824 protein-coding genes, 6 tRNA genes, 2 other RNA genes, 5 pseudogenes and 2 riboswitches (2 of these 839 running past the window's edge) are annotated in these 910096 nt (G+C 68.3%); of the genes and pseudogenes, 387 read left to right on the forward strand and 450 right to left on the reverse strand.

Annotated features, from left to right (window positions below; genetic code table 11):
- Positions 1-462, forward strand: the 3' portion of a protein-coding gene (locus tag ABL308_00620; GenBank protein XBQ16396.1) for a lysophospholipid acyltransferase family protein. 447 nt of this gene lie to the left of the window's left edge; the window shows 462 of its 909 coding nt (coding positions 448-909); its start codon lies beyond the left edge, outside the window; it ends in the stop codon at positions 460-462.
- Here ABL308_00620 and ABL308_00625 read toward each other — a convergent pair.
- Together ABL308_00625 and ABL308_00630 are read right to left on the reverse strand one after the other, a co-directional pair.
- Positions 441-1319, reverse strand: coding sequence for a M23 family metallopeptidase (locus ABL308_00625; GenBank protein XBQ16397.1), 879 nt, complete (start codon positions 1317-1319; stop codon positions 441-443). The two genes, ABL308_00620 and ABL308_00625, sit on opposite strands and share 22 nt — an antisense overlap.
- Positions 1319-1564, reverse strand: coding sequence for a DUF2093 domain-containing protein (locus ABL308_00630; protein XBQ16398.1), 246 nt, complete (start codon positions 1562-1564; stop codon positions 1319-1321). Before ABL308_00630 ends, ABL308_00625 begins: the two co-directional genes overlap by 1 nt.
- Positions 1565-1707: 143 nt before the next feature.
- Between ABL308_00630 and mutL the strand changes: the two genes are divergently transcribed.
- Both mutL and ABL308_00640 read left to right on the forward strand, forming a co-directional pair.
- Positions 1708-3588, forward strand: a complete 1881-nt coding sequence (mutL, locus tag ABL308_00635; protein ID XBQ16399.1) for a DNA mismatch repair endonuclease MutL — start codon at positions 1708-1710, stop codon at positions 3586-3588.
- 90 nt (positions 3589-3678) lie between these two features.
- A complete protein-coding gene (locus ABL308_00640) occupies positions 3679-4713 on the forward strand; it encodes a nitrate- and nitrite sensing domain-containing protein (GenBank protein XBQ16400.1) in 1035 nt (344 codons plus the stop codon).
- Here the strand turns inward: ABL308_00640 and rsmD are convergent, their stop codons facing one another.
- Both rsmD and ABL308_00650 read right to left on the reverse strand, forming a co-directional pair.
- Positions 4714-5277, reverse strand: coding sequence for a 16S rRNA (guanine(966)-N(2))-methyltransferase RsmD (rsmD, locus tag ABL308_00645; protein ID XBQ16401.1), 564 nt, complete (start codon positions 5275-5277; stop codon positions 4714-4716).
- Positions 5252-6271, reverse strand: a complete 1020-nt coding sequence (locus ABL308_00650; GenBank protein XBQ16402.1) for a pseudouridine synthase — start codon at positions 6269-6271, stop codon at positions 5252-5254. Before ABL308_00650 ends, rsmD begins: the two co-directional genes overlap by 26 nt.
- Positions 6272-6310: 39 nt before the next feature.
- On the opposite strand from ABL308_00650, the gene tadA reads away from it, so the two are divergent.
- Entirely contained in the window at positions 6311-6775 is a 465-nt protein-coding gene (gene tadA, locus ABL308_00655) for a tRNA adenosine(34) deaminase TadA (GenBank protein XBQ16403.1), read from the forward strand.
- Here tadA and ABL308_00660 read toward each other — a convergent pair.
- A complete protein-coding gene (locus tag ABL308_00660; GenBank protein ID XBQ16404.1) occupies positions 6772-6930 on the reverse strand; it encodes a hypothetical protein in 159 nt (52 codons plus the stop codon). The two genes, tadA and ABL308_00660, sit on opposite strands and share 4 nt — an antisense overlap.
- Positions 6931-7079: 149 nt before the next feature.
- Between ABL308_00660 and ABL308_00665 the strand changes: the two genes are divergently transcribed.
- The 4 genes from ABL308_00665 to ABL308_00680 all read left to right on the forward strand — a co-directional run bounded on the left by ABL308_00665 (position 7080) and on the right by ABL308_00680 (position 10521).
- Positions 7080-7520 carry a DUF2267 domain-containing protein gene (locus ABL308_00665; protein XBQ16405.1) on the forward strand — a complete coding sequence of 147 codons (441 nt, stop codon included), beginning with the start codon at positions 7080-7082 and terminating at the stop codon, positions 7518-7520.
- 66 nt (positions 7521-7586) lie between these two features.
- Positions 7587-9422 (forward strand): aminopeptidase P family protein, encoded by a 1836-nt coding sequence (locus tag ABL308_00670; protein ID XBQ16406.1) that lies wholly within the window; start codon positions 7587-7589, stop codon positions 9420-9422.
- The gene (locus tag ABL308_00675; protein XBQ16407.1) at positions 9419-10003 is read left to right on the forward strand and encodes a hypothetical protein; all 585 of its coding nucleotides are present in this window, start codon (positions 9419-9421) and stop codon (positions 10001-10003) included. Before ABL308_00670 ends, ABL308_00675 begins: the two co-directional genes overlap by 4 nt.
- A complete protein-coding gene (locus ABL308_00680; GenBank protein ID XBQ16408.1) occupies positions 10000-10521 on the forward strand; it encodes a hypothetical protein in 522 nt (173 codons plus the stop codon). The genes ABL308_00675 and ABL308_00680 overlap by 4 nt, the downstream gene beginning before the upstream one ends.
- Here the strand turns inward: ABL308_00680 and ABL308_00685 are convergent.
- Both ABL308_00685 and ABL308_00690 read right to left on the reverse strand, forming a co-directional pair.
- Positions 10518-12341 (reverse strand): ABC transporter ATP-binding protein/permease, encoded by a 1824-nt coding sequence (locus ABL308_00685; GenBank protein ID XBQ16409.1) that lies wholly within the window; start codon positions 12339-12341, stop codon positions 10518-10520. The genes ABL308_00680 and ABL308_00685 overlap by 4 nt on opposite strands.
- A 44-nt stretch (positions 12342-12385) precedes the next feature.
- Complete coding sequence (locus ABL308_00690; GenBank protein ID XBQ16410.1) at positions 12386-13366, reverse strand: LysM peptidoglycan-binding domain-containing protein; 981 nt, start codon at positions 13364-13366, stop codon at positions 12386-12388.
- 145 nt (positions 13367-13511) lie between these two features.
- Here ABL308_00690 and ABL308_00695 point away from each other — a divergent pair, with 145 nt between their 5' ends.
- Positions 13512-14045 (forward strand): TIGR00730 family Rossman fold protein, encoded by a 534-nt coding sequence (locus tag ABL308_00695; GenBank protein XBQ16411.1) that lies wholly within the window; start codon positions 13512-13514, stop codon positions 14043-14045.
- 1 nt (position 14046) lies between these two features.
- Here the strand turns inward: ABL308_00695 and ABL308_00700 are convergent, their stop codons facing one another.
- The 7 genes from ABL308_00700 to ABL308_00730 all read right to left on the reverse strand — a co-directional run bounded on the left by ABL308_00700 (position 14047) and on the right by ABL308_00730 (position 18380).
- On the reverse strand, positions 14047-14487 hold the full coding sequence (locus tag ABL308_00700) for a hypothetical protein (protein ID XBQ16412.1): 441 nt from the start codon (positions 14485-14487) through the stop codon (positions 14047-14049).
- Between the two features lie 65 nt (positions 14488-14552).
- On the reverse strand, positions 14553-15065 hold the full coding sequence (locus ABL308_00705; GenBank protein XBQ16413.1) for a curlin-associated protein: 513 nt from the start codon (positions 15063-15065) through the stop codon (positions 14553-14555).
- Between the two features lie 160 nt (positions 15066-15225).
- Positions 15226-15420 carry a helix-turn-helix transcriptional regulator gene (locus ABL308_00710; GenBank protein XBQ16414.1) on the reverse strand — a complete coding sequence of 65 codons (195 nt, stop codon included), beginning with the start codon at positions 15418-15420 and terminating at the stop codon, positions 15226-15228.
- A complete protein-coding gene (locus tag ABL308_00715; GenBank protein XBQ16415.1) occupies positions 15417-15803 on the reverse strand; it encodes a hypothetical protein in 387 nt (128 codons plus the stop codon). The genes ABL308_00710 and ABL308_00715 overlap by 4 nt, the downstream gene beginning before the upstream one ends.
- Positions 15800-16735 (reverse strand): alpha/beta hydrolase, encoded by a 936-nt coding sequence (locus tag ABL308_00720; GenBank protein ID XBQ16416.1) that lies wholly within the window; start codon positions 16733-16735, stop codon positions 15800-15802. The genes ABL308_00715 and ABL308_00720 overlap by 4 nt, the downstream gene beginning before the upstream one ends.
- Before the next feature lie 111 nt (positions 16736-16846).
- Positions 16847-17311, reverse strand: coding sequence for a preQ(1) synthase (gene queF, locus ABL308_00725; protein XBQ16417.1), 465 nt, complete (start codon positions 17309-17311; stop codon positions 16847-16849).
- A 58-nt stretch (positions 17312-17369) separates the two neighbouring features.
- Entirely contained in the window at positions 17370-18380 is a 1011-nt protein-coding gene (locus ABL308_00730; protein XBQ16418.1) for a PAS domain-containing protein, read from the reverse strand.
- A gap of 116 nt (positions 18381-18496) precedes the next feature.
- Here ABL308_00730 and ABL308_00735 point away from each other — a divergent pair, with 116 nt between their 5' ends.
- On the forward strand, positions 18497-20188 hold the full coding sequence (locus tag ABL308_00735) for a cation:proton antiporter (protein ID XBQ16419.1): 1692 nt from the start codon (positions 18497-18499) through the stop codon (positions 20186-20188).
- On the opposite strand, the gene ABL308_00740 is transcribed toward ABL308_00735, so the two are convergent.
- On the reverse strand, positions 20146-20643 hold the full coding sequence (locus ABL308_00740; protein ID XBQ16420.1) for an Lrp/AsnC family transcriptional regulator: 498 nt from the start codon (positions 20641-20643) through the stop codon (positions 20146-20148). The genes ABL308_00735 and ABL308_00740 overlap by 43 nt on opposite strands.
- 200 nt (positions 20644-20843) lie before the next feature.
- Here ABL308_00740 and ald point away from each other — a divergent pair, with 200 nt between their 5' ends.
- Positions 20844-21962, forward strand: coding sequence for an alanine dehydrogenase (gene ald, locus ABL308_00745; protein XBQ16421.1), 1119 nt, complete (start codon positions 20844-20846; stop codon positions 21960-21962).
- Between the two features lie 80 nt (positions 21963-22042).
- Here ald and ABL308_00750 read toward each other — a convergent pair whose 3' ends face one another.
- On the reverse strand, positions 22043-23005 hold the full coding sequence (locus ABL308_00750; GenBank protein XBQ16422.1) for a nitronate monooxygenase family protein: 963 nt from the start codon (positions 23003-23005) through the stop codon (positions 22043-22045).
- An 82-nt stretch (positions 23006-23087) separates the two neighbouring features.
- The gene (locus tag ABL308_00755; protein XBQ16423.1) at positions 23088-23927 is read right to left on the reverse strand and encodes a sulfurtransferase; all 840 of its coding nucleotides are present in this window, start codon (positions 23925-23927) and stop codon (positions 23088-23090) included.
- Positions 23928-24078: 151 nt separating this feature from the next.
- On the opposite strand from ABL308_00755, the gene ABL308_00760 reads away from it, so the two are divergent.
- The 4 genes and pseudogenes from ABL308_00760 to tyrS all read left to right on the forward strand — a co-directional run bounded on the left by ABL308_00760 (position 24079) and on the right by tyrS (position 27339).
- On the forward strand, positions 24079-25263 hold the full coding sequence (locus ABL308_00760; protein ID XBQ16424.1) for a mechanosensitive ion channel family protein: 1185 nt from the start codon (positions 24079-24081) through the stop codon (positions 25261-25263).
- A gap of 41 nt (positions 25264-25304) precedes the next feature.
- Positions 25305-25648, forward strand: a pseudogene (locus ABL308_00765) (type II toxin-antitoxin system RelE/ParE family toxin).
- Entirely contained in the window at positions 25645-25980 is a 336-nt protein-coding gene (locus ABL308_00770) for a helix-turn-helix transcriptional regulator (GenBank protein XBQ16425.1), read from the forward strand. Before ABL308_00765 ends, ABL308_00770 begins: the two are co-directional and overlap by 4 nt.
- Positions 25981-26052: 72 nt before the next feature.
- Positions 26053-27339, forward strand: a complete 1287-nt coding sequence (gene tyrS, locus ABL308_00775) for a tyrosine--tRNA ligase (GenBank protein XBQ16426.1) — start codon at positions 26053-26055, stop codon at positions 27337-27339.
- On the opposite strand, the gene ABL308_00780 is transcribed toward tyrS, so the two are convergent.
- Positions 27336-30086, reverse strand: coding sequence for a hypothetical protein (locus ABL308_00780; GenBank protein ID XBQ16427.1), 2751 nt, complete (start codon positions 30084-30086; stop codon positions 27336-27338). The two genes, tyrS and ABL308_00780, sit on opposite strands and share 4 nt — an antisense overlap.
- 103 nt (positions 30087-30189) lie before the next feature.
- Complete coding sequence (locus ABL308_00785; GenBank protein ID XBQ16428.1) at positions 30190-30975, reverse strand: glycosyltransferase family protein; 786 nt, start codon at positions 30973-30975, stop codon at positions 30190-30192.
- A 183-nt stretch (positions 30976-31158) separates the two neighbouring features.
- On the opposite strand from ABL308_00785, the gene pseB reads away from it, so the two are divergent.
- From pseB to pseI, 4 genes are read left to right on the forward strand one after another with little or no spacing between them, the layout of a single operon-like run.
- Positions 31159-32160 carry a UDP-N-acetylglucosamine 4,6-dehydratase (inverting) gene (gene pseB / locus ABL308_00790; protein XBQ17692.1) on the forward strand — a complete coding sequence of 334 codons (1002 nt, stop codon included), beginning with the start codon at positions 31159-31161 and terminating at the stop codon, positions 32158-32160.
- 3 nt (positions 32161-32163) lie between these two features.
- The gene (pseG, locus tag ABL308_00795; GenBank protein XBQ16429.1) at positions 32164-33201 is read left to right on the forward strand and encodes a UDP-2,4-diacetamido-2,4,6-trideoxy-beta-L-altropyranose hydrolase; all 1038 of its coding nucleotides are present in this window, start codon (positions 32164-32166) and stop codon (positions 33199-33201) included.
- Positions 33198-33785, forward strand: a complete 588-nt coding sequence (locus tag ABL308_00800; GenBank protein ID XBQ16430.1) for a formyltransferase family protein — start codon at positions 33198-33200, stop codon at positions 33783-33785. Before pseG ends, ABL308_00800 begins: the two co-directional genes overlap by 4 nt.
- Positions 33782-34852: a pseudaminic acid synthase gene (gene pseI / locus ABL308_00805; protein ID XBQ16431.1), complete on the forward strand. Its 1071-nt coding sequence runs from the start codon at positions 33782-33784 to the stop codon at positions 34850-34852. Before ABL308_00800 ends, pseI begins: the two co-directional genes overlap by 4 nt.
- Here pseI and pseC read toward each other — a convergent pair.
- The 9 genes from pseC to flbT all read right to left on the reverse strand — a co-directional run bounded on the left by pseC (position 34849) and on the right by flbT (position 42192).
- Positions 34849-36021 carry a UDP-4-amino-4,6-dideoxy-N-acetyl-beta-L-altrosamine transaminase gene (gene pseC, locus ABL308_00810; protein ID XBQ16432.1) on the reverse strand — a complete coding sequence of 391 codons (1173 nt, stop codon included), beginning with the start codon at positions 36019-36021 and terminating at the stop codon, positions 34849-34851. The genes pseI and pseC overlap by 4 nt on opposite strands.
- Before the next feature lie 51 nt (positions 36022-36072).
- Positions 36073-36705 carry a pseudaminic acid biosynthesis-associated methylase gene (locus ABL308_00815; protein ID XBQ16433.1) on the reverse strand — a complete coding sequence of 211 codons (633 nt, stop codon included), beginning with the start codon at positions 36703-36705 and terminating at the stop codon, positions 36073-36075.
- 23 nt (positions 36706-36728) lie between these two features.
- A complete protein-coding gene (locus ABL308_00820) occupies positions 36729-37562 on the reverse strand; it encodes a flagellin (GenBank protein ID XBQ16434.1) in 834 nt (277 codons plus the stop codon).
- Between the two features lie 200 nt (positions 37563-37762).
- A complete protein-coding gene (locus tag ABL308_00825) occupies positions 37763-38143 on the reverse strand; it encodes a flagellar protein FlaG (GenBank protein XBQ16435.1) in 381 nt (126 codons plus the stop codon).
- 121 nt (positions 38144-38264) lie between these two features.
- Complete coding sequence (locus tag ABL308_00830) at positions 38265-39092, reverse strand: flagellin (protein XBQ16436.1); 828 nt, start codon at positions 39090-39092, stop codon at positions 38265-38267.
- A gap of 110 nt (positions 39093-39202) precedes the next feature.
- A complete protein-coding gene (locus ABL308_00835; GenBank protein XBQ16437.1) occupies positions 39203-40027 on the reverse strand; it encodes a flagellin in 825 nt (274 codons plus the stop codon).
- 342 nt (positions 40028-40369) lie between these two features.
- Positions 40370-41194 carry a flagellin gene (locus ABL308_00840; protein XBQ17693.1) on the reverse strand — a complete coding sequence of 275 codons (825 nt, stop codon included), beginning with the start codon at positions 41192-41194 and terminating at the stop codon, positions 40370-40372.
- A 220-nt stretch (positions 41195-41414) separates the two neighbouring features.
- Complete coding sequence (flaF, locus tag ABL308_00845; protein ID XBQ16438.1) at positions 41415-41777, reverse strand: flagellar biosynthesis regulator FlaF; 363 nt, start codon at positions 41775-41777, stop codon at positions 41415-41417.
- Position 41778: 1 nt separating this feature from the next.
- Positions 41779-42192: a flagellar biosynthesis repressor FlbT gene (gene flbT / locus ABL308_00850; protein ID XBQ16439.1), complete on the reverse strand. Its 414-nt coding sequence runs from the start codon at positions 42190-42192 to the stop codon at positions 41779-41781.
- Positions 42193-42373: 181 nt separating this feature from the next.
- Between flbT and ABL308_00855 the strand changes: the two genes are divergently transcribed.
- The 3 genes from ABL308_00855 (at position 42374) to ABL308_00865 (ending at position 45626) form a co-directional block, all read left to right on the forward strand.
- Positions 42374-44170 (forward strand): tetratricopeptide repeat protein, encoded by a 1797-nt coding sequence (locus ABL308_00855; protein ID XBQ16440.1) that lies wholly within the window; start codon positions 42374-42376, stop codon positions 44168-44170.
- An 86-nt stretch (positions 44171-44256) separates the two neighbouring features.
- A complete protein-coding gene (locus ABL308_00860; GenBank protein ID XBQ16441.1) occupies positions 44257-45102 on the forward strand; it encodes a MoxR family ATPase in 846 nt (281 codons plus the stop codon).
- A gap of 62 nt (positions 45103-45164) precedes the next feature.
- The gene (locus ABL308_00865) at positions 45165-45626 is read left to right on the forward strand and encodes a hemerythrin domain-containing protein (GenBank protein ID XBQ16442.1); all 462 of its coding nucleotides are present in this window, start codon (positions 45165-45167) and stop codon (positions 45624-45626) included.
- An 85-nt stretch (positions 45627-45711) separates the two neighbouring features.
- Here the strand turns inward: ABL308_00865 and dksA are convergent, their stop codons facing one another.
- Positions 45712-46146 carry an RNA polymerase-binding protein DksA gene (dksA, locus tag ABL308_00870; GenBank protein XBQ16443.1) on the reverse strand — a complete coding sequence of 145 codons (435 nt, stop codon included), beginning with the start codon at positions 46144-46146 and terminating at the stop codon, positions 45712-45714.
- A gap of 149 nt (positions 46147-46295) precedes the next feature.
- The gene (locus ABL308_00875) at positions 46296-46715 is read right to left on the reverse strand and encodes a flagellar assembly protein FliX (GenBank protein XBQ16444.1); all 420 of its coding nucleotides are present in this window, start codon (positions 46713-46715) and stop codon (positions 46296-46298) included.
- A 234-nt stretch (positions 46716-46949) separates the two neighbouring features.
- Between ABL308_00875 and ABL308_00880 the strand changes: the two genes are divergently transcribed.
- The 4 genes from ABL308_00880 (at position 46950) to truA (ending at position 49636) form a co-directional block, all read left to right on the forward strand.
- Positions 46950-48047, forward strand: a complete 1098-nt coding sequence (locus ABL308_00880) for a flagellar basal body P-ring protein FlgI (protein XBQ16445.1) — start codon at positions 46950-46952, stop codon at positions 48045-48047.
- Position 48048: 1 nt separating this feature from the next.
- Positions 48049-48366 (forward strand): rod-binding protein, encoded by a 318-nt coding sequence (locus tag ABL308_00885; protein ID XBQ16446.1) that lies wholly within the window; start codon positions 48049-48051, stop codon positions 48364-48366.
- Positions 48363-48803: a flagellar basal-body protein FlbY gene (locus ABL308_00890; protein XBQ16447.1), complete on the forward strand. Its 441-nt coding sequence runs from the start codon at positions 48363-48365 to the stop codon at positions 48801-48803. Before ABL308_00885 ends, ABL308_00890 begins: the two co-directional genes overlap by 4 nt.
- An 83-nt stretch (positions 48804-48886) precedes the next feature.
- Positions 48887-49636 carry a tRNA pseudouridine(38-40) synthase TruA gene (gene truA / locus ABL308_00895; protein ID XBQ16448.1) on the forward strand — a complete coding sequence of 250 codons (750 nt, stop codon included), beginning with the start codon at positions 48887-48889 and terminating at the stop codon, positions 49634-49636.
- Between the two features lie 6 nt (positions 49637-49642).
- Here the strand turns inward: truA and ABL308_00900 are convergent, their stop codons facing one another.
- On the reverse strand, positions 49643-50233 hold the full coding sequence (locus ABL308_00900; protein XBQ16449.1) for a hypothetical protein: 591 nt from the start codon (positions 50231-50233) through the stop codon (positions 49643-49645).
- Entirely contained in the window at positions 50230-51405 is a 1176-nt protein-coding gene (gene dapE, locus ABL308_00905; protein ID XBQ16450.1) for a succinyl-diaminopimelate desuccinylase, read from the reverse strand. Before dapE ends, ABL308_00900 begins: the two co-directional genes overlap by 4 nt.
- Before the next feature lie 121 nt (positions 51406-51526).
- On the opposite strand from dapE, the gene ABL308_00910 reads away from it, so the two are divergent.
- On the forward strand, positions 51527-52060 hold the full coding sequence (locus ABL308_00910; protein XBQ16451.1) for a response regulator: 534 nt from the start codon (positions 51527-51529) through the stop codon (positions 52058-52060).
- On the opposite strand, the gene dapD is transcribed toward ABL308_00910, so the two are convergent.
- The 8 genes from dapD to ABL308_00950 all read right to left on the reverse strand — a co-directional run bounded on the left by dapD (position 52057) and on the right by ABL308_00950 (position 59412).
- Complete coding sequence (gene dapD, locus ABL308_00915) at positions 52057-52890, reverse strand: 2,3,4,5-tetrahydropyridine-2,6-dicarboxylate N-succinyltransferase (GenBank protein XBQ16452.1); 834 nt, start codon at positions 52888-52890, stop codon at positions 52057-52059. The genes ABL308_00910 and dapD overlap by 4 nt on opposite strands.
- A 4-nt stretch (positions 52891-52894) precedes the next feature.
- Positions 52895-53599, reverse strand: a complete 705-nt coding sequence (locus ABL308_00920) for a pyrimidine 5'-nucleotidase (protein XBQ16453.1) — start codon at positions 53597-53599, stop codon at positions 52895-52897.
- The gene (locus ABL308_00925) at positions 53596-54582 is read right to left on the reverse strand and encodes a DUF1036 domain-containing protein (GenBank protein ID XBQ16454.1); all 987 of its coding nucleotides are present in this window, start codon (positions 54580-54582) and stop codon (positions 53596-53598) included. The genes ABL308_00920 and ABL308_00925 overlap by 4 nt, the downstream gene beginning before the upstream one ends.
- A 3-nt stretch (positions 54583-54585) precedes the next feature.
- Positions 54586-55164: a ribosome biogenesis GTP-binding protein YihA/YsxC gene (yihA, locus tag ABL308_00930; protein XBQ17694.1), complete on the reverse strand. Its 579-nt coding sequence runs from the start codon at positions 55162-55164 to the stop codon at positions 54586-54588.
- An 87-nt stretch (positions 55165-55251) separates the two neighbouring features.
- Positions 55252-57360, reverse strand: a complete 2109-nt coding sequence (gene yidC, locus ABL308_00935; GenBank protein ID XBQ16455.1) for a membrane protein insertase YidC — start codon at positions 57358-57360, stop codon at positions 55252-55254.
- A complete protein-coding gene (rnpA, locus tag ABL308_00940) occupies positions 57353-57811 on the reverse strand; it encodes a ribonuclease P protein component (GenBank protein XBQ17695.1) in 459 nt (152 codons plus the stop codon). The genes yidC and rnpA overlap by 8 nt, the downstream gene beginning before the upstream one ends.
- A 4-nt stretch (positions 57812-57815) precedes the next feature.
- Entirely contained in the window at positions 57816-57950 is a 135-nt protein-coding gene (gene rpmH, locus ABL308_00945; protein XBQ16456.1) for a 50S ribosomal protein L34, read from the reverse strand.
- 121 nt (positions 57951-58071) lie between these two features.
- A complete protein-coding gene (locus ABL308_00950; protein ID XBQ16457.1) occupies positions 58072-59412 on the reverse strand; it encodes an alpha/beta hydrolase in 1341 nt (446 codons plus the stop codon).
- Positions 59413-59485: 73 nt separating this feature from the next.
- On the opposite strand from ABL308_00950, the gene ABL308_00955 reads away from it, so the two are divergent.
- The 5 genes from ABL308_00955 (at position 59486) to ABL308_00975 (ending at position 64264) form a co-directional block, all read left to right on the forward strand.
- Positions 59486-59776: an autorepressor SdpR family transcription factor gene (locus ABL308_00955; GenBank protein ID XBQ16458.1), complete on the forward strand. Its 291-nt coding sequence runs from the start codon at positions 59486-59488 to the stop codon at positions 59774-59776.
- On the forward strand, positions 59766-60452 hold the full coding sequence (locus tag ABL308_00960; protein XBQ16459.1) for an SdpI family protein: 687 nt from the start codon (positions 59766-59768) through the stop codon (positions 60450-60452). The genes ABL308_00955 and ABL308_00960 overlap by 11 nt, the downstream gene beginning before the upstream one ends.
- 100 nt (positions 60453-60552) lie before the next feature.
- Positions 60553-61320: a TVP38/TMEM64 family protein gene (locus ABL308_00965; protein XBQ16460.1), complete on the forward strand. Its 768-nt coding sequence runs from the start codon at positions 60553-60555 to the stop codon at positions 61318-61320.
- Positions 61320-62744: an FAD-dependent oxidoreductase gene (locus ABL308_00970; GenBank protein ID XBQ16461.1), complete on the forward strand. Its 1425-nt coding sequence runs from the start codon at positions 61320-61322 to the stop codon at positions 62742-62744. The genes ABL308_00965 and ABL308_00970 overlap by 1 nt, the downstream gene beginning before the upstream one ends.
- A gap of 23 nt (positions 62745-62767) precedes the next feature.
- On the forward strand, positions 62768-64264 hold the full coding sequence (locus ABL308_00975; protein XBQ16462.1) for a HAMP domain-containing sensor histidine kinase: 1497 nt from the start codon (positions 62768-62770) through the stop codon (positions 64262-64264).
- On the opposite strand, the pseudogene metH reads toward ABL308_00975, so the two are convergent.
- A pseudogene (gene metH / locus ABL308_00980) lies at positions 64213-67978 on the reverse strand (methionine synthase). The gene ABL308_00975 and the pseudogene metH overlap by 52 nt on opposite strands.
- 15 nt (positions 67979-67993) lie before the next feature.
- Positions 67994-68896 (reverse strand): methylenetetrahydrofolate reductase [NAD(P)H], encoded by a 903-nt coding sequence (gene metF / locus ABL308_00985; protein XBQ16463.1) that lies wholly within the window; start codon positions 68894-68896, stop codon positions 67994-67996.
- Between the two features lie 203 nt (positions 68897-69099).
- On the opposite strand from metF, the gene ABL308_00990 reads away from it, so the two are divergent.
- The 3 genes from ABL308_00990 to ABL308_01000 all read left to right on the forward strand — a co-directional run bounded on the left by ABL308_00990 (position 69100) and on the right by ABL308_01000 (position 71792).
- Complete coding sequence (locus ABL308_00990; protein ID XBQ16464.1) at positions 69100-69831, forward strand: VacJ family lipoprotein; 732 nt, start codon at positions 69100-69102, stop codon at positions 69829-69831.
- Positions 69832-69901: 70 nt separating this feature from the next.
- Positions 69902-70558, forward strand: a complete 657-nt coding sequence (locus tag ABL308_00995; GenBank protein ID XBQ16465.1) for an ABC transporter substrate-binding protein — start codon at positions 69902-69904, stop codon at positions 70556-70558.
- A gap of 70 nt (positions 70559-70628) precedes the next feature.
- A complete protein-coding gene (locus ABL308_01000; protein XBQ16466.1) occupies positions 70629-71792 on the forward strand; it encodes an acyltransferase in 1164 nt (387 codons plus the stop codon).
- A gap of 49 nt (positions 71793-71841) precedes the next feature.
- Here ABL308_01000 and ABL308_01005 read toward each other — a convergent pair whose 3' ends face one another.
- The 6 genes from ABL308_01005 to ABL308_01030 all read right to left on the reverse strand — a co-directional run bounded on the left by ABL308_01005 (position 71842) and on the right by ABL308_01030 (position 80367).
- Entirely contained in the window at positions 71842-72309 is a 468-nt protein-coding gene (locus ABL308_01005; GenBank protein ID XBQ16467.1) for a hypothetical protein, read from the reverse strand.
- 22 nt (positions 72310-72331) lie between these two features.
- Positions 72332-73570, reverse strand: a complete 1239-nt coding sequence (locus ABL308_01010; GenBank protein XBQ16468.1) for a hypothetical protein — start codon at positions 73568-73570, stop codon at positions 72332-72334.
- A gap of 150 nt (positions 73571-73720) precedes the next feature.
- A complete protein-coding gene (locus ABL308_01015; protein XBQ16469.1) occupies positions 73721-75217 on the reverse strand; it encodes a PepSY-associated TM helix domain-containing protein in 1497 nt (498 codons plus the stop codon).
- Between the two features lie 10 nt (positions 75218-75227).
- The gene (locus tag ABL308_01020; protein XBQ16470.1) at positions 75228-75824 is read right to left on the reverse strand and encodes a hypothetical protein; all 597 of its coding nucleotides are present in this window, start codon (positions 75822-75824) and stop codon (positions 75228-75230) included.
- A gap of 4 nt (positions 75825-75828) precedes the next feature.
- Entirely contained in the window at positions 75829-77895 is a 2067-nt protein-coding gene (locus ABL308_01025; GenBank protein ID XBQ16471.1) for a TonB-dependent siderophore receptor, read from the reverse strand.
- Between the two features lie 204 nt (positions 77896-78099).
- Positions 78100-80367, reverse strand: coding sequence for a S9 family peptidase (locus tag ABL308_01030; protein XBQ16472.1), 2268 nt, complete (start codon positions 80365-80367; stop codon positions 78100-78102).
- Positions 80368-80532: 165 nt separating this feature from the next.
- Here ABL308_01030 and ettA point away from each other — a divergent pair, with 165 nt between their 5' ends.
- Entirely contained in the window at positions 80533-82197 is a 1665-nt protein-coding gene (gene ettA, locus ABL308_01035; protein XBQ16473.1) for an energy-dependent translational throttle protein EttA, read from the forward strand.
- Positions 82198-82263: 66 nt separating this feature from the next.
- Here ettA and ABL308_01040 read toward each other — a convergent pair whose 3' ends face one another.
- Positions 82264-82764 carry a GAF domain-containing protein gene (locus ABL308_01040; protein XBQ16474.1) on the reverse strand — a complete coding sequence of 167 codons (501 nt, stop codon included), beginning with the start codon at positions 82762-82764 and terminating at the stop codon, positions 82264-82266.
- Positions 82765-82950: 186 nt separating this feature from the next.
- Here ABL308_01040 and ABL308_01045 point away from each other — a divergent pair, with 186 nt between their 5' ends.
- Positions 82951-85113 (forward strand): M3 family metallopeptidase, encoded by a 2163-nt coding sequence (locus ABL308_01045; protein XBQ16475.1) that lies wholly within the window; start codon positions 82951-82953, stop codon positions 85111-85113.
- Between the two features lie 123 nt (positions 85114-85236).
- Positions 85237-85701: a YHS domain-containing (seleno)protein gene (locus tag ABL308_01050; GenBank protein XBQ16476.1), complete on the forward strand. Its 465-nt coding sequence runs from the start codon at positions 85237-85239 to the stop codon at positions 85699-85701.
- Between the two features lie 16 nt (positions 85702-85717).
- Here ABL308_01050 and ABL308_01055 read toward each other — a convergent pair whose 3' ends face one another.
- Entirely contained in the window at positions 85718-86941 is a 1224-nt protein-coding gene (locus ABL308_01055; GenBank protein XBQ16477.1) for a hypothetical protein, read from the reverse strand.
- Positions 86942-87110: 169 nt separating this feature from the next.
- Here ABL308_01055 and ABL308_01060 point away from each other — a divergent pair, with 169 nt between their 5' ends.
- Positions 87111-87314, forward strand: coding sequence for a hypothetical protein (locus ABL308_01060; GenBank protein ID XBQ16478.1), 204 nt, complete (start codon positions 87111-87113; stop codon positions 87312-87314).
- Between the two features lie 7 nt (positions 87315-87321).
- Here the strand turns inward: ABL308_01060 and ABL308_01065 are convergent, their stop codons facing one another.
- From ABL308_01065 to rmuC, 4 genes are read right to left on the reverse strand one after another with little or no spacing between them, the layout of a single operon-like run.
- Positions 87322-88362, reverse strand: coding sequence for a DUF1611 domain-containing protein (locus tag ABL308_01065; GenBank protein XBQ16479.1), 1041 nt, complete (start codon positions 88360-88362; stop codon positions 87322-87324).
- Positions 88359-89354, reverse strand: coding sequence for a dipeptide epimerase (locus ABL308_01070; protein XBQ16480.1), 996 nt, complete (start codon positions 89352-89354; stop codon positions 88359-88361). Before ABL308_01070 ends, ABL308_01065 begins: the two co-directional genes overlap by 4 nt.
- A gap of 55 nt (positions 89355-89409) precedes the next feature.
- A complete protein-coding gene (gene def / locus ABL308_01075; GenBank protein ID XBQ16481.1) occupies positions 89410-89928 on the reverse strand; it encodes a peptide deformylase in 519 nt (172 codons plus the stop codon).
- A 31-nt stretch (positions 89929-89959) separates the two neighbouring features.
- Complete coding sequence (gene rmuC / locus ABL308_01080) at positions 89960-91402, reverse strand: DNA recombination protein RmuC (protein ID XBQ16482.1); 1443 nt, start codon at positions 91400-91402, stop codon at positions 89960-89962.
- 104 nt (positions 91403-91506) lie between these two features.
- Between rmuC and ABL308_01085 the strand changes: the two genes are divergently transcribed.
- Entirely contained in the window at positions 91507-92634 is a 1128-nt protein-coding gene (locus tag ABL308_01085; protein XBQ16483.1) for a GNAT family N-acetyltransferase, read from the forward strand.
- A 76-nt stretch (positions 92635-92710) separates the two neighbouring features.
- A complete protein-coding gene (locus ABL308_01090) occupies positions 92711-93871 on the forward strand; it encodes a PQQ-dependent sugar dehydrogenase (protein XBQ16484.1) in 1161 nt (386 codons plus the stop codon).
- 73 nt (positions 93872-93944) lie between these two features.
- Here ABL308_01090 and ABL308_01095 read toward each other — a convergent pair whose 3' ends face one another.
- Both ABL308_01095 and ABL308_01100 read right to left on the reverse strand, forming a co-directional pair.
- Complete coding sequence (locus tag ABL308_01095) at positions 93945-94646, reverse strand: response regulator transcription factor (GenBank protein XBQ16485.1); 702 nt, start codon at positions 94644-94646, stop codon at positions 93945-93947.
- A 323-nt stretch (positions 94647-94969) separates the two neighbouring features.
- A complete protein-coding gene (locus ABL308_01100) occupies positions 94970-96409 on the reverse strand; it encodes a hypothetical protein (protein ID XBQ16486.1) in 1440 nt (479 codons plus the stop codon).
- Positions 96410-96800: 391 nt separating this feature from the next.
- Here ABL308_01100 and ABL308_01105 point away from each other — a divergent pair, with 391 nt between their 5' ends.
- The 3 genes from ABL308_01105 to ABL308_01115 all read left to right on the forward strand — a co-directional run bounded on the left by ABL308_01105 (position 96801) and on the right by ABL308_01115 (position 99286).
- A complete protein-coding gene (locus ABL308_01105) occupies positions 96801-98120 on the forward strand; it encodes a FliI/YscN family ATPase (protein XBQ16487.1) in 1320 nt (439 codons plus the stop codon).
- Between the two features lie 2 nt (positions 98121-98122).
- Positions 98123-98542, forward strand: coding sequence for a flagellar export protein FliJ (gene fliJ, locus ABL308_01110; protein XBQ16488.1), 420 nt, complete (start codon positions 98123-98125; stop codon positions 98540-98542).
- Between the two features lie 111 nt (positions 98543-98653).
- Entirely contained in the window at positions 98654-99286 is a 633-nt protein-coding gene (locus tag ABL308_01115) for a hypothetical protein (GenBank protein ID XBQ16489.1), read from the forward strand.
- A 5-nt stretch (positions 99287-99291) separates the two neighbouring features.
- Here ABL308_01115 and ABL308_01120 read toward each other — a convergent pair whose 3' ends face one another.
- From ABL308_01120 to ABL308_01150, 7 genes are all read right to left on the reverse strand, one after another.
- The gene (locus ABL308_01120) at positions 99292-100113 is read right to left on the reverse strand and encodes a protein-glutamate O-methyltransferase CheR (GenBank protein ID XBQ16490.1); all 822 of its coding nucleotides are present in this window, start codon (positions 100111-100113) and stop codon (positions 99292-99294) included.
- On the reverse strand, positions 100113-101231 hold the full coding sequence (locus tag ABL308_01125; GenBank protein ID XBQ16491.1) for a chemotaxis response regulator protein-glutamate methylesterase: 1119 nt from the start codon (positions 101229-101231) through the stop codon (positions 100113-100115). Before ABL308_01125 ends, ABL308_01120 begins: the two co-directional genes overlap by 1 nt.
- 13 nt (positions 101232-101244) lie before the next feature.
- On the reverse strand, positions 101245-101610 hold the full coding sequence (locus ABL308_01130) for a response regulator (GenBank protein XBQ16492.1): 366 nt from the start codon (positions 101608-101610) through the stop codon (positions 101245-101247).
- 14 nt (positions 101611-101624) lie between these two features.
- Entirely contained in the window at positions 101625-102074 is a 450-nt protein-coding gene (locus ABL308_01135) for a chemotaxis protein CheW (protein ID XBQ16493.1), read from the reverse strand.
- A 13-nt stretch (positions 102075-102087) separates the two neighbouring features.
- Positions 102088-104811 carry a chemotaxis protein CheA gene (locus ABL308_01140; GenBank protein XBQ16494.1) on the reverse strand — a complete coding sequence of 908 codons (2724 nt, stop codon included), beginning with the start codon at positions 104809-104811 and terminating at the stop codon, positions 102088-102090.
- 113 nt (positions 104812-104924) lie between these two features.
- Positions 104925-105596 carry a histidine phosphotransferase family protein gene (locus ABL308_01145; protein XBQ16495.1) on the reverse strand — a complete coding sequence of 224 codons (672 nt, stop codon included), beginning with the start codon at positions 105594-105596 and terminating at the stop codon, positions 104925-104927.
- A gap of 52 nt (positions 105597-105648) precedes the next feature.
- Entirely contained in the window at positions 105649-105873 is a 225-nt protein-coding gene (locus ABL308_01150; protein XBQ16496.1) for a hypothetical protein, read from the reverse strand.
- 252 nt (positions 105874-106125) lie between these two features.
- On the opposite strand from ABL308_01150, the gene ABL308_01155 reads away from it, so the two are divergent.
- Entirely contained in the window at positions 106126-107622 is a 1497-nt protein-coding gene (locus ABL308_01155) for a peptidoglycan DD-metalloendopeptidase family protein (GenBank protein XBQ16497.1), read from the forward strand.
- 55 nt (positions 107623-107677) lie between these two features.
- Here the strand turns inward: ABL308_01155 and ABL308_01160 are convergent, their stop codons facing one another.
- The gene (locus ABL308_01160) at positions 107678-108511 is read right to left on the reverse strand and encodes a dienelactone hydrolase family protein (GenBank protein XBQ16498.1); all 834 of its coding nucleotides are present in this window, start codon (positions 108509-108511) and stop codon (positions 107678-107680) included.
- Positions 108512-108606: 95 nt separating this feature from the next.
- On the opposite strand from ABL308_01160, the gene ABL308_01165 reads away from it, so the two are divergent.
- Positions 108607-109356 carry an SDR family oxidoreductase gene (locus ABL308_01165; GenBank protein ID XBQ16499.1) on the forward strand — a complete coding sequence of 250 codons (750 nt, stop codon included), beginning with the start codon at positions 108607-108609 and terminating at the stop codon, positions 109354-109356.
- 71 nt (positions 109357-109427) lie between these two features.
- On the opposite strand, the gene clpB is transcribed toward ABL308_01165, so the two are convergent.
- The 3 genes from clpB to nudC form a co-directional block, all read right to left on the reverse strand.
- Positions 109428-112052 carry an ATP-dependent chaperone ClpB gene (clpB, locus tag ABL308_01170; GenBank protein ID XBQ16500.1) on the reverse strand — a complete coding sequence of 875 codons (2625 nt, stop codon included), beginning with the start codon at positions 112050-112052 and terminating at the stop codon, positions 109428-109430.
- 183 nt (positions 112053-112235) lie between these two features.
- Positions 112236-112970 carry a cytochrome c family protein gene (locus ABL308_01175; GenBank protein ID XBQ16501.1) on the reverse strand — a complete coding sequence of 245 codons (735 nt, stop codon included), beginning with the start codon at positions 112968-112970 and terminating at the stop codon, positions 112236-112238.
- A 138-nt stretch (positions 112971-113108) separates the two neighbouring features.
- The gene (gene nudC / locus ABL308_01180) at positions 113109-113978 is read right to left on the reverse strand and encodes an NAD(+) diphosphatase (protein XBQ16502.1); all 870 of its coding nucleotides are present in this window, start codon (positions 113976-113978) and stop codon (positions 113109-113111) included.
- A gap of 277 nt (positions 113979-114255) precedes the next feature.
- On the opposite strand from nudC, the gene ABL308_01185 reads away from it, so the two are divergent.
- The 6 genes from ABL308_01185 to ABL308_01210 all read left to right on the forward strand — a co-directional run bounded on the left by ABL308_01185 (position 114256) and on the right by ABL308_01210 (position 118224).
- On the forward strand, positions 114256-114762 hold the full coding sequence (locus ABL308_01185; protein XBQ16503.1) for a porin family protein: 507 nt from the start codon (positions 114256-114258) through the stop codon (positions 114760-114762).
- Between the two features lie 169 nt (positions 114763-114931).
- Positions 114932-115450 (forward strand): porin family protein, encoded by a 519-nt coding sequence (locus ABL308_01190; protein XBQ16504.1) that lies wholly within the window; start codon positions 114932-114934, stop codon positions 115448-115450.
- A 162-nt stretch (positions 115451-115612) separates the two neighbouring features.
- Positions 115613-115831 carry a hypothetical protein gene (locus ABL308_01195; GenBank protein ID XBQ16505.1) on the forward strand — a complete coding sequence of 73 codons (219 nt, stop codon included), beginning with the start codon at positions 115613-115615 and terminating at the stop codon, positions 115829-115831.
- A gap of 57 nt (positions 115832-115888) precedes the next feature.
- Positions 115889-115985: signal recognition particle sRNA small type (gene ffs / locus ABL308_01200), an RNA gene on the forward strand.
- 80 nt (positions 115986-116065) lie between these two features.
- Positions 116066-117883, forward strand: a complete 1818-nt coding sequence (locus ABL308_01205; GenBank protein XBQ16506.1) for a DNA polymerase III subunit gamma/tau — start codon at positions 116066-116068, stop codon at positions 117881-117883.
- Complete coding sequence (locus ABL308_01210; protein ID XBQ16507.1) at positions 117880-118224, forward strand: YbaB/EbfC family nucleoid-associated protein; 345 nt, start codon at positions 117880-117882, stop codon at positions 118222-118224. Before ABL308_01205 ends, ABL308_01210 begins: the two co-directional genes overlap by 4 nt.
- Positions 118225-118227: 3 nt before the next feature.
- Here ABL308_01210 and ABL308_01215 read toward each other — a convergent pair whose 3' ends face one another.
- The 3 genes from ABL308_01215 to ABL308_01225 all read right to left on the reverse strand — a co-directional run bounded on the left by ABL308_01215 (position 118228) and on the right by ABL308_01225 (position 121880).
- Positions 118228-119586, reverse strand: coding sequence for a TadE/TadG family type IV pilus assembly protein (locus ABL308_01215; GenBank protein XBQ16508.1), 1359 nt, complete (start codon positions 119584-119586; stop codon positions 118228-118230).
- A gap of 108 nt (positions 119587-119694) precedes the next feature.
- Complete coding sequence (locus tag ABL308_01220) at positions 119695-121017, reverse strand: TadE/TadG family type IV pilus assembly protein (protein XBQ16509.1); 1323 nt, start codon at positions 121015-121017, stop codon at positions 119695-119697.
- A gap of 98 nt (positions 121018-121115) precedes the next feature.
- On the reverse strand, positions 121116-121880 hold the full coding sequence (locus ABL308_01225) for an SDR family oxidoreductase (GenBank protein XBQ16510.1): 765 nt from the start codon (positions 121878-121880) through the stop codon (positions 121116-121118).
- Positions 121881-121990: 110 nt separating this feature from the next.
- Here ABL308_01225 and ABL308_01230 point away from each other — a divergent pair, with 110 nt between their 5' ends.
- The 5 genes from ABL308_01230 (at position 121991) to ABL308_01250 (ending at position 126918) form a co-directional block, all read left to right on the forward strand.
- Positions 121991-122458, forward strand: a complete 468-nt coding sequence (locus tag ABL308_01230) for a hypothetical protein (protein ID XBQ16511.1) — start codon at positions 121991-121993, stop codon at positions 122456-122458.
- Positions 122451-123401: a sterol desaturase family protein gene (locus ABL308_01235; GenBank protein XBQ16512.1), complete on the forward strand. Its 951-nt coding sequence runs from the start codon at positions 122451-122453 to the stop codon at positions 123399-123401. Before ABL308_01230 ends, ABL308_01235 begins: the two co-directional genes overlap by 8 nt.
- 146 nt (positions 123402-123547) lie before the next feature.
- Positions 123548-124018 (forward strand): hypothetical protein, encoded by a 471-nt coding sequence (locus ABL308_01240; protein XBQ16513.1) that lies wholly within the window; start codon positions 123548-123550, stop codon positions 124016-124018.
- Positions 124019-124243: 225 nt separating this feature from the next.
- Complete coding sequence (locus ABL308_01245) at positions 124244-125356, forward strand: ferritin-like domain-containing protein (protein ID XBQ16514.1); 1113 nt, start codon at positions 124244-124246, stop codon at positions 125354-125356.
- Positions 125357-125424: 68 nt separating this feature from the next.
- Complete coding sequence (locus tag ABL308_01250; protein XBQ16515.1) at positions 125425-126918, forward strand: L,D-transpeptidase family protein; 1494 nt, start codon at positions 125425-125427, stop codon at positions 126916-126918.
- 163 nt (positions 126919-127081) lie between these two features.
- On the opposite strand, the gene ABL308_01255 is transcribed toward ABL308_01250, so the two are convergent.
- Both ABL308_01255 and ABL308_01260 read right to left on the reverse strand, forming a co-directional pair.
- Entirely contained in the window at positions 127082-129769 is a 2688-nt protein-coding gene (locus ABL308_01255; GenBank protein XBQ16516.1) for a TonB-dependent receptor, read from the reverse strand.
- A gap of 159 nt (positions 129770-129928) precedes the next feature.
- Positions 129929-130375 carry a hypothetical protein gene (locus ABL308_01260; protein XBQ16517.1) on the reverse strand — a complete coding sequence of 149 codons (447 nt, stop codon included), beginning with the start codon at positions 130373-130375 and terminating at the stop codon, positions 129929-129931.
- A 116-nt stretch (positions 130376-130491) separates the two neighbouring features.
- Here ABL308_01260 and ABL308_01265 point away from each other — a divergent pair, with 116 nt between their 5' ends.
- Positions 130492-131631, forward strand: a complete 1140-nt coding sequence (locus ABL308_01265; GenBank protein XBQ16518.1) for a PQQ-dependent sugar dehydrogenase — start codon at positions 130492-130494, stop codon at positions 131629-131631.
- A 1-nt stretch (position 131632) separates the two neighbouring features.
- On the opposite strand, the gene ABL308_01270 is transcribed toward ABL308_01265, so the two are convergent.
- On the reverse strand, positions 131633-133963 hold the full coding sequence (locus tag ABL308_01270) for a penicillin acylase family protein (GenBank protein ID XBQ16519.1): 2331 nt from the start codon (positions 133961-133963) through the stop codon (positions 131633-131635).
- A 124-nt stretch (positions 133964-134087) separates the two neighbouring features.
- Here ABL308_01270 and recR point away from each other — a divergent pair, with 124 nt between their 5' ends.
- Positions 134088-134690 carry a recombination mediator RecR gene (gene recR, locus ABL308_01275; protein XBQ17696.1) on the forward strand — a complete coding sequence of 201 codons (603 nt, stop codon included), beginning with the start codon at positions 134088-134090 and terminating at the stop codon, positions 134688-134690.
- Between the two features lie 4 nt (positions 134691-134694).
- Here the strand turns inward: recR and putA are convergent, their stop codons facing one another.
- Positions 134695-137841 (reverse strand): bifunctional proline dehydrogenase/L-glutamate gamma-semialdehyde dehydrogenase PutA, encoded by a 3147-nt coding sequence (gene putA / locus ABL308_01280; protein ID XBQ16520.1) that lies wholly within the window; start codon positions 137839-137841, stop codon positions 134695-134697.
- A gap of 203 nt (positions 137842-138044) precedes the next feature.
- Complete coding sequence (locus ABL308_01285) at positions 138045-138716, reverse strand: DUF4328 domain-containing protein (protein XBQ16521.1); 672 nt, start codon at positions 138714-138716, stop codon at positions 138045-138047.
- A gap of 170 nt (positions 138717-138886) precedes the next feature.
- Between ABL308_01285 and ABL308_01290 the strand changes: the two genes are divergently transcribed.
- On the forward strand, positions 138887-139963 hold the full coding sequence (locus tag ABL308_01290) for a glycosyltransferase family 1 protein (GenBank protein XBQ17697.1): 1077 nt from the start codon (positions 138887-138889) through the stop codon (positions 139961-139963).
- Between the two features lie 56 nt (positions 139964-140019).
- Here ABL308_01290 and ABL308_01295 read toward each other — a convergent pair whose 3' ends face one another.
- The 3 genes from ABL308_01295 to prfA all read right to left on the reverse strand — a co-directional run bounded on the left by ABL308_01295 (position 140020) and on the right by prfA (position 142970).
- Complete coding sequence (locus ABL308_01295) at positions 140020-140763, reverse strand: DUF4167 domain-containing protein (GenBank protein ID XBQ16522.1); 744 nt, start codon at positions 140761-140763, stop codon at positions 140020-140022.
- Positions 140764-141057: 294 nt separating this feature from the next.
- Positions 141058-141900 carry a peptide chain release factor N(5)-glutamine methyltransferase gene (prmC, locus tag ABL308_01300; GenBank protein XBQ17698.1) on the reverse strand — a complete coding sequence of 281 codons (843 nt, stop codon included), beginning with the start codon at positions 141898-141900 and terminating at the stop codon, positions 141058-141060.
- Positions 141897-142970, reverse strand: coding sequence for a peptide chain release factor 1 (prfA, locus tag ABL308_01305; GenBank protein ID XBQ16523.1), 1074 nt, complete (start codon positions 142968-142970; stop codon positions 141897-141899). The genes prmC and prfA overlap by 4 nt, the downstream gene beginning before the upstream one ends.
- Before the next feature lie 100 nt (positions 142971-143070).
- On the opposite strand from prfA, the gene ABL308_01310 reads away from it, so the two are divergent.
- Both ABL308_01310 and ABL308_01315 read left to right on the forward strand, forming a co-directional pair.
- Positions 143071-143364 carry a nucleotidyltransferase family protein gene (locus ABL308_01310; GenBank protein ID XBQ16524.1) on the forward strand — a complete coding sequence of 98 codons (294 nt, stop codon included), beginning with the start codon at positions 143071-143073 and terminating at the stop codon, positions 143362-143364.
- The gene (locus ABL308_01315; protein ID XBQ16525.1) at positions 143354-143707 is read left to right on the forward strand and encodes a HepT-like ribonuclease domain-containing protein; all 354 of its coding nucleotides are present in this window, start codon (positions 143354-143356) and stop codon (positions 143705-143707) included. The genes ABL308_01310 and ABL308_01315 overlap by 11 nt, the downstream gene beginning before the upstream one ends.
- A 176-nt stretch (positions 143708-143883) precedes the next feature.
- On the opposite strand, the gene ABL308_01320 is transcribed toward ABL308_01315, so the two are convergent.
- From ABL308_01320 to cysS, 5 genes are all read right to left on the reverse strand, one after another.
- The gene (locus ABL308_01320) at positions 143884-144471 is read right to left on the reverse strand and encodes a TIGR00730 family Rossman fold protein (protein XBQ16526.1); all 588 of its coding nucleotides are present in this window, start codon (positions 144469-144471) and stop codon (positions 143884-143886) included.
- Between the two features lie 91 nt (positions 144472-144562).
- Positions 144563-145375 (reverse strand): glycosyltransferase family 2 protein, encoded by an 813-nt coding sequence (locus tag ABL308_01325; protein XBQ16527.1) that lies wholly within the window; start codon positions 145373-145375, stop codon positions 144563-144565.
- Entirely contained in the window at positions 145372-145704 is a 333-nt protein-coding gene (yidD, locus tag ABL308_01330) for a membrane protein insertion efficiency factor YidD (GenBank protein ID XBQ16528.1), read from the reverse strand. Before yidD ends, ABL308_01325 begins: the two co-directional genes overlap by 4 nt.
- A gap of 20 nt (positions 145705-145724) precedes the next feature.
- Positions 145725-146174 (reverse strand): iron-sulfur cluster assembly scaffold protein, encoded by a 450-nt coding sequence (locus ABL308_01335; protein ID XBQ16529.1) that lies wholly within the window; start codon positions 146172-146174, stop codon positions 145725-145727.
- Positions 146175-146205: 31 nt separating this feature from the next.
- Positions 146206-147597: a cysteine--tRNA ligase gene (gene cysS / locus ABL308_01340; GenBank protein XBQ16530.1), complete on the reverse strand. Its 1392-nt coding sequence runs from the start codon at positions 147595-147597 to the stop codon at positions 146206-146208.
- Positions 147598-147861: 264 nt separating this feature from the next.
- On the opposite strand from cysS, the gene folE reads away from it, so the two are divergent.
- Positions 147862-148491 carry a GTP cyclohydrolase I FolE gene (gene folE / locus ABL308_01345; protein ID XBQ16531.1) on the forward strand — a complete coding sequence of 210 codons (630 nt, stop codon included), beginning with the start codon at positions 147862-147864 and terminating at the stop codon, positions 148489-148491.
- 127 nt (positions 148492-148618) lie between these two features.
- On the opposite strand, the gene sppA is transcribed toward folE, so the two are convergent.
- From sppA to ABL308_01360, 3 genes are all read right to left on the reverse strand, one after another.
- Positions 148619-150487 carry a signal peptide peptidase SppA gene (gene sppA, locus ABL308_01350; protein ID XBQ16532.1) on the reverse strand — a complete coding sequence of 623 codons (1869 nt, stop codon included), beginning with the start codon at positions 150485-150487 and terminating at the stop codon, positions 148619-148621.
- Positions 150488-150592: 105 nt separating this feature from the next.
- On the reverse strand, positions 150593-152296 hold the full coding sequence (locus tag ABL308_01355) for an alkaline phosphatase D family protein (GenBank protein ID XBQ16533.1): 1704 nt from the start codon (positions 152294-152296) through the stop codon (positions 150593-150595).
- A gap of 170 nt (positions 152297-152466) precedes the next feature.
- A complete protein-coding gene (locus ABL308_01360; GenBank protein ID XBQ16534.1) occupies positions 152467-154878 on the reverse strand; it encodes a TonB-dependent receptor in 2412 nt (803 codons plus the stop codon).
- A gap of 200 nt (positions 154879-155078) precedes the next feature.
- On the opposite strand from ABL308_01360, the gene ABL308_01365 reads away from it, so the two are divergent.
- Positions 155079-156077, forward strand: coding sequence for an RluA family pseudouridine synthase (locus ABL308_01365; GenBank protein XBQ16535.1), 999 nt, complete (start codon positions 155079-155081; stop codon positions 156075-156077).
- Here ABL308_01365 and ABL308_01370 read toward each other — a convergent pair.
- Positions 156074-156586, reverse strand: a complete 513-nt coding sequence (locus ABL308_01370) for a GNAT family N-acetyltransferase (GenBank protein ID XBQ16536.1) — start codon at positions 156584-156586, stop codon at positions 156074-156076. The genes ABL308_01365 and ABL308_01370 overlap by 4 nt on opposite strands.
- A gap of 223 nt (positions 156587-156809) precedes the next feature.
- Here ABL308_01370 and rpoH point away from each other — a divergent pair, with 223 nt between their 5' ends.
- Entirely contained in the window at positions 156810-157703 is an 894-nt protein-coding gene (rpoH, locus tag ABL308_01375; GenBank protein XBQ16537.1) for an RNA polymerase sigma factor RpoH, read from the forward strand.
- Positions 157704-157706: 3 nt separating this feature from the next.
- Here the strand turns inward: rpoH and ABL308_01380 are convergent, their stop codons facing one another.
- Complete coding sequence (locus ABL308_01380) at positions 157707-158429, reverse strand: lysoplasmalogenase family protein (protein XBQ16538.1); 723 nt, start codon at positions 158427-158429, stop codon at positions 157707-157709.
- 93 nt (positions 158430-158522) lie between these two features.
- Here ABL308_01380 and ABL308_01385 point away from each other — a divergent pair, with 93 nt between their 5' ends.
- Together ABL308_01385 and ABL308_01390 are read left to right on the forward strand one after the other, a co-directional pair.
- Positions 158523-158894: a hypothetical protein gene (locus ABL308_01385; protein ID XBQ16539.1), complete on the forward strand. Its 372-nt coding sequence runs from the start codon at positions 158523-158525 to the stop codon at positions 158892-158894.
- Entirely contained in the window at positions 158891-159505 is a 615-nt protein-coding gene (locus ABL308_01390; protein ID XBQ16540.1) for a DUF481 domain-containing protein, read from the forward strand. Before ABL308_01385 ends, ABL308_01390 begins: the two co-directional genes overlap by 4 nt.
- Here ABL308_01390 and ABL308_01395 read toward each other — a convergent pair.
- A complete protein-coding gene (locus ABL308_01395; protein XBQ16541.1) occupies positions 159502-160764 on the reverse strand; it encodes a trypsin-like serine protease in 1263 nt (420 codons plus the stop codon). The two genes, ABL308_01390 and ABL308_01395, sit on opposite strands and share 4 nt — an antisense overlap.
- A gap of 133 nt (positions 160765-160897) precedes the next feature.
- On the opposite strand from ABL308_01395, the gene ABL308_01400 reads away from it, so the two are divergent.
- Together ABL308_01400 and ABL308_01405 are read left to right on the forward strand one after the other, a co-directional pair.
- Entirely contained in the window at positions 160898-161284 is a 387-nt protein-coding gene (locus tag ABL308_01400; GenBank protein XBQ16542.1) for a hypothetical protein, read from the forward strand.
- A gap of 321 nt (positions 161285-161605) precedes the next feature.
- The gene (locus ABL308_01405) at positions 161606-162139 is read left to right on the forward strand and encodes a hypothetical protein (protein ID XBQ16543.1); all 534 of its coding nucleotides are present in this window, start codon (positions 161606-161608) and stop codon (positions 162137-162139) included.
- A gap of 3 nt (positions 162140-162142) precedes the next feature.
- Here the strand turns inward: ABL308_01405 and ABL308_01410 are convergent, their stop codons facing one another.
- The 8 genes from ABL308_01410 to ABL308_01445 form a co-directional block, all read right to left on the reverse strand.
- Positions 162143-162958 (reverse strand): PhzF family phenazine biosynthesis protein, encoded by an 816-nt coding sequence (locus tag ABL308_01410; protein XBQ16544.1) that lies wholly within the window; start codon positions 162956-162958, stop codon positions 162143-162145.
- Positions 162958-163395 (reverse strand): thioredoxin family protein, encoded by a 438-nt coding sequence (locus tag ABL308_01415; GenBank protein XBQ16545.1) that lies wholly within the window; start codon positions 163393-163395, stop codon positions 162958-162960. Before ABL308_01415 ends, ABL308_01410 begins: the two co-directional genes overlap by 1 nt.
- A 38-nt stretch (positions 163396-163433) precedes the next feature.
- Positions 163434-164174 (reverse strand): alpha/beta fold hydrolase, encoded by a 741-nt coding sequence (locus ABL308_01420; GenBank protein ID XBQ16546.1) that lies wholly within the window; start codon positions 164172-164174, stop codon positions 163434-163436.
- A 12-nt stretch (positions 164175-164186) separates the two neighbouring features.
- A complete protein-coding gene (locus tag ABL308_01425) occupies positions 164187-166259 on the reverse strand; it encodes an amidohydrolase family protein (protein XBQ16547.1) in 2073 nt (690 codons plus the stop codon).
- An 89-nt stretch (positions 166260-166348) separates the two neighbouring features.
- Positions 166349-166807 (reverse strand): hypothetical protein, encoded by a 459-nt coding sequence (locus ABL308_01430; GenBank protein ID XBQ16548.1) that lies wholly within the window; start codon positions 166805-166807, stop codon positions 166349-166351.
- 63 nt (positions 166808-166870) lie between these two features.
- Positions 166871-167791 (reverse strand): isocitrate lyase/phosphoenolpyruvate mutase family protein, encoded by a 921-nt coding sequence (locus tag ABL308_01435; GenBank protein ID XBQ16549.1) that lies wholly within the window; start codon positions 167789-167791, stop codon positions 166871-166873.
- A complete protein-coding gene (locus ABL308_01440) occupies positions 167788-168294 on the reverse strand; it encodes a 3-isopropylmalate dehydratase (protein XBQ16550.1) in 507 nt (168 codons plus the stop codon). The genes ABL308_01435 and ABL308_01440 overlap by 4 nt, the downstream gene beginning before the upstream one ends.
- The gene (locus tag ABL308_01445; protein ID XBQ16551.1) at positions 168291-169577 is read right to left on the reverse strand and encodes a 3-isopropylmalate dehydratase large subunit; all 1287 of its coding nucleotides are present in this window, start codon (positions 169575-169577) and stop codon (positions 168291-168293) included. The genes ABL308_01440 and ABL308_01445 overlap by 4 nt, the downstream gene beginning before the upstream one ends.
- A gap of 166 nt (positions 169578-169743) precedes the next feature.
- Here ABL308_01445 and ABL308_01450 point away from each other — a divergent pair, with 166 nt between their 5' ends.
- Positions 169744-170943, forward strand: coding sequence for an acyl-CoA dehydrogenase (locus ABL308_01450; protein XBQ16552.1), 1200 nt, complete (start codon positions 169744-169746; stop codon positions 170941-170943).
- A 140-nt stretch (positions 170944-171083) separates the two neighbouring features.
- Positions 171084-171731 carry a MarC family protein gene (locus ABL308_01455; GenBank protein XBQ16553.1) on the forward strand — a complete coding sequence of 216 codons (648 nt, stop codon included), beginning with the start codon at positions 171084-171086 and terminating at the stop codon, positions 171729-171731.
- 197 nt (positions 171732-171928) lie between these two features.
- On the opposite strand, the gene ABL308_01460 is transcribed toward ABL308_01455, so the two are convergent.
- Positions 171929-174505, reverse strand: a complete 2577-nt coding sequence (locus ABL308_01460; GenBank protein XBQ16554.1) for a bifunctional aspartate kinase/diaminopimelate decarboxylase — start codon at positions 174503-174505, stop codon at positions 171929-171931.
- Positions 174506-174691: 186 nt separating this feature from the next.
- Here ABL308_01460 and ABL308_01465 point away from each other — a divergent pair, with 186 nt between their 5' ends.
- Both ABL308_01465 and ABL308_01470 read left to right on the forward strand, forming a co-directional pair.
- Positions 174692-174907, forward strand: a complete 216-nt coding sequence (locus ABL308_01465; protein ID XBQ16555.1) for an AMP nucleosidase — start codon at positions 174692-174694, stop codon at positions 174905-174907.
- The gene (locus ABL308_01470) at positions 174908-176407 is read left to right on the forward strand and encodes an AMP nucleosidase (protein ID XBQ16556.1); all 1500 of its coding nucleotides are present in this window, start codon (positions 174908-174910) and stop codon (positions 176405-176407) included.
- Here the strand turns inward: ABL308_01470 and ABL308_01475 are convergent.
- A complete protein-coding gene (locus ABL308_01475) occupies positions 176400-176975 on the reverse strand; it encodes a hypothetical protein (protein ID XBQ16557.1) in 576 nt (191 codons plus the stop codon). The two genes, ABL308_01470 and ABL308_01475, sit on opposite strands and share 8 nt — an antisense overlap.
- Positions 176976-177206: 231 nt before the next feature.
- On the opposite strand from ABL308_01475, the gene ABL308_01480 reads away from it, so the two are divergent.
- The 3 genes from ABL308_01480 to ABL308_01490 are packed head-to-tail and all read left to right on the forward strand — an operon-like array spanning position 177207 to position 179803.
- Positions 177207-178094 (forward strand): DUF459 domain-containing protein, encoded by an 888-nt coding sequence (locus tag ABL308_01480; GenBank protein ID XBQ16558.1) that lies wholly within the window; start codon positions 177207-177209, stop codon positions 178092-178094.
- A 4-nt stretch (positions 178095-178098) separates the two neighbouring features.
- Positions 178099-179490 (forward strand): MBOAT family protein, encoded by a 1392-nt coding sequence (locus tag ABL308_01485; GenBank protein XBQ16559.1) that lies wholly within the window; start codon positions 178099-178101, stop codon positions 179488-179490.
- 10 nt (positions 179491-179500) lie between these two features.
- Positions 179501-179803: a hypothetical protein gene (locus tag ABL308_01490; protein ID XBQ16560.1), complete on the forward strand. Its 303-nt coding sequence runs from the start codon at positions 179501-179503 to the stop codon at positions 179801-179803.
- Here ABL308_01490 and solA read toward each other — a convergent pair.
- The 5 genes from solA to ABL308_01515 all read right to left on the reverse strand — a co-directional run bounded on the left by solA (position 179800) and on the right by ABL308_01515 (position 185277).
- Complete coding sequence (gene solA / locus ABL308_01495) at positions 179800-180918, reverse strand: N-methyl-L-tryptophan oxidase (protein XBQ16561.1); 1119 nt, start codon at positions 180916-180918, stop codon at positions 179800-179802. The two genes, ABL308_01490 and solA, sit on opposite strands and share 4 nt — an antisense overlap.
- Positions 180915-182453, reverse strand: a complete 1539-nt coding sequence (locus ABL308_01500) for a hypothetical protein (protein XBQ16562.1) — start codon at positions 182451-182453, stop codon at positions 180915-180917. Before ABL308_01500 ends, solA begins: the two co-directional genes overlap by 4 nt.
- 61 nt (positions 182454-182514) lie before the next feature.
- Complete coding sequence (gene ispG, locus ABL308_01505; protein XBQ16563.1) at positions 182515-183666, reverse strand: flavodoxin-dependent (E)-4-hydroxy-3-methylbut-2-enyl-diphosphate synthase; 1152 nt, start codon at positions 183664-183666, stop codon at positions 182515-182517.
- Between the two features lie 109 nt (positions 183667-183775).
- A complete protein-coding gene (locus tag ABL308_01510) occupies positions 183776-183994 on the reverse strand; it encodes a CsbD family protein (protein ID XBQ16564.1) in 219 nt (72 codons plus the stop codon).
- A 68-nt stretch (positions 183995-184062) separates the two neighbouring features.
- The gene (locus ABL308_01515) at positions 184063-185277 is read right to left on the reverse strand and encodes a substrate-binding domain-containing protein (protein ID XBQ16565.1); all 1215 of its coding nucleotides are present in this window, start codon (positions 185275-185277) and stop codon (positions 184063-184065) included.
- A gap of 288 nt (positions 185278-185565) precedes the next feature.
- Here ABL308_01515 and ABL308_01520 point away from each other — a divergent pair, with 288 nt between their 5' ends.
- Both ABL308_01520 and ABL308_01525 read left to right on the forward strand, forming a co-directional pair.
- Complete coding sequence (locus tag ABL308_01520; GenBank protein ID XBQ16566.1) at positions 185566-186810, forward strand: type III PLP-dependent enzyme; 1245 nt, start codon at positions 185566-185568, stop codon at positions 186808-186810.
- A complete protein-coding gene (locus ABL308_01525; GenBank protein XBQ16567.1) occupies positions 186807-187856 on the forward strand; it encodes a deoxyhypusine synthase in 1050 nt (349 codons plus the stop codon). The genes ABL308_01520 and ABL308_01525 overlap by 4 nt, the downstream gene beginning before the upstream one ends.
- Positions 187857-187920: 64 nt before the next feature.
- On the opposite strand, the gene ABL308_01530 is transcribed toward ABL308_01525, so the two are convergent.
- A complete protein-coding gene (locus tag ABL308_01530) occupies positions 187921-188760 on the reverse strand; it encodes a DUF1206 domain-containing protein (GenBank protein XBQ16568.1) in 840 nt (279 codons plus the stop codon).
- A gap of 134 nt (positions 188761-188894) precedes the next feature.
- Here ABL308_01530 and ABL308_01535 point away from each other — a divergent pair, with 134 nt between their 5' ends.
- Positions 188895-189545, forward strand: a complete 651-nt coding sequence (locus ABL308_01535; GenBank protein ID XBQ16569.1) for a MarC family protein — start codon at positions 188895-188897, stop codon at positions 189543-189545.
- On the opposite strand, the gene ABL308_01540 is transcribed toward ABL308_01535, so the two are convergent.
- Genes ABL308_01540 through ABL308_01550 form a run of 3 tightly spaced genes read right to left on the reverse strand, consistent with a single transcriptional unit; the run spans position 189542 to position 192485 of the window.
- Positions 189542-190825, reverse strand: coding sequence for an HlyC/CorC family transporter (locus ABL308_01540; GenBank protein XBQ16570.1), 1284 nt, complete (start codon positions 190823-190825; stop codon positions 189542-189544). The two genes, ABL308_01535 and ABL308_01540, sit on opposite strands and share 4 nt — an antisense overlap.
- Entirely contained in the window at positions 190822-191931 is a 1110-nt protein-coding gene (gene aroB, locus ABL308_01545; GenBank protein ID XBQ16571.1) for a 3-dehydroquinate synthase, read from the reverse strand. Before aroB ends, ABL308_01540 begins: the two co-directional genes overlap by 4 nt.
- Positions 191928-192485 carry a shikimate kinase gene (locus ABL308_01550; GenBank protein ID XBQ16572.1) on the reverse strand — a complete coding sequence of 186 codons (558 nt, stop codon included), beginning with the start codon at positions 192483-192485 and terminating at the stop codon, positions 191928-191930. Before ABL308_01550 ends, aroB begins: the two co-directional genes overlap by 4 nt.
- 132 nt (positions 192486-192617) lie before the next feature.
- Between ABL308_01550 and ABL308_01555 the strand changes: the two genes are divergently transcribed.
- Genes ABL308_01555 through ABL308_01565 form a run of 3 tightly spaced genes read left to right on the forward strand, consistent with a single transcriptional unit; the run spans position 192618 to position 195296 of the window.
- Positions 192618-192764: a hypothetical protein gene (locus ABL308_01555; GenBank protein XBQ16573.1), complete on the forward strand. Its 147-nt coding sequence runs from the start codon at positions 192618-192620 to the stop codon at positions 192762-192764.
- The gene (locus ABL308_01560; protein ID XBQ16574.1) at positions 192742-194373 is read left to right on the forward strand and encodes a hypothetical protein; all 1632 of its coding nucleotides are present in this window, start codon (positions 192742-192744) and stop codon (positions 194371-194373) included. Before ABL308_01555 ends, ABL308_01560 begins: the two co-directional genes overlap by 23 nt.
- Positions 194370-195296, forward strand: a complete 927-nt coding sequence (locus ABL308_01565; protein ID XBQ16575.1) for a site-specific tyrosine recombinase XerD — start codon at positions 194370-194372, stop codon at positions 195294-195296. The genes ABL308_01560 and ABL308_01565 overlap by 4 nt, the downstream gene beginning before the upstream one ends.
- Here the strand turns inward: ABL308_01565 and ABL308_01570 are convergent.
- From ABL308_01570 to ABL308_01580, 3 genes are all read right to left on the reverse strand, one after another.
- Positions 195293-196186, reverse strand: a complete 894-nt coding sequence (locus ABL308_01570) for a RodZ domain-containing protein (protein ID XBQ16576.1) — start codon at positions 196184-196186, stop codon at positions 195293-195295. The two genes, ABL308_01565 and ABL308_01570, sit on opposite strands and share 4 nt — an antisense overlap.
- Positions 196187-196261: 75 nt before the next feature.
- Complete coding sequence (gene ptsP, locus ABL308_01575; GenBank protein XBQ16577.1) at positions 196262-198577, reverse strand: phosphoenolpyruvate--protein phosphotransferase; 2316 nt, start codon at positions 198575-198577, stop codon at positions 196262-196264.
- A gap of 94 nt (positions 198578-198671) precedes the next feature.
- The gene (locus ABL308_01580; GenBank protein XBQ16578.1) at positions 198672-199901 is read right to left on the reverse strand and encodes an aspartate kinase; all 1230 of its coding nucleotides are present in this window, start codon (positions 199899-199901) and stop codon (positions 198672-198674) included.
- A gap of 115 nt (positions 199902-200016) precedes the next feature.
- On the opposite strand from ABL308_01580, the gene ubiG reads away from it, so the two are divergent.
- On the forward strand, positions 200017-200781 hold the full coding sequence (gene ubiG / locus ABL308_01585; GenBank protein XBQ16579.1) for a bifunctional 2-polyprenyl-6-hydroxyphenol methylase/3-demethylubiquinol 3-O-methyltransferase UbiG: 765 nt from the start codon (positions 200017-200019) through the stop codon (positions 200779-200781).
- A 7-nt stretch (positions 200782-200788) separates the two neighbouring features.
- On the opposite strand, the gene ABL308_01590 is transcribed toward ubiG, so the two are convergent.
- From ABL308_01590 to ABL308_01625, 8 genes are all read right to left on the reverse strand, one after another.
- A complete protein-coding gene (locus ABL308_01590) occupies positions 200789-201877 on the reverse strand; it encodes a M23 family metallopeptidase (protein ID XBQ16580.1) in 1089 nt (362 codons plus the stop codon).
- 3 nt (positions 201878-201880) lie between these two features.
- On the reverse strand, positions 201881-202648 hold the full coding sequence (locus ABL308_01595; protein XBQ16581.1) for a hypothetical protein: 768 nt from the start codon (positions 202646-202648) through the stop codon (positions 201881-201883).
- Between the two features lie 86 nt (positions 202649-202734).
- A complete protein-coding gene (locus tag ABL308_01600) occupies positions 202735-203187 on the reverse strand; it encodes a hypothetical protein (GenBank protein XBQ16582.1) in 453 nt (150 codons plus the stop codon).
- Between the two features lie 89 nt (positions 203188-203276).
- Positions 203277-203996: a Crp/Fnr family transcriptional regulator gene (locus tag ABL308_01605; protein XBQ16583.1), complete on the reverse strand. Its 720-nt coding sequence runs from the start codon at positions 203994-203996 to the stop codon at positions 203277-203279.
- A gap of 199 nt (positions 203997-204195) precedes the next feature.
- Positions 204196-204272 (reverse strand) — tRNA-Met (locus ABL308_01610).
- 188 nt (positions 204273-204460) lie between these two features.
- On the reverse strand, positions 204461-206500 hold the full coding sequence (locus ABL308_01615) for a HAMP domain-containing methyl-accepting chemotaxis protein (GenBank protein ID XBQ16584.1): 2040 nt from the start codon (positions 206498-206500) through the stop codon (positions 204461-204463).
- 78 nt (positions 206501-206578) lie between these two features.
- Entirely contained in the window at positions 206579-206908 is a 330-nt protein-coding gene (locus tag ABL308_01620; protein ID XBQ16585.1) for an energy transducer TonB, read from the reverse strand.
- 201 nt (positions 206909-207109) lie between these two features.
- Complete coding sequence (locus ABL308_01625) at positions 207110-208102, reverse strand: cation diffusion facilitator family transporter (GenBank protein XBQ16586.1); 993 nt, start codon at positions 208100-208102, stop codon at positions 207110-207112.
- 123 nt (positions 208103-208225) lie between these two features.
- On the opposite strand from ABL308_01625, the gene ABL308_01630 reads away from it, so the two are divergent.
- Entirely contained in the window at positions 208226-208633 is a 408-nt protein-coding gene (locus ABL308_01630; GenBank protein ID XBQ16587.1) for a hypothetical protein, read from the forward strand.
- Between the two features lie 15 nt (positions 208634-208648).
- On the opposite strand, the gene ABL308_01635 is transcribed toward ABL308_01630, so the two are convergent.
- On the reverse strand, positions 208649-209179 hold the full coding sequence (locus ABL308_01635) for a CPBP family glutamic-type intramembrane protease (GenBank protein XBQ16588.1): 531 nt from the start codon (positions 209177-209179) through the stop codon (positions 208649-208651).
- Positions 209180-209285: 106 nt separating this feature from the next.
- On the opposite strand from ABL308_01635, the gene ABL308_01640 reads away from it, so the two are divergent.
- Positions 209286-210470: a thiolase family protein gene (locus ABL308_01640; protein ID XBQ16589.1), complete on the forward strand. Its 1185-nt coding sequence runs from the start codon at positions 209286-209288 to the stop codon at positions 210468-210470.
- Positions 210471-210589: 119 nt separating this feature from the next.
- On the opposite strand, the gene ABL308_01645 is transcribed toward ABL308_01640, so the two are convergent.
- From ABL308_01645 to ABL308_01655, 3 genes are all read right to left on the reverse strand, one after another.
- Positions 210590-212173, reverse strand: coding sequence for a hypothetical protein (locus ABL308_01645; protein ID XBQ16590.1), 1584 nt, complete (start codon positions 212171-212173; stop codon positions 210590-210592).
- Between the two features lie 249 nt (positions 212174-212422).
- Positions 212423-212830: a hypothetical protein gene (locus tag ABL308_01650; GenBank protein XBQ16591.1), complete on the reverse strand. Its 408-nt coding sequence runs from the start codon at positions 212828-212830 to the stop codon at positions 212423-212425.
- A gap of 80 nt (positions 212831-212910) precedes the next feature.
- Positions 212911-213663, reverse strand: coding sequence for a proteasome-type protease (locus tag ABL308_01655; GenBank protein XBQ16592.1), 753 nt, complete (start codon positions 213661-213663; stop codon positions 212911-212913).
- Positions 213664-213908: 245 nt separating this feature from the next.
- Between ABL308_01655 and ABL308_01660 the strand changes: the two genes are divergently transcribed.
- From ABL308_01660 to lpdA, 5 genes are all read left to right on the forward strand, one after another.
- The gene (locus tag ABL308_01660; protein XBQ16593.1) at positions 213909-215138 is read left to right on the forward strand and encodes a thiamine pyrophosphate-dependent enzyme; all 1230 of its coding nucleotides are present in this window, start codon (positions 213909-213911) and stop codon (positions 215136-215138) included.
- A gap of 189 nt (positions 215139-215327) precedes the next feature.
- A complete protein-coding gene (locus tag ABL308_01665) occupies positions 215328-216344 on the forward strand; it encodes an alpha-ketoacid dehydrogenase subunit beta (protein XBQ16594.1) in 1017 nt (338 codons plus the stop codon).
- Between the two features lie 3 nt (positions 216345-216347).
- Positions 216348-217730 (forward strand): dihydrolipoamide acetyltransferase family protein, encoded by a 1383-nt coding sequence (locus ABL308_01670; protein XBQ16595.1) that lies wholly within the window; start codon positions 216348-216350, stop codon positions 217728-217730.
- 183 nt (positions 217731-217913) lie between these two features.
- Complete coding sequence (locus tag ABL308_01675) at positions 217914-218141, forward strand: hypothetical protein (protein XBQ16596.1); 228 nt, start codon at positions 217914-217916, stop codon at positions 218139-218141.
- Positions 218142-218237: 96 nt separating this feature from the next.
- Complete coding sequence (gene lpdA, locus ABL308_01680) at positions 218238-219659, forward strand: dihydrolipoyl dehydrogenase (GenBank protein ID XBQ16597.1); 1422 nt, start codon at positions 218238-218240, stop codon at positions 219657-219659.
- A gap of 184 nt (positions 219660-219843) precedes the next feature.
- Here lpdA and mnmA read toward each other — a convergent pair whose 3' ends face one another.
- Positions 219844-220980, reverse strand: coding sequence for a tRNA 2-thiouridine(34) synthase MnmA (gene mnmA, locus ABL308_01685; GenBank protein ID XBQ17699.1), 1137 nt, complete (start codon positions 220978-220980; stop codon positions 219844-219846).
- Between the two features lie 249 nt (positions 220981-221229).
- Between mnmA and ABL308_01690 the strand changes: the two genes are divergently transcribed.
- Positions 221230-221640: a type II toxin-antitoxin system PemK/MazF family toxin gene (locus tag ABL308_01690; protein ID XBQ16598.1), complete on the forward strand. Its 411-nt coding sequence runs from the start codon at positions 221230-221232 to the stop codon at positions 221638-221640.
- A gap of 134 nt (positions 221641-221774) precedes the next feature.
- On the opposite strand, the gene ABL308_01695 is transcribed toward ABL308_01690, so the two are convergent.
- Both ABL308_01695 and flgK read right to left on the reverse strand, forming a co-directional pair.
- The gene (locus ABL308_01695) at positions 221775-222689 is read right to left on the reverse strand and encodes a flagellin (GenBank protein XBQ16599.1); all 915 of its coding nucleotides are present in this window, start codon (positions 222687-222689) and stop codon (positions 221775-221777) included.
- A 14-nt stretch (positions 222690-222703) separates the two neighbouring features.
- Positions 222704-224824 (reverse strand): flagellar hook-associated protein FlgK, encoded by a 2121-nt coding sequence (flgK, locus tag ABL308_01700; protein ID XBQ16600.1) that lies wholly within the window; start codon positions 224822-224824, stop codon positions 222704-222706.
- 459 nt (positions 224825-225283) lie between these two features.
- Between flgK and ABL308_01705 the strand changes: the two genes are divergently transcribed.
- The 14 genes from ABL308_01705 (at position 225284) to ABL308_01770 (ending at position 240718) form a co-directional block, all read left to right on the forward strand.
- Positions 225284-227065, forward strand: a complete 1782-nt coding sequence (locus ABL308_01705) for a flagellar hook-length control protein FliK (GenBank protein XBQ16601.1) — start codon at positions 225284-225286, stop codon at positions 227063-227065.
- 1 nt (position 227066) lies between these two features.
- The gene (locus ABL308_01710; GenBank protein ID XBQ16602.1) at positions 227067-227759 is read left to right on the forward strand and encodes a flagellar hook assembly protein FlgD; all 693 of its coding nucleotides are present in this window, start codon (positions 227067-227069) and stop codon (positions 227757-227759) included.
- A gap of 118 nt (positions 227760-227877) precedes the next feature.
- Positions 227878-229269 (forward strand): flagellar hook-basal body complex protein, encoded by a 1392-nt coding sequence (locus ABL308_01715; GenBank protein XBQ16603.1) that lies wholly within the window; start codon positions 227878-227880, stop codon positions 229267-229269.
- Positions 229270-229463: 194 nt separating this feature from the next.
- Complete coding sequence (locus tag ABL308_01720) at positions 229464-229736, forward strand: DUF1153 domain-containing protein (GenBank protein XBQ16604.1); 273 nt, start codon at positions 229464-229466, stop codon at positions 229734-229736.
- A 174-nt stretch (positions 229737-229910) separates the two neighbouring features.
- Positions 229911-231542, forward strand: a complete 1632-nt coding sequence (gene fliF / locus ABL308_01725; protein ID XBQ17700.1) for a flagellar basal-body MS-ring/collar protein FliF — start codon at positions 229911-229913, stop codon at positions 231540-231542.
- A 1-nt stretch (position 231543) separates the two neighbouring features.
- On the forward strand, positions 231544-232578 hold the full coding sequence (gene fliG, locus ABL308_01730; GenBank protein XBQ16605.1) for a flagellar motor switch protein FliG: 1035 nt from the start codon (positions 231544-231546) through the stop codon (positions 232576-232578).
- Positions 232579-232590: 12 nt separating this feature from the next.
- Positions 232591-233244, forward strand: a complete 654-nt coding sequence (locus ABL308_01735) for a FliH/SctL family protein (protein ID XBQ16606.1) — start codon at positions 232591-232593, stop codon at positions 233242-233244.
- 19 nt (positions 233245-233263) lie between these two features.
- On the forward strand, positions 233264-233629 hold the full coding sequence (fliN, locus tag ABL308_01740; protein XBQ16607.1) for a flagellar motor switch protein FliN: 366 nt from the start codon (positions 233264-233266) through the stop codon (positions 233627-233629).
- A gap of 29 nt (positions 233630-233658) precedes the next feature.
- Positions 233659-235014: a sigma-54 dependent transcriptional regulator gene (locus ABL308_01745; GenBank protein ID XBQ16608.1), complete on the forward strand. Its 1356-nt coding sequence runs from the start codon at positions 233659-233661 to the stop codon at positions 235012-235014.
- Between the two features lie 167 nt (positions 235015-235181).
- Positions 235182-237299, forward strand: coding sequence for a flagellar biosynthesis protein FlhA (flhA, locus tag ABL308_01750; GenBank protein ID XBQ16609.1), 2118 nt, complete (start codon positions 235182-235184; stop codon positions 237297-237299).
- Positions 237300-237309: 10 nt separating this feature from the next.
- Entirely contained in the window at positions 237310-238293 is a 984-nt protein-coding gene (locus ABL308_01755; protein XBQ16610.1) for a flagellar biosynthesis-like protein (FlhF), read from the forward strand.
- Positions 238290-239108 carry an AAA family ATPase gene (locus ABL308_01760; protein ID XBQ16611.1) on the forward strand — a complete coding sequence of 273 codons (819 nt, stop codon included), beginning with the start codon at positions 238290-238292 and terminating at the stop codon, positions 239106-239108. Before ABL308_01755 ends, ABL308_01760 begins: the two co-directional genes overlap by 4 nt.
- 30 nt (positions 239109-239138) lie before the next feature.
- Positions 239139-239468 (forward strand): hypothetical protein, encoded by a 330-nt coding sequence (locus tag ABL308_01765; protein ID XBQ16612.1) that lies wholly within the window; start codon positions 239139-239141, stop codon positions 239466-239468.
- Between the two features lie 68 nt (positions 239469-239536).
- Positions 239537-240718, forward strand: a complete 1182-nt coding sequence (locus ABL308_01770; GenBank protein ID XBQ16613.1) for an LL-diaminopimelate aminotransferase — start codon at positions 239537-239539, stop codon at positions 240716-240718.
- Positions 240719-240868: 150 nt separating this feature from the next.
- On the opposite strand, the gene ABL308_01775 is transcribed toward ABL308_01770, so the two are convergent.
- Positions 240869-242650: an amidohydrolase family protein gene (locus tag ABL308_01775; GenBank protein XBQ16614.1), complete on the reverse strand. Its 1782-nt coding sequence runs from the start codon at positions 242648-242650 to the stop codon at positions 240869-240871.
- Positions 242651-242846: 196 nt separating this feature from the next.
- The gene (locus ABL308_01780; GenBank protein XBQ16615.1) at positions 242847-243782 is read right to left on the reverse strand and encodes a bile acid:sodium symporter family protein; all 936 of its coding nucleotides are present in this window, start codon (positions 243780-243782) and stop codon (positions 242847-242849) included.
- 181 nt (positions 243783-243963) lie between these two features.
- Between ABL308_01780 and ABL308_01785 the strand changes: the two genes are divergently transcribed.
- The 3 genes from ABL308_01785 (at position 243964) to ABL308_01795 (ending at position 247554) form a co-directional block, all read left to right on the forward strand.
- Positions 243964-245784, forward strand: a complete 1821-nt coding sequence (locus ABL308_01785; protein ID XBQ16616.1) for a M28 family metallopeptidase — start codon at positions 243964-243966, stop codon at positions 245782-245784.
- Between the two features lie 108 nt (positions 245785-245892).
- Positions 245893-246369 carry a GNAT family N-acetyltransferase gene (locus ABL308_01790; protein XBQ16617.1) on the forward strand — a complete coding sequence of 159 codons (477 nt, stop codon included), beginning with the start codon at positions 245893-245895 and terminating at the stop codon, positions 246367-246369.
- Between the two features lie 96 nt (positions 246370-246465).
- Positions 246466-247554, forward strand: coding sequence for a DUF2235 domain-containing protein (locus tag ABL308_01795; protein ID XBQ16618.1), 1089 nt, complete (start codon positions 246466-246468; stop codon positions 247552-247554).
- Here ABL308_01795 and ABL308_01800 read toward each other — a convergent pair.
- Positions 247551-248531, reverse strand: a complete 981-nt coding sequence (locus tag ABL308_01800; GenBank protein ID XBQ16619.1) for an acetyl-CoA carboxylase carboxyltransferase subunit alpha — start codon at positions 248529-248531, stop codon at positions 247551-247553. The genes ABL308_01795 and ABL308_01800 overlap by 4 nt on opposite strands.
- Positions 248532-248661: 130 nt before the next feature.
- Entirely contained in the window at positions 248662-249231 is a 570-nt protein-coding gene (locus ABL308_01805; protein ID XBQ16620.1) for a type 1 glutamine amidotransferase domain-containing protein, read from the reverse strand.
- 157 nt (positions 249232-249388) lie between these two features.
- Between ABL308_01805 and ABL308_01810 the strand changes: the two genes are divergently transcribed.
- Positions 249389-249571, forward strand: coding sequence for a hypothetical protein (locus tag ABL308_01810; GenBank protein ID XBQ16621.1), 183 nt, complete (start codon positions 249389-249391; stop codon positions 249569-249571).
- Here the strand turns inward: ABL308_01810 and ABL308_01815 are convergent.
- Positions 249568-251112, reverse strand: a complete 1545-nt coding sequence (locus ABL308_01815) for a GNAT family N-acetyltransferase (GenBank protein ID XBQ16622.1) — start codon at positions 251110-251112, stop codon at positions 249568-249570. The two genes, ABL308_01810 and ABL308_01815, sit on opposite strands and share 4 nt — an antisense overlap.
- Before the next feature lie 184 nt (positions 251113-251296).
- Here ABL308_01815 and ABL308_01820 point away from each other — a divergent pair, with 184 nt between their 5' ends.
- A complete protein-coding gene (locus tag ABL308_01820; protein XBQ16623.1) occupies positions 251297-252073 on the forward strand; it encodes an EAL domain-containing protein in 777 nt (258 codons plus the stop codon).
- Positions 252074-252157: 84 nt separating this feature from the next.
- On the forward strand, positions 252158-252772 hold the full coding sequence (locus tag ABL308_01825) for a hypothetical protein (protein XBQ16624.1): 615 nt from the start codon (positions 252158-252160) through the stop codon (positions 252770-252772).
- Positions 252773-252819: 47 nt separating this feature from the next.
- Here the strand turns inward: ABL308_01825 and aguB are convergent, their stop codons facing one another.
- The 4 genes from aguB to ABL308_01845 form a co-directional block, all read right to left on the reverse strand.
- Positions 252820-253662 carry an N-carbamoylputrescine amidase gene (gene aguB / locus ABL308_01830; protein ID XBQ16625.1) on the reverse strand — a complete coding sequence of 281 codons (843 nt, stop codon included), beginning with the start codon at positions 253660-253662 and terminating at the stop codon, positions 252820-252822.
- Between the two features lie 16 nt (positions 253663-253678).
- A complete protein-coding gene (locus tag ABL308_01835; GenBank protein XBQ16626.1) occupies positions 253679-255004 on the reverse strand; it encodes a serine hydrolase domain-containing protein in 1326 nt (441 codons plus the stop codon).
- Positions 255005-255038: 34 nt separating this feature from the next.
- The gene (locus ABL308_01840) at positions 255039-256067 is read right to left on the reverse strand and encodes an agmatine deiminase family protein (protein XBQ16627.1); all 1029 of its coding nucleotides are present in this window, start codon (positions 256065-256067) and stop codon (positions 255039-255041) included.
- A gap of 234 nt (positions 256068-256301) precedes the next feature.
- Positions 256302-256535: a BolA family protein gene (locus tag ABL308_01845; GenBank protein XBQ17701.1), complete on the reverse strand. Its 234-nt coding sequence runs from the start codon at positions 256533-256535 to the stop codon at positions 256302-256304.
- Positions 256536-256625: 90 nt separating this feature from the next.
- On the opposite strand from ABL308_01845, the gene ABL308_01850 reads away from it, so the two are divergent.
- From ABL308_01850 to cobS, 3 genes are all read left to right on the forward strand, one after another.
- On the forward strand, positions 256626-257258 hold the full coding sequence (locus tag ABL308_01850; protein XBQ16628.1) for a J domain-containing protein: 633 nt from the start codon (positions 256626-256628) through the stop codon (positions 257256-257258).
- 85 nt (positions 257259-257343) lie between these two features.
- A complete protein-coding gene (locus tag ABL308_01855) occupies positions 257344-258342 on the forward strand; it encodes a hypothetical protein (protein ID XBQ16629.1) in 999 nt (332 codons plus the stop codon).
- A gap of 111 nt (positions 258343-258453) precedes the next feature.
- Entirely contained in the window at positions 258454-259443 is a 990-nt protein-coding gene (gene cobS / locus ABL308_01860; protein XBQ16630.1) for a cobaltochelatase subunit CobS, read from the forward strand.
- Between the two features lie 16 nt (positions 259444-259459).
- Here the strand turns inward: cobS and ABL308_01865 are convergent, their stop codons facing one another.
- Together ABL308_01865 and ABL308_01870 are read right to left on the reverse strand one after the other, a co-directional pair.
- Complete coding sequence (locus ABL308_01865) at positions 259460-259852, reverse strand: type II toxin-antitoxin system VapC family toxin (GenBank protein ID XBQ17702.1); 393 nt, start codon at positions 259850-259852, stop codon at positions 259460-259462.
- Positions 259853-260025: 173 nt separating this feature from the next.
- Positions 260026-260139 (reverse strand): annotated as a pseudogene (locus tag ABL308_01870) (type II toxin-antitoxin system prevent-host-death family antitoxin).
- Between the two features lie 107 nt (positions 260140-260246).
- Between ABL308_01870 and cobT the strand changes: the two are divergent.
- Positions 260247-262154 carry a cobaltochelatase subunit CobT gene (cobT, locus tag ABL308_01875; GenBank protein XBQ16631.1) on the forward strand — a complete coding sequence of 636 codons (1908 nt, stop codon included), beginning with the start codon at positions 260247-260249 and terminating at the stop codon, positions 262152-262154.
- A gap of 28 nt (positions 262155-262182) precedes the next feature.
- On the opposite strand, the gene ABL308_01880 is transcribed toward cobT, so the two are convergent.
- The gene (locus ABL308_01880; protein ID XBQ17703.1) at positions 262183-263094 is read right to left on the reverse strand and encodes a LysR family transcriptional regulator; all 912 of its coding nucleotides are present in this window, start codon (positions 263092-263094) and stop codon (positions 262183-262185) included.
- A gap of 109 nt (positions 263095-263203) precedes the next feature.
- Here ABL308_01880 and ABL308_01885 point away from each other — a divergent pair, with 109 nt between their 5' ends.
- From ABL308_01885 to ABL308_01895, 3 genes are read left to right on the forward strand one after another with little or no spacing between them, the layout of a single operon-like run.
- Positions 263204-264208, forward strand: coding sequence for a sodium-dependent bicarbonate transport family permease (locus ABL308_01885; GenBank protein ID XBQ16632.1), 1005 nt, complete (start codon positions 263204-263206; stop codon positions 264206-264208).
- Between the two features lie 12 nt (positions 264209-264220).
- The gene (locus tag ABL308_01890) at positions 264221-264541 is read left to right on the forward strand and encodes a hypothetical protein (protein ID XBQ16633.1); all 321 of its coding nucleotides are present in this window, start codon (positions 264221-264223) and stop codon (positions 264539-264541) included.
- Between the two features lie 16 nt (positions 264542-264557).
- Positions 264558-265553: an esterase-like activity of phytase family protein gene (locus ABL308_01895; protein ID XBQ16634.1), complete on the forward strand. Its 996-nt coding sequence runs from the start codon at positions 264558-264560 to the stop codon at positions 265551-265553.
- Here ABL308_01895 and ABL308_01900 read toward each other — a convergent pair whose 3' ends face one another.
- A complete protein-coding gene (locus ABL308_01900; GenBank protein XBQ16635.1) occupies positions 265554-265910 on the reverse strand; it encodes a hypothetical protein in 357 nt (118 codons plus the stop codon).
- Entirely contained in the window at positions 265910-267151 is a 1242-nt protein-coding gene (locus ABL308_01905; protein ID XBQ16636.1) for a class I SAM-dependent methyltransferase, read from the reverse strand. The genes ABL308_01900 and ABL308_01905 overlap by 1 nt, the downstream gene beginning before the upstream one ends.
- A 168-nt stretch (positions 267152-267319) precedes the next feature.
- Here ABL308_01905 and ABL308_01910 point away from each other — a divergent pair, with 168 nt between their 5' ends.
- From ABL308_01910 to ABL308_01970, 13 genes are all read left to right on the forward strand, one after another.
- A complete protein-coding gene (locus tag ABL308_01910) occupies positions 267320-267634 on the forward strand; it encodes an REDY-like protein HapK (protein XBQ16637.1) in 315 nt (104 codons plus the stop codon).
- 9 nt (positions 267635-267643) lie between these two features.
- Positions 267644-268480, forward strand: coding sequence for an SDR family NAD(P)-dependent oxidoreductase (locus ABL308_01915; GenBank protein ID XBQ16638.1), 837 nt, complete (start codon positions 267644-267646; stop codon positions 268478-268480).
- Positions 268480-269313 (forward strand): hypothetical protein, encoded by an 834-nt coding sequence (locus ABL308_01920; protein ID XBQ16639.1) that lies wholly within the window; start codon positions 268480-268482, stop codon positions 269311-269313. Before ABL308_01915 ends, ABL308_01920 begins: the two co-directional genes overlap by 1 nt.
- A 2-nt stretch (positions 269314-269315) precedes the next feature.
- Positions 269316-270215, forward strand: a complete 900-nt coding sequence (locus ABL308_01925) for a polysaccharide deacetylase family protein (GenBank protein XBQ16640.1) — start codon at positions 269316-269318, stop codon at positions 270213-270215.
- Positions 270216-270378: 163 nt separating this feature from the next.
- Positions 270379-271008 (forward strand): chromophore lyase CpcT/CpeT, encoded by a 630-nt coding sequence (locus ABL308_01930; protein ID XBQ16641.1) that lies wholly within the window; start codon positions 270379-270381, stop codon positions 271006-271008.
- Between the two features lie 185 nt (positions 271009-271193).
- Positions 271194-271775, forward strand: coding sequence for a VOC family protein (locus ABL308_01935; GenBank protein ID XBQ16642.1), 582 nt, complete (start codon positions 271194-271196; stop codon positions 271773-271775).
- A 51-nt stretch (positions 271776-271826) separates the two neighbouring features.
- A complete protein-coding gene (locus ABL308_01940; protein ID XBQ16643.1) occupies positions 271827-272639 on the forward strand; it encodes a CoA ester lyase in 813 nt (270 codons plus the stop codon).
- Positions 272640-272647: 8 nt separating this feature from the next.
- Positions 272648-273169, forward strand: coding sequence for a MaoC family dehydratase (locus ABL308_01945; protein ID XBQ16644.1), 522 nt, complete (start codon positions 272648-272650; stop codon positions 273167-273169).
- Between the two features lie 23 nt (positions 273170-273192).
- On the forward strand, positions 273193-274389 hold the full coding sequence (locus ABL308_01950; GenBank protein XBQ16645.1) for an acyl-CoA dehydrogenase family protein: 1197 nt from the start codon (positions 273193-273195) through the stop codon (positions 274387-274389).
- Positions 274390-274518: 129 nt separating this feature from the next.
- On the forward strand, positions 274519-275691 hold the full coding sequence (locus ABL308_01955; protein ID XBQ16646.1) for a CoA transferase: 1173 nt from the start codon (positions 274519-274521) through the stop codon (positions 275689-275691).
- A 26-nt stretch (positions 275692-275717) separates the two neighbouring features.
- Positions 275718-275954 (forward strand): DUF433 domain-containing protein, encoded by a 237-nt coding sequence (locus tag ABL308_01960; GenBank protein ID XBQ16647.1) that lies wholly within the window; start codon positions 275718-275720, stop codon positions 275952-275954.
- Positions 275954-276301: a DUF5615 family PIN-like protein gene (locus ABL308_01965; GenBank protein ID XBQ16648.1), complete on the forward strand. Its 348-nt coding sequence runs from the start codon at positions 275954-275956 to the stop codon at positions 276299-276301. Before ABL308_01960 ends, ABL308_01965 begins: the two co-directional genes overlap by 1 nt.
- A complete protein-coding gene (locus tag ABL308_01970) occupies positions 276298-277467 on the forward strand; it encodes a CoA transferase (protein XBQ16649.1) in 1170 nt (389 codons plus the stop codon). The genes ABL308_01965 and ABL308_01970 overlap by 4 nt, the downstream gene beginning before the upstream one ends.
- On the opposite strand, the gene ABL308_01975 is transcribed toward ABL308_01970, so the two are convergent.
- Positions 277460-277906, reverse strand: a complete 447-nt coding sequence (locus ABL308_01975) for a DUF3598 family protein (GenBank protein XBQ16650.1) — start codon at positions 277904-277906, stop codon at positions 277460-277462. The two genes, ABL308_01970 and ABL308_01975, sit on opposite strands and share 8 nt — an antisense overlap.
- 101 nt (positions 277907-278007) lie before the next feature.
- On the opposite strand from ABL308_01975, the gene ABL308_01980 reads away from it, so the two are divergent.
- The 3 genes from ABL308_01980 to ABL308_01990 are packed head-to-tail and all read left to right on the forward strand — an operon-like array spanning position 278008 to position 279943.
- The gene (locus ABL308_01980; GenBank protein XBQ16651.1) at positions 278008-278787 is read left to right on the forward strand and encodes an enoyl-CoA hydratase-related protein; all 780 of its coding nucleotides are present in this window, start codon (positions 278008-278010) and stop codon (positions 278785-278787) included.
- 5 nt (positions 278788-278792) lie between these two features.
- Entirely contained in the window at positions 278793-279443 is a 651-nt protein-coding gene (locus ABL308_01985) for a glutathione S-transferase family protein (protein ID XBQ16652.1), read from the forward strand.
- Between the two features lie 35 nt (positions 279444-279478).
- Positions 279479-279943 carry a hypothetical protein gene (locus ABL308_01990; GenBank protein ID XBQ16653.1) on the forward strand — a complete coding sequence of 155 codons (465 nt, stop codon included), beginning with the start codon at positions 279479-279481 and terminating at the stop codon, positions 279941-279943.
- Here the strand turns inward: ABL308_01990 and ABL308_01995 are convergent.
- The 4 genes from ABL308_01995 to ABL308_02010 are packed head-to-tail and all read right to left on the reverse strand — an operon-like array spanning position 279924 to position 285539.
- Complete coding sequence (locus ABL308_01995; GenBank protein XBQ16654.1) at positions 279924-281291, reverse strand: amidase; 1368 nt, start codon at positions 281289-281291, stop codon at positions 279924-279926. The two genes, ABL308_01990 and ABL308_01995, sit on opposite strands and share 20 nt — an antisense overlap.
- Positions 281288-282691 (reverse strand): AMP-binding protein, encoded by a 1404-nt coding sequence (locus ABL308_02000; GenBank protein ID XBQ16655.1) that lies wholly within the window; start codon positions 282689-282691, stop codon positions 281288-281290. The genes ABL308_01995 and ABL308_02000 overlap by 4 nt, the downstream gene beginning before the upstream one ends.
- Positions 282688-284157, reverse strand: coding sequence for an MmgE/PrpD family protein (locus ABL308_02005; GenBank protein ID XBQ16656.1), 1470 nt, complete (start codon positions 284155-284157; stop codon positions 282688-282690). The genes ABL308_02000 and ABL308_02005 overlap by 4 nt, the downstream gene beginning before the upstream one ends.
- Positions 284154-285539 carry an MmgE/PrpD family protein gene (locus ABL308_02010; protein ID XBQ16657.1) on the reverse strand — a complete coding sequence of 462 codons (1386 nt, stop codon included), beginning with the start codon at positions 285537-285539 and terminating at the stop codon, positions 284154-284156. The genes ABL308_02005 and ABL308_02010 overlap by 4 nt, the downstream gene beginning before the upstream one ends.
- Positions 285540-285606: 67 nt before the next feature.
- Here ABL308_02010 and ABL308_02015 point away from each other — a divergent pair, with 67 nt between their 5' ends.
- Both ABL308_02015 and ABL308_02020 read left to right on the forward strand, forming a co-directional pair.
- Positions 285607-286866, forward strand: coding sequence for an acetyl-CoA hydrolase/transferase C-terminal domain-containing protein (locus ABL308_02015; GenBank protein ID XBQ16658.1), 1260 nt, complete (start codon positions 285607-285609; stop codon positions 286864-286866).
- Positions 286863-287630 (forward strand): GntR family transcriptional regulator, encoded by a 768-nt coding sequence (locus tag ABL308_02020; protein XBQ16659.1) that lies wholly within the window; start codon positions 286863-286865, stop codon positions 287628-287630. The genes ABL308_02015 and ABL308_02020 overlap by 4 nt, the downstream gene beginning before the upstream one ends.
- A 391-nt stretch (positions 287631-288021) precedes the next feature.
- Here ABL308_02020 and ABL308_02025 read toward each other — a convergent pair whose 3' ends face one another.
- The 6 genes from ABL308_02025 to ABL308_02050 all read right to left on the reverse strand — a co-directional run bounded on the left by ABL308_02025 (position 288022) and on the right by ABL308_02050 (position 296169).
- Positions 288022-288954 (reverse strand): IS110 family transposase, encoded by a 933-nt coding sequence (locus ABL308_02025; protein ID XBQ16660.1) that lies wholly within the window; start codon positions 288952-288954, stop codon positions 288022-288024.
- Between the two features lie 420 nt (positions 288955-289374).
- Complete coding sequence (gene thiC, locus ABL308_02030) at positions 289375-291264, reverse strand: phosphomethylpyrimidine synthase ThiC (protein ID XBQ16661.1); 1890 nt, start codon at positions 291262-291264, stop codon at positions 289375-289377.
- On the reverse strand, positions 291261-291650 hold the full coding sequence (locus ABL308_02035) for a hypothetical protein (GenBank protein XBQ16662.1): 390 nt from the start codon (positions 291648-291650) through the stop codon (positions 291261-291263). Before ABL308_02035 ends, thiC begins: the two co-directional genes overlap by 4 nt.
- A 56-nt stretch (positions 291651-291706) precedes the next feature.
- A riboswitch (TPP riboswitch) is annotated at positions 291707-291837 on the reverse strand.
- A gap of 39 nt (positions 291838-291876) precedes the next feature.
- Positions 291877-293664, reverse strand: coding sequence for an ABC transporter ATP-binding protein (locus ABL308_02040; GenBank protein ID XBQ16663.1), 1788 nt, complete (start codon positions 293662-293664; stop codon positions 291877-291879).
- Positions 293665-293971: 307 nt separating this feature from the next.
- On the reverse strand, positions 293972-294754 hold the full coding sequence (locus ABL308_02045) for a CpcT/CpeT family chromophore lyase (GenBank protein XBQ16664.1): 783 nt from the start codon (positions 294752-294754) through the stop codon (positions 293972-293974).
- Positions 294751-296169, reverse strand: coding sequence for an NAD(P)/FAD-dependent oxidoreductase (locus ABL308_02050; protein ID XBQ16665.1), 1419 nt, complete (start codon positions 296167-296169; stop codon positions 294751-294753). Before ABL308_02050 ends, ABL308_02045 begins: the two co-directional genes overlap by 4 nt.
- Positions 296170-296309: 140 nt before the next feature.
- Between ABL308_02050 and dctP the strand changes: the two genes are divergently transcribed.
- The 5 genes from dctP (at position 296310) to ABL308_02075 (ending at position 302050) form a co-directional block, all read left to right on the forward strand.
- The gene (gene dctP / locus ABL308_02055; protein XBQ16666.1) at positions 296310-297407 is read left to right on the forward strand and encodes a TRAP transporter substrate-binding protein DctP; all 1098 of its coding nucleotides are present in this window, start codon (positions 296310-296312) and stop codon (positions 297405-297407) included.
- Positions 297404-297955: a TRAP transporter small permease gene (locus ABL308_02060; GenBank protein XBQ16667.1), complete on the forward strand. Its 552-nt coding sequence runs from the start codon at positions 297404-297406 to the stop codon at positions 297953-297955. Before dctP ends, ABL308_02060 begins: the two co-directional genes overlap by 4 nt.
- Positions 297955-299220, forward strand: a complete 1266-nt coding sequence (locus ABL308_02065) for a TRAP transporter large permease (GenBank protein ID XBQ16668.1) — start codon at positions 297955-297957, stop codon at positions 299218-299220. Before ABL308_02060 ends, ABL308_02065 begins: the two co-directional genes overlap by 1 nt.
- Before the next feature lie 33 nt (positions 299221-299253).
- Complete coding sequence (locus ABL308_02070; protein ID XBQ16669.1) at positions 299254-299940, forward strand: hypothetical protein; 687 nt, start codon at positions 299254-299256, stop codon at positions 299938-299940.
- 163 nt (positions 299941-300103) lie between these two features.
- A complete protein-coding gene (locus ABL308_02075; GenBank protein ID XBQ16670.1) occupies positions 300104-302050 on the forward strand; it encodes a DEAD/DEAH box helicase in 1947 nt (648 codons plus the stop codon).
- Here ABL308_02075 and ABL308_02080 read toward each other — a convergent pair.
- From ABL308_02080 to ABL308_02100, 5 genes are all read right to left on the reverse strand, one after another.
- Entirely contained in the window at positions 302047-302709 is a 663-nt protein-coding gene (locus ABL308_02080; protein XBQ16671.1) for a M23 family metallopeptidase, read from the reverse strand. The genes ABL308_02075 and ABL308_02080 overlap by 4 nt on opposite strands.
- 46 nt (positions 302710-302755) lie before the next feature.
- Positions 302756-303589 carry a dihydropteroate synthase gene (gene folP, locus ABL308_02085; GenBank protein ID XBQ16672.1) on the reverse strand — a complete coding sequence of 278 codons (834 nt, stop codon included), beginning with the start codon at positions 303587-303589 and terminating at the stop codon, positions 302756-302758.
- A 120-nt stretch (positions 303590-303709) separates the two neighbouring features.
- Complete coding sequence (locus ABL308_02090) at positions 303710-306967, reverse strand: error-prone DNA polymerase (GenBank protein XBQ16673.1); 3258 nt, start codon at positions 306965-306967, stop codon at positions 303710-303712.
- A gap of 197 nt (positions 306968-307164) precedes the next feature.
- A complete protein-coding gene (locus tag ABL308_02095) occupies positions 307165-308694 on the reverse strand; it encodes a DUF6504 family protein (protein ID XBQ16674.1) in 1530 nt (509 codons plus the stop codon).
- On the reverse strand, positions 308630-309466 hold the full coding sequence (locus ABL308_02100; GenBank protein XBQ16675.1) for a hypothetical protein: 837 nt from the start codon (positions 309464-309466) through the stop codon (positions 308630-308632). The genes ABL308_02095 and ABL308_02100 overlap by 65 nt, the downstream gene beginning before the upstream one ends.
- Before the next feature lie 182 nt (positions 309467-309648).
- Between ABL308_02100 and ABL308_02105 the strand changes: the two genes are divergently transcribed.
- A complete protein-coding gene (locus ABL308_02105; GenBank protein ID XBQ16676.1) occupies positions 309649-310134 on the forward strand; it encodes an A24 family peptidase in 486 nt (161 codons plus the stop codon).
- Position 310135: 1 nt separating this feature from the next.
- On the opposite strand, the gene ABL308_02110 is transcribed toward ABL308_02105, so the two are convergent.
- The 19 genes from ABL308_02110 to ABL308_02200 form a co-directional block, all read right to left on the reverse strand.
- Entirely contained in the window at positions 310136-310615 is a 480-nt protein-coding gene (locus ABL308_02110) for a hypothetical protein (protein ID XBQ16677.1), read from the reverse strand.
- A 3-nt stretch (positions 310616-310618) separates the two neighbouring features.
- Positions 310619-311359 carry a type II secretion system protein N gene (gene gspN / locus ABL308_02115; GenBank protein ID XBQ16678.1) on the reverse strand — a complete coding sequence of 247 codons (741 nt, stop codon included), beginning with the start codon at positions 311357-311359 and terminating at the stop codon, positions 310619-310621.
- Positions 311356-311862: a type II secretion system protein M gene (locus ABL308_02120; protein XBQ16679.1), complete on the reverse strand. Its 507-nt coding sequence runs from the start codon at positions 311860-311862 to the stop codon at positions 311356-311358. The genes gspN and ABL308_02120 overlap by 4 nt, the downstream gene beginning before the upstream one ends.
- The gene (gspL, locus tag ABL308_02125) at positions 311859-313133 is read right to left on the reverse strand and encodes a type II secretion system protein GspL (GenBank protein ID XBQ16680.1); all 1275 of its coding nucleotides are present in this window, start codon (positions 313131-313133) and stop codon (positions 311859-311861) included. Before gspL ends, ABL308_02120 begins: the two co-directional genes overlap by 4 nt.
- Positions 313133-314113, reverse strand: coding sequence for a type II secretion system minor pseudopilin GspK (gspK, locus tag ABL308_02130; GenBank protein XBQ16681.1), 981 nt, complete (start codon positions 314111-314113; stop codon positions 313133-313135). Before gspK ends, gspL begins: the two co-directional genes overlap by 1 nt.
- A complete protein-coding gene (gspJ, locus tag ABL308_02135) occupies positions 314110-314766 on the reverse strand; it encodes a type II secretion system minor pseudopilin GspJ (GenBank protein ID XBQ16682.1) in 657 nt (218 codons plus the stop codon). The genes gspK and gspJ overlap by 4 nt, the downstream gene beginning before the upstream one ends.
- Positions 314763-315140: a type II secretion system minor pseudopilin GspI gene (gene gspI, locus ABL308_02140; protein ID XBQ16683.1), complete on the reverse strand. Its 378-nt coding sequence runs from the start codon at positions 315138-315140 to the stop codon at positions 314763-314765. Before gspI ends, gspJ begins: the two co-directional genes overlap by 4 nt.
- The gene (locus tag ABL308_02145; GenBank protein ID XBQ16684.1) at positions 315137-315673 is read right to left on the reverse strand and encodes a GspH/FimT family pseudopilin; all 537 of its coding nucleotides are present in this window, start codon (positions 315671-315673) and stop codon (positions 315137-315139) included. Before ABL308_02145 ends, gspI begins: the two co-directional genes overlap by 4 nt.
- Positions 315674-315682: 9 nt before the next feature.
- Positions 315683-316156 (reverse strand): type II secretion system major pseudopilin GspG, encoded by a 474-nt coding sequence (gene gspG / locus ABL308_02150; protein ID XBQ16685.1) that lies wholly within the window; start codon positions 316154-316156, stop codon positions 315683-315685.
- A gap of 26 nt (positions 316157-316182) precedes the next feature.
- Positions 316183-317403, reverse strand: a complete 1221-nt coding sequence (gene gspF / locus ABL308_02155; protein ID XBQ16686.1) for a type II secretion system inner membrane protein GspF — start codon at positions 317401-317403, stop codon at positions 316183-316185.
- Positions 317390-318874, reverse strand: a complete 1485-nt coding sequence (gspE, locus tag ABL308_02160; protein ID XBQ16687.1) for a type II secretion system ATPase GspE — start codon at positions 318872-318874, stop codon at positions 317390-317392. The genes gspF and gspE overlap by 14 nt, the downstream gene beginning before the upstream one ends.
- Before the next feature lie 4 nt (positions 318875-318878).
- Complete coding sequence (gspD, locus tag ABL308_02165) at positions 318879-320861, reverse strand: type II secretion system secretin GspD (protein XBQ16688.1); 1983 nt, start codon at positions 320859-320861, stop codon at positions 318879-318881.
- A 37-nt stretch (positions 320862-320898) separates the two neighbouring features.
- A complete protein-coding gene (locus ABL308_02170; GenBank protein XBQ16689.1) occupies positions 320899-321744 on the reverse strand; it encodes a type II secretion system protein N in 846 nt (281 codons plus the stop codon).
- A gap of 132 nt (positions 321745-321876) precedes the next feature.
- Positions 321877-324522: a TonB-dependent receptor gene (locus tag ABL308_02175; GenBank protein XBQ16690.1), complete on the reverse strand. Its 2646-nt coding sequence runs from the start codon at positions 324520-324522 to the stop codon at positions 321877-321879.
- Positions 324523-324601: 79 nt separating this feature from the next.
- Positions 324602-327454, reverse strand: coding sequence for a hypothetical protein (locus ABL308_02180; GenBank protein XBQ16691.1), 2853 nt, complete (start codon positions 327452-327454; stop codon positions 324602-324604).
- 319 nt (positions 327455-327773) lie between these two features.
- Positions 327774-329531: a sulfate permease gene (gene sulP / locus ABL308_02185; GenBank protein ID XBQ16692.1), complete on the reverse strand. Its 1758-nt coding sequence runs from the start codon at positions 329529-329531 to the stop codon at positions 327774-327776.
- Positions 329532-329577: 46 nt separating this feature from the next.
- The gene (locus ABL308_02190; protein XBQ16693.1) at positions 329578-331332 is read right to left on the reverse strand and encodes a TIGR01244 family sulfur transferase; all 1755 of its coding nucleotides are present in this window, start codon (positions 331330-331332) and stop codon (positions 329578-329580) included.
- Positions 331333-331394: 62 nt separating this feature from the next.
- Positions 331395-332264, reverse strand: coding sequence for an MBL fold metallo-hydrolase (locus tag ABL308_02195; GenBank protein ID XBQ16694.1), 870 nt, complete (start codon positions 332262-332264; stop codon positions 331395-331397).
- Between the two features lie 15 nt (positions 332265-332279).
- A complete protein-coding gene (locus ABL308_02200) occupies positions 332280-332609 on the reverse strand; it encodes a metalloregulator ArsR/SmtB family transcription factor (GenBank protein XBQ16695.1) in 330 nt (109 codons plus the stop codon).
- Positions 332610-332787: 178 nt separating this feature from the next.
- Between ABL308_02200 and ABL308_02205 the strand changes: the two genes are divergently transcribed.
- Genes ABL308_02205 through ABL308_02215 form a run of 3 tightly spaced genes read left to right on the forward strand, consistent with a single transcriptional unit; the run spans position 332788 to position 334502 of the window.
- Entirely contained in the window at positions 332788-333213 is a 426-nt protein-coding gene (locus tag ABL308_02205) for a YeeE/YedE family protein (protein XBQ16696.1), read from the forward strand.
- An 11-nt stretch (positions 333214-333224) separates the two neighbouring features.
- Complete coding sequence (locus ABL308_02210; protein XBQ16697.1) at positions 333225-333635, forward strand: DUF6691 family protein; 411 nt, start codon at positions 333225-333227, stop codon at positions 333633-333635.
- A 57-nt stretch (positions 333636-333692) separates the two neighbouring features.
- Positions 333693-334502, forward strand: a complete 810-nt coding sequence (locus tag ABL308_02215; protein XBQ16698.1) for a DUF1295 domain-containing protein — start codon at positions 333693-333695, stop codon at positions 334500-334502.
- Here ABL308_02215 and ABL308_02220 read toward each other — a convergent pair.
- The 4 genes from ABL308_02220 to ABL308_02235 all read right to left on the reverse strand — a co-directional run bounded on the left by ABL308_02220 (position 334499) and on the right by ABL308_02235 (position 339262).
- A complete protein-coding gene (locus tag ABL308_02220; GenBank protein ID XBQ16699.1) occupies positions 334499-334687 on the reverse strand; it encodes a hypothetical protein in 189 nt (62 codons plus the stop codon). The two genes, ABL308_02215 and ABL308_02220, sit on opposite strands and share 4 nt — an antisense overlap.
- 82 nt (positions 334688-334769) lie before the next feature.
- A complete protein-coding gene (locus tag ABL308_02225; protein XBQ16700.1) occupies positions 334770-336125 on the reverse strand; it encodes a hypothetical protein in 1356 nt (451 codons plus the stop codon).
- Positions 336126-336224: 99 nt separating this feature from the next.
- A complete protein-coding gene (locus ABL308_02230; GenBank protein ID XBQ16701.1) occupies positions 336225-338162 on the reverse strand; it encodes a hypothetical protein in 1938 nt (645 codons plus the stop codon).
- A gap of 170 nt (positions 338163-338332) precedes the next feature.
- Complete coding sequence (locus tag ABL308_02235) at positions 338333-339262, reverse strand: hypothetical protein (protein XBQ16702.1); 930 nt, start codon at positions 339260-339262, stop codon at positions 338333-338335.
- 101 nt (positions 339263-339363) lie between these two features.
- On the opposite strand from ABL308_02235, the gene ABL308_02240 reads away from it, so the two are divergent.
- Positions 339364-341403, forward strand: a complete 2040-nt coding sequence (locus ABL308_02240) for a glycosyltransferase (protein XBQ16703.1) — start codon at positions 339364-339366, stop codon at positions 341401-341403.
- Here the strand turns inward: ABL308_02240 and ABL308_02245 are convergent.
- From ABL308_02245 to ABL308_02255, 3 genes are read right to left on the reverse strand one after another with little or no spacing between them, the layout of a single operon-like run.
- Positions 341372-344458: an efflux RND transporter permease subunit gene (locus tag ABL308_02245; GenBank protein XBQ16704.1), complete on the reverse strand. Its 3087-nt coding sequence runs from the start codon at positions 344456-344458 to the stop codon at positions 341372-341374. The genes ABL308_02240 and ABL308_02245 overlap by 32 nt on opposite strands.
- 11 nt (positions 344459-344469) lie before the next feature.
- Entirely contained in the window at positions 344470-345549 is a 1080-nt protein-coding gene (locus tag ABL308_02250; GenBank protein ID XBQ16705.1) for an efflux RND transporter periplasmic adaptor subunit, read from the reverse strand.
- Entirely contained in the window at positions 345546-346121 is a 576-nt protein-coding gene (locus tag ABL308_02255) for a TetR/AcrR family transcriptional regulator (protein XBQ16706.1), read from the reverse strand. The genes ABL308_02250 and ABL308_02255 overlap by 4 nt, the downstream gene beginning before the upstream one ends.
- 194 nt (positions 346122-346315) lie before the next feature.
- Here ABL308_02255 and ABL308_02260 point away from each other — a divergent pair, with 194 nt between their 5' ends.
- The 3 genes from ABL308_02260 (at position 346316) to ABL308_02270 (ending at position 348589) form a co-directional block, all read left to right on the forward strand.
- On the forward strand, positions 346316-346531 hold the full coding sequence (locus ABL308_02260; GenBank protein ID XBQ16707.1) for a YqaE/Pmp3 family membrane protein: 216 nt from the start codon (positions 346316-346318) through the stop codon (positions 346529-346531).
- A gap of 48 nt (positions 346532-346579) precedes the next feature.
- Positions 346580-347104, forward strand: coding sequence for a pyridoxamine 5'-phosphate oxidase family protein (locus tag ABL308_02265; protein ID XBQ16708.1), 525 nt, complete (start codon positions 346580-346582; stop codon positions 347102-347104).
- A 132-nt stretch (positions 347105-347236) separates the two neighbouring features.
- Entirely contained in the window at positions 347237-348589 is a 1353-nt protein-coding gene (locus tag ABL308_02270; GenBank protein ID XBQ16709.1) for a hypothetical protein, read from the forward strand.
- A gap of 80 nt (positions 348590-348669) precedes the next feature.
- Here ABL308_02270 and ABL308_02275 read toward each other — a convergent pair whose 3' ends face one another.
- Together ABL308_02275 and ABL308_02280 are read right to left on the reverse strand one after the other, a co-directional pair.
- Complete coding sequence (locus tag ABL308_02275) at positions 348670-352947, reverse strand: translocation/assembly module TamB domain-containing protein (GenBank protein ID XBQ16710.1); 4278 nt, start codon at positions 352945-352947, stop codon at positions 348670-348672.
- Positions 352944-354704: an autotransporter assembly complex family protein gene (locus ABL308_02280; GenBank protein ID XBQ16711.1), complete on the reverse strand. Its 1761-nt coding sequence runs from the start codon at positions 354702-354704 to the stop codon at positions 352944-352946. Before ABL308_02280 ends, ABL308_02275 begins: the two co-directional genes overlap by 4 nt.
- 226 nt (positions 354705-354930) lie before the next feature.
- Between ABL308_02280 and ABL308_02285 the strand changes: the two genes are divergently transcribed.
- Together ABL308_02285 and ABL308_02290 are read left to right on the forward strand one after the other, a co-directional pair.
- Entirely contained in the window at positions 354931-356277 is a 1347-nt protein-coding gene (locus ABL308_02285) for an efflux RND transporter periplasmic adaptor subunit (protein ID XBQ16712.1), read from the forward strand.
- Positions 356274-359660, forward strand: coding sequence for an efflux RND transporter permease subunit (locus ABL308_02290; protein XBQ16713.1), 3387 nt, complete (start codon positions 356274-356276; stop codon positions 359658-359660). The genes ABL308_02285 and ABL308_02290 overlap by 4 nt, the downstream gene beginning before the upstream one ends.
- Before the next feature lie 2 nt (positions 359661-359662).
- Here the strand turns inward: ABL308_02290 and thrS are convergent, their stop codons facing one another.
- Positions 359663-361513: a threonine--tRNA ligase gene (gene thrS, locus ABL308_02295; GenBank protein XBQ16714.1), complete on the reverse strand. Its 1851-nt coding sequence runs from the start codon at positions 361511-361513 to the stop codon at positions 359663-359665.
- Positions 361514-361727: 214 nt separating this feature from the next.
- On the opposite strand from thrS, the gene ABL308_02300 reads away from it, so the two are divergent.
- Genes ABL308_02300 through ligD (ABL308_02335) form a run of 8 tightly spaced genes read left to right on the forward strand, consistent with a single transcriptional unit; the run spans position 361728 to position 367791 of the window.
- Positions 361728-362210: a hypothetical protein gene (locus ABL308_02300; protein ID XBQ16715.1), complete on the forward strand. Its 483-nt coding sequence runs from the start codon at positions 361728-361730 to the stop codon at positions 362208-362210.
- A 3-nt stretch (positions 362211-362213) separates the two neighbouring features.
- Positions 362214-362684, forward strand: a complete 471-nt coding sequence (locus tag ABL308_02305) for a phage holin family protein (GenBank protein ID XBQ16716.1) — start codon at positions 362214-362216, stop codon at positions 362682-362684.
- A complete protein-coding gene (locus ABL308_02310; protein ID XBQ16717.1) occupies positions 362681-363697 on the forward strand; it encodes a hypothetical protein in 1017 nt (338 codons plus the stop codon). The genes ABL308_02305 and ABL308_02310 overlap by 4 nt, the downstream gene beginning before the upstream one ends.
- A gap of 21 nt (positions 363698-363718) precedes the next feature.
- The gene (locus tag ABL308_02315) at positions 363719-364633 is read left to right on the forward strand and encodes a Ku protein (GenBank protein ID XBQ16718.1); all 915 of its coding nucleotides are present in this window, start codon (positions 363719-363721) and stop codon (positions 364631-364633) included.
- 54 nt (positions 364634-364687) lie between these two features.
- The gene (locus tag ABL308_02320; protein XBQ16719.1) at positions 364688-364876 is read left to right on the forward strand and encodes a type II toxin-antitoxin system HicA family toxin; all 189 of its coding nucleotides are present in this window, start codon (positions 364688-364690) and stop codon (positions 364874-364876) included.
- An 11-nt stretch (positions 364877-364887) separates the two neighbouring features.
- Entirely contained in the window at positions 364888-365280 is a 393-nt protein-coding gene (locus ABL308_02325) for a type II toxin-antitoxin system HicB family antitoxin (protein ID XBQ16720.1), read from the forward strand.
- A gap of 46 nt (positions 365281-365326) precedes the next feature.
- Positions 365327-366907, forward strand: coding sequence for a non-homologous end-joining DNA ligase (ligD, locus tag ABL308_02330; protein XBQ16721.1), 1581 nt, complete (start codon positions 365327-365329; stop codon positions 366905-366907).
- Positions 366904-367791, forward strand: a complete 888-nt coding sequence (gene ligD, locus ABL308_02335) for a non-homologous end-joining DNA ligase (protein ID XBQ16722.1) — start codon at positions 366904-366906, stop codon at positions 367789-367791. Before ligD (ABL308_02330) ends, ligD (ABL308_02335) begins: the two co-directional genes overlap by 4 nt.
- Positions 367792-367797: 6 nt before the next feature.
- Here ligD (ABL308_02335) and ABL308_02340 read toward each other — a convergent pair whose 3' ends face one another.
- Positions 367798-368454, reverse strand: a complete 657-nt coding sequence (locus ABL308_02340) for a response regulator transcription factor (protein ID XBQ16723.1) — start codon at positions 368452-368454, stop codon at positions 367798-367800.
- Positions 368455-368668: 214 nt separating this feature from the next.
- On the opposite strand from ABL308_02340, the gene ABL308_02345 reads away from it, so the two are divergent.
- The 3 genes from ABL308_02345 to ABL308_02355 all read left to right on the forward strand — a co-directional run bounded on the left by ABL308_02345 (position 368669) and on the right by ABL308_02355 (position 374739).
- The gene (locus ABL308_02345) at positions 368669-370024 is read left to right on the forward strand and encodes a DcaP family trimeric outer membrane transporter (protein ID XBQ16724.1); all 1356 of its coding nucleotides are present in this window, start codon (positions 368669-368671) and stop codon (positions 370022-370024) included.
- A gap of 29 nt (positions 370025-370053) precedes the next feature.
- Positions 370054-372024 carry an acetate--CoA ligase gene (gene acs / locus ABL308_02350; protein ID XBQ16725.1) on the forward strand — a complete coding sequence of 657 codons (1971 nt, stop codon included), beginning with the start codon at positions 370054-370056 and terminating at the stop codon, positions 372022-372024.
- A gap of 549 nt (positions 372025-372573) precedes the next feature.
- A complete protein-coding gene (locus ABL308_02355; GenBank protein XBQ16726.1) occupies positions 372574-374739 on the forward strand; it encodes a penicillin acylase family protein in 2166 nt (721 codons plus the stop codon).
- Between the two features lie 63 nt (positions 374740-374802).
- Here the strand turns inward: ABL308_02355 and ABL308_02360 are convergent, their stop codons facing one another.
- Positions 374803-375459 (reverse strand): TetR/AcrR family transcriptional regulator, encoded by a 657-nt coding sequence (locus ABL308_02360; GenBank protein ID XBQ16727.1) that lies wholly within the window; start codon positions 375457-375459, stop codon positions 374803-374805.
- Between the two features lie 121 nt (positions 375460-375580).
- On the opposite strand from ABL308_02360, the gene ABL308_02365 reads away from it, so the two are divergent.
- Together ABL308_02365 and ABL308_02370 are read left to right on the forward strand one after the other, a co-directional pair.
- A complete protein-coding gene (locus ABL308_02365) occupies positions 375581-376657 on the forward strand; it encodes a lycopene cyclase family protein (protein ID XBQ16728.1) in 1077 nt (358 codons plus the stop codon).
- A complete protein-coding gene (locus ABL308_02370; GenBank protein XBQ16729.1) occupies positions 376654-378159 on the forward strand; it encodes an AAA family ATPase in 1506 nt (501 codons plus the stop codon). The genes ABL308_02365 and ABL308_02370 overlap by 4 nt, the downstream gene beginning before the upstream one ends.
- Here ABL308_02370 and ABL308_02375 read toward each other — a convergent pair.
- Positions 378156-378839, reverse strand: a complete 684-nt coding sequence (locus ABL308_02375) for a COQ9 family protein (protein XBQ16730.1) — start codon at positions 378837-378839, stop codon at positions 378156-378158. The genes ABL308_02370 and ABL308_02375 overlap by 4 nt on opposite strands.
- A 208-nt stretch (positions 378840-379047) precedes the next feature.
- Between ABL308_02375 and rpsU the strand changes: the two genes are divergently transcribed.
- A complete protein-coding gene (gene rpsU / locus ABL308_02380) occupies positions 379048-379287 on the forward strand; it encodes a 30S ribosomal protein S21 (protein XBQ17704.1) in 240 nt (79 codons plus the stop codon).
- Between the two features lie 271 nt (positions 379288-379558).
- Here the strand turns inward: rpsU and ABL308_02385 are convergent, their stop codons facing one another.
- Both ABL308_02385 and ABL308_02390 read right to left on the reverse strand, forming a co-directional pair.
- A complete protein-coding gene (locus tag ABL308_02385; protein XBQ16731.1) occupies positions 379559-381031 on the reverse strand; it encodes an ABC transporter permease in 1473 nt (490 codons plus the stop codon).
- A gap of 3 nt (positions 381032-381034) precedes the next feature.
- Complete coding sequence (locus ABL308_02390) at positions 381035-382000, reverse strand: ATP-binding cassette domain-containing protein (protein XBQ16732.1); 966 nt, start codon at positions 381998-382000, stop codon at positions 381035-381037.
- A 108-nt stretch (positions 382001-382108) separates the two neighbouring features.
- Between ABL308_02390 and ABL308_02395 the strand changes: the two genes are divergently transcribed.
- Positions 382109-382531: a DUF1499 domain-containing protein gene (locus tag ABL308_02395; GenBank protein XBQ16733.1), complete on the forward strand. Its 423-nt coding sequence runs from the start codon at positions 382109-382111 to the stop codon at positions 382529-382531.
- On the opposite strand, the gene ABL308_02400 is transcribed toward ABL308_02395, so the two are convergent.
- A complete protein-coding gene (locus ABL308_02400) occupies positions 382507-383004 on the reverse strand; it encodes a DinB family protein (protein ID XBQ16734.1) in 498 nt (165 codons plus the stop codon). The genes ABL308_02395 and ABL308_02400 overlap by 25 nt on opposite strands.
- 47 nt (positions 383005-383051) lie before the next feature.
- Here ABL308_02400 and ABL308_02405 point away from each other — a divergent pair, with 47 nt between their 5' ends.
- Positions 383052-383384 carry a TraR/DksA C4-type zinc finger protein gene (locus ABL308_02405; protein XBQ16735.1) on the forward strand — a complete coding sequence of 111 codons (333 nt, stop codon included), beginning with the start codon at positions 383052-383054 and terminating at the stop codon, positions 383382-383384.
- 71 nt (positions 383385-383455) lie between these two features.
- On the opposite strand, the gene rplT is transcribed toward ABL308_02405, so the two are convergent.
- The 8 genes from rplT to ABL308_02445 all read right to left on the reverse strand — a co-directional run bounded on the left by rplT (position 383456) and on the right by ABL308_02445 (position 391113).
- On the reverse strand, positions 383456-383815 hold the full coding sequence (gene rplT, locus ABL308_02410) for a 50S ribosomal protein L20 (GenBank protein XBQ16736.1): 360 nt from the start codon (positions 383813-383815) through the stop codon (positions 383456-383458).
- Between the two features lie 36 nt (positions 383816-383851).
- Positions 383852-384055, reverse strand: coding sequence for a 50S ribosomal protein L35 (rpmI, locus tag ABL308_02415; GenBank protein ID XBQ16737.1), 204 nt, complete (start codon positions 384053-384055; stop codon positions 383852-383854).
- A gap of 146 nt (positions 384056-384201) precedes the next feature.
- A complete protein-coding gene (locus tag ABL308_02420; GenBank protein XBQ16738.1) occupies positions 384202-385230 on the reverse strand; it encodes an alpha/beta fold hydrolase in 1029 nt (342 codons plus the stop codon).
- Between the two features lie 133 nt (positions 385231-385363).
- Positions 385364-387100, reverse strand: a complete 1737-nt coding sequence (locus tag ABL308_02425) for a hypothetical protein (GenBank protein XBQ16739.1) — start codon at positions 387098-387100, stop codon at positions 385364-385366.
- A 118-nt stretch (positions 387101-387218) separates the two neighbouring features.
- On the reverse strand, positions 387219-388169 hold the full coding sequence (locus ABL308_02430; protein XBQ16740.1) for a hypothetical protein: 951 nt from the start codon (positions 388167-388169) through the stop codon (positions 387219-387221).
- Between the two features lie 165 nt (positions 388170-388334).
- Positions 388335-388874, reverse strand: coding sequence for a translation initiation factor IF-3 (gene infC / locus ABL308_02435; protein XBQ17705.1), 540 nt, complete (start codon positions 388872-388874; stop codon positions 388335-388337).
- Positions 388875-389003: 129 nt separating this feature from the next.
- Complete coding sequence (locus ABL308_02440; GenBank protein ID XBQ16741.1) at positions 389004-389990, reverse strand: glycosyltransferase family 9 protein; 987 nt, start codon at positions 389988-389990, stop codon at positions 389004-389006.
- A gap of 4 nt (positions 389991-389994) precedes the next feature.
- Positions 389995-391113, reverse strand: a complete 1119-nt coding sequence (locus ABL308_02445; GenBank protein ID XBQ16742.1) for a glycosyltransferase family 4 protein — start codon at positions 391111-391113, stop codon at positions 389995-389997.
- Positions 391114-391194: 81 nt separating this feature from the next.
- Here ABL308_02445 and ABL308_02450 point away from each other — a divergent pair, with 81 nt between their 5' ends.
- Positions 391195-391932 (forward strand): alpha/beta hydrolase, encoded by a 738-nt coding sequence (locus ABL308_02450; protein XBQ16743.1) that lies wholly within the window; start codon positions 391195-391197, stop codon positions 391930-391932.
- Here the strand turns inward: ABL308_02450 and ABL308_02455 are convergent.
- Positions 391929-392786 (reverse strand): SDR family NAD(P)-dependent oxidoreductase, encoded by an 858-nt coding sequence (locus tag ABL308_02455; GenBank protein XBQ16744.1) that lies wholly within the window; start codon positions 392784-392786, stop codon positions 391929-391931. The two genes, ABL308_02450 and ABL308_02455, sit on opposite strands and share 4 nt — an antisense overlap.
- Before the next feature lie 62 nt (positions 392787-392848).
- Here ABL308_02455 and ABL308_02460 point away from each other — a divergent pair, with 62 nt between their 5' ends.
- From ABL308_02460 to ABL308_02470, 3 genes are all read left to right on the forward strand, one after another.
- The gene (locus tag ABL308_02460) at positions 392849-393514 is read left to right on the forward strand and encodes a hypothetical protein (protein XBQ16745.1); all 666 of its coding nucleotides are present in this window, start codon (positions 392849-392851) and stop codon (positions 393512-393514) included.
- Between the two features lie 127 nt (positions 393515-393641).
- On the forward strand, positions 393642-393914 hold the full coding sequence (locus ABL308_02465) for a hypothetical protein (GenBank protein XBQ16746.1): 273 nt from the start codon (positions 393642-393644) through the stop codon (positions 393912-393914).
- 109 nt (positions 393915-394023) lie between these two features.
- Positions 394024-394542, forward strand: a complete 519-nt coding sequence (locus ABL308_02470; protein ID XBQ16747.1) for a hypothetical protein — start codon at positions 394024-394026, stop codon at positions 394540-394542.
- A gap of 75 nt (positions 394543-394617) precedes the next feature.
- On the opposite strand, the gene ABL308_02475 is transcribed toward ABL308_02470, so the two are convergent.
- The 3 genes from ABL308_02475 to ABL308_02485 all read right to left on the reverse strand — a co-directional run bounded on the left by ABL308_02475 (position 394618) and on the right by ABL308_02485 (position 398378).
- On the reverse strand, positions 394618-396687 hold the full coding sequence (locus tag ABL308_02475) for a TonB-dependent siderophore receptor (GenBank protein ID XBQ16748.1): 2070 nt from the start codon (positions 396685-396687) through the stop codon (positions 394618-394620).
- A gap of 172 nt (positions 396688-396859) precedes the next feature.
- Complete coding sequence (locus ABL308_02480; protein XBQ16749.1) at positions 396860-397501, reverse strand: thymidine kinase; 642 nt, start codon at positions 397499-397501, stop codon at positions 396860-396862.
- 103 nt (positions 397502-397604) lie between these two features.
- On the reverse strand, positions 397605-398378 hold the full coding sequence (locus ABL308_02485; GenBank protein XBQ16750.1) for an SDR family NAD(P)-dependent oxidoreductase: 774 nt from the start codon (positions 398376-398378) through the stop codon (positions 397605-397607).
- Between the two features lie 158 nt (positions 398379-398536).
- Here ABL308_02485 and ABL308_02490 point away from each other — a divergent pair, with 158 nt between their 5' ends.
- Positions 398537-399403, forward strand: coding sequence for an isoaspartyl peptidase/L-asparaginase (locus tag ABL308_02490; GenBank protein XBQ16751.1), 867 nt, complete (start codon positions 398537-398539; stop codon positions 399401-399403).
- A gap of 3 nt (positions 399404-399406) precedes the next feature.
- Here ABL308_02490 and ABL308_02495 read toward each other — a convergent pair whose 3' ends face one another.
- The 8 genes from ABL308_02495 to ABL308_02530 all read right to left on the reverse strand — a co-directional run bounded on the left by ABL308_02495 (position 399407) and on the right by ABL308_02530 (position 406094).
- Entirely contained in the window at positions 399407-400414 is a 1008-nt protein-coding gene (locus tag ABL308_02495) for an HWE histidine kinase domain-containing protein (GenBank protein ID XBQ16752.1), read from the reverse strand.
- 67 nt (positions 400415-400481) lie between these two features.
- The gene (gene ptsN / locus ABL308_02500; protein XBQ16753.1) at positions 400482-400946 is read right to left on the reverse strand and encodes a PTS IIA-like nitrogen regulatory protein PtsN; all 465 of its coding nucleotides are present in this window, start codon (positions 400944-400946) and stop codon (positions 400482-400484) included.
- Positions 400947-401030: 84 nt separating this feature from the next.
- Positions 401031-401654: a ribosome-associated translation inhibitor RaiA gene (raiA, locus tag ABL308_02505; protein ID XBQ16754.1), complete on the reverse strand. Its 624-nt coding sequence runs from the start codon at positions 401652-401654 to the stop codon at positions 401031-401033.
- Between the two features lie 243 nt (positions 401655-401897).
- Positions 401898-403391, reverse strand: a complete 1494-nt coding sequence (rpoN, locus tag ABL308_02510) for an RNA polymerase factor sigma-54 (protein ID XBQ16755.1) — start codon at positions 403389-403391, stop codon at positions 401898-401900.
- Between the two features lie 8 nt (positions 403392-403399).
- A complete protein-coding gene (gene lptB / locus ABL308_02515) occupies positions 403400-404167 on the reverse strand; it encodes an LPS export ABC transporter ATP-binding protein (protein ID XBQ16756.1) in 768 nt (255 codons plus the stop codon).
- Positions 404168-404204: 37 nt separating this feature from the next.
- A complete protein-coding gene (locus tag ABL308_02520) occupies positions 404205-404798 on the reverse strand; it encodes an LptA/OstA family protein (protein ID XBQ16757.1) in 594 nt (197 codons plus the stop codon).
- Entirely contained in the window at positions 404795-405460 is a 666-nt protein-coding gene (gene lptC / locus ABL308_02525; protein ID XBQ16758.1) for an LPS export ABC transporter periplasmic protein LptC, read from the reverse strand. Before lptC ends, ABL308_02520 begins: the two co-directional genes overlap by 4 nt.
- Before the next feature lie 19 nt (positions 405461-405479).
- A complete protein-coding gene (locus tag ABL308_02530) occupies positions 405480-406094 on the reverse strand; it encodes a ribonuclease D (GenBank protein XBQ16759.1) in 615 nt (204 codons plus the stop codon).
- 185 nt (positions 406095-406279) lie between these two features.
- Here ABL308_02530 and ABL308_02535 point away from each other — a divergent pair, with 185 nt between their 5' ends.
- Complete coding sequence (locus ABL308_02535; GenBank protein ID XBQ16760.1) at positions 406280-406663, forward strand: STAS/SEC14 domain-containing protein; 384 nt, start codon at positions 406280-406282, stop codon at positions 406661-406663.
- Here ABL308_02535 and ABL308_02540 read toward each other — a convergent pair.
- On the reverse strand, positions 406660-407388 hold the full coding sequence (locus tag ABL308_02540; GenBank protein ID XBQ16761.1) for a metallophosphoesterase family protein: 729 nt from the start codon (positions 407386-407388) through the stop codon (positions 406660-406662). The genes ABL308_02535 and ABL308_02540 overlap by 4 nt on opposite strands.
- A gap of 202 nt (positions 407389-407590) precedes the next feature.
- Positions 407591-407677, reverse strand: a tRNA-Leu gene (locus tag ABL308_02545).
- A gap of 196 nt (positions 407678-407873) precedes the next feature.
- Between ABL308_02545 and ABL308_02550 the strand changes: the two genes are divergently transcribed.
- Positions 407874-408857, forward strand: a complete 984-nt coding sequence (locus tag ABL308_02550) for a complex I NDUFA9 subunit family protein (GenBank protein ID XBQ16762.1) — start codon at positions 407874-407876, stop codon at positions 408855-408857.
- Between the two features lie 40 nt (positions 408858-408897).
- On the forward strand, positions 408898-409443 hold the full coding sequence (gene hslV, locus ABL308_02555) for an ATP-dependent protease subunit HslV (GenBank protein XBQ16763.1): 546 nt from the start codon (positions 408898-408900) through the stop codon (positions 409441-409443).
- Between the two features lie 4 nt (positions 409444-409447).
- Here the strand turns inward: hslV and dapF are convergent, their stop codons facing one another.
- The gene (gene dapF / locus ABL308_02560) at positions 409448-410329 is read right to left on the reverse strand and encodes a diaminopimelate epimerase (GenBank protein XBQ16764.1); all 882 of its coding nucleotides are present in this window, start codon (positions 410327-410329) and stop codon (positions 409448-409450) included.
- Positions 410330-410500: 171 nt separating this feature from the next.
- On the opposite strand from dapF, the gene ABL308_02565 reads away from it, so the two are divergent.
- The 3 genes from ABL308_02565 to ABL308_02575 all read left to right on the forward strand — a co-directional run bounded on the left by ABL308_02565 (position 410501) and on the right by ABL308_02575 (position 413552).
- A complete protein-coding gene (locus tag ABL308_02565; protein ID XBQ16765.1) occupies positions 410501-412666 on the forward strand; it encodes a prolyl oligopeptidase family serine peptidase in 2166 nt (721 codons plus the stop codon).
- Between the two features lie 286 nt (positions 412667-412952).
- The gene (locus ABL308_02570; GenBank protein ID XBQ16766.1) at positions 412953-413228 is read left to right on the forward strand and encodes a KGG domain-containing protein; all 276 of its coding nucleotides are present in this window, start codon (positions 412953-412955) and stop codon (positions 413226-413228) included.
- A gap of 78 nt (positions 413229-413306) precedes the next feature.
- The gene (locus ABL308_02575; protein XBQ16767.1) at positions 413307-413552 is read left to right on the forward strand and encodes a stress-induced protein; all 246 of its coding nucleotides are present in this window, start codon (positions 413307-413309) and stop codon (positions 413550-413552) included.
- On the opposite strand, the gene ABL308_02580 is transcribed toward ABL308_02575, so the two are convergent.
- Complete coding sequence (locus tag ABL308_02580; protein ID XBQ16768.1) at positions 413549-414877, reverse strand: hypothetical protein; 1329 nt, start codon at positions 414875-414877, stop codon at positions 413549-413551. The genes ABL308_02575 and ABL308_02580 overlap by 4 nt on opposite strands.
- A gap of 98 nt (positions 414878-414975) precedes the next feature.
- Positions 414976-415578: a DUF1134 domain-containing protein gene (locus tag ABL308_02585; GenBank protein ID XBQ16769.1), complete on the reverse strand. Its 603-nt coding sequence runs from the start codon at positions 415576-415578 to the stop codon at positions 414976-414978.
- 163 nt (positions 415579-415741) lie between these two features.
- On the opposite strand from ABL308_02585, the gene lepA reads away from it, so the two are divergent.
- Positions 415742-417550: a translation elongation factor 4 gene (gene lepA / locus ABL308_02590; GenBank protein XBQ16770.1), complete on the forward strand. Its 1809-nt coding sequence runs from the start codon at positions 415742-415744 to the stop codon at positions 417548-417550.
- Here lepA and ABL308_02595 read toward each other — a convergent pair.
- The 9 genes from ABL308_02595 to mutS all read right to left on the reverse strand — a co-directional run bounded on the left by ABL308_02595 (position 417547) and on the right by mutS (position 429273).
- The gene (locus ABL308_02595) at positions 417547-417750 is read right to left on the reverse strand and encodes a hypothetical protein (GenBank protein XBQ16771.1); all 204 of its coding nucleotides are present in this window, start codon (positions 417748-417750) and stop codon (positions 417547-417549) included. The genes lepA and ABL308_02595 overlap by 4 nt on opposite strands.
- 3 nt (positions 417751-417753) lie before the next feature.
- The gene (locus ABL308_02600) at positions 417754-418638 is read right to left on the reverse strand and encodes an HNH endonuclease (protein ID XBQ16772.1); all 885 of its coding nucleotides are present in this window, start codon (positions 418636-418638) and stop codon (positions 417754-417756) included.
- A gap of 163 nt (positions 418639-418801) precedes the next feature.
- Positions 418802-419146, reverse strand: a complete 345-nt coding sequence (locus ABL308_02605) for a hypothetical protein (GenBank protein ID XBQ16773.1) — start codon at positions 419144-419146, stop codon at positions 418802-418804.
- 121 nt (positions 419147-419267) lie between these two features.
- Positions 419268-419834 carry a copper chaperone PCu(A)C gene (locus tag ABL308_02610; protein ID XBQ16774.1) on the reverse strand — a complete coding sequence of 189 codons (567 nt, stop codon included), beginning with the start codon at positions 419832-419834 and terminating at the stop codon, positions 419268-419270.
- Between the two features lie 107 nt (positions 419835-419941).
- Positions 419942-420976, reverse strand: a complete 1035-nt coding sequence (gene trpS, locus ABL308_02615; GenBank protein ID XBQ16775.1) for a tryptophan--tRNA ligase — start codon at positions 420974-420976, stop codon at positions 419942-419944.
- Between the two features lie 71 nt (positions 420977-421047).
- The gene (gene murJ, locus ABL308_02620) at positions 421048-422649 is read right to left on the reverse strand and encodes a murein biosynthesis integral membrane protein MurJ (protein XBQ16776.1); all 1602 of its coding nucleotides are present in this window, start codon (positions 422647-422649) and stop codon (positions 421048-421050) included.
- A gap of 3 nt (positions 422650-422652) precedes the next feature.
- Positions 422653-425481: a [protein-PII] uridylyltransferase gene (locus ABL308_02625; GenBank protein ID XBQ16777.1), complete on the reverse strand. Its 2829-nt coding sequence runs from the start codon at positions 425479-425481 to the stop codon at positions 422653-422655.
- Between the two features lie 50 nt (positions 425482-425531).
- On the reverse strand, positions 425532-426608 hold the full coding sequence (locus ABL308_02630) for a DUF2855 family protein (GenBank protein XBQ16778.1): 1077 nt from the start codon (positions 426606-426608) through the stop codon (positions 425532-425534).
- 10 nt (positions 426609-426618) lie between these two features.
- Complete coding sequence (gene mutS / locus ABL308_02635) at positions 426619-429273, reverse strand: DNA mismatch repair protein MutS (GenBank protein XBQ17706.1); 2655 nt, start codon at positions 429271-429273, stop codon at positions 426619-426621.
- 157 nt (positions 429274-429430) lie between these two features.
- Here mutS and ABL308_02640 point away from each other — a divergent pair, with 157 nt between their 5' ends.
- Positions 429431-431317, forward strand: coding sequence for a serine hydrolase domain-containing protein (locus tag ABL308_02640; GenBank protein XBQ16779.1), 1887 nt, complete (start codon positions 429431-429433; stop codon positions 431315-431317).
- A 92-nt stretch (positions 431318-431409) separates the two neighbouring features.
- Positions 431410-433695 carry an NADP-dependent malic enzyme gene (locus ABL308_02645; protein XBQ16780.1) on the forward strand — a complete coding sequence of 762 codons (2286 nt, stop codon included), beginning with the start codon at positions 431410-431412 and terminating at the stop codon, positions 433693-433695.
- 27 nt (positions 433696-433722) lie between these two features.
- On the opposite strand, the gene ABL308_02650 is transcribed toward ABL308_02645, so the two are convergent.
- From ABL308_02650 to ABL308_02670, 5 genes are all read right to left on the reverse strand, one after another.
- Complete coding sequence (locus ABL308_02650) at positions 433723-435084, reverse strand: MFS transporter (protein XBQ16781.1); 1362 nt, start codon at positions 435082-435084, stop codon at positions 433723-433725.
- A 30-nt stretch (positions 435085-435114) separates the two neighbouring features.
- Positions 435115-436995: an ATP-binding protein gene (locus ABL308_02655; GenBank protein ID XBQ16782.1), complete on the reverse strand. Its 1881-nt coding sequence runs from the start codon at positions 436993-436995 to the stop codon at positions 435115-435117.
- An 84-nt stretch (positions 436996-437079) separates the two neighbouring features.
- On the reverse strand, positions 437080-438615 hold the full coding sequence (locus ABL308_02660; GenBank protein XBQ16783.1) for a YifB family Mg chelatase-like AAA ATPase: 1536 nt from the start codon (positions 438613-438615) through the stop codon (positions 437080-437082).
- A 141-nt stretch (positions 438616-438756) separates the two neighbouring features.
- A complete protein-coding gene (locus ABL308_02665; protein ID XBQ16784.1) occupies positions 438757-439572 on the reverse strand; it encodes a BON domain-containing protein in 816 nt (271 codons plus the stop codon).
- A gap of 97 nt (positions 439573-439669) precedes the next feature.
- Complete coding sequence (locus tag ABL308_02670; GenBank protein ID XBQ16785.1) at positions 439670-440068, reverse strand: YraN family protein; 399 nt, start codon at positions 440066-440068, stop codon at positions 439670-439672.
- Positions 440069-440173: 105 nt separating this feature from the next.
- Here ABL308_02670 and ABL308_02675 point away from each other — a divergent pair, with 105 nt between their 5' ends.
- Positions 440174-441643, forward strand: coding sequence for a penicillin-binding protein activator (locus ABL308_02675; GenBank protein XBQ16786.1), 1470 nt, complete (start codon positions 440174-440176; stop codon positions 441641-441643).
- On the opposite strand, the gene hemW is transcribed toward ABL308_02675, so the two are convergent.
- Both hemW and rdgB read right to left on the reverse strand, forming a co-directional pair.
- Positions 441640-442782 carry a radical SAM family heme chaperone HemW gene (gene hemW / locus ABL308_02680; protein XBQ16787.1) on the reverse strand — a complete coding sequence of 381 codons (1143 nt, stop codon included), beginning with the start codon at positions 442780-442782 and terminating at the stop codon, positions 441640-441642. The two genes, ABL308_02675 and hemW, sit on opposite strands and share 4 nt — an antisense overlap.
- Entirely contained in the window at positions 442779-443384 is a 606-nt protein-coding gene (gene rdgB, locus ABL308_02685; protein ID XBQ16788.1) for an RdgB/HAM1 family non-canonical purine NTP pyrophosphatase, read from the reverse strand. Before rdgB ends, hemW begins: the two co-directional genes overlap by 4 nt.
- Before the next feature lie 443 nt (positions 443385-443827).
- Between rdgB and ABL308_02690 the strand changes: the two genes are divergently transcribed.
- Positions 443828-444379, forward strand: coding sequence for a DUF2975 domain-containing protein (locus ABL308_02690; GenBank protein ID XBQ16789.1), 552 nt, complete (start codon positions 443828-443830; stop codon positions 444377-444379).
- Between the two features lie 15 nt (positions 444380-444394).
- Positions 444395-444631, forward strand: coding sequence for a helix-turn-helix transcriptional regulator (locus ABL308_02695; protein ID XBQ16790.1), 237 nt, complete (start codon positions 444395-444397; stop codon positions 444629-444631).
- On the opposite strand, the gene rph is transcribed toward ABL308_02695, so the two are convergent.
- Positions 444628-445341 carry a ribonuclease PH gene (gene rph, locus ABL308_02700; GenBank protein XBQ16791.1) on the reverse strand — a complete coding sequence of 238 codons (714 nt, stop codon included), beginning with the start codon at positions 445339-445341 and terminating at the stop codon, positions 444628-444630. The two genes, ABL308_02695 and rph, sit on opposite strands and share 4 nt — an antisense overlap.
- Before the next feature lie 107 nt (positions 445342-445448).
- On the opposite strand from rph, the gene hrcA reads away from it, so the two are divergent.
- A complete protein-coding gene (hrcA, locus tag ABL308_02705; protein ID XBQ16792.1) occupies positions 445449-446513 on the forward strand; it encodes a heat-inducible transcriptional repressor HrcA in 1065 nt (354 codons plus the stop codon).
- A gap of 39 nt (positions 446514-446552) precedes the next feature.
- A complete protein-coding gene (gene grpE / locus ABL308_02710) occupies positions 446553-447275 on the forward strand; it encodes a nucleotide exchange factor GrpE (GenBank protein XBQ16793.1) in 723 nt (240 codons plus the stop codon).
- Between the two features lie 175 nt (positions 447276-447450).
- Here the strand turns inward: grpE and ABL308_02715 are convergent, their stop codons facing one another.
- Positions 447451-447813, reverse strand: a complete 363-nt coding sequence (locus ABL308_02715; protein ID XBQ16794.1) for a glycine zipper domain-containing protein — start codon at positions 447811-447813, stop codon at positions 447451-447453.
- Positions 447814-447881: 68 nt separating this feature from the next.
- Positions 447882-448535 (reverse strand): alpha-ketoglutarate-dependent dioxygenase AlkB, encoded by a 654-nt coding sequence (locus ABL308_02720; GenBank protein XBQ16795.1) that lies wholly within the window; start codon positions 448533-448535, stop codon positions 447882-447884.
- A 77-nt stretch (positions 448536-448612) separates the two neighbouring features.
- On the opposite strand from ABL308_02720, the gene ABL308_02725 reads away from it, so the two are divergent.
- The 3 genes from ABL308_02725 (at position 448613) to dnaJ (ending at position 452623) form a co-directional block, all read left to right on the forward strand.
- On the forward strand, positions 448613-448990 hold the full coding sequence (locus ABL308_02725) for a hypothetical protein (protein XBQ16796.1): 378 nt from the start codon (positions 448613-448615) through the stop codon (positions 448988-448990).
- 121 nt (positions 448991-449111) lie between these two features.
- On the forward strand, positions 449112-451133 hold the full coding sequence (gene dnaK / locus ABL308_02730; protein XBQ16797.1) for a molecular chaperone DnaK: 2022 nt from the start codon (positions 449112-449114) through the stop codon (positions 451131-451133).
- 305 nt (positions 451134-451438) lie between these two features.
- On the forward strand, positions 451439-452623 hold the full coding sequence (dnaJ, locus tag ABL308_02735) for a molecular chaperone DnaJ (GenBank protein XBQ16798.1): 1185 nt from the start codon (positions 451439-451441) through the stop codon (positions 452621-452623).
- A 35-nt stretch (positions 452624-452658) separates the two neighbouring features.
- Here dnaJ and ABL308_02740 read toward each other — a convergent pair whose 3' ends face one another.
- Positions 452659-453891 (reverse strand): hypothetical protein, encoded by a 1233-nt coding sequence (locus ABL308_02740; GenBank protein XBQ16799.1) that lies wholly within the window; start codon positions 453889-453891, stop codon positions 452659-452661.
- 141 nt (positions 453892-454032) lie between these two features.
- On the opposite strand from ABL308_02740, the gene dapB reads away from it, so the two are divergent.
- Complete coding sequence (gene dapB, locus ABL308_02745; protein ID XBQ16800.1) at positions 454033-454848, forward strand: 4-hydroxy-tetrahydrodipicolinate reductase; 816 nt, start codon at positions 454033-454035, stop codon at positions 454846-454848.
- 385 nt (positions 454849-455233) lie between these two features.
- Here the strand turns inward: dapB and ABL308_02750 are convergent, their stop codons facing one another.
- Entirely contained in the window at positions 455234-455539 is a 306-nt protein-coding gene (locus ABL308_02750) for a hypothetical protein (GenBank protein ID XBQ16801.1), read from the reverse strand.
- 110 nt (positions 455540-455649) lie between these two features.
- Here ABL308_02750 and ABL308_02755 point away from each other — a divergent pair, with 110 nt between their 5' ends.
- Positions 455650-456036 (forward strand): hypothetical protein, encoded by a 387-nt coding sequence (locus ABL308_02755; protein XBQ16802.1) that lies wholly within the window; start codon positions 455650-455652, stop codon positions 456034-456036.
- A gap of 320 nt (positions 456037-456356) precedes the next feature.
- Positions 456357-456677 carry a UrcA family protein gene (locus ABL308_02760; protein XBQ16803.1) on the forward strand — a complete coding sequence of 107 codons (321 nt, stop codon included), beginning with the start codon at positions 456357-456359 and terminating at the stop codon, positions 456675-456677.
- 66 nt (positions 456678-456743) lie between these two features.
- Here ABL308_02760 and ABL308_02765 read toward each other — a convergent pair whose 3' ends face one another.
- The 3 genes from ABL308_02765 to ABL308_02775 are packed head-to-tail and all read right to left on the reverse strand — an operon-like array spanning position 456744 to position 461142.
- On the reverse strand, positions 456744-458183 hold the full coding sequence (locus tag ABL308_02765) for a coniferyl aldehyde dehydrogenase (protein ID XBQ16804.1): 1440 nt from the start codon (positions 458181-458183) through the stop codon (positions 456744-456746).
- Positions 458184-458200: 17 nt separating this feature from the next.
- A complete protein-coding gene (locus ABL308_02770; protein ID XBQ16805.1) occupies positions 458201-459796 on the reverse strand; it encodes a GMC family oxidoreductase N-terminal domain-containing protein in 1596 nt (531 codons plus the stop codon).
- Positions 459793-461142 carry a serine hydrolase gene (locus ABL308_02775; protein ID XBQ16806.1) on the reverse strand — a complete coding sequence of 450 codons (1350 nt, stop codon included), beginning with the start codon at positions 461140-461142 and terminating at the stop codon, positions 459793-459795. Before ABL308_02775 ends, ABL308_02770 begins: the two co-directional genes overlap by 4 nt.
- A 260-nt stretch (positions 461143-461402) precedes the next feature.
- On the opposite strand from ABL308_02775, the gene ABL308_02780 reads away from it, so the two are divergent.
- On the forward strand, positions 461403-461756 hold the full coding sequence (locus ABL308_02780) for a hypothetical protein (GenBank protein XBQ16807.1): 354 nt from the start codon (positions 461403-461405) through the stop codon (positions 461754-461756).
- Between the two features lie 2 nt (positions 461757-461758).
- On the opposite strand, the gene ABL308_02785 is transcribed toward ABL308_02780, so the two are convergent.
- The gene (locus ABL308_02785) at positions 461759-463051 is read right to left on the reverse strand and encodes a dipeptidase (GenBank protein ID XBQ16808.1); all 1293 of its coding nucleotides are present in this window, start codon (positions 463049-463051) and stop codon (positions 461759-461761) included.
- Positions 463052-463118: 67 nt separating this feature from the next.
- Positions 463119-464408, reverse strand: coding sequence for an adenylosuccinate synthase (locus ABL308_02790; protein ID XBQ16809.1), 1290 nt, complete (start codon positions 464406-464408; stop codon positions 463119-463121).
- 128 nt (positions 464409-464536) lie between these two features.
- Here ABL308_02790 and ABL308_02795 point away from each other — a divergent pair, with 128 nt between their 5' ends.
- Entirely contained in the window at positions 464537-465985 is a 1449-nt protein-coding gene (locus ABL308_02795) for a hypothetical protein (protein XBQ16810.1), read from the forward strand.
- Between the two features lie 63 nt (positions 465986-466048).
- Here the strand turns inward: ABL308_02795 and ABL308_02800 are convergent, their stop codons facing one another.
- From ABL308_02800 to ABL308_02815, 4 genes are all read right to left on the reverse strand, one after another.
- Positions 466049-466612 (reverse strand): acyloxyacyl hydrolase, encoded by a 564-nt coding sequence (locus ABL308_02800; protein ID XBQ16811.1) that lies wholly within the window; start codon positions 466610-466612, stop codon positions 466049-466051.
- 63 nt (positions 466613-466675) lie between these two features.
- The gene (locus ABL308_02805; GenBank protein ID XBQ16812.1) at positions 466676-467443 is read right to left on the reverse strand and encodes a class I SAM-dependent methyltransferase; all 768 of its coding nucleotides are present in this window, start codon (positions 467441-467443) and stop codon (positions 466676-466678) included.
- A complete protein-coding gene (locus ABL308_02810) occupies positions 467436-468605 on the reverse strand; it encodes a phosphoserine transaminase (GenBank protein ID XBQ16813.1) in 1170 nt (389 codons plus the stop codon). The genes ABL308_02805 and ABL308_02810 overlap by 8 nt, the downstream gene beginning before the upstream one ends.
- Before the next feature lie 75 nt (positions 468606-468680).
- Positions 468681-470072, reverse strand: coding sequence for a PAS domain-containing protein (locus ABL308_02815; GenBank protein ID XBQ16814.1), 1392 nt, complete (start codon positions 470070-470072; stop codon positions 468681-468683).
- A 241-nt stretch (positions 470073-470313) separates the two neighbouring features.
- On the opposite strand from ABL308_02815, the gene ABL308_02820 reads away from it, so the two are divergent.
- On the forward strand, positions 470314-471375 hold the full coding sequence (locus ABL308_02820; protein XBQ16815.1) for an aminotransferase class V-fold PLP-dependent enzyme: 1062 nt from the start codon (positions 470314-470316) through the stop codon (positions 471373-471375).
- On the forward strand, positions 471372-472292 hold the full coding sequence (locus ABL308_02825) for a DMT family transporter (protein XBQ16816.1): 921 nt from the start codon (positions 471372-471374) through the stop codon (positions 472290-472292). The genes ABL308_02820 and ABL308_02825 overlap by 4 nt, the downstream gene beginning before the upstream one ends.
- On the opposite strand, the gene thiD is transcribed toward ABL308_02825, so the two are convergent.
- From thiD to ruvC, 19 genes are all read right to left on the reverse strand, one after another.
- Positions 472289-473170 (reverse strand): bifunctional hydroxymethylpyrimidine kinase/phosphomethylpyrimidine kinase, encoded by an 882-nt coding sequence (thiD, locus tag ABL308_02830; GenBank protein ID XBQ16817.1) that lies wholly within the window; start codon positions 473168-473170, stop codon positions 472289-472291. The genes ABL308_02825 and thiD overlap by 4 nt on opposite strands.
- A gap of 56 nt (positions 473171-473226) precedes the next feature.
- Positions 473227-474264, reverse strand: coding sequence for a chromophore lyase CpcT/CpeT (locus tag ABL308_02835; protein XBQ16818.1), 1038 nt, complete (start codon positions 474262-474264; stop codon positions 473227-473229).
- A 78-nt stretch (positions 474265-474342) separates the two neighbouring features.
- On the reverse strand, positions 474343-476814 hold the full coding sequence (locus ABL308_02840) for a TonB-dependent receptor plug domain-containing protein (GenBank protein XBQ16819.1): 2472 nt from the start codon (positions 476812-476814) through the stop codon (positions 474343-474345).
- Positions 476815-477033: 219 nt separating this feature from the next.
- Positions 477034-477918 (reverse strand): DUF1838 family protein, encoded by an 885-nt coding sequence (locus ABL308_02845; GenBank protein XBQ16820.1) that lies wholly within the window; start codon positions 477916-477918, stop codon positions 477034-477036.
- A 119-nt stretch (positions 477919-478037) separates the two neighbouring features.
- On the reverse strand, positions 478038-478907 hold the full coding sequence (locus tag ABL308_02850; GenBank protein ID XBQ16821.1) for an SDR family oxidoreductase: 870 nt from the start codon (positions 478905-478907) through the stop codon (positions 478038-478040).
- 599 nt (positions 478908-479506) lie between these two features.
- Complete coding sequence (locus tag ABL308_02855) at positions 479507-480439, reverse strand: IS110 family transposase (protein XBQ16822.1); 933 nt, start codon at positions 480437-480439, stop codon at positions 479507-479509.
- Between the two features lie 637 nt (positions 480440-481076).
- A complete protein-coding gene (gene ftsH / locus ABL308_02860) occupies positions 481077-482990 on the reverse strand; it encodes an ATP-dependent zinc metalloprotease FtsH (protein XBQ16823.1) in 1914 nt (637 codons plus the stop codon).
- A gap of 72 nt (positions 482991-483062) precedes the next feature.
- Complete coding sequence (gene tilS / locus ABL308_02865; GenBank protein ID XBQ16824.1) at positions 483063-484328, reverse strand: tRNA lysidine(34) synthetase TilS; 1266 nt, start codon at positions 484326-484328, stop codon at positions 483063-483065.
- Complete coding sequence (ybgF, locus tag ABL308_02870; GenBank protein XBQ16825.1) at positions 484319-485242, reverse strand: tol-pal system protein YbgF; 924 nt, start codon at positions 485240-485242, stop codon at positions 484319-484321. Before ybgF ends, tilS begins: the two co-directional genes overlap by 10 nt.
- A 67-nt stretch (positions 485243-485309) precedes the next feature.
- Complete coding sequence (locus tag ABL308_02875) at positions 485310-485846, reverse strand: hypothetical protein (GenBank protein ID XBQ16826.1); 537 nt, start codon at positions 485844-485846, stop codon at positions 485310-485312.
- Positions 485847-485939: 93 nt separating this feature from the next.
- Entirely contained in the window at positions 485940-486461 is a 522-nt protein-coding gene (pal, locus tag ABL308_02880) for a peptidoglycan-associated lipoprotein Pal (GenBank protein ID XBQ16827.1), read from the reverse strand.
- A gap of 154 nt (positions 486462-486615) precedes the next feature.
- Entirely contained in the window at positions 486616-487974 is a 1359-nt protein-coding gene (tolB, locus tag ABL308_02885) for a Tol-Pal system beta propeller repeat protein TolB (protein ID XBQ16828.1), read from the reverse strand.
- Positions 487975-488002: 28 nt separating this feature from the next.
- Complete coding sequence (locus ABL308_02890) at positions 488003-488824, reverse strand: hypothetical protein (GenBank protein ID XBQ16829.1); 822 nt, start codon at positions 488822-488824, stop codon at positions 488003-488005.
- A gap of 14 nt (positions 488825-488838) precedes the next feature.
- The gene (locus ABL308_02895) at positions 488839-489276 is read right to left on the reverse strand and encodes an ExbD/TolR family protein (GenBank protein XBQ16830.1); all 438 of its coding nucleotides are present in this window, start codon (positions 489274-489276) and stop codon (positions 488839-488841) included.
- Positions 489277-489930, reverse strand: a complete 654-nt coding sequence (locus tag ABL308_02900; protein ID XBQ16831.1) for a MotA/TolQ/ExbB proton channel family protein — start codon at positions 489928-489930, stop codon at positions 489277-489279.
- A 200-nt stretch (positions 489931-490130) separates the two neighbouring features.
- Positions 490131-490574, reverse strand: a complete 444-nt coding sequence (gene ybgC, locus ABL308_02905) for a tol-pal system-associated acyl-CoA thioesterase (GenBank protein XBQ16832.1) — start codon at positions 490572-490574, stop codon at positions 490131-490133.
- Positions 490571-491602, reverse strand: a complete 1032-nt coding sequence (gene ruvB, locus ABL308_02910) for a Holliday junction branch migration DNA helicase RuvB (GenBank protein XBQ16833.1) — start codon at positions 491600-491602, stop codon at positions 490571-490573. The genes ybgC and ruvB overlap by 4 nt, the downstream gene beginning before the upstream one ends.
- Before the next feature lie 240 nt (positions 491603-491842).
- Positions 491843-492493 carry a Holliday junction branch migration protein RuvA gene (gene ruvA / locus ABL308_02915; protein ID XBQ16834.1) on the reverse strand — a complete coding sequence of 217 codons (651 nt, stop codon included), beginning with the start codon at positions 492491-492493 and terminating at the stop codon, positions 491843-491845.
- Positions 492490-492984 carry a crossover junction endodeoxyribonuclease RuvC gene (gene ruvC / locus ABL308_02920; protein ID XBQ16835.1) on the reverse strand — a complete coding sequence of 165 codons (495 nt, stop codon included), beginning with the start codon at positions 492982-492984 and terminating at the stop codon, positions 492490-492492. The genes ruvA and ruvC overlap by 4 nt, the downstream gene beginning before the upstream one ends.
- Before the next feature lie 103 nt (positions 492985-493087).
- Here ruvC and ABL308_02925 point away from each other — a divergent pair, with 103 nt between their 5' ends.
- On the forward strand, positions 493088-493960 hold the full coding sequence (locus ABL308_02925; protein ID XBQ16836.1) for a hypothetical protein: 873 nt from the start codon (positions 493088-493090) through the stop codon (positions 493958-493960).
- Here the strand turns inward: ABL308_02925 and tkt are convergent.
- The 8 genes from tkt to ABL308_02965 all read right to left on the reverse strand — a co-directional run bounded on the left by tkt (position 493957) and on the right by ABL308_02965 (position 504423).
- The gene (gene tkt, locus ABL308_02930; protein XBQ16837.1) at positions 493957-495942 is read right to left on the reverse strand and encodes a transketolase; all 1986 of its coding nucleotides are present in this window, start codon (positions 495940-495942) and stop codon (positions 493957-493959) included. The genes ABL308_02925 and tkt overlap by 4 nt on opposite strands.
- Before the next feature lie 131 nt (positions 495943-496073).
- Positions 496074-497606 carry a glucose-6-phosphate isomerase gene (gene pgi / locus ABL308_02935; GenBank protein ID XBQ16838.1) on the reverse strand — a complete coding sequence of 511 codons (1533 nt, stop codon included), beginning with the start codon at positions 497604-497606 and terminating at the stop codon, positions 496074-496076.
- Complete coding sequence (locus ABL308_02940) at positions 497593-498558, reverse strand: metalloregulator ArsR/SmtB family transcription factor (GenBank protein XBQ16839.1); 966 nt, start codon at positions 498556-498558, stop codon at positions 497593-497595. Before ABL308_02940 ends, pgi begins: the two co-directional genes overlap by 14 nt.
- A 78-nt stretch (positions 498559-498636) precedes the next feature.
- The gene (locus ABL308_02945; GenBank protein XBQ16840.1) at positions 498637-499893 is read right to left on the reverse strand and encodes an FAD-binding domain-containing protein; all 1257 of its coding nucleotides are present in this window, start codon (positions 499891-499893) and stop codon (positions 498637-498639) included.
- A gap of 46 nt (positions 499894-499939) precedes the next feature.
- Positions 499940-502129 carry an LPS assembly protein LptD gene (gene lptD, locus ABL308_02950; protein ID XBQ16841.1) on the reverse strand — a complete coding sequence of 730 codons (2190 nt, stop codon included), beginning with the start codon at positions 502127-502129 and terminating at the stop codon, positions 499940-499942.
- Positions 502130-502161: 32 nt separating this feature from the next.
- The gene (locus ABL308_02955; protein XBQ16842.1) at positions 502162-503013 is read right to left on the reverse strand and encodes an aldo/keto reductase; all 852 of its coding nucleotides are present in this window, start codon (positions 503011-503013) and stop codon (positions 502162-502164) included.
- A 10-nt stretch (positions 503014-503023) separates the two neighbouring features.
- The gene (gene cmk / locus ABL308_02960; protein XBQ16843.1) at positions 503024-503644 is read right to left on the reverse strand and encodes a (d)CMP kinase; all 621 of its coding nucleotides are present in this window, start codon (positions 503642-503644) and stop codon (positions 503024-503026) included.
- A gap of 5 nt (positions 503645-503649) precedes the next feature.
- Positions 503650-504423: a YebC/PmpR family DNA-binding transcriptional regulator gene (locus ABL308_02965; protein XBQ16844.1), complete on the reverse strand. Its 774-nt coding sequence runs from the start codon at positions 504421-504423 to the stop codon at positions 503650-503652.
- Positions 504424-504590: 167 nt separating this feature from the next.
- Between ABL308_02965 and kdsB the strand changes: the two genes are divergently transcribed.
- Genes kdsB through ABL308_02985 form a run of 4 tightly spaced genes read left to right on the forward strand, consistent with a single transcriptional unit; the run spans position 504591 to position 508685 of the window.
- The gene (kdsB, locus tag ABL308_02970) at positions 504591-505367 is read left to right on the forward strand and encodes a 3-deoxy-manno-octulosonate cytidylyltransferase (protein XBQ16845.1); all 777 of its coding nucleotides are present in this window, start codon (positions 504591-504593) and stop codon (positions 505365-505367) included.
- The gene (locus ABL308_02975) at positions 505367-506008 is read left to right on the forward strand and encodes a histidine phosphatase family protein (protein XBQ16846.1); all 642 of its coding nucleotides are present in this window, start codon (positions 505367-505369) and stop codon (positions 506006-506008) included. The genes kdsB and ABL308_02975 overlap by 1 nt, the downstream gene beginning before the upstream one ends.
- The gene (locus ABL308_02980; GenBank protein ID XBQ16847.1) at positions 506005-507234 is read left to right on the forward strand and encodes an O-antigen ligase family protein; all 1230 of its coding nucleotides are present in this window, start codon (positions 506005-506007) and stop codon (positions 507232-507234) included. Before ABL308_02975 ends, ABL308_02980 begins: the two co-directional genes overlap by 4 nt.
- Positions 507235-507281: 47 nt before the next feature.
- Entirely contained in the window at positions 507282-508685 is a 1404-nt protein-coding gene (locus ABL308_02985; GenBank protein ID XBQ16848.1) for an exopolysaccharide biosynthesis polyprenyl glycosylphosphotransferase, read from the forward strand.
- Positions 508686-508688: 3 nt separating this feature from the next.
- Here ABL308_02985 and ABL308_02990 read toward each other — a convergent pair whose 3' ends face one another.
- Positions 508689-509528 carry a class I SAM-dependent methyltransferase gene (locus ABL308_02990; GenBank protein ID XBQ16849.1) on the reverse strand — a complete coding sequence of 280 codons (840 nt, stop codon included), beginning with the start codon at positions 509526-509528 and terminating at the stop codon, positions 508689-508691.
- 102 nt (positions 509529-509630) lie between these two features.
- Here ABL308_02990 and fsa point away from each other — a divergent pair, with 102 nt between their 5' ends.
- Entirely contained in the window at positions 509631-510290 is a 660-nt protein-coding gene (gene fsa / locus ABL308_02995; protein XBQ16850.1) for a fructose-6-phosphate aldolase, read from the forward strand.
- Here the strand turns inward: fsa and ABL308_03000 are convergent.
- Complete coding sequence (locus ABL308_03000; GenBank protein ID XBQ16851.1) at positions 510287-510985, reverse strand: exopolysaccharide biosynthesis protein; 699 nt, start codon at positions 510983-510985, stop codon at positions 510287-510289. The genes fsa and ABL308_03000 overlap by 4 nt on opposite strands.
- A gap of 142 nt (positions 510986-511127) precedes the next feature.
- Here ABL308_03000 and ABL308_03005 point away from each other — a divergent pair, with 142 nt between their 5' ends.
- Positions 511128-512219, forward strand: a complete 1092-nt coding sequence (locus tag ABL308_03005; GenBank protein ID XBQ16852.1) for a hypothetical protein — start codon at positions 511128-511130, stop codon at positions 512217-512219.
- On the opposite strand, the gene serA is transcribed toward ABL308_03005, so the two are convergent.
- Positions 512209-513429 (reverse strand): phosphoglycerate dehydrogenase, encoded by a 1221-nt coding sequence (gene serA / locus ABL308_03010; protein XBQ16853.1) that lies wholly within the window; start codon positions 513427-513429, stop codon positions 512209-512211. The two genes, ABL308_03005 and serA, sit on opposite strands and share 11 nt — an antisense overlap.
- Before the next feature lie 158 nt (positions 513430-513587).
- Between serA and ABL308_03015 the strand changes: the two genes are divergently transcribed.
- From ABL308_03015 to ABL308_03025, 3 genes are all read left to right on the forward strand, one after another.
- Positions 513588-514583: an NAD-dependent epimerase/dehydratase family protein gene (locus ABL308_03015; GenBank protein ID XBQ16854.1), complete on the forward strand. Its 996-nt coding sequence runs from the start codon at positions 513588-513590 to the stop codon at positions 514581-514583.
- Positions 514580-515029 carry a YaiI/YqxD family protein gene (locus tag ABL308_03020; GenBank protein XBQ16855.1) on the forward strand — a complete coding sequence of 150 codons (450 nt, stop codon included), beginning with the start codon at positions 514580-514582 and terminating at the stop codon, positions 515027-515029. Before ABL308_03015 ends, ABL308_03020 begins: the two co-directional genes overlap by 4 nt.
- A 94-nt stretch (positions 515030-515123) precedes the next feature.
- Complete coding sequence (locus tag ABL308_03025) at positions 515124-516212, forward strand: hypothetical protein (GenBank protein XBQ16856.1); 1089 nt, start codon at positions 515124-515126, stop codon at positions 516210-516212.
- Here the strand turns inward: ABL308_03025 and ABL308_03030 are convergent.
- The 7 genes from ABL308_03030 to ABL308_03060 all read right to left on the reverse strand — a co-directional run bounded on the left by ABL308_03030 (position 516209) and on the right by ABL308_03060 (position 520330).
- The gene (locus ABL308_03030) at positions 516209-517027 is read right to left on the reverse strand and encodes a TIGR00282 family metallophosphoesterase (protein XBQ16857.1); all 819 of its coding nucleotides are present in this window, start codon (positions 517025-517027) and stop codon (positions 516209-516211) included. The genes ABL308_03025 and ABL308_03030 overlap by 4 nt on opposite strands.
- A gap of 63 nt (positions 517028-517090) precedes the next feature.
- Positions 517091-517852, reverse strand: a complete 762-nt coding sequence (locus ABL308_03035) for a hypothetical protein (GenBank protein XBQ16858.1) — start codon at positions 517850-517852, stop codon at positions 517091-517093.
- A gap of 116 nt (positions 517853-517968) precedes the next feature.
- On the reverse strand, positions 517969-518739 hold the full coding sequence (locus tag ABL308_03040) for a ferredoxin--NADP reductase (GenBank protein ID XBQ16859.1): 771 nt from the start codon (positions 518737-518739) through the stop codon (positions 517969-517971).
- Between the two features lie 88 nt (positions 518740-518827).
- Positions 518828-519403, reverse strand: coding sequence for a 5-formyltetrahydrofolate cyclo-ligase (locus ABL308_03045; GenBank protein ID XBQ16860.1), 576 nt, complete (start codon positions 519401-519403; stop codon positions 518828-518830).
- 35 nt (positions 519404-519438) lie between these two features.
- A non-coding RNA gene (ssrS, locus tag ABL308_03050) (6S RNA) lies at positions 519439-519596 on the reverse strand.
- A gap of 36 nt (positions 519597-519632) precedes the next feature.
- On the reverse strand, positions 519633-520013 hold the full coding sequence (locus ABL308_03055) for a cell division protein ZapA (protein XBQ16861.1): 381 nt from the start codon (positions 520011-520013) through the stop codon (positions 519633-519635).
- Positions 520010-520330 (reverse strand): DUF4164 family protein, encoded by a 321-nt coding sequence (locus tag ABL308_03060; protein ID XBQ16862.1) that lies wholly within the window; start codon positions 520328-520330, stop codon positions 520010-520012. The genes ABL308_03055 and ABL308_03060 overlap by 4 nt, the downstream gene beginning before the upstream one ends.
- 142 nt (positions 520331-520472) lie before the next feature.
- Here ABL308_03060 and glmM (ABL308_03065) point away from each other — a divergent pair, with 142 nt between their 5' ends.
- The 3 genes from glmM (ABL308_03065) (at position 520473) to ABL308_03075 (ending at position 524404) form a co-directional block, all read left to right on the forward strand.
- Positions 520473-521825, forward strand: coding sequence for a phosphoglucosamine mutase (glmM, locus tag ABL308_03065; protein ID XBQ16863.1), 1353 nt, complete (start codon positions 520473-520475; stop codon positions 521823-521825).
- Positions 521826-521938: 113 nt separating this feature from the next.
- Complete coding sequence (locus tag ABL308_03070) at positions 521939-522460, forward strand: hypothetical protein (GenBank protein ID XBQ16864.1); 522 nt, start codon at positions 521939-521941, stop codon at positions 522458-522460.
- A 93-nt stretch (positions 522461-522553) separates the two neighbouring features.
- Positions 522554-524404 (forward strand): hypothetical protein, encoded by a 1851-nt coding sequence (locus ABL308_03075; GenBank protein ID XBQ16865.1) that lies wholly within the window; start codon positions 522554-522556, stop codon positions 524402-524404.
- On the opposite strand, the gene ABL308_03080 is transcribed toward ABL308_03075, so the two are convergent.
- The 5 genes from ABL308_03080 to ABL308_03100 all read right to left on the reverse strand — a co-directional run bounded on the left by ABL308_03080 (position 524401) and on the right by ABL308_03100 (position 530427).
- Positions 524401-525390, reverse strand: a complete 990-nt coding sequence (locus tag ABL308_03080; protein XBQ16866.1) for a glycosyltransferase family 2 protein — start codon at positions 525388-525390, stop codon at positions 524401-524403. The genes ABL308_03075 and ABL308_03080 overlap by 4 nt on opposite strands.
- 112 nt (positions 525391-525502) lie before the next feature.
- Positions 525503-526147, reverse strand: coding sequence for an acyltransferase (locus tag ABL308_03085; protein XBQ17707.1), 645 nt, complete (start codon positions 526145-526147; stop codon positions 525503-525505).
- A 151-nt stretch (positions 526148-526298) separates the two neighbouring features.
- Positions 526299-527294, reverse strand: a complete 996-nt coding sequence (locus ABL308_03090; protein ID XBQ16867.1) for a UDP-3-O-(3-hydroxymyristoyl)glucosamine N-acyltransferase — start codon at positions 527292-527294, stop codon at positions 526299-526301.
- A 56-nt stretch (positions 527295-527350) separates the two neighbouring features.
- A complete protein-coding gene (locus tag ABL308_03095; protein ID XBQ16868.1) occupies positions 527351-528370 on the reverse strand; it encodes a UDP-N-acetylglucosamine 2-epimerase in 1020 nt (339 codons plus the stop codon).
- Complete coding sequence (locus ABL308_03100; GenBank protein XBQ16869.1) at positions 528367-530427, reverse strand: glycosyltransferase; 2061 nt, start codon at positions 530425-530427, stop codon at positions 528367-528369. The genes ABL308_03095 and ABL308_03100 overlap by 4 nt, the downstream gene beginning before the upstream one ends.
- Before the next feature lie 293 nt (positions 530428-530720).
- On the opposite strand from ABL308_03100, the gene ABL308_03105 reads away from it, so the two are divergent.
- Positions 530721-531443 carry a hypothetical protein gene (locus tag ABL308_03105; protein XBQ16870.1) on the forward strand — a complete coding sequence of 241 codons (723 nt, stop codon included), beginning with the start codon at positions 530721-530723 and terminating at the stop codon, positions 531441-531443.
- Between the two features lie 4 nt (positions 531444-531447).
- Here the strand turns inward: ABL308_03105 and ABL308_03110 are convergent, their stop codons facing one another.
- From ABL308_03110 to ABL308_03135, 6 genes are all read right to left on the reverse strand, one after another.
- Complete coding sequence (locus ABL308_03110) at positions 531448-532572, reverse strand: glycosyltransferase (GenBank protein ID XBQ16871.1); 1125 nt, start codon at positions 532570-532572, stop codon at positions 531448-531450.
- Between the two features lie 89 nt (positions 532573-532661).
- Positions 532662-532940 (reverse strand): hypothetical protein, encoded by a 279-nt coding sequence (locus ABL308_03115; protein ID XBQ16872.1) that lies wholly within the window; start codon positions 532938-532940, stop codon positions 532662-532664.
- Positions 532941-533059: 119 nt separating this feature from the next.
- Positions 533060-534679: a UDP-N-acetyl glucosamine 2-epimerase gene (locus ABL308_03120; GenBank protein ID XBQ16873.1), complete on the reverse strand. Its 1620-nt coding sequence runs from the start codon at positions 534677-534679 to the stop codon at positions 533060-533062.
- Between the two features lie 25 nt (positions 534680-534704).
- A complete protein-coding gene (locus ABL308_03125; GenBank protein XBQ16874.1) occupies positions 534705-535571 on the reverse strand; it encodes a pentapeptide repeat-containing protein in 867 nt (288 codons plus the stop codon).
- Entirely contained in the window at positions 535568-537283 is a 1716-nt protein-coding gene (locus tag ABL308_03130; protein ID XBQ16875.1) for a glycosyltransferase family 4 protein, read from the reverse strand. The genes ABL308_03125 and ABL308_03130 overlap by 4 nt, the downstream gene beginning before the upstream one ends.
- A 28-nt stretch (positions 537284-537311) precedes the next feature.
- On the reverse strand, positions 537312-538298 hold the full coding sequence (locus tag ABL308_03135) for a DapH/DapD/GlmU-related protein (protein ID XBQ16876.1): 987 nt from the start codon (positions 538296-538298) through the stop codon (positions 537312-537314).
- A 201-nt stretch (positions 538299-538499) separates the two neighbouring features.
- Here ABL308_03135 and ABL308_03140 point away from each other — a divergent pair, with 201 nt between their 5' ends.
- The 5 genes from ABL308_03140 to ABL308_03160 all read left to right on the forward strand — a co-directional run bounded on the left by ABL308_03140 (position 538500) and on the right by ABL308_03160 (position 543615).
- The gene (locus ABL308_03140; GenBank protein XBQ16877.1) at positions 538500-539453 is read left to right on the forward strand and encodes a Gfo/Idh/MocA family oxidoreductase; all 954 of its coding nucleotides are present in this window, start codon (positions 538500-538502) and stop codon (positions 539451-539453) included.
- 84 nt (positions 539454-539537) lie between these two features.
- Positions 539538-540692, forward strand: coding sequence for a DegT/DnrJ/EryC1/StrS aminotransferase family protein (locus ABL308_03145; protein XBQ16878.1), 1155 nt, complete (start codon positions 539538-539540; stop codon positions 540690-540692).
- A gap of 21 nt (positions 540693-540713) precedes the next feature.
- A complete protein-coding gene (locus ABL308_03150) occupies positions 540714-542087 on the forward strand; it encodes a nucleotide sugar dehydrogenase (GenBank protein XBQ16879.1) in 1374 nt (457 codons plus the stop codon).
- Positions 542084-542872 carry an ABC transporter permease gene (locus ABL308_03155; protein XBQ16880.1) on the forward strand — a complete coding sequence of 263 codons (789 nt, stop codon included), beginning with the start codon at positions 542084-542086 and terminating at the stop codon, positions 542870-542872. Before ABL308_03150 ends, ABL308_03155 begins: the two co-directional genes overlap by 4 nt.
- Entirely contained in the window at positions 542872-543615 is a 744-nt protein-coding gene (locus ABL308_03160) for an ATP-binding cassette domain-containing protein (protein XBQ16881.1), read from the forward strand. The genes ABL308_03155 and ABL308_03160 overlap by 1 nt, the downstream gene beginning before the upstream one ends.
- A gap of 16 nt (positions 543616-543631) precedes the next feature.
- Here the strand turns inward: ABL308_03160 and galU are convergent, their stop codons facing one another.
- On the reverse strand, positions 543632-544501 hold the full coding sequence (gene galU / locus ABL308_03165) for a UTP--glucose-1-phosphate uridylyltransferase GalU (GenBank protein ID XBQ16882.1): 870 nt from the start codon (positions 544499-544501) through the stop codon (positions 543632-543634).
- Positions 544502-544527: 26 nt separating this feature from the next.
- On the reverse strand, positions 544528-546348 hold the full coding sequence (gene glmS, locus ABL308_03170) for a glutamine--fructose-6-phosphate transaminase (isomerizing) (GenBank protein XBQ16883.1): 1821 nt from the start codon (positions 546346-546348) through the stop codon (positions 544528-544530).
- 190 nt (positions 546349-546538) lie between these two features.
- Between glmS and glmM (ABL308_03175) the strand changes: the two genes are divergently transcribed.
- Entirely contained in the window at positions 546539-547891 is a 1353-nt protein-coding gene (glmM, locus tag ABL308_03175; GenBank protein ID XBQ16884.1) for a phosphoglucosamine mutase, read from the forward strand.
- A 21-nt stretch (positions 547892-547912) separates the two neighbouring features.
- Here glmM (ABL308_03175) and ABL308_03180 read toward each other — a convergent pair whose 3' ends face one another.
- A complete protein-coding gene (locus ABL308_03180) occupies positions 547913-549217 on the reverse strand; it encodes a UDP-glucose/GDP-mannose dehydrogenase family protein (GenBank protein XBQ16885.1) in 1305 nt (434 codons plus the stop codon).
- Between the two features lie 179 nt (positions 549218-549396).
- On the opposite strand from ABL308_03180, the gene ABL308_03185 reads away from it, so the two are divergent.
- From ABL308_03185 to rfbD, 4 genes are read left to right on the forward strand one after another with little or no spacing between them, the layout of a single operon-like run.
- Positions 549397-551577: an AGE family epimerase/isomerase gene (locus tag ABL308_03185; GenBank protein XBQ16886.1), complete on the forward strand. Its 2181-nt coding sequence runs from the start codon at positions 549397-549399 to the stop codon at positions 551575-551577.
- Positions 551578-551596: 19 nt separating this feature from the next.
- Positions 551597-552157 carry a dTDP-4-dehydrorhamnose 3,5-epimerase gene (rfbC, locus tag ABL308_03190; GenBank protein XBQ16887.1) on the forward strand — a complete coding sequence of 187 codons (561 nt, stop codon included), beginning with the start codon at positions 551597-551599 and terminating at the stop codon, positions 552155-552157.
- Positions 552154-553200 carry a dTDP-glucose 4,6-dehydratase gene (gene rfbB, locus ABL308_03195; protein ID XBQ16888.1) on the forward strand — a complete coding sequence of 349 codons (1047 nt, stop codon included), beginning with the start codon at positions 552154-552156 and terminating at the stop codon, positions 553198-553200. The genes rfbC and rfbB overlap by 4 nt, the downstream gene beginning before the upstream one ends.
- On the forward strand, positions 553197-554060 hold the full coding sequence (rfbD, locus tag ABL308_03200; protein ID XBQ16889.1) for a dTDP-4-dehydrorhamnose reductase: 864 nt from the start codon (positions 553197-553199) through the stop codon (positions 554058-554060). Before rfbB ends, rfbD begins: the two co-directional genes overlap by 4 nt.
- Before the next feature lie 9 nt (positions 554061-554069).
- On the opposite strand, the gene cysQ is transcribed toward rfbD, so the two are convergent.
- Positions 554070-554864 (reverse strand): 3'(2'),5'-bisphosphate nucleotidase CysQ, encoded by a 795-nt coding sequence (gene cysQ / locus ABL308_03205; protein ID XBQ16890.1) that lies wholly within the window; start codon positions 554862-554864, stop codon positions 554070-554072.
- A gap of 94 nt (positions 554865-554958) precedes the next feature.
- Between cysQ and rfbA the strand changes: the two genes are divergently transcribed.
- On the forward strand, positions 554959-555855 hold the full coding sequence (rfbA, locus tag ABL308_03210; GenBank protein XBQ16891.1) for a glucose-1-phosphate thymidylyltransferase RfbA: 897 nt from the start codon (positions 554959-554961) through the stop codon (positions 555853-555855).
- Here the strand turns inward: rfbA and ABL308_03215 are convergent.
- The 8 genes from ABL308_03215 to ABL308_03250 all read right to left on the reverse strand — a co-directional run bounded on the left by ABL308_03215 (position 555852) and on the right by ABL308_03250 (position 562854).
- Complete coding sequence (locus tag ABL308_03215; GenBank protein XBQ16892.1) at positions 555852-556814, reverse strand: alpha/beta hydrolase; 963 nt, start codon at positions 556812-556814, stop codon at positions 555852-555854. The two genes, rfbA and ABL308_03215, sit on opposite strands and share 4 nt — an antisense overlap.
- Positions 556811-557749 (reverse strand): EamA family transporter RarD, encoded by a 939-nt coding sequence (gene rarD / locus ABL308_03220; GenBank protein XBQ16893.1) that lies wholly within the window; start codon positions 557747-557749, stop codon positions 556811-556813. Before rarD ends, ABL308_03215 begins: the two co-directional genes overlap by 4 nt.
- A 41-nt stretch (positions 557750-557790) precedes the next feature.
- Positions 557791-558108, reverse strand: coding sequence for a hypothetical protein (locus tag ABL308_03225; GenBank protein XBQ16894.1), 318 nt, complete (start codon positions 558106-558108; stop codon positions 557791-557793).
- A gap of 65 nt (positions 558109-558173) precedes the next feature.
- The gene (locus tag ABL308_03230) at positions 558174-559499 is read right to left on the reverse strand and encodes a dicarboxylate/amino acid:cation symporter (protein ID XBQ16895.1); all 1326 of its coding nucleotides are present in this window, start codon (positions 559497-559499) and stop codon (positions 558174-558176) included.
- Positions 559500-559560: 61 nt separating this feature from the next.
- Positions 559561-559857, reverse strand: coding sequence for a hypothetical protein (locus ABL308_03235; protein XBQ16896.1), 297 nt, complete (start codon positions 559855-559857; stop codon positions 559561-559563).
- A 45-nt stretch (positions 559858-559902) separates the two neighbouring features.
- Positions 559903-561447 (reverse strand): HWE histidine kinase domain-containing protein, encoded by a 1545-nt coding sequence (locus ABL308_03240; protein XBQ16897.1) that lies wholly within the window; start codon positions 561445-561447, stop codon positions 559903-559905.
- Positions 561448-561577: 130 nt separating this feature from the next.
- Entirely contained in the window at positions 561578-562111 is a 534-nt protein-coding gene (locus ABL308_03245; protein XBQ16898.1) for a carboxymuconolactone decarboxylase family protein, read from the reverse strand.
- Positions 562112-562302: 191 nt separating this feature from the next.
- On the reverse strand, positions 562303-562854 hold the full coding sequence (locus tag ABL308_03250) for a peroxiredoxin (protein XBQ16899.1): 552 nt from the start codon (positions 562852-562854) through the stop codon (positions 562303-562305).
- 177 nt (positions 562855-563031) lie between these two features.
- Here ABL308_03250 and ABL308_03255 point away from each other — a divergent pair, with 177 nt between their 5' ends.
- Positions 563032-563973, forward strand: a complete 942-nt coding sequence (locus ABL308_03255) for a hydrogen peroxide-inducible genes activator (GenBank protein XBQ16900.1) — start codon at positions 563032-563034, stop codon at positions 563971-563973.
- Here the strand turns inward: ABL308_03255 and ABL308_03260 are convergent, their stop codons facing one another.
- Positions 563974-565248, reverse strand: a complete 1275-nt coding sequence (locus ABL308_03260) for a hemolysin family protein (protein ID XBQ16901.1) — start codon at positions 565246-565248, stop codon at positions 563974-563976.
- A 105-nt stretch (positions 565249-565353) separates the two neighbouring features.
- Here ABL308_03260 and ABL308_03265 point away from each other — a divergent pair, with 105 nt between their 5' ends.
- The 5 genes from ABL308_03265 to nth all read left to right on the forward strand — a co-directional run bounded on the left by ABL308_03265 (position 565354) and on the right by nth (position 569014).
- Positions 565354-566205, forward strand: a complete 852-nt coding sequence (locus tag ABL308_03265; GenBank protein XBQ16902.1) for a DMT family transporter — start codon at positions 565354-565356, stop codon at positions 566203-566205.
- A 74-nt stretch (positions 566206-566279) separates the two neighbouring features.
- Positions 566280-566954 carry a septation protein IspZ gene (locus ABL308_03270; protein ID XBQ16903.1) on the forward strand — a complete coding sequence of 225 codons (675 nt, stop codon included), beginning with the start codon at positions 566280-566282 and terminating at the stop codon, positions 566952-566954.
- 60 nt (positions 566955-567014) lie between these two features.
- Positions 567015-567725 (forward strand): DUF1223 domain-containing protein, encoded by a 711-nt coding sequence (locus ABL308_03275; GenBank protein ID XBQ16904.1) that lies wholly within the window; start codon positions 567015-567017, stop codon positions 567723-567725.
- Between the two features lie 38 nt (positions 567726-567763).
- Positions 567764-568315 carry a hypothetical protein gene (locus ABL308_03280; protein XBQ16905.1) on the forward strand — a complete coding sequence of 184 codons (552 nt, stop codon included), beginning with the start codon at positions 567764-567766 and terminating at the stop codon, positions 568313-568315.
- 9 nt (positions 568316-568324) lie between these two features.
- Positions 568325-569014 carry an endonuclease III gene (gene nth, locus ABL308_03285; protein XBQ16906.1) on the forward strand — a complete coding sequence of 230 codons (690 nt, stop codon included), beginning with the start codon at positions 568325-568327 and terminating at the stop codon, positions 569012-569014.
- A 9-nt stretch (positions 569015-569023) separates the two neighbouring features.
- Here nth and ABL308_03290 read toward each other — a convergent pair whose 3' ends face one another.
- A complete protein-coding gene (locus ABL308_03290; GenBank protein XBQ16907.1) occupies positions 569024-569971 on the reverse strand; it encodes a calcium/sodium antiporter in 948 nt (315 codons plus the stop codon).
- Between the two features lie 177 nt (positions 569972-570148).
- Here ABL308_03290 and msrA point away from each other — a divergent pair, with 177 nt between their 5' ends.
- On the forward strand, positions 570149-570814 hold the full coding sequence (msrA, locus tag ABL308_03295; GenBank protein ID XBQ16908.1) for a peptide-methionine (S)-S-oxide reductase MsrA: 666 nt from the start codon (positions 570149-570151) through the stop codon (positions 570812-570814).
- Between the two features lie 5 nt (positions 570815-570819).
- Here msrA and dut read toward each other — a convergent pair whose 3' ends face one another.
- The 9 genes and pseudogenes from dut to ABL308_03340 all read right to left on the reverse strand — a co-directional run bounded on the left by dut (position 570820) and on the right by ABL308_03340 (position 577476).
- Entirely contained in the window at positions 570820-571269 is a 450-nt protein-coding gene (gene dut, locus ABL308_03300) for a dUTP diphosphatase (GenBank protein XBQ16909.1), read from the reverse strand.
- Between the two features lie 97 nt (positions 571270-571366).
- The gene (locus ABL308_03305) at positions 571367-571858 is read right to left on the reverse strand and encodes a hypothetical protein (protein ID XBQ16910.1); all 492 of its coding nucleotides are present in this window, start codon (positions 571856-571858) and stop codon (positions 571367-571369) included.
- 101 nt (positions 571859-571959) lie between these two features.
- Positions 571960-573134 (reverse strand): annotated as a pseudogene (gene coaBC, locus ABL308_03310) (bifunctional phosphopantothenoylcysteine decarboxylase/phosphopantothenate--cysteine ligase CoaBC).
- 81 nt (positions 573135-573215) lie between these two features.
- Positions 573216-573623, reverse strand: a complete 408-nt coding sequence (locus ABL308_03315) for a type II toxin-antitoxin system death-on-curing family toxin (protein ID XBQ16911.1) — start codon at positions 573621-573623, stop codon at positions 573216-573218.
- Positions 573620-573895 (reverse strand): hypothetical protein, encoded by a 276-nt coding sequence (locus tag ABL308_03320; protein XBQ16912.1) that lies wholly within the window; start codon positions 573893-573895, stop codon positions 573620-573622. The genes ABL308_03315 and ABL308_03320 overlap by 4 nt, the downstream gene beginning before the upstream one ends.
- A 43-nt stretch (positions 573896-573938) precedes the next feature.
- A complete protein-coding gene (gene ubiB, locus ABL308_03325; protein XBQ16913.1) occupies positions 573939-575495 on the reverse strand; it encodes a 2-polyprenylphenol 6-hydroxylase in 1557 nt (518 codons plus the stop codon).
- Positions 575496-575544: 49 nt separating this feature from the next.
- Positions 575545-576783, reverse strand: coding sequence for a DUF6596 domain-containing protein (locus ABL308_03330; protein ID XBQ16914.1), 1239 nt, complete (start codon positions 576781-576783; stop codon positions 575545-575547).
- The gene (locus ABL308_03335; protein ID XBQ16915.1) at positions 576773-577114 is read right to left on the reverse strand and encodes a YciI family protein; all 342 of its coding nucleotides are present in this window, start codon (positions 577112-577114) and stop codon (positions 576773-576775) included. Before ABL308_03335 ends, ABL308_03330 begins: the two co-directional genes overlap by 11 nt.
- The gene (locus ABL308_03340) at positions 577111-577476 is read right to left on the reverse strand and encodes a YciI family protein (protein XBQ16916.1); all 366 of its coding nucleotides are present in this window, start codon (positions 577474-577476) and stop codon (positions 577111-577113) included. The genes ABL308_03335 and ABL308_03340 overlap by 4 nt, the downstream gene beginning before the upstream one ends.
- A gap of 141 nt (positions 577477-577617) precedes the next feature.
- Between ABL308_03340 and ABL308_03345 the strand changes: the two genes are divergently transcribed.
- The 4 genes from ABL308_03345 (at position 577618) to ABL308_03360 (ending at position 581003) form a co-directional block, all read left to right on the forward strand.
- A complete protein-coding gene (locus ABL308_03345) occupies positions 577618-578040 on the forward strand; it encodes a hypothetical protein (protein ID XBQ16917.1) in 423 nt (140 codons plus the stop codon).
- Positions 578041-578108: 68 nt separating this feature from the next.
- On the forward strand, positions 578109-578942 hold the full coding sequence (locus ABL308_03350) for an SDR family oxidoreductase (protein XBQ16918.1): 834 nt from the start codon (positions 578109-578111) through the stop codon (positions 578940-578942).
- A 1-nt stretch (position 578943) separates the two neighbouring features.
- On the forward strand, positions 578944-579636 hold the full coding sequence (gene pyrF / locus ABL308_03355) for an orotidine-5'-phosphate decarboxylase (GenBank protein ID XBQ16919.1): 693 nt from the start codon (positions 578944-578946) through the stop codon (positions 579634-579636).
- Between the two features lie 197 nt (positions 579637-579833).
- A complete protein-coding gene (locus tag ABL308_03360; protein XBQ16920.1) occupies positions 579834-581003 on the forward strand; it encodes an XRE family transcriptional regulator in 1170 nt (389 codons plus the stop codon).
- A gap of 1088 nt (positions 581004-582091) precedes the next feature.
- Here ABL308_03360 and ABL308_03365 read toward each other — a convergent pair.
- The 3 genes from ABL308_03365 to ABL308_03375 form a co-directional block, all read right to left on the reverse strand.
- The gene (locus ABL308_03365) at positions 582092-584494 is read right to left on the reverse strand and encodes a DNA translocase FtsK 4TM domain-containing protein (GenBank protein ID XBQ16921.1); all 2403 of its coding nucleotides are present in this window, start codon (positions 584492-584494) and stop codon (positions 582092-582094) included.
- A 67-nt stretch (positions 584495-584561) separates the two neighbouring features.
- Complete coding sequence (locus ABL308_03370) at positions 584562-585821, reverse strand: hypothetical protein (protein XBQ16922.1); 1260 nt, start codon at positions 585819-585821, stop codon at positions 584562-584564.
- Positions 585822-586638: 817 nt separating this feature from the next.
- Complete coding sequence (locus ABL308_03375) at positions 586639-587865, reverse strand: argininosuccinate synthase (protein ID XBQ16923.1); 1227 nt, start codon at positions 587863-587865, stop codon at positions 586639-586641.
- 141 nt (positions 587866-588006) lie between these two features.
- Between ABL308_03375 and glsA the strand changes: the two genes are divergently transcribed.
- Positions 588007-589317, forward strand: a complete 1311-nt coding sequence (gene glsA / locus ABL308_03380) for a glutaminase A (protein ID XBQ16924.1) — start codon at positions 588007-588009, stop codon at positions 589315-589317.
- A 7-nt stretch (positions 589318-589324) separates the two neighbouring features.
- Here the strand turns inward: glsA and ABL308_03385 are convergent, their stop codons facing one another.
- Genes ABL308_03385 through ABL308_03395 form a run of 3 tightly spaced genes read right to left on the reverse strand, consistent with a single transcriptional unit; the run spans position 589325 to position 591149 of the window.
- On the reverse strand, positions 589325-590086 hold the full coding sequence (locus tag ABL308_03385) for a class I SAM-dependent methyltransferase (protein XBQ16925.1): 762 nt from the start codon (positions 590084-590086) through the stop codon (positions 589325-589327).
- Positions 590087-590129: 43 nt separating this feature from the next.
- Positions 590130-590474, reverse strand: coding sequence for a hypothetical protein (locus ABL308_03390; GenBank protein XBQ16926.1), 345 nt, complete (start codon positions 590472-590474; stop codon positions 590130-590132).
- Positions 590475-590516: 42 nt separating this feature from the next.
- Complete coding sequence (locus tag ABL308_03395; GenBank protein ID XBQ16927.1) at positions 590517-591149, reverse strand: hypothetical protein; 633 nt, start codon at positions 591147-591149, stop codon at positions 590517-590519.
- A 42-nt stretch (positions 591150-591191) separates the two neighbouring features.
- On the opposite strand from ABL308_03395, the gene mutM reads away from it, so the two are divergent.
- The 4 genes from mutM (at position 591192) to rpsT (ending at position 594467) form a co-directional block, all read left to right on the forward strand.
- Positions 591192-592052: a bifunctional DNA-formamidopyrimidine glycosylase/DNA-(apurinic or apyrimidinic site) lyase gene (mutM, locus tag ABL308_03400; protein XBQ16928.1), complete on the forward strand. Its 861-nt coding sequence runs from the start codon at positions 591192-591194 to the stop codon at positions 592050-592052.
- Between the two features lie 170 nt (positions 592053-592222).
- Complete coding sequence (locus ABL308_03405; GenBank protein XBQ16929.1) at positions 592223-593149, forward strand: TraB/GumN family protein; 927 nt, start codon at positions 592223-592225, stop codon at positions 593147-593149.
- A gap of 150 nt (positions 593150-593299) precedes the next feature.
- Positions 593300-594076, forward strand: a complete 777-nt coding sequence (locus tag ABL308_03410) for an enoyl-CoA hydratase (GenBank protein ID XBQ16930.1) — start codon at positions 593300-593302, stop codon at positions 594074-594076.
- 121 nt (positions 594077-594197) lie between these two features.
- Positions 594198-594467 (forward strand): 30S ribosomal protein S20, encoded by a 270-nt coding sequence (gene rpsT / locus ABL308_03415; GenBank protein XBQ16931.1) that lies wholly within the window; start codon positions 594198-594200, stop codon positions 594465-594467.
- Here the strand turns inward: rpsT and ABL308_03420 are convergent.
- Positions 594461-594592 (reverse strand): hypothetical protein, encoded by a 132-nt coding sequence (locus tag ABL308_03420; protein XBQ16932.1) that lies wholly within the window; start codon positions 594590-594592, stop codon positions 594461-594463. The genes rpsT and ABL308_03420 overlap by 7 nt on opposite strands.
- A gap of 382 nt (positions 594593-594974) precedes the next feature.
- On the opposite strand from ABL308_03420, the gene dnaA reads away from it, so the two are divergent.
- From dnaA to recF, 3 genes are all read left to right on the forward strand, one after another.
- Entirely contained in the window at positions 594975-596393 is a 1419-nt protein-coding gene (gene dnaA, locus ABL308_03425) for a chromosomal replication initiator protein DnaA (protein ID XBQ16933.1), read from the forward strand.
- 139 nt (positions 596394-596532) lie between these two features.
- Positions 596533-597651 (forward strand): DNA polymerase III subunit beta, encoded by a 1119-nt coding sequence (gene dnaN, locus ABL308_03430; GenBank protein ID XBQ16934.1) that lies wholly within the window; start codon positions 596533-596535, stop codon positions 597649-597651.
- The gene (gene recF / locus ABL308_03435) at positions 597648-598826 is read left to right on the forward strand and encodes a DNA replication/repair protein RecF (protein XBQ16935.1); all 1179 of its coding nucleotides are present in this window, start codon (positions 597648-597650) and stop codon (positions 598824-598826) included. The genes dnaN and recF overlap by 4 nt, the downstream gene beginning before the upstream one ends.
- Here recF and thpR read toward each other — a convergent pair.
- Positions 598823-599389: an RNA 2',3'-cyclic phosphodiesterase gene (thpR, locus tag ABL308_03440; GenBank protein ID XBQ16936.1), complete on the reverse strand. Its 567-nt coding sequence runs from the start codon at positions 599387-599389 to the stop codon at positions 598823-598825. The genes recF and thpR overlap by 4 nt on opposite strands.
- Before the next feature lie 187 nt (positions 599390-599576).
- Between thpR and ABL308_03445 the strand changes: the two genes are divergently transcribed.
- Positions 599577-600338 carry a Bax inhibitor-1/YccA family protein gene (locus ABL308_03445; protein XBQ16937.1) on the forward strand — a complete coding sequence of 254 codons (762 nt, stop codon included), beginning with the start codon at positions 599577-599579 and terminating at the stop codon, positions 600336-600338.
- Positions 600339-600397: 59 nt separating this feature from the next.
- On the opposite strand, the gene ABL308_03450 is transcribed toward ABL308_03445, so the two are convergent.
- The gene (locus ABL308_03450) at positions 600398-600739 is read right to left on the reverse strand and encodes a DUF2794 domain-containing protein (GenBank protein ID XBQ16938.1); all 342 of its coding nucleotides are present in this window, start codon (positions 600737-600739) and stop codon (positions 600398-600400) included.
- A gap of 326 nt (positions 600740-601065) precedes the next feature.
- Here ABL308_03450 and ABL308_03455 point away from each other — a divergent pair, with 326 nt between their 5' ends.
- Genes ABL308_03455 through ABL308_03475 form a run of 5 tightly spaced genes read left to right on the forward strand, consistent with a single transcriptional unit; the run spans position 601066 to position 605918 of the window.
- Positions 601066-601821 carry an ABC transporter ATP-binding protein gene (locus ABL308_03455; protein ID XBQ16939.1) on the forward strand — a complete coding sequence of 252 codons (756 nt, stop codon included), beginning with the start codon at positions 601066-601068 and terminating at the stop codon, positions 601819-601821.
- On the forward strand, positions 601818-602552 hold the full coding sequence (locus ABL308_03460) for an ABC transporter permease (GenBank protein XBQ16940.1): 735 nt from the start codon (positions 601818-601820) through the stop codon (positions 602550-602552). Before ABL308_03455 ends, ABL308_03460 begins: the two co-directional genes overlap by 4 nt.
- A 3-nt stretch (positions 602553-602555) precedes the next feature.
- Complete coding sequence (locus ABL308_03465; protein ID XBQ16941.1) at positions 602556-604403, forward strand: Gldg family protein; 1848 nt, start codon at positions 602556-602558, stop codon at positions 604401-604403.
- Positions 604400-605440: a DUF4340 domain-containing protein gene (locus ABL308_03470; protein ID XBQ16942.1), complete on the forward strand. Its 1041-nt coding sequence runs from the start codon at positions 604400-604402 to the stop codon at positions 605438-605440. The genes ABL308_03465 and ABL308_03470 overlap by 4 nt, the downstream gene beginning before the upstream one ends.
- Before the next feature lie 43 nt (positions 605441-605483).
- On the forward strand, positions 605484-605918 hold the full coding sequence (locus ABL308_03475; protein ID XBQ16943.1) for a thioesterase family protein: 435 nt from the start codon (positions 605484-605486) through the stop codon (positions 605916-605918).
- 7 nt (positions 605919-605925) lie between these two features.
- Here ABL308_03475 and ABL308_03480 read toward each other — a convergent pair whose 3' ends face one another.
- Together ABL308_03480 and ABL308_03485 are read right to left on the reverse strand one after the other, a co-directional pair.
- Positions 605926-606762, reverse strand: coding sequence for a DUF6671 family protein (locus tag ABL308_03480; protein XBQ16944.1), 837 nt, complete (start codon positions 606760-606762; stop codon positions 605926-605928).
- Between the two features lie 168 nt (positions 606763-606930).
- Positions 606931-608415 (reverse strand): NADP-dependent isocitrate dehydrogenase, encoded by a 1485-nt coding sequence (locus tag ABL308_03485; GenBank protein ID XBQ16945.1) that lies wholly within the window; start codon positions 608413-608415, stop codon positions 606931-606933.
- A gap of 128 nt (positions 608416-608543) precedes the next feature.
- Between ABL308_03485 and ABL308_03490 the strand changes: the two genes are divergently transcribed.
- Positions 608544-609422, forward strand: coding sequence for a LysR family transcriptional regulator (locus tag ABL308_03490; GenBank protein ID XBQ16946.1), 879 nt, complete (start codon positions 608544-608546; stop codon positions 609420-609422).
- 189 nt (positions 609423-609611) lie between these two features.
- Here ABL308_03490 and ABL308_03495 read toward each other — a convergent pair whose 3' ends face one another.
- Positions 609612-610295 carry a tellurite resistance TerB family protein gene (locus ABL308_03495; protein ID XBQ16947.1) on the reverse strand — a complete coding sequence of 228 codons (684 nt, stop codon included), beginning with the start codon at positions 610293-610295 and terminating at the stop codon, positions 609612-609614.
- Between the two features lie 161 nt (positions 610296-610456).
- Between ABL308_03495 and ABL308_03500 the strand changes: the two genes are divergently transcribed.
- The 5 genes from ABL308_03500 (at position 610457) to ABL308_03520 (ending at position 620718) form a co-directional block, all read left to right on the forward strand.
- Positions 610457-610546: transfer RNA gene (locus ABL308_03500), tRNA-Ser, on the forward strand.
- 297 nt (positions 610547-610843) lie between these two features.
- The gene (locus tag ABL308_03505; GenBank protein XBQ16948.1) at positions 610844-618268 is read left to right on the forward strand and encodes a DUF5979 domain-containing protein; all 7425 of its coding nucleotides are present in this window, start codon (positions 610844-610846) and stop codon (positions 618266-618268) included.
- A 20-nt stretch (positions 618269-618288) separates the two neighbouring features.
- Positions 618289-618747, forward strand: a complete 459-nt coding sequence (locus ABL308_03510) for a hypothetical protein (protein XBQ16949.1) — start codon at positions 618289-618291, stop codon at positions 618745-618747.
- Between the two features lie 127 nt (positions 618748-618874).
- On the forward strand, positions 618875-620065 hold the full coding sequence (locus ABL308_03515) for a hypothetical protein (GenBank protein ID XBQ16950.1): 1191 nt from the start codon (positions 618875-618877) through the stop codon (positions 620063-620065).
- On the forward strand, positions 620062-620718 hold the full coding sequence (locus tag ABL308_03520) for a response regulator transcription factor (GenBank protein XBQ16951.1): 657 nt from the start codon (positions 620062-620064) through the stop codon (positions 620716-620718). The genes ABL308_03515 and ABL308_03520 overlap by 4 nt, the downstream gene beginning before the upstream one ends.
- Here the strand turns inward: ABL308_03520 and ABL308_03525 are convergent.
- Complete coding sequence (locus tag ABL308_03525) at positions 620699-622558, reverse strand: ATP-binding protein (GenBank protein XBQ16952.1); 1860 nt, start codon at positions 622556-622558, stop codon at positions 620699-620701. The two genes, ABL308_03520 and ABL308_03525, sit on opposite strands and share 20 nt — an antisense overlap.
- 404 nt (positions 622559-622962) lie before the next feature.
- Here ABL308_03525 and ABL308_03530 point away from each other — a divergent pair, with 404 nt between their 5' ends.
- A complete protein-coding gene (locus ABL308_03530) occupies positions 622963-624090 on the forward strand; it encodes an alpha-hydroxy acid oxidase (protein ID XBQ16953.1) in 1128 nt (375 codons plus the stop codon).
- A gap of 21 nt (positions 624091-624111) precedes the next feature.
- Here ABL308_03530 and ABL308_03535 read toward each other — a convergent pair whose 3' ends face one another.
- The 9 genes from ABL308_03535 to ABL308_03575 form a co-directional block, all read right to left on the reverse strand.
- A complete protein-coding gene (locus ABL308_03535; protein XBQ16954.1) occupies positions 624112-624990 on the reverse strand; it encodes an isoaspartyl peptidase/L-asparaginase in 879 nt (292 codons plus the stop codon).
- On the reverse strand, positions 624987-626255 hold the full coding sequence (locus ABL308_03540) for a cyanophycinase (protein ID XBQ16955.1): 1269 nt from the start codon (positions 626253-626255) through the stop codon (positions 624987-624989). The genes ABL308_03535 and ABL308_03540 overlap by 4 nt, the downstream gene beginning before the upstream one ends.
- Positions 626256-626266: 11 nt before the next feature.
- Positions 626267-627748 (reverse strand): putative basic amino acid antiporter YfcC, encoded by a 1482-nt coding sequence (gene yfcC, locus ABL308_03545; GenBank protein XBQ16956.1) that lies wholly within the window; start codon positions 627746-627748, stop codon positions 626267-626269.
- 92 nt (positions 627749-627840) lie between these two features.
- Complete coding sequence (locus ABL308_03550; GenBank protein XBQ16957.1) at positions 627841-630678, reverse strand: TonB-dependent receptor; 2838 nt, start codon at positions 630676-630678, stop codon at positions 627841-627843.
- A gap of 449 nt (positions 630679-631127) precedes the next feature.
- Positions 631128-632042, reverse strand: a complete 915-nt coding sequence (locus tag ABL308_03555; GenBank protein ID XBQ16958.1) for a 2-oxoglutarate and iron-dependent oxygenase domain-containing protein — start codon at positions 632040-632042, stop codon at positions 631128-631130.
- Positions 632039-632905 carry a ribokinase gene (locus ABL308_03560; protein ID XBQ16959.1) on the reverse strand — a complete coding sequence of 289 codons (867 nt, stop codon included), beginning with the start codon at positions 632903-632905 and terminating at the stop codon, positions 632039-632041. The genes ABL308_03555 and ABL308_03560 overlap by 4 nt, the downstream gene beginning before the upstream one ends.
- 7 nt (positions 632906-632912) lie before the next feature.
- A complete protein-coding gene (locus ABL308_03565) occupies positions 632913-633851 on the reverse strand; it encodes a nucleoside hydrolase (GenBank protein XBQ16960.1) in 939 nt (312 codons plus the stop codon).
- A 10-nt stretch (positions 633852-633861) separates the two neighbouring features.
- On the reverse strand, positions 633862-635085 hold the full coding sequence (locus ABL308_03570; protein XBQ16961.1) for a NupC/NupG family nucleoside CNT transporter: 1224 nt from the start codon (positions 635083-635085) through the stop codon (positions 633862-633864).
- 134 nt (positions 635086-635219) lie between these two features.
- Positions 635220-636554, reverse strand: a complete 1335-nt coding sequence (locus ABL308_03575; GenBank protein ID XBQ16962.1) for a M24 family metallopeptidase — start codon at positions 636552-636554, stop codon at positions 635220-635222.
- A 100-nt stretch (positions 636555-636654) separates the two neighbouring features.
- Here ABL308_03575 and ABL308_03580 point away from each other — a divergent pair, with 100 nt between their 5' ends.
- Positions 636655-638220 carry a DUF2252 family protein gene (locus tag ABL308_03580; protein ID XBQ16963.1) on the forward strand — a complete coding sequence of 522 codons (1566 nt, stop codon included), beginning with the start codon at positions 636655-636657 and terminating at the stop codon, positions 638218-638220.
- 19 nt (positions 638221-638239) lie between these two features.
- On the opposite strand, the gene bchJ is transcribed toward ABL308_03580, so the two are convergent.
- Together bchJ and bchE are read right to left on the reverse strand one after the other, a co-directional pair.
- Positions 638240-638863, reverse strand: coding sequence for a bacteriochlorophyll 4-vinyl reductase (gene bchJ, locus ABL308_03585; GenBank protein ID XBQ16964.1), 624 nt, complete (start codon positions 638861-638863; stop codon positions 638240-638242).
- Between the two features lie 4 nt (positions 638864-638867).
- Entirely contained in the window at positions 638868-640517 is a 1650-nt protein-coding gene (gene bchE, locus ABL308_03590; protein XBQ16965.1) for a magnesium-protoporphyrin IX monomethyl ester anaerobic oxidative cyclase, read from the reverse strand.
- A 219-nt stretch (positions 640518-640736) separates the two neighbouring features.
- Between bchE and bchI the strand changes: the two genes are divergently transcribed.
- The 7 genes from bchI (at position 640737) to ABL308_03625 (ending at position 647741) form a co-directional block, all read left to right on the forward strand.
- A complete protein-coding gene (gene bchI, locus ABL308_03595) occupies positions 640737-641744 on the forward strand; it encodes a magnesium chelatase ATPase subunit I (GenBank protein XBQ16966.1) in 1008 nt (335 codons plus the stop codon).
- A complete protein-coding gene (locus ABL308_03600) occupies positions 641741-643501 on the forward strand; it encodes a magnesium chelatase subunit D (GenBank protein XBQ16967.1) in 1761 nt (586 codons plus the stop codon). Before bchI ends, ABL308_03600 begins: the two co-directional genes overlap by 4 nt.
- Positions 643498-644400: an alpha/beta fold hydrolase BchO gene (gene bchO, locus ABL308_03605; protein ID XBQ16968.1), complete on the forward strand. Its 903-nt coding sequence runs from the start codon at positions 643498-643500 to the stop codon at positions 644398-644400. The genes ABL308_03600 and bchO overlap by 4 nt, the downstream gene beginning before the upstream one ends.
- A 20-nt stretch (positions 644401-644420) precedes the next feature.
- A complete protein-coding gene (locus ABL308_03610; GenBank protein ID XBQ16969.1) occupies positions 644421-645941 on the forward strand; it encodes a phytoene desaturase in 1521 nt (506 codons plus the stop codon).
- A complete protein-coding gene (locus ABL308_03615; protein ID XBQ16970.1) occupies positions 645934-646995 on the forward strand; it encodes a phytoene/squalene synthase family protein in 1062 nt (353 codons plus the stop codon). Before ABL308_03610 ends, ABL308_03615 begins: the two co-directional genes overlap by 8 nt.
- A complete protein-coding gene (locus ABL308_03620; GenBank protein XBQ16971.1) occupies positions 646995-647150 on the forward strand; it encodes a hypothetical protein in 156 nt (51 codons plus the stop codon). Before ABL308_03615 ends, ABL308_03620 begins: the two co-directional genes overlap by 1 nt.
- Positions 647151-647270: 120 nt before the next feature.
- Positions 647271-647741: a TspO/MBR family protein gene (locus ABL308_03625; protein ID XBQ16972.1), complete on the forward strand. Its 471-nt coding sequence runs from the start codon at positions 647271-647273 to the stop codon at positions 647739-647741.
- A 122-nt stretch (positions 647742-647863) separates the two neighbouring features.
- On the opposite strand, the gene ABL308_03630 is transcribed toward ABL308_03625, so the two are convergent.
- Both ABL308_03630 and crtD read right to left on the reverse strand, forming a co-directional pair.
- A complete protein-coding gene (locus ABL308_03630) occupies positions 647864-648676 on the reverse strand; it encodes a hypothetical protein (protein ID XBQ16973.1) in 813 nt (270 codons plus the stop codon).
- A gap of 17 nt (positions 648677-648693) precedes the next feature.
- Entirely contained in the window at positions 648694-650262 is a 1569-nt protein-coding gene (gene crtD, locus ABL308_03635; GenBank protein XBQ16974.1) for a 1-hydroxycarotenoid 3,4-desaturase CrtD, read from the reverse strand.
- Between the two features lie 86 nt (positions 650263-650348).
- On the opposite strand from crtD, the gene ABL308_03640 reads away from it, so the two are divergent.
- The 10 genes from ABL308_03640 (at position 650349) to pufM (ending at position 659828) form a co-directional block, all read left to right on the forward strand.
- On the forward strand, positions 650349-651215 hold the full coding sequence (locus tag ABL308_03640; protein XBQ16975.1) for a polyprenyl synthetase family protein: 867 nt from the start codon (positions 650349-650351) through the stop codon (positions 651213-651215).
- Positions 651216-651221: 6 nt separating this feature from the next.
- Positions 651222-652313 (forward strand): methyltransferase, encoded by a 1092-nt coding sequence (locus ABL308_03645; protein XBQ16976.1) that lies wholly within the window; start codon positions 651222-651224, stop codon positions 652311-652313.
- 83 nt (positions 652314-652396) lie between these two features.
- Positions 652397-653332, forward strand: coding sequence for a chlorophyll synthesis pathway protein BchC (bchC, locus tag ABL308_03650; GenBank protein ID XBQ16977.1), 936 nt, complete (start codon positions 652397-652399; stop codon positions 653330-653332).
- Positions 653332-654336 (forward strand): chlorophyllide a reductase iron protein subunit X, encoded by a 1005-nt coding sequence (locus ABL308_03655; protein XBQ17708.1) that lies wholly within the window; start codon positions 653332-653334, stop codon positions 654334-654336. The genes bchC and ABL308_03655 overlap by 1 nt, the downstream gene beginning before the upstream one ends.
- Before the next feature lie 13 nt (positions 654337-654349).
- Entirely contained in the window at positions 654350-656005 is a 1656-nt protein-coding gene (gene bchY / locus ABL308_03660; protein ID XBQ16978.1) for a chlorophyllide a reductase subunit Y, read from the forward strand.
- Positions 655999-657453: a chlorophyllide a reductase subunit Z gene (gene bchZ / locus ABL308_03665; protein XBQ16979.1), complete on the forward strand. Its 1455-nt coding sequence runs from the start codon at positions 655999-656001 to the stop codon at positions 657451-657453. The genes bchY and bchZ overlap by 7 nt, the downstream gene beginning before the upstream one ends.
- 126 nt (positions 657454-657579) lie before the next feature.
- A complete protein-coding gene (gene pufB / locus ABL308_03670) occupies positions 657580-657729 on the forward strand; it encodes a light-harvesting antenna LH1, beta subunit (GenBank protein XBQ16980.1) in 150 nt (49 codons plus the stop codon).
- A 12-nt stretch (positions 657730-657741) separates the two neighbouring features.
- A complete protein-coding gene (pufA, locus tag ABL308_03675; protein ID XBQ16981.1) occupies positions 657742-657921 on the forward strand; it encodes a light-harvesting antenna LH1, alpha subunit in 180 nt (59 codons plus the stop codon).
- Positions 657922-658065: 144 nt separating this feature from the next.
- On the forward strand, positions 658066-658887 hold the full coding sequence (gene pufL / locus ABL308_03680) for a photosynthetic reaction center subunit L (GenBank protein XBQ16982.1): 822 nt from the start codon (positions 658066-658068) through the stop codon (positions 658885-658887).
- A 14-nt stretch (positions 658888-658901) separates the two neighbouring features.
- Positions 658902-659828, forward strand: coding sequence for a photosynthetic reaction center subunit M (gene pufM, locus ABL308_03685; protein ID XBQ16983.1), 927 nt, complete (start codon positions 658902-658904; stop codon positions 659826-659828).
- Positions 659829-660028: 200 nt separating this feature from the next.
- On the opposite strand, the gene ABL308_03690 is transcribed toward pufM, so the two are convergent.
- The 15 genes from ABL308_03690 to bchF form a co-directional block, all read right to left on the reverse strand.
- Positions 660029-660487, reverse strand: a complete 459-nt coding sequence (locus tag ABL308_03690) for an NUDIX domain-containing protein (protein XBQ17709.1) — start codon at positions 660485-660487, stop codon at positions 660029-660031.
- Positions 660488-660576: 89 nt separating this feature from the next.
- Positions 660577-661797 (reverse strand): 5-aminolevulinate synthase, encoded by a 1221-nt coding sequence (gene hemA, locus ABL308_03695; protein XBQ16984.1) that lies wholly within the window; start codon positions 661795-661797, stop codon positions 660577-660579.
- Positions 661798-661811: 14 nt separating this feature from the next.
- Positions 661812-662588, reverse strand: coding sequence for a putative photosynthetic complex assembly protein PuhE (gene puhE, locus ABL308_03700; GenBank protein ID XBQ16985.1), 777 nt, complete (start codon positions 662586-662588; stop codon positions 661812-661814).
- A gap of 10 nt (positions 662589-662598) precedes the next feature.
- Positions 662599-663654, reverse strand: coding sequence for a magnesium-protoporphyrin IX monomethyl ester (oxidative) cyclase (gene acsF, locus ABL308_03705; GenBank protein ID XBQ17710.1), 1056 nt, complete (start codon positions 663652-663654; stop codon positions 662599-662601).
- A 26-nt stretch (positions 663655-663680) separates the two neighbouring features.
- Positions 663681-663974, reverse strand: a complete 294-nt coding sequence (locus tag ABL308_03710) for a hypothetical protein (protein ID XBQ16986.1) — start codon at positions 663972-663974, stop codon at positions 663681-663683.
- A complete protein-coding gene (gene puhC / locus ABL308_03715; GenBank protein XBQ16987.1) occupies positions 663971-664447 on the reverse strand; it encodes a photosynthetic complex assembly protein PuhC in 477 nt (158 codons plus the stop codon). The genes ABL308_03710 and puhC overlap by 4 nt, the downstream gene beginning before the upstream one ends.
- 25 nt (positions 664448-664472) lie before the next feature.
- On the reverse strand, positions 664473-665150 hold the full coding sequence (gene puhB, locus ABL308_03720) for a photosynthetic complex putative assembly protein PuhB (GenBank protein ID XBQ16988.1): 678 nt from the start codon (positions 665148-665150) through the stop codon (positions 664473-664475).
- Entirely contained in the window at positions 665150-665920 is a 771-nt protein-coding gene (gene puhA / locus ABL308_03725) for a photosynthetic reaction center subunit H (GenBank protein XBQ16989.1), read from the reverse strand. The genes puhB and puhA overlap by 1 nt, the downstream gene beginning before the upstream one ends.
- A gap of 22 nt (positions 665921-665942) precedes the next feature.
- Positions 665943-667376 (reverse strand): BCD family MFS transporter, encoded by a 1434-nt coding sequence (locus tag ABL308_03730; GenBank protein ID XBQ16990.1) that lies wholly within the window; start codon positions 667374-667376, stop codon positions 665943-665945.
- Positions 667373-668071: a magnesium protoporphyrin IX methyltransferase gene (gene bchM / locus ABL308_03735; GenBank protein XBQ16991.1), complete on the reverse strand. Its 699-nt coding sequence runs from the start codon at positions 668069-668071 to the stop codon at positions 667373-667375. The genes ABL308_03730 and bchM overlap by 4 nt, the downstream gene beginning before the upstream one ends.
- Positions 668071-668973: a ferredoxin:protochlorophyllide reductase (ATP-dependent) iron-sulfur ATP-binding protein gene (bchL, locus tag ABL308_03740; GenBank protein XBQ16992.1), complete on the reverse strand. Its 903-nt coding sequence runs from the start codon at positions 668971-668973 to the stop codon at positions 668071-668073. The genes bchM and bchL overlap by 1 nt, the downstream gene beginning before the upstream one ends.
- Positions 668974-668989: 16 nt before the next feature.
- Positions 668990-672760, reverse strand: a complete 3771-nt coding sequence (locus ABL308_03745; GenBank protein XBQ16993.1) for a magnesium chelatase subunit H — start codon at positions 672758-672760, stop codon at positions 668990-668992.
- Complete coding sequence (gene bchB, locus ABL308_03750) at positions 672732-674327, reverse strand: ferredoxin:protochlorophyllide reductase (ATP-dependent) subunit B (GenBank protein XBQ16994.1); 1596 nt, start codon at positions 674325-674327, stop codon at positions 672732-672734. The genes ABL308_03745 and bchB overlap by 29 nt, the downstream gene beginning before the upstream one ends.
- Positions 674324-675607, reverse strand: coding sequence for a ferredoxin:protochlorophyllide reductase (ATP-dependent) subunit N (locus ABL308_03755; GenBank protein ID XBQ16995.1), 1284 nt, complete (start codon positions 675605-675607; stop codon positions 674324-674326). The genes bchB and ABL308_03755 overlap by 4 nt, the downstream gene beginning before the upstream one ends.
- Positions 675604-676227, reverse strand: a complete 624-nt coding sequence (gene bchF, locus ABL308_03760) for a 2-vinyl bacteriochlorophyllide hydratase (GenBank protein XBQ16996.1) — start codon at positions 676225-676227, stop codon at positions 675604-675606. Before bchF ends, ABL308_03755 begins: the two co-directional genes overlap by 4 nt.
- Before the next feature lie 367 nt (positions 676228-676594).
- On the opposite strand from bchF, the gene ABL308_03765 reads away from it, so the two are divergent.
- The 6 genes from ABL308_03765 to ABL308_03790 all read left to right on the forward strand — a co-directional run bounded on the left by ABL308_03765 (position 676595) and on the right by ABL308_03790 (position 682775).
- Complete coding sequence (locus ABL308_03765) at positions 676595-677515, forward strand: cobalamin B12-binding domain-containing protein (GenBank protein ID XBQ16997.1); 921 nt, start codon at positions 676595-676597, stop codon at positions 677513-677515.
- 16 nt (positions 677516-677531) lie between these two features.
- Complete coding sequence (gene ppsR / locus ABL308_03770; GenBank protein ID XBQ16998.1) at positions 677532-678968, forward strand: transcriptional regulator PpsR; 1437 nt, start codon at positions 677532-677534, stop codon at positions 678966-678968.
- A gap of 63 nt (positions 678969-679031) precedes the next feature.
- A complete protein-coding gene (gene chlG / locus ABL308_03775; GenBank protein ID XBQ16999.1) occupies positions 679032-679931 on the forward strand; it encodes a chlorophyll synthase ChlG in 900 nt (299 codons plus the stop codon).
- 10 nt (positions 679932-679941) lie between these two features.
- Entirely contained in the window at positions 679942-681276 is a 1335-nt protein-coding gene (locus ABL308_03780; GenBank protein XBQ17000.1) for a BCD family MFS transporter, read from the forward strand.
- On the forward strand, positions 681273-682472 hold the full coding sequence (locus ABL308_03785) for a geranylgeranyl diphosphate reductase (protein XBQ17001.1): 1200 nt from the start codon (positions 681273-681275) through the stop codon (positions 682470-682472). Before ABL308_03780 ends, ABL308_03785 begins: the two co-directional genes overlap by 4 nt.
- 12 nt (positions 682473-682484) lie before the next feature.
- Positions 682485-682775: a hypothetical protein gene (locus ABL308_03790; GenBank protein XBQ17002.1), complete on the forward strand. Its 291-nt coding sequence runs from the start codon at positions 682485-682487 to the stop codon at positions 682773-682775.
- On the opposite strand, the gene ABL308_03795 is transcribed toward ABL308_03790, so the two are convergent.
- Entirely contained in the window at positions 682772-683431 is a 660-nt protein-coding gene (locus tag ABL308_03795; GenBank protein ID XBQ17003.1) for a cytochrome c family protein, read from the reverse strand. The two genes, ABL308_03790 and ABL308_03795, sit on opposite strands and share 4 nt — an antisense overlap.
- Before the next feature lie 190 nt (positions 683432-683621).
- On the opposite strand from ABL308_03795, the gene ABL308_03800 reads away from it, so the two are divergent.
- The 3 genes from ABL308_03800 (at position 683622) to mdh (ending at position 686756) form a co-directional block, all read left to right on the forward strand.
- Positions 683622-684737 carry a class I SAM-dependent RNA methyltransferase gene (locus tag ABL308_03800; GenBank protein ID XBQ17004.1) on the forward strand — a complete coding sequence of 372 codons (1116 nt, stop codon included), beginning with the start codon at positions 683622-683624 and terminating at the stop codon, positions 684735-684737.
- Positions 684734-685666 carry a homoserine kinase gene (locus tag ABL308_03805; GenBank protein ID XBQ17005.1) on the forward strand — a complete coding sequence of 311 codons (933 nt, stop codon included), beginning with the start codon at positions 684734-684736 and terminating at the stop codon, positions 685664-685666. The genes ABL308_03800 and ABL308_03805 overlap by 4 nt, the downstream gene beginning before the upstream one ends.
- A gap of 121 nt (positions 685667-685787) precedes the next feature.
- Positions 685788-686756, forward strand: coding sequence for a malate dehydrogenase (mdh, locus tag ABL308_03810; protein XBQ17006.1), 969 nt, complete (start codon positions 685788-685790; stop codon positions 686754-686756).
- A 74-nt stretch (positions 686757-686830) separates the two neighbouring features.
- On the opposite strand, the gene ABL308_03815 is transcribed toward mdh, so the two are convergent.
- Positions 686831-686965 (reverse strand): hypothetical protein, encoded by a 135-nt coding sequence (locus ABL308_03815; protein XBQ17007.1) that lies wholly within the window; start codon positions 686963-686965, stop codon positions 686831-686833.
- An 85-nt stretch (positions 686966-687050) separates the two neighbouring features.
- On the opposite strand from ABL308_03815, the gene ABL308_03820 reads away from it, so the two are divergent.
- The gene (locus ABL308_03820; GenBank protein XBQ17008.1) at positions 687051-688073 is read left to right on the forward strand and encodes an aspartate-semialdehyde dehydrogenase; all 1023 of its coding nucleotides are present in this window, start codon (positions 687051-687053) and stop codon (positions 688071-688073) included.
- Positions 688074-688777: 704 nt separating this feature from the next.
- Here ABL308_03820 and ABL308_03825 read toward each other — a convergent pair.
- The gene (locus tag ABL308_03825; protein XBQ17009.1) at positions 688778-689701 is read right to left on the reverse strand and encodes an acetamidase/formamidase family protein; all 924 of its coding nucleotides are present in this window, start codon (positions 689699-689701) and stop codon (positions 688778-688780) included.
- Between the two features lie 98 nt (positions 689702-689799).
- Between ABL308_03825 and ABL308_03830 the strand changes: the two genes are divergently transcribed.
- The 3 genes from ABL308_03830 (at position 689800) to ABL308_03840 (ending at position 692194) form a co-directional block, all read left to right on the forward strand.
- The gene (locus tag ABL308_03830; GenBank protein XBQ17010.1) at positions 689800-690468 is read left to right on the forward strand and encodes an HAD-IB family phosphatase; all 669 of its coding nucleotides are present in this window, start codon (positions 689800-689802) and stop codon (positions 690466-690468) included.
- Between the two features lie 85 nt (positions 690469-690553).
- Positions 690554-691303, forward strand: a complete 750-nt coding sequence (locus ABL308_03835) for a 2OG-Fe(II) oxygenase (GenBank protein ID XBQ17011.1) — start codon at positions 690554-690556, stop codon at positions 691301-691303.
- A 39-nt stretch (positions 691304-691342) separates the two neighbouring features.
- Positions 691343-692194, forward strand: coding sequence for a CHAD domain-containing protein (locus tag ABL308_03840; GenBank protein XBQ17012.1), 852 nt, complete (start codon positions 691343-691345; stop codon positions 692192-692194).
- 51 nt (positions 692195-692245) lie between these two features.
- Here the strand turns inward: ABL308_03840 and trxA are convergent, their stop codons facing one another.
- The 6 genes from trxA to tsaE all read right to left on the reverse strand — a co-directional run bounded on the left by trxA (position 692246) and on the right by tsaE (position 701624).
- Positions 692246-692566: a thioredoxin TrxA gene (trxA, locus tag ABL308_03845; protein ID XBQ17013.1), complete on the reverse strand. Its 321-nt coding sequence runs from the start codon at positions 692564-692566 to the stop codon at positions 692246-692248.
- Between the two features lie 96 nt (positions 692567-692662).
- On the reverse strand, positions 692663-696310 hold the full coding sequence (locus tag ABL308_03850; protein ID XBQ17014.1) for a UvrD-helicase domain-containing protein: 3648 nt from the start codon (positions 696308-696310) through the stop codon (positions 692663-692665).
- Positions 696307-699369 carry a double-strand break repair protein AddB gene (gene addB, locus ABL308_03855; protein XBQ17015.1) on the reverse strand — a complete coding sequence of 1021 codons (3063 nt, stop codon included), beginning with the start codon at positions 699367-699369 and terminating at the stop codon, positions 696307-696309. Before addB ends, ABL308_03850 begins: the two co-directional genes overlap by 4 nt.
- Positions 699366-700079, reverse strand: a complete 714-nt coding sequence (locus tag ABL308_03860; protein XBQ17016.1) for a nucleotidyltransferase family protein — start codon at positions 700077-700079, stop codon at positions 699366-699368. Before ABL308_03860 ends, addB begins: the two co-directional genes overlap by 4 nt.
- Positions 700076-701185 (reverse strand): phosphotransferase, encoded by a 1110-nt coding sequence (locus tag ABL308_03865; GenBank protein ID XBQ17017.1) that lies wholly within the window; start codon positions 701183-701185, stop codon positions 700076-700078. The genes ABL308_03860 and ABL308_03865 overlap by 4 nt, the downstream gene beginning before the upstream one ends.
- Positions 701166-701624 (reverse strand): tRNA (adenosine(37)-N6)-threonylcarbamoyltransferase complex ATPase subunit type 1 TsaE, encoded by a 459-nt coding sequence (gene tsaE / locus ABL308_03870; GenBank protein XBQ17018.1) that lies wholly within the window; start codon positions 701622-701624, stop codon positions 701166-701168. The genes ABL308_03865 and tsaE overlap by 20 nt, the downstream gene beginning before the upstream one ends.
- A gap of 152 nt (positions 701625-701776) precedes the next feature.
- Between tsaE and ABL308_03875 the strand changes: the two genes are divergently transcribed.
- Complete coding sequence (locus ABL308_03875; protein ID XBQ17019.1) at positions 701777-702991, forward strand: FAD-dependent oxidoreductase; 1215 nt, start codon at positions 701777-701779, stop codon at positions 702989-702991.
- A gap of 53 nt (positions 702992-703044) precedes the next feature.
- Positions 703045-703365 (forward strand): 2Fe-2S iron-sulfur cluster-binding protein, encoded by a 321-nt coding sequence (locus ABL308_03880; GenBank protein XBQ17020.1) that lies wholly within the window; start codon positions 703045-703047, stop codon positions 703363-703365.
- A 515-nt stretch (positions 703366-703880) separates the two neighbouring features.
- Here ABL308_03880 and rplS read toward each other — a convergent pair.
- Together rplS and trmD are read right to left on the reverse strand one after the other, a co-directional pair.
- Entirely contained in the window at positions 703881-704306 is a 426-nt protein-coding gene (gene rplS, locus ABL308_03885) for a 50S ribosomal protein L19 (GenBank protein XBQ17021.1), read from the reverse strand.
- The gene (gene trmD / locus ABL308_03890; protein XBQ17022.1) at positions 704303-705007 is read right to left on the reverse strand and encodes a tRNA (guanosine(37)-N1)-methyltransferase TrmD; all 705 of its coding nucleotides are present in this window, start codon (positions 705005-705007) and stop codon (positions 704303-704305) included. The genes rplS and trmD overlap by 4 nt, the downstream gene beginning before the upstream one ends.
- 76 nt (positions 705008-705083) lie before the next feature.
- On the opposite strand from trmD, the gene ABL308_03895 reads away from it, so the two are divergent.
- Positions 705084-706034, forward strand: a complete 951-nt coding sequence (locus ABL308_03895; GenBank protein XBQ17023.1) for a Gfo/Idh/MocA family oxidoreductase — start codon at positions 705084-705086, stop codon at positions 706032-706034.
- Here the strand turns inward: ABL308_03895 and ABL308_03900 are convergent.
- Positions 706019-706558 (reverse strand): YbaK/EbsC family protein, encoded by a 540-nt coding sequence (locus ABL308_03900; protein XBQ17024.1) that lies wholly within the window; start codon positions 706556-706558, stop codon positions 706019-706021. The two genes, ABL308_03895 and ABL308_03900, sit on opposite strands and share 16 nt — an antisense overlap.
- A gap of 134 nt (positions 706559-706692) precedes the next feature.
- Between ABL308_03900 and ABL308_03905 the strand changes: the two genes are divergently transcribed.
- The 3 genes from ABL308_03905 (at position 706693) to ABL308_03915 (ending at position 708731) form a co-directional block, all read left to right on the forward strand.
- A tRNA-Gly gene (locus ABL308_03905) sits at positions 706693-706767 on the forward strand.
- 109 nt (positions 706768-706876) lie between these two features.
- On the forward strand, positions 706877-708280 hold the full coding sequence (locus ABL308_03910) for an NAD(P)/FAD-dependent oxidoreductase (protein ID XBQ17025.1): 1404 nt from the start codon (positions 706877-706879) through the stop codon (positions 708278-708280).
- 79 nt (positions 708281-708359) lie between these two features.
- Complete coding sequence (locus ABL308_03915; GenBank protein XBQ17026.1) at positions 708360-708731, forward strand: DUF202 domain-containing protein; 372 nt, start codon at positions 708360-708362, stop codon at positions 708729-708731.
- A 517-nt stretch (positions 708732-709248) separates the two neighbouring features.
- Here ABL308_03915 and ABL308_03920 read toward each other — a convergent pair.
- Complete coding sequence (locus ABL308_03920) at positions 709249-709938, reverse strand: SDR family oxidoreductase (protein XBQ17027.1); 690 nt, start codon at positions 709936-709938, stop codon at positions 709249-709251.
- A gap of 185 nt (positions 709939-710123) precedes the next feature.
- On the opposite strand from ABL308_03920, the gene ABL308_03925 reads away from it, so the two are divergent.
- Positions 710124-715034, forward strand: a complete 4911-nt coding sequence (locus ABL308_03925; GenBank protein ID XBQ17028.1) for an NAD-glutamate dehydrogenase — start codon at positions 710124-710126, stop codon at positions 715032-715034.
- A gap of 67 nt (positions 715035-715101) precedes the next feature.
- Here the strand turns inward: ABL308_03925 and ABL308_03930 are convergent, their stop codons facing one another.
- Together ABL308_03930 and ABL308_03935 are read right to left on the reverse strand one after the other, a co-directional pair.
- Positions 715102-715800: a TetR family transcriptional regulator gene (locus tag ABL308_03930; GenBank protein XBQ17029.1), complete on the reverse strand. Its 699-nt coding sequence runs from the start codon at positions 715798-715800 to the stop codon at positions 715102-715104.
- A 91-nt stretch (positions 715801-715891) separates the two neighbouring features.
- Positions 715892-717250 (reverse strand): HAMP domain-containing sensor histidine kinase, encoded by a 1359-nt coding sequence (locus ABL308_03935; GenBank protein ID XBQ17030.1) that lies wholly within the window; start codon positions 717248-717250, stop codon positions 715892-715894.
- A 147-nt stretch (positions 717251-717397) separates the two neighbouring features.
- On the opposite strand from ABL308_03935, the gene ABL308_03940 reads away from it, so the two are divergent.
- Positions 717398-717994 (forward strand): response regulator transcription factor, encoded by a 597-nt coding sequence (locus ABL308_03940; GenBank protein XBQ17031.1) that lies wholly within the window; start codon positions 717398-717400, stop codon positions 717992-717994.
- Positions 717995-717997: 3 nt separating this feature from the next.
- On the opposite strand, the gene ABL308_03945 is transcribed toward ABL308_03940, so the two are convergent.
- The gene (locus tag ABL308_03945) at positions 717998-719194 is read right to left on the reverse strand and encodes a glutathione S-transferase C-terminal domain-containing protein (GenBank protein XBQ17032.1); all 1197 of its coding nucleotides are present in this window, start codon (positions 719192-719194) and stop codon (positions 717998-718000) included.
- Positions 719195-719354: 160 nt separating this feature from the next.
- On the opposite strand from ABL308_03945, the gene ABL308_03950 reads away from it, so the two are divergent.
- Positions 719355-719669, forward strand: coding sequence for a hypothetical protein (locus tag ABL308_03950; protein ID XBQ17033.1), 315 nt, complete (start codon positions 719355-719357; stop codon positions 719667-719669).
- A 9-nt stretch (positions 719670-719678) separates the two neighbouring features.
- Here the strand turns inward: ABL308_03950 and ABL308_03955 are convergent, their stop codons facing one another.
- The gene (locus ABL308_03955; GenBank protein XBQ17034.1) at positions 719679-719897 is read right to left on the reverse strand and encodes an HVA1 family protein; all 219 of its coding nucleotides are present in this window, start codon (positions 719895-719897) and stop codon (positions 719679-719681) included.
- 104 nt (positions 719898-720001) lie between these two features.
- Between ABL308_03955 and ABL308_03960 the strand changes: the two genes are divergently transcribed.
- Complete coding sequence (locus ABL308_03960; protein XBQ17035.1) at positions 720002-720304, forward strand: hypothetical protein; 303 nt, start codon at positions 720002-720004, stop codon at positions 720302-720304.
- Here ABL308_03960 and ABL308_03965 read toward each other — a convergent pair.
- A complete protein-coding gene (locus ABL308_03965) occupies positions 720258-720899 on the reverse strand; it encodes a hypothetical protein (GenBank protein ID XBQ17036.1) in 642 nt (213 codons plus the stop codon). The two genes, ABL308_03960 and ABL308_03965, sit on opposite strands and share 47 nt — an antisense overlap.
- A 146-nt stretch (positions 720900-721045) precedes the next feature.
- Between ABL308_03965 and ABL308_03970 the strand changes: the two genes are divergently transcribed.
- The 4 genes from ABL308_03970 to ABL308_03985 all read left to right on the forward strand — a co-directional run bounded on the left by ABL308_03970 (position 721046) and on the right by ABL308_03985 (position 725552).
- The gene (locus ABL308_03970; GenBank protein XBQ17037.1) at positions 721046-721210 is read left to right on the forward strand and encodes a hypothetical protein; all 165 of its coding nucleotides are present in this window, start codon (positions 721046-721048) and stop codon (positions 721208-721210) included.
- Positions 721211-721276: 66 nt separating this feature from the next.
- On the forward strand, positions 721277-722545 hold the full coding sequence (locus ABL308_03975) for an MFS transporter (GenBank protein XBQ17038.1): 1269 nt from the start codon (positions 721277-721279) through the stop codon (positions 722543-722545).
- 75 nt (positions 722546-722620) lie between these two features.
- Positions 722621-724222: a sodium/solute symporter gene (locus tag ABL308_03980; protein ID XBQ17039.1), complete on the forward strand. Its 1602-nt coding sequence runs from the start codon at positions 722621-722623 to the stop codon at positions 724220-724222.
- Positions 724223-724226: 4 nt separating this feature from the next.
- Positions 724227-725552: a mechanosensitive ion channel family protein gene (locus tag ABL308_03985; protein XBQ17040.1), complete on the forward strand. Its 1326-nt coding sequence runs from the start codon at positions 724227-724229 to the stop codon at positions 725550-725552.
- Positions 725553-725554: 2 nt separating this feature from the next.
- Here the strand turns inward: ABL308_03985 and ABL308_03990 are convergent, their stop codons facing one another.
- The 3 genes from ABL308_03990 to ABL308_04000 all read right to left on the reverse strand — a co-directional run bounded on the left by ABL308_03990 (position 725555) and on the right by ABL308_04000 (position 729779).
- Positions 725555-726871, reverse strand: a complete 1317-nt coding sequence (locus ABL308_03990; GenBank protein ID XBQ17041.1) for a carbohydrate porin — start codon at positions 726869-726871, stop codon at positions 725555-725557.
- Between the two features lie 71 nt (positions 726872-726942).
- Positions 726943-729417 carry a vitamin K epoxide reductase family protein gene (locus tag ABL308_03995; protein ID XBQ17042.1) on the reverse strand — a complete coding sequence of 825 codons (2475 nt, stop codon included), beginning with the start codon at positions 729415-729417 and terminating at the stop codon, positions 726943-726945.
- Between the two features lie 149 nt (positions 729418-729566).
- Positions 729567-729779, reverse strand: a complete 213-nt coding sequence (locus ABL308_04000; GenBank protein ID XBQ17043.1) for a cold-shock protein — start codon at positions 729777-729779, stop codon at positions 729567-729569.
- Between the two features lie 230 nt (positions 729780-730009).
- Here ABL308_04000 and ABL308_04005 point away from each other — a divergent pair, with 230 nt between their 5' ends.
- Positions 730010-730309, forward strand: coding sequence for a hypothetical protein (locus tag ABL308_04005; protein ID XBQ17044.1), 300 nt, complete (start codon positions 730010-730012; stop codon positions 730307-730309).
- Here ABL308_04005 and ABL308_04010 read toward each other — a convergent pair.
- Entirely contained in the window at positions 730299-730796 is a 498-nt protein-coding gene (locus ABL308_04010) for a TspO/MBR family protein (GenBank protein ID XBQ17045.1), read from the reverse strand. The two genes, ABL308_04005 and ABL308_04010, sit on opposite strands and share 11 nt — an antisense overlap.
- A gap of 197 nt (positions 730797-730993) precedes the next feature.
- On the opposite strand from ABL308_04010, the gene ABL308_04015 reads away from it, so the two are divergent.
- The 7 genes from ABL308_04015 to ABL308_04045 all read left to right on the forward strand — a co-directional run bounded on the left by ABL308_04015 (position 730994) and on the right by ABL308_04045 (position 737464).
- Positions 730994-731593 (forward strand): peroxiredoxin family protein, encoded by a 600-nt coding sequence (locus tag ABL308_04015; GenBank protein ID XBQ17046.1) that lies wholly within the window; start codon positions 730994-730996, stop codon positions 731591-731593.
- Positions 731590-732159 carry a GNAT family N-acetyltransferase gene (locus ABL308_04020; protein ID XBQ17047.1) on the forward strand — a complete coding sequence of 190 codons (570 nt, stop codon included), beginning with the start codon at positions 731590-731592 and terminating at the stop codon, positions 732157-732159. The genes ABL308_04015 and ABL308_04020 overlap by 4 nt, the downstream gene beginning before the upstream one ends.
- A 111-nt stretch (positions 732160-732270) precedes the next feature.
- Positions 732271-733170, forward strand: coding sequence for an ABC transporter ATP-binding protein (locus ABL308_04025; GenBank protein ID XBQ17048.1), 900 nt, complete (start codon positions 732271-732273; stop codon positions 733168-733170).
- A 3-nt stretch (positions 733171-733173) separates the two neighbouring features.
- Positions 733174-733911 (forward strand): ABC transporter permease, encoded by a 738-nt coding sequence (locus ABL308_04030; GenBank protein ID XBQ17049.1) that lies wholly within the window; start codon positions 733174-733176, stop codon positions 733909-733911.
- 18 nt (positions 733912-733929) lie between these two features.
- On the forward strand, positions 733930-735717 hold the full coding sequence (locus ABL308_04035) for an amidohydrolase family protein (protein ID XBQ17050.1): 1788 nt from the start codon (positions 733930-733932) through the stop codon (positions 735715-735717).
- Positions 735714-736865, forward strand: a complete 1152-nt coding sequence (locus ABL308_04040) for a sensor histidine kinase (GenBank protein ID XBQ17051.1) — start codon at positions 735714-735716, stop codon at positions 736863-736865. Before ABL308_04035 ends, ABL308_04040 begins: the two co-directional genes overlap by 4 nt.
- Complete coding sequence (locus tag ABL308_04045) at positions 736862-737464, forward strand: response regulator transcription factor (GenBank protein ID XBQ17052.1); 603 nt, start codon at positions 736862-736864, stop codon at positions 737462-737464. The genes ABL308_04040 and ABL308_04045 overlap by 4 nt, the downstream gene beginning before the upstream one ends.
- A gap of 68 nt (positions 737465-737532) precedes the next feature.
- On the opposite strand, the gene ABL308_04050 is transcribed toward ABL308_04045, so the two are convergent.
- Entirely contained in the window at positions 737533-737706 is a 174-nt protein-coding gene (locus tag ABL308_04050; protein XBQ17053.1) for a DUF1328 domain-containing protein, read from the reverse strand.
- Between the two features lie 6 nt (positions 737707-737712).
- Complete coding sequence (locus ABL308_04055) at positions 737713-738501, reverse strand: response regulator (protein ID XBQ17054.1); 789 nt, start codon at positions 738499-738501, stop codon at positions 737713-737715.
- 180 nt (positions 738502-738681) lie between these two features.
- Here ABL308_04055 and ABL308_04060 point away from each other — a divergent pair, with 180 nt between their 5' ends.
- The 5 genes from ABL308_04060 (at position 738682) to ABL308_04080 (ending at position 741715) form a co-directional block, all read left to right on the forward strand.
- Entirely contained in the window at positions 738682-738918 is a 237-nt protein-coding gene (locus ABL308_04060) for a NepR family anti-sigma factor (protein ID XBQ17055.1), read from the forward strand.
- A 3-nt stretch (positions 738919-738921) separates the two neighbouring features.
- Positions 738922-739542: a sigma-70 family RNA polymerase sigma factor gene (locus ABL308_04065; protein XBQ17056.1), complete on the forward strand. Its 621-nt coding sequence runs from the start codon at positions 738922-738924 to the stop codon at positions 739540-739542.
- 32 nt (positions 739543-739574) lie between these two features.
- Positions 739575-741257 (forward strand): sensor histidine kinase, encoded by a 1683-nt coding sequence (locus ABL308_04070; GenBank protein ID XBQ17057.1) that lies wholly within the window; start codon positions 739575-739577, stop codon positions 741255-741257.
- A gap of 95 nt (positions 741258-741352) precedes the next feature.
- Positions 741353-741478, forward strand: coding sequence for an entericidin A/B family lipoprotein (locus ABL308_04075; protein XBQ17058.1), 126 nt, complete (start codon positions 741353-741355; stop codon positions 741476-741478).
- Between the two features lie 54 nt (positions 741479-741532).
- Entirely contained in the window at positions 741533-741715 is a 183-nt protein-coding gene (locus ABL308_04080) for a hypothetical protein (GenBank protein XBQ17059.1), read from the forward strand.
- On the opposite strand, the gene ABL308_04085 is transcribed toward ABL308_04080, so the two are convergent.
- Complete coding sequence (locus ABL308_04085; protein ID XBQ17060.1) at positions 741712-742407, reverse strand: sulfite exporter TauE/SafE family protein; 696 nt, start codon at positions 742405-742407, stop codon at positions 741712-741714. The genes ABL308_04080 and ABL308_04085 overlap by 4 nt on opposite strands.
- Before the next feature lie 380 nt (positions 742408-742787).
- Between ABL308_04085 and ccoN the strand changes: the two genes are divergently transcribed.
- The 8 genes from ccoN to ccoS are packed head-to-tail and all read left to right on the forward strand — an operon-like array spanning position 742788 to position 750668.
- Positions 742788-744269 carry a cytochrome-c oxidase, cbb3-type subunit I gene (ccoN, locus tag ABL308_04090; protein XBQ17711.1) on the forward strand — a complete coding sequence of 494 codons (1482 nt, stop codon included), beginning with the start codon at positions 742788-742790 and terminating at the stop codon, positions 744267-744269.
- A gap of 13 nt (positions 744270-744282) precedes the next feature.
- Positions 744283-745044: a cytochrome-c oxidase, cbb3-type subunit II gene (gene ccoO / locus ABL308_04095; GenBank protein ID XBQ17061.1), complete on the forward strand. Its 762-nt coding sequence runs from the start codon at positions 744283-744285 to the stop codon at positions 745042-745044.
- A gap of 6 nt (positions 745045-745050) precedes the next feature.
- Positions 745051-745251, forward strand: a complete 201-nt coding sequence (locus ABL308_04100; GenBank protein XBQ17062.1) for a cbb3-type cytochrome c oxidase subunit 3 — start codon at positions 745051-745053, stop codon at positions 745249-745251.
- Positions 745244-746242, forward strand: coding sequence for a cytochrome-c oxidase, cbb3-type subunit III (gene ccoP / locus ABL308_04105; protein ID XBQ17063.1), 999 nt, complete (start codon positions 745244-745246; stop codon positions 746240-746242). The genes ABL308_04100 and ccoP overlap by 8 nt, the downstream gene beginning before the upstream one ends.
- 46 nt (positions 746243-746288) lie before the next feature.
- The gene (ccoG, locus tag ABL308_04110; GenBank protein XBQ17064.1) at positions 746289-747788 is read left to right on the forward strand and encodes a cytochrome c oxidase accessory protein CcoG; all 1500 of its coding nucleotides are present in this window, start codon (positions 746289-746291) and stop codon (positions 747786-747788) included.
- Positions 747785-748285: a FixH family protein gene (locus ABL308_04115; protein ID XBQ17065.1), complete on the forward strand. Its 501-nt coding sequence runs from the start codon at positions 747785-747787 to the stop codon at positions 748283-748285. Before ccoG ends, ABL308_04115 begins: the two co-directional genes overlap by 4 nt.
- Positions 748273-750480, forward strand: a complete 2208-nt coding sequence (locus tag ABL308_04120; protein XBQ17066.1) for a heavy metal translocating P-type ATPase — start codon at positions 748273-748275, stop codon at positions 750478-750480. Before ABL308_04115 ends, ABL308_04120 begins: the two co-directional genes overlap by 13 nt.
- Positions 750477-750668 carry a cbb3-type cytochrome oxidase assembly protein CcoS gene (ccoS, locus tag ABL308_04125; protein XBQ17067.1) on the forward strand — a complete coding sequence of 64 codons (192 nt, stop codon included), beginning with the start codon at positions 750477-750479 and terminating at the stop codon, positions 750666-750668. The genes ABL308_04120 and ccoS overlap by 4 nt, the downstream gene beginning before the upstream one ends.
- Here ccoS and ABL308_04130 read toward each other — a convergent pair.
- Positions 750665-751483 carry a DUF2189 domain-containing protein gene (locus tag ABL308_04130; GenBank protein XBQ17068.1) on the reverse strand — a complete coding sequence of 273 codons (819 nt, stop codon included), beginning with the start codon at positions 751481-751483 and terminating at the stop codon, positions 750665-750667. The genes ccoS and ABL308_04130 overlap by 4 nt on opposite strands.
- A gap of 135 nt (positions 751484-751618) precedes the next feature.
- Here ABL308_04130 and ABL308_04135 point away from each other — a divergent pair, with 135 nt between their 5' ends.
- Entirely contained in the window at positions 751619-752443 is an 825-nt protein-coding gene (locus ABL308_04135; protein XBQ17069.1) for an SDR family oxidoreductase, read from the forward strand.
- On the opposite strand, the gene ABL308_04140 is transcribed toward ABL308_04135, so the two are convergent.
- From ABL308_04140 to ABL308_04150, 3 genes are all read right to left on the reverse strand, one after another.
- Positions 752440-754191: a DUF885 domain-containing protein gene (locus tag ABL308_04140; protein XBQ17070.1), complete on the reverse strand. Its 1752-nt coding sequence runs from the start codon at positions 754189-754191 to the stop codon at positions 752440-752442. The two genes, ABL308_04135 and ABL308_04140, sit on opposite strands and share 4 nt — an antisense overlap.
- 71 nt (positions 754192-754262) lie before the next feature.
- Positions 754263-755927 carry a hypothetical protein gene (locus ABL308_04145; GenBank protein XBQ17071.1) on the reverse strand — a complete coding sequence of 555 codons (1665 nt, stop codon included), beginning with the start codon at positions 755925-755927 and terminating at the stop codon, positions 754263-754265.
- A gap of 74 nt (positions 755928-756001) precedes the next feature.
- Positions 756002-756883: an SDR family oxidoreductase gene (locus tag ABL308_04150; protein XBQ17072.1), complete on the reverse strand. Its 882-nt coding sequence runs from the start codon at positions 756881-756883 to the stop codon at positions 756002-756004.
- 177 nt (positions 756884-757060) lie between these two features.
- Between ABL308_04150 and sdhC the strand changes: the two genes are divergently transcribed.
- From sdhC to ABL308_04175, 5 genes are read left to right on the forward strand one after another with little or no spacing between them, the layout of a single operon-like run.
- Positions 757061-757531: a succinate dehydrogenase, cytochrome b556 subunit gene (gene sdhC / locus ABL308_04155; protein ID XBQ17073.1), complete on the forward strand. Its 471-nt coding sequence runs from the start codon at positions 757061-757063 to the stop codon at positions 757529-757531.
- Positions 757531-757908 carry a succinate dehydrogenase, hydrophobic membrane anchor protein gene (gene sdhD, locus ABL308_04160; protein ID XBQ17074.1) on the forward strand — a complete coding sequence of 126 codons (378 nt, stop codon included), beginning with the start codon at positions 757531-757533 and terminating at the stop codon, positions 757906-757908. The genes sdhC and sdhD overlap by 1 nt, the downstream gene beginning before the upstream one ends.
- Before the next feature lie 15 nt (positions 757909-757923).
- On the forward strand, positions 757924-759714 hold the full coding sequence (gene sdhA, locus ABL308_04165; protein ID XBQ17075.1) for a succinate dehydrogenase flavoprotein subunit: 1791 nt from the start codon (positions 757924-757926) through the stop codon (positions 759712-759714).
- Positions 759715-759774: 60 nt separating this feature from the next.
- Positions 759775-759999 carry a hypothetical protein gene (locus tag ABL308_04170; GenBank protein ID XBQ17076.1) on the forward strand — a complete coding sequence of 75 codons (225 nt, stop codon included), beginning with the start codon at positions 759775-759777 and terminating at the stop codon, positions 759997-759999.
- A gap of 16 nt (positions 760000-760015) precedes the next feature.
- Positions 760016-760801: a succinate dehydrogenase iron-sulfur subunit gene (locus tag ABL308_04175; GenBank protein XBQ17077.1), complete on the forward strand. Its 786-nt coding sequence runs from the start codon at positions 760016-760018 to the stop codon at positions 760799-760801.
- Between the two features lie 61 nt (positions 760802-760862).
- Here ABL308_04175 and ABL308_04180 read toward each other — a convergent pair whose 3' ends face one another.
- From ABL308_04180 to ABL308_04190, 3 genes are read right to left on the reverse strand one after another with little or no spacing between them, the layout of a single operon-like run.
- Complete coding sequence (locus tag ABL308_04180; GenBank protein XBQ17078.1) at positions 760863-761738, reverse strand: 1-acyl-sn-glycerol-3-phosphate acyltransferase; 876 nt, start codon at positions 761736-761738, stop codon at positions 760863-760865.
- The gene (locus ABL308_04185; protein ID XBQ17079.1) at positions 761735-762571 is read right to left on the reverse strand and encodes a 1-acyl-sn-glycerol-3-phosphate acyltransferase; all 837 of its coding nucleotides are present in this window, start codon (positions 762569-762571) and stop codon (positions 761735-761737) included. The genes ABL308_04180 and ABL308_04185 overlap by 4 nt, the downstream gene beginning before the upstream one ends.
- Positions 762572-762602: 31 nt before the next feature.
- Positions 762603-762935, reverse strand: a complete 333-nt coding sequence (locus ABL308_04190; GenBank protein ID XBQ17080.1) for a metalloregulator ArsR/SmtB family transcription factor — start codon at positions 762933-762935, stop codon at positions 762603-762605.
- Positions 762936-763023: 88 nt separating this feature from the next.
- Here ABL308_04190 and ABL308_04195 point away from each other — a divergent pair, with 88 nt between their 5' ends.
- Genes ABL308_04195 through arsH form a run of 3 tightly spaced genes read left to right on the forward strand, consistent with a single transcriptional unit; the run spans position 763024 to position 764896 of the window.
- Positions 763024-763509 (forward strand): arsenate reductase ArsC, encoded by a 486-nt coding sequence (locus ABL308_04195; GenBank protein ID XBQ17081.1) that lies wholly within the window; start codon positions 763024-763026, stop codon positions 763507-763509.
- Positions 763506-764171 carry an MIP/aquaporin family protein gene (locus ABL308_04200; protein ID XBQ17082.1) on the forward strand — a complete coding sequence of 222 codons (666 nt, stop codon included), beginning with the start codon at positions 763506-763508 and terminating at the stop codon, positions 764169-764171. Before ABL308_04195 ends, ABL308_04200 begins: the two co-directional genes overlap by 4 nt.
- Positions 764168-764896 carry an arsenical resistance protein ArsH gene (gene arsH, locus ABL308_04205; GenBank protein ID XBQ17083.1) on the forward strand — a complete coding sequence of 243 codons (729 nt, stop codon included), beginning with the start codon at positions 764168-764170 and terminating at the stop codon, positions 764894-764896. Before ABL308_04200 ends, arsH begins: the two co-directional genes overlap by 4 nt.
- A gap of 85 nt (positions 764897-764981) precedes the next feature.
- Here the strand turns inward: arsH and ABL308_04210 are convergent, their stop codons facing one another.
- Positions 764982-768539 carry an autotransporter domain-containing protein gene (locus tag ABL308_04210; protein ID XBQ17084.1) on the reverse strand — a complete coding sequence of 1186 codons (3558 nt, stop codon included), beginning with the start codon at positions 768537-768539 and terminating at the stop codon, positions 764982-764984.
- A 437-nt stretch (positions 768540-768976) separates the two neighbouring features.
- On the opposite strand from ABL308_04210, the gene ABL308_04215 reads away from it, so the two are divergent.
- From ABL308_04215 to ABL308_04225, 3 genes are all read left to right on the forward strand, one after another.
- Positions 768977-769117 carry a hypothetical protein gene (locus tag ABL308_04215; protein XBQ17085.1) on the forward strand — a complete coding sequence of 47 codons (141 nt, stop codon included), beginning with the start codon at positions 768977-768979 and terminating at the stop codon, positions 769115-769117.
- Positions 769118-769225: 108 nt separating this feature from the next.
- Complete coding sequence (locus tag ABL308_04220; GenBank protein ID XBQ17086.1) at positions 769226-770728, forward strand: CoA-acylating methylmalonate-semialdehyde dehydrogenase; 1503 nt, start codon at positions 769226-769228, stop codon at positions 770726-770728.
- Between the two features lie 131 nt (positions 770729-770859).
- Positions 770860-772941, forward strand: a complete 2082-nt coding sequence (locus ABL308_04225) for an alpha/beta fold hydrolase (GenBank protein ID XBQ17087.1) — start codon at positions 770860-770862, stop codon at positions 772939-772941.
- A 112-nt stretch (positions 772942-773053) separates the two neighbouring features.
- Here the strand turns inward: ABL308_04225 and ABL308_04230 are convergent, their stop codons facing one another.
- Positions 773054-774178: a phenylalanine 4-monooxygenase gene (locus ABL308_04230; protein ID XBQ17088.1), complete on the reverse strand. Its 1125-nt coding sequence runs from the start codon at positions 774176-774178 to the stop codon at positions 773054-773056.
- 157 nt (positions 774179-774335) lie between these two features.
- Between ABL308_04230 and ABL308_04235 the strand changes: the two genes are divergently transcribed.
- Genes ABL308_04235 through ABL308_04250 form a run of 4 tightly spaced genes read left to right on the forward strand, consistent with a single transcriptional unit; the run spans position 774336 to position 776593 of the window.
- Positions 774336-775478 carry an iron-containing alcohol dehydrogenase gene (locus ABL308_04235; GenBank protein XBQ17089.1) on the forward strand — a complete coding sequence of 381 codons (1143 nt, stop codon included), beginning with the start codon at positions 774336-774338 and terminating at the stop codon, positions 775476-775478.
- 28 nt (positions 775479-775506) lie between these two features.
- Positions 775507-775821: a nucleotidyltransferase domain-containing protein gene (locus ABL308_04240; protein XBQ17090.1), complete on the forward strand. Its 315-nt coding sequence runs from the start codon at positions 775507-775509 to the stop codon at positions 775819-775821.
- Positions 775818-776165, forward strand: a complete 348-nt coding sequence (locus ABL308_04245; protein ID XBQ17091.1) for a HepT-like ribonuclease domain-containing protein — start codon at positions 775818-775820, stop codon at positions 776163-776165. Before ABL308_04240 ends, ABL308_04245 begins: the two co-directional genes overlap by 4 nt.
- On the forward strand, positions 776162-776593 hold the full coding sequence (locus ABL308_04250; protein ID XBQ17092.1) for a thioesterase family protein: 432 nt from the start codon (positions 776162-776164) through the stop codon (positions 776591-776593). The genes ABL308_04245 and ABL308_04250 overlap by 4 nt, the downstream gene beginning before the upstream one ends.
- Here the strand turns inward: ABL308_04250 and ABL308_04255 are convergent.
- Entirely contained in the window at positions 776590-777345 is a 756-nt protein-coding gene (locus ABL308_04255; protein ID XBQ17093.1) for a hypothetical protein, read from the reverse strand. The two genes, ABL308_04250 and ABL308_04255, sit on opposite strands and share 4 nt — an antisense overlap.
- A gap of 171 nt (positions 777346-777516) precedes the next feature.
- Here ABL308_04255 and zapE point away from each other — a divergent pair, with 171 nt between their 5' ends.
- On the forward strand, positions 777517-778581 hold the full coding sequence (zapE, locus tag ABL308_04260; GenBank protein ID XBQ17094.1) for a cell division protein ZapE: 1065 nt from the start codon (positions 777517-777519) through the stop codon (positions 778579-778581).
- On the opposite strand, the gene ABL308_04265 is transcribed toward zapE, so the two are convergent.
- Positions 778578-779783: a glycosyltransferase gene (locus tag ABL308_04265; GenBank protein XBQ17095.1), complete on the reverse strand. Its 1206-nt coding sequence runs from the start codon at positions 779781-779783 to the stop codon at positions 778578-778580. The two genes, zapE and ABL308_04265, sit on opposite strands and share 4 nt — an antisense overlap.
- Positions 779784-779882: 99 nt before the next feature.
- Here ABL308_04265 and ABL308_04270 point away from each other — a divergent pair, with 99 nt between their 5' ends.
- Positions 779883-780287: a DUF2177 family protein gene (locus tag ABL308_04270; protein XBQ17096.1), complete on the forward strand. Its 405-nt coding sequence runs from the start codon at positions 779883-779885 to the stop codon at positions 780285-780287.
- Between the two features lie 157 nt (positions 780288-780444).
- Positions 780445-781362 (forward strand): delta-class carbonic anhydrase, encoded by a 918-nt coding sequence (locus ABL308_04275; GenBank protein ID XBQ17097.1) that lies wholly within the window; start codon positions 780445-780447, stop codon positions 781360-781362.
- A gap of 75 nt (positions 781363-781437) precedes the next feature.
- Here the strand turns inward: ABL308_04275 and ABL308_04280 are convergent, their stop codons facing one another.
- The 5 genes from ABL308_04280 to ABL308_04300 form a co-directional block, all read right to left on the reverse strand.
- Positions 781438-783027, reverse strand: coding sequence for an AbgT family transporter (locus ABL308_04280; GenBank protein ID XBQ17098.1), 1590 nt, complete (start codon positions 783025-783027; stop codon positions 781438-781440).
- 300 nt (positions 783028-783327) lie between these two features.
- A complete protein-coding gene (locus tag ABL308_04285) occupies positions 783328-783768 on the reverse strand; it encodes a hypothetical protein (GenBank protein XBQ17099.1) in 441 nt (146 codons plus the stop codon).
- 4 nt (positions 783769-783772) lie between these two features.
- Complete coding sequence (locus tag ABL308_04290; GenBank protein ID XBQ17100.1) at positions 783773-784057, reverse strand: hypothetical protein; 285 nt, start codon at positions 784055-784057, stop codon at positions 783773-783775.
- Between the two features lie 67 nt (positions 784058-784124).
- Positions 784125-784295, reverse strand: a complete 171-nt coding sequence (locus tag ABL308_04295; protein XBQ17101.1) for a hypothetical protein — start codon at positions 784293-784295, stop codon at positions 784125-784127.
- A gap of 33 nt (positions 784296-784328) precedes the next feature.
- Positions 784329-784505 carry a DUF1328 domain-containing protein gene (locus ABL308_04300; protein ID XBQ17102.1) on the reverse strand — a complete coding sequence of 59 codons (177 nt, stop codon included), beginning with the start codon at positions 784503-784505 and terminating at the stop codon, positions 784329-784331.
- Between the two features lie 193 nt (positions 784506-784698).
- Here ABL308_04300 and ABL308_04305 point away from each other — a divergent pair, with 193 nt between their 5' ends.
- From ABL308_04305 to ABL308_04325, 5 genes are all read left to right on the forward strand, one after another.
- The gene (locus ABL308_04305; GenBank protein ID XBQ17103.1) at positions 784699-785577 is read left to right on the forward strand and encodes a diacylglycerol kinase family protein; all 879 of its coding nucleotides are present in this window, start codon (positions 784699-784701) and stop codon (positions 785575-785577) included.
- A 46-nt stretch (positions 785578-785623) separates the two neighbouring features.
- Entirely contained in the window at positions 785624-785980 is a 357-nt protein-coding gene (locus ABL308_04310) for a glycine zipper domain-containing protein (GenBank protein XBQ17104.1), read from the forward strand.
- Between the two features lie 291 nt (positions 785981-786271).
- Entirely contained in the window at positions 786272-787261 is a 990-nt protein-coding gene (locus ABL308_04315; protein XBQ17105.1) for a hypothetical protein, read from the forward strand.
- Positions 787258-788178 carry an alpha/beta fold hydrolase gene (locus tag ABL308_04320; GenBank protein XBQ17106.1) on the forward strand — a complete coding sequence of 307 codons (921 nt, stop codon included), beginning with the start codon at positions 787258-787260 and terminating at the stop codon, positions 788176-788178. The genes ABL308_04315 and ABL308_04320 overlap by 4 nt, the downstream gene beginning before the upstream one ends.
- Positions 788175-789320 (forward strand): PLP-dependent transferase, encoded by a 1146-nt coding sequence (locus ABL308_04325; protein ID XBQ17107.1) that lies wholly within the window; start codon positions 788175-788177, stop codon positions 789318-789320. Before ABL308_04320 ends, ABL308_04325 begins: the two co-directional genes overlap by 4 nt.
- Before the next feature lie 4 nt (positions 789321-789324).
- Here ABL308_04325 and ABL308_04330 read toward each other — a convergent pair whose 3' ends face one another.
- From ABL308_04330 to ABL308_04345, 4 genes are read right to left on the reverse strand one after another with little or no spacing between them, the layout of a single operon-like run.
- On the reverse strand, positions 789325-789810 hold the full coding sequence (locus ABL308_04330; protein XBQ17108.1) for a MarR family transcriptional regulator: 486 nt from the start codon (positions 789808-789810) through the stop codon (positions 789325-789327).
- The gene (locus tag ABL308_04335; GenBank protein ID XBQ17109.1) at positions 789794-790414 is read right to left on the reverse strand and encodes a hypothetical protein; all 621 of its coding nucleotides are present in this window, start codon (positions 790412-790414) and stop codon (positions 789794-789796) included. The genes ABL308_04330 and ABL308_04335 overlap by 17 nt, the downstream gene beginning before the upstream one ends.
- Complete coding sequence (locus ABL308_04340) at positions 790411-791445, reverse strand: transporter substrate-binding domain-containing protein (GenBank protein XBQ17110.1); 1035 nt, start codon at positions 791443-791445, stop codon at positions 790411-790413. The genes ABL308_04335 and ABL308_04340 overlap by 4 nt, the downstream gene beginning before the upstream one ends.
- Positions 791423-792652 (reverse strand): hypothetical protein, encoded by a 1230-nt coding sequence (locus tag ABL308_04345; GenBank protein XBQ17111.1) that lies wholly within the window; start codon positions 792650-792652, stop codon positions 791423-791425. The genes ABL308_04340 and ABL308_04345 overlap by 23 nt, the downstream gene beginning before the upstream one ends.
- Before the next feature lie 243 nt (positions 792653-792895).
- Here ABL308_04345 and ileS point away from each other — a divergent pair, with 243 nt between their 5' ends.
- Together ileS and leuS are read left to right on the forward strand one after the other, a co-directional pair.
- Positions 792896-796036, forward strand: a complete 3141-nt coding sequence (ileS, locus tag ABL308_04350) for an isoleucine--tRNA ligase (GenBank protein ID XBQ17112.1) — start codon at positions 792896-792898, stop codon at positions 796034-796036.
- Between the two features lie 206 nt (positions 796037-796242).
- Positions 796243-798930, forward strand: a complete 2688-nt coding sequence (gene leuS, locus ABL308_04355; protein XBQ17113.1) for a leucine--tRNA ligase — start codon at positions 796243-796245, stop codon at positions 798928-798930.
- A 32-nt stretch (positions 798931-798962) separates the two neighbouring features.
- Here leuS and ABL308_04360 read toward each other — a convergent pair whose 3' ends face one another.
- Positions 798963-799235, reverse strand: a complete 273-nt coding sequence (locus tag ABL308_04360; protein ID XBQ17114.1) for a histidine kinase — start codon at positions 799233-799235, stop codon at positions 798963-798965.
- A 131-nt stretch (positions 799236-799366) separates the two neighbouring features.
- Here ABL308_04360 and ABL308_04365 point away from each other — a divergent pair, with 131 nt between their 5' ends.
- Positions 799367-799651 carry a 4a-hydroxytetrahydrobiopterin dehydratase gene (locus ABL308_04365; GenBank protein ID XBQ17115.1) on the forward strand — a complete coding sequence of 95 codons (285 nt, stop codon included), beginning with the start codon at positions 799367-799369 and terminating at the stop codon, positions 799649-799651.
- Here ABL308_04365 and ABL308_04370 read toward each other — a convergent pair whose 3' ends face one another.
- Entirely contained in the window at positions 799652-800116 is a 465-nt protein-coding gene (locus ABL308_04370) for a hypothetical protein (protein ID XBQ17116.1), read from the reverse strand.
- Between the two features lie 112 nt (positions 800117-800228).
- On the opposite strand from ABL308_04370, the gene ABL308_04375 reads away from it, so the two are divergent.
- Positions 800229-801035 carry a MipA/OmpV family protein gene (locus tag ABL308_04375; GenBank protein XBQ17117.1) on the forward strand — a complete coding sequence of 269 codons (807 nt, stop codon included), beginning with the start codon at positions 800229-800231 and terminating at the stop codon, positions 801033-801035.
- A gap of 107 nt (positions 801036-801142) precedes the next feature.
- Here the strand turns inward: ABL308_04375 and ABL308_04380 are convergent, their stop codons facing one another.
- Both ABL308_04380 and ABL308_04385 read right to left on the reverse strand, forming a co-directional pair.
- Positions 801143-801526, reverse strand: a complete 384-nt coding sequence (locus tag ABL308_04380) for a hypothetical protein (GenBank protein ID XBQ17118.1) — start codon at positions 801524-801526, stop codon at positions 801143-801145.
- Positions 801527-801786: 260 nt separating this feature from the next.
- Positions 801787-801862: transfer RNA gene (locus ABL308_04385), tRNA-Ala, on the reverse strand.
- Between the two features lie 112 nt (positions 801863-801974).
- Here ABL308_04385 and ABL308_04390 point away from each other — a divergent pair.
- The 7 genes from ABL308_04390 to ABL308_04420 all read left to right on the forward strand — a co-directional run bounded on the left by ABL308_04390 (position 801975) and on the right by ABL308_04420 (position 806815).
- Positions 801975-803150, forward strand: coding sequence for an ATP-binding protein (locus ABL308_04390; protein ID XBQ17119.1), 1176 nt, complete (start codon positions 801975-801977; stop codon positions 803148-803150).
- A 63-nt stretch (positions 803151-803213) separates the two neighbouring features.
- Positions 803214-803519 carry a YggT family protein gene (locus ABL308_04395; protein XBQ17120.1) on the forward strand — a complete coding sequence of 102 codons (306 nt, stop codon included), beginning with the start codon at positions 803214-803216 and terminating at the stop codon, positions 803517-803519.
- Positions 803520-803574: 55 nt separating this feature from the next.
- On the forward strand, positions 803575-804507 hold the full coding sequence (gene folD, locus ABL308_04400; GenBank protein XBQ17121.1) for a bifunctional methylenetetrahydrofolate dehydrogenase/methenyltetrahydrofolate cyclohydrolase FolD: 933 nt from the start codon (positions 803575-803577) through the stop codon (positions 804505-804507).
- Between the two features lie 55 nt (positions 804508-804562).
- Entirely contained in the window at positions 804563-804991 is a 429-nt protein-coding gene (locus ABL308_04405) for a response regulator (protein XBQ17122.1), read from the forward strand.
- Positions 804992-805031: 40 nt separating this feature from the next.
- Positions 805032-805784: an SDR family NAD(P)-dependent oxidoreductase gene (locus ABL308_04410; GenBank protein XBQ17123.1), complete on the forward strand. Its 753-nt coding sequence runs from the start codon at positions 805032-805034 to the stop codon at positions 805782-805784.
- A complete protein-coding gene (locus ABL308_04415) occupies positions 805781-806332 on the forward strand; it encodes a pyridoxamine 5'-phosphate oxidase family protein (protein XBQ17124.1) in 552 nt (183 codons plus the stop codon). The genes ABL308_04410 and ABL308_04415 overlap by 4 nt, the downstream gene beginning before the upstream one ends.
- Before the next feature lie 63 nt (positions 806333-806395).
- Positions 806396-806815, forward strand: a complete 420-nt coding sequence (locus tag ABL308_04420) for a DUF1330 domain-containing protein (protein ID XBQ17125.1) — start codon at positions 806396-806398, stop codon at positions 806813-806815.
- A gap of 4 nt (positions 806816-806819) precedes the next feature.
- On the opposite strand, the gene ABL308_04425 is transcribed toward ABL308_04420, so the two are convergent.
- The 5 genes from ABL308_04425 to ABL308_04445 form a co-directional block, all read right to left on the reverse strand.
- Positions 806820-808877: an ATP-binding protein gene (locus ABL308_04425; protein ID XBQ17126.1), complete on the reverse strand. Its 2058-nt coding sequence runs from the start codon at positions 808875-808877 to the stop codon at positions 806820-806822.
- A gap of 93 nt (positions 808878-808970) precedes the next feature.
- Positions 808971-810731, reverse strand: a complete 1761-nt coding sequence (locus ABL308_04430; protein ID XBQ17127.1) for an alpha/beta hydrolase — start codon at positions 810729-810731, stop codon at positions 808971-808973.
- Between the two features lie 110 nt (positions 810732-810841).
- Positions 810842-825568 carry a hypothetical protein gene (locus ABL308_04435; GenBank protein XBQ17128.1) on the reverse strand — a complete coding sequence of 4909 codons (14727 nt, stop codon included), beginning with the start codon at positions 825566-825568 and terminating at the stop codon, positions 810842-810844.
- 485 nt (positions 825569-826053) lie between these two features.
- Positions 826054-826129 (reverse strand) — tRNA-Thr (locus tag ABL308_04440).
- Positions 826130-826272: 143 nt separating this feature from the next.
- On the reverse strand, positions 826273-828744 hold the full coding sequence (locus ABL308_04445) for a prolyl oligopeptidase family serine peptidase (GenBank protein ID XBQ17129.1): 2472 nt from the start codon (positions 828742-828744) through the stop codon (positions 826273-826275).
- Positions 828745-828946: 202 nt separating this feature from the next.
- Between ABL308_04445 and ABL308_04450 the strand changes: the two genes are divergently transcribed.
- Positions 828947-829414: a hypothetical protein gene (locus ABL308_04450; GenBank protein ID XBQ17130.1), complete on the forward strand. Its 468-nt coding sequence runs from the start codon at positions 828947-828949 to the stop codon at positions 829412-829414.
- A 170-nt stretch (positions 829415-829584) separates the two neighbouring features.
- On the opposite strand, the gene pnp is transcribed toward ABL308_04450, so the two are convergent.
- From pnp to rbfA, 4 genes are all read right to left on the reverse strand, one after another.
- A complete protein-coding gene (gene pnp, locus ABL308_04455) occupies positions 829585-831711 on the reverse strand; it encodes a polyribonucleotide nucleotidyltransferase (protein XBQ17131.1) in 2127 nt (708 codons plus the stop codon).
- Between the two features lie 104 nt (positions 831712-831815).
- Positions 831816-832085, reverse strand: a complete 270-nt coding sequence (gene rpsO / locus ABL308_04460) for a 30S ribosomal protein S15 (GenBank protein XBQ17132.1) — start codon at positions 832083-832085, stop codon at positions 831816-831818.
- A gap of 3 nt (positions 832086-832088) precedes the next feature.
- Entirely contained in the window at positions 832089-833057 is a 969-nt protein-coding gene (truB, locus tag ABL308_04465; protein ID XBQ17133.1) for a tRNA pseudouridine(55) synthase TruB, read from the reverse strand.
- Positions 833057-833446 carry a 30S ribosome-binding factor RbfA gene (rbfA, locus tag ABL308_04470; protein ID XBQ17134.1) on the reverse strand — a complete coding sequence of 130 codons (390 nt, stop codon included), beginning with the start codon at positions 833444-833446 and terminating at the stop codon, positions 833057-833059. The genes truB and rbfA overlap by 1 nt, the downstream gene beginning before the upstream one ends.
- A 214-nt stretch (positions 833447-833660) precedes the next feature.
- On the opposite strand from rbfA, the gene ABL308_04475 reads away from it, so the two are divergent.
- The 6 genes from ABL308_04475 to pheT all read left to right on the forward strand — a co-directional run bounded on the left by ABL308_04475 (position 833661) and on the right by pheT (position 840946).
- Positions 833661-834641: an alpha/beta hydrolase gene (locus ABL308_04475; GenBank protein ID XBQ17135.1), complete on the forward strand. Its 981-nt coding sequence runs from the start codon at positions 833661-833663 to the stop codon at positions 834639-834641.
- Between the two features lie 901 nt (positions 834642-835542).
- Positions 835543-836163: a class I SAM-dependent methyltransferase gene (locus ABL308_04480; protein XBQ17136.1), complete on the forward strand. Its 621-nt coding sequence runs from the start codon at positions 835543-835545 to the stop codon at positions 836161-836163.
- A 72-nt stretch (positions 836164-836235) separates the two neighbouring features.
- Entirely contained in the window at positions 836236-837321 is a 1086-nt protein-coding gene (gene pheS, locus ABL308_04485; protein ID XBQ17137.1) for a phenylalanine--tRNA ligase subunit alpha, read from the forward strand.
- A gap of 144 nt (positions 837322-837465) precedes the next feature.
- Positions 837466-837948 carry a hypothetical protein gene (locus ABL308_04490; protein XBQ17138.1) on the forward strand — a complete coding sequence of 161 codons (483 nt, stop codon included), beginning with the start codon at positions 837466-837468 and terminating at the stop codon, positions 837946-837948.
- The gene (locus tag ABL308_04495; GenBank protein ID XBQ17139.1) at positions 837945-838538 is read left to right on the forward strand and encodes a hypothetical protein; all 594 of its coding nucleotides are present in this window, start codon (positions 837945-837947) and stop codon (positions 838536-838538) included. The genes ABL308_04490 and ABL308_04495 overlap by 4 nt, the downstream gene beginning before the upstream one ends.
- 17 nt (positions 838539-838555) lie before the next feature.
- Complete coding sequence (pheT, locus tag ABL308_04500; GenBank protein ID XBQ17140.1) at positions 838556-840946, forward strand: phenylalanine--tRNA ligase subunit beta; 2391 nt, start codon at positions 838556-838558, stop codon at positions 840944-840946.
- Between the two features lie 3 nt (positions 840947-840949).
- Here the strand turns inward: pheT and ABL308_04505 are convergent, their stop codons facing one another.
- Entirely contained in the window at positions 840950-842155 is a 1206-nt protein-coding gene (locus ABL308_04505) for a hydroxymethylglutaryl-CoA reductase (protein ID XBQ17141.1), read from the reverse strand.
- 136 nt (positions 842156-842291) lie between these two features.
- Here ABL308_04505 and hemN point away from each other — a divergent pair, with 136 nt between their 5' ends.
- Positions 842292-843653, forward strand: coding sequence for an oxygen-independent coproporphyrinogen III oxidase (hemN, locus tag ABL308_04510; protein ID XBQ17142.1), 1362 nt, complete (start codon positions 842292-842294; stop codon positions 843651-843653).
- On the opposite strand, the gene ABL308_04515 is transcribed toward hemN, so the two are convergent.
- The gene (locus ABL308_04515) at positions 843650-847069 is read right to left on the reverse strand and encodes an ATP-binding protein (GenBank protein XBQ17143.1); all 3420 of its coding nucleotides are present in this window, start codon (positions 847067-847069) and stop codon (positions 843650-843652) included. The genes hemN and ABL308_04515 overlap by 4 nt on opposite strands.
- A 96-nt stretch (positions 847070-847165) precedes the next feature.
- Positions 847166-848446 (reverse strand): NADH:flavin oxidoreductase/NADH oxidase family protein, encoded by a 1281-nt coding sequence (locus tag ABL308_04520; GenBank protein ID XBQ17144.1) that lies wholly within the window; start codon positions 848444-848446, stop codon positions 847166-847168.
- Positions 848447-848460: 14 nt separating this feature from the next.
- Between ABL308_04520 and ABL308_04525 the strand changes: the two genes are divergently transcribed.
- On the forward strand, positions 848461-849375 hold the full coding sequence (locus tag ABL308_04525) for an alpha/beta hydrolase (GenBank protein ID XBQ17145.1): 915 nt from the start codon (positions 848461-848463) through the stop codon (positions 849373-849375).
- Here the strand turns inward: ABL308_04525 and ABL308_04530 are convergent.
- The 8 genes from ABL308_04530 to ABL308_04565 all read right to left on the reverse strand — a co-directional run bounded on the left by ABL308_04530 (position 849366) and on the right by ABL308_04565 (position 860321).
- Positions 849366-850826, reverse strand: a complete 1461-nt coding sequence (locus ABL308_04530) for an NAD(P)/FAD-dependent oxidoreductase (GenBank protein XBQ17146.1) — start codon at positions 850824-850826, stop codon at positions 849366-849368. The two genes, ABL308_04525 and ABL308_04530, sit on opposite strands and share 10 nt — an antisense overlap.
- Before the next feature lies 1 nt (position 850827).
- Positions 850828-852654 (reverse strand): long-chain fatty acid--CoA ligase, encoded by a 1827-nt coding sequence (locus tag ABL308_04535; protein XBQ17147.1) that lies wholly within the window; start codon positions 852652-852654, stop codon positions 850828-850830.
- Positions 852626-853519 (reverse strand): 3-keto-5-aminohexanoate cleavage protein, encoded by an 894-nt coding sequence (locus ABL308_04540; GenBank protein XBQ17148.1) that lies wholly within the window; start codon positions 853517-853519, stop codon positions 852626-852628. The genes ABL308_04535 and ABL308_04540 overlap by 29 nt, the downstream gene beginning before the upstream one ends.
- A 4-nt stretch (positions 853520-853523) precedes the next feature.
- Positions 853524-855488 (reverse strand): biotin carboxylase N-terminal domain-containing protein, encoded by a 1965-nt coding sequence (locus tag ABL308_04545; protein XBQ17149.1) that lies wholly within the window; start codon positions 855486-855488, stop codon positions 853524-853526.
- 181 nt (positions 855489-855669) lie between these two features.
- Positions 855670-856464, reverse strand: a complete 795-nt coding sequence (locus ABL308_04550; GenBank protein XBQ17150.1) for an enoyl-CoA hydratase-related protein — start codon at positions 856462-856464, stop codon at positions 855670-855672.
- On the reverse strand, positions 856457-857629 hold the full coding sequence (locus tag ABL308_04555) for an acyl-CoA dehydrogenase family protein (protein XBQ17151.1): 1173 nt from the start codon (positions 857627-857629) through the stop codon (positions 856457-856459). The genes ABL308_04550 and ABL308_04555 overlap by 8 nt, the downstream gene beginning before the upstream one ends.
- A 188-nt stretch (positions 857630-857817) precedes the next feature.
- Positions 857818-859428 (reverse strand): carboxyl transferase domain-containing protein, encoded by a 1611-nt coding sequence (locus tag ABL308_04560; GenBank protein ID XBQ17152.1) that lies wholly within the window; start codon positions 859426-859428, stop codon positions 857818-857820.
- On the reverse strand, positions 859428-860321 hold the full coding sequence (locus ABL308_04565) for an SDR family oxidoreductase (GenBank protein XBQ17153.1): 894 nt from the start codon (positions 860319-860321) through the stop codon (positions 859428-859430). The genes ABL308_04560 and ABL308_04565 overlap by 1 nt, the downstream gene beginning before the upstream one ends.
- A gap of 122 nt (positions 860322-860443) precedes the next feature.
- Between ABL308_04565 and ABL308_04570 the strand changes: the two genes are divergently transcribed.
- Positions 860444-860848: a MerR family DNA-binding transcriptional regulator gene (locus tag ABL308_04570; protein ID XBQ17154.1), complete on the forward strand. Its 405-nt coding sequence runs from the start codon at positions 860444-860446 to the stop codon at positions 860846-860848.
- Positions 860849-860858: 10 nt separating this feature from the next.
- Here ABL308_04570 and ABL308_04575 read toward each other — a convergent pair whose 3' ends face one another.
- Complete coding sequence (locus ABL308_04575) at positions 860859-861473, reverse strand: hypothetical protein (protein XBQ17155.1); 615 nt, start codon at positions 861471-861473, stop codon at positions 860859-860861.
- Between ABL308_04575 and ABL308_04580 the strand changes: the two genes are divergently transcribed.
- Positions 861474-862013, forward strand: coding sequence for a hypothetical protein (locus ABL308_04580; protein XBQ17156.1), 540 nt, complete (start codon positions 861474-861476; stop codon positions 862011-862013).
- Positions 862014-862016: 3 nt separating this feature from the next.
- On the opposite strand, the gene glpK is transcribed toward ABL308_04580, so the two are convergent.
- Positions 862017-863495: a glycerol kinase GlpK gene (gene glpK, locus ABL308_04585; protein ID XBQ17157.1), complete on the reverse strand. Its 1479-nt coding sequence runs from the start codon at positions 863493-863495 to the stop codon at positions 862017-862019.
- Between the two features lie 68 nt (positions 863496-863563).
- On the opposite strand from glpK, the gene ABL308_04590 reads away from it, so the two are divergent.
- Positions 863564-864514, forward strand: a complete 951-nt coding sequence (locus ABL308_04590) for an alpha/beta hydrolase (protein XBQ17158.1) — start codon at positions 863564-863566, stop codon at positions 864512-864514.
- On the opposite strand, the gene ABL308_04595 is transcribed toward ABL308_04590, so the two are convergent.
- From ABL308_04595 to ABL308_04605, 3 genes are all read right to left on the reverse strand, one after another.
- Complete coding sequence (locus ABL308_04595) at positions 864511-865629, reverse strand: tetratricopeptide repeat protein (GenBank protein ID XBQ17159.1); 1119 nt, start codon at positions 865627-865629, stop codon at positions 864511-864513. The genes ABL308_04590 and ABL308_04595 overlap by 4 nt on opposite strands.
- Entirely contained in the window at positions 865599-866210 is a 612-nt protein-coding gene (gene thiE, locus ABL308_04600; GenBank protein XBQ17160.1) for a thiamine phosphate synthase, read from the reverse strand. The genes ABL308_04595 and thiE overlap by 31 nt, the downstream gene beginning before the upstream one ends.
- A gap of 65 nt (positions 866211-866275) precedes the next feature.
- Entirely contained in the window at positions 866276-868084 is a 1809-nt protein-coding gene (locus tag ABL308_04605; protein XBQ17161.1) for an ABC-F family ATP-binding cassette domain-containing protein, read from the reverse strand.
- Between the two features lie 120 nt (positions 868085-868204).
- On the opposite strand from ABL308_04605, the gene ABL308_04610 reads away from it, so the two are divergent.
- Positions 868205-868792 carry a nucleotidyltransferase family protein gene (locus ABL308_04610; GenBank protein ID XBQ17162.1) on the forward strand — a complete coding sequence of 196 codons (588 nt, stop codon included), beginning with the start codon at positions 868205-868207 and terminating at the stop codon, positions 868790-868792.
- A 3-nt stretch (positions 868793-868795) separates the two neighbouring features.
- On the opposite strand, the gene ABL308_04615 is transcribed toward ABL308_04610, so the two are convergent.
- A complete protein-coding gene (locus ABL308_04615) occupies positions 868796-869218 on the reverse strand; it encodes a VOC family protein (GenBank protein XBQ17163.1) in 423 nt (140 codons plus the stop codon).
- Between the two features lie 95 nt (positions 869219-869313).
- On the opposite strand from ABL308_04615, the gene hslU reads away from it, so the two are divergent.
- Complete coding sequence (gene hslU / locus ABL308_04620) at positions 869314-870618, forward strand: ATP-dependent protease ATPase subunit HslU (protein ID XBQ17164.1); 1305 nt, start codon at positions 869314-869316, stop codon at positions 870616-870618.
- A 4-nt stretch (positions 870619-870622) separates the two neighbouring features.
- Here hslU and ABL308_04625 read toward each other — a convergent pair whose 3' ends face one another.
- Entirely contained in the window at positions 870623-871255 is a 633-nt protein-coding gene (locus ABL308_04625; protein ID XBQ17165.1) for a glutathione S-transferase family protein, read from the reverse strand.
- A gap of 115 nt (positions 871256-871370) precedes the next feature.
- Between ABL308_04625 and ABL308_04630 the strand changes: the two genes are divergently transcribed.
- The gene (locus ABL308_04630) at positions 871371-871994 is read left to right on the forward strand and encodes a hypothetical protein (protein ID XBQ17166.1); all 624 of its coding nucleotides are present in this window, start codon (positions 871371-871373) and stop codon (positions 871992-871994) included.
- A 53-nt stretch (positions 871995-872047) separates the two neighbouring features.
- A complete protein-coding gene (locus ABL308_04635; protein XBQ17167.1) occupies positions 872048-872656 on the forward strand; it encodes a hypothetical protein in 609 nt (202 codons plus the stop codon).
- Here the strand turns inward: ABL308_04635 and ABL308_04640 are convergent, their stop codons facing one another.
- A complete protein-coding gene (locus ABL308_04640) occupies positions 872657-874570 on the reverse strand; it encodes an N-acyl-D-glutamate deacylase (GenBank protein XBQ17168.1) in 1914 nt (637 codons plus the stop codon). It lies immediately after the preceding gene.
- 54 nt (positions 874571-874624) lie between these two features.
- Positions 874625-875533, reverse strand: a complete 909-nt coding sequence (locus ABL308_04645; protein XBQ17169.1) for an alpha/beta hydrolase — start codon at positions 875531-875533, stop codon at positions 874625-874627.
- Positions 875534-875749: 216 nt separating this feature from the next.
- Between ABL308_04645 and ABL308_04650 the strand changes: the two genes are divergently transcribed.
- Together ABL308_04650 and ABL308_04655 are read left to right on the forward strand one after the other, a co-directional pair.
- The gene (locus tag ABL308_04650; GenBank protein ID XBQ17170.1) at positions 875750-877243 is read left to right on the forward strand and encodes a SulP family inorganic anion transporter; all 1494 of its coding nucleotides are present in this window, start codon (positions 875750-875752) and stop codon (positions 877241-877243) included.
- Positions 877244-877245: 2 nt separating this feature from the next.
- Positions 877246-878109 (forward strand): universal stress protein, encoded by an 864-nt coding sequence (locus tag ABL308_04655; GenBank protein XBQ17171.1) that lies wholly within the window; start codon positions 877246-877248, stop codon positions 878107-878109.
- Positions 878110-878116: 7 nt separating this feature from the next.
- Here the strand turns inward: ABL308_04655 and ABL308_04660 are convergent, their stop codons facing one another.
- The gene (locus ABL308_04660; protein ID XBQ17172.1) at positions 878117-878866 is read right to left on the reverse strand and encodes a hypothetical protein; all 750 of its coding nucleotides are present in this window, start codon (positions 878864-878866) and stop codon (positions 878117-878119) included.
- Between the two features lie 179 nt (positions 878867-879045).
- Positions 879046-879993: a glutathione synthase gene (gene gshB / locus ABL308_04665; protein XBQ17173.1), complete on the reverse strand. Its 948-nt coding sequence runs from the start codon at positions 879991-879993 to the stop codon at positions 879046-879048.
- A 151-nt stretch (positions 879994-880144) separates the two neighbouring features.
- On the opposite strand from gshB, the gene ABL308_04670 reads away from it, so the two are divergent.
- The 3 genes from ABL308_04670 to ABL308_04680 all read left to right on the forward strand — a co-directional run bounded on the left by ABL308_04670 (position 880145) and on the right by ABL308_04680 (position 884566).
- On the forward strand, positions 880145-881866 hold the full coding sequence (locus ABL308_04670) for a cation:proton antiporter family protein (GenBank protein ID XBQ17174.1): 1722 nt from the start codon (positions 880145-880147) through the stop codon (positions 881864-881866).
- Entirely contained in the window at positions 881856-882803 is a 948-nt protein-coding gene (locus ABL308_04675) for a universal stress protein (protein ID XBQ17175.1), read from the forward strand. The genes ABL308_04670 and ABL308_04675 overlap by 11 nt, the downstream gene beginning before the upstream one ends.
- A gap of 71 nt (positions 882804-882874) precedes the next feature.
- Positions 882875-884566 (forward strand): hypothetical protein, encoded by a 1692-nt coding sequence (locus ABL308_04680; GenBank protein XBQ17176.1) that lies wholly within the window; start codon positions 882875-882877, stop codon positions 884564-884566.
- Positions 884567-884577: 11 nt separating this feature from the next.
- Here the strand turns inward: ABL308_04680 and ABL308_04685 are convergent, their stop codons facing one another.
- Together ABL308_04685 and ABL308_04690 are read right to left on the reverse strand one after the other, a co-directional pair.
- Entirely contained in the window at positions 884578-885288 is a 711-nt protein-coding gene (locus ABL308_04685) for a phosphatase PAP2 family protein (protein ID XBQ17177.1), read from the reverse strand.
- 460 nt (positions 885289-885748) lie between these two features.
- Complete coding sequence (locus ABL308_04690; protein XBQ17178.1) at positions 885749-886681, reverse strand: IS110 family transposase; 933 nt, start codon at positions 886679-886681, stop codon at positions 885749-885751.
- 560 nt (positions 886682-887241) lie between these two features.
- Here ABL308_04690 and ffh point away from each other — a divergent pair.
- The 9 genes and pseudogenes from ffh to ABL308_04735 all read left to right on the forward strand — a co-directional run bounded on the left by ffh (position 887242) and on the right by ABL308_04735 (position 895865).
- Positions 887242-888727, forward strand: a pseudogene (gene ffh / locus ABL308_04695) (signal recognition particle protein).
- Positions 888728-888759: 32 nt separating this feature from the next.
- Positions 888760-889218, forward strand: a complete 459-nt coding sequence (gene rpsP, locus ABL308_04700) for a 30S ribosomal protein S16 (protein XBQ17179.1) — start codon at positions 888760-888762, stop codon at positions 889216-889218.
- 106 nt (positions 889219-889324) lie between these two features.
- Complete coding sequence (rimM, locus tag ABL308_04705; protein ID XBQ17180.1) at positions 889325-889867, forward strand: ribosome maturation factor RimM; 543 nt, start codon at positions 889325-889327, stop codon at positions 889865-889867.
- Between the two features lie 116 nt (positions 889868-889983).
- Positions 889984-890550, forward strand: a complete 567-nt coding sequence (gene efp, locus ABL308_04710; protein XBQ17181.1) for an elongation factor P — start codon at positions 889984-889986, stop codon at positions 890548-890550.
- A gap of 25 nt (positions 890551-890575) precedes the next feature.
- Complete coding sequence (locus ABL308_04715; GenBank protein XBQ17182.1) at positions 890576-891349, forward strand: inositol monophosphatase family protein; 774 nt, start codon at positions 890576-890578, stop codon at positions 891347-891349.
- Positions 891350-891501: 152 nt separating this feature from the next.
- A complete protein-coding gene (locus tag ABL308_04720; protein ID XBQ17183.1) occupies positions 891502-892926 on the forward strand; it encodes a trehalose-6-phosphate synthase in 1425 nt (474 codons plus the stop codon).
- A gap of 8 nt (positions 892927-892934) precedes the next feature.
- A complete protein-coding gene (gene otsB, locus ABL308_04725; protein ID XBQ17184.1) occupies positions 892935-893702 on the forward strand; it encodes a trehalose-phosphatase in 768 nt (255 codons plus the stop codon).
- A 76-nt stretch (positions 893703-893778) separates the two neighbouring features.
- On the forward strand, positions 893779-894846 hold the full coding sequence (locus ABL308_04730) for a hypothetical protein (protein ID XBQ17185.1): 1068 nt from the start codon (positions 893779-893781) through the stop codon (positions 894844-894846).
- Between the two features lie 2 nt (positions 894847-894848).
- Positions 894849-895865 carry a peptidoglycan -binding protein gene (locus tag ABL308_04735; protein XBQ17186.1) on the forward strand — a complete coding sequence of 339 codons (1017 nt, stop codon included), beginning with the start codon at positions 894849-894851 and terminating at the stop codon, positions 895863-895865.
- 75 nt (positions 895866-895940) lie between these two features.
- On the opposite strand, the gene ABL308_04740 is transcribed toward ABL308_04735, so the two are convergent.
- From ABL308_04740 to hemE, 10 genes are all read right to left on the reverse strand, one after another.
- A complete protein-coding gene (locus ABL308_04740) occupies positions 895941-897851 on the reverse strand; it encodes a sodium:solute symporter family protein (protein XBQ17712.1) in 1911 nt (636 codons plus the stop codon).
- A gap of 34 nt (positions 897852-897885) precedes the next feature.
- Entirely contained in the window at positions 897886-898203 is a 318-nt protein-coding gene (locus ABL308_04745) for a DUF4212 domain-containing protein (protein XBQ17187.1), read from the reverse strand.
- Positions 898204-898323: 120 nt separating this feature from the next.
- Positions 898324-899085 carry an ABC transporter ATP-binding protein gene (locus tag ABL308_04750; protein ID XBQ17188.1) on the reverse strand — a complete coding sequence of 254 codons (762 nt, stop codon included), beginning with the start codon at positions 899083-899085 and terminating at the stop codon, positions 898324-898326.
- A complete protein-coding gene (locus ABL308_04755; protein ID XBQ17189.1) occupies positions 899082-900068 on the reverse strand; it encodes an iron ABC transporter permease in 987 nt (328 codons plus the stop codon). The genes ABL308_04750 and ABL308_04755 overlap by 4 nt, the downstream gene beginning before the upstream one ends.
- On the reverse strand, positions 900065-900928 hold the full coding sequence (locus ABL308_04760; protein XBQ17190.1) for an ABC transporter substrate-binding protein: 864 nt from the start codon (positions 900926-900928) through the stop codon (positions 900065-900067). Before ABL308_04760 ends, ABL308_04755 begins: the two co-directional genes overlap by 4 nt.
- Complete coding sequence (locus ABL308_04765; protein ID XBQ17191.1) at positions 900925-902823, reverse strand: TonB-dependent receptor; 1899 nt, start codon at positions 902821-902823, stop codon at positions 900925-900927. The genes ABL308_04760 and ABL308_04765 overlap by 4 nt, the downstream gene beginning before the upstream one ends.
- 148 nt (positions 902824-902971) lie before the next feature.
- A riboswitch (cobalamin riboswitch) is annotated at positions 902972-903171 on the reverse strand.
- Between the two features lie 98 nt (positions 903172-903269).
- A complete protein-coding gene (rho, locus tag ABL308_04770; protein XBQ17713.1) occupies positions 903270-904598 on the reverse strand; it encodes a transcription termination factor Rho in 1329 nt (442 codons plus the stop codon).
- Between the two features lie 274 nt (positions 904599-904872).
- Entirely contained in the window at positions 904873-905328 is a 456-nt protein-coding gene (gene hemJ, locus ABL308_04775) for a protoporphyrinogen oxidase HemJ (protein XBQ17192.1), read from the reverse strand.
- The gene (hemH, locus tag ABL308_04780) at positions 905325-906395 is read right to left on the reverse strand and encodes a ferrochelatase (GenBank protein XBQ17193.1); all 1071 of its coding nucleotides are present in this window, start codon (positions 906393-906395) and stop codon (positions 905325-905327) included. Before hemH ends, hemJ begins: the two co-directional genes overlap by 4 nt.
- Before the next feature lie 9 nt (positions 906396-906404).
- Positions 906405-907439: a uroporphyrinogen decarboxylase gene (gene hemE, locus ABL308_04785; GenBank protein XBQ17194.1), complete on the reverse strand. Its 1035-nt coding sequence runs from the start codon at positions 907437-907439 to the stop codon at positions 906405-906407.
- Positions 907440-907932: 493 nt separating this feature from the next.
- On the opposite strand from hemE, the gene ABL308_04790 reads away from it, so the two are divergent.
- The 3 genes in view from ABL308_04790 to aroE are tightly spaced (each overlapping or abutting the next) and all read left to right on the forward strand, a layout consistent with a single transcriptional unit that may run on beyond the window.
- Entirely contained in the window at positions 907933-908769 is an 837-nt protein-coding gene (locus ABL308_04790; protein XBQ17195.1) for a pyruvate, water dikinase regulatory protein, read from the forward strand.
- Positions 908766-909353 (forward strand): Maf family protein, encoded by a 588-nt coding sequence (locus ABL308_04795; protein XBQ17196.1) that lies wholly within the window; start codon positions 908766-908768, stop codon positions 909351-909353. The genes ABL308_04790 and ABL308_04795 overlap by 4 nt, the downstream gene beginning before the upstream one ends.
- Positions 909350-910096: the 5' portion of a shikimate dehydrogenase gene (aroE, locus tag ABL308_04800; protein XBQ17197.1), read on the forward strand. The gene runs 78 nt beyond the window's last position; the window shows 747 of its 825 coding nt (coding positions 1-747); its start codon is at positions 909350-909352; its stop codon lies off the right edge, out of view. The genes ABL308_04795 and aroE overlap by 4 nt, the downstream gene beginning before the upstream one ends.

Here is a 910096-nt window from a genome sequence, read left to right on the forward strand (position 1 = left end):
CACGCCAACAACCCTCAGATCGACCGCGCCATCATCGCCCAGCGCCAGGCCTACGGGGTGAACGTCTTCGCGCCCAAGGGCGAGACCGGCGCCAAGGAGATCATGAAGGCGCTGAAACAGGGCGCCTCGGTCGCCCTGATGAACGATCAGAAGATGAATGACGGGATCGCCGCGCCCTTCTTCGGCCGCGAGGCGATGACCGCGTCTGGCCCGGCCCGCATGGCGCTGAGATACAACTGTCCGCTGGTGCCGATGAGCATCGTCCGGAAGGACGGCTGCCGGTTCAAGATCACCGTCTTCGAACCTTTCGAAAAGCCCGAGGGCAAGGACGCCGCGGCGATCCTTGAGCTGGTCACGAAGGTGAACCGCTTCATCGAGGACCAGATCCGCCGCGCGCCCTCGCAATGGTTCTGGGTGCACCGGCGGTTTGAGAAGAGCCTCTACCGCAAGGACGCGGGCTGAACCTCGACCACGGCGGCGGGGTCGATATACCGGCCGCGCCATTTGATCCGCCAGTCCAGATGCGCGCCGGTTGACCGGCCGCCCGCGCCGACCGCGCCGATGCGCTGGCCCTGCTCGACCACGTCGCCGACCTCGACGTCGACTTCGGACAGGTGCAGGAAGGCGCTGGTGAAGCCCTGGCCGTGATCGATGAAGATCAGCCCGCCCTCGAAATACATGTCCGGATCGGCCAGCGTGACCACGCCCGGCGCGGGCGCGGTGATCGCCGTGCCGCCGGGCGCGGCGATGTCGATGCCGTAATGGGGCCGGCGTGGCTCGCCGTTATAGTAGCGCTGCGAGCCGTACACCCCGGTCAGACGCCCGCCCTCGATGGGCATGACGAAGCCTTCAGCAAAACCCGGACGCTCCCACAGCGAGGTGTAGGCGGACGCCTTGATGCGGCCTTCCCGGCGGATGCGCTCGAGCGTTTCGGGCGGCGGGGAGACGTATTGCTGGGGCACGCCCTCGATGCGCTGGATGTCGTACTCGCGCTGCTCGACCTCGACCGTGCGCTCATAGACCGCGCCTTCGTGAGCGACGCGCAGCGTGGTCTCGGCCGGGGCGTCGCGGTCATGGCCGATCACCACCCAGCCGTCTTCGCTGGCCGTCGCGGTGACGTCGCCGATCGTGACCTCCGCGCCCGGCGCGGTCCGGCAGATCAACGCCGCGCCCTGTCGGTGTTCGCCGGCGCAGGCGATCGGCTCGACCTCGGCCACCGCCTCGATCAGCGCGCCAACCGGATCGGCCTCGCCGGGGGTTTCAGGCGCCGCGGCGTCCTGAAGGCCGGCGGCCAGCAAGGTTAGCAGCAGGGCGAACATCAGCGCGCTCCGGGCGCAGGCGCGCCGGCGGGACCGCCGTTCAATTCCAGCCAGCGCTTGGTCGCCGCATAGGCGTCGACATAGGCTTCCTGGTGCTCCGCGCTCCAGTATTTCAGCTGCGGAATGGAGATCTTCTCCCCGGTCACCGCACAGGTCACGTACGAGCCCGGTTTCAGGATCAGATAGTCCGCATCCCCGTATTCGAGATGGGCTTCCCCGGTGAAGTCGCGATCAAAGGCGTTCATGGCGTCTCCCGTCATGGGCCGAACCCTAGCATCCCGACGCTCAACGCTGAAGCGGGCGCGCGCGTTGCGGGTGCGATTGGATGGGCGGTGCACCACAGCCCCGCCCGCTTGACCGACTCAGCCCGCCTCGCGAGGCTGGCCCGATGCCCCGCATTCGCCGCCTTTCGCCGGAGACGATCAATCACATCGCCGCAGGCGAGGTGGTCGAGCGGCCTGCGAGCGCGGTCAAGGAGCTGGTCGAGAACGCCCTGGACGCCGGCGCGCACCGGATCGACGTCACCATCGAGGGCGGCGGGCTGGTGCGCATCGTGGTCGAGGACGACGGCTGCGGCATGGGCGCGGAGGATCTCGAGACCGCGGTCGAGCGGCACGCCACCTCCAAGCTTCCCGTCGGCGCGGACGGCCGGGACGATCTTCTGAACATCGGCTCGATGGGGTTTCGTGGCGAGGCCCTGCCCTCGATCGGCTCTGTCGCGCGATTGACGCTGACCAGCCAGACCGAGGAGCTGGGCGAGTGCTTCGAGCTTTCGGTCACCGGCGGCGCGAAGGACGGTCCCCGCCCCGCCCCGCCGCTGGGCCGGCGCGGCACGCGGGTGGAGGTGTGCGATCTTTTCTACGCCACGCCCGCCCGGCTGAAATTTCTCAAGTCCGAGCGCGCGGAGACGACGGCGGTGGCCGACGTCCTCAAGCGCCTCGCCCTGTCGCGCGCCGATGTCGGGTTCTTCCTTTCGAGCGAGGGCCGGTCGCGGCTGAGCTGCCCGGCGGAGACCGAGGACGATCCGGCCGAAGCCCGGCGCGCCCGGCTGTCGAGCGTGCTCGGCGCGGATTTCGGCGAGAACGCGCTTCTGATCGATCAGGAGCGCGAAGGGATCAGGCTCACCGGCTTCGCCTCGCTGCCGACCTATAACCGGGGTTCGAACCAGCATCAGTTCCTGTTCGTCAACGGCCGGCCGGTGAAGGACAAGCTGCTGGTGGGCGCGGTGCGCGGCGCCTATCAGGACTTCCTCGCCCGCGACCGTCACCCGGTCGTCGCGCTCTATGTCGATCTGCCGACAGACCAGGTCGATGTGAACGTCCATCCCGCCAAGGCCGAGGTGCGCTTCCGCGACGCCGGGCTGGTGCGCGGGCTGATCGTGGGCGCGCTGCGCCATGCGCTGGCCGGCGCCGGACACCGCGCCTCGACCACCGTGGCGGGCTATGCGCTGGGCCGGGTTCAGCCCGGCTCTAGCCCGTCCGCGCCGCCGCTGGCGCGCGCCGGCGGCTGGGCCTCGCGTCCTTCGCCGAGCTGGGAGCGCGCGCTGGCCGATCACGCCGCATCCGGCGGCGGAGCCTACGCCGCCGAGCCCGATTACGGCTTCGCACCGGAAATGAGCGCGCGGGTCGAGCCCGGCGCAGCGAACACCGAAACCGGCCTGGACACCGAATCCGGCGAACCCGCCCCGCGCTATCCGCTGGGTGTGGCGCGCGCGCAGGTGCACGCCACCTATGTGATCGCCCAAACCGAGGACGGGCTGGTGATCGTCGACCAGCACGCCGCCCATGAGCGGCTGGTCTACGAGCGGATGAAAAGCCAGCTCAAACAGACCGGCGTTGCGCGGCAGGCGCTTCTTGTTCCAGAAATCGTCGACCTTGACGAAGCCGAGGCCCGCCGCGTGCTCGACCGCGCCGAAGAACTCGCCGAGCTGGGGCTGGTCATCGAGCCTTTCGGCGGCGGGGCGGTCTGCGTGCGCGAGACCCCGGCGCTCCTCAAACGCCTCGATGTACAGGGCCTCATCCGCGACCTCGCCGACGAGCTGACCGAGTATGACGAGGCTCTGTCCCTGAAGGAAAAGCTCGAAGAGGTGGTCGGCACGATGGCCTGTCACGGCTCGGTACGCTCGGGCCGCAGGCTCACGGGCGACGAGATGAACGCGCTTCTGCGCGAGATGGAAGCCACGCCGCATTCAGGCCAGTGCAATCACGGCCGGCCCACGTATGTCGAGCTCAAGCTCGCCGATATCGAGCGGCTCTTCGGCCGGCGGTGAGCGGGAAACTGCTTACGGTTAACCACAAATCGATATTTACTGCCTCACAGTTCGGTTGGCTCTGTATAGACTTTCCCTTTGAGGCGAAACATGTCCGACGACAGGTTGCCCTGGCTGGGTCTCGTCCTGCTCGCGCCGATGGTGGCGCTCGTCATCGTCGGCGCCAGCGCGCTGACCACGCTGGCGCGCACGACCGAGCGGGTGAACACGGCGGCGGCGGTCTCCGCCTTCGCCGCCGACGCGGCCGTCGTGCTCGAAGATCTGCAGATCGAACGCACCAACGCGGCCACCTTCCGGATGAACCCCGAAATGGTGTCCCGTCAGGTTCTGCTCGAGCGGCGGCGCGACACCGACCGGACGATCGAGACCATGTTCGCCCGCTCCACCGAGACGTCCCCCGTCCTGGGCGATGCCGCGCTGGACCGGTTACGCGCCTCGCTCTCCGGCCTGGAACGGGCCAGAGCGCTGGGTGAGGACACCGGGGTCGCACTGGATCCCGCTGTCGACGCCTATACCGACGTGATCTCGAGCTTTCTCGACGGGCTCGCCGACGAGTTCGCACGCTCGGACATCGCCGACCCCGCCTTCTCCACCGCTTTCGTGATGATCGCCCGGCTGCAGGAACGGGTGGCGATCGAGACCTCGATCGGTCTGCTCGCCTTCGCAGACGGCGCGCTCATGGTGGAAAGCCATCCGGTGCTCATCGAAGCCATCGCCCCGCAGGCCGCCCTGACCGACGGCTTCAAGAAGCTGGCGGGCCCCGGCTGGGGTGAGGCGCTCTCGGCGACCCTGGCCGGCGCCGACCCCGATCGGCTGGCCGCGGCGCGGGCCGCGCTGATCGAGGCGGGCTATACGGACGCGCTCGACGTTTCCCACCGCACCTTCTGGCGGGAAGAGCGCCTGCCGGTCTATTTCGATCTCGGCGTGCTCCGGAGCCGGTTCGCCCAGGAGGGCGTAGCCGGGATCATCGAGGAGGCCCGGGCCGACCGCGCTGCCGCGGTCCGCATCGCAGGCCTTAAGATCCTGCTTCTGCTCCTGGCCTCCGGCGCTGCGGTTTTCGGCGTGCTGCGGCTCGCCGACGATCCGTTGCGCGCGAGACGCCCGAAAGCCACGCCGGCAGGCTGATCAGCCGAAACGAAAGAACCGCACCGCCGTCTCGCCCGCGTCCAGCGCGTCGAGTTCGGTGAAGGCTTCGGGCGGGGCGACCTCAGCGCGCGCGCTTTCTTCCAGCACGGCGATCGCGCCGGGCTTCAGCCAGCCGCCCGCGGCGAGCTTCTCCAGCGCCCGCTCGCCCAGCCCCTTGCCGTAGGGCGGGTCAGCGAAGGCGAGATCGAACGGCGCGCCGACCTTTTCCGGCTTCCTGCCCAGATCGGTCGCGTCGCGCCGGTGAAGCTTGGTGCAGCCGTAAAGCTGAAGCGTCTCGACATTGGTGCGGATCGCCCCGCGCGCGGCGGCCTCGGTCTCCACAAACAGGCAGAACGCCGCGCCCCGGCTGATCGCTTCGAGCCCGAGCGCGCCCGACCCGGCGAACAGATCGATCACCCGCGCGCCTTCCAGCTCCGGCGCCCAGGGCGCGTGCGCGAGCTTGTTGAACACGCTTTCGCGCACCCGGTCGGTCGTCGGCCGGGTGGAGAGCCCTTTGGGCGCGGCGATCGGCCGGCCCCTATGTGCGCCGGCGACGATGCGCATGGTCTTTCTTCGAAGTCAGCTCGCCGCGCTCGGCCTTGGACTTCTCCGCGCGCTTGCGCGCCTTGTGGCCGGGCTCGGCCTTCGGAGACGCTTTGGCCCAAGCGGACTTGTTCTGCGGTTTGGGCTTGAGGCCCGGCCGGGCGGGCTTGGGCCTGGCTTTCGCCGTGCCGGTCTTTTCAGGCTTCGGCGCGTCGCCGGCGCGGACCGGATAGCCGTCGGGATCGAGCGGGTAGAGCTTGCCCAGCTGATCGCGCAGAACCGAGCGCTTGACCTCCTCGGCCTCGCCGCGCTTGAGCGAGCCCAGCTGGAACGGCCCGTAGGCCACCCGCATCAGCCGGTTCACGGTCAGCCCGACGCTGGCGAGCACCTTTCTGACCTCGCGGTTCTTGCCTTCCTTGAGGCTGACGGTCAGCCAGACGTTCGAGCCGGTGCGCCGGTCCACCACCGCCTCTACGGGTCCGTAGGCGATCCCCTCGACCACTGCGCCGTCGGCGAGCCTGGCGAGCGCCGCGTCGTCCGCTTTACCAAACGCGCGTACCCGGTAGCGGCGCGTCCAGCCGGTGCGCGGCAGCTCCAGCACGCGGGCGAGCTCGCCGTCATTGGTCAGAAGGAGCAGGCCTTCGGAATTGAGATCGAGCCGGCCCACGCTGATCACCCGGCCCAGCTCGGCCGGCAGGCGGTCGAACACGGTCTCTCGGCCCTGAGGATCGTGATGGGTGGTCAGAAGCCCGTTGGGCTTGTGATAGCGCCAGACCTTCGTGGGCGGGCGCGGACCGACCGGCTGGCCGTCCACGGCGAGTTCGTCGCCGGGCCGCACCTTCACCGCCGGGCTTTTCAGGGTCACCCCGTTCACGCTCACCCGGCCCGCCTCGATCAGCCGTTCGGCCTCGCGGCGCGAGGCGACGCCGGCGTGCGCGAGCGCCTTGGCGATGCGCTCTCCGCCGCTTTCCTCGCCGGCGTCAGGGCCGTCGTCTTCGGGATCTGTGTCGGTCAAGGCTTTACCGGGCGCTCCGGGCGGGATTACCAAGCGGTCATGGACGACCGCGATCACCGCTTTATGGGGCTGGCCCTCGCCAAAGCGCAAGCCGCCGCGGCTGCGGGCGAAACGCCCGTGGGCGCGGTGATCGTCGATCCGGCCACCGATCAGGTGATCGCCGAGGGCGGCAACGCGCCCATCGCAGGCCATGATCCGACCGCCCACGCCGAGATCGCCGCCATCCGCGCCGCCGCCCGGGCGCTGGGCAATTACAGGCTCACCGGGCTCGAGCTTTTCGTCACGCTGGAGCCGTGTGCGATGTGCGCGGGCGCGATCAGCCATGCGCGGATCGGCCGGCTGGTCTACGGCGCGTCCGATCCCAAGGGCGGCGCGGTCGAGCACGGCCCGCGCTTTTTCACCCAGCCCACCTGCCACTGGCGGACCGAGACGCTGGGCGGGGTCAGGGCCGAGGAAAGCGCGGACCTGCTCCGCGGCTTCTTCCGGGCGCGGCGGAAGTCCTAGAGCTTGCGCGCGCGGCCGGCGAGACCGGCGCGATCCAGAAAGGCTGCGAGATCGGTGTTGCGCGGACGCGCGCGCACGCCGGCGGCTTCGCCGCGCTGCAGGGTTTTCAGGCCCGAGCAAGCAGTCAGGCGCAGATGGTCGTCGTGGTGGAACATGGCTTCAGGCTCGTCGTTTTGGTCGGGACAGGACCGCGATATGCGCCCGGCGGAGCGCAGCGCAAACACACGCTTTCGCAAGCCTGATCTGCGCAGCGCGCATGCAGCGGCGCACCGGTCCGCAAATCCGGCGACACACGGAGGTCCAGATGGCCGACACCAAAGTCAATTCGCTCGACGACGCCGTGCACAAGACGAACGTCATCCTCAAGGAGATCGAGGAGGAGGCCGGCCTGCCCGACCGCGAGGCGGCCTATCGCGCGCTCAAGGGCGTGCTGATCACGGTGCGCGACCGCATCCCGACCGAGCCGGCGACACAGCTCGGCGCCCAGCTGCCGATCCTGGTGCGCGGGTTCTATTACGAGCAGTTCGCGCCCGCCCGGCAGCCCGACACCGTGCGGTCGAAGACCGAGTTCCTGACCCGGCTCGCCGAGCGCTTCGATCCTGACGACGCACTGTTGAACGATCCCGAGGCGACGACGAGGGCCGTGCTCGCGGTCGTCGGCCGGCACATCGATCCCGGCGAGGCGGAGAAGGCCCGCCACATGCTCAACGACGATCTGAAGACGCTCTGGCCTCTGGCGGCGTGAGGCGGTCTGCGCGCCTGTCGCACAAGGGCGATTGAAACCGGGCGCGCAGGGGCGTAGCGTCCGGCCATGACCCAGCAAATCCAGACTTTCCACGTCAAGGGCGGCCCCGAGTTCGGCCGCGAGAACCTGCCCAAGCTGCGCCAGGCGCTGAAAAGCGCGGGCCTGGACGGCTTCGTGATCCCTCACGAGGACGAGTACAACAACGAATACCTGCCCGCGAACGCCGAGCGTCTGACCTGGGCGACCGGGTTCACCGGCTCGGCCGGCGCGGCGATCGTGATGGCCGACCGCGCCGCGGTGTTCGTCGACGGGCGCTACACCGAGCAGGTCAAAAACCAGGTCGACAACGATCTTTACGCCTACGCCGATCTGGGCGGGGACGGGATCGCGGGCTGGATCCGCCGCAACGCCAGGCGCGGCGAGACCATCGGCTATGACCCCAAACTGCACTCGCCCGACGCCCTGGCGCGGCTTTCCGAAGCGGCCGAGCGCGCCGGCGCGCAGCTGGTCGCGGTCGATGAAAACCCGATCGACGCGGCCTGGGAGGACCGTCCCGCCGCGCCGGCTGCGAAAGTGCATCCCCATCCGATCGCGTTCGCGGGCGAAGAGCACGCCGACAAGCGCCGCCGCGTCGCCGGCGACATCGCCGACTCCGGCGCGGACGCCGCGGTGATCACCGACCCGGCCTCGATCGCCTGGCTGTTCAATCTGCGGGGCGGCGACGTCGCCTGCACCCCGCTGCCGCTGAGCGCCGCGATCCTCGAAAAGGACGGCCGCGCCACCCTCTTCATCAACGAGCAAAAGCTCACCGACGCGGCCCGCGCCCATCTGGGCAACGAGGTCGGCGTGCGCGCGGAGACCGAGTTCGGCGACGGGCTGAAGGCGCTGTCGGGCAAGACCGTCCGGGTCGATCCAGCCGTCAGCTCGGTCTGGGTGTTTCAGCAGCTTGAAGACGGCGGCGCCAGCGTGAAGCGCGGGCCCGACCCGGTCGCCCTGCCCAAGGCCTGCAAGAATTCCGTCGAGATCAAAGGCGCGAAGGCGGCCCATGTCCGCGACGGCGCGGCCATCGTGAAGTTCCTGCACTGGATCGACACCATCGCCCAGTCCGGCGAGGTCGACGAGATCGAGGCGGCGATCAAGCTCGAGGAATGCCGCCGGTCTTCATCCGATCTCAAGGACATCAGCTTCGAGACGATCAGCGCGGCGGGCCCGAACGGCGCCTTCCCGCACTACCGGGTGAACACCGCTTCGACCCGCAAGCTCGAACAGGGCTCGCTGTACCTTGTGGACTCCGGCGGGCAGTATCCCGACGGCACCACCGACATCACCCGCACCGTGCCGATCGGCCAGCCCAGCGAGGCCCAGCGCCGCCATTTCACGCTGGTGCTGAAGGGCCATATCGCGCTCACCGTGATCCGCTTCCCCGAAGGCACGACCGGCGCGGCGCTCGACGCGCTGGCGCGCGCGCCGCTGTGGATGGCGGGCCATGACTATGATCACGGCACCGGGCACGGGGTGGGCAGCTATCTGGGCGTCCATGAAGGCCCGCAGCGCATCTCCAAGGCGCCGAACACGGTCGCGCTGAAGCCTGGCATGATCGTCTCCAACGAGCCGGGGTATTACCGGGTCGGCCATTACGGCATCCGGATCGAGAACTTGCAGTTCGTCACCCAGCCCGCCGAGATCCAGGGCGGCGACCGCAAGATGCTCGGCTTCGAGACGCTGACCATGGCGCCGATCCATCGTGGGCTAGTGGACCTGACGCTGCTCACCTCCGAGGAGATCGCCTGGCTGGACGCCTATCACGCCGAGGTGCGCGAAAAAGTCCTGCCGCTGGTCGACGGCGATACGGCGGACTGGCTGATCAAGGCCTGCGAACCGTTTTACGGGAACACGCCGTGAAGCCGCTGGCGGCGGCCTTCCGCGCGAGCCTGATCGTTCTGGCGGGTCTCGCCGCCGCGGCGTGTTTCGCCTCGGTCGAGCCGCTGGAGCCGGGCCGCGAGACGGCCTCGCCGATCCCGAGCGGGCTCTATGCGCGCTGGGACGAGGCTGAAGACTCCCAGGGGCCCGAGCCCGCAGAGCCCGACTGGACCGGCCGGATCGAGCGGGTCGACGGGCAGATCTTCGCCGAGACCGATCCGGACTTTCCCTATGCCGATGCGCGTTACTTCCGCCTCGCAAGGGACATCTGGGCGGTGCGCCACCCGCCCGGCGCGGAAGGCTTCGCCGACGACGCCTACATGTACACGCTGATAAGGCGGGACGGCCGGGCGCGCTTCCTCACTGAAATCCCGATCTGCGACATGATCGAACCGGAAGTGCGCGCCGAAATCGGCCTCGCGCTCGACGAAGAGGACGTCTGCCGCGCGGAAACCGACGAACAGCTGCGTGCAGGCCTGCTGGCCTATATCGAAGCGTCGGATGCACGCCGCGAAGAAGAAGGCCGCCTTGCAGGCTTCTCGCTCCTGCAGCGGACACGATGAGAACCGCGCTCGCCGTCGTTTGCGCGCTTTTCCTCGCCGGGTGCTTCACCAGCGAAGACGAGCTGATCGGCTTCTGGGGCGCGAACACTCCGCTTCAGGACGGGGTCTGGGCGCACTGGCCCACCCATCCGGACGGGACGGAGTGGGATATCGAGACCTGGCGCGGACCGATCGAGAACACCCGTCGCCGCTATGAAAGCGGAGAGGAAAACTTCCCCCACCAGAACGCCCGCTTCCGCGCGCTTCACGAGAACCTCTACCTCGTCCAGCTGCCGCGCGAGGACGGGGTCGGCTACGGCGTCGCCTGGACCTATGAGGGCGGCGCGGTGGTCAGCTACCACCAGCCCGCCTGCTCCGATCTCGGCGAGGCGAAACTCGCCGAGCACGGCGTCCGTCTCGATCCCGAGGGCTTCTGCCGCGTCACCGATCTCGACCAGCTCGAAGCGGTGATGCGCGCCTATCTCGACGCGCTCGGCGCGGACATCGTCGTGGACGGGGTCTATCGACGGGTGGGCTAGGCGGCTTCGGCCTGCTTTCGCCACATCGCGGCATAGCGGCCGTCTGCGGACAGAAGCTCCGAATGCGGGCCGATTTCGGTCAGCCTGCCGTCTTCCATCACCAGGATCAGATCGGCCCGCGCGATGGTCGACAGGCGGTGCGCGACCGCAATGGTCGTGCGCCCGCGCGCAGCTTCGGCGAGCGCGGCCTGCACCTCGGCTTCGGTCTGGCTGTCGAGCGCGCTGGTGGCTTCATCAAGGATCAGGATCGGCGGGTCCTTCAGGATCGCCCGGGCCACGCCCACGCGCTGCTTCTCGCCGCCGGAAAGTTTCAGCCCGCGCTCGCCGACCTTGGTGTCGAGCCCTTTGGGCAATTGCTCGACGAAGTCTTTCAGGCGCGCGCGCTCGACCGCGTCCCACAACGCGTCCTCGTCGGCGTCGGGACGGCCGTAGAGAATGTTCTCGCGCAGCGATGAATTGAACAGCACGACCTCCTGCGGGACGAGGCCGAGCTTCTCGCGCAGGCTTTCCTGGGTGATCTTCGAGACGTCCTGACCGTCGATCAGAACCCGGCCCTCGTCAGGATCGTAGAAGCGGAAAAGAAGCCGCAGCAGGGTGGATTTGCCCGCCCCCGACGGCCCGGCGAGGCCGACATAGGCGCCGGCGGGAATCTCGAAGCTCACATGATCGACGCTGCGCGAGCGCCCGTCATGGGCGTAGCTGACGTCCTCGAACCGCACCGAGCCGCCAGTGACGCGAAGCGGTTCGGCGTCCGGCGCGTCGGCGACCTCGGGCTTCAGCCGCAGCGTCTGGAACAGGCGTTCGAGATCGACGCTGGCCTGTTTGATCTCCCGATACGCCCATCCCAGAATGTTCAGCGGCTGGTAGACCTGCATGAGCATGAGCGTCAGCGCCGCGATGTCGCCGGCCTGAAGCTCGCCGGCGAACGCCTTCCAGGCGCCCAGAAGCGCGACGGCCAGAAGCCCGCCGTTCATCACCGCCGCCTGCGCGGCGTTGAGCGCAGCGAGGCTCTGCTGGGATTTCGACGCAGCCTCGGCGTAGCGCGACTTCGCCGAGTTGAACCGGCCCGTCTCGCGCTTTTCAGCGGCGAAGGCCTTCACGGTCTCGAAATTGGAAAGCGCGTCGACGGCGCGGGCGTTCACCTCGGTGTCCGCCTCGTTCATCTGACGGCGCAGCTTCACCCGCCACTCGGTCATCGACCAGGTCAGCGCCGCATAGCCCAGCACCGCAGCGACGATGATGACCGAGAACTCCCAGCCGTAGAGCACGGCCGCGACGACCGCGGCCAGAAGCAGCTCGGCCAGCGCGGGCAGGATGTTGAAGACCAGAAAGCGCAGCAGGAAATCGACCGCGTTCGCGCCGCGGTCGATGATGCGGTTCACCGCGCCGGTGCGCTTGGTCTGGTGATAGCCCAGGCTCAGCGACTGCACGTGGGCGAAGCCCTGCACGGCGGTCAGCCGCTGGGCGTCGTTGCTGACCGGCGCGAAGATCGCGTCCCTCAGCTGGGGCGCGCCGGTCGAGGCGAAGCGCAGGAGCCCGTAAGCCAGGAACAGCCCCGCCGCGGCGGCGAAAGCGCCGGTCATCGCGCCGTCGTCTCCGATCCCGCCCGTGATCGCGTTCACGCCCTCGCCGAACGCCACTGGAGCGGCGACGGAAAAGCCCTTGGCCACCAGCGTGATGACGAAGGCGATCGCCATGCGCGGCCGCCAGCGGCGCATGTCGTCGGAGGCGAGGATGTCGACGAGCCGGGAGACGGCTTCGGACAGCCGGCCTTCCGGTGCGGGTCCTTCCAGGACGTCCTTGTAGGCCGGGTCTTTCATGGGCGCTTACTTAGGCCGCAGCGCGACCGCGCGCCAGTCCGCGCTCAGCCCTCTTCGCCGGGCGCGTTGAAGACCTGACCGGGATAGATGAGGTTCGGATCGCGGATCTGATCGCGATTGGCCTGGTAGATCACCGTGTACTGGAAGCCGTCGCCGTAGAGCCGGCGCGCGATCCGCCACAGCGAATTGCCCGGCTGGACGACCACGCGGCCCGCCTGGCGGGCGGCGATCGCCTCCTCGGCGCTGGCGCGCTCGAACGGCAGCGCGATGACCGCGAGCACGCGGCCTTCCTCGTCGAGCATGTCGACCTGCAGATCGTAGACGCCCGGCTCGAACTGCGCGCCGGCCTCCAGCGACCAGCGGCCCTCGGCGTCCACGCGCGTCATGCCGACCATCTCGCCGTCGGCCAGCACCCGCACGCGCGTGCCCGGCGTGGCCCGGCCCGAGAAGATCACCGTGCCGCTTTCATCATAGTCCACGGTTTCCAGCGAGAGCGGCCCGGTGGACACCCCGTCGAACGGGCTTTGCAGCACGCGGCTCGCCTCGCCCGGACGGCCGAGCACGACCAGCGGTGTCGCATCGCGGCTTTCGGGCACGGCGACGACGACGATCTGTTCAGACCGGATCTCCTGACCGCCCGGCGTGGTCATCAGAAGCGACAGCTCGACCGACCCGGCAGGCAGCGGCTGGTCGATGATCATCACCCACTCGCCGCTGTCCTCGACCTCGACCGAGGCGATCTCGCGGTCCCCGGCCATCAGCGCGACCCGGGCGCCCGGCGCGCCGCGTCCGGCGACGACGGCGGTGCCGCGCGGATCGACGCGCACGATGTCGAAGCTGGGCGGCGACAGCGCGCTGCGCTCCTCGCTTTCAGGCGCCGTTGCCTGCACGGCGGCTCCGCCGGTTCCCGGCGCTGCGGGCTCGGCCGGCTCGGGGCCGGATCGGGTGACGATGAAGGCGGCCGCAGCGGCGACGGCGGCGACGAGAAGCACGGCGGCGATGAAGAAGGACCGCGTTGCGGCCATGAAACTCTCCCGGACGGCGACCCTTCGATGGGGCGGGGCGCGAAGCAAGTCTCACGCCAGTCTGTCAGCGCGGCCTATGCTGGCCGCTTCGGCGGCGCTATTCAACGCCGCGTAAACAGTATCTTCAGCACGCGATGGGGCGAAAATGCGGAGCATCTGCGTCTTCTGCGGGACCCGGACAGGCGGCGATCCCCGCTATGAAGCCCTGGCCGAGGCCGCAGGCCGGGCGATCGCCCGGCGCGGCGACCGGCTTGTGTATGGCGGCGCCGAGCGCGGTCTGATGGGCGTGTGCGCGAGAGCCGCGCTCGACGAAGGCGGCAAGGTGTTCGGCGTGATCCCCGAGTTCCTGATCCCCGTCGAGGGCCGCCAGGAAGGCGCGGAGATCCGCATCACCGCCACCATGGCCGCGCGCAAGGCGATGATGGTCGAGGAGGCGGACGGCTTTCTCATTCTGCCCGGCGGCGCAGGCACGCTCGAAGAGATCTTCGACATGGTCATGCTGGGCCAGCTGGGCCGGCACAGAAAGCCGGCCGCCTTTCTGGACGATGCGTTCTGGGCGCCGCTCGAGGCGCTGCTGCGCCACGTGGTCGAGACCGGGTTCGCCGATCCGAAGATCCTCAAAGGCCTCAGCTTCCACGCCGGCGTCGAGGACGCGCTTCACGCCCTCGACGCGGCGTAGATCAGCGCCGGCGCGCAGCGCCCTGATCGGGCGCGACGAACAGCGAATCGGTACACACGACCCGCCCGTCCAAATCGCGCAGTTCGAGCGCGGCGCGGATCGGGCCGTCGCCGCGCGCCCCGCCGGGGCCGCGAGCGCCGGGATGATCGCCGAGGGGCGCGTCATGGCGCACGACGATGCGGCTTAGCGGGTCGAGCTGTACGGTGTCGCCGTAAAGCGGCCCGCTCTGTTCGGCCCGCATGCCCGGCGCGCGCACCGACAGGAACCACTCCGCCGCGTTCACAGACGCCGCCGACGCCAGAACCGTGTCGCGGTGAAAGCTTAGCTGGCACAGGCCCGGGGCTTCCGGTTCGAACGTGGGCGGCGCCGAGGGCGGATCGGCGAGCGCGACCGCGCCCAGAGCGCCGGCCCCCGTCAGCAAGGCGAGAATGAAGGTTTTCATGACGGTCTCCTCTCGAAGGGACCTCGCCCGGCCCCCCGCGCGAAATGCGAGGGGCCGGAGGCGGATCAGTGCTGACCCTGGATGACCAGCGTCACGTTGCCCGAGCCGGTCTGGCGCACGTTCGCGCTCTGGCCCCGGCCCGCCTGGATGACGCCGACCATGTTGTTGCGGCCGACCTGATCGGTGGTGGCGCGGTGACCGGTCCCGAACTGGGCGATGCCGGCCTGGTTGCGCGTACCGTACTGGTAGCTGTAGGCCCCGTTATAGGCACCGTCCTGACCGATCACGACCGAGTTCGAGCGGCCGTACTGGTCCAGCGCGGCGGCGTTGCCGCGGCCGTACTGGGCGACGGTGGCGCCGTTCCTCAGACCGTCCTGATAGGTCGAGACGTACTGACGCGAGCCGCGCTGTTCGACGTAGAGCCGGTTGCGATGGCCGAGCTGACGCCCGCCGATCTCGTTGGAATAGCCCGACTGATTGATGTCGACGCGGTTGCGCGGCTGGGCCTCGGCGGCGGCGGCCGTGCCGACGACCGTTGCGAGGCTGAGGCCTGCGGCCAGAAGCGTGCGGAATTTCATCTTCGGTGTCTCCTCGGTTTCGATCAGGCGCATGCCGCCTGACGCAAGGAGGAGACTGGCGGGCCCGCGCTGAACGGAAGCGGAGCGCGGCGTTCAGCTTTCCGAGGGGTAGATGAGCGCGGCGTTCATGCACCCGGCGGATAGATGAACGCCGCGCCCGTCAGGCCTTGGGATCGAAGACGTCCTCTATCTTCAGCTCGAACGCCTCGGCGATCTTGAAGGCGAGCGAGAGGGAGGGGTCGTGCTTTTCGGTCTCGACCGCGTTGATCGCCTGGCGGGAGACGCCGACGCGTTCGCCGAGAGCCGCCTGGCTCCAGCGCCGCTCGGCGCGCAGGACGTGGATGCGGTTTTTCATCGATACCGCCTCGCCACGAAGGGCGTGGCGATCCCCCACACCGCCGCGAGCGCAGGCAGCACCCACAGGATCGGGATCCGCGGCGCATCCATCCAGAGCTCCACGAAGCCCCAGCCGAAGCTGGCGAACGCCACCACGCCGGCCGCGATCAGGATCGCCTCGGACTGAATGCGGGCCTGCACCTCGTCCATGCTGCGGTGATAGACGAGGAATTCCCGCATCCCGAAAAGCGCAGGCACGACCGGCGCGAGGGCGAGAACCAGGCGCGCCGGGTCCGGCAGGTCCATGGCGTCGTCCAGCAGCGGCGCACCGACCACCATGACGCCGTAGGCGATCATGGCGAGCGAGAAAGTCAGAGCGTATCGTTTGCCGGCAGGTGTCATTTCTGAACGCGCTCCACGACAGCTTGAAGGATACCGATCACGGCTTCGGGCTGGTCGAGCATCACGAAATGCCGCGAGTCGGGCACGGCGTGCATGTCGAACCGGTCCAGCCGCTCGTACTGGGCGGCGTAGCGCTCGGCGATCGGACCGCCGGGCTGGCCGGGATAGATGAGCGTCACCGGGGCGCGCACGCCGTCGAGCACAGGGCGCAGATCGCCGCCGAAAATCTCCGAGCTGGCCACTGCCAGCGCACGCTGGTCGGAGCCTTCGATCCAGCCCATCACCCGCTCCTGGTCTTCCGCGGAGGTGACCTGCATGGGCAGGCCCTGCTCCATCATCGCCATGAGCGCGTCGCGCTCCATCGCCATGAACTGCTCGACCATGGCCGGGCGGCGGGCCGTCACCTGCTCGGGATCGGCGCCGGGCTGCATCAGCGCGGCGGTGAAGGGCGCGGAGTCGATCAGCACGACATGGGCGACCCGGTCCGGGGCGGCGGCTGCGGTCTGCAGCGCGATCTGACCGCCCAGGCTGTGGCCGACCAGAACGACGCCGGTCATGTCGCGCGCGGCCAGCGCGTCTGCGAGATCCTGGGCGGCCGGACCAATGAAGGCGTCCAGGCCGGCCACCGGGGCCGTGCCGGCGAAGCCGGCGAGATCGACATAGCTCGACCGGCCGTCCAGCGAGGCGCCGATCTCTGCGAACGCCTCTCCGGGCGAAGCCAGGCCGGGCACGAAGACGATGTCGGGTCCCGAACCTTCGGTCGTCAGATGAACGCGCTCCTGCGCCTCGGCCCCGACAGTCGCGAGGACGATAAGGCAGACCGCGGCGAACGCGGCGGCGAAAAAGCCGGACAGGCTCACCGGCGCGAGCGGGGCGACCGGCGCGACCGAGGCCGCGGCGCCGGCGGACGAAGCTTCCTGTGATCGGGTCATGACGTCTCCTTTCAGGTATTACTGACCTTTAGTCAGGCATACCTGACATAGACACGCGTGTCAATAAGACCTGACTTTTCGTCAGGATCACCGGTCATCATGTCAGGAGAGTCAGCCCCGTCCGCGATAGGGCGCGACGCCCTGATCGGGGATCCAGAGGCCTTTCGGCACTTCGCCCCACTGGCCGAACACGTCGATCGGAATACCGCCGCGCGGATACCAGTATCCGCCGATCCGCAGCCATTTGGGCGACAGCTCGTCGACCAGGCGCTGGCCGATCTGCATTGTGCAGGCCTCGTGGAAGGCGCCGTGATTGCGGAAGCTCTGCAGGTAGAGCTTCAGCGACTTGCTCTCCACGATCCAGCGCGCCGGCGCGTAGTCGATCACGATGTGCGCGAAATCGGGCTGTCCGGTCACCGGGCACAGCGAGGTGAACTCCGGGCAGGTGAAGCGGATGAGATAGTCGCCGTCAGCGGACGGGTTCTCCACCCGCTCCAGCACGGCGGTGTCGGGATCGGCCGGCGCGTCGGTCTTCGCGCCGAGCTGTTCGAGCTTGGAATAGCGATCTTCGGTCATGGCCGCGATGTAGCGCGGGCCGCGTCCCGCGCCAAGCGCGGCGCGCCTAACCTCGCCCTCAGCCCGGCAGGCTGAGTTCGACCTTCACGCCGCTCTCGGCGCTCCGGACGTCGAGTTCGCCTTTCAGACGCCGGACGAGATCGAGCACGATCTGGCCGCCCAGGCTCTCGCTGTCCGGCCAGTCCGCGCCGTCAAGGCCGCCGCCATTGTCCTCGACGATCAGCTTCAGCGCGTCATCGCTGCGTTTCAGCGACACCTTCACCGCCGCGTCGCCTTCGGCGCGATCGTCGAAGGCGTGCTTGAGGGCATTCGTCAGGATCTCCGAGACCAGCAGCCCCACCCGCGCAGCGTCCTCGACCGCCATCGTGACGGTCTCGGCCTGGACGTCGACCTTCACCGCCACGGTTTGCGACAGCGCCTGCATCGCCTCGCTCACGCGCTCGACATAGGCGCCGAGATCGACCTCGCTCTCGCCGCCGTCGGAGTCCAGATCCATCTTCGAGTAAAGAAGGCTGATCGCCTCCACCCGCTTGGCCAGCATCTGGGAGGCCTCGCGCCGGTCCATGTCGCTGGCCTGGGCGCGGATCATCGCCACGATCAGGGCGAGATGGTTCTTCACCCGGTGCTGCAGCTCCTTGAGCCGTTCGTCGAGCTCGGCGGCGCGGCGGGCGTAGCTCTTCGCCGCGCCGATTTCGTGCTGAAGCCCCAGAAAGTAGAGCGCGTCGCCTGATTGCGCGCGCACCGGCGTGACCAGAAGCCGGTTATGAAACTCCTCGCCGTTCTTGCGGTAATTGAGGATGTCGATCGCGATCTCTTCGCGCTTGTCGATCGCCTCGCGCAATTGCTCGCGATCGAGCGGATCGGTGTTCGGCCCCTGAAGGAAACGGCAATTGCGGCCGAGCGCGTCTTCCGGCGCGTACCCGGTGGTCGTCTCGAACGCGTCGTTCACATAGACGATCGGGTTGTCGTCCAGCGCCGGGTCGGTGATCACCACCGCGACGGGAAGCTTGTGCAGGCTGTCCTGACTGAAGCCTTCCGGCAGACCGGAAATACGCGGGGCTTCGCTCATGAACACCTCGAAAAAATCGCCTGTTTCGATACCCGAATATGAAATAGTGGAAATATGCCCAGTCGCAAGCCGGGCGGACGGCTTGCGAAGTTCGAACCAAAGGAGGGACATCCCGAATGACCGAAGCCCTCGCCGTCCTGCCTGCGGTGACGCTCCTCGGCGTCGGACTTATCTGTATTCTTGCTGCGCGCTCAGTGAACACCTCGCCCATCGTGATGTTTATCGCAGCGGGCCTGGTCATCGGTCCGAACGCGCTGGGCCTGGCGCCTCTGAACGACACGACCGCCCTGCTCGCCCAGCTCGGCGTGGTGTTCCTGCTGTTCGAGATCGGGCTGGGCTTTTCCATGCGCACGATCCGGGACTCGGGCCGCGACCTCGTCGTGCTCGGCCCGCTGCAGATGACCGTTTGCGGCGCCGGTTTCGCCGCGGGCGCATACGCGCTGGGCCTCGACCTGCCGCTGGCGATCCTGGTCGGGCTGGGCGCGGGCATCTCCGCCACCGCGGTGGTCACCGCCACCCTCGCCGAGCGCGGGCTCGCCACGTGTCCGCTGGGCCGGTCGGGCACGGCGCTTCTGGTCTTTCAGGACGTGGCGGGCATTTTCCTGCTCGTCTACGCGGTTTCGCTGGGCGGCGAAGGCGGGCTGCTGGCAGGGCTCGGGCTCGCCGCCGCCAAGGCTGCGCTCGCCGCGGGCGCGGCGCTCCTGATCGGCCGCTACGCCGCCCGGCCCGCGCTTCAGACGCTCGCGCGCACCGGCAGCCCGGAGATCTTCACCGCAGCCGCGCTCTTCCTCGTGCTCGCCACCGCTGCAGCCACCGGCGCGCTCGGCCTGTCGCTGACGCTGGGCGCGTTCCTGGCCGGCGTGATCGTGGCGCAGACGCCCTTCCGCACGGTGGTGAAGTCCGAAGCCCGGCCCTTCGGGGCACTGCTTCTGGGGTTCTTCTTCATCACCGTGGGGATGAGCCTCGACCCGCAGCTTCTGATCGATCAGGCGCTCCTGATCGCCGCAGCGCTCGCCGCCCTGATGATCGGCAAGACCGTGCTGGGCTTCATCGCCGCGCTTCTGGCGGGGTGGAGCCGGCCCGGCGCGACCCAGCTCGCCTTCCTGACCGCGCAGGGCTCTGAGTTCGGGCTGGTGCTGCTGGCGCTTCCAAACGTTTCCGCCGCGCTGGGCGCTGAGACAGCAGGCGCGCTCGTCGCCGCCAGCGCCGCCAGCCTTGCGCTCACCCCGCTCTGGACGGGACTGGGGCTGAAACTCGCCCGCAGGCTCGCGGCGCGAAACCGCCCTGCGCCGTCCGCGCCTTCAGGCGACGACCGGCCGATCCTGGTGTTCGCGATGACGCCGTCAGGCCGGATGGCGGTGGACGGGCTGGCGAAGTTCGGCGTGCCCTACGTGGCGATCGACTCAGACGCGGACCGCTTCATGGCCGCGAGCAGCGACGGCTACGACGTCAGCTTCGGCGATCCCAGCGACGTGCGCCTGATGGACGCGGTCGGCGCCACCAGGGCCCGCGCGCTGGCGCTGGCGAAATCGCGCTACGAGATCAGCCGCGAGGTCACCGACTATGTGCGTGAGACCTATCCCGATCTCGCGCGCTTCGTGCTGGTCGACACCCAGGCGGAAGCCGACAGGCACCGCGCGCTCGGCATGACCGCCGTCCTCAACCGCTCCCGCCCCGAGGGGCTCGACTTCGCCGCCGCGCTTCTGCGCTATGCCGGCGTGGAGGAAGCGAAGATCGCCGACTGGATGCGCGACGTGCACGACGCCTATTCCGCAACGCCCCTGCCCCGCAGCCCGGAGCCGGCCTGAACCGGGATCGCCGTGCGGGTGAACACGGTCCGCATCGCGATGTTGGAGACGAGGCGCGCCACGCCGGGCAGCCCGCTCAGCCGTTCGCGGTGCACGCGCTCGTAATCGCGCGCGTCGCGCACCTGAAGGCGGAGAAGATAATCTTCCGCCCCGGTGGTCAGCCGGCACTCCATCACCTCCTCGATCTCGGCGACGGCGGTCTCGAACGCCTCCAGCGTCTCGCGGCGCTGGTTCTGCAAGGTGACGAGTACGAACACGGTCAGGCCCCGGCCCACCCGGTCGGCGTCCAGAAGCGCGACATAGCCCGCGATGACACCGGCCGCCTCCAGCGCCTTCACCCGCCTGTGGCAGGCCGAAGCCGACAGCCCCACCGCCTCGGCCAGCTCGGCGTTCGAGATTCGCGCGTCCGCCTGCAGGGTTTCGAGCAGGCGGGCGTCGATGGCGTCGAACGTCATGAGGGCGATCCTTCGAATACGGCGGCGTGACGAGGCGCGGCGCCTGGGTCATGGCGCACCATTCTTCGATTTATTCGCGGCTTTGCGCAACAGGATTGCGCGTCGCAAAAGTGCCTTGCCGCAGACCCGGCGCGCCAAGTAATTTCTGCGCAATTTCAGACCAGAGGCGGCCTCGCCGCCCGGCCATCGGGGAGAGCTCCATGCGCGTCGGCGTACCCACCGAGATCAAGAACCACGAATACCGTGTCGGCCTCACCCCGAACGGCGCGCGCGAGCTCGTCGCGCACGGCCATTCGGTCGTGGTGCAGCAGGGCGCCGGCCTGGGCGCAGGCTTCACCGACGAGGAATACGTCGCCGCCGGCGCAGAGATCCTGCCCGACGCGAAGGCCGTGTTCGAGGCCGGCGAGCTGATCGTGAAGGTCAAGGAGCCCCAGCCCAGCGAAACCGCCATGCTGCGCCCCGACCAGACGCTGTTCACCTTCCTGCACCTCGCGCCCGATCCCGAGCAGGCCGCGGGCCTGCGCAAGTCAGGCTGCATCGCGATCGCCTACGAGACCGTGACCGACCGCACCGGCCGCCTGCCCCTGCTGCGCCCGATGTCGGAAGTCGCCGGCCGTCTGAGCGTGCAGGTCGGCGCGACCGCGCTTCACAAGGCCGCCGGCGGCCGCGGCGTGCTGCTGGGCGGCGTGCCGGGCGTGACGCCGGGCAAGGTGGTGATCCTGGGCGCCGGGGTGTCGGGCAGCCACGCCGCTGAGATGGCGCTGGGCCTGCGCGCGGACGTGACGATCCTTGACCGCTCCCTGCCCAAGCTCGCCGAGATCGACCAGTTCTTCCGCGGCGCGGTGAAGACCCGCTACTCCACCGAAGGCGCGATCGCCGAGGAGATCGCCGAGGCCGATCTGGTGATCGGCGCGGTGCTGATCCCCGGCGCGGCCGCGCCCAAGCTCGTCACCCGCGAGATGCTGGGCACGATGAAGGAAGGCGCGGTGCTGGTGGACATCGCCATCGACCAGGGCGGCTGCTTCGAAACCTCCAAAGCCACCACCCACCAGGACCCGACCTTCGTGGTCGACGGCATCGTGCATTATTGCGTGGCGAACATGCCCGGCGCTGTGGCGCGCACCTCGACCCTGGCGCTGACCAACGCCACCCTGCCCTTCACCCTGGCCCTGGCCGACAAGGGCGTGCAGCGCGCGCTCAACGACGACGTCCATCTCGCCCGCGGCCTCAACGTCGCGAACGGCGAGATCACCTACCAGGAAGTCGCCGACGATCTGGGACTTCCTTACGTGAAGCCCGACTGGCTCACGGTGATGTAGGGGGCGGCGCAGCCTCGGCGTCGTGAAAAAGCCCCGGCTGATCGGTCGGGGCTTTTTTTCGTTCGCGCTATGGGCCAAGCTTAACCCATCACCCGCTTCTTCGCCGCCTCGTATTCTGCGGCGAGCTGGCTGACATACGCGCCTGCGCCCTGGACCTTGGTGATCGAGCCGATGCCCTGGCCGCAGCCCCAGATGTCTTTCCAGGCCTTGGCGTCGGAATTGCCGCCCGAGCCGAAATTCATCGCGCTGGGATCTGATTCAGGCAGGTTGTCGGGATCGAGCCCGGCGCTGGCGATGCTTTCGCGCAGATAGTTGCCGTGCACCCCGGTGAAGAGGTTGGTGTAGACGATGTCTTCGGCCCGGCCCTTCACCACGCCCTGCTTGTAGGCCTCGGTGGCGCGCGCCTCGTCGGTGGCGATGAAGGCCGAGCCGATATAGGCGTAGTCCGCGCCCATGGCCTGGGCCGCCAGCACGCCGCCGCCGGTCGAGATCGAGCCTGAAAGCGCGATCGGCCCGTCGAAGAACTCCCGGATCTCCGCGATCAGCGCGAAGGGCGACAGCTCCCCGGCGTGACCGCCCGCGCCCGCGCACACCGGGATCAGGCCGTCCGCGCCCTTTTCAAGCGCCTTGCGGGCGAACTTGATGTTGATGACGTCGTGCAGGGTCTTGCCGCCCCAGGCATGGACGGCCTGGTTGAGCTCCTCGCGCGCGCCCAGCGAGGTGATCACCAGCGGCACCTTGTATTTCTCGCAGGTGGCGAGGTCGGCCTCCAGCCGGTCGTTGGACCGGTGCACGATCTGGTTCACCGCGAACGGCGCGGCGGGTTTGTCGGGATTGGCCTTGTTGTAGCTGTCGAGCTCGGAGGTGATCTCGTCGAGCCATTCGTCGAGCTGGCTCTGCGGCCGGGCGTTCAGCGCCGGGAAGCTTCCCACCACGCCGGCCTTGCACTGGGCGATGACCAGCTTGGGGTTGGAGATGATGAAAAGCGGCGCGCCGATCACCGGCACGCTCAGCCGACCCTTGAGAATGTCCAGACCCGCCAAGAGCCCCTCCCCTGTTTCGTCGTTCGAGGTGAACACCGTTCGCCGCCAAGCTAGCGCGCTTTGCGCCGGGGGGAAGCCCCGATCACCGCACCGGCCCGGTCTCCACCGGCAGGTCCTCGCGCGCGCCCCAGTCCGCCCAGCTGCCGTCATAGAGCCGCACGTCACGGAACCCGCCGCGGATGAAGGCGGCGTAGAGGATCGCGGCGGTCACGCCCGACCCGCAGGTGGTGATGATCCGGCGCTCTCGATCGGTCCGGGGCAGAATTTTCGCCAGCCCGTCTTCGGCGAGCAGTCTGCCGTCGGCCCCGATCACCTGCTGAAAGGGCAGGTTGATCGAGCCGGGAATGCGCCCCGAGGCGAGGCCCGCGCGCGGCTCGGGCTCGGTTCCCTCGAACCGGCCCTTCGAGCGCGCATCGACGATCAGCGCGTCGCGCCGGTTCACATGCCAGAGCACGTCCTCGGACGTCACCGCGTCGTCGCGGACGAGCCGGATCGGGCGCTCGAAGGAGACCGGCCGCGCCTTCGCCTCGCCGCTCTCGATCGCCCCGCCCGCCTTGCGCCAGGCGTCCAGCCCGCCGTCGAGAATGCGCGCGTCGCAACCGAACCGGCGAAGCGTCCACCAGACCCGCGCCGAGGCGGCGTAGCCATTCTGGTCGTAGACGATGAAGCGCTCGTTCCCGGTGAGCCCGTTTTCCGACAGCCAGCGCGCAAACCGCGCCGAGCCCGGCGCCATGTGCGGCAGTCCCGACGTGGGATCACACACCTGGTCGATGTCGAAGAACACCGCGCCCGGCACGCGCCGCGCGGCGAACGCCTCCGCGCCGGTCCTGCCCGAGGCCGGCATGAACCAGCTCGCCTCGACGAAGGCGGGGTTCTCCGTGCCCATCGCCTGAACAGCCGTGATCGCCACCGGTTCGCGCATGAAGTCCCCCTCCTCGACGCCAGAACGAGCAGACTAGCAGGCTTCGTAGCCGGTTGAAGCGCGCGGCGGCCCGGCGCGCCATCACCGCTCGAAGAACTTTCGCCGCGCCGCTACGTTAGGCCAGCGCGAGCAGATGGAAGAGGGAGCGTTCATGGTCCAGGAGCAGCCCAACCAGCCCGGCGAACCGCCGGTCACCGACGAGGAGATCACCGAGACGGTGACGCGCGGCGTGTCGCGTCTGGGCGAAGGCTGGCGCGATCTGGTGGACTGGGTGCAGGCCAACGAAGAGATCGCCCTCACCGCCGCGGGCGTGGCCGTAGGCGCCTATCTGATCATGCTGGCCGTGCGGATGATCCTGCACGCGGTGCTCAAGCGGGTCGGCCACAAGGACGAGACCGCCTTTCCCGCGATCGTCGGCCGGGCGGTGGGCAAGATCAATTCGCTCTTCCTGCTGGTCGTCGCGGTCTATATCGCGATGCGGCTCTACGACGTGCCGGGCGTGTTCACCGAGGTGACGCGATGGCTGGTCGTCGTCGCCGCGGTCCTGCAGGTCAGCGCGCTGGCCCAGGAGATCGCGGTCAGCCTTCTGCAGCGCAAGGCCGCACGATCAGGCGCGGGGGGCTCTGATCTCTCAAACGCGGTGAGCGTGCTGAAATGGCTGATCATCGGCGCGATCTGGATCCTCACCATCATCGTGCTTCTGGACACCGCCGGGGTCCAGGTCACCGCCCTCATCGCCGGTCTCGGCGTGGGCGGCATCGCCATCGGTCTGGCCGCCCAGGGCATATTCTCCGACCTCTTCGCCTCGCTTTCGATCCTGTTCGACAAGCCCTTCAAGAAAGGCGACTTCGTCGTGTTCGGGACGATCTCGGGCACGGTGGAGGAGATCGGCCTGCGCACCACGCGCATACGCTCGCTGTCGGGCGAGCAGATCTCGGTGTCCAACACCGATCTGATCAGCGAGCGCGTGCACAACTTCCAGCGCCTGATGCGCCGGCGCTTCGTGATGAACATCGGGGTGCTCTACCAGACCCCGGCGGACGTGATCGAGGCGATCCCGCGCTGGATCCGGGAGGACTTCGAAAAGATCGAGACCCTCACCTTCGACCGGGCGCACTTCTCCGGCTTCGGCGACAGCTCGCTGAATTTCGAGATCGTGTTCTGGGTCGAGGCGCCCGACTACGTCACCTTCATGGACAAGCGCCAGGAAGCGGGCCTGGCGATCATGCGCCGCTTCGCCAAGGAGGGCGTGGACTTCGCCTATCCCACCCGCACCCTGTTCATCGCCGGGCCGGGCGGAGACGCGATCGACCCAAGAGAGCAGGCGGGGGCTTAGCGCGCCTCGACAGATTATAGTCGTTTTGCTATAACGCTGGCATGAAGCTCAAGCCTTGCTTCTTTGTCGGGTCGGCGCGGGACGACATCTCCGCCTTTCCTGAGGAGGTCAGGCAAGCGGCGGGGTTCGCCCTGTTCGAGGCGCAAGCAGGAAGGCGCTTAAAGGCTTCGGCGGCGCCGGCGTGCTCGAGATCGTGGAGTCCCATGACGGCGACGCGTATCGCGCCGTGTTCACCGTGCGCTTCGCAGACGCCGTCTACGTGCTCCACGCCTTCAAGAAGAAGTCGAAACGGGGCGCCGAAACGCCGAAGCGTGACATGGATGTGGTGCGGTCGCGTCTGAAACTGGCCGAAGCGCATCATCAGTCGGAGGTGGAAGGAAAATGACGGATCAATCCATCACGCGCGCCGACAACGTGTTTGCCGCTCTGGGCGTCGAGAACCCGGAGGAGCACGCGCTGAAAGCGGAGCTGGTCGTCAGGCTGAAGGCTGTCATGGACGAGCGTGCAATCACCCAGACGGCCGCAGCGCGGATGACCGGGGTTGCGCAACCCGACCTCTCCAACCTGCTGCGCGGGCGTTTCAAGGGTTTCTCGGTGGAGCGTCTCCTCAGCCTGCTCACCGCATTGGGTCAGGATGTGGAGATCAGGCTCAGCCCGCGTCCGGCGGACGCTGGTCCGGCCTCGGTGCGTGTGGTGGACGGTTCGGAGGCCGCCTGACGGCACGGCGTTGCAAAGCCTCTTCGGCGCCGGTAAGCCCACGCTTCGTTTTCCTTATGCGCCGAGCCCGCCATGAGCCTGATACTCGCCGACCCGACCGCGACGCCCTTTCTTGAAGATCTCGAAGCCCGCGGCCTTCTCAATCAGAAGACCCCCGAGCTGACCGACGATCTGATCGAAAAGGATCGCCCGCCGCTTTATGTCGGGTTCGATCCCAGCGCGGCGAGCCTTCATGCCGGAAATCTCATCCCGCTTCTGGGCATGGACCGATACCGACGGCGCGGCGGACAGGTGATCGTGCTGCTGGGCGGGGCGACCGGGCTGATCGGGGACCCGTCGGGCAAGGACACCGAGCGCTCGCTGCAGGCCGAGGCGACGGTGCAGGCCAATATCGACAGCCAGCGCAGGCAGTTCGAGGCGTTGTTCGCCGCCACCGACGGCCCGGCGCCGATCTTCGTGAACAACGCCGACTGGTATCGCGACATGGACGTGATCGGCTTCCTGCGCGAGGTCGGCAAGCACTTCTCGGTCAACGCGATGCTGCAGAAGGACTCGGTGAAGAACCGCATCGAGAACCGCGAACAGGGCATCAGCTTCACCGAGTTCTCCTACCAGCTCCTGCAGGGCTTCGACTTCGTGCACCTGCACCGCGACCATGGCTGCATGATCCAGATGGGCGGCTCGGACCAGTGGGGCAATATCGTCGGCGGGGTCGATCTCCTGCGGCGGATGGAAGGCGTGCAGGGTCACGCCCTGACCTACCCGCTGCTGACCAATTCCGAGGGCAAGAAGTACGGCAAGTCGGAAAAGGGCGCGGTCTGGCTCGATCCCGACCTGACCAGCCCCTACGAGTTCTACCAGTTCTGGCTCAACAGCGCGGACGCCGACGCGCCGCGCTTCCTGGCCTGGCTGACCGACATCGACCTTGAAGCACTCGAAGCGCTGAAAGCCGCGCCCGCCCATGAGCGCCGGCCCCAGAAAGCGCTGGCGGAATTGCTCACCGCGCGCGTGCACGGCGCCGATCAGGCCGCGCTGGCCGAGGAGGCGAGCGCGGTGATCTTCCGCGGTCGGGCCGAGACGATGACCGACGGCCTTGTCTCGATGATCGCGCGCGCAGTCCCGACGGTGAACGCGACGGAGGCCGAGCCCCTGCCGCTCATCGACGCGCTGGTCGCCGGGGATGCGCCCGCCTGCGCCTCCAAGGGCGAGGCGCGCCGGCTGCTCAAGCAGAACGCGGTCGCGGTCAACGGTCAGAAACTGCAGGACGAACAGGCCGATCTGCGCGAGCACAAGGCCGGCGCAGGCGCGGCCATCGTCTCGGTCGGCAAGGCCAAGCGGTTCCTGGTGCGTTTCGCCTAAAACAGGCCGAGCGTCGAGCTTCCGCCGCCGCCGCCCAGAAGTCTCTGAAGGCCGGCCTGATAGTTCGCGACTTGGGCGGAGAGATAGGCGGGAACCGTCCCGCCGCGCTTGCCCGCCTGGGGACCGTCCAGCAGCGCTTTCAGCGCCGGGTCGATCGTCAGCTCGCGATAGGCGCGCTGGATCTTCGACTGGGCCTCGGTCAGCGCCTCGGTCGCCGCCAGAGCGGCGTCGCGATCGAGAATGGACAGGCGCGCGGGCAGTTCCAGCGCGAAGACTTTCGGCGCATCGGCCGTCGTATCGCCGCCGTCCAGCAGCGAGGGCTTGCCGCGGACCGTGCCCTCGGGAAGTCCCAGCCCTTGCAGGGCGTCGCGGCCTTCCGAGCCGCGCGAAAGCGTGATGGTGACGCCTTCCTTGGGCGTGATCCGCAGCATGTCGCCGTCTTTCGAGCGGCGCACGTCGGCGGTGCCGTCCAGCACCAGCGCGGCGTTCAGCTTGAAGCTCAGAGAGCGCATGGTCTCGTTGGCGGCGATCTCGATCTTTTTCTTCCGCCCCCCGTCGACCGAGACATAGAAGAAATCGCCCTCGCGCACCGAGGAGCGCGCGGTGATCACACGGGTGTCGGAATAGACGACCGAGCGCGAGGGGAAACCCATTTTAGAAAGCGCGCCGTCGCCGGTGGGATCGACCACCACGCCTGCGGCTTCAGCCAGCCCGCCGCGGCCCGAGATCTGCCGGCTCCATTCGCGCGCCCCGGTCAGCGCGTCGAACCCGGCCGCAAACGCGTTGCGCGCGCCGTCGAGCGTGCCGCCGGGCAGTGCGCCGGTCGTCTTGCCGGCCAGATACACCTTGCCGTTCGAGACCGCGACCGAACTCGCCGCGTCTTCGTCGGCCGTGCCCAGAAAGCTCGTATATTCCGTCCCGTCTACAGCGCCGGTGTCGGCCAGGCGCACGAGGAAGGCATCGCGCCCGCCCTGATTGGCGGCGACGACCGCACCCGAGGCGAAAGCCGCGCCGGCGGACCCTGAAAGGTAGACGCCGCCGTCCGCATCCGCCGCGACCCCGCCGATTCGCCCGCCGTCGAGCGACCCGAGATCGCGGCGCCAGACCGGCGCGCCGGTCCCGTCGTCTCCGGCGGCGTATTTCGTGATCACCGCCCGGCCGTCCACTTCGCTGGCGACGATCAGACCGCCGTCGGCAGCCATCGTGGTCGCGCGCACGCGTTCGGTCCCTGCGCCCGCCTCGGCGGCGCGGGTGTAAAGCGTCGTGCCGTCGGCGGCGATGGCGCGGACATAGCCGTCCGTGCCGCCCTGGCTCTGAACCCCGCCGATCGCCGATTTCGCTTCGCCGGAGACGTAGACCGTGCCGTCCGCGCCCACCGAGACGGCGTTCGCGCGATCGTCCGCGGTCCCGCCGAAGCGCCGCGCCCACTGCTCGACGCCCTCGGCGGTGTATTTCACCACCAGAGAGTCAGACCCGCCCAGCGCAGTGGTCTCGCCCAGCGCGCCTGTGACCGAACCGGCGACGATGACGTTTCCGCTGGCGTCGACAGCGACCGACGCGCCCTCCGCCGAGCCCGCCGCGCCCAGCGTGCGGGTCCAGATCTTCTTGCCCGTGGAGTCCCAGCGCTGCAGGACCAGGTCCTGCTCGCCCTTGATCGCCTGACCGTCCACCGCCGAATTCGTACGTCCGACCACGTAGATCGCGCCGTCCGCGCCGCGCGCGGTGGCCACCACGGTGAGCGGGTTGGAGGTCGTGCTGGTCTTGGTCTCCCCGTCCTCTGTCGTGGTCTCGGTGACGGTGGGGTCGGCCTCGATGCGGCGGGCGAAATCAAAGCTTCCGCCCGAGGCCAGATCGGTCCAGCGCACCAGCTGGCCGCCTGCGGTCTCGTCCGCGCCGGAGACCCCGGCGGTCCAGACCGCCGGAGCGCCTGCGGTTTCGGTGAAGCTGACCTTCTCGGTCAGCACGCCCTTGATCTCGAAGCCCCAGCTGTTTCCGGCGATCACGCCGTTCTCGTCGGGCGTGCCGATCTTCACCCGCTCGATCCGGCTGATCATGCCGGCCGCTTCGAGCTGCGTGTTCACATGGGCGGCGACATTGTCGAGCGTTCGCGGCGTCGCGCCCATGTCGGCGAGATCGACGGCGATCGGCGTGTCGACGCCGTTCTTGCGCACCGAGATCGTGAAACGCACATCGCCGGTCAGCCCGGCGACCTCGGCGTCGAACGCGCCCTCGTGGATCGCGCCGCCGACATAGCGGGATTCCCCGCGCTTGATGGCGAGCGCGCTCTCGGCCTTGGCGAGGTCCTCGCCCTTGACCACGCTGACGCCTTCAAGGTCCAGACCTTCGAAGAAGCTGTCGAGCTGGGCCAGGCCTTCGGTGAAGCGGCGGCTCCAGAACGCCCGATCGGTGTCGCTGGCGGTCTTCTCGCCCGCCGCGCTCGACAGCGCCTGAAGCTTGCGGATCCCCTGATGCAGGGCGAACAGCTTCTTCTCGTCTTCGCTGACGTCGAGATCGGAAAAGGCGCTGAGCCGGGAGTCGAAGAATCGGCCGTCGGCCAGCACGTCGCGGCGCAGGGTTTCCAGCGCGACGATCTCGCCGCGCGGATCCCAGGGCGGCAGCACGTCCGAGGAGCGCTGTGCGCCGCTCGCGGTCTGGACGGGCGCAGCCGTGCGCGCGGAGTTCAGAGCCAGACTCTGCGCCGCGCGCGCGCCGTACCAGGCGCCCAGAAGATCGACCGAGAACACCATCGCTCCGCGTCCTTATCCCGGCGTGACGCACCACGCCGAGCCAAGCCGAATCGATACCCCGGCCGGAGAAAACAAATCGTTAGGAAACGCGGTGAACGAAGCGCTACGCGGCGAGGCCCAGCGGCACGGGCCGGGTCTGCCGGGTGGCGGGATAATCCGCCGAAAGCCGGGCGGCGTCGCACTGGCCTGCGTTGATCGCCACGATGTCCGGGCGCCTGAGGCACAGCCCTGCGAGCTCGGCAGCGCCGGCGGTTGCCGCGCGCTCGCCCATCGCCTCGAACACGGCGCGGAAGAAGGCGAGGTCTTCAGGCTTGTCGAGCGTCCATCTCAGCCGCTCCAGCCCGCCGCCCGGACCGCGCAGATTGACGTGGGACAGCCGGGGATGATTGCGGATCCAGGGCGTGACGTGCTCGCGCTCGAACGGATCGGCGGCCTTGCGGTCGGCCTCGAAAAGCAGCTCGGCGGAGAACGCCTCGCAGTCGAGCCCGTGAGGAAACAGCGCCGGTGCGTTGTTGCTGGCGTAGTCCGCGCGGCTGTCTTTCAGAAGCGACAGAACCCCGCCGGCGAGCACCGGATCGATGAAGGGGCAGTCGGAGGTGATGCGCATCACCGTGTCCGCGCCCGCCTCGCGGGCGGCCCTGGCGTAGCGCGAGAGCACGTCGTGCTCGTCGCCGCGCACGACCATGACGCCGTTATCGGCGGCTTCTTCGGCGACGGGATCGTTTTCAGCGGTGTCGGGGATCGCGCAGACCACCAGGTCGACGCCGGGAATCGTCTTGCAGCGATTGAGGCAGCGAGCCAGCGCGGTCTTCGCGCCGAGATCTTCGAGCACCTTGCCCGGAAGCCGGGTCGAGCCCATCCGGGCCTGCACGATCACGGCGCTGGTCATAGCCTCATCCCCCTCGAGACCGAACGCCCTGATCCTCGTTTACATCGCCTAACGCGGCGTTAACCGGCGGCGGCGGATCGTTAATCCAGTTCGAATCATCGCCCGCGAGGCTCCGCCATGGCCAAAGCCGCCACAGACGCCGTCGACCAGCTCTTCATCGGGCGCGATTTCGCCGACCGGCGCATGAATCTCGACGGCAAGACGATCCTGGTGACCGGCGGGACCGGCTCGTTCGGGACCTGCTTCACCGAGACCGTTCTGCGCGAGTTCAAGCCGAAAAAGCTGATCATCTTCTCGCGCGACGAGCTCAAGCAGTACGAGATGGCCCAGCGCTTCGACCCGGCCGTACACAAATGCCTGCGCTATTTCATCGGCGACGTACGCGACGAGGCGCGGCTGGACATGGCGATGCGCGAGGTCGACGTGGTGGTGCACGCCGCCGCGCTCAAGCACGTGCCGATCGCGGAATACAATCCGTTCGAGTGCATCAAGACCAACGTCATAGGCGCGCAGAACGTGGTCAGCGCGGCGATCAAGCGCGGGGTGAAACATGTCGTCGCCCTGTCCACCGACAAGGCGGCGAGCCCGATCAATCTGTACGGCGCCTCGAAGCTGGCGTCGGACAAGATCTTCACCGCCGCCCAGGCGATGGGCGGAGGGAACGGACCGGTCTTCTCGGTCGTGCGCTACGGCAACGTGGTCGGCTCGCGCGGTTCGGTCGTGCCGTTCTTCAAGAAGCTCGTCGCCGAAGGCGCCGATCACCTGCCCATCACCGACGAGCGCATGACCCGGTTCTGGATCACCCTGCCCCAGGGCGTGAATTTCGTGCTCTCCGCGCTGGGCATGGCAAAGGGCGGCGAAGTGTTCGTGCCGAGAATCCCCTCCATGGCCACGGTCGATCTCGCCCGCTCCATCGCGCCGGAACTACCCCACAAGGTGGTCGGCATCCGCCCCGGCGAGAAGCTGCACGAGGTGATGGTGCCCGAGGACGACGCGCGCACCACCGTGGAGATCGACGACCGCTACGTCATCCTGCCCGGCCATGACGCGCGGGTGCGCGAGGCCTGGCTCGCCGACGGCGCACTGCCCGTGGCCGAAGGCTTCGCCTACGCCTCGAACACCAATCCCGAACGCCTCGACGCGCGGGCACTGCAGAGCCTTTTGCAGGCCCGGCTCGCCGGCTAGGCGATGGGCGCGCCGCGCGTCCTCTTCCGCTGCGACGCCGGCCCCGAGATCGGCGGGGGCCATGTCATGCGCTGCCTGACATTGGCGAACGAACTTGCGAGCCGCGGCGCGGAGATCGCCTTTTGCGTCAATGACGGCGCAGAAAAGACCGCGCCGGCGCTGGCCGGGGCGGGCTACGCCGTGATCGGAACGAGCGACGAGCGGCCCCGCCTGCCTGAAAGCTGGACGAGCGCGGACCTTCTCGTGCTGGACCGCTATGACGCGGACCGCGCTGAAATGACGGCCGCGCGCCGCCTCGCGCCGCGCCTTGTCGTCATCGACGATCTCGCAAACCGGCCGCTCGACGCCGATCTGGTGATCAATCCCAATCCCGCCGACGGGCCGGACGCCCATGACGGCCTGCTCGCGCCCGGCACGCCCGTGCTCGCCGGCGCCGCGCAAGCGCTGATCCGTCCTGAGTTCGCCGCCGCACGCTTCGCCGCGCTCGAACGCCGGGCCGAAGGCGGCCACGTTCGCCGCGTGCTGGTCAGCCTGGGGCTCAGCGATGTCGGCGGCGTCACAGCGCGCGCGGTCGAGGGCGTGAGGCGGGCTCTGCCGGACACGCTGATCGACGTCGTAATCGGGGCGCATGCGCCCAGCCGCGACGCGCTGGAGGCGCGGGCCGCAGCCGATCCGAGCCTCACCGTCACGATTAACGCGACGGACATGGCCGCCCGCTGCGCTGCGGCAGATCTCGCCGTCGGTGCGGGCGGTCAGTCCGCGCTGGAGCGCTGCGTGACCGGCCTGCCCGGCGTGATCGTCGTTCTGGCCGAGAACCAGCGCCGCGCCGCAGCCGGCATCGCCGGTCAGGGCGCGGCGATCGCGCTCGAAGACGGACCGGATCTCGCCGCCAGACTGGCGCCCCTGCTCACGACGCTCGCCTCGGACGCAGAGGCGCGTCAGGCGATGAGCCGGGCGGCGTCGGCGGCCTGCGACGGTCACGGCGCGGCGCGGGCGGCTGATGCGATCGAGCAGCTGCTGAACGGAGCGCGGGCGGCGTGACGACGCTCATTCTCTCTCCCTATCCCGAAGCGCTCGGGATCGAGGATGCGGTGGTCGCCGATCCGGACGGCGACGTACTCGCTCAGGCCCAAACGGCCGGCGCGGAGCACCTGGTGGTCTACGGCTGGCGGAAGATCCTGCGCGGGGCGGTGCTGGAGCGGTATGCAGGCCGGATCGTCAATCTGCACATCTCACTGCTGCCGCATAATCGCGGCGCGGACCCCAATTTCTGGTCCTGGTTCGACGCGACGCCCAAGGGCGTCAGCGTGCATCTGATCGATGCGGGCGTGGACACAGGCCCCGTGCTGATCCAGGCCGAGGCGCAATTCTCGCCAGGCCCGATGACGCTCGCCAGCACCTATGCCGTCCTCCGGACGCAGGTCGAATCCCTGTTTAACGCCGCCTGGCCGGACATCCGCGCCGGACGGCTCGCACCGCGCGCCCAGCCCGCCCCCGGACCCCGCCCGCGCAAGGCGGCTGAAAAGACGGTCTGGATGAGCAGACTCAGCGCAGGCTGGGACACGCCGGTGAGCGAAGTCGAAGCCTTGGGCCGGCAGGCCCGGCGAGAGCGAGAGGAACGATGATGAGCGCGACAGTGACCCTCGACGGCCGCGAGATCGGCCCGGGCCGGCCGCCCTATATCGTCGCGGAGATGAGCGCCAATCATCTGGGCTCGCTCGACCGCGCGCTCGAGATGATCGCGGTCGCCGCGGACTGCGGCGCGGACGCGGTGAAGATCCAGACCTACACCCCCGACACGATCACGCTGAACTGCGACCGGCCCGAATTCATGCTCGAGGAGGGCCGCTGGGCGGGCCGGACGCTGCACGATCTCTACAGCGAGGCCCAGACCCCGTTCGAATGGCACGCAGCCATGTTCGAGCGCGCGCGCGAGGTGGGGATCACGCTGTTCTCCGCCCCGTTCGACCATAGCGCGGTCGACCTCCTGCAGTCGCTCGACGCGCCCGCCTACAAGATCGCGAGCTTCGAGGTGGTCGATCTGCCGCTGATCCGGCGCTGCGCGGGCACGGGCAAGCCGATGATCCTCTCCACCGGCACGGCCAATCTCGGCGAGATCGCCGAAGCGGTCCGCGCGGCGCGCGAGGCGGGCTGCAAGGAGCTGATCGTTCTGCACTGCGTGTCGGACTATCCGGCGAATTTCGCCGACGCCGACCTCAGAACCCTTGTTCATCTCGGAGAAGCGTTCGGGGTACCGGCCGGGCTGTCCGATCACACGCCCGGCACGGCGGCGGCGGTGGCGGCCACCGCGCTGGGCGCGGCGCTGATCGAAAAGCATTTCACGCTGAAGCGCGCCGACGGCGGGCCGGATTCGGCCTTCTCGCTGGAGCCCGACGAGCTCAAACGGCTGGTCAAAGACACGCGTAACGCCCGCGCCGCTCTGGGCCGCGTGCGCTATGACCTCGCAGGCTCTGAAGGCGCGTATCTCAAGCTCCGGCGCAGCCTCTACGTCACCGCGCCCATCAAAAAGGGCGAGACGCTGAGCGAGAAGAACGTGCGCTCGGTGCGTCCCGGCTACGGCCTTCATCCCCGCCATTATGAGACCGTGCTGGGCCGCAAGGCGGCGCGGGATCTGGCCTTCGGCGAACCGCTGGACTGGTCGGCGATCGAAGGCGACGCGCCGCGCGACTAGAGCCCCAGGGCCGACTTCAGCGCACCAGCGACGCGCGCCACGTCACCGTCTTCCATGTCCGGATAAAGCGGCAGGGACAGGGTCTTTTCGTAATACGCCCGCGCGCCGGGCAGATCGGTCTCGCCATACCGCGCGACGTAGAAGGGCTGGTCGGAGACCGGCACGTAGTGGACCTGGCTGCCGATCCCGCGCGCGCGCAGCCGCTCCATGACGACCGCACGGCTCACGCCGGCCTCTGCAAACTCGATCGCGACGTTCATCAGATGCCGGCAGGCGTCGACGCCGGGCTGAACGGCGGGCGCTTTCACCAGCGGCGCGAGCGGCGCCAGCGCCTCGCGATAGAGCGCGGTCAGCTTGCGGCGGCGCCCGGCGAACTGCGGCAGGCGGGCGAGCTGGGAGCGGGCCAGCGCGGCGTTTAGATCGGGGATGCGGTAGTTCCAGCCCAGATCCTGCATCTCATAGGCCCAGGGCTCGGCCCGGCCGTCGAAGCGGTAGAAATTCCCCGCCTCGCGCTCCACGCCGTGGCTGCGCATGCGCGCCATGCGGCCGGCCAGCGCCGGATCGCGGGTCGTCGCCATGCCTCCCTCTCCCGCCGCGATGGTCTTGACCGGGTGAAACGAGAAGGTCGCCGCATCCGACCTTGCGCAGGCGCCGGCCTGCCCGTCCGGCCCCACTGTGCCCAGCGCATGGCAGCTGTCCTCGACGATCTTCAGCCCCGCCGCCCGGGCGACCGGTTCGATCGCCGCCATGTCGCACAGCGCGCCGGCGAGATGGACTGGCAGCACGGCGCGGGCGCGAGATCCGGCGCGGTGAAGCGCGTCTTTCAGCGTGTCGGCGGTCAGAAGCCCGGTCTCGGGATCGGTGTCGGCGAAGACCACGTCTGCGCCGCAATAGACCGCCGCGTTCGCGGTCGCCAGAAACGTGACCGCCGGCACGATGCAGACATCGCCCGGCCCGACCCCCAGCCCGGCCAGCGCCAGATGAAGTGCGGCGGTCGCGGAGTTGCACGCCACAGCGTGCGGCGCCCCGACAGCGCTGGCGAACTCGCCTTCAAGGGCCGGGATTTCTGGGCCGGTGGTCAGAAACCCGCTATTGAGCGCGCGGGCGAGCGCGTCGAGATCGCTCTGGTCGACTGACTGGCGGCCATAAGGGAGGAAATCGTCGCTCATCGCTGGCCCGGCCTCTTCAAGGACGCGCGCATCCTCGCCTGAGTCGCCGCTTCAGCCCTGAGGCTTTTCGAAGACCTGCCAGGTGATGTCGTCGAAGCTCGTGTCCTTCGACCAGGCGAAGCCGTAGCCCCGGCAGACGAGCTCGGGATGGCGGTCGAGATAGAACTTCCCGAAATCGCGCTTGAAGAGATAGCCGGTCTCGCCGCGATACTCGAGCGCTTCGGGGCGCGGCGAGAAATACTCTCCGCACACCACCCAGCGCCGCGACACGCGGCAGATCTCGTCCACCGCCGCGCCCAGATCGTCGGGATGGATATGGATGAGCACGCCGGTGGTGAACACGAGATCGAACGCGCCGTCCTCGAACGGCAGGGCCTGCGCCGAGCCGTCCACGATGTCGCCAGCGGCAGCGACGCCGGAGGCCTTCACCCGCTCACGCGCCGCAGCGTTGGGTTCGACCGCGGCCAGGCGAGCGCCGGTCAGCGCGGACAGGGCGTGCAGATTGATCCCCTCGTTGCAGCCGACTTCGAGGACGGAGGCCGGCGGCGCGCCGGCCATGACCTTGAACATCTCCGCCCAGACGCCCAGCCGGCCGCGGACCGCGTCCGCGCTGACCGCGCAGCGATCCGTGTAGGCGTCGCCGAACGCGCCGCGCCAGAATTTCAGCTGGTCGGTCTCGGCCATGGCGGGCCTCCCTCAGAGAGGCTCTAGCGGCCGAAGAGCGACAGGATGATCTGCGGCTCGGAGTTCGCGATCGACAGCGCCTGCACGCCGAGCTGCTGCTTGACCTGAAGGGCCTGCAGCTTGGCGCTTTCCTTGGCGAGGTCGGCGTCGACGAGATTGCCCACCCCTTCGTTCAGGCTGTCGATCAGCTTGCCGACGAAGGTGCGGTGCGCCTCCATCTTCTTCAGATCCGAACCGAGATTGGCGAGCGCCTGGTTGACGTTGTCCAGACTCGTCTGGATCGCGCTGACCACGTCGCCCGCGAGCGTCGCGGTGCCCAGGCTCGCCGTGCTGGCGAGCGTGATGATCGCGCCGGAGATCGACATGTCCTGGCTGCCCAGCGTCACCGTCCGCGTCGCGTCCGCGTCGGCCAGGAAGGCGATGCCGCCGGTCAGGGACCCGTTCAGAAGGTTCGCGCCGTCGAACTCGGCGTTCTGCAGGACGACCTGGATCTGCTCGAGCAGGGATTTGAAATCGCCGTCGAAGGCCTGACGGGAGAAGGTGTCGATGGAGGGATCCATCGCCGCAGTGGCTTTCTCGCGCATCTGGATGAGCAGATCGGAGATCGCCTCGCCCGCCGCGATCGCGACGTCGCCGATGGAGACCGCCCGGTCGAGCGAGCCCTGCACCGATCCCAGCGCGCCGATGTCCGAGCGCATGCCCTGGGCCACCGCGAAGACCGAGGAGTTGTCCTTGGCTCCGGAGACCTTCAGCCCCGTGTTGATCCGGTTCTGAACCTCGGTCATGTCCATATTGGTCTTGTTGAGGTTCTGAAGGGCGATCATCGCCGAGGTGTTGGTGTGGACGCTCAGCGTCATGAGACTTCTCCCGCGTGGCTGGCCCTGCCGCGTTCGGCGGCCGTTCCCTTCACCAGGAGCAACCGGCGGGCCAGTTTGGCGCCCGCGCGGTAAATCGTTTTATTGCAATGGGTTGGATACAAAACGCCCCACCCGGCGCTGGCTGGGCGGGACCGGCTTACGGTTAATTTTTGCCTTCGGCCCGGTCGTTTCTGCCGGGCTCAGGCGCGCTCGTCGACCAGACCGCCACGCTGATCGCGCAGGAACTGGACGAGGTCGAGATACTTCTCAGGCGGCCACTGGCGCATGGTCTCGCCGGTCTCGGAATCGACGATCTTGTATATGAACCGGCCGGCCTCGCCCTCGCGGTCGATCCGAAGGCGCGAGCGGGAGGTGGCGTTGATTTCTTCACGCATCGACTCGATGCGGTCGGTCAGCGAGCGGTCGGCGGGCTTCGGGGCCCTGTCTTCCGGCGCGGAAGCGCGGGCAGGCTCGAGCGCGGCGTCCGCCGGTTGCGGCTCGGCCGCTCCGGACTGCGCGTCGCGCGGCGTGAGCGCGGGGGCGCCGGCCGTCATGAGCTTCGCGATCTCCATTTTGTTCATCAGGACGCCTTTTGGGGCGTCTTGCTCCTCCATCTGAGGCTTCGTGTCTCATGCGTCGTTCAGAAGGTCGGCGGCCGGAGAGGAACCCCACGTAACGCTCCGGCCGCCTCGCTCCTATTGGTTACCGGAAGTAACCCAGGACCGTGCTCGGCGCGGAGTTCGCGATCGAGAGGGCCTGAATGCCCAGCTGCTGCTTGACCTGCAGCGACTGCAGCTTGGCGGACTCCTTGGCGAGGTCCGCATCGACCAGGTTGCCGATACCGGCTTCCAGAGCGTCGGACAGCTTGCCCACGAAGGTCTTGTGCACTTCCAGCGCCTTCGACCCGGTGCCCAGACGCGCCAGCGACGCGTTCAGGTTGTCCAGGGACGTGCCGATCTGCGAGGCGATGTTGTCCGCCTGCGTCGCGGTGGCGAAGGAGGCCGTCGAGGTCACCGTCACGATGGAACCGGAGAGCGACATGTCTTCGTCGTCCACAGTCACCGTGTTGGTGCCGTCGGCGTTGGCTAGGGCTGAGATGCCCGGGGTCTGCGAACCGTCGATCAGGTTCGTGCCGTTGAACTCCGCGTTCGACACGATGGTGTCGATCTGATCACGCAGCGCCTTGAAGTCCTCGTTCAGCGCCGTCCGCGAGGACGCGTCGAGCGAGGTGTCCGCAGCGGCCAGGGCTTTCTCCTTCATCTCCACCAGGAGGTCGGAGACCGCCTCGCCCGCAGCCAGGGCCACGTCGACCGTCGAGACCGCCAGGTCCAGAGACTGGGTCACCGCCTTGTAGCCGCCCACGTCGGCGCGCATGGACTGGGCGATCGCGAAGACGCCGCCATTGTCCTTGGCCGAGGAGACCGCAAGACCGGTGTTGATGCGCTGCTGGACCGTCTGCAGCTCGGAGTTGGTCTTGTTGAGGTTCTGCAGGGCGATCATCGCCCCAGGGTTAGTGTTGATCGTCGCCATTTCTTGGCTCCTTCAAAGTTCCGTTTCTACGGGTTGAGACGCACGTTTTGCGCGCCATGATCCGCCGGCGGGCCCACGTTCTGCGGCCCGCCGGCGAATTCAGTTACGGATTACCGGAAGTAACCCAGGATCGTGCTCGGGGCGGAGTTCGCGATCGACAGCGCCTGGATGCCCAGCTGCTGCTTGACCTGAAGCGACTGAAGCCGCGCGGACTCCTTGGCCAGATCGGCGTCGACCAGATTGCCGATGCCCTTCTCCAGCGCGTCGGAGAGCTTGCCCACGAAGGTCTTGTGGATCTCCAGCGCCTTCGACCCCGTGCCCAGGCGGGCGAGCGAGGAGTTCAGGGCGTCCAGGCCGGTCTCGATCGACGTGGCCACCGTCGCAGCCGACGCGGCCGAACCGAATTCGGTCGCGGTGCCGATGCTCAGACCACCGCCGGTCAGGCTGAGGTCTTCAGCGGCGATCGTGATCGTGTTCGACCCGTCGGCGTTGGCGAGCGTCGTCAGGTCGGTGCCGCCGTTGCCGATGAGGTTCTTGCCGTTGAATTCGGCGTTCTGGACGATCGTGCCGATCTGGTCGCGGAGCGCCTTGAAGTCTTCGTTCAGGGCGGTGCGCGAGGCGGTGTCCAGAGAGGTGTCCGCGGCGGCCAGCGCCTTCTCCTTCATCTCCACCATGAGGTCGGAGATGGCTTCGCCCGCGGCCAGGGCCACGTCGACAGTGGAGACGCCGAGATCGAGGGACTGGGTGACGGCCTTGTAGCCGCCGACATCGGCGCGCATCGACTGAGCGATGGCGAAAACGCCGCCGTTGTCTTTCGCCGAGGAGACCGCCAGACCGGTGTTGATCCGGTTCTGAACCTCCTGCAGCTCCATATTGGTCTTGTTGAGGTTCTGAAGGGCGATCATCGCGCCCGGATTCGTATTGATCGTCGCCATTTCTTGGCTCCTCACGTTTCTACGTATGGGGACGCACGTTTTGCGCGCCGGGTCTTCTGACCTGACGTTCACCGAGCAAGGCCGGGGCCAGATTCGCGCAGAGCCTCGACAAACGCGATCAGGCCTATGATTTTGTTGGATTTTGCCGAAACGAGGCGCTGGGCCGCGCGAAGCGTGGTCGGCAGATTTTGCCGGTCCGAGCCCGATCCAGCCCGGCAGAAATTGCCCAGCGGGCAGGAATTGCCGACGCGGCGGGACCCGTCGTCTCTGATTTGGTGAATCACCGGTTAACCATGCGGCCGGCAAAAAGAAGGGGCCGCCCGAAGGCGGCCCCGCCGGTCTTTAGCCGAAGAAGGACAGAACCGTCTGCGGCGTGGAATTGGCGATGGAGAGCGCCTGCACGCCCAGCTGCTGCTTGACCTGCAGCGCCTGGAGGCGGGCGGACTCTTTCGCCAGATCCGCATCGACCAGATTGCCGATCCCCTTTTCGAGGGAGTCGGACAGTTTGGTGACGAAGGTGGAGTGGATCTCGAGCGACTTGGATTTCGTGCCGAGCCGCGCGAGCGCCTCGTTCACGTTGTCCAGAGACGTTCCGATCTGCGAGGCGATGTTGTCGGCCTGCGTGGCGGTGGCGAAGGACGCCGTCGAGGTCACCGTCACGATGGATCCGGAGAGCGACATGTTCTCCGAGGTCACCACGATGGTGTTCGAGCCGTCCTGGTTGGCCAGCGCCGTGAAGGCCGCCGTCGTCCCGTCGATGAGGTTGAGGCCGTTGAACTCCGCGTTCGCAACGATCGTCCCGATCTGATCGCGCAGCGCCTTGAAGTCTTCGTTCAGAGCGGTGCGCGACTGGGTGTCGAGCGAGGCGTCCGCAGCGCCCAGGGCCTTTTCCTTCATCTCGATCAGGAGATCCGAGATCGCTTCACCGGCGGCGAGCGCGACGTCGAGCGTCGCCTCGCCCCGGTCCAGAGACTGCTGAACCACGCCGTAACCGGCCACCTGTGAGCGCATGCGCTGGGCGATGGCGTAGATGCCGCCATTGTCCTTCGCGCCGGCCACTTCGAGCCCGGTGTTGATACGGTTCTGCACTTGCTGCAGCTCCATATTCGACTTGTTCAGGTTCTGGAGCGCGATCATCGCTCCGGGGTTCGTGTTCACCGAATTCATCATTGTGGGGTTCCTCCGTTCTGGAAGCGAACGGCCGTTCTCGGCCGGCGGACATTTTGTCCCGCCAGAGTCCCCGCAAGCGCCATGCCGCGACAAGCCAGGCCGCGGCGCTATTTAACTTTGCTATTTCAGAGGGTTAAGTTTATCGCCCACACACCGGACGGCGCGCCGGGTCGTTTTTACCCGGCAATTCCGTCCACAGGTTACGCGAGGGGAACGGTCAGGCCGCGTCCGAGCGCGGGGCGAGCCCCTGCATTACGGTGCGGTTGATGTCGATCAGCGTGTCGATGTCGCCGCCGCCGCGCATGGCCGCGCTGGTCTCCTTGGAGATGAAGATCGACAGCGAGATGATCGAGGCGCGCAGCCCGTCGGGAAGCTGGTTGTGCTCGCTCGCGCAATCGGCCGCGAAGGCCGACCAGACCCGCCGGTTCCAGTCCAGCGCCTCGGCGCGCTTTCTGATCTCGCTCGGCGCGATCTCCCGGATCTCCATCAGGGCCCGGGTGACCTGGCCCATGAGGCGGTACTCGGTCGAACGCGGGTCTTCGGTGCGCGCGGACGCGGTCTGGTAAGCCGAATAGGACATTTCAGCCCTCGCCGCCGGCTTGCGCCGCACCGCCGAGGCGCTCGGCCTCGTAGGCGATGAGTTTCCGGCACCGAAGCAGCGCCTTGTAGAACTCGTTCGCCATGACTTCGCGGCTCACCGCGACGCATTCCGACAGCACTTCGGGATTGCTGATCGCGCTCATGAAGTCGGTCATGCGCATGACGAACTCGTCGTAGAGCCCGTCTTGGCTGGTCGAGCTCAGATACATCATCATCACGGGGAAGTAGATGCGCTTGGCCGGTGTGTCGGCCTCGTGCTGCTGCATGATGTCCTTCTCGCGCAGCACGCTGGCCTTGTTCTGCAGCACCAGCGTGGCGCGCCGGTCGCCGTTTTCCACGACCGCGCCATTGAGTACGAATTTCTCGCCTGGCTTCAGGGACAGCTTGAGCGGCATGGGCGGGGCGAAGCTCCGTCTAGCGCGGCGCTGATACGCGCCGGATTTGCGCCCATGTTTCACCGCCACGGTGAACAAAGGGTTTCAGCGGCGGCCACGTCGCTGCGCGGGACGTTAGCGAAACCTTAATCGAAGCAAAGCGCGATGGACCCTGATCCCGGAACCAGCGAAACGAGCCGCCATGACCCGCACTTTCGATCTCGACGCGGAACTGGCCGCCGGGCGCGAGGCGCCCAAGCGCACCGTCGAACGCGAACGCACCCAGGCCGGCGCCGAACTCGCGCGCGCCCTCGATCAGAAGCCCGCCTCGGGTAAGACGCCCTCGCCCAAGGCCGTGGGCCTTCTGCGCCGGGCGATGAAGACGGTGGACACCGACGAGGCCGGCGCCGCGCAGGCCGCACGGCTCTGTCTCAAGGCGCTCGATATCGAGCCCGACTGGGCGCTCGCCAACCACGCCATGGCCGTCGCGCTCGACCGGCTGGGCCGTCTCGGCGCCGCGCTCAACTTCTATCAGCGCGCCTATGCGCTCGATCCGACCGACGCCGAGCTTTACATGAATCTCGGCCTCGCCGCCTGGAAGCTCGACATGCTGGAGGCGGCGGAGAAATTCCTGCGCCTGTTCCATAAGCTCGCGCCGACCCATCCCGGCGCGGTCATCAACCTCGCGGGCCTTCTGCGCGATCTCAACCGCTACGAGGACTCCATCGAGATCCTGCGCGCGGCGATCTACGCCGATCCCGACCGGGCCGAGCTGTGGAACGCGCTGGGCACGTCGGTTCTGGAAAGCGGCGATCCGGAAGGCTCGGAGGTCTTCTATCTCGAGGCCCTGCGCCTCAATCCGGGATTTGCGCGCTCGCACCACAATCTCGGCTTCGCCTACGACATGGCCGGCCGGCCCGATGAAGCCGCAGAACTGTTCGCCCGCGGCGCCGAGCTGACCGACCGCCATGTCGACCGCATCACTATGGTGCACGCCCGCTCGCTGGCGCTGCTCGCTGCAGGAAGGCTCGACGAAGGCTGGGAAGCCTACGAGTCCCGGCTCGACCGCTTCTACAAGCAGGCCACCGAATTCCTGATCGACGCGCCGCGCTGGGACGGCGTCGACCCGGCCGAACTCAGGGGCAAACGCGTGCTGGCGGTCGGCGAACAGGGCCTTGGCGACGAGGTCGCCTTCGCCTCGCTGGTTCCCGATCTCGTAAAGGCCGCCGGACCGGAAGGCTCGGTCACGCTCGCCACCGAAAAGCGTCTCGCGCCCCTGTTTCAGCGCAGCTTTCCCGGCGTGGAAGTCCTGCTGCACAAGACCGTCAAGCGCGAGGGCCGCGTGTTCCGGGTCACCGAAGATCTCGCCGGCGGTCCGCCCGAAATATGGCTGCCGATCGCGACCGCCCACCGCGCCTTCCGCCGGACGCCGGACGCCTTCCCGACGACCAGTCACATAAAGGCCGACCCCGCCCGCGTGGCGGCGCTGCACGAGCAGCTCGCCGCACTTGGTCCCGGCCCGAAAGTGGGGCTTTTGTGGAAGTCGCTGAAGATGAACGCGAACCGGTCTAAATACTTTGCCGCGTTCGAAGCCTGGCGGCCGGTCATCGAGACGCCGGGCGTGACCTTCGTGAACCTTCAGTACGGCGACGTGGACGCCGAGCTCGAACAGGTCCGCAAGGCGACCGGGGTGCAGATCGCCCAGATCGAAGGGCTCGACCTCAAGGCCGATCTCGACGGCGTCGCCGCGCTGGGCGTGGCGCTGGATCTGACCATCGGCCCGATGAACGCCTCGACCAACCTTTCGGCCGGCGCGGGCGGAAACACCTGGATCGTGCACGGCCAGCCCGCACCCTGGACGCTGTTTGGGACCGGCGAGGTGAAATGGTATCCGGCCTCGCGCTCCTTCAAAGCCGAGCGCTTCGGCGCCTGGGACGGACTGCTGAAAACCGTCGCGGCCGAACTCGCCGCATTTGCCAAGGCGCGCGCCGCAGCCTGAGGGCCGAGGCTAGGCGCACGGGCGCGAGCCCCCTAAGTTACCGGTCAACGATCACGCGAAGCCTTGAGGAAAGGGCGCGTACGAATATGCGTTTTGAAGGCACCAAAGACTATGTCGCCACCGAAGAGCTCGCCTCTGCGGTGAACGCGGCGATGATCCTGGAGCGGCCGCTTCTGGTGAAGGGCGAGCCGGGCACCGGCAAGACCGAGCTGGCGCGCCAGGTCGCCGCAGCCACCGGATCGCAGCTTCTCGAATGGCACGTCAAATCGACCACCAAGGCGCGTCAGGGGCTGTACGAATACGACGCGGTCGCCCGGCTGCGCGACAGCCAGCTCGGCGACGACCGGGTCCACGACGTGAAGAATTACATCCGCAAGGGCAAGCTATGGGAGGCGTTCTCCGCCCCCGAGCGCCCCGTCCTGCTGATCGACGAGATCGACAAGGCCGATATCGAGTTCCCGAACGACCTTCTTCAGGAACTCGACCGGATGGAGTTCCACGTTTACGAGACCGGCGAGACGATCAAAGCCGAGCAGCGCCCGATCGTCATCATCACCTCGAACAATGAAAAGGAACTGCCCGACGCCTTCCTGCGCCGGTGCTTCTTCCACTTCATCGCCTTTCCCGACGAGGACACGATGGAGCAGATCGTCCAGGTCCACTTCCCCGACCTGAAGGGCCGGCTGCTGAGCGAAGCGCTGAACATGTTCTTCGAGATCCGCTCGGTGCCGGGTCTGAAGAAGAAGCCCTCGACCTCGGAGCTGCTCGACTGGCTCAAGCTCCTGCTCGCCGAGGACGTCGACCCCGCCGTGCTGCGCGAGCGCGACCCCCGCAAGCTCATTCCGCCCATGCACGGCGCACTTCTAAAGAACGAACAGGACGTCCAGCTGTTCGAGCGTCTGGCGTTCATGAGCCGGAGAGACGGCGGGTAGGAACACCTCTCCCCCGCTTCCCGTTGCCCCCTCGAACCCGCATTTACGAGGAGGCGCCTTTCATGGCCGACATCTTCAAGGAAATCCGCAAGGACCACGACCAGGCCCGTGAGCTGATGGATCAGATCATGGAGACCTCGAACGACGCGGCCGAGACGCGCGCCGCGCTGTTCGACAAGTTCAAGCTCGACATGTGGTCGCACAACAAGATCGAGGAAGCGCTGTTCTACCAGCCGCTGCGCGAGGCCAAGGAGACGCGCGGCGAGGCGATGGAGGCGCTGAGCGAGCACCATGTCGCCGGCGGGCTGATCGAAGAGCTCGACGCCATGCCCAAGGGCTCCGACGCCTGGATCGGCAAATTCTCCGCGCTCAAGGACATGATCGAGCATCACATGCAGGAGGAGGAGAACGAGGTGTTCTCCGACGCCCGCAAGGTGATCAAGGAAGACAGGGCCGAAGAACTCGGCGATCAGTTCCAGAGCCGCAAGAACGTGGTCGTGCCGGCGATCTCGCCTGACAGCTGAGATGTGCGTCGCGGTTCAGAACAAAGGGCGGCCCCTGGGGGCCGCCCTTTTTCATGCGCAAGACGCCAGGCCGGTCTTCGCCCGCCTAATCGTCGCGGTGCACGCGCTCGGACCGTTCGTGGCGCTCCTGGGCTTCCAGGCTGAGCGTCGCGACCGGGCGGGCGTCGAGTCGCGCCAGGGCGATCGGCTCGCCGGTCTCCTCGCAATAGCCGTACTCGCCGTTTTCGATTCGGCGCAGCGCCGCGTCGATCTTGCTGATCAGCTTGCGCTGGCGATCGCGGGCGCGCAGTTCCAGCGCGCGATCGGTCTCGGTAGAGGCCCGGTCGGCGAGGTCGGGCAGCGTGCCGACATCTTCCTGCAGATTGGAGAGGGTGGAGCGGCTCTCGCGAAGGATCTCGTCCTTCCAGGCGAGCAGCTTTCGGCGGAAATACTCCCGCTGGCGCTCGTTCATGAACTCCTCTTTATCGCTGGGCCGATAGCCCGACGGGAGTTCGATTTGGGATTTCTGAGCCACGCTCATCTGACCGTCTCCTCCACCCCTTAAGAAGCGCGGCGTAAAATATCGACGGCGCGCGGATAGTCAATCGACGAGGGCTGTCGTCACGCAATTGTCGTGCCGGGCCGAAAGTCTCGAAAAATCTTGGCGTTGAAAAGACGAGACCAAGGCGGTCAGGCGTCGTGCTTGGCCAGTTCCACAGCCGCGCGGATTTCGACCTCGTCCAGCATCGCCTCGAGCCGGGGGTCGTCGGTCGCCTCGCGGCGGGCTTTGAGCGTGTCCATCAGGCGCACGAGCGTCGGGCGGGGAATCGCCCCGTCCAGCAGGGCGAGCTTGAGATCGTCGAGGATGTCCAGGAGCGAGAAGGCGCGTTCGGTCGCCTGCTTCTTCGCCTCGCGAAAATCGCCCGCGCCCTGAAGCGCCAGGAGCGCGTCCACGCCTCCGAGCGCACTCGCACCGGATAACGGCGCGGCCGCCGACGCGCCCGCGCTGCGGGACGGACCCTCGGGCGCGAAACCGCCCGCCGGCGCCGAAGCGCCGGTTTTCCGCGCGCCTGAAGCGCCGGAGAGATTGCGCGGACCGTTGACTTTCATCGGGGTGACTCGCTCAGCGGAAACTTCGGTTCGACCGTGGCTTAAGCTCTGTTAACAGCCTCTTAAGCACGGCCCGGCCTTAGGCAGATCTTGCCGGGCCCGCAGGCCGGGCGGCAAATCGCGCCGCCTGACGCTGCGCCCCAACCTGCTGATTTTACATAGAATCAACAGCGTTAACCCTGGCACGGTTTTCGCATCGCCGTGCGCGACAGCTGCAGAAAGCCTGACCGAAGCATGATCCGCGCGCTCGCCATCGCCCTCCTCGCCCTCGCCGCCGCCCCGGCTTTCGCCGATCCGCGCATCAAGGACATCGCCGATGTCGAGGGCGTGAGGGATAACCAGCTGGTCGGCTACGGCCTGGTGGTCGGTCTGGACGGCACCGGCGACACGCTGCGCAACGCCGCTTTCACCCGTCAGGCGCTCAACTCCATGCTCGAGCGGTTCGACATCAACGTGCGCGAAGCCGATCTGCGCACCGGCAACGTCGCCGCGGTGGTGATCACCGCCGAGCTGCCTCCCTTCTCGATGCAGGGTTCGCGGCTGGACGTTTCGGTCAGCGCGCTGGGCGACGCGCAGAGCCTTCAGGGCGGCATCCTGATCGCCACGCCTCTCATGAGCTCGAACGGCGACGTCTACGCCGTCGCGCAAGGCTCGGTCGCGGTGGGCGGGTTCTCCGCCGAGGGCGACGCGGCCAGCGTGACGCGCGGCGTACCGACCAACGGACGCATCGCAAACGGCGCGATCATCGAGCGCGAAATCGATTGGAACCTCGCTGATCAGCCGCGGATCCGGCTGGCGCTGCGCAATCCGGACTTCACGACCGCGCGGCGCATGGCCCAGGCGATCAACGCCTATCTCGGGGCGAACGCGGCCAGCGCGGAGAACCCCTCCATCGTAAGCCTCGCCCGTCCGACCGAGTTTCGCGGCGACATGGTCAGCCTTCTGGCCGAGGTCGAGCAGCTGCGGGTGGAGACCGACATGCGCGCCCGCGTCGTGATCGACGAAGCGACCGGCACCATCGTGATGGGCGAGAACGTGCGCGTCTCCACCGTCGCGATCGCCCAGGGCGGGCTGACCATCACCGTCAGCGAAAGCCCGATCGTGAGCCAGGCCCAGCCCTTCGCCGACGGCGGCGAGACGGTCGTTCTGCCGCGCACCGACGTCACCGTCGAGGAAGACCGCGCCGATCTCGGCGTTCTGGAGGGCAGCGTGTCCCTGCAGGAGCTGGTCGACGGGCTGAACGCCCTGGGGGTCAGCCCGCGCGACATGATCACCATCCTTCAGACCATCAAGGCGGCCGGCGCGCTGCAGGCCGAGATCGAGGTGCTCTAGGATGGACGGCCTGCTCGACGCCCAGCTCCAGAACGCGCTCGCCGCAGCCCGCTCGGGCGCGCCGGGCCGGCCCGGCGGCCAGACGCCCGACCAGATCCGGGCCACGGCGGAAGATTTCGAGGCGGTGTTCCTGGCCCAGATGATGGAACACATGATGGGCGACACCACCGAGTCGAGCTTCGGCGGCGGCCCGGGCGAAGCCGCCTTTACGTCAATGCTCAACGAGGAATTCGCCAAGGTCACCGCCAGGGCCGGCGGGATCGGCCTGGCCGACGCGCTGGTGCGCGAAATGCTCGCCCTTCAGAAGGCTTCGCAATGACCGAACTGGCCGCGAACACCCCGTCCGAACGCGCCCAGGCGCTGATCCGCCTGACCGCGCGCCTGACCGCCCTGCTCGAACAGGAGACCGCCCTGTTCGAGGCGCGCAAGCCCCATGAGGCCGTCCCGCTGCAGGCGGAAAAGACCAAGCTCGCTACGCTCTACCGCGCCGAAACCGCACGCGCGGCGAAGGACCCTTCGCGCCTGTCGGGCGTCGAGGCTGCGCTGAAAGCAAAGCTGCGCGAAACGACCACGGGCTTTGAAGCCGCCCTGCGCCGCAACGGCGCGGCGGTGGAGGCGCTCAAGACCCTAACAGAGGGCCTCGTCAAAGCGCTCGCCGACGAAGCCGCCCGCCAGAAAGCCGCCCAGGCCGGCTACGGCCCGAACGCCGCGCGCGGCGCAGGCATCGGCGCACTGGCGCTGAACCGGACGGCTTAGGCTTAGCGAGGCGCAGGTTCTGCGACGCGCAGAGATCCCACCCCCGCTTGCCCTTCCCTCCCTTTCGCCGCACATAGCGGCCCATGCCGCGCTACAAGCTGACCATCGAGTATGACGGCGGGCCTTTCGTGGGCTGGCAGCGTCAGGAGAACGGGCCGAGCGTGCAGGCTGCGATCGAGGCGGCTGCGCGCAGGCTCGATCCAGGCGCGAGCGACGTCTATGGCGCGGGGCGCACCGATTCCGGGGTTCATGCGCTGGGCCAGGTGGCCCATCTGGATCTTGAGAAGGCGCTGCCCGCAGACAAAGTGCGCGATGCGCTGAACCATCATCTCAAGCCCGACCCGGTCGCGATCCTAAAGGCCGAGGCGGTGGGCGACGAGTTCCACGCCCGGTTCGGGGCGACGCGGCGGGGCTATGTCTACCGCATCGTGTCGCGGCGCGCGCCGCTGGCGCTGGACCGGGGCAAGGCCTGGCGGATCGCCCGGCCGCTCGACGCCGAGGCGATGCACGCCGCGGCGCAGCATCTTCTGGGCACGCATGATTTCACCACCTTCCGCGACGCGCAGTGTCAGGCCGACAGCCCCGTGAAATCTATGGACAAGGCGGTGGTCACCGCCCTTCCCGGCGGGGAAATCCAGATCGTGGTCGAGGCGATCAGCTTTCTTCACCGCCAGGTCCGCTCGATCACCGGATCGCTGGTGGAGGTGGGCTTAGGCAAGTGGAGCCCGGCCGACTTCAAGGCGGCGCTGGACGCGGCCGACCGCACGCGCTGCGGGCCGGTGGCGCCGCCCGACGGGCTCTATCTCGACTTCGTCAGATACGGTGAGCGCTGAGCCCGGCTAGAGCGCGGCCATGATCAGGTAATCGGCGATCAGCGGCACGGCGGCTGCCAGCGTGGACAGCCCGATCGGCAGGCCCAGCGCGGCGTGGGCGACGCGCCAGTGCACGTAGAGCCGGACCATCTGATAGATCGCCACCAGAGAGCCCAGCGCCTGCGCGTCGGCGAGCCCGGCCGCATAAAGCGCCCAGTAGGCCGCCTGCAGATGGATGAGGACGAAGACCGCCCAGTTATGGGCGACGAGCCAGCTCGCGAACCGGCCACGCACGTTCAGCACCATCGCCATGATCGCGGCGAGCACCGGGAAGACGAGCCAGAAGCGGGCCCAGATCGCCAGCGCCTCGATCCCGGTGATGCGCGCCTCGGCCGAGGCGATGGCGGGGTTCTCCGCGGCGAAGTGATTGACCGAGGCGACGAGCAGCGCGAACGCCGGCAACGCCAGCACCACGCCCAGGAACGACCGCGCCACGCCGGTTTCGGTGACGTTGAAATAGCTCTTCCAGTCGCTGCGGAAGGTCAGCATGCGCCAGACCCCGCGCGCCGAGGCGAGGGTTTCGGCCAGAAGGCTCGGGCGCGGCGCGTCCGCGCTCATGCGGCGAAGGTCTCGAAATAGCGGTTCAGAACGCGCGCGTAGATCGCCGCGAGCGCGGTGACGTCGGCGGCCGGAACGCGCTCGTCGATCTGATGCATGGTCGCGCCGACCAGGCCGAACTCGGCGACGGGGCAGTAATCCTTGATGAAGCGGGCGTCGGACGTGCCCCCGCCGGTGGTCAGGGCGGGCTCCTGGCCAGTCACCTCGCTCACCGCAGCTTTCAGAAGGTCGGTGAACGGGCCGCTTCGGGTCAGGAAGGCCTCGCCGGTGACCTTGAGATCGAGCTCGATCTTGCCGGCGAAGTCCAGCCCCACCGCTTTCGCTTCGTCCTCGATCCAGCGCTTGAGATCATCGCCCTGGTGCGCGGTGTTGAAGCGGATGTTGAATTTCGCGCGCGCCTCGCCGGGGATGACGTTATGGGCCGCGTTGCCGACATCGATCGTGGTGACTTCCAGATTGGAGGGCTGGAAGTGCGGCGCGCCGTCGTCGAGCCTGCGCGCGGTCAGCCGGGCCAGAAAATCCATGAGCGGGGGTATCGGGTTCTCCGCCTTGTCGGGATAGGCGACATGGCCCTGCCGGCCCTTCACCGTGACCACCGCGTTCAGGGAGCCGCGGCGGCCCACCTTGATCGTCTCGCCCAGCGTGTGCGGATTGGTCGGCTCGCCGACCAGGCAGTGATCGAAGCGCTCGCCGCGTTCGTGCAAAGCGGCCATCAGCCGCTTGGTGCCGTTCACGCCGGGGCCTTCCTCGTCGCCGGTGATCAGGAAGGCGATCGAGCCGGCCGGCGCGCCGTGATCTTTCATATACTGCGCGACGCCCGCGACCATGGCGGCCACCGCACCCTTCATGTCGGACGCGCCGCGGCCCCACAGCACGCCGTCCTTCACCGATCCGGAAAACGGCGGCTCGGTCCATTCGGTCTCAGGCCCGGGCGGGACGACGTCTGTGTGGCCGGCGAAGGCGAAGACCGGCGCGGCGGTCCCCAGCCGGGCGTAAAGATTGTCGACCTCCTCGAACCTGAAGCGCTCACAGGAGAACCCCAGCTGCTCGAGCGCGCCCTGAAGCGTGTCGAGCGCGCCTTCATCAGCCGGCGTCACCGACGGCGCGGCGATCAGCCGGCGGGCGAGCGGAATGGGATCGGCGAGGTCGTCGAGAACAGGCGCATCGGTCATGGCCGCAGAGATAGGCCGATTAGGGCGCGGGCGCCATGGGCGGGGGGCAGGATAAACCGCCCGGCAACCGTATGCGCGGCGAACGCTGGCGCATGGCGTCGTCCTGAGCCATGAGCGGATGATGGAACGTACTTTCAGCGGGTGCGAACCCGGCCGGCTCAGAAGCGTGAGGATCTGCGTGGTCGACGACAACGGCCATATGGGCCGGATCGTGCAGGACATGTTCCGCGGCTTCGGCGTGGGCGTGGTCGAGGTGCACAGCGACGCCGCGGCTGGGTTACGCGCTTGCGACGACTGCGCGTTCGACCTGATCGTGATCGACTATCACATGCCTACGATCGACGGGCTCGACTTCACCCGGCTGGTCCGCAAGAGCGCGAGTTCGAAAAACGCCCTCACCCCGATCGTGATGGTCAGCGCCTATACCGAGCACTGGCGTGTGGCGGCCGCCCGCGACGCAGGCGTGACGGAAGTGTGCGCGAAACCGCTTTCGGCGAAAGAGCTATGGACCAAGTTCGCGTCGATCGTGAACAGCCCGCGCGCGTTCGTGCGCGCCGGGGAGTTCTTCGGCCCGGACAGACGCAGAAAAACCGAACCCCGCGAGGGCCCCGAGCGCCGCCGTGACGTCCAGTACGTGCAGGGCGAAAAGGCCTAATCGCGCAAAAGCGCGTTCACGCTGGTCTTCGACCGGGTCTGGGCGTCCACGCGCTTGACGATGACGGCGCAGTAAAGGTTCGGGCCGCCGTCCTTGCCGGGCAGGGTTCCGGGCACGACGACGGAGAAGCTGGGCACCTCGCCGCGGGTGATCTCGCCGGTCTCTCGATTGACGATCTTGGTCGAGGCGCCGAGATACACGCCCATCGACAGCACCGAGCCTTCGCGGACGATCACGCCTTCGGCCACTTCGGCGCGGGCGCCGATGAAGCAGCCGTCCTCGATGATCACAGGGCTCGCCTGCAGCGGTTCGAGCACGCCGCCGATGCCTGCGCCGCCGGAGATGTGAACGTTCTTGCCGATCTGCGCGCAGGAGCCGACCGTGGCCCAGGTGTCCACCATCGTGCCTTCGTCCACATAGGCGCCGATATTGACGTAGGAGGGCATCAGCACCGCGCCCTTGCCCACGAACGCGCCGCGGCGGACGGCCGCAGGCGGCACGGCGCGGAAGCCGGCGGCCTTGAACTCCGCCTCGCCCCAGCCGGCGAACTTGCTGGGCACCTTGTCGAACCAGGGCCCGCCGTCCACGCCGCCCTCGACCAGGCGGTTGGGGTTGAGGCGGAAGCTCAGCAGCACCGCCTTTTTCAGCCATTCGTGGACGACCCAGCGGCCGCCGTCTTCGCGGCTTGCGACCCGCGCCTCACCGGAATCAAGCGCCGCGATCGCGGCTTCCACCGCCTCGCGCACTTCGCCGCCGCTCTGCGGGGTCAGCGCCTCGCGCTCCTCCCAGGCGGTGTCGATGACGGTCTGAAGGGCGGGATCGAAGCTCATGGGGTCATCCGGTCTTTCTGGTGCGGACGTCGTGCCAGTCGCCCAGGAAGGTTCTCAGGCAGTCGGCGGTGTAGTGCACGTGGTCGAACTCCGCGCCAGGCCCTGCGGTCTCCCCGTCGGGGATCTCGATCGGCGCGCGCACGAGCACGCAGGTGTAGCCCAGCCCGGCGGCGGTTTCGAGATTGCGCGCGCTGTCCTCAAACATCACCGCGCCCTTGGGGTCGAAGCCGAATTTCGAGGTGAAGCGCTCGAAGCTCTCGCGCTGGGGCTTGGGCGTGAAATCGCCCGCCTCGATGTCGTAGAGATCGTCGAACAATCCGTTCAGCCCCAGCCGGTCGATCACCTTCTCGGCGTGCTTGAAGCTGCCGTTGGTGAAGACGAGCCTGCGGCCTTCGAGCTGGCGCACATGATCGGCGAGGACCGGATCGGGCGTGATCACGTCATGGTCGACGTCATGGACGAAGTCCAGGAACTCGCGAAGGTCGACCTTGTGGTTCGCCATCAGCCCGTTCAACGTCGTGCCGTAATCGTGCCAGTAGGTCTTCTGCACCTTGCGCGCGGCGTCGCGTTCGAGATCGAGCAGCTGCATGACGTATTCGGTCATACGCCGGTCGACCTGGGTCATGATCTCCGCGTCGGCGGGGTAGAGCGTGTTGTCCAGGTCGAACACCCAGGTGTCGACATGGTCGAGCTTCACGATGCGGCTCAAGGCAGAGCCTCCTCGAAATCGGTACCGCCGAGCCGAAGGACGGCCCCGCCGTTCTGAGGGTCGGGCGCCGGCGCGAACCTGGCCGCCTCGAACCCGCTGGCTGCGCAATCCGCGCGAAGGTCGGTGGAGAACCGGCCCGGCGCCACGCAGAAGGTTTCAGTTCCGCCCGCCATGGGCCGCATCGCCCCGCCCTGCCCCAGAAGCCGCGCGTGAACGAACACTTCGCCTGCGGTCAGCCGTTCGGCCAGAGCCTGCGCGCAGGCGCCGGGTTCCACCCGCCACCAGCCGCGCGTCTCGTACCCCTCGCCACTGGCGCGGGTGACCGCGGCGGCGACCGGCGCGCCCGCCTCGTTGCAAATGCGCAGGCCCGCGTTTGCGTTGCGCTCGAGCGCGCGGGCGTGCAGCGCCTCGATCAGCGCGGCGCGGTCCGCGCCGAAACTCCGTCCCGCGTCGGATTCAAACGCATCGACCTGCCGCCGCGTGCGTCGGCCGGCGTATCCGTCGATGACGCGGATGTCGTAGCCGGCGGCCTGCAAAAGCCGCTGCAGCCCCGCCTCCTCGGCCCGGTCGCGATAATCCTCGAGTTCGACGAGCACGGCGCGGGTGCGTTCAGGCTCGCTCAGCTGGCGGAATTGCCGGGTCTCCAGACCCAGCGCGGCGCAATCGGCCACGCCCTCGATGGAGAAGTCCGCCTCGTCCACGCAGACGTCCAGCGCGCCGCGCCATTCGCGCACCCCGCCCAGATAGGCCGGGGTGGAGCGGGCGTAGAGATACTGGTCGACATCCGCGCCGGGCCCGATCTCCGCACAACCGCCGGGCATGACCCGCGCCCAGCCTTCCGCGGCGATGCCTGACGGCGTGCGCCAGGCCTTGGCGACGTCGACGACGTAGCTGGTCTCGTTGCAGACCTGCCCGGCGCTGGCGGGGCTGGCGAAGGCGAGGCCGCCGAACGCGGCGGCGAGCGCGATCAGAACAAGGCGCATGGCTCAGCCCTCCGCCTGGACGGCGATCTCGGCGATTTCGGCGCGCAGCTCGGGTATGCCCTCGCCCTTGGAGCTGGAGGTCGCGACCACGACCGGATAGGCCGCCGGCCGGCGCTTGAGCTTGGCGTCGGTTTCCGCCAGCCGCGCCTCGGCTTCGGCGGGCTTGAGCTTGTCGATCTTGGTCAGGACCACCTGATAGACCACCGCAGACTCGTCCAGCGCTTTCATGATCGCCTCATCCACCGTCTTCACGCCGTGGCGCGCGTCGATCAGCAGGATGACCCGTTTGAGGTTAACCCGGCCTCTAAGATAGGCCTTGGTCAGCCGGGTCCAACGCTGCACGACGTCCTTGGGCGCCTTGGCGAAGCCGTAGCCGGGAAGGTCGACGATTCTGAGGCGGCCGCCGAGGTCGAAGAAATTCAGCTCGCGCGTGCGCCCCGGCTCGTTGGAGGCCCGCGCCAGACGGTTGCGGCCGGTCAGCGCGTTGATCAGCGAGGACTTGCCCACGTTCGACCGGCCCGCGAAGGCGACTTCGGGCGAGGTCGGGGGCGGCAAGGTGTCCAAACTCACCGCGCCGAGCATGAAATCGCACGGCCCAGCAAAGAGCTTGCGGCCCGCTTCCAGGCGAGCCGCTTGTTCCGCCGCGCGGTCGCCGTCTTCGCTCACGGCCTAGCTTCTCGGCTTTTTCTTGGGCGCGGGACGCTTTTTCTTCGCCGCCGGGTTGGACCGGGTGCGCGCGCCCGCAGGCTTGGACGGCTCGGGCCTGGCGTCGTCGGCTTTCGCCTCGCCCTGCACGGTGTCGTCCTCGGGCCGGGCCGCCGCTTCGCCCGCCGGGCTGTCGCCGGCGGTCTGCGCGGCCGCCCCATCGCCCTTGGCCGGGTCGGGCGTGGCGACCGCGTCGTCGCGCGCCCCGTCGGTCAGCGCCTTGCCTTCGATGACGGAGACTTTCTCCTTGAGGGTCGACCCCGCGCCCTCGTCGTCGAAGCTCGGCGCAGGCTTTCCTTGCAGCTTCGCGGCGATCCGGGCGACGTGCTTGTCGAGTTCGGTCTCCTGCCCCTGTCGGCGCATGATGATGTATTGCTGGCCGACGGTCAGAAGGTTGTTCCACGACCAGTAGATGATCAGCGCGGCGGGGAACGGCGCCATGACGATCGTGAACACGATCGGCAGGAAGGCGAAGATCTGGCGCTGGATCTTGTCGGGCGGCGGCGGATTCAGCGATTGCTGGGCCCACATGGTCACGCCCATGATCAGCGGCCACAGGCCGATGGCCAGCACCCCGCCGATGATCGGCACGCCGGACGGGTCGTAGGGCAGAAGGCCGAACAGGTTCCACATGTTCGTGGGGTCGGCCACGCTCATGTCCTCGATCCAGCCGAAGAAGGGCGCGTGGCGGGCGTCCAGCGAGATGAACACCGTCTTGTACAGTGCGAAGAAGATCGGGATCTGCGGCAGGATCGGCAGACAGCCGGCGACCGGATTGATCTTCTCCTTGCGGTACAGCTCCATCATGGCCTGCTGCTGGGCCTGCGGATTGTCCTTATGGCGCTCGCGGATCTCGGTCATTTTCGGCGCGACGGCGCGCATCTTGGCCATGGAGGCGAAGGCGCGGTTGTTAAGCGGGAACAGGACGATCTTGATCCCCAGCACCAGCGCCATGATCGCCAGGCCGTAATTGCCCATGATCCCGTAGAAGAAGTGCAGGATCGAGAAGAACGGCCGGGTGAAGAACCAGAACATCCCCCAGTCGATCGCCATGGTCAGCCGCTCGATGCCCATCTCGTCCTGATAGCGCGCCAGGATCGGCTGTGACTTCGCGCCCGCGAAAACATGGTTGGTGTTGGTGATCACCCCGCCCGCGGGGATGGTCACCGCCTCCGACAGGTAATTGGCCTCGAAGACCGGCTGGCCGGGCCGGTCGAGCACGCGGAACTGACCGCGAATGACGGACTCGTCGCCCGGCGCCACGGCCGCGAGCCAGTATTTCGACGTCAGCCCCATCCAGCCGCCCGCGCCGGTGCGTTCGGTCAGGTCGCCGCGGCCTTCGTCTTCCATTTTGTTGTATTTGCGATCGAAGCTCTCATCGCCGACGACACCGACCGCGCCTTCGTGCAGGATGAAGAAGTTCTGCAGGTCGGCCGGCACGCCTTCCTGGCGCACCAGCGCATAAGGCCTGAGCGCGATCGCGTCGCCCGATGTGTTGGCCACAGTATCGGTGACGGTGAACAGATAGTCCTCGTCGACCTCAATCGTGCGGCGGAACACCAGATAACCAGACCGGTATTCCAGCACGACGGGGCTGTCGGGGGTCAGGACGTCGCCCTCGGCCAGCGTCCATTCGCTCGAAAGCCCGGGCAGGTCGGGCAGCTGGCCCAGCCAGCCCGCCGCCGCGTAATGGCCGCCCGGCGCGCCTTCAGGCGTCAGCAGGGTGACGGGAATGTCGTTGTCCGGCTCGGTGTCGTAGCGCAACAGATCGAGATCGTCGAAGCGCGCGCCGGTGAGGTTGATCGAGCCTTGAAGGGCGGGCGTGCGGATCGGCACGCGCTGAGAGGTGGCGAGCGCCTCCTCGCGGGTGATCGGCACGACCGCCTCGCCGACGCCGAAGCTCGCGGGATCGGCGGTCGGCGCGTCGTCGCCGGCCGCAGTCTCTTCGCCGGCCAGCGCGGCCTGCTCGGCCTGGCGTTCGCGCGCCATGGGATCGAGCACGAAGGCCTGGTAGCCCAGCATGAACACCATCAGCACGACGACGGCGATGATGAGATTGCGATGTTCACCCATGAGGGGGCCGGTCCTTCGAAGACGGGGCGCTCTGCGCCGGTGTGTGCGTGTCAGCCGCTGAAGCCGCGCCCGGGGCGGGTCCGCCCGCGCGGCGCGCGAGGCTTACCAATGCGCTTTCCACATCGTCAAGCAAGGCGGGCCAGGTGCGGTCCGGGGTCGCGGCGCGCGCGATGAACACATAATCGCTTCCCGACCGCCCGTGCAGGGGCAGAAGCAGGCGCGCAGCCTCGCGCAGGCGCCGCTTGGCCCGGTTGCGGACCACAGCGTTGCCGATCTTTTTGGTGGCGGTGAAACCGGCGCGGGCGGGGCCGTCGGGATCCTCGGCGCGCGGACGCATCTGGACGACGACGCCGGGCCGGGCGACGCGCTCGCCATCGCGGGCGCGTAAAAAATCGCGCCGCTGCGTGATCCGCGCGGCGCGATTCGGGTAGGCTGGCTTTAAGCTGGGCAGGCCCTTAGGCCGAGAGCCGCTTGCGGCCCTTGGAACGCCGGCGCGCGATGACCTGACGACCGGCCTTGGTCGCCATGCGCGCGCGGAAGCCGTGGCGGCGGGCCCGGACGAGTTTGGACGGCTGGAACGTGCGCTTCATCTGGTCTCTCCCTCGAAGGGTCGGCGGCCGGTCACCCGGCGGCCCGAATACGAGCGGCGGGACATACGGGAGCAGGCGGTCTCAGTCAAGCGCGGCGGCGCCGCAAAGCGCACTGAAACCCTCACTGCGCACAGGCCCGCGCCGCCAGCGCCGCGGTGCGCGACGCGATCGCCTCGGCTGCAGCCGGTTCCAGCGCATGGCCCGCCGAGCCGTAAGCCGCCGGGGAGCCGGTCTCGGAGGCCTGGAAGAGGTGATCGACGCCGTCGAGCGTGACGATCTCGGTGTCGCCGGTGCGGCCGGCCGCCTGCAGCCGTGCGGCGTTCTCCGCCGCGAGCACCTGGGTGTCCTTCTCTGCGAAGATCGCCAGCAGCGGCCCGTCATAGGCCGCCGCCGCGGCGGCCGGGTCGATGTCGAACATGGCCACGGCGTAGGGCTGTCCCCAGGTCGCCGCCTCGCGCTCGGCCAGGGCTTCGGGCGCGCCGGCCTCGATCATGGCGGCGCGGATCGCAGCGCGGGTTTCGCCGGGCGCGCTGGTCTCGATCGCCTCGAAGATGGCGTGCTGCAAGGCCTGATTGGCGGCGATCTGCGCTTCGGTCATGCCTGCGGCTGTCATGATCGCGGCGGCCTGTTCGAGCAGCACTTCCTCCATGCCGCCATACATGCCCGCGAGCGAGACGATGAAGGCGGGGTCGGACGCCTCGGCCGCCAGAAGCGCGATGGTCGCGCCTTCGGAATGCCCGGCGAAGCCCGCGCAGCTGATCGCCTCGACCCCGCGTAGGGCGTCGAGGGCGGCCGCAGCGTCAGCCGCGAGATCGGCCGGCGCGGCGGGCGCGACCGCGTCCGATCCGCCGACGCCCCGGTCGTCGAGCCTCAGGCTCGCAATCCCGGTCGCTTCGAACGCGTCGGCGAGCGCCTTGTACACCTGCTGGCCGGCGATCGTGCCGTCCCGGTCCTGCGGGCCCGAGCCGGACAGGATCACAACGGCCGGGAACGGCCCCTCGCCGTCAGGCAGGCGAAGCGATCCGGCAAGTGCGACCTCGCCGGAGCGCACGGTCATATTCTGGTCGCGCGGCGAACCGGCCGGCGCGGCCGCCGCTTCGATCCCGGTCCGCACGAAGACCAGCGGCGCGACGAGGCCGCCCTGGCGGAACTCGCCAGAAATCGCGCCGTCCTGAAGGCGGCCCTCATAGCGCATCTGCAGCGCCGGAGCGGCGAGCGACACCGCGTCGCCGTCGATCTGCACCGTCTGAAGCGGGATGCGCGCGCCGCCCTGATCGACGGAGATCAGCACGCCCGTCCAGCCGGTCTCATCGCGGCTCAGTTCCAGATCGAGCGTGAGCACGGCTGCGCCCGCGTCGAGTTCTCCGGTCCAGCGGCCGGCGAAATCAGTTTCGTCGGCGTGAGCGGCTGCGACCGTCACTACGGCGGCGAGCACAGCGAGCGTGAAGCGGAGCAGTCTCATGGCGGTGTCCCTTCTCTCAGATCGACCCATGTTTAGCGTTGACGCTAATTAGCGTCGAGTCTAAATTTTTCTCATGACCGACGTTTTCCAGGCGCTCGCCCATCCGGTCCGGCGCAAGGTTCTGAAATTGCTGCGCAACGGCCCGATGAGCGCCGGCGACCTGGCCGACGCCTTCCCGGTGTCCAAGCCGACCATGTCGCGACACTTCGCGGCGCTGAAAGAGGCCGGGCTGATCCAGGCCGAGCGCGAGGGCACGACCATCCGCTACCGGCTGAACGTGTCGGTGGCCGACGAGGCGCTGGCGGTTCTGATGAGCGTTCTGGGACGCGGACGCGAGGAAAAGGAGACAGACGATGGTGCGTAAGGCGCTGACAGGCTCGATTCCGTTTCTGCTGGTCATGGCCGGCTTCGCCGCCTGGGGCTGGATCGCCACGCCCGAGGGCGCGCAGGTGCCGGTGCACTGGGACGCCTCGGGCGCAGTGAACCGCACCGGCGGCAAGGTGGAGGCGTTCGTGGTGATCCCCGCCGTCGCGCTCGGTTTCGCCGTGCTCTTCGGGCTGGCCCCGCTGATCGATCCGCGCGGGAAGAATCTCAGGCGCTCCGCATCGCTCTATTACACCGCCTTCTTCAGCACGATGATCGTGCTCACGCTCGTTCAGGGCGCCATGACGCTGAGCGCGCTCGGACTGATGGACGCCCAGCAGGCGGCCATGCCGAAAATCGTCGCGAGCGTCACCGCCGTGGTGCTGATCGCGGTCGGCAACGTGCTGGGCAAGGCGCGGCCGAACTGGTTCGCAGGCTTCCGCACGCCCTGGACGCTCACCTCGGACAAGTCCTGGGACGTCACCCATCGCTGGGCGGGCCGGCTGATGGTGCTGGCCGGCGCTGCAGGGCTCGCCGCGCTCTGGCTGCTGCCCGACACGATCGGCTGGACGGTGCTGCTGGGCGGCGCGATGGCCGCGACGATCGTGCCGATAGTCATCTCCTATCTGGTCTGGCGCAAGGACCCCGACCGGGAGACCTTCTCGGCGCGCGAGTGATCGCTCACGCCGAGTTGAAACGCAGCCGCCGGGACGTGACTGCGCGTGACGACAGGCCGGGCTATATGCCAGCCTGACGATCAGGCGAAAGGACCACCCCATGAGCGGCGACCGCGACACTGAAACCGAGACCGGCGGCGCGCCGCGCAAGGGCTGGCTCACGCGCCTCCTCCCCCTGGCGGTCCTAGCGCTGGGGCTCGCGGCGTTCTTCGCGCTCGGCGGCCATCAATACCTCAACGCCGACGCGGTGATGGGCGCGCTGCGCGACTTCACCGGGTTCGTGGAGGCCAATCTCTGGCTCGCGGCTCTGGTCTATCTGGTCTTCTACGCGCTGGCGGTGTCGATCTCGGTGCCCGGCGCGATCTGGTTCACACTGGGGGCGGGCTTCCTGTTCGGGCCCTGGCTAGGCGCAGGCATCGCGGTGGTCGGCGCGACGATCGGGGCGAGCATCCTGTTTCTGGCCGCCCGCTACGCCTTCGCCGACTGGGTGCGCGAAAAGTTTCCCGGCTACGTCAAACGCCTGCAGGACGGGTTCAGCCAGGACGCGTTCACCTATGTCATGATCCTGCGGCTGATCCCGGTCTTCCCCTTCTTCGTCATCAATCTCGCGACCGCGCTTCTGAACGTGCCGCTGCGCGCCTTCGTGCTCGCCTCGCTGATCGGCATGGCGCCGGGGGCGTATGTCTACGCCACGGTCGGGGGCAAGCTCTCGAGCGTGGTTGAAGAAGGCATCCCCTCGTTCACGGAGCTTTTGGACCTCGAGCTCATTCTGGCGCTGGTGCTGTTCGCCGCGCTCGCCGTGTTTCCGGCGATCTACAAGCGCGCGACCGGCAAGAAAGCGCCCGCCCCGACCCAAGGAGACGCGTGATGAGCCGGGAGACGATCAAGGCCGACCTCTGCGTGATCGGCGCCGGCTCGGCGGGGCTTGTAAGCTCGGCCGGCGCGGCGCTGCTGGGGCGCAAGGTGGTGCTGTTCGAAGCCAATAAAATGGGCGGGGACTGCCTGAATTTCGGCTGCGTGCCGTCCAAGGCTGTCCTCACCGCCGCGCACAAGGCCCATGAGGCGCGCCACGCCGCCCGCTGGGGCGTGAAGACCGGCGAGGTCAGCGTCGATTTCACCGCCGTGCGCGAAAACATCGCCCGCGCCATCGCCGCCATCCATCCCAACGACAGCCAGGAGCGTTTCGAGGGGATGGGCGTTCGGGTGATCCGCGAGCGCGCCCGCTTCATCGACGAGAAGACCGTCGCCTCGGCGAGCGTGGAGGTGAAGGCCAAGCGCTATGTCATCGCCTCTGGCACTCGCGCGCGGGTGCCGAACATCGCCGGGATCGGCGAGGTCGATTACCTCACCAACGAGACGATCTGGGACGTGGCGCGCCTGCCCGAGCACCTGATCGTTCTGGGCGGCGGGCCGATCGGGACCGAGCTCGGCCAGGCCTTCGCCCGGCTCGGCTCGCAGGTGACGATCCTCGAGGCCGGGCAGATCCTCTCCCGCTTCGAACCCGAACACGCGGCCCTGGTCGCAGACAGCCTGAAAGCCGACGGGATCGCGCTGAAGGTCGGCGTGCGCGCCCAGGCGGTCAGGAAGACCGAGACCGGCGGCGTCGAGGTCGCATCAAGCCTCGGCGAACGTATCTCGGGCTCGCACCTGCTGGTCGCGATCGGCCGCGAGCCGGTGTTCGAGGGGCTGGGGCTGGAAGAGGCCGGGATCGAGACGAGCCCGTCCGGCGTGGTCTGCGACGACAAGCTGCGCACCACCAACAAGCGCGTCTATGCGGCCGGCGACATCGCGGGCAAGGGCGCGCTGACCCATCTGGCCGGCTGGCATGGCTCGGTGATCGTCAGAAACCTCTATTTCGGCCTGCCCACGAAGCAATCGAGCCAGCCCATCCCGCAGGCGGTCTACACCGATCCGCCGGCCGCCGGGATCGGTCTGACCGAAGCCGAGGCGCGCGAACAGCACGGCGACAAGGTCTCGGTCGCCCGCTTCGGCTTCGACGACAACGACCGGGCGGTGGCCGAACTCGACACGCGCGGCGGCGCCAAGCTGGTTCTGGGCAAGGGCGGCAAAATCCTCGGCGCGCACGTCGCCGGCGCCCGGGCCGACGACATCGTGCAGATCGCCCAGGCCGTCATGGCGTCCGGGGGCAAGGTCCGCGACCTCACCAGCCCCGTCGCGCCCTACCCGACGCGCGGGGAAGTGTTCAAACGCGCCGCAGGCAAGTATTTTGAGCCGACCGTGTTCGGCCCGGCGGCGAAAGCCTGGTCGCGCCTGCTCACCCTGTTCCACTGACGCCTTCGGGCGGGGGGACGCGAATGGACCAGCCCAGCCCAGGCGCGCGCGGCCAGCGCCCGCCCGGCCTGCTCGCGAAAGCGCGCGCGGGGCTGGTCTCCATGCCCGGCAAGCTGCTCGGGCTGACCGTCATCTCGGTGCTGATCGCCGAAGTGCTGATCTTCTTTCCCAGCGCAGCAGACTTCCGCACCGAATGGCTGATGGACCGGGCCGAGGCGGCGCATCTCGCCGCCCTCGCCGCGGAAAGCGCCGGGGACATGGAGCTCGGCGAGGAAATGGTGCGCGAGCTGCTCGCCGGCGCGGACGCGGCGGCGGTCGCGCGCATCACCGACGGGGTGAACGAGCTGGTTCTGGGGGGCGATATCGGCAAGGCGAAGCTCGTCACAGCCGACCTCACCGAGGAAGGTTTCTTCGACTCAATCGCCGCGACCGTCGGCACGCTGACCGCGCCCGAAGGCCGTTACGTCAACGCCCTGGCCGCGCCGCGCACGCGGCCCGACGGCGGCGAGCTGATCAGCGTGATCGTGCCTGAAGCCGGCCTGAAGCGCGATCTGTGGGCCTATTCGCGCAATATCGCCCTGCTCTCGCTCTTCATCGCGGCGTTCGCGGCGGGGCTCTTATACGTCGCGCTTCTGATCCTGCTGGTGCGGCCCATGCGGCGGCTCGCCCGCGCGATGACCGCCTTCGCCGAAGATCCCTCCGCGCCGGGACGCGCGTCGCCCGCCGCCCGCCGCCGCGACGAGATCGGCGAGGCCGAAGCCGCCCTCGCCGCCATGCAGGACGAAGTGCGGGCGGCCTTCGCCCAGAGAGAAAGGCTCGCAGCGCTCGGCGGCGCGGTCGCCCGGATCAATCACGATCTCAGAAACGTGCTCGCGAGCGCCCAGCTCGTCTCCGACCGGCTGGCGACAAGCACAGATGAACGCATCGCGGCGATGGGCGCGCGCCTGGTCCGGGCGGTCGATCGCGGGATCAGGCTGTGCCGGGACACGCTGGAATACGGCCGCTCCGCCGAGCGCGCGCCGGACCTCGCGCCGGTTTCTCTGAGAAACGCCGTAGACGACGCGGCCGGGGACGCTTTCGCCGCGACCGGGGCGGCGGACTGGTCGAACGCGATTTCCGAGGACGCCCGGGCGCTCGCCGATCCCGATCACCTGCACCGGATCGTACTCAATCTCGTGCGCAATTCGGTGCAGGCGATGGACGGACGGGCCGACGCGGCGATCATGGCCGATTGCCGCGAAGCCGGTGGCGTGCTGATCCTCAGCCTGACCGACACCGGCCCCGGCGTGCCCGACCGGGTCGCCGAAACCCTGTTTCAGCCTTTCGGCCGCTCGGGCGCCTCAGGCGGCAGCGGGCTGGGCCTGTCGATCGCGCGCGAACTCGCCCGCGCCATGGGCGGAGAGGTCTCGCTCGCCCGGACCGGGCCCGACGGCAGCGTCTTCGAAGTCAGGCTTCAGGCGGCCGCGCCCTACTCCGCCGCCTCGGCTGCGGCGGTTTCTTCCTCGGCGGCCGGGTCGTAGCCCAGGATCGGGGCGAGTTCCTTCTCCGCGCGGCGCAAGGTCCAGCCCTTGCGTTCGGCGTAGTCCTCGACCTGGTCCTTCGTGATCCGGCCGACGGCGAAATACGCGCTCTCGGGATGGGCGAAATAGAGCCCTGAGACCGACGCCGGCGGGTTCATCGCCCAGCTTTCGGTGAGCGTGATCCCGGTGCGTTCGGTGGCTTCGAGTAGCTCGAACAGAAGGCCCTTCTCGGTGTGATCAGGCTGGGCGGGATAGCCCGGCGCAGGGCGGATGCCGGCGTATTCTTCCTTGATCAGCTGCTCGCAGCTGAGGTCTTCGTCCAGTGCATAGCCCCAGAGCTCCTTGCGCACGCGCTCGTGCAGGTATTCGGCGAACGCCTCGGCGAAGCGGTCGGCGAGCGCCTTGAACAGGATCTCCGAGTAGTCGTCGTTAGCGTCCTTGAATTTCTGGATGAAGGCTTCTTCGGCCGCCCCAGCCGTCACCGCGAAACCGCCGACATAATCGGGTTGGGTCGCGGAGACGAAATCGCAGATCGTGTAGTGCGGCTTGTCGCCGTCCTTCTTGGTCTGCTGGCGCAGGCCGTGGAAGCGGCCCAGCGCGGTCTCGCGGTTCTCGTCTGAATAGACTTCCAGATCGTCGCCCTTGCGGCTCGCAGGCCAGAGGCCGACCACGCCTTTGGGGCTGAGCCAGTCCTCCTCGACCATCTGTTTGAGCATGGCCTGTGCGTCGTCGAACAGAGCGCGCGCCGCCTCGCCGCGATTGGGATCGTCGAAGATTTTCGGATAGGTCCCCTTCATGTCCCAGGCGAAGAAGAAGGGCGTCCAGTCGATATAGTCGACCAGGTCTTTCAGGCGCACGTCGTCGATCGTGGTGAGGCCGAGCTTTTTCGGTTTGACCGGCTTATAGCCTTCGATGTCCGCGTCGAAGGCCCTGGTCCGCGCCTCTTCGAGCTTCAGCCGGTCGCGGCTGCCTTGCGTGCGCGCGCGGGTCTCGCGGATCTTGGCGTACTTGCCTTTCAGCTCGTCCCAGTAAGGCTGGCGCTGATCATCGGAGAGAAGTTTCGAGACCACGCCGACCGCCCGGCTGGCGTCGTGAACGTGCACGACCGGCGCTTTGGAATAGCTCGGCTCGATCTTCACCGCGGTGTGCGCGGGGCTGGTCGTCGCCCCGCCGATCAGCAGCGGAATGTCGAAGCTCTCGCGCTGCATCTCCAGCGCCACGGTCACCATCTCGTCGAGCGAGGGCGTGATGAGGCCCGACAGCCCGATGGCGTCGGCGTTCTCCTCGCGGGCGGTCTGAAGGATCTTCTCGGCGGGGACCATCACGCCCAGATCGACCACCTCGTAGCCGTTACACTGCAGCACGACCCCGACGATGTTCTTGCCGATGTCGTGCACGTCGCCCTTCACGGTCGCCATGACGATCTTGCCGGCGCTCTGCTGATCGAGGCCCAGCTCCTCGCGCTCCTTTTCCATGTACGGGAAGAGATGGGCGACGGCCTTCTTCATCACGCGGGCGGACTTGACGACTTGGGGCAGGAACATCTTGCCCGCGCCGAACAGGTCGCCGACCACGTTCATGCCGTCCATGAGCGGGCCTTCGATGACGTGGAGCGGACGTTCGGCCTGCTGGCGCGCCTCTTCGGTGTCGTCGACCACGTAGTCGTCGATGCCTTTGACCAGGGCGTGCTCCAGCCGCCTGTTCACCGGCCAGGAGCGCCACTCCGCATCCTCTTTCTTCTCCGCCTTGCCGTCGCCCTTGTAGCGTTCGGCCGCCTCGAGCAGGCGCTCGGTGGCGTCCTCGCGGCGGTTGAGGATCACGTCCTCGACCAGCTCGCGCAGCTCGGGCTCGATCTCGTCATAGATGTCGAGCTGGCCGGCGTTGACGATCCCCATGTCCATCCCGCGCTGGATGGCGTGGTAGAGGAACACCGAGTGCATCGCCCGGCGCACCGGCTCGTTGCCGCGGAAGGAGAACGAGATGTTCGACACGCCGCCCGAGACATGCACCCCGGGCAGGTTCTCGCGGATCCAGCCGGTCGCCTCGATGAAGTCGACCGCGTAATTATTGTGCTCCTCGATCCCAGTCGCGACCGCGAAGATGTTGGGGTCGAAGATGATGTCGCTGGGCTCGAAACCGACCTGATCGACCAGGATTTTGTAGGCGCGCTCGCAGATCTCGATCTTGCGCTTGGCGGTGTCGGCCTGGCCGTCCTCGTCGAAGGCCATGACGACGACCGCCGCGCCGTAATCGCGGCAGGCGTGAGCGTGGGCGAGAAACTCTTCCTCGCCTTCCTTCAGGCTGATCGAATTGACGATCGCCTTGCCCTGCACGCATTTCAGGCCCGCCTCGATCACCTCCCATTTCGAGGAGTCGATCATGATCGGCACCCGCGCGATGTCGGGCTCGGCGGCGATGAGGTTGAGGAAGGTGACCATGGCCTCTTTCGAGTCCAGAAGCCCCTCGTCCATGTTCACGTCGATGACCTGCGCGCCGTTCTCCACCTGCTGGCGGGCGACCTCCAGCGCGGTGGCGTAGTCGCCCTCCTTGATCAGCTTGCGGAAGCGCGCCGATCCGGTGACGTTCGTCCGCTCGCCGACATTGACGAAGACGGCGCGGCTCTGGGTCGTCGTCTCTTCGGTCATCAAGTCCTCAAGCCAGTTCGAACGGTTCGAGCCCGGAGAGCCGCATGGCTTTCGGGCGCTCTATCGGGGTACGCGGCGTGCCGGCCTTCGCAGCCTTTGCGATCTCGGCGATGTGGTCAGGCGTGGTGCCGCAGCACCCGCCCAGAATGTTCACGAAGCCCGCCTCGGCCCATTCCTTCACGAAGCCGGCGGTCTGTTCGGGCGTCTCGTCGTATTCGCCGAAGGCGTTGGGCAGGCCCGCATTGGGATAGGCGAGCACCTTGCACTCGGCGATCCGCGACAGCTCCTTGACGTAGGGGCGCAATTCTTTGGCGCCGAGCGCGCAGTTGAGCCCCACCGCCCAGGGTTTGGCGTGGCGGATCGAGTTGTAGAACGCTTCTGTCGTCTGGCCCGACAGGGTGCGGCCCGACGCGTCGGTGATGGTGCCAGACAGGATGATCGGGATCTCCGCGTCCACCGAGCCGTCGCGGCGGCAATCGAGAATGGCCTTGATCGCGGCCTTGGCGTTCAGCGTGTCGAAGATCGTCTCGATCAGGAAGAAATCGACGTGAGGGCCCATCGCGCGGACCTGCTCGGCGTAGGTGTCGCGCACCTCGTCGAAGGTGACGGCGCGAAAGCCGGGGTCTTCGACGTCTGGCGACAGCGACAGCGTCTTGTTGGTCGGCCCGATCGCGCCGAGCACCGCCTTGGGCTCGCCGGTCTCCGCCTCGCGCTTGTCGGCGGCGGCGCGGGCGAGCTTCGCGCCCGCTTCGGCGATCTCCGCAGCGATCTCCTCCATCTGGTAGTCGGCCTGGGCGATGCGGGTGGCCGAGAAGGTGTTGGTCTCGATCATGTCCGCGCCGGCGTCGAAGAAGGCGGTGTGGATCTCCTCGATCAACTGCGGGCGGGAGAGATTCAGCGTCTCGTTATTGCCCTGGACCGAGCACGGCCAGTCCGCGAAGCGCTCGCCGCGATAGTCCTCTTCAGACAGCTTGTAGGTCTGGATCTGGGTGCCCATGGCACCGTCCAGAACCAGAACGCGTTCGCGGGCGGCCGCCTCGAGCGCTTCGAGTCGTTCACGTCGGGTCATGGTGTCGCTTTCGGTTTAAGCGGCGATCTTTTCAGATTCAGGCTTCACGCCGAGGAGCGCGCAGGTCGACAGAGCCAGATCGGCGCGGTTCAGCGTGTAGAGGTGGAACTGGTCGGCCCCGCCCTCGGCCAGGTTCGAGACGAGCTCGGCGGCCACATGGGCGGTCACCAGCTCTCGGGTCTTGGGATCGTCCTCAAGGCCGTCATAAAGCTCGTCCATCCAGTCGGGCATGGACGAACCGCACATGCCGGCCATGCGCTTGAGCCCCTTGAAGTTGGGCTGCAGCATGATCCCGGGCACGATCGGGATGTCGATCCCGGCTTTGCGGACGCGTTCGACATAGCGGAAATAGGTGTCCGCCTCGAAGAAGAACTGGGTGATCGCGCGGGTCGCCCCGTTGTCGATCTTCTTTTTCAGAAGGTCGATATCATAGGCGTAATCCGGGCTCTCGGGGTGTTTCTCGGGATAGCAGCCCACCGAGATCTCAAAATCGCCGATCGCCTTGATGCCTGCGGCGAGATCGGACGCGTTCGCATAGCCGCCCTCGTGGGGGACGTATTTTTCGCCGATCCCCTCAGGCGGATCGCCGCGCAGCGCCACGATATGGCGCACGCCCGCGTCCCAATAGTCCCGGATCACCGAGTTGATCTCGTCCTTCGTGGCCGACACGCAGGTCAGGTGCGCGGCCGGCTTCATCCCGGTTTCCTTGACGATCCGGCGCACGGTCCGGTGCGTGCGGTCGCGCGTGGAGCCGCCTGCGCCATAGGTCACCGACACGAAATGCGGGTTCAACGGCTCGAGCCGCCCGATCGACTCCCACAGGCGCGCCTCCATGTCCTCGTTCTTCGGCGGGAAGAACTCGAAGCTCACCTTGATCGGCGATCGGTCGGCCGGTGCGAAGCGTGCGGCGATCGTCATGAAACACCTGTGTCGCGGGCGCAGCGGATAATCCGCCGCAAGATATAAAGATATCTTTATGCGATTATCCGCGCAGTTTCAATGCGTCTTTTAAACCACGGTGGCCGTTTCAGCGGACGGAACGGGTTTCACGGCGTTGACGTTGCCCGCGATCCAAACCAGTTAATGGAACCTTCACATTGTGGCCGCCCTCGAGGATCGCCTTGCGCTTCTTCAGCCTGACCATCGCCGCCCTTTCCGCGGTCGCGGCGTCCGCCTGCGCCAGCAGCGACGCGGCCCGCGAAGCCGGCGATCCGTTCGAGCCGGCCAACCGGGCGGTCTTCCAGTTCAACGAGACGGTGGACGATGCGCTGATCGAACCCGCGTCGAAGGCCTACACAGCGGTGACGCCGGAGCCTGCGCGCCAGGGCGTGCGCAACTTTTTCGGCAATCTCAATCGCCCCGTCTTCTTCGCCAACGAGGTGTTGCAAGGCGATCTGGTCGCCGCCGGCGACGTGCTCACCAGCTTCGCCTTCGACACGGTGTTCGGGATCGGCGGGATCTTCGCGCTCGCCGAGCGCGCCGGGGTCCCTCAGCACAGCGAGGATTTCGGCCAGACCCTGGCGGTCTGGGGCGTCGCGGAGGGCCCGTTCCTCATGCTGCCCGTTCTGGGCCCGTCGAACCTGAGGGACGGTACGGGACGCTTCGTGGACCGGTATCCGCACCCGCTGAACTGGGATGAGGAGTTCTCGAGCTCGGGCGAAGCCTGGGCGCTGCGCGGGCTGAACGGGATCGACCAGCGCGCCCGCGCGCAGAGCGTGATGGATCAGCTCGACCGCACTGCGATCGACCCGTACGTCCAGCTCCGCTCGGCCTACCGGCAGATGCGCGAACGCGAGATCCGCGACGGCGCGCCCTCGGAAGAGGATTTCGACGACCTGCCGGACTTCGATTGATTCACCTCTGTTCGGCCGCGCGCGGCGTTGTCCTTTGAACCGCCCGCGCAGCACGCAAGGACGAACCGCCATGCTCACCCGCCGCCCCGTCATCCTGACCGCGATCGCCGCCCTCTTCCTCTGGGCCGCGCCGGTCTTCGCACAGAACGCCACCGCCCAGGAGGCCGAGAGCTTCGTCGCCGAGAACGCACAGGAGGTGATCTCGACACTGGAGTCGCTGGAAGCGGGCGAGCTCGCGCTCGATCAGGTGCGGGCGGATTTCCGCGACAAGGTCCAGACGCTCGCCGATGTCGACCGGATCACCGATTTCGTGCTCGGCCGGTATCGCCGCGTCGCCGGAGAGGACGAACTCTCCGCGTTTCGCGACACGTTCCGGGAGTACGCCTTCTCGGTCTACGAGAACGAACTTCAGAACTACGCCGGACAGACGCTGGAGGTGACCGGATCGGTCACCCGCAAGCCCGGTGACTACGTGGTCCGCAGCAAGGTGACCGGCGGCCCCGAGGGTCGCGAGTACGAGGTGAACTGGCGCGTCATCGAGAACGACGCCGGCGAGCTTCAGGTCGTCGACGTGCAGGTGATGGGCATCTGGCTGGCGCAGACCCAGCGCGAGCAGATCACCTCGGTCATCGGCAACGCCGGCGGCGACGTGACCGCAGCCACAGAGCTTCTCCAGTCCAAGCTTGAAAGCGGCGACCTTCCGGGCGCGGAAGACCTGGGCGAGTAAGGTCCGGACGCTGGCCCTGGCCGAGCGGGCGGCCTAGAACCGGTCCCACGGCAAGCGGGCGGGACCGGACATGAAGCTCGACACCATCCAGCTCCTTCGCGGGCTCGCCGCCCTGGCGGTCACGCTCTATCACCTGCCCCTGGCTGAGCAGGCCGCAATCGATCTGGCCGGTTCTGAAGAGACAGCCGCACTCGGCTGGCTCACCCGCAACGGCTTTGCGGGCGTGGACGTGTTCTTCGTCATCTCCGGCTTCATCATGGTCTATGTCACCCGCGCTCGCCCGCGCGGGGCGCGCAGCGCGGCCGATTTCCTCGCCGCCCGCGTCATCCGGATCTATCCGCTCTGGTGGGTGTTCGCCGCAGCCGCCGTCGCGATCAGCCTCGCCGCCACCCGCTCGCCGGTCCAGCCTGCGTTCGGCGTCCCCGAAGAGGCGATCCCCGCCTATCTCGCCGCAAGTTTCGCGCTCGTCCCGCAGGACTTCCCGCCCGTGCTCAACGTAGGCTGGACGCTGATTCACGAGATGTATTTCTACCTCGTCTTCGCTGCGCTCCTGCTCGCGCCGCAACGCCTGCTGCCGATGGCGATCGCCGCCTGGGCGGCGGTGGTCGTGCTCGCCGCGACCGTCTTCGGCGAGCTGACGGCGTCGAGCGCGGTCACTGCGCTTGTCTTCCACCCGCTGACGCTGGAATTCACTGCAGGCGCGGCAGCGGCGCTGCTGATCGCATCGGGCGTGAAGCGTTTCGCCCTGCCCGCCGCACTCGCCGGCGGCGGCGCGCTCGCGCTGGCGATGATCGCCGCCGACGGGGTCGGTCATGGCGGGTGGAGCCGGGCCCTGCTGTTCGGGGCGCCCGCGACGCTCCTGATCTACGGGCTCGCCGCGATGGAGCTTGATAAACCGCGCGCGATCGCCCGCCCGCTGGTCTTTCTCGGCGACGCCTCCTATGCGCTCTACCTCGCCCACACCCTGGTTTTCATCATCGCACGGCGGGTGCAGATCGAGGCTGGCGAGGCGCTCGCCGGCGCGGGTGCGCCCGCAGCGCTCGTTCGGCCCTTCCAGCTCGGCGCGCCGGGGCCGTGGGACAATCTCGTGTACTGGACGCTGGGGCTTTCGGGCGCGCTCATCGCCGCTGCGATCGCCCATCTCTATGTCGAGCGCCCCGCCCTTCGCGGACTCACCGCCGTAAGGCTGAAGGCCTTCCCGAAAGCCCGGCGCGGCGCTCCGGGACAGTGGTGAGACTACAGAAGACGAGGTTTCAACAGCGGCGCCGTGCGCCGCGTCGCGCCTAGAAGATGCCGAGAAATTTCCGCCGCTTCTTCGCAGGCGCGGGCGGCTTCGGGGTCTCTCCGGCGACATATCCCTCAGGAAGAGGCGAATAGGCCGCGCCGTCCCTGGTCCGGGCGGTCTTGCGCGGCTTGCCGGCCGGCTTCGCGTCGCCGGCTTTCAGCGCTTCGGGCACGCGCGGGGCGCACATGTCCGCATCGCAGAGCGGCGCGCTCATCGCCGCGCCGACATAGGAACTCGCCGGCACGCCGGGCCCACGATATTCGCCCAGGCCCAGACGCTCGCGCACCGCGCCGCGGAAGCTTTCCGCGCGCGCATCGATCGAACGGCGGCGTTCCTGTTCTTCGGCCAGGCGCGACAGATCGGCCGGGCGCGGGGCGCGGACGGCCTGAGCCACATGATTGACGCGCGCACGGGCCAGCGCCGCGCGGGCGCGCTCGATGTTCAGCCGGGTCGTGTCTTCGCTCATGACAGCCTCCGAAGCGTCGCGTTCAGGATTTCTTAACATACCACTCGAGACCCGAGGTGCGCGAGACCATTGCGACATCGACTTCGCCGCCGACGCCGGTCTGGCTCATATGCAGGTCTGATTTCAGTATGTTGAGTTCGACCAGCGCTTTCGCAGTCTCGGCGAGCTGACGCTTGCCGGAGGCCTCGACCACCTTGATGAAGGGGTTGATGAACTCCTCCTGGCTGACCTGCTGGGTCGCCTGGACGAACTCTCCGGTCAAGCTCGGCAGCGCGTTGGCGCGCAGCTTCTCGAGCACCGCGTCCGCTGTCGCGGGATCGACTCCTGCCTCGACGAGGGCGGCTTCGGCGGCGGCCTCGTTGGTGATGAGATTGAGCGAGATCATCACGTCGAACATCAGCGGATGCACGCCGCGCAGGAAGGCGTGGGTCATCTCCGCCTGGGCGAAGGTGCGCAGATAGGCGTTCGGGCCTTCCTCCACACCCACCGCCGTGGTCTCGTCGATCGCCCGCTTCATCCGCCCGTCGACCAGGATCGAGGCGTAATAATGGGTGAAGACCGGGAACACGTCGTGCTCGCCGAAGCCCGCGAAAACCAGGCCTGCATAGGGCTCGAGGAAGGCCGGCTGGGTCGCGATCATGTAGGCGAAGTCGAACAGCTTCTGGCGCATCTGCTCGGCCATGCCGAAATCGCCCAGGCTGTCGGCGATCAGCTTGTCGATCATCTCGCCGTAGCGCTTGTAGAAATCGGACGGCCCGAACTCGGCGAAGACCGCGAGGCGCTCGCGCGGCGCGCCCGCCTCGTCATGGCGCAGATGGTCGAGATACATCTCGAGCGCCGCGTCGAAGGCGGCCTCGTCGCTGTCATAGGCGCCGCCCGGATAGCGCATCATCGCCTTGGCGTGCGCGAGCACGGTGAGGAAGGCCGCGCGCATCAGCGCCTCGAACTCCTCGTTCTCCTCATGCTCGGGGAAGAGACGGCGATTATTGTCCACGAAGGCGAAGAAGGCGTCCGCGCATTCGGTGACCGTCTCGTAGCTGCGCCCCTTGTGCTCGCGGGCGAAAGCGTGAACCACGTGCGACCAGGACCGGCCCAGCACGTCGCCGCGGGAGTAGACCATCAGCGCGATGTTCTCGCTCAGCGGCAGGATCTTCTCCGCCTCCAGCGTGACCACCGGCTCCGGACCGCCGCCGTACGTGACCGCGCTGTCGGCGGCCAGCACCGCGGCGTTGCGGTTCATGATCATGACTTCGGACGTCATCGCGATCCCCTCGACGGTCTGTCATCACGCGCCGCACCCCTCGCGCGCGCGCCGTTTAACGAAACGTTAGCGCGCGCGAGCGGCGAAGTTAAGTTAACAGAAGCGAGGTTTTTGCGGACGCGGCGGGAATGTCACGCTGCAGGTCGCCGCCTATTCCGCCGGCTCTCCGGCTCTACCGGCGCGGCGGCGTCCGAGTTGCGGGACGGCCGTGGCGGCGAGGGCCAGCGCGCTTGCGGTGGTGATCAGGCTGACGCCGAAGGCCGCAGGCGTGTCGTAAGCGCCGGCATGAGCGGCGTAGTGGATCGCGAACCCCGCCAGGGTGAGCGCGCCGGTGGCGAGTTTCAGCCCCGCGGCGAGCGCATCCCGCCCAATCGAAGGCGCGGCGGCGATCAGCGCGACCAGCCCCAGCCAGAAGATCACCGGCAGCGCGCCGCCCGGCGCGAGCCCGGCGACCGAGGCGACAAGGCAGACCGCCAACAGCGCGGGGCCGCCCCAGATCACCGCGGTCCAGGCCCGGTCGAGGCCGGGGCTGGGCTTGCCGCGGCTTTCGCGTTTAGCCAGCCACAGTGTGATCCCGCTCGAGATCACCACGCACAGCGCGAGACCCAGCGCCGCGTAAAGCAGCTTGACCGGCAGGCCGCCGAAGCTTCCGAAGTGGAGCTGATAGGCGGCCGCGATCATCTGCTGGCCCAGAGTGCCGTCCTCGAGCCCCTGCTGGCCGAGATAGCGTCCGTCCGGGGCGTAGAGAAAATACTCCCCGAAAATCAGCCGGTCCGGAACGATGGACAGGATCTCGACGCGCTGGCCCTCGCGCTGAACGTTCTCGACCGTCAGCAGCCAGTAATCGACGTCCGGGCGGCGCTGCATCTGGTTTGCGAGCGCCGCCTCCACGTCGGCGAGCGGCTCTTCGGTTTCTCCCGCCGGCAGAGCGGCGCCGAAGGTCGGCGCGAAAAAGCCGCCATGAACCGCTTCGTCATGCACGGTGGGCTGGAAGGCGGCGGCGGCCAGCACCGACAGGCCCAGCATCGCGCCGGTCAGCGGCACGATCACGTGGAAAGGCGCGCCCCAGACCGACAGCCGGTTGTGAAGATCGGTGAGGGCGAGCTTCGCATTGCCGCTGCGGCGGAATCTGAAGGCGTCGCGGAAGATGCGCGGATGGGCCAGAAAACCCGAAAGCACCAGGCCCAGCATGACCGCGCCGAACCCGCCCACCACGATCAGACCCAGCGTGGAGGGCAGATGCAGATAGTAGTGAAGATCGATCAGGAATTCGGAAAACGGATGGTCCACCGCCTCGCCGAGGCCTCCATCGGCGTCGACGAAGCGCGCCTCGCCGCCGATCAGCGTGGCCATTCGCGGGGCGTCCGGATTGGGCAGGATGAGCTGGGCCTGTGCCGGCGGGGCGCCGTGCTGGGCCTGATAGTCGGCGATGGCGGACTGAAGCGCGCGCGCCGCGGCGGCCGGATCGGGCCGGGCGGTCTCGTAGGCGCCGGGCTGCTCCCAGCGCGCGAAATCGTCATGGAAGGTGACCAGCACGCCAGACAGGCTGAGCACATACAGGATCGCGCCGGCCACGAGACCCAGCCCGGCGTGCGCGGACAGCATGCGGGCGACGAAGCGCTTGGAAAGGGTCGGCCAGGCGGTCATCGCGCCCTCCTCAGACCAGGCTCGCAAGAGCGAACATCGCCCCTGCGGCCGCGAGCGCGCCGGCCATGATGAGGCTGCGCGTGCGCAAGGGAAGATCGAGCGCCGGGATCACCATGAGCCCGCCCCAGCTCACCGGCAGGACGAGCACCGACCAGAACAGCGCGTCGGGCTGGGCCAGGCCGGCGCCCAGAATTCCTGCATAGACCGTGCCCGACAGGCACACCGAAGCGGCGAGCGCGGCCAGCGTGGCGAGGACCGCGACATAGACGGTGCGCAGAACGCGGCCGGCCCCGATCGGAACGGACACGGCCGCCGCGACGCGGTCGGGATTGCGCCGCGGCTTGCCGTCGGGCCGGGCGTACTGGACCGCCAGAACGATCGACACCGCCGCCATCGCGGCCAGGGCCGCCATCGCCGCGCCCCGATCCGGACCGCTCGCGGCGATCCAGAACGGGGCGGAGGCGATCAGCGCCAGCCAGCCGCCGGCCATCAGCCGCCGGTGGCTGTGCGCGCGCCGGCGCCAGCTTTCAAACAGGGCGAGCGCCCCGGCCGCAGACAGCGCCGCGGCCAGAAGAGCCCACACCGGTTCGATCGCTTGCGCCAGCACTGGACTAGAAGCTCCGCGACAGGCGCAGATTCACCGACCGCTCCTCGCCCGGGAAGCAGTCCCCGCGGGCCAGGCAGGTGGCGTAATAGTCCTCGTCGGCGAGATTGCGGACGTTCAGCTGAACCGAATAATCCGCCCAGTCATAGGCGATCAGAGCGTCAAGGAGCGTGGCCGAGCCTGTGACGACGCGCACCCCGCCGCCCGCGTTGCTCTCGTTCTCGCCGAGATAACGTGCGCCGAGACCCAGGCGCAGCCCGGCCAGCGCGTCGGGACGAATCGTGCCCCAGACCGAGGCGAGCGTTTCAGGCACGGAGGCCAGCGGCAGGCCGTTCGGATCCTCGCCGTCGAGCACGGAGAAATTCGCCTCGAACGTCGCCGCGCCGAGACCGGTGTCGAACGCGGTCAGCGCTTCGACCTCCAGCCCGGAAATGGTCGACACGCCTTCCTGCTGGCTCGGCGCGGTGGGAAGACCTGCCGGGTTGGGCAGGTTGGACTGTTCGATGTCGAACCAGGCCAGGGTCACCAGCGTGCTGGCGTTCGGCTGGAACTTCACGCCGATCTCGACCTGCTCGCCCTCGCGCGGCTTGAGCTGAGCGCTGGTGAAGGCGTCGGTGCCGACGACCGGCTCGAAGCTCTCCGCGTAGGAGATGTAGGGCGACAGCCCGTTGTCGAAGGCGTAGAGCGCGCCGGCCGCAAAGGTCAGCTTGTCGTCGTCTTGGCTGACGCCGCCGGTCTGGTTGCTGACCTCGTCATAGCGCAGGCCGGCGGTCAGGCGCAGCGCACCAACCTCGATCTGGTCGTTCACGTAGAGCCCGACATAGTCGGTGCTGGTCTGGCTCGCGCCGCGCACCGCATCGAGCTCTGCCGCGGTCGGCACGCCGTCGCCATAGACCGGATTGAAGGCGTTGAGCGTGCCCTGGCGCAGGAAGGCGCGCGACTGGGTCAGCTCGATGTCCTGGGCGTTCACGCCGATCAGAACCTCGTGATCGAGGCCGCCGGTAGCGAATTCGGCGCGCAGCCGCAGGTCGGCGGCGAGCTGCTCTGAGGTGGCCGGATTGTCGTACCAGCTGCGCAGCCCGTCACCGGCCGCGTCGATCCGCGGATTGCCCGCGCCGGCGAAGGCGATCCAGCTCTGCGAATAGTCGCTCGAACCGTCGCGCCAGCGCGCGGTGCCTTCAAGCGTGAAGACCTCGCTCAGCCGGTGAGAGCCCATCACGGTGACAGCGGTCGATTCCGTGTCGTAGCGGTTGAAGCCCGGCTCGCCGAGATAGGTCGAGCTCTCGATCCGCTCGGCGGCGGGCAGGAGCGTGCCGGTCAGCGGCAGGAACTGGTGGGCCACGTCGCCGGTGCGTTCGTCGTAATTGACCAGCAGCGTCACCGAGGTGTCCTCGCTCGGCGTCCAGGTCAGCGAGGGCGCGAGCACAAGGGCGTCGTCCTCGACGAAATCGACCTGGGTGTCGGCGTCGCGGTAAAGCGCGACGGCACGGGCGAAAACGGTGTCGGACAGGGCGAGGTTATAGTCCAGCGCGATCTGGGCCCGGTCGAACGAGCCGTAGGAAGCGACGATCTCGCTGTCGAGATCCGGTCCTGCGATCTTGGAGACGGTGTTGACCAGACCGCCCGGCGAGCCCTGGCCGAACAGCACCGAGGCCGGGCCCTTGAGGACCTCGACCTGCTCGAGGGTGTAAATCTCGGGCCGGGTGTTGTTGTAGTTTCCGAACAGCGACTGGATGTTGTCACGATATTCCGGCGCGTTCAGGCCGCGCACGAAGTAGAAGTCGCCGCGCGTGGCGAAGCCGTAGGCCTCGCCGGTCACGCCGGCGGTGTAGTTCAGCACGTCGTCGAGCGTCAGCGCGCCCTTGGCGATGAACATGTCCTCGGTCTCGATCGACACCGAACGGGCGGTCTCCACGATCGGCGTGTCGGACTTCATCGCGCCGAAGGTCGAGGGCGAGCCGGTCACCGTGATGACGTCCGCGACCGTGTCAGGCTCGGCGGGCTGAGCGACAACCGAGGCCGCGCCGAGAACCGCGAGCGATGCGGAGGCGAGGAGGATTTTTGTAATACGCATATTCAGTTAGCACCCCGATGCATGGAAAACGTGGCGGCGGTGCTACTGCGAACGATTTTCAAAAGCAATGCGACAAACGTAGATATCTGCAGCGCGCCCTGGCGCGGCCGCCGCAACCCCCCTGTCCTGCGGCGCGAAGCAGGGCGAGGTGCGGCGATGGCCCGCAGGCGCGAGTGTCGCGGTCAATACGCGGGCTGACGCGCGTCAGCCCCGGCCGCCCGCTTCCTCCCCCGCCAGCCTTTCGTCGAAGAAGCGGAAGATGTGCGTCCATAGATGGGTCTGCAGTTCCGGCGGGCGCACGCCGTGGCGCTGACCGGGATAGGTCATCATTTCGAAGTCGGCGTTCTGCGCCTGAAGCTCGGCGAACAGGCGCGTGGAGTGGTCGAAGGTGACGTTGTCGTCGGCCATGCCGTGGATGATGAGCGTCGGCGTGGCGTAGTTCTCGACATGGGCGAAGGCCGAGCCGTCCTCGTAGCCGGCTGCGTTCGCTTCGGGCGTGTCCATGTAGCGCTCGGTGTAATGGGTGTCGTAAAGCGACCAGTCGGTGACCGGGGCGCCGGCGACCGCCGCGTCGAACGCGTCCGGCGCCCGCAGGCTGGTCATCAGCGTCATGTAGCCGCCGTAAGACCAGCCCCAGAGGCCGACGCGGTCGGGATCGACAAAGTCCTGCGCCTCGAGGAAGGCGAGGCCGGCGAGCTGGTCTTCGACCTCCACCGAGCCCATCGCATCGTGCAGCTCGGCCTCGAAGGCGTGGCCGCGGTTCCAGCTGCCCCGATTGTCGATCCTGAACAGGACATAGCCCCGATCGGCGAAGAGCTGGTCGCGCGGGCCGGCGAAGCTCTTCCTCACCGTCTGCACCAGCGGCCCCCCATAGGTCTGCACGATCGCCGGACAGGGCGTCTCGGCGGTGCAGTGGTCGGGCTTCAGCATCGACCAGTAAAGCGTGGTCTCCCCGTCCGGCGCGGTGATCGTGCCGAACTCAGGCGTGAGATGGCTCTCAAGATTGGGCGTGTAGGGGTGATCGTCGTCGAGCGCGTTTTCCTCGATCCAGGCGATGCGCGTCCCGTCGATCGCATAAAGTCCGGTTCGGCTCGGCGTGGCCGGGTCCTGATAGCCGCCGAGGAAGGCGGTCCCGCCCTGCCCCAGGCTCGCGGACCACAGCCCTTCGCCTTCGGTGACCTTCACCGGATCTCCGCCCGTCATGGGCACGGCGTAGAGATGGCGTTCGAGCGGGGTCTCCACCCAGCCTTCGAAATAGATCGTCCCGCCGTCTTCGGAGACGCCGGCGATCTCGTCGACCACCCAGTCGCCCGAGGTCAGCTGACGGGTCTCGCCGTCAGCGCCCACGTGATAGACATGGCGGAAGCCGCTGCGCTCGGACGTCCAGAGAAAGCCCCCGCCCTCGAGCGGCGTGAAGTCGTTAGTGAGGTTGATCCAGGTCGGCGCGGTCTCGGTCAGCACGACCTCCGTCTCGCCGGTCGCGGGGTCGGCTCCCAGAAGATCGAGCACGGTCTGCTCGCGGTTCTGGCGCTGCACGTAAAGCCGGTCGCCGTCCGCGCTCCAGTTCACCCTGGCGAGATAGATGTCGGTCTCTTCGCCCAGATCGACCTGCGTACGCTCGCCGGTGGCGAGGTCGATCACATGGAGCTCGACCAGCGCGTTCGGCGTGCCTGCGCGCGGATAGCGCTGTTCGGTCACCGAGACGCCCTCCGCGCCGATGCCAAAGCGCGGGACGATCTGCACCGGGCTTTCGTCGATGCGCGCCACTGCGATCCGGTCGCCCCCGGGGCTCCACCAGTACCCGGTGTAGCGGCGCATCTCCTCCTGGGCGACGAACTCGGCGACGCCCCAGCTGACCGGGCCTTCGCCTTCGGTCGTCAGGGCGCGAGCCTGCCCGGTCTCAAGATCGTGCACCCAGAGATTCTGCTCGCGGATGAAGCTGACATGCCGGCCGTCCGGGCTCACCTTGAAGTCGGTCTCGAAGGCCTCGGTCTGCATCAACCGCTCGGCCTCGCCGGTCTCGACATCGACGTAGAACACGTCGCCGTCCAGCGGGACCAGCACCGCCTGCCCGCTCTCGTCCCAGTCATAGGCGACCACGCCGGTCTCGCTGATCCGCGCGCGTTCGCGGAACTGGATCTCGGCTTCCGACAGCTCGCGCTCCTCCGGCGCCAGCGCGCTCGCATCCACCAGGCGGTAGGTGCGCCCGTCCGCCACGTCCATGGCCCACAGGTCAAGCACCGTCCGGTCTTCGTCCTTGGGCCGCAGGAACGTCACCCGCGTACCGTCGGGGGAAAATTTCAGGCTGCGCGGCGTCGGCCCGGTCAGCGAGGGCGAAGCGAAGACCCGTTCGATGGTGAGCGCTGCCGGATCCTCCGGCGCGCCCTGCGCCGACGCCGCGCCGGGCGCCGCCTGCCCGCAAGCGGTGAGGACGAGGGCGGACGCGGCGAAAGCGAACAGCGAAAGGCGCATGGGCGAGGCTCCGGTCTACAGGGTCGCCGGACTGTAACCGCGAGGCACGCGACGGCAAGCTGTCCAGGCCCGTTGAAGCCGCCATCAGCCGATTGCGCGCCCCCGGCGCCGTCCGCTATATGCGGCGGTCACATCCCCTCTCAGCGCTTGAGGAGCCCCGCGCCGATGGCCGCGTATCAATACGTCTATCACATGGACAATCTGGCGAAGACCTACCCGGGCGGTAAGCAGGTCTTCTCCGGCATCTCGCTGCACTTCCTGCCCGACGCCAAGATCGGCGTGGTGGGCGTGAACGGCGCGGGTAAATCCTCGCTCCTTCGCATCATGGCCGGCCAGGACACCGACTTCACCGGCGAGGCCTGGGCGGAGAAGGGCGTGCGCGTGGGCTATCTGCCCCAGGAGCCCCAGCTCGATCCGGAGAAAAACGTCTGGGAAAACGTCATCGAAGGCAGCGAAGACAAGAAGATCTACGACGCCTACAACGCGATCGCGATGAAGCTCGCCGAGGACTATTCCGACGAGCTGATGGAGGAGATGACCGCCCTTCAGGAGCAGGTCGACGCGCGCGACGCATGGGACATCGACGCCAAGATCGAGATGGCGATGGACGCGCTGCGCTGCCCGCCGGCCGACGCGAACGTCACCAATCTCTCCGGCGGCGAAAAGCGCCGCGTGGCGATCTGCCGACTGCTGCTTTCCAAGCCGCACATGCTGCTGCTCGACGAGCCGACCAACCATCTGGACGCCGAGAGCGTGGCCTGGCTGCAGAACCACCTCGAGAATTATGACGGCGCGGTGCTGATCGTCACCCACGACCGTTATTTCCTGGACTCCATCACCACCTGGACGCTGGAGCTCGATCGCGGCAAGGGCGTGCCCTATCAGGGCGGCTATTCCAGCTGGCTCGAACAGAAGCAGAAGCGCCTGGCCCAGGAGTCCCGCGAGGAAAGCGCCAAGCAGCGCGCGCTCGCCAAGGAACTCGAATGGATCCGCTCCTCGCCCAAGGCCCGTCAGGCCAAGTCCAAGGCCCGCATCAAGGCCTATGAGGAGAAGCGTGACGCGGCCGATCGCGAGAAGATCAACACCGCAGTGATCAACATCCCGCCCGGCCCGCGCCTGGGCGGTAACGTGGTCGACTTCGACCATGTCTCAAAGGGCTTCGGCGACAAGCTCCTGATCCGCGATCTCGACTTCAAACTGCCGCCCGGCGGCGTGGTCGGCGTGATCGGTCCGAACGGCGCGGGCAAGACGACCCTGTTCAAGATGATCGTCGGCGAGGAGCAGCCCGACGAGGGCAAGGTCACGCTCGGGGAGACCGTCAAGCTCGGCTATGTCAATCAAAGCCGCGACGCGCTCGACCCGAAAAAGACTGTCTGGGAAGAGATCTCCGGCGGCAACGACATGATCGATCTGGGCGGCCGCGAAGTGCCGAGCCGGGCTTACGTGGGCGCGTTCAACTTTAAGGGCGGCGACCAGCAAAAGAAGGTCGGGCTTCTTTCCGGCGGTGAGCGCAACCGCGTGCACCTCGCCAAGATGCTGAAAGAGGGCGGCAACCTGCTGCTGCTCGACGAACCGACCAACGATCTCGACGTCGAAACGCTGTCCGCGCTTGAAAGCGCTCTGGAAGACTTCCCCGGCTGCGCCGTGGTGATCTCCCACGACCGCTTCTTCCTCGATCGCATCGCCACCCACATCCTCGCCTTCGAAGGCGACAGCCATGTGGAATGGTTCGAAGGCGGCTTCACCGACTATCTCGCCGACAAGAAGCGCCGCCTGGGCGACGACGCCCTCGTCCCGAAGCGCGTGAAGTTCCAGAAGTTCGAGCGGTAGGCTCGGCTGACATCGCGACCAAGAAAAACCCCGGCGGATCGCTCCGCCGGGGTTCATTGTTTCTGGTCAAGACGTGAGCAGAAGCTTGCAGATCGCCTCAAGACCCGCCTGGTCCTCCGCGTCGAAGGCGTCGGGCTCGGTGCTGTCGACGTCGAGCACGGCGGCGAGCCGGCCTTCGGCGTCGAACACCGGTACGACGATTTCCGACTGCGTGCGGCCGTCACACGCGATATGGCCGGGAAAGGCGTGCACGTCGGGAACGAGCTGGGTCAGTCCGCTCGCCGCAGCCGCGCCGCACACGCCCTTGCCGAACGGAATCCGGAGGCAGCCCAGCGTGCCCTGATAGGGACCCACGACGAGCTCTTGCGGCTTGTCGGGATCGACGACGTAAAAGCCTGTCCAGAAAAAGCGCGGGCCGAAATTATGCGCCAGGATGCAGGCCGCCGTAGCGTAGCGCGCGGTCGCGCTGCTCTCGCCGGCGACGACCGCCGCGATCTCCGCAGCCACGCGAGCGTAGGCCTCGTGCTTGGTTTCGCCCGGCGCGGCGGTGCTCATCGCTTCGGCCATATCGCTCTCCTGCTCGGCGTGAGCGCGAAACCTAGCGCGTTCGCGGCGGAACGGAAGCGGCCGCGCTGCTGGCGAATATCCCTAACTCAATTGGTGTTGCCCGAGACCCGCCCGCTGGCCAGAATGGGGAGGTTATCTTGTAACGGCGCGGGCGCACCCCGCGCGCCTTCCGGGAGGGGAATACTCATGATCGAACGCCTGATGCTGTCCACCGCCGCCGCAGCCCTGCTGCTCGCCGCCTGCGCGCCCGAGGCCGCAACGCCGAACACCGAAACCGGATCGGAAGCGGCGAAAAGCCAGACCGGCGAGGCGGCAAACCCGCTGCTGGCCGAATGGGAGACCCCGTTCGACGCCCCGCCCTTCGACGCGATCAGTGCGGACGACTTCCTGCCGGCGTTCGAGGCGGCCATCGCCGCCCATAGCGCCGAGATCGAGGCGATCGCGACCAATCCCGAGCCGCCGACCTTCGAAAACACGCTTCTGGCGATGGAGACCGCGGGCGGCGATCTGGGCAGGGTCAGCCGTGTCTTCTTCAACCTCACCAGCTCGGCGAGCAACGATCAGATCCGCGCAATCCAGCGCGAGATGAGCCCGCGCCTGGCCGCGCACTCGGCGTCGATCACGCTGAACGAGGATCTGTTCGCCCGTATCGACGCGCTTCACCAGCAGATCGATACGCTCGGCCTGACCGATCAGCAGCGCCGACTGCTGGTGGTCACGCACGAGGACTTCGTGCGCGCCGGCGCCCAGCTCGAAGGCGAGGACCGCGAGCGCTTCGCGGAGATCCGCGCCGACCTCGCCGGGCTCTACACCCAGTTCTCCCAGAACGAGCAGGCCGACCGGGAAAGCTACACGCTCGCGCTCGACGCCGAGGCGCTGGACGGGCTGCCCGGCTACGTGGTCTCCGCGGCCGCCGGCGCGGCGGCGGACCGGGACATGGACGGCCATGTGATCACCCTGGCGCGTTCGAGCGTCGAGCCCTTCCTTCAGACCGCGCCGGACCGGGACCTGCGCGAGCAGGCCTGGCGCGCCTGGACGAACCGGGGCGACAACGAAAACGAATTCAACAATCACGAGACCATCCGCCAGATCCTCGCCCTGCGCCTGGAGATGGCCAACCTCTTGGGCTACGAGACCTTCGCTCATTACCGCACCGGCGGCACGATGGCGGGCACGCCCGACGCGGCGATCGCGCTGATGGAGCAGGTCTGGTGGCCCGCCCGCGATCGCGCGCTCGAAGAGCAGGCCGATATCGAAGCGCGCATCGAGGCCGCCGGGCTCGACCACGAGGTCATGCCCTGGGACTGGCGCTATTACACCGAGCAGGTCCGCGCCGAGCGCTATGATCTCGATCCCAGCGAGGTGAAGGCCTATCTGCAGCTCGACAAGATGATCGAGGCGCAGTTCTACGTCGCCGAGCGGCTGTTCGGGGTCACCTTCACCGAGCGCTTCGACATCCCGGTCTACCACCCAGACGTCCGCGTCTGGGAGATGAAGAACGCCGCAGGCGAAACCGCGGGCCTGTTCTACGGCGACTACTTCGCCCGGCCCGGCAAGCGCGGCGGCGCCTGGATGTCCAGCTTCCGCCCGCAGAACGGGATCACCGGGGAAATCCCGATCATCGTGAACAACTGCAACTACAACAAACCGGCCGAAGGCGAGCCGGCGCTTCTGTCGTTCACCGATGCGACGACGCTGTTTCACGAGTTCGGCCATGCGCTGCACGGGCTTTTGTCGGACACCGAGTATCCGAGCCTGGCGGGCACCTCGGTGGATCGCGACTTCGTCGAGTTTCCCGCCCAGATCTACGAGCACTGGCTGTCCCAGCCCGAAGTCCTCGAGCGCTTCGCCCTGCATCATGAGACCGGCGAGCCGATGCCGCGCGAACTGCTCGAGCGGGTGCTTGAAGCGCAGACCTTCAACCAGGGCTTCGCCACGGTGGAGTTCCTGAATTCGGGCTTCGTGGACATGGCCTACCATCTCAGCACCGAGCCCGAGACCCTGGACATCGCCGCCTTCGAGCGCGAGGTTCTCGACAGCCGCGACAACGTGCAGGCCATCCCGATGCGGCACCGCTCGACCCATTTCCTGCACACCTTCGCAGGCGAGGGCTATTCGGCGGGGTATTACAGCTATCTGTGGGCCGGAGTTCTGGACAATGACGGCTTCGCCGCCTTCGAGGAGTCGGGCGACATCTTCGACCCCGAACTCGCCCGCAAGCTCTATGAGAGCGTGTTCTCCGCCGGCGACAGCGAGCCGGCCATGGACGCCTATATCGGCTTCCGCGGCCGCGAGCCGAACGTCGAACCGCTGCTGCGCAATCGCGGCTTCATCGAAGCCGAGGGCTGACCTCGCAGAAGCGTGACCACGCCTCACGCGCGCGTGCCCGGTCGTGTAATGCGGCCGGGCCGCAAGGCGCGTAACCGTTCCTCAGCCCGGCGCTCAGGCCGGGTCTCTGAAGGAACGCTTACGATGAAACACGCTTCGCTTCTCGCCGCCGCCGTTCTTGCGGTCTCCGGCGCCGCCGCCCTGCCCGCCCAGCCGGCCTTCGCCGACGATCTGATCTATACTGGGGTCTTCTCGAACACCGCCCTGAGCGGCTACGACCCGGTGGCCTATTTCACCGAAGGCGCGCCGGTGCGCGGCTCGCGCGCGTTCGAGACCGAGTGGAACGGCGCGGTCTGGCGGTTTGCCAGCCAGGCCAATCTAGACCTTTTCCTCGCCGACCCTGACGCCTACGCGCCGCAATACGGCGGATACTGCGCCTGGGCGATGGCCGAGGGCTACACCGCCAAGGGCGACCCGAACTTCTGGAGGATCGTCGACGGCAAGCTCTATCTGAACTTCAACCAGGACATCCAGGACCGCTGGGAAGCCGACATCCCAGGCTTCATCGCACGCGCGGACGCGAACTATCCGGCGATCCTTCAGGACTGAGGCGCGGGGCGCCGGATCACAGCTCGGTCGAGCGCGGATTGCCGTGCTGTTTCGCAGAGCGCTCCGCCCTGGCCAAAAAGGCGCGTACGTCGAAAGTCCGGTGAGCCCAGGCGGACAGAAACAGCGCTGCAGCGAACAAGGCGAGCGCGACGTCGAGACGCTGATCAGCGTAACCGGCGAGGCTCATCACGACAGCGCCGACACATCCCGCCAGTGCCGCGCGTCGCGCCCACAGACCGAGCCGCGCATCGGCTTTCACGGCGAGTTCCACGATCGCCACCATGCCCGGCGCCAGCAGAAAGACGTCGTAGGGCATGATCCTGGGCATGGCGAGGACGGCGGCCGCCAGGCCGATGAAGACCCGCTGGCGTACGTCGGCCTCGCCCTGTTCGCAGATCAACAGCGCGCTAAGCGCGACGAGCGCCGCAAACACCAGGGCGATCGCGACTGCGGCCGCGTCCGGCGCGCCCATCCGCACGGCCCATCCCATGGCTCCATTGCCGGGCACCCATTCAAAGGCGACATAGGCGAGGCTCTCCCGCCAGAGCAGCGCAGCCTCGCCGCCGGTCTGCATGAAGGCGGTCACCGCACCGATCCCGGCGATCGCAGTCAGAGTGCTCAGTGCGATCCGCTTCCAGACAGGCATCGGCAGGCAGGCGAATACGAGCACGCACGTGAGAAAGCTCAGCTTGACCATGGACGCCGCGACGAGCACCGCCATCAGGATCGCCGGACGCCTCATGGCCGCCTGCGCAGCGTAGACGATCACCGCGTGGACGATCAGTGCGACGTTCGCGAACCAGATCGGTGTGGCTGTTATCAGACCGATATATTTGAACCGGTCATGCCGCGCGCCGGGGGGGCCTGAGGCGAGGAACGCGGTCCAGAGCAGATATCCGATCGCAGCGAGATAGACGCTGAAATACAGCGCGCGCGCACCCTCCGGCCCGAAGCTCGCCTGAAGCCCCAGCACCACCCCGGCCAGAAAGGGCGGATACAGGTAGGCGGGGCTCTCATAGCCTTCGCAGTTCTGGCGCCGCCCGGTCTCGTAAAGCGGTTCACCGGCGGCGAGTTTTTCCGCTCCGCAGGCGATCGCGCCGTAATCGGGCATGGTGAAAGGGTCGCGGTCGACTGCGCGGTTGACCAGACCACTCAGCAGAGGTGCGGCGAAAAACAGTGCGATCAGCACCGTCCGCAAGGCCGGCCAGACGCCCGATCGTCGATCCGTCCCGTCTCTCATCGCGCCCCCCGCCCTGAGCTGACCGGGTATAGCCCGGCCTGCGGTCGCGAACAACGCGAGGCGGCTCGGGTTGAACCGCACGTCGCGGCGTGCTCGACTGTCGCGACTCGCCACGCGCGCCGGCCTGGCCGCGCCGTCTGCACACTCGTCAGAACGAGGACAGCCTCACATGCCGACCCATGCCGATCTCGCAGCCAAGCTGCTGCGCGAAGCCGCCGGATTTTTCACCACCGTGGGCGAACAGAACCCCACGCTGAAAGACCAGATGGACGAGAACGCAGCGGTGTTCCGTCAGGTCGCGGGCCTGGTCGAACAGGACCCGACCGGCGAACTGCAGCAGCCCTCAGAGGGCGGCGAAGGCGCGGGCGGCTAGCCCCGCCTCAAGCCGGCTCGGCGGGCAGCGCGATCAGCGCGTCCGCCAGAGGCCCGGCGCCGAAGCGGATCGGGTCGGTGGCCGGCAAGCCGGTCTCCGCCTCCGCAGCCGCGATCGCCGCGCGCGCTTCGGCGTCTGACAGCTTGCGGGTGTTCACGCTGACGCCCACCGCCCGGCAGGCCGGGTTGGTGACGCGCGCGGTGAACAGATGGGCTTCGATCGTCGCAGTGAGGCTCGGCAGCGCGCGTTCGGGCAGGCCGCGCACGGTGGTGCGTCCCGCCTCGTGACAGCAGATCATCGCGTCGGGCCGTGCGCCGTGCACGAGCCCCGTCGTCACCCCGGCGAAACTCGGATGCAGCACGCTCGCCTGGCCCTCGACGACGTCCCAGTGATCGGGGTCGTTAGGCGGAGTCAGCATCTCCACCGCCCCTGAAATGAAATCGGCCGGCACCGCATCGATGGCGATCCCCTCGCCCGCGATCAGCACCCCAGTCTGCCCCGTGGCGCGGAAGCTCGCCTTGATCCCGCGGCGCTTGAGTTCAGCCTCGACCGCGAGCGCGGTGAAGTTCTTCCCCACCGCACAATCGGTCCCGATCATCAGCACGCGCCTGCCCGGCCGGACCCGGCCCTCGCCCACGGGCAGCGGCGGGCCTGACCAGTGGCGCACGTCGTGCAGCTTCCGGCCGAGCCGGGCGGCGGTCTCGCGCACCTCGGCGATGCCGGAGAGCTTTATGTGCAGCCCGCTGGCGAGGTCCATCCCCGCTTCGAGCGCGGCGAGAAGATACGGGATCCAGGCCTCGGAAATCCGCCCGCCCCGGTTGGCGACGCCGACGACCAGCGTCTTCGCGCCGGCGGCCGCGCCTTCCTCAGCGGTCATGTCGGGCAGGCCGAGATCGAGGTTCGCGCCGGGCAGGCGCTGCTGACCGACACAGGATTCAGGCCGCCAGAAATAGACGCCCTCGGCGGTCTTCGCGCCGACGTCCTGCTCTGCGGATCCGGCCTCGCCCAGGAACAGAAGATACGGCCCTTCGATATCGTGCAGCTTCATGGTTCGCCCCAGAACCGGTGCGGCGGCGGGCTCAGCCGGCCGCGCGCATCCATGGTGAGTTCGGCCTCGTCCTCAGCCAGCCAGAGCGGGCCGTCGAGATCGACGTAGTCGGCGTCGCGCGCGAACAGAAAGGCCGGCGCGATCGCCCGCACCCCGCAGATCATGCAGCCCACGAACAGGCCCTTGTTCAGCGCTCTCAGGCGCTCGCGCATTTGCAGCGCGTGGGTGAGCCCGCCGCACTTGTCGAGCTTGATGTTGATGAAGTCGTAGCGCGCCGCGGCCGCGTCGAGCTCGGCGAGGCTTTGCACGCTTTCATCCCCGCACAGCGGCAGCGGGCTGTCGAACCGGTCGAGCGGCTCGTCCGACCCGGCGGGCAGCGGCTGTTCGAGCAGGGCGAAGCCGGCCTCGGCCAGCGCCTCCGCGTCTTCCCCGAGATTGTCGAGCGTCCAGCCGGCGTTGGCGTCAGCGATGAGGGTGGCTTCGGGCGCGCCGCGGCGCACGGCGCGCGCGCGCTCGCCGTCCCGCCCGTCCTTGCCGCCGAGCTTGACCTTCAGAAGGCCGAGACCGGACGCGTCGCGCGCAGCGGCCTCCATCGCCTCGGGCGCGTCCAGCGAGATGGTGAAAGCGGTGAGCTGGGGCGCACGGGCGTCGTCGACGCCGATCATCTCGGCGACAGAGCGCCCCGACGTCTTCGCCTCGAAATCCCACAGCGCGGAATCTACCGCGAAGCGCGCCCCGCCGGGCGGCAGCAGATCAAGCAGCGCCTGGCGGTCGACGCCGGCTTCGATCGCGCTGCGCACCGCCTCGATCTGGGCCGCGATCGTCTCTGCGGTCTCGCCGAGATAGCTCACGCCGGAGGCTTCGCCCGCGCCGGTGACGCCGCCTGAACTCAGGCGCACCTCGACCGCGGTCTGCACGGTGCGCCGGCCGGTGGAGATGACGAAGGGGCGTTTGAGACGCCGGGAGAGGACGCGGACGGAAAGCTCGAACATGGCGCGGAGACTGGCGGGGATCGGCCCGTGCGTCCAGCGCGCTTTCGGCGTGAGATTATTCCGCGGCGACCTGGCGGGTCTTGACCAGCTTCTGCACCTTCTTCACCGCCCGCTCGCGCTTCAGGCGCGACAGGTAATCGATGAAGACGATCCCTTCGAGATGGTCCATCTCGTGCTGGATGCACACTGCGAACAGGCCCTCGGCGATCTCCTCGCGCTTTTCGCCGTCATAGTCGAGATACTCGACCTTCACCCGGGCGGGGCGCTCGACCTCGTCATAGATGTCAGGCACCGACAGACAGCCCTCGGAATAGGGCTTGAGGTCCTCGGTCAGCGGCGTGATCACCGGATTGACGAAATAGCGCGGGTCGTTGCGGTCTTCGGACAGGTCCATGACGATGACGCGCTTGTCCACGCCGACCTGGATCGCCGCAAGGCCGATCCCGTCCGCCGCGTACATGGTCTCCACCATGTCGTCCATCAGATCGCGGAGCGCGTCGTCCACGCCCTCGACAGGCCTGGAGACCAGCTTCAGCCGCGGGTCGGGAACGGTGAGGATTTCGCGTACAGCCATGGCCGATAAGTTATCCCGTGGGGAACGGCGTTCAAGACGGGCGGGGCGCCCCTACTTCGTCTGGTTCCAGCCCGTGATCGCTGTCCTCGGCCTCCATAGGCCCGAGTAGGGCGACGGTGTCCTGATCGGGGAGCGCTTCGACGGTCTTAAGCTTGCGGTTCATAACGCGCGTCCTCGTGTCGACCTGATCGAGGTGATTGCCTGCTTCCTGAAGCTTCTTCTTCACCTTGCCGATCACCGACCCGAACCGGTCGAATTCCGTCTTCACAGCACCCAAAACCTGCCAGACCTCGCTGGAACGTTTCTCGATAGCGAGCGTCCGGAAACCCATCTGCAGCGTGGTCAGGAAAGCGGCGAAATTCGACGGTCCTGTAATGGCGACCCGGTGCTCGTTCTGTATGCGGGACGCCACCCCCGGACGGCGCACGATCTCGGCGTACAGCCCTTCGGTCGGAAGATACATGATGGCGAAGTCCGGCGTAGCCGGAGGCGAAATGTATTTCGAGGAAATGTCTTTTGCGAAAGCCACGATCCGCTTTTCAAGCGCGGAGGCGGCGGCTTCGACCTCTACAGGGTCGCCCCGCTCGGATGCCTGCATCAGGCGCTCGTAATCCTCGGTTGGAAACTTGGAGTCGACCGCCAGCAGCACGGGCGTTCCATCCTCATCGCGGCCGGGCAAGCGGATCGCGAACTCGACCCGCTCCTGCGAGCCTTTCTTGATCTGGGCGTTCTGTTCGAACTGATCAGGCGTGAGCATGTCCTCAATGATCGCGCCCAGCTGGACTTCCGCCCAGGTGCCGCGGGTCTTCACGTTCGTCAGAGTCCGCTTGAGGTCGCCGACGCTCCCTGCGAGCGCCTGCATCTCGCCGAGCCCTTTGTGCACGGTCTCAAGCCGCTCGCTAACCTGCTTGAACGATTCCCCTAGCCGTTTCTCAAGCGTGCTCTGGAGCTTCTCGTCCACAGTTTGCCGCATCTGCTCTAGCTTCTGGCCGTTTTCCTCGCGCAACTCCCGGAGCTTCTGATCGAGTTGCTGCTGGATCGACGCCTGCTTCTTGTCGAGGCGCTCGGAGAGCGCGACGCCCTGGTCGGCGAGCGTCTTCTTCAACTCGTCCTGCTGGCGGGCCATCGCATCAAGACGCTCGGCCATCAACTTGCCGAAAGCTTCCAGCTGCTGAGACTGAATTTCACGGAGATCCTTGAACTGGCGGGCGTTGCCGTCAGTAAGATTGTCCATCTTCCTTTCGAGAGACTCCCTTTGCGCCCCTGCGCTGTCTTGGAGCTCTTTTCGGAGCGCTCCAGAATCTTCACGAGCGCCGCGCTGGATCGGCTCAACTGCGCGCGTGACGGTTTCCTGAAACTCGCCCATCGGGAATTTCGGTTCCGGCGACCGCCGCACCAGAACGGCGATCAACATGGCGGCGATCAATACGTTCGCGCCGATCAAAATCCAGAACCCGATCGTTTCCCCGCCCATCGTCATCACCACCTGCAAACTGGAACGAAACGTGACCTTAGCGGATTCGCGTGCGGCGCGCGCCTTGCATTTCAGTCCTCGACCGAAGCGGCAGGGAGCGCGTCATGCGCCTTTTCGATACAGCTCTTTGCGAACTCGGCCGGCGAGACCGGGAGCGCTGGCGCGTCCTGGCCGGCGAAAGCGGCGTGCAGAGCCCTTACCTGCTGCCTGATTTCGCAGACATGGTGGACGCCGCGCGCGGCGATGTCCGGGTGATCGTCGCTGAAGAAAACGCCGCCCCTGTCGGATATTTCGCGTTTCACAAGCCGGTCGGCGGGATCGCGCGGCCTGTCGGCGCGCCGCTGTCGGACGTTCAGGGTTTCGCCAGCGCCAAGCCGCTGAAGGTCGATCCCGGCGCGCTTCTGGACGCCATGGGCGCGGAGGCGCTGGTCTACGACAACTGGCTCGGCCCTGCGCCCGGCCGGGTGCGTGAGCGCGCCGGCTCGGCTGTGATCGACCTGTCCCAGGGCGCGGACGCCTGGCGCGACCGCCGCCGGGGCCTGCACAAGAGCCACTTCAAGAAGATCGCCCAGCGCCGCCGCAAGGCCGAGCGCGAGTTCGGCGACGTCAGAATCGTCTTCGGTGACCCCCAGGGCGAGCGCTTCGCGGCGCTGAAGGCCTGGAAGAGCGCACAATACCGCGACAGCGGGCTGGCCGACCTGTTCGAAACGGGCTGGACGGCGAAAGTCTTCGAAGCTGCCGCCCTGCGCGGGTTCGGCCCGCTGCGGGGGCTGACCGCCTCGCTTTATCTGGGTGGAAAACTGGCTGCGGTGGAGACGGGCCTCGTCGCGGGCGGGACCTACCATTCCTGGACGCCGGCCTATGACCGGGCGTTCGCCGCGGTGTCGCCGGGCCTGTTGCTGCTCGAGGGGATCATCGACGCGGCGGGAGAGCTCGGCCTCAGCCGGATCGATCTGGGCAAGGGCGAGCAGGCCTACAAGGCCTACTACACCGATTTCGAAACCCCGCTGAGCGCGGGCCGCGCCCTGCAGCCGGGCTTCGCCGGCGCGCGTGTGGCCGCCTGGGAGCTGGCCGAAGCCGCCGGTGCGATCCTGCCCGGACCGCTTGGCGCGGCGCCGGTGAAGCTGCGCCGACGCTGGGCGCAGTCGGCGGCTCTGGCGCCGGCCTACGCCGAGCGGCTGAAGCTGATGGCGGGCGCCTTCGCCGCAGCGCCCAAGCGCATCGCGGCGTAGATCACGCATTCGTCAGCTTCTGTTTTCGTCGCGGGCCGCTATCTTCCCTTCCGCATCGCTTCGAAGGGAGACATCCATGCTTCGCCTCGCCGCCGCCACGACGCTTGCTTCCGGCCTTGCGCTGAGCTTCGCCGCGCCGGGCTTCGCCCAGGACGTGATCGACAGCCAGCAGGAAAGCTTCACGGTGACGACCGTCGCCCAAGGCTTGGGCTTTCCTTGGTCGCTCGCCTTCCTGCCGACCGGCGAGATGCTGGTGACCGAGCGCGACGGGGCGCTGCGGGTGATCGATCAGGAGGGCCTGCGCGCGGCGCCGGTGAGCGGGCTTCCCGAAGACCTCGTTGTCGAGCGCCAGGGCGGCATGATGGAGATCGCGGTCGCGCCGGACTTCGATCAGACCCGCGAGGTTTACTTCACCTATTCCGAAGGCACGGCGGATGCGAACCGCACCGTGCTCGCCCGCGCCCGGCTGAGCGAGGATCTTAGCGCGCTTGAAAATGTCGAGGACCTCTTCAAGGTCAATTTCGAAAAGCGCCGCGGCTTTCACTTCGGCGGCCGGATCCTGTTCAACCCCGACGATACGCTGTTCGTCACCCTGGGCGACGGCGGGATGCATCAGGACGAAGCGCAGAACCCGGCCAATCATCTGGGCACGGTCGTCCGCATCAATCGCGACGGCTCGATCCCGGCCGACAATCCCACGATCGAAGGCGCTGCGCCGGGCGTTTACAGCTACGGCCATCGCAACGTTCAGGGCATCGACCGCAACCCCGAGACCGGCTCGGTCTTCACCCATGAACACGGCGCGCGCGGCGGCGATGAGCTGAACGTGCTGCAACCCGGCGCGAACTATGGCTGGCCGGCGGTGACCTACGGGATCAATTACAACGGCTCGGTCGTCTCGCTGCAGCAGGAGAACCCTGCCTTCACCGAGCCGGTCTGGTACTGGAACCCCTCCATCGCGCCAGCCGGCATGGCCTTCCATGACGGAACCCAGTTTCCCAACTGGGAGGGCGATCTCTTCGTCTCCGCGCTCGCCGGCATGGCGCTTCAGCGTCTGGAGATGGACGGCGACCGGGTGATCGGGGTCGAGCCGCTCCTGACCGAGCGCGAGGAGCGCTATCGCGACGTGCGCGTGGGCCCTGACGGCGCGATCTACGTGCTGGTCGACGATATCGAGGGCGCGGTGCTGAAGCTCGAACACGCCCCGACCGCGCGCGAAGAAGCATTCGAAGGCTGAGCGGCGGTCTGAAACAAAAAACGCCCCGGCGGATGCGCGCCGGGGCGTTCTCTGTTCGGGTGAGGCGCGTCGCCTAGGCGCTCGCGGCCTTCTGCTCCTCGACCGGATCGCGCAGCACGTAGCCGCGGCCCCAGACGGTCTCGATATGGTTGTCTCCGCCGGTCGCCGCCGAGAGCTTCTTGCGAAGCTTGCAGATGAACACGTCGATGATCTTCAGCTCGGGCTCGTCCATGCCGCCATAGAGATGGTTGAGGAACATCTCCTTGGTGAGCGTGGTCCCTTTGCGCAGGGAGAGCAGCTCGAGCATCTGGTATTCCTTGCCGGTCAGGTGGACGCGCTGATTGGCGACCTCCACCGTCTTGGCGTCCAGGTTCACCGCGATGTCGCCGGTCTTGATGATCGACTGGCTGTGACCTTTCGAGCGGCGCACGACGGCGTGGATCCGCGCGATCAGCTCTTCCTTGTGGAAGGGCTTGGTCATGTAGTCGTCCGCGCCAGACCCCAGGCCGCGCACCTTGTTATCGATGTCGGCGTTGCCCGAGAGGATCAGGATCGGGGTGTCGACCTTGGCCACGCGCAGGGTCTTCAGAACGTCGAAGCCCGGCATGTCCGGAAGGTTCAGATCAAGCAGGATGATGTCGTAATCATACAGCTTGCCGAGATCGACGCCCTCCTCGCCGTAATCGGTCACGTACACGTTGAAGCCCTCGGACTTCAACATCAGCTCGATTCCCTGCGCCGTGGCGCGGTCGTCTTCGATCAGCAGGACCCGCATCGGTTCCCCCTCCCAAGGCCGCACGGACGAATCATTGGTCTCGCCCGACGCATCAACCGTTAACCTTATTCGCTATGAGAGGCGAGAATCCCTTAGGAGAAGTTAACGGCGGTTTGACTCGATGGGTGGAATCGAGTCCGCGAAGGCGATTCTCTCTAGCCAGGCCAGAAAAATCAGCTGGTTAATAAATCATACGACCGGCTGCGTCGCGTACGGAGGACTTGTTTTGTTCCGTGTGCGAACTTGTGGACAGTCGCTGTCAAGCAAAACCCCGCCCCGGCGGCGCCGGAGCGGGGTCGCCATGCGTTCGTTCTGTATAAGGACTATTCAGCAGCCATCATCGCCGGCGCGATCGCGGCCAGCAAAGGCCCCCATTTCTCGTCAGCGCCCTCGACCCGTCCGTCATAGAGGATACGGTCCTCATAGCCGGTGATCCACAGCGCCTCGGGATTGCGGCGTGCAATCACCAGATCGCTCTGCCGGTTCTCGAACGGGGTGCGGTGAAGGCGGAAGACCGCCAGCCCTTCGGCCAGCGCCTGGCCCAGCTCGCCGCCGACGCTGCGCAGCCGCTCGTCGCCTTCGGTCAGCGCGACGAGCTCCATCTTGCCCGCCTCGGTAGACAGGGCGAAGCGAGACCGCTCGATGCCGGACAGGCCGTGCTGGCTCTCGGCGTGAATCTTCCACGCTTTCTCCACGGGAACCGCGAAGGCGCGAAAACCCTCGATCTCGCGGCACTGGAAAAAGTAGTGGTTGTTCACCCCCATCCGCTTGAGCTCCTGCTGCATCAGGCGGAGCGTGTCGGCGTCGTCGTTGACGCTGTCGATGATCGGGGTCTGGTTTTCCAGCGTCACGAAGGGACGCGAGCGCAGGCGCTGCGCGGCGCGCTCGACCAGCGGATTGCGCAGCAGACGGCCGTCCTCGTCACGGACATGGTCGCCGGTCTCGCTGACCCGCAGGAATTCGTCGGGATGGGTGAAGTGGACCATGAAGGCGAGCAGCACCTGGGGGTGCAGCTCATGAAACAGGTCCAGCATCTCGAAGAAATTGTCGTCGAAGCGCTCGGGGAAGAAGGCCATCTCCTTGGTCCCGATGCGGATCACTTCGAGACCGGCTTCGGCCAGGCCGTTGAGATAGTCGAACAGGTTACGGTTGGAGAGCACCATCGGGTCGCCGCCCGACAGGAGCGCCTCGCGTATCTTCGGCTTGTCGGTGATCTCGCCGGAGGCGACCTTTTCGTTATGGCCGGTGATGTACTCCTTGATCTCGTGGATCGAGGCGGTGTCCTTGCCGGTCTTGCCGGTCAGGAAATCCGAGCGGTAGCAGTACCGGCACCAGCTCGAACAGGTGCGCACCACGTAAAGCAGCACCAGCTCGTATTTGTGCAGAAGGCCCGGAATGGGGCTGTATTTCAGCTGGTTGGACGGGTCGGCCTCGCCGGACAGATCGTCCATCTCCTCAGGCCGGGCCTTGATGAGGTTCTTCACCGCCGTCGAGCGCTTGGCCAGGTCGAGATAGTACCCGGTCGCGCGCGGCGGCAGGCGGTCGGACACGCCCGCCTTTTCGAGGGCGTCGAGTTCCTCGGCGGAATAGACCTCCGCACCGCCCTCCTCGACATATTTGCGATAGCGCGCGATGTCGTGGACGACGTACCGGTTGAACTTCGTCTCGTCGATCCGCGCGTAGAGATTGTCCTTGTGCTGGCGGGAGACCGCCTTTTTCTTGGGCCTCGACCCGGCGATGCGAATTTTTCCGTCAAGCGGCATGGGCTCTCCTCGTCGTCGATGTCTCGGCGGCGGCGGCGGCGCCAGCGATGTGGTCGTTCAATGGCGCGGACGCGCCCTACGGCCCGGCAGGGAGCCGTCGCGATGGTCGTGAACCGTCGATGCGGTCTGCCGCGTCCGGGTCCGTCATCGGCCCGCCCGGCGCAGCGAGCGGGAAAATAGCGATTTTCGGACAGAATGGAACAGCCGGGCGCTGATTTAATCCGAAACCGACGGTAATGACGGGCGTTATCCGCGGTTGCGCCAAGGCCGCCAGAGGCTGTGCGATCGGCGCGGCACGCTCCGCTCCGTTTACGCGACCGAAACCGCGTTTGGGTTAAACCTCTCTTCGAAGCGGCGCAAAACGCGCCCCGGCAGACGCGAGAGAACGAGCGTGGACAGCCTGATCGCAGAGATCGGCGCGCTGCAGACGCGGACCTTCAAGGGGCGCGTCAGCGCCGTCAACGGCCTGCTGGTCGAAGCCACCGGCCCGCGCGGCGCGCTGAGTCTCGGCGCGTCTGCGGAGATCATGGTGGGCGAGTCCGGCCCCGCGCGCTGCGAGGTGGTCGGCTTCCGCGGCGAGACCGCGCTGATGATGGCCTATGGCGATCTTTCCGGCGTCCGGCCGGGCGCGCAGGCCTCGATCAATCCCGAAGGCGGCGTTCTGAAACCCTGCCGGGCCTGGCTGGGCCGCGTCATCGACAGCGGCGGAACCCCGCGCGACGGGCTGGGCGCCCTGCACGAAGGCGAAGCCGGCTATCCTTTGAAAGGCCGCGCGCCCTGCGCGCATTCCCGTCAGAGGCTGGGCGATCGGATGAGCCTCGGGGTGCGCGCGCTCGACGTCTTCACACCGATGCGCAAGGGCCAGCGGCTGGGCGTTTTCGCCGGGTCCGGCGTGGGCAAGTCGGTGCTTCTGTCGATGCTGGCGCGAGGATCCGACGCCGACGTGATCGTCATCGGCCTGATCGGCGAACGCGGCCGGGAGGCGCGCGAATTCGTCGAGGACGTGCTGGGCCCTGACGGGCGCGCAAAATCGGTGGTGATCACCGAGACCGGCGACGCGCCCGCCCTCGCCCGGCGCCGCGCGGCCTACGCCACGATCACCACGGCGGAATATTTCCGCGACCAGGGCCTGAACGTGCTCTGCCTGATGGATTCGGTCACCCGTTTCGCCCTGGCCCAGCGCGAGATCGGGCTGGCCGCCGGCGAACCGCCGACCACGCGCGGCTATACGCCCTCGGTCTTCGCAGAGCTGCCCGCCCTTCTCGAGCGGGCCGGCCCGGGGCCCGAGGGGACGGGGTCGATCACCGGGCTGTTCACCGTGCTGGTGGACGGCGACGATCATAACGAGCCGATCGCCGACGCGGTCCGCGGCATTCTGGACGGCCATGTGGTCATGGACCGCCGGATCGCCGAGCGCGGCCGCTTCCCGGCGATCGACGTGCTCAAATCAATCTCGCGCACCGCCCCGGAGGTCTACGGCCCCGGCGAGGCGGACACGGCGAAAGCCGCACGCGCGCTCCTGTCGGCCTACGCCGACATGGAAGAACTCATTCGGCTCGGCGCGTATTCGCCGGGATCGAACCCGGCGGTGGACCGGGCGATTGCGGTCAACGAACCGCTGGAAGCGTTTCTGGCGCAGGGAAAAGACGAGGCCTCGCCCATCGGGGAGAGTTTCGCGGCCCTGGCCGGGATCCTGGGTGATGGAGGGTGATGATGGGAACGAGATCGCATGAGCCGCTGATCAGGCTCGCGCGCTTCAAGGTCGAGGAACTGCAAAAGCAGATGGCCGATATCGAGACCGTGCGCGGCTCGATCCTCGACCAGATCGAGCGCCTTGAAGAGAGCGTGCCGGAGGAACAGGCCGTGGCGGTGGAAAACCGTGACGGCTACATCGCGTACGGCAGCTACGCGCGCTCGGTGATCCAGCGCAAGGAAAAGCTGCGCACGAGCCTGGACGAGGTCGATGCGCAGGCCGGCGCGATTCGCGAACGACTGGAGACGGCGTTCGCCGAGCTGAAAAAGTTCGAACTGCTCGAAGAGCGGCGAATCGCGCGCATCCAGGACTCCGTGCGCGCGGCCGAGCAGGCCGAACTCGACGAGATCGCGGCGGGCATGCGGCGCTCGGCGCACTGAGAACCACGTTCTTAGCGATTTGAACGACTTGCGCGGACCGCGTGGCTTTCGCGCACTTGTCTGCGGCGGTTAACTCAGGCTTAATTCTCCTCTCAGGGAGGAGACGCGACGATGAACGCCGCGCGCCGCATCGAAGTCAGCCTCGCCGGGCTCATCGCCGGCGGGGCGCTGTTCGCCGCCATGGTCCCCGGCGCGTCGCCGGACGAGGGCCCGGAGATCTTCGCACCTCCGGCCCTGCCGAGCGTCGATATCTCACAGTTCCAGGACATCCGCGTCTCTGACGCCTCGCGCGCGGTCGCGGCTTCGGTGATCAGCAGAGACATCGGCGCGGCGCGCTTCGCCGCGCCGCCGCCTGCCTCCGTCTCCGGCCAGGAAGCCGCTCTCAGCGTCCGGCCTACAGGCTCGGTCGGCGAAGGCGCGGCCTGGACCGGTCAGGCCTTCGGGTTCGAAGTCACCGCCGCGCCGCAGGCCACGGGCTATGGCGGTCCGGACTGGTGGCTCGTCGGCGGCGCAGGACGGGAGAGCTACGCCCTCGCCCCCGGCGGCTTGCGTGAGTACACGATCGCGCCGGTGTCAGCCGAAGGCGTGGTCGGCGACGCCCATATCGGCGTGGCGATGAAGGTGACCGACAACGCCTTCGCCGGGATCGGCTATGTCCGCGAGGAGCGCCGCTTCACCCTGGGCACCGAGGACTGGGAAGAGAGCGAGCACTATCTCGGCGTCAGCTTCCAGGCGCGCTGGTAAACGCCTCAGGCCGCTTTCGCCGCCGTTTCAGGTTTCGCGTAGAGCCCGCGCTTGCCCGTGACCGGGCGCAGCGCTTCGGTCAGGCCGACCACGGTTTCCGCCGCCCCCAGCACCAGATAGCCGTCGTCGGCTAGTAGGCTCGCCAGCCGGTCGAGCACCTTCGCCTTGGTCTCGATATCGAAATAGATGAGCACGTTGCGGCAGAAGATGACGTCCTGCCGGCCGTAGCGGGTGAAGTCGTCGAGCAGATTGCCCTGCTCGAAGCGGATCTTCTGACGCAGATGCGGCTTGATCCGCCAGGTGTCGCCGGTCTGGTCGAAATGCTTCACCAGACGCTGGATCGGCAGGCCGCGCTGCACCTCGAACTGGGAATAGACGCCTGCGCGCGCCTTTTCGAGCACCGGCCCGCTCATGTCGGTCGCCAGGATGTCGACCGGCGGAATCACGCCCTCGTCGGCCAGCATGGCGAGCGAATAGGGCTCCTGGCCCGAACTCGCCGCCGCGCACCAGACCTTCAGCGCCCGTCCCGGACGCGCCGTGCGCAGGGCTGGCCCGATCGTCTCCTCGAACAGTTCGAACGGCGTCTTGTCGCGAAAGAAGAACGTCTCGTGGGTGGCCAGCGCCTCGCCCGCGGCGACGCAGAGCTTCTGATCGCCGCGCATCATCGCGTCCACCAGCGCCTCGACCGAGGCGAAGCCTTCGCGGCGGGCCAGCGGTCCGAGCCGGGAATCCATCAGATACGCTTTCTCAGGACCGAGCACGAGCCCGGTGCGCTTGCGCACGTCGGACGACAGGAACTCGAATTTCGACGGCGGAAGAGCGCTCATCACGGTCCTTTCAGGCGCCGGGCGATTTCCGGGCCGATATCTTTGAGCGGCAGGATCATGTCGGCGAGGCCGGCTTCGGCGACCGCGCCGGGCATGCCCCAGACCACGCTGGAGGCCTGATCCTGAACGATGACCTGACCGCCGGCGGCGCGGATCGCGCGCGCGCCTTCACGGCCGTCCGCGCCCATGCCGGTCAGCACGATCGCAAGAACGCCGCGGCCGGCGAGCCTGGCGCAGGTCTCAAACAGCGGGTCGACCGCCGGGCGGCAGAAATTCACCGGGGGGTTCTGGTCGAGCACGGCCTCGAAACCGCCCCCGCCCTGGCGCAGAGTGAAATGAAAATCGCCAGGCGCCAGATAGATCCGGCCCGCGCGCAGCATCTCGCCATGCTTGGCCTCGGCGGCCGGGATCCCGCTTTTCGCCAGATGCTCGGCGAGAATGGCGGTGAACAGCTTGGGCATGTGCTGGGCGATGACGATCGGCGCGGAGGGCTCTTTCGGCAGCGCTGCGACGACGTCGCGCAGCGCCTGAGGCCCGCCGGTCGACGAGCCGATCGCGATGAGGCTCGGGCGCGTGGCGACGGCCGTGCGCGGCGTGGAGGGATAGACCGGCGCGGGCCGCGGCGCCGCCGTTGCGGCGCTCTGCCGGCTCTGGAAGGTCGCCGGCCGGGCGCTGTAGCGCGGGCTCAGCGCGACGAGCTTGGCGATGAGGTCTTCACGGTAGGCTTCCGCGCCCGCCACGCGGCCGGCCTCGGGTTTGGGCGCATAGTCCGCCGCCCCGAGCGACAGGGCCCGCATCGTCACTTCCGCGCCCTTGCGGGTCAGGGTCGAGGCCATCACGACGCGCGCGCGCGGCGCGGCCTTGAGAATGAGCGGCAGCGCGGTCAGCCCGTCCATCTTCGGCATTTCGATATCGAGTACGACGAGATCGGGCTGCAGCTCGCCGGCCTTCTTGACGCCCTGCTCGCCGTCCGCGCAGGTCGCAGCCACCTCGAGCCGGTTGTCCGCCTCGATCCAGCGCGCGACCAGGCCACGCACGACCGCGCTGTCGTCGATGATGAGCACGCGCGGCGCGCCGGAGGCGGCCTGACCGGTGGAATAGGCGGGAACGGCGCTCACTCGGTTGCCTTCCTCAGACCAGGCCGGTTTCGGCGAACTTGCTTTCGATGATGTCCCCGTCGAAGGGCTTCATCACGTACTCGTCGGCCCCCGCGCGCAGCGCCTGGGTGATGTGGCCCATGTCGTTCTCGGTGGTGCAGAACACCACGACCGGCTTCTTCCCCTCGGGCTCCTCGCGGAGCTTGATGAGGAATTCGAGCCCGTTCATCACCGGCATGTTCCAGTCCAGAAGGACCGCGTCGGGCATCGCCTTCTTGCAGTGATCGAGCGCCTGCTTGCCGTCGGCGGCCTCTTCGCAGACGAAGCCGAGATCCTCGACGATCTTGCGGGCGACCTTGCGGATCACGCGGCTGTCGTCGACCACGAGACAGGTTTTCATCGCGCGTCCCTCCCCTAGGCGGCCATCGGCGTGCGCCAGGCGATCAGCGCCCGGATGTCGAGCACGGCGAGAAGCTGGTTCTCCAGCCGGTGCACGCCCTTGATCAGCGCCCGCCATTTCGGATCGAGATGGGCCGGCGCGGCTTCCAGCGTGTCAGGCTTGAGGCGCATCACCTCGCCGACCTCGTCGACCAGGACGCCGAAGAGTTCAGAGCCTTGTTCGAGTCCCAGCGCCATGCAGGACGCATCGGCGTCGCGCGGCGGCAGTCCGAGCCGGGTGCGCGCATCCACCGCCGTGACGATGCGGCCGCGCAGATTGAGCAGGCCGGCGATCTCGGCAGGCGCGCGCGGCACGCGGGTGACGTCCTGAGGCGAGAACACCTCCCGGATCTCGCACACCTCGACGCCGAACATCTGCCCGCCGATGCGGACGGTGACGTATTCGAAGCTGTCTTCAGAGGCCATGTCTCTTATCCCCTCAAGCCGCCTCGACCGCGCGTTCGGCGCGGGCGGCCCTGTCCAGCATGGCGATGAGCCCGCCGCGATCCTTGCGGTCCATGACCGCCAGGAACCCTTCCATCGGCGCGCCGTACGCGTTGTCGCCGACGCCCAGGCGCGGCACGTCCTTGAAATAGCCCTCGTCGCCGAGGCGCTTGAGCGCGGCCGGGTCGCCCACGACCACGTCATAGGCCGCACCCATCATCGCCGCATCGCGCGCTTCATGCAGGCCGCCCGCGACGGTGACGTCGTAGCCGGCCGCAGCCAGAAGCGGCGCCAGCATGCGCCGGGCGAAAGCGTCGGCCTCGACCAGCAGGACCGAGCTGCGCGCGCCGGTCTTGCTCGGCGCGGTGCGTTGCGGCGCGCCCGACCAGGCGCTCTCCATGTGCCAGGCGATGTCGAGCACTTCGGTCGCCTTGCCCTTGATGACCGCCGAGCCGATCACGCCGGGACGCTCGGAGCCCATTTCAAGGTCGAGCGCTTCTTCGACCACGTCGAGAATCTCGTCGACCGCAACGCCGGCGGACTTGCCGTCTTCGGAGAAGACCAGAACCGGCTGACGGCCTTCGGACACGAAGTCGTCCTGACCGCCCGCATGGGCGAGCGGCAGAAGCCGGCCGCGATACTGGACCACGTGACGGCCGTCCACGCGCTCGATCGAGCTCGCCTCGAAATCCTCGAGCCGGGTGATCAGGCTGACCGGCACCGCCTTGGGTTCGGCCCCGCCCGCGCGCACCAGAAGCAGGCGCTGCTTGCCGTGGGCTTTGGCGATGTCGGACGCCTCCTCGTCGGCGGCCTCGGCGCTTTCCTCCGCCTCCATCGCGGTTTCCTGCGCGAGCCCGTTGGGATCGAGGATCATGATCACCGAGCCGTCGCCCAGAATGGTCGCGCCGGAAAAGACCGAAATGCCGCGCAGCGGACCTGACAGCGGCTTGACCACGATCTCCTCGGTGTCGAGCACGTCGTCGACCACGAGCCCCATGCGCCGGCCTGCGGCCTCGAGCACGATGACATAGCCGCTCATCTCGCCAGCCTCGTCGAGAGACTGGCTGAGCACCCGGTCGAGCGCGATGACGGGCAGAAGCTTGTCGCGCAGGCGGATCATCTTCGCGCCATGCATGCTTTCGACCGCCACCGGCGAACCAGGGCCGACGCGCACGAGTTCACGCACCGAGAGCTGCGGCACCGCGAAGCGGGCGTCGCCGGCCGCGATGATGAGCGCGGAGACGATCGCCAGCGTCAGGGGGATCTTGATCGTGAAGGTCGTGCCCTTGCCGACCTCGGAGCTGAGATCGATCGAGCCGCCGATCTGCTCGATATTGGTGCGCACCACGTCCATGCCGACGCCGCGGCCGGAGAGGTTGGTCACCTGGGCGGCGGTGGAGAAGCCGGCCGCGAAGATGTAGCGCTGGATCTGCGCCTCGCTCATCGCGTCGAGGTCTTCGGCCGAAGCCAGACCCTTTTCGAGCACCTTGGCGCGGATCTTCTCGGGGTTCAGCCCGGCGCCGTCGTCGGCGATCTTGATGATGATCGCGCCGCCTTCGTGATAGGCGCTGAGCCGGATCGTGCCGTGCTCGGCCTTGCCGGCGGCTTTGCGCGCGTCGGGTCCCTCGATCCCGTGATCGCAGGAATTGCGGATCATGTGGGTGAGCGGATCCTTGATCAGCTCGAGGACCTGACGGTCGAGTTCGGTCTCTTCGCCTTCCTGGATCAGCTTGATCTTCTTGCCGAGATCCTGGCTGGCGTCGCGGACGATCCGGGGAAGCTTCTTCCACGCGTCGCCCACGGGCTGCATGCGGGTCTTCATCACCCCGTCCTGCAGCTCGGCGGTCACCGAGCTCAGGCGCTGCAGCGGCGTCTTCAGCGCGCTGTCTTCGACCCCGCGCACGATCTGGTGCATCTGGTTACGCGCCAGAACCAGCTCGGAGACCGTCGTCATCAGGTTCTCGAGCACGTCGACGCTGACCCGGATGGTCGCGGTCGAGCGCGGCGCGCCGCCCGAGGCCGGCTTGGCGGCGTCGGCGTTCGCCGCAGCGGGCTTCGCCGACGGCGCGGCGGCGATCGTATCGGGCTCGTCGTCCTCGGCGTCGGCCTCGTCAGCGTCGGCGATCTCGGACTCTTCAGGGCCGGGCGTGTTCATGAACGCCGCTTCGAGATCGGCGAGCGAGACTTCGCCGGGGCGCAGCGCCCGGCCGAGATCGGCGTCGAACGCACCCTCGGCGTCAGGATCGGCTTCAGATTCGGCGACCGCCTCGATTTCAGGCTCGGGCTCCGGCTCCGGCGCAGGAGCGGGTTCGGGCGCGGAAGCAGCCGGCGCGGCGATCGTTTCGCCCATCGACAGCGCTTCAAGCTGGCTGATCAGGTCGCTGTCGTCGCCTTCGAGCTCGGCGCCGGTCTGCTCCAGGCCGTCCAGTATCTCCTTGATCCGGTCGAGCGATTTGAGGACCACGGTCACCGCCGCGCTGTCGGCGATCAGATCGCCGTCGCGGAACTTGCCCAGAAGCGTCTCGCCGGCGTGGGCGACCGCTTCGAGCCGGACCAGGCCGAGAAAGCCGCACGTGCCCTTGATCGTGTGCAGAAGCCGGAAAATGTTGTCCAACGTCGCCCGATCGGTCGGGTCCGCCTCGAATTTCACCAGTTCGGAGTCGATGACGTCGAGGCTTTCCGCCGTCTCGCTCAGAAACTCGCCGATCAGCTCGTCCATTAAATGCACCCCGGTCCCGATTATCAGGAAGTCAGGGCGACACTCTCACGCGGGGAGTTAACGGAACCTTGGCCGCAAATCCCGCGGGGGGCGCAAAGCTATCGAAAAAATCTCTAGGCCGCTTCGACCTTGCGGCTGGGACCGGTGAGCGCGGCGAACTCCACCCGCTCCTCGGTCTGGGAAGCTTCGGCGCGCCCCCCGCTCTCGCGGGCGATGAGGCCGGTGTAGTAGGGCTGCACGCTGCGCCCGTCGAAACCGTTCTCGGGAATTTCGCCGCGGAAAGCCGCGACATATCCGGGGTCGAGCCTGAGCCGGGGGCCGGCGGCGACCAGACGCAGCCGCGCCCCGCCGTCGGACGACGGGGCGGCCTCGATCGTCACCGTTCCGCCGCGCGGAAGCGAGTCCACCGCGAGCCAGATCAGATTGAGGAGCACACGGGCCGCGGTCTTGTCGATCGCCCCGGCCTCGGATTTCCAGACGAGCTCGGCGCGGGCGTCGGCAAACATCGGCCCGGCCAGCGCCTTGATCTCGCTGAGCGCCATCTCGCCGCCGCGCGATCCCGCAGCGCCGAAGCAGACGCGGGCGTATTCGAGCTTGTTGCGGATCTGGACCGCGCCAGTGCGCAGAAGCCCGATGGCGTCGTTGCGCATGTCCGCCGCGCCCTCGTCGTCGAGCACGGAGAGCGCCGCGCCCATCGCCGAGGCCGGCCCGGCGATGTCGTGGCAGACGCGCGAGCACAGCAGCGCGGCGAGTTCGGTTGCGGAGAGCGCGTCGATCCGGGTCATGGGCTGAACACTGACGCGATTCTCGGTTTGCGACACCGCTGCGCGCAGCCGCTCAGAAATCCTGGTCGATATCGTCCCGGCCCGAGCGGCTGGAGTAAAACAGCAGCCACATCAGCCCGCCTCCCACGACGAAGCTCAACACCACGCCGAGCGCCAGCGCGAACCAGCCATGCCCGGTCAGCTCAGCGTCGACAGAGAACCAGGCGCGGCTTGCGAACCAGACCGAGACGGCGAGGAACACGCCGAGCACGGCGACGAGCAAGGCCTTCTGCATCATGGGAAAACTCTCCGAGGCGGCTGCTGTCCAGCCTTACATATTTGTTAATTCGAACACATTTCCATTGCAGAACGCTTGGCAAGCGCACTGCGCCCGGTCAACATGACACATGAGCCGGGCTGCGCCCGGATGCCGACGCGGCGCGTGCGGTCTGCTATTTGCTTGACCGAGGGCGCACGGACCGAGAAGCCGGCGTCACGGCGTCCGGTCCGTCAGAGGGCGGGCAGCAACGAGGGGAAATCGTAGACGCTCATGTCTGGATTCGACGTTCGACTCGCCGACGCCCGCCGATCGCGGACCTTGGTGTTCTTCCTAACGATGACCGGGGTGCTGCTGTTCACCGCCGGACTGCTGATCATGCGCACGCCCCAGCCTGGGCGCGCAGAGGCCGCCGGTCCCGATATCGACGCCGTGATCGCCAGCGCGCCCGCGACCGAGATCATGGAGATGGCCGGCCCCGCCGCGCCCGCGCTCGAACCGCTCGCGCCTGAAGAAGTGCGCGCGCCGCGGATCGAAGCCGGCCGGGCGCTGATCGAGGCCGAGCACGCTCTGTTCGCCGGCGCTGACTTCCGCCCGCAGGTCACCCATGTCGAGACGACCGTGCGGCGGGGCCAGACCTTCGCCAGCGTTCTGGACGCCGCAGGCGCGGACCGGGTCGAGGCCGCGCGCGCCATCGCCGCGCTCGAAAGCCTGTTTCCGGCGCGCAATCTGCGCGCGGGCCAGGACCTGACGGTGTTCTTCGAAACCCCGCCCTTCCAGCTCGCCTCGACCGACACGCCTGCCGAGCCGCGCCTGGCCGGGTTTTCCTTCCGTCCCGATTCCGAACGTACCCTGACGGTGGCCCGTACCGGCGACGGCTTCCGGGCCCGCGAGGCGGTGGCTGCGCTCGACCGCGAGATCGTCCGCGCCCGGGGCGAGGTGACGAGCTCGCTCTACATGTCCGCCGTAGACCAGGGCGCGACCGACCGCATCGTGGTCGAGCTGGCGAACATTCTCGGCTACGCGGTCGACTTCCGGACCATCCAGCCCGGCGACGGCTTCGACGTGGTGTTCGAGCGCTTCGTGAACCGGCGCGGGGAGACCGTGCGCACCGGCGAGATCCTGTATCTGGTGTTCGACGGACGTGGCGAGGCGCTGGAATATTTCCGCTTCGAGGCTCCGGATGGGGAGATCGGCTATTACACCGCCGACGGCGAAAGCGCCCGGCGGCTTCTGATGAAGATGCCGATCAACGGCGCGCGCATCAGCTCGAATTTCGGCATGCGCTTCCATCCGATCCTGGAGCGCAGCCGGCCCCATAACGGCACCGACTTCGCCGCCCCGCGCGGCACGCCGATCATGGCCGCCGGCGCCGGCGTGGTGCTGCGCGCCAACCGGTTCGGCAGCTTCGGCAACTACATCAAGATCCGGCACTCGAACGGCTATGAGACCGCCTACGCCCACCTCAACGGGTTTGCGCGCGGCATCCAGGCCGGCGCGCGGGTCCAGCAGGGCCAGATCATCGGTTATGTCGGCACCACCGGGCGCTCCACCGGCCCGCACCTTCATTACGAAGTGCATCTGAACGGCCGGCCGACCAACCCGATGGCGCTCGACCTGCCGACCGGCAAGACGCTGTCGGCTGAGGAGCTCGAGCTTTTCGCCGCCGAGCGCGAGCGCATCGTCGCGATCCGCGACGGCGCCGCTCCCGCAGCCGCCGATCCGTCAGAGTCCGTCATGGTGGCGAGCCGGAGCGACGACGCGACCTGATCGCCTGCATCCGGAACAGATCAAGGCCCGGGTGCGCGCCCGGGCCTTTTTCGTTTCAGGGTTTCAGCCGCCGGGTCAGAAAGCCCAGAACCTCGCGCGCCGCCTCGAAGGTCGGCTCGCCGTCCTGTGCGATGAGGTCCTTGGTCAGGACCGCGTGCGGAAACGGATTACCGCGCGGGTTCTTCGCCTCGTCGGGCAGGACGCGGGTCTGCAGCCTGTCGCCGAGCAGGGCTTCAAGCGCGGCGAAGCGCTCTGCCTTGCAGCTGGGATCGCCGTCGAAGCGCAACGCCATGACGTCGAGATTATCGCGCCGGCCCAGCGCCTCGGCTTCCGCGGGTTCAATGTGAATCGATCCGGCTGCGTTGAACGGCAGGGCCGGCTCGCCGGCGACCGCGGCGATCACCGCGGGCTCGACCGCGACCGACCAGGCGAAATTGCCGGTGAGGCACAGCCCCACCGCCGCCACGCCGGGACCGCCGCGCTCGGCATGGACATGGCGGGCGAGCGCGCGCAGCCAGTCCGAGACAGGACTTCCGCCGGATTTCGCGAACAGGCGGATCTCCCGGCTGACGCAGGCGCGCGCCATGCCCCCCACCCGTCCGTGGATCTGGTGCAGCTCTTCGAGCGGCGTGCCGGGATGGTCGTAGAGCGCAGGCGCATACACCCGGAAACCCGCCGCCTCGATCCAGCGTGCGAGCCGCCAGAATTCCGGCACGAAGCCGGGCAGTTCATGCATCAGAATGACGCCGGGCCCCTCGCCTGACACCAGCACCGGATGCGCCGCGCCGGCATGGTCGAAATCGAAAACCTCCGCGAACGGGGTCCGGTCGTCAGTGTGCAGAATATCGGAGAAATCGTGCGCCGGCGTTTCGGCGGTCTCGGCGGTCATGAAAGCGCTCCCCGGCGGCGTTTGCGGCGTCGACCCTAGACCGGAGCGCGGCGGCTTGTAAGGTCCGGCGAGGATGTTGATCGGAGCGCTCCCCCATGACCCGCCACGCCCTCGTCACCCATTGCACCGGCTACGCCGGCCCCGGCGCAGTACACGCCCTGCTGAAGGCGGGCTTCAAGGTCTTCGCTCAAGACCCGTCCTTCGCAGACGAGCAGGCCTGGCGCGGCTTCGCAGCCGGACGCTCCGGGATCACGCCGATCTCCGCGGACGGGCCCGAAGCGATCATCGCTGCCGTGTTCGGGGACGTCGATCGGCTCGACGCGATCGTCAGCAATGATCATCACCCTGCGCCCGCCAGGCCGGTCGAGACTGCCGACATCGATCAGCTCCGCGCCAATCACGAAGCGTTGAGCGTGTTTCCGTTCGCCCTGATCCAGGCCGCCCTGCCCCGGCTCAAGGTGCAGGGCGGAGCGAACATCGTGATGATTACGTCCAACCGCGACCGGCTTCCGCTGAACGGCGGCGCTTTTCCCGACGCCGCACGGGCTGCGGCGAACGCGCTCACGCGCTCGCTCGCCGTCGATCTCGCCCCGCACGCTGTCACCGTGAACGCTGTCGCACCCAACTTCCTGTACTCCGAGCAGTTCTACCCGGCGGCGTTCTACAAGCAGGCCGATGAAGGGCGCGCGTATATCGAGGCGAGCGTTCCCACGGGCCAGCTGGCGGAGCCCGAGGAAATCGGCGAGGTCGTCGTGTTTCTCGCAACAGCCAAGACCCGCCACCTCACCGGCGCTGTGATCGACTTCGCCGGCGGATGGCCGTTCGCTCCGAAGCGGCCAGTCTGAGACGAGCGCTGAACGTCAAGAGCCCGGGGTTTGACCCCGGGCTCTCCGGCTTGCGCGAATCTTGGGCCCGCTTACTGAATCACGGCTTCGCTCGGCGGCCTGGCGTTGCGGCTGACCGCGCGGCCGTCGACCGTCAGCGCGCCGGCTTCGGCGGAGACTTTCACGGTCTGGCCGTCCTCGATCACGCCCTCCAGAATCAGCCGGGCGAGCGGGTCCTGCAGCTCCTTTTGGATGACGCGCTTGAGTGGCCGCGCGCCGTAGGCCGGGTCGTAGCCCTTCTCGGCGAGCCAGGCCTTGGCCTGGTCGTCGAGCTCGATCGCCATGCGACGGTCCTTCAGAAGCGCTTCGAGGCGCTTGAGCTGGATGTCGACGATGGCGCCCATGTGCTGCTCTTCGAGGCGGCGGAACAGGATGATCTCGTCGATCCGGTTCAGGAATTCCGGCCTGAAGGCGGACCTGACCGCGCCCATCACGCTTTCACGCGCCGCTTCGACGTCGCCGGACAGCAGGAACTCCGAGCCGAGGTTCGAGGTCATGATCAGGATGGTGTTCCTGAAATCGACCGTGCGGCCCTGACCGTCGGTCAGCCGGCCGTCGTCGAGCACCTGCAGGAGCACGTTGAAGACGTCCGGGTGGGCTTTCTCCACCTCGTCGAACAGCACGACCTGATAGGGCCGGCGGCGCACGCTTTCAGTCAGCGCCCCGCCCTCGTCATAGCCGACATAGCCCGGAGGCGCGCCGATCATGCGGCTGACCGAGTGCTTCTCCATGTATTCCGACATGTCCAGACGCGTCACGGCCGTCTCGTCGTCGAACAGGAATTCGGCCAGTGCTTTGGTCAGCTCTGTCTTGCCCACGCCCGTGGGGCCGAGGAAGAGGAAGGAACCGATCGGCCGGCTGGGATCCTTGAGCCCCGCCCGCGACCGGCGCACGGCGTCGGACACCGCTTCGAGCGCGTCGTCCTGGCCGACCACACGATTTCTGAGCCCGTCCTCCATCTTAAGGAGCTTTTCGCGCTCGCCTTCAAGCATCTTGTCGACCGGCACGCCGGTCCAGCGGCTGACGACCGAAGCGATCTGCTCTTCGTCGACGACCTCCTTGACCATGGCGGCCTTGCCGTTGGTGGCCTGGCCGTCGGCGGCGGCCTCGGCGTCGGAGAGCCGCTTCTCAAGCTCGGGGATGCGGCCGTATTTCAGCTCGGACGCCCGGCCGAGATCGCCCCGCCGCTCGGCGTCGGCGAGTTCGGCGCGCAGCCGGTCGAGCTGCTCCTTGGTTTCGGTGGCCGAGGCGAGCTTGTCCTTCTCCGCGCGCCAGGCGGCGGTGAGTTCGGCAGAGCGCGCTTCCAGATCGGCCAGCTCCTTGTTCAGGCTCTGCAGCCGGGTCTTGGAGGCCTCGTCGCCCTCTTTCTTCAGCGCTTCGGCCTCGATCTTCAGCTGGATGATCCGCCGGTCGAGCTCGTCGAGCTCCTCGGGCTTGGAGTCCACCTGCATGCGCAGGCGCGCGGCCGCCTCGTCCATCAGGTCGATGGCCTTGTCGGGCAGGAAGCGGTCAGTGATGTAGCGGTTCGACAAGGTCGCGGCGGCCACGATCGCGCCGTCGGCGATGCGCACGCCGTGGTGGACCTCGTACTTCTCCTTCAGGCCGCGCAGGATGGAGACCGTGTCCTCCACCGTGGGCTCCTCGACGAAGACCGGCTGGAAGCGGCGGGCGAGCGCGGCGTCTTTCTCGACATGCTTTCTGTACTCGTCGAGCGTGGTCGCGCCCACGCAGTGAAGCTCCCCGCGCGCGAGCGCGGGCTTAAGGAGGTTCGACGCGTCCATTGCGCCGTCGGTCTTGCCCGCGCCGACGAGCGTATGCATCTCGTCGATGAACAGGATGATCTGCCCGCCCGCGGCCTCGACCTCGCTGAGAACCGCTTTCAGGCGCTCCTCAAACTCGCCGCGATACTTCGCGCCGGCGATGAGCGAGCCCATGTCGAGCGCGAGCAGCTTCTTGTTCTTCAGGCTCTCGGGCACGTCGCCGTCGACGATCCTCAGCGCCAGGCCCTCGGCGATCGCGGTCTTGCCCACGCCGGGCTCGCCGATCAGCACCGGATTGTTCTTGGTGCGGCGCGAGAGGACCTGGATGGCGCGGCGGATCTCCTCGTCCCGGCCGATTACGGGATCGAGCTTGCCCGAGCGCGCGGCCTCTGTGAGGTCGCGGGAGTATTTCTTCAGCGCTTCATAGCCCTCTTCGGCGGACTGGCTGTCGGCCGTGCGGCCCTGCCGCAGATCGTTGATCGCCTGATTCAGCGCCTGGGGCGCGACGCCCGCCTGCTTGAGCGCTTCCTCGGCCTTGGTGCCTTTGACGATGGAGAGCGCCTGAAGGATCCGTTCGGCGGCGACATACTGGTCGCCGGCCTTTTTCGCAGCCTCCTCGGCGGTTGAGAAAATCTCCGCGGTCTTCGGCGCGAGATAGAGCTGGCCGGTCCCTTCCACCTTGGGAAGGGCGTCCACGGCGCGGCGGGCCAGGTCGAGCGCGGCGTCGGGCCGGCCGCCCGCGGCCTTGATCAGATTGCCCGCGAGCCCGCTATCGTCCTCCAGAAGGGCGAGCAGCAGGTGTTCTGGGGTGAAATGCTGGTGTTTCTTCTTGAGGGCGGCGCCTTGCGCGGTCTGCAGGACCGTGCGGGCGCGATCGGTGAATTTATCGAGGTTCATCAGTCTCTTTCCGTCTCCTGAGGTCCAGCGAGACCGGCGGCGTGAAGGGCCTTCCTGGAAGCGCCCGGCCGCCGTCGTCCGGCTGATCAGGTAGGTGTTGCGAAAGAGGCACACAAGTGTCGCCCAAACGAAAAAGGGCGCGCCCGGCGGACGCGCCCTTGATCAGTGTGGGAGCGGTCAGGACTAGCCGTCTTGCGGCTCGCCTTCGATCGGCTCGAATTCGCCCTCTTCACCGCCTTCGGTACCGCCGACGTCCTCGAACGCCTCGTCCGAACCGGTCTCTTCAGCCGGGGCCTCGGCGCCGGCGTCTGCAGCGGCCTCAGCGGGCGCAGATTCGGCCTCGGCGGGCGCGTCTGCAGCGAGCGGCTCGGGGATCGCGATCGGATCACCCGAAAGCGTGCGCATATAGGCGATGATGTTGATGCGCTCTTCCTGGTCGCGCAGACCCGCGAAGCTCATCGCGGTGCCGGGCAGGTAGCGGCGCGGGTTCTCCAGATAGTCGTACATGTTCTGGAAACCCCACTCGGTGCCGCCCTCGGCGTATTCGGTCATGGCCTGGGAGTAGCCGAACCCCGACACGCTCGCGACGTCGCGGCCCATCACGCCCCACAGGTGCGGGCCGGTGCCGTCCGCGCCGCCTTCCTCGAAGGTGTGGCAGCTCGCACAGCGGCGCGCCACACGCTCGCCGGCGGACACGTCAGCGCCAGCCAGAAGCACGCCGAAATCGACCGGCGCCTCTTCTTCTTCCTCGGCGGAGGCGGCGCTGGCGCCTTCAAGCGCGGCCAGGTCGATCGGATAGGCCGGGGTTTCCGGCGATTCGACGTGATAGATGGTCTCGGCGAGCGTGATCAGGCCCATCACGATAAGGAAGATCGCGATAACCGCCCCAGCCACCTTGTTGAAGAACAGATCGCCCATCAGCGTCCTCTCCCGGTTCGTCAATAATCGCGCGGGTGTTTGGCACGCCCCGCCCGGCGTGGCAACTCATTCACGCCGCTGCGGGAGCTAATGCCCGGGCCACGCCACGCCCACGCGTCACGCGGTCGCGGGCGAGGCTCAGTCGCCCGCCTCCACCCAGCGGTCGATCAACAGCCGGGAGATCGAGAAGTTGCGCGGAATCCTGCGCGCGATTTCGCTGTCGTAAAGCGCGCGCACCTCGTCGCGCGTGAACCAGCGCGCGTCTTCTATGTCGTCGTCTGGGACGAGCTCGCCGGGTTCGATCTCCGCCATCAGCCCGATCATCAGCGAGGACGGGAAGGGCCAGGGCTGGCTCGCGACATATTCGGCGCGCAGGACGGTGCGGCCGATCTCCTCTTTCGTCTCGCGCGCGCAAGCCTCTTCTATGGTCTCGCCGGGCTCCATGAACCCCGCCAGCGTGGCGTACATGCCCGCCGGCCAGCTCGCCTGCCGGCCCAGCACGCAGCGATCACCGGCGTATGGCAGCATGATCACGCTGGGGTCGACGCGCGGGAAATGCTCCATCCCGCAAGAGGGGCATTTGAGCTTCAGCCCGCCCTCTTCGGCGGCGTTCTCGCTCGCGCAGTTCGAGCAATAGCGCCGGCGGCCATGCCAGCTCAGCACCGCCCGCGCACGCCCCATGATGCAGGCGAGATCGGCGGGCGCGGAGGCTGCGGCGATGCGGAAATCCGGACCGCGCTCGGCCACGCCTTCTTCCAGCGATCCCGCAAACCAGGCCTCGCCCTCGGCCAGCCCGAGAAACACCAGCCCCGGCCGCTTCAGCGGCAGAAAGGAGGTGCGGCGCGCGGGCAGGATCATCGGCCCGCCGTCCTCGCCCGCGGCCGGGTCCGGGCCGGCGAACAGGATCGCGCGGGCGGATTTGCTGGCGCGCTGATCGGCGATCCAGTCCGGGTCCGAGCGGGTGAGAGAAGCGTGGTCGAGCGGGGAGCCGGTGAAGAAAAGCGACATGGTTGAAGACCTAGCCGCTGCGGACACCCGAGGCCAGCACTCTCACCAACGCTCCGAAAAGAGTTTCCGATTACTTAACAGATTGAGAGGTCTGGCGTGATGCCGCCGCCGCTTCGCCGCAATCCGGCCTTGGTGCGGGTTTTGTTCGCCACAGCGAAAACAGATGTTCCAGACCGGCTGAGCGGGACCGCTTGCGCCTCGTTTGTGGCGGGCGCATCTCGGAAGCGGACCGGACGCAAGATCCGGCCCCTTCCTCTGTTAGACAGGACAAACGATTATGAAAACGATCCTCCTCTCCACCGCCGCCGCCCTGATCGCGGCTTCCGCCGCTTCCGCTCAGGACGCCGCGGAAAGCAAGTTCGAACTGGGCGCGGGCTACACCCTTCTGGACGGCGACGGCGTCGAATTCGACGCGCTGACCCTGCGCGGCGGCTACAATGTGAACGAGTTCTTCGCCGTCGAAGGCGAAGCGCTGTTCGGCCTGGGCGACGAGAACCTGGGCGGCGGCTTCTCGGCCGAGCTGAACTACGGCCTGGGCGTGTTCGCCAAAGCCGAATACCCGGTCGGCGAGCGTGTCTCGGTGTTCGGCCGCCTCGGCTACACCTGGGCCGAAGTCGAAGTCTCGGGCCTCGGCTCTGAAGACGCCGACGGTTTCGCCTACGGCGTCGGCGGCGAGTTCGCCGTTTCCGGCCCGAACGCGATTCGTGCGGACTACACCCGCTACGACTACGAAGACGGCGCGGAAGCCGACGGCTGGTCGATCGCCTACGTCCGCAGCTTCTAGTCTCTGACAAAAAGACGGCGTTCACGCCTCAAAGGAAAGCCTCGCGTCGTCTCGGCGCGAGGCTTTTTATTACCGGACCAAAAGCCGCATTGTATTTAATTCGTGACTAGGGCATTTTACGGTACAGGCGGTTGTGAGGCCGCTTAAACATTTTCAGGGGGAGAAACCCATGCGCACTCTGCTTCTTGCTTCCATCGCGGCCGTCGCCGCCGCTTCCGCCGCCTCTGCTCAGACCCCGGGTTCGGGCTATGCCGGCGTGGGCTACACCGCGCTCGACGGCGAAGGCGCCACGCTTGGCGCGATCACGCTTCGCGGCGGCTTCGACTTCACCGAATATTTCGGCGCTGAAGGCGACCTTCATATTGGCGTCGTGGACGACACGGTCACCGAAATGGGCACCTCCGTCGATCTGTCCGCCGACTTCGGCGCTGCCGTTTACGGCGTCGCGCGTCTGCCGCTCGGCGACGGCATGTCGAACATCTTCGCGCGCGCCGGCTATGCGACGCTCGAAGTCGAAGGCAGCGCCATGGGCGTTTCGGTTTCGGCTGAACTGGACGGCTTCGCTTACGGCGTCGGCGGCGAGTTCTACTTCGCCGGCCCGAACGGTGTTCGCCTTGATTACACCCGCTTCGACGGCGATGACGGCGAACTCGACGCCTTCGGCATCTCCTACATCCGCCGCTTCTAGAACGCCTCCGCGTTCATAGGACGACAGAAGGCCCCCGCGCTCAGCCGAGCGCGGGGGTTTTTCTTTGCGCCTGCGTCAGGAGGGCGCGGATCGAAAGGCTTGCATCGACGCGCGTTCTGTTTTGAGAATGATTTTCACAAGCAGATTTTACCGGAGCCGATCATGACCGCCCTCGCCCGCGCCGCGTCCGTTCTTCCCTTCCCTCGCCAGGCGCCTTCGCCGGGACCGGTCGCAGACTGGCTCACCGGGCAGGAGCGGGTGGTCACCGCCTGGATCGACCGGCTGGTGGCCGAAGACGGCGACGTGCGCCTCATCGCACTGCTCGATCAGCACGCGGCGTTTCTGCGCGAGGCGCGCGACACGGCGGCGGCGGCGCGCTGAGCGGCCCTGCCCGCAGCGCTTGATTCGTCGGGCGCGAGCGCTGATATTGCGCCTCAGGAAGGCTGGCGGCGGACGAGGCTCTCGCCAACCCGGTCAGGTCCGGAAGGAAGCAGCCGTAACGAGTTTCGCTTCGGGTCGCCGTTCGGTCTTCCGCCGCCTTCCCTCAGCCGCTAGCCTTCGGGGCGATCACCGGCCGGCCTCAGTCCGGTCCCCGGGCGGAGAGGACGCGTCAGCATGGACGAGCACACCGGTCAGCCCGGCGAAATCGACGCCGGCGAAGACCCCGGCCCGGCTCTGCCCGGCATGGAGGCGCCCGCGCCTTCCGATCCCGGCTATCAGGTGCTGGCGCGCAAATACCGCCCCCAGACCTTCGAGGATCTGATCGGCCAGGAGCCGATGGTCCGCACCCTCACCAACGCGTTCGCCGCAGGCCGCATCGCGCAGGCCTACATGCTCACCGGCGTGCGGGGGATCGGCAAGACCACGACGGCGCGCCTGATCGCGCGCGGGCTCAATTATGAGACCGATACGGTCGACGCTCCCTCGGTGAAACTCGACCCGCCGGGCCGGCACTGCGCGGCGATTGCAAAATCCTCCCATGTCGACGTGATGGAGATGGACGCCGCCAGCCGCACCGGCATCGGCGACATCCGCGAGATCCTGGAAGGCGTGCGCTACGCCCCGGTGAGCGCGCGCTACAAGGTCTACATCATCGACGAAGTGCACATGCTCTCCATGGCGGCCTTCAACGCGCTTCTGAAGACGCTGGAAGAGCCGCCGCCGCACGTGAAGTTCGTCTTCGCCACCACCGAAATCCGCAAGGTGCCGGTCACCGTGCTCAGCCGCTGCCAGCGCTTCGATCTCAAGCGCGTGGACCGCGAGGTGCTGACCGATCATCTGGCGCGCATCTGCGAGAAGGAGAACGCTGGCGTCGAGCGTGAAGGGCTCGCCGCGATCGCACGCGCCGCCGAGGGCTCTGTCCGCGACGCGCTCTCCTTGCTGGACCAGGCGATCGTTCAGGGCGAAGGCGAGGACGGGCCGGTCACCGCCGAGCAGGTCCGCGACATGCTGGGCCTGGCCGACCGCACCCGCGTTCTGGACCTTTTGGAGGCCGCGCTCGAGAACCGGGCGAAGGACGCGCTCGACGAGCTGCGCCACCAGTACGATTCCGGCGCCGATCCGCAGGTGCTGATGCGCGACCTGCTCGACCATATCCACGCCATGAGCCGGCTGAAGGCCGCCGGCGGCGACGCCGATCTGGCCGAAGCGAAGGAAACGATCGAGCGTCTGCGCACGCTTTCCGACGCCCAGTCGCTCGCCGGGCTCGGCCGCCTCTGGAAGACCGCGCTCACCGGGCTTGAAGACGTCAGAAGCGCGCCCGATCCGGTCAGCGCCGCAGAGATGGCGGTGATCCGGCTTATGGCGGCTGCCAGCCTGCCCGGGCCGGAGGAGGCTGCGCGCCTGATCGCCGAAGCGAAGTCGGGCGGCGCCGCGCCGCGCCCGGCAGGCCCTGCGCCCACCGGCACGCCCCAGCAACCCAGCGGTCACACAGCCCCCGCGCCTCAGGCCTCGGCACCGGCCGCACCGCCGAGCGCAGCGCCTGGGGCGCACGAGCCCGTGCAGGGCCCCGAGACGATCGAGGCCTTCCTGGCTCTGGTCGAAGAAAGCCGGGACATCAATCTGAAGCTCGACATCGAGCGTCATGTCCGTCCGGTCTCGATCCGGCCCGGCCGCTTCGCCTTCGAACCGGCTGGCGATCCGCCCGCGTCGCTAGGCGGCCGCATTGCGAGCTTTCTGAGCGAACAGACCGGTACGCGCTGGCTCGTCGACGCGACGGCGAAAAACGGCGGGGAGACCGTCGCCGAACGCCGCAGGCGCGAGCGCCAGGAGCGGCTGGACGCGGTGATGCGCGATCCGGTGATGGTCAAGGCGCTCACCGCCTTTCCCGGCGCGGAACTCGTCAATGTCGAGGACCCGCCCGCCATGGACACCCGCCTCGCTCAGAGCGAAGACGACGACCAGGACCCCGCCCGACAGGAGACGTCCCGATGAAGGATCTCGCCGGCCTGATGAAGCAGGCTCAGGACATGCAAAAGCGCATGAAGGAAGCCCAGGAGCGCCTCGAGGACGTCGAGGTGACCGGGGAATCCGGCGCCGGCATGGTCAAGGTCACCCTCACCGCCAAGGGCGAGATGCGCGGCCTTGCGATCGACCGCACCGTGGTCGATCCCGAAGAGACCGAAGTGCTCGAGGATCTGATCAAGGCCGCCTACGCCGACGCCAAGCGCAAGGCGGACGAAGCCCAGCAGAAAGTGCTGGCCGAAGCGACCAAGGGGATCGGCCTGCCGCCGGGCATCGACCTGCCCTTCGGCATCAAGCCCGGCCCGTTCTGAATTCTAGCGGCTCAGGCGCAGCTGGTTGAGTTCGGCGGCGATGGCTGAGAACGCCTCGGCGATCTCCAGGCTCTCGACGTCGTAATACTGCCGGGTCGAGCTCGCGCAGTCGCGCATGTCGTCCTTGTTGCGTCCGCCGTTCACCTGGAAAGCGATCGTGTAGACCATCGCGCCGCGATCCTTGGCGTAGCTGCACATGTCCGAGAAAATGTCGCGCGCGGTGTTCTTGTTGTAGAGATCCTGCGTGCCGCGCGTGCCGACATGCGGATCGTCGCTGTTCTCGTTGAAGTCCGCCTCAGGACGCCGCTGCTGGGTGATGCCGCCGTCGGTCATCACCACCATGACCTTCATGGTCTCGTCGTCGGACCAGGCCACGGGCCGGTCGGAGAAGTCCGCGTCTCCGCCGAGCCGGCCCCGCCAGGCCGGATCTAGCGCGCGCACGCCCCAGCCGGTCCCGATATCGGTGCCCGTGCCGTCCGACAGCACCGGATTGTCGAACATGCCGATCAGCGCGTGCAGCCGGTTGCGGTCGTTCGTGAGGAAAAGCGAGGGCGTGTTTTCAGGCGGGCACCAGTCGTTGCCGCGGTTCCAGACGGTGAATTCGGGCAGGACCATGTGCACGCCGGCGGTCAGGTCGATCGAACGCGCCTGCGCCTGGGTCATTTCAAGACAACCGTTCCAGTCGGCGACCGTGCGCGGACGGCGCACCCGATAGCCCAGCCCCTCGGGCTCGAGCCAGTTTCCGCTCTGGACCACGTAATCGTAGAACATGTCCGGAAGCCGCACCGTGCCGCCATAGGGCACGACCGAGATTGAGGTCATGTCCTGGCTGTCGGCGGCCAGAACCGTATCCACGAAGTCCAACGCCGCGGCGCGCAGATTGTCGATCTTCCGCCCGCCCATGGACGAGGAGATGTCGAGCACCAGCGAAATCTCGATATTGCGCGCGCGCTCCAGCGCGTTCGCTTCGCGGCGAACCGTGATCTCGTTGATCCCGGCGATGCCCAGAAGCGTGGTGGGGCTGCGCACCGAGGCGCGCGCACCGACTTCGCGGGAGTTCAGCGAAATCTCCATCGTCACATCGAGATCGAGCGTCTCCATCAATCCGGCATGGTCGCCCAGAGCCGCTTCGACATAGGCGCGCACCACCTGTTCAGGATCGCGGTCCTGGGTCAGCGAGGCGGCCGCCAGCACGCCAGAATCGAGCGCAGACTGAAGCTCGGTGCCGATCGCCACCGAACGTGAATAGTCGAGCCCGCCGCCTACGGCGGTCACCAGCGCGCTGAGGGAGATGCCGAACACCATCGCGATATTGCCGCGGGTGTCGCGGGCGTAGCGGCGGAGAAAGCGGGCCAGGGCCATGCGGGCGTCCTCGGGTTCGCGCCGCCCAAAACCGGGACGGCTCGTCCCCTACTCTGCACGCCTCGTGCCAATATCAAGTTAAAACAAAGGTTTACGACCCGTTAACCGTCACCGGGCCAGCCGCAGCCGGTTCATGTCCGCCGCGATGGCGTAAAACGCGCCTGCGATGTCGAGATCCTCGACCCGGTAATAGAGCTGGGGCCGGCTGGCGCAGTCCTGCAGCCTGTCCCGGTTCGAGCCGCCGGAGACCTGGAACGCGATCGAGTAGACCGTCACGCCGTTCTGCTTGGCGTAGTCGCACCACCACGTGAAATCATCAAAGGCCTCTGAGCGGGTGACGAACACCTCGCGATCTGACGGATGCAGATAGTAAGGCGGCCACCAGTCTTCGCGGTCATAGTCCTCAGGGAATCCCGACGGCGGGCGATACTGGTCGGTCACCGCGCCGTCAGTCATCACGATCAGCACCTTCATCGTGCCCGCCTCATCATAGGCGACCGGCCGGTCGGGAAACTCGTCCGACAGAACGCCCCGCCAGGCCGGGTCGAGCGCGCGCACCGCCCAGCCGATCGCGATGCCCGTGCCCGTGCCGTCGACAAGCGAGGGATTGTCGAAGGTGCGGATCTGGCCCTTCAGCGCGTCGACATCTTTTGAGATCCACTGGACTTCGGTGTCGTCCGCGCCAGGACACCAGAACTCGATCCGGTTGGTGTGGTAGGTGTGGAAATGCGGGACCGCTTGGTAGGCCGCCGTGTCCAGCGTCACCGAGGTGATGTCGTCTTCGGGCAGCTCCACGCAGCCGTTCCAGCCCGCTCCGCCCACGCCCGGCGCGAGGAGGTGTTCGAGCCGGGCGCCCACCCGGGTCTGACCGCCATAGGGCACGATGGTGAAGCTCGTCAGCCCTTCGGTGTCCTGGCTGAACACGGTCTGGACGAACTCGGCGGCCGCCTCACGCAGGGCGTCGATCTTCGAGCCGCGCATCGAGCCGGAAATGTCCAGCAGCAGGGAGACCTCGACGTTCTGGACCTGCTCCATCGCCTCGGCGTCGCGCGCCATCTTCATCCGCTCGATCCCCACCACGCCTAAAAGCACGGTGGGCACGGTCACTTCAGCGGTCGCGGTCACGACCCGGGCGTTCATCGCAACGTTCGGCGTGACGGTGACCACGAGGGATTCGATCACCCCGTCATGCTCGGCGATGGCGGCCTCGAGATAGGCGCGCACCACGTCCTCGGGATCGCGGTCCTGGGTCAGCGACGCGGCCGCCAGCACGCCGGTGTCCAGCGCGCCCTGGATCTCCGCCCCGATCGTATAGGTCCGGGTGAAGTCCAGGGCGCCGCCGACGCCGGCTGCGAGGGGGGCGAGCGCCAGCGCGAACATGACCGCGACATTGCCGGCGGACGATTTGAGAAAGGTCTTGAAGCGAGCCACGGGCGAACCTCCTGCCGCTTTGAATGCAGGGAAGGATCGCTCCCGGCCTGTTAACGGACGGGTAAGAAACGCGGTGAGCGCAGCGTTAACGCTTTTTCCTAGCGCACATAGCTCGCACCGTTCACGTCGATCGTCGCGCCCGTCGCGCTGGGACAGGCGCCCGACAGCAGGAAGGCCGTCAGCGCGCCGATCTCTGCCGGGTCGGCCATCGCGCCCAGCGGGACTTCAGCGAGCGCGCGGCGCCTCGCCTCGGGGTCCTGCGGCGCCATCTCGGTGTCGATCCAGCCCGGCGAAATCGCGTAGCAGAGGAGCCCGCGGCCCGAATAGGCGCGCGCAAAGGTCTTCATCATCGCGATGAGACCCGCCTTGGCCGCCGCGTAGGACGGATGATCGGCGTCGTCGCCGCGATGCGCCGCGCGCGAGCTGATCGCCACGATCGATTTCACCCCGCCGTTCACCGGCGAATCCACCCAGGCGCGCGCCGCATGCCGGGCGAGATCGGCGCAGGACTGAAGGTTTATCTGAAGCGTGCGTGCCCAGTTCTCAGACCAGGCCGCCGCGTCGTCATGCACGCTCGCAGCTTCGAAGACGCCGTGATTGAGCACCAGTCCGTCGAGCCGGTCGCGGGCGTGGCGCTGGGCGTGGCTCCAGGCGAGCTCCGCCGCGCCGGGCTCGGCGAAGTCCGCGCCGACGATCCCCGCGGCGCGATCGCCGAGTTCGGCGGCGAGGGCGCGCGCGGCGTCCTCGTTCTTCGCATAGCCGATGACGACCTTGCCTCCGGCCGCAGCGATCGACCGGGCGATGCCCGCCCCGGCGCCGCGCGAAGCGCCGGTCACGAAAATGGTGCGGCCGTCCAGCGTCATGGCGAATCCCCTGTTTTGAAAGCGCATCCAATCGCGACGGACCAGCGCGGTAAACCGTCACGGCGCCGCAGCCTTGCACGGACCGGGTGAACAGCGTTCATTATAACCCCATGAGCGATGTCGTCATTCTGATCACCGTGCTGGGCGCTTCGGCGATCTCGGTGGGGCTGATCATCGCCCTCAACGCCTGGCTGGGCGGCTGGACGCCCAGGCGCTTCGCCACGCTGAAAGACGCCGCGCGCGCGATCGAGGACCAGGTGTTCGGCTTCGATCCTTCGGAAGACGGCGTGCTGGCGCGGGGCGGACGCGCCGCTCTGATCGTCGAGCGCGGCGGCGGGCGGCTGGGTCTCGCCACCACCGCAGGTGATCGCGCCATCGTGCGCGCGCTGCGCCCCGGCGAGCTTCAGGGCGTCAGCCTTGAGGGCTCCACCTTGACGCTGACCCTGGGCGACTACACCTTTCCGAAAGCCTGGCTGACCTTTGAAGACGCGGCGACCGCGTCGATCTGGGCCGAGCGGGCCGAAGGCTTCGCCGTCCGTCCTGAGGGCGCCGGCGCGAAACGAGCGAGCCATGCCTGACCTTCCCGATCCGATACTCGTGGCCATCCCGGCCTTCGTCGCGCTGATCATCGCGGAGATGATCTATTCGCGGCTGACCGGGCGGACTCAGTACGAGCCGCGCGACACCGCAGCGAGCCTGATGATGGGCATGGGCAACGTGGTCTCCGGCGTCGTGCTGGGCGGGATCGCGCTGGCCTGGTTCACCTTCATCGAGCGCTTCGCCGTGTTCGACATCGGCTGGGCGCTGTGGGCCTTCGTGGTCTGCTTCGTACTGGACGACTTCGTGTATTACTGGGCGCATCGTTTCGCCCATACGGTGCGATGGTGGTGGGCCGACCACGTCGTTCATCACTCCAGCCAGCACTACAATCTTTCGACCGCGCTGCGGCAGCCCTGGCTGAGCCCGCTGACCCTGAAATTCATCTTCTTCGGCTCATGGCTGGTGCTGATCGGGTTTCCGCCGGCCATGGTGGCCTTCGTGGCGGCGCTGAACCTGGTCTACCAGTTCTGGATCCACACCGAGGCGGTGCCGAAGATGTGGGGGCCGATCGAGGCGGTGATGAACACCCCCAGCCACCACCGCGTCCATCACGCCACCAATCCGCGCTATCTCGACCGCAACTATGCGGGCGTGTTCATCGTCTGGGACCGGATGTTCGGCACGTTCGAGCCCGAGCGCGCCGACGAGCCCTGCCGCTACGGCATCGTCAGAAATCTCGGGACCTACAACCCGATCAAGATCTGCCTTCATGAGTGGCTGGGCATCTGGAAGGACGTCACGGGCGCAAAGTCCGTCAAGGAGGCGCTGGGCTACTGGCTCGGCCCGCCGGGCTGGTCGCCGGACGGCAGCCGGGACAGCTCGAAAATCCTCAAGCAGCGCTGGGCCGCAAAGCGCGCGGGCGAAACTGCGCCCGCCGCCCCGGATGCGCCCGCCCAGCCTGAGCGCGTTCCCGCCGAATAAGCCGCCCGCCCCGTGCAACGCCATGCAACCGGCGTGCAACGCCGCACGCGCGCCGGTGCATCGATTTCGCCGCCGCTGCACCTGCACGCACCGGCCCGCTGACGTCAAAAGGTCGCCATCCTCAGGACAGGACAGGAGACCTTGAGATGAAAAACCTGATTTCACTGGCCCTTGCGGCCATGATCTTCCTCGGCGTCGCGACCGTCGCGTCCGGCGCGGTCGCCCAGGAGCGGCCCGCTCGCGCAGCCGTGTCCCAGGAGGCCGAGCGTGCGCCGATCCGCGCCGTTCCGGTCCGCCGCGCCTCTGAAGACCGGCTCAGCCCGGCCATGCAGCGGGCGCTGGAAAGCGGCGACATGCGCCGGATTTCCATGGTGCTGCGTCTGCCGGAAACGGTTCCGGCCCGCGCCACCCCGGCCCGCACCACCACCGGCCAGTCTGGCGAGCTCGGCATCGGCGCCGATCCGCTCGCCCACCAGTGCAGCGGCGGCAACTGCGCCTGCGCCGGCGTCGAAGACTGCGTGAAGATGGTCGACGACGAGATCTGCAAGCCCAAGACCATCGGCTGCAACGCCAACGGCTGCGCCTGCGAGGAAGCCGACCCGCCGGCGGACGACTGACCCTCGGTCGTCTCGCCGTCATCGCCGCGCCCGGACGCACCTCCCCCCGCGTCCGGGCGCGCCTTGATTCAAAGCCCGCTGCGGGGCTGGACAAATCCCCGCGCCGCCCTCATCCTGCATTTTGTGAACGCCGTTCATTCTTTAATCCGGACGGCGTAAGCGGGCCGGCGCGCCCGCATCCGAGCAAGGCGCGCGCGGCCCTTCAGACTGCTGGAGGAGAGCCCCATGGCGGCGCTGCGCGACCTTTACCCCATGCCGGACATCGACGCGCACTGGCACGTGCCCAACGCGTTCGAAGCGGTGTTCGACTGGCGCTTCGACGAAGGCCGCACCACGCTCATGCACCTCTACCAGAAAGGTAAGGACATGCAGTGGGATGCGCTCGAGCGCATCGACTGGGAGCTCGATCTCGACCCTGAAAATCCGATGGAGATGCCTGACGAGGCGGTGCCGGTCTTCGGCTCCGACGTCTGGAACAAGATGACCGCCAAGGAGAAGGCCGAGCTGCGCCGGCACACCCAGGCTTGGAACATCTCCCAGTTCCTGCAGGGCGAGCAGGCCGCGCTTCTGGCCGCTTCGAAGATCGTCCAGTCCGTGCCCGATCTCGATTCCAAGTTCTACGCCGCCACCCAGGTCATGGACGAGGCCCGGCATGTGGAGGCCTACAAGAAGCTTCTGAACAAGTTCGGCGTCGCCTATCCGATGACCGATCCGCTGCAGGTGCTGGTCAACCAGGCGCTGTCCGACAGCCGCTGGGACGTCACCTATCTGGCCATGCAGGTGGTCATCGAAGGCCTGGCGCTCGCCGCCTTCGGCACGATCCGCGACATCGCCCAGAACCCGCTGGCGCGCATGGTCAACGCCTATGTGATGGAAGACGAGAGCCGGCACGTCGCCTTCGGCCGGGTCAGCTTGCGCGACTACTACCCGCAGCTCACCCAGAAAGAGCGCGACGAGCGCGAGGAGTTCCTGGTCGAGGCCTGCTATCTGATGCGCGACCGGATGACCCGCGGCAAGGTGGTCTACGAGGTGCTCGGCCTGCCGGCCGAAGAGTGCGACGAGTTCTCCCAGAACTCCGAGATCGTGCAGCTCTACCGCACCATGCTGTTCCAGCGCATCGTGCCGATCGTGAAGGATATCGGCCTTTGGGGGCCGAAGATCCGCAAATGCTACGAAGACATGGGCGTGATGCACTACGCCGATCTCGATCCCCAGGCCCTGCAGGACGACGACGAGCGCATCGCCCGCGAAATCGACGCCAACAAGGCCCGCAAGGATTATATCGAGGCCGTCGCCCGGCACGGCGCAGGCGGCCCCGTCGCCGGTCACGCGGAGTAAGGCGACAGCTTTGCGCGGCGCGCCGGCCCTGTTAACTTTTTCTCCGGCCTAGACCGGGGGGAAGGGTCATGCGTTTCACCGCACTGTTCATCGCTGCGCTCGCCGTTCTGGCGCTCGCCGCGCCGGGCCACGCCCAGCGCTGGACCGCACCGTGGACGGATGCGGAGATCGACGAGCTGGGCTATGCGCTGGCCGAAGCCTGGACGCACGGGCTCGATCCCGCCGATTACGCCGATCCTGCAGAGCTTCTCGCCATGCCGCCCGGCCGGGCGCGGGACCGCGCCGCGCGCGCGGCCTGGTTCGAATACGCCGAGGATCTCGCCTTCGGCCGGGTCGACCCCCGGTCGCTGGACGAAGACTGGACCGCGACGGTGCGCGATCAGGACCTGATGGTCTGGTATCAGCGCGCCCGCGAGCAGCTCGGCGTGTACGACGCGCTCGAAGCCCTCGCCCCCGGCCATAGCGATTACGCCGCCTTGCGGGCCGAGCTGATCCGGCGCACCGCCCTGCCCACGCGTCCTGGCGCGATATCGCCCGGCCCGCCGCTGAAGCCCGGCGACGCCGGCCCGCGCGTGGACGCGCTGCGCGCCCGGCTCTATGCGCTCGGACTTCTGACCGCGCCCGGCGCGCGGGGCGAGCCCTTCGACGCGCGGCTGCAAAGCGCGGTGATGCGGTTTCAGACCCGCCACCACCTCGCTGCGGACGGAGAGGCGGGCGCGGATACGCTGCGTCAGCTCAACGCCGGCGAGGACGCGCGGATCGACCAGCTGCGCGCCAATCTCGAACGCTGGCGCTGGCTCGCCGCCGATCTGGGCGAGCGCCATGTGCGGGTGAACATCGCCGATTATCGCCTCGAAGCCTGGTCGGCGGGCCGTGTCGAGCGCACCCATCAGATCCAGATCGGATCGGTCTGGGCCTCCACGCCGGTGTTCAGCGAAGACATGTCGATCGTGGAGATCAATCCCTGGTGGCTTACCCCTGGCGGGCTGGGTTCGCGCTGGGTGGAGACCTTCCGGCGCAATCCCGGCTACGCCTATTCAGAAGGGTATCACCTGGTCGATCTCGACACCGGAGAGCGGGTGGACGCCTACACCGTGAACTGGAGCGGGCGGCGCTTCCGGGTCATTCAGGAACCCGGGCCGAACAACGCCATGGGGCAGGTCAAATTCCTGTTTCCGAATAAGCACAACGTCTACATCCACGACACCCCGCACCGTGAGCTTTTCGCCCTGTCTCAGCGCGACGACAGCTCGGGCTGCGTGCGCGTGCGCGATCCAGAAGACTTCGCGGTCTGGGTGCTGGCGGGCGAAGGGTGGAGCCCCGAACGCGTACGCGCCGCCTTCGCCGGAGAGCGCACGGTGCGTGTCCGGCTTCGCAATGAGATCCCCGTGCACATGCTCTATTTCACCGCCGTCACCGACCGGTTCGGCGCGGTGCGCTTCGTACACGACGTCTACGACCGCGATCAGCGCCTGATCGACGCGCTGAACGGCGTGACGCCTGAGCCCGCCGGCGCGGACGAGCGTCCCGACCTTCCCGCCGACGAGAACGCGGCGCTCTAGGGCTCCATCCCGTCACACGGCGCGCAGGCCGCACCAAGTACAGCCCCGCAAACAGACGCGCGGAGCCGGCGCGCGACCGGTCACGCCCGGCCGCCTGAATCCAGACGACAAAAAACCCCGCCGGCGAACCGGCGGGGTTTGATGTCTGCGGTTAGCCGCTTGCCTAGAACTGCTTGCGCAGGGTCAGGCCGTAGGTGCGCGGCTGGTTCGGATAGGTCGAGAACGAGCCGGGCTGCAGCGTCGTCGGGAAGCCCGAGGTGTAGTACTCGTCCTCGTTCAGGTTCCGGGCCCAGACGAGGGCTTCGAGACCGTTGTTGAGGTTCACGCCGACAGAGGCGTTGAGCGTACCCACTTCACGGGTGATCGACTCCGGCAGGTTCTCCAGAAGACGGACTTCCGAAGCGTACTGGTAGTCCGCGCGGACGAACCATTCGCCGGCGTTGAAGTCACGCATGTACTGGAAGCCGAAGGAGCCGGAGAATTCCGGGATCCCCGCGACGCTCGCGCCGGAGAGATCGCCGCGGCCGTTCGGAATGCCGTCGGTCAGGTCCGCCGGGCTGCCGGTGACGACCGGCGCGCCGGGGAAGCTGTCGTACTCCGCTTCCATCCAGATGCCGGCCAGGTTCAGGGTCAGACCCGGAATGGCGGACGGGTTGATGGAGCTGTCGAACTCCAGGCCCTTGCTGGACTGCTCACCGGCGTTGATCACCGCGAAGCCGGCGCCCTGGAAGACCGAGGACTGGAAGTCCGTGACGGTCTGGTCGAAGTAAGCGACGTTCAGGAAGCCCCAGTCGAACTGGCTCTTGAAGCCGATCTCGAAGGTTTCCGTGATTTCCGGCCGGGCGAAACGCTGGCTGCCGTAGACGCCGAGCGCGATCGCGGTGTTCACCGCGAACGGCGCGCCGGGGATGGCGGTGTCGGCGGCCAGTTCGTTCGCGGCCGCGAGCGCGGCCACGTCGGCCACGTCAGGACGGGTGTCCGGCGTCAGGTTCCAGGACGACGCCTTGAAACCGCGCGCAAACGAGGCGTAGACGTTGAAGCTGTCGTTCACGTCGTAAGCCAGCCGGAGCGTGTACGGCCAGTCGGAGTCGTCGGTCTTGCCGTCTTCCACCGAGTTCGGGAACGGCGTGAGCGGGCCGAGCGGCTGCAGGCCCTGCTCGAACAGCGTCAGAAGCGGGTTCGCCAGAGGCGCGCCGCTGCTGGGGAACACCGTCGATGCGCCGGCCGCAGCAGATTGAAGCGCGGCGAAGACCGCCGGGTTGGCGCCCGCGAACGCGGCGATGTCGCCGGGTCCGGGGTTCGGCGGGCCTGCGTAAAGCGGGTTGGCGGCGACCAGCCCCTGCAGCAGCAGGCCTTCCCCGATGTCGACCAGATTGAGATCCGAGAACGGGTTGGTCCGGATCACGTTGGTGAAGTCGACTTCCTTCTCGCTCTTGAAGTAGGCGAGACCGGCGGTCAGGGTCAGACGGTCGGTGAGGTCGAAATCGACCTGACCGAAGATCTGCATCTGGTTGTCGGACTGTTCGGCGGTGAAGCGGGTGCCGCCGCCGGCCGCGAAGAAGGTGCCCGCCGTGAAGGGGCTGGACGCTTCGATGGCGGTGATGGCGCTGGTCGATGCATCGGGAATCACCACGCCCGGCGCAATCGTGATCGTGCCCGTCGCGGTCAGAAGATCGACATAGTCGCGCGTGTCGGCACCGTAGATCCGCGAGTCGTCGGCCGTCATGTCTTCATTGGAGAAGAACGCGCCGAGCAGGTAGAAGGCCCGGTTGTTCCAGTCGCCGGTCAGGCGGAATTCCTGGGTGAAGGTGTCCACGTCCAGGCCGCGCACGTTTTCGCCGAGCAGCGAAAGCGTGGTGAAGTCGCCTTCGTAGTCCACGAAGTCGTTGTAGACCCGGTACGAGGTGATGGAGCTCAGCGTCATCGTGTCGTTGAGGTTCCAGTCCGCCTGGAGCGACACGCCGCCGTTCTCGATCTTGTTCTCGTTCGCGAAATCGGTCGCGATCTGATAGTTGAAGCCCGCGCCCGCAGAGGTCTGCCCGCCGAGCACGTTGCGGATCAGCGGCGCGGTGTCGCCGTCGATCACGCGATCGGTGCCGCAGCACTTCTCGTCGATCTCGTCATAGTCGGCGATCAGGCGCAGCTCGAAATTGTCGGTCGGCACGAACAGCAGCTGACCGCGCACCGCCCAGCGGTCGCGATCGTTGAAATCGCCGCCGGTGCCGACGTTTTCGTAGTAGCCGTCACGGGTGTTGCGGCTGCCCGACAGCGAGAAGGCCAGGTTCTCGGTGAGCGGGCCGGTGACCGAGCCCTTCAGGATACGCTGGTTGTAGTTGCCGATGGTCGCTTCGGCGACGCCGCCGAATTCGAACTCCGGCTCCTGGGTCACGATGCTGACCACGCCGGCGGTCGCGTTCTTGCCGAACAGGGTCGACTGCGGGCCGCGCAGCACTTCGACGCGCTCGATGCCCATCAGGTCGGAGATCACCGTGCCGGCGCGCGCCCGGAAGACGCCGTCGATATAGACCGCGACCGACGGCTCGATGCCGGGGTTGTTCGCCCCGTTGCCCTGACCGCGGATGATGAAGGTGGCGTTCGAGCTGCGCTCGAGCTGGCTGACGCGGAGCGCCGGGATGACCGACTGAAGGTCGATGGCGTCGATGATCTGGGCGTTCTCGATCGTCTCGGCCTGAACGACCGTGACCGCGATCGGCACTTCCTGCAGCGTCTGTTCACGCTTCTGGGCGGTGACGGTGATGATGTCCGGCGACTGCGCGTACGCGCCGGTGGTGACGAGACCGGCGGCGAGCGCGGAGGCTCCAAGCGCGGCCGCTTTGAACGAACGTTTCATATCGGGCTTCCTCCCCCTGATGTTGAGCGGACGGCGGCTCTTAAGACCGACTCCCCCGCATTAAAGAGGAGCTTACGCCGCAATCGCGCCCTTTGTCATGCAGAGTTCGTGCCCGTTTCGTTAACCGTGGCGTTTTCGACACAGCGCTTATGGGGATATTCAACCCGCCCGGCGCGGCGGCGGGGTCAGGGCCGCGAAGAGCAGGCCCGCCGCGCCGCCGGCGATCACCTGGGCGAGGAAGCCGGTCACGGTGCGCGCGCCGGCGATCATCTGCACGCCGAAGAACACCTGCTCCATCAGAAAAAGCGCCACCGCGACGCAGACCGCGCCCGCACCGGCGAAGACGATCGTCCTGAGCCCGGTGAACCGGTTGAGCGCCGATCCGGCCAGAAAGGCCACCAGCAGGCCGATCCCCAGGATCGCGCCGTAGAGCGGACCCAGCCCGGCGAGGTCGTAGGCGATCATCGAGACCGCCGGCCCGGCTGAAATCTCCGCGCCGATCTCTTCGAGCATGCCGATGACGAAGGCCGACTGCAGGGCGGTGGCGAGCACGGCCAGCACGATCGTGGCGGCGAGCCACCCGCCGATCCATTTCAGAACGCCCATCGCCCCCTCCCCTTCAAGGCTTGGCCCGGCCCGCGCGCCGGGTCATCATGGCCGGAAGCATGACCCGGACGCGCCGCCGCGCCAAGACCCCGGGCCGTCTTAGGGGAGCGACGTCCATGATCCGTATCGCAGCGCCGGCCGCCGCCGGGCTTTGTCTCGCCGCCTGTATCGCCGAGCCTGAAGCGCCTGAGCTCGCCGAGATCGACCCCGCCACCTACGCGGTCGAGGTCGTCGCAGGCGGGCTCGCCCATCCCTGGGACATCGCCTTCCTGCCCGGCGGGGACATGCTGGTGACCGAGCGGCCGGGACGGCTGCGGGTGATATCGGGCGGGGTGCTGCAGGACGAGCCGGTCAGCGGGGTCCCCGAGGTCTACGCCGAAGGCCAGGGCGGGCTGCTCGAGATCATGCTCGCGCCGGACTTCGCCGACAGCCGCATCGTTTATATCAGCTACGCCTCCGGCGACGCGGAGGCGAACGCCACCTCGGTGATGAAGGCGCGCTACGAGGACGGGGCGCTCACAGGCGGCGAGGTCATTTTCACCTCCAGCCCGGCCAAGGACACGACCACCCATTTCGGCGGCCGCATGGCGGTCCTGCCCGACAGCTCGATCGTGCTGACTCTGGGCGACGGCTTCGCATATCGCGAACAGGCCCAGCTCGCCACCAACCATCTCGGAACGATCGTGCGGTTCACGCCCGGCGGCGCGCCTGCGCCGGGCAATCCCTTCATCGACCAGGACGGCCCTGCGGCGTTTGTCTGGTCCTACGGTCACCGCAACGTGCAGGGGATCGTCTTCGACGCGCAGAGCGGTCTGCTCTACGCCCACGAGCACGGTCCAGAAGGCGGCGACGAGCTCAATCTCATCGAGCGCGGGGGCAATTACGGCTGGCCGATCGTCACCGGCGGGGTGGACTATAACGGCGCGCGCATCAGCCCCTACACCGATCACGAAGCGCACGGCTTCATCGCGCCGATGATCGAATGGACGCCCTCGATCGCGCCGGGCGGCATGACGCTTTACGACGGCGCGCTCTTCGAAGACTGGCGGGGCGATCTGTTCGTCAGCGCGTTGTCAGAGCGCGCGATCCACCGCATCGATCTCGACGCCTCGGGCGCGGTGCAGAGCGAAGAAGTCATGCTGACCGAACGCGGCCAGCGCTTCCGCCAGATCGCCACCGGCCCTGACGGGGCGCTGTACGTGCTGACCGACGGCGGCGGCGACGGCGAGGTCCTGAGGATCACCCCCGCCGGATAGATCAACCCGGCGACAGCGTCAGCACCCGCGCGCCCTCGGGCGGCGCGTCCGGACCCCAATCGTCGCGGATCTCGAAATACTCCCCGCGCGCCCAGCGCTCTGCGAGATCGCCGTGATGGGGCGAGAGCGGATGGCCGCTCTGTCCCGGCGCATGCATGTAAAGCGACCGGTTGAGGTCGGCGAGGTCGTAGATCGCGCGCATGGAGGCGGCGTGGAAGGCGTCGTAGCTGCCTGAGCGATAGCTGAAATGCGCGACGTTGACCGTCGACCCGTCGCCGGGAACCGGCACGCGGTTTTCGAACATGCCGCCCAGCAGCGGCAGCCCGCCCAGCGGATGGTCGAAAACCGCCTGATGCGCCTCGCCCCAGCGCCAGGCGTCGATGTCGCGGCCGAACCGCCGCGCGGTCTCCGCCATCGCCGCGTCCAGCGCCAGCCCCGCGGTCACAGCGCAGGTCTCCACCGTCTCTTCGGTGCGCACGTCGTCGCACCAGCTCGAGGCCGAACCGGTCAGCGCCTCCTCCATGAAAGCGCGGCGCGGCTGGTTGAAGGCCGGCGCGGCGGGCCCGAGTTCGTCGGACCAGAGCGCCGGCGCCAGAACGCGCAGCCAGGCTGAGACGATCAGCGCTTCAGGCCCGTCCGCATCGAGCGCGCCGTCCCAGGTTTCCAGCCGCCCCAGCGCCTCAGCGCCGAGCTGGGTTTCCGGTTCAGCGCCCAGAAGCGCGGGCATGATCCGGCGGACCTGCTCGCTCACCACGTCCATCTGCATCGCCTTGAAGCTTTCAAGGTCGTGGCGCTCGACCGCTTCGATCATCTCTTCGATGCGCGGCGCGCGATAGACGCCGTAGCTGCCCGGCAGCGGATAGGGATAGGCCGCGCCTGCGACGAGATTATTGCCCGAGGCGATGAAGCCGCCGCGGGGGTTCTTCACCCGGGGCAGCTCCTCGAACGGCACGAAGCCGGTCCAGTCGCCGGTTTCAGGATCGCGGATCGGCAGAAGCCCCGCGGTGGTGTAGCCGATCGTGCCGTCCACCCCGGCGTAATGCATGTTCTGCATCGGCGCGGTGTAGCCCCAGCTCGCGGCGACGAACCCGTCCCAGCCCTCGGCGAGCATGATCTGATAGGCCGCGTCCGCGCCGCGATTGCCCGGATCGTCGAGCGTGGAGCGGCGCACCACCAGCGCGTCGGGATCGAAGGCGGACAGCTCGAACCATTCGCGATTCAGCACCGGACCTTCATCGGTCTCGCGCACGGTGATGGTCACCGGGCCGCGGCGGCCGCGCACCTCGATCTCTTCGGTGCGCTCGGTGGCGGTGACCGCTTCGGGGTCGCGCTCGACCAGATCGATCACGTCGAACCCGGTGTTGGTGAAGCCCCAGGCGCCGTGCGCGTTGCGGCCCAGCAGCACGAAGGGCGCGCCCGGCGCGGTCACCCCGATCACCGGCCCGCCGGAAAGCTGCAGGCGGACGTAATACCAGATCGACGGGCTGGAGAGCCCCAGATGCGGATCGTTGGCCAGGAGCGGCCGACCCGTCGCAGAGCGCCGGCCCGCGACGATCCAGGCGTTCGATCCGGGCATGTTGTCGGGCTGCGCGCCCGGTTCGGGCAGGCTCTGCGCCGGAGCGAGCTCCTGCACCCGCACCTCGTCCATGGCGGCGCGCACGTCGGCGTCCTTCAGCGTTGTCGGCGCCCAGTCGGGAAAGCCCGCCATGAATTCAGCGCGCTTGTCCGCGTCGAGAATGTCGCGTAGGCGGGCCCGCTCGACGTCTTCGCCGGCCCCGGCGGCGAGGTCGTCGGCGAAGCTCAGCATCACCGCCGCGCTGTCGGCGATCGTCCAGGGCTCGGGTCTGGCCCGCAGAAGCACGTATTCGGGCGCGACGGGGCCTTCGGCGAGCCGGGCGTTGATCCCGGCGACATAAGCCTCGACCGCGGCGCGGGTCTCCGGGCTCATCTCGTCTACGAGGGACTCGGTGATGGCGGCGTAGCCCATCGTCCGGGTGCGCGCGTCGGCGGCGATGTAATCGGGGCCGAACAGCGCGGCCAGCCGGCCCCGGACATAGCGCCGGATCAGGTCCATCTGGAAGAAGCGTTCCGAGGCGTGGGTGTGACCGAGCGCGAAGAACACCGCCGCGTCGGTCTCGCCGAAAATATGGGCGACGCCGTTCGCATCGCGGATCACCCGGGCCGGCGCGTCCAGACCGGCCGCGTCGATCCGGCCCGAAGTGACGGGCTTTGAGGCGTTGAACCGTTCGACGAGAAAAGCCGAGGCTGCGACCCCCAGCACCACGACCAGCACGCCGAGCGCGAACGCGCCCCTGGCGATCCATTTGAACATCAGGCCCCTCCCCCTCGAACGTGACGCGGCGCGAGCCCCGCCTTGGCGCGCCGCGAAGCCGCCGGGCGTTTCCCCGCCGCATGCGCCGCACTAGTGTCTGCGCACGCAGATAACGGCGATTCGGATCATGACCGCTTCAGGACCGGAAATCGAACGGCTCATCCAGCTGCTGGCCAAGCTGCCGGGTCTCGGCCCGCGCTCGGCGCGGCGCGCGGCGCTGCAGCTGTTTCAAAAGCGCGAGGCGGTGATGATCCCGCTGGCCGAAGCCCTGGGCGAGGCGGCGCGGAAGATCACCGCCTGCGCGTCCTGCGGCAATCTCGACGTCACCGATCCGTGCGCGATCTGCCGGGACCCCAGGCGTGACGAGTCGGTGATCTGCGTGGTCGAGACGGTCGGCGATCTCTGGGCGCTCGAGCGAGCCGGCGCGTTCCGCGGCCGCTATCACGTGCTCGGCGGCGTGCTGAGCGCGCTGGACGGGATCGGCCCGGAAGAGCTCAACGTCGCAGGGCTCATCGAGCGGGCGCGCGGCGAGGCGGTGAGCGAGGTGATCCTGGCGCTCAACGCCACCGTCGACGGGCAGACGACCGCGCACTTCCTCGCCGACAAGCTCGCCGGCGCGAACGTGTCGGTGACCTCGCTCGCGCGCGGCGTGCCGGTGGGCGGCGAGCTCGACTATCTCGACGACGGCACGCTGTCGGCCGCCTTCCGAAGCCGCCGCCCGGCCTGACCGGTCAATCCAGGCTCAGAAGCTCGGGATCGCCGCCCTGTGCGGCGATGTTGATCGTCACCGTGCGCTCCGCCGCGAACCGGGTCACATAGTTCGGACCGCCCGCCTTCGGACCGGTGCCGGACAGGCCTTCACCGCCGAAGGGCTGCACGCCCACGACCGCGCCGATCATGTTGCGGTTGACGTAGACATTGCCCGCCGGAACCGCCTCGCGAACCGTGTTGAAGAAGCGGTCGAGCCGGGAGTGCACGCCCAGCGTCAGCCCGTAGCCCTTGGCGTGCAGCGCCGCCGCGCACTCGCCGAGCCGGGACTTCTTGTAGCGCATGACGTGCAGGATCGGCCCGAACTTCTCTTCGGTCAGCTGGTCGAGGCTGGAGATCTCCACGAGCGCGGGGGCGAAATACCGGCCCTTTTCGTTCAGCCCCTCCGCCAGGCGCGCGCGATGTAGCACCTTGGCGTTCTGCTGCATGTCTTCGAGATGGGCGGTGAGCCTGGCGTGCGCGTCCGCGTCGATGACCGGGCCGATATCGGTGGCCGGATCGGACGGATCGCCCAGGGTCAGCGCGTCCATCGCGCCCTTGATCCCTTCGATCAGGCTGTCGGCGGTCTCTTCGGGCAGGAACAGCACGCGCAGCGCCGAGCAGCGCTGACCGGCCGAACCGAACGCGCTCATCACCGCGTCGTCGATCACCTGCTCCTTGAGCGCGCTGGTGTCCACGAACATGCCGTTCAGCCCGCCGGTTTCCGCGATCAGCGGCACGATCGGCCCGTCTTTGGCGGCCAGCGTGCGGTTGATGATCCGGGCCACGTCCGTGGAGCCGGTGAAGCACACCCCGTCCACGCGTTCGAGTTCGACGAGCTTGGCGCCGATCTCCCCGCCGCCGGGCAGAAGGTTCAGAAGACCGTCAGGCAGGCCGGCCTTCCTGAACAGCTTCACCGCCTCATAGGCGATGAGCGGGCTTTGCTCCGCGGGCTTGGCGAGCACGGCGTTGCCGGCGGCCAGCGCCGCGGCGACCTGTCCGGTGAAGATCGCCAGCGGGAAATTCCACGGGCTGATGCACACGAACACGCCCCGGCCGCGCAGTTCGAGATGGTTGGTCTCCCCCGCCGGCCCGGGCAGGCGCTGGGGACCGTTGAACTTCGTCTCGGCCTCGACCGCGTAATAGCGCAGGAAGTCGACCGCCTCGCGCACCTCGGCGACCCCGTCCGCCAGCGTTTTGCCGGTCTCGCGGGTCATCAGGGCGATGAGCCGGTCGGTGTCTTCCTCCATCAGCTCTGCGATGCGGCGCAGGATCTCGGCGCGCTCGGGCCCGCCGCGGCGGTCCCAGTCGGGCTGGGCGGCGCGGGCGCGTTCATGGGCGCGGTCGACATCGCCGGGCGTGGCGTCGCGCACGCTGGCCACGGTGAAGCCGTGATCGGCCGGGCTGGTGCGGCTCTCGCCGCCGTCTGCGAAGGCTTCGCCGTCGATGATCGGCCCGCACTCATAGGGCGCGCCTTTGTCGAACTCGGCCTGGGCTTTCGCCAGACGCTCGCGGACCGAGGCCTGGGCGAGGTCCACCCCGGCGGAGTTCCGGCGCGCCTCGCCGTAGAGCATGTTCGGCGCGGCGATGAAGGGGTGACGGTCGAGCGTGGGCGCCATGGAGAACGGCCCGCGCGCCACGTCCTCTGCAGGCACGTCGTCGTCGAGGAAGGCGTGCACGAAGCTGGTGTTCGCACCGTTCTCAAGAAGCCGGCGCACCAGATAGGGAAGCAAATCCTCATGGCTGCCGACCGGGGCGTAGACGCGCACCGGCCCGAGATCCTCGCCCCAGGATTCCGCAGCCGCGGCGTAAAGCGGCTCGCCCATGCCGTGAAGGCGCTGGAACTCGTAAGGCGGACCGCCGGCTTCCTTGGCCACCTCGCGCACCGAGCAGACGGTGTGGGCGTTATGGGTGGCGAACTGAGGATAGATCGCTTCAGGCGCTTCGAGCATGACCCGCGCGCAGGCCAGGTAATTCATGTCGGTCGCGGGTTTGGTCGACCAGACGGGGAAGTCCTCGTGGCCGGCGATCTGGGCGTGCTTGATCTCGGTGTCCCAGTACGCGCCCTTGACCAGGCGCACCAGGAAGCGCCGGCCGGTCTGACGGCCGAGCTCGGCGACCTTCTCGAGCACGGGCAGCGCGCGCTTCTGATAGGCCTGCACGGCGAGGCCCAGCCCGCCCCAGCCTTTCAGCGAGGGCTCGCGGGCGAGGCGCTCGAGGATTTTCAGCTGGATGACCAGCCGGTCGCTCTCCTCTGCGTCGATGCAGACCGCGATGTCGGCTTTCGCGGCTTTCTCGCACTGCTCGAGCACGCGGGGATAGAGCGTCTCCATCACCTCGGCTTCCTTGACCGCCTGATAGCGCGGGTGGAGCGCGGAGAGCTTGACCGAAACCCCGTCGACTTTCTCGATCGGGCCGTCCTGGCGCTTGGCCGCGACCGCGTCGAGCGCTTCGAGATAGCGTTTCTGGTAGCGCCTGGCGTCGGCGTCAGTGCGCGCGCCCTCGCCCAGCATGTCGAAGCTGAAGAGCGGTTTCTGCCCGCCATACTGTTTCCAGTTCCGGCCCCGGCGGATCGCGCCCTCGATCGAGCGGCCGAGCACGAACTGCTCGCCCAGAATGCGCATGGCGCGGCGGGTGGCGGTGCGGATCACCGGCTCGCCCATCCGGCCGGCCATGCGGCGGAAATATCCGCCCGGGTCACGGCGCGCGGCCGGATCGACATTGGTGATCGAGCCGGTGAGCATCAGCCCCAGCGTGGAGGCGTTGACCAGCCAGTTGTCGGATTTCCAGGCGTGCTCGGCCCACTGACCCGAGCCGATCTTCTCGCTGATCAGATCGTCGGCGGTGTCCTTGTCGGGCACGCGCAGCAGCGCCTCGGCCAGGCACATCAGCGCCAGGCCTTCCTTGTTGGACAGGCCGAACTCCTGAAGGAAGCTCTCCATCAGCCCGCCGCCGCGGCGGGTCTTGCGTGCGGTCTTGACCAGCTTGACCGCCTCGTCGCCGGCGCGTTTTCGCGCCTCGTCCGACAGGCCGACCCGGCCGTCCAGCCTGCGCGCGAGTTCACGCTCGTCGGCGAATTTGTAGGCGTCGATCTCGTCCCAGGCGGTCAGGGAATCGTCGAGGTCACGCATGAGCAGGCTCCGCTGGGGCGCGCGTCGAAGCGGCCCGGATCGCTATACTGGCGGGGACAATGGCCAAGAGTGCAGCGCGCGGCAAGTGAACCGCGCCGCGTGATCCGGCCCGCCCCGGATTTCGCTGAACGTCAGAAACGCGGCGCACCGACGCGGCGTTTCAGGACGTCAGCAGTTTCAGGGATTTGGCCGGGGCGGCGGTGTCAGTCCGGCTGAGCGTCCTGCGCGGTCGTCACCTCGGCCATGACCCGCTTGAGCAGCATGGCGCTCACTGCGAGGACCGTAAAAGTCACGGCGTCGATCCAGAACGAAGCGATGATCGCGCCGATCTCCGCGTCTCCGGTCCAGCCCACGAGCCGGGTGGCGATGTTGCCCAGGATCGAGCCGCCGACGAACGTCGCCCACCACCAGCCCAGATGCGCGCCGCGCCCCTGCACGCCCGCACGCTTGCGCGATCTGGTCCAGATCTCGGACATGCCCAAATAGGGCATGAACAGCGAGGCGATCGGGATGAAGTACCAGCCCACGGCCCAGCCCGGCGACATGTCGGTCTGCTCGCCAGCGAGGCGCAGGTTCTTCATGGCGCGGAACGTGAACCGGCACACCATGACGATCGACGCGATGAACAGCGCGAGATAGGTCACCGCCAGCAGCAGGCTTACGAAATCCACCCCGTCGAGCAGTCCGTCGGGGACGAACCCGCCGGCCATGATGTGATGAAGCGCGAGCGCGCCCGCGATCTTCACGACCGCGAGCGCAGCCGAGACGATCGCGAAGCAGATCAGAACGCGGCGGGCGACCACGAACAGGCCGGCAAGCGGCCGCGGCGCCTCAGACTGCGGCGCAGCCGTTCCCGCATCCATTCCGATCGCCATCGCGTCCCCCTCTTTAACCGTGACAGCTTAGGGCGGTTTTTCTTTCAGGGGCAAGGCGCGCCGCCCCCGCAGCGCGCAAGGCTTCGCCTTGCGGCGGAAACACGCTAAAGAGCCCGCCAACGCGTTATTTCCTATCAAGCCGGAGCCTTGTAATGGACGAGAGCGCCCCGCTGCGCATCATGCTGGTCACCGACGCCTGGGAGCCCCAGGTGAACGGCGTCGTGCGCACCCTGTCGCGCACCGTCGACGAGTGCCGGGAGATGGGGCACGAGGTGGAGGTCATCCATCCGGGCCTGGGCTTCCGCACCTTCCCGCTGCCGACCTATCCCGAGATCAAGATGGCGATCGGCGCGCGCGAGGAGATCGAGCGGCGCTTCAAGGAGTTCGAGCCCGAGGCGATCCACATCTCGACCGAAGGCACGCTGGGCCAGGCGGCCCGGGCGATCTGCCTGAAATGGAAGCTCCCCTTCACGACGAGCTACCACACCAAGTTTCCCGAATACGTGCACGCGCGCTTCCCCTTCATCCCGCTCGAGGCGGGCTACTGGTTCATGCGCCGCTTCCACAATTCGGGTAACCGGCTGATGGTCGCCACGCCCTCGATGCGCGACCACCTTCAGAAGAAGGGCTTCAACAACATCACCGCCTGGGCGCGCGGCGTGGACGTGGAGCTGTTCCACCCTGACAAGCGCCATATGGGCGGCCAGTCGGTCTATGAGGGGATGGAAGGCCCGATCTTCGTCTATGTCGGCCGCGTCGCGGTGGAAAAGAACATCGAGGCCTTCCTGAAGACCGACCTGCCGGGCACCAAGGTGGTGGTCGGTCCCGGCCCTCAACTCGAGGAACTGAAGAAGAAATATCCCGAGGTGAAGTTCCTGGGCTCCAAGTCCGGCGTCGAGCTGGCGCGCCATTTCGCGGACGCCGACTGCATGGTCTTCCCCAGCTTCACCGACACGTTCGGCCTGGTGATCCTTGAATCCATGGCGACCGGAACGCCGGTGGCGGCCTATGTCGCGGACGGACCGAAGGACATCATACCCGGCTCGAACGCCGGCGCGGTCAATGACGACCTCCGGACCGCCTGCCTTGAAGCGCTGGAGATGAAGCGCGAGGACTGCCGCACCTATGCCGAAGGCTATTCCTGGCGGTCCTGCGCGGAAGAGTTCGTGCGCAATCTCAAGCCCCAGCCCCGGCCAGAACGCCGGCGCTTCTGGCGCCGCCTGCGGCGGCTCGGCCGGCGCGGCTAGAAAAAAGCCCCGGAGCGCCGCTCCGGGGCTTCTTTTTTCCTGAGGCCTCAGGCCGATCAGGCCGCGGCGTCGCCTGAGCGGTCGTCGCCGGTGTCGGACTTGGGCTCGGCGGCCTTCAGCGCCTCTTCAGCCGCCGGGTCGGCGGCGCGGCGGCGGCGCGGCTTGGGCGCATCGCCGTCTTCACCGTCGGCCTTCTTGCGGCGGCCGCGGCGCGGCTTGTCTTCGGACGCGCCGGCCTCTCGGGCGGCGTCGGCCTCGGGATCGACCACTTTCAGCGGATCGTCCGAACCGCTGTCGTCGGACTGGCCCTGAGCCTGGTCGTCGTCGCGGCGGCGGCGGCCCCGGCGGTTGCGATTGCGGCTGTTGTCGTCGTCCTGACCGTCGCGCGCATCGGCGTGCTCGGGCTGACGGTCCTGGCCGGAGCGATCGTCGCTGCGGTCCTCGCCACGCCCGCCGCGATCACCCCGATCGCCGCGCCGGTCGTCACCGCGCTCGCCCCGGTCGTCACGCCGGTCATTACGATCCTGACGGTCGTCGCGGCCGCCTTGATCGGAATCCTGGGCGTTTTCGTCGCGCTTGGGCTGATTGGCCTGCACGATGCGCAAGTAATGCTCGGCGTGCTGATAGTAATTCTCGGCCATGACCCGGTCGCCGGACGAACTGGCGTCGCGGGCGAGCTGCATGTACTTGTCGTAAATGTGCGAGGCGTTGCCCCGGACTTTCACATCCGGCCCGTTGCTTTCGAACGTCCGGTTATTGTTGTTGCCGGGCTTGCGCCCGCGTCCGCGTTGCCGCTTCATGCCTGAAACCTGATCTCTTCGGGCGGTTTTCGTTCGTCCGGCGCTCTTCGCCGGCGCTAAGTGGGCTTTTGCGCGCCCGCCCGGCGGATAACCGCTCGGGTCCTGCAAGATCGTCGCGCCTGAAACTCCGGCGTTTGTCTTGCGTCGCGTGTGGGCCTTGTCGTCCCCGGCGAGGATCCGCCACTAATCGCGGTCACCCCGGTCTCGATCCAGAACGCTTCGAGGACGGGCGCACCCTAGACGCATCCGGCGAGCGATTCCAAGCCCTTTCTGCATGAAAACGCGCAAGGCGGCTTATCGGCGCGTTATAACCACCGCCCTGTCCCGACCGGCGAGGTCGCGCATCAGCTCCGCCCGCCAGCCTGCGTTCCGCGCCAGCGTCGTCGCCGCCTCGCCCTGGTCGTAGCCGATCTCGAACACGGCGGTTCCGCCCGGCGTCAGAAGCCGCCTGGCCTCTTCGAAAAGGTGCGGATAGGGCCCCAGCCCGTCCGCCCCGCCGTCGAGGGCCAGGTGCGGCTCATGATCCCTCACCTCGGGCTCGAGCGTGCCGATCACGCCTGTGGCGATATAGGGCGGGTTGCAGACCAGAAGATCGAACGGTCCGTCCACGCCGTCCGCCCAGCTTGTTTCAACGAAGCTGACGCGGCCCGAAAGCCCGTTCATCGCCGCGTTCTCCCGCGCCACGGCGAGCGCGGCGGCGGAGAGGTCGGTGGCCACCCCGCTCGCGTTCGGCAACTCGCTCAGCAGCGCCAGCACGATCGCGCCCGAGCCGGTGGCGACGTCCAGAACGCGCACCGGCGCGGACCGGTCGGGCACGGCGCCCAGCGCGGCTTCGACGATGGTTTCAGTGTCCGCCCGCGGGGTGAGCACGTCCGCGGTCACCTTCAGATCCAGCGTCCAGAACCCGACCGTACCGAGGATCTGAGACAGCGGCTCGCGCCGTTCACGGCGTGCGATGAGCGCCTCGAACGTCGCGGCTTCTTCGGCGGGGGCGGTTTCGTGCATCTGCGTGATCAGCGCCGTCTGGCCGAGCCCGCCGGCATGGGCGAGCAGGCGGCGGGCGTCATCGCGCGCGTCCTCGACCCCGGCGGCCGCGAGCCGCCGGGCCGCTTCGGCGATGAGGTCGGACCGCCTCAGGCCTCTTCCATCGCCGCGAGCCTGGCGGCCTGGTCTTCGGCGATGAGCGCGTCGATCACCTCGTCCAGCGCTTCGCCGGAGAGGATCTCGTCGAGCTTGTAGAGGGTGAGGTTGATGCGGTGATCGCTCACCCGGCCCTGCGGGAAGTTATAGGTGCGGATGCGTTCGGAGCGGTCGCCCGAGCCCACCTGGCCCTTGCGCTCGGCGGCGCGGGCGGCGTCCTTCTCGCTGCGCTCCTTTTCGTAGAGGCGCGCCTTGAGCACTTCCATCGCGATGGCGCGGTTCTGGTGCTGGGACTTCTCCGAGCTGACCACCACGATACCGGTGGGCAGGTGGGTCATGCGCACGGCGGATTCGGTCTTGTTGACGTGCTGACCGCCCGCGCCGGAGGCCCGCATGGTGTCGATGCGGATGTCCTCGTCGCGGATCTGGATGTCGACGTCCTCCGGCGCGGGCAGGATCGCCACGGTCGCCGCGGAGGTGTGAATCCGGCCGCCTGATTCGGTGACCGGCACGCGCTGGACCCGGTGCACGCCGGATTCCCATTTGAGCTTGCCGAACACCCCGCCGCCGTTCACTGCGGCGACGATCTCCTTGTAGCCGCCGACCTCGGCCTCGCTCGCCTCGACGATCTCGACCTTCCAGCCGCGATTGGACGCGTAGCGCTCGTACATGCGGAACAGGTCGCCGGCGAACAGGGCGGCTTCGTCCCCGCCCGTGCCGGCGCGAATCTCCAGCATGACCGAGGCGTCGTCGTCCTTGTCCTTGGGGATGAGCAGAAGCTGCAGCTCGCGTTCGAGCGCAGGCACGCGCTTTTTCAGGCTCGCGCGCTCTTCTTCGGCGAGGGCGACCATGTCGCGATCCTCGCCGTCCTCGATGATCTGGTCGGCCTCGGCGAGGTCGGCGCGCGCGGTCTTCAGCTCGCGCGCCTTATCGGCGACCTTCTTGAGGTCGGCGTGTTCCTTGGACAGTTTGACGATCTCGTCAGGGTCCGAAGCGGACCCCAGACGGGCCTCGACCTGGTCGAACCGGTCGATCACCTGATCGAGCTTTGCGTTCTGGATAGCCATGCCCGCTCAGTTACGCGCGGGCGCGACGTTTGGAAAGGGGGCGCGGCTGCGGGGGCGGCGGCCCGTTCAAGCTTCGCACCGCCTGTGGCATACTGAAGATATGACGCGACAGGAAACGATCGAGCGCTTGAAGCGCCTGAAACCTTTCTTTGAGGAGAAGGGCGTAAGGCGCGTGCGCTTTTTCGGCTCTCACGCCCGTGACGAGGCGGGTCCGGACAGCGATCTCGATCTGATCGTCGAATTCGAACCGGGCCGGACGCCGGATCTGTGGAGCTTTGTAGGGATCGGGCTCGAACTCGGCGACAAGCTCGGCGTCGAGGTCGACCTGTTCACGCCCGACAGCCTGCATCCGCTTCTTAAAGACAAGATCGAGGGCGCGGCGATTGAAGCCTGAGAAGGATTGGCGGGTCTATGTCTACGACATGGCGACCTATGCGCGGCACGCACGGAGCCATGTCGCAGGGTACGACCGCGCGCGCTTCGACGGCGATCTCAAAACCATACATGCGGTCACGCGCTGTATTGAAATCGTCGGCGAGGCGGCCAATCGGGTTCCTGAAGACGTGAAGGCGAGAGCGCCCGGCGTGCCCTGGCGCCGTATCATCGCGACCAGAAACGTGGTCGCACACGCCTACGGTGACGTCTCGCTGGACGTGATCTGGAGCCTTGTGAGCGACGGGCTGCTCGAAGACCTGGAACACGAGATGCGCGCCCTACTGGACGCACCCCCGCGCTGACCCGCCCTATTTCTTCGACAGTACGGCGAAGCCGATGACGGGGGCGATCAGGATCCAGATCCAGAGAAAGAAACCGGCGGTCATGGGGGACTCCTTTGCGGGGCTGCTGGTTCGAAGAACCGCCCCGCAAAGGCTTTGTTCCGGGCCTCTCGCAAGGCCCTGAAAGGGCTCGACCCTCAGGTCTGCGCGCGCGAGAGCGTGGCGATCGTTCCGGGAAATTCGTAGGCCTCGAGCGCGTCGATCACCGCTTCAGGGGTGGCGCCGACCTTCAGCATGTCGCGGTGCTTTTGCTCCACGAAGCCCTCCCCGCGCATGGTGTCGAGGAAGCTCAGGAGCCCGTCGTAATAGCCTTCGACGTTGAGCACGCCGACCGGCTTTTCGTGACGGCCCAGCTGGGACCAGGTCCAGACCTCGAACAGCTCCTCCATCGTGCCCAGCCCGCCGGGCATGGCGATGAAGGCCTCGCTCTCCTCGGCCATCATCAGCTTTCTTTCGTGCATGGAGCTGACAATGCGCATGTCGGGCACGCGCGGATGGGCGATCTCTTTCTGATGAAGGAAGTCGGGGATGACGCCGGTCACCTGACCGCCCGCATCCACGCAGGCGTCGGCGAGCACGCCCATCAGCCCGACCTGCCCGCCGCCATAGACCAGGCGGATATTCTGTTCAGCCAGCGTGCGGCCCATGGCCTGAGCCGCTTCGCGGTAGGAGGGAGCGGCGCCGGTGTTGGAGCCGCAATAGACGCAAATCGATGTGAGTTTCATAAGCTTCCGTATAAACCGCAGCGCGCCGGGCGCCGAGCCTCAATTCCGCAAGCCCGCTCCGCGTTCCGGCGATTGCGCAGCGCCGTGCAGATCAGCCGCCGGTCAGCACCCGCCTCAACCCGACCGCGCCGTGCACCAGCGGCGCAATCAGCGCCGCCTGCAGCGGCCCGCCATGCTTTCTGAAATAGGTGACGAAGCTTTCCGCCTTCCAGCGTTCGACCTGGGCGCTGGAGACCTCTGAGGTGGCCCCGGCATGGGTGACGCTGACGCGCGGCTCGAAAACGACAGCCCCGCCCGCCTTCCGAGCGCGGGCGCACAGATCGATGTCCTCGACATGCAGGAAATAGTCCTCGTCGAACCCGCCCAGCGCCTGAAATCCGGCACGCGTCATCAGCATCGCCGCGCCTGAGACCGTGGGGACCTCGACCGCGGTGCCGGGCAGCGGCTCGCGGGAGCGGTCGAAACCGCCAAGGCCTGCAAAGCTGCGCGAGGCGGAGAGGAATGTGAGCGCCCCGCGCCGGCCGCCGCGCTGCTCGACGCCCTCTTCATCGACCAGCCGCGCGCCGACGACCACAGGTTCGGGGAAGGCCGTCGCCGTTTCGGCCAGCCGCGCGATCGCGCCTTCGGGCAGGACGGCGTCAGGGTTGAGGAAGAGCAGGCAGGCGCCGGAGGCCGCGCGCGCGCCGATATTGCACCCTTTTGAAAAGCCGAGATTTTCGTTCGTGCGCACGATCTTCAGCCGCGGCTCGATGGCCGCGAGTTCGTCCATCCGGGTGCGGGTCTCGGGCGGGTTGTCGTGATCGACGAGGACCAGCTCGTCCGCCTCTGAAGCCAGCACCGAGGCGACCGCGTCGAACAGCACCGGCCCGGTCCGGTAGCTGACCATGACGACAGAGACGCTCACTGCTCGGGCTCGCGCGCATCTGTCAGCGCCGGGTCGATCGGCCGGGCGGGGCGTTCGCGGAAAGCCCAGATTTTCCAGAACGGCGCTGCGGTTCTGGGCCTTGCGGGATCATAGCCGTGGGTGCCGAACGGCCGGCAGCGCAGAATTCGTCCCGCCGCGAGCCAGCTTCCCCGCCACAGCCCCTGCGCACGCACGCAATCAGCCGCATAGGCCGAGCAGGTCGGCTCGTGCCGGCACCTCACGCCCAGCGCATAGAAGACCGGGGAGATCGCGTATTTGTACCCGGCGAGCAGAGCCAGGCCGAAGCGGGCGGGCAGGCGGTTGAGCATGGGCGACCCTTTCGGCCCGCTTATCGCCCGCCGCTCGAAGCGCTGTCCACCGCGGCGCGCGCGAAGGCTTCCGCGGCGGCTTCAAACGCCAGCAGAATCGAGCCGTGACGCTGGCGATAGCTCGCCGCCGGCTGCAGCGCGGAGAGTTCGGAGAACCGGCCCTCGGGCGGCGGCGCGCCGTCCTTCAGCATGGCCTTGAGCCCGTCGCGCCCGGCCTCGATCTCCGCCCGGCTCGCGCCGATCGCGTTCCTGGCCAGCACGCTCGCGCTCGCCTGACCCAGCGCGCAGGCCTGGAGATCAAGCCCGATCTCCGCGATGGTCCCGTCAGCGCCGAGCCTGATGTCGACAACCAGCTCCGACCCGCAAATGCGCGAGGTCTTCGCAGCGCTGCCATGGGCCGAGGCGAGCCGGCCCAGATGCGGGATGTCGGCTGCGAGCTTCAGCACGTCGGAGGAATAGGCGTCGGTCATGGATCTTAGGTCCGCTCGCAGGCGGGCGATTTCAAGACCGCTTCATCCGCCATATCGTGCCTTCCGGTCCGTCCTCGGCCTGAACGCCCTTTTCATCGAGCGCGAAGCGGATCTGATCGGCGGTGGCGAAGTCCTTGCGGTTTCGCGCCTCCACCCGCTCGGCGATCAGCCGGTCGATCTCCGCCCGCTCTTCCGGGTCCAGGGAATCGAGGCCGAACCAGGCGTCCGGATCGGTTTCGAACAGGCCCAGCAGGCGGCCCGCGGCGAGGAGCTCGCCCTTGGCCTCGGCCCGCTCGGCGTCGGTTTCAGCCTTGTTGGCGCGGCCGGCGATCTCGAACAGGGCGGCGAGCGCGCGGGGCGTGTTGAGATCGTCGCAGAGCGGGTTCAGCACCGAAGCCGGCGCCTCGGTCCCGGCCGGCGCGACGTCCTTCAGGCGGCGCAGCACGCCGTAGAGCCGGTCGAGCGATTTGCGCGCCTGCTCGATCAGCTTCGGCGTCCAGTCCAGCGGCTGGCGGTACTGGCCGGACAGAAGGCCGTAGCGGATCGTCTCGCCGCGGATCCCGTCTTCGAGCATGGCGTGCACGGTGACGACATTGCCCTCGGACTTGCTCATCTTCGAGGACTCCATCGACAGAAAGCCGTTATGGAGCCAGTAGTTGGCCAGCGGCGCGCCGCCATGGGCGCAGACCGACTGGGCGATCTCGTTCTCATGGTGGGGGAAGACCAGGTCGATCCCGCCGGCGTGAATGTCGATGGTCTCGCCCAGCGAGCTTTCGATCATCGCCGAGCATTCGATATGCCAGCCCGGCCGGCCCGGCCCGAACGGGCTCTCCCAGACCGGCTCGCCCTGCTTGGAGGGCTTCCACAGCACGAAATCGGCCGGATCCTTCTTGTAGGGGGCCACTTCCACCCGCGCGCCGGCGATCATGTCCTCGAGCGAGCGGCGCGACAGCGCGCCGTACTGCTCATACGCCTTCACGGAGAACAGGACATGGCCCTCGGCGGCGTAGGCGTAGCCGTCCTCGATCAGCCGGGCGATGAAGGCGATGATGTCTTCCATTGCGCCGGTGGCGGTCGGCTCGAAGGTCTTGGGCAGCACGTTCAGCGCGGCTGCGTCCTCGTGATAGATGCGGGTGAAGCGCTCGGTGATCACCGAGATGTCCACGCCTTCCTTGGCGGCGGCCTGATTGATCTTGTCGTCCACGTCGGTGAAGTTGCGCGAGCTCAGAACCGCGTCCGCGCCGTAGATCTCGCGCAGCAGGCGGAACAGCGTGTCGAACACGACTTCGGGCCGGAAATTGCCGACATGAGCGGGCGCATAGACCGTCGGGCCGCAGACATACATCGTCACCCGCGCCGGATCGATCGGGGTGAAGACGCGCTTCTTGCGCGCCGCCGTGTCGTAGAGCTTGAGCTCGGTCATGGCCGCTGAACGCCTCGTTTGATGGGCAAAACGGCGGTCTACACCGAAGCCTCTCAGCGAAAAAGAGGGCGCGGCCATTGGACGGGGCCGGATAAAGGCCTAATTAGAGGCCAGGCGCGGGCGATCCCCCGCGCTGAAAGACCGCTACGAAGACCCGGCGAAAGCCCTGGCGGACCTGTCCGCTGCGCGCCGAGCCGGATCCGGAAACCGGTACTTCGCACAGGCCCCGCGCCCGTGCGCCCGTCAACGAAAGGATCCGCTGACATGGACGCCATGACCGACAAGACCACCCTGGCCGCAGCGCCCGCCACCGAACCCGTCCGCCCATCCCGCGAAGACGCCGAAGAAGCCGTGCGCACCCTGCTGCGCTGGGCCGGCGACGACCCCAGGCGCGAGGGCCTGCTGGAAACGCCCAAGCGCGTGGTGAAGGCCTATGAGGAATGGTTCCGCGGCTACGCCGAGGACCCGAAAAAAATCCTCGGCAAGCGCTTCGAGGACGTGCAGGGCTATGACGAGATGGTGATGCTCACCCATATCGACGTCGAGAGCCATTGCGAGCACCACATGGCGCCAATCCTTGGCACGGCCTGCGTGGCCTATCTGCCCGACCGCGCCGTGGTGGGCATCTCCAAGATCGCCAAGGTCGTCGAGATGTACTCCAAGCGCCTGCAGACCCAGGAAACCATGACCGCCCAGATCGCCGACGCGATCGAGGACGCCATGCAGCCGCGCGGCGTGGCCGTGTTCGTCGACGCCAAGCACCAGTGCATGACCACGCGCGGCGTGCATCACCCCAACGTGTCGACCATCACCACCACCTTCACCGGCGAGTTCAAGGCCAACCCCGAACTGCGCGAGCGCTTCATGCGCCTGTGCGAAAAATCGCACCGGTAGAAGCGTCGAGCTTCGAAACGGGAAAGCCCGCGGCAGGCGCCGCGGGCTTTTTCGTGTCCGGATCCGGCGCAAAGAAAAAGCCCGGCGGGCGGACCCGCCGGGCTTTCGTTTGCGCCGTGAAGGCGGCTCAGCGCACCTCGCGGAACGCCTCGCAGCTCAGGCAGGTGGCGTAGATCCCGTTGGGATCGTTCATCATGTTGATCTGGCGCAGCTCGCCGGCGGTCGCTTGGGCGGCCTGGACGAAGAGCCCGGTGCCGAACAGTCCGTCAGGCCCGCCGATCATGGCGCCCGCTTCCATGCCGAGCGCTTCGAGGATTTCCTGCACCGGATCGGATTCTTCTTCAAAGACCGTGATCCGGTAATCCTCGAGTTCGGCCATCTCCGCCGCGATGCGGATCGCGTCGTCGAAATCGCCGAGCTCGTCGACCAGGCCGTTGTCCAGCGCCTGCGCGCCGGTCCAGATCCGGCCTTGGGCGACCGCGTCGACTTCCTCCAGCGTCATGTTCCGGGCCTCGGCGACGATGGAGATGAACTGCTGGTAGCCCTTCTCGATCCCGGCCTGGAAGATGGTGTTCCACTCCTCGGTGATCCCTCCGGTGACGGACGGGCCGCGGGCGGTGGCGGTCAGCGACACGCCGTCCTCGTACACGCCGATATTCTCAAGCGCGTTCTCGAAGGTCGGGATAAAGCCGAAAATCCCGATCGAGCCGGTGATGGTCGTGGGCTCGGCCAGGATGCGGTTCGCCGGGGTGGCGATCCAGTACCCGCCCGAGGCGGCCACGCCGCCCATCGAGGCGATGACCGGCTTGCCCTGAAGGCGCGCCATTTCCAGCTCTTCGCGGATCAGCTCGGAGGCGAAGGCCGAGCCGCCGCCCGAATCGATGCGCAGCACGATGGCGCGGACGTCGTCGTCCAGCCGCGCCTGACGGATCAGGCGGGCGTGGATGTCGCCCCCGATCGCGCCGCCGTCGGCCTCGCCGTCGATGATCGAGCCCACAGCGTAGATGACCGCGATCTTGTCGCCGCGCAGCTTGGGCGCGGGCTTGTTAGCCTCGGCGTACGCAAGGAAATCGGTGGCTTCCAGCCGGCCGGTGTCCTCGTCGATGCCGAACCGCTCGCCCATCGCCTCGATGAAGGCCGAACGGCCCGTCAGCGTGTCGATCAGACCGGACTGTTCAGCGACGACCGCGGTGTCGCCGTTGGCGGCGATGAGGCGGGCGGGGAACTCGTCGGCGTAGGACTGGAGCGCGTCCGGCGCAAACCCGCGGGCTTCGCCGACCGTGGTCTTGTAGGCGTCCCAGATGTCGCCGAACACGACGCGGTTCGCTTCAGCGGCCGCTTCGCTCATCTCGTTGCCCAGGAAAGGCTCGAGCGCGGACTTGAAGGTGCCGACCCGGTAGACGTTCACCGTCACGTTCAGGCGCTCGAGCAGCTCGGCGAAGTACTGGCGGTAGACCGCATAGCCGGTGACCTGGGCGGCGCCCATTTCATGCATGTAGATCTCGTTCGCCTGCGCAGACAGGAAGTACGAGCCGTTCATGAAATAGTCCGAATAGGCGATCACTTCCTTGCCGGCTTCGCGCACCTTGCCGATCTCCTCGGCGATGGTATGAAGCGCGGCCGGCGTGGCGCCGCCGAGCCCGTCGAAGCGCACGATGAGCGCGTTCACGTCCTCGTCCTCGGCCGCCGCGCGCAGCCCCTCGACCACGTCGCGCAGCAGGATCTGACTGGGCGCGCCGCCGCCGGTCAGGGCCGCGGTAAACGCGTCGCTCGGCGACACGATCGCTTTTTCCTCGACGATCACGCCTTCGGGCTCGAACCAGAGCACGCCGGTCTCGGCGATCTTGAATTCGTCGCTGTCGAACAGAGACGCGATGAAGGCGAAGACGAAAAATACGATGAGAATGATGCCGAACACGCGCAGAATGCCGTGCTGGACCAGACCGATCCACCGCCAGATCGCGGCGGGAACGGACTCTTTGTGCTGTTCGCTCATGGCGCCCCTCCAGGTACGCAGCTTTTCCCCAGGCTGGGAAGGTGGACGCGACCGCCGCTGAAGTCCAGCAATAGCGCCTTAATTCGCGGAAAGGCGGTCAGGCGTTCACCCGATGCGTTCGACCTGCGGCACCGCCGCGCCGCGCGCCGGACGCACGCGCCAGACGCTGTCGGGGTAGGCGTCGTATTCCCGCGCCTTGCAGGTGGAGACCACCATGAGCTGGGCGACCGCCTCGTCCCGGCCGAGCGTCAGATGCACATAGCCGCGGTCATAAGCGTTGTGGCGCAGCACTTCAGGGGCGGCCTGTTCGGTGTAGACGCCGAAATCGACGCCGGGCAGGTTCAGGCGCTCGAATCGCGAGGGCGAGCTGACGGACGTCACGCCGAACTCTGTCCCGACCCGCGATCCGTTCTGGTCGTGAAGGTCGAGCACCCAGGCGTTATGGGTGTCCCCGGTCAGGGTGATGAAGTCCGCGTTCGCCGCGCGCGCGGCCGCATACAGCCGCTCGCGCTCGGCCGGATAGCCGTCCCAGGCGTCGAGATTGAACGGCGTGCCGAAGGCGAAGCGCTGGATGAAGCTCCACGCCAGCGGGTCTGAGGACCGGATCGCCCAGCGCAGCCAGAACGGCATGACCTCGGGATAGTCCGGCGCCGGCACGCGGCCCATGATCACCTGGTTGGCGAAGACCCGCCACGGCTTTCCGGCCGCGACCGAGTCCGACAGGGCGCCGGAGACGAAGGCGAGCTGATCGGGACCCAGCAGCGTGCGGCTTTCATCCCCGGCGGTGCGTTCGAGCCATTCTGCGACGATGCGCCGGTTCTCCGCATCGTTCGGATCGGCGGTCTCGGGATCGACCGGGAAGGGATCGAGCAGGATCTCTTCGGACCGCGCGGTCAGCCGGGTCTCGAGGAAGATCAGCGTGGCCAGATCGCCGACCTCCAGCGCGCCCCAGCGCTCGTGCATCGGCGTGCGCGGGCGCGACGGCGTCCAGGCCTGCCAGGCCGCCAGCGCGGCGTCGCGGCGCTCGGTCCAGACGCCCTCGCTGTCGTCGTGGTTTTCCGCGCCGTCCTTCCAGGCGTTGTTCGCCGTCTCGTGATCGTCCCAGATCAGCACCATGGGCGCGGCGGCTTTAAGCGCCTGCAGATCGGGATCGGAGGAGTACTGGGCGTGCCGGCGGGCGTAGTCCGCGTAGCTGACGATCTCATGGCCCGGTTCGGGCACGCGCGACAGCCGCTCGGCGTCCTCGGTGGCGTACCCGTCCGCGGCGTATTCGTAGAGATAGTCGCCGAGATGGACGGAGAGATCGACGTCGCCGCGCTGGGCGGCGTGGGCGTAGGCGTTGAAGAAGCCCGCCGGATAGTTCGAGCACGCGAAAGCTGCGATCCGGAACTGCTCGACCGGGCCCTCGGGCAGCGGCTTGGCCCGGCCCACGGGCGAGACATGCTCGCGGAAGCGGAAGCGGTACCAGACCGGCCGGCCCGGAACGAGGCCGTCGGCGAGCGCCTTGAACGGCGTCGCTCCGTCGACCGGCTCGCCCACAGGCGACGCCGCGTCGGTGAAGACCAGCGCGGCGAAATCGGGCGTATCGGAGACCTCGACCGTCACCGGGCCGCCTTCGGCGCCGGTCACCGCCGTCCACAGCACCAGCGAAGTCTGATCGGGATCCCCGCTCGCAACGCCGTGCTTGAACGGGCCGTCGGGCCGGGGCAGCGGTTCGAAACGCTGCTCGGAACAGGCCGCCAGGCCCGCGCCCGCGCCGGCCGCAGCCAGAAGCGCCCCGCGGCGCGTGAGCTTGACTTCGTTCTTCATCGATTTCCCTCCCCGCGGCGCTGCACGCCGGGACGTATCCAAACCCGCTCCGGGACCTGCAGGCAAGCGCGGCGCGCCTCTCTCCGACACGGTGCGGCCGGCGCGAGGGCCCCTCTCCCTCGCGCCGGCCGCCAGCCCGTCCCCCCGGACGGACCTGTCAGGAACGGAGCCTAGAACTCCGCGCCGACCCTCAGGCCGGCCATGCGCGGGCTGCCCGCGATGAAGGTCGGCAGGCCGAAGCTGTCGCCGGTGTTGCCCGCGTCGATGATGTATTTCTCATCGAGCAGGTTCTCGACAAAGGCGACCGCGTAGAACCGGTCCTGCGGGGCGTCGTAGCGGATCTTGAAGTCGACGATGCCGTAATCGCCCTGGGTTTCGTCCTGCACCGCGTCGTTCAGGTCGTTGTCGTTGTCGAAGAACACGTCCGACTGCCAGGACCAGGTCGGGATCAGCGACAACCGGCCCACGGGCAGCTCGAACTCCGCCAGCAGACCGAGCGAGGCCGCATGATCGGGCGACAGGCGGAAGCTGTTCCCCGCCAGCTGCTGGACGTTCCCGGACTCGTCGGTGTCGTCGAACTCCGCCGAGTTGTAGGCGTAGGTCGCGAAAACCGAGACGATCTCGTTGAGCTGGGCGTCGAACTGGCCCTCGAACCCGTACTGCGTCGCCCGGCCCGCGTTGTCGGTGACGAAGGTGACGAGGTTGGGGTCGAAGCGGTTGGTCTGGAAGTTCTGGTATTCGGAATAGAAGACCGAGGCTTGCAGCGTCGCCGCGTCCCAGGTCCAGAACCCGCCGATCTCATAGTTGTCGACCAGTTCGGCGGGCGCGACCGTGAACAGATCGGGCGAAGCGCTGTCGAAGCTGATCACGTCCGGACGGCGGCCGCGGGCGTAGCTCGCCCAGACGTTCAGCACGTCGGAGACCTCATAGTGCGCCGCGAGACGCCAGGTGACGTCGTCGAAGCTGCGCTCGCCGGAATAGACGCGCTGACCGCCCGGGGTCGGGGGCAGAAACAGCATGCCGCCCGGGGTGAAGCCCGTCACAGGCGAGCCCGGCGCGGTCGAACCCGAATAGACGCTCGCCTCCTTTTCCTCGCGCGTCCAGCGCAGCCCGGCGGTGAGGTCGAGGCGATCGGTCGCCGCCCAGGTCACGTCGCCGAAGATGTCGAAGGCTGTGGTGTCGCCGAAGTTCGCGGTCTCTTCGAGATAGAACTCCGGAAGGGTGATGAACTGGGCCAGGGCAGGATTGATGAAGCCCGGCAGCACGCCCGGCACGAAGATCGGCGTGGGATCGAACGGATTGTCGAACCCGGCCGCATTCGGGACGCTGAACAGCCCGAGCCCCGCCTCGATGGCGCTGACCGGCTGGCTGACCGCAGCGGCGATTTGCGGCGCGAACACCGCCTGGACGACGCGCGGGTTTACCGCCAGCGGAATGCGTTGCTGGCCGCTTTCGTAAAGATAGGACGCGCCGAGGAAGCCGGTGACCGGCCCGCCCGCATCGTAGTCGAAACGGACTTCCTGGCTCCACTGGCGCCCCGTGGCGTCCTCGGCGACGACCAGGAGCTCGGCGCCCGAACCGTCCGGATCGAACACTTCGAGCGATTCGAACGCACGCCAGCCCGAGATCGAGCTCAGCGACCAGGCGTCGTTGATCACGTAGTCAGCCAGCGCGGTGACGCCGTAGACCTGACGGTCGATCCCCAGCGGCGCGCCGCCTTCGAACCCGCCGAACGTGCTGAGCGCCGCCGGATCCCACGGCTCGCCGACCGGAACGCCCGGCAGCGGCGGCAGGGTGTTTGAACGGAAGCTGGTGCCGCCTTCGGGCGTGTCGGTCTGATAGTTTGCGATGACGTCGAGCGTGAAGGTCGAGGTCGGCTCCCAGCGGGCCGAGGCGCGCACCGCGCTCAGCTCCACGCCGTTCATCGCTTCGCCGCCGAGCAGGTTCTCGACATAGCCGTCGCGCTGCTTGTGCGCGCCGGCCAGACGCAGGGCGAAAGTGTCCGTGACGGGCATGTTTACGTGACCGCGCGCCTCGAAGCGCTCGTAATCGCCGATCGTGACTTCGGCCGATGCGGTGTAAGCGTCGAGATCGGCCTTGTTCTGGATGACGTTGATCGCACCGATCAGGGCGCCGCGGCCGAACAGGGTGGCCTGCGGACCCTTGACGACTTCCACACGCTCGATGTCGAACAGCTCGACATAAGCGCCGCGGGCGCGCGAGATCGACACGCCGTCCTGGAAGACCGCCACGCGCGCCTCGCCGGTGGCCGCGCCGTCGTCGGAGGTGATGCCGCGGATCACGAAGCCGGGATTGTTCGGGCTCTGCTCCTGAACCTCCAGGCCCGGCACGAAGTCCGACAGCTCGTCGAACTGCTCGATCCCGAGCGTGTTCAGGCGGTCCTCGCCGTAGGCCGTGACCGCGATCGGCACTTCGGCCAGGGATTGCTCGCGCTTCTGGGCGGTGACGACGATGACGTCGGTGGTGAGCACCGGCGTGTCGGTCTCGGACTGGGCGACGGCGGGCGCGCCGACGAGCGCGCAAAGCGCGGCGCAGGCGGACAGGCGGGCCTTCATGGTCATGGCGGTGTACCCCTCGGTCTCGGTGGTGAGAATCCCCTCGCGCCGGACAGCGGCGCGCTCGCGAGCCGGATACAGGCCGCGGGTGACGCTTCCTTTTCATCGCCGTGACAGGTATTTAACGCTGCCGCAGCATCACATTTTCCGTGTCTGCGAAGACACACCAGGCCGCTGGGCGGCCGCCCCAGCGCGGAGCCGATCATATGGGCGAACTTCGCCAGCACACCGCCGGCCCCGACGACGCCGGAGAACGGCTCGACCGGTTTCTGGCCGCCGCGTTCGAGGATCTGTCGCGCTCGCGCTGCAAGGCGCTGGTGGAGGCCGGTGCGCTGAGCGTCGACGGCGAAGCGCTGACCGATCCGTCCGCGAAGGTGAAGGCCGGCGCGGTCTATACGCTCGACGAACCCGATCCCGAACCGGCCGAACCGCGCGCCGAGGACATCCCGCTGACCGTCCTGTTCGAGGACGAGGACCTGATCGTCATCGACAAGGCGGCGGGGATGACCGTGCATCCGGCCGCCGGCAACTGGACGGGCACGCTGGTGAACGCGCTTTTGCATCACTGCGCGGACAGCCTGTCGGGCATCGGCGGGGTGCAGCGGCCCGGCATCGTGCACCGGCTGGACAAGGACACCTCCGGGGTGATGGTCGTCGCCAAGTCCGACCGCGCCCATCAGGGCCTCGCCGCCCGCTTCGCCGATCATGACGTCGAGCGCGCCTATCTCGCGATCGTGCGCGGCGGACCGAAACCGAAGGCCGGGCGGATCGAGACGCGGCTGGTCCGCTCCTCCTACGACCGCAAGAAGTTCGCCGTCGCCGAGGATCCCGACAGCAAGGCCGGCAAGATCGCGATCACCAATTACGAGGTCCTCAAGAGCTACGGCCAGGAGCCCGGCGCCTCTGTCGGCACGCCGGTGGCGAGCCTTGTGGAGTGCCGGCTCGAAACCGGCCGCACCCATCAGATCCGGGTGCACATGGCGCATATGGGCGCGCCCCTGCTGGGCGACCCGGTCTATGGCCGCGGGCGATCCTCGCCGCTCATACGCATCGACAAGGACCGCACCTTCCGCGATTTCCGCCGCCAGGCCCTGCACGCGGCAATCCTGGGCTTCGAGCATCCGGTCACAGGCGAGCCCCTGCGCTTCGAGACCGAGCCGCCCAAGGACATGCAGCGCCTGATCGGGTTTCTGGAAACGATCTAGAGCGGCTTGCCGAGCACCCAGTCCTGATAGGTCGTCCCGCCGACGTCGAAATCGCGCTCGCCGACCGTCTCGAAACCCATGCGCTCATAGAAGGCCAGCGCCCGGGCGTTCTCCTTGTAGACGCCCAGTAGAAGCCGCTCGCCGCCCGCACGCCGCGCGCAGGCTTCGGCCTCGTAGAGCAGCCGGCGGCCGACGCCGCCGCGCTGAAACCGCGAAAGTACGTAGATGCGCTTGATCTCGAGATCGGTCTCCTCGACCGCGACCGGCAGATCGGGCGGAGAAAGATGCAGATACCCGACCGGCGCGCCGTCGAGCTCGGCCAGCCAGACCGCCTGGGCGGTGTCGCGGATGGCGCGCTCATAGACCGGCGCGGTCTGGCGCTCGGCGCAATGACGCACCAGCGCGCCGCCGTCGATCACGCCGGCATAGCTTTCCAGAAAACTCGCAGCCCCCACCAGAGCGACTGCGGAAGCGTCGGCCGGAGCGGCGCGTCGACATGTGATGTTCATGGTCGCCGAGCTAGCCTGATCGAAACCAAGGCGGCAAGACCGTGTTTCCGCGAGAGCGTCTTAATTTCCACGCGATCGGCGTGCAGAAATAATGGCGCGGCGGTCACGATCCGCCTCACTGCGATGTGAGAGGCTCGCATCGCGCAAATCGAGTACCTACATGGTGCCGGCTCCGTTGCGCTGAACGCGGTCCGGACGGCGCCAGACAGGGGAGACGGACGCCATGGCCAACACCTCGATGCCGATGATCACGCCCGAAGGCGGGCTGTCGCGCTATCTCGCCGAAATCCGCAAGTTCCCGATGCTCCACAAGGACGAGGAGTTCATGCTGGCCAAGCGCTGGCAGGAGCACGAGGACACCGAGGCGGCCCACAAGCTCGTCACCTCGCATCTGCGCCTGGTCGCCAAGATCGCCATGGGCTATCGCGGCTACGGCCTGCCCGTCGCCGAGGTCATCTCCGAGGGCAATGTCGGGTTGATGCAGGCGGTCAAGAAATTCGACCCCGACAAGGGCTTCCGTCTGGCGACCTACGCCATGTGGTGGATCCGCGCCTCGATCCAGGAATACATCCTGCGCTCCTGGTCGCTGGTGAAGATGGGCACGACGGCGGCCCAGAAGAAGCTGTTCTTCAACCTGCGCCGGATGAAGAGCCAGATGCGCGCCCTCGACGAGGGCGATCTCAGGCCCGAACAGGTCGAATACATCGCCACCAAGCTCGGCGTCACCGACGACGACGTGATCTCGATGAACCGCCGCCTGTCGGGCCCGGACGCCTCGCTGAACGCGCCCCTCAGGAGCGAGAGCGAAAGCGAGTGGCAGGACTGGCTGACCGACGACGCGGCGACCAGCGCCGAGGAAGAACTCGCCACGTCTGACGAGTTCGACACGCGCATGACGCTGCTGCAGGAAGCGATGGCGGGCCTCAATGAGCGCGAGCGCCACATCATTCAGGAGCGCCGCCTGACCGAAGAACCCAAGACGCTGGAAGACCTCGCCCAGGTCTACGGCGTCAGCCGCGAACGCATCCGCCAGATCGAGGTGCGCGCCTTCGACAAGCTGCAGAAGGCGATGAAGGATCTCGCCGCCGAGCGCGGCCTGCTGGAGAGCGAAGACTAGGGGCTACAGCCCCTGCTCTTCCTCCGGCGGCGCGCCGGTGTGCTGGCCCTTGAGCCGGACGATCCCGACCGCGAGGCAGGCCTGGGCGGCGTAGTAGGTCGTCCAGACGAGCCCGCCCTGAAGGTCGGCTGCACCCAGGCGCAGCTCGAACCCGCGGAACCAGCCTGCGGCGAGAATGGAATCCGACAGCACGAACAAGAGCGCCCCGATCGTGATCAGGCGCGGCCCGTTCACCAGCGCCGCGACCGCCGCCATGATCAGGATCAGTCCGAGATACGCGCTCGCCGTCGGCAGGAGATACCCCATGCCGGGGCTGAGCCAGAGCCACATCGCCGCGCCGTAGGCGGCGAGCGCCAGAGCGAGCACCAGGCCGTCCTTGCGCACGCCGTGCCTGGCCAGCGCGATCGCGAACATGGCGAGGTAGACCAGGTGCGCGCCGGCGAAAAAGGCGATGCCGGCCTCGGTCTGCTGGGGCGTGGTCCCGAGCGCGAAATCCCCGCAGGCCGACAGGCCCAGTGCGAGCGCCAGCGCCGGCGCCTTGCTGAACAGGGCGTAGGCCGCCAGCAGCACGATCCCCAGCGCCTTCAGGATCGCCAGGCCGGGCATTGAGACGATGAAGAGATCGAACACCAGAAACACGCTCGCCGCGATCAGCGAGGCGACCAGATAGACGGGCGCCGCCCAGGACGGGATCAGCGGTTCGGTGTCGGCGTAGCGATCGGTCAAGTGCGCCTCCGATTAGGTCTTCCCGGTGCGCCGGGCTATGTCAGCGCCGGTATAACGCATCGAAACACGGCCCGGACGCAAGCAGGGGGACCCATGCGCCGCACCGCACTCATCTGTCTCGCCCTTTTCACCGCACCCGCTCATGGCGACGAGCTGCCCGCAGACCTCGCCGCCCTGCTCGCCGCAGCGGCTGAAACCGGCGAGGCCGAGACCTTCGCCGACGCCGTGCGCCTGATCGCGCTGACCCGTCCTGCGGACGAGATCGCGGCCGCCGCCGACGCGCTGGGCCGAGGCGACACGGCGCGCGACCTGCTGGGGCTCGACTCTCTCGCCCTCGCCGAAGACGTAGCGATCGCCGAGGCCGAAACGGCCGAGCCTTTGGCCGCCGAGCCTGAAGGCGGCTTTCTGTCCCGCACGGCCGGGCGTTCGCGGGCGGCGAGCTCAAGACCTGGTCGGGCCGGGTGAAGCTCGGCCTGCGCAGCGATTCGGGCAATTCCGACCGGATGGACTATCACCTCGCCCTTGAAGCCGAACGCGCCCTGTCGGGCTGGGGTTTCGAAGGCTCGGCGGAGTACGCCTATTCCGAGGTGGACGGCGCAGTCGGCCGAGACGAGGTGCTGGTCAAAGCCCGGCTCGATCGCGAGGCGGGCGAGCAGTGGACCCTCTACGCCGATACAGCGTTCGAGCAGGACGATCTGTCTGGCTATGACTGGACGGCGTTTCTGGGCGCGGGCGTCGGCTACCGGGTGTATGATAGGCCGGGCCGGGCCTGGACGCTGCGCGCGGGCCCCGGCCTCAGGCTGATCGACGAGCCGGCCGCGCTGACCACCGAAGCCGCGCTCGACCTCGCCTCGGATTTCGAGCTTCAGCTTTCAGAGGCCGTGCGGTTCGGATCGGAGACACGATTTCTTCTCAGCGACAGCGCACGCGCCGATCAGGTGTTCGTACTCGACACCGCGCTCGGAGAGCTCTGGGCGCTGAGCCTGAAATACCGTTACCGCCACGAGTTCGAGCCCGAGCCGGGCTTCGAGGAGGGCGACAGCCGCACCGACATCTCGGTCGTCCGGGAATTCTAGTCCGCCAGCGCCTTGATCGGGGCCAACGGCCCGGGCTTGCCCGGTCCGCGCGGCCGCGTACCCCCTGCGCCGATCCGGCCGGCCGCGAAGTCGTCCACCAGCGCCGCCCAGCGGTTCGACCGCGCCGCGATGTAGAGGAACGGCCCGTCCTCGTCGGAACGGAATTTGGAGTCCGTCGCGACGACGAACCAGCGTCCGTCACGCTCGACCATGAACGGCGACCCGCTGTCGCCGCGCGTCGTGTCGCAATCATGCGAAAGCGTGTCGTCGCCGAAGACCTCGAGCGTCGAACAGCCGACATTACCTGACAGCCGGTCGCCGGTGTCCCAGGAATAGCCGGCCTGGCTGAGTTCCGCACGCGCGCCGGGCGCGAGCGTCTCCACGCCCAGCCAGCCGAGCTCGTCGCCCAGACGCCGGTCAATGCGCAGAAGCGCCCAGTCGGTCCCGTCCAGATCGTCGCTGTCGGAGAAAACCGCCTCGTCCCAGTCCTCGTCGACCAGGAAGTCGATCACCTTGGCGCGCAGCGGACCGTCCGGCATGTCGTCGCCGGTCTCGAACACGCCCGACGCGTCGATCCGGCCTTCGCTCGAGATGCAGTGCGCCGCGGTGATCAGGATGTCGGGACCGATCAGGCTCGCCGTGCAGGTTCCACCCTCGCCGAACTCCGCCCGGCCGATGACCCGCCAGGGCAGCACGGACGTGTCCATCAGCATCCGGTCGTCCCGGCCAAAATAATGGTCGTTGATCGTGATCGGCCGCTCACGCCCCACGCAGTCGGCACGATCGGAGCGCGCCGCGCAGTTTCCGGTGCCGATGTCCGGCTCGTCGCAGATCCCGTCGAACGCGGTCGCGCAGGTGTCGTCGCGAAATCTCAGATGGGAGACCTCGCCGCAATCGGTCCGGTCGGTGCCTTGGGTGCAGGCCGCCGTGCCGAAGCGGGGCTCGTCGCATTCCCCGTCCCCGGCCCATTCGCAGCTGTCGTCTTCCTGGCCGGTCATGATGCGCCAGCAATCGGAATAGTCCGTGCCCGCGTCGCAGGCGCCGGTGCCGAAGCCCGGCTCGTCGCACTCGCCGTCTTCGGCGTGCACGCAGCTGTCGTCGCCGCCTGCGCCGGGTTTCTTGATCGCCTGCAGAAGGCGCGTGTAGTCGCGCGCGCCCGGCGTTTCGGAAAATCCCTCCAGAACGCGCGGCGCATCGGCCGATGCGGCGGCGGTCCCGGCCAGGACGAGCCCGGCGGCGGCGAGCATGGTGCGAAGCAAAAGCGATCCCCCGTGTCTGCGAGCGTGAGGCTCGCCCCGCACGGCTCCGCGGTCAAGCCGACGGATCGGGGCGGCGGCGCACGTACAAGGGGTCGGGAGCTGCGACGGACCGTGCGCCGAAGGAGACGCCAAGATGATCTGCAACCTTATGAAAACAACCCTGCTCGCCTGCGCAGCCGGGGCCGCCGCGGCCTGCGCGGCGCCCGCCGCTCCACATGCTCACGCCAGCGCCTACGGCGAGTGGCGGCTGGCGGCGCCGCGCTGTCCCGACCTCGTCGAGGACCGGATCGACCGCCGGATCGTCTGGTCCCGCGCAGATCTGCGTGAAGACCGGCGCGATGCGCGAGTTGTCGAGTGTCCCGCGAACGCCCTGGTCTGGGTTCCGAGCCCGAACGCCCGCCGCGCCCTCGCTCCGATTCATCCCGGCGCCGTGTTGGTCCGGCACCTGCCCGACGGGCGCTACGCCGTGGCTGATCGCAGAGGCCGGCCGGTCGATGTGCGCATCGTCGTCGACCTGTGAGCAATCGTCCGGGTCCGGACGGGAGCGCGACCGGGCGCCGCACGCGCAGGGATTGCGCACCGCTTCGACTCGGTTAATATTTTCATGACTGCGTCACTGTCGGGCCGCTCCCCTCAAGCCGCCCGGACGCGGGGCCCGGAGACTTCGCCGCGCATGGCACGCCGCCGCGGAGCCGACCGGAACAGGAACGCCGCCGGCTCCCCTCGCCGGCGGCGTTCATCTTCCTGAACCCAAGCTGAAAGATCGTCCCAGCGCCCATTCAGGCGCGAAAGGTCAGTCTGGTCTCAAGGGCGCACTCACGCGCCGGAAAGGAGACCCGCCATGACCGTGCTCGCGAAGCTCGCCGCAGCCGCCGGGTTCGCCGCGCTCGCTATTGCGGCGACGCCGGACGCGGCCGAAGCCCAACGCCACCATCCCGGCGCCTATGGCGGCTGGGACCACCCCTATGACAGTCGGCGGTACGGCCGCTGGAACGGGCCGGAAGGATATTTCGTCGTCTTCGCCCGGGACTGCCCGGATCTGCGCGAAGACCGCCGCGATCGCCGCTACCATCACGGCAGGAGCGATCGGCGTGAAGATCGCCGCGACCGCCGCGTCCTGCACTGCCCCGACTACGCCTGGGACTACGCGCCCAGCCGCCGCGAGGTGCATCAGGGCCGCTATGGCGACCGGCTACGCCCCGACGTGGCGTACTGGGACCATCGCTCGCAGCGTTACTACGTCCAGACCCGCTGGGGTCCGGTTCCCGTTCATATCGAGTGGAGCGGCCGGAACCACTGGGACCGCTGGGATCACCGCGAACGGTGGAACCGCTACCGTCACGGAAGCGGCGTGCATTTCGAGTTCCGGTTCTAGAGCTCAGGGCCGGATCACGCCGTCCAGATAGCGCTTGGCGGCCCCGGTCAGCACCACGCGGTTCCCCGCCTCGGCGCGCATGACCAGCGCGCCGGGGCGCGGGCCGATCTGGCGGGCGGTGAGTTCGGTCCGCCCCAGACGGCCGGCCCAGAACGGGGCGAGCGTGCAGTGCGCCGAGCCGGTGACCGGATCCTCGTCGATCCCCGCGTCTGGGCAGAAGAAGCGCGAGACCACGTCCGCGCTCTCGCCCCGCGCGGTGGCGAGGACGTTCACGCCGGTCTTTTTCAGTGCCGAGAAATCCGGGTTCAGCCCTGCGATCTCGGCTTCCGAGGCGTAGACGAACATCTGGTAACGCGCGCCATGGATGCGCTCGACTTCGAAGACTTCGCCCTGCGCTGCGCCGAGAGCGGCGAGCGTGCCGGGCGCGGCCTCGGCGGCCTCGAACGGCACGGCGGGAAACTCCACCGCATAGGCGGCTTCGCCGGTCCGGCGCACGAACAGGCGGCCCGATTTCGTGTCGAAGGCCGCCCTGTCGCCGCCGACCAGGCCGCGCTCGAACACCACAGCGCCCGAAGCCAGGGTGGCGTGTCCGCACAGATCGACCTCGCAGCCCGGCGTGAACCAGCGCAGATCCCAGGCGTCGGCCTCGGCCTTCTTCACCAGATAGGCGGTCTCGGACAGGTTGTTGGACTGCGCGATTCCAAGAAGATCAGCGTCGGGCAGGAACGCCTCGAGCAGCGCCACCCCGGCCGGATTGCCCGAATGAGGCCGGTCGCCGTCGGGGAAGGCGTGGATTTCAGCGTAAGCGATCTCGGCCATCACACCCCCCGCGTCGAAACGCGGTCGCCTGTGTCCGGCGCGGCGGCGGCCGCTTCGATCATCGCGGCGAGGAACTCGCTGGGTTTGCGCGAGCGGGCCGTGCGCCAGTCATAGGCGCGGTCGCGCCGGACGGCTTCGCCCTTTGACGTGAAGACCAGCACGGCCGGCGCGCCCTTGAGCTCGGCGAAGCCGAGGCGATGCACCGCATCGAGATTTTTGTCGTAGCGGCCGACCGAAAACTTCACGATCTCGAAGAGCTCGTCGAGCTTCGGCGCGATCTCGTGCCGGCCCATCATCTGGTCGAGCACGACGCAGTCGGGGCACCAGGCGCCGCCCATCACCACCAGGATGCGCTTGTTCTCGCGCGCAGCGGCTTGAAACGCCGCGTCGAGCGCGGCCTGGACGTCGAGATCTTCGTCATAAGGGGCGTGGGTCATGCCCGCCTGCTAGCGCGGCGCAGCGCCCGCGTCGAGCCTTACGCCGCCGCCCAGTGCGCTTTCAGCATGGCGGCGGTTTGCTCAGCGCGCTCATAGGGCCACCAGTGTCCGCAATCATCGAACATGTGAAACCGCGCCCCGGTGCGTGCGGCGAGCCGCTCGCCGACCGCCACGCTCGCATAGGGATCGTGCTCGCCCCAGAGCACCAGACCCGGACCGGCCCCGGCCAGGCCCGGGATCGATCCGGCCCAGTCCGTCCCGATCGTCACCGCCGAGCGATAGAGCTTCAGGATCGCCGCCTTCATGGTCTCGTCGCCGTGGCTTGCCACCTCGCGCGCCGCCGCGGCGGGCACGCGCGCTTCTTCCAGCGCGGCGGCGAAGCTCGCCTCGTCCATCGCCGCCATCAGCTCCTCGCCCGCACCTTCGGTCTGCCAGATCTGCGCGAGGTCGTGCCAGACATAGGCCTCGTCGATCGCCACCCCGCCCGCAGCCCAGCTCTTCACCTTGCCGGGATGCAGCCCCGCGACGCGCTGGACCAGAAGCCCGCCCCAGTCATGGCCGACCAGATGCACCGGGCCGCCGCTGCGCGCGACAGCGTCGTCGAGTTCGCCTTCCAGCCAGCCGGCGTAGGCGTCCATCGAACAGTCGAACCCGGCCGGGACCGGCGCGCCGAAGCCGGGCATGTCGGGACAGGCGTAGTCGCCCCGCCCCAGCGCGGCGAGAACGCCGTCCCAGAGCCGGTGCGTGTCGGGCACGCCATGGATGAAAAGCACGGTCATGGATTTCGAGCTCTAGCCTTCGCTCATCTCCGGGGCGGGGGCGAAGGGGCGGATGCCGAAGAGCGGGTAGATCTCCTCGGGGAAGTAGACCACGCCGTCGGCGACCACCATGGAGATCGATTTGACCGCCTTGAAGTCTTCGGTCGGATCGCCGGGGACCAGGAAGAAGTCCGCGTACTTGCCCGGCGTGATCGAGCCCAGCTCGTCGCCCGCGCCGAGATAATCGGCCATGCCCTGGCTCGCCCAGGCGAGGATCTCCGCCGGGCTCATGCCGATGGTCTGGTAAAGCTCGAGCTCGCGGTGATGGGCCAGCCCGCCGCCCAGATCGGTGCCCGGCGCCATGAAGATCCCCCGCTCGCGCATATAGGCCAGCGTCTCGGTGATCTGCTCGAACGCGCCGCGATAGGCGATGTCGTCTTCTTCGCTTTCGATCGCCGCCCAGGCGCTGCGCATCTGGCGCTGCGAGCTTGCGGGCATGTGGTCGATATAATCGGCCGCGCCGGGGCTCACCTGCCCGTTCCGGCTCAGAAGCAGCGCCTCGTGAATGGCGAAGGTCGGATCGATGGCGATGCCGCGCTCGGCCATGGAGTCGATCGTGGCGATCACTTCGGGGCTCTGAAGATCGAGCTCGGGCAGGCGCTTGAGCGCGGTGAGCCTCAGAAGGGTCCGCGTGTCCTCGCCTTCGTTCAGCACCCAGCCCAGCATGAGCTGGTTGATATGGGTCAGCTCGTCATAGCCCGCGGCGATCATGGCGTCCGCGTCGGTGAAGGCGGGCACGTGGCCGGTGACGCGCAGGCCCCGCTCGCGCGCGGCCTCGATCACCGCCGGAATCCATTCCGGCCGCATCGAGTTGTAGACCTTGATCTGGATCATGTCGCCGCGATCGGCGTAGGTGTGCACGGCCGCGACGGCCTCTTCCTCGCTGCTGACCAAGATGCCGTTATTGGAATTGAACGGGCTCTTGCCCTCGATGAAGCCGGAGCGGAAGACGCGCGGGCCGATCACCTTTCCGGACTCGATATCGGCCACCAGCCCGTCCAGCACGGCGTTGTTGTTGCCCATGTCGCGCACGCTGGTCACGCCTGCGGCCACGTTCAGCGCCGCCGAGCCCTCGCCCAGATGGGCGTGCATCTCGAACAGGCCCGGCAGCAGCGATCCGCCCGCCCCGTCGATCAGCACCTCGTTCGCCCCGCGCGCGTCGGCCGCCTCGATCGCGGTGATCCGCTCGCCCTCGAAGACCACCGACACCGGTCCGCCCAGCGCTTCGGTCTCGGGGTCGAAGACGCGCACGTTCGCCACGCGCACCGGCCGGTCGTATTCGCGCCCGGTCTCCGCGCGGATCTGCGCGAACCGCGCCGCGCCGTATTCGGCCGCCTTGGCGCGCAGCGCTTCGTCATGCATGGCGATGTCTTCGGCCAGCACGGCGAAGCCCGGGCTCATCACCCCGGCGAAGGCCTCGCCGTCCATCACGAAATAGGTCGGGTTCTGGCTGGTCCCCGACAGGGCGTAGCTCTGAAGCGTCACCGCCGCATCGCCCTCGCCCAGGCTCAGCGTCTCCATCTCGGTCAGCCGCACCTCGCCGCCGGGAAGCGCAGGCACGACTCCGTCGTCGTCGGCGAGCAGCACGCGTGCGGCGATCGCCAGCTGATAGGGCGAGGCGTTCTGCGGGATGTAGAGCGCCGGTTCGTCCCAGGCCGTCTCGCCCGAGCCTGTGGAATCCGTCCAGGCCGCGCGCCCGCCCTCGACGGCGAAGCGTTCATCGACCGCGTTGCCGAAGGTCTCAGCCCCGGTGATCGCCCAGCTGGTGGGATAGCCGTCCTCGCCCAGCGCGATCTCTTCGTTCAGGGTCGGGCCGCGGCCGTTATTCCTGAACTCGTAGAAGATATCGACCCCGCCCATGCGCGGGGACAGCTCGATCGCGCCGATCTCCGTGCCGCCGACCAGAACCACGTACCGGTCCGCCTCATGCGCAGGCGCGGCGACCACGGCGCTTTCGCCCGCACCCCCGCGCTCGCCCGCCTCGCAGGCCCCGAGCCACACCAGACACGCCGCCGCCATGCCGGCGGAAACACCAAAACGATCCATGAAACACTCCCCTGAGGCGCTTTAATTGCGCCGTTTGGAGAGGAGGTTAGCAGGGCGGAGCGGTGATGGCGAGGATGGGGGGCGGAGCGCTACTCGCCGCCGCCGCTGCGCATCCGGCGCGCAGGCGCGAGAAGAAAGAAGCCGCCCATCGCGATCCAGGCCGCACCGAAGAGCAGCAGAAACCAGGGGCCCGTCGCCCCGCCGACCGGAGGCTCGCCGGTCGAGATCACGCAGGCGCCGGTGCGGGTCTCCTCGCGCACCTGCAGGATCGTGGTGTCGCCGACCTCGCCAACGGTCTCGGGGCTTGTCACGACGGGGCACTCGGCCAGCGCGCCGCCGGGCGCGGTGAAGGCGAAGGTTTGAACAAAGCGCTCGTCATAACGCGGGTGCGGCTCGACGCGGACGATTTCGGCGGTGATCGCGCTCCAGGCGCTCAGCTCGTCAAGCCGCTGGTCCCGCGCGTCGAGCCCGAGCGTCAGGACCCAGACGCCCACAGCCAGCACCGCCGCCCCGATTAGCCGGAACTGCCAGACCTTGGAAGATTTCATGCCGACCCCCTTTGTGGGGACCAGCCTAGCGGCGCAGAGCGGCCGGGGCAAAAAGCGCGCCCCCTACTCCGCCGCCTCTCGCCCCTCCGCGTCATACCGGTCCCCGTCCGCTTTCATCTCGTCGATGCCGAGCAGGGCGTTGAGCTGGGCGAAGTCGAGCATGCGCTCGCGGTAGCGGGCGGTGGCGCCGTCGGTTTTCAGGACGGTGAGGAATTCCTCGGCCATGAAGGCGAGCGCGCGGACCATGGCGCCGGGCGTGATGACCAGGCGGAAGCCCGCCTCGCCGAGCTCGGCGGCGGTTCTGAGCGGGGTGCGGCCGCCCTCGACCATGTTGGCGAGCAGCGGGACGCGGCCGGCGAAGCGCTCGGCGATCGTCTTCATCTGATCGAGATCGGCAGGCGCCTCGACGAACAGCACGTCCGCGCCGGCGTCGAGATAGGCCTCGGCCCGGTCGAGCGCAGGCGCGAACCCTTCCACGGCGATAGCGTCGGTGCGCGCGATGATCAGCGTGTCCGCGCTCGCCCGCGCATCGACCGCGGCGCGCACCTTGCCGGCCATCTCCGCCCGGCTGACCAGCGTCTTGCCGGCGAGGTGCCCGCAGCGCTTGGGCAGTTGCTGGTCTTCGAGCTGGATCGCCGCGGCGCCGGCCCGCTCGAACGTCTTCACCGTGCGGATGACGTTGAGCGCGTTGCCGAACCCGGTGTCGGCGTCGACGATCAGGGGCAGGCTCACCCGCTCCGTGATGCGCTCGATCGTGTCGGCGACCTCTTTGGCGCTCATCAGGCCCAGATCGGGCCGGCCGAGCTGGGTGTAGGCGATCGAGGCGCCGGACAGATACGCCGCCTCGAAGCCCGCGCGCTCGACCATGAGCGCTGAGAAGGCGTCGTACACGCCGGGCGCGAGAACCGGCGGGCCGGAGGCGAGCCGGGCTCGGAGGCGGGCGCCGGGCGCGGCGGGTCGGGGGTCGTTCGAGGCGTATGTCACGCGCCCTCCTGGCCCGCGGCGACGCGGGCGTGCAGCGCGGCCATGAGGCCGCCTTTTTCGATGATGTGGACGAGGTTTTCGGGGATGGGCCGTACGGAAAAAACCGTGTTCCGGTCGAGATTTTCCAGCTTTCCGGCCGCGAGATCGAGCCGCAGCCGCTCGCCGGGCGCGATTCTGTCCTCGGAATCGAACAGAACCGCCGGCAGGCCGATATTGATGCAGTTGCGGTAGAATATCCGCGCAAAACTCTTCGCGATCACCGCCGATATTCCGAGGGTTTTAAGGCTGATCGCGGCCTGCTCCCGGCTCGATCCGATGCCGGTGTCCGCCCCGCAGACCAGCATGTCGCCGGGCCGCACGGAAGGAGCGAAGTCCGGGTCGATCGCTTCAAGCGTATGTTTGGCAAGGGCTTCGGGGCCCTTTTTCATCGCCCAGCCCGGCGCCAGCAGATCGGTGTCGATCCGGTCGCCATAGACCCAGGCCCGGCCTTCGCGCGCGCTCATGCCGCCTCGCTTCGCTTTTGCAGATAGGGTCTGGGGTCGGCGATGCGGCCCTCGATGGCGCTGGCGGCCACGGTGTAGGGCGAGCCCAGCCAGACCTCGGCGTCCTTGTGGCCCATGCGGCCGCGGAAATTGCGGTTGGTCGAGGAGATGCAGACCTCGCCTTCGGCCAGAAGCCCTGCGCCCAGCCCTGCGCACGCCCCGCAGCCCGAGGGCAACATCACGGCGCCAGCCTCGGTCAGCGCGGCCAACGTGCCGTCCTTGCTGGCGGCCTGGGTGACCTTCGCGCTCGCCGGGGCGATCAGCAGGCGTTTTCCAGGGGCGACCTGCCTCCCCCTGAGAACCGCGGCGGCCATGTGAAGATCGCTGAGCTTCGCGCCGACGCAGGCGCCGATATAGGCCTGGTCGATCTCCACGCCGAGATGGTCTGAGATGTCAGCCGAATTCGCCGGGCTGTGAGGCGCGGCCACCTGCGGGGCGAGGCTGGAGGCGTCGAGCCTGAAAACCTGGGCGTATTCAGCGCCTTCGTCAGAGCGCCAATGGGCGATCTCCGCCTCGTCGATCTCGCCGCCATGGGCTCTGATATGGGCGAGCGTGGTGGCGTCGGGCTCGACCAGCCCCGTCTCCCCGCCCAGCTCTGCGGCCATGTTGGCCAGAACCGTGCGCTGCTCCATGTCCATGGCGCGCACCGCCTCGCCGGCATACTCGATCGCCTTGAAATGATTGCCCATTCCAAGCTCGCGGCAGAGCGCCAGCATGACGTCTTTCGCCGCAACGCCCTGCCCGAGCGCGCCTGTGATCTCCACCCGGACAGTCTCGGGCACCACCGTCCAGGTCTCCCCGGTGGCGACGATCGCGGTCATGTCGGTCGCCCCGAACCCCGCCGCATAACAGCCGAACGCGCCGGCGTTGGTGGTGTGGCTGTCTCCGCCCGCAATGAACAGTCCGGGCTTCAAAAGCCCGTGTTCAGGCAGGATCACATGGCAGATGCCCTTCATGTCGTAGAATTTAGACACGCCGTAATCGCGCGCGAACTCGCGGGTGAGCTTCAGGATCGCCGCGCTGTCGGCGTCCACGGCGGGCACGTAGTGATCAGACACGATCACCACCTTGTCGGGATCCCAAAGCCCCGCGCCCAGCGCCTCAAGCCGCGCCTTCCAGCGCCGCGGCCCGGAGCTGTCATGGGCCATGGCGAGGTCGACCGCGGCCGTGACGATCTCGCCGGGCGACACTGCGTCGCGGCCCGCAGCACGGGCGATGATCTTCTCAACGAGGGTTGCGGGCATATCTCCGCCTCCGCTAACACGGGCGCCGTCGAGCCTAGAGCGAAACCGCCCGATGCTTCGACACTTTCCGCGTAAAGGATATATCTTTATACCATTCGACGCGAAACCCCGCCCTGCGGCGCGAGCTCACACCGGCGCGCCCGGGCCGAAACTGAAGGACGCCGACATGGCCGCGCTCGACGCTTCGACCGAACCGACGATCAGCTTCAACTGGGAGGATCCGCTCCATCTCGACCGCCAGCTGAGCGAAGAGGAGCGGATGATCAGCCAGACCGCCCGGCAGTACTGCCGCGAGAAGCTGCTGCCGCGGGTGATCGACGCCTATCGCGAGGAAAGCTTCGACCGCGCGATCATGACCGAGATGGGCGAGCTGGGGCTTCTGGGCGCCACGGTCGCCGAGGAGTACGGCGGCGCGGGCCTCAGCCATGTCGCCTACGGGCTCATCGCGCGCGAGGTCGAGGCGGTGGATTCAGGCTATCGCTCGGCGATGAGCGTGCAGTCCTCGCTGGTCATGTATCCGATCGAGGCCTTCGGCACCGAAAGCCAGAAGAAGAAATACCTGCCGAAGCTCGCCACCGGCGAGTGGGTGGGCTGTTTCGGCCTGACCGAGCCCGACGGCGGCTCCGACCCCGGCGCGATGCGCACCAACGCCAAGAAGGTCGACGGCGGCTACGTGCTGAACGGTTCGAAGATGTGGATCACCAACTCGCCGATCTGCGATCTCGCCGTGGTCTGGGCCAAGCTCGACGGCAAGATCCGCGGCTTCGTCGTCGAACGCGGCGTGGACGGCTTCGACTGCCCCAAGATCGAAGGCAAGCTCTCTCTGCGCGCCTCGGTGACCGGCTCGATTTCGCTCAATGACGCTTTCGTGCCCGAAGACGCGCTGCTGCCGAACGTGTCCGGCCTGCGCGGGCCCTTCAGCTGCCTGAACAAGGCCCGCTACGGCATCAGCTGGGGCGCGATGGGCGCGGCGGAGTTCTGCTGGCGCGCGGCCCGCGACTACGCCATGGAGCGCGAAGTGTTCGGCAAGCCGATCGCCGGCACCCAGCTCGTGCAGAAGAAGCTCGCCGACATGCAGACCGAGATCGCTCTGGGCTATCAGGGCGCTCTGCAGCTGGGCCGGCTTCTGGACGAAGGCGCGTTCGTGCCCGAAGCCATCTCCCTGATGAAGCGCAACAATTGCGGCAAGGCGCTCGCCATCGCCCGCGAGGCGCGCGACATCCATGGCGGCAACGGCATCGCGGAGGAATATCACGTGCTCCGTCACGCGATTAACCTCGAGACCGTGAACACCTATGAAGGCACCCACGACGTGCACGCCCTGATCCTGGGCCGGGCGCAAACCGGGCTTCAGGCGTTCAGCTAGGCGCCTGCCCGATCCGTCCGCGCAAACGCGCGCTGCGGCCCTGCGAAAACAGTCGTATCACATGGCTTGAACCGGACCGTGCGAACCCGTAAGCGGGCGTCGCCGCGATCCTGCGGCGCCGCTTCGCTCATCGGCCGGACATGGACGTCGAATTCTTCACCCGCTTTCTCGCCGCACTGTTCGCGATGCTGAACCCGCTCGCGGCCATGCCGGTCTTCCTCAGCCTCACCGAAGGCGAGGACGAGGCGAGCCGCCGGCGCACGGCCATCACTGCGACCATCGCCACCCTGGTGGCGTGCTTCGCGGTGGCGCTTCTGGGCAAACAGATCCTCGGCCTGTTCGGCATCGCCATCGACAGCTTCAGGATCGCCGGCGGCATCCTTCTGTTCTCGATCGCGCTGACGATGATTTCCGGCGCGCGTCACGCCTCGAGCGCGGGCAGCGAGCGCGAGCGCGGCCAGATGCAGAAGGTCGACAATCCGGCCGTCTACCCCTTCACCATCCCTATGACGGTAGGCCCGGGCACGATCGCCACGCTGATCATCTTCTCAGAACAGGTCACAAACCCGATGAAGGCGGGCGTGTTCGCCGCCGTGGTGGTGATCGTGGTCGCGCTTCTGTGCGCGGCGCTGCTCATCGCCCCGCTGATCGACCGTGTGATCAGCCAGACCGCCCGCACCGTCTCGATCCGCATCATGGGCATCATCCTCGCCGCTCTGGCGGTCGAGTTCGTGATCGTGGGCCTCAGGGGCTCGGGCCTGATCGGGCCTGCGGCGGGCGCGCTTTAGATTCACTCCGGGCCAAACCGCGTCTCTTCCCTCCCCCTCCGCGGGGAGGGTGGGCCGGCGCGAAGCGCCGGGTCGGGTGGGGGGAGCGCCATGTTTTGCGAACGCGGCATGTGCGATCCCACCCCACCCGTCCGCTTCGCGGACACCCTCCCCGTCAAGGGGAGGGAAGGAAACGGCGGTTGCGGTTTCGCGAAGCTTCAGATCGCCGTCTCGCCTGCCGGCTCGCGGAGATTATACCGCGAGCTCATCACCGCGCCGTAGGCGCCGGCGTCGGCGATCAGCATGACGTCGCCTTCGAACGTCTCGGGCATCAGCCGCTCCGCGCCGAGAAGATCGGCGCTTTCACAGATCGGCCCGACGATCGAGGCGAGGCCCGCAGGCGCTTCGCCCAGCCGGGTGAGGTTCGCCATTTCGTGCCGCGCGCCGTAGAGCGCAGGCCGGATCAGCGAGTTCATGCCTGTCCCCAGGCCGATGAAGCGCGCGCCGAAGGCGTGCTTGACCTGGGTGACGCGAGCGAGCAGCACGCCGGCCTCGGCGACCGGGTAGCGGCCGGGCTCCATCCAGAGCCGGTATTGCGGATGCGCCTTCTTCAGCGCAGCGAGATCTTCGTCGACCTTTGACAGGTCCAGCGCCGGCGCGTCGGGACGCTCGGGCACGCCCAGGCCGCCGCCGACATTGAGCACCCGGACGTCCCCAAAGGCGTCGGCGGCGCCGGCGAGGATGAGGCCGATCTCGCGCCAGTGGCCCGGCTCGATCACGCCCGAGCCGGCGTGCGCGTGAAGGCCGACGACCCGCGCTCCGGCGCGCTCGGCCGCCTCGCGGGCTTCAGGCAGGGCGGCGAGCGGTACGCCGAACTTCGCCTTGGGCCCGGCGGTCTTCACATGCTGATGGTGGCCGCGCGGCCGGTCGGGATTGACCCGCAGGATCACGTCCGCGCCCTTGAACACGGCGGGCCATTCCTTCAGCGGATGCAGCCCGTCGATGGTCAGGTTCACGCCCAGCGCCCGCGCCGCCTCGTATTCCGAGCGGTGGGCGAAATTCGGCGTGAACAGGATCTCGTCGGCGAGAATGTCGGCGAACGTCTCGCGCAGGCGCATGATCTCGCCGGGGCTGACGCATTCAAAGCCCAGCCCGGCCTGCCGGATCGCTTCGAGCACGGAAGGCTCGTTGTTCGCCTTCATGGCGTAGAAGGCGCGGTCGAGGCTTTTCAGCCCCGCCACAGCCGACGCGCGCGCGCGGACCGTGTCGAGATCGTAGACGTAGAGACCGCCGGTCTGCGGGGCGAGGTCGAGCAGCGCCTGGCGCTTTTCCATCCACCATGGATCGGGGCGCGGGGCCCGGGCGCCGGCCTCAGACTGAAGCTCCGACCAGCTCGGCCCGAAGACGGGGCCTTCCGGCGCGGGGCTGATCAGCTCCTCATGCAGGCGCGCGGCGAGCGCGCGGCCTTCGCTTTCATTGACCACCACGGTGAAGTTGAGGTCGTTCGCCGCCTGGCTCACCAGAAGGATCGGCTTGTCCTGGAACATCTCCAGCGCCGGGGCGAGCTGATGCAGGATGCGCCGGATGCCGTAGCCCAGAAGGCTGACCGCGGCCGCGTTCTCGATGATCTTCACCCGGCAAAGCGGCTCGAGCTCGGCCTTGAGGCGCGTCAGCCGGGCTTCGTCGAGACCGGGATCGGGATCGAGGCTGACGGTGACGTTGGTTTCCGAGGTGGAGACCAGATCCACCGAAACGCCGACCCGCTTGAACACGGCGAACACGTCGGCGAGAAAGCCGGCCTGCCGCCACATGCCCGAGCCTTCCATCACGACAAGGCGCACGCCGGACTTCACCGAGACTGCTTTCAGGCGCGGCGCGTCGTCGCCGGGCTGGCTGGTGATTGCGGTGCCCGGAAGCTCGGGCCGCAGCGTGGAGCGCACCTCCATCGGCACCCCGGCGCGCCGGGCCGGGCCGATCGAGCGGGGGTGCAGCACCTTGCCGCCCATGGTGGCGATTTCCTGCGCCTCTTCGTAGCTCAGCGCGCGCAGATGGCGCGCGCCGGAGGTCAGCCGTGGATCGGCGCTGAACAGCCCCGGCACGTCGGTCCAGATTTCGAGCTTTTCGGCCTGCAGCTTTCCGGCGAAATAGGCCGCCGAGGTGTCCGACCCGCCCCGGCCGAGAAGCACCGTCTCGTCCCGCCCGTTGCGCGCGATGAAGCCCTGGGTCAGCACCAGCGCGTGGTCTTTGAGCCGCGCCTGCAGCGCAGGGTCGGCCGTATCGGAGGCGGCGTTGTCGAGATAGGCGCGGGCGTCCGATCCGTCATTGAGCGCAGCCAGCGCCTCGCGCGCGTCCAGCGGGCTTGGATCGAGCCCTTCGGCCCTGAGCTGTTCGAGTCCGAGCCGGCTCGCCATCAGCTCGCCCAGAGCCATCAGCTCGGCGCGCACGCGCGGGCTCGCCTCGCCCACAAGCGAAATCCCCGCGCAAAGCCGGTCCAGCGTCTCGAACTCGGCGGCGAGCAGCGTATCGGCGTCGAGCCCGGCTTTCGTGGCGAAATCACGATGGCGCGCCTTCACAGCCCCCGCCGCGGTCTCGCCGCCGCCTGACAGCGCCGCGCCGGGCAGGGCTTCGAGCAAGTTGGACACACCCGCGATCGCGGAATGGACGACCAGAACCTTGCCGCCGGCCTCAAGGCGTTTTCGCGCGAGCGCGGCGATCGTCGTCCAGCGCTCGGGTTCGGCGACGGACACGCCGCCGAATTTCATCACGGTCCAGGAAGCGGTGCGAGGTTCGGTCATCGAAGATCCGGTCGGGGCGGGAAAAAATCGGAGCCGGACATAGCGCGTCGGGCCGCTCGCGCCTAGCGTGGAAGGGCGCGCTGATGCGCACGCCGGTGAACGCGGCGGGACGGATGCGCTTTCATATCCGGCGCGAAACGGCTATCCAGCCGCTTTAAGACCATCGATTTTCAAGGAGGCCCGATCATGGCCGACGAACCCCATCGCATCACCTTCGTGGCGAAGACGTTTTCAGCCGCCGCGCTCGAATTTCACCGCGGGCGTATGGCCGATCGCGGCTACCGCATGGAAGGCCGCATCGAGCCGACCGTGTTCCAGATGATCGAAGAGGACGGCGAAACCAAGCCGGCCTTCGGCGGCGATCCGTATTTCACCGTCACTTTCGTCAAGCGCGAGGACTAGATGGGGTCGAGCGGGGCGGTGTCCGCCGAAGCGGTGGAGAAGACCTTTCGGCGCGCGAAAACCGCCGAAGAGGCCGTGGACCGGCTGAGCGCGCTTTACCAGGCCTCGGTCGACGCGCTGCGCGACGAGCTGAAAATCTATCTCGACGGCGGACCGCCGCCCAGCGAAGCCGAGCGCTTCGCCGGCGCTTTCGCCTATCCCGAGCTTCGGATCACCTATCTGCCCGAAGGCCCCGTGCCGCCGATCAGCCGGGCTTTCGGCAAGTTTTCCGAGGCGGGGGTCTATTCGCAGACCGTCACCCATCCCGAGCACTTCCGGCGCTATCTGACCCGGCAGATCACGCTTCTCGCCGAGGAATACCCGATCCGGATCGAGACCGGCCTGTCGACCCAGGAGATCCCCTTCTCCTACGTGCTCGACGGCGCGGAAGGTCTCGACATGGACGCGGCGAGCCCGGCCGAGCTGGTCCGTCATTTTCCCTACGCCGATCTGGCGCGCATCGACGACGCGCTGCCCAACGGCGACCGGGGATCGAGCGCGGCGTCGAGCCGTCCGCTCTCGCTTTTCGACGCCTCGCGCACCGATTATTCGCTGCAGCGAATCAAGCACTACACCGGCACCCCGATGGAGGACGTGCAGGACTTCATCCTGTTCACGAACTACCACCGGTATGTCGACGCGTTCGTCGAGTGGGCGGCCGAGCAGCTCAAGGGCGACAACGAGTACGAGGCGCTGAGCGCGGCCGGTTTCGTCCGGGTCGACGCGAACACCGAAGACCCGGTCGGGGAGGTCTCCGCCGCGCCCTGGCGGCGCTTCCAGATGCCGGCCTATCACCTGATCGCGCCCGAAGGCCGGGGCATCACCCTGGTCAATATCGGCGTCGGTCCATCGAACGCGAAGACGATCACCGACCACCTTGCGGTGCTGCGTCCCGAGTGCTGGCTGATGGTCGGCCATTGCGGCGGCCTCAGGCACTCCCAGCGGCTGGGCGACTACGTGCTCGCGCACGCCTATCTCCGCTATGACAGCGTTCTGGACCGCGACCTTCCGGTGGAGATCCCCATCCCGCCGATCGCGGAGATCCAGGTGGCGCTGCAACGCGCCGTGGAGACCGTGTCCGGCGACAAGGGCGATACGCTCAAGCGCCGGCTGCGCACCGGGACGGTCGTGACCTACGCGGACCGGAACTGGGAGCTGCGCTACAATCAGGAAGCCCGCCGCATCAACCAGTCCCGCTCGATCGCGGTGGACATGGAAAGCGCGACGATCGCAGCAAACGGCTTCCGGCTGCGCGTGCCCTACGGCACGCTTCTGTGCGTCTCCGACAAGCCGTTGCACGGTGAGCTGAAACTGCCCGGCGCGGCGAACCGCTTTTACCAGAAATCGGTCTCCGAGCACCTCGCCGCCGGGATCGAGGCGGTCGAGATCCTCAAGCGCGAAGGCAGCGCGGCGCTGCATTCGAGAAAGCTCAGAAGCTTCGACGAACCGCCCTTCAGGTGAGGCGGCCAGGTTTTGGCGTAGTGAGCGCGGACGGGCTCTGCCGCCGCCCGGCCCGGCTGCGTCTGCGCGCCGCCGCGCCTTCCAGCGCCAGTTCGCCGATCCGCCAGACAAAGCCCACGAGAGCGGGCGCGCCCACGAAAACACCCAGCGCGTCGGGGCTGGCGATGAACTCGGCCCTTTCGAACGCCGCCGGAAGCGCAGCGCGCGCGACCGAATAGGCGCAAAGGCCTGCAAGCCCGCCTGCGATCGCCGCGCCGATCGGGTTCTCGGGCGCCGGGCTCGCCACCGGGATCGACCGGAAGATCACGCCGCGGCCGAGCCAGGCGAAGACGATCGCGCCCACATTCGCCGCCAGCAGTGCGGAGACCGCCACCCTCACGAGCGCCGGTCCGCCGGTCGACGGGGTGACGCTGCCCGGCTCCGCGCCGGCGAGCCAGATGAGGGCCGCGGGCAGGACCGCGTCAATGAAGGGAAAGCTGAGCGCGAACGCGCCGAGCCCCGCGGCCAGCGCGATATTGCGCAAAAGCCGGGACTGCGCGCGGGGTTGTGGGGCGTCGGCGAGCGCCATGGCGAGCGATCGGTCTTCCTGTATCGGCGCGCCGGCGCATGTCGTCCGAGCGACAGGGAGCGGCGCGATCTCGCCTCGTCCAACGCCGCCGGCCCGCCCCGGTTCCGGCGGGCGGCTTGCCGCCGCGCGCGGCCTCGGGTTTAGTGAAGGCGCGCCGGCGGGGGCCGGCGCGGCGCTGCGACGGCTTCGAGGGAGCCGGCGAATTACGGCGCGGCAGGGGGGGAAGCGAGGATGGCGACTTCGTTCGCAGCACGTCTGCGCGCGCCGATACTGGCCGCTTTCGCAGCGCTGGCGACGATGACGTCAGCGTCGGCCGGCGAGCCGGACGGCGCCCCGCCCGAGCCTGTAGAGCCCCAGACCATAGGCGTATTCGGCGACAGCCTGGCCGACGGGCTGTGGGCCGGACTGAACGGCGCGTTTCGCCGCGACGACCGCGTCGCGTCGGTGGAGCGCCTGAGCGAGGTGTCCACCGGTCTCGCCAACTGGGTCTATCGCGACATCGCCGAGAAGACCGAGATTCAGCTCTCCGAGCGGGGCTACGACATCGCGGTGGTCATGTTCGGCTCCAACGACATGCAGGGCATTCGCGACGCGAACGGCGGCGTGCACCGGTTCAGATCGGAAAGCTGGGAAGCGGTCTACCGTGACCGCATCGACCAGATCCTGGCCCAGCTGATCGATCACGGCGCGACGGTCTACTGGGTCGGTCTGCCGGTGATGCGCTCGGACCGCTACGACGCGAATGTGCGCTATCTGAACAGCCTGTTCGAGGAGCACGCCGAGGCCGCAGGCGCGGTCTACGTCTCCACCCGTGCGGTGACTGAAGGTGCGGACGGCGGGTACGCCGCCTATCTGCCCGACGCGCGCGGCGTCGACCGGCTGATGCGCGCCGATGACGGCATCCATTTCACCTTGCCCGGCTATCGCCGCCTCGCGGGACCGGTGGTCGAGGCGATCGAGTACGGCTGGGCGAACCCGCCAGAGCCGGCCGCCGAAGCGCGAGACGGTGAATTCGAAATGCTGAACGTGCTCCAGATGGAGATCGGCGGCGAGCTCTGGATCTGCCGGCGGCCGGAGGACGATCCTTTCGCCGCGCTCGGCGAACCAGCCGGGCGCTAGACCGATGCTGTTTCCGACCCTGGTCTTCGGCGTCTTCTTCGCGGTGGTGCTGGCCGGGGCCTGGGCGCTGGAGTTCTCCAACGCACGGCGCAAGCTTTTCCTGCTCGCAGCGAGCTTCGTCTTCTACGGCTGGTGGGACTGGCGGTTCTGCGCGCTTCTGATCGCCAGCGCCTCGCTGAACTGGTTGGTCGGCAAGGCGATCGCAGCCAATCGGGGCAATGCGGCGGCGGGCCTGTTCACCGCGATCGGCGTCGCGATCAATCTCGCGATCTTGGGGTTTTTCAAGTATTTCGGCTTTTTCGTGGAAAGCGCAGGCGTGGCCCTGGCCGCGCTCGGGCTCGAGCGCGATCTGCCGCTGATCCAGGTCATCCTGCCGGTCGGGATCAGCTTTTACACCTTCCAGGGCATCTCATACGTCGTCGATCTCAAGCGCGGCCAGCTGGAAAAGCCCGCCGGCTATGTCGACACGCTGCTCTACATCTCCTTCTTCCCCCAGCTGGTCGCCGGCCCGATCGTCAGGGCGAAGGAGTTCCTGCCCCAGCTCGACCTCACGCCGAAAATCTCGCGCGGGATGATCGCGCTGGGCGGGCTCCTGATCGTCTGGGGGCTGTTCAAGAAAACCGTGATCGCCGCCGAGCTGGCGGACGGGCTGGTCGATCCGGTCTTCTTCGATCCGGCGAGCTACGGGCCGGTCGATCTGTTGTTCGCGGTCTACGCCTATGCGGTTCAGATCTATTGCGACTTTTCGGCCTATTCGGATATCGCCATCGGCTGCGCGGCGCTCCTCGGCTATCGCTTCCAGCGCAATTTCGACCAGCCCTACCGCGCCAGCAGCTTTCAGGATTTCTGGCGGCGCTGGCACATCTCGCTGTCGACCTGGCTGCGCGACTATCTCTACATCCCGCTAGGCGGAAGCAAGGGCGGGCGGGTCGCGACCGCGCGCAACCTGTTCCTGACCATGTTCCTGGGCGGGATCTGGCACGGCGCGGCCTGGACCTTCGTGGTCTGGGGCGCGTTTCACGGCGCGGCTCTGGTGATCGAGCGGGCGCTCGGGCTGGCCCGGTCCGGCCGGGGGCTGCTTGGTATCGTCCTGACCTTCCATGGCGTGTGCGCGGCCTGGATCCTGTTCCGGGCGCCCGATTTCTCGGTGGCGGCGGCCTATTTCGCGAGCTTCTTCACAGAAGGCGCGGGGCTGATCCTGACGCCGTTCCTCGCCGCCCTGACGCTGGCGGGTCTGGCCATGCACGCCTTGCCGCCCCGAGGCATAGAGCGCTTCGCCGGACTGCTCGCGCGGCTGCCGAGCCCGGTCGCGGCGCTGGTCTTCGCGGGGCTTTTCCTGATCGTCGAGGCCTTGCGCCGGCCCGGCGTCGCGCCCTTCATCTACTTCCAGTTCTAGGAGCGAACCGATGAGAGACGATCCCCTCCGCGACGCGCTCTACGCCCCGCCCGAGGACGGCGCGCAGCATCAGCTCAACCGCATCTGGCTTGCGAATTCGGCCCTGCTGGCGCTGGTGCTCCTGACCGCGACGAACGCGGAGTCCATCGAGCGCTGGGCCGCCTCCAAACCGCCGAACTGGGGTACGGAGACGGTGCGCCTGACCGCCGGCGTGCTGGCCGACCGGATGGCGATGATCGGACTGGACGAACCCCGCCGCGAGATGACCCGGACCTGGGAAAACTGGCGCGAGACAGACTGGGAGGAGCTTTAGGCGAAGCGCTCTGGCGAGAAGACCGACAGGTCGAGCTTCGGCGTGCGGCCGAGCAACCGGTCCGCGGCGTACTCGCCCAGCGCCGGCGCGAACTTGAAGCCGTGGCCGGACAGCCCCGCGATCGTCATCCGGCCCGTCATGGAAACCTGGTCCTCGATCACGAAATCGCCGTCCTTCGTCATCGTGTAGAAGCAGACCGCCGCATCGCTGGGACCGCCGAGCCCCGGAAACGCCCGGCGGGCGAAATCGCGGGGACGCGCCGTGTCGCTGTCCCTCACCGTGCGGTCTACCGTGTCCGGCCCCGCAGCCGGGTCCTCGCCCTGATGGCGGCTGAGCTTCACGCCGCGGCCGGAGACCGCAGGGCCGCCGTAATACCAGTCCCCGCTCTCGTCCTGCAGAGCGAAGGCGGGCATGCGGCCCAGCGCATGCGCGCCGGAGGGGTCCGCGAACCAGGTGTGCACCCGGCGCTCGATGGCGAATAGCCCCGCGAGATCGGGTCTGAGCGATCCGGTCCAGCCGCCCGCGGCGAGCAGCAGGCGCTCGGCGGTGAGCTCGACCGCGCCCGCCTTCACCCGCCATCCGCCGAAGACGCGTTCGAGCGTTTCGACCCGGGCGCCGGTGAAGATCTGCGCGCGGGCGGTGCGGGCTTCTTCGAGGCGGAAGGCGATGCTCGCCTCGGCCATGGCGAAACCGGCGCCGGACTCGAACACGGCCTCCCAGCCCGCGGGCAGCGCTGCGGGACGTGCGTCAGAGCGCTTTTCCAGCGGAATGTCCCAGCGCGCGGCGGACCGGCGCACGCCGGCGATCATGTCACCGCCCGGCGGGCCTGCATAGAGCACGCCTGTGCGATGAAACAGGGTTTCGGGGGCGCGGGCGTTCAGCGCGGTCCACAGCTCGACCGCGCGCCGGGCCAGCGGCACGTACGCCTCGCCCTCGGCGTAGGCGACGCGGAACAGCCGGGTCTCGCCGTGAGAGCTTCCAAGATCATGGGGCGGCTCGGCTGCGTCGAAGCCGGCCACGCAAACCCCCGCAAGCGCCAGCTCGGCCAGCGCCGCCGACCCGACCGCGCCGAGCCCGACGACCGCGACGTCTACGCGCAGGGGGCTACGGCTCAAGTCTCAGCCTCTCCCCCCGCCTTACGGCGTGTGTACTCGATCAACCAGTGATCGGGTTCGAAAAGAATACCGTCTCGCTCCATCGCGACCGCGCGCTCGTGGGCTTCGCGCCAGTAAGGCATGTCGGTAGGTGGATCGATGAGCGAGCCGATCTTGACCAGCGACACGATAACGTCCCGGCGGGCGCCCGCGCTGTCGGGATCGCCCGCCGCGAGATCGCGCGCCAGACCGAGATCTTCCTCATAGGCTTTCAGCGCCTCGCCCGTCCGCCCCTGGGCGGCAAGCATGTCGCCCACCTTGTTCAGGCTCACAGACACGTCCCGGCGCGCGCCTGCGCTGTCGGGATCGCCCGCCGCAAGATCGCGGCAAAGATTGAGACCTTCCTCATAGGCGTTCAGCGCCTCGCCCGTCCGCCCCTGGGCCGCAAGCATGTCGCCCACCTTGCTCAGGCTCACAGACACGTCCCGGCGGGCGCCCGCGCTGTCGGGATCGCTTGCCGCAAGATCGCGGCAAAGATTGAGACCTTCCTCATAGGCGTTCAGCGCCTCGCCCGTCCGCCCCTGCGCCGCAAGCATGTCGCCGACCTTTTCGAGGCTCACCGACACGTCCCGGCGCGCCTCCGCGCTGTCCGGATCGGCCGCGGCCAGATCGCGCGCAATGGCGAGACCTTCCTCATAGGCTGTCAGCGCCGCGCCCGTCCGCCCCTGAGCTCTAAGCATGTCGCCACGTGCGTCGAGCGCCACCGAGCGGTCCCGGTCGGAATCGGCGAGGCCAGATGCATGTTCGGCCTCGATCAGCGCGTCCGCCGTCCGTCCAGCGAGCGCGTAGAGCCGGCTCAGTTCGATTCTGGTCCAGAAGTGATCCGGGTCGTTGTCGCGCGCGTGTTCGAAATTCTTCAAAGCCCGGCCGGTGTTCCGGCCCAGCCAGAGCGCACCGGCCTCGCGAAAGTTTTCTGCAGCCTCGCGCGCGAAATCGTCCTTCGCCGCTTCGGACTGGCGGGCGAGGCCTTCAAGCTGCGCGGCCGCGTCGTCGATCCGGTTTTCCGACAGCGCGACCTGGATCGGGCGCTTGCGGGCGTCCTTCGAGGCGAAGATTCGCTCCACCGCTTCGGTAATCGAGCGGGTTTCGTCAGCGCCGAGCGGGCGGTCGCTCGCACGCTGAATGGAAGCGATGATCCGCTGCTCCATCGCCGCCACGGTCTCGCGCGTCGCGTCGCCGTCTTCGCGCACAGCCGCGCGGGTCTGAGTCGCTTCTTCGGTCACCGTCCAATCGATGGCGTCGAGGCGTTTTCTGACCTTGGCGTCGCGCTTGAGAAACTCGCCGAGCGTCACCCCGGGCGGAGCGAACAGGGTCGACCAGATGGACAGAACCAACCCGGCCGCGCTGGTCAGCGCCGACACGGCGAGCGCGTAGAGCTTCCATGAGGACGGGTCGAGCCGGTCTTCGCCGAGCCCGCTCGCAAAGGTCCCTACGAACGCGCATCCGCCGAGCAATATAAGTCCGAGGGACACGAAGATGAGCTTGATTTTCGCCATGGCGCCGCCTCCGCCCGCATTATCGGCGAGGCGAGCGGCCCGGTAAACCTTCGCGCGAGCCCTACTCCGCCGCGCTGGACGCAGCTTCAGCCGCTTCGCGTTCGGCTTTCATCTTCGCGGCCTTGTCTTCGACGGCCTCGACGATGCGCTCGATCATGGTTTCGTTGGAGACTTTTTCGGTCGCCTTGCCGGCGAAATACATCATGCCCGAGCCCGCGCCGCCGCCGGTGAAACCCAGATCGGTGTAGGTCGCCTCGCCGGGGCCGTTGACCACGCAGCCGATGATCGACAGCGAGATGGGCTCGTGGACATGCTCGAGCCGGCGCTCCAGCGTCTCGACGGTCTTGATGACGTCGAAGCCCTGACGCGCGCAGCTGGGACAGGCGATGATGTTCACGCCGCGGGTCCGAAGGCCGAGAGATTTCAGGATGTCGTAGCCGACCTTGATCTCCTCGACCGGATCGGCGCTCAAGGACACCCGGATCGTGTCGCCGATCCCCGCCCAGAGCAGAGAGCCCAGACCGATCGCGCTTTTCACTCCGCCGGTGCGCAGGCCGCCGGCTTCGGTCACGCCCAGATGGAGCGGCGCGTCGGTGGCCTCGGCGAGCTGCTGATAGGCGGCGACGGTGAGGAAGACGTCGGACGCCTTCACCGAGATCTTGTAGTTCTGAAAATCCAGCTCTTCGAGGATGCGCGCGTGTTCGAGCGCGCTCTCCACCATCGCTTCGGGGCAGGGCTCGCCGTATTTTTCAAGAAGATGGCGCTCCAGCGAGCCGGCGTTCACCCCGATGCGGATCGCGCAGCCATTGTTCTTGGCCGCCTGCACGACCTCGCGCACCCGGTCCATCGAACCGATGTTTCCCGGATTGATGCGAAGGCAGGCCGCGCCGGCCTCGGCGGCCTCGATGCCGCGCTTGTAGTGAAAATGGATGTCCGCGACGAGCGGGACCCTGGCTTCCTTCGCGATGGTCCGGAAGGCGGCGGTGGCATCCGTGTCCGGGCAGCTGACCCGCACGATGTCCGCGCCCACCTCTTCGAGCCGGCGGATCTGGTCGATCGTCGCTTTCGCGTCGGACGTCGGGGTGTTGGTCATCGACTGCACCGAGATCGGTGCGTCGCCGCCCACTTCGACCGAGCCGACGCGGATCTTGCGGCTCTCGCGCCGGTCGATCATGCGCCAGGGGCGGACCTGAGTGTGCGCTTCGACAGACATGGCGTTCTCCGTCCGGGTCGCGTCAGCGGAAGATATATGCCGCCCCGGGCCCGAACGCGAGCCCCCGCCGTCCGGACGAAGGGGGCCGAACGGCGGGGATCGCAGGGGTCTACTCGCGGCGGCGGTCGTCGTCCTGCTTGTCCATCCAGTCGTTTACTTCGCGGTCGGCTTCGTCCTTGGACTTGCCGTAGCGCTCCTGGATCTTGCCAGAGAGCTTCTGGGAGTCGCCTTCGACGGTCTTCAGATCGTCGTCTGTGAGCTTGCCCCACTGGCGCTTGGCGTCGCCCTGAAGCTGGTTCCATTTACCTTTGAGCTGGTCGGCGTGCATGGCGGATCTCCTTTCCTGATACCGGTGAAGGATCAACCGCCTGCACGGCCCGGCCGTTCCCGCGAACGCTAGTTCGACGGCGCCCGCATGGGCTGAAGCGCGCGGGCGTCTTCGGCGACCTGTTCGCGGCGCTGTTCGGGCAGCGCGATCAGCCCGCGTTCGGCGAGATAGCCGAACGGGCCCCAGGCTTCCTCGCTGGTCAGCTCCTCGACGAACGGGACCAGGCCCGGCGCGACGCCCTGATGCTGGGTCTTCACATAGACGTAGAGCGAGCGGGAGATCGGATAGACGCCCTCGGCGATGTTCTCATAGGTCGGCTCCACCCCGTCCACGAGCGCGGCCTGGATCCGGTCGCCGTTCTGCTCGAGGAAGGAATAGCCGAACAGGCCGAAGGCGTTGGGCGCGTTGGCCAGGGTCTGCACGATGGCGTTGTCGTTCTCGCCTGAATCCACCCAGGCACCGTCCTCGCGGATGCGCGCGGCGAGCTGTTCGAAGCGGGACTCGTTGGCCTCCTGGATTTCCGCCAGGCAGTCGATCCGCTCCGCGCCCAGGAACATGCCGAGTTCGACGAAGGCGTCGCGCGTGCCCGAGGTGGGCGGCGGGCCGAACACCTCGATCCGCGAGGTCGGCAGGTCCGGATCGACGTCCGACCAGCGCGTGAACGGGTTCGCCACGAAGCTCTCGCAGCTATAGCCGGCCACATCGGAGAAGCTCGCCCCGGCGCGCAGGGCGCCCGACCCGTCGAGCAGCGGTTCGCCGGCGGCGTTCACAGGCATCGGCACCTCGGCGCTGAGCGCCAGGAACAGGTCCTGCTTTTCGATGTTCATGGCTTCGGATTCGATGGCGTTGCCCAGAACGATGCCGTCAAACCCGATCGGAACCTCGGTGATCGCGGTGACGCCGTTGTCCTGGCACAGCTGGTATTCGCTGGCCTTGATCGGGCGCGAGGCGCCGGTGGCGTCGGGATAGGTCAGCCCCACCCCGGCGCAGAACAGGTTCATGCCCCCGCCTGTGCCGGTCGCCTCGACCACCGGAGTGGGAAAACCGGTCTTCGCGCCGAAATTCTCGGCCACCGCCGTGGTGAAGGGAAAGACGGTCGAGGAACCCACGATCCGCAGGCCCTGCCGGCCGCCTGCGGCCGAGCCCGCCGCGGCCGTGGTCTCTTCGGCGGCGCGTGGTGCGGGATCTTCGGAGACGTCGCTCAGCACGATTTCCTCGCGCTGTTCGCAGCCCGCGATCATGGCCGCCGCAGCGAGGCCGGCGGCGAGGGTGAAACGGTTCATTCAGGTCTCCAGAATCGGCTCGGTCGGGCGCGATGAAACCAGACCGGCGCGTCATGCGTATGACAGTGTGTTGCGGCGGGGTTTGGCCCTTCGGGACGCCTGTTTCAAGGCCTTGCGCTGAGGCGCGCTCCGCCGAGGGAAGACGACGATGGAGCGGACCCATTCCAAGCGAGCCCCCGGACCCCGGAAATTTCACTTTACACCACCCCGGCGATGACTTAGTGCCACCGATCCCGGCGGAGGTGACGATGCCGGATTGGGTTAACAGCAAGCAGGGGGTTCCGTGAGTTGTCACGTTACGATACGCCCCTGGACCTGGTCCGCTCTCGGCCTGTCGAAGGCCCGGTCGCCTGCGCGCGGCCCGATCGACTGACGATCGCAGCGAACTGGTTCCAGACAAATTTTCCGGGCGAGGTCCTTTACGCGGTCAAGGCCAACCCGTCCCCGTGGGTCGTCGATGCGCTTTACGGCGCCGGCATCCGCTGGTTCGACGTGGCCTCTCTGCCCGAGGTCGAGCTGATTTCATCGCGCTGTCCCGGCGCGACCATGGCCTTCATGCACCCGGTCAAAAGCCGGCACGCCATTCGGCGCGCCTATTTCGACCATGGCGTGAAGATCTTCGTGCTCGACTGCGAAGCCGAGCTGAACAAGATCCTTGAAGAGACCGGTCACGCCAGGGACCTCATTCTCGTCGTGCGCCTGGCCGTCTCCAATGACGGCGCGACCCTGCCGCTGGCGGGCAAGTTCGGCGCGGGCGAGGACGAGGCGCCCGATCTCATCCGCAAGGCGCGCGCGCACGCCTGGGAGCTGGGCGTCAGCTTCCATGTCGGCAGCCAGTGCATGGCGCCGAGCGCCTATCGCTCGGCCATGATGGAGGCCAGCCGCCTGATCGTGAAAGCGGGCGTCACCGTGGACATCGTCGATGTCGGCGGCGGCTTCCCGTCGATCTATCCCGGCATGACGCCGCCGCCCATGGGCGAGTACGTCGCGGCCATCCGGTCGGCCTTCGAGGAGATGATGGTCCTTGAAAACGCCGATCTGTGGTGCGAGCCGGGCCGCGCGCTGATCGCCGAGGCGGTGTCGGTGCTGACCCGTGTCGAGCTGGTGAAGGTGAACGCCGTCTACATGAACGACGGCTCCTACGGCTGCCTGTTCGACATCGTTCACGCCAAATGGCCGTTCCCGATGCGCGTGCACCGCGCGGACGGGTCGCCCAGCGAGCAGACCGCGGAGTTCAAGCTTTACGGGCCGACCTGCGATTCCATCGATTCCATGCCGGGCCCCTACGCCCTGCCGGCCGATCTGCGCGAAGGCGACGTGATCGAGTTCGGCATGCTGGGCGCGTACGGCACGGCGATGGCGACGCGCTTCAACGGTTTCGGGGACGTGGAGACCGTCAAGGTCGCCGACTTCCCCTGGGCCTCGATGTATTCCGACGCCGCCGTGCCGCTGCCTGAAACCGGCGGCCGTGTGGTGCCCTTCGCGCGCGGCCTGCGCCGGCGCAGAACCCGACTTATGAAGAGACGTGGATGACTGAGAAATCCAACCGCAAGGCCGAGCTTCTTTCCAGCCCGGTCGAGCATATCGACATCGCCAGCTTCGACGGCCGCGTGATCATCGATGCGTGGGAGAAGATGAGCTTCTCCTCGCGCGACGCCGCGCGCGCTGCGCGGATCCTGCAGCAGGCGGTCGCCGATCCGGACTGCTCAGTGATCCTCACCCTGGCCGGTTCGACCAGCGCCGGCGGCTGCATGCATGTCTGGCGCGACATGGTGCGCAACAACATGATCGACGCGATCGTGGCCACCGGCGCGTCCATCGTGGACATGGACTTCTTCGAGGCGCTCGGCTTCAAGCACTATCAGGCCAGCGAGATCCCCGACGATCGCGTGCTGCGCGATCTGTATATCGACCGGATCTACGACACCTATATCGACGAAGAAGAGCTTCAGACCACCGACCACACGATCGGCGAGATCGCCGACTCCCTGCCCGCCAAGCCGATGTCCTCGCGCGCCTTCATCAAGGCGATGGGCAAGTGGCTGGCCGACGGCAACGCGAAGAAGGAAGGCTCCCTCATCGAGGAGTGCTACCATCACGGCGTGCCGATCTTCGTGCCGGCGTTTTCCGACTGCTCGGCGGGCTTCGGCCTCGTCAAGCACCAGGTCGAGCGCATGAAGAAGGGCGAGGGCTATCTGTCCATCGACAGCGTCGCCGACTTCCGCGAGCTGACCGACATCAAGATCAAGGCGGGCAAGACCGGCCTGTTCATGGTCGGCGGCGGCGTGCCGAAGAACTTCGCTCAGGACACCGTCGTGTGCGCGGAGATCCTCGGCCATGAAGACGTCTCCATGCACGCCTACGCCGTGCAGATCACCGTGGCCGACGTGCGCGACGGCGCCTGCTCGTCCTCGACGCTGAAAGAGGCGTGCAGCTGGGGCAAGGTGGACGTGGCGCTCGAGCAGATGGTCTACGCCGAAGCCACGACCGTGGCCCCGGTCATCGTCTCCGACGTCTTCCACCGCGGCGCCTGGAAAAACCGTCCGCGTCACCGCTACGGCGACATGTTCGAGGACTAGGGTCTACGCCGGTCCTGAAACGAAGCGCCCCGCGGGAGACCGCGGGGCGTTTTTCGTTTCGGCCTCACGCGTGCGCGCTCGGGCCGAAGTCCATCCTTCGGCTCTGCACGAAGGAGTAGAGCCCGTAGCCGGCGAGCGCGAGCGCGCCAAGGACATAGAGGAAAACGCCGTAGGGCTGCTGCCTCAGCCAGGTGATCGCGCCCGACAGCCCCTTCGCGTCGGAAGGGTCGACCTGCCAGCCGGCCAGGATCACGAACACGCCGACCACCATGAACAGCGCGCCGCGCAGCCCGATGGCCGCCGCGATGACGCCGGTCGTCCGGCCCGCCCAGCCGCCGAGGTCGAGATCGTCCTTCCACTCGCCCTTCCAGGCGCGCCAGATCTGCGCCCCGCCGATGCCGAGCAGCACCAGGCCGAGCACGATCGCCAGCGCCGGGCCGAAGGGCTGTTCGAGCAGCCATTGCACGGTCTTCTGCGTCGCGCCGCCACCGCCGCCTTCGCCCTGGTTGCGCCCGAACAGCACCGCGATCGCGGCGAGGCCGACCAGCGCATAGCCTCCGCCCGAAGCGGCCATGCCGGCGCGGGCGAGCGCGCCCTCGGCGTCCCGGCCCTCGTCGGAGGTGTCCATGCCCGCCTCGATGAAGCGCCAGATCGCGTAGAGAAACAGCCCAAGACCGATCGCGGCGAGCAGGATCTGGCCGTAGATCTCGGTCTCCAGCCACTGGAAGGCCTCGCTGGGGCGCACGCCTTCCTGGCCGCCCTCCGCGCCGCCGCCTCCGCCGCCGGGCAGGAACACCGCGCGCAGCATCAGCCCGGCGATCAGGGCGTAGACGACCGCGCGGGCGAACAGCCCGGTCCGGCCGACGATCTCGTAGGTCTTGGAGGTCTCAGGTCGTTTTTGCATGGCCGGTGAACGTTGCCGGGCCCGCTTCGATCCCGCTTGTGCGCATACCCGCCCCGGCCCAGGCGGGGCTCGCCTTCCGTCGGGGCAGGTGTTAAGGCCGGGTCATCCCGCCATTCCAACCGCCGGAGCGCGCCATGGACGCGATCGATTATTCGTTGCTGACCGCTTCTCTGGTCACCTTCTTCGTGGTCATCGACCCGATCGGCGTCGCGCCGATCTTCGCGAGCCTCACGGAAGGCTCGACCGCCGCGCACAAGCGCAAGATGGCGATCAAGTCGGTGCTGATCGCCACGGTCGTGCTGTTCGGCTTCGCGATCGGCGGGGAATGGCTGCTGGGCGCGCTGCATGTGAGCCTGGACGCGTTCCGGGCCGCCGGCGGGGTGCTTCTGTTCATGCTGGCGCTCGACATGATCTTCGAGCACCGCTCCAAACGCCGCGAGGAGCGGGCCGGCGCGCTAAACGAGGCCGACGAGGCGATCCCCGGCACCAACGAGGACATCTCCGTCTTCCCCATGGCGATCCCGATGCTGGCCGGCCCCGGCGCGATCGCCTCGGTCATGCTGTTCATGAGCGAGGCCGAAGGCGACCGGATCGGTCAGGCGCTGGTCTTCGGCGGGATGGGCGCGATCCTTCTGGTCTGCCTGGTCCTGTTCCTGGCGGTGGGCTGGATCATGCGCGTGATCGGCGACACGCTGGCGGCGATGATCACCCGCATTCTCGGCGTGATCCTGGCCGCCCTCGCCGCCCAGTTCATCTTCGACGGGATCGCCGGAGCGCTGCTCTAGGCGGTCTCCACCGGCCTGGGTTCGGCCTTCAGGCGCATGCGCGTGATCTGGTTGCGCTTGCGCTCCAGGATCTCGAACTGCACGCCGTGAAAGCGGAAGACCTGCCCGGCTTCAGGGATGGTCTGCGCCTCGTGGATGACGAGGCCCGCGATCGTCACCGCCTCGTCGTCGGGCAGTTCCCAGTCCAGCGCCCGGTTCACGTCGCGGATGGGCGTCGCGCCCTCGACCATGACGAAGCCGTCGGGCAGCGGCGCGACGCCGGCCACCGCCACGTCGTGCTCGTCCTCGATGTCGCCCACGATCTCCTCGAGAATGTCCTCGAGCGTGATCACGCCCATCAGCCCGCCATACTCGTCGATGACCAGCGCGAAGTGCTCGCGCTTCACCCGGAAGGCGTTGAGCTGCTCCTGAAGCTCGGTCGTCTCGGGAATGAACCAGGGCTCGCGCTTGATCGCCTCGATGTCGATCTTCGCCGCGTCTCCGCCGGCCTGGTGCAGCGCCCGGGCGAGGTCGCGCACATGCAGCACGCCGACGATGTTTTCAGGATCGTCCTGGAACAGCGGCAGGCGCGTATGCGGGCTCGTCAGCGCGGTCTCGACGAGGTCGGCGCGCGACTGGTCGATGTCGAGCATGACCAGGTTCTTCCGGTGCACCATGACGTCGTCCACGGTCAGCTCGCGCAAATCGAGCACGCCGCCGAGCATGTCGCGGTCGGTCTTCACCACGCCGCCTTCCTGATGATGCAGGTCGATATGACCGCGGATCTCCTCGTGCGCGCTGAGGACCGGGCCTTCGACATTGGCGCCGAGCAGACGCAGCGCGAACCGCACGACGAGCTGAACCGCCGCCACGACCGGCGCGAAAATGGTCACGAAAAAGCGCAGCGGCAGCGAGACGACCAGCGCGAGGCGGTCGGGGTTGGACAGCGCATAGGTCTTGGGCATCACCTCGGCGAAGATGAGCACGAGGAAGGTCATCACCAGCGTGGCGATGGGCACGCCCGCCTCGCCGAACATCGCCAGGAACACCGCCGCAGCGATGGACGAGGCGAGGATGTTCACCAGGTTGTTGCCCAGAAGAATCGCGCCGATCAGCCGCTCGCGGTCGGCGATGAGCAGGTTCACCCGCTTGGCGCGGGCGTCCTTCTCCTTTTCCAGCGAGAGCATGCGCGCCTTCGAGGTCGCGGTCAGTGCGGTCTCCGAGCCGGAGAAAAAGCCCGAAAAGGCCAGAAGGCCCAGCACCGCCAGGGCGGCCCACCCCATCCAGGGTTCGATGGTCATCGCGTGTCGAGGTCCTCGCTCAGAAATTCAATCAGGTCGCGGTCGTCCGCGCCGGGTGACACATAAGCATCGCCGATCGCTCTGGCGAGGACCAGCGTGATCGCACCGCCTGCGTTTTTCTTGTCAGAGCGCATACGCTCCACCAGCTTTGCCGCAGTGTAAGGCCCGCCAGTAAGCGCGCGGGCAGAGGAAGGCAGGCCCACCGCCTGCAGATGCGCGCACACCCGCGCCGCAGCGCCGGGCGCGCAGACGCCGGTGCGTTCTGAATAGGCGAAGGCGAGCACCAGCCCCGCGGCGACCGCCTCGCCGTGCACGAGGGCCCCGGGCGCGGCCTCCGCCTCGAAAGCGTGCGCGAAAGTGTGCCCGAGATTGAGCAGGGCCCTCACGCCGGATTCCCGTTCGTCCTCAGCCACGATGCGCGCCTTGAAGGCGACTGCGTCGGCGATGGCATCGGTCAGCGCCTCGCCTTCCAGCGCGGCCGGTCCCAGCGCTTCGAGCCGATCGAACAGGGCGGCGTCGTTTATAAGGCCCGCCTTGACAATCTCGGCGTAGCCCGCACGCATTTCCCGGTCGGACAGGGTCGCCAGAAACGCAGTGTCCGCTATCACGAGGTCAGGCTGGTGGAAGGCGCCGACCAGGTTCTTGCCCGCCTTCGTATTGATCGCCGTCTTGCCGCCCACCGAGCTGTCGACCTGGGCCAGCAGCGTGGTGGGGATCTGGACAAAGCGCGTGCCGCGTTTGGTGATCGCGCTCGCAAAACCGGCCAGGTCGCCCACCGTGCCCCCGCCGAAGGCGATCAGCGCTTCCCCGCGCTCCATGTTGGCGTCGAGCAGGCCGTCGACGAGCGTCTGCAGGCCGGTCCAGCTCTTGGCCCCCTCACCGGCTTCGATCTCGAAGATCACAGGCGTGAGCCTGGCCGCGCCGAGCGCGGCGTTCAGCGCCTCGCCATGCAGCGAAAGCGCAGCCCGGTCTGCTGCGATCAACGCCCGGCCGCGCGGGCAGAGCGCAGCCAGACGGCCCGCCGAAGCGGTGAGCGCGTCCTCGCCGATCAGGACCTCATAGGAGCGCTCGCCGAGTTCGACGGGAACGGTTCTGATCGCGCTCACGGCGTGCGCTCCTGAAAGGCGGCGAGCGCGTCCAGAACGCGTTCGACCGTGGTGTCGTGGCTCGACGCATCGCTGTTGATCGCGATGTCGGCTTCGGCGTAGGCGGGTTCGCGAACCTTCGCCAAGCGTGTCAGCACGGCCCTGGGATCATCGTTCTCCAGAAGCGGCCGCGCGCCGGGCCGCCGCGCGGTGCGCTCGACCAGCGTATCGACATCCGCACGCAGCCAGATCGAGACGGCTTCGCGCTTGATCAGGGCGCGCGTATCGGGATCGACGAAGGCGCCGCCGCCCAGCGCGAGCACCATCGGTTCGTTCTCCTCAATCAGCCGGGCGATCACCTTGCGCTCTCCGTCGCGGAAGGCGGCCTCGCCGAAATCGGCGAAGATTTCGGGCACGGTCCGGCCTGCGGCTTCGGCCACCGCCTCGTCGGCGTCCGCGAAGCGGCGGCCCAGGCGGGCGGCCAGCCGGCGCCCGATCGTGGTCTTGCCGACGCCCATAAGCCCGACGAGGGCGATCGTCCGGCCGGGCGCGCTGTGGGAAGGCTTCGCGCTCATGGTCGTGCGAGCTATAAGCCATCGCGGCTCTGAGGGGCAATCTCGCGCGTTAAGGCCCTTCGGCGTCTGGAAAACGCCGCATTCGCCTGCTTTAGTCTGGCCGTCCGGCTGCGTTTCGAGGGATGGAGTGACATGAGAGGGTTCCTGATCGGGCTCGTGGTGCTGGTGCTGGTGTTCGGCGGCGGCTTCGCGGCGCTCGTCTTCATGGCGGATGCGGGCGCGCCCGAGCCGTCGGAAATCCGGATCGAGGTGAGCGATGCGCTTCGCGGCGACGGCTAGCGCGCTTGCAGGCCTGGCGCTGGCGATCGCCGCGCCAGCCGCAGCGCAAACTGATATCGAGGTCACCGAGCTGGGCGCAGTCGATCCGTTCGAGGTCGACGCGGGCGGCTCGCTGCCTGACACCGTCTGGTCGTCCGGCGCGGCCGAGTCGCTGCGCGCCGTTCTGGGGACCCTGCCCGACAGCCGGTCGGCGGGCTGGCGCGACGCAGCCGCGGCGCGGCTGGCGCTCGACGCGCTGCTGTCCGGCGGCGATCCGCCCGAAGGCGCGCGCGGGGCCCACGACCTCGCCGCCATGCGGGCGGGCCGCGCGCTCGCTGCAGGCCGGGCCGAAACCGTTCAGCGCCTCCTTATGCGGACGCCGAATCTGGAAAACAGCGCACTGCTTTCGCGCCTGTTCGCCGAGACGAGTTTCGCCACGGGCCGCACCGCAGAGGCCTGCCGCACCGCAGACGCGCTCATCGAGGGCCGCGACGCGCCCTACTGGCTGCGCGCGCGGGCGGCGTGCCTGGCCTTCAACGGCTCCATTCCGGCTGCCGAGCTCACCGCCGAGCTCGCCCGCGCCCAGGCGCCGAACCCTGAATTCGACGCGCTGTTCGACGCCCTGACGCTGGACACCGGCCTGCCCGAAGACGTCCGGCCGGTCTCCGGCCTGCAGCTCGCGCTCGCGGTGGCGATCGCGCCGGACACCCGCATCGAAGCGGGCGAGGCCGCGCCGGGCTGGCTCAAGCGTGCGACCGAGCGCACCGGCCCGCCCTTCACCTTGCCTGAAACCCTGCCCGAAGCGCTCGAAGCGGCGGTGCAGCTCGAGGGCGCGGAGCGTGAAGCTGCGCTGGGCGCGCTGATCCAGCAGGATCTCGACCGGGTCATCGCCGCCGAGGCGCTGGCGATCCGGCTTGAAGACGCGGCCGCCGCCGACGAGTTCGTCGAAGCCGCCCTCGCCTACGGGCCGGAGGTCGCCCGTCTGCCGATCACGGCGGACACGCTGGCGCACGGTCCGGCCTTCGTTCTCGCCGCTCTGGCCGCCGACGACGTCGTGGCCGCCGAAGCCTGGCGCGAAGCGCTGATGGACGGCCCGCCGCGCGAGGCCGAGCCTGCGCCCGCGCTGCAGCCGGCGACGGTGGACGGCCCGGCGGACATGACCGCGCCCCCGGCGAGCTCGGCCGATCTGGTCGAAGCGCCTGAATGGACCCCGCCGCCCGCGCGGACGATGGTGGCGATCGACTTCGCCTCGGCCGTCGCCAGCGGTCGGATAGAAACCGACGCCTTCGCCGCGCTGCTCGCCGCGCGCATCGAGGGCGCGACGCCGAAACGCCTGTGTCAGGCTGCGGGGCTGGTCGCGCTCGGCGCCGACGACGGCGGCGAATTGCGCGCCGCGATGGCCGGGCTGAAGCGCGACGCGGACGCCTCCGCGCCGCTGCTGGCGCCGGCGCTTCTGGCCGCAGCCGGCGGGGCGCTGGGCGAGACCCAGCTGCTCGCCGCCCGGCTCGTCGATCTCGCGCCGGACAACAGCGAAGCGTGCGCAGGCGCGGCCTTCGCGCTCGACCGGGCGGGGCTTCGCACCCAGGCGCTGCGGCTCATCCTGGAGCAGGTGATCGAGGAGGCGGCGTGAGCGCACGCGCGATCGCGCTGTTTCTCGACATGATGGCCGCCGAGCGTGGCGCGGCGCGCAACACGCTCGAGGCCTATCGCCGCGATCTCGACGATGTCAGCGACCGCCTCGCGCGCGACGGCGCCGCGCTCGACACCGCACAGACCCGCGATCTCGAAGCGGTGCTGGGCTCGATCGCCAAGGACGGGCTGAGCCCGGCGACGAGCGCGCGCCGTCTGTCGGCGATCAAGCGCTTCTACCGCTTCCTCCTGAAGGAAGGCCTGCGGCCCGACGATCCCGCCGCCGGGCTGACCGCGCCGAAAAAACCGCGTCCGCTTCCGAAAGTGCTGAGCGAGGCGGAGGTCGACTCGCTCTTCCTCGCCGCCGAGGCCCGGCAGGACGCCGCCGGATTGCGGGCGCGGGCGCTGCTGGAGACGCTCTATGCGGGCGGGCTGCGCGTCAGCGAGCTGGTCACCCTGCCCCTCTCAGCCGTGGCGCGCGCAGAGCGGGTACTGATGGTCACCGGCAAGGGCGGCAAGGAGCGGCTCGTCCCGCTGACTGAGCCGGCGGTGGAGGCGATCGCCGCCTATCGCGCCGTGCGCGGCGAGCATCTGCCCGGCGAGGCCGCGCCGTCCCGCAGAACGGCCGAGCGCTATCTTTTCCCGTCCCGGACGGCGAAAGAGGGCCACCTCACCCGCGAGCGTTTCGCGCAGATCCTGAAGGATCTCGCGCTGGCCGCCGGGCTCGACCCCGATCGGGTGAGCCCGCACGTGCTGCGCCACGCCTTCGCGACCCATCTTCTGGCCAACGGCGCCGATCTCAGAAGCGTGCAGACCCTGCTGGGCCACGCCGACGTTTCGACGACCCAGATCTACACCCGTGTGCTGGAGGAGCGGCTGACCGCGCTGATGCGCGACGCGCACCCGTTGTCGCGGAAGGACTAGCCTTCGGCCGCTTCGCTCTCGGCGCGCGCTTCGCGCAGAGCGGCGATGACGAATTCGGCGGCCGACACGCCGTCCACCGCCTCGCCGCTTTCACCCAGCGCGCCCAGAGGGCGGCCGCCGGCGCGAACGAGGACCGACCCGGCGTCCGATGTCGACAGGGTCAGGCCCGGCTCGTCAGGCGCGCGATAGACCTCGCCGGGTTCGAGATCGCGCGCCACCAGGATGCGGCCCGACGCGTCGCGGACTTCGAGATAGACCGGCCCGGCCGCTTCGAGCACCAGGGCGCGCGCATTGACCGGATCGGGCAGGCCGGTCCAGATCGCGTCAGGGCGCGGGGCGGGGCGTTCATTGACCGCCACGAGCGGGGTCCGGCTCGCCAGAAGCGTATCCATCGGGCTCGAGGCGGCTTCGAAAGCTTCGTTGCGCGAGACGTAATTGCCGTACCAGGCGGCCGCGGCGATAACGCCGCCCAGGATCAGCACCGCGCCGACGACGCCGCGCGGCAACTTGATCTCGCGGCGCTCCTGCGGGCTGGTCGGGGTGGCCCGGCCCGCGTCGACATCGAGCTCGGCCTTGAACTGGTCGATGCAGGCGCCCGCGTCGAGCCCCAGAAAGCTCGCATAGGTTCTGAGATAGCCCACAGCATAGGCGCGCGAAGGCAGCGCGCGGCGGTCCATGCTTTCAAGGCCTTCAAGATAATCGCGCTTGATGCGGGTGCGCGCCGACGCGGAATCCAGCGTGTAGCCGGCCCGGGTGCGCGCCTTCTTCAGCCGCTCGCCCAGCGACAGGTCCAGCTCCTCGGCTTCACCCGCGCCGTCTTCGTCGAACACCGCGTCGACGGGCACGTAGGCGTCGTCCGACGCCGAGAAGTCGGGATTGCTGCTGCTCATCCGGCTGATCCGGCGCCCCTGGGGGCGCTCCCTGATTGCGGTGTGGCCTCAACGCCGCACCGCAACATCATTCAATCAAATGGTTCTGATTTTATCAACACATTCGGGCGGCAAACCGACCTCTTCCCCGGCCTGTTGCAGCCTTTCGCGCAGCGGCGGCCCCTCCGGCGGGTCGCCGGCGGCCATTTCCCGCTCCAGCACGCGCGCGAGCTTGCTCACGTCGCAGCCCGACAGCGCGCGTTTGACCGGCCCGATCAGACCCGCCGCCATCGAGAGCGTCCGGAAACCCAGCGCGGCGAGCACGCAGGCTTCCAGCGGCCGGCCGGCCAGCTCGCCGCAGACATTGATGGGCTTGCCGTGCCGGTCGCAGGATTCACGGATCGATTTCAGCAGCTTCAGCGCCGGCACGCTGACCGGGTCGTAGCGCTCTGCGACCCGCGGGTTCATCCGGTCCGCGGCGAAGAAATACTGCATCAGATCGTTCGCCCCCAGCGAGACGAAGTCCGCCATTTCAAGGCACGCATCGGGGCTGAACGCGATCGCCGGGGTCTCCAGCATGAAGCCCAGCCGCACCTTGCGCGGCGAGCCGTGCCCGTGCCGGACGGCGTGCTCGACCTCGTGGGCGAGCATGGTCTTCACCTCGGCGAGTTCGGCGGGATCGGCAATCATCGGCACCAGGATGTCGAGATCGCGGTCCTTGCCCGCCCGGACGAGCGCGCGCAGCTGGTATCTCAGCAGCCCCGGCCGGTCGAGGCCCATGCGGACCGCCCGCCAGCCCAGCGCCGGGTTCGGCTCGCGCAGCGAGGGCGTGTAGGGCGTGACCTTGTCGCCGCCGAGATCGAGGGTCCTGAACACGACCGGCTTTTCGCCCGCCGCGTCGAACACCGCGCGGTAGAGCTCGCACTGGGCTTCGAGCCGCGGCAGGGTGTCGGACACCATGAACTGGAACTCGGTGCGGAACAGGCCCACGCCCTCCGCCCCGCTGTCTTCGAGACGCGACAGCTCGACCAAGAGGCCCGCATTCATGCACAGCGTCATCCGCTCGCCGTCCTTCGTGACGGCCGGCTGGTCGCGCAGATCGGCGTAGGCGCGGCGGCGCGCGGCCAGGCTTTCGATCCGCTCCTCATAGGCTTCCGCCACGTCCGCCGAGGGCCGGGCGTGCAGAAGCCCGAACTCGGCGTCCAGGATCAGCGGGTCGCCGTCCTCGATCCGGTCGAGCGCGCCTTCCACCCGGCCGACCATGGGCAGGCCCAGCGCCTTGGCGACGATCGCCGCATGGCTGGTCGAGCTGCCCTCTTCCAGCGCGATGCCGGCAAGGCGCGAGCGGTCGAAATCGAGAAGCTCGGCGGGTCCGACCGAACGGGCGACCAGGATCGCGTTCTCCGGCAATTGCTGATCGCCGGCGTCTTCGGACCGGGCGAGGTGGCGCAGGAGCCGGTTGGCGAGGTCTTCGAGGTCGTGCAGCCGCTCGCGGAAATGCAGATCGCGCGCTTTCATCAGCCGCGCGCGATGCTCGTTCCTCACCCGCTCGACGGCGGCTTCGGCGGTGAGACCGGCCTTGACCGCCTCACGCAGCTGGTCGAGCCAGCCGCGGTCATGAGCGAACATGCGATAGGCTTCGAGCACTTCGCGCGAGGGCGTGCCGATCGGCACCCGGCCTGAATCCAGAAGCGAGTCGATCGAACGGCGCAGGCGCGTCACCGCGTCTTCGAGCCGGCGCGCCTCGGTCTCGGCGTCCTCGGCGACCATGCGCGTGGCGCGGACATGAGGCTCGTGCTTGACCGCCACGCCGCGCGCGAGCCCCGGCGACAGCGCCAGGCCCTGAAAGCGCTCGGGCTTGGACAGGCGCAGCTCCAGCCCGGAGAACGCTTCGGCGCCCACCAGATCGCCCGAGACGACGATCTCGGCGAGCAGCATGGCGACGGTCTGAAGCGTCTCGATCTCTTCTTCGGTGGTCGGCCGCACGGCCTTGGTCTGGGCGGTCAGGACCCCGATCAGGCGGCCCCCGCGCAGGATCGGCACGCCGACAAAGCTCTTGAACGGTTCTTCGCCGGTTTCGGGCCGGAAGGAGAAGTCGGGATGGCTCGGCGCGTCTTCCGCCGAAAACGGCCGCGCGCGCCGCGCCACCAGGCCCACCAGGCCCTCGCCGGGGCGCAGCCGGGTCTGGTGCACGGCTTCGGCCTTAAGACCGTGGGTGGCGCTCAGCTCCAGCGCGCCGGAGGGCCGCACGAGATAGATCGAGCAGACGTCCGAGCCGGTCTCCTCGGCGATGATGTCGGTGAGGCGGTCCAGACGCTTCTGCGCGTCTTCCTGAAGCGCCATGAGATCGCGGATGCGCGCCAGGAGACGTCGCGGTCCGCGCACGGCGGGAGACAGGGCGTCCGGCGTCATCGTGTCGTCAGCTCTCGTCTGCTTGCTGCAGCCGCTGCGCAGGGGGGCGGTCACGCGGCGAAGGATTGAAAAGGCACGCGGAGGGGCTGGCGCGTCAAGCCCCGGAATTGACCGCGGAGAGCCGGTAGGTGCCGTGCAGCGCCTTGACCGCTTTTTCCAGAAGGTCGCTTTCGACGAGCGCGGAGATCTTGATCTCGCTGGTCGCCACCATGCGCACCGCCACGCCCTCCCGGCCGAGCACGGCGTACAGGGTGCGCGCGACGTCCGCCCGCCCCCTGAGGCCCGTGCCGACCACGGAAACCTTAGCGAGCCCCGTCTCGGCGCCGATCTCGACCCCGTTGGCGCAGCACGATTCCGCCACCGCCAGCGCGCGCGGCAGGTCCTTGCCGGCGACCGAACATTCCACGACCGACCCGCCGGGCCGGGTTTTGGCCTGAACGATCATGTCCACCGCCACGCCCGCCTCGGCGAGGCCTGCGAAGAGCTTTTCCGCCGGCGCGTCGTCAGCCCCGCCGTTCAGCGACAGCCGGGCCTGATCGCGCACATAGGCGACCCCGGAGACCACGCGCCGTTCGGCGAGTTCCGCGCCGTCGACCACCTCGGTGCCGGCAGACGCGCCGGGCTTTTCGAAGCTCGATTTCACCCGCAGCGTCACCGCCTTGGCCTTGGCGTATTCGACCGAGCGGGTCTGCAGCACCTTCGCGCCCATGGCGGCGAGTTCGAGCATGGCGTCATGGCTGACCCGTTCGATGCGGGCGGCGTCATCGACCATGCGCGGATCGGTCGTGTAGACGCCGTCCACGTCGGTGTAGATGTCGCATTCACCCTTGATGGCGGCGGCGACGGCCACCGCGGTAAGATCGGTCCCGCCCCGGCCGAGCGTGGCCAGCCGGCCCTGCCCGTCCAGCCCCTGATAGCCTGCGACGACAGGGATCACGCCTTTCTCGATCAGCTCTTCTAGCCCTTCGGCGCGCATACCGGTGATCTGCGACGCGCCCGGCGGGCCCTCAACGCAGATCGGCAGCGACCAGCCGGTCACCGCCTGGGCCTTAAGGCCTTCCTTCTTGAGCGCGAGCGCCATGAGCGCGGCGCTGAGCTGTTCGCCTGCGGCCAGCGCGGTGTCGGTCTCCACCTCGCCCAGCCCGCCGCCGAACGCTTCGGCGAGCCCGAGGATCCGGTCGGTCTCGCCAGCCATGGCGGAGACCACGACAGCGACGGCTTTGCCCTTGCGCGCCTCGGCCGCGGCGATGGCCGCGGAACGGGCGATCGCCTCGGGGCTTCCCATCGACGTGCCGCCGAATTTCAGGACCAGGCGTTCAGCCAAGCGTATCCTCCCGCTGCCGAGGCTCGCCAATAGCGAACCGAGCGACCATATTGCGCGCCGTCAGCTATACGAACGCAGCCCCGCACGCAAACGCGCCGAGACGAAGGAGCGATCCATGGCCCAGGCCGCAGCGCCCGAGCGCCTCTCCACCCCCTCGATCGATCCCGCAGAGATCGAGAAGTTCTCCCGCATGGCCGCCGACTGGTGGGACCCGGACTCCAAGTTCGCCCCGCTGCACAAGTTCAACCCCGCTCGCCTGACCTTTATTCGCGACACGCTGGCCGCGCATTTCAAGCGCGACGGGGCCGAGCCCCTCAAGGGGCTGAAACTGCTCGATATCGGCTGCGGCGGCGGGCTCGTCTCAGAGCCCATGGCGCGGCTGGGCGCGGAGGTCACCGGCGTCGACGCCGCGGAGGCGAACATCAAGACCGCGCTCGTGCACGCCGAGGAATGCGGGCTGAAGATCGACTATCGCCACGGCACGGCGGAACAGCTGCTCGATGCCGGCGGGCCGGGTCAGTTCGACGTGGTGCTCAATCTCGAAGTCGTCGAGCATGTCGCCGATCCAGAGGCTTTCCTGCGCGACTGCGCGCGCCTGGTGAAGCCCGGCGGGATGACGGTCGTAGGCACGATCAACCGCACCGCCCGCGCTTTCGCCACGGCGATCTTCGGCGCGGAATACGTGCTGGGCTGGCTGCCGCGCGGCACGCACCGCTTCGACAAGCTGGTGAGACCCGGCGAGGTGGAAGCGGCGCTGAAGGCCGAGGGCTTCCACACCCGCGAACCGGTGGGGGTGAGCTACAACCCGCTGAAGGACAGATTCTTCATCTCCGGCGATGCGGGTGTGAACTATCTGATGGCGGCGGAGAAACCGGCCTGAGGCGGGTCTAGAACTCCGCCTCGTCCCAGTCGGGAAGATCGTCTTCCTCCTCGCCGAGCTTTCGAAGATAGCTCACCACGAGCGAGGAATAGGGCGGCACGCGAGTGGCCCCGGCGCTCGTGCCGTCAGGGCTGACGGTGTCCCAGATCTCGAAATGCAGATGGTCGGTGGTGGCGCTGAAACGGCACTGGCCCTGCCACCAGGTCAGACCGAACCAGTCCGACACGTTCCCGATCGGATCGCCCTTGCTGACCGTGTCGCCGACCTCGACGTCCAGCGCGTCGCCCGAGCAGATCAGCGGGATGCCGCCTGAATTGCACTGGGCCTGCGTAAGCGTGGCCGGGCTGGCGCAGCTGTCCCAGTGCTGCAGGTGCATGTACCAGTAGGTGCGCCCGCTCTCCTCGTCGCGCAGCTTCACCGTCATCGACGCGATGCCCGAGATATAGCCGTCGGCGACCGCGACCGCCTTGTGGGTCTTGGGCTGTCCGGCGGTGCAGCTGGCCGGGCGGATGTCCTGGCCCTGATGGCCGTCGCCGCCTTCGCAGTACTGGTTCGTGCGCCCCCAGCGGGTTTCGCAGAAATTGTCCTGCCAGGGGTATTCGTAGTTCACCGCAGAGCATTCGCCGGGCGGGCCCTCTGCGCCGCCGGGGCGGAAATACTGCGAGTTGGGAAAGCCGCGTTCGGCCATCGGCCAGCCGATATCGGGCGCGAAGACATAGTTCTGCGACAGCGCGTCGGTGCCCTGCCAGCCGACGCCGGAAAAGCCGGGGACGATCTCGCCGATCCGGTGGTCGAGTTCGCTGAGTTCGCCGGGCGGATCGTAGCTGAATTCAGCGCCGGCTTCGTCAAGCAAAGGCGGGTCTTCAGGCGGATCGACAGGCGTTTCGCCGGCCCCGTCGGATTCATCTCCCGAGCCGGGCGCTCCATCATCAGGACCGGCCTCTCCATCATCGGGAAGCCCGCCGCCGTCGGGTGGGACGACCACCGGTCCGTCAGCGCCGGGATAGATCACCTCGCCGGCCGGCCAGAGCACCAGAACCGCCGCGCCGGCCACCGCCGCGACGCCCGCCAGAATCGAGTCGCGTGCGTTCGACATCGCCTAGCCCCCCGCCTCGGGATTGCCGCCGGCGACATAGAGCTCCGCGACGAGCTGGCGGAGCGCGGTCTCGGTCGCACAGCGCGGATCGGTCGCAGAGCCGCATTCGATCGAGACCGTGTAGGCCGCGCCGTAGCGGCTGAAGTCGGCCGTCAGCCCCGCCTCGTCGCGCGTGACGCGCAGGCCGTCTGGGCCGCGCCCGCGGTCGAAGCGGACGGCGCGCGCGCTCTCCTCGCCGTGATTGATGATGCGCGTGCCGGAGATGTGCACGGTCATGCCCGCGTCGTGATAGCTCGCGTCGTAGAAATGCGCCCGGGTGATCAGCATCACGCCGGGCTCCCCGCCGGGGCGGATAGAGAGGTTCGCGCCCCACAGCGGCAGCAGGACCGGCATGTGCACCGGCTCGATCTGCGCCTGCGCGCGGTCGGCGATCTGGGCGCGCTGGGGGACCCGCACCGCGTTCGTGGCGTTCGTCTGCCCAGCAAGCGCTTCGCGGATCCTGACCAGATCGCGCTGGCGATCGGCGAAGGCCTGGGTCCAGTCGATCCGGGCGAGCCGGCCGCGGCGCGGCGGCGGCGCGTCGGAGACGACCGGGCGCATCGCACCGAAATCCTGGATGGTGTACTGGCCTTGCTGGACGGGCTGAAGCTGCTGGACCGGCTGGGCCTGCAGAAGCGGGCGCTCCTGCGCCGCGGCGCCGGGCGCGCACGCGCAAGCCATCGTCAGAGCGATCCCCAGCCCCGTCAAAGCCTGAAACCGAGCGTGCGCCATGTCCCCTCCTGCCGGTCGACAGACGGCGAAAGGTTAACACAGATCACGCCGCAGCGCTCGGGTTTCGTTTCGGGCCGCCCAGAGGCTCAGGCCAGGCTCATCTCCCGCGGGGCGTCCACCTGCGGCGCCGGGGCGAGCCGGTCCAGCGCGGAGGCGAGACAGCGCGAGACGAGCTCGCCGGGCATTTTCAGGATCGCGGCGGCTTCGCCTTCGGAGAACTCCTCGACCGCGACCAGGCCCAGAACCGCCCGCTCGATGAAGGGCAGCGCGCAGGCTGCAGCCGCCAGCGCAGGACCGGTGCGCGCCTCGTCCATCGCGATGGAGGTCAGGCGCGGTCGCCCCGAAAGGCTGGCTTCGGCCAGAGCGCCGGTCACGGCGCGAAACAGCATGAGCCTGTACATGAGCCCGCCGGACATGGGCGGACGGGCCGCGGCGAGCGCGCCGAGCACGACCCGGTCGGCGATCACTTGCTCGCCGGTCATCAGTCTTGCGTAACGTCTGAGGTTCGGCACGAGCGTGCCCAGCCTGTAGCGCGTCATCGAAGCTCTCCCTGTGCTGGGGAAAGGATGCGCTCATGGCGATCCAGGCGCGTGTACATTTGTTACATCGGCGCGCCTGGCGTGCGTTATTACGCAGCGGTTTCACAACCCTCTGTTCTCACTGACAGATATGACGGGTCGAACTGACAGTATTCAGCGGCGCGGTCAGGATCGGGCAGCGAGACGCAGCCGCGGCGCGTGTCGATCAGCTCAAGCCGGGACAGGAGCGCCAGGCTGCGCGAGACATGCACGGGCGACAGGCCGAGAAAGTCGGCCAGCATCTCGCGGCCCAGCGGATGCTGCAGCCGCCAGGGCTCGTCCACGCCTGTCATCTTCTGGCGCTGGGCGAGTTCGACGACCAGATGCAGCACGCGCTGAGGGGCCTTGAGCTGGCCGAGCCGGACCACCTGCTCGCGCAGGATCGACTCCTCCTGCAGCTTGCTGCGCAGGAACACCTCGGCCAACGTCTCGTCGTCCTGCAGCAGCGCCTGGAATTCGCTCGCCGCGCATTCCTCGATGACGAGATCGGTCGCCGCGACGACGAAATGGTCGCTGTCCGCGCCGATCAGCGCCTGCATGTCGCACATGTCGCCGGGCATCATGAGAGAGAGGATCTGCCGCGCCCCGTCGTCGAGCAGCCGGTAGCGCAGCGCCCAGCCCTCGACCACGCAGAACACCCGCGTGTTCAACTCGTCCGCGCGCCGCAGAACCGCGCCGCGCGGATAACGCCGCTCGCGCCGGGGCAGAGACGCCAGCGCGGCCTGGTGATCATCGGTCAGCGCGCCGAGGGCGCGCAAGCGGCGCGTCATGGGATCATGAGCACGCTCGCCGTCTGGGCCACTATCCTTGGGCATGGGGGCACAACGCAGAAGTTGCGCATCAGTTCAAAGATTTCGAGCGGAGCGGAAGGGGCGCGGCTATTTACCCCAGGGCTCGGGGACACCCACAGCGGATCGGCGCAGCAGAAGCGGCGGCGAGGCGGGACCGGTTCGTTTGAGATGAGGGATTTGGTGGCTGGGGAGAGACTTGAACTCTCGACCTCACGATTATGAGTCGTGCGCTCTAACCAGCTGAGCTACCCAGCCACGTCTCGAACCGCCGGGGCCGGCCCGGCGCGTGAGGAGGGTGGCGTATACCGCCGCGCGCCGGGGCGCGCAAGCGGGCAGGCGGGGCGGGCCGCAGTGGCCTTCGCTTCGGACGAATTCTCCGGCGCTGAAACGAAAACGGGCGCGGATTTCACCGCGCCCGTCATCGGTGCGACCGCGCGTCGGCGCTAGGCGGCGCGCACGCCGTCGAGGAATTCCTTGACGGCCTTTTCGAGCCCGTCCGCCTCGGTGTTGAGCGCTTCGGAGGCGGCGTTGACCTGGGCGGCGCACTGGCCGGTCTCGCTGGCCGCGGCGTCGACCCGGGAGATCGAGCCGGCCACGTCGCGCGCGCCGGACGCCGCTTCGTGGGCGGCGCGGGTGATCTCGCTGGCGGCTGCGCGCTGTTCTTCCATGGCTGCGGCGATGGCTGCGGAGATGTTGTTCATCTCCCCGATCACCTCGCCGATCGAGGCGATGGCCGAGACCGCCTTGCCGGTCGCGCCCTGAATGCCGGAGATCTGCTCGGAGATCGAGCTGGTGGCGCGGCCTGTCTGCTCGGCGAGCGTTTTCACTTCACTGGCGACGACCGCGAAGCCCTTGCCCGCCTCGCCGGCGCGCGCCGCCTCGATCGTGGCGTTGAGCGCCAGAAGGTTCGTCTGCTCGGCGATGTCGTTGATGAGGTCGACGATGTCGCCGATCTTGGTGGCGGCCTCGTTGAGCGTCTCCACGTCGCCGCTGGTCTCGCGCACCCGGTCGGCGGCGTCCTGGGCGATCTCGGTGGAGCGGGCGATCTGCTGGGCGATCTCGGCGATCGAGCCGGTCATCTCCTCGGCGGCGGCGGCGACGGTGTCGACGTTCTCCGCAGCCCGGGCGCTGGAGGTGTTGACCACGGCGGTGGTCTCCGAGGCGCCGCGCGAAGCGGCGTCGAGCGCATGGGCGGCGGATTCCATCTCCTGGGCGGCTTCGCCCACCTTGCCGAGCGCGCGTTTGGAGACGTCCTCGAAGCGGGCGATCAGGCTTTCCATCTCGCGCACGCGCTTTTCACGGGCGGCCTGGTCCTCGCCGCGCTCGGCCTCGAGCCGGCGGCGTTCGATGGCGTTGTCGCGGAAGACGTTGACCGCGCGCATCATCGAGGCGAGCTCGTCGCGGCCGTCGGCGCTCATCTCTTCGCCGATCTCGCCTTCGGCGAGACGGGCCATCGCCCGCTTGATAGTGGTCAGGCGCTTGAGGAGATTGCCGCTGACATAGAGCCAGACGATGAGCGCGCTGGCAACGATGGAGCCCACGGCGAAGAGGATCATCAGGGTCTGGCCCGCCGTGATCGCGGTCTGGCCCGAGGCGCTGGCGTCGGCTTGCTCTGACAGCGCGGCGTCGCGCGTCTGCTCGACCAGGCCGGCGAGCGCGGCGTCCATGACGCGGGCGTCCTCGACGAGGGCTTCGGCCTCGGCGGTCATCGCCAGTTCCTGGCGGCGCAGGGCGAATAGGCCCGCCTCGCCGTCGGCGCGGGCGATCAGCCGCTCGACCGGGGCGGTGACCGCCTCGGTGACGGCGTTTCCGAGAATGGCGAAATTGATCGAGGCTTCGTCTGCGGCGAAGTCGAAGGCTTCGCGCACGGCGTCGACCTCGGCGGGGCTGGTCGCCATGGACAGCTCGGCGTAGCGCGCCACGGCCAGATTGACCGCCATGGCGGCGCGCAGAAGGCTTTCGATGTCGGCCGGATCGGTCGTTTCGTCCAGGGTCGCTTCGAGCGCTTCGGAGGCTGCGGCGCGGTCGCGCATCACCGCCTGCATGCCGGCCTCGCGGTTCGCGCGGGCGTCGAGCTTGGCTTGCACGGGGTCGGATGCGGCTTCCACAGCGGCCTTGGTGTCGTCGAGCGCAGCCTGAAGCGCGGCGACTTCGGCGGCGGGCATCCCGCTGTCGCGCAGGGCGTCCACGGCGGCGGCGGCGTGCTCCATCAGCGTATCGAGGCGCGAGGCGGAGACCTGAGCGTCGATGGTGTCGCCCGAGCGCGAAAAGGCGGCGAGTTCGCCGGCCAGCGCGCCGGAGGCGGCTTCAAGGCTCTGCGCGGCCGAGGCGCGCGGCGCTGTGCGCTCGACCACCTCGTCCAGCGCAGCTCCCGCGCTCCAGAACGCAAACACGCCCGCGGCGACGCCGGCGAGCGAAAGGGCCACCACCGCGGCGAAGGCGGCGATCAGTCGGGTCTGGACGGAGTGCAGCGAGAGGGTCATCGAAACACCTGGGTAAGGTTAATGAGGCGGGACCGAAAAACGGCGCGGGAGGAAACCCTCCCGCGCCGCGTCCGGCCGTTAGTCGGCGAAGGCGAAGTCGAACCGCTTCTCCACGTTCGTGGTCTCGGCGGCGGCGGCGTAGCGCCAGTTTTCAAGGGCGCGCATCACGGCGCGTTCGAACACGCCGGCGGGCGTGGCCTCGACGACTTCGACGTCGGAGACCGTGCCTTCAGGCGACACGTTGTAACGGACGACCACATGGCCCTCGATCTCGCGGCGCTGGGCGGCGCGCGGAAACTCGGGCGCTTCGGACTGCACCACTTCACGCTCTTCCTGAGCGAGCGACGGCGCGGCGGCGAAGCCGGTCAGCATGGCGGCGGCGGCGAAAACCCCGGCGAACTTCTTCATAGTCACACCCTACCTGTTCAAGACGGACCGGCCCTCTCCGCCGGCCCTGTTCACGACCCAAAACCCACGGCGTACGGAGCGTTGGCCGCCCTCGCCTCCGTGGTGATTTCGGTTATGACGCAGGAGTGCTTGCCGTTCGCTTAACGGCGGTGAACGAGATCAATGAGGGAACACAAATATCTAAAATAATTGATGAATTTTTTAATTCCTGGCAGGCTTCGCGTCGGCGCAAGGACCAGTCTCCGCCTCCACCGTGGCGTGTCCGATCGACCAGCGGTCTCTCAACCGGGCCTTGAGACCGGCCACCGCCTCGCCTGCGTCCGCGCCGGGATCGAGGCGGGCGTGCAGGGTCGCCATGGGCCGTTCGGGCGTGATGCACCAGACATGCAGGTGATGGATGTCGGCGACCGAGGCGACGTGCAGGACGAGATCCGCCCGCATGGCTTCGGGGTCGAGGCCTTCGGGAGCGGCTTCGAGCAGGACCCGGCCTGAATCGATCATCAGCCGCACCGCAGACACCGCGAGCAGCGCCGCGATGAGCAGCGAGAGCAGCGGGTCGATCGGGTACCAGCCGGTCAGAAGGATCACGCCGGCTGCGATCAGCGCTGCGACCGAGCCCAGAAGATCGCCCATCACATGGGCCAAGGCGCCGCGTATGTTGAGGTTTTCCCGGTCCGCCCCGTGCAGAACGGCGAACGCGGCGATGTTCACAAAAAGCCCCAGCGCGGCGACCACCGCCATGCCCAGTCCTGCGACCGGTTCGGGGTCGAGGAGCCGGCCGATCGCCTCGGCGACGATCCAGATCACCAGCACTGCAAGGGTGATCGCGTTGGCGAAGGCGGCGAGCACCTGAAGCCGGTCGAAGCCGAAGGAGCGCTTGGGATCGGCCGGCCGGCGCGACAGGCGGAAGGCGAGCCAGGCCAGCGTCAGCGCGCCGAAATCGGTGAGCATGTGGGCCGCATCGGCCAGAAGCGCGAGCGATCCGGTGAGGATCCCGCCCACCAGCTCGGCGAACATGAAGGCGCCGGTCAGCCCCGCCGCGATCAGCGCCCGGCGCTCGTTGGAGGCGTCCACTCCGTGGTGGTGATGATGGTGACCGCCCCCGCCCTGGCCGCGGCCATGATGGTGATGACCGGCGTGATCGTGGGGAGAGCCGGATTCGCCCGGGTGATCGTGGGGATGGTCTTGCGCCATGGCGGAGGATTAACGCGCCGCGCGCCCCGCTGTCACCCTGATCCGGCCGCCCCGGCCCGGTTTCGCGATCCCCGGCGACCGATGCTATCCTCCCCCTCACAATTGAATTGCAGGGGACACGCCATGAAAACGATCATCACCGTCGCGAGCGCCGCCGCTCTGGCCGCCGCCGCCTCTTCCGGCGCCACCGCCGGTCAGGCGCGCATCGAGACCGACGAGGATCTGGCGGTCTGCGCCGGCATCTATCTGGCTTTGCATTGGGTCGAACCGCTGGTGGACCGCACGGCTGAAGAGGTGGGCGACCCCGTCACCGTGTATGTGGACGACGAGTACACGATCCGCCGGGCGATGGAGCGCGACTTCCGGCGCGGAGAGGCGACCGGGATGATCGACGCCTGGAACGCGATACTGAATCGCTACAAGGATCGGGGTTGCAACCGCGACTATTACGTCAGCGACAAGCGCGCCATGTGCGAGGCGCTGCGGCTGTTCAACAGCTCGGACAAGCGCTTGATGAACTGCCCGGACTGAGCGCGGACCTCGCCCTCACCCCGATCCCGCCTTCCAGATCACCACCACCGCCCAGTGCAGGGCGACGGCCGTCCATAGACTGCCCGAGCGGTGCACGAGCACCGTGCAGACCAGCCCGAGAAGGCCGGCGAGCGCCAGGAAGCCGGGCTCGGCGAAGACCGGCTGGGCGGCGGGCAGGGACAGGGCGATCTGGATCGGGTGCCAGGCGACGAACAGCGCGAGGCTGGCTGCGCTGGCAGCCAGCGCCGCCGCCCCGTCCGGCCGATCCGGCTGAAGCACGCCCCGGAACACCAGCTCCTCGCCCAGCGCCGGGACGATCACGGCGATGAGCGCGAGCGCGGCGAACGCAGCCGGGTCGGCGGTCAGGCCGGGCAGCGCGGGGTCGAACGCCGCCGCGCCGCCGATCGCCGGGACGGCCCACGCGGCGACCGCCAGAACCGCCAGCCCGATTGCGGCTTCGGCCCAGTCCCGGAGGGAGGGCGCGGTCCGCACCCGGCGTGCTGCGGCTGCGAGCGCTCTTGACGCGGTGCGGCAGGAAGGTCTCATCTGGCGCCCGATCTGCCGGGACCCCATGTCCCGGCGCAAGACGATAACTCGCGCCGCCGCGCCGCGCAGCCGGCGACGGGGCCGAGGCTATAACAGGAGACGGCTAATGGCTTCCGAAGATCCGATCGTCATCGTCGGCATGGCGCGCACCCCGATGGGCGGCCTGCTGGGCGAGCTTTCCGCCCTGTCGGCGAACGAGCTGGGCGCCGAAGCGGTGAAGGCCGCGCTCGCCGAAGCCGGCGTCGCCGGCGAGGACGTGGACACGATCTACATGGGCAACGTGCTGGGCGCAGGGCAAGGCCAGGCCCCCGCGCGCCAGGCCGCGATCAAGGCGGGCATGCCCAAGTCGGTCGAGGCGACCACGCTGAACAAGATGTGCGGCTCGGGCATGCAGGCGGCGATCATGGGCCGCTCGGCGATCCTGTCGGGCGAATCCGGCATCGTGGTGGCCGGCGGCATGGAATCGATGACCAACGCCCCGCACCTTCTTCCCAACCACCGCACCGGCTTCAAGTACGGCCATGACGCGGTGAAGGACCACATGGCCCAGGACGGGCTCGAGGACGCCTACGAGAAAAAGGCGATGGGCGTGTACGCCGACATGATCGCGCGGGAGAACCAGTTCACCCGCGAGGACCAGGACGCCTACGCCATCGAGACGCTGAACCGCGCCACGAAAGCCACCGAATCCGGCGCCTTCAAGCGCGAGATCACCCCGATCACGATTAAGGGCCGCAAGGGCGAGACCACCGTCGACACCGACGAGCTGCCCCGCCGCGCCAAGCCCGAGAAGATCCCCTCCCTGCGTCCGGCCTTCAGCCCCGACGGCACGGTGACGGCGGCGAACGCGTCGGCGATCTCCGACGGTGCGGCGGCTCTGGTGCTGATGCGCCTTTCCGAAGCCGAGCGCCGGGGCCTCAAGCCGCTGGCGAAGATCACCGCCACCGCCGCGCACGCCCATGAGCCCGCCTACTTCACCACCGCGCCGGTCCCGGCCATGCGCAAGGTGATGGAGAAAGCCGGCTGGCAGACCAAGGACGTCGATCTGTTCGAGATCAACGAAGCCTTCGCCGTGGTCCCGATGATCGCGATGAAGGAGCTGGGCCTGAGCCACGACGTCATCAACATCCATGGCGGCGCCTGTGCGCTGGGCCACCCGATCGGCGCCTCGGGCGCGCGCATCATGGTGAGCCTCATCTCGGCGATGGAGCAGAACGACGTCAAAAAAGGCGTCGCCTCGCTCTGCATCGGCGGCGGCGAAGCCACGGCGGTCGCGATCGAGCGCTTCTAGGGCTCGCTCACACCGACGCGAAAAAGAACCCCGCCGGAGCGATCCGGCGGGGTTTTTTGGTTTGGGTGGGTCCGGAGCCTGCCGACTTTGGTGCTTGGTCGTACGCCGTCAAGCGATCCTCAGCCCGCCACGCCCAGCGAACCCGACAGGGCGGCGAGCCCGTCGTTCACATGTTCGGCCACAGTGATGAGGCCGAAGCCGAGAGCCTCAAAGATTCCAAACAACACGCCGATGGCGAGAAAGCCGAGTGCGAGCGCCAGCGCTGCGCCGATCATCCACTGAAAAGACAAGCCGAGCGCGGCGACGTTACGCCGCCATCCGGTGAACTTTGCGAAGTCGGCGGGCAGGTAATTCGTCACCAGAAAGGCATGCACGCCCGGCACGCCGCGAAGCACCGACAGCGCCCCGAGAGTCAGATTGACGAGGGACGGAATAAACGTCGTGAAAACCGTGACATAAATCCACCAAAGAGACGGGGCGCCCGGGTCCTCGCGCAAAAGCGCAACCACCTGCGGCACGTCGAGCACGGGCGTGAAACCGCCCGCCGCCGCGGCGATGTTTAGAACCTGGACGTAGGCTAGCGTGGCGATGACGAGCAAGAAAAGTACGACCACCGCCACGAGGACATCGATTACGCCCGTGAGCAAAGGCCACCAGCCGCCGCGCGCAAGACCGTTCTTCAGCAAAAGGCGCGTGAACCCGAGTGAGACCCAGTCGAATACTGCATTCACCAGGGGTAGCGCCCAGACCATGAGCATTAGACCCCATGCCGGCTCAATGTCGAACGTCACCATGCGAGGGGATAGTGCAATCAGGATCGGAGCGGAGGCGAGCAAGAGTGGAAAGTACAGCCACCAGTCCAAACCTGGTCGCAATTTATTCAAATATTTGGCAACAACTGATAATATTGCTCCAACGAATATTCCAAATAACATTATTATTATGTATACCGCTAGCCCCATCACGCTTGCCTCTACAATCACAAATGCATAAATTACTACAGCTATTAGAATAATAATACCTCCATTCCATAATAAAGCAACTATCGCAATGGATGCAAGTGCAAATACTGCTGTAAATGATCCGAACACCGTGAAAGCAAGGCTTATCATTCCTACGGTTGCGCCAAAAAACACAGTAAAACGGGCCACAATCCAGAAGACTGTCTGGTGACTGCGCTTCGGCTTGCAAAGCCAAACCGCAGCGGCCAAATATGCGCCAACGGATACTGCGTGCAGGGCGCGAAGTCCGCTGTCCGTGTCGTTAGGGAATCCAAGAGCTGCTGCGACTGGGTCCGGCTGGCCGGAAATCCACCAGCCGACCAGCATCGCCAGTAACGGGTATATCAGCGCCAGAAGGACGCACCGGTCCATCGCTCCCCAGGTCCAAGTCGGGCTCGGTTTGGCGTCTGGGTTGTCATGGAAAAACCGATCGACGCTGCGCAACGCGCTGCGCAGGCGCACCTCATAGGTTTGGCCCTGAATACCGCCCGCCCCGACCCGCTCGCGCAACGCCTGATACTGGCGCACCTCCTCGTCATAGCTTGCTGCGCCAGCCTGTAGCTGACCGGCATCCGGCAAGCGTGCACGATTTACGGCGAAGCTCGCGACCCAGAACACAAGAAGGGCGATCAGGAAGCCGGCCGGGTACTTGCCCAGAACGTCGGCGAACAGGTCGTACAACGATAGAATGTCGACCCACATCGCCCCCCCCGATACCAGCCGTTTACAACCTGCCGCATTGGCTACGCCCATACAAGCATACAACAGGGCGGACGAAGCACCGCCTCGCCGGGCACTCGCATTTTAGGGCGTCGCCTCGCTCTGCATCGGCGGCGGCGAAGCCACGGCGGTCGCGATCGAGCGGTTCTAGGGCTCGCTTACACTGACGCAAAAAAGAACCCCGCCGGAGCGATCCGGCGGGGTTTTTCGCGTTCGGCCCGAGCCGGGCGCCTACCAGTACCAGCGGCCGTCGTCCTCGAGACGCGCATTCAGCACGTCGGGGTCGGGATCGCAGACCCATTCCCAGCGGTCAGTCCAGTTATAGACATCCAGAGACCGGGTCATTTCCTGGCCGGGGCGCAGTTCAAACCGGGTCCGCGAACCGTCCTCCACGTACAGATGCACGGTGCAATACTCGGAGGTCTGATTCCTCATCTGATAGCTGGCCACGCCATTGCGGATCTGGGTGCACACGCGGATATCGTCACGTTCACCGGAGCAATCGCGCTGGTCGGGATACTCAATCTGGTAGCCGGCGCTCATCGCCATCGCGTCGTTCAAGGCTCTTAGCGACCCGTCGTTACACGCCGTCACGCCGAAACCGATCGCGGCTACACCCAAAACTTTGAGAATATTCATAATTCACCCCCCCCTTGCTTCGATCTCGGGGGTAACAAATTCCAGGCGATACCGTCAAAATTCTGGGGTTCGGCCGCTCCCTACTCCCCGCCCGCCTCAAAACTGAAATCGTCCAGCGAGGCGATGGCGGCGTTCAGGGCGTCGCCCCAGCCGCGGGAGAGATAGGTGAAATAGGGGTCGTCGGGCTCGAAGCGTTTTTCGTGACCGGCGTCGAAGCTGTCAGTCCGGTAGGTCTGAAGATCGAGCGGCATGCCGACCGACAGATTGGCCTTCAGCGTGGAGTCGAAGGACAAAAGCAGCAGTTTGACCGCCTCCTCGAAGGTCATGTCCCGGCGATAGCCCCTGAGGAGGATCGGGCGGCCGTACTTGGTCTCGCCGATCTGGAAGAACGGGTTCTCCTCGCTGGCTTCGATGAAATTACCTTCGGGATAGACCAGGAACAGGCGCGGCTCGGCGCCTTCGATCTGCCCGCCCACGATCACGGTCGCGCTGAAGACCGCGGCGGCGGCGCTTTCCGGGCCCTCGGCGGTCTGGTTTTTCACCACTTCGCGCAGGGTGGCGCCGACGATCTTGGCGACCTGGAACATGGTGGGCGCGTGGCGGATGGACTGGTCGCGCTTGCCGGCCTCGGCCATGCGCTCGCCCAGAAGGCTGACCACGGCCTGGGTGGTGGCCAGATTGCCCGCGGTCATGATCGTGATCACCCGCTCGCCCGGCTCGCGCCAGGTGAACATCTTGCGGAAGGTGAAGATGTTGTCGACGCCTGCATTGGTGCGGGTGTCGGACATGAAGACCAGGCCGGAATCAAGGCGCAGGCCGACGCAATAGGTCATGAGCGAATCCGTATAGCGCCGAAGACGGCCACCAAGCGTTACGCCCGAACCGCCGTTGCGGCAACGGGCGATATCGGGCGGCTCAGGAACGGCGCAAAGGCGGCCGGGTTTCAACAAAAGCTGAAAGATTTGACGCGCCGCAGCATGACGCGAACACCGTTCGCGCGCTTGCAAAACACCGCGCGCGGGTCTAGGTCGCGGCGCGCAAACGCCTCGCTGGGCCTCAGAAAACGTACGGACAAATCATGGCTGACGCTTCCCCGCGCTTCCACGTGCCCGCCCCGCCTTTCCGGCCCGGCGACGAGCCCGACTTCCAGTTCCTGAAGCTGCCCAAGGCCGGCGAGGCGAAACGCCCCGACCCCGGCGTGGCGGCCGCGGAGACCCGCGAGCTGGCGCTCGGCCTGGTCGGCGTGCTCGACCACAACCATCAGGCCGTGGGCGAGTGGGACCCGAAACTGAGCGCGGAAATTCTGCGCGAAGGCCTGGGGCACATGGTGCTGACCCGGATCTATGACGACCGGATGCTGAAGCTCCAGCGCCAGGGCAAGATGAGCTTCTACATGAAGTCCACCGGCGAGGAGGCCGTCGCGGTCGCCGCCGCCATGGCGCTGGACAAAAAGGACATGGTGTTCCCCAGCTATCGCCAGCAGGGCATCCTGTTCGCGCGCGGGCGCAACATCGTGGACATGATGTGCCACTGCATCTCCAACAGCCGGGACAATCTCAAGGGCCGCCAGCTGCCGGTGCACTACACCTGGAAGGACGGCGCGTTCTTCACGATCTCGGGCAATCTGGGCACCCAGTTCCCCCAGGCCGTCGGCTATGCGATGGCCTGCGCCTACAAGGGCGACGGGCAGGTCACCGCGAGCTGGATCGGCGACGGCACCACCGCGGAAGGCGATTTCCACGGCGCGCTCACCCTGGCCTCGACCTATCGCGCGCCGGTGATCCTGAACGTGGTCAACAATCAGTGGGCCATCTCGACCTATCAGGGCATCGCGCTGGGCGACGCGCCGACCTTCGCTTCCAAGGGGCTGGGCTACGGCGTGGCGAGCATCCGGGTGGACGGCAACGACTTCCTGGCGGTCTATGCGGCGACGAAATGGGCGCACGAGCGGGCGGCCGCGGGCGAGGGCGCGACCTTGCTGGAGCTGTTCACCTATCGCGGCGACGCGCATTCGACCTCCGACGATCCCAGCAAGTACCGGCCCAAGACCGAGTACGGCGTCTGGCCGCTGGGCGATCCGATCGAACGGCTGAAACAGCACCTGATCGGCCAGGGCGAATGGGACGAGAAGCGCCACGCCAAGCTCGAGGAGGAGATGACCAAGCTCGTCGTCAAATCCTACAAGGAAGCCGAGAGCTACGGCACGCTGCATGACGGCCCGCTGTCGCCGACCGAATCCATCTTCGAGGACGTGTACGCCGAGCAGGACTGGCGGCTGAAGCGCCAGCGCCGGGATCTGGGGGTCTGACGGTGAACGCTTCGCACCCTCTTTCCCAGCGCGCCGGCCGCCCCTCCCTCCCCCTCGGGGGAGGGTCGGGGTGGGGGGCTGCGCCAGCTTTCCGCACGAGCGCGCCCTTCGATCTCCACCCCACCCCGGCCCTCCCCTCGAGGGGAGGGAGGGCTGAGCTGCAATCCTGTGCAGGACGGAACTGACGCCATGGCCGTGAAGAACATGATCCAGGCGCTGAACGACGCCATGGACGTCCTTCTGACGAACGATCCCGACGTGGTGATCTTCGGCGAGGACGCGGGCTATTTCGGCGGGGTGTTCAAGACCACCGACACGCTGCAGGGCAAACACGGCGCGGACCGGGTCTTCGACACTCCGATCAACGAAGCCGCGATCGCCGCGATGGCGGTCGGCATGGCGGCGCGGGGCCTCAAGCCCATCGCGGAGATCCAGTTCGCCGACTACATCTTCCCCGCGATCGACCAGATCGTCTCGGAGATGAGCCGCATCCGCTATCGCTCGGCGGGCCAGTTCACCTCCGGCTGCGTGGTGCGCACCCCCTGGGGCGGCGGCATCCGGGGCGGGCAGACCCACTCGATGAGCCCCGAGGCCTTCTTCACCCACGTGCCCGGCGTGAAGGTGGTGGTCCCCTCCACCCCGTATGACGCCAAGGGCTTGCTGATCGCCTCGCTTGAAAGCGGCGATCCGGTGATCTTCTTCGAGCCCAAGCGGATCTATAACGGCCCGTATGACGGCGTGCCCGACAAGCCGCTCCTGAGCTGGGCCAAGCATCCCAAGGGCGAGGTGCCCGACGGGCACTACACCGTGAAGCTGGGCGAGGCGGACGTCGTGCGCGAGGGCGAGGCCTGCACGGTCGTCACCTACGGCACGCTGGTCCACGTCGCCGAAGCGGCCTGCGAAGCCAGCGGCATCGACGCTGAGATCATCGATCTCAGGACGCTCGTGCCCTACGACATCGAGACCATCGCCAGGTCGGTGAACAAGACCGGCCGGGTCGTCGTCGCCCATGAAGCGCCGCGCACGTCCGGTTTCGGCGCGGAGCTGGCCGCCCAGATCCAGGAAGAGTGCTTCTACGCGCTCGAAGCGCCGGTCTACCGCCTGACCGGCTGGGACACGCCCTACCCGCACGCCCATGAATGGGCCTACTTCCCCACCCGTGATCGCATGGTCCGCGCCATGAAGACCGTGACGGAGGCCGTCTGAGCCATGAGCGAATACAAGTACAAGCTCCCTGACGTGGGCGAAGGCGTGGTCGAGGCCGAGATCGTCGAATGGCACGTCAAGGAAGGCGACACGGTCAAAGAAGACCAGCACATCCTCGATGTGATGACCGACAAGGCGACGGTGGAGATCCCCTGCGCGGTCAACGGCGTGGTCAAGAAGATCGTCGGCGAGCCCGGCGAGGTGATCGCAGTGGGCACCGAGATCCTGTTCATCGAGGTCGAGGGATCGGTTCCCGACGACGTCGAGGAGACCAAGCCGGTCGAAACCGAAGACACCGCGGTCGCTGAAGAGCCGGCGAAGGACGAAGCGCCGGTGTCCTCCCCCGCGAGCGGGGGAGGTGCTTCCGAAGGAAGCGGAGGGGGCGGCGCGGCCGCTGAAAAGCCCTCCAAGGCCGAAGAGAAGAAACCGGCGGCGCCCGCCCCCTCCGCTGGCTCCGCGAGCACCTCCGCCGCGAGCGGGGGAGGACAAAGACCCGCCGGCGAGCGCCCGCTGGCGAGCCCGGCCGTGCGCAAGCGCGCGCTTGAGAAAGACATCGACCTTTCCGCCGTGCCGGGCACCGGCCCGGCCGGGCGGATCACGCACGAGGATCTCGACGACTTCATCGCCGCGGGCGGCCGGCTGGTCTCCAAAGCCGGCGGATCAGGCGGGGCCTCGCGTCAGGCGCGCACCGGCGTGTCAGAGCAGAAAGTGGTCGGGCTGCGCCGCAAGATCGCTGAGAACATGGCGCTGTCCAAGCGCACCATTCCGCACATCACCTATGTCGACGAGATCGACCTGACCGCGCTCGAAGACCTGCGCGCGCACATGAACGCCACGAAGGACGCCGATCAGCCCAAGCTGACCATCATCCCCTTCCTGGTGCTCGCGCTGACCAAGGCACTGCCGCACTTCCCGCAGGCCAACGCGCATTACGACACCGACGAGGGCGTGCTGACCCAGTATGAGGGCGTTCATTGCGGCATCGCCGCGGCGACGCCCAAGGGCCTGATGGTGCCGGTGATCCGTCACGCCGAAAGCCTCGACGTCTGGCAGATCGCCGCCGAAGTGAAGCGCCTCGCCGACGCCGCCCGAGACGGCAAGGCGAGCCGGGAGGAGCTGTCGGGCTCCACCATCACCATCACCTCGCTGGGCGCGATCGGCGGGATCGTCACCACCCCGGTGATCAACCATCCCGAGACCGCGATCATCGGCGTGAACAAGATGCAGACCCTGCCGCGCTACGACGAGGCCGGGCGCGTGGTGCCGCGCAAGATCATGAACCTGTCCTCCAGCTTCGATCACCGGATCGTGGACGGCTACGAAGCCGCCCAGCTGGTGCAGAAGATGAAGGCGCTGCTGGAAAACCCGGCGACGCTGTTCATGTAGGGCGGGCGCGGCTGAGGCCTTCCCGGGCTCGACTTCAGCGCCCCGCCCCCCTCTCAGAGGGGGGAAGCAAGACGAGAGGTGGCGGTCGATCCAGTCGCGGGCTGGGTCGCTGGCGCCCTGCCCCGGAACGCCCCTCCCCCGTGCTCCGTTTCGTATTCAGCGAAACAGAAACGGAGCCTTCCCATGCGTTCCTTCGTGATTTTCCTGATCGGTACGATCATCGCCGTGGCCGGCGTCAGCTTCGCCATGGTTCAGCTGGGCGTGCCGCAGATGTGGATCGGCGTGACCGTCGCGGTGATCATCGGCATCGCCATCGCCTCGGGCGCGGGCCTTGCGCGCAAGGACAAGAATTCCGACAGCGGCCAGGTGAACGTCAACGCCGGCGGCGGCGAGCAGCAGCGCTCCTCGTAAGGCGTACGGCCATCCCAGCGCGAGGCTTCCCCTCGCGCGCTCCAGCGTCTACACCGCGCGCCGTAACGGTGCGCCTTTCAGACGCTGGAGTTTTTCATGGCCAAGTCCCGCAAATGTCAGGTTCTCGTCGTCGGTGGCGGTCCGGGCGGCTACCCGGCCGCGATCCGCGCCGGACAGCTGGGCCTGGACACGGTGATCGTGGACAAGCACGGGCTGGGCGGCGCCTGCCTCAATCGCGGCTGCATCCCGTCGAAGGCCTTCATCCACGCCGCCTCGCGCTATGAGGAGATGGTCCACACCGCCGACACCGGCGAGATGGGCATTTCGCTGAACGCCGCGCCTAAGCTGGACATGGCGGGCCTCACCGCCTGGAAGGACGGCATCGTCGGCAAGCTCACCAAGGGCGTGGGTCAGCTTCTGAAAGCGGCCAAGGTCGAGGCGATCGCCGGCTGGGCGGAGTTCTCCAACGCCAAGACCTGCACGGTGACCACCGAGGACGGCGAGACGATCGAGATCACCGCCGAAAACGTGATCCTCGCCACCGGCGCGAAAGAAGTCGAGCTGCCCTTCATGCCGTTCAGTGAAACGGTGATCGGCTCGACTGGCGCCCTCGAACTCACCGAAAAGCCGGAAAACCTCGTCGTCGTCGGCGGGGGGTATATCGGCCTCGAACTCGGGATCGCCTTCCGCAAGATGGGCTCCAGTGTCGCCGTGGTCGAAGCCATGGACCGGATCCTGCCCAGCTACGACAAGGAGCTGATCCGCCCGGTCGAGATGTGGCTGAAGAAGAACAAGGTCGCCCTGCATCTCAAATCCAAAGCCAAGGGCGTGGTCGAAGAGGGCGGGCAGACCTTCCTCGAATACACCGACGAAAAAGGCGAGAACCAGCGGCTGAAGGCCGACAAAGTGCTGGTCGCGGTCGGCCGCAAGCCGGTCACCGAAGGCTGGGGCCTTGAAAAGATGGGCCTCGAGATGGACGGCGCGTTCGTGAAGGTCAACGAACGCTGCGAGACCGGCATGCGCGGGGTCTACGCCATCGGCGACCTCGTCGGCGAGCCGCTGCTGGCGCACAAGGCCACCCATCAGGGCGAGACCGTCGCCGAGCTGATCGCCGGAAAGCGCCGCGTCTTCGACCCCGTCGCCATCGCCGCGGTCTGCTTCACCGAGCCCGAACTCGTCGGCGTCGGCATGAACCCGGACGACGCGAAGAAGGCCGGGATCGAGACGATCGTGGGCAAGTTCCCGCTCGCCGCCTCGGGCCGGGCGCTGACCATGGACGGCGGCAAGGACGCAGGCTTCGTGCGCGTCACCGCGCGGAAGGACGATCACGTGATCCTCGGCATCCACGCGGTGGGCCTGCACGTCTCCGAGCTGTCAGGCGAATTCGCCCTGGCCGTGGAGATGGGCGCCCGGCTTGAAGACATCTCCGGCACCATCCACGTGCACCCCACCCTGACCGAAGCCTTCGCGGAAGGCGCCCTCGCCGCGCTCGGCCACCCGATCCATATCTCGGCGTAGGCTCTAAATCCCTGAATTCCCGGCCGAACCCCCGGACCTGATCCGGGGGAAGCGCCGGGACCTCAGGCAGGATCAAGCGCTCTCCCCCTCGTCATCCCCGCGAAAGCGGGGACCCAGAGCTCATCAGGTGCCGGCGCCCACGGCCCCCGGGTCCCCCTGGCGCGGGAATGACGAAGGCGGAAGTTCACCCCGTCGCGGCGATCCAGCCCCCGCCCAGCACGCGGTCGTGGTCCGGCGCGTCGTAGAACACGCAGGCCTGGCCCGGCGCGACGCCTTCTTCGCCCGCATCCAGCAGCACGAAGACGCCGTCCTCGCCGACGTCCAGCGCGGCGGGGCTCGGCGGGCGGGTGGAGCGGACCTTCACGCCGATCTTCGCGCCGTCGGCGTCAGTGAGATCGCCCTCCCCGATCCAGTTCACATCCGCCAGCCTGATGCGGCGCACGGCCAGCGCCTCGCGCGGGCCGACGACGACGCGCGCGTTTTCCGCATCGAGCCTGATCACGTAGAGCGGCTCTCCGGTGGCGACGCCCAGGCCCCGGCGCTGGCCGACCGTGTAGCGAATCACGCCGTCATGGGTCCCAAGCACCCGGCCGTCGAGATGGACGATCTCGCCGGGACGGCTGGCGCCGGGGCGCACTTTCTCGACCACGCTGGCGTAATCGCCGTCGGGCACGAAGCAGATGTCCTGGCTGTCGGGCTTGGCGGCCACCACGAGGCCCATCGCCGCGGCGAGCTCGCGGGTCTGGTCCTTCTCAAGATGGCCCAGCGGAAAGCGCAGATAATCCAGCTGCTCGGCTGTGGTGGCGAACAGGAAGTAGGACTGGTCTTTCCCGGCGTCCGCCGCCCGGCGAAGCTCGGCCCGGTTGCCGTTCACGGCGCGGCGGATGTAGTGGCCGGTCACCAGAGCGTCCGCGCCCAGCTGCCTGGACGTGGCCAGTAGGTCGGCGAACTTCACAGACTGGTTGCACCGCACGCAGGGGATGGGGGTGGAGCCCGCAAGGTACGTGTCGGCGAAATCCTCGATCACCGCTTCGCGAAACCGGGTCTCGTAATCGAGCACGTAATGGGGAAAGCCCATCGCCTCGGCCACGCGGCGGGCGTCATGGATGTCCTGGCCGGCGCAGCACGCGCCCTTGCGATGGATCGCCTCGCCGTGATCGTAGAGCTGCAGCGTCATGCCGACGACGGAATACCCCGCCCGGTGCAGCACTGCGGCCACGACCGAGCTGTCCACGCCGCCGGACATGGCCGCGACGACGCGATGGTCTTCGGGCCGGCCGCCGAGCTCGAGAAAATCACCCGTGAGGCCGTACTCGGCCATCAGCGCGTCCACGCGGGCCGCGTCGAACGCCTCCACCCCCGGCGGGGCGGGCGCCCGCGCCGGCGTGTTCGAGATCAAACTCGCCATCTTTTCCTCTCCCCCGCCGGTTCAAGGCCGGCGGCGAACGAAACCGAGCGCCGGCATATAAGCCAAAGCGGGCGGAAATGCGAGGGGCGGGAGCTATCGCACTCTGGAGCCAAGAAGCTGCTTTTTGCTTCAAAATTCTCCCTTGAGGCGTATTTTGCTTCCATGGCGATTAAATTTCCTCCGAAGCCGGGGTTGCTGCTCCTATGTGATTATTCGCTTGGTGGGTTCCGCCCTCCTGAAATGGTCAAGCGAAGGCCCGCAATTGTGCTGTCCCCTCGGCTGCGCCATCGAGAAAACCTTGTCGCAGTTGTGCCGCTGTCAGAGAGCCCGCCCGCACGTGACCTAAACTATGTGGTTGGCATCGAACTGCACTTCGACCTGCCAAGCTTCCCAGGCAAGCTGAAGTGGGCCAAATGCGACATGGTAGCGACGGTGGGGTTTTTCCGCCTCGACCTGTTCAGAACGGCGCGCATGCCCAGCGGAAAAAGGAAGTATCTGCAGCCGATCTTACCGGCGAAAGATCTGGAGAGAGTCAAAAGTGGCGTGCGCAGCGCTCTGGGGCTCAAGGATTAAGTTGTAACCGAAGCCGATTTTCGCTATATAACGAACCGCTAGCTCCCGGCTCCGGCCGGTGAGCCTCAAGACCTCGAAAGAGGCGGGCCCCGCCGTGGCGAAACCAAGCCAGGCGGGGCTTCTTCGTTAAGCCCCTACCTCAAAAACGGCAGCAGGCTGACCTGGCTGAGGCTGGCGAAGGTGCGCGCGGAGACTTCCACGGCGGTCTGGGCCTGGGTGAGGCGGCTGGCGGCTTCGGCCATGTCGGCGTCCTCGAGGCCGGCGATCATTTCCTGCAGATAGTCCGCGCGGTCCTTGTGGGACTGGATGGTCGCCTCGATCCGGGCCTGTTTGGAGCCGTTCTCGCCCATGGCGTCGTTGATCGTTTCGAAGGCGGCGATGACGTTGGTGATCTCGCTGCGCACATAGGTCTGCTGGGCGTCGGTCATCGGCCCGTCGAAGGGCCCGTCCGGGCCGTCGTGGAAATCGGCCAGCCGCTCGAACACCGCCATCAGCCCGCCGACCACCTCTTCGGCGGTGCGGTTCACGTCGATCGAGGTGTCCTCGTCGATGCGCGCGGTCTGCCGGCGGCCGGGATCCTCGAACACCGCGGAGACGTCGGGGACGGCGGCCTGAAGATCGGCGAGCGTGTTCGCGTTGAGCGGGGCGGCGTCCGTGCGCACGCCGGAGAACACGAAGGAGCCCGAGAACTTCGTGCTGAGCGCGCCGACCACGCGGTCGAAGCTCTCGCGCACCTTGCTCATCAGCTGGGTGCCGTCCGCGGTGGTGAGCGCGGTCCGAAGCTCGGTCGCCGCGTCGGAAAGCTCGCGATAGGCGAGATCCTGCACTTCCAGCCGGTTGGCGAGGCGCTCGTTGGCGGCGGTGAAGGTGTCGGTGCGGACCTTGGCAGCCCGCGCGGTCATGATCGTCTCCGCGGCGTTGGCGTAGCCCTTGAGGTCGGGCGCCTTCTTGCCGGTGGAGAGCTGTTCGCGCGCGTCATAGGCCTCGCGCTGGGCCTTCATCAGGTCAACGAGCGCGGACTGGGCGGCGGCCTGGGTGGAGATACGCATCGTGTCGCCTTCCCTTACATGTTCAGCAGGGTGTCGGTCATTTCCTTGGCGGCCTGGAGAAGGCGCGCCGAGGCGTTATAGGCCTGCTGGTAAAGCGTCATCCGGGCGAGCTCTTCATCAAGGCTCACCCCTTCCACGTCGCCGCGCTTCTGGTCGGCGGCGGCCTTCACCGAGGCTGCGGCCTGCTCGGCGCGCATGGCCCGGGCCGCGCGCGAGCCGACATCTCCGGCCAGCCGCGCGGCGAATTCGCCCAGCGTCGCCTGACCGCCCGCGAGCCCGCCTGCGGCCTGGAAGGCGCGCTTGGTGTCGAGCGCGCTGAACAAAGCCTGCCCGCCGCGATTATCGCCCTCGGCGAGGACGAGATCGCCGGGGACCGCGCCTGCGATCTCGAGCTGTGCGAAGGCGAGGCGGCCGGAATCGGCGCGGATTTCGGTGTTCACCTCGAAGCTCTCGGCCCGATTCATCCGCGCCGCGTCGCCGACGCCGAAGAGCTGGGTGAAGCTGAGCCCGGTCGTGCCGCGCTGGGTGGAGTCGGTGGTCACCGAAACGTCGAAGCGCTCGTAACCGGCGGCGGGGGTGAAATTGAGCTGGCCGTTCGCGCCCAGCGAAAACGCGCCGTAGCGGCCGAGCCCCGAGACCGGGTTGTTCAGCGCGGCGATCTGATCGGCGAGCGTGGCGCCGGTGACCGGCACGAGAATCTCGGCGGCGCGCTGCCCGTCGGGCGTCTCCACCTTGAAGCCCAGCTCACCGCCGGGATTGAGCCCGTGCGGGCTGGCCGCGGAAAGCCCGGTCTGGAAAAAGCCCGGCCGGGCGCTGTCGACGATGTCGTTGAGCCCGAAGAAATGCGAGAAGCCCCGCCCGCCGATCGAAGAGGGCGTGTTCGCGTCCTGCGCGCTCGCCACGCCCTGGGCCGGGTCGGCCGCGGTGATCGTAAGCCGGCCGTTCGTGAAGCTCGCCGCGGCCGTCCCGCCGAACGCGGCGTTCAGGCTGGTGACGAGATCGGCGATGGTCGGCGCGGCCGCCCCGTTCACGGTGAAGCCCGCCCCGGTCACGCCGACGTCGACGCTTTGAACGAGCGTGCCGTCCGCAGCGACGATCGCAAGCTGGGCGAGGCCCGAACCGGTGACGGTGTCCGCGCCCAGAAGACCGGTGTTCCGCCCTTCCAGAGTGTTCGGCGCGGGGTAGGACGCGCTGGCGTTATGCGCGGCGTTGAGCGCGTCCGCCGCGCCGGCGGCGAACTCGGCCAGCCCGTCGGCGACGGCGGCGAGTTCGGTATCGCGCAGATCGATGAAGCCGCGGATCTCGCCGGACCGGATGGCGGGGGTGAGATCGACCTCCGCGCCGGAGGCGGACACCGTCGCGGTGATCTGGCCGTAATCGACGCCGTACGCCCCGGTGCCGGCGGGGACGTAGGTCAGCTCCAGTCTTGAATTGTCGAGAAGCCCCACCCCGTTCTCGGTGCGGATGAACATCCGCCCGTCGGCCTGGATCTCGGCTTTCACGTCCATAAGCGTGGACAGCTCGTTTAAGAGCTCGGCCTGCCGGTTCGCCGCGCCCGAGGTGTCGGTGCCGCTGGCCGCGAGGCCCTGCACCTGCCCGTTCAGCGACTGAAGCTCGGCGAGGATTTCATTGGCGCGGGAGACCGCTTCGCCGACGCGCTTGTCGGCCTCGTCGCGCAGGGCGCGCACTTCGGCGGACAGGCGCGCAGCCTCGTCGAAGAAGCTCTGAAGATCGCTGGCGGCGCTGAGGCGCGACACCCGCTCGGCGCTGTCTGCGGCGGCTGCGCCCAGGCTTGCGAAAGCCTGGTTGAGGCGGCCGAACAGCGAGCCCTCGTCGTCGGGCGCGCCGAACTGGGCCTGAAGCCGGTCCAGCGCCGCAGACACCGCCGAGGCGGCCGAGGCGTCGGAAGCGGCGCGCATCGAGGCGGCCTGCAGATACCGGTCGGTGACGCGGGTGACGCCGGTGATCTCCACGCCCATGCCGATGCCCGCGGCGTTGCGGGCGGTCTGGTTAACCTCGGTGCGCGCATAGCCGGGCGTGTTGACGTTGGCGACGTTGTTGGACGCGGTGCGAAGGCCGATCTGGGCGGCCTGAAGTCCCGAGAGCGCGTTGCCGATGACGCCGTTCAGAGCCATGAGACCGCCTCCTTATATCCGCGCGCGAGGGCGATATTTGCCCGCCGAGCGGCAGATTCTGCCTTGACGAGCGGTGACGGCGCCAGCGCCCTGCACTCAGCGCAGAGCGTGTAAGCTACTGATCTTACTTCGCTTCTCATGGCGTTCCGCCTTTCCGGAGCTTCCGGCCGCTTTCGCGTTCGCAGAGATACGGCGCAAGGGACGGGCCAGATCGAAAGGAGAGAAAAAACCGGGCCTTGGCGGGGCAGACTCTGCCGCCAGGCCCGGCAGAGTCTGCCCGCCGAAAGGCTGGAAACACCTCTTAACGAGAGTTTACATGCTGTTTTTATTAGTGTTTCAGGTTTCGGCGCGCTGGCACGGGGCTTGAAAGACTGCTGTCGTACCGGCCCGCCAAAACGGCGCGCCATCACGAAGACGCGGCAAAAAGCGCGCACCCCATCGCCAGGTCACGCTCGCGCCATGCCGCAGGTCCAGCCTCTGTTTCCGGCTGCTCAGCCCACGCCCGACGCCCGTCCGGCCGTCCGCGACACTGGTGCGCCGGAAAGCGGGGGTGCGCCCGAGAGCGGGTTCGCCGCGTTCGTCGCCGGCGCGCAGGCTGACGCCGGCCGGGCCGCGCGCGGCGGCGATGCGCGCGCCGCAATCGTCAGCGACAAGGCCGCAGACGGCGCAGCCCCGGTCGCCCAGGCCGGCGAACGCGCCGCGCCGAGCCTTGAGGCGCGCAGCCGCGCTGTGCGCGAGGCGACGGGCGGCGGGTCTGCTGAAACAGCCGAAGCGCTGAAATCTGGTAGGACGCCCGGCGCGGCTGCGTCACCCGATCATGCCGGCCCGGCCGCCGCAGGCGCCGAGACCGCGCAGGGTCGGCCGAGCGCGGCCGCACCGACGGCGGCGCCAGCCCCTGACGTCGAGACGAACCCCCGCGGCGCCCGTTCCGGACCGCCCGCCACCGATGCGGCGCAGGTGGAGCGCAGCCGTAACGCGCCCGCAGCGCCGCAGAGCCCCCAGTCCCAAGCGCCCGCGATCCCCGCATCTCACGCTCCGGCGCCGGGCGCGGTGAAGGTGGAGACGGACACTGAGGCCGCCGCCGCGCCGAAACCGGCTGAGAGCGATAAGCCGGCCGACGAGGCGAAGGCCGCTCCGGCCGGCGTGCGTGCGGAAAAAGCCGCTGCGCCCGCTGACGCGCCGGACGCCGCCCCCGCCAGGCCCGCCGCTGCTTCCGGGTCCCAGGCCGCACAGCCCGCCTCAGAGCCCGCACCGCAAGCCGCCCCGCAGGCGGGTGACGCGCAGCCCGCAGACGCGCCTGACGCCGCGCCGCCCGCCCAGGGCCGCACCGATGCGCCGAAGGCCGACGCGGCGAAAGCTGATGCAGTCCCGGCCGCGAAAAACGGCGAGGCCGCGGGCCTGTCGGGCCTGAAGCCGGAGACCGGCGATCGGCGGGTGCGCGACGACGCGCCGCGCGCCGACCGGACCGGCGCGGAGATGCGCGAGGGCCGCCGCGCCGATGCCGCCGCGAAGTCTGACGCCGCGCCGCGCACAGACGCTGCGAACACTCCGCCGCACCCGCAATCTCAATCGCAGGCCCAGCCCGCGCCGCAAGGTACGCCGCAGGCAACCCCGCCCGCCTTCGCCGCCGCGCTCACGCGCGCACCGGTCTTCACTGGCACGGCGGCTGATCCGGCCCTGACCGAAGGCGCGACCGACACCGCCGGCGGCGAGCTCGATCCCGCGCTCGAACCCGGCGCAATGCGCGGCGAGGCCCGCAGCGAAGCCGCCCGCCTGCCCGGCCAGGCCGGACAGGCTGCGCGCTTCACGCTGCAGACGGTGCAGCACCTCGCCGCCAGGGTCGCCCAGACCGCGGCGAACGGCGGGCGCACGGTGGACATCCGGCTCGATCCGCCCGAGCTGGGCCGGGTCGAGGTGCGCCTTGAAATGGGCTCTGACAATTCGGTGCGCGCGCTCCTGAGCGCGGAACGCGCCGACACGCTGGCCGAACTTCAGCGCACGGCGCGCGACCTTGAAAAGGCGCTCGCCGACGCCGGGCTCGACCTTGCCGAAAACGGGCTGGAATTCACCCTGTCCCAGCAGAACGGCGATGAGAGCGAGCGCGGCTCCGGCCGCTTTATCCCGGTCTTCGCCGAGAGCGAGGTCATGGCGCCCGAACCTGCGTCCGGCGCGATCAGAACTCCGCCCAGTCTTTACGGCTTCGCGCTCAGCGCAGCCGCCCGCCTCGATCTGAGAGCCTGACATGAACGAACTCAATCCGCTCGGCCTTGCTCTGCCCCAGACCGGCGCGCTGGCCGCCCAGGCCGGCGAGACCGCGACTGCGGTGGGAAATCTCGCGGACAATTTCGACACCTTCCTGACCCTGCTGACCGAACAGCTGCAGAATCAGGATCCGCTCGATCCGATGGACTCCCAGCAGTTCGTCCAGCAGCTGGTGCAGTTCTCCTCGGTCGAGCAGCTGATCAGCTCGAACCAGTCGCTCGAGACGATCCTGGCGCTTCAGAGCGCGAACGCGCGCATGGGCGCGACCGATTTCCTGGGCCGTGACGTGACGGTGTCGTCAAACCTCGCCGAGCTGAACGGCGGGCAGGCGCGCTGGACCTACGGCCTGCCGCGTCAGGCTGACAGCGTCGAGGTGATGATCTCCGATGAGGCCGGCCGCGTGATCGGCGGCTTCCCGGTCCAGGCGACGAGCCAGGGCCCGCACGACTTCGTCTGGGACGGCAAGGACCCGGCGGGCAACACCCTGCCCGACGGGGTCTACCGGATCGACGTCATCGCCAAGGACGCCGAAGGCCAGCGCATGGACGTGCCCGTGCGCGTCACCGGCCGGGCGACGGGCGTGGACATGAGCGGCGACGAAGTCGTCGTGGAGATCGGCGGGCTGCGCGTGCCCGCCGGACGCGTGGTCGCGGTGCGCGATCTCGGCGTGTGAGTGACCTGAAGGGCCGCGAAGACGGCCCGGCGGGGGGCGAAAACCGGTCCCCGCGATCAAAATCGATCCGCCCCAGAACGGCCCCCGGATCACATCAAGGACATTGGGAGCGGTACCCATGAGCATCAACTCGGCCCTGGCCGCCGGCGCGTCCGGTCTTCTGGCCAATTCTTCCGCCCTGGCGGCGATTTCCGACAACATCGCGAACGTGAACACGGTCGGCTACAAGCGCGTCGATACGGTCTTCACGCCGAATTACAAGATCGGCGGCGGCGGGGAAGCGCGCTACGCGTCGTCCGGCGTCAGCTCGAACTCCCGGCTGGACGTGAACTCCGCAGGTCTTCTCAATCCGGGCTCGGGCCCGACGGATATGGCGATCGACGGCTCGGGCTTCTTCGTGGTCCGTCCCAGCCCGAACAACGCCAGCGGGGCAGACGCGGTGCTGTTCACCCGCTCGGGCGGGTTCCAGACCGACGATGCAGGCTTTCTGAGGAACGACGCGGGTCAGTACCTGTTCGCCTGGCCGGTGCAGGCCGACGGCACGGTGAACCAGAACCCGTCCAACCTCGATCAGCTCGAGGCGGTGAACCTGTCCAACATCGGCGGCACGGCCGACGCGACCAGCTCGGTGCGCATCAACGCGAACCTGCAGGCCAGCCAGGCCGTTTCTCCGGCCGCGGCGACGTACGACGCGACGGTGGCGGCGAACAACATGGCTTCGGGCGCGGTGACGCCGGACTTCCAGCGCACCATCCAGATCTACGACACCCAGGGCGGCGTGCGTTCGGTCACCCTGTCGCTGCTGAAGTCGACCACGGCGAACCAGTGGCACGCCGAGCTGCATGTCGAACCGGCCAGCGACGTGACCACCGGCGCGGGCCTCAACAACGGCCAGATCGCCACGGGCGTCATCGCCTTCGACACCAACGGCGAGATCAACCCCGCCGCGACGACCCTGCCCAGCTCGCTGACCTTCCTGGGGTCGGACAACGCTGCGGCCCTGGGCGCGAACGACGTGCAATGGGCGGCCGCCACCGGGGTTGGCGCGCAGACGATCAGCCTCGATCTCGGCGCGGCCGGCAGCCCGGGCGGCATCACCCAGTTCGACAGCCCCTCGGTTCTGAACTCCACCACCGTGGACGGCGCGATCTTCGGCGCCTTCGCCGGCGTGGAAGTCAGCCCTGACGGTTTCGTCTCGGCGCGGTTCACCAACGGCGTGGTCCGTCAGGTCTACCAGATCCCGATCGCCACGGTGTTCAATCCCAACGGCCTGGCTTCGGTCGGCGGGGCGAGCTTCCAGATCACCGACGATTCCGGCGCCTTCACCCTGAACGCGCCCGGCGTCGGGGCTTCGGGCACCATCGCGGCGTCGACCCTGGAGAACTCCAACGTCGACATCGCGACCGAATTCTCAGACCTCATCATCACCCAACGCGCCTATTCGGCGAGCTCGCGGATCATCACCACCGCGGACGAAATGCTCGCCGAGGCCATCCAGATGAAGCGCTAAGCCGCGCTTCGACACCCGCCGTCCCACCGGCAAACCTTCCCCCGGCGCAACCCGCGCCGGGGGTTTCTTTTTTCTAAAGGCTTGATTCAGGGAAGATTCACCCTGGGCTTTAGAGGTTCTGAAAGAGGCTGGGTGGTACAACCCGTCCTATCAAGGGCGCGCGTCAGACGCGCCGGTAAGGACGGATGGGTCGGATGGAACGTCGTATCAAGAAGGAAAACTATGTGATCGGACCGGACGGCAGCCCGCTGACCGTCGCCGATCTCCCCAGCCCCAGCACCCAGCGCTGGGTCATTCGCCGCAAGGCCGAAGTCGTCGCCGCGGTGCGCGGCGGACTGCTCAGCCTGGACGAGGCGTGTGATCGTTACCGGCTGACGGTGGAGGAATTCCTCTCCTGGCAGCGCGCGATCGACCGCCACGGCCTGGCCGGGCTCCGGACCACGCGGATCCAGCACTACCGCCAGTAAGGCGCACACGACTCCGTTTCAGCAAAGGCGCGCGTCCGGTTCCGGGCGCGCGCCTTCGTGCATTTTGAATCAAGCCGTTAAGGCCTCGTTTACGCGGGCGGTGGGAAAAACTTGCCTAGCCGCTCCACTCCCGGGGCGGCCGGTTCGTTTGACCCGGGGGCCGCCTTGAATCAGGTGCTCGAACAGCTCGCCCGCTTCGGTTGGGGCCGCCTGGCTGCGATCGTCGGCCTGACGCTCGGCGCGGGCGCGGCTCTGGCGATGTTCACCATGAGCATGAATTCCGGCGACGACGCGCTGCTGTTCTCCGGCCTTCAGCCCAACGACGCGGCCGCGGTCACCGAGCGTCTGGATCGCGCGGGCATCGCCTACGAGCTGCGCGAGGGCGGCTCGGCGGTCTATGTGGGCCGGGACTCCGTGGACGAGGCGCGCATGCGCGTGGCCTCGGGCGGCGCGCTGGGCTTCGGCTCGGTCGGCTACGAAATCTTCGACGAGACCGACGCGCTGGGGACCACCAGCTTCGTTCAGAACGTCAACGCCAAGCGCGCCCTGGAAGGCGAGCTGGCCCGTTCGATCAACACCATGGCCGCGGTTTCGAGCGCGCGCGTGCTTCTGGTCCTGCCCGAGCGCCGGCTGTTCTCCCGCGACCAGCAGGAGCCCTCGGCCTCGGTCGTGCTCACCGTGAACGGCGAATTGAACGGCGGTCAGGTCGAGACGATCCGCAATCTCGTGGCCACCGCGGTACCCGGCCTGACGCCGAACCGGATCACCATCGCGGATTCCACCGGCCGCATGCTGGCGAGCCCCACCGACGGCGACGCGCTGAGCGGCGTGGCGCTGGAGACCCGCCGCAGCGACGTGGAAGAAAGCCTGCGCCGCAAGATCCTCGACGTGGTCGAAGGCGTGGTCGGCCCCGGTGCGGCGCGCGTGGTCGTCACCGCCGAGCTCGACCGGGAAAGCTCGACGGAAACCTCGGTGGTGTTCGACCCCAATACCCAGGTCGAGGTCAGCCGCCGCTCCGAAGAGGAAAACAGCGAAGAACCGGTCAATGACGGCGCGGTGTCGGTGTCGGAGAACCAGCCCGACGCGGATGGAAACGCCGCCGGTGCGACCCGCCTGGCCCGCACCAGCCGGGAGATGACCGAGCGCAATTTCGAGAACTCCTCGACCCAGACCACCCGGGTGCGCGAGGCCGGCGCGGTGCGCCGCCTGGCGGTCTCGGTCGTGGTCGACGAACGCGCCGCGCCCGGCGCTGACGGCGCGATCGCGTTTGAAGCGCGCAGCGCCGCAGAGATGGACCAGATCCGCAATCTGGTCGCGGCTGCAGCGGGCTTCCCGCTCGATCCGGCGCTGCGCGACGAGACCCAGATACTTGAAGTGCAGCAGATGCGCTTCTCGCGGCCGGATCTGAACGCCGGCACGCCTGCGCCGGAAGGCTTCTCGCTGGCCTCGCTCGATTTCATGCGGATCGCCGAGATCGCGGTTCTGTTCATCACCGCGCTTCTGATCATCGTGCTGGTCGCCCGTCCGCTGGTGCGCGGCGCGATCGCCGGACCGCAGCCGGCGAACGAGGCCGCCCTCGCGGGGCCGTCCGACAAGCCGCGCATCGCCGCCAGGGCGCGCGAAGGGGACGGCGAGCAGATGATGCTGCCCGAGAGCGAGGACGATCTCGACGACGAACGCATCGACGTCGCCCAGATCGACGGTCAGGTGAAGAAGTCTTCAGTGCGCAAGGTCGCCGCCCTGGTCGACCAGCACCCCGACGAAACCATGAGCATCCTCAGAAGCTGGATGCACGAGAACGCATAAGATGGCCCAGGCTGGACGCAAATCCCGCAAGATCGACGATCCCAGCGATCTGGAAGGCGCCGAAAAGGCCGCCGTGATCCTGCTCGCGCTGGGCGACGAGCAGCGCCGTCTGTGGGAGCAGATGGACGACGAGGAGATCCGCATCATCTCCCAGGCCATGGTTCAGCTGGGCAACGTCACCGCCGCGGCGGTGGAGAAGCTGATCCTGGAGTTCGTCGGCTCGATGAGCTCGACCGGCTCGATCACAGGCTCGGTCGAACAGGCCCACCGCATCCTCGCCTCCTTCCTGCCCGAGGAGAAGGTCGAGCAGATCATGGAGGAGCTGCGCGGCCCCGCCGGCCGGACCATGTGGGACAAGCTGGCGAACGTGAACGAGGTGGTGCTGGCGAACTACCTCAAGAACGAATACCCGCAGACCGTCGCGGTCGTGCTGTCGAAGGTCCGCCCCGACCACGCCGCACGCGTGCTCGCCGCCCTGCCCGAGGATTTCGCCCTCGAGGTGGTGATGCGCATGCTGAAGATGGAGCCCGTCCAGCGCGAGATCATCGAGAAGATCGAGGAGACGCTGCGCACCGAGTTCATGAGCAATCTGGCCCGCACCTCCAAGCAGGACAGCCACGAGCTCATGGCCGACATCTTCAACAATTTCGACCGGCAGACCGAGAACCGGTTCCTGGCCACCCTCGAAGAGCGCAATCGCGACAGCGCGGAGAAGATCCGCTCGCTGATGTTCGTCTTCGAAGACCTCGGAAAGCTCGACCCGCAAGGCGTGCAGACCCTGCTGCGCCAGGTGCCCAAGGACCAGCTGGGCCTGGCGCTGAAGGGCGCGTCGGACACGCTGCGCGACCTGTTCTTCTCCAATATGAGCGAACGCGCCGCGAAGATCCTGCGCGAGGACATGGCCTCGATGGGGCCGGTGCGCCTGAAGGACGTCGATCAGGCCCAGCAGACCATGGTCAATCTCGCCAAGGACCTCGCCGCCAAGGGCGAGATCCTGATCGCCGAAGGCGGCGGCGAAGACGAGCTGATCTACTAGGGAGGGGCGAGAATGACCAAATCCTTCAAGCCCTTCGCCTTCGACCGCGAGTTCGCCGCGGACGGCACGGTTCTGCGCGACGGCGAGAAGATCAAGCGCGTGCTCACCGAAGCCGAAGCCGCCGCCATGGCCGAACAGGCCGCCACCGCCGCCCGCAAGGGCGAGGAGGCCGAAGCGGCGCGCGCGAGCGCGGATGCGCTCAAACAGATCGCCGCACGCCTGCAGGCGCTGGTGGGCCGGCTGAGCGCGGAATCCGACGCCATGCGCGAGGATGCGGTCCGCCTGGCGCTGGCCGCGGCGCGCGCGGTCGCGGGCGCGGCGCTCGACAATTACGCCGCCGACACCGTCGAGCAGTGCGTGCGCGAGGCGCTGTCCGATCTCAGGGCCGAGCCGCGCATCGCGGTGCGCGTGGCCCCGGCTCTGGCCGACGAGATCGCCGAGCGGCTCTACCAGTTCGCCGAGCGCGAGGGGCTTGAAGGCGCGGTCGTGGTGCGGGCGGACGACGAATGCGGCGCGGGCGACTGCGTCATCGAATGGCGGGCGGGCGCGATCGAACGCACCCAGGCCGATATTGAGGCGCGCATCCAGAGCGCAGTGGAAAACTGGCTGGCGAGACCGGCCGAAGAGCGCGACGCGGGCGATGACGCCGGCGGCGCGGCGGCCTGAGGGCTGAAGGAGCGAGACCATGAACGACGACGATCTCAATCTGCCCGACCTGGCCGGGAGCCAGCCGCAGGGCGGCGCTGAGGACGATCACGGCGCGGGCCCGCCCGCCTCGCTGATCGAGGAAGAAGTGCGCACCGCGGTCGATCTCGCGCCGGTCTTCGACGTGCCGGTGAACATCTCCGCCGTGCTGGGCAAGGCGCATATCGACGTCAATTCGCTTCTGCGCCTCACCTCGGGCTCGGTGCTCGAACTCGACCGCAAGGTCGGCGAGGCGATCGACATCTACGTGAACAACCGGCTGGTCGCCCGCGGCGAGGTCGTCGTGGTCGACGACCGGCTGGGCGTGACCATGACCGAAATCATCAAGGACGGGGACGCGGCGTGAGCCGCCGGGCCGAAGAAAGGAACTGAACCATGCGCGTTCTGATCGTCGGAAGCCTCGGCGGACAGCTTTCCACCGCCACCAAGATCGCCATGGATCGCGGCGCGAAGGTCGCCCATGTCGACACGATCCAACAGGCGACCGCTCATCTCCGGGCCGGGCGCGGGGCGGACATCCTGCTCGTCGATGTCGGCCTGGACGTCGCCGCCCTGATCGCCGCCAACGAGGCCGAGCGGATCACAGCCCCGGTCGTCGCGTGCGGGGTGAACGTGCGCCCCGAAGCGGCCGCAGGCGCGATCAAGGCGGGGGCGAAAGAATTCATCCACCTGCCGCCCGATCCCGACCTCATCGCCGCGGTGCTCGCCGCGGTGGCCGACGACGACCGTCCGCTGATCGCGCGCGACCGGGCCATGCTCGACGTGGTCGCGCTGGCCGAGCGGGTCGCCGCGTCCGACGCCAGCGTGCTGATCACCGGCGAGAGCGGGGTCGGCAAGGAGGTTATGGCCCGCTTCGTCCACAATAAGTCCAAGCGCGCCGACAAGCCCTTCGTCTCGGTCAACTGCGCCGCGATCCCGGAAAACCTTCTGGAATCCGAGCTGTTCGGTCACGAGAAGGGCGCGTTCACCGGCGCCGTGGCCAGGCGCGTGGGCAAGTTCGAGGAAGCCGACGGCGGCACGCTGCTGCTCGACGAGATCAGCGAAATGGACGTGCGCCTGCAGGCCAAGCTGCTGCGCGCGCTGCAGGAGCGCGAGATCGACCGGGTCGGCGGGACCAAGCCGGTGAAGGTCAATATCCGCGTGCTCGCCACCTCCAACCGCGATCTGCGCGAAGCGGTGAGGGACGGCAGCTTCCGTGAAGACCTGCTGTTCCGCCTGAACGTGGTGAACCTCGCCGTCCCGCCCCTGCGCGAACGGCCCGAGGACGCGCTGGCGCTGGCCGATCACTTCTTGAAGAAATACGCCAAGGCGAACGGGGTGGAGTATCGCCCGCTCTCCGAAGCGGCGAAGGCCCAGGTCTCCAGCCGCGACTGGCCCGGCAACGTTCGCGAGCTCGAAAACGCCATGCATCGCGCGGTGCTTCTGGGCATGGGCGCAGAGATCACGCCCGACGCCATCCGCATGCCCGACGGCCGCCCGCTGGGCGCTTCGCCCTCGGTCGCCCAGAAGGCGCGCGAAGCCGCCGACGAAGCGATCAATCTGGTGGGCAAGACCGTGGCCGAGGTCGAGCAGGACCTGATCCTGGACACGCTCGATCACTGCCTTGGAAACCGCACCCATGCGGCGAACATCCTGGGCATCTCGATCCGCACGCTTCGAAACAAGCTCAAGCTCTACTCCGACGCCGGGGTCGACATCCCCGCCCCGGGCGAGACCCGGGCGGCGGGGTGAGATTGCATCGAGCGCCTGATGTCTCCCCCCGCCTGCGGGGGGAGTGGCCCGAAGGGCCGAGGGGGGCTGCGCCTCCCCTGAATGACCACGCCGCCCCCTCCGTCCGCTTCGCGGACACCTCCCCCGCAAGCGGGGGAGGACATCCCAGCCCATCGGACGGTTGCTGAATGGCCGACACGCCCGCCTCTTCGACCGCTTCGGGTCCGAACTTCGCCGCCTGGGGCAAGCGCCTGCTGCGCGGCGACGTGGCCATGGGCGTGGGCGTGCTTTTGCTGCTGGTGATGCTGCTGCTGCCGATGCCCAAGGCGCTTCTGGACATCGCGCTGGCGGTCTCGATCTGTTTTTCGGTGCTGATCCTGATGACGGCGCTCTTCATCAAGAGCCCGCTGGAGTTCACCGCGTTTCCGGCCATCCTGCTGATCGCGACCATGCTCAGGCTGGGGCTGAACGTCGCCTCGACGCGGCTGATCCTCAGCGAAGGATCGAGCGGCACCGAAGCGGCCGGCGACATCATCGCGGCCTTCGGCTCTTTCGTGATGCAGGGCAATTTCGTCATCGGGATCATCGTGTTCATCATCCTGGTGATCGTGAACTTCGTCGTGATCACCAAGGGTTCGGGCCGCATCGCAGAGGTCGCCGCCCGCTTCACCCTGGACGCCATGCCCGGCAAGCAGATGGCGATCGACGCGGACCTGTCCGCGGGCCTGATCACCGAGGAAGAAGCCAAGACCCGCCGCAAGGAACTCGAGGACCAGTCGAACTTCTTCGGGGCCATGGACGGCGCCAGCAAGTTCGTGCGCGGCGATGCGATGGCGGGGATCCTGATCACCTCGATCAACCTGATCGGCGGCATGATCATCGGCGTGGCGCAATCCGGCATGGCCTTCGGGGATGCGGCGAACACCTATTCCACGCTCACGATCGGCGACGGCCTCGTCAGCCAGATCCCCGCCCTGATCGTGTCGCTGGCTGCGGGCCTTCTGGTCTCGAAGGCCGGTGTCGAGGGCGAAGCGGACAAGGCGGTGTTCGGCCAGCTCTCGGCCAATCCGGCGGCCATGGCGATGGTGTCGGGCACGGCGGTGGCGGTGGGCTTGCTGCCCGGCATGCCCTTCATCCCGTTCGCGCTCATGGCGGCGGGATCGGGCGCGATCGCGTTTCTGAGCGCACGCGGCAGGACGCGGGACGCCGAGCAGGTCGCGCGCGAAGCCGTCGAGGCGTCGGAGAGCGAAGCGGCGAAGGCCGCCGAGGCCGAGCCGCCGATCCAGGACACGCTGCATATCGACGATCTGAAGATCGAGCTGGGCTATGCGCTGCTGCCGCTGATCAACGATGTCGAAGGCCGCCGCCTGACCGACCAGATCAAGGCGCTCAGGCGCAATCTCGCCCAAGAGACCGGCTTCGTCCTGCCCAGCGTGCGCATCGTCGACAACATGCAGATGTCCGGCGAGGACTACGCCATCAAGGTCAAGGAGATGGAGGCCGGCCACGGCGTTCTGAAAATGCGCCACCTTCTGGCGATGGACCCCACAGGCGCGCAGGTCGAACTGCCCGGCCAGCACGTCAAGGAGCCCGCCTTCGGCCTGCCGGCGACCTGGATCGAGGAAAACCTGCGCGAGGAGGCGACCTTCCGCGGCTACACGCTGGTCGATCCGGCCGCGGTGCTGGTCACCCACCTGACCGAGATCCTGCGCGAGAACATGGCCGAGCTTCTGTCCTACGCGGAGACCGAGAAGCTGCTCGACGCGCTCAGCAAGGAGCACAAGAAGCTGCTCGACGAGGTGACGCCGGGCCAGATCACGCGGGCGGGCGTGCAGCGAGTGCTGCAGAACCTTCTGAAGGAGCGCGTCTCGATCCGCGATCTCGCCGCGATCGTGGAGGGTATCGCCGAAGCCTCCGGCGCGACGCAGAATCTCGACGCGATCACCGAGCATGTCCGCACCCGGCTGGCCCGGCAGATCTGCTTCGCCAATCGCGGACCCGACGGTCTGCTGCCGGTGCTGTCGCTGACCCCTGAATGGGAGCACGCCTTCGCCGAAGCCCTTGTCGGAGAGGGCGAACGCCGCCAGCTTGCCCTGGCCCCGTCCAAGCTTCGCGACTTCGTGGCGCGCGTGCGCGACGCGTTCGAGCGGGCCGGGGCGGCGGGCGACGTGCCGGTCCTGCTGACCAGTCCGCAGGTCCGGCCCTATGTGCGCTCACTCGCCGAGCGGTTCCGGCCGCAAACGGTGGTGATGAGCCAGAACGAGATCCATCCCGGCGCGCGGCTGAAGACCGTGGGCCAGGTCTAGGGGGCGAGGCATGCGGCTCAGGACCTTCACCGGTCAATCGCTCAGCGAGGTGATGAGCCGGGTGCGCCGCGAGCTCGGCCCCGACGCGGTCATCGTCACTACCGCCGACGCGCCCGGCGGCGGAGTGGAAGTGCGCGCGGCCGCCGAGCGCGGCGCAGTGCGCAGCGCGGGGGAAACCGCCGACGTGGCGCTGGCCCGCCGCGACGCGGACCGTCTGAAACAGCGCGGCGACGCCGCCGAAGGGCTCAACCGCATCGCCCGCGCCCTGCAATGGCATCAGGTGAGCGAGACCGCCGCCGAAGCCCTGATGGGCGCGGCGATGAAGCTCGAGGACGGCGAGGCGACCGCCACGCTCGCCCGCGCGCTCGACCATCGCTACGGCGTGCACCCCGCGGAGATCGACCATGACCGGCCGCTGCTGATCGCAGGGCCTCCGGGCGCAGGCAAATCCTCCGCGCTGGCCAAGCTCGCCGCGCGTGCGGTGGCTTCGGGCGGCGCGCCGGTGATCATCTCCGCAGATGCGCGCGCAGGCGCGAAGGAACAGATGTTCGCCTATGCGACCGCACTGGGCTGCCCGTTCGAGGCGGTGGACGGGCCGCGCGAGCTTGAAGCCGTGCTCAATCGCCTGCCCGACGGGCCGGTGCTGATCGACAGCCCCGGCGTCAATCCGTTCGAGCTCGACGATCTCGACGACCTGTCCGACCTCGCCGAGGCCGCAGACGCGGAGATCATCGCGGTGATGGAAGCCGGCATCGCGCCCGGCGACGCGGAAGACGCCGCCGCCCTGTTCGCCGCGATCGGCGCGGGCCGGGTGATCGCCACCAAGATCGACGCCGCGCGCCGTCTGGGCGCGCTGATCGGGTTCGGGGAAGCGGGCCTGGCTTACGCCCACGTCTCCGCCTCGCCCTATATCGGCGCAGGCCTGGCGCCGGCGACCGCGCTGCGGCTCGCCCGGGCGCTTCTTGAAGACACCGGCTGGGAGGACGAGGCGTGAGCGCGCTCGCACAGGAAGCCGAAGCGGCTCGCTACGCCCCGCGCCGCGCCGGACCGGTGATCGCCGTCGCCTCGGGCAAGGGCGGGGTGGGCAAGACCGCCGTCGCCGCAGCCCTGGCCCAGGCCTTCTCCCGGAGGAAGGCGCGCACGCTTCTGGTGGACGCCGATCTGGGCATGGCCAATGTCGACGTTCAGCTGGGGCTCGACACGCGCGGCGATATCGGCGGCGTGGTCGCGGGCCGCATCACGCTTGAAGAAGCGGTCAGCGCGGCCTGCGGCGGGGCGGGCAAGCGCGGCGGGTTCGACGTGATCGCCGGGCCCTCGGGCTCTGCGGCGCTGGCCGATCTCGACGTCTCGGCGGTGGGCCGGCTCGCCGCCGGCATGGCTGCGGCCAGCCTTGATTACGACCGCATGATCGTCGACCTCGCCGCCGGCGCGGAGCGCTCGACCGTCCGGCTGGCCGCGGCCGCCGACGACGTGGTGATCGTCATCAACGACGAACCCACCGCGCTGACCGACGCCTACGCCTTCGTGAAGACGCTTCGGATGCGCGACGAAGGCGCCTCGCCCTTCGTGGTGGTCAACAATGCGCCGGACAAGGACAGCGCCAAGCGCGCCTATGCGATCTTCGCGCGGACCTGTTCGAGCTTTCTGGGCTTCACCCCGCCGCTCGCCGGGTTCGTGCGCCGCGATCCGCATGTGGGCCTGGCCATCCGGGCGCAGGCGGCGCTAGCGGACCGGTATCCCGACTGCGAAGCGGCGAAGGATATCGCCCGGCTCGCGCGGGCTCTGGATGAGGGCGTCGAACCGGCGTAGGCTCGTCCGCTTACGGGTCGGGGGGCCTTCATGACGGACACCAACGCCTTCACCCTGGTCGCAGACGGGTTCACCGCCTTCGACGTGCTGTTCACCACCGCGGCGAGCCTGGTCGCGGCGCTATCCATGCGCCGGTGGAACCAGCTCATGGGCGCGGCGCTGATCGCCTACGGCGTGGACGTGGCCCTGCGCTTTGCGATGAACTTCATCAGCGCAGGCGACATGCCGGCGAACTTCGCGCTCGAACTGGCGCTGGCGCGCATGGACATGCACGGCCTGGCCGCCACGCTGCGGCCCTTCATCTATTTCGGCGCGATCGCGTTTCTCTTCGGGCTGAAAAAGCGCTACTCACCGGGCTGAAGCGGCGCCTCGACACCGCCGCGTTATGCGTTTGAATTATTCAGACGCAGCCCGAGCCCGGACGTCCGATGACCGCCAATCCCGAGAATTTCTTCTACCGCGAACGCCGCCTGCCCCCTTACGTCTTCGCCGAAGTGAACCGGCTCAAGCTCGCCTATCGCAAGCAGGGCCGGGACGTCATCGATTTCGGCATGGGCAATCCCGACCTGCCCCCGGCCAAACACATCATCGACAAGCTCGCCGAGGTCGCCGCAGATCCGCGCGCGCACCGCTATTCCGCGAGCCAGGGCGTGGCCGCGCTGAGAAAGGCGCTGACCCGGTATTACGCAAGGCGCTTCAATGTCGAACTGGATGCGGACCGGGAGGTCTGCGTCACGCTGGGCTCCAAGGAGGGGCTGGCGAATCTGGCTCAGGCGATCACCGCGCCCGGAGACGTGATCCTGGCGCCCGACCCCAGCTACCCGATCCACATGTTCGGCTTTCTGATCGCCGGCGCGGTGGTGCGTCCCGTGGGCTTCAAGGATCCCGAGGACTTCCTGCGCGAGGCGGCCTACGCCTGCCGGCGGTCCATCCCCAGCCCCGGCGCGCTGGTGCTGAACTTCCCATCCAACCCGACCGCCCAGGTCGTCGGGCTCGATTTCTACCGCGAGGCGGTCAAGCTCGCCAAAGCCCACGACCTCGTGCTGATCTCCGACCTCGCCTATTCGGAAATCTATTTCGACGGAAACCCGCCGCCCTCCATCCTCGAGGTCGAGGGCGCGAAGGACGTGGCGGTGGAGTTCACCTCCATGTCGAAGACCTATTCCATGCCCGGCTGGCGGATCGGGTTCGCGGCCGGATCGAGCCGTCTGGTCGACGCGCTCAAGCGCGTGAAGTCCTATCTCGATTACGGCGCCTTCACCCCGGTCCAGATCGCCGCGGTCGCCGCCCTGGACGGCCCGCAGGACCATGTCGAATATGCGCGCAAGACCTACAAGGCGCGCCGCGACGTGATGATCGAATGCTTCGGCCGGATCGGCTTCGAGGTCCCCTCCCCGCCTGCGACCATGTTCGCCTGGACCCCGATCCCCGAAGGCTATCGCGAGCTCGGCTCGGTGGAGTTCTCAAAGCTGCTGCTTGAAAAAACCGGCGTCGCGGTGGCGCCCGGCCTGGGCTTCGGCGAACGCGGCGACGGGCATGTGAGGCTCGCCATGGTCGAGAACGAACAGCGGATCAGACAGGCGGCGCGGCAGATGAAGGGGTTTTTCTGAGGGGGGCTTAAGCGCGTTGTCTCCCCCCGTTCACGGGGGGAGCGCCCCGGACTTGTTCCGGGGCGAAGGGGGCTGCGCCAACGTCAGGTCTGCGCCGCCCCCTCCGTCCGCGTCGCGGACACCTCCCCCCGCAAGCAGGGGAGGACAAGGCTACTCCGCCGCCATCGCCACGGCTTTCCCAGACCGCACCAGCCGCCCGGGCCTCGCGTCTGTCACCTGATCGTTCTCCACCACGACCTCGCCCGAAACAATCGTCGCGCGATAGCCTTCGGCGTCCTGCAGGAGGCGTTGGCCGCCGGCGGGGAGGTCCTGGACCAGGCGCGGGGCGTGAAGGCGCAGCTTCCGATAGTCGATGACGTTGAGATCGGCCTTGAGGCCCGGCCTGATCCGGCCGCGATCGGGCAGGCCGAGATAATCGGCGATGTCTGCGGTCAGCATCTGCACGGCGCGTTCGAGCGCGATCTTTTCGCCGCGGGTCCGGTCGCGGGTCCAGTAGCTCAGCAGGTAAGTCGGAAAGCTCGCATCGCAGACCGTGCCGACATGCGCGCCGCCGTCGGACAGCCCCATCATGGCGAGCGGATGGTCCATCATCGCCTTGACGTTCTCGTAGCTGAGCTCGGTGTAGTTATAGATCGGCAGGTAGATGAGCTCGCGGCCGTCCCGCGCGATCACCGTGTCGTAGAGCTGCTCCCAGACCGACACGCCGCGCGCCCGCGCCTTGGCCGCGATGGAGGCCTCGGGCGGCTGCTCGTACTCGGGGTTCTCCGACAGGGTGAAGAGCTTTTCGGCGACGAAATCCATGTTCTCGACCAGCAGATCCGCGATCGGCGGGATCGAGCTGCCGGGGCCTGCGAGCCTGTCTGATTTCTGGCCCAGCGCCTTGGCCTTGAAGGCCGGCTCGCTCATCACCTTCACCCGCTCGTCGAGCGGCAGATGGGCGATCTCCTTGTAGGCGGGATAGCCCATGAAGGGGTGGAAGGTGCATTGAAGGCCCAGGAACACGCCGATGGCGCGCGGCGCGACCTGGGCGCGCACGGTGAAGCCCTCGGCGTCGAGTTTTTCGAGGCCCTTGAGGATCTTCTTCCACTGGTCGGGCGCGAAATCGCGCTGCATCACCGAGATCGAGAAGGGCCGGCCGCCGGCCGCCTTCACATAGGTCTCGATGACCTCCCACTCCTTGGGGAATTTCTCCGCGTCGCGTTCCAGATCGAAATCTGAGACCGCCTGGATCACGCCGTGAGACCGTCCCTTGAAGGCTTCGGCGATGCCGGCGAGCTCTTTCGCGGTGGCTTCGCTGGCGGGCGTCCATTCGCCGTCCGCGGTGCGGTGAAGATCGCTGCGCCCGGTGGAGAAGCCGATCGCGCCCGCGTCGAGGGCTTCGGAGACCAGATCGCGCATCTTCGCGATCTCCTCGTCGGTGGCCTGTGCATCGAAGCTCGCGCGCTCGTCCATCACGTAGACCCTGAGCGGGTCGTGACCGACCATGGCGGCGACGTCCATGGTGCGCGGCGTGCGATCGAGTGCGTCGAGATAGTCGGGAAAGCTCTCCCAGTCCCAGCTGAGCCCCTCGGCCAGCGCGGTGCCGGGAATGTCCTCCACCCCTTCCATCAGCTTGATCAGCCGCTCATGGTCGGACTTGCGCACCGGCGCGAACCCGACCCCGCAATTGCCCATCACCGCGGTGGTCACCCCGTGCCGGATCGAAGGCTCCAGCCGATCGTCCCAGCTCGCCTGACCGTCATAATGGGTGTGCGCGTCCAGAAAGCCCGGCGTGACCAGAAGGCCGGACGCGTCGATCGTGCGGGCCGCCTCGCCGGGCGCATCGCCCACCGCGACGATGACGCCGTCGGTGATCGCGACATCGCCGGTGAACGGCGCGCCGCCCGAACCGTCGACGATGGTCCCGCCGGTGATCTTGAGGTCGTAGGTCATGAGCAACCTTCCTTTCGCACGCTCGGAAGTCTGTCTTCCCTCCCCTTGACGGGGAGGGTGTCCGCGAAGCGGACGGGTGGGGTGGGGACGCACGCGCCTCGGTCCGCCGGTGTCGGCGCAAACCCCCACCCGGCCCGGACCTGCGGTCCGGTCCACCCTCCCCGCAAGGGGGAGGGAAGGCGAAAGACCCCGCCGATCATTCCGCCAGCTCCGGCTTCGCGCCGGACAGGCGGGCGTCGTAAAACCGGAACGCGCCGGCCAGGCCCAGCCCGGCGACGAGGTGCCAGATCGACCACATGCCGACGATGGCCGCCGCCCCGCCCAGCCCGTCGAACTGGCTGAGAAGGATCACGAGGCCCAGGCCTGCGTTCTGTATGCCCACCTCGAAGGTGAGCGCGCGGCGGCGCGGCGCGGAAAAGCCGATGAGCCGGCCCGAGACCGCGCCGACGCCGAACGCCATCGCGTTGTGGATCACCGCGATGGTGAAGACCGTCCCGGCCGTTGCGGTCAGAAGCGCCCAGTTCGCCCCCAGCCCGCCCAGCACCATGCCGAGAATGCCCAGCAGCGCTGCGGCCATCAGGGCGGGCCGGATGCGCGCGGCGGTCTTGGGAAAGCGTGCGGCGACCGCCATGCCTGCGACCAGCGGGACCGCGAGCAGGATCATGGTCTGAGCGATGAAGGGAAGCGGGCTGACGTTTATCTGATCGACAAGCGCGTCGGCGGGCGCGTAGAGACTGGTCCACAGCACGATGGAGACCGGCGTCGCGAGCGCGGCGAGCAGGCTGGAGGTCGCGGTCAGCGAGACCGACAGCGCGGTGTCCCCGCGCGCGAGATGAGCGAAGAAGTTCGACACGTTCCCGCCCGGGCAGCACGCCACCACGATCATCCCCAGCGCGATCGAGGGGACCGGATCGATCACTTGAATGAGCGCGAGCGTGGCGGCGGGCAGCAACACCATCTGGGCTGCGGCGGCCCCGAGAAAGCGCACCGGTTCGGCCTTCAGGAATGCGAAATCGGACACCCGCAGCGACAGCGCCACGGAGAACATGACCATGGCCAGCACGGCCGGCAGGATCACCGATCCGCCCGGCGCGAGCTCGATCCGCGCCGCATCGAGCGCGGCTGCGTCCATGGTCTCCTCCCTTCGCCGCCGGCGGGCTCATGATCGGCCGCGCAGTTTTCGAACAGCGTTCACCGCCCAGCATGACCGAGGAGGCGCCGCGCTGTCGAGGGCGGAAGGCCAGCCGCCCCGGCCTTGCGCAGCGCGGCGTTCTCTGGTGCTCTCGGGCGTGATCCCTCGGGGAGGAGTTATAATGTTACGTTTTCTCGCTTTTTCGTCCGCCGCCGTCCTGACCGGCGCCCTTATCGCCGCCTGCGATCCGCCTGCGCCCGAGGCCGAAGGGCCCGAGGACGCGGTGTCCGAAACCGGCTCAGGGACCGCCGACGCGCCTGATCGCGGCGAGGCCGGCATGTCCGGCGTCAGCCGCAGCGCGGACGGGATCGAGATCGCCTACACGGTCCCGGCCGACGAATGGCCCCATCACGCCGAGACCGATCCGGAGATCACCGAGGAGGACTTCGCCTATCGCATCGCCACCCTGGCCGACGAGCGCTTCGGCGGGCGCGGTCCGGCGAGCGAGAAGGGCGAGCCGGCCGCAGACTGGATCGCCACCGAGATGGAGCGCGCCGGGCTCGAACCGGCGGGTCTCGACGGCACATGGTTCCAGCCTGTCCCGCTGATCGAGACGACGCTTCAGGAAGACCAGTCCGCCTTCGAGATCACCGTGAACGGCGAGCCGATGGGGCTGCGCGTCGGCGAAGACGTCACCTACTGGAGCCAGAACCCCGAACAGTCCGTCAGCCTTGAAGACAGCGAGCTGGTCTTCGTGGGCTACGGGATCGTCGCGCCCGAATACGGCTGGAACGACTATGAGGGCGTCGACGTCGAGGGCAAGACGGTGGTCATGCTGATCAACGATCCCGGCTTCGCCGATCCCGACGCGGGCCGGTTCAACGGCCGGGCGATGACCTATTACGGCCGCTGGACCTACAAGTTCGAGGAAGCTGCCCGCCAGGGCGCGGAAGGCGCGATCATCGTGCACCAGACCGCGCCGGCGAGCTATCCCTGGGGCACGGTCCGGGCGAGCTGGTCGGGGCCTCAGTTCATCCTCGCCTCGGGCGCGGACCAGGATTACGTCGACGTGCAGTCCTGGATCCAGGAAACGGTCGCCTACGACCTGTTCGAGGCGGCGGGGCTGAGCTTCGACGAGCTGGCCGAGCAGGCCGCAGCGCCGGGCTTCCGCGCGGTGGAGATGAACGGCGCCACGCTGTCGGCTTCGCTCTCCAACGAATTGCGCGAGCTGAGCTCGCGCAACGTGGCGGGCATGATCGAAGGGTCCGAGCGGCCCGACGAGTACGTCCTCTTCATGGCCCATTGGGACCATATCGGCGAGCGGCTGAACTTCGCCGGCGAGGACCAGATCTATAACGGCGCGGTGGACAACGCGACGGGCACGACCGCGATCATCGAGATCGCCGAGCGCTTCGCCAGCGCGGACACGCGGCCTGAACGCTCTGTGATCTTCGTGGCGGTGACCGCCGAGGAGCAGGGCCTTCTGGGCAGCGAATTCTACGCCCAGGAGCCGCTGGTTCCGCTGAACCAGACCGTGGCCGGGTTCAATTTCGACGGCATGCTGCCGATCGGGCCGACCGCCGACATCGTGGTGATCGGCCGCGGCTCGTCCGAGCTCGAAGACATCCTCGAGGCCGAAGCGAACGCGATCGGCATGGACGTCACGCCCGATCCCGAGCCCGAGGCGGGGTATTTCTACCGCTCCGACCATGTCACGCTCGCCCGGCGCGGCGTGCCGATGCTTTATGCGGACTCAGGCTCCATCCACGCCGAGCGCGGCGCGGAGTACGGCGCCCAGGTCGCCGCGGGCTATCGCGCGGACCGCTATCACAAGCCGTCTGACGAATTCGACGGGGCCTGGGACATGCGCGGCTTCGTGCAGTCGACGCGCCTGATGTACGACGTCGCCCGCGAAGTCACCGACAGCGAGGCCTGGCCGAACTGGTACGAGGACAACGAGTTCCGCTCGGTCCGCGACGCGATGATGAACGACAGCGAGTAGGCGGAGAGCCGCCGCTCGAACCGCCGCGAGCGCCGGCGCCGCCTGATCCGTGACGACGGGCCGGGCGACGCCGGGACGCGCGCACAGACGAGACTGAACCGCCCCGCCGTGACCTCCCCCGCCCTCGCCCCCGTCCGTCCCGAGCACGCGGACGCCGTCGACGCCCTGATCCTCCGGTCGAAAGCCTTCTGGGGCTATGACGCGGAGATCATGAACGTGATGGCGCGCGTGCTGCGGCTCGACCGCGAGGCGATGAAAGCCGGGCGCACGCTGGCGGGCTGGATCGGCGACAGGCCGATCGGGATCTGCCAGATTTCCGAGCCTTATGAGACCGCGCGCGGCCGGGCGATGGAGCTGCAGCTTCTCTTCATCGGTCCCGAAGCGATCGGCACGGGGCTGGGGCGCACGCTCTACGCATGGGCGATCGATCAGGCGCGGGCGGCGTCCTGCGTCCGGCTCGACATCCTGTCCGACCCCAATGCCACGGGATTTTACGCCGCCATGGGCGCGCGTTTCGTCGAGGACCGGGCCTCCAAAACGATCCCTGGCCGCACCCTGCCCTGGTACGAGCACGATCTTCGCTGATCTATCCCCGCCCCGGTCCGGGCGGCCGATGCTGAGGCTTGCGCAGAGGCGATTTTCGCCTCACTCTTGCAACCTCAACGTCAATGGAGACGCGCGATGAAACGCCTCATCGTATGCTGCGACGGGACCTGGCAATCGGCCAGGCAACAGAACCTCACCAACATCGCGAAGATCGCCATGCACGCCGCCCATGTCGACGAGGCCGGCGACGCGCCGGTGCGTCAGGTCGTCTATTACGACAGCGGGGTCGGCGCGACCTTCGAGGCCGACGACGACAATCTGTTCAACGAGCTGGGCGACTGGCTGGAGAAAAATCTCGGCGGCGCCATCGGCGACGGGCTTGAGGAGAAGATCTTCGACGCCTACCGCTTCCTGGCGTTCAACTACGAGCCCGGCGACGAGATTTTCGTGTTCGGGTTTTCACGCGGCGCGTACACCGCGCGCTCGCTGTGCGGGCTGATCTACGCCTCGGGTCTGGTGAAGCGCGAGCGCATCGGAATGCTCGGCGAGGCCTACAGCCTCTATCGCGATCCCGATATCGGGCCGGGCGACCCCGAGGCGATCGCCTTCCGCGACGCGAACGGGCCGCGTGCGCCGATCCGGTATCTGGGGTGCTTCGACACGGTGGGCATGAACGGGGTGCCCGACGTGGTCAGCTGGCTGCCCATCGACCGGCTGTTCAATCGCGGCCACGGCTTTCACGACACCTTCCTCAATCGCGACATCGTCTCCGCCCGGCACGCCTGCGCGCTCGACGAAACCCGAAAGGCGCTGCCCGTCACGGTGATGCAGTCCAGCGCGCACTGCCCGCCCGATCAGGTCGAGGAGCGCTGGTTTCCCGGCTGGCACGGCGGGGTGGGCGGCGGTGGCGAGGCCGAGCGGCCCTTCTCCGACGCCGCGCTGCTGTGGATGGTCGAGGGCGCGGAAAAGGCCGGGATGGTCTTCTCCCGGACCCTGCGCGCCGATCTCCGCCCCGATCCGCTCGCGCCGATGGACGAGCCCGACGGCCTCTGGCAGCTGGGGCGCGAGACGCGCAAGGTGGAGACCGGCTATCGCGGCATGGTCCCGCACGACAGCGCGATCACGCGTCATCGCGGCGTCGAGAGCTGGCGTCCGGAGCTCGTCAGGAAGATGGACCCGGCCTGGTTCAGCGTGACCGGCCGCGGCGATCCCGAACCGGCCTAGCCCTCCAGCAGGCTGCGCCCGATCGTCAGGAAGCGGTCGCGGCGGCGCTTCTTCAGCTCGGCCGCGTCGAGCCCGTCCATCGAAGACAGCGCCGCCTCGATCGCGTCGCCGACGCGGGCGATGGCCTTCGCCCGGTCCCTGTGCGCGCCGCCGAGCGGCTCCGGGATGATGGAGTCGATGATCTTCAGCTCGATCAGGTCCTGAGCGGTGATCTTCATCGCCATCGCCGCGTCCTTCGCCCGCGCGCCGTCGCGCCACAGGATCGAGGCGCAGCCCTCGGGGCTGATCACCGAGTAGATCGAGTGTTCGAGCATCATCACGGTGTTCGCGCTCGCCAGCGCCACCGCGCCGCCCGAGCCGCCCTCGCCGGTGATGACGCTGACCAGCGGCGTGCCCAGAGTGAGGCAGCGCTCGGTCGACCGGGCGATCGCCTCGGCCTGGCCGCGCTCTTCCGCGCCCAGGCCCGGATACGCGCCGGCCGTGTCCACCAGGGTCACCACGGGCAGGTCGAAGCGCTCGGCAAGATCCATCAGGCGGATCGCCTTGCGATAGCCTTCAGGCCGGGCCATGCCGAAATTGTGCTTCAGGCGCGTCTGGGTGTCGTGGCCCTTTTCATGGCCGATCAGCACGACCGGCCGGCCTTTCAGGCGGCCCGTGCCGCCCACGATCGCGTGGTCCTCGCCGAAGCGGCGGTCGCCTGCGAGCTCCTCGAAATCGGTGACGAGGTGTTCGATGTAATCCTTCAGGTGCGGCCGCTCGGGATGGCGGGCGACCATCGTCTTCCGCCAGGCGTCGAGCTTGGAATACATCGTCTTGAGCTGGTCGGCGGACTTCTGCTTCAGGCGCGCGATCTCGTCCTTGGCGTCGGGCGCATCCTCGCCGCTGCGCGCAAGCACGGTCTCGAGCTCGGCGATCTTGGCGTCGAGCTCGGCGATGGGGCGTTCGAAATCGAGATAGGTGCGCGTCGGGTCCGACATCATCCGTCCTGAAAAGCCCCGTAGTGAAACATCGGGTCCGGCGCGGCGAAAACCGCGCCGGACCCGGACGGCCCGCAAACTATAGGCCAGTTTTCATGGACGCAACGACCGGTGTCGGCGCCGGTCTGGTTCAGGCCGAGCGCGCCTGTGCGCGATGCTCGCCCTCGCAGGTCTCTTCGATCAGCTTGTCGCAGAACGCGTCGAGGTCCTTCGGCGAGCGGCTGGTCACAAGACCCTGATCGACCACGACCTCTTCGTCGACCACCTCGGCGCCGGCGTTTTTCATGTCCGTCCAGATCGCGGGAAAGCCCGTCATCTTGCGGCCCTTCACCGCGTCCGCGTCGATCAGCACCTGCGGGCCGTGGCAGATCGAGGCGACGGGGCGCTTGTTCTCGAAGAAGCGGTTGACGAATTTCAGCGCCTGTTCGTTGCGGCGCAGCGCGTCGGGCGAGAACAGGCCGCCGGGGATCATCAGCGTGTCGTAATCGTCCGCGTTCGCCTCATCGAGCGTGCGGTCGACCTTGATCCTGTCGCCTTTTTCCCGGTGCCGGTTCGCCTCGATCTCGCCGGACTTGTCGGAAACGATGTGAACCTCGCCGCCGGCGTTCTCGATCGCCTTCTTCGGTTCGAACAGCTCGGACTCCTCGAACCCGTCGGAGGCGAGAATGGCGACGCGGCGGCCTTCGGCGCGATTGCCCATGGCGATGTCCTTCCTTGTGTCATCAGGGGACAGGGCGAACGCTGCGAACCGCGCGCTGTTCCGGCCTCGACGCGGGACGGCCGGAGCGCAAACGGAATATTAGCCTTGGCGCGCTAGAGTGGCGGTCAGGGTGGAGACGGGACCGGGAAGAGACGCCATGACGAAAATGCGCCTTCTCATGCTCGCCGCGTCGGGGGTTTGCCTCGCCAGCGGCCTGACCGCGGGCGCGCTGATCGCGCTCTCGGGATCGATCGACCAGGCGGTGGCCTTCACATGGCCGGGCCTGGGCGCAGCCATCGCCTTCGGGCTGATCACGCCGGGCGAGACGGCGGGAGACTAACCCCGGTCGGTCCAGACGATGCGGTAGAGATCGAAGCGCCGGTCGCGCAGATTGCGCACCGTGCCCGAGCGCCGCGCCTCGTTCAGGCTGTCCATGTGAAGATCGGCCACCGCGATGGTCTCGACGTTCTCGCTGGCCTCGGCGGCCACGCCGTCGCGGGCGAAGGGATAGTCGCAGGGCGTGATGACCGCGGACTGGGCGTAGTTCACGTCCATGTTCTCAACCCCAGGCAGATTGCCGACATTGCCTGCGGTGACGAGATAGATCTGGTTCTCGATGGCCCGGGCGTGCGCGCAATACCGGACCCTGAGATGGCCGGGCCGGTCGTCGGTGGCGTAGGGCACGAAGATGATCTTCGCGCCTTCGTCGACCAGACGCCGGGCGAGCTCGGGGAACTCTGAGTCATAACAGATCAGCACGCCGACCGGCCCGCAATCGGTCGGGATGGCGGCGACGGTGTCCCCGCCCTTGATGTTCCACCAGTATTTCTCGTTCGGCGTGGGGTGGATCTTTTCCTGGCCATGCACCGAGCCGTCGCGCAGGAAGACATAGGCGACGTTCTGGATGTCGCCATCGTCTGTCTTGGTGGGGTGCGACCCGCCCACGATGTTGATGTTGTAGCGCACCGCCAGCGTGCTCATGAATTCGACGAACCGCTTGGTGTGCTTGGACAGCGCGGCGATGGACTCCTCGGGGTTCAGCCGCCGCTTTTCCAGCGCCAGCAGCGCCACGGTGAACATCTCGGGGAAGACGCAGAAATCGGCGCGGTAGTCCGAGCAGACGTCGACGAAATACTCCACGTTCTTCTCGAACTCGGCCAGGCTCTCCACCGCGCGCATGTGAAACTGCACCGCGGCCACCCGCACCGTGGACGACCAGGGCCGCGAGGGGCCGGCCGCGCCCTCCTCCCAGCTGGGATTGCGCCAGACCATGCGCGCGGCGTGACCTGCGCTCTCGATGTCGTCGGGATAGTATTTCCGAAGCACGCCTGCGGGCTCGAACCCCATGCGCATCTGGAAGTTCAGCACCGGGTCCTTGATCTCGCGCGCCTCGACCGCGGCCAGATAGGCCTCGGGCGTCTTGTAGGTGCGCCGCTTGCGCTTGAAGCCCGACAGCCGGCCGCCGAACACCACGCCCTTGAGATCGTATTCCTCACACAGCGAGGTGCGCGCATCGTAGAGCCGCTGGCCGATCCTGAGCCGCCTGCGGCCGGGATCGACCGCGACCTCCATGCCGTACAGCCAGTCGCCGTCCGGATCATGGCGCGCAGCGAAGCCGCCGCCTGTGATGCCCGCCCAGTCGTGCGGGGCGAAGGCGCTGGCCTCGTCGATGATGCAGCTTGCGCACCAGCCCACGACCTCGCCCTCGTATTCGACCACGATCTGGCCTTCTGGGAAGGCGCTGATCTGCCCCCGGATCATCGCGGGCAGATCGGGCGTCATGTCCGGATAGGCGCGGTTCTGAAGGTCCAGAATGGCCTGGACGTCCCTCAGTTCGGCGTTGCGGACGAGAAGCTTGGCGGTGCGGCGTTGTTCGGTCATGGGCTCCCTAACGCGGCGAAGCGGTGCAGGGTTTATCGCGCGCCGCAGGGGGCCGCGTCGAGGGCCGGGGGCGGTCGGCGCGCGGCGCCGCCCTCAATGAGTGCATGTATTTTCTTATACTTTACCGCACGTTAGGCCGTTATGCGTCACAGTCTTCGGCGACCAATCGATTTGGAGCGCCGTGATGACCGCCTGCCCCCTGCCGGCCGATACGCTGGACACTGCGGCCTGCGCCTGCGCGCGCGGGATCGATATCGACCTCGCCTTCGCCTTTCAGCCGATCGTGGATGTCCGCGACAACTCGATCTTCGCCCAGGAAGCGCTGCTGCGCGGCGCGGACGGCAGGGGCGCGGGCGCGATCCTGTCGCAGATCGCACCTTCCGACATTCACGCCTTCGACCGCAAATGCCGGATCGGCGCGGTGAAGGCCGCCGCGCGCCTGCTCGGCGACCGGCCTGAGCTTCTATCGCTCAACACGATGCCCAACGCGGTCTACGACCCCGAGACCTGCCTGAGGACCACGATCGCGGCGGCCGAAGCGAACGGATTTCCCGTGGACCGCATCATGTTCGAGATGACCGAGCACGAGGCGATCGAGGACATCGACCACTTCACCAAGATCGTGGAGTCCTACAAGCAGATGGGCTTCACCACCGCGATCGACGATTTCGGCGCGGGAAGTTCGGGTCTGACCCTGTTCGCCTCGGTCCTGCCCGACATCATAAAGCTCGACGCCAAGCTGATCTCGGGCGTTCACAAAAGCCGGGTGCAGAGCACGATCGTGGGCAATATCGTCGAGCTGTGCTCGAAGTTCGGCATCGGCGTCATCGCCGAGGGCATCGAGGAACGCGCCGAGGCAGACACCCTGCGCGAGCTCGGCATCTATCTGTTCCAGGGCTATTACTTCGCCCGTCCGGCGCTGGACGCCGCACCGGCGAGAGGCGAGATCTGCTGGGGGTAGTCGCCAGCGCGGGAACCCTTGCTCGAATTTCCGGGTTCACGTCGCAATCCGCCTCACCGGGCGGCTCCGCCGTGGAGACGTATGATGCCCCTGACCACCCGACGACTGCTTACCGCCGTTCTGGCCGCCGTCGGAACCTGGGCGGCGAACACCGGTTCGGCTTCGGCGCAGGATCGCGGCGCGTCCGCTGCGGCGGGACAGCAGGCCTCGACGCTGGTCGTGCTTGAATTCGAGACCGTGACCGCCTCGGCGAAAGATCAGAGCGGCGGTCAGGACCGCTCTGCGAATAGCGACAGCGCGCAAGCCCGGGAATCCGACCCTGTATCAGTCCCCGGGGTTCTCGCACGCGCCGAAACTCCGCAACTCGCCCGCCTGAAGCTGCGTGAGCGACCGGACGCGCCGACCGCCGTGGACGGCCTCTTGATATTCGAGGACGTTAGCGCGCTCACCGCCTGGCGCCAGACGCGCATGGACTCGTTTTTCGAGCCTATGGGCGGCGCGGGCGCGATCGAGATGAAAATCCGCCTCGTCGACAAAGCGCTGCTCGAACAATACGGGCTCGGCGGGCCGGATACCCCGATCGAGAACGTCTCGATCACTTATGAGAACACCGGCAACGAGGCTGACGGCGACGCCGATATCGACGCCGTCACCGTGATCTGCCCCGGCGATTTCGCCGAATGCGATCCCAGCAACTAGGCGCGCGGCCCATGATCACGGGCGCGTGCTGAAGGCAGGCTCTCAGCCTAGCTGAAATACGGCCCGTAAAGATCGGTCCGGCGATCGCGGAAAAAGCCCCAGGCGGCGCGGTGACGGTCCAGGAATTTGCGGTCGAACTCGGCGGTCAGGACGCCGGTCTCGGTGCGGCCGAGCTCGCTGACGACCTCGCCGGTGTGATCGCAGATGAAGCTGGTGCCGTAGAATTTCTGGTTGTCCTCGTCGCCGATCCGGTTGGCTGCGCCCACCGGCATGACGTTACTGACCGCATGGCCCTGCATGGCCCGCCGCCAGCGCGCGGAGGTGTCCAGGCTGTCGTCATGGGGCTCGGTCCCGATGGCGGTGGGGTAGAGCAGCACTTCAGCGCCCAGAAGCGCCAGTGCGCGGGCGGTTTCGGGGAACCACTGGTCCCAGCAGATGCCCACGCCGACCTTGCCGTGCCTGGTTTCCCAGACCCTGAAGCCGGTGTCGCCGGGGCGGAAATAGTACTTCTCCATATAGCCCGGCCCGTCGGGGATATGGCTCTTGCGGTAGACGCCGAGCGGCTTGCCGCCGTCCAGCATGACCAGCGAATTGTAATAGCGCGGCCCCTCGCGCTCGTAGATCGATACGGGGATGGCGACGTCGAGTTCCTCGCTCAGCGGCTGCAGCGCGGTGACGCACGGGTGCTCCATCGCCGGGAAGGCCTCGGCGAACCAGTCCTCGTCCTGGGTCTTGCAGAAATAATGGTTCTGGAAGAGCTCGGGCGGCAGGATGACCTTCGCGCCCTTGCCCGCCGCTTCGCGCACCATCTCGGCGATCGTCTGGATGTTCGCGTCGCGGTCGCGGCCGAACGCCGCCTGAAGCACGGCGATCGAAATCGTGTCGGTCATGTCTTGAAGGCTTTCGTCAGTCGATCTGGTCGAGCCAGTCGCCGGGTCCGTCCCCGGTGCGCAGATCCATCACCGTCGGCCAGAGCCGCCACGGCGCGCGGCCGTCGGCGTTCCACAGCGCGACGAAGGCGAAGCCGGTCTCCGGCTCCATCACCACCTGGGCGCCGTATCCCGACAGATAGCCGGCGTGGGCGATCAGGGTGCGGTCACCCCAGTCATAGACCCGCCAGCCGAGGCCGTAATAGGTCTCGTCGACCCGGGCGCGCAAGGGGCCCAACCCGCGCGTCTCGCGCCGGGACTCGGTATAGGGGGTGAAGACCCGCTCACGCACCTCTTCGGGCAGGCCGTCGAGATAGGCGAGATTGGCCTGCGCCCAGGCGATGAGGTCGTTCAGCGTCAGCGTCACCGCCGCCGCGCTCGGCACCCGGTCGTAATAGGTGTCCGGATCCCCCGGACGGTCGGACTTGCGCGTCCAGCCACGGTGCGGGCGCGCCCAGCTGGGCCCGGAGACGAGATCGTCCTCGCCCACCCCGGCGGTGCTGAGCCCGTACGGGCCGAAAATGTACTGGCGCACCGCCTCTTCATAGCTGAGCCCGGTCGCCTCTTCGATCAGAAGCTCGGCGGAGGAGAACGCCACGTTCTGATAGCTGTAGCACTCGCCCGGCTGGCAGATGAGATCGACGGTGGAGAGCCGGCGGCGCGCCTCCTCGGCGCTCACCCCGCCCTCGATGAGATTGTCGTAGGCGTTCGGCGGCAGGCCCGAACGCTGGCTCATCAGCTCGATCCAGGTGGGCTGGGTCTCGCCCTTGAGGTCGAGGATGGAGGTCGGGACCTTGGCGTCCAGATCGATCAGGCCCTCGCTTTCGAGGATCGCCAGCAGCACGCCGGTGAAGCTCTTGGTCAGCGAGGCGGCGCGGAAGCGCGTCTGCGCGGTGACCTCTTCACCCGATCCTGCGGCGGTCTCGCCTGAGGTGTAGATCAGCACCGGCTCGCCGTTCTCGATCACCGCGGCGGCCAGGCCGACCGTCTTGTCGAAGCCCGCCGCCTGGTCGAGGCGCTCGCGCAGCGTGTCGAGATAGGCGGGCGGTTCGAGCTGGACGAGCGGCGCGGTTCGGCTCGCGGCGGCTGCGGCGGCCGCGGCCGTGTTCGAAAACGGACCATAGGCGCCCGCGCCGGAATCGCCCTGGGCGTAAGGCCCTGTGCGGGCGATCTCGATGACCGACCCCATGCGCGACAGCGACTGGCCTTCAGGGGGGTAGAACTGCGCGTTCGCCGCAGCGCCGAGCCCGAGCGCGGCGAGCGCCCCGGCGGCCGTCCTCATCATCATGCTCCGCAAACCCATGCGCACGTCTCCAGGATCGTCGCGCCGGGCGTGATCACCCGGCGGGCTGATTGCAGGTCACGCAGTGGAACGCGCCGCCTCCCGTCAATATGGCGTTCGCCCCCGAGACGACCACTTTGCGTCCCGGAAAGGCGCGCTGCAAGCGGCGGGCCGCGAGCTGCGCGCGCTCGTTATAGGCCGGCATCACCACGTGGCGCGGCCCGACCACCCAGTTCATGTGGGAGGCCGCGGCCGGGCCGCCAGCCTCGGACTGCACAAGACCCGGGGAAGGAACGCGCAAGACGCTCAATCGGCGCCCGGCGGCGTCAGTGGCGCGAGCGAGGTCCTTCGCGATCGCCTCATAGATTTTCGCGTTCGGATCGTCAGGCCCGGCGGCTTCGGGGCACACGACGAGGCCCGGCGCTGCGAAGCGGACGATATTGTCGACATGGCCGTCGGTGTGATCGCCGATCATGCCTTCATCGAGCCAGATCACCTTGCTGACGCCCAGAAGCGCCTCGAGCCGGACCTCGACGTCCTTTTCGGTGAAGCGCGGATTGCGGTTGGGGTTCAGAAGGCACTGGCGGGTGGTGATCACCGTGCCTTCGCCGTCGAACTCCAGCGCTCCGCCCTCGCAGATGAAATCGGCCTTCACGAGCCGCGCGCCGGCCTCTTTCGCGATGCGCTCGCCGACGGTGAGATCGCCGGGCAGGTCGTACTTGCCGCCCCAGCCGTTGAACTGGAACCGGACCGCGTCGAGCCCCTGCGCGGTCCTGGCGAAAACCGGGCCCGTGTCGCGCGCCCAGACGTCGCCGTAAGGCTCGCGCACGACCTTCACCAGCCGGCCCATGCGGCGGCGCGCGTCGGCCTCGGCCTCGGCGGTGGCGGCGTAGACCACGATCTCGAGCCGCTTTCCGTCAGCGCCCGGCGCTGCGGCGAGGGCGAGAAAGCGCGCGAACTCCTCACGCGCCGGCTCGAGGTCTTCCTCCCAAAGCTCGGTGGCGGCCGGCCAGCAGGTGTGGATCGCCTCCTGCGCGGCGGTTTCATGAGGGACGAGGCGGGCGGTGTCGAAAGGTCGGGTCATGGCCGGGCTGATAGCATGAGGCGGAGGCGTGGAGTAGCGGGGGATGCGGGCTCTGCCCGCGCGTCTTCCCTCCCCCTTCGCGGGGAGGGTGGGCCGAAGCGAAGCTTCGGGTCGGGTGGGGGGAGCGGCGCTGAGGTCTGCAAAGACTGCGTCTGCGGCCCACCCCACCCGTCCGGCTTCGCAGGACACCCTCCCCGTCAAGGGGAGGGAAGGAAACGCTGCGCTGACGCTGGCCTACTCCCCCGGCGCCTTGGCCTTGACCACCAGCGCATGCACCGGCCCGGCCAGCTCTTCCTTGAGCGCGGCGTTGACCAGACGGTGGCGTTCGAGCCGGGACTTGCCGGCGAAATGGACCGACTGGATCGCCACGGTGAAATGGCTTTCGCCTTCGGCCCGCGCCCCGGCGTGGCCGGCGTGCGCGGCGCTGTCATCGGTGACGGTGAGCTCGACGGGTTCGAACGCGGCCATGAGTTTGGCTTCGATCTGCTGCTTAACGCCCGGCAATTGTCATGCTCCCTTCGTTGCCGCTTAAGGCGGCGCGCCCCATACTTCAGCGTCATGGACGGCGCTTTCAAATACCGCCCGCGGTTTGTCGACATCCGCGTGAAGAAGCCCAAGCACGAGGCGTCTGTGGACGAGCGCGTGTGCGAGCATCCCCAGTGCCGGTCCAAGGCCACCGCCCGCGCGCCCAAAAGCGCGGCGAAACGCGACGAGTTCTACTGGTTCTGCCAGAGCCACGCGGCCGAGTACAACAAACAGTGGAATTTCTTCGAGGGCATGAGCGAGGAGGCCGCCCGCGCCCATGTCGAGGCCGATTTCTACGGCCACCGCCCGACCTGGAGCTTTGCAGCCGGCTCCACCACCCGCAAGCGGGCCGAGCGCGCCAGCAAGGACTTCCAGGACGGCTTCTTCGACCCGTTCTCCCTGTTCGGCGACCGCCCGCCCCCCGGTCAGGAGCGCCGCCAGCGCGAAGCCGAAGATCCCCACGCCGGCATGGGACGGCTGCAGAAGCGGGCGCTCGAGACCCTCAGCCTCGATCCCGGCGCGAGCAAGGCGGAAGTCCGCAAACGCTATGCGGAGCTGGTGCGCGCCTACCATCCCGATTCCAACGGCGGCGACCGCTCCATGGAGGAGCAGCTCAACAAGGTCGTGCAGAGCTACCAGATCCTGAAAAGCGCCGGGATGGCGTAGCTTTCGAACAATTCACGGACCTGCAAGGTCGAGGATAGCCAGCCGGAGCGAGCGTGCGGCGCGTTCAATCCGACAGGGGCTCTCCATGATCTTCGCCGCACTCGCCGCCCGAACCCTTCTCGCCGCCTGCCCGGCCGAGGCCGTCTGCACGGAGCGCGACGGCGTGCTGTCTGTCGCCGCCACCCAGGCGCGCGCCGAGGCGGTGCTGGTGACCGCGCTGGACGCGCGGGAGCGCTTCACCGCCGTGTTCGAGCGTGCGCCGGGCCGCACGGCGATCATCGAGGACATGCCGCGCTTTCCCGGCTTCGGTGCAGAGCTGCGCGCGGACGGCTGGATCGTCAAACCCTGGATCTCGCCCGACGCGATGCGCGAAACGCTCGCCGCCCAGATGCGTCCCGCCCTGCGCCAGGCCATGCCCGACGCCAGCGAAGCCGAGATCGAGGCTCGCATAACGCCCGTGCTCGACCAGCGCGTGGGCCGCGACGAGAAGGTGCGCCACGCCGAGGCGATCATCGCCCATGAGCTTGGCCATCTGTGGTTCATCGACGTGTTCGACTGGCCGCAGAGCGAAACCGGCGAACGCGCCTACGGAGCGGCCGCCGCGCCCGACTGGCTGGACGAAACCGCAGCGGTGATCCTTGAATCAGACGCGCTGACCGAAGAGCGGCGCGCCGCCCTGTGCGCACGCCTGCCCGAAGATCCGGCGGCGGAATATCAGCGCTTCTTCACGATCGACCATCCGCTGATCTCGCTCGCCCGGCGCGCGGCAGAGTCGGCCGAGGCTGCTGGCGGCGTTTCTGGCGAGCCGCGGATCATGGTCATGGACTCCCAGGCGCTCGGCGCCGGGGACGCGCTGATGAGCGATGCGGGCTATTTCTACGCGCTTTCCCGCAACCTCGTGGACTGGACGCTCGATGAAGCCGAAGCGGCCCTGTTTCCCGCCATGGCCGCCCATGTCGCTAGGGGCGGCGACCCGGCCTCCTTCCTCGCCGGCGACGGCCCTGCGTATGGTGCGCCCGAAACCCTCGAGGCCTGGAGCGAGGCGCTGGGCGCGTATGCGGCGGCACGTTGCGAAACGCCCTGAGGGCTGTGACATCCCGCAAGGTGGCGCCCGCCCCCCTCGCGCGCTAAGTGTTCGGCGAACCCTGCGCGTGCGTTTCGCGCCGCGCGACCGACAGAGCATTTTCGAGGCGACATGACCGACGACGCGCTGATCTCCCTGACGCCCGACACCAAGGCCGACTGCAAAGCCCTGTTCGGCTTCGATCCCGGTTTCGAGGTTCCGGCCTTTTCGGGCCGCGACGAGCACGTGCCGGTGATCGACGAGACCTATGTGTTCGATCCGGCGACCACGCGGGCGATCCTGGCGGGCTTCGCCTTCAATCGTCGGGTGATGATCCAAGGCTATCACGGCACGGGCAAATCCACCCATGTCGAGCAGGTCGCAGCCCGGCTGAACTGGCCGATGATCCGGGTCAATCTCGACAGCCATGTGAGCCGGATCGACATGGTCGGCAAGGACCAGATCGTCCTGAAGGACGGCCAGCAGGTCACCGAGTTCCAGGAAGGCATCCTGCCCTGGGCGGTGCGCCGCCCGGTCGCGCTTCTGTTCGACGAATACGACGCGGGCCGGCCCGACGTGATGTTCGTGATCCAGCGGGTTCTTGAAGCCTCGGGCTCGCTGACGCTGCTCGACCAGAACCGCGTAATCCGCCCGAACCCGAATTTCCGCCTGTTCGCCACCACCAACACGGTTGGCCTGGGCGACACCACGGGCCTCTATCACGGCACCCAGCAGATCAACCAGGGCCAGATGGACCGCTGGTCGATCGTCTCCACGCTCAACTACCTGCCCGCCGAGACCGAGCGCGAGATCGTCGCCGCCAAGCTCGGCGAGTACGGCGCGAGCGAGACCGGGGCGAAAGCGATCGCGGACATGGTCAAGGTCGCCGACATGACCCGCGAGGCCTTCATCAACGGGGACCTCTCCACCGTGATGAGCCCGCGCACCGTGCTGACCTGGGCGGAGAACGCGCAGATCTTCGGCGACGCCGGAATCGCCTTCCGGCTCACCTTCCTCAATAAGTGCGACGAGCTCGAACGCCCGATCGTGGCGGAGATGTATCAGCGCGTGTTCGGCGAGGACCTGCCCGAAAGCCCGGTCAAGCCGGGTCAGGCGGCGTAGGCGCCCCGATCAGGGCTCACCACACCCGCTCGCAGCCATAGGCGTCGAACACCGGATCGGCGCTGATCACCGGGATGGTCCGCCGCCGCGCCTGGGCGGCGATCATCCGGTCGAACGGGTCGCCGTGCACCGCCGGAAGATCGCGAACGGCGTAGCAGTCCTCGAATTCGATCGGCAGGAGTTCGAACGGCTCGGGCAAGCCCGTCTCCCGCATGCGATCGAGCCACGGCCCGAGCGATCCGAGCCGCGCATCGCCGTGCTTTGCGCGCTTGATGTTCGCTTCCCAGACCGAGGCCAGCGACACGAACAGCCGCGTGGCGCCCGCCATGCGCACGCGCGCCCGCTTGGTGAGCCTCGGCCCCGGGATCAGGTACCAGGCGACCGCCTGCGTATCGACGAGAACGCTCAGGACCGGGCGTCCTCAGGCTCGAGATCGCGGTCGAGAAACGCGTCCCACTCTTCGTCGGTGTAGGCCGGCTCCATGAGGATGCGATCGGCCTCCTCGCTCCACGTCCCCAGATCGGCCCAGGCGCCGTAGGCGTCCGCTCCGGTCTTCGGGCGCCCCGCCCCCCCCACGGCCGTCAGGCGCGCCACCTCGGTCTTGCCGCGGCGGATGACGATGGTCTCGCCCGCCTCGACCTCGCGGAGCAGGCGGGAGAGATGGGTTTTCGCCTCATGGACGGTGACGGTTTTCATGGTCTGAACCTTAGTTGACTAAGTTGACTTAGTCAAGTTTTGGCGCGCCCTGCGCTCTGCACCGTTCCGGGTTCGCATCGGCCCTGCGCGGGGCTATCTAGTAGCCCATGACCGATCAGTCCCCGTCCGAACAGTTCCGCCGCGCCCTCACCGCCGCCACCCGCGCGCTCTCAAAGGAGCGCGATCTCGAGGTGAAGTATGGCGGCGATCGCGCCGGCGTGGCGCGCGGCGGGATCGTGCTGCCCAACCCGCCTGAAAAGCTGACCGTCGACGAGGCCGCCAAGGCGCGCGGCCGGGCCGACGCGCTGGCGCTGCGCTTTGCGCTGCACGACAGCGCCGCGCACCAGAAATCGATGCCGCCCGGCGATGTGGCGCGGAAGATTTTCGACGCCGCCGAACAGGCGCGCTGCGAGGGGCTGGGCGCACAGGCCATGCGCGGGGTGGCGGATAATCTCGACGCCGCTTTGATCGACAAATGCCGGCGCAACGGCTGGAACGTCGCCGAGGACCGCCAGTCCGCCCCGCTGCAGGACGCGATCTCCATGCTGGTGCGCGAGCGGATTTCCGGCCGGCCGACGCCTGAGGACGCCAAGGGCCTGATGAAGGTCTGGCGCGAGGATCTGGAAGCCGCGGCCGGGCCGGCGCTGGACGCCCTGGCCGACAGCGCGGGCGACCAGAAGAAGTTCGCCGACGCCCTGCGCCAGGTGATCCGCGATCTCGATCTGTCCGACGAGCTCGGCGAATACGACGAGCAGGAGGACGAGGACGACAGCCAGGACGATTCCGGCGTCGAACAGGAGCCCCAGTCCGGAGAGGACGAGGGCGAGAACGAGCCCGATCAGGGCGAGGAAGACCAGCCCGCCGACGCCAAGGGCACGGCCGCCGACACTGACGACATCCACTACGCCGAAGAGTCCAACACCCGCGTCGAAGCCGACGACGAACCGGGCGAGTCCATGGAGGCCGCGCGCCCCAACTGGATCCCGCCCGGCGGCGAGGACGCGGACGCCTACAAGGTCTTCACCACCAAGTTCGACGAGGTCATCCAGGCCGGCGATCTGTGCGACGGCGACGAGCTGGCCCGCCTCAGGCGCAATCTCGATCAGCATCTCAAAGGCCTCGAAGGCGCGGTGGGCCGGCTGGCCAACCGGCTGCAGCGCAAGCTGATGGCCAAGCAGCAACGCGCCTGGGCGTTCGATCTCGAAGAAGGCGTGCTCGATCCCGCCCGCCTGCCGCGGGTGATCCTCGATCCGATGATGCCGCTGAGCTTCAAGCAGGAGAAGGACACCGACTTCCGCGACACGGTCGTCACGCTGCTTCTGGACAATTCAGGCTCAATGCGCGGCCGGCCCATCCTGGTGGCCGCCGCCTGCGCGGACATTCTCGCGCGCACGCTGGAGCGCTGCGGCGTGAAGACCGAGATCCTGGGCTTCACCACCAAGGCGTGGAAGGGCGGGCGGTCGAAGGAAGAATGGCTCGCCCAGGGCAAGCCGCCCAATCCGGGCCGGCTCAATGATCTGCGCCATATCGTCTACAAGGGCGCGGACGCGCCCTGGCGGCGCGCGCGGCCCTCGCTCGGGCTGATGCTGCGAGACGGGCTCCTGAAGGAGAATATCGACGGCGAGGCGCTGCTCTGGGCGCACAAGCGGCTGATGGGCCGGCCCGAGCAGCGGCGCATCCTGATGGTGATTTCCGACGGCGCGCCGGTCGACGACGGCACCCAGTCGGCGAACTCCCCGGCCTATCTCGAAAAGCATCTGCGCGAGGTCATCTCGATGATCGAGGACCGCTCGGAGGTGGAGCTTCTGGCCATCGGCATCGGCCATGACGTGACCCGCTATTACAAGCGCGCAGTGACCATCGTGGACGTCGAACAGCTCGCCGGCGCGATGACCGACCAGCTCGCCGACCTGTTCGATGAAAAGCCCAAGGCCCGCCGCCGCGGCGAACGCAAGGGCCGCGGCGGGCCGGGCCTGTCCGCGCTCAAGCGCGCCACGACGAGCGCGAGACGCTAGGGTGGCGCGTCGGCCCGCCGGCGAAGTATCACTCGTTTTCCGGGCGAACACCGCTCGAAGACGCTGGCGGCGCCCCCGACAGGATCTCCGCCACCAGCGGGTTGGGAAAGCGGCGTTCCAGCGTGATGGCGTAGAAGGTTTCCGCGATGCCGGGCAGGTCGGCCGCTTCGACGAGCCGGCCGCTGGCGAGCTCGTCGCGCACGACGATGGGCGGGGCGACGGCGAGGCCCGCATCGTTGCGGGCGAACAGGCGCAGCATCGCCATGTCGTCGACCTCGGCGGCGATCTCTGGGCTCAGCCCCAGCCGCATGGCCAGCGCGTCGAAGCCCGAGCGCACGCCGCTGCGGCGCGAGGGCAGGATCAGCGGGTGGCTTTTCAGAAGCGTGGCCATGTCGCGCACCTCCCCGATCCGGGCCGGAGCGCCGATCAGGCTGACCTTCTGTTCGGCCAGGGTGTGCACCGTCCAGCCGCTGTCGGCCTCGCGCAACGGCGCCTGGTTGGTCAGCACCATGTCGAGATTGTGCGCGGCCAGCTCGGCCATCAGCTCGGACAGCGAGCCTGAACGCAGATGCACCTCCACCGCGCCCGAAGCCAGCAGCGGGGCCAGAAGATCGGTCTGGAAGTTGCGCGACAGGGTGGCCAGCGCGCCGACGTTCAGCGTGCGCCGGGCCGCGCCCGCCCCGCCCTTCATCACGCTTTCAAGCTCCTCGCCGGCGGTGAAGATCGCGTCGGCGTAGTCGAGCGCCACCCGCCCCGCCTCGGTCAGGGTCAGGGTGCGCCCGGTGCGCTCGAACAGGGCGTGGCCGAGCTGGTCCTCGAGCTGGCGGATCTGGGTGGAGAGCGCGGACTGGCTGAGATTGAGCCGCTCGGCGGCGCGGGTGAGCCGGCCCTCATGGGCGACGGCGCGGAAATATCGCAGATGCTTGTAGTTCACGCGCAGCGGCCCTTGGTTCCAGAAAACAGAACGATCATATCCAAACAATGTAATTTATCTATCAAATTCGATGCGTAGGGTCCGGCCGTCGAATTTCATAAGGGCCAGGACCGTCATGGACGTTCTTCTCGATTTTCTCTCCACCTTCGCCTCGCAGCTGCAGAAACCCACCCTCGCCTTCCTGATCGGCGGCGTTCTGATCGCGGCGCTGGGCAGCAATCTGACCATTCCTGATCCGATCTACCGCTTCATCGTCTTCATGCTGCTGATCACGATCGGCCTGCGCGCCGGCATGGAGCTTCGCGAAGCGGACCTTCTCTCCATGCTTCTTCCGGCCCTGTTCGCGCTCGCGCTGGGCGTGGGGATCGTGGTGATCGGCGCGCTCGTGCTCAACCGGCTGCCCCGGCTCAAGGCGGACGACAACTACGCCACGGCGGGCCTGTTCGGGGCGGTCTCGGCCTCCACGCTGGCCGCCGCGATGGTGGTGCTCGACGAGGAGAACATTCCTTTCGAGGCTTGGGCGCCGGCGCTCTATCCCTTCATGGACATCGCCGCGCTCCTGGCTGCGATCGTCCTGGCCCAGGTCGCCCGGCAGAAGCGCAACCGCGACGGGGAGAAAGCCGACATCAAGGCGATCGTGGTCGACTCGCTGCGCGGTTCGGCGATCTCGGCGCTGCTGCTGGGGATGGGGCTCGGCCTAGTCACGCGGCCCGACAGCGTGGTCGAAAGCTTCTACGACCCGCTCTTCCGCGGCCTTCTCTCAATCCTGATGCTGATCCTCGGCATGGAGGCCTGGGCGCGCATGTCAGAGCTCGCCAAGGTCGCCCACTGGTACGCGATCTACGGCGTGGCCGCCCCGCTCTTGAACGGCCTCGCCGCCTTCGGGCTGGGTTATGTCGCCCACGTTCTCACCGGCTTCTCGCCGGGCGGGGTGGTGCTTCTGGCGGTGATGGCGGGCTCGAGCTCGGACATCTCCGGCCCGCCCACCTTGCGCGCGGGCATCCCCGGGGCCAATCCTTCCACCTATATCGGCTCGTCCACCGCAGTGGGCACGCCGGTGGCGATCGCGATCGGCATCCCGCTCTACGTCGCCCTCGCCCAGCTCGTCTTCGACCTCTAGGAGGCGTCAGTCATGACCCTGTTTCACAAGGCCACCAAGATCATCCTCGTCGTCGAGCGCCTGCTGCGCGACAAGATCATCGCCATCGTCGAGAAGGAGGGCGCGAAGGGCTACACCGTCACCGAAGGCACCGGAAAGGGCCAGCACGGCCTTCACGGCACCGACCGGCCCTCGATCGCGCAAGGCTTCAACATCGTGCGCATCGAGGTGATCGTCGCCGACCGCGAGGCGGCCGAACGCATCGCCGAGACGGTGGCCAGCCGGTACTTCAAGGAGTATTCCGGGATCGTCTACATGGACGAAGTCCAGGTGCTGCGTCCCGAGAAGTTCTAGCCCAAGGAGACCGCCCATGCGCCTCAGCCTCGTCCTCGCCGCCCTGGCCGCGATCGGGGCTGCGGCCTGCGGGCCCTCCACTCCTGAGACCGCCGCGGTCACCGCACAGCCGGTTCCGCTCTTTCCCGACGATCCGGGACGGGTGCGCCTGGGCGCCCTGGCCTACGCCGGCGGGGTCGCGCTGAGCGCCGAAGCGGAGGCGTTCGGCGGCATCTCCGCGATGGAGATCGACCCGGAGACGAAACGGCTTCTGGCCGTGACCGACCAGGGGGTTTTCATGACCGCCCGGATCACGTTCGAGGACGGCGCGCCGTCGGGGCTGAGCGACATCGTCTTCGCGCCCATGCTCGACCCCGAGCGCCGGGCGCTGGAAGACCGGCAGGCCGACGCCGAAGGGCTCGCCCCGCTGGGCGAAGGCCGCTACGTGGTCAGCTTCGAACGCGAACACCGGCTCGCCGTCTACGATCTGGGGCCTGACTGGAGCGCGGTTCAGACCGCCCAGCCCTCCACCTTCCCCGCCCCGCCCGGCGCGGACCGGCTGCGCGACAACGCCGGCATGGAGGCGCTGGCGGCCACGGGCGGCGCGCTCTATGCGGGCATTGAAGATCCGATCATGGACGGCACGCCGCACACGATCTGGCGCTATGATCTTGAAAACGCGGCCGCTCCGCCCCGCGCGCTCAGCCTCGCCGCCGCGCCGGGCTTCGGCCTTACGGCGATGACCACGGACGGCGAAGGCGGGCTGTTCCTCGTCGAACGCTACTGGTCGCGGGAGATCGGCAACCGCATCCGGATCGGCCGGCTCACCGCGATGGACCTCGCCGAGGCCGGCCCCGCCCCGCTGCAGCCGGAGATCCTGGCCGAACTCGGCCCGGACATGACGGTGGACAATTTCGAAGCGATCGCGCTGGCCGAGATCGACGGGGAGGCCCGCCTGTTCATCCTCAGCGACGACAATTTCAACCCCGACCAGCGCACGCTGCTCTTGAGCTTCACTCTGGCCGGGGAGTGATCACGCGTCCTGGAAATCCCGGGCGGCCTGTTCGGAGCTGGGCTCCTCGCCGCGCTCGATCGCCTCGTTCTCCTGCTGAACGATCCTGAGGATCCGGGCGATGAATTCCTGGTTCCAGGCGCCGCGCTCGGCGGCCTGATCGCGGTCGGGCTCGAAGGCTTCGATGTCCGCCCGGCTGATCGCACCCTTCGCGTCCAGAAGCCGCTCGACGGTGTCCAGGCGCTGGCGCACGACGGAGACTTCCTGGGCGAGCGCCATGACGATGTTCAGCACCCGCTCGGCGTCGCGGTCTTCCATGAACCAGGGGCGCTTGCCGCGGGCCTTCTCGCCGGCCTGAGAGAGCGGATCGAACGCCATCACGCGGCCTCCTCTTGCTTTTTCGCGCCGATGACGTGCCAGGCGGCCTTGCGCCCGTAATCCTCGACCTTGTCCTCGCCGGCGCTGGGGAAGAGCTTGGTGTCGACCACGGCGGCCACCCCGCCATGAATGACGCCGTCTTTCTTGAAGCCCGCCTTGATCATCAGATCGTCGAGATCGATCTCGTGCATCGTCGTCCAGAACGGCTCGTTGTTGTAGAACGCGTCCCAGTCCCGGATGCATTGCTCGTAAAGCGGCATCTCGTCGGAATATTGCGGCTGTTCGACATGCAGCACGATCCCGCCGGGCTTCAGCACGCGGCGGGTCTCGGCGAAGATCCGCTCCATCGCCTTCTTGCTGGTCTCGTGCAGGAACATGGTGGTCTGCACCCAGTCGAAGCTTTCGTCGGCGAACCGGGACAGGTCCTCGGCGTCGGCCTGGATGAATTTTACGTTCTCAACGCCCATCGCCTTGGCGCGCGCTAGGCCGTAGCGCAGCATCGGCCCGCCCGCGTCCACGCCGATCACCTCGGCGTCGGGATAGGCCTGCGCGATCGGCAGCACGTTGTGCCCGAGCCCGCAGCCCAGATCGAGAATGCGCCTGGGCGCGAAATCGGGAAGGTTCGCCTTCACCCATTCGGCGACCGCCTGGCCGCCGCCGTCATTATACCGGCCCAGCGCCCCGCCGGTGGTGACGAACAGACCCGCGTCGTAGTTCGCAGGCCCGGTCACGTCGCCATGGGCGAGCTCGGTATGATAGCTGCCGGGCATGCAGTGATGGTCCACAGCGGTCAGATAGCGCGGCACGTCAAAGCCGGGGGTGAGTTCGAGCCGCGGATCGCCCTCGGTCAGCTCAAGCGCCTTTTTGTTGAGCGCTTCGGCCTGGCGCAGCGTCACCCAGCGTCCCGCCTGCTGGCGCTGCTCCATCGTGGCGCGGCGCAGGGCCGACCAGATCTGAAACGCCGGGTCGTCCAGAAGCGCCTTTCTCACCTCGTTGCGATGGCGGAACGGGCCGTTTTCTTTGGTGAAGGCCGGCTCCACGCGCTGTTCGAACGCGGTCTTCACGCCCGGCAGCACGCGGCTGGCGAGGTGCCGGTTCATATGGGCGAGGAAGTTGAAGCGCTCGGCTTCGTCATGGCTCGTATGCGGAAACATGCCGTGACGGCCGACCAGGCGGTAGTCCGGCGGGCCGTCATAGGCCGGCTTCGCCGTGTCGAGATCCTTGGCGCGATCGTCGGGCATGGGCGTCTCCTGAAGGTGCGTCTCGCCGCTTGGTCTGGTTTTATTTCCCGGCGGAAGGCTTGGCAAAGCCCGCCGTTTGAAATGATATACCATTTGAGAAGCGCGGCGGCCAACACGCAGGTCGCCCTGTGCGCCGCGATGTCGCGGCGGGGAAACGGGAGGAGCACCATGAGCACGCGCATCGTCGCCCTGTTCAATCTCAAACCGGGCGTCACCCCGGCCGACTATGAAAAGTGGGCGAAGTCCACCGACATCCCGACGGTGAACGGGCTCGGCTCTGTGGACCGGTTCGAGGTGTTCAAGTCCACCGGGCTTCTGGGCTCGGCGGACTCCCCGCCCTACGCCTATATCGAGATCATCGACGTCAACGACATGGACGCCTTCGGCGGCGATGTCGGGACCGACGCCATGCAGAAGGTCGCCGGGGAGTTTCAGGCCATGGCCGACGATCTGGTCTTCATCCTCACCGACAAGCTCGGCTAGGGGGCGAGGATGGCGCGTTTTTCCGGCAAGACGGCCGTGATCACCGGCTCGGGCCGCACCGGCGGGCTGGGCGAAGCGATCGCGAAAAAGCTCGCAAGCGAAGGCGCGGCGGTGGTCATCTCCGACATCGGCGCGCCGGCCGATCCGGCCACGCCGGCCGAGCATATCGGCGCCACCGAGGAGATGAACCAGATCGCCGAGGCGATCCGCAGCGCGGGCGGAACGGCCAGCACGAAAGCCTGCGACGTGCGCGATCTCGCCCAGATGCGCCAGCTCGCCGAGCACGCCGTGGCCGAGCACGGCTCGCTGGACATCTGGGTGAACAACGCCGGCATCGGCTACATCATGAGGCCGCTTCTGGACGTCACGGAAGACGACTGGCGCGCGGTGATCGACGTCAATCTGACCGGCTGCTTCTTCGGGCTGAAGGCCGCCGCAGAGGTGATGATCAAGGCAGGCAAAGGCGGCCGGATCGTCAATATCGCAAGCCAGGCGGCGAAATCCGGCTTTCCGCACGCGCAGGCCTACACCAGCTCCAAGCATGGCCTTGTCGGCCTGGTACGGTCAGCCGCCCACGAGCTGGGCCCCCATCAGATCACCGTCAACAATGTCTGCCCCAACCACGTCACCACGGGGCTGGGCGCCTGGCAGAACGAGTACTTCGCCAAGGTCACCGGGGCAGCCAGCGTCGAGGACTATCTCAAGGCGATGGCCGGCCGCATCCCGCTGGGCCGTCCCGGCACGGCGGAAGACACCGCCAACGCGGTCGCCTTCCTGTGCTCGGAGGAGGCGAAATACATCACCGCGGAGAGCATGAATGTCAGCGGCGGCGAGGAGCCGCATTGATGCCAATTACACTTGAGGACGCTCTTGAGTCCGAGAACACGTGGTCGGACGGTTACTACAACGCCGTCCGCTTCTTTTATTGGTGGCCCAAAGTATTAGCAAAGATCCCGATTAGCCAGTTAAAAAAACAACAGAGTAAGTTTGTCTACTCTTCTGATTTGGTCAATTTTTTCCGAGAAAAGATCGATGATTCTCCCGGCTTGGAGCGAAGGACGTTCGCTAAGCTCGACAGGCAGGAAGAGCCGTTCAATCATCAATTAGAGCTGTTTTTGCGGCTGGCGCCGGCGCAGGCGATCAACGCCCTCTTGGCGCATTGCGGAGTCAATGAGTTCGATGAGCGCCCGTCCGTTCTCACTCGTTCGGTCGAGCAGGTTTGGCCAGGCACCCAGCCTGACATCCTTTTGCTCTCGAAATCGGCGGCAGTCGCGATCGAAGTGAAACCCCCGCACGGTCGCTCTTTCGAGGGCCAACTCGCAAAGTATGCCCTCTTGTTCGAAAACCTTCGGAAGGCCCGGCCGACCGTCGAACGGACGGACCTGATCTTTCTCGCCAACGGTGGCTTTGAAGACAACCTGCCGAGAAAAACCCCAACGCTGGCTGCATTCCGGGATTCTGAAAAAGCGTGGGCCCGCACGAGGTCGCGTCACGCGTTCAAAGTGCTCGATGACGACGAGCTGTTGATGATCTGTTATCGCATTGACGCGACGGAACCGCGCTTTCTGTCTTTCTCAGACTTCCTGCGCACGCAAGATCAGGCGTTGGGGCCGAGCGAGACAGAGCGGCTCCTTTTCGACGGCATCCGCAAAGAAATTGAACGCCGAGGATACGTTTGAACATGCCCGCAACCCCGCCCCAAGGCTTCACCTGGCCGAACGGCGCGAAGCTCGCGTTTTCTCTCGTCGTCAATGTCGAGGAAGGCGCGGAGAAGAACATCCTGGACGGCGACAAGGGCCCTGAACCTGTCGACGAGCTGGGGGCGGTGCCCGCCAAGGCGCAGATCCGGGTGCACGGCAACGAGACCAATTATCAGTACGGGATCAATCGCGGCGCGCCGCGCGTGCTGAAGCTTCTGGACAAGCACCAGATGCCCGCGACCTGGACCGCCGCCTCTCTGGCGCTGGAGCGTGCGCCCTGGCTGGCCGAGGCGCTGATGAAGCGCGGCGACGAGCCCTGCTGTCACGGCTGGCGCTGGAAGTTCACCGCCTTCATGGACGAGGACCGCGAGCGCGAGTTCGTGCGGAAGGGCGCAGACAGCATCAAGGAGACCTGCGGCCGCCTGCCGGCGGGGTATCTGTCGCGCTATCTGCACTCGGACAATCTGCGGGGCATCCTCATCGAGGAGGGCTACCGCTACCACATGGACGACTACTCGGACGATTTTCCGTACTGGGACGTGGTGCAGACGCCCCGCGGCGGGAAAAAGCCGATCATCGTCCTGCCCTATGCGATCGATTCCAACGACATGAAGTTCTGGCTCGCGCCGAGCTTCACTGCGAAAGACTGGGTCGCCTACGCCAAAGACACGTTCGACTGGCTTCTGGCCGAAGCGAACGAGGAGGGCGCGCGGATGATGAGCCTGGGGCTGCACCTGAGGATCATCGGACGGCCCGGACGGATCGGCGCGCTCGACGAGTTTCTGGCCTATGTCCGCAGCCATGACGGCGTGTGGTGCGCCACCCGCGAACAGATCGCCGACGCCTTCGCCGCAGCGGTTCCGCCGCCGGAGGCCGAATAGAACGAAGCGGCTGACGCCGCTCGACCCCACCCCGGCCCTCCCCTGCAGGGGAGGGAGAGACGCTCAAGCGGCTCGTCTCTTCTTCGGGATGGACTTCCGACGCCGCGATCGAAACAGCCCTCCCTCCCCCTCGGGGGAGGGCCGGGGTGGGGGGAGACCCGACATGAACCGCTTACTCACCGCCGCGCTGGCGAGCTTCGCCCTCACCGGCGCAGCCGCAGCACAGGCGCCTGATCAGACCGCCGCAGAAGAACTCGCCGCCGTTCTCACAGGCTCGTTCAGCACGATCGAGCAGTGCGAGACCGAGGGCTGGGGATGCGTGGAGAGCGAGCTGGTCCGCATCTGGCCCGAGCGCACCGACGGCGTCTGGCTCTATCAGGAGAACGCCTGGCTGGGCGACGATCCCGAGAGCGCCGACCCGGCGGCCAAGCAGCGCCCCTACTTCCAGCGCATCATCCGGCTCGCGGCCCAGGACGACCGCACCGTGCTGCGCACGATCTACACCATGACCGATCCGGCCTCGGTGGTCGGCGCCTTCGCGGCGCCGGACACGATCGCCGCCGACCAGCTGGGCGAGGCGAGCTGTTCGGGCCCGGTCGAGCGCATCGCGCACGGCCACTGGTATGCGAACTTCCCCACCTGCCCCAGCGGCCTTCGCGGCGCGGTGCGCACCCATTCGCGCTCGATCCACTATCCGGACGGGTTCGCGAACTGGGATCGCGGCTTCGACGCGGAAGGAAACGTCAGATGGGGCCCGAGCGCGGGCGGGTATGTGTTCGTGAGGAAAGACTGAGTGCGTCATTCCCTCCCCTTGACGGGGAGGGTGTCCGGCGAAGCCGGACGGGTGGGGTGAAGCCGCAAGCGCAACGGTCTGCAACCTGAAGCGCCTCACCCCCACCCGACCCGAGGCTTCACCTCGGCCCACCCTCCCCGCAAGGGGGAGGGAATTAAGGCCAGTGCGATTGGAGAAACGCCGCCATGAAATCGCTTTTCACCGCCCTGCTCGCAGCCCCGCTTCTGGCGGGCTGCATCATCGTCAGCGAAACCACGACGCCTTCAGTCGCGCCGGCGTCAGTCCAAGCCGCAGACACGAACCGCGGTCCGATCGACCTGCGGCGCACCACGCTTCTGGTGCGCGACATGGACGCCTCGCTGGCCTTCTATGAAGGCGCGCTGGGGCTCGAGAAATACTACGACCAGATCATCACCAGCCGCGACGGGACCAGCCAGAGCCATCTGGTGCTGCTGCGCGCGAACGATCCCAATATCGGCGTGCTGGGCCTGTGGGAGCTCGAAGACGCAGACCAGGCGCCTGCGCCGACCACGTCCTCGGAGCTGACCGCCGGCGAGATCGTGCTGCTGTTCAACACCTCCGAACTCGACACGGTCTTCCCCGCCGCCGCGGCGAGCGCGGGCGTGACCGTGCTGAGCCCGCCCACCTATCGGGAGTATCCCGGCGACGGGGTGACCTATCAGGTCATGGTCTCGATGCTGCGCGATCCGGACGGCCATATCGTCGAGCTCAACAACCGGCTGAGCCCGCCGATCGAGTGGGATTAGGCGACGACCTCCGCGCTTGATTTGTCCGGACATTCATAGCATATCCGGACCATGCGCAGCCTGCTCTTCGTCCCCGGATCCCGGCCCGACCGGATCGCCAAGGCTCTCGAAGCCGGGGCGGACGCGGTGTGCGTCGATCTTGAAGACGCGGTCGCGCCCGCGGCCAAGGACGAGGCGCGCGAGGCGGTGCTGGGCGCGCTGTCCTCGCCGCGGCGGTTCGCGGTCCGGGTCAATCCGATGGAGACCGAATGGGGCCGCGAGGACGCCGACGCGCTCGCCCGGTTCGCCCATGCGCCCACTTTCGTGATGCTGCCCAAGGCGGAGAGCGCGGGCCAGGTCGAGATCCTGAACGCCGCGCTGGGCGAGGCCGGCGCGGGCGGGATCGTACCCATCATCGAAAGCGCGCTGGGGCTGAGGCACGCCTGGGAGATCGCCGAGGCCGAAAACGTGCGCGCCGTGCTGTTCGGCGGGGGCGACATGGCCGCCGATCTGGGCGTGGCGATGGATTTCGAGCCGCTTCTTTTCGCCCGCGCGCAAGTCGTCGCGGCGTGCGCTGCGGCGGACGTTCCGGCGATCGACGTGCCCTGGCTCGACGTCAAGGACGAGGCGGGGCTGCTGAAAGAGACCGAGCGGGTCAAGGCGCTGGGATATTCGGCCAAGGCCTGCATCCACCCCGCGCAGATCTCGGCGGTCAATCACGTCTTCACGCCCAGCGCCGAGGACGTCAGCCACGCCGAGCGCGTGATCGCCGCGCTGGATGCCGCCGGCGGAGGCGCGGCGCTTCTGGACGGAAAGCTCATCGAGGCGCCGATCATCCGGCGCGCCCGCCGCGTGCTGGAAACGGCGCGCGCGGCTCAGCAGTAAGGACGGACATGGTTCAGTACGCCAAGGAAGTGGGACCCCAGCGCTATCGCGAGACCTTCGGACGGTATTTCGAGGATTTCGTGGAGGGCGACGTCTACGAGCACCGTCCGGGCAAGACGGTGACCGAGTACGACAATCACATGTTCACGCTGCTGACGATGAACACCCATCCGATGCATTTCGACGCCGAGTTCGCCGCAGCCAGCGAGTTCAAGAAGAACCTGGTGGTCAGCCCCTACACCCTGGCGCTGGTGATCGGCATGAGCGTCACCGACGTCAGCCAGAAGGCGATCGCCAATCTGGGCATGGACGAGGTGAAGTTCACCGCGCCGGTCTTCGCCGGCGACACGCTCTACGCCGAAAGCGAGGTTCTGGGAAAACGCGAGAGCAAGTCCCGGCCGACGCAAGGCATCGTCACGGTCCTGACCCGCGCCCATAACCAGCGCGGCGAACAGGTCGTGACCTTCAAGCGCAACATGCTGATCCCGAAAAAGGGACACGCCGTCGAAGACACGGTGGGCAATTACTGAGGCCGAGCGTAAGGGAGCCAGCCATGGCCGTCGCCGAAACCTATCAGATGACCGAGGCCGACGAGCGCCAGATGCTCGACGCCATCGCCAAGTGGATCGAGAAAAAGGTCGCCCCCGTCGCGATGGATCTCGAACACGCCGACGAATGGCCGGCCGATCTCGTCGAGGACATGAAGGAGCTGGGGCTGTTCGGCGCGCTGATCGAGCCCGAATACGGCGGGCTGGGGCTGACCGCGACGACCTATTCCAAAATCGTCACCATGATCGCCGAGGAGTGGATGAGCCTCACCGGCATCTTCAACTCCCATCTGATGATGGCCCAGATCGTCCAGCGCTTCGGCACCGACCGGCAGAAGGAATACTGGCTGCCGAAATTCGCCACCGGCGAGATCCGCGGCGGGCTGGGGCTGACCGAGCCCGACGCCGGCACCGACCTTCAGGCGATCCGCACGACGGCGAAGAAAGTCGGCGACACCTACGTGGTCAACGGCGCGAAGACCTGGATCTCCAATGCGATCCAGGGTCAGGCCTGCGCGCTTCTGGTTAAGACCGACCCCGGCGCCGAGCCGCGCTACAAGGGCATGTCCATGCTCATCGTCTCCAAGATCGATCCGGAGACGGGCGAGGCGCGCCCCGGCATCCGCAACGGCAAGAAGCTGGAAAAGCTGGGCTATAAGGGCATCGATTCAGGCGAGTTCGTCTTCGAGGACTATGAGGCTGACGCCGAGCTGGCGCTCGTGGGCGGCGAGGAAGGCAAGGGCTTCTTCATGGCCACGGGCGGCCTCGAGATCGGCCGGATCAATATCGCCGCGCGCTCGGTGGGCATCGCCAAGCGGGCGCTGCGCGAATCCGTCGCCTACGCCCAGACCCGCAAGACCATGGGCAAGCCGATCTGCGAGCATCAGGCGATCCAGCTCAAACTTGGTGAGATGGCCGCCAAGACCCGCGCCGCAGAGCTTCTGGTCGAGGACGCCGCGCGCGCCTACGACACCGGCGCGCGCATCGACATGGAGGCCGGCATGGCGAAGTATTTCGCCTCCGAGACCGCCGTCGAGGTCGCGACCGAAGCCATGCGCATCCACGGCGGCTACGGCTATTCCAAGGAATACGTGATCGAGCGGCTCTACCGCGACGCCCCGCTGATGTGCATCGGCGAGGGCACCAACGAGATGCAGCGCATCATCATCGCCAAGCAGCTGGTCAAGCGAAACCCGGTCTGAGCCTGTCCGACAGGGCGCGGCGCAGCCCAGTTTTCGTGGAACCGGCCGGGACGGTTTGCTAAGACTGAAGCGTATTCACCGAGGCTGGCGCAGCGAGCCGGCCCGCCGATCGCTCCAGGGAGGACGATCATGCACAAGCCGCTGGCCGGGCTGCGTATCCTGACCATCGAACAGTACGGCGCGGGACCCTACGGCACCCAGCTGCTCGCCTCCCTGGGCGCAGAGGTGATCAAGATCGAGAACCCGGCGGTGGGCGGAGACAGCTCGCGCATGGCCGGGCCCTATTTCCTGGGCGATCATGACAGCCAGTTCTTCCAGACCTTCAATCGCGGCAAGAAATCGGTCGCGCTCGATCTCAAGGACAAGGGCGACCGGCGCATCTTCGACCGGCTGGTGAAATCCGCCGACGCGGTGGCGAACAATCTGCGCGGCGACCTGCCCGCCAGGCTGGGTGTGGATTACGCCGCCCTGTCGCAGATCAAGTCCGACATCGTGTGCGCGCACCTATCCGCCTACGGCCGGAACAATGAACGCGAGGCCTGGCCGGGCTACGACTATCTGATGCAGGCCGAGGCCGGCTTTCTGTCGCTGACCGGCGAGCCGGGCGGTCCGCCTGCGCGCTTCGGCCTGTCCATGGTCGACTTCATGACCGGCACGATGATGGCGCTGGGGCTGGTCTCCGCCGTGCTCGGCGCGCGCCAGACCGGCCAGGGCTGCGACGTGGACACCTCGCTTCTGGACACCGCGCTTCATCAGCTGAGCTATCCGGCGACGTGGTTCCTGAACGAGGGCAAGGAGACCAAGCGGTTGGAGCGCTCCTCCCACCCTTCGGTGACGCCGAGCCAGCTCTACAAGACCGCGGACGGCTGGATCTTCCTGATGTGCCAGCTGCCGAAATTCTGGGGCGCGTTCTGCGACGCGGTCGGCCGGCACGATCTGCTGACCGAACCGGACTATGCCGACATGGCCGCCCGCCGCGCCAACCGGCTGCAGCTGCAGGCCGAACTCGACGCGTTCTTCCAGAAGAAGACCACCGCCGAATGGATGGCGATCCTCGGCGGCAAGGTGCCGGTCGCTCCGGTGAACTCGATCGCGGACGCGCTGTCCGCCCCCGCTGCGCGGGCGCTTGTCGAAACCGTCGAGCATCCCGACAAGCCCGGCGGGCTCAAGCTGCTGCGCGAGCCCTTCACCGTGAACGGCGAGCGGCCGAGCGGCGCGCGCGCCCCCAAGCTCGGCGAGCACACCCGCGCCATCCTCGACGAACTGCTCGACGGCGGCCGCGAGGACAAGGCGGCGGAATAGGCGCGATCCGTGCTAGACTGGCGCTCATGAAGGACGAACTCGCTCATCCGCGGATCTCGATCGACCCCGAGATCATGCTCGGCAAGCCGTGCATCACCGGCACGCGCATCCCGATCTATCTGATCTTGCGCTATCTCGCTTCGGGCCAGTCCGAGAGCGACATCCGCGAAGCCTTTCCGAATCTTCGGGACGGTGACGTGCAGGCCGTTCTGCAGTACGCCGCCGACGCGTTCGACGTGCCGTTAGAATCCGCCGCCGAATAGTGCGCTTCTTTGCTGACGAATGCGCCGACCGCAGGGTGCTTCGTGCGCTCCGGGACGCCGGCCATGAGGTCGAACTCTCCGCGCCCGACGCTCAGGGCGCACCTGACGAATTCGTTCTTGCGCGCAGCAACGTCCTGGGCGGCGTTCTGGTCACGGCCGACAAGGATTTCGGCGCACTGATTTTCGGCCGCGGCCTGAAAGCCACCGGCGTGGTCCTGTTACGAAGCGCAGACCCGGACCGGTGCACGGCCGCGATACTCGATCATCTCGCTCAGCTCGAAGGGGCGATTCTGGTCGTCTCGGATCGTTCTGTCCGGCTACGCCCATTACCGGAGACCCGCCCATGAAACTCACCGGCCTCAAAGTCATCGACCTGTCCGCCTTCCTGCCCGGCCCGCACCTGACCATGACGATGGCCGATCACGGCGCGGAGGTGGTCATGATCGAGCCGGCGAACGGGCTGGGCGAGCCGACCCGGCAGATCGGCTGGAAGACCGCGGACGGCGTCTCGGTCTGGTTTCGCAACATCGCGCGCGGCAAGAAATCGCTGAAGCTCAATCTCAAGGACCCGGACGGGCAGGCCCTGCTGCATGCGCTGGTCAGGGAGGCCGACGTCGTCGTCGAGGCCTTCCGGCCCGGCGTGGCGAGCCGTCTGGCGGCCGATTACGAGACCCTGTCGGCGATCAATCCCCGGCTGGTCTACTGCTCGATCTCGGCCTTCGGCCAGCAGGGCGCCTATGCGCAGAAGCCCGCCCACGACCTCACCGTCCAGGCGCTGGCGGGGCTGGTCGATCTCAATCGCGGCCTGGAAGACGGAAAGCCTGCGAGCCCGAACATGCCGGTCGCCGATCTCGCCGCCTCCCTGACCGCGCTTAGTGCGATCCTGATGGCGCTTTACCGGCGCAGCGAGACCGGCGAAGGCGATTTCATCGACATGGCGATGTACGACGCCGCGCTCGCCTGGACGCCGAACGTCACCGGCCCCGTCTTCGCGGAGAACGCCCACCCGCCGGTCAAGGACATGCGCAGCTTCGGCGGGGCGGGCATGTACCATGTCTACGAGACCTCGGACGCGAAACACCTCGTGCTGGGCGGCTCGGAGGTGAAGTTCGCCACGAATCTTCTGACCGCGCTCGGCCGGCCGGACCTGCTCGATCTCGCCCGCGAGGAACCCGGCCCGAAACAGGCGCCCCTGCGCGCGTTCCTGACCGAGACCTTCGCCGGCAAGCCGCTCGCCGAGTGGGAGGCGTTTCTGGCGAAGATCGACGTGTGCTGGGCGCCGGTGAGGACGCTGAAGGACGCCTTCGACGATCCGCACACGGCAGAGCGCGGCATGGTGTTCACCGACGAGGCGGGAAACCGGCATATCGGCCCGGCGATCCGCTTCCTGAAAGAGCCCGGCGCGCCGCGCACGGCCACGCCTGAGTTCGGCGAGCATTCCGAAGCGCTGGCGCTCGAAGCCGGGCTCGATCCCGAGACGATCCGGGCGATGAAGGATCGCGGGGTTATCTGACCCGGCGTTCCTTGATCAGGGTGCGCATGTACATCTCGTCGTCCTTGAACCAGTGCCAGGTGCGCCCGCGCTTGTTTCCGTCCTGGCTGATCTGGATCATCTCGTAGAGATATTCGCCGGGCAGGTCCTTCCTGACCCAGGTCAGGCACACCGTGCGCGCGTCGATCTCCCAGGCGCAGCCCTCGATGCGCTCGGTGTCCCACCAGATCCGGCCTTCGGCGTATGTCGCCGGGAAGACATGTTCTTCCGATTTGCCGTCCGCCCAGCTGTAGCGGTTGGTCTGGTGGTAGTCCCACTCGCCGTCCTCGGGAAAGCGGCAGATCAGATGGCTGTCGTGGCGGTCGAGCTCTTTACCCTCAATGTCGACGTAGGTGTAAACGCCCTTCCATTCGCCCTCGTGCCGGGCCAGGACCGGCATGCGCCAGCGGATCAGCTTCATTTCCCGCGCTCCCCTCTTATGGTGTGTTCGAACCGGGCCGGTTGACCGGCCGCGGGAGCCAAAAGATATATCATTTGACCGGACAAACCAGCGGAGCGGACATGGCCGAAGACGCGGTCTATCTCGAGCGCGACGGCGCGGCGGCGCATCTCGTCCTCAACAAGCCTGGCAAGCGCAACGCGCTGAGCGAGGCGATGTGGCTGGCGATCCCGCGCCTGCTCGCCGAAGCCGAAGCCGACCCGGCCGTCCGCGTGCTGGTCGTACGCGGTGCTGGCGGCGCGTTCGCCGCCGGCGCGGACATTTCCGAGTTCGAGGAAGTCTACGCCACGCCGGAGCGCGCCGAGGCGTATTCCGCCGCCATCGCGGCCGCGCTCGACGGGCTCGCCGCCTTTCCCAAACCCACCCTGGCCGCCATCGACGGGCCGTGCGTGGGCGGCGGGTGCGGGCTCGCGCTGGCGTGCGATCTGCGCTTTGGGGCGGAAGGGTCGAAGTTCGGCATCACGCCGGGCAAGCTGGGGCTCGTTTATACGCTGAACGACACCCGCCGCCTGATCGACGCGGTGGGCGTGTCGGCGGCCAAGGACATCCTTTTCACCGGCCGGATCCTCGGCGCTGACGAAGCCCGCGCCCTGCGCCTGATCGACCGGCTGGTCGAGCCCGAAGCGCTGATGACCGCCGTGAACGGCTGGGTGGGCATGGCCGCCAAAGCCAGCGGAAGGTCCGCCGCGGTGACCAAGCAGATCATCGCGCGCATCGTGGCGGGTCAGTCGTCCGACGACGCGGAGACCAAAAAACTCTTTCTCGACGCCTTCCAAAGCGCGGACTTTCAGGAGGGCTATCGCGCCTTTCTCGAAAAACGCGCGCCGAACTTTCCGGAGTGACCCCGATGCCCACCCTCTACAATCTCGCTCTGTCGCCCTACGCCGCGCGGGTCCGGCTCGCCGCCTACTGGCGCGGGCTCGAGGACGCGGTCAGCTTCGCCGAGCCGCCCGGCGGGCTGAAGAGCGAGGCGTATCTGAAGAAAAATCCGCTGGGCAAGGTCCCCGCCCTCAAGCTCGAGAACGGGTTCTGCCTGCCCGAGAGCGAGCTGATCGTCGAGTATCTCGAAGACGCCTTTCCCGGCCGCCCGCTGCGCCCCTCCGATCCGGAAACCGCCGCCCGCGCCCGGCTCGCCGCGCGGCTGTGCGATCTTTACGTCGCGCCGGGGCTCGGGCCGATCTTCCGCAACGCCAACCCCAGGGAACGCGACGAGGCGGCGGTGAACACCGGCTTTGAAACGCTGGCGACCGCGCTCGCCCAGATCGACGCCTATCTCGATTCCGCAGGGCCCTGGGCGGTGGGTCCGGCGCCCAGCACGGCGGATTGCGCGCTGGTCCCGGTGCTGTGGTTTGTTGAATGGGCGGACGGCTGGTACGGCCGGACGACACTGGCCGGAACACCGCGCTGCCGGCGCGTCCTCGACGCCGCCAAAGCCGACGGCCAGGCGAGCCGCGTCATCGGGGAACTCGCAACTGCGTTGAGGTCGCGCTTCAGTTAATCGATCCTTAGGGTGCGAGCCACAAAATCCGGTTTATGCCGCGCGATCACGCACCCCAGGACCTGCTCCTCACCGAGGACGATCCCCTCGCCCCGCTCACCCTGTGGAGCGAGGACGAGCCGTGGCGCGCCGCGAGCCTGTCCGACCCGCGGATCTACCTCGCCCGGATGTTCCGCACCCAACCGGTGCACACGGCCGAGTTTCACACCCTGCGCCTGGGCCAGACACTGGCCGAGGGCGGCTATCGCGCGATCATGTTCGATTACCGCGAGGCGCAGATCGACCATGACGCCGCCGCGTTCGAACCTGTGGCCGACGCGATCGCTGCGGCTTTCCCGCGCTCGCTGATCATCGTCTTCCTGCACGACGCCGGCAGTCACGGCTTCGCCAAGCGCATGGTCGCCCTTCTGCAGGACCGCAGCGTGAAGACGGGGCGCGCGCGCAGCTTCGATCCGGCGTTTAACGCGATCCTGCGCGCGGTCAGTAGCCCGGCGGGATGAACGGTCCGCCGTTCATGATCTCGAACTGGGCCGCCGCCTTCAGCGCCTGATAGTCCCCGCCCACCGGCGCCATGAACTGGATCGAGACCGGCCGGCCGTTCGCGGCCCGGCCCATCGGCACGGCGGTCGCCGCGACGCCGGACAGATCGGCGAACGCGGTGAGGTCGGCCTGACCGGGCGGCGGGGTTTCGGAGAAATCGAAGGCGGGTTCGAGCGTGGTCGGCGAGACGACGAGATCGCAGTTCGCAAACCAGGTCTCCGCGTCGGCCTCGGTGCGCCGGACGGCCTCGTAGGCGGCCTTGGCCTTGTCGGCGGGCTGGCCCGCCCCCCATTCGAGAAGCCTGCGGAAATGATCGGAGAACCCGGCCGGGTTTTCAGCGAGCATCGCCTTGTGCGCGGCGTGGCCCTCGATCTCGCACACCAGAAGCCCGCGCCGGCGGGAGGTTCCGAACTGGTAGTGCTCGGAGGTTACCTCGACGATCTCCGCGCCGGCGTTGTCGAGCCGCGCGATCGCGGTCTCGAACGCGCTCATGACGTCGCGATGAGCCTCGAGCGCGTCGTCGAAACGCCAGCGTCCGATCCTGAGGCCGGTGAGGCTTTTCTGCGGCCGCACGGGCTGGCCGGACAGTGCGGCCAGGAAGGCCGGCAGGTCTTTCGCCGAGCGGCAGAGCGGGCCGACATGATCGAGCGTTTCAGACAGGGCGATCACCCCGCCTGTGGGCACGAGACCGCGCGCGGGCTTGTGCGCGGCGACCCCGCAATAGGCGGCCGGGATGCGCACGCTGCCCATCGTGTCGGTCCCGAGCGCCGCGACGCACAGGCCTGCGGCGACCGCTGCGCCCGACCCGCCCGAGGAGCCGCCGGCGGTGACCTCTTCGTCCTCGCCGCCCCAGGGGTTCAGCGTCCGGCCGAACCAGGGATTGTCGGTGACCGCGCCGAGCGCGCCCTCCTCCATGTTCAGCGTGCCTGCGATGATCGCCCCGGCGGCCTTGAGCCGGGCGACGCACTCGGCGTCCTCCCGCGCGATGCGGCGCTCATAGGCCTTGATCCCGGCGTGCCAGGGCAGGCCCTCGACCGCGATGTTCGCCTTGACCAGCATCACCGCGCCGTCGATCTCCGACAGCGGCGCGCCGCGCGCCCAGCGATCCGCACTGTCGGCGGCCTCGTTGCGAGCCGCCTCGAAACGGGTGTCGAGCACCGCGTTGAGCCTGGGGTTCAGACGGGCGATGCGCCTGGCGTAGGCGTCGAAGACCTGAAGCGGGCTCCAGCGTCCCAGCGCGAAGGCGGCCGATTGTGCGGCCCAGCCGCGCTGACCGGCAGGCAGCTTGAGCTCTGCGGCGTCGCTCATGAAAATCTTTCGTCGATGAGCCGGATCGGCTTCTGGCGGACTTCGGTCTGGGTCAGGGCGGCGAGCTCGCCGGGCGCGGCGAGGACCACGCCCACCTCGATCCCCAGCGCCTTTTTCAGCCCGCCCGCCAGCGCCTCCCGCACCGCCTCGCTCTGCTCCTTGACCTCGGCGTGGACGGTGAACTCGTCCCGCCCGGTCTCGTCGCGCACCGCCTTGCAGATGAAGTCGCCGGCGAAGGCGGGATGCTCTTCGAGAAGCGGCCCCATGGCCTGGGGGAAGATGTTGATCCCGCGGATCTTCACCATGTTGTCCGACCGCCCCAGGAACCCCTCGATACGCTTGAAGGCCAGGCCGAGCGGGCTCGCGTCGGTCTTCACCTTCGTCACGTCATGGGTGTTGAATCGGATGATCGGGTACACGTCGTCCTTATAAAGGCAGGTGCAGATCATGTCGCCCTGCTCGCCGTCGGCGACCGGCTTTCCGGTCTCGATGTCGGCGACCTCGAGATACTGGGCGTCCTCCATCACGTACAGGCCCGACCGGTCAGGCCCTTCCCCGGCGATGATCCCGGTGTCGCCCACCCCGTACCAGTCGAAGCACTCCGCCCCGCCCCAGGCCCTGGACAGCGCCTCGCGGTCCTCGCGCCCCAGATGGCCGGAGATCATGCGCACGTTCAGGTCCCTCACAGGATCGATGCCTTGCTCCTCGGCCACCCTTGCGAGCTTCTTGATGTAGTCCGCGAAGCCCACGATCACGGTGGCTCCGAAATCGCGGATCAGCTCGACCTGCCGCGCCGAGCGGGTCTCTACGCCGGTGCCTGCGCTCATGAAGATCGCGCTCGTCCAGTGGATCACCGCTTCGCGAACATAGTGCCCGCCATTGATCATGCCGTGGCCGTAGACCGAGTGCACCACGTCGTCCGGTTTCAGCCCCTGGAAGCGGTACATCCGGGCGAGCAGAAGGTTCTGCACCTCCCGGCTTTTCGCGCCGAACAGAAGGACCTGCGGCGTTCCGGTCGTGCCTGAGGTGGTGTGCATGACCACGTTGGGCTTGCCTTCAGGGTGGCTGCCGCGCCCGTCGAAATCACCGAAGGGCGGTGTGCGGGCGATCGAGTCCATGATGTCGGACTTGTCGAAGCTCGGAAGGTCAGCGAGCTGTTCGAGGCTTTTGATATCCCCCTCTTCGATCCCCGCCTCGCGCCAGAGCTTTTGGTAGAAGGGCGTCTTCCAGGCCCGGTCGACGCTTCTGAGGAACAGCGCGTTCTGCCGAGCGAACAGCTCGTCCCGGCTGATCGAGGTGGCGAAATCGACGAAGTCCGCGCCGATCGGATGGGTCTTCTGCATCTCCGCCCAGTCGGCGGCGTCGAAATAGCTGCGATGTCCGTCGCGCGGCGCGCTCATGGCTCCGCCCCTCCCCTGTCTTCGATGTCGTCTTCGCTCTCGACCGGCCCGGCGTCGCCGGCGCCGTCTCCGCCCGTCTCGAACCCGGCCAGCGCCTCGGCCTGACCGGCGGCGACGCGCGAGACGATCCCCGCATCCTGCGCATCGGGCAGCGTCCAGACCGCCTTGCACAGCGCCTTGTCGACGTCCTCGCGCGCCTGCCCGAAGCCGAAGGCGACGCACTCGGCGCGCTTGGCGGACACGTCCTCGGGCCGCATCGGATCCCGGGGCGAGCCGTACAGCGCGTCGATCTCGGCGGTCAGCGTCTTGCCGGTCGTCAGCCAGGCGACCGCGCGCTGCGGGGTGAAGGCGGCGGGTTCGTTCCCGCCGTCGTCCTCCACCGTGATGCGTTCGGCAAGGCGCAGCATCTCGGAGTCCTCGAGCGCCTCGGCGGTGAAATCGCTCAAGCGCACCGTCCCGCGCGACAGCGCCACCGCGCCGCAATAGGGAAAGCACAGCCGGGCGTAGTTGATCTGCATGCCCGGAGAGGCCGACCGGCCCACCAGCCGCTTGATGAGCGGTGGCGCTGTCAGCACCAGCCGTTCGAGATTGTCCGGCCTCAACCCCGCCTCGGCGAGCTTCTGCATCAGGCAGATTCCGCCCTGCGCGGCGCGCCCGGTGGGGAAGGGCTTGTAGCTGACCTCGGCGATGCGGAAGGTCTCGCCCAGCGATCCGAGCACCGGGGCGAGATCGTGCTTGTCCTCGAACAGGGCGAGATAGCCGTAAGGCCCTTCGAACACGTCGTGCGGTCCGGGAATGCCCGAGGCGGCCAGATCATTGGCCACGATCGCCGCGCGCGCCGCGCCTGCGATCTGGATGGGCAGGGCGGGCTTTCCCTCGACATGGGCCTGCATCGTGCCGGCGGCCTGGGCCAGCGCATAGCCCAGCGCGTCGAGCGTCTGGGTAAGGCTCGCCCCCCTCAGACGCGCCACGCCCAGCGTCGCGCCGAACAGCCCCGCCGTGGCCGGCCGGAAGAAGCGGATCGGGCTGAGCGCCGCCACCCCGAGGCCGGCCGCGACGTCCACCGCGCCGACCATGGCGGCGAGATAATCCTTGCCCGACGCGCCGGTGGCCTCGGCCTCTGCGGTGAGCGCCGCGCAGATCACCGCCATGGGATGAACGACCGCGGGTTCGTGCACGCAGTCATATTCCTGGCAGTGGATCTGGAACCCGTTCACATAGGCCGCCGCCGAAGCGGGCAGCCGTCCCCCGCCGCCGAACACCTCGCCGGCGCGGTCCTCTTCGCCCGCCTTGCCCCAGCCCGCGGCGACGTGGAAAACGTGATCGGCGAGCCAGGCCTTGCGCCCGGCGATCCCGACCGCGAGCGTGTCGAGCAGGAAGTGCTTCATCGCCGCCTGGGCGGGGGCGGGCACGTCTTCCCAGTCCAGCTCCAGGACATGGCTCGCGAAGGCTTCGGCCGCGCTCATGACCGCGCCTCCATCTCGCCCTCGGGGGTTTGCGACATCGCGGCCGCGAACCGGTCCAGCGGCCCGCCCTCGGCCAGCGCCAGCGCCGCTGCGCTCAGCGCTTCGGCCTGCGCGGCGGAGAAGCCGCCGGCGCCGGCGAGCATGGCCGCCTTCTTCACGATGTCGGCCTCCGCCAGCGGATTTTCAGGATCGCCCAGCGCGTCGGGCGCGTCGAACTCCCGCATCGATCCGTCTCTCAGCGTCAGCGACAGCCCCGCGCCGTAGCGCGCCGGATAGCGCCCTGCGTAGGGCTCGCCGGCGGCCACGTCGATGCGGGCGGCGAGATCGCGCATGTCGGTCCGGGTGGAGATCCCAGGTTCGAAATGGGAAAGCGCGGGCCGGCCGAAGATAAGCGCGGCGGCGACCGAGTGCTGGATCGAGAACTTCGCTTCAATCACGCTTTCCGGCGCGGCCCGGTCGCAGAAGGTCACCGCGTCGGGGTAGGTCGTCACCACCGCGCGCTCGACATCGCCGGCCGTCACGCCGGCCTGCCACGCGGCCAGCGCGGCGTCGATGGCGGCGTGGGCGTGCCGGCAGGCCGGCCAGGGCTTGAAGCTGACCTGGCTGATCAGCCAGTCCGCGCCGTGATCGTCGAGCACGGCTTCAGGATCCGCGCCCGGACAGGTCGCGGCGAAAAAGCCCTGCGCGCCTTCGAGGATTGCAAGCGGTCCGGTCAGCCCTGCGCTCGCGAGCATCGCAGCGGAGAGCCCGGCATGGGCGGCGCGCGCGGTGTGCAGCTGCTTGGCCATCGAGCCGGGCTCGTGCCGGGTCTGCCAGAAGCCCGAGGCCTGCGTGCCGGCGAGGCCCAGCGCATGCGCCGTCGCGCCGGGGTCGAGCCGGAAGGCGCTGGCGGCCGCCGCAGCAGCGCCGAAGGGCCCGCACGTCCCTGTGTTGTGCCAGAAGGCGTAATGGCCCGGCCCCACCGCCCGGCCCAGGCCGATCACGGCTTCATACCCTCGCACCACCGCGGCCAGAAACTCCGCCGCGTCGAGCCCTGCGGTTTCGGCCGCGGCGAGGGCTGCGGGGATGACGGTGGGCCCAGGATGCAGGATCGCCCGCTTGTCGACATCGTCCATCTCCAGCACGTTGCCGACCGCGCCGTTGATCATCGCGGCGGCCAGAGGCGTCGCCGTGCGCGGGTTCGCCGCGAGCGAGCAGCGCCCGCGCCCTTCCACCGCCAGCCCGGCGGACACCGCCCGGCCCGCAGCGCCGTGAGCCCCCGCGATCGCGCAGCCCGCCCAGTCCAGCACGTGCAGCGCGGCGCGCTGTTTCATCGCGGCGGGGACCGGCCTTGCGAGGCGGTCGGCGAGACGCGCGGTGATCGAGGGACTTTGTCCGGACATGGAAGTCTCGTAGCATGCCGGCGCGCTTTGCGAAAAGCCCGGCCTTGAAAGGACCTGCGCTGCGTTCATGACCGCTCCCGCTTCGCTGTCTCCCGGCGCCCTCGTCGAGCGGTTTCGCGGCCGGCTCGGCGAGACCGCTAGGGTCTACGTCCCAGGCGTCGCCGCCGAGCCCTACGTGCTGGCCGAAGCCTTCGCCGAACGGGCTGAACTCGCCGGGGGGCTGGAGTTTTTCGGGGTGTGGATCCCCGGCGTGAACCGCACCGACTGGAGCGGCCTTGGGCAAACCAGCCGGGCTGAGACGGTGTTCCTCGCGCCCGAGCTGCGCGCAGGGTTCGAGGCGGGGCGGGTGCGCTTCCTGCCGCTGAGCTACACCCAGGCCTGGCGGCGGCTCGAGACGTGCGAGGTGGACGCGGCGATCGTTCAGGTCTCCCCGCCCGACCGGTTCGGCCTGTGCTCGCTGTCTCTGGCGAGCGATTTCACCCCGGCGGTCTGGCCGCGCGCGAGGCTGAGGGTCGCGCAGATCAATCCCGCCCTGCCCCCCATGCCCGGCGCGCCCACCATCCCGCTGGACGCTTTCGACGCGGTCACCGAAATCGAGACCGAGCCGCGCGGCTATGACGCGGGATCGCTGCCGCCCGCCTTTGAAGCGATCGCGGGCCATGTCGCCGGGCTCATCCCCGACGGGGCGGCGGTGCAGTTCGGCCTCGGGAAGGTCCAGCTCGCCGTGCTGCCCGCGCTGAAGGACCACCGCCGGCTGACGGTCCATTCGGGCATGGTGTCCGAGCCGCTTCTGGACATTCTCGACGGCGATCAGGTCGCCGCCATCCGGACCGGCGCGGTGCTGGGCTCGCGCGCGCTCGCCGAGCGTCTGCGGCACGATCCGCGCCTGATCATGACCCCGGTCGACCGGACCCATTCGGCGGGCGTTCTGGCCGGGCTCGCGCATTTCTGCGCCGTGAACTCGGCGGTCGAGGTCGATCTCTTCGGCCAGGTCAACGCCGAGTTCGTCGGCGGCAGGCTCGTCTCCGGCGGGGGCGGGCTCATCGATTTCGCCCGCGGCGCGCAGGCCTCTCCCGGCGGGCTCTCCATCATCGCCCTGGCCGCGAGCGCGAAGGGCGGAACGCTCAGCCGGATCGTGCCGAAGCTCGAGGACGGCCCCGCCGCCCTGTCGCGCGCCGATGTCGACATGGTGGTGACCGAGCACGGCGCGGCCGACCTCAGGGGTCTCGATCTCGACGCGCGGGCGGAGGCCCTGATCGGCGTCGCCGCGCCGGAGTTTCGTGATACGCTCGCTCATTCGTGGACGGACCTTCGGAGACGCCTGTGACCGACGCCGCCTCCTCTTCGCCCGGCGCGAACGCCGGCAGCGCCGCGCCGCGCTATATGGCGCTGGCCGAGACGCTGCGTTCGCAGATCGCCACGGGCGATCCCGATATCGGCCAGCTTCTGCCCACCGAGCATGCGCTGTGCGAAGCCCATAACGTCTCGCGGCACACCGTGCGCGAGGCGCTACGCCTGCTCGCCGAGGCCGGGCTGATCGCCCGGCGGCGCGGGGCGGGTACGGTGGTGATCGCGCGCGAAACCACCCAGCGATTCGCCCAGCGCCTGGGCGGGGTGGACGACCTGATGCAGTACGCCCGCGAGGCGAAGCTCACCCCCACCAGGACCAGCGCAGGGCTGATCGATCCGGCCGTGGCGCGCGCGCTCGGGGTCAATCCCGGCGGCCGCTTCCTGCACGTGCACGGCCTGCGCGGCGCGCCGGGCGAACGGCCGATCGCGCTGACCGACGTCTATATCCGCGAAGACCTCGCCCCGCCGGTGGAGACCTATGTCGAGCTCGGCGGCGCGGTCACCGAATGGATCGCGCGCGAGCGCCGCGTGCCCACCGCCCGGATCGAGCAGTCGATCTCGGCGGGCGCGCTGACCGAGCGCGAGGCCGAGGCGCTGGACGCGACAGCCGGCGAAGCCGCGCTGAGGACCCGCCGGCGCTATTTCGACAAGGGCGGCCGCATCATCGCCCTGTCAGACAGCGTCCACCCCGCCGCCCGCTTCACCTATGAAATGGTGCTCAAAAGCGAGGCGGAGGGTTAGGGCGCGACAGGTCGCCCCCAGCGCGGAAACCCTCGCCGCAGGTCTTGCGCGAGGGGATAAGTGTGGCGAGGCGGCGCGGAAGGCTCCGGACCGGATCTCTAGTGTGTTTTGGAGGCCAGGAGCCCCCCGCGCCGTTGAGACGATTTTCGAAACCGCGAGGGATGTGCCGGGTCAGCCGGTTTCAACGCGTGTTTCGCCGCTTCGCTAGCCGGTGCGTTAGTCCGGCCCCGCTCGGGACGCCCCGTCTCTCCCGCCCGCCTGGTCGCTCCGGAACGGCCTCGCCTGCGAGAGGACGGGGGGTATTATGCGCGAGGCGAGACGGGGGCGGATAACTTCGCCCTGAATTCCCGGCCGAACCCCGGACCTGATCCGGGGGAAGAGCCGGCAACTGTTATGCGGTGCTGTAGGCGGTTTGATCTCTAAGCATGGCGTTCAGGCGGGTGAGGAGTTTTCTGGCGACGGCGATGAGGGCGAGTTTTCTGGGCTTTCCCTGCGCCTGGATGCGGTCAGCGAAGGCTTTCAGGTCCGGGCATAGCCTTGCGGCGATCATGGCGGCGATGAACAGGGCGGATCGCACGCGCCGCCGCCCGCCGGAGATGCAGCGCTTTCCCTTGAGCTGACCTGAGTCGTGGTTGAACGGGGCCAGCCCGGCGAGCGCGGCGAGACGCTTGGGGGTGCTGGCGCCCAGTTCGGGCATCAGCGCGAGCAACACCTGCGCAGTGACCGGCCCAACGCCCGGCGCGGTAGCGAGCAGGCGGGCCTGGTCGTTGAGTTCGGTGGCCGCGATCAGGACGGCGATCTCGCGCTCGATGGCCGAGATCGCGCCGTCCAGCCATGCGATGTGCGCCTTCAAGCTGTCGATCAGGATCGGCTCGCCGGTCGCCTTCAGCCGGATGATCTCGTCCTTGCGGGCGGCGACCAGCTGGTCGCGCCTGAGCCCGAGCCGGCCCAGCCGTTCACGGTGCGGGCACGGCGCGGGGTCAGGCGCAGGCCTGAGCCGGGCGCCCAGATCTGCGAGCACGACCGCGTCCAGCGCGTCGGTCTTCGCCTTGCGGCCGGTGGCTTGGGCGAAGCGCCGGGCGGTGGTGGGGTTGATGCGCGCGTTCTGAACACCGGCCGCATGCAGCGCGGCGCGCAGAGCCTGGTCATACACACCCGTCGCCTCGAAGACGACGAAGCCGCCGGTGGCGGCGATCGAGGCGGCCAGCCGGGCCGCGTCGGCGGAGGTGTTGGGGATGCGGCACGCCCGGCCCTGGGCGGGGTCGAAAACGTCCAGCCAGAGCTTGGACACGTCGCATCCGACGTAGCGATCAGGTAAAGTCATCGTGCCTGTCCCTGTGGTGCGAGGTCTGTTGCAACCAGCCTCGTGCAACTGTTCAGGTTGTTGATGTGCAAGCGGGACGGGGCCTGAGCCGGCTCTCGGGCTCGACCGCCCGGGGACCTATCGGCCTCCGTCCCGCAATCATCATGGCACACGACCGATACACAGGGACCTCGCGCAGGATAGGGCGGCCACGCTCACTCGCATCGACGCTTCGGGTTTTTGGAAATCAGGCCCACCTCGTCATTCCCGCGGCATGTCCTCGCGAAGGCGGGGAAAGCAGGAACACAGCGATCGTAGAGCAACGGCGAGGCCGGACTGGGTCCCCGCTTCCGCGGGGATGACGAGGTTGAGAGGCCTATTAGTGCTCGCCCTCACACCCGCCCCTGCCGGGGCCTTCGCTGCGTCGGATCGATCCCCGGATCAATCCGTCGGCTTCGCCGACCCGCGCTCAGCCTCCCGCAAATAAATCTCCCCACCCTTGCGCTTAAACTCCGCCGCCTTCTCCGCCATGCCCGCTTCGGCGTCCTCCGGCGCGACATTCGGCGACCTCGCCGTCCCGAACTCATCCCGGATCTCTTGCGTGATCTGCATGGAGCAGAATTTGGGGCCGCACATGGAGCAGAAATGGGCGGTCTTGTGGGCCTCTTTCGGCAGGGTCTGGTCGTGGAAGTCGCGCGCGGTGTCGGGGTCGAGGGAGAGGTTGAACTGGTCTTCCCAGCGGAACTCGAACCGGGCGCGGCTCAGCGCGTCATCCCGCAGCTTGGCGGCGGGGTGGCCCTTGGCGAGGTCGGCGGCGTGGGCGGCGATCTTGTAGGTGATCACGCCGGTCTTCACGTCGTCGCGGTCGGGAAGGCCCAGATGCTCCTTCGGGGTGACGTAGCAGAGCATGGCCGTGCCGAACCAGCCGATCATGGCCGCGCCGATGCCTGAGGTGATGTGGTCGTATCCCGGCGCGATGTCGGTGGTGAGCGGGCCGAGCGTGTAGAACGGCGCCTCGCCGCAGGTCTCGAGCTGCTTGTCCATATTGGCCTTGATCTTGTGCATGGGCACGTGGCCGGGGCCTTCGATCATCACCTGGCAGCCGCGATCCCAGGCGCGCCGGGTCAGCTCGCCCAGGGTTTCGAGCTCTGCGAACTGAGCGCGGTCGTTGGCGTCGGCGACCGAGCCGGGGCGCAGGCCGTCGCCCAGTGAGAACGACACGTCATAGGCGCGCATGATCTCGCAGATCTCGTCGAAGCGCTCATACAGGAAGCTCTCGGCGTGGTGGGCCAGGCACCACTTGGCCATGATCGAGCCGCCGCGGCTGACGATGCCGGTCACCCGGTCCGCGGTCAGCGGCACGTAAGGCAGGCGCACGCCGGCGTGGATGGTGAAATAGTCCACCCCCTGCTCGGCCTGCTCGATCAGCGTGTCGGCGAAGATCTCCCAGCTGAGGTCCTCGGCGACGCCTCCCACCTTCTCCAGCGCTTGGTAGATCGGCACGGTGCCGATGGGCACGGGCGAATTGCGGATGATCCATTCGCGGGTGTTGTGGATGTTCTTGCCGGTGGACAGGTCCATCACCGTGTCCGCGCCCCAGCGGATGGCCCAGACCATCTTGTCGACCTCTTCCTCCACCGAAGAGGCGACCGCGGAATTGCCGATATTGGCGTTGATCTTCACCAGGAAGTTCCGGCCGATCACCATCGGCTCGAGCTCGGCGTGGTTGATGTTCGCCGGGATGATCGCCCGGCCGCGCGCGATCTCCTCGCGGACGAACTCAGGGGTGACGAATTCGGGCAGCTCCGCGCCGAAGCGCTCTCCATCGGCGTGGCGGACATGCGCGTCGTGCAGCGCGCGGGCGCGGCCGAGATTTTCACGCTCGGCGGCGTAGATCATCTCGTCGGTGACGATCCCGGCGCGGGCGAACTCGATCTGGGTGACGGGCCCCGAGCCTGTGGCTTTCAAAGGCCGGTGACGCACGGGAAACTCGCGGGCGAGGTATTTGCCCGTGGCGTTTCCGTTATCGAGCGGGGTCGGCTCGCGGCCGTCATAGGCTTCCACCCCGCCGCGCTTCATCACCCAGTCCGCGCGCGTGCGCGGCAGGCCTTTCTCCACGTCGATGCGGGCGGCCGGGTCGGTGTAGGGGCCCGAGCAGTCATACACGCGCACCGCCGGCTCCATCGCGGTGGGATGAAGCTCGACCTCCCGGTGCGGCACGGCGAGATGGGGCGCAGCCTCGGGCCGGGTGTAGACCCGTTTGGAGCCCTGAAGCGGCCCGGTGGTCACCGTCGGGGTGGGAAATTCGGCCTGGTTCGTAGGCTTGTTCATGGCGCGGGGTCTTTCGAATTTGCGGGGATGAGCAGGCTGGCGACGAGCCCGATCACGGACGTGACGAAGGCCGCTCCGACCAGGGCGGTCAGCACGGTTTCGTCGATATTGGACGAATGGCCGGGCGGTCCGACCAGCTTGGTAAAGAAGCTCGAGTACAACAGGCCTGCGCAGCCGGCGAAGGCGGCGGCGAGCGCACGCAGGCGGACAGGCGCGCCGGTGCGAGCAAACCATGCCGCAATCACCAGCGCGCCGCCGAAAAGGAAGTCGTCGACGACGAAGACCAAAGGCCGGTCCTGCCCCCAACTGCGCAGCGCTTCACCCACGATGAGCGAGGCGCCGAGGCCGATTCCGATGATCCGCAGAAACACCATGGCTGGTTTCATACCTTCGCCCTCATCGTGACAGATCATGCACGCGGAGAAGACGAGGCAGGGCCGCACCCGGCCCTTTGCTCCATCCCGACGCCGGCATGACCCGGATCCGGTCCTGAGGGTCACTCTCAGCCCCTGTCCCCGGCCTGACCGGGGACCCCGATCAGGAACGAGCGCAAGGACACCCCTTGGAACGTTACGGCGCGATCCTGACGCGCGCCGGGCGCAGAGGCAAGACCTACCCCTCCGCCAGCGCGGCCAGGCGGGCGTAGACGCCTTCGCCCTGGCTTACGAGCTCTGTGTGGGTGCCCTGCTCGACGATGCGGCCCTGGCTGAAGACCAGGATCCGGTCCGCGTCGCGAATGGTCGACAGACGGTGGGCGATGACGATCGCGGTGCGGCCCGCGGTGACGTCGGCCATGGCCTCCTGCACCTCGCGCTCGGTCTCGTTGTCCAGCGAGCTCGTCGCCTCGTCGAAGACCAGGATCGGCGCATCGGCCAGGATCGCCCGCGCGATCGCCACGCGCTGACGCTCGCCGCCCGACAGCTTCACCCCGCGCTCGCCGACCAGCGTGTCGTAGCCCGCAGGCAGGGCGGTGATGAAGTCGTGCGCACGGGCGCGCTTGGCCGCCTCTACGATCTCGTCATGGCTCGCGCCGGGCCGGGCGTAGGCGATGTTCTCCGCGATGGTGCGGTGAAACAGGGCCGGGTCCTGGGGCACCAGCGCGATGGCCGCGCGCAGGCTCGCCTGGGTCACCTCGCGCACGTCCTGGCCGTCGATGCGCACCGCGCCCGCGTCCACGTCGTAGAGCCGCTGGACCAGCTTGACGAAGGTCGACTTGCCCGAGCCGGTGGGCCCGACCAGCGCGACCTTCTCGCCCGGCGCGATCTCGAGGCTGAAATCCTCATAGAGCGGCCGGTCCTGCCCGCCGTATGTGAACCGCACGCGCTCGAACGCGATCCGGCCCGCGCCGGGGCGGAAATCCGGCGCGCCGGGACGGTCTGCGATCTGGGCGCTGGTCTTGGCGTAGGCGGCGATGTCCTGGATCTCGTCGAGCGCGCGCTGGACGTTCTGCACCTCTTCGCCGAAGCGGCGCATATAGCCCGCCATCATCAGAAAGGCGGTGATCGCGAAGGTGACGTCGCCGGCCGTCGCCGTGCCTTGCGTCCATTGCTGGACCAGCATGCCCGCGAGCCCGGCCTGAAGCGCCAGAACGGCCACCATCTGGACCAGCCAGGTGTTCACGAACCGGGTCCAGGTCTTCTTCACCTCGGTGCGCCAGACCCAGGCCAGCTTGTGAAAGCGCGCGTCCTCGCGGGCTTCCGCGCCGAAGCTCTTCACCGTGGCCACGCCCGTCACCGCATCGGCGATCGCGCCGCCGAGCTCGGAATCCTTCGCGTTCGAGACGATGTTCTGCGGGCGGATGTAATAGGTCGCCATCAGCACGGTCGAAGCGATGAACAGCGTCATCACCACGAGCGCGTACGCCCCCACGATCGGCCAGTGGATCGCCATGTAGACCGACAGGCCCAGCATCACGAGCACGGACGGGATCAGCGCGAACCACAAGGTCGCGGTGACGGTGTCGTAGGCCCACATGCCGCGGGTGATCTTGCGCACGACCGAGCCTGCGAAGGTGTTCGCATGCCAGTCTGCGGAAAAGCTCTGCACGCGCGAAAAGGCCTCGGTGGTCATGTCGGCCATGTTCGCGCTCGACATCGGAATCTCGCAGCGCACCATCGCCTGGCGGGCCACGTTCACCAACAACGCCAGCCCCAGGAACGCGCCCAGCGCCGCCCAGTGCGCCGCGCCGTCCCGGTCGGCCTGAGGTCCGGAAATCGCGTCGATCAGCGCGCCTGCGGCCACCGGCACGAAGATGTCCGCCACGGTGGCGATCAGGGTGAAAGTCACCACGCAGCCGAACAGGACCGGCCGGCGCCGCCACTGGCGGAACAGGAACTGAAGGACTTCGAAGTTCGAAAGCACGCGCTCGCGCGGAGCGTCGTCGTCGTCGAGGACGGACATGATGCGATCCTTGCGGATGGGGCGCGCGAGGGAGTGACGCGCGCTCTGAGATAAAGCTGTTTGCGTGGCGAGGGTTCGGCCGGTCGTCCGCACACGCGGGCTCGCGTGGGCTGGATCGGTGGGCGCGGCGCTCGCCGCCTGAAACTCAGGCCGCCGCTCTAGCTCAGATCAGATCGCATGGGTCGCGTCAGGCTCCTCTGCGCGGCGAAGTCCGCCGGGGAGCGGGCTCATTAACCCTGAGCGCCGGTCGGGAAAACCCCGAACCGGACCGAAGCGTGGCCGAAGCGCCGCGCCTGTGGCGCGAAGGTCACTCCCGATCGTCGCCCGGATCGACGCGGCGGAAGTCGTAGGCCGGACCGCCGGGCACGAGGAAGGCGTAGCTTCCGTCTTCCAGCACGCCCGCTTCGCTGTAGCCGATCCGGCGCGGCGCGATTTCGACCAGCGCGTCGATGCCCATTCTCCGGCCCGACCGCGCGGTGATCGCGCAATCGCCCGCCCTCACATCGAAGACATAGCCCATCCAGGCCGGTGCGCGGGCGGTCAGGGTGCAGCCTTCGGGATAGGCGATGAGATCGTCCGGCCCGAGGCTCGTGAAGGCGCCCGGCTCCGCGCCGCGGCCGGCGAAGGGCGCGGGATCGCGGAAAGTGAAGAAGTCCATGCCGGTGAGTTCGCCGCTTTCATCCTCGCGGAACGCCCAGAGCCGCTGGCGGCTGATCGGGCCGTCAGCGGCGTCAGAGCGCCATTCGAGATAGACGACGTGATCGCCGATCTCCGGCGCGTCGACGGTGTGAAACTGCGCGAACTGAAGATCGAGCCAGTCATAGGGCGCGCCGGCGGCCGGCTCGCGCTTCATCTCTTCGGGCGTGAAGGCGTATTGCGCTTCGTTCGACCAGGCGCCGTCGAGCCAGCCGGTGACCAGCGCAGCCTGGGAATAGGCGTCCCGGCCGGGCTCGCCGATGCGTTCGAGCGGATTGTAGAGGACCTCGCCTCGGGCCGTTCCGGCGGCTTCGGCTTCAGGCGCGTCGACCGGCGCGGTCTGGCACGCGGCCAGCAGAATGATCGGAAGGCTCGTCGCGATCAGCGTTTTCATGCCTGCACCCGGTCCAGAATTTCAACGGCCGCACGTTCGCCGGATTCCATCGCCGCTTCCATGCCGGTGTGAAGCCGGCCGGTGTGTTCGCCCGCGAAGTGAAGCCGTCCCGCAGGCGCAGCCATCGTGTCGGCCCAGCGCGCCGCTTCGCCCGGCCGCCAGTGCATGTACGCGCCGCCCGCCAGCGGGTTGCGGTCGGTCCAGCGCTGGACATGACGCAGGCGCACCCGCCCTTCGCTGGCCGGGCGGATTCGGGCGAACTCGGCGCGCGCCATCTCTTCGAGCGCCTCATCGCCCAGCGTATCCGCGTCGAGCCCGCCCAGCCCGTCGAGCCAGGCGGTCAGCATGCCGGTGGGCGCACCGTCCGCATCGCGGCGGGCGAAGACGCGTTCGAGCGGGCTGTCGGTCCACATTTCCGGCGCCAGCCCGTCAGCCTCCCAGAACGGGGTTTCGGCCTGCAGATGCAGCTGCACGATCGGGGTGTAGCTCAGAAACTCGATCGCCTGACGCTGGGTCTCGCTGACAGGGGCTTCCAGTCCGACCTCCCTCAGCACCGCGAAGGGTAGCGACGAGATCGCGAAATCGGCGCGCAGCGCTTCGCCGCTTTCAAGCAGCACGCGCACACCCGCATCGTCCGCCTCGATCCCCATCACCGGCGCTCCGTAGCGCGGGGTTCGGGCGAGCCCCGCCGCCATCGCCTCGGGCAGGGCCTGGCTGCCCTGCGCGATCGCCTGCGAGCCGCCCATGTCGCGCTCCTGGGCGAAAATGGCGAGCGTGCGGAAGAGGTTGAGCATGGAATACGTCTCGAGATCGCGCCCGTTCAGCGAGACCTCGATCAGGCGCAGCGTCTCCGCGTCCGCCCCGCGGGCGCTGAGCCAGTCGCGGGCGGCGACGTCGTGAGCGGCGGCCTCGGCGTCTCGCCAGGCGTAGACGTCGTCAAACGGGTTCGACCGCGCCGCCATGCCGAAGAAAAGCCTGTGCGGCGGAATCGCCTTCAGCGGTTCAGGCAGCCGGTTCGCCGGATGAGCCGGCCAGTCGGCGGCCCGAAGCGTCTGCCCGCGCACATGCAGCACCTCGCCGAAGCGGTTGGGCGGGAAATCGGAAAAGCCGATACCGAATTGTTCGGCCCGCGCCCTCACCCGGGCGTAGGTGCGCCCGACCTGCTCGCCGCCCGCCTCCGGCGCGCCGGGCAGGTCGGTCAGCGTCAGCATGCGCCCGCCGGGCCGGTTCGCCGCTTCGAGCACCAGAACGTCCAGGCCGAATTCTTCCAGCGTCAGCGCGGCGTGAAGCCCTGAAAGCCCGGCGCCGACGACGATCACGTCGGCGTCCTTGCCGCCGCGCTCGCCCCGCGGGCCGCAACCGGTCAGCGCCGCAGCGCCCAGAAGGCCCATCGCCCCCCGCCGCGTGATCTTCATGCCGCGCCCCTTTTCCGTTTTCCCGGTCTCGACTCGAAAACCTGAGCGACCGCCTTGCCTTCGGGCCGAAACCCAAATGTTATACCAATTGAAAACCGGATAGACGGCGACGTCAAAAGGCGCGCCGGGGGGAGGCGTCGATGCGACGCAGACAGTTTCTGGGCCTGGCCGCCGGGACCGCGGGCGCTTCCGCGCTCGGCGCCTGCGAACGCCCGCCGCGCGACGAGGCCGAGCTTTACGGCCGGGCCGTCGCCCAGGCGCCGCCGCGCACGCCCTGGGACGCGCAATGGCGCAATTTCGAAGCCAATATCGCGAAAAACCCGACGCTGAATTTCGAGTACTTCACCAAGGCCGAGCTCGGCGACGAGGAGCGCATGCTCCACGATCTCAGGCGCGGCCGGGTGCATGTCGGCGGGATGAGCCTTCAGGGGCTTTCAAGCTCCATCCCCGAGCTGACGATCGCCATGGCGCCCTATCTGTTCGACAGCCGGGAAGAAGTCGACTTCGTCTACGACCAGCACCTGTTCGGCATCGTCGACGAGCTGGCCCGGCGGCAGAACCTGCGCCTGCTGCAATGGGTGGAGGTGGGCTGGACCCATGTCTTCGCCGACCGCCCGCTCACCCATCCCGACATGGCGGCGGGCCTTCGCATGCGCACCAGCCCGAACGCCGCGGCGCGGTATTTCTGTGAGGCCGCCGGCATGGACGCGATCCCGCTGGGGATCGCCGACGTGGTGCCGGCGCTGCAGACCGGCCTGGTGCAGGGCGGGCTGTCGAGCGCGGTGTTCCACTTCTTCTCAACGCTGGAGCTGGCGACCCATTTCACGCTGACCTACCACTCCTACGACACCGGCGCGATCGTGCTGAACAAGGACTGGTACGAGGCCGCGAGCGCATCGCAGAAAGCCACGATCGACACCGCCTGGGGCAGCCCGGCAGAAGCGCGCGCCGGGGTGCGCGTGCTCGACGACGTGGTGCTGGCCTGGATGCGCGAGGGCGTGCAGCGCGACAGGGAGGGAAACGTCGTCCGGCCTCTGGTCACCACCGCCGGCGAACCCGTCCAGGTCCACGATCTGAGCGAAGACGAACGCGCCGCCTGGAAAGCCGAGACCGTGAACGTGGTCGATCGGCTGGTCGAGACGATCGGCGGGCGCTCGCGCGAAGTTTACGAGGCGATCCTCGCAGGCAAGGCGGAATTCGCCCGGATGCAGGCGGGCGCGGGAGGGACCGGCTCGTGAGCGCGCTTTTGAGAACCATCGGCCTTGTCGAGCGCTGGATCACGCTCATCGCCTTCGCCCTGATGGCGCTGTCGCTGATGGCCGACGTGATCAGCCGGCGGCTGTTCATGACCGGGCTGATCGGGGCGACCGAAGTCGCCGTGGTCGGCATGGTCGCGGTGGCCATGTTCGGCATCGGGGTCGCCACCGACGAGGGCGCGCATCTGCGCCCGCGCCTGTTCGACGCCCTGATCCCCGCCGCGCTGAGCCCGATGATCGACCGGATCGCCAGCGCGGTGACGGGGCTGTTCTTCGCGGTCTTCGCAGGGCTTTCCGCCTGGATGGTGATCCAGAGCTTCGTGCTCGGCGACCGGACCGAGATCCTGCGTGCGCCGATCTGGACCCTGCAGGCGATGATCTTCCTCGCGTTTGCGACCAACGCGGTGCGCTTTTTCATCTACGCCGCACGGCCGGATCTCAAACCCAGCGAGGATTTCGAGGAATCGAGCGCGGGCGCGGCGGAAGGCGATCCGCATGATCCCAAGACCGGCGAGCAGGAGCGGCCCTGATGGAGATGTGGCTGCTCGTCGGACTGATCGTCCTTCTGATGGTGCTGCGCCAGCCTGTGCTGGTGCTTCTGGGGTGCGCGGCGCTGTTCGTCTACTCGGTCTGGAACGACGGCCGGCCCGAATACGCGGTCTACGACGTCTGGTTCGCGGTGAACCAGGAGGTGCTGCTCGCCATCCCGCTGTTCGTGCTGGCCGGCGCGATCATGAGCCGGGGCACGATCGCCGAACGCATCATCGATCTGATGCGCGAGATCACCCGGCCCATCCCCGGCGGGCTCGCGCTGGCCGCGGTGCTCAGCTGCGCAGGCTTTGCGGCGATCTCGGGCAGCGCGGCGGTGACGCTGCTGGCGGTCGGCGGGATCATGTACCGCGCGCTGATCGAGGGCGGATATTCGAAAAGCTTCGCCATCGGCGCGCTATGCTCGGGCGGCGTGCTCGGGATCATCATCCCGCCCTCCATCCCGCTCATTCTTTACGGCTACATCACCCAGGTCTCGATCGCCCAGCTCTTCATCGCAGGGATAGGCCCGGCTCTGGTGCTGGTCGCGATCTTCGCGGTCTACGCCTTCGTGCTGAATTTCAGGCGCCGCGAGGGCGGCTGGCGGGTCTCCGGCTTCATCCGCGCGATCCGGCGCTCGATCTTCGCCCTGCCCATCCCGATCATCATTCTGGGCGGCATTTACGGCGGGATCTTCACCGTCACCGAAGCCGCCGCGGTCGCGGTCGTCGTCGCGGTGCTGGTCGAGGTGCTGCTGCATCGCGACCTCTCAATGGCCGACCTCAAGGCCGTGACGGTGGAATCCGGCAAGCTGCTGGGTTCGCTCTACCCCGTGCTCGCCTTCGCGTTCTCGCTGAACGTCTTCCTCACCGCCGAGGGCGTGCCCCAGGCGCTGGTGGCCCAGCTCAACGACGTGATCGACAGCAAGGTCGAGTTCATGCTGCTGGCCAACGCGCTTCTGCTGGTCGTCGGCATGGTGATCGACGTGGGCTCGGCGACGCTGGTGCTCGCCCCGCTGCTGCAGCCGCTGGCCGAAGCGCAGGGCGTCGATCCGGTCCATTTCGGCATCATCATGATCGTCAATCTGGGGATCGGCTATCTCACCCCGCCGCTGGGCCTCAATCTCATCGTCGCCATGGCCGCCTTCAAGGAAAGCTTCTGGACGGTGACCAAGGCGGTCCTGCCCTTCATCGGGCTCATGCTCGGCGGGCTGATGATCATCGCCTTCGTGCCCGAGATCGCGCTGATGTTCGCGCCGGGCGGGTAGGCGAAGGGCGTGAAGTCGCGATAGACTTCTCGCATGCGTATGATCTTCATACTGGCTGCGATGAGCGCAGCGCCCGTTCTGGCGGGATGCATGACGTCGGCCGTCGTTCTCGCCTCCGCCCAGAGCGCAGTCGCGAACGCCGCGACCGGCCCGGACGATGAGCAGTTCCAGCAGATATGCGAGCGCTATGGCGGGCTGAAACGAGAGTTCGAGCCCGCCCTTTCCGCAGGCGCGCGCACCTACACCGCCTCTCGCTACCCGAACGTGGAGTCGGGGTGCTTTGACGCCTGCAAGGCCATGCTTGACGCCGGCTACGCCTTCGTCGACGTCATCAAGACCGACGAGCGCCGGCAGTTGCGGCGAGGCTATGTCGTCGACCGCTATGCCCCCGATCCTGACACCGGCGAGATCGTCCATCTGGGCCGGATCGAAGCGCCGACCGCGCCGGTGGAAGCGGTGGCCGTCGGATCGCCCATGTTCTTCGGTCGCTCCATCGAGGTGGAGCTGGAAGACGGCGACTTCAACACGGGCGGCTGGCGCACGCCGCGCATTCGCGGACGCGCCTTCGGCCGGATCGAGGGCGCTTTCCAGGGCGTGCGGCGTGTTTCGGACGGCGCGCTTCACGGCGAAGGGCGGTTCACCCTGCGCGGAGCCGCTCGGGACGTGTTGAACGGCGCCGATCCAGTCGTGGCGTCCTGCCCGCCGCGGTCCGGTCTTTAATGGTTATCGGAGCGCGCCGAGCGATCACCGCGTTTCCCAAGCGTTCGAAAAGCTGATATAGCCGCCGCTCTTTCGCGCGGGGTCTCCGCGCGCGGGCGGCGTTCCGCCCTCACGACGCATACGCCGCAACGCGCTGAACGACGCGCGGCGAGACTGGACCCACATGACCCTGCCTGAAGACCTGCCGTCCGCGCTCCGAGCCGCGCTGGAGACGAAAGGCTATGCCGCCCTCACCGAGGTGCAGGCCGCCGTGCTCGCCGAAGACGCCGCCGGGCGCGACCTTCTGGTCTCCGCCCAGACCGGTTCGGGCAAGACCGTGGCCTTCGGCCTGGCCATGGCCGCCGAGCTGCTCGCCGGCGAGGAGTCGCTGCCCGCCGCGGGCGCGCCGCTGGCGCTGGTCGTCGCACCCACGCGCGAGCTCGCCCTTCAGGTCCAGCGCGAGCTGGGCTGGCTTTATTCCGGCGCGGGCGCGCGCATCGCAAGCGCGGTGGGCGGCATGGATCCGCGCACCGAACGGCGCGCCTTCGAGCGCGGCGCGCACATCCTGGTGGGCACGCCCGGCCGCCTGAAAGACCATATCGAGCGCGGCGCGCTGGATCTGTCCCAGATCCGGGTCATCGTGCTGGACGAAGCCGACGAGATGCTCGATTTCGGCTTCAAGGAAGACCTCGAATTCATCCTCGACACCGCGCCGGACACCCGGCGCACGCTTCTGTTCTCCGCGACCGTGTCGCGGGAGATCGCGCGCATCGCGGAAACCTATCAGTCCGGCGCCCTGCGGATCTCCACCCTCAGCGCGACCGGCCAGCACGCCGACATCTCCTATGTCGCCCACGCCGTCGCCGGTCATGAGCGCGAGAACGCGGTCATCAACGTGCTGCGCTATCACGGCGCGCCGCGGGCGCTGGTGTTCTGCGCCACGCGCGAGGCGGTGAGCCGGCTCGCCGCGCGGCTGGGCAATCGCGGCTTTTCCGCCGTGGCGCTGTCGGGCGAGCTCAGCCAGGCCGAGCGCACCAAGGCGCTGCAGGCGCTGCGCGACGGCCGGGCGAGCGTGTGCGTGGCCACCGACGTGGCGGCGCGCGGCATCGACCTGCCGGGCCTCGATCTGGTGGTCCACGCCGAGCCGCCGAACAATTCAGAAGCCCTGCTGCACCGGTCTGGCCGCACCGGCCGGGCGGGCGCGAAGGGCGTCTCGGTCCTGGTCGTCGCGCATTCGCGCAAGGGCCGGGTCATCCGCCTTCTGCGCGAAGCCAAGGTCGAGGCCGACTGGACCCCTGCGCCGGACGCCGAGGCGGTGCGCGCCAAGGACCGCGAGCGCCTGGGCGATCATCCGGCTCTGGGCGAAGACCCCGCCGACGAGCGTCTGGCCGAAGCCCGGGAAATCCTCGAGCGCTTCGGGGCCGAACGTGTCGCGGCCGCCTTCCTGGCCGAGCTCGAACGCCGGCTGCCCGCGCCTGAAGAGGTGTCGGACGCGCCGGTGCGCGAGCGCGCCTTCCGCGAAGATCGCGGCGACCGGCCCGAGCGCGGCGAACGCCGCGAGCGCGCGCCGAAGGCCGACCGCGCAGGCTTCGAGCCGGGCGTCTGGTACGAGGTCAATCTGGGTCGCAAGCACCGCGCCGAGCCCCGCTGGCTCTTGCCGCTGATCTGCCGCGTGGGCGGGGTGACCGGCAACGATATCGGCGCGATCGATATCGGCGAGACCGCGACCCGGTTCGAGATCACCGGCCCCAAGGTGGCCGGGTTCGAAAAGAGCCTGAAAGAACCGCGCGAGCGTGACGAGAACGTCGTGGTCCGCCGCGCCGGCGACACCCCGCTCGAGCCCGCCGACCAGAGCGCGCCCGCACCCCGTGCCCGCCCGAAAAAGCCCGCCGCGCGGCCCCGCCCCGGCAAGGCCGAACGCGCCGCGATCAAGGCGAAGAAGTCCGAAGGCGCGCTCTACGAAGACCGCAAGCCGCGCCCAAAGGACAAAGCGCGTGGGGAGAAGGCGACCGGCGGCAAGGCGCGCGACAAGACGTCCCGCGACAAGACCGGCGCGCGCAAATCCTCCAAGCCGAACGACTGGGCGCCCTCGCCCGAACGCAAGCTGCGCCGGGTGAAGAAGCGGGACTAGCTTCCCAGCCCCGCCAGTTCGAGGCCGAACGGGTCGACGGGGTCGAGGCCGAAGCTCCTCGCCGGCGTGTCGTAGCGCCCGGTGAGGATGGCGTAGTGAAGATGCACCGGCACCCCGCCGGTGCCGCCCATCACGCCGAGTTCGACACCTTGTGTGACATAGGCGCCGGCGCGGACGCCCGGCGCGATCGAGGAGAGGTGCGCGTAGCGGGTGTAGACCCCGCGGCCGTGATCGATCAGCACCCAGAGGCCGAAATCGTGCCGGTCGCCGGTCTCGATCACCACCCCGTCGCCGGCGGCGAATATGGGTCCTATGCGATCGCGTGGGAACGGGGCGAGGTCGAGCCCTTCATGCGCGCCGCGTCCGAACCCCACGCCGCGATAAAGGCACACGTCCCGCGCCGGCGCTTTTAAAAGCGGCACGCCGTTGATCCGCACCACCGGCTGGTAGGCGAGGATGCGCCCGTCCGCGCCCGAGGCGGGCCGGGACGGCGGGGCGGGCTGGGGGCAGATTCTGAGGCTCGCCAGCGGTTCGAAGCCCGGTGGCGCGTCGTGAGAGATCACCGGTCCGCGCGGTGCGTCGAGCCTTGGCGCGGGCGGGCTGGCGCAGGCGGCGAGCGCCAGCGTCACCAGAACAATAAGGGCGAGCGGTGCGCGCATGGGCCTTCTCAGGCTTCGGACAGGCGCTGAGTGTCGCCGCGGCGGTTTAACGGCCGCTGAATCGGTCAATCGCGGCCTGCACCTTCAGCGCCTGCACGGTCTCGCGCACGTCGTGCACGCGAACCATGCCCGCCCCGGCCCGGGCGGCGTGCAGCGCCGCCGCGATCGAGCCGCCCAGCCGGCCTGCACCGGCGTCCGCACCTTCGTCCAGCGCGGCGATGAAGCGCTTGCGAGAGGCGCCGAACAGGATCGGAAAGCCCAGCCCGGCATAGTCCTCGATCGCGGCCATCAGCGCGAGATTATGCTCGACCGTCTTGCCGAACCCGATGCCCGGATCGAGCCAGATCGCCTCGCGCGCCACGCCGCGAGCCATCGCCGCACCGGCCCGGCGACCCAGGAAGGCGGCGACTTCGGTGACGACGTTTTCATAAGACGGCGCAGCCTGCATGGTGCGCGGCTCGCCCTGCATGTGCATCAGGCAGACCGCGCACTGAAGCTCGGCGGCGACCTCCAGCGCGCCCTCGGCCTGAAGCGCGTTGACGTCGTTCCACAGCGTAGCGCCGGCGTTCACGGCGGCGCGCGCGACGGCGGGCTTCATCGTGTCGATGGAGAGCTTCGCCTCCGGCCGGGCGGCGATCACCGCCTCGATCACCGGGACGACGCGGCGGATTTCCTCGGCCTCGCCGACGGGCTCGGCGCCCGGCCTCGTGCTTTCCCCGCCGATATCGAGCCAGTCCGCCCCGGCGTCCAGAAGCCTCAGCGCGTGATCGCGCGCGGCGTCCGCGGCGAGAAATTTCCCGCCGTCTGAAAAGCTGTCGGGCGTGACATTGACGATCCCCATCACCAGGGGAAGGCCGTCGGGGCGAGGCTGGATGCGCATGGCTGCGCGGGTAGCCCTGCGGGCCGGGCCGGTCAAGCGGGGCGGGGCTGGGCTGGACTGGGCATCCCTGCAGACGCGTAATTTATCGGAAAAACCGGCGCCCACTTTTCGGATCGCGCGTCAGTGAAAATCCCGGCTCGCGGGGATGATCTCCGCGCCGGGCGTGGCGAAGCCCTGACCGCGCTTGGCTTTCTCCCGCGCGTCCATGCCCGGCCTGGCGATCTCGTCGGCGTGGGAGAGGCCCGGATCGAACCCGCCTTCGGCGAGCCGGCCCAGAAGCCCCGTCCGGTCGATCAGCTGGTCGGCGACCAGATGGATCACCTCGCCCTCGCGCTGCAGCTTGCCGGTCACGGCCAGGAGCTTGGATCCGATCACCACCCGGCGGAATCGCGCGAACACGCTTTGCCAGACGATGACGTTGGCCACGCCGGTCTCGTCCTCCAGCGTGGCGAAGATCACCCCCTTGGCCGAGCCCGGCCGCTGGCGCACCAGCACCAGCCCGGCCACACCCACCCGCGTCCCGTCCCGCGCTTTGAGAAGATCGGCGCAGCGCGCATAGCCGGCCTCCTCGAAGACGGGCCTCAAAAAGCTCATCGGATGGGCCTTCAGCGATAAAGACAGCGTGGCGTAGTCGCGCTCCACCTCCTCGCTTTGCGCCATCACCGGCAGGCGCGCGCCGGAGACGTCCGGGCCGTGGCGCTCGCCGTCTGCTTCAAACAGGGGCAGGTCCGGGCCGGGCCGGGCGAGCGCGCGCCAGCCGGCCTGACGGCGGGTGAGATCCATCGAGGCGAAGGCGTCGGCGTTCGCCAGCCGGTCGGTCTCGCTGCGGATCAGCCGGGCGCGGCGGACCAGATCCTCGACCGTGTCGAACCGCCCGCCGGCCTCACGCGCCGCCATCACCCGCGCCGCCGTGATCTCGGCCAACCCCTTGATCTGCCGCAGGCCCAGCCGCACCGCGAAGCGGTTTCCCCCTTCCGGCGTCGGGGGCGGGCCGTCGAACGGGTCGAGCGGCTCCAGCGTGCAGTCCCAGTCCGACAGGTTCACATCGGCGGGCCGGACCACCACGCCGTGCTCGCGCGCGTCGCGCACCAGCTGGGCCGGGGCGTAGAAGCCCAGCGGCTGGGAGTTCAGCATCGCGGCGAGGAAGGCGTCGGGATAATGGCGCTTGATCCAGCACGAGACGTAGACGATCAGCGCAAAACTCGCCGCATGGCTTTCGGGAAAGCCGTACTCGCCGAAGCCTTCGAGCTGCTTGAAGCAGCGCTCGGCGAAATCGCGCTCATAGCCGTTCGCGATCATGCCGGCGACGAGCTTTTCGCCCATCTCCTGGATCGTGCCCGAACGCCGGAACGCGGCCATGGAGCGGCGGAGCCTGTCGGCTTCGGAGGGGCTGAACCCGGCCGCGACGATGGCGATCTTCATCGCCTGCTCCTGAAACAGCGGCACGCCGAGCGTCTTGCCCAGAACCTCCTCCAGCGCCTTTGAAGGAAACTCGACCTTCTCCTTGCCCTCGCGGCGCCTGAGATAGGGGTGGACCATGTCGCCCTGGATCGGGCCGGGCCGGACGATCGCCACCTCGATGACGAGATCGTAGAAGCAGCGCGGCTTGAGCCGCGGCAGCATGGTCATCTGCGCCCGGCTCTCGATCTGGAACACGCCCACCGTGTCGGCCTTGCAGATCATGTCGTAGACGACCGGATCCTCGGCCGGCACGCCGGCGACGCTCAGCGCCCGGCCGTACGCCTCCCCGACGAGATCGAGGGCTTTCTGCGTCGCGGTCAGCATCCCCAGGCCCAGAACGTCGACCTTCATCAGCCCCAGCGCGTCGATATCCTCCTTGTCCCATTCGATCGAGGTGCGCTCGGGCATGGCGGCCTTCCTGACCGGCACGATCTCGTCGAGCCGGCCGAGCGTGATCACGAACCCGCCGGGATGCTGAGACAGATGACGCGGGAAACCCTGAAGCGCGCGCGCCGCGCCGAGCGCCCGCCTGAGCGCCGGACTGTCGGGATCGAGGCCGAGCTCGTCGCGGATCACGTCGTCGGTGATCCCCTCGCGCCAGCCCCAGACGGCTTTCGAAAGCGCCGCGATGACGTCGCCGGACAGGCCGAACGCCTTGCCCGCCTCGCGGATCGCCCCGCGCGGGCGGTAGCAGGTCACCACCGCGGTCATCCCCGCGCGGCGGCGGCCGTACTTTTCATAGACGTACTGGATCACCTCCTCGCGGCGCTCATGTTCGAAGTCGACGTCGATATCGGGCGGCTCGCCGCGTTCGGCGGAGACGAAGCGTTCGAACAGCAGATCGATCCTGGAGGGATCGACCTCGGTGATCCCGATCGCGAAACACACCGCCGAGTTCGCCGCCGAGCCTCGACCCTGACACAGAATGCCCTGGCTGCGCGCGAAGCGGACGAGGTCGTAGACGGTGAGGAAATACGGCGCGTAATCGAGCTGCTCGATCAGGCCGAGCTCGTAATCGAGCGCGGCGCGCGTCTTGTCCGGCGTCCCCTCCGGCCAGCGGCGTTTCTCGCCTTCGGCGGTCAGCCGGCGCAGGGTCTGCATCGGGGTCTCGTTCTCCCCGATCACCTCGTCAGGGTATTCGTAGACGAGCTCGGTGAGCTGGAAGCTGATCCAGTCCGCCAGGCGCGCGGCCCGCGCGACCGCGTCTTCATAGCCTGCGAACAGGCGCACCATCTCGGCAGGCGGCTTGAGATGGCGTTCGGCGTTGACCTCCAGAAGCCGGCCGGCCGCCTCGATGCGCACATGCTCGCGAATACAGGTGACCACGTCCTGGAGGAGCCGGCGTTCGGGCCGGTGATAGAGCGCGTCGGTGCTGGCCACGGTCTCGATCCCCAGCCGGTGTGCGAGCCGGGCCTGGCGCATCAGCCGCGCCCCGTCCCTGCCGTCGAACCGGCGCACCAGCGCCAGGTGAACCGGGCTCTGAACCCGCCGGACGAAGGCCTCGGCGTGGTCGGTCCAGCCCTCGTCCTCCTCGGCGGGCGGGATCAGCACCAGCACCTGATCTTCGCCCAAGGCCCGCGCCGCCTCGCTCAGCCGCACCCGAGGCTCGCCCGGTTCGCCGGCGAACTGCGCGTCGGTCAGAAAGCGCGACAGCCGGCCGTAGGCGGGGCGGTTCTCAGGCAGGCAGACGAGCTCCACGCCTTCCTCGCAGACCAGCCGGCAGCCGATCAGCACCTTCACCCCGGCCTCCTTGCCCGCGAGATGGGCGCGCACCACGCCAGCGAGCGTGTTGCGGTCCGCGCACGCGACGGCGGTCAGCCCCAGAGCGGCGGCGGCCTCGACCATCTCATGGGGATGGCTGGCGCCGCGCAGGAAGGAAAAATTCGTCGCAGCGCAAAGCTCGGCGAAGCGGGTCATGGGCGGAGACCTGAGGGGGGGATGGGGGCGAATCTTCCCTCCCCCTTGCGGGGAGGGTGGGCCGGACCGCAGGTCCGGGCCGGGTGGGGGTGCGGCGCGAACATCTTCAGAAGACGGCGCTTGCGGCCCCACCCCACCCCCGGCCTTCGGCCGGACCCTCCCCGTCAAGGGGAGGGAAGAAGGACTTCCCACACCCATCACCCCGCCCCGTGCACGAACCAGCCGGGCTGGTCGGTCTCGCGGCCGTAAAGCCCTTCGCGGTAGAGCCAGAAGCGGCGGCCTTCGCCGGTCTCCACGCGGAAATAGTCGCGCACCTTGCCCGGACCCGAGCCGGGCGGATCGCGCCACCATTCCGGCGCGATGCGTTCAGGGCCTTCGGCGCGGGCGACCGTGTGGCGCACCCGCCGCCAGGTGAAGCGCCGCGGCGGGCCGTCTGGGATTTCCGCGACCGCCTCGGCCGGTTCGGCCCGGTCGAGAATGAGCAGCGGCCGGCGCTCGGTGCGCTCAGGCCAGCGGCCCGGCGGCGGGCCTTCCGCCCCCCACCCGGCGGACCGTTCGGGGATCCAGCTGTTCTCCGGCGAAGGACGCAGCGCCGCGCCCTCGCCCAGCCTTGCGTTCAGCCGGTCGGCGAGCCGGGCGGCCTCGGCCGCGCTCGCCCCGGCTTCGGCGGAGAGGTCGGTCTGGCCGGTCTCGATCCGGCGGGCGAGCGCAGCGCCGGCCTCGACCAGATCGATCCCGAAGCCGATATCGATCTCGGCCCGGTCGAGCCGTTCCTTCACCAGACGGGTCAGATGCGCAGCGTCCCGGCTGGGCGCGGCCGCCCCGACGATGAGATCCTTCGCCGCCCCGTCCACCCGGTAGAGCGTGAGCCGCAACCGGGTGAGGCCCAGCGCCTCGGCCTCCAGCGCATCGCAGAGCTTCCCGACCGCCCGGGCGCTCGCCTCCTTCAGCCCGTCCAGCGTCTGCAAAGGTTCGGCGAAGCGGACCCGCGCCCTCAGATCAGCCTGGGGGCTGAGCGGGCTCAGCGTTTCGCGTTCGGCGCCCGACGCCTGGTCGAGCCGGCGGACGAGATCGATCCCGAAGCGTCTGGCCAGCGCCGCCCGCGGCAGGGCGAGAAGATCGCCAGCCTTCAAAAGCCCGAACCGGCGCAGCTTTGCGGCCGTCTTCCCGATCCTGAGCGCCTCGACCGGCGCCTGATCGAGCGCGGGGCGGACCGCGTCCACGCTGGTCCAGCCCTCGCCCGCGCCCGGCGCGCCGAACCGGGCGAGCGCCCAGGCGAGCCCGATCGTGGGGGCGGCCGCCGCGCTCGCCTGCAGGCCCAGCGCGCGGGTCTCCTCCACGAGCCGGGTCAGAAGCGCGTCCTCGCCGCCGAAGACCTGTGCGCAGCCGGTGATGTCCAGAAGCACGCCGTCCAGCCCCGGCGCGCCGGGATCGGCGGCGGTCCAGGGCGAGAACCGTCCGCACCAGCGGGCGAGGCGGATGAGCGCGGCGCGGTCGGCGTCCGGATCGGCGGGTTTGGCTGAAAGTTTCGGCGCGAGCGCGCGCGCGTCGGCCACGCCCATGTTGCCCGCGAGCCCGGCGGCCTCGGCGTTTTCGGTGAGGGCGTAAAGCCGTTCGCCCCCCGCCCCGGTCAGGGTGAGGACGAAGGGCCGGTCCTCGCTGTCAGCCGGCCGCGGCTTCAGCCGGTCGGTCGGCCAGCGCGGCAGGCTCAAGGCGGCGTAGCGCATCGTCTTCCCATTCCAGTTCCAGCGCGCCGGGCGGTCCGCCCCGGCGGCGTTCGAGCACGGCTTTCAGGCGCAAACTCCCCAGCCCCGGCAGGCCGCCCGCCCCGCGCCAGGGGGCGGGTTTTCCCGGCGCGGCGGCGACCGCCCAGCGGGTGAGCGCGGCGCTGCTCCCCGCCCCGTCATGGCTGCGGATCACCAGGATCTGGCCGCGCGACGTCTTCGCCGCCGCGTGCAGCCGGCGCGAGGCGGACAGGTCGTAGGCGCTCGCCGCGCCCGCCTCGCCCAGCACCAGCGCGCCGGCGCGCAGCGCCTCCTCCATGGCCCAGAGCGCGTCAGCGCCGGGCCGGGCGCGCACCAGGGTCAGCCGTCCCGGATCGATCCCGGCCTGCGCCAGCCCGTCCGGGCACGGCGCGCCGAAATCGAGCCGCGGCTCGCCCGCCGCACGCACCCAGACCAGCGCCCGCCCGCCCGGAAGGCCGGCGAGCCAGCGCGCCGCGAACGCATAGGCGGCCGGCGCGTCGAGATAGCTCTGCGGCCGGAGATCGTGCAGACCCGCCTCGGCCCTGAATTCGGCCAGCGGATCGGGATCGTTCGCCGGCTGAACCGGTTCCGGCGGGGCGAGCCGGGGCCGGCCGGGATCGACGAAACCCCCGCCCTCCGCCTCGAGGCGGGCGATCTTCGCCTTCAGCGCGTCCAGCCGGGCCCGGCGCGGGCCGGACCGGCCGGGCTGAAGGCGCACTGATCGTGTCGCGCGGCTGTCGGCTGCGCGGTCCATGAGACGCTCCGTGACAAGGCTCGCCGCGGGGGCGCTCACGCCGCCCGTCGGTCTTTCATCGTTTGGTGTTCTATTTTTGTTCCGAGGCGCTACAGAGTCAAGCGCGGCGAGTCAGGGCGCGCGCGCCCCTCCGCCCCGCGCCGCAGTTGGCGCAACCGTCGTTACGGGCGATAACGCCCGCCATGGAGTGGACGCCCCTTATTCTCACCGCGATCCTGCTCGCCGCGCTGGCGGCGCTGGCGGTGATCGACGCGCGCACGCTGCGTCTGCCCGACAAGATCACCCTGCCGCTGATCGCGGGCGGGCTTCTGGCCGCCTATGTCCTCGATGAACCGCTCTGGCTGCACGCGCTGGGCGCGGTGCTGGGCTATCTGGTCATGGTCGGGATCGAGACCGGCTATCTGAAAGTGCGCGGCAAGGCGGGGCTGGGGCGCGGAGACGCCAAGCTGTTCGCCGCGGGCGGGGCGTGGTGCGGTGCGCTTGCCCTGCCGCTGATCCTGCTGGTCGCGAGCGCGAGCGCGCTGGCCTATGTGCTGGTGATGCGGCTGGCGACGGGGCGGCGCTTCCAGATCGACCTGATGATCGCCTTCGGCCCGTTCCTGGCTTTCGGCATCGGGCTGATCTGGGTGCTGGTGCAGTTCGGGCTCACCGGCGCGGCCGGGTTCTGAGCTACCGGCCGTCCTCGCAGCGCCGCACGCCGCCCAGCGGCCGGACGATCTCGGAGCCGTCCAGGAAACGCGTCTTTAAAAGCGCGTCCTCGACCCTCAGGCCCGAACCGGTCTCCTCGCCGACCCGCCCGGTCAGGGTGAAGGTAAGATTGTCGGCCTGGGCGAGATAAACCCGCCGGATCTGGTCTCCCGGCACGAACGCGCCCGATTGCGGCGTCACGCCGGTTTCGATGATCCGGCCGTCATGAACGATCTTCACCCGGCGCGCGGTCTCGTCCTCGAAGAAGACGAAGGCGTTGGGCTCTCGCAGCTCGAACAGGAAGACCCCGCACTGACCGGGCGCCAGGCGCTGCGGCGGCAGGGAATCCGTCCGCACCGGCGCTTCCGGCTGGGACGCGGCGGGCGGCGCGCCGGGTAGCGACGGCGCGTTCGCGCAGCCGGCGATCGCGGTCACAGCGGCGAGAAGGATCAGGGTGCGCATGGCTCAGCCCTCCTGTGCGGACAGGGTGTCGGCGACATATACCTCGCCTTGCTGCTCGAAGCCTAAAAGCCCGAGCGCGGCGATGACCTCGCGGTCGGTGGTGCGCGCTTCCAGCCGCCAGTCCGGCTTGCCGGAGACGAGGCGGGCGGTCCCGGTGAGGATCAGCGTCTCGTTTTCCGCCGACAGCGTCATGCCCAGCGCGCCGCCCAGACAGGTCAGATCGGCGTTCAATAGCGGCAGGCCGGCGCCGAATCGCTCGCCTGCGGAGACCAGAGCGGCGGTGGTGATCCGGCCCTGCGCGTCGATGCAGCCGCCCTGATCGTCGAGCGCCAGCCGGTCGATCACCATGCGCGCGGTCTCGCCCGCCGGCAGGCTGGCCGCGGCGAGCGCGGGGATCTGATCAAGGCGCAGTACGCCGTCGGCGTTCTCGATCACCACGCCGGACGGGGCGAGGATCAGCCGGCCCGCGCCGCGCAGATCGGGATCGCTGATCGTGACGTCCCAGACCGCCCGGCCGCCCAGAAGCGCGGCGGGCCGCATCTCGGCCCGGGCCGCCTCGATCCGGGCGCCGCCAGCGGAGATCCGGCGCAGGCTCGCATCCCAGATCGTGCCGGTGACCAGCCCCGCTTCGACCCCGGAGGGGCGCGCAGCCAGATCGAAGGCCAGTCGCGCGGGCGCGGTCGCGACGGCGGCGATCACGAAGGCGATGAGCCCGACGCCGAGAAGCCAGGGCCAGCGCGTCATGCCCCGCCTCCGGGCCGCCTGAGCAGCAGCTGGGCGCGGACGATCCCGTCGCCTTCCCGGTCGAGGCTCACCCGTTCGACCATGACGCCCTCCTCGCGCGACAGGGTGACGAGCCAGCTTAAAAGCGCGTCGGCCTGAGCGGCGTCGAGCCAGACCCCGAGCCCGCCGTCTTCGAGCGGCTGGACGCGCGAGATCGGCAGGCCGCGCGCGTTCGCGCTGGCGCCGACGATCGTCCTGAGCGGCGCAGAGCTTCCTGCGCGCTGCGCCTCGCTGGCCGCGCTGCGATACCGGTCGAGCCCGGACACCAGCGTCTCGTAATCGGCGGCGGCGCGGGCGTAGACCCGCTCGGACGACGCTCGCCAGCTCAGCGCAGGCCCCAGGATCGCAAACCAGATCACCGTGCCGGCCAGAAGCGCGGCGAGCCCGGCGAGCAGGATCTGCTCGCGTGCGGTGCGCTCGGCCCAGGCCGCGCGGGCGGGTTTGATAAGCTCGGCGGGGGTCATGGCGTCCTCACGGTGAAATCGCCGACCACGCCGGTCTCGGCCTGCCGTGCGCCGCCGTCCTCGAGCACCACGCCAGCCTGATCGGCCGCGGCGCGCAGGGCTTCGAAGTCGCCGAAATCGGAATAGCGCGCGGTGACCGACAGCCCGCCGCGCGCCGCGTCGTAGCGGATCGCGCTGATCTCCACGTCCTCGACCTCTGCGGCCACCGCGCTAAGCGCTGCAGCGAGTTCGAGGAAGGCGCCAGAGCCCTCCTCCGCACCGATGGCGGCCAGCGAACGGCGCAGCTGAGCCTGAGGGTCGACCACGCGGGTGTCGGGGAAGACCTGTTGGAAGGCTGCGATCTCGGCGTCGCGATAGGCTTCGGTGCGCGCCTCGTAATAAAGCGCCTGACCGATCGACAGGGCGGCCACGGCGAAGACGGCGGCCAGCGCCAGCACCGCCGCGGTCCTGAACGGGGCGAGCAGCTCGGCCCATTCGATGCCCGAACTCCAGCCCGCGCCGAGCAGGGGCGGGACCGCGTCGAACGCGGCCGGATCGATTGCGGCGGCGGCGAGGTCGAGATCAGGCGCGGGCATGCGCTTGAGCGCGACCGGCACGCCTTCAGGCGCCAGCAGGTCGGGATCGACGCCCTCGCCGGCGATGATGCGGCGCGGGCCGATCCGGTCGGCCAGCGCAGGCAGGACGAGGCTGGCGAGATCGGCCTCCACCGCTCCGGCGACCGGTTCGGCGGCGACGACGTCGGGATCGCGATCGTCACCGCCCTCGGGCGCGTTGGAGAGATCGCCGTTTCGCGTCTGGAAGACGACCCGGCCATGATCGAGCACGGCGGCGAGATCGGCGCCATGACCTTCGATCATCATCGCGTCCGGGGCGAGATGAACCGGTTTGACGCCGAGCCCGGCGACGCAGCGCCGCCAGCTCTCGACGATCGCGCGGCCTGCGGCGAGCACGTAGCGGCGGCCGTCCGCACCCTTCGGACCGGTCTCGATCACCGCGTCCTCGAGCGGCTGGGCGAGCTGTTCCTCGATCAGGAAGGGCGCGGCCCGGCGGGCGTCCCGCTCCGATGCGCCGGGTACGGACAGGCGCCGCACGAACACCGCCTCGGAGGGTAGAAGCGCGACCGCGCGCTCAACTGAAACGCCGTCAGGCAGCGCAGGCGCGTCGCCGAGCGCAGCCTCGCCTTTGCCCGCGCGTGCGCCGTCCTCGACCAGCGTCCAGCGATAGCGCGCCGCGCCGGGATCGGCGGGCAAGCGGATGACCAGCACCGCCATCACCAGGTCCCGAACCGTTCGCCGCGCCGCCGGATGCGGCCCGCCTCGTCCAGCTCGGCGAGCTGGCTCAGCGTGAAGCGGGCTTCGTCGAACGTCACGGCGACCTCCATGTCGAACCAGCGGCTGCGCAGCGCGAAGCCCTCGCGCTCGGCCGGTTCGAGATTGAGCCGGGCGATCAGAGGGTCGGCGAAAAACGCCTCGAGCGCGTCATACCCGTCCGGCGGCCTGCGGAAAAGCACGGCTTCGGCGTCGGATGCGGAAAGCCGGCCGTCGAACTGCGCGGCGAGCAGCGCGCCCTGATCGAGCCTGAGCGTGTTGGGATTGAGATCGGGCTGCTCGAACACCGGGCGCACGCATAGCCAGGGCTTCAGCACAGCGTAGAATTCCGGCGTCATCTCAGGCAAAGCGAGCAGCTCTTCGAGCTCGGTGAACGCCCGGTTCGCGGCGCGATAGGGCGGGCTGAAGCGGGCGTATTCGGCGTCTTCTGCGCCGCCCGGCTCGGGATCGTCGTCAGCGTCGATCCAGTCGATGATCTGCCCGGCCAGACGCTCGCCCGCCCCCGCCGGCGCGCCGATCTCGCGCAGCAGCGCCCGGAAGGTCGCGCGCGCCCGTTCGGGATCAGCGTTCGTGACCGTCTCTGCGCCGCCGTCAGCCAGGGCGTTGATGTTGAAACAGTTGTTTCCGTCCGAAATGCGTCCGGTGATCTGGCCGCCCTCGATCGGAAACAGCTGCGGACCCGACAGCCAGACCTCGTCAGGGCGCATCACCTCGCGCCTCGGATCGCCGGCGTTGATCAGCACCGACTCCGCGAAATCGCGCGCCCCGCGGGCGTACCAGTAGGCCTGCCCGCGCGCATCGGCGGCCGTGGTGCGCAAGACTGCGAACCGGCTGAGATCAACGAGCTGGACGGCGACGGCTGCCATCAGCGCCACCAGAAGCAGCGCGGCGATCATCACCGTTCCGTGTTCGGAGCGTTTCATGACGCTGCTCCCGCCGCCGGGGTCAGCACCACGTGCTCCATCCGCCCCAGCCCGTCGAGCGTGTAGACGATGCGAACGGCGGCGGGCGGGCTGGCCGCGCCCGCCTGACCGTCCTCGCCCGGCGTGATCCGCACTTCGTCCGCCCAGCCCGCGCCGGTGAAGAATCCCAGCTGCAGATCGCGCACGCCGGTGGCGATCAGGGTACGAACGGGATCGGGCCCGCGCGCGGCGTCCGGATAAGGTCCGGCCTCACGCCACAGCGCCGCGCCGTCATAAAGCCAGCTGACCCGTTGCAGGGTGGAGCGCGGCTGAAGGGTCTCCGGGTTGGTCCATCCGGTGCGGGTCAGCACGACGATCTCGCGCGCTTCGGACAGCCCGCGCACCTGTTCGACGCCGAGCACGGAGCCCGCGAAGACGCGCGGATCGGTGAAGCCCTCCGCATCGCGCACCGGGCGCATGACCAGCTGGCCGAAATCGGCTTCGGCGAGCGCGGCGACGCGCTGCGCCGCGCCGAGGCGTTCGAGCGCGGCTTCAGCCTGTTCCTGGCCGCGCAAAGCGGCGCTCAGCATGCCGACAGACAGTGTACTGACGAGCGCGAACACGGCGGTCGCGGCCAGCACTTCGACAAGAGAGAAGCCCGCCTCGCGCCTCATGGCCGGGCCTCGCGCAGGAAGGTGACGAGCCGGGCGCGTTCCTCGCCGTCTTCTTCGAGGACCAGCTCGACCCGGTCGAGCCCGGGCGCGCCGGACCGGCCGACATCGAGCCGCCAGTCATAGCTCACGCCCGCCATCTCGAACACGCCGGTGCGGTCAGACAGCGCGCCGCCGCCCGCCTCGGCGATCCGGCTTGCGAGCACGCTGCGCGCGGCCATGTCCGCCAGCGCCGCATCGCGCGCCAGCCCCGCCGTGCGCGCGGTGGTCCCCAGCGCGTTCATCAGCGCCACGCCCGCGACCGCCAGCACCGCCAGGGCGGCGAGCATCTCGATGAGGGAAAAGCCCGCCTCGGAGGTCTTTTGCGCCGCGCTCATCGCCGCCCCTCCGCCTCGGAAAAGGCGTGCAGCGCCACGCGGCCCTGCCCGTCGCGCACAAGGAACAGCGGATCACGATCCCCGCCGGTCAAAGCGTAACGGAAGGGCGTGTCGGCGCCGGCCGGATCGAACCAGACCTGCGGCGCTGTCGCGAGCCGGGCGTCGCCGCCCACTCCGGCGCGCGTACCGATCGCGCCCTCCTCGACGGTGAGCAGAATATCCTCGCCTCCGAAGCGCACAGGGGCGAAGGCGGGATGATCCATATCCGGAGTCCAGCGCCCCTCCACGTAGTCGAAAAAGCGCCAGCCGCGGCCGTCCGGATCGGCGGCGAAGCCGACGGGCCGCCCGGTGACGAGCGCGGTCTGTTTCGCTTCGGCGAGCGCGCGGGTCAGCTGTTCGGCGGTTTGCCGGCGCGGGTCCTCGCCCGGCCTGATCATCACCACCGCCGCAGTCGCCATGACCGCGACGATCGCGAGCGCGACCAGCACCTCGACCAGCGAGACGCCGGCATCGGAAGGGGGGCGGGCGGTCATGACCGGCGGTCAGCGCTCCGCGTCGGGGTCCCAGTTGCCGATATCGGCGTCTTCGCCCTCGCCGCCCGCACGGCCGTCCGCGCCGAAGGTCCAGATGTCGAACCGGCCGTGCTCGCCGGGATAGAGATACTGGAACTGGCCGCCCCAGGGGTCGTCCGGGATGGACTGCTGGGACAGGAACCCGCCTTCGGGCCAGCGCGCAGCGAGGCGGCTGTCCTGGGGCGGGACGACCAGCGCTTCGAGGCCTTCTTCCGTGGTCGGATAACGCCCCATGGTGAGCCGGTAGGTCTCCACGCCCTGGGCGAGCTGGCTGACCTGCGCCTGCGCCGCGGTGCGGTTGGCGTTGCCCAGCATGGGCAGGACGTTGATGGTGATGATGGTGGCCAGCACCCCGATGATCACGATCACGACCATCACCTCGACCAGGGACAGGCCGGCCTCCTCGTCCTCGAAAGGCTCGGCGTCGTAAGCGTGCAGATCCATCACGCCTCTCCTTGCTTGCGCGCCCGTCAGATCAGGGCGGCGGTGTTCAGTTGCAGTATCGGCAGCAGCACGGCGAGCACGATCGTGACCACGACCACGCCCATCACGATGATGATGCCCGGCTCCAGCAGCGACAGGCCCGCGGTCACCGCGGCGTCCACGTCGGCTTCCATGTGATCGGCGGCGCGCTCGAACATGTCGGCGAGCCGTCCCGAGCGCTCGCCCGCGGCGACCATGTATACCATCAGGGGCGGGAAAAAGCGTGACGCCCTCAGCGCGTCGGCCAGCCCCTTGCCGGTCTCGACCTGCTCGACGATCCCGCCAGCGACCTCGCGGAAAACCAGATTGTCGCTGGCGCGCCGCGCGGCGCGCAACGCGTCGGGCAGCACTGCGCCAGAGGCGATGAGGATGCCCATGGTGCGCGAAAACCGCGCCGCCTCGACCTTGCGGGTGAACCCGCCCAGCACCGGCAGCTTCAGCCTGAACCGGTCGAGCGCACGGCGCACCGCTTCGCGCCGGATCAGAACCAGATAGGCCGCGACGATCAGCCCCGCGCCGATCAGCAGCACCGGCCAGCTCGCGGCGAGAAACTCCGAGATCGCCATCATCACCCGGGTGATGAGCGGCAATTCCATGCCCATCGAGCCGAACTGGTCGGAGATGCGCGGCACGATGAAGGCCAGCAGCACGCCGACCACCAGCACCGCCATCAGCCCCAGCACGGCCGGATAGACCAGCGCCCCGCCGACCTTGCGCTTGAAGAGCTCGGCCTGTTCGAGATAGTCCGCCAGCCGATCGAGCACGAGCCCGAGCCCGCCTGCGCTCTCACCAGCCGCGATCATCGCGCGGTAGACCGGCGGGAAGCTGCGCGGATGGGCGGCCATCGCCTCTGACAGGCGTTCGCCCTCGGTCACCTTGGCGCGCACGCCCATCAGCACGCGATTGACCGGCTCGGCGTCGGACTGCGCGCCGACAAGGCCGACCGCCTCTTCCACCGGCATGCCCGCCCCGATCAGCGTGGCGAGCTGGCGGGTCACACCGGCGAGTTCGCGCGGCTTCATCGCGCGCGGTCCGGTCAGGCGCTTGAGCAGGTCCGCCCCGCCGCCCTCTCCGGCCTTGCTGACCGACAGCGGCGCCAGCCGGCGCCGTCTCAGCTCGCGCCGGGCGGCCGCTTCGCTGTCAGCGGACAGAAGGCCCCTGGTCTTGCGGCCCGACGCGTCGAGCGCTTCGTACTCAAACGCCGCCATCGCGCTCGCCGTCCTCGCGGGAGACCCGCATGACTTCTGCAAGGCTCGTCTCGCCCGCGCGCACAAGCGCGACGCCGGAAAGCCAGAGCGTGTCGCGCTCACGGAAGGCGTGATAGCTCATGTCGCTTTCGCGCGCGTCGTCATGGATCATCGAACGGATGCGGTCGTCCACGACCACCATTTCATAGATCCCGCGACGGCCCTGAAACCCGGTCCCGCCGCAGGCCGGGCAGCCGCGCGGTTCATAAAGCGTGCACGGGGCGTCCGGCGCGACGTCGATCATCCGGCGTACGGACGGATCGGGATCGTAGCCATGTTTGCATTCCGGGCAGAGCCGGCGGACCAGCCGCTGGGCGACCACAGCAGTGAGGGTCGAGGCGAGCAGATAGCTTTCAACGCCCATGTCCTTGAGGCGCGTGATCGCGGCGAGCGCGGAATTCGTGTGCACGGTCGAAAGCACCAGATGGCCTGTCAGCGAGGCCTGAACGGCGATCTCGGCGGTCTCCCGGTCGCGGATCTCGCCGACCATGACCACGTCGGGGTCCTGGCGCAGTATGGCGCGCAGGCCGGCGGCGAAGGTCATGCCGACCTTGGTGTTGACCTGCGTCTGTCCCACGCCTTCGACCGCGTATTCCACCGGATCCTCGACGGTGAGAATGTTGCGGGTCTGGTCGTTCAGAAGGTTGAGCCCGGCGTAAAGCGTGGTGGTCTTGCCCGCGCCCGTGGGGCCGGTGACCAGCACGATGCCGTTGGGCTGGGACAGCGCCTTCTTGAAGTCGGCCAGCTGCGGCGCGCTCATGCCCAGCATGTCCAGCGTGAAGCGCGCGCTCTCCTTGTCCAGAAGGCGCAGCACGACGCGTTCGCCGTACCGCGACGGCAGTGTGGAGACGCGCACGTCCACGCCCTTGCCGGCGAGCGACAGGGTCAGCCGGCCGTCCTGGGGCACGCGCTTTTCCGCGATGTCGAGCCGGGACATGACCTTGATGCGGCTGATCAGCGCCGGCGCCAGGCGCGGCGACAGGCTGACGGTCTCGCGCAGCACGCCGTCCACGCGGAAGCGGACCGAGACCTTTTCCTCGAACGGTTCGACATGCACGTCCGAAGCGCCCATGCGGACGGCTTCGGCGATGAGCCCGTTGATGAGCCGGATGATCGGGGCGTCGGACGCGCTGTCGAGCAGATCCTCGGTCTTGGGGATCTCGCTGATCAGCTCTGACAGGCTGACCTCGCCTTCGTCCGTGCTCTCCTCGCCCATCTGGGCGGCGAGCCCGTCGAAGGCGTAGATGTCCGACAGCGCCTTGTCGAAACCGCGCTGATCGACCGTCTGCACCGGAAACGCCGCGCCGGCGGCCCGGCGCGCCTCGACCAGCGCCAGCGGATCGGCGCCCGCGCGCATCAGAAACACCGGCGCCTCGCCGGGCTGAAGCGCGATCCCCGTCTGGCGGGCGAAGGCGTAGGCGAGCGGCTTCAAGCGCTTAGTCCTCCAAGGCCGGATCGGGCTCGGGCAGCGGACGGGCGAACGGATCGCCGCCCATCATCATGTCGACGATCTCGTCCAGGCTCGAGGTTCCCCCCGTCGCGCGGCGCTGCTCGGCGACGGTCTGGCCGTAGCTGGTCTGCGTCACCCGGCGCATGTCCGCGGCGTCGCGCACGATGGTGGGGCGGATGAAGACCATGAGATTGCGCCGGACCTCCGAGCGCGCCTCGTTCCTGAACAGCCGGCCGGCGACCGGAATCCGCGACAGTCCGGGTACGGAATCGTCGAGCAGCTGTTCGTCGCGCTCGATCAAACCACCCAGCACGATGATCTCCCCGTCGTCGGCGAGCACGGTGGTGGTGATCTCCCGGGTGTTGGTGATCAGCTCCTGAAAGTCCGCGCTGACCGGACCGGCGATCGAGCTGACTTCCTGACGGATGGCCAGCCGGATCACGTCGCCCTCGTTGATCTGCGGGCGGACCTCGAGTTCGACGCCGACGTCCTGACGCTCGATCTGGCGGAACGGGTTGGCGTTGTTCGAGCCCAGCACTTCGCCCGTTGTGATCGGGATCTGCTGGCCGACGATCAGGCCGGCCTCCTCGTTGTCGAGCACCATGACCTGGGGCTTGGAGAGCACGTTGCTTTCGGTGTCGGACTCCAGCGCGTTCAGGATCAGGCCGAACAGCGCGCCGTCGTCGCCGATCTGCCCGCCGACGCCGAACGCCCCGCCCCGCGCGCCCAGAAGCGAGCCGATGGCGAGATTGCGCAGCGAAAGATCGCCGCCTGTCGCCGGCGCGGCGCCGGTCAGGCTGTCGGTGACAAGCGCGCCGGTCAGCGCCAGAAGGTCGGGCGCCTGATCGGAGCCGTAGCGGGTGTAGGCGAAGGGCGTGGCGTCGGACCCGTCGCCGGCGAGCAGGAACTGCACGCCGAGCTCACGCGCGGCCTGGTCGGAGATCTCCACCACGATCGCCTCGACCTGGACCTGCGGGCGGCGCACGTCGAGCCGGCGGATCACCTGCTCGAGCTCGCGCAGCACGTCGGGGTCCGCGTTCATGATCATGGCGTTGGTCGGCTGGTGGAAGGCGATCGAGGTGCGCCGGGCCTCCGCGCCCGTCCCTGCAGTGAGGGACTCGGCGAACTGCTGCAGGATCGGCAGGATCTGCGCGCCCTCGGCATGGTTGAGATTGACCACGCGGAAGCTCTGCGTGGACCGGCTGACCGCGTCGATGCGGCGGGCCAGGGCGATCATCTCGGCGACCGCGCGCTCTTCGCCCCGCAGCAGCAGGGCGTTGGAGGCCGGAACGGCCGCGACCGACACCGAGAAGGCCCGGTCCTCGTCGCCCTGAGCGGTGCGCGTGCGCAGCCGCTCGACGATGCCCACCATGTCCTCGGCGGGAATGTTTTCCAGAACCACCATCTCGACGGTGGAGAGATCCCGGTCCATCGCACGGACGGCCTGCTCGACGGTCTGAACGTTGGAGGCGTAGTCCACGACCACCAGAAGGTTCGAGCCTTCCACCGCGTTCGCCGCGCCCGAGGCCGAGAGCATCGGGCCGATCGCGCGGATGGCGTCGCGCGCGCTGGCGTTGGTCATTCTGATCACCGAGGTGAGGAAGACCTCGTTGTCGCGGTCGGCTGTGACCTGCGCACCGGCGCGCGCGCCCTCCTGTTCGGGCAGGATCTGGAACACGCCCGGCCCGGCGCGCACGGCGGTGTAGCCGTTCACCCGCAGGGTCGAAAGAAAGACCTGGAAGACTTCTTCGGGGGTCAGCGCGGCCTGGGAGGTGATGGTCACCCGGCCGCGCACGTCGGGGTCGACGATGAAGGTGTAGCCGGTCAGAAGCGACACGTCGTCGATCACCGCCTGGATTTCCGCGTCGCGGAAATTCAGCGTCGAGCGCTCCTGCGCGGCGGCCGGAGCCGGGCTGGCCAGAAGCAGCGCCGCAAGGGCGATAAAGCCTGCGAACCGGGTGAACGCCATGATTTCCGCCCCTTCGTCCGGCCCGCGGGCCGTCCTTCTAGTCAGCGCCGAGCGACACGCTCAGCGTCAATGTTTCCTCGGCCCGGCGCACCGTGAAGCGCGCCGTGTCCGTGCTTTCAAAGGCGGTCAGCGCCGAGCGCACCGCCTCTGCATTCGTCAGCGCCACCCCGTTGAGCGAGGTGACCACGTCGCCGGGCTGCAGCCCCGACGCCTGAAGCAGGCGCGCGCTCGTGCCCTCGCCGATCCTGAAGCCGGACAGCCCGCCGGCCTCGAGCACCGGTTCGAGCCTGAGCCCGTCGATCCAGTCCTCCGCCGTCAGCCCCGAGCCGGGCGCAGCAGCCGGCGCAGCAGGCGCGACGGGCCGGGGCGCGCCGGCCGCACGGCGCGCGGCTTCCTCGCGCAGGAACAGGCTCTCGCGAGCCCCGCGCCGGTCGATGATGACGCGGTCTGGATAAATTTCCCTAAGCACCACGCCGGGCGCGATCTCCATGCCCACCGCGAGCGCACGCTGGCCCGCGCCGGGGGTCTCGATCACCGCCGAGCCCGATTGCGGATCGGCGCCGGTGCGCACCCCGCGCAGGGTGAGATTGAGCCGGGTCTCCGGCGCGTCGGGCACGACCGGCGCAGGGCCGGCCTCGCGCGCAGCGAAAAGCCCCGATTGCGACAGCACGGCGAGGTCGACGCGCGGGCCGGCGTCAGTGGACGCCCCGCCGGCCTGACCGGCGCCGACATCGATCGGCTGCGCGGCGCCGCCGTAAAGCGCGAACCACAGCGCCTGCGCGGCGATCACGCCGATCACCGCGGCGAGCACGAGCTCGGCCGCGCGCGCGGCGAGGCGCGTTGCGGACCGGTCGTTCCCGGCGGTGGCGGTCGCAAGGCTCATGAGGTTCAGTCTTATCTCTTTTCGCGGCCCGAATAAATTGCGCAGCAGCGCAATCGGGGCCTCAGGACGGCGAAGGGCGGACCTTCGGTGAGAAGGCCCGCCCGCCGCCGGCGTCGCAAAGCTGAGCGGGCCTTAGAAGGTCCGCGTCACGCTCAGCGAGAACGTGGTGCCACGCTCGTAGCTGTCGACGATCAGACGATCGCCGCCACGCTCCTGGTACGCGACATAGTCTTCACCCAGCAGGTTGCGGACCGCGAAGCGGACCGCGAACTCGCCGCCGTCGGCGGTGTCGAAATAGCGGCTGTGCACCAGGTCGAGCTGGGCGGGCGGCTCCTCGATCACCTCGGGCTGCTCCTCGCCGGGGGCGAGGTTCTGCAGGGCGCGGGTCCGCTCGCTGTTATAGGTGTACAGCAGCGCGGTCCGCTGATTGTCGGTCTCCCAGCCGATCTGGAAGTTCGCCAGATGCTCGGACTGGCCCTGAAGGCGCTGACCGTCGGCGATGAAGCCGGCCGCCGAACGCGCATCGGGGCTCGGAACGCCGCCCGCGCCCGCGGCCAGGATCACCTGGTCGCCTGCGTCGACGCTCATCTCGGAGTCCGTGTAGGTGTAGTTGGTCTTCAGGAACAGCTCGGCGCCGGACCAGAAGTCGCCCTCGAAGATTTCGCCGAGATCGAAGGTCTTCTCGTACTCCACCTCGAAGCCCAGGATCGTGGCCTCGGGCGCGTTCAGGAACGAGGTCGACAGGTTCTCGCCGGTCGGGAGCAGGTACTCCACGATCGGGTTCTCGAGTTCCTTGTAGAACACGCCCGCGGTCAAGAACTGGTCGCGGCCGAAATAGTATTCCAGGCGCGCGTCATAGTTCGTGAGCTCGGAGTTGATCAGGTACGGATTGCCCTGGAACAGCTCGTCGGTCTCGGTGTCGACGAACTGGGAGTAGCCCAGCTCGCGGAACTGCGGCCGCGTGATCGTTTCCGAATACCCCAGACGAAGCTGCAGGTTGTCCGCGAACGTCCAGGTCAGGGTCGCCGCAGGCAGCACGTAGTCTTCGGAGATCGGATCGATCTCGTTGATCCCGTCCGGGTTGGTCGGGGTCGGGTTGACCGGGAAGGCGAAGGTTTCGAGCGTCTGCTCGCCGTCCTCGAACCGCAGGCCGACCGCCGCACGCAGGAAGTCGGTGATCTGGGCGTCCGCGCCGACATAGGCGGCGTCGACGTTCAGCTCGCCGCGATAGGCTTCGGGGAAGGCCAGGCCGCCGACTTCGCGCAGGAAGAAGCGCGACTGAAGGATGTTCTGGTTGGCGAAGACATAGTCGATCCGCTCGTCTTCCAGACCGGCCGGGATCGACCCGTCGAAGAAGATCTGACGCGAATAGGCCGTGCGCTCGCGCGACAGGGTCGACCAGCCGGCCTTCCACTCCACGTCCGCGCCGAACATCGCCGCCGGCAGGGTCAGGTCGAAGCCCAGATCGTCGGTCGTTTCGTCCACGCGGGAGAAGGAGATGGTGTTGCCGGTCCGCTGACCGAGCAGCACGTACTCGTAATCCTCCACCGGAGCGGCGGGGTTGGTCACCCGGTAGCGGGCGCGGCGCTGGTTGGGCGCATTGCGCGAGGCGTCAGCGGTCGAGGCGCGCCATTCCACCTGCAGCGGCTCGGTCAGACCAATTTCGAAGAAGTGGTCGCCGGAAAGCTGGTAGGTGTAGACCTGACGTTCGAACCAGCCGGTCTGGTCTTCGCGGACCGTGTTGCCGGTCTCGTCGAAGCCCTGCTGGATCTCGGTGCCCTTCTCGGTGGAGCGGAGCACCAGGGCCAGCGCCTGGACCTCGTGATTGTCGGTCTCGAGACCGAGGCTGACCATCGCGTTGGTCTCGATGGTGTTCTCGGTGTCGTAGCGGTCGAATTGCTGGATCGGAGCCAGACCCGAACCCTGGAAGCGCGAGGTCGCCCGCGTGCCCTTGTAGGTCTGCCAGCTGTTGTCGTAGCCCGCCGAGGCGAGCACGCCGACCGAGAAACCGTCGAAATCATACCGGTCGCCGAGCGACAGGTCGAAGCCGACATCGCCGGGGATGTCGCCTTCCTGCACGACCCACAGCTCGGAGTTCGGCAGCGCGCGGCCGATCTGGGCGAGCGTGATCGGGTCCTGGGCGCCGATGTTCTCGGTGACGAAGACGTCCTCGAACTGGGACGGGAAGGCGCGCGTGCCGTCGTCGAAACCGGTCCAGTCGTCGTCGCCGCCGTCATGCAGCAGGCCGTCGTCGAACGAGGTCGCGGTGTCCGCCGCGACGCTGAAGCCGACCTCGACGAAGCCCTCGCTGGGAAGCGCGGAAGTTTCGATCTGCACCAGGCCGCCGCCGAACTCGCCCGGGAACTGCGGCGAGAAGGTCTTCTGGACCAGGATGTTGCTGATCAGGCTGGTCGGGAACAGATCGAGCGGGACCGCGCGGCGGAAGGGCTCGGGGCTGGCCAGAGGCGAGCCGTTGATCAGCGTGTTGGAGTACCGCTCGTTCAGGCCGCGGACGATCACGAACCGGCCGTCCTGAACCGCGAGGCCGGTCACCCGGCCAAGAGCGGCGGCGATGTCTGAGTCGCCGGTGACGGCGAAATCTTCGGCGTCCAGGAAGCTCGAGACCTCGGAGGTCACGCGCTTTTCTTCCGGGACGTACTGGTAGCGAACGACGATCACGTCGTCCGTCTGAACTTCTTGCGCAAGCGCGGAGCCGACCGAGACCAGTCCAGTGGTCGCCAGCAGGGCCGCCGAGAGCGCGATGCGATTGCCGTTCATGTTGATCACCTATGTGTTTTGCATCGCTGACGCGGAAGACGTGGAGCCCGCCCCGGGGCGGGCCGGGCTCCACCGGTCCTTACGGCTGCTGGACGTAGGTCCAGCCCAGGAACCAGTCGTCGTTCGCGTCCTCGACCGCGCCGATGTACGGAGCGGCGACGAAGAACGGATCGATGGTGGTCGGGTCGACCGCGGTGACGGCCTGCTCGTTCGCGCCCGGGATGACGCCGGTGGCGTTGTTGCTGGCGATCAGCGCGTTCGGGATGAACGAGAAGCCGCTCAGCGTGGACGTGGTGCTGACATTGTTCGGATCAGCGCCGAAGACGGCCGCTTCGAAGGTGTCCGCGTCGGTGTCCAGCGGGTTCGGGCAGTCGATGAGCACCGAGTCGATGGACAGGTCGGTCGGGAACAGCGCGAAGGTCTCAGCATCGTCGATATCAAGGCACGAGGCGTTGAAGTCGGCGATGATGCCGTTGACGAAGTTGCCCGCGGTGCCGCGGCGGATCAGCATCCCGTCGTCGGAGTTCGCCGAACCGCGAACGCCGATGGCGGTGAAGTTCGAGATGTTCGCCGTCGAGCGCGGGGTCCGGTTCGGATCACCCGAGCGGTTGTCGAGCTCGAAGCCGCGCGGATCGCCCGAGCCGGCGTCGCCGGACTGCTGGATGATCACGAACTGCGCAGCGCCCTGCCAGCCGTCGGTGAAGTCGAAGCTGTCGTCACGGTTGCCGGTCAGCACCAGGTAGCGAATGTTCGCCGTGCCGCCGAAGAACTCGATGCCGTCGTCGAAGTTGTTGTGGATCTGGATGTATTCCAGCTCCGTACCGTTACCGACGCCCTGCAGCGCGAGGCCGTTGAGCTCGTTGTCCGGGGTCACTTCGAAGCCGGCGAACTGGATCCGGGTGTAGCGGATCGCGCCGGAGTCGTCGGTGTTCGTGCCCCCGCCGTAACGGCCCGAGGAGCCTTCGCCCTCGGTTTCGCAGTCCACCGTGCCAGGGGTCGCAGTGCCGTCCAGGCAGACATTGGTCTGCGCCCGGCCGTTGACCACCACGCCGCCCCACTGGCCGCGCTCGGAACCGAGCGTGTTCTGGCCTTCGACATCGTCACGCGAGGTGAAGATCACCGGCGCGGCTTCGGTGCCGTTGGAGAAGATCTGCGAGCCGCGGGTGACCACGATGTAGTCGCCGCCGGTCGAACCGAACACGGTCACGCCCGGATCCACAGTGAGCGAGGCTTCGATGCCGGACGGCAGCGGGTTGGCGGGATCCGCGCCGCGGTCAACGCCCACGAAGACCGGACCCACCAGCTCGTAGAGATTGCCGCGGGTCAGACGCACGTCGGTGGTGATGTTGCCGGTCAGCTGGCACACGCGCTGGCCGCCGATGGTCTGGGGCTGTTCGGTGGTGCCGGTCGGGCAGCCCGGATCAGGCAGGAAGCCGAAGGTCCAGCCGGTCGCCCAGGAGCTCGCGGCGCTCTCGTTCGGGCCGAAGGCGCCGATATAGTTCGCCGAGGTGAAGAACGCGCCGAGCGCGGTCGGGTCGGCGGCCGGCACCGCCAGCTCGACCGGGCCGGGGAAGAAGCCGGCCAGCGTGTTGTCGGCGATGGTGTTGTTCGGGTCGGTGCCGAAGAGCGCCGCTTCGAAGGTGTCGCCGTCGCTGTCCAGCTCGTCGCCGTCGCAGTCGAGCAGCACCGAACGCATGGTCAGCTCGGTCCCGATCAGCGCGGCGGTTTCAGCGTCGTCGACGTCCAGGCAGGAAGAGCCGAAATTGACCACGATCCCGTTCCAGAAGTCGCCCGCCGAACCGCGGCGGATCAGCATGCCGTCGTCGGAGTTCACGCCGCCGCTAACGTCAGCTGCGCCGACCGCGGTGAAGTTGGAGATCGACGGGTTGGAGCGCGGGGTCCGGTCAGGGTCGCCCGAGCGGTTGTCCAGCTCGAAGCCGCGCGGGTCGCCCGAGCCGGCGTCACCGCGCTGGGAGACCACGATGAACTGCGCGTCGCCCTGCCAGCCGTCGGTGTAGTCGAAGCTGTCGTCACGGTTGCCGGTCAGAACCAGATTGCGGATGTCGACCGTGCCGCCGAAGAACTCGATGCCGTCGTCGAAATTATTGTGGATCTGGATGAATTCCAGCGTCGTGCCGTCGCCCACGCCCTGCAGCGCCAGGCCGTTCAGCTCGTTGTCCGGCGTCACTTCGAAGCCGGCGTACTGGATGCGCGCATAGCGGATCGTGCCGGAATCGTCGGCGGTGTTGTCGCCGCCGAAACGGCCCGAGGAACCTTCGCCCTCGGTTTCGCAGCTCACCGTGCCCGGCGTCGCGGTGCCGTCCAGGCACACGTTGATCGGGGCGCGGCCGTTCACGATCACGCCGCCCCACTCGCCGCGGGCGGTGTCGTCGCCGTCGCGCGGATTGCCCGACTCGGTGGCCGCGATGTCCTGAAGCGAGGTGAAGACGATCGGCGCGGCGTCGGTGCCGTCGGCCTCGATGCGCGAGCCGCGCGCGATGACCAGATAGTCGCCGCCGCCGGAACCGGCGATGGTCGCGCCCGCCGGGATGGTCAGGGTCGCGGTGGAGGCGTTCGGGTTCGGGTTGGCCACGTCGCTGCCGGCGTCTTCGCCGATGAACACGCCGCCGTTGAGGAAGTACACGCCGTCAGAGGTCAGGGTGACGTCCTGGGTGTAGTTGCCGGTCAGGGCGCACGCGGTGACCTGCGTGCTGGACCCGGGCACGGCGACCGTCGTCGCCGCGGTGCCGGTGGCGCACCCGCCCGCCGGGAGCAGGTTGAAGGTCTGCGCGCCGCCGCCGCCGCCGCCCGAGGTCGGAGGGGGCACCTGCTGGTTGCCGCCCGGCGAGGAGATGGACGTGTCGGAGCAGGCCGCGATAACGGCGCACGAGGCGCCCACCAGCAGCAGCTTGAGCGTGGAGACGGTCTTCATGAGGTACCCCCCGAGAGGTTTGTTGGCGCTGAACTCGGACGCGCCGTGGCCCCCTCGGCGAGGGCTACGGGCGATCGGGGCGGAAAAGACCGCATGTTTGTTACGCCCAATTCGCAAATCGATGACGGGGCGATGACACCTCAAGATGAACGGGTTCAGCATCAGGCGATGCAGCCGGACGCGTACTGTCAACCCGGCGGATTCATCTGCAGGACAAAGCGATCAGCGCGGTGTGGCGCCCGTGCAAGATCACCTTCGGGAATATGTGAAATTTGAATGACACGCGCTGTTTGCGCGCGTCCGGGCGGGGGTGAGCGCCCTATTCGGCGATCTGGGGCGCGCCGGCGGGTCGCGCCGCCCGGCCCGCCGAGTCGGGATCGAGCTCGGCCACTGCGGCGTACTGGCTGAGGAAGACCTTCCCCGTCAGCGCCTCGAGGAAATGGCTGCGCTTGAGCGCGTCCATGACCGGCCCCTTCACCTCCGACAGATGCAGCGTCACGCCCGAATCGGCGAGGCGCTGGTTGATCGCTTCGAGGCTTTCGAGCGCGGAGATGTCGATCGCGTTCACTGCCGGGCACATCAGGATGAAGTGCGCCACCGAAGGGTTTTCCGCCACCAGCGCATAGACCCGGTCTTCGAGATAGCGGGCGTTGGCGAAGTAAAGACTCTCGTCGACCCTGAGCGTCACGATTTTCGGCGAGGTGATCACCGAGTGGCGCTCAACATTCCTGAAATGCTCGGTGCCGGCGACCTGGCCCACGATCGCGGTGTGCGGCCGGCTGGTCCGGTAAAGATGCAGCGCCAGCGACAGGATCACGCCTGCGGTCACCCCGGTCTCCACCCCGAACCCCAGCGTCAGGGCGATCGTCGTGGCCATCGCTGCGAAGTCGGTCTTCGAATAGCGGAAGGCGCGCCGCAGCGCTCCGAAATCAACCAGGCTCAGCACCGCCACGATGATCGTCGCGGCCAGCACCGCCACCGGCAGGTCGTGCAGGAGCGGGGTGAGAAACAGCGTCGCCACCGCGATGCCCACCGCAGTGAACGCGCCCGCCGCCGGGGTCGCCGCGCCGGCGTCGAAATTGACCACCGAGCGGGCGAAGCCGCCGGTCACGGGATATCCCCCGGAGAAGGCGGCGGACAGATTCGCCGCGCCCAGGCCCACCAGCTCCTGATCGGGATCGATGCGCTGGCGTTTCTTCGCAGCGAGGGTCTGGGCGACCGAGACCGATTCCACGAACCCGATGATCGAGATCAGCACCGCCGGACCGATGAACGCGCCCAGAAGCGCGAGATCGACGCTCGGCGTGGTGAAGGGCGGCAGACCTTTCGGCACCGCGCCGACGAGCGCTACGCCCGCCGCGCCCAGATCGAAAAGCTTCACCGCGAGGATGGAGACCGCCACCGCGAAGACGGGGCCGGCCTTGGTGATGATGTCCGCAACGCGCGCAGGCGCGCCCAGACGCTTCAAGAGCGGCTTCAGCCCCGAGCGCACCCAGAACAGGAAGACCGCCGCGCTCGCGCCGATCACGAGCGTCGGCCAGTGGGTCTCGCCGACATGCGCGCCCAGGCTCAAAGCCAGGTGATAGAGATCATGGCCGTGCGCCTCGATCCCCAGAACATGCTTGAGCTGGCTGGCCGCGATGATCAGCCCGGACGCGGTGATGAAGCCCGAGATCACGGGGTGGCTGAGGAAGTTCGCGATGAAGCCCAGCCGGAACAGCCCCATCACCATCAGGAACACGCCCGACAGGAAGGCCAGCGTGATCGCGGCCGTGGCGTAGCCCATCGTGCCGGTCTCTGCGACCTGTCCCACCGCCGCCGCGGTCATCAGCGAGACCACCGCGACCGGGCCGACCGCCAGCGCCCGGCTGGTTCCGAAGACCGCATAGGCGATCAGCGGCAGGATCGAGGCGTAGAGCCCCGCCTCCGGCGGCAGGCCCGCGAGCAGCGCATAGGCCAGCGATTGCGGGATCAGCATGATGGTGACGATCACCGCCGCCATCATGTCCTCGCCGAAGGTCGCGCCGTCATAGCGGCGGCCCCAGTCCAGGATCGGTACGTATTTCGACAGCCGCACGGTGGGGAGACTTTCCAGCTACGGGTTCGCTGCGGGTGGGACGGCCTCAGGCCGCCTTGCCGGCCTTGGCCTGCTCGCCGCAGGCGTCGGGCGCGTCGCGGCTGGCCGGATCGTGGGGCAGCACGTCGAGCTTCATCATCCACTCCTTGCCGCGCAGCATGGCGTCGAAATAGATCGACGGCAGCATCTTCTCCTTGAGGAACCAGGCGAGCCGGGTCGGCTTCGTGCCGTCCACCACCCATTTGGGGAAGGTCGGCAGGAGCTTTCCGCCGTATCCGAACTCGGCGAGCACGATCTTGCCGCGCTCCACGGTCAGCGGGCACGAGCCGTAGCCGTTATAGACCGCGCGCGGGGACTTGCCCTCGAGCACGGCGGCGACGTTCTCGGCCACGACCGGCGCCTGGGCGCGCACCGCCGCGGCGGTCTTCGCGTTCGGCGCCGAGCAGGCGTCGCCCAGCGCGAAGACGTTTCCGTAGACCGTGTGCTGCAGGGTTTCGGGCGAGACGGAGATCCAGCCGCCTTCGCCCGCGAGCGGGCTCCGAGCCACGAAATCGGGCGCGGTCTGCGGCGGGCAGACATGCAGCATCTCGAAATCGCGCTCGACATGGACCGGGCCGTTATCGCCCGCGCGTTCAAAGGTGGCGATCTTCTTCTCGCCGTCGACCGCGACCAGCTTCGAGCCGAAATTGAGATCGATCCCGTAGCGCTCGACATACTCCATCAGCGCGGGGACGTAGTCGGGCACGCCGAACAGGACCGGGCCGGCGTTGTGGAACTCGACGTCGATGTCGGAGAGCACGCCCTTGCGGGTCCAGGCGTCGCAGCTGAGATACATCGCCTTCTGCGGCGCGCCGGCGCATTTGATCGGCATGGGCGGCTGGGTGAACAGCGCCCGGCCCTTCCGGGTCGCCTGCACCAGATCCCAGGTGTAGGGCGCGAGATCGAACAGATAGTTCGAGGTCACCCCGTTCCTGCCGAGCGCGGACTTCAGACCGTCGATCCGGTCCCAGTCGAGCTTGATGCCCGGCGCGGCGATCAGCGCCTTGTATTCAAGACGCGAGCCGTCCTCGAGCACGACCTGGCGGCGCTCGGGGTCGAAGCTCGAAACCGCGGTGCGGATCCAGCTCGCCGCCTCGGGCATGAGTTCGGCCATGGGCCGCTCGGTGTCGTGACGGTCGAACACGCCGCCGCCGACCAGCGTCCAGCCGGGCTGGTAGTAATGCACCTCGCGCGGCTCGACGATGGCGAGGCTGAGCTGCGGCCGGCGCTTCAGGAGGCTCGCCGCCGCGGCGATGCCGCCCGCCCCGCCGCCGACGACCACCACGTCGAAGGCGCGCGCCTCTTCAGGCGCGGCGCGGTGCGCGCCGGCCTTGGCGCGATTGCGCAGCCGGCTTTCCAGCCGGGGCTTGAGCGAGGCGAGATCATAACCCGCCGCGCCAGCCGCACCGATCAGCGCGTCCGCATCGACATGGCGGGCTTCAGACAGCGCCCACAGCGTCGCCGAGCGCGTGCCTGTGCGGCAATAGGCCAGGACCGGCCCGGTCACCTCTTCCATCGCGGTTTCGAACGCGGCGACGTCGTCGTCGGAAATCTTGCCGCCGACCACGGGGATGTGACGGTAATCGAGACCCGACGCCGCTGCGGCGGCCTCGATCTCGGCGGAGGTCGGCTGGCCGTCCTCCTCGCCGTCGGGGCGGTTGTTGATGATCGCCTTGAACCCCCGGCTCGCCGCAGCGCCGACATCGGCGGGGCTCAGCTGCGGGCTGACGGTGAAGAAGGGCGAGATCTGTTTGAGGTCCATGGCGTCCTCCCCGGACGGTCGGCCCGGCGGTCGCGCCGCCGGGCTCTTTTCATGCGCGCGCCTTAAAGCGCGTCGATCGGCATTTTCAGATAGGTGACGCCGTTATCGTCGGCGGGCGGCATGTGGCCGGCGCGCATGTTCACCTGCACGCTGGGCAGGATCAGGCGCGGCATGTCGAGCTTGGCGTCGCGCTCGGTGCGCATTTTCACGAACGCCTCCTCGGTCGCGCCGCCGCCGACATGGATGTTGTTCGCCTTCTCCTCGCCCACCGTGGTCTCCCAGGCGAACTCGTCGCGGCCCGGCGCCTTGTAGTCATGGCACATGAACAGGCGCGTCTCTTCGGGAAGGGCGAAGATCTTCTGGATCGAGCGGTAGAGCTCGCGCGCGTCGCCGCCGGGGAAGTCGCAGCGGGCGGTCCCGAAATCGGGCATGAACAGCGTGTCGCCGACGAACCCTGCGTCGCCGATCACGAAGGTCATGCAGGCCGGGGTGTGGCCCGGCGTATGGATCGCCTTGGCCTGGATCGAGCCCACGGCGAACTGCTCGCCGTCCTCGAACAGGTGATCGAACTGGGAGCCGTCGCGGGCGAATTCGGTGCCGGCGTTGAACACCTTCCCGAACACGTCCTGCACGGTCCTGATGTTCGACCCGATCGCCAGCGTCCCGCCGAGCTTCTCCTTCAGATAGGGCGCGGCGGAGAGATGGTCGGCGTGCACATGGGTCTCGAGGATCCACTCCACGTCCAGGCCCTGCTCGGTCACATAGGCGATGATCTCGTCCGCGCTCGTTTTCGAGGTGCGGCCCGAGGCCGGACAGTAATTGAGCACGGAATCGATGATCGCCGCCTTCTTCGTGGCCGGATCGGAGACGACGTAGCTGAAGGTGAAGGTGGGCTCGTCGAAGAACATCTTCACGTCAGGTCTGGCGGTCATGTGGACCTCCCTTGGTTATCGGTCGGAGCCGGGTTCGAGATCCGGTCCGAAGGCGGCGCACAGGGCGCCCATGAGTTTGCGGACCCGGCCGTCGGCCAGGGAATAGAAGACCTGCTTGGCTTCGCGGCGGGTGGTCACCAGACCTTCCGCGCGCAGCCGGGCGAGATCGCGCGACAGGTTGGGCTGGCGCACCCCGGTGCGCGCCTCGATATCGGAAACCGAGCGCTCGCCCTCCATCAATTCGCACGCGATCAGCAGCCGGCCGGGATGGGACAGCAGCTTTAAAAGGCCCGCCACCTCTTCGGCGCGCGGCCTCAGCTCTGCAATGTCGATCGTCGGGATCATCTCGCCTGACGCCTTTTCATCGGTCGCGGACTTGCGCGACGCCGCATCATATATCATTTTCGATAATTGATAAGTGAGGAGCCGGCGCGCAAGCCCCGGCGCTGAACAAAGCAGCGAAAATCCCCAATGACCATGGGGCGTTTTCGCCGGTGCGACGCACTGTCACAGAGGATGAGACATGGACTACGCCACCCCCTTCACCCCGGTCACCGCGCTGATCGGCGGCGGCCTGATCGGGCTTTCCGCGGTGATCCTGATGGCCGCGAACGGCCGCATCGCGGGCATTTCCGGCATCGCCGGCGGGCTGATCGGGCCCGGGACCGGAGACCGCGCCTGGCGCGCCGCCTTCATCGCCGGGCTGATCGCCGCGCCGCTTATTTACATGGCGTTCGGTCCCGCGATCGAGATCGCCGTCCCCGCCTCCACCCCGCTGCTGATCGCCGCAGGCCTGCTGGTCGGGATCGGCACGCAGATGGGATCGGGCTGCACCTCGGGGCACGGCGTGTGCGGGATCTCCCGGCTCTCGCCGCGCGGGATCGCAGCGACCGCCACTTTCATGGCGACCGGCGCGATCGCGGTCTTCCTCGTCCGTCACGTTTTCTAGGAGACCCGAACATGGCCAGACTTCTTTCAAGCCTCCTCGCCGGTCTCGTCTTCGGGCTGGGCCTGGTGATATCCGGCATGGTCAATCCAGCGAAGGTGCAGAACTTTCTCGACGTCTTCGGCGCCTGGGACCCCTCGCTCGCCCTCGTCATGGGTGCGGCGCTGGTCGTGGCGGGTGTCGGCTACCGGCTGGTGCTCACGCGCGAGCGCCCGCTCTTCGAAGCGAAATTCCAGGTCCCGGCCCTGACGACGCTCGACGCGAAGCTTCTGGGCGGTGCGGCGATCTTCGGTCTGGGCTGGGGGCTCGCAGGCTTCTGCCCGGGTCCGGCGATCACCGCAGGCGCCTTTGGACGGCCGGACGTCTATATCTTCCTCATCGCCATGCTGGCGGGGATCGGAGGCTGGCGCTGGCTCAGGCGCTAGGCGACAGACCGGCCCCGCTGCGCTAGATCGGCTGCAGACCCCGACCGGAGGACGGCCATGGACGCGCCCGCTTTGCTCGCCAGCAATTTCGCGATCATCGCCGCGGTGTTCGCGCTGCTCTGGGCCATCGCCCAGCTCAATCGCGATCCGAGCTTCGTGGACGCCTTCTGGGCGGGATCGATCACGCTGATGGCGCTGTCGAGCTTCGTGCTCGCCGACGGGCGGGTCGAGCGCATGGCCCTGATCACCGGGCTGACCGTGCTCTGGGGGGCGAGGCTGGGCGTGCATCTGTTCACGCGCTGGCGGCGCGAGGGGGCGGACAAGCGCTATGAGAAGCTTCTCAGCGACACGCGGGAAAAGCGCGGCTGGTCGTTTGCGCGCACCACGGCCCTGTTCGTCTTCGCGCCCCAGGCCGTGCTCGCCTGGGTGTCCAGCCTGCCGGTTCAGCTCGGTCAGCTCGCAGACCAGCCGCCCCTGGGCTGGCTGGCCGCGGCCGGCGCGGCGCTGGCGCTGTTCGGGATCGCCTACGAGACCGTGGCCGACGCTCAGCTCGCCCGGTTCAAGGCCGATCCGGACAACAAGGGTAAGGTGATGGATCGCGGGCTGTGGGCCTGGTCGCGCCATCCCAATTATTTCGGAGAGGCGCTGACCTGGTGGGGGATCTGGCTGGTCGCGGCGGAGACCACGCCGGGCCTGTTCGCCGTCATCGGTCCCGTCTTCGTGACGTTCACGCTGATGAAATGGTCCGGCGCGCCCATGCTCGAGCGCGAGCTGCGGCGCTCGAAGCCAGACTACGCCGCTTATATCGAAAGAACGCCGGGCTTTTTTCCAAGGCCTCCAAAGCGGCGGCCGGACCGGAACGTCTAGGCCGGTTCGATCTCGCCCGGACCGGCGAAGTGCTCGACCAGCGCGTCGATGCCCGCGCGGAGGTCCGCAGCGGTGTCTTCGCACACGACCATGAAACCGGCGGCCTGCGCCTTGATCTCACCGGGAACGGCGAACCATCCCGCACCGAGCAGCGCGACCGCCGCCACACCGTAAATGATCCTCAAAGCGGCCTCCCCAGCCTGCGGAACATGGAGAGACGGTAACATTACATTTCGGTCATGAACAAGCGCGGTGTTTCAAACCGGCTCACTCGGCCGCTTCGGAGGCCCCGTCCGCCGGCCCGGCCGCGTCAAAAGGGCGGCCGGATTTCACACTGTCCAGAAGGGCGGTGAGCGCGGCCACCGCCTCGCGCACGCTGCGCTCGACGAGCTCGGCGCTGCGCTCTGACCGGCCCGCAGCCTCGTCGATCCGGCCCGCCGCCTCGCTCGCGATTCGGTCCGCGGCGGCTTCAACGCGTTGCGCCGCGCCGTCCATGCGCTGACCCATCGCGCCGGCGATTTCGTCGATCTCGGTGCGGAATTGCGAGAGCACCGCCTCCGCGCCCGAACCGGGGATGGCGCCGGCGATCTCGCGAATTTCTTTTCTGAACGCGGCGAGTTCGGCGGCCAGATCATGCGCGCTCGGCCCGCGCGCCGGCGCTTCGGTGAGGCTTTCAAGCGGATCGTCGACCGGACCGGTTTCCTCTACGGCGGGCTCAGCACCGAACTCGCCTGCGAGATCAGCCGTGTCGTCATCTTCAGGATCGAGCGGCGGGCTGGCTTCCAGCGCGTCGAGATCGGCGGCGAAGGATCTGAGGTCGAACCCGTCAGGACCGGCGGCCGGCATTTGCGGAACAGGCGGATCGGCCTCTTCGGACGCGTCGCCCGGAGTCGGCTCGTCGATATCGGGGTCCGCCGGAGCCTGAGCGGTCTGCGTCTCGGCGGCGCGGAAGGCCGCCTCGATCTCGTCCAGCGCGTCCTGGATGGAGGGTTCGGCCGGCCCTGACGGGATCGGATCGACAGACCAGGTCTCGGAGTCCCAGTCGCCGTCGAAGGTCGCGCGGGCTTCGCGGACCGGTTCGGCTTCGGGTTCGTCCTCAGCCGTCTCCAGATCGCCGCGCGCCCAGACGTCGAGATCGACCACCTCGTCGTCGACGATGCCGAGGGACCCTGAATCGAGATCGAACGCATCGCCGTCCGCGAACGCCGCGCGCGAAGCCGCCGAGGGCTGGGCGCGGAGCCAGGGGTCTTCAGCGCCGATCGGCTCGATCGGTGCGTCGTCGGGTTCGGGCTCGGCTGCGGGCGCTTCGGGCGTGTCGCCGCGCATCAGCCTTACACGGGAGGGGTCGTCGGACCCGAACAGGGTCTCGGCCAGATCGATGCGCAGGGATTCAATCTCGGCGGCCGCTTCAGGCGGGCCTGCGATGGCGAAGGTCAGGGGCCCGATCGGCGCGAACCGGCAGAACGGGGCGGGCGCGGCCTTGAGGAACATGCGGGTGAACTGTTCCACCCTCAGGGCGAGTTCGTTCTCGTCGGCGCCCGGCGCTGCGGGCGGCCGCAGCTGCAGAAGGAAACCTTCCTCGCCATCGGCGGCTTCCACCGCGTCGATCTCGACCTGATCCATCGCGCCCGCGCGAGCGGCGAAGCGCCCGCGCCCTTGTTCCAGAGTTACACGCTCCAGAACTGAGGCGCTGCGCCTTGCGGAATGGTTAAGGACGCGCGATCAGCGCCGCAGGATGCTGTCCAGCCCCGCCATCGAGGCGCGGTCGGGCGACACCGCCTCGCCGTCGGAATGCACGATGGCCACGAAGTTCTGGCCGAAATTCGCGCCGAGAATCTGCGGGGCGTCGTCGATGGCGTTGACCACCAGGCCCGGCGCGAAGATGGGCGCACCGCGCTCCTCGCCGATCGTGGCGCGGGCCACCTGGATCAGCGCGAGGTTCTGAAGCTCGCGCACGTCCGCGTTCCGCCCCGGCCCGGCGCCGTCCATAACCAGACGGTCGGCATAGACCCTGAGCGGCGCTTCGGCGTTCACCGGGATGGCGTTGACCGCCAGGAAGGGCCGGTCGACCTCGGGGCCTTCGCCGTTTTCCGCTGCGACGAATTCAAAGCGCAGCGGCGCGCCCTCGGGCACGAAATAAGCCAGCGACTCCGCCGTCACGCGGGCGGCCACCAGCCGCTCCTCGCCCGCCAGGGTGTCGGGCAGGCGCACCACGAGGCCGTCGGAGAAGGCGGCCGGCACGGCGGTGAACCCGCCTGCGCCCGCGCCGCGCGCGAACGTCAGGCCGCTGTCGGCGCTGAGCTGCACCGGATAGCGCTGGCGGCTCACCGCACAGCCGCCGTCGTCGCGATGACGCTGCAGCACGACCGCGATCTCGTTGGACAGTCCCTGACGCTGCGGCGGCAGGGCGACCGCGAAGCGGTTGTCCTGGCCCGACTGCAGGCGGCGGGAGTCGATGAAATCGCCGTTGAGTTCGATATGCGCGATGTTGGTGAAGCCTTCCGGCCCCTCGGGCAGGCGCAGATCGAGCGCCAGCGCTTCAGGCAGGCGTCCGCCGGGCAGCTCGCTCAGAAGATAGTCGAAGCGCCATTCGCGATTGTCCGCGATGCGCTGGATCGAGGTGTCCAACCCGAACCGGGTCAGCGGGTACATCGTGGCGTCCGGATCGCGGCGCTCGAAGATCACCGGATTGACCGAGTCCGCCCGCGCGATCGTGGACAGCTCGCTGGTCAGGAAGCGCGCGGTCTCAAAGCGCAGCGGATCGGTCACCGCGACCATCGTCACGCCGGCCCGCCGCCACAGGCTCGCGCCCGCCTCGGCGCGTTCGCGCACCGGGTTGAAGCCCGCACGCCGCAGCGCTTCAGGCGAGGCGGCCAGGAACAGGCCTTTGAGGCCCGGCTCCGCGATGGCGCGGGCGCGGGTGAGATCGACCATCTCCACCCGGTAGCCCTGCCGGGCGAAATCCGCGCCCAGACGGCTGGCCATCTCGAACCATTCATCGCCCTCGTCCATCGCCACGATGATGTCGCGCGGGGTCAGGGCCAGCACGTCGCGCACCGAGTCGATCGGACCGGCCAGCTCGATCTCGATGCCGGAATCCGGCGCGAACTGGATAACCGCGCCCATGGAGCGGTCGTTATGGCAAAGCTCTTCAGGCAGATCGCCCAGCAGCTGGAAGGAGACCTGGGCGCCGGGCTGGTCGGCCAGCTCCTCGGTGAGGTCGAACACCCAGTTGAACTCGCGCCGGCCCGGGCTGAGCACGCGCTCCATCACCCGGTCGCCGTTCACGTTCACGCGCAGCGCGGTGACCGCCCGCGCGCTGACGTCCTGCTCGCCGCGCAGCACAAGGCGGATGACGTCGGCGCGCTGGTCGCGCACCAGCGGCAGCTGGGCCGAGGCGTAGGAGGGAAAGCCCGAAACGATGAGGCCGTCTTCCTGGCCCGCGTCGCCCAGGCGCACGGTGTGGCGGTTCACGCCGGTGGGATCGGCCTCGGCGCTGGTGATGCGCTCGGCGAGACGGGTGACGAACAGGCCGAACTCGCCCTGGCCGGCGTTGAGCTGACCGGAGACGAACAAGGTGGCGACGCTGGCGATTGCGACGATGCCGAGCGAAGCGGAGAACCACGGAAAGCGGCGCTTGTATTCCTTGTTGGTTTTCATCGTCGAACCCCCGTTCGCCTGAGGCGTCTGCCGCGCCCCTCCGATCCTTTACAGATCATTCACCCTTGCAGAACTGACCGGTCAATGGGGCCTGCGAAAGTCCGTATTCAGGCTTCTGGCGGGCCGGCTTGTGTCAGCAATGTGGCGAAACGGATGCGCCTCCTTGTTGCTCAGAGGGTTAGGCGGAAGCCCGCCTTGAAGGTCGCCCCGCCGTAATCCCGGGTCGAAATATTGGACTCGTTGTCGAGATAGCCAGCCGCGGCGAAAGCGGTGATGCGTTGCGACACCGCGCGCTCCACCCGCGCCTCGGCGATAAAGCGCTGATCGGCGCGCGGGGCGGGAAAGGCGGTCGAGAAGTCCGCCTCGTATTCCCGGTCGCGATAATCCGCCGAGAGCGACAGCACGGTGCGCTCCTCGGGCGTGAAGGTCAGCTCGGTGCGCGTGCGCACCTCGTCAAAGGAGAAGGCCGGGTCTTTCGCGTCGGCGGTTTCGTAAAACGCCGACAGCCGCAGCTGCGCGCGCTCGTCCTCGAAGCGGAAGAACTGCTCGGCGCCGTAGCGCACACGGTCTGAATCGAGCGGATCGAGCACGGCGTCGGCGAAATCATACTCGGTGTAGCGCACGCGCAGCACCGTCTCCGCCGAGCGGTCGCCGGAGGGACGCAGGCGCAGCTGGGCCTCGGCCTCGGGGCGGTCCCATTGATGATCGCCGTCGCGATTGAGGCGCGAATACTGCGCGCGAAGCCGGATCTGCACCCGATTGTCCGCGAACGTGTCCCAGTACTGCACCCGCGGGGTCAGCAGGACCGAGTTGAGCTCGTCGCGGTCGAAATAGGTGCGCGCGCGGACCTGGCCCTCGACGCGGACGACCTTGCGGCCTTCGAGCGGCTGCACCCAGCGCGCCCAGGTGTTGGAGTCAAATCCGGTCTCGAGCGCGAACGGCGCGCCCAGCGGGCTTAGGAGCTCGTCCTCGGGCGCGAAGGGGTCGTCGTGCGCGATCATGTTCTCGCTTGAAAGCTCGAACCGGCCGTCCTGGGCCGACGCGTCGAACGCGAAGCCGCCGGTCGCGGCGAGGCCCGCCGCACAGATCATCAGACGCATTGAAATCCCCCGTTGGCGTCCCTCGCGGCGAAACCTAGCACGAAATCTAAATCGCGCCGCATTTGACGGTAAAGAAAACCTTAAACAAGGTAATCGGGTTCATGTGGCGTGCAGACGCCGCAAGAGGGGCGGAAATCGGGCAGATGGCCGAGGACGACAAGCAAGGATCGCCGACCACCCAGGCGCCGCCGCCCCCGCCGCGGCCGGCCACCGTCAAGGCGCGCCTGCGCGAAACCCCGCCGCCGCGGCCCGACCGCATCGAGCCCGGCAAGGAAGAGGAAGGCCGGATCGACCGGGCCGCCTTCGACTCCATGGGCCGGGCGCAGGATTTCTTCCGATCGGTGGATTCAGCGCCCAAGGGCGTGTCGGTCGCCCGGCCGCGCATCGTACAGGACGCCGCCCTGGTCGTGTTCGGCGCGATCGCCGTCGCGCTTTTAGCGCTGCCCGAGCTGTTCACGCTCACCTTCTTCCTGATGCCGAGCGATTTCGTGCTGTTCTCGGTGGACCGTCTGAACGCCATCCTGCCGGTGCGCACCTTCTTGCTCGCCTTCTTTCTCACCTATGCGCTGTTCGCGTTCGGCGGGATCGGGAGCAAGCTCAAGCTCGCCTTCCTGTTCACCGCGAAGTTCGCGGTCGCCTGCGCGATCATCGACGGGGCGAGCTGGGCGAGCTGGCGCTTCGCGGACGCGGTCTGGCCCATCCACTTCCAGCAATTCCTGGCCGGCATGGCGGGGCTCGCCATCTTCCCGCACACGGTTCTGAACAACGCCCGCCTGCCGGTGGATTCAGGCGTGCCCAATCTGCGCGAGGGCAGGTTTCACGAATACGCGCTGGTGCTGGTCACCGCCTTCATCGCGGCGGTGATCGCGATCATCGTCGCGACGGTCTATGAGGACACCGCCGACGAGCTGCGCGCCATCGCGCTTCTGGGCGGGATGGGGCCCGGCGTGTTCCTGGCCCAGCAGGTGATGACCGGCCAGCTCGCCACGATCGGCTGGCTGAGGAACATCGTCTCGCGCCGCCGCAAATACGCCCCGCCGGTCGCGGTGCTGATCCCCGCCCATAACGAAGCTCACCAGATCCGCGACACCTTGAGGGCCGTCGATCGCGCGGCGGGCAAATACGCCGGGCCGGTCCGGGTGGTGGTGATGGAGAACAACTCCACCGACGAGACCGGCCGGCTCGCCGAGGCCGTGCTCGCCGAATGCGGGCATATCGCCGACTACGTGGTCGATCAGAGCAAGATCCCCGGCAAGGCGCGCGCGCTCAATCGCGGCCTCGATCTCATCCATGAAGGTTTCGTGGTCCGCATCGACGCGGACACCGAGATCGGCGACAACGCCATCGCCGTCGCCATGCGCCATTTCGCAAACGACAATGTCGGCGCGGTCGGCGGCCTGCCTCTGCCTCATGAGGACGAAGGCCTTCTTTCGAAGATCCGCGCGGTCGAGGTGCTGCTGCGCCACGGCTTCGTGCAGGTGAGCTTCGGCGCGTTCGGCGGGATTTTCGGCCTGCCGGGCATGTTCGTGATCTACCGCAAGACCGCGCTGGACGAGGCCGGCGGGTTCGTGGAGGGCATGAACGGGGAGGACACCGACATCACGCTGGCGATGACCTCGCTGGGCTACCGGATGGTCTCCGATCCCAAGGCGAAGTTCTACACCGAGACGCCCGACACCGTCGCCTTCCTGCGCGAGCAGCGCACGCGCTGGTTCCGCTCGCTCTATCACGTGACCGCGCACAATCGGTCCGTGCTGTTCACCAACGGATCGATCATCGGCTCGGTGGTGCTGCCCTTCACGCTTCTGAACGGGGCGCGGCGGGCGATGATGGCGCCGCTGCTGATCTACGGCTTCATCGTCTGGGCGCTGTTCGGCAACGTCTATTCCCACCCCGACTACGCCACGGTGGTGGCCGTCGTGCTGGGCATGCCCTTCATCCTGGCGATCACCGTGCTGATCGTCTGGCGGCGCTTTGATCTTCTCTGGGTGCTGCCGCTCTATATGGGCTTCAGATTCCTGCGCTCGTACTACACGCTGGGCTCGACGCTCTCGCTGATCTACCCCGCCAGGAAAGACGAGCGCGCCTTCAAGGCGGGCAAGCCCAGGTTCAATCCCGAACCGCCTCCGCCCGCACCCTGAAAAACAGAGCGTAGAGCACCGGGGTGGCCACCAGCGTCAACACGGTGGCGAAGGCGAGGCCGGAGATGATGGTCACGGCCATGCCTTGGAAGAAGGCGTCGAGCACCAGCGGGGTCATGCCCAAAATCGTCGTGCCGGCGGCCAGCATGACAGGCCGGAGTCTGGAGACCGAGCCTTCGCGGACGGCTTCGAACCGGTCCTCGCCGCGGGCGATGCGCTGATCGAGCTCGTCGACCAGCACGATGGCGTTCTTGATCAGCATGCCCGACAGCGACAGAAGGCCCAGAAGCGCGGTGAAGCTGAACGCCACGTTCGTGACGAGAAGCCCCACCGTCACCCCGATCACGCTCATCGGCACGATCAGCCAGATGATCAGCGGCTGGCGCACGGTCTGAAACAGCAGCACGGACGTGACGATCATCACCAGAAGCGAGAACGGCAGAACCGAGCCCAGGGACTGGTTGGCCTCGAGATTCGCCTCATGCTCGCCGCCCCATTCCAGCGTATAGCCGCGCGGCCGCTCCACGCTCGCCACGATCGCGGAGAAGCGTTCGAAGGCTTCGGCCGCCGTTTCGCCGGGCATGGGGTTGGCCTGCACGGTCAGGGTCCGAACCCGGTCGCGGCGCTGGATCAGGGTCTCCTTGGCGACCAGATCGAAGCCGTCGACGACCTGGCCCATCGGCACATAGGCGTTCTGCGCCGGGCTCCAGATCAGCCGGTCTGACAGGTTCTCGGGCTGGGCGCGTTCGTCGGCCGGGGCGCGCGCGAGGATCGGGATGAGATTGTCGCCTTCGCGATAGACCCCGACCTGCTCGCCTTCGGTGGCGAAGCGCAGCGCTTCTCCGACGTCTGCGCGGGTCACCCCGATCGTGCGGGCGCGGGCTTCGACGATGCGCGGCTCCAGCGTCAGCGCCTTGTTGCGCCAGTCGATCCTGAGATCCTGCACCTGGCCTTCGGCGCGCAGGCGGGCGGTCACCTCGTCGGCGATCCGCCGCAGCGTGGCCGCATCGGGGCCCTGAAAGCGCGCTTCGAGCTGGGCGCCGGCGGGCGGGCCGAAGACGATGCGCTCAGCGCGCGCTTCGATGTCGGGATGGGTTTGCCGGGCGTAATCGACGATGCGCTCGGCCAGAGCGGGAATGTCTTCAAGCCCTTCGGTGCGCACCACCAGCTGGCCGTAGGCCGGATTGGGCTGCTCGCTCATATAGGTGAGCATGAAGCGCGTCGCCCCGCGGCCCACGAAGGTGTCCACCGTCACCGCCTCGGGCTGGGCGGCGGCGAAGCGGGCGATGTCGCGCAAGGTGGCGTCGGTCTCGAGGATGTCCGCGCCCTGCGGCTCGGTCACGTTGATGTAGAAGATCGGCGTGTTGGAGTTCGGAAAGAAGCTGTTCTTTACAAAGCCGAAGCCCCAATAGCTCGCGATCGTCACTGCGATCAGCGCGGCCACCGTCAGCCAGCGCGCGCGCAGGGCGCCGGTCAGTATGGCGCGATAGGTCGCGTAGATCGGCCCGGCGTAAGGATCGCCCTCGACCGGCTTTTCGGACTTGAACAGGTGATAGGCGATCATCGGGGCGACCGTGATCGCAAGCACCCAGCTCAGGATCAGCGAAATGCCGATCACCGCGAAGAGCGAGAACAGGAACTCCCCGGTGGAATCGGGCGACAGCCCGATGCCGGAGAACGCCATGATGCCGATGATCGTCGCGCCCAGAAGCGGCCACTGGGTCGAGGCGACCGCTTCGGTGGCGGCCTGCATGCGCGGCTGGCCGCGGCGCACGGCGATCTGCACGCCCTCGGTGACCACGATGGCGTTGTCCACCAGCATGCCCATGGCGATGATCAGCGCGCCCAGGGAGATGCGCTGCATGGTGATGTCGAAGGCGGCCATGAAGCCCAGCGTGCCGAACACGGTCAGAAGCAGCACCGCGCCCACCGTCACCCCGGCGCGCCAGCCCATGAACACGCACAGCACGCCGATCACGATCGCCAGCGACAGGGCGAGATTGATCAGAAAGCCGTCGATGGACTGATCGACCACCACGTGCTGCTCGTAGATCGGTTTGAGCTCGACCCCGACGGGCAGTTCGGCCATGAGCAGGTCCAGCCGGGCTTCGACCGCGTCGCCCACGTCGACGATGTTTGCGTCGGCCAGGCCTGAGATCCCCACCGTGAAGGCGCGTTCGCCCTGGTGGTAGATGTACTGGTCGGCGCGCTCGACGGGCCCGCGGCGCACGGTGGCGATATCCGACAGGCGCAGCGTGCCGCCCGCATCGCCGGGATTGATCAGCAGCGCCTCCATGCTCGCCACCCCGCCGATGCGCGGGGGCATGTCGATGGACAGAAGCCGCCCGCCCGCGGGCGTCTCGCCGGCGCTGACCACGGCGTTCTCGGTGGAGAGCGTCTCCAGCACCGCGCCCACGGGCAGGCCCAGCCGGGCGAGATTTTCCTGCGGGATCTCGATGAAGATGCGCTCTTCGGGCACCCCGGCGAGCTCGACCTTGGAGACGCCGTCCACGACCAGAAGCTCGCGGCGCAGATAGTTCGCGATGTCGCGGATCTCCGCATCCGAATAGCCCGGCGCGACCACCGCGTAGAGAATGCCGTAGACGTCTCCGAAATCGTCATAGACTTGGGAGGGGCCCGCGCCGGGCGGCAGCCGGCCCTGCACGTCCTCGACGCGTTTTCTCAGCGCGTCCCAGATCTGGGGCAGCTCGGCGCCGTCGTATTCGTCGCGGATGCGCACGCGGATCTCGCTCACCCCGGGCGCGGATTCGCTGATCACGTCGCGCAGCTCGCCCATTTGCTGGATGGCGGTCTCCACCCGCTCGGTCACCTCGCGCTCGACCTCCTCGGCGGTGGCGCCGGGATAGGGGGTGAAGACGATGGCTTCCTTGATTGTGAAGGCGGGGTCTTCCAGCCGGCCGACCGTATCGAACCCCCACACCCCGCCGAACAGGCAGAACAGCACGATCAGCCAGGCGATCACCGGCTTTTCGATCGAAAGCCGGGCGATCGCGCCGCGCCGGCTGGCCGGGGCGGAAACGTGTGTTTCGCTCATCGCTGAGTTCCCTAGCGCGCGCCGCTGGCGGTCCGGCTGACCGGCTGGAGCGGACGCACCTTCATTCCGTCATGAAGCGCCGTGACCCCGGCGGTCACGATCTGCTCGCCGGGACGAAGCCCGGTTTCAACCAGGACCGTCTCGCCGGTCACGGGGCCCACCCCGACCCGCCGGGCGCTGACTTCGCCGCTCCCCGGATCGTAGACGAACACCACGAAGCCGCCGTCCGGCGCCGCGGCGAGCGCGCTCACCGGCGCGCGGACCGCGTCGGAGACGGTGTCCGCGTCCGGCTCGATCAGGATGCGCACGTTCGCGGTCATGCCGGGCAGGATGTTCGCCGGGATGTCGCCGGGCAGGGCGAAGAGCGCGGTGTAGGTCTGGCTCGCCCGGTCGGGCTCGGCGACCAGCTCACGGAATTCAAGCGCGAAGGTCTGATCGGGCAGGAAGGGAAAGCGCGCGGTCATCTCGCGCGGCTCGGTCTCGTCCACCAGGGCGAGCACGCTTTCAGGCACCTGGATCGCCACGCGCAGCTCGGAGACGTCCTGCAGACGCACGACAGGCTGGCCGGCCGCCACGGTGGTGAAATTGTCCACCAGCCGCCGGCTCACCAGCCCTTCGAACGGCGCGGAGACCGCAGCGTAGTCGAGATTCTGCCGCGCATTGTCCAGCGCGACGGCGCGCAGGTCGTAGGCCGTCTGCGCGTCCTCCAGCGCGGCGTCAGATGCGATGCCGCGCGCATGCAGGGTCTGCTGGCGCTCGAGATTTTGCCGGGCCTGCTGAAGCTGCACCTGCGCCTCGCGCAAAGCGCGCTCGAAATCCTGGGTCTCGAGCCGGGCGACCAGAGCGCCCTCCTCGATGATCTCGCCCTCGCTGACGGGGAAGTCGGCCAGCCGGCCGCCCACCTGGAAAGCGAGATCGACGGTCAGCCGGGCCTCGACACGGCCGACGAATTCGCGCACCGCCGCGCTTTCCGCCGGGCGCACGATCTCGATCCGCGCCGCGCGAACGGGCGCTTCGGCGTCGGGTTCGGGCGCGCCGCAGGCGGCGAGCGCCAGCATCAGGCCTGCGAGGGGAAAAAGACGGGCGGTCATCGCGAAGGCTCCGAAACCAGCGACAAAAGCCGGGCTTCGACCGCGGCGCGGTCGTCCTCGCCGATCACGTCGAGCCCCAGAATGTCTGAGAAGTGCAGCCCGTCCGCGGCCAGCAGCACGACGCTCGCAAGCACCGGGTCGGGGGCGTGGGCGATCAAGTCCTCACGGATTGCGGCGAGCGCGTCGCGGATCGGGTCGATCAGCTCGGGGTTCTCCGCGATCGCGGCGAGCAGGCCCATGGAGACCTGCCGCTCCATGTCATCTTCCTTCTTGCGGAGCAGCGCCTGGACCATGCCCTGAAGCGGCGAGGTCCCGTCCGCCTCGGCCTGTTTCATCGCCGCGGCGTGATCCTCGGTGAAGCTCGTCACCATGCGTGCGACCATGCCTTTGATCAGGTCGAGCTTGGAGGGGAAGTTGTAGAGCACCCCGCCCTTGGAAAATCCGCTCTCCTTGACCACCGCGTCGATGGTCAGCCGGCGCGCGCCCTCGCGAGCCACCACGCGCTCGGCGGCGTCCAGGATGAGGTCAGGCGTGCTGGGCCTCGCGTCGTCTTTTTCGGTTTCGGCGGCCATGGGGTGCGCTCGCGATCTGTTTGCTGCACTGCATCTATACCGTCTGGACGGTTTTGACAAGATAAACCGTCCAGACGGTACAAATTTTATGTCATGAGGGGCTACAGACGCGCGATCGGCGCGGAACGCAGGCGGCGGCCTACGCATTGTCCGCAAACCACAAACCTCCCCATGAGCCGCGAACGGAGATTTCGATGGCCGGACCTAATACGCACACTCACGACCATTCCGGCGGAGGACTGACCGGCGGAGACGTCTTCCGCCTGATCCTCGCGATCATCCTGCCCCCGCTTGGCGTGTTCACCCAGGTCGGCTTCGGCCTTCATTTCTGGCTGAACATCGTGCTGACGCTGCTGGGCTACATCCCGGGCATCATCCACGCGATCTGGATCATCGCGACGCGCCGCTAGACATCGCGCGTCGCCCCAGACCCTTTTCAAGCTGCAACGAGGCTTTCAATGACCGACGTCGCCGCATTCAAATCCGATCCCCAGGCGGCGATCTTCGACGCCATGGACGACGCGATCGCCGTCATGCTGGGCAATCCCAAGCAGGGCCGCACCTTCCAGCCGATGAGCCCGAAGGTGGACCGCGCCGCCAGGGTCGTCCGCTTCTTCGTCGCCTCCGACAGCGACCTCTATGAAGGCCTGAAGGGCGGCGAAGCGACCGCGGACGTGGTCTGCAACGTCGTCGCGCCGAAATTCGACCTGTTCGCCTCGATCGAGGGCGAGCTGGTCGACGCCACGCGCGTGGACCTGGTCGACAAGCATTTCGACAAGACCACCGAAGCCTGGTTCGAGCGCGGCAAGGACGATCCCAAGCTGCGCCTGGTCGAATTGAGGCCCAAACAGGCTGAAGCCTGGGCCTCCAGCGACGACACCGAGTGCTTCTCCTGGGAGATCGAAAAGGCCGCCGGCGAGGAGACCACGCCCGATGTCGGCGCCCGGCTGACGGCGGACTTCACCGCTCACAAGGCGGCCTGACCCCTCACGCTTCGTGACGAAGCTGTGAAATTACAGAGCGCGCTGACCGGTTTTGCTTCACCGGTCAGCGCGCTCTTGCTATCGGGCTAGCCGGTGCGCGCTCTGGCGCGCGAGGGGTACCGGAGTCCGACCATGACCGATATCGCGATCCTCGGCGTGCCGCTGCTTGCGCTCGTCGGATTCAGCTTCGCGGCCTACGCGATCGTCGCCAACGACGTCATCCAGACGCTGGGCACGTTCCTCGCCTCGAACTCGAAACGCTCCTGGGTCGTGCTCTGGGCGTTCGCCAGCTCGATCATCGTCGGCGTGATGCTCTACGGGTATTTCGGCTATCAGGGCGACATCGCGTTCGATCGCCTGAACTCCATCCCCTACCCCGACGCCGGCATCCAGTGGTACCACGTGCTGCCCCCGCTGGTGCTGCTGATCCTGACCCGGTTCGGCATACCGGTCTCCACAACCTTCCTGGTGCTCACCATCTTCACCCTCACCGGGGGCGCGGCGACTGCGGGCGTGCTGGGAAGCATGCTGGTCAAGTCGCTGCTGGGCTATCTCGTCGCCTTCGGCGCGGGCGCGGTGATCTTCCTTCTGATCTCGCGCATCTTCGAAAAATGGGTGTCCCGCTCCGACGTCGACGCCGAGCACTCCCCGCCCTGGGCGATCCCGGGCGTGGCGGGGCTGATCTGCGTGCTGGTCTATCTTCTGGTCGCCGGGCCGGCCCTGCCCGACCTTGCGAACGCGAACTGGGTCGCGGCGGGGATCACGGCCGTCGTCGCGGTCGCGATCGCGTTTCTGACCAACCGGTTCAACACCTGGTACGTGCTGCAATGGCTCTCGACCGGTTTTCTCTGGTCGCAATGGCTGATGCAGGACCTGGCGAACATCTTCGTCTACCTGCCGCGCGAGACCGTGGTCGGCCCTGACGGGGACGTCACCGTCACCTTCTCGATCGGGCTTCTGATCTTCGCGACCCTTCTGATGGTCGGCCTGCACGCGATCATTTTCGCGATCCGCGGCGGCGAGATCCAGAAGATCGTTCTGTCGAAGACCAACACTGTGGACGTGCGCTCGGCCACGGTCGTGGACTTCATGTTCGGCATCGTCCTGATGTACTTCAAGGAGATCAACGACATCCCGATGAGCACCACCTGGGTGTTCCTGGGCCTTCTGGCCGGCCGGGAGCTGGCGATCAGCTTCGTCACCGATCTGCGCGGCGCGTTCAGCGATCCCGCCGAGCGCGGCTCGGCCTTCTTCGACGTGATCACCGACGCGATCCGGGCGGGCATCGGCCTCGTCATTTCCGTGGCGATGGCGCTGACCCTGCCCTTCCTGGCGACCGGCGAATGGCCGGATATCGGCCGGGCCCTGTTCGGCGGCGGCAAGGAGATCGTGGAGACCAGCGAGGATCCGCTCGCCGATCCGGCCGAAGTCCCCGTCGGCGACAGCCTGCCCGAGGAAAGCCCGGACGGCGGGCCGGAGCGGTAGTCGCCCGCACCGGCCCGAAAGCGCGGCCTCGGCTCCATACCGGCGGAGCCCGGCGGCGCGGTTCATATCGGCTTGGACAGCTACCCGCCCAGGCGTTGCAGAACCTGCGCGGGCCGGTCCTCCTCGGCAGGCGGAGCCGCGTCGGCCTCTCCGTCTGCGGGCTCTTCGTCCCTCTCGCCGCCGCCGAAATTGAGGCCGAAAATGTCCAGCCGGTCGAAGTCGAACAGCCCGTCCTCGCCGAACGGATTGTCGTCGTATTCGGTGCGCCAGCTCACCGCCACGCTCGCCTCCCCGTCCGCGTCCACGCGCGAGAGCAGGGTGAAGCGGCGGGTCAGCTCCCACTCGATCGTGGTGGCCGGCGCGGCGCTGGAGGTGCCGGACTCAAGTTCGAGATAGACGTCTTCGCTGATATAGCGCCCACCCGCGACGACCGTGTCGCCCTCGGCGTCCTGGCGCACGCCCAGCTGATCCAGGCCCGAGGCCTGGCGCAGCGCGCCCAGCGGATCGAACCCGCCGCCCGAGCCCGACAGCGAGGCCAGCGAGGCGGCGAGCTGCGCCGCCTGAAGCCCGGAGAGATTGGCCGCGCCTTCGCCGAACAGGATCCGGCTCGCCACCTCGTCAGGCGGCAGGGACGGCGTCGAAGCCAGCGAGATCGAAGGATCGGTGACCGTGCCGTCCACCACGATGCGCGCGGTGATGTCGCGCTCCTCGCGCACGGCGGTGAGATCGAGGCTCGCCTCGCGCGGATCGCCCTGAAGGCGCACCACGCCGCTTTCGATGTCGAACACACGGCCCAGAAGATCGGCCCGGCCGCGCACCGCGCGCACCACGCCGTAGACTTCGGGATCGTCGATCGTGCCGCCGATGGCCAGCTCCGCGCCCCATTCGGTGTCGAAGTTCGCGCCGCGAACGAAGATGCGCCGCGGGGCGTCGACCTGATATTCCAGCGCGATCACCGCCGCGCCGGTGGGGTCGTCATCGGGCGGGCGCACGCCGGCGGGCACGTTGACCTCGGTCACCTCGATGCTCGGGATGGCGGGCCGGCCGGCGTCGGGCGGGCTCACCTCGGCGCGGTCGATCTCCGCCCGGCCGGAGACCAGACCCTCGCCGTCCGAGAATGTGAAATCGACATTGCCGGTCGCCACCGCCGAAACGTCGTCGCGGTCGACGACGCGGAAATCGGTGAAGTCCGCCTCGGCGTCGACCGACAGACCGCCCGCGAACTCAATCGTTCCGCCGCCCGTGAGCCGGCCGCCCTCGCCGTCCACGGCGCTCAGTTCGGTGATCTCCGCCCGGCTCTGGGTGAAGGTCGCCGCCATCGTCAGCTCGCGCAGATCGAGCCCGGTGGCGGAGTCCGAGAAGGACGCATCGCTCAGCCGCGCCCGCCCCGACAGATCCGGATCGCCCACCGTGCCGGAGACGTCCGCGAACACGTCCGCCCGTCCGGTCAGGGCCTGCCCTGCGCCCAGATGGAACGCCGCAAGGCTGCCGATCCGGCCGTCCACGCGCGCGCTGGCCTCGATCGGATTGGTCTCGTCGGTGAGATCGGCGGGTGAGGACACCGGGCCGGTGACGATGCGGCCCTGCGCGGTCGCGGTGAGCTCCGGCCCGTTCGCGCTGACGTCCAGGGTCAGCGCCTCGGTGGTCAGGTCCAGCGCCACACGGCCTTCGATCGGCCGGTCATAGTCCGCCAGGCCCGGCTGCAGGCCCTGTCCCGTGATCTCGCCCTGCCCGGTCCAGACCCCGCCCTCGCGCACCAGATCGAGCACGCCCGACAGCGTGCCTTCCACCGGCTCGCGCGCGCGGCGCAGCGACAGGACGGCGGCGGGCACGGTGTCCAGCTCGGCGTAGAGGCGGGTGGTTTCTCCGCCCTCGAACGACACCCGCGCCCGGCCTTCGCCGACGCTCAGCAGCGCGTTCGCAGAAAGCGGATCGCCGGTGATCGTGATCGGCTCGAGGCTGGCGAAGTCGACCGGGCCGTATTCGCCGGTCAGCATTGCGGTCGCCTCCAGCGGACCGCCCGCGAGCTGCACCCGGCCTTCTGCGTCGATCTCGAAGCGCGCGCCATAGGCGCCTGCGGCGTCCAGCGTGAAGCGCGCATCCTCCAGAGGCCCGGTCAGGGTGAGGTCGAACTGGTCGAAATAACTCAGATCGCCTGCGATCAGATCGGTCGCGCTCGCCTGAACGTCGACCTCGCCGTTCGCGACGGTGACGGAAACCTCCAGCGCGCCGAAGCCTTCGGACGGCGCGACATTGAGGTCGGCGGTGATCGTCTCGGGCCCCACTTCGGCGTCGCCCTCGACGGTCAGCCCGCCCGCCTGTCCTTCAAGGCCCGTCAGCGACAGGGTTTCGCCGCGGCGTGCGAAGTCGGCGCTGAGATCGACCGGGCCGCGCGGGCTTTCCCCGGTCAGCCGGGCTTCGCCGGAAAGATCGTCGAGCGGCCCTGAGGTGCGCACGCGCAAGCGCGCGCCGTCGACCTGCACCGGGCCTGCGCTGACGCGGCCGGCCTGCGCGTCGATGCGCGCGTCCAGCCCGCCGGGGGAATAGGTGGCTTCGAACGCCGCTTCCAGCGTGCCCGCCAGCGACACGCCGCCGACAGGGCTTTCGCCGGAATAGGCCGCCTCGCCTTGAAGCGTATAGGTCTCGCCCTCGATCGCGCCCGTCGCGTCCACGGCGAGGTCGGGGCTTTGCGCCTGCACGCGTTCGAAGAACAATGCGCCGTCCGCGGTGCGCGAACCGGTCACCCGCGCTTCGATCGGGCCGGACAGCCGCTCGGCCAGCGCGCCTGCCGGCTGGAAACCTGAAATCTCGGCTGTGAAGTCCACCGCGCCATCGAACGCGCCGGACGCCGTCACGTCGACCGCGCCGCGCCCGGCGAGCTGATCGGTCAGCGTGTCGGCCCGGAAGCTCGGCGAGGCCGCTTCGATGTCGAAGCGCTCGGCGCCGATATCGACGAGACCCGACAGCGAGATCGGCCCCGCCGCGCCGTTCAGCGCCGCCCGGTCGATCCGAAGCCGCTGAGCGTCCTGATCATAACGCACCGCCGCGTCGATGCCCGGCGCGGACCCGAGCAGGTTTGCGATCGTCTGGTTGTCGTGCCGGACGCCCTCGGTCTGAAGATCGCCCTCGATGGTGAGATTTTCGGTCGGCCCGGCAACGCTGAGCGGTCCGGAGACTCGTCCGAAACGGTATTCGCCGGGCAGATCGAGATCGCTCGCGGCGACGTCGCCTGAGAAGCGCCAGCTCTCGCCGGACAGATCCACGAGACCGTCCTCGACCTGAACCGAAGACGCGGCCACTTGCCCGTCCGTCGCGGTCGCCACGAGCCCAGCCCCGGCGCGGCCCGAAACCCGATAGCGCCGCTCGCCCGCCGGGCTGATCGTGAGGTCGGCCTCGGGCGCGCCGAGTTCGAGCGTGAAACTGTCGAGATCGGCGGTGTTGATCGCCCCGTCGAGCGGCAGGCTGAGCTGAAAATCCGCAGGACCGCCCAGAAGCGTCTGAAGCCGTTCGAACTCCGGCCAGATCGCCGGCCGCACGCGGCCCGAAGCGGTGAGCCGTTCGGCGCTCCAGTCCACGCGGGCGTTTACGGCCGCTTGCCCGCCGATGACGATCCCGGCCTCGCCCGATCCCGATTGCAGATCGCCCGAGGCGTCCACCCGCACCGTCGCGCCGCGGTCGGGCGCGCGCAGCAGTTCGGCGAGCGGACCGCCGGGCGCAGCCTCGAGCGTGCCGTCGATCTCGATCGTGTCGCGATAGACGAAGTCGAGATCGATCTCGTCGCCCGCCGCGTCGAGCCGGGTGGCCTGAAGCCGCCCGGACCAGCCGCCTCCGGCGTTGGAGACCGCGGCGTCCACCGCGTACTCGGCTTCCGGCCCGGCGACGCCCTCGGCGAGATAGACCGTGCCGATCGAAATATTGTCGAGCGCCAGCTCCCAGTCGAAGCTTCCGCCGCCGCTTTCCTGCGGTTCGCGCTCGGGCCGGCGCAGGATCTCGATCCGCTCCGCGCCGATCGCCTCGATCTGGATGCGCCGGTCGAGCAGCGCCAGCCAGTCCCATTCGACGGTCACGTCCTCGGCGATCAGCCAGGGACCCTCGCCGGTCTCGATCGCCAGCCGGTCGATCTGGAAATCGCTGAACAGCGCGCCGTCGATCCGCCCCAGATCAAGCGTGCCGTATCCGGCCACCTCCCGGCCGTCGACATAATCGCGCACGAGTTCCCGGCCGAGCGGGCCGGTGACGAGCAGGACCGCGCCGACCGCGAGCAGGATCACGAAGGTCGCGATCCCCGACAGCCAGGCCAGCGGGCGGGCGATCAGCCTGCGCTTCTTGCGCGCCGGAGTTTGCTCTTCAGCGCTCAAAACGATTGTCCGATCGAGATGTAGACCTGAACCACGTCGTCGCGCTCCCGGGGATCGAGCGGGGTGGCGATGTCCACGCGCAGGGGACCGAAGCCGGGATAGTAGCGCAGCCCCAAACCCGCGCCGTAACGCATCGCACCGAAATCGGGCTGGCTGTCCTCGGTGGCCGCGCCGCCGTCGACGAACACCACCGCGCCGAAGCGTTCGTTATACCGGTAGCGCACCTCGCCGCTCACCTCGGCCAGCGCCGCCCCGCCGAACGGTTCGAGCACGTTGGTGATCGGGCTGGGCCTGAACGGGGACAGGCTCTGATAGGCGTAGCCGCGCACCGACCCGCCGCCGCCGGCGTAGAAGCGCTCGTCCACGCCCACCCGGAAGGCCGACGCGCCCTGCAGCGTGCCCACCCGCACCCGGCCGGCGAGCACGATCTTGTCGCTAACGCCGCGATAGCCCCTCAGCCCGCCCACGAGCCGGACGAAGCGCACGTCGTTATCGCCGAACGACCAGCCCGGCTCGGCGGCGAGATCGACGAATACACCGTTTCTGGGATCGAGCGGATCGTCGCGCCCGTCATAGGCCGCCCCGATCGGCGCGGAGAGCGTGTTCAGCCGCCGCTCGCCGCGCGCGTCGCGGATCTCGGCGGTGGAGAACTCCACCCCGGCGCTCGCGCTGATGCGTTCGGTGACCTGGCGGGTGAGCGTAGCGCTGGTGCGCACCACGTCCTGGTCGAAGGCGTCAGTGCGCTCCTGGGCGGCTTCGGCGAACAGCGTCAGCTCCTGGCCGTACTGCCTCCAGTGGGGCGCGACGAACTCCGCAGACACCGAGCGTTCGAGTTCGGCGAGCTGGCCGGCGAGGGTCAGAAGCTCGGCCTGGCCGAACAGATTGCGGCGCGTCCAGGCGATTTCCGCGCCGATCCCTTCGTCAGTGGAATACGACGCGATGCCTTCCAGCCTGTGCCTGGGCGCAGGATCGGCGCGAACGTCCACCAGCCGGTAGCCGTTCTCATCCTCCACGCCGGCGGGTGCGAGCCGGGCGTCGGCCACCGCGATCGCTTCGAGCCCCTGAAGCCGGCTCGCGAACTCGGCCAGCGCCGGCCGGCTCGCCGGTTCGCCGATCTCATAGGGAGCGAGCCGATCGATGTATTCAGGATCGAGCTCGGCCAGGCCGCCGGCGAATTCGGGATCGCCGAAGCGGATGAAGTCGCCGGTCCTGAAAAGAAAATCGGCGAAGGCCTGATCGACCGCATGATCGACGATGATCTCATGATCGCCCTCGGCCGCGTCCGGATAGCCCGAGCTGCGCAGCTCGGCGAGCACGCGGGCGCGGGCGTCGATCACGCCGCGCGCGGTGATCGGATCACCGACCGCGAGCCCCAGCGCGCGGCGGGCTTCAGGCTCCGGCGGCGGCGCACCCGCGGGCTGGTCGAAAACCACCTCGACCGAGCCGAAGGTGAATTGCGGGCCGGGCCGCACGCGGATGACGGGCCGCTGCGCCTCGTCCAGGCGCGGATCGACCACGGCGGCGTAATAGCCCTGGCTTTCAAGCCAGAGCCGCGCACGTTCGGCGGCGTCCTGCGCCCGCTCGCGCGCGCGGAAACGATCTTCAGCCGGATCGGCCTCGCCCAGCGCTTCGGCCAGACCGGCGCGCAGGCTGCGGTCCTCGATCCCCTCGATGCGCGCCATGGGCGCGGCGGTCGAGGCTGCGCTCAGGCACACAGCTGCGATCAGGGCGAGCGCGGTCGCGACTGCGGGCGGCATGGCCGCGTTACAGGAACTTCGAAGCAATGCGTTCATTCGTCAGGCGGTCTCGCGCCCCCTCGGCCTCGCTGAACTAACACGCGCGAGCGAAATTCGTGACACGGAAGCGGCGCCGGGCGTGGTTTTTTCCCGATCGGCCGCTCTGTGACTGGCCGTCGCCGCGAGCGGGTGTAAGTTGCGCAACTTGAGCCGTCGGCGAACGGCGTTCGATTCGGAAGATGCGTTCATGAGCGAAGAATGCCAGCGATTGCGGCAGGACGATGCCCGTCGCGAGGCCGGCGGGGATGGCCGGAGCGAGGATGACGGCCGCGGCTGGATCGGCTGGCTGCAGATCGCCGCTGTCGTGCTCGTGGTGCTGATCGCCGTCGCGCTGACGGTCTGGCTGTCCAATCAGGGCGGCGAGGCGGGCGAACGTCCGCCCGAGCGCCCGCCCGTCCCGGTGCGCGTGACCGAGCCGGTCGTCGCCGATCATCAGGTCGATATCGAGGTGACCGGCACCGTCACGGTCACCGCCTTCGTCAATCTCGTCCCTGAAGTCGGCGGACGGGTGATCGAGGTGTCCGACGCGGTGCGCACGGGCGCGAGCTTCACCGCCGGGGAGATCCTGTTCCGCATCGATCCGCGCGATTACGAAGTCGCGCTGACCCGCGCCCGCTCCCAGCTCGCCACCGCGCGCAGCCAGTTCGCCCAGACCCGGGCCGAAGCCGAGGTCGCCCGCGAAGAATGGGACAATCTCTATCCCGGCCAGCCGATCACCGCGCTCGCCGCCCGCGAGCCCCAGCTCGAAGCTGCGCGCGGCCAGCTCCTGTCGGCTGAAGCGCAGGTGCGGCAGGCTGAGCTCGATCTCGAGCGCACGACGTTCTCCCTGCCTTTCTCCGGCCGGATCACCGAAAGCCGGCTCGAGGTCGGCCAGCAGCTCGCACCCGGCCAGTCCTACGGCACGGCGTATGATTTCGAGGCGGTGGAGCTGGTCGCGCCGGTTCCTCCCACCGATCTCGCGCGCATCGGCGCAGCGACCGGACGGCCCGCCCAGGTCCGGCTGGAAGCGGGCGGTCCGGTGTTCGAGGCGGTCGTGGCCCGTACAGGAGCCCGGCTCGACGCCCGCACGCGCTTCATCGATCTTTATATCGATCCCGGCGCGGAAGGACGCACCCTGCAGCCGGGCCTGTTCGCCGACGTGCGCATTCTCGGTCCCGAACTCGAAAACGTGATGATCCTGCCCGCCAACGCCGTGATCGGGCTCGATCAGGTGCGTCTGGTGGAAGACGGCGCGATCGTTTCAGAGCGCGTGCAGGTGCTCGACCGGCCGCGCGGCCGGGTCATCGTCCGGCCGTTCGATATTCATGACGGCTTGATCGTCTCCCCGCTGCCTGAAGGCGCGGAAGGGCGCGACACCGAAATCGTCGAGACTGTCGAACCGCCCGCCCCGGAGTTCGACCCCGGCTACGCGCCCGCCCCGCCTCTGCGCGATGCGAGCGGCGAGCGCCCCGACAGCCCGGCCGAAGCCGAGGCGATGGAGGAAGACCGCGAGACGCTCGCCCCGCCTGAAGACCGCGCCGGAGAGCGCGGATGAGCGAGACCGGCGGCGCAGATCGCGACGAGCAGATCCCGCCCTCGGCCGGATCGGGCTGGCCTGGAAAGGGGCTGGTGGGCTGGTTCGTGAAGAACCCGGTCGCCGCGAACCTGTTGATGATCCTGTTCCTCGCCGGCGGCGCCTTCACCGCGGCGACGATCCCGACCGAGGTCTTCCCCACCCTCTCGCCCGGTCAGGTGCAGGTCAGCGTGATCTATCCCGGCGCCACGCCCGGCGACGTGGAGGAAAGCGTCACCCGCCGCATCGAGGAAGCGGTGCTGGGCATCGACGGCGTGGAGCGCGTGCGCTCGGTGGCCTCTGAAGGCCGGGGTACGGTGACGGTCGAGCTGCGCCAGTTCGCCGACGCCCAGATCGTCAAGGACGATGTCGAAACGGCGGTGGACTCCATCGCCGACTTCCCGCCCGCCGAGGCCGAACAGGTGCAGATCCGCGTGCCCCAGCCGGTGACCACCGTGCTGACCTTCGCGCTGACCGGCCCGGTCAGCGAGCGCACCCTGCGCCAGGCCGGCGAAATGGCCGAGCGCGACCTGCTCACCCGGCCGGAGATCACCACCGTCTCGCTGCGCGGCGTGCGCCAGTACGAAATCTCGATCTCGGTCAGCGAGGACGCGCTCAGGCGCTACGGCTTGAGTTTTTCGGAAGTCTCTCAGGCCGTGCGCAACGCTTCGCTCGACCTGTCGGGCGGGGAGATCCGCACTGCGGCCGGCGACATCCTGCTGCGCACGAACGCCAGGCGCGAGACCGGCGAAGCGTTCGAGGACGTGATCGTGCGCTCCTCGACCAGCGGTGCGCGGGTGCGTCTGGGCGATGTCGCCGAGATCCGCGACGGGTTTCAGGACGAGCCGCTGATCAGCGAGTTCGACGGCGAGCCGGCCGTGTTCGTCGACGTGCAGATCCAGGGCAGCGAAGACTTGCTCGACGTGCGCAACGGCGCGGTGGCCTGGCTTCAATCCGATCCGGCCCTGCCTGAAGGCGTGACGGCCACCATCGCGTCAGACCAGTCCAAGGTCTTCCGCGAGCGCATCGCGCTTCTGGCGCGCAACGCCATCATCGGCTTCACGCTCGTCTTCCTTCTGCTGGTGCTGATGCTCGATCTGCGGCTCGCCTTCTGGGTGGCGATGGGCGTGCCGATCTCGTTCCTGGGCGGCTTCGCGCTGTTCGGCGCGGCGGGCGTGACGCTGAATTTCATCACCACGTTCGGCCTCATCGTCGTGCTCGGCATTGTGGTCGACGACGCCATCGTGGTGGGCGAGAACACAGACCGCGAGCGCACCAAGGGCCGAACGCCCGAGGAGGCCGCCATCGCGGGGGTGACCGGCGTGGCCGCGCCGGTCTTCGTGGGCGTTCTGACGACCATGGCCGCCTTCGGTCCGCTGATCTTCTCCGGCGGTGAGTTCGGCGAGATCACCCGGCCGATCCCGATCGTGGTGATCTGCATTCTCGCGGTCTCGCTGGTCGAGGCCTTCCTGATCCTTCCCAGCCACCTGGCCCATGGCCGGGACTGGTCGCGCGGTCCGCTGAAGAAGATCCAGGACAGCGTCGCGAACGCCCTGCGCCGCTTCGCCGAGGGGCCGGTGGCGAACTGGGCGCATTTCGCCGCGAAGACCCGCTATCTGGTGGCGCTGGGCGGGATCGCGATCCTGGCGCTGGTGATGTCGCTGGCGGTCACGGGGATCGTGCGCTTCGTGTTCTTTCCTTCGATCGATTCAGAGCAGGTGATCGCCAACCTCACCTTGCCCGAGGGCGCGCCGTTTGAAGAAACCCGCCGCGCCGCCGAGCGCATGGTCGAGGCCGCCGAGGCGCTGCAGGAGAAGTACGAGGAGGCCGGCGCGCCGGCGATCGACAACATCCTGGTGACCATCGGCGGGCGCACCAGCCTGTTCGGCGGGCCGGGGTCGACGCAATCGACGACGGTGGCGTCCAACATCGCGCAGATCGAACTGCAGCTCGCCGCCGCCTCACGCCGCGATATCGGGTCGAGCGAGCTCGAGGCCGAATGGCGCGACCGGATCGGCCAGCTTCCCGGCGTGGAGCGGCTGACCATCGTCTCCTCGGCCGGTCCGCAGCAATCGGACATCGCCTACGAACTCAGCCATCCCGACAACGCCACGCTGGAAGACGCGGTGCGCCGCTTCGCCGAGGAGCTGGGCCGGATCGAAGGCGTCACCGAAATCGACGACGGCTTCGATCTGGGCAAGCGGCAGCTCAATTTCACGCTGACCCCGGCGGGCGAAGCGGCGGGCCTGACCCCGTCGGACATCGCCCGGCAGGTGCGTCAGGCCTTCTTCGGCGAGGAAGTCCAGCGCATCCAGCGCGGCCGCGACGAGGTGCGCGTGTTCGTGCGCTATCCCGAACGGCTGAGGGACGATCTCGCCGCGCTGAGCGAGCTGCGCATCCGCCTGCCGCAGACCCTGCAGCCCGCCGCCGAGCCCGGCGCGCCGCCCGAGCCGTCCGAGACCGGCGCGCTGCCGCTTTCGGTGGCCGCGGCGATCACCGAGACCCGCTCCTACACCCAGATCGAGCGCATCGACGGACGCCGCGTGATCGAGGCGACCGCGGACGTGGACGAAGCGATCATTACCCCAGGCGAAGCGCGCGGGATCGTGGAGAGCGAGATCCTGAACCAGCTGGTGGAGGATTACCCGGGCCTGGAATACCGGCTGGCGGGCGCGGGCCGCGAGCAGCAACAGGATTTCGCCTCGCTGGGCCAGGGCCTGATGGTGGCGGTGCTGATCATGTACGCGCTCCTGGCCACCCAGCTGCGCAGCTATGTCCAGCCGCTGATCATCCTCATAGCCATTCCGTTCGGCGTCGGCGGCGCGATCCTTGGCCATTTCCTGTTGGGATACGACCTCTCCTTCCCCTCGATCTTCGGGATCGTCGCGCTGTCAGGGGTGGTGGTGAACGCCTCGATCGTGCTGATCGACCGGTACAACATCAATGTCGGCGAACGCGGGATAGATCCCATCGAGGGCGTCGCAGAGGCGGCCAGCCGGCGCTTCAGGCCGGTGCTGATCACCACGCTGACGACCGCGCTGGGCCTGCTCCCGATCATCACCGAGACGAGCCCTCAGGCGCAATTCCTGGTGCCGATGGCGGTCTCGCTGGGCGCGGGGCTCGTCTTCGCGGCGATCTCGATCCTGATGCTGCTGCCCGCCTTCGTCCTCATCGTGGAGGACATTCGCGCCCATCAGCTCGACGCCTTCCTGATCGCGCTGGCGGTGATCGTCACGTTGGCGGGCTTCGCCGTGCTGGGCGCGTTCGGCACCCTGCTCGTCCCGGTCGCGATCGCGGTGATCGTCTGGCGCGTGATCGCGGCCCGCAACAGCGGGCGCACGATCGCCGACGCGCAGACGGTCTAGGTCTACCCCGCCGCCTGCGGCTTGGGCAGGTCGGCGCGGGCGCGCTGTTCGGCGGCGATGCGGTCGATCAGCTGGTCGACCGGCATGGTCCCGAGGTCGCCGAGATCGCGATGGCGAACGGCGACATGGCCGGCCTCGGCCTCGGCGTCGCCGACGACCAGCATGTAGGGGATCTGCCGGTTCTGCGCGTTGCGGATCTTCTTCTGCATGCGCTCGGCGGCCAGGTCCGCCTCCACGCGGATCCCGCCATGCACGGTGTCCACCTCGGCGTTGAACAGGCGCTTTTTCACGTCTTCGGCGTAGTCCTCGTGACGGTCCGCGATCGGAATGACGATCGCCTGGACCGGCGCGATCCAGGTCGGAAACTTGCCTGCGTAGTGCTCGATCAGGAAGGCGGTGAAGCGCTCATGGCTGCCCAGCGGAGCGCGGTGGATGACATAGACCGGCTTCTTGCCGCCGTCTGAGTCCGTATAGGTCAGATCGAAGCGCTTGGTCGCCATGAAGTCGAGCTGATTGGTGGAGATCGCGTACTCGGTGCCGACCACGGATTTGACCATGAAGTCCACCTTCGGCCCGTAGAACGCCGCCTCGCCCTCGACCTCCTTGTAGGGATAGCCGGACTCGTCCATCGCCTCTTTCAGGATGCCGAGCGCCTTCTTCCAGCCCGCCGCGTCGTCAACATATTTTTCGAGGTTCTCGAAATCGGGCAGCGACAGCCGCATCCAGAAATCCTCGATGCCGAACAGGCGGTAATAGTCCGCGTGCATGTGCATCACGGCCAGGAACTCGTCCTTGGCCTGGTCCTCGCGGCAATAGATGTGCGCGTCGTTCTGGCAGAAGCCGCGAACGCGCATGAGGCCCGAAAGCCCGCCCGAGGCCTCGTGGCGATAGACCTGTCCGTATTCGGACAGGCGCACGGGAAGGTCGCGATAGCTCCACTGGTCGTGGGCGTAGAGCATGTGATGGTGCGGGCAGTTCATCGGGCGCAGATAGTATTCCTGCTCGTCGATGATGATCGGCGCGTACATGTCGTCGGCGTAGTAGGGCAGATGGCCCGACTTCACATAGAGATCGCCCTTGGTGATGTGGGGCGTGGAGACGCGCGAATACCCCGCCTTGTGCTCGGTGTTGCGCGCCAGGCGTTCGAGCTCGTCGCGGATGACGTTGCCGGCGGGCAGCCACATGGGCAGGCCCGCGCCGACTTCCTCGACCAGGGTGAACAGCCCCAGCTCCTTGCCGATCTTGCGGTGGTCGCGCTTGGCCTGCTCTTCGAGGCGGACCAGCTCGGCTTCCAGCTCTTCCTTGGTGGGAAACGCGATCGCATGGATGCGCTGCAGCTGGGCGTTCTTCTGGTCGCCGCGCCAGTAGGCGCCCGCGATCGACTTGAGCTTGAAATGGCCGACCTCGCCGGAATGGTCCACGTGCGGGCCCCGGCACAGATCGACGAAATCGCCGGTGCGGTAGAAGCTGATGGTATCCACGCCTTCGCCGACGACGGACTCGTCGCCGGTCTCCTTGGCGATGGCCGTCGAGCCCTTGTCGCGCAGGAGCTTCAAAAGCTCGACTTTGAAGGGCTGGTTCTCGCGCTCCATGTACGCGATCGCCTCGTCCACGCTGAGCTCCTCGCGCTCGAAGCGGTGCTTCTTCTTGCGCAGCTCCTTCATGCGCTTTTCGATCTTCTGAAGGTCTTCGACCGTCAGCGCCTCGTCGAGCTTGATGTCGTAGAAGAACCCGGTCTCGGTCGCCGGCCCCACGCCGAACTGGGCGTTCGGATAGAGGTCCTTGACGGCCGCAGCCATGAGGTGGGCCGCCGAGTGGCGGCGCGTATCGGCGTCGAATTCCTGCTGGGACATGGTTCTTCTTCGTGCGTTCGGTGTTCGGTCCGGGTGCGCTCTTCCATGCGCGAACGCCCGATTTAGGACCTTTGTCCGCCCCTGTCCACGAAGGCGGGCGGCGCGCTCCGCTACCGCGCTGCGCAGCGCGATCCAAGCGCAGGAACCCCAGCGCGGATCGAGGCTTTCTCCGGTCACCAGAGGGCGGCGGCGACCCGATGAGGAGTGACAGGGCATGGCTCACACAGACCAGACGAAATCCGGCGCGGACGGTGAAGCGGGCCGCGCCGCCGAACGCGCGGGCGAGGCGGCCCACGAGGCCAGGCGCGCGGGCGAAGATCTCGGCCGCGCCGCCGCCGATCTCGGCGAGGAACGCGCCGAGCAGGGCCGCGAGCGCGCCTACAAGTCCCTCGAAACCGCCTCCGACCGGCTGCGCGAAGCGGGCTCGGACCTGAAAGACCAGGACGAAAGGCTCGCCGGCGAGCTGATCGACCGCGCCGCGCAAGGGCTGGGGCAGGCCGCCGGTTTCCTGCGCGAACGGCGCACCGGCGACATGCTGCACGACGTTCAGGAGTTCGGGCGCAGAAACCCGGCCGCCTTCCTGGGCGCCAGCGCGGCCGTGGGCCTTCTGATTTCGCGCGTGGCCAAGACCGCCGCCGAGCGTCAGCAGACCGGTCCGACCGGGCGCACCTCAGACGACCTTTATCGGGAGGGCTGATCCATGGCCGACCAGAGACCGAACGAGAACACCGACAAGCGCGGCAATGGCAACGGAAACGGCGACGGCCGCTTCACCTCCGCCGCCGAAGAGAACAAGTCCCTGCCCAATCTCGTCGAGGACGCGATCGGGCACGCCAGCGGGCTGATGCGCGAGGAAGTGCGCCTGGCCCGCACCGAGGTGATGGACGGGGTCCGCTCCATGCAGGGCGGCGCGATCAGCGTCGGCATCGCCGTGGCGATCCTGCTGCCTGCGATCACGCTGCTGCTTTACGCGGCGGCCTTCGGCATGGCGGCGGCGGGATGGGTTCCGGCCTGGGCCGGCGCGGCCATCGTCGGCGTGATCGCTGCGGTGATCGGCGCGATCCTGCTGATGACCGGCAAGTCCAAGATGGACCCCAAGAAGCTTTCCGCCCCCAAAGCGACCGCTGAAGCCGGCCGCACCGCCCGTTTCGCCAAGGAGCAAGCCCGATGAGCGACGCTGATCAGATCGAAACCGAAGCGCGCCAGCATCGCCAGGCGCTGCGTGAAGACCTCGACGCCATCTTCGACCGGCTTTCGCCCGGGCAGATGATCGACGAGTTCCTGTCCAGCACCGGCGGGGTGAACCGCTTCGCCTCGAGCCTGGGCGCCCAGGTGCGCGACAATCCGATGCCGGTGATCCTCACCGCGGCCGGGCTCGCCTGGCTGGCGGCCGGGTCGCGCGGCTCGGGCTCGGGCGGGGGAACCTCGCTGGAGATGCACGCCGGCCCGGCCGCCGCAGGGGCGGGCTCGACCGGCCATGTCGAAGTCGACCCGGACGACTACGACGCGGACTTCCATCATCGCCGCGTGGAGATCGCCGAGGCCGGCTGCGTGCGCCTCGAGACCGACACCGACGAGACCTATGAAGATCGCCTCGCCCAGGCCCGCGCCGAGGCGCTGGGCATCGACCGCGACGAGGGCGAGGACGGCAAGGGGTTCCGCGACCGGGTGAACGAACAGGCCGCAATAACCCGCGACAAGGCGAAAGACGCCCGCCGGCGCATCGCCGACAACGCGTCGAAAGCCCGGCGCGGCGTGTCCGGCGCAGCCGGCTCGGCCAAGCACGCGGTCCAGGGCGCGGCGGGATCGGCCAAGCACGGCGCTCAGAAAGCCGGCGCCGCCACGAAGGACGCGGCCCGGTCGGGCGCGAACTCGGTCGCCTCGCTGCACGAGAGCAACCCCGTGGCCACGGGCGCTGTCGCCCTGGCCGCAGGCGCGCTCATCGGCGCGCTTCTGCCGCTCACCCGGCAAGAGCACGACACCCTGGCCGAGCCCGCCGACAAGGCGAGCGAACAGGCCGCCAGGGCCGCCCAGAAAGCGGCCCAGACCGCGCGGGACACCCGCGAAGAGGTCGAGGCGCGCCGCAGCGAGGGTAACGGCTCGGCCTCGAGCGGGAACGGCAGCGCAGGCGACAACCCGCCGCCGGCCGAACGCACCGCGCCGCCGCCCCCGGCGACGCACTAGAGGCTGTCGGAGGATCGACCCTTGGCCGCACCGCGCACCTTCTGGACCGGATATCTGCGCCTGTCGCTGGTCTCGATCGACGTGGCGCTCTACTCGGCGACCAACACCGCCGGGCGGATCAGCCTGCGTCAGATCCACAAGCCCAGCGGCAAGCGCATCCGGTACAAGAAGGTGCCCGAAGGCTCCGACGAAGAGGCCGATCCCGACGACATCGTCAAAGGCTACGAGGCGAGGAAGGGCAGCTTCGTCGTCCTCGAGCCCGACGAGCTCGACCAGATCAAGCTCGAAACGAAAGACGCGATCCGGATCGTCAGCTTCGTCGACCAGACCGAGATCGATCCGCGCTTTTTCGAAAAACCCTACTATGTCGCCCCGCGCGGCGGCTCGTCCGCGGAGGGCTTCGTGGTGATCCGCGAAGCCCTGCGGCGGCACAAGAAGACCGCGATCGGCCAGATGGTGATGCGCGGGCGCGAGAACCTCGTCGCCATCCGCCCCTGCGGCAAGGGGCTGCTTCTGGAGACCCTGCGCTACGCCGACGAGGTGCGGAAATCCGAAGCCGTCTTCGAGGACATCGCCGAGCCCGATCTAGACGAGGAGATGATGGAACTCGCCGAATCGCTCATCGAGAAGAAGTCCGAACCCTTCGAGCCGGAAAAGTTCGAGGACAAGTACGAGACCGCCCTGCGCGAACTGATCGAGGAAAAGGCCGAGGGCGAAGAGATCGTCTCGGCCGGCGAGGACAAGCCCAAGGGCGGCCAGGTCATCGACCTCATGGAAGCGCTGAAGAAGTCCGTCGCCGAGGAGAAGGCGGGCGGATCGTCAGCGAAGTCGGGCGGTTCGAAACGATCGGCCGCATCGAAATCGAAAAGCGCCTCGACAAAAAAGAGCAGCGGGTCGTCGTCCTCCAGCAGCTCCCGGAAGAAGAAGGCGGGGTAGGGCCGGCTTGCATCTCGCCCGAAAGGCGCATATAAATGCGCCCATAGGGGCGATATGGAATTCGAGCGCGACAGCCGGAAGATCGCACGGCTTCTGGAACGCGACGGTTTCGAACGGATCGGCGCGAAGGGCTCGCACGTGAAATTCCGCAAGGCCGAGCGCACGGTGATCCTGCCCCATCCGAAAAAGGACCTGCCGCTCGGAACCGTCCGGGCGATCTACCGGCAGGCCGGCTGGCTGTGAGGGAGCGCGGCATGCGTCACTATATCGGCGTGGTTCACAAGGACCCCGACAGCGCGTTCGGCATCCATTTCCCTGACGTGCCGGGCTGTTTTTCCGCCGCCGACACGCTGGACGCCTTGCCCGCCGCCGCGAGCGAGGCGCTGGCGCTTCACCTGGAAGATCAGACCCCGCCCGAACCGCGCCCGATCGAAGCGCTGCGCGCGGATCCCGGCGTTCAGGCCGACATCGCCGAAGGCGCGTTTCTGCTGGCGGTGCCGCTGGTCCGGCTCACGGGCCGCACGGTGAAGGCCAATCTGACCATGGACGCAGGCCTTCTTCAGGCCATCGACGCAGCGGCCAGGGCGCGCGGCATGACCCGCTCCGCCTTCATCGCGGACGCGGCGCGGCGCGAACTCGTCGAGTAAGCCCGCCCCCCGGGAACCTCCGCCCCGCCCCGCTCGTAAATGGGCCATGGCGAGCCCCGATCCTCTGAGAATCTATCGCGAAAAGCGCGATTTCGACGTCACGCCCGAACCGGCCGGCGACGAGACGCTGGTCGACGGCGGGCGGCGCTTCTGCGTACAGAAGCATGCGGCCACGCGCCTTCACTATGATTTCCGCATCGAGATGGACGGGGTGCTGAAAAGCTGGGCGGTCACCAAGGGGCCGAGCTTCGACCCCGGCGAGAAGCGGCTGGCCGTGCGCACTGAAGACCACCCCGTCAGCTACGGCGATTTCGAAGGCACGATCCCGAAGCACGAATACGGCGGCGGCACGGTCATGCTCTGGGACGAGGGCCGGTGGTCGCCCACCAAGGACGATCCCCAGACGGCGCTGGAGACCGGCGAGCTGACCTTCACCCTTCACGGCGATCGGCTGAAGGGCGAATGGGCGCTCGTCCGGCTGAAGAACAAGAAGAACGAAAAGCGCGAGAACTGGCTGCTCATCAAGAAGCGCGACGCGGCCGCCGAGGACGGCGAGGAGCCCACCGAAACCTACACACGAAGCGTCAAGACGGGCCGGACCATGAGCCAGATCGAAGAGGGCGAAAAGCCGAACACGAAGAAGGCCGCGTCGAAATCGAAGGGCGGACGGCCGCCGAAATTCGAATCGCCCGTCCTGTGCAAGCTCGTCGACGAGGTCCCTTCCGGGGAGGGCTGGATCCACGAGATGAAATATGACGGCTACCGCCTGATCGCGGCGGTGGGCGGGGGAAAGTCGCGGCTGTTCACCCGCAACGAGAAGGACTGGACGGAGAAGTTCTCCGGCCTCGCAGACGCGCTTGAACAGATCGATTGCTCGAGCGCGCTGATCGACGGGGAGGCCGCCGTGCTTGACGAGGACGGCCTCACCGATTTCTCCGCGCTTCAGAACGCCTTCAAGGGAGACGATCGCGCCGAGATCGCGCTGTTCTGCTTTGATCTTCTGAAGCTCGACGGCGAGGATTTGAGAAACACGCCCCTGGTCGAGCGCAAGAAAAAGCTCGCCCAGCTCCTGAACGGCGCTCCGGACGCGCTGCGCTACGCCGATCACGTCTCCGAGGACGGCGACAAGGTGTTCGAGCGCGCCTGCGAGGCGGGCGCTGAAGGCGTGATCAGCAAGAAGGCCGACAGCACCTACAAGGCCGGCCGTGACGGGCGCTGGCGCAAGATCAAATGCGATCTGCGCGACGACGCGGTGATCGTCGGCTGGAGCCCGTCGGACAAGAAAGACCGCCCCTTCGCCTCGCTGATCTTGGCCACCTGCGAAGACGGCGACTGGGTCTATCGCGGCCGGGTCGGCACCGGCTTCGACGCGGAGACCCGCGAGGCGCTGATAGACGCGATGAAGAAGATCGAGCGCAAGACCAGCCCGCTCGACGCGGTCCCGTCATCGGTGGAGAAAGACGCGCACTGGGTCACCCCGAAGCTCGTCGCGGTCATCCGCTACACTGAGCGCACCGGCGACGGCGCCTACCGCCATCCCGCCTTTCTGGGCCTCAGAGAGGACCTGCCCGCCGAGGAGATCAGCGCCGAGCCGATCGAGACGGCGAGGAAGACCAAAAAGTCATGACCGAACTCAGCCATCCCGACCGCGTCTATTTCCCCGGCGCCGAGATCACCAAGGCGGACTACGCCGACTATCTCGAAACCGTATGCGAGACGATGCTGCCCTATGTGGCCGAGCGCCCGCTCTCGCTGGTGCGGTGCCCCGGCGGGGTGGAGAAGGCCTGCTTTTTTCAGAAGCACCACATGAAGGGCATGCCCGAGGGCTTCAAACCGGTGAAGATCGAGGAGAAGTCCGGCGACAAGGAGCCCTACGTCTATATCGACGATCTGGAAGGCCTGCGCGGCTGCGCCCAGTTCGGCGCGCTGGAGCTGCACCCCTGGGGCGCGCGCATCGGCGATATCGAGCATCCCGAACGGATCATCTTCGACCTCGATCCTGACGAAGGGCTCGATTTTTCCGACGTGAAGGCCGCCGCGAACGACATAAAGGATCTGCTCGAAAGCGCCGGGCTCGCCGCCTTCCCGATGCTGACCGGCGGCAAGGGCGTTCATGTGATCGCGCCGCTGAAACCAAAGGCGGACTGGGACGGGGTGAAGACGTTCTGCCGCGGGCTCGCCCGCGCGCTCGCCGACAATCAGCCTGATCGCTATGTCGCGGAGATGAGCAAGGCCAAGCGCAAGGGCCGGGTGTTCATCGACTGGCTGAGGAACCAGCGCGGCCAGACCTCCGTGGCGCCCTTCTCTGTCCGCGCGCGCAAGGGCGCGCCGGTCGCGGCGCCGATCACCTGGGACGAGCTGTCGGATGCGAAGTCCGGCGCGGAATACGACATCAGGACCCTGCCCCGCCGGCTCGCCGCGCAGAAATCAGACCCCTGGGCGCGCTATGAGGCGGCTGCGGAAACCCTCAGCGACGGCGCGATCGACTGGGCGGCGAAGGCGGGCGGCTGAGGGAGGTTAGGCGTTCGCGGGCGGTTCGACGTTAAGCGCCTGGGCGACGAGTACGGCCTGGGTGCGGTTGATCACGTCGAGCTTTCTGAAGATCGCGGTGACATGGGCCTTCACCGTGGCTTCGGTGATCTGCATGTCCCAGGCGATCTGCTTGTTGAGCCGGCCCGCAGCCAGGCCCTGAAGCACGCGCATCTGGGCGGGGGTGAGATCGTTGAGCCGCGCGGCCTGATCGGCGGCTTCGGCGGCGGCCGGATCGCCGCTTTCGTCCGGCGCCCATTCCTCGCCCGCCAGCACCGCGCCCAGCGCTTCGCACAGCGTGTCCATGCCCGCGGTCTTCGGGATGAAGCCCGCCGCGCCGAACTCCAGCGCGCGGCTGGCCACGCCGGGCGCCTGGCTGGCGCTGATCACCACCACCGGCACAAGCGGAAAGGCCCGCCTGAGCTCGGCGAGCCCGACAAAGCCCGAGCTGTCGTCCATATGAAGGTCAAGGCAGACCAGCTCCGCACCGGCCTCCTCCAGCGCGGCGCGCGCACCGGCGAGCGAGCCGGTCTCCACGACCACCCGCCCCTTCGCGACCTTGGCGATCGCTGCGCCCAGCGCGGCCCTGAACAGCGGATGGTCGTCGGCGAGGACGATGCGTGAGGCGCCGGCGGTCTCGGTCAAGCGCAGCTCCGGTCAGCTTGAGGTCCAGACCCTAAGCGCCCCGCAACGCCCTGTCGTCTCACCAAAAAGTCGCATGCCGAAAGCCCTCTCTTTCGACCAAGGGCGAATATCGCCGCCCCCTCCCCCGCCCCGATACTGCACGCAATCGCCGAAAAACCGGCGCGCCGGAGACGGGCAGACCCGCCCGGCGACATGCATCCGGGAAGGAAACCGCATGACCGGACCGATGAAGACCCTGCTCGCCGCCGGCGCGTCCCTGCTGGCGCTCACCAGCGCGGCGGCCGCCGACAATGACGGCTCGGCCAGCGACGTCGACATGCTCGCCGCGCGCCTGGCCGAGCTCGAAGCCATGGTGGCGAGCCTGAGGACGGAGCTGGACGCCGCACGCAGCCAGGGCGAAGCCGCCGAAGACCGGATCGTCCGGCTCGAACAGGCCGATCCCGCGCCTGCCGTCACCGCCGCGGCGAGCCCGCAGGGCAACGGCTTCATGGCAGGAAACACGCGCGTCACCTATGGCGGCTTCATCGACGTGGACGCGCATGTCACCGACCTGTCCGATGGCGATTTCGCGCCGACTTCGATCGCGCGGGACTTCTACATTCCCGGCGCGACGCCGGTGGGCGGAACCGGCGATTCAGAGCCCGACACGGACTTCACCGCGCAGGCCAGCCGCTTCTTCTTCGCCACCGAGACCCCGACCGATTTCGGCCCGATCACCAGCCGGCTCGAATTCGACTTCCTGGGCTCGCCCGGCGGGGACGAGCGGGTGTCGAACTCGTATAACCCGCGCATGCGGGTGGCCTGGGCGCAGCTTGGAAACTGGCGCGCCGGCCAGGACTGGTCGACCTTCCAGAACACCGCCGCCATCCCCGAAAGCGCGAGCTTCCTGGCCGCGTCCGACGGCATGGTCTTCGTGCGCCAGGCGCAGATCCGCTACACGGCGGGCAATTTCCAGTTCGCGCTGGAAAACGGCGACACCACGGTCACGCCCTTCGGCGGCGGGGCGCGGATCGATGCGGGCGACGGCGCCCTGCCTGATCTCGTCGCGCGCTACAACGTCACCGGCGAGGGCCGCAATATCGCGCTGAGCGCCATCGCGCGCCGGCTGAGCGCGGAGACCGGAGGGATCGACGGCGACGCCTTCGGCTGGGGGCTGTCGGTGCAGGGCCGCCAGGCGCTGGGAGACAGCACGGAAGTCCGCTTCTCGCTGACCGGCGGGGAGGGCGTGGGCCGGTATATCGGCCTCAACGCGATCAACGGCGCGGTGGCCACTGCGACGGGCGAACTCGAACCCGTCCCGGTGATCGGCGGGCTTTTCGCCGTGCGTCAGGAGATCGGCGGCGGTCGCCGGATCAATCTGGGCCTCTCCGCCCTCTCTGCCGACAACGACGTCGCCCTGACGGGCCTTGGCGCGACCAAGCAGGTCCGCTCGGCCTTCGGCGCGCTGATGATCCCGGTCGGACCGGGCGTCACCCTGGGCGCGGAGCTGATGGTCGGCGAGCGCGAGCTTGAAAGCGGCGCGTCCGGCACGATCACCCGCGCCACCCTGTCGACCAAATACGCCTTCTGATCAAACGCCACCCGGCAAGGAGACTTCCCATGGACGGTTCGGCCCCCAAAGCGAGCACGGCTCCGGCTCTTGTTCCGGTCCCGCAGGACTACGCCGCGCGCGCCAGCGTGACCGCAGAGCGCTACGCCGCGCTTTACCGCCAGTCGATCGAGAGCCCGGACGCGTTCTGGCGCGATCAGATCGGCCGGCTGGACTGGTTCACCCGCCCCGAAAAGATCTCCGAGGTGAGCTGGGACCCCGACAACCTGTCGATCAAATGGTTCGAGGACGGGGTGCTGAACGTCTCCTACGAGTGCGTCGACCGTCACCTGGATGAACGGGGCAACGACCCGGCGATCATCTGGGAGGGCGACAATCCCGCCTATCACCACGCGATCACGTATGCGCAGCTGCATAATCACGTCTGCCGCTTCGCCAACGAGCTGAAGAAGATCGGCGTTCGCAAGGGCGACCGCGTCACCCTCTACATGCCGATGATCCCCGAGGCGATGTACGCCATGCTCGCCTGCGCCCGGATCGGCGCGATCCACACCGTCGTCTTCGGCGGCTTCTCTCCCGAGGCGCTGGCCGGCCGCATCGCCGATTGCGGCTCTGAGTTCGTAGTCACCGCCGACCAGGGCGTGCGCGGGGGGCGAGGCGTGGCGCTGAAATCGAACGTCGACAAGGCGCTGGACCTGGTCGAGGGCGTGCGTGCGGTGCTGTGCGTGCGCCATACCGGCGCCAGCGTGCCCTGGGTCGAGGGCCGCGATTTCTGGCACCACGAGCTCGCCCTGCAGGTCGACGCGAAATGCGATCCCGAGCCGATGAACGCGGAGGATCCGCTGTTCATCCTCTACACCTCGGGCTCCACCGGAAAGCCCAAGGGCGTCATGCACACCACGGGCGGGTATCTTCTGTGGAGCGCGCTGACCTTCGATGCGATCTTCGACATGAAGCGCGGCGAGGTGTTCTGGTGCACCGCAGACGTCGGCTGGATCACCGGGCACACCTATCTGACCTACGGACCGCTGGCGAACGGGGCGACGACGCTGATGTTCGAGGGCGTGCCCACCTGGCCCGCGCCCGACCGGTTCTGGCGGATCTGCGCCAAGCACAAGGTCAACGTCTTCTACACCGCCCCCACCGCGCTGAGATCGATCATGCGCGAAGGCGACGAGCCGGTCCTGAAACACGACCTTTCCAGCCTGCGCCTGCTCGGCACGGTGGGCGAGCCGATCAACCCCGAGGCCTGGGCCTGGTATCACCGTGTCGTGGGCAAGGGCCGGCTGCCGATCGTGGACACCTGGTGGCAGACCGAGACCGGCGCCTGCCTGATGACGCCCCTGCCCGGCGCGCACGACCTCAAGCCCGGCGCGGCCAGCTTCCCCATGTTCGGGATCGAGCCCGCTTTGGTGGACAACGAGGGACACCGCCTGCCCGACACCGGCGCGGCGGAGGGCAATCTCGTCATCCTGGGCAGCTGGCCGGGCCAGATGCGCACCGTCTGGGGCGATCACAAGCGCTTTGCGGAGACCTATTTCACCACCTATCGCGGGCTCTACTTCACCGGCGACGGCGCCCGCCGCGACGCGGACGGCTACTGGTGGATCACCGGACGGGTGGACGACGTGCTGAACGTGTCCGGCCACCGGCTCGGCACCGCGGAGATCGAAAGCGCGCTCGTCTCCCACCCGCTGGTGGCGGAGGCCGCCGTGGTCGGCTACCCCCACGACATCAAGGGCCAGGGCGTGTACTGCTACGTCACGCTGAACGCAGGCCTGGAACCCACCGAGGAGACCGCCCAGGCCCTCAGACAGCACGTCCGCGCCGAGATCGGCCCGGTCGCCAGCCCCGACCTCATCCAGTTCGCGCCCGCCCTGCCCAAGACCCGCTCGGGCAAGATCATGCGCCGCATCCTGAGGAAAATAGCCGAGAACCAGTTCGAATCCTTAGGCGACACCTCCACCCTCGCCGACCCCGCCGTCGTCGACGCGCTGATCGAGGGGCGAGTGAACCGGTAAAGTCCTCCTTTCGAACGCGCCGCCCTGAACTCCCTCCCCCTCTGTGGGGAGGGTGTCAGGCGAAGCCTGACGGGTGGGGGAGCGCCGCCGTCTGCAGAGTCCAGCGCTCTACGATCCTCACCCCACCCCCGGCCTGCGGCCGGACCCTCCCCATCAAGGGGAGGGAGTTGCGCAGTTCCGCACCACACCGCCCCGCACGCGATGTCCTCCCCCGCCTGCGGGGGAGGTGGCCGCGAAGCGGACGGAGGGGGCGGCTTCGTCCTTGAAGGCTGGCGCAGCCCCCCCTCGCCCCGGAACGCGTCCGGGGCACTCCCCCCGTAAACGGGGGGAGACATCTGATCCTGACGGCGCGACAGGTCCGGGTCGGGTGGGGGAGCGCCAGCGTCTGCAGGTCCAGGCGCTCGACGATCCTCCGGGGCCTGCCGGCCCGTTCGCCGCCTTCAATCGATCCCCCGGATCGATTGATGCGCTACGCGCACACGCGCTCACCCTTTGCCAACCTCCTCCCCCGCCCCTACCCTCGCGGCGGACACCGGGAGGGGAGCGGGCATGAAATTCGGACGCTTGGCTGTAATCGGCGCGGCGAGCCTGGCGCTGGCTTCGGCGGGGCTTTATGCGGCGGGGTTGCGGCTGGCGCCGCTGCACACGCGTGATTTCGATCCCGAGGCGGCGGTTCTGCGCGCGGCGGCCTATTCCGCCGAGATCACGCGCGACGCATGGGGCGTGCCGCGGGTGATCGGGGAGACCGACGCGGACGCGGCCTTCGCCATCGCCTGGGCGCACGCCGAGGACGACTTCGCCACCATCCAGGAGTCCCTGCGCGCAGCGCTCGGCCCGGAAATGCTGGCCAAGAACGAGAGCGAGGCGCGCACCAGCTATATCGTCCAGCTCCTGCGCATCCGCGAGGACGTCGCCGCGCGCTACGAGACCGATCTGTCCGATGAGACCCGCGCCTTCATGCAGGCCTATGCCGACGGGCTGAACTTCTACGCCGCGCGCCATCCCGAGCTGGCCGAGCCGGACCTGTTCCCGCTGACGGGCGAAGACGTGGCGGCGCTGTCGGCCTTCTTCTCTCCGCTGTTCTACGGGCTGGGCGACGTGCTGGGCCAGCTCGCCGCGCCAGACGCCGAGCAAGACCCCGCGCGCGGGCAGGAGCTGCAGGTCATGCTGCAGGAGGGACCTGCGACAGAGCTGGGCTCGAACGCGTTCGCCGTGGCGCCGGGCAAATCGGCGGACGGGTGGACGCGGGTGATCGTGAACTCCCACCAGCCGGTTGAGGGCGCGCTGGCCTGGTATGAGGGCCATCTTCTCTCCGGGCAGGGGCTGGACATCGCCGGCGGCATGTTCCCCGGCGCGCCGGCGATCCATCTGGGCGTCAATCCGGGGCTCGCGCAGGCCGCGACGGTGAACCGGCCCGATCTCATCGACGTCTACGCGCTGACCGGCGACGAGGACGGCTATGAGCTCGACGGCGAGCGGCGGGCCTATGACCGGCGCACCGCGGCGATGACGGTGAGGCTGTTCGGCCCCTTCGCCTGGCGCGTCACCCGGCCGGCGGACTGGTCGGCGCACGGCCCCGTGCTTCACACCGATCAGGGAAGCTTCGCGGTGCGCTACGCCACGATGGGCGACATCCGCTTCGCCGAGCAGGCCTATCTGATGATGAAGGCCGAAACCCTGCCCGCCTTCGAGGACGCGCTCAGGCTCGGCGCGATGGGCAACACCAACCGCATCGTCGGCACGCGGGACGGACAGATCGCGCGGTACTATCTGGCCCGCACCCCGGCCCGGCCCGACCTGCCCGGCGTGGACTGGTCGGGGACCCTGCCCGGCGACGACAGCGCGCTGATCTGGGAGGGGTTCGAACCCTTCGAGGCGCTGCCCCACATGATCGAGCCCGAGGCCGGCTATGTGCTGGAGGCCAACCACACCCCCTTCACCGTCACCGGCGGCCCGGACGATCCCGACCCGGCGGACTATCCCGCCCGGTTCGGCATCGAGACAGAGATGACCAATCGCGGCCTCAGGGCGGTGGCGCTGATGGGCGCGCTCGATCAGGTCAGCCGCGCCGACCTCCTGGCGGTGAAATACGACAAGGCCTACGCGCCGGACTCCTACGCCGGACAGATCCGCGACACGATCGCGGCGGGCCGGTTCGAGGGCGCGGCGGAAGGCGAGCTCGCCGAGGCCGCCGCGATCGTCGCGCGCTGGGATCTCGACACCGATCTTGCGAACACCGCCGCGCCGCTCGCGGTGATGACGGCGCTGCGCCTTTTCGAGATGGAGCGCGATGTTTCGAAGCTGAATCCGACGGCGATCGCGGACGCGCTGCGCCAGAGCGCTCAGACGCTGGAAGCCGCGCACGGCCGGCTCGATCCGCCCTGGCGGGAGGTCAATTTCCTGCACAGAGGCGACATGAAGATCGCTCTGGGCGGCGCGACAGACACGCTCAGGGCCGTCAACGCGGTGATCGACGAGGAAAGCGGGACCTTCCGCATGGTCTCCGGCGACGGGCTGCACATGCTGGCGGAATGGGCGCCGGGCGCGGATCTGCCCGAGGTCTGGGCGGTGCATCAGTTCGGCGCGAGCCCTGACCCGGACTCCCCGCACTACGCTGATCAGATGGAGCTTTTCGCCGCCGAGCGCCTGCGCCGCGTACCGATGGGCGAGGCGGCGGTCAGGGCTGCGGCGGTGAGGACCTACCGCCCTGGCTGAGAGGCTTTTCAGCGAAAGTGGGAACCGGTTTCGCGGTTCGAAAAGCCGAAAAAACAAAAGGCTCTAAACCTTCAGCGCCGCGCCCAGCACCAGGTCGAGCCGCACCCGCATCAGACTGCTGGCCGCGAAAAGATCCATCCGCTCGGCCACGCAGCGGCGCAGTACGCCGAGATAGGCGTCCTGCAGGAACTGGGTCAGCTCGCGCGCGTCCATGCCGTTCAGCCGGCCGTCACGCTCGGCGGTCTCAAGGATCCTGCGCACCGGCCGCCAGGCGATGTCGAGATTGGCGTAAAGCGCTGAAAAATGGTCGCCTTCAGCAGTCCAGCAATGCCCGATCGCCGCCCGCATCAGATCGAGATTCTCGGCGTGCCGGGCCAGATGCTGCTCGAGCAGCGCGGCCACCGCCTCCTTCGGCCCGGCCGCGGACAGGCTCGACGCCAGCCCCTCGCAGTCCGCGCCGAGCTGTTCGAAATCGGCCCGCATCACCTCGTTCAAGAGCGCGATCTTGGTCGACGCAGCGTTCAGCACCGTGCCGGGCGACACCTTCGCCGCCTTTGCGATGGCCGCGATCGTCGCCGCGTCATAGCCCTTGGTGGCGAAGACCCGCCGGGCCGCCTCGATCACCGCGATGCGCGTGGCGATCTTCTGCCGCGCGCGCTTTGTCAGGTTCATGTCCATGGCGCTCAGCCGCTCGCGGCGGCCCTGTCCTTTCGCCCTCATGGCCCGACTGAGAGTGCGGGTTAGTCGCGAAGCTAGCCGGACTTTCACAGCTGTCCAAGACACCCAAGATGCGGCGAGGAGTCGCTTGACGGACGCGGCGCGGTGCGGATTGCATGACGCCATGGCCCTTGAAGCGGACATCGTGATCGCAGGCGCCGGCGCGGCCGGCCTGACCCTGGCTGCGGCGCTGACCCGGCCGGGGCGGCAGGTCTCCGTGCTCGTGCTCGAACCGCGCGCGATCGCGCCCAATCCGCGCCGCTGGGTCTTCCCGGCCGAGCCCGGCCACGCCCTGTCCAGGCACGTCACCGCGAGCTTCGACCAGGTCAGCCTGGGCGGCGCGGACCGGCCGCTTTCGAAGGTCCGGCTGCATCATGTCGAGGCCGCCTCGATCCAGTCCGAAGCGCTCGACCAGATCGCCGCCTCGCCCCAGGCTCGGATCGAGGAAGGCGCGCGAATCGACGCGCTGGTGAACGAACCCAAGAGCGTGCGCCTCGAGACCAGCCTCGGCACCGCCCGCGCGCGCCTGTTCGTCGACACGAGGCCCGGCGCGGCCGGATCGGTGTCGGGCCGGGCCTGGACCCAGATCGCCTGGATCGCGCTTCTGCCCGCCGCAGACGGCCGAACGCCGGGCTTCACCCTGTCGCCCGCCTTCGCCGAGGCCGGCGGGGTCGGCTTCACACAGACGCTGATCCTGCCCGACGGCGAGGCGGTGGTCGAGGCGATGCGTCTCGCCCGCCCCGGCGATCAGGGCGACGGGCTCGAAGGCCGGTTGAACGCGGCCATTGTAAGGCTCGGCGGCGATCCGGCCTCGGTGATGCGCCGCCGCCTGGTCTGCCCGATCCGCCCCGGCGAGCGCGACAGTCTGCGCGGCGCGGTGATGCACGCCCGCGCCGGCGCTGGCGGCATCAGGTTCGCGCCGGGCATGGAGGCGCTGAGGCTCGCACGCTGGGCGGACGCGGCGGCGGCCCGCTTCGTCGAACGCGGCCGCATGACCCCGCCGCCCGGCCACGCCGCGCCCGCCCGCGCAGCCGCTGCGCGCATTCTCAGACGTCTGGAGACCGGGCCCCAGCCCGCCGCAGACTGGCTCAACGCCGTGCTGGCGCGCAGCTCGGGGGATGCGGCGCTGCGCTTCCTCGCCGGCGCGCCGGGCTGGCGCGACAGTCCCGGCTTCATCGCTCCGGCGCGGCTCAGCGCGTGAGCGCGGCCGACCTCGACCCGGCCCTGCTGGCCTTCCTGTCCGATCCCGCCAGCCATGACGGCCAGCCCGTCGAGACGATCGAAACCCATGGCGCGCGGGTCTTCCTGGCGGGCGAGCGGGCGCTGAAGCTGAAAAAGCCGGTTTCGCTGGGCTATCTGGATTTCTCGACGGTCGAAAAGCGGCGGGCCGCGCTCGAGGCCGAGCTCGAGATCAACCGTCCGAACGCGCCGCAGATCTACGACCGGCTCGGATGGATCACCAAAAGCGGCGGCGCGCTGGCGCTCGACGGGGCGGGAGCGCGCATCGAGCCTGTCCTGATCATGCGCCGCTTTGCGTCAGACGCGCTTTACAGCGCGATCGCGGACGCCGGGGCGCTGGATATCGGCGAGGCGCGCAATCTCGCCCGCGCCGTCCGCGAGAGCCATGCGCGCGCCCCGGCGCACGCGGCCCCGGACGGGTTTCGCCGAGCGTGCGACGTGCTCGGCTTGGCTTCGAAACGCCTCGCCGGGGCCGGAGCCGACAGCCGCCGCGTCGCCGCGGTCCACCAGACGATCGTCGCTCGCTTCACACGGCTGAAAACCCTGCTCGACGCCCGCGCCGCGTCCGGTTTCGTCAGGCGCTGTCATGGCGATCTGCATCTGTCGAACATCGTCAGGATCGACGGCTGCCCGGTCCTGTTCGACGCGCTCGAATTCGACGAAGACCTCGCCACGATCGACATGGTCTACGACCTCGCCTTCCTGCTCGCCGATCTTGCGCGGCGGGGGTTGCGGGCTGAGGCACAGACCGTGCTGAGCCAGTATCTGGCGGGCGAGGACACCGATGTCGGCGCAGCCGGAGCGGCGCTCGCCGATCCGTTCTCCGCGCTGCGCTGCCTGGTCCGCGCCCTCACCCTGCGCCATCGCGGCGGGGCGGACGACGAAAGCGCGTCTGACGCCTGGCTCGACACTGCTGAAGACTTCGCCGCGCCGCGCCCGGCCCGCCTCATCGCGGTGGGCGGGCTGTCGGGCACGGGCAAGTCGACCGTCGCGGACGGGCTGGGCCTGACGCTCGGCGGTCCGGCGGGCCTGTGGGTGATCAAGTCCGACGTCGAGCGCAAGGCTTCGCTGAGGCTTAACTGGTCGGACCGCATCCCGCCCGAAGCGTACACGCGCGAGGCCTCGGAGACCGTCTACACACGCCAGCGCGCCAAGGCGAAGGCGGCGCTGAAGGCCGGCGCGAGCGTGATCCTCGACGCGGTGCATTCGCGCCCCGAAGAGCGCGAAGCCGCGGAACGGATCGCTGCGGAGGCCGCCGTTCCGTTCGCGGGGATCTGGCTGGACGCCGACCGGGACACGCTTCTGGCGCGCGTTGCTGCCCGCACCGGCGATCCCAGCGACGCCGATGTCGCAGTGGTGGGGAAACAGGCCGCTTACGACCCCGGACCGGTCGGCTGGGCGAGGATCGACGCGAGCGGGCCGCGCGACGCGGTGCTTAAACGGGCGCTGGCCGCGATCGCCTAGCGCCGGCGCGAGAACCCGTAGCGCACCGAAGAGGCGAAGCCGGCGAGATCGGGCATGTTGGCGCTGAATTTCCGCCAGCTCGCCTTGGCCTTTTCGATCTGCATGACGTTCTCGATCCGGCGATCGAGGAAGGCGCGCGTCTTGGCCTTGCCGGCGTCTGCGTCGTCGAGCCAGATCGCCAGAGTGCTGGCGTAGACGCCCGACAGGATCGCGCGCTTGGAATAGAAGTTCGCGTCGGTGGACCGGTCCCCGATCGCCTTCCAGATCATGTCCGAGGTCGACCAGAGCAACCGGGCGCCGCGGTCGAGCGCGTCGGGCAGGAGCAGGCGCGCCCGGGCGCGCTCGGCGGCTTCTTCGTGGCCTTCAAGCGTCTGAAGCCGGTTGAGGACCGCCTGGGTGACCTTGTCGCGGATCCGGTTGGCGGGATTGGCCTCGATCTTCGCCCGCGCCTCGGCGTCGCAGCGCCGCGACCAGGTCTCGACGAGGTCGAGCACGCCGTCAGGGCAATAAAGCTGCACCTCGCCTTCGCTGAGCCCGGCGCTCTCTGCGGCGCGCTTCAGTGTGGCTTGCGTCCAGCCCTCGAAGGCGGCTTCAGGCAGGGCGGCGTCGAGAAGCGCCTCGCGCGCGATCTCGGCGCGGGTCTTTTTCGGCGGGTCGAAGGCGGTGTCGCGTTCGGTCATGGCGTGCAACATAGGGCCCGCACCGCCCGCCGTCACGCATGTGAAGCGGTTCGCGCCGCTTGCCAGCCCCTCTCCGCTCTGGTAGATCGCCCGCCTCTGTCGAAGCGACCCGGCGCGAACGACCGATGGGAACACCTCCCAGGGCTTCGCGTGTGTTATATACTCAGGCCGAGCCCTGAACCTTTGAGAAACCGAGGGAGAGAGGACCATCGTTCAGATCGTCGTGCGCGATAACAACGTCGAGCAAGCGCTCAAGGCGTTGAAGAAAAAGATGCAGCGGGAGGGCACCTTCCGCGAGATGAAGCGCCGCAACCATTACGAAAAGCCCTCCGAGAAGCGCGCGCGCCAGAAGGCCGAGGCGATCCGCCGGGCCCGCAAGCTGGCTCGCAAGCGCGCTCAGCGCGAAGGGCTTCTGCCCAAGAAAGCCGGAGGCCGCGGTCGCCGCTAGGCGCGCGCCGACGCTTCACCGACGAGACAAAGCGCCGCGCCGGTCATGACCGGCGCGGCGTTTCGCGTTGGCGGCCTGTTATCGCCTCGCTGAGCCTGCGGGATGCTAGGCCCGCCCCTTGGGGGGGGGCGCGCCAGCAGGCGTTCATCGCGTGAGCGGGTCATCTGCACCTCCCCCTGCGGCGGCCTGAGCCGTCCATGGCCTTGATGAAATGCGAAACGGGCGGCGCAGGGTCTGCGCCGCCCGTTTTTCTTCGTGCCGATGAACGCCGTCAGGCCGGCTTTTTCTTGCCGCCCAGCCTGAAGAACTTGCGCACGCTGTCCGCGTCGGCCTGCCTCAGCGCGCCCTGGCGGAACACCGCCGCGGCGCCCCAGAGCACCAGCAGAGTGGTCACGATCATGATCGCAGACGCTCCGGCCAGCTCCCAGAGCGGCGGCTCGGCGGGCAGGCGCGCCATCATGATGAAGGGCGTCCAGAGCGGGAACCAGCTGGCGAACCTGACGAACAGCGAATCGGACGCCTCGATCGAGAAGAACAAGAACAGGAGCGGCAGCATCAGCGCCCAGATCACCGGGCCCATCAGGGTCTGCGCGTCCTGCAGCGTGTCGCACAGCGAACCGATGGCCAGGAAGATCGCCCCGTACATCAGATAGCCCGCCGTGAAGAAGAACAGCGCGGCCAGCACCAGGCCCGGATCGAACACGGTGCGCAGAAGCTCCATGATCTGCGGGTCGATCTGCGCCAGCGCCGCGCCGCCGAACACGGTGAGCGCGCCGCCCACCCCGCCCCATATGGCGAACAGCGTGAGCGAGACCGCCGCCACGCCCGCGAGCTTGCCGATCAGGATTTCATGGAAGCGCGCGGTGGAGAGCAGGAGCTCGATGATCTTGCCGCCCTTTTCCTCGACCAGGCTCGTCAGCAGCATGTTCGCCACCGAGAACACCGCGAGCCAGAGCACGAAGGCGAACAGGACCGCGACCACGAACGGCGCGCGGTCGGCCGTCGTGACCTCCTCGCCGATCTCCGCGCCCGGCCGGGCGTCCAGCGTGGTGACGTCGGGTCTGAGCGCCATCACCTGATCGAGCTGCTCGGGCTGCAGCCCGCGTTCGATGAAGGCCTGCTCGCGGATATGGCTGGTCAGCGCGTCGGTCACGCGCTCGCGCACCGAGCGGCTGGTGAGGTTGGTGGAATAGTAGTCCACCGCGATCGGCGCGGCCCGGTCCTCGCGGATCACGAAGGCGGCGAACAGGGCGCGCTCACCGTCCGGGGTGTCGATCATGCGCTCGCCGGTCAGATACGGTCTGAGATCGTCGATGCTCGCGCCGGGGGCGTCGACCATGACCATGTCGCGGCGTTCGCCGCCGAGGACGGCCTCCGCGCCTTGCAGGCCGGCCGCCTCGATCGCCTCGTCCAGCATGGACAGGCCGTCAGGGTCGCGATCGAAGACCGCCAGCGCCTCTTCGGCGGCTGCCTCGCCGCCCATCATGCGCGCCGCGCCTTCCAGCAAGGCGCGGACCTCCTCGCGGCGCTCGGCGTCGAGCCGGGCGCGGACCACGTCCTCGAGCCCGCCGCCGGTCTCGTCGATCACGGCGAAATAGCGCACCGGCTGGGAGTTCTGGATCAGCGCGGGCAGCGTGCCCCCGATCACCGCGAAGATCGGCACCGCCAGCAAGGACAGCCAGAAGCCCCAGGTCGCCACGTAGGACAGGTATTCGCGACGGGCGATGAGATAGATCGCGCGCATGGCTCAGGCCTCGCTCGGTTGGGGTTCGGCGCGGTCGGTCACGTCGCCGGCGTTCTCCTCGCCGACGAGCGCCACGAAGGCGTCGTGCAGATGCGGACGGCGCGGCTCGAAGCGGGTGAGCCGGATCCCGGCGTCCACCAGCGCGCGCAGCACCGCCTGGGCGTCCGCGCCGGGCTTGAGCGCCAGCTTCCAGACGATCTCGGCCTCGCTGCGGCTGTCCTCGGTGAGCTCGCCGAACGGGGCGAGCGTCTCCTCCACAGGCTCGCCCGGCGGCGCGCCGAGCACGATCAGACGCTTGACCTGGGCCAGCGCCTCCTCGACCGAGCCGTCGAACACCTTGCGGCCGCGCGCCATCAGCACGATGCGGTCGCACAGGCGCTCGGCGTGCTCCATGACATGGGTCGAGAACAGCACGGTCCGGCCGGCCTCGGCCTGCTCGCGGATGATGTTTTCAAGGAGCTTCTGGTTGACCGGGTCGAGACCGGAGAAGGGTTCGTCGAGAATGATGAAATCGGGCTCGTGCACGATCGCAGCGATGATCTGGACTTTCTGAGCCATCCCCTTGGACAGCTCCTTGATCTTCTTGTTCGCCGCGTCAGCCAGCCCGAAACGCTCCAGCAGCGCCTTCGCGCGCTTGCGCGCCTCGCCGGCCGGAACGCCCTTCAGGCGTGCGAACAGCACGATCACCGCCTCGGCGGTCATCTTGCGGTACACCCCGCGCTCTTCAGGCAGGAAGCCGACCCGGTCCATGCCGGCCGCGTCCGGCTGCTGGCCGAACAGGCGCGCCTGGCCGGAATCAGGCTGGATCACGCCCAGCGACATCCTCAGGGTCGTGGTCTTGCCCGCCCCGTTCGGGCCGAGAAATCCTGTGATGTCGCCCTTGCGCGCCTTGAAGGAGACGTCGCTGACGGCGGGTTTGCCGCGAAAGCTCTTGGAGAGGTTTTCAACCTCGAGCGCGTATTCGGTCATGGTTCGCCCCGGACAGCCGTGATCCCCTGTTTAGGATGGCGCGGCCTATCGATAAAGTTATGTAATGGAAAGGTTCGCAGCTGGCAGGCGAACGACAGGGGAGCGATCATGGCGCGCACGGAATTTCCGATCGATTTCAGGACGCTCGTCCCCGATTCCCGGCCGCGCCGCTGGCTGGTCCTGCCTGAATCGTTCGAGGCGGCTGCGCCGCCTGATCAGACGAGCCCCGTCTTCGCTGCAGACCCCGCTGCACTTCTGGCCGCGTTCGAGGCCGTGGCGCTGGACGCCCCGCGCACCGAAGCGACCAACCGCAGCGGCGCCCAGCGCGAGTTCGTGCAGCGTTCGAAGGTCTTCCGCTTCCCCGACTACGTCACCGTCGAGGCGGTCGCGGTCGAGGGCGGCTCGGCGCTGTGCGCCTATTCCCGCGCCGTGGTCGGCCGGTACGACTTCAAGGTCAACGAAAAGCGGCTCACCGCCTGGATCGAGGCGACGGCCGCAAGGCTCGCTCAGGCCGAAGGCAGCGCAAAGTAGAGCAGGTCCAGCGAGGGCGGCTCGGCCACGCCGAGCTGGCGCAGCATGTGGGTCGCCTGGCCGCGGTGATGGGTCTGGTGATTGAACAGGTGCGCCAGGATCACCTTCAGCGCCAGGCTCTTGGGCTCGCCGCGCGTGTTGCGGTACTCGACCGTGCGCTCGTAATCCTCCGCGCTCAGGCTCGCGACATAGTCAGACAGCCGCCGGTCCTCGGCCTCGCGCGCATCGCGCAATTCGTTGAAGCCGGTGAACAGCGTCTCGTCGAGCCGGGCCGGCGCAGTCCCCTCCCCGGTCAGGCGGTGCAGCCAGATCCGGTCGGCGACCAGCAAATGGTTCAGCGTGCCGTGCAGGCTGCCGAAATAGCCCTTGATCTCGCGCTTGCGCTCGAAGTCGGTCAGCGCGGTCGCCGCGTCGTAGAGGCGGGCGTTGGCCCAGGCGTTATAGGCGGCGAAGCGTTTGAAGTGCTCTTGCACGTGATCGGCCTTCCTCGTCGAAGCGTCCTGATGATAGCTCTTAGCCCATGACCGTGTCCGAACAGAAGGCCCGCGCGCGATTGGTCGCGCTGAAAGAGGAATTGCTCGCGCTCTCCGGCGCGGCGTCGGAGGACCGCAAACCGGTCGCCCTCGACCAGCAATCGGTCGGCCGGCTCTCGCGCCAGGACAGCCTGCAGGTCCAGGCGATGGCGCGCGCCGCCGACGCGAGGCGGGCGGGCGAGCTCAGGCGGATCGAGGCGGCTTTGAAGCGTCTGGACGAGGGCGAGTACGGCTGGTGCGCGGAGTGTGGCGAGGCGATCGAGGCCAGACGCCTCGAGATCGACCCGGCCGCGCCGCTCTGCCGGTCCTGCGCCGCCTGACCGGCCGCGCAAAAGAAAACGCCCGCCTCTGCCGAGGCGGGCGCGTTCGGTCACCGGTCTGAAGCGCGAAACTACGCGTTCAGCGCCTTCTTCGCCTGGTCGGCGAGCGAGGCGAAGGCTTCGGGCTCGTGGATCGCGATGTCGCTGAGGACCTTGCGGTCGAGCTCGATGCCGGCCTTCTTCAGGCCGTTCATGAAGGTGGCGTAAGTCAGCTCGTTCAGGCGCGCAGCGGCGTTGATCCGCTGGATCCAGAGCGAGCGGAAGACGCGCTTCTTGGCGCGGCGGTCGCGATAGGCGTACTGGCCGGCCTTCTCGACCGCCTGATTGGCGACGCGGAAGGTGTTCTTGCGCCGGCCGTAATAGCCTTTGGCGGCCTTGATGATCTTGCGTTTGCGGGCGTGACGGGCCGGTCCGGAGGACACACGGGACATCGATCGCTCTCCTTATATTGTAGAGGCGACAACCGCTTAGCGGTTGTAGGGCAGGTAGTGTTGCTTGACGATCTTCGCGTCCGGCGCCGCAAGGGTGTCGGTGCCGCGCTTCTGGCGGATCTGCTTGGGCGTCCGCTTGATCATCCCGTGGCGCTTGCCGGACTGAGCGGCCAGCACCTTGCCCGTTCCCGTGACCTTGAAGCGCTTCTTGGCGCCCGACTTGGTCTTGAGTTTCGACATTTCGCTCTCCTTTCGGGAAGACCGCGAGGGTCTTCCGGCGTTCTCGGCCGCCCGGCATGTCGTGGGCCGGGTGGGCCGGTGAAGTGGAAGCGGGCGTTATACGCACGCGCGCCGAAAAGGCAAGCGCGCTCGCCCGTTCCGAGGTTCTAACGTCGCGTCTCCAGCCAGTCGAGGATCGCCGCCGGCAGCTCAGGCGCGAGCGCCATCTCGCCGAAGGCGTGCTCGCCGGGCGCGAGCCCTTCGCCGCGCAGGAAGAAATGATCCTGATCTTCAAGCACGACCAGCGTGGTCTGCCCTGGCGCAGACGCGTCCATCAGGAGCGGCGCGTTGAGATCCGGCGCGGTCTGGGTGTCCAGATCGCCGTAGACAGCGAGCCGCGGATCGGTGGAAGCGGCGTAGCCGGCCGCCGGGTCGAGACCGAGATAGACCTCCATTTCGGGGCTCGCCATGCGCTCGGCGAAGCCGGCCACCGTGCCGTCCTCCCATATGTCCTGAGGCGCGCCCCAGGCGCGAAACAGCGCGTCGGTGGCCTCTTCGACGCCCGCATCGTCGCCCTCGATCGAGGCGGCCACGAGTGCGGTGAGCGCGTCCTCGGCGGCCTGCAATTTCTCAGGCGTCGCCGCCTCGCCGAAATGGGCGCGGGTGTTGGCCATCTGCTGGTCGATCCAGACCTCAGAGCCCGGCGCGGCGGGAGCGCCCAGCAGGACCAGAAACTCGACCGCACGGCCGCGTTCGGCCTCGGCGAGCGGTGCGATCAGCGCGCCTTCGCTGTGGCCGAGCACGCCGACCGGGCCGAGCCCCTGGCTCGCGGCGAAGTCGATCGTGGCGACCACGTCCTGAACACGCGCCAGCGCGTGCGGCGTGATCTCTCCGGTCGATCCTTCGACGCCGCGTTCGTCCACCCGCAGGCTCGCCCAGCCGCCTTCGGCCAGGGCTTCGGCGAGTTCGGCGAACATCGGCGCGCCTGAAATCACCTGGTCGCGCGGGTGTGGCCCGGCGCCGGTGACGAAGACCAGGACGCCCTTCGGGTTGTCAGGGACGAGGAGCGTGCCGGCCAGCTCGGCGCCCGGCGCCGGTACGACGACCTCGTGAGCGACGGGCTCGGCGGCGGCGAGGCCGGACGTGGCGACAAACGCTGCGGCGGCGAGGCCGAGCGCGGCGGCGGATCTGATCATGGGGTGTCCTTGTGACAGCCGGCCCCGTTCGGGCCGTTCGGACATCTGATGCGCGATCAGCCCTGATCGGATGCGAAAACGGCGCGGCGCCCTGCAGCACCGCGCCGTTTTGCGATTTCAACGGGCCGAGCGTCTAGTTCTCAGCGACGTCCTCAGTAACGACGATCTCGCCCTCGGCCGTCCCGCCGAAGAAGGTGCCGGCGAAGACTGCGTAGACGCCTGCTTCGGCGCCGGGCAGGACGACGCGCGAGTTCAGATCGCCTGCGCCGTCGTCATCGCACGCCCAACCGCCGCCCGGCAGGGCGATGGCGAGCGTGGCGTCGCCTTCCGGCACGAGTACGGAGACGCTGAGATCGCCGCCCGCCCAGTCCAGCGCCAGGCTCGGCGCGGACGGGTAGACGCCCGGACAGTCATAGACAGACGGGTCGGTATACTGCACCTCGGCCACGCCGCCGGCCTCGACTGCGAAAACGCCGTCGGCGGGATCGAAGCCTGGCGCGAGGGCGGCCTCGAACGCAGCCGGTGCGGTCAGATCGATCTGGCGCGCTTCAGGTTCGGGTCCGGGGCCTTCGCCCGAGACGAAGACCTGCGCGGCGACAGGCTCCTCGCTGAACGCACCGGCGTAGAGGTCGTAAACGCCGGGCTGGGCGGCCTCGAACGTTACGAAGGCGTCGAGGGCGCCGAGCGAATCGTCGTCGCACATCCACGATCCGTCCGGCCCGTTCACGAGAAGGGTCACGTCCTCGTCGCCGGTCACCGAGAAGAACAGCGGCGCGCCTTCGCCGTCGTACTCAAACCTCAGGGTGGGCTCGCGCGTGACATTGCCCGGACACCAGGCGCCGCCGGTCATGTCCTCAGACAGCGCCATGTCGGCTTCGATCGGGCCGCCGGCCTGCACCTCGAAGGCGGCGGGGTCGGGCGAGAAGCCCGCAGAGAGGGCGTGCACGCCGAAGCGCGGCTCTCCGGCGACGTCGAGCCGCCGGTCGATCCCGCCATAACCGATCTCGGAGACCGAGATCGTCGCCGGCGCCTCGCCGCTGTCGTCATGCAGCAGGCCGGCGAACACCGCGTAGCGGCCGCGCTCGGGCGCCTCGATACGCACGCCGGCGTCCAGACCGATCATGTCGTCGTTGCAGAGCACGTCGCCGGACGGTGTGACGACCGCGATCGTGCTGTCCTCTTCGCTCTCCACGAGGAGATGCAGGGGCAGATCACCGCCGCGGTAGTCGATCGCGAGATCGGGCGCGGCGCCGGCATAGCCCGAACACCAGGCGCTATCGCCGCCCAGCGGTTCGAGCCGGGCCGGGCCGCCCGCCGTCGCCTCGAAACTGCGCGGGTCGTTCCCGAACCCGCCCGACAGCCGGACCGACTGATCGGCCGGCGCGTCGGGGTCGGCGCTGACGATGTAGGGGTTGTCGGTGACGAAGCCGCCCGGCGAGGCGTGCAGCACGCTCAGCGGATAGCCGACGCCGGCCTGGTAGGAGCCGACCCAGATCTCGTAGTCGCCCGGCTGGGCGTCGAGGACGACTCCCGGATTCATCCCGCCCGCGGAATCGTCGTCGCAGGTGACCGTTCCGTCAGGGGCGCGAACCGCCAGGGTCAGATCCTCGTCCGATCCTGCGGCGAGATAGACCTGGCCGGCCCGGCTGACCGAAAGCACCGCCGTGGGCTGGCCGGCGCCGTATCCGGCGCAGCCTGATGAAAGCCGGCTCAGCGGCAGCGCGCCGGCCGCGCGGATGTCGAGGCTGACCGCCTCGCCTGAATAGTCGAGCACGCCGTAGCTGGGCGCGCCTTCGAAATCCTGCGCCGATGCCGCGCCGGCGAAAGCGAGCACGGCGAGCGAGGCGCCGGCCTTGATGAGCGTTTTCATGGTTCTGTCCTGTCCCCTTGTCGCGCCGTGCCGCGCCGGACGATGTCCGGCGCGCTCGGCTTCTGACCGAGAAGGTCGCACGTTCAATAGGGCGAAAAAAGGCCGCCCGCGGGGCGATCTATCGATAGCCGATCTCGGAGACGTTCAGCGTGGTCGCCTCCGTTCCGCCGCCGAACACGCCGACATAGATATCGTATACACCGCTCGTCGAACCGGAGATGGAAACCCCGGCGTTCGTGCCCGAGGCGCCGTCGTCATTGCACCGCCATGTCCCGAACGAGTCGTTCACGGCGATCGTCGTGTCGGCGCTGCCTGACGTGTAGATGTAGAGGGTTCCGGACCCCTGGTATGTGAGCTGGACCGTCGGCGCGGCCGAGAAGTCGCCCCAGCAGTCAGAGTCGATGGAGTCCCCGTCGACCGGCCCGCCGGCGGTCACCTGCCGCGTCCAGGGATCGGGAAGGAACCCGCCGCTCAGCGTCACGTCGCCGAAGCGCGCCGGCAAGGAGATGTCCACGCCTTGCGATCCGCCGGTGTTGGCCGTGATCATGCCGTTCCCGCCGGTGTTCGCCGTTACGCGGCCGCCTGCCCCCGCGCTCGCCCGGGTATGCTCGCCGGTTTCGGAAATGAAGAGGGTGGCGGGTACGCCGCGCCTGTCGCCGAACGTGCCGACCCAGACGTCGTAGCGGCCCGAGGCCGGCTGATCGAAGCGGATCATCGGCTGCAGGAAGGCCTCCGCGCCGTCATCGTCGCACCACCAGCCGCCGTTGGGATCGTTGATCACCAGGGTGGTGTCATCATCGGAGTCGACCGAGAAGATCAACGGCCAGGATCCGGCCGAATAGCTGACCGAGTAGTCCGGCGCGTCGGCGATGTAGCCGGTGCAGTTGGTGAAGCGCGAGCTCGCTGCGATCGGCCCGCCTGCGGTCAGCTGTCTTACGTGCGGGTCCGGCGTAAACCCGGCCTGCAGGCTGGTTCCGCCGAACGAGGCCGGCCGGGTCCAGTCCTGGGCGTCCGCGGCGGCGCCCGCAGCCAGAGCCGCAAGGACGCCGAAAGAGACAAACTTCAACATAACAAATCCCCTGTCCCGAAGCGCGCCAAGTCACGCGCCCGGGCAGGGTCCGCCAATCGCACAGGCGAAGCAACGCGCGTAAGGTCGCGGCGCGAACGCGCGAAAAAAGAAAGCGCGGCCCAGCGGACCGCGCTTTCGTTTCGACGGGTCTCAACGCAGCGAGCCTTAGCGCGGCGCCATCACCATGATCATCTGACGGCCTTCGAGCTTGGGCTCCATCTCGACCTTGGCGACCTCGGAGAAGTCGGCCTTCACCCGGTTCATCACGTCCATGCCCCGGTCCTGGTGGGCCATCTCGCGGCCGCGGAAGCGCAGTGTGACCTTGACCTTGTCGCCGTCCTCGAAGAACCGGGTCATCGCCTTGGTTTTGACCTGGTAGTCGTGGACGTCGATATTCGGACGCATCTTGATCTCTTTGACGTCTTGGGTCTTCTGCTTCTTCTTCGCTTCGGCCTTTTTCTTCTGCTCTTGGTATTTGAGCTTGCCGTAGTCGACGATCTTGCAGACCGGCGGGTTCGCGTTCGGGCTCACCTCGACGAGATCGAGCCCGGCCTCCTCGGCGGCTTCCAGAGCGGCGTCGATGGGCATTTCGCCCTGTTTCTCGCCGTGTTCGTCGATGAGCAGGACCCGCGGAACGCGGATCTCCCGGTTGATGCGCGGGCCTTCCTTTTTCGGCGGCGGCGCGGCGTGCGGACGTCGTGCTATGCGTCTTCTCCCTGGCGACTGCAGCGTCTCAGCGTGCGGAAAATCTCGAACGCAAAGGATAACCGATCCGTTGCGGACGGCCTAGCGCATACCTTGAACAATGCTTGCAGATCAAGCCGGACGGGCGGCTCACGCCGCGCGCTGGTCGGTGTCGAACCCGCCCGCGCACCGCATCGCCTGCACCGCCTCGGGCGCGCTGATCTGCGCAAGCGTCGGCGCGTGCATCAGAATGGTGGCGCCGGGCCCGCGCGGCGCCCGGGTCACGGGCGCTTCCTCGCCGGGGTGGAAAAGCACAGCAGGCGAGCCCGCTGCGACGAGCAGGTGAAGGAGCGGCACGTCCTCGCCGAACGCGCATTGCGCCTGCCGGCCCAGCCCTGCGAGTTGGACGAGATTCGCGCGGCCCGTGAGATCACGCGCGCCGGGCGTGACATGGGCGACGTAACGGCCGAGCTCGCGAGTGGACGGCCCGCCCACCAGCACCGGCTCGACCCCCTTTTCGATGAGCTGATGAGCGAGCGAGGCCCAGCGCTCCTTCGGCCAGCGGGTCGGCGGCGGGCTGTCGTCACCGGCCGGCGCGAACAGGGCGTAGCGCCCCTGAAGACCGAAATAGGCCGGGTCGAGCGTGCGCGAGCGGCGTGCGACGAAATCCACCCAGTCGAGTTCGGGCGGCTCGGCCTCGCCCAGCCGGTAGACTTTCGGGCCGCCGAAACCGGCTTCCGCCATCCTCGCCGCGACCAGATCGAGCGGGTGGTCTTCCGACTTGGGATCGGCGGACAGGTCGACCCATTTCGCCTTGGAAAAGCGGGCCGCGCGCTTGATCTTACGGGTCGCGTCGGTGCCGGCGAGATCGTAGATCACGTCGACGCGCGAATTGCGCGCCGCCTTCATGCGCTCGAAAAACCCCTTGCCGGCGGTGTCGTGCAGCGACGGCTCGACCGCGGAGAAATACGGGCAGTGCTTGAGCAGGCTCTCGAATTCGTCGCTGGTGAGAAGCGTGATCCGCGCGCCCTTGTGGCGCTCGCGAATCCGCCGCGCCGGCGCGAGCATGCGCACCGTCGACGCGAGGTCGCCCTCGTGCAGGACCAGAACCTGTTCTTTCTCGTCGGAGCCGAACATCGCTTTACTCTATTAGCTCCCGATAGACCTGCAAGGTAGCCTGTTTCAAAGCCCGGTCCGAAAACAGCGTCACGACGCGCGCACGCGCCGCTTTCGACATCTCTTCGCGCGCCGCGGGCCCCGCGTCCAGCGCTGCGGCGATCGCCGCGCGCCAGGCCTGCGCATCGCTCGGCGCGGCGCGCCAGCCGGTGACTCCGTCCTCGACCACTTCGCGCATCCCGCCATGATCGGCGGCGATCACCGGCGCGCCCATGGCCTGGGCCTCGGCGACGGTGCGCCCGAACGTCTCGGGCTTCACCGACGGGCAGACGACCAGATCGGCTGCCTTGTACGCTGTCGGCATGTCCGTTTCATGGCCGGGCAGTGCAAGCTTCACGCCGGAGCGCTCGGCGGTCTCGGCGAGTTCGGTGCGGTAGCTCTCCCGCCCCTGCGCGTCTCCCGCGCAGACGAGCCGCACCGCATCGCGCCGGTCGAAGTCCGCGAGCGCGTCGATCAGGAAGGCCTGGCCCTTGATCTCGGTGAGCCGGCCGGGAAGCAGCACCGCGAGTTCACCGTCCGCAACGCCCCAGCGCGCCCGCATCGCGGCGACCGTCTCGGCCGGGACGCGTTCGGGATCGAAACGCTGAAGATCGACGCCGCGCGGTATCACCCTGAGACGGTCCTCGCCCACGCCGTGCTCGTCGCGGACATGGGCGGCGGTGAATTCGGAATTGGCGATCACCCGGTCGCCGCGCGCCATCACGGAGTTCACCCAGCGCTTGAGCCCCGAGCGGGCGCGGTAAATGCCGTGATAGGTCGTCACGAAAGGTCGTCCGGTCCGTTTCGCCGCCCAGTACGCGCTCCAGGCGGGCGCCCGCGAGCGGGCGTGGACGAGATCGACGCCGCGCGCCTCGATCAGATCGGCCAGCCGGGCCGCGTTGCGCCAGACCGCCAGCGGGTTCTTGGTCTTCATGTCGAGCCGGACGAGTTCGCCGCCGGCCGCCTCGAGTTCGGCTTCCAGCCGCCCCCCGCAGCTTGCGACGAGACAGGTTCCGCCCGCCTCGGCGACCGCCTGGGCGATCTCGATCGTCGTGCGCTCCGCGCCGCCGGCGTCCAGTTCGGGGATCACCTGAAGGATGTTCAAGGCCGGCCTCCTGGCGGCTTGCCCCGCCGCCCGCGCCCGTCACATAACCTCACGCCGAGCCCGCCGCAAACGGAGAGCGTCATGACAGAGCCCGCCTTCATCGACCGCGACGGCGAACGCCTCGCCTATGTCCGTCGCGAAGGCTCGGGTCCAGGCGTGGTGTTCATGGGCGGCTTCCGGTCGGACATGGACGGAACCAAAGCCATGGCGCTGGACGCCTGGGCGCAGCAGACAGGCCGGGCCTTCGTCAGGTTCGACTATTTCGCCCACGGCGCGTCGAGCGGAGACTGGGCCGAGGCGACCATCACCCGCTGGCGCGAGGACGCGCTCGCCGTGATCGACCAGCTCACCGAAGGCCCGCAGATCGTCGTGGGGTCGTCCATGGGCGGCTGGACGGCTCTGCTGGCCGCGATGGCGCGACCCGAACGGATCAAGGCGCTCGTGCTGATCGCGCCTGCGCCGGATTTCACCGAAAAGCTGATGTGGTCGGCCTTCCCCTTCCATGTCCGTGAAGCGATCGAGCGTGAAGGCCGCTGGATGCAGCCGTCAGACTACGGCGAGCCGTTTCTGATCACCCGAAAGCTCATCGAGGACGGCCGAAGCTGGTCGATCCTGGATGCGCCTGTTCCGATCACCGCGCCGGTGCGCATCCTTCAGGGCTGGCGGGACCAGGACGTGCCGTGGAGCCACGCCGTCCAGCTGGTCGAGGCGCTTCAGAGCACCGATGTCGAGCTGCACCTGAAGAAAGCCGGCGATCACCGCCTCAGCAGCCACGCCGATCTTCAGCTTCTGGCCGATACGATCGAGGCCCTGAGCTAGCCGCCCGCCCGCAGGATTGCGGCGAGCCCCTCGCGCCAGCCGGGATAGGCCGGCCGCCAGCCGAGCACGGCCTTGGCGCGCGCGTTCGAGACGCGGCGGCATTCGGCGTAGAAGCTCGCCAGCATCGGGCTCGCGCGTTCGGGATCGAAGGCGGTGACCTCGGGCTCCGGCGCTTCGAGCAGGCGCGCCGCGCCGATCAGCACTTCGGCCTGGCTGGAGGGATGGTCGTCGACAATGTTGAACGCACCCGAAGCGCCCGGCGTCTCGAGCATGCGTTCGATCGCAGAGGCGATGTCGGCGACGTGAATGCGCGAGAAGACCTGGCCGGGCTTGTCGGAAACCGATGTCTCGCCGCCCCTGATCCGGTCGAGCGCGCTGCGTCCCGGCCCGTAAATGCCGCCCAGACGCAGCAGTACGGCGCCCAGCGCCTCCCAGCCGGATTCCGCCTCGGCCCGGCGCACCGAGCGCGCCTGGCCCGGCGTCGGCGCGTCGCGCTCGAACGCCCAGCCGCCCTGCCGGTCGCCATAGACCCCGGTCGTGGACAGATAGACGGGACGCGTCGCGCCGAGTTTCGCGCCGGAAAGCGCGCCGAGCACCGGGTCGCCGCCCTCGCCGGGCGGAACCGAGCTGACGAGCGCCGACGCCCGGCCGACCGCGGCGCGCAGGGCTTTCGCGCCCGCCTCGCTGGCGGGATCGGCGAGAACCGGCGCATAGCCCATGTCCGCGATGCGCTCGGCGGTCCCGGCGCTGCGGGTGCTCGCCGCGACGGTCCAGCCGGCCGCGGCGAGCCTTGCAGCTGTGACTTCGGCGACATAGCCGAAGCCGGCGAAGAGCACGTGTCGGGTTTCGGTCATGGATAAGCCCCGTTTCCTCGCTTAGGCTTACCTGCAAACGCCGTTATGAGGGAACAGCGCTGATGATCGCTCTCGCCGCCGCCGTGTCCGGCGCGCTCGCCCTGTCCGCCGCTTCGGACATGGACGAGTTCAAACCCGCCGACGAACGCCACGCCGCCTGCCTGGCCGGGATCTCCGAGAACGCCGAGACCGGCTATGAAGATGCGCTGGCCTGGCGGCACATGGGCGGCGGCTGGCCCGCCGAGCACTGCGTGTCGCTGGCGCTGATGGCGCTGGGCGAGAACGAGGCGGGCGCGGCGCGCCTGCGCGCGGCCGCCGAGGGCGCGATCACCGCGACACCGGAAAGCCGGGCGCTGATGTTCGGCCAGGCTGGGGACGGCTACATGGCCGCGGGCCTGTTCGAAGAGGCCGCCTCCGCCTTCGAACGCGCCGCCGACTTCGCGCCGGAAGACTCCGGCATGGCGCTGGGACGGGCGAAAGCCGCGCTCGCGCTCGAGGACCACGCACAGGCCGAGGAGTGGGGCGTTCGTGCGGCGTCGCTGAATCCTGAGCGGGCCGAAGCCTATGTCGTGGTCGGCAACGCGCGTCTAGCGCAGCGCGATCTCGACGGCGCAGAGTCCGCGATGCGGGCCGGCCGGGAGGTGGCGCCGGAGAATATCGATCTGCTGCTTCTGCGCGGCGCGATCAACGAGGCGCGGCGCACCGGCCAGGTCGTCACGCTCGACTGATCTGGCAGCAGCCGAGTCTGCAGGCTGCTAACATACAGAATTCAATAAGGAATTAGCGCGCAGCCTCTTGCCGCATACGGAGCGCCGGGTCAAGCTCGGCGTATCGTCGAAGGCAAGGAGCAGGAGAATGCGCGCCGATCCCGATTTCGTCACCGCCCTTAGGGGCGCCCGTCTGACCACGGCGGAGGTCTGCTATCACATGCCCGACTTTCCGGGCCTTCTGCAGACCTTTCTCTGGCAGACCTACGACCAGGCGCCCGACTACCCCAGGCTCATGAAGTTTCTCGACTTCTGGCGGCGCGAGATCGACGCGGTCATTCACTCGGTCACTGTCGCGCATGCGGGCCTGGTCAAGCCGACCCAGTGGCGCGCGGCGGACGTGCAGTACCGGCTGCACTAACGTCTGAGATCCGCCTCGGCCGGTCCGCCCCGCTGCACGCGGCCTTTAAATCTTTCCGCGCATTAACCATAATGAAAACAACGGGGGCTCGTCACACCGGAGACGGATCATGATCCGACTTGCATTAACGCTCGGCGCTGCGGCCACGCTGGCCGCTTGCGCCGCACCCACGCCCTATCAGAGCGCCGAGACCGGCGCTTACGGCTTCAACGAAACGGCGATCGAGAACGATCGCTTCCTCGTCAGCTTCAATGGCAATTCCCTGACCGACCGCGAAACGGTCGAGACCTTCCTGCTCTACCGCGCCGCCGAGCTGACGCTCGAGCGTGGATACGACCACTTCTTCGTCGTCCGCCGCGACACCGAGACCGATCGCCGGCTGGTCGGCGATCGATTCGGCCACTCGCCCTACGGCGTGCGCTACCGGTACTTCCACCCGGCCTATGGCTGGTACGGATGGCGCGACCCGTTCTGGGACGACGTGAATGTCCGCGAGATCACGCGCTACGAAGCGCAGGCGGAGATCGTTCTCGGCCGCGGTCCGGCGCCGAACGATCCGGCCGCTTTCGACGCGCGCGAAGTCGTCGCCAATCTCGGCCCCCGCGTCGTGCGGCCCGAAATCGGCTGAACAGCCGCTTCGCTGAAAAAAGAAACCCGCCGGGCGCGCGCCCGGCGGGTTTTTTCATGCGCGCCAACGAACGCTCTAGAAACGCGCGCTCAGCGTCAGCCGCGCGTTCGCCGGGGCGCCGGGGCTGATATTGTTGTCGTTGTGCGCGCTGAACCAGTAGGTCTCGCCCGCCAGGTTCTCGACATTGAGCTGCAGATCGATCCGGTCGGTCAGCGCATAGAACGCCGCCGCATCGATCCGGGTGTAGGCCGGAAGCTCGACCGCGTTCGTGATCGAGGCGTACTGCTCGCTCTGATGAACCAGGCCCAGCGCGACGTCGAAGCGGTCGGTGAGCGCGACCCGGTTCCACAGCGAGGCGGAGAAGTCCGGCACCAGCGGCGCGGACCGGCCGGCCGGCGCAGCGTCTGTGGTGGAGGTGATCTCGCTGTCCTGCACGGCCAGGGCGCCGATCACGTTCCAGCCCTCGCGCACTTCGCCTTGCACTGAAAGCTCGAGCCCTTCGGAACGCTGCGAGCCGGTCAGCACGACCGTGCCGGGCGTCGCGCCGGGCGCGGTGGTGTTGGTGCGGTCGAGCCGATAGAGGGCGGCGCTGACCAGAAGCTCCGGCGCGGGCTGCCAGCGCAGACCGATCTCGGTGTTCTCGAATTCTTCGGGATCGAGCGCGGCGGTGGTCACGCTGAGCGAGCTGAACTGATCGCCGGACTGGGGCAGGTAGGATTGCGACCAGCCCGCATAGAGCGAAAGACCGTCAGACGGCTCCCACACCAGGCCCAGCTTGGGCGAGACGAATTCGTCGGTGCGCGAGAAGTTCTGCGCGCCCGGACGGCGGTCGATGAAGTCGAGATCGAACCGGTCCCAGCGCAGGCCGAGCACGGCCTTGAGATCGTCGGTGAGATCGACCTGATCCTGCACCAGCACCGCGAACAGGCCGAGTTCGTTGACGTTGTCGCGGGCGGCCGGAACGGTGAAGTCGGGCGTGAAATTGCGGCCGCGATCGGTGATGTCGAACAGGGCCGATTGCGCGTTCACGCGCACGTTCTCGCTCTCCTGACGGCCGGCCTCGACGCCGACGAGCAGGGTGTGGTCGAACCCGCCGAACGCGCCTTCCCAGATCAGATCCGCCTGGGCGAGCAGGTTCTCGCGATCGGTCGCGGAGTCGTAGGAAGAGATGCGCACCTGACCGGCGCTCACCGGGCCGCCCGGATAGACGTTCCGGTAGAATTTCGAGTAGTCGCCGTAGCTCAGCGCGCCCCGGACATTGAAGCCGTTTCCGAGATCATGGCTCAGCACGGCGCGCAGCGTGCCGACTTCGATCTCGCTGTAGGAGAGGTCGGGATTGCCGAAATAGACGTCTTCGGGACCGGACCAGGGCCGGCCGTTCTCCGACGGCACGCCGCGATCCACGGTGCGTTGGTCCTCGAACCATTCGCCGAACACATCAAGGCGGGTGTCCGGTCCGAGATCGAAGGCGGCGGCGGGCGCGAGGCCCCGGCGCTCGATCTCCACCAAATTGCGGAAGCTTTCGCTGTCCTCGATCACCGCGTTCACGCGCGCGGCCATCGCGGGCGTGATCTCCGCGCCGAGATCGAGCGCGGCGCGGGCCTGGCCGAACGTGCCGAGCGACAGATCGATCGCGCGCACGTCCGCGCCGGCGGCCTTGCTGACCCGGTTGATCGCGCCGCCGCCCGTGCCGCGGCCGAAGACCAGCGCGGACGGGCCCTTAATCACGTCCACGCGCTCCACGTTGTAGAGATCGCGCAGGTACTGCAGGTCGTCGCGCAGACCGTCGACGAAGAAGTCCGAGGTGGTGATGTTGCCGCGGAAGATCGGCGCGTCGCGATGGCCTTCGCCCTGCCCCATGGTCACGCCGGGCACGTAGCGGACGAGTTCGCCCAGGCCGGTCATGGCCTGATCGTCGATGACGTCGCGAGTGATCACGAACAGCGATTGCGGCAGATCTTCCAGCGGCGTCGGCGTGCGCGTGGCAGAACTCGACTCGTCCTCGGCGTAGGAGCTGCGCGTGCCGTAGACGTAGATCACGTCCTCGGGCGCGGCCTCCGCGCCGTCGGCGGCGTCGGAGGCGAAAACGGCCGGAGACAGCGCGGCGGCGGAGACGGCCGCGCAAAGAAGCGTGCGGAAACCCATGGGTGAACCCCTTGATCGAACGAAAGCGCCGCCGCATCCCCTCGGCGCGGCGGCGCTGTAAATGAGAATGCGTTGCAGCTATCGGAGGCTGGCGGGATGCGCAAGGCCGAATGCGAGCAATTCGCAGAAACGCGGGTGTGGCGCAGCGTCGCGCCTCGCTCTGGCCGCAGCGTCAGGAAGCGGCGGCGTGCCCGTCCGCGTCGTCTTCGAGCGCCAGCCGGCCGCTTTCGCCGGATGTTTCCAGCGCCTCGCGGAAATGCTTGCGGCAGAGCGGGGCGTAGCGGGCCTTGTCCACACCGACCTGCTCGCCCTCGGTGATCGCCTTGCCCGAGGCGTCCACGCGCAAATTCATCGTCGCCTTGCGGCCGCACCAGCAGATCGTGCGCGCCTCGCGCAGCGCGTCGGCGATGGCCAGCAATTCGGCCGCGCCCTCGAACAGCCGACCCTGGAAGTCGGTCCTGAGGCCGTAGCACAGCACCGGAATGTCGAGATCGTCGCAGACCCGGGCGAGCGCCCAGACCTGGTCGCGGGTGAGAAACTGCGCCTCGTCGAAGAACACCACGTCGAGCCCGTTCGCCGCTTCGGCAGCGATCGCAGCGTGAAGGTCGGTCCCGGGCCGGAAGACCCGCGCCGGCGCCCTCAGCCCGATGCGAGACTCGATCTCGCCGGTCGAAGCCCGCGCGTCGGGCGCATGATGGCTCGAGGTCCACAGCATCACGGCCATGCCCTGCTCGCGATAATTATGCGCCGCCTGCAGCAGCATCGCGGACTTGCCCGCGTTCATCGCGGAATAGGTGAAGTAGAGCTTGGCCATGAGGGAGAGTTAGCGCGATTCCTGAGCGAGAGACGGCGCGGGCGCACGAAAAACCCCGGAGCCGCCGGCTCCGGGGTCCTCGCAGGTGAAAGCGGCCGCCGCCCTATTTCGGGGGCATGCGCGCGCCGGCGTCCAGGCGCACGCATTCGGCGTTGATGTAGTCGTTGCTGACCATGAAGTTCACGAGATCGGCGTACTCGGCCGGCGTGCCGAAGCGCTGCGGGAATTGCAGATGGCTGGCGAGGTTGGTTTTCACTTCCGGCGGCATCTGCTCGTAAATCGGGGTTTCGAAAAAGCCCGGCAGGATGGTGTTCACGCGGACGCCCTCACGCGCCAGGTCGCGCGCCATCGGCAGGGTCATGCCGTAAATCCCGCCCTTGGAGGCGGAATAGGCGACCTGGCCGATCTGGCCGTCCTGGGCGGCGACCGAAGCGGTGTTGATGATTACGCCGCGCCCGCTTTCATCGGGATCGAGCGTCAGCATGCCCGCCGCCGCGATCGCGGCGCAGTTGAAGCTGCCGATCAGGTTGACGTTCACGACCAGGGTGAACTTGTCGAGCTGGTGCATGACGATGTCGCCGGAGGAGGACCGCCGCGCGGTCTTCTCCGCCCAGCCGATGCCGGCGCAATTGACGAGCACGCGCTCCTGGCCGTGCGCGCCGCGGGCGGTCTCGAAACCGGCCTTCACGCTCTCGGGATCGGCGACGTTGACCTTGGCAAAGGCGCCGCCGATTTCGGAGGCGACTTTCTGGCCGCGCTCTTCGTTGAGGTCGAAGATCGTGACCTTCGCGCCTTCTTCGGCGAGGCGGCGAGCCGTGCCCTCGCCCAGCCCTGACGCGCCGCCGGTGACGACCGCTGCGATGCCCTTGAGATTCATATGCGTCTCCTCCGATGTGCAGGTTCGGCGCGTCCCGCGCGCCGTTCGCCGCTCTGATTAGCGCCCTCTCGCGGCGGTGAAAACCCGCGCCGCGCCCCATGGCGTCGCGGCGCGCGATGAGGCACAAGGCGGCCGAACCGGTCTGAAGGAGATCCGCCATGCCCGACATCCGCCCCGTCTTCGTCCTCCACGGCGGCGCCGGCATGCTCGCCGCACGCTCCTACGACCGCGAGGAGGCGCATATGGCCGAGCTCGCGGAAATCGCCCGCGACGCGCTTCTGGCCGGCGAAGCCGCCCTCGACGTCGTCACCGATGCGGTGAAGGACATGGAGGCGAGCGGGCTTTATGTCGCGGGCAAGGGCGCCTCGCCCAACCGGGCGGGCCGCTACGAACTCGATGCGGCGATCATGGACGGGCCGACCCGCAACGCAGGCGCGGTCAGCGCGCTGGAAGGCTTCACCAGCCCCGTCCTCGCCGCACGCCGGGTGATGGAAGAAACCCCGCACGTGCTGCTCGCGGGCGCCGGCGCGGCCCATTTCGCCCATGAGCAGGGCCTTGAGAAGGTGCTGGACGCGCCGAGCTATTACGTCCCGGCCGCCGCACCGGACAATCGCGCCATTCCCACCGGCACGGTCGGCGCGGTGGCGCTGGACGCGGCGGGCCGGCTGGCCGCGGCGACTTCGACCGGCGGCACGCTGAACAAGGTCTGGGGCCGGGTCGGCGATACGCCGATCATCGGCTCGGGCACCTGGGCGGACGGCCGCGCGGCGGTCAGCTGCACCGGACAGGGCGAGTATTTCATGCGCGCCAACGCCGCCGCCGACGTGTCCGCGCGCATGCGCTACGCCGATCAGACGCTGGACGCCGCGGTCGAAGGCGCGCTGGACGATGTCGCAGCGCTGGGCGGGGAAGGCGGGATCATCGCCGTGGACGCGTCCGGCGCGGTGAGCGCGCGGTTCAACTCCCCCGGCATGAAGCGCGCCCTGGTCCACGCCGACGGCCGGATCGAAGTGGCGGTGCGCTGAGGCTCAGCGCGCAGCGATCACGTCGCCCAGCCGGGCCGTCATCCGCCAGACCAACCCCTCGGGCCTGAAGTCGGAGACGGCGTACGCATCGAGCGCCTGCTTGAGAAGCGGGCCGAGCACCAGCGTTCCGAAACCGCGCCGGGCGGGCGGGCGGCAGTCCGGCCCGCCGCGCTCGCACCATGTCAGCTCGAGCCGGTCCGACGGTGCATCCGCCGACCAGCTCAGCCGGACTTCGCCGGACCCGCTCGACAGCGCGCCATGCTTGACCGCGTTGGTGCCGAGTTCATGGACCGCCATGGCCAGATGCTGCGCCGCCTCCGCAGAAATCGCCAGCTGCGGGCCTGCGAGCGTGAGCCGGCTGTCGAGGGCCTCGCCGAGATGGGCGAGCTGGCTGCGCGCGAGCCGCTCGAAGTCCACGGAAGTCCAGCGATCCTCCATCAGGACGTCCTGCGCGCCTGCGAGCGCTTCCAGGCGCGCCTCGAAGCGCGGCAGGAAATCCTCCGCTCCGCCGGCATGGGTCTGCCGGGCGATGGACTGCACGAGGCTCAAAAGGTTCTTGATGCGATGATCGATCTCCCGGACCAGGACCTCGCTGCGCTGTTCGGCCTGTTTGCGGGCGGTGACTTCGCGCACCGTTCCCAGAAAGCGGTCGACCTGACCTTCGGGATTTCTTAGCGGCGTATAGGAAATCACCCACCAGCGCGGCTCGCCCGTGACCGGATCGGGAGTGTCGAACTCCACCTCCTCGACCGACCGGCCAGCCATCAGCGTGGGACGCATCGTCCGCAGCACGCCTGCCGTGTTGCCCGGCAGCACGTCCTCGATCCGGCGGCCGAGATGATCGGCCACGGGGGCGCCGTTGATTTCGGCCAGCCGGCGATTGATGCGCAGGAAGCAGAACTCGGTGTCGAACAGCACCAGCCCGATCGGCGCCGTCTCGAAGACGGTGTCGAGCAGCTCGGCGGCTTCCCCGGGACGTCCGGAGGCGGCGATGTCAGCTTCCGGTCGCATGGGAAAAGCCTAACAGGAGACGATTGCTCCTGCAGAACTTTCTCGTTCGGGCAAGGATGCCGGAGGCTTAGGCCGCGTCGCTGCGCACGCCGCTGGCCAGGATCGCCCAGATCGCGTCCGCGTCCGGCGCGGCGCGCAGCGCGCGGCGCACGTCGTCGCGGCGGAACAGGCGGGAGACCTGGGCCAGCGCCTTCAGGTGCTCGGCGCCCGCTTCTTCCGGAGCCAGCAGGAGGAAGACGAGATCGGCCGGGCGGCCGTCCACGGCGTCGAAATCGACCGGCTGCTTGAGACGGGCGAACACCCCGCACACCCGGTCGACATGTTCTGTGCGCGCATGCGGAATCGCCACGCCGTCGCCGACGCCGGTGGAGCCCAGCCGCTCGCGCTCGGTCACCGCGTCCAGAACCGGGCGGCACGGCACGGCGAGCGTACGCTGGGCGAGCTCGGTCAGGCCGTGCAGCGCCTGCTTGCGGCTGGTCGCAGCAAGGTCGGCGACCACGCCGCCGGCGGGAAGAAGATCGGTCAGAGCCATGAGGTCTCGGCTAACTCTATGTTCCAGGACGCATAACGCGCCGTCGCGCCGGTCGTGGCGCCAATCATAGGGCCGGAAGCAGGCTCACTCCGCCGCCGCGCCGGCGCTCCCTTTAGCGCCTCGGGCCGGATCGATCCAGCCCACATGACCATCCGGCCTGCGATAGACCACGTTCAGCTGACCCGATCCGGCGTTCCTGAAGATCATGAAGGGCGCGTCGGCGAGGTCCATTTCAAGCACGGCCATCGAGACCGTGAGGGTGCGCAGCTCGGCGACCTGCTCGGCGATGATCACCGGCTCCTCGCCGCCTTCCGCGCCGCCGTCGTCCTCGAGCTCGTCCAGATCGTCGCGGCGGTCTGACCGCAGCACCATGATCGAGCCGGTCTCGGCGGGCAGCGGGGCCTTGTTGTCCGCGTGGTGATCCTTCAGCCGGCGCTTGTAGCGGCGCAGGCGCTTTTCCATGTGCGTGGCGGCGTCCTCGGCCGCGCCGTAGGCTTCCCCGCCCTGCCCGGAGGCCTGAAGAAAGGCGCCGGACGGCAGGTGCACGGAGATGTCGACCTTGAAGCCGTGGCCTTCCTTGCTGGCGGTGACGAAAGCCTCGGCCGGGCGATTGAAATACTTCGCCGCGGCGTCGGAAATGCGCTGCTCCATGCGCTCGCGCAAAGCTTCCGAGACGTCGATGCCCTTGGAAACGAACTGGATCTGCATGGGGACTCCCTGTGCTGGGCGGCGCTCTGCCGGCGCCTGGCTAGTCCCGGACGGCTCCCCGCTCCCGCCGCGCATGGCGCGGCCCCATCCGTCCGGACGATCACGCTAAGCCGTGCATGGAAGCAGCGTCAATCTTGACAGGGTGTCGCAGCGGTGCGGAGCGGCGCATCCGGGGCCTGCCGGCCCGTTCGCCACCTTCAATCGGTCCCCCGGACCGATTGATCGCCTAACGGCGGCCGGCGCTCACCCGACGCCCTTCATCATGCGGCGGCGCTGCACCGAAGAGGGGATGTTCATCGCTTCGCGGTATTTTGCCACTGTGCGCCGGGCGATCTCGACCCCGTCGGCGTGCAGGCGCTCGACGATCCGGTCGTCGCTCATCACCTCGTCGGCGGTCTCTGAATCGATCATCGCCTTGATGCGGTAGCGCACCGCCTCGGCGGAATAGGCCTCGCCGCCGTCGGACGATGCGATGGCGGAGGTGAAGAAGTATTTCAGCTCGAACAGGCCGCGCGGGGTGGAGACGTACTTGTTCGAGGTCACCCGGCTGACCGTGCTCTCGTGCATGCCGACGGCGTCGGCGACGGTCTTGAGATTGAGCGGCCGCAGCCAGGCCACGCCCTTGGCCAGGAAGGCGTCCTGCTGACGCACGATCTCGCCTGAGACCTTGAGGATCGTCCTGGCGCGCTGATCGAGGCTTTTCACGAGCCATCCCGCGTTCTGCGCGCAGGTGGAGATGAAGACCTTCTCCTCCTCGCTGCGCGCGGCCGCGCCGATCTCCGCCGCGTAGCGGTTGTTCACCAGCACGCGCGGCAGGGTTTCGGTGTTCAGCTCCACCGCCCAGCCCCCGTCAGGGCGCTCGCGCACGAAGACGTCGGGCTCCACGGTGCGGGTGTTGTCCGCGCCGAAGCCCAGCCCCGGCTTTGGGGTCAGGCGGCGCAGCTCGGCGATCATGTCGGTCAGGTCGTCGCCGTCCACGCCGCAGGCGGCGCGCAGCCCCGCGTAATCGTGCTTGGCCAGAAGCGGCAGATTGTCCACCAGCGCAGCCATCGCCGGGTCGAGCCGGTCGCGGTCCCTGAGCTGGATCGCCAGGCACTCCTGAAGCGAACGGGCGAGCACGCCGGCGGGCTCGAACTGCTGCAGCCGGTCGAGGATGGCCTCGACCTCCGAGCGGGTCACGCCGAGCCGCTGGGCGGTCTCGTCCAGGTCGGCGCGGAAATAGCCGTCGTCTTCCGCCAGATCGATGAGATGAGCCGCGATCAGCCGGTCTGCGGCGCACAGAGCGAGATCGGCGAGCTGATCGTGCAGATGCTCGCGCAGGGTCTTCTCGGCGCTGGCGTTGGCTGCGAAATCAAAGGCTTCGGAATCGAGCGAGCCGCCCTTGCCGGCCTTGGACCAGTCCACCGACCCGCCCGCGTCCGCGGCGCCGGCCATGTCGGCCTTGGAATCCGAGTACATCGTCTCGGCGTCCGCATCGAGCGCTTCGTCGGCCTTGCCGGGCGCGTCGAAACTCAGCTCGTCGGAGACCTTTTCAGGGGCGGCGTCCTCGCGCTCAATCTCGCCGGGCTCGGGGCGTTCGTCGCGTTCGAGCAGGGGGTTGCGCTCAAGCTCTTCCTCCACGAAGGCGGCGAGCTCCATGTTGTTGAGCTGCAGCAGCTTGATCGCCTGCTGCAGCTGGGGCGTCATGACGAGCCCCTGGCCCTGGCGCGCCTCGAGTTTCTGTCCGAGCCCCGCCATGCCCCCTCCTAGTTGAACCGCTCGCCGAGATAGTGCCGGCGCACGCTTGGATCGTTACGGACTTCGTCGGGAGCACCCTCGAAAAGCACCTCTCCGTCATGAATGATCGTCGCCCGGTCGCAGATCTCCAGCGTCTCGCGGACATTGTGATCGGTGATCAGGATTCCGATCCCGCGCTCCTTGAGATACTCGACCAGATCGCGAATGTCGGCGATGGCCAGCGGGTCGATCCCGGCGAAGGGTTCGTCGAGCAGCATGAAGCTGGGCTGCGCGGCCAGGGCGCGCGCGATCTCCACCCGGCGGCGCTCGCCGCCCGACAGCGCCATGGCCGGGCTGTCGGCGAGGTGGGAGATGTGCAGCTCCTCGAGCAGCTCGGAGACCAGCTCCTTGCGGCGCTTGCGGTCGGGTTCGGCGATCTCTGCGACGGCGGCGACGTTGTCGTACACCGACAGCCCGCGGAAGATCGACGCTTCCTGCGGCAGATAGCCGATGCCCAGCCTGGCGCGCTGGTACATGGGCAGTTCGGTGATCGTCTCGCCGTCGAGCATTATCGTCCCGCTGTCGGCCTTGATCAGGCCGGTGATCATGTAGAAGCAGGTCGTCTTGCCGGCGCCGTTCGGGCCCAGAAGCCCCGCCACCTCGCCGCGATCGAGCGAGAGCGAGACATTCTTGACCACAGCACGCCGGCCGTAGGATTTCGCCAGGCCCTCGACCCGGATTCCCGTCCGCTCCGGCGCGGGCGCCGGCTCGGCCGGCCTGTCCGCAACATCGGTCATGCTGGCCCCTTTACGCCTAAGATTTGGTGAAAGCGCCTCAGCGCCCCTCGGCCGGCACGAACGGCTCGGGGCCGTCGCCGGGGATTTCGGGCTGCGGGCACTCGCCCGGCGCAGGAACCGACGCGGCCCCGGCCTGGGGATCTTCGAAGAACACCGAGCGCACCCGGCGGCTTTCGCCCTGCCCCCCGCCGACCAGGCGCGCCTGACCGCCGTCGATGTCGGCGAAAAGGCTCTCTCCGGTGGAGACGTTGCAGCCCTGGGTGAGCACCACCGAACCGGTCAGCTCGATCGTGCCGGCGTCGAAGTCGTAGACGCCCTCGTCGCCGCGCGCGATCTCGGCGGGCGTGACGTAGTACACGTCCCCGACCGCGACCATACGCCGGATCTGGCCGAAGCCGCCGCCTTCGCGCCGGTCGAAGAAGATCTCCACCGTGTCGGCGCGCAGCCGCGCGTCGCCGCGCAGGATGTTCACGTCGCCTTGATAGATCACCCGGCCTTCGCGGTCGAAGACCTCGCCGCGATCGGCGCTGACGTCGATCGGGCCGTCGCCGGGCGCGTTCGGCGCGGGCTGGGCCTGGGCGGCGGCGGCGAGCAAAGCTGCGGCGGCCGTGGCGGCGAGGGCGCGGATCATGGCTGGGTCTCCGGTTCTTCAGCGTCGTTCATATACAGCCGCGTCTGGACGCCGTCTTCAAGGATGATGCGGCGGCCGTCGTCCTCGACCTCGAACCGGCCGGCCCGGACCGCGCCCCAGGGCGCCTCGCCATAGACCGGCGCATCGCCGGACAGACGGCCTTCGCGCAGATGGATCAGAGCGGCTTCGGTACGAAACGTATATCCCGAGGCGGTGTTCAGGCGCACTTCGTCCTGAAGCAGGAGGGTCTGGGCGGTCTCGTCGAACACGCCGGCGCGGGCGAGCACCGAAGAGGCCTCCTCGGCGGCCGCGTCGACCAGCGCGTAGTCGAGCGTGGGCGATTCAAGGTCTGCGACAGCGCCCGCCCCGCCTGAGCGCCGCGCCGCGGTCAGGGCGGTGACCACGAAGGGCGCGCCGCCCTGGTCCCGGCCGGTGAAGCGCGGATTGACGATGCGTTCGCCGCCGGTGATCTCGGCGGCCGGCTCGTCGACGACCCCCATGGCGGAAATCACGATCTGGACCGCGACATTGATCAGCACGCCGGCGGCGAGCGCGATCAGGCAGAGCCTGGCCAGCCGCACCAGGCGCGACCGCCGCCGAGCCCCCGCGAGCGAGCGAGCGCGCCGCTGTCCGATCAGGGTTCCGGCCGTCGCAGCTGTCACGGTGGCGGCCTCCGTCCGGTCAGGAGTGAGCGAAGATGTCGATATCCTGCCAGCCGGCCAGATCGAGCCGGGCGCGGGCGGGCAGGAATTCGAAACAGGCGCGGGCGAGTTCGGTGCGGCCTTCGCGCTCGAGCATGGCGGCGAGTCCGTCGCGGATGGCGTGCAGATGCAGCACGTCCGAGGCGGCGTAGGCGAGCTGGGCCTCGCTGAGATTTTCCGCCGCCCAGTCCGAGCTCTGCTGCTGTTTGGACAGCTCCACCCCGGCGATCTCGCGGGCGACGTCCTTCAGCCCGTGCCTGTCGGTGTAGGTGCGCACGAGCTTGGACGCGATCTTGGTGCAGAAGACCGGCGCGATCTCGACGCCGAGATCGCGCAGCACCACGGCCACGTCGAAGCGGGCGAAATGCAGGATCTTCTCGACCGACCGGTCGGCGAGCAGCGCCTTGAGGTTCGGGCAGTTATAGGTCTTGCGATCGAGTTGGACGATGTGGGCCTCCCCGTCGCCGGCGGAGAGCTGGACCAGGCACACCTGGTCGCGCACCAGCGACAGGCCCTGGGTTTCGGTGTCCACGGCCACGCGCGCGCCGAGATCGAGACCGGCGGGCAGATCGCCCTTGTGCAAATGAACGCTCATGATGAATCGCAGTCCGCTCGAACCGGCGGTGTCGCCAGCCTAAACCTCAACCTCCTATCGGGGTTTCGGCGCGCGAGGTCAACGCGGCAGGGTTTACGCATACCCGATATACTGCGCTGAACGCTTTCACGAACACACGGCTTCGCGCATATGCGGCGGGTCATCCAGCCGCCCCCAAAATTTTTATGGACGCTTCGTCGAACACCGACCGGATTCAGCTGCGCGTCGACCCGGCCGCAGGTGTCCTGTCCCTGCACTTCAAAGGCCCGGTCAACGCCGACGATCTGGAGATCGCGCACGAGCGCCTCGTGGACGTCGCCACCAAGACCCAGGTCGGCGCGATCCTCATCGACGCGCGATTTTCCGAACCGGCCTACACGCCGGCCGAGCTGATCGACAATGTCGAACGCTCGCTGCAATTCGTCGCGCCGCGCCGCTGCGCCTTCGTGGCGAGCGAGGACCGCAAGCGCGAGGTCATGCTGATCGAGACGGTGAGCTTTCCCTTCTCGGTGCGGGTGCGCGCCTTCACCACGCTCGAAGACGCGCGCGCCTGGGCCTCCGAAGTCTAGGCGTCTCCGCCGACGCTGAGCACCTCTTCAAGCGCGCCGTCGACGAACACCCCTGCGCTCAGCCGGCCGCCATAGACCGCGCCTGTGTCGAGGCCCACGCGGTTCGCCCGGATCTCGGGCCCCTCGCCGGGGGTGTGCGCATGCACCACGCGCAAACCCTCCACCCAGGGTTCGGCGTCCACGCCCATGAACAGCGGATCGCGCGACCAGAGCAGTTCCTCGTCCGACTGCGCGTCGAGCGGCTTTCTGGGCCGGACGCCGGCGTGCACGAAGAACAGGCCGTCCTCGCGATCGAGGTGATAGACCGGCCGCTCTTCGAGAATGCGCTTGAGGAAATCCCGGTGCGCCGGAGGAACCAGATCGAAGCTGCGCCAGCAGCGCGAGGCCGAAAGGCGCGTCGCGCCGTAGCTTTTCAGCGTCGCCTTCGCCCCGTTCGTCCACCACAGGGCGGCCGCGCGCTCGGCGTCGCCGGGCTTCAGGCTCAGCGCCTCGTGCATCATCTGGTCGTGATTGCCCGGCAGGACGACATGGCCGTCCTCATCGAGCTTCATGATGATGTCGATCACGCGCGCGCTGTCCGGCCCCCGGTCGACATAATCGCCGAGCATGACGATCCGATGCTCGCGATCCTCATGAAGCGTGCGCGCATGCCGGCCGATCTTCGCCAGCAGCGTCTCCAGCGCGTCCGCGCACCCGTGAACGTCTCCGACCGCATAATACAGCATGACAGGGAGACTCCGCGCAGACGGCGGTCGTTGCAAGCGGGATGCAGATGGGGGTGCGGTGCGACGCGGATTATGACGCGGATTATAGAGAGCCGCTAATACCAATTCTGGAGAGCACCGGGACCCAGCCCCTGCCGGGGCATTCTTCGCCTGAAATCAGTCCCCCGGACTGATTTCTCATGCTTCACATGACCGGCTTGAATGGTGCCCAGGAGAAGACTCGAACTTCCACTCCCATACGGGAACTGGCACCTGAAGCCAGCGCGTCTACCAATTCCGCCACCTGGGCTCGGGGTCGGAGCGGGGGAGATAATGGAAGGGCGGCGGCGCTGTCAACGCCCTGTCGCCGCAGGTGCTGCGCAAGCCTTGCAGAACGGGCCGGGCGCGCATGGACACCGGGAGCGTTTTTTGGTCTATCGGCGCGCGAAGACTAGCTCTGGCGGGGAAGACGCCTGTTTTCTCCGCAACGCCCAGCGAGGCTGATTATGAAACTGCGCGACGAGATGATCACCGTGTTCGGCGCTTCCGGCTTCATCGGCCGGTACGTGGTGCGCCGCCTGGCCAAGGCCGGCTACCGGGTGCGTGCGGCGACGCGCCGTCCGCATCTGGCCAACGAACTCAAGCCCATGGGCGTGGTCGGCCAGATCCAGCTGGTGCAGGCCAACGTGAAGGACCGCGCCTCGGTCGAGCGCGCGGTCGAGGGCGCCTCGGGCGTCATCAATCTGGTCGGCATCCTGGCCGAGGCCGGCAAGCAGAGCTTCGACGCGCTCCAGCACAAGGGCGCAGGCCTGATCGCGGAAAGCGCGAAAAAGGCCGGAATCACCAGGATGGTCCACATCTCCGCCATCGGCGCGGACGAGGACAGCCGCAGCAAATATGCAAAGACCAAGGCGCTGGGCGAGAAGACCGTGCGCGCCGCGATCCCCGAGGCGGTGATCCTGCGCCCCTCCATCGTGTTCGGCCCGGAAGACGAGTTCTTCAACAAGTTCGCCGACATGGCCCGCTTCGCCCCCGCCTTGCCCCTGATCGGCGGCGGCAGGACGAAGTTCCAGCCGGTCTATTGCGACGACGTCGCCGAGTGCGCGGTGCGCGCGCTGGAGATGGACGCCGCGCGCGGGCGCACGTTCGAGCTCGGCGGGCCCGGGGTCTTCACCTTCAAGGAGATCCTGGAATTCATCATGGAGACGACCGGCCGCAAGCGCGTGCTCGTTCCCATCCCCTTCGCCGCGGCGACCGGCATGGGGCTGATCGGCGAGATCACCGGCAAGCTGCCTTTCGTGCAGCCCTTCCTGACCCGCGACCAGGTCCTGCTTTTAAAGCGCGACAATGTCGCCGGCGAGGGATCGGACGATGTCGGCCTAATCGCCGATCTGGGGGTCGAGACCGAAAGCGTCGAGGCGATCGTGCCGGGCTATCTGGCGCGCTACCGCAAGGCCGGGCAGTTCGCCGAGGAGACCGAACGGGCCTAGGCCGCGTTCCCCATCGCCCGCGACAGAAAGGCCCTGACCGATGAGCGATAACTTCCCCGGCTGGCACGCCACCACGATCCTGTGCGTGAGGCGTAACGGCAAGGTCGCGCTGGCCGGCGACGGCCAGGTCTCGATCGGCAACACCGTGATGAAGGCGACCGCCAGGAAGGTCCGGCCGCTGTCGGGCGGCAAGGTGATCGCGGGCTTCGCCGGCGCCACGGCCGACGCGTTCGCACTGTTCGAACGGCTCGAAGGCAAGCTTGAAAGCCATTCGGGACAGCTCGCGCGGGCCTGCGTGGAGCTGGCCAAGGACTGGCGCACGGACCGCTACATGCGCCGGCTCGAGGCCATGCTGATCGTGGCCGACAAGGACGAAAGCTTCGTGCTGACCGGCGCAGGCGACGTGCTCGAACCCGAAGACGGCATCGCGGCTATCGGGTCGGGCGGCAATTATGCGCTGGCCGCCGCCCGCGCGCTGATGGACTACGAGACCGACGCGGAGACGATCGCGCGCAAGGCGATGAAGGTGGCCGCGGACATCTGCGTGTTCTCCAACGGCAATCTCACCGTCGAGACGCTGGGCTAGACGCTCAGCCGGCGAAGGCGGCCAGAAGGTCTTCGGGCAGGTCGAGCCGGCCTTCGAGTTCGACCGGGCCGGCGAGATGGACGTGGCCGTCCTTGGTCCAGCGGACCGGTAGCCGGCCGCCGTCGGCTTCGATAACCGCTTCGCGCGCCGCCAGCCCCCTGCGGTTCGCCGCGACCAGCGCGGCCGCAGCCCCGGTGCCGCAGGCCAGCGTCAGGCCGGCGCCGCGCTCCCAGACCTTCAGACGGATGTCCTCGGGCGAGCGTATTTCAGCAAAGCCGACATTAGCCTTTTCAGGGAAGAGCGGATCGGTCTCAATCTTGGGCCCGATCGCTTCGATCGGCACTGCGTCGACCGATTTCACGAAGAAGACCACGTGCGGGTTGCCCATCGACACCGCGCCGGGGTCCTTCAGAACGCCGCCTTCGGGCAGCGCGACCTCGAAATCGAGCCGGTCGGTGGCGCTCTCGCGGGCCAGCGGGATCTCCCGCCAGTCGAGCCGGGCGGGGCCGAGATCGACCTCGGCCTGACCGCCGGGCTTGCGTCTGGCGCGCAAGGCCCCGCCGAGCGAGGACAGGGTCAAGCTCTCCCGCCCGTCCTCGTCGAAGATCAGCCAGGCCGCCGCGCGCGTGCCGTTGCCGCAGGCGCCGACTTCCGAGCCGTCCCGGTTCCAGACCCGCAGCCGGGCGTCGGCGCCGGGATCGTCCTCGAGCGCGAGCAGCTGATCGAAACGATGGCGGTCCGCGATCGCGCGCACGGCGGCCTCTTCAGGCGCGGCGGATCCGCCCTCGCCCCTGCGGTCGATCAGCACGAAGGCGTTGCCCGCCCCGTTCATGCGCCAGACGATCATCGCCTCGCTCTCCGAAACTCGCGCCGCCTCCTGCGCCACGTGTCGAAACCGTAATGGTGAAGGCTTTGACGGAACAGAGGCGGCGCTGTTGAATGCGCGGCGAGTTCGTCTGACAAGGGGAAAAACACCATGATGCGATCGGGGCTCGTCCTCAGCGCTGCAGCCGCCGTACTGGCGCTCGCGGCCTGTTCGCCGTCTGAAGAGACTTCCATGACCGAAAACGACACCGAGTCCGCCGCGCAGGACGCCGCAGCCGAGCCGGCGCGGCCCGCCGCGTCCGAAGAGGCGCTGGCGCTGAACACCGCGATCCAGAACGAAGAAGAGCCGCTGGTCTGGCTCGAAGAGGTCGAGGGCGAACGCGCGCTCGACTTCGCCCGGTCGATGAACGAACGCACGCTGGAGCGCTTGCAGTCCGATCCGCGCTATGACGTGCTTTACGATCGCGCACTCGAAGTGCTGCAGAGCGCGGACCGGATCCCCTACGTGGGCGTGCGCGGCGGCGAGCTGTGGAATTTCTGGCGTGACGCGCAGAACACCCACGGCCTTTGGCGCAAAACCACGCCGGAAAGCTACGCCACCCAGTCGCCGGAGTGGGAGGTCGTGCTCGATCTCGACGCCCTGGCCGACGAGGAAGGCAAGAACTGGGTCTGGCGCGGCGCGAACTGCCTGGCGCCCGATTACGATCGCTGCCTCATCACCCTGTCCGACGGCGGTTCGGACGCGGCCGTCACCCGCGAATGGGACATGGAGAGCCGCAGCTTCGTCGAAGACGGCTTCGTCATCCCCGAGACCAAGGGCTCTGCGGCCTGGATCGACGCCGACACGCTGCTGGTCGCCACCGCGCTCGATCCCGCCGAGGCGACGAGCTCGGGCTATCCCTTCGTGGTCAAGCGCTGGGAGCGCGGCACGCCGATCGAGGACGCGGTCGAGGTGATCCGCGGGGCTGAGAGCAATGTCGGCGTCTGGCCTGCGCGCTTCGAAGCCGCCGACGGCACCGCCTACATGGCCGCGGTGCAGGCCGAGAGCTTTTTTGAAAGCGTGTACTGGTTCCTGCCCGAGGGCGCGTCCGGCGAGCCGGTGCGCATGCCGCTGCCGCGCAAATCCAGCCCGCGCGGCCTGTTCGACACCCAGCTGGTCTTCACCATCGAGGAAGACTGGACCCCGGCCGAGGGCGGGGAAAGCTATCCCGCCGGCGCGGTTCTGAGCTTCGACATGGCCGAGTTCGCCGAGACCGGCGCGCTGCCCGCGGTCGAGGCGGTGTTCGTGCCCAATGAGCGCCAGTCGATCGGCTCGGTCGCCTCGACCGCCGAGAACCTGCTCATGGTGGTCAACGACAACGTGGTGGGCCAGCTTCTCGCCTTCACCCACGACGAGGGCGGCTGGTCGAGCTCGGCGGTGCCGACGCCGGACAACGCGACGCTGTCGGTCGTCACGGCGGACGATCAGAGCGATCTCGCCTACATCAATGTCGAAGGCTTCCTGACGCCGGAGACGCTCTACCGCCTGACCCCCGAGCTGGGGCTCGAGCGGGCCAAGTCCGCGCCGGCCTGGTTCGACACCGAAGGCCTCGTGGTCGAGCAGCGCCAGGCCGAGAGCACGGACGGCACGATGATCCCCTATTTCATCGTGCGCGCCGAGGACGCGGCCGAGGCCGGCCCCACGCTTCTTTACGCCTATGGCGGCTTCCAGGTCAGCCTGACGCCGAACTATTCGGGCACGATGGGCCGGTCCTGGCTGGAGAACGGCGGGACCTACGTGCTGGCGAACATCCGAGGCGGCGGCGAGTTCGGCCCCGCCTGGCACCAGGCGGGCCTGCGCACCAATCGCCAGCGCATCTATGACGACCTGATCGCGGTCGCCGAGCAGCTGGTCGCAGACGGCGTCACCACGCCGGACCAGCTGGCGGTCGAAGGCGGCTCCAACGGCGGTCTGCTGACCGGGGTGATGTACACCCAGCGGCCCGACCTTTGGGGCGCGGTGATCAGCCAGGTGCCGCTTCTGGACATGCTGCGCTTCCACATGCTTCTGGCCGGGGCGAGCTGGCAGGATGAGTACGGCTTCCCTGACGACAACGAAGCCGAACGCGCCTTCCTCAAGGGCATCTCCCCGCTTCACAATGTCGAGCCGGGGACCGACTATCCGCCGCTCTTCCTTCTGACCTCCACCAAGGACGACCGGGTGCATCCCGGCCATGCGCGGAAGATGGCCTATCTTCTGAACGAGCTCGGCGAGGACGTCCTCTACTACGAGAACATGGAGGGCGGTCACTCCGCCGCCGCCAATCTCGAAGAGACCGCCAAGCGGCTCGCGCTGGAGTTCACCTTCCTGATGCAGGAGCTGATGGGCCCGGCCGAGACCGAGGCCGCCGCCGACTGACCGCCCGGCGGATCTGACTGAAACGAGGCCCCGGAGCGCTGCGCTCCGGGGCCTTTTTCTTGCCGGGGCGGAGCGGCCGAGCTGCAGCAAAACCGCCCCTCACCAAAAGAATTTCAGCTCACAACACTGCGCCTGATTTCCTGCCCTCACGCGAAAATTTGCAGCCTTTGCTGGGCTTTAGCGCCCGCTTCGGCGCGCCGAAACCGGCGGCGGCGCACGGTGTTGAGGATCCAGACGCGCCGATGAGCGGCGTGTCGGACGAAAAGCAAGACAGGGAGAAACGCCCATGGCTCGCAATGACGGCCAGTTCAAGCCGAACGATCCGGAAACCCGGAAGACCGCAGCGAAGGGCGGCGAAGCGTCCAGCGGCTCCTTCGAACAGGGCAGCCAGCGCGCCCGCGAGGCCGGCCGTGAAGGCGGTCAGGCAAGCTCCGGCTCGTTCACCCAGGGCGATGCCCGCGCCCGCGAAGCCGGAAAGAAGGGCGGCGAGGCCAGCTCGGGCTCCTTCTCTGAAGGTTCCGAGCGCGCCCGCGAAGCCGGCCGCAAGGGCGGCAGCCGGTAAAGCTGCTGCAATCCCCCGCCCCGCCCCAGAACCGGGGCGGGGCGACGGGGGTTAAAGCCTCAGACCGAGGAGGCTTACATGGCAGATCAAGGCCGAACCGATAACGCCGGCCGATTCACCCCCGGCGCCGAACGCGCACGCGAAGCGGGCCGCAAGGGCGGCCTGAAATCGTCCGGACGCTTCAAGCCCGGCGCAGCCGCAGCCAGCGCGGCGGGCCGCAAGGGCGGACTGAAATCACCAGGCAAGTTCACAGCCGGATCGGACCGCGCCCGCGAAGCCGGCCGCAAGGGCGGCATGGCGCGGCGCAAGAAGTCCGACAGCTAGAGACCGCCGCCGACGCGGTTCTTCCAGTAGCCGACGTCTTCGGCGTACTTGCCGACGATCTCGCTCATCACCGCGTCCAGGCGCAGGGTGTGGAAGCTGATCCATTCGCCCTGGTCGATCTCTTCGAGCGCCTTCATGGCGTTGATGAGGAAGAAGGCGTATAGCGCCACCACCAGCACGAACAAGACCGCGAACACCCAGCCCAGCGCCAGGATCGTCTCGAACGGCGCGCGGGCGGTGAACACCCCGAGCGCCAGCAAGAGCACGGCGAGCGCGACCAGGAACCCGCTCGGCACGAAGACGAGGTAGTAGTGCGAGTTGCGCCGGATCTGGAAGGCGGTGTTGCGCACATAGGTCTCGATGAAAAAGACCCGCAGCGCGATCCAGCTGATGTTCAGCATCCACAGCTGGGCCTCTTCGGCGAGATGCTTGGAATCGCGCTCCTGACCCACCGTCAGGGACTTCGCCTTGCCCACCGCGGTGCGGTAATGATCGTTCACCCGGGCGAGATAGCGGGTGAGGAAGTTCGCCATCTCCCGCGCGGTGTTGCGCTGATAGGGCGAGTATTCCGCATAATAGAGCGCCCACATCGCCATCGCGGCGAGCAGGCAGCTGCCCGCCCCGACGACGAGCGAGGTGAGCTGGGCGGAGCTGACCAGCGCGTCGTCGCTGAGCCCCGCGAACAGGCCGAGGCTCTGAATCAGGCCGGTGTCGTTGGCCAGGATGTTCACCAAAAGCACCGCGCCGAGGATCAGCGAGAACCAGACCGCAAGCTTGCGGACGTTTGCGTTCATCAGCTTGCGGCTCTCATTCAGCAGATAGAGCACGCCTGAATCGCTCTCGTGAAACTGCCGGGCGATGACCGCGCCCTCGACATCCTCGAACAGGGCGCGCGGATCGGCCTCGATCGGCACCCGCCCGCCCAGGAAGCCCTGCGCCAGCTTGCTGTAGCGCTCGGCCGTCTCGCGGTTGAGCTCTTCGGGCATTCGCATGAAGCCCACGCGCACCATCAGCCATTTGAAGAACACGCCCTGGCGCTGAAGAAAGCTTTCCTCGTGCGCGAAGTCGTCGCCCAGCGCGGCGTCTGTGAGCGTCTTGTGCCCGGACACCGCCGCAGACGCAGCCGCGCCCGCCGCCGGCCCGCCGCGCTCTCCCCGGCCGACAAGGCGCAGCAGCGGCCGGAACGGCCAGGCGAAGGTCCTGAGCGCGCCGGCGAAAAGCTGCCACACCCAGCGCCGCAAGAGATACGCCGCGAGCGCCAGCGCCAGGCCGAGCACCAGCCCGGCTGCGAACAGCTCGATCTCGGTCGCGATCGTCATGTCCATGGCCCCGCCTCCGCTCGCCTCTCATGCGCCCCCTCAGGCATGAGACCAGCTTAATGGGCGGGGCGCACGAAAGCGAGGAAAAGCGGACCGGATCCGCCTCAGAACGGGATCCAGTTGCGCTGGCGCGAATAGCTGAGATAGCCCACGTTCGCCCCGGCGCGCAGGCCGACGCCCGAGCGGATCGGCGCGAGCGTGATCTCGTCGGCGCGCTGATAGTTCACGCCCAGCCCGGCGACGAAATAGGCCGTGCCTTCCACGCCCGGAAAGCGCTGATACAGCCGGTCGGTGTCGCGCAACTCGTAGACCAAGGTGAAGACCCGGCTGGCGTTGCCGCCCGCGTCGAAGCCCACCGAAGGCCCCTGCCAGTACACCTTCTGACGCTCGCCCGAGCCCTTGAGCGTGAGATAACCCTCGCCGTAACGCAGGCCGACGCCCGCCGCGGCGGACACTTCCTCGCCGGCGATATAGCCCACGGGCCGGCCGAGATCTGAGAACACCCGCTCCAGCGCGCTGGCCGCAGCCTCGGCGGTGACCCCGAAGAAGTCGGCGGCCGCCTCCACCATCTCGTCGCGCGAATAGGTGTCGATCGGCTCCTGATAGCTGCTGGGCTGGCCGTATTCGGGCGGCGGCGCGGAATTGGTCGTACACGCGGCGAGCGTCAGAAGGGCGGCGGGCGCTAGAAGACGGGCGAGAAAGCGCATGGGGGAACTCCGCTTCGAACAGGCGTTACGGGCAGGCTGACCCTGCTTTGCGGCAGATGTCGGGCGCTTTGATTAACGCGGCGTGTGCGCGGGCGCTCCGCCCCTGCGTCCGCCCCGCCGATCGCGCTTGGCGCAAGGGCGTCTCGATGCTACCTCCCGCGCCATGAGCACAGATCCGTCCCGCATCCGCAATTTCTCCATCGTCGCGCATATCGACCACGGCAAGTCCACGCTCGCCGACCGGCTGATCCAGGTCACCGGCGGGCTGACGGACCGTGAGATGAAGGAGCAGGTGCTCGACAACATGGAGCTCGAGCGCGAGCGGGGCATCACCATCAAGGCCCAGACCGTCCGGCTGAACTACACGGCCAAGGACGGTCAGGACTATGTGCTGAACCTGATCGACACGCCCGGCCACGTGGACTTCGCATACGAGGTCTCCCGCTCGCTCTACGCCTGCGAGGGCGCGCTTCTGGTGGTCGACGCCGCGCAAGGCGTGGAGGCCCAGACGCTGGCGAACGTCTATCAGGCGATCGACGTCGATCTCGAGATCGTGCCGGTCCTGAACAAGATCGACCTGCCCGCCGCCGAGCCCGACCGGGTGAAGACCCAGATCGAGGACGTGATCGGCATCGACGCGTCCGAGGCGGTGGAGATCTCCGCCAAGACCGGGCTGGGCGTGCCCGACGTGCTCGAAGCGATCGTCACCCGCCTGCCCGCGCCGAAATCCGGCGACCCGTCCGCGCCGCTGAAGGCGCTGCTCGTGGACAGCTGGTACGACACCTATCTGGGGGTGATCTGCCTGGTGCGCATCATCGAGGGCACCCTCAAAAAAGGCATGCGCGTGCGCATGATGGGCACCGGCGCGAGCTATAACGTGGACGGGGTGGGCGTGTTCACGCCCGCCAAGCGCGACACCGACACGCTCGGCCCCGGCGAGATCGGCTTTCTGAACGCCTCGATCAAGCAGGTGCGCGACACCCGCGTGGGCGACACCATCACCGAGGAAAAGCGCCCCACCAAGGACATGCTGCCGGGCTTCAAGCCCGCCGTGCCGGTGGTGTTCTGCGGCCTGTTCCCGGTGGACGCGGCCGACTTCGAGGACCTGCGCGACGCGGTCGAGCGGCTGGCGCTCAACGATGCGAGCTTCAGCTTCGAGATGGAGACCTCCGCCGCGCTGGGCTTCGGCTTCCGCTGCGGCTTTCTCGGGCTTCTGCACCTCGAAGTCATCCGCGAGCGGCTCGAGCGCGAGTACGATGTCGACCTCATCACCACCGCCCCGTCTGTGGTCTACGAGATGACGCTGACCGACGGCTCCAGGCTCGATCTGCACAACCCCGCCGACATGCCCGATCCGGTGAAGATCGAAGCCATTTCAGAGCCCTGGATCAAGGCGACCATCCTTGTGCCCGACGAGTTTCTGGGCGGGGTGCTGAAGCTGTGCGAGGACCGCCGCGGCATCCAGAAAGAGCTGACCTATGCGGGCAGCCGCGCCATGCTGGTCTACGAACTGCCGCTGAACGAGGTGGTGTTCGACTTCTACGACCGGCTGAAAAGCGTGACCAAGGGCTACGCCAGCTTCGACTACCAGTTCATCGAGCATCGCGAGGGCGATCTGGTGAAGATGTCCATCCTGGTCAACGAGGAGCCGGTGGACGCGCTGTCCATGATCGTGCACCGCAGCCGCGCGGAGATGCGCGGCCGTGGCATGTGCGAGCGGCTGAAGGACCTCATCCCGCGGCACATGTTCAAGATCCCGATCCAGGCCGCCATCGGCGGCCGCGTCATCGCCCGCGAAACCCTCGCCGCCCTGCGCAAGGACGTCACCGCCAAATGCTATGGCGGCGACGCCACCCGCAAACGCAAGCTTCTGGACAAGCAGAAGGCGGGCAAGAAGAAGATGCGCCAGTACGGCAACGTCGAAATCCCGCAGGAAGCCTTCATCGCGGCGTTGAAGATGGATCAGGATTAGGCGCGGGCTGCCCGGTAGAGCGATACAGGATCGAGATCGTACTTTAGCGCAAAGCGTTCGACATATTCGGTCGAGGACTCACCAGCGCGCCACGCCGCGACCAAGCTGTCCTCCTCGGTTCCGACGTCCTCCAAGTCGATCGCGTAGCGATCTTTCAGGATGGTATCGGTTTCGGCGCGCCAGCGCACATAGTCGCTCATCGGTCACCCTTTGAAGCAGTTCTCTCGGTGCCACCGGAGGAATGCGCGGCTCGGCTGGTCTCGCGCCGCCTCGGGCACGTGAACATATCCGCTCGGATCGAAAAGGCGTTCAACGCCTTCTGGCAAAAGCGGCTTCGCCGTTAAAAGCCGAAAGTCGTCGTCAATGCTGAGCAGGCCGCGATCGAACATCCAATGGACGGTGCGCGATAGAGCCACCCCGTTTCGAACCGAATCGGGACCTTTCTCCGCCACAGGCTTGATATGGGCCGCTTCCATTTCGGCGCGCCCGCCACCATTAATTATCTTCAATCCGGTGACTGCGCAGCGCGAGTCGTAAGCGCTGCGGACTTGGGTCGCGAAAACGCGGTCACGGAAGGGACGTTGGGAGATTTGCTCGAATATCGGGCGCTCGAAATCCAGCTGCCCTTCCTGAACGCCCCATGCAGACTGATCTGCTGCGGCGTCGTTCGCCAGACCGAGAGCCGGCGCGTACCCCGCCTTGAGGATGAGATCGAATTCTTGCTCTGGGATCCGGCGGATCGACCACCCCATCGCGCCACGGCTCGGTTGGCCATCCCCCCGGTCGAGCTTTGACTCCCAATAGCCGCCGTCAGCTCGCTCGAAGAAGACCGGCTCTGGGAACGGCAGGAACTGATCAATGCGAGCGTAGAAGTGGTCCGGCTTTGTCGGATCGGGGTAAACTGAGCTGATCCGACCGGAGGCCCAGTAAACCAAACGGCCGTTGTTACGCCGCGGTTCGTAGAAGAGGCACCCATCGCCGACCGCCTCCTCCGCAGCGCGAAGATATTGCTTCGGGAAGTGATAAAGCTCGCCCGGTACGTCGTCGTAACCGCTCTCGGCGCGTTGGGTTAGGACAACCTTTGACACGAGTAGCCTTCCGACAGGTCAAGTTGCTCCCTATCCAGGCAAATTTCCTCTGCGGGGTCTAGTCAAAACACGCGCCCCCGAACCCCAAAACGAAAAACGCCGCCGCGAGTTTTCGCGGCGGCGTTTTCTGGTTCAGCGCGCCGTTGAGGCGCGCTGGGTGCGGTTAGCCGTCCTGGCCGGGCTCCGCGGTCGGCTCTTCGGCGGGCTCTTCGCCATCGGGAGCGCCGGGCTCGAGCGGGTCGGCGACCGGGTCGGGCATGGTCTCTTCGGTTTCGGCGTCCAGGCCGGGTTCTTCGGCGATCTGGGCGTCCTGCGGGGCGGTGTCGCCTTCGCCGTCGACGACGGCTTCAGGGGTTTCGCCTTCGACCGGTGTGGTCGCGCCGTCGAGCGTGGTGTCTTCGGCGGGGACGGAGTCCGGGGCGGCGGGGGTCTCGCCGGCGCCGGTGTCGCAGGCGGCGAGGGTCAGGGCGGAGGCCGCAGCGAGCAGCGCGGCGAGGCGGGCGGTCATGATCTCAGGGCTCCATCGAGCAGACGGTCCACAAGCGGACCGGCCCGCCGATGTGCGCTCACGCAATCGTGAAATCAAGCGGGTCCGTTAAATTCTTTTAGGTGCGGGCCTCGCGCCGGGCTCAGCCGCCGTGATCCATGCCCTCATGGGCGTCGCCGGACATCGCCCCGGCCGCCGGCGCGGCGTCGGCGAAGGGCAGCGCGGCCTGGATCGAGCGGCCGTCGTCGAAGGTGAAGGTGAGCGCGAGCTCGCCGTCTGCGGCCGCTTCGGGCGTCAGGCCGAAGATCATCAGATGGTCTCCACCCGTGGCGAGTTCGAGCGCGCCGTTCGCGGGCACGTCCATGCCCTCGACCTGGCGCATGCGCATCACGTCGCCCTCCATCGCCATGGTGTGCATCTCTACGCGCTCGGCTTCAGCGCTCTCGACGTAGGACAGCCGCGCCGGCCCGCCGGTGATCGTGACGAAGCCTGCAGTGACCTGACGACCGCCCGGCGGGTTGCGCACCCAGCCGGAGGTGACTGCGAGCTCGGCCTGCACGGCCTCTGCCGGTTCGGAGATGTCGACCGCGTCGCCGGGGGTGGCGCCGTCTTCTTCCATCTCGCTGGTCAGCGAGCCGGGCTCCTCGCGCTCGGAACAGGCGGCCAGAGCGAGGATCGAGCAGGCGGCGAACAGGGCGGGACGGATCATGGCGGTCTCCAGGATGCGGACGGTGGCGAACGCGTATCTGACAGGGATGTTGCGCGACCGAGCCGGGCTTTCAAGCAAAACCCGCCCGGACGCGGGGCGGCGGCGGGTCAAGGCCGCCAGTAGCCCACGAGCTCGCGCGCCTGCCTGATCACAGGGGCGGCGGCTTCGTTCGCCCGGTCCGCGCCCTTTTCGAGCTTGCGGTCGATTTCGGCGGGATCGGCGATCAGGCGGGCGTACTCGCTGCTGATCGGGGCGATGAACTCCACCGCCGCGTCGGCCAGCTTCGGCTTGAACGCGCCGAAGCCATGGCCGGCGAACTCGGCCAGCACCGCTTCGCTGGTCGTTCCGGTCAGCGCGGCGTAAATGCCGACGAGGTTTCTCGCCTCGGGTCGGGCGTCGAGCTCGGCGAGGCTTTCGGGCAAGGGCTCGGGATCGGTCTTCGCCTTCTTGATCTTGCGCGCGATCGTGTCCGCGTCGTCGTCGAGATTGATGCGCGAATTGTCGCTGGGATCGGACTTGCTCATCTTCGCCGTGCCGTCCTTCAGGCTCATGATCCGCGCGCCGTGCTTCTGGATCACCGGCTCGGGCAGCGGAAAGACCGCCTCGCCGTCGCCGAAATCACGGTTGAAACGCGCGGCGATGTCGCGGCTGAGCTCCAGATGCTGCTTCTGGTCCTCGCCGACGGGCACGTGGGTCGCCTTGTAGACCAGGATGTCGGCGGCCTGCAGCACCGGATAGGTGAACAGGCCAACGGAGGCGCGTTCGGCGTCCTTGCCGGCCTTGTCCTTGAACTGGGTCATGCGCTCCAGCCAGCCCAGGCGCGCCACGCACTGGAAGATCCAGGCGAGTTCGGCATGGGCGGGCACGGCGGACTGGGCGAAGACGGCCGATTTGTCGGGATCCACCCCAGCGGCCATGTAGGCGGCGGCCGCCGCGCGCACGCGCTCGGGCAGCAGACGCGGATCATGCGCGACGGTCAGCGCGTGCATGTCCACCACGCAGTAGAAGCATTCCGCGCCGGAATTCTGCAGCTCCACCCACCATTTCAACGCGCCGAGATAATTGCCCAGATGCAGGCCGCCCGTGGGCTGCATGCCGGACAGGATACGCTCGGGGCCGGTGTAGGCGGGGGTCTCGCTCATCGCGTTCAGCTCGCATTCGTCATGAAAGGAGCCTGTCGTTTAGCGGCGCAGCGAAGTCGGCTCAAGCGATCTCAGGCGCCGGGATCGTCTTCGATCTTGCTCTGCGGCACGGCGCGGGGGCGCATCGCCTCGCCGATCTCGCGCGGCTTGACCGCGCCGGTGAGAACGCAGGCGCCGGCATAGACGATCGCGCCGGCGCCGGAGACGGCGAACAACCCGATCACCGCCGCCCAGCCGGCGCCGGTCACCCCGGCGACGGGCGCGATCCAGATTTCGCTATAGCGCACCATCAACCACACCACGGCGCCCATCAGCGCACAGGCCAGAACGATGCGCGGCAGCGACGTCGCGAGCCGGCGGTCTATAGGAAGAAGGCCTCGGCGGCGCAGGGTGAAGGCCAGAAGCCCGGCGTTGGTCCAGCCCGCCGCGCTGGTCGCGACTGCAAGGCCGACAAAGCCCAGCGGGCCGAAGAACAGGCCGACCGCCAGAACGAAGTTCACCGCCACCCCGATCAGGGAGAACATCATCGGCGTCCTCGTGTCTTCGCGCGCAAAGAAGCCCGGCTGCAGCACCTTGATGAGGACGAAGGCGGGCAGGCCCGCGGCGAACACGGCCAGGGCCAGCGCGGTCATCTCGGTGTCCGCGGCGGTGAAGTTCAGCCGCTCGTAAAGCCCGCGCACCAGAAACTCGGGGATGACCAGGAAGGCGGCGGCGGCTGGCAGGGTCAGCGCCATGGACAGCTCGATCGCCCGGTTCATCGTGAAATGGCCGCCCTGCTCGTCTCCGGCGCGCACCCGCCGGGCGAGATTGGGCAGAAGCGCGACGCCCATGGCGATGCCGATCACGCCCAGGGGCAGCTGGTAGAGCCGCTCCGAATAATTGATCCAGCTGCGCGCGCCTTCTTCCAGAGTGGCGATGGAGCTGGTCACCAGCACGTTGATCTGGGTCACCCCGGCTGCGATCGCGCCGGGCACGCCGAGCGCGATCAGGCGCTTCACCCGCGGGGTGAGCCTGGGGATGCGGAAGCCGATCTTCAGACCGCGCGCCCGGGCGGCGACATATAAAAGCGCCGCCTGCATCACGCCTGACACCGTCACCCCGATCGACAGCCACACCGCCAGCCGCTCGCCCTCGGCGAAGTCGAGCGCCAGGATGGCGATCAGCACCAGATTGAAGAGCACGGGCGCGAACGCGCTGGCGGCGAACCGGCCATGGGAGTTGAGCACGCCGGTGATCAGGGCGAGCACCGCCATGGTCAGAAGATACGGCATGGTGATCTGCATCAGCAGGGCCGCGAAGGCGATGCCGCCCGGATCGTCGGCCATGCCGGGGAAGAACACATAGGCCAGCCACGGCGCGGCGATCTGAAAACCGACCACGATCACCAGCGTGGCGGTGACCAGCATGGACAGCGCTTCTGTGGCGAAGCGGGCGGCCTCCTCGGCGTCCTTGCTTTCGAGTTCCTTGGCGTAGAGCGGCACGAAGGCGGCGTTGAACGCGCCCTCGGCCAGAACGCGGCGGAAGGTGTTGGGGATGGTCAGGGCCTGAAAGAAGGTGTCGGCCACCGGCCCTGCGCCGAGATAGGCGGCGGTCAGGATCTCCCGGGCGAAACCGGCGACGCGCGAGAGCAGCGTCATGCCGCTGACCACGCCGAGATTGCGAAGAAGCCTCACGCCCTACCGTCCTGCGCTGGCCGGCGCGCGGGCCAGACCCGCCGCGGCGCGATTGTCGGCCGCTTCCTCGGCTTCGGCGAGCACGGCCTCCAGCGCGGTGCGCACCGCTTCCAGCCTGTCCGGGTCGGACGGCTTTTGGCCTTTCTCGGTGACGTAGAAGGTGTCCACCGCCCGCTCGCCATAGCCGTCGATGCGTGCGCCTTCCACCGACAGGCCCAGATCAGACAGCGTGCGCGCGAGATCGTAGAGCAGGCCCGGCCGGTCCCGGCCCGAGGCTTCGATGACCAGCGCCTCGTCCGCGGCGGTCTCGTCGAGCTTGACGTACGGGGTGACCTTGAACGCCGCCTCGCGCCTGCGGATCGGCCGTTCGGCGATGGCGCAGCTCTCCGGCAGGCCGTCGAGGGCTGCGGCCTCCACGGCGGCCTTGAGCTGATCGCGCAGGGATTCGTGCGCCCAGCCATAAGGCTTGCCGCCGCTTTCCTGGACGAAGAACACGTCGAACGCCCTGCCGTCGGCGGTGGTGGTGACCTGCGCGCCGACCACGTTCGCACCCTGCAGCGCCAGCGCGCCGGCGATGTCGGCGAACAGCCCGTCCCGGTCAGGCGCCAGCACCATGACTTCGGTGGCCGAGCGGCGGCGGTCGACCCGGACGCCGGCGGCGGCTTTCACGCCGCGCGCTTCGGCGGCGCGGGCGAAGGCGGCGTGGCGCAATCGGTCGGTTTCGGAGAAGGCCAGCCAGTAGCTCGGCTCGAGCCCCTGCGACCAGCGCTCGGCGAAGCCTGCGTCGAGCCGGTTCACCGCGGCGCGGAATTTCGACCGGCTGGTCTCGGCGCGTTCGGCCAGGCGCGCCCGGGCGCCGGCCTCGCCCTCATTGGCGCCGCCGTCCTTCAGCACCGCCGCTGTCGCTTCGTAGAGATCGCGCAGGAGCTGGGCCTTCCAGCCGTTCCAGACGCCGGGGCCGACCGCGCGGATGTCCACTACGGTGAGGATCGTCAGAAGCCGCAACCGCTCGATCGAGCCGCACAGCTCGGCGAAGTCGAGCACGGTGCGGGGATCTGAAATGTCGCGGCGCTGGGCGGTCTCGCTCATCTCCAGATGATTGGCGATGAGCCAGGCGACGAGTTCGGTCTCGGCGTCTTCGAGGCCCAGCCTGTCACACGCGATCCGCGCGTTCTGGGCGCCTTCGACGCACTGATCGCCCTTGCCCTTGCCGGTGTCGTGAAGAAGCACGGCGAGGTGCAGAGCGCGCCGCCCCTTGATCTTGGAGATGAGTTTGCTGGACATCGGATGGTCGGCCAGGTGCCGGCCGTTCTCGATCTCGCGCAGCAGCCCCAGCGCGTTCAGCGTATGCTCGTCCACCGTGAAGCGGTGATACATGTTGAACTGGGTTCGCGCGACGATGTCGCCGAACTCGGGCATGTAGGCGCCTAGCAGCCCCGCCTCGGTCATCGCCCGCAGCGTCATGCGCGGATCGTCGGCGTCCAGAAGGATGGCGAAAAAGCTGCGCGCGGCGCGCGGATCTGTCCTGAAGCCCTCGTCGATCAGACGCAGCGACTGGCCCACCGCGGCGACCGCGTCGGGGTGAAGGTCGATGTGGCGCGCGGCGGCGACCTCGAACAGGCGCAACATCAGGACCGGATCGCGCTCGATCGCGCCGCGGTCCGCGAAATCCAGCCGTCCGGCGCGCACGGCGAAGCCCGCCTCGTCGAGCATGTCCGCGTCGCCGGACGCTCCGTCCGCGGGCATGAACCGGCCCGCGTTGCCGGGCAGGTCCTTGAGGTGATCGGCTTCGAGCTTGGCGCAGACCAGTCGTGTCAGCGCGCCCACGTCGATCGCCTTTCTAAAATAGGCCCGCATGAAGGCTTCCACGCCGAGCTGGTCTTCGGTGTCAGCGAACCCCATGCGCGCGGCGATCTCGGGCTGGATGTCGAAGGTCAGACGGTCGTCCTTGCGCCCGACCACGTCATGGACGTGAAAGCGCACCGTCCAGAAGAAATCCGCCGCACTGAGATAGCGCTCCACGTCGCCCACCGAGAACAGGCCGTCGCCGACCCAGCGCTCCATCGCGTCGTCGCCGTAAAGCACCTGGGCGAGCCAGCGCAGGGTCTGAAGATCGCGCAAGCCCCCCTTGCCGTCCTTGACGTTGGGTTCGACCTGATAGCGGCTGTCGCCCTGCCGCTCGACGCGCTGGTCGCGCTCTTCGAGCTTGGCGGCGGCGAACTCGGCGGCGCGGGGCGCCAGCAATTCGGTCTCGAACCGGCCCAGAAGCTCGCGCACGAGCGTGAGGTCGCCGGTGAGCGAGCGCACGTCGAGCAGCGCAGTGCGTTCGCTGACGTCCTCGGCGGCGAGCGCGATCGCCTCGTCGACCGAGCGCACTGCGCCGCCGCCTATATGAAGCCCGCAGTCCCAGAGCGCGTAGAGCGTTCTTTCGATCGCCGCCTCGGCGTGATCGGGCGCGGGGTCGGAGACCAGAAACAGAAGATCGACATCCGAACGCGGGGCGAGTTCGCCCGCGCCGTAACCGCCCAGCGCGCACAGCGCGAGGCCCGGCGCACGCGCGCCCTCGTGTACGAGATCGCCGGACACCGAATCAAACAGCGCCCGGATCGCGGCGTTCATCACGCCAGACAGCGTGCGCGCGGCTTCAAGCCCGCCGCCCGGGCCCTCCAGACGGCTCTCGGCCAGCGCGCGGCCCTTTTCGAGATAGGCCTTGAGCTTGGCGAGCGCGGCCTGGCGCGCGGCCGGCTTGTCCCAGCCCGACCGCGTCGAGGCGGCGAGTTCTGCGCGCAGGCGCAGACCGTCGAGCGATGCGGGAAGCGAGGAGGGTCTCATGGGCCTCAGGTGTAAGCCATTTCAGGCCGGCGCGGGAGGGGGCGCGCCCGCTAGACGGAGACCGTCAACGCCTCGCTGGCTGAAGCCGATCCCTCGATGAAGGCCCGGTAGATTTCAAGCGCAGCCTCCGCGCCGGTCAGCTCCCGGCTTTCAAACATTGTCGCGGCCGTGTCCGCATAATCGGTCCAGGCCGCGCCGTAACGCGCCGCGAAGGTCGCCCCGCCCCATTCCGCCGAGCGGCGTTTGACGTGATCGGGCGCGAAGAAGAAGACCGGCTTTGGCCCCGGCAGACCGCGCGCCGGCGCGCTCTGCTCCCAGTGCGCCCCGCCGACGCGGATATTCGCCTTCAGCGTCTCGGCGAGGGTCTCGTGAAGTGCGGTGTTCACGCCGGCGTCACCGGCGAAATCGACGATCAGGCGGGCGGGCTCGGCCGCGAAGCCCCTGATCTCGTCATAGGTCGCGATCTCGTCGTAGAAGCCCGTCCCCGCGACGAAATCGCGATTGCGCGGCGAGGTCAGCGCCTCGATCTGGGCCTTGTGGCCGCGATCGCGCGACAGAAGATAGGCGAGCGCCAGCGCGGTCTTGCTCGACGCGCTCGTCAGACTGATCCGGCCTGCGCCGAACGCCTCCTCCTCGCGCAGATGAAGATCGATCAGGAAGGCGGTGATGAAGAGCGGCTGGTGGACCATCTGCACCGGCTCGCGCTCGGCCGACCAGGCCGGATCGGCGGCGCAGCGCACATAGCGGTTATACGCCGACGGCAGGCCCGCCCGGTGCGGGGCGGCGTCGAAAAAGGCTTCGGCCGACACCCGGGCCGGCCTGACGATGAGTTCGGCGGCGGCCGGGAAATAGCCGTAGATGCGCTCGCCGGCCTCGAGCCCCGTGTCGCCCGGCTCTGCGACTTCGGCGAAGCCCCAGACGGGCAACCGGCCGCGCCCGTCCGCGCCGGGGAAGAAGTTCCAGTAGCCCATCGACTCGCCGAACACCGCGTAGGTGATGTTGTTGGCGGTCAGCGCGAAGCGTTTGACCGCAAGCCGCGCTTCGCCGGGTTCGAGCGGACGGCCCGGATCTTCGGCCAGTTTCACGTCCGCGACGTTCGCCCGATCGATGCTCAGCGCCCAGCCCATGAAGACCTCTTCAGATCATGCCCTTCAGGGCGTATAGCAGGTCGAGCGCCTCGCGCGGGGTGAGATTGTCCGCGTCGATCTGTTTCAGGCGCTCTTCGACCGCGCTGGGTTTGCGCGGCGCCTCGACCGGCTTGGCGCTGAAAAGCGGCAGATCGGCGAGCGCGGCGGCGGGCGCACCGTCCGCTTCGAGGCGTTCGAGGATCTCGCTCGCCCGCGCCACGGCGGCGGCGGGAAGCCCGGCGCGCTTGGCGACCTCGACGCCGTAGGAGCGGTCGGCGGGGCCTTTCTGCACCTCGTGCAGGAAGACCAGCTCGCCCTTCCATTCCTTGGCCTTGAGCGAGACGTTCCCCGCCGCGTCGAGCTCGTCCACCAGCCGGGTCAGCTCGTGATAGTGCGTTGCGAACAGCGCCCGGCAGCGATTGACCGCGTGAAGATGCTCGACCGCCGCCCAGGCGATCGACAGCCCGTCGAACGTCGCCGTGCCCCTGCCGATCTCATCGAGGATCACCAGTGCGCGCGGGCCGGCCTGGTTGAGGATGGCGGCGGTCTCGATCATCTCGGCCATGAAGGTCGACCGGCCGCGCGCCAGATCGTCCGCAGCGCCGACCCGGCTGAACAGCCGGTCGACCAGGCCGATCCGCGCGGATTTCGCCGGAACGTAGAGCCCGGCCTGAGCGAGGATCGCCATCAGCGCGTTCTGCCTCAGGAAGGTCGACTTGCCGGCCATGTTCGGCCCGGTCACCAGCACCAGACGGTCGCCCGCCTCGCCCGATCCGTCCAGCGCGCAGGAATTGGGCGTGAACCGCCCCTCGCCGCCTTTTCTGAGCGCCTGTTCGACGACCGGATGGCGGCCCTGCTCGATCTCGAAACAGGTGCTGTCGTCGACAGACGGCCGGCTCGCCCCGCTCTCCGCCGCCCAGTCTGCGGTCGCCGCGGCGACGTCGAGCCGTGCGAGCGCGTCCGCGGCGCTGCGGATCTGGTCCGAGCAGGCGTCCACACGGGCGCGGAAGTCCTCGAAGATCTCGAGCTCCAGCGCCAGCGCCCGCTCGCCGGCCTGGGCGATCCTGGCTTCCAGCTCGCCGAGTTCAGGGGTGGAGAAGCGCACCGCGTTGGCCATGGTCTGGCGGTGGATGAAGGGTTCGGCCCCCATCAGCGCGTCGGCGTTCTTCGCGCTCACCTCGATGAAATAGCCAAGCACGTTGTTGTGCTTGACCTTCAGCGCGCCGACGCCGCTCAGCTCGGCGTAGGTGTTCTGAAGCCCAGCGACCACGCGCCGGCTTTCATCCCTCAGGCGCTTGGCTTCGTCGAGCGCGGCCGACCAGCCGGGGCTCACGAACCCGCCGTCGCGCGCGAGAAGCGGCGGCTCGGCGCTCAGCGCCCGGCCCGCGTCCTCGACGAGCGCCGCGAGATCGGGACGGTCGGTCAGCGACAGCGCGGCGAGGCAGGTTTCGATCGCGGGCGGGGGCGGGTTCAGCCGCTCCTTCGCGAAGCCGGCGATCAGCCGCTCGCCTTCTTTCAGCGCGCCGCACAGCTGCACGAGATCGCGCGGACCGCCGCGGCCCAGCAAGAGGCGCGTGAGGCAGCGCGCAGGATCGCCGGCCGCCTTCAGCCGTTCGCGCACTCCGGTCCTGAGCGCGCGGTTGTCCAGGAAGAACTGAGCCGCGTCGAGCCGCGCCTCGATCTCCGCGATGTCCATGCTGGGCCGGGCGAGCCGCTCGGCCAGCAGGCGCGCGCCCGGCGCGGTCAGCGTGCGGTCTATCGCATCGATCAGGCTGCCCTTGCGCTGGCCCTGAAGCGTGCGCTCGATCTCCAGGCTCGCCCGCGCCGCCGGATCGATCGCCATCGCCGAACCCGGCGCGGCGCTTTTCGGCGGGGCCAGGCGGGCGGGCGCGCCGGCCTGGCTGAGTTCGAGATAGTCGAGCAGCCCGCCCAGCGCGGCGATCTCCGCGCGGGTGAAATCACCGAACGCGTCCAGGCTCTGCACGCCGAAGCGCGCTTTCAATCGGCGTTCGCCAGAGCCGGCGTCGAACTTCGCGCGCGCCCTGGGGGTCACCACCGCGTTCGGCGCGAGGGTCTTGGCGAGGGAGGCGTCATCATCCAGGCACAAAAGCTCCGCCGGGTTCAGCGCGGCGAGTTCGGCTTCGAGATCGTCTTGCCCGGCCGGGCTTGCGAAGAACCCGCCCTCGGACACGTCCGCCCAGGCGAGCGCGGTTTCGCCCGTGGCCAGACGGGCCAGCGCGGCGATCCGGTTCGCGCTGCGCGCGTCGAGCAGGTCGTCCTCGGTCAGCGTTCCGGGCGTGACGATGCGCGTGATCGCCCGGCGCACGACCGATTTCGCCCCGCGCTTCTTGGCCTCGGCGGGGGCTTCCATCTGCTCGCCGACGGCGACCTTGAAGCCCGCCTTGATCAGGCGGGAGAGATAAACCTGCGCGTTGTGCACCGGCACGCCGCACATCGCCACCGGCTCGCCCTGGTGCTCGCCGCGCCTGGTGAGCGCGATGTCCAGGGCCGCGGCGGCGCGCACCGCGTCGTCGAAGAACAGCTCGTAGAAATCGCCCATCCGGTAGAACAAGAGCGCGTCGAGCGGCGCTTCGGCCCTGAGTTTCAGGAACTGGGCCATCATGGGCGTGGCGCCTTCCGGGGTCGGGAAGGCGCGCTCCATCATCGCGTTCGGATCGGCGGGGCGAGTCATGAGCGCGAGCGTACGCGCACCGCCCGTCCGGGCAAGGGCGCGCATGGGAAATGACTCGCTCCCACCGCGCGCCACAGCTAGGTTTTCAACAGGCTGGCGCAGCACGCGCCCGAGGTGTCCGGGGGGAACCATGATCAAGACGCTCGTCGCCGCGCTCGCGCTCACCTTCGCACAGGCCGAAGAACCGGCCGCGCCGCCCCCGGCGCCGGACACCCGCGCCGCCGAACTCGAAGCCTATGTCGACGGGCTCGCCGCGGCCTGGATGAGCGACGATCCGATCCCGGGCCTGGTCGTCTCGGTCGTGGACGCCGACAGCGTGCTTTTGAGCAAGGGTTACGGCCTCGCAGACATCGAGACCGGCGCGCCCGTGAGCGCCAAAGATACGCGCTTCGAGATCGGGTCGATCTCCAAGACCTTCGTGTGGACCGCCGTCATGATGCTCGAGGAGCAGGGCGCGCTCGACCTGCACGCCGATGTGAACGGCTATCTTCAGGGCTATCAGGTCCCCGCGGCCGAGCGGCCCCTCACGCTCGCCGATCTGATGAGCCACCGTACGGGGCTCGAGGACACGCTCGCGCTCTTCCTGCCGGGCATCGACGCCCGGCCGATCGAGGACGCGCTCGCCGCCGCCGAGCCCGCCGCCGTGCACGAGCGCGGCGGCGCGACGGCGTACTCGAACTGGGGCTCGGCGCTGGCGGCGAAGATCGTGGCGGACGTGTCAGGACGGCCCTACGAAGACTTCCTTTACAGCGAGATTTTGGCCCCGCTCGGCATGACCGACACGACCTTCCGGGAGGGCGACCGGACCGACGCTCAGCCGGACCTGGCGGTCAGCTACGACGCGGACGAGGGCTTCCTGAAGCCCGCCTTCCGGCTTGACCAGGGCGCCTTCGCCCCGGCCGGATCGATCGCTTCGACGGCCGCGGACATGGCGCGATGGATGCGGTTTCACCTCAATGGCGGCGAACTCGACGGCGTGAGGCTTCTGAGCGCGGAAACCCACGCGCGCATGCAGGAGCGGCTCTATCCCGGCCGCGAGGGCGGGGCGGACATGGCGCACGGCTTCATGCAGCAGCCCTATCGCGACCAGACGCTCTGGGGCCATGGCGGCGCGATCAACTCGTTCCTCAGCTATATGGCGATTGCCCGGCCCGAAGGCGTGGGCGTGTTCGTTTCGCAAAGCGGAACGGCCGCCTCGCCCTACCGCCGGCTGCCTCATCTGGTGATCGACCGTCTGACCGGACGCGCGCCGGTGAATGCGCCGCCCGCAGGCCGGCTCTCGCTCGACGCTGAATCTCTCGCCGAGTACGAAGGCCGCTACACGCCCAACCGGCGCACGTTCGAGGGCTTCGAGAAAATCATCACAGGGGTGGGCGCGGCTGAGATCACTGCGGCCGAAGACGGGCTGATCATGTCCGGCGGCGGCGAGTCCGAACGATACTGGCCGCTGGCCGAAGACGTCTTCGAGAGCCGGCTGGGCGACCGGATCGTCTTCCAGCGCGACGAGAGCGGGGCCGTGATCCGGATCGCCGACGAAAGCGGCACCAACAGCTTCGATCCCGTCACTGCGACGACCGATCCGAACCTGCTGATGCTCGCTTTCGCGCCTGCGGTGTTCTTCTCGCTGACCGTATGGCTCGGCCTGTGGCGCCGGCTCGGCAAGGATCAGGCGGTCACCGCGCGCGGGCGGCTCGTGTCAACGCTCGACCTCGTCTCCGCGCTCGCCGTTTTCGGGCTCGTCGGGGCCTTCGTGGTCGTGGCCGCGAGCTTCGCCGATTTCGGACTGGAGTTCGTCGAAGGCTATCCGCACCCGCCGCTCATCGCGATCGCCGTGCTGGCCAAGATCGTCTTCGCCGCCGCCGCGCTGGTGATCGTTGCGACCTGGCCGGCCTTCTTCGGATCGGACTGGTCGATCTGGCGCAAGCTGCACCATCTGTTATTCGCGGCGGCGCTGGCTTTCCTGGGCTGGGCGCTTTGGAGCTGGGATCTGGTGACCGGATGGCCGATCACGCCCTGAGGCCGCCCGCCGCGCTTCGCGTTTGCCCCGGCTGGCGAAGCGGTTAGCATGCAGGCTCCCGTCGCCTCCAGCCCGATCAGGACACCGCCCGCATGACCGACCGCCGCCCTCGCGTGGACGACGAAGAAGCGCTCAATTTCCACCGCTACCCCACGCCGGGAAAGATCGCCCTAAGGGCCACCAAGCCGATGGCGACCCAGCGCGACCTGTCGCTGGCCTACAGCCCCGGCGTGGCCGCTCCGGTCAAGGCGATCGCGGCGGACGTCGATGCGGCCTACGACTACACCTCCAAGGGCAACATGGTCGCGGTGATCTCCAACGGCACGGCGATCCTGGGCCTGGGCGATCTCGGCGCGATGGCGTCCAAGCCGGTGATGGAAGGCAAGGCGGTGCTGTTCAAGCGCTTCGCCGACGTCGACGCGATCGACATCGAAGTCGACGAGAAGGACCCCGACGCGTTTTACGAGTGCGTGCGCCGGTTCGGCGCGAGCTTCGGGGGCATCAATCTCGAAGACATCAAGGGCCCGGACTGCTTCATCATCGAGGAGCGCCTGCGCGAGGCGCTGGACGTGCCGGTCTTCCACGACGACCAGCACGGCACGGCGATCATCTCTGCGGCCGGCATCCTCAACGCCTGCGAACTCACCGGAAAGAAGGTCGAGGACCTGAAGATCGTGGTGAACGGCGCGGGCGCGGCCGGCATCGCGGTGCTGGAGCTTCTCAAGGCCATGGGCGTGGCCCATGACAACGCGATCCTGTGCGACTCCAAGGGCGTCATCTACAAGGGCCGCCAGGAGGGGATGAACCAGTGGAAGTCCGCCCACGCCGCGGACACCGAAGCCCGCACGCTGGAAGAAGCGATGGACGGGGCGGACTGCTTCATCGGCCTGTCGGTGAAGGGCGCGGTGAACAAGGCGATGGTCAAATCCATGGCCGCCGACCCGATCATCTTCGCCATGGCCAATCCTGATCCCGAGATCACGCCCGAGGAGGTCCGCGAGGCGCGCTCCGACGCGATCATGGCCACCGGCCGGTCGGACTATCCCAACCAGGTCAACAATGTTCTGGGCTTTCCCTACATCTTCCGCGGCGCGCTGGACGTTCGGGCGCGCACGATCAACGAGGAGATGAAGATCGCCGCCGCCCGCGCGCTGGCCGAGCTCGCCCGCGAGGACGTGCCCGACGAGGTCGCCGCCGCCTATCACGGCGCCCGCCCCACCTTCGGACGCGACTACATCATCCCCGCCCCGTTCGATCCGCGCCTGATCAGCCATGTGCCGCCATACGTGGCCGAAGCGGCGATGAAATCAGGCGTGGCGCGCCGTCCGATCTCGGACATGGCCAGCTACAAGGCCGCGCTGGCGCGCCGGCTCGATCCCACCGCCGCGCTGCTCCAGGCGATCCAGGACGAGGTGCGCTCGGGCCCGAAGAAGACCATCGTCTTCGCCGAGGGCGAGGAGCCCAGCGTCATCCGCGCCGCCTACGCCTTCCAGAACCAGGAGCTGGGCGAGGCCGTCCTCATCGGCCGCGAGGAGACCGCCAAGGCGAACATGCGTCTGCTGGGCGTGCCCGAAGGCTCGATCCGCATCGTCAACGCCCGGCTGTCGGACAAGAACGCGGAGTATGCGGACTATCTCTACGCCCGGCTTCAGCGCCGGGGCTATCTGCGCCGCGACGTGCAGCGCCTGGTGAACAACGACCGCAACGTCTTCGCCGCCTGCATGGTGGCGCTGGCCGACGCGGACGGCATGGTCACCGGCACCACGCGCAATTACGCCCAGGCGCTGGACGACGTGCTGCTGGCGCTCGATCCGCGGCCCAACGAGCGCGTGATGGGGATGAGCCTGGTGCTGAGCCAGGGCCGCACCCTGTTCATCGCCGACACCAACGTCACCGAGTTCCCCTCTCCCGACGCGCTGGCGGACATGGCGTGCGAGACCGCCGCGGCCGCGCGCCGGTTCGGCGTGGAGCCCCGTGTGGCGTTCCTAAGCTATTCGACCTTCGGCAATCCGGCCGGTGACCGGGCCGAGGCGATCCAGGCCGCCGTCGCCGAGCTCGACCGCCGCGAACCCGATTTCGAGTACGAGGGCGAAATGAACGCCGACGTGGCGCTCGATCCCGACCATCGCCGGCTCTACCCGTTCTCGCGCCTGTCCGGCCCGGCGAACGTGCTGATCATGCCCGCGATCCATTCGGCTTCCATCGCCACCAAGCTGATGGGCGCGGCGGGCGGAGCGACCGTTCTGGGTCCGATGCTTCTGGGCATGGAAAAGCCGGTGCAGATCGCCCGCCTGGGCGCGGGCGTCGCCGACATTTTGACACTGGCCGCGATGGCCGCCCACGATCTGAGTGCGGACGGCCAGGCGGCGGAGGATTAGCTGACCGGGGTCTAGCTGATGTGAGGCCTAGCTGATCTGAGGTTCGTGCGCGGCCATTTTCCGCGCCGTACGCCAGCGCATCGCCACGATCACGAAGATGATCGCCGGCACGCCGATCAGCGCGGTCGTGACGTAAAAGCCCGCAAAGCCCATCGCTTCGACCATGGCGCCGGACGCCCCGCCGAAGAGCTTGCCCGGCAAAGCGTAAAAGCTCGAGAACAGCGCGTACTGGGTCGCCGAGAACGCCCGGTTGGTCAGGCTCGACATGTAGGCGATGAGCGCGGTGCCGGCCCAGCCGCCCGACGCGTTCTCCAGCGTGATCGCGCCGATGAGTTCAGGGATGCCCGGCCCGTCGAGCGTGGCCAGCCAGGCGAAGGCGAGGTTGGACACCGCGCCCAGGATCGCGCCCGAGAGCAGCACCGGATAGATGCCCCACCGGTTCGCCGCCACTCCGGCCACGAACGCGCCGATCAGCGTCACCCAGATGCCGTAGAATTTCGACACGTTGGCGATGTCGGTGAGCGAATAGCCCATCTCCAGATAGAAGGGGTTGGCCATGAACCCCATGACGAAGTCGGTCAGCCGGTAAAGCCCGATCAGCGCCAGGATGAAGACGGCCAGCCATTTGTACCGGCCGACGAAATCCATGAAGGGCGCGACGATCGCACCGTAGAGCCAGGCGATCGCCTCGCCCACCGGGCCCCTGCCCGCCCGCTCGCGGACCGCGCCGACGCCGCCGGCGTCGGTTTGCGGATCGGGCGGCCGGGGCGCGCCGAACACGCCGATCGGGCCTGCGATCATGGCGATCGCCATGACGAGATAGGCGGTGTTGAAGCTGGTCGCGTCGGCGATCCAGAGCGCGCCCGCGCCGGCCAGGATCAAGCCGAGCCGGTAGCCCCACTGATAGATCGCCGCCATCAGCGCCTGATCCTGATCGTCGGCGACGTCGATGCGCCAGGCGTCCAGCGCGATGTCCTGCGTTGCCGAGAAGAACGCGATCAGCACCGCGGCGAGCGCCATCGAGCCCAGCGCGTCCGCCGGGTCGAGCGAAGCGGCGAAAAGAAGCGATCCGATCAGGCAGATCTGCGCCAGCAGCAACCAGGAGCGCCGCCGGCCGAGCAGCTTCTCAAGCCCGGGCAGCGGCAGGCGGTCGACCAGCGGCGCCCAGAAGAATTTGAACGTGTAAGACAGGCTCGCATAGGCGAAGAGCCCGATCGCGGTCTTCGACACGCCTTCAACCGCGAGCCAGGCCGACAGCGTGGAGAACACCAGCAGAATCGGCAGGCCCGCCGCGAAACCCAGCACCAGCATGGCGATCGCGCGCCGTGCGCCGAGCGAGGCCAGTGACTGGCGGAAACTGCGGCGATCGTCCGCTGTCGCGTCGGTCATGAGCGCTCCGGTTCAACTCGCTTCGGCAGGCTAACCGACGTTGGCGCGGTTTCGCTCCCCGCACAAGCGGGCGAGCCGGTCGACCAGCGCCTCGGGATCGAGCGGCTTTGTCAGGAACGCGTCCATGCCTGCGGCCAGGCACTCGGCCCGATCGGCTTCCGTGGCGTTGGCGGTCAGGGCGATCAGCGGCAGGGCCGCGGCCGGGTAGGCCAGCGCGCGGATGGCGCGCGCGGCGGCCTTGCCGTCGAGCTCTGGCATTCTGAGATCGAGCAGCGCGGCGTCGAAGTCCCCGCCCGAGACCGCTTCCACCGCCGCCCGGCCGTTCTCGACATGGGTCGGGTCCGCGCCGAGCTTTGTCAGCACGGTGCGCGCGATCATCGAGTTCACCGGGTCGTCCTCTGCGAGCAGGATTTTGAGGCCCGCGAGCGGCCGGCCAGCGGCGGCGCGGGCCTGCGCGTCGCTCGCTTCAGCCTCGGCCGAGCCCGACGCGGCATACTGGGCCAGCGAGGCGAGGCGCACCGGCGCGACCAGCCAGCCGTCGACGCCCTCCGGCCGCTCGCCCTTGGCGAAGCGGTCCTTGGTGCGCGGATCGGCGAGCGCGACGATGCGCGCGTCCGGCGCGGAAGCCTTGATCTCGGGCGCCTGCGAACACAGCGCGGCGTCGAGTACGACCGTGACCGGCGCGGGCGCCTCCTCAGCGAGCCTCGCAGCTTGGGCCGCGTCGGGCGTGTCGAACGCCTTCGCGCCGAGCGCCGCCGCCTGACGGCGCACCGCCTCGCGCGCGATCATGTCCGCGCTCGCGACGATCACGGTGCGCGCCGCCAGAGGGCGCGCGGCGGGCGCGGGCGCGGCTTCGGCCAGAGGCGCGGAGAACCAGAACAGCGCGCCGCGTCCGGGCTCGGACTGCACGCCGACCGCGCCGCCCATCGCCTCGGCGAGCCGGCGCACCATGGCGAGGCCCAGCCCGGCTCCGGGCGCATTGGAGCGCTCGGCCGAGCCGCGCTCGAAATATTCAAACAGCTTGGACTGATCGGTCTTGGAGATGCCCGGCCCGGTGTCGCGCACCGAAAAACGCAGCGACTCCCCTTCCCGGTCGACCGCGATCAGCACTCCGCCCTCGGCGGTAAACTTTACTGCGTTGCCCGCGAGGTTGAACAATACCTGCCTCAGGCGCGCAGGATCGGCGATCACCGCGCCGGGGGTTTCCTCGCCGATGGCGTGCGCAAGGCTGAGGCCGGATTCGGCCGCCCGCGGAGCGAGAATCTCCGCGACGTCCTCGACGAGGGCGCGGGGATCGACCGCTTCCTCGCGCAATTCGAGCTTGCCGGCTTCGAGCCGGGTGAGGTCGAGAATGTCGTCGATCAGGGCCAGCGCATGCCCCGCGCTGGAAGTCACCGCGTCGAGATAGGCGGCCTGATCGGGCGCGAGCCCCGTCTCCTCGAGCAACCGCGCCGCGCCGAGCGCGCCGGACAGCGGCGTTCGTAGCTCGTGGGTGACCGCGGCGAAGAAGACCGACTTGCCGCGCGCCGCCTCGCTTTCTTCGGCGCGGGCGCGGCGCTCCTCGCTGACGTCCCGGCCCACGGCGACCGCCCCGCCGCCAGGCAGCGGCGTCTCTGACCATTCGATGAAGGCCGGACCGGAGCGCATGCGCATCGCCGCGTCATACCGGCGCGCGCCGCCGTCCTCGCCGAAGGCGGGCGCGACTGCGAACCAGCGCCCGACCCAGTCCGAGCGCGTTCCGCCGAACGCCTCCAGAAAGGACCGGTTCACATGGCTGACCCGGCCCTGCCCGTCGCGCACCAGGACGATCTCCGCCATCGCTTCGACCACCGCGCCGATATCGGGCGCAGGCGGCGCGGAGGGACCGGCCTCGCTGTCGTCTGTTTCGTCGATGTCGGCGCGCGGCGTCATGGCTCAGGGTTAACGCCGCCGGCGTTAAGAATTGCTGGACGCGGCGCGAGGGCACAAACGATGCGCACGCCCCCGGCTTCACCCTCAGTCCATGGCGGAGAACGCGCCGGGCCTCGACACCGCCTGACCGGCCGGCCGGGCGCGGCGGCTGGACAAAGCTTCGGCGACATGGATGCGCCGCACGCCGTCCGCGCCGTCGAGATCGGCTATGGTGCGCGCCACCCGAAGGATGCGGTGATAGCCCCGCGCGGTGAGCCCCATCGCCTCGCTCGCCTTGGCGAGCAGCGCGCGGCCCGCCTCGTCGGGCGCGGCGACCCGGTCGAGGATCTCGCCCGAAAGCCTCGCATTGAGCCCGCCGCGCTCGGTCTGCGCCTGGCGGGCGCGGGCGACGCGGGCGGCGGCCTCTTTCGTGCCTTCGGGCGCGGGCGGCAAAGCGAGATCGGCGGGGGTGACGGGCGGCACGTCGATCTGCAGATCGATCCGGTCCATGAGCGGGCCGGAGACGCGGGCCTGATAGCTCTGCGCGCATTTCGGCCCGCGCGCGCAGGCCTGGCCGTTCTCTCCGCCCCAGCCGCAGCGGCACGGGTTCATCGCGGCGATGAGCTGGAAACGGGCGGGGAAGGTGACCCGCTGATTGGCGCGCGCCACCGCGATCTCTCCGGTCTCGAGCGGCTGGCGCAGGCTGTCGAGCACCTGGGGGTGGAACTCCGGCAGTTCGTCGAGAAACAGCACGCCGTGATGGGACAGCGACGCCTCGCCGGGCTTGATCCGCGTGCCCCCGCCCACCATCGCCGCCATCGAGGCGGAATGGTGCGGCGCGCGGTAGGGCCGGGCGCGGGAGAGCCGGCCGCGTTCGAGCAGACCCGCCACGGACTGGATCATGGAGACTTCGAGCAATTCCTTGGCGTCGAGCGGCGGCAATAGGCCCGGCGCGCGTTCGGCGAGCATCGACTTGCCCGCGCCCGGCGGGCCGATCATCAGCATGTTGTGCCCGCCCGCCGCGGCGACCTCGAGCGCGCGCTTGGCGGTCTCCTGCCCGCGCACGTCTGCGAGGTCCTTCACCCCGGCCGGTTCGATCATGTCGCCGGGCGCAGGCCGCGACAGGGCCTGCCCGCCCTTGAAATGGTTGATGAGCTGGATGAGCGAAGCCGGCGCGAGGATCGGCAGATCCCCGCCCGCCCAGGCCGCTTCGGGCCCGCAGGCTTCAGGGCAGATGAACTGCTTGCCCTGTTCGGAGGCCAGCATCGCCGCAGGCAACGCGCCCGGCGCCGGCGCGATGGAGCCGTCCAGCCCCAGCTCGCCCATGGCGAGATATTCCCCGATCTGGTCGGGCGGCAGCACGCCCAGCGCCGCCAGCAGGCAAAGCGCGACCGGAAGATCGTAGTGCGAGCCTTCCTTGGGCCGGTCCGCCGGTGCGAGATTGACGATCACCCGCTTGCCCGGAAGCGACAGTCCGATCGCGGCGAAGGCGGCGCGCACGCGCTCCCGGCTTTCTGCGACCGCCTTATCGGCGAGCCCGACGACGATGAAGGCGTTCTGCCCGCCTGTCAGCTGGGCCTGAACGTCGACAGGCTTTGCGGCGGCGCCGTCGAACGCGGCGGAGGACGTGCGGAAAGACATATCTGTCTCCGTTCACTGACTTTGACTATCGAAACTGCTCCGATGAATGCGCTTATCCACACCCTGCGGAACACTTACGATCAAAACCGGAACGTGAGAAGAACAGATGACCGCCGCAGCGTCAACCCACAGGCGAAAATTCTAGAACGGCATCGCCTCAGGCGCGTCCGCATCCTCCTGCAGCGCCTCGGTTTCGGGCGCAGCGAGCGGCTCGGGCGGAAGCAGGGTCAGCGTTCCGGGCGCAGGCTCGTCCTGCGGCTGCGCGCCGGGTTCGGCGAGCGGCGGCAGCTCGGATGCGAAGGCGGGCGCGGCGTCGGGCCCGCCCTCCAGAACAGGATCGGCGGGCAGGACGGGCCGGCCGCCGGCCGCATCGCAGGCTTCGGCCGCAAGCGCGCCGCGCGCCGGCGGCGCGGAGGTGTCGCCCGGGGTCCGCAACAGATCGACCACGCGCTGCACGCCAGGAACCGTCGCGGCCTGCTGCGCGGCGATGGTGCGTTCGGTGTCGTCGCGCGCGTAGCCGAGCAGATAGACCACGCCTTCGCGGGTCTCGATATTGTAGTTCATGCTGCGCACCACGCGGTCGGAGACAAGCCGCGCGCGCACCTGCTGGGTGATCAGGGCGTCGCGCGCCGCCTGCATGCGGTCGCGGCGTCCGCCCACGGCGATGTCGTTGACGACCTGGCGCACGCTCGGCGCGCTCCAGGTCACGCACTCGGCGTAGATCCGGTCGGTCTGGCGCGGCGCCTGGCCCGACAGAAGCGCGACGCCTTCGGTGATCTCCACGTCGATACCGCCCAGCACATAGCCTTCAGAACGCAGCATGGCCGATTTCACCGCCAGCGAGGCGTTGAAGTCGTCGAGCTGGCGGCCCGCCGAACGCCCCGGCTCGACCGCCGCGCAGGCGCTCAGCGCAAACGCTGCGACGCCGCTGAGAAGGAAAACCGAAATTCGCCGCATGATCTCTCGCGCTCCGATAGCAAGGACGCCCCGCCGCGCACTCTGACGCGGGCGGGATGAAAAAGGGTAAACGCGCGGTTCACCCTTCGCCGCCGGCTCAGATCAGGTCTCGCTCGGCGGCGCTTTCGGCCTCGAACACGCCTGTTTCGTGAACCGGCCAGCGCCAGGGCGCCAGAAGAACGAGGTCGAAACGGGGCTGAAACCGGGCGAAGCGGGGATGGCGCGCCCGCCAGGCCGAGCCCGCCCGCATCAGCCGGGACCGCTGGTGATAGCTGACCGACCAGCGCGCCTCCTCGATGGTTGCGCGCGCCTTCACCTCGACAAAGGCGAGCACATCTCCGCGCAGGCAGACCAGATCGATCTCGCCTGCACCGGTGCGCGCGCGGCGCTCGATCACCCGCCAGCCCTTCAAGGTGAGGAAGAGCGCGGCGAGGGTTTCCGCCCGACGGCCGCTGCGTTCGGCGCGGCGGCGCTCCCGCGAAGGCCGGGCGCTCACCGCACCGCCTCGCGCGGTTGTCTGAAACCGCACGCCCGGTTAGCTTCCACAGCCAGAGGACAGGCGGCGGAACGCGCCGTTCGGAACGAGGGGATCGCGACGGACATGACCTTGAAAGCTTCGCCCATGCGCGCCCTTTCGCCAAGATCGATCGCAAGCTTCGCCGCCGGCGCGCTGGCGCTCGTCCTGGCCGCCTGCGAAACTGCGCCCGGCCCGACGGCGCCGGTGCAGCCCGTGCCCGAAAGCCCCGTGGTCGGCGCGCCGCCCGAGCCGGTCACCGTGCCGGTCGAGCTGGCCGAGCGCGCCTTCACCCCGCCCCATCTGCAAGGCCGGACGATCACGCGGATCGGTCTTCTTCTGCCCTTCACTGCGGACTCCCAGGCCGCCCGCACCGAGGCGGGCCGCATCCTGCGCGCCGCCGAGCTCGCCCTGTTCGAGCGCGCGGGCGAGACCGTCGTGCTGCTGCCCAAGGACACCGGCGGAACCGCGTCTGGCGCGCGCACGGCGGCCGAGTCTGCGCTGTCCGACGGCGCCGATCTCATTCTGGGTCCGCTGTTCGGAAGCTCGGTCACCGCCGCAGGCGCCGTTGCGCGCGAAGGCGGGGCGCCGATGATCGCCTTTTCCACAGACGCCAGCGTCGCGGGCGACGGGGTGTACCTTCTCAGCTTCCCGCCGGGCGAGGAAGTCCGCCGGGTGGTCGAATACGTCGCCGAACAAGGCGCGGACCGGTTCGCCTTCATCGGACCGAACAGCGCCTACGGCCAGGTCGCCTTCGACGCCTACACCAGCGCCATCCAGGATCTTCTGGGCGAAGACCCCGAGCCGGTGACCGTCGAGATCACCGAAACCATCCAGCCGCCTGCCGACGCGCCCGCCGGCGCCGAGCCGCGCGAGCGCACCGTGGAGCGCACCTTCGACCGCGGCCTCGTCGCCTCGGCCTTCTATGACGGCGGGATCAGCGCGATGACCGAGGCGGCCGCCCGGCTCGCCGCGATCGGGGTCGAGACGCTCGACCCGGCCGAGGCCGCCGTGATGAGCCCGCGCAACTGGACGCCCTCGCCGGGCTCGCCCTTCCAGGTCGTGCTGCTGCCCGAGGGCGGGGACGATCTCAGGATGCTCGCTCCGGTGCTGCTCTATGAGGATGTCGACCCGCTTCTGGTGAAGTTCCTGGGTACGGGCCTGTGGCGCGATCAGGCGATGACGCGCGAGCCGGCGCTTCAATACGGCTGGTTCGCCGGGCCCGACCCGACCGCGCGCGAGCGCTTCGAGTCCGTTTATGAAAACGTGTACGGCGACGCGCCCTCGCGGCTGGCCGGGCTTGGATACGACGCCGCGTCGCTGGCCGCCCTGTTCGCCGCGGAAGGCGATTTCAGCCGGGCGCGCCTGACCGACCCTGACGGCTTCGTCGGCGTGGACGGGCTGTTCCGCTTCCGCGAGGACGGCACGATCGAGCGCGGGCTGGCGGTCTACACCGTGCGCCCGAACGGGTTCGACGTGCTCGACCCCGCCCCGCAGCGCTTCGACCTCGACGCGGTGGGCGAACCCGACGACGTCGAGCCTGAAGAAGCGTTCTAGCCCCCTGCCAGCGCGTTTGCGATCCGGTCGGCGTAGAGCCGGCCCGCACCCGTGAGCCTGGCGATCCGGCCGTCCCACTCAAGAAGCCCCTGCGCGGCGAAGCGCGCGGCGGCCGCCTCGTCGACGCCTTGGCCTGTGATCTGACGCACGCGCGCGGCGTCCAGCCCGTCCTCGACCAGGCGCAGCCCCATGAGGATGCGTTCCGCGGCCTCGTCCTCAGCCGACAGGGGTTCGAGGTCCTGAGCGCCGTCTGACCCGGCACGCGCGATATAATCGGCCGGACGCGCCGCCGCGCTCGCGCCCTTTCGGCCGCCCTGATCGGCGCGCCCCCAGCGCGAATGCGCGCCCGGCCCGATCCCGATCCAGTCCTCGCCCTCCCAGTAGAGCCGGTTATGCACCGACTGATCAGCCCGGCTCGCGGCGTGGTTGGAGATCTCGTAGGCGGGACATCCGGCTGCAGCGGTGCGTTCGGCGGTGATCTCGTACATCTCGGCGGCCGCCTCGTCCTCGGGCGGGACGAGCGCGCCGCGGCGGAGTTTTTTATCGAATGCCGTGCCCGGTTCGATGGTGAGCTGGTAAAGCGAGAGGTGTTTCAGCCCCATGCCGAGCGCGCGGCCGAGCTCGTCGCCCCAAGCCTGCGGCGTCTGACCTTCGCGGGCGTAGATGAGGTCGATGGAGACCCGCTCGAACGCCGAGAGCGCCGCCTCGATCGCCGCGAGCCCCTCGCCCGCATCGTGATCGCGGCCGAGCGCCTTCAGGCTGGCGTCGTCGAACGCCTGGACCCCGAGCGACAGGCGCTCGACGCCCGCGCCTGCGAGCCCGGCGAAGCGCACGGCTTCCTTCGGGTTGGCTTCAAGCCCGATCTCCGCGCCCGGCTCGAAGCCGAAGAGCCTGTCGGCCATCTCGATCACGGCGGCGACCTGGGCTGGCGTCATCAGCGAGGGCGTGCCCCCGCCGAAATGAAGGCTCGCGAGCGGTCTCGGTTCGGCCCGGTCCGCCCAGGCCCTGAGATCGTCGAGCATGGCCGCGAACAGCGCCTCGCCGTCCGCGTTCGCCGCCTTGTAGACGTTGAAATCGCAATACGGGCAGATCCGGACGCAATACGGCCAGTGCAGATAAAGGCCGAGCCGCGGGCTCATGCCCCGAAGACGTCCGCGACCAGGAGCCTGAAGGCGTGGGCGCGATGGCTCATGGCGTGCTTCTCGTCCGGATCCATCTCGCCGAAGGTGATGTCGTGGCCGTCGGGCACGAAGATCGGATCATAGCCGAAGCCCTTCTCCCCGCGCGGCGGGAAGGTCAGCGTTCCGCGCACCTCGCCTTCATAGACGCGGGTCTCGCCGTTCGGGTGGACGAGCGCCAGCGCGCAGACGAAACGGGCGGAGAAATCGGTCGCGCCTTTCGATTCGAGTTCGCGGCGGACCTTGTCCATCGCGGCGTAGAAATCGCGCGGCTCGCCCGCCCAGCGCGCCGAATAGATGCCCGGCGCGCCGCCGAGCGCTTCCACTTCGAGACCTGAATCGTCGGCCAGCGCGACCATGCCGGCGTGCTCGGCGCCGGCCTTCGCCTTCAAGAGCGCGTTGCCGATGAAGCTGTCCTCGGTCTCCTCGGGCTCGGGCAGGCCGAGCGAATCGGCGCCTTTCGCGACCAGGCCGAAGGGTTCGATGAGAGCGGTTATCTCCCTGATCTTTCCCGCATTATGGCTTGCGACGGCCCAGCTCTCAGCGGCGGCGAACACGTTCATGCATGGCTCCCTTGCGAGATTGTCATATCGCCTTTCGAAAAATTCATATCGTTTTTCGATAGATTTTTGTTGCGTCCCGATACGAGGTCGTCTACATACAGTCTCGAGGCGGACGGGACACCCCCCGAAACCTCCGGCGACAGACCGGCGAGCAACGACCGGACGCGCCGAAAAGGTTGGTCGACAAGAACGCTAAGGAGAGTATGAGATGGTCAGGTCGAACAATAATGGTCAAGCCGCGATCGCGATGGTCGTGAACCTGGTTCTGGTCGCCGGCGTGATCGCCGGGATCGTCGCCTCGGTCGGCTCGATCACCGCGTAACCGCCGATGACGGTTCAAGGATCGGTCCGTCCCGCCCGCTTCCGGTTTCCCCCGACGGAAGCAAGACGGCAGGGACGGACGATCCGGAACCGGCCCGGCTGAACCCGAGGACGGGGGGAGTATGAGGACGCTCGGACCGGGGTCGCTGGCCTCGATACTCAAGCTCCTTCTGGACGTCGCCTTTTACGTGCTCTGGGCGGTGCTCGGGCTTGCGAGCCTGATCGTCGTCCTGATCGTGTTCGGCGGGCTCTACCGCCTCGCCGGCTTCGGCTCGGCCCTGCCCCGGGGCCTCGAGCAATTCCTTGAAATGGAGATGGTGCTCGCCTTCCCGATGGCGATCGTGGCGCTGGCCGCGCTCATCTTCATCATCGACCGGCTGCGCCGGATCTTCAAAACGCTGATCAACGGCGACCCGTTCGTCCCGGAAAACGCGATCCATCTCAGAGCGATCGCGATCGGGATCGGGGTCTATCAGATCCTCAACTACGCCTCGCACGGCGTGCTCTCACTGGTCTTCACCCTGTCGGGCCGGCCGGTTGAGAGCGGCGCACGCGTGGTCAGCGAGTTCAATCTCAATCTCGGCGCCTGGTTCGCCGTGCTGGCCTTCTTCGTCCTCGCCGAAGTGTTCCGCGAAGGCGCCCGCCTGCGCGACGAACAGAAGCTGACGATCTAGGAGCGGGCCGGAGCCATGCCGATTCGCGTCACCCTGGACCGTATGCTGCTCGAACGGCGCATGAGCCTGACCGAGCTGTGCGACCGGGTGGGCATCACCATGGCGAACCTGTCGATACTGAAGACCGGCAAGGCGAAGGCCGTACGCTTCTCGACGCTCGAAGCGCTGTGCCGCGAGCTCGACTGCCAGCCCGCCGATCTTCTGATCTTCGATCCCGACGGCGAAAGCGAGAACGACGACGGGACGGACTAGCCCAGCGCCTTGCCCCGCATCGCGCACAGATCGGCGACGCCCTTGCGCGCGAGCGCGAAGAGCTCGTCGAACTGGGTCTGCTCGATCGGTTTGTCCTCGGCGGTGGCCTGCACCTCGATCACCCGGCCGTCGGCGGTGAGCACGAAATTCGCGTCGGTCTCCGCCACCCGGTCCTCTTCGTATTCGAGGTCGAGCCGCGCCTCGCCCTTGATGATCCCGCAGCTGACCGCGGCGATCTCGGCGTGGACGGGGTCGGACTTGATGACCTCTTCTTCCACCAGGTACCGGCAGGCGAGCTTCAGCGCGAGCCAGGCGCCGGTGATCGAGGCGGTGCGCGTGCCGCCGTCGGCCTGAAGCACGTCGCAGTCGATGAGGATCTGCCGCTCACCCAGCGCCTTGAGGTCGATCGCTGCGCGCAGCGACCGGCCGATCAGGCGCTGGATCTCCTGGGTGCGGCCCGACACCTTGCCGGAGGTGACTTCCCGTCGTGTGCGGGTGTGGGTGGCGCGCGGCAGCATGGCGTATTCCGCCGTCACCCAGCCCTTTCCCTGACCGCGCAGCCAGGGCGGCGTGGTCTCGTCCACGCTGGCGGTGCACAACACGTGCGTGCCGCCCATCTTCACAAGGCACGAGCCTTCGGCGTAGGGGCTGAACCCGGTCTCGAAGCTCACGGGGCGCAGGGCGTCTGTCGCACGGCCGTCGGGGCGCATGGCGGTCTCCATCTGTTTTCTCGCCCCCCGCCTTAGCCCAGAGCCGGGCGGGCGTGAAGCGCGCTGGCGATTGCAAGCCGGCGCGGGCGCGACTAACTCTTGAGATCATGTATGAAACGCCCCGATCGCCCAGTCTCGCCGAGCTCGATCAGCGGTCCCGGCGCATTTTCCGGGAGCTCGTCGAGACGTATCTGTCGACCGGCGAGCCGGTCGGCTCGCGCACGCTGTCCAAGCTGCCGGGCCTGGGTCTGTCGCCGGCCTCGATCCGCAACACCATGGCCGATCTGGCGTCAGCCGGGCTTCTGACCGCGCCGCACTCCTCGGCCGGACGTTTGCCCACGCACGCCGGATTGCGCCTGTTCGTCGACGGGCTCTTGCAGATCGGCGATCTGGAAAGCGGCGAGCGAAAGGATATCGAGGACCGGGTCGCGGCCGCGGGCCGCCGCCCTGAAGAGGTGCTGTCGGAAGCCTCGACGCTTCTCTCCGGCCTCGCCGGCGGGGCGGGCCTGGTCGCCTCGCCGGAAACCGACGCGCCGCTGCGCCATGTCGAGTTCGTTAATCTCGGCCCCGGCGAAGTGCTGGCGGTGATGGTCACCGAGACCGGCCAGGTCGAAAACCGGCTGATGAAGGCGCCGTCCGGCCTGCCGCCGGCGGCGCTGATCGAGGCGGGCAATTTCCTTTCCGCGCGGCTGCGCGGCCGGACGCTGGCCGAAGCGCTGAAAGAAATCGGCGCAGAGATCGCGGAGAAGCGCGCCCAGCTCGACGGCGCGGCGGCGAGCCTGATCGAACAGGGGCTTGCGGACTGGGGCGGGCCGGACAATCGCAATCTGATCGTGCGCGGCCAGGCGCGCCTTCTTGAAAGCGTGCAGGCGGTCGAGGACCTCGAACGCGTCCGCCTGCTGTTCGACGACATCGAACGCAAGGAAGGCCTGCTCGCGCTTCTGGACGAGGCCCGGGCCGGTCAGGGCGTGCGCCTGTTCATCGGCTCGGAAAACCCGCTGTTTTCGCTGTCGGGATCGAGCGTCATCGTCGCGCCCTATCGCGACCGGGAGAACCGGATCATCGGCGCGATCGGCGTGATCGGCCCGACCCGATTGAACTATGCGCGCGTCATTCCGCTGGTCGATTACACCGCCCAGGTCGTCGGCCGGCTGATCGGCGCGCCGCGCTGACCCTTGACGTTTGAGCTTTGCGACTTGATCTAGCCAGCCATGACCCAGGACCGTTCGAATTCCGAAACCCGCGCGGACGCGCAAACCGAAGACCCCGCGGCCAGCGAGGCGGCGCGCACCGGCGCGGATGCGCCCCTGCCGCCTGAAGACACGCCCGAAGGCCCGGTCGGCGCGGACGCCGATCCCGAAGCCCCCGTCGAGGACGCGGCCGCCGCGGGCGCCGCGCCCGACCCGGCCGAGGAGGCCGGCAAGCTGAGAGACCAGCTGCTGCGTGCGCTGGCCGAAGTGGAGAACACCAAGAAGCGCGCCGCGCGTGACGTGAAGGACGCCCGCGAATACGCCGTGGCCGGTTTCGCGCGCGACATGCTGGACGTGGCCGACAATCTTTCCCGCGCGCTTCAGAGCGTGTCGGACGAAGCGAAGCAAAGCGCCGGCCCGGCGCTTCAGACGCTTCTTGAAGGCGTCGAGCTGACCGAACGGCGGCTGTCGAGCGCGCTTGAACGCCACGGGGTGAAGAAGGTCGAGCCCAGGCCCGGCGATCCCCTCGACCCCAACCGTCACCAGGCCGCCGCCCAGGTCCCTGCCGATCAGCCCAAGGGCGCGATCGCCCACGTGATGCAGCCCGGCTACGTCATCGGCGAGCGCACCTTGCGCGCGGCGATGGTCGTGGTCAGCGCCGGGCCGGCCGAGGGCGGCGAGAAAGCGCCTCAGGACAAGCCCGAGCCGCCGAAAACCGGCGGCGGGGTGGATGTCAGCGCCTAGACATTTTGCAAACGCCTGCAACAAGGGCGGCCCGGCGGGCCGCCCTTTTCGATTCTGCCGGGGTTCGGAACCTAGATCGATTTCGGTCGATTCTGATCGCCCGATATCGCCCCAGGTCTGTGTATTATCGCCTTTTCGAACCGCGAAACCGGTTCCCACTTTCGCTGAAAAGCCTCTAGCGGCGCGGCGCGGTGCGCGGCTCGCCGTTCTGCCAGTAGGTGGCGCCGTTGCGGTAGTCCTCGTACCAGTACCGGCCTGAATACTGGTCGTAGTACAGGTCCGAATGGTTCGGGTTGTTGCGGTCCCAGCCGCAGCCGCCGGGCTGGCGGCAGCCGATGACCGCGCCGGCCGCAGCGCCCAGGCCCGCGCCGATGAGCGCGCCGGTGCCCGCGTCGCCGTCGCCGACATTATTGCCGATGATCGCGCCGGCCACGGCGCCAGCGCCGGCGCCGACCGCCGCGCCGCGCACGCCCTGATTGGTCGCACAGGCGCTCAGCGCCAGCGGGACAGCGGCGAGAAGAACGAGTTTGCGGACCATCATGAGCCTCCTTTGACGTCTCGCGTGCACCCTGGCGCGCCGCTCGGCTGCGCCGGGATGGCTCTTATTCAGGCAGATGCTGGCTGAATTGAGGCTGAACGGTTCACCCGCCTCAAGGTCAGATTGATCCGGCCCGGCCGCCAGTCATCGGGCAATAGCGTGCTCGTGCCCGGATAGATCCGGTCAACGCCGTGATAGGCCCGGCGCGCCGCGCCTGCGAGCACGACCACGTCGCCGCTCGACACCATGAACGAGCCGGTCGACCCGCCCCGCGCCGTCCCGCCGAGCCGGAAGCGCGCCCGGTCGCCCAGGCTCACCGAAACCACCGGCGCGTTCGCCTCGCACTCGTCATTGTCGACATGGAGCCCCATGCGCGCGTCCGGCCCGTACCAGTTCACAAGGCAGGCCTCGGGCGGATCGGGCCAGCCGGCCACAGCGTCCCAGAGATCGAGCAGCGCCTGCGGCATGGCCGGCCAGGGCGCGCCTGTCACCGGATGGGCCGGCTCGTAGCGATAGCCCTTCTCCTTGTCGGTCACCCAGCCCAGCGGGCCGAAATTGGTCATCCGCACGCTGAGCGGCGCGCCCGTGCGCGGCATGGACGGGCGATAGAGCGGGCTTTGCGCAACGCCTGCGAGCACCTCGTCCACGAGCGCGGCCTGGGCGCTGCGGGAGAAGTATTGCGGCAGCAGGCGGAAGCCGGACGGCGGGGTGAAAGCGCTCATGGCGCAAAACTGACGTCCGGACCGGGCCGCGTCGACAGGCTTTTCACCGCGCCGCGTTTCGGCGCATGGTTTCGCCCATGCTGCTGTTCGTCCTGCAAGTCTTTCACACCCTGGTTTTCATCGCCGCGATTTCGTGCCTGGCCGTGCTGTGGGTCTACGCGCTCACCGGCCGGCTCGCGCGCCTGGCGCCCTGGGCGCTCGGCTTCCCGGTGGCGATCTTCGCCGGGGTGATGATCAACGGCGAGTGCGTGCTTCAGACCTGGGCGAAGCGGCTTTCAGGGATCGAGGAAGGCTGGGCCCGCGACATCCTGTTCCTGCCCGAGGCGGTGGCGCTTTCCACCATCCCGGTCTGCGTGCCGGTTTTCGCGGTCACCCTGCTGGTGGTGGCGGCGCGCTTTATCGGCCCGCGCGTCATCGCCCGGATGCGGCCGCCCGCAGGCCCGTCGCGCGGGTAATTCCCCCGCAGGCCTTGCGCCCTCATTCGCGCCTTCCTAAATCGCCCCGTGACGCACGCGGACATCAAACCTGCGTGAGATTCGAGCATTTTCGCCCGGTCCGCCGGGCGCGATTTGGAAGTTGAAACGCGAGCCAGACGGGGGGCGGTCCCCGAGAAAGCCGGACGCTTCGGGTCCGGACGCTCCGCCCGCCCCGCCGCACAAGGGAGACACGCACGCGATGAGCAAGGTTATCGGCATCGACCTGGGGACCACCAACTCCTGCGTCGCCGTCATGGACGGCGACCAGGCCAAGGTCATCGAGAACGCCGAAGGCATGCGGACCACCCCGTCCGTGGTCGCCTTCACCGAGGACGGCGAGCGCCTGATCGGCCAGCCCGCCAAACGCCAGGCGGTGACCAATCCCGACCACACCTTCTTCGCCATCAAGCGCCTGATCGGCCGGACCATGAACGATCCGACCGTGAAGAAAGACAAGGACATGGTGCCCTACGCCATCGTCGAGGGCGCCAACGGCGACGCCTGGGTGCAGGGCCGCGACAAGAAGTACGCGCCGTCGGAGATTTCCGCCTTCATCCTTCAGAAGATGAAGGAGACCGCGGAGTCCTATCTCGGCGAGAAGGTCGAGAAGGCCGTCATCACGGTTCCCGCCTACTTCAACGACGCCCAGCGCCAGGCCACCAAGGACGCCGGCAAGATCGCCGGGCTCGAAGTGCTGCGCATCATCAACGAGCCGACCGCCGCGGCGCTGGCGTACGGCCTGGACAAGGGCGACAGCCGCACCATCGCGGTCTACGACCTGGGCGGCGGCACGTTCGACGTCTCCATCCTGGAGATCGGCGACGGCGTGTTCGAGGTGAAGGCCACCAACGGCGACACCTTCCTGGGCGGCGAGGACTTCGACCTTCGCATCGTCGACTATCTCGCCGACGAGTTCAAAAAGGACCAGGGCATCGACCTGCGCAAGGACAAGCTCGCCCTGCAGCGCCTGAAGGAAGAGGCCGAGAAGGCCAAGAAGGAGCTGTCGAGCGCGTCCTCGTATGAAGTGAACCTCCCCTTCATCACCGCCGACGCGTCGGGCCCGAAACACCTGAACCTGAAGCTTTCCCGCGCCAAGCTCGAGAGCCTGGTCGAGGATCTGGTCAAGCGCACCATCGAGCCGTGCAAGAACGCGCTCAAGGACGCCGGCGTCTCCGCCTCGCAGATCGACGACGTGGTGCTGGTCGGCGGCATGACCCGCATGCCCAAGGTGCAGGAGGCGGTCAAAGCCTTCTTCGGCAAGGAGCCCCATCGCGGCGTGAACCCCGATGAAGTCGTGGCCATGGGCGCGGCGATCCAGGCCGGCGTGCTTCAGGGCGACGTCAAGGACGTGCTGCTTCTGGACGTGACCCCGCTCTCGCTCGGCATCGAGACGCTGGGCGGCGTGTTCACCCGCCTGATCGACCGCAACACGACCATCCCGACCAAGAAGAGCCAGACCTTCTCCACCGCCGACGACAACCAGACCGCCGTGACGATCCGGGTGTTCCAGGGCGAGCGCGAGATGGCTGCGGACAACAAGCTGCTGGGTCAGTTCGACCTGGTGGGCATTCCGCCCGCCCCTCGCGGCATGCCGCAGATCGAGGTCACCTTCGACATCGACGCGAACGGCATCGTGAACGTCTCGGCCAAGGACCAGGCGACCGGCAAGGAACAGGCGATCCGCATCCAGGCCTCGGGCGGCCTGTCTGACGAAGACATCGAGAAGATGGTCAAGGACGCCGAAGCCAACGCCGAGGCCGACAAGAAGCGCCGCGAACTCGCCGACGCGAAGAACACCGCCGAGGCGATGGTTCACCAGACCAACGCCCAGCTCAAGGAGTTCGGCGACAAGGTGAGCCCGGCCGACAAGGAGGCCATCGAGGCCGCGGTCAAGGACCTCGAAGGGGTCAAGGACGGCGAGGATCTCGAAGCCATCCAGCAGAAGACCCAGGCCCTTCAGCAGGTCGTCATGAAGCTGGGCGAGGCGATCTACGCCGCCCAGCAGGCCGGCGGCCAGGCGCCTGAAGGCGAAGAGGCCTCCAAGGAAGACGAAGGCGTCGTCGACGCGGAATTCACCGAGGTGAAGGACGACGAGGACGACGACAAGAAGAAGAGCGCCTAAGGCGGTCTTCCTCGCGATACCCGCGGCCCCGTCCCGACCACCGGGGCGGGGCCGCATCGCTTCAGCCGGTGACCGCCCTCCCCGCCTGCCGGTACTGAAGCATTGATATCCGGGTCCGCGCCGACCTCGCTCCCTCCCCCTCGGGGGAGGGTCCGGGGTGGGGGGCACGAGACCTTTCAGCCGAGGCGGCCACGCATGACCCGCCGCCACCCCACCCCGGCCCTCCCCTCGAGGGGAGGGAGAGCTCTAAAAGCCTTTCGATCCGATATGGGGGAGAGGCCGTAGGGAAGCTGGACGAAAAACGCATGAGCAAGCGCGATTATTACGAGGTTCTGGGCGTCGCGAAGGGCGCGGACGGGGGCGCGATCAAGAGCGCCTATCGCAAGCTCGCGATGAAATACCATCCCGACAAAAACCCCGGCGACGCCGAGGCCGAGGCCAAGTTCAAGGAAGTCGGCGAGGCCTATTCGGTGCTGTCGGACGCCGACAAGCGCGCCGCTTACGACCGCATGGGCCACGCCGCGTTCAGCCAGGGCGGCGGCGGTCAGGGCCCGTTCGGCGGCGGCGGATTCGGCGGCGGCTCGGCGGCCGATTTCGCCGACATTTTCGAACAGGTCTTCGGCGACGCCTTCGGCATGGGCCGCGGGCGCGGCGGCGGCCGGCGCTCCGGTCCTGCGCGCGGCGCGGACCTGCGCTACGACATGGAAATCAGCCTGGAAGAAGCCTTCCACGGCAAGGACGCGGAGATCCGGGTTCCGACCACCACCGACTGCGGCCGCTGCGGCGGCGACGGTGCGGAGCCGGGCACCGGCGTGACCAAATGCGACACCTGCGGCGGCGCAGGGCGAATTAGGCGCACCCAGGGCTTCTTCACCATGGAGCAGACCTGCCCGACCTGCGGCGGGCGCGGCCAGTATGTCGAGACCCCCTGCCAGGAGTGCGACGGGGTGGGCCGGGTGCGCAAGATGCGCGATCTCAGGGTCCAGATCCCCGCCGGCGTCGAGGACGGCATGCGGATCCGCCTCGCCGGCGAAGGCGAGGCGGGCGCGCGCGGCGGGCCGCGCGGCGACCTCTACATCTTCATCTCGGTCCGGCCTCACGAGATTTTCGAGCGCGACGGGCCCAATCTTTATTGCCGCGCCACCGTTCCGATGGTCACCGCCGCGCTCGGCGGCGAGATCGACGCGCCGACCATCGAGGGCGGCAAGGTGCAGATCCGCATCCCCGAAGGCGCGCAGACCGGCGAACGCATGCGCCTGCGCCAGAAGGGCATGGCCAAGCTCAACGGCGGCGGCGCGCGCGGGGAAATGTTCGTCGAGCTCTTCGTCGAGATCCCCCGCAAGATGACCGACCGGCAGAAAGAACTGCTGCGCGAGTTCTGCGAGATCTCCGGGGATGGCTGCCACCCCGAAAGCGACGGCTTCTTCAAGAAGGTCAGGCGCTTCTGGGACGACGTCCGCGGCGACGACGACGCGAAGACGGGGGCCTAGTCGAAGCGGCGGCCGCCGCGCGCCCGGCCTGCGCCCTACTCCTCGAATATACGCGAGCGCGCCCACTCCGCCTCGTCCGGGCTGGCGATATCGCTGACAGCGGTGAGGAACCTCTCCGTGCTCATCACTTGGCCGGACAGGGTGGCGCGCAGCACGGCGTCGAGCGCGTCGCGCCCGACACGGGCTTCGAGATCGGCGAGAAAGATCGGCCCCTTGTTGTAAAGCGCGGCGTGGCTCGCCCGCCCGGCGCCCGAGAGCGGTCCGGAGCCGGCCATGCGTGCCCGCGCGAGCGCCTCCATCTCTGCGCGGACGTCCGGGCCGAACGCGGTCTCCATGTAGCGCCAGGCCGCGTATTCGGCCGGCGATTCGATCAGCCAGTGATCGTCCGGCGAGCCTATGGGCGCGGAGAACCACGAATGGGCGAACTCGTGGGAGACATAGCCGGCGAGATGGCGCTCAGTGTCGCTGGTCTCCAGGTCCATGACCATATATCCGATCCGGGCGTATCCGCCGGAGAGGTCGCGATCAACGAGCGCGATGCGGGTTTCGGCGATCTCCGGAGGGCCGAACAGGCCTTCAAACAGCGCCAGCGACGCCGAGCCGTGACGGGAAAGAATCGCGAGCTGAGGCACGTCGAGATCGTGCGCGCAAAATGTGAGGGCCCCGGCCTCGCGGCAGGCGTAGTCCGGCGCAGCGAAGAGGGCGAGGTCGAGATCGGGCGTCCGGCGGTGTATCCGCCACGTCCCCTCGTCCACTTGTACGACGTCCCCGGGCGCGATCAGCGTCCAGTCGGCCGGCAGTCCGGTGATTTCGGCGGCGACCGAATAGCCCTCGCTGAAGGAAGCATGGACCGGCAGCCACATCGAGTTTGCGGACAGCTCGACCGCGTCCTGGGAGATGCGATCGAGCGGAAAGGCCATGACGTCGCGGCTCAAAACGCCCTGATAGGAAAACCGCGCCGTGAGCATCTCGTCTGGATCGCCGTCTGAGTCCCGCCGCAGAAGCTGAAGCCCGCCCTGCGGGCCGGGGACGGGCGCGAGACCATCCTGCGCCTGCGTAACGGCCAGCGCCGCGTTGATTACCCAGCCCTCCGCCCAGGCGCTTCTGGGGGCTGTGAGCACGGCGTCGGCTTGAACCAGCTCCCGTGCGACGTCGATCTCGACAACGAGTTCGAGATGCGGTGTTACAGCAGCCTGCCCGGCGTTCGGTGCGTGACCGCATCCCGCCGCGATGGCGAGCACGGCGGCGGCCGACGGCGTGATTTTCATGAGCCTGCCCCTTCACGATCAATCCGGTCATGAGATGCAGCCCGTAAGCCGGGCGGATGCATCGAGCCCTCTGGCGTGCGCGAAGCGTTACCGCTTTCTTCACCACGTCTGCGATGAGATGACCGGCTGGAGGAGCGCGTCATGGCCGAACTCTTGAAAGTGTGTGTCGCCGGGGTGTCCGGACGGCTGGGCCGGCGGATCGCCGCCGAGCTGGCCGCGCGCGAGGAGACCGCGCTGTCGGGCGGGATGGTGAGCGCGGACTCGCCGCATCTCGGCGCTGACCTGGGCGAGTTCACCGGCGCGGGCTGGGCGGGAATCCCCACCAAGGTCGCGCTCGAAGACGCGTCCGCCGGCGCGGGCGTCGTCATCGACGTCACCGCGCCCAAGGTCACGGTCGCCATCGCCGAGCGGCTGGCGAAGAGCCGCGGGCCGGCCTTCGTAACAGGCACGACCGGGCTCGACGCCGATCAGCAGGCCGCGCTCCACGAGGCTGCGAAATCCATTCCGGTGCTGCAGGCGAGCAATTTCTCTCTCGGCGTCGCCGTGCTCGAGCGCCTCGTTGCGGAGGCCGCGCGCGCGTTGAGCGCCGAGCAGTTCGATCTCGAGATCACCGAGACCCATCACCGCAAGAAAGCCGACAGCCCGTCGGGCACGGCGATCAGCCTGGGACAGGCCGCCGCGCGCGGCCGCGATCAGGTGTTCGAAAAAGTCGCGGCATTCGAGCGGCCCCGTCAGGGCGGATCGCGCCGGACCGGCGAGATCGGCTTCGCCGCCTCGCGCGGCGGCGGGGTGGTCGGCGAACACGCGGCGCGCTTCATCTCCGACTTCGAGGAAGTCACGATCGCCCATCGCGCCTTCGACCGGGGCATCTTCGCCCGCGGCGCGGTCGAGGCCGCGCTCTGGCTCGCAGGCAAGGAGCCGGGCTTTTACACCATGCAGGATCTGGTGAAGGGCTGAGGGGCGGGCGGCCCGTCCCCGAACGAAGCCATCACTCCCTCCCCTTGATGGGGAGGGTCCGGCCGAAGGCCGGGGGTGGGGTGAGGATCGTAGAGCGCTGAAACCTGCAGACGCCGACGCTCCCCACCCGACCCGAGGCTCCGCCTCGGGCCACCCTCCCCACAGAGGGGGAGGGAGTAAGGCGCTGCGATTGCTGGAACGTCGGAACGTAAAGCCGAACCGTCACTCCCTCCCCTGGATGGGGAGGGTCCCCCCGCAGGGCGGGGGTGGGGTGAAGATCGTAAGGCGCCGGAACCTGCAACCGCTGGCGCTCCCCCACCCGTCTCGGCGCTACGCGCCGATCCACCCTCCCCACAGAGGGGGAGGTATTTCCCGGCTGAGCCTTTCACGCCGTGCCGAACAGCTCCAGCTGGCGGGCGTCCAGGGCGGGGTCGGCGAGCGGGCCGCGCAAGCGGTTGCGCGAGAGCGTGCGCACCGGCGGGGGCGCGACGACCGGCTCGCCGGCGTTGACCGACAGGCCGAGATCGCCGGCCTTGGAGCGGATCGCCGCATCGGGGCGTCCGAGCTTGAGACTGATCAGCCGCAACGGCGCGCCGCGGCGAGCGAGATCGCGCAGCGCAGCCAGATCCTCGCGCCGCCAGCGCTTGCCGGCGTTTCGGGCGTATCCTTCAGATTTATGAGCGTGACCCATGGTTCCGCCTTTCGTTCCGAGAATTGGAACATAAGCGGAACAAGTGAGCCGGTCAAGCCGGTGTTCCGCGATCGTTCCATTGTTAACGAACGCAGACAGCACTCCGAGAGTTGCTTATTCGTGGACGGACAAGCGGCCGTCGTCGACGGCGGCAGCCCAGGCGCCTGAAGCGCATTCTTCTCGCCGCCGCCGCTGCGATCGGTGTCTCTGCGGCCGCCTTCGCCGAAGGCCCGGAGGGTCAGACCTTCGACCTTCTCGAAGGCGAAAAAGCCTCCACGATCGTGTTCGATTCCGAAGGCGGCTACACGCTGACCTCCGGCGAAGACACCGTGACCGGGACCTTCACCTACGCCGAGGGCGAGCTTTGCGTCACCCCGGCCGCTGAAGGCGCGGAAACCCTCTGCGGCGCCTGGACCGATCTTGAGATCGGCGAATCGGCCACCTCGACCGAATGGACCGAGGACGGCGCGGAACTGGTGATCACCCGCGTGTCGTAAGACCGCCGCTTCACCCTCGCTGAACAACCGCCCCGCGCCCCTCTCCGCGGGGCGGTTTTGTTTTCGGGCGTAGCGCAACGCGCGCCGCAGAGGCGGGTTCCACGTCACTTGGCGGAAATTATATCCTTCGTAAAAACAGGATCTTGGTGCCTTTCAGCGCGCCTCTGTGACAGAAATGTAAAATTCCGCTTTTCATCCGGGCCCGGACGTATTACGGTTATGTGACTGTTGGGTGACAGAATCATAACAAGAGTCAGAGCGGCGCGGCGGCGCTCACCCATCCGCCCTCCGCCGCTCCTCCCGCAATGAGGAGACCCGTGATGAAATTTGCAAAGCTGACCGCGCTGGCCGGCGTCGCCGCCGCGCTGTGCGCCGCTCCGGCGCTCGCCGACACCCCGACCTTCGAGTTCCGTGTCGAACGCGCGAGCCTGACGTCCGAAGCCGAGACCCGCGACGCCTATCGCCGACTCGGCGCCGAGGCGGCGCGCTATTGCCACGCGCTCGACCTTCAGGACACCAACGCCACCGCGCGCTGCCGGATCGACGTCGTCGAGAACGTGGTGCAGGCCGTCGGCCACGACGCGCTGAGCTTGGTGCACCGTGAAGCCATGCGCGAAACCATGATCGCCGACGCCCGCTGACATTCAGCGTCGTCGCCGATCGGCGCGAGACGGCCCGCCCCCGCCCCGGGGCGGGCCTTTTTCGTATCAGCCGGTCTGAAGCTTCTTGAAGAACTCGAACACCTTGCCGTAGGGCGGCGCGACCAGGCGCGAGGGATGCCAGACCGGCGCCTCGAACACGGCGCGCTCATGGGTGAAGGTCAGAAAGCCGTATTCGCCGTGATAGGCGCCCTGCCCTGATGCGCCGACCCCGCCGAAAGGCAGGTCCTCGACGCTGAGATGCAGCATGGGCACGTTCACCGCCGCCCCGCCCGACATCGTCCGCGACAGGAAGCGGCGGGCGATCTGCTTTGATCTGGAGTAGACGTAGAGCGCCAGCGGCCGGTCGCGCTCGTTGACGAAGCGGGCGGCGTCCTCGAGCCCGTCATGGCCGCGCACCGGCAGGACCGGACCGAAGATTTCCTCGGTCATCAGCTTCGTGTCGAGCGGGGGATCGATGACAACGGTGGGCGGGAAGATGCGGGTGTTGCCCGCCTTCGCCGGATCGAACTCGGCCTGCAGCACTTTCGCGCCCTTCGACCGGGCTTCCTCCACCATCTCGCCCAGGCGGGCGTGATGGCGCTCCGAGACGATCGCGGTGTAGTCCGCGTTGGCGGCCGGGTCGGGCCACATGGTTGTGGCCTCGGCGATCACCGCCTCGCCGAATTTCGCTTCGGACCCCTTGGGCACGAGCGCGTAGTCCGGCGCGACGCAGGTCTGCCCGGCGTTGAAGAACTTGCCCCAGGCGATGGTCTTCGCCGCCTCTCCGAGCTTGAAATCGCCCGCGATCACGGCCGGCGACTTGCCACCGAGTTCCAGCGTGACCGGCGTCAGGTTTTCAGCTGCGGCCTTGGCGACGAGCCGGCCGACATGGGTCGAACCGGTGTAGAACAGATGGTCGAAGGGCAGCGCGGTGAAGGCCTGGGCCACGTCAGGCCCGCCCTCGATCACGCTCACATGATCCTCGCTGAACAGCTCGCCGAGCGTCTCTTTGAGGAGCCGCGCGGTGGCGGGGGTGAATTCGCTGGGCTTGATCATCGCCCGGCAGCCGGCGGCCAGCGCGGCGACGAGGGGGGCGAGCGCCAGCTGCATGGCGTAGTTCCAGGGCGAAACGATGCCGACCACGCCCTTGGGCTCGCGGCGGACATAGGCGGTGCCCGGCGCCATCGTCATCGGCACGGGCTTTCTTTTCGGCGCGGTCCAGCGGGTCAGGTGCTGGCGAGCGTGCTTGGCGGTGGCGATGGTGAACCCGGCCTCGGCGATCGCGGTTTCGGCGTGGCTCCTGCGGCCGAAATCGGCGTCGATGGCGCGCGCGAAATCGTCCTGGCGCGCCTTCACCATCTCCTCGATCTTTTTCAGATCCGCCTTGCGCTGATCGATCGGGCGATGGCGCTCGGCCTCGAAGGCGCGCTTCTGGGCGGCGAAGAGGGTGTGCATGCGATCGAGCTCGGCGTGCGAACCGGGGCTTTCTGCGGTCTCGGCGGTCATATCGGAGGCTCCCTGGTTCAGGCGGAGAGGATCATGTCGGCCGCGCGCGTGGCGACCATGATGGTGGGCGCGTTGGTGTTGCCGCCGACGACGCGCGGCATGACCGAAGCGTCCACGACGCGCAGCGCCTCGATCCCGCGCACCCGGCACTGGGGATCGGTCACGGCGAGCTCTCCCGAGCCCATCGCGCAGGTCGAGGTGGGATGATAGAGCGTTTCAGCACGCGCACGCACCTCGGCTTCGAGATCGGCCCGGCTCCCGTCGGTCGAGACCGGGAGATCGAGGCTCTTGAACTCCCCGTCGAACGCGTCCGACAGAAGAATGTCGCGCGCGATCTCGAGGCAGTCGACCATCACCGCGACGTCTTCCTCGGCGTCGAGATAGTGGGGGTCGATGACGACCGGATCGCGCGGATCGGCGCTCGCCAGCGTCAGCCGGCCGCGGCTCTTCGGATACAGGTGACAGGCGTGAAGGCTCATGCCGTGGCCGGTCAGCGTCTCCATGCCGTGCGGGCTCGCGAGCGCGGGAATGAAGACGAGCTGGATGTCAGGCAGGTCGCCCGCCCGGCTCGATTTCACGAAGCCGCAGCCCTGCACCGGATTGACGGTGAAATTGCCCGTCCCCGTCGCCGCCCATTGCAGCACGTCCCGGGCCGTGGCGGGAAACTTGCGCAGCGAATAGCCCACCGACGTGGCCTTCTTCGTGCGCGCCCGGGCCATGATGTCGAGATGGTCCTGCAGGTTCTCGCCCACGCCGGGCAGGTCGTGCTCGACCGAAATCCCGTGCTCGCGCAGATGATCGGCCGGGCCGATCCCTGACAGCATCAAAAGGTGGGGCGAATTGAGCGCGCCGCCCGACAGGATCACCTCCTTGGTGGCGATCACGTCCTGGACCTCGCCGCCGGACTCGATCTGAACGCCGGTGGCGCGGCCGTTCTCGACGATGACCTTCAGGACCAGCGCGTCGGTGACGACGGTGAGGTTGGGCCGCTGCATGGCGGGTTTCAGAAACGCGTCGGCGGCCGAGCAGCGCTTGCCGCCCTTCTGGGTGACCTGATAGACGCCAAAACCCTCCTGGCTCGCGCCGTTATGGTCGGGGTTTTCGGGAATCTGACGGCGGCGGCAGGCCTCGAAATACATCTCGGTCAGCGGGTTGAGCGGGGCGATGTCCTTGACGTTCAGCGGCCCGTCCTTGCCGTGCCAAGGCTCGCCGTGGTTCTCGTTGTGCTCGACGCGCTTGAACGCCTCCAGCGCCGCCTCGCCCGACCAGCCTTGCGCGCCGTGGACCGACGCCCACTCGTCGTAATTCTCGAGCGCGCCGCGCATATAGTGCATGGCGTTGATCGAGCTCGAGCCGCCCAGGGTCTTGCCGCGCGGCCAGAACAGCTTGCGATCGTTGAGGTTTTTCTGCGGCTCGGTCCAGTAGTTCCAGTTGATCTTCTGATCGGTGATCGTGAACTGGAGCAGCATCGGGGTCTTGATGTTGGTCTTGTCGTCCCGGCCGCCGGCTTCGAGCACGCAGACCTGGTGCTCGCCGCTCGCGCTCAGCCGGTCGGCGAGCACGCAGCCCGCAGACCCCGCCCCGACGATCACGTAATCGAACACGTCGCTCATCGGCCCGGCGCCTCGCTGCCGGCTTCAGGGTCGGACTCCGACGGCGGTTCGGGCGCGCCGTCCTCCTCGGGCGCGGTGATCGGCCGCGCGCGCACCGCCTCGCGCAAGGCGTCGAGCTCGGCTTCGGGCCGGGCGTCGAGCGGGCTTATATGCTCGGCGATGGCGCGGAAGACGGCGGCGGCTTCGAGCGCGATCTCGCCCCAGTTTTCATCACCCGCGTTCTGGGCGATCACCACGCCGCGGCGGGTGTCCACCCAGACATACTGGCCGTAGACGCCGGCGGCGTAGAACTCCCCGTCATACCCTTCGGGCACCCAGAAATGCATGGCGTAGCCGCGCCCCGGATAGGGCGTCGCGCCGGGCTCCTGGAAGGGCCGGGAGGGCGCGGTCCAGGACGGGATGAAGCCTTCGGGCAGCATGCGCTCGCCCTCCCAGACGCCGCCCACGCGCCAGAATTCGCCCAAGCGCGCATAGTCCGCGCTGGTGGCCTGAAGGCAGCAATACCCGATCGCGATTCCGTCCTCGCCAGCCACGTTCTGAAGCCAGCTCGCCTCGCCGGTCATGCCCAGCGGGGTCCAGATCTTCGCCTCGACGATCTCGGCCAGCCGCTCGCCATAGATCCCGCGCACGACCGCGGCGAGGACGTGGGAGTTGGGGCTGGTGTAGTGCTGGTCCTCGCCCGGCGTACGATCACGCTCGATCTCGCCGACCATGGCGTCGACGTCCCGGCCCATGATGAAGGCGTTGAAGAAGAGCGGGCGGACGTCGGACGGCGCGTCGGGGCTGTACTCCTCATTGAAGTCCATGCCTGCGCTCATCATCAGAAGATGGCGCAGGCTGGTCGCGCCGTAGTCCGTGCCGGCGAACTGGGGCGCGTATTTTTCGGCCGGGTCCTCGAGGCTCTCGATCCGCCCCTCTTCGAGCGCCATGGCGACGAGACTTGCGACCACCGATTTGGCCACCGACCAGCTGGTGAAGCGGGTGTCCGGGCCGGCGCCATGGAAGAAGGCCTGCTCGACGATCACCCCGTCGCGCAGCACCGTAACACCGGTGACCTCGGCGCGCTCGAAATAGCTTTCGAGATCGCGGGTCTCGCCGTCGAAGACATAGGTCTGCGGCAGGCTCGCCTCGGCGCGCGGCAGGGGTTCGGGATCGCCGGGCTCGATCGGGGTCGAGGGCAGGATCTCGTCCATGCGCTGGAAGGTCACGGGATAGGCGTCAGGATCGTCGAGCGCGGTGATCTGCGCAGGCGAATAGGGCGACCAGGGCCTGAACCACCACAGTGCGAACGCCAGAACGGCGGCGATCACCACGGCCAGAACGCCGATACCGATGCGCTTGATCAAGACGCGCCCTCCCGATGTGACGCCCGGCCGTACGATGCGGCGCGAGTCGTTCGTTCGGAAAGTGAACACCTTTCAGGCCGGGCTGTCACCCGGCCACGCCCTCGGCCGCGAACTGCAGAACAGGGCGGGAACCGGGGGGCGCGGGCGGCGTTTCTGGTCTGAGAAGAGGGCCGGACCGGATCGTTTTCTTCCCTCCCCCTTCCCGACGACGCCTCGGGCCGGTCCTCTTCCACCCTGTTTCCCGCCGATCGAGCCCGACCATGTCCAAGCGAGACCAGGCCGCCGCGCTTGTCGTCGCCGGCGCCGCAGTGGCGATCCTCGCCCTGGCCGCCAGCGGCCAGGAGACCGCGCTGGGCCACGACCCCTACACCGCCGGCCCGGTCCGCGTGACAGGCGAAGTCGTGCGCGTGGAGACCGATCGCGTGGAGATCACCACCGCGCTCGGCCGCACCTGGCTCGTGGAGACCGAAGGCCTTGAAGACGCGCCGCGCGACGGCGACGGCGATCTCGCGCTGGAGCCTGGCGACCGGCTGGTCGTCGAGGGGCTCTCCGGCGCACCCCTTCTCAAAGTGAACATGATCGCGGCGACGGCCCTCACCGAGCCGCCGCGCTAGTTTCAATCCGCCGCAGCCGCCTCCACCGCGCGCATGACGCGCAGCACGTTGCCGCCCCAGATCTTGGCGATGTCGTCTTCTGAATAGCCGCGTTCGATCAGCTCGGCGGTGATCGCCGGGCTCTCGCTGACGTCGTCCCAGCCGCCGACCCCGCCGCCGCCGTCAAAGTCGCCGCTGAGGCCGACATGGTCGATACCGGCCACGCGCACGGCATGGTCGAGATGGTCGATCAGGTGCTCGATCGTCACGTCGTTCATCGACGCGCGCAGCATCTTCAGCCGGTCGCGAAACTCATCGAGCGTGCGCTGATCTGCGGCGGCGCGCTGCTCGCGGGTTGCGAGCCCCATCTCTTCAGCGAGCGCGGTTTCGGCGGCGGCGAGTTCGGGGTCGATGTCGGCGATATACCGGCGGAAGGCGACCATCTGGGCCACCCCGCCATTGTCGGCGATGGCGCGCAGCTGCTCGTCGTCGAGATTGCGGGGATGGTCGTAGACCGCCCGCGCGCCCGAATGGCTGGCGATGACCGGCGCGCGGGACAGCGCGATCGCTTCGAGCATGGTGCGCTTGCCGACGTGAGAGACGTCGACCATCACCCCGTGATCGTTGAGCTCGCGCACCAGGCCGCGTCCCAGATCGGTGAGGCCGGGATCCTCGGCCGGATCGCCCTGGGCGAGATTGGGGTTCGAGCTGCCGCCGAACTGATTGTTGCCGAAATGGGTGATCGAGACGTAGCGCACGCCCCGGTCGGCCCACATCTCCACTGTCGAAAGGTCCTCGCCCAGCGGCCAGGAGTTTTCCATGCCGATCAGCGCGACGAGCCTGCCCGAGGCGTGTATGGCCTCGACCTGATCGGCGGTGACGGCCAGCGCGATCTCGTCGGGATAGGCGCGGATCATCCTGAGGATCGCGGCGTATTTCTCCTCGGCGATCGCGGCGGCTTCCTCATAACCGATCGGGCTGATCAGGCCCTGGCCGACATAGACGATGAAGAAGCCCGCATCGAGCCCGCCCGCCCGCATCTTCGGAAGATCGGCCTGGGCGCGGGTGAACCCGCCCGGATCGAGCCGGTAGGTCGCATAACCCGGATCGATGTCGATATGGGTGTCCAGCGTGAGCACCCGGTCATGCAGCGCAGTGGGATCCACCGGCAGGGCGTCGTCGCCGCGAAGCACGATCTGTTCCGCCGCAGCCGGAGCGGCCGGCGCAGGCGCTTCGCCCGCCGCGCCGAATTGCGGCATGCTCTCGCAGCCCGCCAGAAGTCCGCCCGCCAGAACCGCGCCGATGATCGCCCGCATATCGTCTCTCCTCGCTCGATGTGCAGCGAAGGCTAGGCGGGCGGGCGGTTCAGCGCAAACCGGGCGGTCAGCTCCTGAACGGATCCTGCATCAGGATGACGTCGTCGCGCTCCGGGCTGGTGGAGACCAGCGCCACGGGGCACTCGATCAGCTCTTCGATGCGGCGGACGTATTTGACCGCCTGGGCGGGCAGATCGGCCCAGCTGCGCGCGCCGGCGGTGGAGCCCGACCAGCCCTCAAAGGTCTCGTAAACCGGCTGGACCTGGGCCTGCGCGGACACGCCCGCAGGCAGGCGGTCGTACATTTCGCCGTTGAGCTTGTAGCCCACGCAGACCTTCAATTCGTCGAACCCGTCCAGCACGTCGAGCTTCGTCAGCGCCACGCCGGTTATGCCGTTGATCTTAGCGCTCTGGCGCACCAGCACCGCGTCGAACCAGCCGCAACGGCGCTGGCGGGAGGTGACGGTGCCGAACTCATGACCGCGCTCACCGATTCTTTTGCCGATCTCGTCGGTCAGCTCGGTGGGGAACGGGCCCTCGCCGACGCGGGTGGTGTAGGCCTTCACGATCCCGAGCACATAGCCTACGCGTCCCGGCCCGACGCCGGAGCCCGCCGCAGCCTGGCCGGCCACGGTGTTCGAGCTGGTCACGAAGGGATAGGTACCGTGATCGACGTCCAGGAACGCGCCCTGCGCGCCTTCGAACAGGACTTTCTTGCCGTCCGCGATGGCCGCATCCAGCGTCTTCCAGACCGGATCGGCGTAGGGCAGGATTTTCGGCGCGATCTCGATGAGCTGGGCCATCAGATCGTCGACCGTCGTCTCCTCCACCCCGAAGCCGCGTCTCAGCGCGTTGTGGTGGTGCAGAAGCTCGGCGACGCGGGTCCGTAGCCGGTCTTCGTCGGCCAGATCGATGACGCGGATGGCGCGGCGGCCGACCTTGTCTTCATAGGCCGGGCCGATGCCGCGTCGGGTGGTGCCGATCTTCATGCCGTCGTCGCGGTTCTCGCGCAGACCGTCGAGTTCGCGATGCACGGGCAGGATCAGCGCGGCTGTCTCGGCCAGGCGCACCAGCTTGGGCGTGACGTCCACGCCCTGTTCGCGCACCTTCTCGATCTCCGAAATGAAGGCCCAGGGATCGACCACTACGCCGTTGCCGATCAGCGAGAGCTTCTTCTGCACGACGCCCGAGGGCATGAGGGAGAGCTTGTAGGTCACTCCGTCCACGACCAGCGTGTGTCCGGCGTTGTGGCCGCCCTGGAAGCGCACGACGAGGTCGGCGCGGTGGCTGAGCCAGTCCACGATCTTGCCCTTGCCCTCGTCGCCCCACTGGGCGCCGACGACCACCACGTTCGACATGTGCGGATGCTCCGTACGGCGGTGAAAACCGGGACCGAGGCTTAAGCGCCTTTCGCCCCGCCCGCAAGCGAGCCGCGTTGTCGGCGCGCGTCGGGACGGCTAGGCTCTCGCCGCACGGGAGAGCCGGTATGAACGACGCCGCCGTCACGGAAGTCCCCGCCGGTCTCAGCGGCGACCTGCTTTTGAACACGCGGGTGATTTCGCGCACCGGGGCGTTTTTCGACTCCGTGGTCGAGAGCCGGACGGCCGACGCCGTCTCCGCCTCCGATCTGGTCGGGCTGTTCGTGCTGCTCGAGGCGATCGCGACGTCGAACGCCCTCAATATCGACGGCACCGTGCCCGCGCACGAGACCGACGCGGTGGAGGCCGCCTTCGCCCGGTTCAGAAGCCGCGCCGGCGCGGCCGGAGATGTGCTGTCGGCCCGGCCGCTCACGCCGGCCGATCCCGAACGCGTGCTCGCCCTGTGCGGCGGCGGGATCGCGCAAAGCTCGGCCGTGCTCACCGACAGTCTCGACGCGTTCGCCCGCGACCGGGCGGACTTTCTGGCGCGCAATCCGGGCCTGCGGCCGCTGAAACCCGAAGCCGCGGCGAAATTCGCTGACGCGCTCGCTGACGTGTTCGAAGACCCCGAGGCGCGCGCGGTCGCCGCCCTGAAGCTCGTCAGGACGAACCCGTTCAACGGCGCGAAGTGTGCGGCGGGGCTTCTGGTGGCCGATATCGGCGTACAGGACCTCGAAACCGCCTCCGCGCTCGGCGCGCTGCGCCGGTCCGCGACAGCCGTGCTCAGGGACGCCGGCCCCGATCAGGGCCTGGTCGCGGCGATCCTGATCAACGGGTTTCGGTCGAACTATCTGAACACGCTGGCCGCCGAGGAGGGCCGGGCGGCGCTCTTCGCCGCGCCCGAGATCGAGACGGTGCGCGAACAGCAGACCCTGCTTTTGAGCCGGTATTGCGCCGACAGGCTGGTGGCCGGCCGCCTCGGCCCGGCGATCGACGAGACGGTGTTCTTCGAAGCCTTCCGCCGGCAGGGCGTGTTCCCGTTCTTCGGGCTGCTGACCTTCCTCGCGGCGGATGAGACCGATCCGTACGCCCTGTTCGCCGAAACGGTCGCCGAGCGCGAAACCCTGCTCGCCCAGTTCCTGGCGAAGAAGTCGCCGCAGGCGCGTTTCATCCACGATCTCGATCCCGACGCGTTCGAGGCCTTTCGCGAAGACCGGCTGGACCGCACGTTTCAGCGGCTCAATCGCCGCGTCGCCATCCATGACGCCGTCCAGCAGGTCAGCACCCGCTTCCAGCTGCCGGCGCTGGTGAGCCTGACCGCGACGCTGGCTCCGCTCATCAACATGGTGCTGGGCGGGGCGGACGCCGGGTTCGAGATCCCCGAGAGCGCGGATATCGGCGAAGAGGTCACCCCTTACGCCCTGCGCCGTGCGCTTCTGGGCGGCGGGCTGTGCCCTTACGCCACCTTCACCCACAGCATCGACCGCAAGCTCACCGCCGTGCTCGCCGACCGGGAGACCGGCGCGCTGATCGCTAATAAGGTCGAGCGCGTGTTCAAACGGCCCCTCGCCGCCTGAGACCTGCAGCCGCCGGAGGCATCAGCGCGATCGCGGCGTTTCAGCCCCCTCAAGCGTCGATGACTAATCCCCGAAGCGCCAGTTCAGGCGGACGCCGAGCTCGTCGAGGCCCTGATTGCGGCCGTCGCCGAGGATCTGGCCGTGCGAATAGTGCTCGTAGAACAGCCCCACGCCCCAGCGCTCGGTGACGTCGTAATTGAGCCCGAACGTCGTACGGAAGAGCACGTCCGAGCCGAGCAGCGCCCGGGTCTCCTTGATGCGCACCTGTTCGAGCGGCGGCAGGGTGGTGTCGAGATCGTTGATCCCGTCATGCACCGCCAGGCCGAACCCGCCCTCGATGCGCCAGTTCTCGCCCACGCGGCCGTCCCAGAGCAGGCCCGCGCCGGCGAGATTGGTGAAGCCCTGCGTGCTGATCGAGATGTTGAACACCGGCTTCGGCGCCCCGATGAAGCCCAGCTGCTCGATCGGCTGAAGCAGCAGCTCGCCGGTGATCTGCGGGCCGTCCTCGGAGTGGTCGGTGAGATCGTGGGCCGCGACGCCCAGGCGCACCTCGCTGATAAGCCCGTCCGCAAACCCCGGCGCAGACGTCACAAAAACCGCGGCGATCGCCGCACCAAGAATGCGCATCAGGATAATTCCCTCTCGCTCGTCCCGCCCTCGCCGGTGATTACACGAAAGCGGCCAGGATGGCTATTTCCGCAATTCAAAGAGCACCGCCCAGGCGTTCCAGCGCAGGCCGGGCACGGCGAAGAGCGCCCGGTCTATCCCGCGCAGCGCGCCTAGCAGCGGACGGCCCGCCCTCGTGCCCCAGAACGGCACCACGCCCAGCGTGGCGAGGCCGTGAAACTCGTAATCGACCGTGCCGAACAGGCCTTCGGCGGCGCGGAAATCACGACGCTTGAGCGGAGCCTCGTCCTCGGTGCGCGCCGACGCGGTGAGACTGCGGTAAAGCGCAATGGCCGGATTGTGCCCCAGCGCCTCGACGAAGACCGCCCGGCCGCCGGGCTTCAACAGCCGCCTGATCTCGGCGAAGGCCACGGGCGGGTCGAGATGGTGGATGATGCCGGTCGCCGCAATGAGGTCGAAGCTTTCATCTTCGAACCCGGTCTCGTGGGCGTCCATCACCTCGAACCGGGTGTTATCAAAGCCGTGCTTCGCCGCCCGGTCGCGCGCGGCCTGCACCCCGCGTTCTGAGATGTCGATGCCGACCGCCTCGTTCGCGACCGGGGCGACATGCATGGACACCTCGCCGTCGCCGCAGCCGTATTCGAGCACCCGCCCGCCGGCGCCGTATTCGCGTACGCGCCGCATGAACTCGACCCGGCAGGGCTCGAGCGCGGCGTAGTATTTCATCTGGTGGACGCGGTTCGAGCTTTCGTAATGGGCGTCGAAATACGCCTTCTCCCGCGCGAGCCGGGCGGCGCGGTCCTCGGATTTCGGCGCGCGGGCCTCAGACACTTTCGGCCTCCAGCGCCTCGGCGTACGCCCAGTCGAGCCAGGGGCCCAGAGCCGCGACGTCGTCGGCGTCCACGGTCGGCCCGCACCAGATCCGCAAGCCAGCCGGCGCCTTGGGATGGGGCGCGACGTCGAAGGCGGCTTCCTCGCGATCGAGCAGCGCGGCCATGCGCCGGCTGACCGCCCAGCGCTCGTCTTCGCTTTTGCCCTCGAGCTCGGACCCGGCGAATTTCAGCGTCACCGAGGTGGGCGAGCGGATCGCCGCGTCCTGGGCGAGAAAATCGATCCAGGAGGTCTGCTCCACCCAGTCGGCGAGCGCGGCGTAGTTCGCTTCCACCCGGGCGTAGAGCGCCTCGGCGCCGCCCACGCGGGCGGCCCATTTCAGCGCGTCGAGATAATCCTCGGTGGCCAGGAGCGAGGGCGTGTTGATCGTCGAGCCCTCATAGAGCTTGGCCGCCTCGTCGCCGGCTTCGAAGAGCTGCAGGATGCGCGGCACCGGCCAGGACGGCCGGAAGGTCCGCAGGCGCTCGCGGGCGCGGGGCGAGAAGATCGCCACGCCGTGCTGAGCCTCGCCGCCCATGCATTTCTGCCAGCTGAACGTGGTCACATCGAGCTTGTCCCAGGGCATCGGCATGCCGAACGCCGCGCTGGTCGCGTCGCAGATGGTCAGGCCCGCCCGGTCGTCCGGGATCCAGCCCCCGTCTGGGATGCGCACCCCGGCGGAGGTGGCGTTCCAGGTCATCACGACGTCGTTGTTTGCAAAGTCAGCCCTTGTGTAATCCGGCGCCTGGCCGAACGGGGCTTCGTAGGTGGACAGGCCCTCGGGCTTGAGTTCGTCGCGCAGATCGACCGTCCAGCGCCGGCCGAACTCGTCGCAGCTGAACACGTCCACGCCGCGCGCGCCGATCATCGACCACAGCGCGCCCTCCATCGCCCCGGTGTCGGAGGCGGGCAGGATGGCGACCTTGTAGTTGGCGGGGAGTTCCAGAACCGCAGCCGTGCGCTCGATCGCCTCGGCGAGCCGCGCCTTGGGCGTTCCGCCGCGATGGGTGCGCCCCAGCGGGGCGTGCGCCAGCGCGCCGATCTCCCAGCCGGGCCGCTTCTTGGTGGGGCCGGAGGAAAAGCGCGGATCGGCGGGACGGGCGGGCGGCTTGGGTCGGGGCATGGGCGTCTCCGGTCGGCGAGGCTCAAGCGGTACGCCGCGAGCGCGTCGGGTTCAACCGCCTTGAGGCTCCGCGCCTCAGGCCGACAGCCGCGCGACGGGGAATCGCATGTGATGGTGAAGCCCGCTTTCGCCGGTCTCGCTCCTGAGCTCGCCGCCGAGCTTCGCCGAGGCGACCGATTGCACCAGGCCGGCGCCGAACCCGCCGCGGCCCGTGGTTTCGCAGAGCCCGCCCGGCCGGTGCTCGCGCCAGCTGATCGTGCAGTGATCGCCTTCGCACGCCATCTCGATCTCGAGCCGGCCGCCGTCTTCGCTCAGCGCGCCGTACTTGGCCGCGTTCGTGGCGAGTTCGTGCAGCACCAGCGCCATGTCGGCGGCCGCCTTGGGCCCCAGCCGCACGCCTTCGCCGCTGATGTCGATCGTGACCGCGCCGCGGGTGTGGGGCTTGAGCACCGTATCCAGCAGCGTGCGCACGCAGGCTTCGGATCTGAGGGCGGTGCCGGTGACGGCGGGCTTGATGAGGTCGTGGGCTTCGGCGAGCGCGCGAAGCCGCCCGTCGAGCTCCTTGGCGAAGGCGGCGACGTCGTCGTGCTGGCGCGCGCCCATCCGGGTCATGCCGCTGACCAGCAGGAACAGATTGCGCACCCGGTGATCGAGCTCGCGGGTCAGCGCTTCGCGGGCGGCCTCATTGGCGCGATCTTCGGTGACGTCGGTGAAGAACACCGAAAGCCCGCCGTCGGGATTGGGCTGGGCCCACGCCTCGTAAGTGGCCCCGAAAGGCGCGTAGGTGTCCTCCACCCTGCGCGGCTGACCGTCTTCCATCGCGGCCCGGTAGGCCTTGAAGAAGGCGGTGTCCTCAGAGCCGGGAAACGACTCCCAGAGATTCTTGCCGACGAGGTCGCGCCCGCCGGCGAGCATCTCGCGCGCCTGGCCGTTCATGAAGGTCACGGTCCAGTCCGCGTCGACGACGAACACGCCGTCATTCGTCGCTTCGAGCACCTGCGCCAGGCGCGCCTCGGTCGCGTTACGCTGGCGTTCGATGTCGCGCACGGCGGTGACGTCCTCGAACACGGCCAGGCCGTAGACCGTCCTGCCGGTCTGGTCGCGAACGGGCGTGGCGGAAATTTTCAGTTCGATCAGCGCGCCGTCGGGCCGGGCCATCTTGACATACTCGGACCGCACGGTCTCCTCGCCGCGCGAGGCGCGCACGATCGGGAACCGGTCGGCGGCGATGCGGGCGCCGTCGATGTCGTAGGCTTCAATCCCGCCATAGCTGTCGTATCCGCTCACCACGGTGGGGGGACGGCCGAGAATGCGTTCGGCCTCGGCGTTATGGTAGATCCATGTGCCGTCGCTGGCGCGATTGATGGCGATCCCGACCGGAAGCTGGTCGAGTATGGCGCGCGGTAAGGCGTCTTCGCCCACCTTTACGGCCCCGCCCTCGATGAGGCGGTCGATGGTGGCGCGCATGAAAACTCCAGACCGGTCAGCGGCTTGACCTGCATCTTCAGACGCCGCATTGCCGAACCGTAACATGGGGTAGAGGCGAATACCCGATATTATCTCAGTAGCGGCGTGGGGATTATGCAGCTGTGCTTGACCCCTCGTCCGGCCCGGCCTACCGCTCGCCCGCATGAGCATTGAGGATTTCCGGTCCGCCTTCGATCTGCCTTCAAACGAGGCATATTTTAATGCCGCCCAGATCGGCCCGATGCCCCGCGTCGCGATCGAAGCGGGCCAGGCCGCGTTCGCCGAACGCGCCCGGCCCTGGCTGAAAACCACCGACCAGCAATTCTTCGACTCGCCCGAAGCCTTGCGCGCCCTGGGCGCGGCCCTGTTCGGCGCGAGCCCCGAGGCGGTCGCGCTCGTCCCGGCGGCCAGCTACGGCCTCGCCGTCGCGGCGAACAATCTCACACTCGAAGCCGGCCAGGAGATCGTTCTGCTGGACGGTCAGTTTCCCTCCAACGTCTATCCCTGGCGCCGGCTCGCCGCGGAGACCGGCGCGAGCATCCGGACCGTCGCCCGTCAGCCGGGGCGAAGCTGGACCGAGGCCCTCATCGCCGCGATCGGACCGGCGACGGGCCTGCTCGCCTGCGGCGCCATCCACTGGATCGACGGCGGGCGGATCGATCTTTCAGCCGTGTCGGCCGCTCTGAAAGCCCAGGGCGCAGCGCTGGTGCTCGACCTCACCCAGTCGCTCGGCGTGCAGCCGTTCGACGTGGCCGACTGCGATCCCGATTTCGCCGTCGCCGCAGCGTATAAATGGCTGCTTTGCCCCTACACGACCGGGTTTCTCTACCTCGCGCCTCGCCGGATCGAAGGCCGGCCGCTCGAAGAAAACTGGATCAATCGGGCCGGCAGCGAGAATTTCGCGGGGCTCATCGATTATAAGGACGGCTACGCGCCCGGCGCGCGGCGCTATGATTCCGGCGAGCGATCCAACCATCAGCTCGTCCCCGCCGCTCGCGCCTCGCTCGAGTTTCTCGGCCGCATCGGGGCTGAGGCGATCGCCGACCGTCTCGCCGGGCTCAATGCGAAGATCGCAGACGAACTGGCCGGGCTCGGCTTTTCCGACGACGTGCCGGACCGGGCGGGCCACTACCTCTCGCTCAGCCTGCCGGACGGCGCGCCGGGCGATCTCGCCGCGCGGCTGAGGGGGCGCGGCGTACACGTCTCCCAGCGCGGCCCGCGCCTGAGGATCAGCCCGCATGTCTATACGAACGAGGACGACATCGAGCGTCTGGTCGCCGCGGTCCGGGCCGAGCTTTCATGAGCCCTGACGCGCCCGGCGTGAAGGGCTGGGGCGGGCTCGCGGTGCTCGCTCTGGTCTGGGGGTCCGCCTTCGCCTTCATCGCGGTGGGGGTGCAGACCCTGCCGCCCAGCCTCGTCGCCTTCGGCCGGCTGGCGCTGGGCGCGGTGGTGCTGACCGCCTTCACGCTTCATCGCCGCCGGCCCCTGCCGCCGCTGAGCGACCGGCGCTGGCTGTGGTTCGCAGGTTTGGGGTTCTTCGGGAACACCCTGCCCTTCACCCTGATCGCGGCGGGTCAGCAGGTGGTGCCGTCCGGGGTGGCGGGCATCCTGATGGGCATGACCCCGCTCGCCATCATCGCGGCGGCGCATTTCGTCCTGCCCAATGAAAAGCTCACGCCGTGGAAGCTCGCGGGCTTTCTGACCGGGTTCGCCGGCGTGGTGCTGCTGATGGGGCCCAGCGCGGTGCAGGGGCTTCTGAGCGCGAGCTTTCTGGGCCAGGCGCTGATCTTCGCCGCCACGCTGAGCTACGCCACGAACGCGATCATGTACCAGGCCGCGCCCGAGACGAGCCCTTCGGTCGCCGCGGCGGGAAGCCTCGTCGCCGCCGCCGTGCTCGCTTTGCCGCTCGCGCTGTTCGATCTCCTCACCGCGCCCCTGCCCGCGCCGAGCCTCGCCTCGATCGCGGCGGTGGCGGCCCTGGGGCTTCTGCCCACAGCGCTCGCCTCGATCGTCTACATGGGCATCGCCCGGCAGGTCGGCGCGGCCTTCATCGCGCTGGTGAACTACGCCGTGCCGGTGGTCGCCGCCGTGATCGGCGTGCTGCTCGGCGAGGAGATGGGCCCGATCGCCTATCTCGCCCTCGCGATCATCCTCGCCGGCGTCTTCATCGCCCGGCGCGGGAACGCGAAGCCGAGATCAGGGCGCACGCCGAACCGCTAGCCCTCGCGCACCGGCGCGGCGCCGAAACCGCCTGAGACGGTCCAGCCGTGATGGACCGGTCCGGAGCCTTTTCCGAAGCCCGGCGCGCGGCGGATCGCTTCGTGGAGGTAATCTCCGCCCTGCTCCACCGCGCGGTCGAGCGACAGGCCCTGGGCCATCAGCGCGGAGATCGCGCTCGCCAGCGTGCAGCCGGTGCCGTGCGTGTGCCGAGTGCGGATGCGCGGGCGCGTGAACAGGCGCACGCCGTTTCTGGTGGCCAGCACGTCGATGACGTCGCCGCCTTCGAGATGGCCGCCCTTGACCAGCGCGGCTTTAGCGCCGGCTTCGATCAGCGCCTCGGCGGCGGCGCGCTGGCCGTCCATGTCCTCGACCTCGATCCCGGTCAGCGCGGCGGCTTCGGGCGCGTTGGGCGTGATCAGCCGGGCGCGCGGCACGAGCCGTTCGGCGATCGCCCTGACCGCGCCTTCGTCGATCAGGCGCGCGCCGGAGGCGGCGACCATTACCGGATCGACGATCAGCGGCACGCCGGGATCGCCGTGGGCGTCGAGCGCCTCGATCACCGCGTCGATCGTCTCTTCGGTCCCGAGCATGCCGGTCTTGACCGCGTCTGCGCCGATATCGGTCAGCACCGCCCCGATCTGACCTTTCAGGATGTCCAGCGGAACGGGATGGACGGCCGAGACCCCGGTCGTGGTCTGAACGGTGATCGCGGTGACGGCCGTCGCCGCATACCCGCCCAGAGCCGTGACGGTCTTGATGTCGGCCTGGATCCCCGCGCCGCCCGAGCTGTCCGAGCCCGCGACGATCAGCACCCGGCCCCTGGGGTCTTCAAGCGCGTCGGGTTCGGAGGTGTCGGGGATGAGATCGTCGTCTGTCATGGCGGGCTCCCTGAGTTGGGTCAGGAGCTAGCCCCGCAGCGGACCGGCTGCAAGACCTAGCCCGGCGCCGCCGTGTTGGCGCCTTCCCCCCACAGGTTCGGCGTGTGCGTGCAGCTCGCCTGCAACCAGCGCAGATTGATCCCGATCCGGTCCGCCCCGCCCTCGGTCCAGGCGTAGCTCGCCGCGCGGTTCGAGCCCGCCTCGTGCACGTAGAGCGTCAGCGAAGCCCGGCGCGAGGCGTCCGGCCAGTCCACGTCGCGCAGGCGCAATTCGACCAAGCGCGGCGGGTCCTCGTCGGTGGTGATCTGCGCGCGGCCGCCCTGATCGTGGATGAACACGTCGCGGCGGAAATCCCAGGCCGAAGGCGGCGCGCCCTCGCCGCTATCGCCGTGTTCGGCGCCGCGCAGCACGGCGACCCAGCACGAAAACGGCCGCGCCCGGCGCAGCTTGTGGGGGATGCCTGCGCGATTGCCGTAGACGTAATCGCCCTCGTCGGTCTCCGCCCGGTCGCGGATCCAGATCGCCCCGTCGGTGAGCACCAGATCGTCCTCGATCACGAGCGTGCGGCCCGAGCGCCGGCTCTCCACCCGGCATTCCCCGCGCCGCGTCTCGCCGACGAACTGGTTCTCCTGACGCCGCCAGTAGACCGCGCACTGCGGGTAGGCGGTCGCCGCCTCAGGCGTCAGCCCTTCGAGCTTCGAGGGATCGAGATGAGCGCCGGCGATTCTGTCGGGATCGGCGGGAGCGTGGATGTCCAGCCGGATCTCGCCGGTCTCATAGACCGGTTCGAAGACGTAGATGCGCTGGCGGTAGATGTTCGCTGGATCGGCGTTCGAATACTGCTCGACATAGAAGACGTGTGCGCCGAAGGCGGGCAGGTCGACCGGCCGGAAGATCGAGTGGATGCGCTCGTGCCTGACGTCTTCGGGCACGCCGAGCTCTTCAGCGAAGAACACCTGCCGGTCGTTGTCGAACCGGCCTTCGAACCAGTCGAGGAACATCGCAAAGTCGGCGTCCTGAACGGCTCTCGGCGGCGCAGGTGCGGACGGGTCGGCCGCCTGCAGCGCAGCGGCGGCGATGAGAGCTGACAGCATGGCGGGTCCCTTTCCCTTGAAATGAAACGGCCGGACCCGAAGGCCCGGCCGTTCCCCCTTCAGACCACCCCGGGCCGATTAGAAGCGCAGGCGCGCTTCCACGCCGTAGGCCGGCCCCCGGCGCAGGTTTGCGAAGAAGGCGCGGGTGGGCAGGAAGCCGCGCGCGGCGCCCGGAGGCGCGATATCCGGGCTCGTCGAGAGCGCGCCGAGATTGTGGTACGGCGTCTGGCCCCAGCGGGTCGCCATGATGATGGAGTCCTCGTCGCCGATATTGCGGCCCCAGAGCGAGAAGGTCATCGACTCGGTCTCCACGCCCAGGCGCGCGCCGATCAGCGTGGTGTCGCCGGTTTCGGCCAGGTTGTGAACCTGGACGTATTTCGAGGATTCGTAGGTCAGGTCGGACTGGGCGAACCACTCCCAGCCGCCGCCCAGCGGGGCCCGGAATTCGCCGAAGGCGGCGAACTGGTGCTCCGAGGTCAGCGGGAGCTGCTTGCCGGAAATGTCGCAATTGCCGGTCTGACCGAAGAACTCCGTCCCAGTGCCCGGCGCGGTAGAGCCGGGATCGAGCACGCCGCCGCCCGAGGTCAGCGTCCACTGGAAGTCGTCGCAGCCCTCGGTGAACTCGGGGTTCGTCCAGGCGTAGGTGACCCCGTAATTGAAGAAGTCGACCGGCGAGTGGTTCCAGGCCAGTTCGAGGCCCCAGATCTCGGCCGCGCCCTGGTTGACCGCGATCGAGGTGGCGCCGCCGCCGCCCAGCGCGCTGACGGCACGGGTGACCTGCACGTCGCTGGCCTCGATGAAGAAGCCCGCCGCAGTCAGGACCGCGTCGCCACCAAGCAGGGTGTTCTTGTAACCCAGCTCGTAATTGTCGGACTCTTCCTGCTCGTAGACGTCCGAGCCCACGCCCGCGCCCAGAGAGCCGTTCAGGCCGCCCGGCTTCACGCCCTGAGCGTAAACCGCGTAGATCAGGCCCATATCGGTCTGCCAGTCGATCGTGAAGCGCGGGGTGAAGCTGTCGAACGTGCCTTCCTGCTCGAGGCTGACCGCGCCGCCGGCGCCGAACTCGGTCCGGGTCTTTTCTTCCTCGGCCCAGCGCGCTTCGAGCGTCGCGGTGAGGTTCGGCATGAGATCGTATTCGATCAGGCCGAAGATCGCCTGGTTGGTCGTGCCCACATTGGTCGTCAGATCCCCGATCTCGGGGCTGGCGAACGTCAGATCGTAGGTGGTCTCTTCGAAGTCGTAGTAGAACGCCCCGATCATCCAGCGGAAGGCGCGGTCGACCGGCGAGGAGAGCTTGGCCTCGAAGGAGTAATCGCCCTGCTCCTTGCGCTCGGTCAGCGCGAAGAACGCTTCAGAGCCCGGCCCGCTCGCGAACCAGTTCACGCTGGTGTGGTCGGAGTCCGTGCCGAACTTGCGGTCCTGCGTCCAGGACGAGGCGGAGGCTTCGAGCACATAGCCCGACCCGCCGATATCCCAGCTCGACTGGACCGAGCCCATCACCCCGTCGCGCTCCAGCCCGTCGAAGGCCGTGCCGTCGGCGGTGGAGTAGGGCGAACCCAGGAAGGGCAGGATGGCGTTGGGCGGAACCCCGTCCACCGGGATGATCGGGCCGGGACCGGTGTTGAGCTGAACCGGGGCGGGCTGGATCACGCCGCAGAAATACTGGTTGTCGTTCGTCGAGCCCGACAGCGGGTAACGCGACAGCGACGCCCAGCCCTGCGAGCAATTGTTCGCTTCGGACGGCTGCAGGAAGATCGGCAGCGTGCCGTCGTCGTCCTTGAAATACATGCCGCGCAGCCGGACATCCCAGTTCGGCGTGAAGCTCGCTTCGATCGTGCCGGAGAGGTTGAAGGAGCTTTCCTGACCGACCTTCTCGCCGGTCACGAGGTTGGTGTGCTCGCCGCCGTACTCATAGTGGCGGGCTGAGATCGAGTAGCCCAAACGGTCAGCGACAAGCGGCCCGGACACGCGCGCAGCGATTTCGCGCTCGTCATGGCTGCCCGCACGCAGGCGCAGATCGGCTTCGAACTCGTCGGTGCCGCCGCGCGTGACGTAGTTGATTGCGCCCGCATAGGTGTTCCGGCCGTAGAGCGCCGATTGCGGACCCTTGATCACTTCGACGCGCTCGAGATCATTGGGATCGAGCGCGGAGATCGGACCGGAATAATAAATACCGTCCAGGAAGTAGGCGGTGCCTGATTCCACGCCGAACTGCACGCCGGCGAGCACGTTCGACTGGCCGCGGACGACCGGGCGTTCGGTGGTGCGGCCGAAGGCGGCGGAGAAGCTCAGCCCCGGAGTGAAGCGGGCGACGTCGTCCACGCTCTCGATGCCGAGCTTGCGGATGTCGTCCTCGCCGAAGGCGCTCACCGCGACCGGAGCGTCGAGCAGGCTCTCCTCGCGGCGGCGGGCGGTGACGGTGATCACGTCGCTTGTGCGGGCTGAAGACGCGCCTGGCTCGGGCGCCGAGCCGTCCTGCGCGAGCGCCGGAGCGGAAAGACCGGCGATCGCCATGACCGCTGCGGACGTCAGAAGGGTAAGTTTCTTCACCTGTCGCTCTCCCCTGCGCGGCCTGTTTCGAGCCGCTCTGCTGATCGTCCCGCCGCCGGCGTCTCGGCCATGTCGGGCGGGGCTCGACCCTATTGGTATACCATTTTGTCCGAACAAGCCGCTCCGGTCTGGCCGATCGGGCCTCGTCCGGCGCGGAGTGTTGCATTTACGTGACAAAAACGGGCCGCCAGCAGCGCTGGCGGCCCGGTGTTTCGGTCTTCAGTTCCGGTCGGGCGCTTCGATCTCGCCGCGCGCCACGTCCCGGTAATAGATCCAGCTGGTGACGTTCTCCCGGTCGTCGTCCAGCGGCGGCGGGGTGGTGTACTCGGGATAGTGCTCGGCGATCTCGTCCTTGAAGAACTGAGGCAGCTCGTCCCAGCTGTCGAGCTTGGTGCCGGCGGTGTGGAAATAGATGATCCCGTCGCGGCCCTGCATCTTCATCCAGGGCAGCCAGTCGGACTGGCGCACCCAGCCCACCTCGGTGTCCGCGGTGGTGCGAGTGGGATCGGTCAGATCCTCGACCGAGCCGAAATAGTTGAACATCTCCGTGGCGTGATAGACGCCGCCGATCTCGGCCTGGAATTCGCTGGCCAGCGGGTTCGGGTAGAAGAGCGGCACGGTGATGGTCTGCCACCAGTCGTCGCCCTGGATCTGGCCGCGAAACTGCGCCGGGCCGCGCGGGCCGTTCAGATAGCTCTCGAAGTTCACCGGGTCGTTGGCGACGTGGAGCACGTCCACCGTCTCGCCGGTCCAGGGATTGTCCCAGGTGGACAGGATCTCGCCTGTTTCGGGGTCGAGATAGAGCAGCAGCTCCCGGCTCACCATCTTGTAGCCGGGGCCGTACTCGGGATGGGTCACGCTCACGCAGGCGCGGGTGTTCATCCCCTCGACCCGGAACAGGCGCCGGTCGCGCTCGCCCTGACGGCGGGAATACGCGTACCCGTTCCAGTAATAGGTGACCGCCTCCCCGTCGACGGTGGAGCAGCCCATCTTGCGGTTCATCTCCAGCACGTCCTCGGGATCGTCGAAGCTCAGGCGCTCCTGGGCCGAGGCGGCGGTGAGGGCGAACACGCTCGCGCCGAGCGCGGCGATCAGGGTTTTCATCGGCGTCTCCTCCTGGCGGGGCCGCTGTCCGGCCCGCTTTTCCAAATGATATATCATTTGGTTTTCGCCGAATGATCAAGCCCCGCCCGAAAAGCGGCCGCCTAGAGGATAGAAGGCGGCTAGCCGCCTACGACGTCTCCGCCGTTGGGATGAAGCACCTGACCGCTCATGAAGGAGCTATCCTCGCACGCCAGGAACAGATGGCTCGGCGCGATTTCGTTGGGCATGCCGGGACGGCCCATTTCGGAATTCGTGCCGAAGCTCTCGACCTGATCTTCGGAAAAGCTCGCCGGGATGAGCGGGGTCCACACCGGCCCCGGCGCGACGCCGTTCACGCGTATCCCGCGGCTGGAAAGCTGCTTGGCGAGCGCGCGGGTGAGCCCCACCGTCGCCGCGCGCGAGGCGGTGTAGTCGATCAGCACCGGCATGCCGCGATAGGCGGTGACCGACACCGTGTTCACGATGGCGCAGCCTTCGTCCATGTGCGGCAGGCAGTGCCGAACCATCAGGAAATAGCTGCGCACGTTGGTCTTAAAGGTACGGTCGAACTGCTCGGCGCTGATGTCCTCGACATCGCCCTGCACGTGCTGTTCGCCGGCGTTGTTGACCAGAACGTCGATCCCGCCCAGCCGGTCGATCGCGGTCTGAACGAAGCTCAACACCGTCTCTTCCTCGCCCAGATCGCCCTTGTGCATGTACACGTTCGCGCCTTCGGCCTCGCACAGGCGTCTGGTCTCCTCGGCGTCCTCGTCTTCGTCGAGATAGCCGAAGGCGATGTCCGCGCCCTCGCGGGCGAACAGCACCGCGACCGCCCGGCCGATGCCCGAATCCGCCCCGGTGATGAGGCAACGCTTGCCCTTGAGCCGCCCCGAGCCGGGATAGCGCGGGGTGTAATCGGGCCTGGGGTCCATCTCGGCCTCCCGGCCGGGCTGGCGGTCCTGCTTTTGCGCGGGCGGTCCGCCCTGAAGCTCTTTGCGATCGCCGGTCATGGGGCGCTCCTGTCGTTCGAAGGGGACTCCGCGAACGACAGGACGACGGCGCGGTTCCGCGCGGCGGTGCGCGACAGACCCGCCCCAGCGCCGAAACCCTCGCCGCAGATCTTGCGCGAGGCGATGAGAGAAGACGGTCGGCGCGGGCGGCCGTTCGGCCGAACGCAATTGCGAAGGTTCAAGAGCCGGACGAAACGCCCGCGCCCGGTGCTGTGAGTACGGGCCGATACCTTACGGTTGCTGTATAGCCCGGCGGGTATGGCTTGCTTCGCCCCGCTCAGCCGGCCCCGGTCACGCCGGGGTGGGCCATTGCGGGGTTTGGGCGCGCTTCGCCGGGATTTCGACCTCGGTCACCCCGGAAAGACCGCCGCCTCGCATCCAGCCCGGGGATTTCCCCAGGCTGAAGCGGCCGCCCCGCCGGACACCGCCCCTCACCCCGACCGTGACGCGTCGCGACCGCCGCCTTAACCGGGTGAAGAGGGGGAGAAGTATACCGGCGGCGCGAAAGAGGCGGATAAGGCCGGGGATAACGACCGCCCCACCGCCCTGAATTCCCGGCCGAACCCCCGGACCTGATCCGGGGGAAGAGCCGGCAACTGTTATGCGGTGCTGTAGGCGGTTTGATCTCTAAGCATGGCGTTCAGGCGGGTGAGGAGTTTTCTGGCGACGGCGATGAGGGCGAGTTTTCTGGGCTTTCCCTGCGCCTGGATGCGGTCAGCGAAGGCTTTCAGGTCCGGGCATAGCCTTGCGGCGATCATGGCGGCGATGAACAGGGCGGATCGCACGCGCCGCCGCCCGCCGGAGATGCAGCGCTTTCCCTTGAGCTGACCTGAGTCGTGGTTGAACGGGGCCAGCCCGGCGAGCGCGGCGAGACGCTTGGGGGTGCTGGCGCCCAGTTCGGGCATCAGCGCGAGCAACACCTGCGCAGTGACCGGCCCAACGCCCGGCGCGGTAGCGAGCAGGCGGGCCTGGTCGTTGAGTTCGGTGGCCGCGATCAGGACGGCGATCTCGCGCTCGATGGCCGAGATCGCGCCGTCCAGCCATGCGATGTGCGCCTTCAAGCTGTCGATCAGGATCGGCTCGCCGGTCGCCTTCAGCCGGATGATCTCGTCCTTGCGGGCGGCGACCAGCTGGTCGCGCCTGAGCCCGAGCCGGCCCAGCCGTTCACGGTGCGGGCACGGCGCGGGGTCAGGCGCAGGCCTGAGCCGGGCGCCCAGATCTGCGAGCACGACCGCGTCCAGCGCGTCGGTCTTCGCCTTGCGGCCGGTGGCTTGGGCGAAGCGCCGGGCGGTGGTGGGGTTGATGCGCGCGTTCTGAACACCGGCCGCATGCAGCGCGGCGCGCAGAGCCTGGTCATACACACCCGTCGCCTCGAAGACGACGAAGCCGCCGGTGGCGGCGATCGAGGCGGCCAGCCGGGCCGCGTCGGCGGAGGTGTTGGGGATGCGGCACGCCCGGCCCTGGGCGGGGTCGAAAACGTCCAGCCAGAGCTTGGACACGTCGCATCCGACGTAGCGATCAGGTAAAGTCATCGTGCCTGTCCCTGTGGTGCGAGGTCTGTTGCAACCAGCCTCGTGCAACTGTTCAGGTTGTTGATGTGCAAGCGGGACGGGGCCTGAGCCGGCTCTCGGGCTCGACCGCCCGGGGACCTATCGGCCTCCGTCCCGCAATCATCATGGCACACGACCGATACACAGGGACCTCGTGCAGGATAGGGCGCGCACGCACCGACGCTTCGGGTTTTTGGAAAGCAGCCACCCATCGTCATTCCTGCGGCATGTCCTCGCGAAGGCGGGGAAAGCGGGAACCCAGGTGATCGTAAAGCAGCGGCGAGGCCGCACTGGATCTGCCGACCCGTTCGCTGCTTTCAAAGGGTCTCCCAGACCCTTTGATCCGCTACGCGGACCAGCGCTCACCCCCGCTTCCGCGGGGATGACGAGGTTGAGACGCCCTCTCCTCGCTTCCCGGCCAAGCGCGTCAGCGCGCTGAGCCGGGATCCACCGGAAACACTCAGCCACGTTGCTGAGCGCATGCGGTAGGTCCCGTGTCTCCCTCCGGTCGCACGGGAAGCCAGGGGCGGGGCTCGATCGACCCCGGCCCCAGCCGCCAGCCGCAAAAAAGCCCGCCCGGAAGCGCTCCGGGCGGGCTCTTTTTCAGGGCTGGCGGGGTTTACGCGCCGCCAGGTTTGGGGGTGAGGCCGCCTGGGGCTTCCTCGTCCTCGTCTTCGATGACCGGGACCGCACCCGAGGGCGGGGTCTTGTCCGATTTCGGCGGCACGCTGGTGTCGCGTTCCGGCGGCTGGCCCTTGAGGAGATTGGTGATCTCGTCGCCGGTCAGCGTCTCGTATTCCAGGAGCCCCTGGGCGAGTTTCTCCCAGTCCTCGCGGCGCTCTTCCAGGATGCGCACGGCTTCCTGATAGGCGTCGTCGACGAGCTGGCGAACCTCTTCCTCGATCAGCTCCTTGGTCCGGGCCGACACCGAGAAGCCCGGCGTCTGGCCGTTATAGCCTTCGTGCGCCTCGGCGTAGTCGACATTGCCGACCTTGTCTGACATGCCCCAGCGCAGGACCATCGCACGGGCGAGCTGGGTCGCCTGCTGAATGTCGCCGGCCGGACCGTTGGAGACGTGATCGGCGCCGTATTTCAGGATTTCGGCGGCCTTGCCGGCCATCGTCATGGCGAGCTTCTGGCGGCACTCGTCCTTGTGCCAGTTCAGCCGGTCCATCTCGGGCAGGGAGACCACCATGCCCAGCGCGCCGCCGCGCGGGATGATCGTCGCCTTGTAGACGGGATCGCACAGCGGCAGGCTGAGGCCGACGACGGCGTGACCGGCCTCGTGATAGGCGGTCTTTTCCTTCTGGTCGGCGGTGAGCACCATCGAGCGGCGCTCGGGGCCCATCATGACCTTGTCCTTGGCGTCCTCGAACTCGGCCATGCCGACGATGCGCTTGTTGCGCCGCGCGGCCATCAGGGCGGCCTCGTTGACGAGGTTGGCGAGATCCGCGCCCGAGAAGCCCGGCGTGCCGCGCGCGATGACCTTGGGATCGACGTCGTCGCCGACCGGCACTTCGCGCATGTGCACTTTCAGGATCTTCTCCCGGCCCGTGATGTCTGGATTGGGCACGGTGACCTGGCGGTCGAAACGGCCGGGGCGCAGCAGCGCCTTGTCCAGCACGTCGGCCCGGTTGGTCGCCGCGATGATGATGATGCCCTCGTTGGCCTCGAAGCCGTCCATCTCCACAAGGAGCTGGTTCAGCGTCTGCTCTCGCTCGTCATTGCCGCCGCCCAGACCCGCGCCGCGCGCCCGGCCGACCGCGTCGATCTCGTCGATGAAGATGATGCAGGGCGCGTTCTTCTTGGCCTGCTCGAACATGTCGCGCACCCGGCTTGCGCCGACGCCGACGAACATCTCCACGAAGTCGGAGCCCGAAATGGTGAAGAAGGGCACGCCCGCCTCGCCCGCGACCGCGCGCGCGATCAGCGTCTTGCCGGTGCCCGGAGGGCCGACCAGCAGCGCGCCTTTGGGGATCTTGCCGCCCAGGCGCTGGAACTTGGAGGGGTCCTTGAGGAACTCCACGACTTCCTGGAGCTCTTCCTTGGCCTCATCGACGCCGGCGACGTCCTCGAAGGTGACCCGGCCGGTCTTCTCGGTCAGCAGCTTCGCCTTGGACTTGCCGAAGCCCATCGCGCCGCGGCCGCCGCCCTGCATCTGGCGCATGAAGAAGATCCACACCGCGATCAGGAGCAGCATGGGGAACCAGCTGATCAGCACGCCCAGAAGGCTCATCCCGCCTTCGTTCTCGGGACGGGCGGTGATCTCCACCTCGTTCTCGCGCAGCGCGGCGGTGACGTTGGCGTCGGCCGGCACGGTGGTGCGGAAGGTGTTGCCCGCCGCGGTCTCGCCGGTGATCGTCTCGCCCTGGATCGTGACCTCGCGGATCTCGCCGGCCTCGACCTGGTCCATGAAGCGCGAATAGTTCAGCTCGTCGGTGGCCGCCGGCTGGGAGGGACCCTGGAGCAGGTTGAACAGCGCCAGGAGCAGCACCAGCAGGATCGCCCAGACGAGGATGTTGCGCATATTCATAAGGTCGCGTTCCTTATCTCGGGCCGGATGACGCGCCGGCCGCGCGCGGGCCTGGCCCGGTGTTCAGTCGTGTCACGCCCTGATATTGGGCCGTGCGGGGGCTTTCGCCAGTGCCGCGACGCCGCGCGCCGCATCTGAAAGTGCATCAAACCACGCCGGAGAGGCCGGGGAAAGCAGCCGCGCGGCGATTCTGTCCCGCGCCAGCAGGCGCATAGGCTGCGGTGCAAGAGCCTCGCCACCCGAAGCCTCCACCGGAAGGCCGGGACGAAACACCGCAGGCGCGTCAGCGAATTCCGGCGGACAGGCCCGCCCGCCCAGCGCCTCGATCCGCGCCGGGCCGCCGATTTCGAACCGGCCGTCGAACACGCCCGCACCGTTGTCAGGCAGGATCAGCGGCTCGGCTCCGCCCGCCCCGTCCGCCCGGCCCGCCGCAGCGCCCGGATCGCGCCCCAGCCGGCCCGACGCGGTGAGCAGAACGCCGGCGGCGCTCGCCGCACGGCCCGCAAGCAGCGCGTCGAGCAGGACTTCGGCGTGCGGTCCGGGACCGTCGGCTTCGCCCGACACGCCCGCCGCCACCGCCTCGATCGCGCGGATCGCGACCCGGCGCGGCGCGGCGGCGAACCCGGCGCGATCGAGCGCGGCGATCCCGAGATCGCAGAGCCTCATCGCCTCGCCGAGGAGCGCAAAGGCCGCCCGGCCCTCGGCGGCCCGGACCGCCTGCGCGGCGTCGCTGAAGGTCAGAAGCGCGGCTTCCGCCGCAGGGTCGATCGGGGCGCGGCGCAGCCGTACGCGCTCATAGGCGGGGTCGGCGTTGGAGGGATCCTCGATCCAGTCCACGCCTTCGGCCCGCAGAAAGGCGCGCAGCGTCTTCCTGCGCAGGCTCAGGAAAGGCCGGGCGATGAGCAGGCCCCGCCCCTGCGGCCAGACCGGCGAGGGGTCGAGCCCGGACGGGCCTGCGAGCCGGAGCGCGCTGCCGGGACGGGCCGCGCGCATGCGGAGCGTCTCCACCCGGTCTTCGAGCGTGTGGCCCAGGCACAGCACCGGCGCGCCGATCTCCGCACAGGCGCGAGCGAGCATCAGATGCCGGGCGGTGCGCGCCGCGTTCTGGCCGGGGCGCGGCGCATCCCATCTCAGAACGCGCGCCTCGGCGCCGATCGACCGGGCGAATCCTGCGGCGCGCCCGGCTTCGGAAGCGCTTTCAGGCCTGAGGCCGTGATCGACGATGAGCGCAGCGAGCTTGAGATCGGGCGCGGCGCGGCGCAGCGCCAGCAAAAGCGCCGTGGAATCCCCGCCCCCGGACAGGCCGACGGCGAGCGTTGGCGCGCGTCCTAGCTGCACCCGATCCGGGCGATCTCGCGCTGCGCCTTGCGGCGGGCGTCCTGATCGGCGCTGGGAAACTCGACCGGGAAGGTGGCGAGCACCTGGCAGGCCTGCTCGGTCTCGCCGAGCCCTGCGAACGCCGCGCCGAGCTTGATCAGCGCGTCCGGCGCGCGCTCGCCCCTGCGGTCGGTCTGAAGCGAGGCGATATAGGCGTCCGCCGCCGCGTCGAGATCGCCGGCCACGAAATGGGTCTCGCCCAGCCAGTAGAAGGCCTCGTCGGCCATGTCGTCTTCGGGATAGGCGGCGACGAAGGACTCGAACGCGTCGCGCGCGTCGGCGAAATCGCCTTCGAGCATTTCGTTGCGGCCGCGGGCGAACAGCGTGTCGGGATCGGCCGGCGTCGCCGCCTCCGGTGCCCCCAGCTGGGACGGGCCGCCGGCGGGACCCGAAGACGCCGCGCCGCCCGCGTTCGCGGGCTGACCGGCCGGACGCTGCGCCTGCGCGCCGCTCGGCGCCTGCAGCGGCTGCACGTCTTCGGCACGGGCTTCGGCGAAAGGATCGTCGGGGTTGATTTCGTTCGGTTCGAGAACGGCGGGCCCGTCGCCGGCGCGCGGATCGGCGCCGGTCTGCACACCGCCTTCAAGGATCACATTCACGCTGCGCTGCAGCTGGTCCAGCTGGGTGCGGAGCTGGCGGTTCTCGAAGGCGAGGCGTTCGATCTCGCCGGTGAGCACGCGCTGTTCGCGCTCGAGCGCGTCGATCCGCACGATGAGGGTCTCGGCCACCGGATCGCCGGCGAGCGCCTGAGCCTCGATCTCGGCGAGCCGGGCTTCGGCGGCGTCGAGCCGGGCGGCGAGCTCGCGGCGGGACTGGGCCTCGGCGGGCGCGGCGAGGCCGGCGGCGAGCAGGACGAGCGCAATCAGGCGAAGCATGGCGTTTCCCTCGGTATCCGGATGGGTGTGCGAGCATCCGGTTTTGATTGGCGAAATCAAGGCGGGCTCAGCCCGCCGCGCACCAGGAGAGGCTGCCGGGAACCAGCGCCCAGCCGGCTTCGCTCTGCTCGACCTGGAACTGGTACCATTCCGCGCTCTCGGTCGTGTCAACGCCGTCATCGAAAACCCACGCTGTCGAGATCGTGCAGACCAGCCGCACATGGCTCGCCTCGCACGACGCGGTGCGGGTCTGCGCGGCGCCGTCGTCCAGAATGGCGGGCTGGGGCTGGGCCGCCTCGGCGGCCTGGGCGGCGAGATCGACCGGCCCGCCCGGCGCGTCTCCGCCGAAACAGCTCGACGCGGGCTCTACGGCGCCGGTCCCGGCCAGCGCATCGGCCAGGAAGGCGGCCGCGCCGTCCGCCTCGTAAGGAAGCGCCAGAGGCGGCTCGCCCTCGCCGTGCTCGGGTGCGGCTTCGGTGTCGGTGTCAGGCGCTTCAGCGGCGGGCGCGGCGGGCGCGCCGAGCAGGTTGGAAAGCCCCCAGCCCGCGCCGAGCGCGAGCGCGGCAGAGACAATGACGGCGGCGATGAGACGGATGACGATCATGATGCTTTCCCCCCGAAAAGCGGTTTTCTGAGACGAAAACGCCCGCGAACCGTGAGGCTCGCGGGCGTTGGTTAGATCAGCCGATACGGCCTCTTACGAGGTCGCGCCGGACTGAATCACGGTGATGGCGTTCCGGTTGCGGGCCCAGCAGGATTCGGTGGACTCGCGGCAGACTGGGTTCTCCTTGCCGTAGGACACGGTGGAGATGCGGGCCGGATCGACGCCCTGGGCGACCAGGAAGTCGCGGGCGGCGGCGGCGCGGCGCGCGCCGAGCGCGAGGTTGTACTCGCGGGTGCCGCGCTCGTCGGCGTTACCGGCGATCAGCACGCGAACCGACGGATAGCTGGCGAGCCAGGCGGCCTGACGGCGCAGGGTCTCGCGGGCTTCAGACGTCAGCGTGGCCTGGTCGAACCCGTAGAACACGCGATCGCCGGCGGTCACTTCGAAGTCCTCGACCGAACCCGGGGCCGGGCCTTCAGGCTCGGTGACCGGATCGGTGACCACTTCGTCGACGATCGGATCGGTTTCGACCTCTTCGATCTGCTCGGGTTGGGTGGCGCAGGCGGCGGTCAGCAGGCCGAGGCCGGCGACGGCGGCGAAAGCAAAACGCTTCATTTAGGTAGTCCCTCTTACTGGCCGTCGGGTTCCCGCCCCTTCCGGCCGGGTCCGCGTTCATTGACGCAGACCGCATCTTAAGCAGCCCTTAATCGGCGAGAGCGCTCACCCCTCTCTATCGGCGCACTCGGAGCGGACTCTATACGCTCTTTTATTAGTCGATCAAGGGAGACCACGCCGGATCGGAGGCCGCGCCGTCGGTCGGCAGGCGGCGGAGATTGAATCCGGCGAGGTCCACGCTCCAGATCGAGGGCTCCTCGCGGCCGTTCACCAGATCGCCGCGGGTGAACAGGATGATCCGGCCGTTCGGCGACCAGGTCGGGGTATCCACCTTGTAGCCTTCGTAGAGGATGCGCTCCTCGCCCGAACCGTCCGCGTCGACCACGCCGAGCATGAACCGGCCCTGATGCTGCTTGACGAAGGCGACGAGATCGCCGCGCGGCGACCAGACCGGGGCGGTGTAGCGCCCTTCGCCGAAGGTGATGCGCACCGGATCGGTGCCGTCGGCGTTCATCACGTAAAGCTGGGACTGGCCCGAGCGCGAGGAGGAGAAGACGATCTGCTCGCCGTCCGGCGCGTAGCTCGGCTCGATGTCGTCGGCGGGATGGTTGGTCAGCTGGCGCAGCGTGCGCATGCGCAGATCGAAGCGGAACACGTCATGCCCGCCCCGGCGCGCGGCGGCGACCACCAGTTCGCGCCCGTTGGGATGGAAGCTCGCCGACAGCGACTGGCCGCCTTCAGCCAAGCTCGGACCGGAGTCGAACAGCGCTTCCTGCCGGCCGGTCTGAAGATCGTAGAGATAGCTCGTCGCCTGACCGTCACGGAAGGAGACGTAGGTGATCTGCTGGGCGCTGGGCGAGTAGTTCGGCAGAAGCGCCATGTAGGAACGGTCGGTCAGGAGCGAGGGGTTCGCCCCGTCCTGGTCCATCACCGCGAGCTGGCGGATCGGCGCGCCGTTCGCCCCGCTGCGCTCGGAGACGTAGACGATCCGGGTGTCGAAATAGCCTTCCTCGCCGGTCAGCCGCTCATAGACCGCATCGGAGACCTTGTGCGCGATGCGCCGCCAGTTGTCCGGCGTGGAGGCGAACTGAAGGCCCAGAAGCTGCTGCTCGGTCGCGGTGTCCCAGAGCCGGAAGGCCACCGTCATGCGGTCGTTTTCGATCGTGATCCGGCCCACCAGAAGCGCCGAAGCGTCGATCACGCGCCAGTCGCCGAAACGCGGGCGCAGATCGATGTTCTCGATCTCCTCGATGAAGGCTTCGGGATCGACCGGATCGAACAGGCCGGTATTGCCCAGATTGCCGGTGACCACGCGGGCGATGTCCGCGCCGATCTCGGCCTCGCGTCCGCCTGCGCCGGTGAAGTCGGTGATCGCGATCGGCATCGGATCGAGATGGCCTTCGGTGACGTCCACCCGCAGCGGGCCCTGGGCGGCGGCCTGGGCGGCGAGCGCGGCGAAGGCGGCGATCAGGGCGAAAACCTGAAGAAGGCGGTGTCTCACGGCGGCGGTCATCGGGCGGTCTCCGGCGGGGCTGAAGCGGCTAGCGGTTACGTTGGGTGTCAACATTGACCTCAAGAAGGCGCCATTCGGCGTAGTTGGCGGCCGGCAGCTGATAGGGCGCGCAGTCGATGACCGCGCGCAGCGCCCGCTCGCCGGCGACGCGCAGGAAGGGGTTGGGCGAGTTCATCACCCGCGCCTCGTCGCTGAGGCGCGGCGGTTCGGCGAGCTCGCCGCTGCGTTCCAGGCGAACCCGCACCGTGACGCGCAGATCCATGCCCGGCGGCGCGTCGGCGTTCGAGCGCACGCAGCGGGCGATCTGGCTGGCGGCCATGGCCTGCAGCGTGGCGGTCATCGCCGTGCCCGGCCCGGCGCCCTGGCGGGTCTCGCCGGTCTCAGCATTGGGATCGCTGCGCTGCTCGCGCGAGCGGTCGACCATGCGCGACAGATTGTTGAGATCGAGGCCGCGCGGCTGTTCGGGCTCGGGCTCGGGGCGCACCGGTTCGGGTTCGGGCTCGGGTTCAGGCTCCGGCTCGACCGGCTCGGGCTCGGGTTCGGGCTCGACCGGTTCGGGGACCGGATCGGGTTCGGGCGGGATGATTTCAGGCTCGGGCTCGACGACCGGTTCGGGCGCGGTGTCTGGCTCGGGCGTGGTCTCGACCGGTTCGGGCTCGTCTTCGATTTCAGGTTCGGGCTCTGGCCGCGCGGCGCGCACGTTCGTGTTCTCGGCCAGCGTCACGAGTTCGACGGGAACGACGACCATGTCTTCGGCGAAGCGCGAGGCGGCGGGAAAATAGATCAGCGCCGAGCCGATCAGCGCGCCGTGCAGCACCGCCGAGAGGATGAAACCGAGGGCCTGGCGCATCTCGCCGGCGCCTCCTAGCGCTGCGCCGGATCGGTGACGAGGCCGATATTGGCGTAGCCCAGCGAGGAGACCCGCGCCATGACGCGCATCACCTCGCCATAGGCCACGCCGTCATCGGCGCGGATATACACGCGCGCATCCGATCCCGCACCGGAGATCGCCTGCAGGCGCGGACCGATTTCGTCAAAGCCGATCTCGGTCTCCATCAGATAGATCGTGCCGTCGCGCTGGATGGTCAGCGTCAGCGGCTCCTCGCTGGTGGTCATCGCCCGCGCCTCGGTGTCGGGCAGGTCGACCTCGACCCCGACGGTGAGCAGCGGCGCGGACACCATGAACACGATGAGCAGGACCAGCATCACGTCCACAAAGGGCGTGACGTTGATCTCCGCGCTCGGCTTGAAGCGCCGGCGGCCGTTCGAGGTTCCAGAGCTGGTGTCGACTCCGCCGGCCATCTAGCCCTCCCGCGACGCCATCGCGGCGAGGTCGTCGACGAAGCCTTCGAGCTTGGCGGCGAACTTGCCCAGGCTCGAGCTCAGCGCGTTGAAGAAGATCACCGCCGGAATGGCGGCCAGAAGGCCCAGCGCGGTGGCGAACAGCGCCTCGGCGATGCCCGGCGCGACGACGGCCAGTGAGGTGTTGTCGGTCGCTGCGATCGCGCGGAAGGCGTTCATGATCCCCCAGACCGTGCCGAACAGGCCGATGAAGGGTGCGGACGAACCGATGATGGCGAGCACGCCCAGCCCGCTCTCCATCTTGGACAGCTCGCGATTGGCTTCAGCGCCGCCGGACTTGGCCACCGAGAACCCGTCCCAGTCGCGCATGGCCGCAGCCAGCACCCGGCCGAACGGATGGTTCGGATCGCGGCCGTACCGGTCGGCGAGCTTGTCGAGCGACGCGCCGGACCAGAACTCGTTTTCGAACCGGCGCGCCTTGCCGTGCTGGCCGGAGAAGGCGACGAATTTCTCGATCGCGATCGCCCAGGACCAGACCGACATGAAGGCGAGAATGGCCATCACGGCCTTCACCACGATGTCGGCCCGCATGAACAGGTAGACGATGGTCAGTTCCTGACCCGGATCGGCCAGCTCGACGGCGACGCTTTCCATGAGTGCGCTCAGACCCCTTCTTGATCGCGGCGCGGCGTGAACCGCTGTTACGCGAAACTTGTACCCCCGGACGGGTGGTTTAGCCGGACGCAAGGTCCGCGCCAAGCCGCAGCCCAGGATGTTCACCGTCATTTCATACGGCGCGCACCCTTAAGCGAGATTAAGGCGGATTTTTGAGGACGGCGGAGCTGAAGCGGGGCTCAGCCGGCCTCCGCCGCGGCCTCGATCGCCGCCGCCGCGCTTTTCGGGAGCCGCCTCGGCCGGCCGGCGAGATCGATGCAGGCCGCCTCCACGCTGGCGGTCAGCAGCACTTCTTCGCCGCGCAGGATACGCTGCGCGACGCTGAGGCGCGCGCCGCGCGCTTCGGTGAAGCGGGTCTCGATGATCAGGGCGTCGTCGATGCGGGCGGGCCTCAGATACTCCGCCTCGATCCGGCGCACCGCGAAGCCCAGAGGCGTGTCGAGCTCAAGCAGATCCTCATGGCGCACGCCGGCGCTGCGCAGCGCGTCGGTGCGGCCCCGCTCGAGGAATTTCAGGTAGTTGGCGTAATACACCACCCCGGTGAAGTCGGTGTCCTCGTAATAGACGCGGACCGGAAGCGTGTGCACGCCGGAGGTCCAGGCGCCGGAGGTGGGCTCGGTCATTTCCCCTCTCCGAACAGGTCGGGCGCGGTGGTCCTGGGCGGGGTCAGCCCCAGATGGGTCCAGGCGCGCGGGGCGGCGACGCGGCCGCGCGGCGTTCGCTGGATGAAGCCTTGCTGGATCAGGAAAGGCTCGACCACGTCTTCGAGCGCGTCGCGGGCTTCCGCGCAGGCCGCCGCCAGCGTCTCCACGCCGGCCGGCCCGCCCGCAAAGCCCTCGATCAGGACCTTCAGATAGCGCCGGTCGAGACTGTCGAGCCCCACCTCGTCGACCTGCAGGCGTTTCAGCGCCGCGTCGGCGGTCTTCGCGTCGATGGTTTCCGCGCCGTCGGACTCGGCGAAGTCGCGCACCCGGCGCAAGAGGCGGCCGGCCACGCGCGGCGTGCCGCGGGCGCGCTTGGCGATCTCTTCCGCGCCGTCGGGCGTCATCGCCGCGCCGAGTTTCGACGCGCCGCGCGCGACGATGCTGGCGAGTTCCTTCGTGTCATAAAACTCCAGCCGCACCGGCACGCCGAACCGGTCGCGCAGCGGCGTGGCGAGAAGACCCGCCCGCGTCGTCGCGCCCACCAGCGTGAACGGGGGGAGATCAATGCGCACGGTGCGCGCGCTCGGCCCCTCCCCGATGACGAGATCGAGATGGAAGTCCTCCATGGCCGGATAGAGGATCTCTTCCACCGCCGGCATCAGCCGGTGGATCTCATCGATGAACAGCACGTCGCGCTCGTCGAGATTGGTCAGGATCGCGGCGAGATCGCCCGCCTTGGCGATGACCGGGCCGGAGGTGGCGCGGAAATTCACTCCCAACTCCTTGGCGACGATCTGCGCGAGCGTCGTCTTGCCCAGCCCCGGCGGGCCGGAGAGCAGCACGTGATCGAGCGCTTCGCCGCGCCGCGCCGTAGCCTCCACGAACACCCGCAGATTGGAGATCGCGTCCGCCTGACCGACGAAATCGTCGAAGGACAGCGGCCGCAGCGCCCGGTCGCGCGTATCGCCAGCGGTTTCCTCGGAAGTGACGAGACGGTCTTCAGTCATGGGCGCGTTTTGACATGGCGGCGGCGCGATGTCCTCCCCGCTGGTCTGTTAAGCGCCTGGCTGACGAAGTTTTCCTTCCCTCCCCTCGACGGGGAGGGTGTCCGCGAAGCGGACGGGTGGGGTGGGGCCGCGCACGCGACCGCCCGCAAATTCTGGCGCCGCACCCCCACCCGGCCCGGACCTGCGGTCCGGTCCACCCTCCCCGCAAGGGGGAGGGAAGAACCGTGGGCGCAAAGACAGTCACCGCGCCAGCTCCTTCAGCGCGGCGCGGATGAGTTTCGCTTCATCGGCCTCCGGCGCCTCGCGCAGGGCCACGGCGACGGCGCGGCGGGCGTCGGTTTCCGCATAGCCGAGATTGATCAGCGCGCTGACTGCGGCCTCGCGCGCCCCGGCGTCGGTGGAGGGCGGGGCGCCGGCGGGGGCGGGCTTGCCCGGCTTCGTCCCCAGCGCGGCGTTCAACCCCGCCGCGCCGGCCGCCAGACCGCGGCCCAGCGGCGGCGCCTTGTCTTTCAGTTCGGTGGCGATGCGCTGGGCGAGCTTCTTGCCCACGCCCTTGGCGCGCTCGAAGGTGGAGACGTCGCCCAGCGCGGCTGCGCTTTCGATCTCACCCACCCCGGCCGCGTCCAGCATGGCGAGCGCGTGTTTCGCGCCTACGCCCTGCACCGACTGCAGCCTGACGAACCAGGCCCGCTCGGCCTCGCTTAAAAACCCGAAGAGCTTGAACTGGTCCTCGCGCACATAGGTCTCGATATGGACCGTGACCTCCTTGCCCGGTTCGAGCCGGGAGAGGGTCTTCGATCCGGCGTGGACGAGATAACCCACACCGCTGACGTCGATCACGGCCTCCTCCTCGCCGACCGCGTCGACGAGGCCTCTCAGCTTTCCGATCATGAGGCGATCCTTCTCGCGGGCCGGTGATTAGCGTGACAGATGGCGACCGCCAGCGCGTCGGCGGCGTCGGCTTCGGCCTTCGCACCGGGCAGGAGGATGCCGACCATGGCCGCGACCTGGCCTTTCTCCGCGCCGCCCGTGCCGACCACCGCCTTCTTGACGAGCTTGGGCGGGTATTCGCCCACCGGCAGGCCGGCGCGGGCGGGCGCGAGCACGGCGGCGGCGCGCGCCTGGCCGAGCTTCAGCGCGCTGCCCGGATTGACGTGGACGAACTGGTCCTCGACCGCGGCCTCATCGGGGCGGTGCTCCTCGATCAGCGCGGTCAGGCCGTCGAAGATGAAGCACAATCGCTCGGCCATCGGCGCCTTGGGGGGCGCCTTGATGATCCCGCAGGCGATGAAGCTCAGCCGTGCGCCGTCCTGGGCGATCACGCCCCAGCCCGTCGCGTTCAGCCCGGGGTCCACGCCCAGTATGCGAATCGGTCCCGCCATTCGGCCAGCATACCGGTTTCGTTCCGGCGCGCGCGAGGCGCAACGCATCAAGCGGAGCGGCGTTTTCAGCTGTGAAGCCGAAACTCCCAGGGAGGGACACGCCATGCGCATCCGTTTTCTCACCGCCGCCGCGACCGCGACGCTGGCGCTCGCCGCCTGCGGACCCGACGATGAAGAGGGCGCCACGCTGGATGCCGGCCTTGAAGAGGCCGAACCCAACGCCGCAGACGCCGAACCCGGCGCCCAACGCTCCACGCAAGGCTATACCGGCGAGGAAAACACCGGTGACGATCCGGCCGACGCCGAACGGACCGCCCGCGGCGGCGACGAGATCTCCATCGGCGGCGAGGACCGGCCCGGCCCGGCGGTCGAGGCGGTCGCCGAGCGCTTCGGCCTTGAAGAGGCCGACGAGATCCTGCTGCCGACCACCTACCGGTCGACCGCGGACATCACCTCGAACCATGTCGAATATCAGCTCAATCAGGGCGAGCTGGGCTATCTCAGCTTCGACACCGACGAGCCGATCGATCCCGAACAGGCGCTGATCCAGCCGCGCGACGCGCTGGCGATTGAACTCACTGAAGACCGAGTGACGCCCGTGCTGGGCCAGCCGGTGATCGTCACGATCATCGCCCGCGCCGGCGAAGGCTATGAGAACGGCGGCCAGCGTCCCGCCCTGCGCGCGGCCTGGGTGGAGCCCAACGGCGACAGCTCGGGCTGGCGCACGATGAGCCTCACCGAAGACTGGCAGAAGGCGGTGTTCAGCTATGACGCGCCGTCCGACACGCAAGGCCGGCACGTGCTCGCTCTGCTGCCGCCCGAAGGCCAGGGCGTGGACATCGCGGCGATCGCCCTGCGCAGCATGGGTGAAGGCATGGACCTGCCCGATCCCGGCGGCGCGGAAAGCGGCGAGATGACCGGTCAGGACATGCCCGCTCAGAACGGCGCCGGCGGCATGGACGGCGAAGGCGGCTAGAGGCGCTTGCGCGCTTCTTCGGCCACCGCGTCGGCGGTGATGCCGAAATGGCGGTAGAGGTCTTCGGCCGGGGCGCTGGCGCCGAAGCCGGTCATGCCGACGAACCCGCCTTCGCGGCCGATGAGCGCGTCCCAGCCAAAGCGGCTGGCGGCCTCCACGGCGACGGCGGGGCGGTCTTTCGGCACGACGGCCTCGATATAGGCGGGGTCCTGCTGAAGGAAGGTTTCAAGGCTCGGGCAGCTCACCACGCTGGCGGCGACGCCTTCGCCGTTCAGGATTTCGGCGGCCTGCACCGCCAGGCTCAGCTCGGTGCCGGTGCCGATCAGGGTGACCTGCGCGTTTTCCGCCTCGCGGATGACGTACGCGCCGCGCTTTGACAGCACGCTCGCGCCGTCGTCTTCGCGCAGATGCGGGACCTTCTGACGCGACAGGATGAGCGCGGTGGGACCGTCGGTGCGCTCGAGCGCGGCGATCCAGGCTTCGGCGGCCTCCACCGCGTCGGCCGGGCGGTAGACCGCGAGATTGGGAATGGCGCGCAGGGCGGCGAGATGCTCGACCGGCTGGTGGGTCGGACCGTCTTCACCCAGCCCGATGGAATCGTGGGTGAAGACATAGACGACCGGCTGGTTCATCAGCGCGGACAGGCGCACGGCCGGGCGGCAATAGTCCGAGAACACCAGGAACGTCCCCGAATAGGGCCGGATGCCGCCGTGCAGCGCCATGCCGTTCATGGCCGCGGCCATGCCGTGCTCGCGTACGCCGTAATGGATGTAGTCCCCGCCGAAATCGTCCCGCGTCACCGCGCGATGGCCCTTGGCGCGAGTGTTGTTCGATCCGGTCAGGTCTGCCGACCCGCCCACAAGGCCGGGATAGGCTTCCCAGAAGCTCTCGATCGCAGCGCCCGAGGCGGCGCGGGTGGCGAGCGCGGGCTTGTCGGTCAGCGTCTTTCTGATGTGCGCCTTCAGCCCGTCGATCGCCTCGCGCGGGGGCTCGCCGGAGAGCTGGGCGATGAAGGCTTCGAGCCGGTCTGACGCCTGGAGCCGTTTCTCCCATTCCGCCCGCGCCTGCGCGCCGCGGGTCCCGACGGTTTTCCAGCCCTCATAGACCTCGCCGGGGATCTCGAACGGGCCGTGGCTCCAGCCCAGCGCCTTGCGCGCGCCTTCGATCTCGTCCGCGCCGAGCGGCGAGCCGTGGCTTCCGGCGGTGCCGGCCTTGGTCGGCGCGCCGAAGCCGATCTGGGTGCGGCAGGCGATGAGGGTCGGCTTGTCGCTGGCTTTCGCCTTCTCGATGGCGGCGTCCACCGCGGCCGGGTCATGGCCGTCCACGCGCATCGCCTCCCAGCCGCAGGCGGTGAAGCGGGCGCAGTGATCGACGGTGTCGGACAGGTTCGTCGCGCCGTCGATGGAAATCTCGTTATCGTCCCACAGCACGATCAGTCGGTTCAGCTTCAGATGGCCGGCCAGCGAGATCGCCTCCTGGCTGATGCCTTCCTGAAGGTCGCCGTCCGACGCGATGACATAGGTGTGGTGATCGACCAGATCGTCGCCGAAGCGCGCGTTCATCATCCGCTCGGCCATCGCCATGCCCACCGCGGTGGAGATCCCCTGCCCCAGCGGGCCGGTCGTGGTCTCGACGCCCGGGCAGTGGCCATATTCAGGATGGCCGGCGGTTTTAGAGCCGAGCTGACGGAAATTCTTCAGCTCCTCCATGCTCACGCCCTCGACCCCGATCAGGTGCAGGATCGAATAGATCAGCATCGAACCGTGCCCGGCGCTGAGCACGAAGCGGTCGCGGTCCGGCCAGTCGACGTCGGCGGGATCGAACTTCATGTGGCGCGTCCACAGCACGGCGGCGGCGTCGGCCATGCCCATCGGCATGCCCGGATGGCCCGAGTTCGCCTTTTCCACCGCGTCCATGGAGAGGGCCCGGATCGCGTTGGCGAGCGGCTTGATCGCGTTGGTGTCGAGGGGAGCGTCGGTCATGGGGCGGCCTCGTGGGACGGGAAGGAGAAGACAGCGCTAAACGGATTCGCGGCGGTGCGGGGCGCGGCCGGTCTTTTGTCTGGGCGCAAACCGTCGCGCGATCAAGGCGGCGTGTGCGCCGGACCGCCCGGTCAGACCCCGATGCGCCGGGCGAGGTCCTTCGCTGCGGCGTCCAGCGGGCCCTCGTCGCCCGAGAGCAAGGCGCGGGCGAGGTCCTTGCCGAGTTCGACGCCGAACTGGTCGAACGGATTGAGCCCGTAGAGCACGGCCTCGACGAAGACCTTGTGCTCGTGGAGCGCGATCAGGGCGCCGAGGCTTTCAGGATCGAGCCGGGGCAGGAGAAACGTGGCGCTGGGCCGTCCGCCTGCGATCGCCTTGTGCGTGGCGAGCTCGCCCTCGCCCCTCCGGCCGTGAGCGAGCGCGGCGCCCTGGGCGGCGAGATTGGCGTTGAGCGCGCGGGCGCGTTCATCGGCGGTGAACGCCCGATCGGCGACGGCGATGAAGTCGACCGGGGTCTCGTCCTGCCCCTGATGCAGCCACTGAAAGACCGAGTGCTGCAGATCGGACCCGCGCCCGCCCCAGACCAGCGGCCCCGAGAAACCTTGCGGCAATGGCGACCCGTCCGCGGCGACGGACTTGCCGAGCGATTCCATTTCCAGCTGCTGCAGATAGGCTGCAAGCCGTTCGAGCCTCGACGAATAGGCCGCCACGCAGCGCGAGGGCCGGCCGCGCCCGGCCCGGTTCCAGACGTCGATCAGGCCTTTCGCGACGGCCATGTTGGCTTCATAGGGCGCGTCGATCGCGTGATCGTCCATCGCCCGCGCGCCAGCCAGCAGCCGGTCGAAAATCTCCGGGCCCAGCGCGAGTTCGAGCGCGATTCCTGCGGGCGACCAAAGCGAATAGCGCCCGCCCACCCCGTCCTCGAAAGGGAAGATCCTGTCCTCGCCGATCCCGAACGCGGCGGCCTTGTCAGGCGCGGCGGTGGCCGCGCAGAAGCGCGCTTTCGCGGCGTCCTCGCCCAGCGCCGAGACCAGCCAGGCGCGCGCCGCGCGCGCGTTCATCAGCGTTTCCTGGGTGGTGAAGGATTTCGAGACGATCACGAACAGGGTGGTCTCGGGATCGGCGTCCTCGACCGCGTCGTCGAGATCGGCGGGGTCGAGATTGGACACGAAGCGCGCCTGCACGCCGTCGCGCCGGAAGGCCTTGAGCGCGTCATAAACGAAGCGCGGGCCCAGATCGGACCCGCCGATGCCGATATTGACCACGCGCCGGCAGGGCTTGCCGCCCAGAACGTCCGGCCGCGTCAGGCTTTCTGCGAACGCGCGGGTGCGCGCGCGGGCCTGTTCGAGCCGGGCGGCGAGCGCGGTGTCGGAAAGCCGGGACGGGTTGCGGCAGGCCGGGTGCAGCGCCGGCCGGTTCTCGGTCGGATTGACCGCAGCGCCGGAAAACAGCCGTTCGAACGCGTCTTTGAGAGCGGCCTGCCCGGCCAGCGCGGTCAGCGCGCGCCAGGCTTCGAGGTCGAGCCGCTGGCGGCGCGCGTCGAATTCGAGCCCAGCCGCGCTGAACTGAAGCGCCGCATCCCGGCCCGGCTCTGCGAACAGATCGGCCAGAGCGCGCCCGGCGAGCCGGTCTGCGTGCGGTTTCAGCGTCTCAGGTCCGGGCATCGTCATCCGCCGCCTGCTTCTCCGCCGCCCAGATCAGCACGGTCAGCCCGCCGTCTATGCCTTCAGGCTCGAGGCTTTCGAGCCCGGCGAGTTCGAGGCCGGCGGACTGCATCCAGCTGGTCACCTGGGCGGGCGGGAAACCGAGCCATTGATGGTGGTGTTCCACGCGCAGCGCCTCATGGCGATGCTCGGCGAAGTCGACGACGAGCAGCAGGCCGCCGGGCGCCAGCACGCGCGCGCATTCGGCTACCGCCGCTTCGGGATCGTCGAGATAGTGCAGCACCTGATGCAGGGTCACGAGATCGGCCGAGCCGTCCTCGAGCGGCAGGGCGGACGCGTCGGCCTGGCGCACGAAGCGCGAGCTGAGCCCGGCTTCTGAGAGCTTGGCGCGCGCCACGTGCAGCATCTCGCGGCTGAGATCGACGCCCATGCCGTCCGCGGCGCGGTCGGAGAACAGCTCCAGCATCCGGCCCGTGCCGGTGCCGACGTCGACATGGTTCTGGAAACTGCGATCGCCGGCGAGCGCGACGAGGGTCTTCTCCACCGCCTCTTCGGAGAAGTGCAGCGAGCGGATATGGGCCCATTGCTGGGCGGCGGCCTCGAAGAAGCGCTCTGCGGTCTGGCTCCTCAAACGCTTGAGTTCGGCCAGGCGCTGGCGGTCGCGCTGGACCTGGGGCTCGTCGGGATCGGCGAACTCGTCGATCACCGCGGCCAGGCGCGAGACCGCGCCAGTGCGCACCAGCCGGTAGAACACCCAGCCGCCTTCGGGGAAGCGCTCGCACAGCTCGGCGTCGGCGAGCAGTTTCAGGTGGCGCGAGACGCGCGGCTGGCTCTGGCCGAGCACCTGCATGATCTCGCTGACCGTCATTTCGCCGTGGGCGAGCAGCAGCACGATGCGCAGACGGGTCGGCTCGGCGAGCGCTTTGAGTTTGACGAGCAGATCTTGCTGCATCGGGACCCCGGGCCGACAATCACGGAACGGATCAAGGGTTAGCCGCGCCCGCGCGGAAAGTCACTCTCCCCGCAGCGCTCAGCGAAGCCCCAGCTCGGCCAGAACGCCCGGGATCGCCTTCTTCAACTTGAAAAATCCCTTGGTGGCGTGCGGATAAAACGCCCGGTCCCAGTCGCGCCTGAGTTCGGCGAAGGCGAGTCCGGCCGACTTCATGTCCGGCCGGCCGCCGTCGATCAGATCGCCGAGCGGGCCTTCATGGGGGCGCTGAGTGACGATCTGCGCCGCGCCGCACACGCGGGCGGCCTCGACGACATCGGCGAGCGTTTCACAAGGCGCCGCATCGACAGAGAACGCTGCGCGCGTCCCCTCGGCTGCGTCGGCGAGGGCGCCGCGGGTGAACGTCCGGGCCGCGTCGCCGGCGGACAAGGGCGAGCGGCGGTCGAGCGCGGACAGCGTCGCCGCGCCGCGAATGTCGAGCCCGTCCACGCCCCAGCTCTCGGGATGACAATCCTCGTCATGGATCAGGAGCAGCGCGGGCGCGCCCGGGTCGGGCCGCACGCCCGGCGGGGGCGCAGCGGGCGCGGGATGATCCACGCCGTCCTCGGGCTCAGGCGCGTCGGGGGCGAGGTCTGCAGCGTCGGGCGCGAAACGGCCTGCTGTGTATTTCTCGATATTGGAAGCGCGGGCGAGATAGGTCTTGCCGGCGGTCTGACGCCCGCCGACCCAGCGCCAGCTCAGCGTATTGGACGCCGGATCGCCGTCGATCAGGTTGCGGAAGAAAAAGTCCGCGCCCAGAACCCAGGGCAGATCGAGCGTGAAGATCCAGATCGAGGCGAACCACATCCGGGCGTGATTGTGCAGCCAGCCGTGGGTGGCGAGCTCCTCCGCCCAGGCGTCGAAACACGCGATCCCGGTGCGCCCCTCCACCGCCCGGTCATAGCGCTCGCGCAGGGCCCCGTCCTTCCCCAGCGCGGCGATCGCGAGATCAAGCTCCGCGGCGTAGTCGCGCCAGACCGAGGGACGGTGCGCCAGCCAGCCCTTCCAGTAAGTGCGCCAGCAGACCTCCTGCAGGAATTTTTCTGCGGTCGAAATCCCGTGCGCGGTCAGCGCGGCCTGAGCCAGCTCGGATTCGAGCACCAGGCGGTGGCGGACATGCGCGCTGAGCGCCGAGACGTTCGAGCGGTCGTCCGGCCCGAAATCGAAATTGCGCCGCCCGGCGTACCGCCCGCCCATGGCCGGGGTGAACGCCTCGATCCGGGCGAGGCCGACGCTGCGGCTCGGCGTGAACAGGCCTGACGGCGCGGTGTCGGCCCTGAAGAGATCGGTCTGGGTCATGGCCGGAGAACTAGGCGCGGACGCGCCGATCTCCAGCCGCCCAGGCCTAGTCTTCGCCGACCCCGCCCAGGGTGAAGAGCACGATCTCGAACTTCAGCGACTCCGAGGGGCCGAGATTGCCGATCTGGATGTTTTCACGCTGATAGAAGATGCGGAAATCGGTGCACTCGTCGCGATACCGGAGGCCGGCTTCCTGGCGGCGGCCCTCGCCGGCGTCGAGATCGAAACTGCCGCGATAGAAGGTCGACCAGGTCTCGGTCAGGGCGTAGGCGTAACTGACGTCGAGCGATTCCCGGGCCAGCGCCGCGGCTTCGTCGGCGAGTTCGGTATAGCGCAGGCTGCCGACCGCGCGTCCGTACTCGGCGGTGATCTCGGCGTCGATCCGGTTGATCTCGCCGGTCTCGGAATCGATGCGCGCGCTCGCCCCGGTTTCAAACCAGCCGAGATCCACCTCGACGTCGGCGAGCCAGTCTGAATCGTCCTCGAACAGGCCCGAGGCCGGACCGAACCGTTCTTTCCCGCCGCTCAGCCGGTAGCTGCGGCCCACGAACGCCTCGAGCCCGTAGACGTCTTCGCGGTCGCGCACGGCGAATTCGAGCCCTGCATCGATGCGGAACCCGTCCTCGAAGATGTCGTAGCCGGGCGCGCGGATCGGATCGAACAGGAAGGAGCGGCCGAAATCGACCGTTTCGAGATCCTGCAGCAAGGGCCGCTCGTCCGGATCGCCGCCGTTGGCGATGATGGCGGCGGTGCGCGGCGCGATGATCAGATCATAGCGGCTGCCGGGGCGCACGAAGGGATAGGACACGTCGATCCCCGCCGCGCCGCGCGCACGCACGAAATTGCGCTCGTCGATCGTGGTGTTGAACGCGTCCCTTTCGACCGTCCGGTAAGCGTCCAGACGGGTGTCGGCGAAGCCTTCCACCCTCAGCCCGCCGGGGATGATCACCGGCCGCGACCAGGACAGCCCCAGGCTCGCCCGGGTGTAATCGTCGCCGAACTCGCGGCGCAGATTGGTCAGGTTGAAGTCGAAGTCGAAATCGCCGAGCCCCATCGGCAGCTCGCCGTCGTAATGGCCCCGGACCAGCGGCGTGACATAGGCGAGCTGGTCGTCGTCGAACCCGTCCTGCAGCTTGTCGAAGGCGATGACGGCGGTGTCGAAGTAATAATCCTCGCCCTTGCCGGCCAGGAAGAGCTGGTTGATCAGCGTGCGCTGCTGGCTGAAGGCGTAGAGCGCGTCGCTCTCTTCGGGGGATTCGTTATAGTCGTACCGGCGCAGATAGGTGTCCTCGCTCGCCGCCTGAACGCCGAAGCCCCAGCGCCAGTCCGGCGAGAGCGCGAACAGGCCGTCGGCGAAGATATGACCGCGCAGCTGTTCGGGCCCGAAATCGCCGTCCGCGTCGAATTCCTGGCCGTAGGTGAAGCTCGCCTCGGCGTTGATCTCACCGGAATAGAAGCGCTTGCGCCATTCCAGTTCGAGCAGCGGATTGACCTCGGTCATCACGCGCGGCGCGATCACCAGGTCCTGATAGGGACTGATCACCCACAGATAGGGCTGCTGATAGCTGAGCCCCAGCCGGTTGGAGATGTCGACCGACGGCAGCAGGAAACCAGACTTGCGCTCGGCGGACGGGTCGGCGTGGGCGAAGCGCGGCGCGTAGGCGACGGGCACGCCGGCGATCTCCAGCCGCACGTCGCGATAGTAGATCATGCTGTCGTCGACGTCGCGGACCACGTGGTCGGCGCGCAGCCGCCAGGTCGGTTCCTTGCTCGCGTCTTCGCACAGATTGCAGGCCGTGTAGTAGGCGTCGGTCAGCTCCACCGAGCCGTCCGGTCGGCGCAGAGCCGCGGCGGCGGCGGCGCGGCCGTTGTTTTCAAGAAGCGTGGCGAAGCCGTAGGCGACGCCCTCGCGCATCTCGTCGTCGAGCTCGACCTCGTCGGCGGTCTGGGCCGGCGCGCCGCCTTCGAAGATGCGAACCCCGCCGCGCGCGGTGATGCGCCCGTTGGCGATGTCGTAGACGATCTCGTCGGCGTAGATGACCCGGTCGCCGGAGGCCAGCCGCACGTCGCCGCGCGCGGTGTAGGTGCCTGCGGAGCGATCCTCGATCAGCTCGTCGGCGTCCATGAAGACCCGCTCGGCGGCGGTCTGCACGGCCTGGGCGAGCGCGGCCGGGCTCGCCGCCAGCGCCGTGATCAGCGCTGCAGCACAGACGCCCTGCGCAAAGCTTCGTCTCACGCCGGTCCCCTCCCGTTAGGTTCGCACGCCCCTTAAGCCGGGTTTAACGGATCGGCGCCCGCGCGTCCATCGGCCCGCCGCGCCGCGGCGGCGGCGATTTCAATCGCTTCGACGAGATGGCCGGGGCGCGTCGTGGTGACCAGCGCGAGGTCGATCTCCGGCCGGGCGAGCGCGGCGCGCAATCCGTCGGCATGGCTCACCCGGCCCCGCCCGGACACACCGGAGAGCCGGGCGCGCAACACCTTGGCGAGCTTGTAGAGATCGGCCGCCGAGCGCGGCGCCGAAACGCCTGAAGGCGCGTCGCCGGCGGTTTCGATGGCGTGGACCTCGAGGCCGAGCGCTTTCGCTCGTGCGAGCCGAGCGCTTTCGACCTCGTCCAGAAACGGATGCACCGGCGCCATCAGCGCCTCGAACCGGCCGGTGTCGAGCGCGGCGTCGAGCTCGGCCCCCCGCCCCGCCGCGCCGAGCCTTGCGAACGCCCCGGCGCGCCTGAGCGCGTCGAGCCGGTCCAGCAGCGTCCCTGTCAGCTCAGCCCCGTCCGCGCCGTGCAGCCACAGCAGATCCACGCCCTCCACGCCGAGCCTTTCAAGGCTGGCGGTCACGCTCGCCTCAATCCCGCCCGGCGAGAAATCCCGGATCCGGCGCGCGAGACCGGCGCTCGACAGCCCCGCCTTGGTCGAGATCCGCACTTTCTCCCGGCCGATCGCTGAGATCGCCGCCCCGAGCCGGCGCTCGGCCTCGCCCGCGCCATAGGCGGGCGCAGTGTCGAACAGGCGCACACCTAAATCGAACGAACGTTCGATCATGGCGATCGTCGAGCTGCGCGAGACGAGCGGCGTGCCGTGCGTGCCGGAAACACCGAAGCCGAGAGGAAGCGCGGTCATGACCGCAAGGCTAGCGCTTCGCCTCGACCGCGGCGACCGCGGCTGCGATCGCGTCTTCGATGGTCATGTCGGTGGTGTCGATTTCCACCGCGTCTGCGGCCTTGGTGAGCGGCGCGTCGGCGCGGCTTGAATCGCGCGCGTCGCGCTGGCGCAGCTGGCCGAGCACCTGTTCGAAGCTGATCTGCTCGCCGCGATTGACCAGCTCTGCACGGCGGCGCCAGGCGCGCGCCTCCTCGCTGGCGGTGACGTAGAGCTTCACCTCGGCCTCGGGCGCGATGACCGTGCCGATGTCCCGGCCGTCGAGCACCGCCCCGCCGGGCTGGCGGGCGAAGTCGCGCTGCACGTCCAGAAGCGCGGCGCGCACGCCGGGATGGGCGCTGACGACGCTCGCGGCCACGCCCGCGCCGGCGGTGCGGATCTTCGCTTCGTCGATCTTCGTCGGATCCAGCGCGCGGGCCGCCCGCTCTGCGGCTTCGGCGTCTTCGGGTGCGATCCCGGCGTCGATCAGCGTCACCGCGACGGCCCGGTAGAGCGTGCCGGTGTCCAGATGCGGCAGGCCGAAGCGCGCGGCGAGCGCGCGGGCGATCGTGCCTTTGCCTGAGGCGAGCGGACCGTCGACGGCGATGATCACCGTCCCTAGCCGTCCAGCTTTTCCATCTCGGAATCCGAGATGTCGAAATTGGCGAAGACGCGGCTGACGTCGTCGAGATCCTCCAGCGCCTCCATCATCTTCATAAGGGTCGCCGCCTTCTCGCCCTCGACCTCGATGAGGTTCTGCGGCTTCCAGATGATGTTCGCGCTCTTGGCCTCGCCGAAGCGCTCCTGCAGCGCGGCGGCGACCTCGGCGAGATCCTCGCGGGCGCAGTAGATCACGTGCTCGGGCGCAGGCTCTCCGTCATCGTCTTCGAGATCTTCCTGCACCACGTCCTCGGCGCCGGCCTCGATCGCGGCTTCCAGCATGGCTTCTTCGTCGGCGACGCTCAGCGGGAAGCGGATCTCGCCCACCTGGTCGAACATGAAGCTGACCGAGCCGGTCTCGCCCATGTTTCCGCCGTTCTTGGAGAACGCGGTGCGGACCTCGGCGGCGGCGCGGTTCTTGTTGTCGGTGGAGGCTTCCACGATCACCCCGACGCCCGCCGGGCCGAAGCCCTCATAGCGGATGTCGAAATACTCCTCGACATCCCCGCCGGCCGCCTTGGTGATGGCGCGCTCGATATTGTCCTTGGGCATGGACTGGCCCTTGGCGTTCTGCACGGCCAGCCGCAGGCGCGGGTTCATGTCGGGGTCGGGCCCGCCCATCTTCACCGCAACCATGATTTCCTTGGACAGGCGCGAGAACAGCTTGGCGCGCGCCTTGTCCTGACGGCCCTTGCGGTGCTGGATGTTCGCCCATTTCGAATGGCCGGCCATGAAACCACCTCCTGAAGTACGGCGCCGCCGGCGGCGATCGTCCGCCCGGCGCGCGAGGCGCGCGTTCTAACCCAACCCGGCGCGGCGGGCAAAGCCCTCGCGCGGCTTTGCGCGAAGAGAAAAAGCGTGGCAATCAGACCGCCCCGCCCCGCCGTCCGGATGTGCTCATGACCGTCATCGCCGTCGTCCCCGCCCGCTACGGCTCCACGCGCTTTCCCGGAAAGCCGCTGCACGAGATCGCCGGCGTGCCGATGGTCGAGCGCGTGCGCCGCCTGGCCGAAGCCGCGCCCAGCATCGACCGGGTGATCGTGGCGACCGACGACAAGCGGATCATCGATTGCGTCACCGGCTTCGGCGGCGAGGCGGTGATGACCCCGGAAACCTGCCGCAACGGCACCGAGCGCGCCTACGAGGCGGTGAAGGATTTCGCCGGGCCCGGCGACGTGATCGTCAATCTTCAGGGCGACGCGCCGCTGACCCCGCCCTGGGTGATCGACGCGGCCGCCGCGGCCATGACCGCCGACACGGATCTGCAGCTCGCCACTCCTGCCGTCGCGCTGACCGAAGACGCCTACGCCAAGCTCGCTGCAGCCAAGGCGGCCGGAGAAGTGGGCGGCACCACGGTCGTCTTCGACAGGGCGATGAACGCGCTTTATTTCTCCAAGACGATCATCCCCTATCGCCGCGAGGACGCCGGCGTGCCGGTGCACAAGCATATCGGGCTCTACGCCTATCGCTTCGCCGCGCTCAAGAAGCTCGTCGCGCTGGAGCCCAGCCCGCTCGAGCGCACCGAGAGCCTCGAGCAGCTGCGCGCGCTCGAGAACGGGATCGCGATCCGGATCGTTCTGACCGATTATCGCGGCCGCACGCCCTGGAGCGTGGACAGCCCGCGCGACGCGGAGATCGCCGCGGAGATCGTCGCCCGGGAAGGGGAACTCGTCTGATGCGGCTGATCCTGGCCCGCCACGGCAACACGTTCGGACCGGAAGACACGCCGGTCTGGGTCGGCGCGAACGAGGATCTGCCGCTGGTCGACAAGGGGCTGGAGCAATCGCGCGCCATCGGCGACGCTTTGCGGAGCGCGGGCGTGCTGCCCGACCGCATCGTGGCCGGCCCGCTCAAACGCACCCGGATCGGCGCCGAACTCGCCGCGGAGCGGTGCGGCTATACCGGCGAGATCGAGATCGACGAGCGGCTGAAGGAAATCGATTACGGCGTCTGGGGCGGCAAGTCCGACGCCGAGATCGCCGAGCGCTGGAGCGCGGCGGCGATCGAGGACTGGCGCGAGCGGTCCGTCCCGCCCGCCGGCGCGGGCTGGTCGCCGAGCCCTGAGACGATCCGGGCCAATGTGCGCGCGCTCTACGCCGCGCTGACCATCGACCGGTCGAAGGACCGCGAAGTGCTGGTCGTCACCTCGAACGGGATCCTGAGGTATTTCCACGAACTGCTCGCCGGCGAGGCCGCCGCGCTCGAGGACGCCAAGGTGAAGACCGGCCGCATCTGCGCGGCCGAAGTGACCGGGCCGGGCGCGGACCTGATGTTCTGGAACCTCGCTCCGGACGAGGCTGCGGAGCGCCTGAAGTGACCCTGACCGCCAGCCGCGCGCTCGGCCTGTGGCGGGACGCCGTGTTCTACTTCTGGATCACGTGGAGCGCGATCTTCATCGGCGCAGGCGGGCTCGGCCTCGCCGGATCGGCCGCCTTCATGGGCCTTCTCTGGGTGCCCATGCTGATCTGGCCGATCTGGGAGGATACGCGCCGGTCGCCGGGCGCCCCGATCCTCGCTGCGCTCGCGATCGGCTGGATCTGTCTGAGCTGGATCTGGTCGCCCTATGACCGGCCCGACCAGCTCATCAAGCTCGGCCTGCTCACCCCGCTCTTCGTGCTCGCCGCCTACGGTTTCGCCCGGCTTTCAGATCCTGTGCGCGCTCGCTACGGCCGGTACGCTCTGATCGTCTTCGGGCTGTGCGCGATCTACCTGCTGATCGAGGCGCTGTTCGGCATCCCGATCGCGACCCAGTACAAGATCTGGGTCGAAGGCGTGGATATCGGCCGCGAATGGGCGCGAGCCTTCGCCGAGCGGATGATCTCGCGCGGGGCCAGCGCCTTCATCCTCGTCGCCGGGCCGATGGCGATCTACGCCTGGCTGAACGGGCTGAGGCCTGTCGCGGTCCTGCTCGGCGCGGCCGCCCTCGCGGGCGCAGCGGCGTTCGGGGTCGAGGCCAATCTCGTCGCGCTCGCGGCCGGGTCGGCCGCGGCCGCCGCCGCCTTCGTACGGCCGGGCGCGAGCCTGCGTGCGCTGTGCCTGGGTCTCGCCGTCTACGTCGTCTTTGCACCCGTGCTCACCGGGCTTTTTATCCTGCTCGTCCCGGACGGGCTCGCGGCCATGCTGCCGATGTCCTGGGAGATGCGGCTTCTGATCTGGAGCGAAACCCTGGCGCGGCTTTCAGAAGCCCCCTTCTTCGGACACGGCCTCGACGCCAGCCGGTCGATGAGCAGGCCTGGCGAGTTGCGGGGTCAGGCCTTCGATCTTCTGCCCCTGCACCCGCATAACGCAGGCCTGCACATCTGGCTCGAAGCCGGCGCGGTCGGCGCGGGCCTTTGCGCGGCCGCGCTCGCCGGGACGGGGATCGCCCTGGGCCGGGCGGGGCTCGCCCCCCCCGTCGCCGCCGGCCTCGCCTTCGCCGGAACCGCCTGGGCCATGCTGGTGATCCTCGGCTACGGGCTCTGGCAGGAATGGCATCACGGCGCGCTCGCCCTGGCGCTCGGCTGCGCCTTCTTCTCCAGAGGAGACGGCGCGAAACCTGCATGACCGCACTCAGGCCGGCGCAGAACGCAGCCGGAGCATGGGGAGCGGACATGACGGCGTTTCATATCGACACGCTTCAATCGGCCGGACAGGCGCGGCGCGACGCCGCCGCCTCGGCGCCGCGAAGTTTTCTCTGGTCCGATCTGATCGCGCTGGCTCTGGCGAGCCTTTCAGGCGCGGCGCTGAGCGCGGCCGGCGCGGGCCTGCCCGAAGGCTGGACCGTGCTGACGCTCGCAAGCGCGCTGGGTCTGGTGTTCTGGCTGAAGACGCTGGGCCATTACCGCAACCGCCAGGCGCTCGCCGACCAGATCCGGCCCTTGCTGATCGGCTGCGGCTTCGCAGCCTTGGCGGTCAGCACCGCCCAGCTCGCGCTCGGCGAAGCCCGGCTCGATCCCGGCTCGATCCTGAAATGGGCCGCTGCGCCCGCTTCCATGCTGGCCGGGCGGTTCGCCGTGCGCGAGATGCTCAAGGCCTCGAAGGCCTGGTACGCGCCGGTGACCCTGCTCGCGCCCAAAGGCGCGGCGGACGCCGCCGAGACGCTGCTGAGCGAAAACGACGGGCACGGCCTCACCGTCGCGCGGCGGGTGGATCTTGCAAGCTTCGCCGGGCTGGACGACGCCGCTCTGGGCGCGCGGCTCGACGCGCTGGGCGGGCAGACCGTGTTTCTCGCGCCGGACGCGCAGACCCAGCCGCTCGCCGCGCGCATCGCCGGCCGGCTGTCTGCGCGCGGCGCAGCCTTCTATTACCGCCCCGACGTCGGCCGCATCCCCACCGAGCATGTCGACCTGCTCGACGCCCCGCCTGCGGACGGCTTCGTGATGCGCATCACCGACAGCCTGGACCGTCCGCTCGCCGGTGCGGCCAAGCGGGTCCTAGACCTTTTGACCGCCGGGCTGGCGCTCGCGGTGCTCTCCCCGCTCATGGGGGTGATCGCCCTTCTGATCCGCCGCGACGGCGGGCCGGCGCTGTTCAGCCAGACCCGTGTGGGCCGGGCCGGATCGACCTTCGCCTGCCTGAAATTCCGCACCATGAGCGTGGACGCCGAAGACCGGCTCGCCGCCCTGCTCGACGCCGATCCGGCGCGCAAGGCGGAGTGGGAGACCTATCAGAAGCTCTCAGACGATCCGCGCATCACGCCGGTCGGCCGGTTTCTGAGGAAGACCAGCCTCGACGAACTGCCCCAGCTAATCAACGTGCTCAGAGGCGAGATGAGCCTTGTGGGCCCGCGCCCCATGCTGCCCGAACAGCGCGGCGCCTACGGGGTGTCGCTGGAAGCCTACGCCCGCCTGCGTCCAGGCCTGACCGGGCTGTGGCAGGTCAACGGCCGGCACGAAACGAGCTTCGCCGAGCGCGCCCGGCTCGACGACTGGTATGCGCGCAACTGGTCGCTCTGGCGCGACGGCGTGATCGTCCTCAGGACGGTCCGCGAAGTGCTGCGCGGCGGCGGCGGCTGAGCCTCAGCCGGGCTTTCTGACGATCAGATGATCCTGAAGCTGGCCTGACGGCGCAGCGTCGCGCCAGTCCCCGCGCGCAACCGTGCGTTCGCGCACCAGCCCGGCCGCCTCGATCCAGCCGTTCAGGGCTTCGGTCTCGAACCCCATCGCCGCTTCAGGCGCCGCCGGATCGGTGCTCCAGGCCGGCCCGCCGAGCTGAACGAAGCCCAGCCGCGCCACGCCCGCGTGCAGCGCCTGCCGGCCCTCCGCATCGATCTCGAAGACCGTCAGATAGGCTCGTCCGCCGGGCCTGAGCACCCGGCCGGTCTCTGCGAGATAGCCTTTGGCGGTTTTCGCATCGAGATGGGTGAAGAGCGAGGTCGCCACCGCGAGATCGACCGAGCCGTCTTCAGCCGGGAAGCGATAGTCCGCCGCCGATCCGCCCTCGCGCCGGTATTCGGGGTTGGACAGATCAGCGTGCACGAAGTCGATCGCCGCCGCGCCGCTTACATGCCGGCGGGCGAAGTCGAGCGCGCGGGGGGCGATGTCGAAGCCGATATAGCGGCCTTCTTCAGACAGGTAGGCGCAAAGCGGGAAAGCCAGCCGGCCCGCGCCGCAGCCCATGTCCAGCACGGTCTCGTCAGGGCTCAGCCCCGTCGCCTCGCGGATCGCGTGAAACAGCGTCTCGCCGGTGCGGTGGAAATCGCCGCCGCCGTTATTGTGGATCACGCGCCAGGGCGCCGGCCGGCGGCTTTTCAACCGTCCGGGCAGATCCTTGAGGTCGCTCGCCGCGTTCCAGATGAAACGCACGAAGGGCCTGGGCAGAGCGCGGCGCACAGCGCGCCTCAAACGTCGGGCTGTCATGGTCGGCGAGACGCTCCGCAGGGGCCGGCCGGGCTTGTAAATCAGTAACGAAACCTGCCTATAGGCTCGTACGCGCAGCCGCAATCATCCCGGAGACCTCCGATGCAGCTCTTCCTCGACACCGCCGAGACCAGCGAGATCGCCGACCGGCTCGGATCGGGCCTGGTCGACGGGGTGACCACCAATCCCTCTCTGATCGCCAAGTCCGGCGCGGACGTGTTCGAGCGCGTGGCCGCGATCTGCGAGCTGATCGACGGCCCTGTGAGCGCCGAGGTCGTCGCCACAGACACCGAGACCATGCTGGCCGAGGGCCGCAAGCTGGCCGATCTCGCTCCGAACGTCGTGGTCAAGCTGCCCCTCACCGAAGCCGGGCTCGCCGCCTGCCACGCCTTCGCAAGGGACGGGATCCAGACCAACGTCACCCTGTGCTTCTCGGCCAATCAGGCCCTGCTCGCGGCCAAGGCGGGGGCGAGCTACATCTCGCCCTTCGTGGGCCGGGTCGAGGATGCGGGCGGTGACGGGATCGGACTCCTTCAGGCGATCCGGGCGATCTATGACCAGTACGGCTACGAGACCGAGATCCTCGCCGCCTCCCTGCGCTCGCCCGCCCATGTCGAGGCCGCCGCTCTGGTCGGCTGCGACGCGGCGACCATCCCTGCAAAGGTGTTCGACCAGCTCTACAAGCACCCGCAGACCGACACCGGGCTGTCCGCCTTCCTCTCCGACTGGAAAAAGGCGACCGGGCGGGACTCCCTGGGCTAGCTCCGCCCCAGAACACCGAGCAGGAAGTCCTTGACGATGTCGAGGAAGGCCGCGCCGAACACCAGAAAGCCGCCGATCAGAAGCCCGATCCAGATCACGCCCAGAAACAGGCCCAGGATCACTAAAAGCCCGTCCCGGGTGATGAGCCCGATCGAGGACAGGGCGATGGCGATGCCCGGCGTGGTGTTGGTCGCCGGCAGCGGCACCAGGATCGACGCGCAGAACAGCACGAACACCGCGCCGACCATGCGCTCGGCGTTGCGCCCAGACAGAAGGCTCAGCCGGGGCCGGGCCAGCCGCTCCACCCAGCCGAACCATTTGCGCGCGCCTTTGGCCATGCGCTGAAGATCGGCTTTCGACAGCGGCCGGTCTGAAAACCTGCGCGGCAGCCAGGGCTGCTCTCGCCCAGCAGCCATTTGCGCGGCCAGCGCCATCATCGGCAGCGCGACGACCTGCGGCACGCCGTACAAAAACGGCATGCAGACCGGGATCGCGAGCGCGAACAGGAGCACGCCGAACACCCGCTCGCCGAGCGTGCGGGTGAACGCGCCCAGCGTGAGGCCTTCCTCGGGCGCGCCCTGCGCGATGTCCTCGAGCGCGGCGATCAGCCCGCCGGAGGGTTCGGGGCCGGGACCGTCTTCACGGCGGTCGCCGCCGGGTTCGGGCGCGTCAAGGCTGCGGGCAGGGTCGGTCATGGCGCGCTCCGGGTTGAGGCGGGGCCTGAATACGCGCCGAACGCCTACAGAGCAATTATTGTGAGCGCCCCTATGGGCTTCACAAACTCGCGCCCCTGTGGCGACATAGAATCAAAGCTTATGATTGCGCTCTGGAGCGAGCATGGAAATTTGGCAACACGCTGCGGGCGACGGCGATCGAAGCTTTGCGGACCTATGCATCAGAAATAACGTTATTTTATTGGGGCCAAGCAATATTGGGCGCTGGGGGCCGAATGCGCGTGAAAAATACCTAGAACATGGCATCAAGCCCAGAACCTGTACAATATTGGACCGCTTTTGTACGCAAATGTCGTCGGGAGATTTGGTCGTTCTGAGAGAGGGCACGTCAACCGTCAGGGCGGTTGGGAGAATTGTCGGGGACTATGAATACATTGACGCCTTTCTAGATGTTGATGGCTGGGACGTTGCGCATGCCAGACGGGTCCACTGGGTAGCCCAGGAGCAGATGCCCCGCCACTTCCCGACTTACACAATGAAACTAGGCGACACGACGCAAATCCTACCTACAGGCGAAAAGGCCCACGAACTTCGCGCTTGGATCAAGAATCTGTTCGAGACATATGATGAAGACAAGCAGCCAGAATTTACACAGTTCGACGATTCAAAATCGCTTGATATCGCCGACTGTGCAGCACTCTTATTTGAATGCGGACTAAGCGCCACGTCTGCGACCTCGCTAACGGACCGGATTACCGACCTGACGAAGCTTGCACAATGGTACCGAACCAAAACCGAGGCCATTTCTGAAGCAGAGACGCTCGGGCAACTTGTTTTGCCGCTTTTCGTAGCACTCGGCTGGTCTCCTCAGACACTAGCGATGGAGTGGTCGATATCTGGTATCGGACGAATAGATCTCGCGGCGTTCCGGCCGTTTCGACAGAGCGTCCGAAATCAAGACGACATCGTGCTGGTGCTTGAGGCGAAGCGATTCAATCGCTCTTGCTTGGTCGGGGTGGAGCAAGCTCGATCCTACGCGTCAGCGCTTCCAAATGCCGAGCGGTTAGTGGTCACGGACGGCCTGCGGTATGCCGTATTTATTCGCGATGAAACGGGGACGTTTCCCGAGTCCCCACATGCATACCTCAATCTGGCACAGCCGAAAGATCATTACGCCGCACTTGACTGCTTAGGAGCAGATGAAGCGCTGCTTGCACTGTCCGCAGCTTGGAGACCAGGCTTGCTCACCCGGTGATCAGCCGCGCGCGGATCGCGCCGTCCAGCGCCTCGACGCGGGCGAGAATGTCGGCCGGGGCGCGTTCGAGATCGGCGACCGCATAACCGTACTCGCCGTCGGTCTGCAGATACTGGGCGGCGACGTTCGCGCCGGCCTGTTCGGCCGCTTCGTTGAGCCGCCTCAGAAAGCCCGGCCGGTTGAAATGGGGCACCAGCACCCGCACCTGCCCCTCGCCCAGCGGGCCGGGTTCGACATGGGGGAAGTTCACCGCATGGCTGGTCGCGCCCTGATAAAGATACTTCGCCAGCTTGGTCGCCGCATCGAGCCCGATCGCCTGCTGGGCCTCGGCGGTCGAGCCGCCGATATGGGGGGTGAGGATGGCGTTCGGGCAGCCCTGCAGCGGGCTTTCGAAGGCCTCGTCCTTGCTCTTCGGCTCGACGGGGAAGACGTCCACCGCAGCGCCCGCGAGCTTGCCTGATCTCAGCGCCTCGGCGAGCGCGTCCACGTCCACGAGGTCGCCGCGGGCCTGGTTGATCAGATACGCCCCGTCCTTCATCAGCGCGATCTCGCGCTTGCCGATCATGTTGCGCGTGCGCGCGGTGGAGGGCACGTGCAGGGTCACCGCGTCGCAGGTGGACAGAAGCGCGTCCAGGCTTTCGGTCGGCCGCGCGTTGCCGTGCGCGAGCTTGGGCTCGATGTCGTAGAAATACACGTGCATGCCCAGCGCCGAGGCGATCACCGAGAGCTGGGCGCCGATATTGCCGTAGCCCACGATGCCGAGCTTTTTCTTGCGCACTTCGTTCGCGCCCTCGGCGGTTTTCAGCCACAGACCCTTTTCGGTGGCGAACATCTTCTCGGGGATGCGGCGCATCAGCATGATGACGCTGGCGATGGTCAGCTCGGCCACCGACCTGGTGTTGGCGAAGGGCGCGTTGAAGACCGGGATCCCGCGCCTTGCGGCGGCGTCGAGATCGACCTGGTTGGTGCCGATGCAGAAACAGCCCACCGCCGCCAGACCCGAAGCGGCGGCGAACACCTCTTCGGTCAGCTGGGTGCGCGAGCGGATGCCGACCACGTCCGCGCCAGAGATCGTCTGCCCCAGCGTCGCCGGATCGGGCGAGCCGGACACCCGCCGCACCGAGACCGGGCCGAGCGCCTGAAGCGCCTCGTCGGCGTCGGGGTGGACGTTTTCGAGCAGGAGCGCGTCGAAGGGCGTGGAGCGGGCCATGGACTCACCTCGCATAGGGATGCTGCAACCGCAAACGAGCATGGCGCGCGCCCGCCTGCAAGGCGGCGTGCGGCCGCGCCGCGTGCAGCGCCCGGCGTGACAACGGGCTCTAAACAGAGGCATTGTGCGCCGAACTTTTTCAGGGGACGCCCGAACCCATGGCGGTACTGGTCACCGGCGCGGCCGGCTTCATCGGATATCACGCCGCCCGCGCCCTGCTCGAGCGCGGCGAAGCGGTGGTGGGCGTCGACTGCCTGACCGACTATTACGACGTCGCGCTGAAACAGGCCCGCCTGGCCGAGCTGGGCCGGTTCAAGGGTTTCCGGTTCGAGAGACTGGACCTCGCCGACGCCGCCGCAGTGCGCGCGCTCGTCCTGTCCGTCCGCCCCCGGAAGATCCTGCATCTCGCAGCGCAAGCCGGCGTCCGGTATTCGCTGGAAAACCCGTTCGCCTACACGCATTCGAACATCTCAGGGCACCTCTCCGTGCTCGAAGCGGCGCGCGCGCTCGACGGCGAGCTCGATCACCTCGTCTATGCGAGTTCGAGCTCGGTCTACGGCGAGCGGCCCGCCGAGCGCGGCTTCAGCGAGGACGACGCTGTCGACGCGCCGGTCTCGCTTTACGCCGCCACCAAGCGCGCCGACGAGCTGATGAGCGGCACCTATGCGCATCTTTACGGCCTGCCGCTGACCGGCTTGCGGTTTTTCACCGTGTACGGACCGTGGGGCCGGCCGGACATGGCGTACTTCTCGTTCGCCGAGAAGATGATCGCCGGGCAGACGCTGAAGCTTTTCAATCACGGCCGGAACCTGCGCGACTTCACCTTCATCGGCGACATCATTCCCCATCTTCTGGCGCTGGTGGACGATCGTCCGGGGCCGGGCAATCGCGTGTTCAATATCGGCGGGTCGAGCCCGGTGGACACGCTGGCGCTGGTCTCCGCGCTCGAAGCGGCGCTGGGGATCGAGGCGAGGACCGAGAAGATCGACGCCCAGCCCGGCGATGTCAGCGCGACTTGGGCGGACACCTCGCGGCTTGAAGCGGCCTACGGCGCGGCGCCGCACACTGCGCTGCAAGACGGGATCGGCGCGTTCGCGCGCTGGTTCCGAGGCTGGAAGGGGCTCGACGCCCCGCGCGCCGCCGGACAGCAATGACCGTTTTCGTGGACGCCGACGCCTGTCCTGTGAAGGACGAGGCGATCCGCGTCGCCGAGCGCTGGAAGACGCAGGTGCTGCTGGTCTGCGACGGAGGGCTGCGCCGCCCGCAAAGCGCCTGGGCCGAACTCGTCATCGTGCCTGAAGGCGCGGACGCCGCCGACGACTGGATCGCCGAGCGCATCGGGCCGGGCGATATCTGCGTGACCGGCGACATCCCGCTGGCCGACCGCTGCCTGAAGGCCGGCGCGAAGGCGATCGATCATCGCGGCACGGTGTTCACCGCCAACTCGATCGGCTCCAAGCTCGCCATGCGCGACCTCATGGCCGACCTCAGAAGCGCAGGCATGGAGACCGGCGGCCCGAAAGGCTTCAGCCCGCGCGACCGCTCGGCCTTCCTGAACGGGCTCGAGCAGGTGTTCCAGGATCTCAGGCGCGGGCGCTGAACACCACGCCACGCCTGGTTGACAGCCCGCCCCGGCGAAGCGATTTCTGACCCAGGCGCACGCGCTGCAGGCGTGCGGTGAAACGGGGTTCTCCGTGCCGAACTTCTCTCCTCGCCTGTTCGTCGTTCTGGTCGCCCTGGCGGTCTGGCCGGCGTCGATCTTCCTGTTCGCGCCCCGCCCCGAAGCGCCCGGCGAATTCGCCGAAGACGTGGTGTCCGAAGATTTCCTGCTCTCGCTCTATAATATCGACAAGGAGGCGTGCGTCGCCCTGGCGAGTCTCGACCGGCTCGATGTTCTGGTGGTGGGCAATTCGCACGTCTATTCGGGCATCGACGCCTGGGAGCTCGCCCAAGCCTTTCCCGATCGTCAGACCGGCGTCTGCGCCTTCGGAACCTGGCATCTGGGCACGTTCGATCTTCTGATCGACTATCTCGACCATCACGGGCTCGAACCGCGCCGCCTTATCTGGATCGTCGATCCCTATTTTCTGCAGAAGCCCCTGAACGACTATCTGCCCGACCAGCAGGCGACCCTGTTCGATCCGGTCGCGCGCAGCGCGGTGTTCGATCGCTGGCGGACCAACCTGGCGCAGGGCTCGCCGATTTCGGGCGTTGCTGCCGCGACTCTCCGTGCACAGATCGACGAGGTCGAAGCCCGCACGCGCGCGCTCGACCGCGAGGCGGCCGAGGCGCTCGTCCTCGACGTCGAGTTCGTCCATGAGCGCCATCAGGGCGTCTACGCCGGCGTCGAGCCCGACCCGGCCGCGCCGGCGGCCCTGAAGCGGATCTGCCGGGCGCTGTCGGCGCGCGGTATCGCGGTGGACGTGGTGGTCTCGCCCATGCCCCGGCCCGAATTCGTGGCCGACCTGCCGATCGAGTTCAGCGTCGATCCTTATGGTCTCGGGCCGCTTTTCCAAGAGGCGATGCCCTGCATCGACCGGCTCATCGACCGGCCGGTGCTGGAAGACTGGGGGCTGGACGTCCGCTTCCTGTTCAATCGCGGTTTCGATCCGGAGTTTCCCTATGACTGGATCGCAGACAGGCCCGCATTTGAAGCCGGATACGCCACGCTGCCCCGGCGTCGGCAAGGCGCGTTCTACGACGTGCATCACCTCAACCGCGCCGGCGCCCGGCTGTTCACCCGCCGCGTGATGGAAGACCTCGCGGCAGACGAGACGGGTTAGGCGGCCGGCAGGATCTCGCCCAGCACCCCGCCTATGCGGATCGGCTCGCAGCGAACCGCAAGCCCGGTCGCGTCGTCGGTCTCGACAAACAATCCGCAGGCGGTCGCCTCGCCGCTGGCGGTGGTGAAGCGCGAGGACCGCATGCCGGTGACGAAGCGGTTCACCGGCTCGTCCTTCTCCATGCCGATCACGCTGTCATAGTCCCCGCACATGCCGGCGTCAGTCTGATAGGCGGTGCCGCCGGGCAGGATGCGGTGATCGGCGGTGGGCACATGGGTGTGCGTACCGACCACCAGGCTCGCCCGGCCGTCGCAATAAACGCCCATGGCGGTCTTCTCGCTGGTCGCCTCGCCGTGCATGTCGACCACGATCGCATCGGCGACCTGACCGAGCGGGCACGAGACGATTTCCTTCTCCACCGCAGCGAACGGATCTTCCAGCGGCTGCATGAACAGGCGCAGCATCACGTTCATCACAAGGATCCGCCGCCCGTCGGGCAGATCGTAGAGCGACGCGCCCTTGCCCGGCGCAGCGCCGGGCCGGTAGTTCACCGGCCGCAACAGTCTGGGCTCGCGCTCGATATAGCTCAGCGCCTCGGACTGGTCCCAGGCGTGATTGCCCAGGGTGAGCACGTCCGCGCCGGCGTCGAACAGCTCGTTGGCGGTGCGCTCGGTGATGCCGAACCCGCCCGCGGCGTTCTCGGCGTTGACGATCACGAAGTCGAGCTTCAGCCGGTCGCGCAGGCCGGGCAGGTGCTCGGCCACCGCCTCGCGGCCGGACTTGCCGACGACGTCTCCGAAAAATCCGATGCGCATGACCGCTCCTTTCGAAGCGTGCGCATATAGCGCGCGCGCCCGGCGCTGGCCATGGCGGCGGTGCTAACCCTCCTGCACCGCGACGGTGCGTGCGATCTTGCGCTTGTACTTCTCCGCGTCCTCACCGTCGGCCATGCCCGCGACCGCCTCTTTCGCCTTCCTGTAACGGTCCACCACCCCGCCGATATGGCGGAACCCGCCCCACAGGTCGGCGATCACCACGCCGGAGAGGAGCAGCGCCGGGCCGGACACCCATTTGAACGCAGTGGTCAGGCCGGCGAAGATCTGCGCGTCCGGATTGGCGATGATGGGCGGCGGGCCGATCAGCGAGGCGGCCAGGCCGCCCGCGCCGGGAATGTCCTGCGCCAGCTGTTCGGCCAGCATGGCGATGAAATTGCTCGACAGGAAGAAAAAGCGGACCACCTCGGCGACGCCCGGCGAGGCCGCCGCACCGTCGGGGTCGACGAAGGGCGCGGTCGCGCCCGGCGCGAAGAAGGGCTGGTTCAGCGCATAGACCGCCAGGGCCACGCCGGGCGCGAGCACGGCGGCGATATAGCCGGCCGTATAGACCATGCGAGAGCGGCGCACCTTCTCGGCGCGGTCGATGTCGCGATCCAGATTGTCCAGAAAGCACTGCTTTTTCTGGCAGGGCGCGCCGCGTCTCGTGCGCTTGCTGTAAGCGCCCATCGCCGTGCTCAGCCCGCCGCCGAAGCGCTGCTGGACGGCCCAGACCAGAGGCAGCAATCCGCCGGCGATCAGCGCCGCCCAGGCGGCGTAGCGCAGTGCGAGGTCGCGCACGGCGTCGTCCCCGAAAATGTCGAGCATGGTCGTCCCCCCTGTCGTTCGGCCCGCGACGCCGCACCTGCGGTGCGCGTTCCCCCGATCAGAAGGTTAACCAAATCCTAACGGCCTGAAAAGGCGACGCTCGGCGCGCTCGAGCGCTAGCCCACGAAGGCCTTCTCGACCACGTATTCGGCCGGCCGGGCGTTCGAGCCTTCGGTGAGGCCTGCGCGCTCGCAGCGCAGCTTGCAGTCCTCGATCATCTCCATCGAGCCGCAGATCATCACCCGGTCGGTTTCGGGGTTCAGCGCGGGCACGCCGAGCTCGTCAAAGATGATCCCCTCGTCGATGAGCTGGGTGATCCGGCCGGTGCGCACGAAGTCCTCGCGGGTGACCGAGGGGTAGTAGACCAGCTTGCCGTTCGCGAACTCGCCCACCAGCGGATCGCTCGCCACCGCCTCGACCAGCTCGCGGCCGTATTCGAGTTCGGCGACCTCGCGGCAGGTATGGGTGAGGATCACCTGATCGTACTGCTCATAGGTCTCCGGATCGCGGATGATCGAGGCGAAGGGGGCGATCCCGGTGCCGGTGGACAGAAGATACAGCCGCTTGCCCGGGGTCAGCGCGTCGAGCACCAGCGTGCCCACTGACTTGGTCCCCAGAAGGATGGTGTCGCCCGGTTCGATCTTCTGAAGCCGCGAGGTCAGGGGGCCGTCAGGCACCTTGATGGAGAAAAACTCCAGCTCCTCGTCCCAGCTGGGGCTGGCCACCGAATAGGCGCGCAGAAGCGGCTTTCCGTCGACCGGTAGGCCCAGCATCACGAATTCGCCCGAGCGGAAGCGGAAGCTCTGCGGCCGGGTCACGCGGAAGGCGAACAGCCGGTCGGTGTAGTGCCTGACCGATTTCACCGTTTGCTCGCTGACCGCCGCCATGATCGCCCTCGCCGCTTTCAAAAATATCCAGCGGGTTCTAGGCGCGAGCAGCCGCGGCGCCAACCGCCGTGTCTGCGGCGCGGCGTCGCTAGCGCCCCGCCCGGAACGCGCCGCGCTCGGTCACCACCCAGTCCACCGGCAGGTCGTGCGCGTCGGTGGGCACGCGGGTCATGCGCTGGGCTTCGTAGGCGAGCCCCACCGTGGTGACGGGGCCCAGCTCCCTCAGGGCCGCGAGGGTGCGGTCGTAAAACCCTGCGCCGTAACCCAGGCGCCGTCCGGCCTGATCGAAGGCGAGCAGCGGGACGAGAACGAGGGCGGGGCGGACTTCCGGATTGGAGGGATCGGGTTCCTGCACCCCGAACGCGCCGGTGACGAAATCCTCGCCCGGCGTCCAGCTTCGAAAGACCAACGCCCGGCCCGGCCCGGTCACGCAAGGCAGGCACAGCCGGGCCTGTTCCAGCGCGAAGGTTTCAAGCAGCGGTGAGGGGTCGATCTCGTCGCGGATGGCGCGGTAGCCCGCGACGATCTGGTTCATCGACGGCCAGATCTCGTCGGGGAAGGTTTCCGCCAGCCGGGCGCCCGCCTCAGGATCGGCGGCGTGGGCGGCGGCCCGGGCGCGGGCGGCCGTCATGCGCGCACGTTTCTTGCGCCAGCCGGTCAGCATGGCGCCGAAAGCCTGTCGCGCGAGAGGAAAGGGGTGGCGGCCCCAGATGCGCCGTTGGTCGTTTTCCAACCCTGATGACCCGGTAAACCAGGTGGGCGCCGCGTGTCCGAGACCACGGTCGGGGACAGAGGCAGCTCCCTCTCAGAGATGTAAGGTCGCCGGGATGTTAAGACCTGACGCACGCTCCAGCAGCCGCCGGGTCTGAAGATGGGGCGCGCGAGGCCCGCGCTCAAGAGCCTTCTCCAGTCTCACCGTCCTCAGCGCCGGTTTCGCACAGGGTTTCCAGCCGCGCGGCGGCTTTCGCGATCGCTTCGGCTGCGCGCGCGCGGTCCGCGCGGCGGCGGGCGTCGGCCTGGCTCAGCCGGCCCTTGAGGTCGATCATCTCTTCTTTCAGGGCCTCGATCTGGCCCTTCGCCTCGCGCATCTCGTCGGCCACGATCAGGCTCGCCATGAGCAGCAGCCGCACGTCGCCGATCTGGCCGACCTTGTCGGCGAGGTCGCGGACATGGCCGTCGAGATGGCCGGCGAGTTCGCGCAGATACGCCTGCTGGCCTTCCTCGCAGCCGATGGTGAAGGCCCGGCCGTTCAGGGAGATCGTGACCTTGTTCACGCCCCCTCCCCGCTTTCGGCCAGCACGGCCCTGAGATCGTCCATCGCCGCGTCGAGGGCTGCGCCGGCCTCCTCGGCGGCTTCGGCGAGCGCGGCTTCGGAAGCCCGCGCTTCATCCAGCGCCTGGGCGAGCCGGGCCCGGTCGGCGTCGGAGTCCCGCGCCGCCATCGCATCGGCTTCCGCGCGGGCGAGCCGGGCGGTCAGGTCCTCGATCCGGCGCTGCACCGCGCCGGCGGCCTGATCGAGCCGGGCGAGCGCGCCGGTCACCGGATCGTCGTCGGCGTTCTCAGAGGAAGGGGCGGGGCCGGTTTCGGTCATGACAACCAAAATCCGCCTTTATCGGCGAAAGTTCAAGTGACGCCGCAGCCGGGCGCGAACAAGGCTCAGCCCGCTCCGGCACGCCGGGCCGGGCTTGCGCGTTCCTTCGCGCACACCCTTCAACCGAACCTGAGGGAGCGCGATGATGGACAAGCGCTATTTCGGCACGGACGGCATTCGCGGGACGACGAACCAGACGCCGCTGGTCTCGCCCTTCGTCACGCGCTTGGGGATGGCCGCGGCGCGCTATTTCAAACGCAAGGACGGCCGGCGCAGCACCGTCGTGATCGGCAAGGACACACGGCTTTCAGGCTATATGATCGAGACCGCGCTGGTGTCGGGTTTCATCAGCGCAGGCATGGACGTCGCCCAGTTCGGCCCCCTGCCCACGCCGGCGGTGGCGAACCTCACGACCACGCTGCGCGCCGATCTCGGGGTCGTCATCACAGCCTCGCACAACCCCTACCAGGACAACGGAATCAAACTCTTCGGCCCTGACGGCTACAAGCTCGACGACGCCCAGGAAGCCGAGATCGAAGCGCTGATGGACGAGCCCTACGAGACCGGCCTGGTCGGCGCCGGCGAGCTCGGCCGGGCGCGGCGGATCGACGATGCGGGCACGCGTTACACCGAGATCGTCAAGGCGACCTTCCCAAGGCGCATGAGCCTGAAAGGGCTTCGCATCGTGGTCGATTGCGCGAACGGCGCGGCCTACAAGGTCGCCCCGGCGGTGCTGTGGGAGCTGGGCGCGGACGTCATCGCCATCCATGACCGGCCCGACGGGTTCAACATCAACGCCGATTGCGGCGCCACCGCGCCTGAAAGCCTCGCCGAAGAGGTGCGCCGCTATCGCGCCGATATCGGCCTGGCGCTGGACGGCGACGCGGACCGGCTGGTGGTCGTGGACGAGGCCGGACGGGTGATCGACGGCGGTCAGGTGCTGGGCCTGATCGCCAAGACCTGGAAGCGGCAGGGCCGGCTCTCCTGCGACCGGCTGGTGACCACGGTGATGAGCACGATCGCGCTCGACCGCGCCATGGCGCGCGAGGGCGTCGAGGTCGTGCGCACCGGCGTCGGCGACCGCAACGTGGTTCAGGCCATGCGCGAGGGCGGCGGCAATCTGGGCGGGGAAAGCTCGGGCCATGTGGTGATGCGCGATTATGCGACCACCGGCGACGCGCTGATCGCAGCGCTGCAGGTGCTGGGGCTTCTGATCGAGAGCGACAAACCGGCGAGCGAGCTTCTCTCGGTGTTCGAACCGGTCCCGCAGATCAAGGAAAACGTCCGCCATGCGCGCGGCGCGACGCCGCTGTCGAACGATCAGGTCAAAGCCGCGATCGGCGAAGCGGAAAGCGCGCTCGGCGAGGAGGGCCGGCTCCTGGTCCGCGCATCGGGCACCGAACCGGTGATCCGCATTCTCGCAGAAGGCCCCGAAGACGCCGCGCGCAAGGCCGCGAAGATCGTGCGCGAAGCGGTCGAGGCGCAGGCGGCCTGAAATTTTCCCGGCGCGAGGAACTGACACCGCGGCGCGGCTTTGTTACCGTGGTTCTCGCGGGCTTCAGATCACCTGAAGATGACGGAGGGAACTCTGACGTCGTGAGGTGACGCATGACCACGCTCCAGATCCCCGCCGGCGCCCGGCCCTCTCCTGTTCCGTCGATCCAGCCCGACAGGCTCGCCCCGCTCATCGGCGGGGTGTGGCACGCCGCCGGAAAGTCTCAGTTCGAGGCCGCGACCGTCTGGGGCGCGCTTTACGCCGACCCGGCCCGCAACGGACGCGATCCGTCCGCGCCGGCCACCCTGTTCGATCTGCTCGGCGGCCTGCGTGTCTTCGATCTTCGCGATGTCGGCGCGGTCGCCACCAGCGTGTCGGATTTCACAGAGACCCTGCGCGCCGAGGCCGCCCATCTGTTCGACGCTCCGGGCGCGGTCTGGATTCGTATCCGCGAGGACGCGCTCTCGAGCCTGGGCTACCGTTCGCCGGGAGATCTCGCACGCTTCCGGGCCGAGCCGGGAAGCGCTCCACAATGGGCTAAGCTCATCGAAGGCGGCGTGTTCCGCGACGTGCCCCACCCCTACTGGGCGGAAATCTGGATCGCCGAGTGCGGACGCTTCGACCGCCTGCGCTGACGCGTCGCGAAACTTCGACCGCCAGCGGGCGTTGCTGATCGACCGCTGCGGCCGTCGCCGCGCACGCTTCATCGACAAGGGCCGGCTGACTCCATGATTTTGACAGTTCTGATCGGCGCCGCGCTCTCCGCAGCGGCGCCGGGGAATGAAGACTGCGCCCGGCCCGACCAGGCGCCGTTCACGCTTTGCCCGGCGATCGAGACCCTGCACACCGTGAACCGCGCGCGGTATGAAACCCGCCCCGCCGCAGACGGACGGGTGCACCTGTTCGTGGACGGTGAACGCCGGCCAGTGGACGGGTCCAGCTTTTTCGACCTGACCGAGACGCCGGACGGCGATCTGCTCTGGGCGCGCTCGGACGCGTCGCTGGCGCAAAGCCGGCTGACGACCGCCTACGGGCCGGTCACCGGACCTGACAGCCTCGACCGCTCTCCGGTCTTCGACGATCGCGGCGCGCTGTGGTTCGTCCGGCAATCGAACCGGCCGCGGCGGGACCGGATCTGCCGGCTGCCGTCGCTGGACGGCGACAGCCCGGTTTGCGCGGAGACCGGGCATTATATCGGCGCTCTGACCCCGCGCGCGGGAGGCGGCGTTCTGGCCGCCGGGACTGAGATCGGCGCGGACGTCAATGCGGTTCTGTCGGTGACCGCCGGCGCGGACGGTGCAAGGGTCAGAACCCTCCATGCCGACGAGGCGCTGCTTCTAAGCCATGACGGCGCCATCTACCGGGTCACCGGCGATGAAAGCCTTGAAGCTGCGTTATTGGCGTACTGGTCGCAGGCGCTCGGTGCGCCTGCGGCCCGCGCCGCGCTCGGCGGCAACGGTTATGGCCGCCTGTCCTGGAGCCTCGCCTATCAGCTCCACAGCCTGTCCGAACTGGCCGCGCTCTATGATGACGCGGCGGTCGCGGCGTACGTCCGCAGCCTCAGGACGGCGACCATGCAACATGCCGTGGACGGACGGTTCCCGTCCTGGCGCTATTCGGTCCGGCCGGACATCCTCACCACGCATGCGGTCCATGACGGGGTGATCTACGACGCGCTGCTGACCAGTTGCGAGCGCGTGCCGGGCGAGGATTGCGCGGCGATCGTCCAGCAGGCCCGGCAGGCCTATGAAGCGATCGAGGCGCAATGGGACGGAGAGGCGTATCGCTGGCCCTGCTCTGCGGACTATCGCTGGCCGGGCGACCGGCTGCCCTGGAACCAGCAGAACGCCATCGGCTTGCTGCTGGCCCATCTGGTCGAAGCCGACGGGCGCGAGGCCGATCGGACCCGCCTGACGGCGCTGCATCAAGGTTTCGAGGACGCGACTTACGAGCAGGACGGGGTACGGATCTGGGCCTACTGGCCGGAGACCTACTACCGCGGCCAGGAGGAGCGGAGCTGCGAAGTCGCAAAGCCCGCCGAGGCGCGGCCCGAAATCGAAGCGATCAAGGCGGAGGATTTCGGCCATGCCGCGCTGAGCGTGCGGTTCGACGCGCGTGCGACGGCGCTTCTGGACCGGCAAGAAGCGCTCGACCCCGGGGCGATCGCCGATCTCATCGCCGCGCGCGAGAACGCGGTCGCCTTCCGCATCGACGGCTCTCAGCCCTGGGAGGCGTCCCCCGATCAGCGGCTCTATGGCGGCTGGCTCGATGAGGACGGCTTGGCGGAGAACGCCTATCGACGCTGGATCCCGCCCGGCGCGCATCCGCTCAATCGCGTGCATTTTCTGGCCGGATATGTCGCGGCCGCTCCGGGTCCTGATGATCTCGCCGGAACAATCGCCGTCGAGCGGCTCGTGCAAGCGGACGGCGAGATCGGCTGGGAACCGGTGTTCAGCCTCGGTGCGGTCGACGGCGGGATCGTCCTTGATGCGGACGAAGCCGCCGAGACCCTGCCGGCCGCCGAGGCCCTGCGGGCGGCGGTGATCGCGATGTATCGCGGGAAGGCCGCCGAGCTTTAGCGCCGGCGCGCAGGCCTGACGTCCGGCGCCCGCGTGATCAGCTTCAGGGGACTCCAGGTCAGCGCGCGCGCAATCTGCAGGGCCGAGGCCGTCCTTGAAGCCTGGATTTCCGATCGGGTACGCATGATGTCCGGCCAGCCGGCCAGCGCGTCGCGCATGGCCCGGCCGTATAGACCGAACTGGCCGAACCGCGCCGCGGACAGCCAGAGCGCCAGATTGGCCGTCGCGTGAAGCGGCGCGAGCAGCGGCAAGAGCGGCGCGGGCGTGTTTTTCAGGAAGGTCCAGAGCCGGTTGCGCGCGCCGTGATAGCCGGCGAATTCCGAGCGCCGGCCCGAACTCGCATAGCCCAGATGGCTGACGACCGCGTCGCGCACCTGGATGCAGCGCTCACCGCGCAGACGCGCCCGGTAAGCGAGATCGACGTCCTCCACATAGCAGAAATACCGCTCGTCGAACCCGCCCAGCGCCTCGAACAGATCGCGCCTTATCATCATCGCCGCACCGCAGGGCGCGAACACTTCGCCCTCTTCCGGCGGCGTCATCGACCGTCCGTACCCGGCGCGATAGGGCAGCCCCGCAGCGTGATAGACGTCGCCGGCGCCGTCGAGCACGCCCGGCGCGCCGTCGGCGGCTTGCGTGCATCCGAACAGAGTCACATCGGGCCAGCGCCCCGTCGCGGCGAGCATCTGCTCGATCCAGTCGGGCTCGGGAAAGGCGTCGGGGTTGAGAAGCAGGAGCCACTCACCTTCAGCCCGCCGCGCGAGCAGGTTGTTTCCACCTGCGAAGCCGAGATTGGCCTCGCTGGTCACCAGCTCGGCGCCGTGAGGCAGCTGAGCGGGATCGGCGCGCTCGCCCTCGGGCGACCCGTTTTCCAGATAAAGGATTTCGCGCGGGCGCACCGTCTGCGCATCGAGCGCCGCGGCCTGGCGCGAGACGTGCGCCGCGCTGCGGAACAGCACGACGAGAATGGAGACGTCGGCGGTCACGGCGTGGTGCGGCGCGGGCGGGCGGAAGGCATGGTCGGGCTCACGGGTCCGGGGGACGGGCCCGCGATCATGTCATGCGCCGGGACCGGGAGCGAGCCCGGGCGGCGCCGTGTCAGAGGCTCGGCGTGTCCTGTTCGACAGGTTCGACGATGTCGAGCACGCCGTCGCGCTCGGCGTAGCGCTCGCCGGTGCGCGGGCAGACCAGGTCCTCGCCGAGCACCTCGCCCGCACGGCTGACCCAGCCGACCTGCCGGGCGGGCACGCCGGCCATCAAGGCGAAGGCGGGGACGTCCTTGGTCACAACCGCGCCGGCGGCGATGAAGCAATACCGGCCGAGCTCGGTGCGCCCGTTCGGCCCGCCGCAGACGATCGTCGCGTTCGCACCGATCGTGGCGCCTTTGCGCACGATGGTTTCGCCGAACTCGGTCTTGCGTTCGACGAAGCCGCGCGGGGTGAGCACGTTCGTGAACACGCAGGACGGCCCACAGAACACCCCGTCTTCGAGCGTCACGCCCTTATAAAGCGAGACATTGTTCTGAACCTTCACCCGATCGCCGATCACCACGTCGGGCCCGGCCATGACGTTCTGGCCGAGCGAGCAGGCCCGGCCGATCCGCGTTCGCGGCAGCACGTGAGTGTAGTGCCAGATCTTCGTGCCTTCACCGATATCCGCGCCCTCGTCGATGACCGCGGTCTCGTGCGCCCAGCCGCGATTGCGCGAGGCGTTTCGCCCGCCCTGATCGGAATTGGATTTCATCGTGCGAAGCGCTGAAGCCGACATGAACCAGTTTCCCTGAATAAATTCAGTCAGGCAGCACGAATCCGCCCCGACCTGCACGGGAAACCAGACAGCGCCGCACCGGTTCCGCCTCGCATGAAAAATTTGCGATAAATCTCAGGCGCGGGCCTCACCCGTCGCCCTCCTTTTCCGGACCGGCGTCGTCGTGGTCGCGCAGAAGCCGCCTCATCGCCGCGAACTCGGCCTTGAAGGCGCCGAGCTCGCGGGCCGGGATCCCGGCCAGTGTCATGTCCGATCCGAAATTCTTCGTCACATAGGTCATCATGCCGACAAACACCCGGTCGCCGACATGCGAGCCGTTGCGCACCGAGCTGTAGGGGCCGAGCCAGCATTCACGTCCGATGCTCGAGCTGCCGCCCATGTGCGATTGCGAGCACAGCAAGGTCTCCTCGCCGACATCGGAGTTGTGGCCGACCTGGACCATGTTGTCGACGCGAGCGCCCTTCCTGACGATGGTGTCCTGCAGGGCGCCGCGGTCCACGCAGGTGGACGAGCCGATCTCCACATCGTCTTCGAGGATCACCCCGCCCAGATGGGGAAACTTCAGCAGCGTGCCGTCCGGCATGCGGTCATACCCGAACCCGTCCTGGCCGATGCTGGCGCCGGAATGGACCACCACCCGCGCGCCGATGCGTGTGCGCGGATAGATATGCACTCCGGCGTGAATGACGCTGTCCGGCCCGATCTCGACATCGCCGTCCACGACCACGTAGGGACCGATGAAAGCGGACGGATCGATCTTCGCGCCGGGATCGATGATCGCAGTCGGGTGCACGCCGGGTTCAGGCCTGGGTTCGGAAAAGAAGGCGTTCAGCACCTGGACGAATCTGAGCCGCGGGTTGTCGGCGCCGATCACGGTCAGATGGTCCGGCGCAGCTGTCGTATCGAGATCCTCCGGCCCGATCAGCAGGCCCGCCTTCGTGCCCGATATCGCCTTGGCGGGATCCCGGCCGCGCTTGGGCTGAAAGAAGGTCAGCTCACCCGGTCCGGCCTGATCGAGCCGCGCCGGGGCAGTGATCGTCGCGCCCGCCTCGCCGTGCAGCAAGCGTGCGCTTTCGCCCAGCAGCTCGAGAATATCAGCAGCGGTGACTTCGGTTCGGGACATTGCGTCCTCCTGCCCTTGCTCGGCTCTTGCGCCCCGCTTGACTTCACCAGGCGGCTTCAAGCCAGAATTTCGTCCACCATGCGGGCCGCGGCCCGGCCGTCGCCGAACGCGTCGATCGTCTGGCGGTCCTTGAAGTCCTCGCCGCGCCAGAGCCGGACCCAGCCGCCGTCGAGCAGCTCGGGATAGGGCGTGTCGTCGAGGATCAGCGTGGCCCGGACGCCGTGAAAGAAGGCCTCTTTCTGAACCCCGCCCGAGTCGGTGAAGACATGACGGGCGCGTTCGAGCAGCCATTGCGTCTCGAGATAGCCGATCGGCGCGATCGGACGGATCTTGCCGATCCGCGCGCGCTCGGGATCGAGAACGCTGCGCGTGCGGGGATGGACCGGAAATATGATCTCGTCAGCGCCCGAGGTGTCGTTCACGTACTCGAAGATGTCCGAGAGAACGTCCGCAGACACGGTGTTTTCGGCGCGGTGAAGGGTCATGAAGTCTATCGAGCCGGAGGTCTCGTCGAGGCCTTCTGGCCGCACCGCCAGACCGCCCTCGCGGACCAGGCGCACGCAATCGAAATTGATGTCGCCGGTCCAGATCGAGCGCGCTTCGAGGCCCTCCTCGCGCGCGCAGTCGAAGGCGTAATCGGTCGGGCAGAACAGCTTTTCGGACAGATGGTCGACCGCGACGCGATTGAGTTCCTCGGGATTGCGGTTCTGCGACCGCACGCCGGCTTCGACATGATAGATCGGCAATCCCGCCCGCGCGGCGGCCAGCGCGCCGGCCAGGGTGGAGGCGGTGTCGCCGATCACCACGCATTTCGTCCAGGGTTCGCTTTGAACGATCGGGGCGAGCTTGCCGGCCATGGTCCCGATCATGTGCGCGATCGGAAGCGAGTGAACCTCCAGGCGGTGTTTCGGCGGAGTGAGGCCCAGCTGATCGAAAAACACCGCGGACATGTTCGGATCGAAATGCTGTCCGGTGTCGGCCACCGCGTAATCCACGCCGCGCCGGCGCAGCTCGGCTTCCAGGGCCCACCATTTCACGTATTGCGGGCGGGTGCCGATGATCGTCAGAATTTTCATCGGGCGTCTCCGTTCACCAGCGCGCGGATCGTCTTGGCGTAGGCGTGCCAGCCGTCCTTCTCGATGAAGGGCGCGCAGTGGCGCGCTTTCTCCGCGATCTCCTCATCTGTGAGTTCGTTGACGAAATAGGCGATCTGCTTGGGCGTCGGGTCGGGCGGCAGGACCCAGCCGAAGCCGTGTTTCTGGACTTTCTCCAGCATGGTCGGCGAGCCGTTGACCAGAACCGGAACGCCCGCGTTCGGGAACTCCCACAGCTTGTTGGGCGCCGCGACCCAGCCGTTGAGCGTCTCGGCGCGGTACGGGATGATCCCGACCGTCGCGCCGGAGGTCCACAGCGGCAGATCCTTCATCGGCGCAGACTTGATGACCGCGGTGCGGTCGAAGCCCCGCTCGAGCTTGGCGAGTTGGTCCTGCAGATCGGCCTCGATCGCTGCGGCGCGGGCGGACTGATAGGCGTCCTCGAGGAACTGGTTGGACACCTCGTCGTACAGGCGGATCGCGGAGAGCAGATTGAACAGAGCGCCGGCCGCGCTGTCGCGGTCGAACGTGCTGAAATCGACGCCCCGCTCGGCGGGCTCCCGCGTCTGGGCGGATGAAGCGTCCGCGTTCAGCACGGCCACCGAACCCGGCGCCGCGCGGTGCGGCTCGGGACCCTCCCGGCGCGCCCGCTCGCGCTCGGCGGCCTGGAAATCGCCGCGCAACGCCGCGTCGAGATTGAGCATCGTGACGGCCCGGTCGACCAGAACGCTGTGGTCGAGATCGGCCATGCTGCGCAGCTCTGTGATGTATTCCTTGGCGATCTGGTCGTACTTCTCGCCCAGTTCGAGATTGACCGCGCGCAACAGCTTGCGGCGCTTCTTGCCCAGCCATTCCGATTTCACTTCAGCGACCCGCGCGTGGAAGTCGTCCTCGCCTGCGCCGTGGCCCATGAGCACCGAGGACCACTCGTCGTCGAGATCGAGCGCGCAATCGATGACGTTCTCGATATGCCGGTTGATCGAGTAACCGCCCTGGTAGAGCAGGATCTTTCGGTCACGCGGCAGCCCGGCCGCGTCGTGCAGCCTGCCGTCATACTCGACCGGCCCGTACTTTTCGGTCGCATTGGCGACCACGTGGATACCCGTCGGGCGGTCATACTCTTCGGCGTAGTAGTCTTTCATCTTCTCGCTGACCACGGTCGCGCCGTCGATCTCCGCGAAGGCCTTGCTGTGAATCGAGCGGTAGAAGCGCATCGTGCGCACCGAGCCCTGGGTGAGCTCGTCGTAGATCTCGTGCGCGTCGTAGATCACGCGGGCCCCGGTCTTCTTCTTGTATTTGAGCGCGGCCGGCAGGGTGAGCACTTCCTGGGCCACGATCACCTCGGGCTGGATCTCGTCCAGCGCCTCGAGCCAGGACTGCGTACGCACCTTTGCGGTGACCTTGTGAGCGTCGAAATCGAAGAAGGACTGGATGAACTCGCGCGGCCCGGAGGCGGCGATCGGCGCGAGATAGCCGCGCAGCGTGTCCATGAAGACGCCGCCGCCGCCGGGCCCCTCGATCTCCGAAAGCCGCTCCACCCGCGAGGAGAAGCCCTGGATCAGGCGGCGGGCGTAAACGAACGGCCAGGCGAGAAGCTTGAACGGCGCGAGCAAGGCGCGTCCCAGGGCACGCCGCACCGGGCGAAACGCCAGCGCGACGACCAGTGCGAGAATGACCGCAAGCACGAGCGCCGGGGCGATCAGGTCGCCCACAGTGGGATCGACGAGCAAGCCGGTGAGCGATCTTGCGGCGTCGCCGAGCCAGACGAGGAAGGGCTCGACGAACTCCCAGAGCACCCCGATGATCGCCGCCGCCGCGACCAGCAGCAGGGCGGCCACGCCCAGCATGATCAGTGTCGGGATGATCGCGCTCAGGATGCCGGCCACCGCGAGCTGGAGCTGGGCGCGCTGGTACCATTTCGCGCGGTAAGCCGTGGTGCCGTTTTCGAGGATCAAGGCGTGGCTCGGATGGCTCTTCTCCCAGAGCCCCAGAATGCAGACGTCCTCACCCGCATCGGCGAGCGTGCGCGCCCACTTCATCACTCTGGGGTCGCGCGTCCCGCAATTGGGAACCATGATCGCGATCCTGTGACGCCTGAAATAACCCATTAATCGTGCTCGCCCCTGTCCCTGTTACGGCCCGCACACCCCGGCGCGCCGCCTGTCTGACACACGCCGAAGCGAGCCCGCGTGACGACGGACCCCGGCGCTTTTTCAAAATGTGGACGTATGGAACGCTTCGCCGCTCCGGTCGGTTCAACCGCGCGTAAGGAAATTTGCAGCGGCTGGCCGGGGGCGCCGGTCCGCGGCGGAACACGGGGGCGCATGACGCGATGAACGATGAGTTCGACACCGGCGGATATCGCCGCCTTCTAGACCGGCTCGACGGGCAGGGCTACCGCTTCGACCGCTTTGAGGACAGGCCCGAGCCCGAAGGGGTCGTCTATCTTCGCCACGACGTGGATTTCGACCTCGACCTGGCGGTCAGGATCGGCGCGATCGAAAGCGACGCCGGGCTGAGGTCGACCTTTTTCATTCTCGTCAGCGGGCCGTTCTATAACTGCATGGAGAACCGGTCGCGCAGCGCCGTGCGTGAACTCGTTTCACAGGGCCACGAAGTCGGGCTGCATTTCGACGTGACCGCGAGCCATGTCGGCGCTGACTACGACGCCGCAGCGGCCAGGGAGGCGGCGATCTTGTCGGACGCGGCGGCTGCGCCCTGCCGCGTCGTCAGCTTCCACAGACCCGCGCAGGACCTGCTCGGCGGTCCCGACCGGATCGGCGGGCTGATCTCGACCTATGGCAAATCATGGTTCAAGGCGATCGCCTACTGCTCGGACAGCCGGGGCCTTTGGCGCTTCGGGCGGCCCGAAGAGCAGAAGGCCTATAAAACACGCCGGTCGATGCAGCTGCTCACCCATCCGATCTGGTGGGCTTTCGACACGGCCGAAAGTCCCGAAGACCGGTTGCGCCGCCTGACCGAGATCAAACACGCCCGGCTTCTCGACGACATCGCGGACAACTCGACGGTCAAGCCCTCGCGCTCTGCGGCCTGACGGATCACCTGGCGGAGCCGGCCAGCGCTACGATCAGATCAGCCAGCTGGCCGACCCTGTCGGACCGGGCGGCCTCCACGTCTTCGAGGCGAGGGTGAACGGCGGGAAGACCGGTTTCTCCGATTGAAACATCACGCGCGCGGGTCAGAACCGGATCGGCGCGCCACGGCCCTTCCCCCAGCAGAATGATCGGCTTGTCCGCCGCGGCGTACTCGGTCAGCTTGCCGCCCGGAAACCGTGCGTGCGGCGCATTGAACAGGACGAGCGCGTCGGCGGCGCGCTGAACGACGGCGAGCTTGTCCAGATCCAGGGGGCCGTGGGCGACCAGATTGGGAGTGTCGGACGCAAGCGCAGCCTCCGCTTCGGACAGCGGTCCGAAATGATGCACGCTCAGGCGTGGCTCCGTCGCGAAAAGAGGCGCGAGCGCGGCCAGGAAGTCCGTCAGACGCCGTGTCCCCGAGCCGAGCTCGAACCCTCCGGCGTAGACCGCGTTGAGCCGTCCCTCCTCAAACCGCCAGACGAAGTCGGGATCGGGCGCGGCCGGCGCCTGGCCGATCACCCGCACTTGCGCGCCCCGAAGCGCCAGTTCGACATCCTCGGCGATATACGGGTGCACCGCGGTGACCGCCGCAGCCCGTCTCACGACCCGCCGCAACAAGGCCCGCTCGACGAGGCGGCGCGGAAAGCGCCGGCGCGCCGGGCGGTGCATCGAGCGCAGCCACGGATCGCGAAGATCGACGAGATGGGGCACGGCCCTGCGCGCGGCGAGCCTGCTCGCGACGACGTGAAGGGACTCCGGCGGGCTCGTCGTGATCACCAGATCGGCGGCGTCGATCGCATCCGCCAGCCTGGGGCCGTGGCGAAGCACCCAGGCGAGTTCGGGATCGGGCCAGACCAGCCCGTCGCGCAGCCGGTTGAGTAGTCTGTACACGGATCCGCTAGATCCGGCCTGCCCGCGGCCCACACCGATCGGCAGCGGCGTCCAGGCGTGCGGGCCGGCGGGCTCGACCGGCGAGGCGATGGTGATCTCCGCCCCGGCCCGCTCGGCCGCAGCGATCCACTGAAGGGTGCGGCGGGTCGCGCCGGACGCCTCTGGCGGCGCATGACGTGCGATGAGCAGGACCCGCATGACGGTTTCGCTTCCAGCATCCAGAAATGGACGCTCAAGCTACAGTCAGACGGGGTCCGCACAAACTCGCCGTATCACATCCGCCGGCGCTAGAGCCCGAGAGAGGCGCCGAGCGTATAGATCGGCGGCATCCCGGTGACCATCCAGACCACGCCGAGGACGAACAGGATCCCGGTCGCGATCAGCGAGATTATGCGCAGCGCACCGATCAGGCCGGCGATCAGGACCATCACGGAAATCAGTATCGCCGGCGCTCCGGGCAGGCCGAGCGCGACGCATGAGATCAGGGCGATGACGCCCGATCCCGCCGCGCGTACGGCGTACCGGAAGGCCGGCGGCAGCACCGGTTGTGTAGATTTTGCAGCCATAGACCAGCTCCCCCCATGAAGCGGAGACTGGTTTTAGGCGCATAACCGGGTTGGTCAAGGGGTAGTAAACTTAAAAGTTCGCTCAGAATATGATCTATAACACCGAAACAATGTTCTGATCAGTCGCCGAACAGACGACTATCTGCAACTTTCCGGTGCGCGCGCGCCGTTTCTCTTTCCAGCGCTTCCAGCCGGCCCATGCCGAACGGCGCGATGCGGGCGGCCTCGATATACCGGGCGCCGCCGGCGAGGATCGAGGCGTCGAGCTCCGTCCAGCGCCGTCCGGCGCCTTCCCGGCCTTCAACGGCGGCGACCTTCAGGCCGAGCGCGTCGAGAAAAGCGGTCAGCGCGGCGACGCGGTCGGGTTCGCACATCACGCGCGCACGGCCGGCCGAGGCTTCGACCAGAGCGGTGAAGTCAGGCGACGCCGGGTTGAGAGTCTGGTCCCCGACGCAAAGCACCGGCTCCAGAGCCTGGTTGCGGCCGACCAGCGCCGCAAGCTCGCCTGCTTCACCATCAGGCAAGGCGCGGATCAGCAGAACGGTCGGTTCGGAGACGGCCGCGACCGTATCGATCCGCCACGGGCGGGTGGAGTCCGCAGGCGCGACGGCGTCGAACGGCCCCGCCACGTGCCAGGGGGTGCGCGACACGTCGTAGTGATAGTCTTTCAGGGCTTCGACGATCTTTTCCCCGGACCGGCCGTCGCCGAAGGCCTCGAGCGAGCGTTCGCCCAGCGTCTCGAACTCGGCGAGCGCCTCGGGGAAGGTGTCGAACCGGTCGGGGATCACCTTCGCCCAGCCTTGCTCGACGATCTCGCGCCAGCCCGAGTTCGGCAGCGGCACGATCACGGGCACGCCTGCGAAGAAGGATTCTTTCGACAGGCCGCCCGAGTCCGTGATCGTCGCGCGGGCGTTGTGCGCGAGATAAAGGACGTCGAAATAGCCCACCGGATCAAAAAGCCGGAGCGATCCGCCCGGCCGCCAGCCGATGCGCTGGAGGACGGCCTTGGTGCGCGGATGGGCGGGAAGCACGACGGGCAGGTCGAGACTGTCGAGCGCGGTCATCAGCCGAACGAGCCGGTCGGGGTCGTCGGTGTTTTCCGCCCGGTGGATCGTGGCCAGGTAGAATTCCTTGGACTTCACATTGAAGTCGCCGAGATCGACCTTGCGCTTGGCTTCGAGTTCGCCGGCGGCCTTCATGAAGAGGTCGAGCATCGTATCGCCGACGAACCCGACCCTGTCAGGGTGGAACCCTTCAAGAGCCAGATAGCGCTCGGCCTTCCGTGTGCTGACGAGCGCCAGGCTGCACAGATGATCAGCGATGATCCGGTTGATCTCCTCAGGCGCCTGCCGGCGCCGGAAATTGCGTTCACCTGCTTCAATGTGGATGAAGGGAAGGTCGCAATGACCGGCCGTCATCGCGGCGGCTGCGGTCGAATTGGTGTCGCCGTAGGCGAGGATGGCGTCGGGCCGCTCGGCCTCCACCAGCTCGCGCAGCAGCGGCAGCATCTTGCCGATCGAATCGAGCAGCGGGCCCGAACCCAGCCCGAGATGGTGATCGGGCTTGCGCATGCCGAGGTCGCGAAAGATGTCATCGCTCAGCGCGGCGTCGTAATGCTGCCCGGTGTGAACCGTGACTTCGCGCAGATCGCCGCCGCCGAACCGGTCGATCGCCGAGGAGACGACCCCGGCCTTGATGAACTGAGGCCGGTTACCGAACACAGTGAGAATTTTACGCATCTATCCCGCCCCCAAGACGAGCCGGCTAGCGGATATTGTCCGGCAGCCTCGTGTCGTCGCCGACGATCGCGGTCTCCAGCTGGCTCGCCTTCAGATTCCGGGCCGCTCGCAGATCGGCCCCCCGCAGATCGGTGTTGTAAAAATGCGCGCCGGCCACGTCGCTGCCGCTGATCCGCACCCCGAGAAGGCTGCTATAGGCGAAATCGGTCTTGCCGAGCTTGCACCCCTCGAAGGTGGTGCCTCCCAGGTCGCACGCCGCGAACAACGCCTTGGAAAGATCGACGTCGGCGAACTCGCACTCGAGAAATTCGCTGTCCTTGAAGCGGGCTTCGGACGCCGAACCCTTGTCGAAGGTCACCCGCTCCATACGGGCGCGCTTGCCGATGACACGGTCGAGCGACACGCCTCTGAGAAGGCTGTCCTCGAAGCGTGCATGGGAGATGTCAGCATCGCTCATCACGCCGCTGACCAGACGCATGTCTGAGAACACGGAACGGCGCAGATCGGCGAAATCGAGCCGGAAGTCCGACAGGGACAGCGCCTCGAAGCGCAGATTGCTGAGCGGAAGAGCGGCCACACGGCTCGGGAAAAGGCCCAGCAGGTTGATGACGGTGAGCACTTCGAGCGTGCGCTCGTGTCCGGACTCGCCGTTCGTCAATCGCGCCAGACACCCCGCCAGCAGCGGCACGTAGAACGACGCGTTCTCCTTGAGCGCCTTTTCGTCGTTCTGGAGCCGGCTGAGCGTTTTGTGCAGCCAGGTGTAGCCCTTGTAACGCTCGTTCGCGTCTTCGCTGAGAATGGCCCGGACGGCGTCCTCCGAGCGCGCCGCGTCGCGCTCGATGATCGTCATCAGCTCGCGAAGATCGACTGTCGCCTCGCCCTTCATGCTCATCGGACCGGTTCCTTATCGAGGCTCGCCGGCGCTGCCGGGCGCGAGGCGGCGGCCGACGCAGCCCGCTTCGGCAGCTCCCAGTTTTCGTAGAAGTCGACGAGCATGTCCGCGTAGACGCTCCAGTTGTCCTTCGCGATGAACTCCAGGCATTTGGCTTTCGCCTCTGCGAGATCGTCGTCGGAAATCTTGTTCACCGACTCCGCGATCGAGAGCGGCGTATAGCTTTTCGCGAGCTTGAAGCCGCATTCGTAGGTGTCCACGACTGCAGACAGCTCGGGGAAGGGCTGGACCAGAAGCGGCACGCCGGCGGCCGGGTATTCCCAGAGCTTGTTCGGCGTGCAGTACCAGTGGTTCAGGCTCACGTCTTCGTAGGGGATGATCCCCAGCGCCCCGCCCGCGGTCCATTCCAGAAGAACCTCACGGTCCACCGGCGGAAGGAAGACGACCGGCGCGACGCGGCCGCGGGCGGACCGCTTGAGCTCGCTGTAAAGCGCGACGAGTTCAGGCTTCAGCGGCCCGTCGCCCATGAACACGATCGCCCAGCCCGGCTTGAGAAGGGCGGCGGACTGGACGAGCCGGACAAGTCCGCGATTGGGGTTCAGCCCGCCCTGGAAAAGCAGGATGCGCGTGTCGTGACTGAGACCCGCGGCGTCATGGAGGCGGCCGTCATAGACAGGGGCTTTTTCCGGCGCGTCCACGGCGTTCTTGATCACCATGGCGGGCGGCAGGCCGGGATAGGCGTACTTGTAGAACAGCGCAGCGCTCTGGTTCGTGGTGATGAAATGATCCACGTCGCTCGCATGCTTGCGCTGCAGATGGCCGAAATAGGCTTCGACCCCGCGATGTTCGGAATTCACCGAGTCGTAGATTTCGTGGGCTTCATAGACCAGCGGAATGCCGAGCCTGGTCTTTACCTCCACGCCTGCGGGCAGAGTGACGACGTCGTGAACGTGAATGACGTCCGGCTTCAGGCTGATGGCGAGCTCGGCCATCCGGTGCGAGCGGTGACGCCAGATCGCCAGCTGCGAGGGGCGTAGACCGAGCCACGCGGTCGGCTCGTAGTAGATGCCCGCCAGAACTTCCGGAACCCGTTCCAGGAAGGTCGGCTGGAACGGCGCGATCCCGTCCATGCGCTCGGTCTTGTCGAGCAGGGCGAGCATCTTCTTCTTGTAATAGTCTTCTTCCTCGCGCACGCCCGCGTCCGACCCGAAAGCGCGCTGGACCCGCTGATAAAAGCGCGCGAGCAGATATCCGGCGGCGCCGAGCGCCGCCAGAAGCACGACCGCTCCGGCGACGAAGCCGCCGATGACGACGAGCCGGTCGAGCGTGAGCAACGGGCCTGCCTCGGCATTGTTCGGGGGCGTCACCGAAACGTCGACGCGGTCACCCGCCCCGCGCGCGAACTCGAGGATGTCCGCGCCGAACAGCAGCGCCGTAAGCCCCAGCCCCGCAAGCGCGATGACGAGAACCACGACGGCGAGCGTCGTCCAGAATGTCCGCAGCTCTGTGAGATAGTCGCGGAAGGCGTCCGCGCGCCAGTAGGTGCGATGGAACCGGACGCCGGATTCATGCTCGATATAAGGGGCGTCCGTGCGCTCCTTGACGATCGCGACGACGTCGACCTCGTGGCCCGCCGCACACAGGCTCGCCGCTTCGCGAACGACGCGGGCGTCTTCCGCCCCGCCGTTTGTGACCATCATACAGATGCGCATCGGATATCCGCCCGTTCCTTGACCCGCGCTAGGCGTTTCGCATGACCGATTTGAAAAATCTCATGAATTTTTCGTGTGGGAGCGCGAAGTACCCGCTCACCGTCTCGCCGTCGGGCACGCTTCTAGTCACCGTCGATCCGATTGTCACGGCGCAATCGCGTCCAAGGGTTACCCCGTTGGAAATCGTGCAGTTCGGACCGAGATAGGCGTTGTCCCCGATGCGGACCCGGCCCGACACCTCCGAGCAGGCGGTCAGCCGCACGTTCTCGCCGATCTCGCAGTCATGGGCGACATGCACGAAATTATCGAACGTCGTGTTCGCCCCGATCCGGGTTTGCGCGAAGAACGCGCTGCTCACCACGGAGTCGTGCGATCCGAACTTCACCGAGTCGCCGACATCGACGTAGCCGACCGACGTCCACATGCGGTTCCGCCCGCTCACCGAAGCGACCTCGTAGGCGTCAGCGCCGAGCACGGTGCACGGTCCGACCTTGACGTCTCGGCCCAGGCGCACGCCGGGCCGGATCACAGCGCCTGAGCAGATCCAGGCGCCGGGCCCGATCTCGACATCGCGGTCGGCGATGATCGCGCCGGGCTCGATGACGGCGCCCTCAGCGATCACCCGCGCGCCGTTGCGGAAATAATCCGGCCGGGCCGCAAGCTGTTCATGAATGAGATAGGCCGCTAGCCCGGGCTGGTCGGCGACCGCAAGGCCGAGCGTCTCGGGAACCTCCGCGGCGATCTCCGCCGGCGCGATCACGCCGACCACGCCGGGATTGTCGAGCGCGCTCCAGACATGATCGAGCGTCCTGACAGGCGTCACGATCCCTTCGCCGCGCGTAACCGCCTTGCCGATCGTCTTGAAAACGACGTCGCGTTCGACCCGGGTGGTGAACGCGCCAAACTCCGACAGGCGGGCCTTGGCCTCCAGATTGAGGAAGCAGGGCGGCCGGTTCGCGCCATCGCCGCCGGCGAGCGGAACGCCGGACGGCCGCTTCAGGGAATCCTGGTCCACGAAATCGCCTCCGAAATCTGCGCGCCACGCGGATCGGTTTCCTCGCCGCCGCGCCGGATTACGTGGATTTCGGCGATCCGCTACGCAGATGCAAGCCGATTGTTCCATTTAAATTGCAGTAGAACAAGGACAGACGGGCCCGTTTACGCGGGTCCGGCCCGCCTCTATAAGCCCTGCTCGTTTAAAGCAGAGGGAACCGTCATGTCCGTCAAAGTCGCCGTGGTCGGTTGCGGCCACTGGGGTAAGAACCATGTGCGCAATTTCGCCGAACTCGGCGCGCTCGCGGCCGTCGTGGATCCCAATGCGGAATTGGCGGCGACATTCGCCGAGCAATATGGCGTCGAGGCGCTGAGCTATGACGCGGCGGTGGCGAACGCCAGCATCGACGCGGTGGTCATCGCCGCGCCGGCCGAGCTTCACTGCAAGCTGGCCGTCCAGGCCTTCGAAGCAGGCAAACACGTCTTCGTCGAAAAGCCGATCGCGCTGACGATGGAGGACGGCCGCGCCATGCGCGAGGCCGCCGACAAGGCCGGCAAGGTGCTGATGGTCGGCCATCTGCTGCAATACCACCCCGCCTTCGTCGCGCTGCGCGAGCTGGTGAGATCGGGCGGGCTCGGCACGCTGCGCTACGCCTATTCGCACCGCTGTTCGCTGGGCAAGTTCCGCACCGAGGAGAACGCGCTGTGGAGCTTCGCGCCGCACGACGTCTCCATGCTGCTCGCCCTGTTCGGCGCTGCGCCGGACAGCGTCAGCGGCACGGGCGGCGCGTTCGTGACCGAGGGCGTCGAGGACGAGTGCCGGCTGGACATGACCTTCCCCGGCGGCGGACGCGGCCACGTCTTCGCCAGCTGGCTTCATCCGTTCAAGGAGCACCGCCTGGTCGTCGTGGGTTCTGAAGCGATGGCCGTCTTCGAGGATTCCGAACCCGAGCCCGCGAAGAAGCTGCGTCTTTACCGCCACCAGATCGACACCTCCGGCCCGGTTCCGGTCCCGTCCAAGGCCGAAGCCGAACCGATCGCCTATGACACCGGCGCCGAGCCGCTTCGGTCCGAATGCGCGCATTTCCTCGGCGCGTGTGCGGGCGAGCACCCCGCGCTCACAGACGCGAACGAAGCGCTCGACGTGCTCGAGGTGCTTTTGAAGGGTGCGAACTAGGCGGCGCGAGACCGTCACAAAACTTGACTTGAAAATTCAATGTCCGGGCGCATAACCGCGCCGGACAGCAAACGGACAGGGTACATGCAGTTCATCGACCTTCAGGCGCAGCGCGCCCGCATCGAAGACAAGATCAACGCCGCGGTCATGAAAGTGATCGAAGAGGGCCGCTACATCATGGGCCCCGAGGTGAAGGAATTCGAGACGCAGCTGGCTGCCTTCGGCCAGGCCGAGCATGCGCTGGGCTGCGCGAACGGCACCGAGGCGCTGTCCCTGCCGCTGATGGCCTGGGACATCCGGCCCGGCCACGCGGTGTTCTGCCCCTCCTTCACCTTCGCTGCGACCGGCGAGGTGGTCCCCTGGCTCGGCGCCGCGCCGGTGTTCGTCGACGTCGATCCGGTCACCTACAACATGTCGCCCGACCATCTCGAAGCGGCGATCGAGATGGTGAAGGCCGAGGGCAAGCTCGTCCCGAAAGTCGTGATCGCGGTCGACCTGTTCGGCCAGCCCGCCGACTACCCGCGCATTTCCGAGATCTGCAAGAAGCACGGCCTGAAGCTGATCGCCGACAGCGCCCAGGGCTTCGGCTGCACGCTGAACGGCGAGCACCCGGTGAAATGGGCCGACATCGCGACCACCAGCTTTTTCCCGGCCAAGCCGCTGGGCTGCTACGGCGACGGCGGCGCGGTGCTGACCAACGACGCCGAGCTCGCCGAGGTGATCGACTCCCTGCGCGTGCACGGCAAGGCGACCCAGAGCGACATCGAGGGCCGCTCCTTCGAGCACGACCCCAAATATCTCAACATGCGCATCGGCATGAACTCGCGCCTGGATACGATCCAGGCGGCCATCCTGATCGAGAAGCTCGCCATCTTCGCCGACGAGATCGAAGCGCGGAACCGCGTGGCCGCGCGCTATAACGAGTTGCTCGAAGGCCATGTCGCCTCGGTGCCGGGCATGATCGAGGGCGGCGTGTCGACCTGGGCGCAGTACACGATCGAACACGACAACCGCGACGGCCTCGCCAGGCACCTCAAGGGCCAGGGCGTGCCGACGGCGGTCTATTATCCGATCCCGATCCACATGCAGGACGTCTACAGCCGCTATGCGGTGGGCCCGGGCGGGCTCCCGGTGACCGAAGAGAAAGCCGGCCGCGTGATCTCGCTGCCGATGCACCCCTATCTGAGCGAAGCCGACCAGGACAAGATCGTGGCGGCCGTGCGCAGCTTCAACGGCTGATCCAAGCAGGAGACGACGACCATGAACGCGCACACCAAAGCGTCCTCGGCGGCGCTCGTCGCCCTGGCCGCGGAGTTCGAGGCCAAGGCGTCCGACCGTACGCTGACGATCGGGGTTCTGGGGCTGGGCTATGTCGGCCTTCCGCTCGCCCAGGCCTTCTGCCGGCAGGGCTTCAAGGTCCTCGGATTCGACGTCTCCGAGTTCAAGGTGAACAAGCTCGCCGAGGGCAAGTCCTACATCAAGCACATCTCGGACACCTCGGTGACCTCGATGCGCGACAGCGGCCGGTTCGAAGCGACCACCGACTTCGATCGGCTGAACGAACCTGACGCGCTGCTGATCTGCGTGCCCACGCCGCTCGACAAGCACCGCGATCCGGATCTGACCTATGTGGTCGGGTCGACCGAAGAGATCGCCAAGCGCCTGCGCAAGGGCCAGATCGTCATCCTGGAATCGACCACTTATCCGGGCACGTCCGACGAGGTGATGAAGCCGATCCTCGAGGAAAAGAGCGGGCTCAAGGCCGGCGAGGATTTCGCCATCGCCTACAGCCCCGAGCGCGAGGATCCGGGCAATCCGAAATTCGAGACGTCCACCATTCCGAAGGTCGTCGGCGCGGACAGCGAGGCCGAAGCGCGCATGGCGGTGGCGATCTATCAGGCGATCGTGCCCCAGGTCGTGCCCGTGCGCGACCTGCGCACCGCCGAAGCGGTAAAGCTGACCGAGAACATCTTCCGCGCCGTGAACATCGCGCTCGTCAACGAGCTGAAGGTGATCTACGGCGCGATGGGCATCGACGTGTGGGAGGTCATCCGCGGCGCGGCGACCAAGCCGTTCGGCTTCATGGCCTTCTATCCGGGGCCGGGCCTGGGCGGTCACTGCATCCCGATCGACCCGTTCTACCTGTCCTGGAAGGCGCGCGAGTACGGGCTGACCACCCGCTTCATCGAGCTGTCGGGCGAGATCAACGCCAACATGCCCGCCCTGGTGATCAACATGGTCGCCTCCGAGCTGTCCAACCGGCTCGAGAAGTCGATCAAGGGCGCGAAAGTGCTGCTGGTGGGCCTGGCCTACAAGAAGAACGTCGACGACATGCGCGAAAGCCCGTCGCTGACGCTGGTCGAGATGCTCGAAGCGCGCGGCGCCGAGGTTGATTTCTACGATCCCTACATCCCCGAAGTGCCCTATGACCGCGACCATCCCGAGTTCGCCGGCCGCAAGTCGGTGGACTGGACGCGCAAGTCGCTGGGCAAGTACGACGCCGCTCTGATCGCGACCGACCACGACAACGTAGATTACCGGCTGCTTCTGGAGACCGTGCCGTTCGTGGTCGACACCCGCGACGCCTGCCAGATGCATGCGACCGAGTTCAGCGACCGGATCGTCAAGGCGTGAGGATCGAGCGTCAGGCGGCGCAGGATGCGTCCGTCCTGCGGCGGTGGAGGGGCTGGCTCTATCTGGGCGTGGTCGACGTCAACCGGCAATACCGCCGGGCGGCGTTCGGCCTGATCTGGCTGCTGGCCCAGCCGCTCGCCTGGCTCGCGATCATCTGGATCGTCTTCGAACCGGTCTTCGCGCCGCAGTTTCCGAACTATCTGAGCTATGTGGCGGTCGGCATCGTCACCTATAACGCGGCCGCCCAGACCCTGGGCAGCGCGCCGGACACCTTCGTGCGTCATCGCGCGATCCTGCTGAACCTGCCGATCTCGCCGTTCGACCTGGTGCTCAGATCGGTGACGTCGTCGGTGTACACCCTGCTGGTCCAGAGCCCGATCGCCATCGCCGTGCTCGTCTGGCAGGGCGCGCTGAACCCCGCCGGGCTGGGGCTCGCCGTCGCCGGTTTCCTGCTTCTTTTCGTGTTCATCGTCGCGGTCACGGTCGTCTTCGCGGTCATCGGCGCGTTTTCGGGCGATTTCCGCTTCCTCGTTCAGGTCTCGATGCGGTTCCTGTTCTTCGCCACGCCGATCTTCTGGCTGATCCCGGCCGAGCCCGGGCTTCGCCAGCTTCTGGCGGGCGTCAATCCGCTGACCCATTACATCTCGATGATCCGGCGGCTGGTGGAGGGCTATCAGGCGCCGTTCGACTCCCTGCTCTTCTGCTCGGCCTGGACCGCGGCGGCCGTGCTGATCGCCGCCGTGTTCTGGACCACGGGCCGCAAAGCCCTGACGCGAGCCTTGTGATGAGCGACGCGCTGATCGAACTCGACAAGGTCAGCCTGAGCTATCAGGTGCGCGCCGCCGCCTCGGGGGGCGAAGGGGCGCGCGTGGGCGCCGCGCTGGTCCGCAAGGCGGGACGTACGACCGTGCACGCGCTGGAGGACGTCAGCTTCACCCTGGCCCGCGGCGACCGGGTCGGGCTGGTCGGCCATAACGGCGCAGGAAAAAGCACGCTGTTGAGGGTCTGCGCCGGCCGCATCGTGCCGACCTCGGGAACGTACAGGTGCTCGGGCCGGCTGGGCACGCTGTTCACGACCGGGCTGGGCCTTCACCCGGACAGCACGGTGAAACAGAACATCCGCGAGGCGTCGCTGCTGCTGGGCGCGACCTTCGGCGAGCTCGACAGCCTCGTCGCCGACGTTCTGTCGTTCAGCGAGCTTGAAAGCTATGCCGATGTCGAGTTTCGCAGGCTCTCGGCGGGCATGCGCACGCGCATCGGTTTCGGCGTCGCCACGCTCGTCGACTGCGACGCGCTGTTGATCGACGAGGTCTTCGGCGCGGGCGATCCCGGCTTCAGGCAGAAGGCGTCCGAGCGGATCAACCGGCTGACCGAGCAATCGAGCGCCCTCATGGTCGCAAGCCAGTCCGAGCGGGTGCTGAAGGATTTCTGCGACACCGCCGTTCTGCTGAGCAAGGGCAGGCTGGTCGCGCGCGGCCCGATCGACGAGATCTGGGACACCTACAAGGCCGAGTATCTCAAAAAATAGCGCCCCGGCCGCCGTCTCAGCGGCTCATCCGCGCAATAAGCGCTTCCGCCCCTTCGCCGAACTCGGGATCGCGCAGGGCGTGGTGCACCACCGCTTCGAGATAGCCCAGCTTGCTGCCGCAATCGAAGCTCGCGCCTTCATAGACGAGCGCGTGGAAATCCTGGCGCTCCATCAGGCTGAACAGCGAGTCGGTGAGCTGGATCTCGCCGCCGGCGCCGGGCTTCTGGTTCGCCAGAAGCTCGAAGATTTCCGGCTGCAGCACGTAGCGGCCGGTGATCATCAAGTTCGAGGGCGCTTCGTCCACCTTGGGCTTTTCGACCATGCCCCTGAGCGGCTTCAGCCGGTCCTCGGTCTCGGCGACGTCGACGATGCCGAAGCTCGACACCTCGGAGGGATCGACCGGTTCGACCGCGATGATGTTGCCGCCGACCCGGTTATAGGCGTCCATCACCTGCGCGAGGCAGGACGGGGCGGCGTCCACGATCATGTCGGGCAGCAGCACCGCGAAGGGCTCGTCGCCCACCACGTCGCGCGCGCACCAGATCGCGTGGCCCAGGCCCAGCGGCGCCTGCTGGCGCACGAAGCTCATCGAACCCGGCTTGGGCAGGGACTCGTCGAGTTCGGCCAGAAGGTCGGTCTTGCGCTTCTGCTGCAGGGTGGATTCAAGCTCGTAGGCCCGGTCGAAATAGTCCTCGATCGCGCCCTTGTTGCGCCCGGTCACGAAGACGAAATGCTCGATGCCGGCCGCGATCGCCTCGTCCACCACGTACTGGATCGCCGGACGGTCGAACACGGGCAGCATTTCCTTCGGGATCGCCTTGGTGGCGGGAAGGACGCGGGTTCCCAGGCCCGCGACGGGCAGAACGGCTTTGCGGACAGGTTTCACGGCTGCAGCTCCGGTCTTGCTTCGGCCTATTCGACGGTCACCGACTTGGCGAGATTGCGCGGCTGATCGACGTCGGTGCCCTTCAGGACGGCGGTGAAATAGGCCAGCTGCTGGATCGGCACGGCGGCCACGATCGGCTGGATCAGCGGATGGCAGGTCGGCATGACGAGGATGTGGTCGGCATCGTCGCCGGCTTCCTTCGCACCGCGCTCGTCGGTGATGAGGATCACCTCGGCTCCGCGGGCGGCGACCTCCTGCAGGTTCGACAGGGTTTTTTCGAACAGCCCGTCATGAGGCGCGACCACGACCACCGGCGTGCCGTCCTCGATCAGCGCGATGGGGCCGTGCTTGAGCTCGCCGGCGGCGTAGCCCTCGGCGTGGATATAGCTGATTTCCTTGAGCTTCAGCGCGCCTTCCAGCGCCAGCGGGTAGAACGCGCCGCGGCCCAGATAGAGAACGTCACGATGCGCGGAAAGCCGGTGGGCGAGCTTCTCGATCTGCGGCTGCAGGCCCAGCACCTCGTTCATGCGCCGCGGCGTTTCCAGAAGGGCGGAGGCGAACTCTGCGGCGGTCTCATCGTCGATCGTCCCGCGCGAGACGGCCGCGCCGCAGGCGATGCAGGCGAGCGCGGCCAGCTGGGCGGTGAAGGCCTTGGTCGAGGCGACGCCGATCTCCGGCCCGGCATGGGTCATGACGATCTGATCGGCTTCGCGCGCGATCGAGGATTCCGGCACGTTGACCACCGCGACCGTGCCCGCGCCTTGCGATTTGCAGTAGCGCAGCGCGGCGAGCGTGTCAGCCGTCTCGCCTGATTGCGACACGAAGAGCGCCCGGTCTTCAGAGGTCAGCACAGGCTCGCGATACCGGAACTCGGACGCGATATCGGCCTCGACGGGAAGCCGGGCGTGGCGCTCGAACCAGTATCGCGACACCGAGATCGCGAAATAGGCGGTGCCGCAAGCCGAGGCGAGCAGGCGGCGTGCGCCTTTCCACTGATCGCCTTCAAGGGCATGGAAGCCGCCCGAAGCCGCATCGATATAGTTCGACAGGGTCCGGCCGATCGCGTCGGGCTGCTCATGGATCTCTTTTTCCATGAAGTGCCGGTAAGCGCCCTTGTCGGCGAATCCGGCGACGGCGTTGGAGATCTTCACCTCGCGGTCGGCTTTCGCCCCGCTCGCGTCGTAGACCTCGACCGTGTCGCGGGACACCACGCACCAGTCGCCTTCTTCAAGATAGATCACCTGGCGGGTCCACCCCGCGAGCGCCAGGGAGTCCGAACCCACGAAGTTCTCGTTCTGGCCGATCCCGACGACCAGCGGGCTGCCTTCCCGGGCCGCGTAGATGCGCTCGGGTTCGTCGCTGTTGATCGCCGCGACGGCGAAGGCGCCGCGCAGGCGCTGCAAGGCGCCGAAGAAGGCGTCCTGCGTGGAGGCCCCGCCCTCGATCTTGGCGTAGATCAGGTGGGCGATGACCTCGGAATCGGTCTGGCTGACGAAGGTGTGGCCAGCGGCCTTCAATTCGTCGCGCAGTTCGCGGAAATTCTCGATGATGCCGTTATGGACGATCGCGATGGGACCCGCGACGTGGGGATGGGCGTTGTCTTCGCTCGGCTTGCCGTGCGTCGCCCAGCGCGTATGCGCGATGCCGGAATTGCCGTCGCACGGCGCGTCGTCCAGGGCGCGCTGCAGATTGGAAATCTTCCCTTCGGCGCGCCGGCGCTCGAGCCGGCCTTCGGAAAGCAGCGCGATCCCGGCGGAGTCATAACCACGATATTCCAGCCGCTTGAGACCCTCGACGAGCCGCTCGCACACTTGGTTGTCACCGATGATACCGACAATGCCGCACATGTTCAGACGCTCCAGTCCGTCCCGCCCCCCGTGTAGACGCCGGAGGGAGAAGCTTGTAAAGGGCCCGCGTGAATTTCACCCGGCGCTCCGCAGCGAGCGGCCGCATAACTGATATTCTTGCTCTCGCGGCCCATGTGCTGTTTGATCCCTGTCGGGGGAGACAGGCTGCCGGGCATGAGGGGATGCTCTAATGAAGTCGTATTTCGGCACTGACGGCATACGTGGCCGCGCCAACACCTTTCCAATGACGCCCGAGGTCGCGCTGCGCCTGGGCAAGGCGGCGGGCGCGTATTTCAAGCGCGGCGATCATCGCCACACCGTGGTGGTCGGCAAGGACACCCGCCTGTCCGGCTACATGATCGAACATGCGCTGATCTCCGGGTTCACCTCGGCGGGCATGGATGTGCGCACGCTCGGCCCCTGCCCCACCCCGGCGATCGGACTTCTGACCCGCTCGCTGCGCGCCGATCTCGGCGTGATGATCACCGCCTCTCACAATCCGTATCCGGACAACGGCATCAAGCTGTTCGGACCGGACGGTTTCAAGCTGCCCGACGAGGCCGAGCTCGAGATCGAGGCGCTGATGGAGAACGGCCCGCTCGCCGCTTCGCCCGAGGAGATCGGCCAGGTCACCGTCTTCCAGGACGCCAAGGGCCGGTATGTCGAGGCCGCCAAGGCGAGCTTTCCCAAGGATCTGTCGCTGAACGGTCTGAAGATCGTCGTCGATTGCGCCAACGGGGCGGGCTACCGCACCGCGCCGCTCGCCTTGTGGGAGCTGGGCGCGGAGATCGACAAGATGGGCGTGACCCCCAACGGCACGAACATCAACGCCGGCTGCGGATCGACCGAACCCGAGGCGATGGCGCGGCGCGTGGTCGAGACCGGCGCCGATCTCGGCGTGGCGCTCGACGGCGACGCCGACCGGCTGATCCTGTGCGACGAGAACGGCCGGATCATCGACGGCGACCAGATCCTCGGGCGCATCGCGCTCGACCACGCGGCCAACGGCACGCTGACCGGCGGCGGCGCGGTGGCGACGATCATGTCGAACTTCGCGCTCGAGCGCCGGCTCACCGAGGCCGGCCTGAAGCTCGAACGCACCGCCGTAGGCGACCGCTATGTCGTCGAGCGCATGCGCCAGGGCGGCTATAATGTCGGCGGCGAACAGTCCGGCCACCTGGTCATGACCGATCACGCCACCACCGGCGACGGCCTGATCGCGGCGCTGCAGATTCTGGCGTGCTGCGTTCGCGCGGGCAAACCGGCGAGCCAGGTATGCTCGGTTTTCGAGCCGGCGCCTCAGGTGAAGCTCAACGTGCCCTACACCGACATCTCCCCGCTCGGCCTTCCGGCCGTTCAGGAAGCCTGCCGGGCCGCCGAAGCGCGGATGAACGGCGCGGGCCGGCTCGTCGTGCGCGCTTCGGGCACCGAGCCGCTGATCCGGATCATGACCGAGGGCGATGACGAGGCGCTGATCACCCAGATCGCAGGCGAACTCGCCGAAACCATGCAGAACGCCACGGTCACGCACGCGGCCGAATAGGCCGGCTCGCGCTCCGATCGCTCAGGGACGGCCGACGCTGGCGTAGCGGAAGCCGTGCCCGGCCATCTCCGCGGGATCGTAAATATTGCGCAGATCGACGATGACCGGCTCGCGCAGGGCGGTCTTGATGCGCCCCAGATCGAGCGCGCGGAACTCGTTCCATTCGGTGATGATCACCAGCGCGTCCGCGCCCTCGGCGCACAGATAGGCGCCGGTCATGAACTCCACCCCCGTCAGGAGCTGCTCGGCCTCGTAGAGCCCGGCCGGATCGTAGGCGCGCACGGTCGCGCCGGCCTTCTGAAGCGCGGGGATGATGTCCAGGCTCGGCGCCTCGCGCATGTCGTCGGTATTGGGTTTGAAGGTCAGGCCCAGCACCGCGATCGTCTTGCCCTCGACCGAGCCGCCGCAGGCTGCGACCACCTTGTCGGCCATTTTCGCCTTGCGCTGGTCGTTGATCTCCACCGTCGCCTCGACCAGCCGCATCGGGCTGCCCGCCTCCTGCGCGGTGCGCGACAGCGCCAGCGTGTCCTTGGGGAAGCACGAGCCGCCGTATCCGGGACCGGCGTGCAGGAATTTCTTCCCGATCCGGTTGTCGAGCCCGATGCCGGTGGCGACTTCCTGCACGTCCGCGCCGACCTTCTCGCACAGATCCGCGATCTCGTTGATGAAGGTGATCTTCATCGCAAGGAAGGCGTTCGCGGCGTACTTGATGAGTTCGGAAGTCCGCCGCGCGGTGAACACGATCGGCGTCTCGTTGAGAAACAGCGGCCGGTAGAGTTCGCGCATGACGCTGGTCGCCCGATCGTCCTCGGAGCCGACCACGACCCGGTCGGGGCGCTTGAAGTCCTCGATCGCCGCGCCTTCGCGCAGGAATTCGGGATTGGAGACCACCGCGAAATCGGCGTCGGGCCGGGTCTTGCGGATCACCGCCTCCACCTCGTCGCCCGTGCCGACGGGCACCGTGGACTTGGTCACCACCACCGTGAAACCGTCCATTTCCCGGGCGATTTCCTCGGCGGCGGCGTAAACATAGGACAGGTCCGCGTGACCGTCGCCGCGCCGCGAGGGCGTTCCCACTGCGATGAAAACCACATCGGCGGCGCGCACCGCGTCGGACAGATCGGTGGCGAAATCCAGTCGGCCTTCGCGCATGTTGCGCTCGACCAGCATGTCCAGGCCCGGCTCGTAGATCGGAACGCCGCCGCCGCGCAGCATCTCGATCTTCTCGTCGTTCTTGTCGATGCAGGTGACGTGGTGGCCGAAGTCGGCGAAACACGCGCCCGACACCAGACCCACATACCCGGTTCCGATCATCGCTACGCGCATGTCCGCCTCCTCGTGTTCGGGCTCGCTTGCCTGCAGCTACGCGATCCCATACCCGTCTGGCAACATCGAACCGCCTATCGCGCGGTTTGAACACCGCGTTAACCCTGAGGTGAACGCACTGAAGTAGGCAGGTCGGACGCGCAATTGTGCGCGCGGACCGGCATGGGCGCTTGGGGGCCATGGGCGAACAGTCGAAAACCATCATCCAGCCCGCGATCCTGTGCGGCGGGCACGGCTCGAGGCTCTGGCCGCTCTCCACCGAACGCCGGCCCAAGCCCTTCCTGCCGCTGGTTTCGCGCCGCTCCATGCTGGCCGAGACCGCCGCGCGGGTCGCAGGCGAGACCGGAGAGATCGCCTTCGCGCCGGTCTTCGCGGTCGGCTCGGCGCGCCATGAAACGCTTCTGAAGGCCGAGCTTCCCGGCGCCGGGCTGGTGCTCGAACCGCTGGCGCGCAACTCAGGACCCGCGATCGCGGCGGCGTGCCTGGCCGCGCCGGACTCCCTGCTGCTGCTTCTGCCCGCCGACCATCACATCACCGATATCGACGCCTTCCGCGCGGCGATCGCGCGCGGCGCGCCGTCTGCGGAAGACGGGGCGCTCGTCACCTTCGGGATCAAGCCCGACCGGCCCGCCACCGGCTACGGCTATATCTGCGCCGATTTCGACACGACCGGCGCGCCGGCGGCCGTCGAGCGCTTCGTCGAGAAACCCGACGCAGATACTGCGGCTGAGTATCTCGCGTCCGGCCGCTACGCCTGGAACGCAGGCATTTTCCTCGCTCGCGCCGATGCGTTGATCAACGCGTTCGAGACCCATGCGCCCGAGATGATCGCCGCAGCCCGGGCGGCCATGGCCGAGACCGGACTGATCAGGCCCGGCGAGGTGCGCCGGCTCGACCCCGCCGAATTCGCCAGGGCGCCATCCAATTCCATCGACTACGCGGTGATGGAGAAAGCCGAAAAGGTCGCCGTCGTGCCCGTCGACATGGGCTGGAGCGATATCGGCGATCACGGCGCGCTCTATGCGCTCAAGGCCGCGACGGGCCACACCCATGAAGGCGCGGTCTTCACCCGCGACGCCGAACGCTGCTTCATCCGCAGCGAAGGCCCGATGGTCGCCGTGCGCGGGGTGTCCGACCTCGCGGTGGTCGCGACGACACGCGGCGTGCTGGTCACGCCTCTGGCCGACGCAGGCTCGACCAAGCCGCTCGCCGAGGACGCCGCCGTGCGCGGCTTCGCCGGCGCGCTGAGCGATCAGGCCACGCAGAAAGTCCGAGACTGGCTGTTTGAGACCTGCCTGCCGCTCTGGGCCGAAACCGCCTGGGACGACAAGAACGGCGGCTTCGTTGAAAGCCTCGGCTTGTCGGGCGCGCCTGAACCCGATCTGCCGCGCCGCGGCCGGGTCGCGCCGCGTCAGATCTACGCGTTCGCCCAGGCGATGATGCTGGGCTGGGACGATCCGGCGGCGGAAAAGCTGGTGCTGGACGGGCTCGACTATCTCGACACGCGCGCCCGCGCGCCGGGCGGGGGCTGGGCGAGCCTTCTCAGCCCGACCGGCGACGCGCTCGATCCTGCGCTCGCGCTTTACGATCACGCCTTCATCGTGCTCGCCGGCGCCTGGGCCTACCGCGCCACCGGCGAGACCGGCGCACGGCGGCTCGCAGAAGAGGCGCTTGAGATCATCGCCGAGCGCATGGCCGACCCCGTTCATGGCGGCTGGTGGGACACCGACGCGCGCACCGGCCCGCGCCGCTCCAACCCGCACATGCACTTGCTCGAGGCCGCGCTGTCTCTGCACCGGGCGACCGGCGAGACCTCGGCGCTCGATCTCGCGCTCGACATCGTCGAATTGTTCGAGACCCGGTTCTTCGATCCGCGCACCGGCGCGCTGACCGAATATTTCGAACCTGACTGGACCCGCGCGCCGGGGCCCGCAGGCCGGCTCAGCGAGCCGGGCCATTGCTATGAATGGGCGGTGCTGCTGGGCTTCTTCGAGGAAGCACAGGGCCGCGACCTCATCAGCTGGCGGCGCCGCCTGATCGATTTCGCCGACCGGGTGGGCCGGGACGCGCGCGGCTTCGCCTATGACGCGGTCGATCTCTCCGCGAACGTCCTGAAGCCCACGCGCCGGCTCTGGCCGCAGCTCGAAATGTTCCGTGCACGGCTCTTCCACCCCGAGACCGCCCCGCCGGGCGAGGCCGAGCGGGTGCTGGAGACGGTGTGGAGCGAGTATCTCGCGGCAGGCCCCGAGGGCGGCTGGATGGACGCGTTCGACGCCGAAGGCCGGCCTGCGGCTTCCCATGTGCCTGCGAGCATGCTCTACCACATCCTCACCGCGTTCAGCCCGTTGTGCTGGCGCTGAGCGCCGCCGGAGCCCGCCCATGGACGTCGAACGGTTCGACATCGAGGGACCGCTGCTGATCCGCGGCCGCCGCCACGGCGACGCGCGCGGCTTCTTCGAGGAGACCTGGTCGGCGGAAAAGCTCGCCGGCGCCGGTTTCGATCGCGCCTTCGTGCAGGACAATCTGTCGCTCAGCGCCGAGGCCGGCACGCTGCGCGGGCTTCACTACCAGGCGCCGCCCGCCGCCCAGGGCAAGCTCGTCATGGTGCTGACCGGGAAAATCTTCGACGTCGCCGTGGACGTGCGCGAGGGCTCGCCGAGCTATGGCCGCCATTTGGCGGTCGAACTCACAGCCGATGAACCGGTGAAGTTCTGGGTCCCCGAAGGCTTCCTGCACGGCTTCGTGACGCTGACGCCCGGCACCCGCGTCTTCTACAAGGTCACCGCGCCCTATTCCGCCGCGCATGACGGCGCGATCGCCTGGGACGACCCCGACCTCGCCATCGACTGGCCGGTCGACGCGCCGATCCTGTCGGACAAGGACGCCGCCGCGCCCCGCCTGGCCAACGCCGCGCCGCTGTTTCCGGGGACCGAAAGATGACCCGGCGCGCCTTCGTCACCGGCGGGGCGGGCTTCATCGGCTCCGCGCTCGTCTTCGAACTGATTAAGGCGGGCTGGACGGTGACGGTCTACGACGCGCTGACCTACGCCGCCGCGCCGGGCACGGTTGAAGCCCTGATGAAAGCCGGTGCGCGGATCGTCACGGGGGACGTCCGGAACCGCGAGGCGCTGCGCGCCGCATTAAACGAAAGCAAGGCGGACACGGTCTTCCACCTCGCCGCGGAAACCCATGTCGACCGGTCGATCGATGCCGCGGACGATTTCGTGACCACCAATGTGAACGGGACGTTCGAGGTGCTCGAAGCGGTCCGCGCGCGGCGTGACGCCCTGCCTGCGGACCGTGCCGACGGCCTGGTGCTCGTGCACGTCTCCACCGACGAAGTGTTCGGCGCGCTCGGCCCGGACGACGCGCCGTTCTCCGAAACCACGCCCTATGATCCGTCCTCGCCCTATTCGGCCAGCAAGGCGGGCTCCGATCATCTGGCGCGCGCCTGGGCGCGGACCTACGGGCTCGACGTCCGCGTTTCGAACTGCTCGAACAATTACGGCCCGCGCCAGTTTCCCGAAAAGCTCATCCCGCTCATGGTTCTGAACGCCTTCGATCGCAAGCCTCTGCCGGTCTATGGAGACGGGTCGAACCGGCGCGACTGGCTGCATGTCGCCGATCATGCGCGCGCCCTCAGGCTGATCGCCGAGACCGGCGCGGCCGGCCGAACCTATTGCGTGGGCGGCGGGGCGGAGCGCAGCAATCTCGAGGTCGTCGAGGCGATTTGCGACATCGCCGACCGGCTCGATCCCGGCGGTGCGCCGAGGCGCGAGCTCATCAAGTTCGTCACTGACCGGCCCGGCCATGACTGGCGCTACGCGATCGACGCGAGCCGGATCGGCGCGGAGCTGGGCTGGGCGCCGGCGCGCGATTTCGAGGACGGCCTCGCCGAGACCGTTTCCTGGTATCGGGAGAACGCAGACTGGTGGGCGCCGCTGAGAGCGCGCTACGCCGGCGGGCGGCTGGGCGCGGGATGAGCGGCACGCTGCTCATCCTCGGCCGGTCCGGCCAGCTCGCCCGCGCGCTCGAGACCGCGGCGGGTGACGGATCGTGGGAACGCGTGGTGACCGCCGGCCGCAGCGAGGCCGATCTCTCCACACCCGGAGCTGTCCGCGCCCTGATCGAAAAGACCGAGCCGGGCGTGGTGATCAACGCCGCCGCCTACACCGCCGTGGACAAGGCCGAAAGCGAGCCTGACGCCGCCTTCGCCGTGAACGCGGACGGCGCGGGCGAAGCCGCCGCTGCGGCCACCGAAGCGGGGGCGCGCTTCATTCACGTGTCCACCGACTATGTGTTTTCCAGGAACGGGCCGCATGGCGAGTACGCCCAGCCCGACCCGGTGAACGTGTACGGACGATCCAAGCTCGAAGGCGAGCGGCGCGTGCTCGAAGCCTGCCCCCGCGCCGCCATCGTCAGGACCGCCGGCGTGTTCAGCGGCCGGGGGTCGGATTTCCCAAGCGCGATGTGGCGGCTTGCGTGCGAGAACGCGCCGATCCGCGTCGTCACCGACCAGCGGGTCAGCCCCACCCCGGCCGATGATCTCGCCGTGCGCCTGCTCGCCCTCGCCGAGAAGGGCGGGTCGGGCGTCTTCCACTGCGCCGGCGCAAAAGGGCGCAGCTGGTACAAGATCGCCGAAGCCGCGCTCGCCGCGCTCGCAAAAGCCGGCGGGCCTGAACGCGAAATCGAACCGATCAGCAGTGACGACATGCCCCGCCCGGCGCAGAGGCCGTCCGACTCCCGGCTTTCGAGCATGCGTCTTGAAGAGGCCACGGGCCTGCCCGCGCCGGACTGGAAGGCCGGGCTCGACCGCGCGGTGAAGGTCTGGCTGTCGGCCTGAGCGCTCGGCTCAGCCCGCAGGCGCGCGCCCCCAGGCCACGAACGGACCGTTCTGATAGCCCGCGTCCGCCTTGCCGTAGGTAAAGGGGTCGCCGCCGGGCGTGGTGACCGCGCCGCCCGCCGCGGCCAGCACCGCATGGCCCGCCGCGATATCCCACTCCATCGTCGCGCCGAAGCGGGGGTAAAGGTCGGCCGCCCCCTCGGCGATCTTGCAGAATTTCAGCGACGACCCGGTCGGCACGAGGCGCGCCGCGCCATGCTCGCGCGCGAACCGCTCGGCGGCTTCGTCGACGCGCGAGCGGCTTGTCAGCGCGACGAGCCCGTCCTTCGGCGCGGCCCGCGTCCTGATAGGCCGCCAGTCCAGCGATCCGATGTCGGCGCCGGGCGTGGCGGCGGCGGTGAAGGCGCGCCTTCCCCCGGCGTAGATCTGCCCGAGCGCGGGAGCGTAGACGCATCCCGCGACCGGCACGCCGTGCTCGACGAGGGCGATATTGATCGTGAACTCGCCGTTGCGATCGATGAACTCGCGCGTGCCGTCCACCGGATCGACCAGAAGGAAGCGCGCGCCGGTCTCGGGCCGGACCCCGGCGGCGAAGCTTTCTTCAGCCAGAACCGGGACGCCGGGCATCAGCCGTTTCAGCCAGTCCAGGATCACCGCTTCGGCCAGACGGTCCGCCTCGGTCACCGGCGAGCGGTCGGCCTTCTGTTCGGGCATGAAATCGTTCGCATAGACGTTCATCACCGGAACGCCCGCGTGAAGGCAGATCGCGGCGAGGGCGAACGCGATATCGTCAGCATCGGTCATGACCTCAGGCCTAGACCAGCCCGGCCGCCGCGCCAAGCGCGAGGCTGGATCGGGCGCGTCGACATCGCCCGCGCTTGGAGCTAACACGTCGGACATGACCGCACCGCTTCGAAACCCGGCCCTGAAGGGCGTTCTGCTGGCCGGAGGGCTGGGCACCCGGCTCGCCCCGCTGACCGCGGCCATCTCCAAACAGCTTCTGCCGGTCTATGACAAGCCGCTGATCTATTACCCGCTTTCGACCCTGATGCTGGCCGGCGTGCGCGAGGTCTGCGTGATCTCCACGCCCGACCACCTGCCGCTCTATCAGCGGCTTCTGGGGGACGGGTCGGACTGGGGCATGGCGTTCACCTATGTCGTCCAGCCTGAACCCGCCGGCATCGCCCAGGCGCTGATCCTGGCCGAGGACTGGCTGGACGGGGCGGCCTCGGCGCTCGCGCTGGGCGACAATCTTCTCTATGCGAGCGGGCTCACCGGGCTTTTGCGCGAGGCGGCGCTGCTTGAAACCGGCGCAGTCAATTTCGCCTATCCGGTCCGCGATCCCAGCGTCTTCGGCGTGGTGGAGTTCGACGATGACGGCCGGCCGGTCGGCATCGAGGAAAAGCCGCGCGAGCCCAAAAGCCGCTGGGCAGTGACGGGGCTTTATTTCTACGACGGCACGGCGAGCGCGCGCGCCAGGGCGCTGAAACCTTCGAATCGCGGCGAGCTCGAGATCACCGACCTCAACCGCTCCTATCTCGCCGAGCAGGCGCTGAAGGTCGTCCGGCTCCCGCGCGGCGCAGCCTGGCTCGACACCGGCACGCTGGACGGGCTCGTCAGCGCAGGCGAATGGGTGCGCGCGGTGGAGCGCCAGCAGGGCTTCAAGGTCGCCTGCCCCGAAGAGATCGCCTTCCGCTCAGGCTGGATCGATCGCGAGGCGCTGTCGGGATTAGCGGCGCGCTACAAGAACGAATACGGCGCGTATCTCGCCGAAATCGCGCGCCTCCAGAGTTAGCCGAAGCGCCGCCCGATCCAGTCCAGCATCAATCCGTTGAGCTGGTCGGGCGCCTCGTACTGCGTCCAGTGCCCGCAATCCTCGATCACGTGCATTTCCAGATCCTTGCACAGCGCGGGCATCCAGGCGGCGAGCTTGGGCGGCAGCATGAAATCGCACTCCGCGCTGATCATCAGGCAGGGCATGGAGAGGCGGTGATCGACTCCGCCCAGCCGCTCCCAGTTCGCGTCGAAATTCCGGTACCAGTTGATCCCGCCGCGAAAGCCGGTCTCGCGATAGATGCGGGCGTATTCCGCGCGGGTTTCGGGCGGCACGACGATCTGATCCTCGGGACGGCCGCCCCGCGCGATGAAGTCCTCGAACCGGTCCGGCAGATGGGTGACCGAGGGCGGCAATTTGTCGAGCGCGGCGGCGGGCGGCGGTCCGCCGAAGACGAAGGCGAAGAACGCGTCCTCGCGGCCCTTGAAGATGTCGTCGGCCGCCTCGTCCTGGAAACGGACGATGTAGTGCGCCTCGCCGGCCTGCTCGCGAAACACTTCGGTGGGCGGCATCGACCCGCGCGGCAGGTGGGGCGTGTTCACCCCGATCGCGCCGAGGAACCGGTCCGGGATCAGGCAGGCGGCGTGCCACATCAGGATACCGCCCCAGTCATGACCGGCGATCACCGCCTTCTCGATATCGAGCGCGTCGAGCAGGCCGGAGAGGTCGCCGGTCAGCCGGTCCACCCCGTAGGCCTTGATCTCATGGGGCCGGTCAGACCCGCCGAAGCCGCGATTGTCCGGCGCGATGACGCGGTAGCCTGCGTTCGCCAGCGCCTCGATCTGTTTCGCCCAGCTCATCGCCAGCTCCGGCCAGCCGTGCAGCAGCAGCACCGGCAGACCGTCATCGGGCCCGGCCTCGTGGACCGACAGGGTCACCTCGCCGACATCGATCTTCCGGGCGGGGGGCATGGGGGTCATGGCTGGTCCTTCGCGGCGCGTCGTTTCCGGCGTTCCCAGATTAGAAGATCGGCGACGAACACGGCCAGCCCCGCCCAGATCAGGCCGAAGGTGACCGCATGGGCCGCGGTGAAGGGCTCTCCGTAATAAAGCCCGACGCAGAACTGCAGGGTCGGCGCGAGAAACTGCGCCGCACCGATCACTGCGAAGCTCAGCCCGCGCGCGCCCAGGATGAAGAACAGGAGCGGCGCCACCGTCATCGGACCTGTGAGGATCAGAAGCGCCGCTTCGCCCCAGCCCGCCCTGAAATGCCCGCCCCCGCCGAACTCGACGAAGACCAGCGCGACAAGGCTCGGCCCGGCGATGATCACCGTCTCCCAGAACAGTCCGATCCGCCCGTCGGTCGCCACTGTCTTGCGGATATAGGCGTAGGCGGTGAAGCTCGCGGCGAGAAACAGCGCAATGACGGGAAGCTCGCCCACGGTGACGATCTGGTTGATCACGCCCAGGGCGGCCAGCCCGACCGCGACCGCGCGCAACCGGCCGAAGCGCTCGGATGCGATGAACACCCCGACCGCGACATTCATCAGCGGGTTGATGAAATATCCCAGCGAGACCTCGAGCACCTGATCGGTGTTCACCGCGAAGATGAAGGTCCACCAGTTCGCCCCGATCAGCGCCGCGCTGAGCAGCAGAAGACCCACCGCTTTCGGATCGGCGAGCACCGACATCGCCGCGCGCCATTTGCGCGCCGCGATCACCAGCACGGCCAGAAGCGGAACCGACCAGATCGCCCGGTGCAGCACGATCTCGGTCGGCCCGGCGAAGCTCAGGAATTTATAGAAGATCGGCGACAGCCCCCAGATCGCATAGCCGGCGAGCACGGTGGCTGCGGCGGGCGCGGGGGCGAGGCGGCCGGATTCAGGGCTCGGCGGCGGGGACTTTGAAGCGCTCATGGCCCGCGCTTAGCGCGGAACGGGCGCGGCGTCATTCCGGTCTATGCGGTCGCCTTGCGCGCGGCGACGATCCGGCCCAGCCGCCAGACCATCCACACCGCCGACCAGACATGGCCGAGCACCGGAAGCGGCAGGATGAAGACGAGCGCGATCGTCTTGTTCGGCTCGAGGATCCAGATCAGGACCGCGACGAAAAAGAAGCTCAGATACAGGTCGAACAGGCTGACCACGCCCCAGGGCTCGCTGATCAGCCAGGCGATCGCTTCGGAGAGCGACTGGTTCGCCGTGACGATCGCCCAGACGATGAGGGCCAGCAGGATGAGACCGCCCAGGGCGGAGAGGATGCGGACGAGGGTCATCGGCGAAGCTCCGTTGTGAGGCTCACCTGTCTACGTCCGCGCCGCCCCGGCGGTTCATCGCCGGCCTAGTCCCGGTCCGCGTCCGCGACCTCCGGCGGCGCGTCCTTCGGCGTGTAGGGCGTGTCGGCCGGGTGGCGGAACAGGTCTTCGTCGAGCTCGCCTTCCCACTTGGCCACCACCGTCGCGACGGTCGCGTCGCCGGTGACGTTCAGCGCGGTGCGGGCCATGTCCATGATCCGGTCGACCGGCAGGATGAAGCCCACCACGATGGCGATCTGCTCAGGCGGGACCCCGAAGGTCTGAAGCACGATCGCCAGCAGGAACAGCCCGGCGCTGGGGATTCCGGCCGCGCCGATCGAGGCGATGGCGGCGGTGAAGGCGATCAGAACGTAATTGGTGAAGGTCAGGTCGTAGCCGAAGGCCTGGGCGGTGAAGAGCGCCAGAATGCCGAGATAGAGCGCGGTGCCGTCCATGTTGATCGTCGCGCCCAGAGGCAGGACCGAACCGGCGATCGAGCGTTTGACGCCCAGATTCTCGCTGGCGTTGGCGATGGTCACCGGCAGGGTCGCGCTCGAGCTGGCGGTGGAATAGGCCACCGCGATCGCGTCCATCATGCCGCGGATGAAATTCATCACCGGCAGGCCGAGCACGAAGCGGATGATGCCGCCATAGATCAGCACCGCATGGGTGAAGAGCCCGGCGTAGACCGCAGCGATCAGGATGGCGATGGCGCGCAGCGCCTCAAGCCCCTGCTCGGCCACGGTGAAGCTCACCAGCGCGAAGACGCCGAAGGGCGCGACCTCCATGACGATGTGGGTGACCTTCAGCACCACGTCGGAGGCTTGCGTGAAAAGGTCTCCGACGAGCTTGCCGGCCTTGCCGGCCATCAGGATGCCCACGCCCAGCAGAACCGCGAAGAAGATCACGGCCAGAACGTCCCCGTCGGCCAAGGCCGCGACCGGATTGTCCGGCACGATGGCGAGCAACCGGTCGACCAGGCTTTCAGACTGGGTGGACACCGGCACCGCGTCCGCGCCGCCCAGATCCACGCCCTCGCCGGGCCGGAAGGTGAGCCCGAAAATGATCCCGATGATGTTGGCGAAGAAGGTGGTGGCGAAATAGAGCACGATCGTCTTGATCCCGATCGAACCGAGCTTGGCCGGATCGCCCAGCGCCACGACGCCCGCCACCAGCGTGGTCAGGATCAGCGGTACGATGAGCATGCGGATCAGCCGGATGAACAGATCACCCACCGGTTTGACGTAGGTCTCGAGGAACTCGGCCGTCACGTCAGGGCCGAAGAGCTGGGTCGCGCCCAGGCCTACGATCACGCCGAGGACCAGAGCCCCGAGCACGCGCTGCCACAGCGCGACGCCGAACCACCATTTCATGAACGACTCTCCGCCCTAAGCCCTTGTCTCGGGCGCGAGCGTAAGCCCGCCTCAGCGGAAATCAACGCCGGACGGCGGCGTCGAAAAGCTTGAACCCGATCATGCGCAGCGCGATCAGCGCCCAGATGCCGCCTGCGATCAGCGCCCAGGGCGCGAGACCATGGCCCGGATCGAGCCTTGAAAGCGCGATCAGACCGGCCGCGCCGAGCGCGTTCAGGCCGACGATCCGCCAGGAAATGTCGCGATAGCGCTCCGCCGCGCGCATGGTCCGGCCGGAAAACCAGCGCCAGGCGCGCGCCGCCCGGCCGCCGTCATGGGCGCGCCGGTCGGTTTCACGGATGTGGGACGCATCGCTCATAAAGGTCAGGATACGGACTTTTTACGTCCAGGTCAAAGACGCGCCTCAGCCCTCCTCCCAGCCCCGGGACACAGGCGCGGAGACGACGCAGCGCAATCCGTCCGCGCCGAGCTCGAAAACCGTTTCCGCGCCCATCTGCGCGGGCAGGGCGCGCTCGATCAGCTCGCGTCCGAACCCGTCTTCGCCGGCGGCCGGCCGGGGTTCGGTCCAGCGTTCGGTCCATTCGACCGACAGCCGGCGCTTCTCACCGGCCTCCTCCACCCGCCAGACGATGGCCAGCGATCCGTCAGGCCCTGTCAGCGCGCCGTGCTTGAGCGCGTTCGTCATCAGCTCGTGCAGGACCAGCGCGAAGGTCTGAAGGCGAGACGAGGCGAGCGTGACGCCTTCAGGACCGTCGAGCGTGATCTGGCTGCGCACCTCGCCTTCGTGAAGGCCGTGCGCTTCAAGCTCGGTCAGCAGTAGCGAGTCGAAACTCACCCGCCGGCCCGCGTCGAGCCGGGACAGAAGGCCTGTCGCCCGGCCCAGCGCGTGAAGGCGCGCCATGAAGCGGTGTTCGAAATCGTCGAGATCGGTGCTGTTGGCGCGGGTGCGCCGGGCGACCGAGAGCACCACGCCCAGAAGATTTCGCGTGCGATGCTGCAACTCGTCGACCAGCACCTCCTGGCGGGCGGCGATGCGGCGTTCCTCGGTGACGTCGCGGAAGATGTGCGCTGCGCCGATCTGGTTACCCGCCGTGTCGTGCACGGGGCTGAAGCGCAGATCGTAATAGCGGGCGGTTGCGGGGTCGGGCCCGAACTCCATGACCGTGTTGAAGGTCTCGCCGCCCAGCGCGCGGTCCCAGATGTCCTTCGCCTTGCGGCGCTCCTCGGGCCAGCTGTGGATGCCCTCAAGCAGGTGATCGCCCTGCCCGATCGGCGCGCCCCACAGCCGCGCGTACTCGGCGGAATAGGCGGAATTGCAGAACAGGACCCGGTAATCGAAATCGATGGCGGCGATGAGATCGGTCGTCCCCTCCGCGACGCCATGCAGGACCGCTTCGGTGCGGGCGCGTCGAGCCTCGGCCTCGGACCTCATGAGCGCCGACCAGATCAGATCGGCGGTGCGGCCCACGAGCGCCAGTTCGGCCTCCGGCCAGGCGCGCGGCGCCGCGGTGGTCGCGCATAACGCGCCGAGCAGCGCGCCCTGCTTGAGGACTGGCGCGACGGCCAGGCCGATAATGTCCAGCGCCGTACAGGCGGCGCGGTCCGCATCGGGCAGGGCGTCGCTCGTCCGGCTGTCTTCGACGCCGTAGGGCCGGCCGGCTCGCAACAGGGGCATGGACCACTGGAAATCCGAAACCTTGTGCCGGCCGGCGAGCGTGCCGCCGCGCACCACGTGATCGCGCCGCACCAGAGAAACCCCCGACGCCTCGTCGATCGTCACATAGTAGACCCTGTCGGCGTCGAGGCGCTCGGCCAGCCGCTTGCAGGCTTCCGCCTCGATCGCTTCCGGATCGGAAAGGGTGCGCAGCGCGGCGGCCAGGCCGTCGAGAAAGCGCCGATCCTCCGGCGCGAGCGGGGCGCCGCCGTCCGTGTCGTCAGTCGAACCCATACAGCACACCTAACACGTCACCGGCCGATAGCGAGGCGCCCGAACCGTGTTCTAAAAAGAAAACCCCGCCGGCTGTGACGCCGGCGAGGCGAGGTCCGGGTGCGGAACCCGGCGACAGGAGAGGGTCGGATCAGGCGTTGAGCGCGTTCTCGGCCCGCACGATCGCAGCGGCTGCGGCCACGACGGCGGCGATGCGAACGGCGGCCTGGATCTGCTCGGCGGACAGGCCCGCCTTGCGCAGCTCGTGCTCATGGGCGTCGATGCACATGCCGCAGCCGTTGATCGCCGAAACCGCCAGCGACCAGAGCTCGAAATCGGCCTTGTCCACGCCGGGATTGCCGATGACGTTCATCCGCAGCTTGGCCGGCAGGGTCTTGTAATCGCTCGCCTTGGCCAGGTGCACGAAGCGGTAGTACACGTTGTTCATGCCCATGATCGAGGCGGCGGCCTTCGCGCCGGCGATCGCCTCGGCGCTGAGCTTGTCCTCGATCTCGGCGGTGAGGTCGGCGAGCACCTCGGCGTCGCCCAGCGCGTAGGCCGAGGCCAGGAAGCAGCCGTACTTCTTCTGGTCGTCCAGCACGGTTTCGCGCGCCAGCGAGCTCAGGTTCAGCTTGATGTCCTTGGCGTGATCGGGAATGCGGTTCTTCAGCGCGTCGAGGCTCATCAGGCGTCTCCATGTCTTTTGGGGGTGAGCCGGACCGGCCGCGGCCCGGACAGGCGCTTCGCCTCTCGGGGATGCGAAGACTTTGGGGGATGGGCGCGGCCGGTCCGGCGCTCGCCCCGGAAGTTCCGGAGCGAGGGCGGGAGAGGCCGCTCGGGGCGGCCGGAAGACCAGCCGCCCCTTGCGATTTCGGCTCAGGCCGCGAGCGTGTCGCCGCCCACCGCGCGGTTGCACGGGCACAGCTCGTCGGTCTGCAGCGCGTCCAGGACACGCAGCGTGTCTTCCGGATTGCGGCCGACATTGAGGTTGTTGGCGTAGACGTGCTGGATCTCGCCGTGCGGATCGACGATGAAGGTGTAGCGGTAGGCCACGCCTTCAGGCGAACGCACGCCCAGCGCGTCGGTCAGCGAGCCGGTCGGATCGGCGAACTGCCACTGGTTGAGCTTGTTCAGATCCGGGTGCTCGCGGCGCCAGGCCAGCTTGCAGAACTCGTTGTCGGTCGAGCCGGTCATCACGATCGCGTCGCGGTCGGCGAACTCGTCGTTCAGCTTCGCGAACGCGGTGATTTCGGTCGGGCACACGAAGGTGAAGTCCTTCGGGTAGAAGACGATGACCTTCCACTTGCCTTCGAAGGACTCGTGGGTGATCGGCTCGAACGCCGACTCGCCGTTTTCCTCGTGCTGGTTGAAGCCGGGCTTCACGCCGACGACTTCGAATTCGGGGAGCTTGTCGCCAATACCGAGCATGTCTTCTCTCCTGTCTCTTCGTTCTCGATGGGCGCTTCCGGAAGGGGCCGGAAACGGTGACCGTGCGGGCCGCCTCACCCCGAAGAAAGGGTGGGCGCGTCCCGGACGTCCGCTATATGTGGGAGGGAAAGCTATCAAGCCAATGGATTGTGCCTTGGCGAGCTATTGGAAATGTCTATGGCGACGATACTGCCCACCCTGCGCCAGCTGAAGTTCCTGCAAGCCCTGGCCGATCACGGGTCTTTCTCGCGCGCGGCGGAGGCGTGTTTCGTCACCCAGCCCACGCTTTCGGCCGGCATCAAGGAGCTCGAAGGCCTTCTGGGCGCAGTGCTGGTCGAACGCGGCCCGCGCGGCGCATCGCTCACGCCGGCCGGCGAAGCGGCGGTGGAGCGCGCGCGCCTGGTGCTGACCGAGACCGAGGATCTGGTGCACGCCGCGCGCGCGGCCGGTCAGCCGCTGACCGGCCCGTTCCGGCTCGGCGTCATCCCCACCATCGCGCCCTTCCTGCTGCCCCAGGTCCTGCCCGCTCTGCGCGAGGCGTTTCCCGACATGGAGCTGTTTCTGCGCGAGGACCTCACCCATCGTCTGGTCGAGGGCTTGCGCGACAGAAAGCTCGACGCGGCGCTGATCGCCCTGCCCTATGACGCGGACGCCATCGAAACCGTCAGCCTGATCGAGGACGAGTTCCTGTTCGCCGCCGCACCCGATCACAAGCTGGCGCAGACCGATCCGCTGACCCCCGAGGCGCTGTCGGGCGAGCCGCTTTTGCTGCTGGAGGACGGGCACTGCCTGCGCGATCACGCGCTCGCGGTCTGTACGACCAGCCGGCCGGAGAAAGAAAACGCGCGGTCCGATTTCGCCGCGACCAGCCTTCACACCCTGGTGCAGATGGTCCGCTCAGGGCTCGGCGCGACGCTGCTGCCGCGGCTCGCCGTGGACGCCGGGCTCGCCGACCGGCTCGGGCTCGCCATCAAGCCCTTCAGCCCGCCCATCGCAGGCCGGGCGATCGGCATGGCCTTCCGCCGGGGAAGCGCCCGCGCCGAGGAAGCCCGCCAGCTCGCCGCCGCCGTGCGCGAGGCTCTGACCGCCAAACAGGACAGCGGGCGCAAGGCGGGCTGATCAGACCCGGCGGACGAGAAGCTTGTCGATCCGCCGGCCGTCGAGATCGACGACTTCGAAATCCCATCCCTCGATGCGAACATGATCGCCGACGCCGGGCAGTGAATCAGACCGGTCCAGAACCAGACCGGCGACGGTTTCGTACTCACGGTCTGGATCTAGCGGCAGGCCGATCAGGTCGGCGAATTCGTCGACCGGCATCCATCCGGCCACCAGATAACCGCCCGCCTCGCGCTCGACGATCTTGGGTTCGGACGCCCCGCCCTCGGGGAACTCGCCGGCGATCGCCTGCAAGAGGTCCATCGGCGTGACCAAGCCTTCGAAATGGCCGTACTCGTCGAAGACCAGCACCATATGGGCGGGCGCGCGTTTCAGGGATTCGAGCAGATCGAGCACCGGCATGCCGTCGGGAATGACCGGCGCTTCGACCATCAGCGATCTGAGGTCGAGCTCACGCCCGTCGGCCTGGGCGGCGAGCACGTCGCGAGCGCGCAAGATTCCGACAACGTCGTCCTCGCCGCCGTCCCGAACCGGCATTCTGGAATGGCCGGTCGCGGCGAAGCGGCGCATCACGGTTTCGGCGCCCTCGGACATATCCACCGTATGCACGTCCAGCCGGGGCACCATCACGCCTTTCGCCGTGCGGTCTGCGATCCGCATGACGCCTGCGATCATGTCGGTTTCGGCCGGCTCCATAAGGCCCGAGGTGCGGGCGTCCGCGAGCACGGTGCGCACCTCCTCGTCGGTCACGCCGCGGTCGGCTGGCCCGCTCTGGCCCAGCACGAAAAGCACCGCCTTGCTGGAGACGTCGAGCAACCAGACGAACGGCGCGGCAGCGACCGCGACGAGGCTCAGCGGCCGGGCGGCCCGCGCCGCCCAGACTTCAGGAGCGCGCAGGGCGATCTGTTTGGGGACCAGCTCGCCGAACACCAGCGACAGGTAAGTGATCGCCACGACCACCAACCCCACGCCGAGCGCGTCGGCCATCGCCGCGCCGAGCCCGGCGCGTTCCAGCGCAGCGGCCAGCCCGGCTCCCAGCGTGGCCCCTGAGAACGCACCGGCGAGCACGCCCACCAGGGTGATGCCGATCTGTACGCTTGACAGCAGCCGGCCTGGGTCGGCCGCCAGCTCCAGCGCCGCCTTCGCGCCGCGATCGCCGCGATCGGCCATGACCTTGAGCCGGGCCTCGCGCGCGGTCACGATCGCCAGCTCGGACATGGCGAGCAGGCCGTTGAGCGCGATGAGCAAGAGGATGACGAGGAGGGTGACGGTCACGCGCAAATCCGATCGATCGACTGTCCCGTCCTTTCAGCACGCCCCGGCGCCGCGATAAAGACGAATCCAGGCGACGAAGCGTGGATGCGCCGCTAGACCTCGCCCATGGACCTGCTCACCCTTCTTCCGCCGATCGCCGCCCTGGGCTCGGCGATGGCGCATTCGGGCATGGCCCTGTTCACCAAGCGCGCGGTCGATACACTCGTCTTTCGCTCGGTGACGATCGTCTTCGGCGCGCTGCTGCTCTCTCCGATCCTTCTGACCAATCCGATACCCACAGCTGAGGTCTGGCCGTTCCTGCTGGGCGGCGTGGTGATGATCTGGGCGTTCAACATGTTCATGATCACAGCCTTCAGGGCTGGAGACATGAACCTCGTCTACCCCGTCATGCGCGGCGCGGCGCCGGGTCTGGCCGCGATCGGCGCCTGGATCGTCTTCTCCGAAAGCCTCGGCGTGCTCGACGCGCTGGGCCTGGCGGTCGCCAGCGCCGCGCTCATCGCCTTCGCCTGGCCCGATCGCGGCAGGGCGCCGAAAGCCAAAGCAGTCGGCTTCGCACTGGCCGCAGCCTCGATGACGGCGCTCTACACGGTCGTCGACGCAGGCGGAGCGCGCCTTGCGAGCTCGCCCTTCGTCTATGCCGCCTGGCATTTTGCGATCTCCAGCATTGCGCTGACCGTCACGGCGGTCATCCGGCGCGGCCCGTCACGCTATCTGACCGCCGCGCGCGCAGGCTGGCGCGGGGCGCTCGCCTGCGCGAGCCTGGCGGCGGTGAGCTACACGCTGATCCTATGGGCCTACGCTCATGCCGAGATCGCGCCCATGGCCGCCTTGCGCGAGACCTCGATCGTGTTCGGCGCGATCCTCGCCGCGCTCATACTGAAAGAACCCTTCGGCGCGCGCAGAGCGGTGCTGGCCGCCGTGCTGGCGGGCGGGCTCGCCGCGCTTCAGCTGGGCTGACCGCCGATCCGGCTTCCGCTCCGGCGCGTATTGTAAGATAACGCTCCTCCCCTCCAGCCGCCGGACAGCACGACATGGGTGAAAAGACCAAGACCCTCGGACAGGGCTCGAAACTGCTCGTCGACGTGGGCCCGGCCGCGGTCTTCATGATCAGCTACAATGTCGCCAAGGCCATGGTCGGCGATGCGGCGATCTACTGGGCGACAGGGCTGTTCATGGCCGCGACCGCGCTGGCGGTGGCCTGGTCGATCCTGGTGCAGAAGCGCTTTCCGCCGATGCTGATGGTCACCTTCGTGATCGTGACGGCCTTCGGCGCGATGACGATTTATCTGCAGGATCCGATCTTCGTCTACATCAAGCCGACGATCATCAACGTGTTGTTCGGCATAACGATTCTGGTCTGCTTCGCCTTCGGCTTCAATGTCTGGCGCTATCTGTTCGGCACCATATTCGAGATGCCCGAGCGCATCTGGTTCATCCTGGCCGTCCGCTGGGCGCTGTTCTTCCTGTTGCTCGCCCTGGTGAACGAGGTGCTCTGGCGGCACATCACTGATTCCGTGGTCACCGCCGACCAGCGCTGGTTCGACTGGCTGGAGCTGTCAGAGCAGTTCTGGGTGAATTTCCGCTTCTTCGGCGTCTACCCGCTCTTCTTCGTGTTCGTGCTGGCCAACCTGCCGATCACCATGAAATACGCCAGCGAACCCGGAGAGCCTGAGAAAGACGCCGCGAAGGCGGAAGGCGAAGGCTGACCGCGCCGCTGACGCGGCTGTGATTTCCCTGTGAGGCGTCGCCGGGCTAGATATCGGGTCATGAGCACGCTCTTCGCCCTTCTCCTCGCCCTTCTCGCCGGTCAACCTGCAGAGGCGGACGCCAGCCCCGCTCCGGCTGAGACCGCCGGGCCGGTCGTGGTCGAGCTGTTCACCAGCCAGGGCTGTCCGATGTGCCCCGGCGCGAACGCGCTTTTAGGCGAGCTGGCCGACGAGCCCGGCGTGATCGCCGTCGCCTACGGGGTGAGCTACTGGGACGTCTACGGCTGGACCGACGAGTTCGCCATGGCAGAATTCGCCGCCCGCCAGCAGGCCTATGTCGACACCGGCGAAGCCCACCGGGTCTACACCCCCCATTTCGTGGTCAACGGCTCGCCTGAGAAGCTGCGCTATTCGCAAGAGCGGATCCGCACAGCGGTCGCGAGCGCCGCGCCCCTGCCCGTCGAGGCCGCGCTGAGCCCGGCGGAGACCGGCTGGACGCTGACCCTGGACGGGCCGGCCCGCATCGCGCCGGCGCAGATCTGGCGGGTCGATTTCGAACCCGGCCTGATCGAGCGCGAGATCGGCGGCGGCCCCAACGAAGGCAAGACCGTCTCTCACTATCAGACCGCCCGCGCACTAACCGAGATCGGCGCCTGGTCCGGCGGTCCGCTCACCCTGGCGATCCCGCCGGCGCCTGCGGGCCGCGACACCGCGATCCTCATCCAGGACGGCCCGGGCGGCCCCTTGCTCGCCGCCGCGCACGCGCACTAGGCTCGCCCCGAAGCGCCGCTGTCGGCGAAGGGGGTCGCATGCGTATTTTCCTGACAGGTCTCGCTCTTCTCATCGCCGCCTGCGCGGTACCGCCCGACGACGATGAGGCCGCAACCGGCCCCGTGCTCGTCACCGTGCTGAGCGATACTGGTGCAGGGACCGCGCCCACAGAAGGCCTGTTCAGGATCTACGGTATCGAAGGCCCGGCCACCGGTCTGACGGCGGCCGACCTCGCCGCCCTGCCCTCCGACACGATCGAGACCGACTTTCCGGCGGGCGCGGCGCCGCGCGCGTTTTCAGGCCCGCGCCTCTCGGCCGTGCTCGAAGCGGTGGGCGCAGCGGGGATGGGCGCACGCCTGACCGCCTCGGACGGCTATCAGGTCGAGCTCACCGCCGCCGAGATCGCCGCCGGGGAGCCGGTGCTCGCCACCCATGTGAACAGCGCGCCGCTGGTCACCGGCGGGCTGGGCCCGTCAGTGCTGGTCTGGCGGCGCGGCTCGGACCCGGCCTATGCGGAGATGACCGACGATCTGTGGCCCTGGGCGGTGTTCGCGGTGCAGGCGCTTGAAGCGCCCGGCGGCTCCGGCTAAGCGCGGGCCATGGCCGCTCCGAAAAAGACCTCCGCAAAGAAGCGCCGCCCGCCCGGGCTCAATCGCGAGCAGGCCGAGGAGATCTTCGCCCGGCTCGCCGAAGCCCTGCCCGAACCCAAGACCGAGCTCGAATACCACTCCCCTTTCACCCTGGTGGTCGCCGTCGCGCTGAGCGCGCAGGCCACCGATGTGGGTGTGAACAAGGCCACCCGCCGCCTCTTCGCCGAGGCCGACACGCCGGAGACGATGCTCGCGCTCGGCGAGGACGGGGTGCGCGAGCACATCAAGACGATCGGGCTGTTCCGCAACAAGGCGAAGAACGTCATCGCCCTTTCAAAGATGATCCTCGAGGAGTTCGGCGGCGAGGTGCCGCAGACCCGCGACGAACTCGTCCGGCTTCCCGGCGTCGGGCGGAAAACCGCCAACGTCGTGCTCAACGAGGCGTTCGGCCAGCCCACCATCGCGGTGGACACCCATATCTTCAGGGTCGGCAACCGGACGAAGCTCGCGCCGGGCAAGACCCCTGACGAGGTCGAGGACCGGCTCGAACGCATCGTGCCCGAGCCCTATCTCAAGGGCGCGCATCACTGGCTGATCCTGCACGGCCGCTATGTCTGCAAGGCGCGCAAGCCCGAATGCTGGCGCTGCGCCATCGCCGATCTCTGCCGCTTCAAGGACAAGACGCCCGCGCCGAAATAGGCGCCGCGCCTACGCGCCGAGCGCCAGCCAGGCCATGTAGGCGATGTAGAGCGCCAGAAGGATCGCGCCTTCGATGCGGCTGATCCGCTTGCCGGTCAGGGCGAAGACCACCAGAAGCGCCGCCGCGCCGAGCATCACCAGAAGATCGATCCCGAACGCGCCGGGGGCGAGATCGAACGGCGCGATCACCGCCGCGCCGCCCAGGATGAAAAGCGCGTTGAAGATGTTCGAGCCGACGACGTTGCCGAAGGCGATGTCGCCTTCGCCCTTGCGCGCGGCGCTGAGCGAGGCGGCGAGCTCGGGCAGCGAGGTGCCCACCGCCACGATCGTGAGCCCGATCACGGCCTCGCTGATCCCGACGGCGAGCGCGAGATCGGTCGCCCCGTCCACCAGAAGGCGGGCGCCGCCGACGACGCCGACAAGGCCCAGAAGGAAGAACACGACCGCCATGCCGCGCTTGGGCGCGGACACGCTTTCCGCCTCGGCTTCATGAAGCGCCGCGCCGGCGTCATGAGTGCGCCGGTCGATCACGTAGGAGATCACGACATAAGCCAGAAGCAGCGCAACCAGCGCCAGGCCGACCAGCCGGCTGAGCGGCAGCAGCCAGATCGCCGCGGCCGCCACGATGGAGGCGAGCGCCAACGCCGGACCGTCGCGCCGGAAGGCCGCCGCGTTCACCGTGATCGGCGCGAGCAGCGCCGTGGCGGCGAGGATGAGCAGGATGTTGGCGATGTTCGAGCCGACCACGTTGCCCACCGCCACGTCCGGCGATCCGGCGAGGCTCGCGGTGACCGAGGTCGTCAGTTCAGGCGTGGAGGTGCCGAAGCCGACCACCACCAGGCCGATCAGAAGCGGGCTGACTCCGAAGGCTTTCGCAAGGCCCGTGGCGCCGCGCACGAGCGCCTCCCCGCCGAGCACCAGAAGGACGAGACCGGCGAGAATGAACAGGGCGCTCAAGGGGCTTCTCCGTAAATGGCTCGCGTAAATGGGGGCGGCTCAGGCCTCGCCGCAAGGGCGGTCCCGGCATAATCACATCCGCGTGCGGCGGGTGACGCATCGCATGCCGCATCCTATATGCACTCGCGAAGCGTTATCGCGGCGCGACCCCACGCCGCCCCGAGGAGAATGGACGCCATGCGCCTTCGTTCCGACACCGAGTACAAGACGACCCTCATCCCCGCCGACAAGGCGCTGCCGGGCCGCATCCAGGCGCTGCCCACCGCGTCCGAACACTTCGTCTACGGCACGCCCTTGAAGGGCGAGATCCCCGCCGGCGCGGAGGTCGCGGTGTTCGGCATGGGCTGTTTCTGGGGCGTGGAGCGGGTGTTTTGGAACCTGCCGGGCGTGCTGAACACGGCTGTGGGCTATGCGGGCGGGATCACGCCGAACCCGACCTATGAAGAGGTCTGCTCGGGCCGCACCGGTCACACCGAAGCGGTGCGCGTGGTCTACGATCCCAAGAAGATCAGCTTCGGGCAGCTCCTCAAGGCGTTCTGGGAGAACCACGACCCGACCCAGGGCATGCGCCAGGGCAATGATATCGGCACCCAGTACCGCTCGGCGATTTACTGGACCGGCGAGGCGCAGAAGCAAGCGGCCGAGAAAAGCGCCGCCGCCTACACCGAAGCGCTGGCCGCCGCCGGAAAGGGCGCGCCGACCACCGAGATCCGCGAGGCCGGCCCGTTCTACTTCGCCGAGGATTATCACCAGCAGTATCTGGCCAAGAACCCGCAAGGCTATTGCGGCATCGGCGGCACCGGCGTCGCCTGCCCGATCGGGGTCGGCGTCAGCGCGGATTAACCGCCCTACCGCCCGGTCGAACCGAAGCCGCCCTGGCCGCGATCGGTGTCGTCCAGGCTCTCGACCGGTTTCCAGTCGATGCGGGAAACCTGGGCGATCACCATCTGGGCGATGCGCTCGCCGCGTTCGATGACGAAGGGCTCGGGTCCGAGATTGATCAGCATGATCTTGATTTCGCCGCGATAGTCCGCGTCGATGGTCCCCGGCGTGTTGAGACACGTGATTCCGTGCTTGAACGCCAGGCCCGAACGCGGGCGGATCTGGGCCTCGAACCCGTCGGGCAGAGCGATCGACAGACCCGTGGGCACGAGCGCCCACTTGCCCGGCTCAAGCGTCATCGGCTCGGCGTCGGGCAGGGCGGCGCGCAGATCGAGCCCGGCCGCGCCGGCGGTTTCATAGCGGGGCAGGTCGAGCCCGTCGAAATGGGGCAGGGTCTTTACGGGCAGGTCGAACATGATCGGCTCTCGCGAAGGGAATCGGTTTTGCGAAAGCCTAGGCCGGACCGGGGCGCCCGTCAGCCGTTCTGACGCGCGCCCAGCCTGCCGGGACCGGTCAGTCTTCAGCTTGCGCGTTCTCGGCCATCCAGGCGTCGAGCGCGGCCTCGGACTCAGCGTAGCCCTCGAGCGCTGCGCGGATCGCAGCGACATCGTCCTGGCTCAGATCGCCCCGGGCGCGCTCAACCATGTACTGCGGCTCGAGCTCTTCGCCGTTCTCGTCGGTCAGGCCGCTGGCGAAGCTCATGGCGAGGATGCGCGCGTTTTCGCCTTCGCCTTCCTGAATCAGGAGGGGAACGCCGTGATAGCGCACGAGTTCGAAATCGTTCGCATCGGGTACGACCGAGTCGCGCACGCACAGCATGCCCGGCGCGTCCGCGGCGATCGGCGGGCGCTCCATCAGACCGGGCGCGGCGCTTTCGGCGCGAAGCTCGTAATCGGTGATTTCGGTCGCTTCGGTTCCGTCAGCGCTGAGCTCGTAGCACTGGGCGAAAGCCGCGCCCGGCGCGATTGCCGCAAGCGCGAATGCGGCGACAGCCGTCTTTTTCATGGGAGTCCCCTCGAGGGTCCGCTTCTGGTCATATGGCCGCAAGCCTATCAGCGCGGGAACGCGCTCTCAAACGGGCCGGGCGCCCGTCCTGCAGTCGGCGATCAGAGCGAAGCAGCGATTTCGGCGGCCAACCTGCGGGCGATTTCCGCCTTGCCGGCGCGCTCATAGACCGTCTCGCCGTCGGGCCGGATGACCAAAGCGGCGTTCTCCGCCCCGCCCATCACGTCGCCGGACACGTCGTTGGCCACGATCCAGTCGCAGCCCTTGCGCAGACGCTTTTCCCGGGCGTGGCGGGCCACGTCATGGGTTTCCGCGGCGAAGCCCACGACCAGCCGCGGCCGGCGCGGCGGGGCGAGCCCGGCGACGGTCTTCAGGATGTCGGGGTTTTCGACGAGCTTCAGCGCAGCGAAGCCGGACTTGGCGAGCTTGAGCTTGCGATCGGACATCTCTGCGGGCCGCCAGTCGGCCACCGCCGCGACAGCCACGAACACGTCGGCGGGCAGCGCGCCCTGGACCGCGGCGAGCATGTCGCGCGCGCTTTCCACGCTCACCCGCGTGACGCCGGCCGGCGCGTCGAGCGCGACCGGGCCGGAGACCAGCGTGACGTCGAAGCCCTCGTCGCGCAGCGCCGCAGCGATCGCATAGCCCTGCTTGCCCGAGGAGCGGTTGGACAGAAACCGCACCGGGTCGATGGCCTCCAGCGTCGGGCCGGCGGTGACGACGGCGCGCTTCACGCCGAACGCAGCGCGTCGAGCACGGCGTCGGCGATGCGCTCGATCTCGGGCAGACGGCCCGGCCCGAACTCGCCGCACGCCATTTCGCCCTCGTCGGGCTCCATCACCGTGACGCCGCGCTCGCGCAGGGTGGCGACATTCTGAACGGTGGCGGGGTGGGTCCACATGCGCACGTTCATCGCCGGCGCCATCAGTACAGGCGTGTCGGTCGCCAGAAGCGTGGTGGTGGCGAGATCGTCGCAGATCCCGCACGCATGCTTGGCGATGAGATTGGCCGTCGCCGGACAGACAAGAAGCAGGTCCGCCGAGCGCGAGAGCTCGATATGGCCCATTTCGGTCTCGTCGGTCAGCGAAAACAGGTCGTCATAGACCTTGTCGCCCGAAAGCGCGGCCAGGCTCATCGGCGTGACGAACTTTTTGGCCGCCGCGGTCATGACGCAGCGCGTCGCGACGCCCCGCTTTTTCAGGAGCCGGACGAGTTCGAGCGATTTGTAGGCGGCGACACCGCCGCCGACGATGAGTAGTACGCGCTTGTCCGTCATGGCCGTCGCCCTTCGGAAAATCCTGTCCGGCGTTACTAACCCCGCCCGGCCCGCCCGTCACCTGCGGCGGCGGCGGCGGGGTCAGGGGGCGTCTTCGAGCCGATACGACCATCGCTCCAGCCATTCGCGGAAACCGGCCTCGTCCAGCACGCCTTCGGCCAGCGCGAGCACGGTCCCGGTCGCCTCACGCTCAGGCGCGTCGAGATACCAGCCGTTGATGCGCAGGGTGACATACGCGCAGATGAACGCCATTCGCTTGTTGCCGTCCACAAAGGGATGGTTTCGGGCGATGCCGAACGCGATCGTCGCGGCGAGTTCGTGAACGCTGGGCGTATCGGCGGCGTAGGCGATGCGGTTGTCGGCGCGAGCGAGCGCAGACCTGAGCCCGCCCTCGTCGCGCAGACCGGCCGCACCGCCGGTGACCGCCATTTCACGCTCATACGCGTCCAGCACCGCCTCTATCGGAGGCAGCGCGATCCCGGCGCTCATTTTGACAGCTCGTCGAGCGTTCGGGCGTAGCGGCCACGGCATTCGGCGTAGGCGTCCATGACCGCGTCATACGCCCCGCCCGCCGCGCTGATCACCACGCGGCCCTTTTCCGAGCGCACGGTGACCGGCGTGTCCGGCGACAGGCCGGCCGCATCCAGCGCCTTGCGCGACAGGGTCACCCCATAGCTGTTGCCGGTCTTTCTGAGCTTGCGTTGCTCTTCGACGGGCGTCTTGCCGGGGTCGTGATCGAAGCTGTGATTTTTTTCGCGCATGGCGGCCTCCTGCGAGACCATATAAGCACAAACGTGCTTACGTTCAACCGCCCGCCTCGAACGCGCCGAAGAAATACGCCGTGATCAGCGCGCCGGCCGCTGCGATCACGATCGCAGTGAGAATGCGGCCCGCCCATTTCTGCGCCAGAACACGCGGCCGGATCGGGGGTTCGACCTCGATGGCTTCGGCCGCGCGCGACAGCCGCTCGATCGTGTCCGGCAGGGACAGAAGCGCCTCGTGAATCCGCTTGAGGTCGGCGACCATGTCGCGGACCTTGCCTTCAGGGCCGAGCTCGCGGCGCATGAAGCGCTCCACGGCCGGCGCGGACGCCTCCCACATATTGTGCCGGTCGGTCAGGGTCCGGCACACCCCTTCGGCCTGCACCATGGTCTTTTGCAGCATGACGAGCTGAGGCTGCAGGTGCATGTCGAACAGATCGGTGATCTCGAACAGCTGCAGCAGCACGCGGCTCATCGGCACCTGGTCGGCGGTCTTGCCGAAGATCGGTTCGGCGACGGCCCGGAGCGCGCTGGCGAAATCGGCCTTCGAGAACCGGCCGGGCACGTAGCCTGCAGCGAAATGGGCTTCGGCCGCGGCGTCGTAATCGCGCGTCAGGAAGCCGTGCAGGATGAGCGCGAGATAGCGCCGCTCCTCCGCGCCCAGCCGGCCCATGATTCCGAAATCGACCGCCCAGAGCCGGCCGTCGCGCGCCACGAACAGATTGCCCGCGTGCAGATCGGCGTGAAACACGCCGCGTTCGAGCGCGGTCGTCAGGAAAGCGTCGGTGAGATCGGCGGCGAGCTTGACCCGGTCGATCCCGGCGGCGTCCACCGCCTCCATGTCGGTCAGCGGTATCGCGTCCAGCCATTCGGTCGTCAGAACGCGCTTGGCGGTGCGCGACCAGTCGACCTCGGGGATGAAGAAGTTCTCGGCGGCGACGGCGGCTTCGGACAGCTCTGACGCGCTGGCCGCCTCGAGGCGCAGATCGGTCTCCAGCGTGAGCGAGCGGGCGACGGTGTCCACGAAGGCGCGGGGCTCCATGCGCTTGGAGGCGGGGAAGAGCCCTTCGGCCAGCCTCGCGCCCAGCTTCATCGCGGAGATGTCGCGCTTGATCCGCGTCTCGACGTCGGGGCGCAGGATCTTCACAGCGACCTTCCGGCCGTCCGTGGTGGTCGCCTTGTGGACCTGGGCGATGGAGGCCGCAGCCACCGGCTCGCCCAGATGGGTGAACCAGTCCTCGACCTCGCCGCCGAGCTCGGCCTTCAGGGTCTCGCGCGCCTTTTCGAGCCCGAACGGCTCCATCTTGTCCTGCAGCCGGGCGAGGCCGCGGGCGAAATGCGGCCCGACCACGTCGGCGCGCGTGGCCAGCACCTGGCCGAATTTCACATAGGACGGGCCGAGCTTTTCCAGCGCGCGCGCCAGCCGCTCGCCGGGATTTTCGGCGCGGTCGCGAATGGCGATCAGCCGGGCGAACTTGCCCATGAAGCGCGCCGGCGCGGGGAACACCTGCTGGTATTCCTTGGGGAAAATCGCGTCATGGCGCGCCAGCGTCCACGCGGCGCGCGCCAGGCGGGCGATATTTGAAAGCGTCCTGAACACGGTAGGGAGGTTTAGGGCGCGCGGGCGGGCTTGGCGAGGGCTTGCGTGACTAAAGCTGCGCGCGCCGCCGCGACAGAAACTCGCGCACCGCCGGATCGGCGCTCAGCGCCGCGGCGCGGTCATAGGCGGCGCGCGCGTCCTCGAGCCGCCCGGCCGCCGCGAGCCAGTGCGCGCGAGCGGCCTCGAGCGGCTGATGGTCGGCCGCGTGCAGGCCTTCAAGCAGGCCGAGCGCGGCGTCCGCGCCGAAGGCCTCGCCATGCGCGCAGGCCCGCGCGATCTGCGCGCCCAGACCCGCCTCGCCCGACTGGTGAAGCGCGTCGTAAAGCGACGCAGCGGCGGGCCAGTTGGTCCGCCCGGTCAGCCGGCGTTCGGCGTGCACGGACTGGATCGCGGCCTCCAGCGCATAGCGCCCGGGCGGCGCGAGACCGAGCGCATGCTTGAGCGCGGTTTCGGCGCGCGCGATCGCCGCACCGTCCCACAGCGCCGGGTCCTGATCGGAGAGCGGGACGAACCGGCCTTCGCCATCGCGGCGGGCCGGCGCGCGCGCCTCGCAGTATTCGATCAGCGCGAACAGCGCCCAGGCTTCCGCCGCGCCGGGGCTGAGCTCGGTTATGAGCCGGGCGAGAAAGCGCGCCTCTTCGGTAAGGTCGCGGACCTTGCCCTCGCCCGCCGGCGCCTCCCAGCCCGCCCCGTAGGCCGCGTAGACGGCGTCGAGGACAGGAGCGAGGCGAGCGGGCAAGGCGTCCGCGCCCGGCGGGTCGAAGACCAGGCCCGCCTGTTTGATCGCCGCCTTGCCGCGCGACAGGCGCTGCCCCATCGCCGCGGGGCTGACCAGAAACGCCGATCCGATCCGCGCCGCGTCGAGCCCCAGAACGACCTGCAGCATCAACGGCGTACGCAGGCCCGGATCGATCGCGGGATCGGCGCAGGCGAGCATCAAACCGAGCCGGTGATCGGGCAGAGCGCCGGCTTCAGCCGCCTCGGCGAGGCCGTCGGTCAGGAGCGCGAGCTGAGGTTCGGCCTCACGCCGGACCGCATCGCGGCGGGACCGGTCGATCAGCTTGCGGCGCGCCGTGGTGAGAAGCCAGGCTTCGGGCCGGTCCGGCGGGCCGTCTTCCGGCCAGCGTTCCAGCGCCGCCGCGAACGCGTCGGCAAGTGCGTCCTCGGCCGCGGCGAGGTCGCGCGTGCGTCTGACGAGGCTCGCCAACAGCTTGCCGTAGGCGTTGCGGGCGGCGGCCTCCGCCGCCGCCCGTCCCGCCGTTTCAGACCGGGCCGGCTCAGCCGCCATAGTCGGGGACGGGCCGCACCTCGACCGCGCCGCCAGGCAGGCTCGGGCACCGCTTCGCCCAGTCGATCGCCTCGGCTTCGCTCGCCGCCTCAATCACATAGAACCCGCCGAGCTGTTCCTTGCTGTCCGCGAACGGGCCGTCCTGCACCTTGCCGTCACGGACGATCTTCGCGGAAGCGGCGGGCTCGAGCGGCTCGCCGGCGACCATCGCGCCGGCTTTCACCAGCGCGTCGGTGTAGGCCATGTGCCTGGCGAAGACTTCGCCCTGCTCGGCCTCGCTCATCACCAGCCAGCGCGCTTCGACGTCATGCAGAAGAAGGACGTATTTCATCGGTTCATCTCCGGAACTTCGGCCATGGGGAGGACGGGGCGGACCTCGACGGCGCCGGCCGAAGCCGCCGGGCAGCGTTCAGCCCAGGCGAGCGCGTCTTCAAGGCTGTCCGCCTCGATGATCGCGAACCCGCCCAGCTGTTCCTTGCTGTCGGCGAAGGGCCCGTCCTGGAGCGAGCGGCCCGCGCCGTTCACGCGCACCACCGCGCCGGTTTCGGGGGCTTTCAGACAGGCGCCTGAGGAGGTTTTCTCGCCCAGCGCACCGAAATACGCCGCCCAGGTCGACCAGTAGGCGGCTGCGTCCGGACCGGTCCGGCGCGCGAAGGACTTCTCGTCCTCGTGGAAGATGATTGCGAACTGCATGGCTCTCTCCGTCGTGAGCCGCCGGACCACCCGGTGCCCCGACACCGAGACGGGCGGCGCCCGCGCATTTCGACATTCGGACCCCAAAAATTTTTCCCGGCAAGCTCGCGCTGACCGCAGGGCGGACCTAAATCACCGGCCATGCCCCGCTCCGCCCTCCTGATCCTTGCGGTCCCGGCCGCGTTCTCGCTCATCGCCTGCGGCGATCAGGGCCCGCCAGACACGCCGCTTTACGAGATCGACCAGAGCGCGGCGGCCGCCCCCGCCGATCCGCGCCTGGACGGGGAATGGCGCGCCGTGCTGGACACCACCGTCGACCCGAGGCCCCTCGATCTCAGCATCGATCTTGTAACCGAGCCGCCTTCGGTCGTCCTGCGGGCGCCCGGTCAGGGCGGCGCGGCGATCGTGTTCGATCAGGTGCGGCTGGACGGTTCTGAGATCGCCTTCGCCACCCGGCTGGGCGCCTTCCGCTTCGAAGGCGCGCTGACCGGCGAGGACACCATCGAGGGCGTGCTTCATCAGGGCGGGCTCAGAAGTCCGCTGGTCTGGCGCCGCGACGGCTAGGCCCGGCTGGACAGGCGCGGCGGCGCGTTCCACTTTCGGCCACCGATACGCACCAAGGGAGACCCGCCATGGCCCGCCGCCTCTGCCTCGTCACCGGAGCCTCCTCGGGGATCGGCGCGGCCTTCGCCCGCGTCTTCGCCCGCAAGGGCTGGGATCTCGCCCTGGTCGCCCGGCGCGAGGAGAAGCTCAAGGACCTCGCCGAGGAGCTGAAGGCGCAGTTCGGCGTGGACAGCCTGATCATCCCGGCCGACCTCTCCGATCCTGCAGCGCCCGAAGCGATCCTCAAGGCGATCGAGGCGCAGGGCCGGCAGGTGGACGGGCTTGTGAACAACGCCGGCGCGGGCCAGCCCGGCGGGCTTCTGGACACCGCCTGGGAGACCCAGGAGCGGTTCCTCGAACTCATGCTGACGAGCTATCTCAGGCTCATGCGCCTGGTCGCGCCGGGCATGGCCGAGCGCGGCTACGGCCGGATCGTCAACATATCCTCGGTCAGCGCGCTTCTGCCCGCCGCGAAAGCCCATACGACCTATTCGGGCACGCTCTATCCGGGAATAAAGTCGCTGCTGATCAAGGCCTCCGACGCGCTGGGCGTCGAGCTCGAAGGCAAGGGCGTGCATGTCACCGCCGTGGCGCCGGGCTACACCATGTCGGAGTTTCACGACGTGAACGGCGCGCGCGGCACGGTCAGCAAGCTGCCGTCCTACTGGATGCTCAGCGCCGAAGACGTCGCCGAGGCCGGATACGACGCGGTCGAGCGCAACGTCGCCCTGCGCGTGCCCGGCGCCTTCTACAAATTCCTGACCGGCCTTGTCCGCGTGCTGCCCGATCCTATCGGCCGGGCGCTCCTGCGCTCGCAGGAAAAGCGCATGGCCAGCCAGGCCGGCGCGCAGGCGGCGCAATAGCATGACCGCCGATCCCCGCCTCATCACCGCGCTGGACGTGCCCTCCGTGACCGAAGCCGAGACGCTGGTCGGCCGGATCGGGGCGGGGTGCGGGTTCTACAAGATCGGCCTGCAGCTGCTTCCCGTAGGCGGGACGGAGCTGGCCGCGCGGCTGAAGGGGGGCGGCTATTCCACCTTCCTCGATTACAAGCTTCACGACATCCCCGCGACGGTGGAGAAGGCGACCCGCTCGATCGCGTACACCGGCGCGGGCGACCTTCTGACCGTGCACGCCGAACCGCCGGTGATGAAAGCCGCCGCCGAGGGCCGCAGGGACAGCCGTTTGAAAATCCTCGGGGTCACCGTTCTGACCGCTTACGACGACGCCATGCTCAAGGAGATCGGCTACGTCATGAGCGCGCGCGATCTCGTCATGAAACGCGTCGATCAGGCGGTGCAGGCGGGGATAGACGGGGTGGTGGCGAGCCCGCTGGAAGCGGCCGAGATTGCCGCGCGCGTGCCCCCGGGCTTTCTCATCGTCACGCCGGGCGTGCGTCCGGCCGGGTCCGACACCGGCGACCAGAAACGCATCGCCACCCCCGCCGACGCCCTGAAAGCGGGCGCCACCCACCTCGTCGTCGGCCGCCCGATCACCGAAGCGCCCGATCCGGGAAAAGCCGCGAAAGCGTTCAGCGCGGAGATGGGCGGGGTGTGAGGACCCAACAAAAACGTTGTGCATATTGACGCCCAACAAAATTGTTGTATTGTGCGCCTATGGGCACACGCAGAATCACACTGAACGAACGAGAAGCGCGCGAAGCGCGCGCTCGTGTCGCGCACCTTTCAGAAGCGCTAGATTCCTCCCACGCGTTCGAAGGAGTCGCCGCAGGGCTCCCCCCTAAGATCGTCCCGTTGGTCTCGGACATGATGCGCGCGGAGCGCGATAGGCTTAACCGAGCGCTTAACGCTTACGACACAGCGAAAAACAGTGGCGACGCCTCTGCCTTGAAGTCGCTTGTTGCTGGTGAACCGGGGGTCATGCTGATCGTTGCTCGGATAGCAAACGGGCTGTCGCAAAAAGATCTCGCATGGCGATTGGGAGTTAAAGAGCAGCAAATCCAGCGCTGGGAAGCTGACCGGTATGGCCAAATCAGCCTCCGAAACTTTCAGAGAATTTCGAAACTTCTTGGCGTTCGCGTTCGCGCGGACATGCCAGATTCGAGAGAATTCCGCGGCCTAGATCATGTCATCGATGATGTCTCAAAACCGAGCATCAAGAAAATCCTGAAGCATGGTCGCGAGGCTGGCTGGTTCGACGATGGAACTGACGAAGACCGGCTTCGCGCGTTTATCGCGGAAAATCGCATCGACTTTGGCAGCCCTAGCCTACTCCGCACCGGCCTTAACGTCATCGATCACTCTGACGATATCATGCTCCATGCTTGGCGCGCACGGGTTGCGGAACGGGCCCGGACCGAGTTCGCCAAGATTCCGGACAGCTTCGACCCACTCTCCTTGGGCTGGATCCCCGAGCTTGCGAAACAGAGTATTCATGCCGACGGCCCTCAACGTGCATCTGAAATGCTCAGGGACCACGGAATAGCGCTGATAGCTGAGCGGCAGATTCCCGGGCTCGCAATTGATGGAGCGGCCTTCATGCTTGAGGACCGCCCCGTCATTGGACTTACCCTGAGAACCGACACGCTTGACAACTTCTGGTTCACGCTGATGCATGAGCTAGCGCATGTTACGCTGCATTATGCGACGGGCCTTCAGACGGGGTTCTTTGACCAAACTGACAAAGACGTTTCCGTCGATGAGCAGGAAGAAGAAGCCAACCTTTTTGCATCGAACATTCTCATTCCCGACGAGATGTGGCGAAAATCGACCGCACGGATCGCCAAGTCTCCCGAGGTCATAGAAAAATTTGCGGCAAAAATTCAAATACATCCCGCGATCGTATTTGGACGAATTAGGAAAGAGCGCGCCGCGACAGACCCGAAAGCTTGGGCTTTGTTCGCTGACAGAATCGGCCGTAACGTTGTTCGCAAACAACTACTCGGCTCTAATTTTGGAGCTTAGGCATGCTTCCTTACACTATTGCTGTCCGCGCCAAACCCGGCGAATTCGCCGCTTGCGGGCGAGTTGAACGGCAATTCCAGCCCTACTTGAGGCCCAGGTTCATCGTACCGCCACTGCGGGAGCGCGACCCTGCGCATGGCCGAGCGCTTTCACCGGACGAAATTGCTCACGTGCTAGGACGAAGGATCGGAAAAAACTGGCCGCTTCAGGCTGGTTTCGTGGACGCTCAATTCGTTGCGGATGAGCTCGGGGACGCTGGAAAACAGCGGCTATTTTCCGTTATTAGGACCGTCAACCCTAAAATTGATCCAGTCTTTAGCCTTGGCGATCTGGATTCTGGGTTCGCATCCAGCGTGGTTGGGTCCGCCGACGCTCTGGCGCTGTTCGTGGAGTACGAAACAGATCCCGACGACGTGGCAGCCGTTCTCCGTGCCGCAAGTATCGATCCCCGAAGGGTGACAGTGCTTCTCAATTTCCACGGAGCGCCCTTAGGGGTGGAAGCCGGCCCAAGCATCGCCGGGGCAATTGAAGGCATCTATGCTGCGGCGCCCGTACGCCAAATCGTTTTCCAAGGTTCAGCATATCCATCTAATTTGCCGGTCGGCCCGAACGAAAGCACGCGGATCCCGCGAGGCGAATGGCATGCTTTCCGAAGCTGCCGGGAAGAGCTGAGCCTACCGCCGGGGGTCCTCGCCTACGGCGATTACGGAGCGGACACTTCGAAGATTGAGTTTCCCAAAAGCAAGGGGGGGCGCCCGAGGCCGCATCTTCGCTTCACTGGCGCGAATGACACCCTTGTGGTTCGCGGCGCGGACGAAGGGCCCTTTACCACATCTATGCGAAAGGTCGCGCGTCAGGTCGTGGACTCGCGAGAGTACGTAGGGCGGGGTTACTCCTACGCAGACGATCGGATTTGGCAGTTTGCCCACCGAATGACCGAGACCTGCGGAGACCCGACCACCTGGCGCGAGCTGAACACGGCCCACCACATTGCTGTTGTAATGCGGACCCTGGGCGCAGAGCAGAATGTCCGCTTCACGACTGGGACGTTCCGCGAGTTTGAAGAGCAAGGGAGTCTCTTCTAACCCCTAAGCCTCGTTATGTTCGGGCAGGAAGATCTCGCGTTTGCCCGCGTGGTCTGACGGGCCGATCATGCCTTCGTCTTCCATGCGCTCGATGAGGCTGGCGGCGCGGTTGTAGCCGATCTGCAGCCGGCGCTGGATGTAGCTGGTGGAGGCCTTGCGGTCGCGGGCGACCACGGCCACGGCCTGGTCGAACAGATCGTCGCCCGAGCCCTCGCCGCCGCCGAACAGGTCCGACGCCCCGCCGCCGTCCTCGTCGAGTTCCTCGGTTACCGCGTCGAGATATTCCGGCGTGCCCTGCTCTTTCAGGAACGCCGCGACTTCCTCGACTTCGCGGTCGGAGACGAACGGCCCGTGAAGGCGGCGGATGCGCCCCCCGCCGGCCATGTAGAGCAGGTCGCCCATGCCGAGGAGCTGTTCGGCGCCCTGCTCGCCCAGGATCGTCCGGGAGTCGATCTTGGAGGTGACCTGGTAGGAAATCCGCGTCGGGAAGTTCGCCTTGATCGTGCCGGTGATGACGTCCACCGAAGGACGCTGGGTCGCCATGATGAGGTGGATGCCCGCCGCGCGCGCCATCTGCGCCAGCCGCTGGATCGCGCCCTCGATCTCCTTGCCCGCGACCATCATCAGGTCCGCCATCTCGTCGATGACGACCACGATGTAGGGCATGGAGTCCGGCTCGATCGTTTCGGTCTCGTACACCGGCTCGCCGCTCTCGCGATCGAACCCGGTCTGCACGGTGCGCTCGAGCACTTCGCCGGCCTCGCGGGCGGCGCGGGCCTTCTCGTTGAAGCCCTTCATGTTGCGCACGCCGACCTTGGACATTTTCAGATAGCGCGACTCCATCTCGCGCACGGTCCATTTCAGCGCCGCCACCGCCTTTTTCGGGTCGGTGACCACGGGGCTGAGAAGGTGCGGGATGCCGTCATAGACCGACAGTTCCAGCATCTTGGGGTCGATCATGATCATGCGGCACTCTTCGGGCGGCAGCCGGTAGAGCAGCGACAGGATCATCGCGTTCACGCCCACTGATTTACCCGAGCCCGTGGTGCCCGCGATCAGCAGGTGAGGCATTTTCGCAAGGTCGGCGGTGAAGGGCTCGCCGCCGATGGTCTCGCCCAGCGCCATGGGCAGCTCGGCCTTGGCGGTCTCGAAATTCTTCGACGCCAGCAGGGCGCGCAGGAAGACCGTCTCGCGGTTCTGGTTGGGCAGCTCGATGCCGATGGCGTTGCGGCCGGGCACCACCGCGACGCGGCAGGCGACCGCGGCCATGGAGCGCGCGATGTCGTCGGCGAGATTGATCACGCGGCTGGTCTTCACCCCCGGCGCGGGTTCGAGTTCGTAGAGCGTCACCACCGGTCCGGGGCGGACCTGGGTGACCTCGCCCTTCACACCGAAATCAGCCAGCACGCCGGCCAGAAGCTCGGCGTTCTGCGCCAGCGCTTCAGGATCGACCACGTCGGCGCGCGGCGGCGCCGGCGCGAGCAGATCGAGGCGCGGCAGATCGAACCCGTCGGTCTCGGCGAAGGGCAGCGCGCCTTGCGCCTCGCGCATTTCGCGGTCCGAGGATTTGGGCGCTTTTTTCTTCGCGACCTTCGGGCCTGCGGGGCGCGTGCGTGCAGGCGCTTCAGGGGTTTTCCGCTCTGAGGGCGCGGGGCGTTCGGCTTTCGCCTTCAGGAAGGCCGGCGCGGTTTCGGCCCGGCCGTCGGGCTGAACCGGACGCGGCTCGCGGGCGTCCTTGCGCCAGGGTTTGGGCGCGGCGCCGGCGACCTGGTCGATCCAGACGCGCACCGTCGCCCAGGCGAGCTCCGCCGCATCCTTCGCGGCGACGAGATCGGCCATGGTCAGGCCAAAGCACAGGAACACGCCCAGCACGGCCAGCGCGAGGCCCGTCGCCCCGGCGATCACCGAAGGTCCGGGCAGGCCGACCGCGCCGTAAAGTCCTGACACGACGCCCAGGAGCCCGTCGCCCAGCAGCCCGCCGAGCCCGGCGGCGAAGGGCCAGTTCGCCGGCATGGGCAGCGCGCTCACCGCCATGGCGAAGCCGCAGACGCCTGCGAGCCCGCTCATCAGGCGGAATACGCCGAGCCAGACGCCGCGCCCGCGCGGTCCGCGCACCAGCAGGATCAGCCCCCAGGCGATCAGCGCAAGCGCTGCGGCCGCACCGGCCCAGCCGGTCGTCTGCAGAACCAGATCGGCGAGGATGGCGCCCGGTCCGCCCATCAGGTTGGTCACCGGCGCGGAGGTCGCCGCATTCAGGCTCGGATCGAGCGGATCATGGCTCAGCGTCGCGGCGAGCGTGAAGCCGCCGGCGGCGGCCATCGCCGCGCCGACCACGAAGGTGCGAACGCGGGCGATCAGCCCCGGCGGGGTCTCGATGACGTCGTCAGGCGCGGTTTCGGCGGTCATGGGCGGCAGTGTCGCCGCTCAAGTCTTCAAACGGGGTAAACGAAACATGACCGCAGCAGCGCCGCGTTCAGGGCAGCTCCACCCTCAGCACCACCGGATCGGCGCGCGGGGTCTCGGGCGCCGAGCCGTCTTCGGGGAAGAGCCGCCATTGCGCGTCGGCGATGACGAAGGCCGTTCCGCCGACGAGCCGCACCGCGGAAGGCTCGGCCAGGCGCGGATCGCCGGTCAGCACCGGGGTCAGGGCCGTGGGCGCACCGTCCATGTCGAGTTCGATCTCGAACAGGCCGAAAGGCGCCGCGCCGTTGCGTGTGACGAAAAGCCGGCCCGTCCGGTCCGCCGCCAGGCTGTCGAGCCCGATCAGGCTCGCGCCCGGAGGGCTCGGCAGAAGCGCGGCCTGGCGCGTGCGGGTGTCGACCCGCCAGATCCCGAGCGCGTAATCGACCGCATAGACCGAACCCCGTGTGGGCACGAGGCCCTGCAGCGAAGCGAACCGATCGTCCTCGGCGAAGAGTTCGAGCTCTGCGCGCGGCCCGTCCAGGCGGTAGATCCGCCCCGCCCCCGCGTCGGCGGCGTAGACCACGCCGTCCCGGACCACCACGTCGCCGATGCGCTCGGCGCCTTCAATCGTGTGGCGGCGGACGATGTGGCCGGTGGCGATGTCCAGCGCGACCAGCGCCGTTCCGGCGGTTTCGTCCTCGGCCAGCGGGGTTTGCGGCAGGGTCGCCTCGGCGGCGTAGACAAGCCCGTTCACCGGATCGACCGCGAGCCCGAGGATCGAGCCCAGCGGTTCGTCGTCGCCGGCGAACACGTCCGCGGCGTCCGGCGCGAAGGGTTCGACCTTGTAGATGCGGCGATCGGCGACCGTGCCCAGGAACAGCGCCTCGGTCTTGTCGTCGACGGCCAGCGCCTCGACCAGCGCGTCGGGCAGAGGCGGTTTGGCGGCCTGACGCGCCGATCCCACCGGTGCGGCGGTCTCTGCGAGCCGCGCTTCGATCGCTGCATAGCGCTCCGGATCGGCGGCCTGCGCGGCGGCGGCGTCGGGCAGATCGGCGAGATCGAAGCTCAGCCCGGCCGAAGCCACGGCCTCGACCGCGTCCAGCACGTCCTCGGGCGAGCCCGACCGGCTCGCGATGATCACCGCATTGGTCAGAAGCCCCGGATGGCCGGGCTGGATCGCCAGCGCGGCGGCGTTGGTGCGCCGGGCGGACTCCCAGTCCCCCGCGCCCGCCGCCTCGCGGGTCAGATCCCTCAGCTCGCGGGACAGATCGAGCAGGCCCGCCTCCTGGGCGGAGGCCTGCGCAGCGCCGAGCGCGAGCACGGCGGACATGAGAAACCCCTTCATGGCCGCGACTTTGCCCGCCGCCTCGAGGCCGGGCAAGGGCGCCGGCGCGGCGGTGTCGTGTCGGGGATGTGGCGGGGCGGTCGCTGTTTTCGCGAGCGCGACTTTTAAAAACTGCGCCAGCTAGACGAGCTTAAAATCGTAATCAGGCAACGCGAATATTAATGCTATTACTGACGCCGGAACGAAAATTAATACGCGCGCCACATCGACCAAAAGCTCCGAAATTATATATAATACTGATTTTATATCGGTAATTCTATATGTCTGAGACATTTCATCCAATATATCCTGTTCACGTTCATACAGGAATCTGCTTGAATCAATCATTTGCGTAAGATTTTTTCTACTCTGCTCTGCTCACTATTGAAATCATGAGAGCCAATATTTTTATGCTCTAGTTTTTTATCGAGCCCATACAACTGCTCGCGGAGCGAATCGATTTGGGCCTCCACTGTGGACATCTGCTCACGGGTTTTAGCAAGCACGTCCTTTAAACGTTCAACCTGCTCGGATCGGTAAACCAATGCACGACTTCGCATATTTTGATAATATTCGAACCATAGGCGTATACACATAAACGTCGAACTAGACACAAAATATAACAATATCAGCCAAACAAATAAATGAAAGTATTCTAGCTCTACGACCATTACACTTTCGTAAATGGTCCCGTCAAAGTTTAAAATGTCCAGCTCAATCGCGATGCAAACGCTGCTTAGCACGAATAGCGGTAGCCGCCTCGCAGAAAGAAACTCAAATGCGCTGTGGCTGGGATCGTCCCGGAACAGTCGGAGATTTATCACTAGTCGTTCCGCCCCAGCCTCTTCTTCCGGTCCGCGATGAGCCGCAGGCGCAGCGCATTGAGGGTGATGAAGCCTTCGGCGTCCTTCTGATCGTAGACCTCGTCCTCCTCGAAGGTGACGTGGGCCAGCGAGTAGAGCGAGTGCGGCGAGGAGCGGCCGACGACCAGGACATTGCCCTTGTAGAGCTTCAGGCGCACCTCGCCGGTCACATGCTCCTGGCTGTGATCGATGGCGGCCTGCAGCATTTCCCGCTCGGGGCTGAACCAGAAGCCCTCGTAGACGAGCTTGGCGTATTTCGGCATCAGCTCGTCTTTCAGGTGCATCGCGCCGCGATCGAGCGTGAGCTGTTCGATCCCGCGATGGGCCATCATCAGGATCGTCCCGCCCGGCGTCTCGTAGATCCCGCGCGACTTCATGCCGACGAACCGGTTCTCGACCAGATCCAGCCGTCCGATCCCGTGCCCGGCGCCCAGCGCGTTGAGCTTGGTCAGAAGCTCGGCCGGCGATAGCGCCTCGCCGTTCACGCTGACCGCGTCGCCGCGTTCAAATCCGATGGTGACGTATTCGGGCTGGTCGGGCCCCTCTTCGGGGTGACGGGTGCGCAGGCAGACCTCGTTGAACGCCTCTTCGGCGGGGTCTTCGAGCATTTTGCCTTCGGAACTCGTGTGCCAGAGATTGGCGTCGATGGAGAACGGCGCCTCGCCGCGCTTGTCCTTGGGCACCTCGATGCCGTGCTGCTCGGCGTAGGCGATCAGCTTGGCGCGCGAGTTGAGATCCCATTCCCGCCAGGGCGCGATGACTTTCAGCCCCGGATCGAGCGCAGCCACGCCGAGCTCGAAGCGGACCTGGTCGTTGCCCTTGCCGGTGGCGCCATGAGCGACCGCGTCCGCGCCGGTTTCATGGGCGATCTCGACCAGGCGCTTGGCGATCAGCGGCCGGGCGATGGACGTGCCCAGCAGATACTGGCCTTCATAGACCGCGTTCGCCCGCACCATCGGGAAGCAGTAATCGCGCACGAATTCCTCGCGCAGATCGTCGATATAGATCTGCTTGATGCCGGCCTTCTCGGCCTTGGCGCGCGCAGGCCCAAGCTCCTCGCCCTGGCCCAGATCGGCGGTGAAGGTGACCACTTCGGCCTGATAGACGTCCTGCAGCCATTTCAGGATGACGCTGGTGTCCAGCCCGCCGGAATAGGCGAGGACGATCTTCTTGACGGGCTTGACCATGGCGGAGCTCCTTCGTGCTGCGGCGCGGCAACTTAGTGCGCCTTAAGACGCAGCGAAAGCGGCGAGGTCGCGCAGCTTGCGCGGGCCGGGCCGCGTTGGGATGCTAGCGCCCCGTGAAGCGACCGAAAGACGCCGCCACCCGTGTCAGACGACCCATCGACGCCCCTCCCGGCGGCCGCGCCCGCCACAGCGCCGGGCGCGTTCCGCACACGCCCCGCCCAGTTCGAACGCGACGCCGCAGGCGACGGGGCGCGCGCCGAGGCCGCCGATGCGATCTTCGCAAAGCTCGGCCGCGACGGCGAGGTGCAGGCAGGGGACGTGCTGGCCGCGCTCGAACGCGCCGGGCTGTCGGCGAACGATCCGCGGCTTCAGGGCACGCGAACGGCGCTGGCCGGCAAACGCGCGTTCGACCAGAAGGGCCTCGCCGAGGCCCTGCCCGCCGATGAGGCACGGCTTGTGCGCGCCGCCGTGCGCGGCGAGCTCGCCGCGGGCGATTTCCCCCGCTTCAGGGGCACGATCGAGAACCTGTTTCACTTCGCCGCCGGCGACACGAAGGGAAAGGTCGCAAGCTACATCCCTGAACTCGCCAAGGCCGATCCCGACGCCTTCGCGCTGGGCTGCTGCACGATCGACGGCCAGCGTTTCGAGCTGGGGCTGAGAGAGGGCGACGAGACCCGCGCGTTCTGTCTTCAGTCCGCGATGAAGCCGCTGAACTACGCCCTCGCGCTGGAGCTTTCAGGCGAAGCGCTGGTGCACGCCCATGTCGGCCGCGAGCCGTCCGGCCAGGGCTTCAACGAAATCACGCTCGACCGGAAGGGCCGGCCCCACAATCCGATGATCAACGCCGGCGCGATCCTGACGAGCGCGCTAATCCGCCCCTCCTGCGGCATCGAAGAACGCTTCGATCTGATCAGGCGGCTCTGGCGCTCGGCGTCAGCGGGCGAGGCGCCGGGCTTCGACGAGGCGGTGTTCGAAAGCGAGCGCGCCCATGCCGACCGCAATTTCGCGCTGGCCTATTTCATGCGCGAGCACGGCTGCTTTCCGCCCGAAGCGGACATGCACGCGGCGCTCGAGCTTTATTTCCGCTGCTGCTCGCTGACCGTCGACGTGCGCCGGCTCGCCTGCGCGGCGGCGACGCTGGCCAATGGCGGGGTCTGCCCGGTCACCGAAAGACGGGTGGTGGGCCGGCAGAGCGTGAAGGCGGTGCTGTCGCTGATGCTCAGCTGCGGCATGTATGATTTTTCAGGCGAGTACGCCTTCACCGTCGGCCTGCCGGCCAAGTCCGGCGTCTCCGGCGCGCTGATGATCGTGGTGCCGGGCGTGGCCGGGTTCGCGCTCTACGCGCCGCGTCTGGGCGTTCAGGGCAATTCCCGGCGCGGGGTCGAGTTCTCCCGCCGTCTGGTGGAAGCTTTTCCCTGGCACGTCTACGCCCCGATCGTTCAGGGACCGTGAGGGCCGCTTACGCCTTCCAGCCCGAATGGATCGCCGCGATGCCGCCGGACAGGTTCGTCACCTCGACCTTTAAAAAGCCCGCCTCTTCCAGCTCGGCCGCGAAGGCGGACTGGTGGGGGAAGCGGCGGATGCTTTCCACCAGGTACTGATAGCTGTCGCGGTCCTTTGCGATCGCGCCGCCCAGGGCGGGGATCGCGTTGAAGCTCCACGCATCGTAGATCTTTTCGAGCGCGCGCGTGGTGGGCCGGGAGAATTCCAGGCAGACGAAGCGCCCGCCGGTCTTCAGGACCCGCCGCATGTCCTTGAGCGCCGCCATCCGGTCGGTGACGTTGCGGATGCCGAAGCCGATCATCACGCTGTCCGCGCAGGCGTCTTCGAACGGCAGGATCTCGGCGTTGGCGACCGCCCAGGACAGGCGCTCGCGCCGGCCGCGGCCGATTCCCGACAGCAGCATCTGCTCGTTGATGTCAGCGACCACCGCCTCGGCCTTTTCGGCCGCGCCGCGCCGTTTTCCCATCGCGTCGGCGCGATCGAGGAAGGCGCGGGCGAGATCGCCCGTGCCGCCGGCCACGTCGATCAGCCGCGCGCCGGGGCGCGGGCCGGCCTTGGTGACGGCGATGTCCTTCCAGACCCGATGCACCCCGAGGCTCATCAGGTCGTTCATCAGATCATAGCGCCGGGCGCTGGAATCGAAGACGCGGCGCACGAGGCCCTGCTTCTCCTCGCGCCGGACCTCGCGATAGCCGAAAGAGACGGTGTCCTTGCTCATGGCGGGCAAGCTAAGCCGCGCGGGCGCGGAAGGCCAGCGCGTCTCAACGCCGCGTGCACTGCACGTCCCGGTCCATGTCCGGCCGCGACAGGGTGAGGCTTTCGCCTGCGATCTCTATGAAGAGTTCGGGATCGCCCGCCGCCTCGAAGCGCGCAGGCTCGCCCTCGCCCACCCGGTCGAGCTCGTAATCGGTACCGCCGAAGCGGATCTGCGCGCGCTCGGTCATGCGCTGGACCTCGATCTCGAAGCCGTTGCAGGCCCAGCTCTCCGCGTCGACGCCGGCGAACTCGCCCGTCGTACCCGCCGGCGGCGGATCGTCGTTCGGGGTCCGGTCGCTGCAGGCTGTGAGCGCGAGGGTGAAAACAGAAGCGGTCAGGATGAGGCGCATGGGGGGCTCCGGTCGGCGTCCGCGTGGTAACGCCCCGACCGGCTACGGGTTCACCGCATGCAGCCGGTGATCGCCCGCCTCGAAGCGCAGAAGCTCGAACCGGCCGCCGGCGCCTGGTTCGGGACGGTAGAAGGCCAGAAGCAGCCGGTCGCCGGGCGGTGCGAAGGCGGCGAGGCGGAAGGCGCAGGCTTCAGCGAGATTCATCCCGCCCAGATCGCGCGCGGGATCGTCCTCGGCGCATAGAAGCTTCAGACCGGCGCGGGCCTGGGCCAGCCGGTCGGCGGCGGCGCTGAGCGCGCGCCATCCGCCGCGCCAGCAGCATTCGGCCACGAAGGGCTGGTCCTTCATCTGGCCGAGATCGGTGGAATAGACGCGCCAGGCGATGTCGTAGACCGGATCGGCGCCGGCGCGGACCGCGCCCGCCTCCATCATCGCGGGAAACCGCCAGCGCGCCGCGATCTCGTGCACCGCGTCCGGCGTCGGGAAGCGCTCCAGAGCCTCTGAAAGGCCGTCACGCAAGGCCCGCGCGATCTGGTCGGTCCACGGATCGTCGCCTTCGGGGTAGAGCCCGGGCCGGTCGACGCCTGCGCGGCGCGCAGCGGTCTCTTCAATCGCGCGCACCACGAGGCTTGCGGGCGACAAGGCGCCGTCAGGGCTCGCGCCGTCGCGCGCCATCGCTAGATTTCCCCTCGACCGAAATCCATCCCGGAGAGGGTGATGCCTGAACTGCCCGAAGTCGAGACCGTCCGCCGCGGATTGCGGCCGGCCATGGACGGCCGTCGCATAATCGCCGCACGGACCAACCGGGCCGATCTGCGCTTCCCCTTTCCCGCAAGGTTCGCCGAGCGGCTGACCGGAGCGCGGGTCGAGCGGCTGGACCGGCGGGCGAAATATCTGCTGGTCCGGCTCGACACCGGCGAGACGCTGCTGATGCATCTGGGGATGAGCGGGCGGTTCACGATCACCGCAGACGATCGCTCCCGCCAGCCCGGCGACTTCGTCTACGCGCCCGCGGCGAACCCCGCTCACGACCATGTCGTCTTCGACATGCAGGGCGGCGCGCAGGTCGTCTATAACGATCCGCGGCGGTTCGGCTTCATGGACTTGTTTCCGACCGAGGCGCAGGACGCCAATAAATATCTCGCCGGTCTCGGGCCCGAGCCGGACTCCAACCTGTTCTCCGCCGCACACCTGTCCGAAGCGTTCGCAGGCCGGAAGAGCCCGGTGAAGGCCGGCCTGCTCGACCAGTCGGTCGTGGCGGGGCTGGGAAACATCTATGTCTGCGAGGCGCTGTGGCGGGCGCGGATCTCCCCCAGAAGGCTCTGCAATTCCGTGGCCGGCGCGCGCGCCGAGCGCCTCGCCCCTGCGGTGCGGGACGTCATCGCCGAGGCGATCGCGGCGGGCGGGTCGACCCTGCGCGACTATGCCGGCGCTGACGGCGCCATGGGCTATTTCCAGCACAGCTTCGACGTCTACGGCCGGGAAGGCGAGCCCTGCCGCCGCGAGGACGGCGGAGTGATCGCCCGCATCGTGCAGTCAGGCCGGTCGAGCTTTTTCTGCCCGCTCTGCCAGCGCTGAGCGGGCACATGAAACCTTCGTAAGGCAGGTAAAGCACCCTTGACCTCACAGGTCCCGCTAAGTAAATGTCCCTTTACATCGAGGCCCGGGCCGCACCAATCGCCTGAAAGCTGTAACAATTCCGGTCCAGGCTGCGACTGACGCCATATTCGCAACCCGAGGGGAGAGACATGCTCGACCGTTTGAAATCCGCCGCCCTGCGCTCTGCAGCCGCGTTCGCCACGGCCGCCGCGCTCGCCGGCGCCGCTCAGGCCCAGACCGATTACGCCGCCATCGAGGCCGATCCGGCCCTGTGGGCGATCTCCGACGAGGACAACACCGTCTATCTGTTCGGCACGGTGCACATCCTGCCGCCGGAGCTGGACTGGAAGACCGACGAGATCCGCGCCGCGATCGACAGCGCCGACATCGTCTATTTCGAAGCCGACGCCACCTCCGAGGCGGCCCAGGCCGAAGCCCAGGCGCTGATCCCGCAGCTGGGGCTGAACGCGCCGGGCGTCACGCTGAGCTCGCTGATCAGCGAGGAGGCCAAGGAAGACATGGCGATCATCGCCGGCCGTCTCGGCGCCCCGGCCGAAGCGCTCGCCGCGCAGATGGATCCGATGCAGCCCTGGCTCGCCTCGCTGACGCTCGCGGTGCTGCAGATCCAGGCCGGTGGTTACGACCCGCAATCGGGCGTCGAATACGCCATCGCCGACTATGTCGGCGAAGACGCCGAGTACGGCTATTTCGAGACCCTCGAGCAGCAGCTGCGCTTCTTCGCGGACATGCCGATGGAGATCCAGATCGCCGACTTCGAAGTCGGCGTCGCGCAGATGGTCGAAGACCCCGACATGCTGTCCGAACTCGTCCAGGCCTGGGCGGTCGGCGACATGGACACGGTCGACCGGCTGATGAACGAGGGCATGCGCGACAGCTCCGAGGAGCTGTTCCAGACCCTGATCGTGCAGCGCAACGAGGACTGGATCCCGCAGATCGAAGCGGTGCTCGCGGGCGACCAGGACGCCTTCATCGCGGTGGGCGCGGGCCATATGCCCGGCGATCACGGCGTGATCGCGCTTCTCGAAGCGGCCGGCCACACGGTCGAGCGCCGCTAGGCGGACGCATTTTTCGCGGACCGCAACAGGGCCCGCGCCGGGTGTCGACCCTGGCGCGGGCTTGTTGTATAGCGGCGCGCGTTTTTCGCTTCACTCCCCCGCGCGCGGCCGGTCAGGCCGGCGCGCCGAACATCACCGCGGAGGGCCCGCATGGCCTACAACACCATCCAGACCAAGACCGAAGGCCGTGTCGGCGTCATCACCCTCGATCGCCCCAAGGCGCTGAACGCGCTGTGCGACGAGCTGACCGGTGAACTCAGCGCCGCGCTCGCCGCCTTCGAGCGCGACGAGGAGATCGGCTGCGTGGTGATCACCGGCTCGGCGAAGGCCTTCGCCGCGGGCGCGGACATCAAGGAGCTGCAGGAGAAGGACTTCGTCTCGCTCTACAAGCGCGACCCGTTCGCGGAGACCTGGGAGAGCGTGGCGCGGTTCAGAAAGCCGATCATCGCGGCGGTGTCGGGCTATGCGCTCGGCGGCGGCTGCGAGATCGCGATGATGTGCGATTTCATCATCGCTTCCGAGACCGCCAAGTTCGGCCAGCCGGAGATCAATCTCGGCGTCATGCCGGGCGCGGGCGGCACCCAGCGCCTGCCGCGCGCGGTGGGCAAGGCCAAGGCGATGGATCTGTGCCTGACCGGCCGGATGATGAACGCCGAGGAAGCCGAGCGGGCGGGCCTGGTCGCCCGCATCGTGCCCGCCGACGAGCTGATGGACGTCGCCATGGAGGCGGCCTCCACCATCGCGTCGAAATCCCTGCCTGTGGCCATGATGACCAAGGAGGCGATCAACACCGCCTTCGAAACCGGCCTGGCTGAGGGCGTGCGCTTCGAGCGGCGCGTGTTCATGTCGCAATTCGCGCTGGAAGATCAGGCCGAGGGCATGGCCGCCTTCGCCGACAAGCGGGCGGCGCATTTCAAGCATCGCTAGGGGTTTCGCATCCCTTCGCGGTTGACGCCCGGTCCGCCCGGAGCTATACGCCGCGCCTTACCGAATTTGCCGCCGGCGCCGTCAAGTGGGCCGCCGGCCAGTGAAGAGAGCATCAGGACCCATGGCGAACACTCGCTCGGCGAAGAAGATGGCGCGCAAGATCGAGCGCCGCACCGCGCTCAACAAGGCCCGCCGCTCGCGGATGCGGACCTATGTGAAGAAGCTTCACGAGGCCGTCTCCGCCGGCGACCAGGACGCGGCCCGCACCGCGCTGCGCACTGCGGAGTCCGAGGTCATGAAGGCGGTCTCCGCCGGGGTCATCCACAAGAACACCGGGTCGCGGACGGTCTCCCGTCTCTCCGCCCGCGTGAAGTCGATGACGGCTCAGTAAAAAGTCGTCCAACCGCGGATAAAAAAATCAAGCGCTTCCGGCCCGACCGGGAGCGCTTTTTTCTTGCCTTCATGACGCGGCTGCGACACCCGAAACGCCTTGTCCAGACAGGCCATCTGCGCCATTCTGGCACAGCGATGAGAGCGCTGTTCCGAGTCCGATTTCAAAGCGATTTTCAAGCCGAAAATGCGATGAAATTTTTCTCATCGCGCAAACGCCCGCGCGGCTTTGTGAATCCCTCTGTCAAGCGCGGAATCGGCGAATTTGCGTGGTTAATGGTGTTGATTCGCACGGGCGTGCGGCTAACCTGTGGCCCTCGACGTTAGTCATCTCCATACGGACATAACAAAAGACCGGGGCGCCGGAGGTATGCGCTCAGCCGGATGGAGAAATTGCGTCCAAAAATCAGGATTTTGATCGCGGCGTCCATTGCCGCGGCGACAGGTTGAGGTTGGGGTCATGGGGCATGAAGTCAGCGCTGCTGCGATCCGTTTTGACGAGGTTGCCATGAACGGGGGCCGCGGTGCGGTCGGGGTCTGGCGCGAAGTGCGCGCCACGCTTCGGCGTGAGTTCGGCGACATCGTCTACGCATCCGAGATCGCACGGCTGCGCGTCGCCGAGGAGAACGGCCGGGTCTGCGTGATCTGTCCGAACGAGTTCAGCCGGTCCTGGGTCGAGGATCATCTCGGCGCCCGGCTGCGCGCGCTCTGGGCGGCGGCCGAAGACACGCCGCGCGACATCGTCATCGCCACCGAAGCCGGCCTCGCCGCCGCGCTGCGCCCGGCGGTGTCGGCCGCTGCGGCCGCCGCCTCGCGGGTGCGCGGCGCGGACATGGCGCGCGACACGCTTCAGTCCGGCGCGGCGACCGCCGCGCTCGCCGGCGGCGAGCCGGTCGAGACGCGCGCCACGCGCTTCACCTTCGACACCTTCATGGTGGGCTCGGCGAACATCATGGCCGCCACCGCCGCGAAATCGATCGCCAGCGCCGGCGCGCCGCACTTCAACCCGGTCTTCTTCCACGGCGATTACGGCGTGGGCAAAACCCACCTGCTCGCCGCGATCGCCCATGCGGTGGAACTCGGGGAGTCCCGCCGCCGCGCGCTCTACCTGACCGCCGAGGAGTTCCTGAACGGCTTCCAGTCCGCGCTGCGCGCCCGCGACGTCCAGCCCTTCAAGGATCTGGTGCGCGACTGCGACGTGCTGTTGATCGACGACGTGCACTTCATCGCCGGCAAGACCGCAACCGAGCTCGAATTCCTTCAGACGATCAACGCGCTGGTCGCCGCCGACAAGCAGGTCGTGCTCGCCAGCCACTGCGCGCCGGCCGAGCTGAACTTCAACGACCGGCGTCTGCGCGACATCCTGTCGGGCGGCTTCGCCTGCCCGCTGGCCGGACCCGATCTCGACCTGCGGCGCAAGATCGTCGACTGCAAGATCGCCCAGGCCCGCGGCTTCTGGCCCGACCTGGACGTGCCCGAGACGGTGCGCGACTTCCTGGCCGCCCGGGTGACCAGCTCGGCGCGCGAGCTCGAGGGCGTCCTCAACAACGTGATCGTGCGCACCGCCTTTCTGGGCCATCAGGTGACGCTGGACGCGGTCGAAGAGGCGCTGGGCGAGCTGCCCGTGCGCAGCGAGAAGCGCGTCACGGTCGACGACATCCAGAAGGCGACGGCGGCCTATTTCGACATCGCGGTGGAGGACATCCTGTCCAAGCGCCGCACCAAGACCGTCGTCCGGCCGCGTCATATCGCGATGTATCTGGCCAAGACCATGACCACGCGTTCGCTGCCGGACATCGGCCGGCGCTTCGGCGGCCGCGACCACTCCACGGTGATCCACGCGGTCACCAAGATGACCGAACAGATGACCTCCGACGCCGCTCTGGCCGAGGACATCGAGGCCGTCCGCCGCCGTCTGCGCGGCTAATTCGCCCCCCCGAAAACGAGATCGGCCGCAAGACCCCCTTCTTGCGGCCGATTTTTTTGGTTTAAGCTGGCCGCCTTTCAGATTCAGGCGATTCCCGGCACGGTCGATTCGCCCCCAAGGACAGGCAGAGGCGAGACACATGAAGCTCACCATCGAGCGCGCGACGCTGCTCAAGGCCCTCGGTCACGTTCAGGCCGTCGTCGAACGGCGCAACACCATCCCGATCCTGTCAAACGTGCTGATCAACGCACAGGGCGGGTTCGCCCGCTTCACCGCGACCGATCTCGACATGGAGATCGTCGAGGAGGCCGAGGCCAAGACCGAGCGCGAGGGCGTGGTCACCGCCCCCGCCCACACGCTTTACGAGATCGCGCGCAAGCTGCCCGAGGGCAGCGAGGTGACCCTCGAGATCGGCGGCGAGGATCCCCGCCTGACGCTCTCGGCGGGCCGGTCGCGCTTCAACCTGCCGGTCCTGCCGCCGGGCGATTTCCCGGTCATGCCGAGCGAGGACCTCGCGGTGAGCTTCGCCGCGCCGGCCAGCGAGATCGCGCGCCTGATCGACAAGACCCGCTTCGCGGTCTCCACCGAGGAGACGCGGTTCTATCTCAACGGCATCCATCTGCACGCCGCCGACCGCGACGGCCGCAAGACGCTGCGCGCGGTGGCGACCGACGGCCACCGCCTGGCGCTGGCGGAGACCGACCTGCCCGACGGCGCGGCCGGCATGCCGGCGGTCATTGTGCCGCGCAAGCCGATTCAGGAGCTGCGCCGCCTGCTCGAGGATCTCGACGGCGACGTCGAGGTGTCGGTCAGCGAAGGCAAGATCCGCTTCCAGCTCGGCGCAGCGGTGCTGACTTCGAAACTCATCGACGGCACCTTCCCCGACTATGAGCGGGTCATCCCGCGCGGCAACGACAAGATCCTGCGCATCGACCGCGCGCCGTTCGCCCAGGCCGTCGACCGGGTCGCCACGATCAGCCAGGAAAAGTCGCGCTCGGTGAAGCTCGCTTTGTCGGACGGCCAGCTCGTGCTGACGGTCAACAACCCCGAAAGCGGGGCGGCGAGCGAGGAGCTGGCGGCGGACTACACCAGCGACGAGATGGCGATCGGCTTCAACGCCCGCTATCTGCTGGACGTGGCCGGCCAGATCGAGGGCGATGAAGCCGTGTTCGAGTTCGCCGATTCCGGCTCGCCCACGCGGGTGACGGACTCCGGCGATCCCGACGCCGAATACGTGCTGATGCCGCTCAGGGTGTGAGCCCCGATCCCGCCACCTCTCCCGCGCCGGAGCGTCCGGCGGTCACCCGGCTGAAGCTCACCGGCTTTCGCAATTACGCCCGGCTCGATCTCGCGCTGGACGCGCGGCCCGTCGCGCTGTTCGGGCCCAACGGCGCGGGCAAGACCAATCTCGTCGAGGCGGTGAGCTTCCTGGGCCCCGGCCGCGGCGTGCGCGCGGCGGGCTCCGACGCGGTGCGCATGAAGACCGCCGACGGCCCCGCCCCGGTCTGGGCGGTCTACGCCGAGGCGATGACGCGGCAAGGCGCGGTGAGCCTCGCCACCGGCTCGGACCCCGCCGAACCCTCCCGGCGCAAGACCCGGCTCGACGGCGCGGCGGCGACGCAAGGCGAGCTTGCGCGCCTGTTTCCCATGGTCTGGCTCACCCCGCGCGAGGACCGGCTCTGGGCGGGGCCGCGCGCGGACCGGCTGAAATTCTTCGACCGGCTGGTGCTCGCCGGCGCGCCCGATCACGCCGCCGAAGCCTCCGCCTATGAAAAGGCGCAGCGCGAACGCCAGCGCCTGCTCGACCGGCTCGAAGAAGGCGGCCGCGCCGATCCCGGCTGGCTCGACGCGCTGGAATCTGAAATGGCCGCGCGCGGCGTGGCTCTAGCCGCCGCAAGGCTCGACGCGCTCGCACGGCTTCAGGCCGAGATCGACGCCCGGCCCGACAGCGCCTTCCCAAAGGCCGATCTCGCGCTTGAAGGCGTGCTCGAAGCCCGGCTGGGCGAAGGCATGAAGGCGGGCGAGGCCGAGGACTGGTTCGCAGACGCGCTCGCCTCCGCCCGCCGCCGCGACGGCGCGGCGGGCCGTGCGCTGACCGGGCCGCACCGCACCGAGCTCGCCGCCCGGCACCGGGAGAAGGATCAGCCGGCTGCAGACTGCTCCACCGGCGAGCAGAAGGCGCTCGTGCTCGGCCTCGCGCTGGCGCAGGCCGGCGCGGTGAAGGCGAGCCTGGGCGCAGCGCCCGTGCTCATCTTCGACGAAGCCTGCGCGCATCTCGACGCCGCACGGCGGGCGGGCCTGGCCGAGGCGATCCTGGCGCTCGACGTTCAGGCCTGGCTCACCGGCGTGGAGCCGGTCCTGTTCGAACCCTTCGGCGAAGACGCCCAGCGCATCGCGGTGGTCGAGGGCACGGCGCGGCGGGTGGACGCCTAGCGCCCGGCCAGCGGGTAGTCGGCGACGGCCTCGTAGAGATTGGGCTGGCCCGGCTTGCGGTTATGGCTGGCGTAGAGGTGAAACCGGTCCGCCATGACCGGCTCGGTCTCCAGCATCGACCAGCGCTGCTCGAAGCGCTGCACGCGCACCGGGTCCACCCCGCGCTCGAGATAGGCGAGCGTGAGGTGCGGGATGAAGGCCCGGCGCTCCATCTCCACGCCCGCACGTCCGCCCGCCTTGCGGCAGCGGCGCGCCAGATCAGTGAGCTCCGGGCCTGCCTCCACCCCGGCCCAGAGCGCGTGCGGCTCGGCCTTGCCGAACCGGCCTACGCCCTTCAGCCGCCACGCGAAAGGCGGGCAGGAGATCGCCGCAAGCTCATGATCGAGTTCCTCGATCACCGGCTCGTCGAGCTCGCCGTAGAAGGCGAGCGTGACGTGAAGGTTTTCCAGCGGCCGCCATTTCGCGCCGGGCACCTGATCCATCAGGTCCGCAGCCGCGTCGACGATCGGTTCGGGCGCGGGAAGGGCGGCGAAGACGCGCAAGGACATGAGCCCAAGGGGCATGGCCCGGCCGCGCGCGTCAAGGCTGCGGGCGGCGGCGCGCGGCAAATCCACAGCCGGGGAAGGGGAATCGGACGCATGACCGCGTCCGGTTTTCCTTGAATCCCGACCGCAGAACACTGATATTCAGTCTCACCACGCAGGCGCGCTCGTGCGTTACCTGCGCGAAGTCTGACGGAAGAAGGACGCAATGAACCAGTTTAACCGCACCGCCTATGACGCGCGCGCGCTCGACACCTCGGTCGACGAGGGTCTGCGCCGCTTCATGCTTGGGGTCTACAACAAGATGGGCCTGGGGCTGCTGCTGTCGGCGGCGCTGGCCTATATCGTCGGCACGGTGACCCCGGTCACCCAGCTCGTGTTCGGCACCCCGCTTCTCTACGTCGTCCAGTTCGGCCCGATCGCCCTGCTGTTCGGCTCGATGTTCTTCATGCGCAACCCCTCGCCGGTGGGCGCGGCGGTCCTTTACTGGGCCGTGGTCTCGCTGATCGGCGCCGGGCTCGGCGTGTGGGTCATGCTCGCCACCTCCGGCGTGCAGGCCGAGACCCTGACCGGATCGCTGTCGATCACCTTCGGCACGATCGCGCAGGCCTTCGTGATCACCGCGGCGGCGTTCTTCGCGCTGTCGCTGTTCGGCTACACCACGAAGCGCAATCTGCAGCCGCTCTCGAGCTTCCTGTTCATGGGGATCATCGGGGTTCTGGTGATCAGCCTGATCAACGTGTTCTTCATCGAGAGCTCGGGGCTTCAGTGGCTGATCCAGTTCGCCATTCTGGGCCTGATGGCCGGCGTGGTGGCGTTCCAGACGCAGAACCTGAAGATCATGTATCACGAGGTCGCCGGCGACGAGCGGTCCATGGCCGTGATGACCTATTACGGCGCGCTGAACCTCTACATCGCCTTCGTGAACATGTTCCAGGTCATCCTGATGATGCTGGGCAATCGCGAATAGCGCTTGGCCGAGACTGACGACGAGACGCCCCGGAGCCTTCGCTCCGGGGCGTTTTCGTTTCAGCTCAGCCCTTTCCAGCTCAGACGTTTGAGCTGGTTGTCGAAGACCTTCAGCACCTGAGCCAGATCGTGGCCGCGCTTGAGGATCGCGCCGCCGGCCGCGACGATCTTGTAGGCGCCCTGACGGCGGGCGTCGGCGGGGGTCTTCACGATGCGGTAGACCGGAAACTCAGCGGCATGGCGGAAGATGGCGAACTCGGCCCGGTCGCCGAGCCCGTCTATGGCGTAGTCGCGCCACTCGCCGCCGGCGACCATCATGCCGTACACGCGCAGGATCGCGTCGAGTTCGGTGCGGTGAAACATCACCGGATCGGGAGCCCTGCCGGCTACGCCGTGCTGCATCTGGCCGCCTTTCGAACCTGTCGGCATGCTTACGGAGACGTAACGCAAGCGCCGTTTTCCGGCCTTATTTTGGTCTCTCGACCGCCCAAGGCCAAATCCATTTTCACATTGCCGGTCGATGCGGGAAACGCCCGTGGATCTGGATTCACAGCCCCCCCAGCCCCCCGGATCTGGCGGGTCGCATCGATCGGCGCTTCTCCAAGCTGACAACTTTTCCCGCCCGGTTGAGGTTTCGGTCACCTGAACCAGTGATGCTGGTGGCGTCCCGAGCCTGCTTGCGCTATCGCTAGCAGGCCTTGTTCCGCAAGCTCTCAGCGAGACCGCCCATGATCGTCGCCGATCGCCTGGTCAAGCGTTTCTCCGGCCGCACCGTGGTCGACCAGGTGAGTTTCGAGGTGAAGACCGGCGAGGTGACCGGTTTTCTCGGCCCTAACGGCGCGGGCAAATCCACCACCATGCGCATGATCGTCGGCTGTCTGGAGCCCGACGGCGGCAAGGCGGCCATCGACGGCTGCGATCCCGCGCTGCAGCGCCGCCGCGCCCAGGAGATGGTCGGCTATCTGCCCGAGGGCGCGCCGGCCTATCCGGCGATGACCCCGCGCGGCTTCGTGCGCTTCTGCCTGCGCGCGCGCGGCTATCGCGGCAAGGGCTTGCGCGAGGCGGCCGAGATCGCGCTCGAACGGGCCAATCTCGGCCCCGCCGCTGAGAAGGCGATCGGCGCGCTGTCAAAAGGCTACAAGCGCCGCGCCGCGCTGGCCGCAGCGATCGCGCACGATCCCCCGGTGCTGATCCTGGACGAACCGACAGACGGGCTCGACCCCAACCAGAAGGACGGGGTGCGCACGCTGATCCGCGAGATGGCGCCGAAGAAGGCGATCATCATCTCCACCCATCTGCTCGACGAGGTCGACGCGATCTGCACCCGCGCGGTGGTGATCGCCGGCGGCAAGGTGCTCGCCGACGACACCCCGAAGGCGCTCGCCCAGCTCGGCCCGGACGGCACGATCGGTTCGGCCTTCCGCGCGCTCACCCGGCCGGCCGGCGAAACGCTGGGCCGCATCAGGGGAGGCCGGGCGGCGTGAACGGACTGATCGCGGTGTTCAGACGCGAGCTGGCGGCGTATTTCGAAACCCCGCTCGCCTGGGTCTTCCTCGTGGTGTTCTCGCTCGCCGCGCCCAGCTTCGCCTGGCGCGTGGGCGGGCTGTTCGAGACCGGCCGCGCCGATCTCGCCCCGCTGTTCGATTACATGCCCTGGCTGTTGCTGGTGCTGATGCCGGCGCTGGCCATGCGCGCCTGGGCCGAGGAGCGCGACCGCGGCACGCTGGAGACGCTTCTGTCAGCGCCCATCCCGCTCTGGGCCAGCGCTCTGGGCAAGTTTCTCGCCGCCTGGGCGGTGGCCGGGGTGGCCATCGCGCTGACCTTCCCGATGTGGATCGCGATCAATTATCTCGGCGAGCCCGACAACGCGGCCACCGCGACGGCCTATCTCGGCGCGTTCCTTCTGGCGGGCGGCTATCTCGCGCTCGGTCAGGCGGTGTCGGCCTCCACCTCGAACCAGGTGATCGCCTTCGTGCTGGGCGCGGCGGCGTGTTTCCTCGTGACCGTCGCGGGGCTTCCCTTCGTCATCGACGCGCTCAGCGGCGCCCTGCCCGGCGCTGCAGCCGAAGCGATCGCCGAACTCAGCGCGCTGGCGCGGTTTGAATCCCTGCGCCGCGGCGTTCTGAGCCTGCGCGACACGGTCTATTTCCTCACCCTGATCGGCTTCGGCCTGGGGGTGGCGATGACCCTGATCGACGCCAGGCGGGGAGGCTGAGCGATGAGCGCACGGCGCTTCCTCGTCCTGATGGTGCTGAGCCTGGCGCTGGGGTTTGCGGGCTTCAACCTGTTCTCCGGCGCCATGCTGGACCGGCTGCGCGTCGATCTGACCGAGCGCGGGCTCTACGAGCTGTCGCCCGGCGCGCGCGAGGTGCTGGCCCGGATCGACGAGCCGGTGAACCTCACCTTCTATTTCTCCCGCAGCGAAGCGGCGCGCTATCCCGCGCTGCGCGCCTACGGAGCGAGAGTGCGCGAGATGCTGCGCACGATCGCAGCGCGGTCAGGCGGACGAGTCCGCCTCGAAGAGGTCGACCCCGATCCGTTCTCGGCTGAAGAAGACGCCGCGATCGCCGCAGGGCTGGAGCCTGCGCCGACCGAAGACGGCGGGCAGATCTTCTTCGGACTGACGGGGCGCAACGCGGTCGACGACGAGCGGGTCATCGCCTTTTTCGATCCGGTCGAGGAGGCGCGGCTCGAATACGAGATCGTGCGCACGCTCGCCGAACTCGAACGCGCGCGCACGCCGAAGATCGCGATCATCTCCGACCTGCCCTTCGCGCCGGACCGTGAGGGACGCAGCGGCAATCCGGTGATCGACGAACTCGCCCGCGCCTTCGAGGTCGCTTGGCTGGAAAACGATTTCGAGGCCATCCCCGAGGACGCCGACGCGCTGTTCCTGCTGCACCCCGCGCCGCTGTCGGACGGTCAGACCTATCTGGTCGATCAGTTCGCGCTGCGCACCGGACGGGTGCTGGCGCTGGTCGATCCGATGGCGCATGTCGCGCTCAAGCCCGGCCCTGACGGCCTGCCGCCGGTGAACGCGAACCGCGCCTCCACTTTGTCGCGCCTGTTCTCGACCTGGGGGCTTTCCTACGACGTCAACACCGTGGCGATGGACGCGAGAAACGGCCTTCCCGTGCAGATCGCCGAGGGCGGCCGCACGCGCATGCGCGCCTATCCGCTCTGGTTCGCCGCCCCGCCGGCCAATCTCAACACCGACGCGCCCGCCCTCGCGGCCCTGTCGCGTGGGATCAATCTGGGCTCGCCGGGCGTGCTCAGCGCCCAGCCGGGGCTCGAAGACCGGTTCACCGGGCTCATCTTCACCAGCGAGGCCGCAGCGAGGCTGGACGCCGACCGCGCCGCCGCCTCGCCCCCGCCCGAAGAGCTGATGCGCGAGCTCGACCCCGCGCCCGACGCGCCGCTGACGATCGCCGCCCGGCTCGACGGACCGTTCCAGACCGCCTTCCCCGGCGGACCGCCCGCCGGAGACATCGATCTCGATCCCGCCCGCCATCTGGTGGAATCAGAAGGCGCGGGCGAGATCGTGGTGATCGCCGACGCCGACCTGCTCGACCCGGCCTTCTTCCTGCGCGCCGATCCGGCGGCGGGCCCACAGGTCGTCGCGGACAATCCCGCCCTGATCCTCAATCTCGCAGACCGGCTGGCGGGCGATCCCGCGCTCGTCTCCCTGCGCTCGCGGGCGGGTTCGGAACGGCCCATGGTGCGCGTCGAAGCGCTCAGGAGCGAAGCCCAGGCGCGCTATGTCGAAACCCAGGAACGCCTGCAGCGCGAGCTCGCCGACGCCGAAGCCCGGCTTGAAGAATTGAGCCGCGCAGGCCGCGCCAGCGCGCTGGGCGGTGCGGCGGAAGCCGACAGCGGCGAGGCCGCCGCGCTGAGAGCGGAGATCCTCGATGCGCGCGAGCGCCTGCGCGAGATCGAGCGCGGCTTCCGGGTCGAGATCGACGCGCTGGAACGCGCGCTTCTGTTCTGGACGCTCTGGGTCCCGCCGTTTCTGGTGATCTGCGCCGGGCTGGTGATCACTCTTCTCAAGCGCAGGCGGCGGTCATGAGCGCGGGTCCCGCCATCCGCCGCCGCAATCAAGCGATCGCGGCGTTTGCAGCCGGCGTGATCCTGCTCGCGCTGGGCGCAGCCTCGGTCTGGCGCGACGCGGCGCTGGGCGCCCGGCCGGACGTCTCGGGCCCCGTCGTGCCAGGCTGGCGCGACGCGGCGGCCGACGCCGAACGGATCGAGATCATCACGTCGGACGAACAGTTCATGCTGGTGCGCAGCGAAGCGGGCTGGACCATGCCCTCGCGCGGGGACTACGCCGTCCGGCCCGAGCGGATCGCCGAACTCGACGAGGCGCTGGGCGGGCTTCAGTACGACCGGGCGATGACCCGCGACCCGGAGAAGTTTCCGCGCCTGGGCCTCGACGATCCGATCGGCGGCGGCGCGGGGATCCGGATCAACGTGCTCGACAGCGAAGGCACGGCGATCGCCGCGCTCATCGTCGGGCGCGATCGCGACGAGGGCGGGGTGTATCTGCGCACGCCGGGCGGTGAGCGGGCTTACTCTGCGACCGGAACCCTGCCCGAGCTCGGCGATGCGGGCCGCTGGCTGGGCCTGGAATTCTGGGATCTCGATCCCGGCTCGGTCGCCCAGGCGCGCATCCGGCCCGAGGCCGGCCCGGCCTGGGCCGTACAGCGCGCCGGGATCGCCCAGCGCAATTTCGAACTCGTCGAACCCGAGGGCTGGCGCCTGGTCACCGGCGGCGCGGCGAACGGCCCGGCCACCGCCGGCGCGCGCCTGCGTTTCCGCGACGTCAAACCGGCCGCCGCGCTCACCGGCGCCTTCGCCGCGCGCCACCAGGCGGTGACGTTCTCGGGCATCGCCTACGACCTCACCTTCACCGCCGAGGGCGAGGAGCGCTGGGCGGTGATCGAGGTGCGCGCGGCCGCCGACGACGCCGCCGAGCGGGTCGAGCGGTTGGAGCGCTTCGTGGACGGCTGGGCCTTCAGGGTCAGCGAGGACGCCTATGAACGCATGACCCGGCCCCTGCCCGAGCTGGCCGAGCCTGCGCCGGTCGAGCCTGTGATCGAGCCGTAACCGGCCCTTTTCACCCGCCGCTCCACACGGCATAAGCCCGCCCATGAAGCCCGATCCCAAACGCCTCGACCCGTCCGTCTATCCGCTGGCGATCACCGTGCCGACGCGATTTCGCGATCTCGACACGCTGGGCCATCTCAACAACGTGGCCATCGGCTCGTTCTACGAGGAGGGCCGCGCGGCGCTGAACCGGACCGCCTTTCCGCCCGACATGCGGCACGCGCACAGGATGCGCATGCTGATCGCCGACGTGCACATCGCCTATCTGGGCGAGGCGCACTATCCCGGCGACCTTGAAGTGAAGGCGGGCATCCTGTCGGTGGGCCGGTCGAGCTACACGATCGGTCTAGCGCTATTTCAGAACGGCGCCTGCGTGGGCACGTGCGAAACCGTGCTGGTCAACACCGACGGCGAAAAACCCGCGCCCATCCCCGAAGACGGGCGCGCGGCGCTCGAGGCGCTGACGATCCGGCTGTGAGCCGGGCTCAGGGATTGCACACCGGGCAATCACCGGGATCGGCCGCGGCGAGCCCGTCGCTGCGCTCCCGTCGCTCTGTGTGATCGCAGGCCGAACACGACCAGATCTCCTCGGCGATCAGCGCGGTCGGCGAGCCGCATGCCTCGCATCTGAGGCCCGGCTCTGCGCCGGTCCGTCCCCAGCCCGGCGCAGAGCAGGCCGGGCATGTCGCGGCCAGCCGGCCTGCGAGGCGGTCGGCGAGCTTTGCGATCTCGGCCATGCGTGTGGGGTTGAGATGGGCGCGCATGTCGGTCTCGATCCTGACCGCGCCATGGCGGGCGATCAGCGCGTCGAGTTCGGTCCGCGCCGTGACCGCCTTGGCCAGCACCCGCGCTCCGGCCTTAATGATCACGGCGTGATCGGGAAAGCCGATGCGGCCCAGGAACGTGTCGAGATCGGTCGCGGAGTCCGCATCGATATGGGCGAAGTTCGTCTCGAACCCCGTCGCCGTCTCGACGACTTCCAGACCGTCGGAAGGGCGCAGGGCGCAGATCAGCTCGCGATAGCCCGGCAGGACGGGCAGGGCCGGATGCGGACCGAACGCGCCTTCGGACGCGAACACCCAGTCCGCGTCCCTCGAAACGGCGAACGCCGCCCGCGCTTTCGCGCGAGCGGCGTCCAGCATGGTTCGGGCCCGTTCGGTCTCGCCGGAGAACGCCCCGAAGGCGTCGGTGTCGAGACCCTCGGCTGTTCTCACCTCGAACCCCAACCGCGCAAGCGGCGGGCCGAGCGCGGCCTGTTTGCCGTGCATGGTCGCGATCAGCGCGACCTGTCCGGCGAACGGAGTGTAGGCGGGCTCGCCCATCTCAGGCGCCGTTCAGCGCTCCCTCCCCTCGAGGGGAGGGTCGGGGTGGGGTGGGGCCGCCACGCCGGCGTTCGCGAGGATCACGCCCCCACCCCGGCCCCCCCCCTGAGGGGGAGGGAGGGGCGTAGGCGCAAACTCCGGCGAACGGGGCCGCGCCCATTGCGAGGCTTACTGGCCCTGGCCGAGCGAGTAGCCCGGCTCGCCGTCGAATTCATAAAGATGCTCGGTCTTGATGAAGTCGATGTCGGCCTCGACCAGACGGGTCATCAGCTTCGCCACAGCGGCGCGATCGCCCGCGCCGTCGAAGATGAAGCGGCAGCGCCAGTGATCGGTCTTGAAGGTCTCGGGCAGACCGTTCGGCCAGACCTTCGTGCCGCGGTTGGAGATCATCTTCAGCTCCAGCGCGCCCGGCGCCTCGGCTTTCTTCAGAAGATCGGCCAGCGCGTCGGGATTCTCCCCGGTCCAGTGCACGAACACGTCGATGCCCACGAGGTCTTTCTTCGCCGCCGGCAGACGCTTTGCGGCGGGGATTTGCGGCGCGCCCTTGGTCTTGTCGTAGATCTGGGCGGGCAGCTTTTCAGGCTTCATGCCCAGACGCTCGATGATGGCGTCGGCGAATTCGGAGGTGGACACCTTCCGGGCGGACTGGCCCTCGGTGAAGATGTCGTAGGTGTGCACCCCGTCCTCGATGGTCTTCAGCCAGGCGTTATGGACGGTCTCGGCCACCTCGGGCTGGCCGATATGGACCATCATCTGAACGCCCGCCAGCAGCAGCCCCGAGGGGTTGGCCACGTTCTGGCCCGCCCGGCGCGGCGCGGAGCCGTGGATCGCCTCGAACATCGAGCAGTGCTGGCCGATGTTCGCGCTGGAGCCCAGGCCCACCGAACCGGTGATCTCGGCTGCGACGTCGCTGAGAATGTCGCCATACAGGTTCGCCATCACGATGACGTCGAACTGGTTGGGGTTCGCCGCCAGCTTGGCCGCGCCGATATCGATGATCCAGTGCTCGGTCTCGATCTCGGGATAGTCCTTGGCGACCTCGTCGAAAATCTTGTGATACAGGCCGTCGGTCAGCTTCATGATGTTGTCTTTGGAGAAGCAGGTGACCTTCTTGCGGCCGTTCGACTTCGCGTACTCGAACGCGTAGCGGATGATCCGCTCGGTGCCGGGCCGGGAGAACAGCTTCAGGCACTGGAAGACCTCGTCGGTCTGGCGGTGCTCGATGCCCGCGTAGAGGTCCTCCTCGTTCTCGCGCACGATGACCACGTCCATGCCCGGATGCTTGGTGGCGATGTAGGGCGAGAGCGCCTGGCAGGGGCGGACGTTCGCGAACATGCCCAGCGATTTGCGCACGGTCACGTTCATCGACTTGTAGCCGCCGCCCTGCGGGGTGGTGATCGGCGCCTTGTAGAAGACCTTCGTGCGGCGCAGCGAGTCCCAGGCTTCAGGCTCGATGCCGGCGGTGTTGCCCTTGAGGTAGACCGCTTCGCCGATCTCGATGGTTTCAGGGGCGATCTTCGCGCCGGCCGCCTGAAGCACGCGCAGGCAGGCCTCCATGATCTCCGGGCCGATGCCGTCCCCGTAAGCGACGGTGATCGGAACCGGATCGCCCTTGGCGGCGCCGGCGGCTTCGGGCTTGGTCATCGTATTCATGGAGCGTTTCCTTCCAGCGAGAGACGCGTCGCCGCGCGGGCGCGCGGCGGCTCGGGCGGAACATAACCGGCTTGATGCATGCGGAAAATTGATTGTGCTGCGGCCATGCATTTGCAAAGCTCATTCATATGACCCCGACCGACCGCCTCGATCTCGACGCCGTGCGCGCCTTCGCGGCGGTGGCCCGCACGGGCAGCTTCACCCGCGCGGCCGAGAGCCTGTTTCGCAGCCAGTCCGCGGTATCCCTGCAGATCAGAAAGCTCGAACACATTCTGGGCGAGCGGCTTTTCCGGCGCAGCGCCAGGAAGGTCGCGCTGACCCCGGCGGGCGAGCGGCTGATGAGCTACGCCGACCGCATGCTCGCTTTGCATGACGAGGCGGTGGCGGCGTTCCGCGACGTTGCGGTCTCAGGCCTCGTGCGCCTCGGAACCCCGGAAGACTTCGCCACCGCCCATCTGCCGCGCGCGCTGGCCGGCTTCGCGGAGGCTCATCCCGGCGTGCAGCTCGAAGTGACCTGCGACCTCACCCTCAATCTTCAGACCATGTTTCACGACGGCGCGCTGGACGTCGCGCTGGTCAAGCGCGAGCCCTCGGCCTCCGGCGGCGGCCAGCGGGTCTGGTCAGAAGCGCTCGTCTGGGTGGGCCGCGACACCGCCGCGTTCGAACCGCGCGCCGTGACCCCGCTCGTCGTCAGCCCCGAGCCTTGCGTCTACCGAAAGCGCGGCGTGGAGGCGCTGGCGCGCGAAGGCCGGCGCGGCCGGGCGAGCTATGTCTGCGGATCGCTGGCCGGCTGCCTCGCCGCCGTGCGGGCGGGCCTCGGCGTGGCCGTGCTGCCGCGCGGTCTGGCGCCGGACGATCTCGCCATCGACGCCGGGCTCAGCATGCCCCGGCTCGCGGACGCCGAAGTCGTACTTCTGACAGCGGCGGACGCCGGCCTGCCCGCCCGCCGCCTCGCCGACCATATCGCCCGCGCCCTGGAAGAAGAACGCGGCGCGCAGGCGGCGTGAGGAAAGAGGCTGAGATCGTCAGCTTGAGCACGATCGGCGTCCATTCTCACAAGCCGGCGCTCTACGATCCCACCCCACCCGTCCGCTTCGCGGACACCCTCCCCATCAAGGGGAGGGAGTTGCGGTGGAGCTTCACCTTCCACGTTTGCGCTCGTGAAGCGCTTCAGCCCTGGGAGAGGCCGCCTCCGGTCACGCCGGCTGGGCTTCGGCCGCCTTGTGGATCTCCGCGACCAGCCCTTCGTCGAGATCCAGCCGCGCGGCGAGCATTTGCAGATAGGCTTTCTCGGCCGCCGTATCGGCCTCGATCGCGACCAGGCTCGCGGCGTATATCTCCGCGGCGATCTCGGGGGTCTTGGCGGGCGCGACCACCGCGTTGATGTCGAGCGGCGCGCTCAGCTCGTCGAAGACGAAGGCCTTGTCGGCGGCGTCGAGATCCATGGTGTTCAGCCGTTCGAAGATGGCGGCCTTCTCCTCGGCGTCGATCTTTCCGTCGGATTTGGCCGCCGCGATCATCGCGCGCACGAGCGCCTTGCCCAGCGCGTCCTGCGCCGCCTCGTCGCTCGGGGCGGGCAGGAAGGCGCTCGCCTGCGGCGCGGCCTCGTAATCGGCCTCGACGGCCGGAACAGAGCCCTGGGTTTGCGCCGCCTGACCCTGCCCGGCTTTGTTGCGGTTCTGCCAGGCGTGATAGGCGAGCCCGCCGATGGCCGCGACCGCGCCGTACTTGGCCGCCTTGCCCATCATCTTGCGCCCCGACTTGCCCATCAGCATCGAGGTCGCCAGCCCCGCGGCGAACCCGCCGCCGCCGGCCATCGCCTTGCCGCGCACGTTCGGATCGTTCTGAAGGGCGTCGAGGATCTTGTTGACGTCGAACATGGGGGCGCTCCGGGCCGGACGAACGCGCCGCCGCGGCGCGCTTTCTCACGCCGGACAAGGTGGGGAGCCGCCCCCGCCGGGACAAGCGCGAAAGCGTCGATTTCGCCCACGGCGCGCCGCGCTTGACCGGTAGGGCGTTTTCGCTAGGTTCGCGCGCCTGAGGTGAGGTGGCCGAGTGGTCGAAGGCGCACGCCTGGAACGCGTGTAGGCGGGCAACCGTCTCGTGGGTTCGAATCCCACCCTCACCGCCACCATTCCGAAAATCACAACCCCTTCAAAAGGGTAAGAGCTCTTGAGAGAGGCAGAGGGGTTATTCGCCTGTCTAGTCTCCAGTAGCGAAATACGGGTCGCACACCGAAGGCTCGACTGCTGCTAGGACATTTTAATCGAGCACGGTGTCGAACGCACTGATCCTTCTGCGAAAGTCAGCCTTCATCGCATGTCCGCCCCCATAAACTCGGGATGTCCCCCGGAGAAGCATACTCGCAAGCTCTTTAGGAGAACTGCGGTGCATCCGCGGGGCTCTTTGGGGGACGAGAGGCGGGGTGGTGATCGTGTCAGACCGGGATTCAGCGAATGTTTTTCAACGCTACTGGCCGTTGATTAATTACGCTCTTATAGGCGCCATCATCTGCCTTTTAAGCGCCACGAGCTATGCACAACCAATCGCTACCAAGACTCTGTGCGATGGCGCGCCGGGCCAATCAAGCCCGATTTTGGCTTGCGGTCCTGGTGATCCTCACTTCATTGATCCGGTCAACAATGTCACGCCGATTGTGACGCCCGTGTATTACGCCGTTTCGCTCGACAATTCGGCGTTCGGCTCCGCCAGTACGGTCACTTTCGTAGAGACCCTTCCGGCGCATTTTTCACTCAGCTCGGTCGATTGCGTGACACCGAGCGGCGGAGCCGTTTCGCACACGGTCACGAGCGGGCAGACTCCGCAAGTCACCGTGGATGTGCCTGCCGCCGGTCAGGTGGTCTGCCTGTTCGAAGGCAGCTTCGACCAGGATGGTGAAGGTGCGGCCGCCATCAATACAGTGTCCGGCGATGTGAGCGCCCAGACAGACCACGAGATCGGCGATCAGCCGTCGCCGTTGGCGGGCGATCTTGAGATTTCGAAGTCCGTCCTGTGGATGGGAGGATCGGGCCTGACGGGCCCGATCAACATCGCCAGCGGTCCAGGGCAGGCGCGCTTCCGCATCACCGTAACGGCAAAGAATCCGGTCACGCTCACGGACCTTTTCCGGGTCCATGACGAAGTGTCCGGGCTTCCTGACAGCGTTCCGCTCTTGGTCGATCTGGTTCCCGGATCGACCTCTTGCGACGTACTGGATACGAACGGCTCGGCGGTAAGCAGCGGGTGTCTGACCGAAACTGTGAATGCGTCGCCGGCCCAGCCCTGGGGCGGTGGTCCGGAGCAGCCGCTTGTCACATGGGGCGTGCCGTCCGGGCAGTCCATAAGCTTGCAACAGGGCTGGTCGATTGAATTGGAATTCACGGTCGAGATCGCGAGCGATCCGGCTTTCATGTGTGAGTACGCCCCGAACTCTGACGGCGTCACCAATCAGGCCTTCCTTGGCCTGGCCGGATATAGCGGCGTCATCGAGGACACCGATTCAAGCAACAACACGTCGGGGGACGTCGCTGTGCCCGTGACGACAGGGGCGACGAGCCCCTGCCCGCCTGGCGGGGGCGGCGGAGTCGTTCCGCCGCCTCAGATTCTGGAGATCGAGAAGCTGCGGCACATCCCTTCGACCTGGCCGCAGTACGGCAAGAATATTCTTCAGCGCGTCGCCGCCTGCATCAACACCTGGTTTCGCTATCTACTGAACTCGGTGCTGGGCTGGAATGACAATCAGCCTTCGGCCCAGACAAGCGACACCACCTACTTTATCAGGATCACCAACACATCTGACGACGCCCTGGCGCGCGACATCATGCTGACCGACGCCGTGCGCAGCGGGCCGAGCACGCCGCCTTTCACAGTCCAGATGATGCGGCAGGATTGGTTGTGGTGTCCGCCATCGGACTATTTTCAGGGCGGACCGACCCAATGCTGGGCGCTCGACCCGGCCCCGGCGCCTGGAACGACGCCTATGCCCGGTCTTTCGCGCGCAAGCGCGGGATCCGGTTCACCGCTTGCGCCGCCGGATCCGACAGCGATCAACGGATATGGAGACCACGCGACCGTCTGGCGCGGCGGACTGCGCGAGCTCAAGCCCGGTCAATCGGCCGTGCTGAGAATTGACGTCAACTACTCCGACCCTTGGTGCGACGCCTCCGACGGCCAGCTTCCCAAGGAAATCGAGAACATCTTCGCTGCGAGCTATACCGGAGAGGGCGTCGACGACGCCGGTGACCCGATGACCTGGCAGGGGTTCGCGCGTGGATCCCGGACCGATGAAATCGATGCGCCTGAATCCTGCGACTTCGTCGTCACCAAGACGGTCATTGGCGAGAACCGCCTTCGGTTCGACGAGCCGCTGACCTATGAGGTGACCTACACCAACGACATGGATACCGAACAGTACGTCGGGACCGTACTGGACTCGCTGCGTATCATGACGCCCGGCTACGCCAACGGCCTCGCCATGGAGTACCAGTACACATGCGTTGAAGACGGTGTTGCGAACGCGCCGACTACGAATACGCCGACCAGCGGCTCGGCGCCCTATACCGCCTCGACGCTCTGGTCCGCCAGCCTGCCGCAACAAGGCACGCGGCTATATGACGTCGCTCCAGGACAGTACGCGATATTCCAACCAGGCGCGACGCTCAGCTGTACGGTCGAAATCATCGTGCAGCGGCCGCCGTTGAGCGCTGATGACTGCCTGTCGTCCGTCGAACCTCAGATCCAGAACACCGGCGTGATGGACACGTCCATGTTCTACAACGCCAGTCTGGGGTGGCCGCCGACCGAGCCGTCCGACGAGACGAGCTGGGATACGGTCGAGACGCCGGCTCCGCGCTGCTATGATCTCAGCCTGACCAAGACGCCCGATCAGTCGGCTGTCGGCCCCAATGGCGGTCCGGTGAGCTTCACGGTCACACTCGAAAATGATGGCGACGACCTTGATCTGGCCGCGTTTGACTTCGGCGGCGAAGATTACGGCGTGTTGCTGACCGACGACATCCGGCCGCCCTACGACGACGACACAGATCATCCACGCACGATCATCACCGATCCTTGCGCCGCCAGCGGTGTGGATTGCGACTACGTCACGCCGGCCGATCCGTCCGACGAGTATGAGCTCCGCTTCTATGATCTGCCGTCGGGGCTGACCGACTTCCAGGTGGCTGTCGACGGTCCGTACACGCCGGGACAATCGGTGTGCAACAGCGCAGCGGCCAGCTTCGAAATCCCCGAGGACCGCGAGGGGCATTGGTATCCGCGCCGCCATCTCACTCACCAGGACGCCATGGCCGCCATGGAGCTCGGCGAGGTCTGCATCCCGATCACGGGCGAGCTCCTGCTTGAAAAGGACGTGGCTTACAGCGGTGAGGCGACATCGGCCGATCTGCCGGCGGGCGGCTATGACCTCAGCGTCAGCTGCACCGACGCTTCGGGAGCCAACGTCATCTTCACCAGCGGGCCCCATACCGTGGCCGACGGCGGGTCGCACCTCGTGGCCGGGATGCCCTTCGGCGCTCTTTGCACCGTCAGCGAAACCCCGCCTGCAGCCACAAATGGGTGCTGGTGGGCGCCGGCCAGCTATAGCAGCACTCAGCCGGTGGCCATTACGGCTGATCCCTCTCCCAATCGCCTGGGTGTGACGAACACCTATCACTGCCCGCCGACGCAGGATGTCCTGATCGCCAAACAGGTCCTCGACCCCACGAACCAGATCGTGGACGCCAACGGCGATCTGCTCGACCCGAGCCTTGAATTCGACGTGACGCTCGCCTGCCTGCCTTCAACGAACTGGCCTCAGGGCGGAAACTGGAGCGGTCTCAACACGACCGTCACGATCTCGCCGGGCTCGCCGGCGACCGTCCCGAACGTGCCGGTCGGTGCGCTTTGCACGCTGTCGGAGACGGTGGTTCCGCCTGCGGACGCCGGCCTTACGCCCAATTGCTATTTCGATGTCAGCTTTCATCCTGGAAGCGGTCAGTTCCCGCTGCCCGACGAAGGCGGAACGGTCGATATCAGGGTCGTGAACGAGGTCCGGTGCGACGCGCACGGCTCGCTCCAGATCCGCAAGGATTTCATACTCGGCTCGCCCGAAGTGCCGGACGCCGCCTGGGATTTGATCACAGCCGATGCGCAGCCCGTCTTCGACGTGGATTGCGCGGCTAATTCGACCCCGCCGCACCCGTATTCCCCGACCCTCACGCTCTCTGGCGGCCAGGTTCCGCCCGTCACCCATCTGTCAGAGAATTATACATGCGATGTCAGCGAGCAGCCGCTCATCGCTCCGCCTGGTTGTGCATGGACGACGGCTTATCCCGACGGCACGAGCCACGCGATCACCGCCGGAGCGACCACCATGGTCCGGGTCGAGAACACGCTGACCTGCACCCCGCCCGAGACGCCGGACCTGGAGATCGAGAAGGAGGCGATCAATTGCGGCGGACCGGACAGCTGCACGTTCGAGGTCACGATCACCAATAATGGTCCGGGCGACTTTTTCGGCCCGCTCTTCTTCATGGACGAGCTGACCACGGGATCGATCACGGAGTTCGTGCCGCCGGACGCCTCAGCGCCGATCCCCTGTCTCGACTGGACCATGGAGTATCTCGACTGGTCGGCTTGCGTTCAGCCTTCGCCGAATACAGCCATGCAGTCCGGCACGGCCACCTTGGTAGAGGGGGCCTCCATCACGACGTCCTTCACGATGGAAGGCTTGGGCTCAACGGATAAAATCGAGAATTGCGTAAGCCTGTTTCCGCATGATCCCGATGCTCAGAACGGCGAGTGGATTAATGCGACGGGCTTCACCGAGCAATATTGGCTTCTTCACCAGAAAGCCGCTGCCCTCAGAAGCCATGGGATCGTGCTCGCCGATCACGAACCGGCGACCATTGATGCGGCGATCGAGGACTTTGCTCAGCAAAATGGCCTCGATGCGGATGAGCCTGCCGACGCTGCGGCGCTCGCGCTCGCGCTGTACGGCGCGATCCCGCCAGCCGGTGATTTCGGCCCCGTTATCGAAGAGGGCGATCCGGCGACTGACAACAATATGTCCTGCGCAGGCTTCCAGATCGAGTTCGAGGATCCGAACCTTTCAATCGAAAAGACCAAGCTGACGCCGGGCAACTGCTTCGACTCCGGCTACGATTGCAGCTTCCAGATTGAAATCTTCAACCACTCCTCCAGCGACTACACCGGACCGGTTACCATCGCAGACGCCGCGGACATGTCGCTTGATCCCCAGATCCTGGTCAGCCAGACCAATTCGACGCCGCCCGCCGTCGTGGTCAACGGCGCGTCGCCGGCAGGCTGGACCTGCAGCACGACGAACACGCTGCCGGCGATCGAGTGCGAACATCCCAATCTGACCATTCCGGCCAGCGGTTCGGTGGTGCTCACCTTAGACACCACCATGACCAATGGGGACGTGCTGGCCGCAAATTGTGCGGAGCTGACCGAGCCTCATATTCCCAGCTTGCCGGTCTCCCAGCAGGGACCGGTTGATGACGGCCCCTGGTCCTGCACGCCCATCGGCCTGCCGCTGCTGGACATCGAGAAGGTGAAAATTACGCCCGGCGCATGCCATGGCTGGCAGCCCGGCGCCAATCACTGCACCTTCGAGATCACGATCCAGAACACCAGCACGACACAGACTTATACGGGTCCTCTGGAGTTCCAGGATGCCGTCGGCATGGGGCTGGATCCCCAAGTGCTCAGCACCCCGCTGTCGCAAACCAATGGGCTGATCGGGTTCAACGCCCCCGCGGGATGGACCTGTGCGGAGACCGGCCAGTGGCCCAACATTGCGTGCGATAATCCGAACGTCACGCTTGCGCCTGGCCAGACCGAGACGATCGAGCTGACGCTCGACCTGAACGCGCCCGCGCCGCTGGGGGCGAATTGCGCCGAAATCACCGCGCCTCAGGTCGCCGGCCAGAGCGGCGTGCAGACCGGCCCGGTGGCGGGCGGGCCGGTTGACTGCGCCCTGATCATTGAACCGACGAATCTTGAGATCGAGAAGGTTCAGACGTCTTCAGGCGATTGCGAAACCGGACAGATCCCAGGCCAGTGCAGCTTTGACATCATTATCCGCAACCTGGCCAACCAGGACTATCATGGCCCGCTGACTTTCGTGGATGCGGCGGGAGCGGTGAGCGGGCCGAACGGGCTGACCCAAAATCTCGGCTCCGGCGCGAACCAGATCGTCAGCTGGAGCGGTCCGAACGGCTGGTCGTGCATCGAGGGCCCGAACTGGCCCTCGATAGAGTGCACCAATCCCTACGGTCATATCCCGCCCAACGGTGAGGTCGTGATCAGTCTGACGATTGCCGACTTCCATCCGTTCCTTGGCCTGCCTGTCGCCGGCAACTGCGCGGAACTGACCGAACCTGAAGTGCCGGGCCTCGATCCCGCCGACGAAGGCCCGGTGGCGGACGGCCCGTTCTCATGCGTGCCGATCGCCGCCTCGCAGAGCGAGGGGCAGCTCGATATTGGAAAGAACCTTCAAGGCGGCTGCCTGCCGAATTCCCAAACCGACCTCGAGTGCACTTACACGATCACCATAACCAACTGGGGAAGCCAGGATTTCCACGGGCCCGTGGAGTTCGTTGACGCGGCGAGCATGGTTCCCGGGACCGTAGGAACGGTTCTGACGAATGCGCAGCCCTCCGTGGCGACGCTGCATCCCAACAGTGCCGCCCCGGCCCCAGGCTGGAGCTGCATCGATGACGGTTCTGCGTGGCCTCCGATCACGTGCAGCCACCCGAACCTCTACATCCCGGCCGGCGACGACGTGTCGATCGACATCACAATCATCTCTTGGGTTCATCTCCAACTGGCCAACAATTGCGTTGAACTGACCGGCCCCATCTCTGTGGACCAGAATGGTGACCCGATCGGATCGGGCCCGATCAATAGCGGTCCCACCGCCTGCGACGGCGTTCAGCTCCGCGAGATGCCCGCCGATGATCGGGGCCCGGTCGGCGGCGACGTCGTCGTCGGCCCGATCGGGGTCGGTCAGTCGCAGGGTGGAGACGGCGAAGCCGAACCTGCTGACACCGGAGGCTCCACCACGCCGCAAGGCCCGCAGCTTGAGATCGCCAAGACCAAGCTGTCGACCTGGCGCTGCCATGGGCCCGCCTTGCCGGACCACCCAGATCCGAATGTGTGTGTCTTCGAGATCAGCGTGACCAATACCGGCGAGCGGACCTATTCAGGCCCCGTCGAGGTCCAGGATGCGGCCGGCGAACCCGGACCGGGCGTGTTCGGGCGTCCCGCGCCGGGCGTGAGCCTGGTCGAGGGCCCGGCGCCGCAAAGCGGCTGGACCTGCGCCGATCGCGGCACCGGTCTCATCGATTGCGCCACCCGTGAAATCCGGCTTGAGCCCGGCGCAACCTCCCGCTTCCGGGTCACCCAGCGGTTCGATACGCCAGCGCCGCTGGCCGCCAATTGCGCCGCCCTGACCGGACCCCTCGCCGGTGCGGCGCCGGCCTGCGCGCCGCTGGAGGCCGAGCTCCCGGACGATCCTTCAGCGTGCGCGCAGGCCGACGGACGCTGGGACGGTCAGATCTGCAGCTGCCCGGCCCGCCATGTGTTCAGCCAGACCTGGGGGCGCTGTACGCCGCTGTTCTGTTCGCCGCCCATGCAGTTGAACGAGGCGCGCAGCGCCTGCGTCTGTCCCGCCGGTCAGGCGCTGGTGAACGGCCAGTGCCGCGACACCGCGCCGAACATCGACCGTCTTATCGAGATATTCGCGCCGGTGATCGGGGAGGGCGGCGGAAGCGAGAGCCGTCCCGATCCCGGCCCGGCCTGCAATCCAAACGGCCCCGTGCCCTGCTGATCTGGAAGGAGAGCCCGACCATGAAGTACGTCATCCTCACCGCCGCCGCCCTGCTGGTCGCAGGCTGCGCAACCGGCGGCGACGCCGGCCCGGGGGCGGCCGCGGCGTCCGACGGCCAGGAGGCAGGCGGGGTCATCGAGCGCGACATGACGCAGATGGCCTGTCTGGAAATCGTCGACGCCCTGAACGCCCAGTCGGAAATCCTGGGCGGGGCGCCGGAACGCGGCCTCATAAGCAATGATCAGGCGATGAATCTCGCCACCAATATCGGTCAGCGCCTGGCCCGCGACGCCGGCAATTCGGACCTCGCCACCGGCCTGGGGATCGCCGGACGGATCGCCGGACAGGCGATGCGGAGCGAGGCCTCGGAAGACGCCGCGGAACGCGAAGCCGCCACACGGCGCTGGTACTACCTCTCCGGCATATATGACGGCCGGGACTGCGACGCGCTCATCGCGGCTGAAATGGCGGCGAGCTGAACCGGTAAGGACCAACGCATAACACATCTGATCCCATTTCCCGCCGCTTTCATCGCCCTCCGCGCCGCGCGCGTTTCGCACATCGCGCCGGGCGGGCTAGTCTGGCGCGAAAGGGAGGAGCGAACCAGTGCTGCGCCTCATCGCCTATGGCGGGCTGGGGGCCGTTCTGACCGCGATGGTGATCGCGGTCGGGGCGTGGGGCGTTCTGCGCGTGATTCCGCCGGAACCGCCCGAACCCTATGCAGGGATGACCGGCATGGAGATTCTTGAGGCCCACGCCTGCCACCGGGCGGAATCCAAACAGATCATCGTGCGCGGCGTGGAGGACGGGTTTTCGCCCGACGGCGACGAGCGCGCTGTGATCCGCGAGGCCCTGCGCACGCCGCTTGCGGAGCGCCGGGGCCTGGCCGGATACGATCATCCTGGTCTGGATGGACACTTCATCGATCACTTGAACATTCCGGCTCACACCGCTGCGGGCTTGGTGGTCATCGCTCTGCGGCCCAATGGCGGGGGCTGGGAGAATGATGCGGCGGTGATCGGGAATTTGACCGATTGGGCGACGGGCGCGCGGGCGGAGCTACGGCGTTTGGCAGGGACCACAATTCTGCAATCCAATGAAAGGGACGGATGGACCTGGACGGGACGCTTTCTCGTCGTTGACCTCAAGGCCGTGCAGCTGGGCGATTGGTTATTGAACGCTGAGGGAGACCGCACCCTCCATCGCCACGAGGCGCTCCCCGCCACATTGCTCGATTATGTGCGCGGCCATGATCAGACCGCACCGCTCGATATCCGGGTCTATGACGACATGAGCGTGGATTTCGTCGGCGCCGCCCTGTGCCTCGAGCCACGCCCAAGGCGGGGCCTGACCTGGAATCTGGTGTCTTCTATAGACTTCGAACCGAGCGGGACGGTTGTTTTCATTTCGGCGCCTGACTCGCCTGGCGAAACACAGAGCAACCCTTTTTCCGGCAATACGCTCTGCAGCGAGGCCCGTCCGCTTCTTTGCTTTCTAGACCGGCGAGATCCCGTGCCGGAAATTGACCGTGTCCTCCTGGAGCGCGCCGGCGCGATCTGGTCCGGCGGCGAGGTGCGCGCGACCGACCCGGTGCGCGGCGATCAGTTTGCAACACTCGCCGACGCCCGCGCCTTTTGCGCTGAAGCCTTCGGTGACGAGTGGCGCGTCGCCGCCTTCCATGACGGAAATCATCCAGGGCGATTACAGGCCTATGGCGAGATGGAGGACCCCCACCCCCCGGTCTGGGTGGATATCCGCGGCCAGCCCCACGCCACCTGCTGGGAACCGGCCCCATGAGCGACGCGAAGAAGACCATCGGCGTGGTCGAGGACGACCCGGCGCTGGCGGCGCGCCTGGCCCAGGTGATCGAGGCCGCTGACGGGCTGGCGCTGGCCTTCGCGGCGGGGACCCTCGCCGACGCGCTCGCCGCGCTTGACGCCGGTCCGCCGGATCTGTGCCTGGTGGACATCGATCTGCCCGACGGCAAGGGGCTGGACGTCGTCGCGACCCTGCATCGGACGCGCCCGGACGCCAAGGCGCTGATCCTGACCGTGCTGGGCGACAGGGAAAGCGTGATCACGGCGATGCAGATCGGCGCGGACGGCTATCTTTTGAAGGATACCGAGCCGGCGCAGCTGGTGCGCCATATCGAACTGACGCTGGCCGGCGAGGCGCCCATGAGCCCGCGCGCGGCCGCCCATCTGCTCACCCTGGTTCGCCGCCCGGTTCCCGCAGCCGCATCCACTCCCATGCTGACCGAGCGGGAGGTGGAGGTGCTCAACCTGTTCGCCCGAGGCCTGAAATACCGCGAGGTCGCTGACGCGCTGTCGATCTCCGCCCATACCGTCGGCGATCACGTGAAAGCCATTTATCGCAAGCTGAGCGTCCAGAGCCGGTCTGAAGCGGTCTATGAAGCCCGACAGCTCGGTCTCATCGACCGTTTGGGCTGACCATGCCGGGAAGGCGCGGCAGGATCAGGCGCACTTCCGCACCCGCCCCGCCCGGCCCTGCGCCGCGCTCGAACCGTCCGCCCAGGCGCCGGGCGCGCTGATCGAGGTGGCGGAGGCCCTTGCCCTGGCTGGTCTCGGGGTCGGGCGGGAAGCCGCTCCCGTCGTCGCGCACCGAGATCACCAACCCGCCGGCGTCCGGCTTCTTGATCTCGATCACGCAGCGCGCGGCGCCGGAATGGCGCGCCGTGTTCGTCACCGCCTCCTGAAGCCAGCGATAGATCATCAGGACGGCTTGGGGATCGTCGATCTCACTCGAAAGCCCTTCGTCCTGGCGCCACTCCAGCGCGACGCCCGCCGCCTCAAGCTGCGGGGCGGCGCGGGTTTGAAACGCGCGCAGCGCATCACCCAGCCGGTCTCCGGCGCTATCGAGAGAGTCCACAATCAAGCGCAGATCCTTCAGCCCGTCATGGACAGCGCGCTCGATCTGCTCCTTGGCCATGTCGCCGGTCTGGAGGCGCGCGACCAGCGAGGCGAGCTGTCCGCCGATGCCGTCATGCATGTCGCGCACGAGGCGCTGGCGTTCCTCGAGGATGGCGCGCTGGCGGGCTTCATCGGCGAGCGCGATTGAGGCCGCGTCAAGCTCAGCACGCTGGCGCTGCACGATTTCAAGCAGGGATCGGCTGTCCTTGAAGGCGTCTGTCAGGATGCGCGTCAGGGCCGCGCCGCAATAACCGCTTGAGACGATCAGGATCGTCGTCAGGCCAAGCGCGGCCACAAGGTCCAGCTGCGCCTGGATCAAGCCTGGAGCCAGGCCGCCCTGAAGTGCGAGCATCAGGCCGCCGGTCAGCAGGAGCGCCGCCCCGGCGCCACGCCGGGCGCCGTCGACGTTGGCGCGTGCGGCAGAGAACCCGATCAGCGCCACGGCGCCCAGCCCTGACAGAGCGGCGAAGGGCGGGGCCAGACTGCCGTATGGTCCCAGTATCGGAGCGGTCAGCACTGCGATCAGGGCCGCCAGCGCCAGCGTGGCCGTGAGCCTTCGCCGCCATGGGCTCAGCCGCGCGCCCGCCAACGCTCCTCCGGTCGCGGCCAGACTGGTAGCGGCGAGCACCGCAAAGCCATGGCCGAGCGCCGCAGCCGGCGGCGGAACCGTGCCTCCATGGGGGGTGAACGCCAATGCGAGACCCGATGCGCCCGCCCCGGCCAGGGCCAGGCCGAGCCATGCCGTCGATCGGCCGCGCGCCGCCGACAGTCCAAGGGCCAGCGCCGTACAGAGTGCGCCGAGACCGGGCCAGAGCCCGCGCAGGCCCAGGAGAATGGCGTCCCGTCGATCAAGCGCGGCGCCGAGCGCCTCACGCTCACCCATGACAAAGCGCCCAGAAAGCGGGCCGGACAGCCCCATGTCCGTAAGGATGTCGAGACGGTTTGAATCGAGATGCCAGTAATGACGCGGGACATCCACGACGACCGCTCGAGCGCCAGGCGTGATCATTGAAGGCGCGCCATGGCGGATTTCCTCAAAAAGCGGCGCACCATTGACGAAAAACTCCGGTTCGCCGACAGCCGCGTTGATCAGCAGGGCCGGTCTCTCCAAGGTCGCGAATGATCCGGCATCGAAGCGGCCGGCGTACTGAACCCGCGCCCCGCTTTGCGGCGGTACAAGGCCGGCGCCGTGCGCTCCGGTGGAATACAGGGGAACCGCTTCGGGGACTTCGGCCAGGCGCACAAGATCGATCCGCCCCTCCTGTGGAGGCCCGAACGCGAAAAAACCAATGAGTCCCGTGAGGAGCGTGGCGACTATGCCGATGGCGGCCAGGCGCTGAGAGCGGTGGTCGCTTTTCATCGGCTACGCGCGCGGCTTAGTGCTTTCAAGCGGACCGCCCTCTTGGTGCGTTTGCTCTCATCGACCATGACGGTATTTCACTGAACAGCCGACCGCCACCCCGATTTCTCGGGGTGTAAGGGCCTCGGTTCAAGGCTGTCAGAGGAATCGGCCTGGTAGCCGCTACTGGGTGACCCTCACAGGAATAGCAATCGCGTCGCTGATCCGGATTCTTCCCTTAGATCATCTGCCTGGCGGAGATGATGTACTTTCGATTTCCGCAGTCTCTACTGAATCTGGAGGTTCGCTATGACCCTGTCCCCGGTCACAGATCCCGCTCCATCTTCCCCCCTCTGGATGCGCCGGGGCTGAGCGCGTATGGCTGAGGCCGGCGCGCGGGCGCCGGGCGGAGACGGGGCGAGCGCTTGAAGGACATCGTGTCGATCGAGGATCTGCGTGCGCGCGCCCGGCGCAGGCTGCCGCGCATGGTGTTCGACTATATCGACGGCGGCGCGGAGGACGAACGCACGCTCGCAAACAACACCGAGCGCCTGCGCGCGCGGGAGCTGGTCTGGCGGGCGCTGGTCGACGTCTCCGTGGTCGACACGTCGATCTCGGTGCTCGGCGCGAAGAGCCCCACCCCCTTCATTCTGGCGCCGACCGCCGCGCAGCGCCTGTTTCATCCGAGGCTGGGCGAGCTCGCCGCGGCGCGGGCGGCGCATGCGCATCAGGCGATCTATGCGGTCTCCACCCTGGCGACCCAGCCGGTCGAGGCGATCGCCGAGGCCTGTCCGGGTCCCAAAGTCTTCCAGGTCTATGTCTGGCGCGACCGGGCGCTGGTCGAAGGCGTGCTCGACCGGGTCAGAAAGGCGGGCTTCACCGCGCTCGTGCTCACCGTGGACGCCCCGGTGGCGGGCAAGCGCGAGCGCGATCCGCGCAACGGCTTCTCCCTGCCGGTGAAGATCAACCGCAGGACGCTCGGCCAGGCGCTGGCCCGGCCCGGCTATCTGATCGATCTGGCGCTTGGCGGACCGGCGAAGCCGTCGAACTTTCCCCATGCGGGCGGGGGCGACGTGATGGACCTGATCGACCGGCAGTTCGACCGGTCGGTGACCTGGGACTACGCGCGCTGGCTGAAACAGGCCTGGGGCGGGCCGATGGCGATCAAGGGGATGGCCAGCCCTGACGACGCGCGCCGCGCGATCGACAACGGGGCGGACGCGGTCTGGGTCTCCAACCATGGCGGCCGGCAGATCGACACCGCACCCGCCAGCATCGACACCCTGCCCGCGATCGCAAAGGCCGTCGGCGGTCAGGCCGAGGTGATTTTCGACGGCGGGGTGCGCCGCGGCTCGGACATCGTCAAGGCGCACGCTCTCGGCGCTGACGCGGTGGCGGTCGGCCGGGCCTATCTCTACGGCCTCGCCGCAGGGGGCGAAGCGGGCGTCGACGCGGCGATCAGGATCCTGCGCGAGGACGTCGAACGCACCCTCGCCCTGCTCGGCCGCCCCACCCTGTCAGGCGTCGACGACAGCGTGCTTTTCAGGCCCTGACCGGCCGGGCCGTGGCCCTGATCACACCACTGCGGCGAAGACCGGACGGTTTGATCCCGCCGCGGCGCGTTTCATGCCCGGCGAGTTCCAGGCGAAGACGACCTCTCCTGTCCGGGTGATCGCGATCACCCCGCCGTCTCCGCCGTGGCGCGCGACGCCGGCCAGCATGGCGTCAGCGGCCGATTTCGCGTCCGCGCCGCCATAGCGCATCCGCGCGGCCATATCCCCCGCCCCGCCGGCCAGGATGAAGGCCTCGCCCACGCCGGTGGCGGAGATCGCGACCTCGCCGTCCGCCCATGTGCCCGGTCCGATCAGCGGCGTGTCGCCGACCCGGCCCGCGCGCTTGCCGAACGTGCCCCCGGTCGAGGTGGCCGCGGCGAGCCGGCCCTCGCGGTCCAGCGCCACCGCCCCGACCGTGCCGTGCGCGGCGGCCTTCGGATCTTCGAAATCGGCGCGTTCAACCCCGTCGGGCACCCGGTAATAGGCGGCCGGGTCGGCGACCAGCGCCAGGCCCTGCTCGCGGACGAACGCCATCGCGCCCTCGCCCGCCAGAAGCACGTGCTCGCCCGCCTCCATCACCCGGCGTGCGGCGCCGACCGGATGGACGACGTCGCGCACGGCGGCGACCCCGCCCGCCTTCATCGCCGCGCCGTCCATGATCGAGGCGTCGAGCTCGACATACCCGGCGGTGTTCGGCGCGGAGCCGCGGCCCGCCACGCACAGCCCTTCGGCTTCGAGCGCCTTGACTGCGGTCTCCACCGCGTCGAGTGCGGAGGCCCCGGCCTTCAGTGCGGCGGCGCCTTCCTCGGCGAGGCGCCTGAGCTGGGCTTCGGCGCGGCTGTAATCGCGGCCGGGCTTCACGCCCGCCCCGCCGTGCAGCGCGATGGCGTAAGGGGTCATTGAACATCCTCGTCTGAAATCGGGGTGACGGTCAGGCGCACCGGCGTGATGTCGAAATCGACCGCGAAGGCTGAAAAGCGCGCCGTTCCGTCCTCGTCGCGGCCCCAGAACCCGGCCGAGGCGCGGCCCTGGGTGAAGCGATAGACGACGCCGGTCTCGCCGGAAAACGACACCCGCTCGACTGCGCTGGAGGCTGCGTTGTCCAGAAGCGCGTCGCCCAGAACGGCGGTCAGCGTGTCGCCGGACACCGCCATGCCGCCGCCGGAGACGACGGCCTGGTCGTAGTACTCGTTTCCGACGGTGGGCGCCTTGTAGTCGGGCACATGCACGTCCAGACCCGTGGCGCTGATCCTGTCGCCATGGCTGAGCAGGTGAAGGTGAACGCCCTCGATCCGCGCTGCGCCGGCGACAGGGGTCTGCCGGGCCTGCCGCGCGTCGAGGATCGTCACCGCGCCGGCGCCCAGCGCCTCGATCTCACCACGGGCGAGATCGACGATCATCGCGGTGTTCTCGTCCACGCCGAAGCCCATGCGCAGGGACTCGTCGATCGACACGACCGCGCGCGCCAGCCGTCCCAGCCGGGCGCGCTCGCCGAAATGCTGGTCGGTGACGCCGTAGGGAAAGAACCCGAGCCCGCGGGCGAGCACCAGCCGGTCGGTCTCCGGCGCCGCCGCCCCGTCCGCAAGGCCGATGGGCGCTTCCAGCAAAGCCGGCAGGGTCTCGCCGCGCACGATCATCACCGGGCTCATCATCGCCGCGCCCGCGCTGGTCCCGCCGATGACCGCACCGTTCGCGAGCCGCGCGCGGAGCGCTTGCAGCATCGGCGTGTCGCGTCCGTCCGCTTCGATCAGCGCTTCGGCGATGCGGGCCTGATCGCCGCCGGTGAACCAGATCCCGCCTGCAGCCTCGATCTTGGCGATCTCATCGGCGTCGCTGGCGTTGTCCGCCCAGCTGCTTTCGTCCACGCCGTCAGTGTCCGGATCGTCCATGACGGCGAGATCGACCCGGACGATATTGTCCGCCTTTACGCCGTAGCTCTGCAGCGCCCGGGCGAAATCGTCCGCCGATCCGGACGGATAGCCTGAAGCGGTGGGCAGGATCGCAAAGCGCGCGCCGGGTCCGCCGGCCGCTGCGATGAAGGCCTCGAACACGGGCTGGTTCGCATCGTCGAGCGCGCCGCCGGCGATGACCAGCGTGCCCGGCTCGGCCGACGCTGCGCCGCCGAGCGCGATTGCCGCCGCGCCGGCGAGAAGGAAGCGTGTCATGATCGTCCCTTTCACGAATACCCGATCGCCTGGGCGATCAGCACGAAGGCGCTGGCGAGCGCCATGAGGGCCAGCATCGGCTTCCAGACGAAACGCACCCAGACCGCCCAGTCGAGGCGCGCCGCGGCGAGGCATCCCATCAGCGCGGCGCTGGCCGGCACGATGATGTTGGTCAGCCCGTCGCCGAGCTGGAAGGCGAGCACGGCGGTCTGGCGCGTCACCCCGGAGAGATCGGCCAGCGGCGCCATGAGCGGCATGGTCAGCGCCGCCTGGCCCGAGCCCGAGACCACCAGAAGATTGATCGCGCTCTGGCTTGCGTACATCCCCAGCGCCGCCATCCAGTCCGGCAGGGCGCCGGTCAGCTGGCCCGCCCCGTGAAGCGCGGCGTTCAGAAGGCTGGGTTCGGTGGGATCGTCGCCGCCCAGCAAGATCACCACCCCCTTGGCCGCAGCCACGATCAGGGCGGCGGGCAGAAGCTGCATCGCGCCCTCCCTGAAAGCGCCGACCAGATCGTTGCCGGTCACCCCGCCGAGGCCGAACACCCGGCCGATGATCGCCGCGGCGAGCCCGATCGCGAAGAACTGCGCGGCGATCTCGGCGAGGTAATAGCCTTGCGCCGCCACGCCCCAGGCGATCCAGACGACGCCGAGGCCCAGCACCGCGAGCACGAGATAATCGCCGATCGAGACCGGCGTCGTGTCCTGATCGAGCGCCTTTTCCCGGCTGCGCCAGTAGGCGTCGGATTTATGCGCCAGCGAGCCTTCGGGATTGAGGCGCACCTTGCGGGCGTAGGCGTAGGCGAAACTCGCGCCCAGAACCGTGAACACCGTCCACATCGCCACCCGGAAGCCGAGCCCTGACAGGGCGGGCAGATCGGCGATCGATTGCGCGACGACGACCGAGAACGGGTTCATCCAGCTCGTCGCAAACCCGATCTGGGTGGCGGCGTAGCAGGCCACCACGCCGGTGATGGAATCATATCCCGCCCGGATCAGCGCAGGCACGACGATCAGGCACAGCACGATCGCCTCCTCGCCCATGCCGAACACCGCCCCGCCAAGCGAGAACACGACGAACAGGATCGCCACCAGCATGTCGGACGGCTTGTCGTGGTTGGACAGAACGCCTTTGAGGATCCGCTCGAGCGCGCCGGTGCGCATGATGATCCCGAACGCGCCGCCGACCACCAAGAGGAAGGCCATGAGTCCGACCGTGGCCGAATACCGGTCCCCGGCGATGAGGCCCTCGAACAGGAAATTAAGAAAGCCCGGATCCTCGGCCGTGCCGAAGACCGGCGCGGGGTCGGGCCTGCCTGAGGACGTATAGCTGCCCGGATCGATGCGCGCGCGCTCGCCCTCGGCCGTCGGCGCGAGCTCGAAGGAGCCGGGTGTGAACACGAAGGTGGCGGCGAAGGCGAGCACCGCCACGGTGAACAGGATGAGATAGCTGTCGGGCAGGCGCGAGGCCTTGCCCGCAGGATCGGGGGTCGCCATGGATCAGGTCTCCGAAGACCGGCGCAGAACGTAACGGGCCGCGGCGCGAACCATGCCCCGCCGCGGCCCGTGCTGACAAACCGGCGTCCGGCCTAGAAACCGTAGCGCAGACGCAGGGTCACGTAGCGCCCGAGCGCGTCGTGATTGATCAGGTCCACGTTCGAGCCCGAACCCAGCACCAGCGGCGGTTCTTCATCCAGCAGGTTGCGGATGTTGAGCTGGATGAAGGTGTTCTCCGCAAAGTCATAGCTGAGATTGGCGTCGACCACGAACCAGGAGTCCACGTCCACCTCCGCGTCGGCGGGCAGGCCGACCGCGTCCAGCGTGCGCGGGCTGGGATCGTCGTCATAGCTCGAGGTGTACCGCCCCGTCAGCGAGGCGCGCCACACGTCGCTGGTCCAGCGCACGGTGGCGTTGGCCAGAAGCTCGGGATAGCGGAAATCGCCGGCCAGCTGCTCGACCGGAGAATTCACCGAAGCCCGGCGTTCGAAGTCCAGAAGGTAGGTGGCGTCGAACAGGAAAGCGAGATCGCCGCCCAGCACGTCGTCGAAATACTGGGTGTAGCTGAAGTCGAGCCCGCTGGTCTCCTGGTAGCCCAGATTGGTGATCTGGAAGTGCGCGTCGGTGACGAAGCCGCTGCGGACCTCCACGCCCGGCGTGCCCGTCGGCAGCAGGCCTTCGCCGGTCACCGCGAACTCGCCGGCCAGCGCGCGGCGGATGAAGTCCTCCTCGTCGATGCCCACCAGGTCCTCGTGGCGGATCGTCCAGTAATCGAGATTGATGTCGATGTTCGAGGTCGGACGGAACAGGACGCCCGCGCCCCAGGTCTCGGCGTTCTCAGCGCCCAGATCAGGATTGCCCACGTCTTCGGACAACAGCGAATTGCCCGACGCGCTCGCATCGCCGTCGCAGGCCTCTGGCGTTTCCGCGCAGTCCACCGTGTAGGACGACAGCAGCACGCCGGCGCCGGACTGGGCGAGCGAGGGCGCGCGGAAGCTGGTCGACCAGTTGGCGCGGAAGATGAGGTTTTCCAGCGCCTCGTAGCGGACCGCGACCTTGGGATTGAAGTCCCCGCCGAAGCCTTCGTAATCGTCGTACCGGCCGGCCAGCTGCAGATCGAGCCGGTCGGAGAGCGGCACGTAGAGCTCGCCGAACACCGCCCAGACGTCGCGCTCGGCGTCCACCCTGGTGGAGGAGAAACCCAGCACCGGCTCGGGATTGTCGATCGTGGCCACCGCGACGCCCGACGGCGTGTCGGTGACTTCCTCGCGCCGGAATTCCGCGCCGACCGCGGCCTTGATGGTGCGGCCGTTGAAGTCGAACAGGTCGCCGGTCGCGTTCACGTCCAGGCCGAACATGCGGCTCTCGCCGTTGCGCTCGGCCTCGGTCTCCAGAAGTTCTCTCAGACCGTCGGGCTGGTTGGTCTGGCCGCCGAACGGGTTGTACCACAGCGTGGTCTTGCCGACGTCCTCGCAGGTGTCGCCGATGAAGCTCGCCGAAGGACGGCCGAGATCGACGTCCCAGCGGTCCACCGTCGTACCGTCCGAACACAGATTGCCCAGATTGGCGTTGTAGAACGCCTCTGAGATCACCAGCCCCGACACGCCGCGCTGGGTGCGGTCGTTGCCGCCGTAGAGAAGCCCCGTCTCCAGCGTCCAGCCGTTCTCGAAATCGTATTCGAAGCCGGTGGTGAAGCGGAAGCTTTCGCTCTCCACCTCGACCGCGCGCGGGTCGAGCAGCTTGCCCCAGGCGAAGATCGGGAAGCCGTAGAAATCGGTGAAGTCGACGACCCCGCCGTCGGCGACGATGTCGGCCTGCAGCGCGGCCGGCCAGTTGGGGTTCTCCGGATCGATCGGCGCGCGCGAGAAGTTCGCCGGCGAGCCGGTGCCGCGGCTGTCTGAGGTCTGATAGAGCAGCTCGTTGAAGATCTTCAGGCGGTCGTTGACCTGCCAGTTATGGACGAACAGCCCGCCCACGCTCTCCAGCTCGTCGGAGATCGACACGAAGTCGTTCACGTCCACTTCGCAGAACTCGCCCAGCGGGCCGAAGCCGAACTGGTCGGCCGGGCAGCCGCCGTCGGCGGGCTCTTCAGTCTGGTCGAAGCTCTGGAAGAAGTTGTCGAAGAAGCTGGGATAGAAGCCCTGCTGGCTGGGACGCACGCTGTCCTCGGTGAAGGACCGGTCGCGCTCGTAGAACGCGTTGCGCTTGAAGTAGTCCACCACGGCGGTGACGTTATGGTCGCCGAACTGCCGGCCGATGATCGCATTGACGTTGAGCTTGCCTTCGTCGGTGTCGGCGGTCGAATTGCCGTAGCTGAAGGTGATCTCCTGGCCCTCGTAATCGTCGCGGAGCACGTAGTTCACCACGCCCGCGACCGCGTCCGCGCCGTAAAGCGCCGAGGCGCCGTTGGGCAGCACCTCGACCCGCTCCACCGCCGACAGCGGAATGGCGTTCACGTCGATAAAGCTTTCCTGGCCGTTGGCGAAGGCGGCGACATTGGCCCGGCGGCCGTTGATCAGGGTCAGCGTGGCGCTGGTCCCCAGCCCGCGCAGCGAGACGCCGGCCGCGCCCACCGGCGTGTCGCTCGAAAGCGGCCCGGCGGTGGAGGTCGAGAAGGTGCCCGACCCGCCCGCGGTGATGGTCAGATCGCCCAGCAGATCGATGATCGAGGTGGCGCCGCTGTCTTCGATGTCCTGGCGGTCGAGCTCGTAAGCCTGCACCGCGCCGTCGAGATCGAGCCCGCGAATGCGCGAGCCGACCACCGTGATGGTGTCGCGCTCGGCGACGCCGTCGGCCTGTTCGCGCGCGGTTTCGTCAGCTTCGGTGTTCACCGGCTCTGCGTCCTGCGCGAAGCCGGGCGCGGCGAGCGCGCCGGCGGCGAACAGCGCGGCGATGACGCCGGCGACGTGGTTCTTGTGGTCCTTGGTCATGGTCCGTCTCCTAAGCTCCGTCCGCCGCGCCCTGCAGGCGTCGTCGCGGACAGGTCCCCTGTCGTTCTTGATGAGAGTCTTTCGGGACGGACGGCGCGGGCGAGACTTCAGCCCGGAGGCGCGGTTATCGCGGCGCGGGCGGATCAGCGTCCGGGCGCGCGCGACATCGCTCTGGTTTCACGTTTGAAACGCTGCGCTGGCCCGCCCTGGTGTCAGGCGGGCCGCCGCCGTCCGCAAACCGGGGCGGCGCTTATTCGTTGAACCAGTCGGTGAGATGAAACTGAACCGACCGGCGCACGAGAACCTGATGGATACCAGCCATGCGGTCTCCTGAGCACAGACCTCAAGGCTAAGTCGCCATCGGCCCCGCTGACAAGGGGTCCAGAAGACGCCGGCGAGCGGCGGTGCACGCCATGTTGCGGTTTGGTGACAGAGGGCGGCGCCCGCCCCTACCCGTCCTTCAGCCCGATCGCGCGAAGGCGCTCTTCGAGGAACGCGCCCGCGCTCACAGGCGGTTCGGCGCGCTCGGGGTCGAGGCCCGGCACGGGTTCGAGCATCACGTCGGAACGCGGCTGGACGAAGAAGGGCATGGAGTAGCGGCTGACGTTCTCGCCGGCCGGATTGACCACGCGGTGGGTGGTCGCGGGCAGGTCCCCGCCGGTGATCCGGGCCATCATGTCGCCGGTGTCCACCACCAGATGGCCGGGCGCGTTCATCACCGGCAGCCAGCGCCCGTCCCGGTCGAGGATTTCAAGCCCCGCGCCCTGGGCGGCGACCAGCAGCGTGATGAGGTTGATGTCCTCATGGGCGGCGGCGCGCACACAGCGCGGATCGGCGCCGTCGGGCACGGGCGGGTAGTGCAGAAGCCGCAGCAGCGAGGTGCCGCCCTCCACCCGGCTGGTGAAATAGTCTTGCGGCAGATCGAGCCCGTCCTCGATCGCGTGAAGGATCGTCCGGGCGCTGTCCATCAGCCGGTCGAACAGCGCAAGGATCGTCTCGCGGAAGGCTTCGGGCTCATCAGGCCAGACGTTCGGCGCTTCCCTAGCGCCGGTCTCGTGGCCGATCTGGAAGAACTCCTTGAGGTCCGGCGCGTCGGTGTCCTTGGCGTGCTCGCGGCCGAAGGGCGTATAGCCGCGCAAGGCGCCGGCCGCCTTCATCTTCTCGGTTTCCGGAAGGGCGAAATAGGCCGCGCAGACCTCGTAGGCCTGGGCGATGTCGGCCTCGCTCAGCGCATGGCCCTCCACCGTCACGAACCCGGTGCGGCGCAGGGCGGCCACGAAGGCCTTCCCGAAGCTGCGGCGGCCGGGCGCGTCGGCGTTCGTGTAGTCCGAAAGGTCGAAATGATCGATCGCGGCGCGGGTCATGAGCGGGCGTCCAGAAGCGCGTCGACCTCGGCGCGGCGCGGCAGGGCCGTCTGCGCGCCGGGCCGTGTGGTGCTGGCTGCAGCGGCGGCGCAGGCGAAGGCCAGCGCGCGGTCAGGGGCCATGTCCTCGATCAGCGCGACGGTGATCGCGCCGGTGAAGGCGTCGCCTGCGCCGGTGGCGTCGACTACGTCCACCTTTGGCGGGGCGGCGCGGGCGATCTCGACGCCGTCTTCAAACAGTACCGCGCCGCGCGCGCCCAGCGTGATCGCGACCCGCCCGCCCGCGGCCAGCAGGCGATCGCGGCCATAGACCGCGGCTTCGGTCTCGTTGACTACCAGAAGATCGGCGCGCGCGATCAGGCTTTCGGGCACGGGGCCGGCGGGGGCGAGATTGATCACGACGAGCCCGGTGCAGCGCTGCGCGGCGGCGTCCAGCACCGCGGCGGGGACTTCGAGCTGGCCGATCAGCGCGCCCTCGATCGTCCCGGGCAGGTCGGCGATCGTGAGCGTGGCGTTCGCGCCGGGCGCGACGACGATCTGATTGTCTCCGCTGGCGTCGACCGCGATCAGCGCGACGCCCGTCGTCTCGCCCTGGACGGCGCGGCAGAGGCTGAGATCGGCGCCGTCTGCGCGCAAAAGCGCCAGCGCCGCCTCGGCCTCGGCGTCGTCGCCGGTGCGCGCGATCAGGCGGACCTCCGCGCCCAGCCGTCGCGCGGCGAGCGCCTGGTTCGCGCCCTTGCCGCCGGGATGCTTGGCGAAGGCGCCGCCCAGCACGGTCTCGCCGGCCTCGGGCAGGCGCGCGCACGTGGTCACGAGATCGAGATTGACCGAGCCGCAGACATGGATCGAAACCGGGGTCACCATCGTGTCCTCACAGACGCTCCATCCGGTCGACCAGAAGATCGAACAGGGCCGGCGCGTCGAGCCCCGTCACCCAGTTCACGTTCGCAGGCTTTCCGCCGAGCAGGTGCACGTCCACCGAAGTGTGCCCGCGGGTCAGCCCGTCGCGCGTGTCCACGCTGACATGAGCGGGCCGGGCGGTGAACAGATCGGGCGCGATCAGGTATCCGATCGTGCACGGATCGTGCAGCGCCGCGCCTTCCGCGCCGTAGATCTCGCCGTACACGCCGTTGACGTGCTCGACCATGTCCGCGGCGACGCGCGGCGCGGCGTGATCGGCGCGCCTGAGCCGGTCCAGCCGGTCCGGCGTGCAGCGGATCTGCAAGGTCGCGTCGAGCCCGATCATCGTCACCTTCGCGCCCGCGTTCAGAACCACATGGGCGGCGTGCGGATCGGCGTAGATGTTGAATTCGGCCGAGGCGGTGATGTTGCCGCCCGCCTCGCGCGCCCCGCCCATGACGACGATCTCGTCGATCGCCTCGATGAGGTGCGGGGCCTTGACCAGCGCCATCGCCGCATTGGTCATCGGACCGGTGAGCACCAGCGTGATCGAGCCCGGTTCGGCGGCTTCGAGCGTGTCGCAGATGACATCCACCGCGTGCCGGGTCTCTGGCGGGCCGTCGGGCGCGGGCAGCTCGGCGGCGCCCAGGCCTGTCTCGCCGTGAATGTGCTCGGCGAAGACCGGATCGAACACAAGCGGCCGCGGGCAGCCGGCGTAGACCTTCAGATCGCCTCGCCCGGCCACGGCGAGCACGCCTGCGGCGTTGCGCGCGCAGGTCTCGACCGGGACGTTGCCGGCCACGGTCGTCACGGCGATGAGATCGATCGCCTCGGGCGCGCCCAGCGCGGCCATCAGCGCGATGCAGTCGTCGACGCCCGGATCGCAGTCGAGAAGGACCCGGCGGCTCAAGTCGTCATCCTCATGGCAGGAACAACGCACCCGCGATCGCTGCGCTCATCAGGTTCGACAGCGAGCCGGCCAGCACCGCGCGCAGGCCGAACTTCGCGATCTCCCCCATCCGGTCGGGCACCAGGCTGCCCAGCCCGCCCAGAAGGATGCCGATCGAGCTGAGATTGGCGAAGCCGCACAGCGCGATCGTCAGGATCGCCTGACTGCGCGGGGAGAACGCCTCGAGGTTCTGGGTCAGCGTGATGTAGGCGATGAACTCGTTGATCACGAGCTTCTCGCCCACGATCGCGCCGGCGGCCTGCGCCTCGGCGACGGGGATGCTGAGCGCGATCATCAGCGGGGAGAACACGAAGCCCAGAATGCGCTGGATCGTCAGCCCCTCGATCCCGGCCATCCCGCCGAGCCCGCCCAGAATCCCGTTCACCAGCGCGATCAGCGAGACGAAGGCGATCAGCATCGCGCCGATGTTCAGCGCCAGCCACAGACCGTCCTTGGCGCCGACTGCAGCCGCCATGATGACGTTGGCGTGCCGCTCGTCCTTCTCGCGCGGTCTGACGAGGTCCTGGGGTTCGTCGTCCTTGCCCTCGTCGGGCATGATGATCTTCGCCATCAGGAGGCCGCCCGGCGCGGACATGAAGCTCGCGGCCAGCAGATATTCCACGCTGACCCCGAGCTGGGCGTAACCGGCCAGCACCGTGCCGGCGACCGAGGCCAGCCCCGAGGTCATGATCGCAAACAGCTGCGGCTTGGTGATGCCCGCCAGATAAGGCCGCACGATCAGCGGCGCCTCGGTCTGGCCCACGAAGATGTTCGCCGCCGCGTTCAGCGAGGCCACGCGGCCCGTGGCGAGCAGCTTGTGCAGCAGCCAGCCCACGATGCGGACCACCCACTGCATGATCCCGACATGGTAGAGCACCGCCATCAGGGCGGCGAAGAAGATGATCACCGGCAGGACGTTGAGCGCGAAGCTGAACCCCACCTCGGAGACCAGCGGGCCGAACACCATCTCGATGCCGGCCCTGGCGAAGCCGAGAAGCTCGTTGACCACCTGCGACATGGCCGCGAGCGCGGCGCGGCCTGCGGGCAGATAGAGCACCAGCACCCCGATGCCGATCTGCAGCCCCAGCGCGGCGACCACCACGCGCAGGCGGATCTTGCGCTTGTTGGTGGAGAACACGAACGCGATGAACAGCAGCAGGAAGCCGCCGAAGACGGCGATGAGGTTTTCGGACATCAGTCTCCCCCTCGCGTGCCCGGCGCACTTTCCCCGCCCGGTCCGCGAAATCCCGTCCTTGCGCAGCCCGCAAGGCCCGGCCCTCTTCCTACGCCAGACCGCCGGATTGTTCCATACGTCCGCGGCAGGCGTGATCAGGGGGCGGACGGTATCACGATGAGTTCGGTCTGCCGTCCGTCGAGATAGCGCACGGTCCGCCCATCGAAGATCGCGTCCTTCTCGGAGCGGAAATCGACGCGCTGACCGCCCCATTCGGGCACTTCGGAATAGCTCGTCAGCTCGATCGCCCAGGCGGTGTTCGGACGGATCGGCCCCGCCCCGCGCGGATCGGCGTCCTGATTGTCCCAGAACCCGATCGCCGGGCCTGCGCCATGGCCGTAAATCCCGATCGGGTGGGTGTAGATGGACGGATCGAGCCCTTCGGAGATCGCCTGTGCGCGGGCGCGGGCGAGGATTTCGTTGCCGCTGAGCCCGGCCTCGAACTTCTCAAGCAGGATGTCCTGCACCCGGTTGGTCGCTTTCAGCCCGGCCACGAGCCCGGCCGGCGGTTCGGTCTCGCCGGGTTTGAGCACATAGGCGAGCTGCTGGGTGTCGGTGCTGAGCCGCAGGTAGGTGATCCCGAAATCGGTCCAGAGCAGATCGCCCGGCTCGATCACCACGTCCCCGCCCAGCATGCCGTCCGCGCCTTGGCGCTGGATCCCCACCGAGGGGTGAAACCACGGCTGAAGGCCCAGCCGCGCAGCCTCCTCGCGATACCACCAGACCACGTCGTCGGCGGTGGTGACGCCCGGCGTGATCACCTCAGCCGAAAACGCGCGCGCCATGATCTCATGGGCGATGCGCACGACGCCGGGATAGAGCGCGATCTCGCCGGGCGTGCGGGTCTGAAGCCAGCGCACCGCCAGCCCTTCGCCGGAGACGAGGCGCTCCTGATAGCTCTCGGGCAGCGCCGCGCGAAGCGCCGCGTACTGGCTCGCCGTCATGCCGTCGCCGAAGGCGGTGAGGTCTGAGATGTTGATCGCGATCGTCTCCGGATCACGCTCGGCGACGATGTCGGCGACGGCGGCCCACTGATCGGGCTCGATTTCAGGGTCCCAGGCCGGTTCGAACAGACCCGCGAGCCCGTAACGGCTGACCGTCAGCCGCTCCACCGCCGCGCCTTCGCCCGGATCGTGGAAGACCAGGATGGTCCGCCGGCGCGCATGCATGGAGCGCGCGTCCAGCATGCTGGCGACCACCGGCTCCTCGAAATACTCCCGCGCCATCAGGATCCACATGTCCACGCCCTCGGCGCGCATGATCTCCGGCGCGAGCGTGTCCAGCCGCTCGGCGAGGATCCGGTCGATCACCTCGGCCCGCTCGCGCAGCGGCAGCACGCCGGGCGCCTCGTCCGCATGCGCCGCAGACACGGCGGCGGTCAGAGCCAGCAGGACAGCGAGGGCGGGGCGCAAAGCGAGGTGAAAGGTCATGACCCCCTTTCTAGCGCGTGAGCGCGCAGCCGGGAAAGCCGGACCGGAACGGCGCCGGTCCGGGCGCGTTCGCTGGCGTGAGCCCGAGAAGGATCGCGCCATGGCCGCCCAGACCAAACGCAAGTCGAAGTCCGCGTCGAAATCCGCCGCGAAGAAGTCGACCTCGAAGTCGTCGGCGAAAAGCCGGTCCTCGCGATCGGCGTCGAGCCGATCCGGTCAGACCACCCGCACGCGCAGCGCAGCCGCGAAGAAAAAGGCCGGCGCGCGGCCCGAGGCCGAGCGCGAGGAGACCGACATCCAGTCCTCCTGGAAGGCCGAGGGCCGGACCGAAGCCTTCGCCGATCTCGCAAAGCGCATCGCGGCGGGAGAGCCCGTCGTTCCGCCCGCCCAGCTCACCGGTCAGGCCCGCCGCGAGCATGTCCGCGCCACCCTGCGCGAGGATCACGCCTCCAGGATCGAGCAGCGCGATCACGGCGCGCGGCGCAAGTTCGACGAGCTGGCCGGGGACGTCTTCAAGTTCTTCCGCGGCACGGCGCTCCTGTTTTATCGCGACATGGCCGGGCAGGACGCGAGCATGCCCACGGTGATGGCGCTGGGCGACGTGCACCCGGAAAATTTCGGCGTCATGCCCGACCGGCACGGCGCGCCGATCTTCGGGGTCAATGATTTCGACGAGACGATCTATGCGCCCTTCACCTGGGACCTCAAACGCGGCGCGACCGGGTTCTGGATCGCCGCCGCCTATGAAGGCGGGCTGAAGCGCAAGAAACGGCGCAAGATCATCAGGAAATTCGTCAAAGGCTATCTCGAGGCCATGCGCGGCTTCGCCGACCGGGCCACCGAGAAGAACGCCGACTACCGCATGCACAACTCCCCCGACGTCGTCGAACGCCTGTTCGAGGAAGCGTGCGAGGGGCGCGCGGAATGGCTGGCGGACGATTATCTCGACGAGAACGGCCGGGGCTTTCGCGCCAATGACGAGCTGCAGCCGATCTCCGCGGAGATCGACCGGTTTCAGGACGCCGTTGACCGGCTGGCGAAATCCAAGCATTTCGACCGGCCCGACCGCGCGGGCGAGCTCAAGGTCAAGGACGTCGCCAAGCGCCACGGCCAGGGCACGGCCTCGCTCGGCCTGCCGCGCTATTACGTGCTGATCGAAGGCCCCTCGAAAGACGCCACCGACGACCTCATCATCGAGTTCAAGCGCGCCCGGCGCTCCGCCCTCGAGGGCCTCGTACCGCCCTCGGACTTCCACGCCGGGGAAAAGGCCGACCGGATCGCGCACGGCCAGGCGGTCCAGCTCGCCCATGGCGACGTCTTCTACGGCGCGGTTGAGATCTACGGCGAAAGCTTCATGACCCGCGAGCGCGCCCCGTTCCGCGAGGACATCGATCTTGACGAGCTCAGCGACAAGACCTGGAAGAAATACGCGAAGGTCTGCGGCGCCGCGCTCGCGCGCTCGCATGCGCTGTCCGACGAGCTCGGCCAGCTCGATTACGACATCGAGCCGTCCATCGTTCAGGCCGCCGCGCCGGAAAAGCTCTTCATCGCCGACATGGTCCGCTTCGCCGAGGAAGCCGCCGACCGGCTCGAACGCGACCACGCCCTGTTCTGCGAAGACCATGAGGCCGGCGCCTTCGACACGGTGGACATGATCTACCGGTGAGGGCGGCTCGGGGCGCGCCTCACACGGCGATCTCGAATCGGCAGGCGTGCGCGCCGTCATGGCCGCAGCGCGTGTGACGGACGACCGCGCGCGGGCTGACGAGCGTTTCGAACAGGGTCTCCAGCACGCCCGCATGCCAGACGCAGCCGGGCATCGCGAGCGGGTTGCCCGCGATCTCCAGCGTCGCCGGCCGGCCCGGCGCGGTCGTGCACACGCCCGAGCCTGCGAACGTCCAGGCGTGCTTTCGCACCGCAGCCAGCAGGATCGGCGCGGCGAGGCGGCCGGGCAGGAGTTTCAGGATCGCTTGTGCGAAGCGCGGAATGCGATGGGCGAGAATATAAGCGCCCGTCAGCCGTCCCGCGCGATGCGCGACCGCCAGCGCCTGATCGCGCGGCAGAAGGTCAAACAGCGCGTCGAACAAAGCGCGGGGGATCTGCTCGTCGATCATCGCCGAAGGCCGCTCTTCGAGCAGAGCGCCGAGCTCGGCCCGGGCGAAGACCGCGCGCGCCAGCGCAGGCCCGCCCGCTTCGATCAGCGCGGTTTCGGTCTGAAGGACCGAATTGGGCCCGATCAGCCCCGCCGGCCGGGTTTCAGCCGCCGTATCGAGGCCGGCGGCGCCGGCCGGGCTGAGATCGAGCGCCATCGCCTCACCGCGTGTCGATCAGGGTGGCCCGCGCGCCGGGCTTTTCCGCCGGTTTCATCTGCTCGGTCCCGCCGCCGCAGGCCATGACCGGTTCGGGATTTTCAGACAGACGCCGCGCGCGCTTGATCGCCGCCTTGTCGGCGTTCGCCTGCCAGTCGTCGATCTGGGCCGGAGCGATCTGGCGGGTGCGGTCGAAATTGAAATTGACCGTCTTTTTCGACTGCGGACCCCAGTAGTTCGCCTTGCCCAGATCGTAGAACTGACGCTTGAACCCGGCTTTCAGGAACGCCTTCAGACAGCCCAGCAGATAGCGGCGCCGGAACCCGGTCCCCCGCCAGGGGTAATGAAACAGCGCCTTCTGCATGTAGAAGCGGCGATAATTCTTCATCACCCCGTTCAGAAGCTCGCCGCGCTCCATCGCCTCGGGCTTCATGATGGGGGTGACGAAATTGTACTTCTCGAAGTCGAAGATCTCGACCTTGTCGCCGAGCGCCTGAAACAGCGGCGTGAACGGCCAGGGCGTGTACATCGCCCAGTTCGCCAGATCGGGCTGCCAGTCCCAGGCCATGCGATAGGTTTCTTCCAGCGTCTCCTCGGTCTCGTTGTCGAGCCCGACGATGAACTGGGCCTCCACGAAGATGTCCGCTTCGCGCAGCAGCCGGATCGCTTCCTTGTTCTCCTCGACCTTGGTTTCCTTGTTGAAGGTGTCGAGCTTGAGCTGGGCGGCCGCTTCGGTGCCCAGCGAGACATGCACCAGCCCGGCCTCGCGGTAGAAGCTCAGAAGCTCCTTGTCCCGCATGATGTCGGTGACGCGGGTGTTGATGCCCCATTTGATCTTGTCGGGCAGGCCGCGATCGATCAGCTCCTGGCAGAACTGGATGAATTTCTTGCGGTTTATCGTCGGCTCCTCGTCGGCGAGGATGAAGAACCCGACCCCGTGTTCGTTCACCAGATGCTCGATCTCGTCGACGACCTTTTTGGGATCGCGCACCCGGTAATCCCGCCAGAACTTCCACTGGCTGCAGAAGCTGCAGGTGAAGGGGCAGCCGCGCGCCATGTTGGGAATGGCCACCTTCACCCCGAGCGGGACGTAGATGTACTTGTCCCATTCCAGCAGCGACCAGTCGGGCTCCAGCGTGTCGAGATCCTTGATCGTCGGCGCGGCTTCGGTGGAGACGATCTGTTCGCCGTCGCGGAAGGCCAGCCCCTTGATGTCCCAGCGCGCATGCGGCCAGGCGCCCTCGGCGATGGCGGTGACGAGATTGAGGAAAATCTCCTCGCCCTCGCCGCGCACGATGACGTCGATCCAGGGCGCTTCGGACAGCACCTGCTTGAACATGAACGTGCCGTGGATGCCGCCGAGAACCCGCACCGCGCCGGGCACGGTCTCCTTGGCGATCTCCAGCACCCGCTCGGCGGTGTAGATGGACGGGGTGATCGCCGTGGTCCCCACCACGTCGGGCTGAAGCTCTTCCATCTTCGCGCGCAGATCGGCGTCGCTCAGATGGTTCGTCATCGCGTCCAGGAAGTGGATGTCGGTATACCCGGCCCGCTTCAGCGGCCCGGAAAGATACGCCACCCAGGCCGGCGGCCAGCTGCCCGCGATTTCCGCACCGCCCGAGTGATAGTTCGGGTGAATGAGCAAGATTCGCATGGCTGGCCTCCCCGGCGCGTACGGGGCTGTCCAAAAACCCGTACATTTTTTGTGTCATTTAACGCTTACACCCCGAAAGCCGGGCGCGGCGAGGCGTCATACGGTCGCGGCGGGGGTGGAGGTGGCGGGCGCCCCCTGTCTGTCGGAAAGAAATTGTGCGAGTGTCCAATCTGTTGGACAGTTGAGGCTGTCGCAGACTCACGGGGCCGGGCGCGCAGCATGGGCTACACCTTTCCGTTTTCCGCCATCGTCGGACAGGACGAGATGAAGCAGGCGCTGATGCTGGCCTGCGTCGAGCCGCGGATCGGCGGGGTTCTGGTGTTCGGCGACCGGGGCACGGCGAAGTCCACCGCCGTCAGGGCGCTGGCCGGGCTGCTTCCCGAGATCGAGACGTTCGAGTCCTGCCCCTACAACTCCGCGCCCGGCGATCCGCCGCCGGCAGGCGACGCGAAGTCGCGCGGCGCGCAGGTCAGAAAGCCCACCCCGGTGGTCGATCTGCCGCTGGGGGTGACCGAGGACCGGGTGGTCGGTGCGCTCGATATCGAAAAAGCGCTGCGCAAGGGCGAGAAGGCGTTCGAGCCGGGCCTGCTGGCGCGGGCCAATCGTGGCTTTCTCTATATCGACGAGGTCAATCTGCTCGAAGACCACATCGTCGATCTATTGCTCGACGTGGCGGCGACCGGCGAGAACGTGGTCGAGCGCGACGGGCTGAGCGTGCGCCATCCGGCGAAATTCGTCCTGGTCGGCAGCGGCAACCCCGAAGAGGGCGAGCTGCGGCCCCAGCTGCTCGACCGGTTCGGCCTGTCGGTCGAGGTCGAGACGCCGAAAAACATCGACGACCGGGTCGAGGTCGTCCGCCGCCGCGACGCCTTCGAGCGCGATCCCGACGCCTTCTGCGCCCAGTGGAAGGACGCCGAGGCGGAGCTGCGCGACGCCGTCGCGGCCGCGCAGAAGAAGGTCACCACGGTCGACGCGCCTGAAGCGGCGCTGCGGCGCGCCTCTGAGGTTTGCCTCGCGCTCGGCGCGGACGGTCTGCGCGGCGAGCTGACGCTGATCCGCGCCGCCCGCGCCAGGGCCGCGCTCGACGGCGCGGACGCGATCACCGACGATCATTTGCGGGCCGTCGCGCCCGCCGCACTGCGCCACCGGCTGCGCCGCGATCCGCTGGACGAGGCGGGCTCTTCGGTGCGGATCGAACGCGGCCTCACCGAGGCCTTCGCCGCGTGACCGAGACCGCGCATACGCCGCGGGGCTGGGCGCAGGCGCGCCTGGCCGCGGCGCTGCTCGCGATCGATCCGGGGCTCGGGGGCGCGGTGCTGACCGCCCGCGCCGGGCCCGCACGCGACGCCTGGCTCGACTATTTCCGGTCGCTCCTCAACGACGACACGCCCTGGCGGCGCATCCCGGCGTCTGTAAACGACGAGGCGCTTCTAGGCGGGATCGACCTGACCGCCACCCTCAAGGCTGGAAAGCCGGTCCGCCGGGCGGGCCTGCTCGAACAGATCGGCCGTTACGGCGTCGGCGTGCTGGCCATGGCCGAACGCGCAGAGGCGGGCCTGGCCGGCCGGCTCGCCGCCGCGCTGGAAGGCGCAGCGCCGCCGCTGATCGTCGCGCTCGATGAAAGCGCCGACCCCGACGAGGCGCCGCCCGCCGCTCTGGCCGAGCGGCTCGCCCTTCAGATCGACCTCTCGGAGGTTTCTCTCGGCGAACTCGACGCCGCCGGGCCGGGACCGGAGATCGAGGACGTCGCCATGGCGCAGGTGCGCCTGCCCCACATCCTCAACGGCGAGGCCGGGCGCGCCCTGACCGAAACCGCCGCGGCGCTGGGGATCGTCTCGCTGCGCGCGCCGCTGATGGCGCTTCGGGCCGCGCGGGCGGCGGCCGCGCTCGCCGGCCGCGACGAGATCGCCCAGGACGACGCCGCGCTCGCCGCCCGGCTCGTCCTCGCCCCGCGCGCCCGGCAGATCCCCCAGGCGCCCGAGCCGGAAAATCCCGAGAGCGACGAAGATCGCGCGCCTGATGATGAAACCGCCGACTCTCAGGATGAAGCGCCCGATCGGGAGGCTGAATCCGACGAGACTGACGAGGACGCCCTCGCGCCTGACGAACTCACTGAAATCACACTGGAAGCCGCCGCAGCCTCCATCCCCGAAGGCCTGCTTTTGAAGCTTCAGGCCGGCGCCGCGCCCACCCGCTCGGCCGGGGCGGGCCGGGCCGGCGCAGTCCGGAAGGACGGTCTCAGGGGCCGGCCGGCCGGGGTTCGCCGGGGCGATCCGGTCGCGGGACAGCGCCTCGACATCCTCGCCACGCTGCGCGCCGCCGCCCCCTGGGGCAAGGTCCGGCGCACCGGGCTCAAGCGCTTCCTGCCCGGCCAGCCCATCGAGGTCCGGCGCGAGGACTTCCGCATCAAGCGGTTCAAACCAAAGGCGGAAACCGTCACCGTCTTCATCGTCGACGCCTCGGGATCGCTGGCGCTCAATCGTCTGGCCGAAGCCAAGGGCGCGGTCGAACTCATGCTCGCGGAGTCCTATGTGCGCCGCGATCAGGTCGCCCTCATCGCCTTTCGCGGCCCCGGCGCGGAGACGCTTTTACCGCCCACCCGCTCGCTCACCCGCGCCAAGCGCAGCCTCGCCGCCTTGCCCGGCGGCGGCGGAACGCCCCTGGCCGCAGCGATCGAAGCCGCTGAAATGATGGCGCATTCTTCGGCCAGGCAGGGCCGGAGCGTGACCCTGGTCTTCCTCACCGACGGCGCAGCCAACATCGCTCGCGACGGCACGCCGGGGCGGGAAACCGCCCAGGCCGAAGCGGTCGAGGCGGCCCGCCGGCTGCGCGCTTCGGGCTGCTCGGCGCTGGTGGTCGACATGTCCCGCCGCGGCGCGGAAACCGCGAAAACCCTCGCCGGCGAGATGGCCGCCCGCTATGTGCGCCTGCCGGTCGCAGACCCCGGCGCGCTCGCCGATCTGGCGCGGAAGGCCGCAGCGTGAAGACCGCGATGATCCCCGCCGACTGGCCGCACCGGAGCCATAGCGACATCGTCGGCGCAGGCGGGCTGAGCTGGCACGTCCAGCGCTTCGGCGCAGGCCCGCAACTCCTGGCCATACATGGCACGGCGGCCTCGACCCACTCCTTCCGGGACGTCGCGGCGCAGCTGGCCGACCGGTTCGAAATCGTCATGGCCGACCTGCCCGGGCACGGCTTCAGCTCGGCGATGGACGCGCCCGGCCTGCCCCGGGTCGCCGAGGCGCTGGGCGGGCTCTTGCGCGCGCTGAGCGTCGAACCCGCCGTCGTCGCAGGCCACTCCGCCGGCGCGGCGATCGCCCTGCGCATGACGCTGGACCGGATCATCGAGCCGGCCGCCGTCGTCGGGCTGGCCCCGGCGCTCAAACCCTATGGCGGAGCGGCGGACGGGCTGGCGTCCGGCCTTGTGAAGCTCGCCTTCCTCAACCCGGTCGCTCCGCGCCTGTTCGCCCGGCGCGCCGATCCCGACCGGGTGGCGAAGCTGATCGCCAGGACCGGCTCGCGCCTCGACGCCGAGGGCGCAGGGTATTACGCTCGCCTGCTGCAGCGGCCCGATCATGTCGCCGGCGCGCTGCGCCTGATGGCGCACTGGAAGCTGCGCCCGCTTCAGGACGATCTTCCAAGGCTGCAGCCTGAAGCCACGCTGGTGCTGGGCGAAAACGATCACGCCACACCGCCTGGGGACGCCGACACCGCGAGCCGAACGATCCCGGCGCGCCGGGTGGAGACGCTCGCAGGCCTGGGCCATCTCGCCCATGAAGAAGACCCCGCCGCCGCCGCCGCCGCCGTCATCAGGGCCGCCGAACGCAACGGCGTGCTCACCGCCCCGGCGCCGGAACGCCGCAGCGCCAGGAAAGCCGGCTGAGGCCGCGGAAAGGACACGCCATGCTCAAAGCCGTCAACAGCCCAGCGGGCGAAGACAATCGGCCCCATGCGGTGGTCGTCGGCGCCGGCTTCGGCGGGCTCGCCGCAGCGGTGCGGCTGGGCGCGCGCGGCTATCGGGTCACGGTCCTTGAAAAGCTCGACGCGCCGGGCGGCCGGGCCTACGTCTTTCGCGACCAGGGCTATGTGTTCGACGCCGGGCCGACCATTATCACCGCGCCCTTCCTGCTCGAGGAGCTCTGGGCGCTGGCGGGCAGGCGGCTCTCCGACGATGTCGAGCTTCGGGAGATCGACCCGTTCTACGGCATCCGGTTCGACGACGGCTCGGTGTTTCACTGCTCGCGCGACGCGGCGGCCATGCGGGCCGAAGTCGCGAAGTTCGAGCCCGGCGACGTGGCCGGCTATGAGCGCTTCCTTGAGAAGAGCAAGCAGATCTTCGAGATCGGGTTCGAACAGCTCGGCCATGTGCCGTTCAATTCGATCGGCGACATGCTGAAGATCGCGCCGGATCTGCTGCGCTTTTCAGGCCATCGCTCGGTCTACGATCTGGTCTCGCGCTATGTGAAGAACGAAAAGGTGCGCACCGCGCTCAGCTTCCACCCGCTGCTGATCGGGGGCGATCCGTTCGCGGCGAGCTCGATCTACTGCCTGATCTCCTATCTCGAGCGCGAATGGGGCGTGCATTTCGTCATGGGCGGCACCGGCGAGCTGGTGCGCGGCCTGTCGGGCCTCATCACCCATCAGGGCGGGCAGGTGCGGTGCAACGCCGAAGTCGACCAGATCACCGTGCAGGCCGGCCGGGCGACCGGGGTCAGGCTGGCGAGCGGCGAGCACGTGCCCGCCGACATCGTCGTTTCCAACGCCGAGACCGGCCACACCTTCAAGCACCTTCTATCGGGCGCGCCGCGCAAGCGCTGGTCGGACCGCAAGGTGGAGAGCGCGCGCTACTCGATGAGCCTGTTCGTCTGGTATTTCGGCACGAACCGGCGCTACGAGGACGTCGATCACCACACCATCGCGCTGGGCCCGCGCTATCGCGGACTGATCGACGATATTTTCAAGCACAAGACGCTGGCGGAGGATTTCAGCCTCTATCTGCACCGGCCGACCGCGACCGATCCCAGCCTCGCGCCCGACGGCTGCGAGGCGTTCTACGTGCTCTCCCCGGTGCCCAATCTGGAAAGCGGGACGGACTGGGAGGCGCAGGCCGAACCCTACCGTAAGGCTATCGAAAGGCGACTCGAACAGACCCTGCTTCCCGGGCTGAGCGAGGCGTTGACGGTGTCCAGGATCATGACTCCGCTGGATTTTCGCGATCGGTTGAATTCGCTGCATGGCGCCGCGTTCGGCCTCGAACCGGTGCTGACCCAGAGCGCCTGGTTCCGCCCGCACAACAAGTGCGAGGACGTCGAGGGGCTTTATCTCGTCGGCGCCGGAACCCATCCGGGCGCCGGCGTGCCGGGCGTGCTATCGTCCGCGCGCGTGCTCGACGCCGTCGTTCCCGACGCGAGGACCCATGCCTGACCGTTTCGCCAGCCCCGACGATCTCGCCGCCTGCCGGACGGCCATTCGCGGCGGATCGAAGAGCTTCTTCGCCGCCTCGCTGCTCCTGCCCGAAACGGTGCGCGAGAGCGCCTACGCGCTTTACGGCTTCTGCCGGGCGGCCGACGACGCGGTCGACAATGGCGGCGATCCGGATGCGGCCTGCGCGCGGCTGAGTGCACGGCTGGACGCGGTCTATGCCGGCCGGCCCGCGAACAACCCCGTCGACCGCGCCTTCGCCGACGTCGTGCGCGCCCACGACATCCCCAAGGCCCTGCCCGCCGCTCTGATCGAAGGGTTCGCCTGGGATGCGGGCGGGCGGCGTTACGACACGGTGTCGGAGGTTCGCGCCTACGGCGCCCGCGTCGCCGGGTCGGTCGGCGCGATGATGGCTCTGGTGATGGGCGTGCGCAGCCCGGCCGCGCTGGCGCGCGCCTGCGATCTGGGCGTGGCCATGCAGCTCACCAACATCGTCCGCGACGTGGGCGAGGACGCCCGCAACGGCCGGCTCTACCTGCCGCGCGCCTGGATGACCGAGGCGGGGATCGATCCGGACGCCTGGCTCGCCGCGCCCGATTTCGATCACCGTCTGGCCGGCGTGATCAGGTGCCTCGCGGAGGAAGCCGACCGGCTCTACGCCCGCGCCAGACCTGGCGTGGCGCTTCTGCCCCGGCCCTGCCGGCCGGCGATCTACGCCGCGGCCCGGATCTATCGCGAGATCGGGCGGCAGGCCGAGCGCAACGGCTGGGACACGGTCTCGATCCGGGCGAGCACCTCGACCTCGCGCAAGCTCGCGCTCGCCTTCGCCGGGGTCATGGACGCCGCCGCGCCGTCCGGCGACGCGGGCGCGGCGTGCCTTGAAGAGACGCGCTTTCTGGTCGCCGCCGCCCCCACCGACGCGGCTGGCGCGCCCGCCCCGGCCTGGTGGCGCATCGACGAGCACTGGGGCCGGATGATCGCCATCCTGCACGAGCTCGAACGCCGCGAGCGCGCCTCAGACCAACCCGTACCGCTGAGCCGTGAAAGCCGGGGCTGATGCGCCAGTACCTACCGCTTCTTTTCGAGGGCCTGATCGCCGGCGCGGTCGTGCTCTGGGGCGTGTGGGAGCTCTACTCGCTCAGGCGAGACAAGGCGCGCTCGGATAAGGACGCCGAACCGGGCTCGGGCGAAGACGGCGGAAAACCCGACTGAACAGCCCGGCGCGCCGCGCGTTGATGCGGGGTGATTGCACCGGCCTGAGCGCGGCCGCTTCGCCGCGGCCGCTCCGCCGCGCTATCTAACGGCCCCGAACCCGTCTTCGCGAGGAGAGCCATGACCGACGCGCCGCTCTGGACGATCGCGCCCTTTTTGGGGCTGGTCTTCCTCGCCTCGCTCACCGGCGGGGTGTTCCGGCCCGGCGAATGGTACAAACAGCTCGACAAGCCGTCCTGGACGCCGCCGGACTTTCTCTTCCCGATCGCCTGGGGGCTTTTATACGTGCTCATGGCCTACGCCGCCTGGCGGGTCTGGGACATCGCAGGCATCGGGCCGGCGCTGGTGATCTGGGGCGTGCAGCTGGTGCTGAACGCGGGCTGGTCGGCGGTCTTCTTCGGGCTGAAGAAGCCCGGCCTGGCGCTCGCCGAGCTGGTCGCGCTGTGGATCGCGGTGGCGCTCAATATCTGGGCGTTTGCGCAGATCGACACGCTCGCGGCCTGGCTGCTCACGGCCTACATCGCCTGGGTCAGCTTCGCGGGCGTGCTGAACGCCGAGATCGTCCGGCGTGCGAGGACGGCGCCGGCATGAGCAACGACATCATCTTCCTGGTCGAGATGATCCTGGTCTTCGGGCTCGTGCTCGGCTTCGCGGTCTGGGAGCTGGTCAGGCTCAACCGCGACAAGAAAAAGGATAAGGACTGAGGCTCGCCCTCAGCGCGGGCCCCAATAGGCGCGCGGCATGCGGAAGGGCAAAAGCACCTTCACCCAGCTTGATGCAAACCGCCTGAGATCGAGGCTTTCGTGCATGCATTGCCGCGTGCCGCCGGCAAGCTCGGTCTCGATCAGCGAGCGCGAATAGAACGGGGTGTCCTCCAGCGTCTCCACCACGCGCGCCGCGCCGTCCGAGCGCGTCTCCCGCCCGACCCGCCAGCCGGTCGTGGGCAGGGGCGCGGGCGCAGGCGGTTCGAACCGCTTCGCCGTTCCGTCCGCGCCGATCGCCAGCGCCAGCGGATCGCGGCCGCCGTCCTTCCAGACGCTGTCATAAAGGATCGCCGCGCCGTCTTCGGTGTCGCCGCGCGACCAGTTCCAGAAGGTGAACCCCTCCTCCAGCGGCTCGGCCCCCGCGTTCATGTCGACATAGCCGCGTCCCGACCATCTAAGATCGGGCGCGTCGAACGCGACCTCGACATGCGCGCGCGGCCAGACCGGCCGCCAGACATGCCGGCCCGCGCGGTCGATGACGAAGGTCTTGGCCTGTTCGATCTCGGGGCGGATCGTCACCCGGCCGCGCACCGGATAGGGGATGGGCGCGCCGAACTCCTCGATGTCGTAGATCAGCGCGCCGTTCTCGAACCGGACCGAGCTGGGCCCGAAGCTCACGGCGTCAGGCGCGACGCTCATCGCTCCGGCGCGCCGCTCGGTCATCGCCCAGCGCCGCGCGCCGGGCCCGTAAAGGCAGACATTGAGCGCGCAATGGTCGATCGGGGTCTTGCGCCCCGCCCACGCGTAATAAGGCGAGAACACGCTGCCGATCAGGGCGATCAGGACGAGGCTGAAGCGTCCGTCGTCGCTGACCGCGTCGGCGTAGACCCAGCGATACCCGCCGGGCGGAACTGCGGCGTCGAACCCAAATCGGCCAAGATCGAGCGCGCCGCCGTGCGCCCTGAGAGCATCGAGGTCGGCACGCCTGCGCCCGGGTGGGTCCCCCCGCCCGCCAGATAGAGCCCCGGAAGTTTCGAGCGCGCCCCCGGCCGCTGAAAGGCCGCCTTCCAGCCGTGGATCGCCCGCCCGTAGAGCGCGCCCCCCGAGCCCGGAAACAGCGCCGCGAAGCGGTCCGGCGGCGTCGTCTCCACGCTCGTCAGATCGAGTCTCAGCCCGCAGGCGCTCAGCCGGGAAGTCGTTCTGGCCAGCCATGTGTCGGTCTCCTCGGCGCGATAGGCGCGCGTCTCGCCGTCCGCGGGCGCGTTGATGAGAATGAGAAAGCGTTCCTCGCCCTCGGGCAGGGCGCCCGCGCCGCGATCCTGCGCGCAGACATAGATGGTCGGCTCGTCAGCCATGCGGCCCTCGCCGAACAGGGCGTCGAACTCCGCGCGATAGTCGCGGGAGAACACGACATTGTGCCGGTCCGGTGTGAAACCCGATGCTCGGCCGGTCGCCGTCCAGACGATCGCCGACAGCCCGCGCGGGCCGGCGGGCCGGGGCGCGGCGGCGGCCGCCGCCCGCCCCAGCAGGCCGTTTCGCAGCGCGTCGGGGTCGGCGTTCGCCACGACCGCGCGGGCGGTTATCGTCTCGCCGGTGTCGAGCCTCACCCCGCTGGCCCGGCCTGAGGTGACGAGGATTTCCTCGACCCGGACGCCGCTGCGGATCTCGACCCCGAGCGACCGGGCGAGATCGGCCATCGCCCCGGCCAGCCGGCTCATGCCGCCGGCGACGAACCAGACCCCGCGCTGTTCGAGCTCGGCGATCATCATCAGCGTGGCGGGCGCCTCGAACGGCGAGGAGCCGCAATAGGTGGCGTAGCGCCCGAAGAGCTGACGCAGCCGGGCGTCGGGGAAGTAGTCGCCCAAGACGTCCCAGAGCGAAGAGAAGGGCTTCAGCGCGAAAAGGCCTTTGGGGTTTTCAAGCAGGATCCGGCCCACCAGCCCCGGCGGGCTGGGGCGCGATGCAGTGAGGAAGGACCGCTCCAGCGCGTCATAGAGCGCCCGGCCGTTTTTGAGGAAGCGCTGGAAGGCCCGCGCCTGCGCCGCGCCGGAAAACCGGCCCACCTCGTCGATCGTGCGCTCAGAATCGGCGTAAAGATCGAACACGTCCTGATCGTCCCAGGCGTGACGGGCGAGCCGGTCAGCGGGGATGAGCGTGACATGATCGGACAGCGACGCGCCGGCCTCGGCGAACAACGCCTCGAAGCCTTTCGCATAGGTCAGCACGGTGGGCCCGGCGTCGATTTTCGCGCCGCCGACCTCCAGCTCGCGCATCTTTCCGCCCGGGGTTTCCCCGGCGTCCACCACCACGACCGGCTGGCCCCGCGCGGCGAGATCGATCGCTGCGGCGAGCCCGCCCACGCCAGCGCCGATCACCACGGCGGGCCCGGATCGGACGGGCGTCGTCATTGACAGGAAAGGCTCATGTGTCCAGTCTTCATGACACTCAATCTGACAGGCGCGATGGACGCCTGCAAGCTTCGGAGGGTTCGGGCATGGAGGCCGACGCACGGATTGAAGCGGCGCTGAGAGCCGCTGTCGACCGGTCCAGGGCCGCGCCCTGTCCGCCCCGATTTGCTGACGCGCTGGACTATTCGGTGTTTCCCGGCGGGGCGCGCGTACGTCCGCGGCTCTGCCTCGCGGTGGCGCGCGCCTGCGGCGATCCCGATCCGGCCCTTACCGACGCGGCGGCCGCCGCGCTCGAACTGATGCACTGCGCGTCCCTGGTTCATGACGATCTGCCCGCGTTCGACGACGCGGCGACCCGGCGCGGGCGCAAGTCCGTGCACGCCGCCTATGGCGAGCCGCTGGCGATCCTCGCGGGCGACGCGCTGATCGTCATGGCGTTCGAAACCGTGGCGCGCGCCGGCGCGGCCAGCCCGCACCGCCTGCCCGCCCTGATGGGCGTGATCGCCGGCGCGGTCGGCGCGCCGCGCGGCATCGCAGCCGGTCAGGCCTGGGAAAGCGAACCCGCCGCGCCGCTGGAGACCTATCACCGCGCCAAGACCGGCGCGCTCTTCGTGGGCGCGACCATGGCCGGCGCGGTTGCGGCAGGCTCCGATCCCGGTCCCTGGCGCATGCTGGGCGAGAAGATCGGCGAGGCCTATCAGGTCGCCGACGATCTTCTGGACGCGCTGGGCGGGGCTGAAGGCGGCAAGCCGCTGGGCCAGGACGCCGCGCACGGCCGGCCGAGCTGCGTGCGCGAGCTGGGCCCTGAAGGCGCGGTCGCGCGCCTCAAGGCGCTGGTCGGAGAGGCGGCGGAGTCCGTTCCCGAATGCGACGGCGCGGACGCCCTGCGCGAGCTCGTCTGCGCGCAGGCCAAGCGGCTGGTGCCCAAGAATCTGTCCGTCGACGCGGCCTGAGCCCGCATGGGCTGGCGCGCCGCCCTCGGCGATCTCCGCAATCGGCTCGTCGGCGATCCGGGCTTCCGGCGCTGGGCGAAGGGCTTTGCGCCCACTCGCGGCGTGGCGCGCAAGAGCGCGCGCGAGCTGTTCGATCTCACCGCCGGCTTCGTCTACTCCCAGACCCTGCTGGCGTGCGTGCAGACCGATCTGTTCGAGTTCCTGAAGGACGGCCCGCAAAGCCTCGACGCCATCGCCCGGCATGCGGACCTGCCCGGGCCCGGCGCTGAACGCCTCGCCGAAGCGGCCGCCGCGATCGAGCTGCTCGAACGGCGTGGCGACGGACATTACGCGCTCGGCCGGCTCGGCGCGCCTCTGGTCGCCGAGCCCGGCCTTGCTGCGATGATCGCCCATCACCGGCTGCTCTATGAAGATCTCACCGATCCGCTCGCCGTGCTGCGCGGACAGGCCGACGGAAAGCTCGCCGCCTATTGGGGGTACGGGCGCGAGGATCGGCAGGCCGGCGAGACGGGCTCGTATTCCGAGCTCATGGCCGCCACCCTGCCCATGGTCGCCGACGAGGTCTTCGCCGCCGTCGATCCGCGCAAAGCTGAGCGCCTTCTGGATGTCGGCGGGGGCGAAGGCGCCTTCCTCATCGAGGCGGCGCGGCGTGCGCCCGGTCTCGATCTCGCCCTGTTCGACCTGCCCGGCGTGGCCGAGCGGGCGAAGGCGCGGCTGGCTCGCGAGGGGCTCGCGGACCAGGCGCAGGTCCATGCGGGCAGCTTCCTCGACGATTCCCTGCCCGCAGGTGCCGATCTCATCAGCCTTGTGCGAATTATCCACGACCATTCCGACGCGGACGTGATGGCTCTCCTGCGCGCATGCCGGGCCGCGCTCGAACCGGGCGGCACGCTGATCGTGGCCGAGCCGATGTCCGGTGCGTCGGGCGCCGCGCCGATGGGGGAGGCGTATTTCGGCTTTTACCTCATGGCGATGGGACGGGGCCGCCCGCGCACCGCCGAGCGGCTGGCCGGGATGCTCCGTGAAGCCGGCTTCACGTCGGTGCGCCGACACCGCGCCCGCATGCCCCTGATCGCCGGCGTGCTTACGGCTCGATAGTAAATCTGATTTGACTGTTAAGTGTGTCAATGTAAGCTTACAGATCACGTAGCGCCTTTGCGCACGGAGCTGGGGAGGCTGAATTGGACGCGCTCGCCGTCGTTCTTGAAAAGCCCAGACACATCGCTCTCAGCCGACTCGCGATCAGCGAGCCGACCGCCGAGGACGTGGTGGTCGAGGTGGCTTTCAGCGGCGTCAGCACCGGCACCGAACGCCTGCTCTGGTCGGGCGCGATGCCGCCCTTCCCCGGCATGGGCTATCCGCTGGTGCCCGGCTACGAGTCTATCGGCCGGGTGGTTCACGCCGGCCCGGCCTCGGGGCGCAGCGAGGGCGACTGGGTGTTCGTGCCCGGCGCCAATTGCTTCGGCGAGGTGCGCGGCCTGTTCGGCGGCTCCGCCTCGCGGGTGACCCTGCCCGGCGCGCGCGTCACCCCGGTGGATGAAAACCTAGGCGAGCGCGGGGTGCTGCTGGCACTGGCCGCGACCGCCTACCACGCCATGGCGCCGGGTCATCCCGCGCCCGACCTCATCATCGGACACGGCGCGCTGGGCCGGCTTCTGGCGCGCATCGCGATCGCGGCCGGCCATCCCGCCCCGACGGTGTGGGAGATCAACCCCGCCCGGATGGACGGCGCGGACGGCTACGAGGTCGTCCGTCCCGAGGACGATCCGCGGCGCGATTACGGCGCGATCTACGACGTGAGCGGGGACTCCTCCCTGCTCGACACGCTGGTCATGCGGCTGAGCAAGGGCGGGGAGATCGTCCTCGCCGGCTTTTACGCCGGCCGGCTGAGCTTCGACTTCGCCCCGGCCTTCATGAAGGAGGCGCGCCTGCGCACCGCGGCGGAGTTCAATCCCGGCGACGTCGCCGGGGTGAACGCCCTGCTCGCGAGCGGCGCGCTGTCGCTCGACGGGCTGATCACCCACCACAGCGCACCCCATGACGCCGGCGAGGCCTACCACACGGCTTTTTCCGACGCCGGCTGCCTGAAGATGATCTTGGACTGGAGACCCTCATGATGGACGGCGACTTCAAGCCCGGCGGCGGATCGAACCAGGGCGACGCGCTTCGCCATGAAGCCGCGCAAGAGCCCGATCCGGTGCACACCGGTCCGGTGAAAAAAGAGACCCAGATCATCGCCATCTACGGCAAGGGCGGGATCGGCAAGTCCTTCACCCTGTCCAATCTCAGCTACATGATGGCCCAGCAGGGCAAGAAGGTCCTGCTGATCGGCTGCGACCCGAAATCCGACACCACCTCGCTTCTGTTCGGCGGCCGGGCCTGCCCGACCATCATCGAGACCTCTTCGCGCAAGAAGGAAGCCGGCGAGGCCGTCACCATCGGCGATGTCTGCTTCAAGCGCGACGGCGTGTTCGCGATGGAGCTGGGCGGTCCTGAAGTGGGCCGCGGCTGCGGCGGACGCGGCATCATCCACGGCTTCGAGCTTCTGGAGAATCTCGGCTTCCACGAGTGGGATTTCGACTACGTCCTCCTGGACTTCCTGGGCGACGTGGTGTGCGGCGGGTTCGGCCTGCCGATCGCGCGGGACATGTGCCAGAAGGTGATCGTGGTCGGCTCCAACGACCTGCAATCGCTCTACGTGGCCAACAATGTCTGCTCGGCGGTGGAGTATTTCCGGCGCCTGGGCGGCAATGTCGGCGTGGCCGGCATGGTCATCAACAAGGACGACGGCACCGGCGAGGCGCAGGCCTTCGCCGAGAAGGTCGGCATCCCGGTGCTCGCGGCCATCCCGGCCGATGACGACATCCGGAGAAAGTCCGCCAATTACGAGATCATCGGCAAGCCGGACTCCCCCTGGGGCCCGCTCTTCGCCGAGCTGGGACTGAACGTGGCCGAAGCGCCGCCGATCCACCCCACGCCGCTCGATCAGGACGGGCTTCTGGGCCTGTTCGATTCCGAAGAAGCCGAAGGCTTCGGCATGGAGCCCGCCACCGCCGCCGACATGGCCGGCAAGAACCATGTCGAAAAGCCCTCGCTCGAAGTCGTTTACGACGACGTCTGAGGGAGCTTCGCTGATGGCCAAGACGCTCAACCTCATCAACAAGCGCCCCGGCGGCGAGCTGCGCTATGACGGCGCGGCCGAAGCCGAGCTCGACAACACCGGCCCGGCGCCCGCGCCCGATCTGGCCGCCGAGCTGGAAAACCCGGCGGCGGTTCCGCTAGGCGGCGAGCCGGGCAAGGACGACGGGGCGGGCTGCCACGCCGGCGCGGAGAAGATGCGCGCCCAGGCCGAGGCGGCGGGCAACGCCGAGCTGATGGAGCAGTTCGAGAAGGACTATCCCAGAGGCCCGCACGACCAGCCGCAATCGATGTGCCCCGCCTTCGGCTCGCTGCGTGTGGGCCTGAGGATGAAGCGCACCGCGACGATCCTGTCGGGCTCGGCGTGCTGCGTGTACGGGCTGACCTTCACCTCGCACTTCTACGGCGCGCGCCGGACGGTCGGCTACGTGCCGTTCAACTCCGAGACGCTGGTCACCGGCAAGCTGTTCGAGGACATCCGCGACGCGGTCCACGACATCGCCGACCCCGAGAAATACGACGCGGTGGTGATCACCAATCTGTGCGTCCCGACCGCGTCGGGCGTGCCGCTGCGCCTGCTGCCCAAGGAAATCAACGGCGTCCGGATCATCGGCATCGACGTGCCGGGCTTCGGCGTGCCGACCCACGCCGAGGCCAAGGACGTGCTGGCCGGCGCGATGCTGAACTATGCGCGCACCGAGGCCGAGCTCGGCCCGGTCCAGGCGCCCGACCGTCCGCGCGACGACCGGCCCGCCGTGACGCTTCTGGGCGAGATGTTCCCCGCCGATCCGGTAGTGATCGGCCGGCTGCTCGAGCCGATGGGCCTGTCCGCCGGCCCCGTGGTGCCGACCCGGGAATGGCGCGAGCTTTACGCCGCGCTCGAAAGCCCGGTGGTGGGCGCGATCCATCCGTTCTACACGGCGGCGGTTCGCGAGTTCAAAGCCGCCGGCCGCAGAATAGTCGGCTCCGCGCCGGTGGGTCTGGACGGCACCGCCTCCTGGCTCGAAGCGATCGGCGAGGCGGCCAACGTCTCGCGCAAGGATATCGAGGCGGCCAAGCAGGCTGTGCTGCCCGCGATCAAGGGCGCGCTCGCGGCCAAGCCGATCGAGGGCCGGATCACGCTGTCGGGCTACGAAGGCTCGGAGCTTCTGGTCGCCCGGCTGCTGATCGAGAGCGGCGCGGACGTGCGCTATGTGGGCACGGCCTGTCCGAAGACCGAATGGTCGGCGGCCGACCGCGAATGGCTCGAGGCCAGGGGCGTGCAGGTGCAGTTCCGCGCCTCGCTCGAACAGGACCTCGCCGCCTTCGACGAGTTCAAGCCCGACCTCGCCATCGGCACCACGCCGGTGGTCCAGAAGGTCAAGGAATCCGCCGTCCCCTCGCTTTACTTCACCAATCTCATCTCGGCCCGCCCGCTCATGGGTCCGGCCGGCGCCGGCTCGCTCGGGGACGTGGTGAACGCGGCGATGAAGTCGAAGGCCCGCTTCGACGAGATGCGCGACTTCTTCGAAGGCGTCGGGACCGGTCACGCCGCGGGCGTCTGGGAGGAGATCCCCCAGGACGTGCGCACCTTCCGCATGAAAGAGCGCCGCAAGCGGATGACCGCCGAGCAGGCGCGCGAAAAAGCGATCGAGGCGCCGACAGGATGCTAGTGCTCGATCACGATAGAGCCGGCGGCTACTGGGGCTCGGTCTACGTCTTCACGGCGATCAAGGGCCTGCAGGTCGTCATCGACGGACCGGTCGGGTGCGAGAACCTGCCCGTGACCTCGGTGCTGCACTACACCGACGCGCTGCCGCCGCACGAACTGCCGATCGTCGTCACGGGCCTGTCCGAGACCGAAATGGGCGAAGGCACCGAAGAGGCGATGAAGCGCGCCCACGAATCCCTCGATCCCGACCTGCCCGCCGTGGTGGTCACCGGATCGATCGCCGAGATGATCGGCGGCGGGGTGACGCCCGAAGGGCTGAACATCCACCGCTTCCTGCCGCGCACCATCGACGAGGACCAGTGGCAGAGCGCGGATCGCGCGCTTTTGTGGCTGTGGACCGAGTACGGCGCCAAGCACGGCAAGCGGCCCAAGCCCAAGCCGAAGAAGGAAGGCGACAAGCCGCGGGTGAACATCATCGGCCCGGCCTACGGCATGTTCAACACGCCCTCCGACCTCGCCGAGATCCGCCGCCTTGTCGAAGGGATCGGCGCGGAGGTGAACATGGTCTGCCCGCTGGGCAGCCATCTGGCGAACATGCCGCGCCTGGTCGATGCGGACGCGAACATCTGCATGTACCGCGAGTACGGCCGGTTGCTCTGCGAGGCGCTGGACATGCCCTACCTGCAGGCGCCGATCGGGCTGCATTCGACCACGAAATTCCTGCGCGCGCTGGGCGAGACGCTCGGCCTGGACGTCGAGCCTTTCATCGAGCGCGAGAAGCACACCACGATCAAACCGCTCTGGGATCTGTGGCGCTCGGTCACCCAGGACTTCTTCGGCACCGCCAATTTCGGCGTCGTGGCGAACGAGACCTATGCGCGCGGCCTGCGCCATTTCCTCGAAGACGAGATGGGCCTTCCGTGCGCCTTCGCCTACGGCCGCAGCGCCGGCAAGAAGCCCGACAACGAAGCGGTCCGGCGGTCCATTCACGAGACCCCGCCCTTCATCCTGTTCGGCAGCTTCAACGAGCGCATGTATCTCGCCGAGACCGGGGCGCGGAGCATGTACATCCCCGCCTCCTTCCCCGGCGCGGTGATCAGGCGGGCCACCGGCACGCCCTTCATGGGCTATGCGGGCGCGACCTACATCGTTCAGGAAGTCTGCAACGCCCTGTTCGACGCGCTCTTCCACATCCTGCCGCTGGCCACCGACATGGACCGCGCGCCGGCCACGCCCGCCCGGCTCGAGCGCACGCTCGCCTGGGACGCCGACGCTCGCGAGGCGCTGGACGCCCTGGTCGACCGCCAGCCGATCCTCACCCGCATTTCCGCAGCCAAACGCCTGCGCGACGCCGCCGAAGCCCGCGCCAGGGCCGAGGGCGGCTCCCGCGTCTCGCGCGCTCACGTGGGCGCGGCGGAACAATCGCTATTGGAAAGGCAGGGCGTATGACCGCGCCGCACCCTTTCCCACCCTCTTTCCGGGCCGGTCAGGCCGTTCCGGGAAGCGTCGGGGCGCTTCGGCGCTCCGGCTTTCACCCGCCGCGGTCCGCCGCGGCGCTTCATGGAGGAAAGTCTCATGACTGAAAGTAGAGACTCGATGTCCGGCCTGACGGACACCGAGGCGAAGGAATTCCACGGAATCTTCGTCTCGAGTTTCATCGGCTTCACGGTCATCGCCATTATCGCACACGTGCTGGTGTGGTTCTGGCGTCCGTGGCTCGGGTAGGAGGACGAAACTATGTGGAAGATCTGGCTTCTGTTCGATCCGCGTAGGGTGCTGATCGCACTTTTCGCCTTCCTGTTCACCCTGGCGCTTCTGATCCATTTCATCCTGCTCTCTTCGGACAGGTACAACTGGATCGACGGCGCGGCCGGTGGCGGTTCCGCCGCCATCACGATGGAGTCGGCCAACGTCTAGCACGTTGGCCGGCGCTAGGCGCCGCTCTTAACGGGTGGCGAGCCGGACGCCTGCCGGCGTCCGGTCAATCCTGACGGCCGTACAGCGGGGCCGGGCGCGAAAGCGCCCGGCGCCGCCCGGGCGACCGATAACGGAGATAGTGCAATGGCATTATTGAGTTACGAGCGCAAATATCGGGTCCGCGGCGGGACGCTGATCGGTGGAGACTTGTTCGATTTCTGGATCGGGCCGTTTTTCGTCGGCTTCTTCGGCGTCACGACGATCTTCTTTTCCGTCCTCGGCACCGCTCTGATCCTGTTCGCCGCCTCGCTCGGCGACACCTGGAACCCCTGGCTGATCGACATCCAGCCCCCGCCTCTCGAATACGGGCTGGCGCTCGCCCCGATGCGCGAAGGCGGGTTGTGGCAGATCATCACGATCTGCGCGCTCGGTGCGTTCATTTCATGGGCGCTCCGCGAGGTGGAGATCTGCCGAAAGCTGGGGATCGGCTATCACGTGCCGGTCGCCTTCGGCTTCGCGATCCTGGCCTACGCCACCCTGGTGGTGTTCCGGCCGCTTCTGCTCGGCGCCTGGGGGCACGGCTTCCCCTACGGCATCATGAGCCACCTCGATTGGGTCTCGAACGTCGGCTACACGTACGTGAACTTCCACTACAACCCGGCGCACATGATCGCGGTGAGCTTCTTCTTCGTGACGTGCTTCGCGCTCGCCCTGCACGGCGCCCTGGTCCTGTCTGCGACCAATCCGGGCAAGGGCAAGACGGTGAAGACCCCCGATCACGAAGACACCTTCTTCCGTGACATTCTGGGCTATTCGATCGGCCCGCTCGGGATTCACCGGCTGGGTCTGTTCCTGGCGCTGTCGGCGGGCTTCTGGAGCGCGGTCTGCATGATAATCTCCGGCCCGTGGGTCCGCTCCTGGCCCGACTGGTGGAACTGGTGGCGCGAGCTGCCGATCTGGAGCTGAGCGGAGAAACCGATATGACGACTTATCAGAACATCTTCACTCAGGTTCAGGTCAGGGGCCCGGTCGAACCGGGCGTCGATCTGCCCAAGGGCGACGAGGACCGGACCGGCAAGGGCGGCTTCAGCCACCTGATCGGCCGGATCGGCAACGCCCAGATCGGCCCGATCTATCTGGGGTACACCGGCGTGCTCTCGCTGATCTGCGGCTTCATCGCCATCGAGATCATCGGGCTGAACATGCTCGCCTCGGTGAACTGGGATCCGATCGCCTTCATGCGGGAGTTCTTCTGGCTCTCGCTCGATCCGCCGGGACCTGAGTACGGCTTCCAGCCCTTCGTGCCTCTGAACGAGGGCGGATGGTGGATCCTGGCCGGCTTCTTCCTGACCGCCTCGATCATCCTGTGGTGGGTGCGCACCTACCGCCGGGCGATCCAGCTGGGCATGGGCACGCACGTGGCTTGGGCGTTCGCTTCGGCCATCTTCCTGTATCTCGTGCTGGGCTTCATCCGGCCGGGGCTGATGGGCAGCTGGGCCGAGGCGGTGCCGTTCGGCATCTTCCCGCACCTGGACTGGACGAACAATTTCTCGCTGCTTTACGGGAACCTGTTCTACAACCCGTTCCACATGCTCTCCATCGCCTTCCTGTACGGGTCGGCGCTGCTGTTCGCGATGCACGGGGCGACCATCCTGGCGGTGGGCCGTTTCGGCGGCGACCGGGAGATCGAGCAGATCTCCGACCGGGGCACGGCGACCGAACGGGCCGCCCTGTTCTGGCGCTGGACGATGGGCTTCAACGCCACGATGGAATCCATCCACCGCTGGGCCTGGTGGTTCGCGGTGCTGACCACGCTGACCGGCGGGATCGGCATCCTGATCACCGGCACGGTCGTGGACAACTGGTTCCTCTGGGCCAGCGAGAACGGGATCGCGCGGCCGCTCTAAAGCCTTTTCAGCGAAAGCGGGAACCGGTTTCGCGTTTCGAAAAGGCTATAGACCAAAGACCTGGAGCGTTTTGGGCGATCATGATCGACCAAGAACGTTCCAGGCGGTCCCGCACCCCGGCCTCACACGGGCCGAAAAACAAACGGGCGTCCGCTACCCGCGGACGCCCTTTTTCTTTGCGCCGTCATGAACCGCCGGGCCTAGAGCCCCAGCGTGTCCCAGCGATCGAGATAGACTTTCAGCCAGGGCGCGATCGTGCCGGGCGCGGTGCGCGCCTCCTCGATCAGCGCGGCCGGGCTCGCCCAGCGCACTTCCGACACCTCGTCGGGATCGAGATCGAAGCGAAGCGCCGCCCGGTCGGCCGAGGCGCGGAAGATCCGCACCCGCTCATGCTCGACCAGACCGCCGCCGACATCGGCGCGGTAAACCGTCAGGCCGACTTCGGTCAGCGGCAGGTCGATCCCCAGCTCCTCGCGCAGACGCCGGCGCGCGCTGGCCGCAGCGTCCTCGCCCCAGTCGGGATGGGTGCAGCACGCGTTCGCCCACAGCCCGCCGCAATGATACTTCCCCGCCGCCCGGCGCTGGACGAGCATGTCCGGCCCGTCGAAGACAAAGACCGACACCGCGTCGTGCAATAGTCCGCGCCGGTGCGCGTCCATCTTGCCCACGGGAAAGCGCTCACCGTCCTCGCCGATGGCGGGGATGACGCGATCGTCGCCGCGGGAGCCGCCTGAAGCGGCCGCGCCGTCTAGGCGACGTCGAAGTGTCTGTTCAGGGCGCATTCCGACCAGAGTTCCGAAAGGGCTGCGACCAGGCGGTCGATGTCGTCCTCGGTATGCACCGGCGAGGGCGTGATGCGAAGACGTTCCGATCCCTTGGGAACGGTCGGATAGTTGATCGGCTGCACATAGATGCCGTGCCGGGCCATCAGCCAGTCGCTGATGCGCTTGCACTTGACCGGATCGCCGACCATCACCGGCACGATATGGCTGGGATTGTCGAGCGTCGGGATGCCGATCTGAGCCAGGCGCTCGCGCACCAGCCGGACATTGCGCTGCTGACGCATCCGCTCGATCTCAGACACCTTCAAATGACGCACCGCCGCCAGCGCGCCGGCGGCGACCGCAGGCGGCAGGGCGGTGGTGAAGATGAAGCCCGAGGCGAAGGAGCGGATGAAGTCGCACAGCGCGGTGGAGGCGGCGATATACCCGCCCAGCACGCCGTAGGCCTTGCCCAGCGTGCCTTCGATCACCGTCAACCGGTCCATCAGCCCTTCGCGCTCGGCGATGCCGCCGCCGCGCGGGCCGTAAAGCCCCACCGCATGCACCTCGTCGAGATAGGTCATCGCGCCATGTTTCTCAGCGACCTCGCAGATCTCCGCGATCGGGGCGATGTCGCCGTCCATCGAATAGACGGACTCGAACGCGACCAGCTTGGGCCGGTCGGGATCCATCGCGCTAAGACGGCGGTCGAGATCTTCAGGATCGTTATGGGCGAAGACGTGCTTTTCCGCGCGCGAATGGCGGATGCCTTCGATCATCGAGGCGTGATTGAGCGCGTCGGACAGGACGATGCAGCCGGGAATGCGCGCGGCCAGCGTGCCCAGCGCCGCCCAGTTCGACACATAGCCGGAGGTGAACAGAAGCGCCGCCTCCTTGCCGTGAAGGTCGGCGAGCTCGCGCTCGAGCAGGACGTGGTAATGGTTCGTGCCCGAGATGTTGCGCGTGCCGCCCGCCCCTGCGCCGCAGCGGTCGAGGGCCTCGTGCATGGCGCCGAGCACGGACGGGTGCTGGCCCATCCCCAGATAGTCGTTCGAGCACCAGACGGTGACTTCGCTTTTTTCCTCGCCGTCGTATTTCGTGGCGACGGGGAAGGACCCCTTGCGCCGTTCGATGTCGGCGAAGACGCGGTAATTGCCTTCGGCCTTGAGCCCGGCGAGTTCGCCTTTGAAGAACGTTTCGAAGTCCATCGATCCCCCTCCCGTCAAAGATCGGGCGACCGGCGCGGGTCCCGCGCCGGAAGAAGCCAACGCCACAGCGCCGCGTCAGGCAGCGGAAGGGCGAGAAACAGATGCTCGATCGCGCCGAGCGCGGCGAGCGTGCCGAGCAGGCCCAGCGAGGCGGCCGCGAACGCGGTCTCCGCGGTCGCAGCGCCCCAGAGCAGAAGCCCTGCAGCCACGCTGATCGAGATGGTGGTGAGCACGAAGAACAGCCCGGCCGGTCTGGGGCTGAAATAGCTGTGCAGATAGGCCAGCCGGCGCGGCAGGAACTCGTCGGTGAAATGCGGCGCGCCCAGGAACAGATTGAGCTTGGAGCTCAGCCTGAGCACGAACAGAAGCCCGAAGACGTAGAACCCCACCGCGTTCGCCGCGCCCAGGCTCATAAGGCCGAGCACCACGACCGTGGCCGCCAGCGCGATCTCGTGATGGATCAGGGTCGCCGCCGCCTCGCGGAAGCGCGGCCAGCCCGTCGCTTCGGGCCGGCAGGGCGCCCGGTTGGGGCCGGTCACGTATCCGAACAGAAAGCTCATCTCGTGCCAGGCCCAGATCACCAGCGCGGCCAGAGCGCCGCCATAGGCGGCGGCCGGACCCGTCACGTCGCGCAAGCCCCAGACCACGCCGAGCGCGGCGACGGCCAGCACGCTGACCACGATCATGGCCACGGTGCGCGCCAAATCGCTGCGCTCGCCCAGCACGAAGATCGCGCCGGTGGAGGCCCACCAGAGCACCATCATGGCCAGGATCGGCGCGATCAGCTCCATCAGCGGCGCCTCACCAGGCCGGCTGCAGGCGAACGTCCGCCGGAGCCTCGTTCTTCAGCGTGGGCATGAAGTAGAGCCCGGCGAAGATCGCCGCGGCCTGCACCCCGCACACGCCGCGCTTGAGCGCGCCCATGATCCCGCCTTCTTCCTTGGCGGCCCACATGCGGTCCATCACCTTGCGCAAGCTTTCGAGCTTGGTGCGGAACTTCGGATTGTCGATGTCCAGCACGATCGGGAAGACCTGGCGGGTGATCTGATTGCAGATCGAGAACACCTGGTAGTCGTACTCGGTCGGATCGAGGCCCAGCGCCTTGTGGAAGTGCGGCCGGGCGTGGTCGCGCACATACATCGTCGAGTACACGGCGGTGAGGAAGAACTTGATCCACAGCACGTTCAGCCCGGTCAGGAGCTTGGGGTTCGCGCGCATGATCAGCGCGAAGGCCTCGCCGTGCTTGAACTCGTCGTTACACCACTCCTTGAACCACGCGAAGATCGGGTGGAAGCGCTTGTCGGGATGGCGCTCGAGCTGGCGGTAGATCGAGATGTACCGTGCATAGCCGATCTTCTCGGACAGGTAGGTCGCGTAGAAGATGAACTTGGGCTTGAAGAAGGTGTACTTCTTGGTCTTTGTCAGGAAGCCCAGATCCACCCCGATCCCGTAATCCTTCAGGCAGGTGTTGATGAAGCCGGCGTGCCGGCTTTCGTCGCGCGCCATGTACTTGAAGAGCTTGCGGGTGTCGGGGTTCTTCGTGTTCTTCACGATCTCCCCGTAGAGCACGCAGCCGGAGAATTCCGCGGTCAGCGAGCTGACCAGGAAGTCCACGAACTCCTTCTGGAGTTCCTCGGGCAGGCTCGTCAGCGCGTTGTCGAAGGCCTCGGTGCGCTTGAAATGGCCCTTGTTGGGGTCGCTCTCGAGATCCTCGATCAGCTTGTCCCATTCGGCGCGCACCGGCTCGACGTCGAGCGCGTCAAACTCCTCGAAATCGGTGGTGTAGAAGCGCGGAGACAGCATGGTCGTCTCCTGGGCCATGCGCGTGGTCTCGTTCGCCTCGCGCGCCGCCTTCATCGCGGCGGTCTCTTTCACATGGGCGTTCATAGCTTCCTCCCAGCCGAAAAGCTGACTTCGTAGAGTTCGGTGATCTCCAGGCTCGCCAGGAAGCGTGTCCATTGCCGGCCGAGCCAGCCGGCGCGCATCACCGTGGCGGTGCGGGCGTAGGAGGCGCGTTCGCCGAACTCGACCCGGATCGGTTCGCCGTGCACGCGGACCTTGTCGCCGGGAAAGATCGGCACTTCGCCGTCCAGCGCCACATGGGCGTGGAGATGTTCGTTGGTGTGTTCGACCTCGATCGTGCAGGGCACGTCGAAGCGGCGGGGCGCGCGGCTCATGGGGCGGCTCCTTCGGTGCGGGCGGTGGTCACCGCGGCGTGGCGGTCGAGCAGCGCCTCGAAAAGCCCGACATTGTCCGGGCCGAACGCGCCGAGATAGATCTGCACGCCGCTGGCCGGATCGGTCAGCCAGACGTCTCCGCTCTCGTGACGGCTCAGCCGGACCGGGGTTTCCGGACCGTAGCCGCGCATGCGGCGCTGGCGGGCCACCCCGCGCATGACCGAGCGTACGAAGACGCCTTCGTTCTCGCCGTAATCGAGCAGGCGCGCGCCGGTGCCCGCATCCCAGACCGCGACGACGCCGCCGGGCTCGTCGGTGAAGCGCAGCTCGGCGGCCGCGACCGCCGGCGTGCGGGGTTCATAGACGGTCGGGCCGCCGTTGAGCTGCACGATCCCGACCATCGCGATCGTGGCGATCACGATGACGATCAGGCCCTGAACGGCGCGGCGATGGATGACTTCCTGCTTGGTCATGGCGTTCGATCCCGTCCTTTACGGGTCAGCTGTTGGCGAGCGCGGCGCCGCCTCCCATCGCCGCCGCCTGGCGGCCGGGGGTTTCGGTTTCAACCGCGATCTTGCGGGCGGGCTGTCCGGCCTTTTCGGCCAGAGCGGCGCCCAGGATCTCGGCGGCCTTCGCCGCGTCGGGCACGCCGCGCAGCATCGGCTGGGCGTGCAGCACCCGCCAGGGGCGGACATGCGGCCAGAGCTGCACGTAAGCCGCCCGGTCGGGACCGGTGAGCTGGAGCGGAATGTCGCCGTCCCCGCCCTTGCGGACCTTCAGGGCGGCCGAGCCGACCACCTTGAAGGGGATGTTCACCGCCTTGGGCAGGGCGACGCCGGCGCGGATCACCACCCGTTCGCTGGTCACCGAGTAGATGGTCGAGCGCGCGATCAGCCAGGCCAGAAGGGACAGCAGCCCCAGCGTGGCCACGGCCAGAAGCGCGACGGACACCACGTCCAGGGCGGCGGTGGCCGCCCCGGCGCCGGCGGCCAGGCTCGCCCAGGCCTTCCAGATCGCGATCACGGTGAAGTAGATCGCGACGGCGCGAACGTGAAACACGTGCATGGCCAGCGACTTCCATTCCGGCGCACCCTGCCAGAGCAGGCGTTCGCCCTTGGGAAGCTCCTCAGGCAGGCCGGGGATGGGCTCAGGTTTGATCTTGTCGGGGTCGCACATCAGATCCAGGGCTCCTGACGGTCGGAGGTCGCATAGAGGAGGCCCCCGGCGTAGTAGGCGCTGATCTTGTCTTCCTCGAGCCGGGTGACCTGGTCGGGCGAGGCGTGCGCGGGCACGCCGGCGAACTGGCCGGCCAGGATCGCCTTGACCTTGGCCTGACGCGCCTTGCCGTGAATGTTCACGAAGGCGTAGGGCAGCAGCACCTTGCGTCCGCCCTCGGCCAGCTCGACTTCGTGATAGCGGATCAGCGCCTCGGCCCGGTCGACCCAGACGTCGCTGATGACGCCGGCGGTCTCGCCGTCCGCGCCGATCACGGCCATGCCGCGCGGATCGGGATCGCCCTTGGCGATGTCGAAATCGGGCAGCAGGCGCATCGGGACGATCTTCGGCAGCCCTTCATGGGTGACGTCCGGCTTGTCCTCGCGCAGCACGTAGGCGCCGGGACCGACCCCCGAGGTCATCGGATCGCCGACCGGTTCGGACGGAGAGCCCGGCCAGACCGCGAGCCGCTTCATCTTGTCGGCGGCGGGGTCGCGCTTGCCGTCGGGCTTGAAGGAAACCGAGCCGTCGGCCTGACGGAACTCCTTCTGGGTCGGGTACCAGACCGCGCCCGGGGTCTCGAGCTTGGCCGGGTTGTCGGTCTCGAGCGGGTAGCCTTCGCGCCGGTCTTCGCGGCGCAGATAAAAGACCAGTCCGATGAAGAAGAGCACGAACGCCATGAACAGAAGCGTCGTGAGATCGAACGAGCCGTTGATGATTCCACCAGACATGGTCAGGCCTCCTTTTCAGCCCTCAACCCGGAAACTCGGCGAGCCCGAATTTCCCGGATCTGCGTTGTCCGCCGCCGCCGGCGTGGCGGGCGAGCGGGCCGATCGCTGCAAGCGCGGCGAACAGCAAACCGATTTCAATGTGATAGACGACCGAGTAGCCCACCGCCGGGCCCTGCCAGGCCGGGCCGAGGGTTCCGGCCTCCGCCAGAGCGTGCACCAGATCGCGGATCGAGCCGCCGGCGATGACGGCGATCCCGGCGGCGGTCGCCTGGACCGCGCCCCAGGCGCCCAGCGCCAGGCCCGATCCGTTCGCCTCGCCGAGCTCCATCGCCGCGGTCAGCGTGCCCACCGAGAACAATCCGCCGCCGAGCCCGATCAGCACCGCGCCCACGCGGAAGAAGAGCGGCGAGCCCAGCGGGTCGGACAGGATCACCGCGGCGAAAGCGAAGACCCCGATCACCATGCCGTAGGCGGCGAGCCGGTGCGGGTCCTGGCCCGCGCCGAGTCCGCGCGCAGCCAGACCGAAGCCCGCCAGCGCGCCCAGCGCCCACAGCGCGGTGAGCAGCGTCGTGCCCGCGACCGACAAGCCGAGGACTTCGCCGCCATAAGGTTCGAGCAGCACGTCCTGCATCGAAAAGGCCGCAGCGCCGAGGCCCACCGCGATCAGCAGACGTGCCGGGCGCCCGCCGGCGGCGAACGCCTTCCAGGCGTCGGCGAAGGCGGGGCGGTCGCGATCCGCGGCGGTCAGGGCCGGCGCGCGCGCCTCCTGCCGCCAGAGCGCGACGATGTTGAGCGCGATGGTGAGCGCGGCCGCGCCCTGGATGACCTGAACGAGGCGCATCTCGGAGAAGTCGGCGAGCAGAAGGCTGATCACGATCGCGCTTAAGAGCATGCCGACTAGCAGCATGACGTAGAGCAGCGCCACCACGCGCGGCCGGTCAGCCTCGTCGGCGAGATCGGTGGCGAGCGCCAGGCCCGCGGTCTGGGTGGTGTGAAGCCCCGCGCCGACCAGAAGGAAGGCGAGCGCGCTGGCGGCCGGGCCGAGCCAAGCCGGCGCGTCGGTGTTGCCGCCCATCAGCAGCAGAGCGAACGGCATGATGGCGAGCCCGCCGAACTGCATCAGCGAGCCGAACCAGATATAGGGCACGCGCCGCCAGCCGAGCGCGGAGGCGTGATAGTCGGACTTGAACCCGATGAGCGCGCGCAGCGGCGCGAAGACCAGCGGCAGGCCGACCATCAGCGCGACGAGCCAGGCGGGCACGCCGAGCTCGGCGATCATCACCCGGTTCAGCGTGCCGGTGAGCAGGACCGCGGCCATGCCCACCGAGACCTGAAACAGCGACAGGCGCAAAAGACGCCCGAGCGGAAGCTCCTTCGTCGCGACGTCCGCAAAGGGGAGCATGGCCTTGACCAGCTCCGCCCAGCGGCGCGCGTTCTCGGAAGCCCGGTCGGTCATGCGCGCCTGAGCTCCATCGCCTGGGAAATGTAGAAGAACTCGTCGACCCGGACGGTGCGTCCGACCGTCCAGCCTGCAAGGCCCGGATGGTCGGCGATGCGCCGGCGCAGGCCCGCTTCGGACACCGGCACGATGGCCGGGGAGCGGTCGGATTTGGGGAACAGCTTGCCCGCCAGCCACAGCGCGGTGAGCATCGGTGTGCGCGGCGCGAAGGTGAAGATCACCTGCTCGCGCGCCCGGGAGGCGAGCCCGGCGATCATGTCGGTCATGTCGTCGGGCCGGTAGTGGATGATGCTGTCCATCGCGACCACCCGGTCGACCGGCGCACCGTCGGGATCGAGCATGTCGCCGGCGCGGAAGCGCACCCGCTCGCGCACATGCTCAGGCGCGCGCTCGGCGGCGATGTCCAGAAGCGTGGAGGCGAGATCGACCGCCTCGACGTCCGCGCCGCGCTCAGCCATGGCGAAGGCGAGCTGGCCCGCGCCGCAGCCCGCGTCGAGCACGCTCTCGCCGCCGAGTTCTGCGGGCAGCCAGTCGAGGATGGTGTCGCGGATCATGTCGCGGCCCGCGCGCACCTTGGCGCGCACGCCGCTGACCGGCGCGTCGGAGGTGAGCTTCGCCCAAGCCTCGGACGCCGTGCGGTCGAAATAGGTCTCGAGCGCGTCGCGGCGCTGCTGGTAGGTCGCGCCAGCCATCAGTCGAACCCCAGGAAGTCGAAGATCTCGCGGTCTTTCATCGCGCTCGCCACGCACGGCTCGACCCCGTCGAGCAGCATGGCGGCCAGGCGCAGATACTCGTCCTGAACCGCGGCGATCTCGGGATCCTCGCGGTCCATCTCGAACAGCGTCTTCTTCTTCAGGCGCGACAGGCGGATCGCGTCGAGATCGGGGAAGTGGGCGAGCCGCCTCAGCCCGGTCTGGTCGGCGAACCGGTCGATCTCGTCGGTGGCCTTCGAGCGGTTGGCGATCACCCCGCCCAGGCGCACCTCGTAATTCTTCGACTTCGCCGTGATCGCCGAGACGATCCGGTTCATCGCGAAGATCGAATCAAAATCGTTCGCCGCCACGATCAGTCCGCGATGGGCGTGCTGGAGCGGGCTGGCGAAGCCGCCGCACACCACGTCGCCGAGCACGTCGAAGATCACCACGTCGGCGTCTTCGAGCAGGTGGTGCTCCTTAAGCAGCTTCACCGTCTGGCCCACGACATAGCCGCCGCAGCCCGTGCCTGCGGGCGGGCCGCCGGCCTCCACGCACATCACCCCGTTATAGCCCTCGAACATGTAGTCCTCGGGGCGCAGCTCCTCGGTGTGGAAGTCCACGCTTTCGAGCACGTCGATGACGGTCGGCGCGAGGCGCTTGGTCAGGGTGAAGGTGCTGTCGTGCTTGGGATCGCAGCCGATCTGCAGCACTTTCTTGCCGAGCTTGGAGAACGCCACGGACAGGTTCGACGAGGTCGTCGACTTGCCGATCCCGCCCTTGCCGTACACGGCGAACACCTTGGCGGTGTCGATGCCCATGTCCTCGTCGAGATGGACCTGCACGCTGCCTTCCCCGTCGGGACGGCGCGGCGCGGGGCGTTTGAGATTGAGCATGGTCATGGTCGGTCTCTCTCGATCACGCGGCGCCGGCCGCGGCAGGGGTCAGGCCTTCCAGGCGGTCTTCGATCTCCTCGCCAGCGCGCCGCAGCGCTTCCAGCGTGGCGTCGTCGGGCGTCCAGTAATTGCGCTCGCTGGCTTCCAGCAGGCGCTCGGACAGGCGGGCGGAGGCTTTCGGATTGAGCGCGGCGAGGCGCTCGCGCATCGTCTCGTCGAGCACGTAGGTCTCGGTGATCTTCTGGTAGACCCAGGGGGCGACCTGGCCGGTCGTCGCCGACCAGCCCATCGTATTGGTCACCTGGGCCTCGATATTGCGCACGCCCTCATGGCCGTGGCGCAGCATGCCCTCGTACCAGCGCGGATTGAGCACACGGGTCCGGGTCTCCAGCGCGACCTGCTCTGACAGGGTGCGCACCTTGCCCTCGCCGGAGGTCTGGTCGCCGATATACACCGTCGCCTCTTCGCCGCCGCGGGCGCGGCGCACGGCGCGGTCGATGCCGCCCAGCGTGTCGAAGTAATGGTCGATCGTGGTCACGCCGAGCTCGACGGAGTCGAGATTCTGGTAGGCGAGATCGACATCGCCGAGGATCGAGCCCAGAAGCGCGCCCTGCTTCACCGCCTGACCGTTGCGGCCGAAGGCGTAGCATTTGCGCTTCTCATAGGCGTCGGCGAGTTCGTCCTCGTCTTCCCACAGCCCGCTGTCGACCAGCTGGTTGACGTTCGCCCCGTAAGCCCCGTCGGCGTTGGAGAACACCCGCAGCGCGGCGGTCTCGAAATCCACGCCGTGCTGTTCGGCGTAGGCGAGCGCGTGGCGGCGGACCGGGTTCATCTCCAGCGGCTCGTCGGCGTTCGCCGCCAGCCAGGCGGCCTCGGCGAGCATCTTGATCTGAAGCGGCAGCAGGTCGCGGAAAATGCCCGACAGGGTCATCAGCACGTCCACGCGCGACCGCCCGAGCTCTTCAAGCGGAATGAGCTCGGCGCCGGCGATCCGTCCAAAGCTGTCCTGGCGCGGTCGAGCGCCGATCAGCGCCAGCGCCTGGGCGATCGGGCCGCCTTCGGTCTTGAGATTGTCGGTTCCCCACAGCACCAGCGCGATGGTCTCGGGGAAGGCGTTGCCGTCCTCGACATGACGCGCGATCAGCCGCTCGGCCTGGGCCGCGCCGTCCTTCACCGCCCAGGCGGTGGGCAGGCGGAACGGGTCGAAGCCGTGCATGTTGCGGCCCGTAGGCAGGATATCGGGATTGCGGATGAGATCGCCGCCCGACACCGGGGGCACGTAACCGCCCGCGATAGCATGAAGGGTCGCGCCGAGTTCGTCATTGGCCCGAAGTCCGGCCTCGGTCTGCGCCAGACGGCGGAAGGCCGGGGTCCAGGCTTCACGCGCGCTAGACGGGATCGCGGCGAGCGCGGCCTTGAGGTCGCCGGTCTCGATCAGCCGCTCGATCGCGTCTGCGGGCGGAGCTTCGCCGCGCTCGATCTCCGCGATCGCGGTGTGAAGATCGCGCCGCGCGTCTGTGTCGGGGATTTCTCCGAGCACATGCAGGCCGTGCGGGATCAGCGTGGCTTCCAGCTCGGCCAGATCCTGGCGCAGCATCTCGATATGGACGCTGTCGCGGCCCGTCCAGACCGGCTCGGCCTCAGCGAGGTCGAGCTCGACGGCGAGGGTCTGGATGAGTTCGACCAGGCTGTCGCGCCGGGCTTCGGGCGCGTCCTGCGGCAGGGCCCGCCAATCCTCGATCGCGCCCTTGAGGTCGGTCATTTCGCGATAGAGCCCGGCCTTGGCGATCGCCGGGGTGAGATAGCTGATCAGCGTGGCCGCGCCGCGGCGCTTGGCGATCAGGCCTTCTGAGGGGTTGTCCGCGCAGTACAGGTAATAGTTCGGCAGATCGCCGATCAGCCGGTCCGACCAGCACTCCCCGCTCATCCCGGTCTGCTTGCCGGGCATGAATTCCAGCGCGCCGTGCGTGCCGAAATGAAGGACCGCGTTCGCCGCGAAATCCTCGCGCAGATAGCGGTAGAAGGCTGAAAAGCTGTGCGTGGGCGTGAACCCGCCCTCGAACAGAAGGCGCATCGGATCGCCCTCATACCCGAAGCCCGGCTGCAGCCCGACCATGACATTGCCGAACTTCGCGCCCAGCACGTGGATCGAGCGGCCGTCGGTGTCCTTGCGCCCCGGCGCGGGACCCCACTGGGCCTCGATCTCACGCAGATGTTTCTCCCGGCGGACATGGTCGTCGACCGGGATGCGGTGAAGGATGTTCGCATCCGTGCCGAACATCGCCGAATTGCCGCCGAGCACGGCCTCTTTCAGGTCGTCCAGCGTCTCGGGCACATCGACCGAATAACCTTCGGCCTTCATCGATTTCAGAAGGTTGTGCAGCGAGGCGAAGACCGAAAGGTTCGCGGCCGTTCCCGCAGCCCCGGCGTTGGGCGGGAAATTGAACAGCACGATCGCGATCTTGCGGTCCTTCAGCGCCGCCTTGCGCAGGGCGACGAGCTTCGCGGTCCGCGCGGCGAGAAGCTCGGCGCGTTCGGCGCACGAGCGCATGGACCGCGCGTCGCCGTCTTCGAATTCGCATTTGCGGTCGCAGCCGCCGCAGACCGTCCCGCCCGAGCAGCGCCCGCCGTAGATGATCGGGTTGGTCGCGCCGTCGAGCTCGGGGATGGTGACCATCATCGAGGCTTCGACCGGGGTCAGCCCGCCGGCGGATTTGCGCCAGTCCTCCAGCGACTGGAACTCCAGCGGATGGGCGGCGATGTAGGGCACGTCGAGCTTTTTCAGCAAAGCCTCGGCCGCGCCGGCGTCGTTATAGGCCGGCCCGCCGACCAGCGAGAAGCCGGTGAGCGAGACCACCGCGTCCACCGTCGGGCGGCCGTCCTCCATGAAGTATTTTTCGACTGCCGGCCTGGCGTCGAGACCGCTTGCGAAGGCCGGGATCACGTCGAGTCCCTGCGCCTCGAGCGCGCGGATGACGCCGTCATAGTGAGCGACGTCACCGGCGAGCACGTAGGATCGCATGATGAGGACACCGACCGTCCCGGCCCCCGCGCCGCGCCCGGCGGGGAGGGCCGCCACGCGCTCGGCGATCCGGCCTGAGCAGTCCGGATGGTAGAGCCCCTCTTCGGGGTATTCGACAGGTGCGGGCACGGCCGCGCGGCCGCGATAGACCGCGCGCGGCCCGGCCGCATACTTGTCGATCAGGTGGCGGATCATCGCGGCGAAATTCGCCTCCGATCCGGCCAGCCAGTACTGCATCGTCAGGAAGTAGGAGCGCAGGTCCTGCGCCTTGCCCGGAATGAAGCGCAGCACTTTGGGCAGCGCGCGCAGAAGGCCCATCTGGCTCTTGCCGCCGGCCTTGGCCGGGTCCTTGCCGTTCCCGCCGCGCAGCTTTTTCAAAGCCTTCATCAGCCCGCCCTGCGGCGCACCCATGTCCAGCCCGCCCAGACGGGTCAGCCGCACGATCTCGGGCCCCGACATCGAACCGACCAGCGCGTCGCAATGCGGCGCGCGCTCGGTCAGCGCAGGCAGGACCGCCTGGATGTGGTCGTCCAGGAACATCATGTTGGTGACGATGATGTCGCCCCGCGCGATGTCTTCGCGGCACTTCGCGAGCGCCTTGTCGTCGGCGCCGAAATCGGCGGCGGCGTGGAAGGCGAGCTTGAGCCCCGGATAATCCTTGCGGAGATCCAGCACGGCGCGGTCCGCCGCGCTCGCCAGATGATTGTCGAGCGTGACGACGACGACGCGGATGTCCGGGGCCTCAGCGGCCGAAATGGGCTTTTGCGTCATAGAGCGTCTCAACAGTTATCGTTTCCGCGCCATGCTGGGCGGCGTAGGTCTCCGTGTTGCGCCGCGCCTTTCCGCGGACGAAGAAGGGGATCTTTTTCAGCTCGGCCATCGCGTCGTCGGCCCAGACCGGCGCGCCGTCCGCAGCCGGTTCGGGCTGGGGCTCGGCGACGGGCCGGGACGCCGGTTCGGCCGCTTTCGGTGCGGACGCCGCCTTCGGCGCGGCCGGCGCGCCGAGATGGGAGGGGCCGGCCTCGTCGGAGAACTCGAAATCCTCCCGGAACATGCCCAGAAGGTGCTCTTCCAGTCCCATGACCAGCGGATGCACCCAGGTGTCGAAGAGCACGTTCGCGCCTTCGAACCCCATCACGGGGGCGTAGCGCGCGGGGAAGTCCTCGACATGGACCGGGGCGGAGATGACCGCGCAGGCGACACCGAGCCGCTTGGCGATATGACGCTCCATCTGGGTGCCCAGGACCAGCTCGGGCCGGGCGGCCTCGATGGCGGCTTCGACTTCCAGATAGTCGTCGGTGATCAGCGGCTCGACGCCGTAGCGGGCGGCCGCCTCGCGGACGTCGCGGGCGAATTCGCGGTTATATGCGCCCAGGCCGACGAGCTCGAAGCCCATCTCCTCGACTGCGACCCGGGCTGCGGCCACCGCGTGTGTCGCATCGCCGAAGACGAAGACGCGCTTGCCGGTGAGGTAGTTGGAGTCCACCGAGCGCGACCACCAGGGCAGGCGAAGATCGCGTTCGTCGAGACCCTTCTCGGCGTCCACGCCGGCGATTTCGGCGACCTCGCGCACGAACTCGCGCGTCGCGCCCACGCCGATCGGAACAATGCGCGTGTAGGGCTGGCCGAAGGTCTTTTCGAGCCAGCGCGCGGCGGGTTCGCCGATCTCGGGGTATAGGACGACGTTGAAGTCCGCCTCGCCCAGCTCCATCAGATCGCCCGGCGTTGCGCCCAGCGGGGCGGTGACGGCGACCTCGATCCCCATACGGTTCAGGAGACCGGTGATCTCCTTGACGTCGTCGCGGTGACGGAAGCCCAGAGCAGCGGGGCCGAGAATATTGCAGCGCGGAGGGCCGGGCTTGCGTTCGGCGCGCGCCTCGCCCGGTTCGGGCGCGTTCATGCCCGCAAGCCCGCGCACGAGCTGGTAGAAGGTCTCCGCCGCGCCCCAGTTCTCCTTCTTGGAATAGGAGGGCAGCTCCAGCGGCAGGATCGGGCAATCGAGCCCCATCGTGGCGGCGAGCCCGCCCGGATCGTCCTGGATCAGCTCGGCCGTGCACGAGGCGCCGACCATCATCGCGGCGGGCTTGTAGCGTTCATAGGCTTCCTGGGCGGCGGCCTTGAACAGCTCGGCGGTGTCGGTCCCCAGATCGCGCGCCTGGAAGGTGGTGTACGTCACCGGGGGGCGATGGTCGCGGCGCTCGATCATGGTGAAGAGCAGGTCCGCATACGTGTCGCCCTGCGGGGCGTGCAGCACGTAGTGCAGGTCCTTCATCGCGGTGGCGACGCGCATCGCGCCGACATGCGGCGGGCCTTCATATGTCCAGACCGTGAGCTTCATCCCACCCTCAGCAAATCGCGGCGCACCAGCGGCCGGGCGAACAGCTCGGCGAGGTCGCCGGCCTGTTCGAAGCCGTGGATCGGGGTGAAGACGAGCTCGATCGCCCACTTGGTCGACAGGCCCTCGGCCTCGAGCGGATTGGCGAGCCCCAGACCGCACACCGTGAGGTCGGGACGCGCGGCGCGGCAGCGGTCGAGCTGGCTGTCGACATGCTGGCCTTCGCTGAGCTGGACGCCCCGGGGCAGCCGAGGCAGCTCGCAGTCGAGATGGGTGCGGTGAAGATAGGGCGTGCCGACCTCGACCAGCCGCGCGCCGAGTTCCTCGTAGAGGAAGCGGGCGAGCGGGATTTCGAGCTGGGAGTCCGGGAAGAAGAAGATCGTCTTGCCCGACAGGCGCTCGCGATAACGCTCCAGCGCCCGGACGGCGCGGGCGCGCGGCGCGGCGATCACCGTCTCGAAGCGCTCGGCGTCAATATTCCACGCGTCCGCAGCGGCTTTGAGCCAGGCTTCGGTGCCTTTCGCGCCGAACGGAAACGGCGCTGCGAGCCGCCTCGCGCCGCGATCGTCGAGCGCGGCTGCGGTGCGCCCCAGGAAAGGCTGGGCGAGAAGATAGCGCGTGCCCTTTCCGATCGCCGGCAGCTCGTCGGAGCGCCGCGCGGGCAGGAAGCGGACCGGGCCGATCCCGAGCTGGTCGAACAGGCGGACGAACTGGTCCTCGACCACGTCGGCCAGCGCGCCGACCACCAGAAGCGAGGCTTCGGTTTCCGGCGCTTCGGGCAGCTCGGGGACGAGCGATTCCAGACAGGTGTCCTCGCCCTCGGTGAAGGTCGTCTCGATGCCGCTGCCCGAATAGTTGACCACCCGCACGCCGGCGTGTTCGGCGTTCAGCCGTTTGGCGGCGCGGTGCAGGTCGAGCTTGATCACCTCGCTGGGGCACGACCCCACCAGGAACAGGGTCTTGATGTCGGGCCGGCGCGCAAGGACCTGGGCGGCGACCCGGTCGATCTCGGCGTCCGCGTCGGCCATGCCGGCCAGATCGCGCTCCTCGATCACGGCGGTCGCGAATCGCGGCTCTGCGAAGATCATCACCCCGGCGGCGGACTGCATCAGATGCGCGCAGGTCCGCGAGCCGACGATGAGGAAGAACGCGTCCTGGATCTTGCGGTGCAGCCAGACGATTCCGGTCAGCCCGCAAAAGACTTCGCGCTGGCCGCGCTCGCGCAGAACCTCAGTCTCGGAGCAGCCGCCTTCGGGCCGGTCGGACAGAAGCGTGGCGGTCATGAAGCGGGGCTTTCAAGCCGCGCCAGCCGCAGCTTCCACAAGAACTGCGCCGCGTTGATCACGTAGGTGAAATAGGCTGCGAGCGCGAGCGCCATCTGCTCGGTCGGAGAGCCGATCCCCAGGAACACCGCCGCGAGATAGGCCGTGTGCAGCGCCAGCACGAGCATGGAGAAGACGTCTTCCCAGAAGAACGGCTTGGCGAACAGCCACTCGTCGAAGACCACCTTCTCCCAGATCGAGCCGGTGACCATGATCGCGTAGAGGACCAGCGTCTTGATGACGACCGACCATGTCGCGACGACGTACCCTTCGCCCGTCATGAGGTAGCGGACGACGAGACCCAGGCTCACCAGGAAGACCAGGAACTGGATCGGGGCGAGCAGGCCCTGCACCAGCGTCCACGGGCTCTGGTCCCGGCGGCGGCGCTGTTCGGGCGTGTAGATCGGCTCGCGCGGCGCGCTCGCAGGGCGGTGCACCCTGTGACGGCGGCCGGCGACCGCGCCGGCGTGCGCGGTCCACGGGCACGGCGCGACCATGTCGATCACGCCCTGCATCGCCCGGCCGACCGTCTGGTCGAAAAGCCCGGCGTGGCCGGACGATCCGGAGACTCCGGCGCTCATATGCCGATCGCGGCCTTGAACGTTTGTCCGCATGGCGCGCCCTCCTGCGCATCTACAGGATCGGAGCGTAAGTCAGCCGTTTCGGAAGTGTCAACTTTTATGGACGTTCCAGATTGTGGACACCTGGCCCGCCGCACCCCGAAGCGCTTGAAATGCCGAGCGAATACTTTGGTAAACCGGAAATGCTAGCCAGCATCAAAATATACTGTCATGCTGTAAGGATAATAACAGGCGGCTCGAGACTCGGCTTCACGTCCGTCACGTTCCGCCAGCGGCGCATGGATGAAATAAATGCGTCGCATTCATATGCGTGGCGGCGGCTGTTCTGGCCTTTTTCTTCGTCACGCCGGGAGGAAAGGGTAGGCTCATGGCGGGCGCAGCGCTTGAACGGTTCGGACTGGCGGGTCTCGCCCGCGCGGCTCAACAATCGCTCGACTTGCGCAGTTGGGGCTCCGGCGGCGGCAAGATCGATTTCGACACCACCGGCCCGTCGCGCGAAGTGCTCGACAAGCTGATCGAGGCGGAAATCATTCCCCGCCTGATGCTCACCAGCCGGCAGAGTGCGGACCTCGAACCCGCCGCCGAGCCCGATACGAACGCCCCGGCGCTCGATCCGGCTGCGATCGACGCCTTCGCCCGCCGCGCCATTACGCATGACCCCGATACGCTGGTGTCCGAAGTCAACGCGCTGATGGCTGCGGGCGTGTCCCATGAGGACGTGCTCCTGAAGCTGCTCGCCCCGGCGGCGCGCAGGCTCGGCCGGTTATGGGACGAAGACCTCGTCGACTTCGCCGACGTCACGATCGGGCTCATGAAGCTGCACCGCGTGCTCGAACGGCTGAACGCCGACACCCCCAGCGGAATGGGCGCAGGCGGCGTCGCGCCGCGGGTGCTTCTGGCGCCGGCCCCCGGCGAACAGCATGTGTTCGGCGTGGTCATGGTCGGCGAGTTCTTCGCGCGGTCGGGCTGGCGCGTGCGCTGCGAATCGTCTTCGGAGAACGACGCGCTCCTGCCCTCTCTCGCGGCGGACCATTTCGACGTGCTGGGCCTGTCGGCGAGTTCCGATCTCAGCCTGAAGGCGCTCAAGGGCGTCGTCCGCAAGGCGCGCGAAGCCTCCCGCAACCCCGATCTTTTCGTCATGGTCGGCGGTCAGGCGTTCAACAAGGATCTCGGCCTGGCCCGGCGGATCGGCGCGGACGCGACCGCGACCGACGGGGTGCGTGCAGTTGTCACAGCCGAGCGTATGGTTCATAGGCTTGCGCGCGCTGAAGGGGCGCTCACGCAATAACCATTAAGGCGAAGGCATGGATACCACGGTCCCGGACGGCCCGAACGCGCGGTTCACACGCCGCGACGTCGCTGACACGGCGTTCCCCGACGAGACCGCGGCGATCCTCGCGGCGAACGCCGGAGACGTGGCCCTTCTGATCGACGAGCGCGGCGTGGTGCGCGACGCCGCTTTCGCCGGCGAAGAATTTTCCGATGGTGAGTTTTCATCCTGGACCGGCCGCAAATGGGTCGATCTGGTCGGCGACGATTCGCGCGACAAGGTGCTCGCCCTTCTCAAGTCCGCTCACGAGGGCGGCCAGCGCCGCTGGCGGCACGTCAATCACAGCCGGGCGGGAGAAGCCGATCTTCCGATCCGGTATTTCGCCCTGCCTGCGGGCAAGGCCGGATGGACCCTCGCCATCGGCCGCGATCTGCGCGCGGCGAGCCGCATGCAGCAGCGCCTCATCGAAGCCCAGCGGTCCATGGAAGTGGATTACGCCAAGGTGCGCGAGGCGGAGACGCGCTTCCGGCTGCTGTTCCAGCTCGCCTCTGAAGGCGTGCTCATCATCGACGGCGACAATTTTCGCATCACCGACGTCAATCCGGCCGCCAGCCGCCTGCTCGGCCGTGCTTCGCAGCGCCTGGAAGGCCGATCGATCGAAAGCGCGTTCGGCGAGGCGGAAGCCGGCGCGGTGCGGGAAACCCTCGCCGTCGCCCGCCGCACAGGCCGGATCGAGAAGGTCGAGCTCGTTCCCGAGGGCGCGAAATCGCTGTGCGAGCTTCTCGTTTCGGTCTACCGGCAGGGCCGCGCGGTGTTCTATCTCGCCCGGCTGTCGTCGAAAGACGGAGAGGCGCGCCCCGAAGCGGACGCTTCGCTCAGCCGGCTGGCCGAGATCCTGCCCGACGGCCTCGTGCTCATCGCCGAGGACGGCAAGATCCTGTCGGTCAACGAGGCCTTCTGCGAACTCGCCCAGCTCACCGGCGCGGAAGACGCGATCGGTGCGCCGGTCGAACGCTTCATCGGGCGCACCGAGACCGAGCTCAACGTGCTGATGGCCAATCTGCGCGAGCACGGCCTCATCCGGAACTTCGCGACCACGGTGCGCACCCGGCTCGATCTCAGCGAAGCGGTGGAGGTGTCCGCCGTCTCCGCGCCCGGCCCGACTGGCACGGTGTTCGGCTTCTCCATCCGCCCGGTGGGTCGGCGCCTTGTCGCCGGCCGGCGCGCGGAAGGCGGGGCGGTCCCCGGTTCGGTGGACCGTCTGTCCGATCTGGTGGGCCGCGTGTCGCTCAAAGAGATCGTGCGCGAGAGCACCGACATGATCGAGCGCAGCTGCATCGAGGCCGCGCTCGAGCTGACCAACGACAACCGCGCCTCGGCGGCGGAGATCCTGGGGCTCAGTCGGCAGAGCCTTTATGCGAAAATGCATCGCCATCAGATCGGCGAACTGCCCGCGAAAAACGAGCACTGACAGGCGAAAAACCAAGCGTCAACTTTTGTTGACGCTATGACCTGTAAGGCATAGCCTACAGGCATGGAACGCACCCTGCCCATGCCTGAGACCGGCGTACGGCGCACGCTTGCGGCCGTGGTCGAACTGTCCAAGCCGGTCACCTGGTTTCCGCCCATGTGGGCGTTCATGTGCGGGGTCGTCTCTTCCGGTCAGCTCGGGCTCGACACGCTGGGCCTGCTCGCCGCGGGCGTGGTGCTCGCAGGTCCCCTCCTTTGTGCGGGCAGCCAGACCGTCAACGACTGGTTCGACCGCCATGTCGACGCGATCAACGAGCCCGGCCGCCCGATCCCGTCGGGCCGCATTCCCGGCCGCTGGGGACTTTACATCGCGATCTTCTGGTCGATCGCCGGGCTGGTCTGGGCGGCGTTTCTCGGACCCTGGGTGTTCGTCGCGGCCGCAGCCGGTGTCGCCCTGTCCTGGGCCTATAGCGCCCCGCCGGTGCGCCTGAAGAAAAGCGGTGTCTGGGGCCCGCTTTCGGTCGGCATATCCTACGAAGGGCTCGCCTGGTTCACCGGCGCAGCGGTGATGGTCCAGGCTCTGCCCGACGCGAAGACGATCCTGCTCGCCGTGCTCTACAGCCTCGGCGCTTACGGGATAATGGTCCTTAACGATTTCAAGGCGATCGAAGGCGACCGGCAGACCGGCGTGCAGTCTCTGCCCGCCACGCTCGGACCCGCGCCGGCCGCCTGGATCGCCTGCACCGCCATGGCCGCGCCGCAAGTGGTCGTCGTCGCATTGCTCGCAGGCTGGGGCGCGCCGATCCACGCGGGGATCGTCTGCCTGTCGCTGCTCGTACAGATCGGCCTGATGGCGCGTCTGATGCGCGATCCCAAGGGCCTCGCGCCCTGGTTCAACGCCACCGGGGTGACGCTTTACGTGCTGGGCATGCTCGCCGGCGCCTTCGCCGTCGCGAGCCTTTGAGGAGCCGGCCATGAAGCCTGATCGCGGAACGCTCAGCTGGATCGAGATCGTCAGGCTGGGCCTGGTGCAGGCCTCTCTCGGCGCGATCGTGGTGCTGACCACCTCGACGCTGAACCGGGTGATGGTCGTCGAACTGATGCTGCCAGCCATGCTGCCCGGCGCGCTCGTCGGACTTCATTACGCGGTCCAGCTCAGCCGGCCCCGCTGGGGGCACGGCTCCGACAAGGGCGGGCGGCGCACGCCCTGGATCATCGCGGGCATGCTGGTGCTGGCGCTCGGCGGCACGCTGGCCGCAGTCGCGACCGCGCTCGCCTCGAGTTCGCTCGTCGCCGGGATCGCGCTGTCGGTCTTCGCCTTTCTGCTGATCGGCGGCGGGGTCGGTGCTGCGGGCACGTCGCTGCTGGCGCTTCTGGCCACCGACGTCGCGCCGGAGCGGCGCGCCCCGGCCGCCTCGATCACGTGGATCATGATGATCTTCGGCTTCGCGGTGACCGCAGGCGTCGCCGGCGGCCTGCTCGACCCGTTCAGCCTGACCCGGCTCGTCCTGGTCACCGGCGGTGTTTGCGCGGCGGCCTTCGCCCTGTGCACGCTGGCGGTCTGGGGCGTCGAGCGCGAACAGCGCGCCGCGCCGTCCGCCGCGGCTCAGGCCGCGCCGAACGGGGGCTTCCGGACTGCGCTCAAAGAAGTCTGGGCCGAGCCCAAGGCGCGGGTCTTCACCATTTTCGTCTTCGTTTCGATGCTCGCCTATTCGAGCTCGGATCTCATTCTCGAACCCTTCACCGGCGTGGTCTTCGATCTGTCGGTCGGCCAGTCCACCCAGCTCGCCGGCATGCAGCACGGCGGGGTGCTGATCGGCATGATCGGCGTGGCGATCCTGGGCGCGAAGCTCGCCGGGCGCGGCTTCGGCCGCCGTCAGGGCTGGGTGATCGGCGGATGCGCGGCTTCGAGCCTGGCGCTCTTCGCCCTGGCCGCGGCGAGCCTGGCCGGTCCCGGCTGGCCGCTGGCGCCCACCGTGGTCGTCCTCGGCCTCGCCAACGGCGCGTTCGCGGTCGCCGCCATCGGCGCGATGATGGGGCTGGCCGGCGCGGACGGCGCGGGCCGGGAAGGCGTGCGGATCGGACTGTGGGGCGCGGCGCAGGCGATCGCTTTCGGTGTCGGCGGCTTTCTCGGCGCGGCCGCGATCGACGCGGCGCGCGCGATCTTCGACGACGCTTCGATCGCCTTCGCCATCGTATTCGCCGCCGAAGCCGTGCTCTTCCTGGTCGCCGCGCGTCTGGCGCTCGGCGTCGAAGAGCACAATCCCGAAACCGACGTGATGCCGAGCCTGGCAGGAGGCGCACAATGACCCAGACGATGAAAACCTACGACGCCGTCGTGGTCGGCGGCGGTCCCGCCGGAGCCACCGCCGCGCAACTGATGGCCGAAGCCGGCGCCGCGGTGCTGCTCATCGACAAGCCGGGGCGGATCAAGCCCTGCGGCGGCGCGGTTCCGCCCAAGCTGATCCGCGAGTTCAGGATCCCCGACAGCCAGATCGTGGCGCGGACGCGCGGCGCGCGGATCCTCGCCCCCTCGGGTCTGGAAGTCGATATGCCCATCGACAGCGGCTATGTCGGCATGGTCGATCGCGAGCATTTCGACGAGTTCCTGCGCGAACGCGCCCGGCAGGCCGGCGCAGAACGCCGCGACGGCGCCTTCGAGGCGTTCGAGCGCGACGCGGACGGAACCGCGATCATCGCCTTCACGCCCACCGACACGCCCGACGAGACGGTGCGCGTCCGCGCCCGGGTCGTGATCGGCGCGGACGGCGCGCGCTCGAAGCTCGCCAAGGAGACGGTGAAGGGCGCGGACAAGGTCAAGAGCGTCTTCGCCTACCATGAAATCGTCCGCTCCCCGCAGGCCGGCTCGGGCAGTCATTACGACCCCGAACGGTGCGACGTGTATTATGACGGGCGCATCTCGCCGGACTTCTACGGCTGGGTCTTTCCCCATGGCGACGTGGCGAGCGTGGGCACGGGCAGCCAGGTCAAGGGCTTCTCCCTGCGCGGCGCGGTGAAGGCGCTGCGCGAAGGCTCAGGCCTCACCGATTGCGAGATCGTGCGCCGCGAAGGCGCGCCCCTGCCCTACAAGCCCGCCCCGCGCTGGGACAACGGCCGCGACGTGGTGCTGGCCGGCGACGCGGCGGGCGCGGTGGCCCCGTCCTCGGGCGAGGGGATCTTCTACGCGATGACCTCAGGCCAGATGGCCGCCGAGGGCGCGCTGGAGTTCCTCGCGACCGGCAAGGCGAAGGCGCTGGCGCGGGTCCGCAAGCGTTTCATGAAGGAGCACGGCCAGGTCTTCTTCATTCTGGGGATCATGCAGCACTTCTGGTACCGCAACGACAAGCGGCGCGAGCGCTTCGTGAAGATCTGCGCGGACAAGGACGTCCAGCGCCTGACCTGGCAAGGCTATATGGAGAAGGAGCTGGTGAAGGCCGATCACGCCGCCCACGCCAAGATCTTCTTCAAGGACCTCGCCCATCTCGTCGGCCTGGCGCCGCGCTAGGCGGGCGCGGTCATGGCCGTGATCGAGGGGCTGTTCGCCTCGGGCCGGATAATCGATCTGATCCTGATTCTGGTGCTCGCCGAAGCCGCGCTGCTCGCGCTCGTGCGGCCCTTGCGCGGATCGATGCGGCTGATCGACATCGCCAGCCTGCTTCTGCCCGGCGTGATGCTGATGCTGGCGGTGCGCGCCGCATTGACGGGCGCCCCATATACGATGACGGCGGCCGTGCTGGCCGCCGCCTTCGCATTTCATCTTCTGGACGTGGCGCGCCGGCGCAAGGCGCCGGCGGCCGGCCGGGACTAGCCCGCGTCGCCCAGACCGCCGTTCTCTTTCATGTAGGCGATCACGTCGGCGCGGTCCTGTTCAGAGCGCAGGCCCGGGAAGGCCATGATGGTGCCCGGAATGTATTCGCGCGGATTTTCCAGGTACGCGAACATGGTTTCCGCATCCCAGGTGATGTTCGCGTTCGCGTTGGCGTCCGAATAGCGGAAGCCTTCGACCGAACCGGTCTCACGGCCGAAAATGCCGTAGAGCGACGGACCGACCCGGTTCACGCCTTCTTCCAGCACGTGGCAGGAAGCGCAGCGGGTCCAGACCCGGCGGCCCGCAGCAGCGTCGCCCGTCAGGCCGGCCACCATGACCGCGCCGTCGCCGGCGGCGGCCTGATCGGTCGCGCCTTCGTCGGCGGCGGCGTCTTCGGCCGGGGCTTCGTCAGCCATGGCGTCGTCGCTCATGCCTTCATCGGCCATCGCCGGCTCTTCAGCCGGAGCGGCGTCTTCGGCAGGCGCGTCGCCGCCCATGTCCATGCCGGTGTCGGCGGTGTCCGCAGCGGCGGTTTCGGTCGCCGCGGAATCGGCGCCGGCCGCATCAGCGGTATCGGTCTCCGCGTCATCGCCCCCGCCGCAAGCGGCCAGGGCCGCAGAGGCGACGAGCACGCCAAAGAAACTCATCTTCTTCATCACGCCTGTTCCTCCCAGTGCGTCGGTGAGTGTCGGGATGATAACGCCGCTTCGCCGCGCGGCCAGTCTTTCTTTAAAAAAAAGATAGGTCCGCGCGCTGCGATAGAGGCGGCCGACACCTTTCAACGCGCCAGCCCGCTGGTCAGCGGCGCCGATCGGGGTTACCGGTCCTGTCCGCCCGGAGACGCACGTGACCTCTGTAGCCCCGCTTGAAATCTTCCTGTCCTGCGCGCCCGGCCTCGAACCGGTCCTGCGTGCCGAGCTGGTCGAGAACGGCTTTAAAAAGCCCGAAGCCGAGCCAGGCGGCGTCACGCTGTCAGGCGGCTGGCCGGAAGTCTGGCGCGCCGCGCTGGTCAGCCGGATCGCCAATCGGGTGCTGGTTCGCGTTGTGCGCTTCCGGGCGTCGAGCTTTCCTGCGCTCGACACCCAGGCGCGGCGGGTGGACTGGGCGGCGCTTCTTGAAAACGGCGCGGGCGTACGCGTCGAGGCCGCGTGCCGCAAATCGCGCCTGGGCCATTCCGGCGCTGTCGCAGAACGCATCGAACGCGCCGTCGCCGAGACCGCCGGCGCGAAACCCGGCGGCGAGGACGGGCTGCGAATCCTCGCCCGTATCGAACGCGACGTCTGCACGATCAGCCTCGATGCGACCGGCGAGCCGCTGCACAAGCGCGGCTACAAGCAGGCGGTCGCAAAGGCGCCGATGCGCGAAACCCTCGCCGCCGCCTTCCTCCGCGGCTGCGACTACAAGGGCAAGGAGCCGGTGCTCGATCCGATGTGCGGCTCGGGCACGTTCGTCATCGAGGCCGCCGAGATCGCCAGCCGGCGCGCACCCGGCCGGTCGCGCAGCTTCGCGTTCGAGACGCTGGCTTCCTTCGATCCGGACGGTTTCGCCGCGGTGCGCGAACGCCTGTCCGCACCGATCGCGCCGGACTTCACCTGCCGCGGATTCGATCGCGATGCGGGCGCGATCGACGCCTCGATCGCGAACGCGGCCCGCGCCAGCGTAGACGGTTTCACAGAATTTCAGAAGCGCGGCGTCGCCGAGCTGGTCCCGCCCGACGGCCCGCCGGGGCTGGTGATCGTCAACCCGCCCTATGGCGGCCGCGTCGGGGAAGGCCAGGGCCTGCGTGCGCTTCACCGCACGATGGGCGACCGGCTGAAAGCGTTCCGCGGCTGGCGCGTGGGTCTCGTCACCAGCGAGGAAGCCCTGGCGCGGGCTACGGGCCTGCCCTTCGAGGCGCCCGGGCCAATCGTCGATCATGGCGGGCTGAAGATCCGGCTGTGGCGGACAGGACCGCTAACATGAAGACTGTCGCGACCGCGCCCGCCTCGATCGGCAATATCGGCGTCGGCTACGACGTGCTGGGCCAGGCCTTTCCGGCCGCCTTCGACCGGGTGACCGCGACCCGCACCGACTCGCCGGGCGTACGGCTGGGCGCGGTGACGGGCCTCGTCACCACCCTTCCCGCCGACCCGCAGCGCAACAGCGCGCTCAGGGCGGCGCAGGCGGTACTCAGCGCGGCCGGCGCGCAGTTCGGCGCGGTGATCGATATCGACAAGGGCATACCGCTGAGCGCCGGCATGGGCGGATCGGGCGCGAGCGCGGTCGCCGGCGCGGCGGCCGCCAACGCGCTCCTCGACGCTCCGTTCGAGACCGAGGCCCTTTTGCCGTTCGCGCTGGAAGGCGAGCGGGTCACCGCCGATCCGCCGGCCTGGGACAATGTCGCCCCGACGCTTTTCGGCGGGATCGTCATCGCCGCCGACACTGAGGCCGGTCTCGTCCGCCGCCTTCCTGCGCCCGACGGGGTCGAGGCCGTGCTGGTCCATCCGGACTTCGCGATCGAGACGGCGGCGGCGCGCGGCGTGCTTTCGCCTGAGGTCCCGCTCACGACCGCGGTCGAGCACGCACGTCGCATCGCCGCCTTCACGCTGGGCTGCGCGACGAGCGATCACGCGCTGATCCGGGCCGGGCTCGAAGACGTGCTGATCGAGGCCCAGCGCGCCCGGCTCGTGCCGGGCTTCGCTGCCGTGAAACAGGCCGCGATGAACGCCGGGGCGCTGGGGTGTTCGCTGTCAGGCTCGGGCCCGTCGGTCTTCGCCTGGTGCCCGGCCGGACGCGCGCAGGCCGCAGGCGCGGCGATGGCCGACGCATTCGCCGGCGCCGGGCTCGCCGCCCGCATCCATCGCGCCGGCCTCGACGGGCCGGGCGTCGCGGTCGAGCGGATCGCGGGCTGAGCACAAGCCCTGTGTCAGACTTTCGGCCCGATTGCGCGGCGGCGCTGGCGGCGCTAGACCACGGCTGCGCATTTCAAGGGCGCGCCGGCCGGCGCGCCAACCCCGAACAACGAGGATTCCCATGGCTCGCAAGAAGATCGCCCTTATCGGCGCCGGCATGATCGGCGGCACGCTCGCTCACATCTGCGCCCGCGAGGAGCTGGGCGACGTGGTGCTGATGGACCTCAACGAGGGCACGGCCAAGGGCAAGGCGCTCGACCTGTGCGAAGCCAGCCCCGTGTTCGGCAAGGATTCCCACCTCACCGGCGGCTCGGTCGAGGACTACGCCCCGATCGCGGGCGCGGACGTCTGCATCGTCACGGCGGGCGTTCCCAGAAAGCCGGGCATGAGCCGCGACGACCTTCTGGAGATCAATCTCAAGGTCATGAAGTCGGTCGGCGAAGGCATCGCCAAACACGCGCCCGACAGCTTCGTGATCTGCATCACCAACCCGCTGGACGCCATGGTCTGGGCGCTGCGGGAGTTCTCCGGCCTGCCCCATGAGAAGGTCGTGGGCATGGCGGGCGTGCTCGATTCCGCGCGTTTCCGCTGGTTCCTGGCTGAAGAATTCGGCGTGTCGGTCGAGGACGTCACCGCCTTCGTGATGGGCGGTCACGGCGACACGATGGTGCCGCTGACCCGGTATTCCACCGTCGCCGGCATCCCGGTGCCCGACATGGTCAAGCAGGGCTGGTCGACCTCGGAAAAAATCGACCAGATCGTCGATCGCACCCGCAAAGGCGGCGGCGAGATCGTCCAGCTCCTGGGCAACGGCTCGGCCTTCTACGCCCCGGCCGAAAGCGCCGTGGCCATGGCGAAGTCCTATCTCAACGACAAAAAGCGCATCCTGCCCTGCGCCGCCCATCTGACCGGCCAGTTCGGCGTCGACGGGCTTTATGTCGGCGTGCCGGTCGTGATCGGCGCGAACGGCGTGGAGAAGGTCGTCGAGATCGAGCTGAACGCCGACGAGCAGTCCATGTTCGACCACTCCGTGAACGCGGTGAAGGACCTGCTCGAAGCCTGCAAGAAGCTCGATCCGAGCCTGGGGTAGGCTTCAGCTGCGCGCCGGCCGCCGAACACCCCCGGGCCCTCGCGTCCGGGGGTTTGCCGTTCAGAGGCCGGGCGCTAGCGACTGTTCCAGTCGTCGGATTTCTTCTCGGAAAACCGGTCGATCGCCCTGACCGCGACGAAGGCCAGCGCGAGCACCAGCAACACGGAAAACACGAAGTCCAGGATCATCTGCCAGGCTTCAAGCGTCACGTCTCTTCCCCCTTTTCAGCCAGGCCGAGTCTGGCACGATCGTCCCTGGGCTTCACCCCCCCCGCCCGAGACAAGGAGCTCCACCATGGCCCTGAAAATCGCCGTCATGGGCGCGACCGGCGCGGTCGGCGCCGAGATGCTGACCATTCTCGAAGAGCGGCTGTTTCCCGCCGAGACCGTTCATGCGCTCGCCACGCGCCGCTCGGTCGGCCGGGAGCTGAGCTATGGGGACAGGACGCTGAAGGTGAAGGACGTCGAGACCTTCGATTTCTCGTCCGTCGATCTGGTCCTGATGAGCGCGGGCGGGGACGTCTCGAAAGAATGGGCGCCGAAGATCGCCAAGGCCGGCGCTCTGGTGATCGACAATTCCTCCGCCTGGCGCATGGACCCCGACGTGCCGCTGGTGGTGCCCGAGGTGAACGCCGATCAGCTGTCGAAGCGGCCGAAGAAGAACATCATCGCCAATCCCAACTGCTCGACCATCCAGACCGTGGTCGCGCTCGCGCCCATCCATGAGCGCGCGCGGATCAGGCGGGCGAGCTGCGCGACCTATCAGGCGACCTCCGGCGCGGGCAAGCAGGCGATGGACGAGCTGTGGAACCAGACCCGCGCCATCTATGTGAACGACCCGATCGAGCCTGAAGCCTTTCCCAAGCAGATCGCCTTCAACGTCATTCCGAAGATCGACGTCTTCTTGGAGGACGGCTCCACCAAGGAAGAGTGGAAGATGACGGTCGAGACCAAGAAGATCCTCGACCCGAAGATCAAGCTCTTCGCCACCTGCGTGCGCGTTCCTGTCTTCGTGGGCCATTGCGTCGCCGCCCATCTCGAACTCGAGCACGAGCTCTCCGCCGAGGACGCTCGCAATCTGCTGCGCGAGGCGCCCGGCCTGATGCTGATCGACCGCGCCGACGAGGACGATCCCGCCTTCGTCACCCCGGTCGAAAGCGTCGGCGAGTTCGCGACCTTCGTTTCCCGTGTGCGCGAAGACCCGACGGTGGAGAACGGCCTCGCCCTGTGGATCGTCTCGGACAATCTCAGGAAAGGCGCCGCGCTCAACGCCGTGCAGATCGCAGAAGGCTGCGTGAACGCGGGCTGGCTGAAATAGGCGGCGCCCCCTGCGCCGAAACCCTCGCCGCAGATCTTGCGCGAGGCGATGAGAGAAGACGGTCGGCGCGGGCGGCCGTTCGGCCGAACGCAATTGCGAAGGTTCTAGAAGCCGGACGAAACGCCCGCGCCCGGTGCTGTGAGTACGGGCCGATACCTTACGGTTGCTGTATAGCCCAGCGGGTATGGCTTGCTTCGCCCCGCTCAGCCGGCCCCGGTCACGCCGGGGTGGGCCATTGCGGGGTTTGGGCGCGCTTCGCCGGGATTTCGACCTCGGTCACCCCGGAAAGACCGCCGCCTCGCATCCAGCCCGGGGATTTCCCCAGGCTGAAGCGGCCGCCCCGCCGGACACCGCCCCTCACCCCGACCGTGACGCGTCGCGACCGCCGCCTTAACCGGGTGAAGAGGGGGAGAAGTATACCGGCGGCGCGAAAGAGGCGGATAAGGCCGGGGATAACGACCGGCCCACCGCCCTGAATTCCCGGCCGAACCCCCGGACCTGATCCGGGGGAAGAGCCGGGACCTTGCGCAGGATAGGGCGGCCACGCTCACACTTTGCTTCCCACCCCTCGTTTCCCGGCCAAGCGCGTCAGCGCGCCGAGCCGGGACCCACCGGAAACACTCAGCAATCCTGGCTGAGCGCATGCGGTAGATCCCGTGTCTCCCTCCGGTCGCACGGGAAGCGAGGGGGGGAAGGACAGGCCCCTACCCCAGCCGCGCCAGCGGAAAGCTGAACGCGGCGGTCCAGTTCGGCGCGTCGACGAGCTGGGCGGCGCGCAGCTCGCCGCAGACGCTCGAGATGAGATACGCGTCCTCGGGGCTGAGGCCGCGCAGCGCGCAGAGCCGGTCGATCATTTCCATCACGGCGGTGCGGGCGGCCTCGACGAAGTCGGGACCGATCCCGGTGGTGGTCAGGCGCGGCTCGGGCTCGGGCATGGCGCTCGCTGGCGCTTCGACGACGGGCGCGCGCGGCGCGGCGCCGGGCATGAGCTCGACCTTGAGGACGAGCTCGGTCCCGGTCTCGATCGCGGTTCCGCACACCTCGCCGTCGCCCTGGGCGGCGTGACCGTCACCGGCGGACAGAAGCGCGCCGTCGGCTTCCACCGGCAGGATGATCTTCGAGCCCGCGACCAGATCGCGGCAGTCGAGATTGCCGCCTGTACGCCAGGGCGGGATGATCGCATGGCGGCCCGGTGCGCCGGGGCTGACCCCCAGCGTGCCCATGAAGGGGCGGAGCGGCGCTGAGGCGATCCCGCCGGGATAGACCGCCTCGCTGCGCATCCGATCCACGCGCCAGGCGCGGAAGACCGGCTCGGGGAACTGATCTGACAGAAGCCCGAAGCCGGGAATGTTCGCCGTCCAGCCCCAGTCGGCCGTGGCCAGCTCGGCGATGGTGACGATGAGCGCGTCGCCCGGCGCGGCGCCCTCCACCGCGATCGGACCGGTCACCGGATTGACCTTCGCCTGGTCGAGCGAGCGAATCCGGTCGTCACCGCTTTCGGGGCTGAAATGGCCGTAGCCGGCGTCGAGCGCGCTGAGCGCGACTGACTCGCCGGGCGCGATCATGATCGCGGGGGGCCGGTCCGGCCGCCAGTCGCAATGACGATGGTCGTGCAGGGTTCTCAACATGGAGGCTCAACGCGTTGCAGGTGCTGTTGCGCGTGGGCTGTGGCCAAGCCGGACGCCCGGCGCTATGAAGCCAACCCCTCGCCCCGGAAGACCGATCCATGAGCCGTCTCATCATCTTCGACGTGGACTCCACGCTGCTCGCGGTGGAAAGCCTCGACTTCGCGGTCGAGCGCGCGCTGCAGGCCGCGCCCGAAGGGCCCGAGCGCACGGCGCGCCTGAAAGAGATCACCGAGCGCGGCATGGAAGGCGCGCTCGACTTCCGCGCCTCGCTGGAACAGCGCCTGTCCATCGCCTCGCTGAGCCGCTCGGACGTCGAGGAGGCGCGCGAAGCGCTTCGCAGCCACGCCACGCCGGGCATGGCCGACCTCATCGAAACGCTGCGCGCCAGGAACTGCGACGTCGCTGCGGTGTCGGGCGGGTTCTACGATCTCGTCGAACCGGTCCTGCGCGACATGGGGCTCGAACCCGGCGAGATGCGCGCCAACCGGTTCGTTTTCGACGGCGAGGCGGTGGCCGGGTTCGACCGGGCCAATCCGCTCTCGCGCTCGGGCGGCAAGGCGAACGTGGTCAAGGGTCTGAAGACGCTGACAGGACGGCCGCTGGCGGTGATGGTCGGCGACGGCATGACCGATTACGAAGCCTTCGCCCAGGGCGCGGCGGACAGCTTCATCGGCTTCGGCGGCGTGGTCGTACGCGATCCGGTCAAGGCCAAGGCGCCCGCCTTCGCCGACACGGTGGACGAGCTGTCGAAAATGCTCGTCGGCTGAGCTTCGGCCGCAGAAACGCCGCTTGCCAAAATCTTTCGCCGGCCCCAATAGCGCGCAGCTTTCACCGTTTGGGGCCTGTCGCGCCATGAACGCCCTTGCGCCGGTCCGCCGCCCCTTGTTCGGCGAGAACCTCACCGCATCCCTGATCGAAGGGCTGGCGAGCCGGGGTTGGGCGCATGCGCCCGGCGCGCTCGATCCCGAACTCGCCGACGCGCTGCGCGAGGAAGCCGTCCTGTTCGACCTCGCCGGGGAGACCGAGACCGGCCGGATAGGCCGCCGCGCGGACGAGACCGAGAAGCTGAAGGTCCGAAAGACCCGCATCGCCTGGCTGGACGGCGCCTCCCCGGCGCAGAAGCGGTTTCTCGCCGGCGCCGAGGCGCTGCGGCTCGAGCTCAACCGCGCCTTCTATTTAGGGCTGTTCGAGTTCGAGGCCCATTACGCGGTCTATCCGCCCGGCGGGTTCTACGCCCGGCATCTGGACGCCTTCCGTCAGACCCGCGGCGCGGGCGCGGCGGCGGGGCTGGGCGCGCAGGCGGGCCGCTCGCGGGTGGTCTCGCTGGTGGTGTTTCTCAATCCGGGCTGGACGCCGGAGCATGGCGGCGAGCTCGCGGTCTGGGACGGCGCGCCGGAGCGTTCCGACGGCCGGCCCGATCTCACAGCGCTCGACGCCGTGCCTCCGGCCGCCGTCATCGCGCCCGAACATGGCGGCGTCGTTCTGATGCTCTCTGAGAGCGTGCCGCACGAGGTGCGGCTGAGCCTTGCGACCCGCTATGCGCTGGCGGGCTGGTTCCGGGTCAACGCCTCGGTGGGCGGCGCGCTCGATCCGGCGCGCTGAGCGAGGCAACCGGCGCGCCCGGCGGGGCGTTTTCGGTCCATGACCGAGAAACTTCAAACCGGCCACAGCTTCGCCGACATGGGCGCTCTGATCCGCGCCGAGATCGACAATGCGCGCGCCGCGCTGGCCCGGGTCGAGACCGATCCGCTCTACGCGGTGCACGAGGCGCGCAAGGCGATCAAGAAGGCGCGCTCGAACGCGCGGCTGATCCGCAAGGGCGACAAGCGCGCCTCCAAACGCGTCAACGCCGCAGGCCGGCGCGCCGCGCATGTGCTGGAAGAAGCGCGCGACGCCGACAGCCTCGAGCAGATCGCGCGCGCCGCCGGGCTTCACTGCGAGCGGCCGGAGATCGCGGCGGTCTATCGCGCCGAAGCCAGGCGCGCGCGCCGCGATTCAGAGCGCGTGGACCGGGTGCGCGCAGCCGGCCAGTGCCGGGCGCTGCTCGACGAGATGGCCGCCGAAGCCGCCAAGGCGGACCTGACCGATGATCCCGACAAGGCGATGGCGAAGGGGCTGGCGCGCACCTACAAGCGCGCCGTGAAGCGATACGAGGCGGCGGCGGACTCGCCGTCGGGCGAGACGCTGCACGAGCTCAGGAAACGGGTGAAGGACTGGCGCTATCACACCACGGCGCTGAAGAACGTCTGGCCGGGCGGGGTGAAGAAAAAGCGCAAGAAGGCGAAGACGGTCGCAGACCTGATCGGCGATCACCACGACCTCACCCGGCTGATCGAGCGGCTCGACGACCGGCAGGGCGAGCATCTGGACGAGGCGATCGATCTTCTCAAAGCCCGGCGCAAGGCGCTTGAGAAGAAGGCGCTGAAGAAGGCCAGGAAGCTCTTCAAGAAAGACCCCTCCGAGGCGAAGGACGCGCTGAAGGAGGCGGCATAGAAAACCCCGGCGCGGGCCGCGCCGGGGTTTTTAACGTCAGCAGTCAGCGTCTCAGACGTGGCTGGAGATCCACTGCTCGATCTTGGTCTTGGCCATGGCGCCGACCTGACGGCCGACTTCCTCGCCGTTCTTGAAGATCACCAGGGTGGGGATGCCGCGCACGCCGTATTTCGACGGCGCCATCGGGTTCTGGTCGATATTGACCTTGGCCACGGTGATCTTGCCGGACTGTTCCTTGGCGATCTCCTCGAGCGCCGGGCCGATCTGCTTGCACGGGCCGCACCATTCCGCCCAGAAGTCCACCAGGACCGGGCCGTCGGCCTTCAGCACGTCGGATTCGAAGGTGTCGTCGGAAACCGCTTTGGTCGCCATGAGCCATGCTCCTTGACTGAATCGATTAAACGACTCGCGTGCGCCGCACGCCGCCGCTTTCGGTGTGCGCACACCTAGGAAGGCGCGGCCCGCCGGTCAAGCAGGACGCCGCGCGCCGGCCTTCGCCAGCACCGCGTCCAGCCGGTCTTCGGGCAGCGCCATCAGGCGCGGCGCGTCGGTCCATAAAAGCGCGCAGCGCACCGGCTTGTCCGGGTGCAGCGCCCGCAAAAGCGCCCGATACGCCGCCATCTGCGCGATATATGCGTCCGGCACGTCCTCCACCCGTTCGGGCGGCGGGCGGTTGGTCTTGTAGTCCACGATCAGGACTTCGTGATCGGTGACGACCAGACGGTCGATCTGCCCGTTCACCACCACGCCCTCGGGCAGGCCCGGCGCGCGGCCCGAAACCGCCGCCTCGGCGCGCGAGCCCGGTCCGAACAGCGGCGCGAACTCAGGATCGGCGATGACGCGCAGGGTCTCGCTTGCGATCTCGGCGCGCTCGGCTTCGGAGAGGTCGGGCTGGGCGGCGAGATAACGCGCCGCGCTCGCCTCCCGGCGGGCCTGGGGGATGTCGGGAAGGGTCTGAAGAAGCTTGTGGATCAGCGCGCCGCGCCTGAAGCGCCGCTCGCCGCCTTCGGCCAGGGGCGACAGGGGCGCGGGCTCGAACCCGGCCTCCTCGTCGTCGAGCAGGCGCGAGGGCGCGGCCGCGCGCGGTGCGGCGGGTTCCGCAGACGGGGCGGACCTGACCCAGGCGGGCAGGACCGGCGCGGCCTTCCGGCGTGCGGCGGCCTCGCCGAGCTGGGCGGGATCGGCGCCGAAGCGCAGGCCGGGACCGGCCTCCCAGCCGTTCTCCTCGGCGACCGCGTCGAGCGGGGTGCGGATCTCGCGCCAGTCCGCCCCGGTGAAGGCCCGGCTCGCCCGGTCGTGCCAGCTGCCCGGATCGACCTTGCCGCCGTTGCCGTGGCAATGCCCGCAGATCACCAGCCGGTCGCGCGCGCGCGTCATCGCGACGTAGAACAGGCGCTGATACTCGCCGTCTATTTCGAGCTGGCGTTCGTCCTTGATCGCCTCGACGAGGCGCGGCGGGGACTTGCTGTCCGGCGACCAGACGAGCCCCGCGCTGTCATGCACGTAGAGCCCGCCCGAGCGGTCCCTGGGGATCTGGGTGGTGTCGGGCAGGAAGACGATCGGCGCTTCAAGGCCCTTCGCGCCGTGCACGGTCATCACCCGCACCTCGTCGCGCCCCGCCTCCATCTCGCGCTTGATCTCTGCGGCGTCCGCGCTGGTCTCCGCCACGAAGCGGGCCAGCGAAGGCGCGCCGTCGCGCTCATGGGCCAGCGCGCGGGAGAGAAACTCCTCGGCCGGATCGCGCGCTTCTTCGCCGAGCCGCGCATAAAGCCGGGCGAGCCGGCTTTCCCCGGTCCCGCTCGCCTGATGCAGGAAGCGCGCAAAAAAGCCATAGGGCGCGTCGAGCTCGACCCGGGCGCGAGCCTCTTCGAGCGCCTGGCGCGCCTCGGCGAAGCGCGGGTCGTCGAAATGGCGCAGCTTCTCCCAGAGCCGGCGTCCGGGCCGGCGGCTGAGATCGAACAGCGCGTCGTCGTCGATGGGCGGTTTGTCTGACCCAAGCGGATGGAAGAACGGGCTTTTCAGCACCTCGGCCAGGGACAGGTCGTCCTCGGGCAGAAGCGCGAATTTCGCAAGGCTCAGAAGGTCCTCGACCACCAGCTGGTCGGGCAGGGTCATCCGGTCGGCGCCGGCCACGGGCACCGCTTTGAGCTTCAGCCGGCGGATGATCTCCTCGAACAGGCCGCCGCGCTTCCTGACCAGCACCACGACGTCGCCGGCGGTGGCGGGGCGCTGTTTCCAGCCGAGCTTTTCGTCCCAGACCGCGTCTCCGCGTGCGATCAGGGCGCGGATCTCCTCGGCGACCGCCTCGGCGAGCTGGTTGCGGGCGCTGTCCTTGCGCTCGGCGTCGACCGGGCGCAGGTCGAGATCGTCTTCCTCGGGGCTTTCAGGCTTGGGCACGGCCGGCCAGATCTCGACACAGCCCGGCGTGTGCGCACGGGCGGCCTGGTGGCCCTCATAGCGGTGGAAAGCCAGGGAGTCGCGCGCCCGCTCGGTCTCGGGATCGCGCATCAGGAACTTGGTTTCCAGCGCCGCGGTCTCGTGCTTGCGCTCGGGCGCGGACAGGGCGGCGGCCTCGGCCTCGAAGGCGCGGTCGACGGCGGCGAGCACTTCCCCGGCGGAGCGGAAGGAGACGGTCAGAGGCGGGCTGTCGAATTTCAGCCCGGCCTCCGTCGCATCGCGTTCGAGCTTCAGGCGCTGGGCCAGGAACTCCGCCGGATCGGCGTTCTGAAACGAGTAGATCGACTGCTTCTCGTCGCCGACGCAGAAGACCGTGCGCGGGGTGTCCCGCTCCGCGCCCGCCCCGGCGAAGAACTCCTCGGTCACCGCGTTGATCACCGCCCATTGCTCGGGAGCGGTGTCCTGGGCCTCGTCGACGAGCACGTGGTCGAGCCCCTGATCGAGCTTGTAGAGCGCCCAGACCCGCGCCTCGGAATCGGTCAGCAGCCGGCGCGCCCGATCGACGAGATCGGAGAAATCGACCACGCGCCGCCGGTCGAGCCGCGCCTGGTATGCGTCGAGGAAACGCGCGGCGACGAGGAGGCCTGCACGGGTGACCTGATTGGCGCGGGCCGCGGCGATGAAGGGCAGCACCTCGTCGGTGACGCGGTGGCGTTCAGAGCCTTCCTCGCCGAACAGCGTGACGAGGATGCGGTAGGTCTCGCCGAGCTTCTTGGGATAGATCGAGCCGGGCTTTTTCAGCGTGCCGGAGCTGGTCGTGAACCAGTCGAGATAGAGCCGGGTCGCCTCGGCCGGATCGCGCTCGCCCATGGCCAGCACCTCGACAAGGCCGGCCGCGCTTTGCTCGCAGGTCTTGCCGGTTCCCGACTGAAGCGCGCTCAGCGCGGCGTCGAGATCGTCCACCGCCGTCTCGTTCCAGACGATCTCATGGGCGCGGTCTGCGTCGAGTTCGGGCGGCACGTCGAGCGCAAGGCTCGCCCGGTCCATGACGATCTCGACCGAACCGGCCTCTGCGAGCACGGCTTGCAGATGGTGACGCTTTCCGGCCGCGAAATCGCACAGCGTGGTGATCGCATCCGCGCCGCAGGCGTCCAGAAGCGCGGCGATCGCGCCGGCGACGTCCCCGTCAGGCGCGCGCACGGCTTCGGCGAAGACCGCCTCCATCGCTTCGGCGCGCAGGGCCAGGCCCGCCGCGTCATCCTGCACCTCGAAGCCCGGCGGCAGACCGGCCTCAAGCGGGAAGCGGCGCAGAAGGGACTCGCAGAAGGCGTGCAGGGTCTGGATCTTCAGCCCGCCGGGGGTTTCCAGCGCGCGGGCGAACAGACGCCGCGCCGCGGCGAGATCGGGCCGCCCCGCCCCGCCGGTCAGATCGTCGAGCGCGTCCGAAAGCGCGGCGTCGTCCATGGTCGACCAGCCGCCGAGCTTTCTGAACAATCGGGCCTGCATCTCGCCGGCCGCAGCCTTGGTGAAGGTCACGCACAGGATGCGGTCCGGCGCCGCGCCGGCCAGCAGCAGCCGCGCCACCCGATCAACCAGCACGCGCGTCTTGCCCGAGCCCGCGTTCGCCTCGACGAAGACGCAGGCTTCGGGATCGGCTGCGGCGCGCTGAGCGGCGCTGGCGGATCTGACGATGTCGAGGTCGAAACCCGGCGCGCTCATTCTCCGCCTCCCTCGCCGCCGTCCTCGGCCGCGCTCGCCCACTCCTTGCGTCGGGCGAGATGGTCGAAATCGCCCCAGCGATTGGTGTATTTCGCGCGCGGCTGGCTGGGATAGGTCCGGCGCTCATCGTCGAACTTCGCGATCCAGGCGGCGAGATCGTCGCGCGCGTCCTCGGCGAGATCGACGACTTCATCCGTACCCGGATCCTTGACGACCGAGCACTCCTTGCCCGGCGTCTTCCCGCCGGTGATCTGGATGTAGACGAGATCGCCCGGCTCGTGGCTGGGGCAGCCCTCGAACCCGCCTCGCGCGGCCATCGCCGCCTGCAGCGGCAGCTGCGGCGCAAAACCCGCGCCGACCTCCTTTTTCGAGGGCACGCCGCCCGTCTTGTAGTCGATGATGTCCAGCGCCCCATCGGGCCGCATGTCCACACGGTCGACGCGGGCGGTCAGCAGGAAGGGCCCGGCCGGGCCGTCCACCTCCATCTGCCCGCTCGCCTCGATCACGACAGGCCGGAAACCCAGCCGCCGCCGGCCGGACTCCCAGTCCACCAGATAGCGCGCAGCGCGGACGAAACGGGGCAGTTCCAGACCCAGCCTGGCCTCGGGGAAGCCGGCGTCCAGAAGCGCGGCGCGGCCGAAATCAATCAGCCGGTCGAGCGCGCCGAGCGGCAGTTCGTCCGTATCGGGAAGGCTGCGCGTCCATTGCTCGATCGCCGCGTGATAGGCCTGGCCGCGTTCCGCGCCGCCGGGCGCGCGGTCGAGATCGTCCAGCGGGTCGAGGCGCAGGATCCTGCCTGCGAAGATCGCATACGGATCGCGGATCCAGGTCTCGATCTTCGTCACCGAGAGCTGGCGCGGCCGCGCATCCACCGGCGGGGCGGGTTCGGGCGCAGCGACCCGGTTGCGCCGCGCGCCCGGATCGTCGAGCGCCCGGCCCAGCGCGAGATAGTCGGTGTCGGGTGCGAGCCTCAGATCGGCCTCGGCGTCGCCGAGCGCGCCGCGGGCGAGGGTCTGCAGGCGCCAGAGCCAGCGCGAGGCGACCGTGGGCGCGCCGTCGTTCTTGCCCGCGCGGGTGAGGATGACTTCGGGCGCGGAGGCGAGCTGGGCGAAATCGTGCGCGGACAGGCCGAAGCGCTGCTCCAGCGCGCTGAGACCGGCCGCCTTGCGCATGCCGCGGCTGAGGAAGGGATCTGCCTTGGGCGCGGCCGGCCAGACGCCTTCATTGAGCCCGCCCAGGATCACCCGGTCCGCGCCGGCGAGCCGGGCTTCGAGCGGACCCAGAATCTGCAGCCTGGGATGCGCGCCGTAGCGCGGGCGGACCATGCGCGTGCGGGCGGTTTCGAGCAGAGCCCGGGCGAAGTCGCGCAGGGACAGAGGCGGGAGGGCTTCTGACTCGGTGAGGAACTCGCGCACCAGGCTGGCGGCGGCCTCCCCGGCCTCGCCCGCCCAGAGACGATCCGCACCCGGATGGTCAGGCTCGGCGGCCAGCGCTTCGGCCGTCTCGGCCAGCGCGCGGGCGAAGTGTGCGGCCGGCTGATCGCCCTTCAATCCCTCGAAGCTTTCGAAGGCGAAAGCCGTCTTCTCGACGATCCCGGTCCAGCGCGCGGCGCGGTCTTCATCCTCGCCGGCCGCCTCGCGGACCCGCTTTGCGATCGCGGCGAAATCTGTCCCCGGCCTGCGCCCGCGCAGCGCCCGGCGCTCCATCGCGCCGATCTCGGGCTTGAGGCGGGCGCGGTCCTCGCCCAGCGCGAAGAGCGGCGAGTTCGCGAGCGCTGCAAAGCCCAAAGCGGAGCCGGGGTCCTGCGCCACCTCCAGCACCCGCATCAGGAAACCGCCGGCGGGCGTATCGGACAGCGGCGTGCCCGCGCTGTCGTCGAGCGCCACGCCGAACCGGGCCATCTCCACGCTGACCCGGCGCGCGAGCGCCCGGTCCGGCGTGACGAGAACGGCGCGCGCGCCCGGCGTCTCCAGCGTCTCGCGCAGAGCCAGAGCCACGGCGCGGGCTTCTTCGGCGGGCTCGGGCGCTTCGATGACGGAAAGCCCGGTGAGCGCGGTTTCGAACACGTCCGCGCCCCAGCCTTCCTTCAGGTCTTCCACCCGCGCGAGCCAGTCCGAGGTGGCTTCGGCGGGGCGCAGGGACTCCGCGATCACGCGCGCGCGGCGCGCTTCGGCTTCGCCCTCGGCCGCGCCGGGCCAGATTTTCACGTCCTTGCGGTCGATGCCCATCGCCTGGATCAGCGATTTCATCGCCCGCTGGGGGTGGGCGTCGTCGATCGCAGCCCAGGCCCGGTCGTCGATATCGGCCTGGAAGCCGGGCAGGACGACCGCGCCGCCCGGCAGCCCGGCGACGACCTTCAGAAGCGTCGCCGCAGCGGGGATCGAGCCGGTCGAACCCGCCGCGATCACGGGGGCCTCGGGCGGGGTTTCGGTCCAGCGCTCGGCGAGCTTTGAGAGGATGAGCGAACGGCGGCGGGCCGGATCGACATGGCCGAGCTCGGCCAGGCGCGCGGGCCAGGCCTCGAGCACGATATCGAGGAACATCGCCGCCTCGGCCATGTGCGCGGGCAAGGCTGCGCGAATGTCGTCCGACAGCGCGGAAAGGTCGTCGACCTGCTCGGTGGCGAGATCGTCGAGCAAGCGCGCCAGATCGTCGGCGAGCGCCAGCGCGCCGCCCACGCCCATCGAACGGCCCGACGCGCTTTCGCGGGCCAGGATCAGCCGGGCGAGCTCGAAGCGGCGGCGGGCTGTGGAGATCGCCTCGGGCGCGGCTTCAGCGAGCTCGCCGGGTTCAAAAGGCGGGTCGTCGGCGTCCACATCGCCGATCGGGCGGATGGCGGGCAAAAGCGCGGCGCCCGGCCCGTCCTCGAGCCGGGTGAAGGCGTCAGCCAGCGCGCGGCCTGCGCGGCGTGTGGGCAGAAGCACGGTCGCCGCGCTCAGTTCGGCCGGGTCGGGAAAGGCGGCCCGCAGCCCCCGGGCGAGCGCGTCGACGAACCCCGAGGCGGGCGGGATGGTGAAGACGCGGGGACCCGCGCTCTGGAACAGCGCCGCCGCGGTCACGTCATCTCCGAAAGCCGCTTCTGGGCGAGATCGCGCGCCTCGGGATCGCCGACATGCATCCAGTATGCGCGCATCGGCAGGCCGTAGACCCGGCCGGCCTTCAGCGCCTTGTCCCACAGAAGATTGGTGGAGAACACGTCGATGGTTTCACCTTTGAGGATGCGCGGATGCATGACCTGCACCCCAGCATAGGCGTAGGGCGCGCTGTCGCGCTCGCCGCGGCGTTCGATGCGGCCGTCCTCGTGCAGGAAAAAGTCGCCCTTGCCGGCGTATCCCAGCTGCTCGCCCATCGGCGACAGCATCAGCAGGAAGTCCATAAGCTCGGGATCGAAGGCGGCGGCGAGCCGTTCGAGCTCGCTCTGTTGGCCGTCGATCCAGACAGAGTCAGTGTTGGCGACGAAGACCGGATCGTCACCCAGAAGCGGCGCGGCCTTGACCAGCCCGCCGCCGGTTTCGAGCAGGCGCGCGCGCTCGTCGGAAATAACGATCTCCGGCTCGGTTCGGCCGCCGAGATGGTTTTCGAGCATGTCCGCGCAGTGATGCACGTTCACGATCGCGGTCTGAACTCCGGCGCGGGCGAACTTGTCTAGCGTCCAGTCGATGAGCGCATGACCGTCCACCTCGACCAGCGCCTTGCAGCGATCGTCGGTGAGCGGGCGCATGCGCGTGCCCTTTCCGGCCGCCATGGCCATGGCGCGAGTGATCTTCACCGGTCGGCCTCCGCATAGACTTGCGGCGCCGCCTCGCGGACGACCGCCCGCACGGGCGCGAGCGCCGGATGATCGAGATCCTTCACGAAATGGCGGGCGACTCGGCTCATGAACTGACCGTAGCGCGTCTTGCCGTCGCGCTCGACCAGGCGAACGAAAATCCCGAGGATCTTCGCATTGCGCTGCGCGGCGAGCACGGCGTAGGCCGCATCGAACGCCTCGCGATCGTCGAGCCCCGCCGCCTCGAAGAAGCGGTCGCACAGCGGCTTTGCGATATGCGGCGAGACGTCCCGGCGCGCATCCTCGATCAGCGAGACGAGGTCATAGGCGGGGTGGCCGAACAGCGCGTCCTGGAAATCGAGAAGCCCGGTGCGCGCCTCGGCCTGCCGATCCGGCAGCCAGATCAGGTTCTCGGCGTGAAAATCGCGTAGCACCAGGCCCTGGGCGTGACTGTGCAGCGCCGGCAGCACCGCCGCCCAGGCCGATCGCCAGTCCGCGTAAAGCCCCTGGGTGGGTTCGCCCTCGCCGCGCCGCGCCGCGTACCAGTCCATGAAAAGATCGGCTTCGGCCTGCAGCGCCAGCGGGTCGTAGTCCTGCACCAGCCAGCGCGCGCCGAAGGCTTCGGGTTCGCGCTCGAAGCTCGACCGGTAGAGCGCGGCCAGCGTCTCGACCGCCTGGGCGTAGAGCGCGCCTTCATGAGCGCGGTCGGGAACCACGCGCGCAAACAGATCGTCGCCGAGATCCTCGATCAGCAACAGGCCGTGCTCGACGTCCGCCTCGTAGATCTTCGGGGCGGAGAAACCGCGCGCGCTCAGGGCTTTCGCCAGCCCTGCGAAGGCGGCGGTGTTGTTGCCCGCCAGCCGCGCCATGGCGTTATAGCCGAGCCTCGCCCGGGTCTCCGCGTCCGCGGTGGGCGGGCAGGCGGGCGCTTCGGTTCCCGCAGGCGCGTCCATCAGCACGGCGGGCCGGCCGTCCAGCGTCACGCGGAAATAGCGCCGGGTCGAGGCGTCGCCGGGGAAGGGATCGACATGGGCGGCGCCCCAGCCCGCCTCGGCGAGGAAATCACGGCGCGCGGTCTCGCGCGGATCAGTCTGCGAGCCGGTCAAGCCGCGCCTCCCATCGTCCGAAAGCCTCACACAGCGCCGCGCGCCCCGCGCCGCGCTCCTCGAGCCGGATCTCCAGCCGGTCGTCGGGCCGGAAGCCCGGTGCGCGGTCGGGCCATTCGATCAGCGCCGCGCCCTGATCGAGCGCCTCGTCCAGCCCCAGCTCCTCGAGCTCGGCTTCGTCCTCGAGCCGGTAGAGATCGGCGTGGGTCAGCAAAAACCCACCGGGCGCCTCATAGCTCTGCACCAGGGTGAAGGTCGGGCTGGGCGCGTCGGCGACGCCGGTCAGCGCATGGATCGCGCCGCGCGCCAGCGTCGTCTTGCCTGCGCCGAGATCGCCGAAAAGCAGCACGGCGTCGCCTTTCTCCATGAGGCCGGCCAGCCGCGCGCCGTAGCGCGCCGCAGCAGCGGCGTCGGGAAGCGGAACCGTCAGCGTGCCCATGACATTCGTCTAGGACGGCCCCGCCCGCCCCGCAAGCGGCCGCGGACCGCCGTCCACAGCTCCGCTCGCCAGGACAGGCGCCGGGGCGGCTTGACTAAAGCGAAGCGGCGCGGCGCCATGCCCGCTGCGGGATTGATAAGGAGACGCGCGACGTGCCGTCAGGAGTGCTGATCATCGGAGGCGGCCAGGCGGGCCTCTCCGCCGCCGCCGAGCTGAGGAAGCGCAAGTATGACGGCCCGGTCACGATCCTGGCCGCCGAGCCCTGCCCGCCCTATCAGCGCCCGCCTCTGTCGAAGGGCTATCTCAGCGGCGAGGTCCCGCTCGACCGCATCTGGCTGAAGCCCGAGAACTTCTTCGAGAAATCAGACATCACCCTGCGCACCGGCGTGCGCGTGCAATCGATCGACCGCGACGCCCGCGAAGCCGTCGCCGAGGACGGCGAGCGGTATTCCTACGACCATCTCATCCTCGCCACCGGCGGGGAGGCGCGCCGGCCGCCCATTCCGGGCGCGGATCTTCCCGGCGCGCATGTGCTCAGAACCCTCGCCGAAGCGGACGCCTTCTCAAAAGCGCTGGACACCGCCGAGCGCCTGGCGGTGGTCGGCGCGGGTTATATCGGGCTCGAGATCGCCGCTTCGGCGCGCAAGCGCGGCAAGGAGGTCGTGGTCTTCGAAGCCGCCGACCGGCCGATGGCGCGCACGGCGAGCTCGCTTCTGTCGGGCTGGTTCGGCGCGATCCATCGCGGCTACGGCGTCGATCTCAGGGTCGGTGCGCCGGTCAATCGCATCGAGGGCGAAGACAGGGTCGAGGCGATCCGCAGCGGCGACGAGGCGGTGAAAGCCGATCTCGTGCTTCTGGCGGCCGGGCTCGCGCCCAATTGCGGCCTTGCAGAAAAGGCCGGCCTGAAATGCGATGACGGGATCGTGGTGGATGCGCGGGCGCGCACCTCCGATCCGAACATTTACGCGGTGGGCGATTGCGCCCGGCTGCCGCTGGCCCGCTACGGGCGCAGCGTGCGGCTGGAAAGCGTGCAGAACGCCATCGACCAGGCCAAGGCCGCCGCCGCCGAGATCGCCGGGGCGGGCGAGGATTACGATCCCGTGCCGTGGTTCTGGTCAGACCAGTACGAGCTGAAGCTGCAGATCGCCGGGCTGATCGAGGGCGCGGACACGCTGGTCCGCCGCGGCGATCCCGAGGAAGGCAAGTTCGCGCTGTTCCACTTCAGGGGAGAGACGCTCATCGCCTGCGAGGCGGTGAACTGTCCGCCCGAGTACATGGCCGCCCAGCGCATGATCGCAAAAGGGATCAATCCCGATCCGGCGAAGCTGCGCGACCAGAGCGTGGCCATGAAGGATTTCCTGTCCTAAATAGCCCGCAAACCCATCAGCGCGGCAGTCCGCATTCAGGAACCAAGAGGCCCATGGCGAAGATCACCTATATCGAACATGACGGGACCGAGCACGTCGTCGACGTCGAGGACGGACTGACCGTGATGGAAGGCGCCATCCGCAACATGGTGCCGGGCATCGACGCCGATTGCGGCGGCGCCTGCGCCTGCGCCACCTGCCACGTCTATGTCGACGAGAAGTGGACCGGCAAGACCGGCGAGCGCTCCTCGATGGAGGAGAGCATGCTCGACTTCGCCTCCGACGTCCGGGACAATTCCCGCCTGTCCTGCCAGATCAAGGTGACCGGCGAACTCGACGGCCTGGTCGTGCGCATGCCTGAAGAGCAGGGCTGAGGGGCGGGCGCGCCGATCTGGGGCTGTTCGCGCTCTACGATCCTCCGGGGCCTGCCGGCCCGTTCGAAGCCTTCAAGGGCTCGCCAGCCCGTTCGCTGCTTTGAAAGGGTCCCCCGGACCCTTTCATCCGCTTTGCGGACCAGCGCTCACTCCCCCGGATCGATTGATGCGCTTCGCGCACCAGCGCTCACCCCCACCCCCGCCCTTCGGGCGGACCCTCCCCTTCAAGCGGAGGAAGTTGCGCTTCAGCTTCACGCTCTGACGCCCCCGATATCGCAACGTCTTACTCCCTCCCCCTCTGTGGGGAGGGTGGACCGGCGCGTAGCGCCGGGCCGGGTGGGGGTGCGCCGAGTTTTCAGAAGTCTGCGCTCTACGATCCTCACCCCACCCCCGCCCTCCGGGCGGACCCTCCCCATCAAGGGGAGGGAGTGGGGCTTCCGCGTTTCCACTCCGAGAAAACGAAAAACGCCCGCCGGGGACCGGCGGGCGTTTGTCTGTTCGGTTCGGCGTAGAGCCTAGCCCTCTTCGGGCACCTCGACCTGAGGCTTGCGGCCCTTGGGCGGGCGGGCTTCGATGCCGCGGCCGGTGGTGCGCTCGGCGATCCGGGCGGATTTACCGCGGCGATCGCGCAGATAATAGAGCTTGGCGCGGCGAACGCGGCCCTTGCGCTTGACCTCGATGGACTCGATCAGCGGGGAGTGCACCGGCCAGACGCGCTCGACGCCTTCGCCGAAGCTGATCTTGCGGACCGTGAAGTTCTCGTTGAGGCCCGAGCCGGCGCGGGCGATGCACACGCCGTCGAAGCGCTGAACCCGCTGGCGGTCGCCCTCGCGGATCCACACGTTCACGCTCAGCGTGTCGCCCGGAGAAAATTCCGGAATGGACTTTTCGCCGAGCACGCGGGCGGCTTCTTCCTGCTCGAGCTGCTGAATCAGGTTCATGGCTCTTCTCCTTGGCGCCGCTGATATCTCGCCCAGAGATCGGGGCGGCGCTGACGTGTGACTTCTTCGGCCTGTTCCTTACGCCACCGGGCGATCCGGCCATGATCGCCCGACAGCAACACTTCGGGAATGTCCCGCCCTTCCCACGACCGCGGCCGCGTATAGTGGGGATATTCGAGCAGGTCCCCTTCAAAACTCTCGTCTTCGGTGCTCTCGATCTTGCCGAGCACGCCGGGGATCAGCCGCACACAGGCCTCGATGAGGACCATGGCCGGGCCTTCGCCCCCCGCGAGCACGGCGTCGCCGACGCTCACCTCAGTCATGCCGCGCGCTTCGACGACCCTCTGGTCGAGGCCTTCGAAGCGGCCGCAGAAAACAACGACGCCCGGTCCCGCCGCCCAGTCCCGGACCAGGGTCTGGGTGAGCGGCCGGCCGCGCGGCGTCATATGGATCAACGGGCGTGAACCCCTGTCCACGCTGTCGATCGCGTCGGCCGCCACATCGGGGCGCAGCACCATTCCCGGGCCGCCGCCAGCCGGCGTGTCGTCGACGGAGGCGTGCTTATGACGGGAAAACGACCGTATGTCCACCGTTTCAAGCGCCCAGAGTCCGTTGCGCCGCGCCGTCTCCAGAAGCGAGACGCCGAGCGGGCCCGGAAAGGCTTCCGGATAAAGCGTGAGCACGGTCGCGGCGAAGGTCATGGGGCGCGCTTATGCGCGCGGGAGCCTCGCGCTGCAAGGGGCGGGAACGCCCCGCCTCCCTCCGGGTTCTTCAGCCATGACCTCCCTCCTCATCCTGGGCGCAGCCCATGTTCACCTGCCTGACCATCTGAAAACGGCCGAAGACGAGGGCGTCAGCGTCTCTCATGTCTTCGATCGCGACCCGGAGCGGGCGAAGGCTTGCGCAGGCGAAAACGGCGCGGAGCCGGTCGAACACCTCGATGCGCTCGGCGATCTCGGTGTGGACGGCGTGATCTGCTGTTCGGAGACCGTGCATCACGAGGCCGACATTTCCGCCGCGCTGAAGGCCGGCCTGCCGGTGTTCACCGAAAAGCCGCTGGCGGGGAGCAAGGCCGAGGCCGAGCGCCTGGCCGCGCTGGCCGGCGAGACCGGGGTGAGGCTCGACACCGGATATTTCCTGCGCACCCAGCCGGCGCTCAGAACCCTGCACGAGGCGGTGAAGGGCGGCGCGCTGGGCGCGATCCATGAAGGCCGGGCGCGCTTCTCTCATGACGGCGGCTATGCCGACTGGCTGGACGTCACCGGATGGATGACCGATCCGGAGCTGACGATATACGGCGGGTTCGGCGATGAGAGCGTGCACGCGATAGACCAGCTCCTGTGGATGCTGGGCGCGGCGAAATCGGCCAAGGCCGAGCTTGGAAACACGCTGGGCTTCAAGGTGGACGATCACGGCGTCGCCCTGATGATCCATGAGGGCGGCGCGCGGTCGAGCGTTCAGGGCGGCTGGACCGATCCCTTCCTGCGCTTCGAACTGGAATTGATCGGCGAGGCGGGCTGGGCGCGCGTCGACGGAAACCGTGTCGAGCATTATGAACGCGGCCGGACCGATCCGGTCTGGCGGGCGCAACTTGCAGATTTCGACGCGGGCGAAGGCTCCCGGCCCTTCCTTCAGTATCTCAAGACCGGCCAGGGCGAGCCGGTCTGCACGCCGGGCGAGGCGGCCGCCGTGAACGCGGCGCTCGATTTGTGCTACGGCGCGTCCTGAGCGAGCGCGGAAAAATCGAGAATTTCAGGCTCGCGGCCGAGCGCGCGGACGAATTTAAGAAGGTCTGCGCTTGAGACAGCTGTGGTGGCGTCGTTCTTCAGCGGATGAAAATTCACCGTCTCATGGGCCATGAGCGCGGCGTCCAGGATGAAGCGCACGCGCTTGTTTGGATCGTTCACAATCGCGAAGGCGGTCACAGAGCCGGGCTGCACGCCCAGCGTCTCGCCCAGAAGCTCGGGTTTTCCGAAGCTCAGCCGCGCCGTGCCGATCACGCGATGCAGCTGATTGAGCGCGATCTCGGTGGACTGTAGCGCGCTGAGGAGCACCAGTGCGCCCTTCTTGTCCTTCAAAAACAGGTTCTTGGTGTGCCCGCCTGGCAGATCGGCCTTGATCGCCTCGCCTTCGGCCACGGTGAAGACGGGGGGATGGTCCACCGTGCGGTGCGCGATCCCCAGCGCGTCGAGATAGCTCAGAAGGCTTGCGCGATCGGCGGGCGGGGCGGGCGGTTCGGCCTTATCGGTCATGGCGTGTTTGCTAGCCGGGCGCGCCCGGCGCGGCAAGCTGCAGCGCAAAGCGCATGAGCCACTTGCAAAACGAAAATCGATAGGCCATACACCACGGCCTCGGCGCGAGCCGGGCCCTGTCACGCAGGATATGAGCGGGCGTAGCTCAGGGGTAGAGCATCACCTTGCCAAGGTGAGGGTCGTGCGTTCGAATCGCATCGCCCGCTCCATTTTCTTCCCAAAGCCAAGATCATCGATCCGGCGCGCCGAGAGGCGCGACGTGCGCCTCGACTTCGCGTCGCGTCTGTAGGAGGCTTCCCGTTGCGGGAGGGGCGCGCCGTGGACCTTGAAGCGGACTATCTCATCATCGGGGCCGGGGCGATGGGGCTGGCCTTCGCCGACGAGATGGTGACGCGTTCAGACGCCACGATGGTGATCTGCGATACGCGCGCTGCGCCCGGCGGGCACTGGAACGACGCCTATTCCTTCGTGAAGCTGCACCAGCCCTCGATCTTCTACGGGGTGGAATCCACCCCGCTCGGCCGCGACCGGGTGGAGACGTCCGGGCCCAATCAAGGTTTTCTGGAGCTCGCCGAAGGCCCGGAAATCCTCGCCTATTTCCACGCGCTGATGCGCGACCGGCTGCTGGCCTCCGGACAGGTCACCTTCCTGCCGCTGACCGAGGCGAGGCCGGACGGGACGCTGCGCCATGTCCTCTCCGGCGAAACGGGGCGGGTCAGCGTGCGGCGCAAAGTGGTCGATGCGAGCTGGTACACCAACCCGGTGCCGGCCACTCACACCCCGAAATTCCAGATCGCCGAGGGCGCGCCTGTCGTCCCGCCCAATGCCCTGCCCCGGCTGGCCGCACGGCATGAGCGGTTCACCGTGCTGGGCGCGGGCAAGACCGGCGTGGACGCCTGCGTCTGGCTTCTGGAGAACGGCGTCGCGCCGGACCGCGTGCGCTGGATCGTGCCGCGCGATCCGTGGTTTCTGAACCGGCGCTTCACCCAGCCCGGCGACGCCTTCTTCGAAACCACGTTCGGATCTTCGGCCGCCCAACGCCGCGCCATCGCCGAGGCGTCCGACGCGGAAGATCTCGCCCGGCGCATGGAGGCGTGCGGCGCCTGGCTGAGGCTTGAAGAGGACGTCTGGCCGGCCCTGTTTCACGCCGCCACGGTGAGCGAGGGCGAGCTCTCTTTGCTCCGCTCCATCGGCGACACGGTGCGCCTGGGGCGGGTGACGCGGATCGAGCCCGAGCGGCTGGTCCTCGAACGCGGCGTGCTGCCCAGCACGCCGGGCACGCTGCATGTCGACTGCACTGCGACCGCGCTGCCGGTGCGCACGCTCAAGCCGGTGTTCGACGGCGATCTGATCACGCTGCAGATGACCCGGTTTCCGATGCTGCCCTTCAGCGCGGCGCTCGCCGCCTTCCTCGAAGCGAGCTTCGAAACCGACGACGAGAAGAACGCCTTCGCCCAGCCCTTGCCGCTGACCGACACGCTGGCTGATTACGTACGCGGCCTGCCTGGCGACATGGCCAACCGCTACGCCTGCTCGAAACATCCTGCGGTCCGCGCCTGGGTCGCGGATTCCCGGCTCGACGGCTACACCAGGATCGTGCGCGACCTCGACCCGGCCGACGAGGCCCGGCAGGCGGTGATCCGTGATCTGGCCGAGGCGAGCAAGGCGGCCGCGGCGAACCTGCCCCGCCTGCTCGCCGCGCTGGAGTCCCCGTCCGGCTGAGCGCTGCGGGAGCCTGAAGGCGGAGCCCTGCGTTAGGCCCTGCATCAGGCTTTAGAAGCTGTGCGGGGTGCACCCCTACATGCCCGAAGACAATCGCGTCGAACTCGCCGAGGACCGGACCGATTACGCCGAGGACCGGACGATCCTGGCCAATCAGCGCACCTACGGCGCCTATCTGCGCACCGGGCTGGGCGCTGTCGCCGTGGCGCTGGGGGTGCAGGCGCTATTGCGGGAGATTTCCCCGGACTGGCCGGGCAAGGCGATCGCCACGGCGTTCTGCGTCTGCGCGGTGATCCTGTTTCTGGGCGGGTTCTTCGACTTCGTGCGCACCCGGCGTGCCCTCGACAGTCACGAGCTGAAAGCGCCGCCCGTGTGGACGCCCGCCATCGTCAGCGGGATTCTGGCGGTGGCTGCAGCAGCCACGGCGGCGGCGTTCTGGATCTACGGCTGACCCGGTGACCAAGGTTTCCTTATCGGAAACGCGCTTATCACGGACAGGTGATCACGCCCGCCTCCAAACCCCGACGCGGGCGCATCATATGCAGGTCAGCCCGATGCGGCGCCGGGACCTTTCCGTGCGCGTTTTCGGGATCAGAACGATAACGGTCGATTACAGAGGCTCGAACCAATGGCCCGCTACCTCTCCCTCGCGATCGCCGCTGCGATTTTCCTCGCCGCTGCAGTCATCGCCGCTTGCATGCCCGCGAACGCTCTCTACATCAGCTGAGGAAGGCGAACATTGTTCCGCCGTTCCACATGATCAGGCCTCAGAGTGCGTCCCCCCAGCCTGCCCGATGAGGCCTGACAGGCGCCGCCGGGCAAGCCTGTCCCCGCCCGGCGGCGCCGCCCGCCATACGAGAACGCCCCGCCGGAACCGGCGGGGCGTTTTTCGTCCAAGAACTTAGAGCATGAGCGCCCTCCCTCCCCCTCGGGGGAGGGGGGGAAGCGGCGGGCCTCCCTTAATTCTCTTACCAGGGCAGGTCTTCGCCGCTGACATGGAAGAAGCGGCCGCTCATCTTCGGATTGGCGCGCGCGATCAGGTCGAGCTGGCCTTCCACGCATTCGCTGACGGTGAGATTGCCGTTCGGCCCGCCCATGTCGGTGCGCACCCAGCCCGGATGCAGGATCAGGACGACCACGTCCTTGTCCTTGAGATCGACGCTCAGCGACTTGCCGACCGCGTTCAGCGCAGCCTTCGAGGCGCGGTAGGCGTAGCGCCCCCCCGATCCGTTGTCGGCGATCGACCCCATGCGGCTCGATTGCAGCGCGATGACCTTCAGCTGGCTTTTCGCGACCTGGTCGGCGAAGGCTTCAGCCAGCGCCAGCGGGGCGAGCGCGTTGATCCGGAGCGTGTCGAGGAAACCCTCGCTCGCCGCGGCGCCGAACTCCTGCTTTTCAGGCCCCATCACGCCGGCGTTCGCAAAGAGGATGTCGAGCGGGCCTTCGACGGTCTTTTTGAGGGCCTGAGCCGCGCCGAGATCGGAGGCGTCGTATTTCTCGATGCGCAGCCGGCCGTCGCCGGGATCGAGCGCCTTGAGGTCCTTTGCGCCGTCCGGATCGCGCACCGCGGCGGTGACGGTCCATTCGCGCTGAAGAAGCTGGCGGACATGTTCAAGGCCGATGCCGCGATTGGCGCCGGTGACCAGGGCGTGGGGCATTTGTCTCTCCATTATGGAAACGCCGGTTTCGGGAAGGCGCGAAGATGAGCATGAACCCGTCCTGAGGTCCACCGCCGGTACGGCTTGAAAGCGGCGCGCGCCGGAGTAGGCTGCGCAGCGTCCTTATTCGTAGTGCGGGCATGCCGATTCAGCCCGCCTCACCTCGCCCAGCCGGGAGCTCGTGAATGAACGCCGTCGTCAGCGTCGCGTACGCCTTTGATCGTGACGCCTTTCTGTCCGCCGCCAAAAAGCGCTTCAAAACAGATTTCGGCGCGGTCGGCGCAGACGCCGAGAGCTTCCTTTTACAGGTCTGGGGCGACGCGCTGGCCGAGGACATGGCCACGCTCGATCTCGACGACGCGGTGCGTCTGGCCAGCGAATTCTGGGCCTTCGGCGCCGAACGCGGCGCGGACAAGACCATGGTCCGGGTGCGATCCGGTCAGGGCGCGGACGACCGCGATCTGGGCCGCGACGTGCTGGAGATCGTCGGCCGCGACCGGCCCTTCCTGGTGGACTCGGTGATGGGCGAGATCGCCAGTCACGGCCTGGACGTGCTGGCCATGTTCCACCCAGTGGTGCAGGTGCGCCGCGAAGAGGGCGGGGCGCGCGTGGACAAGGGCGGGCGCTGCATCCCCGAATCCATGATCCAGGTCCATCTTGACGCGCTGACCCCGGAAATGCGCGAGACGCTGGAAGACGGGGTGCGCCGCACCCTCGCCGACGTGCGCGACGCGGTCGAGGACTGGTCGGACATGCGCGCGCAGATGGACGAGGCCATCGCCCATATCGAGGACGCGAACACGCCGTGCTCGCGCGAGGAGCTCGACGAGGCGCTGAGCTTCCTGAAATGGCTGCGCGACAACCATTTCGCCTTCCTGGGCAGCCGGGTCTACCGCTTCGCGGTCGACGAGAACGGCGAGCTCAAGCGCGAGGAGCCTGACGTCTACGAGGAGACCGGCCGCGGCGTGCTGCGCGATCCCGAAGTCAACGTGTTGCGCAAGTCCGACGAGCCGCTGCTGCTCACCCCGGCGATCGAGGCGTATATGCGCGCGCCGAGCCCGGTGATCGTGGCCAAGGCGAACCTGAAGAGCCGCGTGCACCGGCGCGTCTACATGGATTATATCGGGGTCAAGCGCTATCGCGAGGACGGCGCGGTGATCGGCGAGGTCCGCTTCGTCGGGCTGTTCACCGCCGAGGCCTACGACCAGATGGCCCGCGAGGTGCCGCTGATCCGGCGCAAGGTGCGCCGCGTTCTGGAAAAGGCCGCCAAGCAGCCCGGCTCGCACTCGGCGAAGAAGCTTCAGAACATCGTCGAGAACTATCCCCGCGACGAGCTTTTCCAGACCGACGAGTCCGATCTGCTGCAGATCGGCCTGGGGATTCTTCACCTCTACGACCGGCCGCGCACCAAGCTGTTCCTGCGACGCGACCAGTTCGACCGCTTCGTCTCCGCCCTGCTGTTCGTACCGCGCGACCGGTACAATTCGAAAGTCCGCGCCGAGGCCGGCGAGCTTCTGCGCGAGGCCTTCGACGGCCGCCTCAGCGCCTTCTATCCGAGCTTCGGCGACGGGCCGCTCGCGCGAGTGCACTTCATCATCGGGCTCAACCCGTTCAACCACCCCGAACCGGACGCCTCCGAGCTGGAACGCCGGATCGTGGCGCTGGCGCGGACCTGGGAGGACGAGCTTCACAACGCCGCCCGGGCGAGCCAGGACGGCGACCTGCGCCGGGCCACGCCGCGCTATCTGGCGGGTTATTCGGCCGGCTATCGCGAGCGCTTCGCCCCTGAAGAGGCGCTGGCCGACATCGCCCGCATGGAGCGGCTCGACGGCGAGACCGTCCACACTGCGCGCGCCTACCGCCTCGAAGGCGAGGGCGCGGACCGGGTGCGGGTGAAGCTCTACCAGCTCGGCGATCCGATCGCGCTTTCGACCGTCATGCCGGTGCTCGAGCATCTGGGCCTGCACGTGCTCGGCGAGGCCGGATACAAGGTCCGGCGCAAGACCGAGGACGGCGAAGAGACCGTCTGGGTGCACGAGTTCGAAGCGCGGCTCGCGATCGGAGAGATCGAGTCCATCGCCGAGGTGGCCGAGCCCTTCGAGGACGCCCTTCTGGCCGTGCTCGACGACCGGGCGGAAAGCGACGGCTTCAACCGGCTGATCCTGTCGATCGGGGTGAGCTGGCGCGAGGCGGCGTTCCTGAGGACGTGTGCGCGCTACCGCGCCCAGTCCGGCCTCGATCCGTCACAGGCGATCCAGGAAGAGGCGTTCGCCGCCCATCCGAAAATCGCCAAGCTGCTGCTTGATCTCGCCGCGGTGCGCTTCGATCCGTCCCGCGAGACGAGCCTCGACGAACGCGCCGAGGAGTCCAAGAAGATCGGCAAGCAGATCCGCGAGCATCTCGATCAGGTCGAAAGCCTCGACCACGACCGGGTGCTGCGCCGGATCCTGCGCATGCTCGAAGCGGTGCTGCGCACGAATTTCTACCAGACCGGCGCGAACGGCCGGCCCAAGCCCTGGATCAGCCTGAAGATCGATTCCCGCAAGGTGCGCGAACTGCCCGCGCCCAAGCCCTACCGCGAAATCTTCGTGTGGAGCCCGCGCGTGGAAGGCGTGCACATCCGCTTCGGTCCGGTGGCGCGCGGCGGGCTGCGCTGGTCGGACCGGCGGGAGGATTTCCGCACCGAGGTGCTGGGGCTGGTCAAGGCCCAGCAGGTCAAGAACGCGGTCATCGTGCCGGTCGGCTCCAAGGGCGGGTTCTATCCCAAGCGCCTGCCCGACAAGTCCGAGCGCGAAGCCTTCTTCAACGAGGGCAAGGAGGCCTACAAGGTCTTCCTGCGCGGGCTTCTGGACATCACCGACAATCTCAAGGACGACGCGGTTCTGCGCCCTGCAGACGTCGTGTGCTGGGACGACGAGGATCCTTACCTGGTCGTCGCCGCCGACAAGGGCACCGCGACCTTCTCAGACACCGCCAACGGCGTGGCCACCGACGAGTATGATTTCTGGCTCGGCGACGCCTTCGCCTCGGGCGGTTCGGCGGGCTACGACCACAAGAAGATGGGCATCACCGCCCGCGGCGCCTGGGTCAGCGTCCAGCGCCATTTCCGCGAGATGGGCAAGGACATCCAGCGCGAGCCCTTCACCGTGGTCGGCGTGGGCGACATGAGCGGCGACGTGTTCGGCAACGGCATGCTTCTGTCGAAGAAGATCAAGCTGATCGCCGCGTTCGACCATCGCGACATCTTCATCGATCCCAGCCCGTCCGATCTCGATGCGGCCTTCGAGGAAAGAAAGCGCCTGTTCGAGGCCGGCCGGTCGAGCTGGCAGGATTACGACAAATCGCTGATCTCGCAGGGCGGGGGCGTGTTCTCGCGCAGCGCCAAGTCGATCCAGATCACCGACGAGATCAGAAAGCTCACCGGCCTTAAGGACAAATCGGTCGCGCCGAACGATCTGATCCGGGCCCTTCTCAAGACGAAGTCCGAACTTCTGTGGTTCGGCGGCATCGGCACCTATGTGAAGGCGAGCTCCGAGCAGAACTGGGAGGTCGGCGACAAGGCGAACGACGCGCTGCGCATCGACGCCTCCGAGCTGGGCGCGAAAGTGGTCGGCGAAGGCGCCAATCTGGGCATGACCCAGGCCGCGCGCATCGAGTTCGCCGGCTGCGGCGGCAAGGTCAACGCCGACTTCGTGGACAATTCCGCCGGCGTGGACAGCTCCGACCACGAGGTGAACATCAAGATCCTGCTCAACCCGATGCTCCGCGAGGGCGCGATGAGCCGGAGCGACCGGGACACGCTGCTGGAATCGATGACCGAGAACGTCGCCCGGCACGTGCTGCAGCACAATTACGACCAGACGCTCGCCCTCACCATCGCGCGCGAGCACGCCGAGGAAGACATCGACGCGCACGAGCGGATGATGGAGCGTCTGGAGGCCGCCGGCCGGCTCGACCGCAAGGTCGAGGGCCTGCCTGCGCCCGAGAAGATCCGTGAACTGAAAGAGCAGGGCGTGGGGCTCAGCCGGCCCGAGATCGCGGTGCTGATCAGCTACGCGAAGATTGCGCTGTTCGACCATCTGGTCGCCTCGACGGTGCCCGACGATCCGCATTTCCGCTCGATGCTGATCAATTACTTCCCCGAGCAGCTGAGCAAGTTCGCCGACGCCATGGACGGCCACCGCCTGAAGCGCGAGATCATCGCCACCCAGCTCGCCAACGACATGATCAATCTGGGCGGGCCGACCTTCCTGCACCGGGCGATCGAGAGCACCGGCGCGGACGCCGAGGCCGTGGCCCGCGCCTTCGAGGCGGGCCGGTGCATCTTCCGCTTCAAGGACTTCACCGACCGGATCAACGCGCTCGACAACGAGGTCCCCGCCGAGGTGCAGACCCGTCTGCACGACGAGGTGATCCGGCTGATGCGACGCCAGACCTACTGGCTCGCCCGCCGCGGTCTGGGCCAGGACGTCGCGGAGATCGACACCGTCATCGACGCCTATCAGCCCGGCGTGGACCAGCTGAAATCGATCATCGCCGACATCGCCTCGCCCTTCGACAAGGACGGCGTGGAGACCCGGACGCGGCTGTTCATGGAAGGCGGCGCGCCTGAAGACCTCGCCCGCGACGTGGCGCGGCTGCGGCCGCTCACCTCGTCTTCGGACGTGATCGACCTGGCGCGCGGACGCAGCTGGCCGCTGCCGGCAGCCGCCTGGCTCTATCACGCGGTGGGCGCGCGCTTCACTTTCGACCGGCTGAGGGGGGCGGGCAATCAGCTCTCCTCGACCCTGCACTGGGACCGGCTCGCCATGCGCCGCCTGATCGAGGATCTCTACGCCAGCCAGCAGACCATCTGCGAAGCCATGATGGCTTACGCGGCCGACGCCGGCGGATCGCTGGCCGAGGGCGTCGAGGCCCCCGGCGCGGACTGGGCGGAGAGCCTGGTGGACAGCTGGACCAGCGCGAACAGCCACGAAGTGGACCGCGCCGACCGCGCGCTCGAGGAGATCGCGGCGAGCGGGAGCTGGACGCTGTCGAAAGTGGCGATCTGCTCCACCCAGCTGCGCGAGCTGGCGGCCGGAGCGCGGACGGGCTGACGCCCGCCCGCGCCGGCGCCGTCCCCATGAGGGAAGCGGGGCGGCGCCGAAACGGCGTGCCTGAAGGTCAGTCCGCGCTCACCGCCGGCCAGATCAGCGCGGCGAGGACCTTGCTGCGCTCTTCGGCGAGTTCGCGCGGCGCGGCGGGCGCCCAGCCCTCGTCTTCGCGCGCCCAGCGCGAGAGGAGGCCGCCGGCCATCGCCAGAGCGTGTCCGGCCAGGGCGAGCGGTTCGAAATCGGTGCGCACCGAGCCGTCACGCTTGCCGGCGCGCAGAATGTCAGCAATCTGATCGACGAGCTTGCGCGGGCCCTCTTCGCCGTCCCAGAGGCAGGTCGGCGTCGTCACGCGCACGACGCGGGCGAAAGCCGGGTTCTCGATGTCGAACGCAGCGAGTTCGCCCAGACAGGCGGTGAAGCGCCTGCGGGTTCCGACCTCGCGGCGGGAGACCTCGGCCAGCCGGGCCGCCAGCGCCTCGAAATCGGGCGCCAGGCACGCGGTGACCAGCGCGTCCTTGGTCTCGGCCATCTTGTACAGGCGCGCCATGCCGTAGCCGGTCTCCCGGGCGATGTCGCGCATGCCGACCTTGTGAAAGGCGCGGCGGGCGAACAGCCCCAGAACCGCCGCGCGCACCTTGTCGAACGCTTCTGGCTCGATCGCCGCGCCCGTCTCGCCCGAGCGCCGCTCAGGCTCCGCCGCGGCGGCCCCGGCCGCCCAGCGCGCGCCGGCGTCGTTCGCCGCCAGCTGTCTCGCCGCTACATCCTGCATCAGTTTACCCCTCGTACGCACAACCACCCGGGAACAATGATCCCAAGAGGGCGGGCGGAGGTGAATACGACACCTGACGTAGAAACGGCCTCTAAGGCGAACCCGCCGGACAGACGAGGCGGGCACACACGCCCCTGCCGGGGTTCGAGGCGATCTCGAGCGTCAATCCGCCGCGCTCGGCGAGGCGGAACATGATCTCCATGCCGAGCCCGGCGCGCACCCGGCCCGCGCCTTCGCTGAGCCGCAAATCCTCCATCGATCTCAGCACCATCGGTTCGAGGCATAGCCCCGCCCCGTCGTCGGCGAGCCAGAGCTCGACCTGACCGCCGCGCCGCCGCGCCCCGCAGACGAGCCGCGTGCCGCCCGAATGGGCCATGGCGTTCGCGGCGAGATTGGCGAGGACATGTCCGGCCACGCCGGGATCGGCGCTGACCGAGGCGTTCGTCTCGACCACGCGGATCGCAAGTCCGCGCTCGGCGGCGAACTCGCGCAAGGGATCGACAGCGGCGTGCAGCAGAGCCGAAGCCGAGAGCGTGCGCGGTTCGGCGCGCGCGCGTCCTGCGTCCATCGTCGAAAGCTGCAGGATCGAGGACAGCATGGAGGTGACGTTGCGCGCGACCAGCCGCTGGCGGCGCGCGAGAGCCTGCACGCGCGCCACGTCGCCCGCCTCTGCGGCGGCTTCGAGCGCGGAGGCGTTGAGATCGAGCGCATAGACCGGCTGGCGGATGTCGTGCCCGGTCGCAGCCAGCAGGAAGGTCTGAAGCTCCTCGCTTTTCTCCGCAGAGCGCTTGGCCGCCTCGTAAAGCTGGGTGACGTGAAAGCGCCGCCGGGTTTCGAAATTGCGCACCATCGCCATGATCCAGGCGAAGCTGCAGGTGGCGAGCACCAGCACGGTCTGGGTGACCTTGGGATAGAGCGCGCTGTCGCGGTAGACGATCGCCAGTTCGAGATAGCACAGCGCGAGCCCGGCGCTGAACAGCGCCACCATGCGCGGCATCGAGAAGAAGCCGTAGCCCACCGCGATGGCGAACACGCACATCCAGTAGGCGGTGAAGACCAGAACGTCGTGTCGCGCCTGGTCGGTCGGCTCGGTCGGCGGGTAGGCGTTCGCGACGGTGACGCAGGTCAAAAGGCACAGGACGAGCCAGGCGCGCAGAAGCGCCCGCGCCCGCACCCCCGGCCAGGCGGGCTTGCCGAGCCAGATCCAGGCGAAGAGGGCGAGCCCGGTGAGGCCGGTCAGGGCCCTGAGCCCGGCGGTGGGCAGAAACCAGATCGTGCCGCGCAGGAATTCGAAATCGGGCTGCAGGGTCAGAAGGAAAGCGGCGGAGAGGCCGAACACGGTGAGCCCGGTCTGCAGCCGCTGGATCGGCCAGGCGTCCGCCTGGTAATCCGCCTCCAGCGCGCGGTCGGCGAAGCGGCCGTCAAGCCGGCTGATCTCGGCGCGTTCCATGTCCGATTATTAAGACAGCCCTGGCCGTCTTCCCCCTCGCCCTCGCCGAAAGCTCGCCTAAGATAGACGCCGGGCTGGGGCCCGCAAGCGGGGTTGACGGGGGCGGCGCGGATGGACGCCAGTGTGAGAACGAGAACGCGGGTTTTGGTGGTCGACGACCACGCCTTCGTGCGCGACGCGGCCGAGGCGGTGATCGCCGGCTGCCATGATCTCGATCCGGTCGGCTCGGCCGGAACGGGCGCTGCGGCCATCGCCAAGGTGTTCGAGCTCGACCCCGACGTGGTGGTGGTCGATTTCGCGCTTCCCGACATGACCGGCCTCGACGCAGTGGAGACGCTGCGCGCCGAAGGGATTCCCGCGCGCTTCGTGCTTCTCACCGGCGCGCCGCTGGACGCCGCCGAGCGCGATGCGATCGCGGCGCGGGTGGAGGTGTTTCTTCACAAGGAGGCCGGGCATGAGGCGCTGCTCGGTGCGATCCGAAAGGCGGCTCTGGCCGCGCCGCTCGCGCCCGCCCCGGCCGATCCGTTCGCCGCGTCGGGCGCCGTGAACGCCGGGCTGCTGACCGCCCGGGAGCGCGCGGTGCTGCGCGAGATCGCCAGAGGCCGGCCGGTCGGCGAAATCGCCGAGCGGCTGGGCGTGAGCCCTGCGACCGTGCGCAAGCACCGCGAAAACGTGATGAGCAAGCTCAATCTCAACTCCACCGCCGCGCTGGTTCGGGCGGCGATGCAGATCGGCCAGTACTAGAAACTAACCGCTGACGAGGTCGGCGTATTCGCCGATCTCCGCCGCCGCGCGGCCTGCGTCGGTCAGGGAGTTGCGCACCTGGCGCACCGCGCCGACCGAGCGTTCGTCGACCTTGGGATCGGCCGCGTCTGCCATGTCGAGCTCGAAACGATGGTGACGCCGGTTCACCTTGCGGCGCGGCACGAAGTCCCGCAGCGGCAGGAGACCCAGCGCCTTCAGGAGCCGGTAGGTCTCCGCATCCTCGATCTCCTCGACCGGACCGAGAAGCCGGCGCAGGCGCTGCACCAGCCAGGCGTCGGCGGGGCGAAGCGCGCGGCGCGAGCCGTCCGCCTTGCCCACCGATCGGGGCAGGACGAGCTGGCCGGCGTTGTCGTCGGCCCAGTCCGCGACCGCCTCGCTGGCTTCCAGCGCTTCGGGCAGGAAGGCGCGCGCGGCGATCGATTGCAGCGCCAGGGCGGCGACGGGATTGCTGCTGGCGCGGCGCAGCACGCCGCGACCTGGCTCGTCCGGTCCGGCGACGCGCTGGGTCCAGCGCTTGAGCTTGCGGCGCTCCTCGAGCAGTTCGCGCCCCGGCTCAGAGGCGGCGAGGGTCTGCACCACGCCGAACAGCGCGCAGTCGGCGGTCGTGGGCCGGTCGCCGAAAATGAAAGGCGAGGCGGTCACCGCGTCCTCGGCGGCGGCGAGCGCGGTGTCGAGCATGGCCCGCACCCCGTCTTCCGCGCCGGTGTGAAGGCCGTAGCCTTCAAGATCGCGCATCAACCGCCTGCCGATCAGCCGCGTCGTGCGACGCGGGCGTGCGCCTGCGTCGTCGGGCCAGGCGGTGCGGGCGAGCCGCTCGCTGGCCGCGCCGGTGTCGCTGCTCCACAGAAGATAGGCCGCCGCGGGCGCCAGGCGCTGATCGGCCCAGGCCTCCACCAGATCGCAGGCGAAGCGCGCCGCGATCGAGGGCGGACGGAGCCGCTCGCCCGGAGCGGCGCGATCGAGCGCGTCGGCGATGTCGCGCGTGTCGTCCCAGGCGCTCTGATCGGCGGCGACCAGAAGCGGCGCGCCGATTCCGCGCAGGCGCGGACGCACCTCTGCGCGCAGGACGAGGACGGTCGCAGGCTTTTCCGCGAACGGGATGTTGCGCCAGCGCAAATACGCCCGCGCCTTGTGGCAGGCGGGCACGTCGGGCGCGGTGATGAGCGTGTAGGCGCGCATGAGGCCCCCTGAGGTCTGAAAAAATTCTCTGGAGGCGCAACAGGAAAGGGCGGGCGGTGGTTCCCCTTCGAAGACCGCAGGCAGGTCGGTTCGCTGCACAGGCGCCGCACCGGTGCGGTTGATCTGCAACACTGCGCGACGCCACGATGGAGTACGCCTGATGACCGATCTCACCCCGCCCGCCGCAGCCGCCGAGGCCGCCGAAAAGGGGCTGCGCCTCAGGCGCGAGCATGGCCGGGGCGGCACCTCGGTGGGCGTGGCGCGCGCCCGGGATCTGAAGAACCGCAAATCGCTGTCGCCCGACACGGTGCGCCGCATGCGCAGTTATTTCCGCCGCCACGCCGTGGACAAGAAAGCGGATGACTTCGGTGACGACGAGAACCCGTCGGCGGGCTATGTCGCCTGGCTTTTATGGGGCGGAGACGCCGGCCGGGACTGGGCCGAAGCCAAGGCCGAGGCGCTGGATGAGGACTGACGCCCGCCCTCAGTCCTTGTGCAGCTCGGAATGAAGCTTGAGCACGCGCGTGCCGTCCTCGGCCTCGATCAGATAGGCGGGATTATCCTCTGAGCCGTTGCGGGCGATCGTCTCGCCCTTGATCTGTTCCTCGACGCGGTCGGTGTGCACCTCGGCGACTTCGCCGCCGCCCTCGCCGTTCCCCCAGTTCCATTTCACGGTCTCGCCCGTGCTGTAGGCTTTCGTCATCGCATCTCTCCTGCGTGTCGCATGCCGGAACGGGAACGGGCGCGGCGTGCGGCGGGTTCAAATCCGGCCGCCGGACGGCGCGGCGGAGAGACCCCGGAAGGGCCATGGACGCACTTGAAATCCTGCGCTGGATCGCCGCGGCGACCGGCATCACCGCCGCTCTGATCGTCTCCAGCGATCTGGGCCGCAAGGCGACCGGGGCGGGCTTCGTGGTGTTTCTCGCAAGCTCGATCAGCTGGGTAGTGGCGAGCTACATCCAGGACAAGCCCGCTCTGGCCGCGCAGAACGTCGTGCTCACCGCGATCAACGCTTGGGGCGTCTATCGCTGGCTGTTGCGCGACCATGTCGACTGGCGCGTGATCAAGCTCTATCGGAAAATGCGAGGCCGCAGCGCGACGCGTCGATGACGCGCGTGATCGGCACGAAGCGCACGCAGTCCGCCTCCACCGTCAGGCTGTCGCCGGGCTCGCCGTTAAAGCCGGTCTCCATCACCCTCAGACGCTCGATCTCGTTCGCGCCCAGCACCGACGCGACCCGGCCGACCGGTTCGCCATCCGAGACGACCGGCGCGCCGAAAACGGCCGAAGGCGCGACCCGGCCCACCGGCACAGGACGGGCGAGCGGCATGTCGTCCAGCGGACGGGCGAGCAGCTCGTCCGCGCTGGCGGTCAGCACGATGTTTCCGGTGGAGAGATCGTAGAGCGCCTCGCTGGCGATCACCGAGACCGGCCGCGTGGGCAGGACCTGTTCGAGCCAGGGCGAAGGCGCGCCGACCTCGAGCGTGATGGCGATGAGTTCGCCTTCTTCAAGGTGCAGCTGGCGGATATAGGCCGAGCCGTGTTCGAGCCTGACCCCGGCCGACAACAGCGCGTCGACATCGGCCTCGCGCACGTCCACGCCGTGGCCTGCGGCCGTGGCCCGGTCGGCGTCGAGCAGCACGGCCATGCTGACGGCCGTGCCCAGTGTTGCGGCGTAAAGCGCGGTGGCGGCGAAACCAGCCATGTCGGCCTCCGGATGAAGGCCCCTTCCCGAGGGGTGAACGCCGCGCGGGCGCGCCGGTTGCGCACCCTCCGGGCGGGAACCGGGGCGAGGCGGGCTGAATTTATCTCATACGAACCGGCGCCCGCCGGGCCCTTGAGGAGATCGCCGTGACCCGTTCCCGCGAGCGTCTTTACATCGCCGCCCTCATCCTCGCCTTCGCCGCCATCGCGTTTCTCGGCGTGATGCTGTGGGACGCGCGCCAGCCCGACGAGCGGCTGATCCTCTCGGTCGAGGAGGGCGAGCTTTCGCTTGAAACCGGCGGCCGCCGCTGAGGGAACGAAGCCGCCCGCCGCCGGGTTGACGCCCCCTTCCCGATCCGCCGCGCCCGGAGCGCTGTCTTGAAGAACGCCGTCCTCGCCGCAGCCGCGCTTCTGTTCGGCTTCGCCATGCTGCAAATGGGCAACGCGCTTCAGGGCACGCTGCTCGCTTTGCGCGGCCAGGCCGAAGGTTTCCCCGCCTTCGCCGTCGGCGCCGTCATGTCGGGATTTTTCCTCGGCATGGGGGCGGGGACGTTCATCGCGCCCGCGCTGATCCGGAGGGCGGGGCATATGCGCGCCTTCGCCGCTTTCGCCTCGATGGCCTCGGCGGCGGCGCTTTTGCATCTGCTGTTCCTGAACATCCCCGCCTGGCTTCTCATCCGCGCCTTCACCGGGCTGTGCTTCGCCGGGCTGATCATGGTGGTGGAAAGCTGGCTCAACGCCTCGGTGGAAAGCAGAAGCCGGGGCGGGATCCTGGCGATCTACGCCGCCACAGGGCTGGGCGCGGGGGCGCTCGGGCAGATGCAGATCTCGCTCGCCGATCCTGAGAGCTACGTCCTGTTCGCCTGGGTCTCGATCGTTCTGTCGCTGGCGCTGGTGCCTGCGAGCCTTTCGACCGCCGCCCTGCCGCCCGGCGATCCGCCCGAGGCGCGGCTGGCGGTGCTGCCGATCCTCAGAGCCTCGCCTTTCGGCGCGGGCGCGACCGTGTTCGTGGGCATGACGGTGGGTTGCTTCTTCGCGCTGGGTCCGGTGTTCGCGCAGGAGCGGGGCCTGGGCCAGGCGCAGCTCGGGCTGTTCATGGCGCTCGCCACCGGTGCGGCGATGCTCAGCCAGTGGCCGCTCGGGCGGCTGTCTGACAGGACCTCGCGCCGGCTCGTCGCTTCGCTGACCGCTGCTGCGGCGTGCGCTGTGCTGTTCGGGTTTTTAAGCCTTCCCACCGACAGCCTCGCCACCCTGGTGCTGGGCGCGGCGCTGGGCGCGACGCTGTTTCCCACCCAGGCGATCGCAGCCGCTCAGGTCAACGACCGGGTCGAGCGCCGCCATGCGGTCGCTGCGGCCGGAACGCTCGTACTGCTTCTGTCGGCGGGTGCGGCGAGCGGACCGGTGATCGCGGGCGCTGCGATGGACGTGATGGGCGCGCGCGGCTTCGTGGTGGCGCTGATCGCGTTTCAGGGCGGCATCGTCGCGCTGGGCCTGATCCGGCTGGTCATGAACCCGCGCTTCCGCACCCACGCCGAGCGCACGCGCTGGGGATCGCTGCAGCCGGTTCTGGGCTTCGCGCCGCGCCTGGGGCCGCTTCAGGGCGATCTGTTCTCCCGCCCCAGGCGCAACAGCGACCGGCGCCGATAAAGCGGAACGGGCCGCTCCGCCTCGCGTTCGAATACCGGTCAGACCGGGGCGGGGCCGCGCCGGGAGATCCGCCTCATGGGTGAAGCACAGTTCGAGCTTGCGACGATCGACTACATCATCGTCGCCGTCTATTTCATCGGCGTGATGATCCACGGCTGGTGGGCCGGCCGGGGCAAGTCCGGCGCGAAGGACTACTTCCTCGCAGGCGGCAAGCTGCCCTGGTATCTGATCGGCTTCTCCCTGCTCGCCTCGCAGATGTCGGGCTCGAGCTTCGTGGGGCTGATGGGCGGCACCTATGCCGAAGGCATGGTGATGTTCAACTATGAGTGGACCGCCGTGATCGTGCTGGTCTTCTTCGCCGTGTTCATGCTGCCCACCTTCCTGAAGGCCGGGCTCTACACCATCCCCGAGTATCTGGAGAACCGCTACAGCCCGAACGCCAAGCGGGCGTTTTCGCTGTTCACCCTTCTGGCGATCATGTTCATCGACAGCGCCGGGGCGCTTTTCGCCGGCGGGCTGGTGATCACCAGCGTCATCCCGGTCGATCTGTGGGTGGCGATCGCGGTGCTGGCGGCGGTGGCGGGGGTCTACACCATCATGGGCGGGCTTTCCGCGGTGGTGGTGACCGACACCGTGCAGGCGATCCTTCTGATGCTGGGCGCAGGGCTGATCTTCATCATCGGCCTTCAGGAGGTCGGCGGCTGGGGCGCGCTGTTCAGCGAGCTGCCCGACGAGCGCACCCAGCTCTACCAGCCCGCGAACGACGACTTCCTGCCCTGGCCGGGCATGATCGGGGTGGTGCTTCTGGGCTTTTACTACTGGACGCTCAACCAGTTCGTCGTGCAGCGCACGCTGGGCGCCAAGAGCCTGGACGAGGGGCGCAAGGGCGCGCTGCTCGCCGGCGGGCTGAAGCTTCTGAACCTGTTCCTGATGATCATCCCCGGCCTGATCGCCTTCCAGCTCTATCCCGATCTGGAGACCGCCGACCTCGCCTTCCCCTCGCTAGCCTTCGATCTTCTGCCCATCGGCCTTCGGGGTCTGATCATGACCGCGCTGATCGCCGCGCTCATGTCCAGTCTCGACAGCGCGCTCAACGCGGCCGGCACGCTGGTCACGATGGACTTCGTCAAGCCCGCCAAGCCGAACCTGTCTGACGAGACGCTGACCAAGATCGGCCGGGTCGTCACCGGTATCGCGATGATCGTCGCAGCGGTCTACGCCCCGCTGATCGCCGGCTTCGAGAGCCTGTTCGAGTACTTCCAGTCCGCGCTGGCCTATGTCGCCCCGTCGATCGTGGCGGTCTTCCTGGTCGGCCTGTTCTGGCGCGGCGCGAGCGCGCCGGGCGCGCTGGCCGGCATCGGCCTGGGCCTCGTGGTGGGCGTTCCGATCTTCGTCACCAAGGAGGTGCTCGACGTCTGGTCCAATCTCGGCCTGCCGGACATCCACTTCACCATCATGGCGACGATCATGTTCGTGCTCGGTGCGGCGCTGGTCGCCGGTGTGAGCGTGATCACCCAGCAGCCCGCGAAGGACCAGATCGACAAGGCCACGATCAAGATGAAGGAAATCCGCGAGAGCCTCGCCAGCGAAGGCGATCCGCTCTGGTTCGACTTCCGGGTCTGGTCGGCCGTGCTGCTGCTGATCACCGCCGGACTGGTCGCCTGGTTCTGGCTCTGAGCCCATGCAGGAAACCGCCCCAGAAACCGAGCCCGACACCGGCCTCGCCGGCGACGCCGCCCGCGCCGCCAGCGAAACCGCGGACCGCGCCGCGGAGCTGACCGAAGGCCTGCCGCCGGAGGTCTGGGCCGGGGTTGGGCTGGGCGCGTTCGTCATCCTCGCCGCGCTCGTCATCGTCTGGCGCATCGGCGCGGGCGAGAAACACCGCACCGCGCTGAGATCGGGCCTGCGCAGGGCGCGCATGCCGGTGATGCTGGCCGCGATCGCCATCGCCGGCGCGCTCGCCATGCCGGCGATCGACCTGCCCGGCGAGCTCGACGATCTGGCCGCCACCGCCGTCCGGGTGATCACGGTGATCGCGCTGGGCTGGGCGGTGGGCACGGTCGGCGACGCGATCCTGAAGCGCTGGACGTCGCGGCTCGATCTTTCCGCCAGCGACAATCTCAAGGCCCGCTCGCGCGCTACCCAGCTCAACGTCATGCGCCGCATCTGGGTGTTCGCGGTGGCGTTCGTGGTGCTGGCGCTGGCGCTTCTCACCATTCCGGGCTTACGGAATGTCGGCGTCTCGCTCTTCGCTTCGGCGGGCGTTGCGGGCATCGTCATCGGCGTCGCCGCCCAGCCGGTCCTGTCCAATCTCGTCGCCGGGCTTCAGATCGCGTTTTCCCAGCCGATCCGGATCGAGGACGCGGTCGTGGTCGAGGGTGAGTGGGGCTGGATCGAGGAGATCGGCCTGTTTCACGTCGTCATCCGCATCTGGGACTGGCGCAGGCTGGTCGTGCCGCTGACCTATTTCTCCTCCACCCCGTTTCAGAACTGGACCAAGACGCGGGCGAGCATTCTGGGCTCGATCTTCTGGCGGGTGGACTATCGCGCGCCCATCGAGGAGATGCGCAAAAAGCTCGACGAGATCCTTGAGACCACCGACCTCTGGGACCGGCAGGCCAAGGTGCTGCAGGTCACCGATTCCGACGGCACGACGCTGGAGATCCGGGCGCTGGCCAGCGCGTCGACCAGCCCGCGCGCCTGGGACCTTCGATGCTATGTCCGTGAGCAGATGATCGGCTGGCTGCAGCGCGAGCACCCCTACGCCCTGCCCCGGGCCCGCGAGCTTTCAGACGAGACCCAGCGCGAGGGCGAGCCTCTGGACTGGGCGCATCCGCCGCCGCCCAGGCCCGCCCCGCGCACGCCCGAAGAGCCGGTGCGCGACGAGAGCCTGCAGGAAGGCCCGGAGGTCGAAGCGGCGGAGGCGGACAGCAGCGCGCGCGCCGACCGCAGCGAGGCCGATCTCGCGAGCGACCGCAAGCGGCGCGGCAAGGGGCCCCGCGCGTAAGCCTACCACCAGGTTTCCAGCTGCACCCCGGCGCTCAGCGCGCTGGTTTCATCGGCATAGGCCGGGCCGTCCACAGCGCCCTTGAAGCTTTCGCTCCACGCCGCGCCGGTGACGAAGACCCGGATCGAGGGGCGCGCGAAATAGCTTCGGCCGTCGCGCCAGGCCACGGCGAGGGTGGTCTTCACGAGCTCTCCGTCAGGGCCCTGAGAGTTCGTGACATGATCGACGCCGGCTTCGGCCATCAGCGCCCAGTGGTCGGTGAGATGATAGATCGGCCGCGCGCCCAGGCTCGCCCAGAGCACCTCTCCGCCCCCGTCGCGATCGAGCCCGGAGCGGTGCTCGGCGAGGCCCGAGACCTGCAGCGCCCAGGGGCCGTCGAAATTGAGCACCGTCTGGTTGGTCAGAAGCCAGCTCTCTGCGGTGTCTTCCTGCGACAGCGCCAGCCTCTGACGGAAGCTCGAGGGGACGGGCCCGCCGAAACCGTTCGTGTCGAACTGGCTTTCGAGACCGCGCCCGTATTGCAGAGAGAGCTGGTTGAAATTGCCCTCCGCTCCGAGAAGCTCGCCATGCTTCAGCACGCCTGCGAACTGCCAGCCGGTGCGGTCGTCAAGGATCGGATCGTCCGCCACGGCCCAGGCGTAGTCGACCCCGACCAGAAGCTCCCCGCCCCAGGCCGGCAGCCCCCGCCAGCGTGCATCGGCCGTGTACTGAACGACATCGTCTTCAATGAGCGAGCCGTCCGTGGCGAACACCGGCGAACTCGACCTTAAAAGCGCGAGATCGATCGTGCCGGCCGGCGCCGCAATGTCCTGGATTCCCACGCCCTTTCCCGACAGATCGTAGAAATAGAAATCGTTCATGTGCACGTCGTACCGGTCGTAGAACCGCTCGCCGACCCAGACGTCCGCCCCTTCGAAAGGCCCGGGAAGGGGCAGGTTGCGCGCTTCGAGGTAGAGCTCGGCGTCGTCGACATAGTCCACCGACAGATCGTCGTTCGGCCCGTAAAGCACCGGCTTCCACATCAGCCGGATCGCGGGCGCGCCGTCTTCCGCGCCGCCGAGCTCGGCGTAAAGCCCGATCTCGGCGTAGTGCTCGCACTCGTTGCCGAGCCGGTATTTCGCCCGCGCGCCCGGCGCCTGGAAGCAGGGCTGGCCTTCGGTGTCCTCATCAAGGCCGGTCCCGGCCCCGGCGCGCAGATAGCCTTCGGTCCCCAGCGTGAACGGCCCGGCGGCGGTTTCGAGCGGATCGCCCTCCTGCGCGGCCGCCCCTGCGGACAGGGCGAAGGCTGCCGTAGTGCTCAGAAGCGCGAGGCGAAACATGGGGCGATCCTTTCCTCAAACCCCCGCCGCTCAAGCGAAACCCGGCGCCGGCTCGCCTCGTTCCCGCGGCGCTACACCACGAACCGGTCCCAGCCGCCATAGCTCGACCGGATCGGCCCTTTCGGCGGCGTCAGCGCGATGAGCGCGAGGCCGGCGAGGATCGTCACGGTCATGCCGATCCAGTCGGTCGCCCAGACCAGAGCCGCGATCACCAGCAGCGCCCCGCCCAGCGCGTTAAGCCAGCGCGCCGCGCGCCCGGCCTCTGAAAACGCGGTGACCGCGACGGTGACCACCAGCGCGCCGATCAGATGGTTGGCGTCGTAGAGCCGGCCCTCCACGCCGGGCAGGACCGGGCTGAACATCAGGCCGACGCCGATAAGCATGCTGGCGACGAGCGTGGGCGGGAACTGCACGCCTTCGAGGAAGATGTCCCTGAGGATCGCGCCGAGCGGGCGGTGAAACTCGTCCTCGCGGTGTTGCGGCGTGGGCCCGTCGTCGGTGTCGCCCACGAAGAAGACGCGCAGCAGCGGCCGGCCCTTCTTCTTGCGCCGCCAGAGGAACTGGGTCGTCGCGACCAGCTCTTCGAGCGCGTAGGGGATCTGCAGGAGCATCGCCGCGGCCGCGATCAGGCAGACCGTGCAGTAGGTCCCCAGAAGAATGGGCTGGATAATGATGAAGGTGATCGAGACCACGCCCAGCGGCACGATCATGATGCCGAAGCCCATCACCAGCCACGGCATGGTGCGCCAGCGCGCCCGCGTGCCGGCTATGCCTGCGACGATCTCCAGCATGTAGGCGACCGCGCCGAGCCCGGCGTCGGGGATCGGGAAGGCTTCGGAGACGTAGGAGGTGGTGATCTCCTCCGAGCCGTTCTTCGGCCCCGGCCCGCCTTGAAAGAACGGATCCCAGATCCCCTCGATCGAGTCCAGCTGGTAGGCCGTCAGGTGCCGCGACAGCAAGAGGCCGACCAGCGCCAGCCCGATGATCGGCAGGCGCTGGCACCAGGTGGACGGGGAGAAATCCCAGCCCGGCGGGGTGTCCGGCCCGGCCGTCGCCGCGGTTACCGACACGCCGGGTTCAGGCCGGGCGCACAGCGCCAGCCCGATCACGAAGCCGCCCACGAGCGTCTGGTTGAGATACGCCTCCGCCGTCGGCGCCCAGAAGACCAGCGGCGCCCATAAAAGCCAGAAGCCCGCCGCCATGGACACCCAGCGCGCCCGTTCGAACCGGCGGTAGACGCTGAACAGCCCGGCGATCGCGATCACCACGCCGCAGATCACGTCGGTCCAGACAGCGCCCGCGCTTTCGTAGGTGAGCGTCGGCGGCGAGCCGATCAGCCAGACCCCCAGCGCCGCTGTGAGCAGGTGCGCCCAGCGGAACTGGTCGTGCTCGATGCGCTTGCGCGCCTCGTTCTTGGTGCGGAGCGCTTCGGGATCGGCGCCGCGCTCGATCGCGGAGTCCATCCAGTCCGGCTTGGTGATCCCGTTCGCCTCGTACCAGCCGGCCGGGTCGCGCTTCAGCGCGTCGACCATCCCGGGCAGCGCCTCCCGGATGTCATGGCGGGGCCGCCAGCCCAGCGCCACACGGGCCCGAGAGATGTCGAGCGCATAGTGGTCTTCGGCCATGTCCATCATGAACGGCCGGATGAAGGGTTTTTCGCCCTGGTCGAAGGCGTCGGGCACGACAGGCTCGGACGCCGCCTCGATCGCCGCGCCGGCCTTGGCGAGGGGTTTGGGCGCGCTGATCGTCTTCCAGTCTTCCGCGCCGTGGATCAGCTCGCCGATCCGGTCCTGCAGCGCCGCGTAGGACACCGCGTGCGGCTCGCCGGCGAGGATCGTGTCTTTTTCGGGCAGGGCGTCGCGGCGCTCGACCGCGCGCACGAACAGATCGACCAGATCGTCCTGATGGATGAAGCTCTGCCCCGCGTCCTGATCGCCGGCGTAGACGCGGGACTTGATGTCGCGCTCATAGATGCGGGCGATCTGGTGGGTCAGCGTGGGCACGCCGCCTTCGTCGTCATAGAGCCCGGCCAGATGCAGGAACAGAACCGGCGTGTCGCCGCGGGTCTCGGCGATGATCTGTTCGGTCTTGGCCTTGGATTGCGGATAGGCCCATTTGGGCTCGATCGGCGCGCCTTCGTCGATCCGCCCGCCCGGCTCGGCGGGCCTGTGCACCAGCATGGTGCCCGAATAAATCAGCCGGCCGACCTCGTAGTCGGCAAGCGCGGCCATCAGATTGCGCGCGCCCTCTTCATTGACCTTGTGATAGGCGGGGTGGTCCTCGCCGGTGAAGTTGAAATAGGCGGCCAGATGGATCACCGCGGCGAAGCGCGATCCGTGCTCTTCGGCGATCTTCGACAGCGTCTTTCTCACGCTGTCGGCGTCGGAGATGTCGAACGCCTCGCACGGGTGGCCGTAGCCCGAACAGTCGAGATCGAGCCCGACGATGCGGTAGTCCTTCGACAGCGCGTCGCTGACCGCCGAGCCGATCGATCCGGCCGCCCCGGTGATCAGGACGAGAGGTTTGTCGTGTTCGGGCCGGTCCATTCGCGCGCCTTCTTCCGCCGCTTCGCTCGGTGACGAACACGGGGCGCGCGCGCCGCGTTCCGGGCGAAAAGCTGCGGCGGAAACGAAAAACGCCGCGCCGGGTGGCCGGCGCGGCGTCGTTCAGGTCCGGAAAAACCGGCGGGCGGGGATTAGTCCGCGGCGCGCAGGTTCACCGCTTTGGGGCCTTTGCCCCGGCGGTCCGGCTCGGTGTCGAAGCTGACGCGCTGGCCGTCGCGCAGGTCGGCCATGCCGGCGTCTTTCACCGCGGTGATGTGCACGAAGACGTCGTTGCCGCCCTCGTCCGGGGTGATGAAGCCGAAGCCTTTTTCGGCGTTGAAGAATTTGACGGTGCCCGAAGTCATGTCGAGGGCTCTCTTTCACGTAACCGCGCGGCGTCCCACGCATAGAAGACACACGCGCGGCGTCCCGCGCGCGGCATGCGGACTGTCGGTCGGGGAAAGAGGCTCAGGCGCGTCAGGCACGCAGTATGCACACATATTCTCCACCGGGCCTTGTTCAGGCCGCTCGTGCACGGGACACTATGCCTGAAATCCCGCCGCCTCACAAGCGAGAACGCCGAGCGAGAACGCCGATGCCGCGCAGACGATCCCGCTTCATCGAGAACCGCCGCGCACGGCGCCGCGACACCGAGGGGTTCGATCCCCAGGCGATGATGCGGCTGGCCGGCATGGGCGCGATGCTGCTGCTGTTCGTCGCCGTCGGCGCGGGGTTTCAGGGCGAGCGCATCACCAGCTGGTTCGCCGCGGCGGGCGGGCGGCTGGGCCCTCTGGCCGAGCCGGTCGTTTTCGGGCTCAGCGCGCTCGAGATCGGCGCGGTGGCGCTGGTGATCGCGGTGTTCGGCCTCGCCGCCTGGCGCACGCTCAGGCGTTGAGCGAGAAGGTCGCCCAGCTCAGCGCCAGAGCAAATCCCAGCCAGCCCAGAAGCGGCGTCAGCGCGACCGCGGCGAGCGGGGCCGCGCGTGCGGCGAGATAGAGCGTGGGGATGCACAGAACGAAGGCCGCGACGGTGACGTAGAACCCGTTCGCCACGCTTTGAAGGCCGAAATAGCCGAACGTCCAGAACAGGCACACGCCCCACAGCCCGATGATCGCAAGCCGCGCAGGCGTCCGCCGGCCCGGCTCGCCCAGACGGTCGGCCAGAAACGCCGCGATCGCCATCAGCGCGAAAAGCCCGGTCCAGACCGCGCCGATGACCCCGCCGGGCGGCGCCCAGTCGGGATTTTCCAGCGTCTGCGACCATTCGATCGCGCCGGAGCTGAAGATCCAGCCGTTCAGCGCGAGCGCCGCGCCGACGAACACGGCGAGATAAAGCGCCAACCGTCCCAGGCCCGCGCGCGGTCGTCTGAAAATGTTCGTCACGCCCGATCTCTCCTCAGCCGCCCCCGGCTGTCGAGCCCCATCGCCATGCTAGCACGGATCACGGCCCGTTTAAGGCGGCGCGCGATCCCGCGAGCGGCCAGCCTCGCCGCTCACGCGACGATCACATGGACGTGGCCGGGCTTTTCCATGGCGCAACGAAGCGGCATGGTTCGGGCTCATCTTTCCGGGAGCCCGCCATGATCCATTTTCTCTGCGCCGTTCTTCTCGCCGCCGGAGCCGCTTCAGCGGCGGTCGCCCAGCCCGACCCGGCCACGCTCGCCACTGAAGCGGCCGCCGAATTCGGGCCGGCCGTGGGCGCGCGCGCCCCGCTTCTGGACGCGCGCCTTCTGGACGGGTCGACGCCGACTCTGGCCGAATTGTCCGGCCCGCGCGGGGTGGTGGTGTATTTCAACCGCTCGCTGGACTGGTGCCCGATCTGCATCGCCCAGACGCTCGAACTGCAAGCCGCCGAGGAGCGCTTCAACGCCGCCGGCTGGGCGGTCGCGGTGCTGACCTATGACAGCGCCGAAGCGCTCGCGCGCGGGGTGGACCGGCGCGGGATCACGCTCACCGTACTGTCCGATCCCGATAGCGAGACCATCGACGCCTGGGGCGTGCGCGACCCGATCTATCAGAACCCCGAGCACATGGCCTACGGCGTGCCCTATCCGATCGCCTTCGCGATCCGGCCCGACGGCGTGGTCGCGGCCAAGTTCTGGCACGAGGGCGGGCTGGGCGCCGATCGCGGTTATGCCGTCCGGGTCAGCGCCGACGACGTTCTCGCGGCGCTGCGATGAGCGCGCTCGCCGAAGGGCCGGTTCTCGAGACCGAGCGCCTGATCCTGAGGCCTCCTGAAGAGCGCGATCTTCCCGGCTTTTACGCCCTGATGCGCGATCCGGTCGCCGCCGAGCATATCGGCGGCGTGATGGACGAGGCGCAGACCTGGCGGAGTTTCTGCGCGCTGGTCGGCCACTGGCGCTTGCGCGGTTACGGCTTCTTTTCGGTCGAGGAGCGCAGAACGGGCGCCTGGATCGGCCGGATCGGGCCCTGGTTTCCCCATCTCTGGCCGGCGCCGGAAGTCGGCTGGTCGATCCTGCGCGAGCACTGGGGCAAGGGATATGCGCCCGAGGCCGGCGCGGCGTGCGTCGACTACGCCTTCGACACGCTGGGCTGGGACCGGGTGATCCACTGCATCGCGCCGGCGAACGCCAATTCCAAGGCCGTCGCCAGAAAGCTCGGCTCGCGCTTCGACGGCGAACACGCCACCCTCGCCGGCCTCGGCCCGGGGATCGAGGTGGAAATCTGGGGCCAGGACCGGGCGGACTGGAACGCGCGTCGATCGCGTGTCCTCAGGGCGGGTTAGCCCCGTTCGCCCAGAAAGATGACATCTGTCACCCCTTGGCGGTGACGCGCGTCAATGCCGCTTCGGTTCGGATCGGGCGAGGGTGCTCCTCAAGAAAGGGAGGCATCGCCCATGACGTCGACTGCACCAGTCATTTCCGCCCGCGGGCTCAGCCGGGCGTTCGGGCGCACCAGGGCGCTCGACGGGTTCGACCTCGAGGTGGCCGGCCCCGGCGTTCTGGCGCTACTGGGGCCGAACGGGGCGGGCAAGACCACGTTCGTGAACGCGGCGCTGGGGCTCGTGCGCCCCGCATCGGGCGCGCTCGAAATCCTGGGCGGCGCGCCCGGCGATCCGCGGGTCAGGGCGCGCACCGGCGTGATGATGCAGGACGCAGAACTGCCCGATCTTCTGACCGCGCGCGAGCAGATCGCCCTGTTCGCAAGCTACTACCCGAACCCGCGCGGCGTGGATGAGACGATCGCGCTGGCCGGGATCGAGCCTTTCGCGACCAAGCGCTACGGCAAGCTTTCGGGCGGGCAGAAGCGGCGGGTGCAGTTCGCGCTGGCTCTTGTCGGCCGGCCCGACCTCATCTTCCTGGACGAACCCACCACTGGGCTCGACACCGAAGCCCGGCGCGGCCTGTGGGCCATCGTGCGCGCTGCGGCCGAGGACGGCGCGCGGGTCGTGCTGACCACCCACTATCTCGAAGAAGCCGACGCGCTCGCCGACGATGTCGCGGTGATGAGCCGGGGCCGGGTGATCGCGCGGGGCAGCGCGTCGGACCTGCGCGAGCAGGTCGGCGGCGCGCTGATCCGCTGCCGCACGCGCCTCGATGAGCCTGCGCTCGCCGCCCTTCCGGCCGTGCGCCGGGCCCGCGCGTCGGGCCGCTACGCCGAGCTCGCCTCGGCGGACGCGGTTCGAACGCTGAAGGCGCTGTTCGCTGAGGACCCGGAGGTCGCCGACCTCTCCGTCCGCCAGCCCACCCTCGAAGAAGCCTTCGACACCCTCACCGGACAAGACCAGGAGGCCTGACCCATGGCGCGTTCCGCAAACCCCTACACCGCCGAGATCGGCGCGGAGATCCGCAAGCTGGTGCGTGCGCCGGAATTCATCCTGCCCACCTTGGTCCTGCCGGTCGTGTTCTACGTGATGTTCGCCGTGCTGATCGCCGGATCGAACCAGAACGCGCCCTATCTTCTGGCGACCTTCGGCGTGTTCGCCGTGATGGGCCCGGCCCTGTTCGGCTTCGGCGCGGGCGTCGCGCAGGAGCGCGAGCGCGGCTGGCTGAAGCTCAAGCGCGCCGTGCCCGCCCCGGCGGCGGCCTATATCATCGCCAAGACCGCCGCCACCGTCCTGATGGCCGCCGCCGCGCTGATGCTGGTCTACGCCGCAGCCGCCCTGCTCGCCGGGGTGGCGCTCGATCGCAGCGCCTGGGCGCTTTTGCTCGGCGCGCACGTGCTGGCGGCCCTGCCCTTCGTCTTCGCCGGGCTGACCATCGGCTTCGTCTTCGGCAGCAACGCTGCGATCGCGGTGGCCAATCTGGTGTTCCTCGCCCTCGCCGTTCTGGGCGGGCTGTGGATCCCGATCATGGTCTTCCCCGAGTTCATGCAGGAGATCGCCTGGTTCACGCCGAGCTTCCACCTCGCCGAGATCGCGCTCGCCGCCAGCGGCGCGCCCGGCGACCGCCCGGTCGGGCTGCACCTGGCCGTGGTCGCGGCGATGACAGGCGGGCTCGCCGTGCTCGCCACCCTCGCCTGGCTGCGCCGGCGCTGAGACAAGGACACCCACGCCATGATCCGCTTCCTTTTCGGCTTCGCCGTTCTCGCCGCCGCCCTCGCGGGCTTCGTCTTCCTTCTGCCCACGCCGGACGCCGCAGACCGTCCGGTCGCAGGCGGGGCGAGCTCCACCCTCGCGATCACGAACGTGACGGTGTTCGACGGAACCGCCTTTGACGAAGACCAGACGATCGTGATCGACGGCGCCCGCATCGCGGCGGCAGGTCCCGGCATCGCCCCGCCTCAGGGCGCGACCGTGCTCGACGGGACGGGCCTGGTGGCGCTGCCCGGGCTGATCGACGCGCACACCCATAGCTGGGGCGAGGCGCTCACGGCTGCGCTCGACTTCGGCGTGACCGCCCAGCTCGACATGTTCGGCGCAGCCTCCGAGCTGCCTGCGACGCGGGCCGCGCGGGAGGATCTGTCGGTCACCGACCGCGCCGATCTGTTCAGCGCCGGCATGCTGGCCACGGTCGAGGGCGGTCACGGCACGCAGTTCGGCGTGCCGGTCGACACGCTCGCAGGGCCGGACGAGGCCGAGCGTTGGGTGGAGGCGCGCATCGAGGAGGGCTCGGACTACATCAAGCTCGTCTACATGCCCCGCTCGCCCTGGTTCGAGAGCCTCGACCTCGACATCGCCACGGCCCTGATCGAGGCGGCCCACGCGCGCGGTCTTCTGGCCGTCGCCCATATCGACACGCTGGAAGGCGCGCGCGAGATGGTCGCGGCCGGGATCGACGGGCTGGTGCACATCTTCGCCGACGCGCCCGCCGACGCTGCTTTTCTGGAGGCGGCGCGCGAGGCGGACGTCTTCGTCATTCCCACCCTGGCGGTGATCGCCTCGATCGCCGCAGAGGACGGCGCGCGGGCGCTGGCGGCCGATCCGCGCGTCGCCGACCGCCTGTCGGCCTCGGCCCGGCGCTCGCTGGAAGGCGGGTTCGGCATGCCGCCCAGCCCGCGCTACCAGTATCCGCTCGCCGCCGCGAACGTGCGGGCGCTGCACGAGGCGGGCGTGACGATCCTGGCGGGGTCTGACGCGCCCAATCCGGGCACGGCCTACGGGGTGAGCCTTCATCACGAGCTGCAGCTTCTCACTGCGGCGGGCCTCAGCCCGGCAGAAGCGCTGCGGGCTGCGACCGAAGGGCCTGCGCGCGCCTTCGGGCTCGAGAACCGCGGCGTGATCGCGCCGGGCGCACGCGCCGACCTGGTGCTGCTCGAGGCCAACCCACGCGAGGGCGTGAACGCCACGCTGTCGATCGCGAACATTGTGCGCAACGGGGTGCTGGCCGGTGAGACCGCGCAGCCCGGAGCGGGCGGCGCCGGCGTTGGGCTCGACACCAACGATATCGCGGTCTTCGACGCGGCGACCAACGGCTTCGCCTGGACCGCGACGACCGATGCGATGGCGGGCGGAAGCTCGACCGCGGCGCTGTCGGCGGAAGGCGGCGTGCTGCGCACCGAGATCGCCGTGCGTCCCGGTTTCGCCTTCCCCTGGGCCGGTCCGGGATATTTCCCCGCCTCCCAGAGCGCCAGCGCGCTCGATCTTTCAGGCCGCACGCTGGTCTTGCGCCTGCGCGCCGCGCCGGGGGAGTATCGGGTGATGGTCTTCAATCCCGAGCTTGCCGGCGTGCCGCCCATGGTTTCCATCACGCTTGACGAAGACTGGACCACGGTGAGGCTGGAGCTCGACGATATCGGAGGCTTCGAGTCCAGCGCCTTCGCCGGATTCGCCGTGGTCGGCGGCCCGGCTCTGGGCGAAGGCTGGATCGAGATCGGCGAGGCGCGATTTGAGACGGCTCCATGAGTGACCGGTGGCAGGTGAGCCCGGCGCCGGGCGGGACCGGGCGGGCGGGCCGGACGGACCGGCCCTGGTCGGTCGCCAGCGGCGAGGGGCTCGACCAGAGCCCCTGGTTCTACCTGCTCTATCTTCTGTTCTACTTCACGCCCTGGTTCTTCGAAGCGCCGAGCCGGTTCGATGCGATCGCCGGGATCGCCGTGGCGGCGGCGTTCGCGCCGATCTACCTGCTGTGCATGGGCAAGGGGCCGGCGCCGGCCCTGTCAGGCGCGGCGGTCGCGCTGGCGCTCAGCCTGATCCTCGCCCCGCTCAACGGGCTCAGCGGCAATTACGCGATCTTCGCGGTCACCATGGCGGCGAGCGTGCGGCCCAAACGGCTCGCCCTGGCGGCGATGGGCGTCGTCGCGCTGGTTTACCTGCCCGTCTCGGCCTTCCTTTTGCCGGTGTCGATATTCGAGATCGCCCTGACCAGCTTCATCGCGGTGATGGTGGGCCTGGCGACCATGGCCGGGTTCGACACCGCCGAGAAGATGAGCCTGAAGGAGCGCGCTTTGCGCCTCGACGCCGAGCTGGCCGCCGTGCGCGAGCGCGAGCGCATCGCGCGCGATCTGCATGACGTGCTGGGCCACACGCTGACCACGATCGCAGTGAAATCCGACCTCGCGGGACGCCTGATGGATGCCGATCCTGACGCCGCGCGCCGCGAGATCGCCGAGATCCGTGACGCCTCGCGGGCGACGCTGCGCGATGTCCGCGCTGCGGTGGCGGGCATGAACGCCACCACGCTCACCGCCGAGATCGAGCGGGCGCGGCGGTCCCTCGCCAGCGCCGGGGTCGCGCTGACGGTGAGCGGGGATGCGCCCGGCCTCGAACCGCGTGCGGAAACCGCGCTGGGTCTTTCTGTCCGGGAGGCGGCGACCAACATCATCCGCCACGCCGGCGCGAAAACCGCCAGGCTCACCCTCGAACGCAGGGAGAGCCTGGCCCGCATCGAGATCGAGGACGACGGAGGCGGCGCCGCGCCGGTCGAGGGCGAAGGGCTGACCGGCATGCGCCGGCGGCTCGAAGCGCTGGGCGGGCGGCTGAAGACCGGGCGCGGCGAAACCGGCGTGCGGATCGTCGCAGAAGCGCCCGCGAGCGCGAGGCTTGAACCATGATCCGGATCGTCATCGCAGAGGACCAGTCGCTGCTGCGCGGCGCGCTCGCCACGCTTCTCGGGCTCGAACCCGATATCGAGGTCGCCGCCGCGGCGTCCGACGGCGAGGAGGCGCTCTCCCTGGTCGCGCAGCACGATCCCGACGTTCTGGTCGCCGATATCGAGATGCCCGGCCTTACGGGTCTGGACGTGGCCGATACGCTGCGCAGCAAGGGCGCGCGCACGAAAGTGCTGATCGTCACGACCTTCGCCCGGCCGGGCTATCTTCAGCGCGCCCTGCAGGCCGGCGTGCTGGGCTATGTGCTGAAGGACGCGCCCAGCGAAGATCTCGCCGACGCGGTCCGCAAGGTGGCCGCCGGTCAGCGGGCGGTCGCCGCCGAACTCGCCGAGCAGGCCTGGGCGGCGGACGCCGGGCTCACCAATCGCGAGCGGGAGATATTGAGGCTGGTCGAAGCGGGGCGGTCTAACAAGGAGATCGCCCGCGAACTCGACCTGTCGCCGGGCACGGTCCGCAACTATCTGGCCGACGCGGGCGGCAAGCTCGGCGCGGCGAACCGGATCGAAGCCTTCCAGATCGCCCGGCAGAACGGCTGGCTTTAGGGCGCGAACGCAAAAACGCCCCGCTCGTCAGGCGAGCAGGGCGTCTTGTCTGCGTCCTTGCGGCCCCCTCAGACCGGCGGACGCCCTTTGAGCGCGTCGCCGATCGCGGCCAGAACCGCGAGGGCCAGAGCGATGAAGAACAGCCATTTGGCGATCGTCGCGGCCGCGCCGGCCAGCACGCCGAAGCCCAGGACCGCAGCGACGAGCGCGATCAGGGCGAAGGCGAGGGCGAAGCCGAACACGTGCGCTTACTCCGCCGCCGTCGCCGGCTCGTCTTCGGCGAAGAACAGCGCCTGGCTGATCGTCGCGCTGACGGTTTCGGGCATGAACGGCTTGGTGATCAGATAGGTCGGCTCGGGCCGTTCGCCGGTCAGCAGCCGTTCGGGATAGGCGGTGATGAAGATCACCGGCTTGGTCTGCTCGGCGAGGATGTCCTTGACCGCGTCGATCCCGGAGCTGTCGTCGGCGAGCTGGATGTCGGCCAGGATCAGGCCCGGCTTGGTCTCCGAAGCCAGCTTGACCGCCTCGTCGCGCGTGCGCGCCACGCCGACGATCTCGTGCTTCATGCCTTCCACGATCGCCTGGATGTCGAGCGCGATGATCGGCTCGTCCTCGATGATCATGACGCGCGTGGTCAGACCGCCTTCGAGATCGCGCTGGGCCTGGACGAGCTGTTTCTGCGCCTCCTCTTCGGAAATACGCAGGATTTTCGCCGCGTCGGACAGGGAGAACCCTTCCACCGCAGTCAGCAGCATGACCTGACGGGCTTTTGGCGTGATGCGCGACAGGCGTGCGCCGACCCCGTCGCCCTCCTGCGGATCCTCCGCGCCGGGGCCTTCAGGGGTGAAGGTGGCGTGAAACAGCTGGTAGAGCGCGACGCTCGGCGACAGGTCGGTGTCGAAAGACTCCTCGCCGGCGATGACCGCTTCGAGGCACGCCCGGACCCGCGCATCCCCGCTCTCCTGCGAGCCCGTGAGAATGCGGGCGTAGCGGCGCAGGTAAGGAATATGCGGCCGTATGGCGTCGGAGAAACTCATCAAAAACCCTCCCGGACAAACTCGATGTGGCTTCAACGCCGCACGATGCGGGCTGGTTCCATGGCGAACGCCGCGCGTGGAACATAACCAAGGCTAGGGCGTTCAGACCCTCGTGCAACTCGCCGTCTCCAAAGGGGTGGGGCGGCGCCGGTTTTCGCCCGGACCGAACGGATCAGGTAAATGGACGGCATGAGCAAGAAACCCGACGACGAGAAAACGCCTTCGCCCACGGACGCCGCGTCCGCGCGCGAACGGCAGAAACTGATCGGCCGCCGGCTGCAGTCGTTTTTCGACGACACCATCCAGCAGGGCGTGCCCGACGAATTCGAAAAGCTCCTCAGCCAGCTCGACGAGGCCGAAGCCGACCGCGACGGCGAGAAGGCCGACGGCGACGCGCGCAAGGGCGCGGGGAGCTAGGCCATGGACGGTGCTTCCAAACCCGATATCGAACCGCTGTCCAATCGCGAGTTCCGCGAGGAGCTCACCGCCGCGATCCCCTATATGCGGGCCTTCGCGCGAAGCCTGACGAGCAACGACGCCGCCGCCGACGACCTGACCCAGGACGCGCTGGTCAAGGCCTGGCGCGCGCGCGACCGGTTCAAAGCCGGCACGAATTTCCGCGCCTGGGTCTTCACCATCGTCAGAAACCAGTTCTATTCCGACCAGCGCCGGTCCTGGCGCCAGGCGCCGTGGGACGAGGAAAAGGCCAAGCGCACCCTGTCGGGGCCGCAGGGTCTCGATTCGATGATGGCGCTGGACGAGCTGCGCCGCGCGCTTCAGAACCTGCCCGAGGACCAGCGCGAGGCGATCGTGCTCGTCGGCGCGGGCGGCTTCGCCTATGAGGAGGCCGCGACCATCTGCGGCTGCGCGGTCGGCACGATCAAGAGCCGGGTGAGCCGGGCGCGCAAGGCGCTGGCCGCCATGCTGGAGGAAGGCGCGGACGCTCTGCCCGACACCGACGAGGGTGAAACCGCCACCGATGCGGCGGAGCTTCTGATGGCTGAAGTGGACGCCCTTGCAAACGGCCGGCGCAACCGCTAGCCGGGGAGGCCGAAGCCAGCGAGGCACGGCGCATGGAATTCAGGCCGAAGCGCGGATTGCGGCTGCAACTGATTGCTGTGCTCGCGATCGCGCTGAGCCCGCTGCTTCTGCTGTCCGCCGTCCAGTCCTGGTTCGAGTACCGTGACGAGCGCCGGCAGGAGACGCGGCTGCTTTTCTCCACATCCCTGGTTGCGAGCCAGGACCTCGAGGCGGCGCTACAACGTGCAAGCGGAATGGCGGCCGCGGTGTCGTCGCGCGCCTTCGCGTTCCTGACCGACGCCGAGGGTTGCCAGCGCGCGTTCGCCCGGATCGCCGAGACCGACGAGATGATCGCCAACATCTCGCTGATCGACACGGACGGCCGGCCGGTGTGCAGCTCCATGCCCGCCCCGCCGGAAGCGAACGCCTCGGAGCGGCGATTTTTTCAACGTCTCAGATCGGGGGCCCAGGCCTCGTTTTCCCGGGTCTACTTCGGTCCGATCTCACGCCGGCCCGTGATCGTCGCCGGGCGCCGGGTGACCTCGGCGAGCGATGGAGGCTTCGCCGGCGCGATCGCGGTTTCGGTCGATTTGAGCGCAGCCTCGGGTCTTCTGCGTCAGGACTTTCTTCCTGCAGGCGCGGCGATCGCGCTAATCGACGAGGGCGGCGTCACGCCGCTCTATGACGCTGGCGCGGGTGGGCCGAGTTTCGACCTCTCACTGCTCGACATCGCGCTCGAAGCGGGCAGCCCCGGCGAGCCCGAGCGCGTGCCGTCGCAAGACTTCGCGCCGGGCTACACGGTCATCACCGCCCCGCTGATCGAGGACGAGCTGGGCCTGCTGATCGCCGCGCCCACGCGCGAGATCAACGCCTGGGGCGGGCTGGACGTGCTGGGCACGTTGCTCATCCCCACGATCATGTGGCTGCTGGCGCTGGCCTGCGTTTGGATCGCGATCGACCTCTTCGTGCTGCGCTGGCTGACCTATCTGGGGCGCATGGCGCGACTCTATGGCGGGGGGCGCTTCGACCTGCCCGCAAGGCGCGCGCGCAGCGCGCCCTACGAGGTGCGCGAGCTGGCCGACACGATGGAGCGGATGGCGCAATCGCTCGAACGCCAGACCAGCGAGCTCGAGGACGTGGTTGAACAGCGCGGCGCGCTGCTGCGGGAAATCCACCACCGGGTGAAGAACAATCTGCAGATCATCGTCAGCCTGCTCAATCTGCAGGCCGGCCGGCTTGACGATGAACGCGCGCGCGCGCCGCTGTTCGAGGCGCGCCGGCGCATCAATGCGCTCGCCATGGTCCATCGCAGCCTCTACGAGGCCGAGGACCTGCGCTATGTGCAGATGCGCGGCTTCCTCGACCAGCTGGTCGCAAACCTCACCGACGTGTCGCGCGACGACCGGCTGATCGAGGTGACCGTGCACTCCGACGAGATCGCCTTCACGCCCGACCAGACCGCCCCGCTGGCGCTGTTCGTCACCGAAGCGGTGACCAACGCCTTCAAGCACGCCTTCGAGGGGCGCACGCACGGCCGGATCGAGGTGCGGCTGAGCTGCATCGAGGACGAGTGTGTCGTCGAGGTGATCGATGACGGGACCGGCGCGGCGGAAGGCGCCGCGCGCGGCACCGGCTCGTCACTGATGCAGGCCTTCGCCACCCAGCTCGGCGGCGTGGTCGAGGAGGGCGCGCCCGAAGGCGGCGGCCACCGGGCGGCGCTCCGCTTCCCGAACTGACAATCGATCCAGAGGCATAAAGGCATGCAGGCGGCGGGAACCTTGCCGGGCCGGTTCACGTTCTCAAGGACGTGTCAACCTGTTGGAGGCAAAAAATGAAATTGTTCGCCGCAACGCTTTTCTCGCTGCTCTTCCTCGCGCTGGGCGGCTGCAACACGATCCAGGGCTTCGGCCAGGACGTCGAGAACACCGGTGAAGCCATCGAAGACGCTGGCGAATAAGCGCGGGAGGTGAGCCATGTTCGCAGCGACCGCAGCTGTACGGAGACGACCCCCGTGACCCAGTCTTTCAAATCGGACAAGCAGCGCCGCGAGGACGTGCGCCGCGCGGCCGATCCCGATGACGACAAGGCCCTGCTCGACGAGCTCGATTTCGGGCAGAGCACCACGCGTCTGGCCATGTACCTGGCCGCGACCGGCCTCGGCGCCGCCGCGCTGGTCGCGATCGTGATGGGCTAGACGCCGGCCGCGGTCACCCCTGCGAGCACGACAAGCGCCGCCGCTGCGACCCAGCGGGCGGCGCTCGCGCGTGTGAGGGCCGCCAGAGCGCCCGCGCCCGCCCCGGCTGCGATCATCGCCGGCGCGGTGCCCAGCCCGAACCCGGCCATGACCAGCGCGCCCTGCGCGGCCGAGCCCGAAAGCCCCGCGTAAAAGGTCGTCACATAGACCATCGCGCACGGCACCAGCCCCCAGGCGAGCCCCAGCCCGACCGCGCCCAGCCGGTGAAGCCTGTGCAGCCGCCGCGTCATCGGGCCGGCGAGCCGGGCGGCGGCCTGTCCCAGCCGCCCGCCGAAAAGCGGGATTTCCAGCACCGTGAGCGCGGCGATCAGCAGCACCACCGCTGAGAGATAGCGCGCCAGAAGCCGCGCGGCCTCGGGCGGGGCGGCGCTCTGAAAGCCCTGACCCAGCCAGCCCGCGATCGCGCCCAGCGCGACATAGACCGCGATCCGCCCTGCGCTCGCCAGCGACACCGTGCGCGCCCGGGCGAGCACGGGCCGGTCGCTTCCCGCCGCGCCGATCGCCGCGGCGATTCCTGAGCACATCGTCAGACAGTGAAGACTGGCGGCGAATCCCGCGATCAGCCCGGCGAGAAAGTCGAGCTCGGCGCGGCCGCCCAGAAGCGGCCCGATGTCCAGACCTGGGTGTGTCAACGTGTCGCCTCGCCTGCATCGAAAGCGCTTCTACCCGCGTTCAATCCGCCGAGCGCCCTTGGCTGGCTGGATATCACGGCCCGCCGAGACGCGCGCGCAGGCCGGGTGCGTTCGGGCGTGAGGCATATTGCCCTACTTCCCATACGTCTTTGTACCCGCAAGGAAGGGGCGGACTTTACGGGACTTTCCTCATGGAGGGGCGAATGACCGCGCTCGCGGCAGACAAACGGACCGGCTTCGACGCCAACGCCATGATCGTGACGGCCATCTGCGCGCTGGGCGCGGTGTGGGCGCTGATCGCGGCGGCCAACGGCGCTGACGCCGCCATGCGCACCCACGCCTGGGTGATCGGGATCGGCTTCGTGCTGGGCCTGTTCGCGATGGTGGGGGTGTACTCCAGCAACGGCGTGCTGAACGACAAGACCGAGTACGCCGAGAACGTCGTCAAATACGGCGTCGTCGCCTCCATGTTCTGGGCGATCGCAGGGCTTCTGGTCGGCGTAATCATCGCCTTCCAGCTCGCCTTCCCCGACATATTGCAGCATCCCGCGCTCGAGGAGTTCAATTTCGGACGGCTGCGGCCGGTGCACACCAGCGCGGTGATCTTCGCCTTCGGCGGCAACGTGCTGATCGCCACGAGCTTCTATGTCGTCCAGCGCACCTGCCGGACTCGGCTGGCGGGCGGGATCTGGCCCTGGTTCGTGTTCTGGGGCTACCAGCTCTTCATCGTGGTCGCGGCGACCGGCTACCTGCTGGGCATCACCCAGGGCAAGGAATACGCCGAGCCCGAATGGTACGCGGATCTGTGGCTGACGCTGGTCTGGGTCGTCTACCTGCTGGTCTTCCTGGGCACGCTGGCCAAGCGCAAGGAACCCCACATCTACGTGGCGAACTGGTTCTACCTGGCCTTCATCGTGACCATCGCGATGCTGCACGTGGTCAACAACCTGGCCATGCCGGTCTCCCCGATCGGCTCGCGCAGCTTCTCCGCCTTCGCCGGCGTTCAGGACGCGCTGACCCAGTGGTGGTACGGCCACAACGCCGTGGGCTTCTTCCTGACCGCCGGCTTCCTGGCGATCATGTACTACTTCATCCCCAAGCGGGCCGAGCGGCCGGTCTTCTCCTACCGGCTGTCGATCATCCACTTCTGGGCGCTGATCTTCATCTACATCTGGGCCGGCCCGCACCACCTGCACTACACCGCGCTGCCTGAATGGGCGCAGACGCTGGGCATGACCTTCTCGGTGATCCTGTGGATGCCCAGCTGGGGCGGCATGATCAACGGCCTGATGACGCTTTCGGGCGCGTGGGACAAGCTTCGCACCGATCCGGTGATCCGGATGCTCGTCGTCTCTGTGGCCTTCTACGGCATGTCGACCTTCGAAGGCCCGGTGATGTCGATCCGGGCGGTCAATTCGCTCAGCCACTACACCGACTGGACGATCGGCCACGTGCACTCCGGCGCTCTGGGCTGGGTGGGCTTCATCAGCTTCGGCGCGATCTACTGCCTGGTGCCGTGGCTCTGGAAGCGCAAGGGGATGTTCTCCCGCGCGCTGATCGAGTGGCACTTCTGGATCGCGACCCTGGGCATCCTTCTGTACATCACCTCGATGTGGGTCAGCGGGATCATGCAGGGCCTGATGTGGCGGGCGTACAACTCGCTGGGCTTCCTCGAATACTCGTTCGTCGAGACCGTCGAGGCGATGCACCCCTACTACATCATCCGCGCCCTGGGCGGCGTTCTGTACCTGGTCGGCGCGCTGCTAATGGCCTGGAACGTCTACAAGACCATCAAGGGCGACGTGAAGAAGACCGAGGACGAGGCCCAGCCTCAGTCCGCCGCCATCCAGCCGGCCGAGTAAGGGGGGACCTGAAATGGCCAAGAAAACCAATCCGATCTGGGGCTGGCACAAGAAGGTTCTCGAGCAGAACTCGATCGTGCTCACCGCCGGCGTGCTCGTCGTGGTCTCCATCGGCGGCATCGTCGAGATCGCCCCGCTCTTCTATCTCGACGAAACCATCGAAGAGGTGGAGGGCGTGCGCCCCTACACCCCGCTCGCGGTGATGGGCCGGGACATCTACATTCGCGAGGGCTGCTACACCTGCCACTCGCAGATGATCCGCCCGCTGCGCGACGAGGTGGAGCGCTACGGCCACTACTCGCTGGCCGCCGAGAGCATGTACGACCACCCCTTCCAGTGGGGCTCCAAGCGGACGGGGCCCGATCTGGCACGGGTCGGCGGCAAGTATTCCGACGAATGGCACCGCGACCATTTCCGCGATCCGCGCTCGGTCGTGCCTGAATCGATCATGCCGCCCTACGCCTTCCTGGCCGACACCCCGCTTGAGATCGACGTGGTCGAGGGCCGGCTGAAGGCGCTGATGCGCGTGGGCGTGCCCTATGACGAGCAGGGCCGGCTCGAGAACGCGGTGAACGACGTCTACACCCAGCTCGACCCGTTCTCTTCGGACTACGACGCTTTCCTCGAGCGCTATCCGGGCGCGCCGATCCGCGATTTCGACGGCAACGACCGGATCGTCTCCGAGCTCGACGCGCTGATCGCCTACATCCAGGTGCTCGGCACCATGGTCGACTTCGAGACCTACGAAGCCGACGCCGACGAGAATCTGAGGTAGCCCGGGATGTACGAACCGCTCTCCAGCTTCGCGCAGACCTGGGGCCTTCTGCTGTTCGTCGCCTTCTTCATCGGCGCGGCGGTCTACGCCTTTTGGCCGAAGAACAAGGACAAGTTCGAAGAGGCCGCCCGCGTCCCGCTCGAAGACGACGACCGGCCCGCCGCCGCTGAAGAAAGCGCCGGAGACAAGGATCGCAGCCATGACTAAAGAGACCGACAAAAGTCCTGCCGGCGAAAAGCCCGAAGTGGACGCCTATTCCGGCGTGGACACGACCGGACACGAATGGGACGGCATCAAGGAGCTGGATAATCCGCTCCCGCGCTGGTGGCTGTGGATCTTCTACGCCACCATCGCCTGGGCGGTGGTCTACATGATCTTCATGCCGGCCCTGCCCGCCCCGCCGGGCTTCGACGGACACACCCGCGGGCTGCGCAATCACTCCGAGCGCGCCAACGTCACCGAGGCGCTGGCCGAACTTCAGGCCTCGCGCGGGCCGATGTTCGCCCGGCTTCAGCAGGCGGCGGCAGACGGGGGTATTGAAGCGATCGAGCGCGATCCCGAACTGTTGAACTTCGCACTGGCCGCCGGCGAAAGCGCGTTCGGCGACAATTGCGCGACCTGCCACGGCGCCGGCGCTCAGGGCTTCATCGGCTATCCGAACCTGAACGACGACGTGTGGATCTGGGACGGCACGTTCGAGGGCATCCAGTACACCCTGCACAAGGGCATCCGCTGGGAGCAGAACCCCGACACCCGCTTCTCCCAGATGCCGGCCTACGGGCAGGACGGACTTCTCAGCCGTGAGGAGATCGCTGCGGTCGCCGACCACGTCATGACCCTGGCGGGCATGATCGAGCCCACCGAGGCGGGCCGGACCGTCGGTACCGAGATCTTCAACCAGCAGTGCTCGACCTGCCACGGCGCGGACGGGACCGGAGACCGGACCATCGGCGCGCCGAACCTGGTGGACCGGGACTGGCTCTACGGATCGGAGCCCGAGAACATCCGGGCGAGCATCTATCGCGGGCCCTACGGCGTGATGCCGGCCTGGGAGGAGCGCCTGGACGAGGAAGTCATCACTGCGCTCGCCGCCTATGTCTTCTTGCTGGGCGGAGGCGAACGCGAAGCCTTCACCGAAGCCGCGCTCGATCCTGCGATCAGCGGCGGCGCAGACACGGACGGAGCCGCCGGGCGCTAGACCCGGCGGCGCCCGCCCTGGCCGGGACGCCCGGCCGGAGAGGTCGATGGAACTGATCAAAAACAGGCCCGCGCCGAAGGCCAAGGCCGCCGACGGCGTCGCGGTGCACGACGCCGAGCCTGTGAACTCGCCCGAACGGCGCGAGCTCTACCACAAGCGCGAGCCGATCTATCCCAAGCTGGTGCACGGCAAGTTCCGCAGCGCCAAGTGGATCTTCATGATCCTGGCGCTGGGCGTTTACTACCTGCTGCCCTTCGTGCGCTGGGACCGCGGCCCGGGCGCGCCCGATCAGGCCGTGCTCGTCGATTTCGCGAACGCGCGCTTCTACTTCTTCTTCATCGAGCTGTGGCCGCAGGAGGTGTTCTACATCACCGGCCTTCTGATCCTGGCCGCGCTGCTGCTGTTTCTGGTGACCGCCCTGTTCGGCCGGGTGTGGTGCGGTTACGCCTGCCCCCAGACGGTCTGGACCGATCTGTTCATCGCCGTCGAACGCCTGTTCGAGGGCGACCGCAACAAGCGCATGCGGCTGGATAAACAGCCCTGGAGCTTCGACAAGGCCTGGCGGAAGATTTCCAAGCACGCGGTCTGGCTGGTCATCGCGGCGGCCACCGGCGGGGCGTGGATCCTGTATTTCCACGACGCCTTCGCGGTGCTGGAGAATTTCTTCACCGGCCAGGCGGCGCTGACGAGCTATCTCTTCTTCGCCATCCTGACCTTCACCACCTACACGCTCGCCGGCACGATGCGCGAGCAGGTGTGCACCTACATGTGTCCCTGGCCGCGCATCCAGGCGGGGCTGACCGACCAGCAATCGCTGAACGTCATGTACCGGGTCGACCGCGGCGAGCCGCGCGGCGCGCACAAGAAGGGCGAGAGCTGGGAGGGCCGGGGCGACTGCATCGACTGCAAGGCCTGCGTGGCGGCCTGTCCGATGGGCATCGACATCCGCGAAGGCGCCCAGCTCGAATGCATCGGCTGCGCGCTGTGCATCGACGCCTGCGACGAGATCATGGTCAAGGTGAACCGGCCCAAGGGCCTGATCGCCTATGACACCGACCTCAATATCGAGCGCCGGATGAAGGGCGAGAAGACGCAGTTCAACCTGCTCCGCCCGCGCGTGATCCTGTATGCGGCGCTGATCGCGGCGGTGTCGGGCCTGATGCTGTTCGGGCTGATCAACCGCTCCGAGCTCGAGCTCAACTCCTATCGCGACCGCAATCCGAACTTCGTGACCCTGAGCGACGGCACGGTGCGCAACGGCTATACGCTGACGGTCCTGAACAAGGCCGGCGAGCCGCGCACGCTGGACGTCTCGCTTCAGACCGATCCGATGATGCGCATGCGGGTGATCGGCGCCACCGAAGCCGCGCCGACCCGGCTTGCGGTGCCTGCGGATACGACACAGGATTTCCGCATCTTCCTGTCGCTGCCGCCCGAAGCGGTGGATCGCGCCTCGGAAGACGTCACGTTCGTGGTCACCGATCCGGCGACCGGAGAGACCGCCCGCACCGAGGCGGTGTTCATTACAGGAGAGGGCGGCAGATGAGCACCGGCGACTGGAACGACGTTCACGAGGGCCCGGCGAAGTTCAGGATCAAGGGCTGGCACGTGCTGGCGATGATGGTGGCGTTTTTCGGCGTCATCTTCACGGTGAACACGCTTTTCATCACCCTGGCGCTGGGCAGCTTTCCCGGCGAGCAGACCCGGCGCTCCTACATGCAGGGCCTGCAATACAACGATGTCATCGCCGAGCGCGAAGCCCAGGCGGCGCTGGGCTGGACGGCGGCGGCCAATCTCACCGCCGAGACCGTGATCGTCAGCGTGCGCGACGCGAACGCGAACCCGGTGACCAATCTGCAGCTCGAAGGCGCGCTGCGCCGGCCCGCCGACATGGATCTCGACCACGCCCTCGCCTTCGAGGAGATCCGGCCCGGCGTCTATTCCGCGCCGGTGAGCGGGCTTCTGGAAGGCCGTTATATTCTTGAAGCGCAGTCGGCGGGCGAATTGCCCTTCGTTCTGGAGAGCGAGCTGTGGCGGCGCTAGACGCCGGTTTCGCGCCTTCAGCCCCCTCCCCGCTCGACGAGCGCCGCGAGGAGGCCGCCGCCCATGTGCGCGCCGGCCCCGAAGAGGGGCGCAAGCGCCTCGATCTCGCGGTCACCGGAGCGACCTGTGCGGCCTGCATCCAGAAGATCGAAGGCGCGCTCACGAAGATGGACGGCGTCAGGCGCGCGCGGCTGAACCTCTCCACCGGCCGGCTGGGCGTGGAGTTCGCCGGCGCCGACGAGCGGGCGGGCGATTTCCTCATGGCGGTCGAGGCGCTGGGCTACGGCGCGCGGCCCTACTCCGCCGAAGCCGCCGACGACGCCCGCACCCGCGAGGAAAAGCGCCTTCTGCGCGCGCTGGCCGTCTCCGGCTTCGCGATGATGAACGTGATGCTGCTCTCGATCAGCGTCTGGGCGGGCGAAGGCGAGATGGACCTCGCCACCAAGACGCTGATGCACTGGATCTCGGGGCTTATCGCGCTTCCGGCGGTGGCCTATGCCGGGATGCCCTTCTTTGAAAGCGGCTGGCGGAGCCTCAAGGCGCGGCGGGTCAATATGGACGTGCCGATCTCGCTGGCGGTGCTGCTGGCGTGCGTTCTGTCGATCTACGAGACCGCGATGGGTCATGGCGAGGCGTATTTCGACGCCGCGGTCATGCTGCTCTTCTTTCTGCTGATCGGCCGCTATCTCGACCAGCGCCTGCGCGCCAAGGCCGGCCGGGCCGCGCGCGATCTCGCCTCGCTGCAGGCCTCCATCGCCCACAGGATCGGCGAGGACGGCGCGGTGAAGGCCGTGCCCGCCCGCGACGTCGCGCCCGGCGAGCTTCTGCTGATCAAGACCGGCGAGCGCTTCCCCGTGGACGGCGTGATCGAGACCGGCGACAGCCGGGCCGACGCGGCGCTGGTCACCGGAGAGACCGAACCGGTCGCCCTGACGCCCGGCGCGGAGGCGTTTTCGGGGATGATCAATCTCGGCGCGCCGGTGAAACTGCGCGCCAGCGCGGCGAGCGCAGACTCCCTGCTGGCAGAGATCGCCCGGCTGGTCGAAGCCGGCGAGCAGTCGAAATCGCGCTACGTGCAGTACGCCGACCACGCTGCGCGCGCCTATGTGCCGGCGGTGTTCGTCATGGCGGCTGCGACCTTGCTGGGCTGGCTCGCGATCGGCGGCTCGCCGCACGACGCGATCATGAACGCGATCGCGGTGCTGATCATCACCTGCCCCTGCGCGATGGCGCTGGTCGCCCCGGCGGTACAGGTGGTCGCCTGCGGACGGCTGTTTCAGGCCGGCGTGCTGGTCAAATCCGGCGATGCGCTGGAGCGGCTGGCCGATGCGAAAACCGTCGTCTTCGACAAGACCGGCACGCTGACCCGCGGCGCGCCGGAACTTCTGAACGGCGAAACCCTGGGCGCCGAGACCATAGAGACCGCCGCCCGACTCGCCCGCGCCTCGCGCCATCCGCTCAGCCGCGCCGCCGTCCGGGCCGCAGGGCCGGGAAAGCTGGCCGAGGCGGTGACCGAGACCGCCGGAGGCGGGCTGGAGGGCCTGGTCGACGGCCGCCTCGTGCGCTTCGGCTCGGCGCGCTTCTGCGAGGTGGACAGCACTGGCGACGCCGCGCTGGAAGCCTGGCTGTCGGTCGAGGGGCGCGCGCCCGTGCGCTTCGTCTTCTCCGACGCGCTGCGCCCCGGCGCGGCCGAAGCGTTGCGCGCGCTCGAGGCCCAGGGCCTGTCCAGCGAGCTTCTGAGCGGGGATCGCGCCGAACCGGTGGCCTCGGCCGCCGAAGCGCTGGAGATCGGCCGCTGGAAAGCCGGCCTCAAACCCCAGGACAAGATCGCCCGGATCGAGGCGCTGAAGGCTGAAGGCCTCGCCCCGGTCATGGTGGGCGACGGGCTGAACGACGCGCCGGCGCTTGCGAGCGCCTACGTTTCGATCTCGATGGGCTCGGCCGCCGAGATCAGCCGTGACGCGGCCGATCTCGTGGTTCAGGGCGACCGTCTGACCGCCATTCCGCGCGCGGTGGAGATCGCGCGGACGGCCAAGCGCCGGATGATGGAGAATTTCGCGCTGGCGAACATCTATAACGCCATCGCCGTGCCGCTGGCGGTGTTCGGCCTGGTCAATCCGCTGGTCGCCGCGCTCGCCATGTCGAGCTCGTCGATCGTCGTCATGCTCAACGCGCTGAGGCTCGCCCGCTCGTGACCGCGATACTCTGGCTCATCCCCGCCGCCCTGGCGCTCGGCGCGCTCGGGCTCGTCGCCTTCTTCTGGTCGATGCGCTCGGGCCAGTACGAGGACATCGAAGGCGCGGCCGAACGCATCCTCATCGACGAGGACAAACCCATCGTCGATGAGGACGAGCCGGAAAGCGAAGACCCGCGCGAGCGCTAGGCTTCGCTGGTCTTCTCGGCGAGTTCGCGCGCGCTCGGCATCGGCTTGGGCGCGAAGTCCTTATAGGCCCGCCAGCTCGCATGCGCGATCAGCGGGAAGGTCACCGCCAGCCCGATCAGGAAGAACGCAGCGCCCAGCGCGACGAAGAAGGCGATCAGAAGCGCCCACGTGCCCATCACGAAGGGCTGGGCGAACACCGCCTTGACGCTGGCCACCATGGCGGTGACCGCGTCCACGTCCTGATCGACGATCATCGGAAAGCTCAGCGCGGAGACCATGAAGGCCGCAAACCCCAGCGCCGCGCCGATCGCCGTGCCGACCGCCAGAAGCGTCACGCCCGACGGATCGGAGAACAGGAAGCTCGCCGTGCTGGCGATCCGGTAGTCCGCGTCGCCGGCGGCGAACATCACGAACAGGAACTGCGCCAGACGCGCCCAGGCCAGGAAGAAGACGAAGAGCAGGACGGTCAGAAGACCCATCTGGGTCAGCCGGCTCGGCGAGATCCGCCAGAAGTCGAGCATGCCCGGCGTCTCGCCGTCATGAAGCTTCTGGCTGACGCAATAGATGCCCACCGCGAAGACCGGGCCGACGAGCGCGAAGCCGCCCACGAAGACCGGCACGAAACCCGCCATGCCCAGCATGGAGAGCCCCAGCGTGATCGCGATGCCCAGAAGCGTGAAGGTCGCGCCGTATCCGATCGAGGTGACGGGGGCTGCGCGCATGTCCGCGATACCGCCCTTGATCCAGCTCCAGGGCGCGTCGCGCCGTACTTTTTCAAGCGTCACCATGATGGTCTCTCCCCGACCGATCCGCATCGGCTCGTCCGCCGAATTACACCTACGAAGCTTGCGGTATTCGCCCCGCTTCCGCAACAGTGAACAACGTTCACGAATTCGCCGGAACGCGCTAGGCTCGGGTTCGGCGGACATAGCGGCAGGCGAGCGAGAACGATGGGCGGACGCTTCGAATTTGGCGGCGGCACGGCGGTGATCACCGGCGCGGCTAGCGGCATCGGCGAGGCGCTGGCCGAGGCGCTCGCCGCCCGCGGCTGCAATCTCGCTTTGGCCGATATAGACGAGGCGGGCGTGAAGGCGGTCGCCAATCGCCTGAATTCAAACACCGTTCGCGCCACGGCCCATAAGCTCGACGTCTCCGATCCGGCAGCGCCCGCGGCCTTCGCCGAGACCGTGAAGGCCGAGCATGGCGGAGCGACCCTTCTGGTCAACAACGCCGGCATCGCCGCGGGCGGCACGTTCGACGAAATCACGCCTGAGGTCTTCGATCAGGTGATGGCGGTAAATTTCCACGGCGTCGTGGCGATGAGCCGGGCCTTCCTGCCGCTTCTAAAGGCCGCACCCGCTTCGAGGCTCGTGAACATCTCCTCGATCTTCGGCGTGGTCGCGCCTCCCGGTCAGACCGCCTATTGCGCCAGCAAGTTCGCCGTGCGGGGCTTTTCGATGGCGCTGGCGCATGAGCTCGAAGGCTCGAATGTCGGCGTCACGGTGGTCCATCCCGGCGGCGTCGCCACGAAGATCGCCGAGAACGCCCGCATCCCCGAAGACGCCGACCCCGAGGAGGTGGCAGCGGCGAAAGCCCACGCCAAGGCGGCGCTGATCATGCCCCCGCCCCGCGCCGCGGAGATCATCCTCAGCGGCGTGGAGCGGGGCAAACGCCGGGTGCTCGTGGGCAACGACGCCCAGCTCGCCGCGATCTTCGAGCGGCTGCTGCCGGCGAGCTACATGGCGGTCATGCGCCGCCGGGTGAGCGCGCGCTAGTTTTCGGTCGCCGCCGCCTGCGCGTCGATCCAGTTGCGCATCTTCGTTTCGAGATAGCCCAGCGGCACCCCGCCCTCTTCCAGGATCGTGTCGTGGAAGGCGGAAAGGTCGAAATCGGCGCCCAACCGCGCCTCTGCATCCGAGCGCAGCTCGCGGATCAGCAGCTCGCCGGTCTTGTAGGCCAGCGCCTGGCCCGGCCAGCTGATATAGCGGCTGACCTCGTTGGTGATGTTCAGCGGCGCGAGGGCGGAGTTCTCGAGGAAACACGCCTCGGCCTCCTCACGGGTCCAGCCGTACCAGTGGATGCCGGTGTCGGCGACCAGCCGGCAGGCGCGCCACATCTCGTAGGTCAGCGCGCCGAACCGGTCGTACGGGTCCTCGTAAAAGCCCATGTCGTAGCCGAGATACTCCGCATAGAGCCCCCAGCCCTCGCCGAAGGCGGTGATGTAGGTCTCGCGCCGGAAATCGGGCACGTCCTGCATTTCCTGGGCGAGCGCGATCTGGTGGTGATGGCCCGGCACCGCCTCGTGCAGGGTCAGCGCGGGCAGCTCGTAAAGCGGGCGCTGGTCGAGCCGGTAGGTGTTGACCATGTAGCCGCCCGCCTCGCCGTTCTCCGCATCGCCCGGCCAGTAGCGCGCCGTCGTGTAGTTCGGCGCCAGAGCGGCGGGCACGGCGCGCACGCCGTAAGGAAGGCGCGGCAAACGGTCGAAGAAGGCGGGCATGGCGTCGTCGGCCTTCTTGGACAGGTACGACGCCGTCATCATCAGCTCCATCTCGCTGTCCGCGTAGAAGCGCGGATCGGTGCGCAGGAACTGAAGGAAGTCCGCGAACGAGCCCTCGAAGCCGGTCTCGGCGATGACCTCCTCCATCTCGGCGCGGATGCGCGCCACTTCCGAAAGGCCGCGCTGATGAACCGCCTCAGGGCTGGTATCGAGCGTGGTGTGCATGCGCACGAGGTCGGAATAGAACGCGTCCCCGCCGGGCAGGGCGCGGGCGCCCAGCGTCTCGCGCGCGCCGGGGATGTATTCGTTCACGAAGAAGCGATGCAGCTCGCGCAGGGCCGGCAGGGCCTCTTCCTCGATCGCCCGCAAGGCCGCCGCCTCGAGGCGCTCGCGCTCCTGCATGCTCAACGTATCGGGCAGGCCCCGCAGCGGCGCGAACAGCGTGCTGTCTTCGGGCGCGACGATCTGGGCTTCGATCTGGTCGGCGACGCCGGGCAGGATCTCGCGCGGCTGGGTGATCCCGAGCTCGAGCCCGCGCTCCAGCCAGGCCTGGTGCTGATCGAAATAGGCCGGCAGCGCCTCGATCCGCGCGATCCAGGCTTCGGCCTGTTCGGGCGTGCGCAGGCGGGTGCCCATCGCGACGAAGTTCGGGCTGGTGTGAAACCCGCTGTCGTTGGTGAAGGGCGTCATCGCCGCGCGCGTGGACGGGATCGCCGCCGCGCTTTCAAGCAGATAGGCGAGCACGGCGTAGCTGGCGGCCTGATCGCCGGGCAGGGCGCCCGGATCGATCGCTTCGAGCCGCGCGAGGAATTCCGCCATCGCAGAATCGCGCGCCGCGACCGCCTCATAGCTGGCATCGGGCCAGCGCGAGGCCGCGTCGAGATCGCCGCGCCGCCCCTTGCCGATCACGTCGCGCGCCTCGTTGAAGGCTTCATAGTCGGCGATCAGCGCCTCGAGGTCCTCCGCCGGATCAGCGAAGGCGGGCGCGGCCAGCAGGACGGCGAGAAGAACGATCAGCACACGCATCAGCAGGCATTCCTTGGCTTCAGGTTTCACCGCCAGTCTAACCGCACCGCCGGGGTGCGCCAGCCGTCCGTTCAGGGACGGGCGCGCCCGGCGAGGATTGCAAAGCAGACCGGGTCAGACGCCGCTCCGTCGGCAGGCGTCAGGCGTTGGACCGGCGCCGTCTCGCCTGTAGTCGGCAGATAGCTCAAAACCACCTCCTCTTGGCCGTCGAGAATGCGGAAAGCTGAAGGCTGCGTGGCGTCGCCGACAGCCCCCGCGACGCGTTCGAGCAGGATCATGCCCGGCTCGAAAACGCCGGCGGCGGGGCCTTCGGGATCGACCTCGGCGATGAGGAAGCCTTCACCGCCGTCCTCGCGCGGCGCCAGGGTCATGCCGTACACGAACACGGGCTCGAGGCCGGTCTCGACCACCCCGCAGGCGCCGAACGTGTCGGGGTGCAGAACGATCGTCTCCCCCTGTACGATATGGCGCTGATAGAGATCGGCGACGTCCACGCCGGTCGCAGTGCGCACCGCCGCGACGAAGCCTTCAGGCGCGGACGGTTCGGCCGGATTTTGGTACATCGCCGCCAGCACGTCGTCGAGATCCATCCCGCCATTCGTCGCCTGACGGACGCGATGCTCCACCAGAGCGGCGAAGAGTTTTCCGCGCAGATAGGGCAGGCGCTGCAGATCGAAATCGGTCCAGAAGCCTTCCGCGATGGCGGCGTTGGGCGCGGTGCGCACCGGCGAGCTCATGTACTCGGCGAGAAACTCGTTCCAGTGGCCGATCGCGGCGGCGGCGTCCCAGGCGCCGCCCAGAAGTCCGGCCCGGGTGGTGACGAAATCGGTGAACCCTTCGGAGAACCAATAGCCGTAGGGCTCGTTTGCGCCTTGGGGCAGCCCGCCGAGGCGCAGCGGCAGCCAGGTGTGCGCGTGTTCGTGCACGAGAATGCGCTGAAGGATGTCGGGCGGGGTGTTCGCCGTTCCGAACAGCGCGAACGCGTCGTCCAGGTTGGTGCCGCCGAAACTCGACATGCCCGGCGCGGCCGCGACCGGCAGGCCGGTGACCAGATACGGCTCGGCCCGGTCGTCGAAATAGAGAAGATTGGACCGTACCGCCGCTTCGGTCGCCGCAGCGATCAGGTCCGCATCCATCTGCCCGCGCACGGCGACGCGTACCTGCGCGCCGTCGATATCGATCGCTCTCACGGTGAAATCGCCCGCGGCGATCACGGACGGCCCGACATCGGCCAGGGTGAGGCCTTCGTGTTCGAGATCGGACGCCAGCGCCCATTCCTCGGGCGTTTCAAAGCGCACGGAGACCGGCGTGTCGCCCGGCGCGTCAGGCCGAATGAGCGCGGTATGTCCGATCATGTGCACGTATCCGGGCCGCACCCAGGGCCGGTAATTGTCGTCGGGCTCGGCGGCCGGCTCGCCGTCCCGGTCCTGGATTACGCGCCAGGTGACGGTGAGCGGCGCGCCGGGGGCGTGCGACACCGCGCGGCGGCCGGGCGCGGCCGGATCGGCTGCGGCCAGGGTCCCGCCCTCCACGGCGAGGTCCTCGATCCCGCGCCAAAGGTCGTCTTCGCCGCCCCAGCTGGTCGGCAGGACGAGTTCGGTCATCCCGTCGGCGTCACCGCTGAATTGCAGCGTCATGGTGACGGCGGCGGGCGCGTCTGGCGAAGCGGTTATGGCGATGGTGTAGTCCAGCCCCGGCGTCGCAGCCTGAAGGGCGGCGGCGAGCAAGCTCAGCATGGCGTCTCCCCTGTTGACTTTACGGGGAAACTAAGCAGAGCGCGCCGGGCCGGGCTAATGAAGATTTGGAAAGCTCACCGTCTGCGCTCGGCAAGCGCTTCGGGGGTCAGCCCCAATGCTTTCGCCACGAGCCGGTCGGCCAGGCGGCCCGGCAGGATCGCGAGCAGGAATTGCTGATAGGGCTCGGGCGTGACGATCGTGTTCAGCTTCGGCTTTTTCGCCGTGAGGCCTTTGAAGATCGCCTCGGCGACTTTCGAGGGCGGCAGCCCGTCCCGGCCGCGCGAGAGCATGTATTTCAGCACGCGGTCGATCGGCCCGGCGTAATCGGTGTGCGCATAGAGATCGGGATCGATTTCCTCGGCCTTGTCCCAGATCGGCGTGGCGATGGGTCCCGGATTGATGGCGACGACGTCGATCCCGTACATCATCAGCTCGCGGCGGAGGCCCTGAGTGAAGGCTTCCAGCGCGAATTTCGAGCAGGCGTAGGGGGTGACGAGCGGAGAGGCGTTCAGCCCCGCCACCGAGGAAATGTTGACGATCCGCCCCGGCGGGCCCTTTCGCGTTTCGCCTGCGCCCAGAAGCGGCGCGAAGGCCTTGGTCACGCGGTGCTGGCCGGTGACGTTCACATCGAGCTGGCGCGCCATCTCGCCCTCGGCCAGGTGCAGGAGCGGGCCGGCGACCGCGATCCCGGCGTTGTTCACCAGCCCCGACAGCGCCCGGCCGTCCAGCATGGCGCGCGCCTCTTCGGCGGCGGCGACGCAGGTCTCGTTGTCGGTCACGTCGATGATCAGGGGCGTGACCTGCGGGCCGAGCTCGGCGAGCAGGCGCTCGGCGTCGGCTTCCTTGCGCACCCCGGCGAAAACCCGCCAGCCGCGCCCGATCAGAAGCTCGGCGGTGGCGTAGCCGATCCCGGTGGACGCGCCTGTGATCACTGCAGTTTTGGGCGATTCCGCCATGTCCGGCCCTCCCAGCTGACCGCCGCAAGGTCGCAAGGGGAAAAACCGGCGTCAATCAGGCCCGCCCCGCCAATGAAAATCGTTTGCAAACAAGGCGCAGCGCGCCCGCCTCTTCGCGTTGACGCGCGCCCGGTGCGGATTATTGTTCGCCGCGACCCGCGCCGGATTTCCTCCGGCGTGTTGATTTTCATTGCATTCGAGGTCGAGCGCATGTCCGCGAACACCACGTCGAAGGCGGCAGATTCCAAACGGCCCGCCGTGAGCGGGCGGCCGCTCAGCCCTCACGTCCAGATCTGGCGCTGGCATCCGACCATGGCGAGTTCGATCCTGCACCGCGCGAGCGGGGTGGCGAACTATGTCGGCGCGATCCTGTTCACGATCTGGCTGCTGCTGGTCGCCTCCGGGCCCGAGACCTATGCGGTCTGGGAAGATCTGCGCGCCGGCCCTGTGGGCGTCCTCGTCACCCTGGCGCTGATCGTGTTCACCCTGTCGCTGAGCTATCACCTCCTGAACGGGCTGCGTCACCTGGCCTGGGACGCGGGCAAGGGGTTCGATCCCAAGGGCTCGAACCGGCGGTCCTATTACATCTTCGCTGGAGCGATCGTGGTTACCGCGCTGGTCTGGATCTTCGCCGGAGGGCTCGTCTGATGACCGACTACCGCACACCGCTGTCCAAGGCGCGCGGCCTGGGCTCGGCGAAGTCCGGCGTGGGCCATTTCATCGGCCAGCGCGTCAGCGCCATCGCGCTCGCCGTGCTGGTGCCGCTCTTCATCTGGTCGGTCGCGGCGCTGCCCTCGGGCGATCACGCGGCGGCTTCGGCCTGGCTGGGCTCGCCGCTGGGCGCGATCGTGACGATCCTGGCGCTGAGCGCGGCGTTTTTTCACATGCGGATCGGTCTTCAGGTCGTGATCGAGGACTATATCCACAAGCCGGCGACCAAAATGGTCCTGCTTATCGCGAACGCGCTGATCCCGGCCGGGCTGTGGCTCGCCATGATCTACGCCGTGCTCGTGATCGCGACCTAGGAGACGAATAGACAGATGGCTTCGTATCAGTGGATCGATCACACCTTCGACGTCGTGGTGGTGGGCGCGGGCGGTTCGGGCCTGCGCGCAGCTCTGGGCGCGGCCCAGGCCGGTCTGAAGACCGCCTGCATCTCGAAAGTGTTTCCCACGCGCTCGCACACCGTCGCGGCCCAGGGCGGCATCTCCGCCTCGCTCGGAAACATGGGCGAGGACGACTGGCGCTGGCACATGTACGACACCGTGAAGGGGTCGGACTGGCTGGGCGATCAGGACGCCATCGAGTATCTCTGCCGCAACGCGCCTGAGGCCGTGTACGAGCTCGAGCACTGGGGCGTGCCGTTTTCGCGCACCGAGGACGGCAAGATCTATCAGCGCGCCTTCGGCGGCATGACGCGCAATTTCGGCGAAGGCCCGGTCCAACGCACCTGCGCGGCGGCCGACCGCACCGGCCACGCCATCCTGCACACGCTTTATGGCCAGTCCCTGCGTCACTCGACGGAGTTCTTCATCGAGTACTTCGTCATGGACCTGATCATGGACGATGACGGCGCCTGCCGCGGCGTCACCGCCTGGAAGCTGGACGACGGCACGCTGCACCGCTTCCGCGCGCAGAAGACCATCCTGGCCACCGGCGGCTACGGCCGGGCCTATTTCTCCGCCACCAGCGCACATACCTGCACCGGCGACGGCAACGCCATGGTGCTGCGCGCAGGGCTGCCGCTGCAGGACATGGAGTTCGTCCAGTTCCACCCCACCGGCATTTACGGCGCGGGCTGTCTGATCACCGAGGGCGCGCGCGGCGAGGGCGGCTATCTGACCAACTCCGAAGGCGAGCGCTTCATGGAGCGCTACGCCCCGAACGCCAAGGACCTCGCCAGCCGTGACGTGGTCAGCCGCGCGATGACGATGGAGATCCGTGAAGGCCGCGGCGTCGGCAAGGACGGCGACCACATCCACCTTCACCTCGATCATCTCGATCCGGCCGTGCTGCACGAGCGCCTGCCGGGCATTTCCGAAAGCGCGAAGATCTTCGCCGGCGTGGACGTGACACGCGAGCCGATCCCGGTTCTGCCGACCGTGCACTACAATATGGGCGGCATCCCGACGAACTATCACGGCGAAGTGCTGACCAAGGCGAACGGCGATCCCGACACGGTGGTGCCCGGCCTGATGGCGGTCGGCGAAGCGGCCTGCGTGAGCGTTCACGGCGCAAATCGTCTGGGCTCGAACTCGCTGATCGACCTGGTGGTCTTCGGCCGGGCCGCGGGCCTGCGCTGCGCGGAGACGACCGAGAGCGGCGCGAACCAGCCCGACTTCGAGAAGTCCGCCGGCCAGTCCAGCCTCGATCGCTTCGACCGTCTGCGTCACGCCGACGGCGGCGCGCCGACCGCCAGGCTGCGCCTCGACATGCAGCGGGCCATGCAGGAGAACTGCGCGGTCTTCCGCACCCAGGACGTCCTGGACGAAGGCGTGGAACGCATCACCAAGGTGTTTGGCGACGCCCGCGACATCCGGATCACCGACCGCACGATGATCTGGAACACCGACCTGGTCGAAGCGCTCGAATTCGACAATCTCATCCAGCAGGCCGCCGTGACGGTGAACTCCGCCGCCGCCCGGACCGAGAGCCGCGGCGCGCATGCGCGCGAGGACTATCCCGACCGCGACGACACCAACTGGATGAAGCACACCCTGGCGTTCCTCGATCTGGACACCGGCAAGGTCAAACTCGACGACCGCCCGATCCACGACTACACGCTGTCCAACGACATCGGGTACATCGAGCCGAAAGCGCGGGTTTACTGAGCTGGACGCGAATATCTGTGCTAGACTGAAGGTCGTTCAGTCTGGCGTGAGCGGAGACCGATGAGCGAAGAGCCTGACAGTCTGGTCCTCGAATATCTCAAGCGCATCCATGGCGAGCTCGGCGGCTTGCGCGCGGATGTCCAGAACTTGCGCGACGGTGTGAGTTCGCTTGAGGATCAGGTGGCGGGCCTGCGCCGCGATTTCGTCCGCATGGAGCATCGTTTCGACGCACTCGAACTGCGCGTCGAACGCATCGAACGCCGCCTCGATCTGACCGAGGCCTGACTGAACGGGAAGACCCATGGTCGCACTGACGCTGCCGAAGAACTCCAAGATCGCCAAGGGTAAGACCTGGCCCAAGCCCGAGGGCGCGGATCCGACGAATCTGCGCGAGTTCAAGGTCTACCGCTACGATCCCGAGAGCGGCGAGAACCCGCGCTGGGACACGTATTACGTGGATCTCGCCAATTGCGGGCCGATGGTTCTGGACGCGCTGTTCTACATCAAGAACGAGATCGACACGACGCTGGCCTTCCGGCGCTCCTGCCGCGAGGGGATTTGCGGGTCCTGCGCGATGAATATCGGCGGGCGCAACACCATCGCCTGCACCTACGGCATCGACGAGGTGAAGGGCGCGGTCACGATCGCTCCGCTGCCCCACCAGCCGGTGGTCAAGGACCTCGTCCCGGACCTGACGAATTTCTACGCCCAGCTTCAGTCGATCCAGCCCTATCTGAAGACCGACAGCCCCACCCCGCAGCGCGAGTGGAAGCAGAGCCCCGAGCAGCGGGCCGAGCTGGACGGGCTTTACGAGTGCATCCTGTGCGCCAGCTGCTCGACGGCGTGCCCGTCCTACTGGTGGAACTCCGACAAGTATCTGGGCCCCGCCGCGCTTCTGCAGGCCTATCGCTGGATCGCCGACAGCCGCGACGAGGCGACGGGCGAGCGGCTGGACGACCTTGAAGACCCCTTCAAGCTCTATCGCTGCCACACGATCATGAACTGCGCTCAGGTCTGCCCCAAGGGCCTGAACCCGGCCAAGGCCATCGGCAAGATCAAGGAGCTGATGGTCGAGCGCCAGACGTAAGCCTCGATCGCCGTTCGCTTTTTCGAAAGGCCCCGGCCGGCCCGCCGGGGCTTTTTTTCTGTCAGGCTCGCCCCGCCGTCCGGGCGCCCCATGCCAGCGCCTCGCAGATCTGCTTGAGGTGCTCGCTGGCCGCGCGGTCGTCGCCGGGCAAAGCGCGGGCGTCCAGCGGATCGCCGAAACGAAGCCGGTAACGCGCGCCGCGCTGTCTCAGGAGGCCGTGAAACAGGGTGACGTCGCGCAGCTCCTCGTGGATCTGCGCCAGCGCGTAATAGGCGAGCGGCATGCGCTGAACGACGCCGACGGGCACGACCGGCGCTGCGAACCTCCGGGCGAGCGAGACGCCCGTGGCCGCCCAGGCCGGCTCGACCAGCCGGCGCGCCCGCCAGCTCCAGTCCGCCATGCGGCCGGCGGGGAAGATCACCACGCATTTGCCGGCGTTGAAGGCCTCCATGGCGGCCTTGAGCGTCTCCCGGGCGCGCGTACGGGCCAGATCGCCGCGCCGCCATTCCACCGGGATGATGCGCGAGCGCAGGCCGGGACAGATCCTCAGCGCGTCGCGATTGGCGAAATAGACGAGATCGTCGCGCCGGCCCTTCAGCGCCGTCCAGATCGCATTGCCGTCCGCGATCCCGCCGGGATGGTTGGCGATCAGCAGGACCGGGCCTTCGGCGGGCACGCGGTCGACCCCTTCGGCCGTCACGTCGAGATCGAGAAAGGCGTCACCGAAGGCGAAGCATTGCTCGGCGTCGAGTTCGCGCACGGCCTCGACCAGGCTTATCGCGTCGCGATAGCCCAGCGCCGGATCGGCGACCGCGCGCACCAGCCGCCAGAGCCGCCTCCGGGTCTTCAGGCTGGGCGCGCGCTCCTCGATCAGCGCGTTCACCAGCGCGCGTGCGTCGGCGGCGGGGCTCGGCTCGTCACGCGGATCAAGGCTCAACGCGCGATCCTCGCAAGGCTCTCGCTCATCGATTTCAGCGCTTCGGTGGCCGCGACTTCGCCCTCGGGCAGGTCGTCAGGCTCGACGCATTCGGCGAAGCGCAGGGCGTAACGCGAACTGCGCTTGGCCAGGAGCTCGTGGAACACCGTCATGTGCTTGAGCTCTTCGTGGATCTGCCCCAGCCCGTAGAACATCAGGCTCATCCGCTGTTTCACGCCCAGCGGCACGATCGGCGCGCCGAATTTCCGCGCCAGGCTGACGGCGGTGACCTGCCAGGGCTCTTCGGCCAGGCGCATCTTGCGCCAGTCCCATTTCGACATGCGGCCGGCGGGAAAGACCACGATGCAGCGGCCGTCCCTGAACGCCTCGATCGACTGGCGCAGCGTGTCGCGCGTCTTCTGGCGCGAGCGGGCGCCGGGCCGCCATTCGACCGGGATCACGATGTCGGCCAGCCCTTCACAGACCCGGATCGCGTCGCGATTGGCGAAGAACACCATGTCCGGCCGCCGCGCCTTCAGCGCCCGCCAGACCGCTATGCCGTCCGCGATGCCGCCGGGATGGTTCGCCGTGATCACGCACGGTCCGCTTTCCGGTACGTTCCTGAGCCCGTCGGCGGAGACCTCGAGGTCGAGAAAATCCTCCGCCCAGTCCATCGCCTCGCGCCCGCCCATCGGCGCCATGGTGTCGGCGATCCGCACCGCGCGGCCATAGCCGAGCATGGGATAGAACACCGCCTTCACGGCCGGCCAGAACGCGCTCGCGCGCAGGCGCACCGCGCGCTCCTCGATGAGCTGGTCGACGATATGGGGCGCGGGTTCGGTCATTGCGCGCATGAAGGATCAACGCGCGGCGTCTTTCAAGCGCTCAGCAGCGCGGCGCGGCCGCGTCGAGCACCGGGGCGCAGACTTCAGGCCGGCCCTGGCAGCAATCCTCGACGAGATAGCGCACCAGCGCGCCGGCCCGGCCCATGTCCACCGCATAGATGCGCGCCCGGCCCTCGGCCCGGCCCGCGACGAGGCCGGCGCGCGACAGGGCGGCGAGATGGGCGGACAGATTGCTCGGCGAAATCTCGAGCGCCTCGGCGAGACGGCCCGCCGCCAGCCCCTCCGGCCCCGCGGCGATGAGCAGCCGGAAGAGCTTCAGGCGCGTGGCGTTGGCGAGCGCGGCGAAGCCGGCGACGGCGGCGGTTTCGTCCATGAGCGCAGCTCCTTTCACGTTTCAATGAAACTTGAAACGTTGACCGATCCAGCGTAATCAGGCCCGGTCTCGAACACCAGAGGGCCCGATGAACATCCTCATCCTGTGCACCGGCAACTCCGCGCGCTCAATCCTGGGCGAAGCCCTTTTCAACGCCCTGGGCCAAGGACGCGTGCGAGGCTTTTCCGCCGGCTCGAAGCCCAAGGGCGTGCCCCATCCCGAGGCGCTGGCGACGCTGCGCCGTCACGGATTGTCCACCGATAGGTTGCGGTCGAAGAGCTGGGACGAGTTCGAGGGAGAGGGCGCGCCGGTCATGGACGCGGTGATCACCGTGTGCGACAGCGCGGCGAGCGAAACCTGCCCGGTCTGGCCCGGCGCGCCCGCCCGCGCGCATTGGAGCCTGCCCGACCCGGCGGCCGTCGAAGACCAGCCCGCTCAGACCGAAGCCTTCGAAACGGCGTTCGCAGCGCTGAAGGCGCGCGTTCAGGCCGCGCTGGACGCCGGCCTTGTGGACGCGTCCCCGGCCGAACGCAGCGCGATCCTGCAGCGCGTCCATGACGAGGCGGGCCGGTGAGCCTCGCCCGCCGCCTCGCCGCGGAAGGTCTCGGCACGGGCTTTCTGCTCGCCGCCGTCATCGGCTCGGGGATCATGGCCGAGACGCTGACCGAAGACGTCGCGCTGGCGCTGCTCGCGAACACGATCGCCACCGGCGCGGCGCTTTACGTGCTCATCGCCACGCTCGGCCCGGTCTCGGGCGCGCATTTCAACCCCGCCGTGACGCTGGCCATGTGGCTGAGGAAGCGGATCGGGGCGGGTGAAGCCGCGCTCTTCGTCGCCGTGCAGATCGCGGGCGGGATCGCGGGCATGCTCGCCGCTCATCTGATGTTTGAACTCGACGTGGTGCAGATCAGCGAAAAGGTGCGCACCGGGCCGAGCCAGTGGTTCTCCGAAGCGGTCGCGACCTTCGGCCTGGTCTTCTTCATCTTCATGGCGGTCGCCCGGCGGCCAGACAGCGTCCCGGCCGTCGTCGCGCTCTACATCACGGCGGCTTACTGGTTCACCGCCTCGACCAGCTTCGCCAACCCGGCGGTGACGGTCGCGCGCGCGCTGACCGACACGTTTTCAGGCATCGCCCCGGCCGACGCGCCGGGCTTCATCGCCGCCCAGCTCGCCGCAGCCGCACTGGCCGCAGGCACGGCGGCCTGGTTCGACCGAAAGCCACCGGAGACGGCATGACCGACGACACCTTCCCCGCGCTCGACGAGACGAGCTTCGCGAAGATCGACCATGGTCAGCTCTTTCCGGCGAACCGGGCGAGCCGTCCGCCGCGCATCGCGCTGCTCTACGGCTCCTTGCGTGAACGCTCCTTCTCGCGGCTCGCCACCGAAGAAGCCGCGCGGATATTGAACCGTCTCGGCGCGGAGACGCGGACCTTCAACCCCACCGGCCTGCCCTTGCCGGACGATCCGGCCAACACCGAAGGCGCAGACCACCCCAAGGTCGCCGAGCTGCGCGAACTGGCCAGCTGGGCGGAGGGCATGGTCTGGTGCAGCCCGGAGCGTCACGGCGCGATGACCGGGATCATGAAGGCGCAGATCGACTGGATTCCGCTTTCGCTGGGCGCGGTGCGGCCCACCCAGGGCAAGACGCTGGCGGTGATGCAGGTCTCAGGCGGATCGCAGAGCTTCAACGCGGTCAACCAGCTGCGCGTTCTGGGCCGCTGGATGCGGATGATCACCATCCCCAACCAGTCCTCCATCCCCAAGGCGTTCCTGGAGTTCGGCGAGGACGACCGGATGAAGCCGTCTGCGCTCTACGACCGGGTCGTGGACGTGATGGAAGAGCTGGTGAAGTTCACTCTGCTAACGCGCGACAGCGCGGGCTATCTCGTCGACCGGTATTCAGAGCGCAAGGAAAGCGCCGAACAGCTCTCGGCGCGGGTGAACCAGCGCTCGATCTGACGCAGCGCCTCATTTCATCAAAATCACAAACGAAAACGGCCGCCTCTTTCAAGGCGGCCGTTCCGTGTTCGTCGTCGACTTCGCCTTAGAAGGTGAAGCGGGCGCCGATGGAGAAGCTCTCCGCGTCGAGCGCGCCGTGCTGACCGTCGACCGCGTCGAAGTTCAGCGACACCGCGAAGCCGTCACGGATATAGGTCGACACCGAAGCGCCGTACTCGTGCCAGGTGTCGTTGGCGACGCCCGGATCGACTTCGACCACACCCGGCGCGGCGTTGAAGCTCACGAAGGTCACGTCGTTGTTCTCGGTCCGGCGATCGTTCGCCACGCCGGCGTAGGCGCGCGGCTCGAACACCGTGTTGAACAGGGTGATCGAGTGGGCGAGGTTGACGCCCAGCCGGGCGACGAGCTCGTTGTCGATCGACTCCGCGAGCGTCAGCGAAGCCGGAGACCCGGCCGACGTGCTGGCGTCGAACTCGGTCTCGAGCCAGGTCAGGCTGGCGTACGGCGAGACCTGGAGGCCGTTCTCGAAGCGCAGCGCGTAGGACGCGCCGATCGTGGCTTCCAGGGTCTGGCCGTCCTGACCGCCGGACACCGGCAGCACGACGCCGCCGACGACCGCCGAGCGGGTCTGATCGGCGCTGTGGTCAGCACCGGCCACCCGCAGAAGACCGGTCAGGTCGCCCTTGGTCGCCAGCGCGTAGGCCGCCAGTTCGATCGACTGCACGTCGGTGCGGGCCATGCCGCCGCCGCCGAGCGCCTGATCGGTGGTCGAGTCCGCATAGCCCAGCGAGGCGCCCAGGCGCAGCCATTCGTTCAGGGCGTAATCGCCGCCGACGAAGCCGAACTCGCCTTCGAGATCGCCGCCGCCGGAAGCCGCGGTGGTGCGAACGTCACCGTTCACCATGCCCACTTCACCGAAGACGCGGAACTGGCCGACTTCCTGGATCTGCGGGCCGGCGGCCGCCTGCTGGGTGGCGAGCGCCAGAGACGCGCGGTTGAGATCCATGCGCTGCTCCGAGCCCATCATCTGCGCGGTGAAGGCCATCGGCGCGACCGGGGCGGACGCGCTCGAACCGCCGGCGAACGCCATGTCGAACATGGAGCGCATGAACATGGTCTGGTGCGCCGAGGCCCCGCGACGAAGCTGGTAGTGCTCGTGCGGCACCAGGTTCTCCAGCGCATTCAGCAGGTTCTGGCCTTCAAGCAGGTCGATCTGGCCGTAGATCGAGGACAGCGGGCCGTAGCTCGTGTCGCGGGCGTTGTCGAGGAAGTCCGCGATTCCGCGCTGGGACGGGCTGGTGAACTCTACGATTTCGGAGAAGTTCGCCGCGTCGACCACCAGCTGCACCGAGTCCGACGACAGGACCGAACGCAGGGTCAGAACGCCCGGCAGGTCGATGAAGCCGTCGAAATCGCCCACGAGCGCGCCCGTGTACTGCATCACGGTCGCCGTGTCGCCGAAGGTCGGCACATAGCCGCCGATCGGGTTGATGCCGGCGAAACCGCCCAGCGACACGTCGCCGTTCACGATCAGCTGGTCGGACGCCGCGCCGTCCCAGTCGAACACGGCCGCACCGGCCGAGGACTGAATGTAGTCGCCGTCGATCGTGAGATCACCGATCGCGCCCATGTCGCCGGGCGTCACCATGCCGGCGACGTTGAACAGCGCACCGCTAACGAGCTGGCCGTTGCCGAAGAGCAGGTTGAAATCGATCAAATTGAGCTCACCGCTGCCCGAGAGCGTTCCGCCCCAGAGCACGACCTCGCGCGTGGACAGAGCTCCGTCGACATGCAGATTGCCGGCGAAGACCTCCGCGCCGATCAGGCTGAGCAGTTCGTTGCCGGCCTGGATGTCCAGCCCGGCGAACACGTTGGCGATGCTCAGCCGGTCGATCTCGGCGAACGCCACGTCGAAGGTCGTCGTGCCGGCGTTGCGCAGGGTCACGTCGAAGAACGCCATGTTGGCGTAGTCGTTGTTCGGAGTGAACCCGCCGATCGTGCCGGGGCCGCTGGTCGCCGGGGCGAGGTTCGCACCGGTGAAGTCGATGGCGCTGCGGCCGATCTCGGTCGTGCCCGAGCCGAGATTGGCGGCGAGAACGCCGGCTGCGGCGTTGTTCGTCGGCGCAGGGGCCGCGCCGGCTTCGATCGCCTGGGCCTCGACGGGACCGCTGGTCATGCGGCCGTCGTCGGCGACGCCGCCGCCCACCGTGGCCACGAGACCGTCAGCGGCGAAGTTCGTCGCGCCTTCACCCGTGGCGATGTTGGCGGCGAGCCCCGTTGCGGCGAAGTTCGTCGCGGCGGCGGACGCCGGCTCACCCGCCGAGCCCGACAGGTCGGGCTGGCCGAGGCCGAGCACGGTGCCGAGCGAGGGCGTGCCGGGGTTGACGGTCTGTTCGGGCTCGATGCTCGTGCACTGGACCAGCTCACCGCCTTCATAGCAGGTGTAGCCGGGATCCATGTCCTGCGACCAGCGCGCGGCGTCGGACCAAAGCCCGTCGCCCGCAGCGGCGCTCACATACTTGTACGGGTTGTTCTCAGCGATCCATTCCCGGTACGCGAACAGCGGGTTGTAATAGCTGACCGAGCCGTATTCCTGGCCGGCGGCGCTGTAGAAGCCGTCCACGAAACCGCCCGACAGCACGCCCAGGATCAGCGGGTTCGGTCCGAGATTCATCGCCATGAGCGGACCGCCGGAATCACCGCCGGCCGTCGCCACTTCGTTCGGCAGCGCGTCGCCTTCGAACAGGTCGAGCGACGGTCCGGGCAAAAGGACGGTGTCGCCGTCGATGAACGCGCCGCTGGCGCCGTCCCAGTCGGAGCACTCGATCGAATCAGGCAGGCCGAACAGCGAGTCGGGGCCGCGGGTGCAGGTGCCGGTCCGGCCCGGCAGGTCGAAGTCGATCCAGTAGGTCATCTGGGTGTTGTCTTTGCCCGGCGCGGACTGATCGCTCTGCGCCACGGCGGAGAAGAAGTCGTTGAACGAGCCCAGGAAGCCCAGCATGTTCTCGCCGGCGCGGCGGCGGCCGTTGATGCCGACGGTGCCGGTCGAGCCGGGGCCGTAGGAGCCGTAGCCGATCATGTTGACGTGGACGCCGGCGTTGAAGACGTCCTCGGGGATCGGGCTGAACAGCATGCCGTAGGTCGGCAGGGTGTAGAGCGGATCGAGAACCGGGATCATCGCGACGTCTTCGGCGGGGAAGTTCTCGTTCGCGAAATCCGCGCCGTCAGGCAGCATCACCGACAGGCCGAAGCTCAGGCCGTTGCGGGCGTCGATGAACTGGTCGTCGGTGCCGATCCAGTTGAACAGGGCGTCGAACGTGTCCGGTCCATAGGCGATGATCGGCGTGGTGGATCCCGAGAAGAAACCCCAGTTGCCGGTCGGCTGGCTGTTGAAGCAGTGCGCCGCGCTGATCACCGTGCGCGGGTTGATCATCGAGCCCGTGCAGTTGAAGAAGATGTTCCCGCTGGCGCGGTCCCAGGCGTAGATCTGGATGACGCCGTCCCAGGGCGCGGCGAATTCCTGCGCGCCGGCGTCGCCGACATCGTCGCGGTACGGAATGGCGTGACCCGCGCTGGACAGGCCGGCGGCGATCACGGCGGCGGAGGCGGCAGCCAGAAAGGCTGTCTTCAGCGTCTTCTTCATGGGGTTCCCCGATCAGTGGTTTTTTGTGAGTTGAGCATCACGCTCATCTGGCCCAGAGTTGACCGGCTGGCGCAGTCGGCGTCAACGTCAGACGGGGAGGCGAACCGTTGAAAACGCCGCACTTGCGGCGCTGCTGTGTCCCGAATGTGACACTCGCGCTAATGCTTCTCTCCGCCTGCGCCGCTCCGCCCGGCGAGACCCCGTCAGAAACCGCACTGGCGGCGGGGACAGATTTCGATGGCCCCCAGGGCGACCCGCCGCAGAACCGTATCGCCCCGCCGCACGGCGAGCGGATTATCCCGGTGGCCGATCCCGCCGGCGTCCCGCCCGGCGCCTGGACCTCCGCGGCGGGATGCGTTCTCGAAATCGTTGCAGACGGACTCGCCTTGAGCGGGAGCGGTTGCGCGCCGCCCGTATCGGAAATTGTCGCCTGGCGGATGAGCGCCGAAGCCCCGCTCAGGATCGACTTCCTCGATCGAGACGGCGTCAATATCGCGGACGGGCTTCTGCTCAGCCGGGACCGGATCGAGCTGCTCGCTCCGGACGGCGGCCGCGAGGCGTTCAGCCGGGTCCGGTGAGATCGGGCCGGCCCGCGCCTCGACATTGCGGCCACCCCTCCGTTAAACCGTCGCCCGACGTCAGACCGCCGCCGCCCCTCGCGCGGCGCGAACCCAGGAGCGACCGCCATGGCCCAGCGCGACATTCACCACTTCATCAACGGCAAGGCGGTTCCCGGGACCTCCGGCCGCTTCGGCGACGTCTACGACCCCAACACTGGCGAAGTGCAGGCGAAAGTCGCACTGGCGACGGCGAAGGAACTCGGCGAGGCGGTCGAGATCGCCAAGGCCGCCCAGCCGGCCTGGGCCGCGGTGAACCCGCAGCGCCGCGCCCGCGTGCTCTTCAAATTCAAGGAGCTGCTCGAAGCGAACATGGACGAGCTCGCCCGCCTGCTCGCCAGCGAGCACGGCAAGGTGGTCGCCGACGCGCGCGGCGATCTTCAGCGCGGCCTGGAAGTGATCGAATTCGCCTGCGGCGTCCCCCACCTTCTCAAGGGCGAATACACCGAAGGCGCGGGCCCGGGCATCGACGTCTACTCCATGCGCCAGCCGCTGGGCGTGGTCGCCGGGATCACCCCGTTCAACTTCCCCGCCATGATCCCGATGTGGATGTTCGGCGTGGCGATCGCCTGCGGCAACGCCTTCATCCTGAAGCCGTCGGAAAAAGACCCCAGCGTGCCCGTGCGCCTTGCCGAACTCATGCTTGAAGCGGGCCTGCCCGAGGGCGTGCTCAACGTAGTGCACGGCGACAAGGAAGCGGTCGACGCCATCCTCGATCATCCCGACATCAAGGCGGTGAGCTTCGTGGGGTCTTCTGACATCGCGCAGTACGTCTATTCGCGCGGCACGGCGAACGCCAAGCGCGTGCAGGCCATGGGCGGGGCGAAGAACCACGGGATCATCCTGCCCGACGCCGACATGGACCAGGTGGTCAAGGATCTGGTGGGCTCGGCCTACGGTTCGGCCGGCGAGCGCTGCATGGCGCTGCCCGTCGCGGTGCCGGTGGGCGAGGACACCGCCGAGCGTCTGATCGAAAAGCTGATGCCGGAGATCGAGAACCTCGTCCCCGGCGTCTCCACCGATCCGGACGCCGCCTACGGCCCGGTCGTCAGCCAGGCCCACAAGGAGAAGGTCGAGGCCTGGATCGGCAAGGGCGTCGAGGAAGGCGCCGAGCTGCTCGTGGACGGCCGGAACTTCACCCTGCAGGGCCACGAGAACGGCTTTTTCATCGGCCCCTCGCTGTTTGACCGGGTGACCCCGCAGATGAGCGCCTACAAGGAAGAGATCTTCGGCCCGGTCCTGCAGATCGTCCGCGCGAAGGACATGGAGGAGGCCGCCCGGCTTCCTTCAGAGCACCAGTACGGCAACGGCGTGGCCATCTTCACCCGCAACGGCCTGGCCGCGCGCGAATTCGCATCCAAGGTCAATGTCGGCATGGTGGGAATCAACGTGCCGATCCCGGTGCCCGTCGCCTATCACAGCTTCGGCGGCTGGAAGCGCTCGGCCTTCGGCGACGCCAACCAGCACGGCATGGAGGGCGTGCGCTTCTTCACAAAGGTGAAAACCGTCACCCAGCGCTGGCCGTCCGGCGAGGTCGCCGACCAGGCCTTCGTCATCCCGACCATGCAGTGATTTCAATCCCCTGACGGATCGGAGACGCCGGGCCATGCGCCCGGCGTTTTTCGTTTTGCCCTTGAGTCCCCGCGCCCGGGCGGTCAGACTTCCTCAGATCGGCTCAGGGGAGAGCCCGAGGGGGAGACGTCATGACCATCCGCAATCTCGCCGCCGCAGCGGTGCTCGCCGCCTTTACGTCCGCCGCGTTCGCGCAGGAGGACGCCGCGCCGGCCGCAGACGCCGCACCGGCTGTGAGCGAAGCGCAGGCCGCGCCCGCCGTCTTGGACTGGCCGGTTCCCGAGCCGGTCGATTTCGTCTGCCCCTTCAAGGGTGAAATCGACTACGAGCCCGGTGACATCGCCTGCGGCTTCATCACGGTCCCCGAGAACCGCGAAGACCCCGACACCCGCTTCATCCGCCTGCACTACGTGAAGATCGCCGCCACCGGCGAGGAGGAAGACTATCGCGAGGACCCGGTGATCTACCTCACCGGCGGGCCGGGCGTGGGCGTGGGCGGTTATGTCGACCGGCTGCGCGAACACGACCTGCTCGACCAGCGCGACCTTTACATTCTCGAACAGCGGGGCATCGGCGCGAGCGGCGATTTCTGCCCGTTCTACGGCATGACCGAACGCGCGCTGACGCACGCCGACGACATCGAGGAAGCCCAGCGCAACGCCGAGGAGATCACGCGCAACTGCTTCGAGGCCGCGCGCGCGGCCGGCGTGGACCTCACCGCCTACAACACGGTGGAGAACGCCCGCGACGTGAAGGCGCTCAGGCAGGCGCTGGGCTACGAGCAGTGGAACGTCTGGGGCATCTCCTACGGCTCGCATCTGGGTCAGATGCTGGCGCTGCAGGATCCCGACGGGATCAGCGCGCTTGTCATCGACGCTATCGTTCCCAACGACCTGACCGACCTGATGCGGCGGGCGCACTGGGCGAACGTGATTCTCGAGAAGGTTTTCACCGACTGCGCCGACGCAGCCGTTTGCGACGGGCTCGAAGCCCGTTTTGAGGCCGCGCTCGATTCGGTGCGCGACAATCCGATCATCGTCGAGACCGACGACGCGGAGCTGTTTCCCGAGGGAGAGGCGCGGTTCACCGGTTTGATCCTCGCCTTCGCACCCTTTTCCATGGCCTACGAGCAGGACGAACACCCGGCCATTCCGGCGGTGATCGATACGCTGGCGCGCAAGTACGAGACCCGCGACGAAACGTTCTTCGAACTGCTCGCCGGCGGCATGGACGAGGTCGGCCCTGGCGGGCTGACGATCAGCCAGGGGATGAGTTCGGCAATCCGCTGCAATGACGGTTATGTTCACGCCGGGGCTGCGGCCGCCGAGCGCGACCTCGCCGAAAATCCGCGCTTCGCCGGTCTGATAAGCACGGTGGACGGAGCGCGGTACGCCGCGCGCATGTGCGAGGAGGAGGGTCTGGCGCCGCGCGACCGGTCCGACTACCGCTTCGTGGAGACGGCGATCCCGACCCTGGTGATCAACGGCGGCTGGGATCCGGTCACTCCTCCTGAGCTCGCAGAATACATCGCGCCGGGCTTTTCCAACGGCCGCTATATCGAGGTCCCTTACGCCGGCCATGGCCCGACGCGCTCGATGGCCGAATGCGCCGGTCCGGTGCTGAACGCCTTCTTCGACGACCCCGACCCCGCCGCGCTCGACGCGTCCTGTCTCGAGGAGGGCGTCGCCGCGCCGGTCTATCTCGATCTCGCTGCGACGGACGGGCCGATCAAGCTCGCCGCCAAGGCCGCCGACGATCCCAAAAAAATGGTCGTGCCCGGCGCCTGGGCCGGCGCGTCCCTGCTCGTGCTGTTGCTGGGCTTCGTAATGATCCCCGCCGGCGCTGCGGCGCGCCTTGTCGACCGCCAGCCCGCCACCGAGATCAAGGCCGATCTGGCTGCAGCGCGCTGGCTGGGCTGGCTCGCCGCGATCGCCGGGCTCGGCTTCGCCGCCCTGACCGGCTACGGGCTCTGGGCGACCAGCGAAGTCTCGATGATCGCCGTGATCGGCGGTCTGCACCCCGACGCGGCCGCCGCGCCCTGGCTGGCGCTCGCTGTGGGCGTGCTGGGCCTTCTGACGCTGATCTCTCTGGTCATGCGCCGGGCGTCAGGCGGTTCGATCCGCATCGGCTCGCTGATCGGGCTGGTCCTGATCGGGGTCGCGGCCGTGGCGCTGGCGGCGTTCGCCTTCGTCTACGATCTCGGCCCGCTCTGAGCGCAGCGCCAAAAAAAGCCGCCGCCGGATCGATCCGGCGGCGGCGTCATTCTTCAGTGAAGCCGCCTTCGGTCAGCCGCGCTGTTCGGGCGGCCGGCCGGTCAAGCTCGGGTCATGGGCGCCGGTTCGCGTCGCGGATCGCCTGCATGTGGCTCATCGCGCGCGGTTTTCCCTTGCCGCCGCAGAACTTGTATTCCTGCGTGCCCTCGCTGACGACCACGTCGGTGTCCAGAAGCGCGGTGGTCGCGTAGGTGAAACCGGCAGGCAGCTTTCTGTAGATCGGCGTGAAGTCGCGCCCGGCCGTGGCGTCGTGCAGCGCCTTGATGGAGTCGATGACGAAATACGTGTCCTGAAAATCGCTGATCACATAGTCGGTGCGCATCACCCGCTCGGGCACCATCTTGATGCGGTGCGGGCTGTCTGAATAGAGCGAGAACAGGGTCTCGTCCGGGCTCGACAGGATGCCCGCGCCGTAGACGCGCAGCTCGCCGTCTTCCTCGATCAGTCCAAACTCCACCGTGTACCAGTAGATCGCGCCGAAATTCTTCAGACGGTTGTGCTGGATCGCCCGGCGGCCGCCCGCGCCGTAGGCCTGAATGTAGTCGGCGAAGAACGGGTCCATCAGCATCGGCACATGGCCGAACACGTCGTGGAAGATGTCGGGCTCCTGCAGGTAGAACAGGTCGTCCTCCACCGCCGTGTATTCGACGTGCTCAGGCGCGCGGCCGGTGTTGGCCTCGCGCACCTTCGCGGTTTTCGGCTTGCCGCCGCGAATGAAGGTGCCGGCGGGAAAGCGCCGGTTCTCCAGATGCCAGAAGAAGACGTTGTCAGGGATGAGCTCGGGCACGGGGATGACCGTCCAGCCCGTCGCCGGCTCGAGGATGGCGTTGATGTCGGCGAAGTCCGGAACGCCGTCCCTGAACAGGTGCTCGAGCTTTTCAAAGCCCTTCATGAAGTCGGAGCACGCCCGGCCGGGCAGCATCTTGCGCTGGCTTTCGTAAAGCAGCCGCCAGCGATGGTGCTCGGCCTCGGTGTAGACCGGCTGGCGCTTGAGCCGCCAGCCGCGCGCCTCGAAATCGCTCTCGTCCAGCCGGTGGCCTTCGGGGCGGATCGCATAGCGGTGCAACGCTCCGCCCGGTCCGGTCAGGCCTTCGCCCGAATCCTGGGTCAGCGGATCGAAATACGCCTCGCCCATGTCGGGGATGTCGGTCTCGACGGGTCGGTGATCGTCGTGCATGGCGGCCTCCGTCACGCGGGGGGAAGAGCGGATTGTCCGGCGCGAGATGTATCGCCTAGTCTGCCCCCAAGACAACGCGACATAAAGCGATCGGCTGCGCCGACCGCGGGGGCGACATAAAGCGATCGGCTGCGCCCGCAGCTCGAGGGGAGAGACGATGACCAGCGCCTTCACCTTCACCACCGTGCCGAAAGTCCTGTTCGAGCCCGGATCGAGCGCCCGGCTGGCGGACACCGCCGCCCCGGCGCTGAAGGGCGCGAAGCGGGTCGTGTTCGTCACCGACGCGGGCGTTCTCGGCGCCGGGCTGGCCGACGCCGCGCTCGACGGGCTGAAGGCGGCGGGGATCGCGGTGCATGTCTATGACAAGGTCGTCGCCGACCCGCCCGAGCGCGTGATCTTCGACGCCGTCGCAGAGGCGCGCGAATTCGGCGCGGAGGCCGTCATCGGCTTCGGCGGCGGCAGCCCGATGGACACCGCGAAGGTGCTCGCCGTCCTTCTGAGCGGCGAGCAGGACCTCTCGCAAATGTACGGCGTTCAGAAGGTCACCGCCTCGCGCCCGCCGCTCGTCCTGCTGCCCACCACGTCGGGGACGGGCTCTGAGGTGACGAACGTCGCCGTGGTGACCACGGGCGCGACGAGCAAGCGCGGCATCGCCGCCGACCCGCTCTATGCGGACATGGCGATCCTCGATCCGGACCTGACACTGGGCCTGCCCGCCCACCCCACCGCCTATACCGGCATCGACGCGATGGTCCACGCCATCGAGGCCTTCACCAATCGCCGCTCGAAAAACCCGGTTTCCGACGCGCTGGCTCTGGCCGCGCTGAAGCTGCTGCACGGCGCGATCCTCACCGCCTGCGCTGACGGGTCGGACCGCAAGGCGCGCGGGGACATGCTGCTGGGCGCCATGCTGGCCGGTCAGGCCTTCTCGAACTCGCCCTGCGCCGGCGTTCACGCCATGGCCTATCCGCTGGGCGGGATGTTCCACGTGCCTCACGGGCTTTCGAACGCGGTCGTTCTGCCCCCCATGCTGCGCTTCAACGCGCCGGCCTGCGAGCCGCTTTACGCGGAGATCTCGGCCCATCTCGGCCTGAGGCCCGGCTCGGCGGGGCTCATCGAGGAAATGGACCGCATCGCCGAGGCGGTCGGCATCGAGCGCCGCCTCAGCCAGCTGGGGATCAGCCATAACGACGTGCCCGCCATGGCCGAAGACGTGGCGGCGAACGACCGCCTCCTGCCCAACAATCCCCGCGAGATGAATTACGAGGCGATCGTGGCGATGTACGAAGAGATTTTGTAGGATCGCGCTCAGACACGAGGACCCCGTCATGCGCGATCTCGCCGAGCCCGTGGCCGACATCGAAGAGGTAGTGAGCCGGCTGAACGCGGCCGCTCCTCGGCTGCGCGCGCTGGGCGTGCAGTCGCTAACGGTGTTCGGTTCGTTCGTGGACGGCGCGCCGACCGGATCCAGCGATGTCGACTTCGTCGTCAGCCCTCGGCCCGCGACGTTCCGCAAGCTCATCGAGGTCGAAGACGCCCTCGCCGACATCATGATGCGCGATGTGGACGTGCTCACTCCGGCCGCCGTGAAGCCTTATCTGCGTGAGCGGATCGAGCGCACCGGACGGCGCGTCGCCCTATGAACGACAAGACGCTCCAGCGGCTCCGGGACGCCCGGCGCCATGCCCGGCTTTCACTCGAAGCGCTCGACCGTTTCGGCGCCGACCTGGTGACCGATGTTTTCGCGAGCCTGGCGCTGGAACGCAGCGTCGAGATTACTGGCGAGGCGCTCCGGGCGATCATGGAGCACGACCCCGAGTTCGTCGCGCGCGCGCCGGGCCTGCCCTGGAAGCCGGCGATCCGGCTGCGCACCCGGCTCGCCCACGGCTACTCCAACATCGAGACCGATTTCCTAGTCGAGACAGTGCGCGCCGAGTTTCCCGAGCTTCTCAGCCAGCTCGACAGCCTGCTCGAGGCGTTCGAATGACCCGCCCCGCACCCGCCGTTCGCGCCGACTTCGCCGTCTTCGAGCCGATCGAGACGCGCTGGGCGGACAACGACGTGTACGGGCACGTGAACAACGTCGTGTATTACGGCTTCTTCGACACCGCCGTGAACCGCCGGCTGGCGAAGGCCGGGCTTCTGGACATCGAGGCGGGCGAGACCATCGGCCTGGTGGTCGAGACCGGATGCCGCTACCACGCGCCCGCAGCCTTTCCCGACGCTCTGGACGCAGGTCTGAAAGTTGCGCGGATCGGCACCAGTTCGGTGCGCTACGAGCTTGCGATCTTCCGTCAGGGCGAGGACGCGGCCGTCGCCGAAGGCTTCTTCGTGCATGTCTATGTCGACCGGCGGACCCGCCGCCCCACACCGCTGGACAGCCGCTGGCGGCAGGTGCTGGAGGGCTGGCGCTAGCCCGCCTCGCCCAGCATCATGCCGGCGGCCATCGCGGCGACGGCGAGCGCGAAGATCACCGCCAGCGTCGCGTACAGCCAGCCGCGCTCGGCGAGCAAAGCTCCTGATCCGTCCCGGCGCGGCGCGAGCGGGCCGGTTTCGCCGGATTTTTTCGGTCGTTCCAGTTCGCGCGCGATCTGCAGAAGCGCGCCGCGCGGATCAGGATAGCCCGCCGCGACCGCGCCCCAGCGCTGCAGCTTCTCGAACGCGGATTTCCCGTCGCCCAGACCGTCGCTCAACTCCGCGCCGATCGACTGAAGCGCGCTGGTGAAGCTCTCGTCGTCCTCGTCGTCCTCGGCTTCGTCCTCGGCGGCGGCCTGCTCCTGCGGGGTTTCGGCCTTCACCGCCAGCACCGCGATGCGGCGGCCGGCCCAGCGGACCTTGTGGTGGCGGCGCATCGCTTCGGCCTCGATCTGCGGGGCGAAGGCGACCACGCCCCCGGCCATGGCGAGCAGCGTGGTCAGCGCCCAGCCGAAATCGCCGAAGATCGCGCCCAGCGCGCCCGTCCCCAGCCCGCCGAAGATCGCGACGGCCCCGCCCAGGATCGCGGACGCGTTCTGCCGGGCGAGGAAGAGAAACCGCATCGTGGCGGCCTCCCCGGCGATGGCGGCGACGTGGCGGGGCGGAAATCCGGCCGCGGACAGGCGGGCGGTCTCGGCGGGCTTCAGGCCCGGCGCGAACTCGGCGCGCGGATCGAGCTTGGAGGCGTCCATAAAGGCAAACCTGTCGCGCCGAGTGGTGGAGGTCAACGGCGGCTTTGCGAAACCCCGCCCGGCGCGTTATCAGCGCGCCATGCGCCGTATCGAACGCCCTGTCCTGCTGATCCTCGCCGCGATGGCCGCCTTCGGCCTTCTGGGTCTGGCGGTCTTGCGCTGGAGCCTTGCGTGACCCCGCTCGAACGGCTCGCTGCGGAGGTCGAGGCCGGCCGCCTGCAGCCCGATCCGGGCCAGCGCGCGGCCGCCGAGCGGCTGACCGCGCTTTGCGCCGAGATCGCCCGGTGGAAGGGCGGCGAGAGCAAGCTGTTCAGAAAGTCCCGGCCCGCGCCGCGCGGGGTCTATCTCTGGGGCGGGGTCGGTACGGGCAAGTCCATGATGATGGACCTGTTCATGCGCTCGGCCCCGATCGAAAAGAAGCGCCGCGTTCACTTCCACCAGTTCCTTCAGGAGATCCAGGCGCGCATCACCGCAGAGCGCGCACGCAAGGACCGCGATCCCCTGCCCAAGGTCGGCGCGGCGATCGCGAAGGAAACCCGGCTTTTGTGCTTCGACGAGCTTCAGGTCACCGACGTGGGCGACGCGATGATCCTGGGCCGGCTGTTTCAGGCGCTGTTCGAGGCGGGCGTGGTGATGGTCGCCACCTCCAACCGTCCGCCGCAGGACCTCTACAAGGACGGGCTGAACCGCCAGCTCTTCCTGCCGTTCATCGCCCTCATCGAGGCGCGGCTCGACGTCATGCGCCTCGACGAGGGGCGGGACTACCGGCTCGACCGGATGGAGACGGGGCCGGGGTATTTCGCGCCGCTGGGGCCGGACACCGACGCGGCGATGGACCGGTGCTTCGCCCGTCTGAGCGGCGGGGAGGAGGCGCGGCCCGCCCAGATCGCGGTGCGCGGACGCACCGTGCCGGTGCGCGCCGAAGCCGGCGAGGTCGGCCGGTTCGCTTTCGCCGATCTGTGCGCCCGGCCGCTGGGCCCGGCGGACTATCACGCGATCGCGCAGCGCTACCCGACCGTGATGATCGATCACGTGCCCGCGCTGACCCCTGACAAGCGCGATCAGGCCAAGCGTTTCGCCACCCTGGTCGACGAGCTTTACGAGGCGAAGACGCGCCTGGTGCTCAGCGCGGCGGCCGAGCCCCACGCGCTTTATACCGAAGGCGAGTATGCGTTCGAGTTTGAGCGCACCGCCTCGCGTCTGGTGGAGATGCGCAGCCGGATGGGCGCGTCCTAGCTGACCCCGGCGCGCGCACAGGCCGCCTCGAACACTGCGCGGCGGCGGCGCGCCAGCGCCATGGCGCTGAGATCGCGGGCGTAGGCGAGCCCGGCGCGGCGGCGGCGCATCATGTCCCTGGGATCGTTCCACAGCCGCTCGACCGCGTCGGCCAGGGCGGCGGGCGCCGTGGCCCTTGCCAGCCGGCCGCACGGCGTTTCCGCGATCAGGCGGCGCGCGGCGGGATCGTCGGCGGACGCCACGAGCGGCCGGCCGAACGCACAGGCGAGACGATAGGCGTCCGCCCCGCCCCGCCGCGCCGGCGCGAGCACGATATGGGCGCGGTCGCAGGCGGCGTGCAGCGCCGCCTCCGAAGCCGGGCCGAGATCCTCGATTCGGGCGGCGAGTTCGCCCTGAAGCCCCATCGCGACGAGCCGGCGGCCGATCTCGCCCGGCGGCAGCCCGGCGGTCACGAGCACGGGAGGCGGCGCCCCGTTCGCCGCCGCACGCCGGGTCAGAAGCGCGAGGGCTGCGAGGCTCTGGTCGATGCCGCTGGCGGGTCCCGCCGCGCCGGGCGCGAACAGGACCGGGCCGCGGCGCCGGTCGGGCGGCGCGCGGCGCTGACCGCGGGCCAGAACATGATCGGGCAGAGGCGGCGGCGCGTAGGCTTCGCGGTCGGGCGCCACCGGGCCGAAACGCGCTTCGGCTTCTTCACGTGCGGTTTCCGACAGGGCGATCCGGGCCGCCGCCCGGCCGGCCGCGCGGCGTTCGAGCCAGCTGCGGATCCGGTTGGGCTCGCCGCCCGCCCGTCCGCCGACGCAGCGCAGCACCAGCGGCGCGTCCGCGGCCGTCGCCGCCAGCCCCGCCAGGCCGCCGGTGTCGGGCGCTTCGATCACGTCGAACGGACGCGCGGCGTGGGCGCGGACGAAAACACGGCGCAGGGCGAGCGCGTCGAGCACCGGGCCGCCGCCGAGGCGGCGCGCCGGGCTGAACCCGCGCGCCCCGACCCGGCCCGCACAGCCGTGCACGAGCAGATTGTCGTCGAGCCGGGAGTCCACGCCCAACCGGTCCAGCGTGAAGACCTCGACTTCGCAGCCCGCCTGGACGAGCGCTTCGGCGATCGCGCCGATCTCGCCGAAGCGCGCGGCGAACATCGCGACCCGAAGGCGGCGGCCTGGCGCGCGGGCCGGGGCGTTGGCAGGATTGAGAAAGGCGGCGGTCATGATCGCGAAACCGCCGTTCGCCGCGCTTCGTTCCTGTCGTCAAGCAGATGCGAGAGCGCCGGAACCGGGCGCCGATCGCCCCAACCGGAAAGGACCGCCATGATCGCCTTTATCGCCGCCTGGCTCGCCGTCGCCGCAACGTTTCTCGTTCTCGACTTTCTCTGGCTCGGCGTGATCGCCCGGAAATTCTACCGCAGCGCCGCCGGTCCGGTGCTCGCCGACAGCTTCGGCAAGGCGCCCGCCGCCGTGTTCTATCTGATCTACGTCACCGGGATCGTGATCTTCGCGCTGGCCGCGCCCCTGTTCGGGGTTGGCGTTGCAGCGGCGGGCGGGCAGGGGGCGCTGTTCGGCTTCTTCGCCTATGCCGCGGTGAACTTCACCAACGCCTCGGTGCTCAGCGCCTGGCCGATGCGGCTTGCGATCGTGGATACGATCTGGGGGACGGTGCTGACCGGGGTGTCCGCTGCGGCAGGGGCGTGGGCGCTCGTCGCCGCAGGCGGCTGAAGGGCGCCGCGTTCAGAAAACACGGCGCTGATCATCGCGAACCAAAGCGGCGGATCGCTCGCCCAGGTTCGGAAATTCTTGTCTGCGGAGGCGAATGACCCTATCTCCCGCTTGGGTCGGCTCAGGCCGGCCGGGTCATGTTCAAGGGGAGGCTATCATGAAATACGCCGTATCGACGTCCGTGCTCGCCGCGGTTCTGCTCGCCGCCTGCAGCGGCCCGGCCGAGGACGCTGAAGCGCCGGCTGAAGACGCCGCGCCCGCCGAAGAGGTGATGAGCGAGGACGCCGCGCCGGCCTCGGGCGAAGCGAACACGCCTGAAGAAGCGATGATGGCCTCTGCGCCGATCTGCGAAGGCTTCGGCCCGCAGACCCCGCGCGACATCGCCAACCGCGAAGGGACCAACCCGGTCGAGTTCCCGCTGGCGCCCGCGCCGTCCGAACTCAATCTGTGCAACATCCACACCCACACCAACGCCGAGCACAAGGCGCCGGGCTTCTCGGTCTTCGTCGGCGACAGCGACGACGGCGGCTACGCCTGTAACGAGACCGAAAGCCTGACCGAGGCCGAGCTCACCGATCCCGCGAACGGCGAAGGCGCCTTCGGCGGCGTGGCGCCGGGCGATACGATCGAGGTGCACTGGGTGTTCTCCAGCTGCGACGTCGCGCCGGGCGAGGGCCTGGGCTCGTGCCTGGCCGAAGGCTGCGAAAACCCGCTGCTCCGCGTCGAGGCGCAGAGCTTCCTGGTGGTGAACGATCCCGAGAACGCTCTGGACTTCACCCAGTTCGACTATGCCGGTTCGGCGAACGAGGCCGGCCTGCACCAGCCGCGCGCCCTGCCGACGGGGTCGGGCGATCCGGTGCTGTTCCGCGGTTCGACCACCGGTCCGAGCTACGACCAGCAGACCTGCTCGCCGCTTCAGGTGACCTGGAACGTGCGTCCGCAGTGCCAGAAGGTCGACATCTCCTCGCTGCATCGCTGGGCGGCCGAAGGCAACGCGTTCAACGAGACCGAATCCCACGGCGTGCGCCAGCTGGTGACCGCGCCCGAGCTGCTCTCGCCGATCGAAGGCGAATAAGGCTCGATCAGGCCTGACGCGAAAGCCCCGGAGCGGTCCGCCGCTCCGGGGCTTTTTCGTTTCCCGGGCTTTTCGTTACGGCGCCGGGTAGACGGTGGGCGAGCCCGGCCCGACGGGGAAGTCGAACACGAAGGTGAAGACGTAGAAGAAGCCCGACCAGAAGATCAGGAAGAAGATGGTGTAGGGCAGCATCATCGCGATCAGCGTGCCCACGCCCAGATCCTTGTCGTAGCGGGTCGCCCAGGCGAGGATCAGACCGAAATAGCTCATCATCGGGGTGATGATGTTGGTGGTGGAATCCCCGATCCGGTAGGCGGCCTGAATGACTTCCGGCGAATAGCCGATCAGCATCAGCATCGGCACGAAGATCGGCGCGGTCACCGCCCATTGCGCCGAGGCCGAGCCCAGCGACAGGTTGATCACCGCGCACATGGCGATGAACAGGAAGAACACCGCCGGGCCGGTCAGCCCGGTGTCCTTGAGAAATTGCGCGCCGGTGACCGCGGTGATCGCCCCCAGATTGGTCCAGCCGAAAAAGGCCACGAACTGGGCGGCGAAGAAGACGAGCACGATGTAAAGCCCGAGCGAGGACAGCGCGGCGGCCATGGCGTCGATGACGTCCCGGTCGGTCTTCATCGTGCCGACCACGCGGCCATAGGCGTAGCCCAGCGTCACAAAGAAGATCAGGATCCAGACCACGAACCCGTCGAAGAACGGCGAGTCGATCCGGTCGCCCGTTTCAGGGTTCCTGAGCACGCCCCAATCAGGCGCGAGGGTCAGCGCCATAACCCCCAGCACGGCCAGCAGCGCCAGCGCCGCCCAGCCCAAGCCCTTCTTTTCGAGCTTGCTGAGCGGCTCCATCATGTTCTTGTCGAGCACGCTGGGATCGGCGCGGGAGGGATCGTAGGGGCCGAGCTTGGGCTCGACGATGAAGATCGAGACCAGAGAGCCGATGATCGTCACCACGAAGGTCGACGCGAACATGAAGTACCAGTTCGCGGTCGCCACCACGGTGTAGTCGGGATCGATCAGCTGGGCGGCCTCTTCGGTGATGCCCGCGAGCAGCGGGTCGATCGTGCCGATCAGAAGGTTCGCGCTGTACCCGCCCGACACCCCGGCGAAGGCTGCGGCCATGCCCGCCAGCGGATGGCGTCCGAGCGCGTAGAAGATCGCCCCGCCCAGCGGCACCAGCACGACGTATCCGACTTCGGAAGCCGTGTTGGAGATCACGCCGGCCAGCACCAGCGCAACGGTGACGAGCGCGCGCGGCGCGGAGAGCACGAGCGCGCGGACCGCCGCTGACAGGAGGCCTGATTTCTCCGCCACCCCGACGCCGAGCATCGCCACCAGCACCACGCCGAGCGGCGCGAAGCCGGTGAAATTGTCCACCATGCCGGTGAAGATGCGCCTCAGCCCGTCCGCGTTCATCAGGCTGACCGCGCGGATCATGCCGTCCTCGGCGACGCCGCGCGATCCGGCCGGACGGGGGTCCTCCACCGCCAGACCCAGCCAGCCGAACACGCCGGAAAGAACCACCACGCCCACGGCGAGAATGGCGAACAGCGTCACGGGATGGGGCAGCAGATTGCCCAACCATTCCACGCCGTCGAGAAAACGCGTGAACGCGCCCCGGCGGCGCGCCGGTTCGGTCTGGCTGTCGGCCATGGCGGAAATCTCCTCACCCCTGATGCAGCTGAGAATGGACTGCAATGGGGGGCGGAAATCAACCGCTGCAGGCTGAGGGGCGCACATAAACGACCGGCGCGGACTGGGCCCGCGCCGGTGAAGGGGGAGGATCGGGGTCGGGGAGACTGCGCCGCGCCGCCGTCCGGGGGCGGGGCTGACGGAGAGCGGCGGCGCGGCGCAGGTCTCGAGCTTCCGTGAAATGCGGAAGCGAAGGGAGAACTCTCCGTGAGACCTCCGGTTCCCGCCCCCTGAAGAAAAAATTTGGATTTACGCTTCGGGCTATATCCGGCCCGCCGTGGCCAGTCTCGCCAGCTTGACGACCATGGCCGGTTTGCGCCCCACGGCGGCGCCCAGACCGACCAGCAGGGCGGTCGTCTGGAGCGGCTTTTTCGCCATGGCGAGCTCCAGCGTCTGGATCGCCATCGGGGCGTTCTTGGCCAGCGAGCTGGGGAGCATCGCGGCGATGCCGCCTGCAGCGGGCGCGCCGCTGGCGGCGGCGGCTGCTGCGGCCGCGGCGGCCTTGCGCCGGCGTGCGCGGGCCCTGAGCACGAGCGCGGTGATCGCCGCGATCGAGCCCAGAAGCAGCCAGGCGAGCGCCAGCCCGCCGCTGCCCCAGGCCACCCCGTAGGCGTCCGCCAGGCCGTACCAGAGGGCATGGCTGGCGAACACTAGGGCGACCGCCGGGCCCAGCCCGGCGACGATCATGAGGAAAATACGCATCGGCCTAGCGGCGCAGCAGCAGGGCGCCCAGGAAGCCCGCGCCGATCGCCGCGCCACAGGCGGCGAGCGGACGTTCGCGGATATAGTCGCGGACTTCCTCGTCCAGTTCATAGGCCTCGTGGGCGGCCTTGCGCGCGGCGTCCTTCGCCCCGCGGCCGGCCTTGCGCGCGGCCCCGGTCACCCCTTTGCGGGCGTCGCCGGCTTCCTCGCCGGCGAGCTCGCCCAGATGGGTGATCAGCGAGTCCACGTCTTTGCGCAGGGCTCTGAGATCGCTTTTCACGTCGCTCATATCGGTCCTTCTCGGCATGGATCTGCTCCGAACTGTGCTCAGCGTATCGAGGCTGGAGCGCCGGCGATCAGGACGGCTCCTCAAGCTCCTCCTCGGCGTTCTCAGCGCCCTCCTCGATCTCTTCGCCGGCTTCCTCGACATTCTCGCCAAGCTCCTCGAACGGCTCTTCTTCCTCTTCGGCCTCGCAGGCGCCCAGGGCGGCCGCTCCGGCCAGGATCAGCAAAAGACGAAAGCTCATATCGTCACTCCTCTCTGATGTCGGTGATGTTGGTCAGGGCCGCGGCGAGCGCCCGCGGAACAGGCCCACGATCAGCGCCAGCACGAACAGGACCAGGAAAATGAAGAACAGGATCTGCGCGATGCCGGCAGAGGCTTCGGCGATGCCGCCGAAACCAAACAGCGCAGCGATCAGCGCAATCACAAAAAAGGCGATAGCCAGTCTCAACATGGGATAGTCCTCCAGACACGGCGCCGTCCGCGCCGCTTCGCCAAATCAACGCCGGCCCTTGAAATCAGGTTCCGAATCGCCGCGCTCCGCTTGTGGCGAAACCCAGCCGAGCGGCGGCGCGTTGACAGGAACGCGCAGGTCTCCTCGCGCGTATGCGTCTGTCATATCGAAAATGCCCAGAAAGGAGCCGCCCTTGGCGCCGTCCGCCCCCGCCTTCGTCGTCAACACGTCCAGTCAAACGATCGAGGGCCCGGAGGGCGAGGAGGAGCTCGCGCGCATGCGCGGCGTGTGCTCGGTCAGCCTTATGGGAATCTATCGCGACGCCGATCCCGGCCTGGCTGCGCGCCGGGCGATCGACGACGGCGCGGACGCGATCATCACGCTGGGCGGCGACGGGACGGCGCGGTCCGCCGCCCAGGCGATCTACGAGGCGGAGAGCGACGCCCGGCTCGTCGCGCTTCCCATGGGCACGGCGAACCTGCTGCCGCGGCGGCTTTATTCCACGCGCAGCACCGACGACATCCTGGGCGCGCTGGACCGGCTGGAGCCCGCCGCTCTGCCCGGCGGCGTGGTCGGCGGCGAGGTGTTCCTGATCGCGGCCGCAGCCGGGTTTCCCACCACCTTCGCCCGCGCCCGCGAGACGGCGCGCGATCCCTCTCGCGAGCACCGGCTGAAGACCGCGCTCAAGCGCGCCTCGGCGGGATTCTCGGAAATGTTCGCCTCCCGCCTGCGCTTTGCGGCGGACGGGGCTGAGAACGAGCGGCTGGACCGGGCGAGCGGGTTAATGTTGTGGGTGGAGGAAAACGCAGACAGCTTCGATTTCGCCGCGATCAACATCGAAAGCATCGCCGGCCTCGCCGGGCTCGCCCTCGGCGCGCTCAGCGAAAGGCTGCGCTCCGACGAGCGGCTCCTGCTTCGCGAGGCGCAGGAGGTCTCAATGCGCTCCAAACGCGCGATTCCCCTGATGGTGGACGGAGAACCGCGCAGCTGCGGGCGCAAGGCGCGCTTCAACTTCAAGCCCGATCTCATCCCCGTGCTGCGATGGCCCGAGGGCGGAACGGGAACGGCCTGACCGGGCGCCACGTTGCCAGACCGAGCCGACCCAAGGAGAGACCCCCATGATGAAGTTTGCAGCGGCCGCGCTTTCGGCCTCCGCCCTGCTCGCCGGTTGCGCGGGCTATGAGAACACCACCCGCAGCGCCGCTGTCGGCGCAGGCGTCGGCGCTGTCGCCGGCGGCGCGATCGGCAATAATGTCGGCGACGGCGACGCCACGACCGGCGCCCTTCTGGGCGCGGCGGCCGGCGCAGCGCTCGGCGCGGCGCAAGGCTGCAGCGCGGACAATGTCTGCCCCTGGAACAGAAACAGCCAATACCACTCGGACCTCAGGTACGACCGGTCCGCGGACAGGTATTTTTACTACAACGAACGCAACGGCTGCACCTACTGGCAGAACGGCGACCTTCGCGGTTGCTGATCGCGCCGGTCAGACGATGCGCGAAAAGGCCGCCGGGCCCCGGGTCCGGCGGCTTTTTTCATGCCGGAGCAATAGCCGGGTTTACATGACATAAGGATATCTTTATATCCGCATATGCGCCGATTTGAGCTTCAGCTTGCGGGCGCGGAACAAGTGCGGCTAAAGCGAAGCGACCGGACCCGAGCGCCTTTCAAGGCGTCTTGAAGGGCGTCAGCCCGCGTCCGGCGTTCGGCCAGAGCCTCCTTGCCCCGCCCGCAGTCGCGCGCGCTTCGAACGCAAGGAGAATGAGCCATGACCGCCGCGATCCGCACCGCCCCACAGCCCCTTCAGCGCGCCCCCGAGCTGCGGCCCATGCCTGCGCCGGGACGGCTGAGCGCGGTCATGCTGGGCTGCGGGGTTGTCGGCGGCGGCGTGGCGGACCGGCTGCCCGCCGGCATCGCGCTGCTCGGCGTTCTGGCGCGCACGCCGCGCGAGGCGCGGGTCGGCGGCGCTCCGGTCACGACCGATCCCGACGCGCTGTTCGCGCTCGACCCCGATCTCGTCATCGAGGCCCTGCCCGCCGGCGCGGACGCGGAGCGCCTGCTCGAACGCGCCGTGGTCGAAGGCCGGCATGTGATCACCGCCAACAAGGACGTCGCCGCCAGACGGCCCGATCTCGCCCGCCGCGCCGCAGACGCAGGCCGCGTCTTCGCCTGCTCGGCGGCGGTGGGCGGGGGCGCGCCGATCCTTGAAACCGCCGCAGCGCTCAGGGAGTCCGGCGCAGGCCTGGTCCGGGTGCGCGGGGTTCTGAACGGAACGTCGAACTTCGTGCTCGACCGGCTCGCGGCGGGTGAAAGCCTGAAAAGCGCCGTCGCCGCCGCCCAGGCCGCAGGCTTCGCCGAAGCCGATCCCAGCGCCGATCTCGACGGCGTGGACGCGGCGAACAAGCTCGCCCTGATCGCGCGCGCGGCCTGGGGCGCCGAGCTCGATCCCGCTTCGATCAAGACAGAGTCCATTTCCGCCCTGCCGAAGCAGACCGCGCGCGCGGTTCGCGAGAGCGGCCGCGTCCTGCGTCAGGTCGCGACCCTCGGCCGGCGCGGCGCGGCGATCACCGCACGCGTGCGGCTGGAAGCCGTCGAGCCCGGCGATCCGGCCGGGCGAGCGCGCGGCGAAGGCAATATCGCGGTCTTCCAGCCCGAGCGCGGCGCGGAAGTCATCGTCGCGGGCAAGGGCGCGGGCCGCGAGCCAACGGCGGCGAGCGTGATCGCCGACATCGAGCGGCTGCTGGAGCGGTGTCGATGAACGCGGTCGCGATCGCTGCACGGGCGAGCGAACTCGTCTGCGGATTCTCACGTCCCTCCGGCGGATGGCTGGAGGCGCGCGGCCGGGTGACCGGCCCGGTCGACGGACCCGAAACCCTGGTGCTCGGCGGCGTCTCCGCTGGCCGCGCGGTCGCATCAGGGCCGGGGGAGACCGGCTGGTGGCCGGGCGTCGCGGAGGCGGGCGGCGCGCTCGACCCCGCCCGGACACGCATGCTCGGCCTCGACTTCGTCACCGAAGCCGATCCGTTCCCGAGCGTCGAAGATCAGGCCGCCGCCGCTCTGGCCCTGGCGGACGCGGCCGGCTTCGGCCGGTTCAGGATCGTCGGGGCGAGCTATGGCGGGGTGATCGGTCTCGCGATCGCTGCAGCCGTGCCCGATCGCATCCGCCGGCTGGACGTGCTGTGCGCCGCGGCCAGACCTTCGCCGCTCGCCACGGCCTGGCGTTCGATCCAGCGCGAAATCCTGGCGCTGGGCGCAGAGGCGGGCGATCCGGCCCGCGGCGTCGATCTCGCCCGCCGGCTCGCCATGACCACCTATCGCACCTGTGAGGAGCTTCACGCCCGCTTCGCCGATCCCGAACCCGGCGGTCGGGACGCGGACGGGGTCGCCGCCTATCTCGCCGCACGCGGGGCGGATTACGCCGCGAAGACGCCGCCGGAGAAAATGGCGGCCCTGCTTCAGTCGATGGACGCCGCCGACGTCGCGATCAAGGCGATCGCCGCGCCGGCGCGTTTTCTCGCCATCACGTCAGACCGGCTCGTGCCGCCCCGCGACATCCGCGCGACGGCGGCGCGCATCCGGGAGGCGGCGGTCGTCGAGATCGACAGCCTTTACGGGCATGACGGCTTCCTGAAGGAGACCGCGGCGGTGAACGCGTTTCTGGGCGGGGCGTCGTGACCGCGCTTCGAACCCGCGCCGCCCGGGCCGGCATCAACGCCGATCCGGGCCATCAGGGGGTGGTCGCGCCAGTTTCGGTCTCCGCCGCCTATCGCCGCGCGGACGCCGCAGAGCCCGGCGCGTTCGACTACGCCCGGACCGACCAGCCCGGCCGCCGCCTGCTCGCCGAGGCGCTGAGCGCGCTCGAAGGCGCAGCCGGGACGGTCGTGACGAGCTCCGGCATGGCGGCGATCGATCTGGTCCTGAACCTGTTGCCGAACGGAGCGCGGATCGTCTGCGCGCACGACGCGTACGGGGGCACCCACCGGCTGATGAACGCCAGAGCCGCCCAGCGCGGGTTCACGCTGGTGTACGCCGACTGCACCGATCAGGACGCGCTGGACGCCGCGCTCGGCCCCGGCGCGGATCTCCTGTTTCTGGAAACCCCGTCCAATCCGCGGCTGAGGATCACCGATCTTCGTCACGCCTGTGCGGCGGGCCGCGCCGCCGGGGCGCTGGTGGCGGTCGACAACACCGTGCTCACCCCGGCATTGCAGCGGCCGCTCGCCTTCGGCGCGGATCTCGTGGTCGCCTCGGTCACCAAGATGCTGAACGGGCATTCCGACATGGTCGGCGGCGCGGTCGCCTGCGCCGATGCGGAACGCGCTGAAACGCTCGGCTGGTGGGCGAATGCGGCGGGCGCGGGGGCGGGTGCGTTCGACTGCTTTCTGGCTTTGCGCGGCTTGCGCACCCTGCCGGTCCGCGCTGAAGCCCAGTCCGCCGCCGCGCTGAAGATCGCAGAGCGCCTCAGCGTCCATCCAAAGGTCGCCCGGGTGGATTATCCCGGCTTGCCGGGCCATCCCGGCCACGGCCTCGCCGCGCGCCAGCAGGACGGGTTCGGCCCGCTTCTGAGCCTCGAACTCACCGCCGGCGCGGAGGCGGCGCGGCGTTTCGTGTCGAGCCTGAAGCTTTTCACCCTCGCCCAGTCGCTGGGCGGGGTTGAGAGCCTCGTCGCGATCCCTGCGCTGATGACCCATGCGGCGATGAGCACGGAAACCCGCACCGTAGCGGGCGTGGGCGACGGGCTGGTCAGGCTGTCGGTCGGGCTCGAAGCGGCCGAGGATCTGATCGCCGATCTCGAGGCCGGTCTCGCCGCGCTGTGATCGCCTAGCCGGCGTCTGAATCGATCGCTTCACCGCCAAGAAGGATCGGGCTCGCATCGAGCGTCTCGGCGTTCATCAGCGCAGCGACGCGCTGCAGCGAGGCGATCAGCATGTGCCGCTCCCAGCTCGGCAGCTTTCTGAACGCGTCGATGAAACCCGCCTGCAGAAGCTGCGGCGCGCCGCGCGCGATCTGTTCGCCCTTTTCGGTGAGCTCGGCGAGCACCGCCCGGCGGTCGAGATCGCTGCGCGCCCGCTGAACCAGCCCCGCGCTGGTCAGCCGGTCTAGGATCGCGGTCACGGTGGGCTGGCTGAGCGAGACCTGGCGCGACAGCGCGCTGGGCTTGGTCGCGCCGTTCTTCGCCAGCGCCTGGAGCACCACCAGCTGGGGCGCGGTGAGGCCGGTCTCCTTGACCAGCGATTTCGAGCGGAGATCCACCGCCCGGATGATGCGCCTCAGCGCGATCAGGATTTCGTCATGGTCGTCGGCCACTGTCGTCGTCGTCCGTCTCCTCGGCCACCTCGGGGGGCAGCTCGGCCAGCCACGGTTTCGTGCCGGCGTCCTCTACACGGTTCATCAGCGCGGCGAGGCTCAGACCCGCCCAGGCCGCCTGAAGCGCCAGAACAGGCCAGTTGCCGTCCACGTAAAGCACCGGCATCTGCAGCAGCGCCGCGGCCAGGTTCGCACCGAGATAGGATTCCCGGCCGATTCCGCCCGCAGCGAAGGCGAGATACGCCATTGCGTACGTGAAAACCGACACCCAGCCAAGCGCTTCAAGAGCGAGCGGCAAATCGGTCGCGATCAGCCAGGCCGCGACGAGGCCGGCGACCAAGGCCAGCCAGCGCGCCGCGGGCACTTTCAGCCGGACGCCGAGCGGTTTCATTCCGCTCAGCGCCACTGCGCTCGTCACCAGCCAGAACCCGTTATTGACCACCGGATGCCAGGACCCGATCGCAAACGAGCTGGCGATCAGGAAGGCGGCCGAGACCAGATTCGCGGCGAAATACGCCGTCTTCGGATAGCGCCGGTACAGCGAGAAGGCGGCGTGGTTGGCCAGATAGCCCGCCGTGCCGATCCAGCCGAGCGTCTCGATCATTCGGAGATGGCGAGATGCATGTTCTCGACCAGCAATTCCCGGCCGGCCTGCGGCCCGTCCAGCACCAGCACTTCGGACGTGTCGCTCATGATCGCGTAAAACCGGTTGTCGCCGGCCGCTTCGGTCATGCTCGTGCTCCAGCCGCACACCGCGACGCGCGAGCCCTGCGGAAGGGCGTATCGGTCCCCGGTTAGGGGGTTCGTGGCGAGCACGAGCGGCACGTCGTCGGACGCGACGATCTCGGCGACCGTGTCGCAGCCCGCCAGCGTGCCGGTGCGCCGGTCGCCGAGCGGGATCAGCTCGGCCTGCTGCAATCGCGCGAGGCTGGCGTTGAAGGCGTCCCGCATCGCATCCGCGCCGGGCGGGAAGATGACCTTAAGCGGCTGCGCCTCGTCGTCGACCTGCGGCAGAGCGGCGATCAGGGCGCGTTCGGAGGCGAAGTCGCGGCGCAGCACCTCGCGGGCGACCCGGCCGGTGATCGGCAGAAGTTCGATCTCGCCGTCGATCAGGGCGGCGAGCGCTTCCTGCTCGTTCTCGAACGGCTCGACCCGGCCGTCCGCTTCGGCCGCCGCCAGCAGCCGGTCGATCTCGCCGCCGAAGCGGTAGCCGCTGACATTGCCGTAGATCTCCTCGCCGGTGAGCGTCGGCGGACCGTCCGGATGGGCGCGCCGATTGTAATAGATCCGGCTGGTCACCTCGAAAACGGGATCGGAGAACAGAACCTCGCCGATCCGGTCGTCGGTCTCGAAAAACGGATAGGCCGCCATCGCGCGGCCGCGCTCGACCTGGTCGTACACATAGGCGAAGCCGAACCGGCGCACGCGCGGCTCGTAGCCCATGTCGTCGAACACGGTGCGCACGATTTCGGTGACCGGCCCCGGCGCGGCGCCCTGCGCCTCGACATAGGGCGGCCAGACGCCGGTGTAGACGTCGACCGTCTCCGGCGCCGCCTGACGGGCCGAAGCGGTCCCTGCGGCGAAGACCAGCGCGGCGAGCGCGGCGAGAAGCTTATTTCCGCTGATAGCGCACATAGATCACGGTGAGCAGCAAGATGAGGATGAGGCCGGATCCGAGCAGGAAGTCGCTGTCGGCGGCGGCGATGATGCGAAGAAGCAGCGAGCCTTGCTCGTCGGTGTAGCCGAGCGCGGGCCGCAGCATGACCTCGCGCGAGAAACTGATGGCGGCGAAGATCGCTTCGAGCACGGCGACCGCACCGATGCCGAACAGGATGAGCCCGGTGACGAACTCGCTGCGCCGTGTGCGGGCCGCGCTGATCTCCTTGATCTTGCCCGAGCTGAGCTCGACCAGCTGCGCGCCGTTCGCTTTCAGCGCGTCGATCGACCAGGTGTCGAGGATCTCGCTGACGAGCTTCTCCTTGCGGCGGTTGAGCACCGCGCGCAGGCTCTCGTACTCGATCTGCAGCATCTGCATGCGCGAGCGCGCCCTTAGAAGCGACTGCTCGGCCCGGCGCGGGCGCCTGGCGGTGAGCGCGTCGGCGACGATCTGGCGCGTGCTTTCGTTCGCCCAGTCCTGCGCCGACCAGAAATACTGCGCGATGCGCATCGCCGACAAAAGGAACTGGGTCTCCTTCGGCCCCTCCTCGCCGTCGGGCTCGACGATCAGATAATTCAGCCAGGTCAGCGAGTAATGCGCCTCGCCGGCGAGGATGTCCCCGGCGTCCTCGGGGCGGATCGTGTTCTTCAGCCAGTCCTGCACCAGCGGCGCGGTCGCGGGATCGGCGCGCTCGGCTTCGCTGATGACCAGCGCGCGGGAGGTATGGCCGTGCTCGACCTCGCCGCACCGCGCGGGGTTTCCTTCGAGAAGGTCGCCGGTCAGCCGGCCCATCCTTTCCAGGAGCGCGCAGAAGGCGCTGACATGGCCCTTATAGGCCTTATGGCTTTCGGTCTGGCTCCAGCCCTCGAGATCGCCGTTCGCCGCGTCGACATCGTCGAAGCGCACCTCCGCGATCGCCACGCCGCTGCCGTAGATGTGAAACCGGACCTCAGGCTCGCCGGCCTTGTGGCCGGGCTCGAAGATCGCCACGCGCAGATCGAACCCGTCCACGGCGATGTCCTTCCAGCGCCCGGAGCGTTCGGCGTCCTTGTTGACCAGCGTGACATCCTCGGACGGCAACGCGGCGAGCCGTTTCATCAGCCCCGCATACTGCTCGGTCGCCGGCGTCACTCCGGCGGCGAGCCTGTAGCCCGTCCGGATCGGCGTCATGGTGTAAAGCCGCATCCCATCCCCCTCGGCCTTCGGCTGGAAGCTTAGAGGACGAAGCATCGAATTCAACCACTGTCAGGCGAGGTACTCGCGAGCGCGCGCCGCGCCCGCCTTGACCCGGACGCGGCCAGGGAGTACCGCCGCAGGAGGTCCGGCTTCAGCTCCGAAGCCGGGGGTTTCCCTGCTCCGCCGCGCCGCCGGGCGCATCCCGCCGCCCACTTCCCGCGCGGAGCGGCAAGTCGCGTTACGAGGACGATCATGGCCGAGGCCGCCTCCACTTCCCAGACCCGGCGCTTCGCCGCCGCACCTTCGCCCGCCGAGCTGCCGAAGGTGGACCGGGAGATTCTGGAGTTCTGGAAAGCCGACGGGACGTTTCAGGCCTCGATCGACACCCGGCCGGAGAACGATCAGTTCGTCTTCTATGACGGCCCGCCGTTCGCGAACGGGCTTCCTCATTACGGCCACCTGCTGACCGGTTTCGCCAAGGACGTGATCCCGCGCTACCAGACCATGAAGGGCAAGCGCGTGGAGCGCCGCTTCGGCTGGGACACGCACGGCCTGCCTGCAGAGCTGGCCGCGGAGAAGACGCTTGGGATCTCCGGCCGCAAGGCGGTGCTCGACATGGGCATCGACAAGTTCAACGCCGCCGCCCGCGGCGAGGTGATGAAATACGCCGGCGAGTGGGAGGACTATGTCACCCGCCAGGCGCGCTGGGTCGATTTCGAGAACGATTACAAGACGCTCGACATCAGCTTCATGGAAAGCTGCCTGTGGGCGTTCAAGCAGCTCTGGGACAAGGGGCTGGTCTACAAGGACTACCGCGTCGTCCCGTATTCCTGGGCGGTGGAAAGCCCGCTGTCGAATTTCGAGACGCGGCTCGACAATTCCTACCGCAACCGCACCGACCCGGCGGTGACGGTGAAGTTCACCCTCAAGGACGGCCAGGGCGATCTCTCCGGCGCGAAATTCCTGATCTGGACGACCACGCCCTGGACGCTGCCGTCCAACCTCGCCTGTGCGGCGGGCGCGACGATCACCTATGCGATCCTCGAAAAGGACGGCGAGCGGCTGATCCTGTCGGCGAACGCGATCGAGAAGTACAAAAAACAGCTCGACGGCTATGAGCAGACCGGAAGCGTGACCGGCGCCGAGCTCAAGGGCCTGCGCTACGTCCCGCCCTTCGCCTATTTCGAGGGCCGCGAGAACGCCCACCAGATCCTCAACGCCGAGTTCGTCACCGACGAGGACGGCACAGGGATCGTGCACCTCGCGCCCGGCTTCGGCGAGGACGACCTCAACGCCTGCCGCGCGGCGGGCATCTCTGTCGTCGTCCCGGTCGATCAGGCGGGCCGGTACACCGCCGAGATCCCCGACTATGAGGGCCTGCTGGTCTTCGAGGCGAACAAGCCGATCACCGATCGTCTGAAGGCGGAAGGCAAGCTGTTCCGCCACGACACGTACGACCACAACTACCCGCATTGCTGGCGGACCGACGAGCCGCTGATCTACAAGGCGGTGGACAGCTGGTATCTGAAGGTCTCGGACTTCCGTGAGCGGATGGTCGAGCTGAACCAGCAGATCAACTGGGCGCCGAGCCACGTCAAGGACGGCATTTTCGGCAACTGGCTGGCCGGCGCGCAGGACTGGAACATCTCCCGCTCGCGCTTCTGGGGCACGCCGATCCCGGTCTGGGTGAGCGACGATCCGAACCATCCGCGCGTGGACGTCTACGGCTCGATCGAAGAACTCGAGCGCGATTTCGGCGTGAAGGTCACCGACCTGCACCGGCCCTATATCGACGAGCTGACCCGTCCGAACCCGGACGACCCCAGCGGCAAGTCGACCATGCGGCGGGTCGAGGACGTGTTCGACGTCTGGTTCGATTCAGGCTCGATGCCCTACGCCCAGGTCCACTACCCGTTCGAGAACAAGGCCTGGTTCGAGCAGAACTTCCCCGCCGACTTCATCGTGGAATACGTCGCCCAGACGCGCGGCTGGTTCTACACGCTGATGGTCCTGTCCACGATGCTGTTCGACCGCCCGCCGTTCAAGAACGCGATCTGTCACGGCGTGGTGCTGGACGAGAACCGGCAGAAGCTTTCAAAGCGCCTGCGCAACTACCCCGACCCGATGGAGTTCTTCGACCAGTACGGCTCGGACGTGATGCGCTGGTTCCTGATCAGCGCGCCGGTGCTGAACGGCGGCGATCTTCTGGTGCCCAAGGAGGGCCGCGAGCTCGCCAGCGTCCAGCGCGAGGCGATCGCGCCTTTGATGAACGCCTACGCCTTCTTCTCGCTCTACGCCAATCTCGAGACCCGCGCGCCGGAGATCGTCACCGAAGCGGACGATCCGCTGGACCGCTACATCCTGACCAAGACCGGCGAGCTGGCCGGCAAGGTCGCGAGCGCGCTCGACGCCTTCGACATCCCGCGCGCCTGCCGCGAGACGGTGGGGTATTTCGACGCGCTGACGAACTGGTACATCCGCCGCTCGCGCGCCCGGTTCTGGGGCGCGGAGGACGAGGCCAGCAAGAACGCCGCGTTCGACACGCTCTATACGGTGCTGGTGAAGGTGTGCCGGATCTGCGCGCCGCTCCTGCCGATCACCACCGAGAAGCTCTACAAGTCGCTGACCGAAGAGCGCAGCGTGCATCTGTCGGTCTGGCCCGACGCAGGCGAGTTTCCGGCCGATCATGATCTGGTGCACGCCATGGATCTGGTGCGCGATGCGGCCTCTGCGGCGCTGGCGGTGCGCGAGCGCGCGCGCCTGCGGGTCCGCCTGCCGCTGAAGACGCTGACCGTGGTGCATGCGGACTCCGCCATGCTCAAGCCCTACGCCGCGCTTCTGGCCGACGAGGTCAATGTGCGCGCGGTCGCCTTCTCCACCGATCTCGACGCCTATGGCGAGGTTCAGTTGAAGCCCGATCCGCGCATTGGCAAACGGCTGGGCAAGGCGATGAAAGACGTCATGGCCGCCGCACGCTCCGGCGATTTCACGCTGAACGCCGACGGCACGGCGAGCGTGGCCGGCGAGACGCTGGCGGAGACCGAATTCGTCCTCGCCATGGTCGCCGAGGAAGGCTCCGCCGCCGAGCCCTTCGCCGGCACGGGCGCTGTGGTGCTGGACACCTCGGTCGACGCCGATCAGGAGCGCGAAGGCCTCGCCCGCGACCTCGTCCGCGCGGTGCAGAGCGCGCGCAAGGACGCCGGCCTCGACGTCTCCGACCGCATCGATCTGGCGATCGCGGGCGGGCCTCAGACGAAAGCCGCCGTCGACGCGCACGGCGATTTCATCAAGGCTGAAACGCTGGCGGTGTCGCTGTCCGAAGACGCCGCAGGCGGGGCTGAAAGCGAAATCGGCGGAGAGACTGTGACGATCAGGGTGGCCAAGGCGGGCTAGCCGCCCCACCCCACCCCGGCCCTCCCCTCGAGGGGAGGGTGGGGCGCTGGTGCGGCGGCCAGGCCCTGACCATGAGACGGGCGGCCGGCTGGCCGACGGACCGACCAGGCTCCCCCTCCCTCCCCCTCGGGGGAGGGCCGGGGTGGGGGGAGCTTCAAACTTCGACCCCGACAACACGCCGATCCGCGGCGAAACCGGAAAGAAACATGACCGAGCAGAGCTACGATTTCTCAGCGCTGGAAACCAAATGGCGCGACTACTGGGACGCTCACGGCGTGAACCGCACGCCGCAGCCGAAACCTGGCGACAAGACCTTCTACGTGCTCGACATGTTTCCCTATCCGTCGGGCGCGGGCCTGCATGTGGGTCACCCGGTGGGCTATCTCGCGACCGATATCGTGGCGCGCTACAAGAAGATGGCCGGCTACACCGTGCTCCACCCGATGGGCTGGGACAGTTTCGGCCTGCCCGCCGAGCGCTACGCCGAGCGCACGGGCGTGCATCCGGCGGTCTCCACCGAGAAGAACATCGCCACCTACAAGCGCCAGATGCGGCTTCTGGGCCTGGGCTATGACTGGGATCGCGAGATCGCGACCTCCAAGCCCGAGTATTACAAGTGGACGCAGTTCATCTTCACCCGGCTCTATAACGCCTGGTACGACGCCGAGGCGGGCCGGGCCCGTCCGATCGACGAACTGCCGGTCCCCGCAGACGTGAAGGCCGAAGGCGCGCTGGCGGTCCAGCGCTATCAGGACGAACGCCGGCTGGTCTATTACGAGACCGCGCCGGTAAACTGGTGCCCCGAGCTGGGTTCGATCCTCGCCAATGAAGAGGTGTTCGACGGCAAGTCCGAGCAGGGCTACGAGGTCGTGCGCATCCCGCTGCAGCAGGTGAAGATGCGCATCACCGCCTATGCGGAGCGCCTGCTGGCCGATCTCGACGGGCTGGACTGGCCCGAGGGCATCAAGGAAAGCCAGCGCAACTGGATCGGCAAGTCTGAGGGCGTGACCCTGCGCTTCCCCGTGGACGGGTCCGATCAGGCGGTGGAGACCTTCACCACACGCGTGGATACGCTGGGCGGCGTGACCTTCCTGGCGCTCGCGCCCGAACACCCGCTGGTCTCAGACCTGACCACCGAAGGGCAGAAGTCCGAGGTCGACGCCTATGTCGAGGCCGCTGCGCGCAAATCCGATCTCGACCGGACGATCGACGCGGAGAAGACCGGGGTGTTCACCGGCGCGGAGGCGATCAATCCGGTCACCGGAAAGCGCGTGAAGATCTTCGTCGCCGATTACGTGCTGCCCGATTACGGCACCGGCGCGGTGATGGGCGTGCCCGCCCACGACACGCGCGATTTCGCCTTCGCGACCGCCTACGGGCTCGACATCGTGCCGGTGATCGATCCGGGTGCGGAGCATCCTGATCGCGCCGCCGTTCTGGCCGGCGAAAAATGCTTCACCGAGGACGGGGTGATGCTGGCGCCGCCGGGCGAGCCCGCGCTCTACCAGGCCGGGGTGAACTGGCGCGTGGCGATGAACGCCATCGCCGATCATCTGGAGGCCGAGGGTCTGGGCCGCCGGGTGACGACCTATAACCTGCGCGACTGGATTTTCGCCCGTCAGCGCTATTGGGGCGAGCCGATCCCGATCGTGCACTGGGAAGACGGCACGCGCACGACCGTGCCCGAAGACCAGCTGCCGCTGACCTTGCCCCATATCGAGAACTACAAGCCGACCGGCCAGGCCGAATCCCCGGTCGCCCGCGCGACCGACTGGCTGGAAGTCACCGATCCCGAGACGGGCAGGAAGGGCCGGCGCGAGACCAGCACCATGCCGCAATGGGCGGGCAGCTGCTGGTATTATCTGCGCTTCAAGGACCCGAAGAACGATGACGCTCTGGTCGGCCCCGAGGTCGAGAAAGCCTGGGGCGCGGTCGATCTGTACGTCGGCGGCGCCGAGCACGCCACGCTGCACCTTCTCTACGCCCGGTTCTGGCACAAGGTGCTGTTCGATCTGGGGTTCGTCTCGACGAAAGAACCGTTTCAGAAGCTCGTCAATCAGGGCCTTCTGACCAGCCACGCCTTCAGGAATTCGCGCGGCGTGGTCCTGCCCGTCGACGAGGTCGAGGAGCGCGGCGAGGGCGAATTCGTGCACGTCCCGACCGGCGAGCGCGTCGAGAAGGTCGGCGCGAAAATGTCGAAATCGCTGCACAACGTCGTCACGCCCGACGACGTGGTCGCGCGCTTCGGCGCGGACGCCTTCCGGGTGCACATGATGTTCATGGGCCCGGTCGAGGCGATGCGCGAATGGGAGACCGAGAAGGTCGCGAGCGCGCTGAAATTCCTGCGCCGGGTCTGGCGTTTCGCCACGAACGCGCTCGAAAATCCGTCAACTGACGAACCCAAGCCCGTTTCGCTGGCGCGCACGAAGCTCGTGCTCGCGATCACCGAGGATCTCGACAATCTGCGCCTGAACACCGGCGTGGCCGAGCTGATGAAGTTCCTCAACGCCGCCGAAGGCCAGCCGATCGGCAAGGAGACGCTCGAGACCTTCATCCGCGTCCTCGCCCCCTTCGCGCCCTTCATGGCCGAGGAGCTGTGGGAGAAGGCCGGCGGCGCGCCGAGCGTGTTCGAAGCGGACTGGCCGCAGGCCGACGCCGCCGAACTCGAAGCGGCGATCGACACGGTCGAGGTGGTCATCCAGGAAGGCGGCAAGCGCCGCGGCGCGGTCGAACTGGCCCCCGACGCCGACGACGAGACGGTGCGAACCGCCGCGCTCGCCTTGCTCGACGGGCTCGGCAAGCCGGTCTCGGCCGTTCCGATGGAACGGGTCATCGTCGTGCGCGACAAGAAGACCGGCCGGGTGAAGCTGGTCAACGTGCCCAGGCTGGGCTGAGCGTTCAGGCCGTCGGCCCGATCAGTCCGCGATCAGGCGACGCCGATGCGCGGCGGACCGCCCTTGCCCGCTTCGCTCGGCCCGAAGGCGCGGTCGAGCGTGGCGGTGCTGTCCTGAGCGAGCTTGATCGCTTCGGTCAGGTGCTGGAGCACCTGCATGTTGTTGTTCATCACGTGCTGGGCTTCCGGCCTGAGATCGCCGGAAATCTTCGTGCAGCGGTGAACCACTTCGGCGCGCAGGGCCAGAAGCACCTCTTCGAGCTTGCGGCCCGCCGGGTTGTCGTCGGAGACGAGAAAGCGCGTCATGACGCCCCTCCTTGCATGCGTGAGCGGGCATGCTTGCACGAGGCCGGATAATTTTACGTGAATGACGCGGCTTGAAGCCTGATCGCTCGCGGGCCAGTTTCCGCCGCGGGCGGACAATCAAGGAGGCCGGCATGGCACAGAAAATCGGCGCGGACGCGCTTTGCGGACAGGTTCCCGGCTGGGAAAAGGTCGAGGGCGACCGTGACGCGGTGCGCAAGGTCTACAAGTTTCAGGACTTCAAGACCGCCTTCGGCTTCATGACGACCGTGGCGCTGAAGGCCGAGCAGATGGACCACCACCCCGAATGGTTCAACGTCTACAACACGGTGGACGTGACCCTCTCCACCCATGACGCGGGCGGGGTGACGGAAAAGGACGTCGAACTCGCGAAATTCATGGACGCGCACGCAGGCTGATCAGCCCGCGTGGATCATCACCGTGTCGAGCAGGACCTGCGCCTCGCCTTCGCCGAGATAGCGGTCGGTTTCGGCCTGTAAAAGCCGGGCGATGAGGTCGGCGTCCGGCACGTCGCCCCAGCGGTACATGCGGCCTGCATAGACCAGAAGCGTCTCCGAATACGCTGCGCGCAGCCAGAGCCGGCGCTGGTCGATCGAGCGCCGCGCGCCGCGTGAGGGCGCGTCCAGCGCGAAGGTCACTTCCAGCATGGCCCGCACGCCGCTGCGCCGGCCGATCTGGATGGCGGTGGAGACCGGCTCCATCCGCACATAGCTCGCCACGTCCTCGCCCACGAGATTGCGGCCCGCCTGACCGGCCGGCGCCGGTTCGGGCGCAGCCGACGGACCGCCCGCCTGGGCTGGCGCAGCGGCGAGCAGAAGCGCAAGGCCGGCGAGACCGGCGCGGAGAGGCGTGAACCTGATCATGGCGTGATCATAGGGGCGCGGTCGTAAAAATTCGGTTCGCCTCGCCTTGCCGAGCGGGTTCACGCCGATACCTTGAGCCTGGACACGCCCGGATCGTGAAAGGATCGCCGTCATGCGCAGCCCGGTCATCGCCCTCGCCGCCGCCCTCGCCGCTTCCGGCGCCGCCTACGCCCAGCCGGCCGCAGGCGGCGACGCGCCGCGCGGGCCGACCCAGTTCATCTCCGCCGGCGCGGCGATGCTGCCCGACTATGCCGGGTCGGACGACTACCGGGTGATCCCGTTCGGCGCGCTGCGGCTCGAGTTCGGCGAGGTCGTCGTCCGGACCGAGGGGCCTGGGCTGGCGGTCGAGCTTCACGAGACCGGCCCGCTGACGCTGGGCGTGTTCGGCCGCTGGTCGGGCGGGCGCGACGAGGTGGACGACGCGGTGGTCGCGCTGCTGCCGGAGATCGACAACTCCATCATCGCGGGCGGGTTCGCCGACCTGAAACTGGCCCAGTCCGTGCTGATCCCGACGGACCGGATCGTGCTCGGCGCACGGCTGGGCGCGGACGTTCTGGGCACGTTCGAGGGCGCGGCCTGGACCGGGTCGGTCAGCTATGCGGGGGCTGTCAGCCGGAAAAGCTTCTTCGCGCTCAGCGCCTCGGTGTCGGGCTTCTCCGACGATTACGCCGACACGCTGTTCTCGATCGACACAGCCGGCGCGGCTGCGTCGGGCCTGCCCGTCTACACCGCCGAAGGCGGGATCCAGGATGTCGGGATCACCGGGATTTACGACTACGGCTTTGGCGACAACTGGTCCGTCACGACGGTGCTGGGCTGGTCGCGGCTCGTGGGCGACTACGCCGACAGCCCGATCGTCGCGGTGCGCGGCGACGAGGACCAATACTTCCTCGGCCTCGCGCTCGGACGGCGGTTCTAAAGCCTTTTTAGCGAAAGTGGGAACCGGTTTCGCGGTTCGAAAAGGCGATAATACAAAGACCTTGAGCGATATCGGGCGATCACGATCGACCGATATCGCTCTAGCGCTCATGCGGATCGGGATCTCAGCGTTTCGAGACGATCGAAGGCGGCGGTGTTGGACCGGCAGCGCTCCGCCGTGACGCCGCGTTTCTGAAGCTCTGCCAGGAGCGTCTCCCACCAGCCGACCTCCCGGCCGCGATCGATCAGCAGAAAGCATCGCGCACCGGAGCCCGCGACCGCTTCGCCGAACGCCTCGGCGTTGCCCTGGATACGCAGATAGGGGTCTGCCGCCGAGGCGTGGTCGAGATCCATGAGGATCGCTTCGGCGTCGAGATCGGACACCAGCGCGGCCATGGTCTCGATCGCCTCGAGCTGGCCGGTCGCAGAGGCGTTACGAGCAAGCTGCCCCCAGACGGCCTCGGGCAGCCATTTCCAGTTCGTCAAAGCCATGACTAAAGAACCGGCGCGCCCCGCTCCGGTTCCCGGCGCCGGCTGCGTACGATCTGTCCTGGTGAGCGGGACCGCGGCGCGCCCGACCGAAGCCGCGGCCTTGAGCCGGGGGAGCGGAACGAGGGAGGACCTGAAAAATGATGGAGTTGGGTGAGCCAAATTCGAACCCGAAGGGTTCGCAAGCGCGACTGCGCGCCCACACCCCGGCTCCCGGCCGGGGGAGGACCGACCGAGCGGATGCGAAAGAGCACTTAGGAAAATGGTGGAGCCGAGGGGAATCGAACCCCTGACCTCGTCATTGCGAACGACGCGCTCTCCCAACTGAGCTACGGCCCCGATCCTGGGAGCGGTCGAGTTACGGCGCGCGCGGGGCGAAGTCAAGCGCGCCTTCAGCGCCCGGCGCGCCGTCCCGCTTGCGGCCCGGAGCGGCGCACAGCAAGGTCGTGTCATGACCAGCGGGACCTTCACAATGCACGGCTTCATGCCTCACGGCATGTGCTATCTCTGGCGACCGGACATCCTCGCTCTGCACGTGGGATCCGACGCGATCATCGCGCTGAGCTATTTCTCCATTCCCGTCGCCCTGCTGATCTTCGCCAAGCGCCGGCCCGATCTAAGCTACCGGCCTGTGGTGCTGCTGTTCACCGCCTTCATCCTGCTGTGCGGGCTTAGCCACGCCTTCTCGATCTGGACGGTGTGGACGCCCGATTACGTGCTCGAGGGGTTCGTGAAGGCGGCGACCGCGATCGCCTCGCTCGCGACCGCCGCGGTGCTCTGGCCGATGCTGCCGCGCGCGCTGGCCCTGCCCTCGACCGAGAGCCTGAAATCCGCCAACGCCGCCCTCCTCGAAGAAATCGGCCGCCGGGCGGACGCCGAACAGGCGCTGCAGAGCCTGGCGCGCAATCTCGAACGCCGGGTGGAGAAGCGGACCGCGGAGCTCGAACGCGCCAACGCCGCCTTGCGCCAGTTCGCCACCACGGCCAGCCACGATCTGCAGGCGCCGCTGCGCCATATCGGCCTGTTCGCCGAGCTGACCCGGCGCGAGGCGGCCGATCTCGGCCCCGCCGCCGCCCATCTCGACCGGATCGAAAGCTCGGCCGCGCGGCTGCAGACGCTCGTCGGCGTGCTTCTGGAATACGCCCGGCTGGTGAACACGCCGTCCAGCGTCGAACCGATCGATCCGGCCGCCTGCGCCCGCGCTGCGGCCGCCAGCCATGAGCCGGAGATCAGGGCGGCGGGCGCGAGCCTCGCGATTGGCGACATCCCCGCAGCCGAAGGCGATCCGGTGTTGATCGAGCGGGTGTTCGACAATCTCGTCTCCAACGCCCTGCGCTATGGCGGCGACGCGGCGACGATCGCAATCAAGGGCGAACGCCGCGGCGACATGGTCGCGATCACGGTCACCGACGACGGGCCGGGCGTGCCTGCGGGCAAGGCCGAGGCGATCTTCGAAATGCTGCGCCGGTTCGCCGCGCCCAGGCCGGGCGAGGATCAGGACGACGGCGCCGGGGTGGGGCTGGCCTTTTGCCGCACCATCATCGAAAGCCATGGCGGGACGATCGAACTCGACACGGCCTATACCGGCGGCGCGCGCTTCGTCTTCACCCTGCCGGCGGCGAACTAGCGCTTCGCCTTGCGGCGCGCGGCGGCGCCGGATATGTCGGGAGCGACAAGCAAGGGAGCGCCCATGTCCTTCGGTCAGGCGATCATCGTCTATTTCATCGTTCCGATCTTGAACCTGCTCATGATCGTGATCTTCGTGAACGTGATCCTGAGCTGGCTGGTCGCGTTCAACGTCGTCAATCCGCGCAACCAGTTCGTCGCGATGATCTGGCGGTTCTCGAACGCGCTGACCGAGCCCTTCCTGGGCCCGATCCGGCGGGTGCTGCCCAATCTGGGCGGCATCGATCTGAGCCCGGTCATCCTGCTGCTGCTGATCTTCTTCGTGCGCGACTGGCTGCTGCTGCAGACGATTTACCCCATCCTGGGCTGAGGCCCGCCCTTCCGGCGCGCCGCACGCGCCCGTCCGCCGCAATCGAGGTCTGTTCATGACCGGCGTCATCAAACCCCGCGACGGCCTCGCCGCGATCATCGACGGCAAGGCCGCTGCCGACACTGTCGACGCGGCCGCGAAGGCGGCGGCCGCCGACCTCGCCCCGGCGCTAGGGCGCGCGCCCTGTCTTGCGGTGGTGCTGGTCGGCGAGGATCCGGCGAGCCAGGTCTATGTGAAGAACAAGGTGCGGCGCACCGAAGCGGCCGGCATGCGCTCGGTCGAGCATCGTCTGGACGCCGATACCGGCGAGGACGAGCTGGTCGCGCTGGTCGAGCGGCTGAACGCCGACGCTGCAGTGGACGGGATCCTCGTCCAGCTGCCTTTGCCCAGCCACATCGATCCGCGCCGCGTGGTCGAGAGCATCGATCCGGCCAAGGACGTGGACGGTCTGACCGCGCGCAGCGCAGGCGCGCTGATCCAGGGCGCGCCGGGGCTCAGACCCTGCACCCCGTCGGGCTGCGTCTGGCTGGCGCGGCAGGCGCTGGGCGATCTCACCGGCAAAACCGTGGTGGTGATCGGCCGGTCCATCCTCGTCGGCAAACCCGCCGCGCTCCTGTTCCTAGAACAGAACTGCACGGTCACGCTCGCCCACTCACGCACGCAGGACCTCGCGTCGGTGTGCGCGGGCGCGGACATTTTGGTGCCCGCCGTGGGCCGGCCGGAAATGGTCAAGGGCGACTGGATCAAGCCCGGCGCGGCGGTGATCGATGTCGGCATCAACCGGGTCGAGGGCCCGGACGGCAAGGCCCGGCTGGTCGGCGACGTGGATTTCGCCGCGGCGTCGGAGCGCGCAGGCTTCATCACCCCGGTGCCCGGCGGGGTCGGTCCGATGACGATCGCCATGCTGCTGGCCAACACCGTCGCGGCCGCCGCAGCCCGCGCGAACGCAAAGCTGCCCGACGGTTTGCGGCAAATCCTGCCCGCTTAACCGTTCCGTAAGCCTGTCCGGGCGATCACTTGTGAAAGCCTGAAGCGGCGCGCTCATGTCCCAGCCCCTCACCGTCCTGCACGTCGAAGACGATTTCGCCGATGCGATCCTGCTGCAGCACGCCCTGTGCGACGGCGGGGCGTTCGACATCGATCTCGAAGTGGTGCGCACCCTGCGCGAGGCGCGGCGCAAGCTGACCAAGCGGTCCTACGACCTGATCATCGCCGATCTGCGCCTGCCCGATTCCACCAATCCCAACGAGACGGTCTCCCTGCTGCGCAAGGACGCCACGGAAACCCAGATCCTGGTGCTCACCGGCTCGGCCGGGGTGGACGCGGAGAAGGTCGGCGCCGGCGTCACGGTGCTCGACAAGAACGCCTTCTTCCACAATCGCGACGACCGCAAGAGCCGGGCGCTGGTCCGCCGCGTGCTCGAAGCCTGCGAGCCGGATGCGGACGAGGACGACGACGCGCTGATGCTCTAGCGCCCTTGGCCGCGCGCGCGCCCCGCCTAGTTCCCCGGCCATGGCTCTGACCTCTCTTCCAGACGGCTATCGCGCGCTGGTCTTCGGCGCCACGGGCGGGATCGGCCGCGCCTTGTGCGCCGCGATCGCAGCCGATCCGCGCCTGGGATCGCTTCACGCCGCCTCGCGCTCGGGCGAGGCGGTCGCCGGCGCGGCCGCGCTGAGCTTCGATCTCGACCGGCCCGAAACGATCGAACAGGCGGTGAAGGCCGCGTCAGGCGAGACCGGCCTGCATCTCGTCATCTGCGCGACCGGCGCGCTTCACGGCGAGGACGGGCTGGAACCCGAGAAGAGCTGGCGGCAACTGGACGCCGAGCGCCTGCTCGCCGCCTTCCGGGTCAACACGGTCCTGCCGGCTCTGGTGGCGAAAGCCGCCCTGCCGCGGCTCGCCACCGGCGACAAGACACATCCGGAGAAGGCCGTGTTCGCGGCGCTCTCGGCGCGCGTGGGGTCGATCTCGGACAATCGTCTGGGCGGCTGGCACGGCTATCGCGCGTCCAAGGCGGCGCTCAACCAGATCCTCCGCACCCTGTCGATCGAGCTTGCGCGCAAGGCGCCGCACGCGGTCTGTCTGGGGCTGCATCCCGGCACGGTCGATACGCGCCTGTCGGAGCCCTTCCAGCGCGGCGTGCCCGAAGGCAAGCTCTTCACCCCCCATTTCGCCGCCGAGCGGCTGCTGTCGGTGATCGACAGCTGCGGGCCGGACGTCAGCGGCCGCGTCTTCGACTGGGCGGGAAAGGAGATCGCGCCGTGAACCCTGATTTCGGCGATCCCGCCAAAACCGTGCTCGATCTTCTGACCCGGGCCGCGAACGACAGGCGCTCGCCACTGCGCTGGCCGGTGCTGGCCACGCGCGGCGACGACGACGGCTGGCCCGGCGCGCGCATGCTGGTGGTGCGCGCCTTCGACCGGACGACGCTGCAGATCGAGCTTCACACCGACCGCCGCTCGGCCAAGTGCGCCGCGCTTCAGACCGATCCGGCCTGCGCGCTTTTGTTTTTCGACAAGGGCGCGATGGTTCAGCTCAGGGTGGACGGCCGGGCGCGTGTGCACGCCGGCGGCGATCCGGCGGCGGACGCCGCGTTCGCCCGCGCGCCCGAAGGCTCGCTCGACGATTATCGCGGCCCGCCGCCGGGCGCCGCACCCGATGCGCCGGGGTCTGACGATGCGCGCGCGAACTTCGCCGCGATCCGGATCAGCCTTGAGCGCGCCGATCTTCTGAAGATCAGCCGGGACGGGCATCAGCGCGCCTTCATCGATTTCCGGTCCGAGCCGCCGACGGTGCGCGGCGCGGCGCCCTGAGGCTTGAACCGGCCGGGCGGACGCGGTTTGTCTTGAGGCCACAGCGAACGCCAGGGAGACACAATGGCCGGTTTCATCGACCCCACCCGCGAATCCTTCGACGCCTTCAAGGCGCTGCCGCGCGACGAGCCGGTGGAGATGCTTAACCTCATCAAGCTGCGCGACCGGGCGGCCTATCCGGACGGGCGCGAGGCCAGCGGGTTCGAGGCCTACAAGACGTATGGACAGACCTCCGGGCCGATCTTCAGCCGCGTCGGCGGCAGGATCGTCTGGCGGGGCAAGCCGCGCGCCGTGGTCATCGGCCCGCAGGCCGAGCTCTGGGATCTCGCCTTCATCGCGGCCTATCCCAGCGCAGCGGCGTTCCTCGAGATGATCGCGGACGAAACCTACCAGAAAGACGCCGTGCCCCATCGCCAGGCGGCGGTGGAAGACAGCCGGCTCATCCGCTGCCTGCCCGACGAGCGCGGCGGCGGGTTCGCCTGACCGCTCAGGCTGCGCCGGAGACCGGCCTGGCGATCCGGTCTTCCCGGCCGAGCACGCGCGCGCACTCGGTCAGGAGCTGGGTCTTGTCGACCGGTTTGGGGACATAGCCGTCCATGCCGGCGGCGAGATAGCGGGTGCGGTCGCCGGCCATCGCATCAGCGGTGATCGCGATGACGGGGACGTCGGCGGCCGGGCCCGAGCGCATGCGCTCGCGCGCCTCCAGCCCGCTCATGCCGGGCATGTGCGCGTCCATGAGCACCAGATCGACCGGCTCGGCTTTAACCGCTTCAAGCGCCGCAGCGCCGCTCTCCGCCTCGCCGACCCGGGCGCCGGCCGCTTCAAGAAAGCAGCGCGCGATCACCCGGTTCACCTCGTTGTCGTCGACCACCAGCACGCGCGCGCCGCTCAGAAGATCGGCCATGCAGGGCGCGCTCTCCGGCGCGGCCGCCGCGCCTTCGACATGGCCGGCCATCAGGCTCAGCGTGAAGCACGAGCCTTCACCTGGCGTGGAGGCGACGGTGACATCCCCCCCCATGGCGCGGGCCAGCTCGCGCGCGATGACCAGGCCCAGCCCCGCGCCGCCATGCTTGCGGGCGAGCGACTGGTCGGCCTGGCTGAAGCGTTCGAAAAGCCGGGCGATCTCGGCCTCGGTGAGGCCGCATCCGGTGTCGGTCACCTCGATCGTGAGCCGCCAAGAGTCCGCGCCGTCGGGGCAGGCGGAAGCCTGAACGCGCACCTCGCCAGCGTCGGTGAACTTCACCGCGTTCGCGACGAGGTTGGACAGGCACTGGCGCAGGCGCACCGCGTCGATCGAAAGCCGCGCCGGCAGCGCTTCGGCGTCGCAGCTGAACCTGACGCCCTTCTTCTGAGCCGCCGGCGCGAACAGGGCGCAGGCCGCCCGGATCGTCTCGCCGGGATCGACCGGCTCGGGCGCGATCTCCAGCGCGCCGGCCTCGATCCGGGACAGGTCCAGAATGTCGTTCAGCACGCCGAGGAGGAGGACACCGGAATCCTCGATCACCGCGAGCTTCTTCGCCTGCGGGGCGGGAAGGCCCTCTTCAGCCAGCGCGCGCGCCATGCCCAGAACGCCGTTCAGGGGCGTGCGCAATTCATGGCTCATGTTTGCGAGGAAGGCGGACTTGGCCTCGCTGGCCGCTTCGGCGGCGGTGAGTGCGGTCTTCAGTTCGCCCGCCAGCGTCTCCGCGCTGTCGGCGAGATAGGCGACGGCCACGTACTGAGCGACCGCCGTGGCGAGCGCGACCTCCTCGGGGGTCCAGCGCCGCGGCCCGCCGACATTTTCGCAGCACACCACGCCGCGCACGCCGCGCCCGGTCAGGATCGGCGCGTCCAGCATCGCGCCCACATTGAGCGGCTTGAGATAATCGCGGCCGAACGCGCGGGTCACCGGATCGGTCAGAGCGTCCTCGACGCAGACGGTGTAACCCGCCTCGACCGCCTCGAAATAGGCGGGGTTGGTCTCCCGCCCGATGCGCAGCCCGGCCTCATGCCGGCCCGAGGCCGCGTCAAAAAGGGTCAGGCAGGTCAGCCCCGAGCCGTCTTCTTCGAGCCGCCAGACGCTCGCCCGCTCGACCCCGAGCAGGGCGCACAGGCGGCGCGCGGCCTCTTCCATCAGGGTGATGCGGTCCCAGCCTTCGCGCAGATGCGCGCGCGCCAGGCTCTCCACGCCCGCATTGAAGCTGCGGGAGCGTTCGAGCGCGGCCTGAAGCTCGGCCTCGGCGCGGGCGCGCGCGGCGACTTCGGTGTCGAGCCGGCTCAGCAAAGGCGCCCAGCGCAGGAAGCCCCAGCCGATCATCACGAAGGACAGCGTGTAGAGCACATAGGCCCCGCCGTCGGCGACCGGTTTGGGCAGGGCGATGAGGTCCGGAACGACGGGGAAATGCTCGATCGAATCCGCGAGCGCTGCGAGAAACAGCACGCCGAGCCCGAGATTGACCAGAAGCGCCCGCTCGCTCGCCCGGCCCATGCGCCGGGTGATGAGCTGAAACAGCACCGCCATCGCCGCCGAGATGACGAGTAGAGTGAGATCGCCGACCGCGTTCATCGCGCCGCCCCCGTCCTGCTTGCAGCGGGCAGTATCGCGCGCCCAGGTAAAGGATCGGTTCGCAGCGGTTGCGAATAAGCCGATGACGCCCGGTCAGGGGAAGCGCCAGAAGCGCTGATCCTCGATCTCCACCTTACGCAGGGTCGGATTTCTGTCCTCCGGCGGGCGGGCTCCGGTGCGGATCAGCACGCCGATATCCTGAATGAGATTGCGGTCGCCGTTGAAATAGCCGTGGCCGAAATCGTCGAAGATCCCGTAGCTGAAGAAATCACCGTCCAGGGCGCTGACGTCGATCGTATCCAGCCCTGGCAGGGTCACCGGACGTCCGCGCTCGTCCACGTCGCCGGCCCGCCTGCCGCAGGCGGCGTCGTCATTGTTCATCCGGCACATCTGGATCGAGGCGCGCATGGCGAGATCGTTCGCCGACGCATAGAGCGTGAGCCCGCGGCCCAGCCCTTCGATGTCTGCGGCATACCGGGCGAAGGCCTGCGCCTCAACGTCCGGCGCGGCGAAGATGAGCTCGCCCAGAAGCGGGGTCTCGCCGTCATGTTCGGCCGCCATGTCCGAGAGCACCGGCATGATCACGTAATTGCCCATGGAGTGGGCGATCACATGGACTTCCGCCGCGTCGGTCGAGGCCAGCACGAAGTCGATATACTCGCGGAAATACGCCCGCGCGGTCTCCGCCGCGCGGCGCGAGGGCAGATAGTTCGGCGCGTGCCGGGTCGGCCAGGAGAAGATGAAGGCCTCGCCGTCGAACTGGCTGTCGACCTTCAGCTGGGCCGCCGTCATCGCCGCGTCCTTGAAGCTCACATCGAAGCCGTGAACGAAAACGAAGGCCTTGCGCACGTCCGACACCGCTTCGGCGAACCCCTCCCGGCTCAGCGTCTCGGCGCGGTAGAAGACGAAATGGCGGTAAGGGTCGAGATCCTCACGCCAGCTCGCGCCGAACAGGCCGATCTCGGCCGGGCGCGGAATCTCGGCAAAGCCGCGGCGGCATTCACGATCGGACTGCGTGTAGTCGCCCTCGAGGCAGGGCACGGTGAGCGTCACCGACCCCAGCGTCAGCCCGGTCTCGCTCTCCACCGCGGCGAACGGGGTGACGTTCGCCGTGCCCACCATGTTCATCCGCTCGATCGGGGTTTCCACGTCCACCGCCCGGTTGGTGCCGTAGAACACCCGCACCGGCGTGCATGAGCCCAGCGCGATGCATTCGTCGATATCGGCCTGCAGATCCGCGTCCGCGCCGGGCAGCGCGGCGGGCGCGACCTCTTCGGCCGGCGGCGGCGGAGGAGGGGGCGGAGGGGGTGGCGGAGGCGGAGGGGGTGGCGGAGGCGGAGGAGGCGGCGGCGGCGGGGGCGCAGGGGCTGACGGAGCCGACCCGTAGACGGGCTGCGGCGCGAATGCGGCGTCGTCCTCCGGCATGAATTCGGAAAAGAGCAGTCGCGCCTCGATCGGCTCGGGATCGTAGGTTCCGGCGTAGATCGAGTAGGCCCCGGCCTCGGCCTCGATCTCCAGAAGCGCATCAGTCGACGGTCCGCCGTCGTCGTCGCACCAGACCTGCCCGTCCGGGCCCTCGATCCTGAGCGTCGTGTCCGCGCCGCTGTCGAGATAGACGACGATCCAGCCGCCTACCGCCCAGTCGAGCCGCGCCGTCGGCTCGGCGGGAAAGAACCCCACGCAGTCGCTGTCCGGCCAGGCGGCGTCCGCCTCGACCGGCCCGCCCGCGACGACCTCGACGCTCTCCGGATCGGGCGTGAAGCCCGGTGCGAGCGCGATCTCGACCGGCTGGGCGAATGCGGGTGCGGACGCGAGCGCGGCGATACAGGCGCAGGTGCGAAGCAGCGATTTCATAAAAACGACCCCGGAGCAAACGGCTCTGGGGTCGAATCTAGCGCAGGCCGAGCCCGCTGGATACCGGCGACCGGGCGGCGGACCGTGACCGGCCCGCCGCCCGTGCTGGCTTAGAACTTCATGCGGAAGTCGAAGCCGGCGCGGTGGTCTTCCACGTACTCGCCGAACTCGCCGGTGTATCCCAGCCGCAGCCCGATCCGGTCCGATCCGATCAGGTGCAGATCAGTGGAGATCCGGTAGGACTCGGAGTCCAGCAGCGTGCCGATCTTCGCCGGGTCCGCATCGGGGTTCGAGCCCAGGAAGCGCATCGGCAGCTCCACACGGCGGTCGGACTGGAAGTCCGCACCCAGCGTCATCGTGAAGGTGGCCGAGCTGGCCGGGCCTTCATAGAGCACCGCGCCGAGGGCGACTTCGGGGCTGATCCGGCCGATCACCTGGGTCTCGCGCAGACCCTCCATGCCCAGCCCTTCGAGCCCGCGCTCTTCGAAGCCGGTATGGTGCAGGGCGGTGGCCGACGCGCTGATTTCCGGCCGGGCGAAGAGGCGGCCCGAGCGGAACACCTGAGCGAGGTGAAGTTCGGTCTGCAGATAGCCCGAGTTCGCCGAAGATTCCCCGATCATCGGACCGAAGATGTTCTGCGAGCGGGTGGACTCCGTCCACTGCCAGCCGGCGGTCACCCCGCCGCCGACGATCACGCCGCCGGGGCTGGTGCGCTCGAAGCCGAGACCGGCGTGCAGGGCCTGGCCCTGGGTCCGCATGCGGTTGGTGTCGATGCGGAAGCCGGACAGCTCGTCATAGCCGATCGCGGCGGCGACCGTCCAAAGATCGTTCGTCACCTGCTCGAAGCCGCCGCGGAAGTGGATCGCATCGGCCTCCACCTCAAAGGTCTCGAACGTGTCCGCCCGGTGCGAGCCCGAGGCTTCCAGACGCGTCCAGACGCACTGGCCGTCCACCCGGCGGACCGGGCTTTCGCACGAGAACAGCTCGCTTCCGAAGGTCTGGGCGTTGTCGAGCTGGGCCTGAAGCGGGGCGATATGGCCGGACGGGTCGAGCTCGGTGAAGATCGCCGAGTAGGTGTCCTCCTGGCCGGCCTGCAGGTTGCCCAGCAGCGCCCCCAGGCGCCCGATCCCGGCCGAGCCGTCGGCCCGGATCGCGCTGTCGAGATGGCGGCCCAGATTGCGGCCGTTCTCGTTCAGGAAGTCCTGACCGAAATCGGTGAAGATCGTGAGCTGGATCCCGATGTCGTTGGCTTCGATGCCGAAGTCGACCGCGATCGTGTCGGCGATCTCCAGCCCGTTGTCCACCGCCGTGCCGGCCGTGGCGAACAGGGTCTGGTTCTCGTCGGTCTCCAGCCAGGTGAGGATCACCTCGCCGGTGCCGTCCACGGTCGTGTCGCCGGTGACGTTGACGATGTCGGACGCATAAGGCCCGAACGCCACGTCGAAGGCCAGATGACCGGTCGCCGTCTGCACGTAGTTGCCGTCGAGCTCCACCGAGTTGATGACCCGGGCGCCGTACAGAAGATTGGTCGCCGGATCGCCCATCCCGTCGAGATTTCCGAACGTGTCGCGGTTCAGAAGATCGATCGGGAAGCGCGGCGCGGCGAGGCCCATCAGGAAATCACCGGCGTTGGTGAAGGTCGCAGGCGCGGCCGGCATGCTGACCGGCGTCGGCGGCAGAGCCTCCGGCGCTGCGGCCGAGCCGAAGCCGCCGGACGCCGCCCCGCCGGCCGGGGCCGATGCGGGCAGGCCTGCGTCTGCAGTCGTCGTCACCGGAACCGGCGCATCCGCCACGCCCGGCGCGATCGCCGCAACAGGCTGGCCCGCCGAGATCGCCGCAGGCTGCGGGGCCGGATCGGCCGCCGGCTGGGACGCCGGGGCTTCGCCGCCGGGCGCAGGAGCGCCGCGCACCGTCGTGCCGACGGGAACAGTGGCCACCAGGCCGGCCGCTACGCCCGGATCGGACGCGTCGCCCGGCGCGGCGCCGGTGTTGCTGATCGCATCGGGCGTCACAGCGTTGCGGCCGCGGCTGCGCAGCCCGTCCTGGGCCGGAGCCTGAGCGGCCACGAGCCCCGAAGCGACGCCGGCCACGGCCAAGTCGCCGACCGAGTCGCCCCTGGCCGCGCCGGCCGGGCCGTTCGCCACAGGCGGCAGATCGTCAGAAGCGATCGCGGCGTCGAGGCCGGACTGCTGCGCGCCGTTCAGGCCGGTATCGCCGCCCTGGCCGGACGTGAAGGCGACCGGGTCGGACGCCGGCGCGGGATCTGCGATGTCGGCGGGCGTGATCGCAGCGATCGCGCCGCCGGCCAGGCCCGCGGTTTCACCGGAGACCGGAGCAGGCTCTGAAGCCGTCGCCGCGGCGGGCTCGACCGCAGCCGGCGCAGCCGAACCGGCCGAGACCGGAACTGCAGCGACGATCGAGGTCGTCAGACCCGGAGCGGGCTGCAGATCGCGGCCGGTGTAACCCGCCGGAACCGGATCGCGCAGATCGATCGTGTCGAACGCGATGAAGGTCGCGCCTTCATTGTTGTTGAAGGCGTTCACGCCCGAGCCGAGATCGAGATTGCCCACGAACAGGCCGTTGTTCTCGATGAAGTCGTCCCCGGTGCTGGCGTCGAGCGCCAGGCCCGAGACCGCGCTGAGCGAGCCGAAGAGCTGGACGTGGTTGGCCGCCCCGCCGTCGAGGATCATGCCTGCGCCGAAGCCCGAGCCGCCGCGCACCATGCCGTCCAGACGGGCGAGGATGTCGCCCGCGCCGTCGGCACCGAGGCTCTGGGCGAAGACCGCATAGGCGTTCTCGGTCGCCGCGAAGATGTCGCCGGCCACCTCGATCTCGATCGCACCGCCGGTGCCCGCGCCGCCGGCCGTGCCGGCGAAGTCGCCGTCCACCCAGCCGCCGCCGCCGCCCAGGCTCTGGGCGATGACGCCGTGTGCGCCTTCACCCAGGGCGATGATGTCGCCGCCATGCACGAAGCTGATCGCGCCGCCGTCGCCGGCCGACAGGCCGTCGAACAGATGAACCGGAGCGTCGAGCGTGCCGGAGACGACCCCGCCCGAACCGCCGATCGACTGCAGCAGCACGGCGTGCGCGCCCGCGCCGTTCGTGGCGATCGAGCCGTCCACGCTTGCGGTGACCGCGCCGGCGTTCCCGCCGACGCTCTGGCCGAACAGGGCGAACGCCTGATCGCCGGCGGTGGAGATGAAGCCGTCCACGTCGAGATCGACCGAGCCGCCGTTCCCGGCGCCGCCGGCAGAACCGGCGAAGAAGCCGAAGGACGCCGCGTCGGGACCGGTCGCCGGCTCGAGGCCGAGCAGGACCAGGCCGCCGCCGCCGGCGCTTTGCGCCGCCACGCCGATCGCCGCATCGCCGAGCGTCTGCGCCGAGCCGCCGACCGACACCGAAGCCGCGCCGCCGTCGCCCGCGCCGCCGCTGCGGGCGGTGACGGTGATCACGTCGGGGCCGAGATCGGTGAGGACGGCGCCGCCGCCCCCGCCCACGCTCTGGACCAGCGTGCCGAACGCGCCCGCGCCTTCGGTGACGATGGAGCCCGCGACGTCGAGCCCGGCCGCGCCGCCGGCGCCCGAAGCGCCGTTCTGCCCGCCGAAGCTCACGTCGAGATCGGCCCCGCCGAGCACGGTGGCGAAGCCGCCGCCCGCGCCGATCGACTGCAGCACCGCGCCGTGCGCGCCGAAGCCCGCCGTCATCACGTCTTCGGAGAACACGCCCGCGACGTCGCCGCCGCCGAGTTCCGATCCGCCGTCCGCGCCGAACGCGACCGAGGAGGCCAGCGTGGCGGTTCCCGCACCGGAGAAGCTTGCGACCGCATAGCCGCCGCCGCCGCCGATGCTCTGCAGCAGCGCGCCCAGACCCGCATCGCCGAGCGTGGCGACCATGCCGTTCTGGGTGCGGGTCAGCGAACCGCCGCGCTCGCGCAGGCCGTTCTCGCCGCCCATCGAGACAGTGTAGGCGTCGAACACGCTCGCCGCCGGCGCATCGACCACGATGGTGGCCGTGCCGCCGCCGCCGCCGATTGTCTGCTCGAGCACGCCGAGCGAGCCCTCGCCGGTCGCCATCACCGCGCCGACATGGGTGGTGTCGATGTCGCCGCCGTCATTGTCGACGCCGCCCGACCCGCCGAGCGTGAGACTGACGCTCATCGCGGTTCCCGGAGGCGGCGCCGCCGCCGGCGCCATGGCCGAGGCGGGCGCAGCGCCGGATCCGGTCGTGCCGGACGGGGTCTCCACGTCGATCCACAGATTGTACGAGCCGCCGCCGCCGCCGACCGCGCTCGAGCCCGCCGCCGCGCCGTAGCGCCCGGTGGATGCGAAGTTCCCGTCGGTGTTGATGGTGACCCGGCCGGCGTTCTGCTCCTGCGCGTTCTGGCCGCCGAGCTGGACGCCGAACTCGCGCTCGGTCGCGCCGCCCGGTCCGGAGACGCTGAGCGGGGTGCCGGTGAGCGAGGCGATGTTGGTGAAGTCGATCGTCAGACCGCCGCCGCCGCCGTTGATGCTCTCGGCCTTGATCGCCATGGAGCCGTCGCCGGAGACCACGATGTCGCCGGACTGGTTGACCACGACGTCGCCGCCGAGCCCGCCGGAGGACTGGTTGAGGCCGCCGACCAGCGCGCTGATCGCCGAGGAGATCGCCAGCGAGATCGGCTCGCCGCTCAGCGCGAGGCCGAGCTGGGAATCCCCGCCGCCGCCGCCGATCGACTGGGCCAGAATGCCGTGGGAACGGTCGCCCGACGTGCGGATCTCGCCGGTGTTGGTCACCGTGACCGCGCCGGCCGCGTTGCCGTCCCCGCCCGAACCGCCGATCGCGAAGACCGGCGCGTCGGCGCGGGCGTTGATCGAAAGCGTTCCGGCCAGGGCGAAGCCGCCCGTACCGCCGCCGCCGCCGATCGATTGGGCCACGATGGCGTGGGAGTTGTCCCCGAAGGTCTGGATCAGCCCGTCGTTTATGACGTCGACCGTGCCGCCCGTGCCGCCCGAACCGCCCGAACCGCCCAGCGAGAAGCTGAGCTGGGCGCCCTTTTCGTCGCCGCTGCCGACGCCCGCGTTCGTGCCGGCGATGGAGATCACCGACGCGCCGTTACCGCCGCCGCCGCCGACAGACTGGGCGAACACGCCATAAGCGTTGTCGCCGCGCGTCTCGATGACGCCGGTGGGCACGCCGAAATCGGGATCGGTGGGATCGGTGCTGGCCTGGTTGGTGACGCGCACCGCGCCGCCCGCACCGCCGGTTCCGCCCGAGCCGCCGATATTGATGGTGACGAAGTTGCGCTCGTTGCCCGTCCCGCCCGCGCGCGAGAAGTCGAGATTGCCGACGATGCCGGCGCTGCCGCCGCCGCCGCCGGTGGAGTGCGCGAGCACGCCGTGGGATTTGTCGGCGAGGGTGACGACCACGCCGCGGTTCTCAACCGTGACGTCGCCGGCGTCGCCGCCGACATCGCCCGACCCGCCGACATTGAGGTCGAAGCTGTTGGACTCCCCGCTCGTGCTCATGCGTCCGGTGAAGGCCATGCCGCCTTCGCCGCCGCCGCCGCCGATCGAACGCGCCGCGATGCCGTGCGCCTCGATGCCGTGGGTCCGAACGAAGCCGCCGTTGAGCACCTCGACATCGCCGCCGAGCGCGCCCTGCCCGCCGTCGCCGCCGAAGTTGAGATTGACGGTGTTGCTGGATTCAGCCGGGGTCAGGATCGAGAAGAACGGGAAGTTCAGCCCCAGCGCGACCGCATAACCGCCCGCGCCGCCGCCGCCGCCGATGGATTCCGCGCGTACGCCGTCGGCGCCCTCGCCCTGGGTCTCCACGAACGCGACCGTGTCGATCAGGATGTCACCGCCGAGCCCGGCGTTGCCGCCGGTGCCGCCGACCGCGATGTTGAACGCACTGGAGGCGTTGATGGTCGGGCGCATGGCCGCGCCCGCCTTGCCGCCGCCGCCGCCCAGCGACTGGGCGTGAATGCCGTGCGCTTCATAGCCTTCGGTGGTGATCAGACCGTCGGCGAACACGTCGACATCGCCGCCGATCCCGCCGTTCGGACCGTCCGCACCGACGGACACGCCGACCGCATGGACTTTTTCGTTGCTGGGATCGCCGGGGTTCTCGGTGCCGCTGAGCACGACCGAGCTGGCCGAGCTGATGCCGCCGCCGCCGCCCACGGCCTGGGCGAAGATCGCGGTGGACCGGTCGCCGGTCGTGCTGATCTGACCGCCCGCGATCGAAGCGTCGCGGCGCGCGTCGCGATCACCGAAGTCCACGGTGACGTCGCCGGAATCCCCGCCGACGCCGCCGGCTCGGCCGACGGTGATCGAAAGCTGGTCGTCCTGGCCGAAGACCACGGCCATCGACATCGCGGTGTTGCCGCCGCCGCCGCCGATGGACTGGGCCAGCAGGCCCTCCGCGTCGTCGCCGTCGGTGGTGATCAGACCCACGTGTGTGACGTCGACGTCCCCGCCCGTGCCGCCCGCCGTCGGCGCGCCGCCGATGGTGAGGTTCAGGGAGGAGGTGTCGGCGGTGTAGCCGGTGCCGATCGCGATGTCGGCGTTGCCGCCGCCGCCGCCGATCGACTGGGCGAACAGGCCCTTGGACGCCTCGCCCGACATGCGGATATCGCCGTAATGATCGACCGTCACCGCGCCGCCGCTGCCCGCGCCGCCGCCGTTGCCGCCGATCAGGATGTTCGCACCCAGCGGCGTGGCGTTGACGTCCTTCTTGCTGCCGACCGCCAGGAAGGTCGCACCGGCGCGGCCGCCGCCGCCGCCGATGGATTCCGCGGCCAGGCCGACCGAGTTGTCGCCGATGACCTGGATGAGGCTGGGCGCCGCCGCGCCGGTCGCGCCGTAGCCGCGCACCACGTCCACCGCGCCGCCGTCGCCCGACGAGCCGCCCGAGCCGCCGACCGAGACCGCCAGCGGGTTGCCCTGCCGGGCCAGAACGCCGCTGAAATTGATTCCGCCGGTGCCGCCGCCGCCGCCGATGGACTGCGCGCGCAGGCCGAAATTGTACCCGGTGAACTCGGTCGCGGTCAGGGTCGGATCGCCGCTGATCGGATCGGTGCCGGGCGCATAGTTGACCACGATCGCGCCGGTGCTGGTGACCGACACGTCGCCCGCGTCAGCCCCGCCCGCGCCGAAGCCGCCGACGCCGACAGAGGCCGCATAGCCTTTCAGCGGATTGCCGCTGGGCGTGTTGCCGCCGCCGATATTGGCGTTGACGCTGACATTGAAGCCGCCGTCGCCGCCGCCGCCGCCGACCGACTGGGCCAGCAGCCCGCCGGCGTTGAAGCCGTCCACAAGGATCTGGCCGTTCTGGGTGACGTCGACATCGCCGGACTCGTTGCCCGCGCCGCCGCCGCCGCCGATTCCGACCGTGATGGAGGATTCGTCCGTGTTCGGATCGCCGGTGATGCCGGCCGCGATGTTGAAGCCGCCCTGGCCGCCGCCGCCGCCGATGGATTGCGCCAGCAGGCCGCGCGCGGAATTGCCCTGCGCGAACAGATCGGCGTCCACGGTCGCGGTGACGTCGTCGGCCACGCCGCCGGCGCTGCCGAAGCCGCCCACGCCGATGGTCGCCGCACCATCCAGCGTGATGTTGCCGGAGATGTTGAAGCCGCCATTGCCGCCGCCGCCGCCGATCGATTGCGCGATCACGGCGGACTTGTCGTCGCCGGCCGCCACGATCGAGACGCGGTCGGTCGCACCGGTGGGCGCGCCGATCGACAGGGTCACGTCGGACGCGTCGCCGCCCGCGCCGCCGAAGCCGCCCACGCCGATGACCAGGCCACGCGAGTTGTTCGACGTTTTGGGCGTGGATGCGGTGATGTTGCCGGCGATGTTGAAGCCGCCGCTGCCGCCGCCGCCGCCGACCGACTGGGCGACGACCCCGTTCGAGCCGTTGCTCAGTACACGGATCCGCTGGTTCCACTCGATGTCGGAGACTTCGACCTCGTCGCTGTTGAGGCCGAGCACGAAGTCGATCGCAGCCGTGATCAGATCGGGCCGGTCCTGTTCGGCGATGTCGAAATCGAAGCGTTCGGCCAGATCGCCGAGCGTCTGGTTTTCAAGGAAGGTCGCCGCATCGACGCCGGTCGCCCCCACATTGCCGGTCAGGTCGAGATTGACCGAGCCGGCCGAGCCGCCCGCGCCGCCGAAGCCGCCGATGCCGATCGCCGCGGTGTGGTTCGAGCTCGATCCCGAGCCGCCCGGCAGCGTGATCCCGATCTGGCCGGTCACGTTGAAGCCGCCCGCGCCGCCGCCGCCGCCGATCGACTGGGCCGTGACGCCGTCAGACTGCGTGCCGCGGGTGAAGGTGTCGCCCACACGGGTCAGGCTGACATCGCCCGCCGTACCGCCGCCGCCGCCGAAACCGCCAAGGCCGAAGGCCAGCGCGGTGGCGTTGCCTTTGCCCAGATTGAGCCCGCCGGAGATGTTGAAGCCGCCGCGGCCGCCCGCGCCGCCCAGGCTCTGGGCCAGCACGCCGTCGGCGTCCGCGCCGGAGGTGTTGTAAAGCCCGGTGACCGTGCCGGTGACGTTTCCGCCGTCGCCGCCGCCGCCGCCGAAGCCGCCGATGCCCACGTTGAGCCCGGCGTTGTTGCCGTCGCGCGCGGTGATCGACAGCCCGCCGGTGACGTTGAACCCGCCCGAACCGCCGCCGCCGCCGACCGACTGCATGGTCAAGCCGTAGGCGTTCTCGCCATAAGTCGTTACGTCGCCGTCGAAGTCGGCGAGCACGGTGGACGCGTCGCCGCCCAGGCCGCCGAAGCCGCCCACGCCCACGCCGACCGTGGCCGAGTTGGAGTTCGCGATCGCGACGCCGCCGGTGACGTTGAACGCCCCGCCGCCGCCGCCGCCGCCCTGGCTTTGCACCAGAGCGCCGTGCGCACGATCGCTCTGGGTCCAGATGTCGCCTTCGAAGTCGACATCGACCGAGCCGCCGTCGCCGCCGGCGCCGCCGGCGCCGCCGACGCCGATTCCGAGCACGCCGGAGCCCAGCCCGCTGGAATTGCCCGAAATGCTGATCCCGGCGGTGACGTTGATCCCGCCATTGCCGCCCGCGCCGCCGAGCGACTGCGCGGTCAGGCCGTAGGAGTTTTCGCCGAACGTGGTGATGTCGGAGACGAAATCGCCGACGACCGCCCCGCCGTCTCCGCCGCCGCCGCCGGCGCCGCCGACGCCGATCAGCAGATTGCCCGACGGGCCCTTGGAGCCGGTGATGCCTGCGGTGACGTTGAAGCCGCCATTGCCGCCGCCGCCGCCGACCGACTGCAGCAGGAACGCGCCCGCGTCCCGGCCCTGGGTCTGGATGTCGCCGGTCACGAAGGCGCTGGCCGAACCGGCCGCGCCGCCGTCGCCCGCGCTGCCGCCGACGCCGATGCCGATGTTGCCCGCTCCGCTCTTGGCGAAGGACATCTGGCCGGTGACGTTGAAGGCGCCGTTGCCGCCGCCGCCGCCCAGGCTCTGCACCACGCCGCCGCGCGCGTCGTTCTGCGTGGTCAGGATCGCAAGCCCGGTGATCGCGTCGCGCTGGTTCATGCGGAAGGTCACGTCGCCGGCGTCGCCGCCGCCGCCGCCGAACCCGCCCAGGCCGAAGCCGATATTGCCGGCCGCGGACTTGGAGATTCCCACCCCGCCGGTGATGTTGAACGCGCCGTTGCCGCCGCTGCCGCCGACCGACTGCGCCGTCACGCCGGCCGATTCCAGCCCGCCGGTCTGGATCGTGCCGTCGAAGTCGACGATCACGTCGCCGGCGTCGCCGCCCTCGCCGCCGAAACCGCCGATGCCGACGCCCAGATTGCCGCCCGCGCCGGAGCCGGCGTTGATCGCCACCCCGCCGGTGATGTTGAACGCGCCCGAGCCGCCGCCGCCGCCCGTGCTCTGGAACAGGGCGCCGTCCGAGCGCGCGCCCACGGTGAGAACGTCGCTGCGCACGTCGGCGGTCACATCGCCCGCGTCGCCGCCGTCGCCGCCGAACCCGCCTATGCCGACGCCGACATTTCCGGTCGCGCCCGAGCCGGTCGTGATGCTCACGCCGGCATTGATGTTGAACCCGCCCGAACCGCCGCCGCCGCCGGAGCTGGTCGCTTCGATGGCGCCGGATTCCGCGCCGCCGGTCTGCACGTCGCCGACCAGGGTGAGGCCGACATCGCCCGCATCGCCGCCGCCGCCGCCGAAGCCGCCCACGCCGACCCCGATGCTGCCGGTCGCGCCGCTGCCGGCGGTGATGTTGACGTCGCCGGTGATGTTGAAGCCGCCATTGCCGCCCGCGCCGCCGAGCGACTGGGCGACCACGCCCTTGGCGCGATCAAGCAGCGTCCTGACAACGGCGAGTTCGGTCGTCGAGCCCCGTGCGGCGTCGATCCCGGCGCCCTTGAGCACGGTCAGATCCACCGCGCCGGCGTCGCCGCCGAGGCCGCCCTTGCCGCCGATGCCGACGCCGATGCTGCCGGTCATGCCCGACCCGGCGGTCACGCCGACGCTGCCGGTGACGTTGAAGCCGCCTGAACCGCCGCCGCCGCCCAGGCTCTGGGCGATCACGCCGTCGCTGCCTTCGCCACGCGTCAGCACCAGGCCTGTGAGCGAGGCGTCGACCGTCCCGCCGTCGCCGCCGTCGCCGCCGGACCCGCCGACGCCGACGCCGATATTGCCGGTCACGCCGCTGCCGGCCGTGACGGCGATTCCGCCGGTGACGTTGAAGCCGCCATTGCCGCCCCCGCCGCCGACGCTCTGGAACACCGCGCCGTCGGAATCGCGGCCGAACGTGTCCACGATGGTGTTGGCGGTCGCGTTGACCGTGCCGGCGCTTCCGCCGCCGCCGCCGGACCCGCCCACGCCGATGCCGATATTGCCGCTGACGCCGCTCGCTGCGGTGACCGCCACACCTGCGGTGATGTTGAAGGCGCCCGAGCCGCCGCCGCCGCCCAGGCTGGAGATCTCGATCCCGCCGGAATTGTCGCCACCAGTCATGACGCCGCCGGTGATGTCGGCGGTGACTGCGCCGCCGGCGCCGCCGGAACCGCCGGCGCCGCCCACGCCGATGCCGAGATTGCCGCTGACGCCGCCGCTATAGGTGACGGCGACGTTGCCGGTCACGTTGAAGCCGCCATTGCCGCCGCCGCCGCCGACAGACTGGGCCACCACGCCGCGCGAGCGCGCGCCGGTAGTCGTGGCCAGCATGCCGTCGAGTTCGTCGAAGCCCTGGTTGGCGAGCAGCGTCACCGCGCCGCCGATCCCGGCCGAACCGCCCGAACCGCCGACGCCGATGCCGATATTGCCCGAGCCGAACGCGCCGACCGCCACGCCGGCGGTCACGTTGAAGCCGCCGTTGCCGCCGCCGCCGCCGACCGACTGAGCCAGGATCGCGTCGCTTTCCGCGCCGAGACCACCGGCGCCGCCGGTCGAAACCGAAATGAATTCACCGGTCTGGTCGCCGTCGAGCGTCAGGGTGACCGTGCCGCCCTGACGGCCTCCCGAACCGCCAGAACCGCCGACGCCGATGCCGATATTGCCCGACGCGCCGGTGGAAGCGGAAATCCCCGCGCTGACGTTGAACGCGCCGTTGCCGCCGCCGCCGCCGATCGACTGGGCGATGACTCCGTCGCTGTTATAACCCGTGGTTGTAATGTCGCCTTGAAGGGTGGCGTTGACGTTCCCGCCCAGGCCGCCGGCGCCGCCCGAACCGCCGACGCCGACATTGATCGCGCCAGACGCCGAAGAGCTCGCCGCGATTCCGGCGCTCACATTGAAGCCGCCATTGCCGCCGCCGCCGCCGACCGACTGCGCGAGGAAGCCGCTCGACGCTTCGCCGGACGTGGTGACGTTGTCGGCCACCGCGTTGACCGAACCGCCGTCGCCGCCGTCGCCGCCCGAACCGCCGACGCCGACGCTGATCCCGCCCGCAGCCGTGCCCGAGGCGCTGATATTGCCCGAGACGTTGAAGCCGCCGTTTCCGCCGCCGCCGCCTGTGGACTGCACGATGACGCCGTTCGAGCGCTCGCCCTGGGTGGAGACGGTCTGCAGCACGCGGCCGATGACGGTCCCGCCGTCGCCGCCATTGCCCGCGCCCCCGCCGACGCCGACAGAGACCGCGCCGCTGGCCACGCCCGAGCCTGCGAGCGAAGCGGTGACGTTGAACCCGCCGTTACCGCCGCCGCCGCCGGTGGACTGGATCAGCGCGCCGATGGAGTCGTCCTGAAGCGTCTGGATCCCGCCGTCGAAAGTCACGTCGACCCGGCCGCCGTCGCCGCCGAGCCCGCCCGCGCCGCCGACGCCCACGCCGACCGAAAGGGCCACGGTGTCGGAGAACGCCAGAGGCGCTGCGACCGAGAAGCCCCCGCCGCCGCCGCCGCCGCCGATCGACTGGGCGAACAGGCCGGTCGCGAACAGGCCGTCAGTGCTGATGAAGCCGCCTGAATCCATGAAGACGGATGTGAGATCACCGCCCGAGGCGACGATGTCGCCGGCCGCGTTCAGAAGCCGGCCGATGCTGTCGCCGCCCTGGCCGCCGGAGCCGCCGATCGCCAGCGAGAACGAGCCGGAGAACCCGACCCCGCCTGACACCGCGACCGAAACCGAACCGCCGCCCGTGCCGCCGCCGCCGCCGACCGACTGAAGCACGACGCCGTCCGCGCCGAAGCCTTCGGTCTGCACGTTGAGGTCGCCGAACATGCGGACCAGGCCGCCGTCGCCGCCATCGCCGGCACGCCCGCCGATCGCGAAGCTGGCCGCGCCGAACGCGCCGACCGAGGCCTGAACGGCCAGGCCGCCATTGCCGCCGCCGCCGCCGACAGATTGCAGATGCACGCCGCGCGACAGGATCCCGCTGGTCGTAATCGCCGGATTCACGAGCGTCGGCGTCCCGCCGACATTCACCGTCCGGTCGCTCATGCGCAGGGTGACGATACCGGAATCCCCGCCGCCGCCGCCGCGCCCGCCCACGGCGAGTCCGGCGAAGGCGCTGCCCGAGACGGCCATGCCGCCGTCGCCACCGCCGCCGCCGACGGACTGGGCGAGAATGCCGTTCGACAGAGCGCCGTCGGTCGTGATGGCGCCGCTGGCGTTCACCGTGACATTGCCGGCCGCGCCGCCGTCGCTCGAATTACCGCCGATCGCGAGCAGGCCCACCGCCGCGTTGGCCGAACCGCCGCCGCCTCCGACAGACTGCGCGAACACGCCGCGGGACATGATGCCGTCGGTGGTGATGTCCGCCGCCGTGTTGACAGTGACCGAGGACGCGCTTCCGCCGCCCCCGCCCCCCGCGCCGAGCGAGACCGCACCGACGGTCGTACCGCCCGCGCCGCCGCCGCCGCCGACCGATTGCGCGAAGACGCCGTGAGAGAAGCCCTGCAGCGTGTTGATCCGGGCGCCGGCCTCGGTCGTCAGCGTCACAGAACCGCCGTTACCACCCGTGCCGCCGTTCGCGCCGAAAGAGCCCAGGCCCGCGCTGGTCGCGCTCGACCCGCCGCCGCCGCCGACCGACTGGGCGAACACGCCGTGCGAGCCGAACCCGTCGGTCTCGATGAAGCCGGTCGAGCGGACGGTGACGTTGACGGTACGCCCGTTCCCGCCGCCCGACCCGTTATCGCCGAACGCCAGCAGGCCGCCGGCGTTGCCGGCCTGGCCGCCCGTGCCGCCGAGACTCTGCGCGAACACGCCGTGCGAGCCGAGACCCTGCGTGCGGACCGTGCCGGCGAAGTCGAGCGTGACGTTTCCGCCGTCGCCGCCGTCCTTTGCGCCGCCGCCGAAGGCGAACAGGTTATAGCTGCTGCCGCCCGCGCCCGCGCCGCCGCCCAGGGACTGGGCGAACGCGCCGACCGAGCCATCGCCGGTGGTGCGAATGTTGGTGGTCGACCCGACCGTGAGCGAAACATTGCCGCCGTCATTGCCCGCGCCGCCGTCGCCGCCGCCGCCGGTGGCCAGGAAGGAGCTGCCGCCCTGACCGCCCACGCCCGAACGGCTTTGCGCCACGACGCCGTGCGCTTCGTTACCGCTGGTGTTGATATTGCCGCCGGTGACGCTGAGCGTGACATTGCCGCCCGCTCCGCCCTTGCCGCCGGACTTGCCGCCGCCGGCGAGGTTGAAGGTCGACCCCCCGCCATTGCCGCCATTGCCGCCCGCGCTGGACCATTCGATGCCGGCCAGACCGTTGGTGACCGTCGTGATCGCGAGGCTCCCCAGCGCATAGGACGGCGTACCCGTCGGATCGATCCCGAACCGGGGCAAGGTCGGCCCCGACCCGCCGTTGCCGCCGCTCGTTGCGGGGATGAACAGCGCCCCGCCGCGCCCGTTCGAGCCGTTGCCGCCCCGCACCGCGACGCGGATGAAGTTGATGTCGAACGCACCCGGCGTCGGCGGAGTGGGGGGCGCGACCTGGCCGGGGGTGGAGTCGATGGGCGTCACCATCGAAACCGACGTCGCATTGCCCACGACCGTGAAGCTGGTGACCGTGCCTGTCGCAGGGCTGACCGCTGCGACTTCGGCCGTGCCCGCGCCGAACGGGTTCGGGATGATCGCGCCGACCGAGATGCCGGTGAAGATGAAATTGCCTTCTTCCGTGATCACGCCGCCCGAAACGACTTCGGCGACGGTCTCGGTACCACCCGAGATCGGGTTCGTGATCGGATCACCGATCGCTTGCGCCTCCGCCTCGGTGGCGGTGGCCACGGTGGCGGCGGTCGCCATGCCGGTGGCGATGGCGGTCCCCAGAGCGAACGAGGCGGCCTGGGAGAGTAGGCGGTCCTTCAGGCGGGGCGCGGCGCGCTCGGGTGCGCGTTCGGAAGCCGTTTCAGGGCGCACACGCTTCTTGTTCGCTCCGCTGGAACGCTTGACGGACTTCGCCATGAGATGTCCCCCCTAGGACTTCGGCCGCGCAGGCACGCTTCCGGCCAGATATGCGAAAGGTTCTCACCGCCGTTTCGCCGGGTCAACGAAAATTAAGGGTATATTAATAAATTTTGTGGCTTGACCGCGCCCAATGCAGATGCGGCGAGGACTGAACAGCCAAGTCCTATCGATACATAGCGGAACGTTGTTTGGTCCGGACGGCGACGCGGGGTTTTCGAGGGGGCGAAGCCTTGCGGGTCGACAGATCCGTGCCGAACAGGGACGGTTCGCAAGGGGCTGCCCGCACCGCGGCGTCAGGCGCGGGCGAGGCGACGAACCTCGAACCCGGAACCCCGTCTCAACCGACTTCAGGAAGGTTGAACCAGCGAAAAATGGTGCGGGGCGAAAGACCCGTGTCGAACCGGAACGGTTCGCAAGGCGAACAGCCGCCCGCAGCTTTAGCGAGGCCCGAAAGCCCGGACGGGCTTGAGGATCAGGAAAAATGGTGCCGCTTGCGTGACTCGAACACGCGACCTACGCATTACGAATGCGTTGCTCTACCAGCTGAGCTAAAGCGGCGCTCTGCGCGGGCCTGCACGAAGGCGGGGCCCGCCGCTCAGAGGCGCGGAACCTAGCTTCGAACGTCCCGGCCTGCAAGGCGGTAATGAAGCGCCCGGACGGCGGGGCCGCCCGGGCGCTCAGAGCAGGAATTTCGGGCCGGACTAACGCGCTTCGGCGGCGTCTTCGGCCGTCTCCGCCTCGTCGGCCCGGTGCGGGACGACCTGCTCTTCAGGCTTCACATAGGCGTCGAGCCAGTCGATGGACTCGGCCAGCACGTGCAGCACGCTCTCCCGCGCGCGATAGCCGTGGCTTTCATAGGGCAGCATGACCAGCCGCGCGGTTCCGGCATTGCCCTTCACCGCGGCGAACATGCGCTCTGACTGCATCGGGAAGGTGCCCGAATTGTTGTCGATCTCGCCGTGGATCAGCAGCATCGGCTCGTCGATCTGGTCCGCCGCCATGAAGGGGGACAGCTCGAAATAGACCTCCGGCGCAGCCCAGAAGGTCCGCCGCTCGGCCTGGAAGCCGAACGGGGTGAGCGTGCGGTTGTATGCGCCCGAGCGCGCGATGCCCGCCCGGAACAGATCGCTCTGCGCCAGAAGATGGGCGGTCATGAACGCACCGTAGGAATGGCCCGCGATCGCGGTGCGCTCGCCGTCGCCGAAGCCGCGCGCCACGCTGAAGTCGATCGCCGCTTCAGCGCTCATCACCAGCTGCTCGATGAAGCTGTCGTTCACCGTCTCGGGATCCTCCCCGACGATCGGCATGGTCGCGTTCTCCATCAGGGCGTAGCCCTGGGTGACGAAGAAGCGCGGGCTGGTCCCCGCGACGCGCGAGAAGCGGTATTGCGAGCCGCGCACCTGGCCGGCCGTGCCCGCATCGTTGAACTCGCGCGGATAGGCCCAGACCACCAGCGGCAGCGGCCCGTCACGCTCGGCGTCATAGCCGGCGGGCAGATACACCGTGGCCGACAGCGGCACGCCGTCGGCGCGCTCATAGGTGACGAGCTCCTTGCGGATATCCTCGAGCTGGGGGTGCGGGTTGGGAAACTCGGTGATCCAGCTCACATCCCCGCCCGCATGAAGGCGCACGTTCGGCGGGGTCGTCGGGTCTTCATAGGAGGTCAGGAAGCGTGAAGCGTCGTCGGCGAGCACGCCGATCACGCTTTCATAGGTCTCACCGCTGTTGCGCCACAGGATCTCGCCTTCAAACGTGTCGAAGCTGACCCTGGACAGGAAAGGCCGGTCGCCCTCGGGCGTGGCGCCCTCGCCGGTGTTGTACATATGCCCGTCGATCACGGCGATCACCGGCTGGCCGTACGCGTTGCGCGTGGTCTGCGGCGATCCCGGATCGGCGTAGGCGTCCTGAAGATTGCGCTCCTCGGCGAGGCGCTTCTCGCCGCCCGGCGCGGCGAAATCGACGACCCAGCGCCGCAGCACGCGGGTGTCGCGATCATACTCCACGGCGATCCCGGTCTGGCCTTCCGAGGTGTACTGCGTGCCGAAATACCGGTCCTCGAAGCGCGCGACCTCCACAGGCTCGCCGTCGAACGGGGCGGGCAGCGCCCAGACGGAGTCCCGCTCGTCGGTCTCCACCCGCGGATCGCCGCCGTCCAGCGCTTCGGCCCAGACGATCTGGGCGGGATGGCTGGCCTGCCAGCCGAAATTGCGCCGGCCGTCGACCACGCCGCCGATCGGCGTGTCGTCGGCGATGTCCTGGCGGCCCAGCTCGGCGACCGGCTCGCCGTCGATGGTCCAGACCTCGGCGACCTGGGCGAAGTCCGACCAGGGCACGTCGTAGGAGAAGGGCTGCTCCAGCTCCTCGACGAGCAGGTATTCGCCCCCCGGCGCCGGATCGACGTTGAAATAGAGCCCCGGCTCGCCGATCGGGCGCGGCCGCGGACGGCGGGCGTCCACGTCGATGGAGACCAGCTGGGTCCGGGCGAGCCAGGCGAACAGCGCCGCGTCGTCGCGGTTCTGCAGAAGATCCTGATAGGTGCGCACCGGCGCTTCATAGCCGGCGGCGGACTGGATCACGGGACCGGCCGGAACGCGCGGACGCACCGGCATGGGGCCGCGCTCGGGGTCGTTCAGGGTGACGATCAGCCGCTCGCCGTCCGGGGTCCAGTCGATCGTCCCGAACACGTCGTTCACGCCCTCGGAGATCAGCTCGCGCGCCCGGCCCGAGGCCATGTCGGCGACCCAGAGCCCGATCGTATCGCCTTCGGTGACGAGGAAGGCCGCTTTCGAGCCGTCCGGCGACCAGGTGAAGTCCGAAAGCCCGCCGTCCTCGGGAGTGTCGAAATCGCGCTCCGCGCCGGTGTCGAGATCGATCACGGACAAGCCGGTCACCGTGCGCGGACCGTGCCGGCCGTTCGTCGCCGCGTCCAGGCGCAGGCCGGCCAGCCGCTCCATCGGCCGGGCCAGATCAGCCACCGGCGGGAGAGCCTCGCGATGCAGCAGCAGAAGATGGCGGCGATCAGGCGACAGCGAGGTCCAGGGCGCGTCGGGCGCGTCGACGATGTCGACAATGTCCTGGCCGGGCAGGCGGTAGACCTCCTCGTCCTGCGCGATCGCGCCGGCGCCGAGGACGAGCACGCCGGCGAGGCCGGCGAAAGCGGTGACGGTTTTCATCAAGAGGAGCTCCCCGTTTTCCGCGCGTCGCGCGCGCGCTCGGCGGCGACGATAGCAGGCGCGCGGCGGGAAGCGAGATTACGGTTTGGTGAGGCGGGGGCGGCCGCCGCCCGCTTGCCTCCGCCGGGCCGCGGGGGCATCTTCGCCGAAGAATTCGGTTCGACCTGAGGGGGAGCGTTCGGTGCGGGCGGTCTTGCGTGTCATGTCGGCGATGCTGGCGCTGGCTGTCGCGGCCTGCAGCCCGGCCGCACGCCCCGAGCCGGAACCGCTGGAGCTGCCTCACTGGCGCGAATGCATGGACAGCTATGGCGGCGATATTGATGCGCGCTTCGAAGCGCGCGCGCGGGGGGAGGAATTCGCGATCCTGTGCTCGCTGGCGATCGATGAAGGCCGCGATCTGCCGCGCTCTGACTTCCGGAGCCTTTACCGCATCTACCGCATCCGCGGCCGGGAGCCGGAACGGCTCGACGCGCTCGCGCGGCGCTTTGATCGCAGTTCGGTCGCCGCCATGGTGAGATCGACGCACACGTTCAGCGGTGAGCTGGAGGCGTTCGAGCAGGATTTCTGGGGCTGCCCGGCCTACGACCCGGTCGCGCGCGAGCTCATCCTGCGCGCGGAGATCACCGAACCCGAGGAGTGCCTCCCGAGACGGTGGGTTTTCTGGGGGTGAGCGCCGCTTCGCGAAGCGAATGGATCGCCCCGGTGGGGCGATACAAGGCGCGAACGGGCCGGCAGGCCCCATGAGCCGCGAACAGTCCAGCCCGCGCCCTCGACAAAAAACCCCCGCCGGCTTCCGCCGGCGGGGGCTCTTTTCGTCATCGTGAAAGGTGAGGCGGGATCCTAGTCCTCGCCGCCTTCGGTGATTTCTTCGCCGGTTTCCTGGTCGACGACTTTCATCGACAGGCGGACCTTGCCGCGGTCATCAAAGCCCAGGAGCTTGACCCAGACTTCCTGCCCTTCGCTGACGACGTCCTTGGGGTGGCCGACGCGTTCGTTCTTCATCTGCGAGACGTGCACGAGGCCGTCCTTGGCGCCGAAGAAGTTCACGAAGGCGCCGAAGTCGACGACTTTCACGACCTTGCCCTTGTAGACCTTGCCCTCTTCAGGCTCGGCGGTGAGCGAGTAGATCCAGTCGTAGGCGGCGCGGATCGAGGCTTCGTCCACGGCGGCGAGCTTGATCAGGCCGTCGTCGTTGACGTCGACCTTGCAGCCGGTTTCTTCCACGATCTGGCGGATCACCTTGCCGCCCGAACCGATCACGTCGCGGATCTTGTCGGTCGGGATCTGCATGGTCTCGATCTTCGGCGCGTGGGCCGCGAGCGAGCCGCGCGTGGTGTCGAGCGCCTTGTTCATCTCGCCCAGGATGTGCATGCGCCCGCCTTTGGCCTGATCCAGGGCGGTCTGCATGATGTCCTTGGTGATGCCGGCGATCTTGATGTCCATCTGCAGCGAGGTCACGCCCCGCTCCGTACCGGCCACCTTGAAGTCCATGTCGCCGAGATGATCCTCGTCGCCGAGAATGTCGGACAGGACCGCCACGCCTTCGGGATCCTTGATCAGGCCCATGGCGATGCCGGAGACCGGACGGGCGATCGGAACGCCCGCGTCCATCAGGGCGAGCGAGCCGCCGCAGACCGTCGCCATCGAGGACGAGCCGTTGGACTCGGTGATCTCGGAGACCAGACGGATCGTGTAGGGGAACTCTTCCGCGCCCGGCATGACGGCCTTCAGCGCGCGCCAGGCGAGCTTGCCGTGACCGATTTCCCGGCGGCCCGGGGCGAGACGGAAGCTGGTCTCGCCGACCGAATAGGGCGGGAAGTTGTAGTGCAGCAGGAAGCGTTCCTTGTACGTGCCGGTGAGCGCGTCGATGAACTGCTCGTCCTCGCCGGTGCCGAGCGTCGCCACGCACAGCGCCTGGGTTTCACCCCGGGTGAAAAGCGCCGAGCCGTGCGTGCGCGGCAGGATGCCGGCTTCGGACACGATCGGGCGGACCTGATCGAGATCGCGGCCGTCGATGCGCTTCTTGGTCTTGATGATGCCGCCGCGAACCACGGAGGCTTCCACGCCCTTCAGAACGCCCTTCAGGATCGAAGGCTCGACGCCGTCGGGATTGTCCTCGCTGGCCGCGAACTTCGCCATCGCCTTTTCCTTGGCGGCGGCGACGGCGGCTTGGCGCTCGGTCTTCTGGGTGATGGTGTAGGCCTTGGCGATGTCGTCGCCGACCAGCTTTTTCACCTTCGCTTCGAGTTCGGAATGGTCTTCCGGCTCGAAATCCCAGGGCTCCTTGGCGGCTTTCTCGGCCAGGCGGATGATCATGTCGATCACCGGCTGGAAGGCCTCGTGGCCGGCCATGACCGCGCCGAGCATGACGTCTTCGGACAGCTCCCTGGCTTCGGATTCCACCATCATCACCGCGTCCGCGGTGCCGGCGACGACGAGGTCGAGCTCGCTGTCGTCAAGCTCGGCCACGGTCGGGTTGATGACGTATCCGCCGTCCTTGTAGCCCACGCGCGCCGCGCCGATGGGGCCCAGGAAGGGCAGGCCGGACAGGACCAGGGCGGCGGACGCGCCGACCATGCCGACGATGTCGGGATCGTTCTCGAGGTCATGGCTCAGCACCGTGATCATGACCTGGGTGTCGTTCTTGAAGCCCTTGGGGAAGAGCGGGCGGATCGGCCGGTCGATGAGACGGCTGGTCAGCGTCTCCTTGTCGGTCGGACGGCCTTCGCGCTTGAAATAGCCGCCGGGGATCTTGCCCGCGGCGAAATATTTTTCCTGGTAGTTCACGGTCAGCGGGAAGAAGTCCATTCCCGGCTTGACCTCTTTCATTGCGACCGCCGTCGCGAGGACGGTGGTCTCGCCGTAGGTGGCGAGCACCGCGCCGTCGGCCTGGCGCGCCATGCGGCCGGTTTCAAGGGTCAGCGTGCGGCCGGCCCATTCGATCGTCTCGGTCTGTTTATCGAACATTCGTCTCTTCTTCGTACGTCTCGTTCGGCGCCGCCGGATTGCGGATCGCCGGATATGAAAACGCCGGCGCGCCCCGTGGCGGCCGGCGTCTCATCGGACCCGCGCTAGCGGCGCAGGCGGAGCTTTTCGACGACCGCCTTGTAGCGGCCGACATCCACCTTCGCGAGGTAATCGAGAAGGCGGCGGCGCTGGGAGACCAGCTTGAGCAGGCCGCGCCGCGAGTGGTTGTCTTTCTTGTGCGTCTTGAAGTGCTCGGTGAGGTTCGCGATGCGCTCGGTGAGCACGGCGATCTGCACTTCGGCGGACCCGGTGTCGTTGTCGCCCCGGGCGTGTTCCTTGATCAGTTCGGCTTTACGTTCGGCCGTGATCGACATCTTCTATGTGGGCTCCTGATCCCATTGAAATACGCGGACCGGGGACAGCTTCCCCGCCCGCGCCTCGCCGATCGCCACCGCCCGGTCGTCCTCCATCGCGAGCACGGCCTTCGAATAGTCCTTCCCCGCAATCATGCGGGGCTTTCGAAGATCGCGAAGCTCTGAAGCTCGCCGGGGAGGCAGGACGATCGGCCGACCTTGCCTCAACTGAAACGCTTCTCCGTCGGTCACGGCCAGGGCCGGGATGTCGTCCAGCGCGGTCTCGACCGGGAGAAGGGCGTCCAGCGCGGCGCCGTTATGGACCAAATCCTCCAGCCGGTCCAGCGTCACCGCATCCTCGAGGCTGAACGGGCCCACCTTCGTGCGCCGAAGCGCGGCGACATGGCCCTCAGCGCCCAGTTTCGCAGCGAGATCGCGGGCCACCGAGCGCACGTAGGCGCCCTTGCCGCACTTCATCTCGAACACGGCGAGATCGGCGCTGGGCATGTCCAGAAGCGTCAGCGCGTCGATGCGCACCGTGCGCGCCTCGAGCTCGACCTCCTCGCCGGAGCGGGCGAGGTCGTAGGCGCGCTCGCCGTCCACCTTGATGGCGGAGTATTGCGGCGGGATCTGCTCGACCTCGCCGATGAAATCTGAAAGCGCCGCCTCGATCTCGGACTTCGAGGGCCGCACGTCGCTTTCGCCGGTGATCTCGCCCTCGGCGTCCTGGGTGGTCGTCGACACGCCCCAGCGCACGGTGAACAGATACGCCTTCTCGCCTTCCTGGGCGAAGGGGACGGTCTTGGTCGCCTCGCCGAACGCGATCGGCAGCACGCCGGAGGCCAGCGGATCGAGCGTGCCGGCGTGTCCGGCCTTCTGGGCGTTATAGAGCCAGCGGCATTTGCCCACCGCCTGGGTGGAGCCCAGGTCCAAGGGCTTGTCGAGCACCAGCCAGCCGTTGACCGGATCGCCCTTCTTGCGCCTGCGGCCCATCAGCGCTCTCCCTCGCCGCCCTCGTCGAGATCGCGTTTGACGCTGGGCCGGTCGAGCACCTCGTCGACATGGGTCGCCTCGTCGAACCGGTCGTCGCCGATGAATCTGAGCTTGGGCGTGAACTTCATGTCGATCTGCCGGCCGAGCTCCTTCTGGATGAAGCCCGACGCCCGGTTCAGCGCCTCGGCCACCCGTTCGGGATCGGCCAGGTTCATCGCGCTGACGAACACCGTGGCGTTCCTGAGATCGGGGCTCACCCGCGCCTCGCTGACGGTGACCGGCACGCCCTTGAGCGCGGGATCGCGCACATGGCCTTCGCGCAGAATGTCGGACACCGCGCGGCGCACGAGTTCGCCGGCGCGCAGCTGGCGTTGGGACTGGGCTTTCATGGCTGGACCTTTCACGTCGCGGCGGGCGGTGCGGGTTCGAACCGTCTCCCTCCCCATGCGGACGCGCCGGTGTACAGAAGCGAGCGGCGATGAGCAAGGGGAGCGCCCCTGAGGCTTTCGCGCCGCACACGGCCGCGCTCGCGCCCGGCCCCGGTGGACTTCGTCTTCGCGCTGACGTTTTCTAGCGCGCACGCACGGCATCGAGGGGACGCCCGTGGACTTTGCCGACCAGGCCACCGCCTGGGCCGAGACGGCCTGGGATTTCCTGCCCGTCTGGGCGCGCTTCGCGCTGGCCGGGCTGGGGCTGGTCTATCTGAGCTGGCTCGCTTTGTTCGCGCTGCAAAGCCGCATCCTTTATTTCACCGATCCCACCCGCCGCGACCCGGCGGAGCTGGGCCTTCAGCGCTGCGTCGAGCACGAGCTGGACACCCCGGACGGTCAGACGCTGGTCCTGTGGGAGGCCGAACCCGCCTTCGAAGGCGCGCCGCACGTGCTCTATTTGCACGGCAATCGCCGGGCGCTGTGGCGGCGGGCGCGGTTCTTCAGGATGTTCCTCGCCGCCGGCTGGGGGTTCACCGCGCTCGCGCACCGGGGGTTCAACGGCTCCACCGGACGGCCCAGTGAGAAGAACAATGTCGCCGACGCCTGCCTGGTCTTCGACACGCTGGTCAAGCGCGGGGTCAGCCCCGGCGCGATCGTGGTCTACGGGGAGAGCCTGGGCTCGGGCACGGCGGTGCAGGTGGGCGCGAGCCGGCCAGTCGGCGGGGTGATCCTGCACGCGCCCTATGACAGCTTCCGCGACATCGTCCGCTCACGGACGGGCTGGCTCCTGCCGCGCATGATCTTCCGCGAGCGCTACGATTCCATCCGCCAGATCGCGCGGGTCACCGCGCCCATTCTCTGGATCCACGGCGACGACGATCAGGTCATCCCGCTCAAGCGCGGCCGGCGGCTCTACGACGCCGCTCAGGGGCCGAAATATGCAGCCCTCGTAAAAGGCGCGAACCATTTCGGCATCTACACCCAGGCCGTCTTCAACCAGCATATCCGCTTCTTCACCGAAGCCGCCGCCAGCGCCGGCGCCGACCCCCGAAGCGCCGGCGAGATGAGCGTGGTCGACCCGCTGGTCCCCGAAGAAGACGGCCGCCCGGAACTGGCGGAAGGGCGGGTGCGGGATGATGCGATAACGCGCTGAGGCCGCTCCCCCTCACGAGGAAGGCATAATTCCCTCCCCCTTTGCGGGGAGGGTGGGGTGAGGATCGTCGAGTGCGATGGTCGGCCGAACCTTGGGGAATGGCGGGGACGCCTGCGGGCCGCTTAAGCCGCGGGCGCCCCCCCACCCGACCCGGCGCTCCGCGCCGGCCCACCCTCCCCACAAAGGGGGAGGGAGTAAAGGTCAGCGTTGCCCGAGAAATCCTGGAATGGTTCAGCTTGGCTCTTCCCCTTGATGGGATCGAAGTTGCGTTCGAGCTTTACGTTCCAACGGTCCCGAGCCCGCAGCGCGTAATTCCCTCCCCCTCTGTGGGGAGGGTGGGCCGAGGCGAAGCCTCGGGTCGGGTGGGGGAGCGCCACGGTCGGCAGATCTCGGCGCTCGACGATCCTCACCCCACCCCCGCCCTTCGGGCGGACCCTCCCCGTCGAGGGGAGGGAAGGAGGTTGGGCGGGCTTGGAACGCCATGAGTTCGGCGCTCACGGAAAACGCCCTTCCCTTGATGGGATCGAAGTTGCGTTCGAGCTTTACGTTCCAACGGTCCCGAGCCCGCAGCGCGTAATTCCCTCCCCCTTTGCGGGGAGGGTGGGCCGAGGCGAAGCCTCGGGTCGGGTGGGGGAGCGCCACGGTCTGCAGATCTCGGCGCTCGACGATCCTCACCCCAGCCCCGCCCTTTGGGCGGACCCTCCCCGTCGAGGGGAGGGAAGAAGGTTGAGCGGGCTTGGAACGCCAACGGTCCCAAGCCCGCAGCGCGTAATTCCCTCCCCCTTTGCGGGTCGGGTGGGGGAGCGCCGAGGTTTGCCGGTCTCAGTGCTCTACGATCGACCCGCGCGGCCCGTAAAGCCTGCGCTTCCGGAACCGTGCCGACCCGCCTATCCTCACCGCCATGTCCTTTTACGACACCCATGTACTGCCCCATCTGATCGGCTTCGCCTGCGCCACGCCGCAGATCATGAAGCAGCGCTCGAAACTCGTGCCGGCGGCCGAGGGGCGGGTGCTGGAGGTGGGGTTCGGATCGGGGACCAATCTGGGGTTCTACGATCCGATAAAGGTCGAGCGCCTGTTCGCGCTGGAGCCCAGCGAAGGCATGCGGCGCAAGGCCGCCAGGGCGATCGCGGCGAGCCCGCTCGACATCGAATGGCTCGGCCTGCCCGGCGAGGAGATCCCGCTGGACACCGCCAGCGTGGACACGGTCGTTCTGACCTACACCGCCTGCACCATCCCCGACGCGGCCGCCGCGCTGGGCCAGATGCGCCGGGTGCTCAAGCCTGGCGGCGTTCTGTTGTTCTCGGAACACGGCGCGGCGCCCGATCCGGGCGTTGCGACATGGCAGCGGCGGATCGAGCCGGTCTGGAAGCCGATCGCGGGCGGCTGTCACCTCACCCGCGATCCGGTGGCGATGATCGAAGCGGCGGGGTTTTCCATCGACCGGGTCGAGCGCGGCTATCTGCCCAAGAGCCCGAAATTCGCCGCCTACAACTCCGCCGGGGCGGCGCGGCCGGGCTAGCGGGCTTCACCAATGCGGCGGCCTCGTCTAAGACGGCGCGGTTTCCCGCTTTGATCAGACGAGCCGCCCGCCATGACCGCCCTGCCCGCAGACCTCGACGCCCTGAAATCGCGCCTTGAAGCGCAGATCGAGGCCGCCTCCGATCTCCCTGCGCTGGATCAGGTGCGCGTCGCCGCCCTGGGCAAGAAGGGCGAGGTCAGCCTGAAGATGCGCGAGCTGGGCAGGATGAGCCCGGAAGAGCGCCAGGTGATGGGCCCGGCGCTGAACGGTCTGAAAGACGCGCTGGCCGAACAGATCGAAGCCAAGAAGACCGCGCTGGAAGACGCCGCGCTGAACGCCGCGCTCGCGAGCGAGACCGTCGACGTGACCCGGCCAGTCAAACGCGCGCCCACCGGCTCGCTGCACCCGGTCGCCCAGGTGATGGAAGAACTCGCGGTGATCTTCGCCGACATGGGCTTCAAGGTCGCCGAGGGCCCGGACGTCGAGGACGATTTTCATAACTTCACCGCGCTGAACTTCCCGCCCGACCACCCCGCGCGCGACACCCACGACACCTTCTTCATGACCGCGAAGGACGGGCAGACCCCGAAGGTGCTGCGCACGCACACGTCTCCTGTGCAAATCCGCACCATGATGAGCGAGAAACCGCCCATCCGGATCATCGCGCCGGGCCGCGTCTATCGCTGCGACTGGGACCAGACCCACACCCCGATGTTCCATCAGGTCGAGGGTCTGGTGATCGACCGTGACACCCATATGGGCCACCTCAAAGGGTGCCTGGAGCAGTTCGTCGCGGCGTTTTTCGAGACCGACGAAGTCCAGGCGCGCTTCCGCCCGCACCACTTCCCCTTCACCGAACCCAGCGCGGAGATGGACGTGCGTTACGAAAGGGTCGGCGACGCGGTGAAAGTGGGCTCGGGCGACAAATGGATGGAGATCCTGGGCTGCGGCATGGTGCATCCCAACGTCATCCGGTCCTGCGGCCTCGATCCCGAGGAGTATCAGGGCTTCGCCTTCGGCATGGGCGTGGATCGCCTGGCCATGCTGAAATACGGCATGCCGGACCTGCGCCCCTTCTTCGAGCCCGACGCGCGCTGGCTGTCTCACTACGGCTTCAGCCCGCTATTGCAGGCGAACCTCGCGACGGGGCTGAGCTGATAGATGGATCTAAGCTCCCCACTATGGGTAGGCGTCTTTAGCGCTGTAGCCGGCTCAGTAGTCACCGGCATGATAAGCTTTGTAATTCGGGCGAAATCGAGAAAGCGTAGCCGCCTTATGGTCTTAAAAGGCGAGCCTCGGCCTTTGATTTCGCTCGATAGCGAGTTCAAGAACCGGCTTCGCGTTCAGCTTGATGGAGAGGAAGTCGAGCAACTTACTCGAATTGAATTAACGATTGCGAACATAGGTAATGTGCCGATTTTGAATCAAAGAGTTGAAATCACGCTTGAGGACGGTTCGGAATTGCTTGATATCTCAACGATCTGCGCGCCACCGATTCAAGACGATGAACTGCATGCTAGCGGCGCATTTGCGACCGCCACTGTGGAAGCAAAATACCTTAATCCTTCCGATAATATCGAATGCACGCTTGTCTATAAAGGCAGCGGTGGAATAGCAAAAATATACGCCCGAAATGTAGGGGTTAAAGATCAAATTGTAGAGCGCAAAGAGTTTGACGCCAGCATGATAGAAGAATTGGTGCCTACTCATGTTGGCTTCATGGGCTTTATGTTTCCAATCAGAACCCTCGCTCGCTTAGTGACCGGAGCAACGGGCCGGAAATGACAGAGCGCCCTTCCAAACTGCGCCTGCGCTTTGAGACCGTGGGCTCGATCGCCGCGATCGTGGTGGGCGTGGCCGCGCTGTTCGTCAGCTGGGACCAGGCGCGGGTCATGCGCGCCCAGCAGCATGCGAGCGTGCTGCCGGCCCTGCAGATCGACGGGTATCGCGCGCGCGACGGGGAAACCGCCTCGATCGGTCTGCGCGTGCGCAACGCCGGCGTCGGCCCGGCCATCGTCTCATCGGTGGAGCTCGAACGCCTTGGCGAACCAAGCGAGGATTTCGCGCCGATCGCGTCTTTGCTGCCCGAGCAGTTCGAGACCAACTGGTCGACGATGATCGGCCGGGTGATCGCGGCGGGCGAAACCGTGGAGGCGATGAGCTTTCACTGGGCGCTGGACGCGATGACCCCCGAACAGGCCGAGGCGCTGGCCGCCGAATGGGCGAGCTGGGACGTGACGATCTGCTACTGCTCGGTGTTCGAGCGCTGCTGGATCAGTGAAACCCGGGGCGTCGGCGTACGCGCGCGCGACGTGCGCGACTGCCCGGCCCCGCGTGACGACATTTTCGAGCGCCTCGGCGCCGAGCTGAACTGAAGACGAGCTGGACCGACATGAAATTCACCCTCTCCTGGCTCCGCGACCATCTCGACACGTCGCTCTCCCTCGACGCTCTCGCCGAGGCCATGACCATGGCCGGCCTCGAGATCGAGGACATCGACAATCCGGCCGAGAAGCTCGCCGATTTCACCGTCGCGCACGTCAAGGACGCCCAGCCGCACCCTGACGCCGACAGGCTGCGCGTGTGCACGGTGGAAACGAAAGACGGGACCAAACAGATCGTCTGCGGCGCGCCCAATGCGCGCGCCGGCATGACCGCGATCTACGCCCCGCTGGGCACGTATATTCCGGGCCTCGACTTCGCGCTCGACAAGAAGCCCAGAAAAATCCGCGGCATCGAAAGCCACGGCATGCTGTGCTCGACCAAAGAGATCGAGGCCGGCGAGGATCATGACGGCATCGCCGACCTCGAAGGCGACTGGCCCGTCGGCACGCCGGCTGCGAAGGCGCTGGGGCTGGACGATCCGGTCATCGATTTCGAGGTCACGCCGAACCGTCCCGACTGGCTCGGGGTGTACGGCATCGCGCGCGATCTGGCCGCCGCCGGTGCGGGCGCGCTGGTCTCAAAGCCGGTCGAGCCTGTGAAGGGGCAGGGCGCCTGCCCGGTCTCCATCGCGCTCGACTGGCCCGAAGCCTGCCCGGTCTTCGCCGGCCGTGTGATCACCGGCGTGAAGAACGGTCCCTCCCCGGACTGGCTGCAGCAGCGCCTGATCGCGATCGGCCTGCGCCCGATCAACCTGCTCGTGGACGTGACGAACTTCATCTCCTACGACCGCGCCCGGCCGCTGCACGTCTATGATCTCGCCAAGATCGGCCGCACGATCCGTGCACGGAAAGGCGCCGGCGAGGCCGACCGGTTCGAGGCGCTGGACGGGCGGGACTACGCCCCGGCCGAACATCACTGCGTCATCGCCGACGATGAGCGCTGCCTGGGCCTTGGCGGGGTGATGGGCGGCGAGCATTCGGGCTGCACGGAGGCGACCACGGACGTCTTCATCGAGAGCGCCTGGTTCGATCCCGGCGTCACCCGGATCACCGCGCGTGAACTCGGTATCGATTCAGACGCCAAATACCGCTTCGAGCGCGGCGTCGATCCTGAAAGCGTGATGGACGGGATCGAGCTCGCCACCGCGCTGATCGTGAAATACGGCGGAGGGACGCCGAGCGAAGTCACCATGGCCGGCGAAGCGCCCGCGCGCCCCGAGCCGATCGCGTTCGATCCGGCGCGGGTGAAGAAGCTTCTGGGCCTCGACCTCTCCGAAGACGAGATCGAAAAAATCCTGTCCTCGCTCGGTTTCGAGGTGAGCCGCGGCGAGCGCTGGAGCGTGGCCGTGCCCAGCTGGCGGCACGATTGCACCGAGGCGGCGGACCTGATCGAGGAAATCGCCCGCATCGCCGGGTATGACCGCCTGCCCACCACGCCCTTCCGCCGCCCAGAGGGCGAGCGCTTCGAGGCGCCCGCGACCGAGCTTCAAAACCGGGTGCGCGCCGCGCGCCGGGCGATCGCCATGGCGGGCTATCAGGAGGCGATCACCTGGTCGTTCTGCCGCCATGACGAGGCCGATCTATTCGGCGGCGCGGGCGAAGGTCTGCAACTCGCCAATCCGATCAGCTCCGAGCTCGACGTGATGCGCCCCAGCGCGCTGATCCATCTCCTGAAGGCGCTTCAGAAAAGCGCCGACCGCGGCATGGAGGACGCGCGCTATTTCGAGGCCGGCCCGATCTATCTCAACGACAGCCCCGACGGCCAGCGGACCGTGATCGCCGGCGCGCGCCGGGTGATCGCGGGCCGCGACTGGCGCGGCGCGGAGGCGCCCGACCTGTTCGACATCAAGGCCGACGCCCTGGCCGCGCTCGCGGCCGCCGGCGCGCCGGCCGACAACGCGCAGATCAGCGCGGACGCGCGCGGCTGGTGGCATCCGGGCCGCTCGGGCGTCATCCGGCTCGGCCGCAACGTGCTGGCCGAATTCGGCGAGATCCACCCCAGGGTCCTCAAGGCGCTCGACATCGACGGCCGCGTGGTCGCCTTCGAGGTGTTCCTCGACCAGATTCCGGCCGCGAAGAAAAAGCCGCTCAAGGCCCGCCCCGCGCTCAGCCTGCCGGAGCTCAATCCGGTCCGCCGCGACTTCGCCTTCCTGGCCCCCGCAGACCTGCCCGCCGCAGAGCTTCTCAAGGCGCTCAAGGGCGCGGACAAGCAGCTGGTGACCGACGCGATCCTGTTCGACGTCTACACCGGAAAGGGCGTGCCCGAAGGCCAGGTGAGCCTCGCCGTCGAGGTCACGCTGCAGCCCGGCGAGAAGACGCTGACCGACGCGGAAATCGAGGCGGTGTCGAAGAAGATCGTCGCTGCAGGCGAAAAGGCGGGGGCGAGCCTGAGGGGGTAGACCCTACCGGTTGCGCCCCAGCCGTTCATGGCTTTCCACCCAGTCGCCCGCGACGACAGCGCCGGCGAGGCTCACTTCGCCGGCCAGCACCGTGGCCGCGCAGATCTCGATGAAGCGTCCCACCTTGCCTGCGCCTTTGCAGCCCAGAAGCTCAAGGCATTCAGATTGGGTGGGCAGGCCCGTGCCGCCCCCGAAGGTCGCCACGATCAGGGCTGGCAGGGTGATCGACCAGTAATAGGCCGGCTCGCCGGTCTCCGGGTCGTCTTCAAGGCGCACGTATGTCATCGCCGCATGACTCTCGGCGACGTTCGCGGCGTCCTGGCCGGTGGCGATGAACAGCGCGGCCAGTGCGTTCGCCGCGTGCATGCCGTTATTGGCCGAGCCCGCCATCACCGATCCGGAGAACGAATTGAGCCGCGCCCGGAACAGATCGGCCGCCGCCGCGCCCACGCGCGCTTTCAGGATGCGGTCGGGGATGCGCGCCTCGGCGATCACCCGCGCGCCGCGCGAGTGGAGCACGTTGAGCTGGGAGTGCTTCTTGTCGGTGTCCATCGCGCCGGACAGCGTGTAGCGCGCCCCGCCGGGATGGTGCGCCGCGATCCAGCGGCAGGCGGCGTCGGCGGCCTTGCCGGCCATGTTCTGGCCCGCCGCGTCGCCGGTGGTGAAGTTGAACCGGACATGCAGCATCGGGCCGACCGCATAACTCTCCCAATGGCTTAGCTTCACCACCGAGGAGCTCGCCTCGGCGGCGGTGCGGATCGCGTCTTCGTTGGCGCCGAGCCAGTCGCGGAAGGCCCGCGCGCCGCGCGCATCCTCGAAGTGAAACACCGGCGCGCGCTGCATGAAGCGTTCGTGAATGGTCGTTTTCACCCCGCCCGCTTCGCTGAGGATCCGCATGCCGCGATTATAGCTCGCCACCAGCGTGCCCTCAGTGGTCGCCAGCGGCACGTAGACGTCCTCGTCCTGGACGTGCTCGCCGCGCACACGTAACGGCCCCGCCGCGCCGATCGGGACCTGGGCGCAGCCGATATAGTTCTCGATGTTTCCCGCCGTCACCGCCGGATCGATCGAGGCGCGGCCCACATGATGGAGCCCCGCGCCCGTGCGCTCGGCCAGGAAGGTGCGGCGCTCATGGGCGGCGTCTGCGCTGTGATCGTCCTCGCGGCGGCGGGGAATGGCGGTGCGGGTGTCGTTCTTGCGCTGGGTCATCGCGGCAGGCTAGCCCCGCCCGGCCCGGCGATGAAACCGCAATTGCGCCCAGCGCCGCCGGCTGGCAAAAGCCCCCACTCCGCGTGCGACCATCCGCCCCCTCGCGAGGCGGGCCGTCTCGGGTCAGATAGGGGCCATGATCACGAGACCCGATCCGGCGGTCCGCCGCGACACGCTGCTGCGCTTCGCCACCGAACGCAGCCCGCGCTACACCAGCTATCCCACCGCGCCGCATTTCCACGCCGGCATAGACGCGGGCGAGTACGCCTCCTGGCTCGAACGGCTCCACCCCGAAGCGCCGGTCTCGCTTTATCTGCACGTGCCCTATTGCAAGACGCTGTGCTGGTATTGCGGCTGCAACACGCGCGCGACGACCCGGCCCGAGCCGGTCGCGGCCTATTTCGAGATCCTGCTCAAGGAGCTGGCGCTGGTCGCTGACCGTCTGCCCGCGCGCATGACGATCTCTCATCTGGCGCTGGGCGGCGGCACGCCGGCCGTGCTCACCCCGGCGCAGATCGACCGTCTGATGAGCGCGGTACGCGACCGATTTGATTTCGCCGAAAACGCCGAGATCGCCATCGAGATCGACCCGCGCCATTTCACGCGGGAGGACGCGCAGGGCCTCGCCCGCGCCGGGTTCACCCGCGCCTCGACGGGCGTGCAGAGCTTCGATCCGGCGGTGCAGGCCGCAATCAACCGCATCCAGCCCTATGAGCTGGTCGAGGCCGCCTTCACCCGGCTGCGCGAGGCGGGCGTGACGAAGATCAACGCCGATCTTCTTTACGGCCTGCCGCGTCAGGACGTCGACAGCGCGCGCGCCAGCGCCGAGGCCGCCGCCGCGCTGCAGCCCGACCGGCTGGCGGTGTTCGGCTACGCCCACGTGCCGCACATGAAATCACATCAGAACCTCATCAAGGAGGCCGAGCTGCCCGGCCCTGAAAGTCGGCTGGCCCAGGCCGACGCCATGGAGGAGGCGCTGATCGCCTGCGGCTATGACGCGATCGGCATCGACCATTACGCCCTGCCCGGCGATCCCATGGCGATCGCCGCGCGCGCCGGTACGCTGGGCCGCAATTTCCAGGGCTACACCACCGACAAGGCGGAGGTGCTGATCCCGATCGGCGCCTCGGCCATCGGCCAGACGCCCGAAGGCTATGTGCAGAACATCGCCGACGTGCGCAGCTGGGGCCAGACGGTCGAGGCCGGCGGCCTGCCGGTCGCCCGCGGCGTCGCGGTCAGCGCGGACGACGACATGCGCCGCGCGATCATCGCCGCCCTGATGACCGATCTCAGCGCCGATCCGGCCGAAATCGCCGCCCGCCACGGCCTGCCCGAACCGCGCGCCGACCTCATTGCGCTCGAACGCGCCGGCGTCGTGCGCCGCGAAGGCTCGAAAATCATCGTGAACCCCGCCTACAAACCCCTCGCCCGCCTCGCCGCAGCCGCCTTCGACGGGTATCTCGCGACCGGCGAGGCCAAGCACTCGGTGTCGGTTTAACCCTCCGCCCGCGCCTTCGCGCGCTTGAGGCTGGAGAGCGCGGCGCGCAGGACGGCCGGGGCGACGGGTTTGGGCAGGATGTCGAGGCCGGCGCCGGCGGCGACGGCGTCGACCTCGCGGCCGCGCTCTGCGGTGATCAGCAGCGCGGGCGGGCGCACGCCCCAAGCCTCGCACAGCGCCTCATAGACCGCCGGGCCGGTTTCGGTTTCGCCCAGCGCGTAGTCGAGCAGGACCGCGTCCGGCGCGGTCTCGAACGCGGCCTTCGCCGCGAGGCCGTCCTTCGCGCCCTTCGCCTCGCAGCCCCAATAGGACAATAGCGCCAGCGTGGCTTCGAGGACGGCGGGATCGTCCTCCACGCACAGAACGCGCATGCCGTTGAACGCCGTCGCCCGGCTGCGCGGCTCGGAGGTCGCGCCGGGCGCGGCGCTGGCGCGCGGCAAGCGCACCTCGAAGCGGGAGCCCTTTCCCTCGACGCTGGCGAGGGTGAGCCTGTGGCCGAGCATGGTGCAGATCCGATCGACCACGGCGAGCCCGAGGCCCAGGCCGCTCTCCTCGCCCTGGGCCGCCGCGCCGCGTTCGAACTCCTTGAAGATGGCCCGGCGGCGGTCCTCGGGCACGCCGGGGCCGGTGTCGAGCACCATCAGCCGGACCATGTCGCGCGATCGCCGCGCGCCGACCAGCACCGTGCCGGACCGGGTGTAGCGCACCGCATTGGACACCAGATTCTGCAGAACGCTCGTCATCAGGCCCCGGTCGGAATAGACCGCGAGCCGGGGGCGGACGACCTTCAGCGCGATGCCCTTGGCTTCGGCGGCCGGGGCGAACTGGGCCACGGTCTCCTCGATCAGATCGCCCAGAGAGAACACGCCGGGGCGCGGGGTGACCCCGCCTGCATCCAGCCGGGAGATGTTCAGAAGCGCACGAAGAAGCCGGTCGGCATGCTCGATCGACCTGCCGATCTGGGCGTTGAGAGTGCGCGCCTGCTCGGAGCCGGTCTCGAGCTCGGCCTCCAGCGCGCCGGCGAACAGCCGGGCGGCCGAAAGCGGCTGCAACAGGTCGTGGCTGGCCGCCGCCAGAAACCGGGTTTTCGACTGGGTGGCGGCCTCGGCGGCGCGGCGGGCCTCTTCAAGGTCGCGGGCGAGGGCGAGCCGGGCCTCGCTTTCCGCCTTCAGCGCCGCGGTGCGTTCCTCGACGCGGTTTTCAAGCGTATCGTAGGCGCGCTTGAGGCCCTCTTCGGCCTCGCGCCTTGCGGTGTTGTCCTGATAGACGCCGAAGAAGCCGACCACCTCGCCGTCCTCGATCCGGGGCTGGTAGACGACCTGCCAGGATCTCAGCCGGCCGCGGCCGCTGCGCCGGGAGATGTCGAAGACCTGGCGCTCGCCGTTCAGCGCCGCCTCCATGCGCGGGCGGCGCAGATCGTACTCCTCCTCGGTCATATAGGCGGACATGGGCGAGCCGATCGCCTCGGGGCCGAGGCCAAAAAAGTCGAGATAGCCCTTGTTCGCAAAGCGCAGCCGGTAGTTCCGGTCGGCATAGCTGAGGAGTGCGGGCAGATTGTCGGTGTAGAACCTGATCGAACGTTCGGTCTCTTCAAGACGGTCGTGCGAGGTTCTGAGCCTTTCCGCCGTCTCGTCGATCAGGGCGACGACTTCGCCTGCGCTCACCCGCGCCCCGCCGATCACCCGCGCCATCAGGATCCGCGCCGAGGCTGCGCCCACCGCCCGGGCGAGCCGGGCTTCGGCCATGGACGCGACCGCCTCGCTGGGCGCATCGCCGGATCTGAGGGGGCGGCCGACGGCTTCGGACAGTTCGGCCATTACGCTGCGCGCGGCGTCCGCGCCGAGCACGCGGGCGAGCACGGCTTCGATGTCGCCGACCTTGGCCCCGGGGGCGATCTCGGGCCCCGCCGCGCGCCCGCCGGCGAAGGCGTCGGCCTGCAGCCGGTCGACCAGCCCGCCCCGGAAGACCGTGCTGGCCAGAACAAACGCCGCGGTGTTGGTGATGAGGCAGACCGAAGCGGCGAAGGCGAACGGATCGACGCCGGCGGGGGCGGGCGGGGTCGCGCCGGCATAGCTGGGGATGAGGATCAGCCCCACCCAGAGCGCGAAGCCTGCGCCCATGCCTGCGAGCGCGCCCGCCCGGTTCGCCCGCCGCCAGTACAGCCCGATCAGAAGCGCCGGTGCGAGCTGGGCCGCGCCGGCGAAAGCCACCAGGCCTATCCCCGCCAGACCGGCGCCTCTATCCATGCCGATCTGGAAGAGAAACGCCGCGCCCACCAGCCCCGCCACAGCCAGCCGCCGCCAGGTCAGAAGCGCCCCCGCGAAGCGCTGCGCAGCGCCGCCCCGGCTTCTTAGAAACAGCGGCGCGGCGATGTCGTTGACCAGCATGGTCGACATGGCGAGCGCAGCCACCGTCACCATCCCCGCCGCCGCCGAAAACCCGCCGATGAACGCCAGAAGCGCCAGCCCTTCAGCGCCTTGCGACAGCGGCAGAGCGAGCACGTAGGCGTCAGGGTCCGCGCCGTTCAGCACCGCCGCGCCCGCGAGCGCGATCGGCGGCGCGAACAGGGCCACCGCGGCGAGGTAGAGCGGGAAGGCCCAGCGCGCCGGTCCGGCGTCTTCAGGCTTGCGCGCCTCGACCACCATCATGTGGAACTGCCGGGGCAGGGTCAGCGCGGCGAAGGCGGCGAGAAGGGTGAGGATGACGAAGCGGAAATCGAACCCGGCCGCGCTCAGCGGCGCGTTCATGACGGCGGCCCGCCTCTCGGTGACGGAGAGCTCGCTTAAGACGATGAACGCGACGGCGGCCACAGCGCCCAGCGCCACGATCTTCATCACGCTTTCGATCGCCACGGCGAGGACCAGACCACGATTGCCCGCCGCCGCGTCCGCCTTGCGCTGACCGAACAGGATCGCAAACGCCGCAAAGGCGGCGGCGACCACGAGGCTCCAGCCCGCGCCCGACGCCTCGCCCTCGGTCACCAGCGCCAGCGTGTCCGCAGCGCTTTGAATTTGCAGGGCGATATAGGGCACGACCGCCAGAAGCAGCCCGCCCGCAGCCAGCGCGCCCACCGCTGCAGACTTGCCGTAGCGGGCCGACAGGAAGTCTGCGATCGAGCCGGTGTCGTTTTCCCGGCCCAGCCGGACGAGCCTGCGGATCACCGGAAAGGCGAATAAAAACAACAGGGCAGGGCCGAGATAGATCGGCAGATAGTCCCAGCCCTGACGCGCCGCAGCCCCCACCGCGCCGTAGAAGGTCCAGCTGGTGCAATACACCCCCAGACCGAGCGCGTAGAGCCAGGCCCGGCTGGCGGGTCGGGCGTCCAGACGGCCGGCGCGCGCATCGCCCCAGAAGGCGGCGGCGAACAGCACCGCCACCCAGGCGCCGAGTACGGCCAGGGTGAGTGTCAGGCTCAAGGCAGCGCCTCCCGAACGGCCGCGCACTGACGGCGCGGTCCGCCGGCGAGCCTAGCACGCACCGCTGAAGGAGCGCTGCGCCAATGCGCCGCGCGCCTAATGGGTTCTGGCGTCCCGGCGTTCCTGCAGCTGGTGAGCGATCAGCGCGCCGAGCAAATTCATCTTGCGCTTGACCGGCTTGCCGTCGCCGAGCCGGAGAATGTTGCGATAGAAGAAGGCCAGAGCCGCGAAGCCGTTGGCGGCCTTTATGATGTCGTTGGTCGAGGCCGGCCCGAAAAAGCCCGATCCCAGCGTCAGTTGCTCTTCCCAGGCGCGCAAGGCGGCGACCCGGCCTTCGAGGATCTGGCGCGGCGCGTCAGGATCGACGCAAAGCGGCCGGCCGACCCCGATCACCGCCACCCCGGCCTCGACCGCTTCTTCCATCGCCGGCTTGGAGCGGAAGCCGCCGGTGACCATGATGGGCGTCTTCGCGGTCTCGATCACCTTTTCGGCGTAAGCCATGAAATAGGCTTCCCGGGCGCGGGTCGTCTCACGCACATCGCCCTCGAACACAGGCTCCATGCCCTCGAGGCCCATCATGCGCGGCTGTTCGTAATTGCCGCCGGAAATCTCCAGAAGGTCGATCCCTTCCGCGTCCAGCAGCGCCACCACCGCGAGGCAGTCCTCGAAGCTGAACCCGCCCTTCTGGAAGTCCGAGGAATTGAGCTTCACGCTCAGCGCCTTGGCGGGCCCGATCGCGGCGCGCACCGCCCGCACCGTCTCGATCAGCAGCCGCGCCCGATTTTCCAGGCGCCCGCCCCAGCGGTCCTCGCGCTGATTGACGTTGGGGTTGAGGAATTCGCTGATCAGATAGCCGTGCGCGGCGTGCACCTGCACCCCGTCGAACCCGGCCTCGCACAGCGTCTTCGCGGTATGGGCGAAGCGGGCGATCACGTCCTCGATCTCGGGCTCTGTCAGGGCGCGCGGCGCGGCGAACACCCCGCCGGGCAGCTTCACGGCGACCGCGCTGGGGCCCACAGGTTCGGGCGCGATGATGGCCGGGCTCTGCCGGCCGGCGTGGGAGATCTGCGCGATCGCCACCCCGCCGCCGGCCTTGCAGGCCTCGGCATAGCGCTGCAGCCCCTGAAACGCCGCTTCGCTCTGCGCGCCGTCGACGACCACGTTCGCAGGACGCTCGCGATAGCGCCGGTCGACCATGATGTTGCCGGTGAGGATCATGCCCGCCCCGCCCTGCGCCCAGGCGGTGTAGGCGCGTGCGATCCGCGCGCCCGCGATCCCGCCGGGTTCGGCCAGACCCTCGGTCATCGCCGCCTTGGCGAGGCGATTGGGGATTGAAATCCCGCACGGCAGGGTGAACGCTGTGGCCAGTTCAGTCATCGGGACGCCCCCTCATGATCGAAACGATACCGCATGCGAGCGGTCTCGGCATTCGCCGCTTTCTCGCCCGCCGCCTTGCGAAACAGGCCGGCCGGCTCACCTTGAACCCGTCCCAGCCGCGCCAGGTGGCGCGGGCGCGGATGAACGCGTCCGGCGACCGCCTGCCCAGCCCGTCGGGCGTGAAGATCACGTCCATCGAGCTCGCCGGCCGGCCGGGCCTGCATTTCGTCCCGCAGGATCCGCGCCCCGGCGCCCTTCTGTTCCTGCACGGCGGCGGATATTCGCTGGGCTCGCCGCAAAGCCACAAGCCGCTGATCGCAAGGCTGGCGCAGACATTCAATATCGAAGCCTTCGCGCCGGACTACCGGCTCGCGCCCGAACATGTCTGCCCCGCCGCGGTGGAGGACGCCGAGGACGCGCTGGGCGAGATCACTGCGCGCGCCAGCGGTCCGGTGCTGATCGCCGGCGACAGCGCGGGCGGGGGGTTGAGCCTGGCGGCGCTGATCCGCCATCGCGAGGCGGGCCGGCCCATGCCGAAAGCCGCCTATCTCATCTCGCCCTGGACCGACCTCAGCCTCACCGGGGAAAGCACGGCCAGCCGCGCCCATCGCGATCCGATGCTGGCGCCGACCGCGCTGGAAGCCGCCGCCGCGCTTTATCTCGACGGCTGCGACGCCCGCGATCCCGAGCCGAGCCCGCTCTTCGCCGACCTTCGCGGCCTGCCGCCGATCTTCATCCAGGTCGGCGAGGACGAGATCCTGCTCGACGATTCCACCCGGCTCGCCGCGCGTCTGGGCGAGGCCGGCGTGGCGGTGAAGTGCGAGGTCTGGCGCGGCATGTTCCACGATTTCCAGCTCTTCTCCCCGCTTCTGCCTGAAGCCGGCAGCGCGCTCGAACACGCCAGGGCCTGGATCGAACCTCATCTTTGAGCCGTCCACGCCCAGGCGTCGTCAGAGCCCAGCGTCATCGCAAAGCGCGCCGCAAGGCCCGGCCAGTTGTTCACGATCCGGCCGTCTTCGGTCTTGTACCAGCTGGGGCAGGCGCCCGCCCACACCGTGCCGGCGAGCCGCTTCTGAAGCCTCGCGTCGTATTCGGCTTCGGCCTCGGGCGTGACGTCGAGCGTGCGCAGATCCTCGAAGACGATCCGGGCGGCCTGCCGGGCGGCGTACTCGGCCTGGCGTTCGAGCATGAACACGATCGAGTTGTGCCCCAGATTGGTGTTCGGCCCGTAGAGCATGAAGAGGTTCGGAAAGCCCGAGACCGCCACCCCGCGATAGGCTTTCGGCGCGCCCGCCCAGTGCTCGCGCAGCGACAGGCCTTCGCCGTTCACCACGTCGAGGCTGGCGAGGAACTCGGTCGCGCTGAAGCCGGTGGCGAACACGATCGCGTCCGCCGTGATCGCCTCGCCCGAGCCGGTGATCACAGCATCCTCGGTGAGGGCTGCGGCGCGCTCGGGCACGAGCCGGACATGCTCGCGTTGGAGCGTCGAGAACCACTCGTCCGACAGAAGGATGCGCTTGCAGCCCGGCGCGTAGTCCGGAGTGAGCTGGTCGCGCAGGGCCGGATCTGCGACCTCGCGCTTCAGCCGCCGTTTGAGACTCCAGCGGGTGTACGCGCCCGCCGGGTTGTTCGCCAGGAAGGACGGGTAGCGCGCTTCGTGAACGAGATAGCTGCCCAGCCGGTAGAGCCGGTGAAGCCAGGGCGCGCGGCGAAACAACGCTTTCTCGAACCCGGTGAAGGCGCGGTCGGGCTTGTCGATCACCCAGTTCGGCGTGCGCTGAAACACGGTGAGTTCGGCGGCCGTTTCGGCGAGCTTCGGGACGACCTGCACCGCGCTGGCCGCCGACCCGATCACCGCGACGCGCTTGCCCGCATAGTCCACCGACCGATCCCAGTGCGCGGTGTGCACCTTGGGTCCCCTGAACCGCTCAGCACCCTCGAGCTCGGGGATGACCGGCTCGGCGAGCTGGCCCACCGCGCTGATCACCGTGCGCGCCTCGATCACCGCGCCGTCCGTGAACGTCACGCACCAGCGGCCCGCGCCTTCGTCGAATTCAAGCCGCGTCACCGTCCGGCCGTAGCGCATGTGCGGGCCGAGCCCGAGTTCCGTGACGGCGCGCGCGAGATAGGCCGCGATCTCCGGCTGGGGGGAGTATTTCCGGCTCCAGTCGGGATTGAGGAAGAAGCTGAAGGAATAAAGATGGCTCGGCACGTCGCAGGCCGCGCCGGGATAGGTGTTCGCCCGCCACACCCCGCCGGGGCCGCCGGCCCGGTCGACGATCGCGAAATCGCGTAAACCCTCTTCGAGCAGGGCGTGGCAGGCCGCGATCCCCGCAAAGCCCGCGCCGATGATGAGGACGTCGAGGCGCTCCGCAGTCACCTCAGGCCGGCTCGGCTTTGGCGTAGAGGCTGTCCACGATCGCCTTGTTGCGCTCGACCACCACGTTGCGGCGCACCTTCAGCGTCGGCGTCAGCTCGCCCGTGTCCACGCCCAGCGAGGCGGGAAGGATGGCGAACTTGCGGATGTTCTCCACCCGGGCGTGACGCTCGTTCACCCCGTCCACCGCCTTCTGGATCTCGGCGTTCACCGCCTCGCTCGCCCGCGCCTCCTCAGGGCTGAGCCCGTGCTTTTTCGCAAACTCCGCCAGCGCGTCGGGGCTGAGCGTGACGAGCGCGGTGAGATAGGGCCGGGCGTCGCCGACCACGACCGCATGCTCGATCAGGCTCGCGTTCATAAGGTCGGTTTCGAGATTGGACGGGGTTATGTTCTTGCCGCCCGAGGTGATGATGATGTCCTTGATGCGCCCGGTGATCCAGACGAAGCCGTCCTCGTCGATCCTGACCACGTCGCCGGTCTTCATCCAGCCGTCGCGCGTGAACGTGTTCTCGGTCGCCTCGTTGTTCTTCATGTAGCCCGCGAAGACGTTCGGCCCCTTCACCTGCAGCTCGCCCTCTTCGGAGACGCGCGCCTGCATATGGTCGATCATCTTGCCGACCGAGCCGAAACGCACCGCGCCGGGCCGGGAGAAGGCGGTGGGCGCGCTGGTCTCGGACTGGCCGTAGCCTTCGTAGAGCACCAGATCGAGCCCGGCGAAGAAGCGCAGGACCTCCGGGCTGATCGGCGCTGCGCCCGAGATGCACAGCCGCGCCTCCTCTAGCCCCAGCGCCGCCTTGATCTTCTTCAGGACCAGCGCGTCGGCGAGCGATTTCTGCGCGCTCAGGACCGGGCCGGGACTGCGGCCCTCGATCTTCGCCTCGTTCCAGGCCCGGGCGGTCTTCATCGCCCAAGTGGCGAGTTTTGCTTTCGTGCCGGTCGCCTCCGCGAGCCGGGCGGTCAGCGTCTCGTGCATCTTCTCCCAGACGCGCGGCACGCCGAAGAAGACGGTGGGTTTGGCCGCCTTGAGGTCCTCGGCGAGCGTGTCCATCGAGCGGGCGAAATACATGCAGGCGCCCGAGGTGCAGTGATTGTGCACGCTCGATTGCTGCTCGGCGATGTGGGCGATGGGCAGGTAGCTCAGCGTGCGGTCGTCCGGGCGGCTGTCGAACATCTCGCACAGCATGGCCGAGGACCAGGAGATGTTGCCGTGGGTCAGCATCACCGCCTTGGGCGGGCCGGTCGTACCCGAGGTGTAGATGAGCGCGCCGACCGTCTGCTCGCCGATGGCGTCCATGCGCGCGCTCAGCTCGTCCTCGAAATCGGCTTTGCCGAGCGCCAGGAACTGGCCCCAGCTGAGCACCTCGGGGTGATCGCCGGCCGAGCCTTCCATCACCACGATGGTTTCGAGCCGCGGACACTCGGCTTTCAGCGCGAGCGCCTGTTCGACATGCTCGGAGGTCTCCACCAGCAGGACCGGGGCTTCGGAGTGCTGCAGGATATAGGCGATCTCAGGCGGAGCGCTGGTCCAGTAGACGCCGGCGGGACGGGCGCCGGCGGCCATCGCCGCGATCGCCATGGTCGTCCATTCAGGGCGGTTGTAGCCCAGGATCGCCACGGTGTCCTCGGCCGCCACGCCCAGCGCGATCAGAGCGCGGGCGGCGCGGCGCACCTGATCGGCGTACTCGGCCCAGCTGGTGGCGGTCCAGCCGGACTCGCCATGGGTCATGTAGGCCGGCGCGGAGCCCCGCGTCTCGGCCTGGTGAAACAGCCGCGCCGGAGTCGACGGGAAACGCCCGCCGATCCTAGGCAGTTCGCTCGCGCTCGCCTGCATGTCCGTCCCTCCCTAAGCCCATGATCTCACGCGCTTCTTGAGGTGAGGCGACCTCGCGGCCCGCATTGCGGGCGCACGCGGCCAGAGCCTCGATCAGCGCGCCGTTGCCCGGGGCGCGGTCGCCGCCGGGAAGATAGAAGGTGTCTTCAAGCCCGGTCCTGAGCATGCCGCCGAGCTCGGCGGTGCGCTGATGGACCGGCCAGATCTCCGCCCGGCCGATCAGCGTGGTCTGCCAGGGATCTTGCTTGCGCTTGTAGTCGAGCAAAAGCTCCAGAAGCCGCGCGTCCACCGGCATGCCCGAAGCCACGCCCATCACGAAATTATAGTGCGCGGACGGCGCCATGCCGTTTTCGATATACATGTTCACGCAGCGCACGATGCCGACGTCGAAGCATTCGAACTCGGGATGCGCGCCGACCTCGGCCATGGCGTCGAGCATGGCCTGAACCTTCTCGACCGGATTGTCGAACATCATCGGCGGCCAGGCCCACTCGCCGTTGCTGCGCAGCTTGAGATAGTTCAGCGAGCCCGCGTTGCAGGCCGCGATCTCGGGCTTCACACGCTTCACGCAGGCGACCGGGCCGGACACGTCGGGGCCGACCGTGCCGGTGGTCGAGTTGATGATCACGCCGGGGCAGGCGTCGCGGATCGCCTCGACGATCTCCCCGGCCACGTCCGGATCCCAGCTGGGGAAGCCGCCATGTCCGGCCTCCTGCATGCGGTAGTGCACGTGCATCACGCTCGCGCCCGCGTCGAAGGCCTCGCGCGCGCTCGCCGCCATCTGTTCGGGGCTGACCGGAACGGGATGGGTGTCGGGGTTGGTGAGCACGCCGTTGAGCGCGCAGGTGAGCACGGCCTTGTCCATGGGTCTAATCCTGGCTTTGCAAATCAAGTTCGATCAAGACGAATCCGCCCGCGGCCTGTCCGCCAGTTTCGGCGTTGACGGCTGCGACGATCCCGTCAGCGCCCGCTTCCAGGCGCATCTCCATCTTCATCGCTTCCATCACCGCGACGACCTGTCCGGCGGTCACCCGGTCGCCGGGTTTGACGTGGACGGCGGCGACCGCGCCGGAGACAGGCGCCGTGATCTTCGACGGATCGGCGGCCGGGTCGGTGGAGACCGGCGAGGGCTCGGCGATCCGAACCATCAGTTCAGGCAGGCCCAGATGCAGTCCGCCGTCTTCGCAGCATGCCGCGGGAAGGGTGCGCGTGACGCCGTCATGGCGCAGCGTCAGAGCGCCGCCTGCGAAACCGAGCACGGCGATCTCCGCGGCGTCTTCGCCGCGCGTGACGCGGACGCCGCCTTCGCGCTGCTGTTCGACGCGGACCGTCGCGGTCTCGCCGCCGACTTCGAGGTCGAGATCGAAGCGCGTCACTGAGGCTGAACGCAGGACCGGCCCGCGCGTGTCGCACAGCACCGCCGCAGCGATCGCCAGCGCCTCGAACGGGGTTTCGACGGGCGCAAACGGCCCGGATTTTTCTTCCGCCCAGGCGTCGAGATCGCCGGTGGTGACCGCGCCGGTCCGAAAGCGCGCGTCGTCCAGCAGACGCAGCAGGAAATCGCGATTGGTCGTCACGCCCAGAAGCGGCGCGTCTCGCAGATGCGCCCGCAGCGCGGTGATCGCGTCATCGCGCGTCTCGCCCGTGCCGATCAGCTTGGCGATCATGGCGTCGTAATCGGTCCCGATCCGGTCAGCCGTAGCCACGCCGCGATCGATGCGGACGCCCGAAGTAACGCCGTCCGGGGCGTAGTGCGCGATTGGGCCCGATTGCGGCGCGAAGCCGTCCAGCGGGTCCTCCGCATAAAGACGAAGCTCGATCGCATGGCCGCACAGCGCGACGTCGTCCTGCGTCGCCGGCAGCGGCGCGCCTGCGGCGATGTCGAACTGGAGCTGCACCAGATTGAGCCCGGTCACCTCTTCGGTCACCGGATGCTCGACCTGAAGCCGGGTGTTCATCTCGAGGAAGAAATACGCGCCGTCCGCGTCGAGCAGGAACTCCACCGTGCCCGCGCCCACGTAATCGACCGCTTTCGCCGCCGCGACCGCATCCGCGCCCATGCGCGCGCGCAGATCTTCATCGACAGCCGGAGAGGGCGCCTCCTCGATCACCTTCTGACGGCGGCGCTGGGCCGAGCAGTCGCGCTCGCCGAGATGGATCGTGTTGCCCTGCGCGTCGGCGAAGACCTGGATCTCCACATGCCGGCCGCGCTCGACGAATTTTTCCAGAAGCACCGTCTGGTCGCCGAAGCTCGATTTCGCCTCGCGTTTCGCCGAGGCGAGCGCGTCTTTGAAATCCTCGGCCGAACGCACCACGCGCATGCCGCGCCCGCCCCCGCCGGCGACGGCCTTGATGAGCAAGGGATAGCCGATCTTTTCGGCCTCGCGCGCCAGAGTGTCCGCCGACTGATCATCGCCCTGCCAGCCCGGCACGGTGGGCACGCCCGCCTCGATCATCAGCTGTTTGGCGCGCGCCTTGTCGCCCATCGCCTGAATCGCCTCTGGCGGCGGGCCGATCCAGACCAGCCCCGCCTCGATCACCGCGCGGGCGAAGGCGGCGTTCTCCGATAGAAAGCCGTATCCGGGATGGATCGCCTCAGCGCCGGTGCGCTTCGCCGCATCCAGGATCGCGTCGATGTCCAGATAGCTCTGAGACGCCGGCGCCGGGCCGATGCGCACCGCCTCGTCAGCCTCGCGCACATGCATCGCGCCGGCGTCGGCGTCTGAATAGACCGCGATCGCGCGGCGGCCCGAGGCGCGAGCCTCGCGTAAGACCCGCACCGCGATCTCCCCGCGATTGGCGATGAGGACGGAAGCGAAGGAGCGGGTCAGCATCGGCGCCCTCCGTCGCACCCCCCACCCCGACCCTCCCCCAAGGGGGAGGGAGGGGCGCTGAGGCGGGCTCGAATGCGAGCGCGGCGGCGTCGTGAGGCCTGATACGCCAGGTGGGGCCGCGAAACGGCCCTCCCCCCCCTTGAGGGGAGGGTCGGGGTGGGGTGAATGCGCAACCCGTCCATCACATCGCCCATTTCGGTTTGCGTTTCTCCAGAAACGCCGTGAGCCCTTCTGCGCCTTCAGCGCTGCGGGCCGCGTCGGCGAAGACAGCGGCGGCTTCGGGCACGAGGGCGCTGGCGTCAGCCAGCCTTGCGCGGCGGATCAGGCGCTTGGTCGCCGCGATCGCGCCGGGCGCGCCGAGGCGGATCTGGTCGAGCGTGGCCGTGAGCGCCTTGTCGAGCCCGCCCGGCCCGTCGCAGACCTGGTGGACGAGCCCCAGAGCCAGCGCGTGCTGGGCGTCCAGCCTGCCGCCGGTGACCGCCAGCCGGCGCGCTTCGGAATAGCCCAGCCGCTCCACGAGAAACGGCGCGATCTGGGCGGGCACCAGTCCCAGCCCGGTCTCGGGCAGGCGGAAGACCGCGCCTTTCTCGGCGATGACCACGTCGGCCACGCAGGCGAGCCCAAAACCCCCGCCCATCACCGCGCCTTCGACGACAGCCACGACCGGCAGGCCGGTCTCGGCGTAGGCGGCGCACAGTTCGCCGAAGCGGGCGTTCACCGCGGCGACCGGGTCGGGCCCGCCGGGCTCGACGGCTCTGGCTTGCGCCTCGCCTATGTCCTTGATGTCGCCGCCCGAGCAGAAATGGCCGCCCGCGCCTTTCAGCACGATCGCCCGGTCGCCTTCACGCTCGGCCTCGCCCAGCGCGTCGAGCAGCTCGCCCACCATGGCCAGCGACATGGCGTTCCTGATCTCGGGACGGTTCAGCGTGACGTGCAGCGCCCCGCCCGAGCGGTCGAGAAGCAGGGTGTCAGGCATTGCCGCTCGCCGGCTTTTTCTTCTTCGGGAGCGTGCCTTCATACTTGGCGATGATGCCGAGCATGATCTCGTCCGCCCCGCCGCCGATCGAGACCAGGCGCCCGTCGCGGAAGGCCCGGCTGATCGGATTGTCGGCGGTGTAGCCCATCCCGCCCCAGTACTGCAGGCAGCTGTCGGCGATCTCGCGCGAGAGCCGGCCGGTCTTGAGCTTGGCCATGGAGGCGAGCTTGGTGACGTCCTTGCCCTGGTTGAAATCCTCCACGCAGCGATAGACCAGCGAACGCAGCATCTCGACTTCGGTGCGAAGCTCGGCGAGGCGGAAATGGATCGCCTGATTGTCCAGAAGGGACTGGCCGAACGCCTTGCGCTCGCGGGTGTACTCGATGGTCAGATCGATCTGCTTGTCGAAGGCTTTCAGGCTCGAGGCCGCGCCGTAGATGCGCTCCTCCTGGAACTGCAGCATCTGATAGATGAAGCCCGCGCCTTCCTCGCCGATCAGATTGCGCTTGGGCACGCGCACCTCGTCGAAGAAGAGCTGCGCAGTGTCGGACGAATGCATGCCGATCTTGTGGATCTTCTGCTTCTCGATGCCCGGAAGATCCATCGGCACCATGATTAGCGACTTGTTCTCGTGCGGCTTGCCGTCGGACGTGTTCGCCAGCAGGCAGCACCAGTCGGCTTTCAGCCCGTTGGTGATCCACATCTTCGAGCCGGAGATGACGTAGTCGTCGCCGTCCGATTTCGCGACCGTCTTCACCGCCGCCACGTCAGACCCGCCGCCCGGTTCGGAGACGCCCAGGCAGCCCACCATGTCGCCCGCGATCGCCGGAGCGAGGAACTCGTGGCAGAGCTCCTCGGAGCCGAAGCGCGCGAGCGCCGGCGTGCACATGTCGGTGTGCACCCCGATCGCCATCGGCACCCCGCCGCAATCAATCAGGCCCAGCTCCTCGGCGAGGACGAGGCTGTAGGACATGTCCAGCCCCGCGCCGCCGTATTTCTCAGGCCATCTGAGGCCCAGAAGGCCCAGATCGCCCATCTTCTTGAAGACCTCGTGGGAGGGAAACTCGCCGGCCGCCTCCCATTCATCCACATACGGATTGATCTCGTTGGCGACGAACTTCGCGACCGTATCGCGCAGCGCTTCGTGCTCAGGGGTGAAGTGCATCGGTCAGGCTCCTTCGAGGGAGAAAACTTCCCTCCCCCTTGCGGGGAGGGTGGGCCGAGGCGAAGCCTCGGGTCGGGTGGGGGTGGTGCGCCGGGCGACGGAGGGCCGGGCGTGTGCGATCCCACCCCACCCGTCCGCTCCGCGGACACCCTCCCCGTGAAGGGGAGGGAAGGAAACGACAGCGCCCATCACAGCCGCGCCACCCCGAACGTGTTGGGCTTCAGGGCACGCGCATCGCCCTCGGCGCAGATGTTGAGGCATTCGATAAGCACGGCGCGGGTGTCGCGCGGATCGATGATCCCGTCGTCCCACAGCCGGGCGGACGCGAACAAGGCGTGGGACTGCTCGGTCAGGCCCTGCTCGATCATCGCGCTCATGCCGGCGAGCTGATCTTCGTCGGTCTCGATCCCGGCGCGGGCGTTCTTCTGGCGGGTGACGATCTCCATCACCTTGGCCGCCTGCGCGCCGCCCATCACCGCGGTGCGCGCGGTCGGCCAGGCGAAGATGAAGCGCGGATCGAAGCCGCGCCCGCACATGCCGTAATTGCCTGCACCGTAAGAGCCGCCCAGCACGATGGTGATCTTCGGCACGCGCGCGTTCGCGACCGCCTGGATCATCTTCGAGCCGTGCTTGATCGCCCCGTCGCGCTCGGCCTTGGAGCCGACCATGTAGCCGGTGGTGTTCTGTAGAAAGACGATCGGCGTATCGGACTGATCGCACAGCTGGATGAACTGGCCCGCCTTGGTGGAGCCCTCGGGCTGGATCGGGCCGTTATTGCCCAGGATTCCGACCAGCCGTCCGCCGATACGGGCGTGGCCGCACACGGTCTCAGACCCGTAGCGCGCCTTGAACTCCAGAAAGTCCGAGCCGTCGGTGATGCGCGCGATCACCTCGCGCACGTCATAGGGCGTGCGGTCGTCGGCGGGCACGATCCCCATCAGCTCTTCAGCGTCGTAGTTCGGACCGGGACCCTCGAACCGTCCCGTCGCGGCGTCCCAGTTGAGCTTGTCCATGATCTCACGGGCGTAGGCGAGCGCTTGGGCGTCGTCCTCGGCCACGTATTCGCCAAGCCCCGTCACCTCGCCGTGCAGATCCGCGCCGCCCAGGCTTTCCTCGTCGGCGTCCTCGCCGATGGCAGCTTTGACCAGGGGCGGGCCGGCGAGGAAGATCTTCGACTTTTTCCGCACAAGGACGACATAATCGCTGAGGCCCGGCAGATAGGCCCCGCCGGCGGTCGAGCTCCCGTGCACGACGGCGATCTGCGGGATGCCCGCCGCGCTCATCCGCGCCTGATTGGCGAAGCTGCGCCCGCCGTCGACGAAGATCTCGGACTGATACAGAAGATTCGCCCCGCCGGACTCCACCAGATGGATCATCGGCAGCTTGTTTGAAAACGCGATCTCCTGCGCGCGCAGGGATTTTTTCAGCCCCATGGGCGCGATCGTGCCGCCCTTGATGGCGCTGTCCGATGCGCTGACCACGCAGCGCTTGCCAGCCACCACGCCGATGCCGACCACCATGCCCCCGCCCGACGCGCCGCGGTCGCCGTCGTCGTCGTGCATTTTCAGGCCCGCGAGCGGCGCGATCTCCAGAAAGGGCGCGTCGCGATCGACGAGGCGCGCCACGCGCTCGCGCGGAAGAAGCTGGCCGCGCTCCTCGAAGCGGGATTTCTTGGCCGCCGAATTCGCCCGGACCTTGTCTTCAAGCGCGCGCACTTCGGCGAGCTTTTCGGCCATCGCCTCGGCGGCCTTGCGATAGCCGTCAGAGCCGGTGTTGAGCTGAGAGCGCAGGGCCGGCATCAGGCCTCCTCCCCGCGCAGGACCTTGGGGTCGACGGCGCGGTGAAAGCCGTTGAACACCTCGAACTTGTCGTGCGCTTCAAGCGGCCAGTGCCGGCCGCCCAGCGGCGCGCCGCCGTCGACCTGGATCTGGGCTCCCGTGATGAAGGCCGCAGCCGGCGACAGCAGAAACACGATCGCCGCGCTCACTTCTGCCTCCGAGCCCAGCCGCTGGGCGGGCAGGTGCTGTTTCAGATACGGGATCATCGCGCGCACCGCGCCACCATAGGTGTCCATGCCGGAGCTGGCGATCCAGCCCGGCGCGACGGCGTTCACGCGCACGCCGTGCTTGCCCCACTCGACCGCGGCGGTCTGGGTGAGGTTGAACATGCCCGCACGCGCAGCGCCCGAATGGGCCATGCCGGGCATGCCCGCATGCATATCGGCGGTGACGTTCACGATCGCCCCGCCGTTTTCCTTCATGGCGCTCGCGAAGACCGCCTTCATCATCTGCCAGCCGCCGGTCAGATTGGTGGCGATCACCGCCTCCCAGCCCTTTTTCGAGATGTTGGCGATCTCGGCGGGGAACTGGCCGCCGGCGTTGTTGACCAGCCCGTCGATCCGGCCGTGCCGCTCCATGATGGCGGCGACATTTTCGCTCACCGCCTCTTCGTCGCGGATGTCGAACGCGGCGATGTCGCACGAGCCCCCGTCCGCGCCGATTTCGTTCGCAACGGCTTCGAGCTTCTCCGGCTTGCGGCCGGTGATCACGACATGAGCGCCCAGGCTCGCGAGCTCGTGCGCGGTGCAGCGGCCGATCCCGGACCCGCCGCCGGTGACGACAACGACCCGGCCTTTGAAAAGGCCGGGCCGGAACACGCTGTCATAGCGGGCGTTCGCGGCGTTCTCGCTCATCTGGCGCCCGTCTCCTCCCTGACTGGTGCGGGTGAAGCGTCCCCCGAACTGACGTATACGTCAAGCGTCTCTTGTGAACGTCAAGCCGATGGCCTTACTCTGTGCGCCGACAGGGGACGGACATGACCGAGACCACAGATCACGCAGACGCGCTCTACGGGATCGCCGAGCTGGCCGAGCGCCACGGCGTGACGCCGCGCACTATCCGGTTCTACGAATCCAAGGGTTTGCTGAAGCCCCAGCGCGTCGGCGCGCAGCGCGTCTTCACCGAGGCCGACAGCACGCGGCTGGGCTTGATCCTGCGCGCCAAGGCGATCGGGTCCTCGCTGGCCGACATCAAGACCTTCCTCGAGCTTTACGGCCGCGAGGGCGAAGGCCGGGTCCGCCAGCTCGAATTCGTCATCGACAAGACCGCCGCGGAGATAAAGGCGCTCGAAGCCAAGCGCGCCCAGATCGAAACCACGCTCGCCGAGCTGCGCACCATCCATCAGGGCGCCAGGGACAGGCTCGCGCGGCGGCGAGGCTAGGAGCCGAGCGCTAGGGCGGGGTGTTTTCCGGCGTGTCAGGGCGGGCGAGTTCAAGAAATCTGTAGCCGGGATCGTCGGGGGAGACCGAAAGGTCTTTGGTGAAAATGATCCGACGCCGCACCGAACGGTCAAACTGGTGTTGCCAGAGCGCCTGTCTCACCCATTGCCGCTCCATTTCCGCTGCCATCGCCTCAAGCTCCTCAAGGCCCTTCCCGGACGAGCGCCAACGGAAATAGAGAAGCTCGAACAGCATCGACTGGCGATGAGCCTCCATCCAGGGCTCGCGCGGCAGCGGCGGACCCAGCGCCCAGTGACGATTTTCATCGGCCGCAAGAGTCCAGCGTTCGTACATGATGTAGCATTCCAGTGCGGCGAGATCTCCAGTCCGCCAATGGTTCCACGTCTCCGCGTCAATCGGATCGCGCTCCACCGCAGCCGCTTGCTCCGGACACGCCACTCTCCAGGCTTCGAACAGGCGGGCGGCTTCGTCGGGCTCGCCGCAGGACGCCAGGATCGCCGCAAGACCTCCGGCTCCCGCCGCGGCGACGGTCCTCCACACCCTCCCCGATTTATCCGCTCGCGATCGCATCAGGTGATAATGGCGCACCTTGAAGAGGAGCGCCACATGTATAAAGCGAACGGTAAACCGCTTCGTAGAGGCGAGCACAGGCCTTGCGAAGCCCTGCGTGAGACAATCTGCGAAGCGACCAGCGAGATTGACGCACTCAATTACGAGGAGCGACAGCTCATCGATATCGAGGCGAACCTTGATCGCGATCTCAAGGCATTGGGATGGGCGAGAAACCAGCTTGATGCGCTCTCACGCATTCCCGATCACGGAGCGTGCATAACCGAAATGGAAGCCCGGCAGCGCCTTCAGGCCCAGCGGCGCCAATTGCGCGCCGTGCTGAGACGGGTGCGTCGCAGTCCCAACATTCATAATGATCTGACGATCGAGGCAATCCGGCAGACGGCTGCAGCAGAAGGACGCAGTCTCTCCGAGGTCGAGCGCAATCTGATCACCCGAGCTCGGACCATTAGCCGTCGGCTCAAAGAAATCCACGAGGCTCGAGCTGATGCGGAGCGTCTTCTCGCTAATGCGGGTCGGCGGGCGGATGCGGAGGGCTGCGATCGTGAATACGTAAATCAGTGGTGCTCTCGATAACGTCTAGGCCACCCGCTTCACCGCCTCCGCCCAGCCCATAAGCCGCCGGTTGCGTTCGTCCTCGCCCATGGCCGGGGCGAAGCGGTCCCGGGCGCGCCAGCGGGCGCGCACGTCTTCGACGCCGCCATAAATCCCTGCGCCGAGCCCGGCGAGGAAGGCTGCGCCCCAGGCGGTGGCTTCGGGGTTTTCGGGCCTGACGGTCTGCACCGCGCACAGATCGGCCAGGCGCTGCATCAGGCTGGCGTTCACCGCCATGCCGCCGTCGACCTTCAGGCTTTCCACCGTCACGCCGTCTGCGGCCATCGCGGTCAGAAGATCGTGGGTCTGATAGGCGACCGAGTCCAGCGCCGCCCGGGCGATCTCCGCCCGGCCCGCGCCGCGTGTGAGCCCGGTGATCGCGGCGCGCGCGTCCGGGTTCCACCACGGCGCGCCGAGCCCTGAGAAGGCGGGGACCAGATAGACGCCGCTTTCAGGATCGGCGTCGGCGGCCAGCGCCTCGATCTCGCCGGCCCGCGCGATGATCCCCAGCCCGTCGCGCAGCCATTGCACGGTCGAGCCGGCGCTGAGGATCGAGCCTTCAAGCGCGAAGCGGCTCTCCCCGCCCAGCCGCCAGGCGGTGGTGGACAGAAGCCGGTTCTGCGAGCGCACGAGCTCAGCGCCGGTGTGAACCAGCATGAAGGCGCCGGTGCCGTAGGTGGATTTCATCTCACCGGGGCCGAGGCACGCCTGGCCGATCGCCGCGGCCTGCTGATCGCCGGCGCCGCCCGTGATCGGGATCGGACGGCCGAACAGATTGGGCTCGGTCTCCGCCCAGAACCCCGCGCTGTCGACGATGTCTGGAAGGAGGGCGCGCGGCGCGCCGAACAGCGCCAGCAGATCGTCGTCCCAGTCGCCGCGCTCGAGCCCGTAAAGCGCGGTGCGGCTGGCGTTCGTCGCCTCGATGAGATGGGTTGTCCCGCCGGTCAGCCGCCAGACCAGCCAGCTGTCGATCGTGCCGAAGCACAGCGCGCCGGCTTCGGCCTTCTTGCGCGCGCCCGGCACCTGGTCGAGCAGCCAAGAGATCTTGGTCGCGGAGAAGTACGGGTCGAGCACCAGCCCGGCGCGCTCGGCGACCAGCGCTTCCGCGCCCTCGGCTCTAAGGCGCGCGCACAGATCGGCGGTGCGCCGGTCCTGCCAGACGATGGCGTTATGGATGGGCCGGCCGGTCGCGCGCTCCCAGATCAGCGTGGTCTCGCGCTGATTGGTGATCCCGAGCGCGGCGATCTCCCAGCCTTGCGCCTCGGCGTCGGACACGGCGCGGCGGCTTGTCGACAGCACCGTCGCCCAGATCACTTCGGGATCGTGCTCGACCCAGCCCGAGCGCGGATAGATCTGCGCGAACTCTTCCTGGGCGCTGGCGATCACCCGGCCTTCGGTGTCGAACACCAGGGCGCGCGAGGAGGTGGTGCCCTGGTCGATGGCGAGCAGCGCGGTTTTGGTCATAGCGAAACGGCTCGTGCTGATTATGCTGCCCGCCACGCTAAGCCGCCTCGAGCAAACGGAGAACCCCGATGCGCTTCGAACCGGAAATCCTCGATTCGCCCTCCGGCGCCCGGCTCGCGGTCCGGGTCCGCGCGCCCGAGGGCGAACCCAGAGGGATCGTGCAGATCCATCACGGCCTGTCCGAGCATGCCGGCCGCTACGAGGACTTCGCCGAGTTCCTCGCCGATCGAGGCTTCGCGGTCGGCGCGCACGACCATCGCGGCCATGGCCGCACCGACGCGGACGACGCGTTGCCGGGCGTGTTCGCCGCGAAGGACGGCGCGGGAAAGGTGACAACGGACGCGCTGGCGGTGGAGACGCTTCTGCGCACGCGCTTTGCCGACACGCCGCTCATCGTGTTCGGCCATTCCATGGGCGGGGTGATTGCGATGAACCACGCCATGCAGCGCGATGACGCCCGCCAGGGCGGCCCGCTGGCCGGGCTTGCGATCTGGAATTCCAATCTCGATCTCGGCCCCCGCGCAGGGCTCATCCGCTTCGTTCTGGGCGCCGAAAAGCTCTTCAGGAAGAAGACCGCGCCGTCGAGCTGGATGGACGCGCTGACCTTCTCGGCCTGGGGCAAGGCGGTGAAGGGCGGGTCGTCCCGGTTCGACTGGCTCAGCCGGGACGCGGACGCGGTGAAGGCCTATGTCGACGATCCGCTGTGCGGCCGGGCCGCGTCGATCTCGCTGTGGGAGGACCTGTTGCGGCTCAACGAGATCGGCGAGGACGAGCACCGCCTGCGCAATCTCAGGACCGATCTGCCGATCCATCTGGCCACGGGCGGCGAGGATCCGGCGACCGACAAGGGCAAGGCGGTCAAGACGCTGGCTTCGCGGCTCTATAACGCGCGCTTCACCGACGTCACCATGCGTTTTGATCCGTCGGGCCGCCACGAGACGCTCAACGATCTCGGCAAGGACAAGGCGATGGAGGATTTCGCCGACTGGGCCGGGCGGGTCTTCACCCAGACCGGCTAGCCAGCAGCGCCTGCGATCGCCTCGGCTTCCAGCGTTTCGCGCCGCGTGGTGGGGATGGCGCGTTCGAGCGCGGCTTCGAGCCGGTTGCGGTCGGGATCGTCTTTCAGCGAGCCCGGCCGGTCGAAGCCGGCGCGCAGCGCCCAGACATAGGCGCGTTCGAGATCGCGGCCCGTCCCGTCCCCGGTCGCCAGCGCATAGGCGTAGAGGAACTGGCTCTCGGGATCGCCGGCTTCGGCGCCCCGGCGCGCCCAGCGCGCGGCCCGGACCGGATCGGCGGACAGCCCCGGCGCGCCCTGATAGTAGAGAAGCGCGAGCTGGCCCATGGCGGCGGGCTGGTTCAGCTCGGCGGCGATCTGCATCAGTGCGGCGCCGCGTTCGGGGTCAGCCGCCTCGCCTTCGCCGTTGAGATGCATGCTCGCGGCCATCAGCGCGCCGTAGGCCACGCCGTTCTCGCCGGCCTGTTCGTACCAGTTGCGCGCGGCGGTGAGGTCCTTCGGGCCGTGCACCCATTCGCCCAGCGCATGGGCGTAGTCGGTATAGGCCTGCACCCGCCCGCTTTCAGAGGCCAGGCGCAGCCAGTCGATCGCGGTTTGCGCGTCGCCCGGATCGCCGTCTTCCATCAGGTAGAGCCCGTATTCGTGCGCGGCGCGCGCATCGCCGGTCTCGGCGGCCCGCGCGATCCAGTCGCGCGCGGCGAAGCGGGTGAGCCCGCCGCGTTCGGAACTGGCGAGCCGGGAGAGGGTCACCATCGCATCGGCGTCGCCGCGCTCGGCCGCCCGGCGCAGCCAGCGCACGGCGGCCTCGTCGTCCTGACCGCGCGAGGACAGGCCGTGCAGAAGAATATGACCGGCCATCAGCGCCCCGGCGGGCTGGCCGGCGGCGGCGGCGGTTTCGGCGTAGGTCAGCGCGCCGTCCCAGTCTTCGAGCATCGCCGCGCGCAGCGAGCGCGCCATGGCGCTGTCGGCGGCGGAGCGGCCCTCGACCGCCGCGCCGGTGTCGTCGCGCGCGACCGCCTCGCCCAGGGAGGGCGGCAGGGCCGGGGGGTCGTCGGCGTGAGCCGCCGCGAGACCCGCAAGGCCCGCGCTCAGGACAAGAGCTTTGAGAACGCCGCGCATGCCGCTTCCGGTCCTTCCTCGTGCGACCAGACCGCGCCGCACACCGCCAGATAATCCGCCCCGGCCTCGATCACCGAAGGCGCGTTGTCGAGCGTGATCCCGCCGATCCCCACGCAGGGGATTTCGAACAGATCGCGCCACCATGTCAGAAGCTCAAGTGAAGCCGAGCTTTTCGGCGTTTTCGTGACGGTGGGAAACAGCGCGCCGAACGCCACGTAGTCCGCGCCCTTCTCCCCCGCCACCATCGCCAGATGCCGGCTGTCATGACACGTCACCCCGACGATCCCCTGACGGCCGATCGCCGCGCGGGCGTCTTCATAGCGCGCGTCGTCCTGGCCGACATGCACGCCGTCGCAGCCCAGCTTCGAGGCGAGTGCTGGATCGTCGTTCATGATCACGGTGACGCCGCGTTTTTTCGCGATCTCGACGAGTTTCGGCGCCAGCGTACGGGTCTCGGCCGCGTCGTGATCCTTCAGGCGGATCTGAAGCGCGGCGACCGCGCCCGCATCGAGCGTGCGCGCGAGCGTTTCGGCGAAGCCGGGGTCGATCCGGGGCGGGGTGAGCAGGTAGAGTTCGGCCATGACCTATCCGATTAACCCGGCCCGGCCCGTTCGAAAAGCACCCAGCGCGGCGCGTGACGGAGCAGCTAGCCTTCGAGCTCCTCGCGCAGCATTTCGAGCTCCAGCCAGCGCTCTTCCTTGGCGGCCTTGTCCTGCCCGAGCGCGGCGTGTTCGAGCGAGAGGCGGTTGAAGCGTTCGGGGTCGCGGCTGAACAGGCCGGCGTCGGCCAGCTCCCGCTCGATTACGGAGAGGCGCCGCTCGATGGCGTCGATCTCGCCGGGCAGGGTTTCGAGCGCGTGCTTGTCCTTGAAGCTCATCTTGGCCGATCGCGCAGCCTTGGGCTTGTCGGCCTTCGGCGCAGACGCCGTCCTGGCCGCCGCCGCTTCGGCCTTGCGCGCTTTCACGCCTTCGCCGCGCTGGGCGACCATGTCGGCGTATCCGCCCGCATAGACCCGCCAGACGCCGTCGGATTCCCAGGCGATCGTCACGGTCGCGGTGCGGTCGATGAAGTCCCTGTCGTGGCTCACCAGAAGCGCGGTGCCGTCATACTCGGCGATCAGCTCTTCGAGCAGATCGAGGGTTTCGAGATCGAGATCGTTGGTCGGTTCGTCCAGCACCAGAAGATTGGACGGCAGCGCCAGCGCGCGCGCCAGCATCAGCCGCGCCCGCTCCCCGCCCGACAGCGCCTTAACCGGGGTGCGCACCTGTTCGGACGTGAACAGGAAGTCCTTCATGTAGGCGGCGACGTGCTTGACCTGCCCGCCCACCTCGACGCGCTCGCCGCCGCCCGGCGCGATGGCTTCCGACACCGTCCAGTCCGGTTTCAGCGCCGCGCGCTTCTGATCGAGGCTCGCGATCTCCAGATTGGCGCCCAGCCGCACGGTTCCCGCATCCGGGGCGAGCTCGCCGGTGAGCAGGCGGATGAGCGTGGTCTTGCCCGCGCCGTTGGGCCCGACCAGCGCGACGCGGTCGCCGCGGGCGATCTTGATCGACAGATCCTCCACGATCGGCCGGCCGTCGTATGACTTGCTGATCTTGTCGGCCTCGACCACCAGCTTGCCGGACCGGTCCGCCTCGCTGAGCGTGAGATTGGCCGCGCCCTGCGGGCCGCGCCAGGTCTTCAGCCGGGACTTCATGTCGGCAAGTTCACCCACCCGGCGGACGTTTCGCTTGCGCCGCGCAGTGACGCCGTAGCGCATCCAGTCCTCTTCGCGCGCGATCTGGCGTTCAAGCTTGTGGCGCTCGGTCTCCTCGGCCTCGAACACCTCGTCGCGCCAGGCCTCGAAATGCGCAAATCCCTTGTCCAGCCGGCGGGTCACGCCGCGATCAATCCACACGACGGCGCGGGTGAGGTTTTCCAGAAAGCGCCGGTCGTGACTGATGATCACGAGCGCGCCCTTTCTCGATTTCAGCTCGCCTTCGAGCCATTCGATCGCGGGCAGGTCGAGATGGTTGGTGGGCTCGTCCAGCAAGAGGATGTCGGGATCGGGCGCGAGCGTGCGCGCCAGCGCCGCCCGGCGCGCCTCGCCGCCCGACAGCGTGTCCGGCGCGGCGTCGGGATCGACGCCCAGATGCTCGACCAGATAGTCGGCCCGGTAGGCGTCGTCGCCCGGCGCGAGACCGGCCCGGACATAGTCGATCACGCTCTCAAAGCCGGCGAGGTCGGGTTCCTGCGGCAGGTAGCGCACGGTCGCGCCGGGATGCACGAAGCGCTCGCCGGTGTCGGACTCGATGATGCCCGCCGCGATCTTCAGAAACGAGCTCTTGCCTGAGCCGTTACGGCCGACCAGCCCGATCCGGTCGCCCTCGCCGACGATCATCTCCGCGCTGGTCAGAAGCGGGGTGGCGCCGAAGGTCAGCGCGATGTCGGAAAGCGTGAGAAGCGGCGGCGCCATGAGCGAGCGGTCCATGCGGAAGGGCGAGAGACCCTTGCGTTAGCCCAGCTCAGCCCCGCTGTCATGGGGCGTGTCAGGGACCGCGTTGCAGCGGGCCGGCCGCGCGGCGAGACTGCGGGCATGAGCCCGCTCTCCGAATCAGACCGCGAAGCCGCCCTGATCGACGCGGTCCGAGCCGACCCGGTCGCCGAGGCGATCCTTTTACGCGCGCCGGAGCTGGGCCTTTCCGATTGGGCGCTCTGCGCCGGGGCGGTCTACCAGAATGTCTGGAACGCGCTCACCGGCCGGCCCGCCGGATACGGGATCAAGGATTACGACCTCGCCTATTTCGATGCGGGCGATCTCAGCTGGGAGGCCGAAGACGCGGTCATACGGCGCTGCGCGGACGTCTTCGCCGACCTTCCCGCCCCGGTCGAGATCAGAAACCAGGCGCGCGTGCATCTCTGGTTTCCCGAGCGGTTCGGCCGGACCATCGAGCCGTTCACCTCGACCGAGGACGGGATCGCCCACTACGCCGCGTCGGCTCACATGGCGGGCCTCCGACGAGAGGCGGACGGGTCGCACACCGTCCTCGCCCCGCGCGGACTCTCCGATGTGTTCGCGATGAGGCTGGCGCCGCGCGCGCCGGAAACCGACACCGCCGATTACCGCGCCAAGAGCGAGCGGATGAAGCTCACCTGGCCAGAAATCGAGCTGAGCTGGGTCTGAGCCCTACTTCGCAAACACCTGGTCGTCGTTCCGGAAGGCCTTGAACTCCAGCGCGTTGCCGGCGGGGTCGCGGACGAACATCGTCTTCTGCTCGCCCGGCTGGCCTTCGAAGCGCAGATAGGGGTCGATGAGGAACTCCGTGCCGGCGCGGCGGAAGCGCTCGGCCAGCGCGTCGAAGTCCTCATAGCTCAGCAAGAGCCCGAAATGGCGCACCGGCACGGCCTTGCCGTCGACCGCGCTGGTTTTCGCCTTCGCGCAGTCGGCGGGGCTGAGATGGGCGACGATCTGGTGGCCGTGAAAGTCGAAATCGATCCAGTCCGCGCTCTCCCGCCCGGTCGGGCAGCCCAGAAGCTCGCCGTAGAAGCGGCGCGCCGCGTCGAGATCGTCGACCGGAAAGGCGAGGTGGAAGCGGGGGCGGGCGGTCATCGGCGGAGCTCCTTTGCAGGGCGGACTTTGTACCGCGCCGATTTAAGCCCTACATGGGGGCCGACGCGAGCCGAAACCTTGCCCGGAAGGCCTTCATGACCGACTTCTCCCCGCGCGAAATCGTCCACGAACTCGACCGCCACATCATCGGCCAGAAGGCGGCCAAGAAGGCGGTGGCGATCGCGCTGAGAAATCGCTGGCGCAGAAAGCGCCTGCCTGCGGGCCTGCGCGAGGAGGTCACGCCGAAGAACATCCTGATGATCGGCCCCACAGGCGTGGGCAAGACCGAGATCTCCCGCCGCCTGGCGAAACTCGCCGGCGCGCCGTTCCTGAAGGTCGAGGCCACGAAATTTACCGAGGTCGGCTATGTCGGCCGCGACGTCGACCAGATCGCCCGCGATCTGGTGGAGGTCGCAATCGCCATCGTGCGCGAGAAAAAGCGCGAGGAGGTCAAATCCAAGGCCCATGCGGCCGCCGAGGCGCGCGTGCTGGACGCCCTGGTCGGCCCTGGCGCGGGACCGTCCACCCGTGAAACCTTCCGCAAGAAGCTGATCTCCGGCGAGCTCGACGAGAAGGAAATCGAGATCGAGGTGCGCGACGACGCCTCGCCCATGGGCGGGATGGACATTCCCGGCATGCCCGGCGGGGTGGGGATGATCAATCTCTCCGAACTTCTGGGCAAAGGCTTCGGCGGCAAGACCAAGACGCTGCGCACCACGGTCAAGGACGCCTATGAGCCGCTGATCGCCGAAGAGGCCGACAAGCTGGTCGATGAAAGCCAGATCCAGTCCGAAGCCCTGACCCTGGCCCAGGAAGAGGGCATCGTCTTCTTGGACGAGATCGACAAGGTCTGCGCGCGGGCCGACGCGCGCGGCGCTGACGTCAGCCGCGAAGGCGTGCAGCGCGATCTCCTGCCCCTGATCGAGGGCGCGACGGTGGCCACCAAGTACGGCCCGGTGAAGACCGACCACGTATTGTTCATAGCCTCGGGCGCGTTTCACACCGCCAAGCCCAGCGATCTGCTGCCCGAGCTGCAGGGCCGCCTGCCGATCCGGGTCGAGCTTGAAGCGCTGACCCGGGACGATTTCCGCCGCATCCTCACCGAACCCGAGGCGAGCCTGACCACCCAGTATGTGGAGCTGATGAAGACCGAGGGCTTCACCCTGACCATCGAGGACAGCGCGGTCGACGCCATCGCCGAGATCGCCGCGGAGGTGAACGCAAGCGTCGAGAATATCGGCGCGCGCCGGCTGCAGACCATCATGGAGAAGGTGGTCGAGGAGATCAGCTACACCGCGTCCGACCGCGAGGGCGAGGCGCTGGTGATCGACGAGGCCTATGTGCGCGAGCGTGTCGAGACCCTGTCGAAGAACACCGACCTGTCGAAATTCATCCTCTGACGTATCAGTCCGCGCTGGCCCGCTTCCAGCTGTCGAGCGCGCGCAGCCGGTCGAAATAGGCGCGCACCGGTTCGGGCGCGCCGTCGAACTGCTTGGTGATCTTCAGAAGATACAGCATGTAGCCCACGCTCATGTCCGCCGCCGTGAGCCGGCCGGCGGCGAGGAACTCACGGCCGTCGGCGAGCCCGCGCTGGGCGATAAGCCCCAGCTGGGTGTCGACGGTCTGCCGCGCCCATTTCAGCATTTGCGGATTGCGCTGATGCTCGGGCAACAGGAAGGAGTGGGCGAGCACGAGATTGGTCGCCATCGACATCGTCGCTTCGCCGAAATGCAGCCATTCGAGATAGCGCGCATAGTCCGGCTCGCCGGGCTCCACCGCGAGCGGGGTGGCGCCGTGCTTCGTGACGAGGTACTGCACGATCGCCACGCTTTCGAGGATCACCAGATCGCCGTCGGTCAGGGCGGGCACCTTCTGGATCGGATTGATCGCGCGATAGGCCTCCCCGCCGACATTGCCCCGGTCGAAAGCGACGCGTTCGAGCTTGTGGGGCAGGCCCATCTCCTCGAGACACCAGCGCACCCGGACCGAGCGGCTCATCGGGGCGTGATAGAGGGTGAGGCGGGGTTCGGGGACCATGGCGCGTGCTCCGTCAGACTTGGGCCGCAGAGCATGGCCGAGTTCGCCGAAGAATCCAGCCTCGTGCGCGCGAAGCCGCTGGCGAGGGTTCGCGCGACGGCGTAGAACGCCGCCCATGAGCCATATCGACAGCTACGACCATGTGCTGGTGGGCTATTTCGGCCCGCTGCCCGTCTATCGTCCGCTCGAGGACATCGCATTTCCGCCCGAAGGCGAGCGCAGCGAGGATTTCGGCTGCCGCACCGACCAGATCGTCATCGGCGGCGGCAGCGGCGAGCATCCCGGCCTGGTGCTCGAACGCCCCGGCGCGGCGATGGCCGCCTTCGCGCTTGAAAGCGATTCCTTCGCCTTCCCCACGGTCGAACGCATCGCGCTGGACGCCCATGTCGGCGCCGCGCCGGTCCACCAGCGCTACGGCTGGACGAAGGATCGCGAGCGCAGCTTCGCCAGGCTCTGCCGGTCGGACGCGATGGTGAACGCCCACTGGCCGGGCGCGGGCGATCTCGACCGCTGGCTGACGCTGGGGTTCGGGGAGTTCTGCTATGCGGCGATGCCCGAGCTCGACCCCGACATGGCCGCAAGGTTGCGCGGGTTTCAGCGCGAGCCGCTCAAGCACGTTTACTACAGCAACATCCTGCTGCCCCCGCCCGGCCTGCCGGTCTATGCGCGCAGCGGAACCGCGTTCGAGGCGCGCCTGCGCCATCCGGTCGAGAAGGCGGACAAGTCCGGCGAGGCGTGACGCCCCGCCGGGCCGGGGTTAATCTCGGCGCTTCCGGCAAAGGAGGCCCAGCCATGTCCGTCATCGCCGCGCTCGCTTTGATGCAGGCCGTTCCGCTCGACGCGATCGAGACCTATGACCGCAACGACTGGGACCGCACGGTCACGCAATGCGACGTGGTCATCGGCCATCCCGACGATCCCGAAGCGGTCACCGGCGGCGTCGAGCGCGAAGCCGCCGACCTGCCCGCGGCGATCGAAGCCTGCGAAGCGGCGGTCGCAGCCGATCCGGAAAACCCGCGCCTGAACTACCAGCTCGCCCGCGCGTACGGCTATTCGGGCATGCACGCCGAAGCCCAGCCCCACCGCGACGTGGCGCTCACGGCGGGGTACCCGCAGTCGCTCTTCGTGGTGGGCTATATCCGGCTCATCGGCTGGGACGGGCAGGACCCCGACCCGTGCTATGGCGGCGAGCTGATCCGGCTGTCGGCCGAGGCGGGCCGGTTCGCAGGCCTTGTCGGCTTTCCCCATTACGCGCTCTCCGGCGCGTTCGAGGGCTGCGAAACCTATCCGGTGGTCGACGACGCCGAGATGCTGGGCTTTCTTGACGCCGCCGAAGCGCAGACGGGCGATTTTTATCGCACCGCTCTGATCGAGCAGATGCGCGCGCGGATCACCGAGTAGCTATTCCGCCGCCACCGCCTGGGCTTCAGGCTCGCTCTGCGGGGTCCAGCTTCTGTGACGCAGGGCGCGGCCCAGCGTCTTGCGGCCGGCGGCTTCGGTGAAGCGCGCGCCGTCCCAGACCTTCTCGCCGCCCACGAACACTGCGGCGACCACGCCGTCGGACCGGTTGACCAGCTGTTCGTGCTCGTATTCGGCGCGCCAGACGAAGCGCTGTGCGGCTTCGGCGTCGTAGGCCTTGAGCGCTTCAGGATCGATCACGGCGAGATCGGCCCGGTCGCCGACCTCCATCCTGCCCGCGTCCACGCCGATGAAGTCGGCCGGCTCGCTCGTCATGCGGCGCACCTGGCTCGCGACGCGGTCCAGCCCTTCCTCCTGGGCGATCTTCAGACAGCGCAGATTGCCGTCATAGAAGGCCATGTTGGTGATGTGCGCACCGGAATCGTTGAAGCCGGGCAGGATTTTCGGATGGTTCAGCAGGGCGCGCATCTTTTCCGGATCGCGGTTGGCCGACACCGTCCACCAGCGCAGACCCAGATCGTATTCGCGGAACAGCGCCAGCATGAAACCGGCCTCGGTGTCCGCCTCCTCGCCCAGCGCCTCGAAGGCGCGGCGCTCGTCGCTGTCGCGGGCGAGGGCGGGATCGGCGCGCCAGGCTTTGAAGCGCTCGAACACCTGCTCGAAGGTCTCGCCGGTCCAGATGTCCGGCCCGCCGGAATGAAACACCATCTGGGCGAAGTCCCGGTCGAAGGCGAGGCTCTCCATGCGCAGCGCCCGCTTCAGCCGCGCCGGGCCGAACCCGGTCTTGCCGGTCATCCACATCGCCGAGAAGCGCTTCCTGAACTCGCGGTTCTCGATGAGAGCGCGGCGGCCGTCGCGGTCTTCGAGATCGAGCTCGTTGAGTTCGCGCAGGGCCGGGATTTCCTCGGCCAGCGGATTGACCGGCCCGTCCCAGAACACCTTGAAGGGGGCTGCGAGCGCCTGCAGGCGGAATTTTCCGTTCAGAAGCGGCGAGTTGAAGATCGAGGTCAGGGCAAGAGCCAGCCAGCGGATCGTGCGGTTCGCCGCCACGTCGAGCGCAGCGACCGCCGTGATCTTCAGGGGCTTGCCGTAGAGCCGGCCCGAGGTCAGCAGGAAGTTGCGAATCACCGCGGCGGGGCTGTCCTTGGGCGGCGTCGCCTGCCAGATCCGGTCATGCTTTCTGAGGACTCCGGTCAGCCGCTTGAGCTCGCGATACTGGCCGAACTGGGAGGGGATCTTCACCTTCCGATTGGGGTCCTCGGAGAGGAAATGGAAGGGCAGGGCGTCGGTCGAAAATCCCGGATAGCCTTCCTGCACCGCCTGTTCGAGCAGGGCCTCCATCCGGTCGAGATCGTCGCCGGTCGCCTTGCGGCTGACCGAGCCGTTCAGCCCCATCACCTCGCAGCGCAGCATGGAGTGCGGGATCATCGGGATGACGTTGCAGCCCAGCGGCAGCTCGTCGAGATGGGCGTAATATCCCGCAGACGTCGACCAGGTCGCATTGTCGGCCAGCTTTCTGAGCACGGGCTTGGGCATGTTCTCGACCCGGGCGAAGCAGTCGACCAGCGGGTCCTCGCCGTTTCGCCGCTGCGCGCCATAGGCCAGACCCAGCGAGCAATTGCTCATCAGCACGGTGGTCGTACCGTGCCGGACCGCCTCGCTGAGGGCGGGATCGAATTCGACCTCGAGATCGAGATGGGTGTGGATGTCCAGAAGGCCGGGCATGACCCACAGGCCTGAGGCGTCGACGACTTCGGCTGCCTCTTCGGGATCGAGACCCGGTCCGCGTTCGGCGATCCGCCCGCGCGCGATCGCCACGTCCTCGACGCGCGGTTCGCCGCCGGTCCCGTCGATGACGAGGCCGCCTTTCAGGAGCGTGTCCCAGCGCCGGGTCATGCGCGTCTCCTCCCGATGCCCCACGGTTGTCCACCGCATCCGCCCGATCTGTCGTCAGGCTGTCACGATACCCGACCGGAATTCCATGTATGCGTCAAGCACCCGTTGCGGCGCTTCAAGCTGCGGATAGTGGCCGACATCGGCCAGCAGCACGCAATCGGGCTCGGGCACAAGCTCCTGATATCGCGCGACCATATGCGCGCCGGAGACCGGATCAAGCGCGCCGTCGATCACCCGCATCGGCACGGTGTTCGCCATGAGCGCGCCGACCCAGCGCTCCCGGTTCGCCCGCCGCTCGGCGATGTACTTGATCAGCCGGTGACCGATCCGTCTCAGCGAGCCGTTCGTGTTCGCCATCGCCCAGAAAGCGTCGAGTTCCGCGTCCGTGGGCTTTGTGTCCGGCCCGAACACCTCGCTCAGCCCTTTTCCGAACCGGTCCCGCGTCATCATCCGGGCCACGAGCGGTCCGAGCGGGGAGTTCACCAGGTGCTGGGTGACCGTCGGCCGGTGTTGCTCGGGGAAGAGCCCGCCGTTCAGAAAGCACACCGAGCCCAGCCTGAGACCCGGATCGCCGGCCGCCTGCCGATCGATATGCCGGGCGAGCATCTCCTGGGCGACGGTGTCGCCATAGTCGTGCGCGAGCAGGTGGGCCTCTTTTACGCCGTGGGCCTCGAGCAACGCCTCGCAGAGATCGGCCTGGTCGAGGATCGAATAGGGGTAGCCCTCGGGCTTGGCGGAAAACCCGAAACCGATCAGATCGGGCGCGATCACCCGATACCGCGTGCAGAGCGCCTCCCATTGATGCGCCCAGTCCCAGCTCGCGGTGGGAAAGCCGTGGATCAGCATCAGCACCGGCGCGTCCGAACTCCAGTCTCCGCCCGTGCGGTAGAAGATCTCATGGCCGCGCCAGTCGAAGCGCGACCCGCCCGCGCGCCAGTCCTCAAGCGAAATCGGCAGCCCCATGCGTCCTCCCCGGTTCGCCCCTCGGCGAACGATAGGCGGACGCCTGCGCTGCGCAAAGCCCGCCTTCGGGCGCCCCGCTTTGTTGCAGCGCACAAGCAGGTCGCGTATCGAGGCGCCTGAATTTCCGCAAGACCTCCGCCGGCATCCGGCGCTTTCGATCATTCCGCGGCGCATCGGCGAGGGGCCGGCGCGGCGCGGCGGCCCCCAGGTTCGCCCATGGCCTTTTCAGATCTCCGCCGCGCCGCGACCGCGTCGCTGACGGAAACCTGGCTCTTCAACGTGCGCGGCGATCTGCTGGCCGGGCTGGTGGTGGCACTGGCGCTGATCCCCGAGGCGATCGCGTTTTCCATCATCGCCGGGGTCGATCCCAAGGTCGGGCTCTACGCCTCGGTCTCGATCGCGATCCTGATCGCCTTCACCGGCGGCCGGCCCGGCATGATCTCGGCGGCGACGGCGGCGACCGCCGTGCTGATGGTCGATCTCGTCGCCGAGCACGGTCTGCAATACCTTCTCGCGACCACGATCCTTGCGGGCCTGCTTCAGATCGGCGCGGGCGTGCTGCGTCTGGGTTTCCTGATGCGCTTCGTGTCGCGCTCGGTGCTCACAGGCTTCGTGAACGCGCTCGCCATCCTCATCTTCATGGCGCAGATCCCCGAGCTGATCGGGGTGAGCTGGATCACCTATCCGCTCGTCGCGCTGGGCCTTGCGATCATCTATCTCTTCCCGCGCCTGACCACGGCCATCCCCAGCCCGCTGGTCTGCATCGTCGTGCTGAGCGCGATCACGGTGGGCCTGGGGCTCGACGTGCGCACCGTGTCGGACATGGGCGCGCTGCCCGACACGCTGCCGGTCTTCCTGCTGCCCGACGTACCCCTGACGCTTGAGACGCTTCAGATCATCTTCCCCTATGCGGCGGCCGTCGCCGCGGTGGGTCTTCTGGAAAGCCTTCTGACCGCGCAGATCGTCGACGACCTGACCGACACGCCGAGCGCCAAGAACCGCGAATGCGTCGGCCAGGGCATCGCCAACACCGTGACCGGCTTTTTCGGCGGCATGGCGGGCTGCGCGATGATCGGCCAGTCCATGATCAACGTGAAATCGGGCGGGCGCGGGCGGCTGAGCTGCCTTGCGGCGGGCGTCTTCCTTCTGATCCTGATCCTCATCCTGGGCGACGTGGTCGCGCTGATCCCGATGCCGGCGCTGGTGGCGATCATGATCATGGTCTCGATCGGCACGTTCAGCTGGTCGAGCGTGAAGAACCTGCGCACCCATCCGCTGGTCTCCAACCTGGTGATGATCGCCACGGTGGCCGGGGTGATCGTCACCCATAACCTGGCTATCGGCGTTCTGATCGGCGTGATCCTGTCCGGGCTGTTCTTCGCCTGGAAGGTGTCGAACCTCTTCACCGTCACGAGCGCGCTGTCCGCGGACGGGCGGTCGCGCACCTACCGGGTCGAAGGCCAGCTCTTCTTCGCCTCGACCGAGGATTTCCTCAAAAGCTTCGACTTCCGCGAGGCGCTGGACACCGTGACGCTCGACCTGTCCGGCGCCCATGTCTGGGACCTCAGCGCGGTGCAGGCGGTCGAAACGGTGGTGAAGAAATTCCGCCGCGAGGGCGCAGACCCCGTGCTCGTCGGCATGAACAAGGCGAGCGAAACCCTGATGGACCGGCTCGGCGCTTCGGGCGCCGGCGAAGCAAGCGGGCACTAGGCATGGACCGGATCACAGCCTTCATCGATCAATCGAGCTACGCCGCCAGCGTGATCGAGCACGCGGCCTGGGCCAGCGCGGCGACCGGCTACGGCCTCGATCTCGTTCACGCCGTGAACCATCGCCGCGGACCCGCGCCGGTCGATCTCACCGGCGCGATCGGGCTCGGCGCGCGCAGCACGCTGATGGAGTCTCTGACCAAACACGACGAGGCCGCCGCCCGGCTCGCCCGCGAGGCCGGACAGGCCCTGCTGGACGAGGCGGTCGCTCGCGCCCGCGAGAAGGGCGGGGTCGACGTCAAGGCGCGACTGCGCACCGGCGACCTTTTAAGCGCGGTCGAGGACACCGAGCCGGGATCGCGGCTTTTGGTGCTGGGCAAGCGCGGCGAGCACGCGAACTTCGCCGCAGGCCATCTGGGCTCCAATCTCGAACGCGTCGCCCGCGCCGCCAGCCGTCCGATCCTGGTCGCCAACCGCGAATTCGCCCGGCCGCAGCACGCGGTCATCGCCTTTGACGGCGGCGCCAGCGCGGGCAAGGCGGTAAGCCATCTCGCGAAAGGAAAGCTGCTGCGCGGCGCGAAGATCACGCTTCTGAACGCAGGCTCGCGCGAAGACGGGCTGGCTGCTGAAATGGACGCCGCCGCCGCGATCCTCACCGAAGCCGGCCACACGGTCGACACCGCCTTCCGTCCCGGCTCGCCTGAAAGCGTGATCACGGACTTTGTCGGCGAGGTCGGCGCGGACCTTCTGGTCATGGGCGCCTACGGCCATTCGCGCATCCGCACCCTGCTGATCGGCTCGACCACGACCGCGATGATGCGCGCGTGCAGGATCCCGGTGATGCTATTCAGGCCCGAAACGGTCTAATCCCGTCTCAGGTCTTCGAAAGCGCCAGATCGCGCGCCGCCCTCAGCGCGGGATCGGCGGTGTTTTCCAGCACGAACCGGTCGACGCTCATCGACAGGCCCAGCGCCTTAATCGCTGCGGCCTGCGCTTCCCACTGCCCGCCTTTGGGCCAGTTCGCGCCTGTGCTGTCGAACGCGTCGACCAGCAGCTTCATATGCCCGCTGAGGCAAGCATAGCCCTCGAACGGGCGGGTCACCGCTTCGGGCACGTGAACCGGGCTGATCGGTACGCCGTCATAGACCGCACCGCGGTCTTCGGTGGCGTTCATGATGGCGTAGTCCCGATCCGACAGGAGCGTCGCCCAGACCCGCGCCGATCCGCCCTTCAGCGGCGTCAGCGTCGCGGGGATCGAGCCGTAGACCGCGATGCGGTTGGCGTAGGCCACGACGTGATCGGGGATCTCCACCTCGATCACCGGGATCAGCACGTCGTCGAGCTGATCGTGAAACTTGCGCCTGAGCTGGGCCGGCGCGGCGTTCGAGCCCACCGCCGCCACCGCGTGGTAGCGCCCCTGTTCCAGCGCGGCGAGCCGCTCCGCCCCGGCGGCGGCCTTCAGCGTCGCCTCGCCGTCCGGCTTGCCGATCATCCAGTCGCCGAAGGGACCTTCAGTCCGCAAAAGCGGCCAGGTGGCGCCGTCGAGAAACACGAAGGGCGTGCGCGGCCTTGGGAACGGATAGCTCAGCGCCCATTGCAGATGCAGCGTGTCGGTGTCGATCATCCGGACCCTTTCGCGCTTCAGCGTTTCCACCCCACCCCGGCCCTCCCCTCGAGGGGAGGGAGGGGCGCTGGCGCTTCGGCCGCCCGAGATGCGACCGAACACCGCCCGACCGGTCAGCGATACGTGCGGCGATCCCGCATCCCTCCCTCCCCCTCGGGGGAGGGCCGGGGTGGGGGGGCTCACCGCCCCGCCCTCGCCTCCACCCAGTCGGCCAGAAGCGCGCTGACATCGACCCCGGAGAAGCGGCGCAATTCCTGTATGCCCGTCGGAGACGTGACGTTGATCTCGGTGAGATAATTCCCGATCACGTCGATGCCCACGAAGACCAGGCCCCGGCGCTTGAGCTCGGGCCCGATCGCCGCGCAGATCTCCCGGTCCCGGTCGGTGAGGTCGGACTTCGCCGCCACCCCGCCGACATGCATGTTCGCGCGCACCTCGCCCTCGGCGGGGATGCGGTTGATGGCGCCCACCGGCTCGCCGTCCACCAGGATCACCCGCTTGTCGCCGTTGCGCACGTCGGGGACGAAAGCCTGGGCCATCAGCGGGTCGCGGCTGACCTGCTGGAACAGTTCGACCAGGCTTGCGAGATTCTCCGCCGTCTCGCGAATGCGGAACACGCCAGCGCCGCCGTTTCCGAACAGCGGCTTGACCACGATGTCGCGCTCGTGCCTTTCGAAGAAGGCGCGGATCTCCTTTTCCGAAGACGTGATCAGCGTGGGCGGCATAAGCCCTTCGAAATGGGTGACGAACAGCTTTTCCGGCGCGTCGCGCACATGGCGCGGATCGTTCACCACCAGCACCTCGGGCTGCAGATGCTCAAGAAGATGCGTCGAGGTGATGTAGCTCATGTCGAAGGGCGGGTCCTGCCGCAGGAAGACCACGTCCACCCCGTGCAGATCGAGCGTCTCGCGCTCGGACAGGCTCGCGTGCTGGCCCTGCACGCGCTGCATCGCGGTGATGCGCTGGGCCTTCGCCCGGACGCGCCCGTCCTCGAAGCTCAGATCCTTGGGTTCGTAGACCCAGATCTCATGGCCGCGCGAAAAGCACTCCAGCGCGATGTCGAAGGTGGAGTCCGCGTTGACGTTCACCGACCCGATCGGGTCCATCTGAAAGGCGATCTGCAGCATGAAGCGCTCCGCTTGCCGGCCGGGCCGCTAGAGGTAGGCGATCGCCGGCGGCAGGGGAAGCCGCCGTTCGATCCGGTTCCAGATGACATCGCGCGCGAAAGCCGCCACTGTCGGGCGTGGTGCGAATGCGAGTGAGAACGGCCCGCCGGACATGACCGAAGCGATCTACGGCTACGTGTTTTACGAGATCGCGGCCCTGCTCGTGCTCGCCGCCGCAGTGGGATTTCTCGGCCTTCTGCTGCGCCAGCCCCTGATCGTCAGCTTCATCGCCGTGGGCGTGATCGCCGGACCGTCGGTGCTGGACATCGCGCGCTCCGACGAACCGATCGACCTGCTCGCCGAGCTCGGCATCGCGGTGCTGCTGTTTCTCGTCGGGCTGAAGCTCGATCTGGGCCTCGTGCGCACGCTGGGCCCGGTCGCCCTGATAACCGGGCTGGGCCAGGTCGCCTTCACCACGGTGTTCGGCTTCGGACTGGGCCTGGCGCTGGGTCTCGATACGCTCACCGCAGTCTATGTCGCGGTGGCGCTGACGTTTTCCTCCACGATCATCATCGTCAAGCTGCTCTCGGACAAGCGCGAGATCGACTCCCTTCACGGACGCATCGCGCTGGGCTTCCTGATCGTGCAGGACCTCGTGGTGGTGATCGCGATGATCGTTCTGTCGGCGATCAACGCCGGCGGCGGCGGGGAGGGCGCGCTCGGCGACGTGGCGGGCGTGCTGGGCTACGGGCTGGCCATGCTGGCCGGCGTGGCGGTGTTCGCCCGCTACGCCGCTACGCCGCTGGTCGAGCGCCTGTCGCAAGCGCCCGAGCTGCTCGTCTCCTTCGCCATCGGCTGGGCGGCGCTGCTCGCCGCGCTGGGGCATTATCTGGGCTTCGGCAAGGAGCTCGGCGGCCTGCTGGCGGGGGTGTCGCTCGCCTCCACCCCGTTCCGCGAGGCGATCGCCGCCCGGCTCGCTTCGCTGCGCGATTTCCTGCTGCTGTTCTTCTTCATCGCGCTGGGCGCCTCGCTCGATCTGTCCGTGCTCGGCGCCAATCTCGGTCCTGCGATCGTGCTTTCACTTTTCGTGCTGATCGGCAATCCGCTGATCGTGCTCGCGATCATGGGGACGATGGGCTACCGCAAGCGCACGGGGTTTCTGGCCGGGCTGACCGTGGCGCAGATCAGCGAGTTCTCGCTGATCTTCATGACCATGGGGGTGACGATCGGCCATGTCGGCCCCGACGCTCTGGGACTGGTCACCCTGGTCGGTCTCGTGACCATCGCCGCCTCCACCTACATGATCACCTACTCGCACGCCCTTTACGCGCGGCTCGAACCGCTCCTGGGCGTCTTCGAGCGGCGCAGCGCCGGCCGCGTGGAGGACGCAGGATCCGCCGAGGCGCGCCCGCACGACGTGATCGTGTTCGGGCTGGGCCGATACGGTCTGGGCATCGCCGCGCGTCTCGAAGCCGCCGGGCTGAAAGTGCTCGGCGTGGATTTCAGCCCTGTCGCGGTGCGCCGGGCGCGGGCCCAGGGCCGTGACGTGGTGTTCGGCGACGCCACCGACCCTGAATTCGTCTCCCATCTGCCGCTGCGCGCGGCGAGCTGGCTGGTGATGGCGGTGCCTGAACACGACACCGGCCTCACCCATTCCGATCCGCGCCGCGCGCTACTGCGCGCCGCCCGCGATCTCGGCTTCGCCGGAAAGGTCGCGGTCGCCACCCACCGGCCCGAAATCGCGGACGGGCTGCAAGCCGACGGCGCAGATCTCGTGCTCATGCCCTATCGCGATGCGGCGCTGGCCGCAGCCACGCTGATCCTGGGCCGGGAGACCACACCGGAGGCGCCGCCGGAGACCGGCCGGCGCGAGGAGAACGCGCTTGAATACTGATCCGTCAGCCCGTCTGCTCGCCGTGATCGACGCCGGCTCGGCCGCTTCCGTGATCGAGGCCGCCGCCGCGCAGGCCGGCCGCCGGAGCCTCGACCTCGATCTTCTCGCCTGCGTCACCCCGCCGCCCGATCTTCACGCCGCCGCGGAAATCGCAGGCGCCGGTCCCGAGGCGCTGATCGAGGCCCTGCTGGACAATCGCCGCCGCGAGATCGAAGCGGTCCTGCCCGCCGGACTGAAAGACCGGCTGACCGTGCGTTGCGGCAAGACCTTCATCGAGATCATCCGCGAAGCCGCCGCCAGGCCGACCGCCATGGTGGTCAAGGCGGCCGAGCCGCTGGGCGGACCGCTGAGCCGGCTGTTCGCCAGCACCGACCAGCATCTTCTGCGCAAATGCCCCTGCCCGGTCTGGCTGCGCGCGCCGGAGGCGGGACCGGAGGTGACCCGCGTCCTGGCTGCGGTCGACGTCGATCCGGAAGCCGACGAACCCGAGACGCTCGCCGATCTGAACGCCCGCGTGCTCGACACCGCGATCGCCATGGCCGAACCGGACGGGGTGGTGCACGTCGCGCACGCCTGGCAGGCCGATGCGGAGGGCCTGTACTGGGCGTTCGGATCCTCCGGGGAAGACGCCGGCCAGCGCTACGCCGCTGCGGTGAAAGCCGGGCGCAAGCGCGGTCTCGACGCCTTGCTCGCCCCCTACAGGGAAGCGGCCGGCGGACCGGACCTTTCCGCCCATCTGCTGCGCGGTGCGCCGCACGCCGTCATTCCCGACCTCGCCCGCCGCGTGCGCGCCGATCTGCTCGTGATGGGCACCGTCGCGCGTACGGGTCTGCGCGGCGTGATCATCGGCAACACCGCCGAGAACATCCTCAATGCGGCGGCCGGGTCGGTCGTCGCGGTCAAGCCGTCGGGCTTCGTCACGCCGATCGTAGTGTGAGCCGCGCCGCCCTTGCTTGCCCCTGACGTGCAGTCTGGGCCATACTTCGCCTCATGCGGGTGTGGCTGGGCATGATTTCTCTCCTGATCGCCGCTGCGTGCGGGGCGCCGGAAGCCGGTCCCGGCGCGGCGCTGGTCGCCGACGCGCAGGCGCGGGCGAGCGCCGAGCCCGGCCGGGAGGCGCGCTGCGCGCTTGTCTCGGACGCCTCGGTCGTCGCGTTCGAGGCGCGCCTGACCGACGCGCAGGCCCGGCTGAATACGCTCCACGCCGAGCTGGGATGCGGATCGGCGAGGCTGGAAGACGATCTTCTGGACGCCGGCCTCGACGCGCTCGGCGGCGTCGAGCGCGTCGCCATGGGCGCAGACCGGGCGCTCTGGCGGGTCTACGCCATGTTCGACGCCACCGAGCGGCGCGGCCTCGATCATTTCGAGGCGCTGCCCGGCCGGTGCCGGACCGTCGGCACGTTCGGCGCGCCGATCCCCGAACTCGCCGAAGCCTTCCTCGCCGATCCCGAGCGGCGTCCGGCGGCGGCCCGGCGCGAGGCGCGCGAAGCCTATGCGGTCTGCGCCGAGCGCTTCGCCGCGGCTGCGGCGGACCACGCCGCCCATGGCGAGGACGGCTGGGCGTCGTGGTGGCTGGGAAGCGGCGCGGGCATACCCTTCGGCGGCGGCGCGGAGCTGTTGCTCGCGGCCGCCGACGAAGCCGCCGCCGGGGAGCGCTGGCGCGACTGGGCCTGGTACGCCCCCTACGCCGCCGAGGCCCTGTTTGAACGGGCCGAACAGGCCGATTTCGACGCCGTCGCGACGCTCATGGCGCGGCCCGACCTCGCCGCCCAGCTGTACGAGTTCCATGAACACCGCCTCGCGGCGCTCAGAAGCCTGAGCTGGGCGGCCGGACTCGAGGTGCGCCACGGCCCGCTCGCCCCGCCGGACGAGCACTTCGGGGATCTTCGGCTGCGGAGCTATCTCGAAACCTGGATCTCCCAGGGGCTGCTCGATCAGGCCCCGGCCCGCCTGCAGGCGCTTTGCGGGCTGTGCGGCCGGGACGGATCGCTGGTGTACGCGTTTCCGTCAGACCTGCGCGGCCAGCCCGGCCGGCTCGACTGCGCGCTCGAACTGACCCGTCTGAGGACCGCCGCCGCCCCGCCCGGCGAGGAACGCGACCGCCTGATCACCGACATGCTGACCTATCAGCTGATGATCGGCAGGCGCGACGGCGCGCCCCCGCCGGATATTTTGGACACCGCAGCGCAGGCCACGCACGCCATGCTGGAGACGGCGCTCCTGCTGTCGGGCGACGAGCCGGCCGCGGCCGAGCTCGACGTCTATGGCTGCACCCGGCCCGGTCCGGCGCTCGCCGCCGTCTGGGCGGCGACCGCGCCCGACGCGGAACGGCTTGCGTGCGACCGGCTCGCCGCGCTCGCGCCCGACCCTGACGATCCTCGGGCTCTGGCCGCTGCGGTTCCGTTCACCGGCTGTGCGGCCCGGGCCTGGGCGGACGCCGGAAGCCGCCCGCCGCGTGCGCTCGGCTACGCTGTGCACGCCGGCTCGGACAAGGCCTATCGGTGCCTGGCCCGGTTCGCCGCGCTGCGCGCCAAGGACGGCCGCTGGAACAGCGACGACGTCCTCGCCGGCGTGCTGCACGGGGTGAACACCGGGCGCCTGCCGCCCCAGGCGTGGGAGGCGGCGGCGGGTCCGGACGTCGACCCCGCCGATCTGGAATGGAGCCTGGAGGGCTATCGCCGGATCGAAGCCGACCTCTGAGCCGCGCCGCCTCACTCTCCCGACCGGTCGCGGTTTCGGGTGAAATAGCGTGCGATCAGCCACCAGATCAGCGCCCAGGCCGCGCCGAACCCCCAGCCGGCGAGCACGTCACTGGGCCAGTGAACGCCCAGATAGACCCGGCTGGCGCCCACCATCACCGCGATCAGAAGCGCCGCGCCGACGATGAACACGCGGGTCCGCCGCCGTTTCTGCGCGCTCGCCAGCAACAGCCCCAGCGTCAGATAGGTCAGCGCCGCCGCGGTGGCGTGACCGCTGGGGAAGCTCGAACTGGTCGCATGGGTCAGGTGGTCGACCAGATCGGGCCGCGCCCGGTCGAAGAAAGTCTTGAACACCGACACCAGCGACGTGCCCGACACCACAGAGGCGACGATCAGCGCCGCCTTGCCCGGCATCTTCTGAAGCCAGAGATAGATCACGCTGAGCACGACCAGCAGGGTCAGCACCGCGTATCCGCCCAGCGCTGTGATGTCGGCGACCGCGTATTCGACCCAGAACGGCCCCACCGGGTCCTCCGGCGCGGCCCTGAGCGCCAGAAGGATCATCGTGTCGATCTGATGGCTCTCGCCCTCGACCACCGCATCGGCGATCTCGGCGAACAGCCAGACCGCCAGCCCGATCAGGGCGAAGGCCGCCACGGTCTTGATCTCGATCGACTGAACGCCGAAGCGCCCGCCCAGGCGCTGCACCCAGCTCTGGTCCATGAAACGTCCTTCCCGTCGCGACGGCGTAAAACCGTCCGTAACAGGAACAAACGCAAGGCGGAGCGCAGGGTTGCGGCGGGGCGCCCCCAGCGCCGAAACCCTCGCCGCAGAGTTTGCGCGAGGGGATGAAGATGGCGAGGCGGCGCGGAAGGCTCCGGACCGGGTCTCTAGTGTGTTTTGGAGGCCAGAAGCCCCCCGCGCCGTTGAGACGATTTTCGAAACCGCGAGGGATGTGCCGGGTCAGCCGGTTTCAACGCGTGTTTCGCCGCTTCGCTAGCCGGTGCGTTAGTCCGGCCCCGCTCGGGACGCCCCGTCACTCCCGCCCGCCTGGTCGCTCCGGAACGGCCTCGCCTGCGAAAGGACGGGGCTATTATGCGCGAGGGGAGACGGGGGCGGATAACTTCGCCCTGAATTCCCGGCCGAACCCCCGGACTTGATCCGGGGGAAGAGCCGGCAACTGTTATGCGGTGCTGTAGGCGGTTTGATCTCTAAGCATGGCGTTCAGGCGGGTGAGGAGTTTTCTGGCGACGGCGATGAGGGCGAGTTTTCTGGGCTTTCCCTGCGCCTGGATGCGGTCAGCGAAGGCTTTCAGGTCCGGGCATAGCCTTGCGGCGATCATGGCGGCGATGAACAGGGCGGATCGCACGCGCCGCCGCCCGCCGGAGATGCAGCGCTTTCCCTTGAGCTGACCTGAGTCGTGGTTGAACGGGGCCAGCCCGGCGAGCGCGGCGAGACGCTTGGGGGTGCTGGCGCCCAGTTCGGGCATCAGCGCGAGCAACACCTGCGCAGTGACCGGCCCAACGCCCGGCGCGGTAGCGAGCAGGCGGGCCTGGTCGTTGAGTTCGGTGGCCGCGATCAGGACGGCGATCTCGCGCTCGATGGCCGAGATCGCGCCGTCCAGCCATGCGATGTGCGCCTTCAAGCTGTCGATCAGGATCGGCTCGCCGGTCGCCTTCAGCCGGATGATCTCGTCCTTGCGGGCGGCGACCAGCTGGTCGCGCCTGAGCCCGAGCCGGCCCAGCCGTTCACGGTGCGGGCACGGCGCGGGGTCAGGCGCAGGCCTGAGCCGGGCGCCCAGATCTGCGAGCACGACCGCGTCCAGCGCGTCGGTCTTCGCCTTGCGGCCGGTGGCTTGGGCGAAGCGCCGGGCGGTGGTGGGGTTGATGCGCGCGTTCTGAACACCGGCCGCATGCAGCGCGGCGCGCAGAGCCTGGTCATACACACCCGTCGCCTCGAAGACGACGAAGCCGCCGGTGGCGGCGATCGAGGCGGCCAGCCGGGCCGCGTCGGCGGAGGTGTTGGGGATGCGGCACGCCCGGCCCTGGGCGGGGTCGAAAACGTCCAGCCAGAGCTTGGACACGTCGCATCCGACGTAGCGATCAGGTAAAGTCATCGTGCCTGTCCCTGTGGTGCGAGGTCTGTTGCAACCAGCCTCGTGCAACTGTTCAGGTTGTTGATGTGCAAGCGGGACGGGGCCTGAGCCGGCTCTCGGGCTCGACCGCCCGGGGACCTATCGGCCTCCGTCCCGCAATCATCATGGCACACGACCGATACACAGGGACCTCGTGCAGGATAGGGCGCGCTCACACACACGCCACGCTTCGCTCCCATCGTCATTCCCGCGAAAGCGGGAACCCACCGAACGTAGAGCAGCGGCGAAGCCGGACTGGGTCCCCGCTTTCGCGGGGATGACGAATTGGAGACGCCCTCTCGCCCCCTCCCTTGACTCCCCGCCTCCCCCCGCGTATTGCCACGCCCTCTTGTGCAAGCGTCCATCCGCTTGCCTTTCCGGCACACGGCGCCCTTCGACGAGGGGATCAGCGCCCGGAGGCCGGCGAGGTCCTTCGCTCGACGAGTGTTCGTTCAGCGGGGCTGGATCGGCGTGCCTGCACGTTCACGGGTTCCGTGCCTTGAGCGCGGAGGCCGACCGGGAAGCGGAATGAAGCAGGGCTCATGTTCGACGCGTTAAGCGAACGACTGACAGGCGTATTCGACTCTCTCACCGGGCGCGGCGCGCTCAGCGAGAAGGATGTCGACGCTGGAGGCCGACGTCGCGCTTCCCGCGGTGAAGGATTTCGTTGCAAAAGTGCGCGAGAAGGCGGTCGGCGAAGAGGTCGTCCGCTCGGTCAAACCCGGCCAGCAGGTCGTCAAGATCGTCCATGACGCGCTGGTGGACCTTTTGGGCGGCGAGGGCGAGCCCGAAGGCCTGTCGCTGACCGGCGAGCCGCCGGTGGCGATCCTGATGGCCGGCCTTCAGGGCTCGGGCAAGACCACCACCACCGCCAAGCTCGCCAAGCGCATTTCGGAGCGCGAGAAGAAAAAGGTGCTGGTCGCCTCGCTCGACACGCGCCGCCCCGCCGCGATGGAGCAGCTCGCCCAGATGGCCGAGAAGGCGGGCGTTCAGTCCCTGCCGATCGTCAAGGGCCAGTCCGCGGTCGAGATCGCCAAGCGCGCGATGAGCGCGGCCCGGCTTCAGGGCTATGACGTGGTGATCCTGGACACCGCGGGCCGCACCTCCATCGACGAGGAGATGATGGGCGAGGCGGCGAAGATCGCCGAGGTCGCCCGCCCGCGCGAGACGCTGCTGGTCGCCGACGCGCTGACCGGTCAGGACGCGGTGGAGACCGCGCGCCGCTTCGACGAGCGGCTGAAGCTGACCGGCCTCATTCTCACCCGGATGGACGGCGACAGCCGGGGCGGCGCGGCGCTGTCCATGCGCTGGGTCACCGGCCTGCCGATCAAGTTCCTGGGCGTGTCGGAAAAGGTCGACGGGCTGGACGCCTTCGACGCCAAGCGCCTGGCCGGCCGCATCCTGGGGCGCGGCGACATCGTCAGCCTCGTGGAAAAGGCCGCCGCCGAAGTCGATCAAGACAAGGCCGAACGCCTCGCCAAAAAGATGGCGAAGGGCAAGTTCGACCTTGAGGATCTGCGCGACCAGCTGGGCCAGCTTCAGAAAATGGGGGGCCTGGGCGGCATCATGGGCTTCCTGCCCGGCATGAACAAAGCGGCCAAGCAGCAGATGGCCGCCGCGGGCATGGACGACAAGATGCTCAAGCGCCAAGAGGCGATCATCCTGTCGATGACGCCCGAAGAGCGCGCCAAACCCGACCTTCTGAAAGCGTCCCGCAAGCGCCGCATCGCGGCCGGCGCCGGCGTGGACGTGCCCGACGTGAACCGCTTGCTGAAAATGCACCGCCAGATGGCGGACATGATGAAGAAGATGGGCAAGAAGGGCGGTAAAGGCGGCTTCCCCGGCGTGCCCGGCATGGGCGGCGGCGGAATGCCGCCGGGCATGGGCGGCATGCCCCCCGGCTTCGATCAGGCCGCCGGCGATCTTCTCAAAGGAAACGCGCCCAAGGGCGCTTCGCTTCCGGGCCTCGGCGGCCCGGGCGCGCCCGGCGGCCTGCCCGGCCTTCCGGGAGGCAAACCCAAGAAATGACACCCACAGTTTAACCCTGAAGGACCAAGACCATGGCTGTGAAAATCCGTCTCGCCCGCGGCGGCGCCAAGAAGCGCCCCTATTACCGCATCGTCGTCGCCGACGAGCGCATGCCGCGGGACGGCCGCTTCATCGAGAAGATCGGCCACTACAACCCGATGCTGCCGAAAGACCACGAGAACCGCGTGGCCGTCGACGCCGAGAAGGCCGCCGAGTGGATCAAGAAGGGCGCCCAGCCCACCGACCGCGTCGCGCGCTTCCTGAAGGACGCGGGCGTCTATGAGTGGACCCACGGCAACAACCCCAAGAAGGGCGAGCCGGGCGAGAAGGCCAAGGAACGCGCCGCCGAGCGCGCCGAAAAGGAAGAGGCCCGCAAGGCCGCCGAGGAAGAAGCCAAGAACGCTCCGGCCGAGGAAGAAACCTCTGAAGAGGCCGCTTCCGAAGAAGCTCCGGCTGAAGAGGCGTCCGCCGAGGAAGAAAAGTCCGAATAGGGCGCCGCCCTGTCCCGGACTTGTGAAACGGCCCCGGCGGCGGATCTCCGCGCCGGGGCTTTTCGTATGAAACGACGCGGTTTGACGACGGAGGCTGGGGTCTGAGATGACGAAACCCGATCTTGTGGTGATCGCCGCGATCGCCGGCGCGCACGGCGTTCAGGGCGAGGCGCGGATCAAGCCGTTCGGCGATCCGGAAGCGGTGTGCTCCTACGGGCCGTTCCTGGACGAGGACGGAAACGTGATCTTCACCCCGGTGAAGGCCCGGCCCGGGCCCAACGGTCTGGTGATCGCGCGGTTTAAGGAAAACCCCACCCGCGAACAGCTGCTCAAGCTGAAATCGACCCGGCTTTACGTGCCCCGCTCCGCCCTGCCCGAGACCGACGAGGACGAGTTCTACTACACCGACCTCATCGGGCTCGCGGTCGAGGATCTGCAGGGCGAAACGCTGGGCAAGGTGAAATCCGTGCAGGATTTCGGCGCGGGCGATCTTCTTGAAATATCAGGCCCGGACGGGGTGGTCTTCCTGCCCTTCACCCGCCGGACCGTCCCCCATGTCGACCTCAAGGCCGGCAGGCTCGTCGCCGATCCCCCCGAAGTCGACGCGGAAGAAGGCGGCGAAGGCGCGCCGGGACAGGGCGGCCGATAGCGGCCGGTGCGGCCCGGCCCGCTTGCCGCTGCGGGGCCGCCCTGTTACACGCAACGCGGTTTTTGACAGGCGGCGCGCGCCGCTCGGCGCGACGCGCCTTACGGGATGATCCAGCGATGAAGATCAACGGCAACGAAATCAAGCCGGGCAACGTCATTAAGCACCAGGACACGCTCTGGGTCGCGGTGAAGGCCGAGCACGTCAAGCCGGGCAAGGGCGGCGCCTTCGCCCAGGTGGAGTTGAAGAACCTGCTCGACGGCCGCAAGCTCAACGAACGCTTCCGCTCCGCGGACAAGGTCGAGCGCGTCCGGCTCGAGCAGCGCGACTATCAGTATCTCTACCCCGAAGGCGAGATGCTGGTGTTCATGAACACCGAGACCTACGACCAGATCATGCTGCAGACCGAGTTCGTCGGCGAGGACCGCGCGGCCTTCCTGACCGACGGCATGATGGTCACCGTGGAGTTCTACGAGGACAAGCCGATCGGGTTCGAACTGCCCACCCATGTCGAGCTCGAAGTGATCGAGACCGAGCCGGTGGTGAAAGGCCAGACCGCGGCGAACTCGTTCAAGCCGGCCATCCTGACCGGAAACATCCGCTCCGCCGTGCCGCCCTTCGTGGGCGTGGGCGAGCGCATCGTCGTCGCCACCGAAGACGGCTCCTACGTGCGCCGGGCGGACTAGGACCTTGGCGCAAGTCTCAGCCCTCATGCAGGTGATGACCGGCGCGGCCCGCAAGGCCGGCCGCCGGCTCGCGCGCGACTTCAACGAGATCGAGCACCTGCAGGTCTCCAAGAAAGGCCCGGCCGACTTCGTCACCGCCGCCGATCTCAAGGCCGAGCAGATCGTCTTCGAGGAGCTGTCGAAGGCCCGTCCCGGCTACGGCTTCCTGATGGAGGAGCGCGGCGCGGTCGAGGGCACCGACAAGTCCCACCGCTGGATCGTCGACCCGCTCGACGGCACGCTGAACTTCATGCACGCCCAGCCCCATTTCGCCGTGTCCATCGGGCTCGAGCGCGAAGGCGAGCTGGTCGCCGGCGTGGTCTACAACCCCGCCACCGACGAGCTTTTCCACGCCGAGAAGGGCCGGGGCTGTTACGTCAACGACCGCCGCCTGCGCGTCTCGGAACGCCGCAGCTTCCAGGAGGCCGTGATCGGCACCGGAACGCCGTTCTTCGGCAAGTCCGGCCATGCGCGCTTCCTCAAGGAGCTTCACCAGATCATGCCGATGTGCGCGGGCATCCGCCGCTACGGCTCGGCCGCGCTCGATCTGGCCTGGGTGGCCGCAGGCCGGCTGGACGGGTTCTGGGAGCGCGATCTGAAGCCCTGGGACATCGCCGCGGGCATCGTCCTGGTGCGCGAGGCGGGCGGCTTCGCCGGCTCGATCGAGAGCACCGGCGACGTCATGGAGACCGGCCATATCGCCGCCGGCAACGAAGCGATCCTCGCCGAGCTGAGACAGCGCCTGGGCAAGGCGGCGTAAGCGCCGCTTCGCCCCGTTACCCGATTCAGCCCGGTCACGGCCCGGTTTGCCGTTTTTTGCACTGCACAATATACTTCCATGCAGGAACCAGAAGCGGCTTTAGCCGCTTTTCAGCACGGGAGCGGCGGGCGCAAGCGAACCGGTTGAATAATATGCATTCTTCACAGCGACTCGTGATCGTCTCCAACCGGGCTCCGGCGGACGGTCTGGGGGCCGGCGGGCTGGCTGCGGCGCTCTCTGACGCGCTGACCGGCCGCGAAGCGCTGTGGATGGGGTGGAGCGGCGAAACCTCCCCCGACGCCGAAGCCAAACCCAGCGAGACGCGCAGCTTCGGCGACCTCACCGTCAGCCTGATGGACCTCACCGAGGACGAGCGCGACCGGTATTACCTGGGATATTCCAACCGCACGCTCTGGCCGGCCCTGCACTACCGGCTCGATCTCAGCGATTTCGATCCCGACGACCTCAAGGTCTATCGCAGCGTCAACGCGCGTTTCGCCGACCGTCTGGCCGAGGCGGTCAAACCCGGCGATCTCATCTGGGTGCACGATTACCACCTGATCCCGCTGGCCGCCGAGCTCAGAAAACGCGGCCTCAGGAACCCGATCGGCTTTTTCCTGCACATCCCGTTTCCACCGGGAGAGATCTTCGGCGCCATCCCCGGCGCGGACGATCTGGTCGCCGGGCTCTGCGCCTATGACGTGATCGGCTTTCAGAGCGATCAGGACCGGGCGAATTTCGAGCGCCTGACCCTGGCGCGCGGCGGCGCGCACACCCCTGACGGCCGGATCGCGATGAACGGCCGGCTGTGCCGGGCGCGGGCCTATCCGATCGGCATCGACGCGCAGGCCTTCCGCGCTCTGGCCGAACAGAGCGACGCCCCCGGCGCGCTGGCCGGCGAGGGCGTGAAGGCGATGATCGGCGTGGACCGGATGGACTATTCCAAGGGTCTGCCCGAGCGCATGGAGGGGCTGGACGCGTTCTTCGAAGCCCGGCCCGAAGCGCGCGGACAGGTCTCGCTGGTTCAGATCACCCCGACCAGCCGCGCCGACCTGCCCGCCTACGCCGATCTGCGCCGCGCGCTCGACGAGGCGGTGGGCCATGTCAACGGCAAGTATGGCGAGGTGGACTGGACGCCGGTGCACTACATCGCCCGCGGCGTGCCGCGCGAAGAACTCGCCGCGCTCTACCGGCAGGCCGCGATCGGCCTGGTCACGCCCCTGCGCGACGGCATGAATCTCGTCGCCAAGGAGTTCGTCGCCGCCCAGGACCCGGACGATCCGGGCGTTCTGATCCTCAGCGAATTCGCCGGCGCGGCCGAGCAGATGAGCGAAGCCCTGCAGGTCAATCCGCACGATCCGGACTCGATCGCAGACGCGATCGCGACCGCGCTCGACATGGATCTCGACGAGCGCAAGCGCCGTCACGCGGCCCTGTGGAAGACCATAGACGCGCAGGACGCGCGCTGGTGGTGCCGCCGGTTCGAGACCGATCTGAAAGCCTATGACCAGACCCGGGCCGAGCAGCGCGGGCGCCTGGCCGCCGCCCTCACCGGATTTGCAGCGAGCGTACAGTGAGGTCCGCCATGGGAGCGGACGCCCTCTTCCTCGATTTCGACGGCACGCTGGCCGACATCGTCGACGATCCCGACGCCGCCGCACTGCCGCCCGGCTTCGGCGGCGTGCTCGCCTCGATCGCGGACGCCTATGGCGGCGCGGTGGCCGTGGTGTCGGGCCGCGCGGTCGAGAGCCTGGACGCCCGCCTGCCGAAAGGCCTGTGGCGCGTGGGCGGTCACGGCGCGGAGATCGCTGCGCCCGGCAAGCCGCCGCAGTCGTCCAGCCGCATTCCCGACGCGGTCGCCGAGGCCGCACGCTGGCTCGACCAGTCCTATCCGGGCGTGAAGATCGAACCCAAACCCACCGGCGTCGCGGTGCATTTCCGCCACGCCAGGCATGCCGAGAACGCCTGCCGCCAGGCGCTTGAACGCGCGCTCGAGGCCGCGCCGGGCTATGTGCTGCAGGAGGGCAAGTGCGTGATCGAGGCGCGCCCGGCCGGGCTGGACAAGGGCGCGGCGCTTCAGACCCTGATGAAACAGGCGCCCTTCAAGGGAAAGCGGCCGATCGCGATCGGCGACGACGTCACCGACGGCTCGATGATGATGGCGGCGAAGCGCGCCGGCGGTCTGGGGCTTGGGGTGGGCGTCGACCTGCCCGGCGCCCAGCGGCGTTTCGAGCATCCGGTCGAAGTGCGCGCCTGGCTGATCGGCAAGCTGGCGCCGCCCCGCTCGCGCCGGCCGGAGCCTGAATTCCCGCGTTCCGAGGCGCTGATCGCAGGCGCCGCTCTGACGCCCTAATTCGGCCAAGCCTCTTGCCTTTGCTCGTTTCCGGGGCCAAGCCTCGAACCACGCGCGCAAGACCGAAGGGGCCGATATGGACCGACGACGAGACGACGACGCCCGCGAGCGCCAGCCCGCCGGCCCGCGCAGAGCCCGCTTCACCGGGCCGGGCCAGTACGTGCTGTGGATGGCGGTGTTTCTCGCCGCGGTCGTTCTGCTCGCCGCGATCCTGCACCAGCCTCTGATCGACGCTTTCGAGGCGAACCCGGCGATCAACGGCGTCATTCTGGGCGTGCTGCTGATCGGCGTCGCCTACACCTTCGTGCAGGCGCTCGCGATCGGGCCCAGCGCGCGCTGGCTGGTCCGGCTTCACGAAGCCGATCATCCGTCCGAACTGCCCAGCCCGCCCTCGCTGATCGCGCCGATGGCCGCGCTGATCACCGACGCAGCGGACGGACGCTCCCGCCTGTCGGCGGCGAGCGCGCGCGTGGTGCTGGATTCGGTCGCCGCGCGCATGGCCGAAAGCGGCGCCTTCACCCGCTATTTCGGCCGGCTTCTGATCTTCCTGGGCCTTCTGGGCACGTTCTACGGCCTTCTGCTGGTCGTCTCCGACGTCGGCGATGCGGTGCGCGCGGTCAGCGCCACGGCGAGCGGCGCCAGCGAGGACCAGGCCGCCGCCCTGATGAGCGCGATCGAACAGCCGATCTCAGGCATGGGCACCGCGTTCGCAAGCTCGCTCTTCGGCCTCGCGGGCTCGCTGATCATCGGTTTCCTGGAGCTTCAGGCGAGCCGGGCGCAGAACCGGTTCTATAACGAGGTCGAGGAATGGCTGTCCTCGATCTCGCGCCTGTCTGCGGCCGGTCCGGCTGCCGGCGCAGGCGAGGATGTCGGCGGCGGCGCCTATGTCGGCGCGCTGCTCGAACAGAGCGCCGAAGCGCTCGACAAGCTCAGCCATAATCTCGAACGCCACACCCGGCAGCTTGAAACCATCATGAGCCGTTTCGCCGACGAGGCCGCCGAGAGCCAGCGCGAAAGCGCGCGCATGCTGCGCGACGAGATCAAGGTTCTGGTGCGCGCGCTGGAAGCCCAGGCCCGGCTCAATCGCGAGCGCGGCGGCTCGGACAATTCCGGCCCGCCCCCGCCGCCGGGACGCGAGCGCTAGACATGGCCCTGCCGCGCCATCTCGCCTTCTCCCAGACCGAGTCCGGTGATTACTGGCCGGGCTTCGTGGACGCGCTCGCCACGCTTTTGCTGGTGATCGTGTTCCTGCTCGCGGTGTTCACCGCCGGCCAGTTCGCGCTGAGCCAGGCGCTGGGCGATCGCGACGCGGAACTCTCCCGGCTGAACGCCCAGCTCGCAAGCCTGGCCGAGGAACTCGATCTGGCCGAAAGCGAGAACCGGGCCCTGTCTCTACGCGTCGACAACCTCGAAGCCGACAACGCCCAGCTCAGCACGGCGAACGACGCGCTGGCCGCCCAGGTCGCCGGGCTTCAGGAAGGCCTCGCCGCCGCCCGCGAGCAGCTCGAGGACGAAGAGGCGCTCAACGAGGAAGCCCAGGCCACGATCGCCCTTTTGAACAACCAGATGGCCGCGCTGAGGCAGGAACTCGCGCGCCTGAACGAGGCGCTGAACGCCTCAGAAGCGCGCGAAGCCGAGCTCGAGGCCGAAGTGGTCAATCTCGGCCGCCGCCTCAATCAGGCGCTGGCGAGCGAGGTGGCGCGGCTGGCGCGGTATCGCTCGGAGTTCTTCGGCCGGCTTCTGGAGATCCTCGGCAACCGCTCGGGCGTGCGCGTGGTCGGCGACCGGTTCGTGTTCGAAACCGACGTGCTCTTCGCCTCGGGCTCGGCGACGCTGAGCCCTGAAGGCCGCGCCTCGCTGGATCCGATCGCCGACGCCATCGTCCAGCTCACCGATGAGATTCCCTCCGATCTCGACTGGGTGCTGCGCGTGGACGGACATACAGACCCGATCCCGCCGGGCCCGAGCATTCCGTTCGCGAGCAATTGGGAACTCTCAACCGCGCGCTCCCTGTCGGTGATCGAATATCTGATCGACCAGGGCGTCCCGCCGCGGCGCCTTCTGGCCGCGGGCTTCGGTGACAACTATCCGATCGCCGAGGGGCGCACTGCCGAAGCGAACGCCCGCAACCGCCGCATCGAGCTGAAGCTCACCGATCGGTAGCCGGCGTTTCGCATAAGACCAAAAAAAAGCGGCGGCCGTTTCCGGCCGCCGCGTCAGGTGAGGAAGGCGGTGCGCCTATTCGGCCGGCGCGTGGCTCACATGGGCGTGGCCTGAGGGGATGCGGATCTCCTCGACCATGTCCTGCACCTCCTGGGGCGGGGCCTTGGTGGCCAGCGCCGTGACGACCGCCACGGTGAAGGCGACCGCCATGCCGATCGCGCCGAAGCCTTCGGGGCTGACCCCGAGGAACCACTGGTCGGCGGTTCCGGCCGCGAAGCTCGGCAGCAGGCCGAACACCCCCAGAAGGAAGGCGAGCACGCCCGCACCGGCGACCGCCAGCATGGGCCGTGTGTCGCTCTCGCTTCTGAGGCCGAAGTGCAGGATCGTCATCACCGCGGCGATCAGCAGCGCACAGGCCGCCAGCACGCCGGAGGAGAAGCCGATCTTGAAGTGCACGATATAGGCGGCCGTGACCGTGAGACCCACGCTCATGCCCGCGATCGCGCCTTCCTTGTTCATGCGCTTCCAGAAGATCCCGAGGAAGATCACCGGGAAGAAGCTGGCCGCGCCGAGCCCGAAGGCGAAGGCCACCACCGCCGCCACGAAGCCGGGCGGGTGGATGCCGGCGTAGATCGCCACCAGCACCGCGCCGACGGCGGCGAAGCGGGCCACCAGCAGCTCCTGGGTGTCGGACATGTTCTTGAACAAGACCTTCCGGCACAGATCATGACTGACCGCGGAGCTGATCACCATCAAGAGCCCCGCCGCGGTGGACAGCGCGGCGGCGAGACCGCCCGCGACCACCAGGCCGATCACCCAGCCGGGCAGATTGCCGATCTCGGGATTGGCCAGCACGAAGATGTCGCGGTCCAGCGTGGTGACCTCGTTGGCCGCCTCGTCGGCGCGGTACTGGATCCGGCCGTCGCCGTTCTTGTCGGTGAAGCCCAGGAGCCCGGTGCGCTCCCAGTTGTAGAACCATTGCGGCGTTCCGCCTTCACCCTGTTCGGCGGCCCGGGCTTCGCCCCGGCGCACGTCGACGGAGTATTCGCTCTCGTTGACGGTCTCGATGAAGTTCGAGCGCGCGAACACGGCCACGGCGGGCGCGGTGGTGTACAGGATGGCGATGAAGATCAGCGCCCAGCCGGCGGACTTCCGCGCATCCGACGCCTTGGGCACGGTGAAGAAGCGGATGATCACGTGCGGCAGGCCCGCCGTGCCCACCATCAGCGCCAGCGTGATGCAGAACACGTCGATCATCGCCTTCTGGCCCTGCAGATAGGACGTGAACCCCAGATCGGTCAGCGTCCGGTCGAGATTGACCAGCAGGGGCGTGCCGTCGGCGGTGTTGCCGATGAAGCCCAGCTGCGGGATCGGCGTGCCGGTGATCTGCAGGCTCAGGAAGATCGCCGGAACGGTGAAGGCGAAGATCAGCACGCAGTACTGCGCGACCTGGGTGTAGGTCACGCCCTTCATCCCGCCGAGCACGGCGTAGAACAGCACGATGATCGCCCCGATGATCACCCCGAGCTCGATATCGACCCCGAGAAAGTTCGAGAACGCGATGCCCGTGCCGCGCATCTGCCCGGCGATATAGGTGAAGGAGATGAACAGCGCGCAGATCACCGCGACGATGCGGGCGGCCTGGCTGTAATACCGGTCGCCGACGAAGTCGGGCACGGTGAACTTGCCGAATTTCCTCAGATAGGGCGCGAGCAGCAGCGCCAGCAGCACGTAGCCGCCGGTCCAGCCCATCAGGAAGACCGAGCCGTCATAGCCCATGAAGGCGATGAGGCCGGCCATGGACAGAAAGCTCGCCGCGCTCATCCAGTCCGCGGCGGTGGCCATGCCGTTGAAGACCGGATGCACGTCGTGCCCGGCCACGTAGAAATCGTTGGTGGTCGACGCGCGGGCCCAGACGGCGATGCCGATATAAAGCCCGAACGTCGTGATGACGAAAAACGCGGTCCAGAACAGCGTCGTGGACATGCCGAAAATGGTCGGTTCCATGGCTGAGCCCTCCCTAGCCTTCGTCGTCGTCGACGTCGTACTTGCGCTCGATGCGGTGCATCACGGCGGAGTACACGAAGATCAGGATCACGAAGACGTAGATCGCGCCCTGCTGGGCGAACCAGAACCCCAGCGGCGCGCCGCCGATGGACCACTGGTCCAGAAAATCGCGGAACAGGATGCCCGCGCCGAACGAGACCGCGAACCAGATCGACAGAAGGATCGCCATCAAAGCGAGGTTTTCCTTCCAGTATTTCTGGAACTGGGTTTCGGTGATGTCGTGGTCGCCGGCGACCGTCCCCGGCCGTCCGTGCGTGTCTGAGCTCGCCATGGTGCGTCTCCTCCCGATGCGCCGGGTTTTCCCGGACTGGCGGAGACGATGACAGGTTCAAGCCGCCGAGGTGAGCCCGACCTTGGTCGGAGAGGGGGGAGGCGAGGGGCGAGACCGCCCTTACACCCCCTCGAACCCGCCGGCTTCGCGCCGCTTCACGTGAAACACGTCCGCGAGGATGGCGTCTGTCAGCGCTTCGCTCGCCGGGGCGTCGGTGATCAGGCGGCCCTCGTCGAGCACCACGATACGGTCGGCGAAGCGCTCGGCGAGGGCCAGGTCATGGAGCGCGGCGAGCACCGCTGCACCGCTTTCCGCCTCGGCCCTGAGGACCGCCATGGCGTCGAGCTGGTGGCGCGGGTCGAGCGCCGCGCCGGGCTCGTCGGCGAGCAGGAGCGGGGCTTCGGCGGCGAGCGCGCGCGCCAGATGCAGCCTGGCCCGCTCCCCGCCCGACAGCGCCGTGACAGGGCGGTCCTTCAGATGGGCCGCGTCGGCGCGCGACAGGGCGCGATCGACCGCGGTACGGTCTTCTTCGGACAGGCGCGCATAGGCCCGGCCCCCGCCCCAGGCGAACCGGCCCAGGGCTGCGAGATCGGCGCCGGTGATCGACCAGGCGGCGGTCTTGTCCTGCGGCAGCCAGGCCGCGCGCCGGGCGCGTTCCGCCGGGCCGAGGCGGGAGAGCGGCGTTCCGCCGAGCTCGACCTCGCCGGTGGAAGGCATAAGCCCCAGCGCCGCCTTGATGAGGGTGGACTTGCCTGCACCATTCGGGCCGACCAGCGCTGTGAACCGGCCGGGGACCAGAAGCAGGTCGACGCCGGACAGGATCTGTCGGCCCTCCAGCCTCACGCCGGCGCCGCGCAGGGCGAGGGCTGGGCGTTCGCTCATCGTCCGATCCTCGCGCTGGTCGCGGCGATCCAGACGAAGGCCGGCGCGCCGATAAGCGCGGCCGCGACCCCCAGGCGCAGCTCCTGATCGAGCGGGGCGAGCCTGAGCGCGGTGTCGGCGGCGGCGAGGATCAGCCCGCCCAGAAGCGCACTGGGCAGCACCAGCCGCGCCGGGTCATGGCTGACGAACGGGCGCAGCAGGTGCGGCGCGACGATGCCGACAAAGCCGATCACGCCCGCCACCGCCACCGAAGCGCCGGTCAGCAACGCCGCGCCGGACGCCGCGAGAAGACGCAGCCGTTTCACGTCGAGCCCGATAGACGCTGCGGCCTCTTCGCCCAGCGTCAGAGCCCTCAGCCCCGGCGCGGCCAGCGCGCAGAGCCCGGCGCCGGCGATCCAGAAAGGCGCGGCGAAAGCGAGGTCGGGGAAGGAGCGGTTGGCGACCGAGCCCAGCATCCAGGTGATCATGTCAGACAGGGCGAACGGGTTGGGCGCGAGATTGATCGCAAGCGCGGCGAGCGCCCCGGCGAAGCTTGAAATCCCCACCCCCACCAGCACGAGCTGGACCGCGCTGACCCGGCCCGCCCCGGCGATCACCAGTAGCGCCGTCGCCAGAAGCGCGAAGACGATGGCGAAGGCGGGCACGGCGATCGCGCTCATCGCAGCGAAGCCGAAATAGATCGCGATCACTGCGCCGAGGGACGCGCTGGCCGACACCCCCAGCACGCCGGGATCGGCGAGCGGGTTTCGAAGAAGGCCCTGCAGCACCGCGCCTGACGCGCCCAGCGCCGCACCGGTGAGGAAGGCGGCGAGCGTGCGCGCGATGCGGATCTCCCACACGATGGCGCGCGCCTCGGCGTCCGCGCCGCCGATGAGCGCGGCGAGCGCCTCGCCTGCGGGCAGAGGCCCGGTGCCCAGCGCCGCAGCCAGGATGAGTACGGCGAGGCTTGCGAGCGCGAGCGCGATGTTGAGTGGCGCGCTCATCGCCCGCCGCCTTCCTGTTTGCGCGCCGGCGGACGGCCGGCCGTGCGGGCGTAGATGGCGTTCGCGCCGCGCCGGGCTTCCAGAGCGGCGTCGGCGAGGAACCAGGCGCCGCAGGTGGTCTTCGCGCCGTCTATGGTGACCGACGGCGTTTCGCCGATGAGGCGCCGGAAGACCGGATGGCGGGACACCGACCAGCTGTCGCGCGCGGCGGCGTCCTCATCGAAAAAGGCGGCGATCACGAGATCGGGTTCCTGTGCGGCCAGCCGTTCGAGCGGGAGGGTTCGCCAGCCCGCAGCGCCGCCCGCAGCGCCGGCGTTGTCGAAATTCGCCGCCTCGAGCAGTTCAGCCACGAGCGTGCCCGATCCGGTGGTCGCGCCCGACGGGGTGAGGTAGAGCGCGCTCAGGCGCGGTCCGTTCGCCGCTTCGGCCAGCTTGGTGTCCATCTCCGCGATCAGCGCTTCGCCGCGTTCGGGATGTCCCAGCGCTGCGGCGGTCCTGCGGATGCTGGCGCGAACCCCGTCGAAATCGCCCGCCCAGCCCAGATCGAAGACTTCGACCCCGAACCGGTCATAGAGCGCCCGGGCGCGCGCATCCCCGCCATAGCTGCGGATCACGAGGTCCGGACCAAGGGCGAGCACGTCCTCGGCCGCGTCGCGCACCTGTTGGTGGCCCTCGGCTTGATCGCGCAGGACAGAATGGACGTCGTCGGCCTGCACCGAGACGCCGAGGATCTGCTCGGGATCGGCGAGAGCGAGGACGAACTGATCGGCGCAGTAATCCAGCGACACCACACGGGGGTGGTCCCCGGCGGCCGCAGCCGCCGGGGTGAGCGTCAGAAGAAGGGCGAGCGCCGCCCTCACGGCGCCCAGCGCACGCCCACCGTCACCGCGCGCGGCGGCGCGGCGAAGGCGGCGGGTTCTTCGTAGGTTTCGTCGAACAGATTCTTCGCCGAGACGAACAAGGTCGCCTCGCGCCACAGATCGAGCGTACCGGTCAGATCGACGGTCTCGTAGCTCGGGACGGTCCCGCTGCTGCTGACGAAAAAGCCCGCATCGTCATAGGTGACGTCTTGCCGCGCGCCGACATGGCGGTAGCGCAGCGACACGGTGGCGATGTCGATCAGCCGCCAGATCGCGCGTGCAGACCAGCTGGTCTCGGGCCGCCTGAGCAGCCGCGCGCCGGTGTCGGCGTTCGCCGCATCGGTATGGGTATAGTCTGCGGAGAGGGTGAGCGCCTCGACCGGCGCCCACTCCGCCCAGGCTTCCCAGCCGGACAGGTCGGCGCGGCCGATATTGCGGTTCGTGCCGGTGAAAGTGGTGAAATCGAAGACGTTCTCGATGAGGTTCTCCACCTCGCCGTCATACCACACTGCACCGAAGCTGAGGCTTTCCAGCGCCGTGTCGAAGCCGATCTCGACGCTTTCGCCTTCCTCGGGGCGCAGATCGGGGTTCGCAACGACGAAGAGTGAGCTGGCGAAGCGTTCAGACAGGCTCGGCGCCTTGAAGCTCGTCCCCCAGCTCGCGCGCAGGCGGGTGTTGAGGGCGGGAAGCGCGTAGACGGCGCCGAGATTGCCCGTCGTTTCAGTCCCGAACGCCTCGTAATCGTCCAGCCGCACCGAACCGGTCAGCGACAGCGCTTCGGTCACGGCGTACTGGCCGGCGAGGAACACCGATGCGGCGTCCTCGCTGACCGACAGGGCGTTGTTGAACGCGGTGTCGGTGTCGATCGAGTCCGTCCAGGCCTCCGCGCCGAAGCTGACGAGAAGATCGGGCCGGGCGCGCCATTCGCCGGTCGCCTTTGCAAAATCACGCTCGCCGTCATAACGGTCTGTGACCGAAGCGCCGTCGAGGCTTTCAAGATCGGTGCTCACCCGGCCGATGCGCAGCCGGCCGCTCAGCGTCTCGCTCGCCTTCACGGTCAGGCCCAGAGCGGCGAGTGTGAGCGTGTCTTCGGTCCTGAGATCGGGATCGTCGGCGCGCTGCGCGCCGCTGGTCCCGCCCGAGAACGTGTCGAATTCGGCTTCGCTCGACCGGATGCGGTAAAGCACGTCGAGAACCACCCGGCTCGTCAGATCGACCGAACCGTTCGCGATGAGACCCGCCATTTCAGCCCCGTCAGGATCGCCGGTGGTCGTGGACATGCGCGCCGGCGTCACGTCGTACCCGTCGCTGTCGAGCGCTTCGATGCTGATCACGCCGCGCGCACGCTCCCCCGCCCAGCCTGCGCCGGCGAGGCCGCGCAGGGTTGAAAATTCACCAAACGAGGCCGCGGCGAAGGGCTCGAACCCGGCTTCGGGCGCTGTGCGGGGCAGGATGTTGACCACGCCGCCGACGGCGTCAGACCCGTAAAGCGAAGACAGAGGCCCGCGCACGATCTCGATCCGGCCGGCGTCGCCCAGAAGATCGGAGCCGAAATTGAACGCGCCCGAGGCCGAACTCGGGTCGTTGATCCTTATGCCGTCATAAAGCGCGAGCGTGTGGTCTGAATTGCCGCCGCGCACGAACACGCTGGTCAGCGAGCCCGCCGGGCCGGACTGAACGGCCTGAACGCCCGGCGCGGTGTCCAGCGCGTCGGCCAGGGTGGCCAGGCCTTCAAGCGCGATGTCCTGGCGGTCGATCGTGTCGATCGAGATCGGCAGGGCGTCTTTTTGCGTCTCGGCCCTCAGCCCCGTCACGACGATGGCGTCTTCGGGCGCGGGTTGTCGGGCGTCGGTGTCGCCGGCGAGCAGCGCGGCGGCGATGAGGATGGCGGTCATGTGTCTTCCCGTCGGTGGCGCACGCGGCCGCAGCGCACGCCGTGATGCGACAGGGCGCTCCGCCATAACGGCGGCGCGGTCCGCGCCCGTCTGGCGTCGCTGCTGACGGAAAAGACTTCCCGCGTCCGGCCGGCGTAATCCCGCGCCGCGAACGAGCGACCGCGACGGCAGGTCTCCTGGCTCGCAGATCGCCGCTTCGCGCCGCCTTCCCGGATCGTCTGACCCAGTGGCTTACCGGCGCCAAGCTCCCTGCTCACAGTAGCGGGCACTGCTCCGGGCTCGGGATCGCTCCCTCACCGGATTCCCTCTTCGCTCCCTTGCGGGAGAACCGTCGCGTCCGGCAGGGATAATCCCGCACGGGTTTTGGGTCAATCAGACCCGAAACGAAAACGGCCGGCCCCGAGAGGGAGCCGGCCGTTTGAGAGAAAGCCTGGAGGGAGACCCGATCAGGTGTTCATCGAGTCGAAGAAGTCCGAATTGGTCTTCGTTTCCTTGAGCTTGCCCAGCAGGAACTCGATCGCGTCCTGGGTGCCCATTGGGTTGAGGATGCGGCGCAGCACGTAGGTCTTCTGAAGATCGACGCGCGGGACCAGCAGCTCCTCTTTCCGGGTGCCGGACTTGAGGATGTCGATGGCCGGGAAGACGCGCTTGTCAGCGACTTTCCGGTCAAGGACGATCTCGGAATTGCCCGTGCCCTTGAACTCTTCGAAGATCACCTCGTCCATGCGCGAGCCGGTGTCGATCAGCGCGGTGGCGATGATGGTCAGCGAGCCGCCCTCCTCGATGTTCCGCGCCGCGCCGAAGAAGCGCTTGGGCCGCTGCAGGGCGTTGGCGTCCACACCGCCGGTCAGCACCTTGCCGGAGCTGGGGACCACCGTGTTGTAGGCGCGGCCCAGTCGCGTGATCGAATCGAGCAGGATCACGACGTCGCGCTTGTGCTCGACCAGGCGCTTGGCCTTCTCGATCACCATTTCGGCGACCTGGACGTGGCGGGTGGCCGGTTCGTCGAAGGTCGAGGCGACGACCTCGCCCTTCACCGTGCGCTGCATGTCGGTGACTTCCTCGGGGCGCTCGTCGATGAGCAGCACCATGAGGTAGCTGTCGGGATGGTTGGTCTCGATCGCGTGCGCGATGTTCTGCATCAGCACGGTCTTGCCGGTGCGCGGCGGCGCGACGATCAGCGCGCGCTGGCCCTTGCCCAGCGGGGCGACGATGTCGATCACCCGGCCCGACCGGTCCTTCTTGGTCGGATCTGGCAGCTCCATGTGGAAGCGGTCGTCGGGATAGAGCGGCGTGAGATTGTCGAAATGGACCTTGTGGCGCGCCTGCTCGGGGTTCTCGAAATTGATCGCGCTGACCTTGAGGAGCGCGAAATAGCGCTCGGCGTCGCGCGGGGCGCGGATTTCGCCCTCGACCGTGTCGCCTGTGCGCAGGCCGAATTTCCGGATCTGGCTGGGCGAGACGTAGATGTCGTCGGGACCGGGCAGGTAGTTGGATTCCGGCGCGCGCAGGAAGCCGAACCCGTCCTGCAGCACTTCCAGCGTCCCGCCGCCGTAGATCTCCGCGCCCTCGTCGGCGAGCGCCTTGAGGATGGCGAACATCATGCCCTGCTTGCGCAAGCTGGCCGCGTTCTCGATGTCGAGCTCCTCGGCCAGCTGAACCAGCTCGGCCGGGCTCTTTTCCTTCAGCTCCTGCAGCGACATGCGCTGATCGGCGCGCGCGCCGGAGCGCGGTTCGTCGCCGGACGGGTCCTGATCGTAAGTGTCGTCGTTCATGTCGGTCTCGAGCATCGGTGTTCGCTGGAAAGACAGGCGCGGATCGCGCCGCAAGAAACGCGCCGGAAATGGCGCGCGCGAGCGGTCGGGGTCCGGACGCCTGGACCGCGCGATCAAACAGGGGTGCGCGGCGGGCTATGGTTTCGATTGAGCGTCCCGGCGCGCGAAGGGGCGCGGCTGGAACTAAAAGGAGGGATTCCTCGAAAGGGGAATTGCCTGAAGTGTTGACACGTTCAGGCCCGGCGGTCAAGCCGCAGCGCCTTAAGGCGGGCGATTAAAACGGTTTAACGATCGCCAGGACCACGATCACGATCGCCGCGATGGCGGGGATTTCGTTCATGATCCGCCAGAATTTCTCGCTCCGGGGCCGCTCGCCGCGGGCGAATTTCTTCGCGCTCGCGGCATAGAAGCCGTGCACGCCCGACAGCGCCAGCACCAGAAGAAGCTTCAGGTGAAACCAGCCCGAGGTCCACAGCGAGGCGTTCGAGATCAGCATGACGATCGCCAAGAGCCAGACCGCGATCAGCGCCGGGTTGAGGATGATCTTGAGAAGGTTGCCTTCCTGGGTCAGCAGCGCCTTTTCAAGCTCGCCGTCGGCTTCGGCCTGGTGGTGATAGACGAACAGGCGCGGCAGGTAGAGCATGCCAGCCATCCAGAAGATCACCGCGGCCACGTGAAGGGCCTTGATGGTCAGGTAGGCGTAGCCGCCGGGAAGCACGAAATCGATCATGCCGCTTTGTCGCGCGGCTCGGCGGCGTCGGCAAGCCCCGCCTCGCGGCACGGGCAACGGCCGAATTCCGCCGGGCAGACCGGCGTGCCGGCGGGCGGCTTGAGACCCGTCGGGCCTTCGAGCGCGCCGCGCACGAGCGTCTTCAGCGCCTCGACATAGGCCGGCCGGGCGCCCAGCGCCGGCACGCGGGCGTAGGTCTCGCAGCCCTGCTCCTCGGCGAGTTCGAGATACTCCTCGTCGAGCTCGACCAGGGTTTCGATATGTTCCGAGACGAAGGCGATAGGCGAGAGCACGATCGCCTTGCCGTCCTCGCACGCCCGCTCGATCGCCTCTTCGGTGGACGGGCCGATCCATTTCAGCGGACCGACGCGGGACTGGTAGCAGACCTCGTGGTTTTTCAGGTGCTCGGGCAGGCGGGCGACCACCGCCTCGACCGTGCGCTCGACCTGCCATTGATAGCTGTCGCCGCGCTTGACCGTGATCTCGGGCAGGCCGTGAGCGGAGAACAGCACCCGGGCGTTATCGGGCCGGCCGGCCTCTTCCCAGGTCTCCTCGATCAGCTCGGCGTGGGCGCGGATGAAATCGGGCTCGGTGGGATAGCAGCACACCGTGCGCGCCTCAGGCCCGCCCGCGTCGCGCCAGGCTTTCAGAGAGCTCGCCGTGGTCGTGGTGGAAAACTGCGGGTAGAGCGGCAGCAGGACGATCTCGTCAGGCTTCCAGGCTTTCACCTCCCTGACCGCCTCGGAGACGAAAGGATGCCAGTAACGCATGGCGAGAAAGCAGCGATGCTCGTCGTCCGGGCTCGCCGCATCGAGCGCCTCGGTCAGCGCAGCGGCCTGTTTTTCCGTTTCGGGAACCAGAGGCGAGCCGCCGCCCATCTTCTCGTAATTCGCCGTGGCTTCCTTGGTGCGCGTGGTCGAAATCAGCCAGGCGAGAAATTCGCGCACCGGGCCGGGCGCGGCGATGATGGCGGGATCGCGGAAGAGATTCCTGAGGAAGGGACGCACGCTCTCGGGCCGGTCGGGACCGCCCAGATTGAACAATACGACCGCGACACGCCGTCCCATACCCTGCTCCTAGCTCGAACCCGACCGCACGCGCGCGATCAGTTGCGCGACGTTTTCCGGCGGCGTGGAAAGATGGATTCCGTGTCCGAGGTTGAAGACATAGGGCCGCCCGCTCCAGACGGAAAGCAGGCGGTCGATTTCATTGTCCAGCGCGGCGCCGCCCGCGAGCAGCAGGGCGGGATCGAGCTGGCCCTGAACCGGCATGCCGGCAGGCAGGTTCGCCGCCGCCCATTCGCTGTCCATGCCGTGATCGATCGCGATCGCGTCCACCCCGGCCTCGCGGGCGTAGCGGACGGCCTGCGGGCCTGCGCCCTTGGGAAAACCGATGACGGGAACCTCGATGCCGTCAGCGCGCAGCCGCTCGACGATGCGCCGGGTCGGCCGGATCACCACCCGGTCGAACAGCGGGTCGGGAAGCCCGTCCGCCCAGGAATCGAACAGCTTCAGCGCGTCCGCACCCGCGCGGACCTGATCGGCGAGATAGACCGCGCTCGCGTCCGCGATCACGTCCAGAAGCGCGTCGAAGCGCTCGGGCTCGGACCAGGCGAAGGCGCGCGGGCCCAGCCGGTCTTTCGAGCCGCCGCCCTCGATCATGTAGGTCGCGACCGTCCAGGGCGATCCCGCAAACCCGATCAGCGAGCAGGTGTCGGGAATGCCGGCGCGGACCTTCGCGATGGTTTCGCTGACCGGCGCGAGGACGTTCCGGGCCCGGTCGGTGTCCAGCCGGTCCTGGATCTCCTTGGTGAGCGGTTCGAGCTTGGGCCCTTCGCCCTTTTCAAACCACACCTTCTGACCGAGGCCGTAGGGGATAAGCAGAATGTCGGCGAACACGATCGAGGCGTCGAACCCGTAGCGCCGGATCGGCTGCAGGGTGACTTCGGCGGCCGCTTTGGGATTGAGGCAGAACGCGATGAAGTCGGGCTGCTGGGCGCGAACCTCGCGATATTCGGGCAGGTACCGGCCCGCCTGGCGCATCAGCCAGATCGGGGGCGGGGAGACGGTCTCGCCCGCCAGGGCTCTCAAAAAGGGTCTGTCTGAACGCATGCCCGCCTCGCCTTTCGATCTTACGGCCGCCCGGCGAAGCACGATCATCCCCGCCAGACCCCTCGCCTCTTACCTTTCTTTTCTCTGAAAGGAAAAGAGAAGGAGGAAGAAGGGGGCCGGGCAGCGTGGAAAACCTGGCCGATCCACACCGGCGCCGGATTCCCACACCCTGTGAAAACCGGTTTTCCGCCTGATCCGGGAGGCTGTCGAAATCCGCATCGTTAACCCGCCGGTAACCATGATTAAGCATGTCTTAACGGGGCGGGCGGGCGCCGGGCGCGCCGTGGAAAACGCCGGGAAAGGCGCCGGGCCGTCCTCGCACCGTTCACAGGCTGGATTTTTCACAAGGCCGATCGGGCCGGTCGGGGGAGGACCGGGCGCCGTCCGGGCGCCGTTCGCGGCATCGCCCGAGATATCCCCGGCTGCGGGCCGGGCCGTGGACAAACAGCCGGTTTGTGCACAGGTTGGGGCGGACGAATCTCAGGACGCTTTCATGGCAGACGACACGCCCCAGGCCGCGGTTCATTTCCACGTGCACATGATCTCGGACTCCACCGGCGAAACGCTGATGGAGGTCATGCACGCCTCGGTCGCCCAGTTCGAGAACGTGGCGCCGATCGAGCATCTGTTCGCGCTTGTCCGCTCGCCGCGCCAGCTCGAACGCGCGCTCGCCCATATCGAGGCCTATCCGGGCATCGTGATGTACACGCTGGTCAATTCCGACCTGCGCCGCCAGCTCGAGGATTGCTGCGCCAGGCTGAACATGCCCGCCATCGCCGTGCTCGACCCGATCCAGGCCACGCTGAGCGCCTATCTGGGCGCGTCCATGCGCGGCAAGGCGGGCGCCCAGCGGGTTCTGGACGCCGATTACTATCGGCGCATCGAGGCGATGAACTATTCCATGGCCCATGACGACGGGGCCGGGGACGACTACGCCAGCGCCGACGTGATCCTTCTGGGGATTTCGCGCACCTCGAAAACCCCGACCAGCGTCTATCTCGGCCATCGCGGTATCCGCACCGCGAACATTCCGATCGTGCCCGGCGCGCCTTTGCCTGAAGAGATCTTCAAGCTGAAAAAGCCGCTGATCGTCGGGCTGACCGCGACGCCCGAGCGTATCGTGCAGATCCGCAGAAACCGGCTTCTCAATCTCAACGAGGACCGGACGACCGATTACGTGGAGGAGGACCGGGTGCGCGAGGAGATCGTCTATGCCAAGCGGCTGTTCGGTCGGCAGGGCTGGCCGACCATCGACGTGACCCGCCGCTCGATCGAGGAAACCGCGGCGAAGGTGATCAATCTGCTCAACGAACACAGGGGGCAGGCGTGACCGATACGATCGTTCTGGCCTCGGGCTCGGCCTCGCGCCGCGCCTTGCTTGAAAACGCCGGCGTGCCGTTCGAGGTCGATCCCGCAGACGTCGACGAGGACGCGGTCAAGGCGCAGTTCGGCGGCGCGCCAGGCGAGCTCGCTATGCATCTGGCCGAGGAAAAGGCCCTGGCGGTCTCCCGCCGGCGCTCGGGCCTGGTGATCGGCGCTGATCAGGTGCTCGAATTCGACGGCCGGGCCTACGACAAGGCGAAGGACGCCGCCGAGGCACGCAGCCGTCTGGACATGCTCAGCGGAAAAACCCACTGGCTGAAGGGCGGGATCGCCTTTGCGCGCGACGGCGAGATCGTCTGGCGGCATCCCTCGGCCTGCAAGATGGTGATGCGGGAGATCTCGCCCGCGTTTCTGGACCGCTACATGAACGTGGCGGGCGATATCCTCACAAAGGGCGTGGGCGCGTACGCCTTCGAGGGGCTCGGGGTGCAGCTTTTCGAGCGTGTGGAGGGCAGCTTCTTCGCCGTGCTGGGCCTCGATCTGCTGCCCACGCTCGCCGAGCTGCGCCGCCAGGGGGCGCTCGCCGCGTGACCGGCAGACCAACATTCGCCGCGGTCGCAGGCTGGCCGGCCGCCCATTCGCTGAGCCCGGCCATGATGACCGCCTGGCTGGAAGACGCCGGGATCGAGGGCCGGTACGGCGTTCTGGAAATCCCGCCCGAACGTTTCGCCGACACTGTCAGGCTCGCCGCGGAAATCGGCATGGCGGGGCTGAACGTCACCGTGCCTCACAAGATCGCCGCGCTCAGCCTCGCCGACGAAGTGACCGACGCGGCGCGCGCCGTGGGCGCGGCGAATCTGCTGACCTTCGAAACCGGCGGGCGGATCAGGGCGGACAACACAGACATCGCCGGGATAGAAGCGGCCCTGGCCGAAGACCCGGGCGGGCCGGCGGTCGTGGTCGGCGCGGGCGGGGCGGCGCGGGCGGCGCTGTATCACCTCTCGCGTCAGTCCCGCGAGGTGCGGATCGTGAACCGGACCGTCGACAAGGCCCAGGCTCTGGCCGCTGAATTCGGTCTCGATGCGCGCGTGATGATGAAGGCCGGGTCCTCCATGATGGAAGGCGCAGGTCTGGTGATCAATGCGACGACGCTGGGCATGGCCGGGCAGCCCGATCTGTCCCCGGATCTGTCCCCCTGTGCGCCGGAGGCTCTGGTCTTCGACATGGTCTACGCCCCGCTTGAAACCCCGCTGCTTGCGAGCGCCCGCCGCGCAGGGCTCAGGACCGCGGACGGCCTCACCATGCTGATCGGCCAGGCGGTTCCCTCCTTCGAG

The organism is Oceanicaulis sp., assembly GCA_040112665.1.
Taxonomy (GTDB): domain Bacteria; phylum Pseudomonadota; class Alphaproteobacteria; order Caulobacterales; family Maricaulaceae; genus Oceanicaulis.

Excerpts from the sequence above, each read along its gene's own strand:
- ABL308_00625 (XBQ16397.1), bottom strand. The coding sequence starts at position 1,319 with ATGTTCGCCCTGCTGCTAACCTTGCTGGCCGCCGGCCTTCAGGACGCC.
- ABL308_00630 (XBQ16398.1), bottom strand. The coding sequence starts at position 1,564 with ATGAACGCCTTTGATCGCGACTTCACCGGGGAAGCCCATCTCGAATAC.
- mutL (XBQ16399.1), top strand. The coding sequence starts at position 1,708 with ATGCCCCGCATTCGCCGCCTTTCGCCGGAGACGATCAATCACATCGCC.
- ABL308_00640 (XBQ16400.1), top strand. The coding sequence starts at position 3,679 with ATGTCCGACGACAGGTTGCCCTGGCTGGGTCTCGTCCTGCTCGCGCCG.
- rsmD (XBQ16401.1), bottom strand. The coding sequence starts at position 5,277 with ATGCGCATCGTCGCCGGCGCACATAGGGGCCGGCCGATCGCCGCGCCC.
- tadA (XBQ16403.1), top strand. The coding sequence starts at position 6,311 with ATGGACGACCGCGATCACCGCTTTATGGGGCTGGCCCTCGCCAAAGCG.
- ABL308_00660 (XBQ16404.1), bottom strand. The coding sequence starts at position 6,930 with ATGTTCCACCACGACGACCATCTGCGCCTGACTGCTTGCTCGGGCCTG.
- ABL308_00665 (XBQ16405.1), top strand. The coding sequence starts at position 7,080 with ATGGCCGACACCAAAGTCAATTCGCTCGACGACGCCGTGCACAAGACG.
- ABL308_00670 (XBQ16406.1), top strand. The coding sequence starts at position 7,587 with ATGACCCAGCAAATCCAGACTTTCCACGTCAAGGGCGGCCCCGAGTTC.
- ABL308_00680 (XBQ16408.1), top strand. The coding sequence starts at position 10,000 with ATGAGAACCGCGCTCGCCGTCGTTTGCGCGCTTTTCCTCGCCGGGTGC.
- ABL308_00685 (XBQ16409.1), bottom strand. The coding sequence starts at position 12,341 with ATGAAAGACCCGGCCTACAAGGACGTCCTGGAAGGACCCGCACCGGAA.
- ABL308_00690 (XBQ16410.1), bottom strand. The coding sequence starts at position 13,366 with ATGGCCGCAACGCGGTCCTTCTTCATCGCCGCCGTGCTTCTCGTCGCC.
- ABL308_00695 (XBQ16411.1), top strand. The coding sequence starts at position 13,512 with ATGCGGAGCATCTGCGTCTTCTGCGGGACCCGGACAGGCGGCGATCCC.
- ABL308_00700 (XBQ16412.1), bottom strand. The coding sequence starts at position 14,487 with ATGAAAACCTTCATTCTCGCCTTGCTGACGGGGGCCGGCGCTCTGGGC.
- ABL308_00705 (XBQ16413.1), bottom strand. The coding sequence starts at position 15,065 with ATGAAATTCCGCACGCTTCTGGCCGCAGGCCTCAGCCTCGCAACGGTC.
- ABL308_00710 (XBQ16414.1), bottom strand. The coding sequence starts at position 15,420 with ATGAAAAACCGCATCCACGTCCTGCGCGCCGAGCGGCGCTGGAGCCAG.
- ABL308_00715 (XBQ16415.1), bottom strand. The coding sequence starts at position 15,803 with ATGACACCTGCCGGCAAACGATACGCTCTGACTTTCTCGCTCGCCATG.
- ABL308_00720 (XBQ16416.1), bottom strand. The coding sequence starts at position 16,735 with ATGACCCGATCACAGGAAGCTTCGTCCGCCGGCGCCGCGGCCTCGGTC.
- queF (XBQ16417.1), bottom strand. The coding sequence starts at position 17,311 with ATGACCGAAGATCGCTATTCCAAGCTCGAACAGCTCGGCGCGAAGACC.
- ABL308_00730 (XBQ16418.1), bottom strand. The coding sequence starts at position 18,380 with ATGAGCGAAGCCCCGCGTATTTCCGGTCTGCCGGAAGGCTTCAGTCAG.
- ABL308_00735 (XBQ16419.1), top strand. The coding sequence starts at position 18,497 with ATGACCGAAGCCCTCGCCGTCCTGCCTGCGGTGACGCTCCTCGGCGTC.
- ABL308_00740 (XBQ16420.1), bottom strand. The coding sequence starts at position 20,643 with ATGACGTTCGACGCCATCGACGCCCGCCTGCTCGAAACCCTGCAGGCG.
- ald (XBQ16421.1), top strand. The coding sequence starts at position 20,844 with ATGCGCGTCGGCGTACCCACCGAGATCAAGAACCACGAATACCGTGTC.
- ABL308_00755 (XBQ16423.1), bottom strand. The coding sequence starts at position 23,927 with ATGCGCGAACCGGTGGCGATCACGGCTGTTCAGGCGATGGGCACGGAG.
- ABL308_00760 (XBQ16424.1), top strand. The coding sequence starts at position 24,079 with ATGGTCCAGGAGCAGCCCAACCAGCCCGGCGAACCGCCGGTCACCGAC.
- ABL308_00770 (XBQ16425.1), top strand. The coding sequence starts at position 25,645 with ATGACGGATCAATCCATCACGCGCGCCGACAACGTGTTTGCCGCTCTG.
- tyrS (XBQ16426.1), top strand. The coding sequence starts at position 26,053 with ATGAGCCTGATACTCGCCGACCCGACCGCGACGCCCTTTCTTGAAGAT.
- ABL308_00780 (XBQ16427.1), bottom strand. The coding sequence starts at position 30,086 with ATGGTGTTCTCGGTCGATCTTCTGGGCGCCTGGTACGGCGCGCGCGCG.
- ABL308_00785 (XBQ16428.1), bottom strand. The coding sequence starts at position 30,975 with ATGACCAGCGCCGTGATCGTGCAGGCCCGGATGGGCTCGACCCGGCTT.
- pseB (XBQ17692.1), top strand. The coding sequence starts at position 31,159 with ATGAATCTCGACGGCAAGACGATCCTGGTGACCGGCGGGACCGGCTCG.
- pseG (XBQ16429.1), top strand. The coding sequence starts at position 32,164 with ATGGGCGCGCCGCGCGTCCTCTTCCGCTGCGACGCCGGCCCCGAGATC.
- pseI (XBQ16431.1), top strand. The coding sequence starts at position 33,782 with ATGATGAGCGCGACAGTGACCCTCGACGGCCGCGAGATCGGCCCGGGC.
- pseC (XBQ16432.1), bottom strand. The coding sequence starts at position 36,021 with ATGAGCGACGATTTCCTCCCTTATGGCCGCCAGTCAGTCGACCAGAGC.
- ABL308_00815 (XBQ16433.1), bottom strand. The coding sequence starts at position 36,705 with ATGGCCGAGACCGACCAGCTGAAATTCTGGCGCGGCGCGTTCGGCGAC.
- ABL308_00820 (XBQ16434.1), bottom strand. The coding sequence starts at position 37,562 with ATGACGCTGAGCGTCCACACCAACACCTCGGCGATGATCGCCCTTCAG.
- ABL308_00825 (XBQ16435.1), bottom strand. The coding sequence starts at position 38,143 with ATGAACAAAATGGAGATCGCGAAGCTCATGACGGCCGGCGCCCCCGCG.
- ABL308_00830 (XBQ16436.1), bottom strand. The coding sequence starts at position 39,092 with ATGGCGACGATCAACACTAACCCTGGGGCGATGATCGCCCTGCAGAAC.
- ABL308_00835 (XBQ16437.1), bottom strand. The coding sequence starts at position 40,027 with ATGGCGACGATCAATACGAATCCGGGCGCGATGATCGCCCTTCAGAAC.
- ABL308_00840 (XBQ17693.1), bottom strand. The coding sequence starts at position 41,194 with ATGAATTCGGTGAACACGAACCCCGGAGCGATGATCGCGCTCCAGAAC.
- flaF (XBQ16438.1), bottom strand. The coding sequence starts at position 41,777 with ATGTCCTATTCGGCTTACCAGACCGCGTCCGCGCGCACCGAAGACCCG.
- flbT (XBQ16439.1), bottom strand. The coding sequence starts at position 42,192 with ATGCCGCTCAAGCTGTCCCTGAAGCCAGGCGAGAAATTCGTACTCAAT.
- ABL308_00855 (XBQ16440.1), top strand. The coding sequence starts at position 42,374 with ATGACCCGCACTTTCGATCTCGACGCGGAACTGGCCGCCGGGCGCGAG.
- ABL308_00860 (XBQ16441.1), top strand. The coding sequence starts at position 44,257 with ATGCGTTTTGAAGGCACCAAAGACTATGTCGCCACCGAAGAGCTCGCC.
- ABL308_00865 (XBQ16442.1), top strand. The coding sequence starts at position 45,165 with ATGGCCGACATCTTCAAGGAAATCCGCAAGGACCACGACCAGGCCCGT.
- dksA (XBQ16443.1), bottom strand. The coding sequence starts at position 46,146 with ATGAGCGTGGCTCAGAAATCCCAAATCGAACTCCCGTCGGGCTATCGG.
- ABL308_00875 (XBQ16444.1), bottom strand. The coding sequence starts at position 46,715 with ATGAAAGTCAACGGTCCGCGCAATCTCTCCGGCGCTTCAGGCGCGCGG.
- ABL308_00880 (XBQ16445.1), top strand. The coding sequence starts at position 46,950 with ATGATCCGCGCGCTCGCCATCGCCCTCCTCGCCCTCGCCGCCGCCCCG.
- ABL308_00885 (XBQ16446.1), top strand. The coding sequence starts at position 48,049 with ATGGACGGCCTGCTCGACGCCCAGCTCCAGAACGCGCTCGCCGCAGCC.
- ABL308_00890 (XBQ16447.1), top strand. The coding sequence starts at position 48,363 with ATGACCGAACTGGCCGCGAACACCCCGTCCGAACGCGCCCAGGCGCTG.
- truA (XBQ16448.1), top strand. The coding sequence starts at position 48,887 with ATGCCGCGCTACAAGCTGACCATCGAGTATGACGGCGGGCCTTTCGTG.
- ABL308_00900 (XBQ16449.1), bottom strand. The coding sequence starts at position 50,233 with ATGAGCGCGGACGCGCCGCGCCCGAGCCTTCTGGCCGAAACCCTCGCC.
- dapE (XBQ16450.1), bottom strand. The coding sequence starts at position 51,405 with ATGACCGATGCGCCTGTTCTCGACGACCTCGCCGATCCCATTCCGCTC.
- ABL308_00910 (XBQ16451.1), top strand. The coding sequence starts at position 51,527 with ATGGAACGTACTTTCAGCGGGTGCGAACCCGGCCGGCTCAGAAGCGTG.
- dapD (XBQ16452.1), bottom strand. The coding sequence starts at position 52,890 with ATGAGCTTCGATCCCGCCCTTCAGACCGTCATCGACACCGCCTGGGAG.
- ABL308_00925 (XBQ16454.1), bottom strand. The coding sequence starts at position 54,582 with ATGCGCCTTGTTCTGATCGCGCTCGCCGCCGCGTTCGGCGGCCTCGCC.
- yihA (XBQ17694.1), bottom strand. The coding sequence starts at position 55,164 with ATGCTCGGCGCGGTGAGTTTGGACACCTTGCCGCCCCCGACCTCGCCC.
- yidC (XBQ16455.1), bottom strand. The coding sequence starts at position 57,360 with ATGGGTGAACATCGCAATCTCATCATCGCCGTCGTCGTGCTGATGGTG.
- rpmH (XBQ16456.1), bottom strand. The coding sequence starts at position 57,950 with ATGAAGCGCACGTTCCAGCCGTCCAAACTCGTCCGGGCCCGCCGCCAC.
- ABL308_00950 (XBQ16457.1), bottom strand. The coding sequence starts at position 59,412 with ATGAGACTGCTCCGCTTCACGCTCGCTGTGCTCGCCGCCGTAGTGACG.
- ABL308_00955 (XBQ16458.1), top strand. The coding sequence starts at position 59,486 with ATGACCGACGTTTTCCAGGCGCTCGCCCATCCGGTCCGGCGCAAGGTT.
- ABL308_00960 (XBQ16459.1), top strand. The coding sequence starts at position 59,766 with ATGGTGCGTAAGGCGCTGACAGGCTCGATTCCGTTTCTGCTGGTCATG.
- ABL308_00965 (XBQ16460.1), top strand. The coding sequence starts at position 60,553 with ATGAGCGGCGACCGCGACACTGAAACCGAGACCGGCGGCGCGCCGCGC.
- ABL308_00970 (XBQ16461.1), top strand. The coding sequence starts at position 61,320 with ATGAGCCGGGAGACGATCAAGGCCGACCTCTGCGTGATCGGCGCCGGC.
- ABL308_00975 (XBQ16462.1), top strand. The coding sequence starts at position 62,768 with ATGGACCAGCCCAGCCCAGGCGCGCGCGGCCAGCGCCCGCCCGGCCTG.
- metF (XBQ16463.1), bottom strand. The coding sequence starts at position 68,896 with ATGACGATCGCCGCACGCTTCGCACCGGCCGACCGATCGCCGATCAAG.
- ABL308_00995 (XBQ16465.1), top strand. The coding sequence starts at position 69,902 with ATGCTCACCCGCCGCCCCGTCATCCTGACCGCGATCGCCGCCCTCTTC.
- ABL308_01000 (XBQ16466.1), top strand. The coding sequence starts at position 70,629 with ATGAAGCTCGACACCATCCAGCTCCTTCGCGGGCTCGCCGCCCTGGCG.
- ABL308_01005 (XBQ16467.1), bottom strand. The coding sequence starts at position 72,309 with ATGAGCGAAGACACGACCCGGCTGAACATCGAGCGCGCCCGCGCGGCG.
- ABL308_01010 (XBQ16468.1), bottom strand. The coding sequence starts at position 73,570 with ATGACGTCCGAAGTCATGATCATGAACCGCAACGCCGCGGTGCTGGCC.
- ABL308_01015 (XBQ16469.1), bottom strand. The coding sequence starts at position 75,217 with ATGACCGCCTGGCCGACCCTTTCCAAGCGCTTCGTCGCCCGCATGCTG.
- ABL308_01025 (XBQ16471.1), bottom strand. The coding sequence starts at position 77,895 with ATGCGTATTACAAAAATCCTCCTCGCCTCCGCATCGCTCGCGGTTCTC.
- ABL308_01030 (XBQ16472.1), bottom strand. The coding sequence starts at position 80,367 with ATGCGCCTTTCGCTGTTCGCTTTCGCCGCGTCCGCCCTCGTCCTCACC.
- ettA (XBQ16473.1), top strand. The coding sequence starts at position 80,533 with ATGGCCGCGTATCAATACGTCTATCACATGGACAATCTGGCGAAGACC.
- ABL308_01040 (XBQ16474.1), bottom strand. The coding sequence starts at position 82,764 with ATGGCCGAAGCGATGAGCACCGCCGCGCCGGGCGAAACCAAGCACGAG.
- ABL308_01045 (XBQ16475.1), top strand. The coding sequence starts at position 82,951 with ATGATCGAACGCCTGATGCTGTCCACCGCCGCCGCAGCCCTGCTGCTC.
- ABL308_01050 (XBQ16476.1), top strand. The coding sequence starts at position 85,237 with ATGAAACACGCTTCGCTTCTCGCCGCCGCCGTTCTTGCGGTCTCCGGC.
- ABL308_01055 (XBQ16477.1), bottom strand. The coding sequence starts at position 86,941 with ATGAGAGACGGGACGGATCGACGATCGGGCGTCTGGCCGGCCTTGCGG.
- ABL308_01060 (XBQ16478.1), top strand. The coding sequence starts at position 87,111 with ATGCCGACCCATGCCGATCTCGCAGCCAAGCTGCTGCGCGAAGCCGCC.
- ABL308_01065 (XBQ16479.1), bottom strand. The coding sequence starts at position 88,362 with ATGAAGCTGCACGATATCGAAGGGCCGTATCTTCTGTTCCTGGGCGAG.
- ABL308_01070 (XBQ16480.1), bottom strand. The coding sequence starts at position 89,354 with ATGTTCGAGCTTTCCGTCCGCGTCCTCTCCCGGCGTCTCAAACGCCCC.
- def (XBQ16481.1), bottom strand. The coding sequence starts at position 89,928 with ATGGCTGTACGCGAAATCCTCACCGTTCCCGACCCGCGGCTGAAGCTG.
- rmuC (XBQ16482.1), bottom strand. The coding sequence starts at position 91,402 with ATGGGCGGGGAAACGATCGGGTTCTGGATTTTGATCGGCGCGAACGTA.
- ABL308_01085 (XBQ16483.1), top strand. The coding sequence starts at position 91,507 with ATGCGCCTTTTCGATACAGCTCTTTGCGAACTCGGCCGGCGAGACCGG.
- ABL308_01090 (XBQ16484.1), top strand. The coding sequence starts at position 92,711 with ATGCTTCGCCTCGCCGCCGCCACGACGCTTGCTTCCGGCCTTGCGCTG.
- ABL308_01095 (XBQ16485.1), bottom strand. The coding sequence starts at position 94,646 with ATGCGGGTCCTGCTGATCGAAGACGACCGCGCCACGGCGCAGGGAATC.
- ABL308_01100 (XBQ16486.1), bottom strand. The coding sequence starts at position 96,409 with ATGCCGCTTGACGGAAAAATTCGCATCGCCGGGTCGAGGCCCAAGAAA.
- fliJ (XBQ16488.1), top strand. The coding sequence starts at position 98,123 with ATGGGAACGAGATCGCATGAGCCGCTGATCAGGCTCGCGCGCTTCAAG.
- ABL308_01115 (XBQ16489.1), top strand. The coding sequence starts at position 98,654 with ATGAACGCCGCGCGCCGCATCGAAGTCAGCCTCGCCGGGCTCATCGCC.
- ABL308_01120 (XBQ16490.1), bottom strand. The coding sequence starts at position 100,113 with ATGAGCGCTCTTCCGCCGTCGAAATTCGAGTTCCTGTCGTCCGACGTG.
- ABL308_01130 (XBQ16492.1), bottom strand. The coding sequence starts at position 101,610 with ATGAAAACCTGTCTCGTGGTCGACGACAGCCGCGTGATCCGCAAGGTC.
- ABL308_01135 (XBQ16493.1), bottom strand. The coding sequence starts at position 102,074 with ATGGCCTCTGAAGACAGCTTCGAATACGTCACCGTCCGCATCGGCGGG.
- ABL308_01140 (XBQ16494.1), bottom strand. The coding sequence starts at position 104,811 with ATGGACGAGCTGATCGGCGAGTTTCTGAGCGAGACGGCGGAAAGCCTC.
- ABL308_01145 (XBQ16495.1), bottom strand. The coding sequence starts at position 105,596 with ATGACCCGGATCGACGCGCTCTCCGCAACCGAACTCGCCGCGCTGCTG.
- ABL308_01150 (XBQ16496.1), bottom strand. The coding sequence starts at position 105,873 with ATGATGCAGAAGGCCTTGCTCGTCGCCGTGCTCGGCGTGTTCCTCGCC.
- ABL308_01155 (XBQ16497.1), top strand. The coding sequence starts at position 106,126 with ATGTCTGGATTCGACGTTCGACTCGCCGACGCCCGCCGATCGCGGACC.
- ABL308_01160 (XBQ16498.1), bottom strand. The coding sequence starts at position 108,511 with ATGACCGCCGAGACCGCCGAAACGCCGGCGCACGATTTCTCCGATATT.
- ABL308_01165 (XBQ16499.1), top strand. The coding sequence starts at position 108,607 with ATGACCCGCCACGCCCTCGTCACCCATTGCACCGGCTACGCCGGCCCC.
- clpB (XBQ16500.1), bottom strand. The coding sequence starts at position 112,052 with ATGAACCTCGATAAATTCACCGATCGCGCCCGCACGGTCCTGCAGACC.
- ABL308_01175 (XBQ16501.1), bottom strand. The coding sequence starts at position 112,970 with ATGGGCGATCTGTTCTTCAACAAGGTGGCTGGGGCGGTTATCGCGATC.
- nudC (XBQ16502.1), bottom strand. The coding sequence starts at position 113,978 with ATGTCGCTTTTCTTCACCGGCTCCCCGCTCGACCACGCTTCTCTCACC.
- ABL308_01185 (XBQ16503.1), top strand. The coding sequence starts at position 114,256 with ATGAAAACGATCCTCCTCTCCACCGCCGCCGCCCTGATCGCGGCTTCC.
- ABL308_01190 (XBQ16504.1), top strand. The coding sequence starts at position 114,932 with ATGCGCACTCTGCTTCTTGCTTCCATCGCGGCCGTCGCCGCCGCTTCC.
- ABL308_01195 (XBQ16505.1), top strand. The coding sequence starts at position 115,613 with ATGACCGCCCTCGCCCGCGCCGCGTCCGTTCTTCCCTTCCCTCGCCAG.
- ABL308_01205 (XBQ16506.1), top strand. The coding sequence starts at position 116,066 with ATGGACGAGCACACCGGTCAGCCCGGCGAAATCGACGCCGGCGAAGAC.
- ABL308_01210 (XBQ16507.1), top strand. The coding sequence starts at position 117,880 with ATGAAGGATCTCGCCGGCCTGATGAAGCAGGCTCAGGACATGCAAAAG.
- ABL308_01215 (XBQ16508.1), bottom strand. The coding sequence starts at position 119,586 with ATGGCCCTGGCCCGCTTTCTCCGCCGCTACGCCCGCGACACCCGCGGC.
- ABL308_01225 (XBQ16510.1), bottom strand. The coding sequence starts at position 121,880 with ATGACGCTGGACGGCCGCACCATTTTCGTGACCGGCGCTTCGCGCGGC.
- ABL308_01230 (XBQ16511.1), top strand. The coding sequence starts at position 121,991 with ATGAGCGATGTCGTCATTCTGATCACCGTGCTGGGCGCTTCGGCGATC.
- ABL308_01235 (XBQ16512.1), top strand. The coding sequence starts at position 122,451 with ATGCCTGACCTTCCCGATCCGATACTCGTGGCCATCCCGGCCTTCGTC.
- ABL308_01240 (XBQ16513.1), top strand. The coding sequence starts at position 123,548 with ATGAAAAACCTGATTTCACTGGCCCTTGCGGCCATGATCTTCCTCGGC.
- ABL308_01245 (XBQ16514.1), top strand. The coding sequence starts at position 124,244 with ATGGCGGCGCTGCGCGACCTTTACCCCATGCCGGACATCGACGCGCAC.
- ABL308_01250 (XBQ16515.1), top strand. The coding sequence starts at position 125,425 with ATGCGTTTCACCGCACTGTTCATCGCTGCGCTCGCCGTTCTGGCGCTC.
- ABL308_01255 (XBQ16516.1), bottom strand. The coding sequence starts at position 129,769 with ATGAAACGTTCGTTCAAAGCGGCCGCGCTTGGAGCCTCCGCGCTCGCC.
- ABL308_01260 (XBQ16517.1), bottom strand. The coding sequence starts at position 130,375 with ATGGGCGTTCTGAAATGGATCGGCGGGTGGCTCGCCGCCACGATCGTG.
- ABL308_01265 (XBQ16518.1), top strand. The coding sequence starts at position 130,492 with ATGATCCGTATCGCAGCGCCGGCCGCCGCCGGGCTTTGTCTCGCCGCC.
- ABL308_01270 (XBQ16519.1), bottom strand. The coding sequence starts at position 133,963 with ATGTTCAAATGGATCGCCAGGGGCGCGTTCGCGCTCGGCGTGCTGGTC.
- putA (XBQ16520.1), bottom strand. The coding sequence starts at position 137,841 with ATGCGTGACCTCGACGATTCCCTGACCGCCTGGGACGAGATCGACGCC.
- ABL308_01285 (XBQ16521.1), bottom strand. The coding sequence starts at position 138,716 with ATGGCGATCGGAATGGATGCGGGAACGGCTGCGCCGCAGTCTGAGGCG.
- ABL308_01295 (XBQ16522.1), bottom strand. The coding sequence starts at position 140,763 with ATGAAGCGGCAACGCGGACGCGGGCGCAAGCCCGGCAACAACAATAAC.
- prfA (XBQ16523.1), bottom strand. The coding sequence starts at position 142,970 with ATGGCTATCCAGAACGCAAAGCTCGATCAGGTGATCGACCGGTTCGAC.
- ABL308_01310 (XBQ16524.1), top strand. The coding sequence starts at position 143,071 with ATGACGCGACAGGAAACGATCGAGCGCTTGAAGCGCCTGAAACCTTTC.
- ABL308_01320 (XBQ16526.1), bottom strand. The coding sequence starts at position 144,471 with ATGAAACTCACATCGATTTGCGTCTATTGCGGCTCCAACACCGGCGCC.
- yidD (XBQ16528.1), bottom strand. The coding sequence starts at position 145,704 with ATGCTCAACCGCCTGCCCGCCCGCTTCGGCCTGGCTCTGCTCGCCGGG.
- ABL308_01335 (XBQ16529.1), bottom strand. The coding sequence starts at position 146,174 with ATGACCGACGCCTATTCCTCCGACGTGCTGAAGCTCGCAGCCGACATC.
- cysS (XBQ16530.1), bottom strand. The coding sequence starts at position 147,597 with ATGACCGAGCTCAAGCTCTACGACACGGCGGCGCGCAAGAAGCGCGTC.
- folE (XBQ16531.1), top strand. The coding sequence starts at position 147,862 with ATGGACGCCATGACCGACAAGACCACCCTGGCCGCAGCGCCCGCCACC.
- sppA (XBQ16532.1), bottom strand. The coding sequence starts at position 150,487 with ATGAGCGAACAGCACAAAGAGTCCGTTCCCGCCGCGATCTGGCGGTGG.
- ABL308_01355 (XBQ16533.1), bottom strand. The coding sequence starts at position 152,296 with ATGAAGAACGAAGTCAAGCTCACGCGCCGCGGGGCGCTTCTGGCTGCG.
- ABL308_01360 (XBQ16534.1), bottom strand. The coding sequence starts at position 154,878 with ATGACCATGAAGGCCCGCCTGTCCGCCTGCGCCGCGCTTTGCGCGCTC.
- ABL308_01365 (XBQ16535.1), top strand. The coding sequence starts at position 155,079 with ATGGGCGAACTTCGCCAGCACACCGCCGGCCCCGACGACGCCGGAGAA.
- ABL308_01370 (XBQ16536.1), bottom strand. The coding sequence starts at position 156,586 with ATGAACATCACATGTCGACGCGCCGCTCCGGCCGACGCTTCCGCAGTC.
- rpoH (XBQ16537.1), top strand. The coding sequence starts at position 156,810 with ATGGCCAACACCTCGATGCCGATGATCACGCCCGAAGGCGGGCTGTCG.
- ABL308_01385 (XBQ16539.1), top strand. The coding sequence starts at position 158,523 with ATGCGCCGCACCGCACTCATCTGTCTCGCCCTTTTCACCGCACCCGCT.
- ABL308_01400 (XBQ16542.1), top strand. The coding sequence starts at position 160,898 with ATGATCTGCAACCTTATGAAAACAACCCTGCTCGCCTGCGCAGCCGGG.
- ABL308_01405 (XBQ16543.1), top strand. The coding sequence starts at position 161,606 with ATGACCGTGCTCGCGAAGCTCGCCGCAGCCGCCGGGTTCGCCGCGCTC.
- ABL308_01410 (XBQ16544.1), bottom strand. The coding sequence starts at position 162,958 with ATGGCCGAGATCGCTTACGCTGAAATCCACGCCTTCCCCGACGGCGAC.
- ABL308_01415 (XBQ16545.1), bottom strand. The coding sequence starts at position 163,395 with ATGACCCACGCCCCTTATGACGAAGATCTCGACGTCCAGGCCGCGCTC.
- ABL308_01420 (XBQ16546.1), bottom strand. The coding sequence starts at position 164,174 with ATGACCGTGCTTTTCATCCATGGCGTGCCCGACACGCACCGGCTCTGG.
- ABL308_01425 (XBQ16547.1), bottom strand. The coding sequence starts at position 166,259 with ATGGATCGTTTTGGTGTTTCCGCCGGCATGGCGGCGGCGTGTCTGGTG.
- ABL308_01430 (XBQ16548.1), bottom strand. The coding sequence starts at position 166,807 with ATGAAATCTTCCAAGGTCTGGCAGTTCCGGCTAATCGGGGCGGCGGTG.
- ABL308_01440 (XBQ16550.1), bottom strand. The coding sequence starts at position 168,294 with ATGAGCGCGCGCGAAGGCCGGGCCTGGGTCTATGGCGACCGGATCGAC.
- ABL308_01445 (XBQ16551.1), bottom strand. The coding sequence starts at position 169,577 with ATGCCCGCAACCCTCGTTGAGAAGATCATCGCCCGTGCTGCGGGCCGC.
- ABL308_01450 (XBQ16552.1), top strand. The coding sequence starts at position 169,744 with ATGGCCGCGCTCGACGCTTCGACCGAACCGACGATCAGCTTCAACTGG.
- ABL308_01455 (XBQ16553.1), top strand. The coding sequence starts at position 171,084 with ATGGACGTCGAATTCTTCACCCGCTTTCTCGCCGCACTGTTCGCGATG.
- ABL308_01460 (XBQ16554.1), bottom strand. The coding sequence starts at position 174,505 with ATGACCGAACCTCGCACCGCTTCCTGGACCGTGATGAAATTCGGCGGC.
- ABL308_01465 (XBQ16555.1), top strand. The coding sequence starts at position 174,692 with ATGGCCGACGAACCCCATCGCATCACCTTCGTGGCGAAGACGTTTTCA.
- ABL308_01470 (XBQ16556.1), top strand. The coding sequence starts at position 174,908 with ATGGGGTCGAGCGGGGCGGTGTCCGCCGAAGCGGTGGAGAAGACCTTT.
- ABL308_01475 (XBQ16557.1), bottom strand. The coding sequence starts at position 176,975 with ATGGCGCTCGCCGACGCCCCACAACCCCGCGCGCAGTCCCGGCTTTTG.
- ABL308_01480 (XBQ16558.1), top strand. The coding sequence starts at position 177,207 with ATGGCGACTTCGTTCGCAGCACGTCTGCGCGCGCCGATACTGGCCGCT.
- ABL308_01485 (XBQ16559.1), top strand. The coding sequence starts at position 178,099 with ATGCTGTTTCCGACCCTGGTCTTCGGCGTCTTCTTCGCGGTGGTGCTG.
- ABL308_01490 (XBQ16560.1), top strand. The coding sequence starts at position 179,501 with ATGAGAGACGATCCCCTCCGCGACGCGCTCTACGCCCCGCCCGAGGAC.
- ABL308_01500 (XBQ16562.1), bottom strand. The coding sequence starts at position 182,453 with ATGGCGAAAATCAAGCTCATCTTCGTGTCCCTCGGACTTATATTGCTC.
- ispG (XBQ16563.1), bottom strand. The coding sequence starts at position 183,666 with ATGTCTGTCGAAGCGCACACTCAGGTCCGCCCCTGGCGCATGATCGAC.
- ABL308_01510 (XBQ16564.1), bottom strand. The coding sequence starts at position 183,994 with ATGCACGCCGACCAGCTCAAAGGTAAATGGAACCAGCTTCAGGGCGAC.
- ABL308_01515 (XBQ16565.1), bottom strand. The coding sequence starts at position 185,277 with ATGAACCGTTTCACCCTCGCCGCCGGCCTCGCTGCGGCGGCCATGATC.
- ABL308_01525 (XBQ16567.1), top strand. The coding sequence starts at position 186,807 with ATGACTGAGAAATCCAACCGCAAGGCCGAGCTTCTTTCCAGCCCGGTC.
- ABL308_01530 (XBQ16568.1), bottom strand. The coding sequence starts at position 188,760 with ATGCAAAAACGACCTGAGACCTCCAAGACCTACGAGATCGTCGGCCGG.
- ABL308_01535 (XBQ16569.1), top strand. The coding sequence starts at position 188,895 with ATGGACGCGATCGATTATTCGTTGCTGACCGCTTCTCTGGTCACCTTC.
- ABL308_01540 (XBQ16570.1), bottom strand. The coding sequence starts at position 190,825 with ATGACCATCGAACCCTGGATGGGGTGGGCCGCCCTGGCGGTGCTGGGC.
- ABL308_01550 (XBQ16572.1), bottom strand. The coding sequence starts at position 192,485 with ATGAGCGCGAAGCCTTCCCACAGCGCGCCCGGCCGGACGATCGCCCTC.
- ABL308_01555 (XBQ16573.1), top strand. The coding sequence starts at position 192,618 with ATGAGAGGGTTCCTGATCGGGCTCGTGGTGCTGGTGCTGGTGTTCGGC.
- ABL308_01560 (XBQ16574.1), top strand. The coding sequence starts at position 192,742 with ATGCGCTTCGCGGCGACGGCTAGCGCGCTTGCAGGCCTGGCGCTGGCG.
- ABL308_01570 (XBQ16576.1), bottom strand. The coding sequence starts at position 196,186 with ATGAGCAGCAGCAATCCCGACTTCTCGGCGTCGGACGACGCCTACGTG.
- ptsP (XBQ16577.1), bottom strand. The coding sequence starts at position 198,577 with ATGACGCCGGACGCCCTGTCTCCCGCCGTGCGCGGACCGCGACGTCTC.
- ubiG (XBQ16579.1), top strand. The coding sequence starts at position 200,017 with ATGGCCCAGGCCGCAGCGCCCGAGCGCCTCTCCACCCCCTCGATCGAT.
- ABL308_01590 (XBQ16580.1), bottom strand. The coding sequence starts at position 201,877 with ATGTCGAACGCACGCGACTCGATTCTGGCGGGCGTCGCGGCGGTGGCC.
- ABL308_01595 (XBQ16581.1), bottom strand. The coding sequence starts at position 202,648 with ATGGCGCACGCTCGGTTTCAGGCTTTGACGGGGCTGGGGATCGCTCTG.
- ABL308_01600 (XBQ16582.1), bottom strand. The coding sequence starts at position 203,187 with ATGACGCGCTACAGGCTGGGCACGCTCGTGCCGAACCTCAGACGTTAC.
- ABL308_01605 (XBQ16583.1), bottom strand. The coding sequence starts at position 203,996 with ATGACGCGCCGCTTGCGCGCCCTCGGCGCGCTGACCGATGATCACCAG.
- ABL308_01615 (XBQ16584.1), bottom strand. The coding sequence starts at position 206,500 with ATGACCCTCTCGCTGCACTCCGTCCAGACCCGACTGATCGCCGCCTTC.
- ABL308_01620 (XBQ16585.1), bottom strand. The coding sequence starts at position 206,908 with ATGAAGAAGTTCGCCGGGGTTTTCGCCGCCGCCGCCATGCTGACCGGC.
- ABL308_01625 (XBQ16586.1), bottom strand. The coding sequence starts at position 208,102 with ATGGCGCAAGACCATCCCCACGATCACCCGGGCGAATCCGGCTCTCCC.
- ABL308_01630 (XBQ16587.1), top strand. The coding sequence starts at position 208,226 with ATGAAAACGATCATCACCGTCGCGAGCGCCGCCGCTCTGGCCGCCGCC.
- ABL308_01635 (XBQ16588.1), bottom strand. The coding sequence starts at position 209,179 with ATGAGACCTTCCTGCCGCACCGCGTCAAGAGCGCTCGCAGCCGCAGCA.
- ABL308_01640 (XBQ16589.1), top strand. The coding sequence starts at position 209,286 with ATGGCTTCCGAAGATCCGATCGTCATCGTCGGCATGGCGCGCACCCCG.
- ABL308_01645 (XBQ16590.1), bottom strand. The coding sequence starts at position 212,173 with ATGTGGGTCGACATTCTATCGTTGTACGACCTGTTCGCCGACGTTCTG.
- ABL308_01650 (XBQ16591.1), bottom strand. The coding sequence starts at position 212,830 with ATGAATATTCTCAAAGTTTTGGGTGTAGCCGCGATCGGTTTCGGCGTG.
- ABL308_01655 (XBQ16592.1), bottom strand. The coding sequence starts at position 213,663 with ATGACCTATTGCGTCGGCCTGCGCCTTGATTCCGGCCTGGTCTTCATG.
- ABL308_01660 (XBQ16593.1), top strand. The coding sequence starts at position 213,909 with ATGGCTGACGCTTCCCCGCGCTTCCACGTGCCCGCCCCGCCTTTCCGG.
- ABL308_01665 (XBQ16594.1), top strand. The coding sequence starts at position 215,328 with ATGGCCGTGAAGAACATGATCCAGGCGCTGAACGACGCCATGGACGTC.
- ABL308_01670 (XBQ16595.1), top strand. The coding sequence starts at position 216,348 with ATGAGCGAATACAAGTACAAGCTCCCTGACGTGGGCGAAGGCGTGGTC.
- ABL308_01675 (XBQ16596.1), top strand. The coding sequence starts at position 217,914 with ATGCGTTCCTTCGTGATTTTCCTGATCGGTACGATCATCGCCGTGGCC.
- lpdA (XBQ16597.1), top strand. The coding sequence starts at position 218,238 with ATGGCCAAGTCCCGCAAATGTCAGGTTCTCGTCGTCGGTGGCGGTCCG.
- mnmA (XBQ17699.1), bottom strand. The coding sequence starts at position 220,980 with ATGGCCGAGTACGGCCTCACGGGTGATTTTCTCGAGCTCGGCGGCCGG.
- ABL308_01690 (XBQ16598.1), top strand. The coding sequence starts at position 221,230 with ATGGCGATTAAATTTCCTCCGAAGCCGGGGTTGCTGCTCCTATGTGAT.
- ABL308_01695 (XBQ16599.1), bottom strand. The coding sequence starts at position 222,689 with ATGCGTATCTCCACCCAGGCCGCCGCCCAGTCCGCGCTCGTTGACCTG.
- flgK (XBQ16600.1), bottom strand. The coding sequence starts at position 224,824 with ATGGCTCTGAACGGCGTCATCGGCAACGCGCTCTCGGGACTTCAGGCC.
- ABL308_01705 (XBQ16601.1), top strand. The coding sequence starts at position 225,284 with ATGCCGCAGGTCCAGCCTCTGTTTCCGGCTGCTCAGCCCACGCCCGAC.
- ABL308_01710 (XBQ16602.1), top strand. The coding sequence starts at position 227,067 with ATGAACGAACTCAATCCGCTCGGCCTTGCTCTGCCCCAGACCGGCGCG.
- ABL308_01715 (XBQ16603.1), top strand. The coding sequence starts at position 227,878 with ATGAGCATCAACTCGGCCCTGGCCGCCGGCGCGTCCGGTCTTCTGGCC.
- ABL308_01720 (XBQ16604.1), top strand. The coding sequence starts at position 229,464 with ATGGAACGTCGTATCAAGAAGGAAAACTATGTGATCGGACCGGACGGC.
- fliG (XBQ16605.1), top strand. The coding sequence starts at position 231,544 with ATGGCCCAGGCTGGACGCAAATCCCGCAAGATCGACGATCCCAGCGAT.
- ABL308_01735 (XBQ16606.1), top strand. The coding sequence starts at position 232,591 with ATGACCAAATCCTTCAAGCCCTTCGCCTTCGACCGCGAGTTCGCCGCG.
- fliN (XBQ16607.1), top strand. The coding sequence starts at position 233,264 with ATGAACGACGACGATCTCAATCTGCCCGACCTGGCCGGGAGCCAGCCG.
- ABL308_01745 (XBQ16608.1), top strand. The coding sequence starts at position 233,659 with ATGCGCGTTCTGATCGTCGGAAGCCTCGGCGGACAGCTTTCCACCGCC.
- flhA (XBQ16609.1), top strand. The coding sequence starts at position 235,182 with ATGGCCGACACGCCCGCCTCTTCGACCGCTTCGGGTCCGAACTTCGCC.
- ABL308_01755 (XBQ16610.1), top strand. The coding sequence starts at position 237,310 with ATGCGGCTCAGGACCTTCACCGGTCAATCGCTCAGCGAGGTGATGAGC.
- ABL308_01765 (XBQ16612.1), top strand. The coding sequence starts at position 239,139 with ATGACGGACACCAACGCCTTCACCCTGGTCGCAGACGGGTTCACCGCC.
- ABL308_01770 (XBQ16613.1), top strand. The coding sequence starts at position 239,537 with ATGACCGCCAATCCCGAGAATTTCTTCTACCGCGAACGCCGCCTGCCC.
- ABL308_01775 (XBQ16614.1), bottom strand. The coding sequence starts at position 242,650 with ATGACCTACGACCTCAAGATCACCGGCGGGACCATCGTCGACGGTTCG.
- ABL308_01780 (XBQ16615.1), bottom strand. The coding sequence starts at position 243,782 with ATGGACGCAGCCGCGCTCGATGCGGCGCGGATCGAGCTCGCGCCGGGC.
- ABL308_01785 (XBQ16616.1), top strand. The coding sequence starts at position 243,964 with ATGTTACGTTTTCTCGCTTTTTCGTCCGCCGCCGTCCTGACCGGCGCC.
- ABL308_01795 (XBQ16618.1), top strand. The coding sequence starts at position 246,466 with ATGAAACGCCTCATCGTATGCTGCGACGGGACCTGGCAATCGGCCAGG.
- ABL308_01800 (XBQ16619.1), bottom strand. The coding sequence starts at position 248,531 with ATGTCGGACCCGACGCGCACCTATCTCGATTTCGAACGCCCCATCGCC.
- ABL308_01805 (XBQ16620.1), bottom strand. The coding sequence starts at position 249,231 with ATGGGCAATCGCGCCGAAGGCCGCCGCGTCGCCATTCTCGCCTCCGAC.
- ABL308_01810 (XBQ16621.1), top strand. The coding sequence starts at position 249,389 with ATGACGAAAATGCGCCTTCTCATGCTCGCCGCGTCGGGGGTTTGCCTC.
- ABL308_01815 (XBQ16622.1), bottom strand. The coding sequence starts at position 251,112 with ATGACCGAACAACGCCGCACCGCCAAGCTTCTCGTCCGCAACGCCGAA.
- ABL308_01820 (XBQ16623.1), top strand. The coding sequence starts at position 251,297 with ATGACCGCCTGCCCCCTGCCGGCCGATACGCTGGACACTGCGGCCTGC.
- ABL308_01825 (XBQ16624.1), top strand. The coding sequence starts at position 252,158 with ATGCCCCTGACCACCCGACGACTGCTTACCGCCGTTCTGGCCGCCGTC.
- aguB (XBQ16625.1), bottom strand. The coding sequence starts at position 253,662 with ATGACCGACACGATTTCGATCGCCGTGCTTCAGGCGGCGTTCGGCCGC.
- ABL308_01835 (XBQ16626.1), bottom strand. The coding sequence starts at position 255,004 with ATGGGTTTGCGGAGCATGATGATGAGGACGGCCGCCGGGGCGCTCGCC.
- ABL308_01840 (XBQ16627.1), bottom strand. The coding sequence starts at position 256,067 with ATGACCCGACCTTTCGACACCGCCCGCCTCGTCCCTCATGAAACCGCC.
- ABL308_01845 (XBQ17701.1), bottom strand. The coding sequence starts at position 256,535 with ATGGCCGCGTTCGAACCCGTCGAGCTCACCGTCACCGATGACAGCGCC.
- ABL308_01850 (XBQ16628.1), top strand. The coding sequence starts at position 256,626 with ATGGACGGCGCTTTCAAATACCGCCCGCGGTTTGTCGACATCCGCGTG.
- ABL308_01855 (XBQ16629.1), top strand. The coding sequence starts at position 257,344 with ATGATCTTCGCCGCACTCGCCGCCCGAACCCTTCTCGCCGCCTGCCCG.
- cobS (XBQ16630.1), top strand. The coding sequence starts at position 258,454 with ATGACCGACGACGCGCTGATCTCCCTGACGCCCGACACCAAGGCCGAC.
- cobT (XBQ16631.1), top strand. The coding sequence starts at position 260,247 with ATGACCGATCAGTCCCCGTCCGAACAGTTCCGCCGCGCCCTCACCGCC.
- ABL308_01885 (XBQ16632.1), top strand. The coding sequence starts at position 263,204 with ATGGACGTTCTTCTCGATTTTCTCTCCACCTTCGCCTCGCAGCTGCAG.
- ABL308_01890 (XBQ16633.1), top strand. The coding sequence starts at position 264,221 with ATGACCCTGTTTCACAAGGCCACCAAGATCATCCTCGTCGTCGAGCGC.
- ABL308_01895 (XBQ16634.1), top strand. The coding sequence starts at position 264,558 with ATGCGCCTCAGCCTCGTCCTCGCCGCCCTGGCCGCGATCGGGGCTGCG.
- ABL308_01900 (XBQ16635.1), bottom strand. The coding sequence starts at position 265,910 with ATGGCGTTCGATCCGCTCTCTCAGGCCGGCGAGAAGGCCCGCGGCAAG.
- ABL308_01905 (XBQ16636.1), bottom strand. The coding sequence starts at position 267,151 with ATGCCCGACGATCGCGCCAAGGATCTCGACACGGCGAAGCCGGCCTAT.
- ABL308_01910 (XBQ16637.1), top strand. The coding sequence starts at position 267,320 with ATGAGCACGCGCATCGTCGCCCTGTTCAATCTCAAACCGGGCGTCACC.
- ABL308_01915 (XBQ16638.1), top strand. The coding sequence starts at position 267,644 with ATGGCGCGTTTTTCCGGCAAGACGGCCGTGATCACCGGCTCGGGCCGC.
- ABL308_01920 (XBQ16639.1), top strand. The coding sequence starts at position 268,480 with ATGCCAATTACACTTGAGGACGCTCTTGAGTCCGAGAACACGTGGTCG.
- ABL308_01925 (XBQ16640.1), top strand. The coding sequence starts at position 269,316 with ATGCCCGCAACCCCGCCCCAAGGCTTCACCTGGCCGAACGGCGCGAAG.
- ABL308_01930 (XBQ16641.1), top strand. The coding sequence starts at position 270,379 with ATGAACCGCTTACTCACCGCCGCGCTGGCGAGCTTCGCCCTCACCGGC.
- ABL308_01935 (XBQ16642.1), top strand. The coding sequence starts at position 271,194 with ATGAAATCGCTTTTCACCGCCCTGCTCGCAGCCCCGCTTCTGGCGGGC.
- ABL308_01940 (XBQ16643.1), top strand. The coding sequence starts at position 271,827 with ATGCGCAGCCTGCTCTTCGTCCCCGGATCCCGGCCCGACCGGATCGCC.
- ABL308_01945 (XBQ16644.1), top strand. The coding sequence starts at position 272,648 with ATGGTTCAGTACGCCAAGGAAGTGGGACCCCAGCGCTATCGCGAGACC.
- ABL308_01950 (XBQ16645.1), top strand. The coding sequence starts at position 273,193 with ATGGCCGTCGCCGAAACCTATCAGATGACCGAGGCCGACGAGCGCCAG.
- ABL308_01955 (XBQ16646.1), top strand. The coding sequence starts at position 274,519 with ATGCACAAGCCGCTGGCCGGGCTGCGTATCCTGACCATCGAACAGTAC.
- ABL308_01960 (XBQ16647.1), top strand. The coding sequence starts at position 275,718 with ATGAAGGACGAACTCGCTCATCCGCGGATCTCGATCGACCCCGAGATC.
- ABL308_01970 (XBQ16649.1), top strand. The coding sequence starts at position 276,298 with ATGAAACTCACCGGCCTCAAAGTCATCGACCTGTCCGCCTTCCTGCCC.
- ABL308_01975 (XBQ16650.1), bottom strand. The coding sequence starts at position 277,906 with ATGAAGCTGATCCGCTGGCGCATGCCGGTCCTGGCCCGGCACGAGGGC.
- ABL308_01980 (XBQ16651.1), top strand. The coding sequence starts at position 278,008 with ATGGCCGAAGACGCGGTCTATCTCGAGCGCGACGGCGCGGCGGCGCAT.
- ABL308_01985 (XBQ16652.1), top strand. The coding sequence starts at position 278,793 with ATGCCCACCCTCTACAATCTCGCTCTGTCGCCCTACGCCGCGCGGGTC.
- ABL308_01990 (XBQ16653.1), top strand. The coding sequence starts at position 279,479 with ATGCCGCGCGATCACGCACCCCAGGACCTGCTCCTCACCGAGGACGAT.
- ABL308_01995 (XBQ16654.1), bottom strand. The coding sequence starts at position 281,291 with ATGAGCGACGCCGCAGAGCTCAAGCTGCCTGCCGGTCAGCGCGGCTGG.
- ABL308_02000 (XBQ16655.1), bottom strand. The coding sequence starts at position 282,691 with ATGAGCGCGCCGCGCGACGGACATCGCAGCTATTTCGACGCCGCCGAC.
- ABL308_02005 (XBQ16656.1), bottom strand. The coding sequence starts at position 284,157 with ATGAGCGCGGCCGAAGCCTTCGCGAGCCATGTCCTGGAGCTGGACTGG.
- ABL308_02010 (XBQ16657.1), bottom strand. The coding sequence starts at position 285,539 with ATGTCCGGACAAAGTCCCTCGATCACCGCGCGTCTCGCCGACCGCCTC.
- ABL308_02015 (XBQ16658.1), top strand. The coding sequence starts at position 285,607 with ATGACCGCTCCCGCTTCGCTGTCTCCCGGCGCCCTCGTCGAGCGGTTT.
- ABL308_02025 (XBQ16660.1), bottom strand. The coding sequence starts at position 288,954 with ATGACTTTACCTGATCGCTACGTCGGATGCGACGTGTCCAAGCTCTGG.
- thiC (XBQ16661.1), bottom strand. The coding sequence starts at position 291,264 with ATGAACAAGCCTACGAACCAGGCCGAATTTCCCACCCCGACGGTGACC.
- ABL308_02035 (XBQ16662.1), bottom strand. The coding sequence starts at position 291,650 with ATGAAACCAGCCATGGTGTTTCTGCGGATCATCGGAATCGGCCTCGGC.
- ABL308_02040 (XBQ16663.1), bottom strand. The coding sequence starts at position 293,664 with ATGTCCGTCCTCGACGACGACGACGCTCCGCGCGAGCGCGTGCTTTCG.
- ABL308_02045 (XBQ16664.1), bottom strand. The coding sequence starts at position 294,754 with ATGAAAACGCTGATCGCGACGAGCCTTCCGATCATTCTGCTGGCCGCG.
- ABL308_02050 (XBQ16665.1), bottom strand. The coding sequence starts at position 296,169 with ATGAAGATCACGCGGCGGGGGGCGATGGGCCTTCTGGGCGCTGCGGCG.
- dctP (XBQ16666.1), top strand. The coding sequence starts at position 296,310 with ATGCGACGCAGACAGTTTCTGGGCCTGGCCGCCGGGACCGCGGGCGCT.
- ABL308_02065 (XBQ16668.1), top strand. The coding sequence starts at position 297,955 with ATGGAGATGTGGCTGCTCGTCGGACTGATCGTCCTTCTGATGGTGCTG.
- ABL308_02070 (XBQ16669.1), top strand. The coding sequence starts at position 299,254 with ATGCGTATGATCTTCATACTGGCTGCGATGAGCGCAGCGCCCGTTCTG.
- ABL308_02075 (XBQ16670.1), top strand. The coding sequence starts at position 300,104 with ATGACCCTGCCTGAAGACCTGCCGTCCGCGCTCCGAGCCGCGCTGGAG.
- ABL308_02080 (XBQ16671.1), bottom strand. The coding sequence starts at position 302,709 with ATGCGCGCACCGCTCGCCCTTATTGTTCTGGTGACGCTGGCGCTCGCC.
- folP (XBQ16672.1), bottom strand. The coding sequence starts at position 303,589 with ATGCGCATCCAGCCTCGCCCCGACGGCCTTCCCCTGGTGATGGGGATC.
- ABL308_02090 (XBQ16673.1), bottom strand. The coding sequence starts at position 306,967 with ATGACCCGCTTCGCCGAGCTTTGCGCTGCGACGAATTTTTCCTTCCTG.
- ABL308_02095 (XBQ16674.1), bottom strand. The coding sequence starts at position 308,694 with ATGCGCTACGCCGCCTTGAGCCTGCCGCGCTGGCCGACCGACCGGCTG.
- ABL308_02100 (XBQ16675.1), bottom strand. The coding sequence starts at position 309,466 with ATGGACCGCGCAGCCGACAGCCGCGCGACACGATCAGTGCGCCTTCAG.
- ABL308_02105 (XBQ16676.1), top strand. The coding sequence starts at position 309,649 with ATGGAGTGGACGCCCCTTATTCTCACCGCGATCCTGCTCGCCGCGCTG.
- ABL308_02110 (XBQ16677.1), bottom strand. The coding sequence starts at position 310,615 with ATGCGCACCCTGATCCTTCTCGCCGCTGTGACCGCGATCGCCGGCTGC.
- gspN (XBQ16678.1), bottom strand. The coding sequence starts at position 311,359 with ATGACGCGCTGGCCCTGGCTTCTCGGCGTCGGGCTCATCGCCTTCGTG.
- ABL308_02120 (XBQ16679.1), bottom strand. The coding sequence starts at position 311,862 with ATGACCCCCGCCGAGCTTATCAAACCCGCCCGCGCGGCCTGGGCCGAG.
- gspL (XBQ16680.1), bottom strand. The coding sequence starts at position 313,133 with ATGGCGGTGCTGGTCATCCGCTTGCCCGCCGATCCCGGCGCGGCGCGC.
- gspK (XBQ16681.1), bottom strand. The coding sequence starts at position 314,113 with ATGAAACGCTCCGAACACGGAACGGTGATGATCGCCGCGCTGCTTCTG.
- gspJ (XBQ16682.1), bottom strand. The coding sequence starts at position 314,766 with ATGAGGCGCGAGGCGGGCTTCTCTCTTGTCGAAGTGCTGGCCGCGACC.
- gspI (XBQ16683.1), bottom strand. The coding sequence starts at position 315,140 with ATGAGCGCGGCGCAAAAGACCTCCGAGGCGGGCTTTTCCCTCATCGAG.
- ABL308_02145 (XBQ16684.1), bottom strand. The coding sequence starts at position 315,673 with ATGACCGCCCGCCCCCCTTCCGATGCCGGCGTCTCGCTGGTCGAGGTG.
- gspG (XBQ16685.1), bottom strand. The coding sequence starts at position 316,156 with ATGGATCTGCACGCTTACGACGCCGAGCCTTTCGAGGACGAGGAGGCC.
- gspF (XBQ16686.1), bottom strand. The coding sequence starts at position 317,403 with ATGGCGGCGTTTGAGTACGAAGCGCTCGACGCGTCGGGCCGCAAGACC.
- gspD (XBQ16688.1), bottom strand. The coding sequence starts at position 320,861 with ATGGCGTTCACCCGGTTCGCAGGCTTTATCGCCCTTGCGGCGCTGCTT.
- ABL308_02170 (XBQ16689.1), bottom strand. The coding sequence starts at position 321,744 with ATGAGCCTTGCGACCGCCACCGCCGGGAACGACCGGTCCGCAACGCGC.
- ABL308_02175 (XBQ16690.1), bottom strand. The coding sequence starts at position 324,522 with ATGAACGGCAATCGCATCGCGCTCTCGGCGGCCCTGCTGGCGACCACT.
- ABL308_02180 (XBQ16691.1), bottom strand. The coding sequence starts at position 327,454 with ATGAAGACCGTCTCCACGCTCAAGCTGCTGCTGGTGGGCGCCTCGTGC.
- ABL308_02190 (XBQ16693.1), bottom strand. The coding sequence starts at position 331,332 with ATGGACCTCAAACAGATCTCGCCCTTCTTCACCGTCAGCCCGCAGCTG.
- ABL308_02195 (XBQ16694.1), bottom strand. The coding sequence starts at position 332,264 with ATGACCGCCAGACCTGACGTGAAGATGTTCTTCGACGAGCCCACCTTC.
- ABL308_02200 (XBQ16695.1), bottom strand. The coding sequence starts at position 332,609 with ATGATCCCGACGATCGACATTGCAGAGCTGAGGCCGCGCGCCGAAGAG.
- ABL308_02205 (XBQ16696.1), top strand. The coding sequence starts at position 332,788 with ATGGACTACGCCACCCCCTTCACCCCGGTCACCGCGCTGATCGGCGGC.
- ABL308_02210 (XBQ16697.1), top strand. The coding sequence starts at position 333,225 with ATGGCCAGACTTCTTTCAAGCCTCCTCGCCGGTCTCGTCTTCGGGCTG.
- ABL308_02215 (XBQ16698.1), top strand. The coding sequence starts at position 333,693 with ATGGACGCGCCCGCTTTGCTCGCCAGCAATTTCGCGATCATCGCCGCG.
- ABL308_02225 (XBQ16700.1), bottom strand. The coding sequence starts at position 336,125 with ATGGATCAGGTCGAGATCGACGCGGTGGAAGCCGCCGATGGCGAGGAA.
- ABL308_02230 (XBQ16701.1), bottom strand. The coding sequence starts at position 338,162 with ATGAAAACCAACAAGGAATACAAGCGCCGCTTTCCGTGGTTCTCCGCT.
- ABL308_02235 (XBQ16702.1), bottom strand. The coding sequence starts at position 339,262 with ATGCGTCTGATGATCTGTGCGGCGGGCCTCGCCGCGACCGGCGGCTTC.
- ABL308_02240 (XBQ16703.1), top strand. The coding sequence starts at position 339,364 with ATGTGGCGTGCAGACGCCGCAAGAGGGGCGGAAATCGGGCAGATGGCC.
- ABL308_02245 (XBQ16704.1), bottom strand. The coding sequence starts at position 344,458 with ATGAGCGAAACACACGTTTCCGCCCCGGCCAGCCGGCGCGGCGCGATC.
- ABL308_02250 (XBQ16705.1), bottom strand. The coding sequence starts at position 345,549 with ATGACCGCCCGTCTTTTTCCCCTCGCAGGCCTGATGCTGGCGCTCGCC.
- ABL308_02255 (XBQ16706.1), bottom strand. The coding sequence starts at position 346,121 with ATGGCCGCCGAAACCGAAAAAGACGACGCGAGGCCCAGCACGCCTGAC.
- ABL308_02260 (XBQ16707.1), top strand. The coding sequence starts at position 346,316 with ATGGCCGGACCTAATACGCACACTCACGACCATTCCGGCGGAGGACTG.
- ABL308_02265 (XBQ16708.1), top strand. The coding sequence starts at position 346,580 with ATGACCGACGTCGCCGCATTCAAATCCGATCCCCAGGCGGCGATCTTC.
- ABL308_02270 (XBQ16709.1), top strand. The coding sequence starts at position 347,237 with ATGACCGATATCGCGATCCTCGGCGTGCCGCTGCTTGCGCTCGTCGGA.
- ABL308_02280 (XBQ16711.1), bottom strand. The coding sequence starts at position 354,704 with ATGCCGCCCGCAGTCGCGACCGCGCTCGCCCTGATCGCAGCTGTGTGC.
- ABL308_02285 (XBQ16712.1), top strand. The coding sequence starts at position 354,931 with ATGAGCGAAGAATGCCAGCGATTGCGGCAGGACGATGCCCGTCGCGAG.
- ABL308_02290 (XBQ16713.1), top strand. The coding sequence starts at position 356,274 with ATGAGCGAGACCGGCGGCGCAGATCGCGACGAGCAGATCCCGCCCTCG.
- thrS (XBQ16714.1), bottom strand. The coding sequence starts at position 361,513 with ATGTCCCAGCAGGAATTCGACGCCGATACGCGCCGCCACTCGGCGGCC.
- ABL308_02300 (XBQ16715.1), top strand. The coding sequence starts at position 361,728 with ATGGCTCACACAGACCAGACGAAATCCGGCGCGGACGGTGAAGCGGGC.
- ABL308_02305 (XBQ16716.1), top strand. The coding sequence starts at position 362,214 with ATGGCCGACCAGAGACCGAACGAGAACACCGACAAGCGCGGCAATGGC.
- ABL308_02310 (XBQ16717.1), top strand. The coding sequence starts at position 362,681 with ATGAGCGACGCTGATCAGATCGAAACCGAAGCGCGCCAGCATCGCCAG.
- ABL308_02320 (XBQ16719.1), top strand. The coding sequence starts at position 364,688 with ATGGAATTCGAGCGCGACAGCCGGAAGATCGCACGGCTTCTGGAACGC.
- ABL308_02325 (XBQ16720.1), top strand. The coding sequence starts at position 364,888 with ATGCGTCACTATATCGGCGTGGTTCACAAGGACCCCGACAGCGCGTTC.
- ligD (XBQ16721.1), top strand. The coding sequence starts at position 365,327 with ATGGCGAGCCCCGATCCTCTGAGAATCTATCGCGAAAAGCGCGATTTC.
- ligD (XBQ16722.1), top strand. The coding sequence starts at position 366,904 with ATGACCGAACTCAGCCATCCCGACCGCGTCTATTTCCCCGGCGCCGAG.
- ABL308_02345 (XBQ16724.1), top strand. The coding sequence starts at position 368,669 with ATGACCGGACCGATGAAGACCCTGCTCGCCGCCGGCGCGTCCCTGCTG.
- acs (XBQ16725.1), top strand. The coding sequence starts at position 370,054 with ATGGACGGTTCGGCCCCCAAAGCGAGCACGGCTCCGGCTCTTGTTCCG.
- ABL308_02355 (XBQ16726.1), top strand. The coding sequence starts at position 372,574 with ATGAAATTCGGACGCTTGGCTGTAATCGGCGCGGCGAGCCTGGCGCTG.
- ABL308_02360 (XBQ16727.1), bottom strand. The coding sequence starts at position 375,459 with ATGAGGGCGAAAGGACAGGGCCGCCGCGAGCGGCTGAGCGCCATGGAC.
- ABL308_02365 (XBQ16728.1), top strand. The coding sequence starts at position 375,581 with ATGGCCCTTGAAGCGGACATCGTGATCGCAGGCGCCGGCGCGGCCGGC.
- ABL308_02375 (XBQ16730.1), bottom strand. The coding sequence starts at position 378,839 with ATGACCGAACGCGACACCGCCTTCGACCCGCCGAAAAAGACCCGCGCC.
- ABL308_02385 (XBQ16731.1), bottom strand. The coding sequence starts at position 381,031 with ATGCGCGCGATCTATCTCATCGCCCGTCGCGAATACCTGTCCTACGTG.
- ABL308_02390 (XBQ16732.1), bottom strand. The coding sequence starts at position 382,000 with ATGACCGAATACGCGCTCGAGGTTGAAAACCTCTCCAAGAGCTTTCGC.
- ABL308_02395 (XBQ16733.1), top strand. The coding sequence starts at position 382,109 with ATGGCGCGCACGGAATTTCCGATCGATTTCAGGACGCTCGTCCCCGAT.
- ABL308_02405 (XBQ16735.1), top strand. The coding sequence starts at position 383,052 with ATGACCGTGTCCGAACAGAAGGCCCGCGCGCGATTGGTCGCGCTGAAA.
- rplT (XBQ16736.1), bottom strand. The coding sequence starts at position 383,815 with ATGTCCCGTGTGTCCTCCGGACCGGCCCGTCACGCCCGCAAACGCAAG.
- rpmI (XBQ16737.1), bottom strand. The coding sequence starts at position 384,055 with ATGTCGAAACTCAAGACCAAGTCGGGCGCCAAGAAGCGCTTCAAGGTC.
- ABL308_02420 (XBQ16738.1), bottom strand. The coding sequence starts at position 385,230 with ATGATCAGATCCGCCGCCGCGCTCGGCCTCGCCGCCGCAGCGTTTGTC.
- ABL308_02425 (XBQ16739.1), bottom strand. The coding sequence starts at position 387,100 with ATGAAAACGCTCATCAAGGCCGGCGCCTCGCTCGCCGTGCTCGCTTTC.
- ABL308_02430 (XBQ16740.1), bottom strand. The coding sequence starts at position 388,169 with ATGTTGAAGTTTGTCTCTTTCGGCGTCCTTGCGGCTCTGGCTGCGGGC.
- ABL308_02440 (XBQ16741.1), bottom strand. The coding sequence starts at position 389,990 with ATGTTCGGCTCCGACGAGAAAGAACAGGTTCTGGTCCTGCACGAGGGC.
- ABL308_02450 (XBQ16743.1), top strand. The coding sequence starts at position 391,195 with ATGACAGAGCCCGCCTTCATCGACCGCGACGGCGAACGCCTCGCCTAT.
- ABL308_02455 (XBQ16744.1), bottom strand. The coding sequence starts at position 392,786 with ATGACCGAAACCCGACACGTGCTCTTCGCCGGCTTCGGCTATGTCGCC.
- ABL308_02460 (XBQ16745.1), top strand. The coding sequence starts at position 392,849 with ATGATCGCTCTCGCCGCCGCCGTGTCCGGCGCGCTCGCCCTGTCCGCC.
- ABL308_02465 (XBQ16746.1), top strand. The coding sequence starts at position 393,642 with ATGCGCGCCGATCCCGATTTCGTCACCGCCCTTAGGGGCGCCCGTCTG.
- ABL308_02470 (XBQ16747.1), top strand. The coding sequence starts at position 394,024 with ATGATCCGACTTGCATTAACGCTCGGCGCTGCGGCCACGCTGGCCGCT.
- ABL308_02475 (XBQ16748.1), bottom strand. The coding sequence starts at position 396,687 with ATGGGTTTCCGCACGCTTCTTTGCGCGGCCGTCTCCGCCGCCGCGCTG.
- ABL308_02480 (XBQ16749.1), bottom strand. The coding sequence starts at position 397,501 with ATGGCCAAGCTCTACTTCACCTATTCCGCGATGAACGCGGGCAAGTCC.
- ABL308_02485 (XBQ16750.1), bottom strand. The coding sequence starts at position 398,378 with ATGAATCTCAAGGGCATCGCAGCGGTCGTCACCGGCGGCGCGTCAGGG.
- ABL308_02490 (XBQ16751.1), top strand. The coding sequence starts at position 398,537 with ATGCCCGACATCCGCCCCGTCTTCGTCCTCCACGGCGGCGCCGGCATG.
- ABL308_02495 (XBQ16752.1), bottom strand. The coding sequence starts at position 400,414 with ATGCGACCGGAAGCTGACATCGCCGCCTCCGGACGTCCCGGGGAAGCC.
- ptsN (XBQ16753.1), bottom strand. The coding sequence starts at position 400,946 with ATGGCTCTGACCGATCTTCTTCCCGCCGGCGGCGTGGTCGCCGACCTT.
- raiA (XBQ16754.1), bottom strand. The coding sequence starts at position 401,654 with ATGCAGATCCAGTTCGTTTCCAAGGGCATCGACGTCTCGGAAGCTTTG.
- rpoN (XBQ16755.1), bottom strand. The coding sequence starts at position 403,391 with ATGGCGGGGCTCGGACAGAAACTCGAGGCGCGCCAGGGCCAGGGGCTC.
- lptB (XBQ16756.1), bottom strand. The coding sequence starts at position 404,167 with ATGACCGATGTTGCGGACAGGCCGGCCGAGCCGGCGCCCGCGCCGGAG.
- ABL308_02520 (XBQ16757.1), bottom strand. The coding sequence starts at position 404,798 with ATGATCCGCGCCCTCGCCGCCACGGCCGCCGCAGCTTTGCTCGCCGCC.
- ABL308_02530 (XBQ16759.1), bottom strand. The coding sequence starts at position 406,094 with ATGAGCGTTCATTTGCACAAGGGCGATCTGCCCGCCGGTCTCGATCTC.
- ABL308_02535 (XBQ16760.1), top strand. The coding sequence starts at position 406,280 with ATGGACGCTTCGTCGAACACCGACCGGATTCAGCTGCGCGTCGACCCG.
- ABL308_02540 (XBQ16761.1), bottom strand. The coding sequence starts at position 407,388 with ATGCTGTATTATGCGGTCGGAGACGTTCACGGGTGCGCGGACGCGCTG.
- ABL308_02550 (XBQ16762.1), top strand. The coding sequence starts at position 407,874 with ATGAAACTGCGCGACGAGATGATCACCGTGTTCGGCGCTTCCGGCTTC.
- hslV (XBQ16763.1), top strand. The coding sequence starts at position 408,898 with ATGAGCGATAACTTCCCCGGCTGGCACGCCACCACGATCCTGTGCGTG.
- ABL308_02565 (XBQ16765.1), top strand. The coding sequence starts at position 410,501 with ATGACCGAAAACGACACCGAGTCCGCCGCGCAGGACGCCGCAGCCGAG.
- ABL308_02570 (XBQ16766.1), top strand. The coding sequence starts at position 412,953 with ATGGCTCGCAATGACGGCCAGTTCAAGCCGAACGATCCGGAAACCCGG.
- ABL308_02575 (XBQ16767.1), top strand. The coding sequence starts at position 413,307 with ATGGCAGATCAAGGCCGAACCGATAACGCCGGCCGATTCACCCCCGGC.
- ABL308_02580 (XBQ16768.1), bottom strand. The coding sequence starts at position 414,877 with ATGGACATGACGATCGCGACCGAGATCGAGCTGTTCGCAGCCGGGCTG.
- ABL308_02585 (XBQ16769.1), bottom strand. The coding sequence starts at position 415,578 with ATGCGCTTTCTCGCCCGTCTTCTAGCGCCCGCCGCCCTTCTGACGCTC.
- lepA (XBQ16770.1), top strand. The coding sequence starts at position 415,742 with ATGAGCACAGATCCGTCCCGCATCCGCAATTTCTCCATCGTCGCGCAT.
- ABL308_02595 (XBQ16771.1), bottom strand. The coding sequence starts at position 417,750 with ATGAGCGACTATGTGCGCTGGCGCGCCGAAACCGATACCATCCTGAAA.
- ABL308_02605 (XBQ16773.1), bottom strand. The coding sequence starts at position 419,146 with ATGACCGCCCGCCTCGCCGCGCTGCTCGCTGCGGCCTCCGCCCTGACC.
- ABL308_02610 (XBQ16774.1), bottom strand. The coding sequence starts at position 419,834 with ATGATCCGTCCCGCCCTGTTCGCCGCCTGCTCGATCCTCGCTCTGGCC.
- trpS (XBQ16775.1), bottom strand. The coding sequence starts at position 420,976 with ATGAGCGAGACCCCCGCCTACACCGGCCCCGAGCGTATCCTGTCCGGC.
- ABL308_02625 (XBQ16777.1), bottom strand. The coding sequence starts at position 425,481 with ATGAGACCCTCCTCGCTTCCCGCATCGCTCGACGGTCTGCGCCTGCGC.
- ABL308_02630 (XBQ16778.1), bottom strand. The coding sequence starts at position 426,608 with ATGGGCTGGGCGCTGAGCATCGATCGGGCGAACGTCGCGGACGTGAAA.
- mutS (XBQ17706.1), bottom strand. The coding sequence starts at position 429,273 with ATGATGGAGCGCGCCTTCCCGACCCCGGAAGGCGCCACGCCCATGATG.
- ABL308_02640 (XBQ16779.1), top strand. The coding sequence starts at position 429,431 with ATGATCAAGACGCTCGTCGCCGCGCTCGCGCTCACCTTCGCACAGGCC.
- ABL308_02645 (XBQ16780.1), top strand. The coding sequence starts at position 431,410 with ATGACCGACCGCCGCCCTCGCGTGGACGACGAAGAAGCGCTCAATTTC.
- ABL308_02650 (XBQ16781.1), bottom strand. The coding sequence starts at position 435,084 with ATGACCGACGCGACAGCGGACGATCGCCGCAGTTTCCGCCAGTCACTG.
- ABL308_02655 (XBQ16782.1), bottom strand. The coding sequence starts at position 436,995 with ATGACGCCGCGCGCCGACATCGACGAAACAGACGACAGCGAGGCCGGT.
- ABL308_02660 (XBQ16783.1), bottom strand. The coding sequence starts at position 438,615 with ATGTCTTTCCGCACGTCCTCCGCCGCGTTCGACGGCGCCGCCGCAAAG.
- ABL308_02665 (XBQ16784.1), bottom strand. The coding sequence starts at position 439,572 with ATGCGGCGAATTTCGGTTTTCCTTCTCAGCGGCGTCGCAGCGTTTGCG.
- ABL308_02675 (XBQ16786.1), top strand. The coding sequence starts at position 440,174 with ATGACCTTGAAAGCTTCGCCCATGCGCGCCCTTTCGCCAAGATCGATC.
- hemW (XBQ16787.1), bottom strand. The coding sequence starts at position 442,782 with ATGAGCCCGCGGCTCGGCCTTTATCTGCACTGGCCGTATTGCGTCCGG.
- rdgB (XBQ16788.1), bottom strand. The coding sequence starts at position 443,384 with ATGAACGTGTTCGCCGCCGCTGAGAGCTGGGCCGTCGCAAGCCATAAT.
- ABL308_02690 (XBQ16789.1), top strand. The coding sequence starts at position 443,828 with ATGAGGACGCTCGGACCGGGGTCGCTGGCCTCGATACTCAAGCTCCTT.
- ABL308_02695 (XBQ16790.1), top strand. The coding sequence starts at position 444,395 with ATGCCGATTCGCGTCACCCTGGACCGTATGCTGCTCGAACGGCGCATG.
- rph (XBQ16791.1), bottom strand. The coding sequence starts at position 445,341 with ATGCGCCCCGACGGCCGTGCGACAGACGCCCTGCGCCCCGTGAGCTTC.
- hrcA (XBQ16792.1), top strand. The coding sequence starts at position 445,449 with ATGTATGAAACGCCCCGATCGCCCAGTCTCGCCGAGCTCGATCAGCGG.
- grpE (XBQ16793.1), top strand. The coding sequence starts at position 446,553 with ATGACCCAGGACCGTTCGAATTCCGAAACCCGCGCGGACGCGCAAACC.
- ABL308_02715 (XBQ16794.1), bottom strand. The coding sequence starts at position 447,813 with ATGGTCCGCAAACTCGTTCTTCTCGCCGCTGTCCCGCTGGCGCTGAGC.
- ABL308_02720 (XBQ16795.1), bottom strand. The coding sequence starts at position 448,535 with ATGAGCGCTTTCACCCCGCCGTCCGGCTTCCGCCTGCTGCCGCAATAC.
- ABL308_02725 (XBQ16796.1), top strand. The coding sequence starts at position 448,613 with ATGCTGCTGTTCGTCCTGCAAGTCTTTCACACCCTGGTTTTCATCGCC.
- dnaJ (XBQ16798.1), top strand. The coding sequence starts at position 451,439 with ATGAGCAAGCGCGATTATTACGAGGTTCTGGGCGTCGCGAAGGGCGCG.
- ABL308_02740 (XBQ16799.1), bottom strand. The coding sequence starts at position 453,891 with ATGAAAATCACGCCGTCGGCCGCCGCCGTGCTCGCCATCGCGGCGGGA.
- dapB (XBQ16800.1), top strand. The coding sequence starts at position 454,033 with ATGGCCGAACTCTTGAAAGTGTGTGTCGCCGGGGTGTCCGGACGGCTG.
- ABL308_02750 (XBQ16801.1), bottom strand. The coding sequence starts at position 455,539 with ATGGGTCACGCTCATAAATCTGAAGGATACGCCCGAAACGCCGGCAAG.
- ABL308_02760 (XBQ16803.1), top strand. The coding sequence starts at position 456,357 with ATGAAATTTGCAAAGCTGACCGCGCTGGCCGGCGTCGCCGCCGCGCTG.
- ABL308_02765 (XBQ16804.1), bottom strand. The coding sequence starts at position 458,183 with ATGACCGCCGAGACCGCAGAAAGCCCCGGTTCGCACGCCGAGCTCGAT.
- ABL308_02770 (XBQ16805.1), bottom strand. The coding sequence starts at position 459,796 with ATGAGCGACGTGTTCGATTACGTGATCGTCGGGGCGGGGTCTGCGGGC.
- ABL308_02780 (XBQ16807.1), top strand. The coding sequence starts at position 461,403 with ATGTCCAAGCGAGACCAGGCCGCCGCGCTTGTCGTCGCCGGCGCCGCA.
- ABL308_02785 (XBQ16808.1), bottom strand. The coding sequence starts at position 463,051 with ATGCGGGCGATCATCGGCGCGGTTCTGGCGGGCGGACTTCTGGCGGGC.
- ABL308_02790 (XBQ16809.1), bottom strand. The coding sequence starts at position 464,408 with ATGTCGAACGTGGTGGTCGTCGGCGCCCAGTGGGGCGACGAGGGCAAG.
- ABL308_02795 (XBQ16810.1), top strand. The coding sequence starts at position 464,537 with ATGAACGACGCCGCCGTCACGGAAGTCCCCGCCGGTCTCAGCGGCGAC.
- ABL308_02800 (XBQ16811.1), bottom strand. The coding sequence starts at position 466,612 with ATGCGCATTCTTGGTGCGGCGATCGCCGCGGTTTTTGTGACGTCTGCG.
- ABL308_02810 (XBQ16813.1), bottom strand. The coding sequence starts at position 468,605 with ATGCCCCGACCCAAGCCGCCCGCCCGTCCCGCCGATCCGCGCTTTTCC.
- ABL308_02815 (XBQ16814.1), bottom strand. The coding sequence starts at position 470,072 with ATGCGCGCCACCATCGACCGCCTCATCGAGGGCGGGGCCGTAAAGGTG.
- ABL308_02820 (XBQ16815.1), top strand. The coding sequence starts at position 470,314 with ATGCCCCGCGTCGCGATCGAAGCGGGCCAGGCCGCGTTCGCCGAACGC.
- ABL308_02825 (XBQ16816.1), top strand. The coding sequence starts at position 471,372 with ATGAGCCCTGACGCGCCCGGCGTGAAGGGCTGGGGCGGGCTCGCGGTG.
- thiD (XBQ16817.1), bottom strand. The coding sequence starts at position 473,170 with ATGACAGACGACGATCTCATCCCCGACACCTCCGAACCCGACGCGCTT.
- ABL308_02835 (XBQ16818.1), bottom strand. The coding sequence starts at position 474,264 with ATGCTGTCAGCTCTCATCGCCGCCGCTGCGCTGCAGGCGGCCGACCCG.
- ABL308_02845 (XBQ16820.1), bottom strand. The coding sequence starts at position 477,918 with ATGAAAACCCTGATCGCCGCGCTCGGCGCGAGCGTGTTCGCCCTCACC.
- ABL308_02850 (XBQ16821.1), bottom strand. The coding sequence starts at position 478,907 with ATGACCGGCGATCGCAAAGAGCTTCAGGGCGGACCGCCCGCGCAAAAG.
- ABL308_02855 (XBQ16822.1), bottom strand. The coding sequence starts at position 480,439 with ATGACTTTACCTGATCGCTACGTCGGATGCGACGTGTCCAAGCTCTGG.
- ftsH (XBQ16823.1), bottom strand. The coding sequence starts at position 482,990 with ATGAATATGCGCAACATCCTCGTCTGGGCGATCCTGCTGGTGCTGCTC.
- ybgF (XBQ16825.1), bottom strand. The coding sequence starts at position 485,242 with ATGCTTCGCCTGATTGCGCTCGTCCTGCTCGCCGCCGGCCTCGCCGCG.
- ABL308_02875 (XBQ16826.1), bottom strand. The coding sequence starts at position 485,846 with ATGATCGTCATCCGTCTCATCGCCGCCGTCATTGTCTCTGCCGCGCTC.
- pal (XBQ16827.1), bottom strand. The coding sequence starts at position 486,461 with ATGAAGCGTTTTGCTTTCGCCGCCGTCGCCGGCCTCGGCCTGCTGACC.
- tolB (XBQ16828.1), bottom strand. The coding sequence starts at position 487,974 with ATGACCGCCGCCGTGAGACACCGCCTTCTTCAGGTTTTCGCCCTGATC.
- ABL308_02890 (XBQ16829.1), bottom strand. The coding sequence starts at position 488,824 with ATGCGCCAGGCCCTCGGTTTCATCCTCTCGGCGGTGCTGCACGGCGCG.
- ABL308_02895 (XBQ16830.1), bottom strand. The coding sequence starts at position 489,276 with ATGGCCGGCGGAGTCGACACCAGCTCTGGAACCTCGAACGGCCGCCGG.
- ABL308_02900 (XBQ16831.1), bottom strand. The coding sequence starts at position 489,930 with ATGGAAAGCGTCGCCGTCGAGCTGGCCGATCCGGGTCAGGAACTGACC.
- ybgC (XBQ16832.1), bottom strand. The coding sequence starts at position 490,574 with ATGACCGAGCCCACCTCCGGCGCCTGGACCTCCGGCGTGCACACGCTT.
- ruvB (XBQ16833.1), bottom strand. The coding sequence starts at position 491,602 with ATGACTGAAGACCGTCTCGTCACTTCCGAGGAAACCGCTGGCGATACG.
- ruvA (XBQ16834.1), bottom strand. The coding sequence starts at position 492,493 with ATGATCGGAAAGCTGAGAGGCCTCGTCGACGCGGTCGGCGAGGAGGAG.
- ruvC (XBQ16835.1), bottom strand. The coding sequence starts at position 492,984 with ATGGCGGGACCGATTCGCATACTGGGCGTGGACCCCGGGCTGAACGCG.
- ABL308_02925 (XBQ16836.1), top strand. The coding sequence starts at position 493,088 with ATGCGCATCCGTTTTCTCACCGCCGCCGCGACCGCGACGCTGGCGCTC.
- tkt (XBQ16837.1), bottom strand. The coding sequence starts at position 495,942 with ATGACCGACGCTCCCCTCGACACCAACGCGATCAAGCCGCTCGCCAAC.
- pgi (XBQ16838.1), bottom strand. The coding sequence starts at position 497,606 with ATGCCCGGACCTGAGACGCTGAAACCGCACGCAGACCGGCTCGCCGGG.
- ABL308_02940 (XBQ16839.1), bottom strand. The coding sequence starts at position 498,558 with ATGCAGCAAGATCTGCTCGTCAAACTCAAAGCGCTCGCCGAGCCGACC.
- ABL308_02945 (XBQ16840.1), bottom strand. The coding sequence starts at position 499,893 with ATGACCCAGACCGATCTCTTCAGGGCCGACACCGCGCCGTCAGGCCTG.
- ABL308_02955 (XBQ16842.1), bottom strand. The coding sequence starts at position 503,013 with ATGACCGCGCTTCCTCTCGGCTTCGGTGTTTCCGGCACGCACGGCACG.
- ABL308_02965 (XBQ16844.1), bottom strand. The coding sequence starts at position 504,423 with ATGGCCGGCCATTCGAAATGGGCGAACATCCAGCACCGCAAGGGCCGT.
- kdsB (XBQ16845.1), top strand. The coding sequence starts at position 504,591 with ATGACCGTCATCGCCGTCGTCCCCGCCCGCTACGGCTCCACGCGCTTT.
- ABL308_02975 (XBQ16846.1), top strand. The coding sequence starts at position 505,367 with ATGCGGCTGATCCTGGCCCGCCACGGCAACACGTTCGGACCGGAAGAC.
- ABL308_02985 (XBQ16848.1), top strand. The coding sequence starts at position 507,282 with ATGACGGCGTTTCATATCGACACGCTTCAATCGGCCGGACAGGCGCGG.
- ABL308_02990 (XBQ16849.1), bottom strand. The coding sequence starts at position 509,528 with ATGACAGCCCGACGTTTGAGGCGCGCTGTGCGCCGCGCTCTGCCCAGG.
- fsa (XBQ16850.1), top strand. The coding sequence starts at position 509,631 with ATGCAGCTCTTCCTCGACACCGCCGAGACCAGCGAGATCGCCGACCGG.
- ABL308_03000 (XBQ16851.1), bottom strand. The coding sequence starts at position 510,985 with ATGACCGACCCTGCCCGCAGCCTTGACGCGCCCGAACCCGGCGGCGAC.
- ABL308_03005 (XBQ16852.1), top strand. The coding sequence starts at position 511,128 with ATGGAAATTTGGCAACACGCTGCGGGCGACGGCGATCGAAGCTTTGCG.
- serA (XBQ16853.1), bottom strand. The coding sequence starts at position 513,429 with ATGGCCCGCTCCACGCCCTTCGACGCGCTCCTGCTCGAAAACGTCCAC.
- ABL308_03015 (XBQ16854.1), top strand. The coding sequence starts at position 513,588 with ATGGCGGTACTGGTCACCGGCGCGGCCGGCTTCATCGGATATCACGCC.
- ABL308_03020 (XBQ16855.1), top strand. The coding sequence starts at position 514,580 with ATGACCGTTTTCGTGGACGCCGACGCCTGTCCTGTGAAGGACGAGGCG.
- ABL308_03030 (XBQ16857.1), bottom strand. The coding sequence starts at position 517,027 with ATGCGCATCGGATTTTTCGGAGACGTCGTCGGCAAGTCCGGCCGCGAG.
- ABL308_03035 (XBQ16858.1), bottom strand. The coding sequence starts at position 517,852 with ATGCTCGACATTTTCGGGGACGACGCCGTGCGCGACCTCGCACTGCGC.
- ABL308_03040 (XBQ16859.1), bottom strand. The coding sequence starts at position 518,739 with ATGGCGGCGGTCAGCGAGCAAACGGTGAAATCGGTCAGGCACTACACC.
- ABL308_03045 (XBQ16860.1), bottom strand. The coding sequence starts at position 519,403 with ATGCTGACCGGCTGGCGCAAGAAACGTGCGCGCATGACGGCCGCCCGC.
- ABL308_03060 (XBQ16862.1), bottom strand. The coding sequence starts at position 520,330 with ATGACCGAAACCGGCCCCGCCCCTTCCTCTGAGAACGCCGACGACGAT.
- glmM (XBQ16863.1), top strand. The coding sequence starts at position 520,473 with ATGATGGACAAGCGCTATTTCGGCACGGACGGCATTCGCGGGACGACG.
- ABL308_03070 (XBQ16864.1), top strand. The coding sequence starts at position 521,939 with ATGACCACGCTCCAGATCCCCGCCGGCGCCCGGCCCTCTCCTGTTCCG.
- ABL308_03075 (XBQ16865.1), top strand. The coding sequence starts at position 522,554 with ATGATTTTGACAGTTCTGATCGGCGCCGCGCTCTCCGCAGCGGCGCCG.
- ABL308_03085 (XBQ17707.1), bottom strand. The coding sequence starts at position 526,147 with ATGAAATCCAATTCCGATCAGGGCGGGCGAAACGCCTCGCGCAATCGC.
- ABL308_03090 (XBQ16867.1), bottom strand. The coding sequence starts at position 527,294 with ATGTCCCGAACCGAAGTCACCGCTGCTGATATTCTCGAGCTGCTGGGC.
- ABL308_03095 (XBQ16868.1), bottom strand. The coding sequence starts at position 528,370 with ATGAAAATTCTGACGATCATCGGCACCCGCCCGCAATACGTGAAATGG.
- ABL308_03100 (XBQ16869.1), bottom strand. The coding sequence starts at position 530,427 with ATGAAGTGGGCGCGCACGCTCGCCGATGCGGGTGAGGACGTCTGCATT.
- ABL308_03105 (XBQ16870.1), top strand. The coding sequence starts at position 530,721 with ATGAACGATGAGTTCGACACCGGCGGATATCGCCGCCTTCTAGACCGG.
- ABL308_03110 (XBQ16871.1), bottom strand. The coding sequence starts at position 532,572 with ATGCGGGTCCTGCTCATCGCACGTCATGCGCCGCCAGAGGCGTCCGGC.
- ABL308_03115 (XBQ16872.1), bottom strand. The coding sequence starts at position 532,940 with ATGGCTGCAAAATCTACACAACCGGTGCTGCCGCCGGCCTTCCGGTAC.
- ABL308_03120 (XBQ16873.1), bottom strand. The coding sequence starts at position 534,679 with ATGCGTAAAATTCTCACTGTGTTCGGTAACCGGCCTCAGTTCATCAAG.
- ABL308_03125 (XBQ16874.1), bottom strand. The coding sequence starts at position 535,571 with ATGAGCATGAAGGGCGAGGCGACAGTCGATCTTCGCGAGCTGATGACG.
- ABL308_03130 (XBQ16875.1), bottom strand. The coding sequence starts at position 537,283 with ATGCGCATCTGTATGATGGTCACAAACGGCGGGGCGGAAGACGCCCGC.
- ABL308_03140 (XBQ16877.1), top strand. The coding sequence starts at position 538,500 with ATGTCCGTCAAAGTCGCCGTGGTCGGTTGCGGCCACTGGGGTAAGAAC.
- ABL308_03145 (XBQ16878.1), top strand. The coding sequence starts at position 539,538 with ATGCAGTTCATCGACCTTCAGGCGCAGCGCGCCCGCATCGAAGACAAG.
- ABL308_03150 (XBQ16879.1), top strand. The coding sequence starts at position 540,714 with ATGAACGCGCACACCAAAGCGTCCTCGGCGGCGCTCGTCGCCCTGGCC.
- ABL308_03160 (XBQ16881.1), top strand. The coding sequence starts at position 542,872 with ATGAGCGACGCGCTGATCGAACTCGACAAGGTCAGCCTGAGCTATCAG.
- glmS (XBQ16883.1), bottom strand. The coding sequence starts at position 546,348 with ATGTGCGGCATTGTCGGTATCATCGGTGACAACCAAGTGTGCGAGCGG.
- glmM (XBQ16884.1), top strand. The coding sequence starts at position 546,539 with ATGAAGTCGTATTTCGGCACTGACGGCATACGTGGCCGCGCCAACACC.
- ABL308_03180 (XBQ16885.1), bottom strand. The coding sequence starts at position 549,217 with ATGCGCGTAGCGATGATCGGAACCGGGTATGTGGGTCTGGTGTCGGGC.
- ABL308_03185 (XBQ16886.1), top strand. The coding sequence starts at position 549,397 with ATGGGCGAACAGTCGAAAACCATCATCCAGCCCGCGATCCTGTGCGGC.
- rfbC (XBQ16887.1), top strand. The coding sequence starts at position 551,597 with ATGGACGTCGAACGGTTCGACATCGAGGGACCGCTGCTGATCCGCGGC.
- rfbB (XBQ16888.1), top strand. The coding sequence starts at position 552,154 with ATGACCCGGCGCGCCTTCGTCACCGGCGGGGCGGGCTTCATCGGCTCC.
- rfbD (XBQ16889.1), top strand. The coding sequence starts at position 553,197 with ATGAGCGGCACGCTGCTCATCCTCGGCCGGTCCGGCCAGCTCGCCCGC.
- cysQ (XBQ16890.1), bottom strand. The coding sequence starts at position 554,864 with ATGACCGATGCTGACGATATCGCGTTCGCCCTCGCCGCGATCTGCCTT.
- rfbA (XBQ16891.1), top strand. The coding sequence starts at position 554,959 with ATGACCGCACCGCTTCGAAACCCGGCCCTGAAGGGCGTTCTGCTGGCC.
- ABL308_03215 (XBQ16892.1), bottom strand. The coding sequence starts at position 556,814 with ATGACCCCCATGCCCCCCGCCCGGAAGATCGATGTCGGCGAGGTGACC.
- rarD (XBQ16893.1), bottom strand. The coding sequence starts at position 557,749 with ATGAGCGCTTCAAAGTCCCCGCCGCCGAGCCCTGAATCCGGCCGCCTC.
- ABL308_03225 (XBQ16894.1), bottom strand. The coding sequence starts at position 558,108 with ATGACCCTCGTCCGCATCCTCTCCGCCCTGGGCGGTCTCATCCTGCTG.
- ABL308_03230 (XBQ16895.1), bottom strand. The coding sequence starts at position 559,499 with ATGAAATGGTGGTTCGGCGTCGCGCTGTGGCAGCGCGTGCTCGGGGCT.
- ABL308_03235 (XBQ16896.1), bottom strand. The coding sequence starts at position 559,857 with ATGAGCGATGCGTCCCACATCCGTGAAACCGACCGGCGCGCCCATGAC.
- ABL308_03240 (XBQ16897.1), bottom strand. The coding sequence starts at position 561,447 with ATGGGTTCGACTGACGACACGGACGGCGGCGCCCCGCTCGCGCCGGAG.
- ABL308_03245 (XBQ16898.1), bottom strand. The coding sequence starts at position 562,111 with ATGAGCCTCGACGCGCTGAAGAACCGCATTCCCGATCACGCCAAGGAC.
- ABL308_03250 (XBQ16899.1), bottom strand. The coding sequence starts at position 562,854 with ATGCTCGGTATTGGCGACAAGCTCCCCGAATTCGAAGTCGTCGGCGTG.
- ABL308_03255 (XBQ16900.1), top strand. The coding sequence starts at position 563,032 with ATGGCGACGATACTGCCCACCCTGCGCCAGCTGAAGTTCCTGCAAGCC.
- ABL308_03265 (XBQ16902.1), top strand. The coding sequence starts at position 565,354 with ATGGACCTGCTCACCCTTCTTCCGCCGATCGCCGCCCTGGGCTCGGCG.
- ABL308_03270 (XBQ16903.1), top strand. The coding sequence starts at position 566,280 with ATGGGTGAAAAGACCAAGACCCTCGGACAGGGCTCGAAACTGCTCGTC.
- ABL308_03275 (XBQ16904.1), top strand. The coding sequence starts at position 567,015 with ATGAGCACGCTCTTCGCCCTTCTCCTCGCCCTTCTCGCCGGTCAACCT.
- ABL308_03280 (XBQ16905.1), top strand. The coding sequence starts at position 567,764 with ATGCGTATTTTCCTGACAGGTCTCGCTCTTCTCATCGCCGCCTGCGCG.
- nth (XBQ16906.1), top strand. The coding sequence starts at position 568,325 with ATGGCCGCTCCGAAAAAGACCTCCGCAAAGAAGCGCCGCCCGCCCGGG.
- msrA (XBQ16908.1), top strand. The coding sequence starts at position 570,149 with ATGCGCCTTCGTTCCGACACCGAGTACAAGACGACCCTCATCCCCGCC.
- dut (XBQ16909.1), bottom strand. The coding sequence starts at position 571,269 with ATGTTCGACCTGCCCGTAAAGACCCTGCCCCATTTCGACGGGCTCGAC.
- ABL308_03305 (XBQ16910.1), bottom strand. The coding sequence starts at position 571,858 with ATGAAAAAGACGGCTGTCGCCGCATTCGCGCTTGCGGCAATCGCGCCG.
- ABL308_03315 (XBQ16911.1), bottom strand. The coding sequence starts at position 573,623 with ATGAGCGCCGGGATCGCGCTGCCTCCGATAGAGGCGGTGCTGGACGCG.
- ABL308_03320 (XBQ16912.1), bottom strand. The coding sequence starts at position 573,895 with ATGCGCGAAAAAAATCACAGCTTCGATCACGACCCCGGCAAGACGCCC.
- ABL308_03330 (XBQ16914.1), bottom strand. The coding sequence starts at position 576,783 with ATGGCGGCTGAGCCGGCCCGGTCTGAAACGGCGGGACGGGCGGCGGCG.
- ABL308_03335 (XBQ16915.1), bottom strand. The coding sequence starts at position 577,114 with ATGAAATACGTCCTTCTTCTGCATGACGTCGAAGCGCGCTGGCTGGTG.
- ABL308_03340 (XBQ16916.1), bottom strand. The coding sequence starts at position 577,476 with ATGCAGTTCGCAATCATCTTCCACGAGGACGAGAAGTCCTTCGCGCGC.
- ABL308_03345 (XBQ16917.1), top strand. The coding sequence starts at position 577,618 with ATGCCCCGCTCCGCCCTCCTGATCCTTGCGGTCCCGGCCGCGTTCTCG.
- ABL308_03350 (XBQ16918.1), top strand. The coding sequence starts at position 578,109 with ATGGCCCGCCGCCTCTGCCTCGTCACCGGAGCCTCCTCGGGGATCGGC.
- pyrF (XBQ16919.1), top strand. The coding sequence starts at position 578,944 with ATGACCGCCGATCCCCGCCTCATCACCGCGCTGGACGTGCCCTCCGTG.
- ABL308_03365 (XBQ16921.1), bottom strand. The coding sequence starts at position 584,494 with ATGACCGCCGAAACCGCGCCTGACGACGTCATCGAGACCCCGCCGGGG.
- ABL308_03370 (XBQ16922.1), bottom strand. The coding sequence starts at position 585,821 with ATGTCCGCCGTGCTCGCGCTCGGCGCTGCGCAGGCCTCCGCCCAGGAG.
- ABL308_03375 (XBQ16923.1), bottom strand. The coding sequence starts at position 587,865 with ATGGTCAAGCCCGTCAAGAAGATCGTCCTCGCCTATTCCGGCGGGCTG.
- ABL308_03385 (XBQ16925.1), bottom strand. The coding sequence starts at position 590,086 with ATGAGCAAGGACACCGTCTCTTTCGGCTATCGCGAGGTCCGGCGCGAG.
- ABL308_03390 (XBQ16926.1), bottom strand. The coding sequence starts at position 590,474 with ATGCGCCTCATCCTGACCGCTTCTGTTTTCACCCTCGCGCTCACAGCC.
- ABL308_03395 (XBQ16927.1), bottom strand. The coding sequence starts at position 591,149 with ATGGCGCGCGACGGCGCGAGCCCTGACGGCGCCTTGTCGCCCGCAAGC.
- mutM (XBQ16928.1), top strand. The coding sequence starts at position 591,192 with ATGCCTGAACTGCCCGAAGTCGAGACCGTCCGCCGCGGATTGCGGCCG.
- ABL308_03405 (XBQ16929.1), top strand. The coding sequence starts at position 592,223 with ATGCTCGACCGTTTGAAATCCGCCGCCCTGCGCTCTGCAGCCGCGTTC.
- ABL308_03410 (XBQ16930.1), top strand. The coding sequence starts at position 593,300 with ATGGCCTACAACACCATCCAGACCAAGACCGAAGGCCGTGTCGGCGTC.
- rpsT (XBQ16931.1), top strand. The coding sequence starts at position 594,198 with ATGGCGAACACTCGCTCGGCGAAGAAGATGGCGCGCAAGATCGAGCGC.
- ABL308_03420 (XBQ16932.1), bottom strand. The coding sequence starts at position 594,592 with ATGGCGCAGATGGCCTGTCTGGACAAGGCGTTTCGGGTGTCGCAGCCG.
- dnaA (XBQ16933.1), top strand. The coding sequence starts at position 594,975 with ATGAACGGGGGCCGCGGTGCGGTCGGGGTCTGGCGCGAAGTGCGCGCC.
- dnaN (XBQ16934.1), top strand. The coding sequence starts at position 596,533 with ATGAAGCTCACCATCGAGCGCGCGACGCTGCTCAAGGCCCTCGGTCAC.
- thpR (XBQ16936.1), bottom strand. The coding sequence starts at position 599,389 with ATGCCCCTTGGGCTCATGTCCTTGCGCGTCTTCGCCGCCCTTCCCGCG.
- ABL308_03445 (XBQ16937.1), top strand. The coding sequence starts at position 599,577 with ATGAACCAGTTTAACCGCACCGCCTATGACGCGCGCGCGCTCGACACC.
- ABL308_03450 (XBQ16938.1), bottom strand. The coding sequence starts at position 600,739 with ATGCAGCACGGCGTAGCCGGCAGGGCTCCCGATCCGGTGATGTTTCAC.
- ABL308_03455 (XBQ16939.1), top strand. The coding sequence starts at position 601,066 with ATGATCGTCGCCGATCGCCTGGTCAAGCGTTTCTCCGGCCGCACCGTG.
- ABL308_03465 (XBQ16941.1), top strand. The coding sequence starts at position 602,556 with ATGAGCGCACGGCGCTTCCTCGTCCTGATGGTGCTGAGCCTGGCGCTG.
- ABL308_03470 (XBQ16942.1), top strand. The coding sequence starts at position 604,400 with ATGAGCGCGGGTCCCGCCATCCGCCGCCGCAATCAAGCGATCGCGGCG.
- ABL308_03475 (XBQ16943.1), top strand. The coding sequence starts at position 605,484 with ATGAAGCCCGATCCCAAACGCCTCGACCCGTCCGTCTATCCGCTGGCG.
- ABL308_03480 (XBQ16944.1), bottom strand. The coding sequence starts at position 606,762 with ATGGGCGAGCCCGCCTACACTCCGTTCGCCGGACAGGTCGCGCTGATC.
- ABL308_03485 (XBQ16945.1), bottom strand. The coding sequence starts at position 608,415 with ATGAATACGATGACCAAGCCCGAAGCCGCCGGCGCCGCCAAGGGCGAT.
- ABL308_03490 (XBQ16946.1), top strand. The coding sequence starts at position 608,544 with ATGACCCCGACCGACCGCCTCGATCTCGACGCCGTGCGCGCCTTCGCG.
- ABL308_03495 (XBQ16947.1), bottom strand. The coding sequence starts at position 610,295 with ATGTTCGACGTCAACAAGATCCTCGACGCCCTTCAGAACGATCCGAAC.
- ABL308_03510 (XBQ16949.1), top strand. The coding sequence starts at position 618,289 with ATGAAGTACGTCATCCTCACCGCCGCCGCCCTGCTGGTCGCAGGCTGC.
- ABL308_03520 (XBQ16951.1), top strand. The coding sequence starts at position 620,062 with ATGAGCGACGCGAAGAAGACCATCGGCGTGGTCGAGGACGACCCGGCG.
- ABL308_03525 (XBQ16952.1), bottom strand. The coding sequence starts at position 622,558 with ATGAAAAGCGACCACCGCTCTCAGCGCCTGGCCGCCATCGGCATAGTC.
- ABL308_03535 (XBQ16954.1), bottom strand. The coding sequence starts at position 624,990 with ATGACCCCTTACGCCATCGCGCTGCACGGCGGGGCGGGCGTGAAGCCC.
- ABL308_03540 (XBQ16955.1), bottom strand. The coding sequence starts at position 626,255 with ATGACACGCTTCCTTCTCGCCGGCGCGGCGGCAATCGCGCTCGGCGGC.
- yfcC (XBQ16956.1), bottom strand. The coding sequence starts at position 627,748 with ATGGCGACCCCCGATCCTGCGGGCAAGGCCTCGCGCCTGCCCGACAGC.
- ABL308_03550 (XBQ16957.1), bottom strand. The coding sequence starts at position 630,678 with ATGACCAAGGACCACAAGAACCACGTCGCCGGCGTCATCGCCGCGCTG.
- ABL308_03555 (XBQ16958.1), bottom strand. The coding sequence starts at position 632,042 with ATGACCCGCGCCGCGATCGATCATTTCGACCTTTCGGACTACACGAAC.
- ABL308_03560 (XBQ16959.1), bottom strand. The coding sequence starts at position 632,905 with ATGGTGACCCCGGTTTCGATCCATGTCTGCGGCTCGGTCAATCTCGAT.
- ABL308_03570 (XBQ16961.1), bottom strand. The coding sequence starts at position 635,085 with ATGTCCGAAAACCTCATCGCCGTCTTCGGCGGCTTCCTGCTGCTGTTC.
- ABL308_03575 (XBQ16962.1), bottom strand. The coding sequence starts at position 636,554 with ATGACCTTTCACCTCGCTTTGCGCCCCGCCCTCGCTGTCCTGCTGGCT.
- ABL308_03580 (XBQ16963.1), top strand. The coding sequence starts at position 636,655 with ATGGCCGCCCAGACCAAACGCAAGTCGAAGTCCGCGTCGAAATCCGCC.
- bchJ (XBQ16964.1), bottom strand. The coding sequence starts at position 638,863 with ATGGCGCTCGATCTCAGCCCGGCCGGCGCCGCCGGCCTCGATACGGCG.
- bchE (XBQ16965.1), bottom strand. The coding sequence starts at position 640,517 with ATGCGAATCTTGCTCATTCACCCGAACTATCACTCGGGCGGTGCGGAA.
- bchI (XBQ16966.1), top strand. The coding sequence starts at position 640,737 with ATGGGCTACACCTTTCCGTTTTCCGCCATCGTCGGACAGGACGAGATG.
- ABL308_03610 (XBQ16969.1), top strand. The coding sequence starts at position 644,421 with ATGCTCAAAGCCGTCAACAGCCCAGCGGGCGAAGACAATCGGCCCCAT.
- ABL308_03615 (XBQ16970.1), top strand. The coding sequence starts at position 645,934 with ATGCCTGACCGTTTCGCCAGCCCCGACGATCTCGCCGCCTGCCGGACG.
- ABL308_03620 (XBQ16971.1), top strand. The coding sequence starts at position 646,995 with ATGCGCCAGTACCTACCGCTTCTTTTCGAGGGCCTGATCGCCGGCGCG.
- ABL308_03625 (XBQ16972.1), top strand. The coding sequence starts at position 647,271 with ATGACCGACGCGCCGCTCTGGACGATCGCGCCCTTTTTGGGGCTGGTC.
- crtD (XBQ16974.1), bottom strand. The coding sequence starts at position 650,262 with ATGACGACGCCCGTCCGATCCGGGCCCGCCGTGGTGATCGGCGCTGGC.
- ABL308_03640 (XBQ16975.1), top strand. The coding sequence starts at position 650,349 with ATGGAGGCCGACGCACGGATTGAAGCGGCGCTGAGAGCCGCTGTCGAC.
- ABL308_03645 (XBQ16976.1), top strand. The coding sequence starts at position 651,222 with ATGGGCTGGCGCGCCGCCCTCGGCGATCTCCGCAATCGGCTCGTCGGC.
- ABL308_03655 (XBQ17708.1), top strand. The coding sequence starts at position 653,332 with ATGGACGGCGACTTCAAGCCCGGCGGCGGATCGAACCAGGGCGACGCG.
- bchY (XBQ16978.1), top strand. The coding sequence starts at position 654,350 with ATGGCCAAGACGCTCAACCTCATCAACAAGCGCCCCGGCGGCGAGCTG.
- bchZ (XBQ16979.1), top strand. The coding sequence starts at position 655,999 with ATGCTAGTGCTCGATCACGATAGAGCCGGCGGCTACTGGGGCTCGGTC.
- pufB (XBQ16980.1), top strand. The coding sequence starts at position 657,580 with ATGACTGAAAGTAGAGACTCGATGTCCGGCCTGACGGACACCGAGGCG.
- pufA (XBQ16981.1), top strand. The coding sequence starts at position 657,742 with ATGTGGAAGATCTGGCTTCTGTTCGATCCGCGTAGGGTGCTGATCGCA.
- pufL (XBQ16982.1), top strand. The coding sequence starts at position 658,066 with ATGGCATTATTGAGTTACGAGCGCAAATATCGGGTCCGCGGCGGGACG.
- pufM (XBQ16983.1), top strand. The coding sequence starts at position 658,902 with ATGACGACTTATCAGAACATCTTCACTCAGGTTCAGGTCAGGGGCCCG.
- ABL308_03690 (XBQ17709.1), bottom strand. The coding sequence starts at position 660,487 with ATGGACGCGCACCGGCGCGGACTATTGCACGACGCGGTGTCGGTCTTT.
- hemA (XBQ16984.1), bottom strand. The coding sequence starts at position 661,797 with ATGGACTTCGAAACGTTCTTCAAAGGCGAACTCGCCGGGCTCAAGGCC.
- puhE (XBQ16985.1), bottom strand. The coding sequence starts at position 662,588 with ATGGAGCTGATCGCGCCGATCCTGGCCATGATGGTGCTCTGGTGGGCC.
- acsF (XBQ17710.1), bottom strand. The coding sequence starts at position 663,654 with ATGAAGGCGGCGCGCGAGGCGAACGAGACCACGCGCATGGCCCAGGAG.
- ABL308_03710 (XBQ16986.1), bottom strand. The coding sequence starts at position 663,974 with ATGAGCCGCGCGCCCCGCCGCTTCGACGTGCCCTGCACGATCGAGGTC.
- puhC (XBQ16987.1), bottom strand. The coding sequence starts at position 664,447 with ATGACCAAGCAGGAAGTCATCCATCGCCGCGCCGTTCAGGGCCTGATC.
- puhB (XBQ16988.1), bottom strand. The coding sequence starts at position 665,150 with ATGTGCGACCCCGACAAGATCAAACCTGAGCCCATCCCCGGCCTGCCT.
- puhA (XBQ16989.1), bottom strand. The coding sequence starts at position 665,920 with ATGTCTGGTGGAATCATCAACGGCTCGTTCGATCTCACGACGCTTCTG.
- ABL308_03730 (XBQ16990.1), bottom strand. The coding sequence starts at position 667,376 with ATGACCGACCGGGCTTCCGAGAACGCGCGCCGCTGGGCGGAGCTGGTC.
- bchM (XBQ16991.1), bottom strand. The coding sequence starts at position 668,071 with ATGGCTGGCGCGACCTACCAGCAGCGCCGCGACGCGCTCGAGACCTAT.
- bchL (XBQ16992.1), bottom strand. The coding sequence starts at position 668,973 with ATGACCATGCTCAATCTCAAACGCCCCGCGCCGCGCCGTCCCGACGGG.
- ABL308_03745 (XBQ16993.1), bottom strand. The coding sequence starts at position 672,760 with ATGACGCAAAAGCCCATTTCGGCCGCTGAGGCCCCGGACATCCGCGTC.
- bchB (XBQ16994.1), bottom strand. The coding sequence starts at position 674,327 with ATGAAGCTCACGGTCTGGACATATGAAGGCCCGCCGCATGTCGGCGCG.
- ABL308_03755 (XBQ16995.1), bottom strand. The coding sequence starts at position 675,607 with ATGACCGCCACGCTTCTGTCCGACCGGCCCGAAGGCGGCTGCTCCGAG.
- bchF (XBQ16996.1), bottom strand. The coding sequence starts at position 676,227 with ATGAGCGCCGGAGTCTCCGGATCGTCCGGCCACGCCGGGCTTTTCGAC.
- ABL308_03765 (XBQ16997.1), top strand. The coding sequence starts at position 676,595 with ATGGCGGGCGCAGCGCTTGAACGGTTCGGACTGGCGGGTCTCGCCCGC.
- ppsR (XBQ16998.1), top strand. The coding sequence starts at position 677,532 with ATGGATACCACGGTCCCGGACGGCCCGAACGCGCGGTTCACACGCCGC.
- chlG (XBQ16999.1), top strand. The coding sequence starts at position 679,032 with ATGGAACGCACCCTGCCCATGCCTGAGACCGGCGTACGGCGCACGCTT.
- ABL308_03780 (XBQ17000.1), top strand. The coding sequence starts at position 679,942 with ATGAAGCCTGATCGCGGAACGCTCAGCTGGATCGAGATCGTCAGGCTG.
- ABL308_03785 (XBQ17001.1), top strand. The coding sequence starts at position 681,273 with ATGACCCAGACGATGAAAACCTACGACGCCGTCGTGGTCGGCGGCGGT.
- ABL308_03790 (XBQ17002.1), top strand. The coding sequence starts at position 682,485 with ATGGCCGTGATCGAGGGGCTGTTCGCCTCGGGCCGGATAATCGATCTG.
- ABL308_03795 (XBQ17003.1), bottom strand. The coding sequence starts at position 683,431 with ATGAAGAAGATGAGTTTCTTTGGCGTGCTCGTCGCCTCTGCGGCCCTG.
- ABL308_03805 (XBQ17005.1), top strand. The coding sequence starts at position 684,734 with ATGAAGACTGTCGCGACCGCGCCCGCCTCGATCGGCAATATCGGCGTC.
- mdh (XBQ17006.1), top strand. The coding sequence starts at position 685,788 with ATGGCTCGCAAGAAGATCGCCCTTATCGGCGCCGGCATGATCGGCGGC.
- ABL308_03820 (XBQ17008.1), top strand. The coding sequence starts at position 687,051 with ATGGCCCTGAAAATCGCCGTCATGGGCGCGACCGGCGCGGTCGGCGCC.
- ABL308_03825 (XBQ17009.1), bottom strand. The coding sequence starts at position 689,701 with ATGTTGAGAACCCTGCACGACCATCGTCATTGCGACTGGCGGCCGGAC.
- ABL308_03830 (XBQ17010.1), top strand. The coding sequence starts at position 689,800 with ATGAGCCGTCTCATCATCTTCGACGTGGACTCCACGCTGCTCGCGGTG.
- ABL308_03835 (XBQ17011.1), top strand. The coding sequence starts at position 690,554 with ATGAACGCCCTTGCGCCGGTCCGCCGCCCCTTGTTCGGCGAGAACCTC.
- ABL308_03840 (XBQ17012.1), top strand. The coding sequence starts at position 691,343 with ATGACCGAGAAACTTCAAACCGGCCACAGCTTCGCCGACATGGGCGCT.
- trxA (XBQ17013.1), bottom strand. The coding sequence starts at position 692,566 with ATGGCGACCAAAGCGGTTTCCGACGACACCTTCGAATCCGACGTGCTG.
- ABL308_03850 (XBQ17014.1), bottom strand. The coding sequence starts at position 696,310 with ATGAGCGCGCCGGGTTTCGACCTCGACATCGTCAGATCCGCCAGCGCC.
- tsaE (XBQ17018.1), bottom strand. The coding sequence starts at position 701,624 with ATGGGCACGCTGACGGTTCCGCTTCCCGACGCCGCTGCTGCGGCGCGC.
- ABL308_03880 (XBQ17020.1), top strand. The coding sequence starts at position 703,045 with ATGGCGAAGATCACCTATATCGAACATGACGGGACCGAGCACGTCGTC.
- rplS (XBQ17021.1), bottom strand. The coding sequence starts at position 704,306 with ATGAACCTGATTCAGCAGCTCGAGCAGGAAGAAGCCGCCCGCGTGCTC.
- trmD (XBQ17022.1), bottom strand. The coding sequence starts at position 705,007 with ATGACCTTCGCCGCGACCGTGCTCACGCTTTATCCGGAAGCCTTTCCG.
- ABL308_03895 (XBQ17023.1), top strand. The coding sequence starts at position 705,084 with ATGACCTCCCTCCTCATCCTGGGCGCAGCCCATGTTCACCTGCCTGAC.
- ABL308_03900 (XBQ17024.1), bottom strand. The coding sequence starts at position 706,558 with ATGACCGATAAGGCCGAACCGCCCGCCCCGCCCGCCGATCGCGCAAGC.
- ABL308_03915 (XBQ17026.1), top strand. The coding sequence starts at position 708,360 with ATGCCCGAAGACAATCGCGTCGAACTCGCCGAGGACCGGACCGATTAC.
- ABL308_03920 (XBQ17027.1), bottom strand. The coding sequence starts at position 709,938 with ATGCCCCACGCCCTGGTCACCGGCGCCAATCGCGGCATCGGCCTTGAA.
- ABL308_03925 (XBQ17028.1), top strand. The coding sequence starts at position 710,124 with ATGAACGCCGTCGTCAGCGTCGCGTACGCCTTTGATCGTGACGCCTTT.
- ABL308_03930 (XBQ17029.1), bottom strand. The coding sequence starts at position 715,800 with ATGCAGGATGTAGCGGCGAGACAGCTGGCGGCGAACGACGCCGGCGCG.
- ABL308_03935 (XBQ17030.1), bottom strand. The coding sequence starts at position 717,250 with ATGGAACGCGCCGAGATCAGCCGGCTTGACGGCCGCTTCGCCGACCGC.
- ABL308_03945 (XBQ17032.1), bottom strand. The coding sequence starts at position 719,194 with ATGCGCGCCTACACGCTCATCACCGCGCCCGACGTGCCCGCCTGCCAC.
- ABL308_03950 (XBQ17033.1), top strand. The coding sequence starts at position 719,355 with ATGACCGATCTCACCCCGCCCGCCGCAGCCGCCGAGGCCGCCGAAAAG.
- ABL308_03955 (XBQ17034.1), bottom strand. The coding sequence starts at position 719,897 with ATGACGAAAGCCTACAGCACGGGCGAGACCGTGAAATGGAACTGGGGG.
- ABL308_03960 (XBQ17035.1), top strand. The coding sequence starts at position 720,002 with ATGGACGCACTTGAAATCCTGCGCTGGATCGCCGCGGCGACCGGCATC.
- ABL308_03965 (XBQ17036.1), bottom strand. The coding sequence starts at position 720,899 with ATGGCTGGTTTCGCCGCCACCGCGCTTTACGCCGCAACACTGGGCACG.
- ABL308_03980 (XBQ17039.1), top strand. The coding sequence starts at position 722,621 with ATGGGTGAAGCACAGTTCGAGCTTGCGACGATCGACTACATCATCGTC.
- ABL308_03985 (XBQ17040.1), top strand. The coding sequence starts at position 724,227 with ATGCAGGAAACCGCCCCAGAAACCGAGCCCGACACCGGCCTCGCCGGC.
- ABL308_03990 (XBQ17041.1), bottom strand. The coding sequence starts at position 726,871 with ATGTTTCGCCTCGCGCTTCTGAGCACTACGGCAGCCTTCGCCCTGTCC.
- ABL308_03995 (XBQ17042.1), bottom strand. The coding sequence starts at position 729,417 with ATGGACCGGCCCGAACACGACAAACCTCTCGTCCTGATCACCGGGGCG.
- ABL308_04000 (XBQ17043.1), bottom strand. The coding sequence starts at position 729,779 with ATGACTTCGGGCACCGTCAAATTCTTCAACGCCGAAAAAGGCTTCGGC.
- ABL308_04005 (XBQ17044.1), top strand. The coding sequence starts at position 730,010 with ATGCCGCGCAGACGATCCCGCTTCATCGAGAACCGCCGCGCACGGCGC.
- ABL308_04015 (XBQ17046.1), top strand. The coding sequence starts at position 730,994 with ATGATCCATTTTCTCTGCGCCGTTCTTCTCGCCGCCGGAGCCGCTTCA.
- ABL308_04020 (XBQ17047.1), top strand. The coding sequence starts at position 731,590 with ATGAGCGCGCTCGCCGAAGGGCCGGTTCTCGAGACCGAGCGCCTGATC.
- ABL308_04025 (XBQ17048.1), top strand. The coding sequence starts at position 732,271 with ATGACGTCGACTGCACCAGTCATTTCCGCCCGCGGGCTCAGCCGGGCG.
- ABL308_04030 (XBQ17049.1), top strand. The coding sequence starts at position 733,174 with ATGGCGCGTTCCGCAAACCCCTACACCGCCGAGATCGGCGCGGAGATC.
- ABL308_04035 (XBQ17050.1), top strand. The coding sequence starts at position 733,930 with ATGATCCGCTTCCTTTTCGGCTTCGCCGTTCTCGCCGCCGCCCTCGCG.
- ABL308_04040 (XBQ17051.1), top strand. The coding sequence starts at position 735,714 with ATGAGTGACCGGTGGCAGGTGAGCCCGGCGCCGGGCGGGACCGGGCGG.
- ABL308_04045 (XBQ17052.1), top strand. The coding sequence starts at position 736,862 with ATGATCCGGATCGTCATCGCAGAGGACCAGTCGCTGCTGCGCGGCGCG.
- ABL308_04055 (XBQ17054.1), bottom strand. The coding sequence starts at position 738,501 with ATGAGTTTCTCCGACGCCATACGGCCGCATATTCCTTACCTGCGCCGC.
- ABL308_04060 (XBQ17055.1), top strand. The coding sequence starts at position 738,682 with ATGGACGGCATGAGCAAGAAACCCGACGACGAGAAAACGCCTTCGCCC.
- ABL308_04065 (XBQ17056.1), top strand. The coding sequence starts at position 738,922 with ATGGACGGTGCTTCCAAACCCGATATCGAACCGCTGTCCAATCGCGAG.
- ABL308_04070 (XBQ17057.1), top strand. The coding sequence starts at position 739,575 with ATGGAATTCAGGCCGAAGCGCGGATTGCGGCTGCAACTGATTGCTGTG.
- ABL308_04075 (XBQ17058.1), top strand. The coding sequence starts at position 741,353 with ATGAAATTGTTCGCCGCAACGCTTTTCTCGCTGCTCTTCCTCGCGCTG.
- ccoN (XBQ17711.1), top strand. The coding sequence starts at position 742,788 with ATGGTGGGGGTGTACTCCAGCAACGGCGTGCTGAACGACAAGACCGAG.
- ccoO (XBQ17061.1), top strand. The coding sequence starts at position 744,283 with ATGGCCAAGAAAACCAATCCGATCTGGGGCTGGCACAAGAAGGTTCTC.
- ABL308_04100 (XBQ17062.1), top strand. The coding sequence starts at position 745,051 with ATGTACGAACCGCTCTCCAGCTTCGCGCAGACCTGGGGCCTTCTGCTG.
- ccoP (XBQ17063.1), top strand. The coding sequence starts at position 745,244 with ATGACTAAAGAGACCGACAAAAGTCCTGCCGGCGAAAAGCCCGAAGTG.
- ccoG (XBQ17064.1), top strand. The coding sequence starts at position 746,289 with ATGGAACTGATCAAAAACAGGCCCGCGCCGAAGGCCAAGGCCGCCGAC.
- ABL308_04115 (XBQ17065.1), top strand. The coding sequence starts at position 747,785 with ATGAGCACCGGCGACTGGAACGACGTTCACGAGGGCCCGGCGAAGTTC.
- ABL308_04130 (XBQ17068.1), bottom strand. The coding sequence starts at position 751,483 with ATGCGGATCGGTCGGGGAGAGACCATCATGGTGACGCTTGAAAAAGTA.
- ABL308_04135 (XBQ17069.1), top strand. The coding sequence starts at position 751,619 with ATGGGCGGACGCTTCGAATTTGGCGGCGGCACGGCGGTGATCACCGGC.
- ABL308_04140 (XBQ17070.1), bottom strand. The coding sequence starts at position 754,191 with ATGCGTGTGCTGATCGTTCTTCTCGCCGTCCTGCTGGCCGCGCCCGCC.
- ABL308_04145 (XBQ17071.1), bottom strand. The coding sequence starts at position 755,927 with ATGCTGAGCTTGCTCGCCGCCGCCCTTCAGGCTGCGACGCCGGGGCTG.
- ABL308_04150 (XBQ17072.1), bottom strand. The coding sequence starts at position 756,883 with ATGGCGGAATCGCCCAAAACTGCAGTGATCACAGGCGCGTCCACCGGG.
- sdhD (XBQ17074.1), top strand. The coding sequence starts at position 757,531 with ATGACCGACTACCGCACACCGCTGTCCAAGGCGCGCGGCCTGGGCTCG.
- sdhA (XBQ17075.1), top strand. The coding sequence starts at position 757,924 with ATGGCTTCGTATCAGTGGATCGATCACACCTTCGACGTCGTGGTGGTG.
- ABL308_04170 (XBQ17076.1), top strand. The coding sequence starts at position 759,775 with ATGAGCGAAGAGCCTGACAGTCTGGTCCTCGAATATCTCAAGCGCATC.
- ABL308_04175 (XBQ17077.1), top strand. The coding sequence starts at position 760,016 with ATGGTCGCACTGACGCTGCCGAAGAACTCCAAGATCGCCAAGGGTAAG.
- ABL308_04185 (XBQ17079.1), bottom strand. The coding sequence starts at position 762,571 with ATGCGCGCAATGACCGAACCCGCGCCCCATATCGTCGACCAGCTCATC.
- ABL308_04190 (XBQ17080.1), bottom strand. The coding sequence starts at position 762,935 with ATGGACGAAACCGCCGCCGTCGCCGGCTTCGCCGCGCTCGCCAACGCC.
- ABL308_04195 (XBQ17081.1), top strand. The coding sequence starts at position 763,024 with ATGAACATCCTCATCCTGTGCACCGGCAACTCCGCGCGCTCAATCCTG.
- arsH (XBQ17083.1), top strand. The coding sequence starts at position 764,168 with ATGACCGACGACACCTTCCCCGCGCTCGACGAGACGAGCTTCGCGAAG.
- ABL308_04210 (XBQ17084.1), bottom strand. The coding sequence starts at position 768,539 with ATGAAGAAGACGCTGAAGACAGCCTTTCTGGCTGCCGCCTCCGCCGCC.
- ABL308_04215 (XBQ17085.1), top strand. The coding sequence starts at position 768,977 with ATGAGCGCCGAAGCCCCGCTCAGGATCGACTTCCTCGATCGAGACGGC.
- ABL308_04220 (XBQ17086.1), top strand. The coding sequence starts at position 769,226 with ATGGCCCAGCGCGACATTCACCACTTCATCAACGGCAAGGCGGTTCCC.
- ABL308_04225 (XBQ17087.1), top strand. The coding sequence starts at position 770,860 with ATGACCATCCGCAATCTCGCCGCCGCAGCGGTGCTCGCCGCCTTTACG.
- ABL308_04230 (XBQ17088.1), bottom strand. The coding sequence starts at position 774,178 with ATGCACGACGATCACCGACCCGTCGAGACCGACATCCCCGACATGGGC.
- ABL308_04235 (XBQ17089.1), top strand. The coding sequence starts at position 774,336 with ATGACCAGCGCCTTCACCTTCACCACCGTGCCGAAAGTCCTGTTCGAG.
- ABL308_04240 (XBQ17090.1), top strand. The coding sequence starts at position 775,507 with ATGCGCGATCTCGCCGAGCCCGTGGCCGACATCGAAGAGGTAGTGAGC.
- ABL308_04245 (XBQ17091.1), top strand. The coding sequence starts at position 775,818 with ATGAACGACAAGACGCTCCAGCGGCTCCGGGACGCCCGGCGCCATGCC.
- ABL308_04250 (XBQ17092.1), top strand. The coding sequence starts at position 776,162 with ATGACCCGCCCCGCACCCGCCGTTCGCGCCGACTTCGCCGTCTTCGAG.
- ABL308_04255 (XBQ17093.1), bottom strand. The coding sequence starts at position 777,345 with ATGGACGCCTCCAAGCTCGATCCGCGCGCCGAGTTCGCGCCGGGCCTG.
- ABL308_04265 (XBQ17095.1), bottom strand. The coding sequence starts at position 779,783 with ATGACCGCCGCCTTTCTCAATCCTGCCAACGCCCCGGCCCGCGCGCCA.
- ABL308_04270 (XBQ17096.1), top strand. The coding sequence starts at position 779,883 with ATGATCGCCTTTATCGCCGCCTGGCTCGCCGTCGCCGCAACGTTTCTC.
- ABL308_04275 (XBQ17097.1), top strand. The coding sequence starts at position 780,445 with ATGAAATACGCCGTATCGACGTCCGTGCTCGCCGCGGTTCTGCTCGCC.
- ABL308_04280 (XBQ17098.1), bottom strand. The coding sequence starts at position 783,027 with ATGGCCGACAGCCAGACCGAACCGGCGCGCCGCCGGGGCGCGTTCACG.
- ABL308_04285 (XBQ17099.1), bottom strand. The coding sequence starts at position 783,768 with ATGCGTATTTTCCTCATGATCGTCGCCGGGCTGGGCCCGGCGGTCGCC.
- ABL308_04290 (XBQ17100.1), bottom strand. The coding sequence starts at position 784,057 with ATGAGCGACGTGAAAAGCGATCTCAGAGCCCTGCGCAAAGACGTGGAC.
- ABL308_04295 (XBQ17101.1), bottom strand. The coding sequence starts at position 784,295 with ATGAGCTTTCGTCTTTTGCTGATCCTGGCCGGAGCGGCCGCCCTGGGC.
- ABL308_04300 (XBQ17102.1), bottom strand. The coding sequence starts at position 784,505 with ATGTTGAGACTGGCTATCGCCTTTTTTGTGATTGCGCTGATCGCTGCG.
- ABL308_04310 (XBQ17104.1), top strand. The coding sequence starts at position 785,624 with ATGATGAAGTTTGCAGCGGCCGCGCTTTCGGCCTCCGCCCTGCTCGCC.
- ABL308_04315 (XBQ17105.1), top strand. The coding sequence starts at position 786,272 with ATGACCGCCGCGATCCGCACCGCCCCACAGCCCCTTCAGCGCGCCCCC.
- ABL308_04320 (XBQ17106.1), top strand. The coding sequence starts at position 787,258 with ATGAACGCGGTCGCGATCGCTGCACGGGCGAGCGAACTCGTCTGCGGA.
- ABL308_04335 (XBQ17109.1), bottom strand. The coding sequence starts at position 790,414 with ATGATCGAGACGCTCGGCTGGATCGGCACGGCGGGCTATCTGGCCAAC.
- ABL308_04340 (XBQ17110.1), bottom strand. The coding sequence starts at position 791,445 with ATGTGCGCTATCAGCGGAAATAAGCTTCTCGCCGCGCTCGCCGCGCTG.
- ABL308_04345 (XBQ17111.1), bottom strand. The coding sequence starts at position 792,652 with ATGCGGCTTTACACCATGACGCCGATCCGGACGGGCTACAGGCTCGCC.
- ileS (XBQ17112.1), top strand. The coding sequence starts at position 792,896 with ATGGCCGAGGCCGCCTCCACTTCCCAGACCCGGCGCTTCGCCGCCGCA.
- leuS (XBQ17113.1), top strand. The coding sequence starts at position 796,243 with ATGACCGAGCAGAGCTACGATTTCTCAGCGCTGGAAACCAAATGGCGC.
- ABL308_04360 (XBQ17114.1), bottom strand. The coding sequence starts at position 799,235 with ATGACGCGCTTTCTCGTCTCCGACGACAACCCGGCGGGCCGCAAGCTC.
- ABL308_04365 (XBQ17115.1), top strand. The coding sequence starts at position 799,367 with ATGGCACAGAAAATCGGCGCGGACGCGCTTTGCGGACAGGTTCCCGGC.
- ABL308_04370 (XBQ17116.1), bottom strand. The coding sequence starts at position 800,116 with ATGATCAGGTTCACGCCTCTCCGCGCCGGTCTCGCCGGCCTTGCGCTT.
- ABL308_04375 (XBQ17117.1), top strand. The coding sequence starts at position 800,229 with ATGCGCAGCCCGGTCATCGCCCTCGCCGCCGCCCTCGCCGCTTCCGGC.
- ABL308_04380 (XBQ17118.1), bottom strand. The coding sequence starts at position 801,526 with ATGGCTTTGACGAACTGGAAATGGCTGCCCGAGGCCGTCTGGGGGCAG.
- ABL308_04390 (XBQ17119.1), top strand. The coding sequence starts at position 801,975 with ATGACCAGCGGGACCTTCACAATGCACGGCTTCATGCCTCACGGCATG.
- ABL308_04395 (XBQ17120.1), top strand. The coding sequence starts at position 803,214 with ATGTCCTTCGGTCAGGCGATCATCGTCTATTTCATCGTTCCGATCTTG.
- folD (XBQ17121.1), top strand. The coding sequence starts at position 803,575 with ATGACCGGCGTCATCAAACCCCGCGACGGCCTCGCCGCGATCATCGAC.
- ABL308_04405 (XBQ17122.1), top strand. The coding sequence starts at position 804,563 with ATGTCCCAGCCCCTCACCGTCCTGCACGTCGAAGACGATTTCGCCGAT.
- ABL308_04410 (XBQ17123.1), top strand. The coding sequence starts at position 805,032 with ATGGCTCTGACCTCTCTTCCAGACGGCTATCGCGCGCTGGTCTTCGGC.
- ABL308_04420 (XBQ17125.1), top strand. The coding sequence starts at position 806,396 with ATGGCCGGTTTCATCGACCCCACCCGCGAATCCTTCGACGCCTTCAAG.
- ABL308_04425 (XBQ17126.1), bottom strand. The coding sequence starts at position 808,877 with ATGAACGCGGTCGGCGATCTCACTCTACTCGTCATCTCGGCGGCGATG.
- ABL308_04430 (XBQ17127.1), bottom strand. The coding sequence starts at position 810,731 with ATGAAATCGCTGCTTCGCACCTGCGCCTGTATCGCCGCGCTCGCGTCC.
- ABL308_04435 (XBQ17128.1), bottom strand. The coding sequence starts at position 825,568 with ATGGCGAAGTCCGTCAAGCGTTCCAGCGGAGCGAACAAGAAGCGTGTG.
- ABL308_04445 (XBQ17129.1), bottom strand. The coding sequence starts at position 828,744 with ATGAAAACCGTCACCGCTTTCGCCGGCCTCGCCGGCGTGCTCGTCCTC.
- ABL308_04450 (XBQ17130.1), top strand. The coding sequence starts at position 828,947 with ATGTCGGCGATGCTGGCGCTGGCTGTCGCGGCCTGCAGCCCGGCCGCA.
- pnp (XBQ17131.1), bottom strand. The coding sequence starts at position 831,711 with ATGTTCGATAAACAGACCGAGACGATCGAATGGGCCGGCCGCACGCTG.
- rpsO (XBQ17132.1), bottom strand. The coding sequence starts at position 832,085 with ATGTCGATCACGGCCGAACGTAAAGCCGAACTGATCAAGGAACACGCC.
- truB (XBQ17133.1), bottom strand. The coding sequence starts at position 833,057 with ATGGGCCGCAGGCGCAAGAAGGGCGATCCGGTCAACGGCTGGCTGGTG.
- rbfA (XBQ17134.1), bottom strand. The coding sequence starts at position 833,446 with ATGAAAGCCCAGTCCCAACGCCAGCTGCGCGCCGGCGAACTCGTGCGC.
- ABL308_04480 (XBQ17136.1), top strand. The coding sequence starts at position 835,543 with ATGTCCTTTTACGACACCCATGTACTGCCCCATCTGATCGGCTTCGCC.
- pheS (XBQ17137.1), top strand. The coding sequence starts at position 836,236 with ATGACCGCCCTGCCCGCAGACCTCGACGCCCTGAAATCGCGCCTTGAA.
- ABL308_04495 (XBQ17139.1), top strand. The coding sequence starts at position 837,945 with ATGACAGAGCGCCCTTCCAAACTGCGCCTGCGCTTTGAGACCGTGGGC.
- pheT (XBQ17140.1), top strand. The coding sequence starts at position 838,556 with ATGAAATTCACCCTCTCCTGGCTCCGCGACCATCTCGACACGTCGCTC.
- ABL308_04505 (XBQ17141.1), bottom strand. The coding sequence starts at position 842,155 with ATGACCCAGCGCAAGAACGACACCCGCACCGCCATTCCCCGCCGCCGC.
- hemN (XBQ17142.1), top strand. The coding sequence starts at position 842,292 with ATGATCACGAGACCCGATCCGGCGGTCCGCCGCGACACGCTGCTGCGC.
- ABL308_04520 (XBQ17144.1), bottom strand. The coding sequence starts at position 848,446 with ATGACTGAACTGGCCACAGCGTTCACCCTGCCGTGCGGGATTTCAATC.
- ABL308_04525 (XBQ17145.1), top strand. The coding sequence starts at position 848,461 with ATGATCGAAACGATACCGCATGCGAGCGGTCTCGGCATTCGCCGCTTT.
- ABL308_04535 (XBQ17147.1), bottom strand. The coding sequence starts at position 852,654 with ATGCAGGCGAGCGCGAGCGAACTGCCTAGGATCGGCGGGCGTTTCCCG.
- ABL308_04540 (XBQ17148.1), bottom strand. The coding sequence starts at position 853,519 with ATGGACAAGGCCGTGCTCACCTGCGCGCTCAACGGCGTGCTCACCAAC.
- ABL308_04545 (XBQ17149.1), bottom strand. The coding sequence starts at position 855,488 with ATGCTGACCCGCTCCTTCGCTTCCGTCCTCATCGCCAATCGCGGGGAG.
- ABL308_04550 (XBQ17150.1), bottom strand. The coding sequence starts at position 856,464 with ATGCCTGACACCCTGCTTCTCGACCGCTCGGGCGGGGCGCTGCACGTC.
- ABL308_04555 (XBQ17151.1), bottom strand. The coding sequence starts at position 857,629 with ATGCACTTCACCCCTGAGCACGAAGCGCTGCGCGATACGGTCGCGAAG.
- ABL308_04560 (XBQ17152.1), bottom strand. The coding sequence starts at position 859,428 with ATGCCGGCCCTGCGCTCTCAGCTCAACACCGGCTCTGACGGCTATCGC.
- ABL308_04565 (XBQ17153.1), bottom strand. The coding sequence starts at position 860,321 with ATGAGCGAGAACGCCGCGAACGCCCGCTATGACAGCGTGTTCCGGCCC.
- ABL308_04570 (XBQ17154.1), top strand. The coding sequence starts at position 860,444 with ATGACCGAGACCACAGATCACGCAGACGCGCTCTACGGGATCGCCGAG.
- ABL308_04580 (XBQ17156.1), top strand. The coding sequence starts at position 861,474 with ATGTATAAAGCGAACGGTAAACCGCTTCGTAGAGGCGAGCACAGGCCT.
- glpK (XBQ17157.1), bottom strand. The coding sequence starts at position 863,495 with ATGACCAAAACCGCGCTGCTCGCCATCGACCAGGGCACCACCTCCTCG.
- ABL308_04590 (XBQ17158.1), top strand. The coding sequence starts at position 863,564 with ATGCGCTTCGAACCGGAAATCCTCGATTCGCCCTCCGGCGCCCGGCTC.
- ABL308_04595 (XBQ17159.1), bottom strand. The coding sequence starts at position 865,629 with ATGCGCGGCGTTCTCAAAGCTCTTGTCCTGAGCGCGGGCCTTGCGGGT.
- thiE (XBQ17160.1), bottom strand. The coding sequence starts at position 866,210 with ATGGCCGAACTCTACCTGCTCACCCCGCCCCGGATCGACCCCGGCTTC.
- ABL308_04605 (XBQ17161.1), bottom strand. The coding sequence starts at position 868,084 with ATGGCGCCGCCGCTTCTCACGCTTTCCGACATCGCGCTGACCTTCGGC.
- ABL308_04610 (XBQ17162.1), top strand. The coding sequence starts at position 868,205 with ATGAGCCCGCTCTCCGAATCAGACCGCGAAGCCGCCCTGATCGACGCG.
- ABL308_04615 (XBQ17163.1), bottom strand. The coding sequence starts at position 869,218 with ATGACCGCCCGCCCCCGCTTCCACCTCGCCTTTCCGGTCGACGATCTC.
- hslU (XBQ17164.1), top strand. The coding sequence starts at position 869,314 with ATGACCGACTTCTCCCCGCGCGAAATCGTCCACGAACTCGACCGCCAC.
- ABL308_04625 (XBQ17165.1), bottom strand. The coding sequence starts at position 871,255 with ATGGTCCCCGAACCCCGCCTCACCCTCTATCACGCCCCGATGAGCCGC.
- ABL308_04630 (XBQ17166.1), top strand. The coding sequence starts at position 871,371 with ATGAGCCATATCGACAGCTACGACCATGTGCTGGTGGGCTATTTCGGC.
- ABL308_04635 (XBQ17167.1), top strand. The coding sequence starts at position 872,048 with ATGTCCGTCATCGCCGCGCTCGCTTTGATGCAGGCCGTTCCGCTCGAC.
- ABL308_04640 (XBQ17168.1), bottom strand. The coding sequence starts at position 874,570 with ATGACCCGGCGCTGGGACACGCTCCTGAAAGGCGGCCTCGTCATCGAC.
- ABL308_04645 (XBQ17169.1), bottom strand. The coding sequence starts at position 875,533 with ATGGGGCTGCCGATTTCGCTTGAGGACTGGCGCGCGGGCGGGTCGCGC.
- ABL308_04650 (XBQ17170.1), top strand. The coding sequence starts at position 875,750 with ATGGCCTTTTCAGATCTCCGCCGCGCCGCGACCGCGTCGCTGACGGAA.
- ABL308_04655 (XBQ17171.1), top strand. The coding sequence starts at position 877,246 with ATGGACCGGATCACAGCCTTCATCGATCAATCGAGCTACGCCGCCAGC.
- ABL308_04660 (XBQ17172.1), bottom strand. The coding sequence starts at position 878,866 with ATGATCGACACCGACACGCTGCATCTGCAATGGGCGCTGAGCTATCCG.
- gshB (XBQ17173.1), bottom strand. The coding sequence starts at position 879,993 with ATGCTGCAGATCGCCTTTCAGATGGACCCGATCGGGTCGGTGAACGTC.
- ABL308_04670 (XBQ17174.1), top strand. The coding sequence starts at position 880,145 with ATGACCGAAGCGATCTACGGCTACGTGTTTTACGAGATCGCGGCCCTG.
- ABL308_04680 (XBQ17176.1), top strand. The coding sequence starts at position 882,875 with ATGATTTCTCTCCTGATCGCCGCTGCGTGCGGGGCGCCGGAAGCCGGT.
- ABL308_04685 (XBQ17177.1), bottom strand. The coding sequence starts at position 885,288 with ATGGACCAGAGCTGGGTGCAGCGCCTGGGCGGGCGCTTCGGCGTTCAG.
- ABL308_04690 (XBQ17178.1), bottom strand. The coding sequence starts at position 886,681 with ATGACTTTACCTGATCGCTACGTCGGATGCGACGTGTCCAAGCTCTGG.
- rpsP (XBQ17179.1), top strand. The coding sequence starts at position 888,760 with ATGGCTGTGAAAATCCGTCTCGCCCGCGGCGGCGCCAAGAAGCGCCCC.
- rimM (XBQ17180.1), top strand. The coding sequence starts at position 889,325 with ATGACGAAACCCGATCTTGTGGTGATCGCCGCGATCGCCGGCGCGCAC.
- efp (XBQ17181.1), top strand. The coding sequence starts at position 889,984 with ATGAAGATCAACGGCAACGAAATCAAGCCGGGCAACGTCATTAAGCAC.
- ABL308_04715 (XBQ17182.1), top strand. The coding sequence starts at position 890,576 with ATGCAGGTGATGACCGGCGCGGCCCGCAAGGCCGGCCGCCGGCTCGCG.
- ABL308_04720 (XBQ17183.1), top strand. The coding sequence starts at position 891,502 with ATGCATTCTTCACAGCGACTCGTGATCGTCTCCAACCGGGCTCCGGCG.
- otsB (XBQ17184.1), top strand. The coding sequence starts at position 892,935 with ATGGGAGCGGACGCCCTCTTCCTCGATTTCGACGGCACGCTGGCCGAC.
- ABL308_04730 (XBQ17185.1), top strand. The coding sequence starts at position 893,779 with ATGGACCGACGACGAGACGACGACGCCCGCGAGCGCCAGCCCGCCGGC.
- ABL308_04735 (XBQ17186.1), top strand. The coding sequence starts at position 894,849 with ATGGCCCTGCCGCGCCATCTCGCCTTCTCCCAGACCGAGTCCGGTGAT.
- ABL308_04740 (XBQ17712.1), bottom strand. The coding sequence starts at position 897,851 with ATGTCCACGACGCTGTTCTGGACCGCGTTTTTCGTCATCACGACGTTC.
- ABL308_04745 (XBQ17187.1), bottom strand. The coding sequence starts at position 898,203 with ATGGCGAGCTCAGACACGCACGGACGGCCGGGGACGGTCGCCGGCGAC.
- ABL308_04750 (XBQ17188.1), bottom strand. The coding sequence starts at position 899,085 with ATGAGCGAACGCCCAGCCCTCGCCCTGCGCGGCGCCGGCGTGAGGCTG.
- ABL308_04755 (XBQ17189.1), bottom strand. The coding sequence starts at position 900,068 with ATGAGCGCGCCACTCAACATCGCGCTCGCGCTCGCAAGCCTCGCCGTA.
- ABL308_04765 (XBQ17191.1), bottom strand. The coding sequence starts at position 902,823 with ATGACCGCCATCCTCATCGCCGCCGCGCTGCTCGCCGGCGACACCGAC.
- rho (XBQ17713.1), bottom strand. The coding sequence starts at position 904,598 with ATGAACGACGACACTTACGATCAGGACCCGTCCGGCGACGAACCGCGC.
- hemJ (XBQ17192.1), bottom strand. The coding sequence starts at position 905,328 with ATGATCGATTTCGTGCTTCCCGGCGGCTACGCCTACCTGACCATCAAG.
- hemH (XBQ17193.1), bottom strand. The coding sequence starts at position 906,395 with ATGGGACGGCGTGTCGCGGTCGTATTGTTCAATCTGGGCGGTCCCGAC.
- hemE (XBQ17194.1), bottom strand. The coding sequence starts at position 907,439 with ATGCGTTCAGACAGACCCTTTTTGAGAGCCCTGGCGGGCGAGACCGTC.
- ABL308_04790 (XBQ17195.1), top strand. The coding sequence starts at position 907,933 with ATGGCAGACGACACGCCCCAGGCCGCGGTTCATTTCCACGTGCACATG.